This is a genomic window from Halorubrum aethiopicum (genome assembly GCF_001542905.1).
GTDB classification, from domain to species: domain Archaea; phylum Halobacteriota; class Halobacteria; order Halobacteriales; family Haloferacaceae; genus Halorubrum; species Halorubrum aethiopicum.
This window is the reverse complement of the sequence record NZ_LOAJ01000001.1, coordinates 1,339,192-2,247,598: the sequence shown is the minus strand read 5'-3', so window position 1 is coordinate 2,247,598 and position 908,407 is coordinate 1,339,192. Positions and strand designations below refer to the sequence as shown.

The 908,407-nt window shown below is 67.2% G+C and carries 864 protein-coding genes, 10 tRNA genes and 26 pseudogenes (2 of these 900 running past the window's edge); 434 read left to right on the top strand and 466 right to left on the bottom strand.

Annotation, left to right across the window (positions count from 1 at the left end):
- Both AXA68_RS10680 and AXA68_RS10675 read left to right on the top strand, forming a co-directional pair.
- Positions 1-200, top strand: partial view of a phosphomannomutase gene (locus tag AXA68_RS10680; protein WP_066416397.1) — the 3' end only. It extends 1,309 nt beyond the left edge of the window; the window shows 200 of its 1,509 coding nt (coding positions 1,310-1,509); its start codon lies beyond the left edge, outside the window; the stop codon is at positions 198-200.
- 97 nt (positions 201-297) lie between these two features.
- Positions 298-1,404: a BMP family lipoprotein gene (locus tag AXA68_RS10675; RefSeq protein WP_066416395.1), complete on the top strand. Its 1,107-nt coding sequence runs from the start codon at positions 298-300 to the stop codon at positions 1,402-1,404.
- Positions 1,405-1,458: 54 nt separating this feature from the next.
- On the opposite strand, the gene AXA68_RS10670 is transcribed toward AXA68_RS10675, so the two are convergent.
- Positions 1,459-2,625, bottom strand: coding sequence for an MFS transporter (locus AXA68_RS10670; RefSeq protein ID WP_066416390.1), 1,167 nt, complete (start codon positions 2,623-2,625; stop codon positions 1,459-1,461).
- Positions 2,626-2,776: 151 nt separating this feature from the next.
- Between AXA68_RS10670 and AXA68_RS10665 the strand changes: the two genes are divergently transcribed.
- The 4 genes from AXA68_RS10665 (at position 2,777) to AXA68_RS10650 (ending at position 8,311) form a co-directional block, all read left to right on the top strand.
- The gene (locus tag AXA68_RS10665; protein WP_066416388.1) at positions 2,777-4,450 is read left to right on the top strand and encodes an ABC transporter ATP-binding protein; all 1,674 of its coding nucleotides are present in this window, start codon (positions 2,777-2,779) and stop codon (positions 4,448-4,450) included.
- Positions 4,447-5,793, top strand: a complete 1,347-nt coding sequence (locus AXA68_RS10660) for an ABC transporter permease (RefSeq protein WP_066416387.1) — start codon at positions 4,447-4,449, stop codon at positions 5,791-5,793. Before AXA68_RS10665 ends, AXA68_RS10660 begins: the two co-directional genes overlap by 4 nt.
- Positions 5,786-6,838, top strand: a complete 1,053-nt coding sequence (locus AXA68_RS10655) for an ABC transporter permease (RefSeq protein WP_066416385.1) — start codon at positions 5,786-5,788, stop codon at positions 6,836-6,838. Before AXA68_RS10660 ends, AXA68_RS10655 begins: the two co-directional genes overlap by 8 nt.
- Positions 6,839-6,940: 102 nt before the next feature.
- Positions 6,941-8,311 (top strand): geranylgeranyl reductase family protein, encoded by a 1,371-nt coding sequence (locus tag AXA68_RS10650; RefSeq protein WP_066416383.1) that lies wholly within the window; start codon positions 6,941-6,943, stop codon positions 8,309-8,311.
- A gap of 3 nt (positions 8,312-8,314) precedes the next feature.
- Here AXA68_RS10650 and AXA68_RS10645 read toward each other — a convergent pair whose 3' ends face one another.
- From AXA68_RS10645 to AXA68_RS10635, 3 genes are all read right to left on the bottom strand, one after another.
- Positions 8,315-8,593: a winged helix-turn-helix domain-containing protein gene (locus AXA68_RS10645; RefSeq protein ID WP_066416380.1), complete on the bottom strand. Its 279-nt coding sequence runs from the start codon at positions 8,591-8,593 to the stop codon at positions 8,315-8,317.
- Between the two features lie 81 nt (positions 8,594-8,674).
- Positions 8,675-9,955: an amidohydrolase gene (locus AXA68_RS10640; RefSeq protein WP_066416379.1), complete on the bottom strand. Its 1,281-nt coding sequence runs from the start codon at positions 9,953-9,955 to the stop codon at positions 8,675-8,677.
- 111 nt (positions 9,956-10,066) lie between these two features.
- A complete protein-coding gene (locus AXA68_RS10635; protein ID WP_066416378.1) occupies positions 10,067-10,399 on the bottom strand; it encodes an uS10/mL48 family ribosomal protein in 333 nt (110 codons plus the stop codon).
- A 183-nt stretch (positions 10,400-10,582) separates the two neighbouring features.
- On the opposite strand from AXA68_RS10635, the gene AXA68_RS10630 reads away from it, so the two are divergent.
- On the top strand, positions 10,583-11,029 hold the full coding sequence (locus AXA68_RS10630; RefSeq protein ID WP_066416377.1) for a bis(5'-nucleosyl)-tetraphosphatase: 447 nt from the start codon (positions 10,583-10,585) through the stop codon (positions 11,027-11,029).
- A gap of 66 nt (positions 11,030-11,095) precedes the next feature.
- The gene (locus AXA68_RS10625; protein ID WP_066416376.1) at positions 11,096-12,148 is read left to right on the top strand and encodes a DUF5787 family protein; all 1,053 of its coding nucleotides are present in this window, start codon (positions 11,096-11,098) and stop codon (positions 12,146-12,148) included.
- A gap of 69 nt (positions 12,149-12,217) precedes the next feature.
- Here the strand turns inward: AXA68_RS10625 and AXA68_RS10620 are convergent, their stop codons facing one another.
- From AXA68_RS10620 to AXA68_RS10610, 3 genes are all read right to left on the bottom strand, one after another.
- A complete protein-coding gene (locus AXA68_RS10620) occupies positions 12,218-12,613 on the bottom strand; it encodes a PIN domain-containing protein (RefSeq protein ID WP_066416373.1) in 396 nt (131 codons plus the stop codon).
- Positions 12,610-12,807 (bottom strand): DUF7557 family protein, encoded by a 198-nt coding sequence (locus AXA68_RS10615; RefSeq protein WP_066416370.1) that lies wholly within the window; start codon positions 12,805-12,807, stop codon positions 12,610-12,612. Before AXA68_RS10615 ends, AXA68_RS10620 begins: the two co-directional genes overlap by 4 nt.
- A gap of 65 nt (positions 12,808-12,872) precedes the next feature.
- Positions 12,873-15,932 (bottom strand): FAD-binding and (Fe-S)-binding domain-containing protein, encoded by a 3,060-nt coding sequence (locus AXA68_RS10610; RefSeq protein ID WP_066416369.1) that lies wholly within the window; start codon positions 15,930-15,932, stop codon positions 12,873-12,875.
- A gap of 174 nt (positions 15,933-16,106) precedes the next feature.
- Here AXA68_RS10610 and AXA68_RS10605 point away from each other — a divergent pair, with 174 nt between their 5' ends.
- Together AXA68_RS10605 and AXA68_RS10600 are read left to right on the top strand one after the other, a co-directional pair.
- Positions 16,107-17,192 carry a sodium:calcium antiporter gene (locus AXA68_RS10605; protein ID WP_066418534.1) on the top strand — a complete coding sequence of 362 codons (1,086 nt, stop codon included), beginning with the start codon at positions 16,107-16,109 and terminating at the stop codon, positions 17,190-17,192.
- 152 nt (positions 17,193-17,344) lie between these two features.
- Complete coding sequence (locus tag AXA68_RS10600; RefSeq protein ID WP_066416367.1) at positions 17,345-17,650, top strand: PRC-barrel domain-containing protein; 306 nt, start codon at positions 17,345-17,347, stop codon at positions 17,648-17,650.
- A 27-nt stretch (positions 17,651-17,677) separates the two neighbouring features.
- Here AXA68_RS10600 and AXA68_RS10595 read toward each other — a convergent pair whose 3' ends face one another.
- From AXA68_RS10595 to AXA68_RS10585, 3 genes are read right to left on the bottom strand one after another with little or no spacing between them, the layout of a single operon-like run.
- Complete coding sequence (locus AXA68_RS10595) at positions 17,678-18,004, bottom strand: hypothetical protein (RefSeq protein WP_066416366.1); 327 nt, start codon at positions 18,002-18,004, stop codon at positions 17,678-17,680.
- Between the two features lie 50 nt (positions 18,005-18,054).
- Complete coding sequence (locus tag AXA68_RS10590) at positions 18,055-18,471, bottom strand: hypothetical protein (RefSeq protein WP_066416364.1); 417 nt, start codon at positions 18,469-18,471, stop codon at positions 18,055-18,057.
- Positions 18,472-18,478: 7 nt separating this feature from the next.
- Complete coding sequence (locus AXA68_RS10585; RefSeq protein ID WP_066418531.1) at positions 18,479-19,168, bottom strand: hypothetical protein; 690 nt, start codon at positions 19,166-19,168, stop codon at positions 18,479-18,481.
- Between the two features lie 94 nt (positions 19,169-19,262).
- Between AXA68_RS10585 and AXA68_RS10580 the strand changes: the two genes are divergently transcribed.
- On the top strand, positions 19,263-19,766 hold the full coding sequence (locus AXA68_RS10580) for a DUF3592 domain-containing protein (RefSeq protein WP_066416358.1): 504 nt from the start codon (positions 19,263-19,265) through the stop codon (positions 19,764-19,766).
- A 39-nt stretch (positions 19,767-19,805) separates the two neighbouring features.
- On the opposite strand, the gene AXA68_RS10575 is transcribed toward AXA68_RS10580, so the two are convergent.
- Together AXA68_RS10575 and AXA68_RS10565 are read right to left on the bottom strand one after the other, a co-directional pair.
- Entirely contained in the window at positions 19,806-20,366 is a 561-nt protein-coding gene (locus AXA68_RS10575) for a thioredoxin family protein (RefSeq protein WP_066416356.1), read from the bottom strand.
- Between the two features lie 671 nt (positions 20,367-21,037).
- A complete protein-coding gene (locus tag AXA68_RS10565; protein WP_080505230.1) occupies positions 21,038-21,472 on the bottom strand; it encodes a PD-(D/E)XK nuclease family protein in 435 nt (144 codons plus the stop codon).
- A gap of 318 nt (positions 21,473-21,790) precedes the next feature.
- On the opposite strand from AXA68_RS10565, the gene AXA68_RS10560 reads away from it, so the two are divergent.
- Both AXA68_RS10560 and AXA68_RS10555 read left to right on the top strand, forming a co-directional pair.
- Positions 21,791-23,713: a PAS domain-containing protein gene (locus AXA68_RS10560; protein WP_066416351.1), complete on the top strand. Its 1,923-nt coding sequence runs from the start codon at positions 21,791-21,793 to the stop codon at positions 23,711-23,713.
- A 62-nt stretch (positions 23,714-23,775) separates the two neighbouring features.
- Positions 23,776-26,286 (top strand): PAS domain S-box protein, encoded by a 2,511-nt coding sequence (locus tag AXA68_RS10555; RefSeq protein ID WP_066416349.1) that lies wholly within the window; start codon positions 23,776-23,778, stop codon positions 26,284-26,286.
- 126 nt (positions 26,287-26,412) lie between these two features.
- On the opposite strand, the gene AXA68_RS10550 is transcribed toward AXA68_RS10555, so the two are convergent.
- Positions 26,413-27,648 (bottom strand): M20 family metallopeptidase, encoded by a 1,236-nt coding sequence (locus tag AXA68_RS10550; RefSeq protein ID WP_066416348.1) that lies wholly within the window; start codon positions 27,646-27,648, stop codon positions 26,413-26,415.
- Positions 27,649-28,061: 413 nt separating this feature from the next.
- Positions 28,062-28,508 (bottom strand): type IV pilin, encoded by a 447-nt coding sequence (locus AXA68_RS10545; protein ID WP_232745102.1) that lies wholly within the window; start codon positions 28,506-28,508, stop codon positions 28,062-28,064.
- Positions 28,509-28,784: 276 nt separating this feature from the next.
- Between AXA68_RS10545 and AXA68_RS10540 the strand changes: the two genes are divergently transcribed.
- Positions 28,785-29,216, top strand: a complete 432-nt coding sequence (locus tag AXA68_RS10540; protein WP_066416345.1) for a universal stress protein — start codon at positions 28,785-28,787, stop codon at positions 29,214-29,216.
- Positions 29,217-29,232: 16 nt separating this feature from the next.
- Here the strand turns inward: AXA68_RS10540 and AXA68_RS10535 are convergent, their stop codons facing one another.
- The 4 genes from AXA68_RS10535 to AXA68_RS10520 all read right to left on the bottom strand — a co-directional run bounded on the left by AXA68_RS10535 (position 29,233) and on the right by AXA68_RS10520 (position 31,879).
- Entirely contained in the window at positions 29,233-29,877 is a 645-nt protein-coding gene (locus tag AXA68_RS10535) for a DJ-1/PfpI family protein (protein ID WP_066416342.1), read from the bottom strand.
- Positions 29,878-30,023: 146 nt separating this feature from the next.
- Entirely contained in the window at positions 30,024-30,503 is a 480-nt protein-coding gene (locus AXA68_RS10530; protein ID WP_066416340.1) for a pyridoxamine 5'-phosphate oxidase family protein, read from the bottom strand.
- A gap of 93 nt (positions 30,504-30,596) precedes the next feature.
- Positions 30,597-31,286, bottom strand: a complete 690-nt coding sequence (locus AXA68_RS10525) for an SCO family protein (RefSeq protein WP_066416338.1) — start codon at positions 31,284-31,286, stop codon at positions 30,597-30,599.
- 89 nt (positions 31,287-31,375) lie between these two features.
- Entirely contained in the window at positions 31,376-31,879 is a 504-nt protein-coding gene (locus AXA68_RS10520) for a winged helix-turn-helix transcriptional regulator (protein WP_066416336.1), read from the bottom strand.
- A gap of 156 nt (positions 31,880-32,035) precedes the next feature.
- Between AXA68_RS10520 and AXA68_RS10515 the strand changes: the two genes are divergently transcribed.
- The 3 genes from AXA68_RS10515 (at position 32,036) to AXA68_RS10505 (ending at position 33,844) form a co-directional block, all read left to right on the top strand.
- Complete coding sequence (locus AXA68_RS10515) at positions 32,036-32,467, top strand: pyridoxamine 5'-phosphate oxidase family protein (protein ID WP_066416335.1); 432 nt, start codon at positions 32,036-32,038, stop codon at positions 32,465-32,467.
- 96 nt (positions 32,468-32,563) lie between these two features.
- Positions 32,564-33,364 carry an MBL fold metallo-hydrolase gene (locus AXA68_RS10510; protein ID WP_066416334.1) on the top strand — a complete coding sequence of 267 codons (801 nt, stop codon included), beginning with the start codon at positions 32,564-32,566 and terminating at the stop codon, positions 33,362-33,364.
- A gap of 138 nt (positions 33,365-33,502) precedes the next feature.
- Positions 33,503-33,844: a DUF7471 family protein gene (locus AXA68_RS10505; RefSeq protein ID WP_066416333.1), complete on the top strand. Its 342-nt coding sequence runs from the start codon at positions 33,503-33,505 to the stop codon at positions 33,842-33,844.
- An 86-nt stretch (positions 33,845-33,930) separates the two neighbouring features.
- Here the strand turns inward: AXA68_RS10505 and AXA68_RS10500 are convergent, their stop codons facing one another.
- Genes AXA68_RS10500 through AXA68_RS10490 form a run of 3 tightly spaced genes read right to left on the bottom strand, consistent with a single transcriptional unit; the run spans position 33,931 to position 37,747 of the window.
- The gene (locus AXA68_RS10500; RefSeq protein ID WP_080505229.1) at positions 33,931-34,830 is read right to left on the bottom strand and encodes a copper ABC transporter permease; all 900 of its coding nucleotides are present in this window, start codon (positions 34,828-34,830) and stop codon (positions 33,931-33,933) included.
- Positions 34,827-35,615 (bottom strand): ABC transporter ATP-binding protein, encoded by a 789-nt coding sequence (locus AXA68_RS10495; RefSeq protein ID WP_066416330.1) that lies wholly within the window; start codon positions 35,613-35,615, stop codon positions 34,827-34,829. Before AXA68_RS10495 ends, AXA68_RS10500 begins: the two co-directional genes overlap by 4 nt.
- Positions 35,612-37,747, bottom strand: a complete 2,136-nt coding sequence (locus AXA68_RS10490; RefSeq protein WP_066416328.1) for a NosD domain-containing protein — start codon at positions 37,745-37,747, stop codon at positions 35,612-35,614. Before AXA68_RS10490 ends, AXA68_RS10495 begins: the two co-directional genes overlap by 4 nt.
- Before the next feature lie 106 nt (positions 37,748-37,853).
- Here AXA68_RS10490 and AXA68_RS10485 point away from each other — a divergent pair, with 106 nt between their 5' ends.
- Positions 37,854-38,450 carry a nitrous oxide reductase accessory protein NosL gene (locus tag AXA68_RS10485; protein ID WP_066416319.1) on the top strand — a complete coding sequence of 199 codons (597 nt, stop codon included), beginning with the start codon at positions 37,854-37,856 and terminating at the stop codon, positions 38,448-38,450.
- Between the two features lie 31 nt (positions 38,451-38,481).
- Here AXA68_RS10485 and AXA68_RS10480 read toward each other — a convergent pair whose 3' ends face one another.
- The 3 genes from AXA68_RS10480 to AXA68_RS10470 form a co-directional block, all read right to left on the bottom strand.
- Entirely contained in the window at positions 38,482-39,684 is a 1,203-nt protein-coding gene (locus AXA68_RS10480) for a trans-sulfuration enzyme family protein (protein ID WP_066416317.1), read from the bottom strand.
- Positions 39,685-40,225: 541 nt separating this feature from the next.
- Entirely contained in the window at positions 40,226-41,698 is a 1,473-nt protein-coding gene (locus tag AXA68_RS10475; RefSeq protein ID WP_066416316.1) for a cryptochrome/photolyase family protein, read from the bottom strand.
- 86 nt (positions 41,699-41,784) lie between these two features.
- Complete coding sequence (locus AXA68_RS10470; RefSeq protein ID WP_157884827.1) at positions 41,785-42,531, bottom strand: DUF7344 domain-containing protein; 747 nt, start codon at positions 42,529-42,531, stop codon at positions 41,785-41,787.
- 435 nt (positions 42,532-42,966) lie between these two features.
- Between AXA68_RS10470 and AXA68_RS10465 the strand changes: the two genes are divergently transcribed.
- Together AXA68_RS10465 and AXA68_RS10460 are read left to right on the top strand one after the other, a co-directional pair.
- Complete coding sequence (locus AXA68_RS10465) at positions 42,967-43,575, top strand: DUF7344 domain-containing protein (protein WP_066416314.1); 609 nt, start codon at positions 42,967-42,969, stop codon at positions 43,573-43,575.
- 10 nt (positions 43,576-43,585) lie between these two features.
- Complete coding sequence (locus AXA68_RS10460) at positions 43,586-44,158, top strand: DUF7344 domain-containing protein (RefSeq protein WP_066416310.1); 573 nt, start codon at positions 43,586-43,588, stop codon at positions 44,156-44,158.
- Between the two features lie 49 nt (positions 44,159-44,207).
- On the opposite strand, the gene AXA68_RS16790 is transcribed toward AXA68_RS10460, so the two are convergent.
- The 4 genes from AXA68_RS16790 to AXA68_RS10445 form a co-directional block, all read right to left on the bottom strand.
- A complete protein-coding gene (locus AXA68_RS16790) occupies positions 44,208-44,378 on the bottom strand; it encodes a hypothetical protein (RefSeq protein ID WP_157884826.1) in 171 nt (56 codons plus the stop codon).
- An 86-nt stretch (positions 44,379-44,464) separates the two neighbouring features.
- Entirely contained in the window at positions 44,465-46,075 is a 1,611-nt protein-coding gene (locus AXA68_RS17340; protein ID WP_066416309.1) for a SipW-dependent-type signal peptide-containing protein, read from the bottom strand.
- A 119-nt stretch (positions 46,076-46,194) separates the two neighbouring features.
- Positions 46,195-47,709, bottom strand: coding sequence for a vWA domain-containing protein (locus AXA68_RS10450; protein WP_066416308.1), 1,515 nt, complete (start codon positions 47,707-47,709; stop codon positions 46,195-46,197).
- Positions 47,710-47,832: 123 nt separating this feature from the next.
- Entirely contained in the window at positions 47,833-49,179 is a 1,347-nt protein-coding gene (locus AXA68_RS10445; protein WP_066416302.1) for a SipW-dependent-type signal peptide-containing protein, read from the bottom strand.
- Positions 49,180-49,683: 504 nt separating this feature from the next.
- Between AXA68_RS10445 and AXA68_RS10440 the strand changes: the two genes are divergently transcribed.
- Both AXA68_RS10440 and AXA68_RS10435 read left to right on the top strand, forming a co-directional pair.
- Positions 49,684-50,217 carry a DUF7344 domain-containing protein gene (locus tag AXA68_RS10440; protein WP_066416300.1) on the top strand — a complete coding sequence of 178 codons (534 nt, stop codon included), beginning with the start codon at positions 49,684-49,686 and terminating at the stop codon, positions 50,215-50,217.
- 297 nt (positions 50,218-50,514) lie between these two features.
- Positions 50,515-51,402: a hypothetical protein gene (locus tag AXA68_RS10435; protein WP_066416292.1), complete on the top strand. Its 888-nt coding sequence runs from the start codon at positions 50,515-50,517 to the stop codon at positions 51,400-51,402.
- 66 nt (positions 51,403-51,468) lie between these two features.
- On the opposite strand, the gene AXA68_RS10430 is transcribed toward AXA68_RS10435, so the two are convergent.
- The 5 genes from AXA68_RS10430 to dacZ all read right to left on the bottom strand — a co-directional run bounded on the left by AXA68_RS10430 (position 51,469) and on the right by dacZ (position 57,363).
- Positions 51,469-52,260: an SDR family oxidoreductase gene (locus AXA68_RS10430; protein ID WP_066416283.1), complete on the bottom strand. Its 792-nt coding sequence runs from the start codon at positions 52,258-52,260 to the stop codon at positions 51,469-51,471.
- 149 nt (positions 52,261-52,409) lie between these two features.
- Positions 52,410-54,875: a DEAD/DEAH box helicase gene (locus tag AXA68_RS10425; RefSeq protein WP_066416280.1), complete on the bottom strand. Its 2,466-nt coding sequence runs from the start codon at positions 54,873-54,875 to the stop codon at positions 52,410-52,412.
- 86 nt (positions 54,876-54,961) lie between these two features.
- The gene (locus AXA68_RS10420) at positions 54,962-55,627 is read right to left on the bottom strand and encodes a GNAT family N-acetyltransferase (protein WP_066416277.1); all 666 of its coding nucleotides are present in this window, start codon (positions 55,625-55,627) and stop codon (positions 54,962-54,964) included.
- Positions 55,628-55,717: 90 nt separating this feature from the next.
- Positions 55,718-56,530: a mechanosensitive ion channel domain-containing protein gene (locus AXA68_RS10415; RefSeq protein WP_066416275.1), complete on the bottom strand. Its 813-nt coding sequence runs from the start codon at positions 56,528-56,530 to the stop codon at positions 55,718-55,720.
- A complete protein-coding gene (dacZ, locus tag AXA68_RS10410) occupies positions 56,530-57,363 on the bottom strand; it encodes a diadenylate cyclase DacZ (protein WP_066416273.1) in 834 nt (277 codons plus the stop codon). Before dacZ ends, AXA68_RS10415 begins: the two co-directional genes overlap by 1 nt.
- A 221-nt stretch (positions 57,364-57,584) precedes the next feature.
- On the opposite strand from dacZ, the gene AXA68_RS10405 reads away from it, so the two are divergent.
- Positions 57,585-58,691, top strand: a complete 1,107-nt coding sequence (locus tag AXA68_RS10405; protein ID WP_066416271.1) for an aldo/keto reductase — start codon at positions 57,585-57,587, stop codon at positions 58,689-58,691.
- A 50-nt stretch (positions 58,692-58,741) separates the two neighbouring features.
- Here AXA68_RS10405 and AXA68_RS17125 read toward each other — a convergent pair whose 3' ends face one another.
- Positions 58,742-58,912 carry an HVO_0758 family zinc finger protein gene (locus AXA68_RS17125; protein WP_198530048.1) on the bottom strand — a complete coding sequence of 57 codons (171 nt, stop codon included), beginning with the start codon at positions 58,910-58,912 and terminating at the stop codon, positions 58,742-58,744.
- A 179-nt stretch (positions 58,913-59,091) separates the two neighbouring features.
- Here AXA68_RS17125 and AXA68_RS10400 point away from each other — a divergent pair, with 179 nt between their 5' ends.
- From AXA68_RS10400 to AXA68_RS10390, 3 genes are all read left to right on the top strand, one after another.
- The gene (locus AXA68_RS10400) at positions 59,092-60,264 is read left to right on the top strand and encodes an MFS transporter (RefSeq protein ID WP_066416270.1); all 1,173 of its coding nucleotides are present in this window, start codon (positions 59,092-59,094) and stop codon (positions 60,262-60,264) included.
- Positions 60,265-60,371: 107 nt separating this feature from the next.
- The gene (locus AXA68_RS10395) at positions 60,372-61,589 is read left to right on the top strand and encodes a glycosyl transferase family 2 (RefSeq protein ID WP_232745101.1); all 1,218 of its coding nucleotides are present in this window, start codon (positions 60,372-60,374) and stop codon (positions 61,587-61,589) included.
- Entirely contained in the window at positions 61,586-62,110 is a 525-nt protein-coding gene (locus AXA68_RS10390; protein WP_066416269.1) for a DUF7109 family protein, read from the top strand. Before AXA68_RS10395 ends, AXA68_RS10390 begins: the two co-directional genes overlap by 4 nt.
- A gap of 548 nt (positions 62,111-62,658) precedes the next feature.
- On the opposite strand, the gene AXA68_RS10385 is transcribed toward AXA68_RS10390, so the two are convergent.
- Entirely contained in the window at positions 62,659-63,558 is a 900-nt protein-coding gene (locus AXA68_RS10385) for a universal stress protein (protein ID WP_066416266.1), read from the bottom strand.
- Positions 63,559-63,663: 105 nt separating this feature from the next.
- Between AXA68_RS10385 and AXA68_RS10380 the strand changes: the two genes are divergently transcribed.
- The 3 genes from AXA68_RS10380 (at position 63,664) to AXA68_RS10370 (ending at position 65,030) form a co-directional block, all read left to right on the top strand.
- The gene (locus AXA68_RS10380; RefSeq protein WP_066416263.1) at positions 63,664-64,245 is read left to right on the top strand and encodes a DUF7524 family protein; all 582 of its coding nucleotides are present in this window, start codon (positions 63,664-63,666) and stop codon (positions 64,243-64,245) included.
- A gap of 144 nt (positions 64,246-64,389) precedes the next feature.
- Complete coding sequence (locus tag AXA68_RS10375; protein ID WP_066416261.1) at positions 64,390-64,578, top strand: hypothetical protein; 189 nt, start codon at positions 64,390-64,392, stop codon at positions 64,576-64,578.
- 14 nt (positions 64,579-64,592) lie between these two features.
- Entirely contained in the window at positions 64,593-65,030 is a 438-nt protein-coding gene (locus tag AXA68_RS10370) for an RNA-binding protein (protein WP_066416258.1), read from the top strand.
- Between the two features lie 25 nt (positions 65,031-65,055).
- Here AXA68_RS10370 and AXA68_RS10365 read toward each other — a convergent pair.
- Positions 65,056-65,346, bottom strand: a pseudogene (locus AXA68_RS10365) (DUF5779 family protein); the annotation flags it as partial.
- A gap of 85 nt (positions 65,347-65,431) precedes the next feature.
- Positions 65,432-66,505, bottom strand: a complete 1,074-nt coding sequence (locus AXA68_RS10360) for a hypothetical protein (protein WP_066416239.1) — start codon at positions 66,503-66,505, stop codon at positions 65,432-65,434.
- 54 nt (positions 66,506-66,559) lie between these two features.
- Here AXA68_RS10360 and AXA68_RS10355 point away from each other — a divergent pair, with 54 nt between their 5' ends.
- The 5 genes from AXA68_RS10355 to AXA68_RS10335 all read left to right on the top strand — a co-directional run bounded on the left by AXA68_RS10355 (position 66,560) and on the right by AXA68_RS10335 (position 71,939).
- Positions 66,560-67,234, top strand: coding sequence for a DsbA family protein (locus AXA68_RS10355; protein WP_066416238.1), 675 nt, complete (start codon positions 66,560-66,562; stop codon positions 67,232-67,234).
- A 96-nt stretch (positions 67,235-67,330) separates the two neighbouring features.
- The gene (locus tag AXA68_RS10350) at positions 67,331-68,608 is read left to right on the top strand and encodes an MFS transporter (RefSeq protein WP_066416236.1); all 1,278 of its coding nucleotides are present in this window, start codon (positions 67,331-67,333) and stop codon (positions 68,606-68,608) included.
- Between the two features lie 79 nt (positions 68,609-68,687).
- Positions 68,688-69,461 (top strand): prephenate dehydrogenase/arogenate dehydrogenase family protein, encoded by a 774-nt coding sequence (locus AXA68_RS10345; protein ID WP_066416235.1) that lies wholly within the window; start codon positions 68,688-68,690, stop codon positions 69,459-69,461.
- A gap of 4 nt (positions 69,462-69,465) precedes the next feature.
- Entirely contained in the window at positions 69,466-70,938 is a 1,473-nt protein-coding gene (locus tag AXA68_RS10340) for a small ribosomal subunit Rsm22 family protein (RefSeq protein WP_066418523.1), read from the top strand.
- 146 nt (positions 70,939-71,084) lie between these two features.
- Entirely contained in the window at positions 71,085-71,939 is an 855-nt protein-coding gene (locus AXA68_RS10335) for a VOC family protein (RefSeq protein WP_066416233.1), read from the top strand.
- Positions 71,940-71,995: 56 nt separating this feature from the next.
- On the opposite strand, the gene AXA68_RS10330 is transcribed toward AXA68_RS10335, so the two are convergent.
- The 12 genes from AXA68_RS10330 to AXA68_RS10275 all read right to left on the bottom strand — a co-directional run bounded on the left by AXA68_RS10330 (position 71,996) and on the right by AXA68_RS10275 (position 85,516).
- Positions 71,996-72,931, bottom strand: coding sequence for a DUF4349 domain-containing protein (locus AXA68_RS10330; protein ID WP_066416226.1), 936 nt, complete (start codon positions 72,929-72,931; stop codon positions 71,996-71,998).
- A gap of 161 nt (positions 72,932-73,092) precedes the next feature.
- Positions 73,093-73,824, bottom strand: a complete 732-nt coding sequence (locus AXA68_RS10325; protein WP_066416224.1) for an SOS response-associated peptidase — start codon at positions 73,822-73,824, stop codon at positions 73,093-73,095.
- A 69-nt stretch (positions 73,825-73,893) separates the two neighbouring features.
- Positions 73,894-75,258 (bottom strand): MFS transporter, encoded by a 1,365-nt coding sequence (locus AXA68_RS10320; RefSeq protein ID WP_066416221.1) that lies wholly within the window; start codon positions 75,256-75,258, stop codon positions 73,894-73,896.
- Between the two features lie 225 nt (positions 75,259-75,483).
- Positions 75,484-76,518 carry a tyrosine-type recombinase/integrase gene (locus tag AXA68_RS10315; protein ID WP_066416219.1) on the bottom strand — a complete coding sequence of 345 codons (1,035 nt, stop codon included), beginning with the start codon at positions 76,516-76,518 and terminating at the stop codon, positions 75,484-75,486.
- Complete coding sequence (locus tag AXA68_RS10310) at positions 76,511-76,891, bottom strand: DUF5805 domain-containing protein (protein WP_066416217.1); 381 nt, start codon at positions 76,889-76,891, stop codon at positions 76,511-76,513. Before AXA68_RS10310 ends, AXA68_RS10315 begins: the two co-directional genes overlap by 8 nt.
- Positions 76,892-77,608: 717 nt before the next feature.
- Positions 77,609-78,514, bottom strand: a complete 906-nt coding sequence (locus tag AXA68_RS10305) for a hypothetical protein (protein WP_066416215.1) — start codon at positions 78,512-78,514, stop codon at positions 77,609-77,611.
- A gap of 48 nt (positions 78,515-78,562) precedes the next feature.
- Complete coding sequence (locus AXA68_RS10300; protein WP_066416213.1) at positions 78,563-80,200, bottom strand: hypothetical protein; 1,638 nt, start codon at positions 80,198-80,200, stop codon at positions 78,563-78,565.
- Positions 80,201-80,290: 90 nt separating this feature from the next.
- On the bottom strand, positions 80,291-81,124 hold the full coding sequence (locus tag AXA68_RS10295) for an MBL fold metallo-hydrolase (protein WP_066416210.1): 834 nt from the start codon (positions 81,122-81,124) through the stop codon (positions 80,291-80,293).
- 153 nt (positions 81,125-81,277) lie between these two features.
- Positions 81,278-82,732, bottom strand: a complete 1,455-nt coding sequence (locus AXA68_RS10290) for an amidohydrolase family protein (RefSeq protein WP_066416207.1) — start codon at positions 82,730-82,732, stop codon at positions 81,278-81,280.
- Positions 82,733-82,853: 121 nt separating this feature from the next.
- Positions 82,854-83,543, bottom strand: coding sequence for a class I SAM-dependent methyltransferase (locus AXA68_RS10285; RefSeq protein ID WP_066416204.1), 690 nt, complete (start codon positions 83,541-83,543; stop codon positions 82,854-82,856).
- 42 nt (positions 83,544-83,585) lie between these two features.
- A complete protein-coding gene (locus AXA68_RS10280; RefSeq protein WP_066416201.1) occupies positions 83,586-83,879 on the bottom strand; it encodes a DUF7562 family protein in 294 nt (97 codons plus the stop codon).
- Entirely contained in the window at positions 83,876-85,516 is a 1,641-nt protein-coding gene (locus AXA68_RS10275) for an NADH-quinone oxidoreductase subunit D (RefSeq protein ID WP_066416199.1), read from the bottom strand. The genes AXA68_RS10280 and AXA68_RS10275 overlap by 4 nt, the downstream gene beginning before the upstream one ends.
- 112 nt (positions 85,517-85,628) lie before the next feature.
- Between AXA68_RS10275 and AXA68_RS10270 the strand changes: the two genes are divergently transcribed.
- Positions 85,629-86,285: a helix-turn-helix domain-containing protein gene (locus AXA68_RS10270; protein ID WP_066416197.1), complete on the top strand. Its 657-nt coding sequence runs from the start codon at positions 85,629-85,631 to the stop codon at positions 86,283-86,285.
- 223 nt (positions 86,286-86,508) lie between these two features.
- A complete protein-coding gene (locus AXA68_RS10265) occupies positions 86,509-87,402 on the top strand; it encodes an alpha/beta fold hydrolase (protein ID WP_066416195.1) in 894 nt (297 codons plus the stop codon).
- A gap of 222 nt (positions 87,403-87,624) precedes the next feature.
- On the opposite strand, the gene rdfA is transcribed toward AXA68_RS10265, so the two are convergent.
- On the bottom strand, positions 87,625-88,236 hold the full coding sequence (gene rdfA, locus AXA68_RS10260) for a rod-determining factor RdfA (protein ID WP_066416193.1): 612 nt from the start codon (positions 88,234-88,236) through the stop codon (positions 87,625-87,627).
- 101 nt (positions 88,237-88,337) lie between these two features.
- Positions 88,338-90,278 (bottom strand): archaea-specific SMC-related protein, encoded by a 1,941-nt coding sequence (locus AXA68_RS10255; protein WP_066416191.1) that lies wholly within the window; start codon positions 90,276-90,278, stop codon positions 88,338-88,340.
- A gap of 469 nt (positions 90,279-90,747) precedes the next feature.
- Between AXA68_RS10255 and AXA68_RS10250 the strand changes: the two genes are divergently transcribed.
- Entirely contained in the window at positions 90,748-91,617 is an 870-nt protein-coding gene (locus tag AXA68_RS10250) for a fumarylacetoacetate hydrolase family protein (protein WP_066416190.1), read from the top strand.
- Positions 91,614-92,708 carry a D-xylose 1-dehydrogenase Gfo6 gene (gene gfo6, locus AXA68_RS10245; RefSeq protein WP_066416189.1) on the top strand — a complete coding sequence of 365 codons (1,095 nt, stop codon included), beginning with the start codon at positions 91,614-91,616 and terminating at the stop codon, positions 92,706-92,708. Before AXA68_RS10250 ends, gfo6 begins: the two co-directional genes overlap by 4 nt.
- A 45-nt stretch (positions 92,709-92,753) precedes the next feature.
- Here the strand turns inward: gfo6 and AXA68_RS10240 are convergent, their stop codons facing one another.
- The 3 genes from AXA68_RS10240 to AXA68_RS10230 form a co-directional block, all read right to left on the bottom strand.
- The gene (locus AXA68_RS10240) at positions 92,754-93,899 is read right to left on the bottom strand and encodes a Gfo/Idh/MocA family protein (protein ID WP_066416188.1); all 1,146 of its coding nucleotides are present in this window, start codon (positions 93,897-93,899) and stop codon (positions 92,754-92,756) included.
- Positions 93,900-93,903: 4 nt separating this feature from the next.
- The gene (locus AXA68_RS10235; protein WP_066416187.1) at positions 93,904-94,872 is read right to left on the bottom strand and encodes a sugar phosphate isomerase/epimerase family protein; all 969 of its coding nucleotides are present in this window, start codon (positions 94,870-94,872) and stop codon (positions 93,904-93,906) included.
- A 106-nt stretch (positions 94,873-94,978) separates the two neighbouring features.
- Positions 94,979-96,217, bottom strand: coding sequence for a mandelate racemase/muconate lactonizing enzyme family protein (locus tag AXA68_RS10230; RefSeq protein WP_066416185.1), 1,239 nt, complete (start codon positions 96,215-96,217; stop codon positions 94,979-94,981).
- A 172-nt stretch (positions 96,218-96,389) separates the two neighbouring features.
- Here AXA68_RS10230 and xacF point away from each other — a divergent pair, with 172 nt between their 5' ends.
- Positions 96,390-97,838, top strand: coding sequence for a 2,5-dioxovalerate dehydrogenase (gene xacF, locus AXA68_RS10225; protein ID WP_066416184.1), 1,449 nt, complete (start codon positions 96,390-96,392; stop codon positions 97,836-97,838).
- A 237-nt stretch (positions 97,839-98,075) separates the two neighbouring features.
- Here the strand turns inward: xacF and xacR are convergent, their stop codons facing one another.
- The 3 genes from xacR to AXA68_RS10210 all read right to left on the bottom strand — a co-directional run bounded on the left by xacR (position 98,076) and on the right by AXA68_RS10210 (position 100,863).
- Complete coding sequence (gene xacR, locus AXA68_RS10220) at positions 98,076-98,831, bottom strand: HTH-type transcriptional regulator XacR (RefSeq protein WP_066416183.1); 756 nt, start codon at positions 98,829-98,831, stop codon at positions 98,076-98,078.
- 349 nt (positions 98,832-99,180) lie between these two features.
- The gene (locus AXA68_RS10215) at positions 99,181-99,942 is read right to left on the bottom strand and encodes an IclR family transcriptional regulator (RefSeq protein ID WP_066416182.1); all 762 of its coding nucleotides are present in this window, start codon (positions 99,940-99,942) and stop codon (positions 99,181-99,183) included.
- 87 nt (positions 99,943-100,029) lie between these two features.
- Positions 100,030-100,863, bottom strand: a complete 834-nt coding sequence (locus AXA68_RS10210; RefSeq protein WP_394326471.1) for a GAF domain-containing protein — start codon at positions 100,861-100,863, stop codon at positions 100,030-100,032.
- A 312-nt stretch (positions 100,864-101,175) separates the two neighbouring features.
- Here AXA68_RS10210 and AXA68_RS10205 point away from each other — a divergent pair, with 312 nt between their 5' ends.
- From AXA68_RS10205 to AXA68_RS10175, 7 genes are all read left to right on the top strand, one after another.
- Complete coding sequence (locus AXA68_RS10205) at positions 101,176-102,375, top strand: Tm-1-like ATP-binding domain-containing protein (protein WP_066416179.1); 1,200 nt, start codon at positions 101,176-101,178, stop codon at positions 102,373-102,375.
- Positions 102,376-102,479: 104 nt separating this feature from the next.
- The gene (locus AXA68_RS10200; RefSeq protein WP_066416177.1) at positions 102,480-103,838 is read left to right on the top strand and encodes a substrate-binding protein; all 1,359 of its coding nucleotides are present in this window, start codon (positions 102,480-102,482) and stop codon (positions 103,836-103,838) included.
- 232 nt (positions 103,839-104,070) lie between these two features.
- Positions 104,071-105,012 carry a branched-chain amino acid ABC transporter permease gene (locus tag AXA68_RS10195; protein WP_066416176.1) on the top strand — a complete coding sequence of 314 codons (942 nt, stop codon included), beginning with the start codon at positions 104,071-104,073 and terminating at the stop codon, positions 105,010-105,012.
- Positions 105,009-106,166 carry a branched-chain amino acid ABC transporter permease gene (locus AXA68_RS10190; RefSeq protein ID WP_066416175.1) on the top strand — a complete coding sequence of 386 codons (1,158 nt, stop codon included), beginning with the start codon at positions 105,009-105,011 and terminating at the stop codon, positions 106,164-106,166. The genes AXA68_RS10195 and AXA68_RS10190 overlap by 4 nt, the downstream gene beginning before the upstream one ends.
- Positions 106,163-106,921 carry an ABC transporter ATP-binding protein gene (locus AXA68_RS10185; protein WP_066416173.1) on the top strand — a complete coding sequence of 253 codons (759 nt, stop codon included), beginning with the start codon at positions 106,163-106,165 and terminating at the stop codon, positions 106,919-106,921. The genes AXA68_RS10190 and AXA68_RS10185 overlap by 4 nt, the downstream gene beginning before the upstream one ends.
- Positions 106,918-107,661, top strand: a complete 744-nt coding sequence (locus AXA68_RS10180) for an ABC transporter ATP-binding protein (RefSeq protein WP_066416172.1) — start codon at positions 106,918-106,920, stop codon at positions 107,659-107,661. Before AXA68_RS10185 ends, AXA68_RS10180 begins: the two co-directional genes overlap by 4 nt.
- A 59-nt stretch (positions 107,662-107,720) precedes the next feature.
- Positions 107,721-108,980, top strand: a complete 1,260-nt coding sequence (locus AXA68_RS10175; RefSeq protein ID WP_066416159.1) for an outer membrane protein assembly factor BamB family protein — start codon at positions 107,721-107,723, stop codon at positions 108,978-108,980.
- 21 nt (positions 108,981-109,001) lie between these two features.
- On the opposite strand, the gene AXA68_RS10170 is transcribed toward AXA68_RS10175, so the two are convergent.
- The 4 genes from AXA68_RS10170 to AXA68_RS10155 all read right to left on the bottom strand — a co-directional run bounded on the left by AXA68_RS10170 (position 109,002) and on the right by AXA68_RS10155 (position 113,462).
- Positions 109,002-109,835 carry a phosphoenolpyruvate hydrolase family protein gene (locus tag AXA68_RS10170; RefSeq protein WP_066416157.1) on the bottom strand — a complete coding sequence of 278 codons (834 nt, stop codon included), beginning with the start codon at positions 109,833-109,835 and terminating at the stop codon, positions 109,002-109,004.
- Between the two features lie 162 nt (positions 109,836-109,997).
- Positions 109,998-110,408 (bottom strand): cupin domain-containing protein, encoded by a 411-nt coding sequence (locus tag AXA68_RS10165; RefSeq protein WP_066416155.1) that lies wholly within the window; start codon positions 110,406-110,408, stop codon positions 109,998-110,000.
- A gap of 951 nt (positions 110,409-111,359) precedes the next feature.
- Positions 111,360-111,983 carry a hypothetical protein gene (locus AXA68_RS10160; protein ID WP_066416153.1) on the bottom strand — a complete coding sequence of 208 codons (624 nt, stop codon included), beginning with the start codon at positions 111,981-111,983 and terminating at the stop codon, positions 111,360-111,362.
- 120 nt (positions 111,984-112,103) lie between these two features.
- Positions 112,104-113,462: a hypothetical protein gene (locus AXA68_RS10155; protein WP_066416149.1), complete on the bottom strand. Its 1,359-nt coding sequence runs from the start codon at positions 113,460-113,462 to the stop codon at positions 112,104-112,106.
- Positions 113,463-113,633: 171 nt separating this feature from the next.
- Here AXA68_RS10155 and AXA68_RS10150 point away from each other — a divergent pair, with 171 nt between their 5' ends.
- Both AXA68_RS10150 and moaC read left to right on the top strand, forming a co-directional pair.
- Entirely contained in the window at positions 113,634-115,145 is a 1,512-nt protein-coding gene (locus AXA68_RS10150; RefSeq protein ID WP_066416147.1) for a bifunctional ADP-dependent NAD(P)H-hydrate dehydratase/NAD(P)H-hydrate epimerase, read from the top strand.
- The gene (gene moaC / locus AXA68_RS10145; protein WP_066416145.1) at positions 115,138-115,620 is read left to right on the top strand and encodes a cyclic pyranopterin monophosphate synthase MoaC; all 483 of its coding nucleotides are present in this window, start codon (positions 115,138-115,140) and stop codon (positions 115,618-115,620) included. Before AXA68_RS10150 ends, moaC begins: the two co-directional genes overlap by 8 nt.
- A gap of 25 nt (positions 115,621-115,645) precedes the next feature.
- Here the strand turns inward: moaC and AXA68_RS10140 are convergent, their stop codons facing one another.
- Both AXA68_RS10140 and fdhF read right to left on the bottom strand, forming a co-directional pair.
- Positions 115,646-117,358, bottom strand: a complete 1,713-nt coding sequence (locus tag AXA68_RS10140; protein ID WP_066416142.1) for a formate--tetrahydrofolate ligase — start codon at positions 117,356-117,358, stop codon at positions 115,646-115,648.
- Between the two features lie 85 nt (positions 117,359-117,443).
- The gene (fdhF, locus tag AXA68_RS10135) at positions 117,444-119,594 is read right to left on the bottom strand and encodes a formate dehydrogenase subunit alpha (RefSeq protein WP_066416140.1); all 2,151 of its coding nucleotides are present in this window, start codon (positions 119,592-119,594) and stop codon (positions 117,444-117,446) included.
- Positions 119,595-119,731: 137 nt separating this feature from the next.
- Between fdhF and AXA68_RS10130 the strand changes: the two genes are divergently transcribed.
- On the top strand, positions 119,732-120,310 hold the full coding sequence (locus AXA68_RS10130) for a hypothetical protein (protein ID WP_066416135.1): 579 nt from the start codon (positions 119,732-119,734) through the stop codon (positions 120,308-120,310).
- Positions 120,311-120,317: 7 nt separating this feature from the next.
- Here AXA68_RS10130 and AXA68_RS17120 read toward each other — a convergent pair whose 3' ends face one another.
- Positions 120,318-120,485 carry a DUF1059 domain-containing protein gene (locus AXA68_RS17120; RefSeq protein ID WP_232745100.1) on the bottom strand — a complete coding sequence of 56 codons (168 nt, stop codon included), beginning with the start codon at positions 120,483-120,485 and terminating at the stop codon, positions 120,318-120,320.
- A gap of 195 nt (positions 120,486-120,680) precedes the next feature.
- On the opposite strand from AXA68_RS17120, the gene AXA68_RS10125 reads away from it, so the two are divergent.
- The 3 genes from AXA68_RS10125 to AXA68_RS10120 all read left to right on the top strand — a co-directional run bounded on the left by AXA68_RS10125 (position 120,681) and on the right by AXA68_RS10120 (position 123,244).
- Complete coding sequence (locus AXA68_RS10125) at positions 120,681-121,850, top strand: glutathione-independent formaldehyde dehydrogenase (protein ID WP_066416130.1); 1,170 nt, start codon at positions 120,681-120,683, stop codon at positions 121,848-121,850.
- 90 nt (positions 121,851-121,940) lie between these two features.
- Positions 121,941-122,093, top strand: coding sequence for a hypothetical protein (locus AXA68_RS17115; protein ID WP_185955725.1), 153 nt, complete (start codon positions 121,941-121,943; stop codon positions 122,091-122,093).
- Between the two features lie 140 nt (positions 122,094-122,233).
- The gene (locus AXA68_RS10120; RefSeq protein WP_080505226.1) at positions 122,234-123,244 is read left to right on the top strand and encodes a glycerophosphodiester phosphodiesterase; all 1,011 of its coding nucleotides are present in this window, start codon (positions 122,234-122,236) and stop codon (positions 123,242-123,244) included.
- 22 nt (positions 123,245-123,266) lie between these two features.
- Here the strand turns inward: AXA68_RS10120 and AXA68_RS10115 are convergent, their stop codons facing one another.
- Positions 123,267-124,436, bottom strand: a complete 1,170-nt coding sequence (locus AXA68_RS10115) for a CobW family GTP-binding protein (RefSeq protein ID WP_066416125.1) — start codon at positions 124,434-124,436, stop codon at positions 123,267-123,269.
- A 166-nt stretch (positions 124,437-124,602) separates the two neighbouring features.
- Here AXA68_RS10115 and fer point away from each other — a divergent pair, with 166 nt between their 5' ends.
- Positions 124,603-125,265 carry a ferredoxin Fer gene (gene fer / locus AXA68_RS10110; protein ID WP_066416121.1) on the top strand — a complete coding sequence of 221 codons (663 nt, stop codon included), beginning with the start codon at positions 124,603-124,605 and terminating at the stop codon, positions 125,263-125,265.
- A gap of 41 nt (positions 125,266-125,306) precedes the next feature.
- Here the strand turns inward: fer and AXA68_RS10105 are convergent, their stop codons facing one another.
- Positions 125,307-127,526, bottom strand: a complete 2,220-nt coding sequence (locus tag AXA68_RS10105; RefSeq protein ID WP_066416119.1) for a DHH family phosphoesterase — start codon at positions 127,524-127,526, stop codon at positions 125,307-125,309.
- 95 nt (positions 127,527-127,621) lie between these two features.
- On the bottom strand, positions 127,622-128,236 hold the full coding sequence (locus tag AXA68_RS10100; RefSeq protein ID WP_066416117.1) for a YIP1 family protein: 615 nt from the start codon (positions 128,234-128,236) through the stop codon (positions 127,622-127,624).
- A 121-nt stretch (positions 128,237-128,357) separates the two neighbouring features.
- Between AXA68_RS10100 and AXA68_RS10095 the strand changes: the two genes are divergently transcribed.
- Positions 128,358-128,822: a type IV pilin gene (locus AXA68_RS10095; RefSeq protein WP_066416114.1), complete on the top strand. Its 465-nt coding sequence runs from the start codon at positions 128,358-128,360 to the stop codon at positions 128,820-128,822.
- Positions 128,823-128,861: 39 nt separating this feature from the next.
- Here the strand turns inward: AXA68_RS10095 and AXA68_RS10090 are convergent, their stop codons facing one another.
- Positions 128,862-129,995: a Gfo/Idh/MocA family protein gene (locus tag AXA68_RS10090; RefSeq protein ID WP_066418521.1), complete on the bottom strand. Its 1,134-nt coding sequence runs from the start codon at positions 129,993-129,995 to the stop codon at positions 128,862-128,864.
- A gap of 11 nt (positions 129,996-130,006) precedes the next feature.
- Positions 130,007-130,978: a sugar phosphate isomerase/epimerase family protein gene (locus tag AXA68_RS10085; RefSeq protein ID WP_066416111.1), complete on the bottom strand. Its 972-nt coding sequence runs from the start codon at positions 130,976-130,978 to the stop codon at positions 130,007-130,009.
- A gap of 137 nt (positions 130,979-131,115) precedes the next feature.
- On the opposite strand from AXA68_RS10085, the gene AXA68_RS10080 reads away from it, so the two are divergent.
- Positions 131,116-132,003 carry a PspA/IM30 family protein gene (locus AXA68_RS10080; RefSeq protein WP_066416108.1) on the top strand — a complete coding sequence of 296 codons (888 nt, stop codon included), beginning with the start codon at positions 131,116-131,118 and terminating at the stop codon, positions 132,001-132,003.
- A 31-nt stretch (positions 132,004-132,034) separates the two neighbouring features.
- On the opposite strand, the gene thiL is transcribed toward AXA68_RS10080, so the two are convergent.
- Complete coding sequence (thiL, locus tag AXA68_RS10075) at positions 132,035-132,952, bottom strand: thiamine-phosphate kinase (RefSeq protein ID WP_066416105.1); 918 nt, start codon at positions 132,950-132,952, stop codon at positions 132,035-132,037.
- A 140-nt stretch (positions 132,953-133,092) separates the two neighbouring features.
- On the opposite strand from thiL, the gene AXA68_RS10070 reads away from it, so the two are divergent.
- Positions 133,093-134,349, top strand: coding sequence for a DHH family phosphoesterase (locus AXA68_RS10070; protein ID WP_066416102.1), 1,257 nt, complete (start codon positions 133,093-133,095; stop codon positions 134,347-134,349).
- A 110-nt stretch (positions 134,350-134,459) separates the two neighbouring features.
- On the opposite strand, the gene AXA68_RS10065 is transcribed toward AXA68_RS10070, so the two are convergent.
- From AXA68_RS10065 to msrA, 5 genes are all read right to left on the bottom strand, one after another.
- The gene (locus AXA68_RS10065; RefSeq protein WP_066416099.1) at positions 134,460-135,374 is read right to left on the bottom strand and encodes a DUF106 domain-containing protein; all 915 of its coding nucleotides are present in this window, start codon (positions 135,372-135,374) and stop codon (positions 134,460-134,462) included.
- 98 nt (positions 135,375-135,472) lie between these two features.
- Complete coding sequence (locus tag AXA68_RS10060) at positions 135,473-136,096, bottom strand: adenylate kinase (protein ID WP_066416097.1); 624 nt, start codon at positions 136,094-136,096, stop codon at positions 135,473-135,475.
- Positions 136,097-136,207: 111 nt separating this feature from the next.
- Entirely contained in the window at positions 136,208-137,137 is a 930-nt protein-coding gene (locus tag AXA68_RS10055; protein WP_066416094.1) for an endonuclease V, read from the bottom strand.
- Complete coding sequence (locus AXA68_RS10050) at positions 137,138-138,094, bottom strand: rhomboid family intramembrane serine protease (RefSeq protein WP_066416091.1); 957 nt, start codon at positions 138,092-138,094, stop codon at positions 137,138-137,140.
- 76 nt (positions 138,095-138,170) lie between these two features.
- On the bottom strand, positions 138,171-138,707 hold the full coding sequence (msrA, locus tag AXA68_RS10045; protein ID WP_066416088.1) for a peptide-methionine (S)-S-oxide reductase MsrA: 537 nt from the start codon (positions 138,705-138,707) through the stop codon (positions 138,171-138,173).
- 113 nt (positions 138,708-138,820) lie between these two features.
- Between msrA and ribH the strand changes: the two genes are divergently transcribed.
- The 6 genes from ribH to AXA68_RS10015 all read left to right on the top strand — a co-directional run bounded on the left by ribH (position 138,821) and on the right by AXA68_RS10015 (position 143,242).
- Positions 138,821-139,225: a 6,7-dimethyl-8-ribityllumazine synthase gene (gene ribH / locus AXA68_RS10040; RefSeq protein WP_066416086.1), complete on the top strand. Its 405-nt coding sequence runs from the start codon at positions 138,821-138,823 to the stop codon at positions 139,223-139,225.
- 17 nt (positions 139,226-139,242) lie between these two features.
- Positions 139,243-140,403 (top strand): pyridoxal phosphate-dependent aminotransferase, encoded by a 1,161-nt coding sequence (locus AXA68_RS10035; RefSeq protein ID WP_066416084.1) that lies wholly within the window; start codon positions 139,243-139,245, stop codon positions 140,401-140,403.
- 122 nt (positions 140,404-140,525) lie between these two features.
- The gene (locus tag AXA68_RS10030; protein ID WP_066416082.1) at positions 140,526-141,014 is read left to right on the top strand and encodes a universal stress protein; all 489 of its coding nucleotides are present in this window, start codon (positions 140,526-140,528) and stop codon (positions 141,012-141,014) included.
- 54 nt (positions 141,015-141,068) lie between these two features.
- A complete protein-coding gene (gene gatC, locus AXA68_RS10025) occupies positions 141,069-141,434 on the top strand; it encodes an Asp-tRNA(Asn)/Glu-tRNA(Gln) amidotransferase subunit GatC (RefSeq protein WP_066416080.1) in 366 nt (121 codons plus the stop codon).
- On the top strand, positions 141,435-142,739 hold the full coding sequence (gene gatA, locus AXA68_RS10020) for an Asp-tRNA(Asn)/Glu-tRNA(Gln) amidotransferase subunit GatA (protein ID WP_066416071.1): 1,305 nt from the start codon (positions 141,435-141,437) through the stop codon (positions 142,737-142,739). It begins immediately after the preceding gene.
- The gene (locus AXA68_RS10015) at positions 142,736-143,242 is read left to right on the top strand and encodes a DUF5797 family protein (protein WP_066416069.1); all 507 of its coding nucleotides are present in this window, start codon (positions 142,736-142,738) and stop codon (positions 143,240-143,242) included. The genes gatA and AXA68_RS10015 overlap by 4 nt, the downstream gene beginning before the upstream one ends.
- Before the next feature lie 39 nt (positions 143,243-143,281).
- Here AXA68_RS10015 and AXA68_RS10010 read toward each other — a convergent pair whose 3' ends face one another.
- From AXA68_RS10010 to AXA68_RS10000, 3 genes are read right to left on the bottom strand one after another with little or no spacing between them, the layout of a single operon-like run.
- The gene (locus AXA68_RS10010) at positions 143,282-144,289 is read right to left on the bottom strand and encodes a metal ABC transporter permease (RefSeq protein WP_066416067.1); all 1,008 of its coding nucleotides are present in this window, start codon (positions 144,287-144,289) and stop codon (positions 143,282-143,284) included.
- Entirely contained in the window at positions 144,286-145,155 is an 870-nt protein-coding gene (locus AXA68_RS10005) for a metal ABC transporter ATP-binding protein (RefSeq protein ID WP_080505225.1), read from the bottom strand. The genes AXA68_RS10010 and AXA68_RS10005 overlap by 4 nt, the downstream gene beginning before the upstream one ends.
- Positions 145,156-145,159: 4 nt before the next feature.
- Positions 145,160-146,242: a metal ABC transporter substrate-binding protein gene (locus AXA68_RS10000; RefSeq protein WP_066416065.1), complete on the bottom strand. Its 1,083-nt coding sequence runs from the start codon at positions 146,240-146,242 to the stop codon at positions 145,160-145,162.
- A 162-nt stretch (positions 146,243-146,404) separates the two neighbouring features.
- On the opposite strand from AXA68_RS10000, the gene AXA68_RS09995 reads away from it, so the two are divergent.
- The 7 genes and pseudogenes from AXA68_RS09995 to AXA68_RS09965 all read left to right on the top strand — a co-directional run.
- On the top strand, positions 146,405-146,650 hold the full coding sequence (locus AXA68_RS09995; RefSeq protein ID WP_066416062.1) for a YhbY family RNA-binding protein: 246 nt from the start codon (positions 146,405-146,407) through the stop codon (positions 146,648-146,650).
- Positions 146,650-147,528, top strand: coding sequence for a mechanosensitive ion channel family protein (locus AXA68_RS09990; protein ID WP_066416059.1), 879 nt, complete (start codon positions 146,650-146,652; stop codon positions 147,526-147,528). The genes AXA68_RS09995 and AXA68_RS09990 overlap by 1 nt, the downstream gene beginning before the upstream one ends.
- A 73-nt stretch (positions 147,529-147,601) precedes the next feature.
- Complete coding sequence (trkA, locus tag AXA68_RS09985; RefSeq protein WP_066416056.1) at positions 147,602-148,939, top strand: Trk system potassium transporter TrkA; 1,338 nt, start codon at positions 147,602-147,604, stop codon at positions 148,937-148,939.
- Between the two features lies 1 nt (position 148,940).
- Entirely contained in the window at positions 148,941-150,449 is a 1,509-nt protein-coding gene (locus AXA68_RS09980; RefSeq protein ID WP_066416053.1) for a TrkH family potassium uptake protein, read from the top strand.
- 150 nt (positions 150,450-150,599) lie between these two features.
- Positions 150,600-152,135 carry a TrkH family potassium uptake protein gene (locus AXA68_RS09975; RefSeq protein ID WP_066416050.1) on the top strand — a complete coding sequence of 512 codons (1,536 nt, stop codon included), beginning with the start codon at positions 150,600-150,602 and terminating at the stop codon, positions 152,133-152,135.
- Between the two features lie 67 nt (positions 152,136-152,202).
- Positions 152,203-152,640: a universal stress protein gene (locus AXA68_RS09970; RefSeq protein ID WP_066416048.1), complete on the top strand. Its 438-nt coding sequence runs from the start codon at positions 152,203-152,205 to the stop codon at positions 152,638-152,640.
- A gap of 65 nt (positions 152,641-152,705) precedes the next feature.
- Positions 152,706-153,545: pseudogene (locus AXA68_RS09965) on the top strand (universal stress protein); the annotation flags it as partial.
- 89 nt (positions 153,546-153,634) lie between these two features.
- Here AXA68_RS09965 and AXA68_RS09960 read toward each other — a convergent pair.
- Both AXA68_RS09960 and AXA68_RS09955 read right to left on the bottom strand, forming a co-directional pair.
- Positions 153,635-155,269, bottom strand: a complete 1,635-nt coding sequence (locus AXA68_RS09960) for a potassium channel family protein (protein WP_066416045.1) — start codon at positions 155,267-155,269, stop codon at positions 153,635-153,637.
- A 46-nt stretch (positions 155,270-155,315) separates the two neighbouring features.
- Positions 155,316-155,549, bottom strand: coding sequence for a hypothetical protein (locus AXA68_RS09955; RefSeq protein WP_066416042.1), 234 nt, complete (start codon positions 155,547-155,549; stop codon positions 155,316-155,318).
- A 139-nt stretch (positions 155,550-155,688) separates the two neighbouring features.
- On the opposite strand from AXA68_RS09955, the gene AXA68_RS09950 reads away from it, so the two are divergent.
- Positions 155,689-156,450: a 4-phosphopantoate--beta-alanine ligase gene (locus AXA68_RS09950; RefSeq protein ID WP_066416039.1), complete on the top strand. Its 762-nt coding sequence runs from the start codon at positions 155,689-155,691 to the stop codon at positions 156,448-156,450.
- A 102-nt stretch (positions 156,451-156,552) separates the two neighbouring features.
- Here the strand turns inward: AXA68_RS09950 and AXA68_RS09945 are convergent, their stop codons facing one another.
- Positions 156,553-157,605 carry a hypothetical protein gene (locus tag AXA68_RS09945; RefSeq protein ID WP_066416037.1) on the bottom strand — a complete coding sequence of 351 codons (1,053 nt, stop codon included), beginning with the start codon at positions 157,603-157,605 and terminating at the stop codon, positions 156,553-156,555.
- A 139-nt stretch (positions 157,606-157,744) separates the two neighbouring features.
- Here AXA68_RS09945 and AXA68_RS09940 point away from each other — a divergent pair, with 139 nt between their 5' ends.
- Together AXA68_RS09940 and AXA68_RS09935 are read left to right on the top strand one after the other, a co-directional pair.
- Positions 157,745-158,194, top strand: a complete 450-nt coding sequence (locus tag AXA68_RS09940) for an Lrp/AsnC family transcriptional regulator (RefSeq protein WP_066416035.1) — start codon at positions 157,745-157,747, stop codon at positions 158,192-158,194.
- Between the two features lie 91 nt (positions 158,195-158,285).
- Positions 158,286-159,443 carry a DUF63 family protein gene (locus AXA68_RS09935; RefSeq protein ID WP_066416034.1) on the top strand — a complete coding sequence of 386 codons (1,158 nt, stop codon included), beginning with the start codon at positions 158,286-158,288 and terminating at the stop codon, positions 159,441-159,443.
- Between the two features lie 69 nt (positions 159,444-159,512).
- Here AXA68_RS09935 and AXA68_RS09930 read toward each other — a convergent pair whose 3' ends face one another.
- Entirely contained in the window at positions 159,513-160,382 is an 870-nt protein-coding gene (locus AXA68_RS09930; protein ID WP_066416032.1) for an aldo/keto reductase, read from the bottom strand.
- A 99-nt stretch (positions 160,383-160,481) separates the two neighbouring features.
- On the opposite strand from AXA68_RS09930, the gene AXA68_RS17110 reads away from it, so the two are divergent.
- The 3 genes from AXA68_RS17110 (at position 160,482) to AXA68_RS09915 (ending at position 162,147) form a co-directional block, all read left to right on the top strand.
- Complete coding sequence (locus AXA68_RS17110) at positions 160,482-160,904, top strand: hypothetical protein (RefSeq protein ID WP_066416030.1); 423 nt, start codon at positions 160,482-160,484, stop codon at positions 160,902-160,904.
- A complete protein-coding gene (locus AXA68_RS09920; protein WP_066416028.1) occupies positions 160,904-161,662 on the top strand; it encodes a C45 family autoproteolytic acyltransferase/hydolase in 759 nt (252 codons plus the stop codon). The genes AXA68_RS17110 and AXA68_RS09920 overlap by 1 nt, the downstream gene beginning before the upstream one ends.
- 104 nt (positions 161,663-161,766) lie before the next feature.
- Positions 161,767-162,147, top strand: coding sequence for a RidA family protein (locus AXA68_RS09915; RefSeq protein WP_066416021.1), 381 nt, complete (start codon positions 161,767-161,769; stop codon positions 162,145-162,147).
- A 36-nt stretch (positions 162,148-162,183) separates the two neighbouring features.
- Here the strand turns inward: AXA68_RS09915 and AXA68_RS09910 are convergent, their stop codons facing one another.
- Both AXA68_RS09910 and AXA68_RS09905 read right to left on the bottom strand, forming a co-directional pair.
- Positions 162,184-162,381, bottom strand: a complete 198-nt coding sequence (locus tag AXA68_RS09910; RefSeq protein WP_066416020.1) for a hypothetical protein — start codon at positions 162,379-162,381, stop codon at positions 162,184-162,186.
- A 136-nt stretch (positions 162,382-162,517) separates the two neighbouring features.
- Positions 162,518-162,591: transfer RNA gene (locus AXA68_RS09905), tRNA-Lys, on the bottom strand.
- Between the two features lie 206 nt (positions 162,592-162,797).
- Between AXA68_RS09905 and AXA68_RS09900 the strand changes: the two genes are divergently transcribed.
- Entirely contained in the window at positions 162,798-164,258 is a 1,461-nt protein-coding gene (locus AXA68_RS09900) for a DHH family phosphoesterase (RefSeq protein WP_066416019.1), read from the top strand.
- Positions 164,259-164,342: 84 nt separating this feature from the next.
- Positions 164,343-165,770 carry an FAD-dependent oxidoreductase gene (locus AXA68_RS09895; RefSeq protein ID WP_066416018.1) on the top strand — a complete coding sequence of 476 codons (1,428 nt, stop codon included), beginning with the start codon at positions 164,343-164,345 and terminating at the stop codon, positions 165,768-165,770.
- 7 nt (positions 165,771-165,777) lie between these two features.
- On the opposite strand, the gene AXA68_RS09890 is transcribed toward AXA68_RS09895, so the two are convergent.
- The 6 genes from AXA68_RS09890 to nth all read right to left on the bottom strand — a co-directional run bounded on the left by AXA68_RS09890 (position 165,778) and on the right by nth (position 170,324).
- On the bottom strand, positions 165,778-166,284 hold the full coding sequence (locus AXA68_RS09890; RefSeq protein ID WP_066416016.1) for a hypothetical protein: 507 nt from the start codon (positions 166,282-166,284) through the stop codon (positions 165,778-165,780).
- Positions 166,281-166,775 (bottom strand): phosphopantetheine adenylyltransferase, encoded by a 495-nt coding sequence (locus tag AXA68_RS09885; RefSeq protein ID WP_066416014.1) that lies wholly within the window; start codon positions 166,773-166,775, stop codon positions 166,281-166,283. Before AXA68_RS09885 ends, AXA68_RS09890 begins: the two co-directional genes overlap by 4 nt.
- Positions 166,776-166,859: 84 nt before the next feature.
- The gene (locus tag AXA68_RS09880; protein WP_066416012.1) at positions 166,860-167,465 is read right to left on the bottom strand and encodes a winged helix-turn-helix domain-containing protein; all 606 of its coding nucleotides are present in this window, start codon (positions 167,463-167,465) and stop codon (positions 166,860-166,862) included.
- 99 nt (positions 167,466-167,564) lie between these two features.
- Positions 167,565-168,695: a glutamate--cysteine ligase gene (locus AXA68_RS09875; RefSeq protein WP_066416009.1), complete on the bottom strand. Its 1,131-nt coding sequence runs from the start codon at positions 168,693-168,695 to the stop codon at positions 167,565-167,567.
- Between the two features lie 230 nt (positions 168,696-168,925).
- Positions 168,926-169,480 (bottom strand): DoxX family membrane protein, encoded by a 555-nt coding sequence (locus tag AXA68_RS09870; RefSeq protein WP_066416006.1) that lies wholly within the window; start codon positions 169,478-169,480, stop codon positions 168,926-168,928.
- A gap of 160 nt (positions 169,481-169,640) precedes the next feature.
- Complete coding sequence (gene nth / locus AXA68_RS09865; protein WP_066416003.1) at positions 169,641-170,324, bottom strand: endonuclease III; 684 nt, start codon at positions 170,322-170,324, stop codon at positions 169,641-169,643.
- 119 nt (positions 170,325-170,443) lie between these two features.
- Here nth and AXA68_RS09860 point away from each other — a divergent pair, with 119 nt between their 5' ends.
- On the top strand, positions 170,444-170,812 hold the full coding sequence (locus AXA68_RS09860) for a hypothetical protein (RefSeq protein WP_066418517.1): 369 nt from the start codon (positions 170,444-170,446) through the stop codon (positions 170,810-170,812).
- 501 nt (positions 170,813-171,313) lie between these two features.
- Here AXA68_RS09860 and AXA68_RS09855 read toward each other — a convergent pair.
- Entirely contained in the window at positions 171,314-172,360 is a 1,047-nt protein-coding gene (locus tag AXA68_RS09855; protein WP_066416000.1) for a threonine aldolase family protein, read from the bottom strand.
- Positions 172,361-172,496: 136 nt separating this feature from the next.
- On the opposite strand from AXA68_RS09855, the gene AXA68_RS09850 reads away from it, so the two are divergent.
- Positions 172,497-174,023 carry a carboxypeptidase M32 gene (locus tag AXA68_RS09850; protein ID WP_066415995.1) on the top strand — a complete coding sequence of 509 codons (1,527 nt, stop codon included), beginning with the start codon at positions 172,497-172,499 and terminating at the stop codon, positions 174,021-174,023.
- Between the two features lie 35 nt (positions 174,024-174,058).
- Here the strand turns inward: AXA68_RS09850 and AXA68_RS09845 are convergent, their stop codons facing one another.
- The 7 genes from AXA68_RS09845 to trpC all read right to left on the bottom strand — a co-directional run bounded on the left by AXA68_RS09845 (position 174,059) and on the right by trpC (position 181,551).
- Entirely contained in the window at positions 174,059-175,138 is a 1,080-nt protein-coding gene (locus AXA68_RS09845; RefSeq protein ID WP_066415992.1) for an NAD(P)/FAD-dependent oxidoreductase, read from the bottom strand.
- A gap of 45 nt (positions 175,139-175,183) precedes the next feature.
- Positions 175,184-176,203: a two-component system sensor histidine kinase NtrB gene (locus AXA68_RS09840; RefSeq protein ID WP_080505223.1), complete on the bottom strand. Its 1,020-nt coding sequence runs from the start codon at positions 176,201-176,203 to the stop codon at positions 175,184-175,186.
- Between the two features lie 53 nt (positions 176,204-176,256).
- The gene (locus AXA68_RS09835; RefSeq protein WP_066415990.1) at positions 176,257-177,429 is read right to left on the bottom strand and encodes a 3-dehydroquinate synthase II; all 1,173 of its coding nucleotides are present in this window, start codon (positions 177,427-177,429) and stop codon (positions 176,257-176,259) included.
- A gap of 92 nt (positions 177,430-177,521) precedes the next feature.
- Complete coding sequence (locus AXA68_RS09830) at positions 177,522-178,313, bottom strand: 2-amino-3,7-dideoxy-D-threo-hept-6-ulosonate synthase (RefSeq protein WP_066415987.1); 792 nt, start codon at positions 178,311-178,313, stop codon at positions 177,522-177,524.
- Between the two features lie 124 nt (positions 178,314-178,437).
- The gene (gene trpA, locus AXA68_RS09825) at positions 178,438-179,364 is read right to left on the bottom strand and encodes a tryptophan synthase subunit alpha (RefSeq protein WP_066415984.1); all 927 of its coding nucleotides are present in this window, start codon (positions 179,362-179,364) and stop codon (positions 178,438-178,440) included.
- A gap of 1 nt (position 179,365) precedes the next feature.
- On the bottom strand, positions 179,366-180,670 hold the full coding sequence (gene trpB / locus AXA68_RS09820) for a tryptophan synthase subunit beta (protein WP_066415976.1): 1,305 nt from the start codon (positions 180,668-180,670) through the stop codon (positions 179,366-179,368).
- The gene (gene trpC / locus AXA68_RS09815; RefSeq protein WP_066415975.1) at positions 180,667-181,551 is read right to left on the bottom strand and encodes an indole-3-glycerol phosphate synthase; all 885 of its coding nucleotides are present in this window, start codon (positions 181,549-181,551) and stop codon (positions 180,667-180,669) included. Before trpC ends, trpB begins: the two co-directional genes overlap by 4 nt.
- Before the next feature lie 132 nt (positions 181,552-181,683).
- On the opposite strand from trpC, the gene AXA68_RS09810 reads away from it, so the two are divergent.
- The gene (locus tag AXA68_RS09810) at positions 181,684-182,148 is read left to right on the top strand and encodes an MGMT family protein (protein ID WP_066415973.1); all 465 of its coding nucleotides are present in this window, start codon (positions 181,684-181,686) and stop codon (positions 182,146-182,148) included.
- Between the two features lie 15 nt (positions 182,149-182,163).
- Here AXA68_RS09810 and AXA68_RS09805 read toward each other — a convergent pair whose 3' ends face one another.
- Positions 182,164-182,451, bottom strand: a complete 288-nt coding sequence (locus AXA68_RS09805) for a hypothetical protein (RefSeq protein WP_232745099.1) — start codon at positions 182,449-182,451, stop codon at positions 182,164-182,166.
- Between the two features lie 130 nt (positions 182,452-182,581).
- Between AXA68_RS09805 and acs (AXA68_RS09800) the strand changes: the two genes are divergently transcribed.
- From acs (AXA68_RS09800) to AXA68_RS09760, 9 genes are all read left to right on the top strand, one after another.
- Entirely contained in the window at positions 182,582-184,540 is a 1,959-nt protein-coding gene (gene acs, locus AXA68_RS09800; RefSeq protein WP_066415971.1) for an acetate--CoA ligase, read from the top strand.
- Between the two features lie 63 nt (positions 184,541-184,603).
- Entirely contained in the window at positions 184,604-184,834 is a 231-nt protein-coding gene (locus AXA68_RS09795; protein WP_066415968.1) for an antitoxin VapB family protein, read from the top strand.
- Positions 184,831-185,238, top strand: a complete 408-nt coding sequence (locus AXA68_RS09790) for a PIN domain-containing protein (RefSeq protein WP_066415965.1) — start codon at positions 184,831-184,833, stop codon at positions 185,236-185,238. The genes AXA68_RS09795 and AXA68_RS09790 overlap by 4 nt, the downstream gene beginning before the upstream one ends.
- A 165-nt stretch (positions 185,239-185,403) precedes the next feature.
- Positions 185,404-187,161, top strand: coding sequence for a bacterio-opsin activator domain-containing protein (locus AXA68_RS09785; RefSeq protein ID WP_066415962.1), 1,758 nt, complete (start codon positions 185,404-185,406; stop codon positions 187,159-187,161).
- A 101-nt stretch (positions 187,162-187,262) separates the two neighbouring features.
- A complete protein-coding gene (gene acs, locus AXA68_RS09780) occupies positions 187,263-189,257 on the top strand; it encodes an acetate--CoA ligase (RefSeq protein ID WP_066415960.1) in 1,995 nt (664 codons plus the stop codon).
- Between the two features lie 131 nt (positions 189,258-189,388).
- Positions 189,389-189,829, top strand: a complete 441-nt coding sequence (locus AXA68_RS09775) for a DUF4212 domain-containing protein (protein ID WP_066415957.1) — start codon at positions 189,389-189,391, stop codon at positions 189,827-189,829.
- Positions 189,826-191,550 (top strand): VC_2705 family sodium/solute symporter, encoded by a 1,725-nt coding sequence (locus tag AXA68_RS09770; RefSeq protein ID WP_066415955.1) that lies wholly within the window; start codon positions 189,826-189,828, stop codon positions 191,548-191,550. The genes AXA68_RS09775 and AXA68_RS09770 overlap by 4 nt, the downstream gene beginning before the upstream one ends.
- Before the next feature lie 2 nt (positions 191,551-191,552).
- The gene (locus AXA68_RS09765) at positions 191,553-192,014 is read left to right on the top strand and encodes a universal stress protein (RefSeq protein ID WP_066415953.1); all 462 of its coding nucleotides are present in this window, start codon (positions 191,553-191,555) and stop codon (positions 192,012-192,014) included.
- A gap of 97 nt (positions 192,015-192,111) precedes the next feature.
- Positions 192,112-192,375 (top strand): hypothetical protein, encoded by a 264-nt coding sequence (locus AXA68_RS09760; protein WP_066415951.1) that lies wholly within the window; start codon positions 192,112-192,114, stop codon positions 192,373-192,375.
- A gap of 19 nt (positions 192,376-192,394) precedes the next feature.
- Here AXA68_RS09760 and AXA68_RS09755 read toward each other — a convergent pair whose 3' ends face one another.
- The gene (locus AXA68_RS09755; protein ID WP_066418514.1) at positions 192,395-193,894 is read right to left on the bottom strand and encodes an MATE family efflux transporter; all 1,500 of its coding nucleotides are present in this window, start codon (positions 193,892-193,894) and stop codon (positions 192,395-192,397) included.
- 272 nt (positions 193,895-194,166) lie between these two features.
- On the opposite strand from AXA68_RS09755, the gene AXA68_RS09750 reads away from it, so the two are divergent.
- Together AXA68_RS09750 and AXA68_RS09745 are read left to right on the top strand one after the other, a co-directional pair.
- A complete protein-coding gene (locus tag AXA68_RS09750; protein WP_066415950.1) occupies positions 194,167-195,621 on the top strand; it encodes a M20/M25/M40 family metallo-hydrolase in 1,455 nt (484 codons plus the stop codon).
- Positions 195,622-195,772: 151 nt separating this feature from the next.
- Positions 195,773-195,967 (top strand): cold-shock protein, encoded by a 195-nt coding sequence (locus tag AXA68_RS09745; protein ID WP_066415948.1) that lies wholly within the window; start codon positions 195,773-195,775, stop codon positions 195,965-195,967.
- 105 nt (positions 195,968-196,072) lie between these two features.
- Here the strand turns inward: AXA68_RS09745 and AXA68_RS09740 are convergent, their stop codons facing one another.
- Together AXA68_RS09740 and AXA68_RS09735 are read right to left on the bottom strand one after the other, a co-directional pair.
- Complete coding sequence (locus AXA68_RS09740) at positions 196,073-197,056, bottom strand: oxidoreductase (protein WP_066415945.1); 984 nt, start codon at positions 197,054-197,056, stop codon at positions 196,073-196,075.
- Between the two features lie 50 nt (positions 197,057-197,106).
- A complete protein-coding gene (locus AXA68_RS09735) occupies positions 197,107-198,180 on the bottom strand; it encodes a hypothetical protein (protein WP_066415942.1) in 1,074 nt (357 codons plus the stop codon).
- A gap of 285 nt (positions 198,181-198,465) precedes the next feature.
- Between AXA68_RS09735 and AXA68_RS09730 the strand changes: the two genes are divergently transcribed.
- From AXA68_RS09730 to AXA68_RS09720, 3 genes are all read left to right on the top strand, one after another.
- The gene (locus tag AXA68_RS09730; protein ID WP_066415940.1) at positions 198,466-199,059 is read left to right on the top strand and encodes a DJ-1/PfpI family protein; all 594 of its coding nucleotides are present in this window, start codon (positions 198,466-198,468) and stop codon (positions 199,057-199,059) included.
- A 36-nt stretch (positions 199,060-199,095) separates the two neighbouring features.
- Complete coding sequence (locus tag AXA68_RS09725; protein WP_066415938.1) at positions 199,096-199,800, top strand: type 1 glutamine amidotransferase; 705 nt, start codon at positions 199,096-199,098, stop codon at positions 199,798-199,800.
- A 121-nt stretch (positions 199,801-199,921) separates the two neighbouring features.
- Positions 199,922-200,824 carry a sensor histidine kinase gene (locus tag AXA68_RS09720; RefSeq protein ID WP_080505222.1) on the top strand — a complete coding sequence of 301 codons (903 nt, stop codon included), beginning with the start codon at positions 199,922-199,924 and terminating at the stop codon, positions 200,822-200,824.
- Positions 200,825-200,885: 61 nt separating this feature from the next.
- Here AXA68_RS09720 and AXA68_RS09715 read toward each other — a convergent pair whose 3' ends face one another.
- The 4 genes from AXA68_RS09715 to AXA68_RS09700 form a co-directional block, all read right to left on the bottom strand.
- The gene (locus tag AXA68_RS09715) at positions 200,886-201,371 is read right to left on the bottom strand and encodes a thiol-disulfide oxidoreductase DCC family protein (protein ID WP_066415933.1); all 486 of its coding nucleotides are present in this window, start codon (positions 201,369-201,371) and stop codon (positions 200,886-200,888) included.
- A 1-nt stretch (position 201,372) separates the two neighbouring features.
- Entirely contained in the window at positions 201,373-202,074 is a 702-nt protein-coding gene (locus AXA68_RS09710; protein WP_066415930.1) for a YqjF family protein, read from the bottom strand.
- Between the two features lie 90 nt (positions 202,075-202,164).
- Entirely contained in the window at positions 202,165-203,109 is a 945-nt protein-coding gene (locus AXA68_RS09705) for an agmatinase family protein (RefSeq protein ID WP_066418513.1), read from the bottom strand.
- Positions 203,110-203,344: 235 nt separating this feature from the next.
- Positions 203,345-203,812, bottom strand: coding sequence for a desampylase (locus AXA68_RS09700; protein WP_066418512.1), 468 nt, complete (start codon positions 203,810-203,812; stop codon positions 203,345-203,347).
- Between the two features lie 138 nt (positions 203,813-203,950).
- On the opposite strand from AXA68_RS09700, the gene AXA68_RS09695 reads away from it, so the two are divergent.
- The 13 genes from AXA68_RS09695 to AXA68_RS09635 all read left to right on the top strand — a co-directional run bounded on the left by AXA68_RS09695 (position 203,951) and on the right by AXA68_RS09635 (position 218,987).
- The gene (locus tag AXA68_RS09695; RefSeq protein ID WP_066415928.1) at positions 203,951-206,467 is read left to right on the top strand and encodes a DNA topoisomerase VI subunit B; all 2,517 of its coding nucleotides are present in this window, start codon (positions 203,951-203,953) and stop codon (positions 206,465-206,467) included.
- Positions 206,464-207,549: a DNA topoisomerase IV subunit A gene (locus AXA68_RS09690; protein ID WP_066415921.1), complete on the top strand. Its 1,086-nt coding sequence runs from the start codon at positions 206,464-206,466 to the stop codon at positions 207,547-207,549. Before AXA68_RS09695 ends, AXA68_RS09690 begins: the two co-directional genes overlap by 4 nt.
- 46 nt (positions 207,550-207,595) lie before the next feature.
- Complete coding sequence (gene coaBC / locus AXA68_RS09685; RefSeq protein WP_066415919.1) at positions 207,596-208,765, top strand: bifunctional phosphopantothenoylcysteine decarboxylase/phosphopantothenate--cysteine ligase CoaBC; 1,170 nt, start codon at positions 207,596-207,598, stop codon at positions 208,763-208,765.
- A 200-nt stretch (positions 208,766-208,965) separates the two neighbouring features.
- Entirely contained in the window at positions 208,966-210,210 is a 1,245-nt protein-coding gene (locus AXA68_RS09680) for a monovalent cation/H+ antiporter subunit E (protein WP_232745097.1), read from the top strand.
- Positions 210,207-210,512: a cation:proton antiporter gene (locus AXA68_RS09675; protein WP_066415912.1), complete on the top strand. Its 306-nt coding sequence runs from the start codon at positions 210,207-210,209 to the stop codon at positions 210,510-210,512. Before AXA68_RS09680 ends, AXA68_RS09675 begins: the two co-directional genes overlap by 4 nt.
- Entirely contained in the window at positions 210,512-210,838 is a 327-nt protein-coding gene (gene mnhG, locus AXA68_RS09670) for a monovalent cation/H(+) antiporter subunit G (protein WP_066418511.1), read from the top strand. Before AXA68_RS09675 ends, mnhG begins: the two co-directional genes overlap by 1 nt.
- Positions 210,835-211,422: a DUF4040 domain-containing protein gene (locus AXA68_RS09665; RefSeq protein WP_066415909.1), complete on the top strand. Its 588-nt coding sequence runs from the start codon at positions 210,835-210,837 to the stop codon at positions 211,420-211,422. Before mnhG ends, AXA68_RS09665 begins: the two co-directional genes overlap by 4 nt.
- A complete protein-coding gene (locus AXA68_RS09660) occupies positions 211,419-212,150 on the top strand; it encodes an MnhB domain-containing protein (protein WP_066415906.1) in 732 nt (243 codons plus the stop codon). Before AXA68_RS09665 ends, AXA68_RS09660 begins: the two co-directional genes overlap by 4 nt.
- Positions 212,147-212,617, top strand: a complete 471-nt coding sequence (locus tag AXA68_RS09655; RefSeq protein WP_066415903.1) for a cation:proton antiporter subunit C — start codon at positions 212,147-212,149, stop codon at positions 212,615-212,617. Before AXA68_RS09660 ends, AXA68_RS09655 begins: the two co-directional genes overlap by 4 nt.
- Positions 212,610-214,190: a proton-conducting transporter transmembrane domain-containing protein gene (locus AXA68_RS09650; RefSeq protein ID WP_066415901.1), complete on the top strand. Its 1,581-nt coding sequence runs from the start codon at positions 212,610-212,612 to the stop codon at positions 214,188-214,190. Before AXA68_RS09655 ends, AXA68_RS09650 begins: the two co-directional genes overlap by 8 nt.
- A complete protein-coding gene (locus tag AXA68_RS09645; RefSeq protein WP_066415898.1) occupies positions 214,187-216,346 on the top strand; it encodes a cation:proton antiporter in 2,160 nt (719 codons plus the stop codon). The genes AXA68_RS09650 and AXA68_RS09645 overlap by 4 nt, the downstream gene beginning before the upstream one ends.
- Positions 216,343-218,121, top strand: a complete 1,779-nt coding sequence (locus AXA68_RS09640) for a Na(+)/H(+) antiporter subunit D (protein WP_066415896.1) — start codon at positions 216,343-216,345, stop codon at positions 218,119-218,121. The genes AXA68_RS09645 and AXA68_RS09640 overlap by 4 nt, the downstream gene beginning before the upstream one ends.
- An 8-nt stretch (positions 218,122-218,129) precedes the next feature.
- Positions 218,130-218,987, top strand: a complete 858-nt coding sequence (locus AXA68_RS09635; RefSeq protein WP_066415889.1) for a phosphorylase family protein — start codon at positions 218,130-218,132, stop codon at positions 218,985-218,987.
- A 42-nt stretch (positions 218,988-219,029) separates the two neighbouring features.
- On the opposite strand, the gene AXA68_RS09630 is transcribed toward AXA68_RS09635, so the two are convergent.
- Together AXA68_RS09630 and AXA68_RS09625 are read right to left on the bottom strand one after the other, a co-directional pair.
- A complete protein-coding gene (locus AXA68_RS09630; protein WP_066415886.1) occupies positions 219,030-219,383 on the bottom strand; it encodes a helix-turn-helix transcriptional regulator in 354 nt (117 codons plus the stop codon).
- Positions 219,384-219,408: 25 nt separating this feature from the next.
- A complete protein-coding gene (locus AXA68_RS09625; protein ID WP_066415883.1) occupies positions 219,409-220,182 on the bottom strand; it encodes an NRDE family protein in 774 nt (257 codons plus the stop codon).
- 128 nt (positions 220,183-220,310) lie between these two features.
- On the opposite strand from AXA68_RS09625, the gene AXA68_RS09620 reads away from it, so the two are divergent.
- The 6 genes from AXA68_RS09620 (at position 220,311) to AXA68_RS09595 (ending at position 224,564) form a co-directional block, all read left to right on the top strand.
- Positions 220,311-221,381, top strand: coding sequence for a glucose 1-dehydrogenase (locus AXA68_RS09620; protein ID WP_066415881.1), 1,071 nt, complete (start codon positions 220,311-220,313; stop codon positions 221,379-221,381).
- Entirely contained in the window at positions 221,368-222,000 is a 633-nt protein-coding gene (gene gfcR / locus AXA68_RS09615; protein ID WP_066415873.1) for a transcriptional regulator GfcR, read from the top strand. The genes AXA68_RS09620 and gfcR overlap by 14 nt, the downstream gene beginning before the upstream one ends.
- Before the next feature lie 93 nt (positions 222,001-222,093).
- Positions 222,094-222,438 carry a glutaredoxin family protein gene (locus AXA68_RS09610; RefSeq protein WP_066415871.1) on the top strand — a complete coding sequence of 115 codons (345 nt, stop codon included), beginning with the start codon at positions 222,094-222,096 and terminating at the stop codon, positions 222,436-222,438.
- 148 nt (positions 222,439-222,586) lie between these two features.
- The gene (locus AXA68_RS09605; RefSeq protein ID WP_066415869.1) at positions 222,587-223,156 is read left to right on the top strand and encodes a DUF7110 family protein; all 570 of its coding nucleotides are present in this window, start codon (positions 222,587-222,589) and stop codon (positions 223,154-223,156) included.
- A gap of 131 nt (positions 223,157-223,287) precedes the next feature.
- On the top strand, positions 223,288-224,001 hold the full coding sequence (locus tag AXA68_RS09600) for a diphthine--ammonia ligase (protein ID WP_066415868.1): 714 nt from the start codon (positions 223,288-223,290) through the stop codon (positions 223,999-224,001).
- Positions 224,002-224,099: 98 nt separating this feature from the next.
- Entirely contained in the window at positions 224,100-224,564 is a 465-nt protein-coding gene (locus tag AXA68_RS09595; protein ID WP_066415866.1) for a hypothetical protein, read from the top strand.
- 32 nt (positions 224,565-224,596) lie between these two features.
- Here AXA68_RS09595 and AXA68_RS09590 read toward each other — a convergent pair whose 3' ends face one another.
- Positions 224,597-225,850 (bottom strand): Glu/Leu/Phe/Val family dehydrogenase, encoded by a 1,254-nt coding sequence (locus AXA68_RS09590; protein ID WP_066415863.1) that lies wholly within the window; start codon positions 225,848-225,850, stop codon positions 224,597-224,599.
- Between the two features lie 66 nt (positions 225,851-225,916).
- Positions 225,917-226,801, bottom strand: a complete 885-nt coding sequence (locus tag AXA68_RS09585) for an HpcH/HpaI aldolase/citrate lyase family protein (RefSeq protein ID WP_066415861.1) — start codon at positions 226,799-226,801, stop codon at positions 225,917-225,919.
- Between the two features lie 78 nt (positions 226,802-226,879).
- Between AXA68_RS09585 and AXA68_RS09580 the strand changes: the two genes are divergently transcribed.
- Entirely contained in the window at positions 226,880-227,452 is a 573-nt protein-coding gene (locus AXA68_RS09580; RefSeq protein ID WP_066418506.1) for a MaoC family dehydratase, read from the top strand.
- On the opposite strand, the gene cyaB is transcribed toward AXA68_RS09580, so the two are convergent.
- Complete coding sequence (cyaB, locus tag AXA68_RS09575; protein ID WP_066415859.1) at positions 227,449-228,024, bottom strand: class IV adenylate cyclase; 576 nt, start codon at positions 228,022-228,024, stop codon at positions 227,449-227,451. The two genes, AXA68_RS09580 and cyaB, sit on opposite strands and share 4 nt — an antisense overlap.
- 90 nt (positions 228,025-228,114) lie before the next feature.
- On the opposite strand from cyaB, the gene AXA68_RS09570 reads away from it, so the two are divergent.
- Positions 228,115-229,062 (top strand): FKBP-type peptidyl-prolyl cis-trans isomerase, encoded by a 948-nt coding sequence (locus AXA68_RS09570; RefSeq protein WP_066415857.1) that lies wholly within the window; start codon positions 228,115-228,117, stop codon positions 229,060-229,062.
- A gap of 105 nt (positions 229,063-229,167) precedes the next feature.
- Positions 229,168-229,434: a hypothetical protein gene (locus tag AXA68_RS09565; protein ID WP_066415855.1), complete on the top strand. Its 267-nt coding sequence runs from the start codon at positions 229,168-229,170 to the stop codon at positions 229,432-229,434.
- Between the two features lie 123 nt (positions 229,435-229,557).
- Here the strand turns inward: AXA68_RS09565 and AXA68_RS09560 are convergent, their stop codons facing one another.
- The 3 genes from AXA68_RS09560 to AXA68_RS09550 all read right to left on the bottom strand — a co-directional run bounded on the left by AXA68_RS09560 (position 229,558) and on the right by AXA68_RS09550 (position 231,423).
- The gene (locus AXA68_RS09560; protein ID WP_066415853.1) at positions 229,558-230,184 is read right to left on the bottom strand and encodes an RAD55 family ATPase; all 627 of its coding nucleotides are present in this window, start codon (positions 230,182-230,184) and stop codon (positions 229,558-229,560) included.
- A gap of 83 nt (positions 230,185-230,267) precedes the next feature.
- Positions 230,268-230,978, bottom strand: a complete 711-nt coding sequence (locus AXA68_RS09555; RefSeq protein ID WP_066415851.1) for a MinD/ParA family ATP-binding protein — start codon at positions 230,976-230,978, stop codon at positions 230,268-230,270.
- Between the two features lie 70 nt (positions 230,979-231,048).
- Positions 231,049-231,423 (bottom strand): YlbF family regulator, encoded by a 375-nt coding sequence (locus tag AXA68_RS09550; RefSeq protein ID WP_066415849.1) that lies wholly within the window; start codon positions 231,421-231,423, stop codon positions 231,049-231,051.
- Positions 231,424-231,551: 128 nt separating this feature from the next.
- Here AXA68_RS09550 and AXA68_RS09545 point away from each other — a divergent pair, with 128 nt between their 5' ends.
- Positions 231,552-232,367: an endonuclease III domain-containing protein gene (locus tag AXA68_RS09545; RefSeq protein WP_066415848.1), complete on the top strand. Its 816-nt coding sequence runs from the start codon at positions 231,552-231,554 to the stop codon at positions 232,365-232,367.
- Between the two features lie 100 nt (positions 232,368-232,467).
- Positions 232,468-233,049 (top strand): transporter, encoded by a 582-nt coding sequence (locus tag AXA68_RS09540; RefSeq protein ID WP_066415847.1) that lies wholly within the window; start codon positions 232,468-232,470, stop codon positions 233,047-233,049.
- 43 nt (positions 233,050-233,092) lie between these two features.
- Here the strand turns inward: AXA68_RS09540 and AXA68_RS09535 are convergent, their stop codons facing one another.
- Positions 233,093-233,545, bottom strand: coding sequence for an RNA-binding domain-containing protein (locus AXA68_RS09535; protein WP_066415846.1), 453 nt, complete (start codon positions 233,543-233,545; stop codon positions 233,093-233,095).
- Complete coding sequence (locus AXA68_RS09530; protein ID WP_066415844.1) at positions 233,542-234,150, bottom strand: AAA family ATPase; 609 nt, start codon at positions 234,148-234,150, stop codon at positions 233,542-233,544. Before AXA68_RS09530 ends, AXA68_RS09535 begins: the two co-directional genes overlap by 4 nt.
- Positions 234,151-234,260: 110 nt before the next feature.
- Here AXA68_RS09530 and AXA68_RS09525 point away from each other — a divergent pair.
- Both AXA68_RS09525 and AXA68_RS09520 read left to right on the top strand, forming a co-directional pair.
- Positions 234,261-234,335: transfer RNA gene (locus AXA68_RS09525), tRNA-Arg, on the top strand.
- 103 nt (positions 234,336-234,438) lie between these two features.
- Positions 234,439-234,831, top strand: a complete 393-nt coding sequence (locus AXA68_RS09520; RefSeq protein WP_066415841.1) for a DUF1648 domain-containing protein — start codon at positions 234,439-234,441, stop codon at positions 234,829-234,831.
- A 96-nt stretch (positions 234,832-234,927) separates the two neighbouring features.
- Here the strand turns inward: AXA68_RS09520 and AXA68_RS09515 are convergent, their stop codons facing one another.
- Entirely contained in the window at positions 234,928-235,983 is a 1,056-nt protein-coding gene (locus AXA68_RS09515; protein WP_066415839.1) for a hypothetical protein, read from the bottom strand.
- 150 nt (positions 235,984-236,133) lie between these two features.
- On the opposite strand from AXA68_RS09515, the gene AXA68_RS09510 reads away from it, so the two are divergent.
- Positions 236,134-236,838 (top strand): SDR family oxidoreductase, encoded by a 705-nt coding sequence (locus AXA68_RS09510; RefSeq protein WP_066415836.1) that lies wholly within the window; start codon positions 236,134-236,136, stop codon positions 236,836-236,838.
- A gap of 359 nt (positions 236,839-237,197) precedes the next feature.
- Here the strand turns inward: AXA68_RS09510 and moaA are convergent, their stop codons facing one another.
- The 8 genes from moaA to AXA68_RS09470 all read right to left on the bottom strand — a co-directional run bounded on the left by moaA (position 237,198) and on the right by AXA68_RS09470 (position 244,454).
- Entirely contained in the window at positions 237,198-238,202 is a 1,005-nt protein-coding gene (moaA, locus tag AXA68_RS09505) for a GTP 3',8-cyclase MoaA (protein WP_066415829.1), read from the bottom strand.
- Between the two features lie 67 nt (positions 238,203-238,269).
- Positions 238,270-238,971: a thiaminase II gene (tenA, locus tag AXA68_RS09500; protein WP_066415825.1), complete on the bottom strand. Its 702-nt coding sequence runs from the start codon at positions 238,969-238,971 to the stop codon at positions 238,270-238,272.
- 94 nt (positions 238,972-239,065) lie between these two features.
- Positions 239,066-239,848 carry an MBL fold metallo-hydrolase gene (locus tag AXA68_RS09495; protein ID WP_066415822.1) on the bottom strand — a complete coding sequence of 261 codons (783 nt, stop codon included), beginning with the start codon at positions 239,846-239,848 and terminating at the stop codon, positions 239,066-239,068.
- 48 nt (positions 239,849-239,896) lie between these two features.
- A complete protein-coding gene (locus AXA68_RS09490; RefSeq protein ID WP_066415820.1) occupies positions 239,897-240,322 on the bottom strand; it encodes a universal stress protein in 426 nt (141 codons plus the stop codon).
- A gap of 99 nt (positions 240,323-240,421) precedes the next feature.
- A complete protein-coding gene (locus AXA68_RS09485) occupies positions 240,422-240,979 on the bottom strand; it encodes a diadenylate cyclase (RefSeq protein WP_066415818.1) in 558 nt (185 codons plus the stop codon).
- A gap of 126 nt (positions 240,980-241,105) precedes the next feature.
- Positions 241,106-242,002 (bottom strand): bisanhydrobacterioruberin hydratase, encoded by an 897-nt coding sequence (gene cruF, locus AXA68_RS09480; RefSeq protein WP_066415816.1) that lies wholly within the window; start codon positions 242,000-242,002, stop codon positions 241,106-241,108.
- Positions 241,999-242,949 carry a prenyltransferase gene (locus AXA68_RS09475; RefSeq protein ID WP_066415813.1) on the bottom strand — a complete coding sequence of 317 codons (951 nt, stop codon included), beginning with the start codon at positions 242,947-242,949 and terminating at the stop codon, positions 241,999-242,001. The genes cruF and AXA68_RS09475 overlap by 4 nt, the downstream gene beginning before the upstream one ends.
- A complete protein-coding gene (locus tag AXA68_RS09470) occupies positions 242,946-244,454 on the bottom strand; it encodes a phytoene desaturase family protein (protein WP_066415811.1) in 1,509 nt (502 codons plus the stop codon). Before AXA68_RS09470 ends, AXA68_RS09475 begins: the two co-directional genes overlap by 4 nt.
- Before the next feature lie 88 nt (positions 244,455-244,542).
- Here AXA68_RS09470 and AXA68_RS09465 point away from each other — a divergent pair, with 88 nt between their 5' ends.
- A complete protein-coding gene (locus AXA68_RS09465; protein WP_066415808.1) occupies positions 244,543-245,325 on the top strand; it encodes an SDR family oxidoreductase in 783 nt (260 codons plus the stop codon).
- A gap of 62 nt (positions 245,326-245,387) precedes the next feature.
- On the opposite strand, the gene thiM is transcribed toward AXA68_RS09465, so the two are convergent.
- From thiM to AXA68_RS09405, 12 genes are all read right to left on the bottom strand, one after another.
- Positions 245,388-246,251 carry a hydroxyethylthiazole kinase gene (thiM, locus tag AXA68_RS09460; protein ID WP_066415806.1) on the bottom strand — a complete coding sequence of 288 codons (864 nt, stop codon included), beginning with the start codon at positions 246,249-246,251 and terminating at the stop codon, positions 245,388-245,390.
- Complete coding sequence (gene thiE, locus AXA68_RS09455; protein ID WP_066415804.1) at positions 246,241-246,891, bottom strand: thiamine phosphate synthase; 651 nt, start codon at positions 246,889-246,891, stop codon at positions 246,241-246,243. The genes thiM and thiE overlap by 11 nt, the downstream gene beginning before the upstream one ends.
- 294 nt (positions 246,892-247,185) lie before the next feature.
- Positions 247,186-248,046 (bottom strand): mechanosensitive ion channel family protein, encoded by an 861-nt coding sequence (locus AXA68_RS09450; protein WP_066415801.1) that lies wholly within the window; start codon positions 248,044-248,046, stop codon positions 247,186-247,188.
- A gap of 104 nt (positions 248,047-248,150) precedes the next feature.
- Positions 248,151-249,323 (bottom strand): 7,8-didemethyl-8-hydroxy-5-deazariboflavin synthase subunit CofG, encoded by a 1,173-nt coding sequence (gene cofG, locus AXA68_RS09445; RefSeq protein WP_066418503.1) that lies wholly within the window; start codon positions 249,321-249,323, stop codon positions 248,151-248,153.
- A 143-nt stretch (positions 249,324-249,466) separates the two neighbouring features.
- On the bottom strand, positions 249,467-250,204 hold the full coding sequence (locus tag AXA68_RS09440; protein ID WP_066415798.1) for a DUF6498-containing protein: 738 nt from the start codon (positions 250,202-250,204) through the stop codon (positions 249,467-249,469).
- Positions 250,205-250,275: 71 nt separating this feature from the next.
- Positions 250,276-250,932: a 2-phospho-L-lactate guanylyltransferase gene (gene cofC / locus AXA68_RS09435; protein WP_066415796.1), complete on the bottom strand. Its 657-nt coding sequence runs from the start codon at positions 250,930-250,932 to the stop codon at positions 250,276-250,278.
- Between the two features lie 10 nt (positions 250,933-250,942).
- On the bottom strand, positions 250,943-252,121 hold the full coding sequence (locus AXA68_RS09430; RefSeq protein WP_198530047.1) for a tubulin/FtsZ family protein: 1,179 nt from the start codon (positions 252,119-252,121) through the stop codon (positions 250,943-250,945).
- 178 nt (positions 252,122-252,299) lie between these two features.
- Positions 252,300-253,196 (bottom strand): complex I NDUFA9 subunit family protein, encoded by an 897-nt coding sequence (locus AXA68_RS09425; RefSeq protein ID WP_066415790.1) that lies wholly within the window; start codon positions 253,194-253,196, stop codon positions 252,300-252,302.
- Between the two features lie 185 nt (positions 253,197-253,381).
- Entirely contained in the window at positions 253,382-254,359 is a 978-nt protein-coding gene (gene fen / locus AXA68_RS09420; protein WP_066415787.1) for a flap endonuclease-1, read from the bottom strand.
- Positions 254,360-254,443: 84 nt separating this feature from the next.
- On the bottom strand, positions 254,444-255,208 hold the full coding sequence (locus AXA68_RS09415) for a response regulator (RefSeq protein WP_066415784.1): 765 nt from the start codon (positions 255,206-255,208) through the stop codon (positions 254,444-254,446).
- Between the two features lie 93 nt (positions 255,209-255,301).
- Positions 255,302-256,588, bottom strand: coding sequence for a GTPase HflX (gene hflX / locus AXA68_RS09410; RefSeq protein ID WP_066418500.1), 1,287 nt, complete (start codon positions 256,586-256,588; stop codon positions 255,302-255,304).
- Between the two features lie 80 nt (positions 256,589-256,668).
- Complete coding sequence (locus AXA68_RS09405; RefSeq protein WP_080505296.1) at positions 256,669-257,019, bottom strand: DUF2209 family protein; 351 nt, start codon at positions 257,017-257,019, stop codon at positions 256,669-256,671.
- A gap of 220 nt (positions 257,020-257,239) precedes the next feature.
- Between AXA68_RS09405 and AXA68_RS09400 the strand changes: the two genes are divergently transcribed.
- A complete protein-coding gene (locus AXA68_RS09400) occupies positions 257,240-258,634 on the top strand; it encodes an MFS transporter (RefSeq protein WP_232745096.1) in 1,395 nt (464 codons plus the stop codon).
- A 39-nt stretch (positions 258,635-258,673) separates the two neighbouring features.
- Here the strand turns inward: AXA68_RS09400 and AXA68_RS09395 are convergent, their stop codons facing one another.
- The 3 genes from AXA68_RS09395 to AXA68_RS09385 all read right to left on the bottom strand — a co-directional run bounded on the left by AXA68_RS09395 (position 258,674) and on the right by AXA68_RS09385 (position 260,826).
- Positions 258,674-259,768, bottom strand: a complete 1,095-nt coding sequence (locus tag AXA68_RS09395) for an archaeosine biosynthesis radical SAM protein RaSEA (protein WP_066415778.1) — start codon at positions 259,766-259,768, stop codon at positions 258,674-258,676.
- A 77-nt stretch (positions 259,769-259,845) separates the two neighbouring features.
- Positions 259,846-260,304: a hypothetical protein gene (locus AXA68_RS09390; protein ID WP_066415776.1), complete on the bottom strand. Its 459-nt coding sequence runs from the start codon at positions 260,302-260,304 to the stop codon at positions 259,846-259,848.
- Positions 260,305-260,364: 60 nt separating this feature from the next.
- Positions 260,365-260,826, bottom strand: coding sequence for a VanZ family protein (locus AXA68_RS09385; RefSeq protein ID WP_066415768.1), 462 nt, complete (start codon positions 260,824-260,826; stop codon positions 260,365-260,367).
- A gap of 203 nt (positions 260,827-261,029) precedes the next feature.
- Between AXA68_RS09385 and AXA68_RS09380 the strand changes: the two genes are divergently transcribed.
- From AXA68_RS09380 to AXA68_RS09370, 3 genes are all read left to right on the top strand, one after another.
- Positions 261,030-262,955, top strand: coding sequence for an aldehyde ferredoxin oxidoreductase family protein (locus AXA68_RS09380; protein ID WP_066415765.1), 1,926 nt, complete (start codon positions 261,030-261,032; stop codon positions 262,953-262,955).
- An 81-nt stretch (positions 262,956-263,036) separates the two neighbouring features.
- Positions 263,037-263,345 (top strand): hypothetical protein, encoded by a 309-nt coding sequence (locus AXA68_RS09375; RefSeq protein WP_066415758.1) that lies wholly within the window; start codon positions 263,037-263,039, stop codon positions 263,343-263,345.
- A gap of 48 nt (positions 263,346-263,393) precedes the next feature.
- Positions 263,394-263,765 (top strand): hypothetical protein, encoded by a 372-nt coding sequence (locus AXA68_RS09370; protein WP_066415755.1) that lies wholly within the window; start codon positions 263,394-263,396, stop codon positions 263,763-263,765.
- 22 nt (positions 263,766-263,787) lie between these two features.
- Here the strand turns inward: AXA68_RS09370 and AXA68_RS09365 are convergent, their stop codons facing one another.
- The 5 genes from AXA68_RS09365 to AXA68_RS09345 form a co-directional block, all read right to left on the bottom strand.
- Positions 263,788-264,144, bottom strand: a complete 357-nt coding sequence (locus AXA68_RS09365) for an AzlD domain-containing protein (protein ID WP_066415753.1) — start codon at positions 264,142-264,144, stop codon at positions 263,788-263,790.
- Complete coding sequence (locus AXA68_RS09360; RefSeq protein WP_066415750.1) at positions 264,141-264,839, bottom strand: AzlC family ABC transporter permease; 699 nt, start codon at positions 264,837-264,839, stop codon at positions 264,141-264,143. The genes AXA68_RS09365 and AXA68_RS09360 overlap by 4 nt, the downstream gene beginning before the upstream one ends.
- Positions 264,836-265,681, bottom strand: coding sequence for an RNA methyltransferase (locus AXA68_RS09355; protein WP_066415748.1), 846 nt, complete (start codon positions 265,679-265,681; stop codon positions 264,836-264,838). Before AXA68_RS09355 ends, AXA68_RS09360 begins: the two co-directional genes overlap by 4 nt.
- Entirely contained in the window at positions 265,678-266,286 is a 609-nt protein-coding gene (locus AXA68_RS09350) for a hypothetical protein (protein WP_066415746.1), read from the bottom strand. The genes AXA68_RS09355 and AXA68_RS09350 overlap by 4 nt, the downstream gene beginning before the upstream one ends.
- Positions 266,287-266,424: 138 nt before the next feature.
- Positions 266,425-266,877, bottom strand: a complete 453-nt coding sequence (locus tag AXA68_RS09345) for an SHOCT domain-containing protein (RefSeq protein ID WP_066415745.1) — start codon at positions 266,875-266,877, stop codon at positions 266,425-266,427.
- A 456-nt stretch (positions 266,878-267,333) separates the two neighbouring features.
- On the opposite strand from AXA68_RS09345, the gene AXA68_RS09340 reads away from it, so the two are divergent.
- On the top strand, positions 267,334-268,500 hold the full coding sequence (locus AXA68_RS09340) for a dihydropteroate synthase (protein WP_066415743.1): 1,167 nt from the start codon (positions 267,334-267,336) through the stop codon (positions 268,498-268,500).
- Between the two features lie 177 nt (positions 268,501-268,677).
- Entirely contained in the window at positions 268,678-269,382 is a 705-nt protein-coding gene (locus AXA68_RS09335) for a 6-hydroxymethylpterin diphosphokinase MptE-like protein (protein WP_066415736.1), read from the top strand.
- Between the two features lie 21 nt (positions 269,383-269,403).
- Here the strand turns inward: AXA68_RS09335 and AXA68_RS09330 are convergent, their stop codons facing one another.
- The 9 genes from AXA68_RS09330 to AXA68_RS09290 all read right to left on the bottom strand — a co-directional run bounded on the left by AXA68_RS09330 (position 269,404) and on the right by AXA68_RS09290 (position 280,714).
- On the bottom strand, positions 269,404-269,595 hold the full coding sequence (locus tag AXA68_RS09330) for a hypothetical protein (RefSeq protein WP_066415734.1): 192 nt from the start codon (positions 269,593-269,595) through the stop codon (positions 269,404-269,406).
- Positions 269,579-270,598, bottom strand: a complete 1,020-nt coding sequence (locus AXA68_RS09325; protein ID WP_066415733.1) for a hypothetical protein — start codon at positions 270,596-270,598, stop codon at positions 269,579-269,581. Before AXA68_RS09325 ends, AXA68_RS09330 begins: the two co-directional genes overlap by 17 nt.
- Entirely contained in the window at positions 270,595-271,788 is a 1,194-nt protein-coding gene (locus AXA68_RS09320; protein ID WP_080505219.1) for a signal peptidase I, read from the bottom strand. The genes AXA68_RS09325 and AXA68_RS09320 overlap by 4 nt, the downstream gene beginning before the upstream one ends.
- Positions 271,788-273,281: a DUF7467 domain-containing protein gene (locus tag AXA68_RS09315; protein ID WP_066415729.1), complete on the bottom strand. Its 1,494-nt coding sequence runs from the start codon at positions 273,279-273,281 to the stop codon at positions 271,788-271,790. The genes AXA68_RS09320 and AXA68_RS09315 overlap by 1 nt, the downstream gene beginning before the upstream one ends.
- A complete protein-coding gene (locus tag AXA68_RS09310; protein WP_066415727.1) occupies positions 273,278-274,111 on the bottom strand; it encodes a hypothetical protein in 834 nt (277 codons plus the stop codon). The genes AXA68_RS09315 and AXA68_RS09310 overlap by 4 nt, the downstream gene beginning before the upstream one ends.
- A 360-nt stretch (positions 274,112-274,471) precedes the next feature.
- Positions 274,472-276,178: a vWA domain-containing protein gene (locus tag AXA68_RS09305; RefSeq protein ID WP_066415725.1), complete on the bottom strand. Its 1,707-nt coding sequence runs from the start codon at positions 276,176-276,178 to the stop codon at positions 274,472-274,474.
- A gap of 130 nt (positions 276,179-276,308) precedes the next feature.
- Positions 276,309-277,628: a SipW-dependent-type signal peptide-containing protein gene (locus AXA68_RS09300; RefSeq protein WP_066415724.1), complete on the bottom strand. Its 1,320-nt coding sequence runs from the start codon at positions 277,626-277,628 to the stop codon at positions 276,309-276,311.
- Positions 277,629-277,770: 142 nt separating this feature from the next.
- Positions 277,771-279,234, bottom strand: coding sequence for a vWA domain-containing protein (locus AXA68_RS09295; RefSeq protein WP_232745095.1), 1,464 nt, complete (start codon positions 279,232-279,234; stop codon positions 277,771-277,773).
- A gap of 142 nt (positions 279,235-279,376) precedes the next feature.
- Positions 279,377-280,714, bottom strand: coding sequence for a choice-of-anchor W domain-containing protein (locus AXA68_RS09290; RefSeq protein ID WP_066415722.1), 1,338 nt, complete (start codon positions 280,712-280,714; stop codon positions 279,377-279,379).
- A gap of 386 nt (positions 280,715-281,100) precedes the next feature.
- On the opposite strand from AXA68_RS09290, the gene AXA68_RS09285 reads away from it, so the two are divergent.
- Positions 281,101-281,640, top strand: coding sequence for a DUF7344 domain-containing protein (locus AXA68_RS09285; protein ID WP_232745094.1), 540 nt, complete (start codon positions 281,101-281,103; stop codon positions 281,638-281,640).
- A gap of 594 nt (positions 281,641-282,234) precedes the next feature.
- Here the strand turns inward: AXA68_RS09285 and AXA68_RS09280 are convergent.
- Positions 282,235-283,008, bottom strand: coding sequence for a creatininase family protein (locus AXA68_RS09280; RefSeq protein ID WP_066415721.1), 774 nt, complete (start codon positions 283,006-283,008; stop codon positions 282,235-282,237).
- Between the two features lie 126 nt (positions 283,009-283,134).
- Between AXA68_RS09280 and AXA68_RS09275 the strand changes: the two genes are divergently transcribed.
- The 3 genes from AXA68_RS09275 to AXA68_RS09265 all read left to right on the top strand — a co-directional run bounded on the left by AXA68_RS09275 (position 283,135) and on the right by AXA68_RS09265 (position 285,278).
- Positions 283,135-283,527, top strand: a complete 393-nt coding sequence (locus AXA68_RS09275; RefSeq protein WP_066415719.1) for a nascent polypeptide-associated complex protein — start codon at positions 283,135-283,137, stop codon at positions 283,525-283,527.
- Positions 283,524-284,306: a methyltransferase domain-containing protein gene (locus AXA68_RS09270; protein WP_066415711.1), complete on the top strand. Its 783-nt coding sequence runs from the start codon at positions 283,524-283,526 to the stop codon at positions 284,304-284,306. The genes AXA68_RS09275 and AXA68_RS09270 overlap by 4 nt, the downstream gene beginning before the upstream one ends.
- A 102-nt stretch (positions 284,307-284,408) precedes the next feature.
- Entirely contained in the window at positions 284,409-285,278 is an 870-nt protein-coding gene (locus tag AXA68_RS09265) for a transcriptional regulator TbsP domain-containing protein (RefSeq protein WP_106388649.1), read from the top strand.
- Positions 285,279-285,316: 38 nt separating this feature from the next.
- Here AXA68_RS09265 and AXA68_RS09260 read toward each other — a convergent pair whose 3' ends face one another.
- A complete protein-coding gene (locus AXA68_RS09260) occupies positions 285,317-286,762 on the bottom strand; it encodes an amidohydrolase family protein (protein WP_066415708.1) in 1,446 nt (481 codons plus the stop codon).
- Between the two features lie 158 nt (positions 286,763-286,920).
- On the opposite strand from AXA68_RS09260, the gene AXA68_RS09255 reads away from it, so the two are divergent.
- Together AXA68_RS09255 and AXA68_RS09250 are read left to right on the top strand one after the other, a co-directional pair.
- Entirely contained in the window at positions 286,921-288,042 is a 1,122-nt protein-coding gene (locus tag AXA68_RS09255) for a pyridoxal phosphate-dependent aminotransferase (protein ID WP_066415705.1), read from the top strand.
- Between the two features lie 102 nt (positions 288,043-288,144).
- On the top strand, positions 288,145-289,347 hold the full coding sequence (locus tag AXA68_RS09250; RefSeq protein WP_066415702.1) for a methionine adenosyltransferase: 1,203 nt from the start codon (positions 288,145-288,147) through the stop codon (positions 289,345-289,347).
- A 94-nt stretch (positions 289,348-289,441) separates the two neighbouring features.
- Here the strand turns inward: AXA68_RS09250 and AXA68_RS09245 are convergent, their stop codons facing one another.
- Positions 289,442-290,500: a sensor histidine kinase gene (locus AXA68_RS09245; RefSeq protein ID WP_066415696.1), complete on the bottom strand. Its 1,059-nt coding sequence runs from the start codon at positions 290,498-290,500 to the stop codon at positions 289,442-289,444.
- An 81-nt stretch (positions 290,501-290,581) separates the two neighbouring features.
- Here AXA68_RS09245 and AXA68_RS09240 point away from each other — a divergent pair, with 81 nt between their 5' ends.
- Together AXA68_RS09240 and AXA68_RS09235 are read left to right on the top strand one after the other, a co-directional pair.
- The gene (locus AXA68_RS09240) at positions 290,582-291,034 is read left to right on the top strand and encodes a DUF5804 family protein (RefSeq protein ID WP_066415693.1); all 453 of its coding nucleotides are present in this window, start codon (positions 290,582-290,584) and stop codon (positions 291,032-291,034) included.
- Positions 291,031-291,231 (top strand): hypothetical protein, encoded by a 201-nt coding sequence (locus tag AXA68_RS09235; protein ID WP_066415691.1) that lies wholly within the window; start codon positions 291,031-291,033, stop codon positions 291,229-291,231. Before AXA68_RS09240 ends, AXA68_RS09235 begins: the two co-directional genes overlap by 4 nt.
- A gap of 16 nt (positions 291,232-291,247) precedes the next feature.
- Here the strand turns inward: AXA68_RS09235 and AXA68_RS09230 are convergent, their stop codons facing one another.
- The 5 genes from AXA68_RS09230 to AXA68_RS09215 form a co-directional block, all read right to left on the bottom strand.
- Positions 291,248-292,468 (bottom strand): LEA type 2 family protein, encoded by a 1,221-nt coding sequence (locus AXA68_RS09230; protein WP_066415689.1) that lies wholly within the window; start codon positions 292,466-292,468, stop codon positions 291,248-291,250.
- A gap of 120 nt (positions 292,469-292,588) precedes the next feature.
- On the bottom strand, positions 292,589-293,344 hold the full coding sequence (locus tag AXA68_RS09225) for a pirin family protein (RefSeq protein WP_066415683.1): 756 nt from the start codon (positions 293,342-293,344) through the stop codon (positions 292,589-292,591).
- A gap of 133 nt (positions 293,345-293,477) precedes the next feature.
- A complete protein-coding gene (locus AXA68_RS17470; protein WP_269799192.1) occupies positions 293,478-293,609 on the bottom strand; it encodes a hypothetical protein in 132 nt (43 codons plus the stop codon).
- 73 nt (positions 293,610-293,682) lie between these two features.
- The gene (locus AXA68_RS09220; protein WP_066415681.1) at positions 293,683-294,651 is read right to left on the bottom strand and encodes a hypothetical protein; all 969 of its coding nucleotides are present in this window, start codon (positions 294,649-294,651) and stop codon (positions 293,683-293,685) included.
- The gene (locus AXA68_RS09215; protein WP_066415676.1) at positions 294,648-294,854 is read right to left on the bottom strand and encodes a DUF4177 domain-containing protein; all 207 of its coding nucleotides are present in this window, start codon (positions 294,852-294,854) and stop codon (positions 294,648-294,650) included. The genes AXA68_RS09220 and AXA68_RS09215 overlap by 4 nt, the downstream gene beginning before the upstream one ends.
- Positions 294,855-294,969: 115 nt before the next feature.
- Here AXA68_RS09215 and AXA68_RS09210 point away from each other — a divergent pair, with 115 nt between their 5' ends.
- The 11 genes from AXA68_RS09210 to AXA68_RS09165 all read left to right on the top strand — a co-directional run bounded on the left by AXA68_RS09210 (position 294,970) and on the right by AXA68_RS09165 (position 300,755).
- Positions 294,970-295,254 (top strand): DUF357 domain-containing protein, encoded by a 285-nt coding sequence (locus AXA68_RS09210; protein ID WP_066415675.1) that lies wholly within the window; start codon positions 294,970-294,972, stop codon positions 295,252-295,254.
- Positions 295,255-295,336: 82 nt separating this feature from the next.
- On the top strand, positions 295,337-295,543 hold the full coding sequence (locus AXA68_RS16090) for a hypothetical protein (RefSeq protein ID WP_080505218.1): 207 nt from the start codon (positions 295,337-295,339) through the stop codon (positions 295,541-295,543).
- A 97-nt stretch (positions 295,544-295,640) separates the two neighbouring features.
- Positions 295,641-296,771, top strand: a complete 1,131-nt coding sequence (locus AXA68_RS09205) for a M20 family metallopeptidase (protein ID WP_066415673.1) — start codon at positions 295,641-295,643, stop codon at positions 296,769-296,771.
- Between the two features lie 129 nt (positions 296,772-296,900).
- A complete protein-coding gene (locus AXA68_RS09200; RefSeq protein ID WP_023498294.1) occupies positions 296,901-297,053 on the top strand; it encodes a 50S ribosomal protein L39e in 153 nt (50 codons plus the stop codon).
- A 5-nt stretch (positions 297,054-297,058) separates the two neighbouring features.
- On the top strand, positions 297,059-297,337 hold the full coding sequence (locus AXA68_RS09195; RefSeq protein WP_066415670.1) for a 50S ribosomal protein L31e: 279 nt from the start codon (positions 297,059-297,061) through the stop codon (positions 297,335-297,337).
- Between the two features lies 1 nt (position 297,338).
- A complete protein-coding gene (locus AXA68_RS09190) occupies positions 297,339-298,004 on the top strand; it encodes a translation initiation factor IF-6 (RefSeq protein ID WP_066415668.1) in 666 nt (221 codons plus the stop codon).
- A gap of 105 nt (positions 298,005-298,109) precedes the next feature.
- Complete coding sequence (rpl18a, locus tag AXA68_RS09185) at positions 298,110-298,286, top strand: 50S ribosomal protein L18Ae (RefSeq protein WP_066415665.1); 177 nt, start codon at positions 298,110-298,112, stop codon at positions 298,284-298,286.
- Positions 298,286-298,738, top strand: a complete 453-nt coding sequence (gene pfdA, locus AXA68_RS09180; protein WP_066415663.1) for a prefoldin subunit alpha — start codon at positions 298,286-298,288, stop codon at positions 298,736-298,738. Before rpl18a ends, pfdA begins: the two co-directional genes overlap by 1 nt.
- Before the next feature lie 11 nt (positions 298,739-298,749).
- Entirely contained in the window at positions 298,750-299,862 is a 1,113-nt protein-coding gene (gene ftsY / locus AXA68_RS09175) for a signal recognition particle-docking protein FtsY (RefSeq protein ID WP_066415660.1), read from the top strand.
- 113 nt (positions 299,863-299,975) lie between these two features.
- A tRNA-Met gene (locus AXA68_RS09170) sits at positions 299,976-300,050 on the top strand.
- Between the two features lie 93 nt (positions 300,051-300,143).
- Entirely contained in the window at positions 300,144-300,755 is a 612-nt protein-coding gene (locus AXA68_RS09165) for a translation initiation factor IF-2 subunit beta (protein ID WP_066415658.1), read from the top strand.
- 228 nt (positions 300,756-300,983) lie between these two features.
- Here the strand turns inward: AXA68_RS09165 and AXA68_RS16780 are convergent, their stop codons facing one another.
- The 4 genes from AXA68_RS16780 to AXA68_RS09150 all read right to left on the bottom strand — a co-directional run bounded on the left by AXA68_RS16780 (position 300,984) and on the right by AXA68_RS09150 (position 305,528).
- Positions 300,984-301,136: a hypothetical protein gene (locus tag AXA68_RS16780; protein WP_157884823.1), complete on the bottom strand. Its 153-nt coding sequence runs from the start codon at positions 301,134-301,136 to the stop codon at positions 300,984-300,986.
- A gap of 64 nt (positions 301,137-301,200) precedes the next feature.
- A complete protein-coding gene (locus AXA68_RS09160) occupies positions 301,201-303,564 on the bottom strand; it encodes an ATP-dependent DNA helicase (RefSeq protein ID WP_066415657.1) in 2,364 nt (787 codons plus the stop codon).
- Between the two features lie 62 nt (positions 303,565-303,626).
- Positions 303,627-304,799 carry an MFS transporter gene (locus tag AXA68_RS09155; RefSeq protein ID WP_066415655.1) on the bottom strand — a complete coding sequence of 391 codons (1,173 nt, stop codon included), beginning with the start codon at positions 304,797-304,799 and terminating at the stop codon, positions 303,627-303,629.
- 69 nt (positions 304,800-304,868) lie between these two features.
- Positions 304,869-305,528, bottom strand: coding sequence for an HAD family hydrolase (locus AXA68_RS09150; protein WP_066415651.1), 660 nt, complete (start codon positions 305,526-305,528; stop codon positions 304,869-304,871).
- Between the two features lie 281 nt (positions 305,529-305,809).
- Here AXA68_RS09150 and AXA68_RS09140 point away from each other — a divergent pair, with 281 nt between their 5' ends.
- From AXA68_RS09140 to AXA68_RS09125, 5 genes are all read left to right on the top strand, one after another.
- Complete coding sequence (locus AXA68_RS09140; RefSeq protein ID WP_080505217.1) at positions 305,810-307,171, top strand: Zn-dependent hydrolase; 1,362 nt, start codon at positions 305,810-305,812, stop codon at positions 307,169-307,171.
- A gap of 57 nt (positions 307,172-307,228) precedes the next feature.
- The gene (locus AXA68_RS09135) at positions 307,229-307,645 is read left to right on the top strand and encodes a DUF3830 family protein (RefSeq protein ID WP_066415648.1); all 417 of its coding nucleotides are present in this window, start codon (positions 307,229-307,231) and stop codon (positions 307,643-307,645) included.
- Between the two features lie 57 nt (positions 307,646-307,702).
- Entirely contained in the window at positions 307,703-308,173 is a 471-nt protein-coding gene (locus AXA68_RS09130; protein WP_066415646.1) for a TIGR00725 family protein, read from the top strand.
- 58 nt (positions 308,174-308,231) lie between these two features.
- Positions 308,232-308,390 (top strand): hypothetical protein, encoded by a 159-nt coding sequence (locus AXA68_RS17105; protein ID WP_198530046.1) that lies wholly within the window; start codon positions 308,232-308,234, stop codon positions 308,388-308,390.
- Positions 308,391-308,642: 252 nt separating this feature from the next.
- Complete coding sequence (locus tag AXA68_RS09125; RefSeq protein WP_066415644.1) at positions 308,643-309,536, top strand: cation diffusion facilitator family transporter; 894 nt, start codon at positions 308,643-308,645, stop codon at positions 309,534-309,536.
- A gap of 45 nt (positions 309,537-309,581) precedes the next feature.
- Here the strand turns inward: AXA68_RS09125 and AXA68_RS09120 are convergent, their stop codons facing one another.
- Positions 309,582-310,490: a hypothetical protein gene (locus tag AXA68_RS09120; RefSeq protein ID WP_066415641.1), complete on the bottom strand. Its 909-nt coding sequence runs from the start codon at positions 310,488-310,490 to the stop codon at positions 309,582-309,584.
- A gap of 101 nt (positions 310,491-310,591) precedes the next feature.
- Between AXA68_RS09120 and AXA68_RS09115 the strand changes: the two genes are divergently transcribed.
- Positions 310,592-310,981 (top strand): CopG family ribbon-helix-helix protein, encoded by a 390-nt coding sequence (locus AXA68_RS09115; RefSeq protein ID WP_066415638.1) that lies wholly within the window; start codon positions 310,592-310,594, stop codon positions 310,979-310,981.
- A 132-nt stretch (positions 310,982-311,113) separates the two neighbouring features.
- On the opposite strand, the gene dph2 is transcribed toward AXA68_RS09115, so the two are convergent.
- From dph2 to AXA68_RS09105, 3 genes are all read right to left on the bottom strand, one after another.
- Complete coding sequence (dph2, locus tag AXA68_RS09110; protein WP_066415635.1) at positions 311,114-312,154, bottom strand: diphthamide biosynthesis enzyme Dph2; 1,041 nt, start codon at positions 312,152-312,154, stop codon at positions 311,114-311,116.
- Positions 312,155-312,267: 113 nt separating this feature from the next.
- Positions 312,268-312,417, bottom strand: a complete 150-nt coding sequence (locus AXA68_RS17100) for a DUF7557 family protein (RefSeq protein WP_198530045.1) — start codon at positions 312,415-312,417, stop codon at positions 312,268-312,270.
- Positions 312,418-312,506: 89 nt separating this feature from the next.
- A complete protein-coding gene (locus AXA68_RS09105) occupies positions 312,507-314,684 on the bottom strand; it encodes a hypothetical protein (protein WP_066415633.1) in 2,178 nt (725 codons plus the stop codon).
- A 125-nt stretch (positions 314,685-314,809) separates the two neighbouring features.
- Between AXA68_RS09105 and AXA68_RS09100 the strand changes: the two genes are divergently transcribed.
- Positions 314,810-315,913: a phosphotransferase family protein gene (locus AXA68_RS09100; RefSeq protein ID WP_066415629.1), complete on the top strand. Its 1,104-nt coding sequence runs from the start codon at positions 314,810-314,812 to the stop codon at positions 315,911-315,913.
- A gap of 34 nt (positions 315,914-315,947) precedes the next feature.
- Here AXA68_RS09100 and AXA68_RS09095 read toward each other — a convergent pair whose 3' ends face one another.
- Positions 315,948-316,748, bottom strand: coding sequence for an aldo/keto reductase (locus tag AXA68_RS09095; RefSeq protein ID WP_066415627.1), 801 nt, complete (start codon positions 316,746-316,748; stop codon positions 315,948-315,950).
- A 146-nt stretch (positions 316,749-316,894) separates the two neighbouring features.
- Here AXA68_RS09095 and AXA68_RS09090 point away from each other — a divergent pair, with 146 nt between their 5' ends.
- The 7 genes from AXA68_RS09090 to AXA68_RS09060 all read left to right on the top strand — a co-directional run bounded on the left by AXA68_RS09090 (position 316,895) and on the right by AXA68_RS09060 (position 324,396).
- The gene (locus AXA68_RS09090; RefSeq protein ID WP_066415621.1) at positions 316,895-317,710 is read left to right on the top strand and encodes a helix-turn-helix domain-containing protein; all 816 of its coding nucleotides are present in this window, start codon (positions 316,895-316,897) and stop codon (positions 317,708-317,710) included.
- Positions 317,711-317,801: 91 nt separating this feature from the next.
- Positions 317,802-318,218 (top strand): BlaI/MecI/CopY family transcriptional regulator, encoded by a 417-nt coding sequence (locus AXA68_RS09085; RefSeq protein ID WP_066415618.1) that lies wholly within the window; start codon positions 317,802-317,804, stop codon positions 318,216-318,218.
- Positions 318,193-320,292, top strand: a complete 2,100-nt coding sequence (nosZ, locus tag AXA68_RS09080) for a TAT-dependent nitrous-oxide reductase (protein ID WP_066415616.1) — start codon at positions 318,193-318,195, stop codon at positions 320,290-320,292. The genes AXA68_RS09085 and nosZ overlap by 26 nt, the downstream gene beginning before the upstream one ends.
- A gap of 80 nt (positions 320,293-320,372) precedes the next feature.
- Positions 320,373-321,095, top strand: a complete 723-nt coding sequence (locus AXA68_RS09075; RefSeq protein WP_066415614.1) for a hypothetical protein — start codon at positions 320,373-320,375, stop codon at positions 321,093-321,095.
- A gap of 4 nt (positions 321,096-321,099) precedes the next feature.
- Positions 321,100-322,686, top strand: coding sequence for a nitrous oxide reductase family maturation protein NosD (gene nosD, locus AXA68_RS09070; protein ID WP_066415612.1), 1,587 nt, complete (start codon positions 321,100-321,102; stop codon positions 322,684-322,686).
- 2 nt (positions 322,687-322,688) lie between these two features.
- Entirely contained in the window at positions 322,689-323,426 is a 738-nt protein-coding gene (locus tag AXA68_RS09065) for an ABC transporter ATP-binding protein (RefSeq protein WP_066415604.1), read from the top strand.
- Entirely contained in the window at positions 323,419-324,396 is a 978-nt protein-coding gene (locus tag AXA68_RS09060; RefSeq protein WP_066415601.1) for an ABC transporter permease, read from the top strand. The genes AXA68_RS09065 and AXA68_RS09060 overlap by 8 nt, the downstream gene beginning before the upstream one ends.
- A gap of 12 nt (positions 324,397-324,408) precedes the next feature.
- Here the strand turns inward: AXA68_RS09060 and AXA68_RS09055 are convergent, their stop codons facing one another.
- Both AXA68_RS09055 and AXA68_RS09050 read right to left on the bottom strand, forming a co-directional pair.
- Positions 324,409-325,551 (bottom strand): pyridoxal phosphate-dependent aminotransferase, encoded by a 1,143-nt coding sequence (locus AXA68_RS09055; RefSeq protein WP_066415598.1) that lies wholly within the window; start codon positions 325,549-325,551, stop codon positions 324,409-324,411.
- Positions 325,548-326,036, bottom strand: a complete 489-nt coding sequence (locus AXA68_RS09050; protein WP_066415589.1) for an Lrp/AsnC family transcriptional regulator — start codon at positions 326,034-326,036, stop codon at positions 325,548-325,550. The genes AXA68_RS09055 and AXA68_RS09050 overlap by 4 nt, the downstream gene beginning before the upstream one ends.
- A 167-nt stretch (positions 326,037-326,203) precedes the next feature.
- On the opposite strand from AXA68_RS09050, the gene AXA68_RS09045 reads away from it, so the two are divergent.
- From AXA68_RS09045 to AXA68_RS09035, 3 genes are all read left to right on the top strand, one after another.
- Positions 326,204-326,968 carry an SDR family oxidoreductase gene (locus tag AXA68_RS09045; protein ID WP_066415586.1) on the top strand — a complete coding sequence of 255 codons (765 nt, stop codon included), beginning with the start codon at positions 326,204-326,206 and terminating at the stop codon, positions 326,966-326,968.
- 260 nt (positions 326,969-327,228) lie between these two features.
- A complete protein-coding gene (locus tag AXA68_RS09040; RefSeq protein ID WP_066415584.1) occupies positions 327,229-328,512 on the top strand; it encodes an MFS transporter in 1,284 nt (427 codons plus the stop codon).
- A gap of 109 nt (positions 328,513-328,621) precedes the next feature.
- Positions 328,622-329,830 carry an MFS transporter gene (locus AXA68_RS09035; RefSeq protein WP_066415582.1) on the top strand — a complete coding sequence of 403 codons (1,209 nt, stop codon included), beginning with the start codon at positions 328,622-328,624 and terminating at the stop codon, positions 329,828-329,830.
- A gap of 26 nt (positions 329,831-329,856) precedes the next feature.
- Here AXA68_RS09035 and AXA68_RS09030 read toward each other — a convergent pair whose 3' ends face one another.
- Positions 329,857-330,648 (bottom strand): class I SAM-dependent methyltransferase, encoded by a 792-nt coding sequence (locus tag AXA68_RS09030; protein WP_157884822.1) that lies wholly within the window; start codon positions 330,646-330,648, stop codon positions 329,857-329,859.
- Positions 330,649-330,904: 256 nt separating this feature from the next.
- Between AXA68_RS09030 and AXA68_RS09025 the strand changes: the two genes are divergently transcribed.
- Both AXA68_RS09025 and AXA68_RS09015 read left to right on the top strand, forming a co-directional pair.
- Positions 330,905-331,318, top strand: a complete 414-nt coding sequence (locus tag AXA68_RS09025; protein ID WP_066415580.1) for a metal-dependent transcriptional regulator — start codon at positions 330,905-330,907, stop codon at positions 331,316-331,318.
- A gap of 454 nt (positions 331,319-331,772) precedes the next feature.
- The gene (locus tag AXA68_RS09015) at positions 331,773-332,027 is read left to right on the top strand and encodes an amphi-Trp domain-containing protein (RefSeq protein ID WP_066418490.1); all 255 of its coding nucleotides are present in this window, start codon (positions 331,773-331,775) and stop codon (positions 332,025-332,027) included.
- Between the two features lie 30 nt (positions 332,028-332,057).
- Here AXA68_RS09015 and dpsA read toward each other — a convergent pair whose 3' ends face one another.
- A complete protein-coding gene (gene dpsA / locus AXA68_RS09010) occupies positions 332,058-332,603 on the bottom strand; it encodes a DNA starvation/stationary phase protection protein DpsA (RefSeq protein ID WP_066415573.1) in 546 nt (181 codons plus the stop codon).
- A gap of 672 nt (positions 332,604-333,275) precedes the next feature.
- Here dpsA and AXA68_RS16775 point away from each other — a divergent pair.
- The 9 genes from AXA68_RS16775 to AXA68_RS17095 all read left to right on the top strand — a co-directional run bounded on the left by AXA68_RS16775 (position 333,276) and on the right by AXA68_RS17095 (position 342,478).
- Positions 333,276-333,416: a hypothetical protein gene (locus tag AXA68_RS16775; protein WP_157884821.1), complete on the top strand. Its 141-nt coding sequence runs from the start codon at positions 333,276-333,278 to the stop codon at positions 333,414-333,416.
- Positions 333,413-334,468 (top strand): FAD-dependent oxidoreductase, encoded by a 1,056-nt coding sequence (locus AXA68_RS09005; protein ID WP_157884820.1) that lies wholly within the window; start codon positions 333,413-333,415, stop codon positions 334,466-334,468. The genes AXA68_RS16775 and AXA68_RS09005 overlap by 4 nt, the downstream gene beginning before the upstream one ends.
- Positions 334,468-335,682, top strand: a complete 1,215-nt coding sequence (locus tag AXA68_RS09000; protein WP_066415572.1) for a FecCD family ABC transporter permease — start codon at positions 334,468-334,470, stop codon at positions 335,680-335,682. Before AXA68_RS09005 ends, AXA68_RS09000 begins: the two co-directional genes overlap by 1 nt.
- Positions 335,683-336,582 carry an ABC transporter ATP-binding protein gene (locus AXA68_RS08995; RefSeq protein ID WP_066415565.1) on the top strand — a complete coding sequence of 300 codons (900 nt, stop codon included), beginning with the start codon at positions 335,683-335,685 and terminating at the stop codon, positions 336,580-336,582.
- 89 nt (positions 336,583-336,671) lie between these two features.
- A complete protein-coding gene (locus AXA68_RS08990; protein WP_066415563.1) occupies positions 336,672-337,880 on the top strand; it encodes an ABC transporter substrate-binding protein in 1,209 nt (402 codons plus the stop codon).
- Between the two features lie 3 nt (positions 337,881-337,883).
- Positions 337,884-339,152, top strand: coding sequence for an ABC transporter substrate-binding protein (locus AXA68_RS08985; protein WP_066415561.1), 1,269 nt, complete (start codon positions 337,884-337,886; stop codon positions 339,150-339,152).
- Position 339,153: 1 nt separating this feature from the next.
- Entirely contained in the window at positions 339,154-340,452 is a 1,299-nt protein-coding gene (locus tag AXA68_RS08980; RefSeq protein WP_080505215.1) for an ABC transporter substrate-binding protein, read from the top strand.
- Complete coding sequence (locus AXA68_RS08975; RefSeq protein WP_066415559.1) at positions 340,453-341,214, top strand: FAD-binding protein; 762 nt, start codon at positions 340,453-340,455, stop codon at positions 341,212-341,214.
- 40 nt (positions 341,215-341,254) lie between these two features.
- Complete coding sequence (locus AXA68_RS17095; protein WP_066415557.1) at positions 341,255-342,478, top strand: DUF7551 domain-containing protein; 1,224 nt, start codon at positions 341,255-341,257, stop codon at positions 342,476-342,478.
- Between the two features lie 35 nt (positions 342,479-342,513).
- Here AXA68_RS17095 and AXA68_RS08965 read toward each other — a convergent pair whose 3' ends face one another.
- The gene (locus AXA68_RS08965) at positions 342,514-343,686 is read right to left on the bottom strand and encodes a pyridoxal-phosphate-dependent aminotransferase family protein (RefSeq protein ID WP_066415555.1); all 1,173 of its coding nucleotides are present in this window, start codon (positions 343,684-343,686) and stop codon (positions 342,514-342,516) included.
- A 139-nt stretch (positions 343,687-343,825) separates the two neighbouring features.
- On the opposite strand from AXA68_RS08965, the gene AXA68_RS08960 reads away from it, so the two are divergent.
- Positions 343,826-345,361, top strand: a complete 1,536-nt coding sequence (locus tag AXA68_RS08960) for a sensor histidine kinase (RefSeq protein WP_066415550.1) — start codon at positions 343,826-343,828, stop codon at positions 345,359-345,361.
- Between the two features lie 52 nt (positions 345,362-345,413).
- Here the strand turns inward: AXA68_RS08960 and thrS are convergent, their stop codons facing one another.
- Positions 345,414-347,393 carry a threonine--tRNA ligase gene (gene thrS / locus AXA68_RS08955; protein WP_198530044.1) on the bottom strand — a complete coding sequence of 660 codons (1,980 nt, stop codon included), beginning with the start codon at positions 347,391-347,393 and terminating at the stop codon, positions 345,414-345,416.
- 149 nt (positions 347,394-347,542) lie between these two features.
- Between thrS and AXA68_RS08950 the strand changes: the two genes are divergently transcribed.
- A complete protein-coding gene (locus tag AXA68_RS08950) occupies positions 347,543-348,523 on the top strand; it encodes a PLP-dependent cysteine synthase family protein (RefSeq protein ID WP_066415541.1) in 981 nt (326 codons plus the stop codon).
- A 298-nt stretch (positions 348,524-348,821) separates the two neighbouring features.
- Here the strand turns inward: AXA68_RS08950 and AXA68_RS08945 are convergent, their stop codons facing one another.
- Together AXA68_RS08945 and AXA68_RS17090 are read right to left on the bottom strand one after the other, a co-directional pair.
- The gene (locus AXA68_RS08945) at positions 348,822-349,814 is read right to left on the bottom strand and encodes an NAD-dependent epimerase/dehydratase family protein (protein WP_066415540.1); all 993 of its coding nucleotides are present in this window, start codon (positions 349,812-349,814) and stop codon (positions 348,822-348,824) included.
- A 113-nt stretch (positions 349,815-349,927) separates the two neighbouring features.
- Positions 349,928-350,083, bottom strand: a complete 156-nt coding sequence (locus AXA68_RS17090; RefSeq protein ID WP_198530043.1) for a hypothetical protein — start codon at positions 350,081-350,083, stop codon at positions 349,928-349,930.
- 80 nt (positions 350,084-350,163) lie between these two features.
- Between AXA68_RS17090 and AXA68_RS08940 the strand changes: the two genes are divergently transcribed.
- Complete coding sequence (locus AXA68_RS08940; protein ID WP_066415538.1) at positions 350,164-350,739, top strand: zinc ribbon domain-containing protein; 576 nt, start codon at positions 350,164-350,166, stop codon at positions 350,737-350,739.
- A gap of 114 nt (positions 350,740-350,853) precedes the next feature.
- Here the strand turns inward: AXA68_RS08940 and AXA68_RS08935 are convergent, their stop codons facing one another.
- Both AXA68_RS08935 and AXA68_RS08930 read right to left on the bottom strand, forming a co-directional pair.
- Positions 350,854-351,507 (bottom strand): alpha/beta hydrolase, encoded by a 654-nt coding sequence (locus tag AXA68_RS08935; protein ID WP_066415537.1) that lies wholly within the window; start codon positions 351,505-351,507, stop codon positions 350,854-350,856.
- A gap of 64 nt (positions 351,508-351,571) precedes the next feature.
- On the bottom strand, positions 351,572-352,057 hold the full coding sequence (locus AXA68_RS08930; protein ID WP_066415535.1) for a DUF5799 family protein: 486 nt from the start codon (positions 352,055-352,057) through the stop codon (positions 351,572-351,574).
- 91 nt (positions 352,058-352,148) lie between these two features.
- On the opposite strand from AXA68_RS08930, the gene AXA68_RS08925 reads away from it, so the two are divergent.
- Positions 352,149-352,559, top strand: a complete 411-nt coding sequence (locus AXA68_RS08925) for a halocyanin domain-containing protein (protein WP_066415533.1) — start codon at positions 352,149-352,151, stop codon at positions 352,557-352,559.
- 230 nt (positions 352,560-352,789) lie between these two features.
- Here AXA68_RS08925 and AXA68_RS08920 read toward each other — a convergent pair whose 3' ends face one another.
- Positions 352,790-353,980, bottom strand: a complete 1,191-nt coding sequence (locus tag AXA68_RS08920; protein ID WP_066415531.1) for an amidohydrolase family protein — start codon at positions 353,978-353,980, stop codon at positions 352,790-352,792.
- A 151-nt stretch (positions 353,981-354,131) separates the two neighbouring features.
- Between AXA68_RS08920 and AXA68_RS08915 the strand changes: the two genes are divergently transcribed.
- Entirely contained in the window at positions 354,132-355,334 is a 1,203-nt protein-coding gene (locus tag AXA68_RS08915; protein WP_066415528.1) for a redox-regulated ATPase YchF, read from the top strand.
- 24 nt (positions 355,335-355,358) lie between these two features.
- On the opposite strand, the gene AXA68_RS08910 is transcribed toward AXA68_RS08915, so the two are convergent.
- Positions 355,359-357,356: an aldehyde ferredoxin oxidoreductase family protein gene (locus AXA68_RS08910; protein WP_066415527.1), complete on the bottom strand. Its 1,998-nt coding sequence runs from the start codon at positions 357,354-357,356 to the stop codon at positions 355,359-355,361.
- A 132-nt stretch (positions 357,357-357,488) separates the two neighbouring features.
- Here AXA68_RS08910 and yqeC point away from each other — a divergent pair, with 132 nt between their 5' ends.
- Positions 357,489-358,244 carry a selenium cofactor biosynthesis protein YqeC gene (gene yqeC / locus AXA68_RS08905; RefSeq protein WP_066418486.1) on the top strand — a complete coding sequence of 252 codons (756 nt, stop codon included), beginning with the start codon at positions 357,489-357,491 and terminating at the stop codon, positions 358,242-358,244.
- Positions 358,245-358,311: 67 nt separating this feature from the next.
- Here yqeC and AXA68_RS16770 read toward each other — a convergent pair whose 3' ends face one another.
- Together AXA68_RS16770 and solA are read right to left on the bottom strand one after the other, a co-directional pair.
- The gene (locus AXA68_RS16770; RefSeq protein WP_066415526.1) at positions 358,312-360,000 is read right to left on the bottom strand and encodes a hypothetical protein; all 1,689 of its coding nucleotides are present in this window, start codon (positions 359,998-360,000) and stop codon (positions 358,312-358,314) included.
- A 70-nt stretch (positions 360,001-360,070) separates the two neighbouring features.
- Positions 360,071-361,216 carry an N-methyl-L-tryptophan oxidase gene (solA, locus tag AXA68_RS08895; protein ID WP_066415524.1) on the bottom strand — a complete coding sequence of 382 codons (1,146 nt, stop codon included), beginning with the start codon at positions 361,214-361,216 and terminating at the stop codon, positions 360,071-360,073.
- A gap of 135 nt (positions 361,217-361,351) precedes the next feature.
- On the opposite strand from solA, the gene AXA68_RS08890 reads away from it, so the two are divergent.
- On the top strand, positions 361,352-361,666 hold the full coding sequence (locus AXA68_RS08890) for an HPr family phosphocarrier protein (protein ID WP_066415522.1): 315 nt from the start codon (positions 361,352-361,354) through the stop codon (positions 361,664-361,666).
- On the top strand, positions 361,663-363,393 hold the full coding sequence (gene ptsP, locus AXA68_RS08885) for a phosphoenolpyruvate--protein phosphotransferase (protein WP_080505214.1): 1,731 nt from the start codon (positions 361,663-361,665) through the stop codon (positions 363,391-363,393). The genes AXA68_RS08890 and ptsP overlap by 4 nt, the downstream gene beginning before the upstream one ends.
- A gap of 9 nt (positions 363,394-363,402) precedes the next feature.
- Here the strand turns inward: ptsP and AXA68_RS08880 are convergent, their stop codons facing one another.
- The 3 genes from AXA68_RS08880 to dhaK are packed head-to-tail and all read right to left on the bottom strand — an operon-like array spanning position 363,403 to position 365,557.
- Positions 363,403-363,795, bottom strand: coding sequence for a PTS-dependent dihydroxyacetone kinase phosphotransferase subunit DhaM (locus AXA68_RS08880; protein ID WP_066415519.1), 393 nt, complete (start codon positions 363,793-363,795; stop codon positions 363,403-363,405).
- The gene (gene dhaL / locus AXA68_RS08875) at positions 363,792-364,562 is read right to left on the bottom strand and encodes a dihydroxyacetone kinase subunit DhaL (protein WP_066415516.1); all 771 of its coding nucleotides are present in this window, start codon (positions 364,560-364,562) and stop codon (positions 363,792-363,794) included. Before dhaL ends, AXA68_RS08880 begins: the two co-directional genes overlap by 4 nt.
- A complete protein-coding gene (gene dhaK / locus AXA68_RS08870) occupies positions 364,559-365,557 on the bottom strand; it encodes a dihydroxyacetone kinase subunit DhaK (protein WP_066415515.1) in 999 nt (332 codons plus the stop codon). Before dhaK ends, dhaL begins: the two co-directional genes overlap by 4 nt.
- A 114-nt stretch (positions 365,558-365,671) precedes the next feature.
- Here dhaK and AXA68_RS08865 point away from each other — a divergent pair, with 114 nt between their 5' ends.
- Together AXA68_RS08865 and AXA68_RS08860 are read left to right on the top strand one after the other, a co-directional pair.
- On the top strand, positions 365,672-367,258 hold the full coding sequence (locus AXA68_RS08865; protein WP_066415510.1) for a sensor histidine kinase: 1,587 nt from the start codon (positions 365,672-365,674) through the stop codon (positions 367,256-367,258).
- 132 nt (positions 367,259-367,390) lie between these two features.
- Complete coding sequence (locus AXA68_RS08860) at positions 367,391-367,948, top strand: universal stress protein (RefSeq protein ID WP_066415508.1); 558 nt, start codon at positions 367,391-367,393, stop codon at positions 367,946-367,948.
- On the opposite strand, the gene AXA68_RS08855 is transcribed toward AXA68_RS08860, so the two are convergent.
- Positions 367,949-368,920, bottom strand: coding sequence for a biotin--[acetyl-CoA-carboxylase] ligase (locus AXA68_RS08855; protein ID WP_066415507.1), 972 nt, complete (start codon positions 368,918-368,920; stop codon positions 367,949-367,951).
- A 137-nt stretch (positions 368,921-369,057) separates the two neighbouring features.
- On the opposite strand from AXA68_RS08855, the gene AXA68_RS08850 reads away from it, so the two are divergent.
- The 3 genes from AXA68_RS08850 (at position 369,058) to AXA68_RS08840 (ending at position 371,705) form a co-directional block, all read left to right on the top strand.
- Positions 369,058-370,533, top strand: coding sequence for a cobyrinate a,c-diamide synthase (locus AXA68_RS08850; protein ID WP_066415505.1), 1,476 nt, complete (start codon positions 369,058-369,060; stop codon positions 370,531-370,533).
- A gap of 5 nt (positions 370,534-370,538) precedes the next feature.
- On the top strand, positions 370,539-370,940 hold the full coding sequence (locus AXA68_RS08845) for a 2Fe-2S iron-sulfur cluster-binding protein (protein ID WP_066415503.1): 402 nt from the start codon (positions 370,539-370,541) through the stop codon (positions 370,938-370,940).
- A 177-nt stretch (positions 370,941-371,117) separates the two neighbouring features.
- On the top strand, positions 371,118-371,705 hold the full coding sequence (locus tag AXA68_RS08840; protein WP_066415501.1) for a hypothetical protein: 588 nt from the start codon (positions 371,118-371,120) through the stop codon (positions 371,703-371,705).
- Positions 371,706-371,735: 30 nt separating this feature from the next.
- Here the strand turns inward: AXA68_RS08840 and AXA68_RS08835 are convergent, their stop codons facing one another.
- Complete coding sequence (locus AXA68_RS08835; RefSeq protein ID WP_066415499.1) at positions 371,736-372,707, bottom strand: DMT family transporter; 972 nt, start codon at positions 372,705-372,707, stop codon at positions 371,736-371,738.
- 183 nt (positions 372,708-372,890) lie between these two features.
- Here AXA68_RS08835 and AXA68_RS08830 point away from each other — a divergent pair, with 183 nt between their 5' ends.
- Positions 372,891-373,373 (top strand): Lrp/AsnC family transcriptional regulator, encoded by a 483-nt coding sequence (locus AXA68_RS08830; RefSeq protein WP_066415497.1) that lies wholly within the window; start codon positions 372,891-372,893, stop codon positions 373,371-373,373.
- A gap of 314 nt (positions 373,374-373,687) precedes the next feature.
- Here the strand turns inward: AXA68_RS08830 and AXA68_RS08825 are convergent.
- Positions 373,688-373,762 (bottom strand) — tRNA-Arg (locus AXA68_RS08825).
- Between the two features lie 265 nt (positions 373,763-374,027).
- On the opposite strand from AXA68_RS08825, the gene AXA68_RS08820 reads away from it, so the two are divergent.
- Positions 374,028-374,627, top strand: coding sequence for an RAD55 family ATPase (locus tag AXA68_RS08820; protein WP_066415489.1), 600 nt, complete (start codon positions 374,028-374,030; stop codon positions 374,625-374,627).
- A gap of 41 nt (positions 374,628-374,668) precedes the next feature.
- Complete coding sequence (locus tag AXA68_RS08815) at positions 374,669-375,091, top strand: CoA-binding protein (RefSeq protein ID WP_066415487.1); 423 nt, start codon at positions 374,669-374,671, stop codon at positions 375,089-375,091.
- Between the two features lie 319 nt (positions 375,092-375,410).
- On the opposite strand, the gene AXA68_RS08810 is transcribed toward AXA68_RS08815, so the two are convergent.
- Entirely contained in the window at positions 375,411-376,160 is a 750-nt protein-coding gene (locus AXA68_RS08810; RefSeq protein ID WP_066415485.1) for a GNAT family N-acetyltransferase, read from the bottom strand.
- A 96-nt stretch (positions 376,161-376,256) separates the two neighbouring features.
- Positions 376,257-376,532: a cytochrome C oxidase subunit IV family protein gene (locus AXA68_RS08805; protein WP_066415483.1), complete on the bottom strand. Its 276-nt coding sequence runs from the start codon at positions 376,530-376,532 to the stop codon at positions 376,257-376,259.
- A gap of 149 nt (positions 376,533-376,681) precedes the next feature.
- Between AXA68_RS08805 and AXA68_RS08800 the strand changes: the two genes are divergently transcribed.
- The gene (locus tag AXA68_RS08800) at positions 376,682-377,200 is read left to right on the top strand and encodes a hypothetical protein (RefSeq protein WP_066418482.1); all 519 of its coding nucleotides are present in this window, start codon (positions 376,682-376,684) and stop codon (positions 377,198-377,200) included.
- Between the two features lie 19 nt (positions 377,201-377,219).
- On the opposite strand, the gene AXA68_RS08795 is transcribed toward AXA68_RS08800, so the two are convergent.
- Together AXA68_RS08795 and AXA68_RS08790 are read right to left on the bottom strand one after the other, a co-directional pair.
- On the bottom strand, positions 377,220-378,173 hold the full coding sequence (locus AXA68_RS08795) for a VOC family protein (RefSeq protein ID WP_066415474.1): 954 nt from the start codon (positions 378,171-378,173) through the stop codon (positions 377,220-377,222).
- Between the two features lie 91 nt (positions 378,174-378,264).
- On the bottom strand, positions 378,265-378,789 hold the full coding sequence (locus AXA68_RS08790) for a halocyanin domain-containing protein (RefSeq protein WP_066415472.1): 525 nt from the start codon (positions 378,787-378,789) through the stop codon (positions 378,265-378,267).
- Positions 378,790-378,980: 191 nt separating this feature from the next.
- On the opposite strand from AXA68_RS08790, the gene AXA68_RS08785 reads away from it, so the two are divergent.
- The gene (locus AXA68_RS08785; RefSeq protein ID WP_066415470.1) at positions 378,981-379,592 is read left to right on the top strand and encodes a hypothetical protein; all 612 of its coding nucleotides are present in this window, start codon (positions 378,981-378,983) and stop codon (positions 379,590-379,592) included.
- 27 nt (positions 379,593-379,619) lie between these two features.
- On the opposite strand, the gene AXA68_RS08780 is transcribed toward AXA68_RS08785, so the two are convergent.
- Positions 379,620-380,762 (bottom strand): acyl-CoA dehydrogenase family protein, encoded by a 1,143-nt coding sequence (locus AXA68_RS08780; RefSeq protein WP_066415469.1) that lies wholly within the window; start codon positions 380,760-380,762, stop codon positions 379,620-379,622.
- A gap of 191 nt (positions 380,763-380,953) precedes the next feature.
- On the opposite strand from AXA68_RS08780, the pseudogene AXA68_RS08775 reads away from it, so the two are divergent.
- Positions 380,954-381,745: pseudogene (locus AXA68_RS08775) on the top strand (RIO1 family regulatory kinase/ATPase domain-containing protein); the annotation flags it as partial.
- 150 nt (positions 381,746-381,895) lie between these two features.
- Here the strand turns inward: AXA68_RS08775 and AXA68_RS08770 are convergent.
- The gene (locus AXA68_RS08770; protein ID WP_066415467.1) at positions 381,896-382,786 is read right to left on the bottom strand and encodes a transcriptional regulator TbsP domain-containing protein; all 891 of its coding nucleotides are present in this window, start codon (positions 382,784-382,786) and stop codon (positions 381,896-381,898) included.
- Positions 382,787-382,934: 148 nt separating this feature from the next.
- Positions 382,935-383,516: a halocyanin domain-containing protein gene (locus AXA68_RS08765; RefSeq protein ID WP_066415464.1), complete on the bottom strand. Its 582-nt coding sequence runs from the start codon at positions 383,514-383,516 to the stop codon at positions 382,935-382,937.
- Positions 383,517-383,704: 188 nt separating this feature from the next.
- Between AXA68_RS08765 and AXA68_RS08760 the strand changes: the two genes are divergently transcribed.
- Positions 383,705-384,859: an acyl-CoA dehydrogenase family protein gene (locus AXA68_RS08760; RefSeq protein WP_066415461.1), complete on the top strand. Its 1,155-nt coding sequence runs from the start codon at positions 383,705-383,707 to the stop codon at positions 384,857-384,859.
- A gap of 97 nt (positions 384,860-384,956) precedes the next feature.
- A complete protein-coding gene (locus AXA68_RS08755; RefSeq protein ID WP_066415458.1) occupies positions 384,957-385,682 on the top strand; it encodes a sensor histidine kinase in 726 nt (241 codons plus the stop codon).
- 43 nt (positions 385,683-385,725) lie between these two features.
- Here AXA68_RS08755 and msrB read toward each other — a convergent pair whose 3' ends face one another.
- Positions 385,726-386,151 (bottom strand): peptide-methionine (R)-S-oxide reductase MsrB, encoded by a 426-nt coding sequence (gene msrB, locus AXA68_RS08750; RefSeq protein WP_066415455.1) that lies wholly within the window; start codon positions 386,149-386,151, stop codon positions 385,726-385,728.
- Positions 386,152-386,303: 152 nt separating this feature from the next.
- Here msrB and pyrB point away from each other — a divergent pair, with 152 nt between their 5' ends.
- The 3 genes from pyrB to AXA68_RS08735 all read left to right on the top strand — a co-directional run bounded on the left by pyrB (position 386,304) and on the right by AXA68_RS08735 (position 388,857).
- Positions 386,304-387,245 (top strand): aspartate carbamoyltransferase, encoded by a 942-nt coding sequence (gene pyrB, locus AXA68_RS08745; RefSeq protein WP_066415449.1) that lies wholly within the window; start codon positions 386,304-386,306, stop codon positions 387,243-387,245.
- Entirely contained in the window at positions 387,242-387,700 is a 459-nt protein-coding gene (gene pyrI / locus AXA68_RS08740) for an aspartate carbamoyltransferase regulatory subunit (RefSeq protein WP_066415447.1), read from the top strand. Before pyrB ends, pyrI begins: the two co-directional genes overlap by 4 nt.
- Positions 387,701-387,996: 296 nt before the next feature.
- Entirely contained in the window at positions 387,997-388,857 is an 861-nt protein-coding gene (locus AXA68_RS08735) for a hypothetical protein (RefSeq protein ID WP_066415445.1), read from the top strand.
- A 7-nt stretch (positions 388,858-388,864) separates the two neighbouring features.
- On the opposite strand, the gene AXA68_RS08730 is transcribed toward AXA68_RS08735, so the two are convergent.
- Together AXA68_RS08730 and AXA68_RS08725 are read right to left on the bottom strand one after the other, a co-directional pair.
- Positions 388,865-390,079, bottom strand: coding sequence for a threonine synthase (locus AXA68_RS08730; protein WP_198530042.1), 1,215 nt, complete (start codon positions 390,077-390,079; stop codon positions 388,865-388,867).
- 295 nt (positions 390,080-390,374) lie between these two features.
- Positions 390,375-392,030, bottom strand: a complete 1,656-nt coding sequence (locus AXA68_RS08725; protein ID WP_066415443.1) for an NADH-quinone oxidoreductase subunit D — start codon at positions 392,028-392,030, stop codon at positions 390,375-390,377.
- Between the two features lie 84 nt (positions 392,031-392,114).
- Between AXA68_RS08725 and AXA68_RS08720 the strand changes: the two genes are divergently transcribed.
- A complete protein-coding gene (locus tag AXA68_RS08720; protein ID WP_066415441.1) occupies positions 392,115-392,783 on the top strand; it encodes a helix-turn-helix domain-containing protein in 669 nt (222 codons plus the stop codon).
- Between the two features lie 55 nt (positions 392,784-392,838).
- On the opposite strand, the gene AXA68_RS08715 is transcribed toward AXA68_RS08720, so the two are convergent.
- Positions 392,839-393,582 carry a ThuA domain-containing protein gene (locus AXA68_RS08715; protein WP_066415438.1) on the bottom strand — a complete coding sequence of 248 codons (744 nt, stop codon included), beginning with the start codon at positions 393,580-393,582 and terminating at the stop codon, positions 392,839-392,841.
- Between the two features lie 231 nt (positions 393,583-393,813).
- On the opposite strand from AXA68_RS08715, the gene AXA68_RS08710 reads away from it, so the two are divergent.
- Both AXA68_RS08710 and AXA68_RS16765 read left to right on the top strand, forming a co-directional pair.
- A complete protein-coding gene (locus AXA68_RS08710; RefSeq protein WP_198530041.1) occupies positions 393,814-394,149 on the top strand; it encodes a hypothetical protein in 336 nt (111 codons plus the stop codon).
- A 157-nt stretch (positions 394,150-394,306) separates the two neighbouring features.
- A complete protein-coding gene (locus tag AXA68_RS16765) occupies positions 394,307-394,816 on the top strand; it encodes a hypothetical protein (RefSeq protein ID WP_157884819.1) in 510 nt (169 codons plus the stop codon).
- A gap of 65 nt (positions 394,817-394,881) precedes the next feature.
- Here AXA68_RS16765 and AXA68_RS08705 read toward each other — a convergent pair whose 3' ends face one another.
- Together AXA68_RS08705 and AXA68_RS08700 are read right to left on the bottom strand one after the other, a co-directional pair.
- Positions 394,882-395,430 (bottom strand): DNA adenine methylase, encoded by a 549-nt coding sequence (locus AXA68_RS08705; RefSeq protein ID WP_066415436.1) that lies wholly within the window; start codon positions 395,428-395,430, stop codon positions 394,882-394,884.
- Complete coding sequence (locus tag AXA68_RS08700) at positions 395,430-395,750, bottom strand: hypothetical protein (RefSeq protein ID WP_066415434.1); 321 nt, start codon at positions 395,748-395,750, stop codon at positions 395,430-395,432. Before AXA68_RS08700 ends, AXA68_RS08705 begins: the two co-directional genes overlap by 1 nt.
- 180 nt (positions 395,751-395,930) lie before the next feature.
- Here AXA68_RS08700 and AXA68_RS08695 point away from each other — a divergent pair, with 180 nt between their 5' ends.
- The 3 genes from AXA68_RS08695 (at position 395,931) to AXA68_RS16760 (ending at position 398,017) form a co-directional block, all read left to right on the top strand.
- Positions 395,931-396,545: a class I SAM-dependent methyltransferase gene (locus AXA68_RS08695; protein ID WP_066415432.1), complete on the top strand. Its 615-nt coding sequence runs from the start codon at positions 395,931-395,933 to the stop codon at positions 396,543-396,545.
- 212 nt (positions 396,546-396,757) lie between these two features.
- Complete coding sequence (locus AXA68_RS16085) at positions 396,758-397,270, top strand: cupin domain-containing protein (protein ID WP_080505212.1); 513 nt, start codon at positions 396,758-396,760, stop codon at positions 397,268-397,270.
- 315 nt (positions 397,271-397,585) lie between these two features.
- Positions 397,586-398,017 (top strand): hypothetical protein, encoded by a 432-nt coding sequence (locus tag AXA68_RS16760; protein WP_157884818.1) that lies wholly within the window; start codon positions 397,586-397,588, stop codon positions 398,015-398,017.
- A 180-nt stretch (positions 398,018-398,197) separates the two neighbouring features.
- On the opposite strand, the gene AXA68_RS08690 is transcribed toward AXA68_RS16760, so the two are convergent.
- Complete coding sequence (locus tag AXA68_RS08690) at positions 398,198-399,235, bottom strand: Cdc6/Cdc18 family protein (protein WP_080505211.1); 1,038 nt, start codon at positions 399,233-399,235, stop codon at positions 398,198-398,200.
- A 114-nt stretch (positions 399,236-399,349) separates the two neighbouring features.
- On the opposite strand from AXA68_RS08690, the gene AXA68_RS08685 reads away from it, so the two are divergent.
- The 5 genes from AXA68_RS08685 (at position 399,350) to AXA68_RS16080 (ending at position 402,752) form a co-directional block, all read left to right on the top strand.
- Positions 399,350-399,631: a ribbon-helix-helix domain-containing protein gene (locus AXA68_RS08685; protein ID WP_066415430.1), complete on the top strand. Its 282-nt coding sequence runs from the start codon at positions 399,350-399,352 to the stop codon at positions 399,629-399,631.
- A complete protein-coding gene (locus AXA68_RS08680) occupies positions 399,628-399,891 on the top strand; it encodes a type II toxin-antitoxin system RelE family toxin (RefSeq protein WP_066415428.1) in 264 nt (87 codons plus the stop codon). Before AXA68_RS08685 ends, AXA68_RS08680 begins: the two co-directional genes overlap by 4 nt.
- Positions 399,892-399,958: 67 nt before the next feature.
- Complete coding sequence (locus tag AXA68_RS08675; RefSeq protein WP_066415426.1) at positions 399,959-401,122, top strand: restriction endonuclease; 1,164 nt, start codon at positions 399,959-399,961, stop codon at positions 401,120-401,122.
- A gap of 5 nt (positions 401,123-401,127) precedes the next feature.
- On the top strand, positions 401,128-401,748 hold the full coding sequence (locus AXA68_RS08670) for a transcriptional regulator (protein ID WP_066415423.1): 621 nt from the start codon (positions 401,128-401,130) through the stop codon (positions 401,746-401,748).
- A gap of 71 nt (positions 401,749-401,819) precedes the next feature.
- The gene (locus tag AXA68_RS16080) at positions 401,820-402,752 is read left to right on the top strand and encodes an endonuclease NucS domain-containing protein (protein WP_157884817.1); all 933 of its coding nucleotides are present in this window, start codon (positions 401,820-401,822) and stop codon (positions 402,750-402,752) included.
- Positions 402,753-402,795: 43 nt separating this feature from the next.
- Here the strand turns inward: AXA68_RS16080 and AXA68_RS16075 are convergent, their stop codons facing one another.
- Complete coding sequence (locus AXA68_RS16075; RefSeq protein WP_080505209.1) at positions 402,796-404,274, bottom strand: pentapeptide repeat-containing protein; 1,479 nt, start codon at positions 404,272-404,274, stop codon at positions 402,796-402,798.
- Positions 404,275-404,450: 176 nt separating this feature from the next.
- On the opposite strand from AXA68_RS16075, the gene AXA68_RS08655 reads away from it, so the two are divergent.
- The gene (locus AXA68_RS08655) at positions 404,451-405,056 is read left to right on the top strand and encodes a site-specific integrase (RefSeq protein WP_066415414.1); all 606 of its coding nucleotides are present in this window, start codon (positions 404,451-404,453) and stop codon (positions 405,054-405,056) included.
- 164 nt (positions 405,057-405,220) lie between these two features.
- On the opposite strand, the gene AXA68_RS08650 is transcribed toward AXA68_RS08655, so the two are convergent.
- Genes AXA68_RS08650 through AXA68_RS08640 form a run of 3 tightly spaced genes read right to left on the bottom strand, consistent with a single transcriptional unit; the run spans position 405,221 to position 407,651 of the window.
- Positions 405,221-405,964, bottom strand: a complete 744-nt coding sequence (locus AXA68_RS08650; protein WP_157884816.1) for a hypothetical protein — start codon at positions 405,962-405,964, stop codon at positions 405,221-405,223.
- Positions 405,961-406,710 (bottom strand): hypothetical protein, encoded by a 750-nt coding sequence (locus tag AXA68_RS08645; protein ID WP_066415407.1) that lies wholly within the window; start codon positions 406,708-406,710, stop codon positions 405,961-405,963. Before AXA68_RS08645 ends, AXA68_RS08650 begins: the two co-directional genes overlap by 4 nt.
- Positions 406,707-407,651 (bottom strand): ABC transporter ATP-binding protein, encoded by a 945-nt coding sequence (locus AXA68_RS08640; protein WP_232745093.1) that lies wholly within the window; start codon positions 407,649-407,651, stop codon positions 406,707-406,709. Before AXA68_RS08640 ends, AXA68_RS08645 begins: the two co-directional genes overlap by 4 nt.
- Here AXA68_RS08640 and AXA68_RS08635 point away from each other — a divergent pair.
- The gene (locus AXA68_RS08635; RefSeq protein ID WP_066415404.1) at positions 407,650-408,237 is read left to right on the top strand and encodes a winged helix-turn-helix transcriptional regulator; all 588 of its coding nucleotides are present in this window, start codon (positions 407,650-407,652) and stop codon (positions 408,235-408,237) included. The genes AXA68_RS08640 and AXA68_RS08635 overlap by 2 nt on opposite strands.
- Positions 408,238-408,459: 222 nt before the next feature.
- Here AXA68_RS08635 and AXA68_RS08630 read toward each other — a convergent pair whose 3' ends face one another.
- Positions 408,460-409,287: an MBL fold metallo-hydrolase gene (locus AXA68_RS08630; RefSeq protein ID WP_066415402.1), complete on the bottom strand. Its 828-nt coding sequence runs from the start codon at positions 409,285-409,287 to the stop codon at positions 408,460-408,462.
- A 589-nt stretch (positions 409,288-409,876) separates the two neighbouring features.
- Between AXA68_RS08630 and AXA68_RS08625 the strand changes: the two genes are divergently transcribed.
- The 3 genes from AXA68_RS08625 (at position 409,877) to AXA68_RS08620 (ending at position 411,350) form a co-directional block, all read left to right on the top strand.
- Positions 409,877-410,107: a DUF2798 domain-containing protein gene (locus AXA68_RS08625; protein ID WP_066415400.1), complete on the top strand. Its 231-nt coding sequence runs from the start codon at positions 409,877-409,879 to the stop codon at positions 410,105-410,107.
- A gap of 21 nt (positions 410,108-410,128) precedes the next feature.
- Positions 410,129-410,707 (top strand): DUF4188 domain-containing protein, encoded by a 579-nt coding sequence (locus AXA68_RS16070; protein WP_080505206.1) that lies wholly within the window; start codon positions 410,129-410,131, stop codon positions 410,705-410,707.
- 172 nt (positions 410,708-410,879) lie between these two features.
- The gene (locus AXA68_RS08620) at positions 410,880-411,350 is read left to right on the top strand and encodes a hypothetical protein (RefSeq protein WP_157884815.1); all 471 of its coding nucleotides are present in this window, start codon (positions 410,880-410,882) and stop codon (positions 411,348-411,350) included.
- Between the two features lie 136 nt (positions 411,351-411,486).
- On the opposite strand, the gene AXA68_RS08615 is transcribed toward AXA68_RS08620, so the two are convergent.
- Positions 411,487-411,672, bottom strand: coding sequence for an AbrB/MazE/SpoVT family DNA-binding domain-containing protein (locus tag AXA68_RS08615; RefSeq protein ID WP_066415396.1), 186 nt, complete (start codon positions 411,670-411,672; stop codon positions 411,487-411,489).
- A 266-nt stretch (positions 411,673-411,938) separates the two neighbouring features.
- On the opposite strand from AXA68_RS08615, the gene AXA68_RS16755 reads away from it, so the two are divergent.
- From AXA68_RS16755 to AXA68_RS08540, 16 genes are all read left to right on the top strand, one after another.
- The gene (locus AXA68_RS16755; protein ID WP_157884814.1) at positions 411,939-412,103 is read left to right on the top strand and encodes a hypothetical protein; all 165 of its coding nucleotides are present in this window, start codon (positions 411,939-411,941) and stop codon (positions 412,101-412,103) included.
- Positions 412,100-413,554 (top strand): hypothetical protein, encoded by a 1,455-nt coding sequence (locus AXA68_RS08610; RefSeq protein ID WP_066415389.1) that lies wholly within the window; start codon positions 412,100-412,102, stop codon positions 413,552-413,554. The genes AXA68_RS16755 and AXA68_RS08610 overlap by 4 nt, the downstream gene beginning before the upstream one ends.
- Complete coding sequence (locus AXA68_RS08605; protein ID WP_066415383.1) at positions 413,554-414,045, top strand: hypothetical protein; 492 nt, start codon at positions 413,554-413,556, stop codon at positions 414,043-414,045. Before AXA68_RS08610 ends, AXA68_RS08605 begins: the two co-directional genes overlap by 1 nt.
- A gap of 45 nt (positions 414,046-414,090) precedes the next feature.
- Positions 414,091-414,552, top strand: a complete 462-nt coding sequence (locus AXA68_RS08600; protein ID WP_066415380.1) for a hypothetical protein — start codon at positions 414,091-414,093, stop codon at positions 414,550-414,552.
- Positions 414,552-415,049, top strand: coding sequence for a hypothetical protein (locus tag AXA68_RS08595; protein WP_232745092.1), 498 nt, complete (start codon positions 414,552-414,554; stop codon positions 415,047-415,049). Before AXA68_RS08600 ends, AXA68_RS08595 begins: the two co-directional genes overlap by 1 nt.
- Positions 415,046-415,324 carry a hypothetical protein gene (locus AXA68_RS08590; RefSeq protein WP_066415378.1) on the top strand — a complete coding sequence of 93 codons (279 nt, stop codon included), beginning with the start codon at positions 415,046-415,048 and terminating at the stop codon, positions 415,322-415,324. The genes AXA68_RS08595 and AXA68_RS08590 overlap by 4 nt, the downstream gene beginning before the upstream one ends.
- 61 nt (positions 415,325-415,385) lie before the next feature.
- Positions 415,386-415,763 (top strand): hypothetical protein, encoded by a 378-nt coding sequence (locus tag AXA68_RS08585; protein WP_066415376.1) that lies wholly within the window; start codon positions 415,386-415,388, stop codon positions 415,761-415,763.
- Entirely contained in the window at positions 415,763-416,017 is a 255-nt protein-coding gene (locus AXA68_RS08580; protein ID WP_066415374.1) for a hypothetical protein, read from the top strand. Before AXA68_RS08585 ends, AXA68_RS08580 begins: the two co-directional genes overlap by 1 nt.
- Positions 416,017-416,250 (top strand): hypothetical protein, encoded by a 234-nt coding sequence (locus AXA68_RS08575; protein ID WP_066415372.1) that lies wholly within the window; start codon positions 416,017-416,019, stop codon positions 416,248-416,250. Before AXA68_RS08580 ends, AXA68_RS08575 begins: the two co-directional genes overlap by 1 nt.
- The gene (locus AXA68_RS16750; RefSeq protein ID WP_157884813.1) at positions 416,247-416,444 is read left to right on the top strand and encodes a hypothetical protein; all 198 of its coding nucleotides are present in this window, start codon (positions 416,247-416,249) and stop codon (positions 416,442-416,444) included. Before AXA68_RS08575 ends, AXA68_RS16750 begins: the two co-directional genes overlap by 4 nt.
- Complete coding sequence (locus tag AXA68_RS08570) at positions 416,441-416,623, top strand: hypothetical protein (protein WP_066415370.1); 183 nt, start codon at positions 416,441-416,443, stop codon at positions 416,621-416,623. Before AXA68_RS16750 ends, AXA68_RS08570 begins: the two co-directional genes overlap by 4 nt.
- The gene (locus AXA68_RS08565; protein WP_066415368.1) at positions 416,620-418,473 is read left to right on the top strand and encodes a hypothetical protein; all 1,854 of its coding nucleotides are present in this window, start codon (positions 416,620-416,622) and stop codon (positions 418,471-418,473) included. The genes AXA68_RS08570 and AXA68_RS08565 overlap by 4 nt, the downstream gene beginning before the upstream one ends.
- On the top strand, positions 418,463-419,230 hold the full coding sequence (locus AXA68_RS08560; RefSeq protein ID WP_066418474.1) for a hypothetical protein: 768 nt from the start codon (positions 418,463-418,465) through the stop codon (positions 419,228-419,230). Before AXA68_RS08565 ends, AXA68_RS08560 begins: the two co-directional genes overlap by 11 nt.
- A 2-nt stretch (positions 419,231-419,232) precedes the next feature.
- Complete coding sequence (locus AXA68_RS08555) at positions 419,233-420,471, top strand: hypothetical protein (RefSeq protein ID WP_232745091.1); 1,239 nt, start codon at positions 419,233-419,235, stop codon at positions 420,469-420,471.
- The gene (locus AXA68_RS17335; protein WP_232745090.1) at positions 420,464-424,759 is read left to right on the top strand and encodes a beta strand repeat-containing protein; all 4,296 of its coding nucleotides are present in this window, start codon (positions 420,464-420,466) and stop codon (positions 424,757-424,759) included. Before AXA68_RS08555 ends, AXA68_RS17335 begins: the two co-directional genes overlap by 8 nt.
- Positions 424,752-425,075, top strand: coding sequence for a hypothetical protein (locus AXA68_RS08540; protein ID WP_066415362.1), 324 nt, complete (start codon positions 424,752-424,754; stop codon positions 425,073-425,075). Before AXA68_RS17335 ends, AXA68_RS08540 begins: the two co-directional genes overlap by 8 nt.
- 111 nt (positions 425,076-425,186) lie before the next feature.
- Here AXA68_RS08540 and AXA68_RS08535 read toward each other — a convergent pair whose 3' ends face one another.
- The 6 genes from AXA68_RS08535 to AXA68_RS16060 all read right to left on the bottom strand — a co-directional run bounded on the left by AXA68_RS08535 (position 425,187) and on the right by AXA68_RS16060 (position 430,817).
- Entirely contained in the window at positions 425,187-425,702 is a 516-nt protein-coding gene (locus AXA68_RS08535) for a 2'-5' RNA ligase family protein (RefSeq protein WP_066415359.1), read from the bottom strand.
- Positions 425,703-425,734: 32 nt separating this feature from the next.
- Positions 425,735-426,460, bottom strand: coding sequence for a hypothetical protein (locus AXA68_RS16745; RefSeq protein ID WP_157884812.1), 726 nt, complete (start codon positions 426,458-426,460; stop codon positions 425,735-425,737).
- 592 nt (positions 426,461-427,052) lie between these two features.
- Positions 427,053-428,702, bottom strand: coding sequence for a DUF7845 domain-containing protein (locus AXA68_RS08525; RefSeq protein ID WP_066418467.1), 1,650 nt, complete (start codon positions 428,700-428,702; stop codon positions 427,053-427,055).
- A gap of 8 nt (positions 428,703-428,710) precedes the next feature.
- A complete protein-coding gene (locus AXA68_RS17465) occupies positions 428,711-428,842 on the bottom strand; it encodes a hypothetical protein (RefSeq protein ID WP_269799191.1) in 132 nt (43 codons plus the stop codon).
- A 258-nt stretch (positions 428,843-429,100) separates the two neighbouring features.
- Positions 429,101-429,241 (bottom strand): hypothetical protein, encoded by a 141-nt coding sequence (locus AXA68_RS16740; protein WP_157884811.1) that lies wholly within the window; start codon positions 429,239-429,241, stop codon positions 429,101-429,103.
- A gap of 424 nt (positions 429,242-429,665) precedes the next feature.
- Complete coding sequence (locus AXA68_RS16060) at positions 429,666-430,817, bottom strand: tyrosine-type recombinase/integrase (protein ID WP_157884810.1); 1,152 nt, start codon at positions 430,815-430,817, stop codon at positions 429,666-429,668.
- Positions 430,818-431,129: 312 nt separating this feature from the next.
- On the opposite strand from AXA68_RS16060, the gene AXA68_RS16735 reads away from it, so the two are divergent.
- Positions 431,130-432,191 (top strand): hypothetical protein, encoded by a 1,062-nt coding sequence (locus AXA68_RS16735; protein ID WP_157884809.1) that lies wholly within the window; start codon positions 431,130-431,132, stop codon positions 432,189-432,191.
- A 72-nt stretch (positions 432,192-432,263) separates the two neighbouring features.
- Here the strand turns inward: AXA68_RS16735 and AXA68_RS16730 are convergent, their stop codons facing one another.
- The 3 genes from AXA68_RS16730 to AXA68_RS08505 all read right to left on the bottom strand — a co-directional run bounded on the left by AXA68_RS16730 (position 432,264) and on the right by AXA68_RS08505 (position 434,895).
- Positions 432,264-432,725, bottom strand: a complete 462-nt coding sequence (locus tag AXA68_RS16730) for a hypothetical protein (RefSeq protein WP_157884808.1) — start codon at positions 432,723-432,725, stop codon at positions 432,264-432,266.
- Positions 432,726-433,172: 447 nt separating this feature from the next.
- Complete coding sequence (locus tag AXA68_RS08510) at positions 433,173-434,543, bottom strand: hypothetical protein (protein ID WP_066415346.1); 1,371 nt, start codon at positions 434,541-434,543, stop codon at positions 433,173-433,175.
- A 142-nt stretch (positions 434,544-434,685) separates the two neighbouring features.
- A complete protein-coding gene (locus tag AXA68_RS08505) occupies positions 434,686-434,895 on the bottom strand; it encodes a hypothetical protein (RefSeq protein ID WP_066415340.1) in 210 nt (69 codons plus the stop codon).
- Between the two features lie 36 nt (positions 434,896-434,931).
- Here AXA68_RS08505 and AXA68_RS17330 point away from each other — a divergent pair.
- Together AXA68_RS17330 and AXA68_RS16725 are read left to right on the top strand one after the other, a co-directional pair.
- A pseudogene (locus tag AXA68_RS17330) lies at positions 434,932-435,227 on the top strand (IS6 family transposase); the annotation flags it as partial.
- Positions 435,228-435,466: 239 nt separating this feature from the next.
- On the top strand, positions 435,467-437,377 hold the full coding sequence (locus AXA68_RS16725) for a hypothetical protein (RefSeq protein WP_157884807.1): 1,911 nt from the start codon (positions 435,467-435,469) through the stop codon (positions 437,375-437,377).
- A gap of 439 nt (positions 437,378-437,816) precedes the next feature.
- Here the strand turns inward: AXA68_RS16725 and AXA68_RS16055 are convergent, their stop codons facing one another.
- Positions 437,817-438,101 (bottom strand): DUF3006 domain-containing protein, encoded by a 285-nt coding sequence (locus AXA68_RS16055; RefSeq protein WP_080505203.1) that lies wholly within the window; start codon positions 438,099-438,101, stop codon positions 437,817-437,819.
- Between the two features lie 2 nt (positions 438,102-438,103).
- A complete protein-coding gene (locus tag AXA68_RS08490) occupies positions 438,104-439,561 on the bottom strand; it encodes a lamin tail domain-containing protein (RefSeq protein WP_080505202.1) in 1,458 nt (485 codons plus the stop codon).
- A 142-nt stretch (positions 439,562-439,703) separates the two neighbouring features.
- Between AXA68_RS08490 and AXA68_RS16050 the strand changes: the two genes are divergently transcribed.
- Complete coding sequence (locus AXA68_RS16050; RefSeq protein WP_080505201.1) at positions 439,704-441,122, top strand: ATP-binding protein; 1,419 nt, start codon at positions 439,704-439,706, stop codon at positions 441,120-441,122.
- Between the two features lie 95 nt (positions 441,123-441,217).
- Here AXA68_RS16050 and AXA68_RS08480 read toward each other — a convergent pair whose 3' ends face one another.
- Entirely contained in the window at positions 441,218-441,610 is a 393-nt protein-coding gene (locus AXA68_RS08480) for a hypothetical protein (protein ID WP_066415330.1), read from the bottom strand.
- Positions 441,611-441,831: 221 nt separating this feature from the next.
- Between AXA68_RS08480 and AXA68_RS16720 the strand changes: the two genes are divergently transcribed.
- Entirely contained in the window at positions 441,832-442,572 is a 741-nt protein-coding gene (locus AXA68_RS16720) for a transcriptional regulator TbsP domain-containing protein (protein WP_157884806.1), read from the top strand.
- Positions 442,573-443,026: 454 nt separating this feature from the next.
- On the opposite strand, the gene AXA68_RS16045 is transcribed toward AXA68_RS16720, so the two are convergent.
- Together AXA68_RS16045 and AXA68_RS16040 are read right to left on the bottom strand one after the other, a co-directional pair.
- Positions 443,027-443,593 (bottom strand): hypothetical protein, encoded by a 567-nt coding sequence (locus tag AXA68_RS16045; RefSeq protein WP_080505200.1) that lies wholly within the window; start codon positions 443,591-443,593, stop codon positions 443,027-443,029.
- A 23-nt stretch (positions 443,594-443,616) separates the two neighbouring features.
- A complete protein-coding gene (locus AXA68_RS16040) occupies positions 443,617-444,267 on the bottom strand; it encodes a type I restriction enzyme HsdR N-terminal domain-containing protein (RefSeq protein ID WP_080505199.1) in 651 nt (216 codons plus the stop codon).
- A 702-nt stretch (positions 444,268-444,969) separates the two neighbouring features.
- Here AXA68_RS16040 and AXA68_RS17325 point away from each other — a divergent pair.
- Complete coding sequence (locus tag AXA68_RS17325) at positions 444,970-445,128, top strand: hypothetical protein (RefSeq protein ID WP_232745088.1); 159 nt, start codon at positions 444,970-444,972, stop codon at positions 445,126-445,128.
- Positions 445,129-445,173: 45 nt separating this feature from the next.
- Here AXA68_RS17325 and AXA68_RS08465 read toward each other — a convergent pair whose 3' ends face one another.
- The 7 genes and pseudogenes from AXA68_RS08465 to AXA68_RS17460 all read right to left on the bottom strand — a co-directional run.
- On the bottom strand, positions 445,174-446,841 hold the full coding sequence (locus AXA68_RS08465) for an ATP-binding protein (protein ID WP_066415325.1): 1,668 nt from the start codon (positions 446,839-446,841) through the stop codon (positions 445,174-445,176).
- Positions 446,838-447,449 carry a hypothetical protein gene (locus AXA68_RS08460; RefSeq protein WP_232745087.1) on the bottom strand — a complete coding sequence of 204 codons (612 nt, stop codon included), beginning with the start codon at positions 447,447-447,449 and terminating at the stop codon, positions 446,838-446,840. The genes AXA68_RS08465 and AXA68_RS08460 overlap by 4 nt, the downstream gene beginning before the upstream one ends.
- 106 nt (positions 447,450-447,555) lie before the next feature.
- Positions 447,556-448,785 carry a DNA double-strand break repair nuclease NurA gene (locus AXA68_RS08455; protein ID WP_066415321.1) on the bottom strand — a complete coding sequence of 410 codons (1,230 nt, stop codon included), beginning with the start codon at positions 448,783-448,785 and terminating at the stop codon, positions 447,556-447,558.
- On the bottom strand, positions 448,785-451,508 hold the full coding sequence (locus AXA68_RS08450) for an AAA family ATPase (RefSeq protein ID WP_066415320.1): 2,724 nt from the start codon (positions 451,506-451,508) through the stop codon (positions 448,785-448,787). Before AXA68_RS08450 ends, AXA68_RS08455 begins: the two co-directional genes overlap by 1 nt.
- Positions 451,505-452,905 (bottom strand): metallophosphoesterase family protein, encoded by a 1,401-nt coding sequence (locus AXA68_RS08445; RefSeq protein WP_066415318.1) that lies wholly within the window; start codon positions 452,903-452,905, stop codon positions 451,505-451,507. Before AXA68_RS08445 ends, AXA68_RS08450 begins: the two co-directional genes overlap by 4 nt.
- A gap of 313 nt (positions 452,906-453,218) precedes the next feature.
- A complete protein-coding gene (locus AXA68_RS08440) occupies positions 453,219-454,847 on the bottom strand; it encodes a sensor histidine kinase (protein ID WP_066415315.1) in 1,629 nt (542 codons plus the stop codon).
- Between the two features lie 324 nt (positions 454,848-455,171).
- A pseudogene (locus tag AXA68_RS17460) lies at positions 455,172-455,459 on the bottom strand (alpha-hydroxy-acid oxidizing protein); the annotation flags it as partial.
- Between the two features lie 199 nt (positions 455,460-455,658).
- Between AXA68_RS17460 and AXA68_RS08430 the strand changes: the two are divergent.
- Positions 455,659-456,921, top strand: coding sequence for a HEAT repeat domain-containing protein (locus tag AXA68_RS08430; protein ID WP_066415309.1), 1,263 nt, complete (start codon positions 455,659-455,661; stop codon positions 456,919-456,921).
- A gap of 21 nt (positions 456,922-456,942) precedes the next feature.
- On the opposite strand, the gene AXA68_RS08425 is transcribed toward AXA68_RS08430, so the two are convergent.
- Entirely contained in the window at positions 456,943-458,307 is a 1,365-nt protein-coding gene (locus AXA68_RS08425) for a restriction endonuclease (protein ID WP_066415306.1), read from the bottom strand.
- Positions 458,308-458,372: 65 nt separating this feature from the next.
- Positions 458,373-459,761, bottom strand: a pseudogene (locus AXA68_RS17590) (ATP-binding protein).
- 556 nt (positions 459,762-460,317) lie between these two features.
- Between AXA68_RS17590 and AXA68_RS16715 the strand changes: the two are divergent.
- The 3 genes from AXA68_RS16715 to AXA68_RS08415 are packed head-to-tail and all read left to right on the top strand — an operon-like array spanning position 460,318 to position 461,931.
- Positions 460,318-460,899, top strand: coding sequence for a hypothetical protein (locus AXA68_RS16715; protein WP_157884805.1), 582 nt, complete (start codon positions 460,318-460,320; stop codon positions 460,897-460,899).
- The gene (locus AXA68_RS17585) at positions 460,896-461,210 is read left to right on the top strand and encodes an HNH endonuclease (RefSeq protein WP_080505198.1); all 315 of its coding nucleotides are present in this window, start codon (positions 460,896-460,898) and stop codon (positions 461,208-461,210) included. The genes AXA68_RS16715 and AXA68_RS17585 overlap by 4 nt, the downstream gene beginning before the upstream one ends.
- A gap of 55 nt (positions 461,211-461,265) precedes the next feature.
- Positions 461,266-461,931 carry a metallophosphoesterase family protein gene (locus AXA68_RS08415; protein WP_066415304.1) on the top strand — a complete coding sequence of 222 codons (666 nt, stop codon included), beginning with the start codon at positions 461,266-461,268 and terminating at the stop codon, positions 461,929-461,931.
- A gap of 182 nt (positions 461,932-462,113) precedes the next feature.
- On the opposite strand, the gene AXA68_RS08410 is transcribed toward AXA68_RS08415, so the two are convergent.
- From AXA68_RS08410 to AXA68_RS16705, 6 genes are all read right to left on the bottom strand, one after another.
- Entirely contained in the window at positions 462,114-468,548 is a 6,435-nt protein-coding gene (locus AXA68_RS08410; protein WP_066415301.1) for a sacsin N-terminal ATP-binding-like domain-containing protein, read from the bottom strand.
- Positions 468,549-468,633: 85 nt separating this feature from the next.
- Positions 468,634-469,077, bottom strand: a complete 444-nt coding sequence (locus tag AXA68_RS16710) for a hypothetical protein (protein WP_157884804.1) — start codon at positions 469,075-469,077, stop codon at positions 468,634-468,636.
- A gap of 179 nt (positions 469,078-469,256) precedes the next feature.
- Positions 469,257-469,913: a hypothetical protein gene (locus AXA68_RS08405; RefSeq protein WP_157884803.1), complete on the bottom strand. Its 657-nt coding sequence runs from the start codon at positions 469,911-469,913 to the stop codon at positions 469,257-469,259.
- A gap of 71 nt (positions 469,914-469,984) precedes the next feature.
- Positions 469,985-471,013, bottom strand: a complete 1,029-nt coding sequence (locus AXA68_RS08400) for a hypothetical protein (RefSeq protein ID WP_157884802.1) — start codon at positions 471,011-471,013, stop codon at positions 469,985-469,987.
- A 74-nt stretch (positions 471,014-471,087) separates the two neighbouring features.
- Positions 471,088-471,540: a hypothetical protein gene (locus tag AXA68_RS08395; protein WP_066415292.1), complete on the bottom strand. Its 453-nt coding sequence runs from the start codon at positions 471,538-471,540 to the stop codon at positions 471,088-471,090.
- A gap of 37 nt (positions 471,541-471,577) precedes the next feature.
- Positions 471,578-472,228, bottom strand: a complete 651-nt coding sequence (locus AXA68_RS16705) for a hypothetical protein (RefSeq protein ID WP_232745083.1) — start codon at positions 472,226-472,228, stop codon at positions 471,578-471,580.
- 90 nt (positions 472,229-472,318) lie between these two features.
- Here AXA68_RS16705 and AXA68_RS16700 point away from each other — a divergent pair, with 90 nt between their 5' ends.
- From AXA68_RS16700 to AXA68_RS08360, 7 genes are all read left to right on the top strand, one after another.
- Positions 472,319-473,116, top strand: coding sequence for a DUF2971 domain-containing protein (locus tag AXA68_RS16700; protein WP_157884800.1), 798 nt, complete (start codon positions 472,319-472,321; stop codon positions 473,114-473,116).
- Positions 473,117-473,683: 567 nt separating this feature from the next.
- The gene (locus tag AXA68_RS08390; protein ID WP_066415288.1) at positions 473,684-474,667 is read left to right on the top strand and encodes a hypothetical protein; all 984 of its coding nucleotides are present in this window, start codon (positions 473,684-473,686) and stop codon (positions 474,665-474,667) included.
- The gene (locus AXA68_RS08385; RefSeq protein ID WP_066415285.1) at positions 474,660-475,373 is read left to right on the top strand and encodes a hypothetical protein; all 714 of its coding nucleotides are present in this window, start codon (positions 474,660-474,662) and stop codon (positions 475,371-475,373) included. The genes AXA68_RS08390 and AXA68_RS08385 overlap by 8 nt, the downstream gene beginning before the upstream one ends.
- Before the next feature lie 6 nt (positions 475,374-475,379).
- The gene (locus AXA68_RS08380) at positions 475,380-476,225 is read left to right on the top strand and encodes a hypothetical protein (protein ID WP_066415281.1); all 846 of its coding nucleotides are present in this window, start codon (positions 475,380-475,382) and stop codon (positions 476,223-476,225) included.
- Complete coding sequence (locus tag AXA68_RS08375) at positions 476,226-477,308, top strand: CBASS oligonucleotide cyclase (protein ID WP_157884799.1); 1,083 nt, start codon at positions 476,226-476,228, stop codon at positions 477,306-477,308.
- 22 nt (positions 477,309-477,330) lie between these two features.
- Positions 477,331-477,897 (top strand): hypothetical protein, encoded by a 567-nt coding sequence (locus tag AXA68_RS16695; protein ID WP_157884798.1) that lies wholly within the window; start codon positions 477,331-477,333, stop codon positions 477,895-477,897.
- 146 nt (positions 477,898-478,043) lie between these two features.
- Positions 478,044-479,402, top strand: a complete 1,359-nt coding sequence (locus tag AXA68_RS08360) for an AlbA family DNA-binding domain-containing protein (protein ID WP_080505197.1) — start codon at positions 478,044-478,046, stop codon at positions 479,400-479,402.
- A 465-nt stretch (positions 479,403-479,867) separates the two neighbouring features.
- Here the strand turns inward: AXA68_RS08360 and queC are convergent, their stop codons facing one another.
- From queC to AXA68_RS08345, 3 genes are all read right to left on the bottom strand, one after another.
- Entirely contained in the window at positions 479,868-480,557 is a 690-nt protein-coding gene (queC, locus tag AXA68_RS08355) for a 7-cyano-7-deazaguanine synthase QueC (protein ID WP_066415272.1), read from the bottom strand.
- Positions 480,558-480,669: 112 nt separating this feature from the next.
- Positions 480,670-481,446 (bottom strand): 7-carboxy-7-deazaguanine synthase QueE, encoded by a 777-nt coding sequence (locus tag AXA68_RS08350; RefSeq protein WP_066415271.1) that lies wholly within the window; start codon positions 481,444-481,446, stop codon positions 480,670-480,672.
- A complete protein-coding gene (locus tag AXA68_RS08345; RefSeq protein WP_066415267.1) occupies positions 481,446-481,907 on the bottom strand; it encodes a 6-pyruvoyl trahydropterin synthase family protein in 462 nt (153 codons plus the stop codon). Before AXA68_RS08345 ends, AXA68_RS08350 begins: the two co-directional genes overlap by 1 nt.
- A 180-nt stretch (positions 481,908-482,087) precedes the next feature.
- On the opposite strand from AXA68_RS08345, the gene AXA68_RS08340 reads away from it, so the two are divergent.
- Positions 482,088-482,747, top strand: coding sequence for a queuosine precursor transporter (locus AXA68_RS08340; RefSeq protein WP_066415265.1), 660 nt, complete (start codon positions 482,088-482,090; stop codon positions 482,745-482,747).
- 84 nt (positions 482,748-482,831) lie between these two features.
- On the opposite strand, the gene AXA68_RS17310 is transcribed toward AXA68_RS08340, so the two are convergent.
- The 3 genes from AXA68_RS17310 to AXA68_RS08335 all read right to left on the bottom strand — a co-directional run bounded on the left by AXA68_RS17310 (position 482,832) and on the right by AXA68_RS08335 (position 487,687).
- Positions 482,832-483,044 (bottom strand): hypothetical protein, encoded by a 213-nt coding sequence (locus AXA68_RS17310; protein WP_080505196.1) that lies wholly within the window; start codon positions 483,042-483,044, stop codon positions 482,832-482,834.
- 136 nt (positions 483,045-483,180) lie between these two features.
- Complete coding sequence (locus AXA68_RS16025) at positions 483,181-483,639, bottom strand: phospholipase D-like domain-containing protein (protein ID WP_232745082.1); 459 nt, start codon at positions 483,637-483,639, stop codon at positions 483,181-483,183.
- On the bottom strand, positions 483,611-487,687 hold the full coding sequence (locus AXA68_RS08335) for a DEAD/DEAH box helicase (protein ID WP_232745081.1): 4,077 nt from the start codon (positions 487,685-487,687) through the stop codon (positions 483,611-483,613). Before AXA68_RS08335 ends, AXA68_RS16025 begins: the two co-directional genes overlap by 29 nt.
- 411 nt (positions 487,688-488,098) lie before the next feature.
- Between AXA68_RS08335 and AXA68_RS08330 the strand changes: the two genes are divergently transcribed.
- The 5 genes from AXA68_RS08330 to AXA68_RS16690 all read left to right on the top strand — a co-directional run bounded on the left by AXA68_RS08330 (position 488,099) and on the right by AXA68_RS16690 (position 498,140).
- Positions 488,099-492,763 (top strand): DEAD/DEAH box helicase, encoded by a 4,665-nt coding sequence (locus tag AXA68_RS08330; RefSeq protein WP_066415259.1) that lies wholly within the window; start codon positions 488,099-488,101, stop codon positions 492,761-492,763.
- A gap of 302 nt (positions 492,764-493,065) precedes the next feature.
- Positions 493,066-493,689: a hypothetical protein gene (locus AXA68_RS16020; RefSeq protein ID WP_232745080.1), complete on the top strand. Its 624-nt coding sequence runs from the start codon at positions 493,066-493,068 to the stop codon at positions 493,687-493,689.
- On the top strand, positions 493,686-494,519 hold the full coding sequence (locus tag AXA68_RS08325; protein WP_066415256.1) for a hypothetical protein: 834 nt from the start codon (positions 493,686-493,688) through the stop codon (positions 494,517-494,519). Before AXA68_RS16020 ends, AXA68_RS08325 begins: the two co-directional genes overlap by 4 nt.
- Before the next feature lie 146 nt (positions 494,520-494,665).
- Positions 494,666-497,449 (top strand): TFIIB-type zinc finger domain-containing protein, encoded by a 2,784-nt coding sequence (locus tag AXA68_RS08320; protein ID WP_232745079.1) that lies wholly within the window; start codon positions 494,666-494,668, stop codon positions 497,447-497,449.
- On the top strand, positions 497,439-498,140 hold the full coding sequence (locus AXA68_RS16690; RefSeq protein ID WP_157884797.1) for a hypothetical protein: 702 nt from the start codon (positions 497,439-497,441) through the stop codon (positions 498,138-498,140). Before AXA68_RS08320 ends, AXA68_RS16690 begins: the two co-directional genes overlap by 11 nt.
- A 19-nt stretch (positions 498,141-498,159) precedes the next feature.
- Here the strand turns inward: AXA68_RS16690 and AXA68_RS17530 are convergent.
- From AXA68_RS17530 to AXA68_RS17295, 3 pseudogenes are all read right to left on the bottom strand, one after another.
- A pseudogene (locus tag AXA68_RS17530) lies at positions 498,160-498,312 on the bottom strand (helix-hairpin-helix domain-containing protein); the annotation flags it as partial.
- A 603-nt stretch (positions 498,313-498,915) separates the two neighbouring features.
- A pseudogene (locus AXA68_RS17300) lies at positions 498,916-499,197 on the bottom strand (helix-turn-helix transcriptional regulator); the annotation flags it as partial.
- A 162-nt stretch (positions 499,198-499,359) separates the two neighbouring features.
- Positions 499,360-500,583 (bottom strand): annotated as a pseudogene (locus AXA68_RS17295) (homing endonuclease associated repeat-containing protein); the annotation flags it as partial.
- A gap of 291 nt (positions 500,584-500,874) precedes the next feature.
- Between AXA68_RS17295 and AXA68_RS16685 the strand changes: the two are divergent.
- The 4 genes from AXA68_RS16685 (at position 500,875) to AXA68_RS16000 (ending at position 506,217) form a co-directional block, all read left to right on the top strand.
- Entirely contained in the window at positions 500,875-501,333 is a 459-nt protein-coding gene (locus AXA68_RS16685; protein WP_157884796.1) for a DUF6884 domain-containing protein, read from the top strand.
- Positions 501,333-502,571 (top strand): tRNA-guanine transglycosylase, encoded by a 1,239-nt coding sequence (locus tag AXA68_RS16005; protein ID WP_232745078.1) that lies wholly within the window; start codon positions 501,333-501,335, stop codon positions 502,569-502,571. Before AXA68_RS16685 ends, AXA68_RS16005 begins: the two co-directional genes overlap by 1 nt.
- Positions 502,572-504,122 (top strand): ATP-binding protein, encoded by a 1,551-nt coding sequence (locus tag AXA68_RS08300; RefSeq protein WP_232745077.1) that lies wholly within the window; start codon positions 502,572-502,574, stop codon positions 504,120-504,122.
- Between the two features lie 73 nt (positions 504,123-504,195).
- Positions 504,196-506,217: a tRNA-guanine transglycosylase gene (locus AXA68_RS16000; RefSeq protein WP_232745076.1), complete on the top strand. Its 2,022-nt coding sequence runs from the start codon at positions 504,196-504,198 to the stop codon at positions 506,215-506,217.
- A gap of 40 nt (positions 506,218-506,257) precedes the next feature.
- Here the strand turns inward: AXA68_RS16000 and AXA68_RS15995 are convergent, their stop codons facing one another.
- Both AXA68_RS15995 and AXA68_RS15990 read right to left on the bottom strand, forming a co-directional pair.
- Positions 506,258-507,502 carry a hypothetical protein gene (locus tag AXA68_RS15995; RefSeq protein WP_080505189.1) on the bottom strand — a complete coding sequence of 415 codons (1,245 nt, stop codon included), beginning with the start codon at positions 507,500-507,502 and terminating at the stop codon, positions 506,258-506,260.
- Positions 507,503-507,642: 140 nt separating this feature from the next.
- Positions 507,643-507,897 carry a MarR family transcriptional regulator gene (locus AXA68_RS15990; protein WP_232745075.1) on the bottom strand — a complete coding sequence of 85 codons (255 nt, stop codon included), beginning with the start codon at positions 507,895-507,897 and terminating at the stop codon, positions 507,643-507,645.
- Positions 507,898-508,053: 156 nt separating this feature from the next.
- Here AXA68_RS15990 and AXA68_RS08290 point away from each other — a divergent pair, with 156 nt between their 5' ends.
- The 8 genes from AXA68_RS08290 to AXA68_RS08255 all read left to right on the top strand — a co-directional run bounded on the left by AXA68_RS08290 (position 508,054) and on the right by AXA68_RS08255 (position 515,456).
- Entirely contained in the window at positions 508,054-508,548 is a 495-nt protein-coding gene (locus tag AXA68_RS08290; RefSeq protein ID WP_232745074.1) for a hypothetical protein, read from the top strand.
- Entirely contained in the window at positions 508,548-509,465 is a 918-nt protein-coding gene (locus tag AXA68_RS08285; protein WP_066415232.1) for a hypothetical protein, read from the top strand. Before AXA68_RS08290 ends, AXA68_RS08285 begins: the two co-directional genes overlap by 1 nt.
- A complete protein-coding gene (locus AXA68_RS08280) occupies positions 509,465-510,286 on the top strand; it encodes a hypothetical protein (RefSeq protein ID WP_066418456.1) in 822 nt (273 codons plus the stop codon). Before AXA68_RS08285 ends, AXA68_RS08280 begins: the two co-directional genes overlap by 1 nt.
- Before the next feature lie 466 nt (positions 510,287-510,752).
- On the top strand, positions 510,753-511,697 hold the full coding sequence (locus AXA68_RS08275; protein WP_066415231.1) for a hypothetical protein: 945 nt from the start codon (positions 510,753-510,755) through the stop codon (positions 511,695-511,697).
- Complete coding sequence (locus AXA68_RS08270) at positions 511,697-512,356, top strand: hypothetical protein (RefSeq protein WP_198530038.1); 660 nt, start codon at positions 511,697-511,699, stop codon at positions 512,354-512,356. The genes AXA68_RS08275 and AXA68_RS08270 overlap by 1 nt, the downstream gene beginning before the upstream one ends.
- 196 nt (positions 512,357-512,552) lie before the next feature.
- Positions 512,553-513,590, top strand: coding sequence for an HNH endonuclease (locus tag AXA68_RS08265; RefSeq protein ID WP_066415229.1), 1,038 nt, complete (start codon positions 512,553-512,555; stop codon positions 513,588-513,590).
- Between the two features lie 82 nt (positions 513,591-513,672).
- Positions 513,673-514,623, top strand: a complete 951-nt coding sequence (locus AXA68_RS15985; protein WP_080505187.1) for a MarR family transcriptional regulator — start codon at positions 513,673-513,675, stop codon at positions 514,621-514,623.
- Positions 514,620-515,456 carry a DUF6036 family nucleotidyltransferase gene (locus AXA68_RS08255; protein WP_066415224.1) on the top strand — a complete coding sequence of 279 codons (837 nt, stop codon included), beginning with the start codon at positions 514,620-514,622 and terminating at the stop codon, positions 515,454-515,456. The genes AXA68_RS15985 and AXA68_RS08255 overlap by 4 nt, the downstream gene beginning before the upstream one ends.
- Before the next feature lie 422 nt (positions 515,457-515,878).
- Here the strand turns inward: AXA68_RS08255 and AXA68_RS08250 are convergent, their stop codons facing one another.
- Positions 515,879-516,841, bottom strand: a complete 963-nt coding sequence (locus AXA68_RS08250; protein WP_066415218.1) for a hypothetical protein — start codon at positions 516,839-516,841, stop codon at positions 515,879-515,881.
- Between the two features lie 427 nt (positions 516,842-517,268).
- Between AXA68_RS08250 and AXA68_RS17085 the strand changes: the two genes are divergently transcribed.
- From AXA68_RS17085 to AXA68_RS08230, 6 genes are all read left to right on the top strand, one after another.
- The gene (locus tag AXA68_RS17085) at positions 517,269-517,433 is read left to right on the top strand and encodes a DUF7837 family putative zinc-binding protein (protein ID WP_198530037.1); all 165 of its coding nucleotides are present in this window, start codon (positions 517,269-517,271) and stop codon (positions 517,431-517,433) included.
- A gap of 37 nt (positions 517,434-517,470) precedes the next feature.
- Positions 517,471-517,884 carry a TRAM domain-containing protein gene (locus AXA68_RS15980; RefSeq protein WP_198530036.1) on the top strand — a complete coding sequence of 138 codons (414 nt, stop codon included), beginning with the start codon at positions 517,471-517,473 and terminating at the stop codon, positions 517,882-517,884.
- 268 nt (positions 517,885-518,152) lie between these two features.
- Positions 518,153-518,509: a hypothetical protein gene (locus AXA68_RS08245; protein WP_066415216.1), complete on the top strand. Its 357-nt coding sequence runs from the start codon at positions 518,153-518,155 to the stop codon at positions 518,507-518,509.
- A gap of 54 nt (positions 518,510-518,563) precedes the next feature.
- On the top strand, positions 518,564-518,833 hold the full coding sequence (locus tag AXA68_RS08240) for a hypothetical protein (RefSeq protein WP_066415214.1): 270 nt from the start codon (positions 518,564-518,566) through the stop codon (positions 518,831-518,833).
- A gap of 43 nt (positions 518,834-518,876) precedes the next feature.
- Positions 518,877-519,785 carry an ADP-ribosylglycohydrolase family protein gene (locus AXA68_RS08235; RefSeq protein ID WP_066415212.1) on the top strand — a complete coding sequence of 303 codons (909 nt, stop codon included), beginning with the start codon at positions 518,877-518,879 and terminating at the stop codon, positions 519,783-519,785.
- Positions 519,785-520,234 carry a hypothetical protein gene (locus AXA68_RS08230; protein ID WP_232745073.1) on the top strand — a complete coding sequence of 150 codons (450 nt, stop codon included), beginning with the start codon at positions 519,785-519,787 and terminating at the stop codon, positions 520,232-520,234. Before AXA68_RS08235 ends, AXA68_RS08230 begins: the two co-directional genes overlap by 1 nt.
- 46 nt (positions 520,235-520,280) lie before the next feature.
- On the opposite strand, the gene AXA68_RS08225 is transcribed toward AXA68_RS08230, so the two are convergent.
- Complete coding sequence (locus AXA68_RS08225) at positions 520,281-522,416, bottom strand: DUF5797 family protein (protein ID WP_080505186.1); 2,136 nt, start codon at positions 522,414-522,416, stop codon at positions 520,281-520,283.
- Between the two features lie 175 nt (positions 522,417-522,591).
- Between AXA68_RS08225 and AXA68_RS08220 the strand changes: the two genes are divergently transcribed.
- Positions 522,592-523,848 (top strand): RNA-guided endonuclease InsQ/TnpB family protein, encoded by a 1,257-nt coding sequence (locus AXA68_RS08220; protein WP_066415202.1) that lies wholly within the window; start codon positions 522,592-522,594, stop codon positions 523,846-523,848.
- A gap of 1,245 nt (positions 523,849-525,093) precedes the next feature.
- Here the strand turns inward: AXA68_RS08220 and AXA68_RS08215 are convergent.
- From AXA68_RS08215 to AXA68_RS15970, 4 genes are all read right to left on the bottom strand, one after another.
- Positions 525,094-525,711, bottom strand: coding sequence for a tyrosine-type recombinase/integrase (locus AXA68_RS08215; protein WP_066415201.1), 618 nt, complete (start codon positions 525,709-525,711; stop codon positions 525,094-525,096).
- A 671-nt stretch (positions 525,712-526,382) separates the two neighbouring features.
- Positions 526,383-526,922 carry a hypothetical protein gene (locus AXA68_RS16680; protein WP_157884795.1) on the bottom strand — a complete coding sequence of 180 codons (540 nt, stop codon included), beginning with the start codon at positions 526,920-526,922 and terminating at the stop codon, positions 526,383-526,385.
- A 364-nt stretch (positions 526,923-527,286) separates the two neighbouring features.
- Positions 527,287-527,724, bottom strand: a complete 438-nt coding sequence (locus AXA68_RS15975) for a hypothetical protein (RefSeq protein WP_080505185.1) — start codon at positions 527,722-527,724, stop codon at positions 527,287-527,289.
- Entirely contained in the window at positions 527,717-528,292 is a 576-nt protein-coding gene (locus tag AXA68_RS15970; protein WP_080505184.1) for a DUF7342 family protein, read from the bottom strand. Before AXA68_RS15970 ends, AXA68_RS15975 begins: the two co-directional genes overlap by 8 nt.
- A 1,768-nt stretch (positions 528,293-530,060) precedes the next feature.
- Here AXA68_RS15970 and AXA68_RS15965 point away from each other — a divergent pair.
- The 3 genes and pseudogenes from AXA68_RS15965 to AXA68_RS17075 all read left to right on the top strand — a co-directional run.
- A pseudogene (locus AXA68_RS15965) lies at positions 530,061-530,444 on the top strand (zinc ribbon domain-containing protein); the annotation flags it as partial.
- A complete protein-coding gene (locus AXA68_RS17080) occupies positions 530,371-530,610 on the top strand; it encodes a hypothetical protein (RefSeq protein ID WP_066415194.1) in 240 nt (79 codons plus the stop codon). The pseudogene AXA68_RS15965 and the gene AXA68_RS17080, both read left to right, overlap by 74 nt.
- Positions 530,546-531,007, top strand: a complete 462-nt coding sequence (locus tag AXA68_RS17075) for an outer membrane protein assembly factor BamB family protein (RefSeq protein ID WP_198530035.1) — start codon at positions 530,546-530,548, stop codon at positions 531,005-531,007. The genes AXA68_RS17080 and AXA68_RS17075 overlap by 65 nt, the downstream gene beginning before the upstream one ends.
- A 78-nt stretch (positions 531,008-531,085) precedes the next feature.
- On the opposite strand, the gene AXA68_RS16675 is transcribed toward AXA68_RS17075, so the two are convergent.
- The 4 genes from AXA68_RS16675 to AXA68_RS08180 all read right to left on the bottom strand — a co-directional run bounded on the left by AXA68_RS16675 (position 531,086) and on the right by AXA68_RS08180 (position 534,399).
- Positions 531,086-532,357, bottom strand: a complete 1,272-nt coding sequence (locus tag AXA68_RS16675) for a hypothetical protein (RefSeq protein ID WP_157884794.1) — start codon at positions 532,355-532,357, stop codon at positions 531,086-531,088.
- Between the two features lie 458 nt (positions 532,358-532,815).
- A tRNA-Trp gene (locus AXA68_RS08190) sits at positions 532,816-532,989 on the bottom strand.
- A gap of 81 nt (positions 532,990-533,070) precedes the next feature.
- Positions 533,071-533,295, bottom strand: coding sequence for a DUF5795 family protein (locus tag AXA68_RS08185; protein ID WP_066415188.1), 225 nt, complete (start codon positions 533,293-533,295; stop codon positions 533,071-533,073).
- A 90-nt stretch (positions 533,296-533,385) separates the two neighbouring features.
- Positions 533,386-534,399, bottom strand: coding sequence for a DUF5794 domain-containing protein (locus AXA68_RS08180; RefSeq protein WP_066415185.1), 1,014 nt, complete (start codon positions 534,397-534,399; stop codon positions 533,386-533,388).
- Between the two features lie 592 nt (positions 534,400-534,991).
- On the opposite strand from AXA68_RS08180, the gene guaB reads away from it, so the two are divergent.
- From guaB to AXA68_RS08160, 4 genes are all read left to right on the top strand, one after another.
- The gene (gene guaB / locus AXA68_RS08175) at positions 534,992-536,479 is read left to right on the top strand and encodes an IMP dehydrogenase (protein ID WP_066415182.1); all 1,488 of its coding nucleotides are present in this window, start codon (positions 534,992-534,994) and stop codon (positions 536,477-536,479) included.
- Positions 536,480-536,566: 87 nt separating this feature from the next.
- On the top strand, positions 536,567-537,667 hold the full coding sequence (locus tag AXA68_RS08170; protein WP_066415179.1) for a TrmB family transcriptional regulator: 1,101 nt from the start codon (positions 536,567-536,569) through the stop codon (positions 537,665-537,667).
- Positions 537,668-537,817: 150 nt separating this feature from the next.
- Entirely contained in the window at positions 537,818-538,402 is a 585-nt protein-coding gene (locus tag AXA68_RS08165; protein ID WP_066415178.1) for a HalX domain-containing protein, read from the top strand.
- A 73-nt stretch (positions 538,403-538,475) separates the two neighbouring features.
- Complete coding sequence (locus AXA68_RS08160) at positions 538,476-540,440, top strand: DEAD/DEAH box helicase (RefSeq protein ID WP_066415177.1); 1,965 nt, start codon at positions 538,476-538,478, stop codon at positions 540,438-540,440.
- A 49-nt stretch (positions 540,441-540,489) separates the two neighbouring features.
- Here AXA68_RS08160 and AXA68_RS08155 read toward each other — a convergent pair whose 3' ends face one another.
- From AXA68_RS08155 to AXA68_RS08145, 3 genes are all read right to left on the bottom strand, one after another.
- A complete protein-coding gene (locus AXA68_RS08155; protein ID WP_066415176.1) occupies positions 540,490-541,557 on the bottom strand; it encodes a phytoene/squalene synthase family protein in 1,068 nt (355 codons plus the stop codon).
- An 87-nt stretch (positions 541,558-541,644) separates the two neighbouring features.
- Positions 541,645-543,555: a PH domain-containing protein gene (locus AXA68_RS08150; protein ID WP_066415175.1), complete on the bottom strand. Its 1,911-nt coding sequence runs from the start codon at positions 543,553-543,555 to the stop codon at positions 541,645-541,647.
- Positions 543,552-544,016 carry a PH domain-containing protein gene (locus AXA68_RS08145; protein ID WP_066415173.1) on the bottom strand — a complete coding sequence of 155 codons (465 nt, stop codon included), beginning with the start codon at positions 544,014-544,016 and terminating at the stop codon, positions 543,552-543,554. Before AXA68_RS08145 ends, AXA68_RS08150 begins: the two co-directional genes overlap by 4 nt.
- A 212-nt stretch (positions 544,017-544,228) precedes the next feature.
- Here AXA68_RS08145 and AXA68_RS08140 point away from each other — a divergent pair, with 212 nt between their 5' ends.
- On the top strand, positions 544,229-545,521 hold the full coding sequence (locus AXA68_RS08140; protein ID WP_066418454.1) for a Glu/Leu/Phe/Val family dehydrogenase: 1,293 nt from the start codon (positions 544,229-544,231) through the stop codon (positions 545,519-545,521).
- Positions 545,522-545,602: 81 nt separating this feature from the next.
- Here the strand turns inward: AXA68_RS08140 and AXA68_RS08135 are convergent, their stop codons facing one another.
- On the bottom strand, positions 545,603-546,544 hold the full coding sequence (locus tag AXA68_RS08135) for a cation diffusion facilitator family transporter (protein WP_066415170.1): 942 nt from the start codon (positions 546,542-546,544) through the stop codon (positions 545,603-545,605).
- A 195-nt stretch (positions 546,545-546,739) separates the two neighbouring features.
- Here AXA68_RS08135 and AXA68_RS08130 point away from each other — a divergent pair, with 195 nt between their 5' ends.
- Positions 546,740-548,146 carry a DUF7289 family protein gene (locus AXA68_RS08130; RefSeq protein WP_066415168.1) on the top strand — a complete coding sequence of 469 codons (1,407 nt, stop codon included), beginning with the start codon at positions 546,740-546,742 and terminating at the stop codon, positions 548,144-548,146.
- A 42-nt stretch (positions 548,147-548,188) separates the two neighbouring features.
- Here the strand turns inward: AXA68_RS08130 and AXA68_RS08125 are convergent, their stop codons facing one another.
- Genes AXA68_RS08125 through AXA68_RS08095 form a run of 7 tightly spaced genes read right to left on the bottom strand, consistent with a single transcriptional unit; the run spans position 548,189 to position 557,466 of the window.
- Complete coding sequence (locus AXA68_RS08125) at positions 548,189-549,016, bottom strand: DUF7289 family protein (protein ID WP_232745072.1); 828 nt, start codon at positions 549,014-549,016, stop codon at positions 548,189-548,191.
- On the bottom strand, positions 549,013-549,525 hold the full coding sequence (locus AXA68_RS17290) for a DUF7266 family protein (protein WP_066418447.1): 513 nt from the start codon (positions 549,523-549,525) through the stop codon (positions 549,013-549,015). The genes AXA68_RS08125 and AXA68_RS17290 overlap by 4 nt, the downstream gene beginning before the upstream one ends.
- Positions 549,526-549,565: 40 nt before the next feature.
- Entirely contained in the window at positions 549,566-550,558 is a 993-nt protein-coding gene (locus AXA68_RS08115) for a DUF7261 family protein (protein WP_066415157.1), read from the bottom strand.
- Positions 550,546-551,208, bottom strand: a complete 663-nt coding sequence (locus AXA68_RS08110; protein WP_066415150.1) for a DUF7288 family protein — start codon at positions 551,206-551,208, stop codon at positions 550,546-550,548. The genes AXA68_RS08115 and AXA68_RS08110 overlap by 13 nt, the downstream gene beginning before the upstream one ends.
- A 2-nt stretch (positions 551,209-551,210) precedes the next feature.
- Positions 551,211-551,819, bottom strand: coding sequence for a DUF7287 family protein (locus AXA68_RS08105; protein ID WP_232745070.1), 609 nt, complete (start codon positions 551,817-551,819; stop codon positions 551,211-551,213).
- A complete protein-coding gene (locus AXA68_RS08100; RefSeq protein WP_066415147.1) occupies positions 551,809-553,848 on the bottom strand; it encodes a type II secretion system F family protein in 2,040 nt (679 codons plus the stop codon). Before AXA68_RS08100 ends, AXA68_RS08105 begins: the two co-directional genes overlap by 11 nt.
- Positions 553,849-553,875: 27 nt before the next feature.
- Entirely contained in the window at positions 553,876-557,466 is a 3,591-nt protein-coding gene (locus AXA68_RS08095; protein ID WP_066415144.1) for a type II/IV secretion system ATPase subunit, read from the bottom strand.
- Positions 557,467-557,640: 174 nt separating this feature from the next.
- Here AXA68_RS08095 and AXA68_RS08090 point away from each other — a divergent pair, with 174 nt between their 5' ends.
- The gene (locus AXA68_RS08090) at positions 557,641-558,273 is read left to right on the top strand and encodes a DUF1405 domain-containing protein (protein WP_066415142.1); all 633 of its coding nucleotides are present in this window, start codon (positions 557,641-557,643) and stop codon (positions 558,271-558,273) included.
- Between the two features lie 429 nt (positions 558,274-558,702).
- Here AXA68_RS08090 and AXA68_RS08085 read toward each other — a convergent pair.
- Together AXA68_RS08085 and AXA68_RS08080 are read right to left on the bottom strand one after the other, a co-directional pair.
- Positions 558,703-558,775, bottom strand: a tRNA-Arg gene (locus AXA68_RS08085).
- A gap of 65 nt (positions 558,776-558,840) precedes the next feature.
- The gene (locus AXA68_RS08080) at positions 558,841-559,155 is read right to left on the bottom strand and encodes a Sec-independent protein translocase subunit TatA/TatB (RefSeq protein ID WP_066415139.1); all 315 of its coding nucleotides are present in this window, start codon (positions 559,153-559,155) and stop codon (positions 558,841-558,843) included.
- Between the two features lie 118 nt (positions 559,156-559,273).
- Here AXA68_RS08080 and AXA68_RS08075 point away from each other — a divergent pair, with 118 nt between their 5' ends.
- Positions 559,274-559,756 carry a redoxin domain-containing protein gene (locus AXA68_RS08075; protein WP_066415128.1) on the top strand — a complete coding sequence of 161 codons (483 nt, stop codon included), beginning with the start codon at positions 559,274-559,276 and terminating at the stop codon, positions 559,754-559,756.
- Between the two features lie 39 nt (positions 559,757-559,795).
- On the opposite strand, the gene AXA68_RS08070 is transcribed toward AXA68_RS08075, so the two are convergent.
- The 4 genes from AXA68_RS08070 to gyrB form a co-directional block, all read right to left on the bottom strand.
- On the bottom strand, positions 559,796-561,808 hold the full coding sequence (locus AXA68_RS08070) for an AMP-binding protein (RefSeq protein WP_066415126.1): 2,013 nt from the start codon (positions 561,806-561,808) through the stop codon (positions 559,796-559,798).
- A gap of 116 nt (positions 561,809-561,924) precedes the next feature.
- The gene (locus AXA68_RS08065; RefSeq protein ID WP_066415115.1) at positions 561,925-562,299 is read right to left on the bottom strand and encodes a hypothetical protein; all 375 of its coding nucleotides are present in this window, start codon (positions 562,297-562,299) and stop codon (positions 561,925-561,927) included.
- A gap of 31 nt (positions 562,300-562,330) precedes the next feature.
- Positions 562,331-564,832, bottom strand: a complete 2,502-nt coding sequence (gyrA, locus tag AXA68_RS08060; RefSeq protein ID WP_066415112.1) for a DNA gyrase subunit A — start codon at positions 564,830-564,832, stop codon at positions 562,331-562,333.
- Positions 564,829-566,745 carry a DNA topoisomerase (ATP-hydrolyzing) subunit B gene (gene gyrB, locus AXA68_RS08055; RefSeq protein ID WP_066415109.1) on the bottom strand — a complete coding sequence of 639 codons (1,917 nt, stop codon included), beginning with the start codon at positions 566,743-566,745 and terminating at the stop codon, positions 564,829-564,831. Before gyrB ends, gyrA begins: the two co-directional genes overlap by 4 nt.
- Before the next feature lie 135 nt (positions 566,746-566,880).
- Between gyrB and AXA68_RS08050 the strand changes: the two genes are divergently transcribed.
- A complete protein-coding gene (locus AXA68_RS08050; protein ID WP_066415107.1) occupies positions 566,881-567,759 on the top strand; it encodes a ZIP family metal transporter in 879 nt (292 codons plus the stop codon).
- A gap of 192 nt (positions 567,760-567,951) precedes the next feature.
- Here the strand turns inward: AXA68_RS08050 and aroC are convergent, their stop codons facing one another.
- Entirely contained in the window at positions 567,952-569,139 is a 1,188-nt protein-coding gene (aroC, locus tag AXA68_RS08045; protein ID WP_066415104.1) for a chorismate synthase, read from the bottom strand.
- Between the two features lie 111 nt (positions 569,140-569,250).
- On the opposite strand from aroC, the gene AXA68_RS08040 reads away from it, so the two are divergent.
- Both AXA68_RS08040 and hpt read left to right on the top strand, forming a co-directional pair.
- On the top strand, positions 569,251-569,472 hold the full coding sequence (locus AXA68_RS08040; RefSeq protein ID WP_066415101.1) for a hypothetical protein: 222 nt from the start codon (positions 569,251-569,253) through the stop codon (positions 569,470-569,472).
- 81 nt (positions 569,473-569,553) lie between these two features.
- Positions 569,554-570,123, top strand: coding sequence for a hypoxanthine/guanine phosphoribosyltransferase (hpt, locus tag AXA68_RS08035; protein ID WP_066415098.1), 570 nt, complete (start codon positions 569,554-569,556; stop codon positions 570,121-570,123).
- Positions 570,124-570,188: 65 nt separating this feature from the next.
- Here the strand turns inward: hpt and AXA68_RS08030 are convergent, their stop codons facing one another.
- Entirely contained in the window at positions 570,189-571,493 is a 1,305-nt protein-coding gene (locus AXA68_RS08030; RefSeq protein WP_066415096.1) for a hypothetical protein, read from the bottom strand.
- Positions 571,490-572,212: a hypothetical protein gene (locus tag AXA68_RS08025; protein WP_066415094.1), complete on the bottom strand. Its 723-nt coding sequence runs from the start codon at positions 572,210-572,212 to the stop codon at positions 571,490-571,492. Before AXA68_RS08025 ends, AXA68_RS08030 begins: the two co-directional genes overlap by 4 nt.
- Before the next feature lie 135 nt (positions 572,213-572,347).
- On the opposite strand from AXA68_RS08025, the gene AXA68_RS08020 reads away from it, so the two are divergent.
- Entirely contained in the window at positions 572,348-573,025 is a 678-nt protein-coding gene (locus AXA68_RS08020) for a type 1 glutamine amidotransferase domain-containing protein (RefSeq protein ID WP_066415090.1), read from the top strand.
- 31 nt (positions 573,026-573,056) lie between these two features.
- Here AXA68_RS08020 and AXA68_RS08015 read toward each other — a convergent pair whose 3' ends face one another.
- The gene (locus AXA68_RS08015) at positions 573,057-573,341 is read right to left on the bottom strand and encodes a transcriptional regulator (protein ID WP_066415086.1); all 285 of its coding nucleotides are present in this window, start codon (positions 573,339-573,341) and stop codon (positions 573,057-573,059) included.
- Positions 573,342-573,437: 96 nt separating this feature from the next.
- Between AXA68_RS08015 and AXA68_RS08010 the strand changes: the two genes are divergently transcribed.
- Positions 573,438-574,412, top strand: a complete 975-nt coding sequence (locus tag AXA68_RS08010; protein WP_066415083.1) for a sugar phosphate nucleotidyltransferase — start codon at positions 573,438-573,440, stop codon at positions 574,410-574,412.
- 31 nt (positions 574,413-574,443) lie between these two features.
- On the opposite strand, the gene AXA68_RS08005 is transcribed toward AXA68_RS08010, so the two are convergent.
- The 5 genes and pseudogenes from AXA68_RS08005 to AXA68_RS07985 form a co-directional block, all read right to left on the bottom strand.
- Complete coding sequence (locus AXA68_RS08005; protein ID WP_066415077.1) at positions 574,444-574,962, bottom strand: macro domain-containing protein; 519 nt, start codon at positions 574,960-574,962, stop codon at positions 574,444-574,446.
- 149 nt (positions 574,963-575,111) lie between these two features.
- Positions 575,112-575,315: pseudogene (locus AXA68_RS08000) on the bottom strand (hypothetical protein); the annotation flags it as partial.
- A 103-nt stretch (positions 575,316-575,418) separates the two neighbouring features.
- Positions 575,419-577,422 (bottom strand): o-succinylbenzoate--CoA ligase, encoded by a 2,004-nt coding sequence (gene menE, locus AXA68_RS07995; protein ID WP_066415075.1) that lies wholly within the window; start codon positions 577,420-577,422, stop codon positions 575,419-575,421.
- 64 nt (positions 577,423-577,486) lie between these two features.
- Positions 577,487-577,921 carry a universal stress protein gene (locus AXA68_RS07990; protein WP_066415074.1) on the bottom strand — a complete coding sequence of 145 codons (435 nt, stop codon included), beginning with the start codon at positions 577,919-577,921 and terminating at the stop codon, positions 577,487-577,489.
- Positions 577,922-577,996: 75 nt separating this feature from the next.
- A complete protein-coding gene (locus AXA68_RS07985) occupies positions 577,997-578,950 on the bottom strand; it encodes a transcription initiation factor IIB (protein WP_066415063.1) in 954 nt (317 codons plus the stop codon).
- Positions 578,951-579,229: 279 nt separating this feature from the next.
- On the opposite strand from AXA68_RS07985, the gene AXA68_RS07980 reads away from it, so the two are divergent.
- Together AXA68_RS07980 and AXA68_RS07975 are read left to right on the top strand one after the other, a co-directional pair.
- Positions 579,230-579,649, top strand: coding sequence for a hypothetical protein (locus AXA68_RS07980; RefSeq protein ID WP_066415060.1), 420 nt, complete (start codon positions 579,230-579,232; stop codon positions 579,647-579,649).
- Between the two features lie 4 nt (positions 579,650-579,653).
- Complete coding sequence (locus tag AXA68_RS07975) at positions 579,654-580,277, top strand: METTL5 family protein (protein WP_066415059.1); 624 nt, start codon at positions 579,654-579,656, stop codon at positions 580,275-580,277.
- A gap of 47 nt (positions 580,278-580,324) precedes the next feature.
- Here AXA68_RS07975 and AXA68_RS07970 read toward each other — a convergent pair whose 3' ends face one another.
- The 3 genes from AXA68_RS07970 to AXA68_RS07960 form a co-directional block, all read right to left on the bottom strand.
- Positions 580,325-582,040: a rhomboid family intramembrane serine protease gene (locus tag AXA68_RS07970; protein ID WP_066415057.1), complete on the bottom strand. Its 1,716-nt coding sequence runs from the start codon at positions 582,038-582,040 to the stop codon at positions 580,325-580,327.
- A 138-nt stretch (positions 582,041-582,178) separates the two neighbouring features.
- Positions 582,179-582,457: a UPF0058 family protein gene (locus AXA68_RS07965; protein WP_066415056.1), complete on the bottom strand. Its 279-nt coding sequence runs from the start codon at positions 582,455-582,457 to the stop codon at positions 582,179-582,181.
- Positions 582,458-582,550: 93 nt separating this feature from the next.
- Positions 582,551-582,766 (bottom strand): ribbon-helix-helix domain-containing protein, encoded by a 216-nt coding sequence (locus AXA68_RS07960; protein WP_066415053.1) that lies wholly within the window; start codon positions 582,764-582,766, stop codon positions 582,551-582,553.
- Between the two features lie 185 nt (positions 582,767-582,951).
- Here AXA68_RS07960 and AXA68_RS07955 point away from each other — a divergent pair, with 185 nt between their 5' ends.
- Positions 582,952-583,587 (top strand): molybdopterin-dependent oxidoreductase, encoded by a 636-nt coding sequence (locus tag AXA68_RS07955; protein WP_066415051.1) that lies wholly within the window; start codon positions 582,952-582,954, stop codon positions 583,585-583,587.
- Between the two features lie 82 nt (positions 583,588-583,669).
- Positions 583,670-585,088 (top strand): isochorismate synthase, encoded by a 1,419-nt coding sequence (locus AXA68_RS07950; protein WP_066415049.1) that lies wholly within the window; start codon positions 583,670-583,672, stop codon positions 585,086-585,088.
- A 6-nt stretch (positions 585,089-585,094) separates the two neighbouring features.
- On the opposite strand, the gene AXA68_RS07945 is transcribed toward AXA68_RS07950, so the two are convergent.
- On the bottom strand, positions 585,095-585,835 hold the full coding sequence (locus tag AXA68_RS07945; protein WP_066415046.1) for a proteasome assembly chaperone family protein: 741 nt from the start codon (positions 585,833-585,835) through the stop codon (positions 585,095-585,097).
- A gap of 459 nt (positions 585,836-586,294) precedes the next feature.
- Between AXA68_RS07945 and AXA68_RS07940 the strand changes: the two genes are divergently transcribed.
- Both AXA68_RS07940 and AXA68_RS07935 read left to right on the top strand, forming a co-directional pair.
- Complete coding sequence (locus AXA68_RS07940) at positions 586,295-587,218, top strand: RsmB/NOP family class I SAM-dependent RNA methyltransferase (RefSeq protein ID WP_066415043.1); 924 nt, start codon at positions 586,295-586,297, stop codon at positions 587,216-587,218.
- On the top strand, positions 587,215-587,793 hold the full coding sequence (locus AXA68_RS07935; protein ID WP_066415040.1) for a DUF7122 family protein: 579 nt from the start codon (positions 587,215-587,217) through the stop codon (positions 587,791-587,793). Before AXA68_RS07940 ends, AXA68_RS07935 begins: the two co-directional genes overlap by 4 nt.
- 45 nt (positions 587,794-587,838) lie before the next feature.
- Here the strand turns inward: AXA68_RS07935 and AXA68_RS07930 are convergent, their stop codons facing one another.
- The 3 genes from AXA68_RS07930 to AXA68_RS07920 form a co-directional block, all read right to left on the bottom strand.
- Positions 587,839-588,096 carry a hypothetical protein gene (locus AXA68_RS07930; protein WP_066415037.1) on the bottom strand — a complete coding sequence of 86 codons (258 nt, stop codon included), beginning with the start codon at positions 588,094-588,096 and terminating at the stop codon, positions 587,839-587,841.
- Positions 588,097-588,108: 12 nt separating this feature from the next.
- Positions 588,109-588,642: a DoxX family protein gene (locus AXA68_RS07925; RefSeq protein ID WP_066415035.1), complete on the bottom strand. Its 534-nt coding sequence runs from the start codon at positions 588,640-588,642 to the stop codon at positions 588,109-588,111.
- 171 nt (positions 588,643-588,813) lie between these two features.
- Complete coding sequence (locus AXA68_RS07920) at positions 588,814-590,334, bottom strand: DUF790 family protein (protein ID WP_066415032.1); 1,521 nt, start codon at positions 590,332-590,334, stop codon at positions 588,814-588,816.
- Between the two features lie 167 nt (positions 590,335-590,501).
- Between AXA68_RS07920 and AXA68_RS07915 the strand changes: the two genes are divergently transcribed.
- Positions 590,502-591,719 carry a multicopper oxidase domain-containing protein gene (locus AXA68_RS07915; protein WP_066415031.1) on the top strand — a complete coding sequence of 406 codons (1,218 nt, stop codon included), beginning with the start codon at positions 590,502-590,504 and terminating at the stop codon, positions 591,717-591,719.
- A 51-nt stretch (positions 591,720-591,770) separates the two neighbouring features.
- Here AXA68_RS07915 and AXA68_RS07910 read toward each other — a convergent pair whose 3' ends face one another.
- The 3 genes from AXA68_RS07910 to AXA68_RS07900 all read right to left on the bottom strand — a co-directional run bounded on the left by AXA68_RS07910 (position 591,771) and on the right by AXA68_RS07900 (position 594,959).
- Positions 591,771-592,448, bottom strand: a complete 678-nt coding sequence (locus tag AXA68_RS07910) for a helix-turn-helix domain-containing protein (RefSeq protein WP_066415027.1) — start codon at positions 592,446-592,448, stop codon at positions 591,771-591,773.
- 83 nt (positions 592,449-592,531) lie between these two features.
- Positions 592,532-593,008 carry a MoaD/ThiS family protein gene (locus AXA68_RS07905; protein ID WP_066415025.1) on the bottom strand — a complete coding sequence of 159 codons (477 nt, stop codon included), beginning with the start codon at positions 593,006-593,008 and terminating at the stop codon, positions 592,532-592,534.
- 565 nt (positions 593,009-593,573) lie between these two features.
- Positions 593,574-594,959, bottom strand: a complete 1,386-nt coding sequence (locus AXA68_RS07900; protein ID WP_066415023.1) for a DEAD/DEAH box helicase family protein — start codon at positions 594,957-594,959, stop codon at positions 593,574-593,576.
- 50 nt (positions 594,960-595,009) lie between these two features.
- Between AXA68_RS07900 and AXA68_RS07895 the strand changes: the two genes are divergently transcribed.
- The 6 genes from AXA68_RS07895 (at position 595,010) to AXA68_RS07870 (ending at position 603,091) form a co-directional block, all read left to right on the top strand.
- Positions 595,010-595,993: an alpha/beta hydrolase gene (locus AXA68_RS07895; RefSeq protein ID WP_066415021.1), complete on the top strand. Its 984-nt coding sequence runs from the start codon at positions 595,010-595,012 to the stop codon at positions 595,991-595,993.
- 255 nt (positions 595,994-596,248) lie between these two features.
- Positions 596,249-596,893 carry a helix-turn-helix domain-containing protein gene (locus tag AXA68_RS07890; RefSeq protein ID WP_232745069.1) on the top strand — a complete coding sequence of 215 codons (645 nt, stop codon included), beginning with the start codon at positions 596,249-596,251 and terminating at the stop codon, positions 596,891-596,893.
- Positions 596,894-597,090: 197 nt separating this feature from the next.
- On the top strand, positions 597,091-599,070 hold the full coding sequence (locus AXA68_RS07885; protein WP_080505182.1) for an ABC transporter substrate-binding protein: 1,980 nt from the start codon (positions 597,091-597,093) through the stop codon (positions 599,068-599,070).
- A gap of 15 nt (positions 599,071-599,085) precedes the next feature.
- A complete protein-coding gene (locus tag AXA68_RS07880; protein WP_066415018.1) occupies positions 599,086-600,069 on the top strand; it encodes an ABC transporter permease in 984 nt (327 codons plus the stop codon).
- Positions 600,069-600,989 carry an ABC transporter permease gene (locus AXA68_RS07875; RefSeq protein ID WP_066415016.1) on the top strand — a complete coding sequence of 307 codons (921 nt, stop codon included), beginning with the start codon at positions 600,069-600,071 and terminating at the stop codon, positions 600,987-600,989. The genes AXA68_RS07880 and AXA68_RS07875 overlap by 1 nt, the downstream gene beginning before the upstream one ends.
- Positions 600,986-603,091 (top strand): dipeptide ABC transporter ATP-binding protein, encoded by a 2,106-nt coding sequence (locus tag AXA68_RS07870; RefSeq protein WP_066415009.1) that lies wholly within the window; start codon positions 600,986-600,988, stop codon positions 603,089-603,091. The genes AXA68_RS07875 and AXA68_RS07870 overlap by 4 nt, the downstream gene beginning before the upstream one ends.
- A 60-nt stretch (positions 603,092-603,151) precedes the next feature.
- Here the strand turns inward: AXA68_RS07870 and AXA68_RS07865 are convergent, their stop codons facing one another.
- Entirely contained in the window at positions 603,152-605,341 is a 2,190-nt protein-coding gene (locus AXA68_RS07865; protein ID WP_066415006.1) for an acetate--CoA ligase family protein, read from the bottom strand.
- A 101-nt stretch (positions 605,342-605,442) separates the two neighbouring features.
- On the opposite strand from AXA68_RS07865, the gene AXA68_RS07860 reads away from it, so the two are divergent.
- Positions 605,443-606,579 carry a mandelate racemase/muconate lactonizing enzyme family protein gene (locus AXA68_RS07860; protein ID WP_066415004.1) on the top strand — a complete coding sequence of 379 codons (1,137 nt, stop codon included), beginning with the start codon at positions 605,443-605,445 and terminating at the stop codon, positions 606,577-606,579.
- Positions 606,580-606,633: 54 nt separating this feature from the next.
- Here the strand turns inward: AXA68_RS07860 and AXA68_RS07855 are convergent, their stop codons facing one another.
- Positions 606,634-607,692, bottom strand: coding sequence for an isocitrate/isopropylmalate dehydrogenase family protein (locus AXA68_RS07855; protein ID WP_066415000.1), 1,059 nt, complete (start codon positions 607,690-607,692; stop codon positions 606,634-606,636).
- A 116-nt stretch (positions 607,693-607,808) separates the two neighbouring features.
- Complete coding sequence (locus AXA68_RS07850) at positions 607,809-609,020, bottom strand: MFS transporter (RefSeq protein ID WP_066414997.1); 1,212 nt, start codon at positions 609,018-609,020, stop codon at positions 607,809-607,811.
- 465 nt (positions 609,021-609,485) lie between these two features.
- On the opposite strand from AXA68_RS07850, the gene AXA68_RS07845 reads away from it, so the two are divergent.
- Positions 609,486-611,645, top strand: a complete 2,160-nt coding sequence (locus AXA68_RS07845) for a dipeptide ABC transporter ATP-binding protein (protein ID WP_066414994.1) — start codon at positions 609,486-609,488, stop codon at positions 611,643-611,645.
- Between the two features lie 70 nt (positions 611,646-611,715).
- On the opposite strand, the gene AXA68_RS07840 is transcribed toward AXA68_RS07845, so the two are convergent.
- Entirely contained in the window at positions 611,716-612,477 is a 762-nt protein-coding gene (locus AXA68_RS07840; RefSeq protein WP_066414993.1) for a class I SAM-dependent methyltransferase, read from the bottom strand.
- 102 nt (positions 612,478-612,579) lie between these two features.
- Here AXA68_RS07840 and AXA68_RS07835 point away from each other — a divergent pair, with 102 nt between their 5' ends.
- The gene (locus tag AXA68_RS07835; protein ID WP_066414991.1) at positions 612,580-613,434 is read left to right on the top strand and encodes an HpcH/HpaI aldolase/citrate lyase family protein; all 855 of its coding nucleotides are present in this window, start codon (positions 612,580-612,582) and stop codon (positions 613,432-613,434) included.
- On the opposite strand, the gene AXA68_RS07830 is transcribed toward AXA68_RS07835, so the two are convergent.
- The 3 genes from AXA68_RS07830 to mvaD form a co-directional block, all read right to left on the bottom strand.
- The gene (locus tag AXA68_RS07830; RefSeq protein WP_066414989.1) at positions 613,435-614,175 is read right to left on the bottom strand and encodes an MBL fold metallo-hydrolase; all 741 of its coding nucleotides are present in this window, start codon (positions 614,173-614,175) and stop codon (positions 613,435-613,437) included. It abuts the gene before it with no gap.
- Positions 614,176-614,240: 65 nt separating this feature from the next.
- Positions 614,241-615,047: an MBL fold metallo-hydrolase gene (locus tag AXA68_RS07825; protein ID WP_066414982.1), complete on the bottom strand. Its 807-nt coding sequence runs from the start codon at positions 615,045-615,047 to the stop codon at positions 614,241-614,243.
- 250 nt (positions 615,048-615,297) lie between these two features.
- A complete protein-coding gene (gene mvaD / locus AXA68_RS07820) occupies positions 615,298-616,296 on the bottom strand; it encodes a phosphomevalonate decarboxylase MvaD (protein ID WP_066414980.1) in 999 nt (332 codons plus the stop codon).
- Between the two features lie 148 nt (positions 616,297-616,444).
- Here mvaD and AXA68_RS07815 point away from each other — a divergent pair, with 148 nt between their 5' ends.
- Positions 616,445-616,777, top strand: a complete 333-nt coding sequence (locus tag AXA68_RS07815; protein WP_066414968.1) for a 2Fe-2S iron-sulfur cluster-binding protein — start codon at positions 616,445-616,447, stop codon at positions 616,775-616,777.
- Positions 616,778-616,849: 72 nt separating this feature from the next.
- On the opposite strand, the gene AXA68_RS16665 is transcribed toward AXA68_RS07815, so the two are convergent.
- Positions 616,850-616,981, bottom strand: coding sequence for a rubrerythrin-like domain-containing protein (locus tag AXA68_RS16665; RefSeq protein WP_157884793.1), 132 nt, complete (start codon positions 616,979-616,981; stop codon positions 616,850-616,852).
- A gap of 343 nt (positions 616,982-617,324) precedes the next feature.
- Between AXA68_RS16665 and AXA68_RS07810 the strand changes: the two genes are divergently transcribed.
- The 8 genes from AXA68_RS07810 to AXA68_RS07775 all read left to right on the top strand — a co-directional run bounded on the left by AXA68_RS07810 (position 617,325) and on the right by AXA68_RS07775 (position 622,923).
- The gene (locus AXA68_RS07810) at positions 617,325-617,522 is read left to right on the top strand and encodes a DUF5800 family protein (RefSeq protein ID WP_066414966.1); all 198 of its coding nucleotides are present in this window, start codon (positions 617,325-617,327) and stop codon (positions 617,520-617,522) included.
- A gap of 132 nt (positions 617,523-617,654) precedes the next feature.
- Positions 617,655-618,551, top strand: a complete 897-nt coding sequence (locus AXA68_RS07805) for a DUF6498-containing protein (protein WP_066414963.1) — start codon at positions 617,655-617,657, stop codon at positions 618,549-618,551.
- 85 nt (positions 618,552-618,636) lie between these two features.
- Positions 618,637-619,365 carry an RNase P subunit p30 family protein gene (locus tag AXA68_RS07800; protein WP_066414961.1) on the top strand — a complete coding sequence of 243 codons (729 nt, stop codon included), beginning with the start codon at positions 618,637-618,639 and terminating at the stop codon, positions 619,363-619,365.
- The gene (locus AXA68_RS07795) at positions 619,349-619,993 is read left to right on the top strand and encodes a class I SAM-dependent methyltransferase (protein ID WP_066414959.1); all 645 of its coding nucleotides are present in this window, start codon (positions 619,349-619,351) and stop codon (positions 619,991-619,993) included. The genes AXA68_RS07800 and AXA68_RS07795 overlap by 17 nt, the downstream gene beginning before the upstream one ends.
- Positions 619,994-620,128: 135 nt before the next feature.
- On the top strand, positions 620,129-620,608 hold the full coding sequence (locus AXA68_RS07790) for an Rpp14/Pop5 family protein (RefSeq protein ID WP_066414957.1): 480 nt from the start codon (positions 620,129-620,131) through the stop codon (positions 620,606-620,608).
- Positions 620,609-620,612: 4 nt separating this feature from the next.
- Positions 620,613-621,422, top strand: coding sequence for an archaeal proteasome endopeptidase complex subunit alpha (gene psmA / locus AXA68_RS07785; protein ID WP_066414955.1), 810 nt, complete (start codon positions 620,613-620,615; stop codon positions 621,420-621,422).
- Between the two features lie 57 nt (positions 621,423-621,479).
- Entirely contained in the window at positions 621,480-621,974 is a 495-nt protein-coding gene (locus AXA68_RS07780) for a GNAT family N-acetyltransferase (RefSeq protein WP_080505181.1), read from the top strand.
- A 91-nt stretch (positions 621,975-622,065) separates the two neighbouring features.
- On the top strand, positions 622,066-622,923 hold the full coding sequence (locus AXA68_RS07775; RefSeq protein WP_066414951.1) for an SDR family oxidoreductase: 858 nt from the start codon (positions 622,066-622,068) through the stop codon (positions 622,921-622,923).
- A 60-nt stretch (positions 622,924-622,983) separates the two neighbouring features.
- Here AXA68_RS07775 and AXA68_RS07770 read toward each other — a convergent pair whose 3' ends face one another.
- The gene (locus AXA68_RS07770; protein ID WP_066414950.1) at positions 622,984-623,499 is read right to left on the bottom strand and encodes a hypothetical protein; all 516 of its coding nucleotides are present in this window, start codon (positions 623,497-623,499) and stop codon (positions 622,984-622,986) included.
- 218 nt (positions 623,500-623,717) lie between these two features.
- Between AXA68_RS07770 and AXA68_RS07765 the strand changes: the two genes are divergently transcribed.
- The 4 genes from AXA68_RS07765 to AXA68_RS07750 all read left to right on the top strand — a co-directional run bounded on the left by AXA68_RS07765 (position 623,718) and on the right by AXA68_RS07750 (position 627,279).
- Positions 623,718-625,643 carry a beta-CASP ribonuclease aCPSF1 gene (locus AXA68_RS07765; protein WP_066414947.1) on the top strand — a complete coding sequence of 642 codons (1,926 nt, stop codon included), beginning with the start codon at positions 623,718-623,720 and terminating at the stop codon, positions 625,641-625,643.
- A gap of 102 nt (positions 625,644-625,745) precedes the next feature.
- Positions 625,746-626,180 carry a methylglyoxal synthase gene (locus AXA68_RS07760; protein WP_080505180.1) on the top strand — a complete coding sequence of 145 codons (435 nt, stop codon included), beginning with the start codon at positions 625,746-625,748 and terminating at the stop codon, positions 626,178-626,180.
- A gap of 47 nt (positions 626,181-626,227) precedes the next feature.
- On the top strand, positions 626,228-626,794 hold the full coding sequence (locus tag AXA68_RS07755) for a DUF7332 family protein (protein WP_232745068.1): 567 nt from the start codon (positions 626,228-626,230) through the stop codon (positions 626,792-626,794).
- A gap of 185 nt (positions 626,795-626,979) precedes the next feature.
- On the top strand, positions 626,980-627,279 hold the full coding sequence (locus AXA68_RS07750; protein ID WP_066414945.1) for a DUF4242 domain-containing protein: 300 nt from the start codon (positions 626,980-626,982) through the stop codon (positions 627,277-627,279).
- A gap of 5 nt (positions 627,280-627,284) precedes the next feature.
- Here AXA68_RS07750 and AXA68_RS07745 read toward each other — a convergent pair.
- Positions 627,285-627,796 (bottom strand): annotated as a pseudogene (locus tag AXA68_RS07745) (hypothetical protein).
- A gap of 97 nt (positions 627,797-627,893) precedes the next feature.
- Between AXA68_RS07745 and AXA68_RS07740 the strand changes: the two are divergent.
- The 3 genes from AXA68_RS07740 to AXA68_RS07730 all read left to right on the top strand — a co-directional run bounded on the left by AXA68_RS07740 (position 627,894) and on the right by AXA68_RS07730 (position 629,953).
- Positions 627,894-628,715, top strand: a complete 822-nt coding sequence (locus AXA68_RS07740; protein WP_066414942.1) for an alanyl-tRNA editing protein — start codon at positions 627,894-627,896, stop codon at positions 628,713-628,715.
- Between the two features lie 98 nt (positions 628,716-628,813).
- On the top strand, positions 628,814-629,137 hold the full coding sequence (locus AXA68_RS07735) for a transcription factor S (protein ID WP_066414939.1): 324 nt from the start codon (positions 628,814-628,816) through the stop codon (positions 629,135-629,137).
- Positions 629,138-629,251: 114 nt separating this feature from the next.
- On the top strand, positions 629,252-629,953 hold the full coding sequence (locus AXA68_RS07730) for an HD domain-containing protein (protein ID WP_066414936.1): 702 nt from the start codon (positions 629,252-629,254) through the stop codon (positions 629,951-629,953).
- A 35-nt stretch (positions 629,954-629,988) separates the two neighbouring features.
- Here the strand turns inward: AXA68_RS07730 and AXA68_RS07725 are convergent, their stop codons facing one another.
- Complete coding sequence (locus AXA68_RS07725; RefSeq protein WP_066414933.1) at positions 629,989-630,645, bottom strand: TetR family transcriptional regulator; 657 nt, start codon at positions 630,643-630,645, stop codon at positions 629,989-629,991.
- A 256-nt stretch (positions 630,646-630,901) separates the two neighbouring features.
- On the opposite strand from AXA68_RS07725, the gene AXA68_RS07720 reads away from it, so the two are divergent.
- Together AXA68_RS07720 and AXA68_RS07715 are read left to right on the top strand one after the other, a co-directional pair.
- The gene (locus AXA68_RS07720; protein WP_066414931.1) at positions 630,902-632,938 is read left to right on the top strand and encodes a COG1361 S-layer family protein; all 2,037 of its coding nucleotides are present in this window, start codon (positions 630,902-630,904) and stop codon (positions 632,936-632,938) included.
- A gap of 111 nt (positions 632,939-633,049) precedes the next feature.
- Positions 633,050-635,554: an efflux RND transporter permease subunit gene (locus AXA68_RS07715; protein ID WP_066414929.1), complete on the top strand. Its 2,505-nt coding sequence runs from the start codon at positions 633,050-633,052 to the stop codon at positions 635,552-635,554.
- Between the two features lie 372 nt (positions 635,555-635,926).
- Here the strand turns inward: AXA68_RS07715 and AXA68_RS07710 are convergent, their stop codons facing one another.
- A complete protein-coding gene (locus AXA68_RS07710; protein WP_066414927.1) occupies positions 635,927-636,952 on the bottom strand; it encodes a glutathione S-transferase family protein in 1,026 nt (341 codons plus the stop codon).
- A 348-nt stretch (positions 636,953-637,300) separates the two neighbouring features.
- On the opposite strand from AXA68_RS07710, the pseudogene AXA68_RS07705 reads away from it, so the two are divergent.
- Positions 637,301-638,082: pseudogene (locus tag AXA68_RS07705) on the top strand (DUF7388 family protein).
- Positions 638,083-638,133: 51 nt separating this feature from the next.
- Positions 638,134-639,336: an NAD(P)/FAD-dependent oxidoreductase gene (locus AXA68_RS07700; RefSeq protein WP_066414925.1), complete on the top strand. Its 1,203-nt coding sequence runs from the start codon at positions 638,134-638,136 to the stop codon at positions 639,334-639,336.
- Position 639,337: 1 nt separating this feature from the next.
- Here AXA68_RS07700 and AXA68_RS07695 read toward each other — a convergent pair whose 3' ends face one another.
- The 3 genes from AXA68_RS07695 to AXA68_RS07690 all read right to left on the bottom strand — a co-directional run bounded on the left by AXA68_RS07695 (position 639,338) and on the right by AXA68_RS07690 (position 640,430).
- On the bottom strand, positions 639,338-639,805 hold the full coding sequence (locus tag AXA68_RS07695; RefSeq protein ID WP_066414922.1) for an Hsp20/alpha crystallin family protein: 468 nt from the start codon (positions 639,803-639,805) through the stop codon (positions 639,338-639,340).
- Positions 639,806-639,809: 4 nt separating this feature from the next.
- Positions 639,810-639,965 carry a DUF7559 family protein gene (locus AXA68_RS17070; RefSeq protein ID WP_198530033.1) on the bottom strand — a complete coding sequence of 52 codons (156 nt, stop codon included), beginning with the start codon at positions 639,963-639,965 and terminating at the stop codon, positions 639,810-639,812.
- An 81-nt stretch (positions 639,966-640,046) separates the two neighbouring features.
- Entirely contained in the window at positions 640,047-640,430 is a 384-nt protein-coding gene (locus tag AXA68_RS07690; RefSeq protein ID WP_066414919.1) for a hypothetical protein, read from the bottom strand.
- A 115-nt stretch (positions 640,431-640,545) separates the two neighbouring features.
- Here AXA68_RS07690 and AXA68_RS07685 point away from each other — a divergent pair, with 115 nt between their 5' ends.
- From AXA68_RS07685 to AXA68_RS16660, 5 genes are all read left to right on the top strand, one after another.
- On the top strand, positions 640,546-640,914 hold the full coding sequence (locus tag AXA68_RS07685; protein ID WP_066414913.1) for a helix-turn-helix domain-containing protein: 369 nt from the start codon (positions 640,546-640,548) through the stop codon (positions 640,912-640,914).
- Entirely contained in the window at positions 640,854-641,264 is a 411-nt protein-coding gene (locus AXA68_RS17580; protein ID WP_394326468.1) for a type II toxin-antitoxin system PemK/MazF family toxin, read from the top strand. Before AXA68_RS07685 ends, AXA68_RS17580 begins: the two co-directional genes overlap by 61 nt.
- Before the next feature lie 83 nt (positions 641,265-641,347).
- Complete coding sequence (locus AXA68_RS07675) at positions 641,348-643,180, top strand: radical SAM protein (RefSeq protein ID WP_066414907.1); 1,833 nt, start codon at positions 641,348-641,350, stop codon at positions 643,178-643,180.
- Between the two features lie 16 nt (positions 643,181-643,196).
- Positions 643,197-644,096: an MBL fold metallo-hydrolase gene (locus tag AXA68_RS07670; RefSeq protein ID WP_066414904.1), complete on the top strand. Its 900-nt coding sequence runs from the start codon at positions 643,197-643,199 to the stop codon at positions 644,094-644,096.
- A gap of 51 nt (positions 644,097-644,147) precedes the next feature.
- Positions 644,148-645,782, top strand: coding sequence for an ATP-binding protein (locus AXA68_RS16660; RefSeq protein WP_066414902.1), 1,635 nt, complete (start codon positions 644,148-644,150; stop codon positions 645,780-645,782).
- Between the two features lie 14 nt (positions 645,783-645,796).
- On the opposite strand, the gene AXA68_RS07660 is transcribed toward AXA68_RS16660, so the two are convergent.
- The 7 genes from AXA68_RS07660 to AXA68_RS07630 form a co-directional block, all read right to left on the bottom strand.
- Positions 645,797-646,723: an adenosylcobinamide amidohydrolase gene (locus AXA68_RS07660; protein ID WP_066414899.1), complete on the bottom strand. Its 927-nt coding sequence runs from the start codon at positions 646,721-646,723 to the stop codon at positions 645,797-645,799.
- Positions 646,720-647,727 carry a threonine-phosphate decarboxylase gene (locus AXA68_RS07655; protein WP_066414897.1) on the bottom strand — a complete coding sequence of 336 codons (1,008 nt, stop codon included), beginning with the start codon at positions 647,725-647,727 and terminating at the stop codon, positions 646,720-646,722. The genes AXA68_RS07660 and AXA68_RS07655 overlap by 4 nt, the downstream gene beginning before the upstream one ends.
- A gap of 41 nt (positions 647,728-647,768) precedes the next feature.
- Entirely contained in the window at positions 647,769-648,443 is a 675-nt protein-coding gene (locus AXA68_RS07650) for an NTP transferase domain-containing protein (protein ID WP_066418440.1), read from the bottom strand.
- The gene (gene cobS, locus AXA68_RS07645; protein ID WP_066418439.1) at positions 648,440-649,195 is read right to left on the bottom strand and encodes an adenosylcobinamide-GDP ribazoletransferase; all 756 of its coding nucleotides are present in this window, start codon (positions 649,193-649,195) and stop codon (positions 648,440-648,442) included. Before cobS ends, AXA68_RS07650 begins: the two co-directional genes overlap by 4 nt.
- 125 nt (positions 649,196-649,320) lie before the next feature.
- Positions 649,321-650,277, bottom strand: a complete 957-nt coding sequence (locus AXA68_RS07640) for a CobD/CbiB family cobalamin biosynthesis protein (protein WP_066414894.1) — start codon at positions 650,275-650,277, stop codon at positions 649,321-649,323.
- Positions 650,274-650,894: an HAD family hydrolase gene (locus tag AXA68_RS07635; protein WP_066414890.1), complete on the bottom strand. Its 621-nt coding sequence runs from the start codon at positions 650,892-650,894 to the stop codon at positions 650,274-650,276. Before AXA68_RS07635 ends, AXA68_RS07640 begins: the two co-directional genes overlap by 4 nt.
- A 115-nt stretch (positions 650,895-651,009) precedes the next feature.
- On the bottom strand, positions 651,010-651,492 hold the full coding sequence (locus AXA68_RS07630; RefSeq protein WP_066414887.1) for a DUF7321 family protein: 483 nt from the start codon (positions 651,490-651,492) through the stop codon (positions 651,010-651,012).
- A 193-nt stretch (positions 651,493-651,685) separates the two neighbouring features.
- On the opposite strand from AXA68_RS07630, the gene AXA68_RS07625 reads away from it, so the two are divergent.
- The 8 genes from AXA68_RS07625 (at position 651,686) to AXA68_RS07590 (ending at position 656,559) form a co-directional block, all read left to right on the top strand.
- Positions 651,686-652,570, top strand: coding sequence for a DUF7319 domain-containing protein (locus AXA68_RS07625; RefSeq protein WP_066414875.1), 885 nt, complete (start codon positions 651,686-651,688; stop codon positions 652,568-652,570).
- Between the two features lie 97 nt (positions 652,571-652,667).
- A complete protein-coding gene (locus tag AXA68_RS07620; protein ID WP_066414873.1) occupies positions 652,668-653,315 on the top strand; it encodes a halocyanin domain-containing protein in 648 nt (215 codons plus the stop codon).
- Positions 653,312-653,701 carry a DUF7318 family protein gene (locus AXA68_RS07615; RefSeq protein WP_066414870.1) on the top strand — a complete coding sequence of 130 codons (390 nt, stop codon included), beginning with the start codon at positions 653,312-653,314 and terminating at the stop codon, positions 653,699-653,701. The genes AXA68_RS07620 and AXA68_RS07615 overlap by 4 nt, the downstream gene beginning before the upstream one ends.
- A 7-nt stretch (positions 653,702-653,708) precedes the next feature.
- Complete coding sequence (locus tag AXA68_RS07610) at positions 653,709-654,518, top strand: cytochrome b (RefSeq protein ID WP_066414867.1); 810 nt, start codon at positions 653,709-653,711, stop codon at positions 654,516-654,518.
- A 4-nt stretch (positions 654,519-654,522) separates the two neighbouring features.
- A complete protein-coding gene (locus tag AXA68_RS07605; RefSeq protein ID WP_066414864.1) occupies positions 654,523-655,311 on the top strand; it encodes a cytochrome B in 789 nt (262 codons plus the stop codon).
- A gap of 34 nt (positions 655,312-655,345) precedes the next feature.
- Positions 655,346-655,822, top strand: a complete 477-nt coding sequence (locus AXA68_RS07600; RefSeq protein WP_066414861.1) for a DUF7315 family membrane protein — start codon at positions 655,346-655,348, stop codon at positions 655,820-655,822.
- Positions 655,823-655,826: 4 nt separating this feature from the next.
- Complete coding sequence (locus AXA68_RS07595) at positions 655,827-656,099, top strand: DUF7314 family protein (RefSeq protein ID WP_066414858.1); 273 nt, start codon at positions 655,827-655,829, stop codon at positions 656,097-656,099.
- Positions 656,100-656,313: 214 nt separating this feature from the next.
- Positions 656,314-656,559: a DUF7521 family protein gene (locus tag AXA68_RS07590; RefSeq protein WP_394326470.1), complete on the top strand. Its 246-nt coding sequence runs from the start codon at positions 656,314-656,316 to the stop codon at positions 656,557-656,559.
- Positions 656,560-656,708: 149 nt separating this feature from the next.
- On the opposite strand, the gene AXA68_RS07585 is transcribed toward AXA68_RS07590, so the two are convergent.
- Both AXA68_RS07585 and AXA68_RS07580 read right to left on the bottom strand, forming a co-directional pair.
- On the bottom strand, positions 656,709-657,152 hold the full coding sequence (locus AXA68_RS07585; RefSeq protein ID WP_066414855.1) for a DUF7313 family protein: 444 nt from the start codon (positions 657,150-657,152) through the stop codon (positions 656,709-656,711).
- A gap of 39 nt (positions 657,153-657,191) precedes the next feature.
- The gene (locus AXA68_RS07580) at positions 657,192-657,980 is read right to left on the bottom strand and encodes an NAD(+)/NADH kinase (RefSeq protein ID WP_066414852.1); all 789 of its coding nucleotides are present in this window, start codon (positions 657,978-657,980) and stop codon (positions 657,192-657,194) included.
- Between the two features lie 136 nt (positions 657,981-658,116).
- On the opposite strand from AXA68_RS07580, the gene AXA68_RS07575 reads away from it, so the two are divergent.
- Complete coding sequence (locus AXA68_RS07575) at positions 658,117-659,421, top strand: M28 family peptidase (RefSeq protein ID WP_066414849.1); 1,305 nt, start codon at positions 658,117-658,119, stop codon at positions 659,419-659,421.
- Between the two features lie 36 nt (positions 659,422-659,457).
- Here AXA68_RS07575 and AXA68_RS07570 read toward each other — a convergent pair whose 3' ends face one another.
- Positions 659,458-660,105 carry a DUF420 domain-containing protein gene (locus AXA68_RS07570; RefSeq protein ID WP_066414846.1) on the bottom strand — a complete coding sequence of 216 codons (648 nt, stop codon included), beginning with the start codon at positions 660,103-660,105 and terminating at the stop codon, positions 659,458-659,460.
- Positions 660,106-660,220: 115 nt separating this feature from the next.
- Complete coding sequence (locus tag AXA68_RS17455) at positions 660,221-660,355, bottom strand: hypothetical protein (RefSeq protein WP_269799189.1); 135 nt, start codon at positions 660,353-660,355, stop codon at positions 660,221-660,223.
- Positions 660,356-660,853: 498 nt separating this feature from the next.
- Here AXA68_RS17455 and AXA68_RS07565 point away from each other — a divergent pair, with 498 nt between their 5' ends.
- The gene (locus tag AXA68_RS07565; RefSeq protein WP_066414843.1) at positions 660,854-661,684 is read left to right on the top strand and encodes an IS5 family transposase; all 831 of its coding nucleotides are present in this window, start codon (positions 660,854-660,856) and stop codon (positions 661,682-661,684) included.
- A 393-nt stretch (positions 661,685-662,077) separates the two neighbouring features.
- Here AXA68_RS07565 and AXA68_RS07560 read toward each other — a convergent pair whose 3' ends face one another.
- The 7 genes from AXA68_RS07560 to AXA68_RS07530 form a co-directional block, all read right to left on the bottom strand.
- Entirely contained in the window at positions 662,078-663,124 is a 1,047-nt protein-coding gene (locus AXA68_RS07560) for an NAD(P)-dependent glycerol-1-phosphate dehydrogenase (RefSeq protein WP_066414839.1), read from the bottom strand.
- A gap of 115 nt (positions 663,125-663,239) precedes the next feature.
- Positions 663,240-663,932, bottom strand: a complete 693-nt coding sequence (locus AXA68_RS07555) for a LysE family translocator (RefSeq protein WP_066414825.1) — start codon at positions 663,930-663,932, stop codon at positions 663,240-663,242.
- A gap of 89 nt (positions 663,933-664,021) precedes the next feature.
- Positions 664,022-664,708 carry a metal-dependent transcriptional regulator gene (locus AXA68_RS07550; protein WP_066414823.1) on the bottom strand — a complete coding sequence of 229 codons (687 nt, stop codon included), beginning with the start codon at positions 664,706-664,708 and terminating at the stop codon, positions 664,022-664,024.
- A 52-nt stretch (positions 664,709-664,760) separates the two neighbouring features.
- Positions 664,761-666,518, bottom strand: a complete 1,758-nt coding sequence (locus AXA68_RS07545) for a cobyric acid synthase (RefSeq protein WP_066414821.1) — start codon at positions 666,516-666,518, stop codon at positions 664,761-664,763.
- A gap of 8 nt (positions 666,519-666,526) precedes the next feature.
- Positions 666,527-666,913, bottom strand: a complete 387-nt coding sequence (locus AXA68_RS07540; RefSeq protein ID WP_066414818.1) for a hypothetical protein — start codon at positions 666,911-666,913, stop codon at positions 666,527-666,529.
- On the bottom strand, positions 666,913-667,650 hold the full coding sequence (locus tag AXA68_RS07535; RefSeq protein ID WP_066414815.1) for a cob(I)yrinic acid a,c-diamide adenosyltransferase: 738 nt from the start codon (positions 667,648-667,650) through the stop codon (positions 666,913-666,915). The genes AXA68_RS07540 and AXA68_RS07535 overlap by 1 nt, the downstream gene beginning before the upstream one ends.
- 111 nt (positions 667,651-667,761) lie before the next feature.
- Entirely contained in the window at positions 667,762-668,034 is a 273-nt protein-coding gene (locus AXA68_RS07530) for a DUF7385 family protein (protein WP_066414813.1), read from the bottom strand.
- Between the two features lie 162 nt (positions 668,035-668,196).
- On the opposite strand from AXA68_RS07530, the gene AXA68_RS07525 reads away from it, so the two are divergent.
- On the top strand, positions 668,197-670,569 hold the full coding sequence (locus AXA68_RS07525) for a xanthine dehydrogenase family protein molybdopterin-binding subunit (RefSeq protein WP_066414811.1): 2,373 nt from the start codon (positions 668,197-668,199) through the stop codon (positions 670,567-670,569).
- A gap of 49 nt (positions 670,570-670,618) precedes the next feature.
- Here the strand turns inward: AXA68_RS07525 and AXA68_RS07520 are convergent, their stop codons facing one another.
- From AXA68_RS07520 to AXA68_RS07490, 7 genes are all read right to left on the bottom strand, one after another.
- Complete coding sequence (locus AXA68_RS07520; RefSeq protein ID WP_066414808.1) at positions 670,619-671,755, bottom strand: XdhC family protein; 1,137 nt, start codon at positions 671,753-671,755, stop codon at positions 670,619-670,621.
- A 128-nt stretch (positions 671,756-671,883) separates the two neighbouring features.
- The gene (locus AXA68_RS07515) at positions 671,884-673,233 is read right to left on the bottom strand and encodes a VWA domain-containing protein (protein WP_066414798.1); all 1,350 of its coding nucleotides are present in this window, start codon (positions 673,231-673,233) and stop codon (positions 671,884-671,886) included.
- Positions 673,230-674,150, bottom strand: a complete 921-nt coding sequence (locus AXA68_RS07510; RefSeq protein WP_066414796.1) for an AAA family ATPase — start codon at positions 674,148-674,150, stop codon at positions 673,230-673,232. The genes AXA68_RS07515 and AXA68_RS07510 overlap by 4 nt, the downstream gene beginning before the upstream one ends.
- Positions 674,151-674,184: 34 nt before the next feature.
- Positions 674,185-675,072, bottom strand: a complete 888-nt coding sequence (locus AXA68_RS07505; protein ID WP_066414794.1) for an FAD binding domain-containing protein — start codon at positions 675,070-675,072, stop codon at positions 674,185-674,187.
- Positions 675,072-677,567, bottom strand: a complete 2,496-nt coding sequence (locus AXA68_RS07500; protein ID WP_066414792.1) for a xanthine dehydrogenase family protein molybdopterin-binding subunit — start codon at positions 677,565-677,567, stop codon at positions 675,072-675,074. The genes AXA68_RS07505 and AXA68_RS07500 overlap by 1 nt, the downstream gene beginning before the upstream one ends.
- Positions 677,564-678,094, bottom strand: a complete 531-nt coding sequence (locus AXA68_RS07495; RefSeq protein ID WP_066414790.1) for a (2Fe-2S)-binding protein — start codon at positions 678,092-678,094, stop codon at positions 677,564-677,566. The genes AXA68_RS07500 and AXA68_RS07495 overlap by 4 nt, the downstream gene beginning before the upstream one ends.
- A complete protein-coding gene (locus AXA68_RS07490) occupies positions 678,091-678,738 on the bottom strand; it encodes a CoxG family protein (protein ID WP_066414787.1) in 648 nt (215 codons plus the stop codon). Before AXA68_RS07490 ends, AXA68_RS07495 begins: the two co-directional genes overlap by 4 nt.
- Before the next feature lie 189 nt (positions 678,739-678,927).
- On the opposite strand from AXA68_RS07490, the gene AXA68_RS07485 reads away from it, so the two are divergent.
- Together AXA68_RS07485 and AXA68_RS07480 are read left to right on the top strand one after the other, a co-directional pair.
- Entirely contained in the window at positions 678,928-680,118 is a 1,191-nt protein-coding gene (locus AXA68_RS07485) for a molybdopterin molybdotransferase MoeA (protein ID WP_066414786.1), read from the top strand.
- Complete coding sequence (locus AXA68_RS07480) at positions 680,115-680,837, top strand: nucleotidyltransferase family protein (RefSeq protein WP_232745067.1); 723 nt, start codon at positions 680,115-680,117, stop codon at positions 680,835-680,837. The genes AXA68_RS07485 and AXA68_RS07480 overlap by 4 nt, the downstream gene beginning before the upstream one ends.
- A 36-nt stretch (positions 680,838-680,873) precedes the next feature.
- On the opposite strand, the gene AXA68_RS07475 is transcribed toward AXA68_RS07480, so the two are convergent.
- The 3 genes from AXA68_RS07475 to AXA68_RS07465 are packed head-to-tail and all read right to left on the bottom strand — an operon-like array spanning position 680,874 to position 682,875.
- Positions 680,874-681,890, bottom strand: a complete 1,017-nt coding sequence (locus AXA68_RS07475) for an aldo/keto reductase (protein ID WP_066414785.1) — start codon at positions 681,888-681,890, stop codon at positions 680,874-680,876.
- Between the two features lie 56 nt (positions 681,891-681,946).
- Positions 681,947-682,510: a GNAT family N-acetyltransferase gene (locus tag AXA68_RS07470; RefSeq protein WP_066414784.1), complete on the bottom strand. Its 564-nt coding sequence runs from the start codon at positions 682,508-682,510 to the stop codon at positions 681,947-681,949.
- Positions 682,507-682,875 carry a universal stress protein gene (locus tag AXA68_RS07465; RefSeq protein WP_066414783.1) on the bottom strand — a complete coding sequence of 123 codons (369 nt, stop codon included), beginning with the start codon at positions 682,873-682,875 and terminating at the stop codon, positions 682,507-682,509. The genes AXA68_RS07470 and AXA68_RS07465 overlap by 4 nt, the downstream gene beginning before the upstream one ends.
- A gap of 119 nt (positions 682,876-682,994) precedes the next feature.
- Between AXA68_RS07465 and AXA68_RS07460 the strand changes: the two are divergent.
- Positions 682,995-683,728: pseudogene (locus AXA68_RS07460) on the top strand (DUF5806 family protein).
- Between the two features lie 6 nt (positions 683,729-683,734).
- Complete coding sequence (locus tag AXA68_RS07455; protein ID WP_066414780.1) at positions 683,735-685,279, top strand: ATP-binding protein; 1,545 nt, start codon at positions 683,735-683,737, stop codon at positions 685,277-685,279.
- Positions 685,280-685,283: 4 nt separating this feature from the next.
- Here the strand turns inward: AXA68_RS07455 and AXA68_RS07450 are convergent, their stop codons facing one another.
- From AXA68_RS07450 to AXA68_RS07355, 20 genes and pseudogenes are all read right to left on the bottom strand, one after another.
- Positions 685,284-687,002: an aldehyde ferredoxin oxidoreductase family protein gene (locus AXA68_RS07450; protein WP_066414768.1), complete on the bottom strand. Its 1,719-nt coding sequence runs from the start codon at positions 687,000-687,002 to the stop codon at positions 685,284-685,286.
- A gap of 78 nt (positions 687,003-687,080) precedes the next feature.
- The gene (locus tag AXA68_RS07445; protein ID WP_080505179.1) at positions 687,081-688,517 is read right to left on the bottom strand and encodes a P-loop NTPase; all 1,437 of its coding nucleotides are present in this window, start codon (positions 688,515-688,517) and stop codon (positions 687,081-687,083) included.
- A 51-nt stretch (positions 688,518-688,568) separates the two neighbouring features.
- Positions 688,569-689,405 (bottom strand): HEAT repeat domain-containing protein, encoded by an 837-nt coding sequence (locus AXA68_RS07440; protein ID WP_066414762.1) that lies wholly within the window; start codon positions 689,403-689,405, stop codon positions 688,569-688,571.
- On the bottom strand, positions 689,402-690,382 hold the full coding sequence (locus AXA68_RS07435; RefSeq protein WP_157884792.1) for a phosphate ABC transporter permease: 981 nt from the start codon (positions 690,380-690,382) through the stop codon (positions 689,402-689,404). The genes AXA68_RS07440 and AXA68_RS07435 overlap by 4 nt, the downstream gene beginning before the upstream one ends.
- Positions 690,379-691,221: a molecular chaperone TorD family protein gene (locus AXA68_RS07430; protein WP_066414760.1), complete on the bottom strand. Its 843-nt coding sequence runs from the start codon at positions 691,219-691,221 to the stop codon at positions 690,379-690,381. Before AXA68_RS07430 ends, AXA68_RS07435 begins: the two co-directional genes overlap by 4 nt.
- On the bottom strand, positions 691,218-692,111 hold the full coding sequence (locus AXA68_RS07425; protein WP_080505178.1) for an ethylbenzene dehydrogenase-related protein: 894 nt from the start codon (positions 692,109-692,111) through the stop codon (positions 691,218-691,220). The genes AXA68_RS07430 and AXA68_RS07425 overlap by 4 nt, the downstream gene beginning before the upstream one ends.
- Positions 692,101-693,204, bottom strand: a complete 1,104-nt coding sequence (narH, locus tag AXA68_RS07420) for a nitrate reductase subunit beta (RefSeq protein WP_232745065.1) — start codon at positions 693,202-693,204, stop codon at positions 692,101-692,103. The genes AXA68_RS07425 and narH overlap by 11 nt, the downstream gene beginning before the upstream one ends.
- Positions 693,201-696,188, bottom strand: coding sequence for a nitrate reductase subunit alpha (locus AXA68_RS07415; protein WP_066414758.1), 2,988 nt, complete (start codon positions 696,186-696,188; stop codon positions 693,201-693,203). The genes narH and AXA68_RS07415 overlap by 4 nt, the downstream gene beginning before the upstream one ends.
- The gene (locus tag AXA68_RS07410; RefSeq protein WP_066414753.1) at positions 696,181-696,381 is read right to left on the bottom strand and encodes a hypothetical protein; all 201 of its coding nucleotides are present in this window, start codon (positions 696,379-696,381) and stop codon (positions 696,181-696,183) included. Before AXA68_RS07410 ends, AXA68_RS07415 begins: the two co-directional genes overlap by 8 nt.
- Positions 696,378-697,917 (bottom strand): annotated as a pseudogene (locus tag AXA68_RS17285) (cytochrome b). Before AXA68_RS17285 ends, AXA68_RS07410 begins: the two are co-directional and overlap by 4 nt.
- Positions 697,917-698,603, bottom strand: a complete 687-nt coding sequence (locus AXA68_RS07400) for a QcrA and Rieske domain-containing protein (RefSeq protein ID WP_066414750.1) — start codon at positions 698,601-698,603, stop codon at positions 697,917-697,919. The pseudogene AXA68_RS17285 and the gene AXA68_RS07400 overlap by 1 nt, the downstream one beginning before the upstream one ends.
- Positions 698,600-699,250, bottom strand: a complete 651-nt coding sequence (locus AXA68_RS07395; protein WP_066414748.1) for a hypothetical protein — start codon at positions 699,248-699,250, stop codon at positions 698,600-698,602. Before AXA68_RS07395 ends, AXA68_RS07400 begins: the two co-directional genes overlap by 4 nt.
- A 273-nt stretch (positions 699,251-699,523) precedes the next feature.
- A complete protein-coding gene (locus AXA68_RS07390; RefSeq protein ID WP_066414747.1) occupies positions 699,524-700,231 on the bottom strand; it encodes a helix-turn-helix domain-containing protein in 708 nt (235 codons plus the stop codon).
- Between the two features lie 103 nt (positions 700,232-700,334).
- On the bottom strand, positions 700,335-700,994 hold the full coding sequence (locus tag AXA68_RS07385; protein WP_066414745.1) for a hypothetical protein: 660 nt from the start codon (positions 700,992-700,994) through the stop codon (positions 700,335-700,337).
- Between the two features lie 142 nt (positions 700,995-701,136).
- Entirely contained in the window at positions 701,137-702,417 is a 1,281-nt protein-coding gene (locus tag AXA68_RS07380) for an amidohydrolase (protein ID WP_066414742.1), read from the bottom strand.
- Positions 702,418-702,523: 106 nt separating this feature from the next.
- Positions 702,524-703,905: pseudogene (locus AXA68_RS07375) on the bottom strand (aspartate aminotransferase family protein).
- 105 nt (positions 703,906-704,010) lie between these two features.
- On the bottom strand, positions 704,011-705,312 hold the full coding sequence (locus tag AXA68_RS07370) for a DUF6498-containing protein (RefSeq protein WP_066414740.1): 1,302 nt from the start codon (positions 705,310-705,312) through the stop codon (positions 704,011-704,013).
- A gap of 30 nt (positions 705,313-705,342) precedes the next feature.
- Entirely contained in the window at positions 705,343-706,305 is a 963-nt protein-coding gene (locus AXA68_RS07365; protein WP_066414739.1) for a hydroxyacid dehydrogenase, read from the bottom strand.
- Positions 706,306-706,407: 102 nt separating this feature from the next.
- A complete protein-coding gene (locus tag AXA68_RS07360; protein WP_066414736.1) occupies positions 706,408-707,910 on the bottom strand; it encodes a sodium:solute symporter family protein in 1,503 nt (500 codons plus the stop codon).
- Positions 707,907-708,170 carry a DUF3311 domain-containing protein gene (locus tag AXA68_RS07355; RefSeq protein ID WP_066414733.1) on the bottom strand — a complete coding sequence of 88 codons (264 nt, stop codon included), beginning with the start codon at positions 708,168-708,170 and terminating at the stop codon, positions 707,907-707,909. Before AXA68_RS07355 ends, AXA68_RS07360 begins: the two co-directional genes overlap by 4 nt.
- A gap of 187 nt (positions 708,171-708,357) precedes the next feature.
- Here AXA68_RS07355 and dnaG point away from each other — a divergent pair, with 187 nt between their 5' ends.
- Positions 708,358-709,929: a DNA primase DnaG gene (dnaG, locus tag AXA68_RS07350; protein ID WP_066414723.1), complete on the top strand. Its 1,572-nt coding sequence runs from the start codon at positions 708,358-708,360 to the stop codon at positions 709,927-709,929.
- Positions 709,930-709,974: 45 nt separating this feature from the next.
- On the opposite strand, the gene AXA68_RS07345 is transcribed toward dnaG, so the two are convergent.
- From AXA68_RS07345 to AXA68_RS07325, 5 genes are all read right to left on the bottom strand, one after another.
- Positions 709,975-710,949, bottom strand: coding sequence for an A24 family peptidase (locus AXA68_RS07345; RefSeq protein ID WP_066414720.1), 975 nt, complete (start codon positions 710,947-710,949; stop codon positions 709,975-709,977).
- 81 nt (positions 710,950-711,030) lie between these two features.
- Positions 711,031-711,282, bottom strand: coding sequence for a hypothetical protein (locus AXA68_RS07340; RefSeq protein ID WP_066414719.1), 252 nt, complete (start codon positions 711,280-711,282; stop codon positions 711,031-711,033).
- Positions 711,283-711,359: 77 nt separating this feature from the next.
- Positions 711,360-712,391: a GNAT family N-acetyltransferase gene (locus tag AXA68_RS07335; protein WP_066414716.1), complete on the bottom strand. Its 1,032-nt coding sequence runs from the start codon at positions 712,389-712,391 to the stop codon at positions 711,360-711,362.
- 10 nt (positions 712,392-712,401) lie between these two features.
- The gene (gene gatD, locus AXA68_RS07330) at positions 712,402-713,709 is read right to left on the bottom strand and encodes a Glu-tRNA(Gln) amidotransferase subunit GatD (RefSeq protein ID WP_066414714.1); all 1,308 of its coding nucleotides are present in this window, start codon (positions 713,707-713,709) and stop codon (positions 712,402-712,404) included.
- 79 nt (positions 713,710-713,788) lie between these two features.
- On the bottom strand, positions 713,789-714,388 hold the full coding sequence (locus tag AXA68_RS07325) for an NUDIX hydrolase (RefSeq protein WP_066414712.1): 600 nt from the start codon (positions 714,386-714,388) through the stop codon (positions 713,789-713,791).
- Positions 714,389-714,531: 143 nt separating this feature from the next.
- On the opposite strand from AXA68_RS07325, the gene proS reads away from it, so the two are divergent.
- From proS to AXA68_RS07310, 3 genes are all read left to right on the top strand, one after another.
- Positions 714,532-716,058 (top strand): proline--tRNA ligase, encoded by a 1,527-nt coding sequence (gene proS, locus AXA68_RS07320; RefSeq protein WP_066414709.1) that lies wholly within the window; start codon positions 714,532-714,534, stop codon positions 716,056-716,058.
- Positions 716,059-716,224: 166 nt separating this feature from the next.
- Positions 716,225-717,529 (top strand): DUF7096 domain-containing protein, encoded by a 1,305-nt coding sequence (locus tag AXA68_RS07315; RefSeq protein WP_066414705.1) that lies wholly within the window; start codon positions 716,225-716,227, stop codon positions 717,527-717,529.
- Positions 717,530-717,610: 81 nt separating this feature from the next.
- Entirely contained in the window at positions 717,611-718,861 is a 1,251-nt protein-coding gene (locus AXA68_RS07310) for a helix-turn-helix transcriptional regulator (protein WP_232745064.1), read from the top strand.
- Here the strand turns inward: AXA68_RS07310 and AXA68_RS07305 are convergent.
- On the bottom strand, positions 718,858-720,180 hold the full coding sequence (locus AXA68_RS07305) for an NAD(P)/FAD-dependent oxidoreductase (RefSeq protein WP_066414702.1): 1,323 nt from the start codon (positions 720,178-720,180) through the stop codon (positions 718,858-718,860). The genes AXA68_RS07310 and AXA68_RS07305 overlap by 4 nt on opposite strands.
- A 137-nt stretch (positions 720,181-720,317) precedes the next feature.
- Here AXA68_RS07305 and AXA68_RS07300 point away from each other — a divergent pair, with 137 nt between their 5' ends.
- Positions 720,318-721,544, top strand: coding sequence for a threonine synthase (locus AXA68_RS07300; protein WP_066414699.1), 1,227 nt, complete (start codon positions 720,318-720,320; stop codon positions 721,542-721,544).
- An 18-nt stretch (positions 721,545-721,562) separates the two neighbouring features.
- On the opposite strand, the gene AXA68_RS07295 is transcribed toward AXA68_RS07300, so the two are convergent.
- Complete coding sequence (locus AXA68_RS07295; RefSeq protein ID WP_066414696.1) at positions 721,563-722,750, bottom strand: PGF-CTERM-anchored ABC transporter substrate-binding protein; 1,188 nt, start codon at positions 722,748-722,750, stop codon at positions 721,563-721,565.
- 62 nt (positions 722,751-722,812) lie between these two features.
- On the opposite strand from AXA68_RS07295, the gene btuC reads away from it, so the two are divergent.
- From btuC to AXA68_RS07280, 3 genes are read left to right on the top strand one after another with little or no spacing between them, the layout of a single operon-like run.
- Positions 722,813-723,955, top strand: a complete 1,143-nt coding sequence (btuC, locus tag AXA68_RS07290; protein WP_066414694.1) for a vitamin B12 ABC transporter permease BtuC — start codon at positions 722,813-722,815, stop codon at positions 723,953-723,955.
- On the top strand, positions 723,952-725,277 hold the full coding sequence (locus AXA68_RS07285) for an ATP-binding cassette domain-containing protein (RefSeq protein WP_066414692.1): 1,326 nt from the start codon (positions 723,952-723,954) through the stop codon (positions 725,275-725,277). Before btuC ends, AXA68_RS07285 begins: the two co-directional genes overlap by 4 nt.
- Before the next feature lie 56 nt (positions 725,278-725,333).
- Positions 725,334-726,323, top strand: a complete 990-nt coding sequence (locus tag AXA68_RS07280) for a class I SAM-dependent methyltransferase (RefSeq protein WP_066414690.1) — start codon at positions 725,334-725,336, stop codon at positions 726,321-726,323.
- Positions 726,324-726,344: 21 nt separating this feature from the next.
- Here AXA68_RS07280 and AXA68_RS07275 read toward each other — a convergent pair whose 3' ends face one another.
- Positions 726,345-726,758 (bottom strand): EamA family transporter, encoded by a 414-nt coding sequence (locus AXA68_RS07275; protein WP_066414688.1) that lies wholly within the window; start codon positions 726,756-726,758, stop codon positions 726,345-726,347.
- A gap of 724 nt (positions 726,759-727,482) precedes the next feature.
- On the opposite strand from AXA68_RS07275, the gene AXA68_RS07270 reads away from it, so the two are divergent.
- Positions 727,483-727,555, top strand: a tRNA-Thr gene (locus tag AXA68_RS07270).
- 595 nt (positions 727,556-728,150) lie between these two features.
- Here AXA68_RS07270 and AXA68_RS07265 read toward each other — a convergent pair.
- Positions 728,151-728,324, bottom strand: a complete 174-nt coding sequence (locus AXA68_RS07265) for a DUF5786 family protein (protein WP_066414686.1) — start codon at positions 728,322-728,324, stop codon at positions 728,151-728,153.
- 220 nt (positions 728,325-728,544) lie between these two features.
- Here AXA68_RS07265 and AXA68_RS07260 point away from each other — a divergent pair, with 220 nt between their 5' ends.
- Complete coding sequence (locus AXA68_RS07260; protein ID WP_066414684.1) at positions 728,545-729,792, top strand: polymer-forming cytoskeletal protein; 1,248 nt, start codon at positions 728,545-728,547, stop codon at positions 729,790-729,792.
- A gap of 61 nt (positions 729,793-729,853) precedes the next feature.
- On the opposite strand, the gene AXA68_RS07255 is transcribed toward AXA68_RS07260, so the two are convergent.
- From AXA68_RS07255 to AXA68_RS07225, 9 genes are all read right to left on the bottom strand, one after another.
- A complete protein-coding gene (locus AXA68_RS07255; protein ID WP_066414682.1) occupies positions 729,854-730,351 on the bottom strand; it encodes a universal stress protein in 498 nt (165 codons plus the stop codon).
- 65 nt (positions 730,352-730,416) lie between these two features.
- Positions 730,417-731,178 (bottom strand): ribonuclease H-like domain-containing protein, encoded by a 762-nt coding sequence (locus AXA68_RS07250; protein WP_066414680.1) that lies wholly within the window; start codon positions 731,176-731,178, stop codon positions 730,417-730,419.
- Between the two features lie 177 nt (positions 731,179-731,355).
- On the bottom strand, positions 731,356-732,333 hold the full coding sequence (locus AXA68_RS15935; protein ID WP_157884791.1) for a LamG-like jellyroll fold domain-containing protein: 978 nt from the start codon (positions 732,331-732,333) through the stop codon (positions 731,356-731,358).
- 326 nt (positions 732,334-732,659) lie between these two features.
- Positions 732,660-733,046 (bottom strand): DUF4260 domain-containing protein, encoded by a 387-nt coding sequence (locus AXA68_RS15930; RefSeq protein WP_080505175.1) that lies wholly within the window; start codon positions 733,044-733,046, stop codon positions 732,660-732,662.
- Positions 733,047-733,224: 178 nt separating this feature from the next.
- Complete coding sequence (locus AXA68_RS07245) at positions 733,225-734,427, bottom strand: thiamine pyrophosphate-dependent enzyme (RefSeq protein ID WP_066414678.1); 1,203 nt, start codon at positions 734,425-734,427, stop codon at positions 733,225-733,227.
- A 22-nt stretch (positions 734,428-734,449) separates the two neighbouring features.
- Positions 734,450-734,929, bottom strand: a complete 480-nt coding sequence (locus AXA68_RS07240) for a hypothetical protein (protein ID WP_066414676.1) — start codon at positions 734,927-734,929, stop codon at positions 734,450-734,452.
- 64 nt (positions 734,930-734,993) lie between these two features.
- Positions 734,994-736,034 (bottom strand): NAD(P)-dependent alcohol dehydrogenase, encoded by a 1,041-nt coding sequence (locus AXA68_RS07235; RefSeq protein WP_066414673.1) that lies wholly within the window; start codon positions 736,032-736,034, stop codon positions 734,994-734,996.
- Positions 736,035-736,130: 96 nt separating this feature from the next.
- Positions 736,131-736,832, bottom strand: a complete 702-nt coding sequence (locus tag AXA68_RS07230; RefSeq protein WP_066414671.1) for a J domain-containing protein — start codon at positions 736,830-736,832, stop codon at positions 736,131-736,133.
- A 489-nt stretch (positions 736,833-737,321) separates the two neighbouring features.
- On the bottom strand, positions 737,322-737,579 hold the full coding sequence (locus tag AXA68_RS07225) for an MTH865 family protein (RefSeq protein ID WP_066414670.1): 258 nt from the start codon (positions 737,577-737,579) through the stop codon (positions 737,322-737,324).
- A 132-nt stretch (positions 737,580-737,711) separates the two neighbouring features.
- Here AXA68_RS07225 and AXA68_RS07220 point away from each other — a divergent pair, with 132 nt between their 5' ends.
- From AXA68_RS07220 to AXA68_RS07185, 8 genes are all read left to right on the top strand, one after another.
- Positions 737,712-738,776 (top strand): M42 family metallopeptidase, encoded by a 1,065-nt coding sequence (locus AXA68_RS07220; protein WP_066414663.1) that lies wholly within the window; start codon positions 737,712-737,714, stop codon positions 738,774-738,776.
- 100 nt (positions 738,777-738,876) lie between these two features.
- Entirely contained in the window at positions 738,877-739,158 is a 282-nt protein-coding gene (locus AXA68_RS07215) for a 50S ribosomal protein L44e (protein ID WP_066414660.1), read from the top strand.
- A 2-nt stretch (positions 739,159-739,160) separates the two neighbouring features.
- Entirely contained in the window at positions 739,161-739,334 is a 174-nt protein-coding gene (locus tag AXA68_RS07210; protein WP_066414656.1) for a 30S ribosomal protein S27e, read from the top strand.
- A gap of 17 nt (positions 739,335-739,351) precedes the next feature.
- Positions 739,352-740,152: a translation initiation factor IF-2 subunit alpha gene (locus tag AXA68_RS07205; RefSeq protein WP_066414654.1), complete on the top strand. Its 801-nt coding sequence runs from the start codon at positions 739,352-739,354 to the stop codon at positions 740,150-740,152.
- 36 nt (positions 740,153-740,188) lie between these two features.
- Positions 740,189-740,371, top strand: a complete 183-nt coding sequence (locus AXA68_RS07200) for an RNA-protein complex protein Nop10 (RefSeq protein ID WP_066414649.1) — start codon at positions 740,189-740,191, stop codon at positions 740,369-740,371.
- Positions 740,372-740,467: 96 nt separating this feature from the next.
- Positions 740,468-741,223 carry a proteasome assembly chaperone family protein gene (locus AXA68_RS07195; RefSeq protein ID WP_066414647.1) on the top strand — a complete coding sequence of 252 codons (756 nt, stop codon included), beginning with the start codon at positions 740,468-740,470 and terminating at the stop codon, positions 741,221-741,223.
- A 74-nt stretch (positions 741,224-741,297) separates the two neighbouring features.
- Complete coding sequence (locus AXA68_RS07190; RefSeq protein WP_066414646.1) at positions 741,298-742,464, top strand: thiolase domain-containing protein; 1,167 nt, start codon at positions 741,298-741,300, stop codon at positions 742,462-742,464.
- Entirely contained in the window at positions 742,461-742,868 is a 408-nt protein-coding gene (locus AXA68_RS07185; protein WP_066414644.1) for a Zn-ribbon domain-containing OB-fold protein, read from the top strand. Before AXA68_RS07190 ends, AXA68_RS07185 begins: the two co-directional genes overlap by 4 nt.
- A gap of 160 nt (positions 742,869-743,028) precedes the next feature.
- Here the strand turns inward: AXA68_RS07185 and AXA68_RS07180 are convergent, their stop codons facing one another.
- The 3 genes from AXA68_RS07180 to AXA68_RS07170 form a co-directional block, all read right to left on the bottom strand.
- A complete protein-coding gene (locus tag AXA68_RS07180) occupies positions 743,029-743,703 on the bottom strand; it encodes a CPBP family intramembrane glutamic endopeptidase (RefSeq protein WP_066414642.1) in 675 nt (224 codons plus the stop codon).
- The gene (locus AXA68_RS07175; protein ID WP_066414639.1) at positions 743,696-744,370 is read right to left on the bottom strand and encodes a CPBP family intramembrane glutamic endopeptidase; all 675 of its coding nucleotides are present in this window, start codon (positions 744,368-744,370) and stop codon (positions 743,696-743,698) included. The genes AXA68_RS07180 and AXA68_RS07175 overlap by 8 nt, the downstream gene beginning before the upstream one ends.
- A 159-nt stretch (positions 744,371-744,529) precedes the next feature.
- Complete coding sequence (locus AXA68_RS07170) at positions 744,530-745,387, bottom strand: hypothetical protein (protein ID WP_066414636.1); 858 nt, start codon at positions 745,385-745,387, stop codon at positions 744,530-744,532.
- A gap of 141 nt (positions 745,388-745,528) precedes the next feature.
- Between AXA68_RS07170 and AXA68_RS07165 the strand changes: the two genes are divergently transcribed.
- On the top strand, positions 745,529-745,987 hold the full coding sequence (locus AXA68_RS07165) for an ArsR/SmtB family transcription factor (protein WP_066414635.1): 459 nt from the start codon (positions 745,529-745,531) through the stop codon (positions 745,985-745,987).
- 188 nt (positions 745,988-746,175) lie between these two features.
- Here the strand turns inward: AXA68_RS07165 and AXA68_RS07160 are convergent, their stop codons facing one another.
- Positions 746,176-746,943, bottom strand: a complete 768-nt coding sequence (locus tag AXA68_RS07160) for a VOC family protein (RefSeq protein ID WP_066414633.1) — start codon at positions 746,941-746,943, stop codon at positions 746,176-746,178.
- A 120-nt stretch (positions 746,944-747,063) separates the two neighbouring features.
- Between AXA68_RS07160 and AXA68_RS07155 the strand changes: the two genes are divergently transcribed.
- The 4 genes from AXA68_RS07155 (at position 747,064) to AXA68_RS07140 (ending at position 749,779) form a co-directional block, all read left to right on the top strand.
- A complete protein-coding gene (locus AXA68_RS07155) occupies positions 747,064-747,321 on the top strand; it encodes an AbrB/MazE/SpoVT family DNA-binding domain-containing protein (RefSeq protein WP_066414626.1) in 258 nt (85 codons plus the stop codon).
- Positions 747,318-747,719, top strand: coding sequence for a PIN domain-containing protein (locus AXA68_RS07150; protein ID WP_066414619.1), 402 nt, complete (start codon positions 747,318-747,320; stop codon positions 747,717-747,719). Before AXA68_RS07155 ends, AXA68_RS07150 begins: the two co-directional genes overlap by 4 nt.
- A 95-nt stretch (positions 747,720-747,814) precedes the next feature.
- Positions 747,815-748,246, top strand: a complete 432-nt coding sequence (locus AXA68_RS07145; RefSeq protein ID WP_066414617.1) for an EamA family transporter — start codon at positions 747,815-747,817, stop codon at positions 748,244-748,246.
- A gap of 87 nt (positions 748,247-748,333) precedes the next feature.
- Positions 748,334-749,779, top strand: a complete 1,446-nt coding sequence (locus AXA68_RS07140) for an MATE family efflux transporter (protein ID WP_080505174.1) — start codon at positions 748,334-748,336, stop codon at positions 749,777-749,779.
- Positions 749,780-749,800: 21 nt separating this feature from the next.
- Here the strand turns inward: AXA68_RS07140 and AXA68_RS07135 are convergent, their stop codons facing one another.
- Positions 749,801-751,000, bottom strand: coding sequence for an iron-containing alcohol dehydrogenase family protein (locus AXA68_RS07135; RefSeq protein ID WP_066414613.1), 1,200 nt, complete (start codon positions 750,998-751,000; stop codon positions 749,801-749,803).
- Between the two features lie 164 nt (positions 751,001-751,164).
- Here AXA68_RS07135 and AXA68_RS07130 point away from each other — a divergent pair, with 164 nt between their 5' ends.
- The 3 genes from AXA68_RS07130 to AXA68_RS07120 are packed head-to-tail and all read left to right on the top strand — an operon-like array spanning position 751,165 to position 757,522.
- Entirely contained in the window at positions 751,165-754,335 is a 3,171-nt protein-coding gene (locus tag AXA68_RS07130; protein ID WP_080505173.1) for a tubulin-like doman-containing protein, read from the top strand.
- A 7-nt stretch (positions 754,336-754,342) separates the two neighbouring features.
- Positions 754,343-755,785: a hypothetical protein gene (locus AXA68_RS07125; RefSeq protein WP_066414608.1), complete on the top strand. Its 1,443-nt coding sequence runs from the start codon at positions 754,343-754,345 to the stop codon at positions 755,783-755,785.
- A gap of 6 nt (positions 755,786-755,791) precedes the next feature.
- Positions 755,792-757,522, top strand: coding sequence for an MSCRAMM family protein (locus AXA68_RS07120; RefSeq protein WP_066414606.1), 1,731 nt, complete (start codon positions 755,792-755,794; stop codon positions 757,520-757,522).
- Between the two features lie 349 nt (positions 757,523-757,871).
- On the opposite strand, the gene AXA68_RS07110 is transcribed toward AXA68_RS07120, so the two are convergent.
- Positions 757,872-758,540, bottom strand: coding sequence for a DUF6517 family protein (locus AXA68_RS07110; protein WP_066414603.1), 669 nt, complete (start codon positions 758,538-758,540; stop codon positions 757,872-757,874).
- A gap of 103 nt (positions 758,541-758,643) precedes the next feature.
- A complete protein-coding gene (locus tag AXA68_RS07105) occupies positions 758,644-761,337 on the bottom strand; it encodes an outer membrane protein assembly factor BamB family protein (RefSeq protein WP_066414602.1) in 2,694 nt (897 codons plus the stop codon).
- 123 nt (positions 761,338-761,460) lie between these two features.
- Between AXA68_RS07105 and AXA68_RS17280 the strand changes: the two genes are divergently transcribed.
- From AXA68_RS17280 to AXA68_RS17270, 3 genes are read left to right on the top strand one after another with little or no spacing between them, the layout of a single operon-like run.
- Positions 761,461-761,721: a hypothetical protein gene (locus AXA68_RS17280; protein ID WP_232745063.1), complete on the top strand. Its 261-nt coding sequence runs from the start codon at positions 761,461-761,463 to the stop codon at positions 761,719-761,721.
- Positions 761,722-761,737: 16 nt separating this feature from the next.
- The gene (locus tag AXA68_RS17275; protein ID WP_232745062.1) at positions 761,738-762,013 is read left to right on the top strand and encodes a hypothetical protein; all 276 of its coding nucleotides are present in this window, start codon (positions 761,738-761,740) and stop codon (positions 762,011-762,013) included.
- Positions 762,010-762,297, top strand: a complete 288-nt coding sequence (locus tag AXA68_RS17270) for a hypothetical protein (protein WP_232745061.1) — start codon at positions 762,010-762,012, stop codon at positions 762,295-762,297. Before AXA68_RS17275 ends, AXA68_RS17270 begins: the two co-directional genes overlap by 4 nt.
- 584 nt (positions 762,298-762,881) lie before the next feature.
- On the opposite strand, the gene AXA68_RS15925 is transcribed toward AXA68_RS17270, so the two are convergent.
- The gene (locus AXA68_RS15925) at positions 762,882-764,330 is read right to left on the bottom strand and encodes a flippase (RefSeq protein ID WP_080505172.1); all 1,449 of its coding nucleotides are present in this window, start codon (positions 764,328-764,330) and stop codon (positions 762,882-762,884) included.
- Between the two features lie 143 nt (positions 764,331-764,473).
- Here AXA68_RS15925 and AXA68_RS16475 point away from each other — a divergent pair.
- The 4 genes and pseudogenes from AXA68_RS16475 to AXA68_RS15915 form a co-directional block, all read left to right on the top strand.
- Positions 764,474-764,764, top strand: a pseudogene (locus AXA68_RS16475) (IS6 family transposase); the annotation flags it as partial.
- Between the two features lie 77 nt (positions 764,765-764,841).
- Positions 764,842-765,356 (top strand): annotated as a pseudogene (locus tag AXA68_RS17630) (IS6 family transposase); the annotation flags it as partial.
- A gap of 735 nt (positions 765,357-766,091) precedes the next feature.
- Positions 766,092-767,123, top strand: coding sequence for a glycosyltransferase family 61 protein (locus AXA68_RS07095; protein WP_232745060.1), 1,032 nt, complete (start codon positions 766,092-766,094; stop codon positions 767,121-767,123).
- Positions 767,124-767,175: 52 nt separating this feature from the next.
- Positions 767,176-767,785, top strand: a pseudogene (locus AXA68_RS15915) (IS6 family transposase).
- A gap of 40 nt (positions 767,786-767,825) precedes the next feature.
- Here AXA68_RS15915 and AXA68_RS07090 read toward each other — a convergent pair.
- The 5 genes from AXA68_RS07090 to AXA68_RS07070 form a co-directional block, all read right to left on the bottom strand.
- Positions 767,826-768,104, bottom strand: coding sequence for a DNA-directed RNA polymerase subunit L (locus AXA68_RS07090; RefSeq protein ID WP_066414597.1), 279 nt, complete (start codon positions 768,102-768,104; stop codon positions 767,826-767,828).
- A gap of 105 nt (positions 768,105-768,209) precedes the next feature.
- Entirely contained in the window at positions 768,210-768,851 is a 642-nt protein-coding gene (locus AXA68_RS07085) for a 30S ribosomal protein S3ae (RefSeq protein ID WP_066414596.1), read from the bottom strand.
- The gene (locus AXA68_RS07080; protein WP_066414594.1) at positions 768,848-769,270 is read right to left on the bottom strand and encodes a KEOPS complex subunit Pcc1; all 423 of its coding nucleotides are present in this window, start codon (positions 769,268-769,270) and stop codon (positions 768,848-768,850) included. The genes AXA68_RS07085 and AXA68_RS07080 overlap by 4 nt, the downstream gene beginning before the upstream one ends.
- Entirely contained in the window at positions 769,267-770,427 is a 1,161-nt protein-coding gene (locus AXA68_RS07075; protein ID WP_066414592.1) for an exonuclease RecJ, read from the bottom strand. Before AXA68_RS07075 ends, AXA68_RS07080 begins: the two co-directional genes overlap by 4 nt.
- 69 nt (positions 770,428-770,496) lie before the next feature.
- On the bottom strand, positions 770,497-770,964 hold the full coding sequence (locus AXA68_RS07070) for a 30S ribosomal protein S15 (RefSeq protein WP_066414589.1): 468 nt from the start codon (positions 770,962-770,964) through the stop codon (positions 770,497-770,499).
- 326 nt (positions 770,965-771,290) lie between these two features.
- Here AXA68_RS07070 and AXA68_RS07065 point away from each other — a divergent pair, with 326 nt between their 5' ends.
- On the top strand, positions 771,291-771,974 hold the full coding sequence (locus AXA68_RS07065; protein WP_066414586.1) for a PHP domain-containing protein: 684 nt from the start codon (positions 771,291-771,293) through the stop codon (positions 771,972-771,974).
- A 37-nt stretch (positions 771,975-772,011) separates the two neighbouring features.
- Positions 772,012-773,208, top strand: a complete 1,197-nt coding sequence (locus AXA68_RS07060; protein WP_066418423.1) for an asparagine synthase C-terminal domain-containing protein — start codon at positions 772,012-772,014, stop codon at positions 773,206-773,208.
- A 356-nt stretch (positions 773,209-773,564) separates the two neighbouring features.
- Here AXA68_RS07060 and AXA68_RS07055 read toward each other — a convergent pair whose 3' ends face one another.
- On the bottom strand, positions 773,565-774,233 hold the full coding sequence (locus AXA68_RS07055) for a uracil-DNA glycosylase family protein (RefSeq protein WP_066414584.1): 669 nt from the start codon (positions 774,231-774,233) through the stop codon (positions 773,565-773,567).
- 390 nt (positions 774,234-774,623) lie between these two features.
- On the opposite strand from AXA68_RS07055, the gene AXA68_RS17065 reads away from it, so the two are divergent.
- Together AXA68_RS17065 and psmB are read left to right on the top strand one after the other, a co-directional pair.
- Positions 774,624-774,797 (top strand): hypothetical protein, encoded by a 174-nt coding sequence (locus AXA68_RS17065; protein WP_198530031.1) that lies wholly within the window; start codon positions 774,624-774,626, stop codon positions 774,795-774,797.
- A gap of 215 nt (positions 774,798-775,012) precedes the next feature.
- Positions 775,013-775,744, top strand: coding sequence for an archaeal proteasome endopeptidase complex subunit beta (gene psmB / locus AXA68_RS07050; RefSeq protein ID WP_066414579.1), 732 nt, complete (start codon positions 775,013-775,015; stop codon positions 775,742-775,744).
- A gap of 64 nt (positions 775,745-775,808) precedes the next feature.
- On the opposite strand, the gene AXA68_RS07045 is transcribed toward psmB, so the two are convergent.
- The gene (locus AXA68_RS07045; RefSeq protein ID WP_066414577.1) at positions 775,809-776,552 is read right to left on the bottom strand and encodes a protein sorting system archaetidylserine synthase; all 744 of its coding nucleotides are present in this window, start codon (positions 776,550-776,552) and stop codon (positions 775,809-775,811) included.
- A gap of 137 nt (positions 776,553-776,689) precedes the next feature.
- On the opposite strand from AXA68_RS07045, the gene AXA68_RS07040 reads away from it, so the two are divergent.
- Positions 776,690-777,826, top strand: coding sequence for an SPFH domain-containing protein (locus AXA68_RS07040; protein ID WP_066414575.1), 1,137 nt, complete (start codon positions 776,690-776,692; stop codon positions 777,824-777,826).
- Between the two features lie 65 nt (positions 777,827-777,891).
- Complete coding sequence (locus AXA68_RS07035; protein WP_066414573.1) at positions 777,892-778,494, top strand: winged helix-turn-helix transcriptional regulator; 603 nt, start codon at positions 777,892-777,894, stop codon at positions 778,492-778,494.
- A 6-nt stretch (positions 778,495-778,500) separates the two neighbouring features.
- Here the strand turns inward: AXA68_RS07035 and AXA68_RS07030 are convergent, their stop codons facing one another.
- From AXA68_RS07030 to AXA68_RS07020, 3 genes are all read right to left on the bottom strand, one after another.
- Positions 778,501-778,755, bottom strand: coding sequence for a DUF7123 family protein (locus tag AXA68_RS07030; RefSeq protein WP_066414572.1), 255 nt, complete (start codon positions 778,753-778,755; stop codon positions 778,501-778,503).
- Between the two features lie 183 nt (positions 778,756-778,938).
- The gene (locus AXA68_RS07025) at positions 778,939-779,547 is read right to left on the bottom strand and encodes a DUF84 family protein (RefSeq protein ID WP_066414570.1); all 609 of its coding nucleotides are present in this window, start codon (positions 779,545-779,547) and stop codon (positions 778,939-778,941) included.
- A complete protein-coding gene (locus AXA68_RS07020; protein ID WP_066414568.1) occupies positions 779,544-780,335 on the bottom strand; it encodes a helical backbone metal receptor in 792 nt (263 codons plus the stop codon). Before AXA68_RS07020 ends, AXA68_RS07025 begins: the two co-directional genes overlap by 4 nt.
- A 253-nt stretch (positions 780,336-780,588) precedes the next feature.
- Between AXA68_RS07020 and AXA68_RS07015 the strand changes: the two genes are divergently transcribed.
- Genes AXA68_RS07015 through AXA68_RS07005 form a run of 3 tightly spaced genes read left to right on the top strand, consistent with a single transcriptional unit; the run spans position 780,589 to position 782,742 of the window.
- Complete coding sequence (locus AXA68_RS07015; RefSeq protein ID WP_066414566.1) at positions 780,589-781,560, top strand: transcription initiation factor IIB; 972 nt, start codon at positions 780,589-780,591, stop codon at positions 781,558-781,560.
- Positions 781,561-781,601: 41 nt separating this feature from the next.
- Positions 781,602-782,000 (top strand): hypothetical protein, encoded by a 399-nt coding sequence (locus AXA68_RS07010; protein ID WP_066414564.1) that lies wholly within the window; start codon positions 781,602-781,604, stop codon positions 781,998-782,000.
- Between the two features lie 25 nt (positions 782,001-782,025).
- Positions 782,026-782,742 (top strand): type I 3-dehydroquinate dehydratase, encoded by a 717-nt coding sequence (locus AXA68_RS07005; protein ID WP_066414562.1) that lies wholly within the window; start codon positions 782,026-782,028, stop codon positions 782,740-782,742.
- Between the two features lie 41 nt (positions 782,743-782,783).
- Here AXA68_RS07005 and purN read toward each other — a convergent pair whose 3' ends face one another.
- On the bottom strand, positions 782,784-784,388 hold the full coding sequence (gene purN, locus AXA68_RS07000) for a phosphoribosylglycinamide formyltransferase (RefSeq protein WP_066414560.1): 1,605 nt from the start codon (positions 784,386-784,388) through the stop codon (positions 782,784-782,786).
- A gap of 168 nt (positions 784,389-784,556) precedes the next feature.
- On the opposite strand from purN, the gene purB reads away from it, so the two are divergent.
- Both purB and AXA68_RS06990 read left to right on the top strand, forming a co-directional pair.
- Positions 784,557-786,080 (top strand): adenylosuccinate lyase, encoded by a 1,524-nt coding sequence (purB, locus tag AXA68_RS06995; RefSeq protein ID WP_080505171.1) that lies wholly within the window; start codon positions 784,557-784,559, stop codon positions 786,078-786,080.
- Positions 786,081-786,137: 57 nt separating this feature from the next.
- Positions 786,138-786,785 (top strand): sensor domain-containing protein, encoded by a 648-nt coding sequence (locus AXA68_RS06990; protein ID WP_066414557.1) that lies wholly within the window; start codon positions 786,138-786,140, stop codon positions 786,783-786,785.
- 19 nt (positions 786,786-786,804) lie between these two features.
- Here AXA68_RS06990 and mce read toward each other — a convergent pair whose 3' ends face one another.
- Positions 786,805-787,197: a methylmalonyl-CoA epimerase gene (gene mce / locus AXA68_RS06985; RefSeq protein WP_066414555.1), complete on the bottom strand. Its 393-nt coding sequence runs from the start codon at positions 787,195-787,197 to the stop codon at positions 786,805-786,807.
- Positions 787,198-787,332: 135 nt separating this feature from the next.
- Here mce and AXA68_RS06980 point away from each other — a divergent pair, with 135 nt between their 5' ends.
- Entirely contained in the window at positions 787,333-788,136 is an 804-nt protein-coding gene (locus tag AXA68_RS06980; protein WP_066414553.1) for a formate/nitrite transporter family protein, read from the top strand.
- Positions 788,137-788,220: 84 nt separating this feature from the next.
- On the opposite strand, the pseudogene AXA68_RS06975 reads toward AXA68_RS06980, so the two are convergent.
- Positions 788,221-789,896, bottom strand: a pseudogene (locus tag AXA68_RS06975) (acyl-CoA mutase large subunit family protein).
- Between the two features lie 102 nt (positions 789,897-789,998).
- Here AXA68_RS06975 and AXA68_RS15910 point away from each other — a divergent pair.
- Positions 789,999-790,634 carry an IS6 family transposase gene (locus tag AXA68_RS15910; protein ID WP_080505290.1) on the top strand — a complete coding sequence of 212 codons (636 nt, stop codon included), beginning with the start codon at positions 789,999-790,001 and terminating at the stop codon, positions 790,632-790,634.
- Between the two features lie 65 nt (positions 790,635-790,699).
- Here AXA68_RS15910 and AXA68_RS06970 read toward each other — a convergent pair whose 3' ends face one another.
- Positions 790,700-791,644 (bottom strand): DUF368 domain-containing protein, encoded by a 945-nt coding sequence (locus AXA68_RS06970; RefSeq protein ID WP_066414551.1) that lies wholly within the window; start codon positions 791,642-791,644, stop codon positions 790,700-790,702.
- Between the two features lie 5 nt (positions 791,645-791,649).
- Complete coding sequence (locus AXA68_RS06965; protein ID WP_066414548.1) at positions 791,650-794,727, bottom strand: oligosaccharyl transferase, archaeosortase A system-associated; 3,078 nt, start codon at positions 794,725-794,727, stop codon at positions 791,650-791,652.
- Positions 794,728-794,829: 102 nt separating this feature from the next.
- Here AXA68_RS06965 and aglG point away from each other — a divergent pair, with 102 nt between their 5' ends.
- Entirely contained in the window at positions 794,830-795,768 is a 939-nt protein-coding gene (aglG, locus tag AXA68_RS06960) for a glucosyl-dolichyl phosphate glucuronosyltransferase (protein ID WP_066414545.1), read from the top strand.
- A gap of 3 nt (positions 795,769-795,771) precedes the next feature.
- Here aglG and AXA68_RS06955 read toward each other — a convergent pair whose 3' ends face one another.
- From AXA68_RS06955 to AXA68_RS17060, 3 genes are all read right to left on the bottom strand, one after another.
- Positions 795,772-796,935, bottom strand: coding sequence for a glycosyltransferase (locus AXA68_RS06955; protein ID WP_066414542.1), 1,164 nt, complete (start codon positions 796,933-796,935; stop codon positions 795,772-795,774).
- Between the two features lie 73 nt (positions 796,936-797,008).
- Positions 797,009-798,133, bottom strand: a complete 1,125-nt coding sequence (locus tag AXA68_RS06950; RefSeq protein WP_066414539.1) for a glycosyltransferase family 4 protein — start codon at positions 798,131-798,133, stop codon at positions 797,009-797,011.
- Between the two features lie 2 nt (positions 798,134-798,135).
- On the bottom strand, positions 798,136-798,495 hold the full coding sequence (locus tag AXA68_RS17060; protein ID WP_198530030.1) for an FkbM family methyltransferase: 360 nt from the start codon (positions 798,493-798,495) through the stop codon (positions 798,136-798,138).
- A gap of 672 nt (positions 798,496-799,167) precedes the next feature.
- Here AXA68_RS17060 and AXA68_RS15900 point away from each other — a divergent pair.
- The 4 genes from AXA68_RS15900 to AXA68_RS06940 all read left to right on the top strand — a co-directional run bounded on the left by AXA68_RS15900 (position 799,168) and on the right by AXA68_RS06940 (position 801,550).
- Positions 799,168-799,803, top strand: a complete 636-nt coding sequence (locus tag AXA68_RS15900) for an IS6 family transposase (protein ID WP_080505289.1) — start codon at positions 799,168-799,170, stop codon at positions 799,801-799,803.
- Between the two features lie 56 nt (positions 799,804-799,859).
- Positions 799,860-800,159, top strand: coding sequence for a type II toxin-antitoxin system HicB family antitoxin (locus AXA68_RS06945; protein WP_066414537.1), 300 nt, complete (start codon positions 799,860-799,862; stop codon positions 800,157-800,159).
- 82 nt (positions 800,160-800,241) lie between these two features.
- Positions 800,242-800,400: a type II toxin-antitoxin system HicA family toxin gene (locus AXA68_RS15895; RefSeq protein ID WP_321164565.1), complete on the top strand. Its 159-nt coding sequence runs from the start codon at positions 800,242-800,244 to the stop codon at positions 800,398-800,400.
- A 121-nt stretch (positions 800,401-800,521) separates the two neighbouring features.
- Entirely contained in the window at positions 800,522-801,550 is a 1,029-nt protein-coding gene (locus AXA68_RS06940) for a glycosyltransferase family 4 protein (protein ID WP_066414534.1), read from the top strand.
- A gap of 32 nt (positions 801,551-801,582) precedes the next feature.
- Here the strand turns inward: AXA68_RS06940 and AXA68_RS06935 are convergent, their stop codons facing one another.
- Entirely contained in the window at positions 801,583-801,927 is a 345-nt protein-coding gene (locus AXA68_RS06935) for a DUF7510 family protein (RefSeq protein WP_066414531.1), read from the bottom strand.
- Between the two features lie 86 nt (positions 801,928-802,013).
- Here AXA68_RS06935 and AXA68_RS06930 point away from each other — a divergent pair, with 86 nt between their 5' ends.
- The 3 genes from AXA68_RS06930 to AXA68_RS06920 are packed head-to-tail and all read left to right on the top strand — an operon-like array spanning position 802,014 to position 805,722.
- Entirely contained in the window at positions 802,014-803,288 is a 1,275-nt protein-coding gene (locus AXA68_RS06930; RefSeq protein WP_066414526.1) for a Single-stranded DNA binding protein, read from the top strand.
- Positions 803,285-804,925: a hypothetical protein gene (locus AXA68_RS06925; protein WP_066414523.1), complete on the top strand. Its 1,641-nt coding sequence runs from the start codon at positions 803,285-803,287 to the stop codon at positions 804,923-804,925. Before AXA68_RS06930 ends, AXA68_RS06925 begins: the two co-directional genes overlap by 4 nt.
- Positions 804,925-805,722, top strand: a complete 798-nt coding sequence (locus AXA68_RS06920; RefSeq protein WP_066414521.1) for a metallophosphoesterase — start codon at positions 804,925-804,927, stop codon at positions 805,720-805,722. The genes AXA68_RS06925 and AXA68_RS06920 overlap by 1 nt, the downstream gene beginning before the upstream one ends.
- Positions 805,723-805,758: 36 nt before the next feature.
- On the opposite strand, the gene AXA68_RS06915 is transcribed toward AXA68_RS06920, so the two are convergent.
- From AXA68_RS06915 to AXA68_RS06905, 3 genes and pseudogenes are all read right to left on the bottom strand, one after another.
- On the bottom strand, positions 805,759-806,853 hold the full coding sequence (locus AXA68_RS06915) for a glycosyltransferase (protein ID WP_066414519.1): 1,095 nt from the start codon (positions 806,851-806,853) through the stop codon (positions 805,759-805,761).
- Positions 806,854-807,839 (bottom strand): annotated as a pseudogene (locus AXA68_RS06910) (glycosyltransferase family 4 protein).
- 10 nt (positions 807,840-807,849) lie between these two features.
- Positions 807,850-808,722 carry a hypothetical protein gene (locus AXA68_RS06905; protein WP_066414517.1) on the bottom strand — a complete coding sequence of 291 codons (873 nt, stop codon included), beginning with the start codon at positions 808,720-808,722 and terminating at the stop codon, positions 807,850-807,852.
- Between the two features lie 104 nt (positions 808,723-808,826).
- Between AXA68_RS06905 and AXA68_RS06900 the strand changes: the two genes are divergently transcribed.
- The gene (locus tag AXA68_RS06900; protein ID WP_066414515.1) at positions 808,827-809,846 is read left to right on the top strand and encodes a lysylphosphatidylglycerol synthase transmembrane domain-containing protein; all 1,020 of its coding nucleotides are present in this window, start codon (positions 808,827-808,829) and stop codon (positions 809,844-809,846) included.
- 42 nt (positions 809,847-809,888) lie between these two features.
- On the opposite strand, the gene AXA68_RS06895 is transcribed toward AXA68_RS06900, so the two are convergent.
- The 5 genes and pseudogenes from AXA68_RS06895 to AXA68_RS06875 all read right to left on the bottom strand — a co-directional run bounded on the left by AXA68_RS06895 (position 809,889) and on the right by AXA68_RS06875 (position 814,927).
- The gene (locus AXA68_RS06895; protein ID WP_066414513.1) at positions 809,889-810,371 is read right to left on the bottom strand and encodes a Zn-ribbon domain-containing OB-fold protein; all 483 of its coding nucleotides are present in this window, start codon (positions 810,369-810,371) and stop codon (positions 809,889-809,891) included.
- Positions 810,368-811,527, bottom strand: a pseudogene (locus tag AXA68_RS06890) (thiolase family protein). Before AXA68_RS06890 ends, AXA68_RS06895 begins: the two are co-directional and overlap by 4 nt.
- Positions 811,528-811,640: 113 nt before the next feature.
- Entirely contained in the window at positions 811,641-814,085 is a 2,445-nt protein-coding gene (gene mutL / locus AXA68_RS06885) for a DNA mismatch repair endonuclease MutL (protein WP_066414511.1), read from the bottom strand.
- A 413-nt stretch (positions 814,086-814,498) separates the two neighbouring features.
- Complete coding sequence (locus AXA68_RS06880; RefSeq protein ID WP_066414509.1) at positions 814,499-814,735, bottom strand: CDGSH iron-sulfur domain-containing protein; 237 nt, start codon at positions 814,733-814,735, stop codon at positions 814,499-814,501.
- Between the two features lie 107 nt (positions 814,736-814,842).
- A tRNA-Leu gene (locus AXA68_RS06875) sits at positions 814,843-814,927 on the bottom strand.
- 111 nt (positions 814,928-815,038) lie between these two features.
- On the opposite strand from AXA68_RS06875, the gene AXA68_RS06870 reads away from it, so the two are divergent.
- From AXA68_RS06870 to AXA68_RS06860, 3 genes are all read left to right on the top strand, one after another.
- Positions 815,039-815,347, top strand: coding sequence for a cyclin (locus AXA68_RS06870; protein WP_066414507.1), 309 nt, complete (start codon positions 815,039-815,041; stop codon positions 815,345-815,347).
- Positions 815,348-815,454: 107 nt separating this feature from the next.
- Positions 815,455-815,871: a DUF2178 domain-containing protein gene (locus tag AXA68_RS06865; RefSeq protein WP_066414505.1), complete on the top strand. Its 417-nt coding sequence runs from the start codon at positions 815,455-815,457 to the stop codon at positions 815,869-815,871.
- Positions 815,868-816,062, top strand: a complete 195-nt coding sequence (locus AXA68_RS06860) for a helix-turn-helix transcriptional regulator (RefSeq protein ID WP_066414502.1) — start codon at positions 815,868-815,870, stop codon at positions 816,060-816,062. The genes AXA68_RS06865 and AXA68_RS06860 overlap by 4 nt, the downstream gene beginning before the upstream one ends.
- Positions 816,063-816,091: 29 nt before the next feature.
- On the opposite strand, the gene AXA68_RS06855 is transcribed toward AXA68_RS06860, so the two are convergent.
- The 6 genes from AXA68_RS06855 to lonB all read right to left on the bottom strand — a co-directional run bounded on the left by AXA68_RS06855 (position 816,092) and on the right by lonB (position 822,575).
- Positions 816,092-816,727, bottom strand: a complete 636-nt coding sequence (locus AXA68_RS06855) for a fibrillarin-like rRNA/tRNA 2'-O-methyltransferase (protein WP_066414500.1) — start codon at positions 816,725-816,727, stop codon at positions 816,092-816,094.
- Complete coding sequence (locus tag AXA68_RS06850; RefSeq protein WP_066414498.1) at positions 816,720-817,604, bottom strand: NOP5/NOP56 family protein; 885 nt, start codon at positions 817,602-817,604, stop codon at positions 816,720-816,722. Before AXA68_RS06850 ends, AXA68_RS06855 begins: the two co-directional genes overlap by 8 nt.
- A gap of 95 nt (positions 817,605-817,699) precedes the next feature.
- The gene (locus tag AXA68_RS06845) at positions 817,700-817,960 is read right to left on the bottom strand and encodes a hypothetical protein (RefSeq protein WP_066414497.1); all 261 of its coding nucleotides are present in this window, start codon (positions 817,958-817,960) and stop codon (positions 817,700-817,702) included.
- Positions 817,961-818,086: 126 nt separating this feature from the next.
- The gene (locus tag AXA68_RS06840; RefSeq protein ID WP_066414496.1) at positions 818,087-819,280 is read right to left on the bottom strand and encodes an arginine deiminase family protein; all 1,194 of its coding nucleotides are present in this window, start codon (positions 819,278-819,280) and stop codon (positions 818,087-818,089) included.
- Between the two features lie 43 nt (positions 819,281-819,323).
- Positions 819,324-820,106, bottom strand: a complete 783-nt coding sequence (locus tag AXA68_RS06835) for a CBS domain-containing protein (RefSeq protein ID WP_066414494.1) — start codon at positions 820,104-820,106, stop codon at positions 819,324-819,326.
- A 63-nt stretch (positions 820,107-820,169) separates the two neighbouring features.
- Entirely contained in the window at positions 820,170-822,575 is a 2,406-nt protein-coding gene (gene lonB, locus AXA68_RS06830; protein WP_066414491.1) for an ATP-dependent protease LonB, read from the bottom strand.
- A 168-nt stretch (positions 822,576-822,743) separates the two neighbouring features.
- Between lonB and AXA68_RS06825 the strand changes: the two genes are divergently transcribed.
- Together AXA68_RS06825 and AXA68_RS06820 are read left to right on the top strand one after the other, a co-directional pair.
- A complete protein-coding gene (locus AXA68_RS06825) occupies positions 822,744-823,274 on the top strand; it encodes a nicotinamide-nucleotide adenylyltransferase (RefSeq protein ID WP_066414488.1) in 531 nt (176 codons plus the stop codon).
- Positions 823,275-823,786: 512 nt separating this feature from the next.
- Positions 823,787-824,608 (top strand): SAM hydrolase/SAM-dependent halogenase family protein, encoded by an 822-nt coding sequence (locus AXA68_RS06820; RefSeq protein WP_066414486.1) that lies wholly within the window; start codon positions 823,787-823,789, stop codon positions 824,606-824,608.
- Between the two features lie 24 nt (positions 824,609-824,632).
- Here AXA68_RS06820 and AXA68_RS06815 read toward each other — a convergent pair whose 3' ends face one another.
- The gene (locus AXA68_RS06815) at positions 824,633-825,097 is read right to left on the bottom strand and encodes a DUF5793 family protein (protein WP_066414484.1); all 465 of its coding nucleotides are present in this window, start codon (positions 825,095-825,097) and stop codon (positions 824,633-824,635) included.
- Between the two features lie 154 nt (positions 825,098-825,251).
- Here AXA68_RS06815 and AXA68_RS06810 point away from each other — a divergent pair, with 154 nt between their 5' ends.
- From AXA68_RS06810 to AXA68_RS06800, 3 genes are all read left to right on the top strand, one after another.
- Positions 825,252-826,934 (top strand): type II/IV secretion system ATPase subunit, encoded by a 1,683-nt coding sequence (locus tag AXA68_RS06810; RefSeq protein WP_066414481.1) that lies wholly within the window; start codon positions 825,252-825,254, stop codon positions 826,932-826,934.
- Positions 826,931-829,102, top strand: coding sequence for a type II secretion system F family protein (locus AXA68_RS06805; RefSeq protein WP_066414475.1), 2,172 nt, complete (start codon positions 826,931-826,933; stop codon positions 829,100-829,102). Before AXA68_RS06810 ends, AXA68_RS06805 begins: the two co-directional genes overlap by 4 nt.
- A gap of 77 nt (positions 829,103-829,179) precedes the next feature.
- Complete coding sequence (locus AXA68_RS06800; protein WP_066414473.1) at positions 829,180-829,824, top strand: class I SAM-dependent methyltransferase; 645 nt, start codon at positions 829,180-829,182, stop codon at positions 829,822-829,824.
- A gap of 67 nt (positions 829,825-829,891) precedes the next feature.
- Here AXA68_RS06800 and AXA68_RS06795 read toward each other — a convergent pair whose 3' ends face one another.
- Entirely contained in the window at positions 829,892-830,182 is a 291-nt protein-coding gene (locus AXA68_RS06795) for a hypothetical protein (protein ID WP_066414469.1), read from the bottom strand.
- A 14-nt stretch (positions 830,183-830,196) separates the two neighbouring features.
- Complete coding sequence (locus AXA68_RS06790; protein ID WP_066414467.1) at positions 830,197-830,721, bottom strand: DoxX family protein; 525 nt, start codon at positions 830,719-830,721, stop codon at positions 830,197-830,199.
- A gap of 478 nt (positions 830,722-831,199) precedes the next feature.
- Here AXA68_RS06790 and AXA68_RS06785 point away from each other — a divergent pair.
- Positions 831,200-831,270: transfer RNA gene (locus AXA68_RS06785), tRNA-Gly, on the top strand.
- A 133-nt stretch (positions 831,271-831,403) separates the two neighbouring features.
- On the opposite strand, the gene AXA68_RS06780 is transcribed toward AXA68_RS06785, so the two are convergent.
- Complete coding sequence (locus AXA68_RS06780; protein ID WP_066414465.1) at positions 831,404-832,174, bottom strand: SDR family NAD(P)-dependent oxidoreductase; 771 nt, start codon at positions 832,172-832,174, stop codon at positions 831,404-831,406.
- A gap of 119 nt (positions 832,175-832,293) precedes the next feature.
- The gene (locus AXA68_RS06775) at positions 832,294-833,397 is read right to left on the bottom strand and encodes an NAD(P)/FAD-dependent oxidoreductase (protein WP_066414462.1); all 1,104 of its coding nucleotides are present in this window, start codon (positions 833,395-833,397) and stop codon (positions 832,294-832,296) included.
- A 140-nt stretch (positions 833,398-833,537) separates the two neighbouring features.
- Here AXA68_RS06775 and AXA68_RS06770 point away from each other — a divergent pair, with 140 nt between their 5' ends.
- A complete protein-coding gene (locus AXA68_RS06770; RefSeq protein ID WP_066414460.1) occupies positions 833,538-833,855 on the top strand; it encodes a hypothetical protein in 318 nt (105 codons plus the stop codon).
- A 26-nt stretch (positions 833,856-833,881) separates the two neighbouring features.
- Here AXA68_RS06770 and AXA68_RS06765 read toward each other — a convergent pair whose 3' ends face one another.
- Entirely contained in the window at positions 833,882-834,580 is a 699-nt protein-coding gene (locus AXA68_RS06765) for a metallophosphoesterase family protein (RefSeq protein WP_066414458.1), read from the bottom strand.
- A 110-nt stretch (positions 834,581-834,690) separates the two neighbouring features.
- Between AXA68_RS06765 and AXA68_RS06760 the strand changes: the two genes are divergently transcribed.
- Positions 834,691-835,389 (top strand): hypothetical protein, encoded by a 699-nt coding sequence (locus AXA68_RS06760; RefSeq protein ID WP_066414455.1) that lies wholly within the window; start codon positions 834,691-834,693, stop codon positions 835,387-835,389.
- Positions 835,390-836,073 carry a metal-dependent hydrolase gene (locus tag AXA68_RS06755; RefSeq protein ID WP_066414453.1) on the top strand — a complete coding sequence of 228 codons (684 nt, stop codon included), beginning with the start codon at positions 835,390-835,392 and terminating at the stop codon, positions 836,071-836,073.
- Positions 836,074-836,584: 511 nt separating this feature from the next.
- On the opposite strand, the gene AXA68_RS06750 is transcribed toward AXA68_RS06755, so the two are convergent.
- Together AXA68_RS06750 and coxB are read right to left on the bottom strand one after the other, a co-directional pair.
- Positions 836,585-839,083, bottom strand: coding sequence for a cbb3-type cytochrome c oxidase subunit I (locus AXA68_RS06750; RefSeq protein ID WP_066414451.1), 2,499 nt, complete (start codon positions 839,081-839,083; stop codon positions 836,585-836,587).
- Positions 839,080-839,877 (bottom strand): cytochrome c oxidase subunit II, encoded by a 798-nt coding sequence (coxB, locus tag AXA68_RS06745; protein ID WP_066414448.1) that lies wholly within the window; start codon positions 839,875-839,877, stop codon positions 839,080-839,082. Before coxB ends, AXA68_RS06750 begins: the two co-directional genes overlap by 4 nt.
- A gap of 136 nt (positions 839,878-840,013) precedes the next feature.
- On the opposite strand from coxB, the gene AXA68_RS06740 reads away from it, so the two are divergent.
- On the top strand, positions 840,014-840,466 hold the full coding sequence (locus AXA68_RS06740) for a hypothetical protein (protein WP_080505170.1): 453 nt from the start codon (positions 840,014-840,016) through the stop codon (positions 840,464-840,466).
- 42 nt (positions 840,467-840,508) lie between these two features.
- Here the strand turns inward: AXA68_RS06740 and AXA68_RS06735 are convergent, their stop codons facing one another.
- Positions 840,509-840,709: a VNG_1110C family protein gene (locus AXA68_RS06735; protein ID WP_066414443.1), complete on the bottom strand. Its 201-nt coding sequence runs from the start codon at positions 840,707-840,709 to the stop codon at positions 840,509-840,511.
- 288 nt (positions 840,710-840,997) lie between these two features.
- On the opposite strand from AXA68_RS06735, the gene AXA68_RS06730 reads away from it, so the two are divergent.
- Both AXA68_RS06730 and AXA68_RS06725 read left to right on the top strand, forming a co-directional pair.
- The gene (locus AXA68_RS06730; protein ID WP_066414439.1) at positions 840,998-842,107 is read left to right on the top strand and encodes an OBG GTPase family GTP-binding protein; all 1,110 of its coding nucleotides are present in this window, start codon (positions 840,998-841,000) and stop codon (positions 842,105-842,107) included.
- A gap of 429 nt (positions 842,108-842,536) precedes the next feature.
- Positions 842,537-843,724 (top strand): redox-regulated ATPase YchF, encoded by a 1,188-nt coding sequence (locus AXA68_RS06725; protein WP_066414437.1) that lies wholly within the window; start codon positions 842,537-842,539, stop codon positions 843,722-843,724.
- Between the two features lie 34 nt (positions 843,725-843,758).
- Here AXA68_RS06725 and thsA read toward each other — a convergent pair whose 3' ends face one another.
- Positions 843,759-845,318 carry a thermosome subunit alpha gene (thsA, locus tag AXA68_RS06720; RefSeq protein ID WP_066414435.1) on the bottom strand — a complete coding sequence of 520 codons (1,560 nt, stop codon included), beginning with the start codon at positions 845,316-845,318 and terminating at the stop codon, positions 843,759-843,761.
- A 147-nt stretch (positions 845,319-845,465) separates the two neighbouring features.
- Between thsA and AXA68_RS06715 the strand changes: the two genes are divergently transcribed.
- Both AXA68_RS06715 and AXA68_RS06710 read left to right on the top strand, forming a co-directional pair.
- A complete protein-coding gene (locus tag AXA68_RS06715) occupies positions 845,466-846,296 on the top strand; it encodes an amidohydrolase family protein (RefSeq protein ID WP_066414434.1) in 831 nt (276 codons plus the stop codon).
- A gap of 89 nt (positions 846,297-846,385) precedes the next feature.
- On the top strand, positions 846,386-846,868 hold the full coding sequence (locus AXA68_RS06710; protein ID WP_066414431.1) for a DUF371 domain-containing protein: 483 nt from the start codon (positions 846,386-846,388) through the stop codon (positions 846,866-846,868).
- Between the two features lie 38 nt (positions 846,869-846,906).
- On the opposite strand, the gene AXA68_RS06705 is transcribed toward AXA68_RS06710, so the two are convergent.
- Together AXA68_RS06705 and AXA68_RS06700 are read right to left on the bottom strand one after the other, a co-directional pair.
- A tRNA-Ala gene (locus tag AXA68_RS06705) sits at positions 846,907-846,978 on the bottom strand.
- A gap of 89 nt (positions 846,979-847,067) precedes the next feature.
- Positions 847,068-847,634 (bottom strand): SRPBCC family protein, encoded by a 567-nt coding sequence (locus AXA68_RS06700; RefSeq protein ID WP_066414428.1) that lies wholly within the window; start codon positions 847,632-847,634, stop codon positions 847,068-847,070.
- Positions 847,635-848,386: 752 nt separating this feature from the next.
- Here AXA68_RS06700 and AXA68_RS17575 point away from each other — a divergent pair.
- The gene (locus tag AXA68_RS17575; protein WP_232745059.1) at positions 848,387-849,022 is read left to right on the top strand and encodes an HU family DNA-binding protein; all 636 of its coding nucleotides are present in this window, start codon (positions 848,387-848,389) and stop codon (positions 849,020-849,022) included.
- Positions 849,023-849,075: 53 nt separating this feature from the next.
- On the opposite strand, the gene gltB is transcribed toward AXA68_RS17575, so the two are convergent.
- From gltB to AXA68_RS17450, 3 genes are all read right to left on the bottom strand, one after another.
- Positions 849,076-853,743 carry a glutamate synthase large subunit gene (gene gltB, locus AXA68_RS06685; RefSeq protein WP_066414425.1) on the bottom strand — a complete coding sequence of 1,556 codons (4,668 nt, stop codon included), beginning with the start codon at positions 853,741-853,743 and terminating at the stop codon, positions 849,076-849,078.
- Positions 853,744-853,968: 225 nt separating this feature from the next.
- Positions 853,969-854,136 carry an HEWD family protein gene (locus AXA68_RS17055; RefSeq protein ID WP_198530029.1) on the bottom strand — a complete coding sequence of 56 codons (168 nt, stop codon included), beginning with the start codon at positions 854,134-854,136 and terminating at the stop codon, positions 853,969-853,971.
- 128 nt (positions 854,137-854,264) lie between these two features.
- On the bottom strand, positions 854,265-855,857 hold the full coding sequence (locus AXA68_RS17450; protein ID WP_157884790.1) for a PGF-CTERM sorting domain-containing protein: 1,593 nt from the start codon (positions 855,855-855,857) through the stop codon (positions 854,265-854,267).
- Positions 855,858-855,882: 25 nt separating this feature from the next.
- Here AXA68_RS17450 and AXA68_RS16655 point away from each other — a divergent pair, with 25 nt between their 5' ends.
- A complete protein-coding gene (locus tag AXA68_RS16655) occupies positions 855,883-856,290 on the top strand; it encodes a hypothetical protein (RefSeq protein ID WP_157884789.1) in 408 nt (135 codons plus the stop codon).
- Between the two features lie 1,906 nt (positions 856,291-858,196).
- On the opposite strand, the gene AXA68_RS06675 is transcribed toward AXA68_RS16655, so the two are convergent.
- From AXA68_RS06675 to AXA68_RS06665, 3 genes are all read right to left on the bottom strand, one after another.
- Positions 858,197-859,024 (bottom strand): undecaprenyl-diphosphate phosphatase, encoded by an 828-nt coding sequence (locus AXA68_RS06675; protein ID WP_066414419.1) that lies wholly within the window; start codon positions 859,022-859,024, stop codon positions 858,197-858,199.
- Between the two features lie 127 nt (positions 859,025-859,151).
- Complete coding sequence (locus AXA68_RS06670) at positions 859,152-859,946, bottom strand: hypothetical protein (protein ID WP_066414416.1); 795 nt, start codon at positions 859,944-859,946, stop codon at positions 859,152-859,154.
- Positions 859,947-860,048: 102 nt separating this feature from the next.
- On the bottom strand, positions 860,049-861,149 hold the full coding sequence (locus AXA68_RS06665; RefSeq protein ID WP_066414413.1) for a DUF4330 family protein: 1,101 nt from the start codon (positions 861,147-861,149) through the stop codon (positions 860,049-860,051).
- Positions 861,150-861,311: 162 nt separating this feature from the next.
- Here AXA68_RS06665 and AXA68_RS06660 point away from each other — a divergent pair, with 162 nt between their 5' ends.
- Both AXA68_RS06660 and AXA68_RS06655 read left to right on the top strand, forming a co-directional pair.
- Entirely contained in the window at positions 861,312-862,298 is a 987-nt protein-coding gene (locus AXA68_RS06660) for an NAD-dependent epimerase/dehydratase family protein (RefSeq protein ID WP_066414411.1), read from the top strand.
- A 109-nt stretch (positions 862,299-862,407) separates the two neighbouring features.
- Positions 862,408-863,112 (top strand): sugar phosphate nucleotidyltransferase, encoded by a 705-nt coding sequence (locus AXA68_RS06655; protein WP_066414402.1) that lies wholly within the window; start codon positions 862,408-862,410, stop codon positions 863,110-863,112.
- Positions 863,113-863,396: 284 nt separating this feature from the next.
- On the opposite strand, the gene AXA68_RS06650 is transcribed toward AXA68_RS06655, so the two are convergent.
- From AXA68_RS06650 to AXA68_RS15860, 10 genes are all read right to left on the bottom strand, one after another.
- A complete protein-coding gene (locus AXA68_RS06650; protein ID WP_066414399.1) occupies positions 863,397-864,905 on the bottom strand; it encodes an oligosaccharide flippase family protein in 1,509 nt (502 codons plus the stop codon).
- Positions 864,906-865,011: 106 nt separating this feature from the next.
- Positions 865,012-865,713, bottom strand: a complete 702-nt coding sequence (locus tag AXA68_RS15885; RefSeq protein WP_198530028.1) for an FkbM family methyltransferase — start codon at positions 865,711-865,713, stop codon at positions 865,012-865,014.
- A gap of 327 nt (positions 865,714-866,040) precedes the next feature.
- On the bottom strand, positions 866,041-866,970 hold the full coding sequence (locus AXA68_RS15880) for a glycosyltransferase family 2 protein (RefSeq protein WP_080505168.1): 930 nt from the start codon (positions 866,968-866,970) through the stop codon (positions 866,041-866,043).
- A 45-nt stretch (positions 866,971-867,015) separates the two neighbouring features.
- Positions 867,016-868,239, bottom strand: coding sequence for a glycosyltransferase family 4 protein (locus tag AXA68_RS15875; RefSeq protein WP_080505167.1), 1,224 nt, complete (start codon positions 868,237-868,239; stop codon positions 867,016-867,018).
- 108 nt (positions 868,240-868,347) lie between these two features.
- A complete protein-coding gene (locus tag AXA68_RS06645) occupies positions 868,348-868,806 on the bottom strand; it encodes an NUDIX domain-containing protein (RefSeq protein ID WP_066414397.1) in 459 nt (152 codons plus the stop codon).
- Positions 868,799-869,764, bottom strand: coding sequence for a GDP-L-fucose synthase family protein (locus tag AXA68_RS06640; protein ID WP_066414395.1), 966 nt, complete (start codon positions 869,762-869,764; stop codon positions 868,799-868,801). Before AXA68_RS06640 ends, AXA68_RS06645 begins: the two co-directional genes overlap by 8 nt.
- Positions 869,761-870,822 carry a GDP-mannose 4,6-dehydratase gene (locus tag AXA68_RS06635; protein WP_066414393.1) on the bottom strand — a complete coding sequence of 354 codons (1,062 nt, stop codon included), beginning with the start codon at positions 870,820-870,822 and terminating at the stop codon, positions 869,761-869,763. The genes AXA68_RS06640 and AXA68_RS06635 overlap by 4 nt, the downstream gene beginning before the upstream one ends.
- A gap of 169 nt (positions 870,823-870,991) precedes the next feature.
- Positions 870,992-871,918, bottom strand: a complete 927-nt coding sequence (locus AXA68_RS15870; protein WP_080505166.1) for a glycosyltransferase family 2 protein — start codon at positions 871,916-871,918, stop codon at positions 870,992-870,994.
- A complete protein-coding gene (locus AXA68_RS15865) occupies positions 871,905-873,116 on the bottom strand; it encodes an O-antigen ligase family protein (RefSeq protein WP_080505165.1) in 1,212 nt (403 codons plus the stop codon). The genes AXA68_RS15870 and AXA68_RS15865 overlap by 14 nt, the downstream gene beginning before the upstream one ends.
- 1 nt (position 873,117) lies before the next feature.
- Positions 873,118-874,296, bottom strand: coding sequence for a glycosyltransferase (locus tag AXA68_RS15860; RefSeq protein WP_080505164.1), 1,179 nt, complete (start codon positions 874,294-874,296; stop codon positions 873,118-873,120).
- A gap of 87 nt (positions 874,297-874,383) precedes the next feature.
- On the opposite strand from AXA68_RS15860, the gene AXA68_RS06630 reads away from it, so the two are divergent.
- Positions 874,384-875,634, top strand: a complete 1,251-nt coding sequence (locus AXA68_RS06630) for a TolB family protein (RefSeq protein ID WP_198530027.1) — start codon at positions 874,384-874,386, stop codon at positions 875,632-875,634.
- Here AXA68_RS06630 and AXA68_RS06625 read toward each other — a convergent pair.
- Both AXA68_RS06625 and AXA68_RS17570 read right to left on the bottom strand, forming a co-directional pair.
- Positions 875,631-876,455, bottom strand: coding sequence for a glycosyltransferase (locus tag AXA68_RS06625; RefSeq protein WP_066414390.1), 825 nt, complete (start codon positions 876,453-876,455; stop codon positions 875,631-875,633). The two genes, AXA68_RS06630 and AXA68_RS06625, sit on opposite strands and share 4 nt — an antisense overlap.
- Positions 876,456-876,525: 70 nt before the next feature.
- Positions 876,526-876,660 (bottom strand): annotated as a pseudogene (locus AXA68_RS17570) (glycosyltransferase family 1 protein); the annotation flags it as partial.
- A gap of 80 nt (positions 876,661-876,740) precedes the next feature.
- On the opposite strand from AXA68_RS17570, the pseudogene AXA68_RS17250 reads away from it, so the two are divergent.
- Positions 876,741-876,857: pseudogene (locus AXA68_RS17250) on the top strand (NAD-dependent epimerase/dehydratase family protein); the annotation flags it as partial.
- Between the two features lie 72 nt (positions 876,858-876,929).
- On the opposite strand, the pseudogene AXA68_RS17245 reads toward AXA68_RS17250, so the two are convergent.
- Both AXA68_RS17245 and AXA68_RS06615 read right to left on the bottom strand, forming a co-directional pair.
- Positions 876,930-877,424, bottom strand: a pseudogene (locus tag AXA68_RS17245) (UDP binding domain-containing protein); the annotation flags it as partial.
- A 3-nt stretch (positions 877,425-877,427) separates the two neighbouring features.
- Positions 877,428-879,635: pseudogene (locus AXA68_RS06615) on the bottom strand (nucleotide sugar dehydrogenase); the annotation flags it as partial.
- A 193-nt stretch (positions 879,636-879,828) separates the two neighbouring features.
- On the opposite strand from AXA68_RS06615, the gene aglF reads away from it, so the two are divergent.
- Positions 879,829-880,593, top strand: a complete 765-nt coding sequence (gene aglF / locus AXA68_RS06610) for a UTP--glucose-1-phosphate uridylyltransferase AglF (RefSeq protein ID WP_066414383.1) — start codon at positions 879,829-879,831, stop codon at positions 880,591-880,593.
- Positions 880,594-880,605: 12 nt separating this feature from the next.
- Here the strand turns inward: aglF and AXA68_RS06605 are convergent, their stop codons facing one another.
- Both AXA68_RS06605 and AXA68_RS06600 read right to left on the bottom strand, forming a co-directional pair.
- Positions 880,606-880,944 (bottom strand): HepT-like ribonuclease domain-containing protein, encoded by a 339-nt coding sequence (locus AXA68_RS06605; protein ID WP_066414380.1) that lies wholly within the window; start codon positions 880,942-880,944, stop codon positions 880,606-880,608.
- Positions 880,941-881,234, bottom strand: a complete 294-nt coding sequence (locus AXA68_RS06600; RefSeq protein WP_066414377.1) for a nucleotidyltransferase family protein — start codon at positions 881,232-881,234, stop codon at positions 880,941-880,943. The genes AXA68_RS06605 and AXA68_RS06600 overlap by 4 nt, the downstream gene beginning before the upstream one ends.
- Before the next feature lie 180 nt (positions 881,235-881,414).
- Here AXA68_RS06600 and AXA68_RS06595 point away from each other — a divergent pair, with 180 nt between their 5' ends.
- Positions 881,415-882,560, top strand: coding sequence for an NAD(P)/FAD-dependent oxidoreductase (locus tag AXA68_RS06595; protein WP_066414375.1), 1,146 nt, complete (start codon positions 881,415-881,417; stop codon positions 882,558-882,560).
- A gap of 96 nt (positions 882,561-882,656) precedes the next feature.
- The gene (locus tag AXA68_RS06590; RefSeq protein ID WP_066414373.1) at positions 882,657-883,589 is read left to right on the top strand and encodes an NAD-dependent epimerase/dehydratase family protein; all 933 of its coding nucleotides are present in this window, start codon (positions 882,657-882,659) and stop codon (positions 883,587-883,589) included.
- Between the two features lie 36 nt (positions 883,590-883,625).
- Here the strand turns inward: AXA68_RS06590 and AXA68_RS06585 are convergent, their stop codons facing one another.
- The 6 genes from AXA68_RS06585 to AXA68_RS06555 all read right to left on the bottom strand — a co-directional run bounded on the left by AXA68_RS06585 (position 883,626) and on the right by AXA68_RS06555 (position 892,708).
- Complete coding sequence (locus AXA68_RS06585) at positions 883,626-884,057, bottom strand: type II toxin-antitoxin system VapC family toxin (protein WP_066414367.1); 432 nt, start codon at positions 884,055-884,057, stop codon at positions 883,626-883,628.
- Positions 884,058-884,330: an AbrB/MazE/SpoVT family DNA-binding domain-containing protein gene (locus AXA68_RS06580; RefSeq protein WP_066414365.1), complete on the bottom strand. Its 273-nt coding sequence runs from the start codon at positions 884,328-884,330 to the stop codon at positions 884,058-884,060. It abuts the gene before it with no gap.
- A gap of 486 nt (positions 884,331-884,816) precedes the next feature.
- A complete protein-coding gene (locus AXA68_RS06570; protein WP_080505163.1) occupies positions 884,817-886,475 on the bottom strand; it encodes a hydantoinase B/oxoprolinase family protein in 1,659 nt (552 codons plus the stop codon).
- Positions 886,472-888,532 (bottom strand): hydantoinase/oxoprolinase family protein, encoded by a 2,061-nt coding sequence (locus AXA68_RS06565; RefSeq protein ID WP_066414361.1) that lies wholly within the window; start codon positions 888,530-888,532, stop codon positions 886,472-886,474. The genes AXA68_RS06570 and AXA68_RS06565 overlap by 4 nt, the downstream gene beginning before the upstream one ends.
- Positions 888,533-888,709: 177 nt before the next feature.
- On the bottom strand, positions 888,710-890,125 hold the full coding sequence (locus AXA68_RS06560; RefSeq protein WP_066414359.1) for a sugar transferase: 1,416 nt from the start codon (positions 890,123-890,125) through the stop codon (positions 888,710-888,712).
- Positions 890,126-890,251: 126 nt separating this feature from the next.
- The gene (locus AXA68_RS06555; RefSeq protein WP_066414357.1) at positions 890,252-892,708 is read right to left on the bottom strand and encodes a hypothetical protein; all 2,457 of its coding nucleotides are present in this window, start codon (positions 892,706-892,708) and stop codon (positions 890,252-890,254) included.
- Between the two features lie 114 nt (positions 892,709-892,822).
- Between AXA68_RS06555 and AXA68_RS06550 the strand changes: the two genes are divergently transcribed.
- Complete coding sequence (locus AXA68_RS06550; protein ID WP_066414355.1) at positions 892,823-893,269, top strand: VanZ family protein; 447 nt, start codon at positions 892,823-892,825, stop codon at positions 893,267-893,269.
- A gap of 461 nt (positions 893,270-893,730) precedes the next feature.
- Here AXA68_RS06550 and AXA68_RS06540 read toward each other — a convergent pair whose 3' ends face one another.
- The 4 genes from AXA68_RS06540 to AXA68_RS06525 form a co-directional block, all read right to left on the bottom strand.
- The gene (locus AXA68_RS06540) at positions 893,731-896,739 is read right to left on the bottom strand and encodes a BGTF surface domain-containing protein (RefSeq protein WP_066414353.1); all 3,009 of its coding nucleotides are present in this window, start codon (positions 896,737-896,739) and stop codon (positions 893,731-893,733) included.
- 357 nt (positions 896,740-897,096) lie between these two features.
- Positions 897,097-899,667, bottom strand: coding sequence for a heavy metal translocating P-type ATPase (locus tag AXA68_RS06535; RefSeq protein ID WP_066414351.1), 2,571 nt, complete (start codon positions 899,665-899,667; stop codon positions 897,097-897,099).
- A gap of 3 nt (positions 899,668-899,670) precedes the next feature.
- Positions 899,671-900,597, bottom strand: coding sequence for a sulfite exporter TauE/SafE family protein (locus AXA68_RS06530; protein WP_066418411.1), 927 nt, complete (start codon positions 900,595-900,597; stop codon positions 899,671-899,673).
- A 126-nt stretch (positions 900,598-900,723) separates the two neighbouring features.
- Entirely contained in the window at positions 900,724-901,137 is a 414-nt protein-coding gene (locus AXA68_RS06525; protein WP_066414350.1) for a plastocyanin/azurin family copper-binding protein, read from the bottom strand.
- 214 nt (positions 901,138-901,351) lie between these two features.
- Here AXA68_RS06525 and AXA68_RS06520 point away from each other — a divergent pair, with 214 nt between their 5' ends.
- Positions 901,352-902,149 (top strand): bacteriorhodopsin, encoded by a 798-nt coding sequence (locus tag AXA68_RS06520; RefSeq protein ID WP_066418410.1) that lies wholly within the window; start codon positions 901,352-901,354, stop codon positions 902,147-902,149.
- Positions 902,150-902,167: 18 nt separating this feature from the next.
- On the opposite strand, the gene infB is transcribed toward AXA68_RS06520, so the two are convergent.
- Positions 902,168-903,961, bottom strand: a complete 1,794-nt coding sequence (infB, locus tag AXA68_RS06515; RefSeq protein WP_066414348.1) for a translation initiation factor IF-2 — start codon at positions 903,959-903,961, stop codon at positions 902,168-902,170.
- Between the two features lie 206 nt (positions 903,962-904,167).
- Here infB and AXA68_RS06510 point away from each other — a divergent pair, with 206 nt between their 5' ends.
- Both AXA68_RS06510 and AXA68_RS06505 read left to right on the top strand, forming a co-directional pair.
- A complete protein-coding gene (locus tag AXA68_RS06510) occupies positions 904,168-904,413 on the top strand; it encodes a PRC-barrel domain-containing protein (protein WP_066414346.1) in 246 nt (81 codons plus the stop codon).
- On the top strand, positions 904,413-904,871 hold the full coding sequence (locus tag AXA68_RS06505; RefSeq protein WP_066414344.1) for an NOB1 family endonuclease: 459 nt from the start codon (positions 904,413-904,415) through the stop codon (positions 904,869-904,871). Before AXA68_RS06510 ends, AXA68_RS06505 begins: the two co-directional genes overlap by 1 nt.
- 48 nt (positions 904,872-904,919) lie before the next feature.
- Here the strand turns inward: AXA68_RS06505 and uppS are convergent, their stop codons facing one another.
- The gene (gene uppS / locus AXA68_RS06500) at positions 904,920-905,939 is read right to left on the bottom strand and encodes a polyprenyl diphosphate synthase (protein WP_066414343.1); all 1,020 of its coding nucleotides are present in this window, start codon (positions 905,937-905,939) and stop codon (positions 904,920-904,922) included.
- A 119-nt stretch (positions 905,940-906,058) separates the two neighbouring features.
- On the opposite strand from uppS, the gene lwrS reads away from it, so the two are divergent.
- The 4 genes from lwrS (at position 906,059) to AXA68_RS06480 (ending at position 908,328) form a co-directional block, all read left to right on the top strand.
- Entirely contained in the window at positions 906,059-906,424 is a 366-nt protein-coding gene (lwrS, locus tag AXA68_RS06495; RefSeq protein ID WP_066414342.1) for an LWR-salt protein, read from the top strand.
- A 92-nt stretch (positions 906,425-906,516) separates the two neighbouring features.
- Complete coding sequence (locus AXA68_RS06490) at positions 906,517-907,167, top strand: HAD family hydrolase (RefSeq protein ID WP_066414339.1); 651 nt, start codon at positions 906,517-906,519, stop codon at positions 907,165-907,167.
- A gap of 243 nt (positions 907,168-907,410) precedes the next feature.
- Complete coding sequence (locus AXA68_RS06485) at positions 907,411-907,815, top strand: PadR family transcriptional regulator (RefSeq protein WP_066418409.1); 405 nt, start codon at positions 907,411-907,413, stop codon at positions 907,813-907,815.
- A gap of 27 nt (positions 907,816-907,842) precedes the next feature.
- The gene (locus AXA68_RS06480; protein ID WP_066414331.1) at positions 907,843-908,328 is read left to right on the top strand and encodes a CopG family ribbon-helix-helix protein; all 486 of its coding nucleotides are present in this window, start codon (positions 907,843-907,845) and stop codon (positions 908,326-908,328) included.
- A gap of 27 nt (positions 908,329-908,355) precedes the next feature.
- On the opposite strand, the gene AXA68_RS06475 is transcribed toward AXA68_RS06480, so the two are convergent.
- Positions 908,356-908,407: the 3' end of an AAA family ATPase gene (locus tag AXA68_RS06475; RefSeq protein WP_066414329.1), read on the bottom strand. It continues 2,225 nt past the right edge of the window; only the last 52 of its 2,277 coding nucleotides appear in the window; the start codon falls outside the window, past its right edge — the gene reads right to left on this strand; the stop codon is at positions 908,356-908,358.

Here is a 908,407-nt window from a genome sequence, read left to right as displayed (position 1 = left end):
TCCCGTCGGCCTTCGAGAACGCGACCGTCGACACCGACCACGGGGTCCGCCTGGAGTTCCCCGACGCGTCGTGGACGCTCGTCCGTCCCTCCGGAACCGAGCCGTACGTCAGGGTGTACGCCGAGAGCGACGACGTCGACGACCTGGTCGAGGCGGTTCGGGAGGTCGTCGAGGCGGCCGTCGCCGACGTCGAGAACTGAGGACCGCGGCGACGGAGCGCCCTCGATCCCGCGGAGAGTCGGCTCTGCCGCCGAGAGCGACGCGTTTATGCCGCGTTCGCACGGGTTCCTACACGATATGGCATCCGACATCGAACGGCGGCGGTTCCTGAAAGCGGCGAGCGCGGCGGGCCTCGTCGGCCTCGCGGGCTGTAGCGGCGGACCGGGCGGGGACGGATCGGGAGGCGACGGCTCCGGTGACGGCGGCTCCGACGACGTCCCGGCGACCGTGGGCATCGTCTACTCCGACGGTGGGCTCGGAGACAACTCGTTCAACGACGCGGCCCAGCAGGGGCTTCTCCAGGCCGAAGAGGAGTTCGGCATCGCGTACGACGAGTCCCAGCCCGAGGGGACCGGCGAGTTCGGCGACTTCCAGCAGCGCTACGCCAGCTCGACGGACCCCGACTACGACCTGGTGTCGTGTATCGGCTTCAACCAGACCGACGCGCTCGCGGAGAACGCGCCGGAGTTCCCCGACCAGGACTTCATGCTCGTCGACTCCGTGGTCGAGGAGGACAACGTCGCGAGCTACGTCTTCCGCGAGCACGAGGGCTCGTTCCTGATGGGCGTGCTCGCCGCGCGCCTGACCGAGACCGACTTCTCGGCCGGCGCCGGCTCGACCGACCCCGACTCGACGAACCTCGGCTTCGTCGGCGGGGTCGACAGCCCGGTCATCCGCCGGTTCCAGGCCGGCTTCGAGGCGGGCGTCGACTACGCGGCCGACGACGTCGACGTCACCACGAGCTACGTCGGCAGCTACGCCGACCCCTCGGGCGGCCAGGAGGCGGCGCTCTCGATGTACCAGAGCGGCGCGGACATCGTCTACCACGCCTCGGGCGCGACCGGCGTCGGGGTGTTCCAGGCGGCCCAGGAGGAGGGTCGGTTCGCCTTCGGGGTCGACCTCGACCAGTCGATCACCGAGCCGGAGTTCTCCGACGTGATCGTCGCGTCGATGGTGAAACGCGTCGACACCGCCGTCTACGAGTCCGTCTCGAACGTCATCGACGGCGAGCACCGAGGCGGCGAGTCGATCGCACTCGGGCTCGAATCCAACGGCGTCGAGTGCGTCTACGGCGACGAGATCGGCGGCCAGGTTCCCGACGAGATCGTGACCGCGGTCTCCGACGCCCGCGATGCGATCATCGCCGGCGACATCGACGTACCGACGGAGACCGGCGACACCTGATCCGGCCGCGACGACTTCGTCCCGGCGACGACCCCGTCCCGGCGGCGGAACCGCTCACACGGCGTCGGCGACGACGAGTGACGCGAGCCCGGCCCCCGCGAGCGAGAGGACGCCCAGAAGGGACCACGCGGCCGCGTACCCGCTGACGTCGACGAGGTAGCCGAAGGCGGGCGGCGCGAACAGCCCGCTGGCGGTGACCGCGAGCTGTCCGGCGGCCGAGGCGGCCCCCAGCTTCTCCTCCTCGACGAGCGTTGAGAGACACGAGTAGTAGAGGCCGGTCGAACCCATGACGAGCGCCCCGATCCCGGCGAAGATGACGCTGGCGGCGAGGACGGACCCCGTCGCCGGGAGGAGGAAGTAGAGGACCCCGCCGCCGGCCGCCTGGACGACGAGGATCCCGCCCGTTCGCGTCCGGGCCGGCCCGGGAAGGGCGTCCGCGAGCGACCCCACCGCCACCTTCCCGGCGCTGCTCGCGACCTGCGTGGACGCGAGGACCGCGCCGGCGACCGCGACCGACGCGCCGACGGACTCGCCGACGAAGAGGGTGACGTAGCCGGTCGTCGTGTAGAACGCGGACCCCAGACACACCCCCGAGAGCAGCAGGACGAGGTACGCCGGGTTCGACGACAGCGCGCGGAAGTCGGGCGACGTGGCCTCGCTCGGACTCGCACGGCGGTACGTCGTCCAGAAGCCCCCGGCGACGACGAACCCGACCGCGGCGGCGAGCAGGAAGCCGAACCGCGGGAAGACGAGGCCGGCGGTCCCGGTCACGAGGAGCGCGCCGACCGCGCTCCCGACGGTCGGGCCGACCTGTTTGATCCCGATCGCGCGGTGCTGGCTGCCCGGCTCGATCCGGTCGAAGATCGCCTTGTTCGTCCCCGGCGTCGCGCTCCCGTACATCGACCCGAGGAGGAACGCGGCGAGGAGGAAGAGTGGGTACGTCGGCGCGACCGCGACGCCGAGCGCGCCGGCGGAGAGGCCGACCAGCCCGACGGTCAGCGTGCGCCGCTCGCCGAAGCGGTCGGTCGCGACCCCGAACGGCAAAAGCGAGACGGCGTAGCCGAGCGTGAGCGCGGCGATGACGATGCCGACCTCCAGGCCCGTCAGGTCGAACGCGTCCCGAGCGATCGGCGTCCCGGCGTACACCGCGTAGTAGCAGACGCTGGCGGCGACGTGCCAGACCGTCACGGCCGTCACGATCCGCCAGAACCGTGAGACCATACGGTCACCAGAGATGCCGGGGAGATAACGGTACGCCTGGCGGCGACCCGGATCGTACGTATCGACGACCGGACCGCACGCGTCAACGACGCGCGACCGCTTCGACGACGAACCCGCGGTCTTTTTGCCTCGCACACGGAGTTACGGGTGAATGAACCCGGCGGTCCACCTTGACGGTATCACGAAGCGGTTCCCCGGGGTCGTCGCCAACGACGACGTGGACCTCGCGATAGAGCGGGGCAGCGTCCACGCCCTCCTCGGCGAGAACGGGGCCGGCAAGACGACGCTGATGAACGTGCTGTACGGGCTCTACCGGCCGACCGAGGGACGGGTCGTCGTCGACGGCGAGCCCCGCTCGTTCGCGTCCCCGCGCGACGCGATCGACGCCGGGATCGGCATGATCCACCAGCACTTCATGCTCGTCGACCCGATGACGGTGTGGGAGAACGTCGTCTTAGGAAACGAGCCGCGGACGTGGGGCGGGCTCCGCGTCGACGAGGCGGCGGCCCGCGAGGCGGTGGTCGAACTGAGCGAGCGCTACGGCTTCGACGTCGACCCCGACGCCCGGATCGAGGACGTGTCGGTCGGGGTACAACAGCGCGTCGAGATCCTGAAGGCGCTGTACCGCGGCGCGGAGGTCCTGATCATGGACGAGCCGACCGCGGTGTTGACTCCCCAGGAGGTCGAGGAGCTGTACGACGTCTTCGAGGAGCTGACGGAGCAGGGGAAGACGATAATCTTCATCTCGCACAAGCTCGGCGAGGCGCTGTCGGCCGCCGACGAGATCACGGTCCTCCGCGACGGCGTCAACGTCGGCACCGTCGCCGCCGGGGACGTGACCCGCGAGGAGCTCGCGGAGATGATGGTCGGCCGCGAGGTGCTGATGGAGCCGGCGACGACGCCGCGGGAGCCCGGCGACCGCGTGCTCGAGGTGACGGACCTCCACGTCGAGGACGACCGGGGGGTCGAGGCCGTCTCGGGGATCTCCTTCGAGCTTCGCGAGGGCGAGGTGCTCGGGATCGCGGGCGTCGACGGCAACGGCCAGCTCCAGCTGGTCGAGGCGATCACCGGGATGCGCGAGCCGTCCTCGGGCTCCGTCGAGTACCTCGGCGAGTCGATGGCTGGCGCGACCCGCCGGGAACACATCGACCGCGGGATGGCGTTCGTCCCCGAGGACCGCCACGAGCGGGGGCTGGTGATGTCCTACGACCTCGTACAGAACGGCATCCTGGGGAGCCAACACGACCCGCCGTTCGCGTCGGGAGGGCGGATCGACTGGGAGGCGTCGGCCGAACACGCCGAGTCGGTGATCGAGGCGTACGACGTTCGGCCGCCGAATCCCGACGCGGACGCGGAGTCCTTCTCGGGGGGGAACCAACAGAAGTTCATCGTCGGCCGGGAGTTCGAGCGCGACCCGGACCTGGTCGTCGCGACCCACCCGACCCGCGGCGTCGACATCGGCTCCACGGAGTTCCTCCACGACCGGCTGCTCGAGCTGCGCGCCGAGGGGAAGGCGATACTGCTCGTCTCCTCGAAGCTCGACGAGGTCCAGGGGCTCTCCGACCGGCTCGCCGTGATCCACGAGGGGGAGTTCACCGGCGTCGTCGACCCCGCCACGGTGACCGAAGAGGAGATCGGCCTGCTGATGGCCGGCGAGACGCTCGACGACGGGAGCGTCTCGGGCGCGGCGATCCACGACACGGTCGACGACGGGCTCGCCGGGAGCGGCGACGACCTCGGCGGGACTGGCGACGGATCCGGGGAAGACGGCGACGACGGGGCTCTCGACCGTGACCCCGCCGCGGACGAGGGGGTGGACGCGTGAGCCGACGCGACGGCGGGCGGCTCCCGGGGCCCGTCCGCCGCGTGCTCGAGCCCTTCGTCGACCGCACCGTCGCCGAGCGGGTCCTCATCAGCCTCGCGGCGATCCTGTTGTCGATCGCCGTCGGCTTCGTCATCGTGCTCGTCTCCGGACGGATCGCGGAGTGTAGCGCCGCCGCCTGGACGATGCCGGTCACCGGGCTCGGGTTCTGTTATGACCCGTTCCAGGTGTACGCCGTGCTGTTCAACGGGGCGCTCGGCTACCCGCTCGCGATCGGCGAGCCGGGCGTCTTCAACCCGGGGTGGACCCCGTTCAACCTCTCGTTCGGGCTCACGCTCTCGGAGACGACGCTTTTGATATTCACCGGGCTCTCGGTCGCGGTCGCGTTCCGCGCGGGCCTGTTCAACATCGGGACGCAGGGGCAGCTCGTCGTCGGCGCGCTCGCGACCGCGCTGACGGTGCTCGCGCTCGCGCCGCTGCTCCCCGCCGGCCCGGTCTCCGGGGTCGTCCTCGTCGCCGTCGGCACCTTCGCGGGCGCGGTCGGCGGCGGCCTCTGGGGCGCGATACCCGGCGCGTTGAAGGCGTACGCCGACGCCAACGAGGTGATCACGACGATCATGCTCAACTTCGTCGCCGCGAACGTCGCGTACGTGCTGGTGTTGGAGGTGTTCCGCGCCGAGGGCTCCTCCGTCGTCGCGACGCGGTACGTCCCCGAGCACGCGCAGTTCTCGTCCTGGCTGTTCCCGGGGTCCAGCGACTTCGCCCTGCTCGCGCTGGCCGTCGGGGTCGGATTCATCGGCGCGCTCTACTACCTCGTCGAACACACGTCGTTCGGCTACGACCTGCGGACGAGCGGGGTCCAGGCGGCCGCCGCGGAGTACGGCGGCGTGAACGCGAAGCTGACGACCGTGCGGGCGATGACGCTCTCGGGCGCGCTGGGCGGCGTCGGCGGCGCGGTGTGGGTGCTGATGTCGGAGGGACGGTGGATCGCGTCCGTCCCCGATCTCGGGTTCGACGGGATCACCGTCTCGATCCTGGCCGGGAACAACCCGCTCGGCGTGTTGCCCGCCGCGTTCCTGTTCGGCATCCTGAAGGGCGGGGCGCTCGAGATCGGGTTCCGGACCGACGTTCCGACGGAGCTCGTCGGGGTGTTACGCGGGCTCATCATCCTCTTCGTGGCCATGCCGGAGTTCTTCCGGATGGCCGGACGATACGCCGGGCTGCGTTCGGGCGGACCGGGAGGATCGGGCGGGTCGGAGGCGAACGCGGACGACGCCGACGGGGGCGACGACGGGGCGACCGGCGCAGCCGTCGCGGCGACCGAGGGAGGTGAGGCGGATGCGTAACCCGCTCGCGGACGTCCCCGTGCCGATACTCGACGCCCTGATCGACGACGACTACGTGCGGTCCCTCGTCGTGGGCGTCGTCGGAACGCTGGGAGCGCTGGGCCTGCTCGGCGTCGCGTTCCCCGACTCGATCGCCGGCGACCTGGCGGGCATCGTCTTCTCGACGGGGACCGCCGCGTCGACGGCGCGGCTCGCGGCACCCATCGTCCTCGCCGGGCTCGGCGGCATCTTCGCCGAGAAGAGCGGGGTCATCAACATCGGCCTCGAGGGGCTGTTGATCATCTCGGCGTTCGCCTCGGTCTACATCGCGTCGGTGATCGGCTCCGGGAACGCGCTCCTCGGCGTCCCCGCGATCTGGGTCGGATTCCTCGCCGGGATCGTCGCCTCGACGCTGCTCGCCGGGGTCTTCGCCGTGGTCTGTATCGAGTTCAAGGCGGACCAGATCATCGCCGGGCTGGCGGTGTGGCTGATCGCCTTGGGGCTCGCGCCGTTCATGTCGACCGTCTTCTTCGGCGGCGTCAACACGCCGAACCTCGGCGCGAGCGTCGGGTGGCGCTACTCCGCGGCGATGGTCGTCGTCGCGACGGCCGCCTCCTGGTGGACGCTGAACCGCACCGCGTTCGGCAAACACCTCCGGGCCTCCGGCGAAAACCCGAAGGCGCTCGACACGGTGGGCGTCTCGGTCTCGCGGGTGCGGTACGCGGGGGTGTTGCTGTCGGGCGTCCTCTCCGGCGTCGGCGGGTCGGCGCTCGCGCTCTCGATCGGCCAGTTCGTCGGCTCGGGCGAGACGATGGTCCAGGGGAAGGGGTTCATCGCCATCGTGGCGTACCTGTTCGGCAACTACAACCCGCTCGGGACGCTCGGGGCCGGCGTGCTGTTCGCGGGGCTCGACGCGACCCAGATCCGGCTCCAACAGCTCGGGTACGCGATCCCGGACACGCTGGTCCAGACGATCCCGTACGTCGTCGTGATCGTCGTGCTCGCGCTGGTCGGGCGCACCCGGATCCCGGCGGCGGCGGGCGACCACTACGAGACCGAGGAGTAGCCGGTCTAAGTCCGTTCGGCCGGCTCCGTGCCGATTCCGTCGTCGGCTTCGGGACCGAAACGGGAACAAAGAGTTTTGCCGGCGGCGGGTGACGACCCGGTAATGAGCATCGACGAGTACGACGTCGTCGTGGCGGGCGCGGGCACCGCCGGCTGTTACGCCGCCACGACGATCGCGAACGAGGGGCTCGACGTCGTCATCCTCGAGCGAAAGGACGAGGAGGAGGCGGGCCACATCGCCTGCGGCGACGCCCTGAAGGGAGCGGACGCCTTCCCGGAGGCGATCCCCAAGGAGCGACTGGAGCCGGCCTTCACGAACACCGGCGTCGACCACGGGCGGTTCGAGATCCCGAAGGAGGACACGGTCCTCGAGATCCCCGTCCCCGGCGAGCTCGCCGTCATCGACCGCTGGGAGTACGGTCGGCGGATCATCGAGGCGGCCGCCGACGCCGGCGTCGACTTCCACTACGACACCGTCGTCAACGACGTGGTACAGACCGACGAGGGACGCGTCACGGGGCTCGAGGCGTCCCGCCGGGGGGACCGCGCCACCTACGAGGCCGACCTCGTCATCGACGGGGCGGGATCGCTCTCGCTGCTCCAGGACAAGGCCGACTTCGAGGGGACGACCTTCGACACGAACGTCCGCTACTCGCAGTTCTGTTCGGCCTACCGCGAGATAGTCGAGGTGCCGGAGCCCGTCGAGTGGGACGACGCCCTGGTGTTCAAGCCGACCGACCGCGCCGCGGGGTACCTCTGGTACTTCCCGCGGACGGCGACGGAGATCAACGCGGGGCTCGGCTTCCAGATGAACGAGGAGCCGATGAAGCTCGTCGAGGCGCTGAAACGCGACCTCCGGGACCGCCCGGAGTTCGAGGGCGCGGAGGTGCGCGACAAGCTCGGCGCGGCGCTGCCGACGCGGCGGCCGTACGACTCCGCGGTCGCGCCCGGCTACATGGCCGTCGGCGACGCGGCCGGCCACGTGAATCCGACGACCGGCGGCGGGATCGCGGGCGCGGCCTACGCCGGGAAGTACGCCGGAGAGCAGGCGGTCAAGGCCGTCTCCGACGGCGACGTGAGCGAGGAGAACCTCTGGCGGTACAACACGCGCGTGATGGACCACTTCGGCGGGCGGTACGCCGGCCTCGACGTGTACAACGTCCTCTCGACCGCCGTCGACGTCGACGACCTGATGGGGCTGCTCGCGTCGCTGCCGGGCGAGAAGCTCGCGGAGGCGCTGTACGAGGGCTCCACCTCGATGTCGTTCGGCCTGAAGCTGAAGGCCGCGGTCAAGAGCTTCGGCTACTGGGGGACGATCCGGAACTTCTACCAGACCAAGTCGCTGGCGGACGAGCTGCTCGCCCACTACGAGTCGTATCCGACGAGCCCCGCCGCGATGGCCAACTGGACGCGCGAGCGCGACGCGATCATGGACCGCATCTACGAGACGACGGGCGCGGACGCGAAGTACTGACTCTCACACCGGCGAGGCGTCCGCGATCTCCTCGACGACCTCCCAGTGGTTCCTGGTCCCCTCGGTCGGGTAGTACACCGTGCCGTAGCCGTCGCCGGTGCGCTCGACCACGTCGTGGTCGCGCAACACGTCGAGGTGGTGACGGACCGTGGTGTAGTCGAGATCGAGCCGTTCGGCGAGCTGATTGGCGTTTCGCGGACGGTCGTCTATCGCCCGCAGGATCCGGACTCGGTTCGGGCCGCCTCGAGTGCCGGTGAGGACGTACCAGAGGACGGCCTCCATGCCCCGTATTACGGGCTGCGACCGCCTAAACCTACCGTCGGGCGAGGGTCCTGCCGGCGTGATCGGGAGTTTTTGACGGTCTCAAGGACGGGTCTCGGCGACGTGCCGGATCGCCCGCGAGAGCACGTCGATCCCGAGGCCGATGTCGCGCTCGACGACGTCGAACGTCGAGGTGTGGTGGCCGCCGGGGTGGTCGGTGCCGACGCCGACGTAGCAGGCGAGACCGCCGCGCTCCTGGACGCGTTCCATCATGAACGTCGCGTCCTCGCTGCCGCCGAGGTCGGCGCTCTCGACCACGCTCGTCACGCCCTCGACGTCGCGGGCGACCTCGCCGATCGCGTCCGAGAGGGCGGCGTCGCTCGTCGCGCTCGGCGCGGCCCCCATCGTGGTGATGTCGACGGAGCAGTCGTGCATCTCCGCCGCCGAGTGGAGGACCCGCTCCGCGTGGTCGTACATGTAGTCGGCGAGCTCGGTGCTCTCGCCGCGGACCTCGCCCTCGATGTGGGACTCCTCGGGGATGATGTTCGTCGCCGTGCCGCCGCCGACGAGCCCGGCGTTCACGCGGGTCGCGCCGTCGGCGTGTCGCGGGATCGCGTAGAGGTTCTGGATCGCCGCCGCCATCGCCTGGACCGTGTTCCGCCCCTGTTCGGGCCGCGCGCCGGCGTGGGAGGGCTCGCCCTCGAACTCCGCGAGGAAGTGGTTCACCGCGAGGAAGCCGTCGATGCCGCTCACGATCTCGCCGGAGGGGTGATCGAGCCCGATGTGGACCGCGTAGAAGTAGTCGACGTCGTCGAGGAGCCCGGACTCGGCCATCGGCTTCCCGCCGACGATCTTCTCCTCGCCGGGCTGGAAGAACACCTTGAGGGTGCCGGCGAAGTCGGACTCGAGGACCGCGTCGAGCACGCCGAGCCCGATGGTCGCGTGCGAGTCGTGGCCGCAGGCGTGCATGTACCCCTCGTTCTCCGAGCGGAACCCCTCGGCGACCGGCGCGTGGTCGCCCTCGTCGGACTCGAGGATCGGCAGCCCGTCGATGTCGACGCGGAGACCGACGACCGGCCCCTCGCCGCGCTCGACCACCGCGACGCAGCCGGTGTAGCCGCCCTCGAGCCGGTCGAGGATCTCGGGGTCCGCACCGGCCTCGCGGGCGCGGTCGGTCCACTTCGCAAGCTCCTCGTCGTCGGGGACGTTCCGTCGCGCCTCCTCGGCGAGCGCGTCGGGGCCGACGTGGAGCGTGTCGAGGTCGCGCTCGCGGAGCGCCTCGACGATCCGGGCGGTGGTGTAGAACTCACACCACGCGGGCTCGGGGTGTCGGTGGAGGTCGCGTCGGAACTCGCTGTACTCGTCGTCGGTTTGGACGCTCATACGCTCCGATGGCCGCCGGATGGCTTAAAAGGTCGAGTGGCGGTCGGCGTCGCCCCCTTCGGCGGAACGAGTGACCGTCGAACTCGGTTCCCGGCCGCGACGACCGGCGACTCAGTCTCGCCGGTGGCCAAGCGGTTTCTTCCGATCGACCTCGACCTCGACGTGGATCGAGTCCGGGAAGTCGCGGGCGACGACGTCGCGGGCGATGTCGTCCGCGCCGTGGATCTCCATCGACCGCTTGTACACGTCGTAGCGCCACGGCGAGAACTCGTCGCCGGCGCGGAGGCGTTTGTACTGGGGGACGCTGACGGTCTCGGGCGGGGAGGCGTGCGGGCCCTTACACTCCGCGCCCTTCCGCTCGAGGGTGTCTTTCAGCTCCTGGACGGTCTCGGCGAGCACGTCGCGGTCGCCGGAGGCGAAGGAGAGTTTCGTGACGAAGGTCATGGCTGGGGGTCGTGGGTGAATGGTTCCCCGAGGCGTAAAAACACATCTACTGGCGGGTACGGCCGGGGGACGCCGAGCGGCCGCCTCTCGCGGAACCGCACAGATCGACCGAGAGCGGTGGAAAGGCTCGCGGAACCGGCAATTCCGACACCCTCTTTACGGGCGGTTGCTTACCTGAGGCTAATGACGGTCGAAGCGACCAGTTCCGGAGCCATCCTCTTCCGCGATACCCGCGGCGAACGGGAGTACTTGCTCCTGAAGAGCCGACCGGGGGACTGGGAGTTCCCCAAAGGCGGGATCGAAGGCGACGAGGAGCTCCAGCAGACGGCGATACGGGAGGTGTCCGAGGAGGCCGGGATCGACGATTTCCGCCTCATCGACGGCTTCCGTCGGGAGTACGACTACGTGTTCGAGGCCGGCGGTGAGACGATCCACAAGACGGTCCACCTGTTCATCGCGCGCTCCTTCGAGGCGAGCGCGGAGCTCTCCAAGGAGCACCGCGACCTCCAGTGGCGCGATTACGACCAGGCGATAAACACGATCACCCAGGACGGCCCTCGGGAGATACTCGAGGAGGCTCACGAGTACCTCGACGAGCTCCAGGAGGAGGCCGACGGCGACTACGTCTGAGGCGGCCGTGACGGTGGCACCGACTCGCCCCGGAGGAACGCGTCGTCGACGGCGACGCCGACGCCCGTGATCCCCGACGCCGAGTTCGGCTACGAGCTGCTCGTCTGCCGGTACGCCGAGCTGACGTGGTACCCCGGCGACGACCCGCGTCCGGCGATCGTCTCCAGACAGCTCGGCACGCAGCGGCGGCGCTGGGACACCGTCGTGATCGAGGTCGACCCGGAGGGGTTCGCCGCGCGGCGAGCCCTCGGCGACCGGAGCCTCGACTCCGACCTCCTCCACGTCGTCCGGGACGCCCCCGCCGACTGGGCGTGGTACCGCGACGCGCTTCCCGACCCGGGCTACCCGTGGCGGTACGTCCGGCGGGCGGTCCACCGCGCCGCGGGCCGGGACCTGATCGAGAAGCGACGGCAGGGAAACCGGATCGAGATCCGTCGCGTGGGGCCCTACCCGAACTGGGTCGAGCGGATCGTCGCGATCGAGAACAAGCCCGACCTCGACCGGTCGGCGGCGGACGCGCTCGCCGACCAGCTCGCTCACGACGTCGAGACCGCTCTCGCGGACGAGGTCTGGCTCGCGACGGAGGCGACGGGCGACCGCGTCGAGCCCGCGCTCCTCCGCGAGATGCCCGTGGAGGCGGGGATCTTGACCACGCGGTTCGCGGACGGCGACCCCGCAAGCGGCGGGGCCGCCGTCGATCCGGCCGCCGCGACCGTCGACTGGCTCCCGAGCGACCTCGCGCCGGGCGGTCCGGACGCCCGCGACCCGGAGACGGTCACCCGTCGGTTGGAGATAGCCGAACGGGCCTACGGGAAGGGCTGGCGCTCCTATCACGACACGATGCGGCCCGACTGCCGGCACTTCGAGCTCCGACGCGCCGGACGGGCGCTCGTTCCACACTGCGGGGCCAAGGGTCGGTGCCCCACCGATCGGGAGTGCTCGGGCTCGTGTCCGGAGTTCTCGCCGGAGCCGCCCGCGTGGCGAACGAAGGGGTGGCCGATCGAGGGCGGGCCGGGGAAGGGCGTTCAGCGCCTCCTGTCGCGGCGGCGCGAGCGCGTCCGCGACCGGATCGGTCCGAACGACGAGGGAGACGTCTCCGGAAGCGACGCGGAGCACTGACGAGCGGCCGATCGCGGACACGTTTCCTGGACACGTCACGACCGACGCGGGGGAGACCCGCCGAACGTGTCACCCTTGATCGTGGAGGTTCGTGACGGTCATCACGTCCTCGAGGGGTGCCGTCTCGAAGTCGGCGTCCGCGACGACGTACTCGTCCCCGGTCGATCGCGCGGTCGCGGCGATCATGGCGTCCCGATGGGAGAGTTCGCTTCCGTCCCGAACCGACGCGTGCTGTAGCCGTGACGCCTCGAGCGCGAGATCGCCGTTGAGCGCGAGCGCCTCGACGCCGCCGAACCGCCGACGTTCCTCGACCGGATCGAACCCCGGTTCTCCGGCCGGACCGTTCAGTACCTCGAAGACGCAGATCGTCGACGTCCGCCACGGTCGCCGTTCGTCGAGGTACTCGATGACGACCGGATCCCCGCGGAGATACTCGATGATGGTCGAACTGTCCAGAAACGTCATCGCCAGTTCTCTCGTGACTCCCGGATCGACTCCTTGGCCCGATCCGCCCGCTCGTCCGACCAGGCACCGGCTTGGATCCCTTCTTCGGGCGTGGTGACCCGTTCGAGGAACTCGTCCCACGTCTCGTCGTCACGCTTCAACCGATCCAACCGCTCTTTCGTGGACGAGTCGACGGGGATGGAGGTCCGGCTCATATGAATTCATTCCGAATTTATTCTTGTAGGTGTTTCGGTGGTCCCGGACCCGAGGGAGTGGACCCCTACGCCAGCGCCGCCGCCAGCTTCTCCACCGGGTGCGGCGGCTCCGGGGCCGCGTCGTCGCGCTCCTTCAGCTGCGTGCTACAGGACGCGCCGGACGCGACCACCTCGTCCGCGTCGCTCCCGTCCACCTGCGCGAAGAGGTCCTCGCCGATCGCCTTGCTCATCGAGTAGTGCTCGGCCTCGTAGCCGAACGAGCCGGCCATTCCACAGCAGGTGGTGTCGAGCGGCTCGACGCCGTAGCCGGCCCGGCGGAGCACGCCCACGGCGTGGTGATCCTTCTTCGTCGCCTTCTGGTGGCAGTGGCCGTGGTAGGCGAGCCGCTCGCCGGGCGCGTCGAAGTCGAGCCCCTCGTCGAGCCGGAGGGCGTCGACGTACTCCATCACGCCGAAGGTGGCCTCCGAGAGCGCCGCGACGTCCTCGTCGGGAACGTCGCTGGCGTCGCCGCCGAGCAGGTCGGCGTAGTCCGACTGGAGCATGACGGCGTCGGTGGGCTCGACGACGACCACGTCCCGGCCCGCCTCGACGTCGGGCGCGAGCGTCTCGACGGTGTCGCGGGCGGTCGCGCGCGACTCGGCTATCAGGCCCTTCGAGTGGGGCGGCCGACCGCTCCCCTTCACGTCCGGGATCTCCACGTGGCAGTTCGCGGCCTCGAGCACGCGAACCGCGGCCTTCCCCGCGCTCGGGCTCGTGTAGGCCGTGTACACGTCGGGGAACAACAGCACCTCGCGGTCGGCCGCTTCGGGGGAAACGCCCGCGCCGCCGCGGGCCTCGAACCAGTCGATCAGGCTCTCCGAGCGGAACGTCGGGAGGTCGCGCTCGCTCGCGATGCCGAGCGTCTTCTCGAGGACGAGCCCCGCGCCGGGGACTTTTCCGGGGAGGTTCGAGAGCGGGGCGAACCGGGAGCCCAGCGGCGCGAGGTCCTCGAACTTCCCGAGCAGCCGGGTTCTGAGGCTCGCCCCGTGCTCCTCGTGGTGGGCGTGTTCGACCTCGGCTTTCAGCTTCGCCATGTCGACGCCGCTCGGACAGTCCACCTTACAGCCCTTACAGCCCACACAGAGGTCCATCACCTCGGTCACGAACTCGTCCTCGGTCGGGTCGTCGGGCAGCTCCCCGTTCATCGCGCCGCGGAGCATGTTCGCCCGTCCCCGAGTCGACTGGATCTCCTCCTCGGCGGCCCGGAAGGTCGGACACATCACGCCGCCGGTCGTCTCCTGTGGCCCCCGGCAGCCGCCGCAGCCGTGACAGAGCTCGACCATCCCCTGCATCCCGTTCTCGTTGTCCCACTGCATCGCGGCGTCGAAGCCGGCGTCGAACTCGTAGTCGGGGTCGAACCGGAGGTTCTCGCTCATGTCGAAGTCCCCGCAGACGTTCCCGGGGTTGAGGAGCCAGTCGGGGTCGAAGGCGGTCTTCAACTCGCGGAACGCCTCCCAGAGGTCGTCGCCGTACAGCTTCCGGTTCCACTGGGTCCGCGCGTGGCCGTCGCCGTGTTCGCCGGAGACGGACCCGCCGAGCCGGACGACGGCGTCGGTCACGCGGTCGGCGATCTCGACCATCGTCTCCACCTCGTCGACCTGCTTCGTGTCGATCAGCGGCCGGACGTGGAGCACGCCCGGGCCGGCGTGCGCGTAGAACGTCGCGAACGTGCCCGTGTCCTCGAGGATCTCCTGGAACTCCCGCGTGTACTCGGGGAGGTGTTCCGGCGGGATCGCGCAGTCCTCGATGAAGGAGATGTGTTTGGCGTCGGAGGTCCGCGACAGCAGGATCGGAAGCCCCGACTTGCGCATCTTCCAGAAGCGAGCACGCTCGTCGGCGTCGTGCGCCTCCATGGCCGCCAGCGCTCGGCGGGGCTGGGCGGTCGTCTCCGCGGCACCGGGGCTCGGCTCGGCGACGGTCTCCGCGCCGTCGACGCGGTCGGCGACCAGATCCGCGACCTTCCGCCGGCCCGCCTCGTCGTCCTCGGCGTAGAACTCGACGAGGAGGACGGAGTCGGTTCCCTCGGGAAGCATGCCGACGACCTCCGCGAACTCCGGGGTGTCCGCCGCGAGTTCGAGCAACACGTCGTCCATCACCTCGACGGCCGCGGGGTCGTGCTCGAGGATCGGCGCGACGTCCTCCATCGCGTCCAGCAGGTCGCCGTAGGTGAGGAGCGCCACCGCCTTCGTCTCCGGGATCTCGACGAGCGAGACGGTCGCCTCCGTCACCGTCGCGAGCGTCCCTTCGCTGCCCGCCATGAGCCGGCCGAGGTTGACGACGCCCTCCTCGCCGTACTCGCCGCGGTGCTCCGCGAGCAGGCGGTCGAGGTTGTAGCCGGAGACGTTGCGTTTCATCTCCGGGAACCGCTCGTCGACGGCGTCGGCCTCCTCGTCGATGATCCGGACGATCTCCGCGTGGATCCGGGGGAGGAGGTCGTCGCTCTCGGGGTCGGCGGACTCCCGGAGGTCGTCGACGCGCTCCGCGCCGAAGGTCTCGACGGTCCCGTCCGCGAGCACGACCTCGAGCTCCTCGACGTAGTGGTCGGTCTTGCCGTACTTCAGCGAGTGCGAGCCGGTGGAGTTGTTCCCGATCGCGCCGCCGACCGCGGACTTGTCGCGCCAGGCGGGGTCGGGCGCGAACTTCAGGCCGTGCGGCTCGACGGCCGCGTTGAGGTCGCCGACGTACGCGCCGGCCTCCACGCGGGCGGTCTCCGCCTCGGGGTCGGCGTCGATCACCGAGTCCATCGCCTTCGAGAAGTCGAGGACCACCGCCTCGTTCACCGTCTGGCCGGCGAGCGAGGTGCCGCCGCCGCGCGGCAACACCGGAATCCCCTCCTCGAAACAGTACTCCTGGACCGCGGCCACGTCCGCGGTCGACTCCGGGAAGACGACGCCGATCGGCGTCACCTCGTACGCCGAGGCGTCGGTCGCGTACAGCCGGCGCGAGTAGTCGTCGAACCGAACGTCCCCGTCGACGCGGCGGTCGAGCGCGTCGACGAGGTCGGGGCGCTCGACCTCCCCGCCCGTGTACTCGAAGTCGCCCCCCTCCCGCGGGTCGGTCCCCGACCCGCTCGAGTGTGTTGCCATGCGACCCCCTCTCGCTCGGATCGACAAAAGTCCCTCGGGGTCGTCGGGTTCGTCCCCGGGTCGTCGCCGGCGGGTTCGGCCGATCTCGCTCCGGCGCCGGGTCCCGTCGCCCGGTCGAGCGAACCGCCGACACCGGTGGTTTCATTCGCGCGCTCGCCGATGCTCCGGGAGACGATGGTCCTCGGAGGGGTCCTTCCCGACACCGCGGCCGTGAACGTCCTCGTGGTCGTGGCCGCGAGCGGAGCGATCTGGGTCGGAAGCGGGTGGCTCGAGCAGGCCGCGGAGGGGCTCTCGACGCACTACGGGCTCCCGCCGGTCGTCCAGGGAACGGTCGTCGTCGCGATCGGGTCGAGCTTCCCGGAGCTCGCGAGCGTCGTCGTCACCGCGCTCGCCGGCGTCTTCGACATGGGGGTCGGCGCGATCGTCGGCTCCGCGATCTTCAACGTCCTCGTCGTCCCCGCGCTCTCGGGGCTCGCGACCGACGACGACCTCGACTCGAGCCGGACGATCGTGTACAAGGAGGCGCAGTTCTACATGCTCGCGGTCTCCGTCCTCGTCATCACGTTCGCGCTCGCGGTCATCTACGAGCCGATCGCGCTCGCGACGGGGGACGCCGGCGGAACGGCCGACACGGTCGCCGCGGCCGGAACCGCGGGAGCCAGTCTGACGGGATCGATCACGCGCCCGCTCGCGGTGGTTCCGCTCTTCGTCTACGGGCTCTACATCTTCATCCAGTGGCAGGACACCGGCGACTACGAGGCCGAGACGGGAGCCGACGTCGCCGTTCTCCGCGAGTGGGGGAGGCTCGCGGCCGGCCTGCTCGTCATCCTCGCCAGCGTCGAGGCGTTGGTGTCCGCCATCGAGTCGCTCGGGCACGCGTTCGGGATCCCCGAGTTCCTCGCCGGCATGACGATCGTCGCGGCCGCGACGAGCCTCCCGGACACGCTCGTCAGCGTGCGGTCCGCCCGCGACGACAACAGCGCGACGAGCCTCGGCAACGTCCTCGGGTCGAACACCTTCGACCTGCTCGTGGTCATCCCCGTCGGCGTGCTCATCGTGGGGGCGGTCCCCGTGAACTTCTCGACCGCCGTGCCGATGTTCGCGGTCCTCACGCTGGCGACGGTCCTGCTCTTCGGGATCCTCCGGACGGATCTGGCCCTGACGACCCTCGAGTCCTACGCGCTGCTCGTCGCGTACCTGCTCTTCATCGCGTGGGTCGTCGCCGAGACGGCGGGCGTGACGCGGATCCTCCCGGCGTGAGGCGGATACTCTCCTCTTCTCTCCTCTCCCGGCGTGAGCCGGGTCTCGCCGATCTCGTTCGGGGTCCCCCGACGGGTCGGAGCGGCTCCCGCGTCAGACGGACGTCGTTCGACAACGAACGCTTAATAGGCGCGCTCGTGACCGTATCCGACATGAACGCTGCTCCCGAGGAGATCACGTCGCTGGTCGGCAGAGAGGTGTACTCGAACAACGGTGTCTTCGTCGGCGAGGTGGAGGACGTCCGCCTCGATCTCGACACGCAGTCCGTGACCGGGCTGGCGCTGGCCGAACTCAACGGCGAACTGTTCGCCGGGCGCGTCGACGGCAACACCGGCGTCATCGTCCCCTACCGCTGGGTCCGCGCGGTCGGCGACGTGGTGCTCATCAACGACGTCATCGAGCGGCTCGAGACCGGCACCGACGAGCCGGACGTCGAACCGGAACAACAGGCGACCTAGGCCGACCCGGAGTCCCCGGACCGCGGCTCAGAACGGAAGCGCGTTTCGGAGCCCGTCGAGGAACCCGCCACCGCCGCGCCGCGCCTCGTCGAAGACCGGGTACAGCGCGTCGAGCAGCTCCGTTTCGTTCTCGAACTCCGACTGGGGGGTCCTCTCCAGGGCCGTCGCCAGCTCGATCGTTCGCCCCTTCGAATCGTAGGGGATATCCGGGTGATCGAGCGCGCGGACGATCTCGTCGCTCGTCGCGGGAAACGAGATCCCCGACTCCTCCAGCCGGGCGTCGAGCGCGGCGATGCCGAACTCGATCGCCTCCGGTTCAGCGGACCCGTCGCCGCCTGGTGGACGTGCTGCCATCGACTCCTCGTAGCCGCTCGGTCGCCTTTAAACTCGGGTTCGCGGGACGCTCACTCCGGCACCGACTCCGCGGGCGGGGTCGCGTCGAGGACGACCAGCTCGATCCCGTCGCCGGCGCGGTCGAAGGCGGCGACGCGGTCGTCGTCGTACGGCGGGACCGCGACGAGGACGACCGCCGCGAGGTCGTCGGTCTTCGAGAGCTCGAGCCGGCCGGTCGGATGCGAGAGGAACCGCGCGCCGCCCCGGCCCGCGGGCGTCCCGAGTTCGACCCCGAACACCGCGTTCACCGACCCGCCGACGCCCTCGAGCGTGAAGTGCGTCAACACGGGCGTCTCCGGATCCACCCCGAGGTCCGCGTCGAACTCCCCCGCCCGAGTGGCCGACAGCCGGAGGCTCACCGCGGCCGGGTCGCGCTCCGCGGCGTGGTCGAGAAGCACCGTCAGCAGGTCGCGGGTGACGTGGATCACGGGCCGATCAGATCCCGAGCGCGGACCGGAGCGTCCTCGCGTAGAGGCCGGGTGCCTTGCGCCGGGACCCGTCGAGGGCGTTCTCGACCGCCGCGCCGGCGTCCTCGAGGACGCCCACGCCGTGGCCGACGAGGACGCGCTCGGGGTCGAGCCCGGAAAGGGCCGCCCGCGGCGGCGTCAGCCGGAGCATCGGGTGGACGCCGAGCCGCTCGCGGTCCCCCCGGAAGTACGACGACGACCCGAGCGACTCGGGAACGACGAGGGTCTCGCCGTCGAAGAGGCCGACCTCCTGCCACGGCGGTAGCTTGGAGTCGCGGATCCGGATCGACTCGAAGCCGGAGTCGGCCAGCCGGCGGTCGAACCGGCGCACCGGAGCGTCGATCCCGCCGGCGACGTCCGTCATCCACTCGGGCACGTAGACGGGCGCGTCGTGGCGGGTCGCGAGCGCCGCGGCGTCGCGTTCGTGTCGGTCGAGGCCGACGACGACCCCCGCGACCGAGCCGAACTCCGCGATCAGGTCGTCGACTCCCGGCGCGTCGACCGGGTCGATCACCCACACGTCGTCGTCGCCGTCCTCGTTCGGAACCGCGAGCGCGTGGCTCGCGCGCTCCATCGTCTCGCCGGGATACGCGATCCATCCCACGCCGCGGTCGAAGCGATCGATCTCGTAGAGATCCGGCTCGCCCTCCTCCTTCATCGTCATGGCGGATCCTTCGGGCGGGAGCCATTTCAACCCGTCTCCGCGGCGAAGTTCCGACAGCCCTTTGGATCGAGACGGAGGAGCGCCATCCGTGTCCTCCAACACCGACATCACCGTCGCCGGGCGGGAGATCGACCCCGTCCGCGGCGGCCTGTTGTTCCTCGTCGTCGGGCTGGCGCTCGCCGGCTACGGCGGATACGACTACCTCCAGCAGCAGCAGGCGATCGAGACCGCGGAACCCGTCGAGGCGGTGGTCCTCGAGACCGATCTCGACTCCACGAGCTCGGCTTCGAGCCCGGACGTGGACTACTACCCGTTCGTCCGCTACGAGTACGCGTACCGCGGAGAGAGATACACCGCGACCGGCGTGTATCCGGCGTCGGTTCAGCGGTCCTACGACACCCGGTCGGCCGCGAGGGAGGCGATCGAGGAGTACGAGACCGGCGAGACGGTCACGGCGTACGTGACGCCCGACTCGCCGGGCGACGCGTTCCTCAGGAAGCAGCGATCGAACGCCCCGTTCCTCGCGATCGGGATCGGCGCGGTCATCGCGCTGATGGGCGGGCGGTCCGCGTTGCGGGGGCGTCGGGCCTGAGCGGCCGCTCCGGACCTCGCCCGTTCTCCCCGTCCCGCCTCACTCCTCGGGCCACTTGATCGAACAGCCCCGCGACGGCCGGTCCGGGTGCGGGACCTCCTCGCCGTCGAGGACCGCGTCGACCGCGTCGCGGACGTAGAACTCGGTCGGCTCGTCGTCGGGGTTCAACGCGTCGTCCAGCCGGCCGTGGTACGCGAGCCGCCACTCGCCGCCCTCGCGACCGAAGAGGAACGGGTCGGGCGTACACACCGCGCCGTAGGCCGCGGCGACCTCGCCCGTCTCGTCCCGGAGGTACGCGTCGTAGGCGACCGTCCCGTCCGCGACCCGCTCGCGCATGGCCTCGAAGGAGTCGTCGGGGTACTCCGCCGCGTCGTTCGGGTTGATCCCGACCACGGCCAGGTCGTCGTACTCGGCGGCGAGGTCGTTGAGCAGCCCGAACTTCGCCTTCGCGTACGGGCAGTGGTTACAGGTGAACACCACGAGCAGCGCGTCGACGTCGAAGGAGTCGAGGGCGTGCGTCTCGCCGTCGGTTCCTGGCAGCTCGAAGTCCGGTGCGGCGTCGCCGCGCTCGAGTTCGGAGTCGGATTCCATCGCGACCATGCGCGAGGATAGCGTCGCCGGATCCAAAGCCGTTCCGGGAGTTCCGGGCGCTCGGGCTACGGCGGCGCGCTCGCGGCGATCCGAGCCGCAGTCGACAGGACGAGCCACCCGACCGCGCACGCGACGAGGAGGGCGAGGAGGAGCGACGCCGCGTAGGTCCCGTCGGCGACCGCCGAGAGGACGCCGGCGTCGACGTCGACGCCGATCGGAGCGCCCTCCAGCCGGGCGGCGAGCCGTGGAACGCGCCGCCGCCCGATCGATCCGAGACCGATCCCGGCGACCGCGACCGCCCCGACCGGGGCGATGGCCGAGAGGGTCCGCGCCCAGCGCCTCGGGTCTCCCGTCGGGCAGCTCCCCCCTCGCTCCGGGCCGGCGTCGGGACGGCGATCCGCACCCGCGGCGATCGTTTCGGATCGAGGGCCGCCGCGGGCTCCGTCCGTTCGTCCCCCCGGTTCCAGTCGTCTCCCTCGTCTAGCCCGTCCCCACCGCCTATCCCGTCCCCATCGCTTCTCCCGTCTCTCTCGTCTACCCCGTCTCCACCGTCTTCTCCGCCTCGCGGAGTCCGTCCCGGACGACATGGGGCCGGTGGCCGCGACATCGGATATAAGCGTGCGGTGACGAACCGACGCGGGGCCCGACGCTCGTCGCGATCCCTGCCCCGCCCGGGCCACTCATTCGCAATGGGTGCGCACCAGGTCTCGAAGCTCGTCCTCGTCCAGGGACTCGATCTCGCGCCGCTCGCCGTCGCGGGTGTAGAAGATCGACGCGGAGACCTCTCTGTCCGGATGTACCCCCTCGACGACGCGGTAGTAGACGCTGAGCTGCTTCTCGTACTCGGCCTCCGCGTGTCGCGTGAGATCCGTCTTGTAGTCGACGATCTCGGCGCGGTCGGGCGTGAGGTGGAGCAGGTCGATGACCCCGCCGATCGTCACCCGCTCGCCGTCGACCGAGAGCGGGAGGAAGGCGTCGATCTCCGCCCGCTTCTCGCCGTTCAGCGAGTCGATCAGCGCCTTCACGTTCTCCTCGTCGTCGCCGTCGGGCTCGACCGCCTCGACGTCGACGGGGAGCGACTCGAGGAACGCGTTCGGGTCGACTCCGGCGGCCAGGACGACGCGGCTCTCGGCGCGGCGGGATGGCGAACGGGCCCAGGTGCGGGCGGTCGAGGTGGCGGTTCAGGGCGCTCGCGAGCGGCCCGTCGGGGGTGACCACTAGGTCGTACGAGCGGACCTCGTCGTAGAGTCGACGCGGCGATTTGGCGCGGGGAAACGGCACGCTCCACAGGGACTCGACGACGTGGGTTAAACCTTTGCGGGCGACGACCGGCCGCGACGAACCGTCGGCCGCGACCAACGCGAAGGAGTCACGTCGTGGAAACCAAGGGGTAGATATTTGTGTACATTTATCCTCACGTACATGTATACCGCATGTATTCCGGGGAGGGGTCCGACGCGAGCGAACCGTGGGAGCGGCTGTACGACGTCATGGACGGCGAGGGGTCGTTCGAGGAACGAGCGCGCCGGGCTCTCGCCCTGGGTGCTCAGGTCCTGAACGCCGATCGCGGCCTTCTCGTTCGCACCGATCCCGATTCGGATCACTGGAAGGCCGTCGTCAGCACCGAACCGGCGGACGCGAAGCTCCACGAGGGCGTCGAGCTGGCGCTGGAGACGACGTACTGTCGTCGGGTCGTCGAAACCGAGTCGCAGGTCACGCTCCACGACGCGCCGAACCAGGAGTGGGACGACGATCCCGCCTTCGACGCCCACGGGTACCACTGCTATCTGGGCACGCCGGTGTATCTCGACGACGAACCGTACGGCACGGTCTGTTTCATCGCGGACGAGCCGCGCGCGGAGTTCTCGACGAACGAGACGCTCTTCGCCGAACTCGTCGCTCGACTGATCGAACGGGAACTCGAACTGAAACAGCACACCGCCGAGATCACCGACAAGACGAACCTGGCCGCCGCGCTCGCTCGGGTCCTCCGACACAACATCCGCAACAGTCTGACCGTGATCCGAGGCTACACCCAGGAGATGGGCACGGACGCGGGCGACACCGACTACCACGAGATCGTTCTTCGGGAGGTCGACACGCTCTTGGAACTGAGCGAACGGGCGCGGGACCTCGAACAGATCCTCACGGAGGACGCCCAGCCGACGCTGACCGACGTCGTCCCGGTGATCGACGAGATCACGGACGCCGTCACGGCCGAGCACCCGGCTGCTACCGCCACGGTCCACGCTCCCGACGAGGTCGTGTTACCGATCCGCCCGAGCTTCGAGCGGGCGATCGAGGAGTTGGTCGAGAACGCCGTTCGGCACGGCGGCGAGGACCCGACGATCTCGATCACCGTCGAACCGGTCGAGGACGCCGTCGAGATCCGGATACGGGACGACGGACCGGGGCTCCCGGAGATGGAACAGACCGCCATCGAGACCGGAGAGACGACGCCGCTCACTCACGGCATCGGACTGGGGCTGTGGATGGTCCGGTGGATCGTCTCTCGACACGACGGCACGGTCGAGTCGACCGTCACCGACGGGGGAACGGCGATCACGATCACGCTGCCCGAGACGCCGGAGTCGGCGGAACAGACCGGTATCACGGAGATCACCAGGGCCCGCGACCAGTACAAGGCGGCGTTCGACGAGGCGAGCGAGGCGATGATCATCTTCAACGACGACGCGCGGATCGTCGACCTGAATCCGAGGGCCGCCACGATCTACGGGAACGACCGTCACGAGCTGCTCGGGCGAGAAGTCGCGGACTTCCTCCCCGACGATTACGACTTCGAGGCCGCGTGGGCCACCTTTCAGGAAGCGAAGGACGGGGACGACGAGAACGTGGAGAACGTGGTCGAGTTCGTCGGCGACGACGGCGAGAAGCGCGTCGTGGAGTACACGACCGTCCCCGAGATCGTGCCGGGTCAACACCTCATGATAGTCGAGCCGATCACGGGAACGGAGGCCGACTCCGGGGTGTACGAGCAGATATTCAACCAGACGTATCAGTTCACGGGGCTGATGCGGCCCGACGGGACGCTCATCGAGGCGAACGAGACCGCGTTGGAGTTCGGCGGTCTCGACCGCGACGACGTAGTCGGCGAGAAGATGTGGGAGACGGGGTGGTTTCAACAGTCACAACGGACGCGGGAGCAGGCGCGCGAGGCCGTCGAGCGGGCGGCGGAGGGGGAGTTCATCAGGCGGGACCTGGTGGTGAGCGGTGCCGACCGGGAGGCGACCATCGACTTCTCGATCCGGCCCGTGACCGACGACCGGGGGAACGTTCGGCTGCTGATACCCGAGGGACGCGACGTGACCGAGCGGCGACGGGGGACCGTCCAGTAGCCTTTTGTATGTGAAACGGTGCCTTACGTCAGGAGTTAGACGGACCGATCTCTCGCCCGTTCATGTCAACCGATCCAACCATCCGCGTTCTCCACGTCGACGACGCCTCCGGGTTCACGGACGTCGTCTCCGAGTTCCTCGTCCGGGAGGACTCCCGGATCCGCGTTCGGACGGCCGAAAGCGCCGAGGAGGGGTTGACACGGCTCGAGGAGACCGACTTCGACTGCGTCGTCTCCGACTACGAGATGCCCGGAAAGAACGGGCTCCAGTTCCTCCACGACGTCCGCGAAACGCACTCGGACATGCCGTTCATCCTGTTCACGGCCAAGGGGAGCGAGGAGATCGCCAGCGACGCGATCTCCGCCGGCGTCACGGACTACCTCCGGAAGGAGGGAGGATCCGGCCAGTACACGCTGCTCGCACACCGGATCGCGAACGCGGTCTCGCAGTACCGCTCCAAGCGGGAGATCGAGACCAGTCAGAAACGCCTCTCGCTGTTCTTCGAACGCTCCCCCCTCGGGGCCATCGAGTGGAACGACGACTTCGAGGTCATCCGGATCAACGAGACCGGCGAGGAGATCCTCGGCTACGACGAAGCCGAACTCGTCGGCAGTTCGTGGCGACGACTCGTCCCCGAGTCCGAGCAGGACGCCGTCGCGAAGGTCCTCTCGGAGCTGGATTCCACCGCCGCCGTCAACGACAGCGAGTACGAGACGGTCACGAAGGGCGGCGAGCGCCTCGTCTGTGAGTGGCACCACCGCGTCGTCAGGAACGACCACGGCGACGCGGTGACGACGTTCTCGAAGTTCCAGGACGTCACCGACCGGGTGGAACGCCGACGGCAGCTCGCACGGGAGCGCGCGTTCACGGAACAGGCGCTCGACACCCTCGACGACCTGTTCTACGTGCTCGACGCCGACGGAGACCTCCAGCGATGGAACGAGCGACTCGCGCGGGAAACCGGGTTCGCGGACGAGGAGCTGCTCGATCGGGACGTGCTCGAGTTCTTCGCCGAGGACCACCGCCAGCGGGTAACCGAGGCGATCGAGACGACGATCGACACGGGGACCGCGACGGTCGAGGCCGACGTGCTCACCGCGGACCGGGGGCGAGTCTCCTACGAGCTCACCGGCCAACGGCTGGTCGATCCGGACGGCGACTTCCTCGGACTCGCCGGGATCGGCCGCGACCTGTCCGATCGGAAGGCGCGTGAGCGAGAGCTCGAGTTCGCTCGCGACCTGTTGGACAAGACGGAGCAGATCGCGGACGTCGGCGGCTGGCAGATCGACACGACGACGAACGAGGTGTACTGGTCCGACCACCTGTTCGAGATGATCGGGATCGAGGGAGAGGAGGAACCTCCGCTCGAGGACGCGCTCGACGTCTACGTCGACGCGGACCGCCCGATAGTCGAGCAGGCGATCGAGGACGCGATCGCCGCCGGCGACTCCTTCGACGTGGAGGCACGGTTCCAACGAAGCGACGACGAGATCCGGTGGTTCCGCATACTCGGCGAGCCGGTCTTCGACGACGGCGACGTGGTACAGCTACGCGGCGCGGTCCAGGACGTCACCGATCGGAAGCGACACGAGCACGACCTGGAACGGGCGAGAGAGGAGTACGAGCAGCTGTTCAACGGCATGAACGACACGGGGTGGGTCGTCGACCTCGACGGGCGGTTCCTCGCCGTGAACGACACGGCCGTCGAGCGAACCGGCTACTCGAGAGAGGAGCTCCTCTCGATGGGCTCTTCGGACATCGACGCGCACCTCGACGACGACGACATCGCGACGCTCATCGACGAGCTCTCGGAGGACGAAACGCAGGTCCTCGAGACGGTCCACCGAACCAAACGGGGCGAGGAGATCCCCGTCGAGCTCAGTTCCACGATGATCACGTACGACGGCGAGCCGGCGATCCTGACCATCGGCCGGGACATCACCGAGCGAAAGGAGCGCGAACGCCGGTTGGAACAGTTCGCGTCCACGGTCAGTCACGACCTCCGAAACCCGCTCAGCGTCGCGGAAGGCCACGTCGAACTCGCCCGGGACGACTGCGAAAGCGATCACCTCGACGGGATCGCGGAGGCACACGAACGGATGGAGACGCTCATCGAGGAACTCCTCACCCTGGCGCGGGAGGGGAACACGATCGGGTCGACGGAGACGGTGGATCTCGGGACCTTCGTGACCGACTGCTGGGAGGACCTCGACACCGCCGAGGGGTCCCTCGAGAACGAGACCTCACGGCGGATCGCGGCCGACGGCTCCCGTCTCAAACAGCTGGTAGAGAACCTGGTTCGGAACGCGATCGAGCACGCCGGGACGACGGTGACGGTCACCGTCGGCGACCTCGAGGACGGCTTCTTCATCGAGGACGACGGTGACGGGATCCCCGAGGACCGGCGCGACGACGTGTTTCGACCGGGGTACTCCACGGCCGAGGGTGGGACCGGGTTCGGACTCAGCATCGTCAAGGAGATCGCGGACGCACACGGGTGGGAGGTTCGGGTGACCGAGGGCTCTGCCGGCGGCGCACGGTTCGAGTTCACCGGCGTCGAACCGGCCGACTGATCGAGTTCCTCGCGCCGCCGCTCGCTGCCGCGAAAACGCGCGCCGCCTCGCCTCACAGCGCCGCTCGACCCGTCTCCGAACGCCGCCTCGATCACCCGCGACGCTGACGGACGCGGCCGCGACCGGTCACGCCTCCTCGCGGCCGACGTCGCGGACGCTCGCGGCGACCACGACCGCCGCGTCCCGGAGCTGGTCGAGCGCGAGGTTCTCGTCCGGGCCGTGGACGTTCGAGTCCCGGCCGCCGGGGCCGAACTTGACGGCCTTCGTCCCGCCGGCGTGGAAGTGGCCGGCGTCGGATCCGCCGCGGGTGCCGCGCACGGGCACGTCGCCGATCACCCGCTCCGCGTTCGCCGCGACCGCGCGGACGTGAGGGTCCTCGGGGTCCGACCGGAACGCTTTCGTCCGGCTCAGCGCCGTCACCGTCGCCGACGTTCCCGCCGGGAGGTCCGCGTCGGCGACGACCTCGCGGACCTCGCGCTCGGCGGCCGCGGCGTCGTGGTCCGGCGGCACCCGGCGGTCGACCGTGAACGAGCAGGTCGGCGGGACGACGTTGGTCGCGTCGCCGCCCTCGATCGTCGCGGGCGTACAGGTGGCGCTCCCGACGCCGGGGATCGAACTCTCGCGGGCCGCGAGGTCGTCGCCGTGGGCGTCGAGCGCGTCGACGAGGCGCGCGGCCGCGACCACCGCGTTCGCACCCTCCTCGGGTTCCAGACCCGCGTGCGCTGACGCGCCCTCGACGTCGACGCGGAGCGTGAGCACGCCAGAGGAGGCGTACTCGACCGCGTAGGTGCTCCCCTCGACGATCGCGTAGTCGGCCTCGAGCGCACCGCTCTCGACGACGTGGCCCGCGCCGGCCTCCCCACCCGTCTCCTCGTCGGCCGTCAGCGCCAGCACGAGCGTGGCGTCCTCGGGGAGCAGCCCGCTCGCCTCGAGCGCCCGAGCCGCCAGCGTGTAGGCGGCGATGCGGCCCTTCGAGTCGCGCGCGCCCCGGCCGTACAGCCGGCCGTCCTCGACCGCGCCGCCGAAGGGGTCGTGGGTCCAGTTCGACGCCTCGACCGGGACCGTGTCGATGTGGGCGTTGAGCGCGAGCGTCGGGCCGGTCCCGCGGGTCACGTACGCGAGGACGTTCGGCCGCGGGTGCGGCAGGTCGAGTTCCTCCACGAGCGCCTCGGGCGCGTGCTCGACCTCGACGTCCCAGCCGTACTCCTCGTACCGCGCCGCCAGCAGGTCGACGATCGCGGCGTAATCCCCCGGCGGGTTCACGCTCGGCGTGCGAACCATCTCTCGGAGGAACTCGACCGCCTCGTCTTCCAAGTCCGCGACCGCCTCGCCTATCGCCTCGAGTTCCGCGTCGGAAGCCATGTCACCGCCTCCCGGCCGCCGCAGGTAAACCTACGGCTCGCGTCCGAGGCTGCCGGATCCGGATGGACTGAACCACCGAGAGAAGAGCTGGTAGTTCGCGCTGTGGCGCGCCGGTGAGCGCCCGGAGGGCGCGAACCGCCCGCGAGGGACGCGGCGAGCGGTGAAACCGCGAGCCGCGAGGCTGGGGAGGCGTGAGGTGCGGTTGCGGTGCTGTGCGGGATGGGACTCAAAGGGGCAGCCGCGAGGACGAAGACGCGCGACGCAAGCACCGCAGGGAGCGAACGAAGTGAGCGACCGAAGAGCGCAGCGAGCGTATCGAGTCGTCGCGGCTGGGGCTTTGGACGTGTTCACCGCGATAGCAAAGGAACACCCTCGATCACAGACAGAAATAGTCCGCCGCCGAAAGAGAATAATTAGTTGAACGTGATGTCGTCGTTTTCGACCCCGTCGATACCATCCACTTCGATCGTCCGGTCGACGAGGATCGATTCACTTGGTTGGTGAATGATGCGAATTCGGAGGTTTTCACCATTACCGGTGTCATCTACATCAAAGTCCCCGGTTTCTACGTCCCCAACACTAAACCGCTCCGAGAATTCGCCCGATGTCGATACTTCGTTATCGTCCTCATCGGTCACAATGATATCAAGGGTTCCCGAATCGATCGGATCACCGCCACCGTGCTCGATGACCAGATCACGGTCACCGTCTCCGTCTTCACCTTCAATACTCACGTCTAACTGCGTCGTCGGCTGATTGTCTCCCAGCGTATCGCCGAGACCGAGCACGAACGTGCCGATCACCGCGGCGAGAATGACCGTGATAGCGACCATCAGGATGACCCCGATGACGGGGCTCACCGCGCGGTCGTCCGAGTCGAAGGGATTTGGTACGTACATGATTGGGTCCGCCGTCGATCGGCGGGAGTCGCCCGATCGCGTGGTAATCGATACCGCGCTTGCGACGCGTTCTCCCGGCCGATCGTCGGTTTCCCGAATGTTCGTCCCTGGCGTACAAGAACTTATTGACATCGTCTTCGTTTTCGGAACTTGAAACGACCGCGAACGCGCGTGAAAGCCCCCCGAACGCCCCGCGTATCGACAGCGTATTTACGTGACGAACGCGTTCGTGGCGACATGACTCTGGTCGTGGTGCCCGTTCGGTATCCCCTGACGGACCACTCGGAGGCGACGCTCCGGGAGGGGGTTCGCGTCGCCGAGGAGCGCGACGCCGCACTCACCGTCCTCCACGTCGACCTGTATCAGAACAGCGGCGGCGTCTCGCGAAGCGACCTCAAACGCGCCGTCGAGCGACGGGTCGGTCGGGTCGACCGCGCCCGGTTCGTGATCCGGCGCGGCTTCCTCGTCGAGGAGACGATCCTCGAGGAGATCGTCGCCGAGGACGCCGACGTCGTCGTCATCGGGTCGAAGCAGGCGGGTCGCTGGCGGCGCATGGTCCAGAAGCTCCTCTCCGATCCCGACATCGACTCCTACCTCCGCGACCAGCTCGACTGTACGGTGATCACGGTCGACGGCTCCGGCGAAACCGTGTCACACGTCGACGGCTGATCTCCGCTCCGTTACCTCACTCCCGACCCGCCACCTCGTAGCGCCGCTCGTACTCGATCACGGTCGCGACCCGGTCGGCCATCTCCTCGCCGAACTCCAGTTCGACGACGTACAGCGCCAGGTCGAGCCCCGAGGTGACTCCGCCCGCGGTCAGGAGGTCGCCGTCGTCGACGACGCGCGCGTCGACCACGTTCGCGCCCGACTCGCGGAGCTCGTCCACCGCGCCGGCGTGCGTGACCGCCCGGCGGCCGTCCGTGACCCCCGACTCCGCGAGCAGCATCGACCCGGTACAGACGCTCGCGATCCGGGTGCCCGCCTCGTGGTGGTCGGCGAGCGCGGCCGGGATCGCCCCGCGGTTCGCCTCCGCCCACGCGCTCGCGGTCTCGTCGCGCGCGTTCCATCCGCCGCCCGGAACGACGAGCAGATCGGGCGCGTCGGCGTCGCCGGGCGCGGGGAGGACGCCGTCGACCCCGACGCGGGTCCCGTGGCTCGCGGTCACCGTCTCGCGCTCCTCGAGGGTGACGTAGCGGACGCGACCGGTTTCGTCGACCCCGCCGCCGTCCTCCTCCGCGGCGTAGTCGATCGCGTAGTCGAACACCTCGTACGGGCCGATCCCGTCGAGCTCGTCGAACCCGTCGTACAGCAGCACGTCGACGTTCATACGGGCGAGAGGGGACCGCCGACCATGTGCGTTCCCCCTCCGGCAGGCCCGTTCCTCCCTCTCGACGGATCCTCCTCACCCGGCGGAGAGCCGGAGGAGACGGGGGACGGCCGACGCGGGCGAGGACGCCGGACGCGACGCGGCGGTCACTCCGAGGGTCCGCCCTGCCGGATCCCGGTCCACTCGTCGATCCGGAACCGGTAGCCGTGGACGCCCCGCATCGGCTCGGCGGAACTGAAGAGGTCCGGGTGCCAGGCGTTCTCCATCGCCTCCCGGAGGTCCGCCCATCCGCCTTCCTCGTCCTCGTCGTCGTCCTCGTCGATCGCCTCGATCCGCCCGCGGAGGCTCACGCTCCGCCACTCGTGGGGCGATCGCGCCTCGTACACCAGGAACGCCGCCGAGCCGGCCCGCTCGCTCAGCGCCTCCTTCCGGCTCTCGGAACCGAAAAGCAGGAACGCGAAGTAGAGCGCGGACTCCCCGTCGTACCCGAACGACATCGGCACGAGGTAGGGGACGTCCTCGTCCGGGAGCGCGAGCGTTCCGACGCCCTGCTCGGTCAGAAACGCCCGGATCCGGTCGTCGGCCATCCTCGTCGCGCTCGACTCCAGAAGCTCGTCCGTGGACATGTTCCATAATTGCGTCTCGGCGACATTAAACCACGAGACGACCCCGAGATCGTGGGAACGCGATCGCGGCGAGCCGACGGACCGCCTCCCCGCTCAGTCGGTCGAGAACGCGTCGACCACCGCGGCGACGTCGTCGGCGACGCGGTCCCGGTCGACGCGTTCGCCGCGGTAGGCCCGCTCGACGATCCCGTCCGGGTTGACGAGCAGCGTCACCACGGCGTGCGTGAAGTCGTACCCCTCGAGCCGGTCGCTCTCCGTCGTCCGCTCGAAGCCGATCCCCAGTCGGTCCTCGACCACCGTCTTCGCCTCCGCGGGCGAGGCCGGCCGCAGGTAGTGCCAGTTGCCGGCCGCCAGGTCGACCCCGAGCGACTCGGCGTTCTCGCGGAGCGCCCGCTCGTCGTCGCGCTCGGGGTCGAACGTGATCGGCAGGAAGACGACCTCGTCGGTCAGCCCCGCCTCGGCGACCCGCCGTTGAACCCCGACGAGACGGTGAATCAGGACCCCGCACTCCGCGGGACACGAGGTGAAGACCGCCGTGACGACCGCGGTCCGATCGAGGTCTCCGGCGTCGATCGTCTCGTCGGCGAGCGGCGCGCGAAGCGCGAAGTCTGGCAGCGGCTGGCCGTAGGCCGGGTACGACAGGTCCTCGGCGTCGGCGATCTGGTCCTCCTGCGGATCGAGGACGACCCCCTCGGATCCGCCGCTCGACAGCCGCGTCGTACAGCCCGCGACGGTCGTCGTCGCGGCCGCGCCGATCCCTCCGAGCAGCGCTCGGCGTCTCATGGCCGATCCGACGGACGACGAGGCCATAACCGGTCTGGTGCGGGCGTCGAACGACCCGGCGGTCGCCGGCGTCGACGCCGGGACCCGCCTCACTCGAGGAGGCTGTCGACGGTGCGGACGAACCGGTCGACGATCCGGTCGGGCAGCGACGGGGAGACGGCGTCGAGCAGCTCGGCGGTCCGCTCGGGTCGCGCCAGCGAGACCGTCATCGGCCGGTCCGCGGACTTCTCGATTATCCCGGCGTCGACGAGGTTCGAGACGTGCCAGGAGACGGTGCTCCGCGCGAGGTCGAGGTCGTCCGCGAGCGCCGACGGGCGGGTCGACCCCTCGGCGTGGAGTCGGAGGAGGATCGCCCGTGCGGTCTCCCGGCGGAGGAACGCGATCGTCCGGCGCTCCCACGGGTCGAACGTCGGATCGAAGTAGTGGGCGCGGCCGGCGACGCGCTCGACGGCGAGCTCGTCGTCGCGGACGAGCCGCCGGAGGTGGTACTGCGCCTGCCCGGTCGCGACGTCGAGCTCCCGGCTCACGCGGTTGAAGTGGACGCCCGGCGTCTCCCGGACGTGGCTCCGGATCCGGGATCTGGTGTCCGACATGGTCGTCGCCGGAGCTTTCGGATCCCCGCGTAAAAACCGCCCGTCCGTTCCCCCTCGTTGGGAGAGGTTCGACGACGCGAACGCGTCCGTTTGGAGCGAGTCGGCACGGGGACGTGTCGGCGAGCCTATTTGAGGGGCCGTCGCGTTCCGTTACACATGGACCGCGTCGAATACGTGTACACCGGCGGGATGACCGAGTCCGACGTCGACGACCGCCTGCGGGCGGGCGAACACGGCGTTCTGGGACTGGCGGACGGGAACGACGCGTACGCGATCCCGCTGAGTTACCACTACGACGGCGACCGGTTTCTCCTCCGAGTGAGCGACCACGACGACGAGAGCGAGAAGCGACGGTTTCTGGAGACGACCGACCGAGCCACGTTCGTGTGTCACGAGGCCTCGACGAGCGAGTCGTGGAGCATCCACGTTCGCGGTCCGATCCGGGAATGGGAGGGCGACGCCGACGAGGCGACGCTCAACGAGTGGTTCCCGCCGTTCCGCCTCTTCGACGAAACGGTCCAGAACGTCGAGTTCTCCCTGTACGAGCTACGGATGGAGACGGTCGTCGGCCGGGAGACGATCGAGTAGCGCCGTCGTCTCCGGCCGGGGTTTCCGGGGGCGCGTGAGACGTCGGGCCGAAAGCCGTCGCCATCTTGATGAAGCGTCCCGCTCGATACGAGCACCGTGAGTCTCGTCGAAGTCCTCGGCACCGCCCAGGACGCCGGAGTTCCCCATCTCGGCTGCCGGTGTGGGAACTGCGCGGCCGCGCGCGCCGATCCCCGACGGGCGCGGTACGCGAGCGCCGTCCGCCTGAATGTGGAGGACGCCGGCCGGTATCTGTTCGATGCGACGCCGGACGTTCGGTTCCAGACGGTCGACGTCCCCGACGGCGTGTTCCTGACGCACGCCCACCTCGGGCATCTCACCGGACTGTCGTACTTCGGACGCGAGTCGGTCGACGCGGACGAACTGCCGGTGTACGCCACGCCCGGACTCGGGGACGTGATCCGGAACAACGAGCCGCTGCGGTCGCTCGTGACGGACCGGAACGTGGAGGTACGGTCGGTCACGGACGGCGATCCCGTCGCCCTCGAGGGGACCTCGGTCACGCCGATCCGCGTCGAGCACCGCGAGTCGCTCCCGACCGGGACGCTCGCGTATCGGATCGACGGGCCGAACCGGTCGCTCCTGTACGTGAGCGACGTCGACGCGCTGACGGCTCATTCCGAGTCCCTGATCCGGGACGTCGACGTGGCCCTCGTCGACGGGACCTTCTGGAGTCGAGACGAGATCGACCGCGTGGACGACGTCCCCCATCCGACGGTCCGGTCCTCGATGGAGGTCCTCGACGGCGTCGACACCGAGGTCCTGTTCACTCATCTGAACCACACGAACCCGCTTCTCGATCCGACCTCGGACGCACGCGAGCGGCTGGAGTCGGCCGGGTTCCGCGTCGCCGAGCGCGGCGATGTCGTCGAGCTGTAAGCGAGACACCCGTCCCGCTCCGCCGAGAAGACGTCTTCCGGCGGGCATCGTAACGGATCAGTTCGTGACGTCCTCCCGCGCCTAACGCCGCGGGTATTCGCCTCGCTCTTTATAACCGATCGCGCCCAACCCGACCACATGCGTCCGCCGACAGCAGCCCTCTCGGTCGCCGGTCGGGGCGTCGAGGGGTCGCTCCCGATACTGGCCGTCGTCGTCGTGGCGGGGATCGGGACCGGCCTTCTCTTCCTCGTGAGCCTCGTCGCGTACGGCCGCCGCCGGAGCCGCCGGCACCTGCTCATCAGCGTCGCCGTGGGGGCGCTGTTGGCGCGCTCCGTCGTCGGCGCGGGGACCGTCCTCGGCTACGTGCCGATGCCGGTCCACCACTTCCTCGCGCACAGCCTCGACTTCCTGACCGCCGCGACCGTGCTCTACGCGGTGTACGCGTACGCGCCGGGATCGGTCCCGAACGCGTCGGGGTGACCGGTCGCCGCCGGGGACCCGGCCCGGCCCGTCCGACGATCCGGCGCGGCTCACTCGACGGGTCCGCGTCACTCGACGGGTCCGCGTCACTCGACGAACCGCGCCCGAACGCCCTCGAGGGGGACGTCCAGCCGGTCGCCGTACGCGAGCGCCGCGGTCGAGAGGAGGAGGCCGCCGACGGTCCAGAGGAGGAGGGATCCGACCGCCCGCCCGACCGCGACGAACCCGCCCGCCGGGGCGAACGCGACGCCGATCACCGTCTCGAAGACGAGCCCGCGGAACGCCCCGTTCGGGGTGGACGCGAGCAGTCCGGGGATCGCCGACGGGGAGGCCCCGCTCGCCAGCGACCGCAGGATCGCGAGGTCGCCGCCGAGGACGCCGGCGACGAGCGCGACGACCGCGATCGCGACCGCGCCGCGCCGGCTCGAGGCCACCGCCGAGACGGCGACGGCGGCGGAGAGGTACGCCGCGCCGAACGGGACGATCAGCCCGAGGAAACGGAGGTACAGGAGCGGGGAGTCGACGCCGGAGTGGGTCGCGAAGATCCCCGTGTCGGGGGCGGCGGTCGCCCAGACGACCGCGCCGATCAGCGCGTACGGGACGACGACGACCGCCAGGAACGCGAGCGCTCGCGCGAGAGCGACCCCGACGACGTAGCCGGCGACGCTCACGGGATACGTCCGGATCACCGCGAACTCGCCGCTCTCCGCGTCGGCGAGCAGCGCGCGGTATCCGACCACGAACGCGACGAGCGGCACCGCGACCTCCGTCACGAGGAGCAGGTCGACGACCGCGGGCACGAACCCGGTGTCTCCCCCGCCGCCGACGGCCAGGGTGCCTCCGAGGAGGACGAGGAGGCCGACCGCGAGGACGCCGTATCCGGGCGTCCGGAGGACGGTCGCCAGCTCGCGGCGGAACACCGTGGCGACCGCCCCGATGCGGCGTCGCGTCCCCGCGGGGTCGCCCGTCCCTCCGATCCCTCTCATCGCTCCGACACCCCCGTCACGTGGACCGCGCTCGGCTCGTCGCGGTCGGCGTCCTCCGATCCGGCGTCGGCGTCGTCGGCATCGTCGGATCCGGCCGCGTCGCCGGCGACGACCGCCCGGTAGAGCCCGGCGACGTCGTCGACGCCGTGGTCCGAGCAGAGCCGGTCTCGGGGGCCCGCCGCGGCGACCCGCCCGCGATCGAGGACCACGATCCGGTCCGCGTGTCCGTCCACGAGGTCGAGGTCGTGCGAGCTCACCACGACGGCGGTGTCGGCTCCGGACGCGTCGACCGCGGTTCGGAACGCCCGCTCGCGCATCCCCGGATCGAGCCCGCTCGTCGGCTCGTCGAGCACGACGAGCGGCGGGTCGCCCACGGTGGCCTGAGCGATCCCGAGCAGCCGGCGCATGCCGCCGGAGAGCGCGCCGACCCGCCGGTCGGCCGCGTCGGAGAGGCCGACCCGTTCGAGCGCCTCGTCGGGATCGTCGCCCGCGAGACGGGCGTAGAACGCGAGCGTCTCGCGCGCCGTGAACTCCTCGCGGAACGGAACCCGCTGCGGGAGGTACCCGATCGGCCCGTCGGCGTCCGGCCCGACGTACCGCGCGCGCCCGTCGGTCGGCTCGATCGCTCCGACCAGGACGCCGAGCAGCGTCGACTTCCCCGACCCGTTCGGCCCGATCACCGCGGTCACGCCGGGTTCGACGGCGAGCGAGATGTCCTCGAGGACCGCGACGCCGCCGTAGGTCCGGGTGACGGCCGACAGCTCCGCGAGCGGTTCGTCGCTCACCGACGACCCCCCTCGTCGGCGGGGCGTCGCAGCCCCGCGGTGGCCACTCGACTCACGGTCCCGTTCGTCGCGTTCCGATCGTGTGTGTTCATCGCGTCGGTGGCTGCGGTCGTCGCGTTGGCCCCGGTTTCCTCGGTTCGTGACCCCCCGCCGAGTTCGCGCCGCCAGTCCGGGTGGATCGGTCCCGAGTCGGGATCCGCCGCGGCCGCGACCCGGTCGGGCGCGTACGGCTCCGGGGCCGGGGAGGGGTCGACGATGCTCCCGGACCGCGCGCCGGGGACGGTCCCGTAGAGGCGGTCGAGGAGGGCGGCCGCGGGCGACTCCCGAACCGCCGCCGCGGCGGTTTCCCGGTGGAGCGCGGCGTCGACCGGGGCTGTCGGCCGGTACGCCCGCTCGCCGGGCTCGTGGAGCCCGACGTTCGCGCCCTCCCAGTAGTTCCCGCAGTCGCCGTCGGCCCAGACACGCAACGCGCCGGGACCGGCCTCCGCGTGGCGGTCGTTGCCGACGAAGTCGTTCGCGACGACCCGGCTCGAGGGGACCACCGTGGTCGCGTGCGCGCCGACCTCGTTTCCGACGGCGACGTTGCGCTCGTACAGCGACCCGCGCGAACTGGTCGAGAAGCCGAGCCCGTTGTCCGCGAGCGTGTTGTAGCCGACGTACGACCGGGTGCCGGACGCCTGGATCCCCGCGCCGGAGTCGCGGACGTCGTTGCCGACGATCGCGTTCCCGGACGGCCGGGTCATCACCGTGATCCCCCCGAACTTGGCGTTCCGGAAGGCGTTGTCGGCGATCAGGGCGTCGCCGGTGTACATGAGGTGGGTGCCGTACCGATTGCCGACGAACGTCGAGTTCCGGATCACGGAGCCGTCGGCGCGGTGGAGGTAGACCCCGTCGCGGCCGCCCTCGAATCGGCTGTCGGTCACGGTGACCCGCGATTCCATCCCGGTGACGCCCATGAACCCGTCGCGCCAGTCGTCGCTGCCGTCGACGCGGAGGTTCCGGATCACCGCGTTGGAGCCGTCCCGGAGGAGCACGCCGCTCGCGTTCGTCTCGACCGCCACGTCGTCGACGAGGAGGCCGGGCGCGTCGACGGCGAGGACCCCCGCGTCGCCGTGGCCGTACCCGAGCTGGATGTTGGTGTCCCAGGTCCCGTCCTCCTCGGCGGCCTCGCGCGCGGCCTCGGGGTCGCGCGTCCGGTTCCCCACGCCGTCGATCGAGAGCCCGGAGAGGGTCACGTCCGGCGCGCGGACCGCGATCACCGAGCCGTTTCCGTCGCCGCGGACGCGCGCGTTCTCGCCCGCGATCGTCACCGACTCGTTCACCGTGACCGTCTCCTCGTAGGTGCCCGGCGGGACGACGACGGTCCCGTTCGGCGGCGCGGCCGCCACCGCCGCGTCGATCGTCGGCGCGTCCTCGCCGACGACGATCTCGCGGGCGTCCTCGCCGGCGCCGTCGGTGCCGCCGGCGCGGTCGTCTCCCGACGCCGTCGCGTCCGCGATCCGCTCGTCGGCCTCGGCCCAGCGCGCCGGGGCCATCGACCGGACGGTCGCCGCCGAGTCGACGTCGAACGACCGGTCCCGGACGGCTCTCCACTCGAGGACGCGTCCGCCGTGATCGGCCGCGAACCGCTCGGCGTTCGGCCGCTCCGCGAAGGGAACGACCGTCTCGCCCGCCGGGCTGTGGGCCGCGCTCTCCACGACGTAGGCGGCCTCGTCGGCGGGGACCCACTCCGTCGCTCGCTCGGCCTCGAAGAGCCCCCCGTCGGTCACGCCGGGGTTCCCGCCGTCGAACGTCTCGACGTGGACGGCGAGCGGGTAGCCGAACTGGCGTTCGGTCCGCCCGTCGTCGAGCGTCGCCACGAACGACTCGACCCCGTTGTAGCCGACCACGTACTGGAGCTGCGAGTAGAAGACCTGGACGCGGGGGATCCGTGCCGACCCGGCCATCAGCTCGTCGGTCTCCGAGGAGAGTCCGAGCTCGACGACGTCGTCGTAGGCGACGGGGTCGGGCGTCGCCGTCGAGGGGTCCGCCGCGTACGCGCCGGCGGTCGCGACCCCGACGACGACCGCGAGGACCGCGACCGCGAGGAGGGCCCGTCCGAACCGCTCGCCGTAGGGGTCGAGGTTCGCCACGTCGACGGTTCGATCCGCCGGGGTATAGCCGATCTGGTTCGTTCCTCGAACGAACTCGCGGATCCGTTCCGAGGGGCTAAGGCGGCCGAATTCGAAGGATCGGGCGATGAACACGCACGACGGATCGGCGGCGTCGGATCCCCGGTCACGGCGGCGGGTGGTGGGCGCGGTCGCGAGCGGGGTTCCGCTGGCGCTCGCCGGCTGTCTCGGCGGCGGTTCGGACGGGGACGGCGAGGCGTCGATCTCGCCGGTCTCGCTCGACGGCGAACGGGCCTGTGACCAGTGTGGAATGATCGTCCGAGACCACCCCGGCCCGGTCGGGCAGGTCCACTTCGCGGACGACGAGCCCGAGGGCGGCAGGCCGGCGCAGTTCTGTAGCAGCGTCTGTACCTACACCTACCGCTTCGACGCCGAGGACGGCGGCCGCGACCCGCTCGCGACCTTCCTCACCGACTACTCGACCGTCGATCAGGAGGTCTTCGAGGAGGGCGAAGACGTCATGTTCTCCTCGCACGTCGAGTCGTCGGCGTTCGCGCGGACGACCGAACTCACGGTGGTCGCCGGCAGCGACGTGATCGGGTCGATGGGGCCGGAGCTGATCCCCTTCAGCGAGGGGTCGGACGTCGAGTCGTTCGTCGCCGAGTACGGCGGTGAGCCGATGGACGCGGAGGCGGTCGACCGGGGCACGCTCGAGGCGTTGTAGGCGGCGGACGCGTCTCGCGGCCCGCGGCGGTTCACGTCGCGAGTCCGTCGAGCGACGCCTCCACGTCCCGCAGCAGGTCGTCTCGGGCCTCGGTGCCGACGCTGAGCCGGACGAGCCCCGGCGGGATCCCCGCCCGCTCCAACTCCTCCCGCGAGAAGTCCTGGTGGGTCATCGTCGCCGGGTGCTCGGCGAGGCTCTCGACCCCGCCGAGGCTCTCCGCGAGGACGAACACGTCGAGGTCGGCGGCGAAGGCGGCGGCCGCCTCCCGGCCGCCCGCCAGGTCGACGCTCACCATGCCGCCGAAGTCGGCCATCTGCTCGCGGGCGACCGCGTGGTTCGGATGCGACTCGAGCCCCGGATAGTACACCCGCTCGACGGCGTCGTGGCCGTCACAGAGCGCCGCGACCGCGGTCGCGTTCCGGCAGTGTCGCTCCATCCGTGCCGAGAGCGTCTTGATCCCGCGGAGCGCCAGAAAGCACGCGAAGGGGCCGGGCGTGCCGCCGCGGAGGTACTGGTAGTAGCCGATCTCCTCGGCGAGGTCGGGATCGCGGGTGGCGACCGCGCCGGCGACGAGGTCGGAGTGGCCGCCGACGTACTTCGTGAGCGACTCGACGACGAGGTTGGCCCCGAACTCGAGCGGCCGCTGGAGGTACGGCGACGCGAACGTGTTGTCGACGACGAGCAGGGGATCTCCGGGGTGGTCGTCGACGACGGCGGCGGTCGCCTCGAGGTCGACGACCCGGAGCGTCGGGTTCGTCGGCGTCTCGGCGTACACCATCGCGGTCTCCTCGCGCATTGCGTCGGCGATCGCGTCGGGGTCCCTCGAGTCGACGACCGTCGTCTCGATCCCGTAGCGAGCGTACACCCGAGTCAACAGCTCGTGGGTCTCGGCGTAGACGCTCTCGCCCACGACGACGTGGTCGCCGCCGGTCAGAAGCGAACACACCGCGTCGATGGCGGCCATGCCGCTGGCGAACGCGCTCGCGTGGCTCGCGTTCTCGAGGTCGGCGAACGCCGCCTCGAGTTCCCCCCGCGTCGGCCCCGAGATCCGCGAGTAGCGGTGGCCGCCGCGCGGGCCGTCCATCGTGTCGTACTCGTACGTCGAGTTGGCGTAGATCGGCGTGGCGAGCGCGCCGTACTGGTCGGTCCGCGCGCTCGCGTGGACCTCCCGCGTCTCGAAGCTCCGGTCGCGATCCGAGTCGGGGTTTTCCTCGCCCGCTCGCTCGTCGGTCATGGCTACGACTGTCGCTCGGATGTGATAAACTCCCGCGACGGGAGGCCCCCACTCGCCCGGCTCTCCGGTCGGCGTTTCCGTCCGGATCGGTTGGTCACTCGATAGTGCTTATAGATCGGGTGTTTCGTGAGTGATCGGGCTGATGAAAATGTGGACGTTGCTTGTGGATGACCACGATCACGGAGAACACCTCCAAAGCCCCAGTCGCGAGAACTCGCGCGGCTTGCTGCGGTCCTCAGTCGTTCGCTCCGCTCACTCCTTGCGGTCCTTACTGCGCCGTGCTTCGTCCTCGCGACTGCCCCTTTGAATCCCGCCCCCACCGCAACCGTCCCGTACCTCACGCCTCCCCAGCCTCGCGACTCCCTCCGCTCCGCTTCGGTCGTCGCGTCCCTCGCGTGCTGCTCGCGCCCTGCCGGGCGCTCGCAGGCGCGCCACCGCAATCACTCGTTGCTTCGTCTGTACCGATCACGGGGGTGACAAACATATCGCCCTCGAAAGCTCTCGACGGCGTCTCCGATCCTATTCTCGGTATTCGGCCGGCTTACTCGTCCGGATCCTCGCCGCGGGCGCGCTTGTACATCGCGAGCGCCTCCTCGCGGCGCGCCGAGTGGTCGACGATCGGATCCGGGTACTCCGGTGCCGCGTTCGCCCGCTGAGTCGGGGAGCACTCGTGCCAGCCGTGGACGATCTCGCTTGCGACGCCGCGGAGTTCGGGGACGTATCTCGCGATGTACTCGGCGTCCGGGTCGTAGCGTTCCCCCTGCGTCATCGGGTTGAAGATCCGGAAGTACGGCTGCGCGTCCGTCCCGGTCGAGGCCGCCCACTGCCACCCGCCGTTGTCGTTCGCGGTGTCGTGGTCGGCGAGGCGCTCGCGGAAGTGGTCGTAGCCGTGTCGCCAGTCGGCCAGCAGGTCCTTCGTCAGGAAGGAGGCCACGATCATCCGGACGCGGTTGTGCATGTACGCCTCCTCGCGGAGCTGGCGCATCCCCGCGTCGACGATCGGGTACCCCGTCTCGCCGCGCTTCCAGGCCGCGATCTCCTCGGGGTCGTCCCGCCAGTCGATCCCCTCCTCGTACGCCTTGTAGTTCTCCGTGACGACCGAGGGGTTGTGAAACAACACCTGGGTGTAGAACTCGCCCCACGCGAGCTGCGCCCGGAACTCCTCGACGCTTCCCTCGGCGTCGTCCTCGGGCCGGTCCGCCGCGGCCGCCATCGCCTCCTCGGTGGCGGCGTACACCTCCCGGATCCCGATCTCGCCGTACTTCAGGAACGCCGAGAGCCGGGAGGTCCCCTCGCGGGCCGGGTGGTCCCGGTCGTCCTCGTAGGCGAACACGTCCTCGACGAGGAACCCTTCGAGCCGCTCGCGGGCCGCCTCGGTTCCGGCCGGGCCGACCGCGGCGTCGGGCTCCGCGAACCCGAGGTCGGCGAGGGAGGGAAAGTCGCCAACGGCGACGCTCGCGTCGTTCGCTTCGAGGACGCCCGTCGCTCCCGCCGCGAGTTCGCCCTCGCCGACGAGGTCCGTCTCCTCGGGCGTCGATGCCGGCGCGTCCTTCCCGCGGTCCCGCCACTTCTTCCGGTAGTAGGAGTAGACGGAGTACGGGTCGCCCGCGTTCGTCCGGATCGAGTCGGGATCGTGTAACACCCTGTCGTGATGGGCCTCGCGAGCGATCCCGGCGTCCGCGAGCGCGCGCCGGACCGCCGCGTCGCGCTCGCGCGCCAGCCCCGAGTAATCCCGGTTCCACACCACCCGATCGGCGTCGAGGCCGTCGGCGACCGCCGGCAGGACCGCGGCGGGGTCGCCGCGGGCGACGAGGAGGTCGCTCCCGCGGTCGCGATAGGCGTCCCGAAGCGCCTCCAGCCCGTCGAGCAGGCGTCGGACCCGGACGTCGCTCGCGTGTGCGAGCACGTCGGGATCGAGGACGAAGACGGGCGCGACCGCGTCCCGGTCGGTCGCGGCCGCGAGCCCGACGTTGTCGTCGACGCGGAGGTCCCGTCGGTGCCAGAACAGTTCCATGGGGATCCCACGGCGGCCGGGACCGTGAAACCACCGTCGCGCCGTGGCCGGTCACACCGTCCCCCCGCGTCGCTCAGCCGCGTCGCTCAGAGCTGCCGGCCGCGCGTGTACCGGACGTGCGCGACCGCGGCGACGAGAAGCAGGAGAGTCATCGCGGTCATCACGACCGCCGGACCGAACGCGGCGAAGGGGGGCGTTCCGGTGGCGTACGCGAGGGTGAGCGCGGCGAAGAGCCCCGTCAATCCGAGATAGAACTCGGACCAGGTGAACTCGTTCTCGCCGACGACCTCCAGGTACGCGTCGAAGTCTTCCGCCGCCGCCGCGAGCGTCACCAGTCCCGAGTTCCGGTCGTACTCGATCACGCCGCTGCGTTCCATCCGCGGCAGGTGCGACTGGTACAGCGACGTGTAGAGCCGCTTCCGCTGGGTGTACGTCACCTCGACCGGCTCGACGCCGTTCTCCTCGGCGGCGATGGCGGTCGCCAGTTCCCGGAGCTTGATCTCGCCGTCGTTCCGCCGGAGGAACCGAAGCACGTGTCTGCGCCGACCGTTGCTCAACAGCGCGAACACCTCGTCGGTCGGGATGTGATCCGGATCGCCGCCGTCGCCGGCCGCCTCTCCGTCGACCGTGCCCTCGTCGGCCGGGTCCTCGTCGACTCCATCCACGTCGTGGGCCACTCTCCCTCCGTCCATGACCTCGTCCTTGCCCACACCTTCGCCCTCGCCCACGCCTTCCTCCTCACCCACGGCCCCGTCTTCGGCCGCCACGGGACCCATCGACTCGTGGGGATCGCCGTCCGATACGTCGTCTCGTTCCGATGATATCTGATCCATTTGGGTACTCGTCTCCGGTTCGCCCGTCGGTTCCGATCGGCCCGGTTCGGCCGCAGTTCGGAGATCGAACGACCGAACGGTCGCGAGCGGCGGCCGACTTCCGCGCGAGGAGGCGGTTTACCGGATGTCTCCGCCTCCGTGGGGTACCGGCCGAGTGCGGGCAACCGCGGATCCGCCGCGGTGTCGTCACGCTGTCAGACACCTCGTCACATATTAACAGTTCCTATATCTCTTCATTCTTACATTAATGAGTTTGAATCGGGTCTTTCGCCGCCGATCCGTTCTACTCTATCGGCATTTGAGACATGTATACGGCCGAAAAAGACGGCTCTCGCGTCGCGCTCGCTCCGACCGGCGTCCGGTCGTCCGATTTATCGATGATATAATGTGAAATTAATTAGATTTTAGTGACCCCTTTCTGTACGTCCCAGGGTGATGGGGGGACGCACCGATCTCACGACGCCCGAGGAGACGGCGGACCCCTCAGACGCCGGCTCGGCGGGGACGACCGGATCGGAGCGTCTGACGCGCGACGAGATCTTCGACGTCCTCTGTAACGAGCGGCGGCGCTACGTGCTCAAGTATCTCCGGGAGTCGCCGGAGGATCGGCTCCACCTCGGGGACATGGTCGAGACGATCGCCGCCTGGGAGAACGACAAGCGGGTCGTCGACGTCGAGTACGCGGACCGGAAGCGGGTGTACACGGCGCTCCGACAGACGCACCTCCCGAAGCTCGACGAGACCGGCGTGATCGAGTACGACAGTCGACGCGGGGAGCTCCGGCCGACCGACGGCATGGCCGACGTCGAGCTCTATCTCGATTACGTCCCCGAAAACGAGATCTCCTGGGCGCAGTACTACCTCGGGCTCTCGCTCCTCGCGGTCCTGCTCCTTCTCGGTGCGGTACTCGTCGGAACGGTCTTCGGAGTCGTCTCCTTCTCCACCGCGGCGATCGTCGTCGCGGCGTTTCTCGTCTCCTCGAGCGTTCACGTGTATCGCACCCGCCGAAACGTCCTTCAGCGACGACCCTTCGGGAGAACCTGAGTGATCGACATTGCGCTCACCGCTCCGCCGGACGCTTCGATCCGCGGCCGCGAAGGAGTCGGTCCCCCGCGAGACGGTCTTCGAGATCCTCCGCAACGAGCGGCGACGACACGTGCTCAGGTACCTGAAGGCGAACGCGGATCGTCCGGTCGCGTTCGACGACCTCGTCGAGTACGTGGCCGCCCGCGAGAACGACGTTTCACCCGCGGAACTCACCGCGGCGCAGCGCAAACGCGTCTACTCCGGACTGATACAGACGCACCTCCCCATGCTGGAGGAGTGCGGCGTGATCCGATACGACCACGGGACGGGACGCGTCGCCCTCACGAACAAGGCCCGCCGGGTGGAGTTCTACCTCGAGCCCGTCCCCGAGAGCCGGATCCCCTGGAGCTACTACTTCCTCGGACTCTCGCTCGTCGGCGTCGCTCTCCTCGGGGTGAAGGCGCTCGGCGTCCCCCCGTTCGGCTCTGCCCCCGTGGCCGTCCTCCTGGGGCTCATCGTCCTCGCGTTCCTGCTCTCGTCCGCGGCCTACGTCCGGGCGGCGAACCGGAACCGCCTGGGAGCCGACCTCGAGGAGGAGTGACGCCGATCCGCACTGGAGTCACGCCGACCCGAACGTCCGGATCCGGACCTCAGAGGTTCCAGAGGTAATCGACGAGGGGGATCAGGATCAAAAGGAGGATCAGAAGCCGCAGCACGTTCCGTTTCGTCACGAGCCGGTAGCCGCCGATCCGGCCGCCGTCGACGCGAAGGCGACCGATCCCGGCGCGGCGCGGACCGTCCGATGGGTCGTTCGGTTTCATCGCTTGTCTTCACCTGTCCTCGAAGCCGTCCTGCTCCCTCTCTACGCCGGGAAGTCGAATACCGGGCGGGCCGAGGTCACGGCCGGTCAGGCTGATCCGGGATCCTCGTTGTGGCGGCACTGCTCGGTGTAGAATCCGAGGTCGAACTCGACGGAGTCGCCCTGGATCGCGTTGCCGACGGTCGTCGGGACCTCCCACTCGAAGCCGATACAGAAGCCCTCCTGTGCGGGGAAACACTCGACGCCGTTTTGGTCGTCGGGATCGGCATCCAGCAGGAGCCGGCCGGTGAAGTCGTCGGCCTCCTCGTCGGCACCCGCCACGACGCCGAGGTCCTCCATCAGCCCGGCGAGCGTCCCCTGGAATATCTCCGTCTCGCCCTCGTCGTACGTGTTGCTACAGTCCTCGTCGTACCAGAGCGTCACCTCGACGTGATCGGCGAGGTCTCCCATGTCGTCGCTCTCCTCGACGGAACTCGGATTCGACTCGTTCATCGCCACTCCTTCCGGTTCGGTCAGCGTCCCGCCGCCCTGCGAGAAGTTGCCGGCCTCGAACCAGATGTAGCCAGGGTTGTCACAGAGGTGTAGCGAGAAGGTGATCTCGCCCGTGTCGCCCGGTTTGACGTCGTCGAGTTCGACGAGATGTTCCTGATCGGGGTAGTTCTGGCTGCGGAAGACGGTCGGCGTGTCGAGTTCCGCGCCGCTGTCGATGCCGCAGGAGCTGTGGATGAGGAGCGGATCCAGGTCTCCCTCGCTTCCGACGCTGGCCTCGAGAACCACTTCGGTGGAAACGTCCCCATCAAGGACGACCAACCGTTCGATGTCGGTCTGGTTTTCGAAGACGGAGTCCCCGTCGTACGTTGCCGCATCGTTCAGTGCCGGGGTAACCCGAAGAGCGAACTCTTCACCCAACGTGCCGAGGACGCCGCCGTCGGTCTTCCGATTCTGCCAAGCCCAGTCGGCCGTTGCGATGCTGTTTCCGTCCGCATCCTGATACGCGTCGATGTCGGTTCCAGGTTCGTCCTGTCCGATCCAATCCGCGTTTAGCCATTGGCTTCCCTCGGCACCTTCGACCGAAATCGAGGCGACGAAGCCGTCCTCGGAGCTTCTATCGTTGTCGAGTTCATTGTTTATGACGAACAAGTGAAGGTCACCCTCATCGTCTTCATACAAGAAGAGAACGGTCGTGTTCCTTCGCTGAATGTCGTCGTTAAGCGACGACCACTCTCCCGCGTCGTAATCGTAGAACTCTTCTACGCTTTCGTTTCCGGAGATTGCGCTGATACAGTACGACTCGCCGCCGTACGTGACGTAGTACTCGTCGTCGTCGCAGTCACAGCAGGCGGGGATCTCGGCCGCGTCGAACACCGGCTCCGCGTCGCCCGCGCCGGAGTATCTGACGTCGCCGAGGTCCTGGAGCCCGTCGCCGTACGTCCCGTTCCCGACCGCGGTGTCGGGGTAGGCGTTCACGGGGTGTTCGCCGACTCCGCCGTCGCTACCCGGGATCGGTCCGTTGTAGGTCTGCTGCCAGTCGACCTTCAGGTCCAGCTCTCCCGCGCTCAGTGCGTTGCCCTCGAACGATTCCTCGTCGCTGAAGTAGGCACTCGTTCCCAGCCCGGCTCCCGCACTCGCGACGCCGACCGCACCGAGAGTCGCGAGCGCCTTCCGACGCGAGAGTTCGAATTTGTCGTGGTTGCTCATTTATCCTCATCCCCCTCGGGGGAAACCCACCGGCGGAGTCGAACCGCCGTACACCGTGTGGGTCGAGGCCGCGCTTCGGGGTCCGGCGGAACCGGAGACCCGAAACTCGCGTGGACGTTTCAGTCGGACGCGGTCCCGTTGGACGGAAGCCCGTTGTCGTCCTGGTAGGTCCCGTTGAACGGCTCCGCCGGCGGGTCGTCGTTGTGCCGGCTCTGGAGCGCGTAGAACCCGAGGTCGAAGGCGACCGAGTCGCTCTGGATCTCGTTACCGACGTCCGCCGGAACCTCCCACTCGAAGCCGAGACAGTGGGTCATCGCGCCCGCGAAGGGTTCGCGCTCCTCCGTGGAACGGTTCCCGTCGAGGGCGATCCCGTCCTCCAAGGCGTCCATGGCGTCGGCGAGAGTGCCTTCCAAGATGACCTCCTCGCCGCCGGTGATCGTCTGTCCCACTTGGGCGAACAGCTGCTGGATCGCTTCGTCGTCAGCACCGAGGAAGACATGATCTTCGTCCGGATCGCTAGCGAGATCGTTGAGATCGCTTTCGCTCGCCCCGCCGACGCCGATGGCGAAAATCTCAGTTCCGGCATCCTTTGCTGCCTGTCCATCGGTGTTGATGTCCCCGTCGCCGAAGACAACCATGATCCGGCGCACGTCCTCAGGACAGTCCTCGAGATCACCCTGTGCGGCGTCCACGCCTCCTTGCGCGTTGGTGCCGCCGCCAGCGGTCAGGTTCTCGATCGCGGGACCGACTCCGTTTCCTGCCGTCGGATCGCCGGGCTGGTCGTCGTACACGTCAGTAAGTGACTGTACGACACTTCCACTGTTGTCGAACTGTGAGACGCCCACCTGGTTGTCGGAGTTGGCGTCAAGAATAGTCTGGGCCAGTTGTTGTGCTCCGTCCTTTGCGTTCTCGATCCGAGTACCACCCATCGATCCGGACGTGTCGATCACGAGTTGAACACACACTTCTTCCGACTGTGTGTCGTCATCGCCTCCGTCGAGCACGTTGTTACAGTTCTCGTCGTACCAGAGCGTGGTCTGGATCGCGTCCGCGAGCTCTCCGTCACCGTCGCCGGGATCGCCGCCGCTCTCGTCGACATCGGCTTCGGGCTCCGTCTGCCCGTTCTCGTCGTTCGCCGTCAGTGCCCCGTTCATGTACATCCACGCGGGGTTGTCACAGACGTGGAGGCTGACGGTGACCTCGCCGGAGTCGCCGGGTTTGACGTCTTCGAGCGTGAAAACCGGGATCTCGTCGCCGTTGACGAGTCCCAGATCCGGCGCACAGAGGTTCGTGTTCTGGACTTCGTTTTCCCACATGTCATCCGTCTGGTTCGGCACCTCTCCGATCAGGTAGGTCCCGTCCTCGATCTCCTCGACGTCGAACGGCTCGCCAGGACCGTCGTCGCTGTACCAGCCGTCGATCTCGTCGAGCCGTCCCGGCCCGCCGGCGTAGGTGGCCTTGTAATCGAGTTTGAGGTCGAGCTCGCCCGCGGTGAGCGAGTTGCCCTCGAACGATTCCTCGTCGCTGAAGTAGGCGCTCGTTCCCAGCCCGGCTCCCGCGCTCGCGACGCCGATGCCGCCGAGCCCGGCGAGCGCCTTCCGCCGCGATATCTTGAATCCGTTGTTGTCGCTCATTTGCGTTCACCCCCCGAGGGGGAAACCCACCGGCGGAGTCGAACCGCCGCGCCGCGGCGAGGCCGCGTCACGAGCCTCCGGGATCGCCGGAGACCCGTGGTCCGAGTGGGTTATCGTTCGACTCTACGATTCACTGACGTCGACGTACTCGGTACTCTCCGTGAAGTTCGGAGTATTGTCCGAATCCGTCGATATCTCGACGACCGGGCCTTCTCCTCCGGTGCTTCCCCAGGTGGATAGCTTGAACGAACCGCCGAGTTCGCTCCTCGGGATTCCCCACGTTATGCTGTCGCCGCTTTTGACGGCGCTCCAGTCGGCCGGGAGTTCCACGAAAGCGCCGGGTGAGCCGTCGTTGTTGTCGTGTTCTCGCTTCGCGAACGGCGCGCTAGCGAGCGGATCGACGTTGTTTGGCGAATTCGTGTTCCAGACGAGTTGGAAGTCCGTGTATCCGTTCTCGTCGGCATCGATCATCACGGGGAGATTCGTGCTCGGGTAGTCCGACGTGTCGGCGAAGTCGACGCCGTCGTCGTCGTCCTGGAACTCGAATCTGAGAGCAACCAGATCGTCGCTCCAGCTAACGTTCGCGACGAGGGTTCCGTCGGTCGGGTTACCGTGTCCGCTGGGGTTGTGGTAATCCGCAGCGGCGGTCGCATCGACGTACGGGTTGTCCGGATCGTCGTTGTGCCGGGACTGTTGGGCCGTGAACCCGATGTCGAACTCGACCGAATCGGACTGGATCACGTTGCCGACGGCGGTCGGCACGTTCCAGTCGATACAGAGACACGGTCCCGTCTGCGTCTCCGAGTCGGGACTGGCCGGATACGCGCCGTCGTCCGTCGGTACCCACTCGTCGTCGTCCTCCACCAACCCGTCCAACAGATACCCCGTCTGAAGCTCCAGGAGGAGGTCCGCGAGCGTGTAGTCCTCCGGGTTGTTGAGTTCGCGGAACGACTCGAAGTCACCCGGATCCTCGGGCTCGCCGTCGAGGTCGTCGGACGGCTCACAGTACGCGACGGTCACTTGGATGTTGTCCGCGAGTTCGCCGTTGCCCGCGCCGGGGTCGCCGCCCGTGTCGTCGACGTCCTCCTCGGGCTCGGTCAGGCCGTTCTCGTACTGGGTGAAACCGGTGCTCCCCGCCCACAGCCACGCGGGGTTGTCGACGATCTTCGGACAGAACACCAGCTTGCCCGAGTCGCCGGGCTTGACGTCGTTGAGGACGTACTGCGCCGACACGCCGCCGTCGTTCTGGGCGCTTCCGGTCGTTCCCCCGTCGATCGCTTCCGTGTTCGCGGACGTCCAGTAGTCGACGAACAGGTCCAGCTCGCCGGCTTCCAGCGTGTTGTCCTCGAAGCTCTCCTCGTCGCTGAAGTACGCGCTCGTTCCCAGCCCGGCTCCCGCGGAGGCGGCCCCCACGGTTCCGAGCCCGATCAGTGCGTTCCGCCGTGACAGTTCGAATCTTTCGTCTGACATCGTGGATCGACTCCCGACTGGTTCGCCGGGCGTGGTAGACGGCCACGATACCCACCCCCTTAGCCAATCACACCATTTCTCGTGAAACGTCGCCGTTGAACGCTCTAACGTCGGATTCTCTTCGACAACGTGTCGTTTTTTAGAGTGAAACGGCCGTTTGACTCTCCGGTTCGACTGACCCGATCCGTCGGACCGGTACCTCGAGTCGCCCGGAAGAGATCCACCGATGGCGACGGGGTTGCGGCGAAGCTCTGCTCCGAGTACGCACACGCTACTCGCGACGCTCGGCCCTAACGGTCGATTACGCCCCGGCGGGAGGTAGCCGACCGAGACCGAAAACCGCGCCCGCAGCCGGTGTATTCCGGGTGAACCCGATACGCGTTGCCTGTCGTTTTTCGTGGTGACCCTGTAACGAGCCGGCTCGTTGGTAGGTCACTCGTACTTACATGAGGGGGACGTGTGGGTATCGGTGACCCGTTCCAAACACGGGCCGGATCACGACACATGGCGATAACCGATCGATACGGGGGGCTTCCCGAAACGGAGATCCACGACCTGCTGCGCAACGAGCGCAGGTGTCAAACGATCAAACACCTCCAGGACACCGTCGGAACGACCACCCTGCGAGAGCTCGCGGAGACCATCGCCGAACACGAGACCGGCGAATCACCCCCACCGAAGAACGTCCGCAACAGCGTCTACAACTCGCTTCACCAGACGCACCTCCCGAAGCTCGACAGGCGCGGGATCGTCGAGTACGAGTCGGACCGGAAGACGATCCGGCTCGCCGAGGACGCCCGCTCCGTCGACGTGTACATGGAGGTCGTGACGCCCTACGGGATCACCTGGAGCGAGTACTACAGCCTGCTCGGCACGCTCTCGCTTTTCGTCGTCCTCGCCGCGCTGATCGGCGTCCCGGCGATCTCGGCGCTCGATCCGGTCCTTTGGGTCAGCGTCTTCCTGGCCGCGTTCGCGGCCTCGCTCGGCTACCAGCTGTGGGCCGATCGGTGGGTGTACCTCAACGCGCTCTTCGGGTGAGTCGTTTCCGCGACCGCGGTCTTTCCGCGTTCGCATCCGACCCGATCCCGGATCAGTTGACGACGAATCCGCGACGAATCTCCGACGATCTTCCGATTAATCGGCGATTAATCGCCGATCAATCACCGATTAGTCGCGGATCGGCCGCCGAAGGTCGCCGACGGCGGCGGCTCCCCCGAGCCCCGTTGGGAACGACCCGGGAAGCCCCGTTGGGAACGACCCGGGAGATCGTTCAAGCGGTCGGATCCGCGTCGGTAGGGGTGTCATACCTATGTCCCGTCGTCGCCTTTGTGGGGCATGGACGCGTTATCTCGGCTTCCCGTCTGGCTTCGGAACCCGCGGTACACCGGGTCGAACCGCTGTCTCCCGTGTACGATCGTCAACCTCGTCATCGCCGCCGTCCTCGCGGTCGCGGTCGCGACCGTCTCGGTCGCCTGGGCGGTCGCCGTCCTCGCCGTCGCGGTCGCGACGATCGGGGTCCGCGGCTACCTCGTTCCCGGCACGCCCGCGCTGACGAAGCGCTACCTCCCCGACCGGGTGCTCGCGCTGTTCGACAAGGGCCCGGAGCGGGCCGGCGTCGCGAGCGGGGCGACCGCCGACGCGGCCGACGGTTCGACGGAATCGGAACCGTTCGATCCCGCGACCGCCCTCGTCGAGGCCGGCGTCCTGCTCGAGGACCCGGCGATCGACGACTTCGTCCTCGAGGAGCGGTTCCACGACGCGTGGCGGCGGGAGGCTCGGAGCCTCGCCGACGCCGACGGGGACGAGGACGCGCTCGCGGCGTTCCTGGGACTCGACGCGGAGGCGGACCTCGACGCGGCGTCGGTCGCCCTGACGGACCACGGGCACGCCTACGTCGCGTCCATCGACGACGAACCCGCGGGTCGCTGGGAGTCCCGACAGGCGTTCCTCGCCGATCTGGCCGCCGCAGCGGTGCTCGGCGAGCGGTGGGACGGCTGGGCCGACCTCTCGACGGCCCGGCGCAGCGAACTGCTCGGGAACCTCCGACTGTTCCTCGAGACGTGTCCGACGTGCGACGGGACCGTGACGCTCGACACGACCGTCGTGGAGTCCTGCTGTCGACAGTACGACGTGCTCGCGGCGACCTGTGAGGCCTGCGGCGCGCGGCTCTTCGAGGCCGACGTCGACCCCGCTGCGCTGGAACGCGCCGCCGCCGAGGCGTGATCGACCCGCGCTCATATCGCACTCTAATCGCACTCCCATCGCGCTCCTATCGCGCTCCCGTCGGTCCTACAGCGTCGAGGAGCCCGCGCCGCCGTCGATCGTCACGGCCTGCCCGTTAACGAAGCCCGACCGGGGCGAGGAGAGGTACGCCACGAGGTCGCCGAGTTCCCTCGGGTCGCCCAGACGGCCGAGCGGAACGCCCTCCGTCCGCGCCTCGACGCCGGCCTCGTAGCTCTCGATCTCGCCGCGCTCGACGGCGTACTCGATCAGCTCCTCGATCCGCGGCGTCTCGTGTGAACCGGGGAGGACCGCGTTCGCCCGCACCTCCGGTGCCAGCTCCGTCGAGAGGGTCTTCTCGAGGCCGACGACGGCCATGCGGACGGAACTCGAGAGGACGTTGCTCGGCGCGGCCTCCTTCACCGTCCTGGAGGTGATGTTCACGATCGTGCCGCCGCCGTCGGCGCGGAGGTGCGGGGCCGCCGCCCGGACGGCCCGGACGACGCTCATCACCAGCAGGTCGTACGTGCGGTACCACTCCCCGTCGTCCGTCTCCAGGGGTCGAAACGGCGGCGGCCCGCCGGCGCTCGTGACGAGGTGGTCGAGGCGGCCGAACTCGTCGACGGCCCGCGCGACGAGTCCCTCGAGTTCCTCCCGCTCGGTGATGTCGGCCGTTTCGCCGACGACGTCTCCCGTCGCGACCGACTCGATCTCCTCGACCGCCCGCGCCAGACGCTCGGGGTCGCGGCCGTTGACGAGCACGTCCGCGCCCTCGCGGGCGAGCGCCTTCGCCGAGGCCCGTCCCAGGCCGCTGCTCGATGCCGTCACCAGCGCCGCGTCGCCGTCGATCTCCAGGTCCATGGCGTGTTCACCTCCATCCCGGGGCACAAAAGCCTGCGTCGCGACGCCGCCGCGGAGTGGTTGGATGAGGGTGGCCGGATGAGAGTGGTCGGACAGGAGTGGCTAGATGAGAGCGGCCGGATGGGAGCGGTCGACGAACGCTCCGCGGCTCACTCCGCCGGTTCGATCCCACCCACGTCTCCCTCGTCGGCCTCCCTCGCGCCCGTCAGCGACTCCAGCAGACGAACCGCCGGGGCCTTCGCGAGCGGCTCGTTGGCGTTGCCGCAGTGGGGCGACTGGACGCAGGACGGACAGCCGTCCGCGCAGTCGCAGCCGTCGATCAGCCGGGCGGTCCGCTCCATCAGCTCCTCGATCCGGGCGTGTCCGCGGCGGGTGAGCCCGACGCCGCCGGGGTAGCCGTCGTAGACGAACACCGCCGGGGCCTCGGTGTGGGGGTGGTACGGGGTCGATATCCCGCCGACGTCGCCGCGGTCACACAGCAGGTGGAACGGGAAAAGCGAGATGAGCCCGTGTTCGGCCGCGTGGATCCCGCCGTTGAACGCGTGCTCGCCGCCGGGGGGCGCGTCGTCGACGGTGGCGGCTGCGGCGTCGTCGCCGTCCGGCGTCGCGTCGCCCCCCTCGTCGTCGCCTCCGGCGGCCGCCCCGATCGTCCGCATCGCCGACTCAAGGTCCTCGGGCACCGGGAAGTACAGCGCCCGCGTCCGGAGCGTCGTCTCGGGCAGGTCGAGCGCGGACTCGCCGAGCGACTCGCCGGTCGCGGCGTCCTTCCGGACGAACCCGGTGACCCGCTCGGTGACGGTCACGTCGGCGAAGCGGACCGGCACGTCCGGGCGCGCGGACAGCGCCCGCTCCTCGAGGTCCTCCTCGACGGCGATCGACTTCTCGGTGAGCGGCTGCGTGTAGTAGTCCGCCCACGACGACCGGAGCTCCGCGACGTTCCGGTCGAGGTCGAGGTCGGCGACCTCGTAGGTACGTCCCTGCTGGTGGTAGATCGCCCCCGGATGGGCGTCCCGGAGCGCGTCGGCGAAGCCGAGCGTGGCGATCGACTCACCGTCGGCGGCGTCGATCAGTTCGACCTCGTGCTCCTCGGCGGTCCGGAGGCTCATCGCGTGCTGGGGGCTCTCCGAGCCCGCGTACGTCCAGCGCATCCCGTCCGCTGTCTCGCGGCGGGCCAGCGTTCCCTCCGCCGTGAGGTCGGCGACGACGCCCGGAAACGACCCGCCGAAGTGCGCCTCGTCGGCGGGCGAGAGCCAGGACTCGTCGGCGGCACACGCCACGTGTCGCGGCAGGAGACGGTCGTTCTCGGGGTCGCAGATCGCGTCCTCCGGCGGGGCCTCGAAGAAGTCCGCCGGGTGGGTCATCAGGTACTGGTCCAGCTGGTCCTCGCCGCCGACCATCACGACGAGGGCGGGGTCGGACCCTCGCCCGGCGCGTCCGGCCCGCTGGTGGGCGGCCATCCGCGTGCCGGGGTAGCCGTCGAGGACCACGGCGTCCAGTCCGCCCACGTCCACGCCGAGCTCGAGCGCGTTCGTCGACCAGACCCCCCGGAGGTCGCCCGCGTGGAGGTCGGCCTCGATCTCGCGGCGGCGGTCGTCCTTCAGCGCCGCCTGGTACGCGCCGACCTTCCCGGCGAGGTCGCGCTCGCCGCGCTCCCGGAGGTCGCTCGCGCTGTCGGTGGCGTACTGCTCCGCGGTCTGGCGTGCCCGCGTGAACGCCAGCGTCTGGCGGCCGCTCGCGACCAGGTCGACGAACAGCCGCTTGCTCTCGGTGTGACTCGACTTGCGGCGGCCGCTGCCGCGCTCCGCCCAGTCGTCGTCGTACTCCGGCGGGTTCCACAACACCCAGTCGCGCGGGCCACGCCCCGAGGCGTCCTCGTCGACGAGCGCGATCCCCGACGGGTCGCGGCCCGTGACCGTCGCCGCGTGCTCGACGGGGTTGCCGATCGTCGCCGAACAGCAGACGAACGTCGGGTCCGCCCCGAACCGCTCACAGGCCCGCGCGAGCCGGCGCATCGCGAGCGCGACTCCCGTTCCGAAGACGCCGCGGTAGGTGTGGACCTCGTCGATCACGACGTACTCGAGCGAGGAGAAGAACCACTCCCAGAGCCGCCCGGCGTACGGGAGCAGCGCGTAGTGGAGCATGTCCGGGTTCGACAGGAGGACGGTGGGTCGGCGGTCGCGAACCTCCCGCTTTTCGCCCTGCGAGAGCCGCCCGGTGTACGACGCGACCGACACCCGGCTGCCGAAGCCGAGCCCGCGAGCGAGGTCCGACAGCGACTCCTCCTGGTCGGCGATCAGCGCGTTCTGCGGGCCGACGTACAGGGTCCGCCCGCCGCGGTCCATCGCGGCCTCGAAGGCGGGAACGGTGTACGCGAGCGACTTCCCGCTCGCGGTCTCGGTCGCGAGGACGACGTCGTCGCCGTCGCGGACCGCCTCGATCGCCTCGGCCTGGTGGCGGTAGAGCCGGTCGACGCCCCGGTCGGCGAGCGCGTCCGCGAGCCGCGGCTCGAGGTCGACATCGCGGTACTCGGGCTCGCGGGCTGGCAGTCGGCGGTGCTCGGCGATCTGTCCCTCGTAGTAGGGCCGGCTCCGAAGCCACTCGATGGCGTCGCCCACGGTTACGATATCGTGGGGTCGCCGAGGCCTAACGGTTGCGGTGCCGGCGGGGCGACGCCGACCGCGGCCGGGGAGCCCGTCCGTCGTCAGTCGTCCGCCGGCGACCGCCCCGGGCCGGCGTCGCCCGGCGAGAGGACGACCGGCGGTTCGGCGGGTCCCTCACGGGCGAGCGGCGGCCAGCGGACCGCGGTCGCGACCGGGTCGTCGAGGTCGAGACGCATCCGGAGGTCGCCGCGGCGCTCCGCGATCTCGAACCCGACCGTCCGGTAGACGCTGCGGGCGACGCGGTTGCCGGTCTCGACGTGGAGTTCGATCCCCTCGCGGCCGGCCGCGGCGGCGTCGGCGATCACGTGCCGACACAGCTCCGTCCCCACCCCGCGGTCCTGCGCGTCGGGGTGAACGAAGACGGCGAGTTCGGGGACCGCGGCGTCGGTCGGCGTGTACATCGCGTGACCGAGCACCTCGCCGTCGCGCTCGGCGACGACGTTGCTCCCCTCCGCCAGCATCGACTCGACCCACTCGACGCGGCGTGCGCGGCTCACGGGCGGGAGCCCCTGCGCCCGGTCGGCGCGGTCGAACCGCTCGTACATCTCCACGAGGAACGGGGCGTCCTCGTCGATCGCGGGCCGGACCGTCCAGCGCTCGCCCTCCTTGTCGACGAACCGCGGACAGCGCGGGGGACAGTGGACCGTCCCCTCGCACTCGCTCCCGTCCCATCTGCCGCAGGCGACGCTCGCGGTATCCCGGGTCATGTCTCGACATCGGGGTCCGTCGCTGATATAGGGTGACAGCTGGTCCCACGGCGTGGGAACGGGTGACCCCGAGACCGACCCCGGCGCGGCTCACTCGCGGATCAACACGATCCCGTCGCGGAAGACCGCGTGGTTCGGGAGGACGTGCTCGCCGTCGTCGGTCTCGACGTGGGTCACGAACAGGTCGACCTCCTGGACGATCCCGCGTTGGCCGGCGACGCGCACCTCGTCGCCGATACCGTACGGCTGCCGGAGGAGCAGGAAGACCCCGGCCGCGCCCGCCGCGAGGAGGTCCTTCGTCGCCAGCGCGGTCAACAGGACGACGGCGAACGAGTACGCCGCGAGCAACACCACGAGCGCGAGCGTCTGGACGCCGACCTGCCCGAGCGCGATGAGCGCGGCGACGTAGACGACGCTGTACTTCACGAGCGTCGGGAGCACGCCCACCTCCGGGAGCTTGATCCCCCGGAGCCGCTCGGCGACGAGCAGCTCGGCCTTATCGCCGAGCACGACGCCGACGATCAACACGAGGACGGCGACGAACAGCCGAGGGACGAACGCGGCCACGTCCGACCAGAACAGGTCGACGTAGCGCACCTCCGCGACCGTGAACGCGACGAGGACGGTGACGGCGACGATGAAGTACGTCGACAGCTTCGCGACGATCCGGACGGTCGAGGTGTCGAACTCGCGGGCGGTGCGCTCGAAGGTCGTCCCCTCTATCGCCTCGGGGACGCCCGCCCGGATCAGCAGCCGCCGGTTGATCACGCCGACGAGGAACGCCAGCACGAGCCCGATCGCGAGCACGACCAGCGCGAGCCAGACGCGGTCGGGGACGACGGCGAGCAGTTCCCCCGCGGTCCGAGCGGGACTCGCGGAGAGCGTGGGTTCCGCCGCCGTCATCAGTACTCCTCCGGGTCGATCTCCAGAACCAGTTGCCCGCCCTTGAACGCTCGGACGAGGCCGTCGGACTCCGAGAGGACGATCGCGGTCGCGTTGGTGTCCTGGGTGATCGCGCCGCCGGCCATGTGGCGGGCCCCGAGCCCCTTCGGGATGTCGACGCCCTCGGCGGCGGGCTCGAGGTAGCGGTACGCGGAGACGATCTTCCCCGAGTCGGAGATCACGAACGCGCCGTCGAGCCGGGAGAACTCCTTGAGCATGACGTTCACGATGGGGTCGCCGACGTGGACGTGCGACTTCTCGAAGGGGTTGTACGACAGCGACCGGGACTTGTTCATCACCTTCCCGGCGTCGCCGACGACGAACAGCGCGCCGACGGGCTTCCCCTTCTGGCCCTTCTTGCCGAGCTCGATGGCGACCTCGAGGACGTCGCGGATGACGCCCGGATCGGCTCGCGACTCGACGAAGAGGTCGTAGATGCCGGTGTGGACGGTCTCGTCGACGGTGACGCGGATCACCGCGTCGGACTCGCCCTCGAAGACGGAGACGACGCAGACGACCTCGTCGCCCTCGGCCACGAGGTCGGCCTCCATCGCCCCCTCGATCCCGAACCGGATCCGGTCGTGCACGTCCCGGAAGGGGATCGGCAGCTCTACGAACGGGTCCGCGTCGACGTCGTTGTCGGGCGCGACGACGACGATCTCGGCCCGGTCGCCGCTCCGATCGCCCCCCTCGTCGGCGACGAACCGGTCGTGAAACGAGGCGGTCGGAGAAAAGAGGAGCACCGCGTCGGCGTCCTCGACGAGATCGGCCAGGTGATCGGTGAGTGACGCCATCGCCCTGTCACGACTCCGGGAGGACGTAAAACCGTTGTGACGGCGTCGTACGGGCGTCGGACGCTGGAAGCGGGGGCCGCGATACCGCGTCCGTCGTCGGCGGCCGTCGGCGGTGGCCGTCGTCAGTGGTCGTCGTTCGGAGTCGCTGCCGGTGGCCGGCGACGGTGGTCCGCGACGATACGGACACGTTTTATGCGTCACGTCCGTCGATCCGGACGACCATGGCCACCCGAGACGCCCTCTGGGGCTACCGCGACGCGTTCGGCGACGCCTTCGGGCGGACCTACTTCAGGCGGTTCGGACCGGGCGTGGCCTCCAGCGTCGGGCTGGGGACGTACCTCGGCGAGCCGACCGCCGCCGTCGACGACGCCCTCCGGGAGACGCTCCGGCTCGGGATCGAGTCGGGCGTGAACCACGTCGACACCGCCGTCAACTACCGCTGCGGGCGGTCAGAGCGGGTCGTCGGCGAGGCGGTTCGGGACGCCGCGATCGACCGCGAGGCGGTCGTGGTGGCGACGAAGGGCGGGTTCCTCCCGTTCGACGGCGAGCGCCCCGACGACCCCGCCGCGTACCTCAGGGATCGATACCTCGAGCCGGGTATCGTCGACCCGGCCGACCTCGTCGGCGCACACTCGCTCGCGCCGGGCTACCTGGAGTGGTCGCTCGACCGCTCGCTCGACCGGCTCGGCCTCGATCGGGTCGACTGCTACTACGTCCACAACCCGGAGACGCAGCTCGAATCGCGGTCGCGGGAGGCCGTGTACGACGCGCTGGAGGCCGCCTTCGAGACGCTCGAGCGCCGGCGGGCCGCGGGCGACGTCGGGGCGTACGGGGTCGCGACGTGGGACGCGTTCCGCGTCCCCGAGGGCGCGGATCGGTACCTCTCGTTGCGCGAGGTCCTCTCCCGCGCGGCGGCCGCCGGCGAGGCGGTCGGCCCCGACGACGACCACGGCCTCGCGGCGGTACAGCTCCCCTTCACCGTCCACATGGCCGACGCGTTCACGCGGGCGAACCAGCGCCCACCCGACGATCCGGACGGCGAGCCGATCTCGACGCTCGAGTTCGCCCACGAGGCCGGGCTCTCGGTGGTCACGAGCGCGAGCGTCGGGCAGGGCGAGTTGACCGCGGAGGGGTCGATCCCCGCGGGCGTCGACGCGCGGCTCTCGGGGGACACGCCGGCCCAGCGCGCGCTCAACTTCGCGCGCAGCGCGCCGGGCGTGACCTGCTCGCTCGTCGGGACGACGGATCCCGACCACCTGCGGGAGAACGTCGCCGCGGGAACGTTCGACCCGCTCGGCGCGTCGGCGTTCGACGCGGTCTTCGCGTAGGTGACGAGAAGGAGAGACGGAGAGGGCGAGGCAGTCGCGGCGTGCGGCGACTACCGGAGCTCCTTGAACTCGGCGCCGCACTCCGGACAGATGCGGACCGCGAACACCTCGTCGGGGTCGTTCTGCTTTTTGAGCACCTTCTCGCACGTCGCGCAGTTGAGCCGTTCGTAGGTGTCCTTGAACAGGTCACCGTCCCGTAGCGCCTTGCGCGTGGATTTCATGTGTCAACGTTCGTCGCCGGTGGGTATAAAAACCCCGCACGTCGGACGACGGGCGTCAGACGACCGAGGGGTTCCGCCGCGGCGGCGACGTGGCCGGATCGCGAACGCGGGCCGCGACCGGATCGGGCGCGAGCGGCCGGTTCCGCAACGTTTGTACCCGGTGGCCGGAAACGCCCATCGTGTCTCGGAACCGGCTGTTCGGCTCGCTGTGTGCGATGGTCTTCCTCGCGAACTTCGCGCGGGTGGTGTTCGCGCCGCTCGTCGGCGAGTTCATCGACGAGTTCACGATCCGCGAGGGGACGGCCGGCCTCGTCGTCACGCTGGCGTGGCTCGGCTCCGCCTCCCCCCGGATCCCGACCGGCTGGGCGCTCACCCGCACCTCGCGGGTCAGCGTCGTGGTCGTCTCGGGCGCGATGCTCACGGTCGGCGCGCTCGGCGTCGCGCTCGCGCCCGGCGTCCCCGCGCTGATGCTCGCCGCGTTCGTCGTCGGGAGCGCCTCCGGCGTCTACTTCGTCGCCGCCAACCCGTTCGTCGCGGAGCTGTTCCCCCAGCGCGTCGGCCGCGTCATGGGGATCCACGGGATGGCGAGCCAGCTGTCGGCGGTCATCGCCGCGCCGGTCGTCACGGTCACGCTGTGGTACGACTGGCGGTACGCGTTCTACGGGCTCGCGGTCGCGGCCGCGCTCACGACCGTCCTCGTCGTCGCCTTGGCCCGCCGGACCGACCTCCCGGAGGCGGGCCGCAGCGACACGGACTTCTTCGGCGGCGCGCGCTCGGAGTGGCGGATCATCGTGGCCGGCGTCGTGCTCGTCGGGGTGACGGCGTTCGTCTGGCAGGGGCTGTTCAACTTCTACGAGCTGTACATGATCGACAAGGGGCTCCCGCCGGCGACCGCCCGCAACCTCCTCACCGTGATCTTCGCGGCCGGCGTCCCCGCCTTCATCGTCTCCGGCGAGATCGCCGACCGGCTCCCGAACGTCCCGTACATCCTCGGGATCGTGGCGGCCTTCCTCGTCAGCGTCGTGCTCGCGGTCCTCGCGTCGGGGTTCGTCGCGGTCGTCCTCGCCAGCGTGCTCGTCGGCTTCTCCGTCCACATGCTGTTTCCCGCCGGCGACACGTACCTGCTCGGCTCGCTGCCCGACGAGTCGCGGGCGTCGGCGTACGCCGTCTACTCCGCCGGCATGATGACGACGCAGGCCGCCGGCTCGTGGGTCGTCGGCGAGGCCGTCGAGGCCGGCGCGAGCTACGACGCCGTCTTCCTCACCTCCGCCGCCGGACTCGCCGTCCTCGTGGCCGTCTACGCCGTCTTGAACGCGTTCGGGCGGATCCCCGGCGGGGCCGCACACGCCTGAGTCGGCCTCCCACCGGAGAACGCGACGCCTCGCCAAGTCGAACGCGTCGCGCTCGCGGATCCGGGGTATCGTGCGTATTTAGGGGCTCGTTCCCCTGTGATCGGGTAATGGAGTACGTACAAGAGCGCGTGACCACGCTCCACGCGCTGACGGACCACCGCCCGGACGCGCCGACCGGGCGCGCGGCCGTCGTGGTGCCGATGACGGAACGCGAGTACGGGACGCTCGCGGCCGAACGAGTGCTCGCCTCCCTCGAGCGCGTCGACCCCGCGCGGGTGATCGTCCCGCTGCGGGCCACGGCGGACCGGGCGGGGCCGTTCGCGGCCTGGCTCGACGGCTTCGACCTCGACGTGGAGGCGCTGTGGTGTGACGGGCCGCGGCTCGCCGACCTGCTCGCCGAACACGACCTCGACGGCGACCGCGGCAAGGGCCGGGACGTGTGGCTCGGGCTCGGCCGGGCGCTGCGCGAGGAGTTCGTCGTCGTCCACGACGCCGACACGACGACGTACTCGCCGTCGTTCGTGAACCGGCTCCTCTTCCCGATCGCCCACGGCCACGACTTCGCGAAGGGCTACTACGCCCGCGTCGAGGACGGCGCGCTGTACGGGCGGCTGTTCCGCCTCTTCTTCCGGCCGCTCGTCCGCGCGCTCGCCGAGGCGCACGACGCGGACGTCGTGGAGTACCTCGAGTCGTTCCGCTACGCGCTCGCCGGCGAGTTCGCGGCGACGGCCGACCTCGTCTCGGACCTCCGGATCCAGCGCGGCTGGGGGCTCGAGATCGGCACGCTCGGGGAGGCGTTCTCGCACGCCGGCTTCGCGGGGAGCGCGCAGGTCGACCTCGGGCGGTACGAACACGACCACCGCTCCGTCGAGGGCCCGACCGGCCTCGCCGACATGAGCCGGGCGGTCGGCGCGGCGACGCTCCGCGCCGTCGACGACGCGGGCGTCGACGTCGCGTACGACACGCTCCCGGGGCGATACCGCGAGGCCGCGGAGGAACTGGTCCGCCGGTACGCGACCGACGCCGCGTTCAACGGGCTCGCGTACGACCGCGACGACGAGCGCGCACAGGTGGCGACGTACGCCGACGCCGTCGCCGAACCAGGTCCGGACACCCGGCTCCCCGCGTGGTCGGACGCCCCGGTCTCGCCCGCGGCGGTCGCCGAGGCGGCCGCGGCCGACCTGGAGGCGGTCGCGGGATCGGCGTCGGCGTCGGCGTCGGAAGCGGAGTCGGCGTCGGGATCGGCCTCGCACGCGACTCCCGATCCGGACCCCGAGGCGTCCCTCCATCGCGACCGGTCCCCGACCGGGGGTGGCGACCGGTGAGCGGGGAGGCCGGCCCGAGCGTCGCCGCCCGCGACGACCTCGCCGGCGTGGTCGACCTCTTCGAGTGGCTCACCCGCGAGGAGCTCTCGCGGGCGGTCTCGGAGCTCGCGTTCAAGCGGCGGGCCGAGGCGGACGCGGCGGCGATCGACGCCGCCATCGACGTCGCGGTCGCGGAGTACGCGCTGGTCCCCGCGCCGCGGGAGGCGCTCTCGACCGAGGGGGACGGGATCGGGGAGGAGGCCGAGCCGCTCGCGGTCGGTCCGGCCGCGTTCCCATCGCTGCCGGCGAACGCCGAGGACCTCCCCCACATCCTCGACGTGCCGGAGCGGGCGGTCGACAGGGAGACCCTCTCCGCGGCGGTCATCGACCGCCTCTCGAGCGACGCGGTGGCCGCGATAACCGAGGAGAACGCGGAGCGGCTGGAGGTCCTCGCGGACGTGACCTACGACGTCGAGGCCTGGGCCCCGGTCGACGCGGGCCCGATCCGCGAGCGGATCGTGGCCGAACTCGACGGGGAATGAACGCGAGGGGACGCGTCGGACCGGTAAGCACTCCGCGAGCGAGCCGGGACACACGTGAGAATGCGCGTTTCTCGTATCGGTTTGATGGGTTATTCGGTAGAACTCGAGGGCTTGTAGGACGGGTCTTTCAGTAGAGATCGGGGTGATGAGAACGGGATCGTTGCTGGGACGATGAACATCTCCAAAGCCCCAGTCGCGACGGCTCGGGGGCCTTGCTGTGCTCCTCGTCACTCACTTCGTTCGCTCCTGCGGTGTCGCCGGCGGCTCCGCCGCCGGCTGCCCGTGGCGCGTAGCGCCACGCTGCTTACTGCGGCCGCCGTCGCCCTCGCGACTGCCCCTTTGAGTCCCACCCAACCGTACCGCCCCGCACCTCACGCCTCCCCAGCCTCGCCACTCGCGCTTTTCAAGCGCTCGTGGCGTCCCTCGCGGGCGGTTCGTGCCGCTCCGCGGCACTCACCGGCGCGCCACCGCTCCGGCGATCGCTCGTTGCTTCGGCTATACTACCGATCCACTCGAGAAACCCTGCTCGACGAGGCGGTGCTGCCCGCTCACGCACCGTCTCGAACCGTGATCACCGGGACGGGGGCGGTGCGGACCGTCCGCTCCGCGACGCTCCCGAGCAGGACCCGCTCGTCGCCGTGGTCCCCCGTCGCACCCATCACGACCGCGTGAGCGTCGAGTTCCGAGACGGCGTCGACGATCGTCTCGACGGGGTCCCCGCGCTCGACGTGCCGACCGAACTCCGCGACCCCGTGACGCTCGGCCGCGTCGGCCAGGTCGTCGAGGGCGTCGCTCGCGGCGGCCTTCCCGTCCACGGCGCTGACGGGGGCGTCCTCGTCGTCCCCGCCGTCGTCGAGGAGTCCCGAGAGCGGGTCGAACCCCTCGTCGTCGACGACCGCCAGCCCGTGGACGGTCGCGTCGAGCGCGGCCGCGAGCGCGAGGCCGTGTTCGGCCCCGACCGCTGCGCCGGCGCTCCCGTCCGTCGGGATCAAGATCCGCTCGTACGGGAACGCGCGCCGCTCGTCCGGGCGCATCCGGGTCGTGAGCACCGGGACCGTCGAGTGCCGGACCACCTTCTCCGCCACGCTCCCGAGGAGGTGTCGCGAGAGCCCCTCGCGACCGCGCGTCGGCATCACGATCAGGTCGTGTCCCTCCCGTTCGGCGTGGTCGACGATGGTCGGCGCGGGATTGCCCTGGCGGACCGCGGCGTCGTGGTCGACGCCCGCGGCCTCGAGCGCCTCGGTCGCCTCCGAGACGACGCGCTTTCCCTCTCGCTCGAGCACATCGACGGTCCGGCCCTCGATCACCGTGACGCTGTCGCGAGTGGTGTCGGCGACGAACAGGACGTGAACCGTCGCGTCGGTCACGCTCGCGATGTCGGCGGCGTGTCCGAGGACGTTGGCGGCTCCGTCGCTCCCGTCGAACGGCAGCAGGAGGTCGTCGTACATGTGTCTCCTCGAGGTAGGACCCCCCGCGGCTAATGCGTTCGCATCGGCCCGATCCGACCCGGATCATACTGAATCTTTTTTTGACCGCGGCGTGAGGTACCACGCGTGTCGACCCTCGCCGTCGAACTGAACGGGGACGAAGTCCACTCGATCAGCGCCCCCGACCGGTTCGCCACGACCGCCCCGTTCTCGATCGAGCTCGCGAACCGCGGCCGATCGACGCACGTCCACCTCCACCTCGACGACGATCTCGATCGGGTGGCCTCGATCGCCGACGTGAACCACTACGTCGAGGACGACGCCGTCAACCGCGTCCACGTCTCGATCGCCGAGGTCGACGAACCCGTCCGCGGGAAGCTGAAGGTCGTGACGGGGTACGGCTCGAACACCGCGTACGTCGACGTGCGGATCGAGCCGCCGCCGGAGGTGGCCCCCGACGAGGTGGTCGTCGACGAGCGGCTCTCGAAGCCGCCGGAGCACAGCCCGCCACCGCCGTGGCCGACCCGGCTCGTCGCCGGCCTCGAGCGGGCCGTGGAGCGGGGCGGCGTGCCTGCGCTCCTCGTCTCGTTTCTCGCGGTCGCGCTCGGGGTCGCCGCCGCGTTCGCGATCGACAGCGTGCTCGTCTTCCTCGCCGTCGGCGCCGTCCTCGCGGTGACGCTCGCGGCCACGCTGTACCTGCTTCGGTGAGGACTCGTTCCGCTGCTCCGCCGCTCCGCCGCGGTGGCCGTCCACCGGCCCGCCAGTCCGCCGAACTGCCGAACCGCCGGTCCGCCGAACTGCCGCTCGAGCCGGATCCGCGCGCTTTTAAGCGTCCCGGCGGAACCGGGAGACATGAGCTTCGAGAAGGAAGACGAGGTCGTCCTCCACGACAAACACAGCGAGTACGACGGCGAGACCGGGCGGATCACGCAGGTGATGGAGACGATGTTCGGCGACGCGACCTACACCGTGAGCTTCGAGGACGGCCAAGAGACGGGCGTCCCCGAGGACTCGCTCGACGCCGTCGAAAGCGAGGAGTAACTCCTTTTCCGCCCGTGCCCGCAGTCCCGTTCCACTACGTCGACCTCCGGGCGTTCTCGTACGCGACCGAGGACGAGAAGCGCGTCGAGGAGGCGCTCCGCTCGCTGTTGCCCGAGGGCGCCGAACTCGACCGCGTCGAGAACGTGGGCCACCACGGTGACCGGATCGTCGTCCTCTCCGCGCGGATCGAGCGCGCCGACGGGATGCGCCACGTCCTCGACCGGATCGCCGAACTCGACGACCTCGACCGCGTGCTCGCGGAGCTCGACCAGCGGGTCGACGACAACTGCGCGCTGTTCATGCGGCTTGACAAACAGGCCGCCTTCCGCGGCGAGATAGAACTCGGCCCCGGCATCACCGTCCGGGCGAAGGTCGAGGCGTATCCGGCGAAGAAGGAGGCCGCCGTCGAGAACGCCCGCGAGACGCTCTCCCGGCTCGCGGACGCGTCGTAGCGCGACCCCGAGGCGAGCGCTATCGGTTCAGCCGGTCGGTGTCGATCCCCGTTCCGGGGGGCGAGACGATCAGGAACCCGCGGAAGTGCATCAGCTCGCCGCCCATGTCCTTGATCTCGCGGGCGAAGCCGGCCGCCAGCTCGTTGAGGTCTCCCTCCACGGACAACACGAGGGTGTTGCCGTAGTCGACGGTGCGGATCCACGTCTCCGGGTCGGTCGTCCCGTCGAGAACGCCGAGGACGACGTCGCCGGCGTCGGCGAATGCCTCGTCCATCTGCTCTTCGGCGTCGCGGAGGTCGAGGTCCCAGTCGCTCATACCTCAGCGTCGACTCACGCCGGCAAAAGCGTTCGGGGCGGGGTCTCACCGAGACGACCCCGTCGATCTCCCGTTTCGAGTCCCGTTATCGGTCGTTCGATTCGACGCGCGCGAGCACGTCGAGATTGTGCGCGCCGAAGGTCAGCCGGCCGTCCGCGACCGCGCGGTGTCTCGCGTCGGCCCACGCCGAGACCCGTTCGGGTGAGAGCCGCCTGCCGGCCCGGTCGGCGTCGCCGTCGACGCGTTCGTCGCCGACTCGTTCGTCGTCGACGCGTTCGTCGCCGACGCGTTCACGGTCATGCTTCGCGAGCGCCTCCCGGACCGCCCCCTCGACCCCGTCGACGAGGTGGTGGAGGAAGTACGCCTCGTCGGCCGGGTACGGCGGCGTCACGAGCCAGTCCGAGCCGCCGGCGGCGACGACCTCCCCGCCGGCGGCCGGCAGCGCCGCGAACAGCTCCCGCCCGGTCCGGCTCCCGCCCGGACGGTCCGGCGCGTCCATGGTCGCGTGGTAGACGTCGAGGACGGCGCGTTCGGTCGCCTCGTCGACCTCCTCCCCCTCCCTTTCCCTCTCCCTCTCCCCGTCCCCGAGTGCGGGGGCGAGGAAGGTCTCCCCGTCGAAGGTGATCGGGAAGTACGCGAGCCCGCCGGGGACGAACCCGAGGAGGGGGTCGAGCGCTCGGTCGAGGTCGACGAGGTCGAGGAACGCGCAGCCGACGAGCAGGTCGTACTCGGCGTCGGTCCGGCGGGCGACCTCGACCGCGTCCGCCGCGGCGAACGTCGCGGTCACGGACGACCCGCCGGGACCGTCGAGGCGGACCCCTCGCGTCGTCTCCGGATCGTCGCCGGTCTCGTCGTCGAGATCGACGGCGTACCCCGCGTCGTCGGCCCACCTCCCGAGTTCGTCGACGGCGCGGTCGAGCGTCCCCTCCCGGAGGTCGTACCCGCGGTAGACGACCTCGTCGGGGAGAACCCCCCACTCGAGGAGCCGCCGGAGCATCGTCCCGGTGCCGCAGCCGACCTCGACGACGCGGAGGGGAGTGGACCGGTCCGCGAGCGCCGCCCGCAGCCGGTCGAGCGTCGGGCGGTGGAGCGCGCGGTCGTCGACGCTGCGTTTGGCCTCCAGGTAGCGGGCGTGTGCGTACGTCGACGGTCGGGTCACGGCCGGATGGAGGCTCTCGGTGTGGTTAAGTGCGTCCCACCCCGAGCCGACGACATGGAACACACGCGGCGGGCGCTGCTCTCCGGCGTCGCGGCCGGCGGCGCGCTCGGACTGGCCGGCTGTGCGGGCGGGAACGGCGGAGGCGGCGAGGACGGCGGAAACACGCTCGACACCGGCGAGTACGACTGTGACCTCACGGAGCCGAGCGACCCGGACCTCGGGTACCGGCCGACCCTCGGCGACCCCGAGGCCGACGTGGTCGTCCAGGCCTTCGAGGACTTCACCTGTCCCCACTGTGCGACCTACAAGCTCGAGCACTTCCCGGCCGTCCGCGAGGAGTTCGTCGCCTCCGGCGAGATCCGGTACGAGCACTGGGACTTCCCGATCCCGGTGAACGAGACGTGGGCGGTCCCCGTCGCCAGCGCGGCCCGCGGCGTCGGCGACCGCGCCGGCGACGAGGCGTTCTTCGCGTTCTCCACGGCGGCCTACGAGTCGCAGGGCGAGTATAGCGGGGAGGCGCTCGGAGCCGCCGCGGAGACGGCGGGGGCGGACCCCTGTGCCGCCATCGCCGACGCCCAGTTCTCGACGTACGAGGAGGCGTCGATGAGCGACCGCGAGGAGGGCGAGTCGATGGGGCTCACCGGCACGCCGACGATATTCGTGAACGGCGAGGCCGTCGACGGCTACGAGTCGTCGACGATCATCGACGCGATCGAGTCGGCGCTCTGAAGCGTCGAACGTCGGTCCGTCGGCATCCGCGATCGCCGACCCGACGACGACACCCGAACGTCGGCCTTTTGGGCGTCCGACCCGTTTTATAAGGGGATGACGGACGACGACCGCGGGGACCGGCGACGGCTCGTCGCCGTCGTGCTCGCGGTGCTGATCTCGCAGGTCCTCCTCTATCCCGGCGTCCCCGACCTCGTGGTCGAACTCGGCGCGCCGGCGGGAATCGACGCGGGGATGTGGTTCCTCGTCGCCGAGTTCGCGGCGTTCGTGACGTTCGCCGTGGTCTGGGGGGCCGCGAGCGACGCGCTCGGCCGGCGCGTGCCGCTCGTCGTGGCCGGCGCGCTCGGCGGGGCCGCCGCCTACGCCGCGCTCGCCGCGGTCCCGCGGCTCGGCCTCGGCTTCCCGGCGGCCCTCCTCGTCCGCGTCGTCGGCGGGTCGCTCACGATCGGCGCGTTCTCGCTCGCGATCACGATGCTGATGGACCTGGGCGGCGGCAACGGCCGCAACATGGGGGCAGCCGGCCTCGCGATCGGGCTCGGAGCCGCGGTCGGCTCCGTCGTCGGCGGGGCGCTCGCCGACCTCGGCGCGTTCTACCCCGTGTACGCGGGCGCGGTCGTCCTCGCCGGCGCGGGGCTGCTGGCGGCGACCGTCGACGACCGGACGGCGGGGGAGCGGGTCACGAACACGGGAGCCGCCGGCGACGACGAGGCGGCCGACGCCGACACTGACCCCGACGCCACGGACGGCGACCCGGGATTCCGGGAGGTGCTCGCCCGCGCCCGCGAGACCCCCGGTCTCCTCGTCCCCTTCGCGTTCGGCTTCGTCGACCGCCTGACGGCCGGCTTCTTCGCGCTCGTCGGGGTGTACTACTTCCAGGACCCGGCCACCTTCGGGCTCTCGGCGACCGGCGCCGGCGCGACGCTCGCGCTCTTCTTCGTCCCGTTCGCGCTGCTACAGTCCCCGTTCGGAACGCTGTCGGACCGCGTCGGCCGGTTCGTCCCGGTCGTGGTCGGGTCGATCGCGTACGGCGTCGTCACGGTCGGCGTCGGCGTCGCGCCCGTCTACCCGGTCGCGGCCGGGCTGATGGTGCTCGTCGGCGTCTGCGGCGCGCTCATGGCCCCGGCGACGATGGCGCTCGTCACCGACCTCGTCGACCCGGCCGCCCGCGGGGCGGCGATGGGGGCGTTCAACGTCTTCGGCTCGCTCGGGTTCCTGACGGGCTTTCTCGTCGGCGGGGGCGCGACCGGCGCGTTCGGCTACCGGACCGCCTTCCTCGTCGTGGGCGGCCTCGAACTGGCTATCGCGCTGGCGCTCTTCCCGGCGGTGCGCGCGGTCGCCCCCCGGGTGGATCCCGCCGCTCCGACCGGCGACTGAGTCGCGTGGTCGGCGCGGTCCGGCGGGGCGGACGAGTCGAGCCTTTTTACCGCTGGCGCGCCCTCGGGTCGAACGACGAATGGACGTGCTCGTCGTCGGCGCGGGGGAGATCGGCCGCTGGGTGGCGGACACCCTCACAGCCGAGGCTTCGCCGGTCGACGCGAGCGTGACCTTCACCGACCGCGACCCCGCGGTCGCCGCCGACGCCGCCGCCGCGCGCGACGCCGAGGCCGTCCCGGTCGGCGCGGAGACGACCCACGACGCGGTCTGTCTCTCCGTCCCGATGTCGGCGGTGCCCGACGCGGTCGCGGCGTACGCGCCGCGGGCCGACCGGGCGATCCTCGACGTCTCCGGCGAGATGACCGATTCGATCGCGGCGATGCGCGATCACGCCCCCGACCTCGAGCGCGCGAGCTACCACCCGCTGTTCGCGCCGCCGCGGGTCCCCGGCAACGTCGCCGCCGTCGTCGACGAACTCGGACCCGTGATCGAGGGGGTCTCCGCGGCGATCGAGGCCGGCGGCAACGAGGTCTTCGAGACGACCGCGGCCGAACACGACCGCGCGATGGAGACGGTCCAGGCGGGCGCACACGCCGCGGTGCTCGCGTGGCGGCTCGCCGGCGAGGAGGTTCGCGAGGAGTTCCACACCCCCGTCTCCGCGGCGCTCGACGACGTGGCCGACACCGTCACCGAGGGCGCGCCCGCGGTGTACGCCGAGATCCAGCGGGCCTTCGACGGGGCCGACGACGTCGCCGAAGCGGCCCGCGAGATAGCCGACGCCGACCCGGAGCGGTTCGCCGAACTCTACGAGCGCGCCCGTGGCGAGCGCGACCCCCGCGAACGACACGAGTGAACCCATGATCGACAGAGCGGCGGTCCGCGACACCGCCAACTACCTGCGCCAGGTCCGCCCCATCGACCCCGAGGAGATATCGGAGTACATCGAGGGGACGCCACACCCCGCCGTCGTCCGCGAGACGCTCCGCGAGGAGGCGTTCGACCTCCGGCTCCGCGAGCGCGAGGACGGCAGCTTCGTCCCCGTCGACGACGATCCGGTCCGCCCGCCGGGGTGGGCTCCGGAGGCGTTGCCCGAGGCGTACGCGTTCGCCTTAGAGGACCTCCTCGTCGCGGAGTTCGGCGCGAACTGGCACGTCGGCGACTCCGGCGACGAGCTCAGAGAGACGATCCGCCGACTCAAGGCCGACTACCTCTACGGCAACGACGTCGAGTACGACCGGATCGCCGCGCTCGGCTACGCGATCTATCACCTCCCCGGCTACTACGCGGCGATCGGTTACGTCCTCGACGACCTCGCCGAGAACGGCCTGCTCGACCGGACGCTCCGCGTCCTCGACGTCGGCGCGGGCGTCGGCGGTCCGGCGCTCGGCCTCCACGACTACCTCCCCGAGGACGCGGTCGTGGAGTACCACGCCGTCGAGCCCAGCGCCGCCGCCGACGTCCTCGACCGGCTGCTCGAGGAGACCGATCGGAACTTCCGGTCGACGGTCCACCGGACGACCGCCGAGGCGCTGTTCGGCCTCGACGACTCGTCCAGCCAGTCCGACCGTTCCGATCCGTCCGATCCGTCGGATCCGCTCGCGGAGCCCTTCGATCTGGTGGTCTTCGGAAACGTCCTCTCCGAACTCGAGGATCCGGTCGCCGTCCTCGAGGCCGCCACCGACGCGCTCGCGGCCGACGGGAGCCTCGTCGCGCTCGCGCCGGCGGACCGCGAGACGGCGATCGGGCTCCGCGAGGCCGAGCGCGCGGTGGCGACTCCCGAGAGCGGGGTCGAGGTGTACGCGCCCGAACTCCGGCTCTGGCCCGACGCGTCCCCGAGCGACCGCGGGTGGTCCTTCGACGTCCGGGCCGACCTCGCGGTGCCGCCGTTCCAGCGCCGGCTCGACGAGGCGGCCGCCCGCGAGGCGACCGACGAGCCCGGCGAGTTCCACAACGTCGACGTCCAGTTCGCCTACTCGATCCTGCGGACCGACGGTGAACGGCGGGTCGACGCCCGCGCGAGCGCCGACCGCTGCGCGCGGATGGCCGACTCGGAGGAGCACGTTACCGACCGCGTGAACCTCCTCGCGGTGAAGCTCAGCCACGACCTGAGCGACGGCGAGAACGCGGTGTACCGCGTCGGCGACGGCTCCCAGCGTATCGACCACTACCTCGTCTGCACGCGCGAGACGGTCCTCAACGACGGGCTCCGGGGGGCCGACTACGGCGCGGTCGTCTTCGTCGAGAACGGGCTCGTGCTCTGGAACGACGACGAGGGCGCGTACAACGTCGTCGTGGACGACGAGACCGTCGTCGACGTCGTCGCGCCCTGACCGAGCGATCGGCGGCTCGAACCTCGTTCCCGATACCGGTTCCGTGACCGATACCGGTCTCGTTCTCGACGCCGGTCCCGTGACCGATACCGACCGAGTTCCGATCCCATCGACATTCTGATTCCCGTGCCGCCCGTTCTACCCGCATGGACACATCACCGGGCGTCGACGACCGGCCGCTCCCCGCGGAGACGCGTATCGGTCGGGTCGCGCTCCGCGTCGGCGACCTCGACGCGACGACCGCCTTCTACCGGGACGTGATCGGGCTCGCCGTGCTCGCTCGGGACGGGACGACCGCGACGCTCGGCGCGGGCGGGACGCCGCTTCTCGAACTGACCGCCGATCCCGACGCGCCCGAACGCGGGCGAGCGAACGCTGGCCTGTTCCACACCGCGTTCCGGGTGCCCTCTCGCGCCGCGCTCGGCGACGCGTTGAAACGGATCCGGGAGCGGTGGGAACTGGACGGCGCGTCCGACCACGACGTGAGCGAGGCGCTGTACCTCGCCGACCCGGAGGGCAACGGGGTGGAGGTGTACCGCGACCGGCCCCGCGAGTCGTGGACCGGGACCCCGGACGGCGGCGTCCACATGACCACCGAACCGCTCGACGCCGAGGGCGTCGCCGCGGCCGCGACCGGCGAGGACCGGGCACCGCCCGACACCGACATCGGACACGTCCACCTCGAGGTCGCCTCGCTCGAGGCGTTCGAGCGATTCTATATAGCGACATTCGGTTTCGACCGCCGGGCGAGCTACCCCGACGCGCGGTTCGTCGCCGCCGGCGGCTACCACCACCACGTCGGCGCGAACACGTGGAACGGACGCACGGAGCCGGCCGCCGGCCGCGGACTCGACTGGTTCGAGGTCGTCGTCCCCGGCGACGAGGCCCGCCGCGAACTCCGGGGGCGGCTCGGGGAGGAAGTCGTGGGATCGACCGCGGAAAGCGCGTTCGCGGTCACCGATCCGGACGGGATCGAGATCCGCGTGGTCGACGGGTCGTAGCCGAGTCGCCGTCGATCGTCGGCGGCGGCGGAGCCGCCGCCCGAATCACGCGGACGTCACTCCTCATCGTTCGATCGCGACAGCCGGCGACGAACCGCGAAGCCGACGCCGACGAGCGGGAGGCCGGCCGCGAGGACGTACGGCGCGGCGTAGGCGGCACCGACGACCATCGCCCGGAGGACCGTTCCGAGGCCGCGGACGGACTCGAGGAAGGCGGTGACGACGCCGGTGTCGTACCACGCCGTCGAGACGGCGGAGGGGGCGGGCGGCTCCTCGCGGAGTTCGACCCGGATCGTCGACAGCGCGACGCGCTCCTCGAGGGAGGCCAGTCGCGTCTCCATCCGCTCGATCTCCGCTTGAACGTCCGCGAGCTCCGACTGGACCGCCAGCACGTCCTCGGTCGTGTTCGCCTCCTCGTAGAGTTCTCTGAGGCGGTCGCGCTCGGCCCGCCGGTTCTCCAAGCGCGCCTCGAGATCCGCGATCCGGTCCGTGACGTCCCGGCTCTCCGTCGTCGACCGCTCGACCGTTCCGAGCGCCTCGAGGTCGGCCATGGCGGCGTCGAAGTCCTCGCTCGGGACGCGGACCGTGAGCGAGCCGACGGTGTAGTTCTCGTCGCCCCGCTCGTGCGTCTCGCGCGTCGAGTCGCTCACGAACCCGCCGTACTCCTCGACTATCGAGCGGGCCTCGGCGTCCGCCTCCTCGAACGAGTCGACCGTCACCCGGAGGTCGCCGGTCCGGATCAGTTGCCGCTCCGCCACCGCCGCGACCGTCTCGCCGTTTTCGGTGACGGTGTAGGCGTCCTCGGCCGCACCGCCTCCGCCGTCCTCGCCCCCGTTCGACCCCCCGGCTCCGTCGCCCTCGAGGGGCCGCGATTCGGGTACGTCGCCGCCGGCGTCCGCACCCCCTCCGGCTCCGCCGCCGGCACCGGAACAGCCGGCGAGCGCCACGAGCCCCGCGACGGTCACGACGAGCAGCAGTCGTCTCGCGTCCATGTGCGTGAGACGTGTCGCGACCGCGGTAAAAGCTCGCAAGACACAAACGATCGCTTGTCCCTCGAATCCGACGCGTCCGGCCTCGCCGGCGACCGTCCCGTCGGGAGCCGTTTCGTCGGTTTCGTCGGTTTCGTCGGTTTCGTCGGTCGAACCGCCCGAACTCAGTCGGTGCCGACCGGTTCGATCAGCTCCGGGCCGTCGGTTCCGGCCGCGTTCACCCGCGTCGAGACCGGATACGCCTCCATCTCAGCGGCCGGGAAGGGATCCATGAGCGCCGCCGCGTCCTCGGGGTCGCCGCGGAGCCAGCGCTCCTCCTCGTCCGGCGCGAGGATCACCGCCATTCGGTGGTGGAGGTCGGCGACCAGGTCGTTCGGCTCGGTCGTCACGATCGTGAACGTCTCGCGGACGCGGTCGTCCTCGTCACGCCCCTCGCCGTCCGCGTCCGCCCCGCCGCCGAACGCGCCGAGCCCGGTCTGTGTCGTCTCCGGCTTCGGCGGCGTCCACCGCTCGTACAGCCCGGCCATCGCGAACGGTCGGTCGTCCTCGAAGGCGACGCGGTACGGCCGCGTTCCGGCCTCGCCGCCCTCGTCGACCCACTCGTAGAACCCGTCCGCGGGAACGAGACACCGGCGGGACTCGTAGGCGTCCGCGAAGCTCCGTTTCTCCCGAACCGTCTCCGCTCGGGCGTTGATCAGGTCGAACGACTCGTCGGCCCACGACGGCGTCAGTCCCCACGTCATGCGGGTGGCCCCGTCCGGATCCTCGGCCGTCACGACCGGGAGGTCCTCGCCGGGCGCGCAGTTGTAGCTGGGCTCGAAGCCGTCCCCGAACGCCACGCCGAAGCGGGACTCGAGCTCCGACGCGGGCGTGAACAGGGTGTAGCGGCCACACATCGGTTCCCGTTCGACTCGCGCGGACTTAAACGGTCGGCGGGTGCGGCGAGACGGGTGTGGCGAGTTCGATCAGCGGTACGCCTCGAACTCCTCGCCGAAGACGAGGAAGTAGCCGGTGCCGACGACGCCGATCGCCGCCGCGATCGCGAACGCGACCTCGGGGCTGGCGAACTCCCAGAGGTAGCCGCCGAGCGCGGCGCTCGGGATCACGACCGTGTTCCGCAACAGGTAGTACGTCCCGGTGACGCGACCGCCCGTTCCCCGCTCCGCGGGTCCGACGATCAACGCCTTGTGGGAGGGGAGGCCCGCGAAGCGGAGCCCGGAGAACGCGAAGACGAGGACCATCGCCCAGGAGAGCGGCATCGCCGACGCGAGCACCTCCGGGCCGGCGATGAGCACGACCGGGAAGAGGGCGTACACCGCGAACCCCAGCCCGACGACCGGCTTGAGCCCGACCCGTTCCGCGGCCTTGGCGGCGGGTGCCATCGAGAGGAGCGCGACCAGCATCTCGACGCCGAGCAGGTAGCCGAAGAACGCCGCCGGGGAGAGGTCGACGCCGTAGGAGCTCCCGGCCAGGGAGACGGTGGTCTCGAGGCCGACCTCGTAGAACTGTGTGATCACCAACACGAAGAAGACGTACACCATCCCGTTCGCGAACCGCACGAGCGTGTCGCCGACCAGCAGCGGTCGGAGCGGCTCGGGCATGTCGCGTACGTCCCGTCTGATCCGATCGATCCCCTCGAAGGAGTCGCCGATGGAGTCCTCGCCGGCGTCGTAGAGGACGTGTTGGGCCACGGTTCCCACGACCCCGAAGACGACCGCGACGGCGAGGACGTACCGGAAGCTCACCGTGAACGCCGGGTGAAAGCCGATCAGCACGGCCGCGAGAACCGGCCCGACGAGGAACGCGGTCCGGCGGAACGTCTCGGTGCTGGCGAAGCCCGCCGCCAGTCGCGACGGGTCGGTCGCCTGTTTCACGACCGCGAACGTGGCACCGAGCCCGAACGACTTCCAGGCCTGCGCGAACAGCAGGCCGACGAAGATCCAGATCCACGGCTGGATCGCGACGCCGCCGACGGTGACCGTACCCAGAGACGGCGCGACCAACCAGACGACGAACCCGAGCGTCGATACCAGTCCGAACAGCGTGAGCGCGTACCGCGACCCGATCCGGTCCGAGATCGCGCCGCCGGGGTACGGGAACACCGCCGAGACGACGTTCCCGACGGTCCCGAAGAGCCCCACGACGAACCCGGACGCCCCCAGCGCGACCATGTACTCCGGGAGGAACCGATTGGTCATCTGGAAGCCGAGGCTGAACGCGAACATCGCGAGCGACAACACCAACACGTCCCGTTCGAGCGCGAAGAACCGTCGAAACGCGTCCAGCGGTCCCGAGTCGTCCGTGCCGGTCGCGGCTCGTTCCCGGGCCATAGTCGTCTTCGTATCGAGCGCACGGGATGTTATCGGTTCCGTTGGGACGACCACAAAGGCCGCCGGAACGGCGTTTGGTGAGACCGCCTCGAACCGTTCCGACCGCCGACCGTGCGGGGGCGAAACTCTATATTGCGACATAGAGTTTATGCGATCGCGGCGCGACAGAATTTCGTCGTCTCGAGTACGACCCAAATGGGGATCGCCGCGCGAGATCCGGCTCTCTCAGCCGAACAGCCGGTACACGTTCGTCTCGTAGATCTCTCGAACCCGATCGCCCCAGTTGTGCGTGTAGGTGTCTATCACGTCGTCGGCGACGTCGCCACGGAGGTACTTCACGACGCCCCGATCGCCGGTTCGATCCCGGAGATGCGTCGTGAAGAAGTGTCTGAAGTAGTGCGGCGTGACGTTCTCGCCGGCCCCGCCGCCGGTCCGGTACCAGCCCGCCTCGCGCGCGTACCGCTCGACGACGTGTCGTACGGCCTGCGGATCGAGCCGCTCGCCCCAGCCCTCCGACGTGCCGACGAAGAGGGGTTCGGCCGGGGAGGGGGCGTCGGGTCGTATCGCGAGCCAGCGTTTCAGAACCGCTCGGAGCTCGTCGTCGACGGGTATCACCGTCTCGCGTTTGCGCTTGTTGGAGGCGGTCCGGACCTCCCCGTTCAGCTCCTCGCCGACCGTCGCGTGGGGGGTCACGTACAGCGAGTTCGGCCGATCCGCGAGCGCCGGACGCGTGCCCATCGAGTACGCCGCCTCGAGTTCGGGATCCGATATCGCCAGGTCCCGGAGGTCGAGGTTACACAGCTCTCCCACCCGCATGCCCGTCTTCAACAGCGTACAGACGAGCGCGCGGTGGAGCGGATGGGTGATCCCGGCCACGAACGACCGCATCCGCGGGATCGAGACGTCCCGGCGAGCGGGGTCCTTGTCTATCGTCTCGTCCATCTCCTCCATCACGAGCGTCATCGGGTTCCCGTCGAAGACGCCGACCTCGGTCATGTACCCGTAAAAGCGGTGGAGGTACGCCGCGTACGTCGCGACCGTGCTCTCCGTGACGTCGCCTCGAAGCGAGTGGACGAACGCCATACAGTCGCGATGCGTCGCCGTCGAGGGAACGGTCCCGTCGTCGAGAAACGTCTCGAATCGCCTCAGAACGCGCTCGTAGGACTCTCTCGTTCTCCCCGTCTTCCCGTGGTACCGCAGGTCCTCGATGAAGTATCCCACCGGATCCTCGACGTCCTCGGCCGTCTCCGTGCTACTCATCGACGAGCGTGTACCCTCCGTCGCGCCCGCTGTATCGGACGCGGTCGCGTTCCTGTAACGAGTCCAACTCCTCTTCGAGTCGATCCTCGAAGTCGGCGAACACCGCGTCCACGAGGTCGTCCCACGAGGAGTGACCGTCGGCGATAGCCGATTCGATCCGCCTCTCGAGGTCGTGACCCCCGGGGTCGGACCCTTCAGATCGACTCTCCTCGGGGCTACTCTCCTCCGGAAGCGTGAACCCCCGTCTGCCGGCCTGTACCATCGTTCTGACGAACTCGCTCTGTGACATTCCGAGCTCCTCGGCGTGTCGTTGCCAGCGCGTCTTCTGATCGGCCGGCACGTACGTCTTCACCGATCGGCGGTCGTCGCTCATTCGTGCCGTCCGTCTCACCGCGCCTCCTTGAATCTATCCCAGAGTTACGGATAAGTGACCTTATACTGGATTCCGGAACCGCATTTGGCCGCAATTAGGGTCCTACAATTCTAGATAAGCATTATATCGCCCTACGAATCCGGATAAGTTTACGATCGCCGATGGGCACAGACATTGAGATATCTCGCTTTGGTCGTTGGCCGATCGGCGGGATACACGAACTCCGCGCCGCTTCGATCCGCCCGGACTCCGAGACGTCGATCGGCGGCGGCCGCCTCGAACCGGTTCGATCGTCTCCCTACCCCAGACACCGAGGACGGACGTGCCACGCTCCCCGCGTTCGAAGGAAACGATGAGGCCCCGAAATAACGACGGCGTCGTAAGCGCGCGTAGCGCGGCGTCCTGGTACCGCTGCGCGGTCGATGCGCGGAAAACATCCCGTCGATCGAAACGACGGTTCGCGCTGCGGGATACCGTTCGATCCGGGTTGGTCCGGGTCTCGTCCGGCGGCGACGGTCCGAACGCGGCGCGCCACGGCGTCCGTCGGATGGGCGGAACCTCCCGTTTTCGACGTTCGGAACTGTAGACCGAACGTGGCGGTGTGTGACCACGGTTCGTCGGCGTCCGAGCCCGAACGGATAAATCATATTCCGCGATACGAAGACGTCGTCTCGGGTCGTGGAGGGCCGGTTCGGGATCGCCCGCTCGAGGGTTCGGTCAGACCGCGAGTTCGGATTCGGCGTTCAGTCCGTCGAACAGCGCGAGCGCGTGCTTCAGATCGGGGTGATCCTCGGCGGTGTTGCGCATCACGACGGTCTCGCTCGGGAACAGGTGTTCGCCGAGCACGAGACCGTGATCCCGCGCCGTCGATCCGGTGACGGTGAGATACACGCCCAACCCCGCGTCCGCGATGGCCGCCTCCTCGGATCGCTCGGGACCCGGATAGACGAACTCGACGTTCTCGAGCGTGTCGGTCCCCAACACGGCGGTGACGAGCCGCTCGTACCGCGGTGAGATACACAACGGGCCCTCGTAGCTCGCGAGGAACGCCCGGTCCAGTTCCTCGCCGGGCGCGAGCGACTCGGGGCGGCCCATCAGCGTGTGGTAGACGGTGTCCCCGAGTCCGCTCACGACGCGGACGTCCGTGTCGACCGGGTCGATCCGGTCGTTGACGTCCTGGAGCCCGGCGAGCCCGGTCGGCCGGATCCCGACCACCTCCTCCAACACGAGGTCCGCCGAATCGAACCCGAGCGCGAACTCGTGGGTCCGAAGCGCCCGGAACGGCTCCTCGCGCCCGACGAGTTTGAGTTCGACGCCGTCGACGGTCACGGTCGCGGCGTCGAAGACGATCCGGCGCGGCTTCCCCTCGCGGTCGTCACGCAGCAGCGTGAACTCCGGGTTGGTCGGTTCCTCGGGGTCGGAGTACTCCGCGAGCCGGCGGTAGGGGCCGTCGTCGGCCTCCACCGACCCCTTCGTCACCGCCTTCTCGTAGCGGAGCGTGTTGCTCACGCGGTCGGCGAGCGCGGCGAGTTCGTCGGTGCGCCCGGCGTCGGCGATCCGCTCGAGGACGGCCTCCAGCGGACGGCCCTTGCGGGGAACGGCCACCGAGAGCGGGTGCGTCATTGTCCGTGATGGGACGCGGCGGCTAAAACGGGTTGCGCTTTCGACCGGCTACGGGCCGAACGCCTCGTTGAGTCGCTTCCGGAAGGCCTCGAGCTCCTCGAGGTGGTCCTGTATCGCCTCCAACTCGGCCTCGACGTCCTCGAAGTCGTCACCGAGCCGTCCCTCGATGTCGGTCAGCCGGGAGTCGACCTCCGCGAGGTCGTCCCACAGGTCGTCGAACTCCTCGTCGAAGCGACCGATCCGCTCTTCCACGTCGTCGACCCGCCCGTCCGTCCGCTCGATCCCGGCCGCGGCGTCGTCGACCTCCTCGTAGAGCGTCTCCACGTCGTCGTCGACGTCGTCGAGCGCGTCGTCGAGGCCGGCGAGGTCGGCCTCGAGCGCGGTCACGTCGCCCGCGACGCCTTCCACGGTCTCCTCGAGCCCGTGTGTCGTCGCCTGAACGGCCGAAACGGCGTCGTCGAGATCCCCGACGGTCGTCTCGACCTCGTCGACGTCCTCGCGGACGGCCGCCACGTCGCTTTCGACGGTCTCGACGGTCTCGGAGAGTTCGTCGGTCGTCGATTCGACGGTCTCGACGGACGTTTCCACCTCGTCGACCGTCGTCTCGACCGCCCGGACGTCGTCCGCCAGCTCCCCGTGTGCCCGCTCGCCGGCCGCGAGCCGGGCGTCGACGTCGTCCACCGTGGACTCGAGCTCGTCCACCCGGGCGTCGAGGCCGTCGAGGATCTCCCTCGCGGTCCCCTCCTCGTCGATGAACTCGGCGAGCGCGTCGGCGTACGCCTCGATATCGGCGACGCTCGATTGGAGCCTGTTGATCCGGACGTCGACGCTTCGCGGGACGCCAACGTCGAGCTCCGACCGCAGGACCTCCATGTCGTCCTCGTCGACCGCTCCGGCCCGGATCTCCGCCGCGAGCGCGGCCGCGATCCCGCCCTCGGCGGACGCCGAGACCGCGTCGACGTCGGGTTCCGCACCCGGACCTTCGGGTTCCGCGTCCGAATCGTCGGGTTCGGCCTCGCTCTCCGACTCGCCCTCGTCGGCAGCGTCTTCTTCGTCCGCGTCCCGATCTTCGGTCGGTTCCGCCGTCGACGCGTCCTCGCGCCGGGTGACCGCCGCCGTCGTCTCGGCGTCGACGGTTCGCGGCTCCGGACCGGTCTCCGCGTCGTCCGCCGCCCCCTCTTCGGGGGATTCGTCCTCCTCCGCGCCCGTCGCGGAGTCCTCGGCGGGCGAGTCCTCCATTCCCGGCAGCGTCGCTCGGTCCCCGGAGAGCACCTCCCGAACCGCGTCGGTCTCGCCGGTTCCGAGGACGTCGCCGATCTCCTCGCCGACGGGGACGTGTTCGATGACGGGAGTCCCGAGGAACCCCTCCAGGTCGGGGTCGTCGTCGCGGATCCCGAACACCGTCTCGACGGACTCGCCGGGCTCGAGGACGCGTTCGAACTCCACCCGGTGGTCCTTGTAGGCCGTCCAGTTCTCGCTCTCGTAGTCGGGGTGGAATCCCACCCGATCCATCGGGAACTCCTCGGGAATCCGGTCGACGATCCGCACCCGGACCGCGTCCTCGCGGCGGGAGGAGAGATCGAATGTCACTGCGGGTACCGGAAACGCGTCGTCGGTGAAGGACTTCTCGACGCGAACGCCGTCCTCCTCGACGGTCGTCGTCGCTTCGGCCGTCCGTTCGTTCATACGCTACCCTCCGCAAGCCAGGGCTTAAATTCCACGGGCGACCTCTCAGGCGTGATAACTGATCGCGACGCGGCGGCGACGAGGTCCCGCCTACAGCTCGATCCGGTCGCCGATCTCGACTATCTCCAGCCGCTTCGGGTACTCGAAGCTTCGAGCGTGGTCGTGAAGCGCCGTCGGGTCCGCAGTGAGTCCCTTCCACATGTCCCAGTGAGTCGGGACGAGCCGATCGAGTTCGAGGTCGTGTGCGGCCTCTATCGCCTCGTTCTCGTCGCTGTACCACTTGGTCCGGACCGGCTCGCCGGTCTCCTTGTCGGGGATCGTGCCGACCGACCCGAACGCGAGAATCCCGAGATCGATGTCGTACTCGTCGGCCAGGGACGGGAACGTCGGCGAGGGCTTGCTATCGCCGGCGTGGAACACCGTCCCGGTCGGGTGATCGATGACGTAGCCGACCGGGTGTGTCGCGTCCGCGTCGTGCGTCTCGACGACGTGGACGGTGAACTCGCCGATCCGGAGCTCGTCGCCCTCGCGGACCTCGGTGAACTGGTCGTCGTCGACGTCCCACTCGTCGGTCCAGGCCTCCTCCTCGCGGGCGACCGACAGCGAGTCGTCCGGCGCGAGGAACTCACACCCCGTGTTCGCGAGGATCGGGGCCTGTGAGGGGCCGTGGACGTGGTCCGTGTGTTCGTGGGTGGCGAGCACCGCGTCGGCGACGTCGACGTCCTCGGGATCGAACGGCACCGGGATCATCCGGACCGTCCGCGGCGGGTCTCCCGTGCCCACGTACGGGTCGATCCAGAGGGCCGTCCCGTCGCGACCCTTGATCGCGAAGCCGTTACAGCCGAGGTACCACAGCGACACCGTCTCGGGGTCGGCCTCCGCGACGGCGTGCGGCAGCCAGTCGCCCCAGTCGGAACGCGTCATGTGTGGGTCTCTTTCGGCGGCCCCCTAATCGTTCCGGAGTCGGCGGCGACCGTCGGGGGACGAACCCGTGTTCGATCCCGATCTAGTAAACCATATATCGCGATACAAAATCTCCCCATCTCGTCGCCGAGCGGTCCCTCCCGTGAGGGCCGGCTACCGCATCCAGCTCGCGACGGCTCCACGCCCGTACTGCCTCGCCGCTCGCAGCAGGGCGCGCGTCGACACCCGTCGGAGTATCGATTCGTCCGGTGGCGTGCTGCCGGCCAGGGAGGTCTCCCAGCCGGTACGGCTCTCGAGGCGTTCCCGTTCCCGCGTCGCGGCCGCTCGGACGCTTTCGACGTCCATCGATTCGACCGACCGGTCGGCCATGAGGACCCGGCCGTCGACGACCACCGTCTCGACGTCCCCGGCGGTGACCGTGTTCACGAGCACCGAGGGGAGGTTGCTGAACGGTCGGTGTCGCGGCGTGTCGACGTCGACGACGATCAGGTCGGCGCGTTTGCCGGGTTCGAGGCTCCCGATCCGGTCGTCGAGCCCGAGCGCGCGTGCGGCGTCGACGGTGAGCGCTTCGAGCAGGTCGTAGGAGGACCACTGCTGGGATCCGTACTCGTAGTTCGACAGGAGCCGGGCGTGTTTGGCCTCCTGGATCAGATCCCACGAGTCGAACCAGAAGGGGTCGTCCAGGCCGATGACGACGTTCGCGCCGAACTCCGAGAGCGACGGGAGAGGGAACCAGCTTCGCCTGCCGGACCGGAAGTAGCTGTACACGGTCGGACAGTGAAGCACGTGCGCGCCGCTCTCGGCGATCCGTCTGGCGTCGTCCCGGTCCGCGTGTAGCAGGTGGGTCAGCAGCGTCCGTTCGTCGAGGAGGCCGTACCGATCGAGCAGGTCAAGCGGGTCGGAAGCGCCGCTTCCGGCCGCCATCGTGTCGGCCGCGGCGGAGTCGTACAGGTGTGTATGGAGCCGCAGGTCGGGATACGCCGCCCGGAGGTCGGCCACGCCCTCCCAAAGCTCGCACGAACAGCCGGCCTCCCCGCCCGGCGCGATGCTCGCGGTGACGCGCCCTCCGTGACTGCCGTGATACGTCTCGATGAACCGCCGGGCATCGGCGATCTGTTCGTCCGCCGGCGCCGGGTCGAGGAGGTCCGCGAGTTCCGGTCCGATCACGCCGCGTAGCCCGGCATCGCCGATCGCCTTCGCCCCGATAGCCGGCGTGAAGTCCATCGCGTTGACGGTGGTCACGCCGTGTGTCAGCTGACGCAGACAGGCGAGCCGCCACCCCGCCTCGAAGAACGACTCCCTGAGGACCGACTCGGCGGTGTGGTACAACGAGAGCGCCTCCTTGAGCAGCTCGTCGCCGGCGAGTTCGCTGAACAGCCCCTGGACGAGCGTGAAGTCGGTGTGGCGGTGGGCGTCAACGAGGCCGGGCATCACGACCTTCCCGTCGGCGTCGATCACGCGGGACGCCGTCGCGTCCCGGTCCGCGGCGTCGGTCGGTTCGACCGACGAAACCGTTCCGTCGCTCACCCGAACCGAGCCGTTCTCCAGGACCCGGTTCTCCCGATCCATCGTCACGACGATCGCGTCGTGAATCAGGAGGTCCGTCATGAGTCAACGTACTATCACTATCCACGAAAGCGATCCGGAACCGGGAGCCCGGATCGGAACCCCCGCGATCGGCCGGGGGTACCGGCGACGAGCGGTTCCGACGCGCCGGCGGGCGGCCCCGTCACGGTTCGGCGTTCCGAGTCGGGGTCACCTCGAGGGTGGTGATCATCCCGAACGGTCCGGTCGACACGTCCTCGACCGGCAGGCCCGCGCTCTCGACGAGCTCTCGCGGTTCCTGGGTCCAGCGACAGCCGCTCTTCGCGTAGTGCGCGTCGGCCCGCCACTCCTGGAACCGGGCGATCGGTCCCACGTCACTCAGGCCGTGTTCGACGAGACGGATCGTCCCGTCCGGCCTACAGACCCGGTCCATCTCCCGAAGCGCGGCGACGGGATCGGGAAACGTACACGTCGACAGCGCCGAGATCACCGCGTCGAAGCTGTCGGCCGGGAACTCGAGGTCCCCGGCGTCCATTCGACGGAGCGTCCCGTCCCTGTCGAGGTCGGCGAGCGTCTCCTCGGCGTTCGCCAACATCTCGGGAGTGACGTCTATCCCGACGAGGTCGACCGCGTCCGGCAGGTACCGAAAGTTGGTCCCGGTGCCACAGGCGACGTCCAACACTCGCCCGTCGACGTCTCCGAACCGGGCCCGTCGATAGCGCCCGAGGAGGACGCGGTCGACCGGTTCGAACCGGGACATACGGTCGGCGTACTCGTCGTACGACTCCCTGATGGCCGAAACCGACATCGGTCGGTTCGACGCCGGGTCGGCCTCCGTCTCGTCGTGGTCGTGGCGGGTGCTCGTCCGTGTCATCGGTCAGTCGTGGTCAGTGTCCGTCGATCGTGGGTACTTCGGTCAGTCGTGGTCGTCATCGATCGTCAGCTCGCAGTACCGCTCGAGGAACGTCTCGCGGTCCGTGCGGCCGGCGCCGGCCGCCACGAGCGTCTCCTCGAGCCCGTCGCGGTTCTGGTGACAGCGGTCGCGGTCGCACGGTTTACAGAGGTACTCGAACGTCTTGCCCTCGCGACTCCAGCGGTCGCCGTGTTTGTCGTACTCGCGGGCGTCCCCCCGGTCGACCGTCTCGCCACAGGCGATACAGGTCACCCGCTGGTCGGAGTCGGTCCTCCACGGGATCGAGGTCCCCGTCATCGGTCCACCTCGCCCATGATGGTGTCGAGGCTCCCGAGGGTCGCGACGAGGTCGGCGACGAACTCGCCCTCCGCCATCGCCGGGAGCGCGGAGAGGTTCGAGAACGACGGCCCGCGGATCTTGAACCGTGCGGGGGTCTCGGTGCCGTCGGCGCGGACGTAGATCCCGAGTTCGCCCTTGGCGCCCTCGACGGCCCTGTAGCACTCGCCGGACGGCTTCAGCGTCCGCGGAACGTTGGCCTGGCAGACGCGCTCCGAGTCCGGCCAGTCCGCGAGGAGGTCGACGCACTGCTCGACGATGGCCGCCGACTCCTCGATCTCCCGCAGTCGGACGAGTACCCGAGAGAAGTTGTCGCGGCCGTCTTCGGTGACGACGTTCCAGTCCAGTTCGTCGTAGTAGCCGTAGGGGTCGTCCCGTCGCAGGTCGTAATCGATGCCGGACCCGCGGGCGACCGGCCCGGTGACGCCGTACGCCTTCGCGACGTCGGGCGGCAGGTCGCCGGTATCGACACACCGGAGCTGGAAGGTCTCGTTGCTCGTCAGCAGGTCGTGGTACTCGTCGAGCTTCCGCGGCAACTCGTCGGTGAGGGACCGCACGCTCCGGAGGAACTCCTCGCGGGGCTCGGGGAGGTCCCACGCCACGCCGCCGACCCGGAAGTAGTTGAACATCATCCGCTGGCCGGTCAACGCCTCCAGGACGTCCTGGACGGCCTCCCGATCTCGAAAGCCGTACATGAAGGTGGCCGTGAACTCGCCGCTCACGTCCAGCGCGTACATCGCGACGAACAGCAGGTGCGAGAGAACGCGCGACAGCTCGGCGCTCATCGTCCGGATCACCTGCGCGTACTCGGGGACCTCGACGTCCGCGAGGTCCTCGATGACGCGGGCGTACGCCCACTCGTTGAGCAGGCCGGCGCCGCCCCAGTCCCACCGGTCGGGATACGGCATGATCTGGTGGCGATAGGTGCTCTCCTGACACATCTGCTCCTCACAGCGGTGGATGTAGCCGACGTCCGGCTCCACGTCGACCACCTCCTCGCCGTCGAGGACGACCTCGAGATGGAGGACGCCGTGCGTCGAGGGATGGTGGGGGCCGACGTTGAGGAACATGGTGTCGCCCTCCCGACGGTCGTCGCCGATCGGGTTGGCGTGCTCGCGAAGCGCCACGATCTGCGGCCGGTCCCGGTCGTACTCCTCCCGGAGCGGGTGGCCCTTCCACGTCTCCGGAAGCAGGATCCGGCGGAGGTCCGGGTGGTCGTCGTACTCGATCCCGACGAGGTCGTAGGCCTCCCGTTCGTGCCACTCGGCCGTTCGATGGACCGCCGCGGCCGACTCGCTGACGGGGTCGTCGATCGCCGTCGGGACGACGACGGACAGCTCCCGGGTCCGGTCGTCGTAGTCGGTGAGGTGATATATGGTCTCGAAGCGGTCCTCGCGCTCCTGTGCGGTCACGCACGAGCAGTGATCGAGTCCCGCCTCCGAGCGAAGCGTCGAGAGGACCTCACGGACGCGATCGGCCCGGATGGCGACCGCGGGCGCGTTCTCGTGCGATCCGCGGTCGACGACCGCGTCGTCCGGAAGCGTCGCGACCGCCGCTTCCACGGGTCGGCCGGCGGGCGGGCGTTCGTGGCGTTGCATCGTTCACGGGAGTCGATTATCGCCGGAGGGCGGTAGGCACGCTGCCTCACCACTGGTGGAATATAAGAGGGCCGTCCATGAGAGTTTAGTCCGACACGCGCTACGTCGTCGTATGCGGTATCTCACGATGTCGATCGAGCCGAGCGGGGGCGGCGCGTTCCATCCGCTCGGGGGGAAGCTGACGGACGATCCCGAAATCGAACGGCGGGCCATTCACTACGTCGAGCTTCTCTCCGACGATACCGTGCTGTTGTTCGCGGAGGCGAGCGGCAGTCAGGAGCGGTACAGGCGGATCATGGAGGAGTCGCCCCACGTCATCAGTTACCTCACCGCCGGCGCGGACCGCTGGATGGCGGTGAGCCAGTTCGAGCCGACCGAGCCGGTTCGCCGGGCGCTCGAGCTCCAACGGGACTCGTTTCTCGTGGTCGACACGCCGATCCGGTTCACCTCCGAGGACCGGCTGAAGGTGACGTATCTGGGGACCGACGAGACGTTCAAGAACCTGTACGCGCGCGTCGAGGAGGCGGAGTACGTCTCGGTCGAGATCCTCGAGACCGGAGCGTACGAGGCCGACGGCTCGTCGTTCACCAGACTGATCACGTCCCGCCAGGAGGAGGTGCTCGAGACGGCGGTCGATCTCGGCTACTACAGCGAACCCCGGCGGGCGTCGCTGGAGGACGTCAGCGAGGTCGTCGGGATCGCTCCGGGGACGGTCGGAGAGCACCTCCGCAAGGTCGAAGAGCGCGTGTTCGGCGAGATCGTTCGGTGAGTCGGCCGCCGTCCGCGACGTGGGGCGCCGCCGTCCGTGACGTGGGGTGCCGCCGTCCGAGACGTGGGCCGCCGTCGTACGGCCGGTTCGCGGACGTAAAAGTCACCCCACGGATGTGGCAGTCGTCGTATGCGGCTTCGTCGTCTACGATCACTCGTCCGAGAGGCCGGTTCACGTTCGTGACACGAACGTCGAACGCGGTCGTCACCGGAGGCACCCACCGATGTCACCCACCGAGACGCGCATCGACACCGACACATCGCTGCTGACCGACCCGGACGTCGAATCCGACTACCGGGACGTGAACGGCGTCAGGCTACACGTCGTGACCGCCGGCGACCCCGACGCCCCGCTGGTCGTCCTGTTACACGGTCATCCGGACTTCTGGTACGGGTGGCGCGATCAGATCGGCCCGCTCGTCGAGGCGGGGTTTCGCGTGCTCGTCCCGGACCAGCGGGGGTGTAATCTGAGCGAGGCACCCGACGGGATCGACGCCTATCGGCTCTCCGAGCTCACGGCCGACGTCCGTGAACTGATCCGTAGCGAGGGCCGAGAGTCGGCTCACGTCGTCGGGCACGACTTCGGCGGGTTCGTCGCCTGGAACGTGGCGCTCCGTCGGCCCGCCGTCGTCGATCGGCTCGGGATACTCAACGTCCCCCACCCGACGGTGTATCGAGAGACCTTGCGGTCCAGCCTCCGACAGGTCCTCCGGAGCTGGTACGTGTGGTTCTATCAGCTGCCGGCGCTCCCCGAGTGGGCGTTGGGGCGGAACGACATGGCCAACATGGTCGAATCGCTCGAGGTGACGTCGAAACCCGGAACGTTCGACGAGGAGACGATCGAACGCTACCGGGCCGCCTGGCGGCACACGGGCGTCGAGCCCAGGGTCAACTGGTACCGGGGGTTCCGCCGGTCCGAACCCCCGTCGGCGGACGTCGTCTCCCCGTCGACGCTGATCTGTTGGGGAGAAGACGACGTCGCGCTCCTCCCCTCGATGGCCGAGGACAGCGTCGGGTACTGCGATGACGCCCGTCTCCGAACGTTCCCCGACGCCTCACACTGGGTCCACCACGAGCGCGAAGCGGTGACGGACGCGCTCGTCCGTCATCTCTCGTAGCCGCGCCCCGGATCGGCAGCGAATCAGGTCGGTCTCCATCACGCTCAGTCTCCCCGGCGGTATCGGTCTCTACGACGATCTCTCACGGAGCGTCTGTATCGAGACTGCCATGGTTCTTGAGACCGTTCGACTAGGCCGTCGATTAGCGAGCATATGACGGTTTAATTATCTATTATCTGTCTGTTTGGTTTTACGCATTTGTGTGGGGTCGCATACGTATATTTAATCAGACAAGACTTCACATTGACAGCCACCCTGACGGAATAGCTCACCGACGGAGTGGTTCGATCCGCACTTCGAGCAGATGGCCTGGACGTCCACCAGGATGTCGTACTCCGGGTGGTCGAGCTCCTCGGCCGAAGCGAGCGACTCGATCGTCGTCTCCGTGACGACGGCGACCCGCCCTTGGAGTTTCTCGAGCGTCTCGATCTTTCGTTCGACTACGTCCTCGTCCTCGTCCGGGAGACGTGCCTCGCGGTCCTTTCTCAGGTACGTGTGTATCGCCTGGTGTGTCACGAAATCGCTCGAGAGCGCCTCCACGTCTATCCCTTCGCGTTCGAGACGTCGCCGGGCGCGAGTTCTCTCGGAACTCGATCCCTCCCGTAGTGCCTCGTACGTTCCGGTGACCTCGAAATCACGAGGAGAGACGTTCGCCTCGCGAAGGCTCACTTCGAGCAGTCGTTCGTTGAACTCGTCGGCGAGGTCTCGGAGGCTCGTCCGCTCGCCGGACGTGCCCGTCCACGCCGCCTCGAGTCGTGCCCCCGTTCCGGACAGGTCGTACTCGTCGATGAGCCGTGCAACCTTCGTTCCGCGACTCCGCGTACCGTCGCTCATACGTCCGCTAGCGGAGCGACCGTTACAAACTTACTGGTGTCATGCCCTCCTCGGGAGATCCGAAACGACGACCCGTCCAACGGTCCATCGTCCCGCTGAGCCTAGTCGATGCTCGTCACGTACGTGTACTCGCTCGAGAGGGCCTCGGCGTCTTCGGGCAGTAACGCAGCGACGAGATACTCCGCGTGTGTGCGGAAGTAGTCGACGAGGCGTCCGATCCGGTCCGAATCGATCGCTTCCAGCGAATCGAGGACGACGAACGGAACGACCTCGTGGACGTCGTGAACGAGGTAACCGGCGAGCGCGAAGACGAGCCCGGTCACCTCGCGTTCGCTCTCCGAGAGGTGGTCGATCGTGTCCTCGTACGCGGACCCGTCCGCGGCGGAGCGGACGATGTGTAACTCGAACCGCGTCCTCGTCACCTTTCGGCGCCCCTCACGTGCCTCCTCCCGGCGGCGTTCGATCCAGATCCGATCGAGATTGTCGTACTCCAAGATGTCGAGCACCGTCTCCATGTGGTCGTTGAACGCCGTCACGGCGTCCTTCTCGATGCGCTCGACGCGGGTCCGGAGGTCCGTGAGCCGCTCGGTGAGCTCTTCGCGTTCGGCCTCGAGGTCGTCACGGTCCTCGAGCGTCTCCTCACGGTTCGCGATCTCCTCGTCTATCGCGTCGAGGTCGTCCTCGAGCCGTTCGACGCGGAGTTCGAGTTCGTTGGACTCCCGGTGGAGTTCGAGCACGTCGTCGTGGTCTCCGACCTCGATCGCTTCGGCTTCGGCCTCGAGGTCCGCGATCTCGGTTCGTTTCTCCTCGATGCGGTCCTCGAGATCCGCGATACGCTCGTTCGTGGTCTCGATCTCCGCTTCGACCTCGGCGAGTCCGTCCTCGGCTCGCTCGATCTCCCGACGCTTGCTGCGGAGTTCCGATCGTTTCTCCGTGAGTTCGGTGATCTCGGACTCGATGTCGTTCCGCTCCTCGAGCTTCTCCGAGCGCAGCTCGCGGAGCCGGTCGAGCGTTCCTTCGATCTGTTCGGTCGCGACGGTCGACCCACAGGTCCAACAGGTCGTCTCGTCGTTCGCCGTCAGCGCGTCGGTCAGCTCCGTCGACTCGTCGGCGTCGGTCCCTTCGAGACCGAGCGTCTCCCCTTCGAGCATGTCCTCGTTGAAGCTGACGACGCTCGTGAGGTTGCTGATCGTGTCGTCGAGCGCTCGCTTGCGGTTCCGAAGCTCTTCAACGCGTCCCGCGAGCCGGTCCGGCTCCGTCTCGAACGGCTCCGCCTCGGCGAGCGTTTCCTCGAGCTCGTCGCGCTCGGATTCGAGTTCGGAGAGAGTCGTCCGCTCGGTTTCGAGGTCGAACTCGAGGTCGTCCAGTTCCGAGCGGGCGTCCCGGACGCGCTGAAACGCCTCCTCGAGTTCTCGCTTTCGCGAGCGGCTCTGTTCGACGTCCGTTTCAAGCTCCTCGAGTTCGGATTGAACGGTCGCCAACTCGTCTCGCGCCTCCTCGAGTTCCGCCCGTTTCTCGCGCCGTTCCTCCTGAAGTTCGGGGAGTTCGCGCTCGATCCGTTCGAGTCGTTCGATCTCCTCGTCGATCTCTTCGCGCTCGCGTTTACACGACTCGATCTCGGCATCGATGCGGTCCGTATCGATCGGCCGCATGATGAGCTCTCGGAGGTCGTCACCGCGGGCGACGGTGCGGCGCGCCTCGTTGTTCTCGAGCAGGAAGGCGAACAGGTCGGCGAGTTCGGGATCGTCGAGATAGGGATCGCCGCCGAACGCGACCGTCTCTCCCTGCCGCGTCAGCGTTCGGGTATAGGTTTGTCCGTCGATCTCGAGGGTGACCGAACCCTCCTCGGCGTCGCCCTTGAGCGAGGCCTTTTCGCTGCCGAGCGCCGCCATGAGCGCCTTCAGAAAGGACGTCCGGTTCGTCGCGTTTCGTCCGGTCAGCACCGAGACACCGGGTGGAACGGTGACCTCGGCGTCGTCGATCCCTCCGATGTTTCGAACGTCGATTCGCGCCCGTGGTTCGTTGAATTGTTCTGCCGACACACCCTGATAATGATGATCCCACTCATTAAATGTGCTCATGGCGGTCGGCAGTTGACGGGGGACCGCTCAATACCGGTTCCAGCCGATCGTAACGTATTGGATTTCTTATTTATAGGACACAGATGGGCATAAAACACGGAATATATTCGTAATATATATAAGAATTAGTATGTATTACTACTAATTTTTCTTATATTTCTTGATCTCGCTCAAGTCTCGATCGAATATCGTCCGAATGTCGTCCGAATGTCGTCCGAATGTCGTCCGAATGCCTATCGAGATCGAGGGGAGAGACGGCATCGGCGTGTCCGGATGAGGTCGAAATCGAGTGACGTCTCCTCGACCGAGGTAGTCCGTGAGACGCAGCGCTACCGGTTTCTCCCCGATTTCAGAGCGGCACAGGGACCGGAAACGAGTGATCCGTCTCCCGGCCGTACTTTTATACTAGGCCCCAACGACATGCGGACGAATGCGATATAGTCAGCTCAACCTATCGGGAAACAGACGTGTCGCGGTGACTCGACGGTCCGAAACGTACGATCTCACGAGTGCCGACGCGGACCTCCGTTCGTTCGGAGACGTGGCGAGGGCGGCGAGTGCCGACGGGGAATCGATCGACCACGTCGCCACGAGGTTGCTCGACGAGGCCGAGACCCTCGATCCCTCGGTAGTGGAGGAGAACGCGATGGTTCCGGTAGACGCGTCGGAGGTCTGGGCGGCCGGCGTGACTTACGAGATCAGCGAACAGGCCAGGGAGGACGAGAGCTCGATGCCGGACATCTACCTCGACGTCTACGACGCGGAGCGGCCGGAGCTGTTCTTCAAGGCCACGCCGTCGCGGACGGTCGGCAACCGAGAGCCCGTCGGGGTCAGGGAGGACTCGACGTGGAACGTCCCCGAGCCGGAGCTGGGGATCGTCCTCCATCGCGGCGAGATAGTCGGCTTCACGATCGGCAACGACGTGAGCAGCCGGTCCATCGAGGGCGCGAACCCGCTGTACCTCCCCCAGGCGAAGGTGTACGACCGGAGCTGTTCGCTCGGTCCGTGCGTGGTCTCGCGGGATCGCGTCGACGACCCGCACGACCTCGACATGGAGATGACCATCGAGCGGGACGGGGACGTCGTCTACGAGGACGCCACGAACACGAGCGGGATGGTCCGCTCCTGTGAGGAGCTCGTCTCGTACTTCACCCGCCATAACGCCGTGCCGGAGCTGTCGGTGCTTCTGACCGGAACCTCGCTCGTCCCCGAGGGATCCTTCGACCTACAGGAAGGTGATCGGGTCGACATCACCATCGAGGAGATCGGAACGCTCTCGAACGGCGTGGTCTCGGTATGACCGACGACCCCCTCCCCTCGCTCGACGGGTTCACCCGCCGCGACTGGCAGTCGGGGGAGACGACGGGAACGATCAGGGTCGCGATGGTCGGGCTGGGCTGGTGGACGCGCGAGCAGGCCATCCCCGCGGTCGCGGCGTCCGACTTCTGTGAGACGACTGCGGTCGTCAGCGGCTCCGCGGAGAAGGTCAGGTCGGCGACCGACCTCGCGGACTCGATCGCGCACGGGCTCACCTACGAGGAGTTCCACGACGGGGTCGCGGCCGACGCCTACGACGCCGTGTACGTCGTCACGCCGAACGGTGCCCATCTGCCGTACGTCGAGACGGCCGCCGACCTCGGGAAGGCGGTCCTCTGTGAGAAGCCGCTGGAGGCGTCCGTCGAGCGCGCCGAGCGGCTCGTCGAGGCCTGCGGGGACGCCGACGTTCCCCTGATGGTCGCCTACCGGATGCAGACCGAACCGGCGGTGCGACGGGCCAGAGAGGTCGTCGAGAGCGGCGCGATCGGCGAGCCCGTCGTCGTCCACGGGCACATGTCCCAGCGACTCCTCGACGAGGTCGTTCCCGATCCGGACCAGTGGCGGCTCGATCCGGGGCTGTCGGGCGGCGCGACGGTCATGGACATCGGCCTGTACCCGCTGAACACCGCCCGGTTCGTCCTCGACGCCGACCCGGTCCGCGTCCGGGCTCGAGCGGTCGTCGAGTCCGAGCCGTTCGACGCGGTCGGCGACGAACACGTCAGTTTCGGCGTCGACTTCGACGACGGGACGCTCGCGGCGTGTACCGCCAGCCAGTCGGCCGTCCAGTCGAGCTTCCTCCGCGTGACGGGAACGGAGGGCGAGGTCACCCTCGACCCGGCGTTCTACAACCGACAGAATCGGGGGTTCCGGCTGTCGGTCGGCTCCCAGTCCGTCGACTACGACTTCGACCGAGTCGACCAGATGACCGAGGAGTTCGACTACTTCGCACACTGCCTGTTGACGGGGACCGATCCCCATCCCGACGGCGATCACGCGCTCGTCGACATGCGCGCGATGGACGCGATCTACGCCGCGGCCGAGCGCGGAAGCGACGTCGAAGTCGAGAGCGCCTGACCCGGTCCGGCCGGGTCGGGGGAGACCCCGGCGCCCGCGCTCGGGTCAGGTCCGTACGTCGACCCACTCGCCGCGCTCGTCGCTCCGCTCGATCGCGTCGAGGACCTCCTGGACCGCGAGTCCCGTCTCGAAGTCCGGCTCGTAGCTCCCGCCGTTCGCGACCGCCGAGAGGAACTCGTAGTTCTCGTGGACGAGCGCGTGCTCCCAGCCGACGTTGTGACCCGCCGGCCACCACCGGTCCCCGTACGGGTCCGACTCGTCGGTGACGTGGATCGTCTCGAAGCCCCGACCGTCTCCCCGGAGGACCTCGAGTTCGTTGAGCCGCTCCAGGTCGAACCGGATCGACCCCTCCGACCCGTTGAGCTCGATCGTGTTCCCGTTCTTGTGTCCCGTGGCGAACCGCGAGGCCTCGAAGAGGCCCATGGTCCCGTCCGCGAACGCGGCCTGCGCGGTGTACGCGTCGTCGACCGTGACGGCCCTCGTCTCCCGGCTGTCGGACCCGGACGCAGAGAGGGCGTCGCCGTCGCCCCCGCCGGGCACGGGTCGCTCGTCGACGAACGTCCGCAGGTGCCCCGAGACGCGGTCGATCCGCGATCCGAGGAGGAACTGCGCGAGGTCGATCGAGTGCGCGCCCAGATCGCCGAGCGCGCCCGATCCCGCCACCTCCGCCGAGTTCCGCCAGCTCCAGGGCGCCTGGGGATCGACCAGCCAGTCCTGGAGGTACCGCGCGCGGACGTGCCGTACCTCGCCGATCGCGCCGCTCTCGACGAGGTCTCTCGCGTACTGGATCGCAGGGATGAATCGGTAGTTGAACGCGGTGGCGGTGACCGCGTCGCTCTCGCGCGCCGCGTCCGCCATCCGCTCGGCCGCCTCGAGGTCGTGGGCGAGCGGCTTCTCACAGAACGCGTGGGCACCCGCCTCGAGCGCCGCGATCGACGGCTCCGGGTGGAGGCTGTTCGGCCCGAGGTTGTAGAACACGTCGACGTCGTCGACGGCGTCCCGCCAATCGGTCACGTACCGATCGAATCCGAGCCGGTCGACCGCGTCCGCGAGCGCCTCCTCGTCGCGCCCGACGAGGACGTCGCGCTCGACGGCGGGCGCGTCGGGGAAGAACATCGGGAGCCGCGCCAGCGCGTTCGCGTGCGCCTTGCCCATGAACCGGTAGCCGAGGAATCCGACTGTCAGGCTCATGGTATCAGGCCCAGTAGGCGTCGCCCGGCTGCGTTTCGAAGACGGCTCGCTGGAGCACGTCGACGGCCTTCTCTAGCCCCTCGCGGCCCGACGTGAGCGAGTCCTCGTGTTCGATCGAGAGCGCGCCCTCGTAGCCGACCATCCGGAGCGTCGAGACCACGTCCTTCCAGTGGGCCTCGCCGTGCCCGTAGCCGATCGAGCGGAACAGCCACGAGCGGTCCGGCTCGGCCGTGTACGGCTCGGTGTCGAGGACGCCCTTGATCCGAGCGTTCGACTCGTAGACCTTCGTGTCCTTCGCGTGGACGTGGTGGATCGCGTCGCGTTCGCCCAGGAAGCGGATCGCCTCGGTGACGTCGATCCCCTGCCAGTAGAGGTGGGAGGGATCGAAGTTCGCGCCCACGCGCTCGTTCGTCGCCTCTCGGAGGCGCATCATGCCCGTCGGCTCGTACACCAGCATGTTCGGGTGCATCTCGATGCCGATGTCGACGCCGTGGTCGTCCGCGTGCTCCGCGAGCGCGGTCCACGTCGGGATCGCGACCTCCTCCCACTGGTACTCCAGCGCGTCGGCGTGTTCGGGCGGCCACGGGGCCGTGATCCAGTTGGGGACCTCGCCGTTCGGTCCCCCCGCCGGCAGCCCGGAGAAGGTGTTGACGGCGTCCACGCCAAGCTGGTCGGCGAGCCGGACCGCCTCTCGGATCTCCGTCGCCGCGCGCTCGGCGCGCTCGTCGTCGGGGTGGAGCGGGTTGTTGTGCGTCGAGAGCGCGCTGATCTCGAGGTCGTGCTCCTCGACCAGCTCCAGCAGCTCGCGCTGTGCCGCCTCGTCGTCGAGGTACGCCTCCCGATCGAGGTGGTCGTCGCCGACGAACCCGCCGCAGCCGAGTTCGACCGTGCCGACGCCGAGTCCGGAGAGGTAATCGAGCGCTTCCTCGAGCGGTTCGTCACCGAGTACAACTGTCAGGACTCCTACGTCCATGCGCCTTCGGTCGTTCCGTCAGAAAATAAAACTATGGGCGGACCGCGGCGATCGGGGATCTCCGCGCTCGGTTTCGCTCCGCTCGTCTATCGAGCTCGACTTCGGCTTACGCCTCGTCGAACAGCTCCTCGCCCTCGACCATGTGTTCCTCGACGGCGTCGAGGTCGAGCGTGAGGCCGAGTCCCGGCTCCTCGGGGATCTCCATTCGACCCTCCTGGATGAGGTCGTCCTCCTCGACGAGGTCCTCCCACCAGCCGAGCTCGTAGGAGTGGTACTCGACGGCGAGCGAGTTCGGGATGGCTGCGGCCACCTGCGCGGACGCCATCGTCCCGATCGGCGAGGAGACGTTGTGCATCGCCACGGGGATGTAGAACAGGTCGGCCAGATCGGCGATCTTGCGGGTCTCGCGCATGCCGCCGACCCGCGGGAGGTCCGGCGCGACGATGTCGACCGCCCCCGGCTCGAGCAGGGTTCGCTGGCCGAACGTCCGGTAGACGTTCTCGCCGACCGCGATGGGGGTCGTCGTCGACTCCGTGACGCGCCGCTGGACGTCGTGGTTCTCCGGCGGGACGGGGTCCTCGAGCCACCACACGTCGTACTCCTCGACCGCCGCCGCGAGCCGCTTCGCGCTGCCGGCCGCGTACGACCAGTGGCAGTCGAAGGCGACGTCGGCGCGGTCGCCGACCGCCTCCGTCACGGCCTCGACGATCTCGACCTTGTGGTCGATCTCGGGGTCGCGGAGGTGGCGGTTCGCGCGGTCCTTCTCGTGGCCCGAGGGCACGTCGAGGTCGAACTTGATCGCGTCGTAGCCGAGCTCCTCGACGACGCGGACTCCCTCCTCGGCGCAGGCCTCCGGGTCCGCCTCGTTCTCCGTGTGGAGGTCGCAGTAGATCCGGACGTCGTCGCGGTACTTGCCGCCAACGAGCTGGTAGGCCGGCACGTCGAGGAGCTTCCCGGCGGCGTCGTGGAGCGCGATCTCGATCCCGGAGATGGCCGAGACGACCTTCCCCGAGATCGACCCCTCGCCGGACATCTTCTGGATCAGGTGCTCGTACAGGCGGTCGATGTCGAGCGGGTTCTCCCCCACGAGGAAGGGCTTCATCCGCTCGATTATCGCGGTGTCGCCGCCGCCCCAGTAGGCCTCGCCGGTGCCGACGACGCCCGCGTCGGTGTAGACGCGCACGAGGATCCACGGGTAGTTCCCGTCGACCATCGTGGTCTGGACGTCCGTGATCTCCGCGTCGCGGACGCCGCCCCGCGGCTTCGTGAGATCCATCGTCTCCCTCGACAGGTCTCGCATCGTGTACTCCGCGTTCGGGTCGCGAAGCTTCGCGTGATCGACCATGACGACCGTGTCTCCGACGACACGCTACAAAAGCCTATGGGAACTCGACGAGTCACGCCGCCGTCGAACCGCCGCCGTCGAGCCGCCACTGACGAGCCGCGGCCGATCGCGGACCGACGACGAGACGCGGCGACCAAAAGACATGAGTGTGCGACCGTTGACGTACGACCCGATGTCGGAGCCCACAACGAACTACGTGGACGGCGAATGGCGAGACTCGGAGACGGGAGAGACGATCGAGGTCCGGAACCCGGCGAACCCGGACGAGGTCGTCGCGACCTACCCGCGGTCGGACGAGCGGGACGCCGCCGCCGCGGTCGACGCCGCGGTCGCGGCCGAGGCGGACTGGCGGGACACGCCCGGGCCGGAGCGCGGTCGGATCCTGCGGGAGGCGGGGACGATCCTCGCCGGACGGAAAGCGGAGATCACGGAGACCCTCGTGGCCGAGGAGGGGAAGGCCCGTCCGGAGGCCGCCGGCGAGGTCCAGCGGGCGATCGACATCTTCCACTACTTCGCGGGGAAGGCGTCTGACCTCGCGGGCACTCGGAAGGCGTCGAGCGGCCGCGACACGAACCTCTACATCCGCCGGGAGCCCGTCGGCGTCGCGGCGCTCGTCACGCCGTGGAACTACCCGATCGCGATCCCGGCCTGGAAGCTCGCTCCGGCCCTCGTCGCGGGGAACACGGTGGTCCTCAAGCCGGCCTCCCTCGCGCCGGGCGTCGCGATCGAGCTCGCGCGGGCGCTCGACGAGGCGGGACTCCCTGACGGCGTCTTCAATCTGGTCACCGGGCCGGGGAGCACCGTCGGCGACGAGTTCATCACGAGCGAGGGGACGGACCTCGTCTCCTTCACCGGCAGCAGCGAGGTCGGCGAGATGGTGTACGAACAGGCCACCGACGAGGGCAAGCGCGTCCAGACCGAGATGGGCGGGAAGAACCCGACGCTCGTGGCCGAGTCGGCGGACCCCGCCGAGGCCGCCGACATCGTCGCGTCCGGCGGGTTCGGCACGACCGGGCAGTCGTGTACCGCGTGCTCGCGGGCCGTGGTCCACGAGGCCGTCCACGACGAGTTCGTCGCGGAGCTGGTCGACCGCGCGGAGTCGATCGACGTCGGTCCCGGACTCGAGCACGAGATGGGCCCGCAGGTCAGCGAGGCGGAGCTGTCGTCCACCCTCGAGTACATCGACGTCGCCTCGAACGAGGGCGCGACGCTCGCGGCGGGCGGCGGCGTTCCCGACGGCGACGCGGTCGAAACCGGTCACTTCGTCCAGCCGACGGTGTTCACCGACGTGGAGCCCGACATGCGGATCGCCCAGGAGGAGGTGTTCGGCCCCGTCGTCGGCGTCATCGAGGTCGCCGACTTCGAGGAGGGGCTCGCCGTCGCCAACGACGTGGAGTACGGCCTCTCGGCGAGCGTGGTCACGGACGACCACGCGGAGGCGAACCGATTCGTCGACGCGATCGAGGCCGGCGTGGCGAAGGTCAACGAGAAGACGACCGGGCTCGAACTCCACGTCCCCTTCGGCGGCTTCAAGCGCTCCTCCTCGGAGACGTGGCGCGAGCAAGGCGACGCGGGCCTCCGGTTTTACACCATCGAGAAGACGGTCTACGACGGCTACTGAAACGACGACGCTCGCGACGGCTTCGGCGGTCGAGTGGATCCTCCGCCCGATTCGCGCGGCGGTCCTCCGTTCTCCATTTCGGAACACGCTACCGAGCGCGGATATTGTACAGTGGGACGTTGGACGTTACATGAATACGGGCGTAACGGACGACGGGATCACGGACGATCCGGCCGCAGGAGCCGCGTCGACGCGGCTTCGCCGCCGTCGTATCGACGTTCCGAGACACGGAACACGTCAGTAGTTGATGTTCAACTCGATCACGTTCGCCGCGCTGAGAACGCGCTCCGGGAGAGTGCCGTGGAGGGCTTCGTCGCTGACCCGGTTGGCGGGCGCGGAGACGCTGACCGCGCCGAGGACCTCGCCGCTCGAGGACGTGATCGCCGAGGCGACACATCGGAGTCCCTCGAGGCGTTCACCGTCGTCGATCGCGTAGCCCCGCTCGCGGATCTCCGCCAGCGCGTCGAACAGCTCCTCGTGGGTGCCGACGGTCCGTGGCGTCTTCCGGTCGAGCCCGTGTCTCTCGACTATCGTCTCGACCCGTTCCTCGGAGAGGTTCGCGAGGATCGCCTTCCCGAGCGCCGTCGTGTGGAGGTTCGTTCGCAGCCCCGCGTGCGTGTCCAGGTCGACGGCTTCGTCACCCTTGGCCCGCATCAGATAGACGCCCATTCCCTGCTCTTCGACGAGGAGGTTCGCCAGCTCCCCCGTCTCGGCCGCGAGCGACTTCACCTCGGGTTCCGCGACCTGATAGATCTCCATCGACTTCCGGCTGTGTCCCCCGACTTCGAGGAACTTCAACCCGAGGCGGTAGTCGTCCCCCTCCTTCAGGACGTACCCCTGCGTTCGCAGCGTGCTCAGGTGGTTGTGAACCGCGCTCTTGCCCATCTCGAGACCGCTCGCCAGTTCGCTCACGCCACAGGGCTCTTTCGCCATCAGCTCCTCGATCAGCGCGAGGGTTTTCTCGGTGGTGCGCACCGGGTTTTTCGGTTCCATACCGATCGATCGTGTATCTCTCGAATAAGCGTTCCGGTGTAGGGAACGACGTCTCGAGAGTTCGGAACGGAAGTCCCGGCCCGCGGTCGAGGCGGTCGCTCCGACCGACCGGCATCCGTGTCGGTCGATCGTCGAACGCTCGCTTCTTCGGTCACGTGAATTCACATATCGTAAATACGCTGGTTCGTCCGCGTTTCTCGCCAGTATCCATTACAGTTGTACTGGTGTAATGTCTTCTCCGACGAGCGCGTGAAACATACCTTGTGAAGTGGTGACATTCGACAGTTTTTCATTATGTGAATCGGTGGAGCCGACGGGGATCGATCGCGGATCGGACGCGAGTCGGGGATCAAAGCAGCGATTCGATCTCCTCGGTGGCGTCCAGCAGGTCGGCGACGCACTCGCGTTCCAGCTGGGTCACCCCGACCTGGTACTTCGGGCCTCCGACGCTCACGCCGCCGACGACGCCCCCGTCCGCGTCGTGAACCGGGGCTCCGATCGAGACCAGGTTCGGGGCGAACTCCTCGTCGACGACGGCGTACCCCTGCGACCCGATCTCGTCGAGCGCCTCGAACAGCCTGTCGCGGTCCGTGATCGTCGCCTCCGACTCCCGCGGGAGTCCCCAGTGATCCAGTATCGCCTCGACCTCGTCCCGGTCGAGTTCGGCGAGGATCGCCTTTCCCGCGGCGGTGTTGTGGAGGTGGTACTCCGACCGGTACTGAACGTTCGACCCGTCCGTCGCTTCGTCCGTCGACGTGCCGTAACACGCGAGGAGGCGGCCGTGCTCGAAGACGGTGAAGTTGGCTTCCCGCCCCGTCTCGTTCGCCAATCGGTCGATCACCGCGCGGACGTCCTCCCCCGTCGGATACCTGTATCTCGCCCGCTCACCCAGCAGCACCACCCGGAAACTGACGTGATAGGTCCCGCCTTCCTTGACGAGATACCGGCCGTCCAAGAGCGTGTTGAGGTGGCTACAGATGGAGCTCTTCGAACTGTCGACTAACCCGTCCAACTCGTCGAGCGTCAGGCCGTCGCGTTCGAGGACGAGCCGCAGTATCTCCAGCGAGGTCTCCGTCGTCTTGAGCCGTCGCCCGGTCACGTTTCCGATCATACGCGCATGATCGTTATAATCCGTGATAGTTGTTTTCATAATGCGAATCGATGCCGCGGACGACCGTCGTTCGACCGCGTTCGGCGCTCAGATCGCCCGTGACCGCTTCACCCAGCCGATCCGGGTGATCGCTTCAGCGCCGAGTTCGCCGAGCAGGCTCGCCGCCTCGAGGTCGTGCTCCGCGAAGGCGTCGACGACGACGTCGCCGGCGCTTAAGACGCCGTGGCTTCCGATCGGAACGTACAGGCCCGACTGGAGGGCACCCCGACTGTGATCGTCGTCCGTGAACTCGTGGTTCGCGTGTATCACCGGCTCCCCGGTCCGATACGTCTTCGCAGCCGGGGTGTCCTCGGTGACCGCGTAGTTCGGGCGGTCGCCGGCGCGCTCCAGACACTCCTCGGTCGCCTCGATCGTTTCGAGCACGTTCCGGTTCTCGTCGACGAGGCGGACGGTGGTGTTCACCAGGCCGAGGACGTTCTTCGCCGCGTCGGCAAGTATCCCCGCGACCTCGTCCTTCGAGCTGGCCTTCCGGAGCTCCTGGCTCGTCTGCCGGAGGATCTCGATGCGTTGCTCCTGCCGCTTCAGGTCGGTCACGTCCCTGAGGACCCCGTAAAGCGCGACGGTCCCGTCGTCCACGACCGGATCGCAGCCGAGCCGGATCGTCCGTTCAGTGGTTCGCTCGCTGGCGTAGTTCACGTCGACCGAGAACGGCTCCCCGTACTCGACCGCAGCGGAGAGCGAGTCGAGCACTTCGCGTCGGTCGGTCTCCACGTACCGGTCGATAACGTCGGAGACCGTCGGGTCGTCGTCGACGTCGATGTCATGGATCCGCTTCGTCTCGTCACTCAACCACACCTCGTCCCGCGGGACGTCGTACGACCAGACCCCGATCCCCGTGAGGCGCTGGAGGCTCGCGATCATCTCCGGCGTCCGGCGGTCTAACGCGACCGGGAACGAACGCGACGCGGTCGTTTGGCTCCAGTCTGGCGCGTTGGACATGAATTACCAGCCAGTAGCGAGGAAGCCACCATAAATCCTCATGCCGCCGATCCCCCGTTCCGCCTCACGTCCCGGACGCGCCTGTTCTATCATAGAGAACACCGTTCTCGGGATACGGACGCGATCGAGCCAAAACCAACCCGAATATTCATTACGGTTTGTGGTGTTGTCACGTTCGTAACCCATGAAACAAGTAGGGACGCGGTACCACTCAGGGCCGGCGACGGGGCAACGATGAGCGTCTACATCGTCGGGACGCTGGATACGAAAGGCGAGGAGATCGGTTTCGCCCGGGACGTGATCGAGGCCGAGGGGATCGACGTTCACCTCGTCGACGTCGGCGTGATGGGCGATCCGGAGATCGAACCGGACACGGACGCCGCCACGGTCGCGGCGGCGGGCGGGACGGACCTCGAGTCGCTCCGCGAGGCCGGCGACCGCGGCGCGGCCGTCGAGGCCATGGGCGAGGGGGCCGCGGCGATCGTGTCCCGAGCCCACGAGGAGGGCCGGCTGGACGGGATCCTCGGTCTGGGCGGCTCGGGGAACACCTCCATGGCGACCGCGGCGATGCGGGCGCTCCCGGTCGGCGTTCCGAAGTTCATGGTCTCGACGGTCGCGTCGGGCGACACGGAGCCGTACGTGGAGTACTCGGACATCGCGATGATGTACTCCGTCGCCGACATCGAGGGACTGAACCAGCTCTCGCGGACGGTGATAGCCAACGCGGCGCTCGCGATCGTCGGCATGGTCGACTCGGAGCCCGACGTGGAGACCGCGGAGAAACCGACGATCGGCATGACGATGTTCGGCGTCACCACGCCCTGCGTACAGGCGGCCCGCGACTGGCTGGAGGAGCGCGGCTACGAGACGATCGTCTTCCACGCGACGGGGACCGGCGGCCGCGCGATGGAGTCGCTGATCGAGGAGGGCGTCATCGACGCCGTGCTCGACGTCACGACGACGGAGTGGGCCGACGAACTCGTGGGCGGCGTGCTCTCCGCCGGGCCGGACCGACTCGAGGCGGCCGGGAAGGCGGGGATCCCGCAGGTGGTGTCGGTCGGCGCGCTCGACATGGTTAACTTCGGGCCGAGGTCGTCCGTCCCGGAGGAGTTCGAGGGTCGCAAGTTCCACGTTCACAACCCGCAGGTGACCCTCATGCGAACCACTCCCGAGGAGAACGCCGAGCTCGGTCGGATCATCGCCGAGAAGCTCAACGCGGCCACCGGGCCGACCACGCTGATGTTGCCGCTCGGCGGCGTCTCCATGCTCGACGCGCCGGGCGAGGAGTTCCACGACCCGGAAGCCGACGAGGCGCTGTTCGACGCCCTGCGTGCGCACCTCGACGACGACGTGGAACTGATCGAGACGGACGCGCACGTCAACGACGAGGAGTTCGCGCTGGCGCTCGCCGAGCGGATCGACCGGTACATGTGAGATCCGACCGGTCCGGGTGGACGCCGGCTCGTCGTCCGAACCGATCGCACCAAAAGATTTAATTACTGGATGACACCATGTCTCTACGAACGTTCCGAAAATCCATGACAGACAAGCAATCTCCAACCGACAGCTCCAGGCGACGCTATCTGAAAGCGATCGGCGCGACCGGCCTCGCGGGCGGATTCGCCGGTTGTACCGGCGGCGACGGCGGCGGTGGCGGCGGCGGCGACGAGTACGATCCCATCGGGAACTTCCCGCCCGAGGGCGAGACCGTGGCGATCGGATTCAACGGGCCCACCTCGGGCGCGCTGGGTCCAGACGGCCAGGACCAGGAGGCGGGGTTCGACCTCGCGGTCCAGCACCTCAACGAGGGCGGCGGGCTCGTCGACTACTGGGACCGACTGAGCGGCGACGGCATCATGGGCTACGAGGTCGAGCCGACGAAGGCGGACACGGCCGGTAGCGCGGACACGGCCCAGGACAACATCGACCGGATGATCCAGCGGGACAACATCCAGTTCTGGACCGGCGGCATGTCCAGCACCGTGACGATGGCGATGCAGGACGTCGCCCAGCGGGAGAAGGTCCCGTTCATGGGCGGGAACTCCACGTCGGCCAGCATCTCGGGGGAGAACTGCTCGCGCTACTACTTCCACCCGACGTTCCACGCGGAGATCATCGGGATGGCGATGGGCGACGCCGCGCCCTCGGTCCTCGGCGAGGACCGGTCGCTGTTCCACATCTACATGGACTACTCGTACGGACAGTCGAACCGGGACGCGGCCCGAAAGTACCTCACGGAGAACGGCCCGTGGGAGGACGCCGGCGAGGCCGCCATCGCCGAGGGGGAGAACGACCACAGCTCCCAGATCCAGGCGCTCGAGGAGTCCGGCGCGGACACGCTGTACTTCTCCAGCTTCGGCGGCTTCGCAGCCAGCGGCCTCTCGCAGATGCGCGACGCCGGGTTGACCGACGAGATCGACGTCATCATCCCGCACGTCAGCGCGTTCACGCTCGACCCGCTCGGGGCCGACGCCGAGGGCGTCCTCGGCATGGAGCCGTGGAACCCCGCCGCGGACAACGAGGCGAGCAGCGTGTTCGTCGAGGCGTACCAGGACGAGTACGACGAGACGCCGAACCAGAGCTCGCTCCACACCTACGAGTCGATGATGGTCTACGCCGCCGCCGTCGAGGAGGCGGGGACGTTCCACCCGCCGACGGTGGTTCGGACGCTCGAGGAGTTCGAGTGGAGCCTCGCGTGGGGCGACTCGGTCTTCCGCGAGGCAGACCACCAGGTCGAGCGCCCCTGGTACCTCGTCCAAGGCGTCGGCGACGACAGGGCCGAGGAGCTCGGCATCCGCACCGAGGTCGTCGAGACGACCGACCCGCTCATCTACGGCGCCGACGAGTTCCCGGCGTCCGAATGCGCGATGGGCGAGAACGAATACGGCGACGAGTAGTCCCGTCGCCGGCCGACTCACGGTACCACGTGCGGCTCGTGGCACCGCGTTCCCTTCTGGATACGCCTCCCTCGCGGGACGACGGCGGCGTCGCCCGCTCGCCGTTCCGACCGTCCCGTGAACGGCTGGCTCGGTACGAGTCAGCGGATCACAAGATTAACGTACCGAAGCGATCATCAACGATCGTGTTACCCATGAGATCGCCACTTACGGCTCCAATGGGGTGGTTCGGATGACGCTCGGCTCGGTCGTCGGGTTCGTCTTCATCGCCCTGAGCGTCGCGTCGCTGTATCTGCTGGTCGCGATCGGTCTGTCCATCGTGTTCGGATCGCTCAAGTACGTGAACATGGCTCATGGTGTTCTCTACCTCGGGGGGGCGTACGTCGGGCTCCTCATCGCGTCCGAAGAGCAGTTCGGCGGACTGCTCTCCGACGCCGGCGCGGTCGGCCTCGGGTGGGGATTCGTTCCGGCCCTGATCCTGACGCCGGTCGTTATCTTCGTCCTCGGGGTGGCCATGGAACGGCTCCTGGCGAAGCCGTTCTACGACAGGGACCTGCTCGACCAGCTGCTTGTCACGTTCGGCGTCCTGATCGCCGCACAGGAGGTCGTCGCCATCGTCTTCGGGAGAACCGGGACCATCTACCCCCGGCCCGAGTGGCTCTCGGGGGCGATCTCGTTGCCCGTGATCGGGACGCCGCCGGGGATGGCCGCGGCGTCGTCGATACGCGTCCTCGTGGTGACGCTCACGCTGTTGCTCGTGGGCGTCATCTTCGCCTTCTTCAAGTACACCGACTACGGGCTGGCGGTGCGCGCGGGGACCGAGGACGCCGAGATGGCACGGATGCTCGGCATCCGGGTCGACCGGCCGTTCCTGTTGATATTCGCGCTCGGAGCCGCGTACGCGGGGCTCGCCGGCGTGCTCGGCGGGTCGTTGTTCAACGTCACCTCGGGGATCGGCATGGAGATCATCATCCCCTCTCTGGTGATCGTGATCATGGGCGGCGTCGGAAGCCTCCGCGGAACCGTCGTCGGCTCGCTGCTCGCCGGGATCGTGTTCGCGGTCGCCACCGTCGTCAACCCGAGCATGACGCAAGCGAGCATCTACCTGCTCGCCATCGTCGTGTTGACGATCAGACCGAGCGGCATCTACCCCTCCGCGGAGATAGGACAATGAGCACCGACAACGTTCAATCCGACGTCGACGAGGGATCGTCTCGATTCAGTCTGGCAACGTGGGACCGGATCAAACACACCGAGCGGTTCATCGTCCTCGCATCGGCGTGTTTCGTGCTCCTGTTCTCGTACCTGTTCGGCCGCGCGCCCGTGGTCTCGGACGTGCTACGCGGGTATCACGGGCTCACGATGACCGTCCTCATCTGGGCCATCTTCGCGCTCGGATTCAACCTCCTCCTGGGACGGACGGGGCTGCTCTCGTTCGGCCACGCGATGTTCTTCGGCACCGCGAGCTACGCGACCGCGCTGTTCGCGATCCACGTGTTCAATGACCCGCTCGTGATCGTGCTCTTCGGGACGCTGACCGCGACCGCCCTCGGCGCGGTCGCGGCGGTGATCCTCCTGCGGCTCCACACCGTGTACTTCGCGATCGTCACCCTGGCGATCGGCCAGTTCCTGTACTTCCTCGCCAACAACCCCCTCGAACCCATCACGAGGGGGATAAACGGGCTCAGCGTGTCCCGGGAGCCGGTCCTCGGGATCGTCGAACTCGACCACCAGTACGGCGGCCTCCTCGGCGAGCTCGTGGTGAACAACCTCTACCTCTTCATCGGGGCCTTCTTCGTCGGCGTCGTCGCGCTCGTCGTCCGGATCCGCAAGTCCCCGTACGGGCTCATCTTCAAGGCGATCCGCGAGAACGAGACGCGGTCGACGTTCGTGGGGCTCGACGTCTGGCGCTACAAGTTCGCCGCGTTCGTCATCTCGGGAGCGATCACCGGACTCGCCGGCGGACTGATGGTCGTTCACACGCAGTTCGCGGGCGTCGAGCGCCTCTACTGGGCCGTCAGCGGCGACGTCGTCGTGATGGCGGTCCTCGGCGGTCTCGGGACGATCGCCGGGCCGGTCATCGGCGCGTTCGTGTGGTTCTACTTCGAGGGGATCGTCAACGGGATGCCGACGATCGGGAACTACTGGCTGCTGCTGTTGGCGCTCTCGTTCACCACCGTGGTGTGGGTCTACCCGGACGGGATCTGGGGACTGATCACGGCGGCCACACGGGAGCTCCGCGATCCGGAGGGGCTCGTCGCGAAGGTCACGGGCCAGGGTGTCGACGGCTCGAACGCCGAGGAGTCCGAGGGAGGTGATCGGTCGTGACGCTGCTCGAAACGCAAGGGCTGACGAAGGAGTTCGGCGGCCTCACGGCGCTGGAGGACGTCGACATCGACGTCGAGGAGGGGGAGTTGGTGTCGCTCATCGGCCCGAACGGGGCCGGGAAGTCGACGCTCATCAACACGATCACCGGGCGGCTGACGCCGACTCGCGGCGACATCACGTACTCGGGGACCGATCTGGTGGGGATGGATCCCTTCGAGATCGCCCAGCTCGGGGTGGGACGGACGTTCCAGACCGCCTCGATCCTGCCCGAGCTCACCGTCCGCGAGAACGTCCAGGTCGCGGCGTTCGCGGCCGAACACGGCTCGTTCAGGGTGAACTTCCTCAGCCGCCGGGACTCGTTCGACGACGTCCAGCGGCGGACCGACGAGACCCTCGAAACGATCGGACTCGACGACGCGGCGGAGACGGAGGCCGCGTCGCTGCCGTACGGCGACAAACGGCGACTGGAGGTCGCGATCGGACTCGCGACCGACCCGGACCTCCTCTTCATGGACGAACCGACGGCGGGGATGTCGCCGGCGGAGACCGAGATGACGGTGAACCTCATCGACGACCTCCTGTCGGAGTGGGGGATGACGATCTTCCTCGTCGAACACGACATGGACATCGTCTTCGACGTCTCGGACCGGATCTTCACGCTCCACAGGGGCGAACTCATCGCGAAGGGCACGCCGAGCGAGATCAGGGACCACCCGGCGGTCCGCGAGGCCTACCTCGGGGGTGAGGGCGAATGAGCCTGCTCGAACTGGAGGACGTTCACTCCTACTACGGACCCAGCCACATCCTCCGCGGCCTCTCCTTTTCGATCGACGAGGGGGAGGTCGTCACCCTGCTCGGCCGGAACGGGGCCGGGAAGACGACGACCGTCCGCAGCATCGCCGGCACCGAACCGCCCGAGATCCGGTCGGGGACGGTCCGGTTCGAGGGGACGGACATCACCGACTGGCCCGCCGACGACATCGCCATGGGCGGGATCGGCGTCGTGCCCGAGGGCCGGCGGCTGTTCACGGAGCTGACCGTCGAGGAGAACCTCGAACTGTCGACGATCACCCGCAGCTGGTGGAACACGGTCCGCCGCCGCACCGCCACCGACGGCGAGAGCACGATGGGGATCGACGAGCTCTACGACCTGTTCCCCCGACTGGAGGAGCGACGGTCGCAGGCGGCTGGCACCCTCTCGGGCGGCGAACAGCAGATGCTCTCGATCGCGCGGACGCTTCGGCTTCCCGACCTCGACCTGCTGCTCTTGGACGAGCCCACGGAGGGGCTCGCTCCGCAGATCGTCACCGCCGTCGGCGACTCCGTCGAGGAGATCGCCGACCGCGGGCTGACGGTGCTGCTCATCGAGCAGAACGTCCGGGAGGCGCTGCGGATCGCGGACCGGGGCTACGTCCTCGACCAGGGGGACATCGTGTTCGAGGGGACGGCGGCGCAGCTGCGCGAGGAGGACCTAGACGAGTACCTCGTCGTCTAGGCGGCCGCCGACGCACACGGTCGATACTATTATTTTCGCGACGGCCCAGAGATCGGTAGATGGCGAACCACACTCGGCGGCAGTTCCTCGCTGGAGTCACGGCGTCCGGGCTCGCGCTCGCCGCGGGCTGCGGGTCCCGGGCGGCGTCCGGGAGCCATCCCGTCTCGGACCCGGTCTCCTCATGGCCGACGTTCCGCGGCGGGCGACACAACACCGGCTACGCAGGCGACGCCTCCGGCCCCGGGGAGGGGTTCTCGACCGCGTGGACCTACGACGCCGAGGGAGCGTTCTGGGGGAGCCCGGCCGTCGCCGACGGGAAGGTGTTCATCGGCAGCGCGGACAACGCGCTGTACGCGCTCGACGCGGGGAGCGGCGACGAGGCGTGGCGGTTCTCGGCGGACCACCGCATCGAGGCGACGCCGGCCTACGGCGACGGCACCGTGTACGTCGGGTCGTACGACGGGAGCCTCTACGCCGTCGACGCCGAGTCGGGCGAGGAGCGGTGGTCGCGGTCGTTCGGCGCGCTGATCCGGGGGAGCGCGACCCCGTGGAACGGGTCGGTGATCGTCGGCGTCGGCTGTCTCAACCTCGCGTGCGCGTGGTACGCCGGAGAGACCGACGTGCCGGAGAACGGCTGGATCTACTCGTTCGACGCCGAGACCGGAGAGACCGACTGGCGGGTCGAGATCGGGGACGAGGTCGTGAGCACTCCGGCGGTCGCCGGCGGAACCGCGTACGTCGGAGCCTCCGACGGGAACCTCTACGCGCTGGACCCCGACTCCGGCGAGGTCCTGTGGACCTACGAGACGCGGGACATGATCTGGTCGAGCCCGGCGGTCGCGTTCGGCACGGTGTTCTTCGCCGACTGGAACGGGAACGTCCACGCCGTTGACGCCGAGTCGGGCGAGGAGCGGTGGCTCGCCGACACCGCCGGCCGATACATCTCCGGATCGGTCGCCGTCGGCGAGGAGGGGGTGTACGTCGGCCACACGCCGTACAACACCCTCGACGATCCGACGACCAACTACGCGAAGGTGTTCCGGTTCGACCGCGAGACCGGCGAGGAGGCGTGGGCCGTCGAGACCTCGGCGCTGGAGATCGGGAGCAGCCCCGCCCTGACCGCGGACCGGCTGTACGTCGGCAGCCACCGCCAGACCGAGGGCGGAAGCAGCGAGGTCGGATTACACGCGCTCACGACCGACGGCGAGGAGGAGTGGTTCATGGAGATCGGGGGCCGCGGCGTCGGCTCCAGTCCGGCGCTCGTCGACGGCACCCTCTACTTCGGCGGCACGGACGGGACGGTGTACGCGCTCGAGTAGGAAGACGGCCGGACTCCGGGATCAGAACTCGATCGACTTGAACTTGCGCGTCTGGTTCTCGATCGCCTCCTCTGTCGCGAGCCGTTCGATGCTCGACGCGCCGAAGAAGCCGACGATCCCCTCCGTCTCGTTCAACACGTACTCGGCGTCGTCCGGCCAGGCGATCGGGCCGCCGTGACAGATGACGTGGACGTCGTCGCGGACCGACTTGGCGGCGTCGTGATGCGCCTGAACGCGCTCGGCGGCGTCGTCGAGGTCGAGCGCCGTCTCCGCGCCGATGTCGCCGGAGGTCGTGAGCCCCATGTGCGAGACGATCACGTCGGCTCCCGCCTCGGTCATCGCCACCGCCTGCTCCTCGGTGAACACGTACGGGCAGGTCAACATCCCCTGGTCGCTGGCCTCGCGGATCATCTCGACCTCCTTGTCGTACCCCATGTTCGTCTCCTCGAGGTTCCGTCGGAACGTGCTGTCGTCGTCGATGAGCCCGACCGTGGGGAAGTTCTGGACCCCGGAGAACCCGCGGCGACGCAGGTCCTCGAGGAACACCTCCATCTCCCGGAACGGGTCGGTCCCGTTGACGCCGGCGAGCACCGGCGTGTCCTCGACGACCGGGATGACCTCGTGGCCCATCTCGACGACGATCTCGTTCGCGTCGCCGTACGGGAGGAGCCCCGCGAGGGAGCCGCGACCGTTCATTCGGTATCGCCCGGAGTTGTAGATGATGAGCAGATCGACGCCGCCCCGCTCGGCGAACTTCGCGGAGATGCCGGTGCCGGCACCGGCACCGATCACCGGATCGCCGGCGTCGATAGTCGATTCTAACCGCTCGAGGGATTCCGCACGGCTGTATTTCATTCCAGATCACGCGACACCACACAGCAACATAATTATTTGGGATAGAATCCCACGATCCTCGCGCCGTCCGGCACACTCCGGGGGCTCTTCGGCTCCGACGACCGGGGCGTTCCGACCCCGACCGATCGCTCGAGCCCGATCGGCAAGGGAGTCCTACGGGAGTCAGACGTCCGGGAACGCTCCCGGCGGGAACACCGTGGCCTCGTCGTCGTCGCGGATCACGGCCTCCGGTCCGGGCGGGCAGTACGCCGCGAGGAACCGAAGCGGCTCCCACGACGTGTTTATCGTGCTGTGTTCGACGCCGCTCGGGATGTACACCATCTCGCCCGCCCCGACCGTCCGCTCCTCGTCCGCGATGGTCTGTTTCCCCTCCCCGCTCAGGAAGTACAGGATCTCCTCGCTGTCGGGGTGTGTGTGCGTCTCGTGGCCCTTACCGGGCTCGAGGACCACGACCCCCGCGCTGAATCCCGACGACCCGGTGACCGACGGGGTGTTCATCCACTTTATCCGCCCCCAATCCAGTTGGATCGTCTCGACGTCCTCGGGATCGACGAACCGCTCGTTGGTTGTCATGTTAGCAGGTGACGTTCTCACGTGGTTACCATATAGGTTTGTGTTTCTGTCGGGAGCCGCGTGTAGACACGCCGATCCCGTGCGGAGGCAAGGGCTCGCGAGCGATCGTCAGCGGTACTCGTCTCGACGTGTTCCGATATATTTGAAATATGAGTAGTTTATCGACTTACTTGATGAGAAATAAGTAGTATCGGTCCGGTTCTCGCGATACGCACGTCGGAACCGGAGCACGTGACCGTTTCAGAACGCCGGTAACCACGGCGGATCATCGACGAGAGAGGGACTTCATCGTCGGCGAGGGGTTCTCCCAGAAACCAAGGTAAAATTCTCTAATATTTCATTTTTTTTTTGATTTTAATACGGCAAGATAAATTTTTCGTTACGATATAATCCGAATCATACGGCTAGAATCGCTCTCGAGTGAGTCGGATCACCGTTTCCTCAACCGAGGTGTGAACGAGATCTGCTCCACCGAGCGTGGAGATCCGCCTCCTGCATCCAGTCGTGAACTGCGGATCGATACCGTTAACGATAGAAATATCAATAAACAAGGTTATATTTGAAGCCGATAAGTCTGGCAGGGTACTGAATTCCGAGCGTCATCAACGGCTTCGGCGTTTTCGCGCTCCACGAGCGCCATCGGTCTCGTCCGTAGGACACCGAGGCGGTCGTTTCCGGCTATCGATCACTCGAAAACACAGTGGCCCAGCTTTCGATCCGTATCCGAACGCCGCCGTGAAATCCCGGGATATTTCGCAACCGTACGCGAGAGGAAGCCGTCGTGGGGGATCAGTGCCGGTCTCGATTCGGAACGGATGAATCGAACGGAAGACACGAATCGATTCTCTTCTCGGCGGTCGCTGACCGCGCGGATCCGGGACGGCAGGATCACCGGAGCCGGGCTCTCTCGCGACACACCGCCGGTGTCGGATCGGTGGCGTCGACGTCCTCTCAGAACGGCGCGTCCGTCGATCCGCGAGGCCGCTCCTCGTTCCCCGTCGAGCGCTCCGTGAGGTTCGAGCCGCTCTCGGTACCGCCCTCCGGGTCGGCGGTCACGTCTCCCGTCTCCAGGTAGCTCTTCTCGAGTTCCGCGAGCCGCTCGTTGATCGCCTCGCTCCGTTGGTGCATCGGTGCCGCACGGACGCGGATCAGGTCGTACTCGTGTCGATCCGTGAGGCCGTTCCACGCCCGGAACGATCCGATCGTCAGCGTGTGAGTCTGCGGACAGAACGGGGTCGTCGGCGTGAACTCCGCGCGGAGCACGCGGTCGACGTCTCCCGCCTCGACGGCGTCGTCGGCGTCGTCACGTTCGACGGCGTAGCGGTAACCGGCGTTCTCGTGGCGAGTGTCGAGGTTCAGGCGGGCGAGGTTGTAGTCGAACGTCATGTCGTACACCTTCCGATCCTCGAAGCAGTCGCGAGTGAGGCGGTGAAACGCGACGTGGTCGGCTCCGGTGAGCGGGTCGTGAGGCTCGAGGAACTCCCCCGGCCTCGGGAGGTGATCCGCGACGAACTCGTCGTACCCGTCGAAGAGGTCGCCGTCGTCGGAGCCGAACGGAGACGGAAAGCTGGGCATACGCGCGTGTTCGAGGCCGGGAGTGGTACCCCTGACCCCGTACATGTTCGATCGGCTCGTCGCTCCGGACGCGTCCGCTCGGTCGGCGCTCCGTTCGGCGAGCCCGCGAGTCCGATTCGCTCACTCCTCGACCGTCTCGTCGGGGGCGCGCGACCGACGTGGCGAGAACGCTCCCAGGACGATCCGATCGAGCGAGTGGGGGCTGTGACGGACCAACACGAGGCCCATGTTGACCACGAACGCCGCGACACCGACGGTCACCAGCACCCCGCCGAGAAGCGCCGGGAGGCCGGTGAGCCCGAGCAGGTTCGAGCCGACGATCAGTCCGCTTCCGCCCGCGAGGAACACCCCGTCGACCGCGGCGACCCGGTCGTCGTAGAGGTCGTCGATCATCGGCACGTCCTCCAGTCCCAACAGATCGCTGTACCGGTTGACCCAGATCACGAAGGGGATGACGTGATAGAGCGTGCCCACGACGACGAACCCGATCGCTCCCAACAACAGCAGGTGGCCGGCGTTCGCCGCGCCGAGCAGGTGGTTCCGAGTCAACGGATCAGATAACCACGCGGGCGCCGAGACGACGATCCACAGCGCCAGCGCGCCCGCCGCCACGACGTACCGCGTGTGCATCGGCGTGCGTTCGACCCGCATCTCGTACAGTTTCCGCGTCAAAACGAGACAGAACGCCGACGCGGCGACCAGGATCGACAGGCCGCCGACTCGCGCGAGAGGGGCGTTGGCCGCGAGTCGACCGAGAGCGAGCGCGACCACCCCGACGGGATGTGCCACCTCCTCGAGAGACCGAAGGCGGTGGTCGATCCCGTGGAGCTTCGTCTGCGTGAACATCGTTCCGAGCTGGTAGAGTGCCCCGTACACCGTCGTGAGAACGGCACCGAAGACCCCGAGGGTCGCGTGGGCTCCCACCGCTCCGGACCGGCTGACGCCGACCCGCGGGAACGTCGGCACCGTGAGATCGATCGCGAGGAGGAGACCGAGGACGGTCAACGCGAGGAGGAAGCCGAGCGCGCCGAGGAAGTGCCGTTCGGTGACGTCGTACCCCTCGACCGTGCCGAGCGTCCGGGCGACGTTGTACGCGAAGACCCAGAAACCGACGAGCATGAGCGCCGCGAACGGGATCAGCCACGCCGTCTCGACCGAGAGAAACGCGGCGACGAACCCGGAGAGGCCGGCGACGACCAGCCCCAACTGGACGTTCGCGAGCCGTCGCGAGTGGAGAGTAACCCCCGACCACACGGGCACGAACTGCGTCATCGCTCCCATGATCGTGACGCAGACCCATCCGGCCAACAGGAGGTGGACGTGAGCGAGCCGCGCCAGTCCGGGAACGGCGTTCAGGCGGACGCCGATCCCGAGCCCGACCCCGGCGACGAGAAAGGCGAGTCCGACGACGAAGTGTCGTAACGGGACCGTCATCGGGGGCTGTCGGTCCGTCTCGATGTTCCCCGGGATGGCACCCATGGAGCCGGATACGTGCTCCGCACACCTGAGGATACCACCGAAGATGTTCCCCTTCCGTCGATCGTCTCCGTGTTCGGGTAGGCGTGAAAGCGCCACGCAGCGAATCGACGCCGGGGAAGGCGAGTCTCGTCATGCCATCACCGTTATGGCCGTCACCCACGGATCGCCGGTATGATCTCGAGCGATCGGATGGCGGCCGTCGACGCGAACGCGGCCGCCCTCGGCGTCCCGCGGAAACAGCTGATGGAGTCGTCCGGCAACGCGGTCGCCCGGGAGGTCCGGGCGGCGAGCGACCCCGGAGACGCGGTCGCGCTCGTCTGCGGCCGCGGGAACAACGGCGGGGACGCGTTCGTCGCGGCGCGCTTCCTCGCCGACCGCGACGTGACGGTTCATCTGCTCGGGCGACCGGAGTCGATCGGGACCGACATCGCCCGCGAGAACTGGGAGGCGCTCCGCGCGGCCGAGGTCCCGACCGAGACCGTCGCCGACTCCGCCGACCTCGATCTCGGGTCGCCGGACGTCGTCGTCGACGCGATGCTCGGCACCGGGGTCTCCGGCGCGCTCCGTGAGCCGGAACGGACCGCGGCCGAGGCGGTGAACTCGCTCGACGCGACCGTGATCGCCGTCGACGTGCCCTCGGGCGTCGACGCCGACACGGCGGATCCGACCGGGGGGGAGGGAGCGGTCGCCGTCGAGGCGGACCGCGTCGTGACGTTCCACGACGGAAAGCCGGGACTCGACCGGCTCGACGCGGGCGTGACCGTGGCCGACATCGGTATCCCGGCGGCCGCGGAGCGGTACACCGGGCCGGGCGACCTGCTCGGGTTCGGCCGGGACCCGGACTCGCACAAGGGCGAGAACGGGGAGGTCCTCGTCGTCGGCGGCGGGCCCTACACCGGCGCGCCGGCGCTGTCAGCGCGGGCCGCGCTCCGAGCCGGTGCCGACCTCGTCAGGGTGGCCTGCCCGGCGAACGTCGCCGACGAGGTTCAGGGGTACTCGGCGGACCTCATCGTCCGAGGACTTCCCGGAGAGCGGCTCTCGCCCGATCACCTCGAGCGGGTCGCCGACCTCGCCGCCGACCGGGACGTCGTCGTGATCGGTCCCGGGATGGGGGACGCGGAGGTGTCGGTCGAGTTCGTTCGGCGGTTCCTCGCCGACTTCTCCGGCCGGGCGGTCGTCGACGCCGACGCGCTCCGGGTCGTCCCCGAGGTCGAGACGGAGGCCGAGCTGATCTGTACGCCACACCAGGGCGAGCTCCGGGGAATGGGCGGCGAGACCGCCGAGGACCCGACCGAGCGGGCGGATCTCGTCAGGGCGTTCGCCGCCGAGGTGGGTCACACGATCCTCGTGAAGGGGCGGTACGACGTGATCGCGAGCGACGACGGGGAGCGGGTCCGACAGAACCGCACCGGCAATCCGGGCATGACCGTCGGCGGTACCGGGGACGTGCTCGCGGGGACGGTCGGCGCGCTCGCGGCTCAAACGGATCCGCGAACGGCTCAAACGGATCCGCGAACGACACAAAAAGCCCCGAAGACGGGCCGAACGGACCCGTTCCAGGCGGCGGCCGCGGGCGCGTACGTGAACGGGCTCGCGGGCGACGCGGCCGCCGAGGCGAACGGACACGGGCTCGTGGCGACGGACTTAATCGACCGGCTCCCGCACGCGCTGTACGATGAGTGACCAGGACGAACTGACCCACACGACCGCCGACGGCGACGTCCAGATGGTCGACGTGGGCGCGAAACCCGACACGGCCCGGCGGGCGGTCGCCCGCGGGGAGATCCGGCTCACGCCCTCCACGATCGAGGCGATCCGCGCCGACGGGATCGGGAAGGGCGACGTGCTCGCGACCGCCCGGATCGGGGCGATACAGGCCGTCAAGCACACCTGGGAGACGATCCCGATGTGTCACCAGATCCCGATCACGAACGTCGACACGGAGTTCGCGGTCGGCGACGACCGGGTCGAGTTGCGCGTCGCGGTGGAGACGACCGGCAAGACCGGCTGCGAGATGGAGGCGCTCGAGGGCGTCACGACCGGGCTCAACGTCGTCTGGGACATGGTGAAGGCCGCGGAGAAGGACGCCGACGGGGAGTACCCGGACACGCGGATCGCGGACGTGGAGGTCGTCTCGAAGGAGAAACGCGAGGTCTGACGGGAGCGGTCCGGCGGGCGACGGCCTAGAACAGCCCGGAGATGTCGCCGTCGGCGTCGACGTCGATCCCCTCGGCGGCCGGCTCGGCGGGCAGCCCCGGCATCGTCATCACGTCCGCGGTCTTGGCCACGAGGAACCCGGCCCCCGCCGAGGGCGTCACCTCTCTAACGGTGAGCGTCCACCCCTCCGGGACGCCCGTCAGCGAGGGGTCGTCGGCGAAGGAGTACGGCGTCTTCGAGAGACAGACCGGGAGGTCGCCGTACCCCCACTCCTCGAGGCGGTCCACGTCGTCGTCCGCCCCGTCGACGTACTCCACGCCGTCCGCGCCGTACACCTCGCGGGCGACCGTCTCGATCTTCTCGCGTACCGGCTCGTTCACGTCGTACAGCGGCGCGAACTCCCCGGTTCCGGCCAGCTCCCGGACCCGCTCGGCGAGGTCGATCGCCCCCTCGCCGCCGTCGCGGTACGCCGTCGAGCGGGCGACCGCGATCCCGTCCTCGGCGAGCTCCGCCTCGAGCGCCGCGAGCTCCGCCTCCGTGTCGTCGGGGAAGACGTTGATCGCGACGACCGCGGGGATCCCGAACGACTCGACGATCTCGACGTGGCGGCGGAGGTTGTCGACCCCCGCACGCACCGCCTCCGGATCCGGCTCGGCGAGCGCGCCGAAGTCGGTCGGCCACATCTCCAGGCCGTGGCGTTTGGCCCCGCGAATCGTCGCGACGACGACCGCGACGTCCGGGACGATCCCCTCGCGGGCGACGATGTGGGCGAACTTCTCCGCGCCGAGGTCCGCGCCGAAACCCGCCTCCGTGACGAGGTACTCCGAGAGCGACGCGGCGACGCGGTCGGCCACGAGGGTGTTGGTGCCGTGCGCGATGTTCGCGAACGGGCCGCCGTGGACGAGCGCCGGGACGCCCTCGACGGTCTGGACGAGGTTCGGGCGGAACGCGTCGCGGAGCAGCGCCGCGACCGCGCCCGTGACGCCCAGATCCGACGGGGTCACCGGGTCGCCGTCGGCGTCCTGCGCGAGGACGATCCGGCCGATCCGCGCCTTGAGGTCCTCGAGGTCGGTCGCGAGCCCGAGCACGGCCGTCAGCTCGGATGCCGCGGTGATGACGAACTCGTCCTCGCGCGGGACGCCGCGCGTGGGGCCGCCGAGTCCGACCACCGTCTCGCGGAGCGCGCGGTCGTTGACGTCGAGCGCGCGCGGCCAGTCAATCCGGCGCGCGTCGATCTCGAGCTCGTTCCCCTGGTGGAGGTGGTTGTCGAGCGCCGCGGCGATCAGGTCGTGTGCGGCCGTCAGCGCGTGGATGTCGCCGGTGAAGTGGAGGTTTATCTCCTCCATCGGCAGCACCTGCGAGTAGCCGCCGCCGGCCGCGCCGCCCTTGATCCCGAACACCGGCCCGAGCGAGGGCTCGCGGATCGCGACCGCCGCGGACTCCCCGAGCGCCGCCAGCCCCTGGCCGAGCCCGACGGTGGTCACCGTCTTCCCCTCCCCTTTCGGCGTCGGCGTCATCCCCGTCACGAGGACGGTCGTCCCGTCGGCGTCGCCCGCGGTCGCCGACCGAACCGCCTCGCCCGTGAGCTTCGCGACGCCCGCCCCGCGCGGTTCGATGTCGTCGGGCGTCAAGCCGAGGTCGGCGGCGACCTCCTCGATCGGCCGCGTGTCGGTCGCGCGCGCGACGGCGAGGTCGGATTCGGGCGCTCCGTCTTCGATATCGGCGTCGGTCGTGGCCATATCGGCCCTTCTCGGGCACGGGTCAAGAGCGTTGGAGGTCGTTCCGGTCGCGTGAAAGCGGGGCCTCGAAGAGTTCGGGGAGAAATCAGTCGTCGGCGGGCTCGGGGTCGTCGCCGGCCGGCTCGCCGCCGTCGGAGACGGTCACCGCGATGTCGGCGGCCGCGGCCTTGTACTCGGGGATCTTCGCGCGGTCGTCCAACACGTCGTTCGTGAGCCGGTTCGCGGAGGCGGCCGCGAAGTGCGGCGTCGTCCAGACGACGCCCTCCTTGATGTCCTCCGTCACCTGCGCTTTCACCTCTATCTCGCCGCGTCGCGACCGGAGCGTGACGACGTCGCCGTCCTCGATGCCGTAGTGATCGGCGTCGTTCGGGTGGACGTCGACGAAGTTCTCCGGGTGCTGTCGCGAGAGCGTGGGCGAGCGCCGGCTCATCGTCCCCGTGTTGTAGTGCTCCTCGAGGCGGGCAGTGGTGAGGATGAGCGGGTACTCCTCGTCCGGGACCTCCGCCGGCGGCTGGTGGCGAACCCCCTCGATCCGTCCGAGGCCGTTCTCGGTGTCGAAGGAGTCCTCGTAGAGGAACTGGTCGCCCTCGTCGCCCTCCTCGTAGCAGGGCCAGTGGAGCCCCTCCTCGCCGAGGCCGTCGTAGGTCATGCCGTGGTAGATCGGACAGACCTCACGCAGTTCCTCGAAGACGGCCTCCACGTCGTCGAAGCGGAACTCCTCCTCGCTGAAGAGGCGGCTGCCGACCTCCATCAGGATGTCGAGGTCGTGTTTCGTGTTCTCGTGGACCTTCTCGACGCCGCGCATCCGCTGGACGCGCCGGTCGGTGTTGGTGACCGTGCCGCCGCGTTCGGCCCACGTCGTCGCCGGGAGGACGACGTCCGCGAACTCGGCGGTCTCGGTCATGAAGATGTCCTGTGCCACCATGAACTCGAGCGACTTCAGCCGCTCCTCGACCACGTTGCCGTCGGGCTCGCTCATCACGGGGTTCTCGCCCATCACGTAGAGCCCGTGGACGGACTTGCCCGCCTCGTGGGAGATCTCGACGTTGGTGAGGCCGGGCTCGTCGGGCACCTCGAAGCCCCACACCTCCTCGACCGACTCGCGGGCCTCGTCGTCGTCGACGAGCTGGTAGCCGGGCAACACGTTCGGCATCGCGCCCACGTCGCTCGTCCCCTGGACGTTGTTCTGGCCGCGGAGCGGGTTGACGCCGGTCCCGGGCTTGCCGAGGTTGCCCGTGATCAGCGCGAGGTTGATCTCGTTCTGGACGTTGTCGACGCCGCAGGTGTGCTGGCTCATCCCCATCCCGGTGAAGATGGCCGCGTTGTTCGCCATCGCGTACTTCTCCGCGGCGAGCTCGATGTCCTCGAGCGGGACGCCCGCCTCCTCCGCGGCCTCCTCCTTGTCGAAGTCCGCGAGGGTCTCCTTCAGGTGCTCGAACCCCTCGGTCCGCTCCTCGATGAAGTCCTCGTCGATCCACCCCGCGTCGGGCTCCGCCTCGTGTCTCTCGAGGATCGTCTTGAGCACGACGTTCAGGAGGGGGATGTCGGCACCGGGGTTCAACTGGAGGTGCATGTGGCGGTCGGTCTCCCCGATGTCGAACGACCGCGTGGTCTTGTTGGCGTGGGGGTCGACCTGGATGACGGTCGCGCCCTCCAGGACGGCCTGCCGGAAGTACTGGCTGTTGGCGATCGGGTGCTGCTCGCCCGGGTTCGCGCCCTGGATCCAGAACACGTCCGCGGCCTCCTCCAAGTCCTCCATGCTGTTCGTCATCGCGCCCGCGCCGAGGCTGGTCCGGAGCGCCCAGACAGTGGAGGCGTGACACATCCGGGTACAGTTGTCGACGTTGTTGGTGCCGTACCGGCGCGCGAGCTTCTGGAGGAGGTAGTTCTCCTCGTTCATCGTCTTCGAGGAGCCGTAAAAGCCCATGCCGTCGGGGCCGTGCTCCTCGCGGATCCGCTCCATCTCAGAGACGATCCGGTCGTACGCCTCCTCCCACGTCGCCTCGCGGAACTCGCCGTCCTCCTTTATCAAGGGTTCCGTGAGCCGGTCCTCGTGGTCGACGACCTGCGTCGCCGCGCCCCCCTTGATACAGATCCGTCCCTCGTTGACCGGGGCGTCGCCCCACGGCCTGAAGTTCACGTCGCCGCGGTCCTCCCCCTGCTGGATCTGGATCCCGCAGCCCACGCCGCAGTACGGGCAGATCGTCTTCACCGCGTCGTCACCCTCACTGGACATATCGATCACCCGCTCGAAGCGTGTTCATGTGTCACGATCTATGCCGCTAGTTCCATGAGTGTGTCGGTGGTTCTCTCGGGGACCGCTTCAGGCGGCCGCACGGAAGCGTTAGGTGTGCGGCGACCGACCGCGACGACATGGACCCCTCGCGAGCCGACGTGGAGGCGGCGCTTGAGGCGTACCGGTCGACGGAGCCGCTGTACACGGTCGAGTCCGAGGCCGTCGAGACCCTGCCGGACGCGTTCCAAAGCGGCGAGTACGGCCGTCGCGACGCCCAGTGGGTGGTGCGGTGGTACGGCCGCCGGTACCTCGGCGACGAGCCGCCGGGGGAGGACCGGAGCCGGCGCGAGGACGCCTTCGAGGGGGCCGACTTCGAGGCGGTCCGCGACGCGATCGCGGCCGCGATCGAGGCGGACCGGGAGGCGTACGGGGACGCGATCGACGCGCTGACCGCGCTGCCGGGCGTCGACCTCCCGGTCGCCTCGGCGTTCCTCGCGTTCCTCCACCCGGACCGGTTCGTCGTCGTCGGCCCGCACACGTGGGGGACCGTGCGCGACCTGACGGCGCTCGAGGGGCCGTACCCTGACCCGCCGTCGATCGACGAGTACGACGACTACCTCGCGGCGTGCGACGAGCTCGCGGACCGCTACGGGATCGACCCGTGGGAGGTGTACATGCTGGTCTGGCGTCGTCGGACGGAACGCGCCGAGCCGTGACTCGGTCTCACGCCCTGAGCCACGCCTTCGGGTGGTCCTCCCGGAGGTGTCGCTGGTAGGCGGCGATCAGTTCCGGATAGGAGTCGGCGACGGCGTGCCACCCGCAGTGGTCACAGCCTCGCTCCACGGCGTCGTCGCCGCTCTGAACGTAACCGCCCCGTCGGTAGGTCACCATGAAATCCCCGGCTCCCGTCTGTGTGCCATACGTCCACACGGACGTGCTCGACGGGTTTGAACCTCTCGGCGGGAGCGTCTCGCGCTTGATCCGTCTCGAGAAACTATTGCTATCGATCGTTATGGAATTGTTAAGGGTAACTGACCTGTAAATAGACTTACGTCATATGCTGCCTACCCTTCTCATGGATCACTCGTGAAAGCAGTAGTGTATCAGGGACCGTACGAGGTCGCTGTCGAGGACGTGGAGGAACCGGAGATCGAGCACCCGAACGACGTGGTCGTGGACATCACGACGTCGTGTATCTGCGGGTCGGACCTCCACATGTACGAGGGCCGAACCGCGGCCGAGGAGGGGATCGTCTTCGGCCACGAGAACATGGGGATCGTAAGCGAGGTCGGCGAGGCCGTCTCGACGCTGGAGGAGGGCGACCGCGTGGTGATGCCCTTCAACGTCTCCTGTGGCTTCTGTCAGAACTGCGAGGAGGGGTACACCGGCTTCTGTACCAACGTCAACCCCGGCTTCGCGGGCGGCGCGTACGGCTACGTCGCCATGGGGCCGTACCCCGGCGGACAGGCGGAGAAGCTCCGCGTCCCGTACGCGGACCACAACGCGCTGAAGCTGCCCGAGGGCCGCGAGCACGAGGACGCGTTCTCGCTCCTCGCCGACATCTTCCCGACAGGATGGCACGGCACCGAGCTGGCGGACCTCCAGCCCGGCGAGTCGGTCGCGATCTTCGGGGCCGGTCCGGTCGGGCTGATGGCCGCCTACAGCGCCAAGATCAAGGGCGCGGCGGAGATCTACGTGGTCGACCAGGTGCCGAGCCGGCTCGAGCTGGCCGAGGAGCACTGTGACGCCCACGCGATCGACTTCTCCGAGGGCGACCCGGTCGACCAGATCCTCGAGGAGCACGGCGGGATGGTCGACAAGGGCGTCGACGCGGTCGGGTACCAGGCGACGGACCCCGACGACGTCGACACCGAGACGGAGGACTACTCCTATCAGCCCGCCAAGGAGAACCCGGCGGTCGTGATCAACAACCTGATCCGGGTCGTCCGGCCGACGGGCCAGCTCGGGATCCCCGGCCTGTACGTGCCCGAGGACCCCGGCGCGCCCGACGACATGGCCGCGCAGGGGCGGCTCGGCATCGACTTCGGGAAGTTCTTCGAGAAGGGGCTGAAGTGCGGGACCGGCCAGTGTAACGTGAAGGCGTACAACCGGTACCTGCGCGACATGATCATCGAGGGACGCGCCGACCCGTCCTGGGTCGTCTCTCACCGCGTCGACCTCGAGGACGCCCCCGAGATGTACGAGGCGTTCGACGCTCGCGAGGAGGGCGTCACGAAGGTCCTGCTCGAGCCCTGAATCGGCCGCCACGCCGACGCGACGCCGCACCGTTCTCCCGTTTTTTCGACCTCGCCAACGCTTATGGCCGACCGGCGCGTTCGCCGATACATGTGCCAATACTGTAACTGGGCGTTCCACGACGGGTGGGGCGAACTGCTCCAGTACGACGAGGTGTACCAGTCCGCCGTCGGTGCCGAGACGGAGTCCACCCACGGCTTCCACGAGGACTGGGACGACCTCCAGGCGGAACTCGGGATCTGATCGGGACGCTCGCGGCCGCGACGGAGCACCGAGCGGCCGACGCGACGGCGATGACACGGCCCGAGTCGGTACGTCCCGGTACGAATCCCTCCGGAGCCCTCATAGCAGACCCTATGCCCGCGACGCGGCAGCCACGACGCATGACCCGATCCGACGACGACTCGCCTGCCGACGCATCGTCCGCGACCGCGAGGCGACCTCGCGCGCGGCGGCGAACCCTCCTCGCGGGGACCGCCGGCCTCGCCGCGACGGGCGCGCTCGGCCTCGCGTACACCGACGGCGGGATCCCGACGGACGCCTTCGAGCCGCCCGAACCGGACCTCGACGCCGACCCCACGCTCATCGCGCACCGCGGGTTCGCCGGCGAGAACCCCGAGAACACGGTGGCGGCCGCCTCGGCCGCCGCTGGCCGCGACGTTCCCGACTCCCGGCGAGCGGACCTCGTCGAGGTCGACGCCGTCCCGACCGCCGACGGCGACGTCGTCGCCTTTCACGACGACCGGCTGGCGGGGCGCGCCGGCGGCGCGCTCGGGCTCACCGACGCCGAGGGGGTCGTGTGGGAGACGGACACGGAGACCGTCACGGACGCCGAGGTGCTCGGAAGCGGCGAGACGGTCCCGCTCTTAGCGGACGTGCTCGCGGCGGTGCCCGCCGACGTGGGGGTGAACGTCGAGTTGAAGAACCCCGGGCGCACGGACCTGCGATCCGGAGAGAAGCTCTCGGGAGCGGAGTTGGCGGAGCGAACCGCGGTCTGGCGGCCGTTCGTCGAGCGCGTCGTGGGGATCCTCGACGACCACGACAACGCGGTCCTCCTCTCGTCGTTCTGCGAGGGCGCGCTGGCGGCGAGCCGCGAGGTCTCGTCGTACCCGGTCGCGCCGATCCTGTCCGGGTCGGTCGAGGACGGTCTGGAGATCGCTCGCGAGCACGACGCCGAGGCGGTCCACCCGCCGATCGATCTGGTCCGCGGAACGCCCTTCGCCGCCGACGAGGTGACGGGAGGCGTCGACCTCGTTGAGACCGCCCACGCCGAGGGTCGTGAGGTGAACGTCTGGACGGTCGAGACGTGGTACGAGGCCCGGTTGCTCGCGGCGGTCGGGGTCGACGGGATCATCGCCGATTACGCCGGGCTGCTCGACCGATGGCCGTGGTGATCGGGAGGGACGCCGATCGCTCTCAGATTGGGAAGACCTCCTCGGCGGTCCGGTCGTCGTCCTCGTCAGACCCGGCCGCGGCCGTGAGGTCGTCGAGTTCCGCCCGCAGCCGGGGTTCGTCCATGTCCTCGCCGATGAGGACGAGCCGCGTGCGGCGGTCGTCGTCGGGGTCCCACTCGCCGATCGGGCCGGCCTGGACCGACGGGCCGGCCTGGCTCACGCCGATCACCTCGTCCGAGCCCGCGACCGCGACGAACCCCTTCGCGCGGATCACGGCGCCGTCCCAGTCGTCGAGCCAGTCCGCGAACGCCCCCGGCGCGAACGGGTCGTCGTTCCGGTAGACGAACGAGTCGACACCGTGGGCCGCGGCCGCGCCCTCGGCGTGGTCGTGCGCGTGACCGCGGTCCGCGTGGCCGTGGTCGGCGTCGCCGTGTTCCTCTTCGGTCCCGTCCGCGTCCTCGCTCTCGGCGATCGCGCGCTTCCAGCCGGCCGAGCGCTTCGCCGCCTCGAAGTCGAACCGGCCCGTGTCGAGCACGCGCTCGGGGTCGACCGCGGAGTAGGTCGTCCGGACCCGCTCGGCGCGCGGGCCGAGCCGTTCGGCCACCGACTCGATCCGGTCCAGCACGTCGTCGGGGACCATGTCGGTCTTGTTCAACAGCAGGACGTCACAGAACTCGATCCCCTCGACGAGCACGTCGGCGAGCGGTCGGTCCGCGCCAGCGCCGGCGTTCGCGCCGCCGGGCAGGTCCGCGCCCGCGTCGAACTCCTTCCAGAAGCCGTACGTGTCGAGGACGGTCACCATCGTGTCCAGCCGGAACCGGTCGGTCGGGTCGATCGACGACCCCTCCGTCCCCTCGAGGAACGCCCGCGCGACCGGCACCGGTTCGGAGATCCCCGACGACTCGACGAGGAGGTAGTCGAACTCGCGGGAGTCCGCGAGCGCGGTCGCCTCGGTCAACAGGTCGTCCTGGAGCCGACAGCAGATACAGCCGTTCGAGAGGTCGATCACGCCCTCCTCGTCGTTCTCGCGCGCGATGAGTTCCGCGTCGACGTTCACCTCGCCCATGTCGTTCAAGATCACCGCGATCCTCCGGTCGCCCGGGTTCTCCAACAGGTGGTTCACGAGCGTCGTCTTCCCGGCACCGAGGTACCCGCTGAGGACGGTGACGGGGATCCGATCGTCGCGTGGCATGCGTACTCGTACCCAGCCGTGCCGCGGGCATGAAACGATCGATCGATCGGATCCTCGAGGCGGGCGCGACGCTCGCGGCGCTCCCGAGGCATATCCCTCGGGATACCGGCGGCGAACGGCGCTTGTGAGACGTTTATGTGTCTCGATCGGTTAGGACTGACACCGAATGGTCTCCCCGTTCGACGTGTTGGACCTCGAGGAGGACGCGGACGACGCCGACGTCGAACGGGCCTACCGCGAGCGCGTGAAGGAGGCGCATCCCGACACGGGCGGGTCGGTGGAGGAGTTCCAACTGGTCAGGCGGGCGTACCGGGAACTCTCCGAGCGCGACCTGAACGGCGCGGGAACGAACGGGACCGACAGCGACGATCCCGCCGACATCGACCTCACGGAAGAGGAGGGAACCGGCTCGATCCGGGTGGAGTTCCTCGATTACGAGGTCATCGCCGACCGCGGGTGGGACCTCACCGACGACGACCTCTTCGCGAGGGCGGCCGACGCCGACCTCGCGCCGGCCGACCACGGCCGCCTCCTCGTCGAACCCGACGAGAGCCTGCTCGAGGCCGCCGAGAACCGCGGGTTCTCCTGGCCCTTCTCGTGTCGCGGCGGCGCGTGCGCGAACTGCGCCGTCTACCTCGCCGAGGGCGAGCTCTCCCAGCCCGCGAACCACATCCTCTCGGAGGAGCACGCCGAGCGCGGCTTCCGGCTCTCGTGTAACGGCTACCCGCTCTCCGACGAGCTGAAGGTCGTCTTCAACGTCAAACACCTCCCCGAACTGGACGAGCTGCGGCTGCCGCCCGGTCCGTTCCGGCGGGCGACCTCGGAGTGAAAACGGCGGCGTGACGGGGACCGGCGACGGGCGGCGACGGCCTAGAACTGCTCGGCGATTGCGGCGACGACGGCGTCCTCGACGGCGTCGCGCTCGCCCGAGAGGAAGCCGATCTTCCCCTCGCGGAGCCCGGCGGTCGAGACGTCCGCGGCGGGGGCGATCTCGTCCGCGCGGGCGGCGACCTCCCGCACCGACAGGTCCGCGGTCGACCGGACGTACAGCTCGTCGGTGCCGATGCCGACCGTGGCGAACGCGTCGCCGTTCGCGCGCCGCCGGTGGAGGTCGTCCAGGAGCAGCGGCGTCGGCGGGAAGTCGAACCGGTGGGTGTACTCGTCGGTGTCGAGCAGCGCGAACTCGACGCCGTCGACGGACTCCGTGACGACGTTGGCGCTCGCGGTCTCGATCTCGGTCTCGAGCTTCTCGCGGAACTGCTCGGAGACGTGCGCGGCGAGGTCGCCGCCGTCCTCGAACAGCAGGTCGGCGATGAGCTCGCGTTTGTCCTGGTACGACTGGTAGTACGCCTCGAGCGCCACCGCCTCGCGGAGCTCCGCGATGCGCTCGCGGTCGTACCCCGCGTCGCGCGCGAGGTCGACGTACCGGTCCGGCGCGTCCGCCCAGTAGCTCACGGCGGGCAGGTGGACGAGGTCGGAGCGGATCTCGTCGTTGATCGCCGAGGCGAGCGAGGCGGCGAGCGCGCCCGTCGAGAGGTCGTCGTCGACGTCGGCGAGCTCCGGCGACACGAGCGTGTCGACCTGCTCGCGCGTCTCGGGGTCCGCGACCGCGGCGTCGACGACCACCGCCTCCACGTCGTAGACGGAGAGCAGGTCGAGCCCGTCGGCGGACTCGACGGTCGAGCCGGTGCCGACGAGCAAGAAGAGCGGGAGCTTCTCGTCGTGCCGGTCGCGGTCCTGGAGCATGCGGGTGACGTCGTTCGTCGCCGCGTCCATGTCGTACACCGGCTCCTCCGTCGGTCGGCGGGTGAAGTAGTGGTACTCCGCGTCGCTTTTCGCGTGCTCGTCGCGAATCAGCGGGAGCACGGCGCGCTCGACGGCCGCGCCGGCGACGTAGCCGTCTGCGGTGGCCGGGTGACGCACCACGACGGGTCGCGACTCGAGGACCGCCCGCCGGACCGCCTCGGCGGCGTCGAGCAGTCCCTCGCCGAGTTCGGCGACGGCCTCGTCGCCCGCGAGCGGCTGGAGCCCCTCAGGGCGGGCCTTCGCGGTGAGCGCCTCGGCGAGCCGGCGGCGGACCGCCTCGGCCTCCTCGCCCTCGAGCACCGCGAGCGCCTCCGTCTCCACCTGGATGTCGCCGCGGCGGCGCTCGACCTCGCCGTCGATCCGGATCGCGTCGCCGACCTCGACCTCGGGGTACGCTCGGACGCCGGGCTCGACGAAGGCGGCCGCGTCGACGACGCCGGTCGCGTCGCGGAGCTCGAAGATGGTCGGGCCGCCCGTCTGGCGCGTGCTCACGACCTCGCCCTCCAACCGGACCGTCTCGTCGACGAGATCGGGAAGGGTCTCGATATCGACGCGCTCGTACTCCGCGTCGGCGTCGTCGGCCTCGTCGCTCCCCTCGACGGTCGTCTCGTCGGCGGCCGTTTCGTCCGCTTCCGTCTCCTCGGTAGTCGTTTCGTTCGCGTCCGTTTCCTCGGCGGTCGTTTCGTTCGCGTCCGTTTCCTCGGCGGTCGTTTCGTCCGCGGCCGTCTCGTCCGCGTTCACCTCGGTGTCGTCCGAGTCGTCCGAGTTGCCCGAGGATCCCGACACGGCGGCTGCGACGGCCGCGTCGGTCTCCTCGGAGCGCTCATTTCCCGCGGCGTCGGGGGTCGCCTCCGGCTCCTCGTCGGCGTCGTCCGCGGTTTCGTCCTCGTCGGCGTCCTCGCCGGGCACGTACTCGGTCTCGCCGTCCTGGACGAGCGCCCCGCGGAACTCGCGGTCGGCCTGCCGGATCGACCACGAGAGGTCGATGTTCCCGTTGTCACGGACGCCTTTCACCTGGACGAACACGTCGTCGCCCGGCTCCCACTCGAGGCTGTCGAGCCGCCTGTCGAGCTCCGAGCGGTGGAGCAGTCCCGTGACTCCCGGCGCGAGGTCGATGAACACGCCGAACTCGGCGTAGCCGTCGACGACGCCGCGGTAGAAGCGGTTCGCGACGAGCTGGTCCGGGCTGTCGCCGCGGAAGTCGAAGACCACGTCCTCTTGGTGTGAGCGGCAGATACGGCCGCCGCCGTCCACGTCGACGCCACAGATGATACAGGATCCCATTTGCGTGTCTCGAGTGCCTCACGCCTAAAACGGTTGTCGAAAGGCGTTCGGATGCGGATGAGTAACATCCGTCACGCCGCGAGTCGGTCGGCGGGTCAGCCCAGAAGCGTCCGCGCCGCGGCCACGACCCGGTAGCCGATCCCGTACCCGAACGTCGCCGCCGGAAGTCCGGCGAGCAGCGTCCGGAGCGGGGAGGTCCCGTGGACCGCGTGGACGCCCAACAGCAACAACAGCGTCGCGTATCCGCCGCAGACGACCCGGAGGGCCGGGATCGGCGGGCCGGCGAGCGCCATCGGCGCGCTCGCGTACGCGACCACCTGTACCGTCTCGCTCACGCCGCCGCGCTCGCGAAACGAGAGCCCGTCGTCGATCTGTAGGCTGGCGATCACGAGCGATACCGTCGCGAGCGCGGCGGTCAGGTGGAGTCCGACGGGGGCCGCGAGCGCCGTGACGAGCAACACGACGACGGCCGCGGAGAGCGCCGCGCTCTCGGCGATCCCCGGCACCACGGTCGGCTCGGTCGCGACCCATCCGGTGACGAAGACGGCGGCGACGGCCGCCGCGAACGTCAGCCCGGGAGCCTGGTCGCCCGGAGCGACCCCGTTGGCGAAGAAGCGTCGCGGTCGAACGAGCACCTCGACCCACGCGCGTCCCAGCGCCCGGAGACCGCGGTCCCGCCCGCCCTCCGGGTTCTCGATCCACGAGTTCACGGGGTCGGATAGGGCTCCCTCGGATAACGGGGTTCCGGTTCGAACCGCCGCTCTCTCCCGTTATCCCGACTGATAGCCGGCGGGCAAACCCTTATACCGCCCGTGGCGGAGGGAGGGACGAATGAGCGGGTACCGAGAGGACGAACGGGGGTTCGCGCCGATGGCGGGGACCGGGATCCTCGTCGGGATCGTGGTGTTGGTGCTGGCGGTCGTCGGCGCGGCGGTGTTCGGACTCATCGACGGCGTCGCCCCGCCGGACGCGGAGTTCGAGGTCGACCGGGAAAACGAGAGCCTCGTCGTCACCGCGGTCGGTCCGGATCCGATCCCGGCCGAGGAGCTGTACGTCCGCGGGGAGGATCCCGACGACTCCGTGACCTTCGGCGGCTGGCCCGGCGAGGGCGTCGTCCGCCCGGGAGACCGGGTGACGGTGCCGAACGCCACCGGCGACGAGACCGTGGAGGTCGTCTGGGAGCCGGTCGCGTTCGACCGGAGCGAGACGCTCGGCAGCTACGAGCCCGAGGAAGACTCCGCGATCGACGAGTGGGCGGAGGAGAACGGCGCGGAAGCCGCGCCGGTCGCGGCGTGAAGGGCCCTCGTCCCGCCCGCGATGAGGTGGGCAGGCGGGCTACTCCACCGAGACCCACTCGCGGCGCTCGTCGGACCGTTCGATCGCGTCGAGGGTGCGCTGGACTCGATATCCCTCCTCGAACGACGGCGAGAACTCGCCGCCCTCGGCGACCGCGGAGAGGAACTCGTAGTTCTCGTGGACGAACGTGTGCTCCCAGCCGAGCACGTGGCCCGGCGGCCACCAGCGGTCGACGTACGGATCCGACTCGTCGGTGACGAGCACCGTCTCGTAGCCGCGGTCCCCCTCGCGGAGCACCTCCAGTTCGTTCAGCCGCTCGAGCGAGAACCGCAGGCTGCCCGCCGATCCGTGGACCTCGATCGTGTGGTCGTTCTTGTGTCCCGTCGCGAACCGCGACGCCTCGAAGGTGCCCATCGCGCCGGACTCGTAGGCGACCTGCGCCGAGAACGCGTCGTCGACGGTCACGTCGCGGTACTCCTCGACGGCCCCGTCGTCGTCGAGGACGGGGCGCTCCGCGACGAACGTCTCGAGGTGACCGGAGACGCGGTCGATCCCGTCGACGGCGTCCCCGACGAGGAACTGCGCGAGGTCGATCGAGTGCGCGCCGAGATCGCCGAGCGCGCCCGAGCCGGCGAGGTCGGCGTCCAGCCGCCACGCCCAGGGCGCGTCGGGGTCGGCGAGCCAGTCCTGGAGGTACCGCCCGCGGACGTGTCGGACCTCGCCGATCTCGCCGTCCGCGATCAGGTCCCGCGCGTGCCGGATCGCCGGGACGAACCGGTAGTTGAACGCGCAGCCGGCGGGAACGTCGGCGTCCGCGGCCGCCTCGCACATCCGTTCGGCCCCCTCGAGGGTGGGCGCGAGCGGCTTCTCACAGAGGACGGGGACGCCCGCCTCCAGCGCGGCGACCGACGGCTCGACGTGGACGTGGTTCGGCCCGAGGTTGTAGAAGACGTCGACCGCCTCGATGGCGTCGGCCCAGTCGGTCTCGGTGTGGGCGAAGCCGAACCGGTCGGCCGCCGCCGCGAGCGCCTCCTCGTCGCGCCCGACGAGCGTGTGCCGCTCGATGGCGGGCGCGTCGGGGAAGAACATCGGAAGCCGCGCCAGCGCGTTCGCGTGCGCTTTGCCCATGAATCGATACCCCAGAACGCCGATCTTCAGTGGGTCGTCGGTCATCGTTCGGGTTCTCACTCCGCCCAGTAGGCGTCGCCCGGTTGGGTCTCGAAGACGGCCCGCGAGAGCACGTCGACGGCCTTCTCCAACCCCTCGCGCGGGGAGGTAAGCGAGTCCTCGTGTTCGATCGAGAGCGCACCCTCGTAGCCGACCATCCGGAGCGTCGAGACCACGTCCTTCCAGTGGGCCTCCCCATGCCCGTACCCGATCGAGCGGAACAGCCACGAGCGGTCCGGCTCCTCGGTGTAGTCGGCCGTGTCGAGAACGCCCTTTACGCGGGCGTTCGACTCGTAGACCTTCGTGTCCTTCGCGTGAACGTGGTGGATCGCGTCCCGCTCGCCCAGGAAGCGGATCGCCTCGGTGACGTCGATCCCCTGCCAGTAGAGGTGGGAAGGATCGAAGTTCGCGCCCACTCGGTCGTTCGTCGCCTCCCGGAGCGCGAGCATGCCGGTCGGCTCGTACACCAGCATGTTCGGGTGCATCTCGATGGCGACGTCGACGCCGTGGTGTTCGGCGTGTTCGGCGAGATCGCTCCAGTACGGGATCGCGACCTCCTCCCACTGGTACTCGTGGGCCTCCGCGTGCTCCGTCGGCCACGGAGCCGTGATCCAGTTGGGCGTCGAGTCGCCGGGTGCGCCCGCGGGCAGTCCGGAGAAGCAGGTGACGGTGTCGACGCCGAGCAGGTCGGCCAACTCGATCGCCTCGCGCAGTTCCCGGTCCGCCTCCGCGGCGCGCTCGTCGTCGGGATGGAGCGGGTTGTTGTGGGTCGCCAGCGCGGAGACGCGCAGGTCGTGTGCGTCGAGCAGGTCGGCGAGCGCCGCCCGCTTCGACTCGTCGGCGAGGTACGCCTCGCGGTCGACGTGGTCCTCGCCGGGGAAGCCGCCGACGCCGAGTTCGACCGCGTCGACGTCGAGTCCCGAGAGGTACGCGAACGCGTCCTCGATCGATTCTCCACCGAACGGAACGGTCAGTACGCCGATGTCCATGGTATCGAATCTAACTACATCTCGAATAAATCTTTAGGATACGGTCGCCCCGTCGACGCCGGCGCTCCGGGAGAGGACCACCTGAGTCCGGAGGAGAACCACATGAGGTTTTAACGGATGGAGCGTGTATGACGCCCATGGGAATCCTCTCGCGCGCCTCCTACGTCATCCGCTCAAAGGTGAACGCCCTCCTCAATCGGGCCGAGGACCCGACCGAGTCGCTCGACTACTCCTACGAGCAGATGCGCGACGAGCTTCAGGACGTCAAACAGGGGATCGCGGACCTCACGACCCAGAAGAAGCGCCTGGAGATCCAGAAACGCAAGCTCGAGGAGAACGTCGAGAAGCACAACCGACAGGCTCGGGAGGCGGTCCAGCAGGACCGCGACGACCTCGCGCGGAAGGCCTTAGAGAAGAAGAAGTCGAAGATGACCCAGATCGAGGAGCTGGAGGGACAGATCGCGAAGCTGAACGACACCCAGGAGCAGCTCGTCGAGAAGAAGAACAAGCTCCAGAACCGCATCGAGGAGTTCCGGACGAAGAAGGAGACGATGAAGGCCCGCTACGAGGCGGCGGAGGCCTCCTCGCGCGTCTCGGAGGCGATGACGGGCGTCGGCGACGAGATGGAGGACGTGAGCCGATCGATCGAGCGGGCCGAGGAGCGCACCGAGGAGATGGAGGCGCGCGCGGAGGCGATGGACGAGCTCGAGGAGACCGGCGCGTTCGAGGACGCGCTCTCGGACAAGGACAACATCGACCGCGAGCTGGAGGAGCTCTCGACGGACAGCGAGGTCGACGCCGAACTGGAGACGCTCAAGGGCGAGCTCGGCAAGGCCGACGCCTCGAGCGGCGACGCCGACGCCGAGGCCGAGAGCACGGACGAGGAGATCGACGCCGAACTCGACGATATCCAGGCCGACATCGACGGCGCGGACCTCGAGGAGGATCTCGCCGAGGAGGACGTCGAAGTCGACCTCGAGGAGCTCGAGGAGTCCGAGACCAACGCGGACGAACAGCGCAGCTGAGGGCCCTTCTACGCGTCCCGTCGACGTCGACTCACCCGTGGGTGTACCCGCGGTCCGGCAGCGGCTCGCCGTCGACGGTGACGCCGGCGTCCGCCTCGCGGACCGATCCGACGCGGACGAGCCCGGCCGGACACGCCTCCCGGACCCGCTCAAGGGCCGGCTCCGGAACCGTACACGCGAGCTCGAAGTCCTCGCCGAAGTGTGCGGCGAGCTCGAACCGCTCCCCCTCGTCGTCGGCCACGTCGTCGACGGCGGGGTGAACGGGGAGCGCGTCGCGGTCGAGCGCGAACCCGACCCCGCTCGCCTCCGCGAGCTGGTGGAGCGACCGCGCGAGCCCGTCCGAGGAGTCCATCATGGCCGTCGCGCTCCCCCCGAGCGCGCGGCCGTCAGCGACCCGCGGCGTGAACCGGAAGAGGTCGTTCGCCCGGTCGACGGCGGTCTCGGTCCCTCGCTCGAAGAGCCGGAGCGCCGCCGCCGACCGCCCCCACTCGCCGGTGACACAGAGCGCCTCGCCGGGCGACGCGCCGGACCGGGTGACCGCACCGGTGCCGGTGCCGGTGTCGGAGTCGGAGTCGACGACGCTCCCGATCGCGGTCGTCGCGGTCGTGAACTCCGCGTGGGCGTCGAGGTCGCCGCCGACGTACTCGGCGTCGACCGCCGCACAGACGTCGACCGCGCCGGCGACGAACTCGTCGAGCTCGTCGGGATCGAACGACTCGTCGGCGTACACCGCCACGGCGGCGGTCGCCTCCGCGCCCATCGCCGCCACGTCCGACAGCGACGCGCCGACCGCGCGCCACCCAGCCGTGTACCGGGTCGTCCCCGGCGGGAAGTCGGTCCGCTCGTGGAGCATGTCCGTGGTGATGACGGTGCCGTCCACGACCGCCGCGTCGTTGCCGGCGTGAGACAGGCCGGCCGCGAGTCTCCGGAGGGCGTCGCGCTCGTTCACGCTCCCCGAACGGGTCGGCGGGGGGTTAGATGGTTCGGTCCTCGGCCGCGGGATCGGGCCGGGACAGGTCGACGCCCCCGGGCCGGTGCCGCTCCGCCGTGGAGCGGCGGAGTTTTCCCGCTGCCGCCCGGCCTGCGGGTATGGACGACGATCTCATCGACGAGGCGGGGAGTCCCCTGTCTCGGTACACCAAACTCCCCGGAACGGGGTTCTTCTATCCGGACTCGCTCGACGACGAACGCGCGGAGCGGCGCGCCCGCGAGACGGTCGAGGGCAGCGAGGCCGTCGTGATCGCCGACGGCGACGCCGACGGCCTCGCCTGCGCGGCGATGATCCGCGAGACGTACGACGCCGCCCTCGATGTGGCCGACTTCGAGGCCGCCATCGCGGAGCGAACCGCCGAGGACGGCGAGGACCGGGGGGTCGGCGTCGTCGACGGCGACGACGCTGACGGCGAATCCGACGACCCCACGGCGGACGCCCACACGCAGTCGCCGGTGGGACTGATCTCGGCCGGGCCGTACTCGCTCGACACCGCCCTCAAGCGCGTCGTCGCGTACGCGGACGACGGGATCGACCTCTACGTCTGTGACCTCTGTCCCGACGAGTTCGAGCCGATCGAGGAGGCCCTGGACGCGCTCTCGGCGTCGTGTGCGTCGATCCGGTGGTTCGACCACCACCAGTGGGATGACGCGGTCGCGGCGGCCGTCCGCGAGCGCGGCGTCGACCTCGTCGTCGGCGACTCCGAAGAGGAGTGTACCGCCGACGTGACCCTCCGAACGCTGGATCACTCCTTCGACGAGCGCTGGAGCGAACTCGCCGCCGTGACCCGTGACCACGACCTCTGGATCAAGGAGGACCCGCGGTCGGACGACTTGGCCGACTACTCCTACTGGTCCGGCGGCGAGGAGTACGCGACCGTGATCGGCGCGTACGGCGCGGACCTCCCCGAGGTCGTCCGCGAGTACGTCGAGTCGCGCCGGGTCGAGAAGGCCGCGCGGATCGACGCCGCCGTCGAGCGCGCCGCCACCCACGAGGTCGGCGACTGGCACGTCGCGGTGACGTACGGCCGGTGTTCACAGAACGAGGTGGCCGAGGAACTTCGCGAGCGTGGAGCCGACGCCGCCGTCATCGTCAAGCCGGCGGGGTCGGCGTCGATCCGCGGCTCCGATGGATTCAGACACGCCCACGAGGTCGCCGGGAGGGTGAACGGCGGCGGCCATCCGCAGGCGGCGGGGTGTAAACCCGACATCTACGACGACATGCTGGATTACGCCCACCACTGGACGACGGAGGGACAGGCGTGTAAACGCGTGATCCTCGCGGCCTTCGAGGCGGTCGCGGAGGAGGTCGAGGCCGACGAGGCCGACGAGGCGGTCGCCGACGACGACCAGTAGACGAGGGGGAAGACGACGTCCGCGAGGGATCGCTCCGCGGACGACTCACGATCCGAGGGGTCCACGCCGCGGACGGTCACACCGTGGACGGGCGGACCCCGACGCGCCGTCTACGACGAGGACGGCGACATCGAGATGTTGAGGCTCTTCTGGACCAGCTGGGTGAACGCCATCGAGCAGAGGAAGTACCAGACGATCCACATCTGGATGGGGCCGACGAGGCCGGCGTCCCAGGTGACCGTACCGGCGAGGGGGACGACGAGCTCCTGGGCGGCGATGGCGGGGTACGCCGGGTCGGAGCCGCGGTAGCCGATGACCCAGAACATCCAGAGGAACGCCGGGATGGTCAGGAACATGATCCACACCATCGGGCGGAACTGCTCTTTGAACATCCCGAGCTGGTCGCCCATCGCGTCCATCTGCTCCTGTTGGATCGCGTCGAGCGCCTCCTGGTCGTCGCGCTCTTTGGCCTCCTTGCGCCGCTCCTGGATGTCCTTCATGCGGTCCTGGTACTGGCTCATCTTCTCCATGTCCATCAGTCCCGCGCGCAACAGCGTGGAGTAGAGCCCGGTCCCCAACGCGATCACCATGATGATGACGTAGAAGGGGACGAGTTCGACGAGCGGTCCCAACACCAGATCGATCCCGCCGGCGATGACGTTCCGGACCGGACCGACCGCGTAGCCGACGAACGCGCCGACCGTCGCCAGCGCCGCCAGCTTGTCCCACTTCGTCCACGAGGTGGTCTCCGGGGTCTCGACGTCGCCGCCGCCCCCGCCGGTCGCGTCGTCGTCGGTCAGTCCCGCCTCGATGCCGTCGCGATCGGCGAGCGCGAACCCGCGTTCGCCGTCGACGAGGATCTCCTTCTCGATGAGCCGTCCCCACTGTCCGCTCGTGATCTCGTCGCGGACGTCGACCCACTGGACCTCGCCGTCGGTGGCGCGGTCGAGGACGGTTTCGAGCGCGTCCCGCATCTCGCCGTCCTCCGTGACGAGCGAGCGGACCCGCCGTTCGACCTTACTCATTATCGACCGGTTAGCGGTCGACGGTTAAGAACCTTGTAGGATCGTCGTCGCGATCGCTTCGGGACGACGGCCGCGATCGCGCCGTGACGACCCGCCGATCACTCCTCGACGACGCCGCGGATCCGGTCGAAGACCTCGTCGGGAGTCGCCTCGCCGTCGACCTCCTCGAGGACGCCCTCCTCGCGGAAGTGGTCGATCACGGGCTCGGTGTTCTCGGCGAACACCTCGAGCCGCTCGCGCGCGGTCTCCTCGGTGTCGTCGTCGCGCTGGATCAGCTCGCCGCCGCACTCGTCACAGACTCCCGCCTCCTCGGGGGGCTGGAAGTCGACGTGGTAGTTCGCGCCGCACTCGGTACACACTCTGCGGCCGGTGAGCCGGTCGACGAGCACCTCGTCGTCGACGTCGAGGAGGACGACTGCGTCGAGGTCCGTGATCCCGGAGAGGTACTCGGCCTGCTCGAGGTTCCGCGGGTAGCCGTCGAGCACGAACCCGTCGGCGTTCTCCAGGGCCGTCTTCACGATCTCGTTGACGACCGGGTCCGGGACGAGCTCGCCCGCCTCCATGAACGATCGGGGCGTCCCGTACTCCGTCTCCATGTCCTTGTTCGCCCGGAGCGCGTCGCCGGTGGTGACGTGGTCGATCCCGTACTCCTCGGCGAGTTTCGCGCTCTGTGTCCCCTTGCCCGCGCCCGGCGCGCCCAAAAGCAGGATCCGGTGGCTCATATCGGGGCGGTCACTCCGCGCGCTTAAAGCCTTGAAGATCCGAGTCCGGAGGACCGGGATCCGAGCCGCGAGGGTCCGGAAGAGCCGGAGGGGTTGGAGGGGTCGCGCCGATCACTCGTCGGCGTCGAGCCGACGCTTGACCCGATCCGCGTGCGCGTCCGCGAGCCGGGTCGGCTCCGGCAGCTTGTAGCCGGCACACAGCGCCGCGACGAGATCGACGGCCGTCTCCGCGGACATGCGGTGACCGGGACTCACGTACAGCGGGTTCACCCGTCGGCTGTTCGGGTACTGCCGCGACTGGTACGCGTGCCCGATGACGGGCGGGTCGGCGTCGGGATCGCCCTTCGGCGAGCCGGCCCCCTCGACCCGCTCGACCGAGTCGTCGGCGCGGATCGGGGTCGACCAGTCCTCGGGGCGCTCCCCGACCGGCTCGTCGGGTTCGCCACAGAGGAGGCTCTTCGCGACGCCGACGCTCGGCAGGTCGCGGATCACGCCGACGTGGGTCGCGATCCCGGCCTGTCGGAAGTGGATCCGGCCGGAGCCGTCACAGACGACGAGGTCGGGCGTGACGGAGAGGTCCTCGAGCGCGGCGAGGATCGGTCCGCCCTCGCGGAACGCCAACAGTCCCGGAATATACGGGATCGAGAGCGGCGTGACCGCGTCCGCGTACTCGATCACGCGCCCGCCGCGGATCGCGACCGCGGCCGATATCGCCTCGTCGCGCTCGGGACGGAACGCCTGGTCGATCCCGACGACGACGGGGGCGTCGGAGTCGGCGTCCCCGTCAGGAGTTGCGATGTCCCCGAGCGGTTCGGGTCTCGCGGGCGGCAGCCCAGTCGAGAGGTTCGCGGGCTCGTCGATCGCGACGGCGTCGGGCGCGAATCCGAGGTCGTCCGCGAACGTCGCCGCCGCCGCCAGCTCGCGCTGGAGCGACTCCATCTCCTCGCGCGACCGGTCCGGGTCGGGCAGGAACTCCGGGCGTGCGAGGGCGTCGGCGTCGACGGAGGGCGTCCGCGAGGGCGACCGCCCCGGGGGCGACATTCAGAACCTCCCGCCGGGACCGCCCGGTCCGCCGGGACCGCCCGGACCGCGGACGCGACCGCCGCCCATCGAGACCCCGCCGGCACCGCCCGCGCGGCTCGCGAGGTCGCGGTTGCGCGTGCCGAACGCCAGGCCGATCGCGAACCCGATCAGGTGGGCGACGTGGGCGATGCCGCCGACGCCGCCCGCGCCCGTCGAGACCACGAGGAACGCGGAGATCAGCGCCACGCCCCAGGTGAGGTACTTGAGCTTCATCGGGATCACGAAGAACAACAGGATCTCGAGGTTCGGCCGCCACACCGTCAGGACGCCGAGGATCGCGAACGTCGCGCCGCTGGCTCCGAGCACGCCGACGAGCCCGCCGGTCGCGAGCACGAACAGCACGTGGCCGAGCCCGGCGAGGATCCCCGAGACGAGGAAGAAGCCGAGGAACTTCCGCGATCCGACCGCACGCTCGACGAGCGGGCCGAAGAAGAACAGCACGATGCTGTTTCCGAGGATGTGGTACAGCCCGCCCCGCGAGTGCGAGAAGACGGAGGTGACCCACGTCCAGACGTTTCCGATCGCGTCCGACCGCAACACGAAGATCTGGCTGTGGGCCGCCTCGCCCAGCGTGAGCGTCACCGCCCACTGCGCGACGAAGGTGAGCCACATCAGCGCGAGCAACACGTACGTCGCGTTCCCGCGGAAGTACCCGAGCAGGCCGCCGGTCCCCGTCTCGCGCTCGATCCGCCGTTTCACCCGACTCGCGACGCCGTCGTCGGCGTCGGCGCGGTTCCCGCCCTCGACGCCGTCGTCGAAGCCGCTGTCGAAGACGCCGCCGGGGTCGTTCCACTCGGCGAGCCCCGGACAGTCGTGGTTCTCCGGCAGGCGGTGGTCCGCACAGAACGTCCGCCCACACCGTCGACACTGGTACGGGAGGTTCTCGTACTCCCCGCACTCCTCGCACGTCGCCATTACCGCCCCTTACGGCGGGGCTCCTAAAGCGGTTTGGCTCTCCGTCGCCGCCGGCGCGCCGTCGCAGTCGCTACGGCTACTTCGCGAGCTTCGCCTCGAACGTCTCTCGCACCTTCTCGACCTTCGGCTGCGCGTGGAAGGTACAGTAGGCGTCGTCGGGGTTCTTCGCGAAGTAGTCCTGGTGTTTCTCCTCGGCGCGGTAGAACGTCTCCAGTGGCTCGAGTTCGGTCACGACCTCGTCGTCGTACTCCTCGTCGAGCGCCTCGATGTACGCCGCGGCCCGCTCGCGCTGGTCCTCGTCGTGCGTTAAGACGATCGACCGGTACTGGCTCCCCACGTCGGGGCCCTGCCGGTTGAGCTGCGTCGGGTCGTGGATCGTGAAGAAGACCTCCAGCAGGTCGTCGTAGCCGACTACGCCGGGGTCGTACTCCACCTGGACGACCTCCGCGTGGCCCGTCTCGCCGGAACAGACCTCCCGGTACGTCGGGTTCTCCGTGTGGCCCCCGGCGTAGCCGGAGGTCACCGACTCGACGCCCGAGAGCTCCTCGAGCGCCGCCTCGATACACCAGAAGCAGCCGCCGCCGAACGTCGCCGTTTCGAGGTGGTCCGTCATGTCCTCCGGTACGGGCGCGAACCTCTTAAACACCCTCCGAGCGACCTCGGTCGAGCGCGCCGGGCGTCGTCGCCGAACGGTAGACCTTTGCCGCCCCCCCTCCGAGCCGTGGTATGGTCTCGCTGGGACTGGTGGTGGCGCGGTTCAACGACTCCGTCACGGAGCCGATGGCCGAGGCCGCTAGGGAGGCGGCCGCCGAGCGCGACGCGGTCGTCGTCGACGAAGTGAGCGTGCCGGGCGCGTACGACAGCCCGCTCGCGGCTGACCGCCTGGCGCGGCGCGAGGACGTCGACGCGGTCGCCGTCGTCGGCGCCATCGTCACCGGCGACACCGATCACGACCGCGTCATCGCGAACGCGACCGCGGAGAAGCTCACCGACGTGAGCCTCGACCGCGACACCCCCGTCACCTTCGGCGTGAGCGGGCCGGGGATGTCGGGCGCGGAGGCCCGCGAGCGGATCGACAAGGGCGCGGAGGCCGCGAACGCCGCCGTCGACCTCGCGGAGGAACTCGACTGACCGACCAACGGAACACAATGACCGACGCACACGACTACGACTACTCCGACCGGATCGGACGCGTAGAGCCCAGCGCGACGCTGGCGATATCGAACCTGGCCGCGGAGAAGGAGGCCGAGGGAGCGGACGTCGTCGACCTCTCGGTCGGCGAACCCGACTTCGACACGCCCGAGAACGTCGTCGAGGCGGGGAAGGACGCCCTCGACGCCGGCCACACCGGCTACACCTCCTCGAACGGGATCCCGCCGCTCCGGGAGGCGATCGCCGCCAAGCTCCGCGGCGACGGGATCGACGCGAGCGCCGACGAGGTGATCGTCACCCCCGGCGGCAAGCAGGCGCTGTACGAGACGTTCCAGACGCTGATCGACGACGGGGACGAGGTGGTGCTTTTGGATCCCGCCTGGGTCTCCTACGAGGCGATGGTGAAGCTCGCTGGCGGCGACCTCACCCGCGTCGACCTCGCCCCGCACGGCTTCCAGCTCGAACCCGCCCTCGACGACCTCGCCGAGGCGGTCTCGGACGACACCGAACTGCTCGTCGTCAACTCGCCGTCGAACCCGACGGGCGCGGTGTTCTCGGAGGCGGCGCTCTCGGGCGTCCGCGACCTCGCGGTCGAGCACGACGTGGCCGTCATCTCCGACGAGATCTACGAGCGGATCGTCTACGACGCCGACCACGTCTCGCTCGCGAGCCTCGAGGGAATGGCCGACCGTACGGTCACGATCAACGGCTTCTCGAAGGCGTACTCGATGACCGGCTGGCGGCTGGGCTATCTCCACGCGAAGGGCGACTTCGTCGGGGAGGCGGGCAAGCTCCACTCGCACTCGGTCTCGTGTGCGACCAACTTCGTCCAGCGCGCGGGCGTCGAGGCGCTCGAGAACACCGACGCGTCCGTCGAGGAGATGCGCGAGGCGTTCGCCGACCGCCGCGACCTGCTCGTCGACCTGTTCGACGAGCACGGCGTCGACGTCGACGTCGGCGACGGGGCGTTCTACATGATGATCCCGGTCGGCGAGGACGACGCGGCCTGGTGTGAGCGCGCCATCGAGGAGGCGTCCGTGGCGTGTGTCCCCGGGAGCGCGTTCAACGCGCCCGGATTCGCGCGGATCTCCTACGCCGCGAGCGAGGAACGACTGCGCGAGGCCGTCGACCGGCTGGTCGCGAACGACCTGCTGTAGTCGCGGCCAGGCGGCCCCGCCGCGATCGGGTTCGGTGGTCGCTCGCAACCGCGCCCCTGGCATTCCTCGCTCTCGCCGGTGGGATTTTATATACCCGTGCGGATGGTTGGCTTGGTGACGACATGTACAAGCACATACTGTATCCCACGGACGGGAGTGCCGGATCCGAGGCCGCGATAGCACACGTACGGGAGATCGCCGAGGCGTTCGACGCGACGGTTCACGTGTTACACGTCGTCGACACGCGTCAGTTCACGCTCGGCATGAGCGGCAACTACATCTCGGGACCGAAAGGCTACTCGAGCGATCGGCCCTCCGAGGAGGAGCGGAAACGGGAGCTCGAGGAGCGAGCCACGCCGTTCGTCGAGGAGCTCGCGGCCGACTTCGAGGGGATCGAGACGGTGGCCGCGGTTCGGGGAGGCAACCCCCACGAGGCCATCCTCGAGTACATCGACGAGAACGACATCGACCTCGTCGTGATGGGAACCGAGGGCCGCACCGGCGTCAAGCGCTACCTGCTCGGGAGCGTCTCCGAGAAGGTCGTTCGGCTGGCCGACCCGCCGGTGGTGACGGTTCGCGCTGACGCCGACGCCGAGGCCGCAGACGAGTAACGGAGCGGTCTGCCGTTCCGAAACCCTTACTCCCGGTCCGTCGTATCTCCGCGTATGACAGACACCGCGGATCCGGACGCCGATCCGGTCGAGTCCGGCGGGGAGGAGGACGCCGCCGGGGCGGGTGCCGACGACGACGGTGACGCGGAGCCCGTCGTCGACGCCGACGAAGTGGAACACGTCGCCGACCTGGCCCGCGTCCGCCTGGCGGAGGGCGAACGCGATGCGTTCGCCGAGCAGTTCGCGGAGATCCTCGAGTACTTCGAGGCGCTCGACGAGGTCCCCGACCTCGAGCGCGAGGAGGACCTCGTCAACGTGATGCGCCCCGACGAGACCGAGGACGGACTGAGCCAGGAGGAGGCGCTCGCGAACGCCGCCGAGACGGAGGACGGCTTCTTCAAGGGGCCGAAGGTGTCGTAGATGGCGGCCGATCTCAACCTGTTCATCACCGAGGAGACGATCGAGGGCGACGCCGAGGGGCCGCTCGCGGGCACGACCGTCGCGATCAAGGACAACATCTCGACGGCCGGCGTCCGGACCACCTGCGGCTCGGAGATGCTCGCCGACTACGTCCCGCCGTACTCCGCGACCGCGGTCGAGCGGCTGACCGACGCCGGCGCGACGGTCGTCGGCAAGGCCAACATGGACGAGTTCGGGATGGGGACCACCACGGAGACCTCCGCGTTCGGCCCGACGCGGAACCCCGTGGACCCCGAGCGCGTGCCCGGCGGCTCCTCCGGTGGGTCGGCGGCGGCGGTCGCGGCGGGCGAGGCCGACGTGGCGCTGGGCTCGGACACGGGCGGCTCGGTGCGCTGTCCGGCCGCCTTCTGTGGCGTCGTCGGGATCAAACCCACCTACGGGCTCGTCTCGCGGTACGGGCTCGTCGCGTACGCCAACTCGCTCGAGCAGATCGGCCCGATCGCGGGCACCGTCGAGGAGGCCGCCGAGGCGCTGTCGGTCATCGCGGGCCCGGACCCCCACGACGGGACGACCCGCGATCCGGCCGAGGCGGCGGGCGCGGACGCGGGCGTCCCCGAGGGCGGCTACGCCGCGGCCGCGGACGGCGACGTGGACGGGTTGACCGTCGGCGTTCCCACCGAACTCTTCGAGGGCGCGGACGAGCGCGTGGTCGAGACGGTCGAGGCCGCGATCGCCGACCTCGAGGCACAGGGCGCGGAGACGACGGAGATCTCCCTGCCCTCGGTCGAGCACGCGGTCCAGGCGTACTACGTGATCGCGACGAGCGAGGCCTCCTCGAACCTCGCCCGCTTCGACGGGGTGCGCTACGGCCACCGCGCCGAGGGCGACGGCAACTGGAACGAGTCGTTCGCGGAGACCCGCGAGGCGTTCGGCGCGGAGGTCAAACGCCGGATCCTGCTCGGGACGTACGCGCTCTCGGCGGGCTACCACGACAAGTACTACGAGAAGGCCCAGGACGCCCGCGAGTGGGTTCGCCGTGACTTCGAGGACGCCTTCGACGACGTGGACGTGATCGCCTCGCCGACGATGCCCGTGCTCCCCTTCGAGCTGGGCGAGAGCCTCGAGGACCCGTTGCGGATGTACCTCGCGGACGCGAACACGACGCCCGTCAACCTCGCGAACCTGCCCGCGATCTCGGTGCCGGCGGGCGAGGCCGACGGGCTCCCGGTCGGGCTCCAGCTCGTCGGGCCGAAGTTCGACGAGGCGACCGTGATCCGCGCGGCGAGCGCGGTCGAGGACCGATGAGCCTGACCGACGAGGAACTCGACCGCCTCGCCGACGTCGTCCGCCTCCAGCCGACGAAGAACTCCGAGCTGGAGGAGGCGTGGGGCGTCGACGGCGGCAGCGAGGTCCACCGCTACCTCGAGGACCACCTCAAGGAGTACTACTACCGCGACGACGACAGCCTGATCCGGGCGACCGCGGAGGCGAACGACCTCGTCGACGTCGAGCCCGGCATCGAGGCGGACGCGGTCGCGAAGGGGGGCGCGCCCGACGCGATCCGCGTCCCGGAGCTCGAAGCGCGGGTGTTCGCGGTCGTCGCCGGCCCGGACGAGCGCTCGCAGTCGGTCGTGAGCGTCCTCGAGGCCCTCCGGGAGGCGTACGACATCGACCCCGAGGTGGGGGAGGTCCGCCGCGCGCTCCGGAGTCTGGAGCGGAAGAACGTCGTCGAGGTCGTCTACCGGACGGTGCCGACCTTCCGGCTCGCGGTCGATCGTGACGCCGTCGAGGTCGAGATAACCGAATAGCGGGCCGTAGACGCGGGGGACGGAGACCGACGCGGACGGTCAGTCGTCCGCCGACTCGCCCGTTCCCGCGTCGATCTCCCTCGCGACCGACCCCGTCCCCGCCTCCTCGGAGACGCCCCGCCGCGACTGGAGCTTCCCGGCCAGCACCGCGACCACGTAGACCCCGACCGCGACGAGGACGATGGTGCCGCCGGCGGTCGCCTCGTACCGGTACGAGAGGGTGATCCCGACGAGCACCGCGAGCTGTGCGAGCACGACAGAGGCGAGGAGCGACTCGCGGAAGCCGCGGGCGAGCTGTGCGGCCGCGGCGACGGGGACGACGAGCATCGCGGCGACGAGGATCACGCCCATGATCTGCATCGCGCCGACGACCACCATCGCCGTCAGCGTCGTCATCAGGCGGTTGTACCAGGTCACGTCGATCCCGGCGACGCGGGCCGCGGTCTCGTCGAAGGTGACGTACAGCAGCTGTTTGTAGGTGACCGTCACGACGAGCGAGACGAGGAGGAAGAGGACGACGAGCAGGACCGCGTTCTCCCTGGAGACGGTCGCGAGGTTTCCGAAGAGGTACTGGTTGATCCCGACCGCGAGCCCGCCGGTGTTCAGGCTGATCAGGACCGCGCCGAGCGCGAACCCCGTCGAGAGCACGATGGCCATCGAGACGTCGTTGTACGCATCCGTGACCTCGGAGATCAGCTCGATGGCGAGCGCGGCGATCATCGCGACCACGACCGCCGTGAGGTACGGCGAGATCCCGGTTCCGAGGACCGAGTTGACGAACAGCCCGACGGCGACGCCCGCGAACGCCGTGTGCGCCAGCGCGTCGCCGATGAGCGCCATCTGCCGGTGGACGAGGAACGTCCCGACGAGCGGGGCCATCACCGCGATCAGCGTCCCGACGAGGAAGGCGTGGTGCATGAAGACGTACTCGAGCATGCCGATCCCGAGGACGTCGCCGACGGCGGCGAGCGCGTCGCTCCAGAGCCCGACCAGCCACGCGAGGAGGTCGTAGGGCGCGCGGACCGCTTCCGTGAGGAGGGCCGTCACGACCCGTCACCCCCCGAGTCCGCTCCCGCGTTCGCCCCCAGACCGAGGGCCGTTCCGTACGCCCGCTCGAGGGCGTCGCTCTCGGCGAACGCCGCCGGCGACCCGTCGAAGTACACCTCGCGATTGAGACAGATCACCCGCGAGGCGCGCTCGAGGACGGTCCCGATGTCGTGTTCCACGAGCAGTATCGTCATCCCCTCGTCGTTGAGGTCGGCGAGGAGATCGAAGAAGGCGTCCACGGACTCGGCGTCGACGCCGACGGTCGGCTCGTCCAACACGAGGAGCTCGGCCTCGCCGGCGAGCGCCCGCGCGATGTACGCGCGCTGGCGCTGCCCGCCCGACAGCGCCGTGATCTTCCGGTCCGCGAGGGCCTCGATCCCGACCGTCCGGAGCGCCTCGCGGGCGTGCTCGCGGTCCGTCTCGGTCACGCGGCCGAACCCGGCGTGCGGGAACCGCCCCATCAACACGACCTCCGCGACCGTGATCGGCATCCGCGTCGTGTTCTCGGTCACGTCCTGGGCGACGTAGCCGACGCGCTCGCGCTCGGCGAACGCGAGCGAGGGGTGCCCGAGCAGCCGGGCGATCCCGGCGTCGGGCTCGTGAAGCCCCAACACGAGCCGCAACAGCGTGCTCTTCCCGGAGCCGTTCGGGCCGACGACCCCGACGTACTCGCCGCGGTCGACGCCGAACGACACCTCCTCGACCACGGGCGTCGCGGCGTACCCGAACGTCAGATCGACCGCGTCGACGACACGGTCGGCGTCCTCGCTCTCCCCTCCGTCGCTCCGTTCACCGCCGGCTTCCGCGCGCTCGCGGGCCGTTTCGATCCCGCCGACGCCGACCGATGAAACCCCTTCGAACGACATGGTATCAGGGCTCGAAGTTGCGGCCGTAGTCGACGAAGTCGGCGTCCGCGGGGTCGTCGACGCCGAGGAGGATCCGGAACGTCGGGAGGTTGACCTCCCGCGCGATGTCGAAGTACCCCCAGCCGCGCTCGGCCCACGACTCCGCGGTCCCGGCGTACGGCGTGACCGGGAAGTACGCCTCCACGTCGGTCTGTTCGAGCAGCTGTCTCGCCGGGCGGATCGGCTCGAAGACGGCCGCGCCGATGTGCCGGATGTCGTTCGCGGCGATCGTCTCCTGGGCACGCCGCATGTCCGCGGGGCGCACGTCACCGTCGGCGGCGAGGTTCACCACCAGCGGCTCGATGGTCGTCCCGTACCGGTCCGCGAGGTAGCCGAACGCGTTGTGGGCGGCGAGGAAGACCACGTCGCGCTCGGCCGCCTCGAACGTCTCCGCCCACGTCGAGTCGAGGTCCGCGAGGTCGTCCTCGAGCCCCGCCGCGTTCTCGCGGATCGTCTCCTCGGCGTCCGGGGTGACGTCGATCAGACCGTCGGCGACGTTCTCGACCGCCAGCGCCGCTCGATCGGGGTCGAGCCAGAAGTGCGGGTCCTTCGCGTCCTCGACGGCCTCCTCCTCGCCGAGGCCCTCGCCGAGGTCGATCAGGTCGACCCCCTCGCGGGCGTTCACGACCGCCGTCTCCGTGGTCTCGTCGGCGAGCGTGTCGATCGCGCGGTCCGCCCACGGCTGGAAGTCGGGCCCCACGTAGACGAACGCGTCCGCGTCGGTGATCCGCCGCTGGATCGACGGGTCCGGCTCCCAGCCGTGGCCGTGGAGCCCGGTCGGGACCAGGTTCTCGACCGTTATGTCCGTGCCCGCCGCGAGCCGGCGCGCGTAGTCGTAGAACGTGAAAAACGAGGCGACCACGACGGGGCCGTCCCCGCCGGCGTCGCCGTTGCCCCCGTCGGCGTCCCCGTTGTTCCCGCCGCTACCGCCGCCGGGATTCGCCGATCCGCCGAGACAGCCCGCGAGCCCGCCGACGAGTCCGCCGGCACCGACCGCGAGGAACCGCCGCCGCGAGGGTCCCGTCGGTCCGGTTCGTTCGGAGTTCATTACCGACCCGTCGGCGGGGGACGACCATATTTCTTGCGGCTCTAATCGAATTCTTAGACTAATCTAATTCTTGGCCCGGACCGGGCGCTCGTCGTCGTCGCGGGGCGTCGCGGGCGAGCCGCGAACCTCAAGGTTCAATGCGGGCGAGCGAGTGTACCGGATATGACCGATCAGGAGCTCCGAAAGGAGGCACACGACCTCGACGTCACCGTCTGGGTCGGCAAGGGGGGAATCGAGGCGGTCGTCGACGAGCTGTCCGACCAGCTCGACGACCGGAAACTGGTGAAAGCGAAGTTCCTGCGGGCCGCCCGCGGGGGCACGTCGACGGACGAGCTCGCCGAGGAGCTCGCCGAGGCGACCGGGGCCGACCTGGTCGAGACGCGCGGGAACACGGCGGTCTTCCACTGATGGCGGGGACGATACCGGTCGTCTCCGGGGCCGTGGAGCCGTACCTCGGTCCGGCGACCGACGCGGCGCTCGCCGCCGCGACCTTCCTCGCGGTCGTCGCCGCGGCCTACGTCGTGAACAAGGTCGTCGTCGGGCCGCTCCTCTCTCGCGTGTTCGACCGGCAGGGGCTCGACGACCACGCCCGCCGGCCGCTCAGGAAGATCGTCACCTTCGTCGTGCTCTTCGTCGGCGTCACGGTCGGGTTCGGCGCGGCCGGCTACGGCGACTTCCTCCGGTCGGTGGCGACGATCGCCGCCGCGGCCACGCTCGCGATCGGTCTCGCTATGCAGGACGTGCTCAAGAACTTCGTCGCCGGCGTCTTCATCTACACCGACAAGCCGTTCCGCATCGGCGACTGGATCGAGTGGGACGGGAACTCGGGGATCGTCGAGGACATCTCCTTCCGCGTCACCCGCGTCCGCACGTTCGACAACGAGCTGCTCACGGTGCCGAACCACGTGCTCACCGGCGGCGTGATCAAGAACCCCGTCGCGAAGGGACGGCTCCGCCTGAAGTTCGTCTTCGGGATCGACTACGACGACGACATCGACTCGGCGATCGACATCATCGTCGAGGAGGCCGAGGCACACGAGGGGATCCTCGACGACCCCGCGCCGTCGGTGCGGCTGAACGAGCTCGCCGACTCGTACGTCGGACTCCAGTCGCGGATCTGGATCGACGACCCCTCGCGCGCGGACTTCGTGCGGACCCGCGCCGAGTACGTGAAGGCGGTCAAAGAGCGGTTCGACGAGGAGGACATCACGATCCCGTTCCCGCAGCGGACCGTCTCGGGCCGCGACGCGTGGTCCGAACCGGCGTCGTTCGGCGGCGAACCGTAGGTGCCGCCGGCGGGGGAGCCGTCCCGCGTCGCCGATAGTAATCCACTTGTAAGTCCGCCGAATGGATGTCCCCATGCACGTGGTCATCGTCGGTGCCGGCGAGGTCGGTACGAGCATCGCCGCGAGCCTCGCCCCCGACCACGAGGTCGTCGTCGTCGACGTCGACCCCGACCGCGCCGAACAGCTCAAGTACGAACTCGACGTGCTCACGATCGCCGGCGACGGGACGGCCTCCGGGATCCAGACGGCGGCGAACGTCGGGGACGCGGACATGGTGATCGCCTGTACCGACGACGACCGGACCAACCTCGTGACCTGCGGGACGGCGAAGACGCTCGGGGACGGGTTCACCATCGCGCGGGTGAAAAGCACCGAGTACCTCCGGACGTGGGAGGGCAACGAGGGAGCCTTCGGCGTCGACTTCATGGTGTGTACCGATCTCCTGACCGCCCAGAACATCGTCCGCGTCATCGGGCTCCCCGCGGCGGTCGACGTCGACCCATTCGCGAGCGGGCTCGTCCAGATGGCGGAGTTCGAGATCGGAGCCGAGAGCCCGGTCGCCGGCCAGACGGTCTCGGAGGCCGACCGGTTCGAGTCGCTGACGTTCGTGGGGATCTTCCGCGACGGCGAGATGATCATCCCGCGCGGCGACACCGGCATCGAGGCGGGCGACCGCGCCGTGGTGATCGGCAGCCCCGAGAGCGTCCAGTCGTTCGCGAACGACGTCGCGCCCGCGGCCACCCCGGACGGGGCCGACGAGATCGTGATCGTCGGCGGCAGCGAGATCGGCTACCAGACCGCCCGGCTGCTGGAGGAACGGGAGTTCTCCCCGCGGCTGATAGAGCGGGACGCAGACCGCGCCCGGACGCTCGCCGAGGAGCTGCCGAACACGGTCGTGATGGAACACGACGCGACCGACACGGAGTTCCTCTCGAGGGAACACGTGGACGAGGCCGACATCGTCGTCGCCGCGCTCGGCTCCGACGAGCAGAACCTGCTCGTCTCCGTGCTCGCGAAGCGGCTGGGCGTCGACCGCGTGATCGCGGTCGTCGACAGCCCCGACTACGTCACCGTCTTCGAGGAGATCGGCATCGACATCGCGATCAACCCCCGAACCGTCACCGCCGAGGAGATCACCCGGTTCACCTACGAGAGCATCGCCGAGAACATCGCGGTGTTGGAGAACGACCAGGCCGAGGTGCTTGAGCTCGAGCTCACCGAGGGGTGCCGGTTCGCCGGCCGGTCCATCGCGGAGCTGGTCGACGAGATCGACGTGCGGTTCGTCATCGGCGCGATCACCCGGAACCACGCGCTCGTCACCCCGCGCGGCGACACCGTGCTCCGACCGGGCGACCACGTCATCCTGCTCGTGGACGCCGACGCCGTGAGCGAGATCGCGTCGATGGCCTGAGATGTCCGCCGGGACCCGGATACGCGTCGGCTGGCGGGCGAGCGTCGGACTGACCGGCGACGTCCTCACGTATCTCGTCGTCCCGCTGTCGTTTCCCCTCCTCGTCGCCCTCTACTACGGCGAGTCGCCGCTGCCGTTTCTGGCCGCGATCGGCGTCACGCTCGCGCTCGGGACCCTGTTCCGACGGCTCGGCGACCCCGACGTGAACCTCGGTCCGCGGGAGGCGTTCCTCGCGGTGGCGCTGATCTGGCTGCTCGTCGCCGCCGTGGGCGCGGTCCCGTTCGTCGTCGCCGGCGTCGGGACGATAGCCCACCCGGTGAACGCGATGTTCGAGGCGATGAGCGGGCTGACGACGACGGGCGCGACCGTGCTCCGCGACTTCTCCGTTCACTCCCGGTCGGTGTTGATGTGGCGGCAGGTGATCCAGTGGCTCGGCGGGCTCGGGATCCTGATCCTCGCCACCGCGGTGCTCTCGGAGATCGGGGTCGGCGGAGCCCAGCTGATGGAGACGGAGTCTCAGACCCAGGACGTGAACAAGCTCACGCCGAAGATCTCCGAGACGGCCCGGCTGATCTGGAGCCTCTACCTCGGGCTCACCGCGCTCGCGATCGCGGTCTACTTCGCGCTCGGGCTCGCGTTCGACCCCCGGATGGACCTGTACAACGCGGTCGCCCACGCGTTCACCTCCGTCGCGACCGCCGGCTTCTCGCCCGAGCCGCTCTCCGTCGGCGCGTTCCACCCCGTCATCCAGTGGGCGGTCGTCCCGTTCATGGTGGTCGGGTCGACGAGCTTCGTCCTGCTGTACTTCTTCATCAACGGCGAGCCGATGCGGCTGCTCCGCAACGAGGAGTTCCACTTCTATCTGGGCGCGCTCGCGTTCTTCTCGGCGGTCGTCGCGGGCTCGCTGTTTCTCGATCCCGCGACGACGTTCGGGGCCGAGGCGACGCTGCGACACGCCGTCTTCAACGTCGCGTCCATCGTGACCACGACGGGGTACGCCAGCACCGACTACGTTCAGTGGGCTCCGGCGGCGAAACACATGCTCTTCGCCTGTATGTTCGTCGGCGGGATGGTTGGATCGACGACGTGTTCGATCAAGTCGCTACGGTGGCTCGTCGCGCTGAAGGCGTTCCGGCGGGACCTCTACACCGCGATCCACCCGGACGCGGTGCGGCCGATCCGCGTCACGGGCAAACCGGTCGACGAGACCGTGGTCCGCGACATCTACGGGTACCTCCTGTTGAGCATCGTGATCTTCTTCCTGCTCACCGTCGTGATCGTCGTCGACGCCGAGCGCGCCGGACTGCGCGTCACCGAGTTCGAGGCGATGGGCGCGGCCGCGACGACCTTCCTCAACATCGGTCCCGCGTTCGGCGATGCCGGGCCCTACGGGACGTTCGCCTCGTTCTCGATGACGACCCGCGGCGTGATGATCGTCCTGATGTGGATCGGTCGGATCGAGATCGTCCCGGTGCTCGTGTTGTTCACGCGGGCGTTCTGGACATCGTGACGGGGGTCGCGTCGTGACGGCGATCGATTCGACCGACGGGGACGGTCGTCGCCCGGCGCGAGTGGGCCGCCGGCGTCCCGTGTCGGCATCGACGCCTACTTATCGCCCCCACGAACACTCCCGATCCGTCCACGGCCGAGGACGCCAGCCATGACGCGAACCATCGACAAGCGGGCGACGTTCAGCTACATCGGGAGCATCCTCAAGTACCTCTCGGCGGCGATGCTCGTCCCGCTCCTCGTCGGCGTGATATACGGGGAGGACGCGTGGGTGTTCGCCGCGTCGATGGCGTTCGGCGTCGCCGCCGGTTTCGCGCTCGAACGGCTCGATCCCGATCCCGATCTGGGCCCCCGCGAGGGGCTCGCGGTGGTCGCGCTCGCGTGGCTCGCGGCGGCGGCCCTCGGCGCGATCCCGTACGTCCTCGCGGGGTACGGCACCGCCTCGTCGCTCGCACATCCGGTGAACGCGCTCTTCGAGTCGACGAGCGGGTTCACGACGACGGGAGCGACCGCGCTCGCGGAGATCAGCTTCGATCGCCACTCGCACGCCGTGTTGATGTGGCGGCAGCTCACCCAGTGGCTCGGCGGGATGGGGATCATCGTGTTGATGATCGCGATCCTGCCCGAACTGGCGGTCAACGGCGCACAACTCATGCGCTCGGAGGCGCCGGGGCCGGAGCTCCAGAAGCTCACGCCGCGGATCGCCGAGACGGCGCGCGCGCTCTGGGTCATCTACGTCGGGTTCACCGCCGCGCTCGTCGTCGTCCTGTACGCGCTCCACCTCGTCGGGCTCGCGCCGAACATGGACCTGTACAACGCGATCGCCCACGGCTTCTCGACGCTCCCGACCGGCGGGTTCTCGCCCGAGGCCGACAGCATCGCGGCGTTCTCGCCGGTCGTCCAGTGGACGTTCGTCCCGTTCATGGTCGTCGCCGGGGTGAACTTCGCGCTGTTCTGGTACGTCCTTCGCGACGAGGCGATGGAACTGCTCGAGAACACGGAGTTCCGCGTCTACGTCGGAGCCGTCGCCCTGTTGAGCGCCGTCCTCTCCGTCGCGCTGTTCCGCGGCGGGGCTCCACCGACGGAGATCGGCGGCGTCACCGCGGGCGTCACGGAGAACGCGCTCCGACAGGGGGTCTTCCAGATCGCGTCGCTTCTGAATTCCACGGGGTTCGCGACCGCGGACTTCGCCCAGTGGGAGACGCACACGCAGTTCCTCCTGCTGTTCGCTATGTTCGTCGGCGGCTCCGCGGGATCGACCGGCGGCGGGATCAAGGTGATCCGGTGGCTCATCCTGTTCAAGACGCTCCGGCGCGAGCTGTACACCACTGCGAACCCCGACGTGGTCCGGCCCGTCCGGCTCGGCGGCGAGGTGGTCGACGAGGAGGTCATCCGCGGAATTCTGGTGTTCACGCTGCTGTACTTCCTGGTGTTCGCGTTCTCCGCCGTCTTCATCGAACTGGACACGACCCGAGTGGGAGAGCCGCTCACCGGCATCGAGGCGCTCGCCGCGTCGCTCGCGACCATCGGCAACATCGGGCCGGGGCTCGGACCGCTCGGCCCGTTCGGGACCTACGAGATGCTTCCGGACACGACGAAGCTGCTCATGGTCGTCCTCATGTGGCTCGGCCGGTTGGAGATCGTTCCGGTGCTCGCGGTGTTCATCTCGGCGGTCGACGATCGGTGAGCCGCGGCCCTCGGGCGATGGAACCGTGGGGGCATCTTCTTAAACGCCGCCGGGACTATTGTCGTGTATGATCGGAACCGACTCCGCCGGACGGAACCTGCTCGGCCACGTGCTCGTCCCCGTCGCCAACGAGGAGGACGCGCTCGCGACGGCGCGGGCGCTCGAGCCGTACAACCCGGATCGAGTGACCGCGCTCCACGTCGTCGAGAAGGGCGAGGGCGTCCCGGACAAGACGCCAGTCGAGCAGTCCGAGGAGCTCGCCGCGGAGTCGTACGCCGCGGTTCGGTCGGTGTTTCCCGACGCCGACGAGCACACCGCGTACGACCGGGAGGTCGTCGACGCCATACTCGCCGCCGCCGACGAGGTGGGTGCGACCGCCATCGCCTACCGAACTCGGGGCGGGAACCGGCTCGTACAGTTCCTCTCCGGGGACCTCACGGTGAAGCTCGTGACGAACGCGGACGTCCCCGTGATCGCCCTCCCTCACGGGCCGTCGGAGGAATGATCGCCGCCGACTCGGCGGCGGACCGCTCGCGTCCGAGGTAAGGCTCGGTTCGACACATGAACGCCGAGGACGGACCGACGGTCCTGGTCGCGCTCTCGAACCCGCGGACCGAGAGCGCGCTCGTCACGCTCGCCGGCGCGCTCGCCGAACGCGAGGGCGGTCGGGTGCTCGCGACGCACGTCGTCACCGTGCCGGACCAGACGGCGTTGGAGAAGGCGGCCGAGAACAGGGCCGCCCTCGACGACTCCTCCGAGGAACTGCTGGCCGCCGCGGCGGCCGACGCCGAAGCGTTCGACGCGACGGTCGAGACGAGGACGATCCTCTCACACCGCGGGATCGAGGAGGTGTTCGACGCGGCCCGGACGAACGACGCCGACGCGGTCGTGATGGGATACGGTGGTGCCCGGTTCGCCGGCGGGCGCGTCGAGGGCTCGCTGGACGAGCTCGCTCGCGACCTCCCGTGTGACTTCCTCGTCCTCGACGGCGGGCGGCTGGATCCCCGAGCGCTCTCGGACGTGCTCGTCCCGACCGCGGGCGGTCCGTCATCCGACCTCTCCGCCGAGGTCGCGAGAGCGCTCCGGGAGGTGCTCGACGTCGACGTCTCCCTGCTGTACGTCGCCGACCCGGGAGACGAGGAGGCCGGCCGCGAGTTCCTCCTCGAGTGGGCCGAGAGCCACGGGCTGGACGACGCGACGCTGCGCGTCGAGATCGGCGACGTCGAGGAGACGATCGGTCGTCTCGGGGAGGCGTACGACCTCGTGATCGTCGGGGCGACGGAGCGCGGGCTGCTCTCGCGGATCGTCCGCGGATCGCTCGCGTACGACGCGATCGAGGCGCTCGACGCGCCGGTGTTGCTCTCGGAGCGACCGTCGTCGCGGACGCTGTGGGAGCGGCTGCTCGGATGAGACCGACCGCGCGACGGGGTCCGTCGGTCGGCGGCACTCGAACGCCGGAGCTCACGTGAACGCCCGGTTATCGCGTGAATCCTCCTGCCTCACGTGAACGCCCGCTCGAAGGTCCGGATCCCGTCGTCCGTTCCGACGACGACGAGCTCGTCGTCGCGCTCGATGCCGGTGTCGGGCCCCATCTCCGTGATCACGTCGTCGTCGCGCTCTATCGCCAGCACCGTACACCCAGTTCTTCCCCGGATGTCGGCCTCCCCGAGCGTTCGGCCGACGAGCCGGGGTGCCTCGAGTCTGACGACCTCCACCTGTCCCTCGACGGCGAGCACGTCGCGACCCTCCAGCAGGCGTGCGGCCGACATCCGCCCGGTCACCGTGGCGAGCGAGAGGACGTAGTCGGCACCTGCCCGGTACGTCTTCGAGACGTTGGCGTGTTCGTCGACGCGGGCGACGATCTCCGCGTCGGGCGCGGCGTCCCGGACCACGAGCGTGGCGAACTCGGTCGTGGTGTCGTCGGGGAGCGCGATCACGACGGTGTCGACCTCCGTTATCCCGGCCTCCGAGAGCGTCTCCGACTCGGTCGCGTCGCCGACGACATCGACGCCCTCGGCGTCCGTCCGGTCGACGACCGTGTACGGGATCCCGGCCTCGTCGAGCTCCGCGGCCACCGTCCGGCCCACCTGGCCGTAGCCGGCGATCACGGTTCGTCCGGGTGAGAAGCGTCGCACCGACGAGTGAGTCATCCCGACCAGCCGCTCCAGCTGGTCCGACCGACCGGAGACCAAGAGTACGGTCCCACGCTCCAGCGTCGCGTCGGGCGACGGCGAGGCGTCGAACTCCCCCTGGAACCACGCGCCGACCACGTTGACGCCGGCTCGCTCGCGGATCCCGCTCTCCCCCAGCGTCTCACCCGCGAGGTCGCTCCCGTGCCGGACCGAGACCTCCGCGAGCCGGAGGTCGTCGCCGATGGTGATCGTCTCGTCGATCTCCGTCCGGAGGGCCGTCGTCACCTTCGCGGCGAGGCCGCGGCCGAGCAGCGGCCGCGGCGAGAGGACGTGGTCGGCACCGGCGAGCCGGTGGTACCGCTCGAGGTCGGGGTCGTCGACGACGCTGACGACGGGGACGTCCTCGGCGAGCTCCTTCGCGGCGAGAACGATGCTCGCGTCCACCTGGTCGGAGAGGTCCGCCACCAGCGCCCGCGACTCGGCCAGCCGTGCCGCGGTCAGCCCCTCGGCGGATTCCGGATCCGCCCGGATGACGCGGTGGCCGTCCCCGTACAGCTCGTCCGCCCGCTCGCGGTCCGACTCGACGACGACGTACGGAACGTCGTGCGCCTCCAGCTCCTCGATGAGCACCTCCGCGCGCGTCGTGTACGAACAGAGGATCACGTGTCCCTCGACGCCGTTCTCGAGCGCCGTCGGGGCGGTCTCGGTGAACGCCGCCTCCAGGAGCGGCGTCGCGACGACCGGCAGCGCGCCGACGAGGAGCGCCATCCCGAGCAGGTCGGTCACGACGATGAACGCCTGCATCTGCGGGCTGTGCCAGGGGGCGTCCCCGCCGAACCCGGTCGTGGTGAACATCTCGACGGTGAACTGAAGCGAGTCGAGGAACGTCTGCGGGCGTCCCTCGTAGGTCGCCATCCCCCAGCGGTAGGCGAGCGCCGTCCCGACGAGCGCCAGACAGAGGAGCAGGAAGTAGCCGACGACCCGCCGCTGCCATCCGTTCATGGGCACGGAAGGGACGGTGTCGTGAAAAACGTGTGTCGTCGGGCCCTCACGTCTCGACCGGCTGTGCCGCCTCCGCACACCAGGCGTTTCCCCGACGGCCGGCCCGCCGGAGGTCGAGGTGGACGACGGAACCCGTCTCGAGGTCCGCGAGCTCCTCTCTGAGTTCCGGGTCGTCGTACTCGACGACGTAGAGGGTCTCGTTCCGCGGGTGCTCCCGGAGCGTGATGGTTCCGTGGTCGTTACACGCCTTGACGACGGTGTACTTGCCGGTCCGGTCCATCACGGTCGGCGATACGCGTTCGAACCACTTAGTAGTCGACCGGCTATCGCGGCATCGACCCGTTTCCCCGTCGCGCAACGGACCGCCCCGCTCGCCGCGCTAACGCGTCACTTTACTCGCCGCGGCGTCAACCCCGGCCATGACCGGGACGGAGATCCCCGAGGATCACCCCAGACACGCGTCGCTTCTCACCAGACACCGGATCGAGGCGGGCGTCGAGAAGGGGATCACCTCGAAGCAGGGGCTCATCGCACAGGGGCGCGGCGAGGCGTTCGACTACCTGTTGGGCGAGCGAACCCTCCCGAGCGCGGACGACGCCGCGCGGGCGGCGGCCGCGACGCTGCTCGCCGCGGACCGTCCCGTCTTCTCCGTGAACGGGAACGTCGCCGCGTTGGTCCCCGACGAGATCGTCGAACTCGCCGACGCGGTCGACGCCGACCTCGAGGTGAACCTCTTCAACCGCACCGAGGAACGGATGGAGGCGATCGCCGACCACCTCCGCGAACACGGTGCCGGGGAGGTGAAGGGGTTGACCGGCGACGGCGAGATCCCGGGGCTCGACCACGCCCGCGGGACCGTCGACGCCGACGGGATCGGCGCGGCGGACGTGGTGGTGGTGCCGCTGGAGGACGGCGACCGCGCGGAGGCGCTCGCCGCGGCGGGCAAGACGGAGATCGTGATCGACCTCAACCCCGGAAGCCGGTCCCCGCGAACCGCCGCGATCCCGATCGTCGACAACGTGCTCCGGGCCGTCCCGAACGTGACCGCCCACGCCCGCGATCTGGCGGACGCCACGCCGGCGGAACGCCGCGCGATCGTCGACGACTTCGACCCCGACGCGGCGCTCGAGGCGGCGGAGCGGGCGATCCGCGAGGGATCCTTTTCCGACGGCGAGGAGTGAGACGGGCGGAGCGGACGGGAACGAGACGAGCGGAGCGAACAGGGACGGAGACGAGACGGACGGAGAGCGGACGGACCGAACGGGGGCGGGGCGGACGAGGGCCTATCGCCCGAATCCGGGTCCGGCCCCGTCGTCGGGGTCGTCGTCGGCCGTGGAGCCGCCGCCGGACAGCAGGTCGTCGTGAACGGCGAACAGGTCCTCGCGGGTGGGCGTCGCGTCGACGACGACGGTCCGCCCGCGGAACCCGACCGTCGCGTCCTCGAGGGCCCCCTCGGCGTCGACGCCGCCGGAGAGCCGGCGGACGCGGTCGCGGGTGAGCCGCGTCGGATCGAGCGTCGCCGCGTACCGGAGACCGGTCCCGTCGCCGCCGCCGACGTCGAGCGCGACGCCCACCGATCCGGCGGCCTCGACGCTCGCGCGGAGCGCGTCGGGCGCGCCGGAGAGGGCGGACTCGAGTCGGCTCCGTCCCGACTCGCCGAGGTCCGCGGACACCGCCACGTCGCCCGACAGAAGCCCGGGTATCGAGGCGTCGACCGCCGCCGCGCCGTCGGTCGGTTTCCCGTCCGACGTTCCGGCACCGCGCGAACGACCGAGCGCGGCGTCGACGCGGGACCCCGCGCGGTCGACCGTGGGCGCGTAGCCGACGACGAGTTCCTCGTCGCTCGCGGCGACCGCGTACGGCTCCTCGCGACCGTGGAACCGGTGGACCGTTCGGCCGCTCCGGCGCGTTCGCGCCGTCGACCAGCGCCCGCGGTCCTCGACGGCGGCGGCGAGGGCGTCCGGATCGAAGGAGCCGCGGACGACGACGGTTCCTTCGCGTTCGGTCCCGGAGAGCCCGGCGCTCCCGGCGATCGAGTCGGCGTCGTCGAGGGCGACGTTCGCGCGGGCCATCGCGGCGGAGAGCCGCGTCGACCAGGGTTCGGGGAGCCCGACCGTCGCGACGGCCGCGGGGTCGACGACCGCGCTGACGACGGTGTCGCCGTCGACGGGGGCGACCGCGTCGGCGGCGGTTCGGCTCCGAGCGACGCGTTCCCCGTCGGTCGGATCGGTCGCGGCGGCGGCGTCGACCGCGTCGGCCGACGCGACGCCGACGAGCGACGTTCCGAGGAGTCCGAAGGTACCGAGGCGTCCGAGCAGCGTGCGTCTGGAGGGCATCGTTTTCCGGTCGCGCGGAGGGTACTTAATTCACCGACTTCGAGGACCGATCCGGCACTCGGCTCCGTCCGCGGAGCCGCCCGAGATCCGGATCGCCGGCGGGGGCAAGTTCAAAGTCCTCCGGCGACTACCGCCCCGCATGGAACTGGACGACACGGACAGGGCGATCCTCCGGATACTCCAGGAGGACGCCAGGACCCCGTTCTCGGAGATCGCGCGCCGGATCGACATGTCGAGCGCGACGGTCCACGACCGTGTCGGCCGGATGGAGGACGCCGGCGTCATCGAGGGGTACCACGCCTCGGTGGACCCCAAGGCGGTCGGCTACGGCGTCAGCGCGCTCGTCGGGCTCCGGGTCGAGCAGGGCCGCGAGGAGGACGCGCTCGAGCGCCTGCGGGAGATCGAGGGGGTTCGGGAGATCCACCTGACCACCGGCGAGTGGGACGTGATCCTCCGCGTGGTCGCCGAGGACACGGACCGGCTCCGGGACCTGATGTTCGACCGGGTCGCGAACATGGACGGCTTCTCGCGGTCACAGACCATGATCATCCTCGGAACCGACTACGAGACCGAGGGGCCGCCGATCTGAGCGTGCCGGCGATGTTTCCGTTCGAAACGGGCGACGCCGCCGGTCGTCCCGTACCGGAACCCTCAACTCGCGAACCCTCCGAACCCCTGGTATGAGCGCACGGTTCGAGGACCGGCTGGGACTCTCGGCGGAGCGGGCGTGGGCGACGGCGGTCGCCGCGGTCTCCGCCGTCCTCGTCGTCGGATCCGTCCTCCTCCCGCGGGTCGTGTACGACCGGTTCCTCTGGCGGTACTTCTGGGGGCCGGTCGCCGCCGACGGACAGGTCGCACAGTGCGCGGTCCGCCCCGCCGACGGCGGGACGGAGCTGCTGACGAGCGCGGCCGCGTGTGCCGACGCGGTCGCGGCGGGCGAGGTCGTCGCGTACCCCGGCTACACCACCGTCTCGACGGTGAGCTACATCGTGGTCCTGCTCGCGATGCTGATCGGGGTCGTCTTCCTGCTCCGGCGGCTCGACATCGCCACCGAGTTCCGGTTCTTCTACGCGCTGTTCCCGTTCATGCTGTTCGGCGGCGCGCTCCGCACCGTCGAGGACGCCGGCATCGCGGCGATCCGGGCCGGCGTCGATCCCCTGATCCCCTTCCCCTGGAGTGCCCTCATCATCAGCCCGTTCATCTACTTCACGGTCTTCGGGGTGACGCTGCTCTGCGTGATGGCCGCCTACGCGCTCGAGGACCGCGGGATCGTCGACGACTACGCCCCGCCGCTGTTCGGAGCCGGTTCGCTGGCACTCGCGCTGTCGGTCGGCTACCTGGCGTACCTCGCGGCCGCTACCGACTACGTGACCTTCTACCCGCAGGTGATCGGGTCGATACTCCTGATCGCCAGCGCGGCGGCGGCGGTCACGTGGAAGCTGATCGAGCGGTTCGAGCCCTCGATCAACCGCGGGACGGGGCTCGTCGGCCTCGTGATCATCTGGGGGCACGCGATCGACGGGGTCGCGAACGTGATCGGGCTCGACTGGATGCCGGCGCTGACGGGGACGCCGAACCTCGTCCCGAAACACGTCGTCAACGAGCTGGTCGTGAACGTGACCGGCCGGGTGCTGCCCGAGTCGGTGCTCGCGGTCACCGGCGACGCCTGGCCGTTCCTACTGGTCAAGCTCGCCGCCGCGACCTTCGTCGTCTGGGTGTTCAACGGCGAGCTCTACGAGGAGTCGCCGCGGTACACGCTCTTGTTGCTCATCACCGTCCTCGCCGTCGGGCTCGGGCCCGGCACGCGCGACATGCTGCGGGCGACGTTCGGGGTCTGATCCGGCGCGGTCCGACCGCCGATCGCCGCGCGAACCGGACGCGCCGTCGACTCACGCCCGCACTCCACCTCACTCCCGCGGGTCGATCCCGTCCAGTCTCGCCACGTCGTCGTCGGTCAGCTCCAGCCGCGAGGCCGCGACGTTCGACTCGAGGTGGCCCACGCTCGACGTGCCGGGGATCGGGAGGGTCACGTCCGAGTGCTCGAGCAGCCACGCGAGCGCGACCTGCCGGGGCGTCGCGCCGTCGTGGTCGGCGGCGACCGCCTCGAGCACCTCGGCGACCTCGTCCTCCTCGACCGCGTACATCGGTCCCCACGGGATGAAGCCGACGCCGTGGCTCTCACACGCCCGGAGGACGTCCTCCTCGTCGCGGTTCCCCACGTCGTAGCGGTTCTGGACCGTCGCGATCTCGACGATCTCCCGTGCGGTCTCGAGCTGCTCCACCGAGACGTTCGAGAGCCCGACGCGGTCGATCTGGCCGGCGTCCTTCATCTCGGCGAACGCGTGGACGGACGCTTCGAAGTCGGCGTCGGGGTCCGGGCGGTGGTACTGGTAGAGGTCGATGGAGTCGGTTCCGAGCCGGTCGAGGCTACACAGGACCTGGTTCCTGAGGAAATCCGGGTCGCCGTGGGGGATCCAGTCGCCCTCGCGGTTCCGGAGCAGCCCGGCCTTCGAGGCGACGACGACGTCGTCGTCCGCGCCGAGCTCCTCGCCGATCAGCCGCTCGCTGACGCCGGGGCCGTAGGAGTCGGCCGTGTCGACGAAGTCGACACCGAGGTCGACCGCTCGCCGGATCACCGACTTCGCCGCCCGTTCGTCGGCCGGTCGTCCGACGATGTCCTCGCCGGTGACGCGCATGCCGCCGAAGCCGAGTCGGTTGACCGTCAGGTCGCCGCCGAGGTCGAAGGTGTCGTCCGGATCGACGTGTTCCGTGACCATACGGACGCCTCGTCCGCCAGCGGCAAAGCCGTGGGGGTCGGCGTCCAGCGAGGGATCTTCCACTCGAAGCTTTATCACGCGTCCGACCGCACTCGGCGCATGGCCGAATTCGAGCGGTTGGTATTGACAGGCACGCCACGCGAACGGGGGATCGAACACGGCGAGCGGTTCGCCGAGGAAGTCGCGGCCAACGTCGAGACGTACCGCGAGCGGTTCGCCCACGAGGGCGTCGACATCGACGCCCTTCGGGAACAGGCCGCCGAGTACGTCGAGTACGTCGAACGCGAGAGCCCCGACTACGCCGCGGAGATGCGCGGGATCGCCGAGGGCAGCGGCGTAGACCTCGTCGATGTGACGATGCTCAACGTCCGGTGGGAGGTGATCTATCCGGCGTGGAAGGCGCAGACGGAGAAAGCGAACGAGCCCCCGCGGAGGGCTCGTCCGCCGCCGGGGAGCCGAGCGAGTCCGGCCGGGCGAGCGAGCCCGACCCGCCGGTCGACGGCTGTACCAGCTTCGGGGTGATGCCGTCGGCGACCGCGGACGGGACGACCTACATGGGCCAGAACTGGGACTGGCTCGCCCCGGTCGCGGACACGCTCTTCCTGATGGAGCTGCGCCGCGAGGACGCGCCCGACGCCCTGGCGATGACGGAGGCGGGCATCGTCGGCGGGAAGGTCGGCGTGAACGAACACGGCATCGGGATCGCGGTCAACGGCCTGATCTCCGGCGACGACGGGGAAGACGGGTTCCGGAAGCCCTACCACGTCCGGTTCCGCGAGGTGCTCGACGCCGAGCGGTACGACGACGCGCTCCGGCCGATCCTGGAGACGGACCGGGTCTGCTCGGCGAACGTCCTCGTCGGCCACGCCGACGGCGAGCTGATCGACCTCGAGGCCGCCCCCGAACTGGTCAACACGATCTACCCCGAGGGAGGCGTGCTCACGCACTCGAACCACTTCGAGACCGACGCGGTCGAGAGCGTCAACGAGCGGCGCGGCCCGAGCACGCTCTACCGCGCCGAGCGCCTCCGGCGGCTGCTCGCCGAGGAGGTCGACGCCGGCGACGCGGGACGGGAGGGGATCGGCTCCGGAGCGATCCGCGACGCGCTGCGGGACCACTTCGGCCGCCCGTCGAGCATCTGTAGCCACGTCGACGAGTCGCTCCCCGAGGTCGAACACGGGCAGACGAACGCCAGCCTCGTCATCGACCTCCGGGAACGGCGGATACTCGGCCAGCGCGGCCCGCCCTGCGAGGGCGAGTACCACGAGTACGCGCTCTGAGCCGGGAGCCGTCGCGAACCGGCCTGAACCGGGCCGATTCCGCTCGCCGAGTGCCGGTCCCCCCGGACCCCAACACGTATCTCTCGCCCGTGAGTGGATGTCGCATGGTACGGCACATCTCGACGGACGCCGGCTACGACAGCGACTTCCCGTTCTCACAGGGCGTGATCCACGGCGACACCGTCTACACCGCCGGACAGATCCCGAAGGACCCCAAAACGCGCGAGATCGTGGGCGAGACGATCGGCGAACAGACGCACGCGACGTTCGACAACCTCGAGGCCGTCCTCGAGGCTGCGGGGACCTCCCTCGAGAACGTCGTCAAGGCCACGGCGTTCCTGACGGACATGGACGACATCGAGGATTTCAACCGGGCGTACCGCGACCGGATGCCCGCGCCGTATCCCGGACGGAGCACCGTCGAGGTCGCCGCGCTGGCCATCGACATCACGGTGGAGATCGAGATGGTCGCGGCCATCGAGTAGGCCTGCAGGGAGCCCCGACGACCCCGGCATCCCCGCTCAGCCGGCGATCCGCCGGTATCCCGATCGGGCCAGCCTCCCGGACCCGATCAGGGTCAGGACGGCCGCCCCGAACACGACGCCGGAGTGAACGAGATCGAACGACTGGAGCGGGGTGTACCGCCCGGCGATGAGGAGGACGACCAACGACAGCCACACCAGATAGCCGCCGACCGCGATCCGATGGAGGGCGCTCATGGGGCCGGATCGTTGACCTCGTCACTTATCGCTACCGTGTTCGGCGGACCGATACCCGCTTGACGAGTCGGGTTCCCTCCCGATCCTGATCGGCCGAAAACTGCCAGCAGAAGCTCCAAAACGTATATATAGGAAACGGGCCGGGCGCGATTTGAACACGCGACCGACGGATTAAGAGTCCGTCGCTCTCCCTAACTGAGCTACCGGCCCTCGAACTCTCGTACCCGAGTCACGGTAAAAGGCCTTTTCATTCGCCGGGCGACGCGCCGGCGACGACGACAACCTCACCCGACCGACCGAAGACGCCGATATCGGGCGAGAACACGTGGAAACCGGACGATCGCGACGGCTCGTTTCGCCGAGGTCCCGTGACGAGAGCGCACTCGTTAAGTGTCGTCCCGCGGAAACTCGCTCCAATGAGTGGCGCATCCGGCTCGGCACGCACGCGGTACGCGATCCTCGGCTGCGGGAGCGTCGGCCACGCGGTCGCGGAGTCGCTCTCCGATCGCGGCAAGGACGTGCTCATCCTCGACCGCGACGAGAGCCGCGTCGAGGCGCTGCGGGACCAGGACCTCAACGCCCGCGTCCAGGACATCGCGGAGCCCGACGTCGTCGACGCGCTCGACGACCGGGACATCGTGTTGATCCTCGCCTCCGACGTCGAAGCCAACAAGGCGGCCGTCTCCGCGATCCGCGAGGTCGACGGCGACCAGTACGTGGTCGTGCGGGCGTCCGACCCGGTGAGCGAGGACGAGCTGCGCGAGCGCGGCGCGGACGTGGTGATCAACCCCTCGACGGTGATCGCCGACAGCGCCCTCCAGTCGCTCGAGACGGGCGAGCTGGAGTACATGGCCCGCCAGCTCGCGGAGATCATCGAGGGCGGCGGCGACCGGATGGCGATCCTCACCCACGACAACCCCGAGCCGGACTCGATCGCGTCGGCGACCGCGCTTCAGGCGATCGCGGGCGCGTTCGGGGTCGAGGCGGACATCCTCTACTCCGGCGACGTGGGGCACCAAGAGAACCGCGCGTTCGTGAACTTACTCGGGATCGACCTGCGCTCGCGGGCCGATGCGCCGCCGCTCTCGGAGTACGACACGGTCGCCGCGGTCGACCTCGCGAAGTCCGCCGAGGACGACGTGGACCCCGAGACGGGGATCGACGTCTACATCGACCACCTCGAGTCGGACGCACCCCCGGACGCGCGGTTCGTCGACGTCCGGACCAACGTCTCCTCGACATCGACGATCCTCACGAAGTACCTCCAGGAGTTCGACCAGTCGCCGACGGAGGCGGTCGCGACCGCCCTGTTGTACGGGATCCGCGCTGAGACGCTGGACTTCAAACGCGACACCACGCCCGCGGACCTCACCGCGGCCGCGTACCTCCACCCGTTCGCCAACCACGACACGCTCGAGCAGGTGGAGTCACCGTCGATGAGCCCCGAGACGCTCGACGTGCTGGCCGAGGCGATCCAGAACCGGCAGGTCCAGGGGAGCCACCTCTTCTCGACGGCCGGGTTCATCCGCGACCGCGAGGCGCTCGCGCAGGCGGCCCAACACCTCCTCAACCTCGAGGGGATCACGACGACCGCCGTGCTCGGGATCGCGGACGACCACATCTACCTCGCGGCCCGCTCGAAGGACATCCGGCTCAACATCGGCAACGTCCTCCAGGAGGCGTTCGCGGAGATGGGCGACGCCGCCGGCCACTCGACGCAGGGCTCCGTCGAGATCCCGCTCGGCATCTTCACGGGCATCGAGGCGAGCGGCGGGAACCGCGACACCCTCCTCCACCTGACCGAGGAGGCGGTCCGCCGGAAGCTGTTCGACGCGCTCGGCGTCGAGGGCGCGACAGAGGGCGGAAACGGGTCGTAGGCGGCGTCCGCGCCCTCGCGAGCCGATGCGTCCGTCGCACACGCCGGGGACGGCTTTTTATCCGCGGTCGGCGACTCCCCTCGCATGACCGACCCGTTCGTCGTCGTCGGTGCCGACGCGGCCGGACTGAGCGCCGCCAGCAAGTTCCGCCGCGAGGCCCCCGACCGCGACGTCGTCGTCTTCGAGAAGGGCCGCTGGATCTCCTTCGCGTACTGCGGGATGCCGTACTTCATCGAGGGCCGGATCGAGCGCATCTCGAACCTGCTCTCGCTGTCGCCGAGCGAGGTGGACGAGCGGGGAATCGACCTCCGACGCGGCCACGAGGTCGTCGGCGTCGATCCCGACGACGGAAGGGTCGCGGTCGAGACCGCCGACGGCGACCGGCTCGAGCAGGCGTATTCCGACCTGCTCGTCGCGACCGGCGGCCGCGCCGTCACCGGCCCCTTCGACGTGCGGGGGAAAGACGGCGCGTTCACCCTCCACGACATGGACGCCGCGGCGGCGATCGACGCGTACGTCGCCGATCCCGACGAGTACGACCCCGGCCGCGCCGACGCCCCGGCGGTCGACCGCGAGCGCGTCGACCGCAACGCGGCCCTGCCAGCCCCCGAGACCGCCGCCATCGTCGGCGGCGGGTACGTGGGCGTCGAGATGGCGGAGGCGCTCGCCGGCCGCGGGCTCGAGGTACACCTCTTTCAGCGCTCCGAACACCTCCTCCCGCCGTTCGGCGAGGCGGTCGGCGAGCGCGTCGAGGCGGAACTCGAAGAGCGCGGCGTGACCGTCCACACGGGAAGTCCCGTCGAGGAACTCGTCGGCGACGGCCGGATCGAGGCGGTCGCGGTCGACGGCGAGTCGATCGCCGTCGACCTCGCGGTCGTCGGCGTCGGGATCGAGCCGAACGCGGAGCTGCTCTCCGGAACCGGCGTCGAACTCGGCGAGGGCGGCGCGATCCGAACCGACGAGTACGGGCGGACGAGCCTCCCGGACGTGTACGCCGCCGGCGACTGCGCGACGGCGACCCACGCGGTCACCGGCGAGGAGGCGTGGATGCCGCTCGGACTCACGGCGAACCGGTCCGGCCGCGCGGTCGGCGCGACGGTCGCCGGCGATCCGACGCCGGTCGGCGACATCGTGGGAACGGCCGTCGTCAAGGCGTTCGACCAGGAGTGCGGCCGCGTCGGGCTCGTCGAGGAGAAGGAGGCGGTCGAGGCCGGCTTCGACCCCGTGAGCGAGACGGTCACCGCGGGGTCGCGCTCGGGGTACTATCCCGGCGCCGCCGAGACGGACGTGACGCTCGTCGCCGACCGCGACACGAAGCGACTGATCGGCGGGAGCATCGTCGGCCCCGATCGGGCGGCCGTCCGGATAAACACCCTCGCGACCGCGCTGGAGGCGGACCTCACCGTTCCCGAACTCGAACGGCTCGATCTCGCGTACGCGCCGCCGTTCAGCCCGGTGTGGGACCCGGTACTGGTCGCGGCGAAGGTGTTGAACGGGTCGCTCGAGGGGTAAGGGGGACTCAGTCGTCCGCGTCGGCGCTCGAGGAGCCGGAGTCGGGTCCCGCGTCCGGACCCGTTCCGCCGATCGCCGCCAGCCCGCGACCGGCGAGGAATCCGACGGTCCCGAGCGCGACCGCGCCGGCGACCGCGAGCGCGAGGGGTTCCGCGACCGCGAGCCCGGTCGAGAGCGGGCCGCCGGCCGCACCGCCCGCCCCACCCCCCGCGTCGACCGCGATCCCGCCGCCGGCGACGAGGCGGATCCGGGGGCCGACAAGTTCGAGGAGCGCCGCCGCGACCGGTCCGTACGCGAGAAGCACGCCCGGGAGGAGGCCGCCGCCGACCCGCGTGAAGCCCGCCACGCCGATCGCGGCCACGGCCGTACAGGCGGCCGCGACCGCGACCGGGTCCGCTCCCGCCGACGGCGCGGCCCGGAGGCCGACGAGCGAGAGCGCGAACCCGGTCGCGCTCCAGACCGCGGCCCGCTCGAACCCCGCCTCCCCGAGGAGGACCCGCGCGAGTCGCGTCATTCCGGTCGCGTCGCGCCCCGCCCCTCCCGGTCGGGGGTGAGGTTCCCGTGTTCGTCTATCTCGCCGGCGACGATGCGCGTCGAGGAGATCCGCTCGCCGTCGGCGGCGGGAACGTGGTCGACGACGACGATCTCGAGGGGATCGTGGCCGCGGGACTCGCGGATCTCGTTGATCCGTTTTCCTCCCTCCTTCGTCTCCGGCGAGACGATCAGCGCGTCGAACCGCGGCTCGACGGCGATCCCCGTCGGTTCCTCCAGTTTCCTGACCGTGAACTCCCGGTCGTGCGCCGCGGCGAGGGGTTCGAGTTCGGCCTCCAGGTCGCGTTTCCGCCCCTCGTAGGGGCGGACGTACCGCTCGACGTGTCGGGTCTTCGGGGCGAGCTCGTCGGATGTCAAGCCGACGGTCACGTCACCCAGCTCGAACGCCCGTTCGAACAGCTTCCGGTGGCCGTCGTGAACGGGGTCGAACGTGCCGCCGAGCGCGACGTTCATGTCCGTGCGTTGCGCGGCCGGGACTTAAATCATCCCGAACCGGCCGCGGCGTCGGCCGGTCTCGGTAGGTCTCGGTCGGTTCGACTATTCGTCGTCGGAACCGTGACCGGTCACGTCGTCCTCCCCGTCCGCACCCCCACTGTCCGCGTCCGCCTCGTCCGCGTCCTCGTCCGTCCCGGCGACGGAGATCTGAACGGGTTCGTCGTCGCCCTCGGCGGACTCGCCGCCCAGCCGCCGGTCGAGGTTGAAGACGGCGTTGAGCTCGGCCTGGACGTCGCCGACGACGCCGCGAACCAGCTCGCTCGGCGCGATCGCCTCGTACTCGTAGGGGTTGTTGCCCGCCCCGTCGGCCTCGCGTTTCCCCCGCGAGACGGTCCCCTCCTCGTGGAGCTCCGCGAGCGCCTCCCGGACGGTGCTCGGATAGAGGCCGGTCCCGTCGGCGACCTCGTCGCTGGTGCTGTCGGGGTTCTCGCGGAGGTAGACGTAGATCCGCGCCCGCGTCTCGGTGTCGAGCAGCCACGCCAACAGGTCCACGACGTTGTCGTCGAACCCCTTGACGGCCTTGTCGGCCCCCTCGCCGAGCCGCTCGCGGGTCTTTCGGAGCTCCTCTTTGGTTCGCTCCGCCGGCGATTCGTCGTCGCCGTCGCCGACGATGTCGTCTCCGCGTTCGGCGTCGTCGTCCGTGGTCATGTCCGAAACCTCGCTCCGCGCGCTGAAAAGGGTTTCTCGTCGCTTTCGTTCCGACGGAACGCGGATCGGGCGGCGTCCGGATCCGACTCCCGTCCGGGCTCAGCTCCCGTCCAACACGAGATCCGCACACAGCGCGTCGAGCCCGCCCTCCTCGCGGATCCGGCGCTGGCGCGCGGTCCCGCTCTCGGCGTCGTACAGGTCCCGGATCCCGTCGACGCCGAGCCGGTCGCACTCCCGCTCGACGAGTTCGCCGAGCGAGACCGTCCCCTCGCCGTCGCGCGTGACGAACGACGCGTCGCGGCCGTGCCGGATCGCGCGCCACTTGTTCTCGTCCAACAGCTCGCGGCGGAGGTCCGGATCGGGCTCGGAGCCGGAATCAGGTTGGGAGCCGGAGTCGGGTCCGGAGCCGGCCGCCCCGTCGTCGTACCGCTCCGCGAGGTCGACGACGAGCGCGTGGACGTACTCGACGAACGCGAGGGTCCGCTCCGGGTCGCGCTGGGCGTCCGGCGCGCGCACCTCGACGGTGCCGTGGCCGGTGTGGGGGCGCACGTCGAACCAGAGCTCCCCCCGGTCCTCGATCGACCCCTGCTCGACCATGCGGCGCTCGAACCGGTCGAACGACTCGAAGTCCGCGAACGCCGAGGGGATCCCCGTGTTCGGGAGGTTCTCGAATATCTTCGCGCGCGCCGACGCCAGCCCGGTGTCGTGGCCGTTCCAGAACGGGGAGTTCGCCGACAGCGCGAGCAACACCGGACAGTACCACCGGAGGCGGTTGGCGATCCACACCGCCTTGTCCGCGTCGTCGACGCCGACGTGGACGTGGAGCCCCGCCGTCGTGTTCCGGTGTTGGGGGTACTGGATCCGGTCGAGCTGCGAGCGATAGCGCGGCTTCTCGGCGTGGTCCAGCTCTCGCCACCGCGCGGCCGGGTGGAGTCCCGCGGCCGCGATCCGGTAGCCGTCGGCGGCGGCGTGGTCGACGAGCGCCTCCCGGACCGACCGGAGCGCGTCGCCCGCCTCGGCCGGGTCCTCGATGAGCGGCGTCTGCGCCTCGATCGTACACTTGAACAGCTCGTGGTCGAACCCATCGGGGACCGCCGCCGGCGGGTCGCGGCCGTACACGAGGTCGTCGGTCCCGGAGGTCGGGCGACCGTCGGCGTCCACGATGAAGAACTCCTCCTCGATGCCGAGCGTCCCCGTCCGGGTGAACGCGTCCCGCGAACCGAGTTCCATTACGGGCCGATTAGCCCGTGCGTTATTATAAGGATTGGATGGGGGAAATCGCTTCGTGGCGGTCCCGTGTCCGGGTCGTCTCGAGAAACCGTCGAGACGCCTCGAGAAACCGTGCCGGATCGCGTGTACTCGCCCGCGAGAAACCGAACCGAAAGCCGGATCGTGAACGGAGGGAACGAACCGCCGGAAAACGAGTCGGACCGGGGGTTCGGGGCGTCCGCGTCCCCGGCTCAGCCGAGGAGGTAGCGGGCGGCCGGGAACCGCTCGATCAGGGGGGTTCCGCCGACCTCGATCCGCTCGATGTAGGCGTCGAGGCCGAGGATCCGGCCCGCGCCGAAGGCGGCGACCGTGAGGAACACGGCCGCGTAGATGAGCGTCGAGTCGAACAGCGCGAGGAACTCGCCCGCCCAGCCGCCGAGGTAGAACATCGTCATCTGGACGGCCCCGCCGAGGGCAGCCAGCCGGACGAACGCCCCGGCGATCAGCGCCGCGCCGATGAGCACCTGCGTCACCGGGACGACGACGTTGACGACCTCCATGAGCGCCGGCATCGACGCCATCGCGGCGTAGAGGCCGCTGACCGGGCTCGCGGGGTCGACGTTCGCGAGGTAGCCGCTCGCGTCGAACGGCCACTCGCTCACCTTCCCGATGCCCGCGAACAGGATCATCCCGCCGATGAGTGCCCGGAGCACGACGATGAACAGCGCCGACAGCGAGTGCGCCTTCCCCAGCAGCGTGATTCCGCCGAACTCCCCGCCGAACTCGTTCGTGGTTTTGGTGGACATAGTGTCTCTCTCCACTTACGGATACGCCGGGTGACCACATAAGCGGAGAAGGGCGTTCCACGCCGCAGGGAAGGGAATCACCGACTCCCCCGGTCGGCGGGGTCTTTATACCTGATCGGGCCATGCTCGGGCCGCGGCGGGGGCTCCGGCTCCGACCGGTCTACCACTCCTCGCCGCTCGCCAGGTCCACGGCGGCGTCCGGTTTCGCGGAGGGGCAGACGTCGCCGAGCACGCACTCCGCACACTCCGGGTTCCGGGCGGTACAGACGGCGCGGCCGTGGTCGATCATGAGATGTGTGAACTGCTGCCAGTCCTCCTCCGGAACGATCTCGAGGAGGTCCTCCTCGATCGCCTCGGGCCGCTCCTCCTCGGTTATCCCGAGCCGCCTCGTGAGCCGCTGGACGTGCGTGTCGACGACGATCCCCTCGACGACGTCGTGGCCGTGCTGGAGGACGACGTTCGCCGTCTTGCGCCCCACGCCCGCGAGGTCCGTGAGCTCGGACATGGTGTCGGGGACCTCGCCGTCGTGTTTCTCCGCGATGTCCGCGCACGCGGAGCGGATGTACTTCGCCTTGTTGTTGTAGTAGGTGATCAAGTCGATCGCCTCGGCCAGCTCCTCCTGTGGCGCGTTCGCGTACTCCTCGGGGGTCTCGTAGGTCTCGAACAGGTCCGCACAGACCGCGTTGACGCGCTCGTCGGTACACTGCGCCGAGAGGATCACGGCAATGAGCAGCTCCAGGCGGTTCGAGTAGTTGAGCGAGATCGTCGAGTCGGGGTACTCCTCGTAGAGCCTCTCGAGAACCTCCTCGACCTGCGCCTCGCGCGTTTCGAGCGGCGTTCCCATACGCGTCGCAGTCGCCGGTCGGCATAAAGCGATCCGGAACCGCCCGGTTCCTCCGCGTGGATCGGTCCGCCCCGGCGGCGGAGCGACAGCTTCAGGGGCCCTCCGGGCGACGGACCGACGTGTCACGCTCCCGCGACCGGACCCGACGCCATCCGGCGTACCTCCGGCGGCCCGAGGAGTTCTACAGCCTCTGGATCGCCGCCACGTCGACGTACGGGGTCGGCGACATCGTCTCGACGATCGCCTTCCTCACGTACGTCCCCGCCATCGAGGAGGCCAACCCGGTGGTCGCCTTCGCGCTGGACTCCTTCGGGCTCGCCGGGCTCGTCGCGCTCAAGATCGCGGTGTACCTCGTCATGCTGTGGATCAGCGTCCTCGGAGCCCGGGAGGGCGACGGCCTCCTCTATTATTTCCCGCCCGTCCTCCTGACCGCCGTCGGGCTCTACCTCACCGGCTCGAACGTCTGGCTGATGTGGATCGCGACGTGAGCAGGGCTCCGCCCGGATCCTCGGCGAGTGAGACGTTCAGAACGGCTTTCGGTCGATACAGGCGAAGGAGTGAACGATCGCCGGAGCGGTGGCGCGCCGGTGAGTGGTCGCCGTAGGCGACCGCGAACCGCCCGCGAGGGACGCGATGAGTGCTCGGAGAGCGCGAATCGCGAGGTTGGGGAGGCGTGAGGTGCGGTTGCGGGGCGGTTGGGTGGGACTCAAAGGGGCAGTCGCGAGGGCGAAGACGCGCGACGCAAGCACCGCAGGGAGCGAGTGAAACGAGCGACCGAGGAGCACAGCGAGCGCATCGAGTCCTCGCGACTGGGGCTTTGGAGATGTTCATCGCGCCAACAACGATCCCATTCTACTCACCTCGATCACTCACGAAATAGCCGTTCTATAAGCACTCCTCAGCCACCAGTCGTTTCGGACGGGAATATATTCGAAGAAGCGAATTCGACCGCGCCGACGGACGGATCCGGGGGAAGCGAAGAGACAGGTCTACGCCGACAGCTCCTCGACGACCTCGCTCACCCGTTCGATCGCGTCGTCGACGTCCTCGCCGTCGATCCCGAGGTTCGTCGTGAACCGCGTCGTGTACGTGTCGAACTCGCCGCAGCCGACGCCGGCGTCGGTACAGGCCTCGACGAAGTCGCTCGCCTCGATCCCGGCCGCCTCGGTGTCGGCGACGACGATGTTCGTGTCCGGTTCGGGAACCGAGACCCCCGGAAGCGCGTCGAGGCCGGCGGCGAGTGCGGCGGCGTTCGCGTGGTCCTCCGCCAGGCGATCGACGTTCTCGAGCGCGAGCAGGCCGGGCGCGGCGATCATGCCGGCCTGTCGCATCCCGCCGCCGAACAGCTTGCGAACCCGCCGAGCCTCGTCGATGAAGTCCTCGTCGCCGGCGAGGATCGAGCCGACCGGCGCGCCGAGGCCCTTCGAGAGACAGAAGGTGACGCTGTCTACCTCCTCGAGCAGCGAGGGCGCGGGCTCCTCGAGCGCGACGCTCGCGTTGAACACGCGCGCGCCGTCGAGGTGGACCGGAACGCCGGCGTCGTGTGCGGCCGTCGCGGCCGCGTCGAGCCGCGCCTTCGGCACGGCGACCCCGCCGCGGTAGTTGTGGGTGTTCTCGAGGCTCAGGAGGCCGGTCCCCGGCCGGTGGAGGTCCTCCTCGACGATCTCCCGCTCGACCGCCTCCGCGGTCGGGACGCACCGCTCGCCGGCGTCGATCGTCCGCGTCTGGAGCCCCGAGAGCGCCGACGCGCCCGCGAGCTCCCAGCGGTAGACGTGCGACTCCCGCTCGAGGAGGACCTCCTGGCCGGGCTCGGTGTGGACGTTGATCGCGATCTGGTTCGCCATCGTCCCGCTCGGCGTGTAGAGGGCCGCCTCCATGCCGACGGCCTCGGCCGCGCGGCGCTCCAGCTCGTTGACCGTCGGGTCGTCGCGGTACACGTCGTCGCCGACCTCGGCGTCGCGGGCGGCGTCCCGCATCGCCTCGGAGGGTTTCGTGACGGTATCCGACCGCATATCGATGAACTCGTCCGTGGACATTCCTGTACCGGCGTTTCGCGGCCGGCGTCATATAGTCCGCGCTCGCGGAACGGTCGCGTTCGGGGCTCGGAACGATCCCACGTCCCGAGGATCCGCGAGCGCGTCCTTCTTAACGCACCCGGCCGTTTCACGGGGTATGGCAACGGAAGCCGCATCCGACGACGGGTCCGACGCGCCGGACGCGTACGACGCCCTCCTCGAGCGCGCGAAACGCTGGAACGCGGTCGGCAGCGCCGCCGGCGTGCTCGGCTGGGATCAGCAGGTGATGATGCCCGAGGGCGGCACGCCCGCCCGCTCGAAACAGCTCTCCGCGCTCTCGTCGGTCCGCCACGACATGCTGACCGACGACGAGACCGCCGCCCTCCTCGACGAGCTCGCCGACGCCGACCTCACCGACGAGCAGGCGGCGGTCGTCCGCGAGATCCGTCGGGAGCACGAGCGGGCCGACGCGGTCCCCGTCGAGCTCGTCGAGCAGATCTCCGAGGCGAGCTCGGAGGCGCTCGCGGCCTGGGAGGAGGCGAAAGCCGAGGACGACTTCGAGGCGTTCGCCCCGCACCTGGAGCGACACGTCGAGCTCAAACGCGAGTACGCCGAGCACGTCGACCCCGACCGCGACCCCTACGAGGTGCTCTTCGAGGAGTACGAGCCGTGCCTCTCCATCGACCGCGCGGAGGCGATCCTCGAGGAACTCCGGGAGGCGCTCGTCCCCATGATCGACGCGATCCGCGAGTCCGACCGCGACCTCGCCGTCGACACCTTCGAGGGGACCTTCCCGACGGACGACCAGGAGGCGCTCGCGCGCGACGCCCTGGAGACGGTGGGGTACGACTTCGACCGCGGCCGGCTCGACGTCTCCTCGCACCCGTTCACCTCCGGCAACCAGTTCGACTGCCGGGTGACGACGCGGTTCGACGAGTCGGACCCGCTCGCCGCGGTGGGCTCGACGATCCACGAGTTCGGCCACGCCCAGTACAACCTCGGGCTGCCGCAAGAGGAGTGGGGCACGCCGCTCGGCGAGTCGCGCGACCTCTCGGTCCACGAGTCGCAGTCGCGGCTCTGGGAGAACCACGTCGGCCGGAGCCGGGCGTTCTGGGAGCACTTCCTGCCGACCTTCCAGGAACGCTTCCCCGACACCGCGGACGCGACCGTCGAGGATGCCTACGAGGCCGTAAACCAGGTGTACGAGGACAACCTCATCCGGGTCGAGGCCGACGAGCTCACCTACCACCTCCACATCGTCGTCCGCTTCGAGATCGAGCGCGACCTGGTCCGCGGCGACCTCGCCGTGGAGGACGTGCCCGAAACGTGGAACGACAAGTACGAGGAGTACCTCGGGATCCGCCCCGAGAACGACGCGGAGGGCTGTCTCCAGGACATCCACTGGAGCCACGGCAACTTCGGCTACTTCCCGACGTACTCGCTCGGCTCCGTCATGGCCGCCCAGCTGTACGCGGCCGCCGAGAGCGAGATCGACGACCTCGAGGGCTCGGTCGCCGACGGCGACTTCGACCCGCTCCACGAGTGGCTCGGGGAGAACGTCCACCGGCACGGCTCCCGCTACGAGACGAACGAGCTGGTGAGGCGGGCGACCGGGGAGGACTTCTCCGCCGACGCGTTCCTCGCGTACGTCGAGGGGAAGTACGGCGAGCTGTACGACCTCTAAGGGGCGCGCGACTCGCCAGTAACTCGCCGCCCGGCTCAGACCTCGCGAGCGATCCGCTCGCCGACGTCGAGCCCGTTCGCGAGCGCGGCGTGGAGCCGCCCCTCGCCGGCGACCCAGTCGCCGCAGACGTACAGCCCCTCCTCCGCCGCGGCGTCGACCGGATCCTCGCCGTCCGCCGGATCGCGGTCGAGTTCTCCTTCCGGGATCGCGTAGCGCCACCCCTGGTGGTCCGTCCAGTCGGGGTCCAGCAGGCGGTCGTCTCCGACGATCTCGGCGGCGTGGCCGGCCAGTTCCGCGACGTTGTCGGCGGGGTCGGCGTCGTAGCGCTCGGCCGACCACTCGCCGCCGGCCTGGACGACGAGCAGCGACTCGCCGTCGGGGACGTGGCCCGCCTTACACTCCTCGCGGGAGATCCAGCCGACCGCGTGTTCCTTGTCCGTGTTCACGAGCCCGTAGTACGGCCGGTCGAGCGCGAAGGAGTAGTGGAGGACCGCGGTCCAGACGGTGCGGTACGGCACGTCGGCGGCGGCCGCCCGGAGCGACTCGCGGGCCGGCGACTCCCATTCGGCGTCGGCGAGGAGTTCGGCGGTCTGCGGGGCCGGCGGGTTCACGAGCAGGACGTCGAAGGGACCCCAGGAGTCGCCGTCGGTGTCGACGAGGGTCCAGGCGGGGTCGTCGCCCGCGCCGTCCTCAGTCCGCCGGACCGTCTCGACTCGGGTGCGGCGGTGGACCGTCGCGTCCGTCCCGCCGAAGAGCCGCTTCGCGATCTGGGTGAGCCCCATGCGGTAGCTCCACTTGTGGTCGTCGGCGTCGCGGCCGGACGACACCTCGCCGGACTCCTCGAAGGTGTGGATCGGCTCCGTCACGTCGACCATCCCCTCCTCGTCGAGCGTCTCCGTCACGAGGTCGACGACGCGCTCGTCGTCCGATTTGAGGTAGTTCGCGCCGTAGTCGTACACGAGGTCCCGCTCGTCGTTCCGTCGGGTCGCGGCCCGACCGCAGAGCCCGCCCGACTTCTCGAGGACGGTCACCTCCGCGTCCGGGACGGCCGAGTCGAGGACGTGCGTCGCCGCCGCCGCCGCGGCGCCCGCCCCGATGATGCCGATGGTGGTCATCGATGTGTATCAGGTACGGCCGCGGAGGCATAACGGTTGCCGGGGTCAGAAGGCGATCTCGAAGCGCGCCCCGCCGTCGTCGCCCTCGGTCGCCGAGACCTCCCACCCGTGTCCCTCCGCGATCTGCGCCACGATCGAGAGCCCGTAGCCGGTCCCCTCCTCGCTCGTCGAGTAGCCGTACTCGAACACCTCCCTGCGCACGTCTTCGGGGATCCCGGGACCGTCGTCCGCGACGTACAGCGCTCCGCCGTCGGGCGTTCTGCCCACGCTGACGGTCGCGTCGTCGCCGCCGTGATCGACCGCGTTTCGAAAGAGGTTCTCCAACAGCTCCCTGAACCGGCTCTCGTCGGCGTCGATCCCGCCCAGGTCGCCGTCGACGCGAAGCGTGGCCTCGCCCGTCTCCACGTTCCGCCACGACTCGCGGACGACCGCCTCGACGTCGACGGGTTCGGTCTCGCCGATCGACCGGCCGTCCTTCGAGAGCGCGAGCACGTCGTCGACGAGGTCGTCGATCCGCGAGAGCGACTCCGCGATGCTCTCCAGTTCGGGGGCGTCGTGCTCCTCTCGCGCGATGTCGGTGTAGCCGATCGCGACCGAGAGCGGGTTGCGGATGTCGTGTGCGAGGATGTCCGCGAACTCGTCGAGCCGCTCCTTCTGATCGCGGAGCTGTTCCTCCCGACGCTTCCGCTCGCTGATGTCGCGGATGATCCCCGTGAAGTACTGCTCGCCGTCGTACTCGTGTTCCCGGAGGCTGATGAGCGTCGGCACCTCGTGGCCCTCCTTGTGGCGGGCGGGGAGCTCGATCCCGTCCCAGTCGATGTTCCGCTCGCCCGTGTCGACGTACGACGCGAGCGCGGCCGCGTGGACGGGCTGGAGCCGATCGGGAATGATCTTCATCTTCGAGCTGCCGATCAGCTCCTCGGGCGCGTACCCGAGGATGTCCTCGACCGCCGGGTTGGCGTAGACGATCTCGCTTTCCGCGTCGATCGTCAACATCCCCTCCGAGGCGTTCTCGACGAGCGTCCGGTAGAAGTCGTCGGAGTCGGTGGGAGGGGGTGAGCTCATCGCGTACGAAAACCGGTAGTAGACGCCGGTAATTAACGTTTGGTTCCGCCGGCTTACTTCTCGATGATGCTCTCCTCGACAGCTTCGCCGAAGTGGCGCGCGACGTCCTCGTAGTAGACGAGCGCCTCGTCGCCGGCCTCGAGGTCCGTGACCGCCTTCCGCCCCTCGCTCGTGGCGACCTTCACGGTCTCGGCGTTCTGGATGAGCGTCTCGATCCGGTCGACGCCGTCGTCGGTCTCGAGTTCGGCCTGGACCCGGAACATCGGCCGCTTCTCGATCTTCACGCGCCCGACGATCGCCTCGCGGGTGTGCCCGTCCGTGTCGACGACCTGGACCTCGTCGCCGCTCGACAGCTCCGCGAGGTAGTTCGTGCCGCCCTCGGGGTTGCGCACGTAGGCGTGGACCGCGCCCGCGTTCACGCGGAAGGGTCGCGACTCGACGTACGGCGACTCCGCGGTCTCCGCGTGGACGAAGAAGAGCCCGCGGGACATCGACCCGACCAGCATTCCCTCGTCGCCGTCCATCAGCGACCCGGTGTCGATACAGACGCGGTCGGCCATGCCGGTGGCCTCGACCGCGGTCACCTCGGCGTGCCGCAACTCGAGCGTCTCGCGGTCGGCCGCGTCGCGGGCCTCGACCGCGCCGCGGATCTCGTCGGGCGAGTCGGCGTCGATGAGCACGCCGTCCGCGCCGATCTCGAGCGTCTCGAAGGCGGTCCGCGCCTCGGCGGCGGTCGTCGCGCCCGCGATCAGGTGCGTCTCCTCGCCGACGCGCGCGATGAGGTTCTCGAGGGGAATGATCGACCAGTCCTCGCCGACGACCACGGTGAAGTCGGCCGCGTCCGCCGCCTCCTCGGCGAACGCCTCGTACTCGGTGCCGAGCACGCGGACGTACGCGCCCTGCGCGCGGTCGTCGCGCCGGCGGAGCGTGGTGAGGTCGGCCGACCCGGAGAAGTCGTCGGGGAGGTCGATGGTGCCGTCGCCCTCGCCGCCCTTGCCGACGAAGTAGGCGTCCGCCTCCGCCTCGTCGTCGTCGCCGTCGACGACGTCGGCGTCCGCGAGGAACGCCGCCACGTTCACGTCGCCCAGTTCCCTGACGCTCGCGACGTCCGCCTCGTCGACGAGCACCCAGTCCGCGCCCGCCTCGATGGCGGTCGTGATCCGTCGCTTCCGCGCCTCCCAGTCGCCGACCGCGCCGTCGGCTTTGACCCAGACCGTGCGTGTCATTACCGGAACCTCACGGGGACGGTGCTTGAAAACTGCGGAAGGGACATGCGGGCGACGAGGTCGCCGCCCCGTTCGAACCCGCTCTCCCGGACTCAGGCCTCGAGGAACCCGCCGGCTTCGAGCGCCGCCTCCACGTCGGCGTCGTCGTGGACGACCGCCGACACCGCGCTCGCGATCCCCTCGGGGTCGTCGTGCTGGAAGATCGACCGGCCCATCGAGACGCCGGCCGCGCCGCCGTCCATCGCGCCGCGGACCATCTCGACGGTCTCGCGGTCCGTGCCCTTCGAGCCGCCGGCGATGACGACCGGGAGCCGGGTGGACTCCGTGACGCGCCCGAAGGTGTCGCCGTCGCCGGAGTAGCCGGTCTTCACCACGTCCGCGCCGAGCTCCTCTGCGAGCCGGACCGCGTGCCCGAGCGACTCCGGGTCCGTGCTGTCGACGCCCGGGCCGCGCGCGTACGCCATCGCGAGCACGGGGAGCCCGAGCCGCGAGGCCTCGTCCGTGAGCTCCGCCAGCTCCTCGATCTGTTCGGGCTCGTGGTCGGAGCCGACGTTGATGTGGAACGAGACCGCGTCCGCGCCGGCGCGGACCGCCGCCTCCGCGCTCGCGGTGACGCGTTTGTCCTGCTCGTCGGGTCCGATCGTCGTCGAGGCGTTGACGTGGACGATGTAGCCCGCGCCGTTCTTGTTGTCGTGGACGCGCGGGGCGATCCCCCGCTGGGTGAGCACCGCGTCCGCGCCGCCGCTCGTGACGCCGTCGATGGTCGACTCGATGTCGACGAGGCCCTTCACCGCGCCCATCGTGATCCCGTGGTCCATCGGGACGATGAGGTAGCGATCGTTCGTCGAGATCCGGTCGAGTCGTGCCGAGAGTCCTGCTGTCATTGTGGATCGGTCTTATGTGACCCTGTGTCAAAGGGAGGTAAGTCGGTTTCGTTCCGGGAGGAATTGGCTCCGATCCCGGCGGCGGGCCGGACGCCGAACGATGCGGACCGCCGCGCCCTCCCGCTCAGCGCGACTCGGCCGCCCCGGTCCGCGCCGCGTAGCCGCGCTCCGCACCCGCCTTCAGCTCCCGCGAGAGCGACTCGAGCCGGTCGGCGACCGCCTCGGTCGGGAGGTCCTCCTCGACGCCGTCGGCGACGATGTCCACGAGCGCGGAGCCGACGATGATCCCGTCCGCCCCGCCCGCGACGATCCGCTCCGCGTGCTCGCCCGTCGAGATGCCGAAGCCGACCGCCTTCGGCACGTCGTACTCGCGGAGGCGGTCGAGGCTCTCGGTCGTGCTGTCGGCCACGTCGCTCTTCGCGCCGGTCGTCCCGAGCCGCGCCTGGACGTAGACGTACCCCGAGACCCGGCTCATGATGCGCTCGAGCCGATCGCCCGTCGTGGTCGGGGCGACGATGAAGACGAGGTCGAGCCCGAACTCGTCGCAGGCCTCCCGCAGCGGGTCGGCCTCCTCGGCCGGAAGGTCGGGGACGACGAACCCCTCCAGACCGACCTCGGCCGCCTTCTCGACGAAGGCGCGGGGACCGCCGCTCGCGGCGTCGCCGCCCGTCTCCGAGGCGCTCCGCGCCTCGCCGTCCCCGTACTGATATATCAGGTTGTAGTAGGTCATACAGACGAGCGGCGCGTCCACGTCGAGCTCCTCGACGAACTCGAAGAAGCGGTCCGGCGTCATTCCGCCCTCGAGCGAGCGCACGACCGCGCCCTGGATCGTCGGCCCCTCGGCGATCGGCTCGGAGAAGGGGAGCCCGAGCTCGATCACGTCCGCGCCGCCGCGGTCGAGCGCCTCGACGTACGCGAGCGACGACTCGTAGTCGGGGTCGCCGACGGCGAGGTACGGGACGTAGGCGGGGCCGTCCGCGAACGCGGCCGCGAGCGCCTCGCTGTTGCCGGTCGTCGCGGTCCCGTCTCCTCCCGCGGTGCGTTTCGCCATCTCAGATCCCCTCCGAGAACATCGACATGTCGGGCGCGCCGGCGATCTCGCGCTTGTCGGTCTCCTCGATCACCGACTCGAGGTCCTTGTCGCCGCGACCGGAGACGGTCACGACCACCCGCTCGCCGAGGTCGTCGGCGTGCTCCTCGAGGTAGCCGAACGCGTGGGCGGTCTCCAGGGCGGGGATGATCCCCTCGGTGCTCGAGAGCCGGTGGAACCCCTCCAGGGCGGCGTCGTCGTCGACCGCGACCGGCGTCACTCTCCCCTCGTCGACGAGGTAGGCGAGCTCGGGGCCGACGCCGGCGTAGTCGAGCCCGGAGGAGACGGAGTGGCTCTCCATGATCTGGCCGTGGGAGTCCTGGAGCAGCTTCGTGCGCGCGCCGTGGAGCACGCCCTCCTCGCCGGCGAAAAGCGACGCGGAGTTGGGCGCGACGCCCGCCTCCTCGTCGACCTCGAGCGTGGAGCCGCCCGCCTCGATCGCGTGGAGCGCGACCTCGTCGTCGTCGACGAACCCCGCGAACGACCCCATCGTGTTGGAGCCGCCGCCCGCGCAGGCGACCACGTCGGTCGGGAGCCCGCCCGTCTTCTCGATCGACTGCGCGCGCGCCTCCTCCGAGATGACCGCCTGGAAGTCCCGGACCATCACTGGGAACGGGTGCGGTCCCACCACGCTGCCGATCACGTAGTGGGTGTTCTCGACGGTGGTCGCCCAGTCGCGCATCGTCTCCGAGATGGCCTCCTTCAGCGTGCCGCGGCCGGCGGCCACGGGGTTCACCTCCGCGCCGTTGAGCTTCATCCGGAAGACGTTGGGGCGCTGGCGGTTGATGTCGCGCTCGCCCATGTAGATCTCACAGGGCATATCGAGGTGGGCGGCCGCCATCGCGGTCGCGGTGCCGTGCTGGCCCGCGCCGGTCTCCGCGACGATCCGCTCTTTCCCCATGTACTTCGCGAGGAGGACCTGTCCGAGGGCGTTGTTCAGCTTGTGTGCGCCGCCGTGAAGCAGGTCCTCGCGTTTGAGGTAGATCTCCCGGTCGTAGCGCTCGGAGAGCCGCTCGGCGCGCTGGAGCGGGGTCGGTCGGCCGCCGAAGTCCGCGAGCCGCTCGCGGAACTCGTCCATGAACCCGTCCTCGTTGCCGAGGACGTAGCGCTCGTAGGCGTCGGTCAGCTCCTCGATCGCGGGCATCAGCGCCTCGGGGACGTACTGGCCGCCGTAGCGGCCGAACTTCCCGTCGTCGCGGCCGCGCTCGCGGCCCGGTCGCCGCGAGGGCTCCGGCGCGTCGGTCGTCGTGGGCTCGGTTTCGCTCATATGGATGTCTCCGCGGGCTCGTCGGTGGAGTGGGTGTCGGTTTCCGCGCGAACCAGCGCACGCGTGTTCGCCTCGACGTCGCCGTCCATGATCGCGCTGCCGACGAGCAGCGCGTCCGCGCCGGCCGCCCGCATCCGGCGGGCGTCGGCGGGCGAGGCGATCCCGCTCTCGGCGACCAGCGTCGCGTCGTCCGGGGCCGCGGGCGCGACCGACTCGAAGGTAGAGAGATCGACCGTCAGCTCGGCGAGGTCGCGGTTGTTCACGCCGATGGTCGTCGCGCCCGCGTCGACGGCGGCGGCGAGCTCCTCGCGGTCGTGGACCTCCACGAGGACCTGGAAGCCGCGGTCGCGAGCGGCCGCGAGCAGCTCGGCGAGGTCGTCGCCGACGAACCGGGCGATGAGGAGGACCACGTCGCTCTCGACGGCGTCGAGCTGCGACTCAGCCACGACGAAGTCCTTGCGGAGGACCGGCACGTCCACCGCCTCGCGCACGCGTTCGAGCGTCTCCGTGCTCCCGCCGAAGTGCTCCGGCTCCGTGAGCACGCTCAGCGCGGCCGCCCCGCCCGCGACCATCGACTCGGCCAGCTCCACCGGGTCGTCCTCGCGGGTCCCCTCCGTGGTCGGACTCGTCGGCTTGACCTCCGCGATCACGGGGACGCGGCCGTCCGCCTCCGCGCGCTCGAAGGCGGCGCGCAGATCGCGGGGCTCGACGGCGACGCGGTCCGAACCGGCCGGATCGCCGTCCTCGTTTCGTTCCCCGCCTCTCCCTGCGCCGTTTCTCCCTCCGCCGTCTCCCCCGTCTCGCCCGCCCGCCTCCGCCCGCTCGCGGGCCGCGGCGAGGATCGACCGTACCGCCGGATCCAACTCCGCTGTATCGTCCATTACTGTACACTAATGAACGTATCTGTACATAAGACTTGCGGGGACAGAGGCATCGACGGCGGAGAGTCTCGATCCGATCGGATCGAGGGCTGCCTCGGTCGGTTTATCCGTCGCGGGGACACACCGGGGCGTATGGCCACGAGCGGTACTTCCGGCGTCTTCGCGCGCGAGTACGACGCGATCGAGCGGGCGGTCGAGGTCGGCTTCGCCGGCGGGCGAGTGATCGCGGTGTCGTTCCCGGAGGAGGTCCCGGCCGACGCGGACGGCGACCACGACCTCCTCGATCGGGTGGGAGAGTACCTCCGGGGCGACCGCGAGACGTTCGGCGACGTCGAGGTGGGGCTCACCGTCCCCACCGATCGGCGGCGCGTCCTCGAGGCCCTCCGCGAGGTGCCGTACGGGGAGTCGACGTCGGTGAGCCGGCTCGCGCGGCTGGCCGGACTCGACGACAACGACGCCGAGGACGTCGGTCTGGTGAAGGAGGCACTGCGCGAGAACCCGATCCCCGTTCTCCTCCCGGACCACCGCGTGGAGGGCGGCCCGTACGCGACGCCCGGGGACGTGCGCGAGTCGCTCCGGCGCGTCGAGGGCCTGTAGTTCCGCCGCGTCCCCTCAACGGCCGACGACCGGGTCCGCCTCCTCGCCCTCCGAGACCGGGGCTCCGCCGTCGCCGCCGACCGGATCCGCCTCCTCCACGCACCAGGCGTTCCCCCGGCGGCCGAGCCGGCGCAGCTCGAGCCGGACGGCGTCACCGGGCTCCACCGCGTCGAGGAGCGTCTCCAGCTCCTCGCCGTCGCACTCGACCACGTGATACGTGCCGTTCCGGTCGGCGTCCCGGACGGTCATCGCGTCGTGGTCGTTCCGTGCCCTGACGACGACGTACCTATCGCTCCGTGCCATCACATGTTAACATGCTCAACTTCCGGCAATAAGTGTTGGGGACGAAAGCGGTCAGGAGACACGAGCGGATCGAGGGGCGCTCGGCGGACGGTCGGACAAAGTATACGGTCCTCCGGTCTGGAGTACACACATGGACGACGCCGGGGCCGACGGCCGGCACGCGGGGGGCGCGTCCGGCGACGAGGAGGCCATCGATCCGCCGGAGGCGTTCCGCGAGTCGGCCGCCGTCGCCGATCCGGACGTGTACGACTCGTTCGCGGCCGACTGGCCCGACGCGTGGCGGGCGGCCGCCGACCTGCTCGAGTGGGACCGCTACCCCGAGACGGTGCTCGACGACGACGACCCGCCCTTCTACGAGTGGTTCCCCGACGGCCGGCTCAACGCCGCGGCCAACTGCCTCGACCGGCACCTCGCGGACCGGCGCAACCAGCTCGCGATCCGGTGGTTCGGCAAGCGCGGCGAGCGCCGGTCGTACACCTACGCGGACCTCCACCGCGAGGTGAACGCCGCCGCGGCGGGCCTGCGGGAGCTGGGCGTCGGCGAGGACGACGTGGTCACGATCTACCTCCCGATGATCCCGGAGCTGCCGGTCGCGATGCTGGCGTGCGCCCGCATCGGCGCGCCACACAACGTCGTCTTCGCGGGACTCTCCGCGGAGGCGCTCGCGACCCGGATCGACGCCGCCGACTCGGCGTACCTGATCACCTGCGACGGCTACTACCGTCGGGAGGACGCGTTCAACCAGAAGTCGCGCGCCGACAACGCCCGGATCCGGGCCGACGCCGACCTCGAGGCGACGGTGGTCGTCGACCGCCTCGGCGACGCCCTCGAGACGCCGCTCGGCGCGGACGAACACGACTACGGCTCGCTGGTCGACGCCCACGACGGCGAGACGGTCGAGCCGGTCGCCCGGGACGCGACCGACCTCCTCTTCGTGATGTACACCTCGGGGACCACCGGCCGGCCGAAGGGGGTCGAGCACGCCACCGGCGGCTACCTCGCGCACGTCGCGTGGACGACGCGGAACGTCCTCGACGTGCGCCCCGACGACACTTACTGGTGTGCCGCCGACATCGGCTGGATCACGGGGCACTCCTACGGGGTGTACGGGCCGCTCTCGGTCGGGACGACGACGGTGCTGTACGAGGGGTCGCCCGACTACCCCGACCGCGACCGCGTGTGGGACCTGATCGAGCGCAACGCGGTCAGCGTCTTCTACACCTCCCCCACCGCGATCCGCTCGTTCATGAAGTGGGGCGCGGAGTACCCGGACCGCCACGACCTCTCGTCGATCCGCCTCCTGGGGACCGTCGGCGAGTCGATCACGCCGAAGGCGTGGCGCTGGTACCGCGAGCACGTCGGCGGGGGCGACGCGCCCGTCGTCGACACCTGGTGGCAGACGGAGACGGGCGCGATCACGCTGGCGACCCTGCCGGGCGTCACCCCGATGAAGCCCGGCAAGGTCGGCCCGCCGCTGCCGGGGATCGACGCCCGCGTCGTCGACCGCGACGGCGACCCCGTCGATCCGGGCGAGACGGGCTACCTGGCGATCGCGTCGCCGTGGCCCGGCATGCTCCGCGGGCTGCGCGAGGGCGACGAGCGGTACCGCCGGGAGTACTGGATCGAGGGCGAGGACGGCTGGCGCTACCGCACCGGCGACGGCGCGACCGTCGACGAGGACGGCTACGTGACGATCCTGGGCCGCGTCGACGACGTGATCAACGTCCGGGCCCACCGCTTCAACACCGCCGAACTGGAGTCGGCGATCGTCGCCGTCGACGGCGTCACCGAGGCGGCGGTCGTCGGCGACGACGACGGCGGCGTCGTGGCGTACGTGACGACCCGCAGCGACGTCGAACCCGACGCCGCCCTCCGCGAGGCGATCACGGAGGCGGTCGCCGGCGTCGTCGCCGAGGTCGCCCGCCCCGACCGGATCGTCTTCACTCCAGAGCTCCCAAAGACCCGCTCGGGGAAGATCATGCGCCGGCTGCTGGAGGACATCGCCCGGGGCGAGGAGTTCGGCGACGTGAGCGCGCTCCGGAACCCCGAGGTCGTCGGCGAGATCGAGTCCACCGTCCGCGAGGAGTGAGGTTCCTCCGAGGCGATCCACCCAAATATTGATTCCGTCGAAGCGTCAACGCCGTCAACAAGGATGTCACACCAGATCCGCCTCGACGACGACGTGTACGAACGGATCAAGGCCAACAAACGCGACGACGAATCATTCAGCGACGCCGTGAAACGGCTGATCGGCGGACGGTCGCTCCGAGACCTTCGCGGCGTCTTCGACGAAGACCAAGTGAGCGAAATGCGGGACGCCATCGAGGCGGCCGACCGGACCGACCGCGACGAAGTTCGCGACGTTGCGGAGCGGTTCGAATGATCGTCGACACGAGTTTCGTTTTGGACGTCATCGACGACGTCGACGCGGCCGTCATGAAGGAGCGCGAGCTCGAAGCGGAAGGCGTTCCGCTCGTCGTGCCGTCGATGACCGTGCTGGAGCTGTACATCGGCGTCGGAAAGGTCGCCGGCACACGCGAAGAGCGTCGAAGGGTGGAGGCCGTGCTCGACTCCTACCCGCTCGTGGATCTGACCCCGAGTATTTCCCGACGTGCCGGACGGCTGCTCGGCGAGCGGATGGCCGATACCGACGGCGACGAGGGGTCGGGGATCGGAAAAGCCGACGCAGTGATCGCCGCGACCGCGCTGGAGCGTGACGAGCCCGTTCTCGCCGGTGATCGGCATTTCGGAGACGTCCCGGGCGTCACACACGAAACGTATCGATAGCGTTTCGCTTTCACGAAAATATCCGAAACAGAACTCGAGATCGAACGAGTACGTCGAGAAAGACCGAAACAGGGTCGTCGAGACGTCTCCGTACTGGCGCGAAACTCGCCGTTTCAACCCCCACCACAAGAATTACCTTTCGCGTTTTCGAACGAATACGAAACTATGAGCGAGGCGCTCCCCGCCGACTCGTACGACGCGCTCGTGACGGCGGCGGGGACGTACCGCGCCGCGGTCGTCGTCCGACTGGCGGGAGAGGCCGGCCTGCGGACCGCCGAGATCACCCGCGTCCGCCCGTGCGACCTCGGAGAGTCGCCGGCGGCCGAGGGGACGTTCCTCCTCGCGGTACCGGCGGAGGGGTCCGCGGAACCGGAACGCGCGGAGACGGACGTCGACGCGGCGGACGACGCCGTCCCGATCGACCGCGAGACGGTCGTTCCGGCGTCGCTCGCGGCCGACCTCCGACGATACGCGGAGAGCGAGGGACTCGCCGCAGGCGACCCTCTCGTCGGCGTCTCCCCGCGCCGCGTCCAGATGCTGGTGCGCGAGACCGCGGAGCGGGCGCGGGAGCGCCGCGACGACCCGGCGCTGTCGTCGGTCACGCCGCGAACGCTCCGGCGGACCTTCGCCCGACGCCTCCTCGTCGACCGCGGCGTCGACCCGCACGTCGTCCGCGAGGCCGGCGGCTGGGAGACGCTGGACGCGCTGGACGCTCACCTCGACCCGCTCGACGGGGAGGCCATCGCCGCGGCCGTCGCGGGCGGGTCCGGCGACGACGGCGGCAAGGACGACGACGGTGACCGCGACGACGACGGCGACCGCGTCGGTTCCGGTGACCCGACCGAGGACCGCGAGGGTCCCACCGACCGCGGAACTCGCGAGGATCCGACGCTCACGCTCGTAGGCGCGTTCGAGGCGGTGGCCCGGGTTCCGGACCGGGAGGCCCTGTTCGAGACCGTCGTCGATCGGGTGTCCGAGACGGACCGGTGGCGGGAGGCTCAAGTCCGTCGCGGACCGTCGACGGAAGAGACGGGGCCGACCGACGAGCGATCGGAGTCGGTCCTCGAGGACGACCGCTGGCTCTCCGTCCCGATCGGTCACCGGGAGACGACCTACGGGACGCTCCGGCTCCTCCCGGACGGCGCGCCGGCGCGCCCCGCGGAGCGTCGGGAGGCCGAGGCGCTCGGTCGGTGTCTCGGCTGGGCGGTCACGGCGGGGCGCTGGCGGGACCTGCTCCACTCCGACGCGGTCACCGAGGTCGAGTTCCACACCGCGGCGGCGGACGCGTTCCTCGCGTCGACGAGCGCCGCGCTCGACTGTCGGATCGAACTCGAGTCCACGGTCGCCGTGTCGGGATCGGCCTCGCGGTGGTACCTCTCCGTGATGGGGACGGGCCCGCAGGCGGTCGCGGACGCGGTCGACGACGCAGAGGGCGTCGCCGAACTGCGCGTGATCGAGACGCGCGAGGACGGCTGTGCGGTGTCGGCCCGAGCGACCGGCGGGTCGATCGTCCGCGCGCTGACGGGCCACGGCGCGGCGGTCCGGGAGGCGGTGGCCGAGGAGGGCCGGGTCCGGGTCGTCGCCGACCTGCCGGACGGGACCGACGTGCGACCGATCGCCGACGACCTCCGGGAGGCCTTTTCCGACGCCCGGCTCGTGAGCAAGGAGTCGATCGCGCGATCGCCGCGGACCGAGTCGGCGTTGCGCGAGGGGGTGATCGACCGGCTCACCGACCGCCAGTGGGCGACGCTGTCCGCGGCGTACCACAGCGGCTACTTCGACTGGCCGCGCGGCAGCACGGCCGAGGAGGTCGCGGACGCGATGGACGTCTCCTCGCCCACCTTCCACAACCACCTCCGGAAGGCGGAGCGGGCGCTCCTCGAGACCCTCTTCGAGGAGCGCGACGCGCGGGATCGCCCGTGAACTCCCGCGATACCGACTCGGATCTCGACCGTATCCTTCACGATTTTTCCTATTTAGGGTGGTTGTTTATGTAGGGGTGTTCGGTGTATACGATCGTACCCATGACCGAGGACGACGGACAACTGGAAGCACGGCTACAGGAACAGGAGGTGTTCGAGCCGTCCGACTCCTTCGTATCGGGGGCGAACGTGAGCGATCCCGGGATCTACGAGGAGTTCGAGGAGAACTGGCCGGAGTGCTGGGAGGGGGCGGCCGATCTCCTCGACTGGGAGACGGAGTACGACCGCGTGCTCGACGACGACGACCCGCCGTTCTACGAGTGGTTCACGGGCGGCGAGCTGAACGCCTCCGCGAACTGCCTCGACCGACACCTCGACGAGCGCGGCGACGAGGCCGCCATCGAGTGGGTCGGCGAGCCGGTCGACGAGGAGGACCGGACGTACACCTACGAGGAGCTCCACCGCGAGGTCAACGAGTTCGCGGCCGCGCTCCGGGAGATGGGCGTCGAGGAGGACGACGTCGTCACGATGTACATGCCGATGATCCCGGAGCTGCCGGTCGCGATGCTGGCGTGCGCTCGCATCGGCGCGCCACACAGCGTCGTCTTCGCGGGGTTCTCCGCGGAGGCGCTCGCGACCCGGATGAACTCGGCGGACTCCGAGTACCTCGTCACGTGTGACGGCTACTACCGCCGCGGCGACCCGCTCGATCACCTCTCGAAGGCCAACGAGGGCCTCGAGGACGTCGAGCACGGCACCGAGACGATCGTCGTCGACCGGCTCGGTCCCAACGACGACGACTTCGGCCACGACCTAGGCGACGACCAGCACGACTACGACGCGCTCGTCGAGGCGCACGCCGGCGCGGAGGTCGAGCCCGTGACGCGGGACGCCGAGGACATGCTCTTCCTGATGTACACCTCGGGGACGACCGGGAAACCCAAGGGCGTGAAACACACGACGGGCGGCTACCTCTCGTGGGTCTCGTGGACCTCGCAGGCGGTGCTCGACATCAAGCCCGAGGACACCTACTTCTGTTCGGCCGACATCGGCTGGATCACGGGACACTCCTACATCGTGTACGGGCCGCTCGCGCTCGGCACGACGACGATGATGTACGAGGGGACGCCGGATCACCCCGACCGCGACCGCCTCTGGGAGATCATCGAGGAGTACGAGGCGACCCAGCTGTACACCGCGCCGACCGCGATCCGCGCGTTCATGAAGTGGGGCTCGGAGTACCCCGCCGCCCACGACCTCTCCAGCCTCCGGCTGCTCGGAACCGTCGGCGAGCCGATCAACCCGCGCGCCTGGAAGTGGTACTACAAGCACATCGGCGACGAGGAGTGTCCGGTCGTCGACACCTGGTGGCAGACGGAGACCGGCGGGATGATGATCACGACGCTGCCGGGCGTCAAGGACATGAAACCCGGCTCCGCCGGGCCGCCGCTCCCCGGACTCGACGTACAGATCCTCGACACGGCGGGCGAGGAGATCGAGCCGGGACAGGCCGGCTACCTCACGGTCCAGAAGCCGTGGCCGGGGATGTTGCGGACCCTCTATAAGAACGACGAGCGGTTCATCGAGGAGTACTGGGCGGAGTACTCCGACACCGACAGCGACGACCCCGACGACTGGGTGTACTTCCCCGAGGACGGCGCGAAGATCGACGAGGACGGCTACATCACCGTGCTCGGCCGCGTCGACGACGTGATCAACGTCTCCGGCCACCGGCTCGGGACGATGGAGATCGAGTCGGCGATCGTCGGCGTCGAGGGGGTCGCCGAGGCCGCCGTCGTCGGCGGCAACCACGACATCAAGGGCGAGGCCGTCTACGCGTACGTGATCACGGAGGACGGCTACGAGGGGGACGACGACCTCCGCGAGCGGATCGTCGCGGGCGTCGAGGACGCTATCGGCCCGATCGCCCGCCCCGAGCGGATCGTGTTCAGCCCCGACCTCCCGAAGACCCGCTCCGGGAAGATCATGCGACGCCTGCTCGAGAACATCGCCGACGGCGAGGAGATCGGCAACACCAGCACGCTTCGTAACCCCGAGATCGTCGAGGAGATCCAAGCCAAGGCGGCCGACGACTGAGCGCCCTCCCCGCTCCGGCCGGACCTTCCGGACCGGTTCGCGATCGAGGATCACCGACTACCGATTACCGACTACGGACGACCGATCACCGATTCACGACGACCATCCGCGGAGACCGAACGGACCACGTCATGACAGATAACGACACCCACGACCGAGCGAACGCCCCCGAGACGGACGGCGGCGTCGCGACCGGAGCCGCACAGGCACACAAGGAGACCGACTACCTCGGCTCGGAGGTGAACATCCTCAACCCGAGCACGCCGTACATGCGCGATCACCTCCGTATCGTCTGGACGGGGTTCGCCGTGTGGGTCCTCGCGATCTGGGGGCCCGTGACGCTGACGCGGATCGCGCCCGGCCCGATGACGAGCCAGATGCCGATCTTAGGCTTCCCGCTCCACTACTTCCTCGTCGCGTTCGGCGCGCCGACCAGCGCGCTGATCTTGGCGTTCTGGTACTCGCGCAAGCGGGACGCGCTCGACGAGAAGTACGGGATCGACCACGGCACCGAAGCGGACGCCCCGAGCGGGGCTGACGTCGCGGCGACCGACGGGGGATCCGACGAATGACGGGGAGCTCCCTCCTCCTCCAGAGCGACCTCCTTCCGGAGGCGCTCGACATCTCGTTCAAGATCGGCCCGGCGATCCTCGTGATCGGGATGTTGGGACTGTTCCTCACGATCGGCTTCATCTTCCGCGTCGCCGACACCGACGACATGTGGGTCGCCGGCCGGTCCATCGGGAACGTCGAGAACGGGATGGCGATCGGCGCGAACTGGATGTCCGCCGCCTCGTACCTCGGGATGGCGGCGTCCATCGCGCTCGCGGGGTTCTACGGGCTCGTGTTCGTCGTCGGCTGGACGACGGGGTACTTCATCCTGCTCATCTTCCTCGCCGCGCAGCTGCGCCGGTTCGGGAAGTACACGGCTCCGGACTTCGTCGGCGACCGGTTCAACTCCGACACCGCGCGCGCCATCGCGGCGGTGACGACGTTCCTCATCGGCTTCGTCTACGCCATCGGGCAGGCGAAGGGGATGGCGCTCGTCGGGCTGTACATCTTCGGCGACTACGGCGGGCTCATCCCCGGCCTGGACGGGTACCAGGTGATGGTGGTCGCCATGATGGTCGTCACCGTCGGCTACCTGACGCTGTCCGGCATGCTCGGCGCGACGAAGAACCAGGCGGTCCAGTACGTCATCCTCATCCTCGCGTTCGTCGTCGGACTGTTCGTCGTCGGCTGGACGAACGGCTACTCGACGGTGCTGCCCCAGCTCGAGTACGGGATGTTGATAAGCGAGCTCGGCAGCGAGTTCTCCGAGCCGTTCGCCTCCTCGAGCTACTACCTCTGGGTCGCCACGACGTTCTCGCTGATCGTCGGCACCTGCGGGCTGCCGCACGTGCTCGTCCGGTTCTACACGGTCGAGAGCGAGCGGACGGCCCGCTGGTCGACCGTGTGGGGCCTCTTCTTCATCTGTATCCTCTACTGGAGCGCCCCGGCGTTCGCGGCGTTCGGGACGGACCTGTACAGCCAGAACGTCGGCGCGACGTACGGCGACCCCGGAATGTCGAGCGCGGCCAGCGAGGTCATCGTCGTGCTGGCGGCGCAGCTGTCGGGGCTCCCGGACTGGTTCGTCGGCATCGTCGCGGCGGGCGGCATCGCGGCGGCCATCGCGACGGTCGCCGGGCTGTTCATCGCCGGCTCGTCGGCCATCAGCCACGACATCTACACCAACATCATCAATGAGGACGCGACGCAGCGCCAGCAGATCCTCGTCGGCCGCCTGTCGATCGTCGCGCTGGGCGCGTTGACCACGCTGGCCGCGCTCAACCCCGCGTCGTCGATCGCCGCGCTCGTGGGGTACGCGTTCTCGCTCGCCGGCTCCGTCCTGTTCCCGATGTTCTTCCTGGGGATGTGGTGGGAGAACGCCAACCGGCAGGGCGCGCTCGCGGGCATGACGACCGGGCTGACGCTCTGGTCGATCCCGATGATCAACCAGATCGTCCCGACGTACATCGGCTCGCTCGACGCGCCGCTGTCGGCGGGGCTGGCCCAGTGGATGCCCGCCATCGGCTCGGCGCTGATCACGCTCCCCGTCGTGTTCGCCGTCACCATCGTCGTCTCGATGGCGACCGACGAGCCGTCGCTGGAGACGAAGCGGATCGTCCGGCAGTGTCACAGCCCCGAACCGATGGGGCAACAGGAGACCGCCGAGGACGTCGTCGCCGACGGCGGCGAGGAGATGGCGACGGACGGGGGCCACACAGTTGACGACGCGGCCACGGAGGAGTGATCATGTACGAACGCATTCTCGTTCCCACGGACGGTAGCGACGTCGCGGAGGCCGCCGTCGATCACGCGCTCGACCTCGCGGAGAAGTACGACGCCGAGGTCCACGCGCTGTACGTGGTCGACATCGACTCCGTGAACTTCAGCCTCGGAACCGAACAGGTCGACCGGCTCAAACAGGGACGGTTCGACGAGATGGAGGAGCTGAAAGAGCAGGCGGACGAGGCGACCGGCGTGGTCGCCGACCGCGGCGCGGAGCGCGACGTCGACGTGGTCGAACACGTCTCCGGCGGCCGCCCGCACAAGGTGATCGCGAGCTACGCCGAGGACAACGGGGTGGACCTCATCGTCATGGGGAGCCACGGTCGCGCCGGCGTACGGCGTGCGCTCCTCGGGAGCGTCACGGAGCGCACCCTGCGCTCGACGCACGTCCCCGTCCTCGTCGTCGACTACCTCGAGGAGGACTGAAACCCCGACCGCGCCGGACCGGCCGGCGCGCCGTCGTCACGACCCCGCACCGCTCCGTTTCCGGAACGCCGACGTATCCCGACCGACACGCTCACCCATGACCGAGACCGACCCGACCGATCCGATCGATGACTCGGAGGAGAACGCCCTCGTCGACCGCCTCAGATCGCACGTCAGCGAGAACCGGACCGGCATGTTCCAGGACCTCGTGTTCGCGGTCGCGTGGGTGACGGTCGTCTCGCTGCTCTTCGATCACGTCTTCGTCGGAGCGCCGAAGTGGGCGTTCTACCTGGCGATGATCGGCGGTATTCCGGCGTACTTCGGCTTCTTCATCTCGCTGGAGGCGGCGAGAGAGCGGTAGCGCGTCCAGTTTTCGATCGTCAATCGTCGAGCGTCTCGGCGGACGTCTCGGGACCCTCCTCGCCGTCTCCGGCGGCGTCCGCGTCCGGGGGAACCGTCGCCCTCTCGGACCCGTCGACGACGCCCTCCGTCCACGTTCCCCGCCGGAACCACGCCGCGCCGAGGACGAACGAGACGACCGCGGCCGTCGCGTACGCCCACCAGAGCCCCTCGACGCCCCAGCCGAGCCCCGTGTAGCCGACCTCGACCGCGGGGACGGCGAGGGGACCGACGGCGAACCCGCCGAGGGTGAGGCTCACGGTCCCGAACGCCAACAACGCGGCGACGGGGATCCGGAATATCCACCGCGAGAGCAGCGACAGCGCCATCGCGGCCTTGGTGTGACCCGCGCCGCGGAACCCGCCCTGGATCACCATCAGCCCGCCGAAGAAGGCCCACGAGAGCGCGACGATCCGCAGGAAGCCGATCCCCTCCGCGATCGTCGCCGGGTCGTCGACGAAGACGCCCATCGCGACGCCGGGGAAGACCCAGACGAGCCCGCCGGCGACCGCGAGCAGCCCCATCGTGCCCGCGGTGGCCGCGCGCGTGACGGCGGCCGCGCGCTCGGGGGTCCGCGCGCCGAGGTTCTGGCCCACGCCGGTCGCGGTCGCCTGCCCGACCGCGCCGGCGACGCCCCACGAGATCGACATCAGCCGGACGCCGATGCCGTACGCCGCGGTGGCGGCCGGGCCGAACCGCGCGACGAGCGCCGCCATCGCGACGGCCGCGAAGGACCGGGCCCAGCCGTCGAGCGTCCCCGGGTACCCCACGTCGATGAGCTTCCGGAGGATCTCCGGGTTCGGGATGAGGTCGCGGACGTACAGCTTCACGCCCCAGTCGCCGCGGAGCAGGATCCAGATCCCGACCGCGGTCGCGAACAGGCGGGCGATGAACGTCGCGATCGCGGCCCCGCGGGTGCCCATGGCGGGGACCGGTCCCCACCCGAGGATGAAGACGGGGTCGATGACGATGTTGAGCGCGGCGGAGATGGCGACGAGCCACATCGCGGTCCGGGTGTCGCCCGCGCCCTGGAGCGACGCGCGGAACGCGAAGAAGAGGAACGTGAGCGGCAGCGTGAGGAAGATCACCTCGATGTACGCGAGCGACTCCGTGAACACCGCGTCGCGCGCGCCGATCCAGTAGAGCAGTCGGTGGCGCGCGAGGAAGCCGACGATCGCCAGGACGACGGAGACGACGACCGCGAGCAACACGGTCTGGCCGACGATCTCGTCCGCGCGTCGGTCGTCGCCCGCGCCGACGTGTTGGGAGACCAGGGCGATCGTCGCGGCGGTGAGCCCCATCGCGGTGGAGACGAACAGCCACGACAGGGGGAACATGAGCGAGACGGCGGCGACGGCGTCGGTGCTCACGCGCCCCACCCAGAACATGTCCGCGAGGTTGTACAGCGTCTGGAGGAGGTTGCCGAGCACCAGCGGCCACGCGAGGTCGAACAGCTTCGGGGAGATGGCTCCCGTCGTCATGTCGACCCTGGCGTCGTCGTTTCCCACGGGGATCCCGTCCGAAGCCTGGGCCCCTCCGGACCTAACCTTTCGGGAGGCGGCGGGCGAGGCAAGCGAGGTAAGCGAGGCCGAGGGAGCGAAGCGACCGAGGCCTCGTGGCGGAGCGGAGAGCGGAGCGACCCGCGAAGCATGGCGGTTCGGAGAGGGAGCGAAGCGACCGAGGCCTCGCTCACCTCCCGGAGACGGGTGCCGCGACCGCAAGGACGACCACCCGGGCCGCCGTCGGGGTCGGCATGGTCGAGAAGCGCGCGGACGGCGGGGAATCGGACGCGAACGACGCGCTCGCTGCGACGATAGACGACCGGGTGGAGACGTATCGGGACCGGCTCTTCGACCTGCTCGCCCAGTCGAGCGTCTCGACGACCGGCGAGGGGATGGAGGCGGCCGTCGACCTCGTGATCGACGTCCTCGAGGGATCCGGACTAGACGCGGAGCGGATCGAGACGGAGCGGTATCCCGTCGTCTACGCGGAACGCGGGCCCGAGGGCGGGGAGAGCGCCGGCGACGACGGGGACGCTGTCGGAAACGACGCGCCGACCGTCCTGTTTTACGGCCACTACGACGTCCAGCCGCCGGGCGACGTCGACGCGTGGGAGTCGCCGGCGTTCGAGCCGACGGTCCGGGACGGCTCCATCTACGCCCGCGGCGCGGGCGACAACAAGGGACAGTTCGCGGCCCACGCCTTCGCGGTCGACGCGCTCGTCGCCGCCGACGCGTTCCCGGACGCCACGGTGAAGCTGCTCGTCGAGGGCGGCGAGGAGAGCGGGAGCGCCGGGCTCCGCGAGTACCTCGAGAGCCAGCCGGCCGAACTCGCCGACGTCGACCTCGTGTACGTCGCCGACGGACCCCGTCACGCGGTCGCCGGCGACGACGGGGTCCGGACGGGCGTGCCGACGCTGATGTACGGCAACCGCGGCGTGCTCTCCATCCAGGTCGACCTGCGGACGGCGAACACGGACCTCCACTCCGGCAACTTCGGCGGACCGGTGCCGGGCGCGACGAACCGGCTCGTCGAACTCCTCGCGTCGATGCGCGCGGACGACGGCGACGGGATCGCCGTCGACGGCTTCCACGACGGGACCGCGATCACCGACGCGGACCGCGAGCTGGTGGCCCGGATTCCGGACGACAGCGAGGCGATCCGCGAGGAGCTGGACGTCGACCGGTTCGTCACCGACGACCCCTACTACGAGCGGCTTTTGACCCGGCCGAGCATGACGGTGAACGGCCTCTCCGGCGGCTACCAGGGCGAGGGGATGAAGACCGTCCTGCCGGCGCGGGCGTCGGCGAAGCTCGACTTCCGGCTCGTTCCGAACCAGGACCCCGACGCGGTCTTCGAGGCGGTTCGGGACCACCTCCGCGAGCGCGAGCCGCGGGTCGAGGTGGCGAAACACGGGACGTTCCCGCCGATGAAGACGCCGGTCGACACGCCGATGGCGGACCCGGTTCGGGAGTCGCTCGCGGCGGTGTGGGGCGAGGACGCCGTCGAGCTGCCCGTGTTGGGCGGAAGCCTTCCGGCCGCCTACTTCCGGGAGGTGGAGGCGCTCGCGGACGTGCCCGTGCTCGTCGTCCCGTACGCCAACCACGACCAGGGGAACCACTCGCCGAACGAGCACCTCGACGTCGACTGCTTCGAGAACGGGATCCGGACGAGCGCGCGCGTCATCCGGGCGATCGCCGAGAGGTGACGCTCGCCGAAGGGCGACGCTCGGTCGAGGGCGAGTAGCCCGAGTCGCCGATCGCGGATCGGTGGGATCGGCGGTCGAATCGGGCACGAGCCGCCGATGCCGGTTTCGACACCAAACACTTATTGCCCGGTTCCGCCTCTATACGGTCGCGATGGCGACAGGCAAGGTCGACTTCTTCAACGACACCGGCGGTTACGGATTCATCGAGACTGACGACGCTGACGAGGACGTGTTCTTCCACATGGAGGACGTCGGCGGCCCGGACCTCGAGGAAGGCCAGGAGGTAGAGTTCGACATCGAGGAGGCGGAGAAGGGTCCGCGCGCGAAGAACCTCACTCGACTGTAAGCGGCGGTACGACGACCGCTCGGACAGCCCGCGAAACGCGTCCTGCGTATATCATCCTCGCCAGCGGCGGTGCCGGCCGACCAAGGCGACGGGAACGTTGAGCCGTCAGGCGTCGTCGACGGCCTCGACGGTCTCGTCGTCCCCCTCCCGGAACGGGAACGTCACGCCCGTCGCCTCGACCGAGTACTCCCAGAGCCGGCGGGCGTCCGCGCGGTCGTAGGAGGCGTCGTTCGACCGTCCGACCGTCGGGTGGCCGCGCATGTTCATGAACCCGCCCGGCTCGACGTACGCGCCCCCGTCGGCGTCGGCGGTCGCAGCGTACAGCATCGGCTCCGCTCCGACCGCGGCGTCCTGACCGAGCACCGCGTTCGCGAGCCGCATCCCGACCTTCAACAGGGGATTCCCGCTTTCGCGGGCGGTGCGCAGCTGGAGGTTCGTGTCGGTGTATCCCGGGTGGCAGGCGACGCTCCGAACGCCGAGGTCCCCGGCCGCGTCGATCCGGCGCTGGAGCTCGTAGGCGAAGAGCAGGTTCGCGAGCTTGCTCCGGCCGTACGCCTTCCACTTCCCGTACGACTTCTCCCAGTTGAGGTCGTCGAAGTCCATCTCGCCCTGCTCGTGGGCTCCCGACGACTGCGTCACGACGCGGGCGGTTCCGTCGACCCCGTCGGCCGCGAGGAGGAGGTCGAACAGCCGGCCGGTCAGCGCGAAGTGGCCGAGGTGGTTGACGCCGAACTGCGTCTCGAAGCCGTCCTCGGTCTCGCTCCGCGGGATCGCCATCACGCCGGCGTTGTTACAGAGCACGTCGACCGCGTCGTAGTCGGCGGCGAGCCCCTCGGCGAACGACCGGACCGAGTCGAGCGACGCCAGGTCGCACTCGCGGACGTCGAGATCGGAGTCGGCCGACGACGACTCCCGAACTTCGGCGGCCGCCCGTTCCCCGCGGTCGACGCTCCGGCACGCCATCACGACGGTCGCGCCCTTCCGGGCGAACGCGCGCGTCCCCTCGAGGCCGAGGCCGCTGTTGGCTCCGGTCACGACCACCGTCGTTCCCTCGAGGTCGGGCATGTCCGCGGGAGTCCAGTCGGTCATGGGCGATCGACGGGAGCCACGGAAAGAAAGCTGTCGGCGGGAGGAGAGAGTCAGACTTCCTCGAAGTCCTGAATGGTCACGACGACGGCGTCCTTCGCGGGGACGTCGCGGACGCTGTAGCCGGTCGGATGGTGGGTCGGCTCGTCGTACGGGTACTCCTCCGGCTGTGGTACGTCGTAGTTCTCTGTTCCCGAGTGGTCGCGCAGGAACTTGCGCGTGATCATCGGCTCGACGAACGCCAGTCGCGACGTTTCGGCGTCGGCGACGAACCCCTGGATGAGAGTGTTATCGAAGGCCTCCGGATCCCCCGGTTCCCCCGGTGCGTCCGGGAGCTCGGGCGCGTCCGCAGGGGCCGTGTGCTCGCCCATATCCGTGATGTATCGCTGATCGGCGACCGGCTCGGGCGACCGCGCGTATCCCTCGGGAAGCTGATCGGAATCGAAGTTCGTTTCCGTAACCTCTCCGTCGGGGTCCGGTTCCGGGCTTTCGGGCTCGTAATCCTCGCCAGTGTCGTACGGCGGGAGTCCCGGCCCCTCGATGGAATCGACCGTCGCCGGGTCGAGCATATGGAAGTGGACGTCGAAGTGCGGCTTGAGCCACGCACCCGCCCCGCCGTAGTGGCCACCCGGATTCCAGTTGAGTCCGAGGAACGTGAACGGCGTTTCCTCGGCGTCCGGGAACGGGACGAAGAACTGTAGGGACTGCTTGAAATGGACCTTTGTCGCCTGCCCACCGGCGCGGTACTTGTCGGTCTCGTCCCGGTTGTCGGCCGTTTCGAGATCGTCGGCGCTCGGCAACCCCTCGAGCGCCGACCGATCGAACTCGACGCCGTGGTACTTCGGGTTCCCCGACGGCGTCTCCGTCGTGAAGGTGCGCACCTCGCCGTCGCCGAGATCGACGCTGTCTCCGTACTCGGTGATCCCGTCCGGCGGAAATCCCTTTCCGCCGCCGTTGCCGTTTCCGCCGCCCTTCCCTCCGGAAGCATTCCCCGAATTTCCCGGTTGTCCCGCGACGACGCCCGACCCGCCGACGAGGGCGGTTCCGGCGACCGTGGCGCGAACGAAGCTCCGCCGTCCGGTGGTTCGCTGACGATCCGACTCGTCGCTCGTGTGGTCCTCGTTCATGGATCCCCCCGTTGTCGGCCCGGTTACGACAGTGTAACCAGTTACCGTACAACACACGTCGACTTTCCGAAACTATATGAACGTATTGGATGAAAACACTGTTATCCGGAGTGAAACGACCGAACTCAACGGAGTTCGGTGAGTTTCGGCGGATCTCGTCGATCTCGACCGTCGGATGTCCCGTCCCGCCGTTCACACTCAGTCCGTCGATGCCGGCGGCACGGCCGGTGTGCGGGATCGTTCGTTAAAGACTTATGATGGTTCCCGACGTATCATCGGTCGACAATGACGAAGGAGATCCTGATGATCGTCGGCGACTTCGGCGAGGACTACGAGATAATGGTCCCGTTCCAGACGCTCCAAGCGGTGGGCCACCGGGTCGACGCGGTCTGTCCGGACAAGGAGGCCGGCGACCGGGTCAAGACGGCGATCCACGACTTCCGCGGGGACCAGACGTACCTCGAGGAGCGCGGCCACGACTTCGAGTTGACCGCGACGATGGACGAGGTCGATCCCGCCGACTACGACGCGCTCGTCGTTCCGGGCGGGCGCGCGCCGGAGTACCTCCGGACCCACGAGGAGGTGCTCGACGCGGTGAGACACTTCTTCGAGGCGGACAAGCCGGTGGCGGCGCTGTGTCACGGCCCGCAGATCCTCGCGGCCGCGGGCGTCCTCGACGGCTACGAGATGACCGCCTACCCCGCGGTGCGTCCCGAGGTCGAGGCCGCGGGCTGCTCGTGGGTCGACGGCGTCGTCCGCGACGGCAACCTCGTCACCGGGCAGGCGTGGCCGGACCACCCCGAGTGGCTCGCCGAGTTCATGGACCTCCTCGGCGACGAGATCTCCCACGGCGACCCCGCGGTGGCCGCGGACGACTGACGATTTAAGCCCCCGCGGTACCGATACCCAATAACCATGAGTTCCACCCGCGCCGACGGCAAGACCCTGTTCGTCGTCCGAAACGAGCCGAACCCCGACCGGGAGTACCACTGCGACGCGCTGGCGTCGTGGTTCCCGGAGGCGACCGAGATCGACTTCGTCGCTGGCGAGCGCGTCCCGGTCGAGGAGGCCGCCGGCGTCGTCTTCACCGGGAGCACCGCGGGCGTCTACGAGGCCGAGGACCGCCCGTGGATCGCCGAGGAGGAGGAGCTCGTCCGCGAACTCGTCGACCGCGGGATCCCGACGCTCGGCGTCTGTTTCGGCCACCAGGTCGTGAACTCGGCGCTCGGCGGGACCGTCGAGCAGGTCGGGACGACCCACGCGCTCGTCGAGGCGGAACTCGACGACGACCCGCTCTTCGACGGAGTGGCCCCGGTCGTCGTCGCCCTCCACGGCGACGCGGTCACCGAACTCGGCGACGGATTAGAGGCCATCGCCTCGGCCGATCACGCCCGGATATTCGGCACCCGCCACCGGAGTGCGCCGCTGTGGACCGTCCAGTTCCATCCGGAGATAGAGGCCGACCACCGCGAGGCGATCCGGGAGGGGGGCGACTGGGACGAACGCGAGTTCTCCTTCGCGAACGTCACGCCGGGGCGCGTCTTCGAGAACTTCGAGCGGCTGGTGGCCGGCGCGGACGAACGCGACGAGATCGCCGGCGCGATCGAGACGCCGGAGTGAGGACACCGCGAACGCGCCCGTGAGCCCGCCACGGCGGTTCGATCGGCGTTCTGCTTCCCTGTCACTCGTTGACAAAATACTTTATGACACTTCTCCAGAAACGCGTACCGGAGGTTCCGTCATGGATGACCGGAGCCGGATTCCACGGCTGTCAGCCCGTCGGATCGTGGCCATCTACCTCGCCTTCGGCATGCTGTGGATACTGCTGTCGGACCAGCTCGTCGCCGTCGTCGCCGACCCCGACCCGGTCTCCACGGTCATCCAATCGGTCAAAGGTGCCGCGTTCGTTCTCGTCTCCGGAACGCTGGTCTACGTGCTCTTGCGGTACCGTGAACGACAGTTAGTCGAAACCCGAAACGAGATGGAAGCCAGGTCACAGGAGAGCCAGGTGTTACAGCGGGTTCTGAGACACAACATCCGCAACGACTTGAACATCATCTCCGGGAACCTCGAGCTGGCGAGCGAGTCGATCACGGATACGGAGGCCAAGAAATGCTTGCGTACGGCCGAAGAAACCGCGAACGACCTGCTCGTGATGAGTGAGAAGGTGCGGGCGCTCGACGGGCTCCAGCTGGACGAGACGGTTCCCGAACCGGTGGACGTGATCCCCCTCGTCGAGGGCGCGATCGAGCAGGTCGCGAGTCCCGTTTCGATCGAGACGGACGTTCCCGATCGGTGCGTTGCCATGGCCGGTCCCTCCCTGAGATACGCCTGTAGCGAGGTGTTGGAGAACTCGGTTGAACACTACGATGATCCCCTGGAGACGCTGGAGATAACCGTCTCGATCGACGAAACGGCGGATCGCGTCCGCATCGAGATACGAGACAACGGCTCCGGTATTCCCGAGACCGAACTCGAGGCCCTGGAGCGCGGGCGGGAAACGCCGCTGGCACACGGGAGCGGGATCGGCCTCTGGCTGGTCAAGTGGGTCTGTGACCAGTATCGCGGGGAGACGTCGTTCGACACCGAGCCGGGCGTCGGTTCGACCGTCACGCTCACGCTTCGACGACCCGACTCGACGTAGCCCACGGATCGACCCATCCACAGGCGACCGTCCCGCCCGCGGCGGGGTCGGCACGAGACGGCTACGACAGGAACCGGTCGCTGACGTCCTCGTCGGGGATCATACACTGGTCCTTCCGTCCGAACCAGTCGTACCGGTTGTCCGCCACGAACTCGTACAGCCGGTCGCGGATCGGCCGCGGGATCGCTCGCCCGACCCCCGCGATCCGGTAGGGCCAGCCGAGGATCTCCGCGATCCGGATCGCGGCCCCCGACTTGGTGTAGGTCCTCTCGCCCTCCACGAGGACGAACGAGTCGAACTCCTCGGTGGGGAAGTCGTGGCGCTCCAACAGCGCCTGGCCGGCGTCCGACTGGAGCGCGGCGTACTTGAGGCGGCCCTCGGGATCGCGCGGGATCAGGAACTGGATGACTCCGTTACAGAGGTTACAGACCCCGTCGAACAGGACGACGGGCGTCTCGGGTGGGTCGGCGGGTTCAGCGGGGACATCGGACTCGGCGGACTCCTCGGGGTTGGCGGGGTCGTCGGATTCGTCGGGTTCCGCGGCCATCTCAGTTCACCTCCCCCGACCGCTCGCTCCGCGAGGCGGTCACGTCCAGACCGGGACTGTAGTAGCGCACGGGCTCCGCCTCCGGCCGCCGGAACCCGTTGGCCCGGAGCAGCGTGTCCGTCTCGACGCTCGCCTCCGCGGGGTACAGCGTCCATGGGTCGTGGCGCACGTCGGTGTGCCGGACCGACCCGTCGGGGGCCTCGGTGTAGAAGCGGTAGCGCTCGACGAGGAACTCGGCGAGCGGGTCGTCGCCGGCCGCGAACGGCTCGCCGGTCGGCCAGTAGGTCGCCTCGTAGCGGGCGGGGCGGTCGCCGGGGTGTCGCCGGCGGCCGTCGAAGGCCACCCTGCCGTCCGCCCACTCCAGCGAGATCCGGGCGTAGTAGTACGGGAGGTGGTGGAACAGCCGCGCGCCGGCGACGCTCGCGAGCCCCTGCGCGTCGAGGCTGAAGAAGTAGACGCTCGGCACGCCGTCGCGGGTCACGTACGTCCGGACGTTCACCTCCGGGAGCCGCACGCCGAGCGAGCGCGGGACCCCCTTCGGGCGCACGTCGACGTTGGTGAAGGGGATCACGGAGAGCCACGCCGAGCCGTCGTGTTCGTCGGGCTCGAACCCCTCGGGGAGGTGCTCCGCCAGCCGGTCCGCGTCGACCGGCCAGCTCTCGAACAGCAGGTGTCGCCACCCCATCTCCAACGGGAGAACCATGGTCAAACTCGGCGGCGCGGAGGAAAATACCTTCTGGCCGCGGCGGACGGCGATCGTCCCCGCCTCCGCGACCACGACCTCGACCCCGCCTCACCGGGCGAACTTCCGCTCGAGGAACGTGACGAGGAGGTACGCCGCGAGCCGCTCGGTCCCCTCGGTGGCGTCGTATCGCGGCGCGACCTCCATCAGGTCGACGGCCCCGACCGCGTCGTGCGCGCCGAGCACCTCCATCGTCTCCAAGGCCTGCCCCGAGGTCAGCCCGCCCGGACACGGCGTTCCGGTTCCGGGCGCGACGCTCGGGTCGACGGCGTCGACATCGAACGTGACGTACACCGCGTCGGTGCCTTCCGCGGCGGCCTCGACCGCGTCGGCGACGACGGGACCGATCCCGCGCTCGTCGACGTCGTTCATCGTGAACAGGTTCAGCCCGGTCTCGTCGGCGAACTCGAAGAAGTCGGGCGACTCGTAGCCGCGGATCCCGACCTGGCTGACCGAGTCGTACTCGACGCCGGGCAACTCGGCGATCCGTGCGGTGCTCGACCCGTGGAAGTCGGTGCCGAAGACGGGGCTCTCCGAGACCGTGTCGGTGTGGGCGTCGATCTGGACGAAGCCCACGCTGTCGTGGCCGGATCCCTCGAGGAAGCCGCGGAACGCGGGGAACGTACAGTAGTGGTCGCCGCCGAGCATGACCGGGAACGCCCGCGCGGCGAGCGTCGCGGCGTGCGCGGTGACGCTCTCGGCGGTGGTCTCGTGGTCCATCGGGAAGACGGGAGCGTCGCCCACGTCCGCGACGGAGAACTCGTCGAAGTCGACCTGGTCGCCGGTCCGCATGTTCGTCAGCGCGCCCTTGTACTCGGAGAGGTACGCCCACCACGCGCTGGCCTCGCGGATCGCGCCCGGTCCGTACCGCGCGCCCGGCCGGTTGGAGACCGCGCCGTCGTACGGGACGCCGAAGACCGCGACGTCGACGTCGTCGAGGTCGTCGACCGCCCGCGGCTCCCCCTTGAGGAACGTGTCGAGCCCGGCGTACGCCATCTCGACGTCCGCACCCGGCGTCGACTCCCGGAAGTCGGCGGCCCGGTTCGTCGGGTCGGTCACGCTCGTCGGACCTCCCCGGCGTCGTCGCTCGTCTCCTTGCCGTCGTCGGTTCTCGCGTCGCTGCGGGCGGGCTCGGTCGTGCGATATGCGTGGTGTGTCATGTGTCGGACCGCGAAGCGTGCGGCTCCCGTAGGCAGTCGCATCGTCCCCAATTAAACGTTCGCGCCGGCGCTCACTCGCTTCGAATCGCGACCGTCTCCCGGTCGAATCCCGACTCCTCGCCCCGCCAGCGCCACGACCCGACGAACGGGTGGCCGTCCAGCGCGCAGATGGCGTAGGAGTACCCGACCCACGTCGCCCGCGCGACGTCCATCCCGCTCGGCCGCGCCGGTCCCGCGGGATGCGAGTGGTAGAATCCCACGACCTCGTACCCGTCGCTCTCGAGCGACTCGACGACCGCGACCGCCTCCTCGGGGTCGATCCGGTAGCGGGTCTCCGGCGTCTCCGCGGCGTTCTCGGTCGGGCGGATCTCGGTGACGAGGCTCCGGTCGCGGGCGTCGTTCGCGAAGTCGCCGTCGCCCCCGCCGCCGGCGTCCTCGTCGAGGCGCTCGCCGGCCAGCACGCCGCAGACCTCCGCGTCGCCGCCGCGGACCGCGTGGTCGACGACGGCGTCGTAGGCCGCCCGGGTGAACTCGATCACGGTCGGGATCACGACGGACCGGGGGATAAACCTCTCCCCGCCGCGTTCGGCCCGAGCGGCCCGGGATCGACCGGATCTCCACTTTCACCTCGCTGCCGGTTCGTTTTTATCCCCATCGGCGAAAGGTACGGGCACCGAATGACGTCCTTCCAGTCGAGCCTCGGCGAGGACGAGGGGATCGCGGAGGAGCTGGCCGAGAGCCAGCGCGAGATCTCCATCGCCGAGTTCTTCGAGAAGAACAAACACATGCTCGGGTTCGACTCGGGCGCTCGCGGGCTCGTCACCGCCGTCAAGGAGGCGGTCGACAACGCCCTCGACGCGACCGAGGAGGCCGGGATCCTCCCCGACATCTACGTCGAGATCACGGAGGTCGGCGACTACTACCGACTCGTGATCGAGGACAACGGACCGGGGATCACGAAAGAGCAACTCCCGAAAGTGTTCGGGAAGCTACTGTACGGTTCGAGGTTCCACAAGCGAGAGCAGAACCGCGGTCAACAGGGGATCGGCATCTCCGCGGCCGTGCTGTACTCCCAGCTCACGTCCGGCCAGCCCGCGAGGATCACGTCGCGGCCGAAGGGGCAGTCGGAGGCGCAGTACTTCGAGCTGATCATCGACACCGACACCAACGAACCGGAGATCAGCGTCGACGAGACGACCTCCTGGGACCGCCCGCACGGCACGCGGATCGAGCTGGAGATGGAGGCGAACATGCGGGCGCGCTCGCAGCTCCACGACTACGTGAAACACACCGCGGTCGTCAACCCACACGCCCGGATCGAGCTGCGGGAGCCGGGGCTCGACGAGCCCTGGAAGTTCGAGCGCGCGACCGACGAGCTGCCGGCCGAGACGAAGGAGATCCGGCCGCACCCGCACGGCGTCGAGCTCGGCGCGCTCATCAAGATGCTGGAGGCGACGGAGTCGTACTCGATCTCCGGGTTCCTCCAGGAGGAGTTCACGCGCGTCGGCAAGAAGACCGCCGACTCGGTCGTCGACGCGTTCCGCGACCGCCACTACGGCCGGGAGCTGGCCTGGTCGCCGCCCTCGTCCCGGTCGACGGTGACGGGCGCGACGAACGACGACGTCGCGGACGCGATCGAGGCGGCGGTCGCGAACAAGGGCGCGGCCGCGACGAGCGCGTTCGCGGAGGGGGTCGCGGAGACGGTGGCCGAAAACGACCGCCTCTCCCGCTCGGAACTCGAGGCGATCGTCGGCAACGTCGCGGACGCGGTCGAGGACGACACCGGCCGGACGTTCGGCTCGACGGTGCGCGAGAACGCGACGACGGCGGCGTGGCGGGTGATCGCCGGCGTCGGCGACGCCGACGACGCGGACCCGGCGGACGCCGACTCGGCCGGCTCGGCGGAGGCGACCGACGACCCCGACTCGGCGGACGCGAGCGCCGACGGCGACTCCCCGATCGCCGCCGACCTGTACGCGCTCGTCGACGAGGCCACCTCGACGCGGAAGGACGACGCGGCGATCCGGGCGATGGCGGAGGCGCTCGCCTTCCGGGTCGCGGACCTCGAGGGGGACGCGTTCCGGATCGCCCGCGACGACCTCGAGCGGCTCGTCGCGGACGCGGCGAACTTCGTCGCCGAACAGCACGACGCGACGTTCGGCGAGACCGCCCGCGAGAACGTCGTCGAGGCGGTCTGGTCGCGGGCGCGGACCGTCCCGGACGACCCGCCGAAGGTGCGGGAGGTGGCGGGGGACCGCGACGCCGCGGCCGACCTCCTCGAGGCGATGCGGGGCACCGACATCCTCGCGCCGCCGACGGACTGTCTCGCGCCGATCACGGCCGAACTGGTGGAGGCCGGGCTCCGCAAGGAGTACGACGCCGACTTCTACGCGGCGGCCACCCGCGACGCGGAGGTCCACGGCGGCGACCCCTTCATCGTCGAGGCCGGGATCGCCTACGGCGGGGAGATCCCCGCGGACGGCTCCGTCGAGCTCCTGCGGTTCGCGAACCGCGTCCCGCTCGTCTACCAGCGCGGGGCGTGCGCGACCACCGACGTGATCCGCACCATCGGCTGGCGCAACTACGGGCTCGACCAGCCCGGCGGCTCGGGGATGCCCAACGGCCCGGCGGTGATATCGATCCACGTCGCGTCGACGAACGTCCCGTTCACGAGCGAGTCGAAGGACGCGATCGCGAACGTCCCCGCGATCGAAGACGAGATCGAGCTCGCGGTCCGGGAGGCGGCCCGCGAGCTGAAGTCGTACCTCAACAGGCGGCGCTCGATGCAACAGCGCCGGGAGAAACAGGACGTGCTCGGCCGCATCCTCCCGGAGATGGCCGACAAGGTGTCGGAGGTGACCGGCCGCCCGCGACCCGACATCGACGGCGCGCTGGCGCGGATCATGAACAACGTCAGCGTCGAGCGCGAACGCGAGGACGGCACGGTCCGGCTCGTCGTCGAGAACCACTCGGACGTGAACGAGCAGTTGGAGATCACGGACATCGTCTCGGCCGAGCCGACCGACGTCTCGGAGGGAACGGTCGTGGACATGGACGGCGAGTGGTTCGTCCAGTGGAACCCCGAGGTGGCCTCGGGCGACGAGCGGGAACTGACATACAGCGTCGACGGCGACGCCGACTTCGAGATCAGCGTCGGCGGCGTCGAGACGGAGAAACTCACGGTGAACGAATGACGACGAACACGGACGCACGAGACCAGCTCATCGACCTGGCCGCCGACTTCTACGACCAGTTCGCCGCCGGGGAGATCCCGGAGATGGAGCTGCCGACCCGGACGAAGAGCAACATCGAGTACGACGAGGAGAGCGGGGTGTGGACCTACGGCGACCGCACGTCGGTCCGGAGCGCGAACTCCGTCAACGGCGCGCGGAAGCTGTTGAAGGCCGCCTACACCATCGAGTTCCTCGCCGAACAGCTCGACGAGGACCGCTCATCCACGCTGCGTGAGCTGTACTACCTCTCGGAGTCGTGGAACAACGACGAGGCGCAGTTCTCGAGCCAGGACGAGTCGAACGACCTCGTCGAGGACCTCGAGATCGTCACGGGGGCGACCCGCGAGGACTTCCACATGCGCCCGGAGGAGTCGGGCGCGAAGGTGATGGGCCCGCTGCGGCTCCGCGAGCAGACCAACCGCGGCGACCGCGACATCCACTGCCAGCTCGACGTGGGACAGGGCGGCTACCAGATCCCGAACAACCCCGACACCATCGAGTTCCTCGAGAACGACGCCGAGTTCGTCCTCTGCGTCGAGACCGGCGGGATGCGCGACCGGCTCGTCGAGAACGGCTTCGACGAGGCGTACGACGCGCTGATCGTCCACCTCGGCGGCCAGCCCGCCCGCGCGACCCGGCGGCTGACGAAGCGGTTCCACGACGAGCTCGACCTACCGGTGGTGGTGTTCACCGACGGCGACCCCTGGTCGTACCGGATCTACGGCTCCGTCGCGTACGGGTCGATCAAGTCCGCGCACCTCTCGAAGTACCTCGCGACGCCGGAGGCGCGGTTCATCGGGATCCAGCCGGCGGACATCGTCGAGTACGACCTCCCGTCTGATCCGCTCTCGGACTCCGACGTCAACGCCCTCGAGTCCGAGCTCGAGGACCCGCGGTTCCAGACGGACTACTGGGAAGAGCAGATCGAGCTCCAGCTCGAGGTCGGCAAGAAGTCCGAACAGCAGTCGCTCGCGAGCCGCGGGCTCGACTTCGTCACCGAGACGTACCTCCCCGAGCGGCTCGAGGAGATGGGCGTGGCGTAGGGGTCGAACGTAACCTTATAAGCCGCCGGGGCGGGAACGCCCGGTAATGTTAGCGGGGGTCAACGTCGCGCTCGGCGTCTCGGGCAGCATCGCGGCGGTGAAGGTGGTCGAACTCGCCCACGAGCTGCGGCGTCACGGCGCGAGCGTTCGCGCGGTGATGACGCCGGCGGCGACGGACATCGTCCACCCGTGGGCGGTCGACTTCGCCACCGACGAGCCCGTCGTCACCGAGATCACCGGCGACGTCGAGCACGTCGAGCTCTGCGGGCGCGACGGCTGGGCGGACGTGCTCCTCCTGGCCCCGGCGACCGCCAACACCGCCGGGAAGGTCGCGGCCGCCGTCGACGACACCCCCGTCACCACCTGTGCGACGACGGCGCTCGGCGCGGGCGTGCCCGTCGTGATGGCCCCGGCGATGCACGAGCCGATGTACGACCATCCGGGCGTGCTGGCGGCGCTCGACCGGCTCGAGGCGTGGGGCGTGACGTTCGCCGATCCCCGGATCGAGGAGGGGAAAGCCAAGATCGCCGCGGAGTCGACGGTCCTCACGGAGGTCGCCCGCGCGACGACGCCGGACGTCCTCTCGGGGAGACACGTCGTCGTCACGGCGGGCGCGACCAAGGAGCGGATCGACCCGATCCGGATCCTCACGAACCGGGCGTCCGGCAAGACGGGCCGGGCGGTCGCCCGCGCGTGTTACGTCCGCGGGGCGGACGTGACGCTCGTCCACGACGGCGGCGAGGTCCCCTACGCCGACGCCGTCCCGGTCGAGACCGCCGACGAGATGATCGCGGCCTGCCGGGAGGCGGCGACGACCGCGGACGCGCTGGTGTCGGCGGCGGCCATCTCCGATTTCACCGCCGACGCCGTCGACGAGAAGATCCGGTCCGGCTCCCCCCTCTCCGTCGACCTGCGGCCGACGCCGAAGCTGCTCGATTCCGTCCGGGAGGCGCACCCGGACCTTCCGCTCGTCGGCTTCAAGGCCGAGACCTCGGGCGACGACGACACGATGGTCGGAGAGGCGGAGCGCATCCGCGACCGCGTCGGGCTCGCGTTCGTCGTCGCCAACGACGCGAGCGTGATGGGCGAGGACCGTACCCGCGTCCTGCTCGTCGGCGCGGCGGGAACCGACCCCGAGCCGGTGTCGGGATCGAAGGACGCCGTTGCCGGCCGGATCGCGGACCGGCTGGCGGCGATCCTCGATGGCGACGAGTGAGTTCGGATCGGCGCGGCGGACGACGACCACACTCGGCCGCGACCGACGGCGGCGCGAGGGACCGCCGCCGGATCGCGGGACGGAACCCGGAGCGATCCGACCGGGATACAAACTGTTTTGGGGCGGTAGGGCCACGCCTCGGGTAGACATATCCATGTGTAGCCAGACGGCCATCCCCGACGCCACGGGAGGTGAATCCGGTGGCTGACGGCGGAGGTCCCGGTCCGACGGGCGGTTCCGTCGTCGTCCCCATCGAGTCGACGCCGACGCTGCGCGCGACGGTCACGCACCTCGTCGAGTCCGCGGCCGACGGCGAGTTCTCCGCGATCCACTTCGTCGTCTTCGCCACGTGGCGCGACGGCGACCCGGAGGCGGCGGACCGCGAGGCGAGCGTCGACCGGCTCCTCGAACGCGTCTCGACCTGGGCGGAGGCCGACCTCGCGGACGTCGACGAGGTCGACGTCGGGGACGTGGAGGTCGTCACCACCGTCGTCGGCGGCGACGAGTACCTCTTCGGCGCGGACGACTACGTCCGCGAGCTCGTCGCGTACGCCGACGACCACGGGATCGAACACGTCGTGTTGGACCCGGAGTACACGCCCGTGGGCAACACGACGCTGCTCCAGTCGCTCGAGTTCGCGCTCTCGCGGACCGACCTCGTCGTCCGCGAGGCACCGGTCGCTCGGCCGACCCGCCGCGAGCGGCTCCGCAAGGAGGCGACCGGGATCCGCTTCGCGGCGATATTCGGGCTGTCGCTCGCCTTCTACCTCGCGCTCGGCGACCCGTTCTACCCGTTCGACGTCGTGACCGGGGTCGCGAGCGCGACGGTCGTCGCGGTCACGCTCTCGCGGGTCAGCCTCGACGCCGACCCGTCGCTCACGCGGACGCCGGTGCGGCTGCTCCGCGGCGCGGTGTACGTCCCCGTCCTGCTCTTCGAGATACTCAAGTCCAACATCGTCGTCGCGCGGGTGATCCTCGACCCGCGGATGCCCATCGAGCCCTCGCTCAACCGGGTTCGCGTGATCGTCGGCAGCGGGCTCCCGGTGACGACGCTCGCGAACTCGATCACGCTGACGCCGGGGACGCTGACCGTCCGGGCGCGCGACGGGAACCTCTACGTCCACTCGCTCATCCCGTGGGCCCGCGACGGCCTCTTCGACGGCTCGCTCGAGCGCTGGACCCGCTTCGTCTTCTACGGCCGTGAGGCCGCCCGGCTGCCGACGCCCCGCGAGCGCGACGACGTCGGGATCTTCCAGGGGCCGGACGCGACCGAGGAGTACCCCGGCGCGCGGGCCGACGGCGGCTCGGAGCGGGAGGGCGCTCCCGTCGCGGACGGTTCGGTCGCCGACGCGGACGGTTCGGCCGCCGACACAAACTCGACCGGCGACGACTCCGACGGCGCGGACGCGACCGCCGACGGCGACGGGGAGGTGACGACGGAATGAGCGTCGTCGACGCGTCCCTCGCGGCCGGCTACACGGTCGAGGACTTCCTGCTCGTCGTGGCCGCCGGGTTCGTCGTCCTCGCGATCGGGATGCTCTACCGGGCGGTGAAGGGCCCGACGATGCAGGACCGCGTGCTCGCGGTCAACGTGCTCGGCACGAACACCGTGGTGATCCTCGCGATCCTCGGGGCCGCGCTCGGGGAGCCGACGTTCCTCGACATCGCGTTGGTGTACGCGCTGTTGAACTTCCTGATGGCGATCGCCATCTCGAAGTTCACCGTCGAGCGGGGTGGTGTCCTGTGATCGACGCCCTCGGACCCGTCAGGCTCGCGCTGATCGTCGTCTTCGGCCTCTGCGGGCTCTTCTTCACCTTCGTGTCGATGACGGGCGTGCTCCGGCTTCCCGACGTCTACTCGCGGGCGCACACCGCCTCGCAGGCGGACACGCTCGGCGCGGGCTTCACGCTCGCGGCGGTCGCGCTCGCGGCGGGCTGGGACGGCGCGGGCTTCAAGACCGTCCTCCTGCTGTTCTTCATCTTCGTGACGAACCCGACGGCGGCACACGCCATCGCGCGCGCCGCCTTCGAGGAGGGGATCGTGCCGTGGACCGAGGGGGACGAGCGCCGATGACGGGCGCGACCCCCCTCGTCGACGGGACCGCTCCCGTCGTCGCCGAGATCTCCGCGATCGAGGCGAGCCTCTTCGCCTTCGTCGTCCTCACGGCGCTGGCGACCGCGTTCGCGCGGGACGTGCTCGCCGCGGTCATCGTCTTCGGGGCGTACAGCCTCGGGATGGCCGCGCTGTACACCTTCTACCGCGCGCCGGATGTGGCGCTGACGGAGGCGGCGGTCTCGGCGGGCGTGACGACGGTGCTGCTGTTGTTGACGCTCGCGAAGACCACCCGGATCGACCACGAGGCCGCCTTCGAGTCCGTGAACTACCCGGCGGCCGGCGCGGTCGGCCTGCTGTTCGCCGGGCTCGCGGTCACGATGGTCGACGTTCCCGCCGTCGGGTCGCCGGACGCGCCGGTGTGGAGCAACCCCGACGTGAGCCAGTGGTACCTCGCCGAGACGTACGCGCGGACCGGCGTCGAGAACACCGTGATGGCGGTGTTGGCCGCGTTCCGCGGGTTCGACACCTTCGGCGAGGCGGTCGTCGTCTTCGCGGCCGGGATCGCGGCGCTCATCGTCCTCCGACGGGAGGTGTTCGCATGAGCGGCACGACCGACGGCGACGCGAGCGACCGCGACGACGACGCCGGGGGCGGCGACGCGGGGACGGCCGACGGCGACGACGGGTCCGCCCGCGCGAGCGCGGGCCGGCTCGACTCGGAGTCGCGGCAGGGGCCGCCGTACACGGAGAGTCAGGTGATCATGTCCACGGTGAAGGTGGTCGCCCCGTTCGCGTTCACCTACGGGCTGTTCGTCACCTTCCACGGCGGCGGCTCGCCCGGCGGCGGCTTCCAGGGCGGCGCGATCGCGGCGGCGGTCGTGTTCATGATCGCCTTCGCGTTCGGCATCGAGTCCACCCGGCAGTGGCTCGCCAACACGGTCGTCGTCGCGCTCGCGGTCGGCGGGACGCTCGTGTTCGCCGGGCTCGGGCTGGTGCCCGTCGCCCGCGGCGGCGCGTTCCTCCAGTACGATCTCCTCCCGCTGCCGTACCTCGATCCCGTGAAGTACGGGATGGAGGCCGTGGAGATCGTCGGCATCGCGCCCATCGTGAGCGGCGTGCTCGTCGGGCTGTTCTTCGTGCTCGCACGGGGGTTCAACGGCGAGGGCTCCGGACCGCCGATCGGCGAGCGCGGCTACCTCGGATCGACTGGCGACGCCGCGGCGGCGACTCCCGATGAGACCGAAGGATCCGACGAGACGGACGAGAGCGACGAGAGCGACCCCGACGCCGGATCGGCCGGCCGGCCGGCGACTGACGGGGGTGCGCGATGACGGCGGCGTCGACCGTGATCGCCGCACAGTCGGCGCTCGACGTACTCGGGACGCGGCACGCGTACGTGGTGTTCGCGTTGCTGTTGTGTATCGGACTCTACATGATGATCGCCAACCCCAACCTCGTGAAGAAAGTGATCGGACTCAACCTGTTCCAGACGGCCATCTTCCTGCTTTTCATCGCCTCGGCGTACGTCGACGGCGGGGCGATCCCCATCGTCCCGTCGGGCGGCGGGGGCGGACCGTACGTCAGCCCGCTCCCGCACGTGCTCGTGCTCACGGCCATCGTCGTCGGCGTGAGCCTCACGGCGGTGGCGCTCGCGCTGTGTATTCGGATCTACGACGAGTACGGGACGCTCCGGGTCGACACGCTCCGCGAACTCCTGCGCGAGGAGGGGTCGCTGCCCGCGAGACCGGACCTCCCCGGTTCGGAGCCGGGGAGCGACGGGGGTGACGGCGATGACTGACGTGTTGTTGCCGCTCTCGATCGCGGTCCCCATCGTGGCGGCGACGCTGCCGCTCGCGCTCGGGCTGTGGTACGACGAGGTCGGCTGGCCGGTCGCGGCGGTCACGACGCTCGGGCTGGTCGGGTCGGCGGCGGCGGTCGCGGTCGAGGTGTACACCGGCGGCCCGTTCGACCACGAGCTGGGCGGCTTCGCGCCGCCGATCGGGATCGAGCTCGTCGCCGACGAACTGTCGGCGGCGGTGTTCCTCCTCGTCGCGCTCGTTTCCGCGGCCACGCTCGTCCTCTCGCGGGTCATCGGACCGCGCGGGAACGCCTTCTACAGCGCGTATCTCCTGCTTTCCGGCGGGCTGGTCGGCGTCTCGCTCACGGGCGACCTGTTCAACCTGTTCGTCTTCCTCGAGATCGTCGGGCTGACCACGTACGCGCTCATCGCGGCCGACCGGTCGGGCGCGAGCGCGTACGCCTCGCTGAAGTACCTCGTCGTGGGGACCGTCGGCGCGTCGCTGTACCTCGTCGGCGTCGGCTACGTCTTCCTCGCGACGGGGACGCTGAACATGGCCGACGTGAGCGTCCAGATCGTCGAGCGGGCGAGCTACACCGACCCGCTCGTACAGGCGGGATTCGCCTTCATCGCGGCCGGCTTCGCGTTGAAGATCGCGCTGTTCCCGGTCCACACCTGGCAGCCGGACGCCTACCAGCGCGCGCCGGACGCCGTGACGACGCTCGTCGCCGCCCTGGTGTCGACCGCGAGCGCCTACGCGCTGATCCGCGTGACCTACTCCGTGTTCACCGTCGACTTCCTCGCGGCCAACGACGCCATCGTGACGGCGCTCCTCCTCGTCGCCGGCGTCTCGATCCTCGCGGGGTCGGCGCTCGCGGTCATGCAGTCGGACCTCAAGCGCATGTTCGCGTACTCGTCGGTCGCGCAGTTCGGGATGGTCGTCGCCGCCGTCGGGATCGCCGACGAGACGGCGCTTCTGGGTGGGATCGTCCACCTGGTCGGCCACGGCCTGTTGAAGTTCGGGCTCTTCTGCGGGCTCGCGCTGCTGGCCGCCGGCTACGGCGCGCGCCGCGTCGAGGACCTCGCGAGCCTCGCTCGCGACGCGCCGTTCGCGTCGGGCGCGCTCGCCGTGCTCGGCCTCGCGCTCGTCGGCGTTCCCCCGTCGATCGGGTTCCTCGGCAAGTGGTACATCGCGCTCGGCGCGGTCCGCTCCGCCGGCGCGACGGGCGGCGTCGTCGGGGTCGGGATCGCGGCCGTGATCCTCGCCAGCACGCTGTTCACGCTGGCGTACGTCGCTCGCGTGATAGAACGGCTCTACTTCGCTGGCGTCGACCGCGAGGACGCGGAACGCGGGAGTGCCGCCGGTCACGCCGGCACGACGAGCGGCGGACCGGACGGTGACGCCGGAACCGCGGTCGCCGACGGCGGCAGCGGCGACGCCGTCCCCGGGACGATCCCGACCGCGCCGCTCGCCGTCCTCGTCGCCGCCGCGCTCGTCGCGGTCGGACTCGGCTTCGCGGGGGCCGGGTTCGAGACGCTCCTCGACCCGTACCTCTCGGAGGTGTTCGCATGACAGAAGCCATCGTACAGGACCCACGTCCGCTGCTCGCCGTTCTCGTCTCGCTCGTCGCGGCCGCGCTCGTCGTCGCGTCGTACCGCTCGCCGAACGTCCGCGAGGGGTGGACGATCCTCGCGGCGGTGACGAAGTTCGGGATCGTCGCCTCGATGCTGCCGCGCGTGCTCGAGGGGACCGTCTTCGAGTGGACGATAGTCGAGATCCTCCCGGACATCGCGCTCGTGTTGCGCGCGGACGCGCTCGGGATGCTGTTCGCCTTCCTCGCGTCCGGCCTCTGGATCATCACCTCGTTTTACAGCATCGGCTACATGCGCGGGCTCGACGAGGCCAACCAGACCCGCTACTTCGCCGCGTTCGCCGTGTCGCTGTCGGCGACGATGGGGATCGCGTTCGCGGGCAACCTCGTGACGATCTTCGTCTTCTACGAGCTGTTGTCGATCGCGACGTACCCGCTCGTCGCCCACGACGAGACGCCGGAGGCACGCTCGGCCGGCCGGAAGTACCTCGCGTACACGATGTTCGGCGGCGGCGTGCTCGTCCTCGCCGGGACGGTCATGGTGTACTGGCTGACCGGGACCGTCGCGTTCACCGCCGGCGGCATCGAGGAGCTGGCGAGCGCCGACCCCGGGTTGGCGATGCTCGCATTCTTCCTCCTCGCGATCGGCTTCGGCGTGAAGGCCGGGATCATGCCGCTCCACCAGTGGCTCCCCGAGGCGATGGTCGCACCGACGCCCGTCTCCGGGCTGTTACACGCGGTTGCGGTCGTCAAGTCCGGCGCGTTCGGCGTCTCGCGGGTCGTCCTCGACGTGTTCGGGCCGGAGCTGGTCTTCGACCTCTCCTTACCCTTCGGCTTCACCGCCGGGCTCGTCCTCTCGACGATCGGCGCGATCACGCTGACCGCGGCCTCGCTCATCGCCCTCCGGAAGGACCACCTGAAACAGCGGCTCGCCTACTCGACGGTGAGCCAGCTGAGCTACATCGTGCTCGGGCTCGGCCTCTTCGGCTGGTACGGACTCGTGGGCGCGCTCCTCCACATCCCGGCGCACGCGTTCATGAAGCTCACCCTGTTCTTCTGTGCGGGGAACCTCCACGTCTCGACGCACACCGACTACATCTCGGAGATGGCGGGGATCGGAAAGCGGATGCCGCTGACGATGGGGGCGTTCACGATCGCCTCGCTCGGAATGGCCGGGATCCCGCTTCTGGCCGGGTTCGTGAGCAAGTACTACATGCTGATCGGCGGGATCCGGATGGGGGCCCAACTGACCCCGGTCGCCTACTACCTCGTCGGCGCGCTACTGCTCTCCGGCGTGCTCAACATCGCGTACTTCTGGCCGGTGATCTACACCGCCTTCTTCGAGGCCGAGGACGCTCACGACGCGAAGCCGCTCGTCGACTTCCCGATGGGCGGCGAGTCGCGGTCGACGCTGGCGGCGACGGACGGCGGCCGCGCAGGCGACGACGCGGCCACCGACGGGGGCCGCGCGGGTGACGACGAGAAGGAGGAGGCAACCGACGACGAGACAGCCGACGACGACGAGGACGTCGTCGACGAGATCGTCGAGAGCGCCGAGGGCGACGGAGAGGAGTCGGCGACCGTCGACGACGACCCCGGCGTTCCGGACGACGCCGAGGTCCCCGACGCCGAACTCGACGACCTGCCGACCGACGAGGAGGGCGTCGTCCGGCCGGAGTTCGACACGAGCGAGCGGGACTTCTCGGAGCCGGCCGAGCGGGTCGACACCGGCGACTACGCGGTCGACCAGCGACCCTCCGACGTCGACGTACCGTTCGGGGTCGGGCGCGGAGGGTCGGTCCCGGCGGAGGAAACGACGGCCGACGACGACGACGACGGCGACGCGGCCGACGGTGACGACCACGCGGTCGACGACGGCGATCACGCTGCCGTCGACCATGAGGCCGACCACGACCACCACGACCACCACGGCGGCCCGCCGCCGGGCGGCTGGGAGCACCTGCGCGGGCTCGACGCGCTCCGGGGGAGCGAGTCCACGTGGTTCACGCTCGCGCCGATCCTGACCGCGATGACCCTCGCCGTGCTGCTCGGCGTGATCCCCTACGAGATGGGCTTCCTGGAGCTGATCGAGCTCATCGTCGACACGCGGCTCCCCGAGGAGGTGGCTCGCCCATGACGGGCGCGACCGCGGCGCTGACCGCGATCCCGCCGTACCTCGTCGTCGCCGTCGCGTCGCTGCTCGTGCTCGCGCTGCCGCGCGCGCTCGGGCACGGCCTCGGCGCGCTGGCGACGGCGTTCGTCTTCGCGCAGGCGGTGTTGCTCGGCGACGGCGGGACGGGCGCGCACCTGGCGACGCGGTTTCTGGGCTTCGACGTGGTCTTCTTCAACGTCGACCCGTTCTCGCTTCTGATGGGCGTCGTCGTCGGCTTCCTCGCGACGGCGGCGGTGCTGTACGCGTACGGCAGCGACGCGCCGCGGTGGGTCACGTCGTTCGCGCTGCTCTACGTCGCCACCACCCTGGGGACCATCTACGCCGGCGACTGGCTCACCCTGATCTTCTTCTGGGAGCTGACGGCCGTCACCTCGACGCTTCTCGTCTGGCAACACGGCGGCGCGGCGGTGCGGGCCGGCTACCGCTACGCGCTCTTCCACGGCACGGGCGGGACGATCCTGCTCGCGGCCGTGGTCGTCCACTTCGCGAACGCTGGGACGTTCCTGTTCTCGGAAACGGCCGGGATCCACCCGGCGGCGACCGTGCTGGCCGCGATCGGGATCGGGATCAACTGCGGGTTCATCTTCCTCCACTCCTGGCTGCCGGACACCTACCCGCGGCCGCACGTCGCGGCGTCGGTGTTCCTCTCGGTGTTCACGACGAAGACCGCGGCGTACGTGATGTACCGCGCCTTCCCGGAGGGCGGAATGTGGCTCGCGTACCTCGGCGGCTTCATGGCGGTGTACGGGGCCTTCTTCGCGCTGCTCCAGTACGACCCGCGCCGCCTGCTGTCGTACCACATCCAGGCGCAGCTCGGCTACATGCTCGCCGGCTTCGGGCTCGCGACCGCGGTCGGCGAGTTCGCGGTGGTCGGCGGCTTCGCGCACCTCTTCAACAACGTCCTCTACAAGAGCCTGCTGTTCATGGCGGTCGGCGTCGTGATCTACCGGACCGGCGTGGAGGACATCCGCGAGATGGGCGGGCTCTGGCGGGTGATGCCGGTCACCTTCCTCGTCTACGTCGTCGGCGCGGCCTCCATTACGGCCGTCCCCGGCTTCAACGGCTTCATCTCGAAGGGGATGGTGCTCGACTCCGCCCACGAGGTCCACGAGTACGTGCTGCTGTTGGATAGCGGACTGCTCTGGTGGCTGCTCGTCCTCGGCGGCGTCGGGACGTTCATGTCGTTCATCAAGCTCGGCTACTACGTCTTCTTCCACGGGTCGGCGACGCTGTCGCCCGACGACGCCACCGCGTTCCAGACCGCGGGGATGGTGCTGGCCGCGGGCGCGTGCGTCTTCTTCGGCGTCTTCTACACCCAGCTGATCGAGCTGATGCCATTTACGGAGCTCATCCTCAGCGACGAGGTGTACTTCAAGCCGTACAGCACGAGCCACCTGACCGAGAGCGCCGCGCTCCTCGTCGCCGGCTTCGTCGGCTTCTTCGCGCTCAAGCGGCCGCTCGGCTGGCTCGCCCACCACATGCGCGACGTCGACGCGGTCCTGTTCCCGGCCGCCTTCTACGCCGGGCGCTGGTCGGTGTGGGGCGTCACGGAGTCGTGGGCGGCCGTCGACCGCGCGACGATGCGGGTCGTCGGGGGCGCGAAGTGGGTCGCGATGAACCCGCGGCGGCTGCTGGCGAACGCCGGCGTCGACGCCGAGATCCGGGCGGGGATCGGCCGGAGCGTGCTGCTGTTGACGCTCACGGCGGCCGTCGCGCTGTTCGCGCTACTCTTGGGGTGAACGGGTCGATGCCCGTCGCGCTCGACGCGCTCGTGTTGCCGGCGTTCGAGGAGCTCGATCCCCTGCCCGCCGCGGGCGAGACGGAGCCGTGGCACGACGCCTACGACCTGGCGGAGCGGGTCGACGTTCCGGGCGTCCCCGTCCCGCTGCGCCACGACGGGGCCGGCCTCGGGGTCGTCCCCACGGGGATCGGTAAGGCCGCGGCGGCGACGACGACCGCCGCGCTCTGTGCCGACGACGCCGTGGACCTCTCCGACGCCCTCGTCCTCTCGGTCGGGATCGCCGGCGCGCCGCCCGACCGCCCGATCGGGTCGGTCGTGATCGCCGACGAGATCGTCGACTGGGACGACAAGTGTCGGTTCGATCCGGGTGACGGCGACGGCGGAGCCGACGGGAACCCGGGAGACGTGCCGGTCGCGCCCGACCCCTACACGGAGGGCCAGGGCGTCGTCGACCTCGATCCCGACCGCGTCTCCGCCGCGGCCGACCTGGCGGCCGGCGTCGACCTCGAGAACGCCGGGGGAGGAGCGGACCCGACCGTGACCGTGGGAACCAACGTCTGTGCCGACGAGCTGTGGCACGGCCGGACCGTCGCCGAGCACGTCTCGCGGTTCCTCGACGCGCTCGACCGGGGGCCCTACCGCGCGACCGAGATGGAGGACGCCGGGACGGCCGCGGCGCTCCGGCGCTTCGGGCTCGCGGACCGCTACCTCAGCGTCCGGGGGATCTCGAACCACGACCGCCCGGACCCGGGCGAGTCCTCGCGCGAGTCGTTCGAGGGATCGCTCACCGAGGAGGGACTCGAGATCGGGCTCGAGAACGCGGTTCGGGTCGCCAGAGCGGTCGTCGACGACCGGCGGGCGTGAGGACGACGGGAGACGGAGGACGAGAGAAAGCGGCCGACCGACTCAGTACTCCTCGTACGCGAGGTTCATCAGCCACTGCGAGAACGCGTCGGACTGCGGGTCGATCTCCTCCTCGCCGATGAACGGCGAGAGCATGTCGCCGGCCATCAGCAGCGAGAAGTCCAGGTCGCGCGGAGCCGGCTCCAGGTAGTAGGTGTTGTGGCCGTCGTACACCGTGTTCTCGCGCTGGATCAGCCCGGACTCCTGTAACGCCTCCGCGATGCGGCTCCCCTTCCGCGAGGAGACGTCGAGCCGCTTCCAGAAGTCGCTCTGGTGGATCCCGCCGGTCTCGCGGATGAGCTCGAGGCCGGCGCGCTCGTCCGCCGACAGCTCGGACTCGAGTTCGGACACGCTCATACCCACACAGCCGCCGGCGAGTCGCTTAAAACTGGCTTTCCGTCCGGAAGTCCGCCGGAACCGCGACCGGTTCGGTCGGCGTCTCACAGGGCGGGCCGTCGGCGAACGCCACCGCCGGGTCGGAGCCGGTCCGGATCCGGGTGTGCGAGCGCGTCCCGTAGCCGTCGCCGTGGAGACACGCGCCGTAGGCGTGGTCGGCGAGGACGTCGCCCGCGCGGTCGAGCCAGGCGTCGCCCGTCTCGCCCGGTTCGGGGACCAGAACGCCCGCGATCCGGCGGACGCTCGACGCGCGCTCCTCGCCGAACTCCGCGCGCCGGTCGGGTATCGCGAACCGCGCCTCGCCGTTGACCACGCCGCCGACGTTGCCGACGACGTGGACACCGGGGTCGAGACGGGTGAGGTTCAGCCCGCCGTCGTACGAGAGCAGGAAGGCCGCGGCGTCGTCGGCGACGACGAGGTTGAACCCGTCGTACTCGCGGTCGGCGAGTTCCCGTTCGACCGCGCGCACGGCCGCCTCCGCGGACGGCTCGCGAAGGCAGTCCTCAACGAGCAGACCGCGAGAGCGGTCGCCCTCGCGGTCGCTCTCGAGCCACCGGTTCGTGACGGCGACGACCACGCCGGCGTCGTTCACGCCGATCCAGGTGCCGCCGGCCTCGGCGTCGCGCGGCGCGAGGAACCGTCGCTCGCCGCCGCGGACGGTCGGCGGCTCCGAGGCGCGCGCGAGCGACTCGTCGCGGTTGGCGGCCAGCGCGACCGGGGCCTCCGGGAAGACGCGCCAGGCGAGCGTGAGCGTACACACGGCTCCGAGTGAGGGCGGACGGACCAAAAAGTCGCCGCCGGGAGGACGGCCGGGCGGGTCGGCCGACGCCGATCAGGTTTACTCGGGACAAAAGAAATCTTTTGGTGACGCGGGTTCTCGGATCCGGTATGAAGGCGATCGCCGCGCACGAGGACGGAACCGAGCCGGTCGTGATCGAGAAACCGCGTCCGGAGCCGGCGGCGGGCGAGGCGCTCGTCCGCACGCTCCGCGTCGGCGTCGACGGGACCGACCACGAGGTCATCGCCGGCGGCCACGGCGAACGGCCGGACGGCGAGGACCACATCGTCCTCGGACACGAGGCGGTCGGCGTCGTCGAGGACCCGAACGACACGCCCTTCGAGGTCGGCGACGTAGTCGTCCCGACGGTCCGCCGGCCCCCGAACGGCGCGAACGAGTACTTCGCGCGCGGCGAGCCGGACATGGCCCCGGACGGCGAGTACCACGAGCGGGGGATCGTGGGCGCACACGGCTTCATGGCCGAGTACTTCACGAGCCCCGCGGAGTTCCTCGTCGAGATCCCGCCCGAACTCGCCGAGTGGGGCTTCCTCGTCGAGCCCGCCTCGATCACGGAGAAGGCGGTCGAACACGCGTTCGCGAGCCGGTCGGCGTTCCACTGGGAGCCCGACTCGGCGCTCGTGTTGGGCAACGGGTCGCTCGGGCTGCTCACCGTCGCGATGCTGGACTCGACGTTCGACCGGATCTACTGTCTCGGCCGCCGGGAGCGCCCCGACCCGACGATCGACGTCATCGAGTCGCTCGGGGCGACGTACGTGAACTCGAACGACACGCCCGTCTCGGCGGTTCCGGAGGCACACGAGCCGATGGACTTCGTCTACGAGGCGACCGGCCACGCGCCCCACGCCTTCGAGGCGGTCGAGGCGCTCGCGCCCAACGGGGCCGCGGCGCTGCTCGGCGTCCCGGGCGACTGGACGTTCGAGGTCGACGGCGGGCGGATCCACCGCGAGCTCGTCTTACACAACAAGGCGCTCGTGGGCAGCGTCAACTCCGGGTACGAGCACTTCGAGGCGGCCGTCGAGTCGCTGTCGGGGCTCTCCGAGGCGTTCTTGGCCGACCTCGTCACCGGCGTCCACCCCCTCGAGTCGTTCGAGGCCGCCTTCGTGGATGACGACACGACTATTAAAACGGCGGTCGAATTCGCCGCGTATGAAGAACGTTGACGACCTGATCGACAGCGCGGCCGAGCTCGCCGAACACGGGCTTTCGAAGGGCGAGATCGCCGACGAGCTGAACGTCTCGCGCGAGACGGCGAGCTGGCTCGTCGAGCGCGCCGGCGGCAACGACTCGAGCGCGGCGGAGACCGACGCCGACACGACCGCCGACATCCACGTGGACTGGTCGGCGCTCGGCCGCGACTCGACGCGGCTCACCTACGCCGCGAAGGCGATGGCGGACCTGCTGGCGAAGGAGGGCGAGTCGGTCGATCTCACCGTCGGCATCGAGAAGGCCGGCGCGCCGCTCGCGACCGCGGTCGCCCGCGAGCTCGACACCGACCTCGGGACGTACGCCCCGGCGAAACACCAGTGGGAGGAGGGGGACATCGCCGACCACGGCGGGGGCTTCTCCCGGAACTTCGCCGCGATCCGGGACCGCGACTGCTACGTCGTCGACGACATCGTCACCTCGGGGACCACGATGCGCGAGTCGATCGACGCGATCCGCGAACACGGCGGCGAGCCCGTCGCGTGCGTCGTGCTCGTCGACAAGGTCGGCTACGACGACATCGACGGCGTCCCGGTCTACTCGCTCGTCGACGTCGTCAGCGTCGACCGCGAGTGAGGGCGTCGACTGCGAGCCCGATCACGCGTCGCGGGAACGACCGCGACCGGGCCGGCCGGAACCCCTTTGCCTCGTCGCCGCCTATCGGGGCCCATGACGTTCCAGCCCGAAAGCGACGTGGACCCGGACGCGGTGCGCGAGCGAGTCGACGAGGCGATAGCCGAGAACGACGTGGTGCTGTTCATGAAGGGGAACCGCCTGATGCCGCAGTGCGGCTACTCACAGCGGGCGATCGAGCTGATCTCCGGCCACGTCGAGGAGTTCGAGACGGTCGACGTGTTGCCCGCGCTCCCGGCCTACCGCGAGGCGCTCGCCGACCACAGCGGGTGGGAGACGATCCCGCAGACGTTCGTCGACGGCGAGTTCGTCGGCGGCAGCGACGTGCTCGCGGAGCTCGAGGAGCGGGGCGAGCTGGCCGCCGAACTCGGCGTCGAGTAGCCGCGCCGTCGGGCGAACTCGGCGCTCGTCTTCCGCCGCCTCTCGAAGAGTAGCCCATATAAGCCTACGTCACCTAGGTGGGGTAGGTGCAGTCGTTTACCGCCCGCGTCGCGACGACCGGTCCGACCCACACCCACCCCAGTAAACAATGACAGGCCGCGTGTTCCGACTCCATTCGACGCTCGAACTGCCACTCGAAGACGTAGAGGCGTACTTCGACGAAGACCCCGACCTCCCCGCGGAGATCGACGACATCGACATCACGCGTCGAAACAACACACTCATCATCAAGGCCCTGTCCGACGACGAGTCGATCAGCAAGTACACGCCGACCGCCCAGCTGAAGGCGTCGGTGACGGAGACCCGCGTGTACGAGGAGGAACCCCCGCGAGCGGGCGGCCCGCAGTGGATGGACGAGGAGGAGGAGGAGATCCCCTCCGAGCTCGTCGAGTTCGCGTGTTTCAAAGGCGACCGCGAGACCGTGCTCCAGAACACCGCGCTCCAGTACCCGATGTTCCTGGTGCTCCGGGAGCTCGCCACGCGCGCCGAGAAGGGGACGCTCACGGCCATCACGGAGGCCGACGGCGACCTCGAGGCGACCCGGATCGTCGAGGGCGAGTCCCGCCCCGCGAGCATCGAGGTCGTCGAGAGCCCGCAGGGTGCGGGCGACGGCGACGGCGGCGTGAACTGGCGCGACAACGAGTTCATCTCGGACTGAGTCGGGCGGTGTCGTGGCGGTTTTTGGGGCGCAGACCGACCCGCAGTGGCGACGCCGGCATCGAGTCGCTCCCCGCGCTCCGGCCGGCCGCGAACCGCCGGCGCTTTATCGGCGCGAACCCGATCCCGGGTATGACCGACTGGGTGAGCCTCTTTTCGGGCGGCAAGGACTCCTCGTGGGCGCTCTACCGCGCGCTCGAGGAGGGGTTGGACGTCTCGCGACTCCTCACCGTCCACCCCGCCGGCGACTCCTACATGTATCACACGCCGGCGACGCACCTGGCGGAACTCGCCGCCGAGAGCGTCGGGATCGACCTGATCGAGGTCGAGCCGGACGACTTCGGGGCCGACGACGTCGACGACGCGGGCGCCCAGGGCGACGCCGAACTGGAGCCGATGGAGGGCGCGCTCCGCGAACTGGCCGCGGCGGACGGGGTCGACCTCGCGGGCGTCACCGCCGGGGCGGTCGAGAGCGAGTTCCAGACGAGCCGGATCCGCGGAATGTGCGACCGCCTCGGGATCGACCTCTTCGCGCCGCTCTGGGGCGAGGACCCGGTCGAGCTCGCGGAGGCGATGTTCGAGGCCGGCTTCGAGATCCGGATCGTCCAGGTGGCCGCCTACGGCCTCGACGAGTCGTGGCTCGGCCGACGCTACGACGCCGAGGCGCTCGCGGAGCTGCTCGAACTCCGGGAGGAGTACGGCGTCCACCCGCTCGGCGAGGGCGGGGAGTTCGAGACGTACGTGGTCGACGGTCCCCACATGGACCGCCGGATCGACCTCGAGTACGACGCCGTCTGGGAGGGGGACCGCGGCCGCCTCGAGGTGACGGACGCGACGCTCGAGTAGATCCGTCCCCGGGGACCGGTCGGGAACCGAAGAGGAGACCGACGATCCGCCGCCCGCAGGTGTGTCATTTTTTATCACGTGGCTCCTTCGTCGGTGACATGGACTTCGACCGGTACCGGGAGGCGGTCGCTGCGAACCGACGGAAACACGGCTTCGAGGTCGTCGATGAGGGGTTCGACGGCTTCGAGCGGGTCTGGCACGCGAACGAGGAGGATCCCACGGTGGGACACGTCTCCGTCTTCGCCACGGTCGTGGACACGACCGACGACGACGGAGACCTCGTCGCCGCCGCGGACCGGTTCCGGGAGCTGATCGCCGAACTGAGCGACGGAACGGACTCCGCGACGCCGATAGGATACGTCGCGTTCGCGGTCGGGTCGCCCGGCGACGACCTCGTCTCGGCGGCCACCTCCTACACCGTCGCCGAGCGCCGAACGAACGTGTTCCCGCTGGTGTACGACCTCGGGAACGAACGCCTTCACACGCACCCGGTCCCGCGGCTCAAGGGACGCGGGATCTATCGGAGACAGCGCGAGGACGCCGAACGGCTCTTCGACGTGTGAGGTCGGTCGGGACGAAGGCGTCGAAGCCGCGGTCAGGGCCAGTTTCCGCCCTGGTCGTAGGCGTTCACGACCCGTCGGATCGCGACGACGTACGCGGCGGTCCGGAGGTTCGGGAGGTCCTCGCCCTCGTACGCCTCGACGATCCCGTCGAACGCCTCCGTGATGGTGCGTTCGAGCTCCTCGTTGACGCGTTCCTCGGTCCAGTGGAACCGCTGGCGGTTCTGGACCCACTCGAAGTACGAGACGGTGACGCCGCCCGCGTTCGCGAACACGTCGGGGACGACCCACGTCCCGCGCTCGGTGAGCACGTCGTCCGCGCCCGGGGTCAGCGGCCCGTTGGCCGCCTCGACGACCACGTCGGCCTCGAGGTCCGCGGCGAGGTCGGCGTCGACCGCGTTCTCGAGGGCCGCCGGCACGAGGAGATCCACGTCGAGCGTCAACAGCTCCTCGTTGGTGATCGCCTCCGCGTCGCCGTAGCCCGAGACCGATCCCGTCTCCCGCTTGTGCGCTTTGACGCCGCGGGCGTCGAGCCCGTCCGGATCGTGTATCCCGCCGCTCGAGTCCGAGACGGCGACGACGTCCGCGCCGAGGTCCTCGAGGAGCGCGGCCGCGACCGATCCGGCGTTGCCGTACCCCTGGACGGCGACGGTCGCGTTCCGGACGTCGCGGTCGAGCCACTCGAACGTCTCGCGGGCCGCGAGCATCGTCGAGCGACCGGTGGCCTCGACGCGCCCCTCGCTGCCGCCGGAGTCGAGCGCCTTGCCCGTGATCACGCCGGGGGCGGTCGTGTTCTCCAGCGTCTCGTAGGTGTCCTTGATCCAGTTCATCTCCCGCTGGCCGGTGTTCACGTCGGGCGCGGGCACGTCCCGGTCCTCGCCGATGAGCGGGCGGAGCTCCGTCGCGAAGCTCCGGGTCAGCCGCTCAAGCTCGTCGGCCGAGTAGTCGGCCGGGTCGATCGCGACGCCGCCCTTCCCCCCGCCGTAGGGGACGTCGACGACGGCGCACTTGTACGCCATCCAGCCGGAGAGCGCCTTCACCTCGTCGCGGGTGACGCCGGGGTGATACCGGATCCCGCCCTTGTAGGGGCCGCGGTCGCCGTTGAACTGCGAGCGATAGGCGCGCACGGTCTCGAGCGAGCCGTCGTCGCGCTCGAACGTCAGGTTCGTCTCCAGCACTCGCTCGGGGTTCTTCAGGCGCGTGAGGACCCCGTCGTCGGCGTCGATGTACGCTGCCGCGTCGTCGATCTGCTCTTTCAGGCTCTCGTAGGGGTTCGCCTCGTCGCTCATACCCGAACGTCCCTACCGCGTGAGTTAACGGTGGCGGCTGCGCCCGCGGTCGCGACCGCGCCCCGGTCAGCGGTCCCCGTCGTCCCGAAGTCCGGCCGCCTCGGCGCGCTCGAGCACGCGTTCCGCCTGCGCGACGAGCGGCGCGTCGATCATCTCGCCGTCGACCTCGAAGACGCCGCGGTCCTCCCGGGCCGCCGCGTCGCGGGCGTCGAGCACTCGCTCGGCCCACGCGATCTCGTCGCTCCCCGGCGTGAACGCCTCGTTGATCGGCGCGACCTGGTCCGGGTGGATCGCCAGCTTCCCGTCGTACCCGAGCGTGGCCGCGAACTCGGTCGTCTCGCGGAGGCCCGTCTCGTCGGCGAAGTCGGTGTGGACGGTGTCGAGCGAGTCGACGCCCGCCGCGCTGGCCGCGAGGACGACGTGCTCGCGGGCGTAGAGCACCTCGGTCCCCTCGGCGGTCCGCGTCGCGCCGAGGTCGGCGGCGAGGTCCTCCGCGCCGAAGACGAGCGCCGTCGTCGCCCCCGCACCCGCGATCTCTCGAGCCGCGAGAACGCCCTCGGCGGTCTCGACGAGCGCAAAGACGACCGGGTCGAGCCCGCGGGCCACACAGAGGTCGGCGACGCGCTCGACCTCGGCGGAGCCCTCGACCTTCGGGAGCATGACCGCGTCGAGCCGGAGCTCGCCTCCCCCGTTCGACCCGCCGCCGTCACCGACGAGCGCGTCGAGATCGGCCTCGGGGTCGTCCGCGGTCAGGCGCACGCACACCTCCGCGTCGGGGTCGAAGGCGGGGTCAGAGAGGACCGATCGCACCGCCGCGCGAGCCTCCCCTTTCCGGGCCGGCGCGACCGCGTCCTCCAGGTCGAAACAGAGGACGTCCGCGTCCGTCTCGGCCGCCTTCCGCAGCAGTTCCGGTCGGTCGCCCGGCGAGAACAGGAGGCTCCGTCGAGGCATGTCGACCGCTCCTCGCCGGGACGCATTAAATCGGTCGCGGGCGACAGCGATATGTGGACGCCCGTGGAGGGGTTCGGCATGACGGGACGCTACTACGAGGAGTTCGAGGTCGGCGAGACGATCGAACACCGGCGGCGGCGGACGGTGAGCGAGGCCGACAACCAGCGCTTCTGTGACATGACGATGAACCAGCAGCCGCTCCACCTCGATTCGTCGTTCGCCGCCGACACGCAGTTCGGCGAACGGCTCGTCAACGGCCTCTACACGATGTCGCTGGCGGTCGGGATCTCGATCCCCGAGACGACCGACGGAACGATCGTCGCCAACCTCTCGTACGACGACGTGGAACACCCGAATCCCGTCTTTCACGGCGACACGATCCGGGCGCGGTCGACGGTGGTCGACAAACGCGAGACGAGCGACGGCGAACGCGGGATCGTCACCATGCGCGTCGAGGCGTTCAAGGTGGGAGGAGAGGGGGAGGACGATGACGGGGGAGACAGCGGCGGAAACGATGGTGACGACGATGGTGGCGACGATGACGGTGACGACGACGGCCACGACGACGTCCTCGTCTGTTCGTTCGAGCGGACCGCGCTCTCGTTGAAACGACCGGAGGGGGACGACGGCGCGGAGAGCGTCGACGCCTAACCGTCCGAGAGAAGCAGCCCGAGATACGACGTACGGACCTGGTCGTCCGCGTCGAGTCCCAGCCTCGCGAGCGTCTCGGTCGCGGCCTCCCGAGTCGGACCGATCGCCTCCTCGGCGTCGACCTCGCGTTCGATCTCCACGAACTCGCCGACCCGGTCGACGGCGTCGAGCGCGACGGTGAACCCCTCGAAGTGCCAGTACTCGCGCCGCTTCTCGACGGTCGCGGCGGGGTCGAACCCGAGACCGTCGAGGATCCCCGATATCGCCTCGCCGTCCGCCACGCCGGTCTCGTGTTCCGCGCGGGTCTTCGACCCGTCGTCCAGCAGGGGCCCCTTGTAGGTGAGCCGGATCGACTCCCCGCCGTCCGCCGTTTCGTCGTTCGAAGCCGGTCCCTCGACCACCGTCTCCCTTCGGACCCGCAGCGCCTCGTCGGTCTCGGCGAACTCCCGGTGGGGCGCGTCGTAGTAGACGTCGCGCTGTCGGCGGGTTTCGCCGGGATCGGCGTCGAGCTCGCGGAGCCGACCTCGGACGGTCTCGAGGTCCGCCGGGACCTTGATCTCGACCTCGTACATACGTCCGCGTCGCCGGCGGCCGTCAAAAGGGCGACGGGACGTTCCGACCCGAACCGTGCGCCTTAAGAGTGTAACGGGTGATGTTCCGCTATGAGCGATCAGGAGCAGGCGGACGCGGCCGAGAGCGCCGAAGAGGCCGACGCCGAACCGGAGACCGAGGACGCCGGACTCGCCGACGGCGACTTCGTTCGGCTCGCGTACACCATTCGGACGGCCGACGACGGCGACGTCATCGACACGACCGACGAGGCGGTCGCCGAGGAGGCCGAGATCGACACTGAGGAGTACGAGTTCGAGCCCCGGATCGTCGCGCTCGGCGCCGGCCACGTCTTCCCCTCCGTCGAGGAGGAACTGATCGGGAAGTCCGTGGGCGATAAAGGGACGGTCGACGTGCCCGCAGACGACGCCTTCGGCGAGTACGACCCCGACGAGGTCGAGACGGTCAAGGCCGACAAGATCCCCGAGGACAGCCGCTACCCCGGCGCGCAGGTCCAGATCGACAACCGCCAGGGCCACCTCGAGACGATCATCGGCGGCCGCGCCCGCGTCGACTTCAACCACCCGCTGGCCGGCGAGGACCTCGAGTACGAGTACGAGGTGCTCGAGGTCATCGAGGACCGCGAACAGAAGGCCGCCGGCATGCTCGGGATGTACCTCCAGGACGCGCCCGAGGTCCGGATCGAGACCGTCGTCGAGGAGGAGGAGAGCGTCACGGAGGACGACGACGGCGAGGAGGTCGTCGAGACCGAGGAGGTCGAGAAGGACGTGCTCTACGTCACGGCGACGCAGGCGATGCAGATGAACCAGCAGTGGATGTTCCAGAAACAGCAGATCGCCCAGGACCTCATGGGCCGTCTCGACCTCGACCGCGTCGTCGTCGAGGAGGTCATCGAGGGCGGCGGCATGGGCGGTCTCGGCGGCATGATGGGCGGCATGGGCGGCGGCGGTGCCGGCGACATCGAGGAGGCGCTCGAGGACATCGACGTCGACGCCGACGAGATCGCGGACGAACTCGACGACGAACTCGACGAGGAGTAACCGCCCGTCGACGACGCGTCGAATCGATCCCCTCGGCTCTCGAGAGACCGGCCGACCCGCGGAACGAACCGATCCTTTTGCGTACTCCCGCGTCCAGGCTCGAGTATGGAGATCGAACGGGCACGCGAGGACGTTCTCGTCGCGGCCAGCGCGGGCCTTTCCACCGTCGCCGTCGCCCTCCTCTCGAGGGTCGTCTCGGGGATCGCCGTTGGGACGCTGCCCGCGCTCGCGCCGCTCGCCGTCTACCTCGCGTACCTCTTCACTCGGAAGGGCGGACCGTACGGATCGATCGACACGCCGCGGAACTGGGCGGTCCTCGCGGTCGCCGTCGGGATCGTCGTGCTCGCGATCGGGGCGACCGGGGCGATCTGAGCGGGTCGGCCGTCCCGACCGCGGGCGACGGCTCTCCTCGCGCGACCCCGTCACCGGCGACGCTCGTCACGCGACCCCGCCGTCGGCGACTCCTCGGGGTGGATCCGTCGATACCGACACCCGTCACGCGATGTCGCGGCTCGTGTCGACGGAGACGGTGTCGGTGAGCTTGAGCTTGACCGGCTCCTCGAGGGCCGCCCCGCCGCGGAACTTCGGCACCGCGAGGCGGTTCTCGATGGCGGTCCCCGTGACCACGGTCCGGAGGTCGAAGACGACGTCCGCGACCTGCTCCGTGACGACGCGGTTTCGGGACCGCTCGCCGCCGGTCTCGAGCGCGTGGAGCACGGCCGTCGCGTCCGTCTCCTCGATTCGGTCGCCGAGGTCCGAAAGCAGCGATCGGTACCTGAGAGGGGAGGCGTCCTCGAGCGGCTCCGCGGAGTCGACGATCAGCGTTCCGTCGTCGGGAACGGCGGGGAGAAACCCGCGCGCGTCCTCGATCGGGTCCTCGCCGTCGACGGCCTCGACGACGGGATCGCCGGTCTCGACGGACGACTCGGAGAGGCCGCTCTCGACCGCTTCGGCCGACCGGACGGTCGTGAGATACAGCGTCTCCCGGACGCCCGCGAAGGTGTTCAAGAACAGCTCGGACTGGCTGGCCGGGTCGGCCGTCAACGCCACCACGCTCCCGGCGGGGAGCCCGCCGTCGAGCTCCCTGTCCAACACCGGGATCCCGGTCGGCAGCCGCTCCATGCGCGCAACTGACTCGCGTGGACGTTTGGCTCTGTCGATGGCGGAGACGCGACGGCCGCCCGACGCCCCGCGTCGGCGTCGGTTCACGCGATCCGCCACCGGTCGCCGCGGTCGTACGTCTCGACGAGCGCCGCCGCGGCCGCGTCGTACGCCGCCTCGACCGACGCGGCCGCGAGCGGCACGGGGAACGTCGGCGGGACGCGTCCGAGCACCGGACAGCCGAACAGGTCGGAGACCGCGTCCGGGACCGACCGTGCGCGGGTGACGACGATCCCGAGCGGCGGGCAGTCGAGCCGCCGAGCGATCGCCGCGGTCTTCACCGCGTCCCGGAGCGCCGGGCGGTGGAGCGACGTCACCAACACGCACCGGTCGGCCGCGCGAAGCGGGGCCGCCACGTCCGGCGACGCGCCCGCCGGGCAGTCGAGGAGGAGCGGGGTGTCCTCGGGAACCACGTCGTCGAGGTCGTCGAGGACGGTCGCCGCGTCGTGTTCTCGTGGCTCCTCCGGCGCGTCGAGCACGACCGGTACGCGGCGATCGACCGGGACCGGGCGTTCCCCGCGCGCGACCCGCGTGACGGTCGGGCGGTCACCCGATCCGGGCGCTCCTCGATCCGGGCTCGTCTCGGGGGTCGCGGCCGGCTCCCCGGTCTCCTCCGCCAGTTCCGCCAGGTTCGGGAGGTCCCAGTCCGCGTCCGCGGCGACGACAGGCGCGCCGCGCCGCGAGAGCGCCCGCGCGAGCCCCACGGTCGTCGTCGTCTTTCCGCTTCCGCCCTTTCCGCCGGCGACGGCTATCACGCGACTGGATGTGCCGCTATCCGGGATAAAGGGACGGTCGAGGTCGGAATCGACGGGCGGATCGGCGCGATCAGTCCTGACAGCAGCCGCCCGCCTCGCCGCCGAAGTCGACGGCGAGCGGCTCCGAGATGGCCTCGTTGACCGACTCGAGGCGGTCGGAGAGTGCGTCCTGCGCGTCGAGGAACTCGCTCATGGCGGGCATGGAGTGAAGCTCCTCCTGGGCGTTCTGGACGCGGTGGAGATCTGACTGCGTCGCGTCGCCGGTCTGGCGCGCCTGCATGAACTCGGCGCGGATCCGCTCGAACTCGTCGATCCGTTCCTGGACGTCCTCGTCCCGTTGAACCGCCTCGCGTGCCTCCTCGAAGCGCTCGTATTCGGGGGTGGCGGCGATCCGCTTGCCGAGTTCGCGTCCGAGCTCCTCGATGGGGGCCTGTTCGACGCTCATGGCTCCCGTTACGGGGCGATCGGTTTCAACCTGCCGGAGCGGGCGGATCGCGCGCCCGCCGGCCCTCTCCGGGACGAGCCGTCCGCGCGGACACGAGGCTTTTGACCGATCGCGTCCAACGGACGACCATGTCCGACGAGCCGGCGGAGAACATCAGCGGCGGTCCGGACGGCGGCGGCGAGCCCGACGAGTTCGTGCCGGGCGACGGCGACTCCCGCGCCGAGGCGGTCGTGGACGCGCTCGGCGAGCTGTACTGGCGGAAGGCGTACGGCGGCCGCGACGGCTTCGAGTGTCTCGTCCGGACGATCCTCTCACAGAACACCTCCGACAAGGCGAGCCAGCCGGCACACGACTCGCTGATGGATCGGTACGGGCCGGCCGACCGGCTGGCCGAGGCGCTCGCGGACGCCGACCGAGACGAGCTCGCCGAGACGATCGCCTCCGCGGGACTGTACAACCGGAAGTCGGAGGTCATCGGCGAGGCGGCCGCGTGGGCGCTCCGGGAGTTCGGCTCAACCGAGGCGTTCGACCGGTTCGTCGCCGACGGCGACCCGAGCGAGGTCCGCGAGACGCTGTTGTCCGTCGACGGGGTCGGCCCGAAGACGGCGGACTGCGTCCTCCTCTTCGCCGGCGGCCGGGGCGGCGTCTTTCCCGTCGACACCCACGTCCACCGGATCGCCCGACGGATGGGGTTGGCCCCGGCCGACGCAGACCACGAGGCGGTCCGCGAGGCGATCGAGGCCGAGGTTCCTCCCGAGAAGTGCGGTTTCGGACATACGGCGATGATACAGTTCGGTCGGGAGTATTGTACTGCCCGCAAGCCTGCTTGTCTCGATGACCCCGAGGCGTGCCCGCTGTACGACCTGTGTGACCGGGTCGGGATCGACGAGTTCGACGGCACCGTCGTCGACCCGGCCGAGACGGCCGTGGCCGGCGACGACTGACGTCCCGGCCGGGACGTGAGGCCGATCGATCGGCGAAACGGCGGAGCGAGGACGCTTCCGACCCACCAAGCACTTACCGCGTCCCCGACGACCGACGGGCATGTCGACCACTGACCGTTCGAACGCGACGCGCGACCTCGCCGTCGGCGCGGCCGGCGGCGTCGCGGCGTACGTCCTCGGCTACCTGATCGTGTTCGTGACACAGCGCGGGCGGGTCGGCGAGTCGCTTCGCGGGATCAACTTCGTCGCCGAGCTGATCGGCGGGGACCCGATCCCGGCGTGGAAGGCGGTTGGGTGGGTGTTCTACAACGCACACGTCGTCGCCACGCAGGTGCCGACCCCGCTCGGCGGGACGCAAGTGGTGAACTTCATCGCCGAGTCGGACGCCGGCTCGCTCGCGGCGATGTACCTCGTTCCGCCCGTCCTCCTGCTCGTCGCCGGCCTCCTCGCCGGGCGGCTCGCGGGCGTCACCGAACCGATCGAGGGAGGCCGGGCCGGGGGATTCGTCGTGGCCGGCTACCTCCCGCTCGCGCTCGCGGGCGTGCTCGTCTTCGGCTACTCGATCGGCGATGGCTCCATCGCACCGATCCTCCCGACGGCCGGTCTGCTCGCGGGGATCGTCTATCCCGCGGTCTTCGGTGCCATAGGCGGCGCGGCCGCGACGCTGCTCGCGGACGGGTAGAGGTCGAAGAGAGAGCCGGAGAGCCGGACCGCTCGCTCGGGCGTCAGTACGCCCCGTCCTCGGGGTCGAACCGGTCGCCGTACTCCCGAACGGGGTCGACGGGCCGCCCCTCGTCGGTCTCCGGCGCGACGTAGTCGATGAACGACTCGACGTCCGGCTCCCGGACCCGAACCTCGACGTCGATGTCGCCGAGCTCGTCGGGGTCGCCGACGGCGAAGTTGACTATTCCCTCGAAGGCCGCCTGTTTCTTCAACGCGAAGTCGAAGCCGTCCTCCGTCGAGTTGCGCAGGAACACCCGGCGGGCGGTGTCGAGGATCTCCTGTTCGTGGAGCACGTCGGAGAAGGCGTCGAGCGTGTGCGTCTCCGCGACGAGGCGGCCGTCCTCGTGGGTCGGCTCGGCGTCGGGGAACACGTTCCGCACCGCGTCGGCGACGCGGTCGGTCACCTCGGTGTCGTTCACCGGCGCGACGATCCGGACGTCGACGCTGTAGATCACCGGCGACCACCGCCCGCGGGCTCGGCGTTCGACCCGGTCGCTCCCGACCCCGTTCCGGCGTCCACGTCGAGCACCTCGCGGACCCGCTCGCGGAACGCCTCGAGGGTCCCGGTGTTGTCGATCTCGACGTCGGCGCGCTCCAGCGTCTCGCCGAGTCCGAGGGCGATCTCGCGCTCGTCGCGCTCGCGGAGCGCCTCGAGGTCGGAGTCGGAGTCGTCGCGGCCGCGCTCGCCCAGCCGCTCGGCGCGGAGTTCGAAGGGCGCGTGGACCGCCACGAGCGTGAAGCCGTCGCCGAACGCCTCGCGGAAGCGCTCGAGTTCGACCGTGGAGCGGAGGCCGTCGACGAGCACCGTGTCGGCGTCGCTCTCGGCGGCCGCGGCACGGATCCGGGGGATCGTCCGGGCGGCGATGGCGTCGTCGCCCTCCTCCTCGCGGAGGAGTCTGGCGATCCGTCCGTGGTGTTCGGCCGGGTCGAGCCCCCGTTCGCGACACTCCTCGCGGATCACGTCGCCCATGACGACGACCGGGACGCCGGCCGCCTCGGCGACGTTCGCCGCCTCGCCCTTGCCGCTGCCGGGGAGGCCGACGGTTCCGATGACGTTCATTACCGGGAGTACCGGCGTCGCGGACTTAGGCTTGCTGTTGCGGGGTCGACGCCGGCGCGGCGGCGTGAACCACGACGGTTTTTACCCGCCCGCCCGGATAGTCGGGGCGAGGGCACGTAGCTCAGCCAGGATAGAGCGTCGGACTTCTAATCCGACGGTCGTGGGTTCGAATCCCACTGTGCCCGTTCAGTTCCTTCACGACGATCCCGCCGTGTTCGTTATGCCTGGGTAGTGTCGTCGAACCGACTCGAACAACGTATTTATCGGTCGGTCGCGTCATCGCCCGTCATGAACCCTCCAGCACGACTCCTCGCCCGACAGCGGACGGTCGCCGTCCTCGTGACCGGCGCGCTGCTGGCGCTCGGAATCGCCCTCTACCCAGCCCTTCCGGACCGGATGGCGATCCACTGGAACGCCGCCGGCGAGCCGGACAACGTCGTCTCGAAGCCGGTCGCGATCCTGGCGATGCCGGCGGTCGTCGTGTTCATGAGCGTGCTGTTCGAGGTCTCGAGCACCGACGTCGGCGAGCGGATCGTCGGATCGCTGGCGATGCTCCTGCTTCTCGTCGTTCAGGTGATGGTGTTCGGGGCAAACCTGGGGTACCCCGTGCCGATCGTCCCGATCACGCTGGCGCTGGCCGGCGGAATGGTGGCCGTGGCGGTCTGGGTCGAGACGAGGTAGCCGTCTGCCGATCAACGACTCCCGGATCCACGCCGCGACCCGCCAGACCGACGGATCCGCCGTAGTCGTTCCTCCCAACGTCCGTGGTGTTCCGCTCTACGCCCCGGACGAAGCGGTGAACCGAAGTCGATACTCGTAGTACTCGTCGGCGTACAGTATCGTCCCCGAGCCGCGTTCGGCGTCGCTGAAGGCGTCCTTCTCGACGTTACCGTCGAGGTAGGCGCGCTCGTGAAGCGTTTTCAACACGCTCCGGAACGCCTCGGAGTACGGATGCGTCTCGTCGTACCCCTCTCCACGCGCCGACCGAAGGACCTCCGTTTCCTCCGTGGAGAGCGCGTCGCGGGCGATCCGCGCGTCGACGAACTTGGCCCGGAGGATCGCCTCCATTCGTTCCGGACTCGTCGCGACGGGTTCCACGGTCGCGCGGTACACCGGCTCGTGGAACCGCTCTTCGGCGACTTCGATCTCGTACTCCGTCTCGCGGTAGACGACGCGGTCGGGACCGTCATCGGACAGGATCCGGCTCGTTTCGACGGCCTCCTCGGGGCGGTACACGTAGCCGCCGCGCCGTACCAGCCCCCACGGGACGCCGCCCTCGTTGCCGCGGGCTCGGGCGGCCATATGTGCGATCTCGACGGCTCGTTGGTCGCTTCGGGGAAGTTCCTCGGCCGCGACCGCGTCGGTCTCGGTATCGGCGGTCTCAGTACCGGCGGTGTCGGTCCCGGCGTCGCCGTCGTCGATGCGGGTTCCGTCCCGGAGTCTGAGGACGGGACGGGTCTCGACGGCCTCGTCGACCACGACCGACCCGAGCAGACGGTAGGTCCCCTCCTCCCTGACGTACGTGGGGTCGTCGGGCGTCGAGAAGAACGGCCTTCGGTACTGCGTCGTGTACGTCGACCCCTCGAGCGTCGTCCGGAATGCCTCCTCGGCGTCCGGCGGGCGGGCGTCGGCGAGGTCGATCACGTATCGCTCCCGGAGCGAATCCTCCAGGGGAGACAGGGAGAGACGGAGCGAGCGATCGCCGGATCCGTCGGTTTCGCCCGCCCCGTCCCCGACCGAACCGAACGGGCCGAGACAGCCCGCGGCCGCGACGGCCGCGGTCGCGCACCCGGCACCCAACAATCGTCGTCTGGTCGTCGACTGCCGTGCCATACGTGAGGGGCGTCCGGACCGAGTAAAGACGTTGGTATGGCTCAAACGGCGACTTGTCTCTGCGTCCGCGGGCGTGGGTTCCGGATTCGTCGAGCGGACCGGCCCCGTGCGCGCCGGTGGTCTTATGCCCGTACCCGCGACATCGCTCGTATGGACGACACCCCGGTCGCGATCGTGACGGCGGCGGGAAGCGGCATCGGCGAGGCCTGCGCGCGGCGGCTGAACGACGACGGCTACCTCCCGGTGTTGCTCTCTCCCTCCGGCAGCGCCGTCGACGTCGCGGACGACCTCGGCGGCGACGGCTACGAGGGGTCGGTGACCGAGCCCGACGACCTGGCGGCGCTCGTCGAGACGACCCACGAGCGCTACGGCCGGATCGACGCCGTGGTGAACAACACGGGCCACCCGCCCTCCGGCGATCTGCTGGAGATCTCCGACGAGGAGTGGTACGAGGGGATGGACCTGGTGTTGATGAACACGGTCCGGATGGCCCGGCTGGTCACGCCGATCATGGAGGAGCAGGGTGAGGGAGCGATCGTGAACGTCTCGACCTTTTCGGCGTTCGAGCCATCGCTCGACTTCCCCGTCTCCTCCGTCCTGCGGGCCGGCCTCGGGAGCTACACGAAACTGTACGCCGACCGGTACGCGTCGGCGGGGATCCGGATGAACAGCGTCCTTCCCGGCTTCGCCGACAGCTACGACGTCGACGAGGAGACGAAGGCGGAGATCCCGATGGGGCGGGCCGCCCGAACCGAGGAGATCGCGGACGCGGTCGCGTACCTGCTCTCGGAGGAGTCGAGTTATATCACCGGCCAGAACCTCCGCGTCGACGGCGGGATCACGTCGTCGGTGTAGGCGATCGATCGGGGATCGCGGAGCGTTGACGCGGTACTACGCTGATCGAAACTCGTCGTTTCCGGCGCAGTGAACGCCGCCAAAGCCCCAGTCGCGATTCCCGCGAGCGTGAGCGAGCGGGAATCGCGACTGCCCCTTTGAGTCCCACCCAGCACAGCGCCGCACCTCACGCCTCCCCAGCCTCGTCAGTCGCCGCCGGCGACTGACTCCCTCGTGCGGTCTGCTCGCGCCCTTGCGGGCGCTCGCAGGCGCACGCCACCGCACTGATTGATCAATCACTGATCGCACCTGATCTCTGATCACTGATCACTGATCGCACTGGTCTCGTTGCGGAAGCGATCCGTGTCGGCAGGAAAGCCTCAGTCCGCGACGCTCGGGGTTCCGAGGTACTCCTCGTTGATCTCGTACTCGCCGTCGTCGTTCTCGATCAGGTACTCGCCGTAGTAGGGGACGCGGTTGGCGACGACCGCCTCGAACGTCTCCGCGATCTCCTCGCGGCTCATCTCGCCCATCGACCGGAGGTCGTCGTTGCGGTTGAGACACCCCTTCAGGTACCCCTCGTGGGTGACGCGGACGCGCCCGCAGTTGGCACAGAACTCCTCGTTCTCGACGGGGTCGACGATCTCGACCATCCCGCCGCCCTCGCCGGGCGCGTCCTCGCCGACGAAGTACCGCTTCCGGTCGTGCATCTCGCGGCGCTCGACCCGGTCGGCCGTCTCGGCGAGCCAGTCGTGGACGCGCCCGATGTCGACGTTCCACTCGGGCTTGCCCGTCAATTCGGGCATGTACTCGATGAGCTGGAGCTGGAGCCCCTCGTTTTCGGCGACGTGCTCGACCATCTCCTCCACGTATCCCGCGGTATGGGTGAACACCACCATGTTGAGTTTCACGGGGTCGAGTCCGGCGTCGACGGCGGCCTTGACGCCCTCGAGCACCCGTTCGTACGCGCCCGACTTCGTCACCTCCGCGAAGTCGTCGGGGTCGAGCGCGTCCTGCGAGACGTTGACGCGGTCGAGCCCCGCCGCCTTCAGGTCCTCGACGCGTCCGGGCAGGAACGTCCCGTTCGTCGTCATCGAGACCTCCATCGAGTCGGGGGTGCGCTCGATGATCTCCTCTAGGTCCTGGCGCAACATGGGCTCGCCGCCGGTGAACTTCACCGAGTCGACGCCGTACCCCTCGACGACCTCCAGGAAGCGGACCACGTCGTCGGCGCTCATCTCGTCCTCGCTGGGCTCCATCGGGCCGCGCGTGTCGCCGAGACCCTCGTTGTGACAGTAGATACAGTCGAAGTTACACCGGTCGGTGAGCGAGACTCGCACGCCCGTCACCTCCCGTCCGAAGTCGTCCGCGAGCGGCTCGGCCATACCACCAGATACCCGCACGAACGTTTAAACATCCGGGTCGATCCGGCCGCTGCGTAACTTCACGACGTTACGCTCCGCCGCGATCGTGGTCGTGGCCGCCGTCGCGATCGCCGGCCGGCCACGTCTCGCCGGCGTACGCCATCTCCCAGAACGCCGCCTCGAGGCGGGCGCTCGTGAGGAACGCCTCGCGCATCGCGTCGCGGTGGCCGGGGTACGACTCGGCGTACCCGTCGAGGAGGTCGCGCATCGAGGCGGTCTCGGCGCGGAACTCGTCGCTCGTGTACGTCTCGATGAACGGCGTGTACCGGTGGTCGCCCTCGGCGAGTTCGGCCATGTGGTCGGCCACGTCGAGGTAGCCCTTCATACACGGGAACAGCGCGGCGACGGCGACGGGGACGGGCCGGTCGTGGGCCGTCCGGACGAGAAAGCTCGTGTACGCCTCGCAGGTCGGGGCCTTCGCCGTCTCCCGGAGGTCCTCCTCCGTGACGCCGTACTCGGCCGCGAAGGACCGGTGGAGGTCGAGCTCCTCGTTCAACACGGCGTCGGCCCCGCCGAGCAGCGTCGCCATCGCGGCCTCCTCGCGTGCCTTCGCGCCGGCGACCGCGTACGCCCTGGCGTAATCGAGGAGGTAGCGGTAGTCCTGTTCGAGCCACCGTCGAAACGCGGCCTCCGCGAGGTCGCCGGCCGCGAGTTCACGCACGAAGGGATGCTCGAACTGTACCGCCCAGATCTCCGATCCCGCGTCGAGGAGCGTATCGCTGAAGACCATGGGATCGCGTTCGGGCGAGCTGTGATAAGTCTGTGGTAAAACTTGGTTATACGATCGATACCGCGCCGACGCGTGGACGCCGCGGCGGAGGCCGTCACGGGATCCGAACGGTGAGCCCGTCGACGGCGACCCGCACCTCGCCGTCGAAGCCCGCCTCCCGGACGCTCGCTTCCATCTCGGCCTCGCGCCCGCCGGTGTGCGGGTAGAGGTGCGAGAGCAGCAGCGTCCCGACGTCGACGTCCGCGAGCGACTCCCCGAGCGACGCCGGCGTCGGGTGGTTCGAGACCTCGGTTCCGTCCGGGAACGAGCAGTCGTGGACGAGCACGTCGCTGCCGTCCGCGAAGCGCGCGAGCCCCGCGAACGCCTCGGAGTCGCCCGAGAGCGTGAGCGGGCCGTCCGCGGGGTCGGCCTCGCGACTCGGCGGCGAGAACCGGTACGCGAGACATCGCATGGAGTGGCGCGTCTCGCGGCCGACGACGTCGAACCCGCCCGCGGTAAAGGACCGGCCGGCCGGCACCTCCCGGAGCGAGAGGTCGATCCGCCCGTCGAGGTAGTCGTGGACGTCGAACAGACCGTCGACGAGCGCCTTGGTCCCGGTCGGACCGACGACCTCGAGGTGCTCCTCGCCCGCCAGCCACCGCGCCTTCACGAGCGGGAGGAGCGCGGCGACGTGGTCGAGGTGGTGGTGCGTCAGGAGGACGGTCGAGACCCCCTCGTAGCCGGGGTCGGTGTCGGCGAGCCGCTGGAGCACGCCGCTGCCGCAGTCGACGAGCAGCGACCGGTCGGCGTCGCCGTCCGAGTCCTCGAGGAGGTATCCCGACTGGACCCGGTCGGGAACCGGCATCGCGCTCCCGCTGCCGAGGACGGTGAGTTCCATGCGTGGCCCTTCATCGCCGCGGGCAAATACGTTGAGGACCGGAACCGCCTACTTGATCAGGAACACGGGTACCGTCGAGTCGTCGGTGACGCGGTCGGAGACGCTCCCGAGCGACTGGATCCGCTCGCGGGGCGACTTCCCCTCCGGACTCATCACGATCACGTCGATCCCGGCCTCCTCCGCGTAGGCGACGATCTCTGTGTCCGGGGTCCCGTGTTCCACGTGCGTCTCGACGGCGAGTCCGGCCTCCCGCGCGCGCTCCGCGACCGCCTCGACGGCGGCCTCGCCCTGCGATTCGAGGTCCGCGACCACCTCCTCGTGGAGGTCGCTCGAACTCGCGTTCGCCACCCGACGGTCCACGACGTACAGCGCGTGAACGGTCGCGCCGTGATCGCTCGCCAGCGGGATCGCGTGATCGAGCGCGCGGTCGACCGCCTCGCTGCCGTCGGTCGGAACCAGGATGTCGTCGTACATACGCGACCGTTCGCGGGGGAGGGGAATAAGAATGGGGTCGGGTCCTCACCGCGTGGGGTTTCCCGTCGTCGATCGGTCGGTTCCCGACCGGTCGGACCCCTACTCCGCCCGCCAGGGACCGCCGATCTCCTCGCGCGTCGACGACTCCGCCTCCCCGCCCCTGAAGACGCTCACGCGACCGGTCTCCTCGCTCAGGGTGACGGTGGCGATCACCTCGGGCCGGACCGACGTCTCGATCGCGCTCATGTGTCGCGACCCCATCCACGGCTCGTAGGCGATGTCGTCGGCGAGGTCGGCCTCCCCGCTTCGGGTTCCGAGATCCCGGAACCGGACCATCTGCGATTCGACCTCGCCGTCGACGGCGACGACGATCCCGCCGTCACACTCGAGGCTCACCGACTCCGCCGCCTCGACGAACGCGTCCTCCTCGAAGACGGAGCGACAGCGGTCCCGCGGCCACCGATTGTCGCCCATGGCGTCCGCGTACGAGCCGTACTCGCGGTCGGCCACGACGGCGAAGTACAGCCCCGGCCCCTTCACGTGGGGCTCTCCCCACCCGTCGAAGTCGACGCTCACGTGTTCCGCACAGAACGTCAACCGGTCTATCACCTCCCGAACGCGCTCGTGAGTGCCGTACTCGATGGCGAGACTACTCATCGGTCCTCCGTTCGAAACCCGTCTCGTCGCCGACGACCGTCTCCATGTCTCAAGGATGGACGGCCCGCATATAAGGGGTTTCGAGTCGGAGCCGCGGGCGACGCCGCCGACCCGACCGGTCCGGGCTCACGGCCGCAACAGGCCGGCGTCGAACCGGTCCGTCGCGAGGAGTCCGAGGCCGAACGCGACCGCGACGAGCGCGGGGAGGACGTTGCCGAATCGGACGTTGATCCCGCCCCAGAGGATCACGAAGCTCACCATGTCGTCGAGCATGAACTCGCAGTCCGCCAGCCGCTCGCGGACGGCGTCCGTCTCGAACGCGCGATCCAGCGTGAACACGGCGACGACCGCCGACAACACCCAGCCGGCGTAGTTGGAGAGCGGCACGCCGTAGAACGCGCCGCCGCCGAACGTCCAGAAGCCGACGGCGACCGCGCCGGGGTCCAACACCACGTCCATCGCGACCACGGTCGCGCTCACGGCGACGAGCCGGACCGCGGTGCTCGAGGCTCGCCCGCCGAGGAGCAGCAGACAGAGCAGGTAGGCGTTGACCACGAGCGGGATGAAGAAGACCGGCAGCGCGAGGGGAACACCACCGAGCATCGGGCCGAGGTCGATCGCGTACTCGAAGCTACCGTAGGGCCACCCCGTCGCGACCCCGACGCTCTCGATGGCGTAGGTGTACGCGACGAGGACGCCGAGCCAGCCGGCCGCCCGCCGGTCGAGGAGCGGGAGGACGCCGACGGCGAGCGGCGACCGCATCACGCAGACGCCGAACAGCACGAACCAAGGGTGGAAGGCGAACGGCTCGGGGATCCACCCCTCCGCGCTCCCGACGAGCGTGACCGCGCCGACCGCCGGGAACAACACGGCGATGGTGAACCGGTTGTCGCGGACGATCCCGTCGAGAAGGCGCTCGGCCCCCTCGCGGGTGTTCGGTAGCCGGTCGCGGACGGTGCCCGACTCGGAACCCGCGGACGTCTCCGGGCTCGCGTCCGTCGTCGAGGGAGCGTCGTCGCTCATCCGAGGACCTCCCAGACGGGATACACCCGCCAGAGCCCGCCCATCGCGAGCAGCGTCCCGACCGCGGTGTTGAGCGCGGGGAACCACCAGTAGGCGCGGTCGACGGGGACGGCGGAGACCGACACCCACGCCACGAAGACGGGATAGACCCCGAGAAGCGCGCCGATCCGGGCGTCGACCGCGGTGAACGAGAGCGCGGCGGCGGCCCAGCAGACGAGACAGTAGGCGTAGGTTCGCGACTCGCCGAGCAGGGTCGCGGTCGTCCGGATCCCGGCCTCGCGGTCGGGCTCGATGTCGGGGATCGCGGAGAACGTGTGCATCCCCATCGTCCACAGCCACGCGCCCGCGAGCGCGGCGGTCGGCGGGACCGCCCCGGCGACCGTCGCGTACGCGGCCGCCCCGGGGAGGATATAGAGCCCGTTCGAGACGGAGTCGGCGAACGGGGTCGTCTTGAACCGCAGCGGCGGCGCGCTGTACCCCGCGGCGAGGACGAGGAAGCCGGCGAGGAAGGGCCACGCGACCCGTGGCGTGATCGCGAACGTCCCGGCCCCGAGGACCGCCGAGACGACCACGGCGGCGAGCGCGAGCCGGTTCCCCCGCCAGCGGGCCTCCCGGTCGTCCTTCTTCGGGTTGTGTTCGTCCACGTCGGCGTCGAAGAGGTCGTTGACGCCGTAGAGGAACACGTTGGCCGGGACGAGGAAGTAGCCGGCGAGCGCGACCGTCGTCGGCGTGAACAACCCCCCTACCCCGTCGATGCCGTACGTGACCCCGACCGCGACGGGGCCGGCGAGGTAGAGCCAGAAGCGCGGCCGCGAGAGCACGAGCAGGTACCGGAGGTGGTCGGCGAGGTCGGCCGCCCCGTCGCCGGCGCGGTCGAGGGTGGTCCCGTCGCCGGCGCTGTCGGCGTCGTCTCCGACCTCGTCGCCCGCGGCGTCGGAACCGGTCACGGATCCGGGATCGTGTCCGCGATCCGTTCCGCGGTCAGTCCGCCGCTTATCAGACACATCGGGACGCCGATGCCGGGCGTCGTGGTCGCGCCGGTGAAGTAGAGCCCGTCGACCGCGTTCGATCGGTGCGGCGGTCGGAACAGCGACGTCTGCCGCAGGGTGTGTGCGAGCCCGAGCGCGCTCCCGTCGTAGCTGTTGTAGCGGTCCGCGAAGTCCTCGACGCAGAACGTCTCCTCGAAGACGATCCGGTCGCGCAGCTCCGTCCCGGTGTTCTCCGCGATGTCGTCGAGCACGACCTCGCGGTACTCCTCGCGCAGTTCCGGGGTGTCCTCCAGACCGGGCGCGATGGGGACGAGCGCGAAGAGGTTGCTGTGCCCGTCGGGGGCGACCGTCTCGTCGGTCTTCGAGGGGACACAGAGGTAGTAGGCGGGGTCCTCGGGCCAGGCGGGGTCGTCGAATATCTGCGCGAAGTGCTCCTCCCACCGCGTGGGCAACACCAGGGTGTGGTGGGCGAGCTCCGGCACGTCGCCCTCGACGCCGAGGTACAGGAGGAACGCCGAGGGCGCGAACGTCCGCGACTCCCAGTACTCCTCCGTGTACTGGCGTTTCCGCTCCGGCAACAGCGCCTGCTCGGTGTGCGCGTAGTCCGCGTTCGAGACGACGACGTCGGATAGATAGCGGTCGCCGCCCGCGGTGTCGACCGCGAACGCGCCGTAGCGTCCCTCGATCCCCGTGACCTCCGCGTCGACGGCGAACTCGACGCCGAGCTCCTCCGCCAGCTCGACGATGCCGTCGACGACCGCGCCGATCCCGCCGTCGGGGTAGTAGACGCCCATGTTGAAATCGACGTGGCTCATCAGGTTGTACAGCGCGGGCGTGTTGGTCGGCGATCCGCCGAGAAAGACCAGCGTGTACTGCATCAGCTGCTGGAGCTTCGGGTGATCGAAGTACCCCTCGACGTGTCCCTGCATCTTGCCGAGCAGCGAGAGCCCCCAGGAGTAGCGCAACACGTCGCGGTCGACGTAGTCGCGCAGGCGGGGCCGGTCCTCGTAGACGAAGTGTTCCATCCCGATCTCGTAGGTGCGTTCGGCCTCCTCGAGGTAGGCGTCGAGCGCGTCGCCCGCGCCGGGCTCGTACGCCTCGAACAGCTCCCGGTTGTGCTCCATGTCGGGGAGCACGTCGACCCGGTCGCCGTCCTTCCAGAACACGCGGTAGTGGGGGTCGAGGTGGGTGAGCGTGTAGTACTCCTCGGGCGAGCGATCGAAGTGGCCGAAGAAGCGCTCGAAGACGTCGGGCATGAGGTACCACGAGGGCCCCATGTCGAAGCGGAACCCCTCGGCCTCGAGGCGGCTCGCGCGCCCGCCGAGCTGTTCGTTCTTCTCGAGGAGGGTGACGTCCGCGCCGGCGTCGGCGAGGTAACAGGCCGTCGAGAGGCCGCCGAAGCCGCCGCCGATCACGACGACGGACTCGCCGGCCACGGCGTCGGTGTCGGGGGCCGCGTCCATATCCGATCCTCGGACGGGATCGGTATAAATACCACCACGACGACCGCGGTGGGTACCACTAAGTCGCACCCCTCCCTATAGATCCCCGATGGAACGGACGGTCGCGATCACCGGGGCAACGAGCGGGATCGGGCGGGCGGTCGCGGAGGCGTTCGTCGACGCGGGCGCGTTCGTCGCCGTCTCCGGCCGCGACGGCGCGGCCGTCGACCGGACGGTCGCCGAGTTGAACGGGGAGACGAGCCGGGACGGAGCGACCGCCTCCGACGACGCCGTCGGGGTCGGCGACGAGGCGGCGGCCGACGCCGGTCCCTCCGACCCCGACCCCGCCGGCACCGCGTGGGGCGCTCGCGTCGACGTCCGCGACGAGTTCGACCTCGAGCGCTTCTTCGAGCGCGTCGCCCGCGAGGCCGGCCCCGTCGACGTCGTCCTCGCCAACGCGGCCGTCTTCCACGGCGCGCCGGGCGAGTCGCCGACCGACGAGGTCGGCTACCGCGAGTTCGACGACGCGGTTCGGACGAACGCCCGCGGCGTGTTCGCCACGGTACGCGAGGCGATCCCGCACCTCGCCGACGACGCGCGCGTCCTCGTCCCCTCCGGGTCGGTCGCCCACGAGTCCAAGGCCGGAATGGGCGCGTACGCCGTCTCGAAGGCCGCCGCCGAGGCGGTCGCTCGCGGCTTCGCCGCCGACCTCGACGCGACGGTCGGCGTCGTCGACCCGGGGCTCGTCGCCACCGACCTCACGGGCATGGAGCGCGCCCGCGACCCCGACAGCGTCGCGCCGCTCTTCGTCTGGGCCGCGACCGACGCGCCGGCCGAGGACGTCGACGGCGAGCGCGTCGGGCTCCGCGAGTGGAAGAAGGCGACGCGGTAGGTCCGCTGCCCGCGTCTGATGGGGAGTTCCGATCGGGTAGAGAGCCCCGCTCGCGTCGAGAATCAGACTCGCGACATGCGATCGTCGACGCCGACCGCCGGCGGGTCCGCGGCCGTCGCCGCCACCGCGTCCATGAACGCGGTTCGGTAGCTCGACGGTCCGGGCGGGTTCGTCTCGGCCGCGCGCTCGCCGGCCAGTCCGTACGCCGTCGTCGCGACCAGCGCCGCCTCCGTCGTCGTCCCGACGGGCGCGTCGCTCCCGCGGGACGTCGCCGCGACCGTCCCGAGCGTGCTCGCGAGCATACATCCCGAGCCGACGAACGAGCCCATTCGCTCGTGGCCGACCGCGAGTTCGTACGCGCTCCCGTCCGCGTCGGCGACGACGTCCGTCGGTCCGGACGCCACGACGACGGCGCCGGTTTCGGCCGCGAGCGCGGTCGCGGCGTCCGCGACGCCCGACGCCTCGCCCACGGACTCGACGCCCCTGACCGTCGCTTCCTCCCCAGCGAGCCCGCGGACTTCCCCGGCGTTCCCCTTGATGACGTCGAACGCGACCGCGTCGAGCAGTCGACCGACGGACTCGACGCGGTGTGGGGTCGCGCCGTACCCGACCGGGTCGAGAACCACCGGAACGTCCGCCTCGTTCGCCCGCCGACCGGCGTCGATCATCGCGTCGACGTCGGCCCGATCGGCCGTGCCGGTGTTCACCACGACCGCGTCCGCGCCGGCGGCCATGTCGCCCGCTTCGGCCGGCGCGTCGGCCATCACCGGGAGTCCGCCCCAGTGAAGGGTGACGTTCGCCGTCTCGCTCGTCGTCACGTCGTTCGTGAGGTGATGGACGAGCGGCGCCGTCTCGCCGACCGCGGACAGCGTCCGGCGGAGGGAGTCGGCGTCGAGGGCGGTAGCCGGGTCCTGCTCATCGGGCATCGGAGACCACCTCCCGGAGCGACTCGGTCGCGGCCTGCGGGTCCTCGGCGGCCGTGATCGCCGAGACGACCGCCACGCCGGCCGCGCCGGCCTCGACGACGCTCGCCGCGTTCCCCGCGTCGATCCCGCCGATCCCGACCGCGGGCACGTCGACCGCGTCGGCGACCGCGGCGATCCGCTCGGTCCCGATCCCGTCGCGGTCGCCGGAGACGTCCTTCGAGTCCGTTCCGTAGACGGCCCCGACGCCGAGGTAGTCCGCGCCCGCGTCGACCGCCGCCGTCGCCTCCGCGACGGTCGACGCCGAGACGCCGACGATCGCGTCGGAACCCAACCGCTCGCGGGCGACCTCGACCGGTAGATCGGACTGTCCCAGGTGGACGCCGTCGGCGTCGACCGCCGCCGCGAGGTCGACGCGGTCGTTGACTATCAGGGGAACGTCCGCGTTCGCGGTCAGCTCGCGGAGGCGGCGGCCGAGGTGGTAGCGACTCCGCGCGTCGGTCCCCTTCTCGCGGAGCTGGACGACGTCGATCCCGCCGGCCAGCGCGTCGGCGACGATCGTCGGCGTCTCCCTGCCCGCCGAGTGCTCCGCCCCCGTCACGAGATACGTTCGCCACGACGACGGATCCGAGCGTGTATTCATCGGTTGTACGTTTCGGTGGTCGCCCAAAACGATTGCGGGAAGCCGACGGGAGGAAGGTGCCGCCGGGAACGGAACGGGATGGGGGTGAGGGGAACGGAACGGAACGGAACAGAACGGGGACCGAGGGCGAAACCGACCGGAGAACGCGGGACCGAGACGGAGGGAGCGGGGACCGAGACGGAGGGAGCGGGGACCGAGACGGAGGGAGCGGGGACCGAGACGGAGGGAGCGGGGACCGAGACGGAGGGGGCGGGGACCGAGACGGAGGGGGCGGGGACCGAGGTTCGGACGACGCTACTCGCCGTCCGCGACGTCCTCGATGACCTCGACGCTGCCGGTGAGCTGCCGGTGGACGTACGGCATGTCGATGCCGGCCTCGTCGAACGCCTCCTTCACCGCGGTGACGTACTCCGAGCGCACTCGGACGAAGTCGCCGCGGTCGGGCTCGTCGATCCACCAGCGCGACTGGAGCCCCACGGCGGAGTCGCCGAGCTCGACCACGCGAACCGACGGGGCGGGGTCGTCGAGTATCTCCGCGTGCGCCTCGGCCTTCTCGACGATGATGTCCGTCGCCTGGGCGATGTCGTCGTCGTAGCCGATGCCGAAGACGAACTTCTGGCGGAGCGTCTCGTAGGCCACGGGGTTCGTGACGGCGTTGTTCGCCAGGTCCCCGTTCGGGACCGTGACCCGCTCGTTGTCGAAGGTGCGGACCCGCGAGACGCGCAGGTCGATGTCCTCGACGCGGCCCGCGTTGCCGTCCCACTCGATCCAGTCCCCGACCTCGAACGGCTTGTCCTTCAGGATGAAGACGCCGGCGACGAAGTTCCCCAGCAGGTCCTGTGCGGCGAACCCGACCGCGAGCGCGATCGCGCCGCCGAAGACGGCGAACGCCGAGAGGAACGCCCCGTACCCCGCGAGCGTGAACCCGATCGCGACCGCCGCCACCCAGACGACCGCGTTCGCGACGCTCGAGCCCAGGCTCTTCACCGCCTCGTCCAGCCCTCGGGACTCGATCGTTCGCTCCACGCCCGGCACGAAGAGGACCTTCCCGAGCAACAACACCGCGACGAAGCCGGCGACGAACAGGAACGCGGTGAACAGGAACCCCGCGATCGCCGCCGCGATCCCCGACAATCCGAACTGAAGTGGTACCATCGTCCACCCATTCGGATGGGTATTTAAAGAAGCTACTGGCAGCGCAGTTGTTTATCGCCGCCGGATCGGGATCCGCCATCGCGGTCGCTCGCGGCGACTCCTCCTCAGTCGCCGCGCGCCGGTCGCGGGTCGAGCGGCCCGTCGTCGCGGGCGACCGCCCGGAACCGCCGGCCGTGGACGTCGTCGGCGCGGATCCGGTCCGCGACCGCGGGCGGGATCCACGCGTCGCGGTTCTCCGGGGCGGGTGCCGGTTCGACGCCGGGAGGCCGAACGCCCTCGGGAAGGTACCTGGCGTACGTCGGGAGTCGCTCGCGGAGCGGAATCTCTCCCGCGTCGGCGACCGCCCGGAGTCCGTCGAGATCGGGCCACGCGTACTGCGGGTTGACGTAGTCGTCGGTGACGGGGGAGACGCCGCCGAGGTCGTCGATCCCGCAGTCGACGAGGTCGGCCGCGGGCGAGAGGTTCGGCGGCACTTGGACGGACACCTCGGGGGGTAACGCGGCCCGCGCCATCGCGACGACCCGCCGCATCGTCTCCAGATCCGGCTTCGCGAAGTCCGACCGCTCGTTGGGGACGACGTTCTGGACGATGACCTCCTGGACGTGGCCGTGCCGCTCGTGGAGCGCCCGGATCGCGAGCAGGCTCTCCGCGCGGTCCCGCCACCCCTCGCCGATCCCCACGAGGATCCCGGTCGTGAACGGGACGCCCTGCCGACCCGCCGCCCGGATCGTGTTCAGCCGCTGACCCGGCGTCTTCCGTCGACCCCCGCTGTGAGCGTCGACGTCGGCGGTCGTCTCCAGCATCACGCCCATCGACGCGTTCACCTCCCGCAGGTCACGGAACGTCTCCTCGGTGAGGTCGCCGGGGTTCGAGTGCGGGAGGAGCCCCTCCTCCAAGGCGATCTCGCAGGCCCGGTGGAGGTAGTCGTGGATCGAGTCGAACCCCCACTCGTCGAGCGTCTCGTGGATCGCCGTGTAGCGGTCGTCCGGCTCGTCGCCGAAGGTGAAAAGCGCCTCCGTACAGCCCGCGTCCGCGCCGACCCGGCACCGCTCGCGCACCTCCTCGGGCGAGAGCAGCGACGCCTCGCCCGGCACGTCGTAGTAGGTACAGTACGTACAGGTGTACCGGCAGGCGGTCGTCAGCGGCACGAAGACGTTCCGGGCGAAGGTGAGCCGGTCCGCGGCGTCGACGTCGGCGGGGCCGATCGAGAGCAGCCGCTCGACCGCCCGATCGTCGACGTCGACGTCGATCCCGTACCCGTCCGCTCCGGCGAACACGACCGTCACTCGCGGTCGGCGTTCAAAAAGGATCGCGGTTGCGGATCCCTCGAAGATACCGGATTCGGTTACGGGTGGTCGGCGTAGTCCGACGCTTACGCTTCGCCGGCACCGTCGAGATTCGCCGGCGGCGATCGTGTGGTTCAGCTCTTATACTGGAGCCCGACCTCGAACCGGTCGTTCCGCAGCCACACGCTTGCGGCTCCGACGGGGACGACGTACGCCAGCAGTACGATGGTGTCCCCGTACGGGAGGGCCGCCGTCGACTCGACGTCGAGCAGGAGGATCAAGGTGACCCCGAGCGCGGCGGTGACCGGCGCGACGACGTACAGCGCGATAACGATCAGTCGGCCTATCGGACGTAGCGCGAGTCCGATCGCGTCCGCCGGCGACCGGTCTCGGTACGACTCGCCCGCGATACACTGTCGCCAGACGCGCGCCAGCTGGGAGCCGCAGACGGCGAGTACCGTGACGCCGATCGACGTCGAACGCAGCGACGAGAGCGTCCAATCGAAGAGCGACAGCGCTATCGCGGCGAAGAAACAGAGGAAGAACCCGCCCCTGAACAGTTCGCTCGCGACCAGTCGGACGTTCCTCCCGTACAGCGGCGGGAGGAACGGAGCTATCTCGATCGGGGTCGGCTCCTCCCGCCACTTCTCGGCTTCGCCGTCCTCGATCGGCCGTGCCGCGAAGAGTGCCGCGGTCCCGAACAGGACGAGGGTGACCGCAACGTCGACCAGGTAGACGAGCACGATCTCGCCGAGGTTCCAGCGAAAGAACACGATCCCGACGACGAGAAACAGGTGCGTGACGAGGACGGAGAGGTCGTCCCGTGCGACCCCGAACGCGTCCGACGACGTCCCTTCGACACTCTCCGGCATGTCTTCCGGCGTGTGGAAGGGCCGTCGCTCACTTGTCGGTATCGGCCGAGCGGCGGCGAGCGCGTGGACACTCACTCCCGAACGACCGTCACGCGACCGCCGGACGCGTCGAGCGCGAAGCCGGCCTCTCGGAGCCACGTCGCCGCGCGACCCTCGCCGTGGATCAGCACCTCCGCGAGGTCGCCGGGCTCGTCGACGTCGGTACCGAGCCGGTGGGAGTCGACCGCGGCGAGCTCCGCGCCGATATCGGCCGCGATCCGCCGGTGGTCGAGGTACGACGCGCCGTGGTAGTCCACCCGGAACTCCGGGTGGGAAGCGACGAGGGCGTTCGTGCCGCCGCCGCGGCCCGGGGCGATCGCGACGTCGGCCTCGCGGCCGGCCGCGAACAGCCGGTCGAGCGTCTCGGGGGTCGCGAGCGCGAGATCGGCCATCACGACCGCGAGCGGGCCGACTTCCTCGCCCGGTCGACGCTCCTCGAGGACGGCGTTGACCGCCTCGGTGAGCGGTCGGTCGTCGACGACGACCGGCGGATCGAGAGGGACCGTCGGCTCGTCGGTCGGGTCGAACGCGTCCGTGGCGAGGAGTCGCGGGTCGCCGCCGGCGTCGACTACCGCCGTCAGCACGTCGGCGAGCATCGCCCGCGCGAACGCGGCCCGCTCGGAGGGAGAGAGGGCGTCCGCGAGCCGCGATTTCGGTCGGTCGGCGGAGAAGGGGACGAGGACCTCCATCCGGCCGCGCCTAGAACAGCGACTCGAGCTCGTCGCCGTCGTCGCTGACGAGGTTGTCGAGGTTCTCGTCGCTCTCCTCGCGGATCTCGTCGAGGTTGTCCTGCGCCTCGATGGCGACCTCCTGGAGCTCCTTGATCCGCGGGACGTTCGTGACGCCCGCGAGCAAGATTACGGTCGCGACGAAGCCTGCGCCGCGGTACGGGTAGTCGCCGCCGCGGACCTCCATCGAGCCGGTCTGCTCTTCGAGCCACTTGCGGCCGCGCTCGATGCCCTTCCGGTTGAGGTACTCCGGCGGGCCCGCGAGCACGAGCAGCGCCCGCTCCGCGCCCTCGATCTCACAGGGGAGCGTGAGCCGGCCGAGCGCCGCCTTGCGGACGAGGCTCGTGATCCGGTTGGTGGTGTGTGCGCTGTCGAGCTCGTCGCCGCCGTCGTCCTTTCGGAGCCGCGAGAGCAGGCCGCCGGAGCTGCGCTCCTCGACCTCCTCCTCGGCGTAGCCGACCGTGGAGACGCCGCCGCCCGAGAGCGTGTTGATGATCTCCGAGGAGTCGACGACGCTTTCCGCGACCTCCTGGCCCTGCTGGATCTCGCCCGCCCCGAAGAGGATCCCGAAGCGCCGGACGATCTCCTCGTTGATCTCCTCGTAGCCGCCCTGGACGGACTCGCCCGTCTTCCGCCAGGCGTCGTTGTCGAACACCATCAGGTTGTCCACCTCGCGGACGAACGTCTGGAACGACCGTGCCGCGTTCAGGGTGTAGATGCCACCCTCGTCGCTCCCCGGCAACACGCCGAGCCCGTAGACGGGCTCCGTGTAGATCCGCTTGAGGTGTTTCGCGAGCACCGGCGCGCCCCCCGAGCCGGTGCCGCCGCCGAGCCCCGCCACGACGAGGAACGCGTCCACCTCGTGGACCGGGATCGAGTCGATCGCGCCCTGTACCTCGTCGATGTCCTCCTCGGCGATCTCCGCGCCGAGCTCGTTGTCCGCGCCGACGCCGTGCCCCTTCACCCGGGACTGCCCGATGAGCACGCGCTGGCTCTCGGGGACGTGTTCGAGCCCCATGAGGTCGGCCTTGGCCGTGTTCACCGCCGCGGCGGCGCGCACGATCTCCGAACCCGTCCGTTTGTCGTACTCCAGGAACTTGTCGACGACTTTCCCACCCGCCTGTCCGAATCCGATCATTGCCAGTTTCATGTTGAACTCCCTCCGTCTTTGAAACGACCAGAGTGGGATCTGGACCATAAGGCTTCTGATGGCGTTACCAGTCCTGAGATCCACACGGGTCGTCGGTTCCCGAACGTCCCCGCCGGGTCGGGCGATCCCCGTGAGATCGCCGCGGCGGCGGTCTCGACGCTCGGGGAGGGGATCGCGGTCATTCGACCCCCAGATACGCCGCGAGCGTGGTCATCTCCGAGGCGTCGACGCCGAACGCGCCCACGTCGTTGTCGGCGGTCGTGTTGTCGAACTTCAACGACCGGTACTGGTCGCTCCCCATCGGGAACCCCGGAACCGCACCCAACACCGCAAGCCCGAGTCGCGCCACCGGCATCGGCAGCGGGACGATCGTGACTCCCTTGCGCTCGGCCTCGTAGACGAGGTCCGTCACCTCCCGGAGCGTCAGCGTCTCGGGGCCGCCCACCTCGTACACCTCCCCGACGTGCTCGTCGGACTCCAGGGCGGCCGCGAGCATCGGGACGAGGTCCTCGACGTGGATCGGCTGGAACCGCGTCTTGCCGCCGCCGGGAAGCGGGTACAGCGGGACGCCCGGCGCGAACATCCCCTTGAGCCGCTTCGTGAACGAGACGAACTCGCCGCCCTCGCCGAAGACGACCGAGGGCCGGAACACCGTCCACTCGAGGTCGCTCTCCCGGACGATCTCCTCCGCCTCTCCCTTCGCCCGGATGTAGGCGGTGTCGCCGTCGGGGTCGGCCCCGAGCGCGCTCATCTGAAGGAACCGGTCGGCACCCGCCTCCTCGGCCGCCCGGACGAGGTTCTCCGTCCCGGCACGGTGGACCCGGTCGTGCATCACGTTGCCGCCCTTCGGCTCGAAGAGCGGCGAGAGCGCGACCAGGTTCACCACCGCGTCGTGACCCTCGACCGCGGGCGCGATGGAGTCGTACGCCGTGACGTCGCCGACGGCGGAGTCGACCCCCTCAGGGATCTCCGCTGGCGACCGCGACATCGCGGTCACCTCGTGGCCGTCCTCGGCGAGCGCGCGACAGAGGTACGACCCGATGAAACCGGTTCCGCCGGCTACCAGGACCTTCATATCCTCCCGATTGGCGAGGAACGAACGTAAACCTACCGCGGCGTCAGACGCCCGGACGACACGTGTCAACGAGGAGCATGATACGCGGTGCGACGGAAACGTGGTCGCGAGGGTGACGCGGGGAGGCGAGTCCGATCACGCCACGCCCGATCGAGCCCGGTCTCACCCCGTCATCGAGCCCGATCTCACGTCCAGCGGTCGAGCCCGGTCTGGACCTGCGACTCCCGGATGCGCTCGAACCCGCGGGCGACCTCGTCGGCGTCGACCCCCCACTCGTCGACGACGTACGCCCGCGCGGCCTCGACGTCCGGTTCGATCGCCGGATCGAAGTCGGCGTCCGAGACGGGCGGGTCGAGGAGGAACTCGCGGACCGCCTCGGCGTTCGGGATCGAGGCGTCGCGCGCCTCGAGGACGGCCCACAGGTCGCCATGTTCGCGCACCGCCGACACCGCCGTCTTCGGCCCGATCCCGCGGACGCCCTCGTTGAAGTCGGTGCCACACAGCATGGCGACGTCGACGAGCCCCTCGCGGTCGAGTTCCAGGTCCGCGAGCGTCGCCTCCAGGTCCATCAGCTCCGGGTCGCCCTTGCTCGTCAGCTGCCGGAGCGTCGTCGGCGCGCCGAACAGCAGGGTGTCGTAGTCCTCGCTGCCGGCGTGGTCGACGCTCCCCGTCGCGGCCATGTGGGCGCACTGCGCCTCCCCCTCGGCGGGGGCCTCGACGACCGGCACGTCGAGCAGCGCGAACAGCTCCCGGGTCGTCTCCTGGATCGTGTCGGTGAGCCGCTGGGTCCGCGCGGAGAGGCGGGCGGCCTCGACGGCGTCGCCGCGCTCGGCCGCGGCCGCCTGCCGCTTTTCGGCGCGCTCACGTTTCTCCCGGCGGTCGGCCACCTCGTCGGCCTTCATCTCGGTCACCTCGCCGTCGAACACCATCACCGGCGTCAGGTCGTGTTCGAAGAACTTCGGGAGCCCCTGGACGACCCCGATCAGGTTGGCGACCTCGGTCCCGTCGGGGGTCGTGTAGGCGGCGTCGTTCGTCCACTTCACCGTCGTCGTGAGGTAGCGGTACAGCCAGTTGTGCGCGTCGACGGCGACGACGCTCCCCTCCAGTTCCTCGAAGGCGACCTCCCGTATCGACGCGAGGTCGCGTAGGTCCGCGTTTCCCATTGTCCCTCCGAACGCCGCCCGGCGTATTAAACGGTCGAGACCGGCGTCGAGGACGGGGCCCGCCGCCCGCCGACCGATCTCCGTTCACGGCTTCCGACCGGTCACGTGGGTGTAGATGGCGAACCCGCCGGAACCGTCGTCGTACACCGCGTTCTGGAGGAGGAACTCTCGGTCACCCTCCGCCGTGCGGCGCACGACCTCCACCGATTCGAGGCCGCCGCCGGCCTGGACGCGCCGGTTGATCCGCGAGGCCCCCTCCTCTCCGCCCGGCGGAACGATGTAGGCGTCGAGGGAGTCGTCGACGATCTCGGACGCCTCGTAGCCGAACACCTCCTCGAAGGCGGGGTTGACGCGTCTGACGATCGGCTCGTCGTCCTCGTACTCGACCTCGACGGTCGGCTGGGTGAGCCGCTCGAACAGGAGCTGAAACCGCCGGCGCTCCTCCCGCAGTCGGCGCTCGGCGCGGGCCTGGTCGACCGCGTTACTCACGCGGTTGGCCAGGACGGCGTACTGGTGGGTGCCGGACTGCTTTCGGAGGTAGTCGGTCACGCCGGCCGAGATGGCTTCGCTCGCGACCTCCTCGCTGCCCTTGCCCGTGTAGAGGACGAACGGCAGGTCCGGATGCTCCTCCCGGACCGCCCGGAGGAACTCGATCCCGTTCATCCCCGGCATCTCGTAGTCCGAGACGACGCAGTCGGGCGGGTCGTCCTCGATCAGGTCCAGTCCCCGTTCGGGACTCGTCACCGTCTCGACGGCGAACCGGTCGTTCCTGCGCTCGAGATACGTCGCCGTCAGATCCGCGAACTCCGGGTCGTCGTCGACACACAGGACCCGGATCGGGTTCGGCATGGGATAGCATGGAATAACGAGCAATTATGTGTTGTGGTGATTCCCCCGCCGAATCGAACGGCGATCGAACCGCGGCGTCGGCGACCGAACCGGCTACGTCGAACTCGCCGGGGCCAGCTCCGCCGCCTTCGCACGCGCGCGTGAGACGATGGACGGTTTGGCCTCGAAGGCGAGCGTGACGTGTTCGTCCGCGTACGTCTCCTCGTCGACGTGCGCGTGGTCGTGGACCCACGAGACGAGGCTCATCGCGTCGTCGGAGACGGGCAACATCAGGCGCTCGCGCTCCCACTCCGGGAGCTCCGCCTCCACCCGGTCGCGAAGCTCCGCGACGCCCGCACCCGTCCGCGCCGAGACGGCGACCGGGTCCGGCGCGAGCCCGGAGAGCGCGGCGCGCTTGTCCGCCAGCTCGCCGGGCTCGAGCCGGTCGATCTTGTTGAAGACGGTGACGATGGGGGCCTCGTTGCGCTCGTAGAGCGTGTCGTGGCTCGTCACGAGCTTCTCGCGCATCTCCGGGACCGGCTCGCTCGCGTCCACGACGAGCAACACCAGGTCCGCGCGGTACACCGAGTCCAGCGTCGACTCGAACGACTCGACGAGCCAGTGAGGGAGGTCCGCGATGAACCCGACCGTGTCCGTCAAGAGGACGTCCCGCTTCTCCATCTCCGCCCGCCGGGTGGTCGTGCCGAGCGTGGTGAACAGCATGTCCTCGGACTCGGCGGTCCGCGCCAAGTCCGGGTGGCGGTCCTCGTTCTCGTCGACGTCGAGCTCGGCGGCCAGCTGGCGCATCAGCGTCGACTTGCCCGCGTTGGTGTAGCCCGCGAGCGCGACGAGGTCGAACCCGGAATCGCGGCGCTGCTCGCGGCGGGCCTGCTCCTTCTCCGCGATCGACTCCAGCTCGTCGCGGATCTCGGAGATCTGGCGTTTGATGTCGCGCTCGACGCTCTCGTCGTACTCGCCGAGCCCCATGAATCCGGGGCGCTCGTCGCGTTTCGCCAGGCTGGCTTTGGCCTCGGCGCGCGGAAGCTCGTACCGCAGCTCCGCCAGCTCGACCTGGAGCTGCGCCTTCCGCGTGTTGGCGCGCTGGCCGAAGATCTCGAGGATGAGCGTGAAGCGGTCGATCACCTCGACGCCCTCGGGCAGTTTCCCGCCGATGTTGAACGTCTGGTAGGGTCCCACGTCGTTGTCGATCACGACGCAGTCGGCGTCGCGCTCGCGGACGAGGTCGCGGAGCTCCGCGACCTTCCCCTCCCCGAACATGAACGCGGCGTCCTCGGTGCGGGTCTGTGTGAGTCCGCCGACGACCTCGTAGCCCGCGGCCTCCGCGAGCCGGGATATCTCGGTCAGGTCGGCGTCGCCGGCGTCGACGCGCTTCGCGACGATCGCCCGGCGGTCGCCCGGCTCCCCGCCTCCGGCTCCTCGATCCGCTCGGTCCGTCGGGCTCGGCCGATCGGGGTCCCCCGTCACAGGAGCAGCCCCCGAGCGGCGTACGCAGCGTGGTGTGCGGCCTGCACTGTTTCGCGTTCGCCTATGCTCTCGACGTATTTAAACTCGGGCTGGAAGCTCAACCCGATCCGCTCCGCGGGTTCCTCGTAGAACTCGCCGTGCTCGGAGACGATCGGGCACGCCGGCGGCTCGGGGAGGTTCCCCACCGCCCGGGCGACGAGTTCGACGGTCGCCTCCAGGGTCGGTCCCTCGCGCGCGCTGGCGAACCCGATCCCCTCGATCGAGCGGATCCGGCTGGAGTCGATCGCGGCGTGGACCGCGGCCGCGACCATCAGGTACTCGCCGTCCTCCTCGTGGCGGCCGCTGATGTCGACGCCGACGACCTCAGGGACGGGTGCCGTCCACCTCGGTTGCGTGCGTTCCGGCCGCGAGCGCTCGAACCATACCGCGGCGTAGGTCCCCCCTCGGCTTGAAGTTCCCGACCGGATCGTTCCTTCAGCTCGAACCGCGCCGCCACCTGAACCGTGCCGTCCGCCCGAACCGCGCCGCCCGCCCGAGTTATGTGTCCCCGGACGCGTGGTGACACGTATGTCGAAGTCGTGGCTGTACGCGTGGGGGCTGGCGTCGGTCGCCTTCGGGGGCGCGTCGCTCGTCGTTCCGCTGTACGTCGTCGAACTCGGCGGGTCGGCGGCCACGCTCGGCACCCTCGCCGCGGTCGCGGCGGCGGTCGGGGTTCCGGGCGCGCTCGTCTTCGGTCGGCTCGCCGACCGAACGGGACGGCGACGGGGGTTCGTGCTCGCCGCGCTCGCGCTCCTCGCGGCGACGCTCGGGCTCCTCCCCGCCCTCGAGTCGATTCCGGCCGTGATCGCCGCCAACGGCGTCGTCTGGTTCGCCTCCGCGTCCGCGACGCCCGTCGTCACCCTGCTCGCGGTCGCCGGCGCGCCCGAACCCGAGTGGAGCGCGCGGATCGGCGAGCTGAACGAGTACCAGGGGATCGGCTGGGCGCTCGGGCTGCTCCTCGGTGCGGTGTGGACCGGGGTCGCGGCCCGCCTCGGCGGCGGGAGCGGCGTGGACGGGCTCATCCTCGCGCTGGCCGCCGTCGCGGGCGTCGGCCTCCTCGCCTCGGTCCGGTGGCTCCCGCCCGACGCCGAGTCGGCGGACGTGTCGCCCCGGCGGCTCCGACGCGCGCTCCGGCAGGCGAATCGCTTCAGCGTCCGGGCGGCGACGTTCCCGTTCGCCGTCGGTCGCGCGGACTTCCGGCGGCTCCACCCGGAACGGATCGCCGACCGCTTCACCCCGACGCTCGCGCTCTACTTCGGCGCGCTTTCGCTGTGTTTCACCGGCTTCGCCGCCTTCTTCGCGCCGCTGCCGGCGTACCTCACGGACGTCGGCGTCGGGTCGGACGGGGTGTTCGGTCTCTACCTGGTCAGCAGCGTCGCCTCGGCGGCGTTCTTCGAGCGGGTCGGGGAGCTCTCCGGACGGCGCGACCCGATGTCGATACAGGTCGTGGGGCTCACGGCGCGGGGGATCGCGTTCCCGCTCGTCGCCGTCGTCGGGGTTGCGCTCGGGGTCTCGACGCTCGGCTATCTCGGGATGGGGGCCGTGTTCGGACTCGTCGGACTCACCTGGGCCGTGATCGCGGTCACCGCCGGAACGCTCGTGACCCGGCTCGCGCCGCTCTCCGTTCGCGGCGAGGCGCTCGGCGTGTACGCCGCGTTGAGCGCGCTCGCCGGAGCCGCAGGCAGCGTGATCGGCGGCCGACTCGCCGCCGCGAGCTACGAACTGGGCTTCGCGGCCTCCGGCGCGCTGGTGCTCGTCGGCGCGGTCCTCGTCCACCTGCTCGGGCGACGGGTGCGCCGGAACGCCGACTCCGCGACGACCGAATCGACCGCGGCGGCCGCGACCGACCCGGCCGAGGAGTCGCCGACCGAGAGTCCGCCGACGGAATCCGGGGCGACCGAGACGCCGACGGGCGACGAGTGAGTTCGGGCGATCTCCGCCCGGACGGGCCCCTGAGCCCCGCTACCGCGCCAGCGGCATGTTGTAGCTCGTCTCCTCCGCCATGACGACCTCCCAGGTGTCCTCACAGGCACACGAGACCTGATCGAAGACGCTCGGGTCCTGGCGTTTGTCGAAGTCCTTGATCGCGGTCTGGACCCGGTCGTCGCACTCGCCGCAGTTGTGCGCGCCGCGGTCGGAGCCGTGGCCGACCGGGTCGGAGACGACGATGGCGTCGACATCGGCGGTCTCCTCGAGCACGTGCGCGACCGTCCAGAGCCACGGCGGGCGGTAGCCGCCCTCGAAGAACAGCTCGTCGACCATGGTGTACCGCTGGACGTTGGTCGGGTTCATCGAGACGGTGTGACAGCCCTCGACGGCGGCACACCGGCGGATCGAGTCGACCATGTCCGCGGCGGCCTCGGGCTCCGCGAGGAACGGCGGCTTCAGGAGGAGATACGCCTTGACGCCCACGTCGGCGTCGAAGGCGTCGTCCGCGGCGGCCGCCTCGGCGCAGGCGTCCTCGAAGTCCGCGAAGTCGAAATACTTGTTGACGCAGTCGCGCCGGACGCGGTCGGTCGCGGTCTCGAGCCCGACCGCCACGTCGGTCGCGATCCCGTGGTCGGCGAAGTCGCCGATCTTCTCCCGACTCACGAAGTCCGGCAGCGACTCGACGACGATCCGGTCGCGGTCGGCGAACGTCTCCGCGATCGCCCGCCTCGTCTCCGCCGGGACCTCGCGCTCGTCGAGGAAGGAGCCGGAAGTGTAGATCTTGATCAGCTCGGCGGGCTCCGCGGCGTTCTCGCGCTCGTGTTCCAAGCAGGCCTCGATCTGGGTGATCAGGTCCTCGTGGCTCACGCTGCCGCCCTCGACGGACTCGGCGACGTAGCCGCACATCGTACAGCCGCCGGCGCGGGCCCAGCGGCAGCCGCCGGTGTTTAAGATGATCGTGAGCGAGTTCACCACCCCGTCGGGGGTGTTGTCCTCGTCGATCCAGACCCTGGTCGGCTCCGTCGGGTCGTACGTCTCCGAGCGCTCGGCGCGGATGTCGCGCATGACCGCGTTGTGCGCGTCCATGCCGCGCCCCTGCTCGTAGGCCTCGGGGCTCGGTTGGCTCATTGGCGGGGGAAGCGGCCGAGCGCGTAAAGCCGTGTCGTCACGTCGGAAGGGTGACGCTCACGCCGGCGGGTCGGCGATCACGTCGGGAGGTTCACGAGCATGATCCCGAGCGCGAACGCGAGGAAGGTGACCGACGCGACGACCGCGTACCAGCCCACGCCGACCGCGAGCGCGACGCGGCCACCGACGCCGGCGGACGAGTCGGGCGTCCAGACCCCACGGTCGGGGAGAAACCGCAGGCAGGCGACCGCCGCCGCGCCGGGAACGAGGACGTTCGCGGCGATCACGCCCGCGACGATCCCGGCCGCCTCGCCGCCCGTGACGGAGCCGGTGCCGGCGACGAGGAGGGCCACGACGAAGTACGAGAGGACCTGAACCACGACCACGACCGCCCCGACGACGAGGTAGTTCGCGAGGAGGGTGCGCGTCGGCCAGACGAACAGCGCGCGGAGCCGTTCGACGGCCAGGAGCGGCGACCAGGCGAACAACACGACGGCGGCGAACGCGGAGAGGACGGTCAGCTGGGTGGGGACCATGGCCGGGACTTCTCTCTGCCCGTCACAAATATTCTCTCCATCGGCGTCCCTGGATCCGCCTCATCGACGCTCGGCGGCCCCGACCGCGCCGCGCGCGGACCGCACCGCGACGGCGACGACGCCCGCCGCCGCCCCGACCGCGTTGACGAGCGAGTCCCGCCACGCGAACGTCCGCCACGGGACCGCGGTCTGGAGGAGTTCGACGCCGAAACCGACCGCGACGGCGAGCGTGGCCGCGAGGAGCAGCCCGCGGCCGTCGCGACCCGTCGCGCGCGCCGACAGCGCCGCGAGGACCGCGTAGCCGACGAGGTGGAACGGGTCGGTGAGGCCGACGACGCCCGCGACGCCGCCGCTCCCGCCGGCTCCGAGACCACCGCCGCCCCCGCCTCCGGGAACCGGGACGACCGACGCGACGACCACGAGCGCGGCGAACGAGACCGCCGGCCGCCACCGGTCCCACGCGGTGCGTTCCGGCGGATCGTCGGAGACCGGGTCGCTCGTGGGGGAACGAGGAGCGTTCACGGAGGCGTGGTTCCCCGCCCGGGCGGTTACGTGCTTCGGTGGACCCGTCCGTCGCTCGGCGGTCGGTCGGTCAGCGATCGTTCGCGGGTGGGATCGCGCGCCGCTCCGCGCCGGCGACTCGCGTGCGGGCGTAACCGGTTTCGGTTTCCGTCTCACGTGAAGGCCTAACACGCTCTGGACCGTATATAACGAAAGAGCATTACATGACCGAAATGGGCGGCTACAGAGACCGAGTTGCACAGGTCGATCTCACCGACGGAGCGGTCGAGTACCGCGGGATCGACGACGAGGACGCCGAGAAGTACATCGGCGCGCGCGGGCTGGGCGTCAAGTACGTCTTCGACGCCGGCCCCGACGTCGACCCGATGGGCCCGGAGAACCGGCTGGCGTTCATGACCGGGCCGCTGACGGGCACCCAGACCGTGATGAGCGGCCGGATCGCCTTGGTGACGAAGTCCCCGCTGACGGGGACCGTCACCGACTCGCATCACGGCGGCTGGTCGGGCGCGCGGCTCAAGTGGGCCGGGCTCGACGGCATCCTGCTCGACGGCGCGAGCGACGACCCCGTCTACCTCGTCGTCGAGGACGGCGACGTGGAGATCCGCGACGCCTCCCACGTCTGGGGGAAAGGCGTCCACGACACCATCGACGAGCTCGGCGAGGAGGTCGAGGGGTCGGTCGGCAAGAACCTCTCGGTGATGGCGATCGGGCAGGCCGGCGAGAACGGCGTCCGGTACGCCTGCGTGATGAACGAGGACGACCGCGCCTCGGGCCGCGGCGGCACCGGCGCGGTGATGGGCTCGAAGGGAGTGAAGGCGGTCGTCGTGAAGAGCGGCACGGACATGCCGAAGCCGGCCGATCCCGAGACGTTCAAGGAGGGGTACCAGCAGGCGATGGAGGTCATCCGGGAGTCGGACGTCACCGCGCCCAACGAGGGCGGGCTCTCGATGTACGGCACCAACGTCCTGATGAACGCGACCGAGGAGATGGACGGACTCCCCACCAAGAACGCGAAGTACACCTCCACGGAGTCGTACAACGGCACCGAGGGGATCGACGTCGACGCCGAGCGCGTCTCCGGCGAGAACGTCCGCGAGAACATCCTCGTCGACGAGCCGACGTGTCACTCCTGTCCCGTGGCGTGTAAGAAGGAGGTCGAGGTCCAGCTCCACCACAAGGGCCAGGACATGAACGTCCGCACGGAGTCGTACGAGTACGAGTCCGCGTGGGCGCTCGGCCCGAACTCGGGACACACCGACCGCGACGAGATCGCCCTGATGCTCGAGCGGTGTAACGACGTGGGCGTCGACACCATCGAGGTCGGCAACACGATGGCGATGGCGATGGAGATGACCGAGGAGGGCAAACTCGACGTCGGCATCGACTGGGGCGACTCCGAGCGGATGATCGACCTCATCGACGAGATCGGCAACCGCTCGACCGAACTCGGCGACCTCCTCGCGGAGGGCCCCGATCGGATCGGCGAGCGCAAGGACGCCCACGACAACAAGCTCTCGGTCAAGGGCCAGAGCATCGCGGCGTACGACCCGCGCTGTATGAAGGGGATGGCGATCGCGTTCGCCACCTCGAACCGCGGTGCGTGTCACCTCCGCGGGTACACGCCCGCGGCGGAGATCCTCGGGATCCCGGAGAAGGTCGATCCCTACGAGTGGGAGGGCAAAGGCGAGCTCACCGCCACCTTCCAGGACCTCCACGCGATCTCCGACTCCTTCGACATCTGCAAGTTCAACGCGTTCGCGGAGGGGATAGAGGAGTACGTCCTCCAGTACAGCGGCATGACCGGCCGCGACGTGACGGAGGACGACCTGTTCGAGGCGGGCGAGCGGATCTACAACCTCGAACGGTACTTCAACAACCTCGCGGGCTTCGACGGCGAGGACGACAGCCTCCCCGGCCGGTTCGTGGAGGGCCACCCCGACGCGATCCCCGGCCAGGGCGCGAGCGAGGGCGAACTCGCCGAACTGGACCTGATGAAGGAGGAGTACTACGAGCACCGCGGCTGGGTCGACGGCGTCGTCCCCGACGAGAAGCTCGACGAGCTCGGGATCGACATCGGCCCCGGAACGGGCGTCTCCGCCGGCGACTCGGCGGCACCCGCCGACGACTGATCCGACGAGCGATCCGGCGACCGCCGCGCGACGGATCACCCGCCTTCAGTTTTTAAGTAGCCGGCCGCGGTAGCCGCCGGCATGGTCCACGATCCGCTCTCTCCCTCCGAGGCGTTGCGCACTCGAGTCGGGGCGACCCTCGCCGCCCTGGGTCTCCTCGTGCTCGTGTACGGCGTCCTGATCGTCGCGGAACTGCTCCTCGCCGTCCTGGTCGCCGGATCCCTGACGGCGGGCGCGTACCTCTCGTACCGGACGTTCGCCGTCCTCGATGCCGTCGCCGACGCCGCCCAGCGGGTCGCCGACGCGAAGGAGCGCGAGTCGGATCGATCCGCCGACCGCGACGCGTCGAGCGGGACGGAGCCGAACCGTCTCACGGAGCGCGAGCGGTAGCCGCCCTCGGCGGGACGGTTTATATTCGATCGCGGCGAACTCGGCGGTATGACCGGACGCGCCGTCGCGACAGTGGGAACCGCGCTGACGACGTTTCTCGTCGTCGCCGCGCTCCTCACCGAACTGCTCTCCGCCAGGATCGCCTTCTCGGCGCTCGTCGGACTTCCCGTCGGCGTCGTCGCCGGCGCGGTCGCGGGCGTGGTGACGTGGGTCCGCCTCTGGGATCGTCACGGCCTGCGTCCCGTTCTCCTCGGCTGCTCCGCGGTCGGCTACGCGCTGCTCGCCGCGGCCGCGGTGTCGTATTCCATGCCGCCGGCTCGTCCGTTCGTGAGCGCGGAGAGCGCGGTCGGGGTCGCGGTCGTCTGCGGCGTCGCCGTCCTCCTCCTCGCACGGCGGTATCCCGAGCGGTTCTCGGCGTGAGCGGATCCGGGATCGGGGCAGTTCACGCGAGGACGACGAACCGGAGCAGCCACAGCGCGCCCATGCCGGCCGCGATGGTCGCGAACACGTTCTCCGTCCGCCACGCGACCGCGCCGGCGACGACCCCGGCGAGCAGGCGCTCGTCGAGAAGCGTCGCGGCGACCGAGGGTCCCACCGTCACCAGATCGGGGAGGACGAGCGCCGCCAGCACCGCGGGCGGGACGTACCGCAACGGTCGCCTGACGCGCGCCGGGACCTCGTCGATCCGGCCGAACAGGTGAATAAACGAGAGCCGGATCCCGTAGGTGAGCGTCCCGATCACGAGGATGGCCGCCCAGACGCGCGGGTCGCTGACGACCGCGCCGAGCCCGCCCGTCACGACGCCGTCACCTCCGTCACCATCCCGGCGGCGATCCCGAATAGGGCGCCGACCAGCAGGCCGAGGTTGAGCGGGAGCCCGGCGGCGACGACCGCGACCGAGCCGCCGACGGCCCCCGCGACCGTCGTCGGTCGGTCCTTCATCGCGGGGACCAGGAGCGCGAGGAACACGAGCGGCACGGCGAAGGTGAGCCCCCACGCGTCGGGGACGCCCGCGCCGACGACGACGCCGACGACCGTCCCGATCTGCCAGACGACCCACAGCGACGCCGCCGCCCCGAGGTAGTAGCGCCAGCGGCTGCGGTCGTCGTTCCGCTCGTACTCGGCGATCGAGAGCGCGTACGCCTGGTCGGTGAGCAGGTACGCGAGCCCGGCCCGCGTCCGACGGGCGTAGTCGGCGAAGTACGGCGCGATCGACGCGGAGTACATCATCATCCGGAGGTTGATCACGACCGCCGTGCCGATCACGACCGCGAGCGGCGCGTTCGACCCGAGGAGGTCGATCGCGGCGAGCTGGGACGCGCCCGCGAACACGATCACCGAGAGGCCGACCGCCTCCGCGAGCGTGAGCCCGGCGTCGACGGCGGCGATCCCGGCGACGAGCGCGAACGGGACGATCCCAAGCATGAGCGGCGTCACGTCGCGCACGCCGGCGGCCAGGTCCTCGTGGATCACGTCCCCGTCCGTCCGGGTCATTCGCGGGGGTAGGCCGGCTCGTCGTGTTTGGCGGCGAGGTAGTCGGCGTGTTCCAGCTTCGTCGTCGCCTTCCGAACGGTCCCTAGGAGCGAGTGGACCTCCCGCTCGGTCGGGTGCGCGCGGCCGAGCAGCCGACGCAACAACAGTTCGTTCTTCTCACGGCGGTGCTCGCGCTGGCCCGTCGCCGCGAGGAAGTCGCCGAAGAGGTCGTGGAGCCGCTCCACGTCCTCCTCCGGCGCGCGGGTGACCGCGGTGTCGGGAAGCTGCGTCTCCTCGACGGTGAGGTCGCGGAGCTCGTAGAGGAGCACCGTCGCCGCCTGCCCGAGGTTGAGCACGGGGTAGTCGTCGGCGGCGGGGATCGAACACACCTCGTCGAGCCGCGAGAGCTCCTCGTTGTTGAGCCCGCGGCCCTCGCGGCCGAAGACGATCGCGGTCGGCGCGTCGACGGTCGCGAGCGACTCCCGCAACTCCTCGGGCGTCTTGAACGGCCAGCGCTCGTGGCGTCGGTCGTCCTCGCCCGTGATCGCGGTGGTGCCGACGGTGTGGTAGTTCTCGACGACCTCCTCGAAGGTCACCTCGTCGGCGTTCGGCAGCACGTCCTCGCGGGCGTGGCCGGCGAAGCCGTACGCCTCGCCGTCCTCGTCGAGTTCGGGGGGATCGACCAGCTTGAGGTCGGAGAGCCCGAAGTTCTTCATCGCCCGCGCGATGGTGCCGACGTTGCCCGGCGTCTCGGGTTCGACGACGACCACGACCGGCTTCCGGCGGGTCGAGCTCTCGTCGGGAGCTCCCTCCCCTCCCGCGTCGTTCGCGTCTTTCGCGTCGTTCGCGTCTCCCTCGCTCATCGGTTCGATGGGTACTCCGTCGAGAGGTCGACGTCGGAGTCGGCCAAGTCCTCCTCGCTGAGGCGGTCGTCCTCGGCGTCCGCGTCCTCGTCGTCGGACGTCTCGCCGGCGAGCGCTCGGATGTCGATCCGCTCGCCCTCGAAGTTCTGCTCGAGGCGCTTCTGGACCTCGTGTTGGTCCGGGAGGTCGGGGAGCCCCTCGGGGTCCTCCTCGACGTGTTCGACCGACGCGTAGCCGTCGGGAGCCTCGTTGCCGGCGGCGACCCACTCGTGGAACTGGTCGCCGAACTCCTGGCTGCCCTTGTGGTCGCTGCCGCCGGCCTCGCGGAACCAGTAGATGAAGTCGGGCTCGTGGTCGGGACAGAGCAGCACCTCCCCGCCCGGCTCGCCGTAGACGATCTCCGCCTCCTTGCTGCGGTGGACCTCCTCCTCGCCGTACTCGAGATAACAGACGTCACACGGCTCCTCGACGAGCCCGACGAGCCGCACGAGCCGCTCTCTCGGCTCCTCGGGGATCTCCTCGAGGGGCTTCAACTCCCCGTCCTCGGAGATGATCACCTCCTCGTCGAACCGCCAACCGCGGAGGCCGATGCTCACTTTCGCCATGTCCGCGGCTTGTCGCGGCGCGGATAAAAGCGCGTCCTTCCGGGCCCGCGGTTCCGGTACTCGGCGGACCCGCGGTCGCTGGGGAGGCGCTGGCGGAGAGGTGTCCGAAACGGAACGCGGCGGACGGTTCCCGAGCCGTCAGGACCGGTCCCGGTCGAGCGCGCGCTCCCGGTCTCGTTCCTGCTCACGTTTCCGCCACTCCGCCGCGTCCTCCGGCGTCTCCGTCTCGAGCAGCTTGTCCAGCTTGCGCTCGAACTGCTCGTCGGTCAGGTCGCCCTCCGCGTACCGGGTTCGGAGGCGGTCGATCGCGTCGGCGTTGCCCCCGGTGACGCCGTCCTCGTCGATCCCTCGGGCTCTCGTGTCCTCGCGTGCGGTTTCCGTGGCGGTCTCCGTCGCGTCGTCCGTTTCCTCTTCCTCCTCGTCGAAGAGCATCGAGACCACCGGGACGACCACGACGTAGCCGAACAGCATGAGCGGGAGCCACCACCCGAAGTCGAGGAAGAGCGCGACCAGCCAGACGCCCGTGACCACGGTCGAGGCGATCTCGGTCGCGTTCTCTCTCGCGCGCTCGAGCGGGGACGAGTCGGTCATACTATCGCGTTTCACCGGAATCGTACAAAACGGTGCCGTCGGATCCATAGGTGGGTGTCGTTGCTGACGCGGTGAACACGTCCAAAGCCCCAGTCGCTCGGCTGTACGCTGCTGAAAACGTGACTGCGATGCACACCTCCAAAACCCCAGTCGCAAGGACTCGGGGGCCTCGCTGCGCGCTTCAGTCGTTCGCTCCTCTCACTCCTTCCAGTGCTTACTTCGGCCACCTTCGCCCTCGCGACTGCCCCTTCGAGTCCCACCCAACCGCGACCGCACCTCACGCCTCCCCAGCCTCGCGACTCACGGTTTCACCGTTCGTCGCGTCCCTCGCGGGCGGTTCGCGGGCCTCCGACCCGCTCACCGGCGCGCCACCGCAATCGGTCGTTGCGGCGGATCGTCGGTCCCCTCGCCCGCCGGTTCCGGGCGGGCTTTAAGAGTCGCGACCCTCGATCCGGTATGCGAAACGTGGACGCCGCGGGCCTCGGGATCGGCGACGACCACCCGCCCCGGATCATGGGCGTGTTGAACGTCTCGGCGGAGTCGCCGTACGACCCGAGCGTGTACGACGACCCCGGCGAGGCCGCCGAGTACGTCGACGAGGAGCTGATCGGCGAGGGGGCCGACATCGTCGACGTGGGGCTCGAGTCCGCGAACAAGGACCTCGACGTGCTCTCCGCGGAGGAGGAGCTGGAACGGCTCGACGTCGCGGTCGAGACGCTCGAATCCACCTCGGGCGACGCGGTCTGGTCGATCGAGACGCGGTACCACGAGGTCGCCGACGAGGCGCTCTCGCGCGGGTTCGACATGGTCAACGACGTCTGCGGGTTCGCCGACCCGGAGATGCCCCGCGTCTGCCGCGAACACGACGCCGCCGTCTCGAAGATGGCCTCGCCGCCGGACCTCGAACGCCCGGGCGCAATCGAGGACGTCGACGACATCTACGACGCGCTCTCGATGAACGGCTTCACCGACAAGACGATCCTCGATCCCGCCTTCGGCGGCTGGTCGGAGGCCAAGACCCACGCCGACGACCGCGAGACGTTCCGCCGGCTCCGGGAGTTCCGCGGCTACGGCCGGCCGCTCCTCGTCTCGATCAACCGCAAGAGCTTCCTCAAGACCATCGCCGGCCGCACCACCGAGGAGGCGCTCCCCGTCTCGCTGGCGGCCACCTCGATGGCGGTCGAGCGCGGCGCGCACGTGATCCGCACCCACGACGTGGCCGAGACGCGGGACGCGGCGCTGATCGGCGAGGCGTTCGCCAGGAGACGCCCGCGCCGCGACGGCCCAGTGGCGGTCGAGGAACTGGACGTGACCACGGTCCGAGAGGCCGAGCGCCACCTCGACCGACTCGGCGTCTCCCGCGAGGTCGCCGACGAGACCGTCGTCCACACCTACGAGCTGTCGGGGCTGTCGCCGGAGGCCGTCGGCGCGCTCCGGGCGGCCACGAACGAGGGCGACGCCGCCTTCGCGGTCGGTCGGGGAGACGACGGAGACGGCGAGAGGGGAGAGACGAGCCGAGGCGTCCTCGTCGGTACGGCCGACGGTCTCTCGTCGGCCGTGGCGGCCGTTCACGGCGTTTCGGAGGCGCTCGACGCCGCTCTCTCGACGATCGGCGACACCTAGAAGTAAGAGAAAGTTTATGCCGTCGTGTGGACAACGCTTCAACCGGACGCCGAAGGGGCACGCGGGTAGGGGTACTCTGTGCCACTTCGGCCCATACCATATTCACCACCGCGAGCGGCAGCGCCGTCCCGACGGGTCGGTCCCCCGACCGTCCGACGCGACGCCGGAGGTGATCCCGTGAACTTCGAGACGTTCGAACCCGTCTACGAGGCGATCCTGGCCGACTTCGGGTTCGACCGCCACGCCGACGAGGAGGCCCGCGACGTCGCCGCGTCGCTGTCGACGCCGTTCGACCTCTCGCGGTTCGACGGCTGGGAGGGCCGGACCGTCGCCGTCGCGGGGGGCGCGCCGCGTCTCCGCGAGGACGAGGAGATCCGCCTCGCCCGCGAGGCCGACGTCGTCGTCGCCGCGTCGACGGCGGCCGACGTCCTCCTCGAGGCGGGCGTCGCCGTCGACTGCCTGGTCACCGACCTCGACAAGAACCCCGAGACCGCGGTCGAACTGACCGCGCGCGGCGTGCCGGTCGTGGCGCACGCCCACGGCGACAACGTCCCCGCGGTCCGCGAGTGGCTCCCGCGCTTCGACGCCGACCACACCCTGACGACGACGCAGGCGGCCCCCGTCGGCCCGGTCCGCAACGTCGGTGGCTTCACCGACGGCGACCGCGCCGCGTTCCTCGCGGACCACGCCGGTGCCGGACGGCTGACCTTCCCGGGCTGGAACTTCGACGACCCGGACGTGGGCCCGATGAAGGAACGGAAGCTCGCGTGGGCCGCCCGGCTGCTGGGCTGGCTGGAGCGGCTTCGAGGCGAGCAGTTCGCCGTCCTCGACGACCGGCGCGATCGGGTCCGTCGCGAACTCGACGCGCTGCTCGCGGAGTGAATCGAGCGGAAGGAACCCGCCTCAGAACTCGAAAAGGAGTCCGTAGCCGAAGAGCGCCAGGAGCCCGGCGAAGAGCGCCAGGAGCACGCGGCGCTTCGTGATCCACGGTCGCGTCCGGAGCGCCGACAGTCGTTCGGGTCGGTGACCGTTCCGCCGGGGTAAGGCGGTTCGGCGACCCTCCGGAACGCAGCGTTCCTCACGCCGATCGCCCATCGTCACCTCCGGTGTCGGTGCCGGCGTCGCCGCCGGTGTCGTCGCCGGTTCCGTCGTCATTCGCGTCGTCGCCGGTCTCGTCCGCGTCGCCGTCGTCACCGTCGACGTTCCCGTCTTCGGACGTCTCCGTTTCGCCGGCGCCGCTCTCGTCGCCGTTACTCCCGTCACCGTCGCCGCTGGTGGTTTCGATCTCCTCGGTCTCACCGCCTTCGGTGTCCGTCGTCCCGTCATCACCGTTCTCGTCGGCCCCGCCGTCGGCCCCGTCGGAGCCGTCCTCGGTGTCAGGGTTCTGCGCGTCGTCGGTGCCGTCCGTCTCGTCGTCACCGTTCTCTCCGTCCGTCTCGTCGTTTTCGCCGCTTTCGTCGGCGTCGCCAGCGTCGTCGGCGTCGTCGCCGTCGGCCTCATCGGATCCGTCTTCGGCGCCGTCACCGGCGGCATCCTCGTCGCTTCCGGCCGTCTTCTCGCCGTTCCCGACGTCGCCGTTCTCGCCGCTCTCCGTGTCGTTCTCCGGCTTCGTCGGTTGGTCCGACTTCGGCTCGGAGTCCGTCTCCTTCGCCGGTTCGTCGTCGCCGGCGGCTCCGTCGTCGGTGTCGCCGTCGGCGTCGGCGGCGTCACTATCGGCGTCGCCGTCGACGCTCTTACCGTCGTCTCCGTCGGATCCGCCGTCGATCTCGGGCGTCTCACCGTCCCCGTCGACGGAGGTTCGGGTGAGCCCGACGCCGTCGCCCTGGCCCACGCCCTTCTTTTCACCCTTGTCGGCACCGTTTCCGTTGCCCCCACCGGGAGCGGTCTCGTCGTTCTCAAGCGTCTCGGTCTCGCCCGACGAGTCGTCCGTCTGTGATCCGTTCTCCGCGGATTCGAGCTGCTCGAACTCGTCGACGCTCGCGAAGTTCCCCTGGACCGTGACCTCGTCGGAGAACACCGCGAGCGTCCCGGCTCCGCCGCCGAACCCCGCGAGCAACACGAGGACGGCGACCATCACGACCGACGCGGGGTGGGTCATCGTCCCACCTCGTCGGCCTTGGCGGACTCGGGGATCTCGTCGGCCTCGACGATTTCGTCAGTCTCGTCGGCCTCGACGACCGCCTCCGATCCGCCATCCGTGGCGGACGCGATCACGGGCCGCTCGAAGATCCCCATGGGATTCCCGTCGTCGATTCCACTCGGTCCTTCGACGCGGTCGTCCTCGTGGCCGTCGAGGTCCTCGTCGCCGGCGTCCGTTCCGGCGTCGTCGCCCTCGGCGGGCGCGTCGCGGTCGGCGTCGAGACCTCCGTCGTCGCCGCGGTCGCCGTCACCGTCGTCTCCGTCACCGTCCGTCGAGCGGGACGCTTCGTCGGACGATCCCTCGCCGTCTCCGGCCGTGACGAGGAGGACGGCCGCCATCAGGAGCGTCATGCCGGTTCCGACCGCGACCGCGATGGTCAGGGCGGTCTGGAGCGTGTACGCCGTGTACGCCGCGTACGGGACGAACGCCAGGAGGACGCCCACGGCTCCCTCCACCGTCCGGTTCGTCACGACGAATCCCGGCTCGTCAGCCGCGTCGGACTCGGTTTCGGTGGATCCGGTCGCGGCCGCGGCAGTCGCGGCCGTCTTCTCCGTGTCAATCGCTTCCGAGTCCATCGCTTCCGCGTTCGCGTCGGCGTCGACCGCGTCCGGGTCGGCCGCCGTCGAGCCCTCGCCGCTCCCGGTTCGGGAGCGGTAGAGGCTCCAGACCTCCGAGAGCGCGAGCAGGGCGAACGGCAGGACGACGAGCAGGGTGAAGCCCGTCGCGGAGTCGGTGAACTGGACCACGTACCCGATGTACGGGATCGAGAACGCTACCGCGCCGAGGACGTTCGATCCGGGCACCAGCGCGGAGTCCGGGTCCTCATTGGCGTCGCCCTTCGTCTCGAAGGCGACCTCGCCGCCCGATTCCGTCACCCCGATCACGCGGTGGGTCACCGGCACCTCGCTGTCGCCGCGGACGAACGTGATCACGTCGCCCTCGCCGATCGCCGCCGGATCGCGTTCGTCGACGATCACCACGTCGCCGGGGGCGATCGCGGGCGTCATGCTCGCCGTCAGGACGACGAAGCTGTACTCCGCCCCGACGACCGCCGGCACCGCGTACACCACGAAGGGCGCGACGACCGCGATCAACAGGGCGATCCCGAGCAGGTTGGCAAATCGTTTGAGTGTGATAGGTGAGTTCATTATAGGTCCTCCGAGTCGCAGAGCGGATTCTCGTCGGTGAACGTTCCGCCGACGAGTTCGTAGAGCGTTCCTCCGGATCCGTCGGAGCCGAACGTGTCTCCGATCGCGAGCACCTCCGAGCAGCTGGTGTGGATCTCCACGCTCTCCGAGGCACCGTCGTCGCCGCCGTCGACGATCGAGATCGTCGTGTTCTGTCCGAGGCTCGTTCCGACGTTCCCCCACGTTTGGGGGACGTCGCTGCCGTCGGCGGTGAACGTTCCACCGGACGCGATCGTCGCGTCCTCGAACACGACCTCGTTTCCGCCGCCCGTCCGCTGCGTGGTGGCCCGGATCGTGGCGTCGGATCCGCCGTCGTATCGGAACGTCAGGTCGCGGTAGCGGACGTTTCCGCCGCACTCGCAGTCGCCCGGATCGTCGTGGTCGTCTCCGCCGTCGTCGTCCACACAGACGTCGATCTGGATGTTGCTGATTCCGGCGGGGTTCCCGCCGTTGTTCTCGGGCGAGTACAGTATCTCGCCCGTGTCGTTGCTCGGCGGCTCGATCGGGTACGGCTTCGTGTCGTTTCCGCCCTTGATCCGGACCTCACAGAGCCGTCCGGCCGGGTCGCCGTTCTCGTCCACGAGTTCGAAGCCGACGCCGACGGCCTCGTTGCCGTCCTTGTACTCGACGTCGGTGACGAAGAGGTACGCGTCGCCGGCGAGCGGACCCTCGTCGATGGTCAACCACGTCGAGATATCGTTCGAGTCGCTGATGTCGACGTTTCCGTCGATCCCGTCCGCCTTTCCGCCGTCGTCGCAGTCCACACACTTCGGTTCGGGTTCGTCACACGGTCCGAACACCGCGTAGGGGTTCGATCCCGCGGCGTCGTCCTCGGAGACGTGCCGGCACTGCTCGGTGTAGAGCTGGAACTCGAACGCGGTCGTCTGCCCGGCCGCGGCGGCCGGAGCGTCCTCGGGAAGCTCCCAGGCGAGTTCGATCTCGAGCGCGTCTCCCTCCGGATCGAGACACGCACCGCCGTCGAGGTCGTCGATCCGAAGTCCGCCGGCGAACTCGCGGCGGAGTTCCGAGAGCGACCCGGAGAACTCCTCGTCGCCTTCTATGTAGAGCGAAACCTCCAGCGCGTTGCCGAGCGGGTCCCGCGTCGGCGGGCAGGTCGTCGCGAACCAGAGCCTCGCCGGGTTCGTCCGGACCGAGACGTCGAACGTCACGTACCCGGAGTCGCCGCGGTCGATCGGATTCTCGGGCGTGTAGCTCACGGTACCGTTCGAGACGGTACAGTTGCCTCCGTTCGAATCCGAACACGACACGTCGAGTTCAACCTCGCCGGCACCGATCTCGTTGCGCGGCAGCGTCTCCTCGTCGGAGAAGTACGCGAACGTTCCCGCGCCGCTCGCGGCACCGATCGCGCCTAATCCGCCGAGCCCCGCGAGGAGCCGGCGACGGCTGAGGTCGGCGAGGCCGGAGCCCCCTCGTCCGCTCCCGTCGGCGGTCATTCCGCCACCTCCGAGTCCGTCGAGTCCGTCGAGTCAGCCGATCCCTCCGAGTCCTCGCGGTCCGGCACCGCATCCGCGAACGGGTTGCCGGTCCATCCGCAGTCGACGGCGTAAAACGACACGTCGAAGTCGACGGATCCGCCCTTCCCGGCGTTGCCGCCCTCGCCGATCGGGAACCTCCAGTTAAACGCGAGACAGCGGCTCTCGTCAGGTTGTAGGCAGCCGTTGTCGAGGATGCTGGGATCGACCTCGATCCCCTCGGTCAGATCGTGGCCGTCGAGCTCCGCGAGGGTCCCCGAGAAGATCCCGTTACCGAAGGTCGGGAAACTCGGGAAGCTCTCGAGGTTCTCCGCGCCGGCACAGCCGCCGACGCCGAGGAACCCGGTGTCGTAGCGAACGGAGACCTCGATCCGCTCCGCGAGCGCCTGGCTCGCCGGATCGGTGCCGATCTCCGGATCGATCTTCATCCACACCCGGACGCCGTCCGGGACGTTCTGGCCCTGATCGTCGATCCGCAGACCGACGCTCGTCGAGCCCGTGTCCATCGGGAGGACGTTGTCCTGGTCGATGAGACGGACCGGCGCGCCGATCTCGTCGACGTCCGCGACCTCGTCGGTCGGGCTCTCCCGGACGAGCTGGTCGTTGTATCTGCTCCGCCAGCCGACCAGCAGGCTGGTCGGAACGTTCGACTGCGCGTAGGTATAGCTCGTGTACTGGTTCCAACTGCCCGTCGACCGGGTTCCGACGGCCATCCCGGCGGCCGCGAAGCCCACGGCTCCGATGCCCGCGAGTGCTTGCCGCCGAGTCAGGTGTGTGTCTCGTTTCGTCATTCGTGTCCCGTGGTCGGCTCCGGACGGCCGGTTCGTCGATAGTCTCCACGCGTTCTCGGTACGTATGTATGCGCCTCCTACCCAAACGGTTCGGACACCGAACCGCGTTGATTGAGTCATTGAACGACCGGCAGGGTGTGCCTAACCGGCCACTCGGCGACCCGGTTCGACGCCGAACCGTGGTCGTGCTCGTCGGCGTACGCCGCCGCCCCGTCGACGTTCGACGTACGCCGACGCCCTCGTCCGTGGGCGCTCGAACCGCCGTCACCGAGCGGAGAATCCGCCCGTTGATGCGCGGTGGCGTACCGTGTGGCTCCCGACCCCACGTTCCGACGTTCGGAACGCCGGGGTTTCAGCGGCTCAGGCCGGCGTCGGCCCGGAGCCGTCGTTGTGTCGCTCCTGTTCGGTGTAGAACCCGAGATCGAAGCCGAGCGTGTCGCCTTGGACCTCGTTTCCGACCTCGAACGGCAGCTCCCACGAAAGCGCGACACAGTGCATCACGCCGTCGCCGCGGAACGCGTCTCGGTTCGAATCGTCGGCCGGGTCGGCGAGCTCGTCGTACGGCGTCGCGCGGTTGCCGTCGAGCGGGATGCCGTTCCCGTCGGCGAGCGCGTCCAAGACGTTCCCGAGCGAGTCCTCCATGATGATCTTCTCCTGGCCGGTCTGGGCCGCGAGGTTGCCGAACACCGTGGGGATGTTCAGCGGGTCGTCGACGTCGTTGAAGTACGCCGAGTCGCCGCCCGATCCGCCGGCCGGCCCGGCCATCGCCTGGAGCGTGCTGGCGCTGCCGTCGACGTTGATCGTGTAGACGTCCGTGGCGGGGGCCGGTGAGGCCGCCCGCGCGTCGTCCGCGGCCGCGGTCGGCGAGGAGAACTGCGTGCTTCCCGTGCCGTTGAACGACTCGCCGTCCGAGAGAACGATGTTACGCTTCTCGGCGTTCGGGCGACCGTTCGCGGCGAGTTCGTCCTGAGCGTCGTCGACGCCTTCGCCGATGTAGGTACCCGTCGCGATGCCGCTCGCGTTCGAGAACGGGTTCGGGTTCCCGTCACCGTCGAACGGCGTCGAGCCGGGGCCACCGGTCACGAGGTTCGCGAGCTTCTGCCGGAGCCCCGAGAGCGCGCCGTCGACGACCGAAAGGTCGGTGGTCAGCGGCTGGAGGACGCCGGTCCGCGGCTCGGTGTCGTTGCTTCCTTCGCCGTCGAAGTAGGCCACGCCGACCTGAACGTCCGACCCCTGCGACTGGAGGTAGTCGACGAACTGTCGGGTTCCGAGTTCGACGAGATCGATCTTCGTCGTCTCCCCGTAGGTCGTCCCGTTGATCTGGATCGGGTCGCTACTGACCACGCCGCCGTACTGGTCGTACAGCATGGAGCCGGAGAAGTCCAGCGTCAGCATGATGTCGACAGGCTCCGCGCCGTCGTACACGTTGTCGCAGTCCTCGTCGTACCAGAGCGTCGCCTGGATGGCGTCGCCGAGGTCGCCGAGGTTGTCGGGATCCACCAGTAGTTCGGGTTCGGTTCCGACCCCGCCCTCGTCGGCGACGTTGGACGCCTGCATCCAGATGTAGCCGGGGTTGTCACACAGGTGGAGCGAGAAGGTGATCTCGCCGGAGTCGCCGGGCTTCACGTCGGTGAGCTGCACCAGCGTGTCCATCTCCTCGCCGGTGACGGGGTCGGTACCGAAGTCCGCCTCCGAGAGCGGCGGGATGGCCGCACAGTCGAGGTCCGGGATGTTCGCGCCGTTGCTGTCCTCGTCCTCCTCGTCCGGGAAGTCGCTGTATCTGAGGACTTCCCCGTCGATCTCGACGGACTGTTCGCCGTCGCCGTCGTGGTCGGGGTGGGCGCTGACGAACTGGTGGCCCTCGCCGAAGTCGTAGGTCTGTTGCCAGTCGACGAGCAGGTCGAGGTTCCCGGCGGTGAGCGTGTTGCCCTCGAACCCCTCCTCGTCGCTGAAGTACGCCGTGGTACCCAGTCCCGCACCCGCGGAGGCGATGCCCACCGCACCGAGGCCCGCCAGCATCTTGCGCCGCGAGAGTCCGATCGTGTCGATTGAATCGTTGTCTGTCATGATTGTGAATCCCCGAAGGGAGTCCCACCGACGGAGTCGAACCGTCGTCGTCGGCCGCCCTCGCGGGCCCGACGTGGGTGGCGGTCAGCGCGTCGGACGAGTGGACCCGAGGCGGGTCACCCGGCCGGCGTCACTCGCTGAACACGACCGCGTCGCTGCTGTCGTAGAAGTCCGGTCCGACCGCGGGGTCGGCGTTGACCTTCGCGATCGGTCCCTCGCCGCCGGTGCTGCCGTAGGCGAGCAGGCGGAACGTCGAGGCGATCTCGCTGCGCGGGACGCCGAACAGGATCGTGTTCCCGACCTTCTGCGCGGAGAAGCCGGCCGGAAGCGACTGAGCCGCGCCGTAGCTGCCGCCGGTGTTCTCCACGTAGCCGAAGGGGGCGTCCGGGAGGCCCGCGTTCGGCTGCCAGATGAGCTGCCAGTCGTGCGTGCCGTCGTCGTCCGCGTCGACCGCGACCGGGAGGTTCGTGCTGGAGTAGTCCGCGGTGTCGAGGAAGTCCATGCCGTCGCCGTCGTCGACGAAGGTGAAACCGAGGACGACCTGGTTCTGGCCGTAGGCGACGCTGGTGTAGACGTTCCCGTCGGTGGGGTTCGCCAGCGTCTGGCCCTTCCAGTCGTTGTCGTACGCCGTGACGACGACCTCGTCGACGCACGGGTTGTTCGTGCCGTCGTTGTGCCGCGACTGTTCCGCGTAGAACTCGAAGTCGAAGGTGACGGAGTCGCTCTGGATCTCGTTGCCGACGTCCGTCGGGACCTCCCACTCGACGCAGACGCACTGCTCCGCGACGTTCGGTTCGTCGTCGAGGAACGCCTCGGTGACGCCCTCGAACGGGTCGCGTCCGTCGAGGGGCACGCTCGCGTCGCCGTCGCCGGAGAGCGGGACGCCGGCCTGAAGCGCCAGCATCACGTCAGCCAGCGAGCCGGAGACGATCTCGTTTCCGACCTCCCCGTCGGCGGTACAGTACGAGACGGTCACCTGCATCGCGTCGGCGAGCTCGCCCATGCCCTCGCCGGGGTCGCCGCCGGTCGTGTCGGCGTCCGTCTCGGGCTCGGTCTGGCCGTTCTCGTCGTTCGCCGTCAACTCGCCGCACATCCACATGTAGGCGGGGTTGTCGACGATCGAGAAGCAGAACTCCCCCTCGCCGGAGTCGCCGGGCTTCAGGTCGGAGACCTGAATGCTGAGGGGTTCGCCGTCGCCGCCGCCGACGACGTTGCCGTGGATGAAGGTTCCGGACGGCGTGGAGTACTGCGCGTAGCTCCCCTGGTCCTCCGAGTAGTCCACGTGGACGAAGAGGTCGAGAGTCCCGGCCTCGAGCTGGTTGCCGGTGAAGCCCTCCTCGTCGCTGAAGTACGCCGTCGTTCCGAGACCCGCGCCCGCGGAGGCCACGCCGACCGCGCCGAGTCCGAACAGCATCTTGCGCCGCGACAGTCCGATGGTATCGTCGTTCATTGTATATCGTCCCCAGTGGGGAACTCCCGTCGGCGGTCGCGAACCGCCGCGTCGGCCGCCCCGAAGGGTGCCGGATCGGGAACCGAACGAGCGTGTCGTTCGGAGAGAGCGGACGTCCCGCTCGATGTGTCGTGTCAAATGTTTAATTGGACACGTTTCCGGTGCTGTTGCTGGTCACGTTCGTCCCGTTGAACGAGACGTCCGGGTTGTCGTTGTGGCGGAACTGCTCCGCGTAGAGGCCGATGTCGAAGGAGACAGAGTCGCTCTGGATCTCGTTTCCGACCTCCGCGGGGAGCGTCCACTCGAAGCCGATACACTGGGTCGTCGCGCCGGGGTACGGCTGCCTACCCGCCTCCTGGCGGTTGCCGTCGAGGGCGACGCCCTCGGAGAGCGCCTCGAAGACCTCGGTCATCGTGCCGGAGATGATCTTCTGTTCGCCCGCGAGGACGATCTGCGCGATCTCGGCGTAGACGGTGTCGAGGTCGGCCGGGTCCGGCGCGACGAAGGCGTCGTCCGGGCTGGAGGCGAGGCTCTCGAGCAGCGAGGTGTTCGCGCTGCCGAGCGCGATCGTGAAGACGCGGATGCCCGCGTTCTTCGCGGCGTTCGCCGCGTTGGTCGCGGCGCTCGCGCTGGAGTTCCCGTCACTCAGCAGGATCATCACCTTGGACGCGCCGGGCGTGGCGTTGGTGCCGTTGAGGAGCTCGTCCGCGCCCTCGTTGATGCCGGCCGCGATCGAGGTGCTGCCGCCCGCGGTGTAGTTGTTGATCGCGTTCTGGACGCTCTGGTAGTTCGTCGTCAGTTCCTGATCCGTCGACGCGCCGCCGCTGAACGAGATCGCGGCGGCCTCGTCCGGCGAGGAGAGGTTGTCCACGAAACTCGTCGCGGCCGTCTTCAGCGCCGAGAGCGGGGCGCCGCTCATCGATCCGGAGACGTCGCTGACGAGGGCGACCTCCAGTTCGTTCTGCTGGCCCGTGCCGGTGGGCTCGTACACGTTGTCACAGTCCTCGTCGTACCAGACGCAGACCTCGATGGCGTCGGCGAGCTCGCCGATCCCGTCGGTGTCCTCGCCCTCGTCCTCCATCTCGGGCTCGGTCTGTCCGTTCTCCGCGTTCTCGGTGAGTTCGCCCGAGAAGTAGAGGTACGCGGGGTTGTCACAGATGTGGATGCTGATCGTGACCTCGCCGGAGTCGCCGGGCTTCACGTCGTCGAGGGTGAAGACCGGGATCCCGTCACCGTTGACGAGGTACTGGTCCGCCTCGGGCGAACAGAAGTCGAACATCTCGTCGTCCTGCACGTAATTCTCCCATTCTTGCATGTCACCGGGGCTGGGAGCCTGGTCGAGCAGGTACCGCCCGTCGCCGAGATCCTGGGCATCCGGGTAGCCCATCGACTGAACGTCAGCCAGACGGCCAGGGCCGCCGAGGTACGTCGATTTGTAGTCGAGCTTGAGGTCGAGGGTCCCGGCCTCGAGCTGGTTGCCGGTGAAGCCCTCCTCGTCGCTGAAGTACGCCGTCGTTCCGAGTCCCGCGCCCGCGGAGGCGACGCCCATCGCCCCGAGGCCGACGAGCATCTTGCGCCGCGAGAGTCCGATCTTTTTGTCGTCCATTGTGTATCATTCCCGGTAGGGAAACTCCCACCGACGGAGTCGAACCGTCGTACGCCAAGTGGGTGGACAGCCGACGTCGGCTGTCGTGATCGCGGCCGAACGCCCGGATCTCCGGACGAACGCCGCGCGGCCGATCCGGGGATTATTCGACGCTGACGTCGAACGCGACCCCCTCGTCGGAGCCGGAGTAGTCGCCCTGTACGTCGACGGTCACGTCGCCGCTGACGGTGAACGCGTTCGCGACGTCCGCGGCATCGGTGTCGAACACGAGGTAGGTGACCTCGCGGCCGGAGCCGTCGTTGGTCGCGGAGACGGCGTCGGGGCCGCTGAGGGCCACGGTGGTGCCGTCCAGGTCGAGCGTGAGGTTCGCGACGGAGACGGTGGCCTCGTCGGCCTTCGTCGTGATCGCCAGCTTCCCGCTGGGGGCGGGGATCGCGCTGGAGACGGTCGCGCCGTTGAGCGTGAACGAGGCGTTGCCGCTCCCATCGTAGGTGTAGCTGAACGGAACCGTGTTTCCGGGCGTCCACGCGTAGTTCGCGGTGTCGGCGCTCCCGACGTCGGGGCCGACCGCGACCTCCCAGGCACCGGCGGTGCCGTTGTTGTCACCGTAGCGGCCGCGGGCGAAGGAGGTCTCCTGCTGGGTGGCGAACTCCTGTTGCTTGGCGAAGCCCTCGCCGGTCCGGGTCGTGACGGTGGGAACGCACGGGTTGTACATCCCGTCGTTGTGGCGCGACTGGATCGCGTGGAACTCGAAGTCCATCGTCAGCGTGTCGGACTGGATCTCGTTGCCCACCTCGATCGGCACGTTCCAGAACAGGCACACGCACGGGCCGGTGATGTACGCCTCGCCCTCCTCGGGCTCGACGACGTCGGCGTACTCCGCCTGGTCGCCGGGCGCCATGCCGGGCATGCCCTCGCCGTCGAGGGGTACGCCGCCGGTGATGGCCGCGATGACGTCAACCAGCGAGCCGGAGACGATCTCTTCGCCCTCGATGAGTTCGCCGTCGTCGCGCTCGCAGTAGACGAGCCGTGCGTCGATGGCGTCGCCGAGCTCGCCCAGGTCGGGCGTGTCGTCGACGATCATCTCGGGTTCGTTCATGCCGTTCTCGGTCTGCGAGAGGTCGGCACACGCCCACATGTAGGAAGGGTTGTCCACGATCCGGAAGCAGAACTCCACGTGGCCGGAGTCGCCCGGCTTCACGTCGTCGAGATCATAGAACATGCCCGCGGGCTCGCCGTCCTGCGTGCCCATCGCCACGTCGGCCATGTTCTCGACCGCGCCGTCGCTGTCGTAGGAGGCCTCGTAGTCCACCAAGAGATCGAGGGTCCCGGCCTCGAGCTGGTTGCCGGTGAAGCCCTCCTCGTCGCTGAAGTATGCCGTCGTTCCGAGACCCGCGCCCGCGGAGGCCACGCCGATCATGCCGAGGCCGCCGAGCATCTGCCGCCGCGAGAGTCCGAAGTTGTTTTTGTTATCGTCCATTTGATCATCCCTGGCGTCTCGGCCAGTACCCCTCCCTTAGCGGCAGGGGGGATAGTTACGACTCGACACGTCGGATCCTAACGCCGCCATCGGCGCGACGAACCGCGCCATCGACCGAACTAACCGCTCGTTCGACCGAATTCGGCGGTTTCGGACGGTTTCGAAGAACGCCCGGAAGGGGCGGATGGCGGGCCATACCGTCCGCGTGGTGGTGCCTACCGCCCCGCACGTGGCCCCCTACCGCCCCGTCTGTGACTCCCTACCGGATCTCGTGGGATCGCCTACCGTGGTTTCGCCCCGAGATCCGGTTTCGATTGCTAACAAGTGACACGGAAGTACGGGGCGCATACATATACCCTCATCCGTCCTTCACGTTCTCAGACGAGGTGTTCTCCATTCCACTCCAGATCCGATCCGACTCGCTCCCGGAGAACGTCATTCACGACGTGCTCTCGAACAGCCGCCGAAAGAACGCGCTGCGGGAGCTTCGGACGCGGGGCGGGGCCGTCTCGGTGAGGGAGCTCTCGGAGGCGATCGCCGCCGACGAGACGGGCGAGTCGCCCGCGCCGCGCTGCGTGCGCGAGAGCGTGTACGCCTCCCTCCACCAGACGCACCTGCCGCGGCTCCACGAGCTCGGCGTCGTCGAGTACGACCGCACGCGCAAGGAGGTCCGCGCGTGCCGGGGCGCACGCGACGTGGAACGGTACATGACCGTCGTGACCGGCTACGGGTTCACCTGGACGGAGCTGTACCAGCTGCTCGGTATCGTGACGCTGTGTGTCGTGCTCGCCGCCCAGCTCGGCGCGCCGGTCGTCGGCGCGGTCGATCCCTTACTCTGGACGAGCGGCGCGCTCGCGGCGTTCGCGGTCGTGACCGTCGCCCAGCTGTGGGCGGCCTATCGGCTCTCGATGCCGCTTTCGCGGTGATATCCGGGTTTTACTTCTCTTTGTTCGTTACGCCACGATTTTTGGGCGTGTAGTCGGCTGAAACCGCCGTTATATTTCGAGTGCTAGTGGTGCGGGTGTTACATGTAATCTTACTCTGATAGAAACGCGATCGTTGCTGGCGCGGTGACGATCTCCAAAGCCCCAGTCGCGAGGACTCGATGCGCTCGCTGTGCTCCTCGGTCGCTCGTTTCACTCGCTCCCTGCGGTGCTTGCGTCGCGCGTCTTCGCCCTCGCGACTGCCCCTTTGAGTCCCGCCCAACCGTCCCGCAACCGCACCTCACACCTCCCCAGCCTCGCGGCTCGTGGTTTCACCACTCGCCGCGTCCCTCGCGGGCTCCTCGCGAGCCGATGGCTCGCTCGGAGGCGCGCCACCGCAATCGGTCGCTCACTCCTTCGGCTGGAGTGAGCATCCGCGAGCGAAGCGAGCGGTTCACCGACGGAGCCGTCGAAGACGGCGGAGTCGGCTTTTTCCCTCCAGGTTTTTCGAGGAGCGGTTCCCGAAGCGAACGCAGTGAGCGAGGGCACCCGACGATGAAAAAGGTGGCTGTACTGACCAAACGCGTCCTCGAGCGCTCACTTCACTCGCGGCTCGGGCATCAGCGTCTCGAGTTCGCGGGCGTCGAGCCACTCCAGGAGTTGGACCAACTGGTCGGCGGCGGCCTCGAACAGCCGCTCGGCCTTCTCGGGCGTGACGTCGGTCGGGTCGCCGAACGCGCCGTTCGCGGAGTTGTCGACCGCGTCGTAGAAGGTTCGCGCGCCGTGGACCATCGTCTCCGAGTCCTCGATGTCCGTGAGACCGCCGTCGCGGGCGGCCTCGAACTCCTCGGGATGGACGAGGTCGGGCGCGAGGTGGGTGATCATCGCGGTCTCCTTGGGGCCGGCGTGGGGACCGTTCTGTTCGAACAGGTCGTCGACGAGCTCCGGGATCGACTCGTCCCACATCCACTCGATGGCGTACATCGTCCCGTCCTGGTGGAGCCGGCGGCCGACCTCGCGGAGGTGGTCGACGTTGCCGCCGTGGGCGTTGACGTAGACGACGCGGTCGATCCCGTGGTACGCGAGGTTGCGCGTGAGGCTCTCGACGTAGTCGCGGAACTCCGGCGGATCCACCCAGAGCGTCCCGGGGAACTGGCGGTGGTGCGGGCTGACGCCGATGTCGACGGTGGGCGTGCGGGGGATTCCGGTCTCCTCGGCGGCCGCGGTCGCGAGTCCTTCGGCGATGAGGTGGTCGGTCGCGAGCGGGAGGTGCGGCCCGTGCTGTTCTGTCGATCCGAGCGGCACGATCGCGGTGGAGGCGTCCTCGAGTCGATCGCCCAGTTCCGGCCAGGTGTGGTCCGCGAGGTACATACGACTCCCAGAACCCGGAGGTGTATCAAACTCCGTGAGGAGGCAGGCGAACGGGGGGAGCGAGGGCGGCGACGGTCCCGCGACCCTTCGTCACCCTTTTTGTGCCGCCCGGGCGAATTCCGGGACATGTTCGGAGGAGGCGGCATGAATCCGCGAAAGATGAAACAGATGATGAAACAGATGGGGATCGACGTCGAGGAGCTCGACGCCGAGCGGGTCGTCGTCGAGACGGCCGACGGCGACCTCGTCTTCGAGGACCCGCAGGTCACGCGCATGGACGCGCAGGGCCAGAAGACCTACCAGATCGTGGGCGACCCCGACGAGGTCGCCGACGCGGGCGCGGGCGGCGCGAGCGCAGTCGAGGCCGCCGACGCCGACGAGGAGACGGAAGCCGGCGGGATCCCCGACGACGACGTGGCGCTCGTCGCGGAGCGCGCGGGCGTCCCCGAGTCGCTCGCCCGCGAGACGCTCGAGGCCCACGACGGCGACCTCGCGGCCGCGATCGCCGAACTCGAGTGACCGACGCCGCGTACCTCCTGGTCCACGAGGACCGCGAGTACCTCCTCGAGCCCGGCGAGGAGTTCGGCACCGACCTCGGCGTGCTCGAGGTCCCCGAGGACGTCGCCGCCGGCGACACGGTCGAGAGCCACCTCGGCACCCCCTTCGAGGTCCGCGAGCTTCGCGGCCCCGACCTGTTCGACCACCTCGAGCGCACCGGCGCTCCGATGATGCCCCGGGACGTGGGGCTCGTGATGGGGCTGACCGGCGTCGCCGCGGGCGACCGCGTCCTCGACGCCGGCACGGGGACCGGCATCCTCGCGGCGCACCTCGGCCGGGTCGGCGCGGACGTGACCACCTACGAGGTCGATCCGGAGTTCGCAGACGTGGCGCGCGAGAACATGCGCGTCGCGGGCGTCGAGGAGCGCGTCGAGGTCCGGACCGGCGACCTCGCCGATGAGGTCGACGCGCTCGTCGGCGGAGGCGACGAGGACGGGGGCGGCGACGAGGCGGCCGACCCCTCGGCACCCTTCGACGTGCTCACGCTCGACACCGGCGACGCGCCGGCGATCGTCTCCCGCGCTCCCGACCTGCTCGTCTCCAGCGGGTTCCTCGCCGTCTACTCGCCGTTCGTCGAGGGGACCCGCGAGGCCGTGACGGCCGCGCGCGAGGCCGGGCTCGCGGGGATCGAGACGCTGGAGACGATCCAGCGCGAGATGGACTTCTCCGACCGCGGCTCCAGACCCTCCACCCGCGGCGTCGGCCACACCGGCTATCTCGTGATCGCCAGAGCGCCCTGAGCACGGGCACGCGAACCGATCGAGCACCCGCGACCCGCGGTTCGGCCGCGTCGACCCCGATATCGGGGGAAGCTTCATTCCACCGCGACCGCCAGAACCGGTATGTCCATCGCCGACGACGTCGAGGCCGCGCTCGCCGGGCGCGACGACGTGGTCGCCGTCGGCGTCGACGCCGATCTCCTCGCCGCGGTTCTCTCGGCGCGTCACGGCGACGGCGGCGGCCGCTGGCGGGCGGCGTGTCCGCCGGAGGTGGTCGACGACCTCGGTCGCGCGCTCGCGCTCGGGAGCGCCGCGGCCGAGGCCTGTGAGAGGGGAACGGTCGCACTGCGTACCGGGACCGGCACGCGGCCGGACCGGCCGCTGTTCGCGAGCGCCGGTCGCGTCGACGCGGTCGTGGGACCGGTCGACGACCGGACGCTCCTGACGGACGCGGATCCGGACCGGGTGACCGCCGCCGCGGAAGCCGTCGAGACGCGGTTCGAGACGGCCGACCCGGCGTCGATCGGGATGCCGTCGCGGACCCGGTTGGTGGCGGCGGCCCGCGAGGCGCTCGACGACCGGTTCGCCGACGACTTGGCGACCGTCCTCTCGACGCTGGGAACGGAGCCGACGGCCCTCGACCGCGCCGACGCGCTCGACGACCGGACGCTGCTCGTCGCGTTGGCGGCCCGCCACGACCACCTCTTCGCGGACGTGCGCGAGTGGGCCGACGACGTGGGGATCGCTCCGAAACAGACGTTTTCGGCAGCCCGCCGCGCGCTCGAGGAGCGCGGGCTGGTCGAGTCGATCAAGGTTCCGATGGGGATCGGCAGGCCGAACTACCGGCTCCGCGCCGTCGACGAGACGCTCTACCGCGTCGACGCCGAGCGGTTCCCGTCGGCGCTCCGCGAACTCTTCGAGGCGGCGGACGCCGGCGGCGGGGTCGGTCGAGTGCGAGCCGACGACCGGCCGGTGTGGGACAGGCGTCGGTAGCCGGCGACGGGAGCGGCGGCGGAAGGACCGATCCGCCCTCAGAGCCGCCCCTCGTCGACGGCGTCGACGAGCGCCGACCCCGCGGCGCGCCAGTCCGCCTCGGCGTCGGCGAAGACCCGCTCGGCGCGCTCGGTCGCGTCCGCGACGACCGCGTCGACGTCGACGCCGACGATCCCGCCCGCGGAGACGAGCTGGACGCCGTCGACGAACACGTCCCGCACGGCGTCGCTGCCGCCGCCGTACACGAGGTTCGGGATCGCGGTGTGGAACGGCTCCGTGACGGTCGGCGCGACCCCGGGGCGCTCCAGGTCGCAGACGACCACGTCCGCGCGCTTCCCGGGCGAGAGCGACCCGACGCGGTCGGCGATGCCGAGCGCGCGAGCGCCGCCGACCGTCATGAGCTCGAGGACGCCGCTCGCGTCGAGCGCGGTGGGGTCGGTCCGGTCGGCCTTCGCGAGCATCGCCGTCGTGCGCGCCTCGCGGAGCGCGTCGTGTCCGCCGGGGCCGGGCGCCTGATCGGTGCCGATCCCGACGGTCCCGCCGTGGTCGAGGTACTCGGCGACCGGCGGGACGATCCCGTCGATGGCGGTGATGGAGGAGGGACACCCCACCATCCGGACGTCGGCGTCGGCGAGCCGGGCGCGTTCCGCCGGGGTCGCGCCGTGGAGGTGCGCCGCGAGCAGGTGGTCGCCGAGCAGCCCCTCGCGGTCGAGGACGCCGACGGTGGTCTCGCCCTCGCCGTACCGGGCGGCGATCTGTCTGCGCTCCCGGTCGCCCTGCGCGACGTGCATGTGGACGGTGCGGCCCTCCTCGCGGGCCCGCTCGGTGATCGTCTCGAGGAGGTCGAGCGAGATCATGTCCAGCGCCTGCGGGCCGTACGCCGGCTCGACGAGCGGGTCGTCGTCGAACTCGGCGACGAGGTCGTCGGCGCGCTCGAGGCCGGCCTCGCCGCCGTCGCGGTCGAAGGGGTAGGGCTCGTCCGGGCCGACGTCGGAGCGATCCTCGGGGACCTCGTTTATCGTTTCGGTGGCGACGACCCGAAGCCCCAGCGGGCGGTACACCTCGCGCACGAGCTCGTCGACGCCGTTGGCGTACTCGCCGACCGTCGTCGTGCCGGAGGCGAGCGCCTCGATCGCGGTGAGCTCCGCGCCGACGATCGCGTCCTCGGGCGTCGCGTGCGCGGATATCGGCCCCAGCGACCGGGTCATCCACTCGATCTCCGGCACGTCCTGGGCGGCCCCCCGCAACACGGTGTGGTGGCCGTGGACGTGGGCGTTCACGAGCCCCGGAAGCGTGAGACAGCCGCCGCCGTCGACCGTTCGGTCCGCGTCCTCGGTGTCGACGTCGTCGGCGGGGCCGACGTAGGTCAGTTCGCCGTCGGCCCAGCCGACCGCGCCGTCGTCGACGATCCCGAGATCGCCCGTCGCGCCGGGGACGTCCGGGTCCATGGTGACGAGCAGCGTGTCGGTGACGAGCGTGTCCATGGGGCGTGATCACGACCGGACGGCAAGGAACTGTCGGTGGTCGGTGACGGACGGTGACGGACGGTCGGCGGCGGATGGAGGCGGCTCCGAGGGGGGCTCGACCGACCGCCGCGGGCGACGTGACAAGAACTAACTCCGGGCGGATACCTCGGTACGCCATGCCGACATTCTCCGACAGGGTCGAGCGGATCGCGGTGAGCGGGATCCGCGAGGTGTTCGAGGCGGCCGGCGAGGACGCGATCAACCTCGGGATCGGCCAGCCGGACTTCCCGACGCCGACGCACGCCCGGCAGGCGGCGGTCGACGCCATCGAGGCGGGAAAGGCCGACGCCTACACCGGGAACAAGGGGATCGCCCCGCTCCGGGAGGCGATAGCCGAGAAACACCGCGCCGACCAGGGCGTCGACCTCGACCCGGCGAACGTGATCGCCACCGCGGGCGGCAGCGAGGCGCTCCACGTCGCCCTCGAGGCGCACGTGAGCGCCGGCGACGAGGTGATCGTCCCCGACCCCGGATTCGTCTCCTACGACGCGTTGACGAAGCTGGCGGGCGGCGACCCGGTTCCGGTCCCGCTCCGCGACGACCTCACGATCGACCCCGCCGCGATCGAGGCCGCGATCACGGACGACACCGCGGCGTTCGTCGTCAACTCGCCCGGCAACCCGACGGGAGCGGTCTCCTCCGAGGCGGACGTCCGGGAGTTCGCGCGGATCGCCGACGAACACGACGTGCTCTGTCTCTCCGACGAGGTGTACGAGTACACCGTCTTCGACGGCGAACACTACTCGCCGATGGAGTTCGCAGAGACCGACAGCGTCGTCGTCGTGAACTCCGCCTCGAAGCTGTTCTCGATGACCGGCTGGCGGCTCGGGTGGGTGTACGGCTCCGAGGAACGGGTGGACCGCATGCTCCGCGTCCACCAGTACGCGCAGGCGTGCGCGTCGGCCCCCGCCCAGTACGCCGCGGAGGCGGCGCTGCGCGGCGACCGCGACGTGGTCGCGGAGATGACCGACTCCTTCGAGCGCCGCCGGGACGTCCTCCTCGACGGGTTCGCCGACGCCGGCATCGAGTGTCCGACCCCGCAGGGGGCGTTCTACGCGATGCCGGAGGTGCCCGAGGGGTTCGTCGAGGAGTGCCTCGAGCGCGACGTGATCGTCGTCCCCGGCGAGGCGTTCGGGGAGGGCGGACGGGGCCACGCGCGCATCTCCTATGCGACCGACGAGGAGGACCTCCGCGAGGCGATCTCGGTCATGGCGGACGCCTACGAGGCGGTCCGATAACGGATCGCCGAAACCCGGTGCGGCATCGATTACCACCGAGCATTATTCGATCTGGAGTGGTTTCCGCAAGTTATACTGCCGCCGGGAGACGACGGTACCAGCATGAGCCGGAACATCCAAGTCAGCCGCCTCGACCGACGGGCGGTCGAGGACCAGGAGGTCGAGATCGTCGAGCGAAAGGGTATCGGACACCCCGACTCGATCTGTGACGGTCTCGCGGAGTCGGTCTCTCGCGCGCTCTCGCAGCTCTACCTCGACCGCGTCGGCAAGGTCCTCCACTACAACACCGACGAGACCCAGCTCGTCGCGGGTCGCGCCGCCCCGGCGTTCGGCGGCGGCGAGGTGATCGAGCCGATCTACGTCCTCATCGTCGGCCGCGCAACGAAGGAGTACGAGGGCCGGCAGCTCCCGGTCGACTCCACCGCGCTCGCGGCCGCCCGCGAGTACCTCGAGGAGGCCCTCCCGGAGCTCGAGTACGGGACGGACGTGATCGTCGACGTCAGGCTCGGCGAGGGCTCCGGCGACCTCCAGGACGTCTTCGGCGAGGAGACCCAGGAGGTCCCGATGGCCAACGACACCTCCTTCGGCGTCGGCCACGCGCCGCTGACCGAGACGGAGACGATCGTCCGCGAGACCGAACGCGAGCTCAACACGACCTACTACGCCGACCACCCCGAGCTCGGCCCCGACGTGAAGGTGATGGGCAAACGCGAGGGCGACCGCATCGACATCACGGTCGCGGCCGCGATGGTCGACGCCCACGTCGCGGACCTCGAGGAGTACGACGACGCCGTGAACGGCGTCCGCGAGTTCGTGGCCGACCTCGCCGAGGACCACACGGACCGGGAGGTCCACGTCGACGTCAACACCGCCGACGACTACGAGGAGGGCTCCATCTATCTCACCGTCACGGGCACGTCGGCGGAGCAGGGCGACGACGGCTCCGTCGGTCGCGGGAACCGCGCGAACGGCCTCATCACGCCCAACCGCCCGATGTCGATGGAGGCCACCTCCGGGAAGAACCCGGTCAACCACATCGGGAAGATCTACAACCTGCTGTCGACGCACGTCGCGGAGACGGTCACCGACGAGGTCGACGGGATCCGCGACCTCCAGGTCCGGCTGCTCTCGCAGATCGGCCGGCCGATCGACGAGCCGCACGTCGCCGACGCGCAGATCGTCACGGAGGAGGGCGTCGAGCTGTCGGCGATCGAGGATGAGGTCGTCGCCATCGTCGACGACGAGCTGGCGGACGTGACCGGCGTCACCCGCCGAGTCATCGACGGCGACGTCTCCACGTTCTGAGGTCGCGACACCCCACGCACTCGCGACTCGCCTGCGCGCTACTGGACTCTCGCGACTCGCCTGCGCCCTTCCGGGTCCTCGCGACTCGTCCGCGCTACCGGACCCTCGGGAACGTCATCCGGACGACCGTTCCGGTGGGCCGGTTTTCGACCAGTTCGAGCGTCCCGTCCGACGTCTTCAGCGTCCAGTAGAGTATCCAGAGGCCGAGCCCCTGGGTGTGGACGAGCGGCGTCTCGACCGAACTCTCGATCGCGTCGAGGTCGTATCTCGGGATGCCCGCGCCCGTGTCGGCGATCTCCAGGACCGCCTCCCCGTTCGAGTTCGTCCGGACGGTGACGGTGACCGACGCGTCGGCGGGCGTGTGCTCGATCGCGTTCTTCAGCGCCTCGTCTACCGCCGTCGGAAGGGAGGGGTGCGACCGGACGCGGAGGTCGGCCTCGAAGGACGTGGATATCTCGACGTCCGGGTACGCGTCCCGCAGCCGTGCGATCCGCTCTTCGACCATCGGCGCGAGGCGGTGTTCGACGGTCCGGTCGGCGTTCCATATCGTCACGATCTCCCGCGTTCGGTCGGTCGTCTCGAGGAGTCGCTCGAGGTGTTCCCGGATGATCCGGGCGTCCTCGCTCGTGTCCGCCGCGCCTTCCGCGGTCTCGATGTTGTCCAAGTGTCCGAGCGCGACCGAGAGCTCGTTGCGGAGGTTGTGCCGCAGGACGCGCTGGTTGATCGTCAACAGCTTGCTCAGGTCCTCGGCCTCCTCGAGCCGCTCGTCGGACTCGACGGCGTACAGGCCGCCCCGGATCCCCACCATCGCGCCGAGGGCGGCCGCGAAGGAGAGCAGAAACGAGAACTCGGTCGGGTCCCCCTCGATGGCCCAGATGGTCCAGACCGCGAACGCCAACAGCGTGAACGCCGCGGTCACGCCGACGCCCAATCGAACCGCCCGCCACCGCCCGGATTCGGAGATCGACCGGTCCGGAAACCGGTAGGCGGTGAGCAGAACGAACGCGGAGATCGACCCGATCACGAAGGTCTCGAGGACCGTCCCGAACTCCTCCCCTTCGGTGAGCAGGTGAACTATCCCGAGTCCGAAACAAAACGTCCCCAGCGCGTAGACGGCGTGTCGCGGCCGGACCCGGTTGGAGAGGGAGACCACGGGTTAGCGTCCGCGGAGAGACCTAAATCGTTTGCCCTGCCGACCGCAATCGATTTCCGAGAGCCTTCCGAGTTCACGGACGTGACGCGGGTGTGTCTCCTCGGCGAATCCGACGTGAACCTGAGCTACGAGCTGTTGTCCCGCGAGACCGCACGGGAGGCGCTCGCGACCTACGACATCGACGAGCCGTTCGCGAACAGCGTCGCCGTCGACACCGTGAGCCTTGGAACGGCGGTGTCGCTTCTGAACGACCTGGAATGGTATCTCGTCCGGTTCGTCGCCGAGGCCATCGTCCTGGAGCCATCGATCTCCCGCACCGAGTGGCTCTCGCGCGACCTCGCACGCGAGGTCCGCGACGGCGAGGTTCCGCCCGAGGAGACGGACCAGCGGCTGAAGGTGTTCGGCCTCGTCGACGGCGAGCCGGTCGAGCCGCTCTTCGTCCGGCGGACGCAGGGCGAGACGCCCGAGTACGACCTCCGCGACGTCGAGGAGACGCTCGTGGTCCGGGTGAGCGAGGCGGAGTTCTCGGGATGACGCCCTCGATCGATCCCGACCGCTCGAACCCGACGAGGTACCTCCTCGCGACCGTCGCCGTCTGGATCGCCGTGGCGGGCGTCGTCGAGTTCACGGTCGCCGGCGGACGGCCGACTGACGCGGTCGTCACGGGGACGTTCGGCGGCCTCGCCTTCGGCGTCGCGACCCTTCTGTTACGACGGAGCGGCGGGGAGTGAGGAACGGATCCGCTCCTCACAACGGGAGAACGCCGTCGTCGGATCCCGTCTCGTTTCCGTCGTCGGTTGATCCGTCGGTCGTGCTGCCGTCGGTCGTGCCGTCGGTCGTGTCGTCCGTGGTGTCGTCGGTCGCGCCACCGGTGGTATCGTCGGTGGAGCCGTCGTCAGTCCGGCTGTCTCCGTCCGAAGACCCGTCGGTAGAGCCGGAGTCGTCGCCGTCGGGCTCGGCCTCCCCGTCGGTTCCGTTCGCGGAGTCGCGGACGTCCTCGCCCTCGCCGAAGATATCGGTCTCTATCGTCTCCTCGTAGGTGAGTTGGTCCAGCGGGACGGTGACCTCTCCGCCGGAGGGGAACTCGACCACGGCGTAGAACTCGATCCGGAGGTCGCTCACTTGGTGACCGTTGACCGCCGGATCGAGGTGGGTGACCCACCACTCGTCGAGCCGCTCGTTGTCGAGGGCCGTCGTGAGTTCGACGGTCTCGGAGGTCCGCGAGGGGATCACGTAGCCCTCGTCGGTCCGTCCCGATCCCATCTCGACGCCGTTCATCGTGACGTCGTAGCCGATCTCGGTGACCGCGTACGGTTCGAGGTTCGGGTTGTAGACCACGAACGCCATGTCGATCGGCGTCTCCGACTCGGAGACCGACCCCCACTGGCCGCGCGTCTCGTTGACGTACAACACCGGATCGTCGACGAGGGCGCTGTCGGCGTTCACCGGCCGCGTCTCCTCGGAGTCGAACGCGGAGAGGAGGTCCGTCTCTATCTCGCGGCTCCGACTGAACGCCACCCCCCGCCCGAGCCGGTCGGAGGTGACGGTCGCGTCGATGTCGACGGTCGTTCGTTCGCCGTTGCGGACGTGGCTGGCCCACCACGGGGGGATCGCGTCGTTTCGCATCCGCGTCTCGAGCGCCACCGTCGAGTTCCCGGTCCCGATCCGGATCCCCTCGCGACCGCCCCGCGCCATCTCGATCGAGTTCATCGAGACGGTGTAGTTCACGGCCACGCCGTCGAGCCCGATCCCGACCGGGTTCGGGTTGGAGACGACGACGTCCGTCTCGACGGTCGTCGTCTCGTTCGTCACCTCGCCGAAGGAGTTGTCGACGGCCGCGACGCTCGGCGTTCCGAGTATCCCGAGCGCGAACGCTCCGCCGACGGCCCCGACGACGACCAGTACCCCGAGGAGCGCGATCCTGAGCTTCGACCCCGCGAGGACGGAACGGATGGCGCCCGTATCCATGGTCGGTCGAACCGGCGGATCGGTAAAACCGTACCGCTCCTCGGGCTATCGATCGGCCACCCGGCGGCTCACCGACCGATCGCCTCGCGCCGAGTTACCGACCGATCGCCTCGCGCCGAGTTACCGACCGATCGTCCCCTGCCGGGTGACCGGCGCGTCGGGGTCGACGCGGAACGCGACCAAGGTCGCGTCGGCGTCGGCGGTCAGCGTCAGGTCGGCACCGTCGCCGACGAGCAGGCCGCTCTCGGTCGACTCGAGGGTCTCGCCGCCGCCGGAGACGGTTCCGTCGAAGACGTAGAAGTACGTGTCCCAGCCGTCGCCGGCCGGAACGTCGACCTGCTGACCCGCCTCGAGGCGGACGTCGTGGAGGTGGACCTCGTTGCGGACCGAGAGCGGCGCGTCGGACCCCTCGGGACCGAACAGGTGCCGCCACTCGCCCGCGACCGGGTCCGGGAGGGGTTCGTGTTGGATCCCCGCCGGCAGGTCCAGCTCGTGCGGGCGAACGAAGATCTGGAGCATCCGCAGGGGCGGGTCGTCGGCGAGGGTGCGCTCCTCGTGCCAGAACCCCTCGCCGGCGTTCATGACCATGAGGTGGTCGGCGTCGGTCACGAGCTCGTTGCCATCGCGGTCGTCGTGACGCATCACGCCCGCGGGCACCCACGAGACGATCTCCTCGTTCCGGTGCTGGTGCATCGGGATCAGCGTGCCGGGGTCCATGAACGACTCGACGACGGTCGAGAGGGGACCGTACCCGTGGTCGTCGTGGCCGGGACGGAGCCGACCGGGGAAGTTGAACCGCGTTCGGAACGACCCCTGATCCTGTTCGACCGTCGACCGCGGGGCGGTGTGAAGCGTCGCCGCCGATCCGGTGCTCATGGGAACGGTACGGGCGCGACGCACAAATAGACCGCGTCCCGCCGCTCGGCGAGATCCCGCGACCCGGCCGCCGACGGTCACGGTCGCCGGATCCACGGTCGCCGCGTCCGGCGTCGACGCCGCGTCGCCGGGGTCACACCCGGAACGCCGTAAAGAGGAGAAGCAGAACCGAGACGATACAGACGAACGCGATCCAGCCGACCATGATGATCCCCGCGCGCCGCATCGTGAGTTCTTCTCCGCTGAGGATCTTCCCTATGCTCATGCGAGAGGCATCGATCAGCCGGAACATAAAACGTCGGCTTTCACGCCGGGGTGGAACGAACGGCGGTCGTCGGTCACTCCTCCCGCAACACCAGCGGCTCGATGGCGAGCGTCCGCTTCGCGACCGTCAGGATCCGGAGGACGTAGGAGACGAACAGCATGAACGGCAGGACCGTCACCGCGAACGCCGCGCCGACGACGAGCGCGAGGTGGGCGATCCCGAGCGTCGATCCGGACACCGCGGCGGCGTCGACGACCGCGAGCGTGACGCCCGCGACGACCAGCGCGGGCACCGCCGCGTAGAGGATCAGCTGGGAGAGCTCGATGAGCGCCCACTGGAAGTACAGCGTCTTGACGTGCTCGCGGGCAGGTCCGAAGAGCGACAGCGACCCTTTCAGCTCCTCGAGGAGTTCCCGGTCGCGGTCGGAGAGCGTCCCGTCGTGGTCGGCGGCGATCCGCTCGGCCCGCCCGAGCAGTCGGCCGTACTCGAACCCGAGGGCGGCGGAGACGACGGAAAAGGAGCCGAACCGCGCCCCGTCGAGCCGGTCGCTCACGGCGTCGGCGTTGCGGCCGACGTCCTCGGCGAGCCCCTCGACGGCCGACTCGAGCGACGCGTCCTCGCCCCCCGAAGCGGACTCGCGCAGCGTCTCCGCCCGGTCCGCGGCGGTCCGGACGAGGTCGTCGAGGAAGGCGGCCGGGTCGGTGGCGGCCGGCGAGCCGGTCAGCTCCGCGGTGAACTCCCGGACGTCCATCGAGTTGCTCATCCGGTCGCGCTGGTCGCCGAGCGGCCCGTTCTCCTGGGTGAGCACGAGCTGGCCGATCGTGACGACGAGGGTCGTGCCGGTCACGACGACCGTGATCATCGTCCCGAACATCGTCTCGATCGGGTCGCCCGACTCGACCCGCGCGACGAACGACGGCGAGACTCCGGAGGCGACCGCCACGAACGCGACGAACACGGCGAACGTCGAGACGCCGGCGACGAGCAGCCGGTTCGCGTCCACCAGGAACCAGCGCGCCGGGCGGGACGGCCCGCCGGTCATGCCCGTTCGTTCGACCGGGCCGGCCGTTTGAACACGAGGAACTTGCTGCCGCCGCCCTCGTAGTCGATCGTCGTCACGAGCTCCCACCCCTCGGCTCCCAGCTCGTTCAGCTCCGCCTCCGGGTCCGTCGCCTCCTTTCGCGTCTCGTCGCGGGGCGGCCGGAGGGTCTCGTACTCCCAGCGGACGCCGTCGGGTTCCGACATGCGGACGGCTACACGCCGGAGCCCCCTATAGCCTCGCGTCGCCGGGGATCGGTGCCGCGCCGAACGGCGGTGACGAGTGTCGATGACTTTTGGTCGTCCCCGCGGACGGGAGGGTATGCCCGCCGACCTCGCGGAGAAGACGGACCGCTACGAGCGAATGCTCGCCGACGCGCTCGACGCCGCGGAGCCGCGGCCGCCGGCGGACACCCCGCTCGGCGACGCCGCCGACGACGTCGCCGAGATGGCGGAGTCGTACCTGGAGGACGGGCGTCACTTCCGCGCGGACGACGACCCGGTCAACGCGCTCGCGTCCTACTCGTACGGCTACGGCTGGCTCGACGCCGGCGTTCGGCTGGGACTGTTCGCGGTCCCCGACGACACCGAACTGTTCACGACGTGACGGGATCGTACCGGCGTGAGCCGTCTCGGACGACCACGTCCTAACCGATACGAATTTGAAGATTCGCTGAACGATCCCGTCTATGAAGCTACGAACGTTGGTTCACGATCACCTTCCGAACGCCGTAGTTGCTGCGGCCATATTCACGCTCTATAACGCCTATACTGGCGGTCTTGCTGACCCAATCACGATCGGTACCGAGTTCATCGCCTACGTTGTCGCGATCTTCATCGGATTCGTAGTTATTACACCGGTTCTGGACAAGGCAGTCAGTAGCGTTACGACATGAGTGGCCCTGACCGCACCGGAACGGAACTCATCGATCCGTGAACGGTTCGCCGAAGCCTCCCGACCGCATTTAAGTACTCGACTCTCGACTCGCGTGTATGAGCGAACTCGCGGACCTGACCGAACGGCTGGTCTCGATCCCCTCCCACGAGGACGAGACCGCCGCCGGCGACGCCATCGAGGAGTGGCTCCGGGCGGAGACCGACGCCGACGTCGAGCGCGACGCCGTCGGCAACGTGATCGCGTACAGGCGGGCCGACGGAAGCGACGAGAGCGGGCCCGGAACCGACCCCGACGCCGAGACGGTCGCGCTCGTCGGCCACCACGACGTGGTCCCGCCGGCGGAGCGACAGACGACGGGCGAGGGCGAGTACGTGGTCGAACGTCGCGACGGCCGGATCTTCGGGCGCGGGACGGCCGACATGAAGGGCGCGGTCGCGGCCTGCCTGCTCGCGTTCCGGGACGCGACGCCGCCGGCGGGCCGCGAACTCGCGGTCGCCTCCTTCGTCGGCGAGGAGACCGGCGGCGAGGGCGCACGGCACGCGATAGAGGAGGGGTTCCGCCCCGACCACGCGCTCGTCGCGGAGGGGTCGACGAACTACTCGAAGCCGGGCGTGACCGACGTCGTCGTCGCGCACAAGGGCCGGCGGGCGTCGACGCTCGTCGCCGAGGGGTCCTCGGCACACGCCTCCGAGCCCGAGGCGGGCGAGAACGCGATCTACCGCGCCTGCGACGCGGTCGACGTCGTCCGCGACCTCGACGCGCCGGCGACGACGGTGTTCGGCGAGGACGTGACGGGCTCCGTCGTCGTCACGGAGTTCCACGGCGGCGACACCTGGAACGTGATCCCCGACCGGTGTGAGGTCACGATCGACGAGCGCACCGTCCCCGGCGAGCGGGCGGACCTCGCGCGCACGGAGGAGGTTCCGGGCGTCGAGTGGGTCGTCGACCAAGACCTCCCGCCGATGGGCTGTGGCGACGACGCGTTCGCGGACGCGGCGCTCGCGGCCGCACGCGAGGTCCACGAGGCCCGCGGGCTCGACCGCCCCGAACACGTCACCAAGCCGCACGCCACGGACGCGGGGTGGCTCTCGGAGGCCGGCACGGAGTGTCTCGTCTGCGGCCCCTCCGAACCCGGCGAGGCGCACACGGAGACGGAGAGCGTCTCGATCGACGTGCTGGAGCGGTGTCGGGAGGTCTACGCGGCGCTCGCGGAACGCGGGTGGTGATCGGGCGGCGAGCGCGACGAGCGACCGAACCGCCGCCGTGACGGTCCGACCGAACCGCCGCCGTGACGGCCCGCTCGTCGGGGTCGTATGGAAGGGGTTTTATGCGGTCCGGCGGAAGTGAGGCCCACTATGGGAGACAAATCGAAGGCCAAGAAGAAGCGGCTGGCGAAGGCGGAGCGCCAGAACACCCGCGTCCCCGCGTGGGTCATGATGAAGACCGACATGAACGTCACGCGAAACCCCAAGCGGCGCAACTGGCGCCGGAACGACCTCGACGAGTAGAGTAGATGAGCACGAGTGATTTCGAGGAGCGTGTCGTCACCGTCCCGCTCCGCGACGCAAAGGAGAAGCCCGTCCAGCAGCGCGCCGACTACGCCGTGAAGATCGTCCGCGAGCACCTCGCGAAGCACTTCTCGGTCGACGGCGAGGACGTGATCCTCGACGCCTCCGTCAACGAGGCCGTCTGGGCGAACGGTCGGCAGAACCCGCCGAGCAAGCTCCGCGTCCGCGCGGCCCGGTTCGTCGAGGACGGCGAGCCGGTCGTCGAAGCCGAGCACGCCGAGTAACGTGTTACGGGCGACCTTCACCGGCTCGTCGTACGTGGGGGTCTTCGCCCGCGTCGTCGACGACCTCCTTCTGGTCAGGCCGGACGTCGACGACGACCTCGCCGACGACCTCGCCGACGAGCTCGGCGCGGACGTGCTCGCGACGACCGTCGGCGGCTCCAACACCGTCGGGTCGCTCGCGACCGGCAACGAGAACGGCGTGCTCGTCTCCGAGCGCGCGACCGACCGGGAGAGAGAGCGGATCGCCGAGGCCGCGGACCGCGAGATCGCGGAGCTTCCCGGCCGGATCAACGCCGCCGGCAACGTCGTCCTGGCCAACGACTACGGCGCGTACGTCCACCCCGACCTCCCGCGCGAGGCGATCACGACGATCAAGGAGACGCTCTCGGTCCCGGTCGAGCGCGGCGACCTCGCGGACGTGCGGACCGTCGGCACCGCCGCGGTCGCGAACGACACGGGCGTGCTCTGTCACCCGAAGTCGCGGGAGTCGGAGTTACAGGCCGTCGAGGAGGCGCTCGACGTTCGGGCGGACCTCGGGACGGTCAACTACGGCGCGCCGCTCGTCGGCTCCGGGCTCGTCGCGAGCGACGACGGCTACGTCGTCGGCGAGGACACGACCGGCCCCGAGCTCGGGCGCATCGAGGAGACGCTCGGATTCATCGACTGATCGTCGTCTACGTCGCTCTCGCTCCCGATCTCGGCGGTCCGTTCCGTTCCGTCCCGTCGTCCGTTTTTAGGAAGATACTTCCCTGTCCCTGCCGGAAGTCGGAACATGAGTACTTACACCGTGAGCGGGCGGTTCCAGAGTAGAGACGGCTTCCAGCCGTTCACCAAGGACGTCGAGGCGGAGAACGAGGACCTCGCGCGCGAGCGCATCTACACGCAGGTCGGTAGCCAGCACAACCGGAAGCGCACCCAGATCGAGATCGAGGAGGTGTCCGCGGCATGATGGGCGGCGGACAACAGCAGCTCCAGCAGCTCTCCCAGGAGCTTCAGGCGCTTGACGAGGAGATCGAGGTACTCGAGACGGAAGTCGAGGAGTACCGCCAGGAGAAGGCCGACATCGACGACGCCGTCGAGGCGATCGAGACCCTCGAGACCGGCGCGACGGTTCAGGTGCCGCTCGGCGGCGGCGCGTACGTCCGCGCGGAGGTCCAGGACATCGACGAGATCGTCGTCTCGCTCGGCGGCAACTACTCGGCCGAGCAGGAGCAGGACGACGCCATCGACGTGCTCCGCCGCAAACAGGAGGCGCTCGACGACCGCATCGAGGAGACGGAAGCGGAGATCGCCGAGCTGGAAGACGAGAGCCAGGAGCTCGAACAGCAGGCCCAGCAGATGCAACAACAGATGCAACAACAGCAGATGCAACAGATGCAGGGGCAGGCCGACGACGAGTGAGGTAACGGACCGTGTTCGACGGACTGAAGGACAAGCTGAGCAGCTTCCGTGAGGACGTAGAGGAGTCCACGGACGCCGAGGAGGTCCCCGAGGGCGAGGACGCGCCAGACGCGGCCGCGGAGCCCGAGACCGCAGCCGAGACGGTCGAGACCGCCGACGCGGACGGGGCGAGCGGAACGGCCGAGTCCGCCGCGACCGACGCCCCGACTGACGAGGAGAGGGACGGCTCGGCGGAGCCGAGCACCTTCCAGCGCGCGAAGGCGTTCGCGACCGGCCGGATCATCATCGAGGAGGAGGACTTAGAGGAGCCGCTCTGGGAGCTCGAGATGGCGCTCTTAGAGAGCGACGTGGAGATGAGCGTCGCCGAACGGATCCTCGAGACGGTCCGCGAGACGATGCTCGGCGAGTCGCGAAAGCAGGTCGAGACGACCGGCGAGCTGGTCGAGCGGGCGCTCCACGACGCGCTCCTCGACGTGATCGCGGTCGGGCAGTTCGACTTCGAGGAGCGCGTCGCGGAGGCGGAGAAGCCGCTGACGATCGTCTTCACCGGCGTCAACGGCGTCGGCAAGACGACGACCATCGCCAAGCTCTCCGAGTGGCTCGACGACCGCGGCTACTCGTCGGTGTTGGCGAACGGCGACACCTACCGCGCGGGCGCGAACGAGCAGATCGCCGAGCACGCCGAGCGGCTCGACCGCGAGCTGATCTCCCACGACCAGGGCGGCGACCCGGCGGCCGTGATCTACGACGGCGTCGAGTACGCCGCGGCCAACGACGTCGACGTCGTCCTCGGCGACACCGCCGGCCGGCTCCACACGAGCGACGACCTGATGGCGCAATTGGAGAAGATCGACCGCGTCGTCGACCCGGACATGACGCTGTTCGTCGACGAGGCGGTCGCCGGCCAGGACGCGGTCAACCGCGCGAAGGAGTTCAACGAGGCCGCCGAGATCGACGGCGCGGTGTTGACGAAGGCGGACGCCGACTCCTCCGGCGGCGCGGCGATCTCCGTCGCGTACGTCACCGGCAAGCCGATCCTCTTTCTGGGGACCGGCCAGGGGTACGACGACCTGGCGCGGTTCGATCCGGAGGCGCTCGTCGACAGCCTGCTCGGCGAGGAGTAGGGTCGTCGTCCGGGCCGCAACTCCCCCGATTCGTTTATAACGTCTACGGGAGCGAACCGCACACCGGCGACGGGATCAGAACCCTTAACAGTTCACCGCGGTTTGATCACGGTAGCGGGATGGGATAGCCAGGAGATTCCGCCGGGCTCATAACCCGGAGATCGGTAGTTCAAATCTACCTCCCGCTACTTCTCTTCGACGTTCTCTCCGGTGGAAGTCGGACGACTCGCCGCTCGATCCAACCCGGAAGCGATTTCCGTCGCCCAGTCCACCGTTCGCGTATGGAGTACGAATCGAGCCTCGACCGCGCGATGGACGCGGTCCCGGACTTCGACGGGTCCGACGAGCGGCTGTCGGTCCCCGACCCCGAGACGCAGAAGGACGGCGCGTTCACCCGACTGACGAACCTCTCGGCCATCGCGGACGCGTTGAGCCGCGAGCCCGAACACGTCCACTCGAAGATCCAACAGGAGCTCGGGACGGCCGGCCAGTACGAGGACGGCCGCGCGCGATACAGCGGGAACTTCCGCGAGCGCGACTTCCAGGCGGCGATCGACTCGTACATCGAGTCGTTCGTCACCTGCTCGGAGTGTGGCCTGCCCGACACGCGACTGGAGACGGAGAACCGGACGCCCATGCTCCGCTGTGAGGCCTGCGGGGCGTTCCGACCGGTCGCGAAACAGACGACGTCGAACACCCAGCGCCAGGAGGAGGCCATCGAGGAGGGCAACACCTACGAGCTGGAGATCGTCGGCACGGGCCGCAAGGGCGACGGCGTCGCCGAGCGCGGCGAGTACACCGTCTTCGTCCCCGGCGCACAGGAGGGCGACACCGTCCGGGCGTACATCAAGAACGTCTCGGGCAACCTCGCGTTCGCCCGCCGGGAGAACTGACCGCGGTCGCGGCGCTCGCCGCGATCACACCGCTCGCGACCGATATCGCTCGTCGCTTCCGCTCTCGCCCTCGTCCGTCGCTTCCGCACTCGCCCTCGCCCGTCGCTTCCGCACTCGCCCTCGCCCGTCGCTTCCGCACTCGCCCTCGCCCGTCGCTTCCGCACTCGCCCTCGCCCGTCGCTTCCGCACTCGCCCTCGCCCGTCGCTTCCGCACTCGCCCGTCGGTTCTCAGTCGACGCGTTCGGCGAGCGCCGTGTGTGCGGTCTCCTCGACGTGGCGGGTCACGAACGTCTCGGCCGCGTCGGCGGAGTCGAAGACGCGCTCGAGCGAGCAGTCGCGGCAGACGGCGTGGTACAGCTTGGTACGCTTCTGTGGGGTCATAGGACCACTGCGCGTCCGGAGCGGTTAGTTAAGCGCTCGTTGTCGACCCGGTAGTCATTGCCTATCAGTCCACATCGAACCGGTCGAGCGCGACCGAGAGCATGTCCGTGCTGACCGGCTGGAACTCCTCGCGTTCGTGTTCGGGGAGGTACTCGCGGACGCCGTTCCACGACTCGCGGGCGTACCGCGCGTCGAGGAGGACACGGACCCCGCGCTCGTCGGGGCCGCGGATGACCCGGCCGACGGCCTGTCGCGCCTTCCGGACGGCGGGGACGGTGAGCGCGGTCTCGAACCCCGACTCGAAGCGCCGGTCGTACGCCGCGATCACCGCCCGCGTTCGGGGCCGGGCGGTGTTGATGAGGGGGACGCCGCAGACGACCGCCGCGGCGAGCCGGTCGCCGCGGTAGTCGACCCCTTCGGTGAGCGTTCCCCGGAGGCTCGTGACGAGCACCTTCCCCTCGCCGGCGAAGAAGGCGTCCTTGAGCGACTCGGTCTCGCGGTCGCCCGAGGACTCATCGAGGAGGACGGGTTTCTCGAGGCGCGCGTCGAGCTCGTCGGCGAACCACGCCGCCTCGGCGTAGTTCGGCGCGCCGACCAGCACGTTGCCGTCGCGGCTCGCGACCGTCGCGACCGCGTCGAGGTGGGCGAGCCGGGCGTCGGTTCGCTCGCCCGGCGCGCCGCGGTTGGCGTGGGTGAACTTCGGCGCGTCGACCGCGAAGCTCGCGCGGTTCTCCGGCGGGAACGAGAGCCCGTACGTCCGCTCGACGACCGGTCGGCCCCGCTCCGCGAGGTGGTCGAGCCCCGTCACCTCCCGGAACACGTCCATCGGCTCGAGCGTCGCGCTCATCACGACGCCGCCGCCGAACTCGCCGAGCCGCTCGCCGATCGGCCCGCTCGGGAGGCAGTTGTACAGCGCGAGGCTCGCGTTGTACGCGCGCCGCCACGAGTCCGGCGGCTCCGTCTCGTCGTACGTGCGCTCGAGGTCGACGGCGCGGAAGAACTCGGTATGTCCCTCGCGGTACCACGCGTTGAGGGTGCGCCCGACGCCGGGAGCGGCGCGCCGCTTGTCCTCGTCTTCGAGCGTGTCCAGGACGCGCTTGACGGTCGCGCCGACGGCGGGCGCGCGCGACCAGACGCGGTCGCGGTACCCGGCTTCCTTCGCCCACGCCGTGATCGCGTCCTCGCCCGGCTCCTCGGGGTCGCGAAGCGGGATCTCGTCGTCCTCGAGCTCGCGCATCGACGCGCGCCAGTCGGGGCGCTCCCGGTCGAGGCGGTCGGTGACCCGACGGTCGAGCTCCCCGCGGAGGTCCGCGTAGAACTCCCGTACCGCCTCCAGCTCCTCGACCGTCACGTCGCTCTCCTCGAGCTCCCCGCGAACGAGGTCGGCGTCCGCGGACTCCGCGCCCTCGCGTTCGAACGAGAGCGGCTGGACGACGCGGGTGATCTCCGAGACCGCGTCCCGGAGGCTCGCGTCGGCGACCGCGTCGCTGACGAGGTCCCGCACGCGGGGCTCGAGCATGTGCGCCTCGTCACAGACGAGGAACGTCGCGTCGTCGATCAGCGCGCCCGTGAACGTCGCGGTGGTGGTCGGGTCGAACGCGTGGTAGTAGTTGCCGATGACGACCTCGACCTCGGGGACGAGCGCGCCCATCACCGAGTGGGGACACGAGCCGTGGCCAGCCGAGAGCCGGACGAGTTCCTCGGCGTCGACGTGGCCGAGTTCGGTGATATCGAACGGGACGGCCTCCGCCGGGTCGCCGCCGTCGTCGGGGACATCGTCGAGGAAGCCCGCGTAGAACGGACAGAACTCCGTCTCGCCGAACGTCTCGGTGTCGGGCGGGTACGGCGTCGGCTCGCCGTCGACGGTCAGGTAGTCGGCGGCGGCTCCGCCGCCGGTCGATCCGCCGTCGGAGCCGCTCGCGGTTCCCGAGTCCAGCAGGCCGACCTGCTGGCTCCGCGCCTCGCTCGCGAGGGCTCCGGCGCTCGTCTCGCCGCCGTCGCCGACGAGGTTCCGGGTGCGCTCGCGGAGCCCCTCACAGCGCTCGTAGACGTTCTCGCGGTCGATACCGGCGCGGTTCTCGCGGGCGTACGGACAGACGTCCGCCTTGCCGACGAGCGTCAGCCCGGAGACGGGGTCGTAGTCGTCGGGGAGGTTCGCGTTGACCGTCTCGAGATCGGTCTCGAACTGGCGGAGCTGCTGTTTGACGCTCGTGAGCACGAACACGCGCTCGAAGTCGGAGTCGGGGTCGCGGACGCGGTCGATACCGGCGGTCAACGCCAGCATCGTCTTGCCGGTGCCGCACGCGCCCTCGAGCGCGAGGAAGCCGCCGTCCTCGGCGGCGTCGATCGCGGCGTCGATGCCGTCCGCCTGCTCGGGGTACGGCTCCTCGTGGCCGAACACGTCGGCCCACGGCGGGTCGTTCGTCACTACGCCCGGGTTACGCCCCACCCCGGTTAAACCTTCAGAGCGAGGGCCGGCGGATCGATCCCCTACTCGACGGCCGCGGGACCGTCGGGAAGCCCGCGCCCGACGTGCGCCGCGGCGAGGACGGCCGCGAGCGCGAGGACGCCGGCCGCGCCGGCGGCGAACGCGGCGTCGAAGCCGACCCGTTCGGCCGCGAGGCCGAACACCCCGCTGCCGGTGGACTCGACGAGCAGGGCGGTGCCGCTGAAGACCGCGTACGCGCTGGCGCGGACGTCCGCCGGCAGCGAGTCGAGCAGGAACGTGTCGGCCGCGGGGAACGTCGTGTGGATCACGAAGCCGAGCAGGGCGGTGGCGACGACGAGCGCGACGGCCGACTGGGCGGCCACGAGGACGCCGAGCGCCGTCGCGAAGGCGACGAGGATCCCGAGGAGGTACGGGATCTGCGGGAGCCGGTCGGCGAGCCGACCGCCGTACCAGAACCCCGGCAGGCCGGCGGCGAACACGACCGTGAGAAGCGCGTTCGCGAACCCGCCGGAGATCCCTTTCGTGCCGGTCAGGTACGTGACGTAGAAGTTGAACACGCCCTGCCAGACGAAGCCCGGCGTGGCGACGACGACGATCACGAGGAGGATGATCCGCCAGTGACCCAGCACGGAGCGGAAGTCGCGGTCCGCGCCCGCGCTCTCCGGGAGGGGGTGCCGGCGGAGGACGACGAGGAGGACCGCGGTCACCGCGAGCGCGGCGACGGCGAGCAGCCGGAAGACGTCCTCCCAGCCGGCGACGACGAGAACGCCGACCACGACGCCGGGGGCGACGACGGCCGCCAGCTGGCTCGCCGCCCCGTGGATCCCGATGGCGCGCCCGCGCCCGCTCGGGAACAGCTCGGCGACGAGCGGTATCGCGGCGACGAAGTACGCGCCGGAGGCGAGTCCGATGGAGAGCGCGCCGACCCGGAGCGCCGGGATCGACCCGGCGCTGCCGGTGAACATCGCGGCACCAGCGAGCCAGAGGCCCGACCCGAGGACGACGTAGTGTCGCGGGACCCGCGTGAGGAGATAGCCGACGGGGATCCGCGGGAGCGCGGAGCCGAGCCACACCAGCGTCGTGACCGAGCCGACGACCGCGGGGCTCGCGCCGAACTCCGAGCCGATCGTCGGGACGAGCGGCGCGAACGCGACGCGTCCGAGGTTGATGAGGAAGACGAGCCCGCAGAGCGTACCGAAGGCTCGTCGGGTCATGCGAGCGAGAATCGGGAGATTCCGTGACCGGTCGGGCCGGTCAGCCCCGGCGAAGCGACCTCCCGACCGTCACACGCCACAGACGTCGAAGAGGTCGTCCAGCGTCTCGATCTCCCAGGTGGGCCAGACGTTGAGCTCCCAGTCGCGGCGGTGGGGGCGGCGGATGAACGCGGAGTCGACGCCCGCGTTCTCCGCGGCCTTCACGTCGGACTCGTTGTCGCCGACGAAAAGCGCCGAGTCGGCGTCCAGATCGCCGAGCGCCCGCTCGAGGTAGTGCGGGTTCGGCTTCCGGAGCTGGAGGCTGTGGATCGTGGGCTCGCGGCCGTAGGCCGCGCCGAACTCCTCGAAGCCGTCGAAGTGGTCGACGAGGAAGTCGACGGTCGCCTGCTGGTTCGAGGAGACGATCCCCATCTTCACGTCGAGGTCCTCGAGGGTGTCGAGGTCGTCGTAGGGGGTCTTCCGGCCCGCGCGCGCCTCCTGCTGTTGGGCCCTCGAGACCACGTCGTCGCGCGTCCGCCAGAACGAGCCCGGATCGAGGTCGTACGTCTGGCAGACGGTCCCCACGCTGCCGGGGGTCGCGCCGATCGTCATCCGCTCTACGTCGTCGGGGTCGGGGTCGTCGACGCCACACTCCTCGAACGCGTCCCGGGTCGCCTCCCGGAGCACGTCGAAGCGCGTGCGGCCGACGAGAACACCGTCGTTGTCGAAGACGACGGTATCGTATCTCATACGGTCCTTCCTCGGCCGACGGGTAAAAACGTTTCACCTCGGCAACGGATGCCGTTCGAACCCGCGGCGGCCCCGATCGCGACCGGCGAAGCGGGCGAGACGCCGGCGGTCGGGGCCGCCGACGGGGTCGTTCGGAGGCGAACGGCCGGTATCCTTTTCAACCGTTCCGAAATAGCTGGCTTCGGTGATGGAGTGACTCTCTCGATCCCGCGGTCGCGTTCCGGTTTCGGTGACCCGTCGACGGAGCGGCCGTCCTCGGTCGCACTCCGTCGGGTGATCGCGTGACGGCCCGCGTTCGGGTCGACGGCGAGCGCCTTCGAGCGCACCTCGAACGGACCGCCGCGTTCGGGGCCGTGGACGCGGACGACGGCCGGGGACGGACCACCCTCCCGGCCGACGCCGCGAACGCGCGGGCCCGGGACTACCTCGTCGATCGGCTCGAGGAGGCCGGGCTCGACGTCCGCATCGACGCCGTGGGCAACGTCGCCGGGCGCTGGACGCCGCCGACCGCGGACCCCGCGGCGGCCCCGGTCGCGGCCGGCAGCCACCTGGATTCGGTGCCCCGCGGCGGCATCTTCGACGGACCGCTCGGCGTCTACGCCGCGCTGGAGGCGGTCCGCGCGGTCCGCGAGGCGGAGGTCTCTCCCGTCCGCCCGGTGGACGTCGTCTGTTTCACCGGCGAGGAGGGGACCCGCTTCGCCGACGGCGTCCTCGGGTCCTCCGTGGCCGCCGGCGAGCGCCGGATCGACGAGGCGCTGGCGCTGTCGGACGGCGACGTGACGCTCGAGGAGGCGCTCTCGCGGATCGGCTACCGCGGCACCGGCCGGCTCGACGCGAGCGAGTGGGACGCCTGGCTGGAGCTCCACATCGAACAGACCGACCGACTCGCGGAGGCCGGCGTCCCGCTCGGCGTCGTGACCGACATCACCGGCACCGTCCGGTGTCACGTGACGATCGAGGGCGAGGCCGACCACGCCGGAACGACGAGCATGGCGGACCGGACGGACGCGCTCGCGGCGGCGAGTGAGGTCGTTCTCGCGACGGAGGAGGCCGCCGCCGAGGCGGCCGCGACGGGGAGCGGGACCGCGGTTGGGACGGTCGGCGAGCTCGACGTCGACCCGAACGCCGTGAACGTCGTTCCGGGGTCGGCGTCGCTTCGCCTCGACCTCCGCTCCGTGGATCGCTCGGAGATCCGCCGCCAGCTGGACGCGGTGCGGCGCGTCCTGGAGTCGGTCGAGGCCGACCGCGGCGTCTCCACGTCGCTGGAGCGTCCGTACGACGTGCCGCCGACGCCCCTCTCCGACCGGTGTCGTGCGGTCGTCGAGGCGGCCGCGCGCCGCGCCGGCGTCGACACGCTGGCCGTCCACTCGGGTGCCGGCCACGACACGATGCGGGTCGCCGACGTGACCGACGCGGCCTTGCTCTTCGTCGCGTCCGAGAACGGGCACTCCCACTCGCCGAAGGAGCGGGCCGACTGGGCGGACTGCGCAGCCGCGGCGACCGTGCTCGCGGAGTCGCTCGCGCGGCTCGCGACGACCGGCACCGGCGGCGGTGACGAGCCCGGGACCGACGGCGATTCCAACGCCGACGAGGACAGCGTAGCCGACGGCAACGGTACCGCCACCGACCTTAACGATCCGTGACCGACGCCGACGACACCGTTAAGATCGGCGACGCCGACGGCACACACGACACTAGCCATGATTGCGATCGACATCGACGGAACGACGTTCACGGCCGAACTCCACGAGGACCGAGCGCCCGAGTCGGTCGCGGCGGTTCGCGAGTTCCTGCCCCTGGAGTCGGAGCTCATGCACGTTCGCTGGAGCGGGATCGCCACCTGGATCAACATCGACGAGATCGACCTCCCGGAGATCCCCCGGGAGAACCACACGGTCTACCCGTCGCGCGGCGACCTCCTGTTGTACCCGGGATATCGGAACGAACAGGAGATCCTCCTCCCCTGCGGGCCGACCTGCTTCAAGAGTCCCGCGGGCGAGCTCGCCGGCAACCACTTCGCGACGGTCGACGCGACAGCGGAGGAGCTTCGCGAGGTCGAACGGGCGACGCTCCGCGACGGCGTCCACGACGTCGAGATCAGGGAAGTCGATTCGTAGCCGCGTTGCGGTCCAGTGAAACCCCCGGTTTTTGTGCCTCCGCGGGGGAGTTCCGGCATGCGCGTGAGCGTCATCGGCGGGAGTTCCGTCCCGCCCCACACGGCGGCGGTCGCGGAGGAACTCGGAGCCGAACTCGCCGCTCGCGGCCACGCCGTCGTCTGCGGCGGCCTCGGCGGCGTGATGGAGGCGGTCTGTCGGGGCGCTCGCGAGGCGGGGAGCGGGCACGAAGACGGCGGCGAGACGATCGGGATCCTCCCGACCGACCGACGCGAGGACGCGAACCCGTACGTCACGACCCCCATCGCGACCGGACTGGGTCACGCCCGCAACGCGCTCGTGGTGATGAACGGCGACGCCGCGATCGCGGTCGACGGCTCGTACGGCACGCTCTCGGAGATCGGACTCGCGCTCGCGCACGGACGGCCCGTGGCCGGGCTCGACACCCACGAGGTCGAGGGCGTCGAGGCGGTTGCCTCCCCGACCGCCGCGGTGGAGTACGTCGAGGCGGCCGCGGGGACGGAGTCGTGACCGATACCGGGCGTCGATCGACACAAGAGATACGTCGGTAGACCGAGAACTCTCGCCGATGTCGCTCGCGATCGTGCTCCTCTACGGCGTCGTCGGGTTCGGCGTGGCCGCGTTCGCCGCGTTCGTCGGGTCGATCCGGGCGCTCCAGGTGTACTTCGACCCCGACGCGGACAGCTACTTCCTCGACGACGACCACGACCCGCCGAACCTGAAGTAGAACGCACCGGCGGTTTCTCGGCGGCTCATCGACCTCCCATGGAGAGTCACCGACTAGCGTGGAAGAATTCGCGGCCGCACGACAGTTAGCTGAGACCGCCGTTCGCGACGTGCGCGTAGACACGGTCGTCCGAGGAGCCCCTGGGTGTCCAATGTTTCGCGGTGATCCAGAGATATTTAGACTGAATCAAAAAACCGATTATATGCGCCTAATGAGGCCTCTTATGCGGGAGTAGCAGTATACCAGCATACCATGACGGACGCACGTGCGACCTTTCTCAAAGTCTCCTGGGCCAACGTCCTATTGAATGCCCTCAAGATCGGTGTCGAGGGAGCGCTCGGACTCCTCACCGGAAGCCTCGCGCTCATCGCTGACGCGGCTCACTCCGTCGCTGACCTTCTCGCGAGCGGCGTCGTCCTGATCTGGGGCCGGTCCGTCTTCGACGATGCCGACGACTCACATCCGCACGGACACAACCGGTTCGAACCCCTCTCGGCGCTCTTCGTCGGTGGGATCCTCGTTCTTCTCGGACTCAAACTGTTGTACGACGCAGCGCACTCGGTTCTGACCGGAGTCGCCGCCGAGTACAGCGGTTGGCTCGTCCTCGGACTCCTGTTCGCGCTCGGTGACATGTACCTCTGTTACTGGTATACCCAATACAAGAATCAGGAGCTCCAGCTGCCCAGCCTTCGAGCGCTTGCCGCCGACAGCCTCAATGATCTCTATACCACGGGTGCGGCCCTCGTGGGCGTCTCGGGTATGGCCGTCGGCTATCCGATCTTCGACCCGATCGCGGGCGGCATCGTGAGTCTGCTCGTCATTCATCAGAGTGTAGACATCACTCGGGAGAACGTTCGGTACATCGCCGACAGTGCGCCCCCCGAATCAGAACAGGAAGCGATCAAACGGCGGATCCGGGAGCACCCGGCCGTTCACGGGATTCACGATTTCGTCGCGTACTACTCCGGGCACGTGGTCGAAGTCGAGTTCCACGCCGAAGTAGACCGGGACCTGACTGTGGTCGAGGCACACGACCTCGAATCGGATCTCCGCAAACGCGTCCGCGAGGCCGGATCGGTTTCGGACGTCCACGTCCATCTCGACCCGGCTGGACTCGGCGAGTGGAAGGACGCAACCGAGTCGTGACCGGTCACCGCGTACGCGACCGACGATCCGGACGCCGGACTCCCGTCAATAGAGCCCGGAAATGAAGCCGAGACCCATGAGGATCAGAACGGTAGCGGAGAAGACCGGGAGATACGGCGTGTACCGTTTCACCCTCTCCTCGTAGTTGGCGTACCCGGCCACCAGCAGCATGGTCAGTCCGACGATCCCGAGAACGACCGTGACCGCGTACGCACTCATCAGTTCCAGACAGTACCGAGAGCCCGCACACATCGCGATGATCTCGAACTCCTCTTCGTGAGCGAAGCCGAGAACGAACGCGAACCACGCGATGCCGAAGAGTCCACGCTCCGCCGTCCGGTCGAGTTCACCGTGGCCGTGTGAGTGTCCGCCGCCCGTGATGAGACCCTTCAGCCGAGCGAACGGCCCCGAACTCGACGCGGAGGCAGTTTCGTGGTCGTGGTCGTGACCGTGTTGGTCGTGAGCGTGGTCGTGGTCGTGACCGTGTTGGTCGTGAGCATGCTCGTGGTCGTGAGTATGCCCGTGATCGTGACCGTGTTCACCGTGGCTGTGTGTGGTTTCCTCGTGTGAGCCTTCGTCACCGTGCGAGTGGCCGAAGTACTCCCGTATGCCCAGGAGAACGAGGAGGGTTCCAGCGACGAGACTGACGGGGCCGCCAACGGACAGCGTCTCGATGCCGGCGACGTCGAAACGTCGTATCACCGTGATCGGTTCGTTGACCTGAGTGAGACTGAAGTACGATTTCGCGTAGAAGAACACCGCCACCATCGCCAGGCTACTGATGAGGTGACCGACACCGATGATCAAACTGGACGCGAAGCCGTAGAGCCACTTGTTGGTCTGGTCGAGTGCGTACGCCGCAGCTACTGGCCAACCGTGTCCGGGTTCGATCCCGTGAACGGCACCGAGGGCGACCGCACCGACCAAGAGAGACGCCGCTTCGTTATGGAGCACCGTAGCGAACGGAAGGCGACCGGGTAACGTATGCGTTGTTAAGAACGATTCGCGGGAACCGTAATAACGACCACTAAGAGGTTCCTCGTCCGATACCGGATATGCGGACCAGTCTCAACATCCCACGGGAGTTACTCGACGAATTCGACGAGACGTGGGAGGCCGAGGGCATGGAATCCCGATCCCGGGCGGTTCGGGAGGCGATGCAGGAATACGTCGAACGCCACCAGGCACTCGAAACGATCGAGGGCGAGGTCGTCGCCATGATCGTCTTCGACTACGAACACACCCTCGTCATCGGCGAACTCCACGACGTCCAACACGAGTTTCAGGACGTCATCGAGACGACGAGCCACTCCCATCAGGGTGAGTGGTGTCTCGAGGGACTGTTCTGTCGCGGGCCGGCCGCTCGCATCCGCGACCTTGCCTACCGCCTCAGGGACTTCGACGCCGTCGGTCGTGCCAACGTCACCTTCCTCGAAGCCAAGTGAACTCGCCGGGACGGCTCCGTCGAGATCCCCAGTACTTCACAGGGACGGTCCGGTGAACACCGCCGGTTCGTCCGGGGGCGCGCGTCACGGACCCACTCCCCCGGCGCCGCCTCATTTCCCGGCCGCAGTCGGTTACCAGGTGTCGTGGAACGTGTCGAACTCGATCTGATCGAGGGGGCGCTCGCCGATCGCGGCCTCGTACTCGCCCGGGGTCAACATGGGCTTGTGGAAGCGCGGGCCGTCGTCGGTGGTGATCCGGGGACAGCCGGTGTTGACGAACGCGTCCATGTCGAAGTTGCGGAGGCGGTCCGGCGTCACCTCGTCCATCGTGATGAGGTAGGCGTCGTCGTTGTTCTCGACGATCTCCTGTGCCGTCTCCCAGCGCCCCTGGCCGATCTTCGTACAGAAGATGACGCCCCACTTCTCGGCGTCCATCGCCTTGTGGACCGAGGCGTAGCGCTGTTTGAGGAACTGGTCGTGTTCGGCGATCGACACCGCGTTGTTGACGGGGTCGGCGATGACGACGGTCTTCTCGGGATGTTCCATCGCGAGCCCGACCGGGTGGAACTTCCCGCCGCCGACGTACAACACCTGGTCGGCGGGGATGTCCGCGGAGGCGTAGTTACAGCCCAGGACCTGCCCCTCCTTCGTGAGCCGGTCGTCGCCCCGGCGGGTGTGGACCTCGTAGCCGCGCTCCTCGAGCCAGTCGGTCATCTCCTCGAAGCGGTTCATGTGCTGGGCGGTCGTCACGAGCCCCACGTCGGGGTCCTCCTCGGGGTCCGGAAGCTCCGCGAGCGACTCCTCCATGATCGGGAACGGGTCGACGTTCGAAAAGAGGGGGACGTAGACGATGCTGTCGGACTCCTTCATCGGCGTGTGGCCGAAGTGGACGAACACGTCCGTCCGGCGCATCAGGTAGGTGTCGAGGTCACAGGCCCCGTAACACGGCTGGCCCGACAGCATGAACGTCACGTCGTCGGGGGCGACCTCCCGGAGGTCGTCGGCGACCTGCGGGCCGCGGCGCTTGAGTCCCTCCGGGAACTGGAGGCCGACCTTGCTCGCGTCCCGCTCCTCGATGGCCTCGACGATCCGGTCGAGCTCGTAATCCCACTCTCGGTCGTGTTTCAGCGACATCCCCGTCTTGGTGAGGTCGCCCTCCGTGGACCCGCTCATGTCGATCGGATCGTGGGTCTGGACGGTTAAACCGCGCGTTCGACGGTCGAGGCGTCGAGGACGGTCGAGGCGCGAGGACGACCGACGTGTCGACGACGGTCGACGACGGCCCGCTACTCCACGTCGCCGCCGTGGAACAGCGTCAGCTCCTCGGCCTCGTAGATGTTGATGAGCTCGGTCACGATCTCGTCGTACTCCTCGTCGTCCCGCCGGAGCGCGTCGAGCCGTTCGACGGTCGAGTCGTCGAGGTGTATCTGCGGCATGGTCGGCGCTTCGTCGCCGGGACTCAAAAACGCACGGTCGGATTCGCGGGCGCCGGGGGCACGACCGTCGAACGTCTCCCCCTCCGCGTTCACCGAAGCTCCTCGCCGAACCGGACGGAGATCCCCTCTCCGGACGACCCCTCCGCGAGCGCCCGACGGGCCGACCGCCGCACGTCGTCCGCGGTGATACCGTCGCGCTCGAAGACGATCGCGCCGTTGAGGTCGACGACGCTGTCGGGCTCGGGGACGAGATCGAGCACCTCCGCGGTCGATATCGGGCGGGATCCCTCGCGTTCCGCCCCGACGAGCTCCGGGAGCGTGTCGGCCCACTCGAAGAACGGGTGGTACTCCGACCCGGGTCGCGCCTCGACCGACGGCAGCGACCGCCACGCGACGGCATGGGCCGTCTCCGAGAGCGAGCGCACCCGAACCAGCCCCGGCGTTCCCCCCTGCTCCGGCGTGACCGCGACGGTCGAGGGATCGCCGGCGAGGCGGACGTCCGCGACCTCGCGAACCCGCGCGAGCGCGACGCTCGACGCGAGCGGCGTCGCGGTCGCGAGCAGGCCGACGAGGGTCCGGACCCGCTCGGGACCGAGCACGCCGTCGACGGCGATCGCTCCGTGCGATCCGGCCGCCACGGCCGACGCCGCGGGCGCGACGCGCCGGGCGCGCTCGAACGCCGTCGTCGTCGGGACGCGATCGAGGTCGGCGAGATCCAGGACGCCGTCGGAGCAGGCGATCCGGCTCCCGTCGGTCGGGAGCGAACACAGACACAGCCCGACGTCGGGGTCGGCGAGCAGATCGCGGGCCGCCTCGCGGGTCGGACGGTCGAGGACCTCCCACGCGTCGATCCCGTCGGGCGGCTCCGGCTCCGTCATGGCGCGCTCGAACGCCCGAACCCGGTCGTCCGAGTCCGCGAGGAACGCGGCGCGGAGGTCGCCCTTCGTCGGCCGGGACCGGGCGAGCGCGTTCTCGTAGGCGGCGACGCTCAGGGCGGCCGCGCCCGAGGGGAACGGCGCGTTGTCCGGGCTCGGCGTCCCGCTCGAGAGCGGGAGGTCGGACGCGATCGCAGCCGCGATCGGCGCGCCCGACCCGGGCGACTCGCCCCCCTCGCGAGAGCGAGCGCGGTCGTGGGAGTCCACGCGGTCCTGGAAGTCCACGCGGGCGCAACCGTCCGCCGTCGACGACCCGCGAACCCGGATCGGCGCGAGCAGGTGCGCGAGGTGGCCGAGGAGCTCCATCCCCGCGGGACCGGGCCGGAGAACCGCGGTCGTCGCCCGGTCGGGGAGGTACGGCTCGACGGTCTCGCGGTCGACCTCGAGGTACTCCATCAGCCGGTCGCTCATCGAGCGGTCGGCCAGGTTCGGCGGGTAGAAGGGGAGCTCCCCGCCGATACGGTCGTACTCGTATCGGTCGGAGGGGACGTACCCCTCGGTCCGGGCCAACGAGTCCAGAAACAGCGTCGTCCCGAGGAGGTCCGCCGTTCGGCGCTCGAGCGCGGCCCCCTCGTTCGGCAGCGGCTCGACGAATCCCCTCTCCAGCCGGAGCTCCGGATCCGCGCCGGCGACGACGGTCGCGCCGAGGTAGTACGCCAGCGGCGCGACCCGATAGACGTCCGCGTACGTCGCCGGAACCGCGATCTCGACCCCGCTGTCCGGCGTCGCGAGGGACGCGGGTATCTCGAGTTCGTCTCCGCGCGCGATCCGCGGCGGGTACCCGCGGAGCGTCGGCCAGGAGCGTTCCGGCGACGCCTCGGCGATCGACGAGCCGAGCGTCGACACCGCGCGCATGAGCGCCTCCGGGTCGTCGGGCACCGTCATCGTCGCCTCCGGGCGGGTGTGGAGCGACCGTCCGCCGACGGTCACGGTCGTCGGCCGGTCGAACGCGACCTCGACGGCCCCGCCGTCGGCCATCCCGGTCGCGGAGACCTCGACGTCGACCGCGCGGACGAACGCCTTCGTCACCCCGACGACGTCGAGACAGTAGGAGCCGCGCGGGAGCGTGAGGTCGTCCGTGAGCTCGGCGACGAACTCCCCGCCCGACTCGCGGACGCTCACCGTCGCGTACTTCGGGATCGACACCGACTCGGCCTCGAAGCTCACCGCCCGGTCGACGGGGAGCGCGAACAGGTCGACGAGCGCGGGTCGCGGATCCGGCTCCCGGTCGAACCGGAGTGCGAGCCGTTCGCCCTCGAGCGCGTCGCGGACGTACAGCGTCTCGCCCGCCGTCTCGAAGGTCACGCGACGACCGTCGTCCGATCCAGTCATCGAACGCGAGACACCCGCAACGCGTATGACGTTGTCGGTCGATCCGGGGAGGCGGGAACGCGCCGGTCGGCTTCGCGTCGGGACCCGGGCGGAACGCTTTTTCCCGCCCGACGGCCAGCGGGGGCATGGACCCGTCCCTCGAGACGGCGCTCGCCGACGCCTTCCCGGGCCGCCCGGTCGAGGGGCTCGTCGACGTCGGTCCCTCCTGGAACGGCGGCAACGAGACCGTCGGCGTCGACTTCGCCGACGGCGGCCGCGCGTACCTCAAGGTCGCGCTCGACTGCGACGGGAGCCGGATCGCCCGTGAGCGGGCGGTCCTGGAGTACGTCTCCGCGCGACGTGAGATCCCGGTTCCGGCGGTCGCCGCCGCCGACCCCGACGCGAGCCCTCCCTACCTCGCGACCGCGCCCGCGCCGGGACGCGACCTCCCCGCAGTCCTCGAGGGGGCGGACGACGATCGGCGGGAGGCGCTGTTGCGGCGCGTCGGCGGGGCGCTCGCGACGCTCCACGCGGTCCGTTTCGAGCGTCACGGGGAGATCGTCGGCCGCGGCGGTGTCCTGGGGATCGGGGAGGAGAGACGCGGGGTCGCGGACGGCCGCGACGGTGACTCGCCCGCGAGCGACCGCGCCGGCGACCCCGACGCTCCCGGCCTCGAGGTCGCGGCCGCCTCGTGGACCGACACGCTGCGCTCGACGATCGAGCGCACCCGCGAGATCGGCACGACCGACCGGCTCGCCCGCCACTTCGACGCCGTCATCGACTGCGTCGAGTCGAACCGGGAACGCCTCGATCGCGCGCCCGCGGCGCTGCTCCACGGCGACGTCGCGCCGCCGAACGCGTTCCTCGCGGCGGAGGGAAACGGGGGAGCGGACGGGGACGGGAACGGGAAAGAGAAGGGGGGAGACGCCCCCGGCGTGGGACTGCTCGACTGGGAGCTCTCCCACGTCGGCGACCCCGCCCGCGACCTGGTCCGCGCCCGCGACCAACTGTGTAACGGCTTCGACTACGAGGGGCCGGAGCGGTTCGGCGGGGCGGTGTACGAGGGGTACCGCGACCGCGCCGGCGGCCTTCCCGAGGGGTTCGCGGAGCGACGAGCGATCTATCGGGTGGTTCGGGTCCTCGGGCGGTCGGGCTTTCTCGACCAGTGGGTGACGTACCTCGACGAGCCGATGAACGACCTCGTCGAGCGGATCGACGCGGAGATGGACGCGCGGCTCGCGGCGGTCTGACTCCTCGCGAACCCTTCACGATCGGCCTCCGGCGCTACGCCCGGTTCCAGGCCGCGTCGTCGGGGTCGATCCGCCGCTCGCCGCCGGTCAGTCCGTCGATCTCCGCGAGGTCGTCCGCGGAGAGGTCGACCTCCAGCGCCGCGAGGTTCTCCGTTACGTGGTCGCCCGTCGATTTGGGGATGGGGACCACGTCGCGGGCGAGCGCCCACGCGAGCGCGACGACCGCCGTCGAGGTCCCGCGTCGCTCCGCGATCGCCGCGAGCGTCGGGTCGTCGAGCAGGTCGCCCCTCGCGAGCGGCGAGTAGCCCACCAGGTGGTGGTCGAACTCGGCGGCCAGTTTCCGGAGTTCGGGCTGCTGGAAGCGCGGGTGACACTCGACCTGGTGGGCCGCGATCGGCGACTCGAGGATCTCGCGAGCCTCCCGGAGCAGGTCGGGCGTGAAGTTGGAGACGGCGACGTGGTCGGTGACCCCCTCCTCCCGGAGTTCGTCGAAGACCGGAAGCGTCGTCTCGGGGTCGTACGCCTTCGTGGGCCAGTGGACGTACAGCAGGTCGACGCGGTCGAGCCCCAGCCGGTCGAGGCTCTCGTAGGCCGTCTCGCGGGCATCCTCGGGCGCGAGGTTCGTCGGGTGGACCTTGGTGGCGACGACGACCTCCTCGCGGTCGACGTCGGCGGCCGCGATCCCCTCGCCGACCGCGGCCTCGTTGTCGTACATCTGTGCGGTGTCGACGTGGCGGTAGCCGGCCTCGAGGGCGGTCACCACGCTCTCCGTACACTCCGCGGGGTCGTCGAGTCCGGACGTGCCGAGCCCGAGTCCGAGGTCGATCGGCGGCATACCCACACGTTTCCCCGCCGGGTGAAAAGCCCACGGCAGCCGGAAACGAGCGTGTCACATCCGCGAGACGGCGGTTCGGCCGTGTTTTCACGCGGTAGGAACCCCCTCGGCGTTATTTGAGTCGGGATACCGTACCCTCGACCACCATGACCGACGGGATCCACGTTCAACTCGCGGTGTCGGCCTGCGACGCCTGTCCCGTGGCGACGCTCTCGGCGGCGACGGAGGTGGAGGACGTGCGCGTCGACCCCGTCGACGACACGGTCGAGTTCGTCGCGTCCGATCCCCCCGCCGACCCGCCGTCCGACTTGGAGCTCGTCGAGTTCGGCGGTCGCGCGCACGGCCGATACGAGATCGCTCACTCCGACGGCGGCGTCGAACACGCGCGTCCCGCGACCGACGGGGGGATCGCGGTCGGCGGGTCCGCCGGCGGGGCGACCGCGTCCGCCGACGGGACGACCGCGCCCGGCGACGGCGAGATCGGTCCGGACGCGGACGACGAGGTCGACGCGGACGGCGTCGCCGACGGGGTCTGCGGCGACTGCTCGTGTGGCGGGCTCACGGCGGCGTTCGCGGACTTCCCCGTGTCGCCGCGCGAGACGCGGATGGACGACGGCGAGCTGCTCGTCTCGTTCGTGTTGAGCGGCCACGAGGAGCTCGAGACCGTCGTCGACGGCTTCGAGGACGCCGGGCTCGGCGTCGAGCTGCGTCGCCTCCTCGTCGACCGGAGTCCCGACGACGAGCGCCGCGACGTCGTCCCCATCGACCTCACCGGCGTGACCGACCGACAGGCGGAGGTGGCGGCCGCCGCCGCCGAGCGCGGGTACTTCGAGCCCGGCGGCGCGTCCGCGGCCGACCTCGCCGACGAGCTCGGGATCGCGAAGTCGACCGTCTCCGAACACCTCCGGCTCGTGACGGCGTCGCTCTTCTCGCAGGTCTTTACCGAGGGCCGGGATACTTAAACCGCCGAACTGTTCGGCGGCAGGCATGCGGCGGGTTCGACCGTAGTGATCGGTAGCGGGGTCGAACGAACTCGTTCGGCTCCGGGAACCCATGACCCAGTGGACACAGCTCGGACCGCGGGAACGCGAGATCCTCGCCGTCCTGCGGCGCGCCGACGCCCCCCTCACGGCACGCGACCTGCTCGACGCGGTGCGGAGCCGCGGCGACGAGGTCGCGTACACGACCGTCAAGCGGACGGTCGACCGGCTGGTCGAGAAGGGGCTCGTCGAGCGCGACGCCGAGACGCACCGCGGGACGACGCGCCACCGGTACCGCTTCGACGTCGAGGCGGCCCGAGACCGGCTCGTCCCGGCGTTCGCCGAGGAACTGCGAGCCGTCCTCGGCGAACCGGCGGCGGAGCGACTCGCCCGCGCGGTCCGAACGGAACGCGACGGCGACGACGGCGGAGACGCCGCTCTCGCCGACGTCCGACCACGACACGATGACTACCCATCCGAACTCAACTGACGACCGGGGGGAACGGAGCGACGAACAGCGCGCCGACGCGGCGGGGACCGCCTCCGCGACCGACGACGGGACGGTGAACGGCGGGACGACCGGAGACGAGACGACCGACGACGGTCCCGAGATCGTCGACGGCCGGACCATCGAACACCTGCTGACCGACCACGAGCGCGACATCGCCGCGACCGCGGAGGGGACCGACGCCACGGCCGCTCGGCGGCCGAACCTCGGGCTCCCGCGGCTGGAGATCGGCCGGCGCGACTTCATGAAGGCCGGGGCCGCGGTGGGCGCGATGACCGGCCTGGCGGGCTGTACGAGCGTCCTCTCTGACGAGGGGAACGGCGACGGCGGATCCGCCGCTTCGAGCGGCGAGCACTCGGTCGCCCCGGGCGAACACGACGAGTACTACGGCTTCCTCAGCGGGGGCCACACCGGCGAGATCCGGGTCGTCGGGCTCCCGTCGATGCGCGAGCTCATGCGGATCCCGGTGTTCAACACCGAGAGCGCGCGGGGGTTCGGCCACGACGCGAGATCGAGCGAGATCCTGGAGGAGGGCGGCGGCTACACGTGGGGCGACACCCACCACCCGCGGGTCTCTCAGACCGACAACGACTACGACGGCCGCTGGCTGTTCGTCAACGACAAGGCGAACGGCCGGATGGCCCGCGTCGACCTCGAGTACTTCGAGACGGACGCGATCACGAACGTCCCGAACTGTCAGGGCGTCCACGGCGCGTGTATGCAGCTTCCCGACACCCAGCTCGTCTTCGGCGTCGGGGAGTTCCGCGTGCCGATGCCCAACGACGGTCGCGACGTGGACAGCCCCGACGAGTACGGCTCCGTGCTCACGGCCTTCGACCCCGAGACGATGGACATCGAGTGGCAGGTCGAGGTCGACGGCAACATGGACAACGGCGACGGCGGCAAGGAGGGCCGCTGGTTCTTCGCGACCGGCTACAACAGCGAGGAGGGCGTCACCCAGGGCGAGATGACCCGGTCGGACCGCGACTACGTGAAGGCGTTCGACATCCCCGCGATCTGGGACGCCGTCGAGGCCGGCGAGTACGAGGAGATAAGCGGCGTACCGGTCGTCGACGGCACGATGGAGAGCCCGCTCAACGGGGGCGACCGGCCGGTCGTCCGATACGTCCCGACGCCGAAGAGTCCGCACGGGGTCAGCGTGACGCCGGACGGGAACTACGCGATCGCCTCCGGCAAGCTCGACCCGACCTGTACGGTCATCGGGATCGAGGAGATCGCCGAGGTCGACGACCCCGCCGACGCGATCGTCGGCCAGCCGCGGGTCGGGATGGGGCCGCTCCACACCGCCTACGACGACCGCGGCCACGCGTACACGACGCTTTTCATCGACTCGCAGGTCGTCAAGTGGGACTACGAGGCTGCGGTGGAGGCCGAGGCCGGCTCCGAGGAGCCGATAGTCGAGAAACACGACGTCCACTACAACCCCGGCCACCTCATCGCGAGCGAGTCGTACACGGCGTCGCCGCAGGGCGACTACCTGATCTCGTTGAACAAGCTCTCGAAGGACCGGTTCCTCCCGGTGGGTCCGATCCACCCCGAGAACGACCAGCTGTTCTACATCGGCGACGACCAGGCCGGAATGGAGCTGGTGAAGGACAAGCCGTCGTACCCCGAGCCGCACGACGCGAGCGTCGTCCACAAGGACAAGATCGAGCCGGCGAAGACGTGGGACCCCGACGACTACGACCTCGAGTTCGTCCCCGAGGGCGAGGAGTCCTTCGAGCGGGTCGACGAGAGCACCGTCGAGATCGAGATGTGGGCGCGCCGCAACGAGTACGCGTTCCCCGAGGTGACGATCCGGGAGGGCGACGAGGTCCATCTGAAGATCTCCAACATCGAGACCACGAGCGACGTGATCCACTCGATCGCGATCCCGGAGTACGACATCAACCTCGCGCTCGCGCCCCAGGACACCCGGGAAGTGACGTTCACCGCCGACGACCCCGGCGTGTTCTGGGCGTACTGCGCGTACTTCTGTAGCGCGCTCCACCTCGAGATGCGCTCGCGCATCCTCGTGGAGCCGCGGGACGGCTGAGGCATCGAACGACGAACCGCCGGGGCGCCGGACGCGGCCGTCGCCCGCTCCAACCGCTACCCCGACACCACCCACACGCCATGACCGCCCCACTCGACCGACTGAGAGAGCTCAGACGGGCCCTGCCCGTGACGGCGGCGGCGATGTTCGTCGTCGCGCTCACGGTGCCCGTCTGGCGGATCGCCTTCGAAGCGCCCCAGTACCCCGACGGGTTGCTCGTCACGCTGTACGCGTACCCCCGGCTCGGCGGCGACTACGCCGAGGTACAGGCGCTCAACCACTACGTCGGGTTCTACTATCCCGACCCGGTGTTCGTCGACCCGAACTACGCGGTCCACCCGGACGCGATCGCCGCCCCGGAGTGGATCCTGGGGCCGGTGGTGTTCCTCGCGGTGGCGGCCGCGGGGGTGTTCGTCGCGCTCGCGCCGACGGATCGGAAGCTCCGGCTCGGACTCCTCGGCCAGCTGATCGGGGCCACGGTCGCGTTCGTCGGCACGTTCGCGATCGTCCAGTACCGGCTCCACCAGGCCGGCCACGCGCTCGGCGAGGACGCGCCGATCGTCGGCGTCGCGGAGTTCACCCCGCCGCTTCTGGGCGGCTACCAGATCGCCAACATCAGCGGCGTGGCGTGGTTCGGCCCCGGCGGCTACCTCACCGGGCTGGGCTTCCTGCTGCTCGTGGTCGCGTACCTGTTGCGCGACTCGACGGTCACGATCGGCGAGGCGGCCGCCGCGCTCCGCCGACGCGTCTCGAGGAACTCTCCGGAGGACGACGACCGCGGCGACGCGGGGACGGGGGTGTGACCCGATGAGCCGCCTCCGGTCGCTCGGCGGGGTCGTTTCGACGCGCGCGGTGGCGCTCGCGACCCTCCTCGTCCTCGCGGTCGTGCTCGGCGGCACCGCCGCCGCCGTCGGGACGGGCGCGGGAGCGAGCGCCGGGCTCGGGGGCGGGGGCGAGGCCGTCGGAGGCGAGGCGATCGAAGGCGAGGCGATCGGGAACGACGCGGCCGACGCGGCGAACGTCACGGACGCGCTCGTCGACGCCGACGCGGACGAGCCGGACCGGCCGACCGAACCGGGCGTCGCCAGGGTGGTTCCCGGTTCCACCGACGCGTCGACGGATTCCGCCGCGGGCGAGAGCGAGACGTACGACGACCTCGCCGCCGCCGTCGACGCCGCGGGGCCGGGCGACACCGTCGAGGTGTCCGGCGTCTTCGAGCCGGCCGAGACCGTCGTCCTCGACGAGCCGAACGCGACGATCCGCGGCACGGGGGCCGAGGCCGCGCTGATCGACGGCGGCGGCGAGGACACCGTCCTCGCGGTCCGCGCGGCGAACGTCACGGTCGAGGGGATCCGGATCCACGACTCCGGCGAGGACCTCGAGTCCGAGGACGCGGGCGTCTTCCTCGCCGAGAGGGCGGACGGGGCGGTCCTCGCGGACCTGTACCTCTCCGACGTCGCCTTCGGCGTCTGGGTGAACGGCGCGGACCGGATCGTCGTCCGCGACTCCCGGATCGAGGGCACCGAGGACCCGCGGTTCGTCGACCGCGGCAACGGGATCAACCTCTGGGAGACGACGGGCTCCGAGATCCGGAACAACGAGATCACCGGGGTCCGCGACGGGATCTACTTCTCGTGGGCCTCGGACGTCGAGACGACGGGGAACGCGCTGTGGGACCTGCGGTACGGCGTCCACTACATGTACTCGGACGACAACCGCCTCGCGGACAACGTCGCCGTCGGCAACGACGTGGGCTACGCGCTGATGGTGAGCGAGGGGGTCGAGGCCACCAACAACACCGCGGTCGCGAACCGCGGGCGGAGCGGCCACGGGATCCTGCTCAAGGAGATCGAGGACAGCGTCGTCCGCGGCAACGACCTCGTCGCCAACGACCAGGGGCTCTTCCTCTACAACGCCCAGCGCAACGAGGTCCGGGGGAACCTCGTCTACGCGAACGGGGTCGGCGTCCATCACAGCGCCGACACCCAGGGAACCGTCGTCGTCGGCAACGACTTCGTCGGAAATGGGGAGCAGGTGTTGACGACGACCCGCGAGCTGCTTGCGTGGAACGGGAGCGATCGCGGAAACTACTGGTCGGACGCCCGCGTGGCCGACAGCGACGGCGACGGGGTCGGCGAGGCCAGACACCGGCCGGCGGGTGCGGCCGAGCGGCTCGTCCAGGAGCACCCGAGCGCCGCGGTCTTCGCGAACGGCCCCGCCTTCGACGCGATCCGGCTCGTCGAGAGCCGGTTCCCGGTGGTCGAGACCGCGGGCGTGGTCGACCACCGCCCGCTCGCGAGCCCCTCTCACGACCTGGAGCCGTATCGCCCGTACGCCGCGGCAGTCGACCCGGCCGTGGAGTACGACGACGACCCCGGAGACCAACACCACTGACAATGCGAATCGACATCACCGACGTCCACAGACGGTACGGCGACCTCGAGGCCCTCGCCGGGGTCGACTTCACGGTCGAGCCCGGCGACGCGTACGGCCTCGTCGGCACCAACGGCGCGGGCAAGTCCACCCTGTTCCGGCTCGTCGCCGGCCACGAGCGGCCCGACGCGGGCCGCGTCGAGGTGGGCGGCCGCGACGCCGCGGCGGCGGGCTGGCGGGTCCGCGAGGAGATCGGCTTCCTCCCGGAGGACCCCGGCTTCCCGCCCGGCGAGACGGGCCGGGAGACGCTCGCCTTCCACGCGGACGTCCGCGGGATCGGCTCCGGCCCCGCCGACGTCGTCGAGCGGATCGAGGGCGCGGCCGCGACGGTCGGGCTCGCGGACGCGATCGACCGCCCGACCGGCGGCTACTCGAAGGGGATGCGCCGGCGGCTCGGGCTCGCGGCCGCGCTGTTGGCGAACCCCTCGGTGCTGCTCCTCGACGAGCCGACCGCGGGGCTCGACCCGAACGGCGTGGCCGCCCTGCGGGAGGTCCTGACCCGCGTCCGCGACGAGACGAACGCGACGGTCCTGCTCGCGTCGCATGCGCTCCGGGAGGTCGAGCGCGTCTGCGACCGCGTCGGCGTCGTCGACGGCGGTCGGCTCGTGGCGGAGGGGACGCCCGCCGACCTCGCCGACGGCCACGAGGACGGGCTCGAGGGGGCGTTCGTCTCGCTCACCGGGGGTGGTCGCGATGCCTGAGCGCCGCGAGGGAAACGCCGACGGCGACGAGGGGAACGAGGGAATCCCCGACGGCGGCGTCGCCGTCGACGACGCGTCGACGGCCGAGGCGTCGCGCGCGGTCGAGCAGACGGCGGGCGCGGAGGGTCGGAGCGCGTCGTCCCTCGGCCGCCTCGTCGCCGGGCTCCCGCGTCCGGGGATCGTCGCCCGCCTCGCCCGGCGGGAGGCCCGCCTGACGGTCCGCCGGGGCTGGGCGCTCGGGCTGACGCTCCTGTTCGCGGTGTTCGCGCTCCTCCTGGCGACGTTCAGCGGGTCGAGCGTCGCGCCGAGCGGGTACGACCCCGTGGTCGCGAGCTACGTCGAGCTGGCGACGTACCTCGTGCCGCTCGCCGCGCTGGCGTTCGGCCACGGCGCGGTCGTGGGTGCGGCCGAGCGTGGGCGGCTCGGCGTGCTCCTGACGCTGCCGGTCTCGCGGGCGGAGACGGCCCTCGGGATCCTCGCCGGGCGGGCGGCCGTCCTCGCGAGCGCCGTCGTCCTCGGTTTCGGCGGCCCCGGGCTGCTCCTGTTGCGCGAGTTCGGGCTGGGGGGGTGGCCGACGTTCGCGGGGTTCCTGCTTGCGACCGTCGCGGTCGCGGTCGCGCTCCTCGGGGTCGGCGTGGCGATCTCCGCGCTCGCGCCGACGTCGACGTTCGCGCTGGCGGGGGCGCTGCTCGTCTGGGTGTGGACCGCGCTCGTCCACGACCTGCTCGCGCTCGGCGTGCTCTCGGCGTTCGAGGGGGCGGGCGAGTTCGTCGCCGCCATGATCGTCTCGAACCCGGTCGCGACGTACCGCCTGCTCGCGCTCGCGCCCACCGACGCCGCGAGCGCCGGCCTCGCGGCCGCGCTCGACGGCAGCGGCCTCTCGACCGGGCTCCTCCTCGCGTCGCTGCTCGCGTGGGTCGCGGCCGCCGGCGTCGTCGCCGCGGTCGCGCTCCGACGGAAGCGGGTTTGACGAAACCGCCCGTCAGTCCCGCTCCGCGAGGAACCGCGCGATCCGGTCCGTCGCCTCCTTCAGTTCGCGCATCGAGGTCGCGTACGAGACGCGGAGGTGGCCCTCGCCGCCCGCGCCGAAGACGGAGCCGGGCACGACCGCGACGCCCTCCGCCTCCAGAAGCGCCTCGGCGAACGCCTCGTCGTCGCCGCCGCACTCGGGGAACGCGTAGAACGCCCCGCCGGGCTCGAACGTGTCGAGCCCCATCGCGTTGAACCGGGAGACGACGAGCCGCCGTCGGCGGTTGTACTCCTCGACCATCTCGGTCACCTCGTCGTCGCAGCTCCGGAGCGCCTCCAGGGCGGCGATCTGGGCGGTCGTCGGCGCGGAGAGCATGGTGTACTGGTGGATCCGGTTCATCGCGTCGATCGCGTCGGCCGGGCCGAGCGCGTAGCCGAGCCGGAGCCCGGTCATCGCGTACGCCTTCGAGAAGCCGTTGACGACGATCGTGCGCTCGCGCATCCCCGGCTGGGTGGCGATCGAGGCGTGGTCGGCCCCGTAGGTGAGCGCCGAGTAGATCTCGTCGGCGACGACGCGGAGGTCGTTCTCGCGACAGAACGCCGCCACCTCGGCCAACTGCTCGTCGGTCATCGTCGCGCCGGTGGGGTTGTTCGGGTAACAGAGGACGAGCAGGTCGGCCTCCGCCGCCCCGGCCGCCTCGAGCCGCTCGGGGGTGAGCGCGAAGTCGTCCGCGGCGCGCGTCGGGACCGACAGCGGCTCGCCGCCGGCGAGCTCGACGCCCGGCGCGTACGAGATGTAGGAGGGCTCGTGGATCGCGACGACGTCGCCGGGGTCGACGAGCGTCCGGAACGCCAGGTCGACCGCCTCGCTCGCGCCCGTGGTGACGAGGACCTCCTCGCCCGGATCGTACGACTGGTCGTATCGCTCGTGGTGGGCGGCGATCGCCTCGCGGAGCTCCGCGGTGCCGCGGTTGGCGGTGTAGGAGGTCCGGCCCCGCTCGAGCCCGCCGATCGCGGCGTTGCGCGCGGCCCACGGCGCGGAGAAGTCGGGCTCGCCGACGCCGAGCGAGATGACGTCGTCGCGCGCCTCCGCCAGCTCGAAGAACTTCCGGATCCCCGACTCGGGGAGCTCGCGGGCGCGGTCGGCCGTCCTCATGGCGAGACGGAGAGCCGGTCGTCGTCGTCGCCGTCGGCGAAGCGGACCCCGCCGTCCTTGTACGTCTCCATGATGTAGTGGGTGACCGTCTGGGTGACCTCCGGCATCGGCGCGACCTGCTCGGAGATGAATCGCGAGACGTCGTTCATCGAGCCGCCGAGCACCTCGACCGCGAAGTCGTAGTCGCCGGAGACGAGGTGGAGCGCGTCGACCGCGGGGAACTTCGCGATCCGGTCGGCGACCTGCTCGTAGCCGGTCTCGCGGTCGAGTTCCACGTTGATCTCGACTATCGCGCGGATCTTCCCCTCCTCCGTGCGGTCCCAGTCGACGACGGCCTGGTAGCCGTGGACCACGCCGTCCGCCTCCAGCGACGCGATGGCCTCTTCGACCCGTTCCGCGTCGAGGCCCGTCTGGGCCGCGATGTCCTCGATGTCCTCGCGAGCGTTCCGCGCCAACACGTCGAGTACCTCGCGCTCGGCTTCCATACGGACACGTCGGCGGGTGACGGTTTGAATATGGCGGCGCACGCAAGCGTCCCCGCGAAGGCGGGGCACGGCGACCGTCGCCGCGGTCGCCCCACCACACCCGCGAGTACGACCCGCCCCGCCGCACCCGACGGTTATGGCCCCGCCGTTCGAACCGGGACCCGTTCATGACCGAACACGACGCGGGACTCGAGGAGGCCACGCTGGAGAACGCCACGGCCCTGATCACGGGCGCGAGCTCCGGGATCGGCGAGGCGACCGCCGGCGCGCTCGCCGCCCGCGGCGCGGACGTCGCGCTTCTGGCGCGGCGACGGGAGCGGCTCGAGGCGATCGCCGAGACCGTCGAATCCGAGTACGACGTGGAGGCGGTCGTCGTCGACGGCGACGTTCGCGAGCCGGAGACGTCGACGGCGGCGGTCGAGACGGCCGTCGACCGGCTCGGCGGGCTCGACGTGGTCGTCGCCAACGCGGGACTGGGCCGCGGCGGCGACGTGGAGACGATGACCGACGAGGAGTACTTCGCGATGCAGGAGACCAACGTCGACGGGACTTTCTTTCTCACCCGCGAGGCGCTCCCGCACCTCCGGGAGTCCGCGGGGACGCTCGTCGTCGTCGGGAGCTTCGCCGGGAAGTTCCCGCGCCCGTTCAACCCGGTGTACGCCGCGAGCAAGTGGTGGGTTCGGGGGTTCGCCCGAAGCGTCGCCGCGCAGGTCGGCGACGACGACGTGGCGGTCTCCGTGATCAATCCCTCGGAGGTCCGCACCGAGTTCGGCAGCGAGGAAGGGGAGCCGTTCGAGGAGCGGTTCGAGCCCGGCAGCGTCACCGAACCCGAGGAGGTCGCCGAGGCGATCGCGTTCGCGGCGACGCGGCCGGGATCGACGGCCCAGGAGATCGACCTGTTCCGGCGCGACAAGTTCGCCGACACGTTCTGAGTCGACGGGGACGGATCGAGAGGTGGGTCGTTCAGCCGGCGTCAGTGTCGATGTCGTTCAGCCGGCGTCGGCGTCGATCGGCGCGCCACAGTCGGGACAGGCGTCGTCGGCGCGCGAGACCGCGAGGTCGCACTCCGGACAGAACCGACGGTCACAGGCTGGATCACCCATGTCCGGTCCGAGACCGGCGAGCGACAAAAATCCCGGCGCGTCCGGCCGCGAACCGTAACCCCTTTTGAAGCCGTCATCTCCGTGTCGGTGTGAGCAACGCCGACAGCCGGTCACAGTTCTGGGCGCTCTATCTCACGCGGTTCGCGGAAGGGTTCGGCTTCATCACGCTCTTGACGCTTCTCCCGACGTACATCAACACGCTGGACCCGCAGGCGACGACCGTGCTCGGCGTGACCGTCTCGGCGGGATTCATCATCGGGATGTACACCACCGGGTTCACGCTGGCGCAGACGGTCGCGGTGGTGCCGCTCGCGTGGGCGGGCGACCGGTTCGACAAGCGGCGCGTTCTCCTCGCCGTCCTCGCGGTCGGGGCGGCCGTCTACGCGCTGTTCCCGGTCGTGGACTCCTCCGCGTCGTTCGTCCTGATCCGCGGACTCCAGGGGGTCGCGGTGACCGGCGCGTCGCTGATGACGCTCTCGCTCGTCGGCCAGATCGCCGAGACGGGCACCCGTGCCGACAAGATCGGGAAGGCGAACGCGGCCTCCTTTGCGGCCTCGATCGTCGGGGCGCTGTCGGCGGGCGTGATCTACGACGCCGTCGGCTTCGGCCCCATCTTCACGGTGATCGTCGCGCTCATGGTCCTCGCGTGGGCGGTGATCTGGGGCGTTCTCGATCCCGATCCCACCCGCACCGAGGGGTTCCCGTTCACCGATCTCGCGGTCAACCGCAAGATCGTCTCGATCACGGCGTTCCGCGCGCAGTACGCCTTCGCCGTGACGATGGTCCGGACGTGGGTGCCGATCTACGCGGGAACGGAGCTGGCCGCGGGCGGGCTCGCCGTCGGCGCGACCGCGGTCGCGGTCACCGTCACGATAGAGAAGGCGACCAACATGGTCGGCCAGCTGTTCACCGGCCGGCTCTCCGACGGCTACGGCCGGTCGCTGTTCGTCTTCGCGGGCGGCGGTGCCTACGGACTCGTCGCGGTCTGTATCCCCTTCGCGCCCGCGATCGGGACCGCCCTCGGAGCCGACGTGACGCTCCCGTTCCTCGGCGCGCTCCCGCCGGCGTACCTCCCGCTCGTCGCGTTCTCCGGGCTGCTCGGCGTCGCCGACTCCTTCCGCGAGCCCGCGAGCATGGCGCTGTTCGCGGACGAGGGGACCGACGAGGGGGGCGTCGCCTCCAGCTTCGGCATCCGCGAGCTCGTCTGGCGGCCCGGATCGGTCGCGGGGCCGCTCGTCGCCGGGTGGCTGATGGTCGAGGTGAGCATGGCCTCGGTGTTCCTCGTCGGCGGCGCGTTCGCGATCACGGGCGTGCTCGCGTTCCTCGCGCTCCTGGCCCGCGACCACGGCCGGGCCGCGCTGACGACGTGGTGAGGCCGGGTCCCGCTGCGTCGCGGAGCCGGCGATGGACGGTCGGCCACGATCCCCGGCGATCCTTTCAGGGAGTGGAAGATTGAAACCCCGAACGGCGGAGTATCAGGTAGTGGTCTCCCTCACACGTTACGTTTCCGTTCCGAGACGGGTGATCTCCGACCTCCAGGGTGACGGCCGCGGAAGGGCGCTCTCGGCCGTCGCGTTCGGCTGGTTCCTCTCGATCAGCACCCGGATGATCTACCCGGCGCTGCTTCCCTCGATCCGGTCGAGCTACGGGCTCACGCTCACGACCGCGGGTCTGCTGTTGACCGTGCTGTGGGTCGCCTACGGGATGGGTCAGCTTCCCGGCGGGATGCTCGCCGACTGGGCGGGCGAGCGGACGCTGCTCGTCGCCAGTTCGCTGCTGGCGGCCGCGATGCTCGCGCTGGTCGTGCTCGCCGACTCGCCGGCGGTGCTGTTCGCCGGGACCGCGCTCTTCGGGCTCGGGACGGCGACGTACGGCGTCTCGCGTTTCACCGTCCTCAAGGACATCTACCCGGACCGTCTCGGCACGGCGACCGGGGTGACGATGGCCGCGGGCGACGTGGGCAACGCGGTGATGCCGCCGGTGGCGGGCGTGCTCGCGGGCGCGGTCGCCTGGCAGTACGGCTTCGGGGTCGTGATCCCGTTTTTCGTCGTCGCGGCGGTCGCGCTGTGGGTCACGGTCCCGTCCGACGCCTCCGGGACCGTCCCGATCCGCGAGGCGTTCTCGGTCGACGACCTCGCGCCGCTGTTCCGGCGGCCGGTCGTCCGTCACTCGATGGTCCTGCTCGTCCTGTGGGCGACGGTCGTCCAGGCGTTCATCGGCTTCTACCCGACGTACCTGATCGACGTGAAGGGGTTCTCCTCGACGACCGCGACCGTCCTGTTCGGCTTCTTCTTCGCGCTCGGGAGCCTGATCAAGCCGGTCGCGGGGCGGGCGTACGACCGCGTCGGCGTCCGAACGCCGCTGGCGGTCATGATGGGGATAACCGCCCTGACGCTCGCCGCGCTCCCGTTCGCGAGCGGGCTCCCGTCGTTCGTCGCGCTCACGGTGCTCGCAAGCGCCATCCTCGGCTACGAGACCGTCGTCATCTCCAACCTGACCGACCGGCTCCCGGACGGCTCGCGAGGGAGCAAGCTCGGCGCGCTGCGGACGGTGTACATCATGGTCGGGGCGTTGAGCCCCGTCGCCTTCGGGGCGGTCGCCGACCGCGGCTACTTCGACGAGGGCTTTCTCGGGATCGCGGCGGTGAGCGCCGTCGTCGTGGCGTTCGCGCTCGTGTACGTCGACTACTGAGACGCCGGAAAGGACCGGAGAGACGGCTACCGCTTCGAGAGCGCCGCCCGGTAGTGGTACCCGTCCTCGCCGCGGGCGACGTCGACGACCTCCCAGCCGGTTCCGACGGCGGCCTCCCGGAGCCGGTCGGGGCTGAACAGGCGGAGCTGGAGGATCGGGTCCCGCTCGCCCTCGTACTCGAAGAACATCACGCGGTGGGCGAGCCCGGGCGTCGGGTCCTCGCGGTACCCGATCACGTCGCTCGTGGCGGGGTGGTCCGGGTCGTAACAGTCCACGACGGCGGTTCCGTCCGGTCGGACCACGAACGCGAGGTCGTCGAGGAACGCGGAGAGTCCCCGCATCGAGCCGACGAGTCCGAGGTGGGTCCCGTTCAACAGCGCGGAGCCGAACCGGTCGCGATCGAAGTCCTCGGCGAGGTCGAACATGCTTCCCCGGCGGGCGTCGGCGACGCCGCGTTCGCGCATCGTCTCCACGAGCGCGGGACTCGGCTCGACGGCGACGGTCTCGAACCGGTCTTGAAAGTACAGGGCGTGTCGGCCGGTCCCGGCGCCCACGTCGAGAAGCGGCCCCTGGAGGTGGGACCCGAGCCAGCCGTTCGTTCCCACCTCGGGGTCGAACGGCGTGAAGTAGAACGACTCGACGGGGTGTTCGACGGTCTCCGCGCCGTCCGAGTGGAGGAGGGGTTCGGTCCGCTCGCCGCGGTGGTGGTCCCGGATCGCCCGGCCGAAGGCGTCGGGACCGGCGGGGGAGTCGACGCGCGACGAGTCGGCGATCGGGGGGTCGGCGTCGGGATCCGAACCTGAGTCGGCGTCACCCATGGTAAGTGACACGACGCGACCCGGCAAAAATCCCCGTTGAGGCTCGGTACCGCGGTGCGAACGACGACACCGATCCCGACACCGACTCCGACACCGATCCCGACTCGCGCCCCGCGATCGACCGGTTTCGGTCAGCCTAAAAAACCGGAACCGTTTTGTGTGTTTAGGTTGGCCTAAATCGTGTGCCGAGGGACTCGATGCCGCTCGAGGTCGACGCGGATCGCCCGATTCGGCGCTCGCGAGGGGGCGAGCGGCCGTGACGCGGACCGCGCGGTACCTCCTCGCGTTGTACATCGCGGAACACCGCTCGTCGCCGCCGGTGTCCTCCGGGCGCGTCGCGGAGCTGGTCGACCGGTCCCCGGCCGCGGCGACGGAGATGCTCCAGCGGCTCGAGGCGGACGGCCTCGTCGACCGCGAGCCGTACCGCGGCGCGACGCTGACCGAGGCCGGCCGCGAACGCGCGAGCGACCTCCACGAGACGTACGTCGCGCTCTCGTGGTTCTTCCGGGACATCCTCGATCTCGAGGCACACGAGCGCGAGGCGATGGAGATGGCCGGGTTGTTGAGCCCCAAGGTCGCCGACCGCCTCGCCACGCTCCTCGTCGACGACGACGGCCGCGACGCGAACGTCCCCTCCGAGGTGCCGTCTCCCTCGCCGTCGCCGGAGTGAGCGGAGCGTCGCCGCGTTCGAGACGCGGGGAACGTCGCCGACGACCGCACCTTTTTTGTTTTAGGTATGCCTAAAGAGAGTCGATGCCAACAGGAGCGCAGTCCCGAAGCGAGCCCCGCCACGGATCGGATCGCGAACCCGAGTCGGCCCGGAGGCCGGAGGTGACGGTCTGTGAAGGCGGTCCCGGTCGATCGGTGTTCATCGAATCCGACAACACGGACGGGTGGATCGCGGTGGACGACCCCGTCGATATCCGTCGATGACCGATCCCGACGACGCCGTCGCGGAGGACGAAGCGCCCGCCGACGATTCGCCCGACGCCGACGATTCGCCCGACATCGACGACTCGCCCGCGAGCGATAGCCCGTCCGCGGGCGACCCCGCCGATCCGTCCGGCTCGGACCCGGACGACGGAGGCGATCCGTCCTCGGAGACGGGGTCGGACCCGACGCTCATCCGTTCCGGCCGGAACTTCGAGCGCGAGTACCGGCTCGACGCGAGCGAGGCGGGGGCGTTCCTGGTCGAGTTCGGCGAGAAGCTCCGAGACGGCGACGAACTCCGCCTCGCGACCGACGAGTGGGAGTTACCCTTCGCGTTCGGCGAGCCCGTCGAACTCGAGATCGACTTCGAGGGAACCGGCGAGCCGAGCCTGGAGATAGAAGTGGAGCTGCCCGGCCGAACCGACGACACCGCGCCGGACGTCAGGTGAGCGGTTCCGGCTCCGGAGTCGACGGTCGGTTTAGTGCGTCGCGGAGTCGGTGACGAGGGTGTCGTCCTCGAGGTAGTGTTCGATGTGGTGGGCGTGTTCCTCGATCGTCTCCAGCTGTTCGCGGAGCATCTCGCTCGTGGCGTAGTCGCCGAGCCCGTCCGCGAGTTCGATGTGCTGGCGGTAGCTCTCGATGATGTCGCCCATCATCTCGAGGTCGTTCGCGAGGGAGGTGCGGACGTCGTAGACGTCCTCGTCCTCCGCCTCGACGGTCGCGTTCTCCGCGAGCGTCGTCATGCTGGCGTGCGGGACGCCGCCGAGCGCCTGGAGCCGCTCGGCCAGTTCGTCGGCGGCCGCCTCGACGTCCTCGTACACCTCCTGTAAGAACACGTGGATGTCGAGGAACTCCGCGCCCTCGACGTTCCAGTGGTGCTTGTGGAGCTGGTGATAGAGGACGTACGCGTCCGCGAGATCCGAGTTCAGCGCCTCGATGATCTGTTCGGCCTTCTCCGTCTCGAGTCTGAGGGCGTTCTCCTCGACTGTGCCCGCGCGCTGTCGCGTCTCTTTCTGCGTGCTCATGACGGTTCAACGTACGACCCGTACCTACTTATATCTTATCAACATCCAAACACTTTTCGTACGGCCTAAAACTCGATTTTCGTCGAGTTCGCCCCGGTGAAACCGGTCAATCGTCTGAAAGGGAGACGACCGCGATGGAACCGATCACCGAGGATCGTTTCACCGACGAATACCCGAATTTTCCGATAGAATTCCATGGCTAGTGGTGCGGGTGTTTCGATGGAGATCGAGTTGATGAGAACGAGATCGTTGCTGGGACAATGAACATCTCCAAAGCCCCAGTCGCGACGGCTCGGGGGCCTTGCTGTGCTCCTCGTCGCTCACTTCGTTCGCTCCTGCGGTGCTTACTGCGGCCGCCGTCGCCCTCGCGACTGCCCCTTTGAGTCCCGCCCGCCCCGCGACCGCACCTCACGCCTCCCCAGCCTCGCCACTCGCGCTTTTCAAGCGCTCGTGGCGTCCCTCGCGGGCGGTTCGTGCCGCTCCGCGGCACTCACCGGCGCGCCACCGCTCAAGCGATCGCTCGTTGCTTCGGCTGTATTGACCGATCCGTTGGCGACTAGTTCGATGCGCGCTGGTTGGTACGTCGAACGGCCACGGGACGTCCCGCCGCGATCGGTTTAGGGTGACCTAAGATCCGAAAGCGATTTAATCCTTTAGGGAAGCCTAAAACACATGATGAGACGGACGGACGAGGAGGAGACGACCCGGCACGACGGCGGGGTCGTCGAAGTCGGAATCCCCAGAGGCCGCGCCGGCGAGGAGCCGTTCGACCGCGAGGGACTCGCGAGGACCGTGAACGGGGGCGAGGAGTGACCGCCCCGTTCGACCGCGACGTCGTCGTGGTGGGCGGCGGGCCGGCCGGCTCGTCCGCCGGCGTCTTCCTCGCTCGCGGGGGACTCGACGTGACGGTGTTCGACCGCGGCCGGTCCTCGCTCGCCCGGTGTGCCCACCTGGAGAACTACCTCGGCTTCCCGGCGGGGATCGACGTCGGGACGTTCGCCGACCTCGCACGCGACCACCTCCGTGAGGCGGGCTGTTCCGTGATCGCGGACCTCGTCGAGTCGGTCGAACGGCGAGCGGAGGGAAGCGACTCGGTCGCCGACCGGGGCACGGAGGGCGACGACGACACCTCCGGCGGCTTCCGCGTCACGCCCCAGGAGGGCGACCCGATCACGACCCGGCGCGTCGTCGCGGCCACGCGGTACGGCGGCGAGTACCTGCGGCCGCTCGGCGACGACGCGATGTTCGAGATCCACGAACACGGCGGGGAGACGACCGAGCGCTTCGACCGCGGGTACGCCGACCGCGACGGAACGACGCCGATAGACGGGCTCTACGTCGCCACCCCGTCCGAGGCCGACCGACAGGCGATCACGGCCGCCGCGCGCGGAGCCCGCGTCGGTAAACGGGTCGTCGCCGACGCCCGGATCGCCGACGGGTGGTGGCCCGCGGCCGCTGAAGGGGTCGACTGGCTCCGCCGCGAGACCGAACTCGACGACGAGTGGACGGATCGCGACCGCTGGGTCGAGTGGTTCGACGCGCACCACGCCGACGCGCCGGTCGATCCGGACTCCGAGCGGTACGCGCGGGTCCGGGAGGCGGCGATCGACGACGCCCTGTCGGCGTACGTCGACGCCGGCGAGATCGAGTCGCGGGCGGCGGCCGGCGAGCGCGCCGTGGCCGAGCGCCTGGACCCGGCCGCCGTCGTCGACGCGCACGGGACCGAGGCGCTGCTCGAGGCGATGGACGACGACGCGATCGCCGCGTACGCGACCGGGAAGATCGGCGGCGAGGTCGACGAAGACGGCGAGGTCGACGAGGAGAGCCGGGAGACCGCTCCCGAACCCGCCGAGGGGGAGACCTGATGAGCGGCGAGGGGTCGACGGTCGGGGGCGGATCCTCGGTCGACGGCGGATCGCGGGTCGACGGCGAGACCTCGGGGAGGCGGACGACCGACCGGAGCCCGATCGGGTGGCTCCTCGACGCGAGGCTCGTCGCCGTCGCGCTCTCCAGTCTCGCGGTGATCGTCGTTGCCGGGCTCGTCCAGGTGAGCTTCGGGGCCTACTCGATGACGGTCGGCCAGGCGTGGCGCGCCGTCCTCGACCCCGCCGTCCTGCTCGATTCGCGGTGGCTGCTCAACTTCCTCGTCGGCGAGGAGCTGATGCGGATGCTGACCGGGTTCCGGGGAGAGCTCCCCGAGCTGGCCCGCGAGACGCTCATCGTCTGGAACATCCGGCTGCCGCGGGTGCTCGTCGGCGTCCTCGTCGGCGCGAACCTCGCGGTCTCCGGGGCGATCTTCCAGGCGGTGACGCGGAACGAGCTCGCGAGCCCGTTCATCCTCGGGGTCTCCTCGGGCGCGGGACTGACCATCCTGCTCACGCTCGTCGTGTTCGGGAGCCTCTCGGCGTTCCTGCCGCTGATCGCGGCGCTCGGTGGGTCTATCGCCTTCCTGATCGTATACGCGATCGCGTGGAAGAACGGGACCAGTCCCGTGCGGCTCGTGCTCGCGGGGGTGATCGTCGGGACCGTCTTCAACAGCCTCCAGACGGGGCTGTTCTTCTTCGCCGACGACATCGGCGTCGTCCAGTCGGCGATCGCCTGGACCACGGGCTCGCTCACCGGAACCGACTGGGAGCAGGTCCGGCTGGCGCTCCCGTGGACGCTCGTCGCGGTGACGCTCTCCGTCGCGGGATCGCGACAGCTGAACCTCCTGCTGCTCGGCGAGGGGACCGCGAAGGCGCTCGGGATGTCCATCGAGAAGGTACGGTTCGCGCTGTCGGGCGTCGCGGTGCTCGCGGCGGCCGCCAGCATCGCGGTGGCGGGGATCGTCGGCTTCGTGGGCCTCATCGTCCCCCACATGGTCCGCAACCTCGTCGGCAGCGACTACAAGCGGCTGATCGTCGGCTGTCTCTTCGTCGGCCCGGCGCTGATGGTCGGTGCCGACGTGGGCGCGCGCCTCGGCATGAGCGTGATCACCGGGGCGGACGCGCAGGTCCCGGTCGGGATCGTGACGGGACTGGTCGGCGGCCCGTACTTCCTGTACCTGATGCGGAAACAACAGCACATGGGTGAGATCTGAATGTCGATGGACGGAGTCGAACCGACGCGAACGGACGGATCGATCGACGAGAGCGACGAGTCGGCTGCCGCCGGACGCGTCGACGACGGCGACGGTGGGACCGGCGACGCGAGCGACCTCGGCGGCGAGGGACTCGTGTTGGGGTACCCGAACGGGGAGGAGCCGGTGGTCGACGGCGAGTCGATCGCCGCGGAGCCCGGCGCGGTCACCGCCTTGGTCGGGCCGAACGGGTCGGGCAAGAGCACCCTGTTGAAGGGGCTCGCGAACCAGCTCGCGCCCGAGGCCGGCTCGGTGGTGCTCGACGGGCGGGACGTCCACTCGATGGACACGAAAGCGCTCGCCCGGAAGCTGGGGCTGCTCTCACAGGAGAGCACCTCGCCGAACGGCATCACGGTCGAGGACCTGGTGTATCACGGACGGTATCCCCACCGTGGCTTTTTCGAGCGGACGACCGAGGAGGACGTGAGCGCCGTCGAGCGCGCCGTCGAACTGGCCGGCTGTGACCACCTGCGCGACCGCGAGGTCGGCAGCCTCAGCGGGGGGCAGAAACAGCTGGCGTGGATCGCGATGGTGCTCGCACAGGATACCGACGTGCTCCTCCTCGACGAGCCCACGACGTTCCTCGACCTCCACCACCAGATGGAGGTGATGGAGATCATCGAGACCCTGCGCGACGAGAGCGACGTCACGGTGGTCGTCGTCCTCCACGACATCGAGCAGGCGGCGCGGCTCGCGGACCGCATGGTGGCGCTCAAGGACGGCGAGATCCGCGCCCGTGGCCCGCCCGAGGAGGTCGTCACCGAGGAGTTGCTCGCGGACGTGTTCAGGATCGACGCCGAGGTCGTGGCCACCGATCGCGGACCGCGAGTGACGCCGATCCGCGCGCGTCACGAGGAGTAGGTCCCGCTCCGGGCGGCGATCGGGTGACGCACTATTTAGGTAGGCCTAAAAATCGGAACGGTTTTACTTCTTTAGGCTAGCCTAAAAGCATGCCCAACGGCGACGACACACCCGGCGGACCGACTCGCAGAGCGTTCGCGAAGTACGGCGGTACGGTGGGCCTCGGCGGCCTGCTCGCCGGCTGTACCGGCGGCGACGCCGAATCGGCTCCGTCGGGGTCCGACGGGAACGGAACCGACTCGACGGATGAGACTCCGGAAGGCGAGGAACCGACGGAGGACGAGTCGTACTCGGTCACGATGGCTCCGATGGGCGAGGTCACGTTCGACTCGCCGCCGGGGACCTGGCTCGCGTTCCTGAGCACGTACGGGGACATGGGGATCGCCCTCGGGCAAGCGGACGGGCTCCGGGGGATCTGGGACCCCGCTACCGTCCCGACAGAGTTCTACGATCAGCTCCCGGGTGTCGACGTCTCGTTCGACGACGTGGCCGCGATCGAGGGGCTCGACAAGGAGACGCTCTATCAGGTGGACTGCGACCTCCACCTGTTGGACCCGAACTGGCTCGGGGTGATCGCCGACGAGTGGACGGAGTCCGACACGGAGGAGATAGCGGACCGAGTCGGTCCGTTCCTCGGGAACTACATCCGACGACGGGGCGACGACTGGCACGACTACCGGTATTACTCGCTATACGAGGCGTTCGGGATCGTCGCGGACGCGTTCGGCGAGCCCGAGCGGTACGAGGCGTTCGCGGCGATCCACGACGACCTGCTGTCGACGGTCCGGGCGTCGCTGCCCGAGAGCGAGGATCGCCCGTCGATCGGGCTCGTCTCGGTGAACTCCGACTTCGAGGACGGTTCGTTCTACGTGTATCCGGTACAGGACGGGAACAACCACAAGCAGTACCGCGACCTCGAGATGAACGGCGCGTTCGACGACCACATCGACGGCGGCTACGCGCAGTGGGACTACGAGCGGCTCCTGGACGTCGACCCCGACGCCCTCCTGTTCCAGTACGGCTTCTCACACGTCTCGGCGGCGGAGTTCGAGAACCGGATGGACGCGCTCCGGGAGGATCCCGTCGGAGGCCAACTGACGGCCGTCCGGAACGGCCGCCTCTACCGCGGCGGCTCGTCGTATCAGGGACCGATCGTCAACCTGTTCCAGACTGAGGCGGCCGCCAAGCAGTTCTACCCGGACGCGTTCGGCGAGTGGCACGGGATCGGAGACACGCCGGCGGACGAGCGACTGTTCGACCGCCAGCACGTCGCGGATATCATCAACGGAGAGTTCTGAACCATGACGAGCAACACCGACGCCATCGAACCGGACGAATCGGCGACGAAACGGACGCGGCGCGACTACCTGACGTACGGCGGCGCGGTCGCTCTCGGCGGCCTGCTCGCCGGCTGTACCGGCGGAAACGCCGAGTCCACTCCGTCGGGCTCCGACGGGAACGAAACCGACTCGACGGACGGCGGGTCGGGGGACTCGGACGGCTCCGCGACGGAAGGAAACGACGCCGGCGACGGGAGCTACACCGCGTCGATCGCGCCGATGGGCGAGGTGACGTTCGAGTCGCCGCCGGAGACGGTGTTCACGCGGCTCACGCACCACGCCGACATGGCGTTCGCGCTGGGTCGCGGCGACGGGATCACCGCGATGCACGCGCCCGACTACTACGACGGGCTCTGGAACCAGTTCGTCGAGCGGCTGCCGGGCGTCTCGCTCGACTGGTCGGGGCTCTACTCCTCGTGGCAGCCGGACAAGGAGAAGCTGTACGAACTGGACAGCGACGTCCACCTGGCGGATCCGGCGTGGATAACGCAACTCGACAGCTGGGGCCGCGAGGACGTCGACGAGATCGCCGAGCGCGTCTCGCCGTGGTTCGGCAACTCCCTCAGCGACCGCCATCAGGAGCCGACGCCGGAGTGGGCCGACGACTACGAGTACTACGGGCTCTGGGAGCAGTTCGAGCGCGTCGCCGAGGCGTTCGACGAGCGCGAGCGATACGCCGAGCTCGCGAGCGTCCGCGAGGAGCTCCTGTCGACGATCGAGTCGGGGTTGCCGCCGGAAGGAGAGCGTCCGACCGCGGTCATGATCGCCGCCGCCGACATCGAGGAGATCTACGCGTACACCCTGAGCAACCCCGGCTTCCTCACGTCGCACACGCGCCCGCTCGGCCCGCGAGACGCGTTCGAGGGGAGCGTCGAGTCCGGCACGGTCGTCGACTTCGAGACGATACTCGAGGCCGATCCCGACGTGATCCTCTACCTCGGCGGCTTCGAACCGGGAACGGACATGGCCGGGCGGCGGGCCGCCTTCGAGGACGACCCCGTCGGCTCGGAGGTCACGGCGGTTCGAAACGACCGCATCCACCCGCAGGGTGCTCGATACCAGGGCCCGATCCTCAACCTCTTCCAGCTGGAGATGACCGCGAAACAGCTCTACCCGGAGGCGTTCGGCGAGTGGCCTCGCTACGAGGAGGGGCCGTACCCGGAGATCCCCGAGAACGAACGGCTGTTCGACCGTCAGCGCGTCGCGGACGCGATCAACGGGGAGTTCTGACATGGGCGGCACACGCGGGACACCCGAGGCACACGAAGCGGATCCGACCGATCCGGACGCGATCGACGGGCCGACGCGACGAGACGCGATCAGGTACGGCGGCTCGGTCGCCGTCGGCGGGCTGCTCGCCGGCTGTACCGGCGGCGAGTCGACGGTCGATCCGACCGGAGACGGCTCGTCCACGACGGGTGGCGCGAACGGGACCGACGACGGCGGGGACGGCTCCTCGGGAACGGGCGGGAGCGAGACGGGACACTCGGCGACGCTCTCACCGGTGGGCACCGTCGAGTTCGACTCGGTCCCCGAGCGCGTCTTCACGGTCTTCCCACAGTACGCCGACATGGCGGTGGCGTTGGGCCACGGCGACGCGGTCGCCTCCGTCTACGTCCCCGAGATGTCGGGGACGACGATGAACCGCTACTACGGCGACCTGGAGGGCGTCTCCTTCGAGTGGGAGGGCCTCTTCGACCCGCTGAGCGAGGGGATCGCGAAGGAGCGGCTCTACGAGCTCGACGCCGACGTTCACCTCGCGGACCCGGCGTGGGCGTCGACGCAGGAGAACTGGGACCGGAGCGACGTCGAGGAGATCGGATCGCGGGTCGCCCCCTGGTTCGGGAACTTCTACAGCGGGACGCGGGCCGAGCCGCCGTCGGGATACGACGGTTACGAGTACTACGACCTGTGGGAGCTGTTCGGCGGCGTCGCCGACGTCTTCGACGAGCGCGAGCGCTACGAGGCGCTCGCCGCGGTCCACGACGACCTCCTCGAGACGGTTCGAGGCGACCTGCCGCCGGCGGGCGAGCGCCCCACCGCGGTGCGCGTCTCGATGGCGGCCGACGGCGAGTCGTTTTACACCTACCACCTGAACGAGCCGGGGTACTGGCTCGCGGACACCCGGCCGCTCGGAGCCGTCGACGCCTTCGCCGACGCGGACTGGGACGGTCTGTGGGGGCAGGTCGACTTCGAGGCGATGGCGGAGGCCGACCCGGACGCCATCCTCCACCTCTGGGGGTTCACCCCCTCGCGCAGCATGGCCGAGTTCCGGTCGACGCTCCGGGACCACCCCGTCGGCGCGGACCTGGCCGCGGTCGAGAACGACCGGCTCCACGCGCAGGGGATGCGCTATCAGGGGCCGATCATGAACCTGTTCCAGATCGAGATGACCGCGAAACAGCTGTACCCCGAGACGTTCGGCGAGTGGCCCCGTCACGAGGACGGCGACGGCTACCCCGATCTCCCCGAGGACGAACGCCTGTTCGACCGCGAGCGAGTCGCGGGTATCATCAACGAGGGCGCGTAGATGGGCGACATGGAGTACGACATCGTCGTCGTCGGTGGCGGAGTCGCGGGGCTGTCGGCGGCCGTCTTCACGGCCCGTCACGGCCTCGACACGCTCGTCTGTGACGCGGGCGGATCGATCCTTCGCCGGAACGCCCACCTGGATAACTTCCCCGGCTTCCCCGTCGGCGTCAACGCGCGCCGCCTGCTCGACCTCCTCGAAGAACAGGCCGAGAACGCCGGCACCGACCGCCTCGACGCCCGAGTGACGGCGGTCGAACCCGCGGCCGAAGACGGTCCCGGGGGCGACGATCCGGCCCGGTTCCGGATCGAGACGGCGGACGGCGACCGGATCGCCGCCGACTACGTCGTCGCGGCGACGAAAAACGAGGTCGGCTACCTCGAGGGCGTCGACGGCGTCGGCCTCCTCGACCGCGGAAAGACGTTCGTCGACACGGACGAGCGCGGTCGGACCGGCGTCGACGGGCTGTACGCCGCGGGCCGGCTCGCGGAGAAGCCCCATCAGGCGGCGGTGTGTGCCGGCCACGGCGCGGAGGTCGCGGTCACGCTGTTGGAGGACGACGACGGCCCCTTCTACCACGACTGGGTCGCCCCGGAGGGGTACTTCTCCGACCGCGGTCGACCGATCCCGCCCGGCTGTGAGGAGATCGGCGGGGCGGAGCGGCGACGACGCGAGGGCCGGTCGCTCGAGACGATGCGCGAGCGGTTCGCCGAACCGCACCCGGACGACCAGGAGACGCACCCGAGCCTCCGGGAGGAGTGATCGGGTGAGCGGAACGTCAGCACGTTCGAACGGTGAGTGAATGATCGGAACCACGCTCGAGGACATCCGCGACCACGTCGAACGCCTCGCGACCGACGACGGCGACTACTACCTCGTCTGTGCGCGCTACGGCGACCGTCCGGTTCCCGCGGCGGGACTCCGGTTCGCGGACCGACCCACGGCGCGGGCGGCCGCTCGGGCGACCGAGCAGTACCGGGCCGCGCTCCGCCGGTACGACCCGGGCGTCCCGCGCTACGACGTCATCGTCTCGCAGCTGTGCGAGCCCCCCGAACGCCCCGACCGCCTCGATCTCCCCGACCGCCCCGAACGCTCCGACCGCCCCGATCACCCCGACCGCCGTTCCGATCGGGGCTCCGGACGGAGCGAGTCCCGAACCGGCGGGTGCGGCGGACACGGCGGGGGCGGCAGACACGGCGGGATCGACGAGCACGACGCCGCGAGCGGACGCGGCGGATCCGACGAGGACGACGAGGACCGATGGGCGCTCTCGGAGCCCGTGATCAACGGCCGATCCCGGCGGAACGAACGCCGGCGGCGGCTGGTGGAGTTCTGTCACCGGATCGCGGCCGCCGTCTTCGAGGCGCTCTCGGAGGCCGGCTGCCGGGAGGTGGAGACTGCGGTGATGGACCGGTACTTCGATCTCGCCGAGCGCGTGCCGGACCCCGACGCCCTCTGTCTCTGCCTGCTCGAGGGAATGGCGGCGGAACTCGCCGACCGGCTCGCGGCCGAGGACCTGACCGACATCCTCTCGCGGGCCGCGGACCGCCTCGAGCGGTCGTCCGTCGACGGATTCGACGACGCGGACCGTGGAACAGCGGGGATCGACGTCGTCCGTCCCGCCGACGGTGCGGGCGGTCCCGCCGACACTCCCGACGACGAGGACGCGGCCGATCCGTTATCCGCGACGCTCGGGGACCTCCGCGATCACGGGCTCCTCGCGGGTTTCGATCGCGTGCCGGCGGCCACGGAGCCTCTCGACCTCGACGACGGCACCGGGTCGTTCGCGGAGACCGCCCGGATTACCGGCTACGCGCTCTCGCCGCGGAACGGGTCGCTCCCGGTGTTGCCGATCGTCGTCGAGTTCATCCGGCGGTCCCCGGAACGCCGGCCGACCGGAACGCGGGTCGAGCCGACCGACGACGGCTGGACGATGCGCGTGGAGTTCGAGGGCGACGCTAACGATGACAGCGACGACGTCCCGAAAGGGTTGGTCACCGCACCGATCCGCTCGCCGGAGCCGTGACCGAGTCGGGGGCGTGATCGGGGAGGAGCGGTCGATCAGCCCTCGAATCCCTGCTCGGCGAGCGCGTCCTCGAGCGCCGCGAGCAGGAACTCGACGTTCTGCGGGCGCGCGGAGTAGCCCATACAGCCGATACGCCAGATGTCGCCCGCGAGGTCGCCGAGCCCGGAGGCGATCTCGATGTCGTACTCCTCGAGGAGGTGGTCGATGACCGCGCCGTCGTCGACCCCGTCGGGCACGCGGACCGCGTTGAGGCTGGGCAGCCAGTACTCGTCGGGTGCGTTCATCTCGAGTCCGAGGTCCTGGAGCCCGGCCTTCAGGTCGCCGGCGACCGCGCGGTGCCGCTCCCACCGGCTCTCGATGCCCTCCTCGGCGACGAGCCGGAGGGCCTCGCGGATCGCGTACACGTTGGTGATCGGCGCGGTGTGATGGTAGGCGCGCTCGTCGCCCCAGTATCCCTCCAGCAGCGCGAGGTCGAGGTACCACGACCGGGGCTGCTCGTCGCGGTCGAGCACCTTGTCCATCGCCCGGTCGTTGAGCGTGAGCGGGCTCGCGCCCGGCGGACAGGAGAGACACTTCTGTGGGCCCGAGTACGCCACGTCGACGTCCCACTCGTCGACGCGCATCTCGACGCCGCCGAGCGACGTGACGCAGTCGGCGATCACGTACGCGTCGTGGGCGTGCGCGATGTCCGTCAGCTCCGGGACGTGCGGCTGGAGGACGCCCGTGGAGGTCTCCGCGTGGACGAACCCGAACACGTCCGGCTGGTGGGCGTCGAACGCCGCCTCGACGTCCGCGGGGTCGAGCGGCTCGCCCCACGGCGCGTCGACCTCGACGACCTCGCCGCCGGCGCGCTCGGCCATCGAGGCCATCCGCCCGCCGAAGTAGCCGTTCGTCGGGACGAGCATCGTGTCGCCCGGCTCGACGAGATTGCCGATCGCGGCCTCCATCGACGCCGACCCCGTCCCCGAGACGGGGATCGTCCACTGATTGTCGGTCCGGAACGTGTACCGCAACAGCTCCTGAACTTCGTCCATGATCTCGACGAACGAGGGGTCGAGGTGGCCGACGAGCGGCGTGCTCATTCCGCGCAGTACCCGCGGGTGAACCTCGCTCGGTCCCGGCCCCATCAGGGTCCGATCCGGCGGCGAGAGTTCCCCGACTTCGGGCGCTTCGTCGTCCGCGACAGTCTCCAACGATCGATCGGACATACAGGGCGTTCTCACGGCGAATATAAAAAACGCGACGGAACCGGAGCGGCGGCGCGACGCGGGTCGTCTCCCGTCGGGGGAGCCGCGGAGACGGGCGGGATCCCCAATGACTGAAGTGCTCGCGGGTGTGGATCCAGCCATGAGCGAACCGCCATCGGTTTCGGATCCCGACGCCGACCTCCGGAACGTCCTCGATCGGATGGCGGACGGGTTCTTCGCCGTCGACGCCGATTGGCGGATCACGTACGCGAACGATCGGGCCACCGAGATACTCCGCGGGGCGATGGCCGACGACGACGCCGCGGTCGAGGGAGCACACCTGTGGGAGGCGATCCCCGAGGCCACCGACACCGAGTTCTACGACCGGTACCACCAGGCGATGCGCACGCAGGAGCCGGCGTCGTTCGACGCCTACTACCGGCCGCTCGACACCTGGTTCGACGTGCGAGCGTTCCCCTCGGAGTCCGGACTCTCGATACACCTCCGCGACATCACCGAACGGCGGGAGCTCGAGCGCCAGCGGCAACGGAACCTCCACGCGATCCAGCGGCTGTACGCGGTCTCCTCCGACGGGGACCGGTCCTTCGAGGCGAAACTCGAGGAGATATTCGAGCTGGGCTGTGAGTATCTCGACCTGCCGAACGGCTTCCTCACCCGTATCGAGAACGGGACACAACACATCGAGGCGTCACGGGCGACGCATTCGGCGCTCGAACAGGGGGAGGCCTGCCCGCTCGAGGAGGCGTACTGTAAACGGACGGTCGAACTCGACCGGCTGTTGACGGTGGTCGACGCGGCGAACGAGGGATGGGAGGGGGAACCGGCCTACGAGCGGTTCGGGCTCGGAACGTACATCGGCGGCCGCGTCGAGATCGACGCGGAGCTGTACGGGACCCTCTGTTTCGCCGACACGGACGCGCGGGGGGAGTCGTTCTCCGACCTCCAGAAGACGTTCGTCGAGCTGTTGACCCGCTGGGTGAGCTACGAGCTGGAGCGCGAGCGAGCGCGAGCGCAGCTCCAACACGAGCGCGACCGGTTCGAGGAGTTCGCGAGCGTCGTGAGCCACGACCTCCGGAACCCGCTGAACACCGCGGTCGGCCACCTCGAACTGCTCGCGGAGGAGAGCGACAGCGAGCGTATCGATCCGGTCCAGCGGTCGCTCGCGCGGATGGAGACCCTCATCGAGGACCTGTTGACGCTGGCGCGCGACGGCGTCCGCGTCGAGGAGCTCGAGACCGTCGACCTCGCGGAGACGGCTCGCGACGGGTGGTCGACCGCCGAGACGGCGGCCGCCGAGCTGACCGTCGAACTCGATCGGACCCGGATCCGGGCGGACGAGTCCCGGCTCCGACAGCTCCTCGAGAACCTCTTCCGCAACGCGGTCGATCACGGCGGGAGCGACGTGGCGGTGCGGGTCGGACGGCTCGACGCCGCGAGCGGGTTCTTCGTCGAGGACGACGGCCCGGGCATCCCCGAGGACGAACGCGATCAGGTGTTCGAGACCGGCTACACGACGAGCGACGAGGGGACCGGGTTCGGGCTGAGCATCGTCGAGGAGATAGCCGCCGCACACGACTGGACGGTCACGGTCGGCGAGAGCGGGAGCGGCGGGGCGCGGTTCGAGGTCGACGGGGTCGAGTTCGTGGCCGACGGCGACGAGTTCGGCGGGGAGTGAGAGGGGAGGGCGGGACCGAGCATCGGAACGCACGCGGGTCCGGACCGAGCGTCTACTCCGCGCCCGTCACGAAGTCCGGCTCGACGCGTTTCTCCTCGTACTCCTCGACGAGGTGGTCGACGAAGACGTCGAGGTCGACGTCGCCGCGCTGGTTCTCGAAGCGGTCGCGCACGGAGACGGTACCGGCCTCGGCCTCGTCGTCGCCGACGACGACCATGTACGGGAGCCGGTCGTCGTGGCCCTGGCGGATCTTGCGGCCGACCGTCCAGTCGCGGTCCTCGACCTCGACGCGGATCCCGGCGTCGGCGAGCGCGTTCTTCACGCGGTGGGCGTAGCCGAGCGTCTCGTCGGAGACGGGGAGGATCCGCACCTGTTCGGGCGCGAGCCACAGCGGGAAGTCGCCGTCGAAGTGCTCGATGAGCACCATGAAGAAGCGCTCGTAGCTCCCGTACAGCGCGCGGTGGATCATCACCGGGCGGTGCTCCTCGTTGTCCTCGCCGGTGTAGGTCAGCCCGAAGCGCTCGGGCATGTTGAAATCGAGCTGGACCGTCGGCCCGTCCCAGACGCGGCCCAGCGCGTCCTCGAAGCCGAAGTCGATCTTCGGGCCGTAGAAGGCCCCGTCGCCGGGCTCGACGTCGTAGTCGTAGCCGCCGGACTCGAGCACGTCGCGGAGCTGTTCCTCCGCCGACTCCCAGATCTCGTCGCCGCCGACGGATTTGTCGGGTCGGGTCGCCAACGCGACCTCGACCTCGAGATCGAGCGTCTCGACGACCTCGAAGATCATCTCGATGACGGACTCGATCTCCCCCCGGATCTGGTCCGGGCGGACGAACAGGTGGCCGTCGTCGATGGTGAACGACCACACCCGGGAGAGCCCCGAGAGCTCGCCGCGCTGCTCCTTGCGGTACACCTTCCCGTTCTCGAAGTAGCGCTTCGGGAGGTCGCGGTACGACCAGTTCTGCTGGTCGAAGATCGTCGCGTGGCCCGGGCAGTTCATCGGCTTGAGCCCGTACTCCTCGTCGTTGACGTCGAGGAGGAACATGTCCTCCTTGTAGTTCTCGTAGTGGCCCGACTTCTTCCACAGCTCCGTCCGGAACACGTGCGGCGTCTCGACCTCCTCGTAGCCGTTCTCGCGGTTGAGCCCGTTCGCGAACGCGGAGAGCTCGTTCAGGACGGTCTTGCCCGGCGGGTGATACAGCGGGAGGCCCGGCCCCGTCACCGTCGGGATCGAGAAGAGGTTCATCTCCTGGCCGATCTTGCGGTGGTCGCGCTCCTTGGCCTGCTCGCGCAGCTCGAGGTGCTCCTCGAGGTCGGACTCGGAGGCGAACGCCGTCCCGTATACCCGGGTGAGCGTGTCGTTGTCCTCGTCGCCGCGCCAGTACGCCGCCGACACCTCGAGCAGCGCCGCCGCCCCGACCTCGCCGGTCGACTCGACGTGCGGGCCCCGACAGAGGTCCTGCCAGCCGTCCTGGACGTAGAAGGTCACCTCGTCGTCGTCGGCCTCCTCCTCGAGTATCTGGCGTTTGTACTCGTTGTCGGCGTAGATCTCCATCGCGTCCTCACGCGATCGGACGACGCGCTCGACGTCGTAGTCGGCCGCGATGATCTCGTCCATCTCCGCTTCGATGGCGTCGAGGTCGTCCTCGTCGAGGTCGACGTCGGTCACGTCGTAGTAGAACCCCTCGTCGGTCGGCGGGCCGATCGTGAGCGTCGCCTCGGGGTGGAGCCGCTGGAGCGCCTGCGCGAACACGTGCGCGGCCGTGTGGCGCAGGACCGTCAGGTACTCGTCCGACTGGTCCGTGACGATCTCGATCCGGTCGCCGTCGCCGACCTCGGCGTGCTTCTCGACGAGCTCGCCGTCGATCTTGCCGGCGACCGTGTCGCTCCCGAGTCCGGGACCGATCTCGTAGGCGACGTCCTCGACCGTCGATCCGGCCGGCACGGAGAGCTCTGACCCGTCCGGGAGGACGACCGTCACGTCGGCGCACGCGTCCGTCTCGCTCATACCCTCGGAAAGCCGGACGAGCGGCATAAGTGTTGTTCGATCCGCCCGAACGGGGCGAGCCGGGCCGAGCGGGACGAGCCGGGTCGAGAGCGAACCGGGCGTCGTCGACCGGGCGCCGTCGACCGGCCGCCCCGGGGATGGAAACACACAAACCGGGCGGCAACCCTTGCCTCTACATGACCACGCATCGCGAGCCCCTCGACTCCGTGTTGGAGACGATCGGCGAGACGCCGCTCGTCCGGGTTCACGACTCGCCGGACGCGGTGCCGGTGTACGCGAAGCTGGAGTCGTTCAACCCCGGCGCGAGCGTCAAGGACCGCATCGGGAAATACATGCTCGAGGCGATGCTCGAGCGCGGCGATCTGGAGCCCGGTGGGACGGTCATCGAGCCGACCGCGGGCAACACGGGAATCGGGATCGCGGTCGCCGCCGAGCAGCTCGACGTGAACGCCGTCTTCGTCGTCCCCGAACGGTTCTCCGTGGAGAAACAGCAGCTGATGCGGGCGCTCGGCGCGGACGTGATCAACACGCCGACGGACGACGGGATGGGGTTCGCGATCGAGCGCGCCCACGAGATCGCGGAGGAGCTGGACGGCGCGGTGGTCCCCCAGCAGTTCTCGAACCCGCTCAACGCCGAGGCCCACTACGAGACGACCGGCCCGGAGATCGCCGAGGCGCTCGACGGCGAGGTGGGCGCGGTCGTCGCCGGCTGCGGCACCGCCGGCACGCTGATGGGCATGGCCCGCTACTTCCGCGAGCGCGACTCCGACACCCGCGTCGTCGCCGTCGAGCCCGCCGGCTCCGCGTACCGCGAGTTCTTCGGCGAGGACGTCGACCACGAGGAGTACAAGACTGAGGGGATCGGCACCCACGACATCGAGACCAACGAGCTGTTCGACCCCGATCTCGTCGACGAGATCCACGCGATCCCCGACCGCGAGGTCCACGAGGAGATGGGCCGGCTCGCCGCCGAGGAGGGTCACCTCGTCGCCTCCTCGTCGGCCGCGAACGCGCTCGCCGCCAAGCGGGTCGCCCGCGAGATCCGCGACGGCGAGGTCGACGCCCCCCACGAGAGCGTCGTGACCGTCTTCCCCGACTCCTCGGAGCGCTACCTCTCGAAGGGCGTCTACCGCGACTTCGAGGAGTGGGAGGGGTAGCGGAGAACCTCCTTCGATTCGAGACGCTCCGGCTCAGATCGGACGCGATCCGATCCCGAACTTCCCCTGCTCCACCGTTCGATCGTTCAGACATCACTCAGAACGAAACGGCCGGTCGTTGAAGGGCGCGTGTAGAACGCTTATTTCGATGACGATCGGGATGGCCAATGCGAGATGGTCGTTGGTGTGGTGAACACATCCAAAGTTCCAGTCGCGAGGACTCGCGGGCTGTCAGAGCGACCTCCGATCTCTCCCTCCTCGCGCCCTTCCGGGCGCTCGCAGGCGCGCCACGGCAGGGCTATAACGTCTCTTTCACGCCGAGTACCCGCTCTTCGGCGTCGCGACCGGGGTCCCACTCGTTCCCGTCGCGATCCGAGTCGCGGTGGTCGGCGACGCTCCGCGCCATCGCCTCCTCGACGGGCGTCGACTCCCAGCCGAGGTCGGCGAGCGCGCAGGTGTCGAGCAGGTGCGGGTACTCCCGGTAGAGCGTGAAGTCGGTCGGCTCGAGCCCGCCGGCCGCGAGGGCGTCCGCGTCCGCGGGCACGACCGTACACGTCGTGTCGGCGACGGCGGCGATCGTCTCGAGCGTCTCCTCGAGCGTGAGCGCCCGGCGGTCGCCGACGTTGTAGGCGGCCCCCGGCTCGCCGCGCTCCGCGACGATCCGGAGCGCGCTCGCCACGTCCTCGACGTACGCCCGGTGCCAGAGGTTGTCCCCGTCGCCGGGGACGACCACGCGGTCGTAGGTGAGGACGCGATCGATCCAGTAGTCGAGCCGCTCGGTGTAGTCGTGCGGGCCGTACACGATACACGGCCTGACGGACGTCGCGTTGACGCCCTCGGCGGCCGCGGCGAAGACCTCCCGGTCGCCCGCGGCCTTCCGGTTGCCGTAGGTGGCGTCGCTATCGTCGGTCGCCTGTTCCGGCGTACACGCCTCGAGCGGCGTCTCGCCCTCGCGTTTCGGCACGTGCTCGGCCGCGTAGGCCGCGCCGGAGGAGACGTACACGTAGCCGTCGACGTCGGCGAAGATCTCGGTCGCGGCCGCGACGTCGGCGGGGCGGTACGCCACGCAGTCGATCACGATATCGGGATCCGCGGACAGCCTCGCGGCTTCCAGGTCGCGGTCGTTCGTGCGATCCCCCTCGATGTGGTCGACCCGGTCGTCGTCCGCGAACGGGTCCTCGCGGTTCCCGCGGGTCAGCGTCGTGACCCGGTAGCCGTTCTCGGTGAGGTCCGCGACCGCGTGCCGGCCGATGAACCGCGTGCCGCCGACCACGAGCGCCGTGTCGGTCATACCCGTCCTCCGGCGGGCGGCGGCAAAAGCGTGGTCGAAGCGGAAGCCGGGGGTGGTGGGAAGCGGAATCCGGGGGTCGCGGGGGTCGTTCCCCGGCCCGCGCCGCGTCGAGGCTAGTTCTCCGCCTCGCCGTCGGAGTCTCGCGGGCCGTCGCCGCGCCATCGCCTGTACAGGAGGTACGCAACCACGAACCCGGCCCCCCAGTAGGCGACCGCGAGGAGGGCGATCCGGAGCCCCGTGAGGAGCTCCGCCGTCGGGATCCCGAACATACGCCGACTCGGCGTCTCGGAGGGATAAACGCTCCGAGGGAGGGACAACTACACGGCTCCGGAGTCCGTACCGCCGGGACATGAGCGAGATCCGTCGACGGCGACCGTGGCTCGCCGTGCTGTTAGCGCTGTTGATATCCGGGCTCGGCCACGCGTACCTCCGACGGTGGGCCCGCGCGTTCGGCTGGTACGCCGTGATCACGGCGACGCTCGTGTTCCTCGTGCCGGACGCGGCCGTCGACCAGCTGCTGGCCCGCGAGACGCCGCCGGTCGCCGACGTCGCACCCGGCCTGCTCGCGGTGCTCGCCAGCGTCGTCGACGCCTACGTCCTCGCGGTCCGGAACAACCGGCGCTACGACCGACAACGGGGAGCCGGCGGCGCGACCACGGGCGCGACGGGTACCGGGGAGACGGGAACCGGCACGGTCGAGCGGACCGGGGGTGACGGCAACGCGGCCGACGGGTCCGCCGGGGCCGCGGGTCGCGAAAACGAGGGGAGGGCGAGGCGAACCGGTTCCGACGCCGGGGCGAAGCCGCCGGGGGCGGTCCCGTCGACGATCGAGTGTCCCCACTGCGGCCGCGACACCGACGCGGACCTCGATTTCTGTCACTGGTGTACCGAGCCGCTCGACGCCGCGGGCGGACCTGCCGAGTGACTCGATCCGTCGTCGCGAGCGACCCGGATCCGCGCGATGAGCGACCCGGATCCACGGTCCGTCACGCTCTCGCCGGACATCCGTCCCCCCACTCGACGTCGTCGCGTCCTCGCCTCACGCGAGCCGCGCCTCGACGAACGCCACCACGTCGGCGAGCTCCTCCCGGCCGATCCCGTGACCGGTGGCGTACGTCTCGTAGGTCACGTCCGCGCCGAGCTCCGCGAGCCGATCGGCGGCCGCCTCGCTCCGCGAGTCCGGGATCACCCGGTCGCCCGTGCCGGCACCGACGAAGACGGGTTTCCCCTCGATCCCGTCGGGGGCCAGATCCGCGTGTGAGTCGGGGAGGTAGCCGTGGAGCCCGACGACCCAGTCGTAGGTGTCGGGGTTCTCGAGGAGGAGCGAGAGGCTCGTGATCGCGCCCTGGCTGAACCCGAGCAGCCCGATCCGGTCGGCGTCGAGGTCGTAGACCTCGGTCGCGGCCGCGACGCTCTCGTCGATCAGATCGAGGCTCCGCCGGAAGTCCGCGGCGTGCGGCTGGCTCTCGTGGAGCCCGCCGCCGGAGAGGTCGAGCTCGTACCACGTGTAGCCGCCCTGTAGCGGGTCGGGCGCGCGGAGGCTGATCACGTGGAGGTCGTCGGGAAGCGACTCCGCGACGGGCAGGAGGTCCTCCTCGTCGGCACCGCGGCCGTGGAGCACGAAGACCGCCGGAGCGGAACCGGCGTCGTGGTCGGGAGCGACGTGAACGTGTTCGAGCGGGATCTCCGTCATGTGGAGGGGTTCGCCGGCTCGGCGGTTGTATCCGTCGACCGCGGCAGCGGGCCGCGGAAAACGGTCACTCCTGGTAGGCGACCCGCACCTGCTCCCACTTGCCGACGCTCTCGAGGTGCGCTTGAAGCTCCTCGGCGTACTCCTCGAGGAGCCGTTCCGCCGCCTCCAGCTCCTCGTCGCTCGTGCCGCCGCCGCCGCCGCTTCCGCCGAGGCCGAGCGCGCCCTTGATCGAGTCGAGGATCCCGCCGCCTCCGCCGCCGCTTCCGGATCCGCCGGCCCCGCCTCCCGCGTCGCCGGGACCGCCCCTGCCGCCCATCGCGGCGACCTGCGACCGGACGTTCTCCAGTTCGGGCATGATCGCGGGCAGGTTCGAGGTGTCGGCGACGATCCGCGCCGCCTCGGGGTCCTCGGAGTCCTCGATCTCGAACTCCGCCGCGGTCATGATCAGTCCCCACTCCTGACTGGAGAACCGCGAGGCCATCACGCGGTCGTTGAACTCGTTGTCGACGGTCATCCGCTCGCCGACGATCGCGTCGGTCCATTCGCTCATGTCCGCTCTTTCGGCGCTGTCGGTGAAAAACCCGTTCCCATCGCCGGGGAGCGGTCGAGACGTTTTACCCGATCGCCGCCCTTCCCGACGCATGGTCGAACGCAGTCGTCGTGCGCTCGTCGGGTCCTGTAGTGCCGCCTCGATCGCCCTCCTCGCCGGCTGTGCCGGGCTGACCGGCGGATCGGGCGGGGGCGGAAGCGACGCGGAGCCGGTCGACCGGACCGGTCAGGGGACGGTCGAGGTCGCCGTCGGGGCCGGAAACGGGCTCTCCTTCGATCCGTCGAACGTCCGGATCGACCCCGGCACGACCGTGGTCTGGGAGTGGACCGGCGAGGGCGGCGGGCACAACGTCGTCCACGTCGACGGCGTGTTCGAGTCCGAGTTGACCAACGAGGCCGGCCACACCTTCGAGCACACGTTCGAGGAGCCGGGAATCCACGAGTACGTCTGTACGCCACACCAGACGCAGGGGATGCGCGGGGTCGTCAGGGTCGTGGAGTGAAGCTGACGGGGCGGTGAACCGGCGGTGATCGACGTACGCGACCGCAACGCACCTCACACCTCCCCAGCCTCGTCGCTGGCGCGGTTCCGCGCCAGCGACTCCCTCGCGGACTCCTCGCGCCCAAGGGGCGCTCGGAGGCGCGCCACCGCACTGATCGGATAGGGACTGATCGCTACTGACTGGTTCACTAATGGCACCACACGGTCTGTGAACGGTTCGACGACGCTCTCCTACCAGTCGTACTCCTCGCGGGGGTCGACCGAGTCGCGCTCGCGGTCGAAGACGTGCTCGCCGTCGACGAAGACGTGTCGCGTGCGGGTCCCGTTCTCGTGGAAGACGCCGTCCCAGACCGCCACGTCGGCGTCGGTGCCGACCTCCAGGGTGCCGACGCGGTCGTCGATCCCGAGGATCTCGGCGGGGTAGCGCGTGACCGCCTCCAGCGCCTCCTCCTCGGGGAACCCCTCGCGGACCGCGAGCCCGACGCAGACGTCGAGGTGCTGTTGGGGCAACACGGGCGCGTCGGTCTGGATCGCGACCTTCACGCCGGCCTCGTGGAGGATACCCGGCGTCTCGAAGGTGATGTTGCGCAGTTCGTACTTCGCGCCGGAGTACAGCGACGGGCCGACGACCGCGGGCACGTCCCGCTTCGCGAACTCCTCCGCGATCAGGTGCCCCTCGGTCGCGTGCTCGATGGAGAGATTCTCGATCCCGAACTCCTCCGCGATCCGGAACACCGTCATGATGTCGTCTGCGCGGTGGGCGTGGACCCGGAGCGGAAGCCCCTCGGTGAGCACGCGCGAGAGGTTCTCCATGCCGAGGTCGCGCTCGAACGGCTCGCCCTCGTTGCGGGCGTGCTCGCGCCGGTCGACGTAGTCCTCCGCCTCCATCAGCGCCGAGCGGAGGGTGGCCGCCACGCCGGGACGCGTCGACGGCTGACGGCCCTGCTCCTCGCCGTGGAAGCGCTTGGGGTTCTCGCCCATCGCGGCCTTCATCCCGTCCTCGCGGATCAGCATGTCGTCGGCGGTCAGCCCGTGCGTCTTCATCGAGCAGATGATCCCGCCGATCACGTTGCCGGAGCCCATCCGCGCCGAGACGGAGGTCACGCCGTTCTGGAACGCGTGTTTCAGCTCCTCGTCGCGGGGGTGAAAGCCGTCGAGCGCGGTGACGTGCGGGGTGACCGCGTCGGTCCCCTCGTTGTAGTCGCGGTCCTCGGGCTCGCCCCACTCGGCCACCCCGGCGTGGCTGTGGGCGTCGACGAGCCCCGGCGTGACGTGGAGCCCCTCGACGTCGAGGACGGTCGCCTCCTCGGGCGGTTCGACGTCACCGACGGCGACGATCTCCCCGTGGTCGATGACGACGGTTCCCTCGATCGTTCCCCGCTCCGTTGCCGTGTGGACGGTGCCGCCGACGAGCGCGTACATGGGTCGGGGTTCGACGCCCCGGTACATAAGCGGTTCAGGACGCCGCTCTCGGGTTCGTGACCCGCATTTGGTTTCCCGTGTGCGATGGATGCTCTCGCATGCGCTCTCCCCTCTCGCATCGCTTTTCACCTCGGACGGCGGAATCGGGGTAATGAGTTACCGGATCGGCCTCGTCGGTAAGCCCTCGGTGGGCAAATCGACGTTCTTCAACGCGGCGACGATGAACGACGTGCCCGAGGGAGCCTATCCCTTCACGACGATCGATCCGAGCGTGGGCGAGGCCTACGTCCGCGTCGAGTGTGCGGCCCCGGAGTTCGACGAGACGTGTACCCCGAGCGTCGGGGTCTGTCGCGACGGCACGCGGTTCGTCCCGATCGAACTCGTCGACGTGGCCGGGCTGGTCCCCGGCGCACACGAGGGGCGCGGGCTCGGCAACCAGTTCCTCACCGACCTCAACGAGACGGACGCGCTGGTCCACGTCGTCGACTTCTCGGGAACGACGGACATCGAGGGCGAGCGGACCGAGGGCCACGACCCCCGCGAGGACATCGACTTCCTCGAGGAGGAGCTCGACGCCTGGTACCTCGACGTGCTCTCGAAGGGCCTCGAGAAGTACGCGACGCGCTATCAGGGCTCCGAGGCCGCCATCGAGGAGGAGCTTGCGGAACAGATGTCCGCGTTCGGGATCACGAAGGACGAGATGAAGCAGGTCATCCTCGCAGAGGAGCTCGAGCTCGACCCCGAGACGTGGGACGCGGAGGACCGCGAGTCCCTCGCTCGCGAGATCAGAAAGCGCACCAAGCCGATGGTCGTCGCGGCCAACAAGACCGACACGCCCGAAGCCAGGGAGAACTGGGCGGAGATAACCGACGACCCCGACTACGACCACCTCTCGTTCGTCCCCGTGAGCGCCCACGCCGAGAAGGCGCTCAAGAACGCGGACGAGGCGGGCGTCGTCGACTACACCGCCGGCGACGACGACTTCGAGGTCGTCGGCGACGTCTCCGACGAGCAGGCCGCGGGCCTCGAGGCGATCCGCGACCACGTGAGCGAGTACGGCGGCACCGGGGTCCAGGCGGCGCTGGAGGCCGCCGTCTTCGACGTGCTCGGCTGTATCGCGGTGTTTCCGGGCTCCGCGAACGGGTCGAGCGACGAGAAGGGCGTCTTCCGCGACTGCTTCCTCCTGCCCGAGGGCGCGACGACGGAGGACTTCGCGTACCACATCCACTCCGACATCGGCGAGGGGCTGCTCCACGGCACCGACTGCCGGAGCGGCCGACAGGTCGGGGCCGACCACGAGCTCTCCCACCGCGACGTGATCGAGTTGATCTCGACGAAGCAGGCCGCGCCCTAGGTCCTCGAACCGCCACGAACCGGCTCAGTGACCGTCGTCCCCGCCGGTCGTCGCTACGTCCGTCGTCTCATTCGCCGTCTTCTCGTCCGCCGTCGTCTCGTCCGCCGTCGTCCCGTCGGCGAGGTGGGCGAGCCCGAGCCGGTCGAGGAGGGTGGCGGTCGGCAGCCCGTCCTCGTCCCACTCGCGGACCGCGTAGTAGCGGTCGAGGAGGTCCTCGAACGCGCCGGGGTCGAGCGCGTCGGTGTCGAGCGTGTCGGGGGTCGCCGCGTCGGCCGGGTCGTCTCCGTCGCCTCCGCCGCTTTCACCTCCGCCCTCGTCGCTCCCCGCGTCGCCTCTCGCCCCCGCGATCGCCGGCGGCAGGGCGTCGTCCTCGCGGTCGAACCCCTCGCGGACGTTGTACAGTCGCGTGAGCGTCCACACCCGCTCGCCGAGGCCGTCCAGGTCCGCGGGCTCGTGGTCGTACCCGCGGGCGGCGAGCCACTCGGCGGCGACCGCGGGGTCGAACACGTCCTCGAGGAAGTCGTCGCCGATGAGACACCACAGCGCGGCCCGGCGGTCCTGCTCGGCCGCGACCGCGGCGGCGACCTCGTCCGGGTCGCGCGAGCGCGGTGCCATCGCGTCCACCTCCACCGGTCGGGCCCGTCGGTGACACGCGCCGCGGTCGCTCGTGGCGTACGCCAGCGCCATCGACGCCGCCCCGCGGGGGTCGTACGAGGAGAGCTCCATCCCCTTCACCGTCGGGATCAGGTCCTCGCCCCCGAGCCGCGACGCGGCGGCCGCGACGCCGTCGGCGAGCGCGTCCCCGAGCGGCGTCTCCCGGCCCGCAATCTCCTCGATCGTCGACCGGGCGGCCGCCTCGTCGCCGAAGGCGACCTCGCGGTCGATCAGCCCCTCGTCGCCGGCGCGGACCGCCCAGGCGACCGCGTTGCCCGCGGAGATGACGTCCATCCCGAGGCGGTCACAGACCCCGCCCAGCGCCGCGACCGCGTCGAAGTCGTCGATGCCGAGGCCCGCCCCGAGGACGATCGGCGTCGCGCCGCGCGGGACGCTGTCGCCGTCGGGTTCGTCGTCCGACGCGCTCCTCGCGTCGTTCGCGGGCTCGCCGTCCGCCGGTTCGTCGTCCCTCATCGCGTCGTTCGCCGGCTCGTCGTCGACCTCGGGGATCCGGAACCCGCCGGGGACCGGGTCGTTCTCGCGCTCGCGACCCGTCGCGCGCTCGGCGGCGCGCTCGACGCCGATCCCCTCCGCGCCGTCGAACCGGGACTCCTGCCAGCCGCGGGTCGGGAGCACGCCCGCCTCGTTCGCGAAGTCGACCGTCTCCAGGGTGTCACCCGCAGCCAGCCAGCGTCCCGCGTCGCTGTCGGCGAACGCCGCCTCCTCGCGCGCCTTGAGGGCCGCGAGCCGCCCGGACGGCTCCGGCGGCGGGTCACGGGCGACGACCGCCTTCAGCCGCTTCGAGCCCATCACCGCGCCCGCGCCGCCCCGGCCGGCGTGGTGGTCACCGCCGTCGGAGGCGATCGTCGCGTACCGCACCGCGTTCTCGCCCGCCGGACCGATACAGGCGACGGCCGCGTCGGGAAACCGGTCGTCCGTCTCCACGGCGTCGAGCCCCCACAGGTCGCCCGCGGGCTCGACGGTCGCCTCCCCGTCCGAAAGCGAGAGGACGACCGGCTCGTCGGCCGCGCCGGTGACGATGGCGCCGAGGTGCGGGCCGAGCGAGCCGGCGAGTCGAGCCGGGAAGGTCCCGCCGCCGTAGGAGTCGAGGAACGCGCCCGTGAGCGGCGACTTCGTGATCGCCGCGTACCGCTGCTCGCCGGGGGTGTAGCCGGTCAGCGGCCCGGTCATGAACGCGAGGGGGTTCGCGGGCGACTCCGGGTCGATCCCGCCGCCGGCCGCGTAGAGGTAGCGAGCGCCGAGCCCCTTCCCGCCGACGTACGTCGCGAGCCACTCCTCGGGGACCGGCTCGCTGTCGACCCGGCGGGTCGAGAGGTCGACGCGGAGGATCCGCTCCGATGGGGCCATCGTCCCCGTTAGCCGCCGAAACGGGATTAAACCCCACGGTGCCGGCGAGAGACGGGAATCCCCGTGGGGCCCGACCTGCCGGGATCGACGCGCTTTCGACGCGGGGACGTGAGGGAGGGGACGGAGCTCAGCATGAACGTCGTCGACGCGCTCGACGCGGCGGAGGGAACCACCTGTCTCGTCGGGGCCGGCGGGAAGAAGACGACGCTGTACGCGCTCGCCGCACGTCTCGACCGGGCGGTGCTCACCGCGACGGTCCGGATACCGATCTTCGACCGACAGGTCGCGGCGGTGCGGACGGCGGAAGACCCCGTGGCCGAACTCGACGCGCTTCGCGAGGCGTACCGCGAACGCGTCGAGGAGGCGCCGTTCCCGCTCGGACTCGTCCCGGAGCGGGAGCGCGACGACCGGTATCGCGGGTACGATCCGGGGACGGTCGACCGGCTCTCGGCGGCCCACGACGGACCCGTGCTGGTGAAAGCCGACGGTGCGCGGACGCGGCTGTTCAAGGCTCCGAACGACCGCGAGCCGCAGGTTCCCGCGGGGGCCGACACCGTCGTCCCGGTGGCGAGCGCCCACGCGGTGGGTGAGCCGCTCTCGGAGACGGTCGTCCACCGCCCCGAGCGCGTCGCCGACCTCGTCGACGGGGTCGAGATCGGCGACGAGATCACTCCGGAGCTGGTCGGCCGCGTCGTGGCCCACGAGGAGGGCGGACTGAAGGGCGTTCCCGCGGACGCGACCGCGATCCCGCTCGTCAACATGGTCGACGACGAGGCGGACGAGGCGGTCGCCCGCGGGATCGCGGCGGCGATCCGCGAGCGCGCCGACGTGCCCCGCGTCGTCCTCGCGCGAATGCGGGAGCCGGCGGTCGTCGCGGTCGTGGAGTAGCGAGTTCGCGGCCGTAGGGAGATCGGCTCGCGACCCCGCCGTCCCCGCGTTCGCGACCCCGGCGTCGTCAGTTTCCCGGCGGCCCGTGGACGTCGGTTCCCTCGGTCGTGCCGGCGTCGCCGGACGCGTCCGCGGTCCCGTTCGAGTCACCGTCGTCCGAGCCGCCGTCGGGATCGTCCGCCGACACCACGCCGACCGCGTCGGTCATCCAGCAGCCGCCGTAGCCGCCGCCGTAGCCGGTGAGCGACGCGTCTGACGCGTCGACCTTCCGCATCCGGAACTCGTAGTGCCCGGTCGCGGAACCGTTCTCGTAGGTGACGACCCGGACCGTGGCGCGGTCGCCGTCGATCCCGAGCGGGGCGTACAACGCGGCGTCGTGGTTCAGCATCGGCGCGTAGTTCGGTCCCTCGAAGAGGTCGACGAACTGCGGGAAGGTGCTCACGGCCCGGCGGTTCTGCGGCGACGCGAACCGCCTCGTCGTCCGGATCCCGTCGTTGGTCGCCGGGTCGTTGTACCGCAGCGCGTTCATCTGTATCTGGACGACGTGGAGCGGCGCGCGCTCGCAGGTCGGCTCGAGCGCCGTCGCCCGCGCGGCCGCCGTCCCGTTGCGGTCGGTTTCGTTCCCGTCACCCCCCGCGAGTTCGATCGACCCGCCGGGGTCGATAACCCCGGTGTACGCCCCTGAGTCGCCCATATCGGCCGAACCGCCCGGGCCGTTCTCGGACGACGCGCTCGCGGACGAGTCCCCCGAGGCGTCCGGTTCCTCACTCCCGTCGACGGGTCCCTCGCCGCTCGCCGTCGAGTCGTCGCCCGGATCGAGCCGATCCCCGACCCCGTCGGTGAGCGACGGGCCGGCCAGCGACGCGGCACCCCCGACCGCCGCGAGCAGGACCACGACGACGACCGCGACCGCGACCCGGTTGCGGGACGCGTCGCGGTCGTCCCCGCGAGACGCCGTGAGGCGACCGTCGGACCCCTCGGCCGCGAACCCGTCTCCGGCGGACGCATTCGTACCGTCGTTCGACCCGCCCGCCGCGTCGTCCGGGATCGTCCGACCCGCCGGGACCCCCGGTCGAGAGCCGGAGCGCGACGGCGACGATCCGGAACCGAGCGCGGGACTTCCGGTCTCCCCGGTCGGCGGCGTTTCTGTCGACTCCGTCGCGGTCGGCGGCCGCGTCGCGGTCGCCGCTCCTCCCGTTTCGGCCGCCGGCGACTCCCTCTCCGTAGACGGCTTCTCCGTTTCGGCCGCCGGCTCCTCCCTCCCCGTAGACGGCTCCGTCTCCGCCTCCGTCGGCAGGTCGCGGGGGTACGACTCCGAGCGGGCGGCGGTCCCGAGGAACCGCTCGCTCACCGAGTCGGCATCCGCCGCGGGAAGGGCGTAGAGGAGGCGGCGGCGGAGGTCCCCGGCGGTGACGGTCTCGACATCGAGCACTTCGGGGTCCGGGTCGTCGACGGCGTCCGGATCCTCCTCGCCGAGCACGACCGCGACCGCGTCGCCGTCGGCGTTGGCGTTGGCGTCGGCGGCGTTGGCGTCGACGGCGTCGAACCCGCCGCGTTCCGTCTCCGACGCCGCTCGGACGACGACGAGATCGGTCCGGGCGTCGCCGTCGCGAACCGTGACCCTCGGCGAGTCGACCGCGACCTCGTCGGCGGTCGCCGCCCACAGATCTGCGACGAACGCCACCAGGTCGTCCGAGTCGAGGGCGTCGAGCGCGGTCTCGAACTCGTCGGGCGGGATCGGCGCGGGCCCGGTCACTGGTGGACCTCCATGCGATACCGATCGTATGTCCCGTGTTCACTTCCCACTTCCGGCGGGGAGCGGGACGTTAGAGCCGGTCGATGGAGTGCGTCGAGACGTCGATGTCGGTCTCGCCCTCGGTCGCGAAGTCGGCGAGGACCTCGCCGGTGGCGCTCGCGAACTTGAAGCCGTGGCCGGTGAAGCCGGTGCCGACGGTGACGGAGTCGTAGCCCGGCACCCGCCCGAGCACGAAGTCCTCGTCGCCCGAGTACGACTGGAGACACGTGCGCAACGCGACGGTGGGACCGGCTCCCTTCGGGAAGAACCGCTCCGCGAACCGGCGGTGGAGCTCCTCCTCGGCGGCGGTCGGCTCGCGGTCCATCCGGTCCGGATCGACGACCTCCCGCTGGTCGCCGGAGTAGCCGAACTTGAACCCCGGCACGTCGTGGACCGGGAAGCCGTACCCGCCGCCCTCCTCGTCGCGGAGCACGAAGACGGGGAACCGGTCGGGCGAGAACAGCTCGGGCTCCTCCGGCTGGAGCCAGGCCATGAGCGCACGGACCGGGACCGCGTCGTCGGCGACGGAGGGGAGGAGCTCGGCGGTCCACGGCCCCGCGGTCACGACGAGCTCGTCCGCCTCGTAGCGGCCCTTATCCGTGCGGACGCGGACGCCGTCGCCCGTCTCCGTCCAGTCGATGGCGCGCTCGCGGGCGCGGACCGTCGCGCCCTCGGCGTGGGCCGCCTCGACGTGGGCGGTCACGCAGCGCTCGCAGTCGAGGTAGCCGCCCTCGGGCTGGAAGATCGCCTCGTATTCCGCCGGGAGGTCGTAGCCGGGGAACCGCTCGTTCACCTCGCTCGCCGAGAGCTCCTCGTAGTCGATGCCGTGGGCGTCACACGCCTCGCGGGCGTTCGCGACCACGTCGGTTCCCGGCGCGCCCGCGTGGACCGACCCGGTGACCGTGAGCAGGTCGCGGCCGGTCCGCTCCTCCAGCTCGCGCCAGCGCTCGTAGGCGCGCTCGACGAGGGGGACGTACTCCGGCCCCTCCTGTTGGGCCTTCCGGATGATCCGGGTGCTGCCGTGCGAGGAGCCCATCGCGTGGGGCACGTCGTACCGCTCGATCCCGAGCACGTCGAGCCCGCGCTTCGCCAGCTGGTAGGCCGTCGCGCTGCCGACGCCGCCGACGCCGACGACGATCGCGTCGTACCGGTCGTTTCCGTTCCGCGTGTCGCTCATGGGTCCGCCAGGCGGGCGGGGAGCAAAGTCCCCCGAGATCCGGCGGTTCCATCCGGAACCGGCGGGCGATCCCCCGAGCGGGAGGCGCGACCCGACCGGACCAGAGTATAAGACCGCTCCCGACCCACGAACGGTATGGAACGGATCGTCGAGGTGGTGCCGGCGGCGGGGTTACACGCGAGACCGGCCTCGAAGCTCGTGAAGACGGCGAACCGGTTCGACGCCGACGTGTCCGTCGGCCGCGCCGCCGACGGCGACGACGGACTGGTCCGCGCCGACAGCATGCTCGCCGTCACCGGACTGAACGTCGAACACGGCGAGTCCGTCCGGATCGTCGCCGAGGGGTCGGAGGCGTCGGCGGCGCTCGACGCGATCGAGGCGCTGTTGACGAGCCCGGTCGAGGACGGGGAAGCGGAGAACGGGGACCCGAACGAGGTGGACGGGGAGTGACCGGGTCGCGGACGCTGACCGGGGTCGGGAGCACTCCCCGAACCGGGGTCGGGACCGCGCGGTGGTACCGGCCGGAGTCGGGGGTGACCCTCCCGGAGCGCCCGGACCCCTCGACGGTCGATCCCGATGCCGAGCGCGAGCGGTTCGCGTCCGCGCGCGAGACGGCCCGCGAGGGGATCCGCCGGGCGCGCGACCGGGCGGCCGAGCGCGTCGGCGAGGAGGAGGCGGCCGTCTTCGACGCCCACGAGGCGTTCCTCGACGATCCGGGCCTCGTCGACGACGTCGAGGGCGACATCGACGACGGGACGCGGGCCGAACACGCCGTCGACGACCGCTTCGCCGACGCGATCGAGCGGTTCGAGGGGATGGACGGGCGGATGGCGGAGCGCGCGGACGACCTCAGAGACGTGCGGGACCGCCTGCTGCGCGCGCTGCTCGACGCCCCGGCGACGGTCGACCTCTCCGCGCTCCCGGCGGGCACCGTCCTGCTGGCCGAGCGGCTCACGCCGAGCGACACGGCGGATCTGGACCCCGCGGCGGTCGCGGGGATCGCCACCGTCGCGGGCGGGCGGACCTCCCACGCCGCCATCATCGCGCGCTCGCTGTCGATCCCGGCGGTCGTCGGCGTCGGCGACGCGCTCGCGGCGGTCCCCGAGGGCACCGAGATCCTCGTCGACGGCGAGGCCGGCGAGGTCGCCGTCGAACCCGACGGGGAGCGCCGAAGTGCGGCGCTCGCCGGCGACGAGGCGTCCGTCGTTCCCGACCCCGTCTCGACCGCGGACGGCCGGCGGATCGAGGTCGCCGCCAACGTCGGGAGCGCGGCGGAGCTGTCGCCCGCGAGCGACCGCGGCGCGGACGGGATCGGGCTGTTCCGGACGGAGTTCCTCTTCCTCGACCGCGAGTCGCGGCCGGACGAGACGGAGCAGTACGAGGCGGTCGTCGCCGCGCTCGAGGCCTTTCCCGATGACCGAGTCGTCGTCAGAACGCTCGACGTCGGCGGGGACAAGCGGGTCCCGTACCTCGACCTCCCCGACGAGCCGAACCCGTTCCTGGGACGACGGGGGATCCGGCTGTCGCTGGAGGAACACGCGGACCTCTTCGAGACGCAGCTCCGCGCGCTGTTGCGGGCGGCCGCCCGCGGGGGAGGAGGTGACGGCGACCGCGACGCCGGCGACCTCGCGGTCATGTTCCCGATGGTCTCGCGGGTCGAGGAGGTCGAGGCCACGCTCGACCGGGTCGAGTCGGTGGCCGCCGACCTCGCGAGCGAGGGCGTCGAGCACGCGGTCCCGGCGCTCGGCGCGATGGTCGAGACGCCGGCCGCGTCGTACGTGGCGGACGCGCTCGCCGCCCGGCTCGACTTCCTCAGCGTCGGGACGAACGATCTGACCCAGTACGTGATGGCCGCCGACCGCGAGAACGACGCGGTCGCCGACCACCACGACCCGCTCCACCCCGCGGTGTTGCGGGCGATAGACCGGACGACGACGGGTGCCGAGGGCACGGACGCCTGGGTCGGCATGTGCGGCGAGATGGCCGGGGATCCGGCCCTGACGGAGCTGCTGGTCGGGCTCGGGCTCGACGAACTCAGCATGAGCGCGGTGACCGTCCCGGCGGTCAAGACACGGGTCCGGGAGATCGACGCGGCGGCCGCCCGCGACCTGGCCGCGGAGGCGCTGGCGTGTGAGACGCGCGCGGAGGTGCGGGACGTCCTCGGGCTCGACGGCTGACGCGGCGTCCTACACCTTCGAGATCTCGGCCGCCGCCTCGGCCTGCTCGCGGACCGACTCGAGCGTGGCGTTCGGGTCGGTGGCGGCGACGGCGGCGTTGACCGCCCCTTCGAGCACGGGCGCGTCCGCGATGACCGCGTCGACGTCGGCGAGGTCGATCGCGACCTCGGCGTTCATCACCGCGCTCCCGAGGTCGACGAGGACGACGACGCCGTCGCCATCCTCGTCGCCGGCGGCGGCCGCGAGCGCGCCCTCGATCTCGTCGGGAACGGTCCCGATCCCGCCCCGGCCGTCGCCGCCGACCGCCTCGATCCGCGTCTCGCCCGCCATCTCGGCGGCGATCTCGACTATCCCCTCCGCGGCCCGCTCGCTGTGGGAGACCACGACGAGTCCGACCGTCACGCCGCCCCCTCCGCGTCGGCGTCGGTTCCGTCGTCCCCGTCCGCCTCCGCGTCGTCGGCCTCGGCGTCGTCCGGGATCGTCGGCGAGGTCGCGTCGACCTCGGGGATCTCGCGGTCGAGCCGGTCGGCCGCGACCCGAAGGAGCTCCTCGAGGATGAACAGCGCGCTCGTCGCGCCGGGGTCCTGGTGGCCGACCGACCGCCAGCCGAGGTACGACGCGCGCCCCTTCCGCGCCCGGATGGGGACCGTGAAGGCGACGCCGCGCTCGGCCGCGTCGACCGCCTTCGCGAGCGCTTCCAGTGGCGGGAGGTCGTCGACCTCGATCGACTTCTTGAACGTGTGGACCGCGGGCGTCAACGCGTCGACCATCGTCGCGTCCCCGATCCGGGCGTCGCCGCGGTCTTGGACCTTCTCGAGGTACGTCTCCGCGAACGCGACGGCGGTCTCGGGGGTGACCCCGTCGGCGAGCTCCGCGCCCGCGAACACGAGCGAGCCGCCGAAGAGCGGCCCCGACGCGCCGCCGACCTCGGACATGAGCGTCTTGCCGACCGTCTTCGCGACCGTCTCCGGGTCGGGGTCCTCGAGGTCGCTCGCGGCCTCGGCGGCCTCCGCCCACCCGCGGGCCATGTTGCCGCCGTGGTCGGCGTCGCCGATGGCGGAGTCGAGGTCGGTCAGGCGGTCCCGTTCCGCCTCGATCCGCTCGGCGACGGCCTCGACGGCCACGACGACCGCCTCCCCCTCCCCGCTCGCAGCGTTCTCCTCGCTCATCGGACGGTGAGCGCGGGGGTGTCGGCCGCCGCGTCGAACAGCTCCTTCAGCTCGTCGTCGACGGCGCAGACGGTGATCGAGACACCGGCCATGTCGAGCGAGGTCATGTAGTCGCCGACCCACGCGTCGTGGACCGACAGGTCGCGCTCGCCGAGCAGCACCTGGAGCCGGCGGTTGACGACGAACAGCTCCATCTCCGGGGTCCCGCCCATCCCGTTGACGATCGTGACGACCTCCGCGCCCGCGTCGAGGTCGAGGTCCGCGAGGACCGACTCCGTCAGCTCCGCCGTCACCTCGTCGGCCGGCATGGCGTCGGTCCGCTCGGTCCCCGGCTCGCCGTGGATCCCGATCCCGAGTTCGATCTCGTCGTCGCCCAGGTCGAAGGTGGGCTCGCCCTTCTCGGGGGTGACACACGAGGTGAGCGCCATTCCCATCGTGGCGACGTTGTCGACGACCTTCTCCGCGACCCGCGTGACCTCCGAGAGGTCCGCCCCCGCCGCGGCCTTCGCGCCCGCGGCCTTGTGGACGAGGATCGTCCCGCAGACGCCGCGCCGCCCGGAGGTGTAAAGCGAGTCCTCGACGGCGACGTCGTCGTCGACGACGACGCTGTCGACGGTCGCGCCCTCCATCTCGGCGAGCTCGATGGCCGTCTCGAAGTTCATCACGTCGCCCTCGTAGTTCTTGATGACACAGAGGACGCCCGCGTCGCCGTCGCAGGCCGCGATCAGCTCCTCGAACTCGTCGGCGGTCGGCGAGGAGAAGACGCCGCCCGCGGCCGCCCCGTCGAGCATGCCGTCGCCGATGTACCCCGCGTGGGTGGGCTCGTGACCGCTCCCGCCGCCGGTGACGATCGCGACCTTCCCGTCCACCGGCGCGTCGTCGCGCACGAGCACCTGCGTGTCCGGGAGCCTGCGGAGCCTGTCGGGGTGTGCCGCGGTCATCCCGTCGAGCATCTCGTCGACGACGTCGTCGGGATCGTTGATGAGTTTCTTCATGATCGATTAGAATGTTACTCCGTGATCAATTAAAGATAGTGGCGAGATCGGGACTCGCTCGGCGTATGCGGGCGTTTTATCCCCGTCTACGCCGATCGTCACACGGGTGACAGTATGAGCGAACCCTCCACGGACCCGTCGGACGAGTCCCCGATCGAGGTCGCGTACCTCCCTGGCACCGCCGACGGAGCCGAGGGGACGCGGCCGTCGCCCGGCGAACTCTCGGTCGGAGGCGTCGAGTCCTTCGGGTCGATCGCGGCCCTCGAGGAGCGCGGGATCGCGACGGTCGACTGCGTGGTGGCGTCCCTCCGGCTCGCCGACGGGACCGCCGTGGACCTCCTCGACGCGCTCGCGGGGCGCGCCGATCCGCCCCCGGTCGTGCTCCTCGTTCCGGTCGAGGACGGGTCGATCCCCGTCGAGGCGGTCGAATCGGCCTTCGACGCGGTCGTGCCGATACGACCCGGTGCGGACTCCGGCGCGGTCGCAGACCGGATCGACCGGGCGGTCCGGCGGACGCTCCCGCCGCGGTCCCCGCGGATCGATCCGACCTTCGCCCGGCGGCTCGCCGGCGACGCCGACGGCGAGTCAGACGCCGACCCTGCCGTCGATACGGAGTCCGCCGCCGCGTCCGGTTCCGTCGCCGGCCTCGGCCTCGACGACTGGAAGACGCGGGTCCTCGACCAGCTGTTCACCGAGATCCCCCTCCACATGTTCGTGAAGGACCGGACGGCGCGCAACGTGATGGTGAGCGAGGCGACCGTCGGCCGCCGGATCCACCGGTTCAGCGACGAGTACCTCGGGAGACGCGACGTCGACGGCGTCGTCCCGATCGAGGAGGGGAGGGAGCCGTACCTCGACGACCTCTCGGTGCTTCGAACGGGCGATCCGATCCTCGAGAAGGAGGAGCACTACCCCACGAGCGACCGCTGGTTCCTCACCTCGAAGGTGCCCCTCCGCGACGACGACGGACGGGTGGTCGGGGTCGTCGGGGTCGCACAGGAAATAACCGCTCAGAAGCACCGCGAGCGCCAGCTCGAGACGGTCAACCACCTCGTCCGACACACGATGCGGAACGACCTCAACGCCATCTCGGGATGGATCGAGATGCTGCGGGAGGACGACGGCGACTCCGGGGCGGACGCCCCGGCCGACGGCGAGTCGACCGGCCGGATCCTCGACCGCGTCCAGCGGATCGCCGACGAACTGTGCGGCAAGATCGACAAACAGCAGGCGGTCGTCGACGTGCTCGCCGCGCCGAGCGAGGCTGAGCCGCGCGACCTCTCGCGGCTCGTCCGCCGGGAGACGGCCGCCCTCGAGGAGACGTACGGGGCGGCGACGATCCGCGCCGACGTCGCCGACGGCGTGTCCGCGGTCGCGACCGACGACGTGGGTCGAGTCCTCGCCGAACTGGTCGAGAACGCCGTCGTCCACGCGGAACGGACCGATCCGCGCGTCGAGGTGGTCCTGGAGAACGGCGGCGACGAGGCGGTCCTGCGCGTGCTGGACCGCTGTCCGCCGATCCCGATCGACGAGCGGGAGGTACTCACGGGGACGAGACCCATCGACCAGCTGAACCACAGCTCCGGGCTCGGGCTGTGGATGGCGCGGTGGATCGTCGAGAACGCCGACGGGACCATCGACTTCCGGGTCCGCGACGGCGGCGGCAACGAGGTCGTCGTGACGCTGCCGCGCGCGACGTGACCTCCATCGACGCCCGGCGGACGCCCACCGACACGCCGTCGACTCCCGTCGACACCCTCGCCGTGCCCCGCCGACCGCGTCGTCGGAACCACGGGGAGATATATATCCCCCAAGCGCGTGTGTCGTGGTAACATGGCCTTGTACGACCGGCTCCTGGTTCCGACCGACGGCTCCCCGAAGGGGAACCGCGCCGTCGAGCACGCGCTCGCACTGGCGGCGATCCACGACGCGGAGGTCCACGCGCTGTACGTGGTCGACACGGCGAGCTACGCCGGGACCGGCATGGAGGCCACCTGGACGGGGATCGACGACCTCCTCCGCGAGGACGCCGACGAGGCGGTCGCCAAGGTCGAGGCGCTGGCGGAGGGGACCGACGTCGCCGTCGAGACGAGCGTCGTCGAGGGATCGCCGGGCCGCGAGATCGTCCGCTACGCGACCGACGCCGGCTGCGACCTGATCGTGATGGGCACCCACGGCCGCGGCGGGATCGACCGGCTGCTGCTCGGCAGCGTCGCCGAGCGCGTCGTGCGGCGCTCGGCGGTGCCGGTGTTGACGGTCCGACTGGGCGAGGAGGCGGAGGGGTCGACGGTCGAGGAGGCCGAAACGCCCGACGACGCCGGAGCCACCGACGACACCGGAGCCACCGACGACACCGGAGCCACCGACGACGCCGGGACGACGGAGACCTGACTACCGGGCGTCCGCGTCCCGCAGGTGCTCGCAGTCGCCGGCGTGGATCCGTCTCCGGCCGTCGTCGGTCTCGACGACGAGCGCGCCGGGGGAGTCGACGTCGACCGCCCTCCCGACGACCGTCCCGCCGGGCGTCTCGACGCGGACTCGCCGTCCGAGCGTACTCGCTCGCTCGCGCCACGCCGGAAGGATCGCCTCGGGATCGGCGGCCAGTTCGGCGTACCGCTCGAGCAGCCGGGCGAGGAACCGGCGGCGGTCGACGTCCTCGCCGCGCTCGGCTCGCAGCGAGGTCGCGCCCGCCGGCAGCGCCTCCGGGTCGAGGTTCGCGTTGACGCCGACCCCGACGACGAGCCAGGAGACGCGGTCCGCCTCGCCCTCCATCTCGGTGAGGATCCCGGCGAGCTTTCGACCGCCGCGGCCGTCCCGATGGTCGTCGCTCTCGCCGCCCGCTCCCGCCACGAGCACGTCGTTCGGCCACTTGATCGCCGCGTCCACGCCGGCCTCCCGGCAAGCGTCGGCCGTCGCCACCGCGGCCGCGAGCGTGAAGAGCGGCGCGCGGGCCGGGGCCACGGCGGGGCGGGTCAGGACCGAGACCCACACGCCGCCGCTCGGCGCGACCCACTCGCGCTCCAGCCGCCCGCGTCCGCCGGTCTGTGCGTCCGCGACGACGGCGACGTCGGCCTCGTCGTCGGCCGCCAGCGACCGCGCCCGGTCGTTCGTCGAGGGGAGAGTCTCGTGGTACTCGACGGCGTACGGGGCGTCGAGCCCGAACTCGATGCCCGCCGCACAGTACGTGGGGTCGGCCGGCGCGACGTAGCCGTCGTCGCCCGACTCGACCGCGAACCCCTCCTCGCGGAGCGCCTCGACCGCCTTCCAGACGGCCGCGCGGGAGACGCCGAGGTCGTCGGCGAGCGCCGGTCCCGACACCGGTCCCGACTCCAGCGCGGCGAGCAGCGCGCGACGCGTGTCCATGTCGCCGAAGTGCGGTCGGCTCCGGAAAGCCGTTCCGAGTCGCGCCCGAGCCGCCGAGTTGCGGCCGAGTCGCCGCGGAGTCACGTCCGAGCCGACCGGACGAACCGCTTTTCTCCGGGCGGTCGCTATCGGGTCGCATGTACGGACTCGTCCTCGGCGGGACCGCCTCTGGCGTCGGGAAGACGGTGGCGGCGCTCGCCGTCTCCCGCGCGCTCTCCGACGCCGGCCACGACCCGATCCCGGCGAAGGCGGGCCCGGACTACATCGACCCGAGCCACCACGCCGCCGCGCTCGGCCGCCCCTCCCGGACGCTCGACACCTGGATGCAGGGGGTCGACGGGGTCCGGCGGAACCTCCTACGGGCGGAGGGTGGCGGTCGAAACCGGTCCGGCTCCAGTCCCGATAGCGTCGCCGTCGTCGAGGGGATGATGGGGCTGTACGACGGCTCCGCGACATCGACGGCGGCGACTGCGGCGGCGCTCGACGTGCCGGTCGTCCTCGTCGTCGACGCGGGCGCGGGGATGCAGAGCGTCGGCGCGACCGCCCTCGGGTTCCGCGAGTACGCGGCCCACGCCGACCTCCCGGCCCACGTGCGGGACGCCGTCGACGACCCCCGCGTCGACGTGGTCGGCGTGGTCGCCCAGAAGGCGCACACGGGGCGTCACGCCGACGGCATCCGCGAGGCGCTTCCCGACGGGATCGCCTGGCTGGGACACGTCCCGCCGGCGGACGATCTGGCGGTCCCCGACCGGCACCTCGGACTGGAGATGGGCGACGAGACGCCGATCCCCGAGACGGCGATCGCGGAGGCGGCGGAGACGATCGACGGCGAGGCGGTGGCGCGTGCGGCCCGGCCGGTCGCGCCGCCCTCGGCGGCCGAGGGAAGCGGTCGCGGTGGCGGAGTCGCCGGGACCGACACGCCCGGCGGACGCGGCGGGGTCGGCGACGACGGGGACCGCCCGACCGTCGCGGTCGCCGCGGACGATGCGTTCCGGTTCGTCTACCCCGCCACCCGCGAGCGGCTCCGCGAGCTGGCGACCGTCGAGCCGTTCGCCCCGGCGGCGGGCGACGACCTCCCGGAGTGCGACGCCGTCTACCTCCCCGGCGGCTACCCCGAGAACCACGCCGCCGCGCTCTCGTCGTCGCCGGCGCTGTCGACCCTGGCCGACCGGGCCGCGGACGGGCTCCCGATCCTCGGCGAGTGCGGCGGGCTGATGGCGCTGTCGGCGTCGCTGACGACGGTCGACGGCGAGACGCACCGGATGGCGGGGATCCTGCCGGGCGGCGTCCGGATGCACGACCGGTACCGCGCGCTCGACCACGTCGAACTCCGCGCGACGGGCGACGGCGTCACCGCGGCCGCGGGCGAGCACCACCGCGGCCACGAGTTCCACTACTCGAGCCACGCGCTCGGCGAGGCCGGCGACGCGACCGTCTCGCCGGACGCGGACGCCCGGTTCGCCTTCGAAGTCGAGCGCGGCGAGGGGATCGACGGCGACCGTGACGGGCTCGTCGCCCACCGGACCGTCGGGACCTACGCGCACCGTCACCCCGCGAGCGGCGCGTTCGACCGGCTCGCCGCGGCGGCGGCGGAGTACGCGAGGGGGCCGTAGCGGCCATGACGGAGGGAGAGCCTGGTTCGGTCGACCCCGACGGTTCCGGCGACGACACGGTCCGGGTCGTCGTGATCGGACCCGACGACTCGGGCGACGCGAGCGAGGGCCGCGACCGGACCGTGCTCGCGGTCAAGCGGGGGCGGACGCTCCGCGACGCCCTGCTCGAGGCGGACCGCTCGCCGTACGCGGCCGCCACGGAACGGCTCAACTGCGGGGGCCGCGGGCTCTGTGCGACCTGCGGCGTGCGGATCCGGGAGGGACCCGCGCCGAGCCACTGGCACGACCGGCTCGCGGACCGGTTCGGCTACCCGCGGCTCTCCTGTCGGGTGGTCGTCGACCGGCCGATGACCGTCGAACTCGTCGACAAGCGGATCTGGGGCGGTCGCGAACGCTCCTCCCCGTGACCGCCGAGACCGGGCCGCCAGCGGGGAGAGCGGACTCCGATCCGACCCCCGACAACACCGGGTTTCCGATGAACTCGATCCCGCCGATCGCCGCTATCTCCGGGCGTGAGTCCGCCTCGACCGGAGTCAGGTCGTGTGAGCACAAGACACAAGACGCCGCGGACCGGATCCGTGGCCATGCAACCCTCCAAGGAGCGGGACGCGGAGGAGTCCGGAACCGCGCCGGACGGCGACCCGCTCGAGGACCTCGACGACCTCCTCGACGACGACCTCGCCGGCGGGGGATCCGCCGTTGACGACGGCTCGGCGGACGCGGAGGCGACCGCGGCCGGAGCGTCGACCGCCGCGTCCGGCTCCGGCGGGTCGGGTCGTGTCGGCGTCGACGGCCGCTGGTTCTCGCTCAAGACCTTCGCGGTCGCCGTCGTCGCCGTCGCGGCCGGCACCGTTCTCGCCGGGTTGGTCCCGCTCGTCGGCGGGACGATCGGTGCCGTGGCGGGCGTGCTGCTCGGGACGTTCCTCGTCGGCCTGCTTCTCTCCTCGCCCAACTACGTCGAGACGGGCCTCGCCGGCGCGCTCGCGGGCGGCGGTTCCGCCGTCTCGAGCGTGCTCGGCGTGGGGTTCCTCCCGATCGGGCTCGACTACCTCGGGCAGTGGGGGCTCCCGCTTCTCGCGGTCGGCGGGGGCGTGGGACTCCTCTGCGGGCTCGTCGGCCACTACTTCGGGCGCGACCTCCGGGCCGGCGTCACCGGCGACCTCCCGGAGTGAGTACGGGGAACGCGTTTCGGGGAGCCTCGCTCACGTCCGGAACCCGCGGTGCGTCGCAACGTAGGCGGCGATCTCGCGACGCTCCAGCGCGGCGAAGCCGGCGAGGATGGCGACGAACCCGAGGACCGCCTCGCCGCCGATCAGGTGCCCGAGCACGACCCAGCTCCCGACGGCGGCGACGACGGGCTCGACGTAGCTCACGAGGTGGAGCTGCGTCGGGCCGACGGCATCCAGAAGCGCGAAGTAAAGCAGGAACCCGACGATCCCCGAGAGGACGGTGAGGTACGCCAACGAGACGATCGAGGTCGCGTTCCACACGACCGCCGCCGGCGACTCGCCGGTGACGGCCGCCCCGCCGAAGAGCAGCCCCGCGCCGACCACCATCGCCCACCCCTGAAGCGCGGCGATCGGGAAATCGGTCCGAAGCGGGCGCAGGAGGACGGCCCCGACCGAGAAGGAGACCGCCGCGAGGAACACGAACGCGACGCCCAGAAGCTCCGGCGAGAGGACTCCGAACGCCCCCGATCCGCCTCCGGCCTCGACTCCTACGCCGCCGGGATCGGCGATCACGGCGACGCCGACCACGCCGAGGGCGAACCCGGCGATCTCGAAGGGACCGAGCCGCTCGCTCGGCAACAGGAGCGCGGCGAACGCGGCGGTCAACACCGGCGAGAGGCTGACGATCACGGCGGCGATCGCGCCCGAGACGTGAAGCTCGCCGACGTACAGCAGGCCGTGGTACGCCGCGATCACGAAGCCGCCGGCGACCCCGACGCCGAGCCACTCGTCGCGACCGCGGGGGACCCAGCGGTCAGAGACGACGGTCGCGTACGCCAACACGGCGACCCCGGCGAGCGCGTAGCGAACGCCCGCGAACAGCAGCGGCGGGAAGTACGCCAGGCCGGCCTCGATCGCGACGAACGAGCTTCCCCACAGCGCCGCGAGGAGCAGGAACGCGCCGACCGCGGCGATGGGAGACGAACGGAGAGATCCCGAGTACATTGGATACCGTATCGACTTTCTCGGATATATTTAAATTAATCTCTCGTAATACGCGCTATTTTGGATGATGGATCACGCATATGATGCTGGTTCAACATCGATCCGAATAGACCGGTGGATGTTGGAGTCGAATCCGAGTATGTAGGGCGAAATATATACGGATCCCTACCGCGAACGCGGGACATGGACGAGCGCGACGTGCGCCTGTTGAAGGCGATCGCGGACCTCGGCACCGGCAGCCCGGAGGCGCTTCACGAGGCGACCGACATCCCGGTGTCGACCATCCACTACCGGCTGAACAACCTCCGGGAGGCCGGCGTGATCGAGAACGATCTCTACGACTTCGATCACGAGGCGCTCGGGCTCGGCGTCACCGTCATCGTGGAGGTGCTCGCCGACTACGACGACTCCCACGAGGCGTTCGCGCAGCGACTCCTCGACATCGAGGGCGTCACGGAGGCGTTCTTCACGATGGGCGAGACCGACTTCGTCGTCATCGCGCGGCTCTCCTCGTCGGACACGGTCGAACGGCTGATCAGCGAGTTCGAGGCGATAGACGGGGTCGAGCGCACCAACTCGACGTTCACCATCTCGACCCTGCGCGACGAGTCGCGCGCCCCGGCGACCTACGATCTCGACACGCTGATCGAGGAGTTGACCGAGTGAACGGCCCCGGGCCGTCGAGTCCTACGACGGTCGACACGGATCGCGGAGTTCCGCGTTCGCTTCGGCCGTCGCAGTCGACCACCGAGAACGCCGCGTTCATCGGTGATCCCGGTCCTCCGCGTCTTCGCTGGCGACCGAATCCCGCCGGGAAACCCCGTTTGCGGAGCGAATCGCTAGACTGCGAGGGGTCGTTCTCGGAACTGATTGGTCGCAGGAGTTTTCGGGAGTTCGAGAAACGCGGAAGTGCCGAATCGACCGCCGTGGGCGGCCCTAGCGGCTGGTTTTGTTTGGCTGCGCTTCAAGCAATTTTCAGATGGGCGCTGCAGGATTTGAACCCGCGACAACTTGGTCCGAAGCCAAGCACTCTATCCAGACTGAGCTAAGCGCCCGTACTCCTCGCTACCTCGCTGACGGTTTTAAGTCCCGCGATCCGAACCGATCGGCTCCGAGGCCGTCGTCGTGGAACGTCGCGTTCGCCCCTCCTCGACGGGTCCGTCGTCTCGACCGATCTGACTCGGGCCCCCGACGGAGCGGCCACCGATCAAAAAGAATATTATCGGGACTGGAGATGTTTTCCGTAGTCGATGTATCCCGGTCGGAGACGGTCGTCGAACGAGCGGCCCGTGTCGATCCCCCCGCGATCGAGGTACACTCATGTATGATCTGACTCCCCACCTCGACGCGGAGGTGGAGCCGGGGACGAACCTGCTTCTCACCGGGCCTCCGCTCACCGGGAAGCGGTCGCTCGCGATGGACGTTCTCGCCGACGGGACCGAGCGGGGCGACGGTGCGATCGTCGTCACGACGAAGGACGGGGCGGATCGAGTGTTGAAAGACTACGCGAAGCGGACGCCCTACGAAGGAAAGCCCGTCGCCGTCGTCGACTGCGTCACCCGCCAGCAGGGAGCCGACGTCCGCGAGTCCGACCGGATCAAGTACGCGTCCTCGCCGGTCGACATGACGGGGATCGGGATCAAGCTCTCAGAGTTCCTCCAGGCGTTCGGCGACCGCGGGTTCGACCGGAACCGGATCATGGTCCACTCGCTGTCGACGCTTCTGATGTACTCGGACCTCCAGACGGTCTTCCGGTTTCTCCACGTGTTCACCGGCCGCGTCCAGAGCGTCGACGGTCTCGGGCTGTTCAGTATCGACTCGACGGCCCACGACGACCAGAGCCTGAACACCCTCAAACAGCTGTTCGACGGGATCGTGACGGTCTCCGAGGACGAGGAGATCGAGATCCGGCTGGCCTGACGCCGCCAGGGTTTACTATCCTCGTCGACCGACCTTCGCGTATGCCCATCACCGACGACGCGGGACTCGAGCGCGCGCTCTCGGCCGACACGATCGCCGTGATCGGCTGTTCGACGACCGAGGGGAAGGCGGCCCACGACGTGCCGGCGTACCTCCAGCGACACGGCTACCGGGTGATCCCGGTGAACCCGTTCGCGGACGAGGTGCTCGGCGAGCCGGCCTACGACGACCTCGCGGACGTCGAGGAGGCGGTCGACGTGGTGAACGTGTTCCGGCCGAGCGAGGAGGTGCCGGGGATCCTCGAGGCGGTCCGCGAGCGACACGCCGAGCGGGGCGACGCGGGGACCGCGTGGCTCCAACTCGGGATCAGCCACGACGAGGCGGCCGCCGCCGCGGAGGCCGACGGGGTCGACGTGATCCAGGACCGGTGTATGAAGGTGGAACACGGGCGGCTGATCGGGTGAGGCGAAGCAGCGAGCGCTCCTCCGAGCCGTGGCGCGCCGGTGAGCGGTCGCCGAAGGTGACCGCGAACCCGACCGCGAGGGACGCGGCGAGCGCTCGAAGAGCGTGAGCCGCGAGGCTGGGGAGGCGTGAGGTGCGGGCCGGGCGGGGCGGTTGCGGTCGGGTGGGACTCAACGGGGCAGTCGCCGGCGGCGTTGCCGCCGGCTGCCAGAGGCGCGTAACGCCTCGCTGCCGCGCGAACGACGGGGGGCACGTGGCTGGGGCTTTGGCGATGTTCACCGCGCCGACAACCACGGAAGAAACCGGGACGGCGTCGGGTCGTCAGTACGCCGCGTCCCACCGCGCCGCCTTCCGGCGGTTCTCGCAGTCGAGACACTCCACGGCGTCCATGGTGTCGATCGCGACGTTCGTCCCCTCGCAGTTCCCGCAGAAGTAGCCGTACCGCGTCTCGTGGTCTGCGTCGGCGTACGCGACGTAGAAGGGCGCTTTCGAGCCGCGGTCGCCCTCGTCGAAGGCGACGTACACCGTCTCGCCGTCGGCCGTCTCGTAGATCCCCTCCCGAAGGCCCCCCTCGCGGCCGATCCGCTTGCGGTAGAGCCGCTCCTCGAAGCGCTCGCCGCCGATATCGACGACGCGCTCGCCCGAGAGCTCGTACCCCTCGCGCTCGTAGAAGGCGGTGCCGGCCTCGTTGTCGACGAGGACCTTCCCCTCGATGCTGTCGACGTCGCGCTCGCGCAGTTCGGTCTCGACGCGCTCGAGCAGCGCCGAGCCGATCCCCGACTCGCGGTGGTCCGGGTGGACGTGGAGCCAGTCGATCTCGCCGACGCGCTCGCGGCGGTCGACGACGTAGCTCTCCGCGAACGCGACGACCGCGCCGTCGACGACGGCGACCGGGAAGACGGTGTCCGGATCGGTGACCGCGTCGTCCACGTCGTCGGCCCCGTACCAGTTCTCGACGGCCTCCGACAGCAGCGCCTCGTCGACGGCGTGGCCGTAGGAGGCGGTGAGCGACGCTAGCGCTACATCGCGGATCGACTCGACGTCCTCGGCGGTTGCGGCTCGCAGGTCCATACCGAAGCGTGTCTCCGCGACTACAAAAAGCTCCGCGCCGGAACGAGGCCCGGCGTCCGACTCACGGGCGTCGCCCTCGCCGTTCCCGCGCCGTCCTCACGAGATCGAGTAGGCGGCTGCGGCCATGAGCAGCATGGTCAACGCGAGCGCGAGCCCCATCAGGTACGTCAGCGAGGGGTTCTCCCAGCGCAGGTGCTGGAAGTACGCGACGATGAGGACCGTCTTGATGACCGAGAGGAGCATGGTTCCGGCGAACGCCTCCCAGTACGTGAAGCCGAAGAGCTCGACCTCGAAGAGAACGAAGTTCAGGATCGCCGCGACCAGGAGCGCGACGTATATCGCCGAGTACAGTTTGACGGAGTCGGACGACATTTCTTGAGAGGACCTTCGTCCGCGTGCTTAAAGAACTAACCATCTGGGGGGGCACGGTCGGCGTCGTCGGCGACGACCGGCCGGGCCGACGGCCCGAAACGCATTTCCCCGCGACGCGCGGATCCTCCGTCGATCCGCCGAGGAACACCGTGGACCCGCTCGACCCCGACGACGACCTGCTCGAATCGCTCTACGTGGTGAACAAGGTCGCGAAGCGGCTCGCCGACGAGGCGACCGCCGCCTACGACCGCGGCGACGTCACCGAGAGCAACGTCGCTTCCGCCCGCAAGGACGCGCTGTACCGGACGAAAACGGAGGTGCTGAACCGGATCGTCGCCGGCGACCCGGAGGCCGTGACCGGCGAGTACCACGCGGTCCACGGCGACGTCTGGCTGCTCGTCACGGTGAACGGGTGGGAGTTCCACCAGCCCCCCTACGCGTTCGGGAGCGACCTCACGGACCGGATCGAGACCGCGAACTCGGCGGCGGAGCCGCGGGACGTGCCGTACGTCCGCGACGCCAGCGTCGAGCGGTCGGACCGCTCGCTCGAGGAGGCCCTCCGAGAGCTCGCGGACCGCGGCGTCGACGCCAACGACCACCTCGCGCGGCCGACGATAAGCGGGGAGCGCGACCAGCTCGTCGACGTGCGGTGGGCGTTCCTGCGGTAGGTGTCCGAAAGAACGACGTCTACTCCGGCGTCGGCACGCCCGTCTCGAGCTCCGGAAGCCCCGCCTCGATCTCCTCGCGGCGGTCCTCCAGCCAGTCGGGCAAGACGAGCCGCTCGCCGAGCGACGAGCGCGGCTCGTCGACGTCGTAGCCGGGCTCGGCCGTCGCGAACTCGAAGAGCACGCCGCCGCGGGTGCGGGCGTACACCGACCGGAACCACTTGCGGTCGATCACCTGGCTCGGGCGGAGCCCGTGTTCCCGGAGGAGCGTCCGCCACGCCTCCTGTTCCGCGTCCGTGACGCGGTACGCGACGTGGTGGACGGTCCCCGCGCCCGGAGTCCCCTGCGGGGTCGCCGGGTCCGTCACCACGTCGACGACGAAGCCGCGGTTGCCGTCGGCCTCGAACCGGCGTCGGTGGCCCGCTTCGTCGCCGTCGGTCTCCTCGTACCCCATCGCCTCCAGGAGGTCCACGGTGGCGTCGGCGTCGGAGAGCGAGAGTTCGACCGAGAAGAACCCGCGGATCGCGTGTTCGGCGGGAACGGGACCCGCCGGCGGATCCCCGGCCGGAGCGTCCTCGCGGCCGACGATCTCGAACGGGAGCCCGTCGGGGTCGGCGAAGGCGACGACCGCGTCGCCGAACCGCTCTCGCCTCTCGACGTCCACGCCGCGCTCCGCGAGCCGCTCGGCCCAGTAGTCGACGGAGTCCGCCGGCACCGTGAACGACACCGTCGAGGCCTGGCCGGTCCCGACGCGGCCGGGCCGGGCCCCGACGTACGGAAAGAAGGTCATGCTCGTCCCCGGCGAACCGGCGTCGTCGGCGTAGAACAGGTGATACACGCCCACGTCGTCCTGGTTGACGCTCCGCTTGACGAGTCGGAGTCCGAGCGTCTCGGTGTAGAAGGCGTGGTTGGCGTTCGGGTCGCCGGCGATCGCGGTCACGTGGTGGATCCCGGGCGTCTCGAGGTGTTGACTCATGCCCGAGGGTACGCGCCCGAGGTACTTGTACACGCGCGGACGGGCGGGGAACCGGCTGACGCCGGTGTTACTCGACGACCTGACGCCGGTGTTACTCGACGACCTCGACCGCGCCGTGCATCCCGTTGGCCTGGTGTGGAGTACAGTAGTACAGCTGGATCCCCGCCTCCTCGAACGTCTGCTCGAAGGTCGTGCCCTCCTCGGCGACCGCGTCGCCGCTGTCGAAGGAGGCGTCGGAGCTCTCCGCGGAGGCGACGTTGTGTGCGCCGCCCTCCCCGGTCCACTCCCAGACGACCGTCGTTCCGGCGTCGATCCGGATCGCGGCGGGGTCGAACGCGAACCCCACGTCGCCGGCACCCACGTCGACGACGACCTCGTCCTCGCCGGTGTAGTCGGCGATCGTCCCCTCGTACAGGCGCGCCTCGTTCTCGGTGAGGTAGTCGTCGATCGCGCTCGGCACGTCGTCGGCCGGTTCGCCGGCGGAGCCGTCTCCGCCGCCGCTGCCGCCGTCCCCTCCGCTCCCGCCGCCACCGCCCGAACAGCCCGCGAGCGCGCCGGTGGTCAGGGCCGCACCGGTTCCGACGACGTACCGCCGTCTGGACAGTCTTCGTGTCATCGGCCGATCGTAGGGCCCGAGGACATACAAACCCCTTGATACCCCCCACTTCGTGAGAACGCACTCCTCGACATCTATCACATGATTGTAATATGTATCGCGAACGGAGGGATCGACCGACTCCGCCCGCGAACGCGGTCGTCCGCGAACCGAAGCGGACGCTTAAGCGTCGCCGCCCCCTGAGCCGATCCATGCGGGAGAACGACCTGGCGGCGCGGATCGTCGACCACTACGAGGCCGCCCACGACGACCCGGAGATCCGGCTCGAGGAGCCGTACGACGCGGAGGGGCGTCGCGGGGTCGTCGACGTCCACGTCCGGCTGCGAACGCCCGAACCGGTCGACCACGCCATCGAGCTCAAATCCGACGCCGCCGTCCGCCGCGCCACCGGGGCGAACGAGGTCCTCAGGCAGTACCGTCGGATGGAGCGGTACTTCCACGCGGACGAGGCCCACCGGCTCCGCCCGAAGCTCGGCCGGTCCGGTCCGGGCGCGTGCTACCTCCTGTTTTTCGCGCCGACGCCGACCTGCGTCCACCACGTCGCGACCCACCGCACCCTGTACGCCTCCGTCGAACCGACCGGGAGCGTCGGCGACGTGCCGACCGCCCGAACCGTCGGCTTTCTCACCGGCCTCGACGGCGACCCGGCCGACCTGGGATACCTCTCCGTCAACGGCGAGGCGTCGTTCGGCTCCCCGGCGTTCCTCGCGTCGGTCCCGGAGGGATCGCGGCTCGCCGAGAGCCTGCGTGCCGTCGACGACGACGTCGTCGCCTTCGGGGACGGGTCGGATACCGACGACTGACGCCGTCGGCGGAGCGTCGGTCCGGGCCTAGAGGCCGAGCTCCCGACCGAGCACGACGTGTTGGATCTCGCTCGTTCCCTCGCCGATCTCCATCAGCTTCGCGTCCCGGTAGAACCGCTGGGGCGCGAAGTCGGTGGTGTAGCCGTAGCCGCCGAGCGTCTGGACCGCCTCCTCCGCGACCTCGCGGGCGGCCTCGCTGGCGTCGAGCTTCGCGAGCGCGGACGCCTTCGTGACGGGGTCGCCCGCGTCGTACCGCGTCGCCGCCTTGTGGGTCAACAGCCGCGCGCGCTCGATCTGGCGGTACATGTGGACGATCTTGTCGCGGATCGCGTCGAACTCCGCGATCGGCTTCCCGAACTGCTCGCGCTCGCCCGCGTACTCCTTGGCGGCCTCGTAGGCCCCCTGCGCGAGCCCGACCGACAGCGCAGCGATGGAGATCCGCCCGCCGTCGAGGGTCTTCATCGTCTGTGCCCACCCCTCGCCCTCCTCGCCGAGCAGGCGGTCGGCCGGGAGGCGGAGGTCGTCGAACCGGATCTCGCAGGTGGGCGAGCAGTTCAGCCCCATCTTCTCCCAGACGGTCGTCACCTCGAAGCCGTCGTCGGGGTCGACGATGAACGTGGAGATGCCGTCGTAGCCGGCGTCGGGGTCGGTGACCGCCTTCACTAACACCGAGTTCGCGACGCTCGCGTTCGTGATGAACTGTTTCGTCCCGTTCAGGACGTACTCGTCCGCGTCGGGGTCGTACTCGGCGGTCGTCCGCATGTTCGAGGCGTCAGAACCGCTCTCCGGCTCCGTCAGCGCCCACGCGCCGATCCCGTCGCCCTCCGCCAGCGGGCGCAGCCACTCCTCCTTCTGGGCCTCGGTCCCGAACGCCTCGATCGGCTTCGCGCCGAGGGAGGTGTGCGCCGCGTAGGAGAGCCCGATCCCGCCGGAGACGCGGCCCAGCTCCTCGGTCACCAGCGCGTACGTGAGCTGGTCGCCGCCGAGCCCGCCGTACGCCTCGCTCACGGGAACCCCCATCACGTCGAGGTCGGCGAGCGACGCGAACACCTCCTCGGGGAACCGGTGCTCGTCCTCGATCTCCTGGGCGATCGGACGGATCTCGGACTCGCAGAACTCCCTGACGGTGTCCCTGATCATCCGATGTTCCGGGGACGGCTCGAACTCCATGACGGGGGAGTTCTCCCGCCGCGAGCATAAACGACACGACGGTCACGATCGATCGACTCGTTTCGGGCCGGTTCGGTTTCGGGCCGGTTCGGTTTCGGACCGGTTCGGGATCCCTCGCGATCCCGTGCTCGCGATCCGTGATGCTCGTGCTCGCGATCCTTTATCAGCCGCGGGCGCGTGGACCGAAGCGTATGGAGTTCCGCCGACTCGTCCGTGGGACCGCGAGCTGGCCCGAGCTGGAGCGGGTCGTCCGCGAGTTGGCGGACCGCTACGACCGCGAGAGCGTGCGCGTCGAGTTCCTCGACGCCGACAACTGGCTGTCGATCCCGTTCGTGCTCGACGACGACCTCTTCGTGAAGGTGATCACGAGACAGAACACGCTCGTCCACACGCTCTTCACCACCGGACGCAACCTCGGGGCCTTCTCCGCCGGCACCGAGGGCTTCTTCGAGCGCCACGAGACGCCCTACGAGATGGCCCGTCACGAGCTCGAGGCCACCCGGAGGGTCCGGGAGATCGGCGTGAACGCGCCCGAGCCGATCGAGGCGTTCGAGGTGGACGAGTTCGGCGTCCTCGTGTTGGAGTACCTCCCCGAGTTCCGCACGCTGGACGAGGTCGACCACGAGCGGGAGCGCGAGCTCGCGCCGGAGCTCTTCGCCACCCTGCGGCGGATCCACGACGCCGGGCTCGCACACGGCGACGTGCGCGCGGAGAACGTCCTGGTGCTCGACGGGGAGATATACGTGATCGACGCGACGAACGTGAGCGAGGACGGCCGGGAGGACGCCCGCTCGTACGACCTCGCGAGTACGCTCGCCGCGCTGGAACCCCTCATCGGCGCGCCGGCGGCGATCGACGCCGCGCTCGCGAGCTACGACCCCGTGGAACTGCTCGCGGCCCGCCGCTTTCTGGACTTCGTCGCGATCCGGCCGGACCACGACTTCGACGCCGCCGAGCTCAAAGGCGAGATCGAAAAGCGCGCTACCGCGCACCGCGAGACCGGGCGGACGCGGAGCGGCACGGCGGACTCCGAGGGGGAGATCCCCTCCGGGGCCGACGGGTCGACGTAGTCGGAGGGCGCGCCGACCGGGTCGTCGACGCGGCGGTCGCCCGGCACCCGACGTCGACGACGGTCACCCCTCGAGCGACTCCCGCACCGCGTCCGCGACGCGCTCGAGCGGCGGACCGCTCAGCGGGGAGGCGGCGACGACCCGCTCGCGCGGGCGACCGATCGGCCGGGCGACCCGCTCGGTCTCGACGAGACCGGCGTCGATCAGCCGGCGCTTGATCCGGGTGAACGTCGAGGGGCTCCCCAGGCCGGCGTCCTCGCAGGCGCGCCTGAGGATGCGGTCCTGCGCGCCGTGGCGCGCGCCGACGGCGTACGCGCGGATCCGCGGGCCGACCGGATCGCTCGCGGCGAGAGCGGGGCCCGGATCGAGCAGGCGGACGACGTCGGCGGCGACCGCCTCCCCGAACCGCTCCTCGAAGGCGGCGTACACGCGACGCCGGCTCGGCGTGCGGATCCGATAGGGATCGGCGCTCGCGACGATCCCCTCGTACCGCTCCCGGAGCGTCGGGTCGTCGCCGACGCGACGCCACCGCGCGTCCCCCTCGCCGGCGACGCCCACGAGGACGCAGCCGGCCCCGTCGCCGGCGAGGAGCGCGTTCGGCTGGGGCTCCGCGAGCGTCAGGAGATCGAACACGTCCGCGTCGCAGAGCGCCGCGAGACGGCTCGCGGGGCGGAACCCGCTCGCGACCGACTCGAACGCGGCGGAGGTGGCGAGCACGGAGATCGGGGGGAGATCGGTCGCCGCCGCGGCCGCTTCCGGGTCGCGATCGCTCGATCCGTCGGCGACGGAGCGGAGCGCGGGGAGGTCCGGGTCGACGAGGGCCGGAGCCGCCTCGCGATACGCCTCGACGACCGCGGAGAGCAGCGGCGGTTCGGGATCGACGAGCAGGGGGTCCGCGAACGACCCGATCGACAGCGACCCGTCCGCGATCGGGATCGCCGGGTCGGAGGGCATGGCCCACGGTTCGCGGCGGCCGGATTAAACGCGGCGGTGCGGGGATCCGGCGATGTGGGGGATCGTGGTGGTGTGGGGAATCGCGACCGTTCGGGGAGTCGCGGCGGTTCGGAGGGTCACAGCGGTTCGGGGAGTCGCGCCGACGCCGCTACCCCTGGACGTAGACGGCGCCCTTCATCCCCACCGCCTCGTGGGGCGTACAGACGTACGTGTGGACGCCGGACTCCTCGAAGGTGTACTCGAAGGTGTGGCCGGACTCGCTGACTGTCTCGCTCTCGAAGGCACCGTCGGCGTGTGAGACGTTGTGCCCGCCGCCCTCGCCGGTCCACTCCCAGACCACGGTCGTGCCGGGCGCGACCGCCACCGCGGCCGGACCGAACGAGAGGCCGTCCGCCGCCCCGACCTCGACGGTCACCTCGTCGGCGCCGGTCCGGTCCACGGTGCCCTCGTAGTTGCTCACCCCGTCGAACCAGCCGTCGTAGTTCGGCTCCTCCGAGAGGTACTCGGCGTCCCCGCCGCCGGAGTCGCCCCCGCCGTCACCGCCGGAGCCGCCGCTTCCCTCCGAGCCGCTCCCGCCGTCACCGCCAGCCCCGTCGCCCCCGTCACCTCCGCCGTCTCCGCCGGAATCGCTGGTGGCTCCGCCGCCGGAACAGCCCGCGAGAAGCGTCGAGACGCCGATCGCCGCGGTGGTTCCGATGAACGTCCGCCGGTCGAGTCTGTCTCGGGTCATGCGGTCCCGGGTAGGAGTTGCGGGGAGATACCCCCCGTGAACGTTCCCGCGAGCTGGGGCGGCGGACCGAACTGTTCGGGTCGCCGGCATAAGGGACCGGGAGGGGCGGAACGCGGTGAACGACAAACGGCGTTCGAATTCCCGAGAGTTTGCGAACGTCTATCACGGATCCGACGGAACCGCCGGACATGGAGTTTCGGCTGACGGACGAGCAACGGCAGCTTCGGGAGGAGGTTCGTCGGTTCGCGGACGAGGAGATCCGGCCGGTCGCGACGGAGCACGACGTCGAGGAGTCGTACCCTCACGAGGTGATGGAGAAGGCCGCGGAGATGGGGCTTCTCGCGCCGCACGTCCCCGTCGAGTACGGCGGCGTCGGCTACTCCGCGCTGGAGAACGCGATCCTCACCGAGGAGCTGTTCGCCGCCGACCCCGGTATCGGCCTCTGCGTCTCCAGCGCCGGGTTCGGCGCGGAGGCGCTGATGGAGTTCGGCACGGACGAACAGAAGGAGCGCGTCCTCCCCGAGGTGACCGCCGGCGACGCGGTGATGGGGTCGGCCATCTCGGAGCCGCAGGCGGGTTCGGACGTCACGGCGGTCGCGACCCGCGCTCGAAAGGACGGCGACGAGTGGGTGATAAACGGTTCGAAGATGTGGATCACGAACGGCACCGTCGCGGACTACTTCGTCGTCGTCTGCGAGACCGATCCGGAGGTCGACGACCGGTACGCGGGGTACTCGCAGATCCTCGTCGAGGCCGACCGCGACGGGCTCACTCGCGAGAAGATCACCGGGAAACTCGGCATCCGCGCGAGCGACACCGCCGAGCTCCGCTTCGACGACGTGCGTGTCCCGGAGGAGAACCTGGTCGGCCAGCGCGGGATGGGATTCCTCCAGCTCATGCAGTTCTTCGACGAGACTCGCACCGCGGTCGCCGCGCAGGGCGTCGGGATCGCCCGCGGCGCGGCCGAGCGCGCCCTGGCGTACGCCGAGGAGCGCGAGCAGTTCGGCCGCCCCATCTCCGACTTCCAGGCGATCAAACACAAGCTCGCGGAGATACACACGAACGCCGAGGCCGCCCGCTGGCTCACCTACCGCTCGGCGTGGGCGGTCGACAACGAGGCCGGCGAGTTGACCGCGCTCGCGTCGATGGCCAAGGAGTTCGCCTCGCGCGTGGCCGTCGACGCCGCCGACGAGGCGGTCCAGATCCACGGCGGGGCCGGCTTCGTCAACGACCACGACGTCGAGCGGCTCTACCGCGACGCGAAGATCACCCAGATATACGAGGGAACCACGGAGATCCAGAAGAACATCGTCGCCCGCGAACTGCTCGACGAGGGGTTCTGAGGCGTCCCTCCGACCGACGGTGCCGAATCCCTTCCCCACCTCCGACGGCGGTCCCGGATCGGTACCTAAAAACTTCGGGGCGACGTGGGCAGTCACGATGGACGACGACGCCGGCGACGACGCCGAAGAGCGGCTCAAACGACAGCGGAACGATCTCCGGCTACTGAATCAGGTGATGCGTCACGACATCCGCAACGACCTCCAGCTGATCGGCGCGTACGCGGAGCTCCTCGAGGAGCACGTCGACGAGGAGGGGGAGGCGTATCTCGACATCATCAGAGAGAACACGCAGAGCGCGGTCGACCTGACCGCGACGGTGCGGGACCTCGCGGAGGTCATGCTCAGGGACGAGGTGGAGACCGGTCGCGTCCCCCTCGACCGGATCCTCTCTCAACAGGTCGAGGAGGTCCGTTCGGCGTACTCGACGGCGGTGTTCACCGTCGAGGGGTCGTTCCCGAGCGTGGAGGTCGTCGCCGACGAGATGTTGAGTTCCGTCTTCCGGAACCTCCTGCGGAACGCGGTCCAACACAACGACGAGACGCCGCCGAAGGTCGAGGTCTCCGCGGCCGTCGTCGGCGACGGCGACGGCGGCAACGGTGACGAGCACGTGGAGGTGCGCGTCGCCGACAACGGGCCGGGGATCCCCGAGGGCCAGCGCGAGGAGATATTCGGGAAAGGCGAGAAGGGTCTCGACAGTCCGGGCGCGGGGATCGGCCTCTACCTCGTCCGGTCGCTCGTCGAGAGCTACGGCGGGGACGTCTGGGTCGAGGACAACGAGCCGAAGGGGGCAGTCTTCGTCGTCGAACTCCGCCTTGCGGCGTGATCGGCGCGGGTCCGTCGATCGCCGGTCGCGTCGGTCGCGTCGGTCACTCCTCCCCGTACTCCATCGCGACGGAGTTGATACAGAACCGCTTGCCGGTCGGCTCCGGCCCGTCGTCGAAGACGTGCCCGAGGTGGGAGTCGCACGAGGCACAGCGGACCTCGGTGCGGCGCATCCCGTGGCTGGTGTCGAGCGTCGTCGTCACGGAGTCCTCCTCGGCGGCGTAGAAGGCCGGCCAGCCGCAGCCGGACTCGTACTTCGTCTCGGCGTCGAAGAGGACCTCGCCGCAGGCCGCACAGCGGTACTCGCCGTCCTCGGGGAGGTGGTCGACGTACTCGCCCGAGAAGCGCGCCTCGGTGCCGCTCTCGCGAAGCACGCGGTACTCCTCCTCGGAGAGTCGTTCGCGCCACTCCTCGTCGGTCAGATCGGCGGGATCGTCCGCGTCGGTCGACGCCGCGTCGGTGTCGCTCATGAGCGGGGGTAGGGTCCCCGTCGGTAAGGCGGTTGTGGCGGAGGCGTTGCGGATCTCGAAACGTTCCGTCCGTCGGCGATCCACGGGGATGGACACCCTCTCGCCTCCGTGACCCGAGGGATTCAAGATACTGCCGAACGCCTACTCCGACGATGCGTCAGGACCACCTCATCACCGCGACCCAGCTCTCGCGGGATGACATCGAGGCGGTGCTCGATCGGGCCCGCGAGGTCGCCGCCGACCCCGAAGCGTACGCGGGCCGACACGCGGGGACGATGCTCGCGCTCTGTTTCTTCGAGCCGAGCACGCGCACGCGGATGAGCTTCGACTCCGCCGCCCAGCGGCTCGGGATCGACACGATAGACATGGGCGACGTCGACTCCTCGTCGGTCTCGAAGGGCGAGTCGCTCGCGGACACCGTCCGCGTCATCGAGGGGTACGCCGACTCGATCGTGTTGCGACACCCGAGCGAGGGCGCGGCGACGCTCGCCGCGGAGTTCGTCGACGTCCCCGTGATCAACGCCGGCGACGGCGCGGGCCAACACCCCTCCCAGACCCTGCTCGACCTCCACACGATCCGGGAGAACCACGGGCTCGACGACCTCACCGTCGGGATCATGGGCGACCTGAAGTACGGGCGGACGGTCCACTCGCTCGCGACCGCGCTGACCAACTTCGACGCCCGCCAGCACTTCATCAGCCCGGAGTCGCTGCGGCTGCCCCGATCCGTCCGGTTCGACCTCCACGAGACGGGCGCGCAGGTGCGCGAACACGACGACCTGGAGGCGGTCCTCCCCGAGCTCGACGTGCTGTACGTCACCCGCATCCAGAAGGAGCGGTTCCCCGACGAGAACGAGTACCACCGCGTCGCCGGCGAGTACCGGATCGACGCCGACACGCTCGACGCCGCCCCCGACGACCTCACCGTCATGCATCCGCTCCCCCGCGTCGACGAGATCGCCCCCGACGTCGACGACACCGAGCACGCCCGCTACTTCGAACAGGCGCACAACGGGATCCCGGTCCGGATGGCGCTTCTCGATACCTTACTGGAGAACGCCGAGGCGGACGAGGGGATGGAGGTGGACCGATGAGCGACCACGAGCTTCGCGTCTCGAAGATCCGCGACGGCACCGTGATCGACCACGTCGAGGGCGGGCAGGCGCTCAACGTCCTCGCGATCCTCGGCATCGACGGCTCCGAGGGGCTCGGCGTCTCCGTCGGGATGAACGTCCCCTCCGACCGGCTCGGCCGGAAGGACCTCGTCAAGGTCGAGGGACGGGAGCTCTCCCAGTCGGAGGTCGACGTCCTGTCGCTCATCGCGCCCGAGGCGACGATCAACATCATCCGCGAGTTCGAGGTCGTAGAGAAGAACCGCGTGACTCGGCCCGACCGCGTCGTCGGCGTCCTCTCGTGTCCCAACCGGAACTGTATCACCAACGCCGACGAGCCGGTCGACACCCGGTTCGAGGTCGTCGCCGACGGCGTCCGCTGTGACTACTGCTCGACGGTGCTGCGGTCCGACATCGCCGACCACATCGACGTCTAGCTCACGGGCCGTCCCGGTCGTCGGCTCTCCTTGCCCCCGTACGGTCGTCGGGTTCCCCCATCCGAGCGCCCGAACGTCGATAGTTTTTAGCGACCGCCGGTCGATGGTACGCGCATGGGAACGAAAGCGAAACTCGTCGTCGTACTGTCGCTCGTGGTCCTCGCGTACGTCCTCCTCTCCGGCGATAAACAGCCGGTCGAGGTGGAGTAGGGGACCACAGGAAAGAACAGCCGCGGACGCGCGACCGCTCGGGCGCAAGCCCGCCGTTTTTACCCGTCACCCGCGTAGCGACTCGCATGTACGGGGTCGTCACGCGGAACGCCGACGAGGTCGAGATGGAGCCGTTCGACCTCGGGTTCTACGAGGTCAAGGACGTCACCGGGCGGGCGGCCGCGCCCCTCCCGAACGCCGTGAACATGGTGTCGTGTTTCGGGGACAACGCGGCCGCGAGCGAGAATCCGGAGCTCGTCCCGGTCGACGACCGCGGCGAGCCCGCGACCCGCGACCGCGAGTACTTCGACTGGGCGTACGTCTGCCCGACCCACCCGGAGTACCGCGAGGGCCTCCTCGAGATAATCGAGGACTGCGCCGCCGAGAGCGACGACGTGCGCCTCGACGACGTGGGGTTCCCGCGGGAAGGGTTCTGTCGCTGTGACCGCTGTGAGCGGCTGTTCGCCGAGAGCGACCGCGAGGAGTGGGCCGACTGGCGCGCCGACGTCATCACGGGGTTCGTCGCCGAGGCGGCGGACCGGATCCCCGGCCGGACGCTGCTCACCCTCTACCCCGACCCGTATCCCGGCCACCTCCGCGCCCGCTCCGGGCTCGACCTCGACGCCCTGACGGCACACGTCGACGAGTTCGTCGTCCCGCTGTACGACACCGAGTACGCGACCACCTACTGGCTGGAGTCGATCCTCCGCGGGTTCCGCTCGCGGCTCGGCGGCGACTACGACCTCCACGGCGCGCCGCCGGAGACGCCCGTCTCGGCCGAGCTCTACGCCGTGAACGTCGGCGTCGACGAGCTGATCCACGCCGCCGAGGTGGCGGAGACGTACGCGAAGGACGTGTTCTTCGGCTACGACGCAAACAACGCGGCCGCCGCGCTCCGCCGGAAGGACGCCGACGGCCGCGATGGGAAGGTCCACCGCCCGGAGTAGATCGCGATCAGTCCTCCCGCCGCGGGAGCAACGACTCGAGCCGGTCCGCGAGGTCCGTCCTGTGGACCGTCTCGGTCGCGACGTCCGTGCCGCCGGTTCCAAGCTCCTTGAAGCCCGTTCCGGTCGGGACGAGCACGACCGACTCCTCGGCGGAGATCTCGCCCCGCTCCGCGAGGCGCGAGACGCCCGCCAGCGTCGTCGCGGACGCCGGTTCGACGTAGAAGCCGCCCTCGACGGCGAACCGGCGCTGCGCGGCGCGTATCTCGTCGTCGGTGACCGACACGACCGCGCCGTCCGTGTCGCGGACCGCGGCGAGCGCGCGAGCCCCGCTCGGCGGGTCCGGATTGCCGATCGAGCGGGCGATCGTCTCGCCGGTCTCCTCCGGCGACAGGGGCGTCGGGTCCGTCGACCCGTCCTCGAAGGCCCGCGTTATCGGGTCGGAAGCGGCGGTCTGAACGAGACACAGGCGCGGCGGCTCGTCGATCAGCCCCGCGCGCTCGAGTTCGCGGATCCCCAGCCAGACGCCCGAGGCGAAGCCGCCCGAACTCGCCGGCAGCGCGATCACGTCGGGCGTCTCGGGGGCGAACGACTCGCAGATCTCGAACAGCGCCGTCTTGTACCCGCTGACCCGGGTCGGAGCGTCGCTCACGAGGACGGTGATCGGGAGCCGGTCCGACAGGTCGAGCGCGTCCTCGTACAGCGCGCCGTACTCCCCGCCGACCCGCACGATGATCGGCTCGTACTGGGCGATGAGCTCCAGCCGCACCGGCGGGATGTCCTCGGGAACGAAGACGACACACTCCCGGTCGAGGCTCGCCGCGTGGGCGGCGGTGCTTATCGCCATGTTCCCGTACGAGACCGTGCCGACGACGTCGTCGCCGGTGGCGATCGCGTGGGGAACCGCCACGGCGCTCCCGCGGTCCTTGTACGCGCCCGTGGGGGTTTCTCCCTCGTCCTTGACGTAGACCCGACCGCCGGCGACGTCGTCGAGTCCGGGGGTTCTGACGAGCGGCGTGCCCCCCGCGGCCCGTGCGATACCGTTCGGGCGGTCGATCGGCAACAGCGACTCGTACCGCCACATCCCGGGTCGGTCACGGCGGTCGTCCCACGCGAACGCCGCCGTCTCCGGCTCGATCCAGAGCGGCTCCCCGCAGTCACACCGGACGCGGAACTCGTCGTCGTACCGGCTTCCACAGCGGTAACAGCTCGAGTGGACGGCCATGGAGTCCGTGGGATCGCCGACGAGGTATGCGTTTCCGTTATCCCGTGACGGGAGCCAGGGGGGCCCCGTCGCGCCGTTCGGACACGCGGCGAGGGCTCGGCGGCGTGAGCGAGGGTTTATCCGTGGCGGCGGACGAGACCCGCGTGACCGGCCGCCGGTGTGTGACACCGCTGGTCGTCTCGCGTTCGCGTGAGGCGGTCACCTTTCAACGTCCGCACCGTAGCGGCGGTCGCCCTACAGCCGTTAGCCGACGGCTCGTCGAGGGTGGCCCGTCACTCGTCCGGTCGCGGTCGCCTCACCGATCGACCTCCCCCATGATCGTGTCCAGGCTCCCGAGCGAGGCGATCAGGTCCGGGATCGCCTCGCCGTCGGCCATCTCGGGGAGCGCCTGGAGGTTCGAGAAGGAGGGACCGCGGATCTTGAAGCGGGCGGGCTCGTCGGTGCCGTCCGCGCGGATGTAGATGCCGAGTTCGCCCTTGGCGGCCTCGACCGCGCGGTAGATCTCGGTGTCGTCGTCGGGCCGGAGCGTCCGCGGGACGTTGGCCTGGATGTTGCGCTCCTCCTCGGGCCAGTCCTCGAGGAGGTCGACGCACTGCTCGATGATCTTCGCGGATTCCTCGACCTCGCGCATCCGGACCAACAGCCGCGAGTAGTTGTCACAGCCGTCCTCGGTCACCACGTCCCAGTCGAGCTCGTCGTAGTATCCGTATGGATCGTCGCGACGCAGGTCGTAGTCGACCCCCGAACCCCGGAGCACCGGTCCCGTACAGCCGTAGTCCTTCGCGACCTCCGGCGGGAGGACTCCGGTGTCGATCGTCCGCAGCTGGAGGATCTCGTTGCGGGTGAGCAGGTCGTGGTACTCCTCCAGTCGCCGCGGGAGGCCGTCGAGGAACTCGCGGATCTCCGAGAGGAACTCGCCGCGGGGTTGGGGGAGGTCCCAGACGACGCCGCCGAGCCGGAAGTAGTTGAACATCAGCCGCTGGCCCGTCAGGTCCTCGAGTATCTCCTGGACGCGCTCGCGCTCCTGGATGGCGTACATGAACGTCGCGGTGAAGTCGCCGATCACGTCGAGCGCGTACGCCCCCATCGCCAGCATGTGTGAGAGGATCCGGCTGAACTCCGCGCTCATCGTCCGGATCACCTGCGCGTACTCGGGGACGTCGACGTCCGCGAGGTCCTCTGCCGCCCGCGCGTACGCCCACTCGTTGAGCAGGCCGCCGCCGCCCCAGTCCCAGCGGTCGGGGTACGGCATGATCTGGTGGCGGTAGGTCCCCGACTGGGCCATCTGCTCTTCACAGCGGTGGATGTAGCCGATGTCCGGCTCCACGCCGACCACGTCCTCCCCGTCGAGCGTGACCTGGAGGTGGAGGACGCCGTGGGTCGCCGGGTGGTGCGGCCCGACGTTGAGGAGCATCGTGTCGCTCCCGGTCGCCGTCGACGATCCGGGTTCGACGGGCTCGTTCTCCGAGAGCGTGACGATCTGCGGGCGGTCCTCGTCGTAGTCCATCGACAGCGGGTGGCCCTGCCACGTCTCGGGCAACAGGATCCGCCGGAGGTCGGGATGGTCGTCGTACTCGATCCCGATCAGGTCGTACGCCTCCCGCTCGTGCCAGTCCGCCGTGCGGAAGACCGCCTCGCCCGACTCCGAGACCGGCCGATCCTTGTCCGCGGGGACGACGACGCTCGCCTCCCGCGTCGGGTCGTCGAAGGAACGCAGGTGGTAGATCGTCTCGTAGCGGTTCGCGTACTCCTGGGCAGTCACGCAGGCGAGGTGGTCGTAGCCGGCCTCCGCTTTCAGCGTCGCGAGCGCCTCCTGGACGGCGTCCGGCCGGATCCGGGCGGCGGGGGCGTTCAAGTGCGTCTCGCGTGCCGTGATCAGCTCCCGGATCGGCGAGAAGGGGTCCGTCTCCGCGTCGGCTCGCCCGCGTTCGATCGGCGCGTCGGTCGACATGTTCGAAGGAACGCGACCGGAGGCCCCGACGCTTCTGCCGGATTGGGACGGGTTTTTATAAGTGAGCCGTCGTCACTGGCCGACGTGAAGTACCTCCGGGTCGAACTCCGGTACCCGCCGGACCTCATCCATCCGATACATCGGCTCATCGACGAGTCGGACGCGGTCGATCGGGACGTGCTCCTCCACGGGACGGTCCTCGACGAACCCGACGACACCTTCCTGTTCTACGTGGAGGGCGACATCGACGTGTACACCGACGCGCTCCGATCCGTCGACCGGATCCGGGAGTTCGAGGTCACGCGGATCGACGAGAGCGGCCACTACGTCTTTCTCACGCAGCGACGCGACGCGGTCGACGAGGCGACCTTCGACCCGTTCCAGCGGACCGGCGTCGTCGTCGTCCCGCCGATAGACTTCCGGCCGAACGGGGTCGCGCGCCTGACCGTCATCGGGAACGGCGGACCGTTGCGCGACGCGCTCGCGGGGCTCCCGGAGCGGATCGAGACCACCGTGCTCCGGATCGGCGAGTACGACTGGCGACAGGACCTCTTCGATCCGGGGCTGACCGACCGGCAGTTCGACGCGCTGGCGGCCGCAGTCGAGAGCGGGTACTACGAGTCCCCGCGGGAGGCGACCGTGGAGGAGGTGGCAGAGCGGATCGACGCCTCCGCCAGCACCGCCTCGGAACACCTCCGGAAGGCGGAGTCCGCCGTGATGGCCGCGTTCATGGATCTGCGCGAGGTGCCGTGAGGGTTCGACCGACGGGACCCGTCGGTGCGGCGCGTCAGTGGACGGGACGACGCGGTCAGTGGACCGTGCGGTCGTCGCTCGTGTCGATCTCCTCGATCGGGTCGGCGTTCCCGAACTCGGGCGTCGGTCCGTCGCCCGGGGCCGCCCACTCGACCGCGTTCCGGAGCACCTGCCGAACGTCGTCGTCGTGGTAGATCGGGTACGTCTCGTGGCCCGGCCGGAAGTAGAACACCCGACCGTTCCCGCGCCGGTAACAGCAGCCGGAGCGGAACACCTCGCCGCCGGCGAACCAGGACGTGAACACGAGCGAATCGGGCTGCGGGATGTCGAACCGCTCGCCGTACATCTCCGTCTCCTCGAGTTCGACGTACTCGCCGATCCCGTCGGCGATCGGGTGACCGGGCTCGACCGTCCACAGCCGCTCCGTCTCGGCCGCCTCGCGCCACTTGAGCGAGCAGCTCGTGCCCATCAGTCGCTTGAAGATCTTCGAGTGGTGCGCCGAATGGAGCACGAGGAGTCCCATCCCGTCGAGGACGCGCTCGTGAACGCGGTCGACGACCTCGTCGCGGACCTCGTCGTGGGCGGCGTGGCCCCACCACGTGAGCACGTCGGTGTCGTCGAGGACCGTCTCCGTGAGCCCGTGGTCCGGGCCCTCGTCCAGGGTGGCGGTCCGGACCTCGTGGCCGGCCGCCTCGAACACTTCGGCGAGAACCGCGTGGATCCCGTCGGGGTAGACCTCCGCGACGTCGTCGCTCTCGCGCTCGTGACGGAACTCGTTCCAGACCGTGACGCGTGCCATGGAGGAGTTCCCGTCGCGACCGACTTGTAGGCTCGTATCTCGAGACGGTCGTTCGTTCGACGGACCCGTCGATCCGACGGGTCGCGACGTCCGCCTCGACGAGTCGATGGTCCGTCGGCGTGCGTCGCGGTTACCCCGACGAGCGGTCCCGCCCGACCCGCGAAGCCTCGAACGGCGGACGCGAACTTCATACAACGATACATTTTATCATTCGAAGTTCCAAATATTACCATGCGAAGCGAGTATCGAGAAAAGCTTTATCAGATATTCTTAGCCTCTGACTGCGACGTCGACAGCTGGGCGGACGCACTCACGATGGCCGTCGCGGAGATCCTTCGCGACACCGACGACCACGGGCGGATCACCGAGATCGAAGGTTGGACGCGGAGCTACTTCGTGGAGAAAGGACGGCAGTCAGACCTGGTTGCGCCTCGACGGATTCCAGATACCGATCTGTACCTTGAAACCAACTTCTCCGCGAACGACTGCGTTCGGAAGATCGAGCAGGTAATGGAGAAGTACGGATATGACAGGTCTGAACTGGAAATCTTCACCGAAGAAGTTTGAGCAGCGATCTCTGACTTCGATCTTGTCTCATATTAGTTTATCCACAAATTCGACTTGTTCGTCGACATTGCCGAATTCTGTTATGTCGTATTATGTTTCCAGTAAGAATATATTTCTAGATAATTTCTCTATCGTTGTGCCAACACTACGCCGGTATGTGCCAAATTCAGACAAGAATGGATACTATATACAGGCAAACGTGGGAGCAGGTGCGCCAATTACGCTTCAAGTTTCTGACTTAGCTGCTCGCATCTTCAAGGATAATGGATATGGTGATGCTGATACGGTACCGACAAAACTTGTTTGGGCAATGTATGATGTCAATTTAGTTTCGACAAGCAATTCTACAGAAACAAAAGGTATGAGCGCCAATGTTTACAAGGCATTTAATCACAACGGCGTACCGGCCCGTCTAAGTGAACAGACTCGTAGGGAGTTGGTTCAGTACCTGACTGATTACCGGGGACCTCAACGGAGGCGCGTCCGTCGGCTGCGGACTGAACTTGAAACGACGAAATCCAGTGGGAACGGAAAGAAAATCACCGATGAGGGAACAACTACTGACGAAAGGAAAACCTATGATGTAGACACTTCTGACCTAGGATATGGATTTATTGACAGTTTGCGCGCCATTTGGAGACACGCACTCGCTCGAATCAGGGATTAGGCCGTTTCATCGACGATCATAGAATTGAAGGTGGCGTTACTACCCTGTGAGTTCGTTCATTTTCATTAGACTTTCTCCGGATCGAAGTTCATCACGAGCCGCTCTTTCGCGTCCTTCGCCGACCCGCGCTTTCCGCTGTTGATGAACCGCTTCTCGTCGCGGTCGAGCACGTACACGTCCTCGAAGCACTCTGGCAGGTCCTCGTACGAGCAGATCCAGTCGCCCTCCAACCCCGCGAACCCGTCGTACTTCCCGCCCCACTGCGTATACCGGAGGTAGAAGAACTGGCCGGCACGCTCGATCGGGTCGCTCGGCCGGTAGCCGTGGAAGAACTTGTGCGCCCACTCGTCGTGGAGCTCGCGCGAGTACGGCGTCCGGTCGAGCCACTCGATCAGCTCCTCGGAGCGATCGCGGAGGACCTCGAAGAACTGGACCAGATCGCCGTCGCGGTCGTTGTACACCTCGACGTCGCTCGTGTCCGGGTCCTTGTTCGCGAGGACGCCGGCCGCGCCCCCGAACACTTCCACGAAGCAGACATGTTCGGGAACCTGCTCGAGGATCCACGACGCGAAGCGGCTCTTCCCGCCCGGGTAGGGAAAGACGGCGTCGGGCATCATCGACCCCCGGCGAGCCGTCTCCCGACCACGCCGACGACGCGTTCGACCCAGCTCGGGACCATGTCGTCGGGAACGCTGTCACCCTCACAGAAGACGTCGCCGACCTCCAGCGAGCCGTCGACGAATCGCGCGTCGAGCTGCCAGTCGTACTGGTTCGCCGCCTCGATCTCGATGCGGAGCGTGAAGTTCGCGTCGACGCTGACCTCCGCGAGCACGTAATTAGGCCCTCGGTGGCGGCCGCTCCCCTCCGCGGCGAGGTCGATATCGAACTCCTTCGTCCGAGCGCTGCTGCCGTGTGTCGGTTGCTTCGAAGCCATACCGAGCGCTGGTCGTCGGTGCCGGTTTAGCCTGACCCGCGGGGTTCCGATCGGTTCCGAACGGGTGAGAAGTACGAGCCGTCACCGAGTTATCCGAGTTCCGGACGGTGTTCCGGATGGTGTTTCGATCGATAGCACGAAAACACTAAACCAGGTAGTTTGAGAACACCTCTGTCAGTGATGGTGCTGGAGCCCAGCGAATTCTTCGGGAACCACGCGGAGGAATTTGACGAGGCAAATAGACTCGACGAACTCCCCGACGCTTTCCGAAGCCTGCTGGAGGCCTTCGAAGCAGAACTCAACGGCGGAGCGATCCTCGACGCCGGCTGCGGCCCCGGACGAGATACCGAATACTTCCACACGAACGGCTACGATCCGATCGGCATCGACATCTCAAGGCCGATGATCGAGCGTGCCCGTCGAACTCGCCCGGGTATCTACCAACAGATGGACATTCGCCACCTTGCGTTCGATACAGACCGTTTCGACGGCGTCTGGTGCCCGGCCTCGATCTACTTTCTTCCCCCTGTCGAGATGGAGGCCGCCCTTCGTGAGTTTCGGCGTGTACTCACGCAGGGAGGTGTTCTCCACGTCGGTTTCAAACTCGGTGACGGAGAAGACACCCAAGACCGATGGGACGACTCGGTCACCGAGTATCATCTCGACGAAGATACGGCAGAGACCTATGTCGAATCGAATAGCTTCACGATCATAGAGACACGAACTCATTCCCTCCCTGACCGAACGTTTAAAAGCGTCCTCTGCCGTTCCGAATGTACCACCGCAGCCGAGTGATACTATCGGCGTATCCTACGTTGCGGAATATCTCTTCTGTATTCAGCAGACCGTTCGTTCACTAGAGCCGCCTCATCGGCTCTGTTGAAATCCTCAATAGATGAGACATTCTGTCCCGGCTGTGGTCAATACAGGGTAAGCATATCGTTATCAACACATCCGGACCGTTATTGTTGGTCCCTAACATTTCATCTGTGGGTGTACTCAGTCGGATGTCCGATCGAACTCAACACGGGAAGTATTCGGTCTCTGTCGGTCTTGATCGTAATCTCGGGGCTGAACTCAAAGTCGCTCCGGGAGACGGTGATAACGATGTGGCTGTCGTCGAACACACGTTACCACCGGAGAAACTCGCTGCTCCGTTACACCGGCACAACAACGAAGATGAGATCTCATACATCCTTCAAGGGCGAATGGGTGTCCAAGAAGAAGACGAAGTGTCGATAGTCGAAGCTGGTGAGGCAGCTGTGAAAGAGCGCGGTGTTTGGCACACGTTTTGGAATCCGGGCCCTGAACAGCTCCGATTTCTGGAGATCATTACCCCAGGAGAGTTCGCTTGGTACTTCGCAGAAACAGATACAATTCTTCCCGAAAGCGGCGAACCAGACGGAGAAGCCGTTGAACAACTGGCAGAACTACACGCTCGATATGACTTCGAGTTAGATCCTGAAAGCGTTCCGCAACTTTTGGAACGGCACGGATTGGATACCGGCCGCAGCGAGTAATTCTAGATCGCTCTCGACACCCATCCTTGCGAAGGCAATCAATACGCACGCTTCGTCTATCGGATGTTTCAGACGAGAATATATGAGAGATAGGCTCTGTTGAAATCTTTAGCAGGTAATACGTTTTGAACGGGCTCCGGTCAGTACACTCCCGCCATCGATCAGGAATCGGGGTTCGACGGTCGTCTGATTCAGCTCTTCTCACCTCCAGAAATGGGTGTTTCACCAGAGCCGTCAGTCCCATTGGATGAACTATGATCTGCGAGATATGAACGAGTAGTATGGTTTTACAGTACACAAACGGAGATCTCAACCATGAGCCTTCCAGCACGCCGTGTCTTCCTCGGCGGCCTCGTGGCTGTGTTGGCTGGCGGAAGCGGCTGTATTTTGAATGCCTCGGAGTCAGTGCCGTTCACTCCCGACCAATTACGGTTGCGAAATGCCAGTGAAACACGACGGAGATTCGATATTCGAATCACTCGTTCAGAACGAGAGTTGTTTTCGGAGACGTACAACGTTGCTCCGCCGGAATCCGATGCCGTGCCGCCGTGGAACAGTCACACGATCTCCGCACCCGTCGGTACACAGCGAGCTACCGCTGTCTCAGTGACGGTCGACGACGGCGAAACACACCACATCAGATACACCGAGTCTGACCCGCCGGAGTCACAGTGCCTACAACTGACCGTCCGAATCGAGGAGGGTGGTCAGTACCTCCGGTTCGAGACCCCGTGTGCTGAGACGTAAGTCCTGCCCACGGTTCGCCGTTTTCAGTGGAGATACGGGACACACGCTTTACATCTCGCACGGCCGGCGAAACATCTTCTCGGATTGGTGGAACCCTCGGTGAGTAGCATGTAGTCTTCGGCGAACTGCTGTTTCCGACGAGAATATGTCCGACGAATAGGATTTCAACAGAGCCGAGATTTAGAGCTGTTCGGGGCGCGATTCCGGTTCGTCAACGCCGACGAGAGAGTACCGCTTCGTCCCCCTGTCCCACTCGACCTCGATCAGATTGTAGTGCTCCAGTTTCGGCAGGTGATTCTCCCGGAGATACCGCAACGTCACGGGGTCGTCGTGGCGCTCCTCGTACCGAGCGTAGAGGTCCTTCTGAATGAGCCCGCCCTCCGCCTCGACGAGAACCTCGTGGAGCGCACGCTGGTGTGTGTTCAGCTTCGAGATCGTCTTCTGTCGCACTTCGTGCTCGGCGTTACGGACCGCGTCCTCGACGAGGCGTTCAGGGATCGCGGCGAGCCCTTCTTGGCTCGCCATCCGCACGGCGACTCGGAGCGCCGTGATCGCCTGGCGCGCGTCTCCTTCGGAGAGGCGCGCGATCCGCGCGAGCACGTCATCGCTGACGGCCCCCGGACCGAGCCCATCCCGAGCTCGTCGAGAGAGGATCTCCGTGATCGTGTCCGTGCCGTAGGTGTCGAACCGGACGCGGTAGGCGACGCTGATCCGCGAGGTGATCCGGTCGTCGAGGTCGGCGAAGAGGTCGATCTCCCGGTTCGCGATGCCGATCCACGAGAGCCCGTGTATCTCGTGGAGATCGTAGAGCACCTCGGTGCCGCGGAGCTGGTCGGCCTCGTCGAGGATGACGACGCCCGGCCCGTGGAGGTTGCTCTCGATCAGGTCGATAAGCCGGCTGGTCGACGAGGATCGGGGGAGCGTTGCGCCGACCAGTCCGCGTGCGATCTGGTCGAGGATCCTGTTTCTGGTGTGATCTCGCCAGCAATTCACGTAGGCGTAGGGAACCTCGAGGACTTCACGCCGAAGTTCGCGGACGGCCGCCTTCGCGACGGTCGTTTTCCCGACGCCGGAGGGCCCGAACAGGAAGACGTTCTCGGCGCGAAAACCCTCCTCAATCGGTGCGAGGGCGTCCGTCACCTCGTTCATGTGTCGATTCCGGCCGACGATCGGGTCGGGCAGGTGATCGTCTCTGAACACCTCCCCATCACGGAGCATGTCTGACCCCGAGACGGCGATGGGACATAAGCGGAACCCCCAGTGTTCCGATCGGTTCCGGATGGGTTCCAACTTCCCCGAATCCTTTTGTGTATCACCGCTGTATCACAGACTATGAGTATCGACACGGACTCCGGTGACGATCGGATGGAGAAGATCAACGTTCGAGTTCCCGAGAAGCTCCTCACCCAGATCGAAGAGGAGTGGGAGCACCGCGGGTATTCGAGCAAATCCGAGGCCATCCGTGACGCGCTGCGAAACTGGGTGAACCCTCCGGCAACGCTTTCGGAGGAAACGCTCGAGGACTTGGAGAAGAGCCGCGAACAGGCCGAGCGCGGTGAGACTTACGATGCGGACGAAGTGCGGGAACGTCTCGGACTCGACGGCGACGAATGACGGAGGTCGAGTACACCGAGCAGGCGGTCGAGCATCTCGAAGGACTCGATCCACAGGTCGCCGACCGCGTGATGAACAAGGTCGACGAAGCGACCGAGTGGACGGATCACCGACTCGAGCCGCTCACGAACTATCCGTACTACAAGCTTCGCGCCGGCGATTACCGTGCGATCATCACGTGGGACCGATCGAAGGACCTCCTCCGTGTCGAAGCGGTGGGTCACCGTCGGAACGTCTACGATCGTCATCTTCCACCCTGATAGAGAGTCGACTTGTCACACCACTCGGTTTCACAAGGTCGGCTGAAAGAGACACGATAGCGAAAACATGCCGGGTTATGGAGGGCAGTACGTCGTCGGCGAAACGTATCGTAGCTCCTCGGATCCAGAAAAAGACGAATTTCAGTCGTGGCTGAATGGACCGATCGACAACGGAATCCGGAACAGTGGCGGCATCCGCGCGATCGTGAATTCGACGACCGGAGAGCGTGAATTCCTCGTCTTCGTCTCCAGTCAAGAGCGAGGGGGCCCGCAGAACCCGTGGGAGGACGTGATCAATCGCGAGGAAGGAATCGTCCGCTACTGGGGAGATGCGAAAGCCCGGCACAACCCCAACCCGGAGAACGCAAACGGGAACAGGTGGGTGAAGACCGACTACTGCGAGACCTACGCACAGGACGATCGTGAAGACGCTCCGCCGATTCTCCTCTTCGAGAAACCACGCTCGGGGGAAATCACTTTCCAGGGCGTCTGTATTCTGACGGAGATCAGCATCGAGCGCTACAAGGACGGCGACGACACCGTCGTGAACTACCTCTTCGATCTCGCGATCCTCGATGCCGACACCGTCGACCTCGAATGGATCCATCGTAAGTCACGGACCGGTATCGACGTCGGTGGTCCCGGTGCGTGGGACGAATGGGTGGACAGTGGACGCGTTCAGAGATACTCGATCTACAAAGATCGGATCCGTTCAAAGGACGCACAGCTCCCCGATTCCGACTATCAGCCCCTCCTCGACGACATCCGAAGCCGACTCGACGACCCGAAGAAGGGCGAAAAGATGGAATATCTCGTTCAGTACCTCCTCGAGACCCTTCCGAACTTCAGCCAGGTAAAACAGACACCGACGAGTGGCGATCGTGGCGTGGATCTCGAGGGGCAGATCGACCTCCTCCCAGATGCGCCGCTCGGTTCGACCGACACCGGGATCGAGTTCAAAGCGCAGGTTAAGAACAAGGGATCGAGCGTCTCGGGCAAGGAACTGAGCCGACTCGCCTCGCGTGTCGAAGACGGGGAGACCGGACTATTCTTCACGACGTCACACTACACGAAACAGGCCCAAGAGGAGAACCTCTCCGCGTACCCGAACCGGCTGTTCTCCGGTGGAGATCTCGTGAAACTCCTCGCTCAGACCGAACTCGTAGACGATCGTCGACTCACTGATCGCGTCGTCACAGATATTGAGAAGGCCGTCGGACTAGAGAGATAACAAGGATGACGCAGACAACTGAGTTACTCCGAGAGATTACGAACGACTTCGCGAGTGTAATTCCCGAGATCGACAAGAAGGCGACGCACGACCGTTGGGATCCAGGTATCGGACCCTTCGAGGAGGAGAGACAGCTCGAAATGATATTGGATACACTCGCTACCAGAGGCAACGTTCCTGACAACATTGAGCGCGAAGTGAGCTATCCGGAAAGCGGGCGTAGATGCGACCTCGTGGTCCACGATGGAGATCTTGAGGTCCCGACCGAAGCGAAGCTCCTCCGGTTCCGGCTTGATAATGGGAACATCGATCCCAACATGTACAAGAGCGTCTTTAGTCCGTTCCCGGAGCGAAGTTCCTCGTCACTACTCACGGATGCTCAAAAGCTCATAGAATCCGAATTCTCGTCCCCATACGGGTTGCTCGGTATCTACTACGAGGAAGAAAACGAGGAGTATGAGCAACTACGAGCGGATCGGATTGCTGAGAAGTTCAAAATAGACGTCGAGTACTGGTTCGACGTCGACATCGAAACAGTCGCCGTAGAACAGTTCGATGGTCTCCGCCACCCACATCACCAGAAGGGCGCCGTAATCAGCTGGATCGTCCAGGATGCTCACACGTAAGCTCACGAGGTCAATAAACTCAGCACGTGTATGTAGGAAAATATATAATCATCATACCACAGATAAAGAACGTGACTGTTGAAATTCAGACAGAAGAGGATACAACTTGGTGGTGCCTGAAAGCGGGACGAGGTGGTGTTTTGGAAGATGACTGGTTGGATCGCAATATAGTCACCACCGGATGGGGAGATAGTGCGGGAGACTTTCGAAGTGTAGATCCTGAGACATTCCGAGATAGTGATCCGTCACATAACAACCAACTTTCAAAATTTATTGGTCATCACAGTGATGGGATGGAAGAAAATGATATCGTGATAGCATACGCTCCCGGAAAAGGCCATCTCACTGGGGTTGGGAAAGTAGGAGATATTCGCTACGATGAAGATCAGACGTTCCGGTACCTTAGTGAGCAAGAAGCGGAGGAAGCGAAAGTAGCTGATCACTACTACTGGAGACCAGTATCTTGGTTCGACTGGGGGACGCCTGTGTCTGTTACTGACCTTTCGAAGCGGTACCAGGTCAATGGTTCCGATCAGATCCCTACCCCGATGACACTGAATCAGTATGGGAGTTTGGCAACTGATCGAGATCGAATAGAGACACTTGTCAAGGAGATCTCTGAAACAGAGACTGTTGATATCTCCGGAGATGCTTTCGGGCCAGAACGAGAATCACAAATACAAGAGTGGGTGGCAAACAACATTCGAACCCTCGGATTGTACAATCCGGAGCGAGAGGTTCGAACCGAGGCAGGTCGTGTTGATATTCTAGCTGAGTCTGAGAACGGTGAAACAGTAATCGAGATCAAATACGGCCGAGCGGGCGACCGAGCACTCGGTCAGCTTCTAGGATACGTTGGTGTAAAATCAGCTGATCAGTCACAATCAGTTGATGGAATTCTTATTGCCGAGAGCTTCACTTCCAGAATTAAACATGCTGTATCTGCGTTGGATCATATATCACTCTATGAATTAGACGTTTCTACCACGCTTCACCAAGTGTAGTTAGTTAGACGAGTCTTCACTTGGTATACAATATAGAGGACAGCTACACGCGCTCGCGAGTACCGAGTACGTAACCCAACAAAACAATCAGGGCCGTCCCGAGATACGTTTCAAGTAACACGGCTGCCCGTGTGATAGAACCCGCATCTCTTGGCGGATGGGGCGGTGCCGTCACAAACGTAACAACTGAGTAGTATAGTGGTCCGCCTTCCCAACCTTCAGCCGGAACCGGGCCGAGTGCGAATAGGGCAGTTGTAACAAACAGGATTACCGCCGACCACAGGAGGACGTAGAGTGGTCGGGTGCCATATCCCGTGAGGTACCGAGAGAGTGTGCCGCCGACCGATGTGAAGAATTGTGTACGGAGTTCGGGGTCGGGCCAAGGTGGTAATAACCACACACGCAAGTCGTTGAGGGTCCGCAGATTTCGAACACTCAAAATCGATTGCTGCTTAAACCGCTCCCACGCTTCAGCGGTACGTGCCTGCTGTTCAAGCGCCCACGCCCGTCGTGCCCGCTGGCTGAGTCCCTCTCTACTAAGTGCTTGCTTGAATTCGTGATAACCCTGGGCCAACTCATCATACTCGTCTGGGCTCGACAAATTAAGACACATTCTACCGACTGTCGTCCCCTGATTCACACTCGTGTCGGCTAAGCTGACACCGCGTAAATCTGTTCGTGACAGGTTGGCGTTCTGAAGATCGGCACCGTCGAGAGCAGTACGGTGAAGGGTGGCATGTCTGAGGTCAGCCTCTATGAGGTTAGAGATCATAACATCGGCACTTTCGAGGTTCGCATAGGTGAGATTGGCTCCCTCAAGATTCGCGTCAGTGAGATCAGCATCTTGGAGGTTTGCGTTGGCAAGATCGGCATTTTCGAGGTTCGCGTTGGCAAGATCGGCTCCGGTAAGGTTGGCATCGGTGAGCTTGGCACCCTCGAGACTCACGTCGGTGAGGTCGGCTCCTGAGAGGTTTGCAGAGGTGAAAACCGTATCCTCAAGGCTCGCACCAGTGAGATCGACGTATCTGAGGTTAGCATCAAAGAATTCGACATGTCGAAAGTTCCTGCCGCTAAGATCTGTTCTGGATAGGTTCACTCTAGGAAATTTGGCAGCTTGTAAGTTCGTGTCGGTGAGGTTAGCTCCAGAAAGGATCGCACCTGAGAGGTCGGCCTCTCCGAGGTTCGCGTCGGTGAGGTTTGTATCTCCGAGGTTCGCGTCGGTGAAATTGACACTTCCGAGGTTCGCGTCGGTGAGACCGGCCCCAGAGAGAACTGCGTCGGTGAGATCGGCCCCAGAGAGAACTGCGTCAGACAGATCTGCCCCTTCGAGGTTCGCGTCGGTGAGGTCCGCCCGTTTGAGGTCCGCGTGAGAGAGATTGGCCTCTTCGAGGTTCGCGGCAATGAGGTTAGATCTGGAGAGAGTCGCATCGGTGAGGTTAGCATTGTTGAAGTCCACCTCAGGTTCAATTTCTTCTGGGCCTATATCCGGCTCGTTGGGAATTTCATATTCAGAACTGGGCATACCGATATTTTTGTCGGCTTTTTACTAATTCTACCGCCGGTGATGCGCCTGTACGAAAAATCAGGGTGGACGACTTCTTATACAAGTCGTCACCAGACCCCCTGAATCCGCCCCGATCACGCCGGGGCCCTCGTCGGTTCTGCCGTACTAAGTGCTACCTTCTTTGAGAAGGTGGTATGCGATTAGAGTCCACCGGGAAGCCGGACCAGTACAAATGCTGGCTCACCGACGACGAACTCGAGGAACTCCGCCGCGCTTCGGGGAGCATCCGCGACGACCTGGTGATCCAACTCGGCGGGTTCGTCGGGCTCCGCGCTTTCGAGATCCCACAGGTCGCACCGAAACACGTCAAACGCACCCCGGACGGCGACCACTTCCGGCTCCGCGTTCCAGAGGGGAAGGACACGACCGGGAACGGCGGGAAGCCTCGCGACGCCTATCTGCCTCGCGACGTCGAGGGCGACATCCACCGGTACGTCACTTCCGAAGACGTCGGTCGCCACGAGCCGATCGTGGACCTCTCCGAGAGTGGCGTCCGGGCGGTGGTGAAACGCACGGCCGAGCGCGCGGCCGAGAACACGGGCGACGAGGACTTCCTCCACGTGTCGAGCCACGATCTCCGTCGCCGGTTCGCTCAGCGCCTCCTCGTCGATAAACAGGTGAACCCGCGCGTCGTCATGACCGTCGGCGGGTGGGACTCCTTTCAGGCGATCGAGCCGTACCTCAACGCCCCGACACCTGAAGTCGTGAATGAGGCCTTCGAGGAAGCAGGATTCGCATAGACTCAAAAATTTGGTTCTGGTGAAATCCTCAATCAGCAACATATCCCGGTGGTCATGCTGAATACAGAGCGTGTATCCCCCTTGGCGATTGTCCTATCTGATCGGCTCTAGTCTTGTTAGCGGAGATAATTGAAGTCTGAACGAGCTTTCGTCGTTCCCTTCATTTATGACTTGATCCGAGACATGTGATAGAATACAACGGCACTCACCACAGTGAGGACGGCCGCGTATCCAACAATACCGAGAATCATATTGATCTCAACACCGGCAGTGAATGCAGCATCAAAGAGTGCCGTTGTCGCGTAGTGGCCAGGAAGATACTCGGCCCACCAGAGGAGGTCGGATGTTAGCGTCTCCTGGAACAGTAGGAAGTGAACGTCCCAGAACGGAACGAGAAGCATCACATACACGCCACCCAGTTTGTCGAACAGAAGTCCGACGAGAACGCCCACGACACCGTACGTAAGACCGAGGAGGCCCACAATCGCCGTGAAGGTCCAGAAGTTAGCTGGCTGGAACACTTGAACGGCGATGCTAACGGTGACCGCAGTCACCACAACGACGCTTGTTCCCAACGTCCCGATTCGAGAAACGATGAGTTCAAGCTCGCTATAGCCTGCGAGTCGGAGGCGGTCGTCAGCCGCTTTTGAACTCAATACCAGGAATAATCCTATGATTCCGGACAGGATAGCAACTGAGACAGCCGTCTCGAACACAGTGGCGAAGGCTGGCATAGAGACAGTAGCTGTCGTTTCTCCGAGGCTCACCGGGATATTTGTCTTCGGGACGAGAAGGACGAACGCACCGACGAGATACGCGGGCAGGATGAGGAGGACGGCGACGAGGACTGGAGTTCGATAGAACTCTCGCACTCCCATCGTGACTGCGGTCGAGGTTCGTCGGTTCACACTGTATCACCGCCTGCTGACAGGGCCTGTACATACGCGAAAACGGCGAAGAGAATGACGACGAGGAGGTAGCCGAGTACAGGGAGTACGTGGGTAGTCGCAGTTGACCCTTCAACCACGGCTTGTAGGACGATATCGTGTATATGAGATAGGGGGAAGAGATGGGTGAGACTGTCGCTGATGGGGAAGAGCCCGCTTGCGACGATTGCACTGACATCTGCGAGCGCGACGAGCACAAGTGAGCCTTCAAGCGACCGTGGTAGAACGCTCCCGATGAGGACGCCAAGCGCTCCGTAGAGCACACCAGCTACGAACAGCCCAGCCAACGTTATCGCTGCCGAGGCGAGATGGCCACCGATCGACCATTTGAGTGAGATAGTGGTCACCACTGCTACAATCAGAGCTGCGAAGACGATTGTTACAAATCGTGCGGCCGCGAGTTCGAGCCGGTGGTATCCTGAAACCACCAGCCGACTGTCGGCCCTCTGAACACTGAGACTTTGGAATAGTCCGAGGATGCCGGCGAGAGTGCTGGTTACAAAGATAGCCCCGGTAATCTTTCCAATAAGCCGTAAGGGAACCTCCGTATCAAAGAGACCGAAATCAGCAATTCCCCCAACGCTCAATCCATACAGCTGAATCGAAACGATCGGCATGAGCAGGAATAACACGAGAAGGAACGGTTTTGCCGTGAACGACCGCACTTTCGCACGGACGCTGATCGTCACTCGCTGGGCGCTGTTCATACTCGATCGTCCCCCCACTGGTCAGAGGTATTCGCGCCTAATTCATCAGCGTTCGACGTCCCAGTGCGATCTGCGCCCGACTCAGCAGCCGAATCAGACCGAGAACCGGCGGGTTGGTTGTCGTACTCAGTCGCCGTCCTAGTCAGGTTTCCGTCCCGTAGTTTGTAGACCACGTCGAACCTGTCGTGTTCGCTGATGATATGGGAAATAATGGCGATTCCAACACCACGAGCACGGAGATCGTCTGCTAACTCCCAGAAGGCCAAGAACGTCTCCCAGTCGAATCCCGTGTAGGGTTCGTCCAGCAAGAGCAGGTCCGGATCGTGCATCAGTGCGACTGCGAGATTCAACTTCTGTCGGGTCCCGCCGCTGAGATGACGGACCTGGCGGTTATGGAATCGTTCGAAATCCAATTCGTCCAAGAGCCACGCACGCGAGTCCGCTATCGCGGCGTCGTTCATCCCGTAGGCACGGCCGAACAACTGGAACGTCTCATCGACAGTCAAACGATCGTAGAGCCGTGGTTCCTGTGGGCACCAGCCGATCTGGCCGGTTCGTTCGACCTCACCCGCGTCGTAGTCGAGAACGCCGGCGAGGATGTTCATCAGCGTAGATTTTCCACTGCCATTCTCGCCCATGATCCCGACGATCTGTCCTCGCTCGACACGAAGGGAGGCGTCGTCCAGGACCTCGACGGTGCGTCTAAACGGGATCAGAGATCCGTATCGTTTTGTGAGACCAGTGGCCTTGATGACTGTCTCCCTCGCACTAGTCGCTCCGAGCTGTGCGTCTGAAATCGGTGCCGAGTCCATCTGCATCACGTGTATACAATAGGGTCTATGATTCAATGCGATTTTCACTAGAAAAGATAGGAGACATGAGTGAGAATCTATATATTCTAACCAGAGATTATTTCTCCCCTCGATTTTTATATCAGGCATGGCATCCCTAGACGAGACTGACATCGAAATTCTGCGGCTCCTCAGTCACAATGCCCGTCGAACGATTACCGACATCGCCGAGGAAGTGGACATGTCCGGCCCTGCCGTAGCCGACCGTATCGACCGGTTACAGGAGGCGGGGGTTATCAACCGATTCACTGTCGATATCGACCGAACACAACTCAAAGCCGGCGCACAGGTTTTCGTCCAGCTCAATCCGGGAGACTCATTCGACCAACTCCGGGCCCGTCTTGACGAATCCGACGCGGTGGAACACGTGATGGTCACTGCCGGTGGGGAACTCTGGTTTAACGCTCGAGTAGAGGTACACAACGTTAATCCGTGGATTCGCGGCCTTCTCAAACCAGCTGAGAACACCGAATACACCGTGACTCTCATCGACGAGATTGAATGGCAACCCTCGATCGACGGGACGGATTTTGCACTCACTTGCGTGGAATGTGGAAACACCGTCGATAGCGAGGGAGAGTCCGAATGGATAGACGACCGTATGTATCACTTCTGTTGTTCCACCTGCCAGCACCAATTCAAAGACCAGTTGAACCAACTCAAAGAAGGTGTCTGAGTGGTTCGAGATCCAAGTTACGGGACGTCAGCATTCTAGATATAGTATCGTGACAGCATATAATCCGACAATCTCTTCAAGGATCTGTCTTTCAACTACCTGTGAGATCAACGATCCGCAGTCCACGGTAGTTCCTGATGATACTTACACTGGCTCAATTCAGCCAACCGACCAGCAAGCCACCGGAACGACCAGACTGCGGAGCTGAACATATGAGCGGCGTCAGATCTTCGGCGGCAATTCAATCGAACTCCCGACACCGACAGAGCGGAATGGACCAGGGAGCCGTTCCGAGAAGATCTTCTCGGCTTGGAAACCGGTACAGTGCGTCCCGGCGAACACGTCGAGTTTGCCGTCTAGCCAATCCGCTAGTTCGTGGATTTCGTCGGCGTCACGGGCGACGAGATGTGTTCCGCCGATGACGTAACGGACTTCCTGGCCAGTGACCGTTTCAGCATGTTCGATGGTATTTTGAAGGCCTGCGTGACAGCATCCGAGCACGAGCGCCGTCCCATCGGTCGTTTTGACTGCGACCGATTGATCGTCGGGCACTGAATCCTTGACCAGCTCACCGTCTTCCTCGCGCAGGTGGACGGGATTATCAGCGTGGAGTCGGGGAACTTCACCGAGTGCGAACACTCCGTCGCTCACCTCCACAGGGTCGCGGTGTTCGACTATTTCAGCGCCTGTTTCCACTTCCGCACGAGAATAGGGAACTCCAATGTGAATCGGTTCGTTCAAAGTCCTCCCGTCCGCCGGTTCTCGAATGAATCGAGCGTTCCAGATATCAGGATGGCAGTAAACGGTCGGCCTCTCATGCGGGTCAAGGAACGGCTCGAGCCCTTTAGTGTGATCGTAGTGCGCGTGGCTCAATACGATGTCGTCGAAGTCGGTGCTGATGTCGAGCAGCCGTGCGTTGTTGAGGGCGGCGGTGGACTGGCCGGTGTCGAACAGCACGTCGTCGATTCCGGCTGCGAATCCCCACTCGCCACGGAGGCCTTTCGGAATCCCCGTTGCGACCGTGTTATCGGCCAGAATTGTGACCTTCATATCAGACCATCCAGCAAGAGTTGGAGTGTTCGGTGTTGGCGATCACGCTTCCACTGTCTGTCACGGACGAGAGATGATCTTAGTCTTGTGATCATTAAATCTCTCACAGCAAAGACTACGTTGTGATGGTTCACTTCATTTTTCACTGTAAAATCGAGGTTAGCCACTACATGAATTAGATATTCAAATCAAAAAAGTCGTGATCTTTTAGTGGGGAGTCAGGCACGGAATCTGCCCCCACTTCTGTGAGACGATCTCTGGGTAGCACTAACTGCCTGTTCTGGCGAATTGCGGGGAAACAACCCTGAAAAGCAATTTTCGGTCTCACCGTTCAGGGATAGAGCGGTCCACGAAATGGGTTTGATTTTCGAGTATATTGGATTGAGAACCTTACTTTTCTAGTGAAAACCCCATTAGAGGAGTATTCCCTATACAATAACGCAATGTCTGAAGCCCAGGTACAGAAGGATTCGAGCAGTAACTGGATCGATAACGGACTACAAGAGCTCTCTCACAGGGGAGACAACCTCGTGGGTAAAGTATGGTAGCGCGTCGAAAGATCGTTCGGAACGTGGCAACGGCTGGTTTGATGGCGTTCTTCATGAGTCTCACCATCGCACTGGCGCTAAGAGTACTGCTTGATGGAATCGGGCCGGGATTCGTTGGTGCCTGGCTACAGACGGCCACGATCGCGTTTATCGTTGCGTGGCCGGCAGCTGTCGTGTTTTTCCCTGTCGTGAACACGATTGTAGATCGGCTGTTTCTATTGGCTACCGGCGAGTCCCAGCAGGCGATCGGTAGTAAGTCGAAGACTGAGTAAGACGGTTCACGGATCGCACGAATGTCTAACAACGATAATCCAGGCTCGATCCCGATAGAACAGAAAGTCGCGGCAGACCGGTCCGAGGAGTTCGTCGTGTTCCATATCGGCGTTCGTATCAACACATTTTGGAAATTTCACCGATGGCTGCCGATCGTTTTGATCGCACCTCGGATGGTCCGAGAGCTCGCTTCGGATCCAGAGTCAGGTCTCCTCGGAAGCCGGACCGTCGTTGGACCAGGGATCCGAAACCTCGGGTTCATCCAGTACTGGGATTCCTTTGATGCTCTTCGCGATTACGCGCGCGACAGCGATTATCTACATCTATCCGCCTGGCAAGAGTACTACGAGGACGGGACAAAAGAGGACGCCGCAGTCGGGATCTGGCACGAGACCTACGTGATCGACCCTGATGAGTACGAAACAGTGTATAACAACATGCCGCCGCACGGTTTGGGAGCTTGCGACGACACTGAGATCGTTCCAGCGTCGGACCAGCGGAATACGGCAGCCGGCCGAATCGGACATACTGATGGGACCGACTCGCCACTCCAACAGTCAGCAGAAGATGGTACGGCGGCCACACCGAGAGTGGATTAACAGTGCCAGTACTCCGAAAGCCCACTCAATATTACAAACGAGTTACACAGTTTGGACACTGGAGTCCCCCGTGGCCCGAGGTCGCGGCCCCGCTCACGACCTGCGGAACGGACCGGACCCTTGGCAGTCCAACCACGGTAGCGGGACAACCCATTACAGAGGGTAATCGATAATGGCTGTCGAGGTACTGGGCTTGCGGATCGGTGCGAAACTACGGAAGAGAGCTGCGGCACTCTCGTATGGTATGACAGCTGTGGTAAGCCTAATTCTAGGAGGTGTTTATCTGTTCAAACAGTCGTTTATGCCGTATCACGCGGACGTAATCGGGAAGAGTTGGAACGTGGTCGAAGCCGCGAATCAGGTTCTGATTTCGGCGCTGATGACCGTCGCCGGCGGTGGATGGTTCACAGTCGGTGTGGTCCTTGTGCTGTTGTTAGTATTTCCGTTCCGGAACGACCGTAAGTGGGTTCTTTATGCTATCCCTATGACCATTCTGCTATTCTATCTTCCCAACCTGTGGGCAACACTCACCGTGCTTCAGACCACGCCTGCGAACCCTCCGTGGCAAGGGAACGTCTTCGCATGTCTGTCTGCGATAATAGGGTTTGGTCTCTATCACAAGCCGCTCGAGGAACGATCCTAACAGAGCCTGAGGAACAACTACCATAACTCCGTGCTCTTGGCTCTCTTTGGCAACTGTGTCTGGCCGATTCGCGCGCTGTATTCAGCAAACACTTCCTATCAGTTTCAAATAATTTCGACAGATCCAAAAATCTCCATTAATTGGACGATGTACCAGGTCGACGGATCTCCGCCGTATCCGAGCCCTCTTCGGCGAAGAACGGGATCTGATCTCCCTGTTCGATCTCCCACTCCTCCGCGATCGGTCGCGGGATCGTCACCGTGACGCTGCCGTCTCCTTCCTGAGCGGTCCGACAGTCGGCGAACCGGTCCTGGATTCCCATGGCCTCTCTCCTGATTCTCGCGTAATAAATCGATAGAACCGACGGAATCTCGGAGATCCTCTCTGAAACCTCCCAAATTTCTGTGATTTAGGCGAGGCGGCGGCGACGTTCGGATGTCGGACCGAGTGTCGGACCGGCTGTCAAAGGCATGACCGAAGACGACGAGGGCTCCAGAAAAGAGCCCGACGGCGAGCCGAAACGGTGGACCGACTGGCGGAACCACGGGGGCAACGCGTGATCCCCACCCGCATCTGGGGGACCGGCGAGTGAGCCGTCTCCCTGACGGGATCGTGGTCGGCGAGGCGTTCGCCGACTACCTCGAGAAGTTCCGCGCGAACCACCCGATCGACGAGGAACTGGCGGTCGAACACGGCTGTTTTCAGAAACTCATGACACGAATGGAAAGCGGTAGCTACGGAGGAGTCGTATGAACATCAAGAAAACCGGACTCGCGGCGCTGATCGCGCTCGCCGTGCTCTCGTCGATGGTCGCGACGCCCATCATGGCCGCAGGCGGGATCGGCTGGGGAGAGGACACCAAAACGCCGAACCCGGAGATCGCGACCGAGGTCACGATCGACGAGTGGTCGAACGCTGACTTCGACACGGCCGTCGAGTACTACGACGATGCCGGCCACCCGGCCACTCTGCCGGCCTCGGTGAACGAGTCGAACGACAACCCGATTACGCTGACCGCGACGAACATCGACTTCGCGGACCGCAACGAGTCCCCGCGGAAGAACGACGAGGGCTCGGACAACTCGGCGTCCGCGCTCGACTCGAGCGAGTGGACCACCTCGGGAGCGACCGTGAGCGAGTCGTCGACCGCGCCGGGCGTCGACGCGCTCAACTACGCCGGCTCGGCGAGCTCCGACTCGGCGACCTACTCGAACTTCTCGGTGAACGACGGCGAGAAGTCGTACCTCACGATCGCCGCCGACATCAATTCGGCGTCGGGCACCCCGACGCTCCAGCTGACCGACGGTGACGGCGACTACGTCGAGATCACGCTCTACGACTCCGCGGCGTCCGCGAGCGACGACAGCGTTCTCGCGAATTCCACGGGCGAGGGGAAGGTCCTCCAGCAGCAGGTCGGCGACCTCACCGTCGCAGGCACTGGAGACGGCTCCTTCGGCTCAACCGAGGAGATCACGATCTCCGGCGACGCCGACGTGGACGTTTCCGTCCTCGACGCGGAGCGGACGCGCGCTCTCACTTTCGGTGAGCGCCTCGAGGACACGGACGATGACGACGAGCTCGAGACCGTGACGATCACTGAGCCGCGCGGTTCCTACTCCGTAACCGGCATGGACACGTTCGACGAGGTCATGTCGGACGCGACGATCTACGGCGTCACCGTCGACGCGGTCTTCCAGGCGTCCGACATCACCGACGACGAGGACGTGTCCGCAGAGTTCGGCCCGACCAGCGACTACCCGCAGTGGGACCAGCTCGGCGAGATCGCGTTCCGGCTCGAACTGCCGACCGCGTTCGATCTGAGCTACTCGGGTCCGGAGTTCGTCGACGAGCCGAACCTTCCCTCGGAGCGCTACAAGGCGGTCGAGATCGCCGAGGGAAGCGACGACACGGAGTTCTCGGAGATCGACTACACGTCGGTCGCGAGCAGCTACGACGGGTCGACCGAGATCACGCTCGACTCGACCGTCTCGCCAGGGACTGCGTACGTCGTGAGCTACGACGTCGTGCTCACGAACGACGAGGTCTCGGCGATCCAGAGCGCGGCCTCGGGCGGCGGGGCGGCGGTCATGTCGTCGGGTGATGGCGGGATCATCAGCTGGCTCCTGTCGGTCCCCGGCCTGATCGTCAGTTCGATCACCGGCTTCGTCGGGTTCCGCCTGTTCAGCGGCGGTGGAGGGTCGTAATGTCGTCCGCAGCCGACGAGCTGCCGTCCGGAGACGATCCGAGCCCGAACACGGTGCTGACGGGCACCATCGGGTATCTCAACGCCGACGGAACGCTCGGAACGCTGCTCCAGGGCGCTATCTTCGGCACGCTCGTGTCGGTCGCGACCGGCGGGATCAACCTGATCCAGAGCATCATCGGGCTGGTCGTCGCACCGCTCGACGCGATCACGGCCGCTATCGGTCAGTTCATCGACGCGACCATCCTCGAGCCGCTCGGTATCATCTCGGCAACCGCCGAGACATCGGCGACATCGATCAGCGCACAGTTCGGACCGTTCGCGCTGATCGCAGGTACCGGCGTGGTGCTGGGCTCGTTCTGGCTGATCTCGACGTACCTCCAGCAGGAGGACACGAGTGACACGCTCGCGATCCCTGGGTTCCCCGACATCCCCGCGATCGGACCGATCGACGTCGGGGTCACCGAAGACGGAGAGGAGGACGAGAACTGATGCTCGAGCCATCGCGACCCAACCCGCATGCGGGGGTGGTGAGCGGTGGCTGACGGCGACGACGTGCTGACGGATGACCAAGAGGAGTCGTTCCTCACTGGGACCGAGTCGATCGACGGCGTCAGCTTCGGGCTGGCGTCCGGGATCGACGCCGGGCGCGTCGGGAGAGCGATCGCCGGCTCGATCGTGTTCGTGGTCGCGCTGGGTGCGAACACGATCATCAGCGGGCTGACCGAGGCCTACACGGGAATCGTCGACGGGGTCCGCGGCTTCCTCGCCGGCGGTACGGAGTTCGTCAACAACCCGAACGCGGTCGGCGGCTTCGAGCAGGAGTTCGACGGCCTGATCGACGTCATCTTCGGGAGTGGTATCGCGGCGATCCGCGGTGCGTGGTCGTTCTCGCTGACGCAGTTCGGCCCGCTCGCGTATCCTATCGGGATCGGCGTCGTCGTCGGCTCGTTCTGGGTGATGGGACGCGGGATCGACCGCATCCGGGAGGTGTCGTGATGTCCGCGCAAGGAGGTGACGGCGGGTCACCGCTTCCGACCTGGATATTCGATCTGAAGCCGCTGGCCGACTTCGTCGGCCTGATCGTCGACTTCGCCAGCGATCCTCGGCGATTCATCCTCGGTGCGGTACTGACGACGCTGCTCGAGGGCGCGTTCGGCGTCGTTTCCCAGTTCATCGACACCGTGCTGCTGATCTTCGGTGGATCGCAGCCGGCACGGTTCGACGCACCGGGCGAGACGCTCGGGATCGCGGACATTCCGGTGGCGATCGCCGGCGACATCGGCGGAGTCGGGGCGTCGCTCGGAGACGCGCTGATCTCGACGGTACGGACGATCAACGGCGGCATTTTCGAGGCGGCGGGAGCGGCCGGTCCGTTCTCGCCGATCGTCGTGACCGTGGTCGTCACCACCGAGATCGTCGTCGCGCTGGTCGTCTTCCGACGGATCGTGTACGTGGTCGCCGACCTCCTCCAGCTCGGAGGGCTCACAGAATGACACTGAAAGAACTCGCAGAGGATCCGCTCGCCCAGCTCACCGCGGGACTGAGCGGGATCGCCGCGCTGCTGAACCCCGAGGTCGTGTGGGCGCTGACGGACGCGCTCATCGCGTCGGGGCCGCAGCTGTTCTCGGTGATCTCACTGTCCGCGTTGACGCTTCCACAGGTCCTCCCGCCGTCGAACGCGGGCGAATGGGCCGTGGTCGCCGCCGGCGTGGTGTTCCTGGCGTACCTGGGACAGCAGATCTACAGCAACATCGATCGAGAACTATGACACACAACGACAGCGGACGAACCGAGTGGAATCGCACGCAGAGAGATGGAGGTGAGCACCGATGCTGACGCTCGCGCTCGGCCTCGCGGCGGTCGGCGCGCTGGTGTACTTCGTCGGCCTCGAGGAGAGCCGTGAAGCCGCTTCGCGGGCCGGTTCGACCGCGGGCTCGGCGGCGTCGACGGCCGGCTCGGCAGCCTCCCGCGGCCTCCGGTCGACGGCTGCCGCGGGCGTGTTCGGTGCAGGCGTCGGCATCCAGTACGGGAACGAGCTGGTGAACGCGATCCTCGCGGATCCGGGGTGGGCGGTCGCGGCTGTCGCCGGGATCGCCGGCGCGCTCGGCACGGGCGGGTTCCTCGGGTCGCTGACGGGCGTCCAGTTCCTGCTGATCGGGGTCGTCGTGTTCATGATCGGCTACGCCGTCTTCGGAGGTGACGACTGATGCCCGGCTTCGACGATGCCGAGATCGATCTGGTTCTGGAGCGGTACCACGCACGCAACCGCGCCGACGACAGCGTTGAAGAGCGCTGGCGAGTCGACGCCGAGGGACTCGATCGACCGTGCGCAGGTGATACTCCGTCAGAGGCGCTTCGAGTTCTCGCGGATTCACTCGAACACAGCGAAGAGGAGTTCGCTGACATCGATGAGCTGCTCGACGCCGAGCCAGAGAACGAGGCTGTGTGGGGTGACGCCTGATGGCGGTCTCGGGACTGTGGGACGACGAGCCGACACCGAGCCGTATCGCGGTGAGTCTCGGACTCGCACTCATAGGGTTCTACCTCGCGGTCCAGACGTTCGCCGCCGGCCCGTCGACGCTCCTCGAAAACTGGGTGATCGCCGGTGGCCTACTCGCGTTCGGGCTCGGCGCTGCTGACGCGTATCTCGAGTCGGCCGCACTCGACGAACTCGAAAAGGAGGGCGCTCGATGACGTTCACGAACAACGAACTCGCGGCGCTCGGTCTCGGCCTTTCGATGGGAGCTGGAGCAACACTGGTGAGACCTAGCGCGGGTCTCGCAATCGGGCTGTTCGGGATCGTGGCGATTCTGGTCGCGATCAAGCGGGACCGAGCTGGCGAGTCGGACAACGGTGCCGAGGTCGTCGACGTAGGGGGTAACCGATGATCTCGGCGTTCGTAGCGCTGTTGATAGCGCCGATCGAGATGATCGTGAGTGCGATCAAAGCAACCTCCGAAGCCCTCTTTCCGCACCTTGGGCCGTACGCGCTTCTCGTCGGTATCGGATTGACACTCGTGGCAGCTGTACTCGCCGAACAGTACATCGCTACGGAGGGCGCTCGATGACTCGGGGTGCCGCGGTCGCCGCGGCAAGCCTCGCAGTCCTGTGTGTGCTGTCGGCGCTCGGGGCGGCGATGCCCGCGATGGCGGCCGCGGCACCAGCACCACAGGTCGAGAACAGCAGTGTCGACTTCGAGCCGCCCGGCCCGTTCGAGATCTCGGAACTGCGGACGGGCGGGAACCAGCCGGCAGCGGCTCCGCCTGCCGTCCGCTACGTGGGCGGCTCGCCGCCGAGCGGAGCGATGGCGATCCGGTACACGCCGGCCGGGCCGCTCGAGAACGAGCCGGTCCACCTCGAACGCGGAACGACGCTGAACACCGACCAGATCGAGCTCTACTCGACCGTGTTCGGCTCGCAGTCGACTGGCGAGTACGAGGCGGTGATCGTCTACTGGCAGCCGGCGAGTCAGACCGTGAACGGGACGACCGTCGAGTACGCGGCCGACCAGGAAGTTCAGCGCGTGACGGTCGACGTCGAGTCGGGCTACGCGACCGCGCCGATCGCGTTGAACTCCCACTACAACGAGAGCGTCGAGGCGACGATGTGGCTCGAACGCGACGGCGAGCTCGTCGACGGCGCGCGCTGGCGGTTCGGCCATGCCTCAGCCCCGGCGTCCCAGCAGGTCGCGATCGACACGCAGGCGGACGCCTGGTGGTACGTCTTCAGAACCGCGATCCTACCGGGGATCGGAGCGATCGTGATCGGTCTCTCGGGCGCGAGAGCGACGCTCAAGCGAACCGGCCGCGGTCCGGGGTACTCGCTCGGGACGTGGGGCTTCGTCTCCGGTGTCGGCATCCTGCTCGCTCTCGCGGGACTGTACTACGAGCTGGCGGTCGTGGTCGAGCACCTCGACATCCTGATGGGGATGTCGCTGCTCCCGATCGCCTACGGCGGCGGCCTTCGGATGTCGCCCCCGCTCGAACGGATCGCCTTCGAGCGGAAAGAACTCACCGAGGCGGTGAGCCTCCGGCGCGGCGAGTCCGAAGAGAAGGCCGACCCGGATGCGGTGCCGGACGGAGGGAGTGGGCCAGCCTCGAGCGTGACCGACAGGGTCGGGCTCGACGACGACGGTTACTTCGATGAGCTGTATGAGGACCTGAAGCTGCTTCCGACGGTCCGCGCACCGACGGGTGGACGGCTCCTCCCGAAGAAGGGGATCCGGCCGTTCTTCGCGAGGCTGTTCTCGAGCGCCGCGAAGCTCGACCTCTCCGATCTTCGGACGCGGGTCCGAGTATCGGGGTCGGCCTCGCAGAAGGTGTACGTCGACCCGGAGGGTGAGACTGCGGTCGACCACCGGCCGGCACACCTCCGGCGGCGGATGCCGGTCTGGCATCGGCTTCCCAAGCCAGCCGACGGCGAGAAACTCTCGCCGATCACGCGAGGGCTCTACGCGCTGCTGACGATCGGCGTGCTGGCGCTGCCGCTCATCGGCTGGCACGTCGGCGGGACGGTGGCGAACGTCCCGTTCGTCGGCGCGTTCATCGGCGTCGTGCTCCTCGCGATCGAGAGCTACGAGGCGGTCGACGGCTCGATCAGCTTCGAACCGGCACCGCGACACGACATCACGGCCGACGCGTCGCTGACGGTGCTCCAGAGCGAGCACGCCGACGCGAAGACGATCGACGAGCTCGAGGAAGTCGCGTGGAACGAGCGATCCCGGACGGCCCTGGAGGCCCGTGAGATCGAGAGCCGTCGGAACAAGACGCTCGTACAGCAGCTCTCGGAGGGAGAGGTCGGCATGGATCTCGACGTGCTCGGGATGGACGCCAACGCCGGCTCTGGCTTGGATACGGACGGGGCACTGGCGGATAGCGACGAAGACACGCGGAAAGCGGAAGGTGACGATGACGACTGACGAGTCTACACCTGATCGACGAACGACGCGGCGGGCGCTCGACGTGCTCGACCGTGATCAGGATCGGCTACTGTACGATGGCGACAACCACCGAAACCCGCCAATACGTCCACTGAGCGACGGGTTCGGAACGTATCGAGAGGCGCTCGTGTGGTACCAAGCGGCAGGTATCCGGACGCTCGGGCACGTGGGGGCGGTCCTCGAACCGCAGCACATGCTCCCACTGGCTGGGGTGTTGGAACATCTGGTCGATGCTTCAGATCCCGAATCACAGTACGTCCGACGTCGTCTCGTCGAGCGCCTTGACGAGACGTGTGACTTGGCGTACCGCCAGTTCAGGGAACGGGCAACGGAAACCATCGATTCTGATTCCGATCGTGAGGGTACGGCCGACGGCTACGAAAAGAACCCGCTGAACCGTCCCGCGTTCAAGATCCTCGACGAGACCCAAGCGAGCGCGCTCGACAGCTTGTGGGTTGGTTTCAAGGACCGAGAGGCGCTCGGGCGCTGGGTCCGGAGCCTGTCGGCTCCGACGAACGGAGAAAAACCGGAGCGGCTGATGGAACGGATCGTCTCGTCGCCCGTGATGCTCGAGGCACTTCTCGATACGGAGTCGAGAGAGGCGCTGTCGGTCCGCTATCGGTTCGCGATCGGTATCATCATGCCGTCGTTCTTCAGCGCGGCACGGTCGCTCAACGGGAGTGAGCGGTCGGACGTAGAGACCGACGAAGACCCCGGAGAGTTCCAGAAAGGATAACGATGAGCTTAGAACATCAAGACGGCGGCCGTCAGAGTCGACCGCCAGACGGAGTCGCATGGGGCGAGAACACCAAGCAGACGCATCCGGACTTCCCGGACCCAGAGCCGAAGCCTACGGGCTGGCACAACAAGAACACCGACGCGGACAACATCCGCCGTCGGTTCGGCATCGAACCGTTCGCGAACGACTACCACTGGGATCCGTACCCGAACTGTCTCGTTCACGAGACGCGGACCGAAGACCGCGGAACGAGCCACGTCGGCGGGACGAACTGGCTCGCAGTCGGCGAGAAAGGCTCCGGAAAGTCGACGTGGGGGCTCTACTGGGCGACTCGCCTCATGGAGGTCAACAACGAGGCCGTCGTCTGGCGCGGAGCGCCGACGCGCTCGGAGTGGCTTCCACTGAAGCCGTGGACACGGTTGTTCCTCCCAGCGAACGCGGAGGTCGATGCGACGTGGAAACCGAAGGTCATTACGGAGGATCTCGACGGAGAGAGCGCGGACTTGGAAGAGATCGTCCGTGAGGTGATCTACTACGAGGACCCACGAGACGTCAACGAGCAGCTGAAGCCGGGGACGTTCAACGTCGTCTATCCGGACCCGTCGTTCAGCGGCTGCGGCGAGATCATGGCCGAGTCCGACTACATGGCACAGCCCGTCGAGTGGACGCCGAAGTGGAACGCCACGGAGGGAGACGACGCGACGCCACTCGTTCACTGGTGGTTCGCGTACTGTATTGCGAAGCTCGAGTACGGGCCGTACGGCTGGGTCTCGCTGATCTTCGACGAGACGGCGGACTTCGCTCCCGACAACGTTCGAGCGGACCGTCACGAGACGTACGAGAAGGTCAACGCACTCCGCCGGGTGATGGCGGACTCACGGAAGTTCCACTTCTCGCTGTTCTTCCTCGCCCATCACGAGGAGAATCTCCACTCGAAGATCCGACGAACCATCCAGTGGCGTGTGAACATGCCCGACGGCACGGCGAACCCGTGTAAAGAGAACAACGATCGGCCGCCGCTCGGGTTCAACCAGATCCCGATGAAGCACGATCTCCTCTCGAGGCGAGACGTGGGTCACTGTATCTTCTGGACGGAAGGCGGCTTCAACCCGATATCGTGGGACGATATCCACGAATTTCCGGAAGATGACAGTCGCTGGCTGAAGATTTCGCTCTCACAGCCTTACGCCCGCGCGCGAGGGGAAGTGACATCACAGGGGGGGCCTGCCGATGACTAATGACACGGATACGGACGCCGACGACGAAGAGGAACGATATCGCGAGCTGATCGCGTGGCTGAAAGCGACGCTAGTCTCGTACCTGGCGCGGGTTCGAGGCGCGATTTCACAGTCGGTCGACGAGATCGCGCCGCAGCTCCGCGGGACGGTCTCGAGCATCCACGTACCGGCGGGTGCGGTGAAGCCGCTGCTGCTCGCCGGCGTGCTGCTCGTGGCCGCGATCGCGGTGCCGGCCGCGCCGTTCGGAAGCGGCGACACCGGTCCCAGCGTGGAACCCGAGACCGGGAACACGACGGTCGATGACGAGACACCGTCGGCGACGCCCGAAACATTGGAACCGAGCGGCACAGCTGACGAGTCCGATACCGGTGACGAGCAGCCGACGTATCGGCAGGTGGTGACGAGCCGGGTCGAGGCACCCGGTACGGCACCGGCCGCGCCGAAGCAAATTCAGACCTCGGCCGGTAGTCAGACGATGGCTGTGACAACGGGCGTCGTCGACGGCGAGCCGGCGATCATTCTCGAGGACGACCGCACGCACGATGGTCGCTGGGTGGCGATCGACACGTCGTGGTTCGAACAGCATCTCGGACAGGTGCCGGCTCGTGCCTACATCGACCACGAGACGAACGGGAGCTACTCGGCTCCGATCCGCGTTCAGGGCGGCTCGGCAGCGTTCTACGTCGAAGGCTTCTCGAGCAACACGGTGACCTTCGACGGCGAGCTCCAGGTGAGCGCCGAGTCGGCGACCGACGGCGACACGATCACCTACGAAGCACCGAACGGCGGCGAGAACCTCTCGGTCGAACTGACCGGCGTCGAGAACACAAAACAGATGTCGACCTCGTCGACCGTTTCGGGAAGCGAGTCACTTACCGCGACCGTCGGCGGGACGACTGCGCCGCGGAACGAAGAGGTGACGCTGACGGGTGTTGAGACGACTGCGTCGGGCTCAGCCTCGCTCGGCACACTCTCGAATGGCGGGAGCACGACCGTCGATGTCGGTGGGAACCAGCCGGCGACCGACGAGAGCGTGACGCTGACCGGCGTCGAGACGACCGCGTCGGGCTCGGCCTCGCTTGGAACGCTCTCGGACGGCTCAAGCACGGGCGTCTCGGTCGGCGGCAACGTCGACGCGGAGGGCGAGTCGGTCACGCTCACGGGGGTCGAGACGACGTCGAGCGGGTCGACGAGCGGGTCGCTCGCGGACGGTGCGAGCGACTCATTCGACATCGGTGGGAACCAGGCTCCTACCTCGGAGTCGGTCACGCTCACGGGAGACACCACAACACAGTCGCGGAGTGAATCCGGGACGATCACGGGTTCGGGCTCGGCGACGATCTCGGGAGTCGGCGGGAGTGTGAGTCACTCCGACGCGACGGTCGACCTATCGAACCCACAGGCGCAAAGCATCAGCAGATTTGACCAAGTCTACGTTGCTACAGACGACTCCACCGACTTAGAATTTACCGCAGAGGCATCTGGACAGCTTGATTCAATTATTGTTGACCTGAATAATAATGACATTTATGGTAGTGAACCGGCACAATACTTTGAAATTCTCCAGGACGGCCAATCACTCGGAACCACCGAAACAATCGAGACAAGCTCGGGGTCGGGCATTACGACCGAAACGTTCGACTCGGGCGACTTACCAGTTTCATTAGATTCTGGACCGTTCACCGTTCGGATGTACGCGGTGGGTGATAGCGCAAGCCGCATCGGTGACGGAAGCTCCGGCGGAGATATTGTCTTATCGTTCGCAGCACCGAGTGAGGCGACTGTCGACGGCACCACGATCTCCCCGACTGGCTCGACGACAGTCCCGATCTCGGACGGTTCAAACACGATCCCGATTAGCGTGGATGGGTCAGTAAATTATGATGTATCATGGACGGAGACGGACGCTCCGACCGATCTCTCCGTCGATGTGGGGTCGTCAACGATAACGCACTCGGGACCGCTCGACGGATCGATCACTCGGGACGTGGACCTCTCGAGAGGGTCCGAATCGATCTCCGCGAGTTACTCCGGGGCATCGAGCGGGCTCAGTTATGACGCCTCATGGACGGAGGTGACGGCGACGGAGGACCCGTCGGTCTCTCTCGGCTCCGGGACCGCGTCCTACAACGGAATCCTCACACAGGGAGAGACGACGACGGTCTCTGGTGGTGACCTCTCTCCCGGTTCGAACTCCGTGAGCGTCTCGACGAACGGCGGCTCGGAAGTCACCGCCGACGCGTCGTGGACAGCCGTCACCGCGACCGAGGACCCGTCAGTCACGCTCGGCGGGTCGACGGTCTCCCACTCGAGTATCCTCTCACAAGGAGAGACAGTCACTCTCTCCGGGGGCGATCTCTCCCCCGGCTCGAACTCGGTGAGTGTCTCGACGAACGGTGGCTCGGAAGTCACGGCTGACGCCTCGTGGACGGCCGTCACCGCGACCGAGGACCCGACAGTGACGGTCGACGGACAGACCGTCTCATACGCCGGCGTCCTCGGCGACGGCGAGACGTACTCCGAGTCGGTCGACCTCTCGACCGGCTCACAGTCGCTCGACATCTCCACCGGCGGCGATGTCGACACCGCTGTCTCGTGGACCGAAGTGACCGAGACGATCGACCCGACCGTCTCGCTCAACGGCAACGCGATGTCGCACGACGGCGTCGTCGCCGAAGGCGAAACGGTGACACTGAGCGGAGAGGATGCGTGGATCCAGGAAGGAACGAACACAGTCGACATCGCGCTAAACGACAGCTCGCTGATCGCAGGATCACCGATCCCGAAAGTCGGCGTGAGCCTCTCACACGACATCCGCGAGAGCCGCACCGTCTCGTACTCCGCTGAGGCCTTCTCCGAGCGGTACTCGGTCTCGAAGTCGTGGACGGAGAACACGTCGAACGCGACGCTCACCATCCCGTGGGCCTCCGACAGCGTGATCGCCGTGCGGGATGTCTCCGTCGAGTACACCGACGAGAGCGGGACGACGCCGAGCCCGCGGCCGACGCCCGACTACGAGCTGACGAACGGCTCGGTCGTCGTCGACCTCGGCGATGTCGAAGGTGGGTGGACCACGACCGTCACGGCGAACGGCTCGAAGGTTCAGGTCGAGGGCGCGGAGATGACCGTCCTCGAGCCGACCGACCAAGGCGAGGACCTGAATTCCAGAATCCGGCTCTCGAACCCGTCAGACGACGTCTACCTCCGTGTCGGGGAGACGGCACAGGGCGGCCAGCTCCACTATCTCGCGAATACGTCGTGGGACAGCTCCGAAGCGACCCAATTCACGGGACGCGGCGTGAACGAGATGCGGATCCCGAACGCGCCGGATAACGGCGAGACGGCGATCCGGACGCTCCCGCTCGCGTTCGATGTCAACACCGGCGCGATCGACGTAGACATCCCGGACGGCCGGCTCTCCGAGACGGAGCCTGTCTACCGCGTCAGTCCGGGTCAGCGGACCGGAGACGACTACGACGTGACGCATCTGAACGCCACGGACGGACAACCGTACGTCCTGTGGGACGAAACCGACGAGATCGTCCTCGATCAGGGGATCGCATCGAGTCCGCTCACGCTGTCGACCGAGGACACGGAAGGCACGCGGATCATCCAGTTCCGCGAGGACGACGGTACCGCTGGCGGCTCTGGAGGCGGCGGGAGTTCCGGGTTCGTCGGCGGTGGTGGCGGTGGTCCGATGGTGACGAGTTCGTCACCGTTCAACGGCTTTAGCGGGCTCCGAGGCCTGCTGCCGGGAACTGACGTGTTCGTGTTCGGACTCGCCGGACTCTTCGGTCTCGCCGTGATCTCGCGGCGGACGGGGCTGTTCGACGAGGGGACCCGCAGCGATGCGGCCGCGGACGCGGCGATCGGCGTGGCGTCACGAGCGGGCGGGCTCCTCGAGCGCGTCTTCGACAACGAGATCGTGCTCGCCGCGCTGACGCTCGGCGGTGGGGTGTGGTTGCTCACGTCGGGGGCGTTCACCGCCACCGAGCGGCTGATCATCTCGGCGGGGAGCGTCCCAGTCGGGATGTTCCTCGTGCTCCAGCAGTTCGACTCGTTCGACTTCCGGATCTGGGCCGGCTCGACCGCGGTAGTCGCAGTGCTGGGCATCTGGCAGCTCGCGCCGGAGACGTTCACGACGATCGCCGAGGAGGCGGGCGTGATCATCGTGGTTGGCGCGGTGCTGCTCGGCTGGCGAGCACTGTCGGCGTGGCGCGCGGAGGCGTCGACGCCGGACAACGTGACGCGCCTCGAGATCGACGCTCGAGAGGACGACGATGGCTGACCCACTCATCATCGGCTTCCTCGGCGATCACGTCGGGGAGTCGCTGTTTATCGCCATCATCGGTGTGGTGGTCCTGCTCCGGTATCGTCGGTACAAGGCGATCGGCGGCGCGGCAGTCGGCGCGGCGTCGTCGACGGCGACGGTCGCGGTGGCGGTCGTCGTGACGCTGTTAGCGCTCGTCGCGCTCGGGTACTGGGAACCGCCGGTCGGCGAGATCGTCGGCGACGCGCTGGGTGCGGGCCGCACGGTCTACGACACGGTCGGGCGCTGGGTTCTGGAGCTCCTCCTCGGCTGGCTTGAGGGAGTGGCTGCGTAACGCCGGTCACGAGCTGACGACCCCTTCGTTGAGACTGGTGATCCCGAGAAGTCTCGTGTGGAACAGGAGGTCGCCAAGACGAATGCCCTCAACTCGCTTCTAGATCCGAGATCAGAGCTCGTACTCCGCGATCGTCTCCCACTCTTTGGCGTCTCCCGTGGTCTCCACAACGACGAGCGTGTCGAGAAGAGCCGTACCAGGCATCGACTCCGACTTGATATCTTCAACCAGCTCCAATCGCTCTTGGAGGCTCATATCGCTGTAAATGAGGCTCAGGTGAGGGACGTACATCTCACTGCCAGCTTCGAACGCTCCTACGGCGTCCTCATAGAGGGACAGAAGCTCCAGAACCGGTTCTACCAACAGAAAGACGCACTGGTACCTCGTCGTTGAGCAGTGAACGCGGGGAAAGGAGACTTCGAACGGTTCATGCTCTTGAGCGAGAGTTCGCGTGGTCTCAGTGATCGTATCCTGATCATCGGACAGCCCACCGAGAAGAGTAGTGTGGGGCGCGAAGATCGGCGCGTCGTCGTATCGTTGTGAGTAGTGGTCGATCAATTCACTCAAGCGATGGTATTCATTGGAGTCCTGATCCGGCTGGAGCCAAATCGAATAGATATCAGACATAGTGGTGGTTCATCGAGAGTGAGTATAATATTTCAGCCTTCACTATCGCCTGAACAGTTCTCTGAGTGTAATATGGCCATATCTCCCTCTAATTCGCCCTTATATGCGCCTTTGACGTTGGCGCTCAGAACTTTTCGATGATCTACGTATGCGTCCCAAGAGGCCCAGACTGGGTAGAAGAGAAGGCTCTGTGATAACAGGATTAGAGCGGCAAGAGGGATCGCCTCCGGAAATGATTCCATCCCCATCTCTGGTAGGCCCTGAGTCGAGAGAATATAGAAGCCGGCAATAGAAGCGCCAAAATAAGCGACAACCGCAAGTATGTTCATCGTTCCTCGGACGTGTGACTGTACCGTCTCTTGGAGTTCCTCTTGGCTGCGATCCACTCCATCAACCTCATCAAATCGGGTGCTCGTGTCGATGTCAAGTCCACCGTGGTAATATTCGTATTCCGCGCCGGGAACATCGATCTGTGTCTCGATCAGTGCGAGGAGAGCGGCCAGTTGGATCACGTAATTCACCGAAGAGATATGTGCCAGGTACAGGAAGGCGAGTACGTAAGGGACGAGAACGAAGACACGCGCATCCCCGTTGCTGGCGAATATATAGCCCACGATGAGTCCGATGACGGTGAACGAGCCGAGGTTTCGGCGGGTCTTTCGCTTCCCATGAGCACGAACCTCCTGCCGCAGCTGATCATACATCGAGAGGAGAGCGGTTTGATCAGGATCTTCCGGCTCCACGATCTCCCCGGACATACGCTATCCCTGTGAATAGTGGAACATAGTTGTTGCCGCTCTCAGGGAAGATAGAGGCGAGTTCCACGATTTGTGGCTTCGGCCTAGAAGAATCAGTCGGGGCCGGCGACATGGCCGTGTAAGGCTTCTTGACAACCTTCCTTCTCGGGGTACCGTCAGCCACGAGGCCGTGTTGATTCGGCTGAAGGGGCGTTCTACGACCGTTCTGTAGGTTCCACGTGCGGAGCGGTATGTGGCGGTAGGCCGGAGCCGTTCTGGCTCCGGCCGTTATTGTCTCCCCCCTTAGGGGCTACACCCGTAGGGACACCCGCTAACCTACCCACGCACCGCAAACGCTCTACCCGCCGGTCTCGCGACGCTCGACGCCTCGAAAAGCGCGATCCGCGAATGACTATTAGGAATCGTTATGTTTTAAAATACACTTCGGTATCGAGTGTAATCCTCTCGGAGGCACGATCGGCGCGGGATTGACATCGACGACACGCCGAGTAAACCAACATCGAGGGTCAAGAGGAGCGGATCGTTGGTTAGACGCAAAAAAGAGACGGAGCCGCGGCTGTCGACCGCGGCGAACGCGTGACGCGGAGCGCCGCTACTCGACCCAGGTCCGACGATCCGTCCGCACGCGGACCTCGTCACCGTCCAGGTACTCGCGCTCGAGCGCGGTCGCGAGCTGGTGCGGCTTCAACGAGAGGTCCTCGAAGTACGCCCACTCGGAACGACCACGATCTCCGTCGCCGGCCTCGTCGGCCTGGTCGTCACTTTCCTCCTGGTCGTCGACGGTGCCCGGATCGTCGCGTTCCTCGCGACGGTCGCGCCGCTTCTCGGCGCGCTCCTTCATGTCGTCTACCTGGTCGTCCGGGTAGATCGTCCGGAGGATGTCTTCGGCCTCCTCGAGAACCGCGAGCGACGGGAACACGACGAGCACCGGATTCGAGACCTTCTCGGCGACGCCGACGTCGACGAGCCGGGTCACGTGGTACCGGATCGTCGACCGGGCGAGCCCCGTCCGTTCCTCGAGCGTATCGTAGGACGCACCGGACTCGGTCGCGACGACGCGGAGGATGTCGTAAACCGCGCGCGTGTTAGCCTTCAACGCCTCGCGGTGGATCTCCGTGGAGACGCTTTCGAAGCGCTCACGGAGTTGCTCGCGACGACCGGCCGGGTGGCGGTACCGGTACTCCGGGCTCGCGGGACCGGGCTGATAGTCGTCGGCGACGAGCTCGTCGCGACCGACGCCGGACCAGTCGAGGTGAGCCGAGACGATCGACCGGAGCACCGACATGACCTCCTCCCAGTCGTCGACGTGCGGGAGCGCTCCGTCGCCGTCGACGCCGGCGAACGACGCCTCGAGCTTCGGATGGTGCGCCGGGTCTTCCCGCGGAATGTCGGCCCAGCCGGCGGCCTGGTAGCATTTCAGTTCGATGTCGTAGGTCGTCCGCTCGAATCCGAGGAGGTGCCAGCGATCGGCGTCGAGGAGCGCCTCGAGGTATCCCTCGCGCTGACGGAGCTGGTGCGCCTCGATCTCGGACATGCCGCCGTACGCGATCAGCTCGCGAGTCTGGTCGATCGTCTCGACGACCTGGCGCTTCCACCCGATATCGAACCGATGGTGCGCCTCGGCTTTCGCGATGCGCCGAGAGTCGGCGTCGCGATCGGTGAGGAGCCGGCCGCGGTCGACGTCGAGGACGCGCTCGAGGACATCGAGCATCTGTCCCTCGACCTCGTCGGCGGTATCGGCCCACGTCGTCGAACAGCGCACGAGCGTTCCCTCGCCGTACTGTAGCGTGAGGCTGTTCCCGTCCTTGTAGTTGAGATCGGAGAACTGTGGTACGACGCGGAGCGAACACGCCTTCCCGGTCTTGTACAGGTCTCCGTTCTCGTCGCGCTCGCGGAGCGTGAGGTCGTACTTGTAGTACGCCGAGTAGTCATCTCCCGTCCCGGTGCCGGCCTTCCATCGACTCGAGGAGAGGACGACGACCCACTCGCGGTCGGGCGTCGGAGCCTCGAGCCACGGGAGATCGTCGTGGTCGACCTCGAGGACGACGCCGGGCTCTTGGTCGCGATCGCCGACGACGTCGTACCACAGCTGGTGGACCGCCGAGTACACGGGGAGGTCTCGAGCCGCGTCGTTGAAGACGGCCTGAACGGCCGCCCCATGTGCGGCGGGCCGGGGAGCGACGCGCTCCTCGAGGCGCGGATCGGGAAGTGTCCCGATCGTCGCATCGGGCGTCGAGGGCATGTCGACGCTCACGCGGACTCACCCCGACACCGGTAACAGACGACGTCGCGACCCGACGTCCCGCGTCCGCACTCGGGACACTCGTACTCATCCAGGTCGTCGAACTCGACGCCGTCGAACGTCTCCTCAACGGCGCACATCTCACAACGGCCGCTGGGGCGCTGCGTAGGGTGCGGGCACCCCGTCATTGGACACCCCCCGCAGATTTCTCTTCCTGGAGGACACGGAGGACGTTCCACCACGTGACGCACTGACAGGAGTGACAGACGTGCTGGAACGATCCGCGTGACCGCTCGCCGACGATCTCGGCGGTACGCTTCTCCGAGAGCTTCCCGCATCCGGTACACCGCGCCGAGAGAAGCGGTCCGGCGTGACCGACGCCGGGAGCCGAGCGTGACTCACTCGACATCGTCTCCCTCCTCGTCACCGGCGTCGAGATCGTGTTTCTCCTCGAGGTCCTCCGGGAGGTTGTCGTTCTCCTCGGCGAGCCGAAGCTGGTCGGCGACCGAACTCGCGTGACCGAGATCGTCGTCGCTCACGCGGACGCACCCCCGTCAGCACCGTCATCGGTATCCTCGCCACGGTAGTACCGGCCACCGTCGGAGGTACTCTTCGCGAACTCGTCAGGGCGGTTCGGGCAGCCGATGAGGTGACCGTACTCGAGGTCGCCGTTCGGGCTCCGTGTACACCGAGCCTTACAGGTCCCGCAACGGAACTCGGAGTCCTTCGTGACGGTGAAGGATCCGGAGTGGCCGAGGCTCACGCGCCGACACCTCCGGCTGCGGACCTGTTTTTCGTTAAATATCTATTACTAAGATGTGATAAGTTAACCTGAAAACTGCCATGGGGCCGGAGGGACTCCAACCAGTCGTTTTTGCACAATCTGATCCCCATTTATGCCCGTTTTCGAGGGGGAATGACATAGAGCACCACACCTATTTTTAACCAGACTTGTTTGACGAGTCATAGTGTAGTTGAGGGATCGGAACTGGCGTCTGAGTCGTCGTCACCTTGCTCAGACTGAGTCTGCTCTGTGGACTCATCGGCTTCGTCTATCGAGTCTTCGAGGACCCCAGTGTATTTCCGGCGACGATTCTCCATTTTCTCGCGGTCGTCGGGAACGTCGTAGTGTCGTCGAATCGTATCCACGCTCGCGTCGACTCGATCTGATACGTCTTCGGGGGCGATTCCTTGGTCTAGCTGCCACTGGATCGACCCAGTTCGAATTCGGTGGGGCGACCGCGAGCTGGGGCACTTGCTGGCGTGATCCCGCTTGCGGTACTCGCACTTCTTTGCGTTCTCACCGTGTGGACACGCGATTCGGATGCAGGGCTGGGTAGCGAGATAGATCGCTCCCCGAATCTTCCCTATGCTTGCTCGCCCCTGCCGAGTGGTCAACAGCGGCTCACGTCCATTTTCGTCTCGCTTATCATTCCGTTCCCGAGCGATGTAGTGGTCAAGGACGTCGGCGACGTCGTCGGAGATTTCGACTGGGTCTTCACTATCAAGTTTGTTCTTGAGGCCCGTTCCCTCATCTGCCCGATGCTTGAAGTCGAGGTATGGGCCGTCAGCGGGATCTTCCTCGTCTGGGTCCCGGGTATAATCGCTGAGATCTAGACCGGCGATGGCCTGGACTCGCCGGCCCGTGAACCACGCAATTTCTGTCACTGCGTGTTCGAACGTTCCATACCACTTCGGAGAATTCCGCATAAATCGAATCTGCGGAAGGGCGTCCGTCTTGTCCCACTTCTCTGTATTCACCTCTTGACTACGATCCAGATCGGGGACAGTGACGGCTGGATGAAGGTACCCGTCGAATGCTCCCTTCTCACCGAGGAATCGAAGGAATTGCTTCAACGTCTGGAGCTTGTTCTTAATCGTGATTGCGCTCCAGTCGTCACGTGCGTGTGCATAGTCTTCGTACTGTTCGATTTTCCACTCCGTCAGATCGCCAACTCGGTTGATGTCGTGCTCGTTACACCACATCAGGAATGGGTCAAGATCCTTCTGATTTGAGCGAATCGTGTTATCAGTGTGGTCAATTTTTCGCTTGTTGATCCAGTACTCTCCCGCGGCGGTGGGGTTGAAATCTCCCGGCTCTTCTGGGAGCTTCAACGTGACCACCCCGAAACTGTCTTTGTGTTAGGAGTTTGCTGTTGCATTGTTCTGGTTTGTGCTGGATGTAGCCATGGCCAGAACCTGTGGGGGACCTCTCGTTGGCAGACGGGTGTCCTCCACTGACGCGTTCTGATGACCTGTGACTTCATCCCCTCACTGGCTCATAACATCTGGTTTGTTATAAAGTTTACTCAAAATTAACCCTATAGGGGTTATCTATATCGGTCTGAGAGTGATTATAACCGATCCCATATAGAAAAGTAACCCTCTAAGGGGAACACCTATGAGCGAGCCACGAGACATAGGCTTATGGATGGTTTCGCGCCGAACGATGTGGATACATCTCTCGATGAGATCATTCCAACGTCGAAACCGAATGTTGACTTCGACGCTGCGAAAGCTGAATGTACCGCTGCCGTTGAAGAACTCAGCGCAGATGTAAGCGGGATCGGTCCAAAAGCAGCGGAACGTTATCTACTACGATACGAATTCGGATTCAGTACCAAAGAACTCGCAGAACAATACGGCGTCACGTCGCCCGCGATTACGAAACACACTCGTTCAGTACGGGAAATGGTTCTCAAGTATCCGAGATTAGCTCGAATTATCGGTCAATTTCGCGCTGAAAGAGCCGATCTCATTGACCCGACCATTGACGATCATCTCCTCTGGGAAGGACAATTCGAAACGGATTCGACAGAAGCGAATGCTCAAGTCGCGTTCCACGTAGGAGACTTCCATGTACCATATTCATGGATGTATTCTCTGACAGCCGAAGCACAGGATGGGGACACGGTTCGTCATCTACTTGTCTATTATATCGTTGATGCCGACTGTGGCGTGTTCTTGAAACGATCGCTTCGAGGAGTCTCTCATACCTCTTGGAGACGAACACCACATTATCAGCGCCAATGGAACTACACGGTTTACCCTCTCCCACATCCAGAAATTCCAAACGAGGACGGGACGCTCATTGAAGCCGTTGAACACCACGTCCCTTACGACGTAAAGAAGGCGTACGACGAGGTTGACTGGCAGGTCTTGGAGATGTACGCGAAATCGAATATTGACGTGGAACGACCGTCTGCGAGCTTCAGTCTCCCAGACGTACTTCTTGATCACATCCGTCAGGAGAATTCGATTAATTCGGTCTTCGATTATTCAGAAGAGGTTCATAAGCGGCATAACATTGAGCACCTTCTCCGTCTGTACCCACTTACCCAACTTTCGCAGATCCCATTAGAGACGGTAACACTACTGTGGAATGGACCTCTCACGCCCCCAGAATCAATGGAATCGACAACAAAAGTGCTTAAGACGGCATTGGAAGCATCCAAGATCTCTATTAATCCGGGTCACAGAAATATCTGAGAGGGTCATCCGTCCCACCGGGTACGAAACAATCTGGGACTGATTGACGTGATTTTGAACTAATGCGGTCGCTCAGTAACGGCACTGGGCGGCGACGAGCCAGTGATCGTCCGATTCCACCAGGTCCGTCATTCGGTGTCCGCACACTACGGCGCCACCGTGCTGATCATAGATACGGTATTTTCGTGTCCGAGGGTGTGACCCGGGCGGATTGGTGGTTTCGTCGCTCTCGTGGAGGTCTTGCAACTCGTTGATCATATCGTCCCAGATCGCTTCGAGTAGGTCAACTCCTTCGGGCGAGGCGGTCTTCCAAATGCCAGTCTCGTCGGTCGGTGCGTCCGTGATCAATATACATCGTTGATAAACTGCGAGTCTGTCATTACTGCGCGGTTCTCGATTGCCTTGACAGAGCTTGCCAAAGGCGTTGCGGGCTTGTTCGATCGCTTCTTCCTCTGTATCGCCTGGAACGATAGCGTAGCGGATTAACTTCATAGTTTTGATGTTTTTGTGTTCTGTGATACGTTCGGATTTCATTTGCCGATACGGCGGCCGATCGTAGACTGTTATCGTTAACGTACCAGTACCACATAATAGCGCCCGTACTGACTTAAACAATTGTAAATCTGTTACGCCGATTCGTCTAAATTGGGTTTTATTGCTCTTCGCGTGCTTTGGCGGAATATTATACTCAAATGTTTTTATCTCTGAATACCTTGGAAAAAGTAATATAGAAGAAATATAAGAAAATTGTTACTAATAGTGGTCCTTGTTTCAGAGTCACACAGGATCACCGAACAAGACTTTAACCATCCAAACAAGTCAGAATGAAGAAATATTCAACAGAGCACACCACGGTGAATCGCCTCGGGGTCAAGCCCCGGGGTATTCTCCTTGACCGCCGATAAACTGGAGATCGAACCTTAGAGTAGTAGTCTACAGCGATTGATCGCGCCCCAGAAAATTGGATTTCAGAGAGAGTAGCTATTCCGAGTCTGCAGATTCCAGCATCTCGATGTCGTCCATCTCTGCTTGATCGGTGTATCCGTACAGAAGACCAAAACTCCCGCCTGCAAGGCGTGTCGTCGTCGTGTTCGCCCGGCCGTTCTGCGTATGCAGCTGTGCCGCCTTTTCAGCACCCTGCATAATTGCTTCCGGATCGGCTTGGGTGACCCATTTGGCGTACTCCTCGGGTGCCATCGATTTCGCCATCTCGCTGGACATACCGAGAATCGCTCCAACCGCCTTACCCTTTCCTTCGTCCTCGTGAATCTCACCTCCACGCGTCGCCATCGCGCTTGCAGTAGCCGCAAGCTGTTGGGGGTCAACTTCATCAAATATGGAAGGCCGATCGCTACTCTTGCGGGCGCCGGCCGCACTCGCAGCGAGTAACGTCCCCAACAGGGCGAGCTTCGGGTCGCTAGCGTACCTGATGACGGGCCCAGCTGCACGCGCCGTCTGAACGGCGAACTCACCCACCTCCTCTGAGTCTGTCTCTTTGAGAGTGGTCTGTACCTCCTCGAAACCTCTCTCCGCCTGTGTTCGAACTTTATCGCTCTTCGATGCAACTTGCGTTCGGAGATCGTCAGTACTCTGTGCGCCCGCGCCTACGTCATTGATCGAGCGATTCTCATCCTCGTACTCATTGATTAGCGATCTCAGGTCCCTGACCAGATCAGCGGCATCGTCGGCTTCACTGATGATCTCGTCAGCCTCGTCACGAGCCGCAGGTGGCACCTTGTCAAGCAGGTTCGCGATCGTCTCTTCGCTCGGTTCGTAGTTCTCGATCCCGTCGATCGTGTATCCCGCTTCGTCGGAATCAACCGGAATTTCTCCGATAGTGACGTCCGCTTCAGCTCCTAGATACTCGCTCAGAGCGTGAAAATCCGCCTCATCAATGTCGTCGACGATGGGAATTTGCACGAATCCAAGCTCAGTCTCGAGGGCAACCTCCCACTTCGAAACTCGGGAGGCAATATCGGGCTTGATCCCATCAACCTCCCTGTAGTTCGCCTCTTCGATGGTTTCGAGTGGGATCGATAGCGTCTGATCGCCCTCCGAGTTGCCGACGACGCAGAGCCAACGCTCGTCAGTGACGACGTGGAACACCTTGTGGCGTCGTGATCGAGACAATTCACTCGGAGAGATCGACCCGTACACCTCGGGCGTCTTCTTCTGTCCGCGGAAGATGAAGTGTGGCTGCTCGTAGCTTCGAAGATGGACAAGAAGCGCCCCATCATTCAGCCGTGCATCCATTACCCCTCCCGTCTCCTTTCCAAGAAGATCGGAAGTTACGGAGTCGTGTCTCGCATCGCGTATCTTTTTGCGGAACTCCTCCCCCTCGGCGTTGGACATACCTCACAGATGTTAGAGTACGCACATAAATGTCATCGTACATCACCTACCGTGGCGACGTATCGACGACAATTGGCGGGTTGTGGGCTAGCTGGGGAAATGGAACCGATAAACGCAAGCACTCTTGCCGCCCTTGCGTCTCTCAAAGATTGGTTGACTTCCGAACAATCACGTCGTCGTCTACCGCGACGACGTCCTTCTCTACGAGATGTTCGATAGCCTCCTCTATGTCCTCGGGAGAAAGATCGACTGCGGCTTCCAACTCCGACCGCGAGATCGACTCGTCGAAGGCCTGCAACACTTCGAGTTCCCGGTACACGCGTTCGGTGATCGCGGAGACCCGCTCGGCCAACGGCGTCGAGATGTTGTTCTGCTCTTCAAGTTCCAGGTGCGACTATTTCCGACTAGGACCCAAGCGCTGACCGAGATGTTCCTCGCAGAACTCCGCGAGAAACATCTCGTTGACGACGTGATCTTCCTGGTCAATGGTGTACCCTGGCTACAGGCGGCCTGCCATCGCTACTCACTCCGATTCCAACACGTCACCTACGAGAATCGGAGTGCCGTCGAACGAGTGTTAAAAAACTGAAACGTCGAACCGAAGCCTTCGCCAACCACTTCAGACACGCCGATCCGAACACAGTAGAAACGTGGTTGCAAGCATTTGCCGCCTGCTTCAATTAGTAATCTGAACAATGCCAGAGCGTTCGGCGATTACTCTGCCGTCTGAATCTCGGTACGAATGTCGGCCAATTCCGACTTCACCTTACCTTCAAACTCATCATACAGGTCACGACACGCAAACAGGTGGATCGGGAGTCGCTGCGCGAACTTCGAAAACGGACAGGATACTCTTGGTCAGGTCACCACTTTACCGGTGTACTCAGGTATTTCTCCTCGGCCAATTTCCGGGCAAGTAAGCAATGCCAGTCCTCCACGAGTATTCTGATTCGTATCATAAATCGGGCTACTACGTCAACGTCAATTGGAGCGCCCCACACCCATATCCACTCCAAACGCCAGCGCTAACCGAACAGATCTACCGGTCACTCGGCTTCCAGCCAGGTGATCGCGTTCCGAATGAGCTCACATCACGCCTTTTCAACGCTGGACTTCACTGGACTGAGGGTAATGGCACTGGTGACCCTGCAAAACAAACCGGGCTCCACCCAATCGATGACACAGATATCCCGGACCTCAACTCAGAAAGTTTAGACCGTGTCTATTCAATCCTGAACGAAGCCGCTGACCACGCGGAGATCGACGACTTCAATCCAAGCGCTGTCGACGACCTGAGATCCGAGCTCGAATCCCTCCATCCCAATACGAACCACGAGCCGGATCCCCTCCCTAAACGAACGGTTACAGCGCTCGGAGAACTCCTTGATGAACAATCAGTCGACCGCGAGCGAGCAGAACAACTTCGCGCCGACTGTAGCCACCCAGCTACGTTCGATTCCGCTGTCTACGAATTCGTTCGCAACCATCCGATCACACCACGATCCTTCGAAGTCAACGACCACGGCTCTCCCTCCTTCCAATTCAGTACAGCCGGTGTTACCTGGAAGCTCGCAGACTGCCGTCCGGAGTCACTGGATTTCGACTGGCCAGTAACCATCGCCCCAGGAACAGACCACGAATTCGGCCTTCGAATCACGACTGATGAACTCCTACGCGTCGTTCAAAACAACGAGCGGCTCTCGACACAGCAAGCGACAAACCTGCTCACTGTTCTTCCCTGCCTGCTCTGGACACTCCACCTCGTCGATGGTTACTCACTCTCGAATCGCTGGACAATTACCAACATCAAAACAGAACTTCCGGAACCGCAACGAGAGTGGCTAGCTGGCCAAACGCAGGCCGTCCTAACGGCTCTCGGCCAAGAACCAACCACGACTGAAGGAATTATCGTTGATCGGCCAGACCAATATCTCGGTCGAATCAGAACTCCCGATAAGAGCACCGTCTGTATAGCGGTTCACGCGCTCCCCGATGGTGCAGAGGTTGGCGACACCGTCTCATTCGACGTGACCCACCGCTACGACACCTATTACGCCACCAACATCGTGCTCTCTGAGAAATCCCCGAACACCGGACGAGAAATCGAAATTTCCACAGCCGACGACACACACTCATTCCACCTGCCGTCATCAACCGCCCCAGAGCCAAAACGAAAACTCGCCACCACACTTGCAACAGTACTTGATACCGTTGGACCCACAGCGGCACTCAAACCCGACGTCTTTCAGAAATTCATCACAGAAATCGAGATCAACGACCCAGACATTCGCCACCAACTCATCCAGTATCTCCTCGCAGAAACCCCATTTCACCCAGAGACGTTCCCCGAACTGGTCGCAAACCTCAACGATCACCATCGACTGCCAGATATGCCGCTCTCGTTCCATACCCTTCCTCTTGCCGCCTGCACAGCCGTCTTCTACGATGCCGTCGACACACAAGCCGTCCTCAACGAGTGCGACAACCAAGGCGACACGACCATTCTCTACCACCGCGACGGAAACACGCTCCTTGTCGGAAACGAACTCCTCTGGCACGGCGTCGAGAACGCCCTCCAAACCATCCCAGACCCTCTCAAAACAGCCATTGGAGCCGAATCCCTCCATCACGCACGATTCGTCCCTCGAACAATCGCCGCACTCAGCGAACAACAATTCTACCGAACTATCTCTCAACCATTCGTCCGGGATGTCCTGCAAGCCGGTCTCCAAGAAGCCGGGCTAAACGCACTCTACCTCCCCGACACTAAACCCGCGGAAACAAGCGATATTCTAGACACCACCGACCAGAGTCTCCTTCAAGAGCACAACTGAACGATGTCACTCAATGATCCATCAAGCGGCCGTTCAGACCCGAGTAATTTCGGAATCCAACGTTCCGGTCACATATAACTCAGGGTAACGTCGCTATATCATCTTGCTTGACGTATTCTCCACTAGCCACACCGAGTTCCCAGTGATCGTTTGCTTGGCGAGAGAACCCGACCTGCTGGAGATGACTCACTCAATCAGCTAATCTAAACAATGCTCTGAAATAGACGAACATTCATCTGATAAGCAGGTATCGGCCTCGATATGGCGTCCGCATATCGGGAAAGCGACGACGGAGAAGACGAAGCCACTGCCTTCCCGGCAAACAGCGGCGAAGATATGAATGCCGAAGAATTCCACACGCTCCTTCTTGACTTCCTCCCATCCCTGAACAGTAGGGTGGGCTTCCGCTCGCTACGTGTCAATTTTGGAAGCAAGTTCCCTACGAAGATTCCTCGTCATTGGGTGGCCGTTCAGCAAGCCGATCAAACCGAGACTGTGCTCGCTCCTTTCGATTTTCAGTCTCGGCCGTATCATACACGAGGTCAGTCACCTCTCCATCAGTGAGGGTGATATCCAGTACTGCGTCGGGATGTACAGCTTCCTCCGGGAGTTCCTTATGGTCAAGAACGATCTCATCAACGATCTCGCCATCTGCTTCTAGCAGGATTACTGCGAGGTCGTCCTCTAAACGATCGATCACGCCGGTGTATTCGTGGGTAGGCATCGTCAGTAGGTTTCCTCGATCACGGTTGTCCCTTTGTCGTTGAGAAGGATGACAGTGTCACCGTCATTATTCCAGACAGGGCTGGATTGTCCCCAGTACACTTCACTCTCGGTATCAGTTCCGCTGCCTGTGTAGATAGTGATTGTATCGCCGGGAGCAAGAACGGTCCCGTCGGGGAAGCTGTACGTGTGATCGGCTGCATCAGCAAGCTCCCAGTTGGAAAGATCTATCGACGATGTTCCCGTATTCTCGAAAACGACGTACTCGTCGTTCAGGTTCTCTCGGTCGTTCCCCTCCGCGTCAGCGTGGATAGCGACGATATCGAGAGCAGTGGTCTCAAGCGTCGCCGTCGGAGTTTCCTCTGGCGTGTTAGCTGTCGTTTCAGTTGGATCCGTAATGGGCGTTGTTCCCGATCCATCCGCATCGATCACGAACCGGTCCGTCACAGGGCTATCCGTCTCAGGTTCGATCGCGTCGCTCGACCGGAGATCTGTTGCAGTCGTCGGTGCGTCCTGTTGTGTTGCGACCGTCACGGCCGATCCATTGCTCGTGAACGTGGTTGTCCCGTGCGTCGCGGTCCAGTACGTCGGGATTGAGTCCGATTCCAACCGCACCAAGACCTCTTCGTGCGGGTGTCCGTACTGCGAATCATACGCGCTCGAGATCACAGCTGCTTGCGGAGAGGCGGCCTCAAGAAACGCCTCGCTCGTACTCGATTGACTCCCGTGATGGCCGACGGCGAGCACCGTGGAATTGAGACTGTCACCATAGGTTTCAACGAGATATTCTTCACTCGCGGTTTCTCCATCACCTGGGAGTAAGAAGCTTGACGCACCGAACTGGAGGTGTATGACGATACTGTTTTCATTCCGATCCTCGTTGGCAAGATATCCTTCCGGCGGCGCGAGGATCTTCGCCTCCACTCCGGACATTTGGATCGAGTCCCCTGCCTGTGTCCGGTAGAGGGTTACATTGTGTGTCTCAACCGCATCGAGGTACTCGTCGTACGTTGCCGAACTCGACGCAATACCGGGATCGTACACCGCCCCAACGCCATCGTGTTCGGTCTCGAAGTGTTCAATCACCGCAGCGTGGCCACCGATATGGTCCGCATCAGGGTGGGTAGTCACGAGGTGATCAATTCGCGTCACGTCCTGGGATTCGAGATACGCAATAACGCCCTCACCATCATCCCTCCAGTCCCCACTGTCAATGAGGAGCGTTTCACCATCTGGCCCAATAACAAGTGTGCTCGATCCTTGCCCGACATTCAACTGATGAACAGCTAACTCGCCCTCTGGTGCTGTCTCGCCTGTTGTCTCGATCTCTGTTGTCGGTTGTTCGTCTGTCTCTGTCGGCGAAACCGGTTCTCCATCAGTATCGGTGATCGCCCCAGCGCATCCTGCGAGGAGAACCAGCCCAAGAACCGCAAATATTCCCAGAAGACGACGGGTCGACATACGAGTATTTCGTTCAGCCAGCGGTTAGTAGTTCCGGCTGGATTTGCCAAGGAAGCTTTTGGAGACCCGGCTCTGTCAATAGCGACTAGTAGACAATCACAAAGAGGGCAAGAATTACGGTAGGGGTATCCATAGATGATCTATGGGGGTTGCTACCAATCCATCTGAATTGGTCGTACTGGTCGAACAAAGTGGCAACCTCAGCCGACGACTCAAAACGGCGTTAGTCACTGATGGATACGAAGTCACGACTGTGGATACAGCCAGCGAATGTATCCGACTGGCCGAACAGCGGTCAGTAGCCGGCGTTGTGAGCGAATACGCGCTCCCTGATTTCGACGGCGTCAACCTGCTTCGCTCGATTCGGATCTCTAACCCGACGCTGCCCTTCATTTTGGTACCGACGGAAGGCTCCGAATCGATCGCAGGAGAGGCGATCGCTGCCGGAGTAAGCGGCTACGTGCCGCAAGCCGATGACACGAAAACCGTTCTCTCGCGGATCCGGGCCGATATTGACAACAGGAACTCCTCACTAGATGAGGAGAGTCATCATCGGTATCAACGACTCGTTCAGATGGCACCAGCTCCGATCAACATTTTTGATGAGGCGGGGACCACGATTTGGGGAAACGATGCCGTAGTGGAGTTACTCGGCCTTGAGAGTCGATATGAACTCGTCGGACGGTCGATTTTTGAGTTCATCCACCCGGATGATCGACCCGTTGCTCGCCAGGAACTCGAAACCGTTATCGACGAGAAGGACTCCGTCGGCCCAACCGCAATGAAACTCCTTCGACCCGACGATCAAGTACGACACATTCAGGTCGCTACTGCGATCGGCAGTTATCTTGGAGGCGATATCGGACAGGCAATCATCCTCGACGTGACCGAGCGTGAGGAGTTCGCCCGTCAGTTAGCGGTTCTCAGTACGTGGCTCCGGCACAACATCCGAAACGAAATGAATATCGTGCACGGAATTGCGGGAGAACTGCGTGAGGAGAACGTACCACGCGTTGGAGAGAGTGCGACTGCCATTCAAGCACACGTTGAACATCTGGTTGATCAAGCAGACCGGGGACAGGAGATGGTTGAACTGCTCGTAGGGAAACCGCCGCTCGTTTCTCTCAGTGTCACAAGCGCGATCGACGACCAGATCCAAACGAAGCAAACGGAATATCCACACGCAGAAATCGATGGTGTGCAGGAAGCTACTGTCGAGATTGAGGCGACGCCACAGTTTCCGAAGGCGATCGGGGAGCTGATCGAGAACGCAATCGAACACAACGATACTGAGACGCCGCACGTGCAGGTCGAATTGGAACGCCCTGATCAGACTACGATCGGGATTCGTGTCCGTGATGACGGCCCTGGAATTCCTGCAGTTGAGAAAGAACTGTTGCGATTGGAACAGCCGATCGATCAACTGAACCACGGATCCGGACTCGGGTTACTGTTCGTTCATAGTGTCGTTACTCAATCGGATGGCTCCCTACGGTTTGGAGAAAATAAACCACGTGGGAGTGTCGTCACAGTAACCGTCCCGACCGAACTCGACAACTGATAGAAAAGAGATTTATCGGCGGTTAAGGCGAATACCCCGAGGCGATTCACGGATCAGTCAGTGCAGGCGAACTGCGCAGCGATCAACTGTAGTACTTATCGTGCACGAAGGTAGATGGCGACACGAAGGGGGATAAGTGTGAGAAATGTCGCTAGCATCGTGAGCACCGTCCACGAGGGGGCGACGGCAAGTCCGAGCTGACCGCCCATAATGAGTACGAAGAGACTGATGAACCGGATGCGGAAAGCTGCCCAGAGTCGTTGGAACCGCTCGCTCACGAACGAGCCGTACGTCACAGCAATGCCGAGAACCCCACCGAGAAGTGTTGCGCCGGCAAGTCGTTGTGGTGTGACCGATACGGTGATTGAGAACGGTTCCCAGTACGCGAGCGCAACGAGTACGACCATCGCCAGTCCTATCCAGAGGAGTTCGTAGTAGACGCCTGGGCGAGAACCTGGCTCACCCCACTCCGTTGGAATTACTGACATCTACCGGGACAACGCACCCTCATAAGATAAGCGTTCAACTACGTTCTCAGTACCACTGGTACTCGGAACCATTAAGATTCGACAGCCTCGAAGAAGTCTTCTAGCCGACTGTCTCGGGATATTTCTTGCCCTCATTTCTCAGCACGTCTCAAGAGTGTAATGCAAGATATTCCAAAAATTGATCCAACGCGATTTTATACTCATAACCAAACGCGTAATTAATGGGTGTCCAAACCTTTGAAACTACTCTCAGGAACACACGAATGCCACTCCTTGTCGATCCTTCTCCCCGGGTGATTGCCCGACTGATCGACTATCTTGGCGAGACTGATCGCAATCATTCGATCAACATTCTCGCATCCACTGACTCACTCAAAGCGGTCTTTAATGACTTCTATACTGCGACACGAGCAGCTGACTGCGTCGCGGACAAGAGTCTCACAATCCATATTCTCCAGGACCCGACTGAGAACACGGTTCTCGTTGGAACTGATACTGTTTCACCGCTCATTTGTGTGGAAGATGTTGAAGCGATTATGACTGATAATGACGATCTCGTAGAACAGGCACAGGCCTACCGCGACCAATTCGAGCACGCCCACACGTACAATATACGAGAACCACCTCTCTCGATGGTTGAGAAAACTCTTGCCGAGGAGTTTAACGAAAGTATTGCGACTGATTTCCGAACCACAATTGAACGGATTGAGGGCGTCAACGAGGATACTAATGCTGTTACTGTCGCGCTGCTGATTGCTGCAAAACACGGTGAACAACAATATCGAATTTCCAAATGGGGAGAGGATGTCGGAATCAGTTCGAAAGCGACGTTCTCACGGAGAAAAAGCATCCTTGAGGATGAAGGTGTGATCACGACAGAGAAAGTTCCAATGGACATTGGCCGCCCACGGCATCGACTTCAGTTGACTGAGGAAAACGCGGTTCAGTCATATCTCGGTTGAGACACTAGTGATCAGTGGCTCTGTTCAAATCCTATTCATCAGATAGAAATTGGCTGAAACAGCCATTAGTTAAGGAGTTCGAAATCATCTGCCCTGTTGAAATCCTCTGCAGTTGATATTTTTGAATCCGAAATCTCTCAGTACAGAGGGCTCACGGATCGGTCAGTACAGAGGAACCACTTTTCGGTAGGTACTTTGTTCAATTCTGTTGATTTACGATTATGGTCTCCCGTGAGAACCAGAAACTAGCCGCCTCTGCTGTGGTTGTCCTCGTTGCTATTGTCGCCCTACGGGCTTTGACGGATTTTGGGCTGTTGTCGAGGTTTACGATTGTCGTCTTCGTTACAATCGTTACACAGTCTGTTTTTGAACGGGTGTATCAGTAAGCACTATTCACCTACTGGCTGTTTCATACTATATTATGTCTGAAGAAGAGGACTTCGACAGATCCGAATTAATCATAACGAATAGTCTTGTCAGTGACCTTCTGGGGAATATACACCCGATGCTCTTTCCAAAGATCTTCGCGTTGAGTTGAGAAATCTTGTTCACGTGAATTAGGGGAGACAAGTTCAATTGAACTGTTAAGAGTTTTTCCCCAGGGGATTTTTTCTCCGTGCTCAGTCCAAAGAACAAGGGGATCTCCCTCCTCAACCGGCTGACTACCACTCACCTCAAGTTGAATATCCACCGTAACCGGTAGCTTGACTGGGTCACGAGCGACCCACCAAGCTAGTCCTTTGTATCCACCCTTTCGATAATACGAATCAGCGACGAGTGGGCATTGTTTTTCATCCACCAATACTAACCAAGACAGCTGATCCTGTATCTCTAACCCTGTCCTAAAGATACTATGCCCACGCTGTGAGTTAATCGGCGGAATACGATCCTGCGTACCCAATGCAAGAGCCACCCAAAAGAATAGCGTTGTGTCTCGGGGAATCACCAGTTGGTGATGTTTCCCATCAAGTGGAAGTTTTACCTCAACAGCTGGGTGGGAAAGATTAGCAGTTTGAGTCACGAAGCGAGCCTCCTATCCGTTAATTATTCTAGTTCAATCTCCTTTTCGTTTTGGAATTCCTGCTTCAAATATCGGGCAAGGTGATCAGCAAATAGTTCAATTCCCTCCTCGGAAAATTTGAGATGAACCTCCTCTGGAATTAGAGTAACTACCTCGCTTGCAGCCTTTTCGGCAACTGGTCTGATGTTCTGCTCTTTAATACTCCAATATCCTAAGAAAAGAATAATCCCACTGGCCTCAGTATCAGTTGCAGATTCAAGGGAAAAATCGCGTATTTTCTTAGGGGTGGAAGGCTTGTCTTCAAAAAGTTGGTATCTCAGGCCGTTCGTCAATACCCCAAATTTAGCACCAGTATCATTCATATACTTCTTTAGCTGCGATATATGGCGATTTAAAGACCGTTGGGGAGATTTGAATTCATATACGACCGTATTCGTATCTCGGTAGGTGCCTCCATATCCGGAGGTAATATAATCAACATAACCGCTTGGAACCTCGCATTCACTTCGGAGAGTCGTTCCCACTTCGTACCCTAATTGCTGGAAATAGCCTTCATTCAGGAATACCATCTGTACTTCATCTTCTGAGAAATCGTCCGAGACAACTTTCCCGATCTCGTTCAAGGTTTTTGTGAACTCGGCAGTTTCAAGCAAGAACTCAGGTCCAGATCCCATACATCGTATAGTAGTTCAGCTATAGAAATTCCTTGTGCGAAAAAGTGCCAGATAACGATTCGCAAGAAATTCGTTTTGACGGCCTTATTGAAATCCTCAATCGATGATCGATTTTAGTGTTCTTCAACTGGCTTCTTTGATGAAACCGCTGTTCATCATAAGAGATCCAGGGTGGATGACCAGCCCGTCAACGGCGATGAAAGCGAAAGCAACACCGTACAGGATGACGATAGCCCGGACGAATGAGCGCCCCTTCGCTGCCGACTGGCGACGAGGTCTCCAAGCACGTCTCGGCCGGTCGCCGCGACTGCCTCTTCACGGTCGTGTTTGACGGACACCGCCAGTAGAGTCCGCCTTTTCATTCAGCTCCACTACCACGTCTCAACCGACCCAATGGAGTGGGCCTGGATCGCCCGGATGGACCACAACGACGTCCATACTGGGGCACAACGTGTACAACAAGGGACACCACGTTGACGTCGCCCGACAGTCGAAGCGAACCGTCCACCCCAAGCTCACACACTCCCCGCTCCCGCCGAGTCGGGGGCAGTGATCCGCGGCTGCGTCGACTACTTCAAACGTGAAGCCGCGTACTTCAGCGATGTCTACGAGGAACACCGGTCACTAGGACGGCCGCCGTCGTGGTCGAATGGGGTTGAACCAGCACCCACGTATATCCCTTCGCACTGGGTAGAAGAAGGTATGAGCCGGGAAGCTCCCACTGATACCGACGCCATCTCGGACGAGGAGCTCACTGAGCTGCTCGCCGATGCTGAGGAAACCACGCCAGAGGCGATCGAGCGCGGCGCCGACGAACTCAAGATTGCTTCGCCTGAGGAAGCAACCGTTGTCGACGAGTGACGTCCTAATCTTAGCAGAACTGTTAATTAAGTTCCGTAGTGCGCGTTATAGCGGTGTTTCGTCCACGTCGTCGGAACGGTCATACGCGTCAGTCACACCCGTTGGTTCGTTCTCGCCCCGGTCGTAGGCTGTTTTCCATTCTTTCGTCGCTTCAGGGCTATCGGCACCATGTTCGGTGTGACGTGCCCGGACGTTCAACAGGACAGGCGTGTTCATCGCGTCCCCGGCCACCACGGCTTGCCCCGGCGTGAGTCCCGGTAGTTCATCAAGTACGTCCTCTCCGGCGCTTTCAACTGACGTGCGGATCGCCTGCTGGTCGTTCGGATTCTGGATCTGCATAATGATTTGTGTGCCGCACTGTGAGAGTACATCGGGATCGATTTTCGACGGGCGTTGACTGATGATACCAACCCCGAACCCGAACTTCCGGCCTTCCGAAAGGATCCGGCGAAGAATCCCAAGGCTCCGAGCGTCTCCGTCAGGCGCGAACCGATGTCCCTCTTCGAACAGTGAAAAGACAGGATGGTCGATCGCGTCGTCTTCGCCTCGCGTCGCCGCTTCCCGTGCCTCGTACAACTTCCGGAGCAACGCGGCGGCGAGCATCTGCTGATCGGACTGCGACAGCCGATTGAGCTTGAGAACCGTTACTTGCCCGGGGGCAACAAGATCGGTAAGATCGTCGCGCGCTGCCGGAACGAACAAGTCGCGGTTGAGCGACTTGTTCAACCGCCACGCGAGCGCATCGACCGTCCCGCTGCGTTCTCCCTCAACCGCTTCGCACTTGTTGATGATATCTTGCGGGGTGATGTGGTTGCTCTCGTCGGTGAGGTCCCGCCAGGCTTCGTTAAGCACGTACCGCATCCGGTCGCTTGGGCCGTCAAGCAACGCGAGCAAGTCACTGTATGTGAGATCCGGAATCGGGATCGTGATCTCATCAGGTGTGATGATTTCGATCTCTGGCCGGTACCCGTCGTCGCCTTCGAACACATGGCTGTGTTTGTCGCGCCGCATCTTTCGGAGCGTATCGTATTCCCCGTGCGGGTCGAAGATTAGCATCGCGGCACGCGACGCCGGCCGCATCATCTCCTCAATAAGCACACTCGCTGTGTAGGATTTCCCGCTGCCGGTTGATGCGAGGATCGCTAGGTGTGTCGCTGCGAACGTATCGATCGGGATGTGTATGTTCGCGGCTCCGTGCGGCCGATTCAGTAGCCATCCGAGGTGTCCCGTCCCGCTTTCTGAATCCCAGTCCGCACTCGGCAGGACGGCCTCCAAGTACGTGTCGGCAGCAAGCAGTAGTCGCGTTCCTGGCTGCGGTTGAATACGCGGGTTCGTGAATGTGGATATTTGCTCGTCGAAATATCCGATCGTTCGGGCCGTGAATCGACTGAGTTCCGTATCCTCTGTCGGCACGCCGAGGGCACCAGCGACCTCAGCCGGATCCACATCCGGGTTCGCCAAGAACTCTCCCGGTAACCCGCGTTCCTGCGCTGTATTCGTCACCCGAGCAAGGATCGCTTCTTGCTCACCACCAACAGTTGCGTTGTACGCGACGAATTCCCCGGTTCGAAGCCCTTGATCGCCGGGTGCGATGAACTCAAACTCCGACGGGTCGTCACCGGGGCATGCAACCGTTCCGATCGGTGTCTCGGTGAGCGCTGGAAGATCGCGTGTCGCCGGTGGACTCGGGAGATCATCATCGTCGCTCGTCATCGAATCACCCCGCGGCTCTCGCTGGACTGCCAGCGGACTTTCTTTTCGACGACATCTAACACGGCGTCAGCGTCCGTGAGTCGCCGCAACCGGTCTACGATAGCTAATGCGACTTCCGGGCCGAACTGGCCGGCCGTGGCGATCAATCGTTCGTAGTACTCCAAATTGAGCGTCCCGTCATACGTGTGGAACTGTCGGAATCCGTCATCCGAGAGTGCGTACACGAAATCATCGATGTCAAGCGTCCATTGCGGCATCGACTGCGATACTGCGGTGAACGATTGCGGGTCGTCTCCATCGTCACTGCTCGATTGCCGGTGCGGATCAGCGTTGAGTTCGGCTGTCCCGAGGAGAGCTATCCCGAGCATCGTTTGCTTCTCGTTCACATAGCCGGGGACGAACATTTCCTGATCCGGGGCGGAAAGCCGTGGCCCGTCACGTCCCTGGTCAGGGTCAACGAGCTGCGTGTCGTACACGACACCGATCACAGCGTACGGAGTGCCGCGAACGGTTTCCGTGGCGTACACGGGCTGGCCGAACTCGTACTCGTCGCGTGTCGGCGGATCCTCACGTTCACCGTCACGGAACGTCTGCGCGACGTAATCCATCTGCGTGTGTGAGTGCACGATACTTCCTAACGTTGTGTCGTTCGGGGAGATCACTGCCGTCGAATCAGCCGCGTTCGGTTGGTGTGTCATAAATTGTGTGTTCGTATTATCGGCGGCGACGTTCCTTCGAGAGGGCCTTCGCATCCCACTCGATCGGTAGGTCGTGTTCGTCTGCGAACTCCTGTACTAGCGCGAGGAACCGGTTTTTCGCTCCAGTGTCTAGCACCGCGTTGGCATCGGCTTGCTGCAGGACCTCTGGGTACCCACGTCCAACGCCGGCCTCCGCGCGTACGACATTGAACACGTACTCTGCCCAGTTGTCTCGAAGCACCCAGCCTGGAAGCTCAACGCGATCGAGAGCGTCCCCACCCGGAATGTTGAGGTACGCAAACAACACGTCGTCCCAGAACTCGTACGCTTCGCCGCGGTACTGTGTCGTCAGCGCGTCAACCGCGCCGTCCTGCCGGTTGCTGAATAACTGCGATCGGTCACCCCAGTGGTTGATGAACGGGTCAAGGATCCGGGAGTCCGCGACGAACGGCCGGTCACCTAACGCGTCCGGGTACTGCCGGCGCAGCAGTTTCGCCAGGTTCGTGCTGCCGCTCCCGGCCGTGTACCCGACGACCGGGACGCCGTGATGTTCCGACGCCGCCAGCACCATCGACATCGGCTCACGGTAATACTCATCTCGGATGTCCGGCGTGAACGTGTTAGCGAACGACGGCACGAGCGGCCCATCATACAACACGACCGGCGGTGGCGTCACGTCCGCGAATCGCTCAATACAATCGATGATCGTCCGCGCTTCCTCACGGTACCGTTCGTGCGCCGGTGCCTGCCCGTCCACGTACCGACGCCCGTCATCACGGTCTTCCGTTAGATCAGCGGGCACAAGCAGCCGAGTTGTGACGTCCTCCTCGTAATCACGCGACGGTGAATGCCCATTCCGGCACCACGCCGTCTGCACCAGTCCGAGCGGCACTGTGAATTCGCGTGTCGGCCCGATCTCCGACCCGTCCGCCGCTACCGTTGACACACCAGCTAACACGTCTGCTGCGAACTCGTTCACCGCTTCGTGATTATCCCACGGCACCGACACGTCGAACGGCACAACCGGGCCCGACCTCTCGTCCCATTCCCCTGTCGGGACCGCACCCGGGTACGAATCCCGATCATCACCAACCACGTCACGAATCACGGCTTGCGACTCTGTCACCGCCTCGCGGAGACGGTCACGGTACACCTCGACGACACGCGTATCGTTATGCGTGAAGCGATGAATTTCCGTTTTGTTCGCTTCCAGTTGTTCGGCGACACGGTCAGGGTACAACGGCATTACTGAGACACCACTCGCGTAACCTCATCAGTCTCATCTTTTTCAAGCACGACTGCGCGTTCTGTCATCGCCTCGAACGTCCGGTCGTGACTCACTACGGTCAACTGTCCGAGCCCCTCAAGCGACTCCAACTGATTCACGAGGTTCTGCTTCTTTTCCGTATCCAGATTCGCCGTCGGCTCATCTAAGAACGCCATCCCGACGCTCGCAAGTCGCTCAAGAATCGCCAAGCGGACAGCGAGCGCTGCCGCCATTTTCTCCCCGCCGGACAGCGAATCGAACGGCTTGTCCTGCCCTTTCACGCGGACACGGAGGTTGTACGTCTTATCCCACACCAGCGTCTCCGTCGGATTCCCGCGGAGCTGCTGAAACACCTCGTTCGCGCGATGCCCAATATCCGTCGTCATCAGGTCACGCAGATCCGCCGCCCCTTGCTGTAACGTGTTCCGCGACCACCCGGCGAACCGCTTGTCACGTTCTAGCTCAGTAATCTCCGCTTCGAGTGCTTCCTTTTCGGACTGTTTTTCGTACAGGTCGTCCAGTTCGCTCCGGGCGTCACTCAGATTCCCTTCAACGGTCTCTCGCTTGCCTGTGAGCTGATTTTTCTCCGCCTCAAACGATTCAATATCGGTATCCAAGGCCTCGAACCGTTCCTCGTCGAACTTCGATTCCAACTCGCTGATTTCTTCTCTGACTCCCTCCGCTTCAGATCGGAGGTCTGCTAATTCGGACCGCGCTTCCTCTACCGCCTCTTCTCGCTCGTCACGTTTACTCGCCTCTTCCTCGTGAGCGATGTACGTTTCATACCCTTCCTTCGTCTCCTCTAGCGTCTCTTTTACCGCGTCAAGCTCCGAATCAAGGTCACCGTACGACGCGATCTCCTCATCGAGCTCCGCGACTTCAGCCTCTAACTCCCCGATACGCTCCTGAATCGACTCTACCTCTGATTCAGCGGACTTGTTATCTTCGTACCGTGTCTCCGCTGCCGTGTAGTCCTCTTCAACACCATCGAGTGCTTCGAGGCGACGCTGCTTCTCAGGAAGGTCTTCGGTGCGGGCTTCGAGCTCGGACTGCTCGCTCTGTAACTCCTCGATTGTCAATTCGAGGTCACCGATTTCCTCACTCAAATCGTCAATCTCGGATTCGTGTTCAGGGATTTCCGCCACCGCATCGGCTGCGGCTTCGGCGTCATCGATCTCGTCGGCGAGTTCGCTGAGCCGCGAGTTGATCCGCGGGAGTTCCGACGACTCGATTTCCTCGATCCGCTCTGTGTTCTGCTCGATCACCGAATCGCGGTGGTCCGCCGTGATCGGTCGATCGCACGTCGGACACGGCACGTCCGACGCTTCATCCACGTCGATTTCCCTTAACTCCTGGTTTTGCGCTTCTAACTCTTTCACCCCCTTTTGTAGCGACTCTCGTTCGACAGACAACTCACGGCGCTCTTCGCGCAGAGTTTCGAGTTTCTCGGCCTCGTCACGTTGCGCCTCAGCAGCCTCGATCTGGTCTTCGAGTTCCTCAATTGCGTCTTCGAGTGCCGAGATCTCGGCTTCGTGCTCGCCGATCTCCGAATCAATCTCAGCGATCCTCTCTGCGTCGTCCTCAAGGTCCGCGACCTCCGTCTCTAACTCTCGGTACTCCTCGACGTCTGATTCGAGTTCTTCGAGCCGCTGTTTCGCTTTCTCCGCCGTCTCAACTGCCTCCTCTTTCTGCTCAGCTTTGGTCTGCTTCTGTTCAATTTCGCTTTTGATCTCGTCGCGCTCACCGACTAACTCATCGCGCTCGGCGATTTCCTCTTCCAACTGTTCACGCTCGCTCTCTGCCTCGCGGTGCGCCTCGTACTCATCTTCGACATTGGACAGCGTCTCGACCGCGGCCTCGGCGTCCGCCAGCGCTTCTTCGGCCTGTTCGAGTTGCCGGTCTGCTGCGGGAATCTCCGTGTCCTCAAGCGATTCCAACTCTCCCCGCTTCTCATCAAGCGCAGCCTCGACTTCCTCAAGCGCCGCGTATTCCGCCTGTAGCACCGTCACACGGTGTTCTATCGCCGCAATTTGGGCCTCGTACCCTCGTAACTCGTCCTCCAATTCTTCGACTTCTGATTCGACGTCCGGCAAGTCATTCAACTCGCCGCGGAGTTCGCTGACCTCCTCGTTTTTCGCGCTGATTTCCTCGTCGAAATTGCTTTCCAGGCCGCTCAACGACTTGTACGCCTCACGGTACCGCTCGATATCGAACAACGGGTCGAACGTGTCCACCCGGTCCGTCTCACTTTGCGTGAAATCAGCGAGGAAACTCGTCTGCGGCACCCCGACGCTCCGCTCCCACACTTCCGATAAATCGTCCGCATCGTCCACGCCGAGTTTCTCCGCCACCCACTCTTTGATCGCCGACCCGGTGTCCAGTCCGAGCGCATCCCCGTCCGCATCAAGCACATCGAACTTATACCGGCCGGCCCAGCGCCGCACCGTGTACACCTCACCCGTCTCAACGACCCGAAACGTCACTTCGACGTGCCCGGACGCTTCACCGTCCCGCACGAGCCGGTCCTGGTTGTCGAACGGGTGCGTGTCGAATAACGCGAACCCGACCGCTTCCTGCACCGTGCTTTTCCCCGACCCGTTCTCCCCGACGATCGCCGTGACACCGTCGCCGAGCTCGATCGTCGTCCGGTCCGCGTAACTCTTGAAATCCACTAACGTCACCGACTCAATAACGACCGTCACTCCGCCTCACCCCCATTAACGGCGGCCGCCTCATCCGTCCCCTCTGGCTCGCCGACGCCATCCGGGAACAACTCCCGGCGCCGCTCTCGCAAGTACGACGCCGCTTCACCGACATCAGCGTTATCCTCAGTGACAAGCCCTTCAAGCTCGTCCAGCGTCGCTGCGACGTCATCTGCGGCAGCACTGTACCGCGACTCCTCAGCAAGCGTTGTGAACACGCCTTCCTGTAACGCGTCCGTGTTCACCGTCCCATCTGCCGCGAACGCCTCGTCACGCTCAATATCGCCGAGCAGTTCCTGAATCGCTTTCCGCTCCGTGTTATCCGTCGGCTGGACATACAACGCCTCCAGCGTCTCTCCCGCGATATCACGTAACGCATCGACGTCGAACGCGACGTGATCGAGCAACAGCGTCCCAGTCAACCGCAGGTTCACGATCGGATCACGACGCGACCCGTCACCCGCCTGGAACTCGGCGTTACTACACACGCGTTCGACCATCCCTTGCTCGTCACGCACCGCGTCCTCGAACGCGGTGCGGAGGTCATCGAACGTCCGGTACCCCGACACGTCGAACTCGACCGTCACGTACGGCCGTCGCTTCGAAGCACGGTGGTCTGCAGACCAATCAGCCGCATCCACCACGTAGTACCCGTGTGCGTCGTCCCACCGCCCCTCTTGGATCGAGAATGCTTCCAAACTCCCCGGGTTATACACGTTCTCCACCTCGTACCGCTTGTGAATGTGCCCGAGCGCCACGTAGTCCACCGCGTCCATCAACGGCGTTAACGACGCGACGGACACCGTCGCACCCAGGTCAGGCACCGCGTCATCGACACCGAAGTGCGCTAACACGACCGTCGCCGCCGGCTCACCCTCGGACGCGTTCACGGCTTCGATCCCGTCCACGACCGCCGAGATCTGTCGTTCCATATACGCGCCGCGGTACTGCACGCCGAACACACGAACCGTTCCCTCATCCGTCTCCAGATCGACGTACCCGCCACCACCGTTCCGTGGAGACTCCACGTCAGTCGGAGCAAACGACGCACGGTCATCGGCGAAATCAGCCGACAGCAACGTGATAAGCCCCTTGTTGTTTAGGTACTGTAGCCACGTCAGGTTCCGTCGGCGACTCATATTCTGATCGTGATTCCCCGGACTCACGATCACCGGGACCTCAACATCCGCGAGAACGTCTTCAACCGATGCGAGAGTCTCCGGCCGCACGTCCCGACTGTCGAACAAGTCGCCCGGGAGCAACACCGCATCGGCATCCTCGGCCGAAACTTGCGACAGCGCGTGCTGGAACGAGAGTTTCGCGTCAGTCGCCCGTTGCGACACGCCGTACTGCTGCCGACCGAGATGAATATCCGCCAAATGGAGGAATCGAGTCACACATACATCACTTCTCGGAGGGGTTATAAACCTACACTCAGCGTGGTGAAAGTAAAATATGTACCTCAGTCAAGTTACGCGGTGACTGAGGGAGTTAGATCATAGACTACGCCCAGTAATAGCCTGTATTGACCATAGCCGGTATGAAAATGCTACCAATTTAGCAGTTAATCAAACCCATCTGGCTCTGTTGAAATCCTCTGCAGTTGATATTTTTGCATCCGAAATCTCTCAGTACGGGTGACTCACATATCGAGGTGAGGTCCCGACCTACCAAACTCGTGTGAGAAACCGCGTGGAAAATACAGAGGATTTACTCAACAGGTTCCACGCCAGAAATCTCAAACCGTGCACCGCCGTCAGTGCCATCGGTGACGCGGATCTCCCACCCATGGGCTTCCACGATCTCCTTCACGATTGCCAGACCAAACCCGGTTCCATCTTCTGCCGTGGAATATCCCGGTTCTAATACTTTTTCGTGGTCCGCTTCCGGAATTCCTGGGCCAGTGTCTTCCACATAGAATCCCCTCTTCTCCGGTAACGTGCCGACTTTGATCGCAACGTCGGAACCCCCGTGCTCGATGGCATTTCGAAAGAGGTTCTCAAATAATTCCCTGAGACGATCACGATCGGCCTCTATGCTCATAACCAAATCTTCCTGAACCGTTAACGTAGCCTCCGCTGAAGCGATCATCTGCCAACAATCGTGGACCACATTGGCAAGTTCCACCGTCTCGGTTTCCCCGATATTCATCCCGGATTTCGCTAACTCCAGCAAGTCTTCGATGAGTTCAAACATCCGATCATGAGCCCTCGCCACTTTGTCTAAGGACTCAGACTCACCAGTCTCCCGGGCTAATTCCAGATAGCCTTCAGCAACGTTCAGCGGGTTGCGGAGATCATGCGAGACGATGCTGGCAAACTGTTCGAGGCGCTCATTTTGTCGCTCCAACCGACGGCGGTACTGCTCCTGTTCGCTCACGTCAGTTAACGTAAGCACCCGACCCGTGACGACTTCACCGGTCGAAATCGATGTCGTGGAGACGTGATAATATCGGGGCGAACCTTCGTGATTGATGCGTATCGGATTCGGATCCCCATCAGTGGCCGCCTCCGCGGCCATCGGGAGGACGGCGTCTAAGGACTGCCCGATTCCCTCGTCAAGTTCTGGAAACATGGTTGTTGCCGCCAGGTTGGTGTCTCGAATCGTCCAATCTCGATCGAGGAAGATCGTCGGGGTGTCAGTACCACCGGCGAATTGAATGGCTTCAAACCGCTCGAAATACACAAACAGCGTCCCAACGGAGAACATCGCCACCCCGAAGGGCTCATACCAGATTGGGAGCAGGGACGATCCCAGTACACCATAAATATTGAAGGCTATCGGAAGGGCGGTGATGCCAACGAGTGCAACCAACGGGCGTGCGCTTGTTCCGGCGTGGTAGAATCGTTCCAACAATATGAAGAAGGAGATACCGATGACGACGTAGGAAATGGCAAGGATGATCCAGTGAAGGATCCCTTGGTGAAGAGCAAGATGGGGGAAGGGCTCAGTGACCCACGTAGTCGTGAAATACAGCTGATGTATGGGGTTCGTGACTTTCACTAAAACGATACCCAGGAAGCCACCGATGATGAGGTGGGGATACGGCGCTTGGCGAGGTGATCGCCCGGTATAGGCCGCACTGAAGTACAACCATGCACCGACACACGCGAGGGCGGCGATCAACCCGAAGATGTAGGACGCGACCTTAACCTCGGGAGTCGGTAGCAGAAAGTACCCCAAATATCCGATGGCCCAGAGGCTGCAGGTGAGCAATATCGCAACGAATCCTTCGCGCGTCTCGTCGTGCTTTATCGACCGCGCTCGGGGAATACTACCGAGACAGAGCAGGGCCGCGACTGTGAACACCGACAGATGTGCGAGATAGAGATAACTCACAAATCGGTCCCGCTATGAGAGTGACAATAGCATATTATATAAACCAACCGACGAATATTATCTCCAATTACGTATCTGATTCGCTGTATGCGCTTTGTATCTTGCAGCACATAAGGAACCTTCCGTTGTAATGGTAGAAAAGTCCGTGACCAACCCGCAGAATTCAGTGACCGGCTGTTTCATACGAGAGGCTCTGTTGAAACCTTCAGAAAGTGATATATTCCGGGCCGATCACGGTTAATACAGGTGGACACGTATTGGAGTCGGATCTCTCTTTTCCCCCGTGTTGTTATAGGTATCCTGCTGAAACTAGGGAATACGGTACTACTCGCCACTGGTTCGTTGGTCCACGTACTCGCGTGTTTCTCCTTGCAACACGTATGCCACCTGCTGGAGATCGTCGATCGAGCCTGCACCGGTGACGAACATTGCTGTCTGTAGCTCGGCGATCAGGTCCTCAATTCGTTCGACGACAGCGTCCGACCCGTCTGTGGCTGGTTTCAGAAACAGCTTCGCCAACCCACCGGCGTGGGCACCCAGGGGAATCGCTTCTGCCACGTCCAATCCCGTTCGTACACCACCACTCGCAATTACGCAGTCGTTTGATGTGCTAACGAGAGCGACGTTCTCGTTAACGCTACTTGCTCCCGCTGGTCGCTGCGTTGCTTCTTGAGGAAGAGGACTCCGCCTTGACAAGGTTGAAACTAAAATATGACTCGAAGCCCACTGGATTAACTATCCGGTTGATGAAAATACATAGTGGAGTCCATATTGGGCCGCGGGTCAGCGTCACGGCAGTACTCCAACAGGGATGACCGATAACACAGATCCACCGAATGACGGAATCGACGACAGTGCAAGTGACGGTTTCGAAAGTGGCCACGAAGAGCGAGAAGCCCACTATCCCGACGTCGGATACAATCTCGTCGAGATCGATCTGATGCGACCGCTGGGGGAAGCACTCACGCTCCACAGCCACCAGTTGAAACTCTCCCACATCACAATCCCACCAGCAACCGAATTCGAAGATTATGTCGTGTACGACCAGTACGGTCACAGCTACGACAACGACGACCTTCAGAATTCTCCGGAAGACGTAGACACGCCCGACACCGACGAGTTGATTGATACCATCCAAACAGACGAGGAGAAACCGAAGCGATTGGCCCTGTACAGGCTCGCACAACTCACAAAAACGGATTCCACTGCTGGTCTCACAGCTGTGCCCACACTAACGGGTGAATTACAGGCATCAGATTCGGCTGTACAGGCTGAAGCACTCACGATACTCTCGTATATCGCTCAAGAGCACCCCGAAGAGGTAGTCCCTGCTAGTAACGAAGTTATTACATTTCTCACTCCGAACGTTGACCCCGAAGTTCTTGATGACGCAATGTCGATCATTGCGGCGATTGCTGAGTCGAATTCGGGTGCTGTCGTTGACGCGGTACCAAAACTTGCGGCGCACCTCCAAGATGGCACGCCCGCTGACGCAACAGCGATCACGGCGATTCAACGCATCGCAGAAGCATATCCAGACGCTGTCGTTCCGATCACCCCACAGCTCACCGCGTACCTCGGCGAGAGTGATGAATCACACCGGATCGGTGCGCTCGCCATCCTCGGAACACTCTCGAAGGACTACCCCAACGTCGCTGAAGACACGATCCCAACGGCAATCGAATTACTTGACGCGGATCACTACAAACTTCGCGCGAATGCAGCCGGTCTGTTAGCAGACTTGGCTGACGCATACCCTGATCAGGTCAAGCCGGTGGTCCCACGGGCAATCGAGCTGTTGGACGACGCTGATGAGAAGGCACGGTACAACGCGACATCGATCCTTGCACGAATCGCTAAAGCAGATCCGGATGCCGTCAAACCCGCAATCGAACCGTTGATCGACGCATTAGACGAGGACTTCGCGTACGCCCGATCTAATGCCTGCTGGGCACTCGGCTACCTCGCAGCCGAAGACGCACTGGACCGGTTACGAGACATCGAAGAAACTGATCCAAACGAGGAGGTACGACACGCTGCGTCGGTCGCAATCGACGAACTTGAGGACCGGTAGCGAACCGGTCACGAGGACCTGTTAGAGGCCACCGATGCTGACGAGTATTCCGAGCAAGACGAGTACGACGATAACGACTGTGCCGACGGTGAGCGGCGTGTTTTCCATCGCTTTCTCGTAGAATGGCATGGCTTCGTACTGTTCGCGGAACGTGTCTCGGTTCGCCTCGTCGTAGAAGTACTTCGTTTTGAACGCGAAGCGCTTGGTCACCGCGCACCCGGTACAGACCGGTGTGTCCTCTAATCGCTCGGTTTTGATGTGCGAGTCACAGTTGATACTTCCGCAGTTCGCACAGTACGTGTAGGTGCTGTCGGTGCCTGTTGTGTCGCAGTGGACGCACTGGTGGATTCCGTCTTCGCTCGTTACGCGTGATGGTCCTGCCGCGAAATACTCGTACGGATACGAGTACTCCTGTAGGTCCGTCGTGTGCCGAACCTGCGGGAGGTACACCGGTTCGATTGACTGCACCGAAATGTCGGATCGATTCGGTTCACACGTTTTCGTGTACGTGACGTTGTTGTCACCGGTATAGGAGACGGTCGTCGTGTGATGGTCTTTGAGACGGTCAACGGCCCAGTCTTTGTATTCGGTCTGGGTTTGCCCGAACCGCCGATCTTCAACTGTATCGAACGAACTCTCGAACTGGTCTGCGTCGAGATCAACAGTCGCGTGGAGGTTCTCCAACACGAGGGTCGAAACATCATCTGACGCAGCTTGGGGGCGTCCGCGTTCGGCGTGGACGACGAACCGGGACCGTTCGTTGATCCGGTGGATCACGCCAACCGACGTTTCAAAGATCGCGTTCGTATCCGCTGTCACGGCGACAACTGGTCGGAACGTGACGGTGGAATACGGCGCGGGAAGCTTCGATGCCTGGATGTTTTCGATGTCTTGGAATGCTTCTTTGACGGGTGCGGTCACTGACGTCGCTGGGTCATACGGCCGGAGCGTTTCGTCGCACAGGATCTCGATCCGACCGTTGTAGAGATCAAGCCCAATTTCGTCAGCGATCTCACGGAGATCTGCACCGTCAACGAGCTCGATTGGGTACGGGTCATCGTTCCGTTGGAGCCGCTGAGCATACTCGATAGCCGGATTAGTGAATCGACCAGTCGTGACCACCATCCCACGTTTCGGCCCATCGAACTCGAAGGTCGCAATCGCCGAGTGAAGCTTCTGCACCACCGGTCGCCCGACAGTCCCCGTATGCTTACACTCGACAACGATGGCCCGGCGAGTTCCGTCGACGACTTCTTCCATGAGGATGTCGCGCCCCTCGTCAGCCGTCCGTTCAGCCTGCCGAACGTTCTCGTAGCCATGATTCCGGAAGACGTCCTCGATAACGTCCTCGAACTCGAACCCAGAGAGATTATCCAAGACTGGCATCGAGTATACTCAACCTGTTTTTCCCGTCGTATATACGTTCCCTCAACGCTGACGAGCACCACCCTTCAGGACGGTGTGAGAAGATCATCCATCTCTGCGGGGTTCCATAACGACCAGTGTTCGTCGAGTTGATCTTCGAGTCCGTCGACGAACCCGCCTTTTGAGAACAGTGTGAAGCACTCTTCCGGCTCATTTGGCCCCCATCTGATGTTCTCTGCTGTTGCCTGCAGGTCATTGACGAGCGCCGTCCCGACTGGAGCCGATGTCCACTGGCACTCGGCGAACAGGATCCGGTCGTCGCTTGGTGCGAGACCGACAATATCGATCTCGTCTTCCCCGTACCACCAGCGGCCGACCTCCGAGTACGGCTCAAACTCACCGCGTCGAATCCCTTCCCACACGGCTTCCTGACACACGTCCTCGAACGCGGTGACAACGTACATCGGGAGATCAGGGGCGATCGTTCCGTCGTAGACGATGTCCGGAGCTTCTTCGATACTGGAGCGGTTCGGCTCAACGTACCGGAACCAGAACCGTAGGAACTCGTCAGTGACACGGTACCGCGACCGCTTGGACTTCTTCCCCGACGTTACAGGGACTTCCCGATCGATCAGTCGAAGCTGCCGCAACGTCTGCAAATACTTCGATAGCGGACCGGCATCGATTCCCGTCGCTCCTGAGATCCCGTTCGGCGTCGTGTGCCCCAGCGCAACCGCTTCGAGAATACTCATATACCGGGCGGGATTCCGGAGCTCCGTTCAAAGCAAGAACTCCGGCTCGTTGTGCAGTACTGCTGACGGCGATAGCACCTGTGACCGGACATTCGCTGCGAGCGATCGCCCGTAATCGAACAGCGTGAGATACATCGGCGTCCCACCAGTAACCGCGTACGATCGAACCGCGTCTACCATCTCGTAGTCGATGACCTCACGGGCCTGCTGAAATGAGAACGGCTGCACGTCGAGTTGCCCCGTTCGACGCCCGTACAACGGGCTTTCGTGGCCGAGTGCCTCCGATTCTATCGTACTCACGCTTGACCCACAGAGAACCAGCATCGAATCGGTTTCCTGGAGTTGTTCGTCGACGAAGCCCTGTACGTAGGATGAAACCGAGTCGTTCTCCGCGACGAGGTACGGGAACTCGTCGATGACGACCACAACCGTTTCGGACTGGAGTTTCTCCCCGGGGTAGTCGAAGGCCTCGTCCCACCCGTCGATCCGTGGAGTGCGCTCGTCGAAGAACGCTGTAACCTGGTTGATGAACTTCTCGCGCTGCCGGTGCTCGGCTTCCTGCGCCACGAGAAAATAAATATGTGGCCGATCGGTACAGAACTCCTTCAGCAACTCCGTCTTGCCGACACGCCGACGCCCGTAGACGACGAACACGTCTGAACCGGGCGACTCAAACGCAGACGAAAGCGCATCAAGCTCCTCCACCCGGTTATAGAATGTAATACTTTGAATAATAATTACTACGATAATGACTTATGCATTTTGGCGCGGTTCTTCAATTATGTTCCCGCGACGGCTGGCTCCGAACCGTCCCCATCACCGACGGTCGCCTCAACACGATCGGGCTCGTGATGTGCGACGGCTGCGATGACTTGGTAGACCTGATCACAGACACGCGCTGCCCAACCTGCGGAGAACCACAACCCGCCGTCCAGACCTGTGGACAAGTCACCGTCATCCGCGGAAGTGGTCACCGATGAGTAGCCCACTTCATCAACGACTTCCACTCAACCCTCTCCGAATTACTCAACCGCCCCGACATCCTTCCAAACCGTAATTTATGCGGCCTTACACAAGAACCCCGAATTCGACCCGGGTTGTACTTGCTCTCCGCTGTCGACTCTCCTCCAGCAGCTTGTTGAAGCGCTGCTATGCAGCTACTCTCCCTAGTGAAACAGTCGTTAGATAGGAATGCGAATTTAGCAGCATATTTTAACACGAAATGTGGAAGTTTGGTACCACCGGTACCAATAAGTGAGAGGCGAATCCATATCGTGATATGGCCGAGGAAGTCAGACCACGCATCTCCCCCGGATACAAGCAGGAAGTGGAGAACATCCACTACCTCGTCAACAATGAACAGCCAGACTCCTTCGACGAAGCGCTCGCTACGACCTGCTCGTTCGCTTACGAGGCGATAGAAGCCGGACTCGGAGAGGGCAACCAGCAGATTATCCCTGACGACTGGAAGTCTAGTCGGCTAACTGATGCCCACATCCAGATTATTGATGAAGAGCTGCCTGGCAGTTGGAAAGATTCGAAGCTTGTTGCTGAACGGATCCAATCCGTTGTCTGGCATTACCTCAAGGCCTCACTTAACAACACCGGCCCGACGCATCTTGCAGACTATCAGATTGCGGGCGATAAAAACAGTACTCGCGTGCTCGTGAAAAACGCAATGGAAGCTACCCGCCTTAGAGTCAATGCGGACCTCTCTCTATCCGCAATCCGCTCTGTTTGCCACCAGCGGGTGTACGGCGATATCGAAGGTAGATATGCAGATGCGTTTCGAGACGACCTTGAAAATATCGAACGTAGAGTCCAAGAGCAAGGCCTCGGAGTCCCGACAGGAAATGAATGACTGCATTTGACCTCAAAGAGGCCTTAGAAGCCTCTGACTCGCATTCCGTTCCGCACGGTTCCAGCAGTCAAGCTGCAGCTCCCGGTTCATCCTCGACTGACCGGCGCGCTGTCTCCACCACACAGCGCGAACAGATACTACAACGAGACAACCACGAATGTCAGAACTGTAAGCGCTCCTCCGGAAGCAATGATATCGATCTCGAAGTTCATCACATCGTACCAAAGGCGATGAATGGCACAGATCACAGCTCGAACCTAGTCACTCTGTGTCATCAATGTCACAAAGCTGCTCACGGATGGTCTGGGTAAATCGAATAAGCTCCGGGGTGGATACTAACACACGGTTTCTCCGGGATACCACTGTATGAAGGTCGGGCTCATCTCCGATGTTCATGCGAATTACCCCGCGCTTAAGGCAGTCTTAGCCGATATGCCCTCTGTTGATCGAATCGTGTGTGCCGGTGATGTAGTCGGGTACAATCCGATGCCCAGCGAGTGCGTCACGCGAATCCAGGGTATCGTGTCAACTACTGTACAGGGCAACCACGACAGAACCGTCGAGACGCCCGACGAGTACCGGCTCAACAACACGGCGTATGCCGGCCTCAAATACGCCCAGCAAGCACTCTCAGATACACAACGCCAGTGGCTCCAAAACCTTCCCGAGACAACGACGATTGCTGACGGCGAGTACCTGCTCGTCCACTCCCATCCCGAGAACCGAGACGAGTACGTCTTCCCACGCGGATTCCCGGAGCTACGTCCGTATCTCGACGACTACTCCGGTATTGTGCTTGGCCACACGCACATCCAGCATTCCGCAACCATCGACGACCGACTCATCGTCAACCCCGGAAGTGTCGGTCAGCCACGCGACGGCGACCCGCGCGCCGCCTACGCCATCCTCGACACAGACACGAATCAAGCCGTGCTCCGCCGTGTCTCCTACAACATCGACGAAGTGTATCACGAAATCGTCGTCGAAGACCTCCCCACGGAGACCGGCGAGCGACTGTTTGATGGCGAGTAGTTACGCCTTGTGTATCCCGTGGAACTCCCGGACGTCCTTGCAATCAAACTCGTCAAGTCGCGTGATGTAGCCACCGAACTTGTACCGCCGCCAGCACTCCTTGTCGATCTCTTATCGGACCGAGCACTCAATGCTACCCATTTGTTTGAGACGGATTTCTAAAGGGACTATTTCAGAAGTGGTTATTCAAATATGCGCTCAATGTACATTTCACCGCCCGCGACTGCATCGGCAGGGATCGTTGCAGAACCATTTGTTCGGCCCTCCGAGCCAAGACCACCTAATGCAGCACCTGGAGGGTTCTCTTCGTTCAGGATTATCTCATCCACGATTCGCGTCTCACGCAGCCAGTCATCGGATCCAATTCCGGGGGTCGCAAATAACCGAATTACGTACTGGTACCCGGCAGAGACAAACGCCTGTGCTTGTCGGAGTTGGTTCGTCGAAAAGCGGAAACTAACAGAATCAGACTCCGATGACAGGCCTGCAGCCTTCACTTCAACTGGGACGATATCAGTTGTCGGAGCAGCGTCTTGATCTTGTGTTGCAGTGGGGCCAAACGGGTCGATGAAATCGAATCCGAGCCCATACTCTTGAGTCGCGTTGAGGATCTGTACGAACGGATCCTCCCACAGGTTACTGTCTCCACCCGTGAACCGATCCAGGGACTGGTACTCCTCCGCTGCAAACTTATGCTTGAAATACCGCTTCAGAGACCCATTCCAGCGATTCTTGGTGTGCCACTTGTACCCCGCGCTGTCTTGATCAGCTTCAAGCCCCGCAAGCTCGGTCAGCAACCAATCGAAGTCGTTTCTCTCTTCATCCAACCATCGACCGAGGCGCTGCAGAATATGGATGACTGCAGCTGCTTCAGCACGTTCTCCGCGTTCGCCGTAGATCCGAGGTGAGTCCCCGTCACCATTCTCGTTACCGGATCCACCACCGAACGTCGCTACTGTCGTGCGGCCTCGACCAGGGACCATCCCGTTGCTGAGGTCAAGATCATCATCAAGTTGTGATTGCACCTCTCGAAACGCGTTTTGCTGGCGTGTTCGAGAGTCTACCTGTGAGGCCGGAACCTCCCCGTTGAGAATGAATTCCCTAAGAGCAACTGCGACATATTCTTTCCGACCCCCTGGAGCGTGCTCGCTCACAGTCTCAATGAGCGGTGTGAGTACTCGGCCCACGAAGGTTTCCTGCGGTGCGACGTCGAACCACCGATCAGAAGGCGAAAAATCAGTACCCGATAGATTCGCCGTCGCTGTTGGTGTATCTTCCCAGGCGATCGGATCATCCGTCTCGATGGACGGAAGTACGTCTTCAAGCGCTGCAATCGATGCCAAGTCGGCGTCTTCCCGTTCGTCACGAAGGATGCAGAACTGCTCAACTCTGGCACACCAGCGAGCGTGGTGGGACGGAACCCACTGCTCCGTGATGAGTCGTGAATTCGCAGCAACCCACTGGATGAACGAAGACACGTCACCATCGTGTGCTGCCAGTGTATGCGACCACTCGACCCACTGCTCGTGAGCGGTGTTTTGCTCTGCGATAACGGTCTCGAACAGTGGAGTAGCATTGTCGCTTCCAAGTTCCGATGGTAATCGGGTTCCGGCCTCAGACAAGAGGTCAATCGTCTCTGCCACCTGCGGAGACGGCGGTTCAGGCGTCTCCTCAGCGTCAGTCCCACGCAGGAACTGACTGCGAACCCATTGGATCGTGCCGGAATCTGTATCGGCTAAATTCGACCGGATCCGGTCCACGTTGTTTGGGGCGTCCCCGCCGAGCGCCTCGATTAACTCATACAGCGCTTCGACGTCACGGAGAAGTTCCCGATGGTCTTGTACGCCGAGCGCAGTCCGAACCAGGTCGAGGTCGTGACCGCGTTGCTCCCACTCCCGTTCTAATTTCTCGGGACTCGGCAACGATGCCCTCAGTGCAGGCTGGATCTCCTCGTATCGACCCGGCATCTCAAAGAGGAACGCGATCCCCGCGGCAGTCGCTTCAACGATCTTCTGCGGGTCACTGTCCTGTATCTCGTCGTCGTTCAAGACGATCCCCAGCGGTGCGTCATCGTCATCCGAGACTCGATACAGCCGAGACCGGGTGTCGAAGAAGTCGTCCGTTTGTTCCTCGTGCAGCCGCGCACGAGCGAGATGGTCGATCGCAGTCTGGAACGTGTCTCTCGATTCACGGATCGTATCGGGATTTGATCGATTCAGCGTTGCCAGAATCCATTCCGTCCGCCGCTCTAATTCCTGTTTCGCTGGCTGCAACCCGTCCTCGGCCAATTTGTCCAACTCATCTGCCTGTAGAATCGGCTGCTCAACGTCCAGCGATGAGATGCCTAACGCGTCTGCTAACGGCGTGAGACCACCGCGGGTCGGCGGTTTTAACAGATACAGATCCGAGTTCCTGGCTTCCTGTTTCTCCCATTGTCGTAGTGACCGCTGCGTATGGTATTTGAACTTCAGTTCAGCCTCTCCTTCATCCTGTATCTGGTCAATCGGAACAGCATACCACTCTTTGTTCCGGAACCGGAGCGGAAGATGCGTCAGTAATTCAGACTCCAAGACACTCGGCACGTGTTCCACAGGATCAGCTAACGACTGCAGAATCGGATTCAGCAACTCAGTGTACACGTACATCCACGCCGATTCCACACCGTCAGTCCGCATTCGAACAGGGTGCACATCGTCGAGCGAGTCCTCTGTAGCCAGCACTGCTTGGAGCTTCTGGAGCCTGTCTGCCGCTTGAATCGCAGTTAGCTCATCGATCGGTTCGACACCGAGACACGAGAGCAGGTCGTCGGATATCTGCTGATCTGATTCCGAGTCACTCGGAACTGTCGGGAGAAGCTGTGTGACTTCACCGCGACCACCGTCTTGGACAGCCCACCGTAACCGCACCGCGTCTTCTCCCCACGCCTCGTCTACCCACCCTGAGAACTGATCATCAAATACCGGGTCCCAACACGCTGTGTTTCGAAGCTGCCAGTTGAAGACCGTCGGCACTGTTTCGGACCACGGCCGCTGAATGTGGTTGTTCCCACCGTCACAATACCACCCGGTTTCCAGCACAGTTTCCCGTAACGTGTCCTCGTGTTGCTCTAACCACTGAATGAGCCCAGCGGGATCAGCAGTCATCCGCTGCAGATCCGTGCTCCACACCCACGAACTAATACGCGCCCCGTACCCTCGATCGGCAGTATACGGCCGGCCGTGACACTGGCTACTCGTGTGTTTCCCGGTCTGGACCGAGTGATTCCCGAACCCAGTGACGAACGAAAGGTACGCTGGAGAATTGATGTCCTGGCCGTCCTCACTAAGCTCTCGCTGTAACGCTACCACATCCGACCGGTACGAGTCTGCTTGAGGGAGTTCCCATTCGCGGGGATCCCACGACGTTTTCGTCACACCATCGTTCGGCCGTTGCAATCCAGGCCCGTGATGACACAGAGCGCTCACGTTCGGTGTGACGCCAACACCGAAGAGGGACAGTGTCCTCGCAAGCTCCCAGGCTGCAGTCACCGGGTCCGTAGTCTCCATCTGAGCGTACACTGGTTCCCAAACCGGATCGAACGGTCCAGGGAGTGTCGTCTCCCCAACTTCAAGCGGGGCACCTGACGGCTCTGAAACGATCGTTGACCCAGGACCATCTTCGCTCCGGGTAAGCACTGAATCAAGACTCAAGGACGGATTCTGTAGCACATCGGTCTCAGGGCCGTCCAGTTCCTGTTTCAGTAACGGCCACCACTGCGGACCGAACTCACAGGTTCCTAACGGCACGTCAGATCGCTCCGTCTCTGACGGCGATACCCAAGTGAGTGACGTATGTCGAAGCCGGAACCGCGTCCGCAACCGATCATATTCCCCGTTTTTCAAGACGGTCTCTAACAAATCGTGCGCGACGTATCCAGCGGGAAGCGTGTTCAGGTCTGCAGCGGTGAACTCATCGACACGCTCTGCGAGAAACCGAAGCGCAGTCGGAGATACTCGATTATTCTGTTCACGCTCGAAACTTGCGACGAGCGATCGGAAATACTCCTGCCGGTCGGTCTGGTACTTTCGGATCCCCCAGGACTCCCCTGCCTCATCGAGTAATGCATTAATACGGTCATCGGTCTCAGCGAGTTCAGCGAGGAAGAACACAGTGAACTGCCCGTCCTCCGGCGGAGCTATGACGTCTGTCGCGTCATTCGGGACGTTCCATAGAATCGTTCGAGAGAGCGGCTGCCGCCGATCCCCTTCCGACCGAACCTGTTGATTCTCGATCTGCAGCAATACCCTCTTCTGAGACTTCGCCTTGACGCCCTCCAGCTCGTCCCCAGGTTCTGACTGCTTCAGTTGACACGGTAAGAGATACACACCGTCCAACGCACGCCGATCAGCCCCAAGTAAATCACTGATCTCTGAACTCGACACCGGCTCGAAATACCGAGCTGTCGCCCGAAGTATCGCGTCAGCCGGATCAGCCGCACACTGTACCCCTGACTCACCGTCACTGCCACGGTCACTCCGCGCGAGCGCCACAGAAACCAACTCGACCCACCGATCTCGTAACCCCGCCGTCACAGCCGCCTCGTTCTCGTCAGTCACACGAAGCAAACTCTCAATGCGACTCACCAGTCGATCGTCCGACGCGCCCCGAAGTTGTGACAGCCCCCAGATTCGATCCGCGGCTGGCACTGCAACTGACACGCGGCCGTCTCCAGGACTCCCGAACGCCCGATTGCCCGGTTTCAATGCCGGCGCTCCCGCTACCGGCAACTGATCACTCAACAGGTACACCGCACGCACCCCATCCCACCCATCGCTCGACCAGTCTAACAACAACGAATCCGAATCCGTAGCCCCAGCCTCGCCCGTGTCAGATTGAATCTGCGCCGGAGCCGCAGAATCCCCACCCGCAATCGGAATACACTCCGCCTCCCACAACCTATCCAACAGTTGCTGTCGAAGATACCCGAGCAACTCATCAGCCTCGGTCGGTCGCGCGTCCGGTTCCCACTCGTCTTCCTGTGTCTGGTCCGGCAGCAACACCCACGGATACAGACTCAACCAATCATACTCCGACTCGGAGACCTCCGCCGTCTGCTCGGCAACGCGCCCGACAAGCTCCGTTGCCTCCTCGAACACACGGCGATTATAATCCACGTAGCGCTGGGACACGTCCTTGATATTCTGCCGATTCGGCGTCACTGAAACCTCGCCGTGCAACGAAAACGACAACCCAGGATCCCGCTGACTAATTGGGTAATACAGGTACAACGGGTAATCCTTCAACGAATGCGGCTCTCCGTCCCCAAACCGGTCCCTCTCCATAACGGGCCAATCGTCACTCGGACGCGGAACCAGAATCCGCGTCCCGTGATCCCGCTCGCCAGCCGGTAACCGGAACCCGTCGAACATATGGGCAGTCTCCTCTTCCTCTATCCCATCCCGATCAACCTGAGTGACTCGCCATTTGGTATGCTGCACAGAATCGCTGCTCAGCATACCGGGTTCCGGCTCTATATCCCACGAAATGTGCTCGTCAATCTCGTTGTCCGAGACGCGGACTGCGTTCACCTCGTCGATCGTGTCGAAATGAACCAGCGTCTCCGGATCAAGTGACCCGGACCGCGTCCCGTCCACATACCACCAGACACGTTCCGGAGACGTAGTGGCAATCCCGGACTCCTCAACAGCATCATCCGGTAACTCACTCACCGCGTCTACGCCGTAGAGTTCCGTCACGATTTCCCGCCAATTCTCGTCCGCAAACTCGACGAACACCGCAGTCGAAAACTCCCCACCGTACTCCGCTACGGTGTCATTCGGAGCCGCACCCCGGTCATTCCCGTGGACTAAATAGTCGGCAAGACCGGCGAGTTCACTTCGCCGTGCCGACAGCGACAACGGGATCGGATACGCGAACAAAAACAGCTGCATTAATGCACGCCGGTTATCCGCACTCAAATCGGACGGGGACTTCCCATCTTGGTTCCGACTCAAATCAAAATCAACCGGGAACGCATCAGTGTTGAATTCCTCACCCAGCCCGTCCACGCCGTGATCGTACCCGATCGTATTCAAAATCGCAGCCAGCAGATACGCCTTCGAAAACCGGACGCGAAGCGCCTGCTGCTCACCCGACGCGTCAGGCGTCTCCGTCCACACTTCGAACGACTCCCCTTTCCCGAGGATCGACTTGAGACCAATCCCCATCTTCCCAATCTCATCAGGCGTGTCCTTTGATGTCTTCCCGATACCGGTCGCCGCCTCTTCGACCGACCGGTTATGGAAATTAAAGCTCCGCCCATTGTTCGCAATGAGCAGCCCCTCATCGGTCACGGCGATAAACACCTGCCCGTCATCCGCGTACTGTGCTTCGTCCCGAGCATTCTGCAGCAATTCCAGAATCTCCCGATTCGGATGATCCTCCGCAATCGTCCGCTCCGATTGTCCTAACGACGTATCCTTCCGAAATGCACTCCGCAGATTCGGCTGCCCATCAAGCAGTTCAAGCGAATCATCACGAAGATCTGCTACCAAATCCTCCCAATACCCCGCCCAATGACTCCGCAGACCCTCGTTTGTCCTCGGATTTTTCCCCAACGAATCGAACGTCTTGCTCATTCTTTATGACGTAACAGTCATACCTCATTAGAGTGCTGCTACCGCCTCACTAAGTATCTTCTTCCGTGAGGCCTTGGTGCAGGATCTACCTCGTTACCAAGTCTATTGACTGAATTGGTTTCCCACCTTCTCCGTCCCGTATCTTGAGAGGATACTCGTATGTCTGCCCCTCTACGTACTCGTCAGAGTACACTAACAGAACAATCGAAAAACGGTACACAGACACGTTATCTGCCCAGAGGATGTTCTTCTCTGGGTCGTACTCCTGTTCCGCACAGGGGATGTCTCGCAGTTCGACACGGATATCGTCTGGTACATCGAATTGAAGAGTGAAGTCATCCAATCGTTCAGAAATCGTAACACCGCCTTGAAGCTCGCATTCACCAGAACTGAGTATCGCTTCTCCCCGGCTTTCAGCGACCTTATCCGGTTCTTTTCCCCCCTCGACAGTGGCAATCGGGGTTAAATCGATTTGAATCCCGAACGGGCGATACGCTAAGTAGTATCCAACAGCAGGGACTACGTACATTCCGGCTGCGGAGACCGCGACTGGTGTGGAACTAAGGACTGACGATGCAATCCAGAGAACGGTGCCGAATATCCCGCTCCCCCACGCGAGTATCGACGATTTGTACTCAGACAGAAACGGGCGGAATTCAGCGCGTAGATGAGCGATACTGAGAAAAGCACCAGCCATAGTCGGTAGAGTTACTCTCCAGACTCCGCAATCACGTCGCGCTCAAAGAGTTGAATAAGATACTCAGTAGCCTCTGAGACATCGCTATGGACGGATAGCGTCCCATCAGTGTACCGGGTGAGGATTTGCTCTCCTTCGTAGGAGAAGACGACAGTAGCCGATTCTATTGGGTACTGTTCAATTTCAAGTTCGGTATCATAGGGTTCGGGCCTCAGCTCTTCGAACGAGATCTCGGTGCCTTGGTCACTAATCAGAGTAAGTTCGATGATTTTGTCGGCATTATTCAGGAAATTCCATAGGCGATCCCGGTGCACAGTCAATGACCGGTAAATCTTCACATCGTCCGCTGAGAGGGCGTTGAGCTTCTTTATCACTGATTCAACTGATGGCAGGTCAACCTCCGTATCCAAGATGAACAGGTTCGACTGGTCACGGAACTCAAACTCAAGCTTGACGTCTCGACCCCCGCCCCACATAGCATCCTCAGAGTATTTTATCACCCCGCTGTACGCCGATTGTCCGTCAAAAGGGTACTCGTCGCAGAGACCACTAACCGTCCGCTCGTCCACGTCTGACAGACTGAACCCGTTGGTCGAGAGATCGGACAGCTCACGAAATCTCTGCCCGTTGCCTGGGATTCGCGTCCGACGGAGACTACTTGATCCCATACATTACCTCGTCTATGTAACCGTACGACGGGCACGATTACGAGTCCTTCTACCCCGGCACTTTCGTAGCGTCATTGGAACTCAGCAATTCCGGATTGTCGCTTTTTGTACTCCTCTCGGTTCCCCTTTTCGCGGTACCGTCGGATCACCTCATCGACTGGGAACGTGATTTCAGCGCCTTGCCGTTCGCATTCTTCGTACAGGTTTTGGAAGAACTCCACCGGCGGGTACTTATCTTCCGACGGGAGAGACTGCCAGTGGTCGTACACGGCGAGTAGTTCTTTCAGGAAGCACACGGACAAGGCCATACGTTCCAGATGATTCGACCCTTCGATGTCTTGTTCAGCCTTGATGTGGATCCGGCCACCAGTTTCGATTCGGGCGGCAACGAACTTCCCGTGCAGCCCGAAGATTCCTTCAAGGAACGCCATTTCCTTCCCGCGGAGAATCCCCATCAGGATCGTCGTGGCTTTGGCAATATCTGTTGAGTCGTCCACCCGGTTACTCCGACCAAACCGGTCTTCTTCCCCTTCGATACGGGCGTTGCTGAGGAGTTTCGCGGAGAGTTCCTCACCGAGCTGTTCGCCGTTCTTGTACTGGGAGAGGATCCACAACAGGAAATCTGAAGCGAATCCGATTTCCCGCGTTCTAATATAATCACCAAGTTTTGATTCGATGAGACTCCCTGCCTGCCGTGCTTCGGTCTTATTGCCTTTGATGACCAAGTAGTTCGGAGAATCCCAATAGACGTCCACGCTATCCGTCGTTCGCACGTTTCGGTACTCGGTTCCGTCGCCATTCTCCGATTCCACCTCGCGTTCGTTCCATTGTTCGTACCGGTACCGGATTCCGTAGACATCCTCTAACTCTGATTTAATTTGCCGACTAATATCCGGTGATTCAGAGACGCGTTCAGCGAAATCCAGCATATGATAACCACTCCCTGGTTCCTCGTTAGTGCCGCGAGTGAAATCCTTAAGACCATCTTCAACGGTCGTCTCTAGGTCAAAATTCGGGTCAAGAATCTCAGTGGAATACAACCCATTGAAAACTAACCGGCCGTCGTAAGAATACGAGCCATTAGATCGCGGATTACTCATTACCTGCCTTTTGTACTGGGGATCAGTAAATAACTACTCCGCAGAATGTAAGTGATCTCAGGATACCGGAAAATCTACCTAGTATTGGGCACGTGTGGCAATCGTTCTTGGATAGCGACGAGAACCCCATCACGTTTGTCAGTCGGATTCACCGCTACCACTTCGTAAATGTCCTCGTCGTACTCCAGTAGCCGAAGGAGATAATGTGCGCGTGGGTAGCATTTCCGCTCTTTCCCCACAGAATCGCAGAACAGGACGTGAAACGTTTTCCCAGTACCGTCGGGGTTTGGGTCCACGTCGTAGTCAAAGTCAACTGCTACGACTGAATAATCCCCCTCGAAGAGGTCCCTGTTTCCCCGAAAGAATTCGTGAGTCCAGGCGTCGATCTCGCCGGAGATTACGAGAAACCAGTCCAGCGGTACTTGATGGTAAAATAGGTCGATCCCGAAGCGCGTATGTTCTATTCGGGTGAGTTCAGTGTAGTGATGCTCTGTCGTTAGGGGGGCAATTGTATCTGGGAGACCCATAGGTCCAGTGATAGATGTAGGTGAAATCCAACGTGACTTACGACATTAGAGATCCTAAGCCATGGTCGTCCAAATAGGATTTAACCACATCTTCAGTATAAGATGGTGCGTTCGGTGATACTTCGACTCTCTGAATCAACTCGTTTGACACTACACCGATCTCAGGTCGGGTTCCTTCGAAGGATTCTAAGCTCGAATAACTAAACATCCCATCGGACTCATCAAGTATGCCATCGGGCACAACAAATACTCTCACAGACCGTTGATTATCGAACTTGGATGACTTCACTCCGAAGATTCCACCTAGTGCATCAACTGGGTAATTCCCATAACCATCAGTGGGAGGGCGATTTGAGAAATCCTCTAGGTCGGCGTAACAGACTTCTTCGACACGAGCCATCTGATCTGGTAACTGGGATAAGAGATCGGTTTTTGAGCTTCTGAGGGCAAGTGTCGCATCAGCGAATCGGTCCCATGTGGATCGGGAAATTTCAGGCTCCGCGTACCACTCTGTATACTCAGCTACTTGATTAAGTTCTTCCCAGACCAGAGAGGCTACGCCTTCGATGCATTCCGGTTCAGGAATGTCACAGCCCACCCTGAGATCTGAAACCGGCTTCGTGGGCAATTGGTTCTTCTCGAAAAGATACAGTAATTCTGTAGTGGTCGTGTAGCGATACAATGGCATTTCTTCCTCGGTACCAGAGCTCATCTTTGTGATTTACTCTGTTTGGATGCACTATTTATTACTCCCGCTGAATAACGCGGGTGAAAACAGATGCCATATATTGAACGCCTCTCTGATCCACGTCATCCAGAAGTGGAGGAATACGAGAACGCATTTGATCTTCCAGAGTTAGAAGACGACGAGTTTCTTTGGCGGTATCTTTCGGTAGAACAATACCTTTCCCTCTTACTCGAATCAAGCCTATACTTTTCACGTGCGGACCGACTTGAAGACAAATTTGAAGGAACGCTACCAGAAGCAACCCACTTGGATCCGGACATCAGACAAATTTATCGGGAATACAGAACTCTTGTCCATCTCAATTGCTGGCATGTCAACCAAGTTGAGTCGGTACTGATGTGGGATTCATATGCCCCTAGAGGAGTCGTGATTAAAACTACTCTTGATGAACTTTTAGATTCATTGGATGTCGAAGATGACTTCAGTATTCACATTGGTGAAGCAGAGTATGTCGATTTTTCCCAGTCGTCTCTAAATTTAATCGATAGAAGCGAAGAATCCCGTAGTGGAAGTGTCTTAGACTTGTTCAAATACAAGCGAGAATACTATTCTGGTGAGCGCGAAGTTCGACTGATCACAAATGTGCTGGCTGCGTACTCTCAAAGAGATGATTTGGAGGGAAGGTCAGAATCTGTTGAGGCATTAGGGCAGCATGAGGAAGACAAGATCAGAATCGATGTAGATCTCAATCACCTTCTAAAAGAGGTGATCGTCCATCCAGGGGCTGACCGAAATACACTCAAAGCTTTTAGAGCCGTAACAGATCGAATGTGCGATCTGGGAGATCGACTAAGACGGTCAGACATCGAAGGAGAACCTTCGCTATAAAGTTGAGAGCCCTGCGAAACGAGGCTAATAATACTCAGAATGAGATTGAGGGAGGACCCGAAGAAATCCTTCGTCGGGGCCCGGGAAAACGAGGACAAAAGCGGGATAGGGAAGCCAACTTCGAGTGAAACAGCAGTAATCACAGCGAGGGCAACAGTACCCGTCGCAGTCGCAAACAGTAGACATCCATATCGATAGGAAGACATCCTCACTGTCTGCGAGACGAATGAACGAATGGAGATGAGCAATCGACGAATCCTATTCAAAACCATATGATGATCACAGGTCAGTAAAGACCGCCTCTGCGTTCATATTTAAAATCAGTTGGGTGGTCGGGATCTCGGACATACTCGTTGTTGGTCGTGTTACTGACCCTAATGTTTTATTAATTTGGGAATAATACAACAGTTTGAATAGGAGGGGTACTGTACGAAATATATGGTTGATTCCGATAAGCAGCATCGATTCGAAGAAGCATTTGCACGCGGACAACAGGGCAATATCAGCAACTATGAAGCCTGGCTCCAGGACCAGCATATTCGTCCCGATCGTGTGACGCGTGCGTTCGTGGAGCAGTACTTCCGGGAACAGCCGGAATATGCGCCCAACCACGACGCTCAGCTCGAGGAAATCGCCGAGTTCCTCGGGTTCTTCTCTCGGCGAGAGGGGCCACACCACATCCCCATTGTCGGGGTGACCGGTCTCGGGAAAACCCAGCTTCTTGCGACCATCCAACATATGCTGGACCGGTTAGATACCGGGTTACCGTACCGAGAGTATTCGGCAGCCCGGTTCAAGGAGGATACTGAAGAGGGCGAACCATACTGGGACGATGTTCTCGCTGAACTCGCTGATATGGACAAAGCGGTCATCCTGCTGGATGACTGTGATGGAGATAAACGAATTGAGCACTCGCTGGAGACTATCAGAAACCGCGTTGACGATGTGTTTGTCGTGACGACGTGGACGCCTGAGCGGTGGCAGATGGTGAAAGACGAAATCAACGCCACGCTCACGGTCTCACAGGAGGTGGAGCTTACACCGCTGGATGAATCGGACTCGGTCACAGCCTTGGATGCGACGATGGAGGCATTCAGTACCGGCCCCGTCGAGGTATCCACAGAGCTGTACCAGCGGATCTACGAGTACAGTTCCGGTATCCCCGGCCTGTTCCACCGAATCCTCCGAGAAACACTCAAAGAGACCTTTCTCAACGACCTCAATCTCGGTGACATTGCAGCAGTTGATGCAGCAGCACAGACACTCCACTTAGACGACGCCGCAGAACGTATCTATGATCTATCGGAGAAACAGGTGCTGATCCTCAAACATATCTTATTGGCCCGGCATTCACAGGGTCGTCGACCGTCCGAACTGGTCGAGCTCTTGGATCGGGACAAATCCACGATCTCGTACCATCTTCAGAATCTATTCGATGATTCACTGCTAGATAAGGAAAAGGCGGGCAGGTCCACATTCTATCGGGTGGCTGCCCCGGTGAAACCCTTGATCCAGCGCCGCATTGCGCAGGAGGGGGAATTCCATGCCTAGTTACAAACTGATACCCACACCCCACGACGACCTCGATACAGACAACGTCGAAGAACGAGTTGCACAGCTCTCAGCACGAGAATCAAACGAGGACTTGCGCCGCGGAACACTCCCTGAGACGTTCGAAAGCATAGCTAACGACGCCTTCTGGTTCGAGTACGCAATAGAGCGGGAGTTCGAGTATGAAACGCTCGGTGGTGAGCACGAGACGAAGATCCTCGAGAAACACCCAGTGGTGTTCCTAGGCGGTGACTTCGTTGCCATCGGGAACTGCAACAATGACGTTGAGAACGAGCTTCAGGAGTTCCTCGAAACCAATTTCGTCCCCGGCTACGCCCTCGAAACACTGGGCTTCGAGGAAACTACCCTACAAAAGATCATTGGGCAGGCACCAGACATCGTCAAAGCGGATCTCAACCCCACACAGAGCTCGGAGCCAGAACAAATATCCGGCCGTGACCGACGCAGCCTAAAGGCCACCGACTTTTGGGACCGGTACGAGGGCGAACCCGTTTCCAAAGTCAAAGTCAAGCTGCCAAACGGAGGCACCGAAATCACGGTCGGGTTCGATAAACGCGGAATCGTTGTCCTCTACGAACAATCGTTACGTATGCGGGAACAGGTCGAAGCGTTACAATACGTCGCGGACAACGTCCTCTCCCGATTCATCAACCCGCAGTACCAGACAACGCTCCTTGAGGAGTAACCTACCATGACTCAACACCAAATCCCCACCGAAAACCACCAGGGATTCAACATCGCATCGACCGACGAAGCACCCAAAGGACCAGTCCTCCTCATTGAGCGGCAGGAAGCCCACGACCGCTTCCACGAAGACCACTCCCGACAGTTGACAGTGCTGCTCAGGATAACGGCCGTCAAAACACTGGTCAACAAGGGGGAAACAGCCAAATCCTACTTCGGAGATCATATCACCGTTATCACGACCACGACGATCAACGACCGTCTGCTCTCCAACTTGGGCTGGGACGACGAACTCGATATGATTCAGCAGTTCCAGCCCGATTTCCACATTCCGTGTGACTACCCCGTCTACAAGGACGACGACGCCCTGCTGCGGCGAAAACACGTACTCAAATGCCTCGAAGGAACAATCTGGATAGCCAGCAATCTCTACGGCACGAAAACCCGTGTTATTCCCCTGCTCAAAGGCGAGACACCGTATGAGCGCAGGCTCTGCTACCAAGTCTTCCAATACCTCGGAGCACGGTACTGCGTCTTCTACGGCACGCAGTACTTTACAGCGAACATCGGATTCTACCAACTTCAAGAGGACCTGCGAACCGTCATCTCTGAAGCACCCTATCTCCGGGTAATGCTCATCGGCCTGCAAGCCACGCATCGGCTGAAGCAGCTTCCGCCCCAGATCGTGGCTGCGGCAGGGCAACGCTGGATCGACGAAGTCCAACTCCGCGACATCCCATACAACCAATCACAGGAACGCTACATACAGATGGAAGACAACATCAACGATGCGCTTGGGCACGGACAGATGCCAATTATGGCCTGGTCGAACAGTGAGGGGGTGACGGCATAGATGGGGGGTGGTTACAACTCCACCGGCCAGACGTACTCGCACAGTGGCCGCGAACCCGGAGACACCGGCGGAGCAGGCCAAACGCTTCACGACGCCATCTCTGACGATCCCGAACCGGAGCACAAAGAGGAGCCCGAAAATGATGAAGTCGAGGAGTGCTACCAGGATCACGTCGAGGAAACCGAAATCACGGACCGGCAAACGGAGACCATATCTGACCGTCGCAACGTGCTCGTCGACATCCTCAGCGAAGATATGAAAATCGAGGACAGTCAGCTGATCGGGTCCTACACACGGGGCACTATGACGGCCCCCTTGAACGAAGATTCGGACGCCGACGTAATGGTCGTCCTCGATGCTGATGAGCACCGGCAATGGATCGAGCAGAAAAATGGGCCACGAAACTGTTTGAACGCTATCAAACGGCGGATCGAGAACGACCCTCGGTTCTCACAGACTGAAGTGAAGGTCGATCAAAACGTTGTCCAGGTCAAGTACCACGATTCGACCATCGAAATCGCACCAGCCTTCCGCTACAGCGAGGTACCGCATGCGGACCATCCACGGGGCATATTCGGCCTCTTCACTGACGCGAGCGACGGCTATGCCATTCCGGATACGCATGGCCAACAGTCGTGGCAGGGCACCAATCCCCGCAAGTACAAGCAGATGTTCGACGCTCGGGACCAAGCACACAACGGAAAGGTCGCCGGGCTAACCCGAACGATGAAGAAGTGGACCGAGACCAACAACGTCCCCGTGCGCTCATTCCATATGGAAACAATGGTCTACAACTACTTCGAGGAGAAGGCCCAGCGTGGCGAACCGGTTCCGGACACCTACCAGGAGATGACCCGCGAATTCGTCCAATCTCTACCTAGCCGGGTGAACAGCCGGACCAAGGAACCCGTCTACGACGAGCACGTGGATCAAGGTATGAGCCGCGGCGAACGAAGGGACGCCGCGAAAAAGGCGAAGCAGGCCAAGCAGAAATTGGAGGAAGCAAAGCAGCTTCAAGAGCAAGGAAAGACTGAGGAGGCGAAGGAAACGCTGCAAGACGTCCATGGAGACGACTTCAACTAGGAGATAGGGAAGGTGATGAGGGATGAAAGATGATGACGTTGACCTCGACTTCCGTGACCGTATCTACAACCGCGCGTTAGAGGAACAGAACAGCAATCTCTGGAACTTCAAACGATACTACACCGCAGCCAGCTTCTGGAGTTGGGTCGATGTCGGATCAGCCGTCCTCACTGCTTTTCTGGGTGCGATCCTCACTTATGGATTAGCCTGGCGAACTCTCCCACAATGGAGCATGGTTTCCCTCTCCCTCCTCGTCGGAACTATCTCCCTCGCAAAAGCCAACCGGAAACCCGGCCAACGCTCAGAAAAACTCCACGACGTTGGTCGGAGTTACCAAGAACTCCACGACGATCTCCAGAATTTCATCGAACTCGATTTGAAGGATGGCACCCGCGAAAAAGAATGGCTCAGAGACCGATTCGAAAAACTCGCCGACAAACGACATAACCTGAAAGCAGAAGCCAAGCTTAGCGGCTTCTGGTACCGCTGGCTCAAATGGCGACGCGAAGACGAAATCTATGAAGAAGCCATCACCACCGACGATGAGCGACAACATCTCGATCCAGATGGATTCGGTAATAAGAACTGATTGGTTACGTTCCTTAATCAAAGATAGCCCTATTCCTCACAAAATCATTTCGGTGTGCCCGAATTTATGCTATGTTATGTCTGCTGTGGAGGGTTATTCGACGTCAACCTTGATTTAATCTGGCTAAGAACAGGGGAACCAGTTATATGGATATTAGTGAGCCTATTGATCGCGGAGATCCGGAGGATGGTCGTCTTGAGTACAAGAGCAAAGAGGTTGCCAATCGGAAGATAGCTCTTGAGCTCGGCGCTATGGCAAACAGTCAAGGCGGAAGCCTCGTCCTCGGTGTCCGTGACAACGACGATGGCGAACCCGATCTCATTCAGGATGTGTCCGTTCCTCATCAACGGGTAGAGTCGGTTACCAACGTAATCTATGACCGGGTAGAGCCCACTCTTGATTTCAACACCAACACACCCCAAGTCGATAATGGGAAGACTGTCGTAGAGTTCGCTGTTGATCAATCCAATACGCTTCATAGTTTCCGCCATTGGAAGATGGACGAGCCGGTGTTCCCGGTCCGCCGAAATACGCGCGTGGGATATATGCACGGCCACGATGTGGCTGATCACTACGAAGACCAGATTGAAGATGATGATTCCGACGAAGGGTATTTGAGGCTTCCAGACGGTGAGTCATCGAATTATTTTATTAAGGCCCCGGATGGTCATATCTCGGATATCTGCCTGTTCTCGAATATCTACTATCCGGGGAACCCAGTCCGAATCCATATCCGAGCAGGACACTTACACGAGGTCGAAGTCGAACACATCTTTGCCATCTTAGAAGACTTGTTCGCTCTTTCAAACAGCGAGTCATCGTTCACAATCAACCAGTCTAAAGCCGCTTGGATTGGTCGAGGCTTCCAGAATTTCGTGTACAATCTCAGGGGTCAAGCAGAGCGATACAAGGAAGCAGAACAGGACCACGAATACGAACTGGACCTCTATGGAAATGAGCAGGCAGTATTCATATCTAACCTTGACGCGGTGTATCCGGAATCGACCATTATCATATATGCTGGCCCCTTCGTGGAGCACGACGGATACCGGAACATCGCCATCAACTTCTTGATCGACGGCCATCCAGCTGATATTCGCCCTCTAATCGAACTTTCAGAACGGACGGATCTGTACTTGTCGCAGGCCCACGAAGTGGATATACCGACAGACGAGGTCAAGGAGCCGGGACGGATTCCTGTGGGGGCGATTGAACAGGTGAAGCGGGATGATGTGCCGGCAGGCGAAAATCATCGAACTGTTGATGGCGTTCTCTGTGTGAATCCGTTCTTCGATAAACTGGATCTAGTGGAACAGGAGGTGGATCTTGAAGGCTTGAGCCCTCTTACGAAATATGATCGTCTTTTCGCATACCTTCTGGACTGGGATTATTTCGATGAGGACCACGACTATGAGACGAAGCGGTTCTTGGTGACTGATTGGAATGAGTTTACAAAAGGTGTGTACGCGAATGTGAAGGAGATTCGGTTCGACGTGAACTGGTGAGTTCTACTACCGTCGATTTCGACGCTCGAAAACTTCCCGACGAAACCGCATATGAACTCCTTCATCGAAATGATCGTGGCACGTTCTTCCTGGCGCTAATCGAAATCACACACCTCTGCCGACTCCTGCAAGAAGAAAACGTCCCAACCGTCGTCACAGAACACTTGCTTCCAAACAGATATACGACCGGTATTCTCGAATCGCCGCCGAATTCACACAGACATTCGAAGAATTAGCAGAAGAGAACGCCTCCACAAAAGCGATACTGTGACTTAACAACGTATTCTACTAGTGTGCGAGAACTATGCGATGTATCGCGCATTATGATTAGAATATTTCTTTGAACTGGTAGAATTCACAGTGGTTAATACACAGTCTTCACCAACCAACTGTTCTGGAAAGAGTGTGTCTGAAGAATAGGAATTCAACAGTGCCGATAAAATAAGACGGGTGCTGACTGCTGAGTTACGAGAACCCCGGCCGCTCTGCATACGCGATCGGATCGCGTGATCCGGCGTTCCGGAACGCCTCAAGCCGGAACGCACACGCATCGCACGTCCCGCACGCTGGCTCGTCATCCCGGTAACACGACCACGTCATCTCGTACGGCACGCCGAGCTCCAACCCGCGCTCCGCAATCTCCGTTTTCGACCACTCAACGAACGGCGCTTTCAATTCAATCTCCGTCTCCGGTTTCGTCCCGACGTCGATCACGTTCTGAAAGGCGTCGAAGAACGCCGGGCGACAGTCAGGATACCCGGAAAAATCCTCCGAGTGCGCGCCGATAAACAGCGCCTCTGAATCAGTCGCCTCCGCGTACGACGTCGCCATCGACAACAGATTGGCGTTGCGGAAGGGGACGTACGACGTCGGAATCTCATCACTCTCCATATCGGCGTCGGCCACGTCCATCTCTTCGTCCGTCAGGCTCGATGCGCCGATCTGTGAGAGATGCCCTGTTTCGATATGGAGAAAGTCAGCCGCAGCAACCTCGTCAGCAAGCGCTTTCGCGCACTCGAACTCCTTGTTCTCGGTGCGCTGCCCGTACGACGTGTGCAGGAAGTACGGCTCGTACCCCTGCTCAATCGCTTCGTACACAGCCGTCGCACTATCCATCCCGCCGGACACCAGAATCACCGCACTTGTGTTGCTCATATCTGCTCAGTTGCGTCGAATCGATCGGTACTCTGTTCACCCCACCGCGTACGACGCCCACGCCGCACTCGCGGCACCACACGATCTCGACCGGGCTGGCCCTGGGCGACGCTCATGTGCCCGGCGCGTCGTTCCACAGGTCAACGTGGAGTCGCGGCGTGTACCGGTACCCGTACACCATCGCTAACTCGGCGACCTCGCTGCGCGTCCCATCAAGTTGCTCCCGCGTCATACCCTCCGGCATCAACAACACGTCATCGTCCGCCACGGTCGTCGCCGTCGCCGCCCGCACCCGGTCAACCAGATCCGTGATCTCCGGCAGATCCGACTCATCCGTCACGACGAACTTCAACTGCGTCTCGTACGCATCCACCATCCGGGACAGCGCGTCCATATCGATCCGGTTCTCCGCGTGTTGCTCTTCGAATTCGCCGTCACCTTTCGGGTCCCGTTCCGGCGTCGGCGTACTACTCGCCAGTTTCGGACTGATACTCGCCAGATCGATCGGGGCATCCCGGTATATCGTCCCGTTCGTCTCCACCGTCGTATGATACCCTTCGGCGGCCAGTCGCTCTACGAGCCCGACCGACTCCTCGTGGATGAGTGGCTCCCCGCCCGTGAGCACGACGTGGGTGGCCTGCTCGTGGGACTGGACTTCCTCGATGATCGAGTCGACGTCACGCCACGCCCCGGTCGGCTCCCACGACGTATGGTACGAATCACAGAACCAACACCGCAGATTACACCCAGCAGTCCGCACAAACACCGAAGGGACGCCAGCACGCGTTCCCTCACCCTGCAACGAGTAGAACACCTCGTTGATCGGGAGCCCCTCACCAGCCGCGTCACCGTCCGTTACAGGTTCCTCTGCATCACTTGCCACCGGCATCAGTAGGTTGCACAGAGCTCGCCGGTTTCGCTCACCGACACCGACACGTCCGAGACGGTGTCTGGGAACGCGTCGAGCATCCGTTGTTCAAGCAAGACGCTCATCACCTCTGCCGTCGGCGGGTGGTCCAACACGACGAGCGCGTCGCCGTCGCCGGACGCCTCAAACGCCTCGACAAGCGGGTCACCCGCTTCAACGAGGAACCGGTGATCCCACGCGTCAATGACGTCCGTGACATCCCCTTTATCGACGACCCAGCCCTCTTCGGTGAGTTCACCAGTCACTTCGACAGCGATCTCGTAGTTGTGACCGTGTGGCCGCGAACACCTCCCGTCGTGATGCAGAATTCGATGGCCCGAGCTAATTCGGATGGGGTTGTTCGCTCCGATTTGGAGTGTTCGTTGGCCTGTTTCCTGAAGCACATCTACTTCGGATTCTCCTCTTGATATACCTCGGGCCATACTCGAAGAATACCCAGGGAATATATAAATATTGAGTTTCGATACTCCATCGATGGAACAGCAGCACCACTCACGATCGTCTCTCCGCCAACTCTCTCGTTGCCCACCGGTATCTCCCCCGGCCGAACCGCAACAGAGCACCGCACGCAGTTGTACGATCATAGCCGGTGGTGACCGCTAATGGAGACCGAGGATACTCGCGCAATCTTTACTGCTGTGTTCGCCGGCTCAATTGTCCTCGCAAACGTCCTCGCAGCGAAACTCACGTGGATCGAACTCCCCGGACTTGGCGGCGTCGCCGTCCCCGCCGGATTCGTTGCGTTCGGCGTCGCGTACCTCGCTTCAGACCTACTCGTTGAGTACCACGGGAAAGAGTACGCTGCGACCGTGGTCAACGGAACCGTCGTCACGCTCGTCATCGCGTATGCCCTCGTGTTCCTCGCCATTTGGATGCCGTCTGCCCCGTTCTACGGTGGGCAGGAAGCGTTCGTGTCGACGCTTGGCGGCTCCGCATCGATCATCCTTGCTTCCGTCGTCGCACTCGCAGCCGCCCAACACCTCGACGTCCGACTCTTCGCCAATCTCAAAAGCCGCACTGCTGGCCGTCACCGATGGCTCCGAAACTGCGGATCCACTGCAATTAGTCAAGGCGTAGACACCGTCGTGTTCATCACGCTCGGCTTCGCCATCTTCCCCGCACTCGGCCTTGGTGGGAACCCAACGTGGGGCTGGGCGCTCGTATCGATCATTGCCGGACAGTACATCGTGAAACTCCTTGTCGCGCTGATCGACACGCTCCCGTTCTACGCCGTCACAGAACTCGTGGAACGACCGGCTTAACTGGAATATATTTTAAATGTACGGCTCTGTTGAAATACTCTGGAAGTGATATATTCTGACCTGGTCGTGGTCAGTACAGTAGATTTATGCATCAATATGGTGGACTGCTTCCGGAGAAAGAAGACGTCCAGTGGGTAGTGCGACCCAACTGTTTGGCAAGATTCGGATACGGCCTTGATGGAGAATTTGTCCTTGGTCAAAATCACCGTACACAGTAGCATTTTCATACTCAATTATCTGGTTCTCTGCCAATTCATCTGCAACTTCGTCCCATACTGATGCTGTTGAGATTACCATACTCTATACAGTGGGTTGACAACTGTAGTTTCTTTTGATAACACAGGCGGTACTCAATGCGCAGCCCTCATCGACCGGCTGTTTCAGATGAGAATCTGTCTGAATCATAGGATTTCAACAGAGCCTAAATAATCGATCAATTCTCCCAGATGGGGTTAATTTCTAACTCCTCTGTGAGATACGCCTCTACGCTTCCGTAGTCGTTTTCAAGAACCTCGCAGAGCTCTAGATTGGTCAGTAGCCCCCCTCGGGTAATATTCGCAGACCCGACGTAGACGTACTTCTCGGTAACTATTGCTTTCGCATGTAGGTCGCTTATCTGGTGAACGTTGACATTCTCAATATCGGTGAGTCGAGAGAGTGCGTAGTTGTTACTCGATTCGTCCGGGCGGACGTAGACATCGATTTGGGTGTTCAGCGCTCTAATCGCAGCAGTCAGCTTCATTCTGCGTTCGTTGACATCCTCCGTGAGTGGGAGATGTACGTCGACATCGCTTAACCACGGTGAACAGATCACGACATACTCACCGTATGTGAGTGCGTGGCCGAGCAGATATCGGAGGCCGCTAGAGGGTAAGGAAAATGCTCGTCCCATCGTACTCACCTCCCGGTAGGACTTCACGGTCAAATAGCTCATCACTAAGATTCTTATGCTCAATCCGCTCAATCAGCTCTTCACGGAGTTCCTCTAAAAGGACGTAACTAAGTGTGTCCGACTGGTCGTGGCCCGAGATACATTCCGACAGTTGGAGATTCTCAACGCAGCCGTCAATATTTGGCGAAAAGAAGAGTGCCTTCACCCGCTCGTGATTGTCGAAGTCTGTAAGGTGCTTGCTCACCTCTCCCTCGGGATACGTGTCATCGCCATCTATCCGAGCTGATGCGACCACGTGTTTCACAATACACGCACGTCGTACGGATATGTTTTCCTCACGAACGAGCTGACGTGCTCGATCGATGGACGACTGTACTTCTTCTACGACTTGCTCGACGACGTGTTCAAACACTGGCACCTCGTCCGATGCACGGACGATTTCCTCGATTTTCGCCCGGCCGATATCGGAAGTAGAGATCTTGTCGATGAAATCTTTGTCTGCCCAGAGTCGTTCGCAGATCACTTGCGGATCGTACGTGATCCGAGTCGCTGATTCAAGTGTAGTTCCCGGGTCCTCTTGGAAGTCCTCGAAGACCATATCCACGAGTCCCTGTCCGCCCTGCGACCGCTCGAAGACGTAGACAACCTCCTCCTCGGAGTCTACGCCATAAAACAACGACCCCGGAGTTACCCCAGCCACGTCGGCAACTAATTGGGTGAAAAAGTGGGCGGCCGTGTGTACACCAATCTCTCGTAGTCCGACCTCAGAGTTATTCTTGTATCTATCGACTCGTGAGATGACATCCGGGTCGTCAATACGTTCGAGGTAACCCGACACGTCGAACGTAATACCTCGCGTGTCTAGTTCGAATCCGAGTGTCTGTTCGGGAGTCTCGATGGAGCGTTCTATTCGATCACCGCCCGTGAAGATGTATTCGTCCGCCGAGCGAGCATACATCGCCGGCGTAATCTCTAAGGACGCACCGCTGAGTCTGATCTCGCCTGAAACGTCTGAGAGAGTCGAAATCTCCCGCGATTCAGCATCACCGCCGAGGACAACGTCCGTTTCGACATCGGGGCTGGCATGGATCTTACCGTAGGCCGAGTCGTTATGGCGCAAGCAGCTATCCTGGTCGAGAATCTGAAGACACTGCGGACAGTATCTGACGATGTTCAGTGCCTTCGATCCGCTCAGATCAGTGACTTCGTCGAGTCTGATCGAGTCGGGAATGATGAGGCCGTCCCGTCGTTCACCAGGTACGTCTTCGAAAACGAACCGGACTGTATCGTCTTCAACTACTGTTTCGGGGACGAAGGCTTGCAGACGGCCGGCTTCTTGTTTATATTCACTTCTGAAGGGGGTATACGAATGTACTAACGTATCAATTGACTGGTCGCTCCCCTCGGTATCGTTCTTTCCATGGAATACGGTGAAATACTGCCCCGCGTCATCGAAGTAGTTTTCGGGAACGTACCATACCTCCCCGCCGAGAGAATCATTGTTAACCTGTAGAAAACGATCGTAGTAGTACGCACCGCGGAGGAGATGCTTGACATAGTAGAGACTGAGGAAATTGGATTGGATCGACTGGTAGTCGTAGAGCTCCTCTAGTGATTGTTTGAGGTAGTAAATCCGTTTTCTCTCACGGACAAGCGCGCCCGCTCTTCCGTCGTCGACCGCGTCCGCAACACGTTCGACTGCGTCCTCAAGGTCGCCAACATCGTAATTGAGTCGTGGAAGGTCGATCTCGTCACGATCGTAGGCGTTCTTTATTCTGAGGACACTTGCCTTAGAGTCGTAGAGTAGAGGAAGTACATCACGGAAGCGATCTAGCTCTGCCATCGGGTCCGGATTCGTGTCCGCGATGGTGTCTCTAGACTGCACGAGGACTTCTTCCAACCTGTCGAGGACTGACTCCTCAACAAGTGGGCCATCATATTCTCGACACTGTTCCACGAGGACCACTCGCTCTTGGACGTATGACAGTATGTCCTCACGGACGCCTTCAACCATCTCTCTCGCCGTATTTCCGGTAGAGGAGTCACCGTCAAGTCCGAGATCGCCCAGTTTTCGCTGTATTTCTGCCTCTCTGGTCTCGATTTTAGCCAATACGTGTGTAATTGGCTCCTGCCCAGTCAGGGGTGAGAACGAATCGGTCATCCCAAGCTCACGGGACAGCACCATCTGAGGATCGGAAATCAGGTTATGATATGATTCCCAACCGAGTTCACCGACCAGATACTCCTTGTGGAACTCCGTCTTTTCTTGGCTCGTGGAGTAGTGGTGGCGGTCACGGACGCGTGATGAGACCTCGTAGAACTCACGGTATCGCTGGTGAATCCAATCAATCACCTCATTGTCAGACTTCAGTGGTGTCCTAATCTCGGAGCCGAGGAACCGATCAGCTCGGTAAAACATATTCGCGTCGCTCGTGAGATCCGATAGGAAGACGAAGATGAACGAGTCCGTTCCCGACTCACGGGCAGCACGCCCGACGCGCTGAACGAAGGATGAGAGATTCCACGGCGTCCGGTACTGCGTAACGATCGAAATATCCCCGACATCGATACCGACCTCAAGGAAGTTCGTCGACAGGAGTACGTCGCTTTGTACGACTGAGACATCGAACCCAACGTCGGAAAAGACGGACGAGAAATTCAGAGGTCCATCGATAAATTCTCGGTCCATCCCGTTAGCAACTTCGCGCCAGTCTCCTGGTTCATCGATGTCGGTGTGGTATCGCCATAAGTCGCGTTGTTGGTCCGCGTCTTCTAGCTGCGAGCGCTTCTGATTGACCTGACTGATACTATCGATGAACGAGAGGACCTTTCCGCGTGGTTCACCCTTCTGTTGGAGCATTGCGTGACCAAGAAGCAGGATCTGTTGGATGAACATAGACGAGACACCGGGCCCGTCTTCCGTTGCCTTCAGGAAGAAGTAATGCTCCTTATCGTCGTGGTCGGTAGCAAAGTCTTCATCGGGTGGAGAAACAGCCCTAATCCGACCGTCCGGAATCGGGAAAATCTTGGCTGCGAACTGCTCGGCATCGTCGACCGTCGCACTCGCTCCAAGCCAGAGCGTTGAGTGATCCGTAATCTCCTCGATGTTCTCGATGATGTTCGCCGCGTGTGCGCCACGAATCCCGGTATAAAGGTGTACTTCGTCGAAGACAATGGCATCGATTTCATCAATGAGGCTGTAGTTCGGTTTCAATCCGAACAGCTCTAGCGATTCGAGTGTCGTAAGGACGATATCTGGTCCATCGCTTCGTCTGATATCCTCTCTGTTCAGGACAACTTCTCGATCGCTAAATCGGTGCGCTTCGTCGTGTTCGCAGACGAGGTCGTAGTGGCTGCCGCCCCCTTCATACTGAAATGCGTGCGGAGCTTGGTGATCACCGCACCAACAGTTGGCAAGTCTGAATCGCTTTCGCTGACCGGCTCCTTCGAACAGTGCATCTTCCGTGGAAACGTCCTCGGGCTTGTACGCTGTATCTCCCGACCAAACGCCGACCGACAGCTGCTCATCGGTAGTAGTTTTGATCGTGTGAAGGTGTTCGAGGACACGGCCTAATTGGTCCTGTAATAACGCTTTACTGGGGTATACCAGAGCTACCCGATCGAGATCGTCATTCTGTAATAACTGATACAGCGGACCGAGGAACGCTTCCGTTTTTCCGAATCCGGTTGGTGCGGAGAATATTGCGCCTTGAGAATCCCCTCCCCGTCGTCGTTCGTTGAGGTCGCGGACGATGTCCCAGCTCGTCTGTTGGAAGTTCAGAGGCTCAAATCCAAAAATATCGATAATGTTCTCGATAAACTCGTCGTCGCCGTCGTATTCTCCCGGTCTTCGGCGCTTCTGCGGCTCCTGAACGTATTTGAGCGCGGAGGTGACCCGTGGAGGGTCCTCTGTATCTGGACCGAAGATTTGCGTATTTTCGAGAATCCCGTGAACGAGGGGTTCTACATCATCGTCGACGCGCGATCGATCCGAATTCGAATCAAAATATTTCATCGAGTGAGATACCACGTGTGGTTCGGATATCAAGTTCAATCTTCCGGCGTAGGTTGGAATAACTGCGAACTAAACTTCTTGTTAATAATAAGCGTGGAATACAGAAAAGGGTAAGGAAGCGGTTTCTGTAGATTTCCACGACCATTACGGCCTTACGGTGTGGTTTTCAGCAAACTCTTACCGGCGCGCCAGTATCTACCGTGATTCTTTGACCCGTGACTTTACATCAGAGTCGCGTAAATCGTGAGATAACGTTGACAAACCGACCGTCAAATCTAGCGATCCGGGTCCGGCATCGGAACGCCATAAAATCTTGCCTTCTTACTGTTGTCGAGTACGTGAACCCGAAGGTAAGATCAGATATCATATAAAATGAATTCACCACAAGACAGACTCAACGCTGCCACCGATAGAGCGGCCGAGATCACTTGGTGGAACCGTGCTATGACCAAGCTCAACGATGTCGATGGAGTGGAGGGGGCTCAGTCGTTTGTTTCTGATCAGACAATCGAGCGTAAGGGTCCTTTTGTCGAATTCGTCGACGCACCCGCGTTCCACAGTCAGACCGCTGCCGAGTTTCTCGACGGTCTTGATTACCACGACGACATTGTAGATGCTATTCGGCGAGAAGTGTTCGGCGGCGATCCTGACGGTCAGCTCTACCAACACCAAGCGGAGACGATCAAAGCGATAGAAACTGAGCCCGGTGACAATGTTCTCGCGGTCCCGACCGCATCCGGAAAGACCGAATCGTTCTTCCTTCCGATCCTCAATACCTGTCTTTCCGTCGACAATCCCGGACTGAAGGCGGCAATTCTCTATCCCATGAAGACCTTGGGATCCGATCAGTTCAACCGTTTTATCACATACCTCGATCACATCAATCGGGATCGCGCCCCGGAAGATCGAATCACAATCGGCATCTGGGACTCCGATACGCCGGCTCGTGTCGGGGCTCGGGACTTCGAGATGGAGGAGGGGACGTACGTACGCGGATTAATAGACCCACGAAATCCGGACGAGAAACTGCGGATACTGAGCGATTCCGCGGTTGGAACGGCAGATAACTCCTACTCGTGGATTAAGGTAACTCGTGATTCGATCCGACAGGGGGTGGATATCCTCCTCACGAACCCGGAAGCATTGGATTACATGTTCGTCAACGATAAGGCGGAGACAAGAAACATTCTCGGAGACCAGCCAGGTCAACAGCCGCTAGAGCATATCGTTTTTGACGAAGCCCACGTGTGGAGCGGAATTCAAGGGGCAGCGATTTCAATGCTCTCGCGGCGTCTAAAAGAGTTCTATGCGGAAAACGATCCGCAAGTTACGATGGTGTCCGCGACAGTAGACAACCCCACGGAACTCGCCGCCTCGCTCACCGGTAGCGATGAGGATTCAATCAACAGCGTTGAGTTCACCGGCCGAAAGTTTCGCCCTCAAACTACTCCCGATTTCGGCCGACTCCCGGGGAGCAGTCTCGACGAGATCGTGGCTGCGCTCGCAGTCGCCCGAATCGGTGTAGCCGACCCAGATAGATTTATCGCCGAGCATGGTCTACAGAGCGCGGTTGAATCCCTCAGAGAGGTCGGGTTACTGGCCCAGGACTCTATCGAACCTTCATCCTCAGCCCCAGGGTGGGCGTTCCAACCACTTTACGACACAGCAGCCGAATATACTGAAACCAACGATATAGCAGATGTTGGCGAAACCGTGCGAACGGAGGAAGGTAGAGACGCTCTCGTTGAGGCCGCCATCGAGTCCGGTGGATTTGCGAGTGGATGGCTTGAGTTTGTGCTTGAAGAACTCCCCGAAGTGGCAGCTTTCACCGAGTGGTTCGACCGGGATACAACGGGTGAGGTAGGATTCCGATCCTACGAGGGCCTTGTCGCAGAGGTGGAGCGCGAAGGGGTTTCAGACCCGGAAGGCGTTCTCGATACGATTATGGCCTTCGGTCGACTCGCAGGAATTGTAACTGAGAAATACCACGTATTCCTCAAGCCACCACACCGGGTCCACTGGTGCCGTGAGTGCGGGGCGCTCTCAAGGGACAACCGGTGTCGTAAATGCGGTGCCGCACCAATCCCCGAGGTACAGTTCTGTCGTAAAGGTACATGTCACGAACCGTACGTCGCGGTCGACAATAAGGAAGAAGAGAAAACGTTCGCACCGATACGTGGTGATGGTACTGGTGGTTGCCCAGGATGCGGAGGATCGCCCCGGTTAACTGACATCGGCGTTCCCACATCTTCGCTTCTCTCATATATGTTATCGGAGGTATGCCGTGTTGCACCGTCGAATAAGACGCTCGTCTTCTCGGACTCGCACAGCGCTGCTGAGAGCGTGGGCGAAGAAATCATTGGAACCGAGTATGGACTGATGGCACAGACGATTTACCTCCAAGAGTTACTAGAGGCTGGTGGTGAAGCCGACCAGTACGAGCTTTTCAAATCGGTTGCTGATACCCTCCGCGAGGAGTACTGGGAGCCGCTAGTTCAGGAGAATCTCGACGAGGACGCGGAAGCTTACAACTTCCTCGTCCCGTTGAGGGAGGATATCGAAGCTCACGCATATCTCTCCAACTGCGAGGCGCTACTCGATAGCGCGCTTGTGACCGCTGACGCCGTCATGGGTTTCGATGATCCAACGGACCTCACAATCGCATATGCACTCTACAAGCGGTTCGTGCTCGGCGACGCCTCGTTCCAATACGCCGGCGTAAAGATCGACGGGTTGTCTCGGGAGAAGATTCTCGACCGACTCGACAGCGATCTCGAAACCAGCCGTGCCCGGATCGATAACGTCCTCAACGACGTCCTAAGTCGGTTTCTTGAGAGTGGAATCGTCTCCATCGCCAGTCACGAATCCCTCAAGCGCGGAGTCGATCGAGCCAATATTACTGATGACGAGAAGCGTGCCAAAGTGGGGAACTACTTCGATGAGGCAAGGGATTCCCTCGAACAAAGCGGGTTGGTCGAACCGCCGGTAGAGAGCGGAGTGTTCACTCGGAACGTTCGAGAGGACGAGTCGAATCTTGTTTTAATTCCCGATGCAGCGTTCTGTACGGAGTGTTACGCGTCGTTCCCCACTACGGAATCGGGTGACGCCCTCGATACCTGTTTGGAGTGTGGAAACCCGATAGAGACGTATTCTCGGTTCTCCCGAACAAATGAGGCAAAATTCGTTGTGAACCCCGGATACGCCGATGTCGAGTCCGGATGGGACTACGCTATTGACCATTGGGCCCACGACGTGACCGAACCGATTCAGGGGGGAGAGGAACCAGAGTTCGTCACGGTCGGCATACATAAAGGGAACATCTCGCCAGCAATCCGTGGTGCTATCGAAGAAGGATTCCGCAAGGATCCACCGGAGGTGAACGTAGTCAGTTCAACGCCGACGATGGAGCTCGGGGTCGATATTGGGAGCCTCGATACGGTCGCGCAAGTCGGCGTTCCACCGACGCTCACGAACTACGTCCAACGATCCGGACGAACTGGTCGGACCCGAGGTAGTTCGTCACTCGTGATGACGGTGATCCGTGGACAACACCCAGTCGACGGCCACTACTACGCCAATTTGGATAGTTATCTCGGAGAATTTGAACCCGTCCGGATTCCTGATCCGGAGGATTTCGACGAGGTACTCGCGGGACACGTCGTTACAGAGGTATTCGCATACCTTGCTCGAAATCCGCACGAAGACCAAGTGTTTGAGTTGACCTATCGGCTCTCGGAGCCGGAGCTTGAGAATTTAGAGAAATTTGTCACCTCCGTTGAAGACAAACTACAGATCCTCCAAGAGTTCATTCAAGAGGAGATGGACGATGTCCTACGAGAATATCTCTCCGGTATTTTTGGCCAACGTGGAGTCGAGGTGTACGAAGAGGTTTTCTTCGGTGACGGCCCGCTCTCCCTATCACGGCGTGTTGACCAGACGTTTTCGCGGCTCCGCGGGATGTCCACAGGCGCGGCGACGAACCGAGAACTCACACGCAACACGTCACGTCTCGATCAGTGGCTGAGTAAGCTCGGGTATCTCGCCAACTACCGAAGTTTCGGTCAGAACTTCCCCGTTCAATTCAGCGGTCAACGGGAAGAAATCTCCTTCGAAGGGAGCGGTCGACTGTACGATATGTATCCCGGAGAAGAGAACGATCTCGGGGGAATGGTGTCGCTACACGGAACAGAATACATCGTCGATGACGTCCGGGGAACACAGAAACCGCTCACTGACGTCGCCGTCTGTGACAACGACGAGTGTGATCGACGGTTCCGGAGCTTCGATCCCGATGAGACTATCTGTCCACATTGCGACTCCGACCTCACAACCACACAAATCCACGGCATCTCGTCAGTCGAGTGCTCGGTAGCCAAGGGAGGACAGCGTTCCTATCGGACGTTCGCACAGATGTCGACGTACGTTCGTTCAACAGACGCAGAGCGCGACCGTCAGGAGACGAAACTATTTGGTTTAGATTGCGATATCGAATACGGACAATTCGAGCTGACGGACTTCGTTTATGCTTTCGAGCGCGGTCATTCGATGAGCCCTTCGACCGAGATACTGCGATCCCAGGCGTTGATCGAGAAAGAGGACGGTGGCGGCTCCACTGATGGACTCTCGTGGCGCGAGCGGCTCGAAAAGTCACAGGAAGAGACGTACCGTCCGGTGGGGCAACAACATCACACGCAGGGACTGCGCCTCGAGTTTGAGCGCGATGCGATCGCCGAGCGGTTCGAACGGGTGACCCATCCCACGGCCTCATGGCCACAGCTGTTGATCAGCCTCGAACAAGCACTTGATCGGGCTATTCCGGTTGTCGTCAAGTGTGACCGGTCCGACTATCGAGTCAAGGCGTCGATTACCGAAGACGCAGTTGAAATATACATCGTGGACGGTCGCCAGGGTGGCAACGGTATCGGCTGGCACGTTTATGAGAGCCTTGAGGAAGTCGCAGACAACGTCATCGATGTCGGTGATTGTGACCGATGCGTCGACTACTGTGACGAGTGTCTGTTGCTCTCGCGGACGCCGAGCCACTATCTCGAAAATGATCTGCTTGATCACCGGACACTCACTGCCGTCGTCGATGGAGGTGAGCAGTGAGTCTACAAGCAGTCCAAAATCGGATGAACGACGCTGATGTCGCGTTCATTCACGACCCAGATGGAAACGTCCATTATTGGAAATTGCGATCGCTGCCCGCGATTAATTATCTCGGTACGGAACACGCCACGTACCCGACTTCGTGGCGTCAGCTCAAGCACACGTGGCAACACGAACGTGGGGGTAGACAATACGACTTTCCCGGGTATGATTATCACGTTAGCGGGGGAATACAGCTTCCTCCGTCAGAGGACCTTTGTGTCGTCACGACGAGCTACTATGAAAAGAACACGCAGTACACGATGAATGACCTCGTCAACCGATACGCGAGTTCCGAGGGATCATTGATCGTCGTCGCTGACGAGCGCCGATTCCAACCATCTGGTGGCCTTCGCCCCCTATACCACGAGCCGTTCTGTCGACATATCGGGCGGTATGACCGCGTTTATGAGGCATTTGTCGAGCATTACGAGAGCGAAGGCTGGGGGATGCCGCTTCGAGACACAAAGAATCTCTTTGTACAAGACAACGCGAACCTCTACGAGCTGGTCGAAGGAGATCCGATCGAGACGACATCCGAATTGTTCGACGAACTCACGGAAGCGCCGTACCTTCCACTCTACGATACCTTCTCAAACATTTTCGCACGCAGGGACGAACTTGGGGTCTCACCCTTGGAGAGTGACGACGTGATCGAAGCCTTCGGAGGCTGGCTCCGACGACGAATCGAGTGGGACAAATCGACTGCATCGGAGATCGCACACGATCTGAATCGATCAGTCTCGATGGAAGGAACAACTTTTGACCCCTCCTACGCGAAACGCAGTCCAAAGATCCGTTTGGCTCGAGAGGCGGCGAAGGATCTCAACCCCGAGACAAGCCCGATCGACGCACGGTATCACGACTGGCTAATGCATCCACTATGAGCGAAACAGCACCTTACATTCTGAACACGGTACAGACGCCTGCCCCGTTGCGGACCGTCTACTGGTCGATAAAGCGCGGAAACACCACCAAAGGTGAACTCAAAAACGACACCGTACTTAGTGACGATCTTCTGAACCAAGGAATAAACGGGTTGCGTGCAATTGGACTCGTCGGCCGTCAAGAGCCTGATTACTACGCCGTTGACCTCCCGTGGAAGACCGGCGATGAAGAGCTCGACTTCCGGCTTGGTGTGCTATATAATCTTACTTCGGAAGCCGAGGAAACAGACTGGGGAAGACAGTCTGTTGTCCTACTCAACTATCAATACCTCCTTCAGGAGGAAATTCAAGCGTTCGATTCCGACGATTCCTCCCTGTACAAGAAGATCAACCGGCGGCACCGCGAGCGTGGATACGGTCCTCAGTCTCAACAGGGAGAGATTGATTTAAACGAACACAAGTTCGTCAACTGGTCCCGGCTCGTTGACTTTCTTAACCTCGTTCACAAGGCCAACGGCAGAAGACATACCGTCTACCCAGGCCCGGATATGATTCAAGAGTCGATTCAGCTTGCAGTGGACGAAGTTGGGACGAACGGACGCGTGACAATTACAGAGTATGTCGATTGGTTGCGGGAAAATCTCTTCCTTATTGAGCTTACAGCCGACGGAAACGTACCAGCCTCCCTCTCGCGGGTTCTTTTCAACCTAGTGCGGGAGGAGGAGATTAGAATTGTTGAATCGGGCGACGCTGCTGCCGTCGATCTGAATGGTGTCCCTCGGCGGAGGGGAATCGACAGAGAGGCGAACTCGATTGAGGTGATTCAATGAATCAAATTGTGAAACCAGACGAATCCGACTCGGCACGTTGTCCACACTTCGACGAAGTCGATGAAGAGACGCTTCGTCGATTGTTCAGTAAGGTCGCTGCAGTCCGTTCTGAGGATTACGACCTCTTCCAATTCACGCACCGGTCCATGGAGGTCTTCCGCGGTACAGCTGCGGGAGGTGAAACGTGGGACGAGGATCGCATCTATCAAGAATTCTCTGATAATCGGGTCGGGAATTTCGCCGTCGTCATCGAAGGAGAAGTCGGTACCGGTAAATCGGAACTCTGCGCGTACCTCTCTCACCGGCTCCGACTCGACGGTCGTCCGATGCTTCACATCGACAAAGACGACGATCTAATGTCGATCCTTTCCGAGCGGATTCCGGAGTTCTACCAAGAGCACTTCGGTGAAGAGCTCTCGGGAGCGTCTGAGTTCAAGCGCCTACGTGACGACATCGTCGACATCCCGCAGACCGTAGCAGACAATGCCACTTCGGGAGCGACGCTCACACTGCGCAGGCAGGGGTACGACGTTGCTCCCGACGGTGAGCAGACCGACAAGATACGTGATTATATCGCCGAGAAACTGAATCGTCTCGTCGAGCGGGGCGAGTATGCTCAGAAGATTCAGTTCATCGGAGAAAACGAATACAGACAGCGTGATGAACTGAAAATTTTCAATGAGGAAATTGGCGTTTCAGAAGCCGTCGAAGCGTTCAACAACGCTCTCTGGCAGGTAATCAGGGAGAACTACGATACCTCTTCGCTTGGTGACGTGCTTGACCAAGTCGGACAACAGTTCGAGGACACTCGGCCAGTCATCGTCTTCGAGGACTTCTCTATCGCCGCGATGGAAGCAGAGCGACTCCGAAAGTATATGGAGCGCGATAAGTCCGCGGACAATTGGGACTTCATTGTCGCGGGAACCCGTGACTCTACAGAGGTTTTACACACCCGGACGGCGGAGGATCGCTTCGAGTTCTTCCAGACCAATGAACAGGATTCGAATACGGTGCTATTCCTGAACGAAGACTCTGCAGTTGACTTTGTACGTCCATATCTCGGATATATCAAATCACACGACGGTAGCGTTCAATACGATCGGAACACTGACGATGGAACGTTCGATCTCAAAGAAGCCTCAGAGGGGTCAATCTGCGCCGATTGTGGCTTCTGTGAGGAATCGTTCCGTGACTTATTCCCGTTCAACCAGACGTTCGTTCGGCGGATCTATGCCGGATTCGACGAGAGTCAGCAGTCCCCGCGTGAATTTATTATGACGATATTCGAGGTGTTACAGGATTACCATGAAGGATATATTGAAGCTCCGTCGTCCGCAGACGTTCTCAGGCCACTCGGGAATACGGTTTCTGTCGCAGACGAGGTTTACGAAGATGCCGAGGAGTATGCCGATCTCGCTAAATGGTACGGACGTGAGCAGGGGGACCACGTCGTTATCAATAGAGAATTTGTCGACGCGTTTGGTTTCGAAACGACCGGGCTACCCAACGAAATAGAAGTTGGTGCTCATCAGGTAGAGGTAGCATCTACCGGGGATGGACCAAACCCCGATCCCTGTCCCGAGTGTGGTGCTGTAGCGTGGAGAACTGATACCGATGGTAGCCAGATTTGTTCTAAGTGCGGACACAGAATTGGTGGTGGTGGTGGTGGTGGTCGATCTAGAGTTGAACAGGAAATCAAGGAACAAAAAGAACAGATTGACTCGTGGATCGAAGACCCAACGAAGTACATTGAAACGGACGAGTACATCAAACGTGCTCTCCGGGATCTCTTGGAAGAGATCACTGATGATCTCCGTCTAATCGAGGGAACCTCACTGCGCTATATGCTCAGTAGCCAGAAATCTCCATTCGTCTATCCCGATTCGAACGAGCCACCGGATCCCGACCAGATCATTCTTGACAGAGGTGATTTTCGCCGTTCCGACCTTCGTCGGCTCGTCGAATTTGGAGTACGTCGAGACATAGAACCGAGATCCGCAGACTATTCGGCACAGTTGGAAGCCGCCGGTACTCAACTCACCGGATACGCTGAAGAGTGGCGTAACAAGATCATCGAAACACAACTGAACAGCGACAGCGTGTTCTACAAGCGGCACGCTCGATACGATTTCACTGACTTCCTTCTCGCAACGTATTCGACGCTAACACTTCTCGATGATCCGTGGCACGAAGTGACTGCCGAGCGACTGAACGAGCGGTACCAATCTGACGATGAACTCACGGTTGACCGGCAACTGCTCTCGGGACTTGACGAAGTGCTTGGACATGAAGAGATTAAGGCAGTCAAGGAAGCGATGGAGGACGCAAAGTACGTTGAAGATGTGCTTGGCTCGTTGCTAGGCGTTTCTGCCAGCACTCTCGACGTACCGGAGGTCCGCAACCGTTTGGAGCAAAACCCGCCTTTCGAAGTCCTTGGGATGCTCGGTCGCCAATACATCGGAAATATTGCATCACGTGTCCGATTCGTATCGGGTCATAACGTACGTGACCTTGCCGACACGATGTACGATATCAGGAAGGCGCTCAACGACACAACGGACCACAGCTATCAGCGCGAAGCCGTTGAATACGTCTCAGAGATGCTGTCGGATACGGACATACAATCCGTTAATGATCGGTACAAAAAACTGAAGACGTACGATGCGGTTGATCCCGATCTCACGGAACAGCTCGGGCAGGTGTGTAATCACACTCAATCAGAGTTGGATGATGCCGTGAGTGCAGCTGAGCTTGCCAATCGGCTGTATGGTGGAAATCCATTCGCTAGAACTACAGCAACTCTGGCTAGTCTGAAACTTGATAACGATGTAGTGGTGGCGAATTTTAGAGAAGTCCCGCTAACAGGAACTAGTGGTACCGATAAGCTCGGAGAGGAGTTCACGGAGGTGAGTACTCACTATGTCGACTGAACAATCTGAAAATTTGCCCGACAAAAACTTCGAAGAAAGCATCGAAGAGATCTACCAACAGTATCGTCACCGACAGCTTGCTTCCCGATTAGAGGATATCGCCGAAACGATGGAGGAAACGATACTCCAACGGATCCTGGCTGAAGAGTTCCTTCAGACTGATCTTAAGATCGACGATGATGCCAAACAAGCCGTTGCCAAGGCACGAGAGTTGTTGGAAGAAGGCGATTTCGAGGTACTTGGTGACCGCATCGATGCGCTCAGATCGAAGGTTGAAGACCAGAAACGTCGGGTGAGCAACGAGATCCACGAGATTCGAATCGGAATGCAGAGTCGTGTGAACGGAATGAGGCGACTCAATGAGCGTGTTGAACGTGTGAGCGAAGTCAGGCTCCAAGCGGTCCACGAACTCCTCTCCGATTGGGATTGGAAAGGACAGGTCTACCGAGACGATGAGTGGAGCTTTGAAAGACTCAAGCAGCGGGCTGCAGACTACGGAAAGGATATGCGGGAGTACTTCGAAGAGTGCCGCGAAGAGATATTCGGCCCGTACGTTGGGACGCCGTTAGAACCGATCGTTGAGGGATTGCTATCCGATAAACAACTCTTTCTCGACGAGCTTACCGACAAGCAAATCGACTTGCTGCGCGATTCCGACCTCGAAGATTACGTGGAACTCTCGTTGTCGTAGGCATCGAGCGGCTATTCCGCTACCCGAGTTCTGCTTTGATACGCAAAGCCGTTCCGTCGTCAAGTCCCGAAACCGATCGGAGGTCATCGAGCGAGGCATTTTCTAGATCCGCAGTCGTCATATACCCGGATTCTATGAGAGCCTCCGCGTCGGCTTTCGTCGCACCTCCTACTCCAATAAGCTGATCAATGTCGTGCGCTTTCTCTGACTCACCACTTACACACTCGTCTTCTTCATCTTCCTCAAACGGCCGCTGAACACCAGACTCCTCAATGGGAACGATTGTGAGGTCTTTCGTACTACTCAATTGATGAGCGTATCCGTGATCGGTTTCCCATCGCTTGAGTCTGACCTCATTTAACCGGAGCTTATCCCCAGTCTGAAAATCAATCTCAATGTCGTGCTTGTTCCAGATTGTGAAGTCGATTCGCTTCCCGTTCGATAGCTTGATTTCGACGATCGAATCGCGTTTCCCAGGCGAAATATCTCGGATTTTTATGACTTCTACAACTACGTTAGAGAGACGTCCTTCTGGTACTTCATCAAGATTGTCCGAGACTAAATCTGACTCTTCGACACCCCATTCGAAGTCATCTTCTTCGGTTGGCTCACTGTTGGAATTTTGTTTGCTATCCTCCGTCGCCGAATTATGTGGAATGTTTTCTGTGTGAGTATTATCTCGTTGCTCTTTCTTACTGGGGGTGTCGTCCTTAGCGGTCTCTGATGTCGTCCTGTCTTTGGGGTCAGGTGTCTGTGTTTGGTTTTCGTTAGTGGCGACTCGATCCCGCTGCCAGTGATATCGGGCTTCAATGTGATTGGCACCGAGGTCCGTCAACTCGTATCGATTGCTCCGTTCATCCTGTGCCGACTTCTCGAGGAAGCCTACTTCCACGAGCGTGTCTAGGTTGGGATAAAGACGACCATGGTGAATCGTTCCGTCATAGTACTCCTCTAGTTCCCGTTTTATTTCGAGTCCCTTCGGTGCTTCCAACCCATTGATCACGACCAACAAATCACGTCGAAAACCGTTGAGTTCGGCAAAGGCCTCAGAGGACACCTCCGAATCCTGCTGATCGGCTGTTAAGTCACTGTCTTCCGTCTGTTCCGACGCCGTATCCTTCGAAGGAGAATTTGTAGCTGAACCGTCAGCGGATTTCTCAGATTGACCTCGATAGTGATCTGACTCTACCGCACCGTGTTCCTCCTTTGCAGCATCAACGGCAGCATCCCAACTTTTGAAATACTGGTAGACGGGAGAGGCGGACATCTCACCCAAATCGTTCATATCCGATGTACTAGGCCGACCCTCCACCTTCTCGATTAGGTCAACGAGGGCGTCGATAACTTCCTGTCTCGAGTACGTTTGCTGATTTGGTTGGGCTGACGACCTCTCGTTCGTCCGATCAAACTGCGCTTGATCCACGGCAGTTGACCACGATCCGAACGCCGTCTCATAATCTTCCGGACTGTACTTTCCGTCAGTGCGCATTCTCCCTCGAGTCACCTTCTGGGAGAAGCGCTCATTTAGCGCAACGAGTTCGTCCAATAGCTCCGTACGCTCCGGTGATCCATTGCCTGTATCTGAAGTCTCAGTAGAATCGGCACCGTCAGAGCGAGACTTCTCTTCCGAGTGACTGTCAGTACTATCAACACTTTTGAGGGTGATATCGATAACAGCACCATCAGCCAACGTTACCCCTTCCCGTATTGTTTGATACTCAGGGTGATTGACCTCCATCTTGACCGATGCGGAGGCTTCGGAAACAGAGATACTACACCGCCCAGTTTGCGAAGTTCGTCCGTTCACTGAGAGTGTCGTTCCAGTGATTTTGATCCTTGCGTCAGGGACTGGTTCTCCATCGATATTCGAAACGAGTATCTCAACGGTCACAGACATATCTGAGTTTGAATTCGACGGATCTCCCTCGGAATCCGTATTACGTCCGGCCTGTTTTAGTACATTAGCAGAATGTTCGGGTCTGCCGGGAGGCTCGTTTGGATCGGTTTCTGTACATTCTTTGTTTTTTCGCTCTATTTGCTCATCGACAGATGATTCATTCGACTTTTCTGAGAACCCAGAGATGTGTTTGGAAGCTTCGTCTAAACCACCACCTTTCTGTGTGTACATATCGTACGTTTCAGCGTCTGTTTGGACAATAATTCGGTCTTTCAAAACGCCGTGAGATATCTCGACATCTCGAATATCCTCGAACCGGACGGAGAACGTATTATCACCGTTTTCTTGACCGACGACATAGAGGAGACGCTCGTCAGTTACGAGTAGGACTGTCCGATAGCTCGAATGAGGGCTTATTGTATCATCGGAGTCCCCATTACGGAGTGTAATTCCTTTAGTGAGATTCTGGAGAGCATAGTCCACACGCTCACCGTCGTGAAGTCGATCAATAAGCGATTTATCGTTGAAATACCCCGCAGATAACATTCCGCCGCTACCCGTTCCTTCTAGTAATGACTGGTCGACGTTACCTTTCGACTGTTTTGAGATTCTTTCTGCGTCCATTTGGTTACTGATATTACCGCGGCATACCCTTCGGCTTCCGTATTGTAGTAGAGTAGTTCACGAGTTCTTGAAAGTATAATGGTGGCGATTGTGATACGTTGTTGCCGGTAGTATATGATAACTGTCTGGAATATAGATATTTTCGACGGGAATAGTTGATTTGGTTATTCCTAGGGGACACACTTTTGACTGGTCGGGATCGATACCGATGCAATGCCCACGCTCCTCGTTCAGTCCTGTTCAGCCACTAAAAATCAGGTGACCAAACCAACCCGAGCTATAGAAGTGTACGATGGCTATTTTTTCAAAATTATCAAAAAAGCAATGAGAGAGGGCGCATTTAGATCAGATATTGAACTTCGAATTCTCTCGGCGGAGCACGGAATACTCTGCGCCGACGATGATATCACCAACTATGATCGACGTATGACGCCTTCGCGGGCTAGCGAATTACGCGAATACGTTACAGAAGACCTACGTCACTGTATCTCAACTGGTGATTATGAGACTGCTATTATGAATATGGGGTCTGTCTACACTCAAGCTGTTGGTGATATTTCTAACCATAATAATGTCGACATAGCCTATATCAAGGGGGATGGGATCGGAACAAAAGGTCGGAAGTTGAAACAAGTAGTACGCAATGATATGTGTAGCGAGGTGACTGCGTGATGGAGTCCCGGTCAGAGCAGTTCAAAAACGACATCTTTGAGATTTCCGCTGAGGCGGGTGACGCTCGAAGTGGAGTTTTGCGGATCGGCGACACGGAACTATCGACTCCGAACCTTCTTCCAGTTGTTAATTTCTATGCCGGAGGAACAGACGCAAGTCTGTATGGTGGCGGTATCCACCGAACTATCAAGGAGTTTATGAACGGAGACGAAGTCGTAAACGGTGGTGATTACAGCCGATATTTTGACGGAGTAATGACATCTGTTGCGTCGCTAACGGACTATGGGATCTCGAGAGAACGGTACGAAGACTACATTTCTGAACCGATCAGAGAACGCGATGTGTTTGATTTTGATGGCACCCTCTTTCTTGACTCAGGTGGATTCAAATTCCTTGGAGATAGCAGACTTGATGGTAGCGACTTTGAGGTCGAAGTTGATCAGGAAGCAATCGTGGAGATACAACGAAAGCTCGGAGGAGACGTCCTCGTAAATCTTGATCGGCCTATTGCACCCGATGATGATTATCCGACTCGCGTTGAGAAAGCAAGACTGACTGCCCAAAACGTCGACGAGTTCCTGAACTTAACCAGCCGAGACGACACACGGTATCTGACACTCCATGGGTACAACTACTCTATGCTCGATACGTTTCTTTCAGAGGTAGAGAAGGTCATCGGCCGGGACCGTGTCCATCGAGAGTTCGATGGAGTTGCCCTCGGGAGTCTCGTTCCACTCAAAGATAACAAGGAAAAGCTGATCACCGCTGTGAGTGATTGTCGTGAAGTCCTGGCTGACTGGGGATTCGAAGAGTTGCCTCTCCACGTCCTAGGGATCTCATCTAGTGCGATTCCCCTCCTAGCTGCAGTTGGTGCAGACACGTTTGATTCATCATCATACATTCATTCAGCGATTAACGGAAAATACGATACCTCGTTGTACAATTCTGAGCCTGTGGATGATGTTGATTTTTCGAAATGTGACTGTCAAGTCTGTAGTGATGATGTATTGGTGAAGCGTATGGAGGGAGATGCAGAGTATCAGAAAGACAAGCTTGGAGCGGTTGCGATGCACAACCTAATTATTCAAAAAGAAGAAATACAGAGAATGCAATCCGCGATTCAGAGTCCGGGAGACGGGGAGTTGATTTCATACATCGAGCAGTCACTGGGACGGGAGAAATCGATGCAACAGCACGCACACCGCGTTGTAAACGAATCACTTGGAGGATACTTCTGAATGTCAACAACGAAAACACCGCAAGTCAACGAAGTAAACGAATTTCTAGAGATCGCCAGCGACTTCGAGGATCCGCTTGAAGTGATCCGCGAGTCGCTGTCGAACAGTTATGATGCTGGTGCGACGGAAGTCGAAATTACCATTCGAGACCGACCGATTGGATCAGAAATCGTTATCGAAGACGACGGGGAGGGGATGGATCACGCTGATCTTGAGTCGTTCTTCGATCTCGGAAACTCCACGAAACGCGGCCGTCAAAACGGCTCGATCGGGTACAAAGGTCACGGAACGAAGATTTTCTACAAAAGCGAGGAGGTACTCGTCAATACCACGAAGAACGGGACCAACTTACGCGCACAGATGGATCAGCCGTGGGAAAAGCTCAATAACCGGACAATGCCCGAGTATGTGCTGAACGAGGAGGCAGTCAAAGAAGGGAACTCCGGGACGCACATCCGTATTACCGGATTCAAATCCGGGCACGGTTTCTCGCCAGCATCGCTCACCTACAACAAGATTGAGCACTACCTGAAATGGAAGACGCTCGCCGGATCAACAGGTCACTTCTTCACAGATGATTTCCCAGAAATGGAAATAACGGTCACCCTCGGTGACGAGATCGACGACACACGAGACCAACTGGTAATGAACAACAAGCTTGAGTTCCCGACCGAGCAGCGGAACCCCGGAGAGGGCCAGTTCTCGGAATCGCGGATGTGTAAACACTACCCGCCACGGGAACTCACTGTCGAAACCGAAAACGGAACGAAAACAACTGTAGAGGTGGTTGGAATGGTGGGAGGCAAAGACGCTCGTAACGAGCTCCCTACTTACGGAAAGCACTCGGCACAGTTCGGTGTCTGGCTGGCAAAAGACCACATCAAAGTTGAGCGGGTCAACGACACCATCTCACACGACAACGAGTTCCTTCATTTTTTCTTCATCGCAAACTGCCAAGACCTCGAATTATCGGCAAACCGTGAAAAGATACGGAACAAGTCTAGCCCGGTATATCAGGCAATTGTAGAGGAACTCAGCCACTATCTTTCGAAGATTGCATCAGATCCGTGGTTCAAAGATTACTTGTCTCACCGCCGCAAGGCGAAACTCACCCGCCGCGCAGAGTCCCAACAATCATCCATCGAAAAACGCGAGCAACGGATCCAAGACCGAAACCGATTCACGCCATCCAACGACGCCGAAGTCGTTCTCGGATTGGAGCGCTCGAACCGCTTTGGGGCTGAACCGGAGATTACAGTTGAAGATTACGACCCAAGTGCGGAGGTCAACGCGCTGGTTCGTCAGGATACCAACCTCTACGCGAGTTCGATTCATCGTCGGCTCACGGATCACTTTAAGGCGGATAAACCGCTTGAGAGCGTCGATAAGATCGTTTGTTGGTCGTACGGCGACCGCGACGAGCTAAGCGAGCTTGAGCGCTCAGGGTATCATAGTGGAGAGGTCACGATTGACCTTGAGAACGACCGACTAATCTATAATAATGGTCGTCGGCATAACATCCATATCGTCACGGTTCAGGACAGACTGTAGCAGATCCAATTGAGATTGTCTCCTCGCGGAACGACCGAACTTATCACATCCCATCCTCAATGACGTGTAGAGAATGGCATCGTTTGAGACCGACACGACTGACGATGCTGGCAACGCACGCCGCGGTACGATCCATACACCACATGGCGATGTCCAGACACCAGCGTTCTTCCCCGTAGTCAATTTTATTGGTGGACCCAACGAGAAGTCCGGCGGAATTTGGAGTCGATTGCGGAATCATCTCTTCGGAGAACCCGAGTTTCAAGGCGCGATGTTCCAAGCGATGAGTTTCTTGGATTTCAATATTACTCCCGAATCGCTTGAGAACTGGCGCTCGAAACCGATCCACGACCACTTCACAGATCATGAGCCGGTCAAGCCGTATCACTCACAGCCGGAGAGTTTCACTAAGCCGTTATTTGTAGACTCAGGCGGATTCAAGCTTCTAAACTCCGATACCTTCGGCGACCCGCCAACGGAGGGAGGCGATGATAATGACTGGGCTATCTACACGAATCCAGAGAGTATTCTAGACTTGCAGCTCGATTATGGCGCTGATATCATCGCTACCCTAGACTATCCGATCCCACCGAATCTGAACGATGAGGAGACGACTCAACGAATGGAAGACAGTATTGACAGCGCCATACGCTGTCTTGAACTCTTGGAGGATCAGCCAGATCCGCCCGCGGTGTATGTCGCTATTCACGGTCACGACTACGAAACGATCAATTGGTACGTCGGGACGTTCCTTGACCGTGCGACGCACATCGACAAGTCATTTGAGGGATTTGCAATCGGGTCACTCGTCCCACTCCGAACGAACGTCGAAATGCTGGTTGACATCGTGCAAGGTGCGAAGGATGCGATTCCTGCGGACCGGGAAAATGATCTCGGGCTTCATTTATTCGGGATTAGTGGTAAGTTCACGGCGCTCCTGACGCTTCTTGGCGCGGATTCATTTGACTCGTCAAGCTATGTGCAAGCAGCACAGTTCAAGAAATTCATCAATCGAGAGATCGGAGCTTCAGATGAGGAACTTGTCCGAAATCCGAACGCTTCGACACACGATTTGGGTGATTTTGGGGTTGACGTCAACCGGACAGCCGACGCACGATGGGCAGCGGACTGGTCGAAATTCACTGCGGATCAGATTCCCGACGACTGGGGTTGTCAATGTCCCGCATGTGAGCAGCTACGACGGATAGGTTTCGAGCAGCTGCAGGGCACAATGTATGACAGCGAGTCGTATGATCGAGACGGAGAATATATGAAGAGCGATTTTTACGCACTGATGAGCTATCATAACTTCTGTGTTTACCAAGACGAAATGAATCACGTGCGGGAGTTGATCAACGACGGTGGCGGCGAGTTACTTGAATACGTTGCCAAAATGGCTCGCAACGATGTCGGGAACATCAAACGAGCATTAAAAAGAGCAACAGTCCGAGACCGTGAATTGGCACAACAGCTCCGTGAGCGCGGCTACAATCGACTCACCACCGATCAAAGCGATGCAGATCAGGAACGGCTTGACTTGGATATCCCAGTCGATAACCAAGAAATCTCACTTGAGCATACACCGGAAGATTTCAACATTCTTCAACGGAAGGACTACCGGATCGGTGATGAGCGCGTACTGCTCATTATCCCGTGTAGCCAAACCAAACCGTATTCGAATTCCCGAACGCACCGTGTCGTAGCAGACGCAACCGCTGAGTGGAATGATCAGATCCACAAAGTGACTGTCTCTGGTATGTACGGCCCTGTACCCGAACAATACGAAAATTTCTCGCAGATCAAATCATATGAGTACGTGCTGACGAACGCTGAGAAACAACGCCAACAACTCGTCGTGAACCGTTTGACTTCCTACCTTGAAGAATACGGTTCACAGTTCGATGCCATCGTTGGCTATGCGACCAGCAAAACCTACCGCACCGTAATAGAGCAAGCGCTCTCCGAGTACGGAGATGGCGTTGTCCTCCCGAAAAACCCGAAAATGCGCGCACTCACTGAACACTTCAGAGCAACTCATCTTGAAGAGCTATCTGAGCACCTAAATGACGTGCTCTCATCGACACCACCCCAGTAGTCTCTGGACCCGCTATTGATAGCTTTGAGGCTCTCGGACCTCAGATCGGTTGTTCCAATCGCCAGTCACTCTCCTGTGGTTCAAGATTACTCGAATCAGATCCGGACTCTACAAGGATGCCAGAATGGTACAGCATCTGTTTAAATTGATACGCGACCACTGAACGGTACACGTGTGGTTCCAACAGTGAGGGAGTAATCAAGTCGCCATCGGCCGTCAGTACTGCAGACCGTGCCTCTTCTGTATCCCGAATGAAGAATTCGACCGCAAACGTAGCCGAGGTATCAAACAGATGCTCCACTACGGTAGGTAGAATCGGCGGCTGATCTTTGTTCTGAAGCTCTTGAATATGTTTTACGAGCATCTGTGTTGCGGGAAAAGAGAACACAACACGTCGGGCAATCAACGCCCAGTCAGGTGCTAGTTGAGTTAGTCTCGTCTGCTCTCCTTTCCATAATTTGAATTCTTCTAACACAGATTTCAATGATTGCTCGTGTTTTTGTAACCCGAATCGAAGCACTTCCTCACCCAAAGGAGATAGAACATCAGAGCCGTCTGGTTGCTTCTCTATCAGCCCGAGGAATGCAGCACCGTCTCTGGCACTTTTGAAATCTCCCACCACGTATTCTTCGAGAACATCCCTAGTCGGTTCGGGATGGTAGACACAGAACGGATACCCAAGATAGTTTTTTGGGCGGTTAAGATGAAACGACTGGTCAGCAACGCGCTGTGGACCGGCTTGGAAACGTATCGTCGATGCTTCTTGACCGACCTGTGTGCCAACTGCTCGCGGTTTCTCAAGTACCTCTACCGATTGGTTTTCCGTTACTCCGAGAACACCGATATTTAATTCTCGACCAAGAGCTCGGGTTTCTGGCGAGATAGAGCTGCGAGGAGCAGCTAAAAACCCCAGATTCGCCCCCTGTAGCCGGTTATGAGCTTGAACAATTCCCATCTCTGTGTCAACCTGCCCAGTCGATCCGTATCCCTTCGCTTCAACGACGGTTAGAGGTGGAGAGTCTAGGTCTCCGCAGTGACCTCGAAAGGAGTCACCTGCTATCGAACCAGCGCCAACAAGATCAGGATACCCTGAACCCACACGTACGTGATTGAATGGCGCTAGGGTCTCGGTTACTTCCTGCGGGATTGGAACATTATTCAACCACTGATCGGTTGAGAATTGAGTGTCGACAACGGTGTATCCTGAGCCAGTCTCATATCCGGTAAATAACTGCTCTTTTGTTGTTGCTAGCACTTCAGGCTCAGTCATTGACAGTGTTCCCATATACAAGGATAGCTATTCCAGCATCAAATAGATCCGTAGTGGTGTTCAGCTTAGGATGAACAGTTAGGCAGATCGATTAACGAGTGTTCAGGCTCGAGATTACTCTCTTTCACGGAAAAAGAGTGAGTTTGAGAGAAGGTTCAACGCGATCTAGGATCTTCAGTGAGTTGCCAGAGTGCTGTTGGCTCATGGACATATTCGATAAACTCCGCAGCATGAAGCCTATCTAGCCTCTTTGTTACAGTCGGTCGAGATAGACCTGTAAAATCCACAAGTGCACCCGTTGTGAGATTGCCTTTAGATACAAATTCATCAATCACTTTCTCAGTATTCTCGTCTATTCTCAGGGGCATATTTACGTTATGTCTTTTCTGGTTCCTCTTATCTCTCACCATACATATCTGTAAATATGATCTGTATTTACTATCCGTTAAGTATAAGTGAATAGGAGTGTTAGGAGAGATTGAACACTCGGTCCCACGGGGCAATCGATTAGAATGCCCGCGTGTTGGCGCACGCGGACCGGGTTCCCACACAGAAAGTAAGAACCCATGACAAAGAAGGACTTCAGCGGTCAAGAGAACGTCGATCAGTTAATTGAAGAGATAAATCAAGTGGAATTTTATGCGCTCGGGGAAGGGCCGGCGGTGTGTCAGGTGTGCGGGTGTGAGATCCGGGAAGGCGATGGGGTGACGGCGTATGCCTTCCGGGCGGCTGGCAACCCCATTTTTGAGATCGGATACGTGATGTGTGGGGCGGATAAGCATACGCACCCGACGGAGTTCATACGCGGCGTCGACGAGCTCGTGGTGACTGGTCGGGTTGGGCTGTGTTCTGATGTGGCGGTGCAGTCGTCGTGGTTGGTTCTGGTTGCGCGGTCGGTGGTGGTGGTGAGTGTGGCGTCGTCGGGGTCGGCTCGTGTGGTGGGTGATGCGGCGCGCGGTGCTGAGGCCCGGAGCACTACCGTCACTGAGCGTCGGGATGGTCCGATGCCGTTGCTGACGGCTGTCTGTGAGGATACTCGGGCTGATGGGGGTGGTTGGTGATGGTGCCGGAGTTTGAGACGTCGCATTTGGATCGTGAGGTGACGTTGCCGGACGACGTCGAACATCTCACACTTCCAGATCTGTACGTGGGACTCGAAATTCCGCTGCTCGCACCGGGCGATGGGATCGTGACCGATCGACACCATGCCTCGGCGGATCGGTATGAGGCGGACGACCCGCAGAACCAAATTGGGGGGATGGTGTCGCCGTTCCCACTCTCAGGGTGGCTCCGCCACGGCTGTGAACGTGTGGTGCAGGTGGCGGGCGGGTCGGCGTGTCATCCGGGTGAGGCGAATGCGGACTATATGCTCGAAGATGTGTATGAGCGTGACCTTGACGCCGGGTACCACGAGAAGGGCTCGTGCGTGGATGGCGACGCCGGCTGTGTCGTCTATGACTTGTTCGGAGGGTTTAATGATCGGGCGGGGCGGTTGGTCCGTCGGCCGCTCCGGTTTTCTCCGATTCGCCGGCAAGTCGACGTCCTGCAGGGCGAAGCGGAAGCGCATTATCGGCAACTGAATACGCAGGTGCGTTCACGGAACAGTGAGGATGACGGGCAGCCGTTGCGGATGGCGTCCCGAGACGTTGTCGGCAATCTCGTGGGGACGTGGAAACTCTCGCTCCGAGAACTGAAACCGGAGTACGTCGGGCTGCTGGTTGAGGCGGTTGATTACCTGGATGCGCATAGTGATGAGTTCGAACTGCAGTTGGGTGGGGCGCGGAATTTCGGGGCGGGGATGGTGGATGCGCGCGTCATCAACCCGCTGTACACGGACGCTGAGATCAAGCGGGTGTACAATCGCGCGCAGGACGCCACCTCGGGAATGACGTGGAAGGATGACCTGTGGCGGGAGTCAGTGCGTCAGCAGTTCGTGACGCCGCTGCAAGAGCGTGTGAACAGTATGGGGGAGCTGTGATGGCGCAAGCGAGTGACATAGTTAGCGTGGACCTGCGGGTGGCGTATCGGCACGATGTCCACAAACTGCGTGGTCGTCAGCACGGGTCGGGGTGTGACGAGCTGTTCGATGTGCCGGTTAATGACTCGGTTCCGCTGGGAGCGGATCGGGATGCGGCGTTGTTGAGCCGGCCGGACGGCGAACCCGAGCAGACGGTGGCGAATCACGCGTCGCCAGCGCGGCTGTCGCTGCTCACGGGCTCGGTACTCGAAACGGGGGTGGTCCCCGTACAGGATACTTCGATCACGCCGCTGGTTGATGGGTCGCCGGAAGAGTTGCACGCGGCGTGGTTGACGAGTGAGACTGCGTCGCTGGTGAATGAGTCGGTGTTTCTGCCGTATTCGTCGTTGAAGTATCACGTGTTGTTGGTGTCGGCGTTGCTTGATGCGTACCGGGCGGGCCACGTGTTTGATGACCTGTTCTTGGTTGTTGAACCAGCAGCGGACGCACCGCCAGGAGATGCGGATCGAGTGGTGAGACAGCAGGCGGCGCTCGACGTGGACGTGGTGGTGCCGCATCGAACGATCCTGTGGTTGGATGGGGTGACGATGCGGTTGACGGCGTCACCGGACGGGTCGGCGGCGTGGCTTGGTCCGGCGCCGGCTGAGTCGTTTGCGGATGTGTGGAGTCGCGTGTCTGGGTCGCCGGTGGACCGTGACACGGTATGGTGGCGACACGTCGACGCACAGCTCCGTCGCATCCGGTCGTGGTCGACGGCGCTACAGTACATTGAGGATGCTGTCGCGGGTGAGATGCGCGGCACGGTGGGGGTGGATGCGTGACCCGTCGTCACGGTCGTGACGGCCGGGCTGCTGACTCCGGTTATGCGATATGGTCGTGCGGTGAGTCGGCGGGTCGGACTGCGTGTCCGGTCGCGTTCCCGGCTCTCCAGGGTCGATGCGTCCCGGACCGCCCACTCCCGGGCGCGGGATCGTCGATCGCGTCGAGCTGCACAGGCGGGGTGTGGTGGTGTGCGGGTCGGGCAGTATGGTCGTGCGGTGAGTCGGCAGGCCGGACTGCGTGTCCGGTTGTGTTCCCGGCTCTCCAGGGTCGAGGGTCGTTGGACCGCCCGGTAGTACACGCCTCACCAGCGGTTCGCCGTGCGTTGCGGGTGCTTGGTGGGGCTGTGTCTCCTGCTGGTGGTGAGTGGTGGTTGAGTCGAGTGGGGGCTCGCTGTGGTGATGCAGTTACCCGGGATGGGTCGGTGTGTTATGATCTCGATGTGAACCGAAGGGGGTGTGGTGTGGTATGACGCGGATCCAGCAGGTCGTGTTCGAGTTGACAGCGCCGTACGCGGGGCGGCCGTATCACGTGTCGGGTCACGCGTTGTTTCAAGCGATCGCGGCGGACGTCGACGACCGGGCGCGACGCGAGTTACAGGTGAGCCACGGGGTGTTCACGCCGTCTGAGTACGGGTCGTACCCGGATGAGCATTCACAGGATGGGTATGCGGGGAAGCTCGGCGGGTCGCTCCCGCCGGTCGAGTCGTACGCTGATCTGTTCGTGTTTCGGGATGCGGCGCAGCGATGGTTGCAGGCGTCCCGGCCGCGTGAGGCGCAGAATACGATGGATGTCCAGTCGCACGGCGGGCGGCTCGCGGTCGCGCCGGAGTCGTTCTTCGGGGTGCCGGCACACCAGCGGAATTCGAAGCGCCGCGTGACATGGTACGTTCACGCGTATCTTCACAGTGAGCGCGAGGGCGTGCTCCCGCTTGATGAGAGCGTGCTTGATGGGATCCGGGTGGGCGGCGCGCGGAACTACGGGTTCGGGGAGATATCGCTTGTCGACTCACAGGTCGTCGATCTCGACGCGCTGTCGTTCGATGGGCTGCGGGGGCACGACCAGTACTCCATCGAGCTGGTGACGCCGTACGTCTTGCAGAGTGAGGCCCCGGACGCGGACACCCAGTCGGTGCCGTGGTGGTGGGATACGTCGGTTACGGGCATGGGAAGTGATGCGCCGACGCGAGACCGGCGGTTGCGTCGCCGCGAGGAGCGACTCGCTGGGGAGTCGGTGTACGACTTGGCGACGATCGATCACGGGCAACTTGTCGGCTACGCCGGAAACGACCCGATACAGACGGCGAAAAACGGCGTGTTGCGAATCGGAACACACGCACGATTCGGGTTCGGCGAGCTGCGGGTGCGGCCGGCGGGTCGTGATCGCGTGCCGGAGCGTGAGGGGGTGGTGTGATGCTTGAGCAGGTGGCGTTCGATATTGAGACGACTGGATTTGACATCAGTGATGAGGTGACGGTCGTCGGGTTTGCGATGCCGATGGGTGTCCGGGTGTTCGTCCAGACCGCTGGGCGGGCCGCCGGCGATGTCGAGGCCAGCGTGTCGGCGCGGCTGTCGGACACACTTGTGAATGTGTCGACACACCCTGATGAGTCCGCGCTGTTGGCGGCTGTCGCGGCGTTCATCGGTGACCGGATACAGGACGCGGAGTCGTTGCTCGTTGCGTTTAACGGTGAGGTGTGGAGTGGCGGGTTCGATCTGCCGTTCCTGCGGAGTCGGTACGCGGCGCATAGGATGGCGTGGCCGTTCGATGTGGCGTATGCGGACGTGTTGCCGGTGATTTCGGATCGGTTCAACACGATGGTTGACGGTGAGGAACAGCGCGGGTTGGCGGCTGTGTACAGGCTGCTCGGCGACGGGTCGCATAGTGACCTTGATCCATTCGAGGACAGTGCCGCGGCGGTGACCGCCTTCGAAGACGGGCGGTTCGTGGAGCTCGTGCTGCATAACGTGGCGGATGTGTTGCGGACGCGGGCGCTCGGCCGGATTGCTGAACGGTACTGTAGCAAGGCAGAGTTCAACGTGAAATCGTTGACGCCAACGAGGTCGAGTTGAGATGCAGGTGCCGGGAGTCGTAGCCGCGTGGCGGGCTGGGCAAGTGCGTGACTGGGTGGTGCCGCCGGACTGACGCGCGGTGTCGACAGGCGGTTCCATCGGTGCTGTCGGTGCGGAGTGAAGCAATACACCAAGACTCACGGCAGCGCAGTGCAGTATCGGTCGCAACTGAACACGACGTGAACTGAGAGACAATATGGCAGAAGCTGATACACGACCCCGAGCGGATGAATCAAGCAGTCCAACTACAGACGGCAAGGACGCCGGGACGACGAGCCCTCGTGAGTGTCACGAGACGGTTGACCCGGCGACGCGCGACGAGGTCCTGACGGAGTACCAGCATCGGTGCCAGGCGTGCGGGCGACGCGGGCCTGAACAAGGCGGGCTGGCGACGCTGCACGTCCATCACATCGAGCGGGACCCCGACGGGATAGACGAGCACGACCTGGAGAATTTAACGTTGCTGTGTCGGTCGTGCCATAGTTGGTTCCACCAGCAGAGTACGCCGGATGAGTTGCCAGTGGATATCACTGAGGAAGATGAGAGTGTGCTGCTCCCGCAGGACATCGAGATCCTGCGGTACTTGGCCGATGAGGGGCCGGCGCGGACCGGTGAGATCTCGAACGGGTTGACGGCTGAGTTGTCCGTCACCACGGTTCGGGAGCGGCTGGCGTTGCTGATGGGGCTTGACAATATGGTCGACTCTCGGGACCAGCAGATCGTCGATCAGGACGCTGACACCGGTGAATGGGGCTTGACCGAGCAGGTTGAGCAGTCAGCGCGTGGGCATATCCCGTCTGATCCACAAGCGTTGATTCAGCGTGTTGAAGACGAGCAAGTCAGGCAGGCATTAGAACGCGGGTGTGACCGGCAGGAGATTATGGACGTGCTCGATGTCTCTCGTCGGACCACGTTCCACAAGGAAAAACGCGCGATGGCGTACGATTTCCCCCTCGATGCGTTCCGACGCAGCGGGGACGGTGGGCAGCACCCGGCGGGTCCTGCGGCGGGCGAGAGTGAGTCTGATCCGAGTGGTGCTGGTGCCGATGGCCAACAGCAACTGGATGCTGTTGGTGACGAGACTGCGGATGATTGTCAGACTGGCCCCGTAGTTTCCGGGGAGTCTGCACAGCAGAGCCCTGTTGAGGACAGTGAGGTGACGGTGGATGAGGGTGATCCGGAGCTGCGAGAGCAGTTGGAGACGGCGATTACGGCGTTGCAGCGGATTACGTAGGTTGGCTTCGGCGGCAACACCGAAAATCATTGTCTCAAATCACGCAACATATTTATAAATGTATTGCGTGAATTGAGATAGAGTGCTCTCTGAATCGGAACTCACCGTTCTCTCGTATCTCAGCACGGCGGTAGACGAAACCCTGACCCAGCGAGAGTTAGCGGACGAACTGGATTGGGATCCGGGTCATACTTCTCGTGTCGTGTCGGGACTGGCAGAGAATGGGCTGCTCATTAGAGAGCAGCGGGACGGGCGGTACGAAATATCACTCTCGAACGCGGAACCGACCGAACGATTCGGTGATCTCGTACGCGAATTCCCGCACGTTGATTTCCCTGATCTACTCGCTGGATCGACGATCCAGCTGCTCTATTGTTTGACTGGTGAGCGAACCGCAGCGGAACTCACCGAATGGACCGGCGTGAGTCGAGCGACAGTCTATCGTCGACTCAAACAGTTACGAAACGTCGGAATTATCACGAAACACGACACTCGATTCGCCCTCACAAGTCAATTCGAAGGAGTGGCCGCGTTTGCACGGTCGCTTGTTCAGCATATGCACCGACAGGAAGCACGCAACTACGCTGTTGGCGTCCGGCTTATCTGGACAGATGTCGGCGAGTATCTGTTCAGTTGCCGAACGGACGTGACTGGCCCACGCTTTCATCAGACTGGACCGGACGCGCTTGATCAGTATGGAATTTCGCTGTTAACACGTGAGCAGCAGTACTATTTCCGCTCCGAGGAGCGACCCGAACTCACACCTGGCGATCTCGTGTGCCATCTGCTGTTGATCGACGATGGTGCCCGGTACCGCTCGTACTGCCTGTTACTGATCGCGGTCTGTGAGATTGACAGAGACGGGCTGATCCAGACGGCGGAACGGTACGATCGGGAAGCCGAGATTGACCTCAGTACGATCGTTCAAGACCTCTGTACGTACCTCGAATCCAACGGTGGCGTATCTGGGGAGCAGCTTCCTGAATGGGACACGTTCAAATCGACAGCCGCTGAGTACGATATATCCGTATGACGCCCCGGCCACAGTTCGACGCTGCGTATATCGAAGCAGAGCTGCAAGACCTCGGTACAACGCTACGTACCGAGGTCACGGCCTTTCTCATCGGCGGCGGGGCAATGGCGTTTCGAGGGCTGAAGGATACGACCAAGGATATTGACTTGGTGGTCACAACCGAGACGGAATTCGACCGGCTGCTTGCTGCGTTAGATGCCTCTGGATACGAGGAAGTGTCCGAACTCGGCGAGACGTACCGGCAATTGGGTGCCAGACTTTGCGTTGAAAACCAGGATGGGTGCCGAATAGACGTATTCAACCGCCAGGTTGCCAACAAACTCATCTTCAGCGACGGGATGCAGCAGCGAAGCGAGGAATACCTCACAGCTACCCAACTGTCCGTCCAGTTAACCGCGCTGGAAGATATTTTCCTGTTCAAATCAGTCGCTAAGCGTCCTGACGACATTGATGATATGAATACGCTGGTACAGACAAGCCTGGACTTCGAGGCGATCGAGAGCGAAATCGCAGCCCAAGTTGAGTTACTGAACGGAAAGCAGTTCACGACGCATATCCGCGAGTCGCTTGACGACTTATACGATCAATACGAGGTACAAACACCGCTCGAAGACGGTGTCGATGAGTACTACGCGCAGTATATGGACGAGTTGGAAGTCAGGCTCGTCTTGAGCGAGGACGAGCCGATGTCGGTCGAAGCGATTGCAGAGGAACGCGGGCTCGACCGGAGTCACGTTGAGGAGCAACTGCGGCGACTCGAAGCGTACGGGTACGTAGAGGAGGGGGACTCAGGGTTCGTCGATACAGGCAAACGAGATGAATTCAATGACTGAGGGCAGGAATCACGCTCCGATGCTCGCTGTTGGTGCAGTTCTCGTGAATCGGTGATGGCTGCGACACCGACGCGAAACACTCACGTCGAAAAGCCGCGTGGGAGGGGGAATCGTCGGGGGGACGACGAACCAAATTCGGTTGTCAGAGGCACACGATTTGGGTTTCCCGCGCGGCAACTGATCGTTGTACAGTCAAGTTATTAACTGTTCTGCGAGCGATGTCCAGTTACCATACCTCAAATATGGACATACGGGCTTTACTGAGCGATTGCACTATATCGAGCTGTCAACTGCTGATGATTTCAACAGAGCCGTTGTGTAGTAACCTCAACGACTCAAACGCCATACACATTCAAAAGAGCGGATCAACAAGTTCAGCAGTATGTTTTGCCGTTCCGACGGTACTCAGAACATCTTTAGACTCAGTCGATGGAATTCTCCACGAATAGTGGATGGAAGGTCTCGGAAAGCGTGATGAGTTCATCGACGATCGCGTCGACATACGAATCGTATTCCGGGTCCTGGACGGCATCTTCGTGCCAGACCTTCGTATTGATGATGTTCTTCTTGCGATGGGGATGCCACTCATAGTTTGATAGAGAGTCCACGTGTTGAGAGGCGATTGCTGTGAGTGCCTCTCGCTCTGAGTCGGTCAATCCCTCTATGCTAGCAATCTGTAGTCGAACGGTCGATCGTCCACTCTCACCTGTCTCACCGATATACACGTCGTACTGGACCGCATCTGGATGTTGCGGGTGCGTCGATCGGAACCCCGCACGCTTTTTCAAATCAACCGTCTGGACGAGATCCGAAATTTCGGTCTTCGTCTGGAATTGGTTAGCGATGGATCGCAGCACACCGGATGCATCGGTTGTCGGAGATCTACCTCTCCGCATCCCCGACTCGAATACCGTCGAGAAGAACGCCGCACTATCGTGGGTAGCATCTTCGAGATAGTCGAGTACGTCCTCGTACCGGATGATCGAGTCGAATTCTGCTTCGTCTTCGTCCGATACGTAGCTCTCCGGCGCTACCAGACAGACAGTAAATGAATCCCACGACCCACGATCAACCCGGTATTGCCCTCGATTAAAATACCGCTCAACTTGATCCGGTTGCTTACTCGCGTCGATCTTGTCTTCAATCAAGACCAAGTGCCGGTCACCCGACACCGACCGAAATCCGAATTCAACATCTGACTCCCCTTCACCAGCGTACGTCGCGTGCATAACGCTCCCGAGGTAGCGACTGATTTCGAGGTCGGGGACGGCTTGGCGAACAAACCACTGCCTGAAATCCACCGAGGTCTCAAGCAACTGGACGAGTATGAAATCAACTTCCTGTTCACCAGCACTTGCGATTGATTCACCGTTCTCAATGTCCATTTACCAGCCAAACAGGAGCTCACAAATATTCGTTCTTCCGCTCAGTGAGTGGTTTTGAGCGGCTAAACTGATTGGCGATATTGACTGGTGTATCTCGAACACGGCAGTCTACTCTGAAATCTGGAAGCGCTCTATCTCATCTGACCCACATTTGGGACACTCGTCTGCGCCTGACGCAAGAGTCTCACCGCACTGGCGGCATTCCACGACTACCTCTGTCTCGTCACCGGGCAGTAGTCGAGTCAGTACTGCGCGGACACTCATAGGATCCGGAGTTTTGGTGGCTGTGAGTTAATGCTACTGGTAATCAGTATCCTCCCGGAAATCCGGTGCGTTCAACCCGTAAAGCTGCCAAAGGCTTACGTTCAAGGCCGGATGACATTCATTTGGAAGGACCGCTGTCACACGCTCCTTCCACCCCCTTTCCATGAATGCTGATGAATCGTTCCTCGGTCGCTGTCCGGAATGTGGTGAGGACATCTCGGAAGCGTGGGTTCTTGTTGAGTACGAGAAGGACGACGGCACCGAGGGCGTGTGGACCGAGTGTCCAGCGTGTGAGAACGTTGTAGCCCCGGAGCAGACAGCAGAGTAAAGTGTTCTTTGTCGCGTAGCCGGAGTAAGGTCTACAAATGGAGATTTCAGAGGAACTTCGGTGTCTGTTCTCGGGCACGGTCGAAGAGCGTAATGGGTCATATGTGGTTGAGGTACCGGAACAAGAACTCCGTCTTGGCGACCTACAAGCAAACGAAATGTACCGTGTGGCTGTTCTGCCAGGACCCGCAACCAACGAGGCCGACAACACTGACACCGTTCCACAGTCCGAGCAACCACCACAGAAACCCCCCGTCAAGGTAGGCGAACAACGGACCGTCGAAATCGAAAACATTGGTGACCAAGGCGACGGGATTACCCGTGTTGATCGCGGGTTCGTCGTTATCGTTCCCGACACTGAACAGAGCGAACGTGTCACTATCGATATTACTGATGTACGTGAGAATGTCGCCTTCGCGGAAGTTGTTGAGCGCGTAAGTTACTACGAGTAGTTGAATCGTTTCATCCTCTTCGTCTGTGGGCGGGACCGCGTGATCGATACGCAGTATTCAGATGCTGTCTAGCGCGGACTAGTCTATTTCCGGGATTGCTTCGAATAGTGACCGTACTTGGCCCATCCTCTGTATTTTGTACACCTCTTGTAACAAGTTTCTCTCAATCCGGAACTCAAACTGGGGAACAAGACGTACGGGAGCAGCAGATTGATCGACCCATCCACCACAAAGTTAATGCTTATTGGACATATATTTCTATCTAATTATGTCCAAAGGACATTTCGGGTCGGCGGGGGCGAGTATCGAGTACGGTGCTGCTGGCTGTCTCTTTCCCGTCGATGACCTGGATGCGACGGTGCGCCAGTACCGTGATGCCCAGCTCGCGCTCAACGACGTTGATGGCGAGGATGTCATCGTCGTCGCCCCAACGAACCTCGCAACCAGTTACTTCCTCACCCAGCACGCGCTCACCGCGATCCCCGTCGACAGTCTCCCCACCGCGGTGCACACCGAGGTCGGCGATGTATTAGAAGCCCCACTCGATACGTTTGACCTCATTCAAATCGGCAAGTGGAACAGTACCAGCACGAACCACTCACTCGCCGAATTCACGGACGCGTAACCATAGACTCGTGGGAGCACTACCCCAGCAACTCAGACGAACAAATGACGACTAATGACTGAGACACCCGCTGATGAGTACCCAGAAGCCACCCCATATATCCAGCAAGCCGTTGATGAGCACGGCGAAGACTGGGTGTTGGAGCACTACTACGAGCAGCTCTACCCGCTTGGGCAGGTGATGGCGATGCCTGAGAAGGATGAGCTCCCGTTTTACGACGAGGATGAGCACGAGACGATGACCGAAGAGGAACGAGTGGAAATGTACCAGATATGGGCGCAGTACCGGGAAAATCGCCGCACGGGAACGAAGCCTGGCGAATGACCTCCCCCTGACGTTTTTCTCTGGCGTAGTCGTTGAGTGACGTATGGATTCAGATCGAGCCAGTGGGATGTTGCTTGGGTTAGCGTGTGGGGATGCGCTTGGCCGGCCGGTTGAGTTCAACTCCGCGTCGGAGATCAGTGCTGAGCACGGCCGACTCGACGAGATGATTGGGCACGGCACGTGGAACCAGCCCGCGGGCACGATCACAGACGACACCGAGCAGGCGCTGTGCATCACACGGAGCCTCGCCGAACAGCAGGGTTTCGACCCAGCAGACATCGCTGACCGGTTCGTCGCGTGGTACGATAGCGGCCCGTTCGACATCGGGCGGATGACGATGAAGTCGCTCAGCCGGCTCAAACACGGCGACGCGTGGGACGAGGCGGGTAAGCACGTTTGGGAGCAAAGCCGAGAAGGGCAGAACGCGGGGAACGGGAGTGTGATGCGGTGCCCGCCGCTCGCTATCCCGTACGCGAGTGACTGGGACCGACTCGCCGAGGTGAGTCGCCAATCCTCGCAGATCACGCACGCGGATCCACGGTGTACAGAGGGCTGTGCGGTTCTGAACCTCACGGTGGCTGGTCTCCTCGAAGATGTGGACACACCGTTGCAGGACGCCCTCGACTACGTCAGTGTAGACGCGCCTGATGAACTCGTGACGGCGCTCGAACCACTCGCACGTGGTGACTCACCCGGCACGCTGGAAACGTCAGGGTACGTTGTGCATTCGCTGCAGACGGCCCTCCACGATGGCCTCGTTTCGGACAGTGCCGAGGAAGCGGTAGTGACGGCCGTGAATCGCGGCGGTGACACGGACACGATTGGCGCGATTGCGGGTGCGGTCGCTGGGGCACGGTTCGGGGCGTCACAGCTTCCGGATCGATGGCTGAATGCTATCGACGAGACCGACGAACTCGAAACGTTGGCCAAGCGACTCGTCGACGTAGCATGATGTACATCCTGGCGTTCGATCGGGACTGGACGGTGGACGTGAATCCGCATCCGCGGCGAGAAGCGGTGCCGCTTGAGTGGGTGCGGTACTGGGCACACGAAGCCGGTCATGAAGTCTGGGCGATCGGGAATCAGGACCTCGTCGAGGAAGCAGATATCCCGGGCACAGTGGAGTCAATTCGGCGGCGTGACGAGTACATCGATGCGCTTGGTGAGCAGGACGAGTACGGGTACTATGAGTGGTGGCCTGAACGTGAAGAACGCCTCCGCATTCTCGCGGAATTGTTCCCGGATGCCGAGGGATATATCGCCGTCGACGATCTCGATCTGGGGCACGTCGATGGCTGGGAGCACTACCACGCGTGGGACTTCGTCAAGCACATCCGACAAGGAGAGATCGGGCTGACTGTCCCGCCCACAACCGACCTAGTATCAGATAGAGGTATTTGAATCAGAAGTCACGGTGTGAGACGCCATTCGACACTGCGAAGGGAAGCTATAGTTGGGTTTGCGTTAGCTCCATAGCTTTCTCTGTCGGTCGGAGCATATGGTTTTTGTCGCGTCGATAATATCCTTCAAGTTCGGATTCGAGGTAGGCGTGGACTTCAGTCCCGGTCTTTACTCCCCAAGCCTCTGCGAGTTCGCCGTTCGATGTTGGTTCCAACTCGACGAGGTCGCCGAGACGGTCTAGCGCTTGATCGGACAAGTCGTGGTCGGGACGTGGGCGTTGATACTCGATGAGCGTGTCGAGTAAGGAAACTTCCTGCTGTAGTGCGTCATCGATGTCGTCTGCTGTCTCGTCGATGTAGGTCTGAATCGTCCGGAACTTCTCTTGATATTGCTCTGGGACGCGGAGCTGGTCGGAGTCTCGTTCCCACTGTCCGTGTTGCTGGCCGTTCATCGGAGTCCAGTCGTCGTTGCCACGTACGGCGGTGAGCCAGTCTTGAAGCGTGCTGGCATACCGGGCGAGACACACCGCTTTTTTGATTCCACTTGTTTCGAAGTGCTCTGGTGACTCAGCAGCGGGTGAGATGTGAACTCGATCCGATTCGATGGTGCCGTCGATCTCTTCCCAACTTGCAACAAGATCCATCGACTCCGAGGGAGAGTCATCGAGACGTAACAGTATGACTCCACCTCGAGTTTCGCCGTCGGTCGTTGGCGATGGGAACAATGTTGAGACGGACATGATTTTGCCGGTCGATCGGTCCGAGTTGGGACTCCCGTAGATGGCGTCGATCTCGCCATCTCCGTCCAGCTCCAGTTGGAGATCGAACACTAGTGGTGTGACCATATACTCGAATTCGTCGTCGAGTCGTTGCTTGAATTCCGTAGCGGAGTGGACGAAGTAGTGGTTTGCTCCCCGGATTTTCGAGAGTGAGTCCGCCAGATCAGGGTTTTCGTCGAGTCCCATCCCAATAAACGTCGTGTGGATGCCTCGTGTCGCTGCGTCCGCAACCGTGTCGGTGATCGTGTTGCTCCCGGTTGCACCAGTATTCGGCATCATATCCGTCAGGAATACGATCCGGTTCTCGATTTGCGTCGCATCTGCATCCTCGTGGTCTGCGAGGAGATCGATCGCGGTCTCAAGGCCGGCACTCATATTTGTTCCACCACCAGCTGTCACATCACGAATGTGGCCACGGATCGCGTCCATATCTGTCTCGCCGACGAGCGAGAGTGGTTTGGCGATGTGGGCTTGTGAGTTATAGAGGACGACTCCGAGCCGATCGTCCGCTTCCAAGTGCGTGGTGAGGGCTGCGAGGGAGTCTGTCGCAGCAGCCATTTTCGTTGTACTCGATGCCGAGTCCACTGATCGGCGTTGCCCGGATTCATCGTAGTAGTACTGATCGAACTGGCTGCCCATCGATCCGGAGACATCGAGAACGGCGACCAGGTTGATTTGCCGGCGTTCGAACTCTTCGACGCTGATTGTGGAATTGAGGCCGACGGTCAGGTAGTGTTCGGTCCGATCTGTGAGGGGATGGTTGGTGACTGCCGTGCTGTACGATGGATAGAAGAGACTGTTCTTGTCGTCGCGGTCATCGCCTGTGTCGAAGTAGTAGTCGTAAAACAGTCCTTCAGTTGTGAGTGCATCGTCGCCAGGCAGATACCCCTCTGAGATATTGTCCCGAAAGTTATCGATGTCCTTGGCACCACCAGTAGCCATCCCGAGCGATTCTGATGTATCGGCCATTGACGACTCCAGCATGGCCGCTTCATCTGCATAGTTTTCGACTGGTCGTCCGCCATGTGCGAGATACCGATCTAATTCACCTTCGGGAATTGATAGCGAGCAATCAGTACACCGATAGTGGTGCTGAGGGGTGCGAGGACTCTTTGATTCTCGGAACGGTCGCCAATCATCCGTGTCCGTGAGCTGATGGAGTGCTGATTCTTCGGTGATTACGAGGTGTAGGCCTTTGTGTCCTTGTTGGGTGAGTGCGCTACTGACTGCGTTTGGAAGTGATTCGACTCCGGGCTCGAAGGTTAGATCTGAGCCACATTCGGGGCAGTCGTGAGACGCGGCTTGCTCGAACTGATCTGGGAACGCGTCCTGGGCGTTGAAATCGGGGTTAATGCCGAGTCCATGTTCTATGCGATACGTCTCCCCGATTGCCAGCGAGTTCATTTGATCAGCAACACTGCCGACGATGAATTGATTTCCAGCAGTATCTTCGACTTCAACTGAAGCGGTAGCGCGGAGTCCCCTTCCTCAAGGAGCGACCGAAGGGAGCGAGTAGGGAGCGCGTTCGTATCTGTAACAAACACCCGGTTATAAATAGCCGCTCATACACATTGAAACTGTGGCAGACGACCACGTGCGTCGGACGGCAATCACTCGTCTCTCGGTAGACGATGAGCAACGCGAGTTGCTTGAGGAAACCATCTCCGAGTGGAAGCGTGGGTGCCAACTCGCCACGGACATGGCGTGGGGGAAGTGTAACGCCAAGAGCGACGTACAACCCCTCGCCTACGACGACGTGCGCGAGGAAACCGACCTCGGGAGTCAGCACGCGATCCTCGCCACCCACCACGCCGCACAAGCCATCACCGGCTGTCTCGAACGCCGCTCGAACGGCAAGCAGGTCAGTAAACCCACGTTCACCGCACCCACGGTAACGTACGACACTCGAACGATGACGCTGTTCGATGACGATACAGTGTCACTCTCCACGACGGAGAGTCGCGTCCGATGTGAACTTGCTCTCCCTGAAGCCGAGGATGGCTACCAACGGCAGTACCTCGACTCCGACCACTGGAGCGTCACGGAAAGCACGCTCACCGCTCGTGACGGCGACTACTTTTTACACATCGGCTTCCGCCGACCCAAGACCGACACTGAGCAAGACACCGCCGAGGACGGAACGGTTCTCGGGGTCGACCTCGGTAGCGAAAACCTCGCCGTCACCAGCACAGCACGATTCATCAATGGGCGCGAACTCTCACACAACCTCCGCGAGTTCGAGAAAGTCCGTGCGAAACTCCAACAGACAGGCACGCGAAGCGCCCACAGAACGCTCGAACAATCAAGTGGACGCGAACGACGATACGTTCGTGATGTGGTTCACCAAGCGTCGAACGCGATTGTGGATGAAGCACTTCGATACGAGTGCGACGTGATCGCGTTCGAGGACTTGACCGACATCCGCGACCGAACGGGTGCGTCGTGGGGGCACAAGTGGGCGTTCCGAACCCTGTACGAGCAAGTGGCGTACAAAGCCGAAGCAGTCGGCATCTCAGTGAAGCAAGTGGGGTCGGCGTACACGTCGCAACGGTGCGCCGAGTGTGGATTCACGGCAGACGAGAATCGCCGAACTCGCACGGACTTCCGGTGCGTGAAGTGCGAATCGGAAGCGAACGCGGACTACAATGCGGCGAAGAACATCGGGATGCGGTATGTCCGTCGAGGCCAACAGTCGTCTCGGCGGACGGGCGACAGTCAACTCGCCCTAAAGTCTGGAACGGTGACGCCAAGTGGCGGATTCTCCGCCCACCCGGACGGGTTTGAGGCTGAGCTCACGGACAAGCCCCTCCCTCAACGAGCGAACCCGTCAGGGTGAGCGAAGTAGGGAGGGTTAGTTGACATAGTGTAACCTCGGAGGGCGAATCAGCGCGGTCCAGAATGGAAACTTCGATTTCCGCGAGATAGCGACCGTGGGTAATATTTGATTTAGTACTCTCCATCCCGTAACGTGCTTTCTACAATTGTTTATAGGTACTAGTGTTCCCGTGGCCACGAACACGGGATCACTAGCTACAGACGTGAGACCAAACGCAAGGAGTCAGTGTGAGGGCGGGTGGGGGCGTCACCATTTTACGAGCATTTATGTCAGTCAATCCACCTCGCCTACACAGCCGTGGTTCACACGGTGGTTGAAAGTTATGACGCGGGCACGAATCGACGCTAAATCGGCGGAGATGGATAGCAAACAGCTCAGAAAGTTAGACAATAGACCACACGTCACTAATGACGGAACACAACCACATCAACACAGAAGACAACCACACGCAGAACGACCGTTCGGCTAATCAGCCCCGATTGATAGCAGACCCGGCTGAAGGTGAGTTCCTGTCGCCTGAGTCGGTACGCGAACGTAGGGCCAGCGGTGAGAGTCCAGCACCGCTCGTCCTGCTCGGTAGCGTAGGGAACTGTAGGTGCAACCTCGCCGTGCGGCGAAAGCATACCACGCAGCAGGAACAGCACAGCAGTCCCGTCTCTAACGGTATCGAGCGGGCAATCATTGGACAGCCCGAAACCAACTGAAGCAGCCAACCCACACAACCTATGAAAATAACACTATACGCGATTGTATCCGGCGAAACACGAGAAGAGGCAATCGAAAATGCGCACGGAGCATTTCTTGAGTTATGTCACACGAAGAGCGAGGCTCCTGGTGGAACGAATCCGATCTTTGACTGGTACCGCTTGTATCCTGTTCTCGCAGAAGAGGACAGCAGATATTCGATACCGGATGGTGACGGAATTTACCATACATCAGAGGACGAGACAAAGGATCTGATGGATGCCGTTCGGGATAGCATGGTAGACAAATTCCAATCTTATGAGGATGATGAGAGTGGCTACGCTCCGGCGTGCACTGTGATGAGATCTCGAGAAACCCTCATTTATGACGAACAGGCCCGGCCAGTGTTGTCACCACGCCACTACAACAATCTGATCCAGCGGGATGACCACTGGGCTGTTGCTGCGTTGTGTCGTTGGTAACAACCACACTGAGTGCGGACCTGTTACCAACGACTGATTTGTGAGACGGTCAGATGGAGAGATTCATTTCGCAGGTGAATCAGACTTTCAGCAGGTGGTCGTAGATTCGCTCAGTCGTTTGGATGCTTCCGTGGCGCAGTCGGTTCCGAACATCATAGAGCGTGTTCTCCTTTTCGTCGTTCATCATTCGATATGCCACGCTGTGTCGCAGAGCGTGTGGGGTTACGTCACTAGCATCGCCCCGACTACCATCGACATTGTAGGGTTGGACACCGGCCTCGTCAGCAACCTTGTGTAGCATATTCCGCACGCCTTGTTCGGAGATCCGGTCTGCAGAACGAGATGGGAAGAGTGCCGGTGAATCCTTCCACCGAGTATTGAGGTACGCTGAGAGGAGTCTCGTGGTATCGTTTGAGAGGGTGAGTGTTGCTGGTGGGGGCGAGTTCTCGTTCGGGTAGTCTTTCTGAATCTCCGCAGGAACATAGAGCTCTGTATTTCCGTTCCGTAGCAGATGTACGTCAACTTGAACGAGTTCTCCGACCCGCAGCCCAGTATCGTACATAAACGCGATGATGGCCTCGTTCCGTTGCTGTAGGTATTCTGCCCCAGTCCGATAGGATGCCGAGCGGAGTTTCTCGATTTGGTCTGGTGTCATCCAGACTTTCGCCCGAACTTTGGAGTTTACAGATTCGCTCATTCTAGCACTCTCTCTTTATATATGGCTATACGTCTCGACCGCCTTAACTTTGGAGTCTACAAGAAGACTCCAAAGTTCGTTCAAGCAAAGAGGGTACTGGTCAAGTGCCTGGATAGATAATCGAGGGATCACAGGTGGGATCGGCATCTGCTGGGAGCGTGGGGTAGGTGCCGGTGGTGTCGTGTGCTGTTGGTGCGAGGATGGCGGCATCGAGGACATCGTCGACACGGCCTGACTGGATGCGGTGGTGCCAGCAACTGTTTGTGCGTCGGTCGTCGACGAGGTCTATCACTGGTCGGAATGATTTGCCGCCGTGCTCGGGGAGGCAGTCTTTCCGGGCTTCGAAGACAGTATCGGTGTTTCGTGATGGAACTCCTCTCGGATGTGGTATTCACCTTACGGGGCCCGATCTTCTCCGGTTAGGTATCGATCCAGTCGAAAACGATGTTGTCGATGTCGTTATTCAGGACGGGGAACTCCGACTGGTTCCTGGGGAAGGGGAGCCTATGATTGTCGAACGCGCCGCGTTTGCCAAGCAGAAAGAACAGTGGCGGGAAGCAGAATCGAAGAATGAGTCATAAGTCTAACTTTTCCTGATACCGGATTCCAACCGCAGACAGGGGTGGTAGATTGCAAACCGTAATATCCCAACGCTCGGGAATCCTCGCGTTTCAGCGTGGGGAGGACGGGGGTGTTTGGGGTACTTCTTCTGGCCAGATCGTCTCGCCGAAAACAACGTCGGTGACGGTTCCGACCGATGCTGGATAGTATGCATTTATATAACTCCCATTTGACATCGGTTCTGGGATCAGTAACTCGAAGCGATCATCGGAGCAGTATTGGAGTGCTGGAGTCGGTGGATCACGCAGCTGGCCTTGCGCATGCAAGCGGTACGGTGGTCGATCAGTAATATCGGACGTCACGTCAACAGGATCACCATCATCAATTTCCCAGATCGTCGCGTAGTTCAGTGACAAATACGTTCCACCGGGCGACGACTCGGAGTCGTCTGCTGTAGCAGACTGCGGGTGTGGCTCCTGTGGGTCCGGCTCCTCGAACAGTTTGCTTGCAACTGTGCCGACGAGTACCGTTGCTGTCGTCTTATGAACCGCACGAACCGCGATTCGATCTCCTTCTTGAATCGCTGCAAGATCGCTGAGCTCAACTGTATTCGCCTGGTCAGTCGACGCTGTGTTTGGTGAATCTGTCATAATCAACTTCGCGTGGTTGGGTGACTGACTTATACGCTTGCAAAGTTGCTACGCCGAATTACGACTATCGGGGGACAAACCGATTGATTGCGCCATCATTCTAAGGTGGCTGTGGTGTGTCAAATGACTGGCCGCGGAGGTGAGATCAGACACAGGTGGGAGGACTGCTCAAGCGTAATGATCACTGCGTCGTTGATGCGTGGTTCAGTTAGTGATCCCCCATCAGGATCCTGGTAGTACTGGGCCAGTATGGTATAGGCGTGCTGTGAGTCTGGTTGCCCGACTGTGAATCTGCCATCGGCCCTTTCCAGCTCTCGTACTCGATCCGTTCTAACACCCCTGAAAGCCCCGCTTCGCTGGGTCGTTACTCATCCCAGAAGGCTTTGATCCGGTTGTCGAGCCGAGTGAGAACAGCTGCGAGTACGTCCCGCCAGTCGTCAGGATAGTTGGCATCCTCTCCGGGAGTCGGCGCATCTGGAGGTGGGTGGAAGTGCTTGCGGGTGTTATGGTCATTCGGGTGCCGGTCCCATCGGCACTCCCACTCGTTGCCGGTCTGGTATTGCTCCGAATAGTGGATGCTGAAGTCGTCGGTCTCGAACCAGCGGATCCGTAGATATGCACGGGTGACGCCGCCTGGAAAGTATCCGAGATCGTAGTCAGCGACGACTGCGTTTGGTGCGTATTCCAGTCGTGTCTGGATGTCACCGAATCGATCACTACGGGCGAGGTGTGCAGCAATCCGGTTGAGGATTTCCGTATCGATGGGACCGCGACTGGGTGGGTCCGACGTGTCCTCAGGCATCGACTGGACCGGGCTTGCTACCGGTGACTGGATTGTTTCGGCGTGCTGCGTCAAGGAGTGCTGCTCGCTGTTTGAGTGTCTCCCACTCGGAGAGCGCTTCCCAGGCCGCTTCTGTGGACAGATCCTGATCCCGTGTGGTTTCGACGAGCGAGACTTCGTCCGGATGTTCGGCATCGAACCGTGTCCTGTAGTCTTCGATCTGTTCGAGCACGTCGCCGAGTGCGTCGACGATCTCCTGTTCGGAGTATTCCTCGCGGAGCCGGTCGATACGTCGCCACTGGAAGTACGCATCGTTGCGCTCGTAGCGAACTGGACGGCCGTCGTGGCGGTGAACCATCCCCATCTCGTCGAACCACTCTAGATAATCTCGTGCTGTTTCGGTGTCGCAATCGGCACGCTTGGCGATTGTCGAGACCTTCGTCGGCGTACGAAGCGCGACGACAACATCGAGGAGTCGTTTTCGGATCGGTCCGCCTTTGAGCAGCGACTCAGCCGATTCTAACTCGTCGAGATCAGGTGCTGACTCTTGAGTACCATATGCGTCATCGGGAATGTCTGTGATCTCCATACGCGGGGTCTCCGTACTGTAACCTACTGCTTCTTGCGATATATATCTATGGTTCGCTGATTTATTTCTGCTTTAGCTATTCTGGATGGGCAAATCAGATAGTGAACGGCGTGTCCGGTGTTGTTCGGAGACCGATGCGGCAATAATGCGGTGAGCCGTTGTAAGTGTCGCTGTGTCAGTTCCGTGGGAAATCACTGGCCGATCGGTATGCTATGTCCAGAGTGATGCGGTGCGTCAGCCAGTTCCCGCGATTCAGGGACGGGACGAACCTTAGGTTCCTCAGGTTCACGAGGAACACCACGAACACAAACTCCCTGATGTACACGTACCGGGTTAGTGAAATAAGGTATCTCAATCCCGCAAGGTACGTCACGTACCTCTACCGCTATAGTGCCCTGTGATCCGCCAGCCGCACCTGCCATTATTTCAACGCAACTTAACCGCACTTCACGACCCGGCGCTCCAAAGGCAACGGGAGATGCCGCCAGACATCTCCCTAAGCGCCGGCTACCTCGCCGCGCTACATACTCACCGTGCACCCCACCACAGGAACACTGTCTCTCCTCGCTCAGCCCCCCGCGACGCGCAGCACCGCGAGCATCGCGGGGGCTGGGGGACAGCGGTCCCTGTGACCACACGTTGTCTCCACACTGCTGAGGGCAGCGTGGACTGTATTCCACAGGCAACCAACAGCGCGGTCACATCTACCGCGCGTCTGTGCTTGCACAGAAGCCAGCAACCGCTGCACACACTACACAGGGAACCTGAGATAGACCACTATAGTCCCGAGAAATACTTCGACTCATGGGGGGTGTCGAACATATTTCGAAATCGTGATACAAAATACAAAAGCCGAGAACCAATATGGCGCTTGAATAGTTCACGCCAACCGGCGGCAAAATCATATATCACCTAGATTGAATATCTCACACCCATCTATTACTACACACACCTACGGAAAATCACGGGGGTAATAGAACTGTTCGAGAGGACAATAACAGATTTTAATAACTCCTTGTTGTTTCTAAAGTTCTTAGAAACACTAAGCTCTCTCTCGGCACTTTTAACATTAATCTGATAGAATTGGTGAATTCACAATAAATTCAATAAGGGAATCAGAAAATCGCCGGATGGAAGCAGGGTGAAATCCTGAGAGATCGGGAGATGTTCGGCAGTTGTGGAGACATAATTTGATCTATGCTATAGGCTCGTTATAAATTCAGTATTAATTCATAGAAACCACGTGCAAGCAAGCACCCACTATTTTCACAGAAAAATAGTATGTATTACCCAAGATTCGTAGACGTATCTACGATCTGCTCAAATATCTCAATTCGCACCGCTCAACCCGCAGTAATAGTCAGCAAAACGACCTAACAACATACAGATGGAAACTGAAAATTGCCTCGTTGTAAATAGCATATCGAACACTGAAATACACAAGATGGCAAAAATCCGCCCTCATTATAAATAGGATATGGAGAGTGAAAAATCACGATACAGTCTGGTTCATTGTAAATCGAATAAGAATTGTGTGTGACTGGTTATCCTAACAGTAAGATAAGATCAGTATAGAATCTTAGATAAAATGAAGTACAATCTAAATCGTAGTCATAACGCCAAACCCAACCTGTGAAAGAAATATGATAACTCCCGGCATTCCGAAGTTTCTCAGCAGTCCCTTCTTCCCCAATTTGCCCCCTCTACAGGTCGTCTCAAACACTCCACTCACTCGCATTCTATCAAGAAATCAGCTACAATAACACACGTAGACAAAGCACTCCGGTATGAGTGCGATGTGATCGCGTTCGAGGATCTATCCCACATCCGCGACCGCACGGGAGCGTCGTGGGGGCATACGTGGGCGTTCCGAACGCTGTACGAACAAGTGGAATACAAAGCCGAAACTGCCGGTATCGCGGTGAAGCAAGTCAGGTCGGCGTACACGTCGAAGCGGTGCGCCGAGTGTGGGTTCACAGCAGACGAGAATCGCGCGACTCGCACCGACTTCCGGTGCGTGCAATGTGAGGCGGAAGCGAACGCGGACTACAACGCGGTGAAGAATATTGGGGTGCGGTATGTCCGTCGGGACCAACAGTCGTCTCGGCGGGCGGGCGACAGTCGACTATCGTTGTGTCGTGGCGTACGATGAAGAAATAGTTGCGCTTGATTCCCAAACCGGCGAGCGGATCTGGTCGGCGAGAAACGGGTTCGAACAGCTCGTCGCGGACGAGGCCACTGGGATGGTACTGGTTGCTTCCGACGGGGGTATCGAGGCGTTTCGGGCAGCGGACGGGGAAGAGGCGCTGGGAAACTGATACGGTACGTCAACTCGTCCATGCGCCTGCAGTATACGACGGGCGCGTGTTCGCCGTCAGGGACGTGGATGGATCGCCGTCACTCGCCGCCTTCTCGGTAGCGGATGGCTCGGATCGCTGGCAGAGCGAACTCACGGCCATACCGGAGTCCGCCGCGCCAGTTGCGACTCAGAATGGAGTGGTCGTCTCCGACGACCGAACGCTCGTCGTTCACGACAGAGAAACCGGTGACCAGCGCCGTGAACTCGGCTCGTTCGGTGAGGACGACGCTGTCGTTCCTCACACGGTCGCCGTTGACGGTGGGATTGTATTCGTTACCACTCGTACGGCGCTGTCGCAGTCAACAGTGAAACCGGAGCGGTACGATGGCACCGCGAGACTCCGGTATACAAACTAGGGATTTGTGTCGGAACCGAAGAGGACCACAACTCCAATATCAATGCCCGACGGACCTTCCAGTGAGTTTCTTCAGTCGTTATGATTTTCTACGTAGGCCACCGTCTGTAACCGGCTCTGCTTCCGTAATTATCCGGTTCATCTCCTCTTTCACGATCTCTTCTGATTGAACCTCATTGGAGTCAGACCAATCGGAAACGCGATTTCGCACAGTCTTTCGATCATCCTCAGTTACTGCTTCCATTGCCCGGTCGCTCGGCCCTATCACCTCATCGTATTCGTCAGTGAACTTTGCTCGGGCAATCCGATTGTTGAGGATTGGCTGATCCACTTCTCTCGGGTTCATCCCAGTCTCATCACAGAACTCCTGTACACGTTTTGCAGCATCACTGACCCACTCGTCATCCGGTTTTCCTTCTAACGGGTCGGTCTTACCAGTGTAGCGCAGCATCAACTTCCCGTTGTGTTCACCATATTCAAAGCCAGCATTCTCGCCAGCCAATTCCATCAGTTCATAGCAATAATCGTTGCTGGGATGTTGATCGAATACCTCGTCGCGGACCTGATTATAATCAACACCGGCACCCATCGCTGAGCTCTTGGAACGAGCCTTTACAGCTTGCTTGAGGTACTCCACACGCTCTTCCTTGTCCGTCAAAGACCAGTTGAAATCAGAGCCGACCGTATGCTGTTGAACCATCTTCTCTGCCTCTTCCGGTGTAGCATACACTCCATCACTTGTTTCTACAGACACGAGCCCCAGACGCTCAATCACCCGGTCTGCGAAGTCGTTTCGGACGTCATCGGAATGTACAGCTAAAGCGTCACCAACAGCACATCTGATCGTCTCGATGTTGTAATGATTGCGTTCACCAGCCTCGGAGTGTAACTGCTCAATAACTGTACTGACGCGATCTTCGGACACCATATCTACGCTCTCCCGCAGTTGCTCGTAGTAACGGCGGACGCGTGCAACTTGACCCCCGTCCCGGTATTCGTCTAGCGCTGTCGCCACGTATTCTCCAATCACTTCCCGAACTTTCCCCTCTTGATCGTAGACGTATCGTTCAAGTGAGTTCTGAACGTCTTCGGCGATGCGGTAAGTGAGTTTGTCTGTTTCGACACCGGGCCTTGAAGTAGTGTTCTCCTTCAACGAAGAATGGTCACTCAGGAGTCCCGCCTCATCCAGGTCAGCACGCAAGTCCGCTTCAAGCGCGTCCAGGTCGTCGCGGAAGCGCTCAGGTCGATACGTCGGTGGGAGATACTCGATGATGGCCTGTTCCGCGTGTCGGCCTTTGTCACCGCCGTTCACGTGCCCCTCACGTTCGCACCAGTCATCGAATTTCGCCACGGACTCCGCCGGGACCTGTCGGCTCAACTGTGGCCGACGACTCATTCGTTCCACCCCCTCGTTCGACCGGCGGGAACACGATGTGAACCAGGCTGGTTCTTTTCTGCTTCTTCTCGAACGCAGATCGTAGTAAGTAATCGATCTGGTTCTTTGCAGAAAGAAGAAGAAGAGTGTTCTCTAGGCACTCGCGTCTGGCCACTAAGGGTGAGGAAAGTGCTATCTGGCGAGTAGCAGCCCTGAGACGTGTGAACCGTTATTGGGGGAGAGTCTGTTACAGGCTTGTCGGAGCTTTCTTCGTCGAAATCGGACCAGAGTGTGCCGGGTGTGGTTCTTAACCGAGCATTGTTTTCTTTGGTTGTTTGGTCCGTATCCTGTTTACCACGTAGAGTTGCCCAGAAATCGTGTATTCCGTCTAACAGGTATCTGTAAGCAAAGCTAAGAAAGTTTAATATATGTAATGGGGCCGGAGGGATTTGAACCCCCGATCGACTGATATCTCCGGTACGCCTCGGAACTCCAGAGGGTCGTCAACACGGACGATGATCAGTCGCCCGCTCGGTATATCAGTCTGGAGCGTCGTCCCGGGCGTGGCCTCTGGAGTCAGTCGCCATGCCTGGCTTGGCCACAGCCCCGCTGTCTGCGATCGAACGTTGCCGAAACGCGGATAAAGGGGTTTCGATCCCGCGCGATCCGCGGACGCGACGGCCGCCGGACTACTCCCGGTCGTCGTCGGACCAGTCGCACTCCTGGCACTTGTACCCCGTCACGAACTCGGTGACGCTCGGCATGTACCCGACGGTGATGACATCGCCGCCGCAGTCTGGACACTCGCGGTCGGCGTCGGCGATGTCCTCGGCCTCGAGGACCGACTCGCCCTCCACCAGTTCCGCGAGCGTTTCCGGCGTCACCATCCGCCCCTGCACGACGCGATTTGACATACCCGACGTACGCGACGGAGCTACCTAAAACCCGTCAAGCCGGTCGGCGGGGCTCGGGAGAGACGCCCAGCCGAACGCGAACGGCCCGCGCTACAGCCACGGCGCGCGGGAGTCGTCCTCGGTGAACGGGTTCGCGGGCTCCTCGCCGTCCCCGTCGTCGCCCGCCACCGCAACGTCGTCGTCGACGAGACCGCCGGGATCGCCCGGCGTCTCCGCCGGTCGGTCGCTCGAGTCCGGCACCGTCGAGTCGACGTCCTCGTCCGAGTCGTCCGGATCGTCCGCGTCGTCGTCGCGGTCCGAGCCACCTTCCGCGGCCTCGTCGTCCGAGGACTCGTCGTCGGAGTCGCCGACGGCCGCCCCGACGCCCTCGGCGTTCGGGTCGTAGGCGAACAGCGCGGTGACGCCGAGGACCGCAAGCGCGATGGGGACCTCCGTCTGCATCAGGCCGAACGGCCGCAACAGGATGGGGAGCGCGAGCACGCCGAGCGCGACCGCCGATCCGAACCGGAACCGGTCGATGTCGACGCGGCCGCGCAGATGGGGGGACATCAGCGCGACCGCGAGCGCGAAGCCGACGCCGATGGCGGCGGCCGCCGTGCCGTTCACGACGTACTCCGTCGACGTCTCGACGGCGAACCCGCTCGGATCGAAGCTCGCGACGAGACCCAGCCCGATGATGACGGCGGGGCTCGGGAGGTACTCGCCGAACTCGGCGCTCGCGGTCTTCGCGGCGATGGACAGGATCACGAGGCCGGCGAACCGCTCGAAGATGGCGAGCTCCAGGAATCCGCGGAGAGTCGGCGCGAACGCGGCCTCGATCGCGGCGACCGGGACGATGACCGCGCCGATGAGCAGTACCGAGGTGGCCATCTCCCTGCGGCTGCCGTCCATCTCCGCGAGGATCACGGCGATCGTCGCGGAGCCGCCGAAGATGAGGATGCCCGTCTCGACGACGCCCGCTGCCGATCCCATCACGCCGGCGACCACGAGCGCCGGGAAGATCCCGTCGACGAGCGGAAGCGCCATCACGGTCGCGAGCAGCTTCGTCGCGCCGCCTACCTGTCGCTCCAGGCGGAGCGCGACGGGGTGACGTGAGACGCTCATTCAGGGACGATGCCCGTGACCGTGGGGCACGCGGCGGGAAGCGGACGACCTCCGATGACCGAGACGGTCATCGGAGTCGGATCCGACGTGGGTCCGACGAGTCCGTGTAAAGACGGAGCGCGTATTGCCGGCTGTAAAGGGGGCGCCGAGTTCGATCGTCGGCTGGCCGGCGATACGCACGTTCACGGGACTGTCGGAGTCCATACCCGTATTACGTGTTGCGTTTGGGTTAAACGTTGTGTGAGGAGTGGTCGCACGACACTGTCGTTTCCAAATATTTACTTATGTATCGGGGTAACGGATTTCAAAAAGAAGTCCCAACTGCTCGAACGATCCTCGGTAAACGAATACCATGAGATACGATCCGGATCCCGTCTATCGCCGGGACGATCGCGACGACGCTCCTCGGAGGGACGAGAAACGGATCGACCGGAACTGGTGAGCGGACCGACCGGAACCGATGGGCGGATCACCCGGGGCCGGCGGGCGGATCAATCCACGATCCTGATCAACCGAGCGCGCTCGAATGAGAGTTCCCACCACATCCGTGCTGACTCGCAACGTTTTTGATTCCGCTCTCACGACGGTTTACATGGCGACAGATTCCGACCGATTCTCGGCGAAACTCGACGTGCCGGAAGCGCTGACGTTCGACGACGTGCTTCTCCGTCCGATGGAGAGCCGCGTCGAACCCGACGACGCCGACCTCTCCTCTCGCGTCTCGCGGAACGTCGAGCTCAACGTTCCCGTCCTCTCGGCGGCGATGGACACGGTCACCGAGAGCGACCTCGCGATCGCGATGGCCCGCGAGGGCGGGCTCGGCGTCCTCCACCGCAACATGACCGTCGAGGAGACGGCCGCGGAGGTCGAACGCGTCAAACGCGCCCACGAGCTCGTCATCCGTCGCGAGAACGTCGTCACGGTCTCGCCGGACGACACGGTGCGGGAGGCGGACACGCTGATGGAGCGCGAGGGCGTCTCCGGTGCCCCGGTCGTCGACGACGACGACGTCGTCCTCGGCATCATCTCCGGGACGGACATCCGCCCGTACCTCGAGGTCGGCGAGGAGGACGCGGTCCGGGAGGCGATGACCGACGAGGTCATCACCGCCCCGGAGTCGGTCGACGCCCGCGAGGCGCTCGAGCTGATGTACGACCACAAGATCGAGCGCGTCCCCGTCGTCGACGACGGAAACCACCTGGTCGGGCTCGTCACGATGCAGGGCGTCCTCCAGCGACGCGAGCACGAGCAGGCCGCCCGCGACGAGGACGGCCGGCTGCTCGTCGGCGTGGCCGTGGGGCCGTTCGAGGAGGAGCGCGCCGTCGCCGCCGACGAGGCCGACGCCGACGTGCTCTTCATCGACTGCGCGCACGCGCACAACCTCAACGTGCTCGAGTCCGCGGAGGCGATAAAAGGGACCGTCGAGGCCGACGTCGTCGTCGGCAACGTCGGCACGCGGGAGGCCGCCGAGGCGGCCGTCGACTTCGCCGACGGGCTCAAGGTCGGGATCGGGCCGGGCTCGATCTGTACCACGCGCGTCGTCAGCGGCGCGGGGATGCCGCAGATCACCGCCGTCTCGGAGGTCGCTGACGTCGCCGCCGAGCGCGACGTGCCGGTCATCGCCGACGGCGGGATCCGCTACTCCGGCGACGCGATCAAGGCGATCGCCGCCGGCGCGGACGCGGTCATGCTCGGCTCGTACTTCGCCGGCACCGAGGAGGCTCCCGGACGCGTCATCACGATGCAGGGGAAGAAGTACAAACAGTACCGCGGGATGGGTTCGGTCGGCGCGATGAAGTCCGGCGGCGGCGACCGCTACCTCAAGGACGACGACGGCGACGAGGAGTTCGTCCCCGAGGGCGTCGAGGCCGCGACCCCGTACAAGGGCACGCTCGCCTCGGAGCTCCACCAGCTCACCGGCGGCATGCGCTCGGGGATGGGATACGTCGGGGCCGAGACGATCCCGGAGGTCCACGAGACGGCCCGGTTCGTCCGCGTCTCCAGCGCGGGCCAGACGGAGGGTCACCCTCACGACGTGATGATCACGGACGAGGCACCGAACTACAGCCCGCAGGAGTGACCGCGATCCGGCCGGGCGCTCCGTCGCCCTCCGTGAGACGGTCCCCCACGCGTTGGACTTAATGCCCGCGTGACTGTGTACCGTGACATGGACACATCCGAGCTGTGCCGGGTGTTGCGCGACGCCGGCCTCTCGAAATACCAGTCGCAGGCGTACACCGCGCTCCTCCGGCTCGGGACGGCGAGCGCGACCGAACTCGCGGACGAAAGCGGCGTCCCCGCCGCGCGGATCTACGACGTCCTCCGGGACCTCGAGGAGAAGGGCTACGTCGAGACGTACGACGGCGACACGCTGAGAGCGCGCGCGTCGGAGCCGGACACCGCCCTCTCGGACCTGCGACGACGCTCCGAGGAGCTCTCCGAGGCAGCGGACGAGATCGAGACGCGCTGGGAGGCCCCCTCCCTCGAGCATCACCGCGTCGACATCGTCACTCGGTTCGACACGGTGTTCGAACACGCGCGCGAGGCGATAGCCGAGGCCCAAACGGAGGTACAGGTGGCGGTGACGCCGGAGGGGTTCGACGGGCTTCGGGAGTCGCTCGCGACCGCCCACGACAACGGCGCGATCGTGAAGGCGTCGATCCACACCGCGGACGGGAACGGGGATATCCCGACGGAGTACGAGGGCGTCGCCACGGAGGTCCGTCACCGAACGCTCCCGACGCCGTTCGTGGCCATCGTGGACCGGACGACCACGTGTTTCGCCCCGCACCGACGCTCCGTCAACGAGTACGGCGTGCTCGTCCGCGACTTCTCGCTGACGTACGTCTTCCGCTGGTACTTCGACACCAGCCTCTGGGAGGTGTGGGACGTCGTCTACGACGGGCGACCGGAGGACCCCCCGCTCGCGTACGCCAACCTCCGCCGGTTCGTCCGCGACATCGAGCCGCTCTTCGCGGAGGGGGCCGACGTCCACGTCACCGTCGAGGGGTCGGAGATCGGGTCGGGCGACCCCGTCACCGTCTCGGGAACGGTCACCGACGTGGTGTACGCCGGCGAGCCGCGGAGCGACGGCGAGATCCCGATCGGCCAGCTCGCCGGACAGGTGACCGTCGAGGTCTCGGCGGCGGACCGACGCTGGACCGTCGGCGGCTGGGGCGCGGTCGTCGAGGACGTCGAGGCGAGACGCATCACCGTGACGGGGTACGACGGGCCGGAGGAGGCGATCCCGGGAGGCGTCGACGTGTGACCGGGAGGACGACCCCGGAGGCTCCCGCCCGGGCCGCGGCTCCCGGCGCTCGCGGCGCTCTCGTCTCTCGGTCGGCATCGAAGAGGTATTTTAATATAGTCCGCGGCGAGACGAAACGTGTGAGCGAACTCGTCGTCGCTCGGGTGACCCATGAGTGAACAACCGCCGCTCGTCCTCGTCGTGGAGGACGAACCCGACCTGGCAGACTTGTACGCCGCCTGGCTCGGCGACGAGTACCGGGTCCGGACGGCGTACGGCGGCCACGAGGCACTCGAAACCATCGACGACCTCGACGACGACGTCGACGCGATCCTCCTCGACCGGCGGATGCCCGGGCTCTCCGGCGACGAGGTCCTCGCCGCCGTCAGAGAGCGGGGGATCGACTGTCGGGTCGCGATGGTGACCGCCGTCGAGCCGGACTTCGACATTCTCGAGATGGGGTTCGACGACTACCTCGTCAAGCCGGTCGCGAGCGACACCCTCAGAGAGACCGTCGAGGGGCTCCTCCGGCGCGGGGAGTACGACGCCGGCGTCCAGGACCTGTTCGCGTTGACCTCGAAGAAGGCGATGCTCGAGGCCGAAAAAAGCGCCAGCGAGCTCGCCGACAACGAGGAGTACCAGGAGCTGACGGCGCGGATCGAGACGCTCCGCGAGGAGGTCGACCGCTCGCTCGAGGCGGTCACGGAGAAGGACGACTTCGAGGGCCTGTTCAGGGAGTTCGACGCCGAGGAGTGAGCCGCGTCGGACGGGGTCGATTCGGCGGACGGCGGACACCTTTTAAATACGGTCGCGGCGAACTCACGCCCGGATGCGCGTCCGTTCCCTGCCGCTTCCCGAGCGGCTCGTCGACCACTTCGCGGATCGGGGGATCCGCGAGCTGTACCCGCCGCAGATCGCCGCCGTCGAGGCCGGCGTCTGTGACGGGGCGAACGTCGTCGCGGCGGTCCCGACCGCGTCCGGGAAGACCTTCGTCGCGCAGGCGGCGCTTCTGACCGCCGACGGGCCGGGGCTGTACGTCTGTCCGCTCCGCGCGCTCGCCCGGGAGAAGTACGAGGCGTTCGCGGCGCTGCCCGGCGTCGACGTGGCCATCTCGACGGGCGACTTCGAATCGAGCGGCGAGGAGCTGGCGGGCCACGACGTGGTGGTCGCCACGAGCGAGAAGGTCGACTCCGCGATCCGCAACGGCGCGGAGTGGGTCGACGACCTCGCGTGCGTCGCCGTCGACGAGGTCCACCTGCTCGGCGCGGAGCGGCGCGGCCCGACGCTCGAGGTGACGCTGGCGACGCTTCGCCGGCGGAGCCCGTCGATCCAGATCGTCGCGCTCTCCGCGACCGTCGACAACCCCGAGGAGATCGCCGACTGGCTCGACGCGACGCTCGTGGAGTCGGAGTGGCGACCCGTCGACCTCCGCACGGGCGTCTGCGTCGGCGGCGAGGTGGCGTTCGACGACGGCACGACGCGCCGCGTCCCGGTCGGCGACCCGGACGACGAACCCGACACCGATCCCGCCACCGACGACCCCGACGCGACGGATCAGACGGCCGCGCTCGTCGTCGACGCGGTCGAATCCGGCGGCCAGTGTCTGGCGTTCGTCCGCTCGCGGGCGGAGGCCGCGGCGCTCGCCGAGCGGCTCGCCGAGGAAGGGCTCGCCGAGCGGCTGGGGATCGGGTCGGCCGCGGCCGCGGTCGGCGACGAGGTGGCAGACATCGACGGGACGGTGACGGGCCGGGAGCTGGCGGACCGCCTCCGGAGGGGCGTCGCGTTCCACCACGCGGGGCTTCGCGCCGACCACCGCGCCGCGGTCGAGACGGCCTTCCGCGACCGGGAACTCGCGTGTATCTGTGCCACCCCGACGCTCGCGGCCGGCGTGAACGTCCCCGCGCGGCGCGTCGTGGTCCGCGACCAGAAGCGATACACGGGCTCCTCGATGGAGTGGCTGCCGACGCTCGAGGTCCACCAGATGTGCGGGCGGGCCGGCCGGCCGGGGCTCGACCCGCACGGCGAGGCGGTGCTCGTCGGCGAGGAGTCGACCCGCGAGGAGCTGGTGGAGCGGTACGTCGAGGGGGAGCCGGAGGCGGTCGAGTCCAAGCTCGCCGAGCCGGCCTCGCTCCGGACGCACGTGCTCTCGGCGGTCGCGACTGGCTTCGCGGAGACGGAGGCGGAGATCCTCGACGTCCTCGACGGCACGTTCTACGCCCGCGAGGCGGGCGCGGGCGGCCTCGCCGACGCGGTCGCCGTCGCGGTCGACGACCTCGTCGAGGCGGGGATGGTCCGGCGACGGGGAGACGCGGAACGCTACCGGATCGCCGCGACGCCGGTCGGCGAGACCACCTCGAGACAGTACGTCCGGCCGGAGACCGGCGCGCGGATCGTGGACGGGCTCCGGACCGCGGCCGGGATGGCGGGGGCGACGACGCTCACCGTCTTCGAGGTGGTGTGTGACACGCCGGACATGCAGGACACGTACCTCGGGAACCGCGAGCGCGCCGAGATGTACCGGTTCGCCCGGCGGAACGCGGCGAAGCTGACGACCGGAATGGGCGAGCCCGACGACTTCGAGGGATGGTTGGAGTCCGTGAAGACCGCGCGGATCTTGGACGAGTGGATCGGCGGCGCGACCGTCGAGGAGCTGGTCGAGGCGTACCGGCTCGGTCCGGGAGATCTCGACTCGCGCGTCGAGCGCGCGGAGTGGCTGTTGAGCGCGGCGGAGGCGCTCGCGGACACGATCGGCGTCTCGGTGCCGGCGGTGACGCGGGCGCGAAGCCGGATCTGATCGGGAACGCGGAGATCAGATGGAAGCGGAGACGAAAGCCGAAAATGGCTCAGTCGGCCGGCTCGACCGCTCTGTGGTACGGTGTGTCCGCGATGGTCTCTCTGAGTTCCGCGAGCGAGTCGCGGCCGGCGTCGCCGGCGACGGCCATCACCGCGAACACCTCCTCCCTGGATATCTTCACGCCGCGTTCGGTCAGCGCGTCCTCGGGCCGGGAACGGAGCTCCCTGAGCGTGCCGACCGCGAGCAGGTACGGCACCGTCCACGCCTCCATCGTGTTCCCGTGCGAGAGCGGCATCGTCTCGAGGTACGCCTGCGCGTCGTCGAGGAACGACCGGGCGTAGTCGGCGGTGCGGTCGACGACGCGGGCGGACGACTCGCGGTTCTCGGGGTCTATCACCGCCTCCTGGTCGACGCCCTCGTCCTCCAGCCACTGCGCGGGCAGGTAGACGTTGTTCTCCTCCGTGAAGTCGTCGTAGACGTCCTTCGAGACGTTGACTAACTGTAAGAGGAGGCCGAACTCCTCTGCGGTCTCGCGGAGCCGCCGCGCGCGCGCCTCGCCGACCTCGCCGCGCGTGAGGAGGTTCGTGATGAGGTTGCCGACGGTGCCGGCGGCGTAGTAACAGTACTGTTCGAGCTCGTCGCGGTCGTCGATCCGGAGCCCGCCCTCCTCGGCGTGGCGGTCGACGAACATCGCCATCCCGTCGACCATCTCGAGGACGGGCGGGACGATCGCCTCGCGCGCCTCGGGCTCTAAGTCCTCGAACGTCGCGACGATCGTCGGCGACTCGGCGACGACCGCCCAGTCCTCGTCGCGCTCCTCGGGGGCGGGGAGCCACTCGTCGACCGCCGCGCGGAAGTCGCCGATCTCGGCGTCGCCGTCGGGGTCGATCGCCTCCCGGTAGGTCTCGAGGACCGCAGTCTGTTCCGCCGGCGGGATGTGGCCGGCGTCCTCGACGGTGTCGGCGACGCGACAGAGGAGGTAGCCGAGACAGATCTGTGAGGCCATCGGCTCCTCCAACACGTCCACGGTCAACGCGAAGGTACGGGACACGCCTTGAACCGCCTCGTGACACCACTCGAGGTCGGGATCGGCCGTGCCGTGTTCTCGTCCGCTCATTCAGTTACCCGTTCTTACGGCACGACCCATAAAAAAGCCTCGCGGGACGGAGCGGACGGTCACGCTCGCCGATCCGGAGTCCGCGTCTCAGCGCTCCGAGTCGCCGTCGGCCCCGGACGGTTCGTCCGGGTCCCGGTCCGCGTCGTCATCACCGCTGTCGTCTCCCTTACCGTCACCGCCACCGTCGTCAACACCGTCACCGTCGTCGGCACCGTCACCGCTCCCGGCGTCCTCGACCGCGTCCGTCGCACCCTCCTCGCCGTCGGGTCGGTACGCGACGTCGGCGTCCGAGGGGAAACGGTCGACCGCGTACTCCCCGGTGTCGACGCGCTCGGCGGGCTCCGAGTAGTCGCGGGTCGACGCCGAGAAGTCGGGTCGGACGACCCCCTCGTCGGGGGCTTCCGGACTCGTATCGGCCGCTTCCGCGTCCGCCTCGCTCTCGCCCGTCGTGTCCGCCTCGTCCGCCGTGTCCGCGACGCCAGCCCCACCCGCCGTGTCCGCCTCGTCCGCGTCGCCAGCCTCGCCGTCCCCTTCGATCCACTCGAAGGACCCCTCCCCGCTTCGACGGTCGCGAAGGGCCTCCTGGAGCCGGTCGCCGAGCGCCGACTGGAGGTCCATCGCCTCCTCGACGTCGAAGTCGACCGCCGCGGCGTCGCTCCCGGTGAGGGAACTCGTGCCGGCGGTGTCGGCGACGACCGTCGCCACGTTCCACCGGCGCTGGAAGACGGACCGGCTGTCGATCACGTTCTGGATCCGGTAGTACGGAACGACCCGCACGCTGCGGCTCCAGAACCCGTTCCGGGTCACGAGGTGGTCCTCGCCGAGCCAGTAGCCCCGGTGTTTCCACTTCAGGTGTGCGGCCGGCGGCACCGCGAGAAGCAGCGCCGCGGGCGCGTACCACGGGACGTCGGCGGCGACGTACCAGTCGACGGCGAACGCGACGCCGACGAGGACGGCGAGAAGCAGGGCGTACCGGAACGCGTACCGCCAGCGGATCCGTCTCGGCGGACGGCGGAACGACGGCTCGCCGAACGGTTCGATCTCGCGGGCCAGCTCGTAGACGCGGTCGGCGGTCGCGATGGGGACCGCCGCCTCGCTCCCGTACTCGCCGCCCTGCCCCGGCGCGTACCCCGCGGTCTCGATCGAGAGCGTCGCGTACCCGAGCGCGCGCTTCGCGGGGTTGTCGGAGACCGTCAGCGTCTGGACCTTCTCGGTCGGGATGGAGCCGCTGTACCGGCGGAACAGCCCGCGCTCGTACCGGAGCTCGTCGCCGGCGCGCGAGAGCCGGAACCCGTAGTAGTTCGAGAAGGACACCGCCGCGCCGATCGCCCACGAGACGAGGAACAGCGCGGCGGCGGCGGCGACCGCGACCGCGCCGAGCGCCAGCGTCGACACGTCGGGCAGGTAGCCCGACACCACCGGGACCGACCCTGACCCCGCGAACGCGAGGAGCCCGATGAGCCGGCCGTCGAACGAGAGCGCGCCGACGAGCGCGAGCTCGCGCGGCGAGATGGCGAACAGCTCCTCCTCGACGGGGCCCGGCGAGTCGGCGTCGCCGCCGTCCGCCGCGTCGTCGGCGGACTTCCGTCGCTGGACCTCCCGCTGGAGCCGCGTGGCCTCCTCGGGGGTCACGAAGCGGATCGACCCCTCGGTGCTCGACCCGCCCGCGGTCTCGAGGTCGACGGCGGCGACCCCGATCGCGCGCTGGATCACGCTCCGGCTCACGTCGACGTTCTGGATCCGTCGGTAGGGGATCTCCCGTTCGCGTCTCGAGATCACGCCGGATCGGATGTCGAGGGTGTCCTCGGTGAGCTCGTACTCGAACCGCCGGTAGTAGGCGACCTCGTACGCGCCGGCGACGAGCAGCACGGCGAGTCCGGCCCCGGCGGCAGCCGGGAACCCCCACCCGGTGTCGTTCACGACGAAGAAGAGGACGACGACGACCCCCGCGACCTTCTGGAGCGCGCGGTACGGGATCGACTGGGGTGCGAGTTTCACACCGCGTCCTCCCCGTCCGCGCGGATCGCCAACCGTTTCAGCTCCTCGCGGAGGTCGCTCGCTCCCTCGGGCGTCAGGCCGGGGATGCGGACGTCCGCCCCGCGGGAGCCGGCGGTGTACACCACACAGGAGGCCAGCCCGACGCCCCGTTCGACCGGGCCGCGCCGCGAGTCGACGTGCTGGATGCGCACGAGCGGGACCGTCGTTCTGACCTGCGTGATCACGCCGCGGTCGAGGTAGAGGGCGTCCTCGCGGATCTCGTAGCTCCACCGTCGGTACCGGAGGAGCGCGTGGACGACGCCGAGCGCGAGGAGGGCCGCGCCGGCGACGACCGGTGCCCACCGGGGCACGTACCCGAGGTAGTGCGCGCCGGCGACGGGGACGGCGAGTATCGCGGCCGCGAGAACGGCGCGGAGGACCCAGACGACCCGGACGCGGGGATGGAGTCGCTGGGTCGTCATCGGCCGTCCTCCGTCGCGTGTCGAGGGCTCATGGGCCACCGTTGTCGACGGGCGCTTATAAGATCCGGCGGAACGAGAGCGGTCGCCGCAGGGCCGAGTGACCGACCGCGAGGCCGCCGTCCGTCCCGGCGATCCCCTTCCATGCGTGTTATTTACACGCTTCCGCAATATTTGCGAAAGGAATATAATCGATCATGGAGGACCCTCGGACGATGGCCGACGACCCGTTCGAGAACATGCTCGCACAGATGGACCGCGCCGAGGCGTACGCGGACGTCGATCACGGCGTCTTCGAGCGGCTCAAACACCCCGAGCGGACGCTGAAGGTCACGCTTCCCGTCGAGTTGGAGTCGGGCGAGGTGGAGGTCTTCGAGGGGTTCCGGTGCCAGTTCGACGGCGCGCGCGGACCGTTCAAGGGCGGCGTCCGCTACCACCCGACGGTCTCCCAGCGCGAGGTCGAGGCGCTCGCGGGGTGGATGACCTGGAAGGCGGCGCTCGTCGACCTCCCGTACGGCGGCGCGAAGGGCGGCGTCATCTGTGAACCGAAAGACCTCACCGAGCGCGACCTCGAACGGCTCACCCGGCGCTACACCGAGGGCATCCGCCGCATGATCGGCCCCGACGTCGACGTGCCAGCGCCCGACATGAACACGAACCCCCAGACGATGGCGTGGATGATGGACACCTACTCCATGTACGAGGGGTACACGGTCCCCAAGGTCGTCACCGGCAAACCCCTCGAGATCGGCGGCACGCCGGGGCGCGTCGAGGCGACGGGCCGGGGCGTCTCGCTCATCACCCAGAAGCTCTTCGAGTACTTGGAGCGGGACCTCACCGACGCGAGCATCGCGATCCAGGGCTTCGGGAACGTGGGGTCGAACGCGGCCCGCCTGCTCGACGACGCGGGCGCGCGGATCGTCGCGACCTCCGACGTGACCGGAGCCGCCTACGACCCCGACGGCCTCGACGTGGCCGCGCTGGGGGCACACGTCGAGGCGGGCGGCATGATCGCGGAGTACACCGAGGGGGAGGTCCGCGGAACGGGGGCCGGCGGCTCCTCGGAGGACGACGCCGACCTCGTCTCGAACGAGGAGCTGCTGGCGCTCGACGTCGACGTCCTCATCCCCGCGGCCGTCGAGGGCGTGATCACCGCCGACAACGTCGACGACCTCCGCGCGAGCGCGGTCGTCGAGGCGGCGAACGGCCCGACCACGGTGGCCGCCGACGAGGTGCTCACCGAGCGCGACGTCCCCGTGGTCCCGGACATCCTCGCGAACGCCGGCGGGATCATCGTCTCGTACCTCGAGTGGGTCCAGAACTCCCAGGAGTTCTCCTGGCCGCTCGAGACGGTCAACGTCGAGCTAGAGCGCCGCATCGGCTCCGCCTTCGACGAGACGATCGAGCGCTACGACGAGGGCGCGGTCCCGGACCTCCGGACCGCCGCCTACACCCTCGCGCTCGAGCGCACCGCGAGCGCCCACGAGTACCGCGGGCTGTTCCCGTAGGCGGCCACCGGTATCCGTTCCCGTACTCGCCGTCCCTGCCCTTCCCATACTCGCCCGTCGCCGTTTCCGCTCCCGCCGTCCTCACTCGCTCCCGCCGTCGCCCGCCCCGTCCGCTCCCGCGTCGTCCGCGTCCTTCCACTCGCCGACGCCGGAGGGATCGAGGTGGACGTGGACGTCGCCGACGTCCTCCAGCCCGCGGAGCCGCGTGACGAGCTCGGTCTCGATGTCGTGGGCTCGCCGGAGCGTCATCTCGCCGTCGACCTCGACGTGGACCTCGACCTCGAGGTCGGTCCCGTCGTAGAACACGCGCAGGTCGTGGACGCCGACGACCTCGGGGTGTTCGCGGAGCGACTCGGTGATCCGGTCGCGATCGCCCGGCGGCGGCGCGGCCCCGACGAGGTACGTGACGTTCTCGCGACCGATCTCGACGCCCTGGTACACGACGAGCAGGCTCACGACCCCGCCCGCGATCGGGTCGAGGATCGGGAGGTCGAAGAAGACGCCGAAGACGCCGATCACCGCCGCGACCGTGGTGTAGATGTCGTTGAGGCAGTCGACCGCGAGCGCCGAGAGCGCGGTCGACCCCAGCTCCGCGTTCACTCGCATCGTGTACCAGTAGAGGACGTACATGTCGACGAGTGCGAACGCCAGCGCGACGAGCAACAGCCGGCTGAAGCGCACGTCGGTGCCGAACCGGATCCCCTCGATCGAGCTCCACAGCAGATTGAGTCCGAGGAGGGCGACCACCGCGCCGACGAAGAGCGCGGTCAGGGGCTCGATCCGCTGGTGGCCGTGCGGGTGCTCCGCGTCGGCGTCGTCGTAGCGGGCCCCGCCCCAGACGAACACCACGCCGCTGGCGACGAGGTCGGCGACGGAGTGGGCCGCGTCGGCCAGAAGCGCCACGCTCCCGAACGCGAGCCCCGCGGCCCCCTCGGCGACGATCTTCGCGGCGTTGCCGAGAACGTTCACCCCGGCCGCCCGCCTGAACCGTCGCTTCTCCTCCCGTCGCGGGCGAGCCGTCATGCCCGAACGTCGCTCGCCGTCGGTGTTAAGTGGTGCGTCCCGGCGCGACCCCGTCCGGCCCGCCCGAACCCGACCGAATCCGACCGATCTCGACTGACCCCCGACCGATCTCGATCCCGAACCCGGGAGCGGGCCGCTATCAGACGCGATAGCCGGCGGGCGGCGTTTAACCGTTCCGGGCACCGAGGGAGGGACATGTACCCCGGCGAGCGCGCCCAGAGCGAGGTGATCGGGACCGTGCTGCTCTTGGGGATCACGATCGCCGCCGTGACGGCCACGGTGGCGACGGGGAGCGTGGCGCTCGCGGCCGTCACCGACGAGGCGCAGACGGCGGGCGTCGAGAACGGGATGTCCCAGTTCACCTCGCGGGCGAGCCTCGTCGCGCTCGGCGGGACGGACGCCAAGCGGTTCGACCTGGGCTCGGTCGACGGCGGCGACCTCCGCCTCGAGGAGGACGCCGGCCGCGTCGAGGTCCGGATCGAACGGCCCGACGGGAGCGTCACCGCGGAGTCCTACTCGCTCGGAACGCTGGTGTACGCCGGCGACGGTCGGGAGGTGGCGGTCCAGGGCGGCGGCGTCTGGTCGAGCGACGGCACCCGCGGGCGAATGGTGTCGCCGCCGGAGTACCACTACCGCGGGGAGACGCTCACGTTCCCGATCGTTCAGTTGACCGGAGACGAAACGACACCGGACCGCGGAAGCGGGGTCGTTCGGGCGAACGCCAGCGAGGAGGTGTTCCCGAACGTCTCGAACCCGCTCGAGAACGGGACGGTCGTCGTGGAGGTCCGGAGCGACTACTACGAGGGGTGGTACGACTTCTTCAGCCAGCGCGCGGAGGGCGACGTGACCAAGGACGACGCGAACCGCACGGCCACCGCGCGGCTCGTCGTTCCCGGCGAGGTCGAGTTGGACAAGCCGCTCTCGCTCGGCAGCGAGGACACCCACACGGACATTCCGCTCGACGAGGACGACTACGAGCTCGGGGCCTCCCACCCGTCGCCGTCCGCCGTCATCGACGAGCGGATCGGGAACGCCTCGACGAACAATCCGTCGTCGATCGGTGACTGTTTCGGCGGCGGGACGTGTACCGCTGGGGTCTACCACGCCGGCGGCGACGTGGCGTTGAGCAACGACGTCGAGTTCGACACCACCGGCGGCAACGTGACGATCGCGATCGACGGGGACTTCGACATCGGCGGCAACGACCTTCAGATCACCGACGGGAGCGACAATACGGTCAAGTACTACGTCAACGGCAGCGTCGATCTCAACAACCCGACGATAGGGACCACGGCGTCGTCGATCGACGCGAAGCGGACCCAGTTCTACGTGAACGGCGGGATCGCGGAGAACACCAACGGGATCGGGAACGCCGAGATAGACGCGATCATCTACGCGCCGAACGCGGACGTGGAGGCGAACGGGAACCCGACGCTCAGAGGTGCGTTCGTGTTCGAGCGGCTCGACCTCGGCGGCGCGTCCTCGATGGCGTACGACGCCGACCTGAGCGACTTCGAGTTGACGATCACCGGCGGCCCCGGACAGAACCCGATCACGTACCTCCACGTGAGCCGGAACGAGGTCGCGCTCCGGTTCGACTGACGGCGCGACTCGGTTCGGCGTCCCGAGGCGCGTTTCGTCGCCTCACCGCCGGTAGGAGACCTCCACCACGATCACGCGCACGTACACCGCCGCGTCGCGGTCGACGTCCGCGACGACCACGTCGCCGGACGTCTCCGTCGGGTCGACCGTGAACCCGTCCGTCTCCGCGAGGTACCGCTCCCACGCGTCGGCTCGCGGCGACTCGATCCGGATCCGGATCGCGTGCGGATCGGTACCCGGCTGCGGGAGCGCGACACGATTCATCCCCCCGATCTCGGCGGCTATCTGTACCGTCCCCTCGCCGTCGACCGCGGACGGCCCGTTCCCCGAGTGCGTGGTTCGGACGATCGGAACGACCGTGCGGTTCGGGTCGCCCGCCGCCGAGACGAACCGGGGGGTCGAGCGGAACAGCGTCGTCTCCCCGTCCGTGCGAAACCGCGCACCCGCGTCGTAGCCGATCGTCGTCTCCCCGCGGGTGTACGTCACCGCGTCGACCGTCGTCGAGACGCTGGCGTTGCCGACCCGCGCGCCGCTCGCGTCGACCTGTTCGATCGTCACGTTGGTGGTCGAGGACAGCGACAGCTCGCCGCCGCTGAGCCGAACCTCGGTCGCACGACCGGGATCGCCGTACCGCTGGATGTCGCGCAGGTTGTCGTCGAACACGTCGAACGCGCGCTCGACGTTCTCCACGCGCTCGGCGTTCCGTCTGTCCTCCAGTCCGGTCATGCCGACGGCGAACACCGAGGCGATCGTCGCCGTGACGAGCGCGAACACCAACACGTAGCCGACCACGTCGCTCACCGCCCGGTCGTCGAGGGGAGACGGACGCTCGCGGCTCCTCCCCCGTCCGACACGACGGTCGGGACTCATCGCTCCGTCACCTCCAGCGTGCCGGCGCTCGGGTCGGTCGGGTCGGCGACGTACGTGATCCGGACCGGCCCACCCCGGAACGTCGTCTCCTCGACCGTCGTGTTCGACCGGTACGGAACCCTGACGCTGGCGTCCGGTCGAGTCGTTCGGAGGATCACCGCGGAGTCGGCGTCGGGAGCCGGACCGTCAACGATCTCGACGGAGTAGGGGAGCCCCCCCACCCGCGTCGGGAGGTCGACGTCGACGGCCGCGACCGCGGTCCCGTCGCCGGGGTCGAGGTCCGGGTCGGTCCGGCCAGCCTCCGCGAGTCGGGCGATCCGGTCCGCGGCCTCGAGGTTCGCGGCGAGCGACTGTCCCGTGACCTCGAGGTCGCCGTGGACCGCCCGCTCGGTCTGTGCGTCGAGGACGCCGCCGACGCCGACGACGACCCCGGAGAGCAGCACCGCCCCGATCGCGAGCGTCAACACGTAGCCGACGGTCGTGCTCACACCCCGGTCGTCGCGGGACATCGAGTCCCCCGAGCCGAGCGGCCCGCCACGGGAGATCCGGTCACGCACGCGGCTCACCCGGAGCGACCCGAACGGTGGTTTCGAACCGGAGGTCGGCCGTCCGGTAGCGGAGGTCGACCGTGGCGTCGTAGACGGCGGGCGAGACCCCGCCGTGGTCGGCTCCGGGATCCGACCCCGCCGGCCGCGGTCGGACGGTCGCGGTCGCGGTCCCGTCGGCCGCGTCGGCGTTCCCGAACCGGATCGCGTACCCGTCGGTCGGAACGACCAGCTCCGCGGGCCAGAGTCCCGGACAGGCGGCGTCGCCGAGCCGCTCGTCGGTGAGATCGAGTGCCACGTCCTCGCCCGACGCGGCCGCGGTCGAGCACCGAACGTCCGGGTCGCCGCCGGCGGTCCCGTTCGCGACGACGACGTCGCCGGAGCCGTTCCGGTAGACGTACACTTCCCGACTCTCCGAGAGCGCGGGCCCGTCGAAGGCGACGTGGAACGCCTCGCCGGTCGCGTTGCTCGGGGTCGTCGTCGCGAGGTCGTCGACGGAGAGCGACAGCGAGAACCCCCGCGTCCGGTCGATCCCGTCGACGAACGCGTACGCCGTCGCGCCCGTGGCGTTCGCGAGCGACGTGGCGTTGCCCGCGGTAGAGAGGTGCCATCCCTCGGTCATCCGGGATTCGTCGGTCTCGAGGTGGACCACGCCGCCCCGCTCCGCGTAGCTCCGCGCCATCCGTTCGTCCAGATCGGCGACGCCCTCGCGGACGGTGTCGTTCGCGGCATCGTGTGAATCCGGGTCCGCGCGGTTCGTCGCGTCGATCAGCTCCCCGACGCTCCCGACCGCGGTCGCTCTGACGTCGGCGGTCTCGCCGTCCGCGGTCTCGATCCCCCGAGTCGCGAGGTTCTCGGTGAATATCGTCGCGTTCAACAGGACGACGAGCGCGACGAGCGAGACCGCCATCACGAGTCCGGCGACCACCAGCAGCTGGCCGCGGTCGGCTTCGCGAAGCCGCTTCCCGTCGGGAGGACCAAGACTCACATCCGCCATACGACGATGTACACCTCCAGGACGTTGTACGTCGGGCCGTCGTCGACCGGGGGCGCGTAGAACTCCGCGTCCGGGTCGGCGGCAACCGCCTCGAGGGTCCGGCCCTCGAACCCGTCGGCGGTCAGCGTGGTGTCGTTCGACACCGCGATCGACTGGCTCGCCGTCACCGCGTTGTCGCTCGGCGTGCCCATGTCCACCATGACCTGTCGTTTCACCGGCGTCCCGTCTGCCGTCACCGGATCGACGTGGTACTGGACGTACACGTTGAACGCGATCCGCCGGTCGAGGAAGGTTCGATCGAGCGCGTCGCCGAAGGCGTTCGGCGGACCGCCCCGAGTGTAGTACGCGCGCTCCTCGGTGCTCGGATCGAACCCCGGCGAGACGGTCGCGTTGCCGGGGTGCCAGTCGAGGACGGCCTCGCGGAGGTCGCCGTTCGCGGCGCTCGTCTCGAGGAGGCCGGTCGCGGCCGCGCGCTGCTGGTTCTCGATGTGTTGGTTCGACGTGCTCGCCGACAGCGGCGTCACCGCCGTGGCCTGGAGCGCGAACGTGAGTCCGGCCACGAGCAGGATCGCCGCCACGAACGCCTCCAGCGTGTGCGCCTGGCCGCGGTCGTCGGAACCGGTCGGACGGAGGGGGCGGGAACGCGACATCGTCACCACACCCACACCGTCAGGCGGTACTGGTCCCCCCGGAGCGAGACGATGCGGCCGGAGACGGTGACGCCGTCGGCCGTCACGGTCGAGTCCGTCGTCGATCGGTTCAGCGTCGTCCCGACCGTCCCGTGCCGGGTGTCGAACTCGACGTCGGTCGCGTTCTCGGCGCTCCCGTCGAGTTCGTGGATCGCCACCCGGACGTCGTCGTCGACGCCGAACAGCGCGGCGGGATCGGTGTCGGGGTCGAACGGACACCCGGCGTCGTCCGCGAGCGTCGCGTTCGGCTCGAAGAACGCGACCGTACACGCCGGCGAAAGGACGCCCGGCTGGGTCGGCGCGTGGACCGCGGCGGAACCGCCGGAGGCGTTCGCGGAGACCCCGAGCAGGTCGACGGTTCCGGCGGCGATCCGGTCGGCCACGAGCGGCGAGGCAGTCTCCCCGGCCGCGAACGGCTCGAAGAGCGTCGGAACGAACGCGACCACGAACGCGAGCGTGATCAGGAACACGCCAGCGCCGACGGCGAAGTCGATCTGGGTCTGGCCGCGGCCCGCCCCGCGGATCCCGCCCGCGAGGGACCGCGACCGCGACCGAGCGCGCTCACCCGACATAGATCCACACCCCCAGCGCGAGCGTCATCAGGGCGACGGCGAACTTCAGCCCGGAGAGGAGCCGGGCGTCCCGGATGTAGCCGGCGATGAACCCCGAGAGCACGGCCTGGATCGTCACCGCGTGAAAGAACAGAAGCGAGAGGACCTCGGGATCGACGCCGCCACCGCCGCCGAACCCCGCGCCGGCCGCGCCGCCCGAGGCTCCCGACGCGCCCTCCGCGAGCCCGCCCATCACGTCGATGAACTGCGTCTGGAGGATCGCCATCACGCCGAGCAGCGTCACGTACGTCATGACGATGATAGCCACCTGCATCCGGGTCCGCGACCGGCGCTCGCGCTCGATGTCGTCCTGGTTCTCGGAGGCCTGCGCCGCGGTGGTCAACACGTCCGTGATCTGTGAGGACGCCTCCTGTGCCTCCGAGATCAGTTTCACGGTGCGCGCGAGCCGCGGGACCGCGTACGTGTTGTTGAACTCGACGAGGGCGTCTCGCAGGCTCATCCCGTAGTTCACCTTCGCGTGGATCACCTCGAACTCCTCGGCGAGCGTCCCCGAGGAGGTATCCGCGACCGTCCGGATCGACTCCAACAGCGTCTGGCCCGTGTCGTTGGCGGAGGAGAGCTTCCGGAGGTTCTCCGAGAGCTTCCCCGTGACCGACCGTTTGGCGCGCTGGTCCCACTCGTAGAACGCCGTGAGCGGCACGAGCGTCAGATACGCCGGAACGTACACCCAGATGAACGCCGACCAGACGGGGCGGTCGATCCAGCCGTCGACGGTCGTCGGCGCGGACCCCGACGCGACCGCGACGGCGACGAGCGCCAGCGCGGCCGGGACCGTCATCGCGAGCGTGTACAGCGGGTTGTCCCGCAGGAAGTGGTGCGGAGCCGCGAGGATCCGCTTCGTCTTGTGGGTCCCCTCGCGGTCGCGGATCCGGTCGAAGACGCTCGCGCGCCCGACGAACGCCTCTATCAGTCCGAAGTGGAGGAGTCCCTCGCGACTCGTCTGGCGGAGCCGGTCGCTGCCGCCGTCGGGCCGGAGGTAGCCGTCGCCCGGCTCGTCCTGTTTGACGGTCGAGACCAACACGAGGAAGCCGAGCCCCGTGAGCGGGATGAGGACGTACACCGTGGCGTACAGCAGGCGGTCGTCGGCCTCGCCCATCATCCCCATGATCACGAGGATGATGATGAGCAGAAGCGGGAAAAGCGAGAGCGTCATGTACATCTCCCCGAACAGCTCCAGCGTCTCGAGGGTCATCTCGCGCTCCTGTTTGGACGTGCGGAGGTGCTTCTCCTTTTTGTCCTTCAGGAACGGCTCCATCTCCCCGCCGGAGTTGACGATGGAGAGCATGTCCGCGAGGAACTGCGAGAGCTCCTCGGAGGGCGTCTCCATCGACTGCGTCCGGATCGCGTTCCGGTAGTCGGTGCCGAAGTACTCCGTCTCGTTGATGATGTTTTGAAACTCCCGCGAGACCTCCCCGTAGGTGTCCTCGGCGGTCGCCATCGCCCGGAGGATCTCCAGTTGGTTGAGCCCGCCGACCGAGAGCGCGTACATGAAGGAGACGGAGTCGGCTAAAAGCAGGTTGATCTCCCGCTCCCGGCTCGCCGACCGCGAGTACGGGACCGCGAGGAGCCCGCCGAACCCCGTCGCGAAGCCGATCGACCCGAAGACGATCCCGCTCGTGAGGACCGCGACCGGCACCACGAGCGACCGCAGCAGCCGTCGAGTCCCCGGGTTCGGAACGGGGATCCCGAGCGACAGCGACTCGGGCGAGATCAGCCCGAGCGCGAAGACGCCGTACCCCAGAAGCGTCCCGACGACGGCGAACGCGATCCCGATCAGGACGCCGATCCCGAGCGCTCGCGAGACGTACATCTCGACCGGATCGGGCATCCGCGCCTCCGCGAGCTTGCGCTCGACATCGCCGACGAGGTCGCCGTCGGGGTCGAAGAGCAGCCCGAAGACGGGGTAGAACAGCTGCCCGAGGAGGTCGCCGTCGACCGACTCTCCCCCGACATCCGCGTCGAGGCTCATCGGCGCCTCCGATTGGAACTCACGGCGTCACCCCTCCTCCTCGGCCGGCTCGACGGCCTCGAACCCCCACCCGTCGTCGACGGGGTCGGCGTCGTCGCCGTCCTCGTCGCCTTCGATCTCGTTCTCGTCGTCGCGGTCGATCCCACCCTCGTCGTCCCTCTCCTCGTCGCCTTCCGCCTCACTCGCATCCGGATCCGCGTCGTCGACCGTGTCTTCCACCCCGTCGAGGGCCCTCTCGTCGAGGCGCCCCCCGTCGACGGATTCGCCGTCAACCTCGCCGTTCTCCTCGGCGGGTTCGTCGTCCCACTCGCGATCGATCGAGTCCGCCGGCGTCCCCTCGATCGACTCGCCGCCTCCGACGAGGTCGTCCACTCCGGCGTCGGCCTCGGGAACCGGTCCGACCACGTCTATCCCGTCGCCGAACGGGCGGCCGAAGTCGATGTCGCCGTCGGCGTCCGCGGAGCCGTCGTCGGGAGCGGGGTCGCTGCCGGCGGTCGTCCCGCTCCTTTCGGACGGGGTGCTCGCTCTCGCCTCGGACGCCCCGTTCGCCTCCGCCTCAGACGGGCCGCTCGCCTCCGCCTCGAACTCGGCGGCGCCGGCCGCGACCGCGGCGAGCGCCTCCCGATCGTCGTCGGGGCGGGCCTCGACGCTCCGGGCGGGATCGACCGCGAGCAGCGCGTCGGCGACCGAGTCGGGGATCGACCCGCGGTAGGTCTCGAACACGTCCTCGGCGTCCGCGAGGATCGCCGCCGCCTCCTCGCGCCCGTCCTCGTCGGGGTCGGGCCGCGGCACCATCTCCTCCTTGTCCCGGTCGACGTCGATCAGGACCGACTCCATCTCCCGGAGGTCCTCCAGGGAACGCTCCAGCTCGTCGTTGGCCATCAGCGCGAGGACCGTCTCGGGGTCGTTGATGAACGCCTGGAACGTCGCGGCCACCTGCGCGTAGCTGTTGAGCCCGCGGTCGATGAGGTAGGCCAAGACGATCCGACGCTTGCGGAGCTCCTCGTCGAGGGTGGCCCGGCTCCACCCCCGGTCGAACATGATCTCCTCGAGGACGTTCGAGTCGCCCATCCGGAGGAACTCGTCCGTCTCGGCCTGCCACTGGAAGACGTCCTGGACGTTGATCTCGTCGTTCTCGGCGTCGTAGTGGTTGATCTCGGTGAGCGACTTGTTCCGGCGCACCTTCCGCCCCTGGACCCGCGTCGACGTCTGGATCGACACCAGATCGAGGGCGGTGAACATCGTCTTCGAGACGTTGATCGGGTCGGTGGTGAACCGCTTGAGCACCTCACCGACGGAGTCGGCGTGGAACGTCGTGTAGGTGGTGTGGCCAGTCGACATCACCTGGAAGGCGGTCCGGCCCTCCTCGCCGCGGATCTCGCCCATCACGATGTAGTCGGGACGCTGCCGGAGCGCGGCCTCGAGCAAGTCGAACTCGTCGACGTCGCCCTTGTCGTCGTCCGAGAAGGAGGGGCGCGTGACGGAGGCGATCCAGTTGCGCTGCGGGAGCTCGACCTCGCGGGTGTCCTCGATCGAGACGATCTTCGCGTTCGAGGGGATGAAAAGCGAGACGGCGTTCAGGCTCGTCGTCTTCCCGGAGGCGGTCCCGCCCGCGAAGATCAGGTTCTTGTTGTTCTCGATACACAGCCAGAGGAACGCCATCTGGTCGAGCGAGAACGTCCGCCAGTTGATCAGGTCGATCGGCGTGAAGGGGACGTCGTTGAACTGCCGGATCGTGTAGTTGGTCCCGTGGTCGGAGACCTCCCTGCCGAGCGTGAGCTGCGCCCGCGAGCCGTCGGGGAGGGTCGCGTCCACCTGCGGTCGGCGCTTCGAGATCCCCTTACCGGACCGCTGGGCGAGCTTCACGACGAAGTCGTCGAGCTCGTCGGTGCCGTGGTAGACGTTGGTGATGACCTGCTCGTAGTCGGCGTGGTAGACGAAGACCGGCGAGTCGTACCCGTCACAGGAGATGTCCTCGACGTTGATGTCGTGTTTGATGGGGTCGATCCGCTCGTATCCGATGAAGTCGCGTTTGAGGTAGTACAGCAGTTTCTCGACCTGGTACGCCGAGAGGGTCCGCGCGTCCTCCTCGAGCACCGCCGGCTCCGGGCGGGCGCTGATCCGGACGGGGGCGTCCTCGGCGTCACCGTCGCTTCCCCCGTCGGTCGGCTGATACCCGAGCGCCTCGGCGAGCCGGCCCGGAACCCCCGCGGTCGGATCGATGCCGAACCGTCCGAGGTCGATCCGATCGAGCCGGCCGAGGAGGTCGCTCACGAACTCGTTCGTCCCGGACGACTCCTCGTAGAGGCCGTATCGGTCGAGTAGCGTTCGCGTCTCCTCGGCGATGACGCCCTCCCGAAACGCCTCGTCGCCGCCCGCGATCGACTCGTCGGCGTACTTGATCGACGTCCGGAGCTTCCCCGTGAGGAACTCGATCAGGTCCGTCTCGATCCGCGTCAGGTACGGCTGGACCGCGTAGTACTTCCGCTCGTTCTCCTTCGTCGAGCGGAAGACGATCACGAACGCGTACGGCTCGTTCACCCAGTAGCGCTCCTCCTCGCGGAAGTGCGTCTTCTTCGGCATCGGCACCGCCTTCTCGAGGTCGTACCGGTTCACGAAGGTCGTCGCCCCGTCGGCCGTCGAGAAGAACGCGTCCTCGTCGAGGTCGGGATCCACGTCGACGGTCCGCTCGTCGACGAGGTCGGCGAGCTCCGCGGCCGCCTCTCCGCCGGCCGAGAGCGCCTCGCCGATCCGGTCCGGGTCGAATCCCAGCGCGTCGACCTTGTCCGCGTGGGTGAACGCGAGCGGCTCCCCCTCCTCGTCGGTCGGCGGGTTCCCCTCCTCGTCGTAGAAGTACTCGTCGGCGTAGTCGTCCCACGTGTAGTACCCCTTGAGGACCGGCACCTCGTAGAGGTTGTACCGGGCGTGACACCGGTCCCAGAGCACCTCGCCGACCGCGGCGGCCGACCGGATCCGGTCCGCGCCCGCCGTCGGGTGAAATCCGAGGAGCTCGGCGGGATCGAACGCGACGCGGTCCCAGTCGAGATCCGTTGGCGGGCCGGCCGGGGCCGGCTCGACGTCCGTGCCGGAGACGACGACCGACTCCGACGCGCCGTCCGGTTCGGCAGGCTCGTCGTCGAGGTCGGTGTCCTCGTCGAGGTCAGTGTCCTCGTCGAGGGCGGTACGGTCCTCGAAGACGGCGCGACCGTCGACGACGACGTCCCGGTCGCCGACGACGAGCGTCCCCTCCTCGGGCGTTCCGTGACCGTCGACGGCCGTCTTGCCGTCCGCCAGGAAGGGCTCCACGACGCCGACCGCCCGGAGGGTCCCGCCCGTGCGGTCCGCGGTAGCGAACCGGCCTTTGACCGCCCCCGCCGGCACCGTGGGGACGTTCGGGACCCACTCGTACAGCGTTGCGGCGACGTCGTCGTCGCCGCGTTCCTGGAGGAACTCCCGCCAGGTGTACCGGCCGACCCTGACGGGGTCACCGGAGGTGGGCGGATCCGGCCTGTTCGTCGCGTTCGCACCGTCGTCGGACGCGGGCGTCGCTTCCGCCCCCTCCCCCTCGTCACCGTTCCCGTCGGTGACGGGGTCGTGCCCCGCGTCCCCTCCGTCCATAGGGTGATCCACTCCTCTCCCGTTGAAAAAGGTGTCTCGCAAATATCCGGGATTGATAACCCCGGTGTCGGGAGCGTGAACTTTTAGCCGTCCCTCCGCGCAGTCGGTGACGTGACTCCTCTCCGTCGGCTGCACGGTCTCCGTCGCCTGCGTGATCGGGCGGTTCGTCGACGAGTGCGCGACGCGGTCGCGGAGGAGCTGCTCGGGGAGCCGCGCAGCCTCGTCGTCACCCTCGCGCTGACGGCGTTCATGTTCCTCATCGGCGTCGACTACTACGCCGGCACCCTCGGGGAGGTCCCGACCGTCCTGTGGCCGCTGTACGCCGACTCGGCGGTGGCGGTCGCGCTCGGCGCGCTCTCGCTCGCGACGCTGCTGCCGACCGTCGGCTCCGGCGACCCGGTGGCCGAGACGCCGACGAACCGAGCCCTCGCGTACCTCCACACGCTCTCGTTCGTCTGGCTCGTCCAGTTCGGGCTGTGGCCGCTGGTCTCGCTGAACCTGGCGTTCGAGTCGTACGTGATCGCCCCCGACGCGTGGATCTACTACTGGGGCGTGTTGGGGACCCACCTGTGTTTCGTCGGCCTCGCGCTGCTTTTCCCGGCGTTCGGGCGGACGACCCGCGGCGCGCTGGCGGTCGCCGGCGCGCTCGGCGTCGCGAACGTCGTCGTCGACTACTGGGTCGGCTACTATCCGCCGCTCCTGTACGAGCCGGGCGTCGGCCTGGCGCTCGCCACCCTCGGGATCGCCGCACTCTCGGTGTGGCTCGCGAGCCGGTCGTTTCGGCGGCTGGATGAAGATCCGGCCTGAGAGGCGGACGAGACGGTAGAAGTCGAATGCTTATAGCACGGGTGTTTCAGTAGAGATCGGGGTGGTGAGAACGGGATCGTTCCTGGGACGATGAACATCTCCAAAGCCCCAGCCGCGAGGACTCGCACGACTCGCTGTGCTCCTCGCTCGTTCGCTCCGCTCACTCGCTCCGGTGCTTACGTCGTCGGGCTTCGCCCTCGCGGCTGCCCCCTTGAGTCCCACCCCCACCGCACAGCACCGCACCTCACACCTCCCCAGCCTCGCGGTCGGGTTCGCGCCACCGCTCGGGCGATCGCTCCTTCGCCTGTACTGACCGGTTCGAATATGAATCACCGCGATCGGACGAAGCGAACGAACGGGCGCGACGGGATCCACGCGAGCGAAGCGAGCGTGGGTCAGTCGCGCCCGTGACCGAACGTAGTGAGGGAACGGGCGCGACGGGATTCGAACCCGCGATCGAGGGGTTAGGAACCCCTCGCCCTATCCGCTAGGCCACGCGCCCGAGATGGAAAAGGGGACGATCGAACGGGGACCGCGGGAGGAGGCGTCGGCTACGCGTGCTGTCGGTTACGCGCTCGATTCCTTCTCGGTCTCGGTTTCGGTCTCGAGGTCGTCGTCGGCCGTCGTATCCGTCGTCGCCTCGGTGGGCGGCTCGGCCGTCGTCTCGGTCGTCGTGTCCGTGTCGAGGTCGCCCTCTTGCATCTTCTGTAGCTCCTCTTCGACCTCCTCGCGGCCCTTCTTGAACTCGCCCATCGCCTGCCCGGTCGAGCGTGCGAGCTTCGGGATCTTGTTCGCGCCGAACAACAGGACCAACACGAGCAGGATTATGAGGAGCTCCGGCCCCGCCGGAATGCCGCCGATCAGTGGAATCGCGCTTGTCATCTCTACCCGGTGGTAACCCTGTGTCGATTATAGTCTTTTTGCCTTCGGGGGGTCCCGACGACCGGTCCGGGACGCCGTCGACCGTCCGGTATATACGCGCTCGCGACCATCGGTCCGTATGGTCGACGTAGGCGACGACGCGCCCGACTTCGCCGCTTCGCTCGTGACCGACGACATCGAACCGTTCCGGCTCTCGGACCGGATCGGCGACGGCCCGGTCGTGCTCGCCTTCTTCCCGGCCGCGTTCTCGAGCACCTGTACCGACGAGATGCGGACGATCCGCGACGAGTTCGACCGGTTCCCGGAGGCGTGTACCGTCCTCGGCGTCAGCACGGACCTCCCGCACGCGCTCTCCGCCTACCGCGAGGAGTACGACCTCCCCTTCGGGCTCGTCGCGGACCCCGATCACCGCGCGATCGAGGCATACGACGCGGTCGCGGACTTCGAGGGCTACGGCGTCGACGCCGTCGCCCGCCGGTCGGTGTTCGTGATCGACGCCGAGGGAACCGTCACGTACCGCTGGCTGGCCGACGGGCACGGCCAGGAGCCCGACTACGCCGCGGTCGCCGACGCCGCGACCGGGGCGATCACGCCGAACTGATCGAACTCGAACGCGAACGCGTCCGGGCCGGTCCGGCGCTCACTCGGCGTCTCGAAGCCCTTCGAGCGCCTCGGGGTTCTCCATCGACGAGAGGTCGCCGGGGTCGTCGCCGCGGTGGACGGCGGCGATGGCGCGCCGGATGACCTTCCCCGACTGCGTCTTCGGGAAGGCGTCGACGAAGAGCACCTCGCGCGGCCGGAACGGCTTGCCGTGTTCCGCGCCGACCAGGTCCCGCAGCTCCTCGCGGAGCGCCGCCGTCGGCTCGACGCCGGGCTCCAAGACGACGTAGGCGACGACGGCGGTCCCCGTCGTCTCGTCCGGGACGCCGACCGCGGCCGCCTGGTTGACCGCGTCGTGGTCGATCAACACCCCCTCTATCTCGGCCGGACCGACCTTCCGTCCGGCGACGTTGAGCGCGTCGTCGGCGCGGCCGTGGAGGAACCAGAAGCCGTCCGCGTCCTTCTGGGCGAAGTCGCCGTGGTCCCACAGGTCGGGCCACGTCGACCAGTACTCCTCGAGGTAGCGCTCGTCGCCCGACCAGAGGCTCTTGGTCATCGAGGGACACGAGTCGCGCGCGACGAGGTAGCCCCGCTCGTTGTCCTCCAGCACCGACTCGCCCGTCTCGTCGACGACGTCGATGGCCATCCCCAGTCCGGGACCGCCGAGGGTACACGGTTTGAGCGGTCGGTTCGGCATCGGCATCAGGAAACAGCCGCAGATCTCCGTGCCGCCCGAGATGTTGATGATCGGACAGTCGCCGCCGCCGACTTCCTCGTAGAACCACGTCCACGACTCGGGGTCCCACGGCTCGCCGGTGGAGCCCAGGATCCGGAGACTCGAGAGGTCGTGGCCCTCGACCCACTCGTCCCCGTGTTTCCGCAGCGCCCGGATCGCCGTCGGCGAGACGCCGAACTGGGTGATCCCGTGGCGGTCGATCAGCTCCCAGTACCGGTCGGGCTCGGGGTGGTCGGGCGCGCCCTCGTACATGAACACCGTCCCGCCGAAGGCGTGGTTGCCGATCAGCGTCCACGGTCCCATCATCCAGCCGATGTCGGCGACCCAGAAGAACCGGTCCGCCGGCTTCCGATCGAAGCCGAAGTGGATCTCCTTGGCGCACTGAACGAGGACGCCGGCGTGGGTGTGGACGATCCCCTTCGGCGTCCCGGTCGTCCCGGACGAGTAGAGGAGCATCGACTCCGCGTTCGAGGGGAGCCGATTCGTCTCGTACTCGGGCGACTGCGGCTCGATCGCGTCGCTCCACGCGACGTCGCGCTCCGCGTTCCACGGAACCGGTTCGTCCGCGTCCCCGTCGGGGGTCGCGCCGAGGCGGTCGTAGACGACCGCGTCCTCGACGTGGCCCGCGTCGGCGATCGCCGCGTCCGCGGTCGCCTTCAGCCGGACCTCGCTCCCGCGGCGGTGGAAGCCGTCGCCGGTGAAGAGCACCGCCGGCTCGGCGTCGTCGATCCGGGTCGCGGTCGCCTCCCGACCGAACCCCGAGAAGATCGGGACGGCGATCGCGCCGACCTTCAGACAGCCGTAGAGGATCGAGACGACCTCCGGGACCATCGGCATGTACAGCCCGACCGTGTCGCCGGTCTCCACCCCGACCGACTCGAGGTAGTTGGCGACGCGGTTGCTCTCTCGATGGAGCTCGTGGAAGGTGACCTCGCGCACGTCGCCCGGCTCGCCCTCCCAGATCAGCGCGACGCGGTTCCGGTTCGGCGAGTCGACGGCGGCGTGGCGGTCGACGACGTTGTGGGCGACGTTGATCTCGCCGCCCGGGTACCACTCCGTGAACTGCGGGCCGTTCTCGTCGTTCCGGACCGCGTCGTAGTCGGTGTAGAAATCGACGTCGAGGTAGTCGACGACCTCGTCCCAGAACCAGTCGACGCCCGACTCGGGCTCCCCGTCGACGGACGAGGTGGTACGCGCGATCAGTTCCTCGTAGTCCTCCATCCCGTACTCCCGCATGAACGCGGCGACGTTCGTCGACTCCGCGAACGCGGGATCGGGCTCGTGGACCACCTCGGATATCGCCTCGTACTCGTCCATCTCGACCGACCGTTCCCGCGGGGACAGTAAGTAACTTTCCTGAAGGTTCGTCGTCGGAGGCGGGGCGGTCCGCTCCGGCTCGTGGCGGTCCTTCCGGCGGAGCGGGGACGACGCGGCTACCGGAGGTCGAGACACTCGCCCGCGACCTCGACGGTCCCGGCGTCGACGACGACCGTCCCGTCGAAGGTGGCACAGACCCCGGCGTCCCACGCGAGCCGCCCCTCCCAGTCGTCGCCCGTCGCGGCGACCTCGTGGCGGCCCGTCGCCGCGACCGTCGCCTCGAACGCGCGGGCGACGCCGGGGTCGATCCGGTCGGACTCCTCCGCGTAGGTCGTCCCGTCGTCGCCGCGTACGGCGATCTCCACGTCGACCGCCTCCTCGCCGTCGTTCCGGACCGTGAGATCGAGGCGACCCGGCTCGTTCCCGCCCGAGCCGAGACAGCCGGCGAAGGCGCTCGCGCCGGCCGCGGCGAGGAACCGGCGGCGGTCCATGGACAGCGTGGATCGGCTCGTCGGCACGGGGCTACTCGCCCGGCGCGTCGCCGCTCGCGGTCCCGTCCGCCCCCTCGTCGGCGTACGCCGTCTCGGGGACGATGTCCACGGAGGCGACCTCGTCGTCGGGATCCAGATCCATCACGATGACGCCCATGGTGTTCCGGCTCACCGTCGAGATCTCCTCGACGCGGGTCCGCATGATCTGGCCGTCGGCGCTCATCGCGATCAGGTGATCGCCGTACGTCACCGCCTCGATGGCGACCACGCTTCCGTTTCGATCCCCCGTCTTGATGTCGACGAGCCCCATCCCGTTCCGCGACTGCGGCCGGTACTCGTCGAGGTCCGAGCGCTTCCCGTAGCCGTTCTCGGTCACGGTGAGCACCCAGTTGTGGTAGTCGGCGTCGACCGCGGCCACGCCGGCGACGCGGTCGCCCTCCCGGAGGTCGATCCCGATCACGCCGCGGGCGGTCCGACCCATGGGCCGGACGTCGTCCTCGTCGAACCGGATCGCCATCCCGTCGCGGCTGCCGATGACGATGTGGGTCCCGCCGTCGGTCACCTCGACGTCGACGAGCTCGTCGCCGTCCTCCAGCCGGATCGCCCGGATCCCGGTCGACCGGATGTTTCCGAACTCGTCGACGGCGGTCCGCTTGATGTACCCGTCGCGGGTGACCATCGTGAGGAACTCGTCGTCGTCGAGGTCGTCGGTGTTCACGACCGCCTCGATCTCCTCGCCGTCGTCGAGGTCGAGGAGGTTCACGGCCGATTTCCCGCGGGCCGTCCGGGACATCTCCGGGATCTCGTAGGTCTTCAGCCGGTAGATCTGCCCGTGGTTGGTGAACACGAGCAGGTAGTCGTGGGAGTTGGCGGCGAACACCGAGGAGACGCGGTCGCCCTCCTTGAGGTCCGCCCCGATGATCCCCTTGCCGCCCCGGTTCTGCGCCCGGAACGTCTCGAGGGGCATCCGCTTGATGTAGTCGTCCTCGCTCATGACGACGATACACTCCTCCTCGGGGATCAGGTCCTCGTGGGTGACCGATCCCGTGTCCTCGATGAAGCTCGTGCGACGCTCGTCGTCGTACTCCGCTTTCATCTCCTCGAGCTCCTCGATTATCACCGAATCGAGCTCGTCGGGGTCCTCGAGGATCGTCTCCAGCCGCTCGATCCGCGCGGTCACGTCCTCGTACTCCGCCTCGATCTCCTGGGTCTCCATCGAGGTCAGCGACCCGAGCTGCATCCGGACGATGTGTTCCGCCTGCGCCTCCGAGAAGTCGTAGTCCGCCTCGAGCGCCGCCCTCGCGGCGTCGCGGTCTTCGGAGTCCTGTATCGTCTCGACCACGCTGTCGACGTTCTCGAGCGCCTTCAACCGACCCTCGAGGATGTGCGCGCGGTCCTCCCGCTCGTCGAGCTCGTGTTCGGAGCGACGACGGACCACGTCGCGGCGGTGCTCGACGTAGTGTTCGAGCGTCTCCTTCAGGTCTAAGACCTGCGGCGAACCGTCGACCAACGCGAGGTTGATCACGCCGAACGTCCGCTCGAGGTGGCTCTCCAGCAGCTGGTTTTTCACCACGTCGGCCATCGCGTCGCGCTTGAGCTCGACGACGACGCGGATCCCGTCGCGGTCGGATTCGTCGCGGAGATCGCGGATCCCCTCGATGGCTCCCTCGTTGACGTCCTCGGCGATCCGCTCGACCAGCCGCGATTTGTTCTGCTGGAAGGGGAGCTCCGTGATCACGATCCGGCCCGCCTCCTCGTCGACCTCGAACTCGGCGCGGACCCGGATCCGGCCGCGACCCGTCTTGTACGCCTTGTGGACCGCGTTGCGGCCGACGATGTTCGCGCCCGTCGGGAAGTCCGGCCCCTCCACGTGTTTCATCAGGTCCTCGACGGTGGCGTCGGGGTCCTCGATGAGCTCGACGGTCGCGTCTATCACCTCGCCGAGGTTGTGCGGCGGGACGTTCGTCGACATCCCGACGGCGATGCCCGACGAGCCGTTGACGAGCAGGTGCGGCACCGCCGAGGGCAACACCTCCGGCTCCTCGAGACGGTCGTCGTAGTTGGAGGTGAAATCGACCGTGTCGCGCTCGATGTCGGCGAGCAGCTCCTCGGCGATGGCGGACATTCGCGCCTCCGTGTACCGCATCGCCGCCGGCGGGTCGCCGTCGACGGAGCCGAAGTTCCCCTGCCCGTCCACGAGCGGGTAGCGCATCGAGAAGTCCTGAGCCATCCGCGCCAGCGTGTCGTAGATGGCGCTGTCGCCGTGCGGGTGGTAGTCGCCCATCGTCTCGCCGACGATGGAGGAAGACTTGCGATGAGCGGAGTTGCTCGTCACGCCCGCCTCGTGCATCGCGTAGAGGATGCGTCGGTGAACGGGTTTGAGCCCGTCGCGGACGTCCGGGAGCGCACGACCCGCGATGACCGACATCGCGTAGTCGATGTACGACTGCTCCATCTCGTCCTCGATACGGGCGTTCGTCACCTGCGCGGCGCGGACGTCGCTCGGGTCGACGTCGGGTACGTCCGAGCTCATATGTCCACCCACTCCGCCTCGGTCGCGTGCTCCTTGATGAACTGCTTTCGCGGCTCGACCGCGTCACCCATCAGGACGTTGAACATCCGGTCGGCCGCGGCCGCGTCGTCGACGTTGATGCGCTTGAGCCGTCGGTTCTCCGGGTTCATCGTCGTCTCCCACAGCTGGTCGGGGTTCATCTCGCCGAGCCCCTTGAACCGCTGGACCTGCGTGGGGTTCCCGTCGCACTCCTCCTCGATTATCCGGTCGCGTTCGGCCTCCGTCATCGCGTCGTACGTCTCGCCGCGGTAGCGGATCCGGTACAGCGGCGGCTGGGCCGCGTACACGTAGCCCGCTTCGAGCAGGGGCTTCATGTGCCGGTACAGCAGGGTGAGAAGCAGGGTTCTGATGTGAGCCCCGTCGACGTCGGCGTCCGTCATGAGGATGATCTTGTTGTACCGCACGTCGTCGAGGTCGAACTCCTCGCCGATCCCCGCGCCGATCGCGGTGATCAGCGCGCGGATCTCGTCGTTCTCGAGGATGCGGTCGAGGCGGTGTTTCTCGACGTTGAGGATCTTCCCCTTCAGCGGGAGGATCGCCTGGTTCTCGCGGTTGCGGCCCTGTTTCGCCGAGCCGCCGGCCGAGTCGCCCTCCACGACGAACAGCTCCGCCTCCGCGGGATCGCGGGTCTGGCAGTCGGCGAGCTTGCCGGGCAGCGCGGTCGACTCCAGCGCGGACTTCCGGCGGGTCAGCTCCTCGGCCTTCTTCGCGGCCTTGCGCGCCCTCGCGGCCTCCGCGGCCTTGTGGACGATCTTGCGGGCGGTGTCGGGGTTCTCCTCGAGGAAGGTGCCGAGCTTCGCGTGGGTCGCCGACTCGACGACGCCGCGGACCTCGCTGTTGCCGAGCTTCGTCTTCGTCTGCCCCTCGAACTGCGGGTCGGGGTGTTTGATCGAGATGACGGCGGTCAGTCCCTCGCGGACGTCCTCGCCCTTGAGGTTGGCGTCGAGGTCGTCGACGAGCCCGTGTTCGTTCGCGTAGTCGTTGACGACGCGGGTGAGCGCCGTCTTGAACCCCGTGAGGTGGGTTCCGCCCTCGCGGGTGTTGATGTTGTTCGCGAACGCGTGGACGGAGCCCTGAAGCTCCTCGGTCGCCTGCATCGCGACCTCGACGTGGACGCCCTCGTCCTCGTCGGAGAAGTAGATCACGTCGTCGTGGATCGGCGTGCGCGTCTCGTTGAGGTAGCCGACGAACTCGCGGATCCCGCCGTCGTACCGGAAGGTCTCGCGGTTCCCGTCGCGCTCGTCCGCCAGCGTGATCGCCACGCCGGAGTTGAGGAAGGCGAGCTCGCGGAGCCGGTTGGAGAGCGTCGAGAACTCGAAGTCCGTCGTCTCGAAGACGTCGGTATCGGGCCAGAATCGGATGTAGGTTCCCGTCCCCTCGGAGGGGTCCAGGTCGCGGACGCGCTCGAACCCGTCGGGGGCGGGCTCGCCCCGTTCGAACTCGTGTCTGTAGACGCCGCCGTCGCGTTTCACCTCGACCTCCAGGCGCTCGGAGAGGGCGTTGACGACGCTGACGCCGACGCCGTGGAGGCCGCCCGAGACCTGATAGGACTTCGAGTCGAACTTCCCGCCGGCGTGGAGGACGGTCATGATGACCTCGAGCGCCGGCCGGTCGTACTTCTCGTGCGTGTCGACGGGGATGCCGCGGCCGTCGTCGCGGACGCTCACGGAGCCGTCCTCGTGGACCGTGACGTCGATCTCCTCGCAGTACCCCGCGAGCGCCTCGTCGATGGCGTTGTCGACGACCTCGTAGACGAGATGGTGGAGTCCGCGCCCGTCCGTGGACCCGATGTACATCGCCGGACGCTTTCGGACGGCCTGGAGGCCCTCGAGGACCTGAATCTGGCCGGCTCCGTATTCGGTCTCCTCTGGCATAGAACTTGCCGGGAGTAGTTCGTGCCGGGTTATAAACCCGACGCACGCGCGCGGGCGTAGTGTGTATTGTTGGCCGCTCGAAACGGGCGGCAGCGGGTGACGCGGATTTATACCTTGTCGCCTGAATCACCCGACATGACCGACCTCCCGACCGTGATCGGGATCGCCGCGGTGACCGGGCTCGTGACCGGACTCGGCGCGCTCCCGGTGTTCGTCCGCGCCCGCGTGAGCCACCGGACGTACGACGCCGCCCTCGGCCTCGCCGCCGGGCTGATGGTCGCGGCCAGCGTCTTCGGACTGATCCTCCCCGGCACCGAGGAGGGGAGCCTCGCGGAGGTCCTCGCCGGACTCCTCGTCGGCGGGTTCGGCCTCCTCGCCGGCAACCGACTCATCCCGCACCTCCACGCCCGCTACCGCGGCTGGCGCGCGGAGGGCGGGGCGACCCGCGCGGACGTCGCCGGAATGACGCGGAGCGGAGCTGTCGGAGAGGGCGGCTCTCGTGAGGACGGCTCCCGCGAGGACGGCTCCCGCGAGGATGACGACGCGACCGCGGCCATCGACGCCACGCTCCGCCGGGCGCTGCTCGTCGGCGGGGCCATCACGCTCCACAACGCGCCCGAGGGGCTCGCGATCGGCGTCGCGTTCGCCTCCGGGCTCGAGGAGGTCGCGCTCGTGTTGGCCGTCGTGATCGGCCTCCAGAACGTCCCGGACGGGTTCGCGTTCGCGATCCCGATGGCCGAGACGGGGATGGGGAACGCGAAGGTGTTGGCGTACACGGCGCTGTCGGGGACGGTTCCGCAGGTGATCGCCGCGACGGTCGGCTTCTCGCTCGTCTCGCTGTCGACCGGGCTCTTCCCCGTCGCGGCCGGGTTCGCGGCGGGCGCGATGCTCGCGGTCGTCTTCCGCGAGCTGATCCCCTCCTCGCACGGCCACGGCCACGCCGACGCCGCGACGGCCGCCTTCCTCGGCGGGTTCGTCCTGCTGGTCGTCGTCGACGCGGTCGTGGCGGTGTGACCGGCCGGGCGGCCGACCGCGACCGCACCTCACGCCTCCCCAGCCTCGTCGGCCGCCTCCGCGTTGCTCCGGTCGGCCGACTCCCTCGCGCGGGCTCCTCCCGCCCTTCGGGCGGTCGGAGGCGCGCGCCGAACGCGGCTTCGGACGCGACTCCTCTCCTGACGGGACTCGTTGCTTCGGACGCGACTCGGTTTAGTCGTTCCGCGGGCTGCTCGGGTGGTACTGCGTGTCGTACTGGCCGGGGTTCCCGTCGACGCGGTCGGGGTTGATCCGGCCAGCGAGCAGCATGAAATCGAGGACGGTACAGTACAGCATCGCCTCGACGACGGGGACCGCCCGGGGCGGGAGCACGGGATCGTGACGGCCGACGACCTGGATCTCCTTCTCCTCGCCCGTCTCCCAGTCCGCGGTCCGCTGCTTCTTCGGGATCGAGGTGGGCGCGTGCCACGTCGCCTCGCCGTAGATCGGCTCGCCCGTCGTGATCCCGCCCTGGAGCCCGCCGTGGTCGTTGCCGACCGGCACCGGGTCGCCCTCGTCGCTCTCGACGTGGTCGAACGACTCGCCGTCGTCGAACGTCCAGTCCTCGTTGCGGTCGCTGCCGGAGACGCCGACCGCCTCCCGCCCGAGCCCGAACTCGACGGCGGTGGTCGCGGGGATGGAGAACATCGCCCGCCCCAGTCGGCTCGGGAAGCCGTCGAACCGCGGCGCGCCCAGTCCGCGCGGGACGCCCCGGCACTCGAAGTAGATGGAGCCGCCGATGGAGTCGCCGCGCTCCTGGTACTCCTCGATCAGCTCCTGCATCTCCGCGGCCGCCTCGGGGTCCGCACACCGCACGTCGTTCTCCTCGCTGTGCTCGAGCAGCTGCTCGAAGCTCACCTCGTCGGCCTCGACCTCGCCGATCCGGTTGACGTGGGCTTTGATCTCCACGTCGTAGTCGGAGGCGTCGAGCACCTGTTCCGCGACCGCGCCCGCGGCCACCCAGTTCACGGTCTCGCGAGCGGAGGAGCGCCCGCCACCGCCCCAGTTCCGCGTCCCGAACTTCGCGGAGTAGGTGTAGTCGCCGTGTGAGGGGCGGGGCGCGGTGACGTACGGCTCGTACTTGCCCGAGCGCGCGTCCTTGTTCTGGATGGTCATCCCGATCGGGGTGCCGGTGGTGTAGCCGTCCTGGACGCCGGAGTTGACGACGACCTCGTCGGGCTCGCCGCGCGAGGTGGTGATCATCGACTGTCCCGGCTTGCGCCGGTCGAGCTGCGCCTGGATCGCCTCCTCGTCGAGCTCGACGCCCGCGGGGACGCCCGAGACGGTCACGCCCATCGCGTCGCCGTGGCTCTCGCCGTAGGTGGTCACCTGGAAGAGGCGACCGAACCGGTTCCCGTTCATACCCCCACGTGTGGCCGGGGGCATATAGGGATTGCAATCCGCGAACGCGGTCGCGGCGGCGCTCCCCGACGAACCGACGCCGGTTTATCGGGCGACGCCGTGGGTCGTGTCATGCGCGACCGACTCACCTCCGACCTCGGCGTCTACGCGCTCTCGGGGGGCTTCTCGTTTCTCGTGTTCCTCGTCGCGCTCGCCGTCCTGTCCGCGACGCTCCCCGGCGGCCTCGACGCGCGGCGAACCGCCGGGCTCGTCGTCGGCTACCTGCTCTTCCTGTCGGCGTACACCGCGGCGTGGTACATCTACACCGAGATCGACGCCCGCGAGGAGATCTGAGGTCGTCGCCGACCCCTGCCACCGCACCCCACGAGACCCCGCAATCGCCACGCTTTATTAACCGCCACGAGTACCGGCGACATGGACCAGTTGCGGCAGTCGCTCCTCGACGCGCCGATCATCGAGAAAGGCGAGTACCAGTACTTCGTCCACCCCATCAGCGACGGCGTCCCCATGCTCGAACCGGAGCTCCTCCGGGAGATCGTCATCCGGATCATCCGGAAGGCGGAGTTGGAGAACGTCGACAAGATCGTCACCCCCGCCGCGATGGGGATCCACATCTCGACCGCGCTCTCTCTCATGACCGACATCCCGCTCGTCGTCATCCGCAAGCGCCAGTACGGCCTCGACGGCGAGGTCCCGCTGTTCCAGGAGACCGGCTACTCCGAGTCGGAGATGTACATCAACGACGTCGAGCAGGGCGACCGCGTGCTCGTCTTGGACGACGTGCTCTCGACGGGCGGCACGATGAAGGCGATCCTCGACGCGCTCACCGACGAGGTCGGCGCGGAGGTCGTCGACGTCGTCGCCGTGATCAAGAAGGCCGGCGAGAACGAGCTCGACGGAACCGACTACGACGTGAAGACGCTGATCAACGTCACCGTCGAGGACGGCGAGGTCGTGATCGTCGACGCGCAGGGCGACGAGTAGCCGTCCGAACCGGACCGGATTTTCCGCGGCGTTCCGCCCGATCACCGCGACCGCGAGGCCGCCGCCTACTCCGCCGATCGCCCGAGCCGCTCGAGCCGCTCGAGCACGAACCGTGTCGCCGGCGGCACGGCGCGGGCGTGGAGGTCGATCCACGTCAGGTCGCCCTGGACGCGGACCGGATCGGCGTACCCCTCGTCGAGCCGGTCGACGACGTACGCGTGCGTCCCGAGGGCGGGCTCGGCGAACCGGGCCGCGAGCCGCGGGTCGTCGCTCTCCGCGACGCCGGCGAGCGCCTCCCGGGCCCGATCGGCCGCCCGCTCGACCGACTCGGCGGTCACCGGCTCCCGATAGCCGTCCCCGCGGATCCCCTCGACCGCCGTCTCGAGGGCCGCGACGGCGGCGAGCGCCCGGCCGGCGGCGCTGGCGGCCGTCGCCACGTCGCCGTCGTCGACGCGTTCCCGGGTCTCCTCGACCAGCGACTCCGCCCGCCCGCTCGCCGTGTCGTACAGCCGGCGGGCCGGGGTCCCGGCGAGGTCGTCGTCGACCGGCGGCGTGTCGTCCCCGAGGTACTCCCCGACCCGCGACCGCGAGCGATAGACCGCGGCGCGCAGGCGGTCGGCCGACGCGATCAGGGCGCTCCACTGCGAGGGCGTCTCGGCGCGTTCTCCATCGTACGCCTCCAGCAGCCCGATCGCGTCGGCGAGCGACGCCCGCGCGTGTTCGACCCGTCCGACTGCCTCGCCGGCGCGGAAGGGGCGCGCGACGGGGTCGGACGGGTACGTCAGGACGGGCCGAACGCGCCGCCGACACGTCGCCGCGAGGTCCTCGACCGGCGCGTGCGCGAGCACCGCCTCCCGCGGGGAGCGGGCGCGGTACTCGTGGCCGGCCGCGAACGACGCCAGGTCCTCGCGCACCGTCCGTCGGCGTTCCTCGAGCGCCGCCGCGTCGTGCTCGCCGGTCGCCGCCCGGTGCGCGCCGCGGACGGTCGCCGCCTCGCTCCGGGTCCCGCGCCACCCCGCGAGCCGCTCGGTCGGCCACGGTCGGTCGACCCCGTTCTCGATCCGATCCGCGGCGCGCTCGCGCTCGTTCCGGAGCCGCCGGGTAACGGCGGCGTTGGGGACCGACGGTTCCGCCGGAACGGTTTCGAGCAGGCCGCGGGCGCGTTCCTCGTGGGCCGCCGCGAGCGACGAGGGGACCGCGACCGGAAACGGCGAGGCGGGTCGCTCGACCGGCTCGACCGCGTCCGGCGCGAGGTCGACGTCGGCTCGGTCGGTCTCGTCGTCGCGCCACGGAGCGATCCCGGCACAGCCGGCGAGGGCGGCGACGCCGGCGCTCGCGACCCCGGCGAGCAGCGACCGGCGCGAGGTCACTCGTCGTCACCCCCGCTCGCGGGGTCGAGGTCGGGATCGAACGGCTCGCTCCGGGGGACCGGGCGACAGGAGCCGGACATGCCGCGACCGCTCCCCGTGGACCGGTCGGCCGCGACCGGCAGCCGGATCGCGAATCCCACGGTGTGGATCCGTCCGGTCTCGCACGCGACGTCGGCCGGACGGGAGCTCCGGCAGAAGTCGGCACGCGGGTGGAGGTCGTCGTCCGCGAGTTCGTCCCGCTCGACCGAGACCGACCGGAGCCGGATCTCGTAACACTCGTCGATCGGCATCGAGAGGAGGTACACCGACGCCGTCTCGAACGCCGTCTCCGCGACGAACTCGCGAAGCGCCCGTGCCTCGGGCGCGTCGGCGAACGAGAGGTCCGCGAGGTCCTCCGCCGAGACGAGGACGCGCCGCCCGCCGCGGTAGCGCCGGGTTTCGGTCTCGCGGCCGTCCTCGCTTTCGTTTCCGTCGTCGCTTTCGTTTCCGTCGTCGCTTTCGTTTCCGCCGTCGTCGACGTCGCTCCGTCGGCCGTCCTTACGGACGAAGAGCGGGGTCCCGGCCTCGTTGCGGACGCGGCGAACCTCGTAGTCGCGGATCCGGTCCTCGGTCGGTGCCGGGACGGACGCCGAGTGCTCGCTGGAGCCGGCACAGCCGGAGAGCGCCGCGATCCCGGACGCCGCCGCGAGGAGGGCTCGTCTGCGGGTCGTGCGGGGCATCGGCGGCGGTTCGCCGAGGAACGGGATACGTCTTGTGGACCCCCGCGTCGCGGCCGGATCCCCTCCTTCGGTCGACCCCGATCGCTGCCGGGCACGGGGTCCTTTTACCTCGCGCGTCCGAACGGTCGGGCGGACATGACAAGCGCGCTGTTCGTCGTGAGCGAGGAGGGGTACTGGGCCGAGGAGTGTATCGAGCCGCTTTCGACCCTCGAGAGCGAGGGCGTCGACGTGACGGTCGCGACGCCCTCGGGCTCGCCGCCGGTCGTCGACGAGCGCTCGCTGGAGCCGGACGCGGCGGGCGGCGAGGAGGTCGCCGCGGAGTACCGCGAGGTCGACGAGAGCCATCCGAGGCTCAACGACCCCGAACCGCTCGCGAGCGTCGAGGCCACCGACCACGACGCGGTGGTGTTCCCCGGCGGCCACGGGACGGTGTGGGACGTGAACCAGGACCGACACGCGCGCCAGCTGCTGCTCGAGGCGGTCGGCGGCGGCGAGGGCGTCGCGCTCGTCGTCTGTCACGCGGTCGGCATCCTCGCGTTCACGCGCGAGGCCGACGGGACGGCCCTCGTCGAGGGACGCTCCGTGACGGGGTTCCCGAACGAGTGGGAGGAGGGGATCGTCGACGACGCGGACGTGCTGCCCGACGGCCGGAAGCTCCCGTACTGGGTCGAAGACGAGGTCCGGCTGGCCGGCGCGGAGTGGGACGCCGAACTCGACGCCGACGAGAGCGTGACCGAGGACGGCGACCTGATCACCGCCCGCGGGCCGGGGTCGTCGTCGGCCGCCGCGAGGGCCCTGCTCGACCGACTCTGATCCGCCGCTAGCCCGCCGGACAGCCGACGACCTACCGGATCACGAACGCGGGCTCGTCGATCCGCTCGCTCCGACACTCGGGACACCGCGAGGGCTCGTTGAGCGGGTCGTCGAAGCCGTCGAACCCGCAGTCGCGACACGTCGGCGGGGCCACGAGGAACTCCTCGTCGGCGTCGCCCTCCCCGACCGACCGGGAGACGTGTTCGAGGTGCTCGTAGACCGTCGGCGTCGGCAGCGACAGCGCCGCGCCGAGGTCGCTCGCGGTCCGCGGTTCCTCGCGGAGCGCGTCCGCGATCCGCTGGCGGGTCGTCTCCATGAGTCCCGCTCGTCGGGGTGAGATAAAACGGCGACGGAGTTTCGAGACGGTGACACAGTCACAAGAAGTATGTCGCTCGCCCGCAGGGGTACGTGTATGAAGGCAGTGGTACTTGCCGGTGGATACGCGACGAGGCTCTGGCCGATAACCAAGGACCGTCCCAAGATGTTCCTCCCCGTGGGGGAACGGACCGTCATCGACGAGATCTTCGCCGATCTCGAGGCCGACGACCGGGTCGACGAGGTGTTCGTCTCGACCAACGAGCGCTTCGCCGACACCTTCTCCGAGTACCTCGGCGAGAGCGAGTTCGAGAAGCCCACGCTCTCGATCGAGGAGACCGTCGAGGAGGACGAGAAGTTCGGCGTCGTCGGCGCGTTAGCCCAGCTCGTCGACCGCGAGGGCGTCGACGACGACCTGCTCGTCGTCGCCGGCGACAACCTGATCAGTTTCGATCTGGCCGAGTTCACCGACTTCTTCGAGGAGAAGGGGACGCCGACGCTGGCCGCCTACGACGTGGGATCGCTCGAGCGCGCCAAGTCGTACGGCCTCGTCGACCTCGAGGGCGACCGGGTCGTCGACTTCCAGGAGAAGCCCAAGGACCCGAAGAGCACGCTCGTCTCCATCGCGTGTTACGCGTTCCCCGCGGAGACGCTGCCCGACCTCTCGACGTACCTCGAGAACGACAACAACCCCGACGAGCCCGGCTGGTTCCTCCAGTGGCTCCAGTCGCGGCAGCCCGTCCACGCGTTCACCTTCGACGGCGCGTGGTACGACATCGGCACCGCCGAGAGCTACCTCGACACCGTCGAGTACGCGCTCGACGGCGGGAGCATCGTCGCCGACGGCGCAACCGTCGAGGACTCCGAGATCGGCGACGTCGTCCACGTGATGGACGGCGCGGAGGTCACGGACAGCACGCTCGAGCGCGCGGTCGTCTTCCCCGAGGCGACGATCGCCGACAGCGACGTGGAGAACACCGTCATCGACGAGCACGCCGTCCTCGAGGAGGTCGACCTCACCGGCTCGCTGATCGGCGCGTACACCTCGATCACGAGCGGCGACGGCTTCTAGCGGGCGTTCGTTCCGGCCGGTTCACGCCGGTTCATTCCGCACTTTCCTCGCGAACCGCGTCGGCGACGCGGCTCACCGTCCCGTACTCCTCGTCGGAGTAGGCGACGAAGCGCACGTCCCGCAGGCTCTCCGGCTCGTACGCGCGGATCGTCTCCGCGATGATCCGCGCGCCCTCCGCGAGGTCGAACCCGGCCACGCCGCAGCCGAGGGCGGGGATCACGAGCGACGCACAGCCCCGCTCGTCGGCCGCCGCGAGCGCGTTACGGGTCGCCTCGCGGATGCTCTCCGCCGTCGCGCGGCCGTCCCCGTAGTGGGGCATCGCCGCCGCGTGGACGACGACGTCGGCGTCGAGGTCGAACGCGTCGGTGACGGCGACCTCGCCCAGATCGACCGGCCCTCGCTCCATCACCGCCTCGTTTATCGGGCCGTTCGCCCCGCGTCTGAGCGCGCCCGCGACGCCGGAACCCATCCGCAGACTCGTCCCGGCGGCGTTCACGAGCGCGTCCGCCGACGCCTCCGCGATGTCGCCCTGAACCACGGTGAACTCCATGTCCGCCGGATCGACCGCTGCGGTCAAGAGCGTTCCGCGGGGAGGACCGCGTCGGGGTCGGCGTCAGGATCGGGGTCGGCGTCAGGATCGGCACCGGAATCGTCGGCGTCGGGATCGGGATCGGTCTCGTCGGAGCCGCCTTCCCCCGCGTCGCCCGCGCCCGCCTCCGCATGCGTGTGGTGAAAACAGTCGAGCGCGGGGTCGCCGTCCGCCGTCGCCGGATGGAAACACACCCGCCGGTAGCGCTCGTTGTCCAGCAGGTTGACCGCGAAGCCGCCCGCGTGCCGCGACACCGACTCGTAGGGATCGCCGCAGGCGGGACAGGCCGCCGGTTGGTCCTCGGGGACGTACACGCGTGTCACCGGGTTCCGGATACGGCCCGCGGCGACTAAACGGGTTCGGCGGTTCGGTCGCCGGCTCGGTCGGCGACGAGGTCGGCCGCGGGCGTCCACTCGATCACGTTTCCGGTCCGGGATTCCCGACGGGATCGTCGGCGTCGTCCGTACCGGGGTCGACCGCGTCGTCCGCGTCGGCGTCGTCCGTACCGGGGTCGGCATCATCGGGGGCGTCGTCGTCGCCATCGGCATCGAGCTCGGCCGCGTCGGGGCGATCGGTCGCGGGACCGTCGCCGGGCGGTCCGTGGTCGGCCGGCTCCGGATCGGGCGATTCGCCGTCGGGCGGCTCCGGGTCCGCCGGTTCGAACCCGGCGCTCCCGAACTCGTCGCGCGGGTCGTGGCCCATCTCGCGGAGCCGCTCCCTGACGGCGTCGCGGTCGATCGTCCCCGACACGGTCCGCGGGAGCTCGTCGGTGTACGCGACGGTCTTCGGGATCTTGAAGCCGGCGAGCCGCTCCCTGGCGAACTCGAGGAGCGAGTCGTCGAGGTGGTCCGCGGTCGACGGATCCTCGTCGTCGGCGGTCGGGGAGTCGGCGGCCGCGGAGTCGGCGTCACCGTCGGTCGCCGCTCCGGCCTCGGGGTCGCCGTCGTCCTCGGGGTCGTCTTCCGCGTCCGTCTCTCCGTTTCCTCCGGCGTCCTCGTCGATTCCGAGCGGTCCGTCTCCCTCCGTCGCGTCGGCGGCGCGGTCGTCGCCCGGAATCGCGTCCTCGCGGCCCGCGTTCGCCCGGCTCGCGGCGGATCGATCCCCGACCGCGACGAGCGCCCCGACGCGTTCGCCCCACTCGTCGTCCTCGAGGCCGACGACGGCGACGTCGTCGACCGCGGGGTGTCCCCGGAGCACGTCGGACACCTCGCCCGGCTCGACGTTCTCGCCGCCGGAGATGATCCGGTCGTCGAGCCGGTTGAACACGTAGAGGTAGCCGTCCTCGTCGAGGGACCCCACGTCGCCGGTGTGGAGGCCGTGCGGCCCGAACTCCTCGCCCGTCGCGCCGGGACCCAGATATCCCGGCGTTATCGTCGGACCGTCGACGACGATCTCCCCGGTCTCGCCGGCGTCGACCGGGTCGCCCTCCTCGTCGACGACGACCACGTCGGTGCCGAATATCGGACGACCGACCGTCTCCGGACGGTCGCGGGTCGCACTCGGCGTGGCGGTCGCGACCTGCGAGGCGGCCTCGGTCATGCCGTAGGTCGGGTACACCGGGATCGAGTAGTCGCGACAGCGCTCGATCAGCTCCTCGGGAGCCGGCGCGCCGCCGAGGAGGACGACCCGCAGCGAGTCCGAGAGCGTCCCGCGGCGGTCGAGCATCCGCTCGAGCATCGTCGGCACGAGCGAGACGCCGGTCACGTCGTACCGGTCGATGTCGTCGGCGGTCCCGCCGGGGTCGAACCCCTCCCGGAGCACGAGCGTCGACCCGTAGAGCACCGCACGGTACACCGGCGCGAGCCCGCCCATGTGGTGGAGCGCGAGCGAGACGAGCCAGCGGTCCTCGGGGTCGACGCCGAGCCGGAACGCGGAGGCGACCGCCGAGGAGTAGAGGTTGCCCGCGGTGAGCGGGACCGGCTTCGGCGCGCCGGTCGTCCCCGAGGTGAAGAGGATACAGAGCGTGTCGTCGAACGTCCACTCCGCGGGGTCGACCGGGTCCGGATCGACGTCGTGGACGGCGGTGACGGTCGCGTCCGTCGGCTCGTCGACGGAGAGGACCGGGACGTCCTCGACCGCGTCGAGCGCGTTCGACTCGGTCGACTCCGCACAGACCACCGCGTCGAGGCCGGCGCGCTCGACGCGTTCGCCGAGTTCGCGCGGGGTGAGCTCCGTTCCGAGCGGGACGAGGGTCGCGCCGAGGCGCATCGTCGCGTGGACGAGCCCGACCGTTCCGACGTACGGCGGCGTGAGCACGCCGAGCCGATCCCCCTCGCTGATCCCGTGTACGGCGAGCCGGCCCGCCGTCTCCGAGACGAGCCGGTCGAGGTCGGCGTACGTCCACGCCTCCCCGTCCTCCGCCCGGATCAGTCCGGCCTCGTCCGGCGAGGAGACGACCCGGTGTGAGAGCCAGTCGCGCATGATCAGGTGGGTCGGATCCGGGGGCGTAACTCGCTCATCGTCGTAATTCACTCATCGTCGTAACTCACTCATCGTCCGACTGTCGGACGGTCAACACCGGGACGTCGGCCGTCCGAACCACCCGCTCAGTCACGCTCCCCAGCAGGTACCGGTCGAGTCCCTTCCGCCCGTGGGTTCCCATGACGATCATGTCGATCCCGTGTTCGTCGACGTACTCCCGGATCGACCGGTAGGCGGTCCCCGACGCCACCGTCGTGGTCGCCTCGACGCCCGCGTCCGCCGCGGCGTCGGCGACGCGCGCGGTCGCCTCCTCCCCCTCCGACTGAAGCGCGTCGATGACGACCTCCGAGCCGGCCTCCAGCGTCGAGTACGCGGAGCCGTCGACGACGTAGAGCGCGTGGAGTCGGGCCCCGTACCGGTCCGCGAGGTCGATCGCGTGTTCGATCGCGGCGTCGGAGGCGGGGCTCCCGTCGGTCGGCACCAGAATGTCGTCGTACATGTCGTCGGGCGATACGCCGGGTGTCGATTAAAAACCCGATCCTCCGGCGGCGGTCGGACCGCGATCGACCGCGAGCTAGCGGAACCCCATCGCCTCGATCTGCTCTTGATACCGGTTGCGGATGGTGACCTCGGTGACCTGGGCCACGTCGGCGACCTCGCGTTGGGTCTTCTTCTCGTTACAGAGCAGCGACGCGGCGTAGATGGCGGCGGCGGCGAACCCGGTCGGCGACTTCCCCGACAACAGCCCCTGTTCCGCGGAGACGTCGATGATCTCGGTCGCCTTCGACTGGACCTCCTCGCTGAGTTCGAGCGAGGAGGCGAACCGCGGGACGAACTGCTTCGGATCGACCGGTTTGAGCTCCAGTCCGAGCTCCTGGGAGATGTAGCGGTACGTCCGACCGATCTCCTTTTGCGGGACGCGGGACACCTCCGCGACCTCGTCGAGCGATCGGGGGATCCCTTCCTGCCGGCAGGCGGCGTAGAGCGCGGCGGTGGAGACGCCCTCGATCGAGCGGCCGCGGATGAGGTCCTCGGAGAGCGCGCGGCGGTAGATCACCGAGGCCACTTCGCGAACCGAGCGGGGAACGCCGAGCGCGCTCGCCATGCGATCGATCTCCGAGAGCGCGAACTGGAGGTTCCGCTCGCCCGCGTCCTTCGTCCGGATGCGCTCCTGCCACTTCCGCAGCCGATGCATCTGCGAGCGCTTCTCCGAGGAGAGCGAGCGCCCGTACGCGTCCTTGTCCTTCCAGTCGATCGTCGTCGTCAGCCCCTTGTCGTGCATCGTCTCCGTGATCGGCGCGCCGACGCGGGACTTCGACTGCCGCTCGGAGTGGTTGAACGCCCGCCACTCCGGGCCGCGGTCGATCGTCTGTTCGTCCAAGACCAGCCCGCAGTCCTCACAGACGAGCTCCTGGTCCGCGTCGGTGACTATCTCGGCCGAGTCACACTCGGGGCACGTGATCGCCTCCTCGTCCGATTCTCGCTCGGTGTCCCGCTCCCGTTGACGCTGCCGGCTCGGACGTTCCATTATAAGGTTTCTGGTTACTGCCGTATTTAAGACTTGTTCACAAATATTGGAGAGGAAATACGATCCGGCGACTTCGTGGTCGACGCCCAGTTCGACGTACACCGCCGCTACGGCCGGAACGTGCCCGATCGGGGTGAGCGTCGACGGTGGACCGGTTCGGGAACCGTCGGTCCCATCGCCGCGGTCCGAACACGAAACGTGACCGCCGCTCCGCGACGCCCGTAGTATTACCACTGGACATTCAACAAAGCTTTTGTATAACTAGAAACTATGACGGGTATGAGCACCACGGAGCCCCGCGGGATCGACGCCGCGATAGACGGCTGTCGGCCGGCCGAGATAGACCCGATCGTCGTCGACGCGGCCGACCTCGAGAGCACCGCTCCCGAGTACCTCCGAGAGTTCAAATCAGGCCTCTCCGCGCGCGGGTACCACCCGGCGACGCTCGCGGTCGACGCCTGCTTCGCCGAGGACTGCCCGATCGCCGCCGGCGAGGAGGCCGACCGGCTGCGCGGGTTCGTCCGCGCGGCCGCGTTCCTCGGGGCCGGTCGGATCGAGGTCCGTCTCGACGAGGTCGCCGACGCCGACGCCGTCGAGCCGACGCTGTCGGCGCTCGCCGAGCGCGCCCGCCGCGAGGGGGTCGAGTTCGTCCGCGTCGGCGACGCCGCGACGGACGACGGCGACCCGACGGCCGCCTGACCGCATGGCGACGAAGCGATCGCTCGCGACGAAACTCGGCGTCATCGCCGGGTTCGAGAACCCCCGCGCGGCCCTCGAGCAGTACCCCACTCCGCCGGACCTCGCCGCCCACGTCGTCCACCTCGCGGACCTGCAGGGAGACGTCGACGGCCGGACGGTCCTCGATCTGGGTGCCGGAACGGGGATGTTCGCGCTGGCGGCCGCGCTCCGAGGGCCCGCGCGCGTCGTCGGCATCGAACTCGATCGCACCGCCCTGACCACCGCGCAGGGCAACGAGCGCCGCGTGGCCGCGAGCGCCCCGGTCCACTGGGTACAGGGGGACGCGACGCGGCCGCCGGTGACGTTCCGGGAGCCGGTCACCGTCGTGATGAACCCGCCGTTCGGGGCGCAGGACGGCAACCGCAACGCGGACCGGTCGTTCCTCGCGACCGCGAGCGACCTCGCGAGCGTCTCCTACTCCGTCCACAACGCCGGCAGTCGCGACTTCCTGGAGGCGTTCGCCGACGACAACGGCGGCGAGGTGACCCACGCGTTCGCCGCCGACTTCGCGGTCGACGCCCAGTTCGACCACCACGCCGAGGACTCCCGCGACCTCGACGTCGAGGTGTACCGGATCGAGTGGGAGTGAACGGCCCGCTCGTCGACCCCTCCCCCCGCCGTCAGCTCCGCCCGCCGTCAGCTCCGCTCGCGCCCCTCGTACCGCTCCCGCTCCGCGACCCGGACCCGCGAGTCGCCGCGCACGGCGTAGATCGCCTCCGCCTCGTGGCGGAACTCGACCTCCTGAAGCGTCACCGACTCGTTTCGCGGGGGAACCGACGCCGTCGCGTTTTCGCCCGCGTGAGCGACGCGGAGCTCGAAGCCGCCCTCGACGGCCGCGACCGTGACGTTCCGGCCGTCGAGGACGGGCTCCGCGCGGGCGGGGTCGCTCACGAAGAGCGTCGACCGGGTCTCGTCGTGGACGCCGTCGACGCGGTAGGTGGCGTTCCCGCCGATCGCGACCCAGCCGGTGCGCTGTACCCAGACCGTCTCGCGCCACCCCGTCCCGCCCACGTCGACCGCGCGGTACCCCCAGAAGTCGAGGTTCCCCTTCGAGACCGCTCTGGTCCAGATCTCCCGGTCCGGGTTCGCGACGATCACCCCCGAGGTGCGAACCGACGTGGAGCGGCCGAACGCCTCGACGTCGACCGCGCTCACCGTCCGGTCCTCGACGTCCTCGGCGTAGGTCACCTGGTACCCCTCGACCTCGATCGGGTCGCCCGGGAGACCCGCCTCGTCGACCGCGACGAGGTTGGGGACGACCGCGGGGCCGGCGACGGCCGCGAACGCGGCGAGTAGCAGGAACAGGCCGACCGCCGCGGGCGTCGCGGAGGCGACGCTCTCGCGTATCGTCCGCGGGTTCGGCACCGCGAGTGCGGGTCGGAGCGGCCGTTCCCGGCCCGCGGCGGCGACGGCGACGATCGCGGCGAGCGCGAGGACGCCGGCGAGCCCCAGCGCGCGGTACAGCTCGTACCGCTGGTTGCCCAGATACCAGTAGACCGCCCACAGCCGGCGCGACGCGCCGAACAGCAGCACGGCGGCGAAGACGACGAGCGCCGAAGAGCGCATGGAACCGGCGCGCACCGTCGAGACGGACCGCCGTCGAAGGAGCCAGACGCCGACGAGCGCCCCGGCGATCAGCCCGAGCGCGTGTCCCTGGATCGCGATGTTCGCCCACCCCGGCGGGCCGAACGAGGGGGTCGCCTCCGCGATCTCCACCGGCGTCCGTATCGTCTCGTAGACGACGCCGACGAGGGTCGCGGCCGTCAGCGACGCGATCGTGCCGACCGGGTAGTGGACGAGCGCGAACCCCCACAGCGCGAAGACGACGCCCGAGAAGCCGATCACCGGCCCGAGCGCGAAGAGGGAGGAGACGACGCCGAACGTCAGTATCGCGCCGGGGACGACACAGAGGGCCCGGACGTACGGATTCTCCCGGAGCGATCCGAACGTCTCGCGTCCGCGCTCGCGCGGGAAGTGGCCGTACGCGTACTCCGCGAGCGTCCCCGCGACGAGCGTCGACAGCAGGTTGCCGGTGACGTGCCCGCGGCTCGCGTGTGAGAAGCCCGCCCAGAGCATCCCCTCGGGATAGAAGTACGACCACGCGCGAAACGGGATCACGACGGGACGGTACGGGTTCTCGAGCCCGCTCTGGACGAAGAGGTAGACGCCGATCACGAAGCCGACGGCGACGAGCGTCCCCCAGGGAACGCCGAGCAGCAGCCGCGACCGGAGCCGGCGCCCCCACGATCCGGCGGGCCGGTCCGAGGCGTACACCGCCGCGAGCGCGACGGCCGCCGCCGCGCCCGCGACCAGCAGGTGAGCGGCGTCGACCGGCAGCGCCTCGAGGGCCATACACCCACTACAGCGACCGATCGCATATCAATTCGCGGGTCGTCCCGGCGAGCGCGACGGGCGGGCGGGGGCGAGGGACGCGGCGAACGCGATCGGCGCGGGGGGTCCGGGGCCGCGACGAGCGCTCCGAGAGTCCGATCAGATCTTGTTCTCGGCGTCGTCGGCGAGCTCCTTCATCCGCTTGCCGACCCGGCCGGCGGGCGAGAACTCGTCCTCGCTCATCGCGTTCGCCAGGGCGTTCCCGAGCACGAACACGGCGTGTTTGTGCTCGCTCTTCGATTTGTGAACGTGTGAGGGGTCGACGTCGAGCTCGTCGTACGGGTCGAAGAGCCCCTCGTCGACGGTCTCCTGTGCCCGGAAGTGTTCCATGATCGTCACCATCTGTTCGTGAAGCTCGAGCAGTTCGTCCTTGTGCATGGGGGCAAATACGGTCCGGAGCCGGTTTAAGCGTTGTTGAGGGTGAGACGCACGGATCGGGAGAGAACGGACGCGTCACGCCCCGGCAGCCGGTCAGAAGACGTACTCGTCCTCGTGGCCCATCATCCCCTCGTCCTCAAACCCGCCGGAGTCGTCGTCCTCCATGGGTCCGCTCGTCTTGTACGCCTTGATCCCGGTCGAGAGGAGCTCCTCGACGGCCTCCTCGCGGTTGAGGAACTCGCCCTGTTCTACCATCTGCGTGATCTGCATCTCCAAGTGTTCCGGGACGGTTATCTTCACCCGTGGCATTCTCTTGGCCGCGTCTAACAGGATGGTGTATATAAATGTAGCGTCGGATCTCGGGTGATCCGAAACTCGAGATATTTGCTTTCGAAACAATACTTTCGGATCACACACCGTCGGTAGGGCGTTTCCGAAACCCCCTCGCGGAGCCCGAACGGTACCCATACGTTTCGCGAGCCCGTATCCGGGGTATGAGCGAGACACGGGCGGACGAGGGTGACGGTCCCGCGACCGACGACATCGAGGACCTCACCGGCATCTACCGCGAGTACGGCGACGACCGGCTCCCGCCGGGACAGCGCGAGACCGACCGCTTCCCGGTGCTCTCGAAGAGCGGCACACCCTCGTGGGGCCCCGACGACGCCCTCGAAGTCTGGGGGGCCGTCGACGACCCGCTCTCGCTGTCGCTCGAGGCGGTCAAGGACCTTCCCGCGGTCACCCAGCGGCAGGACTTCCACTGCGTCACCGGCTGGAGCAAGCTCGACTGCGCGTTCACCGGCGTCGAGTTCGCCGAGATCGCGGACCGTGCGGGCGTCCACGACGACGCCGAACACGTGATGTTCCACGCGCTCGACGGCTACACCACCGACCTCCCGCTCGCGGAGTGTACCCGCGACGGAGTCCTCCTCGCGTACGGCTACGACGGCGAGGACCTCCCGGCGGACCACGGCGGCCCGCTCCGCGTCGTCACGCCGCACAAGTACGCGTACAAGGGAGCGAAGTGGGTCTCCGGCGTCGAGTTCCTGACCGAGCGCGAGCTGGGGTACTGGGAGAAGCGCGGCTACAGCGACACCGCGAACCCGTGGAACGAGGAGCGGTACAGTTAGTCCGCGGACGACCGGCCGCTACCCCATCGGAACGCGGGGGGAGTTGACACCCTTAAGAGCCTCCGGTCCCGAACTCGTTTCAATGGAACCGGCGCGTTCGACGTCGTCGCCGCCGCTCGTCAGCCGCACGACCGCGGTCTCGTCGCCCGCGTTCGCGGCGGCGTTCGACGCGCTCCCGACGCCGCGGACGGTCTGGAGCGCCCCCGACGACGCGCTCGTCCTGGCGGGCGGCGCGGCCGCGACGCTGACCGCCAGCGGGCCGGACCGGTTCGCCGCGATCCGCGAGGCGACCGACGACCTGTTCGACGCCGGCGACGTCCACGCCGGGACGGAGGCGGCTCGACCGCGCGTGTTCGGCGGGTTCGCCTTCCACGAGGGGGCCTGCGCCGGCGACCCGTGGAAGCCGTTTCCGGAGGCGAGGTTCGTCCTGCCCCGGATCCAGGTTACGTTCGCCGACAACGGGACCTGGCTCACGGTGACGGACGCCGGATCGGACGCGTCGCCGACGGCGGTCGAGCGCCGGCTGGACCGGGAGGTCGACCGGCTGTCGGGTCGGCCGGACGACGGCCCGCGACCCCCTCGACCGGGGATCCGCGGGAAGCGGCGGACCACGAGCCGGGAGGCCTGGCGCGAGAGCGTCACCGCCGCGCTCGACCGTATCGGGGAGGGCGAACTGCGGAAGGTGGTGCTCGCGCAGGCGCTCGAGGCGGACCTCGCGACCGAGTTCCCCTGCGCGGCGACGCTCGAGCGGCTCGCCGGGAAGTATCCCGACTGCCACCGCTACTGTTTCGAGCCCGACGACGGCGGGAGCGTCTTCTTCGGCGCGACGCCCGAGCGGCTCGTCTCGCTTCGCGGCCGGACCGTCGAGACTGACGCGCTCGCCGGGACGACCGGCAGGGGCGAGACGCCCGCGGAGGACGAGTGGCTCGCCGAGGAGCTGCTCGCGGACGCGAAGAACGTCCACGAACACGAGCTCGTCGCGGAGACGGTGCGCGACCAGTTGGAGCCGTACGCGGCGTCCATCTCGGCCGGCGAGCGTCGCGTCCGCCGGCTCGCGACGGTCCAGCACCTCCACACGCCGATCACCGCGGAGCTGGACGCGGACCGACACGTGCTCGAGCTCGTGGAGGCGCTCCACCCGACGCCGGCGGTCGGCGGGCTCCCGCCGGACCGCGCGCTCGAGACGATCCACGAGACCGAGCCGTTCGACCGCGGGTGGTACGCCGCTCCAGTCGGCTGGATCGACGCCGCCGGCAACGGCGCGTTCGCGGTCGCGATCCGCTCCGCCGTCGCGACGCCCGACCGGGCCACCCTCTTCGCCGGCGTCGGGCTCGTCGACGACTCCGACCCCGACCGCGAGTGGGACGAGATCCAGCTCAAGTACCGGCCGATCCTCGACGAGCTGGAGGGGGACGACGGGGTCGGATCCGGGGGCTCTACCGACGTCACCGGCGGGTCCGGTCACGCTACCGACGACGGCGACCTCGACCGCGACGACTGACGGCCGTCACTGGAACATCTTCAGCGGCTCCGCCTGCGTGCTCTCCTCGGACGCCTGCCGCATCTGCTCCGCGAGCTGTCGTTTCGCGTCGCGGATCTCCGTCGCCTGGTCGACGAGGCCGTCGGTCGGCGTCTCCGTGCCCGCGATCGGGTCGATCCCGTCGCGGATGAGGATCCGCGCGGCCTCGGGGTCGGGGAACTGCGGGTCGGACTCGACGATCAGCCCGACCGCGTCGCGGTCGCGCTCCAGCGCCGCCGAGAGCATCGCGCCGGTCGGCCCGGAGACGAGCCCGGCCTCCGGCGGGTCCGACACCTCGGCGCGCGCCAGGGCGTCCCCGCCGTCGCCGGTCGCGATCCCGTACAGCGACGGCGGCTCCTCCCCCTTCTCGCGGCCGAGTCCGGAGAGGAAGACGGGGAAGGTGCCGGTCTCGTCGAACCAGCCGTCGAGGCAGTTCGCGACCTCGGCGGCGGCGCTCGGGTGGACCGGCACGTCGCTGCGCAGCGCGACGAGGTCGCGCTCGGGGTCCGCGTACAGCCGCACCGGCGTCGTCGCCGCCGAGTCCGACTCCAGGTAGACGGCGACCGGCGGGAGGCCGTCGCAGTGGACGTTCGCGTAGTGGACCATCCCGTGTTCGTCGATCATGTGGTCGGTCGCGATCTTGCCGACGAGCCCGACCCCCGGGAACCCTTCGACCAGGGTCGGTTCCGAGAGCGACACCTCCTCGTCGAGAACGGATATTCGAGCCATGCGCGGCGGTACGACGCCGGGCGACCTAAAGGTGGGCGTGGCGCTCGGTTTCGCCGTCGCCGTGTGCTCCGAGAGCGACCCGACGAACCGGGAACACGGCCAACTCACGTGTACACGCGGAGGCGCGCCGGTGAGCGCCCGGAGGGCGCGAACCCGACCGCGAGGGACGCGGCGAGCGGTGAAACCGCGAGCCGCGAGGCTGGGGAGGCGTGAGGTGCGGGGCTGGGTGGTGCCGGGTGGGGCTTTGGCGGTGTTCACCGCGCCAGCAACGACGTATGACCGAGCGGGCGGGGCTTTGGCGGTGTGTTTCGCGGTCGTGTCCCCCACGTCGGAGCGCAGATCTAGCCGAGCCGTCGGGTGTTCTACGGTGCTCGCTCCCTCCGTATCTCCAGTTTCCCGCTCCCGCCCGCACCGAGGTCGACCCGAAACCGACTAACCGTCCGGCGCGGAAGGGCGGGCATGAACCCGCTCGACCGGTACGAGCCGCTCGTCGACGACGTCGACGCGTTCCGGGCGGCCTGCGACCGACTCCTCCCGTCGGTCGTCCGCACGAACCGGATCAAGGCCTCCCCGGAGCGCGTCCGCGAGGCGTTCGAGGCGGAGGGCGTCGCCCACGAGCCGGTCGGCTGGCACGACGGGATCTTCCGGCTGCCGGACGGGAACCCCGGCGGGAACTGGCCGCACGCGCACGGCTGGACCCACGGGCAGGAGGAGGTCTCCGCGCTCCCCGCGCTGGCGCTCGACCCGCGGCCGGGCGACCGCGTCTGGGACGCGTGTGCGGCCCCGGGCAGCAAGACGACGCAGATAGCCGACCTGATGGACGACTCGGGGACCGTCGTCGCCAACGACAACAACCTCGGGCGGCTCTCGGCGCTCAGACACAACGCCGAGCGCCTCGGGGTGACGAACGCGATAGTGACCAACCAGGACGCCCGCAACTTCTCGCTGAAACCGCTCGCGTTCGACGCGTTCGACCGCGCGCTGGTCGACGCGCCCTGCTCGTGTGAGGGGACCTGCCGGAAGAACCCGGACGTGCTCGAGGAGTGGACCATGGACCACGTCCACGGCGTCGCCGGGATCCAGAAGGGGATCTTGACGCGGGCGATCCAGGCGACCCGCCCCGGCGGGACCGTCGTCTACTCGACGTGTACCTTCGCGCCCGAGGAGAACGAGGCGGTACTCGATCACGCCCTCGCGGCCGAGGACTGCGAGGTCGTCGGGTTCGACCTCCCCCTCGAGACGGCACCCGGCGTGACCGAGTGGGACGGCGAGACGTACGACGAGAGCGTGACCCGCGCGCATCGGGTGTACCCCCACCACAACGACACGGGCGGCTTCTTCTGTGCGAAGCTGCGCGTCGGCGGTTCGGAGGTGGCCCGATGAGCGATCACGATCCCGACGACGGCTCCCGCGACGACGGCTCCCCCAACGACACCGCCCCCACCAACGACGGCCAGCGCTTCGACCGGCTCCCGGAGACGGCCGCGGACCGCGAGGTGGTCGGTCGGGCCAGCCGCGAGGAGGTCCTCGACTGGTGGGAGACCCGCTTCGGGATCGGCCGGGACGTGCTCGGCGGGTACGGCTTCTGGGAGAAGGGGGCCGGGAAGGTGTGGGTCTTCAACGGCGAGGCCGCCGACCCGAGCCGGGTCGAGGCGATCGGCATGACGTTCCTGCGGACGCGCCAGGAGCACTGGAAGCCGACGACCCGCGCGGTCCAGCGGTTCGGTTCCCACGCGACCCGGAACGTGGTCGAACTCGGTCCCGAGCGCGCGAGCCGGTTCGTCGCCGGCGAGGACCAGGACCTGCCGGAGTGGGACGGCGACTGGGGGTACCTGGTCGTCTCCCACCGGATCGCGGGCGAGAGCGCCCCGATCGGCGTCGGCCTCTACCTCCACGGCGAGTTGCGCTCCGTGGTCCCCAAGGGGAGCCGAGCGGACCTGCCGGTCCTCGAGGAGTGAGTGCGGTTCGAAAAGGGACGGTTCGAGTCGGCCTCCCCGCCCGCCTCAGATCGACGTGTCCGCCGGGGGCTCGCGGGCCACGCTGGAGACGGCGTACGCGCCCCACAGGAGCAGTCCCAGGAGCATGATCGACGACCGGACCGTGAGCGGAACCAGCGTCTCGTGGACGATCTGGCCCTCCCCCGACACCGGGTGCGGCGCGCCCGCGACTATCTCGAGCAGCCCGATCCCGAGAGTGCCGATCAGGAGCAGGCCGCCGCCGCCGTACAACGCGATCCGTTCCGCCGTGGTGAGTTGAGTCATGGTGTGTCCTCTTTAACCGATGAAGTGCCGCAGCCGCGGGTGCTCTTTCACGAAGTCGGTCCGCGCGAGGTAGGCGTCGACGCCCAGCACGCGCCCGGCCCCGAGCGTGGCGATCATCGCGAAGATCAACAGTCCGAGCAGGTCGCCGGTGATCACGCCGTGTGACCAGCCGCCCGTCTCGCCGTTGACGAAGTAGAAGAACACCATCAGGAACGCGCCGAAGAAGGCGGCGAGGCGGGTCAACGCGCCGACGATCAGCCCGAGCCCGATCAGCACCTGGCCGACCGGGACCATCACGTTCGTGAACGAGAGCAGTATCCCGTCCGAGAAGAGGACGAGCACCGGTCCGAGCGTCGTCTGGGCGGCCGCGCCGCCGACGAACCAGCTCGCGTCGAACGGCCACGCGAGGAACTTGTCCAGTCCCGCGTGGAGGAACCACCAGCCGACGATCAGCCGCATCACGACCAACCAGTAGGCCAGCCGCGATTCGTCGAGCGGGAACGATACGTCCTGTCCCAGCAGCCGCGTTCGTATGTTCGTCGCCATATGTAGTACAGATTACACTACGTCGACCAAGCATATATAAATATTTGAGAATTGTCAACCTTCGAAAAAGTCAGTCGTGGGCGGCCACGAGCGTCTCCTCCGTCCCGATCGACCGCGGTCGGCCGCACCTGGTCCTGGTGGACCGCGACCGTCCGCACTCGCCGCCGTCGCTCACTCGTCTTCGGGAGAAGCGGCCTTCTCTCGAACGGTTCCGCCGCCCAGCCCCTCCCACTCGACGCGGTAGCCGAGCGTCGAGAGGGTCGCGCTCGCGTCGTCGATCCCGTAGGCGTCGAGCCGCTCTTCGACCGCCGACAGCGACTCCCCGTCCTCCATCTCTCCGCGCAGCCGCTCGAGAACCGCCGGGCGGATCAGCGTCCGCCCCACGAGCTCGTGGTCGGGGAACGGGCCGTCCTCGACCGCCGACTCGCTCACGCCGTGGCGGGCCGCCAGGTCGGCGAGCCCGACGACGTCGTCGTCGGGCGCGAACGACTCCGGGAGGCCCGCGGCCGCCTCGGCGACGAGGTCGGCCTCGTACTCGCGGAGCACGTCGACGACGGCCTTCACCGGGACGGTTCCCGCGTAGGTGAGCACGCGGTGGTCGCGCGCGGCGATCGCCTCGCCGACGCCGAGGCTCTCGTCGGCCGCGACGAGCAGATCCACGTCCTCCACGTCGGCGAGCTGGTCGAGCTTCTTTTCCACGTACTCCGGCGTCCAGAAGCCCATAACTTCAAAAAACAGCCGAAAGTCGGCGTGGTCGTACTCGAAGGCGAAGTCGGGGATCATCACCCGCGTCCCGGTGGCGAGCGGCTCCGGCTCGCGGACCAGCGTCCAGTCGAGGTCGAGCCCGCGGAACCGCCCGGCGAAGTCGGCCTCGACGCCGCTGTCGAAGTCGGGCTCGGCGACCGGATCGACGCCGGGCACCGTCACGTCGGCCTCGGAGAGCGTCATCGTCCGCTCCGTTCCCCGGTCGTCGATCGTCGCCTCCAGCCGCCACTCGGCGGTGCCCGCGACGGTCCGGAGGAGCCGGGCGAACGCGGTCCCGTAGCGTCTGGTCCGCCGGAAGAGCGCGTCCGGGCCGGTGACGACGAGCTCCCGCCCGTCGTCGGTTCGGCGGAGCTCGTACATCAGCCGGAGTCGCTTGACCGCGCTCACGAGCGCCTTGGGGTCGACGGAGCGCACGCGGACCTCGGTGGCGTCGAACAGCGCCGTCTGGGCGAGAGAGAGGTTGTACTGCTCGACGAGCGCGTCCGGATCCCAGCGCACGTCGGCGTCGACGAGGACCTCGTTGCGCTCGCGGTCCGCGTACAGGTCGTTCTCGACGACCGCGGGATCGACGCCGAGGCTGTCCGCCGCCCGGTCGACCGCCCGCGACCGGTCGTCCGCGCCGGCGACGCCGACCGCCTCGGCGGCCTCGAAGGCGGCGCGCCGGACCCGCGGCGGCGGGACGGTCGAGCGCGTCTCGAAGGCGCACTCGCGCTCGACGAGCGCGGCGAGCCCGCGGACGAGCTTGAAGTCCTCCGACTCGGCCTCCAGCGCGTCGACCGCCGCCGTCACGGCCGACCGGGGCTCGCCGACGTTGGCCTCGAAGGCCCCGAGCACCCTCGCGGCGAGCGGGCGGTGCTCCCGGCCGGCGAACCGGGGACGGTACCCGCCGCCCGCGCGGGAGACGCGCAGGAGGTCCTTTCGTAACACGCTCCCCGGTAGGCGGCGGGGGCGTTAATACCCGACGGGAGCGTCCCCTCCCCGAACCGGCGTTCCCGCGAGCGGTTACGGACCGATCCGAACGTGTTCGGGCGCGTTTCCGAACCGCGAGATTCCGATCTCCGCTTAACCGGACGTGGTTCCGAGCGTCACCCGTGATGAACGACGACGCAGCAGGTCGACGCACGGCGTCCAGACGGAGTTTCCTCTCGGCGGCCGCGGCCCTCGGAACCGTCGGGATCGCGGGCTGTGGGGCACCCCGGGCGGACGCCAGCGCGGCGAGCACGGCGAACACCGGCGGCGCGGGCGGATCGGAGCCGGCCGAGCAGGCCGAAGCGACCGAGCAGGTCGAGGAGTGGTCCGGGAGCGACTCGACCGCGGTGGAGACGGACCACCCCTACACGGCGCCGCGGACGACGATCGACCTCGACGAGACGGACGGGGCGGTCACGATGTCCACGCGGGCGTGTCGACACCGGCTGCTCGGCGACGGGACGCGGGGCGGCCCCTGGGAGCTGCCGGAGGTGTGGGCGTGGGAGACGCCGGGGACGGACCCCAGCGTTCCCGGCCCCCTGCTCCGGGTCACGGAGGGGACGGACCTGGAGATCACCTACGACAACACCGAGCACAACCGACCGCACACGTTCCACGTCCACGGGCTCTCGAAGAGCTGGATGGACGACGGCGTGCCGACCACGACCGGCCGGCAGGTCGCGCCCGGCGAGGAGTACACCTACGAGATCACCGCCAACCAGCCCGGCACCCACCTCTACCACTGCCACTACCAGACGCAGAACCACCTCGACATGGGGATGTTCGGGATCCTGCGGGTCGATCCGGAGGGATACGAGGCCCCCGACAAGGAGGCGTTCATGACGATCAAGGACTGGGACACCCGCCTGTCCGCGTCGATGGCGGGCGGCGACGTCTCCTTCAGCCACCGGGACCGCAACCCCGACGCGTTCACCGTGAACGGTCGCTGCGCGCCGTACACCTTCCACCCGGAGCGGGGGTCGCCGCTGATCGTCGAGGAGGGCGACCGGGTCCGGATCCACTACGTCAACGCCGGCTACGAGTCGCACGCGATGCACACGCACAACCACGGGTTCACCGTCGTCGAGAAGGACGGCGGGGTCATCCCCGAGTCCGCCCGTCACCGCGAGGACGTGATTCCGATCGCGCCCGCCGAGCGGAAGACGATCGAGTTCACCGCCGACGCCGACCCGGGCGTCTACGCGCTCCACTGTCACAAGGTCAACCACGCGATGAACGGCGACACCTACCCCGGCGGGATGATCGGCGGGATGGTCTACGAGAGCGTCACGGACACGGAGCAGTTCGCCTCCGTGATGGAGATGGCCGGCTACGAGGCCTGACCGGTCCTCGACCAGTCAGCGTCTCGCCCGGCCGGCCGGCGTTTCCTCCCGTCAGTCGCCGTCTTCGCCCACCAACTGCCGTTTCAACTCGCCGCTCACCGTCGGGAGGTCCTCGACGAACTCGCGGACGATCGTCCGCTCGACGCGTTGGAGCGTCTCGCTACACGTCGACTTCGCGATCCCGGCCGCCTCGGCGACCTCGGTGAGCGTGCTCTCGCGGGGCACGTCGTAGTAGCCGGCCTCCACCGCGGTCAAGAGGAGGTCGAGCTGGTTCTCGGTGAGGAGCTGGCTCGGGTTCACGCGCTGTTGGACGAACTCCACCTCGTAGGAGAGCCCCATCCCGGCGAGCTGGTCGCCGAACGTCGAGAGCCGGTCGTGCGCGCCGGTCGCGTCGAGCGTGGCGACCCCGTTCGTGATCTCGACCGGCATCTCGATGGGGACGCCAGCACCCTGTGCGGCGAGCAGCAGGAGCGGCGCGGACGCCTCGATCTGGACGGTGGCCTCCTCGGGCGAGCGCGTCATCACCGACGTCTCGGCGAGGCCGGAGTGGGCCTCCATCGCCGCGAGCACGTCGTCGACGGCGTCGGTGGTGATCCGGACGAGCGCGAACCCCGCGTCGTCGCCGGGAGTCGCGGTCAACACGCGGAAGACGGCCTCGGGGAACTCGCGGGAGACGTCGGCGATCCACGGGCCGTCCGGCAGGTCGACGAGGAGGCGTATCTGTGCCATGGTGAATCCGATCCGCCCGGCGTCGCGGACGGTCGATCACCAGCCCGTGGGAGCCGTCGGCGTATAAACGTGTCCGACCGGCCTCAACAACAGAACATGAACGGGTACACCAACGCGACGCGGTCCCCCTCCTCGAGTTCGGTGTCGAACCCCCGCTCGTTCTCGTTGAACCGGCCGTTCACGAGGATCCGGGCGTACGCGATGGTCTGTTCGCCGACCGGGTTCTTCGTCCACGTGCCGGGGAGCTCCTCCGGCGTCGGGGCCCAGCCGCTGTGGGTGGCGTCCGCCTCCGTCTCCGCGATCAGCAGCTCTTGAAGCTCGGGGTAGTCCTCGAAGAGGTCGTCGAGGAACTCCCGCAGCGTGTTCCCGGTGAAGGTGTACTCGAACTCGTAGGTCCCGTCGAGTTCCGTGCGGACGTGACCCGTACACCGCACCGTCACGGTCGTCTCCGGCGGCTCCTCGGCGGCCTCGGTCTCGTCCTCGATTGCCGCCTCGTCTCCGGTCGCGGCGTCCTCCTCGCTCGTCCGGTCGTCCGGACGTTCCTCGGCGGTCGTGCTCATGTCCAACGGTAAGGTCGCTTTCCCCCTAAACGGCGACCCGAACAGGTTCGCCCGGAGACGTCGGTCGATCGGCGGAGCGCGATCTCGGGTCGGTCGGTACAGGCGAAGCAACGAGCGATCGCGGTGGCGCGCCTCCGAGTGCCCCGAAGGGGCACGAGGAGCCCGCGAGGGACGCGGTGAGCACTCGGAGAGTGCGAGCCGCGAGGTTGGGGAGGCGTGAGGTGCGGTTGTGGTGCGGGGTGGGACTCAAAGGGGCAGTCGCCGGCGGCAACGCCGCCGGCTTCCAGAGGCGCGTAGCGCCTCGCTGCCGCGAGGACGAAGCCCGGCGCAGTAAGCACCGCAGCGAGCAACGCGAGCGAGGAGCACAGCAAGCCGCGCGAGTCCTCGCGACTGGGGCTTTGAAGCAGTTCACCGCGTCAACGACGATCCCACTCTCATCAGCCCGATCACACACGAAACACCCGTTCTATAGGCGAGTGTGTTTTCGCGGCGGCTCCGACCGGTTTCGATCGATTCGAACTCGGTCCCTCAGAGATCGATCCGTTCGGAAGTACCTCGACGGACTTCACCGCCGGCGCGCCGCGACGCGCTCCTCGGCCGTCTCGGCCGAGACGATCTCGTAGAGCACCGCTCGGCCGCCGTCCGCCTTCGGCCGGAGGACCCGCCCGAGCCGCTGGGTGAACTCCCGCTCGCTGCCCGATCCCGAGAGGACGACAGCGACGTTGGCGTCGGGGACGTCTACCCCCTCGTCGAGGACGTTGGCGGCGACCACCCGGCCGTACGTCCCGTCGCGGAACCGCTCGAGGACCTCCCGGCGCTCCGCCGCGCCCGTCTCCGCCGTGATCGCGGGGATCAGGAACCGCTCGGAGATCCGGTAGACCAGCTCCGTGTGGGCGGTGAAGACGATGATCCGGTCGTCCCGGTGGCGCTCGAGGAGGTCCGCGAGCCGCTCGAGCTTCCGGTCGGCGTTCATCATGACCTCGCGCGCGGCCGACTTCGCGAGCAGCGCCTCCCGCGCCCGCGGGTCGTTGCCCGAGCGCATCACCAGTTTCCGATAGTCCTCGCCGCTCTCGAAGGTGATCCCGGCCTCGCGGACGTACTCCAGGAACGTCCCCTGCTTCTCGTCGTACCGCTCGCGCTCCTCGGGCGTCAGCTCCACCTCGATCCGGCGGATGTCGTAGGGCGCGAGGTGGTCGCCGGCGAGGTCGTCGACGTCGAGCGCGTAGACGCGCTCGCCGACCAGCTCCGCGACCGTCTCGTGGGCCCCGTCGGGGCGCTCGAACGTCGCCGTGAGCCCGAGGCGCGCGGGCGCGGCGAGCAGCCGGGCGACGTCCCGGTACCCCTCGCCGCCGAGGTGGTGGACCTCGTCGAAGACGACGAGCCCGAAGGCGTCGCCGACGTCCTCGGCTTTGAGGTACGCGGAGTCGTACGTCGACACCGTGATCGCCTCCTGCCGCTGCTCGCCGCCGCCGAACCGGCCGATCGGGACGTCGAACTCGGTCTCCAGTTCGCGTTGCCACTGCTCGAGGAGGTCGACCGTCGGGACGACGACGAGCGTCGGGACCCCCAGATCGACCATCGCGCGGATCGCGATCACGGTCTTGCCGGCCCCCGTCGGTAGCTCCAACACGCCCCGGTCGTCGGCGTCGTGCCACGCCGCGAGCGCGTCCGCCTGGTACTCGCGGAGGTCGTAGTCGGTCGAGAGCGCGAGTCCGGCGTCGCCTTCGCCCCGCTCCCACGCGGGCACCCGGTCGTCGACGGGGACGCCGGCGACCTCGAGCGCCCGGCGGATCGCCGCGTAGCGGTGGGCGGGGGCCCGACCGGTTCCGGATCGGGGATCGGTCTCGACGCCGGGCAGCGGGGGAAGATCGCCGTCCCATCCGGCGTCGCTCTCGTCCGGATCGCCCACCACCCGGATCGTCCCGCTCTCGTACGACAGCCGGACCGTCATCGGTCGACGTTACCGACCGACTGATAAAGGACCACCGCCTCGGTCCCCGCATGCGCGCGGCCGAACTCGACCCCGAACTCGCGGCGGTCGTCGACGAACTCGAAGCGCTCGGGCTCCCGGAGTGGCACGACCTCTCCGTGGAGGCCGCCAGACGCCTAGAGGACGAGGTGTTCTCGGGCGAGCCGGAGCCGACCGTCGAGAGCGTTCGTGACCTCGCGTTCGACGGCCCGCACGGCGAGGTCCCCGTGCGGGTGTACCGGCCGGCGGCCGCGACCGGATCCGGCGAGCCGGCCGACGTCGACGAGTCGGCCGACGCCGACGCGCCGCCCGCCCGGACCCTCGTCTACTTCCACGGCGGCGGCTGGACGCTCGGGACGCTCGACTCCATCGACGGCCCGTGTCGCGAGCTGGCGACGCGGACCGACTCCGTCGTCGTCTCCGTCGACTACCGGCTCGCGCCCGAACACCCGTTCCCGGTCCCCGTCGACGAGGCGGCCGCGGCGGTGGAGTGGGCCGCCGAGGTCGCTGCCTCGTTCGGCGGCGACCCCGACCGGCTCGGCGTCGCCGGCACCAGCGCTGGCGGCGCGCTCGCGGCCGTCGCGGCGCTTCACGCCCGCGAGTTCGACGGGCCCGATATCGTGGGCCAGTTCCTGTTGTACCCGATCGCGGGCCACGACTTCGGGACGGACTCCTACCGCGAGAACGCCGACGGGCCGCTCCTCACCCGCGCCGACATGGAGTGGTTCTACGAGCAGTACCTCCGGAGCCCGGTGGACGCGCACAATCCCTTCGCGGTCCCGCTGCGGGCCGACGACCTCGGCGGGCTCCCGCCGGCGACCGTCGTCACCGCCGGCTTCGACCCGCTTCGCGACGACGGCCTCGCGCTCGCGGAGCGGTTCGCCGAGGAGGGCACGCCCGTCGAGAGCCGCCACTACCCGGCGATGGCGCACGGCTTCTGTAGCCTCACGGATCGCGTCGCGGTCGCGGAGGAGGCGCTCTCTGCGGTCGCCGACGACGTTCGAGAGCGGCTGTAATTCGAGAGCGGCCGTAGGTCGAGAGCGACCTTCCGATTTTCCCGACGTCGGCTCGGCCGACTCGCCGGTTTCGCGGCGTCGTCGGATCGCCGTTCTTCGTCGGACCCCCGTGGTTGTCGGATTGTTATACAAACCATTATATATCGTACTTGGCAACCGGACGGACGGCCGCACGGGTGATCAAATATCCTTCGTATCGAGTTCCAGACCGCCCTCTCGGGGGTCGTAAGCGAGATAGCCGACCGGGTTCCGGACGTGCGATCGATCGAGTTCGAGAACGCCTTCTACGCGGACGAAGGCGACTGGATCGAGTCGCTGCTCGTCACGTCGCGGTCGCCGTTCGACCCCGAGTCGGTGCTGTCGTCGCTCTCGCGGGTCGAGCTGTTCCACCACGAACGGGTGGTGGACGGATCGGCTCCCACCTATCGGCTGACCATCGTCGCTCACGAGCCGTACCCGTTTCTCCTCGGCGTCATCCTGCGTGAGAACGCGATTCCCAATCGGTTAGAACTCCGGAACGGCCACCTTCAGGGAGTCGTTACCGTCGGAGAGTGGGAGACGTTCCGGACGCTCGCGGACAGGATCCAAGAGCAGTTCGGGCGGTTCGAACTGCTGAGCGTGAACCAGGTCGAGACGACCGGCGAGCCGCTCGGGAGCGGCCAGCTCGGACGGGTGTTGCGAAACGAGCTCTCCGCCGAACAGCTGACCGTTCTGCGAACCGCCCACCGGATGGGCTACTTCGACGTCCCGCGGCGAGCCTCCGCCGACGACATCGCGACCGAGCTCGACATCGCCCAGTCGACGCTCAGCGAACGCCTGCGGGTCGCCGAAAAGCGGCTGTTCGACCTCGTCTTCTCGGCTCCCGACGGGTCCGCGGCGAACGACGGTGACGAGAAGTGACCGTCGGGACCCCGTCGCGCTCCGCGCGCGACACCACACGTGAACCACGTATCCCGGTCACGTAACCACTTCCGATTACTGCGGAACGGGGAACCGACGCGACCGAGGGCGGATCGGCTATCCCTAATAAAGAATGATGACTATTGAGGGGTATCGGGGGTAGGTACAACCCCGTTACGGAGGTATGTGCGGGTGGAATGTCGCAAGACAAGCGCTTCGACATCGAAAGGGGAACCACACCACGACGACGATTCATCCAGATCGCGGGCGCGACCGGGATCGCGGGGCTGGCCGGTTGCGGCGGTCAGAGCGGTGACGGCGGCGACGGCGGCGGTGGCGGCGGCGATGGTGGCGGCGACGGCGGCGGTGGCGGCGGCGATGGTGGTGGTGGCGGCGGCGGCGACGCCGCCTCGATCGAGACGCGGTTCTGGGAGGAGTGGCCGGTCGAGACGAAGGGCGTCGACGTCAACGACGAGGCGATCCAGTTCGAGTACACCGCCGTCGAGGGCGAGAACGTCCCCGAGGTGGACACCCACTTCGCGCAGGCGGAGACGCCGTGGATGCGCGAGTTCGCGCTCCACGTCCAACAGTCGCTGAACGACATCGGCGTCCCGGTGAACCTCATCAACGTCCAGCCGAGCACCCGGTACGGCGAGTTCTGGCGGGCCGACATCGGCCACCCGGTGCCGATCACGATGAACCTCCACGGACCGGACCCGCAGCGCGGGCTCGACCCGAACCCGTTCCTGATGCGCGCGCATCCGGAGACGGGCGGAAACTACTACAACTACAAGAACGACGAGGTCACGGAGCTGCTCGACGAGCAGGCACAGACGATCGGCGATCAGGAGGCGCGTGCCGAGATCTGTCACGAGGTCGCCCAACTGCTCAACGAGGACGCCTACCTCATCGCGGCGAACTTCCCGGAGGTCATCACGGTGGCCAACACCGCCGACTGGGAGGGGTACGTCCCCACGCCCGGCAACGGGACGACCCGCGACTCGTTCATCTGGTCGCAGGTGAACCTCCAGCCGCAGGGCGACTCGACGACCTGGGTGAAAGGCGTCACCTCGGGGATGCAGGGGACGAACCTCCCGTTCTCCAGCGGCGGACAGGAGGAGAAGCGACTCCTGAACGTCTACGACGGGCTCTTCGACGCCTCGCCCCAGCTCGAGATCGTGCCCGCGCTGGCGACGAACGCCGACGTCGTCGACGACACGACCGTCGAGATGGACCTCCGCGAGGGCGTCGAGTGGCACGACGGCGAGTCGTTCGGCCCGAGCGACGTCAAGTTCAGCGTCGAGTTCTACCAGGAGAACAACGCGCCCCAGCAGGCGGCGTTCATCCGGACGATCGACACCGTGGAGGTGCTCTCGGAGAGCGGCGGCGGCCGGGTTCGCTTCAACCTCACGGAGCCTGACGCCGCGTTCCTCACCCAGCGGGTCGTCCGCAGCGCCATCATCCCGGAGCACCGCTGGTCGGACGTCGACAGCCCGAGCGAGTACAACCCCGAGAACCCGGTCGGGACCGGTCCGTTCTCGTTCGTCAACTGGGAGCAGGGGTCCGAGCTCCGCCTGGAGAAACACGAGAACAACTGGATGTGGGACGACGACGTTCGCGAGGAGCTGCTCGGGGAGTACTTCGTCCCCGGCGACGGGATAGACGAGATGGTCCACGCCAACGTCGGGAACGTCTCCACGCTCATCGGGGCGATGCAGTCCGGCGACATCGACGCCATCGGGACGACGGTCTCGAACCAGCAGGCCGACCGCGCGGCGGGCGCGAGCGGCGTCGAGAAACAGACGGCGCGCAACTACGTCCCCACGGACGTCCACCTCAGCCACCTCGTCCCGCTGTTCCGGGACAAGACGTTCCGCGTGGCGCTCTCGCACGCCTTCGACAAGGAGGGGTTCGTCGAGAACACCCTCGGCGGCCGCGGCGAGGCGATCGAGGGGCAGAACCTGCTCACGCCGCTTCTGACGCCCTACCACGGCGAGACCGAGCCGTACGAGTACGACGTCGAGGGCGCGCGAACGATGCTCCAGCAGGCGGGGTACACCTTCGACGGAAACGACAACCTCGTCTGGCCCGAGGGTGACGCCTGGGAGGCCTTCGCCGAGCGCGTCGAGAACGGTCACGCGTCCCGCACCGATCTCGAACAGGCCGACTTCTCCTAGAGGACTCCCATTCACATGAGCTTTCGACGATTTCTGATAAAGCGGACCGCCATCGCGGCGTTGTTGACGCTCATCGCGGTCAGCGTCATCTTCGCCACGCTGCGGCTGCTCCCCGCCGACCCGTTCAGCGCGCTCGTGGCGTCGGGGTCGTTGACGCCGTCGGAGGTCGAACAGATACGGGCGATGTACGGGCTCGACGACCCGATATACGTCCAGTACTTCAGGTACATCCAGAACCTGTTCACCTTCGAGTTCGGCATCTCGCTCACCCAACAGCGGCCGGTCGGCGAGATCATCATTCCGGCGTTGGTCAACACGCTCGTGCTCCTGTTGCCGGCGCTCGTCGTGACGGCGATCGTCAGCTCGCTGGCCGGGATGTACGCCGGCTGGAACCGCGGCTCGTGGTTCGAGCAGTCGAGCATCGTCGCGACCACCGTCTTCCGCGCGACGCCCATCTTCGTCACCGGCATCTTCCTTCTCATCATCTTCTCGTACGGGTTGGGCTGGCTCCCGGCGTTCGGGATGCGCAGTCCGCTCGCGAACCCGCAGGGGTACGTCGAGACGTTCGCCTCCGTGGACTTCCTGAAACACTACATCCTCCCGTTCACCGCGACGGTGCTGTTCTACAGCGGCGACTTCCTGATGCTCGCGCGCAACTCGGTCGTCGAGCGGAAGGGGTCGGAGTTCCTCATGCTCCACCGCGCGAAGGGGCTCTCGGAGATGGAACAGCTCGGCCGCGCCGGGCGCAACTCGCTGCTGCCGCTCGTCACCTACTTCGCGCTCCGGACGGGGATGCTGTTCCAGGGAGTGATCACCTTGGAGGTCGTCTTCGCGTGGCCGGGGATCGGCCGCGCGCTCGTCCAGGCGATCCTCAATCAGGACTATCCGACCGTCCAGGCGGCGGTGTTCATCATGGCGCTCGCGGTCATCGTGATGAACCTCACCGCCGACCTGGCGTACGCGAAACTGGACCCGACGGTCGAGGCAGGTGACGTCTAATGTCAGGATACAGCTTCGACACCGAGACGGCGAAAGAACGGCTCCGCTCCGAGCTCGGACGGGCGGGACGCACGCTGCGGTTCGTGCTACAGGACAACGCGGCGAAGGCCGGCTTCGCGGTCATCGTCGCGTTCGGGTTCCTCGGGGTCTTCGGGCCGTACCTGGCCCCGTACCACCCGATCGAGGACACGCTCCAGCAGGGCGGATCGATGATGCGACTCCAGTCGCCCGGCGGCAAGGCGCTGCTCGGGACGACCTCGTTCGGCAAGGACGTGTTGAGCCAGTTCCTCGCCGGCGCACGGCCGACGCTGATCGTCGGCCTCTTCGGCGGCGTCGGGACCGGGATCCTCGGCTTCCTCGTCGGGCTCACGAGCGGCTACTTCGGCGGCCGCGTCGACGAGTTCCTGATGCGGCTGACCGACCTCACGTTCGCGCTCCCGTTCCTGCCGATGGCGCTCGTGATCCTCTCGTTCGTGACGCCGAGCGTCTGGCTCATCACCGCCGTCCTCGTCGTCTTCCTCTGGAAGATGCCGGCACGCGTCATCCGCTCGGAGGTGATGACCGTCAAGGAGCGGACCTTCGTCAAGTCCGCCCGCGCCAGGGGGGCCGGCCACACCCGGACGATGTTCCTCCACGTCGCGCCGAACGTCCTCGGGATCGGCTTCCTCTACACCGCCTACGCCGTCGGCTGGTCGATCGTCGCCGGGGCGTCGCTCGCGTTCCTCGGCTTCGGCGACCCGACGACGACGTCGTGGGGGCGGATGCTCCAGCAGGTGTTCCGATCCGGCGCGATCCGCACCGCGTGGTGGTGGGTGCTCCCGCCGGCGGTCGGCATCGGTGCCGTCACGACGGGCGTCTTCCTGGTCGGACGCGCGTTCGAGGAGATAGTCAACCCCGACCTACAGACGGAGCAAGAATGAGTCTACTCGAAGTCAACGACGTGAAGATCGCGTATCGGATGCCGGGCAACGACGTCCACGCCGTGAACAACGTCTCCTTCTCGATCGACGAGGGGGACAACTACGGGCTCGTCGGCGAGTCGGGCTGCGGGAAGTCGACCCTGGCGAAGTCCGTCCTCGGACTGCTCGACGACAACGGCGAGGTCCGCGAGGGGAGCATCGAGTTCGACGGCCGGGAGCTGCTCGAGCTGTCAGAGCGGGACTGGCAGTCGGTCCGCTGGGAGGACATCGCCTACATTCCACAGAGCGCGATGGACTCGCTGGACCCGGTGATGACGGTCGGCGCGCAGATCCGCCAGGCGATCCGCAAACACCGGGACGTCTCGAAGGCGGCGGCGAACGAGCGCGTCGCCGAGGTGTTCGAGATGGTCGGGCTCGACCCCGACCGGACGGGGGATTACCCCCACCAGTTCTCCGGCGGGATGCGCCAGCGCGTCACCATCGCGATGGCGCTCGCGCTCGACCCCGACCTCCTCATCGCGGACGAGCCCACCACCGGGCTCGACGTGATCGTCCAGGACAAGATCATGGACAAGCTGATGGAGATCCAAGAGGAGATCGGCAGCTCGCTTCTCATGATCACCCACGACGTCGGCGTCGTCGCCGAGACCTGCGACGAGATGTCGGTTCTGTACGGCGGGAAGGTGATGGAACAGGGCGACACCGACCGGATCTTCCGGTCGCCGACGAACCCCTACACGATCGGGCTGAAGAACGCCTTCCCGGAGGTCGACGAGTTCGACGAGCAGGCCATCTCGATCCCGGGGTCGCTGCCGGACCTGACCGAGGAGCCGACCAGCTGCGTGTTCCGCAACCGGTGTCCGTTCGCCACCCCGGAGTGCGAGGACGGCCACCCGCCGCTCGCCGAGGCCGGCGGACAGCTGTCGGCCTGCTACCACACCGACCGGGCGGACGAGATGCGCGAGGAGGCCGCGGACCCCGAGACGTGGGGGATCGACGTCCGCGACGAGCGCGACCGGGGGAGCGGCGTCGGCGACACGATCCTCGAGACCAGGGGCCTCGAGAAGTGGTTCAAACAGCCGCAGGGGATCCTCGAGGACCTCCGCGGCGACGAGCCCGACTACGTCAAGGCCGTCAACAGCGTCGACCTCTCCGTCCACGAGGGCGAGATCGTCGGCGTCGCCGGCGAGTCGGGTTGCGGGAAGTCGACCCTGGCGGAGGTGATCGCCGCGCTCCAGGACCGCACCGGCGGCGAGATCCTGATCGAGGGGACGCCGGTCGACGACCTCCTCGACGAGAGCACGAAGAAGTTCCGCTCGCAGGTCCAGTTCATCTTCCAGGACCCGTTCGACTCGTTGAACCCCCGCCAGCGAGTGCGTGCTGCGGTCGGGGAGCCCCTGAAGATACAGGGACACGACCCCGAGACGATCGAGCGACGGGTCCGAGAGACGATCGAGGACGTCGGGTTGAAGCCGGCGGAGAAGTATCTCGACCAGCTCCCGACCCAGCTGTCCGGCGGGGAGCGCCAGCGCGTCGCGATCGCGCAGGCGCTCGTGCTCGAGCCGACGCTGTTGATCTGCGACGAGCCGGCGTCGATGCTCGACGTCTCGCTCAAGGCCAACATCCTCAACATCCTCCGGGAGAAGGCCGACGAGCGCGACATCGGGATCGTCTACATCTCCCACGACCTCGCGAGCCTCACGCAGATCGCCGACCGGCTGGCCGTGATGTATCTCGGGCGGATCGCCGAGATCGGAGCGACGGAGGACGTCGTCACGGAGCCGAAACACCCCTACACGGCGTCGCTTCTGTCGGCCTCCCCGAAGACCGACCCCGACGTCGACAGACAGCGGGTGCTGTTGCCGGGCGAGCCGCCGAACCCGGTCAACCTCCCCGCCGGGTGTAACTTCGCACCGCGGTGTCCGAAGGCCGACGAGACGTGCCGCGGCGAGGAGCCGGCGCGGTCGACGGCCGCGGAGGACGGCCACGAGGCCGCCTGTTACTACCCGGTGGAGGACGTCGAAAGCGAGCTGTTGGAGCGGTACGCGGCGGCGCGCGAGGAGGAGGTCGGGGAGATCGTCGCCGAGGAACTGACGCTGTAGTCCGTCGGTCCGCCCGCCGACGGCCCTGCCGTTTCCGCCGTGTTTCGCACCTAACCGCCTTCAGCGGCGCGTCCGCACCAGCGCGTCGACGGGGACGGGGCCGTCCGCGGTGACGACGACCGGGTTGAGGTCGAGTTCGGCGACCGCGTCGACGGCGGCCGCCAGGTCCCCGACGTTCACGAGCAGGTCGACGACGGCGTCGACGGAGAGCGGCTCGCCCGCGCGTCGGTCGGTCAGCAGGTCCGCGAGCGCCGTCCCCTCGACGGCGCGGCGCGCGTCGGCCCGCGAGAACGGCGGGACGAGCGTCGCGGTCTCGTCGAGCGCCTCCACCAGCACCCCGCCGGGACCGACCGTGACCAGCGAGCCGAAGACGTCGCCGGGCGCGACGCCGAGGATGGCCTCGACGCCGTCGTCGACGGTCGGCTGGACGAGCACGCCCGCGATCTCGTCGGCGTCGACCCGATCCAGCGCGGCGTCGGTCACGTCGGCGTACGCCTCGCGGACCGCCGCGGGCGAGTCGAGACCGAGTCGGACCGCGCCGGCGTCGGTCCGGTGGGGAAGCGCCGGCGAGTCGACCTTACAGACGACCGGGAACCCGACCTCGCGGGCGGCGGCGACCGCCTCGTCGGCGTCGGTCGCGACCCGCGTCTCGACGACTGGGACGTCGTACGCGTCGAGCAGCGGTTCGGCCTCCGTCCACGTCAGGACGCGGCCCCGGGGGAGGTCGAGGGCGGCCGCGTCGACCCGGTCGGCGTCGCCGTCCGCCGCGTCGAGCGCGCTCGCGAGGTCGGCCCGCGAGGGCTCGCCGACGGCGCGGTCACGGTCGGCGGCGTACGCGACGGTCGAGGCGACCGCGTCCAGACAGCGCCCCGGGTCCTCGTACACCGGGACCGACTCCCGGAGGCGGGCGTACGGCGGCGTCTCGGTCGGGTCGTCCGGCTCCTTTCGCCCCGTCCAGAGGACGTACACCGGGTCGTCGGCGTCGGCGGCGATCGCCTCGAGGTCCGCCGCGATCGTCGCCGCGCGTTCGTCGACTCCCGGCAGCCCGATCGCGAACACGTAGGCGTCGAAGGCGTCGTCGGCGAGGACCGCGTCGGCGATCTCGGGGAACACCTCGGCGCCGTACCCCCGGATGTCGGCGGGGTTGTTGAACCCGCCGTAGGTGAGCAGTTCGTCGATCCCGAGCAGCGTCTCTTCGGTCTCCCCGTCGATGTCGGGCAGCGACAGGTCGCGCTCGGCGGCCATGTCCGCGAGCAGGCTCGCGAGGCCGCCGCTGGTCGAGGCGATACAGACCCGGTCGCCGTCGGGCGTGCCGTACGCGGTGTGGGCGGTCGCCCGCGAGAGCAGGTCCGGGATGTCCGGCACCCGCTGGACGCCGGTCTGGTCGAACGCCGCCTCCCAGGCCGCGTCGCTGCCGGTGAGCGACCCCGTGTGCGAGAGCGTGGCCTCCTCCGCGAGGTCGGACTGGCCGATCTTCACCGTCAACACCGGCGTCCCGTTCCGCGTCGCCCGCTCCGCGACGCGCATGAACCGCTCCGGCTCCTCGATCCCCTCGACGTAGGTACACACCACGTCGACGGTCTCCCGTTCCGCGAGGTACGCGACGTAGTCCGTCAGCGTCAGGTCCGCCTCGTTGCCCGTCGAGACGACGTGGCTGAAGTGGAGGTCCCGGTCTGCGGCCCGCTCGAAGAACGTCGTGAACGCCAGCGCGCCGGACTGGCTGACGAGCCCGATCCGGCCCGGTTCCGGGTTCCGCGAGCACGTCGAGGTGAGCGTCGCGCCGCGGGCGGCCATCACGCCGATACAGTTCGGCCCGACGACGCGGATCCCGGCGTCGGAAGCGGTCTCGGCCAGCCGCGCCTCCAGTTCCGCGCCCGCCTCGTCGGCCTCGGAGAACCCGGCGGTGAGCACGAGCGCGACCGGCACCCCCCGATCGCCGGCCGCGGCGACGACGTCGACGACGTACTCCCGCGGGACGCTCACGACGACGAGGTCGACGGTCTCGGGGACCTCCGAGACGTCGTCGTGACACCGGCGGCCCCACACCTCCTCGCGGTTCGGGTTGACGGGGTAGAGCGTCCCGTCGAAGCCGTAGTCGAGGAGGTTGTTCACGAGGTTCCCCGAGTAGAAGGAGTCGGGGCTGGCCCCCACGACCGCGACCGACGCCGGGTCGAAGAGCGGGTCCAGTTCCGGGACGGCGGGAGTCGGCTCGGCGCTCGGATCGACGACCGACGCGTCGTCTCCTGACATGGGCGTCGGTTCCGGGGGAACCCGCCTCAACGTACCCCCGAACGGGCACAATACACATCATTCTTTATTACGATCCCCGCTCACGTCGGAGAGGAACGGCCATGGAGATACGAAGCGTCGAGGCGGTGCCGCTCCGGCGGGAACTCGACGAGCGGTTCGCGAACGCGCAGAAGTGGATCTCGTCGCGCGAGTACTGTCTGGTCCGGATCGAGACGGCCGACGGGACGGTCGGCTGGGGGGAGTGTTGGGGGCCGATCGCCGGCACCCGCGAGACGGTCGACGACCGGGTCGCGCCGCTGCTCCGCGGGCGCGACGCGCGGGCCGTCGAGTCGATCCACGAGGACCTCGTCTTCGACCTCCGGTCGGCGTACCACTCGACGGTCCCGGCCGGGGTCGTGAGCGGCGTGGACCTCGCGCTGTGGGACCTCCGCGGCAAGGCGGCCGGCGCGTCCGTCGCGACGCTGCTCGGCGGCGCGCGCCGCGAGGCGGTCCCCGCCTACGCGACCGGCCACTTCTGGCCCCCGGTCGAGGAGTTCGCCGAGCTCGAGACGGCGGTCGTCTCGGAGGCCGAGTCGCACGTCGACGCCGGGTTCGACGCGCTCAAACTGAAGATCGGAACGGAGCGCCACTTCGGCTGGGGACCGGAGGCCGACCTGGCGCTGGTCCGGGCGGTCCGGGAGGCGGTCGGGGACGACGCCGCGCTGATGGCCGACGCGAACCACGCGTACGACCTCCCCGCCGCCCGCCGGGTGGCCGACGGGCTCGCCGAGCTCGACGTGCGCTTCTTCGAGGAGCCGCTCCCGCCGGAGCGGGTCGAGGCGTACGCGCGGCTGAACCGGGAGAGCGAGGTCCCGATCGCGGGCGGCGAGTGTTGGGCGTTCGCGCCCGAGTTCCGGCGCGTCGCGAACGCCGGCGCGGTCGACGTGCTCCAGCCGGACGTGACCAGCGCGGGCGGGCTCACGTCGGCGCGCCGGGCCGCGGAGACCGCCGACGCCGCGGGGCTGGCGACCTACCCGCACGTGTTCGGGAGCGCGGTCGCGCTCGCGGCGAGCCTCCAGCTGCTCGCGACGCTTCCGGGGTCGCCCAGACTGGAGTTCGACCGCACGCCGAACCCGATCCGCGAGGAGCTGGCCGTCGACCCGATCCGGAACGAGGGAACCGAGGTGCCAGTCCCCGACGGGCCGGGTCTCGGGGTCGAGATCGATCCCGAGACGCTCGACCGGTTCCGGGTCGAGTGAGCCTCCCGGGATAGTCGGTGAAGGAGTCCTCGACGGCCCGCGAACCGCGGCACCTCACAGCCGCGACCGGAGGTCCGCGACGACGGCCTCGGTGCCCGCCGTCCCCCCGATGTCGGGCGTTCTGGGGGCGTCGGCGTCGGCGAGCTGGTCCGCGACCGCGCTCCAGAGCGCGTCCGCGGCTCCGATCTCTCCGAGCTCCTCGAACAGCATGGACCACGAGAGCACCGTCGCGAGCGGGTTCGCGACGCCCTCGCCGACGATGTCGGGCGCGCTCCCGTGGACCGGCTCGAACATCGACGGGTACGACTCGCCGGGGTGGACGTTTCCGGAGGGGGCGAGCCCCATGCTCCCGGTTATCTGCGCGCCGACGTCGGTGAGGATGTCGCCGAAGAGGTTCGAGGCGACGAGCACGTCGAACTCGTGCGGCCGGCGGATCAGGTCCATCGCCGCCGCGTCGACGAGGAGCCGCTCGACCTCCACCGACGGGAACTCCGTCGCCACCTCCTCGACCACGTCGTCCCAGAACACCATGCTGTGGGCCTGCGCGTTCGACTTCGTGATGCTGGTGAGACGCCCCTCCCGTTCCGTCGCGGCCTCGAAGGCGGCGCGGACGATCCGCTCCGTGCCGCGGCGGGTGAAGAGCGCCGACTGGACCGCGGTCTCGTGGTCGAACCCGCGGTGTTCCCGGCCGCCGACGCTGGCGTACTCTCCTTCCGTGTTCTCGCGGTACACCACGAAGTCGATGTCGCCGGCCCCGTACCCGCGGAGCGGGCTCTCGATCCCCTCGAACAGGACGTTCGGGCGCTTACAGACGTACTGGTCGAACCCCTTGCGGATCGGCAACAGGAGCCCGTGGAGCGTCACGTGGTCGGGGACGTCGGGGTGGCCGACGGCCCCGAGGAAGATCGAGTCGAACCCCGAGAGCCGGTCGAGGCCGTCGTCGGGCATCATCTCCCCCCGCTCGAGGTGGCGTTCGGTCCCCCAGTCGAACCGCGTCGTCTCGAAGGAGAACTCGGCCTCCTCGGCCGCGTCCGCGACGAGCGGGAGCGCCGCGTCGACGACTTCCGGCCCGATACCGTCACCTGGGATCACGGCGATCTCGTAGGCGTCCATGGCCCACGCATCCGACCGGGCGGTGTTGAACCCTTTGAAAAAAGGTCACCGAAGTGATAACACCGAGTCGGTCCGCCGAACCGGATCGCCGCCGCGAGGGGACGGCCGCTCGGACGTCACTCGAACAGCCAGAGGACGGCCGAGACGACCGTTCCGAGCCCCAGCGCCGCGGTGAGGAGCCAGAACGCCGGCTTGAACCCGGCCGTCTCCGAGAGGAACCCGACGAGGGCGGGGGAGGAGGCCCCGGCGATCATCAGAAGCGTCCGCACCGCCCCGAGGCTGCCGCCGGCGACGGACGCGGGGATGACGGACATCAGGTACGCGCTGCGGACCGGGCGGTAGCCGTGGGAGCCGAGGCCGAGACAGACGATCGCCGCCCCCAGCGGGACCGCGCCCCCGACGCCGGTCAGCAGGACGACGGAGCCGAGCCCGACCGTCGCGAGCCCGAGCGTGACCGCGATCACGGGGAGCTCTCCCGTCCGGTCGCTCAGCTCGCCGGTGAACAGTTGGACGAGGCTCACCGCGAACAGCGCGCTGAAGAGCAGGCTCGCAGTGGCCGACCCGAGCCCGGCCTCCCGCGTGAGGTACAGCGGGAGGAAGGCGATCGCGGCGTTGTACGCGAACGAGAACAGGACCGTCACCGCGACGAACGCCGAGAACCGCGGGTTCCGGAAGAGCGCGGCGTACTCGCGGACCGGTACGCCCTCCCCGGTGCCCGTCCCGCCGACGTCGACCTCGGAGACCCGCGCGGGGACCCGGGCGACGAACGCGGCGGTCACGGCGAGCCCCACGAGTCCGGCCGCGAGGAACGTCGTTCGCCAGCCGGCACCGAGGAGGCCGGGGAGCCCCGAGAAGACGACCACCGCGGCGGGGGCCGCGACGCCGCCGAAGGTGCCGAACGTGTCGAACACGCCGAGCGTCCGCCCGGTCCGGTGCGGGTACGCCCGCGAGAGCAGCCGCACCCCCACCGTCTTGAGCGTACCCGTCCCCGCACCGATCGTCAGCATGGCCCCGACGAGCAGGACGAACGGCCCGTCGACGGCCAGCGCGAGTGCCCCGAGGGCCGCGAGCGCCGCCCCGGAGCCGATGACGGCCACGGAGCTGAACCGGTCCGCGAGCAGCCCGGACGGGAACTGGAGCACGGCGTACACGAGGAGGAGCCCGCTGAACGCGGTCCCGAGCACCGCCGTCGACACCTCGTACACGCCGGCGATCCGCTCGAAGAGCGGCGGGAACGCGAAGCGGACGAACTTCCCCAGAAACCAGAGCGTCGACGTGAGCACGATCGCGTCGAACCGCCCCAGACGACCCAGCGACGACCGTCCCACGCCTCGTCAGCACCCCCGCTCTCGACCGCCCGAGTCGGCGTCGGTCTCGGTGCTCGGGCGGGCCGTGGGGACGCCCGTCCGGCGTCGCTCGCTCGGCCGGACGGAGACCGGTCGCTCGGCGGTCATCGTGGCGAGCGGTAGGATCCGGGGGTTCATAACGGTGATGAACCGCCCGCCGCGCCATCCCTCGTGGCGGCATTTCACGTGATCCGAGGGTTCATAACGGAGATGATCCATACGATCGATCGGGATGGTTAGCCACGAGCGCGAGGGGGCGGATCCCGCGGGGGACGACGCCGATCGACCGAGCGCGACGGCCTCCCGTCGGCCGAGCACGACCGCCTCCCGTCAGCCGAGCACGACCGCCTCCCGTCAGCCGAGCACGACCGCCTCCCGTCGACCGAGCACGACCGCCGCGGGTCGGTCGAGCGGGAGCGCCGTGGAACCGCCCGGACGGGTGCGCGAATGACGCTCCTCGACGTGGACGACCTGTCGGTTCGATACGACGCTCGCGACGGGGAGCTCCACAGCGTGAACGGGGTGTCGTTCACCATCGAGGACGGGGTCAACTACGCGCTGTCCGGGGAGTCGGCGTCCGGGAAGTCGACGACCGCGAAGGCGATCCTCGGCCTCCTCCCCGACCACGCGGAGATCGAGTCGGGCGAGATCGAGTTCGAGGGACGGGACCTGCGGGCGCTGACGCCCTCGGAGCGGCAGGACCTCCTCTGGGAGGAGATAGCCTTCATTCCGCAGACCGCGATCGACGCGCTCGACCCGGTGTTGTCCGTGGGCGCACAGATCCGACAGGCGATCCAGACGCACCGGGAGGTCTCCGAGCGGAAGGCACGTCGCCGCGCCCGCGAGCTGTTCGAGACGGTCGGGCTCGACCCCGACCGCGTCGGCGACTACCCGCACCAGTTCTCGGACGGGATGCGCCAGCGAGTCGTCATCGCGATGGCGCTCGCGTTAGATCCGAAGCTCGTCATCGCGGACGAGCCCACCACCGGGCTCGACGTGATCGTCCAGGACAAGATCATCGACAACATCCTCCAGATCCAAGAGGAGACGGACAGCTCCCTGCTTCTCATCACCCACGACCTGAGCGTCATCGCGGAGACCTGCGACGAGATGTCGGTTTTGTACGGCGGGACGGTGATGGAACGGGGGTGCGTGGACAACCTGCTTCTCAATCCGTCGAACCCCTACACGATGGGGTTGAAGAACGCGTTTCCGGCGTTGGACGACGACGCGGACGGGCTGGTGTCGGTCCCGGGGAAGCCGCCGCAACTGGACGAGAAGCCGACGGGCTGCGTCTTCGAACCCCGCTGCCCGTTCGCGAGCGAGGAGTGCGCGACGACGACGCCCGAGCTCGAGGAGCTTCCCTACCGGAACCAGGACGTCGCGTGTCACAACGCGGACCGAGCGACCCGGATGCGACGGGAGGCCGAGGCCGCCGAGACGTGGGGCGGCGGCGCGGAGGGGTCACGCTCCGTCTCGGACGACGTCGTCCTCGAGGTCGAGGAGCTGTGTACGTGGTACGAGCGATCGGAGTCGCTCCTCGGCCGTCTCCGCATCGACGGCGTCTCGCCGACGGTGACGGGGTTCACGAACAGTCTCAGCCGCTGGTACGAGCGGCGCGGCGAGATCCTCCGGGAGGTGCTCGACGGCGGCGACTCGCACGTGCGGGCCGTCGACGGCGTCTCCCTCTCGGTCGCGCGCGGCGAGATACTGGGCGTCGTCGGCGAGTCCGGCTGCGGGAAGTCCACGCTCGGGCAGACGCTCGCGCTGCTCGAGGAGCCCACCTCCGGCGGCTTTGCCTTCGACGGCCGGTCGCACGAACACTATCTGGACGGGAACCTCCGGTCGCTCAGAAAGGACCTCCAGATCGTCTTTCAGAACCCCTACGAGTCGCTGAATCCGCGGCTCACGGTCGAGACGCTGGTGAAGGAGCCGCTCACGATCCACGGCTACCGGCTCGACGAGCGCGACGCCGCCGTCCGGGAGACGCTCGAACGGGTCGGGTTGGCCCCCGCCGAGCGCTACCTCGACAAGTACCCGAACGAGCTCTCCGGCGGCCAGCGCCAGCGGGTCGCGATCGCGCGGGCGCTCGTCATCGACCCCGAGTTCCTCATCTGCGACGAGCCGGCGTCGATGCTCGACGTGTCGCTCCAGGCGGAGGTGCTCAACCTCCTCCGGTCGCTGGCCAACACCGAGGGGATCGGCGTGTTGTACATCTCCCACGACCTGGCGAGCCTCACGCAGATCGCCGACCGGATCTCGATCATGTACCTCGGGCGGTTCGTGGAGACGGGGTCGACGGAGCGGATCGTGACCGACCCGAAACACCCGTACACGGAGGCGTTGCTCGCGGCCGTCCCGGAGACGGACCCGCGGGGCGACCGGGAGCGGGTCGCCCTCTCGGGGGAGCCGGCCGACCCGGAGGGGCCGGCGGGAGGGTGTCGGTTCGCGCCGCGGTGCCCGAAGGCGACGGAGCGCTGCCGCGAGGAGGAGCCGGAGCTCGACGCCTGGACCGAGCCCGGCCACGCGGCGGCGTGTTTCCACCCGACCGAGGAGTCGACGATCGGCGAGCCGGCGCGGATCGGCGAGACGGCGGACGACGACTGAGCGACGCGGGGGTGGGTCGGTCCGCGTCGGCCCGCATCGACTCACGTCGGCTCGGTCCGCCCCCGTCCGGTCACTTGGTCGCCCGCACCAGCAGCTTGTGGTTGACGAACGACTCGATCGTCCCGTCCCCGCGGGTCAGATCGAACGTCTCCGCGGCCCCGGACGGTGCCGCCTCGAAGGCGGCTGCGACCCGATCGCGGCGCTCGGCCGGCGCGTCGACGTTCGCGATCCACTCGTCGTACTCGAGCCGCTTCGTCACGACGCGGGTGGCCTCGACGTCGAAGCCGGCGGCCTCGAGCCACTCGGTCCAGTCGGCGACGCGGTGTGACCGGACGTGCGTCGGGTCGCGGAGCCGCTCGATCCGGTTGAGGAACTCGTCGAGCGCGTCGTCCGCGGGCGCGACGTTGTCCTCGAAGGCGAACGTCCCGCCCGGCTCGAGGACGCGCGCGACCTCGCCGACGAACGCGGCGGGGTCCGGGAAGTGGTGGGCAGCGATGCGACAGGTCGCCGCGTCGAAGCTCGCGTCCGCGAACGGGAGCCGCTCGGCGTCACAGACCGCACCCTCGAGACCGGGAAACGCCGTCGTCGCCGTGGCGACCATGGCGGGCGCGGCGTCGGTCGCGACGACCCGGTCGACGCCGGCGTCGAGGAGCGCGCCCGCGGCGTGGCCCGCGCCGGTGGCGACGTCGATCCCGCGCTCCGCCGACGCGCACCAGCCGGCGAGCCGGTCCAGATCCCCGCCGGCGCGGTGGACGTCGCTGTCGAGGTATGCGGCGGCGTGCTCGCCGAAGTGCGACGCCGCGGAGCGCTTCCGGTCGTTCGCGTCGGGCATGTCCACTCCGTCCGAGCGCCCGAGGAAAGCCGTTCCGGTCGATCCGAGCCGGGACCCCGCCTCGGCCCCTGGTTTTTCCACGAGCGGGACCGTGTGGCCCGCATGGTCCGTCGATCGCTTCTGTACTGTCCGGGCGACGACCGGGAGATGATGGAGAAGGCCGTCGAGACCGACGCGGACGCGGTGATATTCGATCTTGAGGACGCCGTCGCCCCCGACGAGAAGGCCGGGGCCCGCGAGACCGTCCGGGAGACGCTCGACGCGCTCGACGACCCGACCCCGGGCGTCGCCATCCGGGTCAACCCCTACGACCGGACCGGCCCGGAGGACGTCGAGAGCGTCGTCGGCGAGGTCGACTCCCCGCCCGAGAGCGTCCTCCTCCCGAAGGTCGAGTCGCCCGGGACCGTCGACGCGTTAGTCGAGGATCTCGGCGCACTCGCGCGCGAGCCGGTCGGCGTCGTCCCGCTGATCGAGACGGCGAAGGGCGTCGTCGCCGCCGAGGAGATCGCGGCGGCCGGCGGCGTCGACGCGGTGGCGTTCGGCGACCAGGACTTCACCGCCGACGTCGGCGCGACGGTGACAGACGACAAGACCGAGTCGCTGTACGCGCGCGAGCGGATCGTCGTCGCGGCGGCCGCGGCCGGCGTCGACGCGTTCGACACCGTCTACACCGACATCCGGGACCTCGACGGGCTCCGCGAGCAGGCCGAGTTCGTCGTCGAACTCGGCTTCGACGGGAAGCTCGCCATCCACCCCGACCAGATCCCGGTGATACACGGGGCGTTCACTCCGGACGAGGAGGAGCTTGAGTGGGCGGAGAAGGTGCTCGCCGGGCAGGAGCGCGCGAGCGAGGAGGGCGCGGGCGCGTTCACCGTCGACGGGCAGATGATCGACCCGCCGCTGGTCGAGCGCGCCCGGACGCTGGTCGAGCGCGCCGAGGCGGCCGGGATCCGGTGATCACGCGACGGCGTACTCGTCCGCGATCCGGCACATCGCGTCGCCGAGTCTGTCGCGGTAGACGTCCAGGTCCGCGGCCTCGATCGGGTTGCCGTGGATCGGCGCGACGGCGCGCACGTCGAACTCGGCGAAGATGTCGTCGAGCGTGCGCTCGACCTTCTCGGGCGCGACGTAGCGCAGCCACACCAAGTTGTCGCGGTGGTACTCGTAGACGGCCTCGGCGGGCGTGGCGTCCGCGAAGTCCCCCGAGAGGTACTCACACTGGCCGGGGTCGTGGTAGTTCCCGAAGCCGTCGGCCGTGAACAACACCCCGTCGCCGTGGTCGTAGATCCACGTCGTGTGTGATCGATCCGCTAACGGCGGGTCGATGAAGCTGAACTCCCGGCCCTGGATCGTGAGCGAGCCGCCGATGTCGCACTTCCGGGCGTCCGGGAGCCCCTGCTGGGCCGGCGACGCCGACGAGGCGACGAGCTCGACGTCCTCGGTGTCCCCGCCCAGCGGCGAGACGTTCGCCGCGTGGGGGTAATCGGAGTGCGAGAGCACGATCGCGTCGGGACCGTCGCCGCCGGTCGCCTCCTCGACCGCGGCGGTGATCTCCTCGCGGTGGTAGAAGGAGCCGGAGTCGACGAGCACCGTTCCCTCCGGCGCGCGGAGCAGGTACAGCGAGACGTGTTCGTGTCGCCCCTCGTGGTCGTAACACTGGTTGATCCACTCGACGGTCGGCGTGACGGGGACGGTCATGGATCCACCCCGAGCGCGCGCGTTCCGGTCATCGGCCCACCCGCAGTGTGTGTTCCCCTCATGGGTCACCCGAGCGTCCCGATCCGCTCCTGTCCGTCGATGGTGCGGGTCACGTCCTTCATTGTCTCCATGTAGTCGGTGGCGTCCTCGCGTATCACGAGCCCGTGTGCGGGCGCGACGATCTCGGGGTCGAACTTCTCGACGAGCCTGTCGATCTCGGCGTTGGTCTTCTCGACGTCAATGTACTGGTACCAGAACAACACCCGACCGTGGAACTCGACGAGGCGGCTGGGGTCGAACTCGCCGTCCAGCTCGTCGACGAAGGCCAGCTTCTCCTCGTCGAGGTGGATGAAGCCCATCCAGTCGACCGGGAACAGCGTCTCCGTCTCCCGTTCGGTCATCCACACGGAGACGGGCGCGTCGAGGAACGTCGCCTCGTGGAACTCGACGACCCGGTCGCCCAGGTCGATCTCGTCGCCCTCGGTGACGTGGATCCCGTCGTCGAGGTGGTACAGCTCGTGGTCGTTGCCGTAGCCGGGCGCGACGAGCGTCGTCTCCGGGTGCTCCTCGAGGATCGCGAGCGTGTTCCCCGCGTGGGGCACGTCCGGGTGCGAGACGGCGAGGTAGTCGAGCCCGCGCTCGCCCACCAGCTCGTCGATCGCGGTCAGTATCTCCTCGGTGCTCGCCGGCGACAGCGTGTCGAAGAGCAGCGTCTCCTCGCCGCCGTCGACGAGGTACGCACACTGCGGGACGTACGCCTCCCGTCCGGGCTCGTACCAATCGGGGTTCCGGTCGGCGAGGTCCCACGACTCCGTGCGGTCCGGCCCGGCCTCGTAGATCCAGTGGATGCCGGGGACGATCTCGCGAGGCATACATCACTAACGATCGGGGAGGATACAAAAGCCCGGGGGTCCCGGTGGTTAACTCGCCCGGATCCGGTCTCTCCCGTCCGCTCGTTCCGGATTCGCCGATATCGGAACGCGGTCGAGCACCGACCGCGGGCGGCTACGTTCAGTCGCCGGCGTCGACTCCCCTCCCGGAAGCGAGAGGCGTCCCCCGAGCACGCGGCGGACGCGTCGTGGACGGAGACGCAATCACCCGGAATCACGCCCAGAACTGCCCCTAGAACAGCGCCTCGCCCGCGTCGAGGACGCGTGCCGGGCCGCCGACCTCCCAGACGTCGGTGTCGACCCCGATCTCGGCGATCCGCGACTCCACCTCGTCGACGTGTTCCGCGCGGGTGTTGACGTACACCGACGCGCCCGTGTCGGTGGAAAAGTAGACGTCGACGCCCGACTCGCGGAGCTCGCGCACCGCGTTGAACACCGCGATCGTCTCGGGCTGCCAGTACACCCAGCCGGCGGGGCCGGTCATCGTCGTCGCCGTCAGCGACAGCGAGTCGTGTTCGGCGGTGCCGTAGATCCGGTCGAAGTCGCCCTCTCGGAGGGCGTCGGTCATCTCCACGAGCTGGTCTTGAACGTGGGCGACCCGCGCGTCCATCATGTGGCTCGCGGCCGCCTCGCGGTGGGCCTCCTCGGTCTCCTTGTAGGCGGGGACGTGCGCGGCGACGATCCGGAGGTCCTCCTCGGGGTCGAAGCCGTCGTCGCCGACGCCGACATCGAGCCGGCGCGAGCGGCAGTCCGCGTCGTTGAGCCCGGTCTCGAGGAGCGAGTACGCGCCCGTCACGGCGCGGGCCGCGGAGGAGGAGCCGAGCCGGGCGATAGTCGAGACCTCCGGCAGGTCGAACTCGAGCCCCGCGGCCTCGACTAAGGCGAGGGCGGCGGCCGCGAACCCCGACGACGAGGAGCCGAAGCCGATGTTCGACGGGAAGGAGTTCTCGCTCTCCAGCCGCACGGCAGCGTCGGTGTCCGCGCGCTCGCGGACCTCGTCGACGACGGCCGCGATCCGCTCCGCGCCGCGCCCCTCGACCGCCTCGCCGCCGATGACGTAGGTGTCCTCCGGGGCGTCCGGCTCCCACTCAACCGTGGTCGTGGTCGCGGTCGGGGCGGTACAGAGGCTGATGCTGTCGTGGTACGGGTAGCGACGCTGTTCGTCGCGCATCCCGTGGTACTTGACGAGCCCCTGGATCGGGTGGGCGCGCGCGGTGGCCTTGCCGGTCATACCTCGGGAAGCGGCCGGCGGGGGATTAGTCGTTGCGATGGGCGGGAGCCGAGTCGAACGTCGAGCGTCTCTCGTCGCTATTCGGTCCCCACGATGGCGACGCGATCGAGGGGAACCCTTTTTGATGGGTCGCCGGGTACTCCGCGCCATGACCGAGTACACCGTCGAGTTCGTCGGCACCGGCGAGACGATCGAGGTGTCCGACACGGAGACGATCCTCCAGCCCTGTCTCGAGGAGGGGATCGCCCAGGAGTACTCCTGCCGCGTCGGCATGTGTCTCGCCTGCTCCGCGGAGATCGTGGAGGGCGAGGTGACCCAGCCGGCGGCCCGCGGGCTCACCGACGAGGAGGCCGAGGAGTTCGCGCTCACCTGTATGGCGCGCCCGCAGTCCGACCTGAAACTCGACCGCGGGAAGTACCCGCCGAGCATCGAGGAGGACGCGAACTCCGGCGGACCGGCCGCGGCGGCCGACGACGACTGATTCCGCGACGGCCGACGACGACCGAGGACGACCGATCCCGGCTTCCGTTGGGGTCACCCCGCCCTCGGCCGCTCACAGGTCTCGCGAGCGGCCCAGATGGAGCAGCTCCCCGCCGCAGTCACAGCGCCCCGCGGTCTCCGAGCGCGCACCGCATTCGAAACATTCGTACAGTTCTTCTCCCCCTTCCGTCGTGTTCGGTCTCATGGTACTCCATAGCATGCCGAAACGGATAGGTTTGTACCTTATATCCATTGTATTGTTTGATCGAATACGAGGAGACCCGGTTGACGAACGGTCGGATCCGCGCCGGCTGCTTGAGGAATCCTTTGTCCCTCTCTGCTCGCGGTTTCACCGCTCGCAATCGGGGTGCTCGTTCCGCTCGCACCGCGCTCACCGCGTCCCTCGGGGTCCGGGAGCGGGCCGTCGGCCCGCTCCCGGGCGCGCCACCGCATCGAAGATCGATCGCCCCTTCGCGCCCGTACCAAGCGAACCTTCAGGCGGTATCGTCGGTCGCGTCCCTTTTATCAGTCGACGGGCTACTCCGGCCATGAGCACGGATCTGACGTTCAACGAGGACGGCGTCGACGTCGTCTACGAGGGGATCGAGTTCGAACTCGAGAAGGACCTGATCGAGGAGGCCACGGGCAAGGAGTACCGCGACGTGACCGACCACGAGATCGTCCAGATCGTCGCCGAGGAGCCGGATCTCGACGGCGAGCCGGTTCGAGTCGGCGACGTACTGTAGTCGTCGTCGGTCGGGTCGTCCGAGCCTCGTCGGTCGAGTCGATCGCGTCGTCGTCGCGGCCGCGCTCGTCCGCCCGCCCCGTCGGCCCGGAGCGGTCGGATTTTATGCGCCCGCCGGTTCTCACGACGCGTGATGTCCGCCCTCCGTCCTCCCTCCCCGAGCGACCGCGGCGGTCGCGGCGGCCTCGCCGTCGTGCTCGCCGCCAACCTCCTCCCGGTGGCCGGGGTCGTCCTCCTCGGCTGGCGCGCCGCCGAGATCCTCGTCGTCTACTGGATCGAACTCGTCGTCATGGTCGCCGCCTACGGCGTCGCCGCGCTGTTCGCGGAGCGGTCGATCGACCTCGCGGACCGCGAGTTCTACATCGTCGGCTTCTCCGAGAACTCCGAACTCGACGAGGAGCGCTGGGACGGCGACCCCGAGCCGGTCGGGATCCTCGAGCGCGTCCTGCCGGCGTCGCTCGCCGGCCGCGTGCCGCCGATCTATCGGCGGAACGTCCCGGTCGTCGCCCGATCGCTCGGGATCGTCGGATTCCTCGCGTTCGGGGCGGTCGTCCTCGCCGACACGGTCGTGGCCGATCCGGTCGCTGCGGCGGCGTCGCCGACGGTCCTGGCCGCGTCCCTCGCGGTCTGCGTCTCGCAGGCGGCCGAGATCCGGCGGGAGTTCTTCGTGACCCCCCGCTACGAGGAGTGGTCGGCGTACATGGTTCAGGAGGCCGCCCAGCGGGTCGTCACCTTCTACCTCTGTATCGGCATGCTGGCGGTTCCGGCGTCGTTCCTCGGGCTCCTCCTCGTCGCGGGCGCGGTCGATTCACTCGCCGTCGGTCCGGCCGCGCTCGGCCCGCTCGCGCCGGCCGCCGACCTCGACCCGTTCGCGCTGGCGTACGTGGTCCCCTTCGCGCTCGCGAAGGCCGTCGCCGACCGGTCGCGGCGGATCGCGTTCGACGAGGTCGACCCCGGCGGGCTCGCCGGCTGGTTCGCGCCCGAGGACCCGCGGCCCGCGTGGCTGCGGGAGCAGGAGCGGGAGTGGTGAGGGTGCGGGCCGACCCGAACCGACGCGACCGCCTCGACCGATCGGAAGCGCAACGCCGATACCGCGGGCCCCCGAACCGCCGGGCATGTACGAGGCGGTCCACGCGTATCCCGACGGCGACGCCACCGTCGCGAGACAGGCCACGACGGCGGCGCGGTACGGCTACGACGGGATCGTCGTCCGGACGCGGGACGCGCTGGCGCGGTCGGGCGGCGACGCCGCGACCCCCGCGACCGACCCCGAGGCGATCGCCGACGAGTACGGGATCGACGTCGTCGACGCGGTCGAGATCGACGTCGACGGACCGACCGCGGCGTCGGGGGCGGTCGGGAACCGTCGGTCCGAACGCACGGTCGTCTGCGTCGTCGGGGGCGACGACCGGCTGAACCGCTACGCGGTCGAGGAGCCCCGCGTCGACGTGCTCGCGCGCCCGAACGCGGGGTCGGGCGGGTTCAACCACGTCCTCGCGAGGGCCGCCCGCGACAACGGCGTCCACGTGGAGTTCGACCTCGGTCCGGTCCTCCGGAGGACGGGCGGGGAACGGGTCCGGGCCCTCGCCGACCTCCGGAAGCTGCGGGAGATCGTGACCTACTACGACGCCCCGCACGTCGTCAGCGCGAACGCCGCCTCCCACCTCGAACTCCGCGCGCCCCGCGAGGTCGTCGCCGTCGCGGCGGAGGTCGGGTTCGATCCCGAGTGGGTCCGCGAGGGGCTCCGCGCGTGGGGCCGCATCGCGGAGCGGAACCGCGAGCGGCTCTCCGGGGATTTCATAGAGCCGGGGGTCCGACGTGGACGGTATGAAACGGAGCGTTGAGGAGCACGCCGCCCGCTTCACCGAGAAGGCGGCCGAGTACGACGACGCGAAGAGCGACGAGTACCACGCCTGTGCGGGCCTCGTCGTCGACTACGCCGACCCCGGACCCGACGACGTGGTTGCGGACCTCGGCGCGGGGACCGGCGCGATCGCGCTGGCGCTCGCGCCCGACGCGAAGCTCGTGCTCGCCAGAGACGTCAGCGAGGGGATGATGGAGGAGGGCCGCCGGAAGGCCTCCGAGGAGCGGATCACCAACGTCGAGTTCGCCTACGGCGAGTTCCGTGAGCCGAACCTCGACGGGCCGGACGGCCAGTCGGTGGACGTCATCACCTCGAACTTCGCGCTCCACCACCTCGCGGACGACGAGAAGCGCGAGGCGATCCGGGTCATGGCCGACACGGGCGCGCGCCGGATCGTCCTCGGCGACGTGATGTTCTTCGAGGAGCCGGACCCCGAGGAGCCCTACTATAGCCCGGAGGTCGACGACCCCGCGACCGTCGGGACGCTCGTGGAGGCGTTCACGTCGGTCGGGTTTGCGGTCGTCGCAGTCGAGCGCGTCCACGACCAGGTCGGCGTGATCGTCGCCGAGCGGATCGGCTCGGGCGACGAGGTGCCCGGTGCGGAGTGACCGAATGCGGAGCGACCGGAGACGGTGTGGTCGGATGCGGTGTGGGCGGATGCGGAGCGACCGGAGACGGTGTGGTCGGATGCGGTGTGGGCGGATGCGGAGCGACCGGGCGGGAAGCCACCGGGTGACCGGTTCGTGAAACACCTCCCGAAACACCTCCGTCCGCGCTGGCGGTACCTGGCCGTCGGGATCGAGGCGTGGCCGGACGCGGCGATCGACCGCCGCGCGTTCCAGCGCGCGCTCTGGTACGCCGCCGGCAACCTCCTCGGCGACGCGGGCAGCGCCGACGCCGGCTTGAAACTGCTCTCCTTCTCGTTTTCGGGGGGCGCGGGCGAGGCGGTCGTCCGGGTCCGTCGCGGCCACGTCGAGGAGGCGCGGGCCGCGATCGGCTGCGTGAGCGCGGTCGACGGCGACGCCGTGGGGATCCGCGTTCGGGGAATCTCCGGGACGGTCCGTGCCTGTGAAGAAAGATATATGGGTCGCGCGGCCGCCAGTTCGACACAGCGAGACGTCGCGTTCGGGGACGCCGAGCGGCCCGCGGTCGTGCGCGGTGACGCGTGCGAGGTGCGGACCGGGTCGGAGTACGTCGGCGCGGCGGCGTTCGACATCGAGTGATATCATGCAGGGCCAATCCCAACAGCAGGCGTACGACCGAGGAATCACCATCTTCTCTCCCGACGGCAGGCTCTACCAGGTCGAGTACGCGCGGGAGGCGGTCAAACGCGGCACGGCGAGCGTCGGCATCCGCGCCGAGGACGGCGTCGTCCTCGCGGCCGACAAGCGCGCCCGCTCCCCGCTCATGGAGCCCGCGAGCATCGAGAAGCTCCACAAGGCCGACGACCACGTCGGCGTCGCCAGCGCGGGTCACGTCGCGGACGCCCGCCAGCTCATCGACTTCGCGCGCCGGCAGGCGCAGGTGAACCGCCTGCGCTACGGCGAGGCGATGGGGATCGAGACGCTGACGAAGACGATCACCGACCACATCCAGCAGTACACCCAGATCGGCGGCGCGCGCCCCTTCGGCGTCGCGCTCATCGTCGGCGGGATCGAGAACGGCGAGCCCCGCCTCTTCGAGACCGATCCCTCCGGGACGCCCTACGAGTGGCAGGCGCTCTCCATCGGGTCGGACCGGAGCGACCTCCGCGACTACCTCGAGTCGGAGTACGAGGAGGGCATCTCCACGGACGAGGCGGTCGGGCTCGCGCTCGACACCCTCGCACAGACCAACGACGAGGGGCTCACCCCCGAGGGCGTCGGCGTCGCCACGATCACCGTCGACGACGAGCAGTACGCCGAGGTGCCCGCCGACGAACTCGAGTCGATCCTCGCCGATCGCGACCTGCTCGCGACCGACGAGGAGGAAGACGCCGACGACGAGGCGGACGCCGACGACGAGAACGACGGGTCCGCCGACGCCGACGAGGAGTAACGCGCTCTCCCCGCGCCACCCCGAAACCGATTTCTTCCGGAGCGCGAACCGATCTCCATGAGCGACGGCGACGCCGGCGGGACCGGGATTCCGGACCGGCAGCGGGCGACGGAATCGACGCTTCCGGCCGGCTACGAACTCCGGGCGACGACGCCCTCGGTCGAGGCGTTCGTCCGGCTCCGCCGGGAGGCCGGCATGAGCGACCGGTCGCGCGAGGCGGTCGAGCGGGGGCTCCCGAACACGACGTACGGCGTCCACGTGGTCGAGGTCGGGACCGGATCGGGGGCGGGAAGGACGGTCGGGATGGCCCGGATCGTCGGCGACGGCGGCTCGATCTTCCACCTCTCGGACATGGCCGTCGCGGAGGCTCACCAGGGACGAGGGATCGGGACGGCGATGATGGACGCGCTCGTCGCCTGGCTCCGTGAGAACGCGCCCGACGGTGCGTACGTCGACCTCCTCGCCGACGTCGAGGGCTTCTACGAGCGGTGGGGGTTCGAGCGGACCGCGCCCGCCTCGAGGGCGATGGGGATCCGCACCGAGGAGCTGTAGCGTCGCCCGCGGTCCGGAACACGCCCGGTGTGGACGCCCCGATCCGGGTCGACTTCGGTGCGCGTCGTCCCCGATCCGGGTCGGGAGAGTTATGCCGGCGGGGGCCGACCGACGACGCGTGCAGAAGACGGTACTCATCACCGGGTGTTCCTCGGGCATCGGCCGCGCGACCGCGCACGCGTTCAACGACGAGGGGTGGACCGTGTACGCCACCGCGCGGAACCCCGCGGACATCGAGACGCTCGGCGAGGCGGGCTGTACGCTGGCGACGCTCGACGTCACCGATCAGGGGGACATCGACCGCGTCGTCGACCGGATCCTCGACGAGGAGGGGGCGATCGACGCGCTCGTCAACAACGCCGGCTACGGCCAGTACGGCCCCATCGAGGACGTTCCGGCCGAGTCGGTCCACGACCAGTTCGACGTCAACGTCTACGGCCCGCACCGACTGACTCGGGCCGTGTTGCCGGCGATGCGCCGCGAGCGCGACGGGACGATCGTGAACGTCTCCTCGGTGGCGGGGCGGGTGTCGTTCCCCGGCGGCGGCGTCTACGCCGGCTCGAAGTTCGCGCTCGAGGCGATGTCGGACGCGCTGCGCAACGAGGTCCGCGAGTTCGGCGTCGACGTCGTCGTCGTCGAGCCGGGATCGGTCAAGACGGCGTTCTGGGACCGCGCGTCGCGGGAGGTCGAACTCGAGGGCGTCGAGCGGTCCGGTGCCTACGAGGACGTCTACGCGCTCTTCGAGGACCTGAAGCTGGTCGGCGGCGACGGGCCGGGCGCGGTCGAGCCGTCGGTCGTCGCCGCGGAGATCCTCAACGCGGCGAGCGCGACGAAACCGCCCGCCCGCGTCCAGCCGGGGGCGGCCGGCCGCGTCGGCGTGCTCGCGCGATTCCTCCCCGACGCGTTGCGCGACAAGGCGTTCGATCTGATCCGGAACGTCACGTCGTAGCCGGGATCCCGCCGGGAGCGCGACGCTCCCGCCCCGTCAGTCGTCGGCACGACGCGACCCTCAGTCGCCGGCGTCGACCGCGAACGGGCTCTCCCCCTCACGCCACGCCCACCCGGGGAGCCGCGTCTGAAAGCCGGCGGCGAGCGCGGCGTCGAGGTCGTCCGCGCCGGCGGTGCCCGCGCCGGCCGCGTCCTCCTCGGCCGTGGCGTCGCGGTCGACGTGGACGTCCGCGAAGTGGAACGTCGCCTGCGCGAGCAGCGAGAGGGGCTGGCCGCCGGCGATCGCCGCCGCCAGCTCCCGGCCGAGGACCTCGTCGACGACGAACCCGGGGTAGTCGCCAGCGACGTCGAGGTCGCGGAGGAGCGCGGCGTAGCCGGTCACGTTGACCCCGACCTCGCCGTCCGCGAAGACGGCGTCGACCTCGCGCCGGTAGGTCTCCTCCGCGACGCGATCGACCTCGGCGTCGAACAGGTCCCCGAGCCGGTCGCGGGTGTCGTTGAGGATCGGGACGACGACGGGGGCGCGGTCGCGGACGCGGGCGTGCTCCTCGCGGACGGTCTCGGGGGTGACGCGCATGGGCCGACCACGCCGGCGAGCGGTATCCGTTTTGCGAAGTCTTTTATAACGATGGGGGTCTACTTCGAGGCAAGCGGGTTTTCGCTGGCTGTTCCCGCAACGGTACATACGGACAGTACTTCCACTATGCCTACCCCGTCACGGTCGAGCGCGAAGGCGACGCGTATCGATACCGCTCCGACCCGACGGCGGCGGCGATCTACGGCCCGCGGTGAGCTATGAGCCAAGTCGATAAGCAACTCGAGAACCTGAAGTCGACGATAGAACAGGAGGTCCCGAACGACGTGAGCGTCACGGACGTCAAATACGAGGGGCCGGAACTGGTCGTGTACACCCGGGATCCGAAGCGGTTCGCGGGCGACGGCGACCTGATCCGGCGACTCGCCTCGAAGCTCCGCAAGCGGATCACGGTCCGCCCGGACCCGTCGGTGCTCTCGCCGCCGAAGCAGGCGGAAGGCGAGGTCAGAGACGTGATTCCCGAGGACGCGGGCGTGACCGACCTCGACTTCCACGAGGACACCGGCGAGGTGGTGATCGAGGCCGAAAAGCCCGGCATGGTGATCGGCCGACGGGGCTCCACGCTCCGGGAGATCACCCAGGAGATCGGCTGGACCCCGGAGGTCGTCCGGACCCCGCCGATCGAGTCCTCGACCGTCTCGAACGTCCGCAACTTCCTGAAGAACGAGCGCGAGGAGCGCCGCGACATCCTCGAACGCGTCGGCAGGCAGATCCACCGCGAGGAGATGTCCGACGACGAGTGGGTCCGGATCACGACGCTCGGCTGCTGTCGCGAGGTCGGCCGCGCCGCGTTCGTGCTCTCGACGCCGGAGACCCGCGTCCTCATCGACTGCGGGGACAAACCCGGCGCGGAGGGCGAGGTCCCGTACCTCCAGGTGCCCGAGGCGCTCGGGGCGGGCGCGGCGACGCTCGACGCCGTCGTGTTGACCCACGCCCACCTCGACCACTCCGCGCTCCTCCCGCTGCTGTTCAAGTACGGTTACGACGGCCCGGTGTACACCACCGAGCCGACCCGCGACCTGATGGGACTGCTCCAGCTCGACTACCTCGACGTGGCGGCCAAGGAGGGCCGCACGCCGCCGTACGAGTCCGCGCAGGTCCGCGAGACGATCAAACACACGATCCCGCTGGAGTTCGGCGACGTGACGGACATCGCGCCGGACATCAAGCTCACCTTCCACAACGCGGGGCACATCCTCGGCAGCGCAGTGACCCACTTCCACATCGGCGACGGCCTCTACAACGTCGCCTTCTCCGGGGACATCCACTACGAGGACACCCGCCTGTTCAACGGCGCGGTCAACGACTTCCCGCGCGTCGAGACACTGGTGCTCGAGTCGACCTACGGCGGCCGCAACGACTACCAGACCGACCAGGAGGACTCCGAGGAGGCGCTCAAACGCGTCATCAACGAGACGTACGAGCAGGGCGGGAAGGTCGTCATCCCGGCGTTCGCGGTCGGGCGCTCCCAGGAGATCATGCTCGTGTTGGAGGAGGCGATGCGGGAGGGGGAGATCCCGGAGATGCCGGTCCACCTCGACGGGATGATATGGGAGGCGACCGCGATCCACACCACCTATCCCGAGTACCTCCGTGACGAGCTCCGAAACCGGATCTTCCACGAGGACGAGAACCCGTTCCTCGCCGAGGAGTTCAACCACATCGACGGCGGCGAGGACGAGCGCCAGGACGTCGCCGACGGCGAGGAGTGTATCGTCCTCTCCACGTCGGGGATGGTCGAGGGCGGCCCGATCATGTCGTGGCTCCGCCACATCGGCCCGGACCCGGACTCGACGCTCATGTTCGTCGGCTACCAGGCGCAGGGGACGCTCGGCCGTCGGATCCAGAACGGCTGGGACGAGATCCCCGTCTCCGACTGGGGCAACGGCGGCCGCGGCGACACCCTCTCGCTCGAGATGGGCGTCGAGACCGTCGACGGCTTCTCCGGCCACGCCGACCGCCAGGGCCTAGAGAACTTCGTGAAGACGATGAACCCGCGCCCCGAGAAGGTGCTGTGCGTCCACGGCGACGAGCGGTCCGTCCAGGACCTCTCGTCGGCGCTGTATCACGACTACAACATGCGGACGTTCGCGCCGAAGAACCTCGAGACGTTCCGGTTCAAGTGAGCCGGCGACCGGCGTGACGGCGTCCGTCGCACCGTCGCTGCCGCGTCGTCTCGGCCGCGCTTGCGGCTGATCCTTTAATACTCGCCGAGCCGATGGCAATCCATGCGCATCGCGCTCATCGCCCACGACGAACTCAAAGACGAGATGGTCGCGTTCGTGGAGACGCACGCGGACGTGCTGGCCGAACACGAACTGGTCACGACGGGCACCACCGGCAAGCGGATCGCCGACGAGACCGGGCTGGCCGTGAACCGGCAGGCCTCCGGGCCGCTCGGCGGCGACCTCCAGATCGGGGCGATGGTGGCGAACGGCGCGATAGACGGGCTGGTCTTCCTGCGGGACCCGCTCACCGCCCAGCCGCACGAGCCGGACATCTCCGCGCTGTTGCGCGTCTGCGACGTGAAGGACGTGCCGGTGGCGACGAACGTCGCGTCGGCGGAGCTGCTCGTTCGGGGCCTTCTCCTCGGGGAACACCCGATCGCCGAGGAGCTCTTGGACGAGGAGTCCCCGCTCCGCGACGGCGGGTCTCACGAGTGATAACCGGACGGGCGAGGTTTATGTCCGGGGCGTCCTAGCCGCGGTCGATGGGGACCGATCCCGGCCGAGACTCGACGGACGAACCCGCCAGCGGGTCGGCGACCCCTCCCGCGACGCGGGCGTCAGTGGCCGTCCTCCTCGCGTGTCTCGTCGCGGTCGCGGCCGTCTCCGGCGGGGTCGTCGGAGTCGTCGGGGCGGCCGACGGGCCGGTCGCGGGAGGGACCACGGACGCGCCCGAGGGAGCCGCCGAGCGCGAGGTCGGACCGCTGACCGAGTGTTTCGCCGGCGAGGGGTACCCGCTCGCGATAGGCGACCCGCCGGCGACGATCGACGCGCTCGTCCACGTCTCCGTGCTCACCGACCCGCGTGCGGGCGACGAGTTCGGCGTCGAACTCGCCGGGACGCTCGACGGCGACCCGGTCGTGACGCTCGCGGCCGGCGTCCGGCTGAACGCGCCCGGACTGATCGCGACCGGGATCGACCCGTTCGCGGCGTTCGACCTGCTGTACGCCTACGAGCTCCGGCTGCCGATGTTCGACGGCGGGATTGACGAGACGACCTACCGCGAGGACCGCCCGCCGGTCGGCTCGGCCGCCGGCGCGGTCCCGTGTTGAGACCGGACGTCGGCTTCGACGCGTCGTCGTCGAGCGACGGCCGCCCCGCCGTCGGTCCGCGGTCGCCGGTCCGCCGTCGATCCGCGATTACCGGCCCGCAGTCGGCTGGTCTGCCGTCACCGGCTCGCCGTTTCCGGTCCGGCGGTGGGTTTATTTTCGTCGGTTCGAGAACGTTCCGACGCGCCATGTCCGACGAGCCGCTGGAGGACTTCCTGATCCTGCGCGAACTGGGAGAGCCGATCACCGAGGAGGAGCTGGCCGCCGCCGGCGACGCGTCCGGCGACGCCCTTGAGCAGCTCCGCGAGGAGGGCGTCGGCATCGAGTGGGTCGACTCCGAGGTCATGACCAACGAGGACGGCGAGGTGACCGGGACGTTCTGTCACTACCGCGCCGAGGACGAGGCGGCGGTCCGCGAGCATGCCGAGCGCGCCGGGCTGCCGGCGACGCGTATCGACCGCCGCGGGGAGCCCCTCGAGGGCGAGTGAGGCCGTCAGTCGGGACGCACCGCACGCACGAGCCCCAAGAGATCCCGTCTCGCGTCGTTCGCGTCCGCGTCGAGCCGGTACGCGCCGCCCGCGAGCAGGTACGGCCCGGCCTCCCACACCGCGAGCAGCGCCTCGACCGGGACCGTCCCCCGTCGAGCGCGCAGCGGCCGCGGAAGGTGACGAGCGTCGCCTCGGCGGCGTCGGGGTCGTCGACCGCCAGCGACCGCTCCCCGCGGGGCTCGACCGCCTCGATGTCGCGCTCGGCGAGCCGGTCGCGAAAGCCCGCCCTGGCCCGGTTCTCGACGAGTCGAGTGAGCGCGGCGTTCGGGGACGTCTCGGGACGGATCCGGAGGCGACTCGCGAAGAAGAAGGGGCGCGGCTCCGGGCGGTCGTCGCGCTCGTACCGGACCGTGCTCGCGGTCACCGACACGGGACCGGCGGCGAACGGGCGGTCGGTCGTCTCGTCGACGCGCCGCCAGCCGTCGAGGCGGTCGGCGGGGACGACCGGCGGGTCCATACCGACCCCGTTCGGCCGGAACGCACGTAAACGAACGGGGCCGTGAGCCGGGAGGCCGGGGGATCGGTTTATGGTCGCTCGACCGCTCTCGGCGCACGTGACCGAGCAACGCTACCTCGCCGACGACACGGTCCGGCGGTTCGAGGCGACCGTCGAGCGAACCCTCGAGGACCGAGTCGTCCTCGACGGAACCCACTTCTACCCGACCGGCGGCGGCCAGCCGCACGACACCGGGACGCTCCGCGTCGCCGACGACCCCGACCGCCGCTTCCGGGTCGTCGACGTCGAGAAGTCCGACGCGATCTACCACACGCTCGAACCCGTCGACGGGAACGCCGACGGCGACGGTCCCGCGACGCCGAGCGACCTCCCCGAACCCGGAACCGCCGTGATCGGCGAGATAGACTGGGACCGCCGCCGGGCGCACGCGCGGTACCACACCGCACAGCACCTGCTGTCGGCGCTCCTCTTAGAGGAGTACGGCGCGCGCACGACCGGGAACCAGCTGTACGCCGACCGCGCCCATCTCGACGCGGCGTACGACCGGTTCGAGGCCGACGACCTCGACCGGATCGAGGCGCGGCTCAACGAACTCGTCGACGACGACCGCCCCGTCACGAGCTACACGATGGCCCGCGAGGACGCGGAGGCGACGCTCGACACCGATCGGACGCGGATCGACCTGCTTCCGGACTCGATAACCGAGTTGCGGATCGTCGAGATCGGCGGGGCCGACGCGGCGGCCGGAGACGTCGCCGACGCGGCCAGCGACGACGCCGACCCGTACGACCGGACGGCCTGTGCGGGGACGCACGTCGGGTCCACCGGCGAGATCGGCGAGGTCGTCGTCACCGGCCGCGAGACGAAGGGGAGCGGGGAAGAGCGGATCCGGTTCGCCCTCGCCGACCACGTCGCGTGAGATCCGTCGCCGACTCCGACCGCGAGGTACTCGAAGTTCCCGCGGGCGCGACCGCGGGATCCCGCCGCTTATGTGTGTGACCTCTCGTTGGTTCGTACATGAAGTTCTGCGACGAGTGCGGCTCGATGATGAAGTCGGGCGAGGGCGAGGATCACTGGGTCTGTGACGCCTGCGGCTACGAGGTCGGCCGCGACGAGGACGACGAGGACGCCTGGACGACGCAGTCACAGGAGGAGTCGGAGATCGTCGACGTCAGCGACGCCGAGGACAAGGGGCTCCCGGAGACGACGGCACACTGCCCCGAGTGCGGCAACGACCGCGCGTACTGGTACATGCAGCAGATCCGCTCCGCCGACGAGTCCGAGACCCGATTCTTCGTCTGTACCGAGTGTGAACACAAGTGGCGCGAGGACGACCACTGAACCGTCCCGCGTCACCGGGCGCGGAGTCGACCCGCGCTCTCAGCCCCTCGTCGTAACGACTAAGAACGGAACGCCCCTCCGTTAGGTCAATGAATCACGAGTTTTTCGCCCGAGGTGGTCTCCGTGGGCGTCGAGATTAAGGAAACGGAGGTGGACGACGAGGACTTCGAGGAGATGAAACGGTTCGTGCGGGACTACCTCGCGGCCAGCGTCGAGAGCGAGGAGGACGGCGGCCGGATGCGGTGGTACCCCTGGCACTCGGCGGAGTACCGCTTCAACCACATCCTCAACGTGGTCGACCTCGCGGAGGAGATCGCCGACGCCGAGGGCGCGGACGTCGACGTGGTCCGCGTGGCGGCGGCGTTCCACGACGTGGCCAAACTCGAGGTCGACCAGGACGTCCACGCCGAGGCCGGCGCGCGCGTCGCCCGCGAGTACCTCCAGAGCCGCGGCAACTACCCGGAGTCGTTCATCGAGGAGGTGTGCGGAGCGATCGTCGACCACTCCTACACCGGCGACCTGGCCGACGTGCCGCTGGAGAGCCGATGTCTGATCGAGGCCGACGTGCTCGACAAGGTCGGCGCGAACGGGGCCGTGTTGATGCTGTTGCGGATGGGCTACGAGTCCCGCACCCACATGGACGCGGCGAAGATGGTCGACCGGGTGCTCGAGCGCGGCCGCGACCACACCGACCGCGTCGTCTCCGACACCGCGGAGAGCATCGCCCACCAGCGGATCAAACGCGTCCAGTGGATCCGCGAGTGGCTCGAGGAGGAGGTCAGCAGAATGGACGCGAACGGCGTCACCGAGCGGTAGCGAGTCGGTTCCACGCCGCCCGCGTCGCGATCGGACTACGCCTCCGGGTCCACCGCCGGGAGCGTCCGCGACAGGTACCGGCTCGTCTCCTCCCGGACCGCGTCGGTCCACTCGCGGTCGGTCGTCGTCGACCAGCGGAACATCGCGCCGGTCGCGAGCGTCTGGAGCGTCTCCGCGACCGCCGCCGGCTCGACGTCGGCCGCGGGACCGCCCGGCGCGGAGTTCCGTCCCGCGGTCGACTCGGCGGCCGCCTCCCGGACCGAGCGCTCGAGGAACCGGCGGAACACGCGGTCGCTCCGGTCGAAGTGCTCGCGGTACGCCTCGTCGGTCGCCGCCTGCGCGCGGAGTTCGACCATCGCGGCGAGGAAGGGCCCGTCGGGGGCGTGCTCGTCGTCGACGTCGTCGGGGTCGGTCATCGCGGCCACGTAGGCGTCGAGGCGCGCCCGCGGCGGGAGGTCGAAGGCGTCCCCCGAGACGGCCGTCTCGAAGCCGTCGAGCAGGTACTCGAGGAGGTCGACCAGCAGGTCGTCCTTCCCGTCGTAGTGGTGGTACACGAGCGAGGGGCTCTTCTCGAACGCCTCGCCGATCCGCTTTATCGTGAGGTCCGCGTACCCGTGTTCACAGAGCGCGCGGAAGGCCGCGCCGAGGATGGCCTCGCGCGTGTCCGCCGGCTCCGTGAACGGGTCGTCCATGCGGAGTGTACCGGAGTGAGGTATATATCCCTCCTGATTGAACGTTCATTCAACACGCTTATGCCACGGGCGTGAGAGACGAACCCATGACTCGATCACCGGCGATCGGAGGGCCGTCCCTCCGAGGCCGCGGCGTCGCGCTCGCGGCCGCCGCCTCCGCCGCCGTTCTCACGTCCCGTCCCCGCGTCCCGTCCGACATTCCGGTTCCCGCCCTCCGAGCACCCGCTTCCCGACGCTCCGAGGACGGAGGTGAGCGGTGACGCCGCCGAGCGGGCGCACGGCGGTCGCGGTCGTCGTCGCGGGCGCGCTCCTCGTCGCCGCGGTCGGGAGCTTCGGCGGCGTCGCCGCGCAGCCGACGCCGGCCCCCGCAGCGACGACTCCCGCAGCGACGGCCCCCGCGGAGGCGATCTCCGTGGCCGACGGCGACGCGGTCGACCAGCTCGGACAGGTCCGCGGCGAGCCCGACCTCGAGGCGTACCTCCCCCAGCCGACGGTGCCCACCGGCGGCGAGACGACGATCGAGGTCGACCTCCTCAACACCGGCGAGATGTCCATCGGGAGCGACGTCGACCCGCGCGTGACGACCGCGCGGAGCCTCACGCTCGAGGCGGAGGCCGAGGACGACGACGACCCGATCGCGGTGACGAGCGAGGAGATCGCCGTCGGCGACGTGCCGCCGGGCACGCCCACCTCGGTCCCGATCGAGATCGCCGTCCCCGACGACGCGGCGGACGGCGAGTACCAGCTCGACGTGACGGTCGACTACCACTACACGCGGACCATCGTTCCGAACAGCAGCACCAACTACGACTCCTCCCGGAGCGAGGAGCTGGACGTCACCGTCGTGGTCGACGACGGGGCGCGGTTCGCCATCGTCGACGCCGAGACCGACGCGCAGGTGGGCGGGACCGGCGAGGTGAACGCCACGCTGCGGAACGTCGGCGACGAGACCGCCCGCGACGCGATCGTCACGGGGAGCGTCTCGGGCAGCGGCGTCACCGTGGGCGCGAACGGTCCGCCGGACGTGTTCGTCGGCGACTGGGCTCCCGGCGAGAACCGAACCGTGACGTTCGACTCCTCGGTCGCGCCCGACTTCGCCGGCGGGACCTACGTGTTGCGCTCGAGCGTCGAGTACCGCGACGGCGACGGGGCGGAGGTCACCTCGCCGTCCTCGCGGGTCGGGGTGACGCCGACGCCCGAACAGCGGTTCGCCGTCGACGGGGTCGACGGCAGCTTGGAGGTGGGCCACTCGGGCAACGTCACCGGGACGGTCGAAAACGACGGCCCGCTGGCCGTCGACGACGCCGTGCTCGTCGCCGAGTCCACGAGCCCCGGCGTGACGTTCCCCGAGAGCCGGTACGCGCTCCCCGACCTCGAGCCCGGCGAGTCGACGGCGTTCTCGCTCGACGCCGACGTGACTCCGGAGGCCGACGCCGGCCCGCGACAGTTCCGGTTCACCGTCGAACACGGGAGCGGCGACCGCGTCGCGACCGACGAGTCGACCGCGCGGATCGAGGTGGGGCCCGGCCAGTCGTTCGCGGTCGACGGCGTCGACTCGACCCTGGAGGTGGGGTACTCGGGATCGATAGACGGGATGCTCACGAACGACGGACCGCGGACCGTCGACGAGGCGGTGCTGGTGGCCGAGCCGCAGAGCACGCGGGTGACGCTCGGCGAGAGCCGGTACGCGCTCCCCGACCTCGAGCCCGGCGACTCGACGGCGTTCTCGTTCGACGCCGACGTGAGCGGACAGGCCGATCCGGGCCCTCGACAGGTTCGGTTCACCGTGGAGTACATGGGCGACGACGCGACGCTGACCGACGAGTCGACCGCGCGGATCGAGGTCGCCCCGCGGCAGCCGGAGTTCGCGATCGAGGCCGACGACCCGGTCGTGCCGGCCGGCGAGACGCGGCGGATCACCTTCGAGATCACCAACCAACGCCCCGAGACGCTCTCGTCGATCAACGCCGGGCTGTACGCCGACGATCCGATCTCACCCGTGACGGACGAGGCGTTCGTCGACGAGCTCGAGCCCGGCGAGTCGAGGGAGATCTGGTTCGAGGTCTCCGCGTCGGGGAGCGCGGGCGCCAGGACGTACCCGATCGAGTTGGACTTCCGGTACGACGACGAGCAGGGGAACGACCGGATCTCGGACGTGACTCAGTACCCGCTCGAGGTGACCGAGCCCGTCGACGACGGCGGGGGCGGTCCCTCGATCGGCACGATCGTTCTCGGGATCCTCGTCCTCGCCGGGCTCGTCGGCGGGGCGGTCTGGTACCGCGGGCGACAGTGACCCGATGACGGGACCCGACCCGCGTCGATCCCGGCGGAGGCGGTCGCCGCGACCGCGCCGGCCGCCGCGGCCGCGAGCGAGGCGCGTCGCACGGCGCTCGCGGGGGCGGCGGTGACCGCCGCCGATCGGGTCGTCGAGCGCATCGACGAGCTCGCCACCGGTCGGCCGGTCGCCGTCGTCGTCGCGTTCCTGCTCGTGAGCGTCGTCGCGTTCGGCGGCGTCACGGCCATCTCGACGTCGGCGGGGGCCGACCAGTTCACCCAGGACATCCCGGCCCAGCAGGCGCTCGACGAGATCGACGAGGAGTTCGAGTCCTCGATCGGCGGCTCGGCCACCGCCGCGCAGGTCATCGTCACCGGGGACAACGTCCTCTCGCGGGACGCGCTCGTGCGGATCCTCGAGACGCAGGAGCGACTCGAGTCGCGTTCGACGCTCCGGGTCGCGTCGACGACGAGCCACGCGAACGCGATCGCCCGCCGGCTCGACTCGTCGGCCGAGACGCCCGGCGAACAGCGCGACGCGGTCGCGGCGGCGACGCCGACCGAGCTCGCCGCCGCGATCGCGGCGGCCGACGAGTCCGGCGCGGTGGCCGCGCAGGTGTCGACGGACTACAATCCGACCGCACAGCAGGCCGACAGCGCGATCGTCGGCGTCACCTACGACGTGCCCGACGCGGCGACGACCGCGCGGGTCGAGACGCTCCAGGTCCGGAGCGTCGAGGTCGTCGACTCGGTGCCGGGCATGGAGGCCGGCGAGAACGCGATCCTGTTCGGCGACGGGATCCTTCAGAGCGAGATCAACGCGCTCTTGACTGACACCGCGGTCATCGTCTTCCCCGCGGCGGTCCTGTTCATCCTCTTTTTCCTGCTCTTCGCCTACCGCGACCCGATCGACATGCTGCTCGGGCTCTCCGCGCTCGGGATGTCGGTGCTGTGGACATTCGGGTTCATGGGGTACGCCGGCATTCCCTTCTCGGACTCGCTCGTCACCGTCTTCCCGCTCCTCGTCGCGGTCGGGATCGACTTCGGGATCCACATCATCAACCGGTACCGCGAGGAGCGGCTGGCGGGCGGCGGGATCGGCGACTCGATGCGGACGACGACCGACCAGCTGTTCATCGCGTTCCTGCTCGTGACGATCACGACCGTGGTCAGCCTGATCGCCAACGTCGTGAGCCCGTTCGACCCGAACCGGGACTTCGGGATCGTCGCCGCCGTGGGGATGGTGTTCACCCTGGTGGTCTTCGGCGTCTACCTCCCCGCGGCGAAGGTGCTCGTCGACCGGTGGCGCGAGCGGCTGCCGGTCCCCGAGTTCGGGTCGACGCCGCTCGGGACTGGCGGGTCGCGGCTCGGGCGCGTCCTCCACGTCGGCGTCGACCTCTCGCGGGTCGCGCCGATCGCCGTCGTGGTCGTCGTGCTCCTCGGCGGGGCGCTCGGCGGTGCGTACGGGACGGGCGTCGACACCGAGTTCTCCGAGGAGGCGTTCTTCCCGGACGAGGATCGGCTGGAGACGTACAGCCAGCTTCCGGAGCCGCTCGCGCCGACCGAGTACACGTTCCTCGACGTGCTCACCCTCTTCGAGGAGGAGTTCGACCAGGACTTCGTCGGGTCGGTGACGCTGTATATCGACCAGTCGGTCCGCGACGACGACTCGCTCGAGCTCATCGACCGGACCACGCGGAACCCGCCGGAGACGTTCGCGACGACCGACCGGCGTCGCGCACAGAGCACCAGCATCGTCACCGTGATCGAGGACCGTGCCGAGAGCGACCCCGAGTTCCGCCGGCTCGTCCAGCGGAACGACCGCCTCGGCACGGGCGTCCCCGACCGCAACGTCGACGAGGTGTACGACGCGCTGCTCGACTCCTCCGCGGAGGAGCGAGCGCGCGGCTACATCGCCGCCGACCGCGGCAGCGCCCGCATCGACTACACGATCCGGCCGGGCGTCGAGAGCGCCCAGGCGGTCGCGGACGCGCGGGCGCTCGCCGAGCGGACGCCGCTGAACGCGGTCGCGACCGGGACCCTCGTCGTCAACGAGGCCGTGATCGATCTGCTCCTCGAGTCGGCCGTCCGGAGCCTGATCGCGGCGTTCGTCTTCACGGCGGCGTTCCTCATGTTATCCTACCGGTACTTGGAGGGGAAGGCGGTGTACGGCGTTCTCAACCTCGTCCCCGTGCTCGCGACCGTCGGACTCCTGGCGGGATCGATGTGGCTGCTCGACATCCCGCTGACGCCGATCAACGCGCCCATCCTCTCCGTGTCCATCGGGCTCGGGGTGGATTACACCGTCCACTTCGTCCACCGGTTCGTCGACGAGTACAAGGCCGGCGAGCCGCTTCAGGAGGCGCTCGACGTCACCATCGGCGGCACCGGCGGCGCGCTCACCGGGAGCATGCTCACGACCGTCACCGGCCTCGGCGTGCTCTGGCTCGCCGTGATCCCGCTGATCCAGGAGTTCGGCGCGCTGCTCGCGCTCGGCGTGCTCTACGCGTACCTCTGTTCGATCGTGTTGGTTCCTTCCTTGGTGGTCGTCTGGGACCGCTACGGCTCCCGCGTCGGGCTCGGGCTGGAGGCGACGCTTCGGGAGGAGAGCGAGGCGGAGCGCGGGGGACGGTAGGGTCGGAGGTCCGTCGAGATCCTGTCTTCGGACACCGTCGGCGTGAAACGCCCGATGCGACTCGAGTACTTATAGTACGGCTGTTTCGTGTGTAATCGAGGTGATGAGAACGGTGTCGTTGCTGGCGCGGTGAACTCTTTCAAAGCCCCAGCCGCCCCGCACAGCCCCGCACCTCACGCCTCCCCAGCCTCGTCGGCCGCCCTTCGCTTCGCTCCGGTCGGCCGACTCCCTCGCGGGCTCCTCGTGCCCCTCCGGGACACTCGGAGGCGCGCCACCGCTCCGGCGATCGCTCGTTGCTTCGACTGTACTGACCGCGATGGAACAGCACGTTTCAGCGGTAGAGAGCTTCAGCGGAACCGATCCGGACCTCGCTCAGTCGTCGGCGCGGGGCGTCGGCGGCGACCCGGAGAGCCGGTCGCGGTCGTGGGAGGCCTCGAAGTCGAGGTCGGGGCCGCGCGCGATGATGCCCGAGGGAGTCACGTCCGGGTGGGTCGTGTAGTAGTGCTCCTTGATGTGGTCCATGTTCACCGTGTCGGCGACGCCCGGGGTGGTGTACAGGTCGCGCAGGTACGGCCAGAGGTGCTCGTACTGGTGGATATACTGGCGATTACACATGAAGTGGGTGTGGTACACCTGATCGAAGCGGATCAGGGTGGTGAACAGACAGACGTCCGCCTCCGTCAGGGTGTCGCCGACGAGGTACCGGCGGTCCGAGAGGTGGTCGTCCCAGCGGTCGAGCGCGCCGAAGAGGTCGTCGACGGCGTCGTCGTACGCCTCCTGTGAGGTCGCGAAGCCGGCGCGGTAGACGCCGTTGTTGACGGGCTCGTAGATCTCGGTGATGACCTCGTCCACCCGGTCGCGCTCGGCGGGGTCGTCGGGGAGGAGCGAGACGTCGTTGCCGAGGTCGTCGAAGGCGGTCGTCAGCATGCGGAGGACCTCGCGGGACTCGTTGTTGACGATCGTCTCCTCCTCGGTGTCCCAGAGAACCGGAACCGTCACCCGGCAGGTCGCGTCGGGGTCGGCCTCGACGTACAGCTCCCGGAGGTAGTCGCTGCCGTGGAGGTGGTCGGGCGTACACCCCTCCTTGTCGGGCGTGAACTGCCAGCCGTCCTCGCCGCGCCACGGGTCGACGACGCTGACGCCGATGGCGTCCTCCAGGCCGAGCAGCGACCGCGCCAGCAGCGTGCGGTGGGCCCACGGGCAGGCGTACGAGACGTACAGGTGGTACCGCCCCGCCTCGGGCTGGAAGCGCTCGTCCGGCTCGGCGTCGACGCCCTCGGGCACGTCGCTGCCGGCGATCCAGCTCCGGAAGGTGGTCTCGCCGCGCTGGAAGGCCCCGTCCTCGTCGGTCGATTCGTACGCGTCGGTTCGCCACTCGCCGTCGACGAGCTGGTTCATACCCGAACGACGGGCTCGAGACCCATAACGAGGGCGGGGACGTGCGCGTCGCCGGGCGACCGTGTCGGTCCGCCGTGTCCGCGATCGTTGCCGCATGCCGACGGGTTTAACCCGGCCGACGCGGTATACACCTCCATCATGGCCGCACAGGCGATGGATCGCGTTCCGCGATCGTAACGAGGAGTTCTACGTGAGCACGGACAGTTCAGCGCGGGCGACGGCCGCTCGCCGATCGACGTGGGGTGTACAGAGATGTTGACCGGCAGCGAGAGCGAGGCGGCCGAGGAGGACCGGGATGCCTCGGATCCGGAGGCTTCGGACCGCGAGGTCCCGGCCGACGCGAACTCGATGGTTCGCGCCGGGATCGACGCGGCCGCGTTGAAGCCGGCCGAGTGCGACGTCTCCCGGGCGGTCGACCTCCCGGTCGACAGCGTGGCGATCGACTACGAGGGTCGCGAGCACTTCCCGGACGCCGCGACGCTCGAGGCGATCGCCGCCGAGAAGTCGCTGTACGTCACCACGCCCGTCCGCGCGGACGGGTTCGACCCGCTCGGCGACGACTCGCTGCTCGACCGGATCCCCGACCGGGCGCGCCGACTGCTCGTCGCTGGACACGGCGCGTACCTCGACGAGTCGGAGGCGTCCCGAGCGATCGCCCCGCGGTTCGGGGCCGCCCGGAAGGCCGCGCCGGACGCGTGGATCGGGACCGAGGGCGTCGAGCGGCTCGCGCTCGCGGCCGGCGGGACGCAGTACGAGCTGCTCTCGCGGTCGACCGACCGGGACGCACGGGCGCTCCGCGCCGCCGGCTTCGACGGCGAGATAGCGGTCTACGCCCCGACCGTGCTGACCGACGACGAGGACGCGGTCCTCGAGGCGGTCGGCGCGTACGTCTCCCGGCGTCGCCCGGTCGCCCGCGCGCTCCCCGGCGGGGACGGTCCCGGCGAGGAGACCCCCCGACGGACGCGACCGCCACCGGGCGAGCACGCGAGGTGCTCTCGGCGGCCGCGCGCGACTTCGCGCTCGTCGGCTCGCCGGAGACGGTCCGCGAGCGCGTCGAGGAGCTCCGGGAGGCCGGCGTCGACCGCGTCGTCGGCTACCCCGCCCGCGGGATAGACGAGTTCCTCTCGTAGGGACCTCCCGCCGCCGGACCGTTTTTATCGCCGCTTCGAGAAGGGTCGTCGATGACAGACTCGAACCCTTCGGACGCTGTGGAGCCCTCGGACGCCGTCGGACCCGCGGACCCGTCCGTGGCGGTCGTCGGCGGCGGCGCGGTCGGCGTCACCGCCGCCCACGACCTCGCCGCGCGCGGCGCGACCGTGACGCTCCTCGAGCGGGACGACCTCGCGAGCGGCGCGTCCGGGCGGGCGGCGGGCGTGCTCTACGACGCCTACGCCGAGGACGTCGACGCCGCGGTCGGGGCCCGCGCGATGGAGCGCTTCCGGGCGTTCGACCGGACGCTGTCCGGCTTCGCGTTCACGCCCTGTCCGTACGTCATCGCCGTCCGCGAGGGCGACGAGGACGCCGAGGCGGTGCCGGAGATGGTCGACCGCATGCGCGGGCACGGCCGGGAGGTCGCCGTCGTCGACCCCGAGGAACTCGGCGAGCGGTTCCCGCTCCGGACGGACGACCTCGCGATCGCGGCCGTCGGCGAGGGAGCGGGCTGGGCCGACCCCGGCAGCTACGTCGTCGCGCTCGGCGAGCGCGCGGCGCGGGAGGGCGTGACCGTCGAGACGAACGCCGAGGTCGAACTCGTCGCGGACGCGGGCGCGACGCTCCGCGTCGACGGGGCCGAACGGGAGTTCGACGCGGTCGTCGTCGCGGTCGGCGCGCACACCGAGCGGTTCCTCGAGGATGGCGGGATCGCGGTGCCGGTGAAGCCGTACCGCGTCCAGGCGCTGACGAGCCGGGTCGCCTACGACGGCCCGATGACGTACGACGCGACCGCCGGCGTCTACTTCCGGCCGCACCCGACCGGGCTGTTGGCGGGCGACGGCACCGAGCCGTTCGAGGCCGATCCCGACGCGTACGACCGCGAGGGCGACGACTGGTTCGTCGAGAACGTCTCGGGGACGCTCCGCGAGCGCGCCGACCACGACCCCGAGGTGGAGCGCGCGTGGGCCGGACTGTGTACGGCCACGCCGGACGGCGACCCGATCCTGGGCCCGGTCGGAGAGGGCGTCTTCGTCGCCGCCGGCTGGCAGGGCCACGGGTTCATGCGCGCGCCGGCGACCGGCGAGATCCTCGCGGAGGGCGTGCTCGCGTCGCTGTCGGGCGCGTCGGTCGACGATCCCGGTTCGCCGTGGATCGAGGCGTTCGACCCGAACCGGTTCGAGGGCGACGAGACGTTCGAGATCGAGGAAGGGATGTCGGTGAGCAACCGGTGAGCTACGAGCCGTCGTCGGCCTCGCCGTCCGGATCGTCGGTCGCCTCGGTCCCCTCCTCGCCCTCCTCGATCACGTCGACCGCCTCGGCCGCGCCGTCCTTCGGGATCTCGACGCGGAGCGTGCCGTTGCGGGTGAGCGTCGCGTTCGCGCCGTGGGGAGTCACGTCGGCGTCGGCGGGGAGTTCGGCGCTGCCGGAGAGGGTGAGCCCGCGGCCGGGGAACACCACGTCGAACCCGTCGTAGAAGTCGCGGAAGCGATCGAGCCGCACCTCGACGGTCCGGTCGAGGAACGTCACGTCCACGTCCTCGCCCCTCACGCCGGCCGCGTCGAAGACGACGAGGTAGGCGTCGTCGCTCTCGAGGAGGTCCGAGGAGAGGGGCCGCCGCTCCTGCATCCGGCTCCAGCCGCGACCGACGCGCTCGAGCGCCTGCCGGAGGACCGAGCGGCCGGTGTCGACGATGCGGGTCACGGGGTCACACCTCGATCTCGGACAGATCGCTCCCGCCGCAGTACGGGCACGTCAGGTCGGAAACGGCGTGGTCGTCGGGCACGTCGTAGGTGTAGTGGTTCTCGAACATGTCGAGTTCGCAGTCGTCGCTCTCGCATTTGACCTCCATCGTCGATGGCATTGCCCGATCGTTGGACCGGCGACGGCTTAAACGACGTGGCGGCGGCGACGAGAGCAGCGGACCGAGTTCGGTCGGGCCGGCTCAGACGCCGAACCCGCGCAGTCGCTCGGGAACGACGGTCCGCTCGGCGAGGACGACGAGGACCGTCCCGACCGCGACGCCGACGAGGAGGACGTCGAGCCACCGGAGCAGCGGGAGCCCGAACGCGAGCGAGCCGCCCAGCCACACCGGGAACGCGAGCAGCGCGAGAGCGATCCCGACGATCCGGAGCGTCTCCCGTCGGTCCTCGGGGAGCCGGTCGCGGGCGAGCCACGCGACCGGGCCGACGAGGAGCGCGCTCGCGACCGCGACGGCGAGGAGGACGGCCCACGGAACTCCGCCGGCCTCGAGGAGCCGAGCGGCGCTCAGGGCGGCCAGGAGCCCGACGGAGCCGTACGTGAGGAGGGTCGCGCGGCGGGGAGACATACGTGATCGTTTCGCCTCGATCAGTCATAAACGATCGGAGGAGAGAATCCAGAGAATACAAGAATACATACATATACACATACATTTATATCGAAAACCGAGTGATCCAGCAGATATGCCCATCGGTATCGACGAGTTCGACTCGCGCGACCCGGACCAGCGGGAGACGAACGGGGAACGGGTCGTCACGTTCCTGGTCCGCAACCGCGACAAGGCGTACAAGGCGGCCGAGATCGCCGAAGCGACCGGGATCAACGAGAACTCGATCCATCCGGTGTTGAAGCGGCTCGCGGATCGCGGTCTGGTTCGTCACCGGAAACCGTACTGGGCCATCGGCGATCTCGAGACGGTCCGGGAGGCGACGACGTTCGCCTCGACGGCAGGCTTCCTCGACGAGGAACTCGGACCGGAGAGCCGGGAGGAGTGGCTGGCCGCGGCGCGGGAGGGGGACGCGGAGAGCGACGAGGACGGGGAAGACGAGTGAGCGGTTCGGATCCCGCCTTCGACGACCTCGAACGAGGTCACGTGGTTCTCGCACCCGACCCGTTCAAATCGGAAGACGACGCGACCCGTCCGTGGGTCGTCGTCAACACCGAACGACATCCCTTCGATAAGCGACAATACGTCGTCATGGGGTTGACGACGAGGACGTGGTACGACGAGCGGATCCCGATCGAACCGGATCAGTATCGTCACCGACGTGCGCCGCGGGACAGTTCGGTAGTTCCGCACGCAGTGGCGTCGCTCGTTCCGAAACTGATGACGGCCTACGTCTGTCGTATCGAGAGCGAACCGCTCGATCGAGCGGTCGAAACGCTTTCTGCGTATCTGTAACCGGAGAGACGAACGTATCGAGCGGCTTGTCGCCCCACCGTTCCGCACGCGTTTTCCCTCTCGGCCGAGTACGGGCCTCCAACATGACCGATCCGGCCGACCTCTCCGTCACCGTCGTCGACGGCTACGTCGACGAGCCGGCGCACTTCGGGGTGCCGCCGTACGTCTCGACGTACCCGCGGTACACGGCCGGCGCGCTCGTCGACGCGGGCGTCCCCGAGGGACAGATCACCTACCACACCATCGACGAACTCCGCGACGACCGGAACAAACGCGCGGACGTCGCCGACGCGGATCTCTTCGTCTACGTCGGCGGGATGACCGTCCCCGGCAGCTACGTCGGCGGCACGCCCGCCGAGCCGGACGAGGTGCGCGAGCTGGGGTGGACCGCCGACGGCGTCACGCTGCTCGGCGGCCCGGTCCGCTTCGGCGTCGGCGAGGAGAACGCCGGCGCACAGGAGACCGAGCGCGACGACCTCGACTACGACTTCGTCGCGAAGGGGGACGTGGAGGCCGCCGCCCACGACCTCGTCGCGAACGGGCTCGAGGGATTCAACGATCGGATGCGCGACAACGACGAGGTCGACCGGTGGGCGGCGAAGGGGGCGTTCGTCGTCGAACACCACCCCAACCACCCCGACTACCTCATCTGCGAGATGGAGACCTCCCGCGGCTGTGCCTACCGCTGTTCGTTCTGTACGGAGCCGCTCTACGGCAACCCGTCGTTCCGGGAGGCGCGCTCCGTCGTCGACGAGGTGGACGCGCTCTCGGAGAGGGGCGTCAAGCACTTCCGGCTGGGTCGGCAGGCCGACATCCTCGCGTTCGGCGGCGACGGCGAGGCCCCGAACCCCGACGCGCTCCGGGAGCTGTACGGCGGGATCCGCGAGGTCGCGCCCGACCTCGAGACGCTCCACCTCGACAACATGAACCCGGTGACGATCACCGACTACCCCGAGGCCTCCCGCGAGGCGATCCGGGTCATCGCCGAACACAACACGCCGGGCGACACGGCGGCGTTCGGGCTCGAGTCCGCCGACCCGGTCGTCCAGGAGGAGAACAACCTGCTCGTCACCGCGGAGGAGTGTCTGGAGGCGGTCCGCGTCGTCAACGAGGAGGGCGGCTGGCGGCCGGGCGACCCGACGGCCGGCGAACCCGGCGGCGTCGAGGGGCCGGACCCCGACCGCCGCTACGGCCCCTCCACCGGGCCCGACGCCTCGCCGCGGCTGCCGAAGCTCCTCCCAGGGATCAACCTCGTCCACGGGCTCGCGGGCGAGCGCCCGGAGACGTACGAACACAACAAGCGGTTCCTCCAGTCGGTCTACGACGAGGGACTCATGCTCCGCCGGATCAACGTCCGACAGGTGATGGCGTTCGCGGGCACGGAGATGGCGGAGACCGGCGCGGAGATCGCGAAGGAGCACAGGGACCGCTTCCAGGCGTACAAACGCGAGGTTCGCGAGACGATCGACAACCCGATGCTCGACCGGGTGGTCCCGCCCGGCACGGTCCTCCCCGACGTCCACCTGGAGTACCACCAGGACGGCAAGACGTTCGGCCGTCAGCTCGGCACCTACGCGCTGCTCGTCGCCGTCCCCGGCGAGCGCGAGCTGGGAACCGCCATCGACGTGGCGGTCACGGACCACGGCTACCGCTCCGTGACGGGGGTCCCGTACCCGCTCGACGTCAACGCGGCCTCGATGGACGAGCTGACCGCGATCCCCGGGATCAACCGGAACACGGCGGGAGACGTCGTCGTCGGCCGCCCTTACGAGACCGTCGACGCGGTCGACGCCGGCGTCGCCGACCTCTCGCGGTTCGCGGTCGCCGGCGACACGCGCGTCCCGATCCCCGGCCGCGAGCGCGCCGGCTCCGGCCCCGGTCCCGACGCCAGGTCGCCGCTCGGTCGGGGGGACTGACGGATCGGAGGAACTGATGGATCGGTCGGACGCGGACGAGTCCGGATCGCCCCCCGCGGTCACCCGCGTCGAGGTCCCGGTCGACACCCGTGCCGCGACGGGAACGACGAACGCGTACCTCGTGAACGGGCTCCTCGTCGACCCCGCGGCCCGGACGGCGGCGTTGGACGCGGCCGTGGCGGAACACGGGGCGGCGGCGGACGACGACGCTGAAACCGGGATCGAGGCGATCGCCGTCACCCACACGCACCCGGACCACGTCGGCGCGGTCGCCGACTACGCGGCCCGGACGGACGCGACCGTCCATGCACACGCGGACCACGTCGATCGGTTCCGCGAGGCGACCGGGATCGACCCGGACGCGACGTTCCGCGACGGCGACGCGATCGGGACGACCGGCGTCCGCGCGCTCGAGACGCCCGGACACGCCCCCGACCACGTCGCGTTCGCGGTCGCGGATGGGGGCGGAGACGGCGGAAGCGGAGGAGACGGCGGGAGCGAGGGAGGTGATGACGACGCTACCGGGGCCGACCCGCCGGCGGAGGCGCTCGTCGGCGACCTCGCGGTCGCGACGGGAAGCGTCGTCGTGGGCGCGCCCGAGGGCGACCTCCGCGAGTACCTCGCGAGCCTGGAGCGGGTCCGGGATCGCGACTTCTCCCGGCTCCACCCTGGCCACGGGCCCGCGAGCGACGACCCGGCGGCGGCCTGCGACCGACTGATCGACCACCGGACCGAGCGCGAAGAGCGGGTGCTCGCGGCGGTGGAGGCGGGCGCGACCGACGTCGAGTCGGTTCTCGAGGCGGCCTACGAGAAGGACCTGACCGGCGTCGAGGACCTCGCGCGGGCGACGGTCCGCGCGCACTTGACGAAACTCGTCGCCGATGGGCGGATCGACGCGTCGTGGATCGACGGCTAGCGGACCACCCCCGACGCCGCACTTATGTCGCCCGGACGGAACGGATCGGACATGACTCGGGGAGCCGCCGACCGCGACGGGACGCCGCCGTTTTCCGGCCGGTACGGCGGGCTCCTCGTCGCGGGGGTCGGGTTCGCGGTCACCCGCCTCTTCGTCGCCGAGGCGGTCATGCTCTCCGGCGGCCCGCTGGCCGTCGCCGCCACCGCCGGATCGCTCGTCGTCGGCCTCGCCGTGAGCGTCGCGGGCGTCGCCCTCGCGGTCGGCGCGTTCGACGCGGCGTACGTCGCCGACGTCGCCCGCGGCTGTCTGCTCGGCGTGGGCGTGATGATCGCCGCGCTCGCGGTCACGGTCGCGGCGACCGGATTCGGGATGATCGGCGCGGCGATCGGGACGCAACTGCTCGCCGCGAACGTCCTGCTCGCCGGCGCGGTCGGCGGGATGGTCAACGGCCACCGGAAGGCCACCCTCCGGCGTCGGCGGGAGGCGATCGGGCGGGGCGCGAACCGGGCCCGGTTCATCAACCGGCTCCTGCGCCACGAGGTGTTGAACGCGGCGTCGATCGTCGACGGCCACGCCGAACTGCTCCGAGAGCGGGACGAGAACGGGGACGGGAGCCGCTCGGTCGACGCGATCCGGCGGAGCGCCGCCCGGATCGAGTCGACGATACACGGGGTCGGAACCATCGCCGAGGAGCGGGAGGCGGTGCCGGTTCGGCTCTCGCCGGCGGTCGCGTCCGCGGTCGAGTCGGCGGCGACGCGCGACGCCCACGGGGAGGCCGTCGACGCTGGCACCGTCGTCGACGTCGACCTCGGCCCCGCCGAACGCGTCGAAGTCGACGCCGACGACCGGCTCTCCGTCGTGTTCGAGCGGCTGGTCGAGCACGCGGTCGACGTCCGCGGGGCCGACCGCGTCCGCGTCGAGGGGGCTGTCGAGCGACACGACGCGGCGGTGACGATCGTCGACGACGGGGAGCCGCTCTCCGAGCGGCGGCGGGACGTGCTCGAGCGTGGCGCGTTCCCGGAGTACGACGACCCGACGAGCGGGTTCGCCCTCCAGGCGGTCTCCCTGCTCGTCGGCGAGTACGGCGGGCGGATCCGCGTGACGAACGGGGAGGACACCCGCGTCTCGGTGCGGCTCCCGCGGGCGAGCGCCGACGCCGCGGTGGCGACGGTCGGCGTTCCCTATCCCGACCTCCGGCGGGCCGTCGTGGCCGGGATCGGCGCGGGAGCCGTGATGGGCGGCGTGTTCTGGCTCTCGAGCGGCGGCGTGCTCCCGGTGATCGGCGCGCTCTACGGCGCCGAAAGCGCCGCCATCGGCTGGGTGACCCACCTGTTCCACAGCGTCGTGTTCGCGTTGCTCTTCGTCGCCGGTGCGTCGATCTCGACGCTCCGCGACCGGATCGGCTCGCCGGCCCGGACGGCGGCCGCCGGCCTCTCGTGGGGAATCGTCCTCTGGTTGGCCGCCGCGGGCCTGGTCATGCCGCTGTGGCTCCGTGCGGTCGGGATCCCGGCACCGCTGCCGAACCTCCCCTGGACCGGCCTCGTCTCGCACGCCGTCTGGGGAGTGACCCTCGGCGTCGGGTATCTCCTCCTCGGCGGCCGGTTCGACGGGAACGCGTCGTCGACCGTGACCGACGACGCCTCGCGGTCGACCGACGCCGACCCCGAGCGATCGATCGGTTCCTGACGGTCGTCGACCCCCTACCGATCGGCCGCAGGCGTCTCTCCGGACGCCGGATCGGTGGCGTCCGGGGTCGAGACGCGTGCCGGCCGATCGGTCACGACGCCGTACTCGGCGTCCGCGACCGACGCCGGTGCCTCCTCGAGCTCCGGTCCGTACCGCGAGACGAGCGAGGCGCGCACCGCGTCCCGGACGCACGCGCGGACCGCCGACCCGACCGGGGTGGCGGCACCGGAGAAGGCGGCCGGCTCGCGGTCGTCGGCCTCCGGACCTCCCGGACCCGTGTCGGTCGGACAGCCGACGACGACCGCGTCGCTCGTCGTGCCGGGGAACCCGACCGTCGCGAGCAGCGTCGCCGCCTTCGCCTCGGCGGCGACCGCAACGAGGTTCGCGAGCGCGCCCGATTCGAGCGCCCGCTCCGTGCCGACGAGGAGGTTGACGGTGCCGGCTGGAGGCGCGTCGTCGCCCTCGCCGCCGGCGTCGTCCCCGTCGACGTCGCCTCGCCCGGTGGTGTCGCCGTCGGTACCGGCGTCGACGCGGGCGGGCCCGTCGTCGACGGCGTCGCCATCCACGCTCGTGACGGACAGCGCGGCCGGGTTCGAGACGCCCGCGGTGGCGACCACGGTCGCCCCGTCGAGTCGCGCGAGCCGGGCGTGCCGCTGGTCGACCCCGGTCAGCAGCGCGGGAGCGGCGGATCGATCGCCGCTCGCCCCATCGCCCCCCGCCTCGAAGCCGGCGTCCCGGACGCGGCGGTCGACGTACTCGCGGAGGTCCCGGCGTCCCGCGTCGTCCCACCCCTCCGGAACCGTCACGTTGTGGGCTGCGTCGGCGACCCGAACGCCGCCGTCGAAGCCGGTCGAGAGGAACCGCGTCGGGCCGTCCGTTCTCCAAAAACGACAGACTCCGTCGGCGACGTCGGCGCGGAAAACGGGCGAGCGGGGACTCATACGCCGAGCGCGTCGAGGAGCCGGTCGTTCTCACGCGGCCGACGGATCGCGGTCCGGAGGTGGCCGTCGAGCCGCGGGAACGTCCGGGCGTCCCGGAGCACGACCCCCCGCTCCCTGGCGGCCGCGAGCACGGCGTCGGGGTCGTCCGTCCCGGTGTCGAAGAGGAGGAACGGCGCGTCGGAGGGGTACACCTCCCACTCGGTCGCGAGGCGCTCGCGGACGCGTTCGCGCTCGGCGGCAACACGCTCGCGGGTTCGTTCGACGAACTCCGTCCGCCGGAGGCAGTGGGTGCCGACCGCGGCCGCCGGCGTCGACACCCCCCAAGGGAGCCGCCCGCGGTCAAGCCGGTCGCGGAGCCGCCCGGTCGCGACGAGGAAGCCGGCGCGCAGTCCGGGCAGGCCGAACATCTTGGTGAGCGAGCGCCCGACGACGACGCCGGGCTCGCCCGCGAGCGACCGCTGGGAGGTAAAATCGAGGAACGCCTCGTCGACGAACAGCGTCGTCTCCGCCTCCCGACAGCGCGCGGCGAACCGGAGGAGGTCGTCGCGGTCGGCGAGCTCCCCAGTCGGGTTGTTCGGCGTACAGACGACGACGAGCGCGTGGTCGGCCGGGTCGACGTCGAGGACCGCGTCGTGAGCGACCGGCACCGATCGGCCGCCCTGGAGGCGGACCTCGCGGGCGTACTCCCCGAAGGACGGCTCGGGGACGACGGCGGAGTCGTCGTCGTCGAGCGCGAGCGCGAACAGCAGCCGCATCCCGGCCATCGCGCCCGCGGTCGGGATCACCTCGGCGGGGACGCAGTCGACGTAGTCGGCGGCGGCGGCGCGGAAGGGCACGTAGTCGTCGGCCGGGTATCTCGACGACGCCGACAGCGCCGAGTCGTAGACGGCGGTCACCCCCGAGGGCGTCTCCGGGTTCGTGTTCGCGCTGAAGTCTATCACGCCGGGGTCCGTGGCTCCGCCGTGAGGCACCCGATCGATGTCGTCCAGCGCCTCCGCGTCCATGCCGTCGATCCGGGCGTGAGCCCCAAAAAACCCATCTACGATCACGAGTCGGCGAGCCGGCGCGCCAACTCGAGGTCCCCCGGTCGGTTGACGTTGACCGCGATCGAGTCCCGCTCGCGGACGACGACGCGGTCCGGGCCGTCGCCGACGACGTTCAGCCCGGTCGGCGCGACGGGGGTTCCGGCGTGCTCGAACGACGCGTCGACGCTCGCGCCGAGGTCGCGCTTGTACGCGACGGGCACGCAGACCGTCACCGAGCGGACGGGACCGTCCGTGGCGGAGCCCACCTCCGAGGGGGGCGCGTCCCCGGAGACCGCCGCCCCGATCGCGGCGTCGACGTCGCGCCCGCGGAGCAGCGGGAGGTCGGCCGCGACGGTGACGGCCGGGCCGTCGACCGCCGAGAGGCCGACCTCGAGGTCGGCGACGTACCCCTCTCCGCTCCCGTCGAGGACGGTACACGGCACCGCAGCCTCCGCGGCGAGTCCGTCCCGGAGCGCGCGCCGGGTGTCGGGGGCGTGCGGCGACGCGACCGCGACGACGCGGGTTACGGCGGCGTCCGCCAGCGCGTCGAGGACGCGCGCGACCATGGGGCGGCCGCCGACCTCGACCAGCGGCTTCTCGGCGTCGCCGCCGAGCCGCGTCCCGCGCCCGCCACAGAGGAGGACGGCCGGGAGTTCGGGAGCCGAGCCGGCCTCTCCGCCGTCCGTTTCCCTCACGCGACCGCCCACGCTACCACCCCCGCGTGGAGCGCGACCGCGCGCCCGAGCTCGTTCGCCGCGCCGAGCACGTCGCCGCTCGCCCCCCCGAGCCAGGGACGGACGCGGGCGAGGAGGAGGAGCGCGACGACCGGGCCCGCGAGCAGCGCCGCCGCGACCGCCGGAAGCGCGCCGGGCGGGGTCGCGAACAGGACGGGGGCGGCGACGAGCGCGACGGGGAGGAGCGACCGCGGGCCGACCGCGCCGACGACCGCCGACCCCAACCCCTCGTGGGCCGGCGTTCCGAGGCAGGCGATGGTGGCCATCCCCGCCTTCGCGCCGACCTCGGCCGCGAGGGCCACCCGGAACGCCGCGCTCGCGACGAGCGCCTCCCCGCCCGCGAGGCCCGTCGCGAGCGCGAGCGCGCCGAGCGTCGTCGCAAGCAGCGTGACCGCGAGCGCGAGCGCGCCGCCCACGCCGAGGTCGGCGTCCTTCAGGACCGCGAGCCGGCGGTCCGGGTCGTGCGCGGCGATCGCGTCGCCGAGGTCGGCGAGCCCGTCGGCGTGGGTGACGCCGGTCAGGAGGTAGATCGCGAGGAGGTAGGCGGCCGTGGCGGTCCACGGCGACGGCGCGAGGAAGGCGAGCCCCGCGACCGCGCCGACGACCGCGCCGACCGCCGGGAACGTCCAGGGCGACCGCCGGAACGCGTGCCAGTCCGCGGGGGCGGCTCCCGGAACCGGCAGTCGCGTCAGGAAGGTGAACGCACCCCGCAACGCGGGGGCCGGGCGGGTCGGCTGCGTGGTGGCACCGGCGGCGGGTTCGGCGGCGTCGGCGTCCGCGCCGAGGTCGGCGTCACCGTCATCGTCCCCGCCGCCGTCGTCGCCGGCGTCGCTCCCCGTCACAGCGCCAGCGACACCCCCGCGACGCCGATCCCGAGCCAGCCGGCCCGCGAGACGACCCGCACGCCGGTCCGCGCCTCCGACGCGGTGGGAAGCGCCTCCGCCGGGAGGAGCGTGTACGTCTCCGGCTTCGCCAGCCGCACGCCGAGGACCGCCGCGAGCGACCCCATGGGCCAGCCGGAGTTCGGGGAGTCGGGGGCGCGAGCCGCCGATCGAGTCCGCCGGAGGCCCGAGGCAGGTCCGGTCGCGGTCCGCCTCCCGCCAGCCGCGAGGATCAGGAGCGCGGTCGCCCGCGCCGGGAGCCACATGACGGCGTCGTCGAGCCGCGCGGGAGCCCGGCCGGCCCGCCGGTCGCGGTACCCGAGCATCGAGTCGAGCGTGTTGACGCCCTTGACCCAGGCGGCCGCGCCGGCGGCGACGGCGAGCCCGCCCGCCGGCTGGAGCCCGGCGACCGCGCCGACCGCGGCTCCGGCGACGAAGCCGAGAAGGGGCGCGATCAGGCCGTCGGCGAGGTTCTCCGCCGCGCTCTCGACGGCCGCGGACCGGACGTGTTCGGCCGACAGGTCGGTCGCGTCCCGACCCGCGAGCGAGCGGAGCTCGCGGCGCGCCGCCTCGAGGTCGCGGTCGGCGAGGTCGATCACGTCGCGCGCGACCGCCAGCAGCATCCGGTGACTGGAGCAGGCGAAGAGGACGAGCCCCGCGGCCGCGGCGGCGGACACGGGAGAAGGGGAGAGCGCGCCGGCCGCGGCGACGGGCGCGGCCAGGAGGGCGGCGAAGGCGACGGGGAGGACGGCCGCGAACCCGACGCCGACGGCGGGGGCGTCGGGGAGGCGGTCGTCGAGCGCGCCGACGACGCGGCCGAGCCACGCGACCGGGTGGAGGGGGGCCGGCGGCTCCGAGAAGGTTCGGTCGAGGGCGGCGGCGAGCGCGATCGCGCCGGCCGCCGCGAGCGTCACGGCTCGGCCTCCAGCTCGCCGCCGACCGCGTCGAGGGGGATCTCCGTCACGTCGAGGAAGCGCCCGCCAACATCGACGATCCCGCCGTCCGTGGCCGGGTCGTCCCCGACGTGGACCAGCGCGGACGGCGCGACGCCGAGCGCCTCGGCCGCGGCCTCGAACGACTTCGCGTGCGGCTTCCGCCAGCCGCAGCCGACGCTCGTCGTCACCGCGTCGAACTCCCCGCGGAGCCCCGCGCGTATCAGCGTTCGCGGGACGAGCTCCGGGACCGCACAGTTCGAACAGATCCCGACCGGGCCGCGCTCGGCCGCCGCCCGGACCGCCTCGAGCGCGTTCTCGCGACGCGTGACGTCGGGGTCGAAGGCGGCGACGACGGCGTGTCGGACGACGTTGTCGGGCGCGTTCACGCCGCGGGAGTCGAGAGCCGCGGCCACGTGCGCCGGGAGGGGAACCTCCGCACCCTGCGGGGCGTCGACGTGTCGCTCGCCGTACGCGACGTGCCAGTCGTCCGGGACGGCGACGTCCCGCGACTCGAGCTCGCGCGCGACGACCTCGGCCGGGTCCGTCGGGTACTCGACGTCGACCAGCGTGCCGAAGAGATCGAAGGTAACTGCCACGATACCCCCTGTAGGGCCAAACCGGGATTGAACCTGTCGGTCGGGCCACGGTTCGCGGGAGTCGAGGGAGGCGTCCTGGCGGTCGCCCGGTTGCCCGTTCCTCCGAGGATCGGCCCTACAGCAGCTGCGCGAGGTGGAGGTTGTAAAAGCGGTAGAGCCCGGAGAGCCACGCGCAGAGCCAGAGGATCATGAATCCGGCGACGCCGACGCGGAGCCGGCTCCGCCAGTGGCCCATGTCCTCGTGGATCTCGTCGATGTCGACGTCGGGGTCCTCGTAGGCGTCGGCGTCCCGCTTGGCCTGGAAGATCCGGACGATCCCGGTGAGCGCGAACGTCAACAACGCGTACGCCTGGAGCCCGAAGAAGGCGTGGATCACCGCCCCGCCCGACAGCTGGCCGAGGATCCGCGGGACCATCCAGGTCGCGACCGGCACGGTCGTCAACAGGAGGCCGACGAGGATGTATCTCAGGTGACGGGTCAACACGTTCCACGTCACCACCTCGGCGTCGATCATGATCCACGCGCCGTACAGGAGGAAGGGGAGACTCGCCGTCACGGACAGCCCCGCCGCCGCCGCGATCACCGACTCGTCGACCATGATCCCGGCTTGGGTCTCGGGCGCGTAAAACTCCCCGATCCGTGGCCGGCACCGCCGATTCGATCCGCGGGCGCACCGGCGGTTCACGATCGAGTCGCCCGCGTTCCGGCGAGTCCTCGTCCCCGGCGAGCCGTTCTCACGAGTCGCCATCGGACGAAAAAGAGTTACCCTCCCGAGCGCGTACGTCCGGGCGATGGAGGACACCTCGACGCAGTCGGAGCCGGACGGTCCCGACGGGGAGGCCGTCGAGGGCGGGCCGGACCGGGAGGACGGAGGCGAGGGCGTCGACGACCCGGCGGTCGACGGCCCCGCCCACCGGGCCGACGACGGGTCGGATCCCGACGGCGAGTCCGACCCCGACGACGACCTCGCCGAGCTCCGCAAGCGGGTCGAGACCGAGTACGACTTCGACGACTTCGGACCCGCGGACATGGCCCGGATGAGCGCCGAGGAGTGGGACGCCGCCTTCGACCCGGAGACGTGGATCACCGGACCGCGCCTGCTCGACCGCGTCGAGGACGAACTCAAGTCGCGGATCGCCCGCCGCGAGGTGTTCGGGCTCTTGGAGCGCGTCCGCGAGGACGGCGAGGAGCGGGTGCTCGTCTACTCCGACGAGGGGTACGCCATCGTCCGTCCGAGCGGCGAGGTGAGCGGCCGGGGGACGGTCCTCCGGGACGTGGAGCCGCTCGTCGCGCTCGCGGCGATGGAGGAGTACGACGTGGCGGACCCCCCGGAGGACTGGTCGCTTCCACACCCCGATACGGTTCCCGAGGGGTCCGGCGAGTTCGGCAACCTGATCATCCAGGTCGTCGCGGCGGTCCAGGTGATCGCGGGCGTCGCCCTCCTCGCCGCGTCGTTCCTGATGGATCTGGGGAGCATCGTCGGGCCCGCGATGGGGCTCGTGTTCCTGCTCGTCGGGCTCTTCCTGTTCGCGATGGTCGCCAACGCGAGACTCTCCGATCGGTTCCGTTCCGAGGAGTATCGCGAGCGGCTGCGCGCGCTCCGACAGGCGGAGGAGCGACCGGAGTTCGTCCCGGTCGACGGGGAGGCCCTGAGCGAGGAGAGCGACGATCGGTGAAACGGCCGAATTCGGGGGTTTCAACACCCCTTACTATCCGCCCACCGATCGAGGATAGTCGGTGGGTTTAAGCGCACCCCGTCCTGAGTGAACCTGTATGAAAAGGCGGGAATTCGTGCGAACGGCCGGCGGCACGACCGCCGCGGTCGCGGCCTCGGCCGGGGTGTCCGGAACGGCCGCCGCACAGGAGGTGCAACCGGAGTGGCCGAGCGGGGTCACGAACGGGAACCTCGGGAGTTACAGGGACGCTCGTGGAGAGAGCGAGGTGACGGTCTCGGTCGGCGCGGGCGACAGCGGTCTCGCGTTCGACCCGACCCAGCTCTGGGTCGACCCGGGGACGACGATCACCTGGGAGTGGACCGGCAACGGCGGGGCCCACAACGTCCAGACCGTCGAGGGCGGCGGCCCGGCCAGCCTCGACAGCGGCGACGCCGTCGACGAGGAGGGGTACACCTACGAGTACGAGACCAGCGAGGAGGACGCCGGAATCACCCACTACCACTGCGTTCCCCACACCGCGGTCGGCATGCACGGCGGGATCGCCGTCGGCGGTGACGTCCCGACGGTCGAGACGGGCGGGGCGAACACCGGCTGGCCCGAGGACATCGCCGACGTCGGCATGCCGATCCACGCCCACTGGGTCGGCGTCTCCGCCGGCCTCGGGATCGTGCTCACGCTGGTGTTCACCTTCTACACGCTGAAGTACGGCGTGTCCGCACACACCGGCCACGGAGGGAGCCGATGAGCTCGAGCGGATCCTCGTACGGCGACATCCACCGGTACGAGCCCGCCAGAGAGAGCACCGCCGCCGCCATCGCGATCGTCCTCCTCACCGTCATCGAGGTCGTGTTCGTCTTCCTCTTCGTCTACGGTCTGATGTTCTCGTGGGCGTCGACGGAGGCCGGAAACATGTTCATGGGCGCGCTGCTCGCACTGATCTTTTTGGATCTGGCGTTCATACTGTTGTTGTACCGGAAGGAGTTCCTCCCCGACGTGATGATCGTCAAGAAGCGCCGTCGGAAGTGGGAGGACCTCTACGTCCGGGAGGACGAAAAGGACGGCGTGGAACTGGAGACCGGAGACGCCTGGGAGACGGTCAAGCGGGCGGTGTACCCGTACTACAAGAAGTGATCAATCAATGAGCCTCAAAAAGACGGACGAGATGGACCACAACGCGTGGCTCAAGAAACAGGATCTGACGGCCATCGAGACCGCGTTCCTCACCACGCTCATCTGGGTCGACAAGCGGCTCCGCATCGTCGACTACCTCGAGCTTCTGGAGACGATGTACTACCGCGCGAACCTCCAGATGCCGAAGAGCCACACCGAGCAGTACGACCTCGACAACAAGTTCTGGTACTGGTACCCGCTGTACTCGCTCGGATCGCTTTCGATCATCGCCTATCTCGTCGCGGCGGTCTCCGGCGCGATGCTGGGCTTCTACTACTCGCCGTCGACCGCGGGAGCGGCCGCACAGGGCGATCCGACGGCCGCGTACGACTCGGTCGTCCTGATCCTTCAGGACGTCCAGTTCGGATTCATGCTCCGGTCGATCCACAGCTGGGCGGCCCAGTTCATGGTCGCCGCGGTGTTCCTCCACATGCTCCGCGTCTACTTCACCGGGGCGTACAAGGAGCCCCGCGAGGTCAACTGGATCCTCGGGGTCGTGTTGATCGGGTTGACCCTCTTCTTCGGCTTCTCCGGGTACGTCCTCCCGTGGAAGCAGCTGTCCTTCTGGGCGGCACAGATCGGCGTCGAGATGGCGCTCGCGACCCCGATAGTGGGAGAGTGGGCGGCACAGCTCCTGTTCGGCGGATTCACGCTCGGACAGGCGACGCTCGTGAGAATGTACATCCTGCACGTGTTCGTGTTGCCGTTCGTGGTGACCTCGCTCATCGCGCTCCACGTCGGCATCGTCTGGGTGCAGGGGATCGCGGAGCCGCACTAAGCCAATGACCGACGACAACGAACCCATGACGGACGGCGGAACCGACGAGGAAGCGCGCGCCGACGGCGGGCCGCCGGCGACGGTGCCGCCGGACGACGAGACCCCCACCTGGAGCGAGCGCAAGGAGCGCTCCCAGGGGCTCGCCCAGCTCACCTACCAGTACTTCGAGCGGTCGCGCCGCGAGGACGAGGACCTACGCGCGGAGTCGACGTACGTCGAACGCGACGTGCTGGGCTTTCCCGCGTGGCCCCACGAGACGATCCGGAACCTCGCGATCACGAGCTTCTTCGTCGGGATGTTGATCTTCATCGCGGCGTTGATGCCGCCGCACTTCGGCCACCCGGCCAACCCCGGCTCGACGCCGGCGATCATCCTGCCGGACTGGTACCTCTACTGGTCGTTCGGGCTGTTGAAGCTCAACCCCCTGAACCCCCAGCTCGCGGTGCTCGACGGGAACATCCTGCTCGGCAACGAGTTCCTCGGGATCATCGCACACGGCATCGTCTTCGGCGCGATCGGGCTCGTTCCGTTCCTCAACAAGGGGAGCGCCCGGCGGCCGGTCGAGGAGCCGTTCTGGGCGGCCGTCGGCGTGACCGGCGTCGTGTTGTCGCTCACGCTCGCCGCACTCGCGATCCAGAACTTCTTCCCGTTCGGGCTCGACCTGCTCATCACGCTGACGTTCCTGCTGCCGGTGCTCTGCGGGATCATCACCTACGCCGTCCTGAAGACGATGCGGGAGGGATACATGTACGACCTCAACCGTCGGTACTACATGCTGCGCCCGCCGAAGTAACGGCCGACGACCCACCGTTCCCGTTCTCGTTTCCATGTCCGACACCGACTACCCCGTCGACCGCGACGAGCCAGACGAGTCCGACGACGCCGGCGACCGCGAGGAGTACCAGGCGGTCGACGACACCGGCGACCCCATCGCCGTCGACGACGAGGCGGACCCGCGCAACGAGCCGGTCGGGCCGCGGACGGGGCCGAACGGTCGCGAGGTGGTCGTCCCGCTCCGACTGTACAAGACCGTCACCGCGCTGTCGACGCTTGCGGCCGTGGTGACGTACCTGATCGGATTCGTTCTCGTCGACGCCGCCACCATTCAGGTGAGCGTCGTTCGCCGGCTCATCGTCTTCGCGCTCGGTAGCGTCGGGATCGGGCTCGCGGCCGACACGCTGACGGCGCTCCTCGCCATCGGCGGCGTCGGCTCCATCCTGCTCGGAACGGCGGTGTACGTCCTCGGGACGCGGTTCCGCGCTCAGGGAATGGGAAAGCCTCAAGAGGACTCCAACGAAGAGTGAGACAATGGCAGACGAGTTCATGAAAGGGCTGGCCCTGTTCGCTCTCGGGGCCCTCGGCTGGATCACCTTCGGCGCGTGGTACCGGACCCCATCGTACTACGAGGTCGTTCAGCTGGTGAACCCGGCGGAGGGCGTCAACACGGTGTACGGCGAGATCGGGGTCCTCGTCGGCGACGTGCTCTACTGGCTGATGATCCTCGGCCCGCTCACCTTCTGGATCCTCATCCCGATCAGCCGGGAACTGCGGGGCAGCATCGGCGACGACGCCGCGAACTGACGACTCCCTTCTCACTCGTTCCGTCACCTCGGAGAGCAGTACTCGCCGAATCTCCGGCGGGTGACCGTCGAGTTGGTCGACGGCGAGCTACGACTCCACATCGACCGGCGAGAGCGCATGGCCGACCGGTTCACTCGCCTCGTCGAGGGGATCTGAGATGACCGGTGCCGTACAGCTCGCCGGGACGATCCGTCCGCTCCTCCAGGCGTACGAGATGGTCGGCGCGGCGATCGGGCTGTTCATCGCCTTCCTCGCCTACAGGGGGTACCGGCGGAACGACAGCCGCCCGATGCTGTATTTGGCCGTCGGTTTCGGCGTCATCCTCGGTCTACCGATCCCGGTGGTGGCGCTGTCCGTCCTGTTCCCGACGATCTCGGGCCCGCTGGCGCAGGTGGCCATCCAGACGTTGGAGATCGGCGGGCTGTTGTGTATCGTGTACGCGCTTCGAATGGAGCCGTGACTCCCCACGCCTGGGCCGAAGGTGACCGCGAGGAGAACCGATCCGCGTCGCCGTCTCCCGAGTCACGGGTCGGTGGGAGCAGGCGAGCGTGGCGGATGTCGAAGACGGCGGGTTCGGCGGACGACGGGTCCGGAGGGAGGCGTCTCGCCTCAGGCGACGATCGCCTGGTTCCAGAACCCCTCGATGAGGAAGAACAGCGAGTAGTACGACGCGTACAGGAGCACGAGCCCCGAGGTGACGATGGCGCTTTTCGGGGCCTCGACGGTCATGTCGTTGCGCGCCTCGACGTTGCGGGCCTCGAACTCGAACAGGTCCGCGATGATCATCGTCACGACGAGGAAGGTGAGGATGGTTCCTCTGGTCGGCGCGTGGACCGCGAACAGGAAGCTCAACAGCGCGAGTCCGAAGTTCGTGAACACGTGCGGACCGTACTGTTCGACCGCGTCTCCCTCCTCCGCCTGTTCCACGTGCCGTCTGTGCGCGAGGTGCCGAGTCGCCAGGTTCGCGAGCGCCATCACGAGGATCGCGTACGGCAACGCCGGACCGACGGCCGACAGCCAGCCGAACGGAACGAGGAACTGCAGTGGATCCATACCGATCCCTCCGTTCACGAGTTATTAGAACCTTTCCGATCAGCGCTCGGCTTCGACCGGGATCGAAGGGGGAAGCCGGAGCGTCTCGACCCGCTCTGCGACCTCGATCCGGACCGGTCGTCGGGGACTCACGACCCCCCGACGTTCGCCGTCGACGACGATCGAGACGGTCTCCGCGTCGCGACGGACCGAGACGGTCACCCCGTCGGGGACGACCCACGTGTCGCTCCGGGTCGTGAACGGGGCGATCGGGACGACCGCGAGCCCGCCCCCGGCCTCGAGCAGCGGGCCGCCGGCGGCGTTCGCGTAGCCGTCGCTCCCGAGCGGGGTCGCGACGACGACGCCGTCCGCGCGGAACGTTGCCTCCCGATCCTCGGCCAGCCCGACCGCGTACTCCGAGATCCGCGCCGGCTCGTCGGTGACGAACCCGACGTCGAAGACGGACCGGTGGACCGACTCCCCGTCGATCTCGACCGAGAGGACGGCCCGTTCGGCGCGCCGGGCCTCCCCGTCGAGGAGTCCGCGGATCGCGTCCCGGAGGGTCTCCGGGTCGACCGCGAGCCCCTCCTCGCGGACGGGGAGGACGGGCGCGTCGACGCGCTCCGGCGGCGGGGAGTCGGCGCGGGTCGAGGGCGAGGGGACGCGGCGGTCGGAGGGTGCGGAAGCGAGGAGGGCGTCCCGGATCGCTCCGTCGCCCACGGCGACGACCGCGTCGGCGGCGGCGGGTTCGACGGTCCGGCCGCCGGCCGCGCGGACGACACGCTCCACGCGGTCGGCGGCGGACCCGTCCGCGCCGACGACGGCGACGCGGGACACCGGATCTCCCATACGCGAGGGCTCCGCCGGCACGATAGAAAAACCCCCGGTTCCGATCGAGACCGTCGGACCGCCGCGGGACGGCGGTCGATCGGGCGGGTTCTCCGCTTCCCGAACCCTCAAGCGCCGGCGCTCACATCCCTGTGCCATGACGACGTGGATCGGAGAGACGTTCACGAGCGACGCGGGATGGGACCACCTCGAGACGCTCGTCGACATCGGGGACCGGATGGCCGGCAGCGACGGCGAGCGTCGCGCCGCGGAGGCGACGCGCGACGCGCTCGAGTCGGTGGGCGCGCGCGACGCTCGACTGGAGTCGTTCGACATCCAGGGGTGGACGCGCGGCTCGTCGGCGGTCCGCGCCAGCGACACGACCCAGGACAGCATCGCGCTCCCGCGGAGCCCGTCCGGCGAGGTCACGGGCGAGCTGGTCGACCTCGGCTACGGTCTCCCCGAGGACTTCGAACGGGAGGACATCGAGGGGAAGGTCGTGATGGCCGCCTCGAACGTCCCCGACTACTACGACCGGTTCATCCACCGGCGCGAGAAGTACTACTACGCGGTCGAGGGCGGCGCGGCCGCGTTCGTCTTCCGGAACCACGTCGAGGGATGTCTGCCGCCCACCGGGAGCGTCGGGACCGCGGAGGCCCCGATCGGCGACGTTCCCGCCGTGGGCGTCTCCAAGGAGGTCGGCTCGCGGCTCTCGCGACGCTTCGACGGCGAGGACGTGACCGTCGAGGTCGACGCGGACGCACACGACGCGACGAGCTACAACGTCCACGCGGACCTCGGCCCGGACACGGAGGAGGCGGTGCTCGTGACGAGCCACGTCGACGCCCACGACATCGCCGAGGGCGCGGGCGACAACGGCGCGGGGACCGCGATCGTGTTGGAGGTCGCGAAGGCGGTCGCCGCGCGCGAGGACGAACTCGACACGCGGGTCCACTGTCTGGTGTACGGGGCCGAGGAGGTCGGCCTCGTGGGGTCGAGCCACGACGCGGCCGAGCGCGACCACGACTCGGTCAAGGCGATCGTGAACAACGACGGCGTCGGTCGCGGCCGGACGCTGAAGTTCTACACCCACGGCTTCGACGACCTCGACGACGCCGCCGAGGTGGTCGCCGACCGCTTCGACCACCCCGCGGGCACCGTCCCGCGACTGGGCCCCCACAGCGACCACTGGCCGTACGTCCAGTGGGGCGTCCCCGGCTACCACGTCATGAGCGAGACCGGCGACGAGGGGCGCGGCTGGGGCCACACCTTCGCCGACACGCTCGACAAGCTCGAGGTCCGCAACCTCCGCGAGCAGGCGGTCCTCCTCACCGAACTCGTCGTCGACCTGGCGGACGACGACACCGAGATCGATCGGCGCGAGCCGGAGGAGATCGCGGAGCAACTCGAGGACGAGGACCTCGCGGCGGGGATGAAGATTATCGGCGACTGGCCGTACTGAGGGGGCGACCGCCCCGCCTCGGAGGGCCCGAATCAGTTAGACGACCGGAACGAGCGGGAGGAGCACCGACGCGGTCTCGGCGGCCGTCTCCGCCGCCTCGAACGTCGAGTCGTACACGTGGTTCAACAGGAGGTACGTGACGACGCCGAGGATCAGCGAGAGGAGCCACGCGCTCGCGGCGATCCGGCCGACCCGCGCGTGCGGGACCTCGTTCCTGAGTTCGCGCTCGGTGTGGGTGAGCCCGAGCAGCAGCGCGTAGAGGACGACGGGCACGGAGACCACCGACAACACGATGTGGATCGCGAGCATGACGAGGTACGCGTAGTAGGCCGGGTCCGGGCCGACGAAGTACTTCGTCCCGCCGCCGGCGACCTTCGGCAGGTACATCCCGAGGAAGACGAGGATGAGGACGAACGAGGTCGTCATCGCGGCCGCGTGTTTTCTCACCTCGCCGTTGCGGATCCAGTACCACCCGAGCGAGAGCGTGGCGATCGTGACGGTGTTGACCGCGGCGATCGCGTGGGCGAGCAGGTCGACCGTCTCGCGGGTCAGGTCCGGAAACAGCGCCTGGAACCCCGGAACGAGGAAGACGCCGCCGACGGCGGCGTACCCGACGACCGTGAGGAGGACGGTGAGCGCGCCGGCCGGCTCCGAGAGGCGGGCGCGCACGCTGGCGGCTGACATGGGATCGGGTCGGGCCGGGACGCTAATCCGTCTTCGGGTTCCGGTTCAGGATCGGACGGTGCTTACCGAGTGAGTTCCGAGGTAGCGGGGACTTCGGAGGAGTCGGCGGGAGACTTTATTCGTCGCTGTCTTCTCCGCCACTACTGCTCTTTTTCAGTTCCGCCATCCGTGCTCGGGGCTTGCCGTCCTTGCCCTCTCTCACGGCCTCGCTGTCGGCGAGGTCACCTTCGGGCTTCTCTGATTTACTCATCGTTTACCTCTCGGCGATCCAGCGTTAAATATTCTTCCCGGAGAACATACCGGGCCAGATACGCCGAAACGATCAGCACAAGGGCGAAAACACCGATCTCGACGGGTAATGGTGCCGGCAAAACGAACAGAATCCCGGCTCCGAAGAGAAACAACAGACCGACCAGAAATGCGGCTAAACACCGTTGAAACCGACGCGCGTTCGTCACCACTACCAGTCGGTTCCGATCGATCGCGTCACTATACCCACGGAGTAGAACGTCCTTGTATTGTTGCCCATCTATTCGGTAGTTCGACATATACTCGCCAATCGCTGGCGATGGACCGTACTCGAATTCACTGCTCAGATACGTTATAACGGCATAGATGAGCGATATGAACAGCGTGGCGACGGACAGCCCGAGGAGTACGAAAACAACGCTCGTCTGCTCTGTTGAATCCGCAGAAGGCAACGGGATAGCGTCGCTCTGAAGGCGGAAGCGAAGCGGAAGAGCCGAATGTGTCCAAACTCCTCTTCCGCTTCGTTAAGCAAGCCGCGTCGCTGGCTCAAAAGCGCTGTGCCGCCAGTCCAACGGCGGTGAGTGATCCGACTGGCCACGGATTTCCCGGGTGGAAGCATGTGACGCTCCACTTTTTGCGGGTTCACATGGACGCGACGTACCGCGAGATTGTGGATTGGGCGAGTGAGATGGATCGCGTTCGTGGTCTGTTACAGCTGGCGCGGACGGCATTTCCCGCACCCTCAACGCTGTATCGGTCGTTTGAGAGGGTGCCCATGTCGATATGGCGTGGGTTCCTTCGTGAGTCCGCGACCATCTGCGATCCGGGCTCGCACGGTGCCATCGATGCCACGTTCTTCGACCGCGAAACGGCATCGAGACACTACCAACACCGCTCGGATCGCCACATACGCACGCTCAAAACGACGGCGCTCGTCGATACAGACTCGTGTGCCATCCTCGATCTTCACTGCTCGGCACACTGGCCTCACGACACACAAACCGGCCGTCGAGTCGCTCTTCGCAACATCGGGAAAATAGAGAGTCTCGCCGGTGACAAAGGCTATGACGACCAATCTCTCCGGAACGCCCTCCGTTCAGAGGGCGTCCGGCCTTTGCTGCGTCACCGGCTGTTTGCTGCGTACGATCACGCACACAACGCACGGTTGGACAGCGAGTTATACGGCCAACGCTGGATGGCCGAGACCGCCTTTTCGGCCATCAAGCGTCGGTTCGGCCCCGCTGTCCACCCTCGCGCATGGTACCGCGAGTTCCGCGAACTCGTGTTGACCGCCGCTGTCTACAACCTCGAACAGGCGCTCAAACAGTGACCCCGACGCCGTCATCGGATTCAACAAAGCACGCTCGTCCGAATCGAAACGGACACGCCTTGAGTGCTGACGGCAAACGTGGTAGCACTCAATATAAGACTAGCGAGTATGCCGACCAAACGTGCGACGTACGCCGCTTTGTCATCGATTCCGTTGAGCGTCGATATCTGTGTCTGAACCATCGTCTCATATCGGCGGAGAAGGTCCCGTTCCGGATCGAAGTCGGAAATAGAGGCTTGGTCCGGGGCATCATCATTCGAAGGCATACGATTCTCGTGTGATCACTCACCCGGTAATCGATGTTAAACTGATCGAGACTCGATCTGTACTCCGCACGGACGCTCCGGTGATGGATCGAATGACGAAGCGGAGATCCGCCCCCATCGATCCCCCTCAGATCACGCCCGTCGCGGTCGCGACCTCGATGGCGGCCTCCTCGTTGATCCCGCCCTGGAGGATCGTGTAGCGGTCGCGGATCTCGTGGGCGCTCGTCAGGGCGGCGATCAGCTCCTCGTCGTCGACGCCCAGTTCCGCGGCGGTCGTCGGCGCGTCGAGTTCGCCGAGCGCCTCGCGGATCGCGGCCCACTCGCCGCTCTCGCCGCTGTGGAGGTACTCGGTCAGGATCGAGGCGACGCCGACCTGGTGGCCGTGGAGCGCCTTGCCCGGCGCGATCCGGTCGAGTTGATGCGAGATGAGGTGTTCCGCGCCGGAGGCGGGCCGCGAGGAGCCGGCGATCGACATCGCGACGCCCGAGGAGACGAGCGCCTTCACGACGACCCACGACGACTCCTCGAGACCGGGCCGGATCATGTCCGCGTTCTCGACAAGCAGCTCCGCGGTCATCTCGGAGAGCGCGCCGGCGTACTCGCTGTACTCGACGTTCCGCAGCCGGCGGGCGAGCCGCCAGTCCTTCACGGCGGTGTAGTTCGAGATGATGTCCGCACAGCCCGCAGTGGTGAGCCGCCAAGGGGCCTCGGCGAGCAGTTCGGTGTCGGCGACGACCGCGAGCGGCGGGTCGGCGGCCACCGAGTGGCGCGTGTCGCCCTCGGGGATGGAGGAGCGCCCCGAGACGATCCCGTCGTGGGAGGCGACCGTCGGCACGGAGACGAACCCTACGTCGAGGTGGTCGGCCGCCATCTTCGCGATGTCGATCGGTTTGCCGCCCCCTAAGGCGATCAGATAGCCCGGATCCACCGCCTCCGCGGTCGCTTTCAGTTCCTCGACCGCGTCGAAGGAGGCCTCGTCGACGACGGCGGTCGCGGGGTCCTCGAACTGCGCGCGCACCCGGTCGCCGGCGATCTCGTTCGGCGTCGGGCTGGTGACGACCAGCGGCCGGCCGGTGAGATACAGTTCGCCGACGGCCGCTCCGAGGTCGTCGACGACGCCGTGGCCCACGAGCACGTTCCGCGGGAGCTTGATCCACGTGGACTTCTCGAACATACGGGCCGCTCACGCCCGCGGGTGAAAGCCGTTGTCCATGCCGACGAGTCTCGCCGCGGGCGGGGAGCGGTCGACCGATCGCCCGCGGGTCGACCGATCGCTCGCGGCTCTCCGATCACCACGCGAGCACCGTCGTCGCGGCGTCGAAGAGGAAGTAGACGCCGAACCCGCCGAGCACGATCGCCGACGCGACCGCGACGACCGGGCCGATCGTCTGGACCCGCTTCTCGGCCGCGGCAAGGCTCACGGGGAACAGCGTGACCCAGCTCAACACCCCGAGGAAGAACCCGCCGAGCAGCGCGGGCGACCCGGTCGCGACCACCAGGCTCCCGGCGAGGCCCTCGCCGACGACGGGCAGCGGCGCGAGGACGTCGAGCTCGCCCGGGCGCAACATCCCGACCCCGACCGTGAGCCAGAACAGCACCTGAAACGGGTTCGTCAGCGCCAGCGCGAGCGCCTTCCGGAACCCCTTCCCGTCCTCCACCATGGGGTCCTCGCCCGTGGTGGGCCGGAAGGAGGCGCGTGCGTCGCGGGCGGTGCCGACCGCGAAGTAACACATCAGACAGCCGCCGACGCCGATCATGGCGGTCTGGAGCTGCGGGATCGACTGGACGAACGAGACGACCCCGAGGTACGCGAGGACGAAGAACAGGAAGTCGGCGGTCGCCGCGCCGAGCCCCGCGCGGGTGCCGGCCGGCCACCCGCGAAGCACCGCCTCCTCGGCGATGACCGCGTTCATCGGGCCCGGCGGGGCCGCGAGCGCGAGCCCGAAGACCGCGCCCACGGCGAGGGTGGCGACCGCGTTCACGTCAGCGTAGAGGACGGTTCGCGTGAAAAACCTCGCGGCCGAGGGCTCTCTCGCCGACTGCTTCCGGATCCGCGGGCGTGACGGGTCCGCTACGACCGCTCCGCGGACTCCGCGGGTTCCGCGGCCGCCTCCACGCGGATCGAGCGGGCCACCGCCGCCGGGAGGCTCTGTTCGCCCGCCGGCGTCCGAACGGTCACCATCCCGAACGGCGCGACGTCGACGACCTCGATCGTCGTTCCGGGGGTGATCCCGGCGTCGGCGAGGTACTCGAGTTCGTCGTCGTCGCGGTCGGAGACCCGCGTCACGATCAGCCGGTCGCCCTCGGGGTGATCGGAGAGCCGCGGGCCGGTCCCCTCGTCGATGGGCTCGAGGTCGGCGCCGGGGATCGGATCGCCGTGGGGGTCGACGTCGGGGTCGCCGAGCGCGTCGGCGACCCGCCGCTCGAACTCCTCCGAGATGTGGTGTTCCAGCGCGTCCGCCTCCGCGTGGACGTCGCTCCAGTCGTAATCCAGCTGGTCGGCGAGGAACGCCTCGAGGAGCCGGTGGTGTCTGACGATCTCGAGGGCGACCGCCTCACCCTCCGCCGTGAGCTCGACCCCCTGGTACGGCTCGCGGTCGACGAGCCCGCGGTCGGCCAGCTTGCCGAGCATGTCGGTCACGGTCGGCGGGGTCTTCTCGAGGTACTCGGCGATGGCGGACGTCGAGACGGGAGCACCCTCCTCGGCCTGGAGGACGTAGATCGCCTTGAGGTAGTCCTCCATCACGTCGCTGAGCATTCACGCGAGTTTGCGCGAGGCGAGGCAAATACCTACCGGGAACCCCGCCCCGTCACGTCGCGTCCGTCGGCAGCCCCAACGCGGCGAGATCAAGGTGCTCGCGGAGCAGGTCGGCCGCCCGGTCGGCCGGGTTCCCCGTCCCCGTGCCGTCGGTCGTCGCGCCCCCGGCCGCCCCCGCCACCCCGGCGTGCTCGCGAACGCAGGCGAGGAACCCCCGCCGAACCGCCCCGTTCTCGAAGAGCCCGTGGAGGTAGGTCCCGAGGACGCCGCCCGCGGCCGCGCCGAGTTCGACGCCCGATCGGTCGCCGCCGGGGTCCGAGAAGGGCGTCGCGAGCGACGCCGGCGAGACGGCCGGCGCGTCCTTCCCCTCCCTTTCCTCCTCGTCCTCCTCCCCTTTCCCGCCTTCCTCCGCCGGGTCGATCCGCCGCGTCTCGCCCATGTGGATCTCGTAGCCGGCGACGTCGAGGACGGCCCCCCCGTCCGCCGTCGACCCGCCGACCGACCCTCCGGTCGACTTCACGAGGTCGGTCGCGGTCGGGTCCAGCTCGAGGTCGGCCGCGACGACCCGCTTCTCCTCCGAGAACGCGGTCTCGACCGGGAGGAGCCCGAACCCGTCGACGACGTCCGGCACGTCCGGGTCCGCGCTCTCGACGGCCGCGTTCGCGATCCGCTCGCCGACGAGCTGGTAGCCGCCACAGAGGCCGACGACGGGCCCGTCGAACGCGCGGAGGGCGTCGTCGAACCCCGCCTCGCGGCAGGCGCGGAGGTCGTCGACGGTGTTCTTCGTGCCGGGGACCACGACCGCGTCGGCGTCGTCGAGGGGGGAATCGAGCGGCACGAACGCGACGCGGACGCCCCGTTCGGCCGCGAGCGGCTCCACGTCGGTCGCGTTCGAGATCCGCGGGAGTCGGGGGACGGCGACGGTGACCGACTCGGCGGCCGGGACGCCGTCGTCCGCGCCGAGGACCGCGCGTTCGCCCGGGTCGGGGAGCGCGACGCTGTCCTCCTCGGGGAGTCCGGGGTCGTCGTACGGGATCACGCCGAGGACGGGGACGCCGGTCCGCTCCTCGAAGGCCTCGATGCCCGGATCGAGGAGACTCCGGTCGCCGCGGAACTTGGTGATGACCGCGCCGACGACCCGGTCGCGCAGGTCCGCGGGGAGCAGTTCGAGCGTGCCGACCAGCGCGGCGAAGACGCCCCCGCGCTCGATGTCGGCGACGAGGAGGATCTCCGCGCCGCCGGCGGGGCCGGATCCACCCGCCGACCCCGTCTCCTCACGAGGGTCGCCGCCGAACAGCCGCGCCGTCTCCACGTTCGCGAGGTCGCGGTCGTGGAGGTTGATCTCGGCCACCGACCCCGCCCCCTCCGCGACGATCACGTCGTGGTCGGCGGCGAGCCGCCGGTGGGCGGCCGCCGCGGCCTCGCGGGCCTCCGCCCACCGGCCGCCGTAGTAGTCCGCCGCCGTGGCGTGCGCGACCGCCTGCCCGTTCACGACGAGCTGGCTCTCGCCCTCGCCGCGGGGCTTGAGGAGGACGGGGTTGTGGTCCGTCTCGGGGCCGACGCGGGCCGCGCGCGCCTGGACGTACTGGGAGATCCCCACCTCGCCGAACGCGGCGTCGACGCCCGCGCCCGGCGAGACGGGGGCCGCCCGCGCGTTGTTCGACATGTTCTGGGCCTTGTACGGCGCGACGGCGACGTCGGCGTCCGCGAGGTGGCGACAGAGGCCGGCGGCGACCGTGGACTTGCCGACGTGGGAGGCGGTGCCCGCGACGAGGAGCGTCCGGGCGGCGGTGTGGGGGTCGTCGGTCATTTTCCGACTCACCCGCCGACGCCGGAGACGTGATCCGTGTCGGATCCCGACCGCTCCGCGATCCGCGCGGCGAGTTCGCGGGCGGCCGCGACGTGGTCGTCCGCCTCCCCGTCGCCGGTCCCGTCGATCTCCGCGAGCAGTTCCCGGATCTCGGCGGCGCGCTCGCCGGCGACCGACTCCTCGAGATCGTCGGCCGCGAGGTCGGCCGCGAGCGCCTGTGCCTCCCCGAGGTACCAGCCGGCCTCCCGCTCGACCGGAAGCGTCTCGGTGGCGACGAGGCGGTCGTGAAGCGCCGTCGCGGGATCGGCTTCCGCGTCTTCGGAGTCGGGATCGGATCCGTCGCCGTCGGCGGGACCGGCGGCCCGACTTCCCCTCTCGTCCGACCCGTCGACCATCAGTACTCCGTCCCCTTGCGGGCGCGCTGGCCCGCGTCGATCGGGTGTTTCTCCTTGCCGACGCGGGTTATCAGGTCCGCGGCGTCCGCGAGGTACGCGGGCCGCTCGTGGCTGCCCGTGAGCACGAGTTCGAGCCCGTCGGGCTTGTCGTCGATCAGACCGAGCACCTCCTCGGGGGCGATCAGATCGCGGTCGGCGGCGTAGAGTATCTCGTCGAGGATCAGCATGTGGACGCCGGCGTCGGGCTCGGCGTCGAGCGGGATCGGCGAGGAGAGGTCGGCGCCGCCCGCGGCGTCGATCAGTTCGCGGGCGCGCTCGAGTCCGGCCCGCGCGTCCCGCTCGTGGTCGTCGTCCGCGGAGCCGTCGGCCATCCCGTGCCAGCCGTAGTGGCCGGTGTTCTCGAAGGAGTAGCCGGGGAGCGCCCGGATCGCGTTGTACTCGCCGCGGACGGCCTCCACGGAGTCCGCGCCGCCCTTCATGAACTGGAGCATGTGAACGCGGTAGCCGTGGCCGGCCGCGCGGGCACCCATCCCGAACGCGGCCGTCGTCTTCCCCTTCCCGTCGCCCCACCAGGCCTGGACGAGCCCGAACTCCTCCGGCGCACTCGCCTCGATCGGGTCCGCGTCGGGCGCGATCCCGCGGCCGGGGGTGTTCCGTCGGACCGCGTCACGGTCGTCCGTCGTCGACTCGTCCGCGCTCCCTCCGCCCGCTCGCCGCTCGGTCGTCTCGTCGGTCATACCGACCCCTCGGCGTCGACGCCCTTGAATCGGGGCGGTCCGCGTCGCGTCGCTCGACGGTCCTGGGCAGTCCGCGTCGGTCCTCGTCGGCCCGCGTCGCTCGACGGTCGATCAGTCGTCGTGGATGAACACCAGCCGCCGGTCCTCGGTGTTACAGATACAGAGCTCGATCCCGTCGCGCGTCGCGCCGATCCGCTGCCAGCCGTGGTCGCTGACGAACAGCGTCTGGAACACGCCCAGGTCACACTTCGGGTTCGGGCAGCCGACGCCGGCCGCGTTCTTGTACACCGTCGTGCCGCCGCCGGAGCTCTGCCGGACCAGCCCGTCGGTCAGCGAACGGAACTCCTCGGCCGACATCGCTCCCGCCGTGTCATCCTCGCTCATGGTCCGGGATTCGGGGCAACAGTATAAAAACGGCCCGCCCGTTCAGGACTGGCGGCCGGGTCGCGACCCGCGAGGCGACCGGGTCGCCGGAGGATCCCCAACTCACCCTCACGGCGACGGCGGTTTTTTGATGCCTCGGACGCCTCTCCAAAGGAGAGAGGGATGACATTCGAGACCATCGAGGGCGGCGACGCGAGGCCGAGCGACCTGGTCGGCTCCGCGGTCCAGCGGCGGGAGGACCCGCACCTCATCACGGGCGACGCGGAGTACACCGACGACATCCAGTACCCGGAGGAGGCCCACCTCGGGCTCCTCGGGAGTCGGTACGGACACGCCCGGATCGAGGGGGTCGAGACGGCCGCGGCCGCGGCGATGGACGGGGTCTTCGGGGTGTACACCTGGGCGGACCTCGAGGCGTCCGACGCGCCGGGGCTCCTCCGGACGGACGATCCCGAGGAGGGGTCGGCCGAGTCGGACACGGAGACGGGCGCGGTCGCCCCGGACCACCCGATGCTGGCGGACGACCACGTCACCTACCAGGGCCAACCCGTCGCGGCGGTCGTCGCCGAGGACCGCTACGTCGTCCACGACGCGCTCGACGCCGTCGACGTCGAGTACGAGCGGCTGGACGCGGTCGTCGACCCGGACGAGGCGTTGAGCGGGGACGCGCCGACGATCCACGAGACGAGCCCGGACAACGTCGCCTTCGAGTGGGACACGGGCGACGCCGAGGCGGCGGAGGCCGCCCTCGAGGCCGCCGACAACGTGGTCCCGTTGGAACTGGAGATAAACCGAGTGATCCCGACGGCGATGGAGCCGAGAGCCGCCGTGGCGCGCTCGCTGCCCGGCGACGAGCTCCACGTCGAGATGTCGACGCAGAACCCCCACCAGGTGCGTTCGGACCTCGCGGAGACGCTCGGCATGGCGGAAGACCGGATCCGCGTCCGCCCCCCCGACGTCGGCGGCGGGTTCGGCGCGAAGCTGTTCCCCTACACCGGCCACCTGCTGGCGGGGTGGTGTGCGCGCGAGCTGGACCGGCCGGTGAAGTGGGTCGCGCCGCGGACGGAGGACTTCCTGTCGATGATCCACGCGCGCCACCACCTCGTCCGGGCGGAGGCGGGCGTCGACGACGACGGGACGCTCCGGGGGTTCCGCGCGGACACGACGGTACCCGTCGGCGGCCACCTCGCGCCCGGCGGGTCGGGCGTCCCGACGAACCTCGGCGTGATGGCGAACGGCCAGTACCGCGTCGAGGGGGCGTACGTCCACACACGGGGCGCGTTCACGAACACGGCCCCGCTGTCGGCGTACCGCGGGGCGGGCCGCCCGGAGGCGACGTACTTCATCGAGCGGCTCGTCGACGTCGCGGCCCGCGCGGTCGACCTCGACCCCGCCGAGTTCCGGCGTCGGAACTTCATCCCGCCGGAGGCGTTCCCCTACGAGACGGGGCTCGGCCGCACCTACGACTCCGGCGAGTACGACGGGACGCTGAGTCGGGCCCTCGAGACGGTCGGCTACGACGCGTTCCGCGAGCGCCAGCGAGAGGCCCGCGAGGAGGGACGCTACCTCGGGGTCGGCCTCTCCTGTTACGTCGAGGCCTGCGGTGCCGCGCCGGGGATGCCGGAGTCCGGGATAGTCAGCGTCGACGAGTCGGGGACGGTGCTCGTCAAGGCCGGCACGGCCGAGATCGGGACCGGCCACCGGACGGGCTACACGCAGATCGTCGCGAACGCGCTCGGCGTCCCGTTCGAGGACGTCGAGGTGATCGAGGGCGACACCGCCGAGATCGAGGAGGGGAACGGCACCGCGGGCAGCCGGGGGATGCCGGTCGGCGGCGGCGCGCTCGAGGAGAGCGCGCGGAAGGTTCGCGAGCAGGCGCGGTCGGTCGCCGCGAACCGGCTCGAGGCGGATGAGCGCGACGTGGAGTTCGCGGACGGCGAGTTCTTCCTCAGCGGCGTCCCGAGCCGGAGCGTGACGATCCGGGAGGTCGCGGCGCTCGCACACGACGAGGCGTACCTCCCCGAGGACGCGGAGCCCGGACTCGACGCCGAGACGTCGTTCGATCCCGCGAACTACACGTTCCCGTTCGGGAGCCACGTCGCGGTCGTGGAGGTCGACCCCGAGGTCGGCGAGATCGAGATAGAGCGGTACGTCGCCGTCGACGACGTGGGCACCCAGATCAACCCGAAGATCGTGGAGGGACAGATCCACGGCGGGATCGCCCAAGGGATCGGCCAGGCGATCTACGAGGAGGCCGTCTACGACGACAACGGCACCCTGATCACGGGCTCGCTACAGGACTACGCCGTCCCGAAGGCCGAACACCTGCCGGACGTCGAGTGGGACTCGACGGTGACGCCGAGCCCCCACAACCCGCTGGGGGCGAAGGGGGTCGGCGAGGCGGGCGCGATCGCCGCGCCCCCCGCCGTCGTCAACGCGGTCGTCGACGCGCTCGCGCCCTTCGGCGTCGAGTCGATCGACATGCCGCTCACGCCCGAGACGGTCTGGAAGGCCGTGCGGGAGGCGGAGCGGTAGCGGGGGACCGGGCGAAACCGCGACCCGTCACGGGACCGCCGCCCGCGACTCACCCGGACGGGGGGGTCTCCGCCCGGTCGTGGATCGGCTCGTCGCGGTCGCGGAGGTGGCCCGGCGAGCGGTCGTGCGCGACCGCGAGGACCTCGGTGACGATGCTACAGGCGATCCGGTAGGGCGTGTCGCCGCCGAGGTTCAACCCGATCGGCGTGTACACCCGGTCGAGCTCCGCGTCGTCGAACTCCCGGCCCTCCTCTCTGAACCGCTCGCGCATCTCCGCGAACCGCTTTCGCGGCCCCATCACGCCGACGTACGGGACGGGCGTCGAGAGCAGCGCGTCCAGCGCGAGCCGGTCGTCCACGAAGTTGTGGGTCATGACGACGGCGTACGTCTCCGCGTCCCACTCGCGCAGGTCGGCCACCTCGCCCGGCGACGCCGAGACGACCTCGTCGGCCGCCGCGAACCGCTCCTCGTCCGCGTGGAGGCCCCGGAAGGAGACGACCGTCACGCGGAAGTCGGCGAGCGTCGCCAGCTCCGCGACCGGCCCCACGTCGTGGCCGGAGCCGAAGACGACGAGCTCCGGCGGGGGCTCGATCCCGTCGACGAACAGTTCGACGCGCCCGCCGTCGCGCTCGACCGCGACCGCGTCGCTCTCGCCGGCGGCGACGAGCCGGTCGACCTCGTCGGCGACGGCCTCCGCGAGCGAGTCCGGGAGGTCGCCCGCGAAGCCGCCTCCGGGCCGTCGGACGCTCCGCGTGCCGACCGGCGGGCCGTCCCCGCCGAGGACGGTGACGACGCCGACCGACTCCCCTCGGTCGTAGGCCTCGGTCACCGGACGGTACGACTCGCCGAGCGGTTCGAGGAGCACCGTGATGACGCCGTTACAGCCGACGCCCATTCCCCAGACGTCGTCCTCGTCGTTCATCAGGTCCCAGGTCTCGACGCGCGGCTCGCCCCGGTCGAGGACGTCCGCGGCGAGCTCCCGCACCTCGTCCTCGAGGCAGCCGGCGGTGATGCTCCCGGCCCCGCCGCCGTCGGGGGTGATGAGCATCTTCGCGCCGGGACGGCGGTAGGCGCTCCCCTCGACGTCGACCACGGTGGCCAACACGGCGTCGTCGCCACCCTCCACGGCGGCCGCGATCCGGTCGAAGACGTTCGTTTCCGGCGTGCTCCAGTCGTTCGTGCTCATGGTCGTGTGTAGGATCGTGTGGTGTCTCGTGGCGTTTCGTGGTCGTTAGCCGTGTCGTGCGTTTCGGGATTGTCGTGGCGTGTCGGGGGTGTCGTGATGTGTCGGGTCCTGTCGTGGCGTGTCGGGCGTCAGGCGGATGCGCGGTCGCGCCGCGGGTCGTACTCGTAGCCGATCCGACCGCCGAGGCCGTTCCGCGCGAGCTGTCGGCCGACCTCCGCGAGGTCGGCCGGGGCGGCGAACGCGAAGAGCCCGTCGAGGAACGGGAGCGCGCTCGCCATCCCCGCGGCCGTCGGCTCGTACGCCGGCGCGGCCGCGAGCGGGTTGAGCCAGACGACGCCGCGCGCCCGCGCCGAGAGCCACGCGAGCTCCGCTTCGAGCTCCCCGACGTCGCCCATCTCGAGGCCGTCGCTGACGACGAAGACGACGGTTCGGCGGTCGACCGCGTCGGGCGTGGTCCGGTGAAACGACGCCAGCGACCCGCCGATCCGGGTCCCTCCGCCCCACTCCGTCTCCGCGCGCTCCAGCGCCGCGAGCGCGGCCGACGGCGTCGGCTCGCCGAAGGCGTCCGTGACCTCCCTGGCGTCCTCGTCGAAGAGGACGATCCGGCAGTCGCGCCACGCGGAGCGGGCGTACTGGAGCGTCGCGAGCAGCAGCGTCCGGTCGACCGTCTCGAGGACAGAGCGGCTGACGTCGACGAACCAGAGCGCGCGGACGTCCGCGAGGCGGCGCTCCGTCCGCGGGACCGAGAGGACGGTCCCCCCGGTCCCGAAGCTCGCCCGCAGCGCCCGCCGGACGTCCGCGCGCTCGTCGCCGTCGCCGCGCCACCGCCGCCCGCGGAGGCTGTGAAGCGCCGGCGTCAGCGTCGAGAACGCCTCCTCGAGCGATCCGACGAGGCCGCCTCGTCCGCCCTCGATCCCGGTCACCTCCGAGGCCTGACCGACCGGGCTGTACCACGCCGCCGCGAGGTCGTCGTCCTCTCCGCCCTCCTCCCCGTCGTCGCCGTCGAGACCCGACCCGACGAGCGCGCGCTCGGTCGCGGTCCGGGAGTCCGCCGCCCCGTCGCTGCCGTCGTCCGCCGAGCCGTCGCCGCCGTCGTCCGGCGTCGTCCCGGGCGGCTCCGCCGAGGGATCGGCTCCGAGCGGGGCGAGCGCGCCCTCGGGTCCGTCGGAGTCCCGCGGGGCCGGGCCGGAGAGCGAGAGCCCGGCTGTCAGTCGCCGCCAGAACTCCGGAAACTGCCGGTCGAACGTCGCCGCGTCGTCTGGGTCGGCGACGAGACACGCCCGCAGGGCGGCGCGGGCGCGCGTCTCGTCGTCGAACCCGACCTCGACGAGCGCCCGCGCGGCCGTCACCCCCGCGTTCGCCGGGACGGCGACGCCGGCATGTCTGAGCGACCGCACGAACCGCACGACCTCCTCGCGGACGAAGTCGCGGACCTCGGCGAACGGCGGCGGATCGGAGCCCGCGACCGGGTCGGTCACGAGGTCACCTCCGCCCGGGCTGACTCGGCCGCCTCGACGAGCGCCTCGAGGAGGTCGTCGTCGACGCGGCGGACGTCCTCGACCTCCTTCAACAGGCAGCCGATCGTCTCGCGCACCTCCGCGGGCGAGAGCGACGCCGGCTCCCCCTCGCGGCGGAGCGTCGCGACCGCGCGCGCCCAGTCGATGGTCTCGGCCGCGCCCGGCGGCTTCCGCAGCGGCTCCTCGCGCACGCGCTCCGCCATCGCGCAGAGCTCGGCCGCGATCGCGCCGTCGAGTTCGGGCACCTTCCGGGCGAGTATCTCCCGCTCCTTCTCGAAGGAGGGCGGCGAGACGTGGAGGTAGAGACAGCGACGCTTCAACGCGTCGCTCAGCGCGCGCGTCCGGTTCGACGTGAGGACGACGACGGGCGGGGTCTCGGCGGCGACGGTGCCGTACTCGGGGATCGAAACCTGGTGGTCGCTCAGGACCTCAAGAAGCAGCGCCTCGAACGCCTCGTCGGCGCGGTCGACCTCGTCGACGAGCAGCACCGGCGGCCGCTCGCCCCCGCCGCGGAGCGCCCGGAGCAGCGGTCGTTCGAGGAGGTACTCCTCCGTGAACACCGACCCGTCGTCCGTTCCCGACTGGACGGCGAGCAGCTGTTTCGTGTAGTTCCACTCGTACAGCGCGTTCTCGGCGGTGAGCCCCTCGTAACACTGGAGGCGGACGAGCTCGGTCCCGAAGCCGTCGGCGAGGACCTTCGCGAGCTCCGTCTTCCCCGCGCCCGGCTCCCCCTCGACGAGGAGCGGCTTCCCAAGCCGCAACGCCAGGAGGACGGTCGTCACCACGTCGTCGTCGGCGACGTACTCCTCCCGGTCGAGGGCGTCGCGGAGCTCGGCCTCCGTCAGGTCGGCGAACGCGGTCGGTCGTCCCTCGGTCATCGTCTCACGAGGGCGGGTAGTCGTTCGCGACACATCAGTCCGCCGCGACCGTCGCGTCGGCCTCCCGGAGGTCCCGGAGCGCCCGCTTCGTGTACACGCGGAGCGTCTGCTCGCGGAACTCGGCCGACGCCTGGAGGTCGTCCATCACCATCGCGCTGTCGAGCGTCTCCGGTGCCGCCTCGCCCGCGGCCTCGATCGCCGCCTCGTCGAGGGATTCATCGACGAGCGCCTCCTCCGCGGCGTCGAGCCGGACCCCGTGGTCCATCACGCCGTTCGCCCCGATCCGCGCCGAGGCCACGGTCTCGCCGTCGGTCTCGAGGAGGACCGCGACGCCGACGACCGCGTAGCCGGAGGAGGTCGACGCGCGCTTCGCGTACGTCCCGACCGCGTCGGTCGCCGACGGGATCTCGACGCGCGTCAGGATCTCGTCGGGCCCGAGCGCCGTCGCGTACATCCCGAAGAAGAACTCCTCGGCCGGGACCGACCGCTCGCCGTCCGGCCCCTCGACGACGACCGTCGCGTCGGAGGCGAGCGCCGCGCCGGGCAGGTCCGACGCGGGGTCCGCGTGCGCGAGGTTGCCGCCGACGGTGCCACGGTTGCGCACCTGCTCGTCGCCGACCGCCCCCACGGCCGCGGCGAACGCGGGCGCGTGCTCGTGGGCCGCCTCGGCGTCGAGGAAGTCGCTGTACCGGGTCATCGCGCCGACGACGAGCGCGTCGTCCTCGACGGAGACGCCGTGGAGCCGGTCGATGCCGCCCACGTCGATCAGCACGTCCGGGCTCGAGAGCCCCGTCTTCATCGCCGGCAGCAGGCTGTGGCCCCCGGCGAGCAGCTCCACCTCCTCGCCCGCGTGGTCGCCGAGCAGCTCCAGCGCCTCGTCGACGCTTCCCGCCTCGTGGTAGTCGAACTCGTCGGGGTACATCAGCGATCACCCCCGCGGCCGTCGCCGGTTCCGTCGGTCGGGACGTGATCGCCGTCGGTCGCGGCCGTCCCGCCGTCGTCTCCGGCCGTTCCGCCGTCCGTCGCGGCGCTCCCCTCGACCGCCCGCCAGACGCGCTCCGGCGTGACCGGCATCGCCACGCCGTCGACGCCGAAGGGCGCGAGCGCGTCCGAGACGGCGTTGACGATCGCCTGCGGCGCGGCGATCGTCCCCGCCTCGCCGACGCCCTTCACGCCCAGCGGGTTGTGCGGCGACGGCGTCACCGTCGACGCGGTCTCCATCTCGGGGACGTGTTCGGCCTTCGGGACCGTGTAGTCCTGCATCGAGCCCGTGACGAGGGTGCCGTTGTCGTCGTACTCGGCCGCCTCGTAGATCGCCTGCCCGACGCCCTGGGCGACGCCGCCGTGGATCTGCCCCTCGACGATCTTCGGGTTGATCTGGTTCCCGACGTCGTCGACCGCGACGTACCGCTCGATCTCGAGCTCGCCCGACTCCGGATCCACCTCCACGACTGCGGCGTGGGTCCCGAACGGGAACACGAAGTTGTCGGGGTCGTAGAAGGAGGTCGCCTCGAGGCCCGGCTCCATCCCGTCGGGGATGTCGTGGGCCAGGTACGCCTGCTGGGCGACCTCGGCGATCCCGATCGAGCGGTCCGGCGCGCCCGCGACGTGGAACTCGCCGTCCGCGAACTCGACGTCGTCCGGGTCGGCCTCCAGCCGGTGGGCCGCGACCCGCGTGGCCTTCTCGACCACCTTCCGCGCGCTCTTGACGAGCGAGCTCCCGCCGACCGCGGCCGAGCGGGAGCCGTACGTCCCCATCCCGTGGGGGATCTCGTCGGTGTCGCCCTCGACGATCTCGACGTCGTCGTAGGGGATCCCGAGCTCGTTGGCGACGATCTGCGCGTACGTCGTCGCGTGGCCCTGCCCGTGCCCGGAGGTGCCACAGAACGCCGTGACCGTCCCCGAGGGGTGGAATCGGACGAGACTCGACTCCCAGAGCCCGGCCTGCGCGCCGAGCTGGCCGGCGAGTTCCGAGGGGGCGAGCCCGCACGCCTCGATGTAACAGGAGAAGCCGATCCCGAGGTACCGCCCCTCCTCGCGGGCCGCGCGCTGGCGCTCGCGGAACGCGTCGTAGTCGAGGAGATCGAGCGCCTCGTCCATCGGCTTCCCGTACTCGCCACTGTCGTACACCACCGCGACCTCCGTCTCGTAGGGGAACGCGTCGTCGGGAACGAAGTTCCGCCGCCGGAACTCGACGGGGTCCATCCCCATCTCGCGCGCGCCGAGGTGGACCAGCCGCTCGACGAGGAACGACGCCTCCGGCCGCCCCGCCCCGCGGTAGGCGTCGACCGGCGGCACGTTCGTGAACGCGCCGGTCACGTGCGCGTGGATCGCGGGGACGTCGTACTGGCCGGAGAGGAGCGTCCCGTAGAGGTAGGTGGGCACCGCCGGCGCGAACGTCGACAGGTACGACCCGAGGTTCGCGCGGGTGTCGACCCGCAGTCCCACGATGGTGCCGTCGTCGTCCATCGCGATCTCGGCGTCGGTGTCGTGGCCGCGACCGGGCGCGTCCGTCAGATACGTCTCCGAACGCGTCGCGGTCCACTTGACCGGGCGTTCGAGGTGTTTCGCCAGCCAGGCGACGAGCGCCTCGTCCGCGTAGTGGTGGATCTTGCTCCCGAACCCGCCGCCGACGTCCGGAGCCTTGACGCGGAGCTTGTGTTCTGGGTGGTCGATGACGCCGGACATGAGCAGCCGGTGGAGGTGCGGGTTCTGGCTCGTCATGAACACCTCCAGCTCGTCGCTGCCGGGGTGGTAGTCGGCCACCGCGGCGCGCGGCTCCATCGCGTTCGGGATGAGCAGCTGGTTCTCGAGCTCGATGCTCGCGGTGTGGCTGGCCGACTCGAACGCCTCCGCGGTCTTCGCCTCGTCGCCGATCTCCCAGTCGAACGCGACGTTTCCCGCGGCGTCGTCGTGGAGCCGCGGCGCGTCGTCGGCGAGCGCCTCGTCGGGGTCGGTCACCGCGTCGAGCCGCTCGTAGTCGACGTCGACCGCGCCGGCGGCGTCGTGCGCCTGGTACCGCTCCTCCGCGACGACGACCGCGACGGCGTCGCCCTGGTAGCGGACCCGGTCGCTCGCGAGGATCGGGTGGTCGACCTGGTTCAGGCTGTCGAGCAGCCACCCCACCGGGAGCAGGAACGGCGCCTCGCCGGGCGTGTCCTCGCTCGCGAGGTCCTCGTGGGTGACGACCGTCACGACGCCGTCCATCGCCTCGGCCTCGCTCGTGTCGATCCCCTCGATCCGCGCGTGGCCGTACCGGCTCCGTACCATGGCGGCGTGTGCGGTGTCGGGGAGCCGGACGTCGTCGGTGTACTCCGCGTCGCCGGTGACGAGTGCGGGGTCCTCGCGGCGCTCGATGGCCGACCCGAGGATGTCGGCCGCGCTCACGTCGTCGGGATCCACCGAGTCGACGGTCATTCCCCCTCACCCCCCTCGTCGGGCCACCGCACCTCGCCGCCGTCGGCAACCGCGCCCGTGTTCATCTTCTCGGCCGCGCTCTCGACGGCGTTGACGATGTTCTGGTAGCCGGTACACCGACAGAGGTTCCCCTCCAACCCCTCGCGGATCTCCTCGCGCGAGGGGTCGGGGTTCTCCGAGAGGAAGTCGACCGCGGTCATCATCATCCCCGGCGTACAGTAGCCGCACTGGAGGCCGTGTTCCTCCTGGAACGCCTCCTGGATCGGGTGGAACTCGCCGCCCGTATCGAGCCCCTCGACCGTGTCGACCTCGGCACCGTCGGCCTGGACCGCGAGGACGGTACAGGACTTCACCGCGTCGCCGTCGAGGTGGACGGTACACGCGCCACAGAGGCTGCTCTCACAGCCGATGTTCGTCCCCGTGTAGCCGAGCTCGTCGCGGAGCGCGTGCGCGAGCAGCGTCCGCGACTCCACCGTGAGTTCGTGTTCCGTGCCGTTGACCGTCAGCGTGATGTCGTGTTCCGTCATGAGGAGTTCCCTCCCGAGCGTCCGAGCAGTCGATCGACGATGCCGTCGTCCTCCTCGCCCTCGCTCGCGTCCGCCCCCTCGAGGTCGTCCACGTCGTCGAGCTGTCGCTCGCGGAGCTCGGACTGGACGTCCGAGAAGAACCGCTTGACGAGCCGGTTCGCGACCGGGTTGATGACGCGTTGGCCCATCCCCGCGACCTTCCCGAACACGTCGGCCTCGACCTCCCACTCGACGCCGACGCCGTCGTCGACCTCGGTGAGCGTCATCGCCGAGGACATCTCGAAGGAGCTGTCGCCGGACTGGCCCTCGCCGCTCGCCGCCATGTGCGGCTGTGCGCGCTCGTCGATGGCGACGACCGTCTCGAACGCCGGGTTCACCGGCCCGACGTTCACCTGGACGAGCGCCGCGTAGCGCTCGCCCTCCCGGAAGGCGCGTTCGGCGATGACCGCCGGGTCGGCTGTCGGTTCGCGGTCGAGCGACGCCGCCCGATCGGCCAGCTCGTCGAAGTCGACGTCGTCCTCTTCGACGTGGAGGAGGAACTCACAGCCGGGGAGCGCGTCGGCGATAAGCGCCGGGTCGGAGAGCGCGAGCCACACCTCGTCTATCGTGGTGTCCTCGAGTTCGAAGGTGCCGCCGAACTCCATTCAGGCCACCCCGCGCGTGGATATTCCGTGCATCGTGATAACGAGGCGCTCGAATTATTAAAAGCGTTTTCACTGTTTAAACATGAAGGATCGAACGCAACCGGAGACGGTTTCGGCTCGCCGGCGCCGACTCGACCGCGGGATCCGGCCGACGCCAAGCGTTATCCGATCGTCCGTCCACGCCCACGTATGACACGGGCCGTCACGCGGTCGGCCGCCGTCGAACTGCTCCGCGACCGGACGGCGGCGGTCGTCCCGGAGGGGACCGCAGAGCGCGTCCCGCTCGACTCGATCGCCGGGCGCGTCGCGGCGGAGCCGGTCGCGGCCCCCGCCGACGTCCCGGCCACCGACTTCGCGACGATGGACGGGTTCGCGTTCGCGGCGGGCGACGGCTACCCGCTCGAGGTCGTCGACCGCGCGGGGCCGGCCGACGAGGCGCCGACGGTCGGGCCGGGGGAGGCCGTCCGCGTCGCGACCGGGGCACCGCTCCCGGCGCGCGCCGACGCCGTCCTTCCCCGAGAGGACGCGACGCTCCGCGACGACCGGCTGGCCGGCCCGCCGATCGAGCCGGGGACGAACCGGTACCCAGCCGGGGCGACCGCGAGGGCCGGCGAGCGACTGTTCGCCCCCGGCGACCGCCTCGCCCCGCGACACGCCGCGTTCCTCCGCGACGTGGGGATCGAGCGCGTGCCGGTTCGGCCCCGCCCGAGCGTCGGGATCCTCGCGACGGGCACGGAGATATGCGAGGGCGTCCAGCCGGACCGCGACTCCGAGGCCCTCGCCAACCTCGTCCGGGGATGGGGCGGCGACCCCGCGATCCTGGAGCCGGTCCCCGACGACGGGACGCGGGTGCGCGAGGCGATCCGGTCGGCCGCCGCCGCCCACGACCTCGTGCTCACGTCGGGGGGAACGAGCGTCGGCCGCGGGGACCACGTCGACCGCGCGCTGGCCGACCACGACCGGGCGTTTTCGGCGGTCGACCTCAGGCCCGGCCGGCCGACGACGGCCGCGGTCGTCGACGGGACGCTCGTCTGTGCGCTCCCCGGAAAGCCGCTCGCCGCCCACACCGCCGCGGTCCTCCTCGTCGCGCCGGCGTTCGCGGCGCGCGAGTCGGAGCCGACCGTCCGGGCGACCGCCGCGGTCGACCTCGACCTGCCGGCCGCCGACCTCGAGTACGCGATCCCCGTCGACCTGACGGACGGCCGGGCGGACCCGGCGGGGCAGGGATCCTCGGCAGGAGACCTCTACCGCGGGACGTTCGCCCCGGGACGCGTGGCCTCGAGCACGCGCGTCGCGCGCGCCGACGGGCTGGCGCTGACGACGGAGCCGCTGGTCGCCGGCGAGCCGGTGGCGGTTCGGCCCTACGAGGTGCTCGAATGACGGGAGACCGGACGGCGGCGGATCGGATGACGGAGGATCGGATGACGGAGGATCGGACGGCGACGGATCGAACGACCGACGCGACCGGCCTCCCGACCGTCGACGCCGACGCGATCGACCGCACGAGCGCCGACCGTCCAGCCGTCGCCGGCGTCCTCCTGGCCGCCGGCACGAGCAGTCGGTACGGCGACGCGAACAAACTGCTCGCGGACCTCGACGGGAAGCCGGTGGTCCGCCACGCCGCCGAGACGCTGCTCGCGGCCGGCCTCGACATCGTCGTCGTCCTCGGACACGAGGCGGACCGGGTGCGGTCGGCGCTCGCGGACCTCGACGTGCGGTTCGTCGAGAACCCGACCTACGAGCGGGGACAGTCGACCTCGGTACGGGCCGGCGTCGAGGCGGTCGCGAGGACCGACGCGGACGCGGCCGTCTTCCTGCCGGGCGACATGCCGTCCGTCTCTCCGGAGACGGTCGAGGCCCTGCTCGCGGCTCACGGCGCGGGAGTCGGCGACGCGCTCGCCGCCGCACACGACGGGCGACGGGGGAACCCCGTCCTGTTCGCCCGCCGGCACTTCGACGACCTCCGCGGGGTAGAGGGGGACGTCGGCGGGCGGGCGGTTCTCCTCGGAAGCGACCGGTCGGCGCTCGTCGCCGTCGACGACCCCGGCGTCACCGCGGACGTGGACACGCCGGCGGATCTCGCCGAACTGGACGGCTGAATTCGCCGGATCGCCCTACTTCGACCCGATGTCGGCTCAGTGGCCCCAGCGCCGGCCGTCCTCGTCGTATCTGGCGTCCGTGATCCGGTCGTGTTGGTCCGCCGCCATCGACACCTCGGCGGCCCCGAGGTTCTCCTCCAACTGGTCGACCGTGCGCGCGCCGACGATGGGGACGCAGGTGAACTCTTGTTGGTCCATGAGCCAGCGCAGCGCCACCTGCGCGGGGGTGGCGTCGACCTCGTCGGCGACCGCGCGGACCGCGTCGAGCACCTTCCAGCCGCGCTCGGAGAGGTAGAACCGCTCGAACCGCTCGTCGAAGCTCCCGCGGGAGCCGTCGGGGGCCCGAACCGACTTCGGGTCGTCGGGGTCCGCGCGGGTGTACTTGCCCGTGAGGAAGCCGCCGGCCAGCGGCGAGTACGGACACACCGCGAGGTCTTGGTCGGCCGCGACCGAGAGGTACTCCTCGACGTCCTCGTAGTAGCCCGCGTGAAACAGCGGCTGGGTCACCTCGAAGCGCTCGTAGTCGTTCACGTCGGACTTCCAGAGCGCCTTCGCCAGCTGCCAGGCCGCCATCGTCGACGCGCCGAGGTAGTTCACCCTCCCCGACTCGACGAGCCCGTCGAGCGCCGACAGCGTCTCCTCGATCGGCGTCTCCTCGTCCCACCGGTGGATGTAGTACAGGTCGAGGTAGTCGGTGTCGAGCCGGTCGAGCGTCCCCTCGATCTGGTTGCGGACGTGGGTCCGTGAGAGGCCCGAGCCGTTCGGATGGGAGTCGTCGAAGTCGAAGTACACCTTCGAGGCGAGCACGTACTTCTCGCGGTCACGCTCCGCGAGCCAGTTCCCGACGTACTCCTCGCTCGTCCCGTTCGGGTCGCCGTAGACGTTCGCGGTGTCGATGAAGTTGCCGCCGCGGTCGGCGAAGGCGTCGAGGAGGGCGTGTGCCCGCTCCTCGTCCGTCTCGAGGACGCCACCCGTCCGTCGGCCGAACCGCCACGTGCCGAAACAGAGTTCGGAGACCTTCGTTCCCGTCGACCCCAACCGTCGATAGTCCATGCGAACGGATCGGCGGGCCGGACCAAAAGCGTGGCCTCCCGCGGCGGCGTCCCTTTCTACTCCCCGGCGCCTGACTCCTCGTCCGCCGACTCGTTCAGCCGGAGCGCCATCTCCAGCTCGAAGCTCTCGGCGTTGGAGGTCTCGAAGCCGATCTTCTCGTAGAGCGACACCGCGGCGCGGTTCCACCGCTCGACGGTGAGCCACACCTTCTCGACGCCCTCGGCCTGGCCGTGGCCGAGCAGGCCGCTGATGAGCCGCGTCCCGATCCCGGCCTCCTGGTACGTCTGGTGGACGAAGATCGCGAGCTCGTAGGCGTCGTCGTCGGGGACGAGCGTCGCGTGGCCCGCCACCTCGTCGCCACACCAGGCGACGACGTTGAGACAGTCGTCGGTGAGGATCGCCTCGAGCCACTCGCGGACCCGCTTTTCCCCGCCCGGCGGGATCCCCTGCGCGCGGTCCGACGGGTCGAAGGCGGTGTACATCGACACCAGCGCCTCGTCGGTCTCCTCGGAGCCGTCGTAGGCGCGTATCTCGATCTCGCGGCCCTCGCGGTCGGCGAACGCGATCGGGGGCGGCTCGAACCGGTCGGCGGCCGCATCCGGGTATCGACGGTCGTTCATCTGACCAGCGTGACCGACGTCATGCTGTTCAACAGGACGAACTCGGCGATCGGGCCGATCGTGATCTTCCCCATCGGGCTGGTCTGTCCCCCGCCGAGGACGATCTCGTCGAACCCCTCCCGCTCGGCGATGTCCACGAGCCGGCTCCCCGGATCGCCCTCGACGCGTCGGACCTCCGCGTCGATCCCGGCGTCGTCTATCGCCTCCTCCGCTCGCTTCACTACCTCCTCGACGGCGGCGTCGGAGTCCGGGTTCTCCACGACCGCGACGGTGAGTTCGTCGCCGGCGACGGCCGCGCGGTCGACCGTCCGCTCGAGCGCCCGGAGCGAGTCGTCGCTTCCGCCGATCCCACAGAGCACCTTCATGCCTCCCACCTCGCGCGCCGGTTTCAAAAGGGTTCGCCGTGCGGGACGGCACCGCGTTCGAGACGGCGTCCCGACGCCCACCCACAACCCTTTCATCCGCCGGTCGAGTGTGATGGGACATGACCGATCCTTCCGGCTCCTCCGCCGACGCCCCGACTGACGACGGGGCGACCGATCCGGGCGACCGCGGCGACGGGGACGGGACCTCCGCCGGCTCCGACGACGCCGGAACCGCCCCCGGCGGTGACGAACGAAACGCTGACACCGACGACGCCGACACCGCCGACGCTGAGGACGCCACCGACGCCGACTCCGCCGACGACGTCCCCCCGACGTACGCAAGTACGAGCGGTTCAAGAAGATGGACGGGGCGCGCTACGAGCGCGTTAACGAGTTCCTTCGGGACCGGACGTACGTCACGGCCCGCGAGTGGGCGATCGCGCGGCTCTGTGCGGACTTCCGCACGGAGACCGGCGTCGAGATGACGAAGATCGGCGAGAACCTCCCCGAACTCGTCCCCTTCATGACCGACACGTACACGCCGCAGGCGGTCAACCAGGCGCGCTACTCCTTCGAGGAGAAGGTGACGAAGGCGGGCGCGACGTTCCTCTACGGCGCGATGTCCGGCTTCTTCACCGCGGAGGACTTAGACGAGATGATGTACGAGGTGACCGAGGTCGCGAAGTTCCTCCTGGAGGTCGAAGGCGTCGACCTCGCGGTCGCGGACGAGCTCGACGCCGAGGACCGGATCTCGGAGGTGATGCGCGAGGTCCGGGCCTCCTCGGCGGACCTCCGCGGCGAGGAGGTCCGCTGTCCGGAGTGCGGTCACGTCCACGAGCCCGCGGAGGAGTAAGAGGCCATGGACCGGTTCCCCGAGGCGCTCGACGGACTCCCCGACCCGGTCATCGTCGTCGACACCGACGGCGTCGTCCGCGCCGGCAACGGCCGCGTCGAGGACGTGCTCGGGTACGACCCCGCCGAACTGGAGGGGTCCGACGTCGGATCGCTGCTGTACGACCCGTACGGCGGCGACTCCGGCGACGACCTCGAGCGGTACGTGACCGATCCCGCGCCGCGGTCGATGGCCGCGAGCCTCGAGCTCGTCGCCCGCCGGGCCGACGGGAGCGAGGTCCCCGTGACCGTCAGCCTCGGGCCGTTCGAGCGGGACGGGGAGACGTACCTCGTCGTCACGATGGTCGACGTCAGGGAGAAACGCGAGAAGCAGGCCGAGCTCCACCGCCGGACGCGGACGCTGGAGGCGCTCCACGAGGCGACCCAGGAGCTGCTGAAGACGACCGACCGGGTCGTCGCCGCGGAGGCGGCCGTCGAGTACGTCGAGGACGTGCTCGACCACCCGATCGCGGCGCTCTGGCTGTACGACGAGGAGACGGACGCCCTCGAACCGGTCGCCTGGACCGACGCGGCCGAGGAGGTCGTCGGCGACCACCCGCGGTTCACCGGCGACGACCCGAGCATCTCCTGGGAGGTGTTCGAGTCCGGCGACCCGGAGTACGTCGTCGACACCCACGCGGAGCCGGACCGCTACAACCCCGACTCCCCGATCCGGAGCGAGCTCGTCCTGCCGCTCGGGCGCTACGGCGTCATCGACATCGGCTCCACGCGGCGCGACGCCTTCGACGAGTCGGACCTCGCCGTCGCGCGCCTCTGGGCGGCGACCGTGACCATGGTGTTCGTCCGGATCGAACGCGAACGCCAGCTCCGGGTCCGCGAGGACGAGGTCGCCCGCGAACGCGACCGGCTCGAGGAGTTCGCCGGGCTCGTCTCACACGACCTGCGGAACCCGCTCAACGTCGCGCGCGGGAACCTCGAGTTGATCCGCGACCGGCTCGAAGGAGAGGGCGAGGAGCCCCCGGAGATCGACACCGTCGCCCGGTCGCTCGACCGGATGGACGCGCTCGTGGAGGACATGCTGGCGCTCGCCAGACAGGGCGAGGGGATAGACGAGACGGAGCCGGTGACGCTCTCGGCGCTCGCCGAGGAGTGTTGGGCGAACGTCGACACCGCGGACGCCTCGCTCGTCGTGGGCGAGGACCTGCGCTTTCGGGCGGACCGGAGCCGGCTGCGGCAGGCGATCGAGAACCTGATCGCCAACGCCGTCACCCACGGCGGCGAGGGAGTGACGATCGAGATCGGCGCCCTCGAGGACGGGTCGGGGTTCTACGTCGCCGACGACGGACCGGGGATCCCCGAGGAGTTCCGCGAGGACGCGTTCGCCGCGGGCGTCTCGACCGACCCCGACGGGACCGGCTTCGGGCTGAAGATCGTCGCCGAGGTGGCCGATGCGCACGGGTGGTCCGTCTCGCTCGCCGACGACGCCGAGGGCGCGCGCTTCGAGTTCCGCGGCGTCGACTCGGCGACCGCCGTCGCGGGGCGCGCGGAGTGACCGGTCAGTCGTCGGCCGTGCCCGCGGCCGGGCCGACCACGTCGTCGTACCCCGGAACGGTCCCGTCGTCGTTCCAGCCGCGGATCGCGTAGTACTCGGAGAGCCCCTCGTCGAACCCCTCGATCTGGTCGGCGTACGGGAGCGTGTCGTCGCCGCGGTCGAAGCCGCGGGCGTTGTTGAACGCGCGCTCCATCTCGACGACCCGGCCGCCGGTCGCGATCAGGTCCTCGTAGTCGGCGTCGAGAAGCGCCGCGAGCCGGTCGTCGGTGACGACGCCCCGCGAGAACTTACAGATGACCGCGGAGTCGAGGATGGCGTTCCGGTTCTCCTTCTCGACGATCTTCGGCGGCTTCCCGTCGAGTCCGCTCGGCTCGAAGGCGTCCTCCTTGCTCACGAGCGGGTACTCGTACGGGTAGAACTCGGCGTACATGTGGTCGGCCCCGCGGTTCGCGGTCGCGAACGCGAGCCCCTGGCCGTTGAGCGACCGGCCGTCGTGCGCCGAGAAGGTCATCCCCTTCACCGTCCAGTCATCCGCGCCGAACTCCTCGTGGGCCCGGTGGATCCCCTCCGCGAGCTTGTCGCCGACGCCCTCGCGGTAGGCGATCTGCTCGACCACCGAGCGGACGAGCTCGGCGTTGCCGAACTCGTCCTCGCTCTCGAGGAACATCGAGACCACGTTCCCACAGGAGATGGTGTCCATGCCGAGCTCGTCACACAGCTGGTTCGCCGCCATCACGTCCACCATCTTGTCGACGCCGGCGTTGCTGCCGAACGCCATCACCGTCTCGAACTCGGGGCCCTCCGTCTCGATGCCGCGCTCCTCGTCGCGGGTCGGCAGCTTACACGCGAACGCGCAGTTCGAGCAGGTCCCCTTCTTGTACTTCTTCTCCTCGACGCGGTCGCCGGAGATGCCCTCGACGCCCTCGAAGGACTGCTCGGAGAAGTAGTAGGTGGGAAGCGCCTCCATCTCGTTCGACAGCTCCGTCACGCTCGTCGTCCCCTGCCGTTTCATGATCGAGTCCGAGGTCGCCGCCTCGCGGTGGATCTCCCCGGCGTCAGCGGGCCAGTCGAGCTCGATCTCGGCGTCGGCGTCGCCGTCGAAGCTGAGCGCCTTCACGCCCTTCGCGCCGAGGACGGCCCCGAGCCCGCCGCGTCCGAACGCGCGCGTCTCGGAGGTCATGATCGACGCGAACCGGACCCCGTTCTCGCCGGCCGGGCCGATACACGCCAGGTGTTCCGGCTCCAGGTCGCGTTCCGCCTCGACGTGGTCCGACACCGCCGGCACCTCCGCCTGCTCGAGCTCCGGGACCTCCTCGAACTCGACGGTCGGCGCGCCGTCCTCGTCGGCCTCGCGCACGTGGATCGCGAGCAGGTCGTCGCTCGCGCCGACGATCTCGACGGCGGCGTACCCCGCGCCGGTGAAGTTCCGCGAGAGGAACCCCCCCGCGTTCGAGGAGAACATCCCGTTCGTGAGCGGCGAGACGCTCGTCGCGGCCATGCGTCCCGTGTACGAGGTCGTGGAGTACTGCATCGGCCCCGTCGAGAAGTAGATCCGGTTCTCCGGGCCGAGCGGGTCGGCGTCGAACGGGATCCGCTCGTAGGCGAGGCGGGTGTTGAGCCCTCGTCCTCCGATGAACTCCGAGAGCACGTCGTCGATCGGCTCCGTCGTGACCGTCCTGTCCGTCAGGTCGATCGAGAGGAGTTCCCCCTGTGCGTGTTTCATACGACCCACTACGGCGGCCGGGCGATAAAAGTTCAGGCTCTCGTCTCGCACGGGCTCCCGGGGAGGTTCGGTCCCGGATCAGGGACGCGTCGCCCGGGCGAGCCACGTCTCGGGGTTCTGCCGCTTGACGCGGAAGCTCGGGAGCGCGTCGGCCGCGACCGACTCGAGGAGGAACCCCCGGACCGGCGCGGGGTCGCGGTCGCTGACGATCGTACACTCCTCGCCGGCGTCGAGCGACTCGAACCGCTCGCGGACGCGCTCCTTCCTGATTTCGGGATCGAGGCCGCGCAGGTCGACGGCGTCGGCGGGCGGGTCGACGTCCCAGATCTCCCCGTAGCGCTCCTCGACCGCCGCGGCGAGATCGGCTGCGGCCTCGGGGAGCGCGTCGACCGAGGGCTCCGGCGTCGCCTGTAGCGCCGAGTCGAACGGGATATCGGCCAGTATCGGGAGGTCCAGCGCCTCGATCGGGTCGTCCCCGTCGAAGAGCTCGTGGGCGGTCCCGCACTCGTCGCAGACGAACTCCCCCATGTTCGAGACGACGCCGAGCACGGGCACGTCGTTCTCCTCGAACAGCTCCAGCGCGCGGGCGGTGTCGGAGACGGCGGCGTGGAACGGCGTCGTGACGAGGACGACCCCATCGACCGGCACCTCCTGGAGCGTGGTCAGGGCCACGTCGCCGGTGCCGGGCGGCATGTCGACGACGACCGTGTCGGGGTCGCTCCAGGCCGTGGTTTCGAAGAGGTCCGAGAGCGCGTCGTGCGCCATCGCCCCGCGCCACGCGAGCGGGCCGTCGTCGGAGAGCAGCCCGACGCTCATCACCTCCAAGCCGGCTCCGTCCCCGCCGACGTCGACGGGGACCGGGTTCCCGTCGTCGTCGCTGTACACCGGGCCGCTCGCGTTGACCACCGAGGGGACGTTCGGCCCGTAGATGTCGGCGTCGAAGAGGCCGACCGAGGGGCCGTTCGTGTCGCTCGCGCCGTCGCCGTCCCCGGACCGGTCGGCATCGCCGACCCCGGACCGGTCGGCGTCGCCGCCGGGACCGTCCCCCGAGCTCCCGGCCGCGAGCGCGCACGCCAGCGTCGTCGCGACGGTCGTCTTGCCGACCCCGCCCTTCGTGCTCGCGACCGCGATCACCCGGTCCGCGGTCGACATCCCCGACGCCCGTCCGTCGAGGTCCGGGCTCGGGTCCGCCTGCTCGACGCGGGCGTTCTCGACGCCCGACACGTCGGAGGCGGCGCGCACCATGGCGGCCGACACGCGCTCGGCCGCGTCGGGCGGGAACTCGCGCAGGTCCGCCTCGATCGCGACCGCGCCGTCGTCGACCGAGAGGTCCTCGACGATTCCGGCCTCGAAGACGCTCACGTCCGCGTCGGGGTCGCGGACCCCCCGGAGCGCGGCCTCCACGTCGTCGGTCGCGGGGGCCTCGTCGTCGGTCTCCGGTCCCTCCCGGGCCTCCTGTCGGTTCTCGGGGGTCGATTCGTCCGCCGCCGGGTCGTCGATGGTCGAGTCAGTCATTGGGATCGCCTCGGGTGCTGGAGTCGGTGTGGGGGTCGGTGTGCGGGTGATTCACAGGTCGGGCCGTCGGTTGAGCGTGCTCTCGCCCGGGAGCGCGGCGCTGTCGTCCTCGGTGCCGCCGCTGAACTGTCGCCGGAACTTCCCGGGATCGGCGTCGAGCGCCCGCGCCGCGGTGCTGCGGACGACGCGCGGCTCCGACTCGTCGCCGGCGACCGCTTCGAGCCGCTCCGTCGCGCGCTCGTCGTCGACGCCCGCGAGCAGGTGGACGGCCCACTCCCGGAGCCGCTCGCTGTCGTCGCGGGACGCCTCGAGCAGGACGGGGAGCAGGGCCTCGCCGCGGAGCTTGAACAGCGACACCATCGCGTTCCGGACGACGGCGTGGTGGCCGTCGTCGAGGGCGGCCTCGATGGCCTCGGCGTGGGCGGTCCGGTCGATGCGGTCGAGCGCGACGACGGCCTCGGCGCGGACCCAGGGGTTCTCGTCCGCGAGCGCCTCGGTCGCGGCCGCGCCCGCCCGCTCCCCGCCGAGCTGGCCGAGCGCCTCGACCGCGAACTGGCGCACGTCGGCGTCCTCGTCGGAGAGACCGCGTTCGACGAGCGCGGCGACGACGGCGTCGCTCCGGCGCTCCTCGCCGAGCGCCAGCGCCGCCCGGCGGCGCTCGACCGGATCGCCCTCCGCGAGGGTCGCGACCTTCTCTCCGGCCTCGGTCCCGCGGAGCGGCGCGGTGTCCGTCGCCTGGAGCTCCCGCTGTGACGCCTCGCCGATGGTGACGTCGCGGTCCACCTCGATGTCCTCGAGCCCGTCCGGCTCCTCGCCAAACCCCGGGCTCTCCTCGGGGTGGACGCGGGGATCGGTCGGCCCGTCCGTCGCCTCGTCGGGGTCCCTCATCGACTCACCTCCGGGGCGGCGAGGAGTTCGTCCGGATCGAGAGCGGCGAGCGCGGCCCCGAGACACGCGGCGAGCGCGGCCGACGGCGTCGCCGGGACGCCGGCGGCGAGCAGCGTTCCCGCCCCGAGCGCGAGCGTCCCGTCGCCGTCGTGGACGCCGGCGACGAGCGCCGCGAGGCCGCCCGCCGCGGCGGTCGCGACGAGCAGGTGCGGGCTCCCGACGACGCCGAAGCCGGCGAGCAGCGCGCTCCCAGTCACGTACGGCGCGGCGGCGCTCGCGGCGACGACGCAGAGGAGGCCGGCCGCCCCCGCGGCCAGCGCGACTCGGTCGCCGTCGGCCCGACCGACGAGCAGCGTCACCGAGAGGAGGAAGGCGGCCGATCCGGTCGCCCGAGCGCCGGTCCCGAGCCCCCACGTCGTCGCCGCGAGCGAGACCCCGGCCGCGACCGGGAACGCGAGGGCGAGGGCGCGGCGGCGGAGCTCCGGGTACGTGGTCGGTCGGCCGAGCGCGCCGGCGAAGGCGACGGCGACGCCGCCGGGGACCGCGACCGCGGCCGTGACCGCGGCGGCGTCGGAGACCGTCGCGAGAACGCCGAACACGCCCGAAAAGAGGAGCCCGATCCGAACGACCGGACGGGCGGACGCGAGCGCGAGCGCCGCGAGCGCCGCGCCGGTCACCAACCCGGCGACCGCGTCGGCCGCCGGGACCGTCCGGGCCGGGAGCGCGACGGGGTCGAACGGGACGTTGTACGCGACCCGGAGGGCGGTCGCGACCGCGACGGCGACCGCCGCGATCGCGGGCGCGGCGCGAACCCGGCCGTCGAGCGACGCAGCGGGGGTGCGGCGGCCGGTCGCCGCGTGCCCGATCGACGCGTCCCCGGTCGGTGCGTCCCCGGTCGGTGCGTGTCCGGCCGCCGCCGAGTCCGAACCCTCTGCGGTCTCCGGATCGTCGCGGTCCGCCTCGACGGTCGCGGTCACGCGTCACCACCTCCGTCGGAGCCGGCGGCGGGAGCGTCCTCGTCGCTCCCGTCCCCGCCGTCGCTCCCCGCCCCGCCGCTCCCCGCTCCGACGTCGAGCCGATCCGCGAGATCCGCGACGTCGGCCGCGACGAACGACTCGAGGAACGTCGCGAGCCGACCGTACACGCCGGTTCCGGGCTCGGATTCGAGCGCGTCGCGGAGGCCGTCGGCGAGGACGGAGAGGTGGCGGTCGTGGAAGTCGATGCGCGCGCGGGCGTAGGCGGCGCTCCGATCGGCGGGACCGTCGCCGTCGGCGGTGTCCGCCTCCCCGTCCTCGGCCGCCGCGGCGAGCCGACAGAGGTAGCCCGCGAACTCCAGTTCCAGTCTGAGGTTGTCGTGGTGACGGCGCTCGTCGCCGCCGATCTCACAGCCGAAGTGCTCGTAGGCGCGGGCCAGATCGAGGTTCACGTCGTTCCACGAGGCGTCCGACCGGTAGCTCGACTCGTACAGCGACGCCGGCGGCCCCTGGTTCTCGATCGTCCCGTCCGTCCCGTCGATCACCTCGGAGTAGCCGACGACGAAGAGGTCGTTGTACCGGGCCGCGAGCGTCTCGCGGTCGTCGTCGACGGTCAGGTCCGGGACATCGACGTCGAGGCCCGACCGCTCGACGAGCGTCGAGACTGCCCGATCGATGGAGCCGTCGGCGAAGTCGTCGTGCCGCGCCGGGGCGGGCTCCTCGAACGCGCTCGCGAGGATCCCGTAGATCGCCCCGCGGGCGGCGGCGTCGTCGTCCGCCGCGTCGAGCAGGTCACGCGCGGGCTGGCCGTCTCGATCGGTGGTGGATCCGGACACGGTCACTCACCCCTCGTTCGGCGGACGCCCTCGACGGTCACGAGCGTGGTGAACACGACGGCGACCCCGGCGACCGTCCAGAGGACGATCTCGTAGGGGCTTCCGGTCTCCTCGGTGAACGAGAGGTAGAACCACTCGCTCGCCGCCTTCCGGCCCGACCGCTCGCCGTTCGATCCCTCCCAGACCGCGAACGCGACGTTCGTGTCCGCCTCGGTGGTGAGGTCCGTCACGTTCGAGCGGTCGGCCGGGAGCGGCCGCGAGAACACCACGGTCCACCGGCCGTCCGCGTGCGTCGCCGCCGTCCGCATCGACGACCCGCTCGTCTCGGTCGTGGTCCCCGGACCGCCGGCGAGCAGCGACTCGGACGCGCCGGCACCGTTCCAGTACCAGACGTTCACCGGGTTCTCCGCCGACCCCATCGCGAGCGGCGGGCGCTCCGTCGACGACGCCGGGAGCTGGACCGCCGCGGCGTCGGCGAACTCCCGGATCGCGTCCGTCGAGGTGTTCGCGGTGGGGTCCGCCCACGACAGCCGGAGGTAGAGCCGGGTGTCGGTGCGGACCGCCTCGACGCGGGCGGAGCCGACCGCCGTCTCCGACCCCTGCGGGACCGCCGCGCCAGCGCTGCTCATCGGCACCTCGACCGTCTCCGCCGACTCCCACGCGGAGCCGGTCGGCTCGGCCAGATCGCCCGCCCCGGCCTGCCGGTCGACCGGGATCTCGTAGGCCCCCTGCGCGCCGGCGAGCGCCGGGACCGCGGCGGCCGCGGCAACGAGCGCGAGCGCGAACGCGGCCGCGAGCGCCAGATCGCGGGAGGTGACGCCCGGGTCGGCGGTCTCGTCCGCGTCGCCCCGGGACGTCGGGGTCCCGCCCGCACGTCCGTCGCCGTCACTCCCCATCGTCGAACACCTCCAGCCGGTACTGATCGTCGTTGTTCACGGTCGAGAGGATCTCCATCAGCTCGCTCTCCTGGCCCCGCTCGGCCCGCTCGCGCTCGCGGGTGATCGTGTTGAGCGCCGCCTCCACCTCCGGCCCGAACAGCTCCTCCAGGTAGTTCAGCGGGATGCGGTCCGCGTCCACCGTCTCGCCGTCCTCGCCGGTCTGTGGCGGCGCGTACGGCGGGATGTAGTAGACGTTCGGCTCGGTCCGGTACTCGGGGTGGAGGCGGAGCGCGACCTCGTACTCGTTCACGAGCTTGTGGATCGGGCCGTCCTCGTCGTCGAGGAAGCCGACGTGGCGGAGCTGCGGCGGGCAGTCCTCGGCACAGGAGGGTGGCCGGACCTCGCCTTCGGGCCCCTCGCCCTCGATCCGCGGGTAACAGAAGATACACTTCTCGCTCGTCTTCGTCTGCGCGTTGTAGAACACCTTCTTGTAGGGGCATCCCTCGACGCAGTAGCGGTAGCCGCGACAGCGGTCCTGGTCGACCAGGACGATCCCGTCCTCCTCGCGCTTGTAGATCGCGGAGCGCGGACAGGCCTCGACACAGGAGGGGTGCGTACAGTGGTTACAGATCCTGGGGAGGTAGAAGTAGTAGGAGTTCGGGTACTCGCCGGCCCCCTCGTCCTCGTCCCAGTTCGGCCCCCAGTCGGCGTTCTCCATGGGGCGGAGCGGCTCGTCGCTTCCCTCGTACATGATCGCCTCGTGATTGAACTCCCACGGGCGGCCGTACGCCTCCTCGTCCGGGAGCTCGCCCGGCGTCCGCTGTTGGCCCTCCTCGTCCCAGCCGCCGCCGAGCTCCTCCCAGTCGCGGGGGTAGCCCGCGCCGGGCTTCGTCTCCACGTTGTTCCAGTACATGTACTCGCGCCCGCCCGACTCGGTCCAGTTGGTCTTACAGGCGATCGTACACGTCTGACAGCCGATACACTTGTTCAGGTCCATCACCATCGCGACCTGGTGGTCGACGCCCTCGGCGATCGGGACGTTCCCGTCCTCCGTCTGGGCCGTCCCCTCGCCGTCGCCGACGCGGGGCGTCCCGTCGTCGGTCCTGCTCATCGGTCGTCACCTCCGAGCAGGTCGCTCACGCGTCCGAGCGGCCCGCGGTCGCTCCCGTCGGCGTCGCCCTCGGCGGTCCCGCCGGAACCGACCCCGCCGCTCGCGACCGATTCGGTCCCCTCCTCGACGGGCTCGACCTCGACGCGCACGTCGCTGTTCACGCCGGTCGGGCCCCAGTAGTTCGGGAAGAAGTGGAGGTGCTCGCCCGAGTCCTCCGGGTACTGGACGAGCTGGGTCGGCTTCATGTACATCGGCACGAGCGAGTTGAAGTTGTTGCGGTCGGGGTACTGGAACCGCTCCCAGCTGAAGAAGTGTCTCGCAGTCCCCGGCTCGCCGCTCGGGTAGATCTTCGCCTGTACCTCCACGGAGTCGAGGTCGTTGTACACCCGCACGGTGTCGCCGTCCTCGATGCCTCGCTCCGCGGCGTCGTCGGGGTTGAGGTAGACCGTCGGCTCGCCGCGCTGGAGCCGGAGCATCTTCGTGTCGTCGCGCCACGTCGAGTGGATCGACCACCGGCTGTGCGGCGTGTTGTAGCTGAGCGGGTACTCCGCCTTCTCCTGGAGCACCGGCCCCTCCTTGTGGGTCGGCAGCTCCTCGCCGAGCTCGAGGAACCAGTCGTGATCGATGTAGTACTGCTGGCGGCCGGTGAACGTCGGCCACGGCTCCTTGTCCTGAACGTAGTCCTTCCACGGCGCGTACGCCTCGCCCTCCTCGATGTCCGAGGTCCAGTGGTCGCCCGTCGCGAGGAGCCGCCGGGGCTGCTCGTCGATGTCGCCGAACTCGATCCGCTCGTCGGAGTCGGAGGGGTTCGTCTCCTCGGAGTTCTCCAGAATGAACTCGGCGGCCGCGCGGTCCTCCGCGAGCGCTCCCGCCTCGCCCGTCTCCCAGTCGCGGACGTAGTCGTCGTGGACCGACTGGAGGTCGATCTCCCGGTCGAACTGCCGGTCGTCGACCGGGCCGGCGTCGCGCTCCTCGGCGACCTCCTGGATCTTCTCCGCGAGCGCGCGGAAGATCTCCCAGTCCGTCCTCGACTCGCCGAGCGGCTCGACGGCGGGCGTGAACGGGTGGACGTACGTGTGCATGTCCGTCTCCGAGAGGTCGTGTTTCTCGTAGTGGCTCGCCGTCGGGAGGACGATGTCGCTGTTGAGCGCAGTCGAGTCCATCCGGAAGTTGACGTCGACGACCAGATCGAGCTTGGGCCACAGCTCCTCCTCGACCGCGACGTTCCCCTTGGCCTGGTTGAAGTAGTTGCCGCGCCAGACGAACATGATCCGTGGGTCCGGCCGGGAGCCGTCGTCGCGCTCGCTCGGGTACAGCGGCATCCACCCCTTCTCGATCGACTCGCGGATCCGGGCGGCGGTGTCCGGGTCCGTGTTCTCCATGATGCCGGCGTGGTAGTACGTCCACAGCGTCGTCGGCACGCCGCGCACGCTCCCGGTCGGGAACGACAGGCGCTGCCAGCCGTTGTACGTCCAGATCTTCTCCTGGCCCACGTAGTGGTCGAGCCCGGTCCCCTGTCGACCGAGGTTCCCGGTGAGCGTGACCAACAGTTGGATCGCGCGGTTGCCGAGGTCGTTGTGGTACCAGTCGTTGACCCCCTTTCCGTGGATGATCTTCGCGCGGTCGGCGTCGGCGAACTCGCGAGCGATCCGCCGGTGCGTGGACTCCCCGACGCCGGTGAGGTCGTGTACGCGCTCCGGCGTGTACGCCGACAGCTCCTCGCGGAGGTTCAACCAGACGGAGCGCGTCTCGACCGTCCCGTCGTCGGTGTCGACCGTCCGCTCGACCGCGAGTTCGGGGTCGAAGTCGAGCTCGATGCTCGCGGAGGCGTCGTGTTGGCCGTCGCGCTCGCCGAGCGAGCCGGGGGCCGTCCGGAGCCCGCCGTCGGCGTCCGCCATCACGAACACCTTCTCGGGGCGGTCGGCGTCGACGTCGAGGCCGGGGACCTCGCTCGCGCGCAGGAACTTCCCGGTGTCCTCGCGGACGAGGAGCGGCATGTCCGTCTGCTCTTTGAGGTGTTCCTCGTCGTAGAGCCCCTCGTCGACGATGGTGCGGGCCATCCCGAGCGCGAGCGCGGTGTCGCTGCCGGGCTCCGGGCCGATCCACTCGTCGCAGTGGATCGCCGTCTGGCTGTAGTCGGTGAAGATCCCGACGCGTTTCGCCCCGTCGTAGCCGGCCTCGAGGAAGTACTTCGCGTCAGGGATCCGCGTGACGTTGACGTTCGACCCCCACGCGATGATGTAGTCGGCGTTGTACCAGTCGGCGCTCTCGGCGTTCTCGGTCTGGGTCCCCCACGTGATCGGCTGGCCCGGCGGGAGGTCGGAGTACCAGTCGTAAAACGAGTGGCTGACGCCGCCGAGCAGGTTGACCAGTCGGCTCCCGGAGGCGAACGAGACGGGGCTCATCGCGGGGATCGGGGTGAAGCCGCTTATCGCGTCGTACTCCTCGTCTTCGACCGCGTCGACCACCTCCTCCGCGATCTCCGTGAGCGCCTCGTCCCACGAGACACGCTCCCACTTCCCCTCGCCGCGCTCGCCGGTCCGGCGGAGCGGGTGGGTGACGCGGTGTTCGGCGTTCACGTAGTCCGTGAAACACGCGCCCTTCTGACAGCCGCGCGGGTTCGGGTCCGGCAGCGACTCGTCGAACCGGGGATAGTCGCCGGCCTGCTCCTCGCGCCACACCTGCCCGTTGCGGGTGTACACCTGCCACGAGCAGCTCCCCGTACAGTTCACGCTGTGGGTGGAGCGGGCCTTCCCGTCCCAGTCCCACTCCTCGCGGTAGAGGTCCTCCCAGTCCCGGTAGGGGTAGTCGCCGATCGGGTCGTCGACGACCTCCAGGGCGTTCATCTCCGTGAGGTCCTGTGCGCTCCCGAGGCCGGTCGCCCCCACGGCGGCGGCCGCCCCGACCCCCTTCAGGAAGTCGCGGCGGGCGGCGGCGACGTCGTTTCGAGTCCGTTCGTCCGTGGTGTCCGTCGTGTCAGTCATGTTTGTCGATGAGTACGGTCGCGAGGCCGAGCGCGACGCCGACGACCGCGAGCGCGATCCCCGTCGGCGTGCCGCCCCCCGCGTCGAGGCCGGCGGCGATCAGCCCGACGCCGGTCAGTTTCGTCAGCCGATCCGCCCACCGGTACCGCCGCGGCGACAGCGAGAGTCCGACGGCGGGATCCGAGTCGGTCATCGGTTCTCCGCCTCCGTCGGTCCGGTCTCGTCGTCGGGATCCGTCTCCGCTTTCGTCTCCTCGGCCTCCGTCCCGCCGGAGCCGCCGAACCCGCCGAGGACCCCGTACGTGATCGTCCCGGCGGCGGCGGGGACGAGGATCAGCGCCGCGGTCAGGTACGGGCGCAGGACGGCGGTCGACGTCCCGAGGATCTCCGCGAGGATCACGTCCATCCCGGCGATGGAGGCGACCATCACGAGGGTGACGCCGACGATGCCGACCGCCGTCGGGAACGGCCGATCGAGGGGGTTCCGCGTGAAGTGTTCCGGCTCCTCGGCGCGGTCGACGAACGGCCAGACCGCGACGGCGAGAAACACGAGTCCCGGGAGCAACACCCCGCCCACGAACTCGGAGCTGACGTGGATCCCGAGCACGTCGACGCTCATCCAGGAGGGGGTGAGCTTCAGGAAGCCGTACCCCCACATCAGGAACCAGTCCGGCATGATGAGCGAGGGCGTCGACGCCGGGTCGTTCGGCCCGTAGGCGGCGATGTTGTGGACGGGGAGCAGTCCGGCGAGAAGCGAGAGCACGGCCATGGTGAGGAAGAACACCGCCGCGCTCACCGCGGTCTGGTTCGGGAAGGCGGGGAGCCCGATCACGACGTCGTCGTCGTCGCGGTCGATCACGGTCCGCCCCCCGTCCGCCGCGCCGGACGGGTCGCCCGCGGGGTCGTCGCTCCGCCCCATCTCGTCGCCCCTCACCGCCTCGTCTCTCCCTACCGCCTCATCTCCCCCACCCCCCGTCGCCGCCCGCCGACGCCGGCGGGACGTCGCCGTCGCGGGGACTCTCGGTGTGTTTCTGTCGGAGGAGGATCGCCATGTGGACGGCGATGAGCCCGGCGATCGCGGCCGGGATGAGGAAGACGTGGAGGAAGAACAGCCGGGGGATCGTCGCGCTCGTCGGGAACTGGCCGCCGAAGACGATGCTCGCGACCGGGTCGCCGACGATCGGGATCGAGGCAGCGACGTTGTAGCCGATCCCGACGGCCGTGCTCGCGAACTCGTCGTACGGCAGCGAGTACCCGGTGTAGGCGGCGAACATCGCCAGCCCGGCGAGCCCCGTCCCGACGAGCCAGTTCGGCTCGCGCGGGTTGCGGTACGCGCCCGTGAAGAACACGCGGAGCATGTGGAGCGCGATGGCGGCGACGAAGAGGTGCGCCGCCCAGTGGTGCATGCGCCGGAGGAACATCCCGAAGGGAACGTCGTAGGTGATGTTGAGGACGCTCTTGTACGCCGCCGGGAGGTCCCGGCCCTGATACCGGACGACGCTGCCCGCGTACTCGACGGAGGCCGTGCTCGGCTCGTAGAAGAACGCGAGGAAGGTGCCCGTCGACACGAGGACGACGAAACAGAACAGCGCCACCTCGCCGAGCAGGAAGGAGTCCTCCGCCGGGAACGCCTTCCCGAGGAAGTCGCTCGCGTCCTCCAGGTCAAGCCGCGAGTCGACCCACTCGTAGGCGTCCCGCGCGCGCTCCGCCGCGGCGTCGGTCCGGGACATCACTCGCCCCCCGCGCCGACCGGTCCCTGGAAGTCGCCGGTCGCGACGAGATACCCCTCGCTCGACACCGTGATCGGGAGCTGCGGGAGCGACCGCGGCGGCGGCCCGCCGACGACTCGCGCCCCGCTCGTCGGGTCGAAACGGCCGGAGTGACACGGGCAGACCAACACGTCGCCGTCGCGGTCGGCGACCATACAGCCGGCGTGGGTACACACCTTCGAGAAGGCGGCGTAGCCGCCGACGACGTACTCGTCGCGCACCTCGCTCGCGTACGCCGACTCCTCGAACCGGACCAGGAGCGTCGGCGCGTCCTCGATCCCCGGGCGCGGCTCCGGGAAGACGGTGAGCTGTTCGCCCGGGGCGAGCCGGTCCTCGGCGATCCGCTCTCCCGCCCCGTCGACGAGCGGCACCCCGTCGGTGTACACCGGCCCCTCGTACTTGCGGTCGAAGACGCGCGTCAGTCCCGCGACGGGTGCCGCGAGGCTGCCGACCGCGGTGAGCCCGCCGACCGTGGCGAGCACCTTCGCGTAGTCGCGCCGCTCCAGTTCGGCGCGCGCGTTCCGCCAAAACGCCCCGTAGATGCTCGCGTCGACGGTCGGGCCGTCGCCGTCGGGACAGGCGTCACACCGGTCCCGGCTCCCGGCGTCCCCGCCGTCGGCGTCGGGCGCGGGCGCGTCCCCGCTCATCGGTGGTCCCTCCGTTCGGCGACCTCGACGTGTGGCATGAACCAGGCGTAGTAGGAGACCGTCGAGCCGAGGAGCGACATGAACAGCCCGAACGTGTAGAGCCCGAAGTACTGGGTGCGCGCGAGCGTCAGGTACTCGGCGGTGAAGAGCGCCGCGAAGACGATGGCAAGGACGGTGAGCCCCCCCATCGCCACGAGCCCCTCGATGGCGTCGCTGGCCTCCTTGTACTCGACTATCCACCGGTCGTCGGTCTCCAGCCACGGGAAGGTCGGGCCGGCCGACCGTCCGGGAGGAGTCCGAAGCTCCCCTCCGTCGGTGGCCGTCGAGTCGGCCCTCCCGGAGCCCGGTTCGTCGGACCCTGGTTCGGCGGAATCCGGCTCGTCGGGACGCGCCGCCCGGTTCATGAAGCGGTGGAAGAAGGCCACCGCGCCGAGAAGCGCCAGAAGCGCGATCCAGACGATGACGCCGACCTGGCTCGGCGACAGCTTGGTCGGCGCGTCGACGACTCCCTCCAGCGGTTGCATCTCGCTGACGCTCTGGTCGATCCTGATCTCCTCGGAGGACGGCTCCCCGTGTGAGCCGACGTACCAGGTCGGGAGCAACACGGCGAGCACGACGAGGAGCACGACGGTCGTTCGTCGGTCCATTGTGTGGTGTGTGAGTGGGTTCTCGTCTCGGCGGGTCGGGCGGGGTCCCGGCGACCCCGACTCGCGTTCTCTCGCGACGGTGCCTTCGCGGTCGCCGCGCCCGGGACGCCCGCGCGCCTCGAACCGTCCGCGGCGGGTCCACGGCGGTCGAGTTGGCGGGCGCTCCCGGCGGTACGCGGGTTCCACGTCGCGGTCAGCGTGAGCGAACGAGTAGCACGTTCGGTACGGTTGACCGGAAACGAACAATTAGCTACTCCCGAACTATTCGGTGTTTTAAGTGCGGTCGTCGAAGATCTGCGAGAGAACGGTCGCGGTCACCAGCCGTAGGTGCTCGGAGACGGTCGATTTCGCCAGTCCGAGCTCCTCCGCGATCTCCTCGGTGGAGGCACCGTCGGGGTCGAAGTACCCTCGGCTCACCGCGACGGCGGCCACCGACGCCTGTCGCTCCGTCACCTCGCCGAGGTCGACCGGAACCACGTCCGGTCCCCCGTCGATCCGGTCGCCGTCGACGAGGACGTGTCTGACGTCGGCACCGCCGAACGCATCGAGGACCGTCCGCAGCTCGGCGTAGCCGGCCAGCACGAACGAGGCCACCAGCTCGCCGTCCTCGACCCGGGTTTCGCGGGGGGACACCGGCAGCTCCGTGAACGCCGGCGGGAACCCGTCGCACCCGCATCCGGATCGGTCCGGCGACCCGTCCGCCGCGTCGCTCCCGGACGCCTCTCGGGGAGGGTCGGCGGTCTCCGGCGAGCAGTCGGCCGTCCCGTCGTCGAGGTCGTATCGGCCGTGCGCCCGATCTGCGAACTCCACGAACTCCAGCTCCGAGGGCGGGTCCGCGGGCGTCTCCTCCGCGACGAAGTCGATCCGGTCGCGGGCGCGGTCGACGCGGACCTCACGCACCGGCGTCCGCTCCGAGAGCGACCCCACCGGACAGCGCGCACACGTCGGAACGGCGACGCACACCTGGATCGTGGCGGTCACGACGGCGGCACGTACGGCGAGCGCGGCAAAAAGGTTGACACCGGTCGACGGCCGCGTCGCACGCGACGATCCCCGATCCGACGCCGCGACGGGGACCCGCGTTTCAGCGACCGTCCCGCGTCGTCAGCTCCTCGACGGCCCTGTCGCGGCGCTCCTCGCTCTCGCGGATCTCCGCGACGAACTCGTCGACGTTCGCCTTGAGCCCGTCGCGAACGTCGTCGGGGGCGAACTCCTCGGACATTGACAGCAGACGGACGAACGCCCGCAGCTCCTCGTCCGTTATGCGCTCGAACTCGTCGGCCTCGATCTTCGCTATCACCTCGTCGACGTCGATCTGGCCGACGGGGTCGACGTTGAACTCGACGCGGACCATCCGGTAGTCCGACCCCGCGAGCCGCTGTTCGGACTTCGCGACGCCCTGCGAGAGCATGTCCTTGAACGGGGTGACGTACCCCATGGTCCCCAGGTGGAGGAACGCGAGCATGTCGGTTATCCCCCGCGTGTACGCCTCGCGGTCCTCGTCGTCGGGGTCGAAGACGGTCTTCCGGTCGCGGTCCTCCAGACACTCGTAGAGGATGCTGAAATCGAGGACCGCGTTGCGAACCCGCCGGCGGATCCGGTTGCGCTTCTGTTTCCGGGAGTGTTCGGTGTAGTCGGTCTTTCGACCGAGGAGGAAATCGCGGTCCGAGGGCGTCAAGATCCCGCGAGGTCGGTCGGCGTCCGCCGCCGTTTCGAGCGACGGGGGCAGCTCGTCTTCGGACATACCCGGAAACCGGGGGCTCAGCGGATTAATGGTTGTGGTCGGAGAAGCGTTCGACGCGCCGACGTCGGCGTTCCGCCGCGTCCGAGGCCCATATCGGCCGCGTTCGGTCGGCGCGGTTCTCGCCGCCGGAGCCGGCGGACCGCTACGACCGGTCCGCACCCAACGCCTCGACGACCTCGGTCAGGAGTTCGACCCCGACGTCGAGCGCCCGCTCGTCGAGGTCGAACGTCGGCGTGTGGTGGCTGGTCGGGTGGTCCGCGCCGACGACCAGGTACAGCGACCGCCCGCCGTTCCGGTGGACGCGGTCCATCAGGAACGTCGCGTCCTCGCTCGCCTCCAGCGGGGCCTCGGGGACCACCTCGCCGATCGACGGGACCGTCCGGGCCACGCCCGCGACGAGGTCCGCGAGCGTCGGATCGCCGTCGACCCGGATCGACTCGCTGATCCGGCGGATCACCACGTCGCACTCGTGGAGCTCCGCGGCCGCGTAGAGGACCCGCTCGAGCTCCGTCCGCATGTACTCCATCAGCGCCGTGGTCTCGCCGCGGACCTCGCCGTCGAGGGTGATCTCCTCGGCGATCACGTTGCTCGCGCTCCCGCCCTCGACGCGCCCGAAGTTCACGCGGGTGAGCCCGTCGCCGTGGCGGGCGATCCCGTAGGCGTTCTGGACCGCCGTCGTCATCGCCTGCATCGCGTTCGTCCCGCCGCTCGGCTCCTTGCCGGCGTGCGCGCTCGCCCCCTCGAAGGTCGCGTTGATGTGCGCCATCGCGAGCGGCCGGGTCGCGTTCGCGACGACCGTCCCCGTCGGCCGACCGAGCCCGAGGTGGAACGCGAGCAGCTCGTCGACGTCGTCGACGTATCCCCCCTCGGCGAGCGGCTTGCCGCCCCCGGCGACCTCCTCGGCGGGCTGGAAGAACGCCCTGAAGGTCCCCTCGAAGTCGCTCGCCTTCACCGCCTCGAGCACGCCGAGCGCGATCGTCGCGTGCGCGTCGTGGCCGCAGGCGTGCATGTACCCGTCGGTCTCCGAGCGGAACCCCTCGTCCGCGGGGCGGTGGCCCGCGGCGTCGGACTCCGGGATCGAGACGCCGTCCATGTCGACCCGCAGGCCGACCGTCGGTCCCTCGCCGTTCCGGACGGTCGCGACGGCTCCGGTGTGGCCGTCGGCGGTCGCCTCGAGCACGCCGGGGTCGACGCCCGCCTCGGCCGCCCGGTCGCGCCACTCCTCGAGCGTCTCCGGCGGCGGGACGGCCATCCGGTGGTCCGAGGAGAGCGCCTCCCGACCGATCGCCAGATCGTCGACGCCGATCCGGCGCAGCTCCTCGACGATCCGGGCGGTCGTGCGGAACTCACACCAGCCGGGCTCCGGGTGTCTGTGGAACGCTCGTCGGATCGACGGGAGTCGGTTCCGCACGTCGTGGGACATTGGTTCTGCGGTGGTATACTGCGAGCGTATATAAGTCGTTTAGTCGCGGGGCGTTCGCCCGCGGCGGTTTCCCCGCCGCGGGGCCGGCGCGTTCGAGGCCGGCGCGCTACCGCGACGCGGCCGTCTCGGCGGTGACGTGGTCGATCGCGTCGACGATCACGTCGACGGCGGTGTCGGCCAGATCCCGGGTCAACACGAGCGGCGGCAGCAGGCGGAGGACGTTGCCGTGGCGGCCCGCGGTCCAGACCAAGACGCCGTGTTCGAAGCAGTACTGCTGGATCGCCTCGACCGCGTCGCCGTCGGGGTCGCCGTCCTCGTCGACGAACTCCGCGCCGATGAACAGCCCGCGGCCGCGGACCTCGCCGAGGCGGTCGTTCCCCTCGCCCGCGGTCCGGAGCCGGTCCCGGACGTGCTCGCCGAGGTCGCGGGCGTGCGCGAGGAGGTCGTGCTCCTGGATGTACTCGATCGCGCGGGTGCCGGCGCGCATCGCGACGGTGTGTCCGCGGTAGGTGCCGGCGTGGCCGCCGGCGTCCCACGTGTCGAGGTCCTCGTGGTAGATCGTCGCCGACAGCGGGAAGCCGACGCCGCCGAGCGCCTTCGCGGTCGTCATGATGTCGGGCGTGACGCCGTGCCACTCGCTGGCCCACCACTCCCCGAGCGGCCGAGCCCGCTCTGGATCTCGTCGAACATCAGCGGGATGTCGTTCTCGGTGGCGATCTCCCGGAGCCCCTTCAGGAAGCCCTCGGGCGGGACGATGACGCCGCCTTCCCCCTGGATCGGCTCGACGAAGATGCCGGCCGGGTTCGCGAGCCCGCCGTAGGGGTCCTCGATGATCTCCTCGACCTCCTTCAGCGCGCGGGCACACGAGTCGCCGGACTCGTCGCGGTCGATGAACGGCGAGGGGTACTTCGCGTGGACCACGTCCGGGATCAGGGGCGTGTAGTCGTCCTTGAATCCCTTGTTCGCGGTGAGCGCCATCGCGCCGGAGGTCGCGCCGTGGTAGCTCCCGCGGAAGGCGATCAGGCCGTCGCCACCGGTGTTGTACTTCGCGAGCTTGATCGCGGCCTCGACCGCGTCGCTGCCCGTGGGGCCGCCGAAGACGACCCGGTTCTCGCCTCGAAGCCCCGCCGGCGCGATCTCGTCGAGCTTCTCGATCAGGTCGAGCCGCGCCTCGGTCGGGAAGTCGACGGTGTGGACGAGCTTGTCGGTCTGTTCCCTGACCGCCTCCAGCACGTACGGGTTCGAGTGGCCGACGTTCAACACGCCGATGCCGGCGAACATGTCGATGTAGGTGTTGCCGTCGACGTCGCGGACCGTCGCGCCCTTCCCCGAATCGAACGCGATCGGGATGTCGCCGGGGTACTTGACCGCGCTGCTGTCGATGCGCTCCTGTTTCTCGAGCAGCTCTCGACCCTTCGGGCCGGGAACCGAGTCGACGTCCGGCGCGTCATCGAAGTGGATCTCCTCGATCGGTGGTCCTGCCGTCATACGTCCATCCACGGCGGTGGTCGTTATATAGGTTATCCACGAATACGGGAAACGCCGTACACGAAAATCGATATCGGGATCATCGTTCGATCCCGATCCCCGCGCTCACCCGTCGGATCGATCGGAACGCTCCGGTCGCCGGTCGAAGACGTCGATCACGGCGTCCGCGTCCGCGGCGGCGAGCCGCGGGATCCGAACCTCGCGGTCCCGCAGCTCGACCGCGATCGTCTCGGTGCCGACCCGCCCGTCGAGGCGGTCGCGTTCGACCCGCAGCGCCTCCTCGTCCCACGGTTCGATCCGCCACAGCGCGGCCCCACAGAGCCGGTCGTACCCGACGATCGCGGGACCGCCCGCGGCCCCCTCGCCGTCGGCGACGCGGTACTCGACGGGCCCGTACCGGATCAGCGAGTCGACCGCGACGGCGACCGGCGGGACCGCGACCGCGAGGGCGACGAACCCGGCAACGATCCCCCACGCCTGCCCGAGCGCGAAGAGGAGCGCCACGAGGAGGGCGAGGACCGAGAGGTACCACGGCCCGGGATGCGCCGCGGGCGAGACCGGCTCGCCGAACAGCCGGCCGGCGAGCGAGGGCCGGATCCGGCGGTCGGCGTCCGTGAGGTCGTCCTCGACCGGATCCCGCGCGGGCGGCTCGTGCGACCAGCCGAGGAGCCCGCCCGAGGACTCGTCGAGCGCGGCGAGCCGGTCACGGTACAGCCCCGCGAGGTCGAACGCGAACTTGACGCACACCGCCCCGACGAGGACCGGCACCCCGAACGCGACCGGGTCGGCCGCTTCAGTCGGGGTCGCGTCGCCGTCGACGCCGACCGCCTCCGCGACGACGGTCACCGTCATGATCCCGCCGACGAGCACCGTCGCGAGCCGGAAGAAGACGCCCGAGACCGCCGTCCCCGCGCTCTCCTCGCGGTAGCCGCCGCGGTAGAAGTAGTCGACGGCGGTCGTCCCGGCCTCCGAGAGGAGGACGACGGCCACGGCGATCGTGACCGTCTCGAGGGCGGGATCGGAGAGCGAGTCGGCCCCGACGAACCCCAACACGACGCCGCCGAGGACGATCCACGTCCCGGCGAGGATCGGCGCGACGATCGCGAGGGAGAGGACGGAGGAGAGGTGGATCCGAACGCCGGTCCGGGGGACCGAGAGCGCCAGGGGCTTCGAGGCCAGTGCGCCGAACACCAGCGCGTCGGCGTCGAGGTCGCTCGGGCGACCGGCGAACAGGCCGCGGACGACGGCGAAGAACGCGGCGATGCCGAGTTCGAACCAGTAGAGGGTCACGAGCGCCGCGGCGTTCCAGCCGAGCGCGACGACGCCGACGAGCGGCAGGAGGTTCGCGACCGCGACGGCGATCGCCTCGGATCGGTTCGAGCCCGCGGGTCGGTGGAGGGCGACCACGGCCCGGCTATGTGCGTCTTCGGATAAAACCTATTCGAGAGCGTCGGGGTTCAGCGTCGTCTCGGGGACGCCGCCCTCGTGGACGGTCCGGACGATGCCGGCGGCCGCCCGGCTCATGTTCTCGAGCGCGTCGACGGAGACGCCCGCGTTGTGCTGGGTGAACACGGCCGACTCGCACTCGAGGAGGGGGTCGTCGGGCTCCGGGGGCTCCGTCTCGTACACGTCGACGCCCGCGCCGGCGATCGTCCCCTCCCGGAGGGCGGCGACGAGCGCGTCCTCGTCGACGACGCCGCCGCGGGCCGTGTTCACGAGGACGGCGTCCGCGGGGAGCGCGCCGACCTCCTCGGCGCCGACGGCGTGGTACGTCTCGTCCGTCAGCGGCGCGTGGACGCTCACGTCGTCGGCGCGCTCGAAGAGGTCGATCGGGTCGTCGACGAGCGAGACGTTCTCGGGGAGGTCGGCGGGGTCGACGTACGGGTCGAACGCCACGCAGGAGACGCCGAAGCCGGACAGCAGCGTCGCGACCCGCCGGCCCGCGTTGCCCGCGCCGAACAGCCCGAGGGTCCGGCCGGAGAGGTCGCGGCCGCGGAAGTCCTCGCGTCGCCAGTCGCCCTCCCGGGTCGCGCGGTCCGCGCGGACGACGTTCCGCTTCGCGGCCAAAAGCAGCGTCACGGCGTGTTCGGCCACGGAGTTCGTGTTCTCTCCCGGCGTGTTCGCGACGACCACGCCGCGGTCGGTCGCGGCGTCGATGTCCACGTTGTCGACGCCGGTCCCGTGCTTGGCGATCACCTTCAGCCGGTCGGCGGCCGCGATCAGCTCCGCGGTCACCGGCTGCGTCCGCGTGACGATCGCGTCGTATCGGTCGACGTCGGCCAGCAGTTCGTCCTCGTCGGCGTAGTCCGCGCGGCTCGTACAGTCGGCGACGTCGGCGAGCGACTCCGGCCCGACCGGATCGATGGTCGGGGGCAGAAGCACGTTCCATCGTCTTGTCATCGCGCTCCCGGTCGCCGGGCACGCCTAAAGGCGCACGGCTTCCGGAGAAACCTGAAGGGTCGCTGCCCCCTCGCGGAGCCGGTCGCCTCTGCCGGCGGCTCCTCAGTCGCCCGCGACCGCGAACCGGGAGGCGTCGCTCTCGGCGGTCGGCGCGGTGAGAAGCGAGACGCCGACGGTGAGCACGGCGGAGAGGACCATCAACCCGAGCGCGACGTCCCACCCGCCGGATCCGGCGACGGAGATCGTCCGCGGGAGCGTCGGGACGACCGGGAGCACCGACGACAGCACCACGAGCAGGTAGATCGCCTGCGGGACGGCGATCCCGACGGCCATCCCGTCGCGGGTGGTGCGGTCCCAGTAGAGCGCACAGAGGGTGGGAAGCGACAGCAGCGCGAACCCGGAGAAGGCGGTGTCGCCGACCTGGATCAGCGTGCCGGGCCGGAGCAGGCTCGCGAGGAACGCGAGCGTGGCGAAGGCGACGACGCCGGTCCGGGCGACCCACGCCTCGCGGCGCTCGGAGGCGTCGGGGGCCACGAACGGCCGGTAGAGGTCGCGCGTGAAGTACGACGAGCCCGAGAGCAGCATCGAGTCCGACGAGGACATCATCGCGGCCATCGCGCCCGCGATCACGAGCGCGGCGAACCAGGTCGGCGTGTACGCGTTCAACACGACCGGGAGCACGTTCGCCCCCTCGGGCACGTCGACCGGCATCCCGACGGCCCACGCGCCGAGCAGGAACGCGGGAACGAAGAGGAGCAACACGAGGACGGGCCACAGCGCGAACGAGCGCTTGAACACCATCCCCGACTCCGCGACGAAGAAGCGCTGGTTGATCTGCGGGAACATCGTCACGCCGAACGCGATGGTGATCGCCGTGGAGACGATGAACCCGGGGGTGTACACGCCGCCGCCGAAGCTCGCGAACTCGGGGCGAGCGGCGACCATCGACCCGGTCGCCGCGCCGACGCCGCCGACGGCCGAGACGACCCAGGCGGCGGCGACCCAGACGACGGAGAGCATGAACAGCCCCTGTATCGTGTCGGTCCAGGCGACGCCGCGCAGCCCCGCGAGGGTCACGTACGCGATCATGAACGCGGTGATCAGCGCCGCGCCGCCCCAGTAGGGCACCGCGCCGCCGGTCAGCCCGACGAGCGCCTCGCCGGCGCCCATCTGCTGGAGCATGACGTACGGGAACAGCCACAGGAGGCTGACCCCGGCGACGAGCGCGCGGAGCCCCGGGGAGCCGAAGCGGTCGCCGAGCATCTCCCCGAGCGTGACGTAGCCGTGCCGGTCGCCGATCAGCCACTGTTTGTAGCCGACGACGTACCACAACACCGCGAACAGCACGCCGTCGAGCGTCCCCATCACGATCAGCCACTCCGGGCCGGCCGCGTACGCGAGGTTCGGCCCGCCGAAGAAGGTGAACGCCGAGAGCAGCGTGGCGAACGTCGTGAAGAGCAGCACGACCGTGCCGATCGACCGGTTCGCGAGGTAGTAGTCCTCGGCGGTCGTCTCCGTGAGCCGGTAGGCGACGAGCCCGATCGTCAGCGCGACGAGCAGGTAGCCGACGACGACGCCGAGGCCGAGCCCGATCGGGGCGGTCACCGCCGATCACCCCTCCCGGCCGACGCGTCGGTTCCGCCCGCCCCACCGGGGGAGTCGAGCCCCATCCCGCGCTCCCACGCGCCGCTCCGGACGAACAGCCGGAACGCGGCGGAACACAGCACGAGCCAGCCGACGTGCCACCAGATCCACGCCGGCAACCCGGCGACGACGCGGTCGACGCCCCACAGCGGCCACGGGACGGCGAAGGCGACGAGGGCCGCGAAGACCGGGATCCAGACGAGGTCTCTCCGAACTCGCATCGGTGGGGACACGTAGGGGACCGATCCCGTTAATACCTCCAGTCGACCCCGCGGCGGTCGCATCGGTCCGTCGACTCGTCTCCCGCTCGCGGCGAGGGTCCGCGGGTCGACAGGTATTTTTCCGGACCGATCCTACTCGAAACGGGACGGCGACTCGCCGTCCGTTCACATCACCATCACTCATCACATGAACGACACAGCCAAATACCTGATCCGGGCCACCATCGCGGCCGACGGCGTCGTCGAGCGGAGCGACGTCGTCGGCGCGGTGTTCGGGCAGACCGAGGGGCTCCTCGGCGACGAGCTCGACTTGCGGGACCTCCAGGAGTCCTCGAAGGTGGGCCGGATCGACGTGGAGATACGGTCGGAGAACGGCCAGTCATTCGGCGAGGTGACCGTCGCATCGAGCCTCGACAAGGTCGAGACCGCGATCCTCGCGGCCTCGCTCGAGACCATCGACCGGATCGGCCCCTGCGGGGCCGCCGTCGAGGTGACGAGCATCGAGGACGTGCGCGCGGCCAAGCGCCGCGAGGTCGTCGAGCGCGCCAAGGAGCTCGTCGCGAGCGGCTTCGAGGAGACGAGCCTCGCGAGCGACGACGTGTTGGAGGAGGTCCGCGACGCCGCCCGCGTCGAGGGGATCGTCGACTACGAGGGGCTCCCCGCCGGCCCGCGCGTCGGCGACTCCGACGCCGTGATCGTCGTCGAGGGGCGCGCGGACGTCTCGACGCTGCTCGAGTGCGGGATCAAGAACGCGGTCGCCGTCGAGGGGACGAACGTCCCCGACGCGGTCGCGGACCTCACGCGGTCGCGCACGGTCACCGCCTTCCTCGACGGCGACCGCGGCGGAGAGCTCATCCTCCGCGAGCTCGCGCAGGTCGGCGAGGTCGACTACGTCGCGTTCGCGCCGCCGGGCGAGTCCGTCGAGGACCTCGACCGCGGGGCCGTCTTCGAGGCGCTCCGCGGGAAGGTCCCCTACGAGACGCTCGCGGACGCGCCGAACCTGCGGGAGGCCGCCGGCAGCGCCCCGACGGCCGACCCGACCGACGAGAACGGGGCGATCGAGGCCGGAGGGACCGATCCCGACGCGGACCGCGACCCCTCCGCCGAGGACGCCGCCGGCGACGATCCGGGGAGCGACACGGAGTCCGACGCCGACGGGGCCGACGCTGCCGACTCCGCTGACGCCACCAACTCCGCTGACGGAGCCGAGGCCGCCAACTCCGCTGCCGCCGTCGAGGCGGTCGAGGACGACGGCGACGTCGATGGCGACGCCGCCGACGGGGCCGAGGTCGATACCGCGGATCCCGCCGACGGCGCCGATGACGCTGCCGCCGGGAGCGACCCCGCCGAGAGCGATGCCGCCACCGACGACACCGAGAGCGACGACGACGTGGACGACGCGGACGACGGTTTCGACGCGACCGACGCGAGCGACTCGGAACTCATCGACGACGAGCCCCGGTCGCTCGAGGAGCACGTCCAGGAGATCGTCGACCGCGAGAGCGGGCTCGCGAGGCTGCTCGACGACGACCTCGGGGTCATCGAGGAGGTCGAGGCCGACGGCGCGTTCGACGCGATAGAGGAGGCGTCCGAGCCGCCCCACGCGGTCGTCGTCGACGGCCGGATCGACCAGCGGCTGCTCGACGTCGCCGCCCAGCGCGGCGTGAGCCGGCTGTTCGGCGTCGAGCTCGGCGAGTTCGTCAAACGGCCGATCGGCACGCGGGTCTCGACCGTCGGCGACCTGCCGATCGAGGCCTGACCGGGTCGTCGCTCGGGAGGGTTCGCGGTCCGCGTCGTTCTCGACTCACACCGCTCCGAACGCGCCGAGCAGCGCGAACAGCGCGTCGCCGTAGGTGACCGAGACGACCAGCCCTGCCGCCATCGGCACGACGAACGGCATCCCCGGCGAGACGCGGACCGTCTCGCGGGCCGCGACGACCTCCAGTCCCCCGCGGAGCGTCTCGGCGTCGGTCCCGTACGCGCCGCGGTCGATCTCGGCGAGGAACCGCTCCGCGGCCCACGGGTCGTCGAGATCGGGAGCCGGCTCGACGGCGGTGCCGCCGTCGGTGGCGAGGCCGACGTGGGTTCCGCCGTCGGTCGGGTCGAACGTCTCGCCGACGCTCTCGGGGTCGCGGAGGCGGTCGGGGTCGCTCCGGAGCTCCGCGAGCGTCAGTCCCCGCCACCGGAGGTACATCCGGAGGGCGTCGAGGTCGAGCCCGCTCCGGGTCGTTCCCTCCGGGTCCTCGAACAGCCGGCCGTGTCGCTCGGGCAGCGAGTCGGTCGCCACCGGGCGGGCGAGGAACATCGTCGGCGAGACGCGGCCGCGAGCGAGGTTGGCGAGGCCCAGTCCGACCGGGTAGGCCAACCCGAGGAGCACCGTGTTCGTGAGGATCGTGAGCGAGAAGACGCCGAGGGCGGTCTCGACGAGCGGGAGCGAGAGGCCGGCGACCTCGTAGCTCGGGAACGTCGGGAAGACGATCGCGAGCGCGATGAGCGCCTTCGCGTCGGCCCCGCCGAACGCGCCGAGGTACCAGAACGCGTAGCCGAGCGGCGCGACGAAGAGCAGGCTGACGGCGGCCCGCACGAGGAACAGCCGCCCCTCGAGGCCCGCGAACGGGAACAGCAGGGCGGCGTCCCAGAGCAGCAGCAGCGCGCCGAACGCGTACAGCGGCGGCCAGACCCGGTTCGGGAGCCGCCGGGTCCGGACGTCCCGGACCGCCGCCCAGCAGAAGACGGGGACGACGATCAGTCGGAGCGCGTCCGGCAGGATCGCGAACATGTCGAGACGGCCGGGACGGGGGAAATTAGGCGTTCGGGTTCGAGTATCGCGATCGATACCTGACGGGCGAGACCGGTCGCGTCACTCCGACCCGCCGGGGCCGTTCGGTCCGTCCGGCCCCACCGGCCCCACGTCGCGGTGGAGGTACATGTACGCCACCACCGGGAGGATGGTGAACACGAGCGTCGCGAGGAACCACGCCAGCGCCCGGTCGCTGCCGCGCGCCTTCGCGTCCCGGTAGATCCAGACCGCGACGGCGAGGACGATCCCGTACACCGCGCCGTAGTAGAGGACCGACCGGAGCGTCGCGAACTGGAGCAGAGCCGGGTCCATACGCGCTCTGGGGGAGCGGGAGAAAAGAGCGTAGCGGTCCGGGTCGGTCGCGGTCGGTCGTGATCGGCCGAGGCGGCTCAGTCGCGGCCGACCGTCGGGTCCGTGAGGTCCGCGCTCGTCACGAAGTCCGGCTCCGCCGCGACGCGCACGCGGTTGGCGGCCGCGTCGCTGACGTGTTCGACGGTCTCCGGGACGAGCACGCGGGTGGCCGTGGCGTCGCGCCCGGCCGCGTCGCGGGCGATCGCCCCGAACAGCCCGCCGGCGGCGGCCGCGTCCCGCCACGCCGCGACGCCGTAGACCGCCGTCCGGTCGGTCTCGCCGTCGGCGTGGTCCTCCGTGATCGACTCGTACTCCGTGATCCGGGCGTGGACCGCGATCCCCGCGATCCCGCCGTCCGCGACCGCGATCAGTCGCCCCTCCGCGGCCGCCGCGGCCAGCCGCTCCCGGGTGAGCTCCGAACACGCCCACGACTCGGTCGGGTCGAGCGCGAGCCCGTCGAGGTGGGCGCGGGCGTCGCTGCCCCGCCAGAAGGCCCACGCCGCGTCGGGGTCCGGGTCGTCGACGGCCGCGACCCGACCGTCGTCCCGGTCGGACACGGGGTCCGGATCGGGGTGGGCGAACCGGAACGACGTCGTCGGCTCGAACCCCGCCGCCCGCGACTGCCCGAGGCCGGCGACGTTCCAGGAGAACACCATGTTGCGGCAGACCGTCGCGCCCGCGTCTCGCGCCCACCGGAGGACGGCCCGCGTGAGGCGGGTGCCCGCGCCGAGCCCGCGGACGGCGGGGCGGACGCGGATCCCCTGGGCCCACGCCTCCCACTCGGAGAGGCGGACGCCCTGGATACAGCCGACGACCGCCTCCGGCTCGCCGGGGGCGGCCGCGCCGGTCCCGTCGCCGGTCACGAACGGGGCGTCGTCTGCGGGGAGCGCCGGATCGTCCGCGGCGACGGTCGCGACGAGCGTCCGCCGCGCGTCGTCGTCGGCCGCGACCCAGTCGGCGAACACCCGCGGGACGTAGTCGTCGGAGCGGTCGACCCACGTGTCGCCGGTGAAGGCGACGACCGCGTCAACGTCGGCGGGGCGGGCCTCCCGCACCGCGATCCGGTTCATGGCTCGCCGCTCACCGCCAGGGCCGCGACTCCTCGGTGAGCTCGCCCGCGAGGTCGCGGCGCATCGCCGCCGCGGAGTCGTCGAGGTTCGCGAGCGCCCACATCAGCTTCACCTTCGCGGTGCCGGGGAGGGTGTCGCCCGCCTCGATCACGCCGGCATCGAGGAGGTCGCGGCCGGTGTCGTAGACGCGGTCGCACACCCGCCCCTCGAGACACTGGCTCGTCATGACGACGACCGTGCCGCCCTCGACGAGCGACTCGACCCGCGGGATGAGGTCGGTGTGGACGTGGCCGAGCCCCGTCCCCTCGATCACGACGCCGGCTTTCCCCTCCAGGTAGTCCCACGCCGCGGGGTCCATCCCCGGCGTGAACTTCGCGAGCTCGACCTCGGGTTCGAGATCGGCCGCGATGGCGGGATCGGCTCCCTCGTCCTCCTCGCCGTCCTCGCCGCCCCGCGGCGCGGGATCGCGGTTCCACGTGATGGCCTCCTCCGCGACGTCGCCGTCGGCTCCCGCCTCGGTGGCGGCCTCGTAGTCGACGAGGCCGAGCGGCTCCGCGCCGACCGTCTCGAAGGCGTCGCGCCGCGAGGTGTGGTTCTTCCGGACCCTGGTTCCGCGATGGAGCGCGCAGACGTCGTCCGAGGGGCTCGCGTGCATACACACCAGCGTCTCGGCGTGGTCGGCCTTCGCGGCCTCCACGGCACACACCGCGTTCATCACGTTGTCCGAGGAGGGCCGATCCGCGGAGCGCTGGCTCCCCGTGAACACGATCGGGACGGAAACGTCCAGGACGAACGCGAGCGCGGACGCGGAGAACTGCATCGTGTCCGTCCCGTGCATCACGACCACGCCGTCGGCCCCGGCCTCGACCTCCTCGCGGACCGCCTCGGCGAGGTCCCGCCAGATGTCGGGCTCCATGTTCTCCGAGAGGATGTTGGCGACGACGCGCCCGCGGTAGTTCGCGCGGCCGGCGAGGTCGGGGACCGCCCGCAACACGTCCTCGGCGTCGAACCGGGCCGTGACCGCGCCCGTTCGGTAGTCGACGGTCGAGGCGATGGTGCCGCCGGTGGAGATGAGCGCCACCGTCGGGAGGTCGTCGTCGAAGGTGATCTCGCTGGCCTCGCCCGCGGCGTCGCCGGCGTCGTCGACGTCGCGCGCGCCCGACTCCAGCACCTCGACGTCGGCCGCGTCGCGGTCGATGCCGACGTTGTACCCGCCGTCGAGCTTGACGACGAGGTGGTCGCGCGTCGTCGAGGGCAACAGGACGCCCTCGTTCGTGACGTCCCCGCGGTCGACGCGGACGCGATCTCCGGGTTGCATGCCCTCCGGTTCCGGGTCGGCGGACTTGAATCCAGCCGTTCGCGGTCGGGGGCGACCGGAGTCGCCCGTCGTCTCCCGCTCAGATCGGGAAGTCGGCCTCGGGGCCGACGACGCGGTCGGGCTCGGGCGGCGCGCGCCAGTCGGTGGTGCGCTCGAGGATCTGGACGACCATCCGCCCCGTCACGCCCCAGACGGTGTAGCCGTCGACGTGGAAGTAGTGGACGCGGTGGTCGCCGTACTCCGGGTGGCCGAGCCGCCGTTCGGACTCGTAGTTCGCGGGGTCCGTGAGGGCCGCGACCGGGAGGACGGCGACCTCGGCGACCTCCGACTCGTCGGGGACGTACTCGCGGTCGGGGGCGACCCCGACGAAGGGCCGGACCGCGTAGGCGCTGCTGGTCCGCGTGTCGTCGATGCGGCCGACGACGTCGACCTCGTCGGGGCGCATGCCGACCTCCTCGTTCGCCTCCCGGAGCGCGGTGTCGGTGAGGGTCCGGTCGACCGGCTCGCGGCCGCCGCCGGGGAAGCTCATCTGCCCGGGGTGTTCCCCGAGGTGTTCGGCCCGCTTCGTGAAAAGCAGGTGGGCGTCGCCGTCGCGTTCGATCACCGGGGCCAACACGGCCGCCTCGCGGCGGCCCGCGAGCGACCGCGACGCGTGACGGCGGAGCCCCGACAGGTCCATGCCGGAGCGTAGGACCTGCGGGGGAGTTAACCTTTCTCCGATCCGCCGCTCCCGCACGCGTCCACCCCTGCGTGCGTGTTCCTCCCCCGCTCCCGCACGCGCCTTCGGACCTTTTAAGCCCGCGACCCGCCGTGTGAGGAACAATGAGCGACGACGACCAGGAGCTCGGCATCACCGAGTCCAAGTCACACAACACCGGCGAGTGGTACGCCGAGGTCGTGCGGAAGGCGGGACTCGCGGACTACGGCCCCGAGGGCATGAGCGGCTTCATCGTCACGCGGCCGCGAGCGTACGCGGTCTGGGAGCGGCTCCAGGGCTTTCTCGACGCGAAGTTCAAGGACACCGGCGTTCGGAACGCCTACTTCCCGATGTTCATCCCCGAGTCGTATCTCGAACGCGAGAAGGACATCGTCGAGGGGTTCGATCCCGAGGTCGCGTGGGTGACCGAGGCGGGCACGAAGGAGCTCGAGGAGCGGCTCGCGGTGCGGCCCACCTCCGAGTCGATCATCACGCCGTACATCTCCCAGTGGGTGCGGAGCCACCGCGACCTCCCGCTGCGGGTGAACCAGTGGTGTTCGGTCGTGCGCTGGGAGGCGACGGAGACGAAGCCGTTCTTCCGGACGAAGGAGTTCCTCTGGCAGGAGGGCCACACCGCCCACGCGACGAGCGAGGACGCCTGGGAGGAGACGATGACCCGGCTCGACCAGTACGAGTCCGTCTACGAGGACTTCCTCGCGATCCCGGTCCTCAAGGGCCAGAAGCCCGACCACGACACGTTCCCCGGTGCCGACACGACGACGACCGTCGAGGCGCTGATGCCCGACGGGAAGTCCGTCCAGGGCGCGACCTCCCACCACCTCGGAAAGTCGTTCGCGGAGGCGTTCGACATCACCTTCTCCGATGCCGATGAGAACGATCGGACCGCCCACACGACCTCGTGGGGGCTCTCCTGGCGCGCGCTCGGCGCGCTGATCATGACCCACTCCGACGAGCAGGGGCTCGTGCTCCCGCCGACGGTCGCGCCGACGCAGGTCGTCGTCGTTCCCATCTGGCAGGAGGACACCAAGGCCGACGTGCTCGACTACGCGGAGGGGGTCGCGGACGACCTCGAGGACGCGGGGATCCGCGTCGAACTCGACGACCGCGACGAGCGCAACCCCGGGTTCAAGTTCAACGAACACGAGCTGAACGGGATCCCGCTGCGGATCGAGATCGGCCCCTACGAGGTCGAGGACGACGAGCTGACGCTGAACCACCGCCCCGACGGCGAGGAGCACGTCGAGGACCGGGAGGACGTCGCAGACACCGTCCGCGACCACCTCGATACGGTGTACGCGAAGCTGTACGCGGCCGCCGAGGACACCCTCGACGGGGAGGTCCGGGAGGCGGACGACCGCGCCGGGATCCTCGGCACCCTCGGCCAGCACGGCGGGTACGTGAAGACGCCGTGGTGCGGCGACGAGGCCTGCGAGGAGCCGATCAAGGAGCCGATGGCCGCCGAGATCGTCATGGTCCCCTTCGAGGACGACGACCCGCTCGTCGGGGAGGGAGACGACGACACCGACGACACCGACGCCGCCGACCGCGACGGCGACGCGAACCACGAGGAGACGTGCGCGATCTGCGGCGACCCCGCGGAGCGGACCGCGTACTTCGCGAAGTCGTACTGAACGACCTCCGCTCAACCTCGCTCGACCTCACTCGAACCGCGGTCGTGTCGCTCGCGACGGTACTCGACCGACTCGACGCGGTCATCCGATTTAATCGGGCTTGATCGGGCTTGATCCGGAACGAAGGGTGTGGGAGTATTTAGGCGTCGGTCGCCGATCGGGAGGTATGACTCGACGGATCACGTTGCTCGTCGCGGCCCTGACGGTCGCGGGGCTGATCGCGATGGTCCCGCTCGGAGCCGCGGTGACCGGCGATCCCGGGGGGTCGCCCGCGATCGGCGACGGCGCGGGCGCCGGTGGCGACGCGAGCGTCTCCGGGGACACCGACGAGCGGCCACAGGTCGGATCGGAGACCGCCGCGAACGACACGAGCGACCTCAGCCCCGGCGAACGGCTCTCCGGCGTCATCGGCGTCCAGGGGGCCGAAGTCGACGGCGAGGTGTCCTCGCGCACCTTCGAGATCCGGCTCGCGGAGGCGGAGACCGACGAGGAGCGCGCGGCGGTGATCGCGGCCCAGCTCGAGCGGAACGAGGAGCGGCTCGCGGAGCTGCGGGAGCGGCAGCGGGAGCTCCGTGAACGCCGCGAGGCCGGGAACGTGAGTCCCGGCGCGTACGCCGCTCGGCAGGCGGCGATCGGGACGCGGGTGGCGACGGTGAACCGGACGACGAACCGGAGCGTCGAGGTCGCGGCGGGCCTGCCGGACGAGACGCTCGCCGAACGGGGGGTCGACGCCGACCGGATCCGGGCTCTTCGCGAGCGCGCGAGCGAGCTGAGCGGTCCGGAGGTCGCGGCGATCGCCCGGGAGATCGGCGGGAACCGGACCGGCGCGCCGATGGGGCCGGACCGCCGCGGCCCTCCCGGATCCGGGGTCGGCGCACCGGGCGGTCCCGGCGCACCGGGCGGTGACGCTCCGGGCGGTCCGGGTGCTCCGGGCAGTGATTCCCCAGGTGGTCCCGGCACTCCGGGCAGTGATTCCCCAGGTGGTCCCGGCACTCCGGGCGGTGATGCCCCGGGCGGTCCCGACGCGCCGGGCGGTGGCGGTCCGATCGACGACCTCCCCGGAGGCGGCCCTCCGGGAAGTAACGTCTCCGAACCGGGAGCCGACGACACCGGCCCGCGAAACGGGTCCGTAGCCGACGGCTCGGCGCGCGATGGACCGAATCGCGACGGGGCGGGCACCCGGGGGAACGTCACCGACGGGAACGGCGGCGAGAGGTCGGGCGGCGAGGGGTCCGAGAGCGACGGAGCGCGCGGAAGCGACGGCGACCGTGGCGGCGGGAACAACCCCGGAAGCGACGGCGGGGACGCTGGCGACGCTGGCGACGCCGGTGACGGCGGGAACGACGCCGGCGACGACGACGCTGGAGACACCGGCGACGACGCCGGAAGCGGTTCCGACTCGGGGTCCGAGGGCGATCCGGGCTCGGGTGCGGGAGACGGAGCGAGCGGCGGCGGACGCGGTGGCCCGTAGCGTGCTCGCTCCGACGGCGGCCGCCCGAGGCCCACGGCGGACATGAGAAGCGATTTAGCGCGTCCGCGTGTCGTGTCGTCCGTGCAGCGAACGACGGCGCTCTCGACGCTCGACTGGCGTCTCGTCAGTCCGATCCTCGTCGTCGGCCTTCTCGTGGCGGGCCTCCTCGTCGGCGCGTCCGCCGGCGTCGCGGGCGTCGCCGGGGACCCCTTCGCCCAACAGGAGGAGATCGACCCCGACGACGTGTTGATCACCGTCGACGTCGACGCCGACGGCGACGCGGTCTGGACGATCGAGTACCGGGTGCGGCTCTCGACGAGCGACGAGGAGCGGGCCTTCGAGGAGTTCCGGACGGACCTCGAGGCGAACCCCGAGGCGTACACCGACCGGTTCCGCGGGCGGATGGAGACGACGGTCGGAGAGGCGGCGAACGCGACGGGCCGCGAGATGAACGTCTCGAACGTGTCGGTGACCGCCGAGCGCCGGGAGATCCCCCAGGAGTACGGCGTCGTCACCTACCGGTTCCGCTGGGGCGGGTTCGCGACCGTCGAGGACGGCCGGATCGCGGCCGGCGACGCGATAGACGGGATGTTCCTCGACGAGGAGAGCTCGCTCATCGTCTCGTGGCCGGACTCCCACGAGCTGGATGCGGCCTCCCCCGAACCCGCGGAGACGCGAGACGGGTCGGTCGTCTGGGTCGGTCCGGTCGACTTCGCCGGAGGCGAACCGCGGGTCTCGATGGTCCCCGACTCCGTGGTGGACTCGATCCCGAGCGGGCTGCCGATCCTCGCCGCCGTCGGCCTCCTCGTCGTCCTCGGCGGAGCCCTGGCGTACTCCCGGCGCGATCGGGAGTCGCCCTCGGCGGAGGCGGAACCGACGCCGGCCGAGACGGGAGCCGCGGCGACCGGCGCTGCCGCGGGCGGCGGATCGTCGACGGAGCCGGGTGCGACCGACGCGCCCGAGGAGCGCGACGACGCGGACGACGAGTCGACCGAGGACGGCTCGATGGACGACGACACGACGGACGACGGTTCGACGGACGACGACGCGGACGCCCCGCCCGTCGACGCGGATCTCTTGAGCAACGAGGAGCAGGTGCTGCGGCTCGTTGAGCACGAAGGGGGCCGGATGAAACAGAAACGGGTCGCCGAGGAGCTCGACTGGACGGCCGCCAAAACGAGCCAGGTGGTGACCGGGCTCCGCGACGAGGGCGACCTGGAAGGGTTCCGGCTGGGCCGCGAGAACGTACTCACGCTGCCGGACGAGGACTCGAGCGACAGGGGCGACGGGGGCGACACGACCGACCCCGGGCGCGACGATCCGGGCGACTAGCGGTACTCGCTCGCCGCCTCCGCCGCGGCCCGCCCGCTCTCCAGCGCGCCCTGGATCGACGACCACTCGGTGTACTCGCCCGCGAGCACCACCGGCCCCTCGGGGTCGTCCGGGTCGGGAAGCGTCGCGTGGACGCCCGACGGCTGGGCGAACTGCGCGAAGGGGATCCGGTCGACGGCGACGGTCTCGAGGCTCTCGAACCCCCGTTCCGGATACCACGCCGAGAGCGCCTCGCGGGTCTCCTCGCGGAGGTCGGCCGCCTCGAGCTCCAGCGCCGTCTCGCCGAGGAACGTCGCCGCGAGCAGCGGGCGGTTCCGGGGCGCGTACTCGGGGGCGACCTCCGAGATCGGCACGACCGCGTTCGGCGACTCGCCGGCCGCGTTGAGCAGGATCCGTTTTCCGGTCGAAAACGACGACCGTTCGGGGAGCGCGAACCACGCGGTGACGTTCGGAACTCCCGACTCGGGGATCGACTCGACGCCCGTCAGTCGCCGCGCCTCCGGGGGCGTGGTCGCGACGACGACACAGTCCGCGTCGAGCGTCTCCCCGTCCGCGAGTTCGACGCGCGCGCCGTCGGCGGGGCCGCCGGAGCCGAGTCGGAACCGGCCGCCGGATCCGACGTCGACCGCCTCGACGTCCTCGCCGGTGCGGACCTCGACGCCGGCGTCCGCGGCGCGCTCGGCCAACTGGTCGGGGATCGCCGCCATCCCGTCGGCGGGGATCGCGATCGACCCGCGGCTCATCGCGCGGAAGGTGTACTCGAAGACCTGCTTCGAAGTCGACAGCGACCGGTCGAGGGTGATCCCGCCGTAGAAGGGCTCGACGAAGTTCGCGACGTAGTCGCTCGAGAAACCCCAGTCCGCGAGGTACTCGCGGATCGAGGCGTCGGCGGCGGAGCCGGCGTCCGCGAAGAACTCGTTCTCTCCGCGCTTCGAGAGGTCGTATCGGAGCGCGAGCGTGCGGAGCTTGTCGGAGAAGGGCACCTCGCGGTTGAGCGCGGACTCGACCGCGGCGGTCGGCTCGCGGAGGGGGTCCAAGAGGACGGCCCGCGATCCCGGCCGACAGATCGTCGCGCCCGGCGAGAACCGCCGGAGGTCCAGCGCGTCCGCGTCGATCTCGCGCGCCACGGCCGGGTAGCTCGTGAACAGCACCTGGAACCCGCGGTCGAGCGTGAATCCGTCGACCTCGCGGGAACGGACCCGGCCGCCGACGCGCGGCCGCCGTTCGAGGAGCGTCACGTCCGCGCCCGCCTCCGCGAGCCGGGCCGCCGAGACGAGCCCGGCCAGCCCGCCGCCGACGACGATGGCGTCTGCGTCCATGAGCGTCGTATCGGGCCGGCGGGTAATAAGCGGCCGCGGGACGGGTCGACCGGGACGCGGCGTGCCGGTCGGTAGGTTTGTCGATTCGGCGCGGGCGGGAAGCGAAGCGATTAGTCGGGCCCGCCGCAAGGTCGCGTATGGAGACGACGGAGACGTTCCGCGGGCTGGAGAGTCGCGCGTCCGGTCGGGTGTACGAGACGGCCGACCCGGCGGAGCTCCCGGAGGAGACGGGGCGCGTCGAGCCGACCTACGACTACGACGCGGTCGACCCCGACGCGCTGTTCGGCGCGGGAGCCGCTTCGGCCGGCGAGGGGGACGCCGAGCGCGCACGCGCGCTGGGCCACTGGCGGTACGACGCGCTCCTGCCGTTCCCCGCGGCCGCCGCGCTCTCGGGGAGCGAGGGGTCGACCCCGCTCGTGCCGACCGACCGCCTGGCCGGAGAGCTCGGCGTCGAGCGCGTCTACGTCAAAGACGAGGGGCGGAACCCGACGGGGACCGTCCTCGACCGCGGGCTCTCGGTCGCGATGACCGCGGTCGCGGGGGTCGCCGACGACCGCGACGTGGAGCCGCTCGCGTGCGCGAGCCCCGGCAACGCCGGCCAGTCGATGGCCGCGTACGCCGGACGGGCGGGGCTGCGCTCGTACGCGTTCGTCCCCTCGCGCTGCGCGTTCTCGAACAAGGCGATGACGAACGTCCACGGCGGCGACATGCGGGTCGTCGGCGGGCGCTACCCCGACGCGGCCGCCGCCGTCGACGAACAGCTGGAGACGGAGTACATGGACCTCAACGAGTTTACGACTCCCTACCGTCACGAGGGGGTGAAGACGGTCGCGTTCGAGCTCGTCGCGGACCTCGGCGGCGCACCCGACGTCGTCGTCGTCCCGACCGGCACCGGCGAGGTGCTCGCCGGGATCCACAAGGGCTTCGCCGAGCTGGCGCGGATCGGCGCGATCGACGCGGTGCCCCGGCTCGTCGCGGCCCAGGCGAGCGGCTGTGCCCCGATCGCGGCCGCGCTCGAGCGCGGGCTCGACGAGCCGGAGCCGTGGTCGACGCCCGACACCATCTGCGGCGAGTTGGAGATCCCCGACCCCGCCGGCGGCCGCGAGGCCCTGGAGGCCATCGAGGAGAGCGGCGGGACCGCGGTGACCGCGGACGACGAGGACGTCCTCGCGAGCGCGGTCGCCGTCGCCCAGAACGAGGTGATCGAGACGGGCGCCGCGGGCGGGGCCGCGCCGGCGGGCGCGTGGGAACTCGCCGAGGAGGGGTACTTCGAGGGCGACGAGACCGTCGTCCTGCTCAACACCGACGCCGGGCTCAAGACCCCCGACGTGTTGCGCAGCCACCTGATGGGTCAGGGGATCTGAGGCGGGCGCGACGGTTCCCTACGGCCGGCGAGTCACGCCGACGGCGAGCGTCGCGAGCACGGCCAGCACCGCGGCGACGACCCCGAACCCGGGAGCCTCGTCGCCGGTCCCGGCCGATCCGGCGTCGTCGGACTCGCTCCCGCCGGCGTCGCCGTCGCTGTCGTCGGCGTCACTCCCGCCAGCGTCACTCTCCGTCCCGCTTTCGCCGTCGTCGGCGCTCTCGCTCCCGTCGTCGCTCCCCTGTGCCGCGTTGTACTCCTCGACCGCGTCCGCGATGGTCGACGTCGCCACGATCACGCTGCGCGGCGCCGGCTGGTTCAGCCACTGGACCTCGACGACGACCGCGTTCCCCTCCCGGCCGGCGGTCGTGCTCGCGTACGGCTCCTCGTCCATGATCGGCGCGTCGGGACCGTTGACGAGGATGAGCTCGGGATCCAGCTCGAGAACGACCTCGGCCGAGAGCTGCGGGTACCCCTCGTGTTCGGCGGCGGCGACGTTCTCGACCCCGCCGATCGTCATGAGCTCGTCGATGAAGGTGTCACCGGCGGCGACGAAGCCGCTCCCCAGCGGGTAGAGCGCGTCCGGGCGGTCGAGGTCGGCGGTCCGGTTTCGCGTCTCCGCGACCGCGGTCATCATCTCCTCGTTCGTCTCGGCGGCGGCGTCACACGCGCCGACCAGCCGGCCGACGGTCGTCGTCTTCTCGGCGATGTCGTCGACGTCGGTCGCCTCCGAGAAGTGGTAGACGGTGAGGTCGGCGTTCCGGAGCGGCTCCACGTCGTCGGCGGAGGCGTTCGGGGCCAACACCAGGTCCGGGTCCGTCCCGACGACCTTCTCGACGTCGACGCCGAGGCCCGCGGCGGAGACATTCGTTCGCTCTCCCGCCCCGTCGAGGTACGCGGCGTACTGGGTCACGCCGACGACGCGGTCGCGCGCGCCGATCTCCCACAGCGTCTGTGCGGCCGACGGGTTCGTCGTCGTGATCCGCTCCGGCGGCTCCTCGAGAGTGATCTCCATTCCCGTCGCGTCGGTGACGGTGAGCGGGAACGAACACTCCGCATCGTCCGCCTGGTGGGGCCCCGTCCCGCGGATCTCCGGAGCGTCGCCCGTCTCGGTCGTCGGCTGTGCGCCCGCCGCCCCGACCGCGACGCCGCCCACGAGGGCGGTCGTCACGAGCAGGGCGACCGCGACCGCGAAGCTGTCTCGCATCGATGTATCGACACGGCCGGTCCAATAAGTATTTACCTACTACAAGTTTTGTTGCCTATCGAATGCGAGTCCGGCGTCGGGCCGTCGCGTGGTCGACCGCGCTAGCGGCCGCGCTGGCGGCCGTCGTCGTCGTCAGCGCCGGGATCGGTCCCGTCTCCATCCCGCCCGCGGAGGTGGCGAAGATCGTGTTGAACGCGGCGGTCGTGCCCGCGGGCGTGGAGTTCGGGACGGCGGGCGCGGGTCCGCTCGCGCTCCCCGGCGTGGAGTTCGCCTACCGGTCGCCGTTCGCCTTCCCCGTCGACGACGTCCACCGCCGGATCGTGTTGCTCGTCAGGCTCCCGCGGATCCTCCTCGCGGCGCTCGTCGGATTCTCGCTCGCGGCCGCGGGCACCGTGATGCAGGGGTTCTTCCGGAACCCGATGGCCGACCCCTCGATCATCGGCGTCTCCTCGGGCGCGGCCGTCGGCGCGGTCGCGTTCATCGTCTTCCCGACCGCGCTGTCGACGACGCTGACGCTCCCGCTTCTCGGCGCGGTCGACGTGGGCGTCTCCTACGGGACCGGCGTGAGCCTGTTCGCGTTCGTCGGCGCGCTGATCGCGGCGTTCGGCGTCTACGCCATCGCGACGCGACACGGCCGGACGCCGGTCGCGACGCTGCTCCTGGCGGGGGTCGCCGTCCAGACGTTCCTCGGCGCGGTCATCTCGTACCTCCAGTTACAGGCCGGCGAGTCGCTCCGCCGGATCGTCGCGTGGCTGATGGGCCACCTCTCGGGGGCCGCCTGGAGCGAGGTCGGCGTCACCATGCTCGTCGTCCCGCCGCTTTTCACGGTGCTTCTCGTGTACGCCCGGGACCTCAACGTCCTCCTGCTCGGCGAGGAGGAGGCGCACGGGCTCGGGATCGACGTCGAGCGAACGAAGCGGATCCTGCTCGCGGCGAGCGCGCTGATCACGGCCGCGGGCGTCGCGTTCGCGGGGATAATCGGATTCGTCGGCCTGATCGTCCCGCACATGCTCCGGCTCGTCGTCGGCCCCGACCACCGAATACTGCTCCCGACCGCCGCGCTCTCCGGCGGGACCTTCCTCGTCGCCGCCGACACGGCCGCCCGCTCCGGCTCCGCGGAGCTCCCGGTCGGCGTCGTCACCGCCGCCGTCGGCGCGCCCTTCTTCGTCTACCTGCTCATGAACCGCGAGGTGCACGAGCTGTGAGCGGGGACGCCGCTCCCGCGGTCGACGCCGACGACGCCGCCCCCGGTCGCTCCCCCGCCGACGTCGACCCCTCCTCCACCGCCGACCCGCTCGTCGCCGTCCGCGATCTGACCGTCTCCTTCGGCGACCTCGAGGCGGTCTCCGGGGTCGACCTCGTCGTCGAGCCGGGGACGCTCGTCGGTCTCGTCGGCCCGAACGGCGCGGGGAAGACGACGGTGCTCCGGGCGATGACCGGCGCGATCGAGCCCGACGGGGGCACCGTCCGTCTCGACGGCGACCCGACGGCCGACCTGTCCGCCCGCGAGGTCGCCCGGCGCGTGGCGAGCGTTCCACAGGAGACGGGGCTCTCCTTCGACTTCCGGGTTCGTCACGTCGTCGAGATGGGCCGAACCCCGTACCTCGGGCGGTTCGACGGCCACGACGCCGAGGACGCGGCCGCGGTCGACGAGGCGATGGCCGCCGCCGGCGTCGAGCGGTTCGCCGATCGGTCGATAACCGAGGTGTCGGGCGGCGAGCGTCAGCGGGTCCTCCTCGCGCGGGCGCTGGCCCAGGAGACGCCGGCGCTGCTGCTCGACGAGCCGACCGCGAGCCTCGACGTGAACCACGCCGTGGCGACGATGGAGCGCGTCCGCGACATCGCCGACGACGGCCGCGCCGCGATCGCGGCGATCCACGACCTCGACATGGCGGCCCGCTACTGCGACCGGATCGTCGTCATCGCCGGCGGCCGGGTCCGCGCCGACGGCCCGCCGGCGGACGTGCTCGACGCCGCGACGGTCCACGAGGCGTTCGACGCGGAGGCGTTCGTCGGCCGGAACCCGGCGACCGGGACGCCCGCGGTCACGGCCTTCCCGCGGTCGGACGCCGACCCCCGTCGGGTCCACGTCGTCGGCACCGGTCCGGACGCGGCGCGGGTCGTGGCCCGGCTCGCGGCCGCCGGCCACGCGACCACCCTCGGCGTCGTCCCCGAGGGCGACGCCGCCGCCGTGGCCGCCGCAGACGCGGGCGCGAGGGCGGTGACCGTCCCGCCCTTCGCGCCCGTCGACGCCGAGTCGCTGGCGGCGGCGCGCGAACTGGCCGCCGCCGCCGACGTCGCGGTCGTCGTCGGCGGTGACGGGACGGGTCCCGACCGGACGGACGGGGACGACCGCACCGACGGAACCGAGGGGCCGGACGCACGCGGTCGGATCGCGAACGCGGCGGATCGGGTCGTCGAGGTTCCGAGCGACGTCGACGGCGGGGAGCTGCTGGCCGCGGTGGCGACCGAGCCGGCCGCGGGGACCGAGCCGTCCGCGGGGACCGAGCCGCCCGGATCGACGTAGTCGGCTCGCCCCCGCGAAGCGTCACGCTTTATCCGACCGCCCCCCTCCGTCCGGCAATGAGCGTCCCCTGCGTCGCCGTCGAGCGCGAGCGCGGCGAGGCCGTCCGCGCGCGGCTCGCCGACGCCGACCTCCTCGACGGCGACCACGAGATCGCCGTCGACGACGGGACCATCTACGTCCCGGTCACCGATCCGTCGGCGGTCCCCGCCGACCTCGCCGACCGGATCGTCGAGCGCGACGCGGCCGAGCGCGACCGGCCGCGGACGCCCGCGGACCTGCTCGGCTACGAGCCGTCGCTGGAGCGGCTCGGCGACATCGTCATCCTCGACGAGGACGACGACGAGCGCGCCCGCGAGATCGCCGACGCCGTGATGGCCTCCGACCTCCCGTGTGCGACCGTGCTCAACCGCGCGTCGCCGATCGCTGGGGAGCTGCGCGTCCGCGAGTGGGACGTGCTCGCCGGAAACGGCACGGAGACGGTCCACCGCGAGTACGGCCACGAGTTCGCCCTCGACGTCGCCGCGGTGTACTTCTCCCCGCGGCTCGCGACCGAGCGCCACCGCGTGGTCGAGCAGGTCGACCCGGACGAGCGGGTCGTCGACATGTTCGCGGGCGTCGGCCCGTACGCGGTCCCGATGGCCGCCCGCGGCGCCGAGGTCGTCGCCTGCGACCTCAACGAGACGGCGATCGCGTACCTCGAGGAGAACGCCGCGCGCAACGGGGTGGAAGACCGGGTGACCGCGATCGCGGGCGACGTGCGCGAGACGACCGGGTCGTACGCGGGGGCGGCCGACCGGCTCGTGATGAACCTGCCGCACTCCGCTGACGAGTTCCTCGAGACCGCGGTGGCGCTCGCGGGCGACGACTGCGTGGTCCACTACTACGACATCCAACACGAGGACGACCCGTTCGGCCCCGGCGAGCGGGCGATCCGCGCGGCCGCGGGCGACGCCTACGACGTCGCCGTGGAGACCGAGCGCGTCGTCCGGTCGTACGCCCCCCACGAGTACAACGTCTGTCTCGACGTCCGACTGACCCGCGTGTGAACGCGGTCCGTGTGACCGCCGTCAGTAGGCGATCAGCGCGACCGCGACGACGGCCGCCGCGATCCCCGCCAGGTCGCTGATCGCGGGGGTGTTGCCGAAGAGGAGGAAGCCGAGCGCCGCGGCGACGACGAAGTACATCGCCGTGATCGTCGTCGCGATTCCCGCGGAGCCGACCTGGAGCGCCGCGTAGTAGGCGACCGCCCCGACGCCGGAGGCGACGCCGGCGAGCCCCGCGAACCAGAGCGCGGTCGGGTCGTTTCCGAGGAACGCCGTCCCGCGATACCAGGCATAGACGACGGCGACGCCGATGGCCACCGAGTAGGAGACGATCATCGCGACCTCCGGCGGCATCGATCGGGTCGCCACGTCGGCGAACAGGGCCCAGAACCCCCACGCGATCGCGCCAATCAGGGCGAGGAGGACGACCTGGTTCATCGACGCGGGTTACCCCTCGAACCGTCGTGATCGGGTCCCGTTCGTGGGCGGTACGCGGTCGTCGCCGGCGCGGTCGGCGGTGTGCGTGACATACGTCGACTGAAACCGGCGGCGTGAAAAACGGCCGCGATCCGGTCCGGGAACGGAGTGTGCGCGATCGCCGAACCGGGTCGGATCCGCGTGGAGAACGCCGTCCGTCCCGAGCGACGGTCGGGGCGGACGGCCATGGCCCGTCACATGACAAGAGTCCGCGGTCGTGGACCGTCGGGGCCAGAGGCGACCTCGCGCTTGGCACGTCGAAGACGTGGATCACACGTCGACCGCGGTCGTTGCTGACAGCCGATGACCGGTCGCCGGCGACTCCTGGGGACGTAGCCGGTGGCGCGCAGCGCCACGCTGCCGGCGCGGTCGTCGCCGCCCGATACGGGCTCCGATCGGGCAGACACCGTCGAGGGACCGAACCTCGCCGCCTTCGGGGCGGCCGATGTCTTTCGGCGTCAGTTCGGAACACGACCACGTATTTATGCTTTTTCCTTATACAGATACCAAGATATGAGATACTACGAAACGATCCGGTAGTGATATACTCGATACCTGTACGAATCAAAAACAAAGGATCGGCGTCTTCCGAGGCCAGTCGGAGTCGATTCGAGCGATCGGCGGGCGCGCCGGCGGACCCGTTTCGGAACCCTTATTTTCGTCATCGGCGCATGGACGAATGCGCGCCGGAGTAGCTCAGCTGGCAGAGCGATTCCTTCGTAAGGAATAGGTCGAGGGTTCAAATCCCTCCTCCGGCTTTCCTGCCGAACGTAGTGAGGCTGAAAGCCGAGAGAGGGATCTGAATCAGCGGGGAGCTTCGCTCCGATCGTGGTCCGCGATCTCCTCGTCCGGCTCCTCTACTTCACTTCTCCCGGAAGGGAGCACGAACGACCGGTAGCGGTGCTCAGACGTTATTTTGACCCTGCCGAAATGCGCTCAAGTTGAGTGATTCCGACTCGGTTCGGTCAGTATAGGCGATACAACGAGCGATTGCGGTGGCGCGCCGGTGAGCGCCCGAGAGGGCGCGAACCGTCCGCGAGGGACGCTGCGAGCGCGTGGAACGCGCGAGCAGCGAGGCTGGGGAGGCGTGAGGTGCGGGGTGGGGTGGGACTCAAAGGGGCAGTCGGCTCCGGGAAGACGGCCGACGTAAGGACCGCAGGAGCGAACACTGTGAGCGACGAGGACCGCAGCGAGGCCCTCGACCGGAGCCGGCTGGGGCTTTGGAGATGGTCTTCGTGATCGTGATCACCGCGCCAGCAACGACACCGTTCTCATCACCGCAATCTCTACTGAAACACCCGTACTACAAGCAGACCTACGGAACGGGTACGCCGTCCGTTCCGAGCCGAACCGCTACTCCTCGTCTTTCATCGCGCCGAGTCGGTCGAGGAGCTCGTCCGTGTCGGCGTCGCCCTCGACGGAGACGTCGCCGTCGTGGTCGTGCTCGTGGACGTTCACGGCCCCGTCCTCGTCGGTCTCGACCTCCTGTCCCCCCTGCTCGCTCTCGTCGTACGATCCGAATCCCATACCCGAGGGTCCGGGCCCGGAGTGAAAAGCCCGGTGACCGCGGGTCGCCTCGCGAGCGATCCGCACGCGCGGAAGCGTCGGTCGGCATCATCGTTGCCGTCGCCGTCATCGTTGCCGTCGCCGTCATCGTTGCCGTCGCCGTCACCGTTCGCCGGATCGCCGTCCGACGCCCGTCGGACGGCCCCTATCGTTTATGTCTCCCGAGGGAGTTCCCACGGGTGTGTCACTGAGGGGGAGCGGTCCGATAGACGAGCTCTCGGTCCCGTCGGGGACCACCGTCGAGGAGCACGACGTGGTGGTCGACGGCGACGTGCTCGTGGGCGGGCAGTCGACCGTCGAGTTCGGGATCCGCGGCCGCAACGTCGCGATCGGCGAGCGCGTCGACGTCGGCGACGACATCGAGGCGGACGGCGACTGCCGGCTCGACACCTGGTGTTCCGTCGACGGGAACGTCCTCGTCGGCGAGGACGCCTACCTCGGCGAGCGGGTGACGGTCACCGGCCGGCTCATGGTCTCCGGCGACCTCGACATCGGCGACGACGTGGAGATCGAGGAGGGGTTCGAGGCCAACGGCTGGATCGTCATCCGGAACCCGGTCCCCACGCTCGTCTTCTACTTCATCGTGCTCTCCCAGCTGTTGCGGGTCGGCGAGACCGACGCGGCAGACGAGCTGGCCGAGGCGCTCGCCGACGGCGACGACGTGCGCGACCCGCTCCTCGTCCCCCGCGGAGCCGAGGTCTCGGACGACGCCTGGCGCGTGTCCACGCCCGCGACCGTCGGCGACGACTGCCGGCTCCACGGCAACCTCCGGGCGGAGTCGATCGCGGTCGGCGAGCGCAACGAGGTGTTCGGTTCGCTGCGCGCCCGCGAGGACGTCGCCGTCGGGGCCGCCTCGACGATCCACGGCGACGTGACCACCCGCGGCGGGACGGTCACGATCGAGGCGGACGCCCACGTCCGCGGCGACGTCTCCGCCGGCGACCTCGTGATCCACGACGGCGCGGAGATCGACGGCTCGCTGCGCGCCCGCGGCGAGATGAAACTCGTTCAGTCGGTCGAGGAGGAGAAGGAGGACGACGGCGACGAGCCGGATACCGAGTCGGAACCGGGCGTCGAGCAGGAACCCGATACCGGGACGGGCGAGGATACGGGTCCGGAGACTGACGAGGAGGGAATCGATCCGGAGGAGTCGGCAGAGTCTGAAGAATCAGAGGAATCCGAGGAGTCGAAGAAATCGAGAGAGTCGGAGAAACCGATGGAGACGGACGAACCGGAGGAGGCGGAGCCGACCGTCGCGACGGCCGACGGATCCGGGGCCGACGGAGCCGGGACCAACGAGGATCGCGAGGACGCGACCTCGGGATCGCTACACACGACGCTTGAGGAGACGGAGTCGGTCGAGGAAGGGGAGTCTCTCGAGCCGCGTACTCCAGCCGACGAAGACGACGAGGGGACGGACCGAGAGTAGCGGCTCCGGAACGGGCGTCCCCGGAGCGACGAGCCGAGCGAGGGCGGGACGAGCGGGGGAGTCACCCGCTCTCGTTGCCGCGGATCGTCAACACCGGTCGATCCGCCATCCGAACGACCTTCTCCGTGACGCTCCCGAGGAGATATCGTTCGATGCCGGTGCGGCCGTGTGTTCCCATCACGATGGCGTCGACGTCGTGCTCGTCGGCGTACCGCAGGATCTCCGAATACGGACTTCCCGCTTCGACCTCGGTCACCGTCTCGACGTCGCCGAGCGCCGCGGCCCACTCCTCGACGACCGCCTCCGCTTCCTCCATGAGTGCGTCGTCGACGTCGGACATCTCCATCCCCTCGTAGCCGGTCTCGGCGCTCCGTCCGCTCATCGACGAGAACTCGTCGGAGACGAACCCGCCGCTCCTCCCGAGTCCGCCGTGAGGCGTGTCGACCACGTGGAGAACGTGGACGGTCGCGCCGAACGACGACGCCAGGTCCTGGACGTGTTCCGCCGCTGCTTCCGACCCGGTGCTCCCGTCCGTCGGGTACAGGATGTCCCGGTACATGGACCCGTTCGCCCTTCTCGGTGACAACTGAAAAACACGTCGGCGGTGATGGCCCGCTCCGCCGCTCACTCCCCGATCGCCGGCTCGAACACGTCGCGGTGGAGCGAGTCACAGACCGCGTCGGCGAGGACCCGGAGGTTCTCCGTGTCCTCGCGGTTGTACGAGACGAGCGTCTCGAGGGCGTCGTCGTCACCGCGCTCGTACTCGCGCCAGAGCCGGACCGCGTCCCGCCCCGACAGGTCCGGGCGGTCGCGCTCGATGCCGATCTGCTTCTCGATGGGCTTCAATCCGCCGGAGAGCCCGATCCGCTTCGCCGGATACATGAGGTCGAGGTGCGGGGTGTCGACGTCGATCCCGAAGGAGGTCTCGAGGAACGGCACATCGAACCGCGCCCCGTTGAACGTCGCCAGGAGGTCGGCCTCGCGAAACCGCTCGCGGATCCGGTCGGCGGTGAGGTCCCGGCCCGCAACCAGGGTCGTCGTCTCCCCGCCCTGATGGAAGCTGACGGTCGTGACCCGGTCGCGGTGCTCGTCGAGGCCGGTGGTCTCGATGTCGAAGAAGCAGGTCCGCTCACGGAAGTCCTCGTAGAGCCGCCAGCGCTCGCCGCTCGGGAACCGTCGGTCGAAGTAGGCGGCGTCGCCGTCGTCGAGGTGCGCGCGCGCCTCCGCGATGAACGACTCGATCCGGTCGGCCGTGGTGGAGCCGACGCCGGCGACGTCGACGGCGGGGTCGAACTCGTCCCAGGTCCGGACGCCCCGCTCCCAGAGCCGGCGCTCCGTCGTCTCGCCGACTCCCTCCACAGGGATGAAGCTGTTCTCGATGCGCATGTCCGCTACCGGGAGACGGGCGGGCAAAAACCCCGCGGGAGGCTCCGTCGAGATCCACGCCGGTCGATGGTTCGTCACATCGGTGATCGCTCAGTGTAGTGGACGCAGTGATTGACGGCCTCGACAGTCTATCAGGAACTCATCAAAATTGCCGTACAAGATCGGGAAAGGGGCCGATCAGTTCGTGTTGGTGTATATCTGAGAGATCTCTTCAGCTGTGAGGCCGGTACCATACATACGTAGGTCGGAGATAGCGCCGTTCATCAAATTGGCCCACTCTTCGGGATTTCCACCATACCAGCTCCCGATTGTGATATCTGGCCAGAAGTCCGAGGCAGCATTATTGTAGCCCTGCATTGAATCGTCGGCAAAGACTCGCTCGTCATCGACGTAAATTCGAACATATTTGGTAGAATTGAACACGACCGAAATTTGGTGCCACTCCTGTACGGATAGTGGGATCTGTACATCGTCAGGCATGCTATACCCCCGAGATGGTGTATCACTATACGGCCTGACGCCGAAACGTAAATTGACGCTTGAATCTCCTGATTCTCCCTTCGCTGTGATATTGTAGCCCGTATCGTTTCTCAAGATACTGTGACGCGGTGTTCCCGTGCCCTCGAACGGTTGAGAACCGGTTGGCTCCGCAAAATATACTTGCATCGTGATGCTGGCTGGTCCATCATTTCGGTCAAGAAGAGACAGTTCAGGCTCATTACCGCCGCGGGCGACTCGCAGTCCATCGTCGCCGTCGAATCTGACCGCAGTCCGATCAGCCACAGTTTCGATTTGAGGGTTTCCAATCGGAGCCGACGCGTCATTGTCCCCCGCTGTATCATTGACATTCTGACTAAACGGCCACCAACTGATCAAATCTTCTCCGGCTACCGGCGTTTCTGCCTGCGTTTCTGTCTCCGTTTCTGTCTCCGTTTCTGCCTGCGTTTCTGTCTCCGTTTCTGTCGATCCCTCCCCTTTCACCTGTTCTTCCCGCTGTATCTCTGGGTCACGCGGTGCATAGTCTTCACTGTCAATTACACCGTCTCCGTCCGTATCCTGAATATCATTACCTAAGATACCATTACAGCCTGCGAGTCCGCTTACGAGTGCTGCCCCACCTAACTGGAGTACACGCCTCCGTTTGGTGTCATCCATACGTCCACAAGATAATAACTGTCCTAAAAATCCGGGTTTTATCTGACGTACTAGAGGGTGCCATAGAGCGGTTAGCACACCGAAATAGAGGTGGTATCGAATTCTCGAGGGGGTCCTCATAGTGAGAAGCAATATCATGATGTCCTCCCCACGGCTAGGCCCTTCGATCTGAAGCGTATCGTCTGGTATACGCTCTTTTACACCAACGACCCCATACTCAGAACCGTGATTACGGATTTCAGGGGACTCACATATCGATCTACTCACGAGATCTACCACTAATTGCTAAGAATACTGGGCGAGATACAGAGCGTTCAACCAGCAGATCATTCGTCAGACGTTGTGAGGGCTTCAATTGGGGCTGGTTGGGTAGTGAGGTGCGTATTCTTGAATCCGGATTCGAACTTGAGGCCATAACCAAATAGCCGATCCGCTCCAATATGTCCGATCCAAATCAGAGCGACGAGTAACGCCAGTTGAACGTCAACCCAGAATCCAAAGCCTCCGAGTGTAAGCGGTAGTGTGTACGTATGGACGATGTTATAGCTTAGACTTCCAAGCTTCGGGCCTACAAGATAGCCGAGCATGGATAGATCAGGGGCCAGCGCCAGCACAACCAGCAGCCAGATCGGACCATCAAGCGTGAAATAGCCTCCCAACGCGAGCCCCACCGCAGCCAACCCCTCGATGCGTAAGAACGTTCGTGGTTCCATACTCTAGCGCCTCGCATGGCGACGTGAAAAATATCGTCGCCACGTGCTGCCTACGCGCTCTGTATCTCGCAGCGCTATCAGAACGTCTCTTTGAATTTTCAGAACGTATCACTGACAATATGTAAATGAAGTCTTCTGATCGTTTCGATATTTACTCCGCCTAATAAACCATCCACGCTCACTCGCCCGCGTCGAACGCCTCCTCGCCGTGTTCCTCGATCGCCGCGAGCAGCTCGTCGCGCTGCCGGCGGAGCTCGAGCGGGAGGTCGGCGTAGGCGTGATCGAACATCGCGGCCGGGTCGGGCTCGACCGCCTCGGCGGCGTCGATCGCCTCCGCGACGAGGTCGTCGGCGCGGTCGCGGGCCGCCGCGACGCCCTCGTCGTCGATCCGCCCCGTCTCCCGGAGGAACGTCTCCATGCGGTCGATCGGGTCGATCGCCCGCCAGGGGTCGACCGCGTCGTCGTCGCGGTAGGCGGTGGGGTCGTCGGCGGTGGTGTGCGCGCCGTAGCGGTACTCGACGAACTCGATCAGGACCGGACGGGCCGGAGATCCGGACCCCGCCGCGTCGGATCCCGAGTCGTCCGCGTCGGATCCCGAACCGGCTTCACGGGCGCGCTCGGCGGCCTCGCGCGTGACGGCGTAGCTCGCGAGCGGGTCCATCCCGTCGACGCGGACGCCTTCGAAGCCGTAGGCGGTCGCCTTCGCCGCGAGCGTCGCGGTCGCGGTCTGGCGCTCCCGTGGAACCGAGATCGCCCAGCCGTTGTTGTGACAACAGAACAGGGTCGGCGTGTCGAAGACGCCCGCGAAGTTGAGCGCCTCGTGGAAGTCGCCCTCGCTCGTCGCGCCGTCGCCGAAGTGACACGCCACCACCCGGTCCTCGTCGCGGAGGTCGAACGCCCACGCCGCCCCCACCGCGTGCGGGAGGTGCGCCGCGATCCCGATGTTGAGCGGGAAGACGTTCCCCTCGGCGATCGCCGCCGTCCCGGACTCGTGGCCCATCCAGTACGGGAGGTACTCGGCGAGCAGGTCGCGGACGACGACCGCGCCGTGCTCGCGGTACTGGTAGCTGATCAGGTCGCGGTCCTCGAGCGCGTGGGTCGACCCCACGGCGGACCCCTCCTGGCCGGCACACGGCGCGTACGTCCCCATCCGACCCTGTCGCTGGAGGCTGACGGCGCGCTCGTCGAACCGGCGGGTGACCACCATGTCGCGGTAGATCGCCCGGAACCGATCGTCGGAGAGGTCCGGCACGGTCGCGTCCGGGAGCGGTCGCCCGTCCGGGTCGAGCACGCGGTGGACGTCCTCGTCGGCGAGCGGATCCGCGGGGGCGGCGGCGGCATCGACGGAGGCGTCGTCGCTGGCGTCGTCGCTCTCGTCCATGCCCGACAGGTGTGTTCCGTGATCACAAGGAGTTAGCGGTCGCGGCGGATCCCGGCCGGCTCGCGCTCCGCCGGCGGACGTACGCGATCGGGAGGCCGACGAGGGTCCCCGCGAGCGCCGCCGTCCCGAGCACGAGTCCGACCAGCAGCGGTACGGGCCCGGCCGTGAGCATCTCGAGGCTCCAGACGGAGACGAACCGAACCGTCCACGCCGCTCCGGTTGCGAGGGCGGTGAGCAGCCCGAACGCGGCCCCGGCCGGATACGTGTAGGCACCGCGTCGTTCGACGAGCGCCCACCAGATCCCCGCGCCGGCGACGAACGCCGGGCTCGCGAGGATCGCCATCGACACCCTCGGCGGCAGTCCGATCACCTCGGCGAAGACCCCGAGCATGCCGGAGAGGAGGGCCGCCGTCAGCGTGGCACAGCCGAACGCGTAGACGCCGGCGAGAAGCGACCATCGCTGCGACGACGAGAGTCGAGAGGCGGACGGGACGACGTCCATACGCGAACGTCCCGGACGCGTCGGATAGCTCTTTTCGTGGGTGAAACCCCGGCTTGAGCCTTCCTCAGGGCGTGATCACGGCGCGGCCGTCGATCTCGCCGTGTTCGAGCTTCTCCGCGACGGTGTTGACCTCGCCGAGGTCGTACCGGCTCGTGTGGAGGTCGACGTCGCCCTGCTCGACGAGCGCGACCAGCTCCTGGAGCTCCGCGTACCGACCAACGATGTTGCCGACGAAGGAGAACTCGCCGTTCACCAGCGCCTGTGCCGGCTCGTGGACGTGCCCGCCGTAGCCGATGACGTGGTGGTCGCCGCCGGCGGCGGTGACGTCGGGCGCGTACGCCGTGGTGACGTCCTCGCCGACGAAGTCGAGCACCTGCGCCGCGCCCGTCCCGTCGGTGATCCCGTCGACCTCCGCGCGCACGTCCTCCTCGGCCGGGTTGACCAGGTGATCCGCGCCGTACCGGTCCGCCAACTCGAGCGCGGACGCCTTCACGTCGACCGCGGTGATCCGGGCGGCGCTCATCGCGTCGAGACACTGGAGGCCGATGTGGCCCAGTCCGCCGATGCCGATCACGACCGCGTGGTCGCCGGGGTTCAACTCGGCGACCGCCTTCTTCGCGGCGTGGTACGCCGTGATCCCGGCGTCGGCGTGCGGCGCGATGTCGACCGGACTGACACCGTCGGGCAGCGGGATGACCGAGCGCTCGCTCGTGTGGAGGTAGTCGGCGAAGCCGCCGTCCGTGGTCAGCCCGTTGAACGCGTCGTTCTCGCAGTACATCGTCTCGCCGAGCCGGCAGGGCCGGCAGGTGCCGCACGTCTGGACCGGGTGGCAGATCACGGGGTCGCCCGGCTCGACGAGCTCGACGTCCTCGCCCGTCTCGACGACGGTGCCGGCGTTCTCGTGGCCGAGGGTGAGGGGAAGTTCCTGCGGGACGTACTCCGTCCACATCCCCTCGATGATGTGGTTGTCGGTCTGACACCATCCCGCCCCCTCGACCTCGACTATCACGTCGCTCGCGCCGGTCGCCGCCGGGCGGTCGACCTCGTCGATCGAGAGCCCCTCCGTCATGTCGTCGGTGTACTCGTGGAGTCTGGCTGCGCGCATGCGTGGTACGAGTTGGCGTGTCTACTGACATAAACGTTCGTTCGTGAGGGATCGTCGAACGCGGCAGAGCGGCCAACAGGCGGTCGTGCGAGCGTCTCAGCGCCCGAACCCGTACCCGCCCCGACGACCCTCCCGGCCGGATCGACCGGACCGGTCGGCCGGACCGGACCGCTCGGGTGCGGACGCGCCCCCGTCGGCGTGGTCGCTGGCGGTCGCGTACGCCTCCTGGACCCGGCGGAACGCCTCCTCGTCGCCGCCGCGGTCCGGGTGCGTCTCCTTGACGCGCTCGCGGTAGGCGCGTTTCACCGCGTCGGCGTCGGCGTCGGTCGGGAGACCGAGCTCGGCGTACGCGTCCGCGACGCGGCCGTCCCGCCGGGACCGATCGGGGTCGGAGCCCCAGTCGGGCTCGGTCACGTCGAACGGGAGCCGGCGGCCGAGCCCGCGGCCGGGCATCTCGTGTTCGCACAACACGGCGTGGACGTTCTCGCCCTCGAGCCGGAAGTAGTCGTGCGCGTCGAAGGTCACGGCGACCCCGCGGGCCGGGAGGTAGAAGGGGACGACGACGCCGGCGACCGCGTGGTCCTCGAGGAAGCGCTCACCGATCGCCGCCAGGTACGCGCGGATCTCGCCGCGACGGCGCGCGTCGCCGTTCGGCGTCCCCTCGACGGACGACGCCTTCTCCGGGAACAGCCGGTGCCCGAGGTAGAAGACGATCGCGACGACGACGCTCGCTGCGACGCCGAGGGCGACCCCCCAGAACACCCACGGCGGGACGACGCCGGTAGCGGCCACGGTCACGGCCGAGTTAACGGCCGCGTGCCTATCAACCTCTCGCCGGCGGAGAGCGTGGATCCGCCCCCGATCGGCTTCGGGGTCCCGGCGGCGATGCCGGAGAGGACCGTCGATCGGCGGAGCGGTCGGCGCGCCTGCGAGCGCCCGGGAGGGCGCGAGCAGCCCGCGAGGCTGGGGAGGCGTGAGGTGCGGGGCTGTGCGGGGTGGGACTCAAAGGGGCAGCCGCGAGGCGGGCACAGGCGACGTAAGCACCGGAGTGAGGGAGCGACAGCGACCGAGCGAGGAGCGCAGCCAGCGTGTGCCCGCCTCGCGGCTGGGGCTTTGGAGATGTTCTCTGCGGTCGTGTTCACCGCGCCGGCAACGATCTCCCCCCGAACGGCGATCGTTCGCTCGGGACGATCGGACGTTTTCCCGACTTCCCGGGCGAAAAGCGGATCTCAACGGACGTGAGGGATCGACCCGCCCGGCGCGTTCCGACCCGATCCGGCGCCCGCCTCAGATCAGGTCCTTCGACTCGAGCGCCTCGAGGACGTCGTCGACGAGCTCCTCGGGCGTGTCGTACGGGAAGTCCTGGGCGCTGCCGAGCTTGGCGGCGAGTTCCATCGCCGTGAAGCTCACGTCGCCCGCCTCGAACTTCGTCGCCGGGCCGTTCGGCAGCGCGGGGACGAGGTCCATCTGGTTCTGTACGGGGAAGTCGGCACCGCCGAACGCGTCCATGAACTGTTCGCGGAGTTCCGCTTTGACGTCGGTCATGCCCCCACCTCTCCGGAGGGGCCGCAAAAGCGTTGTGGAACCACGATACACGAATTTATCGTTTATACAGGCGCGGGGCGTACCGACGCCGAATCCTACAGTACTTTGAGCGTGCGGCCGACAGCTCATCCCATGTCAACCGCGTTCGACGACGAGGAGGGCCTGCTGTACGAACTGACCGAGGCCCGAGGGGTTCCGGGGTACGAGGACCGCGTCCGCGAGATCGTTCGCCGCGAGCTCGCCGACTCGGTCGACCGCGTCCGCACGGACGCGATGGGGAACGTCGTCGGGACGATCGAGGGCGACGCGGACCCCGACTACTCGGTCGCGGTGGCGGCCCACATGGACGAGATCGGGTTCATGGTCCGGCACGTCGACGACGACGGGTTCGTCCGGGTCGACGCGCTCGGCGGGTTCGACCCGCGCGTGCTTCGGGCCCAGCGCGTGACCGTCCACGGCGAGGAGGACCTCACGGGCGTCATCGGATCGGTCCCGCCCCACACGCTCACCGACGAGCAGCGGGAGGCGGACGACGAGGTGTCGGACGTCTTCATCGACCTCGGCCGCGACGCCGACGCGGTCGCGGACCTGGTGAGCGTCGGCGACCTCGTCACGCTCGACCAGACGACGACGCGGATGGGCGACTGCGTCACCGGGAAGGCGCTCGACGACCGCGTCTGCCTGTTCGCGGCCCTCGAGGCCGTGAGGCGGATCGCGGAGCCGGACGTCACGATCCACGTCGCCGCGACGGTCCAGGAGGAGGTCGGACTCCGCGGCGCGCACGCCCTCGGCGTCGACGTCGACCCCGATCTGGCGATCGCCCTCGACGTCACCGTCGCCAACGACGTCCCGCAGATCGGCGAGGCGGCCGACGCGGTGACGAGCCTCGGCGAGGGCGCGGCGATCAAGCTCAAGGACTCCTCCGTGATCACGAGCCCGAAGGTCCACCGGCGGCTGACCGAGGTCGCGGAGTCGAACGACATCGACCACCAACACGAGGTGTTGCCGGCGGGCGGCACCGACACCGCCGGCTTCCAGACGCCGGGCGGCGCGAAGCCGGTCGGCGCGATCTCGATCCCCACCCGGTACCTCCACACGGTGACGGAGACCGCGAACCTCGGCGACGTCGCGGCGGCGACCGATCTGTTGACGGCCTTCCTCGAGTCGGAGACGGGCGACCACGACTACACGCTGTAGGGCGCACCGCGAGGCGGGACGAGGCCTCGCGCCCGCGGTCAACGACAGACCAAACCCGTTTTAAGCGTCGGCGTCGAACCGGCTTCCAAGGTAGATATCCATGGAAATGCCACGCCGCTTCAATACGTACTGCCCTCACTGTGACTCCCATCAGGAGCACGAGGTCGAGAAGGTCCGATCGGGCCGTGCGACCGGCATGAAACGCGACGCGCGACAGCGACGCCGCGCGCTCGCGACGATCGGCAACGCCGGCGGGTACTCGAAGGTGCCCGGTGGGGACAAACCCACCAAGAAGACCCACCTGAAGTACCGCTGTAGCGACTGCGGGAAGGCCCACATGCGCGAGGGATGGCGCGCGGGCCGACTCACCTTCCAGGAGTGAGCATGGCGGGAAGCTTCCACCGCGTGCGCTGTGGGGACTGTGAGAACGAACAAGTCGTCTTCGGCAAGGCGTCCTCGGTCGTCTCGTGTGCCGTCTGCGGCACCACGCTCGCGACCCCGACCGGCGGGGAGGCCGAGCTTGCCGGCGACGTCGTGGAAACCGTTGAGGCGCGGTAACCGCCTCGCCCCCTATCATGAAGTACAGCGGCTGGCCCGAACCCGGTGAGCTCGTCGTCGGCGAGATCGACGAGATCGCCGACTTCGGCGTCTTCGTCGACCTCGACCAGTACGAGGACAAACGCGGCCTGTGTCACATCAGCGAGGTCGCCTCCGGCTGGATCAAGAACGTCCGCGACCACGTCCGCGAGGGACAGACGGTCGTCGCGAAGGTGCTGGAGGTCGATCAGTCCTCCAACCAGATCGACCTGTCGATCAAGGACGTCAACGAACACCAGCGCAAGGAGACGATACAGGACTGGAAGAACGAGCGCAAGGCCGACAACTGGATGCTGATCGCGCTCGGCGAGGACGTCGACGACGACCGGTACACCTCGGTCGCCAACGCCCTCCTCCGCGAGTACGACTCGCTGTACGACGCCTTCGAGGCGTCGGCCATCCGCGGGCTCGAGGCGCTCGAGGACGCCGATCTCGACGACGACGCGGCGGAATCGATCGTCGACGCGGCCCGCGAGAACGTCTCGGTCCCGTACGTCGACGTCACGGGCTACGTCGACCTCGAGTCGGCCGCCGCCGACGGCGTCGACGACGTCAAGGCCGCCCTGGAGGCGGCCGAGGGGAACGGCGAGATCCCCGACGGCGTCGAGCTCGACGTGGGCTACGTCGGCTCGCCCGAGTACCGGATCAAGGTCCGCGCGCCCGACTACAAGACGGCCGAGGACGAGCTCGAGGCCGCCGCGGAGCGCGCCCGCGAGGCGATCGAGTCCGCCGGCGGCGTCGGGTCGTTCCACCGCGAGCGGCGCGAGGACGACGAGTAACCCGCGCCGCAGTCTCCTGTACCCTCTCTCAGACCCGTGCGCTCCGACATCCGCGTCTGTTCCGACCCGGAAGCCATCCACGACCGGCCGGTGTACACGCTCGGCGACCGCTGCCCGGAGTGCGGCGCTCCCGCCGAGAACGGCGCGCCCGCCCCGTTCGACCCGACGGACCGGTACGGCGAGTACCGCCGGCGGGCGCGCTCGGACCGGCCGGAGTGAACCGGGACTCGTGAGCGCCCGACCGCCCCGACGTGTTCTTGGGCCGTGACGCCCGAATAGCCATCCTCTTGTGACCGCCGCCCGCACGGACACCGTATGGACGACATCGAGATCGACGAGGTGGCGACGCCGGAGCTCGACGACCCGGTGCTGATCGAGGGGCTGCCGGGCGTCGGCCACGTCGGAAAGCTCGCGGCCGAACACCTCCTCGAGGAGTTCGACGGGGAGCTGGTCCGCCGCGTGTACGCCACGGAATTCCCGCCGCAGGTGAGCGTCGACGGCGAGGACGGGGTCGCCGAACTCACCTGCGCGGAGTTTCACGCCGTCGAGACCGACGGCGCCGACCTGCTCGTGTTGACCGGCGACCACCAGGCGGGATCGAACGCGGGCCACTACCGGCTCACCTCGACGTTCCTCGACGTCGCCGAGTCGTTCGGCACGGAGCGCGCGTTCGCGCTCGGCGGCGTCCCGACGGGCGAGCTCGTCGAGGAGTACACGGTTCTCGGCGCGGTCTCCGAGTCGGCGCTCGCGGACGACCTCCGCGAGGCGGACGTCGAGTTCCGGCCGGACGAGCCGGCGGGCGGGATCGTCGGCGTCTCCGGGCTCGTGCTCGGACTCGGCGGCCGCCGCGGGCTCGAGGCGGCCTGCCTGATGGGCGAGACGAGCGGCTACCTCGTCGACCCGAAGAGCGCGCGGGCGGTGCTCGAGGTCCTCGAGAGCCTGCTCGAGTTCGAGCTCGGCTACGACTCCCTCGAGGACCGCGCCGAGGAGATGGAGGAGGTCGTCGGCAAGATCCGCGAGATGCAGGACGGCCCGGCGGTCCCCGACGACGACCTGCGGTACATCGGGTAGCTCGCCTCGGCGTTTTCTCCCCCTAGTCCCCGCTTCCGGCAGAGCTAAACGCGGCCACCGGTCATCGATCGTGTATGACCGAGGTACGCGTCGCCGGCGTCGGACTCACGCGGTTCGGGAGCCACCCCGAGCGGACGGGTCGGGACCTGTTCGCGGAGGCGGCCGACCGCGCGTTCGCGGACGCCGGCGTCGACCGGACTGACGTCGAGGAGCTGAACTACGGGAACTTCATGGGCGCGCTCGCGGAACACCAGGGCCACCAGGCCCCGCTGATGGCGGAGGCCGCCGGCGTGCGCTGTCCGGCCACCCGCTACGAGTCGGCGTGCGCGTCGGCGGGCGTCGCGGTCCGCGAGGCGGTCCGGACGGTGGCGGCGGGCGACGCGGACGTCGTCCTCGCCGGCGGGATGGAGCGGATGACGAACCTCGACACCGAGGGGGCCACGGAGGGGCTCGCGATCGCGGCGGACGACCTCTTCGAGGTGCGGGCGGGGGTCACGTTCCCCGGCGCGTACGCGCTGATGGCCCGCGCCTACTTCGAGGCGCACGGCGGGAGCCGCGAGGACCTCGCGCATATCGCCGCGAAGAACCACGAGAACGCCCTCCCGAACGAGTACGCGCAGTTCCGCAGCGAGGTCTCCGTCGAGGAGGCGCTCGAGTCCCCGCCCGTGGCGGAGCCGCTCCACCTCTACGACGCCTGTCCGATCACCGACGGCGCGAGCGCGCTCGTGTTCGTCTCCGCGGAGTACGCCGCCGACAACGACCTCGACGCGCCGGTCGCCGTGACCGGCACCGGCCAGGGGACGGACCGGATGGCGCTCGCGGACCGGACGGAGATCGCCGCGACGCCCGCGGCCGCCGACGCGGCGACCGCCGCCTACGACGATGCCGGGATCGGGCCGGGCGACGTCGACCTCGCGGAGGTCCACGACTGTTTCACCATCGCCGAGGTGCTCGCGATCGAGTCGCTCGGGCTCGCCGATCCGGGCGAGGGGATCGCCGCCGCCCGCGAGGGACGCACGACCGCCGACGGCGACCTGCCGGTAAACCTCTCGGGCGGGCTGAAGGCGAAGGGCCACCCGGTCGGCGCGACGGGCGGGTCGCAGATCGCCGAGGTGACGCGGCTGCTTCGCGGCGATCACCCGAACAGCGAGCACGTCCCGGACGCCGAGGTGGGCGTCGCCCACAACGCGGGCGGGACGGTCGCGAGCGCCGTCGTCCACGTGCTGGAGGTGGCGGAATGAGCGACCGGAACACCGGCTACGACGAGTGGATCGACGCGCTCGCGGCGGGCGAGGGGTACGCGCTCGTCTGTCCGGAGGGCCACGGCTCGCTGCCGCCGCGACGCGTGTGTCCGGAGTGCGGGTCGTCCCCGCTCTCGGAGGAGCCGCTTCCGGCGGAGGGGACCGTCGAGACGTACACCGTCGTCCACGTCCCCTCGCCGCGGTTCTCGGACGACGCCCCCTACGTCACCGCCGTCGCCCGGTTCGGACCGGTCCGGCTGACGGGGATCGTTCGGGGAGTCGGCCCCGATGCCGACGACGGCGACGGCGACGCGATCGAGGTCGGCACCGCGGTCGAGGCCGGCGTCGGCGAACGCGAGACCGACGGCGGGCGGATCGTCGTCCTCCGACCGGTCGAGACCTGACGCGGGCGGGACTCCGGCGGATCGGGTCCTCGATCCGTCCGCCGGATCGTGCCCCCGATCCGTCCGCCGGGTCGGACCGGGTCGACGTTCGATCTTCCGTTCGGGTCGCGGTCCACGCGTCTCGGCCGGCACGTGTCGGCCGAGCGATCCTCCGATACGCTCAGAGGTACTGACTGAGGTACCGCGGAACGACGATGAACGCGTAGACGTCGGTGATCGCGTGGGAGAGAACGCACGCGACGAGGTTTCTCCGCCAGACGTAGAGCAGCGTCAACAGGACCGCGTTGACGCCGATCTGTAGCGTCCCGCCCACTCCCCAGTACGGGACGTGGAAGACGACGAAACAGAGGACGGTAACCCCCGCGGCGACGGCGGTGCTTCCGGTCCGTTCCGCGATCCGTTCGATGGGGTATCCCCGATACAGGAGCTCCTCGGTGAGCGCCGCCGTGAGAGCGAGCGCGAGCACGAACGCCGGGGGATACGTGGCCAGCCGTTCGATCCCGCCGACCGTCGTTTCGAAGCCGAACGAGCGCAAGAGCGGGGTCGTGAACGGGTAGCTCACGGCACCGAGTACGAACACGAGGACTGCGGCGCCGATATCGCCCCATCCCGGTCGGGCGACGCCGACGGACGAGAGGGAGCGCCGTTCGACCCGCACGACGACGGCCACGATCGCGACGGCGAACGCCCACTTGACGAGGAGGTCCCTGACCGCGAGCGCGAGCAGGCCGTCGCCTCCGAGCCGGAGTTCGGCGGCGAGTTCGACCAGCGGGATCCCGGCGAGGGCGACGAGGATCGCGACGGTCGAGGCCGTGGTGCGTCGGAGTTCAACCATACGCGTGCCCCAACACGGCGAGACACCAGACGAGGACGTGCGAGCCGATCACCGTGAACAGACTCCGGCGGCGGAGGTATACGAGCGTGAACGCCGCCGACACGGCCGCGACCTGAAGGAGGTTCCCGATCGGCCAGACGACCGCGTGGGCGAGCGTGAACGCGCCCCAGGAGATCCCCCCGGCGATCGCGGGACGCGGCGTATACTCGGCCAGCCGTTCGATCGCGTAGCCGCGATACAGCACCTCCTCGACGACTCCGGTGGTCACCGCGCGGACGAGCGCGAGGCCGATCCCGACGCCGGTGCTCATCGCACCCGCTCCGGCCGAGGTCGGGAGTCCGAGCGCCGTGACGAGCGGATCCGTCCCGGCAAACACGAGAAACGCCGCGAGCGCGGTTCCGAGCGCGTAGGCGAGGTCGGTCGCCGTCGGTCGACGAACCCCGAGATCGGCGAGTGAACACCCCTCGATCGCGACGGCGACGCCGACGACGGCCGCGACGCACCCCCATTGGAACGCGATCTCGCCGACGGGGGAGGGGTGGAAGCGAACCGTCCGCTCCAGCAGCGCGAACAGGGGGAGAACGCAGAGCGCGATCGCGAGGTTCGCGACCGTCGGTCGGGGTATCTCCGCCGTCCAACCGCCAAACGATGTTTTCTCTTGAGACATGCGCTACTCTCGAGGGGTGGAGAGACCGGATACGCGATCGGGGACCGATTCGGAGGGCATCTCGGTCCGACGATCGAACTCGAGACGGTATTACTCTGTAGAACGCTCAAAACGAGGTTTGAACGCCACGCAGCCACCAGTCGGTCGTCCTCAGGCCTGTCAGGAACCCTCGCCGACGGCGGACCGGACGTAGATCTGCGTGCCGACGCAGTACCACACGACGGCGGTTATCCACTGGAATTGAACCCTGAGGACGGAGAACGCGGGAACCGAGGAGATCCCGCCTCGACCGACGAGCGCGAGCAGCTCCGCCGCTACGTACGGCGTCGAGATCGTCGCCGTGAAACTCACGATGAGCAGACAGACCCGTCGCCAACGCGTAGTCGTGATCCGCCAGCTGGCCTTGAGCGCCGTTAGCGGCCCTTCCTTCCCGACGACGCACACCTCGGGGGCTATCCAGAACTTGTAGAACACCGGCGCGAGGATCGATCCGAACAGGAGCGTCGGCGTGATCCCGTCGAATATCGCGGGGCGAAAGAGACCGACATCGAACACGAGGACGGAGACGACGGCGATCGAGACGCCGAGCGTGACCCCCAGGATCGAGAACAGCCCACCGACCGTGAGAGCGAGCGGAACGAGTCGCCGGGTCGTGTACGCGAGGATCCGCCGGACGTCGGGGTTCTCGTCGGTGAGTTCGGTCGCGACGATCGCGCCGAAGAATCCACGGAGGACGACGACGAGCAGAAGGACGGACGCCGCGTACCGTACGACCGCGGTGGTCCGAACGCCCAGCCACGTCGCCGGCGTTACCGGCGCTATAAGGGACGGAAGACCGAGGTGAAGGAGCGCCAGTCCGGCAACGACGGCGAGCAGCCGCGGCCGACGGCGGAACAACCGGAGGCTCCACAGGAGGTCGCCGGCAGTCGATCGGCGGAGGAGCGTCGGATCGACGTCTCGGCACCGAACACAGCCACAGCCCTCGACCGCGTCCCTCCGCTCGATCGCCGCGACCATCGCGTTCGTACGACGGACGGCCGCCTGTTGAGTCTACCTGAAACGGCAGACCGAGGGTGAGTGGTCGCGACCGTTCAAAACGGGCTTTCAGTTACCCGAACCACTATCCGCGGCCCGTACACACACGGCGGTATCGAAGCGATGTCGAGTTTGTTCCCCACGGATCCGGACGCCTCGGTCGATCGCTCCGAGGAGGCCGAGCTACTGTGTATCGACGACGGACGGACGGCCGAGATCCTCGCCAGCCTCTCCTCGGAGCGGAGCCGGGCCGTGTTTCGCCACGTGAACGAGGAGCCACGGACGGCGACGGACCTCGCCCGGGAGCTCGACACCTCCGTTCAGGGCGTCACGTACCACCTCGACAACCTCCGCGACGCGGGGCTGATCGACATCCTGGACACGTGTTACTCCGAGAAGGGCAGGGAGATGGACGTGTACGGTCCGTCGGAGCAGCCGTACCTCGTGTTCCTGGGGACGTCGTCCGACGAGCCGGGGCTCCGCGCCGCATTCAAGCGGTTCGCACACGCTGTCGGTCCCGTCGGGATACTCTTCGCTATCGGCGGCGCGCTCTCGAAGGTGCTCGCCGGCGACGACGGATGACGGCGACGGCGGATCACGACGACGGAACACGGCGACGACGGAACACGGCGACGACGAATCACGACGACGGAACACGGCGACGACGAATCACGACGACGAATCACGGCGACGATGACGGACGACGGTGAACGCTCCCGGAGGAGGGCCCTGCGGGTGGATCCGGACCGCGGCGGAGCCGGACGGCCGGCTCAGTCCTCGGTGACCAGTTCGACCTCGTGGCCGTCCTGGTCCTTGGTGAACGCGTAGCGGTTGTCACACGACTCGGGGTCGCGGTAGTCGGCGGACTCGCGGACCATCAACTGCTCCCAGGCGTCGTCGAGGTCGTCGACCTCGAGCGCGAGGTGGCCCCACGCGTCGCCCATGGTGTAGCTGCGGCCGTCGTAGTTGTAGGTGAGTTCGAGCGTCATCGCCTCCTTCGGGGCGTCCTCCGGCGCGACGAAGTAGTTCGCGAACGTGTCGGCCTCCCAGCGGTCGCGGGCCTCGCCGAACTCGAACTTGCGCGTCCAGTAGCCGAGCGCCTCGTCGGCGTCCTCGACGCGGATCATCGTGTGATCGAGGCTCCACTTCGCGCCGTAGTCGCGCTTGACGATCTCGACCTCGTGCCCGTCGGGGTCCTTCACGAACGCGTAGCGGTTCCCGCAGGACTCGGGGTCGCGGTAGTCCTCGACGCCCTCCTCCATCAACTGGTCGTACGACTCCTGTAACGCGTCCTCGGGGACGCGGACCGCGATGTGGCCCCACGCGTCGCCCATCTCGTAGGAGCGGCCGTCGTGGTTGTACGTGAGTTCGAGCAGCGCGCCCGCGTCGTGGACGTCCTCGGGACCGAGAAACACGTTCGTGAACGTGTCGGCCTCCCAGCGTCCCTTCTCCTCGTAGTTCAGGTGAGTCCGGTACCAGTCGAGGCTCTCCTCTAAGTCCTCGACGCGCATCATCACGTGGTCGAACGTGGACTCCATGTCCGTCCGTTCGGCCGCTCGACGCAAAAGCGTACTGAAGCCTCCCCGATCGTCCGTTTCGGAACGGAGAGTTCACGGGATTGGGAAAATATATGTATATTCCCACTCCTCGATCGGGACATGGTGACCGAGACCGACGATCGAGGGAGGATCTATCTCCCGAAGGAGTTGCGGGATCGTCATGGTGAGCGGTTCCGGGTGGTCGATCTCCCGAGTCGGATCGTGCTCGTTCCCGTCGACGACGATCCGCTTCGAGCGGTCCGCGAGAGCGCGGGGGCCGCCTTCGAGGGGAAATCCATCGACGAACTTCGCGATGACGCCCGTACGGCGATCGCGGAGGAGTCCAGTCAGGAGGCCAATAAAAAGAGCGACGCATGACGGCGACGTACGTCGAGACGGACTTCCTCTTCGCCGTCGCGAAACCCGACGATTGGCTAAGCGAGGAAGTCGAGGCGGTTCTCGGGGAAAGGACGGTCGAAACCTCACTCCTCGCGTACGCGGAGTTTCTCGTGGCCGCCTACACGGAGGGCGAGGGCTTCGATTTCGAGGTCGCGCCGCTCGTCGCCGACATGCTCGAGATGGTTCCGTTACCGTCGGCGAAAGACGAGGAGGTCCTGCTGGCGGCGGCGACGTATCTCGACGATCACGACCTCACCCCGTTTGATGCGCTTCACGCCGCACATGCGGCGATACGACACGAGGGCGTACTCGTCGGGTCCGATCTCTCGTACGACGCGCTCCCCGACATCGAGCGCCATCAACTCGAATCCGAGTAGCCCACCTGGACTCCCTGTCATACTCGCGGGATAACGGGGGCGTTCCCTCCGCCGTGGGTCGGCAGACACTTGTCGCCGCCGCCGGACCTCTCGACATGGACACCACCTACCTCCCGTACGCGCTGCTCGCGATGGGCGCGTACACCTTCGTCTCGCCGCTCATGCGGATCGCGACCACCGGCCCCGACGCGATCCCGAGCGACGTCGCCGTCATCGTCTCGAACACCCTCCTCGTCTCGATGGCGGTCGGCATCGTCTGGTACACCGGACAGGGGTTCACCTCGCATCTCTCCTCCCCGAAGCTCCTCCACGTGCTCGCGGCCGGCGTCTTCCTCGGCGTCGGGATCCTCGCGCTGTACCGCGCGCTCTCTTTAGGCCCCGTCAGCGTCGTGACGCCGATCTTCGCGACCTTCCTCGTCTTCTCCTCGCTGATCGGGGTGGTCCTCCTCGGCGAGTCGTTCTCGGCGCGGAAGGCGCTCGGGATCGTTTTTGCCGTCGCCTCCGTCTACCTCGTCTCCGGGACCTGAGGGCCGCGATCGGTCGACGCCGATCCGGAAACGTCCGCCGCGTGAGGAAACGCCTTTATTGCTGCCGGGGAAAGGCCCGTACTTCCAGTGTCCTCCGTTCCGAATCCCGTCCGACTCGTCGTCCTCTACGTCGGCTTCGGGCTCGCGCGCCTGGGGCTGATCGACCGCCACCGAGTGGTCCGGACGACGGACCTGGCGTGGCCGCGGATCGTCACGGGGATCGCCCGGATGTCGAAGAACGCCGTCGACGTGGCGATGGTCGGCGTCGCCATCGGGACCAGCGCGGTCGCCGGCGTCGGCTTCGCCGGGCCCTTCTGGGGCGTCGCGTTCGCCATCGGCGGCGGGGTCGCCGGCGGGACCATCGCGCTGGTCTCACAGCGCTACGGGGCCGAGTCGTTCCGCGAGCTCGGCGACGCGGTCCGCGCCAGCACCCTGCTCGTGGTCGTCATAAGCGCCCCCGTTACGGTCGTCTTCTGGACGTACCCGACCGAACTCATCTCGCTCATCAGCAGCAACGAGGCGGCGATCCGGCTCGGGGCCGACTACCTGCGGATCGTCGGGCTCGGGGTCCCCTTCGCCGGGCTCAATCTCGTCGGGAGCCGGGTGCTCGTGGGGTGTGACGACGCCTACACCGCGATGCAGCTGCGCGCCGGCGGCGCGATCGCGAACGTCGTCTTGAACGCCGGGTTCATCTTCGGGCTCGGCTGGGGCGTCGAGGGGGCCGCGCTCGGGACCGTCCTCTCGAACGTCGTCGTCACCGCGGCGTTCGCGGCCGGGCTCGCGTGGGGTCGGCTCCCGTTGCTCGGCGCGTTCCCGGTCGCGATCGACCCGTTCGGGTCGTACCTCAACCCGAAGATGCTACACGACCTCGTCGAGATCGGGCTCCCCGTCGGGGCCCGCAACCTCGTGTGGACCGCCGCGGAGTTCCCCATGCTCGCCGTTCTCGACATCTTCGGCGAGAACACGGTGGCGGCGTTCGTCATCGCCCGCCGGATCTGGGGGATCATGAACACGCCGGGATGGGGCTTCGGCCTCGCCTCCTCGAGCCTCGTCGGCCAGGAGCTCGGCGGCGACGACCCAGGAGAGGCGGAGGCGTACGCCCGCGACATCATCCGGTTCTCGGTCGGGACGTACCTCGTGAGCGCGGCGCTCATCGCGATCTTCGCGAGCGACATCGTGGTGCTGTTCGCCGACAGCGCGGCGAGCCCCGAGGTCCCGATCGCCGTGAACCTGGTATATGCCGCCTGCGTCGCGGTGATCTTCCAGGGCATCTCCGGCGGGGCCGCGGGGCCGCTCGACGCCGCCGGCGACACGAAGATACCCTTCGCCAGCCAGTTCGTCGGGATGTTCCTCGTGTCGATCCCGCTGGCGTACCTCGGCGCGACCACCGCGCTCGGACTGTGGGGGCTCTACCTGGCGTTCCTCGCCGAGACGACGATCCCGGCCGCGATCAACTACTGGCGGTTCCGCTCGGGCAAGTGGAAGGCGATAAGCCAGGCGTACCGCCCCGACGCGGCGGTCGCCGACGATTAGCGGGACCCCCACAGTCCGCGTTCACCACGCCCCGCGGAGCACGCCCTCGATCCGCTCCGGGGAGGCGTCGATCCCGGCCGGTGCCCGCTCCATCGGCGGGTCCTCGGCGATGAACGCCGCGACGGCGGGGAGGTCGTCCTCGCGGACGGCGTCGAGGTCGCGGAGGCGGTTCGGCACGGGGAGCGCGTCGCGGAGGTCCGCGACCGCGTCGACGACCGCCTCCGCGATCGCGTCGTCGTCGCGCCCCTCGCCGTCGACGCCGAACCCGGCGGCGAGCGCCCGGCGGCCCGCGTCGGCCTCCTCGAAGAGGTACGCGAGGACGTGCGGGGCGACGACCGCGTGGATCGCCCCCTGTTGGACGTCGTACCGGCGGGCGAAGCCGTGGCCGAACGCGTGGATGACGCTGATCTTCCGGTCGATCTGGACGAGGAGCGCGCCCGCGACCGCCCGGTCCATCGCGGCCGCCTCGTCGCCGGCGCGGTCGCCCGCGACGACCGGGAGCGACCCGGAGAGGAGCCGGATCCCGTGGAGCGCGGTCGCGTCGCTGACCGGCGAGGCGTCGCGGGCGTACGTCGTCTCGATCCCCTTGTCGAAGCCGTTCATCGCGGAACCGGCGAGGGCGGACCGGGGCGTCGTCTCGAAGAGATCGGGGTCGAGCAGGTCGACGGCCGGCATGGCGGAGCCGCTCACGGTGAGCGGCTGGCCCGTCGGCGACTCGGCGGCCGGGAGCACCTCGAGCGATCCGCCGGCGGAGAGGTCCGCCCCCGCGAACGTGGTCGGGACGACGACCACGGGGAACGCCGGCTCCGCGGTCGGCGGCTCGATCGACCCCTCGCGCGCCTCCGCCTCGAGGGCCGCGAGGTCGCGACCGTCGGCGGCGAGGACGGACGCCTGTCTGGCGACGTCGAGGCTGCTTCCCCCGCCGACGGCGACGAGGGCGTCCGCGTCCGCCGCCGAGGCCGCCTCGAGCAGGTCGAAGGCGGTCTCCGCCCGCTTGTCTGGGGTCGTCCCGTCGAAGGTCCCGGCGTGTCGGTCGCCGAGACCGGTCCGGATCGGCTCCATGAGGTCGTCGTTTGCCCCGACGTTCGAGCCGCAGACGACGAGCGCGTCGCCGATCCCCCGGTCGGCGAGCGACGCCTCGAGGTCGGCGACCCGCCCGCGTCCGTACAGCACGTCACAGCCGTCGTACGTCGACTCGAATCGGTCCGCGATCGGCAACATGCCCACCCGTACCACGGCGACCGGTTTGTACCTGTGGGGAGCGGCGGGATCCGATATATAGCCCGGACCGCCGATTCCGTCCGCGTTCGTTTACGGAACCTGTCAAAAACATATCCAGCCATCGAATAATTTATAGATAGTTGTAAGGATCGTTGAGTGTCAGCATGAATCTCCCAAGCAGGATATTTGCGATCGGGGGTGCTGGGAAGGCCATTACGTACGAGTTGCTGAAAGCCGACTGGGTCCAGGAGGCGGTCCTGCGACCCCGCCCGAACCCCGAGTCGTTGACCGTGACCGTGATAGACACGGCGGAGGAGGAGGAGAACCGTGACCTCGAGCGGATCAAGGAGATCGAACAGCAGATCAAAGAGACCAAAGACCGGCTCCGCTCGGAGCACTCCGGCCGACCGGGGGAGATCTCGATCGAGTACATCCCGCTTACCCGGAACATCCAGCTCCACGACCAGAACGACCTCATCGGCGAGGAGGCGGTGCCGCGGATCGCCTCGGGCGTCGGCATGGAGGAGGAGAACTGGTGGCTCAAACCGGAGTTCATCAACGAGAACCTCGACTTCGCCACCGGCGTCGTCCGGAAGCGCGGGCTGGGGAAGGGGCTCTACTACAAGGCGTACGCCGAGGACGACGACGTGCGCACGGCCATCGACCTCCCGGGTCGCGGGAAGGTCGCGGTCATCGCCGGCTTGGGGGGTGGCTCCGGCTCCGGGATCTTCATCGATCTGGTCAAACACCTCAAACGCACCCAGCGGACGGCGGAGATCACGCTGTTCGGCGTGTTGCCGAACGACGACGAGGGCGACGCCGAGAACGCGAACGCACACGCCGCGCTCTCCGAGCTGGAGTACCTCAGCCTCCAGGACGAGGACCTGTTCAAGGACCGCATCCTCATCCCCATCGACCCCACCGGGTTCGGCGGGAAGAAGGCCAACATCCTCCAGAGCTCGGACGCCCTGCTCGAGTTCGACCGGGCGGCGATCTACCTGATCGCGACCTACTACAACATGATGGACATGGAGGACCCGTTCGCGGACACGCCCTCCTACGCCCCCTTCATCATCGGGATACCGCAGGTCCTCCGGTACAACGTCGACGCGATACAGGACGCGAAGACGGTCACGAAGGACATCCTGAACGCCAAACAGGACGCCCTCGAGGCGGAGGCGGACATCTACGCCGGCGTCGACCGGTTCCTCTCTCGCGAGTGGAGCCCCGACGGCATGAACGGCGAGCTCCACGACTCCGACCGGACGGACCTCGAGACGCGGCTCAACAACGTGAAGTCGCTGCTCGACCTCGATCTCTTCACCGAGCTCGACTACGAGTCGGTCTCGATCTACCGCGAGATCGTCTCGGAGGCGGAGATGGAGGCCGACGACATCGTCGAGCTCATCGAGGTGATCGGCGGCTCGATCCGCGCCGGCACCGCCGAGGTGAGCAGCGACGGCGAGCAGTTCGTCGACAGCATCGACAAGCAGCTCGGCGACGTGATCCGCGACGAGCTGAACCGGCTCGCCCACCGGAAGGACCTCCTCGTGCGGCTCCGCGCGGTCGACGACAACCGCGTCGAGAGCACGATCAGCTACCTTCTCGCGCTGGAGGACGAGGGGATCAACGCGGGCGTCCGGCTCAACCAGCTCGAGGCCAAACTCGACGAGGCCACCGAGCGCCGGGACCGGCTCCAGTCCGACCTGGAGGACGCGGACGAGGAGCTCGAAGAGCGGCGACGGTCCCAACAGGACGAGGTCGACCGCCGCGTCGACGAGTGGGAGCGGTCGGTCCAGCCGATCTACGAGGAGTACGAGGAGTGCCGCTCGATCGACGCCGGGGGGATGGGCGACGAGCTCGAGATGGCCCTCGAGACGTACGTCCGCGAGGTGAAGAACGCGGAGACCGAAGACCAGCTCGAGGCGGTCAGCGACGGGGACGTTCGGAGCGTCCTCAACGAGCTCTCCGACGAATTCGACCGGATCGGGATCAACATCTCCGACACCGAGCGCCGGATAAACGGCTCGCTCGCCGACCTGGCGGACGCGAAGGAGGCGTTCCTCAAGATGAACCAAGAGGAGGGCACCATCGAGTCCATCCTCCCGTGGGACACCTCCGGCGAGGAGGAGCGCAAGCAGGCACAGAAGAACTACCGGATGAAGCGGAACCAGCTCGACGACAACGAGGTGTTCGCGATCTCCCGGGCGGGCGACTCGCTGTCGATCGAGCTGGAGTTCTCCACCGGCACCCTCGAGCGGACGATAGACGAGGAGCTCGAGGACCGTCGCCGCGACATCCTCGCGGAGACGCGCGCCGAACTCGAGGCGGACAACCCGCGGGCGCTCGACGAGATCGAACGCCTGCTCGACTCGGGCGCGGGCTTCTCCGAGATCGCCCGCGAGTTCGAGGAGCTGATCAAAGACGAGGTCGTCGAGACCGACGACATCGAGCGCCGTCGCGACGAGCTACGGTCGGAGCTCGAGGACGCGGAGCACAAAGCCGAGCTGTACGAGGGGACCGTCAGCCTCTTCGAGGAGCTCAACGGCCCGCGCGACGCGTTCATCAACTCGCAAAACGAGTACCGGAACCTGCGGGAGAACTACAACGAGAGCCGGGAGACGTCCGTCTCGACGGAGGACGAACAGTACCACTACGTCAAGACGGTCAAACCGCACGACATCCTCCAGCTCAGGGACGACTCGGACATCGCGGAGAGCAAGCTGTTCGACGACGAGACGGAGCGCCAGCGGCTCCGCGGCTCCTTAGAGGAGCTCGCGAAGAACGCGCACAACCCCAAGTACACCGGGATCCGGAAACGCCGGATCAGCGGCGACCGGTCCCGCTACAACGACATGAACATCGTCGTCGGGGTGATGAGCCGAGCGATAAACCAGATCGGCGACGTGGCCGACCTCAAGCCCGTCTTCCAGGGCGCGTACAACCTGGGTGCCGGCAGCGAGAACTTCGCGTCGTTCCCGGTCGAGGCCGGCGGAAGCTGGGACATCGGGCTCGGGATCTTCATCGACGGGATCTTCCTGGACAACCTCCGCGCGGAAGTCGAAGCCGACGGCTACCAGACCGGCTACCGGGCCAAGGAGGCGTCCGACGACACCGACATCCTGGTCCATCACACCTACGGGCTCGACGAGGGACACTACGTCCGCCGCAACGACGTGTTGAACCTCGAGAACCCCAACGACACCCAGTTCTTCCTCCGCGACGAGGGGGAGATCAAAGACGATCTCCTGAACGAGCACATCGAGCGCGTTCCCTTCACCGACGAGGAAACGGAGGCCGACGTGCCCTCCGAAACGCCGGACGGAGGGGAGTGATCGGTAGATGACGGCGATCGGTGAGTTCCTCGAGGAGAACGGCGAGAAGGTCTTTCTCGTCGTGTACTTCGCCGTGATGGTGATCGTCGCCGGCCCGCTCTTCCTCTCGCTCGGGGAGGCGTGGCAGGCGTCGGACATCGTCAGGCCGGCGATCCTCGCGTTGAACCCGCTCTTGGGCGTCACCCTCGAGCAGTTCTCCGCGCTGATGTTCGGGCTCTACGTCGGGCTGTTGGTCCTCGTGACCCTCGACCCGAAGAAGCGGGTCCAGGGGATCCTGTTGTGGCTGGGGACCGTCTCCGCGCTCGTCGCGCTGTTGTCGATCGGGCTGTTCATCCCGAACATCGACTTCGGGGCCAACATCGTGTGGGTCCTCGGCGGCTTCGTCGGCGGCGGGCTCGTCGGCGGCGGCCCCAAACTGCTCGAGGTCCGGACGGCGAGCGCCCTCGAGTTCCGCCGCTCCGCGACGATCCTGTTCTACCTGATCAGCGCCATCGTCGTCGGCGGGCTGATCGAGTACCACGTCAACTTCCCGCAGTTCCTCCAGGTCTCCGCCGAGACCGTACGGATCGTGCCGCCGAGCCCGAACGTGAGCGTCGAGTGGGCCAGCATCGGCGTGAACACGCTCATGGCGGCGGTGTTCGTGGTCACCCTGCGCCGGTTCGTGACCTACGACGCCGAGGAGAACTTCTTCGTGTTGGGTCCGCAGGGGTCGGGGAAGTCGCTGTTCCTCGTCGGGAAGTACCTGGCCGCGCTCGACGACGCGGTCGGCCGCGAGGCCGACACGCCACTGAACCCGAGCAGCGACCTCATGGAGCTGGTCGGGTCGCTCGACGCGGCGTCGAAGGACACCGGCTGGAAGCTCGACGCGACCGGGCAGACCGACGTCGAGGACCTGAACTTCAACTTCGTCGACGGCCGGGTGTTCCCGAAGAACATCCAGCTGTCGAGCCTCGACTACGCGGGCGAGTACCTCGAACGCCTGCCGAACGCGCTCATGAGCCCGGACGACGAGATCGACAACTCGACGCTCCGGCTGCTCGCCCAGCGGGTTCGAGACGCCAACACGCTGATCCTGATCATCGACGTCGAGCGGTACCACAACAACGAGCCGCTGGAGATAGAGCCGTACTTCGACATTCTGGACGTCGCCTCGAACAAGGACGTGCTGTTGGTCGCCACGAAGTGTGACATCCTCGCCGAGGAGTTCCGCGACAAGCAGGCGCTCGAGGCACACCAGTACTTCGACGAGTTCCAGGAGTTCGTCAGCGAGACGCTGATCGAGAACAACCAGACGGTTCGGACGCTCGTACAGGACACCTCCGGGTCGGACATCCACCCGGTGTACTACCAGACGACGACCGACGAGAACGGCGAACGCGTCCCGATGCGCGACCGCAACGGGAACGTGATGACGGTCGGATTCGACGAACTCCTCGAGAAGATGGGGTGACCACGGATGCCATCACTACGCGTATACGACACGAAAGGAAACGAACACTCGCCGACGGGCGGCGGCGGCCGGTCGAACGAACGGGTGAAGGACCTGTTTTACGACGGGGTCAGACTCGCGATCGAGGCGGGACGCGAGCGCAAGTTCACGATGTTCTTCCGGGCGCGAGAGACCCGGAACGCCCGCACAGAGCAGTTCTACGCCGTCTACACCACGCGCGACGGCTCGATGCGGGAGTTCATCGACGCGTTGCGCGACCGGATCGAGACCGAGTGGGGATACACGATAGACGACTCCGCGGACGACATGAGCGTCTTCCGGGCGCTCGACGCCGGCAACACCTCGCTGCCGGGCTCCGACCAGGACAGAGCGATACTCGAGGAGCTGGTCGGGTCGCGACAGGGCGGGACCGTCGGCGTGCGCGACGCCGAGAGCGCGCTCGGGCTCGTCAACGAACTCATGGGCACGTACAACCGCGCCGCCGTCGCCGACTCGCCGGAGTCGAACGCGCTGTCCGACTTCGACCTGGTCGTCGCCCCCGACGGGTCGAGCGGCATCGCCCCGATCGGCGACACCGAGGAGCGGTGGGAGTCGACGAAGGAGTCGATCCGCAGCCGGCTCATCGACGAGGAGATCGCCTCGATCAACGAGTCGGTCCAGACGCTCTCGCGGGAGCACGGGCTCTCGAGTTCGGAGATACGGCGGCGCGTGAGCCAGCGCGTCCCGGCGTTGAGCGCGTCGAGTTCGGGCGGCTCCACGGCCGACCGGCTCTCGACGTCCGGCTCCTCGAGCCGGTTCGACATGGCGGAGATCGGCAAGTACGTCGCCATTGCCGCGGTCGTGTTGATCGTGTTGATCGGCGGGTTCTTCGGCGCGAGCGCGCTCGGGCTGCTCCCTGGGAGTGGACCCGGCGACGCCCAAGTCGACGGGACTGTCTACGGCACCGACGACGAGCCGCTGACGACGGGCACCGAGGTCACTCTCGAACCGACTGCCGCCCCCACCGGGAACGAGACCGCGCCGGAACCGGAGACGGTCACGACCGAGGGCGGGGAGTTCGCCTTCCAGAACGTGTCGGCCGGCAACTACACCCTGTCGATCGCGTCGACGGAGCGGTTCGCGTACGACAACCAAACGGTCGAGGTCCCCGGGAACACGAGCAGTCTCAATATCTCGCCGGCGGGCGGGATCGTGAGCGGCCAAGTCGTGGACGCGGAGACGGGCGACCCGATCTCGACCGATAACGGCAGCGAGATCGACGCGTCAGTCGAACTCGTCGATGGGGCTGGCGAGACCGTCGCCTCCGCGACCGGCGGGAACTACGAGTTCACTGTTGACCTCGACGGAAGCTACACGCTGCGCGCCAGCGCCGACGGGTACGAGTCGGCCGAGCGGTCCGTAGGATCGTTTGGCGAGCAGGAACCGATCGAACTCGAATCGACGGGCGGGGCCCAGGAAGAGGAGGAATCGACGGGCGTAGCCCTAGAAGGAGAGATCACTTCGAACGGAACCGCGATCGAAGGTGCGACCGTCGAAGTGACGGTCGCGCCGGGGGAGACGTACAATGCGACGACCAGCCAGTTCGGAATGTACGAGATTACCGGGATCCCATCGGGTGGTGAGTACCGAGTAGAAGTGCGCGCCGACGGATACGAGACGGACTCACGACAGGTCGGCTTCAGCGGAGAGAACCAAGTCGTCGAGGAGAACTTCGAACTCGAACCGACCCAGTCGTAACCATGCGTCCCGATCGAACCCTCTCCGGGAGCGACCTAACGATCACCGCCGGAGAGCGAATCGGGACGAGCACACACTGGGAGACGTTCGACGGACGAACCGCCGACGGCAGCGATCCCGTCGCGATAAGAGTGCCTCGTGGCCGAATTCCGGAGGCCGAGTACGACCGGTTCGACTCGCTCGCGGCACAGTAGCGGAACGTCTCCGGTCCCGAGACCGTCAGAACGCTCGTCGACTGGGAGATCGGTCGCAAGCCGTGGGTCGCCGTCGAATGCGTTCCCGGCGAATTCGAGCAGTCGAGTTCAGAGGCCACCACTTGAAGCGGCATTCCTTTGATCGCTGAACAGCTCTATTCGTCTCCCTCCAACGATTCGAACAGCCGCTCGATCCGCTCGCGTTCGCCCTCGACGCCCGCAGGGTACGCGCCGGCGACGAGGACCACGTCCTCGCCGCGCTCGACGATGGTGAGGTGAATGTACCCTCGCTCCTCGGTGCCGTCGGGGAGGACGACGGTCGCCTCGTAGACGCTCACCTCGGTGGTCTTGCCGAACACCTCCTGTTCGATCGTCTCGTCGAGTTCGGGGTCGCGGATCTCGCCCTCGTACTCGGCGCTGATCTCGCCGCGCGCCTCGTCGATCAGCTCCTCCTCGTCCATGTTCGCGAGCGGGCTGAGCTGTTGGCCGGCCGCGGAGACGCCGGGCGTGCTCACGACCGCGAACACCGACTGCTCCTGGCCGGTCAGCTCCGACTCGATCTCACGGAGGTACGCGCGGACCTCGGTGCGCGCGGTGAACTCCCGCCGCTGGCCGAACTCCTCGAACTCCTCCTCGACGACGACCGTCTCGTTTCGAACCTCCTCGAAGCCGGTCTCCTCGACGCTCGATTCCGCCGGCTCGGCCGGCTCCGCGGACCGCTCGATCTCCTCCTGTGTCGCGATCTCGACCGCGTCGGTACAGCCGCTCAGGGCGATCGTCCCCGCCGTGGCCCCCGCAACCAGGAATCGACGACGTGATGACATACGGTGACACGTTCTCCGGCGGCAGATATATCACTTGTCCATCTATTCTCATCGTCGATATCGAACGGAACCGGTTCGGGACCGTTCCGTCGACGTGGGGGGCTCAGTCGAAGGCCGCCAGCCTGAGCACCCGCGCGAACTCGCCGATCGAGTCGTACCGCTCGTCCGGGTCCGGGTCGATGGCGCGGGTTATCGGTCGGTCGAGCGCCGACGGCACGCCGGCGTGCTCGCTCGGCTTCGCGGGCCGGTGGTCCGCTGGCGGGCTCCCGGTCGCGGCGTGGTACGCGAGCGCGCCGAGCGCGTACGTGTCGGGCTTGCCCCGCCAGAGCGGCTCCTCCGAGTCGGGTAGCTGCTCGGGCGCGGTGTACGGGGAGGGCGCACGCGTGCCGTGTTCGGGCGTGTCCCGCACCGCCGAGAGGCCCCAATCGTCGACGAGTCCGGTCGGATCTCCCGCCGACCCGACGACGCGGACCGTCTCGGGCGAGAGGTAGTAGTGTCTGACCGTGTAGCGGCTGGCCTGCGACATCGCCTCGGCCGCGTCGACGACCGGCGACAGCCGGGCCGCGGGCTCTCCGGGCGGATCATCGAGGTGCTCGCCGAGCGTGGAGGCGTCCCGGATCCGGTCGGTGAGCACCCACGGATAGGGCTCGGTTCCCGACCCGTACACCGTGACGATCCCGTCGTAGTGGCTGACGCTGCCCCAGTCGGTGGCGACGGAGCGGAACCGCTCCGCGAGGTCTTCCCCTCCCGCGGCGTCGGGAAGCGCCAGGACCCGTCCGTCGCCGCCGTCGATCCGCTCGTCGGTGACGGCGTACGCGGCGAGGGGGCCGACGGACCCGAGCGGTTCGATCGACGAGAGCTCGTCGACCGCCGAGAGCAACGCGTCCCCGTCCGATCCGCCGGCCCCGACGGCCGTTCCGGCTTCGTCTCCGGCGCCCCCAGTTCCTCCCGAGCCCTCGTTCGGCTCGGAAGGAGGAGAGGAGGCGGAAGAGAGGTTCGACGACGCGGCCGGGGAATCGCTCGACGACGCGGCGGACGACCCGGCGTCGTCGTCGGCCCCGACGGCCCCGGTGGTCTCGGCGGGCTCCGCGGGCTCTGCGGTCCCCGAGGAATCGATCCCGGCGCTCCCCGTTTCCGTGTTGCTCCGCGTCCCCGTGTCGCTCCCCATCTCCGGCGCGGCGGCTCCCGAGACGCTCGACGGCTCCGATGTCTCCGTCTCCGCGGACGCGTCCTCGGAGCTCCCTCCCAGGAACCGATACGCCGCGAGCGCGCCGACCGTGAGTCCGCCGGCCGCGCCGAGGATCCCGATCGCCGGAGCCCGGCTCGTCCAGCCGGAGGAGCCCGAACCGCCCACGGAGGGGGAGCTCCCGCCGGAACCCCCGTCGACGCCCCCGTCCGCCGCTCCCGACTCCCCGCCATCGGTCCCGTCGGCGGACCCGCCGGCGTCCGACGAGTCGCTCGATTCCGTCGATCCGGACGTGTCGGTTGACCCGGACGTGTCGGTCGACCCGCTCGAGGAGCCGCCTCCTCCCCGGAACTCGACGCCCGCCGCCGCGTGGTGGTGTCCGAGCGTCCCGAGCGACGCTCGCGACCCGACGCCGTGGCCGTCGCCCGCGAGGTCGACGACGGTCGGCGAGGAGAAGATCGGGTCCTCGGGGTCGTCGAACAGCCACCGCCGTTCGCCGCTTTCGGCGTCGAAGCCGTACACCTCTCCGGCGGCGTTCCCGACGAAGACCGTCCCCTGTAGGACCGTCGGCGAGGAGTTGACCTGATCGCCGGTGCTCTCCGACCACTCCGGATCGCCGCCCTCGGCGTCGAGCGCGTACAGCGACCCGTCGACGGAGCCGACGTAGACCGTTCCGTCGACGACCGTCGGCGAGGAGACGACGCCCGCGATCCCGTCGCTCGTCCACCGCCGTTCGCCAGTCTCGGCGTCGAGCGCGTGGAGCCCGACGCCGACCCCGACGCTGCCGACGTAGACGGTCCCGTCGACGACCGTCGGTGAGGAGAAGACGACGTCCTCGAGGTCGGTGCTCCAGGTCGTCTCGCCGGCCTCGAGGTCGACCGCGTACAGCCGGTTGTCGAACGAGCCGACGTAGAGCGTCCCGTCCACGACGGCCGGTGAGGAGGAGAGGCCGTCCTCGGGATCCGAGATCCGCCACCGCTCCGTCCCGTCCGCCGTCGCGAGCGCGAGAATCTCTCCAGTCTCCGTGCCGACGTAGAGCGTCTCCCCGTCGACGGCCGGCGAGGAGACCACGGCGCTCACGGAGTCGTCGACGCGCCACTCCTCCGTTCCCTCGCTCCGATCGAGCGCGACGACCGCGCCGGCGCTGGCGCCGACGAACACTCGATCGTTGATCACGGTCGGCGAGGAGACGATCCCGCCGTCCTCGCCGTCGCCGGCCTGGAAGGACCACACGGACGACCCGTCCGTCGCGTCGACCGCGTACAGCGACCCGTCCGCGGAGCCCACGTAGGCCGCGCCGTCGACGGCCGTCGGCGACGAGGAGACCGCGTCGCTCGGCTCCTCGAAGCGCCAGACGGAGTCGCCGGTCGCGGCGTCGATCCCGTACAGCGACCCGTCGTCGGAGCCGACACAGACGATCCGGTCGGGGACGTGGTTCGTCGCCGACGCCGTCGACGGCCCCTCGGCGAGCCCCCACGTCGAGGCTCCGACCGCCGACAACACGCCGGCCGTCCCGCGGAGCACGGACCGCCTGGCGGGGCGATCCCGGACCGCCGACTCGCCGGCACCGTCCCGAGCGCGACTCGTCCCCGACCCGTCGGGTCCCGTCATGTCGAACACTAGTCAGACTGATGCCATGAGTGTTTCCTCATCGGCCGGGGTCGCCGTGACGCCACAAGAACCATCCGGGTCCGCCGCGGAGACGGTACCGACGATCGATCGCGTCCACACGACATGAAACGCTACCCACCGATCCCGGCCGTAGCCGACGCGTCCGATGATCTCCTCACCGGCCACCTCTGGCTCCTCGAACTGATCGACGGCTGGCACCTCCGGTTCCGGATGGCCGACTCCGGGCTCATCCGGTTCGGCGACCGCGGGGCCGTCTACGACGATCCCGACGAACTCCCGGACGCGTACGGCCACGCGGTCCAACACGTCCGGGAGCGATTCGACCCGGGAGGCGCTCCGGAGCGCGGTCGACGACGTAACTGACGTCGTCTTCTTCGGCGTGGCCACCCATCGGCGAGCGATCGAGTACGACTGGGAGCGGCTTCCCTCGTTTCTCGGCCACGACGTGTGGTCCGAAACCGCGGGATCGTTCCGGCCGCCGGACGCCGCGGAGGCGATCTTCGAGCGACTCGGTCTCGATCCGGTGAACGCCGTCGAACGCGAGCGCCGCGCCCGCGACTTCGATCCCGAGTCGTACCGGTTCCGTCGTCGGCGTGGTACGACGGGCCCGCAGCGGGCGTCGTCGTTCGGAACAAGACGGACGGCCGGGGCGTGATCCGGCACGAGTTCGATCCACGACGAGACGGTGACGCCGTCGTCGAACGGGACGGTGGCGCCGGCACCGACGACGTCTCCCCCACGGCCGCGGCCGAGAGCTACGGGAGTCGCGAGCGCCTCCGACGGATCGCGACCCGGATCGAGAACCGCGGCGGCCCGCTCACGGTCGACGCGCTCACGGAGCGGGCGTTCGAGGCGTTCCTCCGGGAGCGGCACCAGTTGGTCGTCCGAAAGAGCAGGGATCGAACGCTAGAGGCGATCCGTTCGGAACTCCTCAACTGAACCCAGACGTTCATGGACGAAGCTGAGGCCGGCTGAGTCGACTTCGAAGGCTACTGCTTCTGGGAACTTGCTCGCTCCGAGAAGTGTCCGATTTTCATATAAAACAGTCTTCCCTCTATCAAATACAGAGATCGCCGGTGAGACGATCACGAGAGCGAGCGACTAAACGATCGGTGAGGCGACGGAAAACGGCCGTATCTCATCTATTCAAGAGTATGTTCACTCCGATGTATGTGACAACAATCAATGGAGTGGTCGATCGCGACGCGGGTGTACTGCCGACTCCACCGATGTCGTTAAATATATATTCGTATCGATTAATGGTCGTCTGGTCCTGTAGTTGACGGCGATTAGTTTCGTGGTGACGGAGTCGGTCAAGCCGACGAATATCTCCCCGCCGTCCAGCTTGTCGTCGATAAACAATCGGAAGCGTAGTGTCCTTACTCGCGGCGAATACAGTTACATGTCAGTATTTTGTTCCTCAGCGAATATATTCGCTAGAAACAAAATAGGGGCTTCGAATTGAGAGTCGCTTTGTTTAATTATTCTACTGGCTGAATTCTGTTAGTGGTAGTATTGGTAAATCACCGAGAAACAGACATGTCAATAGGAACATTACGTTTCACTGTTTCACGGAATTCTGCCGATATACCAAATAAACAGATGAGATACACACTAGCACCAATACCAACTAATAATAGAACAGTAGCGACGTTATGATGTAGAATACGATACGTACTTTCGATCCAGAGTCCCCCGTAGACTACTCCTGACATGAGAATTGCAGCGAACCACTGTTTTGAGATCTCATCTACGGGGAGATTAAATTCGATGACCGAATTAACGTGCCAATAAGCGAGAGCCAAACTGATCGCAACTGAAACTGTTGTCGCAATAGCAGCACCGATCCACCCATATAAATATACGAGCACAACGTTGAGCGAGAGGTTGGAACCAACAAAGACAATATTGACCCGAAAAGCGAGTTCCGGATGGTTGACAGCGTTCAGTGTGTTCAGAAGTTGGTCCTGATAGCCCATAAAGAGATTTGCTAATATCAGGAGAGTCAGAATTGTCACACCTTTTGGAAATTCGGGACCGTAGATCCGCAGCACACGTTCTCCGATAATGGCCCCGCCGAGAAACCCAGGAATAAGAAAGAGCCCTCCGAACGAAAGTGATTGTTCAACGATACGCCCTACCGCCTGCGAATCATTCTGCGTAGATATTGAACTCATTTCGGGGAACAACGTCGTGCTAAGCGCACCGCTAAAGAGAATAAAAAAGTGCGCCACGTTCCAGGCTACGGCATAAACACCGACAAGTCCAGATGAAACAAAAAATCCGAGGACGATAATGTCGGTATAACTGAACATTCGGGATTGGAGGCTCCCAAGCCAAGAGAATTTTGCAAAGTCAAACAAATCCCCAAAATGATCCTGATCTGGTCGAGAGAGATCTGGAATGTTTCGCATGACATAGTAGGAACCAATTCCGATTGCCGCGAGGTAACCAACAATATGTCCAATAAACAAGCTGGCAGTACTAACCCCAGCAATAATAAGCGAAACTTGAGCAAGTGCGCGTCCTCCCGTCCGCAGAGGTGACAAGACACCACTTATATGAACGAGATGAAGTCCAGTAAGTAAAGAGTCCACAAGCCCATTTAACAGTACAACAAACAATATGAAAATAATGTATCCAGTAGCAGGATACCCAACGTATCCAACGATTTGATCGCGAAAGAAAACGAGTACAGCCGTTGCGAATAAAAACATGAACAAGATCACGATCGTACCCGCCACGACGTATTCTCCTTTATCAGAGCCCTCAGACACGCGCTTTGCGATTGCTTTCGAAACGCCGACGCGTCCCAGAATGGCGAACCAAGACACGAGACCAATTACTAAATTATAGACGCCGAGGGGTTCTGATCCGAGGATTCTAGCAATATATACCGTAGCTAGGGCGCCAAGAAATGAAGCGAATATTTTCGATGAGAAATAGAGTAGCGAGGTTTGTCCGAGACGCATATTGTGTCTATCTACCTAGGTAAACTCATTTGAGCTACTCTTGTTTGTCTCTTTGCAATGGATTCGTAAAACCATTCGCATCATCCAATAGCCGGTGTTGAGATAAGGTCGAAGGATGAGGCGGTCAAAAGATCGAGTAGTTCATGCTCTCGTTCGATCGCCTCAGCGGCGATAGCGGTTGTATCGAGTTAGATTTTCTGGAGCAAGAGGCGATACCCGAGCCGGCGATGAAGCTCGGTATCCGACTCCATTTAGCTGAACTATTACTTTCAGATATAGTCTCAATTCTTGAAAAGGTAGGTGTCGATCGCCATCGAACCACCGTTCATCGGTGGGTACAGAAGGCCGATCTACAGCCGACAGATGGTGTCAACCCGAATCACGTTGTGGTTGATGAGACCGTGATTCAGCTCAACTCTGAGCGATATTGGCTGTAGGCTGCTGTCGATCCTGAGACGAACGCGCGATAGGCGATTGAAATAGGGATCTAATATCATTTATCGGTATGTAACTACGTGAGGTAAGTAAGCATCTCGAGATATTTGAGATCGATCGGAGTCATGTCGCTATCCATAACTAGGTTCATAAAGCCGATCTACAGCTGATCTCGACCATTTCAGAGGATCAACTCGTGGTTGACGAAAAGATGATCCGCCTCCACGGCCAGAAGTTCTGGCTGTACGGCGTGGTTGATCCACAGACGAACGAGATCATTCACCTGAGCCTCTATCCAACCACAAATAAACAGACGACACGATGGTTACTAACCGAACTACACCGGCGCCATCAGCTGAATAACATCGGATTTCTCGTCGACGACGCAGACTATCTTGGATCAATTCTCGTTGAAGACAGCTATCGATTTCAAGTTATTCAACATGGAAATCGAAATGCTACTGAATGTGTGTTTTAAGAAATAGAACGACGACCATCATCATTTGCGAATAATTTTAGCAATGTCGCGGTATAGACAGCTCAAGACTGCTCAAAGCCATCCCTGTCTACCACAATTCACGTCAAAATTAACGTGACCATCTAAAAACGACAGTTGGAGACTGTTCTACACTCCCAGAATCACAGTATTATTGTTTCGGCCTGACCCCCCATACTATGCGCCACCATCCCCGCAAAGCGAGACAGATATACGTCAGCGGAGGCTCAATCAAGACGATAAAGAGCGCGCTCCGATATGTCCCCAGTGAAGTGAATAACGTCCTGTTCAGACTGCGCCACGGGAACGGTACGCGAGTAATGGATGAAGACTGCGGTAACCTTCTCGTCCTTGACGCTTGCCGCTACGACATGTTCTGGGAACGAGTTGGTCTCGACAGTACCACCGAATCGCGACTCGGTCGGCTCCAGCAGCGTGGAGTTTCTGGAGCAGAACTTCGGATGCGAAGAGTCCCACGGCACTGTTTATATCAACGCCAACGCGTACATTCTTCGATCGAACCTCGATATGGTACTAGCAGAAGTCGACGAACCTATCTAGTTCGTTATCGACAGAACGGAGCATAGAGAGTTGTAAATAGGCCCATCCGTGGATCGAGAGAGTACCTCTGAAGAGATAGTAGATCCCCAGATGGTGAAAGGTATATCGATGAGCAAGAACCGAAGACAGACACAGTGATGAGATCGAGCGAGTTTGCGTACAGAAAACTGAAGCGCAAAATCCAATCAGACGGACTCAGAGATACGCTCGTTGCGGCCAGCGACTTACTAACTCGGAAACGACTCGGTCGTCCCGTCTTTGACCCTCTGGTGGAACGAAACATCGTTCGAACGATTTCACGGAATGAACTCCGAGCCAGCGCGCGTAGAACAGTTCCGATAGTGATAAATGAAGATACGAAATCGTTCGTCGCGCTTGTTGGAGCAGGTCGAATCCTCTCCGAAACAGGATTGGCGCTGACCGACCGCTTCGAAATTGTTGAGGAGACTGCGGCGGCACCAGACCATGTACAGCAGGCGATGATGGAGATGCTTTCACGAGAGTTGTTCTACGGTGACGTGCCAATTCGGCGACTGTTACGATGGTACGAAACTAACGACCCGTCAGTGACTCTTAATATCGTTGCGCCGCTCGTGCCACGCTATCCGAACTACTACCATTGGATGGTAGAGACGGTCCCGAAAATCCGGTATTTAAGAGAATTCGAGGATGTGACCGGCAAAGACGTGACGGTTCTTATCCCAGTCGACGCGCCACCCTTCGTAGCGGAGACGCTCCGTCTGCTTGAGTGGCCACAGTCGAAAATTGTGTGTGCGACGGAACCGGAGTACATTGTCCACAATCTGATCGTGCCGTCCTATCCCGAGCGACATGCCTCGGATTTCAAATGGATTCGACGGGAGATTCTTGAGACCGCACTAACCGAATCTGAACCGGATGAGAGAGACAACGTCTACGTCTCCCGAGCGAACGCCGTCGAGCGTAGAGTCCTCAACGAAGGCGAGGTAATGGATGTACTGTCTGACTACGGTTTCGAACGATACTGTCTCGAGAACCGGTCGCTTTCCGAGAATGCTCGGCTCTTTAATAGAGCAGATATCGTCGTCGGTCCGCACGGAGCCGGACTCACTGACATCATCTTCGCCAAAAACTGTACGCTTCTAGAATTGTTCGGGGAGAAGATCAAAGATCCGTACGAATTGCTGGCCGACACGCTTGGCGTAGGGTACGAGCCAATGTACTGTCAGGCCGATTCGGCCGATATCATTGTCGACACCGAGCAGCTTGAGAGGCGAATCTCTCAACTTGTCGACGACGGCTGGAAGAGACGAAGATTGTAGGCGATGTTGAGATAAGATCGAAGGATGAGGCGGTCAAAAGATCGAGTGGTTCATACTCTCGTTCGACCACCTCTGCGGCGATAACGATAATATCGAGTTAGATTTTCTGAAGCGAGAGCGACACCCGAGCCGGCGATGAAATTCGATATCCGACTCCATTTGGCTGAACTATAACTTTCTGACATAGTCTCAATTCTTGAAATTTTGAGTGTCGATCGTCATCGAACCACCGTCCGTCGATGGGTACAGAAGGCCAATCTACAGCCGACAGACGGTTCTGACTCGAATCACGTCGCGGTCGGTGAAACCGTGATCTAGGTCAACTCTGAGTGATATTGGCTGTACGCTGCCGTCGATTCCGACACGAACCGTCTACTCTACGCTCGACAGTATCCGACAAGAACGCAATATCCTCGATGTTTCTCTCAGAACTCCGTGAAAGCCATCGGGTTGATCATGCGACCTTTCTGGTCAATGGTGCTCCGTGGTCACAGGCGACCCTTCATCGTCACGGGCTCCGATTTCAACACGTCACACATGGGACTCGGAATGCCGTCGAACGTGTCTTTCGTGAAGTAAAACGACGAACAAACAGTTTACAAAATACGTTCAGCCATGTTGAGCCGACTAAAAGTTGGTTACGAGCGTTTGCCTTCGCATAGAATCAGCTTATCTAAACACAACCCGCGCCGGATATCGAATTCAGGCGGCCGAAACGGCGTCGCGAAGCGCGGCCGTGCGGTCCGTGATCGACGCCGCCGCGGCCTCAACGGCGTCGAGGGGATCGCCCGACTCGGATTTCACCGTGAGCACGGGGTCGGTCTGGCCGCCGGACTGCTCGGGGTTCATGTCGTAGGTCGCGGCGGCGACGTCCTCGGTCTCCAACAGCGCGCCCTTCAGCACGTTCATGAACGTGTGGTCCTCGCCGGCGATCTCGATGCGGAGTTCCGTGTCGGTCTTCTCGATGACCCGCAGTTCCATACCCGCGATTCGCCCGAGTGGCGTTTCAACGTTTCGTCTCCCGGATATCGTCGCTCCTCGTGGCGGTCGCGCGGCGATCGAAAAGGGAACGGCGTCCTCCGGAAGCTACTCGTCGACCGCGACGTCGTCGGCGTCGACGTCGACGGCGGCCTCCTCCTCGGCGGCGATCTCCTCGGGGCGCGCCTCGAGGGTCAGCTTCTGGACCTCGACGCGGCGCAGCGGGTAGATCGTCTTCGCGTCGGCGTAGATCGCCGACGAGAGGTTGCCGTCGACGATCGCGTCGACGAACGACTCGAAGGTGCGCTCCTCGGCGGCGGCGTGGACCTTGTCGATCATGACGCGGCGGATCGCCTTCTCCTGGGAGCGGTCGGCCTTCTTCGTCGTCAGCGCGACCGGCTGGACGCGGATCCGGTGGTCGTCGGTCGTCACGACCGTGATCGACGCCTCGACCTTCGAGGCACCACGGCGGACGAGAGAGCGCAGGTAATCGCGCGTCAGCTCGTACTTGATGAACTCGGTGTAGGCCGTGTCGCTACCCACGTCCGTGATCTTGAACGTGAGCTTCGTGTTGTTCGCGCTGGAGTCGCCGGTGAGCTCGCCCAGCGTGGTCGTGATCGTGCGGCCGACCACCTGGTCGGGCTCGTCGGCGAGCGTCTCGCCGAGCTCCGCGCGGTCGAACTGTTCGGGAGCCAGCACGTCGTACCAGCGTTTCTGTTCTCTGCTCTTGGATACTGATCGTTCGCTCATGTGTTGGTGTCGGTGTGTGTGTCCGTGTCGCTGTCTCGTGTCTCCGCCGCGTCGGCGGTCGTCTCGTCGCCGGCCGTCTCACCGTCAGCGACCGTTTCGCCGTCGGTCGTCTCGCCGGCGGTTCGGTGTTCGCGCGCCCGTTCGATGACCCGCTCCGCGACCCGCAGGTTCACCACGTAGTCGTCGACGGTCGACCGCAGCCCGCCCGTCGTCGGCCGCTCGATCCGGCAGTCGATCGCGCCGCCGTCGACGCGGACCGCCATCGAGTCGGTGTCGTCGGGCGCGAGCGCGGCGGCGACGAGGTCGGCGTCGGCATGGGTCGTCCGGACCGCCGCGGTCCGGCTCCCGTCCGCCTCGGCGGCCGGGGCCTCCTCGTCGGTCGCGACCGCCGATCCGTCCGCGACCGGGTCGTCGCTCATAGCGCCCCCCGGAGCGCGGCCAGCGCGTCCGTCGGGTCCCCGTCGACGGCGAGTCCGCCGCGGGTTCCGTCCCCCCAGCCCTCGCCGCCCGCCTCGCGGGCGGCCGACCGGCAGGCGTCGCCGATCTCCCGGTCTTCGGTCGCCGCGACCGCGATCCGCCCCGACGACTCGTCGAGGACGACCGCGACCGGCTCCGGCGACCGGAAGTCCCGGACGACCCGGGCGACCGTGGGGAGCACGCTCGCCGGCGCGTCGACGCGGGCGACGAGACAGCCGTCGTACCGGCCGGTCGTCGCGGCGTCGATCGCGCGGTGGGCGGCGGTGCCGTGGGAGCGCCAGGCGTCGACGGCGGCCGTCCGGAGGTCGTCCCCGGGATCGGTGGCGAGCGCGAGCGCGACGCCGGTCCCCGGCTCCTCGCGCGCGAGGGCCTCGAGGACGTCGGCGTAGCCGCCGACCGTCTCGAACGGGGCCGCGTCCGCGTCGAGCGCGTACGGTCGGAGCGCGCGCTCGACCGCCGACGCGCTCCGCGCGCTCGCGCCCTCGGCGGCGGCGACGTCGACGGCGACGAGCGAGGCCAACCGGCGGTGGTCGTCCTCGTCGAGCCCCGCGGGAAGGTCGAGCGCCGCGATCGCGGCCCGCGTCGCCTCGACGTCGCCGGAGTACGGCGTCCGGAGCAGCGTCGAGGCCGCGATACCGTCCGCGAGATCCGCGGTCGGCACCGCCACGCCGGGTCGTCGCGAGACGAGTCCGGCGCGTTCGGCGGCCTCGAGCGCGTCGCCCGAGCCGTCGGTGCCGGGCACGGAGCCCGCGGCGACGACGCCGGCCAGCGCGACCACCGGATCGGGCTCGACGCCCAGCTTGCGGGCGGCCGCGAAGGCGGTCGTGCTCGCGGGGCGTCGCGCGCCGGGCACCGCGCGTGGTCCCCGGTCGGCCCCGAGGACCACCGCGACGTCGTCGCCGTCGGCGTCCGGGACCGGGTCGCGGGCGACCCGGACCTGGAACGGTACGCCGCGCTCGCGAAGGGCGCGAGCCAGCGTGCCGGCGGCCGCGAGCGCGTCGCCGTCGTCGGTCGCGACGAGCCGGACGAACGGCGCGTCGGCGAGGACGCTGGCGAGCGCGTCGGGGGCGTGCGCGGAGTCGGCGGTCGTTTCGGTCACGGTGTGGTCGGTTCGGTGGGTCGGCGTGGTGGGTTACGGGTCGGTTCGGTGTCGGTGTCGGTGCGGCGGCTACTCCTCGAGGAGTTCGGCGGCGTTCTCGTAGGTGTAGACGAAGTCCTCGTCGATCTCGTCGCCGCGGTAGTAGTTCACCAGCCGGCGGATCTTCGACTCCGTGTTCTGGAGCGCGCGCTTGTTCTGGTAGTCCTGTCCGTTCTCGGCCATGTGCTCGCGCAGGCGGACCGCGCGGGCGAGCAGGTTCCGCAGGTCCTCGGGCAGGTCGGGCTCGGCGTCGTGCTCCTCGAGGATCTCGGTGACCTTCTTGCCGGTGGCGAGTTTGACGTCGGGCACCGGGACGCCCTTGACGCCCTCGTCGCGCAGCTTGATGCCGATGACGCTCGGGTCGTCGCCCTGCTCCGCCAGTTCGACGACGCGGGACTCGATGTCCTCGGCGTCGACGTCGCTCCACTCCGGGTTCTCGTCCGTCGCCGGCTTGTCCGAACCGGACGAACCGCGACGGCGCGTGTGCATTCGTGCCATTGGTTGAGTTGGAACGGCACAACCGCGAGTACGTGACCGCCGCCCGCGTGACGCGACTCTCGGAGCGCTCGCGGACGCGAGCGGGTCCGACGGGCCCGAGACGGGCCGCTACCGCGCCGCCGGGCGGCGGTGCACCGCTACGTTCCCAAGCCGTGGGCGAAGAGGCCCCGGCGCGTCGGATCCGCAGCTGTGCTGTTCCCGTTCGACCGGTCGACGCCCGAACGCTTAAGCGTGTTCTTGTCGAGCCGCCGGGAGCGCGGCGGCGCGGGAGCGTCCGGACACCCCGTACCGGGGAGTTTTTTTAATCGACTCCCGAAGGTTCGGCCGTGTTATCGGTCGAGCTGCACTCCCACTCGGCGCTGTCCCACGACGGGCGCGACCCGGTCGACCTCCTCTTGGAGCAGGCCGCCGCGGTCGGGCTCGACGCGCTCGCCGTCACGGACCACGACGAGATCGACGCGAGCATCGAGGCGGCCGAGAAGGCCGCCGACTACGGGCTCGTCGGGATCGTCGGCATGGAGGTGACCTCCGCCGCGGGCCACGTGCTCGCGTTCGGGATCGACGAGCTCGTCCCGAGCGGGCTCCCCTTCGACGAGACGCTCGACCGGATCCGCGAGGCCGGCGGGATCGCGGTCGTCCCCCACCCGTTCCAGAAGACCCGCCACGGCGTCGCCGCGCACGTCTCGGACGAGCAGCTCGCGAGCGCCGACGCGATCGAGGTGTACAACTCCCGGCTCTTCACCGGCCGCGCGAACCGCCAGGCGGAGACGTTCGCCGTCCGACGGAACCTCCCGATGACCGCCGGCAGCGACGCGCACATCTCCGAGATGGTCGGGCAGGCGGTCACCGAGGTCGGCGCGGACGAGCGCTCGGCCGACGCGATCCTCGAGGCCGTCGCCGACGGTCGGACCAGCGTCGTCGGGAAACGCACGCCGTGGCGCGTCTCGCTCCGGCAGTTCGCCGGCGGGGCGAAACGCCGGGCCCTCCGAACGATCGACGGGCTCCGGTGACCGTGCGAACGACTCGCGCCGCGCCGGGGTGGCTCCGATGACCGACGACCGATCCGACGCGAGTCGTCTCCGGGGCGCGTCCCCGAGCCTCGTCGCCGACGCGATCCGCGACCGCGACCCGCTCCCCGGGACCCGTGGATTCGCCGGGTTGCTGGCGGATCCCCCCGCGGCGGTCGACGAGACGGACCGGACCGTCGCCGGCGGACCCGTCCTCGTCCGCGACGTCCTCGGCCGCCAGCCGCTGTTCGTCGAGGCCGACGCGACCGACCCCACCGAGCCGAGGTCGTGGAGCTTCGACCGGCGCGACCTCCGGAGCCCGGAGCCGGTCCCGGCCGGGTCGGTCGTCTCGGCGTCGGGAACCGACCGCCGCTGGCCGCTCCCGACGCCGGCTCCCTCGGGGCCGGAAACCGCCCAGGCCGCCGTCGACGACGCGATCGAGGGGGCCCTCGACGCGTTCGCCGCCGAGACGGCCGACCCCTCGACGGGCCGGGTCGCCGTCGCGTTCTCCGGCGGCGTCGACTCGGCGCTCGTCGCGAGCGCGGTCCCGGACGCGCCGTGTTACGTCGCGGGGTTCGAGGGGTGTCACGACGTCGCGGCCGCGCGCGAGACCGCGGCCGAGATGGGTCTAGACCTGCGGGTGGTGTCGCTCTCGCACGACGACCTCCGGCGGGCGATCCCCGAGATCGCGTCCGCGACCGGCCGCCGGAACCCCATGGACCTCAACATCGCCGTTCCGTTATACCTGACCGCGGAGGCGGCCGCGGCCGACGGGGTCGACCGGCTGGCGGTCGGCCAGGGGGCGGACGAGCTGTTCGGCGGCTACAGCAAGATCGTCGACCCCGCGGACGACGACCGGGTCGACGCCGACACGGTCCGAGGGGCGCGGACCGAGACGGTCCGGACGCTGCCCGACCAGCTCGAGCGCGACGTGCCGGCGCTGCGGGCCGCGGGAGTCGAGCCCGTCGCGCCGCTGCTCGACGACCGCGTCGTCGACGCCGCGCTCCGGCTGCCGGGCGAGCTGCTCGCGACCCCCGACGAGCGGAAGGTGGCGCTCCGACGCGCCGCGGCCGGGCGCGTCCCCGAGTCGGCGCGAACGGCCGACAAGAAGGCGGTCCAGTACGGCACGTACGTCTCGCGGGAGATCGATCGACTCGCGCGGCAAAACGGGTTCAAGCGGCGGATGGAGGACCACGTCGGGCGGTACGTCGACGCGCTGATCGAGGGCGACGCCTGAGTCCGGTTCGCGCCGAAACACGGCCTTACGTCGAAATACCGGCTTGCGTCGAAAACCGGCCCGTGCGGGCCGGTCCTGACCAAGCCGCACGTTGGAGTACCAGTCCTGCGGCCGACGCCCGATCGATCCGGGCGTCACGAAAACGAAAGCCGGGTATCGTATAAAATTCGAGCAGTGGCGACAAATATGACCGCCCCGAGCGAGTGAATCTCACCGATCCTCGGGGTGAACGCGTCTATTTCGGGACGAACGTCAGATCTCGTCCCCGTACTCGGGTCGGAATTCGACGCTTCCGCGACGGCGCGCCCGTGGCGCGAGGATGCCGCCCCAGCCTCCACCCGTCGCCCCGTCTCCGATCACCTGACGAGGTACGGGTCGCTGCCGGCGATGAACCGGCCGAGGTCGGTCTCGCGCCGGAAGTCGGTCGAGCGGAGCCGCCGGAGCCCCTCGACCAGCTCGTCGGCGTCCCCGTCGTCCCACTCCGCGGGGTCTTTGATCGGGAGGACGAGCCATCCGGACCCGAGCAGCTCCTCGCCGTGGAGCGCGTCCATGTCGACCTCGGTCTTCCACGCGCGGGCGGTGTACTGCCGGAGGACGTGGTCCGTGGCCTTCGCGCCGACCGGGAGGAGGACGTGTGCGGCGATGGCCCGGAGCTCCGCGTCGAAGTACCGGTCCATGTCGTCGTAGGAGGCCGCGGTCGGCTCCCCGTCGGCCAGACACATGTGGAGGTACGAGAGGTACGTCCGGTCCGTCGACACCCGGCCGGGATCGTCGTCTCCCGTTCCGGCCGGGCCGTCGCCCTCGTCGATCCCCGCGAGGAGGCCGGCGTCGGTCAGCGCGCCGAGGAACGCCGGCGACCACGGCTCGCCGGTGAAGGGGATCCGCTCCTCGAGACCGCCGTGGACGCCGGGGTGGTCGCCGATCACGTGGAAGTCGGCGTTGGCGTCGCCGTACCCCGGCACGAACGCGGCACAGTCCGGCCGCATCCCGAACGGGTTGCGCGTGCGGTCGGTGACGTTCTTCACGGAATCCGGTAGGAACGCGACCCGTAATAGCCCGTTCGATACCGGACCGTGCCGACGGACGGCCGTGCTGCGGCGTCGACGCCGATCGTGAGTGTCCGCCGACGCCGACCGTGGGCGTCCGCCGACGGCCACGGCGAGCGCCCGTCGACGCCCACGACGACCCCCCGCCGAGAGCCGGTGCAGGTAGGCGCATGCGCACCGAGGGATTCTCATAACTTATGGAAACGAGTCGGGTTCGACGGGCTTGGGATACGCCTCGATCGCGATCCGACGGCGGACGTTCAACGGATCCGAAACGTTCGAGAGAATCGCTAGACTGCGCCGGGGTAGGTGTGGCGCGTCGGTCACAAAGTATATATACGACCCTCGACTGCGGACCATCGAAGACCCATGTTCGACCGCATCCGCACGGCGGCCCTCTTCGGGCTCCACCAGGCGACCGTCGCCATCGGGATCTCCGCGTTCCCCGTGGCCGTCTTCGCCCGCAAGCGACTCGGCATCAACATCCCGGTCCACCGGCTCGTCGAGACCACCACCGAGGCGATCGAGGCCGCCGAGGAGTAATCCGAGCGAACGCTTCTTCGAGGTCCGTCCGACCCGACACCCGCGAGCCGCCGCTGCGGTCGTCCGCTCCCTCGACTCTCCGATCGTCCGCCGGGTTTCGGCCCGTTCCGGCCGCTCTCCTCCCGACCGGTTTCCACCCCGGAAATGGTCGTCGGAACCGGCGGCCGGTCCCCGAAGGGTTGCCTTTATCAGCGCGAGGGGCCAACGAGGCGGTAATGCGAACACCGACCGACGATCTCTCCGACGGGGCGTCCCTCGAACTCGGCCGCGACCAGCCGGTCTTCGGCCCGGAGCTCGGCGAGTTCGAACACAGCGAGCGCCGCGCCGCACAGGCCGACGGCGAGGGCGAGATGAAGACCGGCACGACGACGGTCGGCATCCGCACCGCCGACGGCGTGGTGATGGCGACGGACATGCGCGCCTCCCTCGGCGGGATGGTCTCCTCGAAGGACGTCCAGAAGGTCGAGGAGGTCCACCCCCGCGGCGCGCTCACCATCGCCGGCTCCGTCTCCGCCGCCCAGAACCTCATCTCCACGCTCAAGGCGGAGACCAACCTCTACGAGGCCCGCCGCGGCAAGGACATGTCGATGGAGGCGCTCTCGACGCTCACCGGCAACCTCCTCCGGACGGGCGCGTTCTTCATCGTCCAGCCGATCCTGGGCGGCGTCGACGACGAGGGAGCCCACATCTACTCCATCGACGCCCTCGGCGGCACCACCGAGGAGGAGTACACCGTCACCGGCTCCGGCTCGCAGTACGCCCTGGGTGTCCTCGAACAGGAGTACCACGACGACGTCACCGTCGACGAGGCGAAGGGCATCGCCGCGAAGGCGATCCAGTCCGCCGTCGAGCGCGACCTCGCCTCGGGCAACGGGATCAACGTCGCCGTCGTCACCGAGGAGGGCGTCGACATCACCCGCCACAAGGACTTCGACGAGCTGCTGTAGACGGCTCCGCCGGGATCCTTTTTTCGCTATCTCGCTTCCGCCGCGAGTGGCTCTCACGTCGGTTTTAAGCCCGCTCGACGTCCTCCTCGGGCGGTCGGATGCCGTCGCCCCAGTAGAAGTGCGGACCCAGGAGGAGGTAGCCGCCGGAGAGGAACAACAGCGCGAACGCGAACCCCTCGCCGATCCACGGGGGAAGCGCGGCCGTGAGCGCGTGCGCGACCGGCGTCACCACCACCGCCGCCTGGACGAACCCCATCACGAGAGCGTCCTGGGCGTGGAGGTCGGGGTACGTCACCGTCGACCCCATGAGCACCGCGAAGGCCGCGGTCGCGACGACGAGCGGGACCGCCGCGGTGTAGCCCGCCAGCACCGCGGCGGCGAGGACCGTCGCCGCGAGCGTCGTCGGGACGCCGACGGTCTCGCGGCTCCCGCTGTCGTAGGCCGTGTACAGCCCGAGCCGGGCGACCGCCATCGCGACGAAGAGCGCCGCGGCCCCGAGGCCGCCGGCGACGAGGAGCGGACCCGCGGCGGCCGGGTCGTCGCCGAGGACGATGGCGGCCACGAGGGCGGCGGGCGCGACGCCGAAGGAGGCGACGTCCGCCAGCGAGTCGAGGTACGGCCCCGCCGGCGTCGACCCCCGGTGTCTGGCGACCACGCCGTCGAGGCCGTCGGCGATGGCGGCCAGCAGGATCAGCCGGGCCGCCAGGGCGGCGTCGACGGTGGCGGCGACGACCGCGAGGAAGCCGACCGCGGCGTTGGCCACGGTGACCGCGTCGGCGAGGCCCAGCCGACCGACCCGCAGAGACATACCGGATCGGTCGACGACCCCGCTTTTAGGGTTTGTTATCCGCTCGGCGGCGCGGACTCGGTCCGACGGCTCCGATCCGGACGCCCGAGGCCGGTCCGCGGGCGAACTATTAAGCGTCCGATGGCCTAACCCACGGTATGGACCCACTTCCCCTCCAAACCGGTTTCGGACTGGTGAGCGTCGGCCTCCTGTTTCTCATGCTGGTGGTCGTCACGCTCTGGCAGTCCGTCGAGATCGTCGACGCCTACGACAAGGAGGCGTTGACGGTGTTCGGCGAGTTCCGGAAGCTGCTCGAGCCGGGCATCAACTTCATCCCGCCGTTCGTCTCGCGGACGTACGCGTTCGACATGCGGACGCAGACGCTGGACGTGCCCCGCCAGGAGGCGATCACGCGGGACAACTCGCCGGTGACGGCGGACGCGGTCGTCTACATCAAGGTGATGGACGCGAAGAAGGCGTTCCTCGAGGTCGACGACTACAAGAACGCCGTCTCGAACCTGGCTCAGACGACGCTCCGGGCCGTCCTCGGCGACATGGAGCTCGACGACACCCTGAACAAACGCCAGGAGATCAACGCCAAGATCCGCCGCGAGCTGGACGAGCCGACCGACGAGTGGGGGATCCGCGTCGAGAGCGTCGAGGTCCGCGAGGTCAACCCCTCGAAGGACGTCCAGCAGGCGATGGAGCAACAGACCTCCGCGGAGCGCCGCCGCCGCGCGATGATCCTCGAGGCGCAGGGGGAACGGCGCTCGGCGGTCGAGCAGGCGGAGGGTGACAAGCAGTCGAACATCATCCGCGCGCAAGGGGAGAAACAGAGCCAGATCCTCGAGGCGCAGGGCGACTCGATCTCGACGGTGCTTCGCGCGCGCTCGGCGGAGTCGATGGGCGAGCGCGCGATCATCGAGCGCGGCATGGAGACGCTCGAGGAGATCGGGAAGGGCGAGTCGACGACGTTCGTGCTCCCGCAGGAGCTCACGAGCCTCGTCGGCCGCTACGGCAAGGCGCTCTCCGGATCCGACGTCCAGGAGATGGAGGGTCTCGAGGGGCTCGAGTTCGACGGGGACACCCGCAAGATGCTCGGGCTCGACGACATCGACGAGATCCTCGGGCAGATCGACGAGGCGGCCCAGATGGACGTCGAGGAGCTCGAGAAGGAGGCCGAGGCGGTCAAGACCGGCGACGCCGGCGCGAACATCAAGTCGGCCGACGAGGTCATCCAGGAGATGGACGAGGAGGTCCCCGACGGCGAGGTCGAGCCGGCAGAGGAGAGCTGAGGCGGGATTCGGCCGTTTCCGACCCGAACGAAGCGCTTTTGCCGGGCGATCGCGTACCACGGAGCGTGACCGAAGAGGTCGACGAGCGGAAACGTCGGACGCTGCGGCGGTTCGCCGCCGTCGGAGCGGCCGCCCCGTTCGTCGGAACCGCGAGGGCCGCGGACGACACCAACGAGACGCGGGAGGCGATCCGGGGGTACGTCCCCGCCACCCCGGGCGCGCACTTCTCGAAGCTCCGCGACGACCTCCGGCTCGGTACGGGCGAGGCCCAGCACCACCTCCGGAAGCTCGAGGCGGACGGCGAGATCGAGTCGGCGAAGGACGCCGACTACCGCCGGTACTTCCCGGCCGGCCGGTTCGACGACCTCGACAAGCGGGCGCTCGGCTACCTCCGCCGGGAGACGCCGCGCGGGATGATCCTCGCGCTGTTATCCGATCCCGACTCGACCGGCGCGGAGCTCGCCGACGTGCTCGGCGTCTCCCGGCCGACGATAAGCGCCGCGGCGGGCGATCTGGCCACCGCCGGCCTCCTCGACCGCAGCGAGGGCTACGAGCTGACCGAGCCGGAGCGACTCCTGACGCTCGTCGTGCGGTACGCGGACTCCTTCGACGCCGACGCGGTCGCGCTCGCCGACGAGGCGGCCTCGCTCGTCAGCTACGACCCGTGATCGCCGCTAGGCCGTCACCATCCACGTCGTGCCCGAGGAGTAGCCCCACTTCTCGACATCGACGTCGCCGGCCGCGTCGGCGACCGCGCCCATGTTCGCGCCGACCTCCTTCGCGGAGAGGCCGAGCTCGTCGGCGATCAGCCGCGACTTGAAGTAGGTCTTGTCGTCCGCGTTGGCTCGGAGGTACTCGAGGATCCGCGTCTGTTTCTCGGAGAGGCCGGTCGGTTCGACCGCGACGGGCTCCGCGCGTGCCGTGCTCATGTCACCACACAGGAAGGCTACCCTCAAAAGGCGGTTGGTAGACCGGGTTAACACCGCCACGTCGTGCGGTTTCGACGCGATATCGGCTCGTCCGCCCTCCGCCGACGGGCCGTTCCGGTACGAACTCCGAATCTCGAACCCCGAACCGACCCCTCCGGGAGACGGGCCCGGATCGGTCCCGTGTCAGTACAGGTCGGAGACGAAGGGGCCGAGCGCCCCGGCGACCGCGGCGGCGAGCGCCTCGTCGCGGTCGAGGCTTCCGTTCGTCAGGGCGCCGGCGGCCCCGCCGCGTCGCGCGACGCCCGTGGTGTCGAGCACGTCGTCCATCACCGGTCCCAGTTCGGCTCCACCCTCGATCCGGGCGGCGACGCCGTCGGGGAGCCGGAGGCTCGGCCCCGCGCCGCGGCCGGCGCGGTCGCCGTCGTCGACGGCCGCCCACATCACGAGGAAGAGGCCGTCGATGCCATCGAACCGGGCGACGCCGCCCTCGAGGCCGACGCCGAGGTCGTACGCGCCTTGCTCGAGGACCGCCGCCGCCCGGTTCTCCGCGCCCGCGACCGTCTCGGCGTGGCCGGTCGGCTGCTCGCTCACGCCGGAGTCGACCGGGACCGCCTCGATCGACTCGACCGCGCCGGGCGATCCGGCGGCTCCGTCCGCCTCGGTGGAGCCGTCCGCCCCGACCGCCTCGGTGGAGCCGTCCGCCCCGACCGCCTCGAGCGCCCGCTCGACCGCCCGCCGCTTGGCGGGGTTGCCGCTGCCGACGCCGAGCCGCAGGCCCCGGTCCGTCGTCACGGCTCCCCCTCGTCGGCGAACAGCCCCGCGAGCCGCTCGATCCCGTCGATCAGCGCGGGGCTCGGCTGGTTCAAGAGCGAGTCGTCGATCACGTGGACCGGCGCGTCGATCCACTCCCGGTCGGCGACGGTCGCGGGGTCGACCCGGTCGCCGCGGCCGCAGACGTGGACGACGACCTGATCCGGATCGGCGGCCGCGACGGCCTCCGGGTCGACCTCGCGGGAGCGCTCGCCGGCGTCGACGAACGGGTAGCGGCCGCCGGCCGCCCGGACCGCGTCGGGGACCCAGTTGCCCGCGGCCATCGGCGGGTCCGACCACTCCTCGCAGTAGACGACGGGGCGGTCCGCGGCCGTGTCGGTCGCGTCGCCGCCCGTGCCGGCAGCCGCGTCGCCGATCGCCTCGATCCGCTCGCGGGCCTCGGCGGCCAGTTCCGCGCCCGCGCCCGGGCGGCCGACCGCGTCCGCGATCCCGCGGAACCCCTCGAGCACGTCCGCGAGCGTGGCCGGCTCGCGGTGGTCGACGGCGAGCCCTCGCTCGCGACACTCCTCCGCGATCCCGGCCTGGAGGCCGTCGCTCGTGAACACCACGTCCGGGTCGAGTTCGGCGACGCGGTCGAGAGACGGGGTCGTCCACCCGCCGACGGCGACGGGATCGGTGTCGTGTGCCGACCCGGCGGTCGGCGGCGGCTCGCAGTGGTGAGTGACGCCCACCAGGCACTCGGCCGCGTCGAGCGCCGAGAGGGTCGCGGTCGCGCTCGGCGCGAGCGAGACGACACGGGGGTTGCTCATCGGTGGCGGGTTCTCCCCCGTCGCTCGAAAACGTTCGGATCGCACGGCGGATCCGGCGGGCGGGTTCGTCGGCCGCCGGACCGACGAACGCTCGTCGACGCTCGTCGACGCTCCCGTGAGGATACATCGTCATCGATCGTGTTCATTCGTCGCCGGCGCGGCGACACGTTCCGGGTCTTTTAAGTTACGTTCGCCCGTCTACCGGACAAGACTGCTCCCGAGCGTTCTCGATTACACCGGGGGACAGAGAGCTATGACCGAACGACTACATACCCGAGGGAGTCGCACCCGCGGGGAGACGGAGGAGGAATCGGAAAGCACCGACGAGACGCTGCGCTGTCCGGAGTGTGACGGCCAGGTCATCAACGACGAGGAGCACGGCGAGACGGTGTGTGCGGACTGCGGACTCGTCGTCGAGGCGGACTCGGTCGACCGCGGGCCGGAGTGGCGCGCGTTCGACTCCCGCGAGAAGGACGAGAAGTCCCGCGTCGGAGCCCCGACGACGAACACGATGCACGACAAGGGCCTGTCGACCAACATCGACTGGCGCGACAAGGACGCGTACGGCCGGTCGCTCGGCGCGCGCCAGCGCCAGAAGATGCAGCGGCTCCGCAAGTGGAACGAGCGGTTCCGGACGCGCGACTCGAAGGAACGGAACCTGAAACAGGCGCTCGGCGAGATCGACCGGATGGCCTCGGCGTTAGGGCTGCCGGACAACGTCCGCGAGACCGCCTCGGTCATCTACCGCCGAGCGCTCGACGAGGACCTGCTCCCCGGCCGATCCATCGAGGGTGTCTCCACCTCCTGTGTGTACGCCGCCGCCCGGATGGCGGGCGTCCCGCGCAGCCTCGACGAGATCGCCGACGTCTCCCGCGTGGAGAAGGCGGAGATCGCCCGGACGTACCGCTACGTCGTCCGCGAGCTCAAACTCGAGGTCAAGCCCGCCGACCCCGAGCAGTACGTGCCGCGGTTCGCCTCCGATCTCGAGCTCTCCGAGGAGTCGGAGATGCGCGCGAAGGGCCTGTTGAAGAACGCGAAGGAGAAGGGCGTCCACTCCGGGAAGTCGCCGGTCGGCCTCGCGGCCGCCGCCGTCTACGCCGCCGCCCTCCTCACCAACGAGAAGACGACGCAGGCCGCGGTCTCGGAGGTCGCCGACATCTCCGAGGTCACCATCCGCAACCGCTACCACGAGCTGCTCGAGGCCGAGGACGGCCTCGTCGCGTAGCGCGGACGACTCGCTCGTTTTCACCACTCCGACCACACGACATGTCCCGCTCCCGCGACCTGCTCTCCGGCGGCTCGCTCGTCCTCGTCGCCGGCTGGTTCCTCGTCACCACGGGCGCGGGCGGCGGCCGCGCGGCGCTCGTCGTCGCCGGCGTCGGCTGCGGGCTCGCCGGCGTCGCGTACCTGCTCGCCGGAGCGGACGTCGAGGCCGTCGCCGGCCGCGACCTCACGCCCGACCGCTTCCGCGCGCTGGCGATCGTCGCGCTCGGGGGGTCGATCGTCGCGCTCGGGCTCGACGGCGTCGCCGACGGCCTCGACGCGCTCTCCGTCGTCCTGCTCTGCGGCGGCCTCCTCGCGGTCGCCGCCGGCTGGCTCCGGGCCGTCCGCGCCGGACGCGTCGAGGGCGTCCCACCGGAGTCGGGGCCGGACGGGGAGAGTTAACTTCCCCACCGCCGAAGCTCCGGGCATGTTCGAGGAGTTCGTTCTCGCGGCGAGCACCGCCGACCTGTCCGCGGAGCCACGTGCCCGCGGGGCGGCCGACGCCGTGGAGTTCCGCATGGATCTGGCCGACAATCCGCTCGAGCAGCTCGCGGCCTACGACGGCGAACTCCCGCTCGTCGTCACGAACCGCGCGGACTGGGAGGGAGGCGAGGCCGACGACCTCGGGCGGTACGACGCGCTCGCGGAGGCGCTCGCCCACGACGCGGTCGTCGCCGTCGACGTCGAGCTCGCCGCGCTCCGGGGGAACGCGCCCGCCGGCGAGCGCTCGCACGCGACCGCGCTCCGCTCGAGCGCCCGCGAGGCGGGCGTCGAGGTGATCGCCTCCGTCCACGACTTCGAGTCCACCCCCGAGGTCGGCACGCTCGTCGACCTTCTCGCGGACGCGGCGAACGAGGGCGACGTGGGGAAGCTGGCGACCACCGCCAACGGTCGCGAGGACGCGCTCGCGATGCTGCGCGCGACCCACGAGGCGACCGCCGCGGGCCACCGGGTCGCGACGATGTGTATGGGCGAACCCGGTCGACACACCCGCGCCGTGGCCCCGCTGTACGGCTCGCGGATCGGGTACGCGCCGGTCGACGCGGCGGACGCGACCGCACCCGGCCAGTACCCGCTCGCGACGCTCCGCGACCTGGTCGACGGGTTGCGGGAGGAGGGAGACGAATCGGGAACGGGACGGTAGACGGGGTCGAAGCGGTAGAGCGAGACGGGACGGTAGCCGGCTCAGTCGTGGCGGAAACAGCGCGATCCGGTGAAGGCCATCGCCATGTCGTGTTCGTCGGCGGCGGCGATCACGTCCTCGTCGTTGACGGAGCCGCCGGGTTGGATCACGGCCTCGATGCCGGCGTCGGCCGCCTCCTCGATCGCGTCCGGGAACGGGAAGAACGCGTCGGAGGCCATCACCGCGCCCTCGGCCGACTTCCCCTCCGCGTCCTTCTCCGCCTTCATCGCCGCGAGCGTGACGGCGTCGACGCGGGAGACCTGCCCCATGCCGACGCCGACCGTCTCGGTGCCCGTCGCGAACAGGATGCCGTTGGACTTGACGTGTTTGAGCGTCCGCCAGGCGAACAGCATCGTCTCGATCTCCTCCGCGGAGGGCTCGCGCTCGGTGACGACCTCGAGGTCGTCGGCGGTCGGCGACTGGCGGTCGCGCTCCTGGACGAGCCGCCCCCCGACGATCGGCTTCTCGACGAACCGCTCGGAGAAGCGGTCCTCCCCCTCGCCGAGCGGCCCCACGTCGAGCACGCGGAGGTTCTTCTTCTCCGTGAGCACGTCGAGCGCGCTGTCGGTGTAGCCGGGCGCGACGACGACCTCCTTGAACGACTCCGCGATCGCCTCGGCGGTGTCGGCGTCACACCGGCGGTTCAGGGCGACGATCCCCCCGAACGCCGACTTGGCGTCGGTCCGGAGCGCGCGGTCGTACGCGTCGGCGAGCGTGTCGCTCGTCGCGCAGCCGGCGGGGTTGGTGTGTTTGATCACGGCGGCGGCCGGCTCGTCGAACTCCTTTATCAGCCCGAGCGCGGCGTCGGCGTCGTTGTAGTTGTTGTACCCCATCCCCTTCGATCCGGGGTTCAGCGCCTCGGCCCCGACGACGCTCGCCTCCTCGCAGGCGGGATCGGCGTACAGCGCGGCGTCCTGGTGGGGGTTCTCGCCGTAGCGCAGCGAGTCGGCGCGGTCCTCCGAGACGAACCGCCGGGCCGGGAAGGAACCGCCGGTGTCGCCGTCGACGCGGACCGATCGCGGGATCCCGTCGTCGTCGGTCTCTATCTCGACGTTCCCCTCCGCGAACCACCGGACCGCCCGCGGGTACGCGGTGAACTCCGCCTCCTGGAGCACCCGCCGTTTCAGCGACGCGGCGTCGTCGTCGGCGTAGACCGGGACCGGCTCCTGGGTGAGGATCGGGCCGTCGTCGACCGCCTCGGTGACGAGGTGGACGGTACAGCCGGTCGTCCTGACGCCCGCCTCGAGAACCTGTTCGTGGGCGTCGGTGCCGGGGAACGCCGGCAGCAACGAGGGGTGGACGTTCAGCGTCGTCGGGGCGGCCGTGAGGAACTCCTCCGTGAGCACGCGCATGTAGCCGTCCAGACAGACGACGTCGAAGTCGTACCCCGAGAGCCGGTCGAGGATCCGTCGCTCGTGGCTCTCGCGCGACTCGCCCTCCTCGCGGACGACGACCTCGGTCGGGATCCGCCGCTCGGCGGCCGCCTCGATGATCGGCGCGCCCTCGCGGTTCGTCAGGGCGACCGACAGCTCCGCGCCGCCCGGCGCGACGTCGGCGATGTGTCGCAGGTTCCGTCCCCGGTTGCTGGCGAGTCCGGCGATCTTCATGTCCGATCCCTCCGACCGCCCGCGTTTATCCGTTACGGTCGTCGCCGGGCGAATATACACGATCGAGGATAAGACGATGGAACGATCGCCGATACCGGGGCGAGAGTATACACTTCCGTGGGTAGCGTCATCGACACGCTTTTGCGCGCGCCGTGGGCACTCGCGGACATGATCGACGACCCGATCCCCGGACTCTCCCGTTCGGACCCCCTCGCGGCCGTCTCCCCGCTCGACGGGCGGTACGCCGGCCGAACCGCGCCGCTCTCGCCGTACGCGAGCGAGGCGGCGCTCATGCGGGCGCGGACCCGCGTGGAGGTGGAGTACCTGATCGAGCTGGCCGAACTCGAGGCGACGCCCGTCGCGCTCGACGGGGCGGAGGCCGCGGCCCTGCGCGACCTCCACGAGTCCTTCTCCGCGGAGGACGCCCGGCTGATCAAGGACCTGGAGGTCGAGGGCGCGGCCGGATACGCCGCCACCAACCACGACGTGAAGGCGATCGAGTACTTCCTGCGGGTGCGCCTGGCGGAGCTGGGCGAGTCCGGCTCGATCGCGGAGCCCGAGGCGCTGTTCCCGTGGATCCACTTCGGCCTCACGAGCGAGGACGTCAACAACCTCGCACACCGGCTGCTCGTCGGGCCGGCGGTCAGCGAGGTGCTCGTGCCCGCGGTCCGGGAGGTGCGCGACGCGCTCGTCGAGCTGGCTCACGAGCACCGCGACACGCCGATGCTCGCGCGGACGCACGGCCAGCCGGCGACGCCGACGACCTTCGGCAAGGAGATGGCCGTCTACGCCGCGCGGCTCGGTCGCGCGCTCGGCCGCGTCGACGCCGCGGTGGACGGACTCTCGGGCAAGCTCGCCGGCGCGTCCGGCACCTACGCCGCCCACGTCGCCGCCTACCCCGACGTGGACTGGCGGGGCGTCTCCCGCTCCGTGGTGTGGGGGCTCGGGCTCGACCACGCGTCGCTCGCGACGCAGGTGAACCCGTGTGACGACCTCGCGGCGCTGTTCGACGCGCTCCGGGGCGTGAACAACGTCCTCCTGGATCTGGACCTGGACGCGTGGCTGTACGTCTCCGACCGCTACCTCGGGCAGCGCGCCGTCGAGGGCGAGACCGGATCGTCGACGATGCCGCACAAGGTGAACCCGATCGACTTCGAGAACGCCGAGGGGAACCTCTCGAAGGCGAACGCCGATCTGGTCTTCCTCGCCGACTACGTCACCACCTCCCGGCTCCAGCGCGACCTCTCGGACTCGACCGTGAAACGCAACGTGGGGGCCGCGTTCGCGCACTGCCTGATCGGCTACTCGAAGACCGCCGACGGGCTCGCGAAGGTGGTGCCGAACGAGGTCGTCATGCGCGAGGAGCTGGAGGCGACCCCCGAGGTGATCGGCGAGGCGGTCCAGACGATCCTCCGGCGCGAGGGGGACACCGACGCCTACGAGCGCGTCAAGGAGCTCACCCGCGGCTCGCGGGTGACCCTCGAGGACTTCCGGGCGCTGTTCGACGACCTCGACGTCGACCCGGCCGTCCGCGAGGAGCTGCGGGCGCTCACGCCGGCCGGTTACACCGGGATCGCGGCCGACCTCGCGGACGGCGTGGCCACGGAGGGCGCCGAGGCGGCCGAGACCGTCGACGGGGCGGGAGACGGTTCCGACGCGGACGCCGACACACGCGACGAGCGTCGAGAGTAGCCCGTTCTCCGAACCGAGAGCGTAACCGTTTTTTCGCGAGCCGCCGGCCGGACACCCATGGTCTCCCTCCGTGAGCCCTCCTCCGTTCCGATCGTCGGCGTCGTCGCCGACCGTCGGACGTACGCGAACCTGGCGTACCTGCTCGTCGGCGCGCCGCTCGGTATCGCCTACTCGATGCTTCTCACCTCCGGGGTCGTGTTCGGGACCCTCCTCTCGCTCGTCGGCGTCGGGGTCGCGGTCCTGTTCGCGACCCTGATCGGGTCCCGGCTCCTCGCCGGGATCGAACGCCGGCTGGCGAACGCCGCGTGGTCGCTCGACCTCCGGCCTCCGGACGACGTCCCCGACGACGCCGACGGGTTGCTCCCGCTCGCGAAAGGGTACGTCGACGCGTCGTCGACGTGGGGGGGACTGGGATTCCTCTCGTTGAAGGTCTGGATCGCCGTCCCCGCGGTGTTCCTCCTGTTCGGGATCGCGACGGCGCTCTCGCTCGTCGCCGCCCCGGTCCGGTACCCGTACACGGTCGAGTTCGGGACCGTCAACGGCGAGCCGGTCACGTGGGCGATCGATACCCTCCCGGAGGCGGCCCTGGCGGTGCCGGTCGCGCTCTGTGGGCTCGTCGTCGTCCTCCACGCGTCAAACGCGGTCGCGTACGTCGCCCGGCGGATGGCGGTCGGCCTCCTCGGCCGCGGCCGGAGCGGCGGGTGAGTCCGCGGCTCCGCCGGACTCACTCGCTCGACCCGACGAACTCCACGAGCACGCCGCCGGTCGACCGCGGGTGGAGGAACGCCACCTCGTGACCCCACGCGCCGGGACGCGGCTCCTCGTCGACGAGGTCGACGCCGAACTCGCGCGCGCGGTCGAGCGCCGCGGGGAGGTCGTCGGTCGCGAGCGCGACGTGGTGGATCCCCGGCCCCTCGCGGTCGAGGTAGTCGCGTATCGTCCCCTCCGCGGCCGGCTCCAGCAGTTCGAAGTATCCGCCGTCGGCGAACTCGAGGAAGACGACGCGCATCCCGTCGAACGTCTCCTCGTGGGCGACGGGGGCGTCGAGGAGGTCGGCGAACAGGTCGGCGAGGTCGGCGGCGTCTCGCGTGGCGACGCCGACGTGATCGAAGCGCATGCCGGACGGTCGGGCGTCGCCGACTTATAATCGAGCGGCGCGAGTCGGATCGGCGGGGTGTAGGGCGGACCCCATCGGCAGGGCCCGCCCCGAGGGAAAGGTTTGGGTGCCGCGCAACGAGAGATCGAACGAGTCGTGTCCGACCAGAACCCCGACGCGCAGACGGAGCAGAAGACCTCCCGGACCATCCTCGATACGATCCTCGAGGGCGCGCTCCACGAGATGAACCGCGAGCGGTCGGGACTGCTGCTCTCGGGGCTGTCCGCGGGCCTCGACATCGGCTTCGGTCCGCTGATGATGGCGGTGGTGTTGACGCTCTCGCCCGGCGGGTTCGGCGACCTCACCACCGAGCTGCTGTTGGCGAGCGTCTACTCCATCGGGTTCATGTTCGTGATCCTGGGCCGGTCGGAGCTGTTCACCGAACACACCACGCTGGCCGTGATCCCCGTCCTCGACGGCCAGGCGTCGATCCGCGATCTGGGCCGGCTGTGGGGGCTGGTGTACGTCGGCAACCTCGTCGGCGGGCTCTGTTTCACCCTGCTCGTGATCCTGTTGATGCCGGAGCTCGGCGTCGTGACGCCGGCGGCGTTCGAGACGATCGCGTTGAAACTCGTCACCCACGACCTCCCGTGGCTGTTCGTTGGCGGCGTCTTCGCCGGGTGGCTGATGGGCCTCCTGGCGTGGCTGATCGCGGCGGCCCAGGAGACGACGAGCCGGCTGATCCTCGTGTTGGTCGTCACCGGGACCATCGGTCTCCTCCACCTTCCGCACTCGATCGCGGGCAACGTGGAGGTGTTGTTCGGGCTGTTCATGTCGCCCGCGATCACCCCGGCCGACTACGTCGGATTCCTTGTTCTGGCGACGGTCGGAAACGCCTTCGGCGGCGCGGTGTTCGTCGCGCTGTTGAAGTACGGCCACGTCGTCCGCGGCGCGAACTGAGGGGGCTCGGCGTCCCTCCGATCGCGGGATTCGACGCCCCGTCCGATCGCGGGGTTCGCCGCCCCGTCCGACCGCGAGTCGACCTCACCGAGTCGGGCTGTACTCGCCGAATTCCTCGCGGAACACGTCCGATATCTCTTGGACGGTCGCGTACGCCTTCACCGCGTCGACGATCGGGGGCATGACGTTCTCCTCGCTCCGTGCGGCCTCCCGGACCGCGGCGAGCGCGGCGTTGACTGCCTCGTCGTCGCGGTCGGCCTTCACCGCCGCGAGCCGCTCGCGCTGTTCGGCCTCCTGTTCGGGGTCGACCTCCTCTAAGTCCATCTCCGGCTCCTCGTCCACCTGGAACTCGTTGACGCCGACGATCACGCGTTCGCCCTCCTCGATCTCGCGCTGGCGCTCGAAGGCCACGTCCTGGATCTGCCGTTGGACCCACTGGCTCTCGACCGCCTCCAGGGCCCCGCCGCGGCGGTCGATCTCCTCGATGATCTCGAACGCCTCCTCCTCGATCCCGTCGGTGAGGCTCTCGACGTAGTAGCTCCCGGCGAGGGGGTCGATCGTGTCGGCCGCGCCCGACTCGTGTGCGAGGATCTGCTGGGTGCGCAGGGCGGTCCGAACCGACTTCTCCGTGGGGAGCGCGAGCGCCTCGTCCTTCCCGTTCGTGTGGAGGCTCTGGGTCCCCCCAACACCGCAGCGAGCGCCTGGTACGCCACTCGAACGACGTTGTTCTCGATCTGTTGGGCGGTCAGCGTGGAGCCGCCGGTCTGGGTGTGGAACTTGAGCTGTTTCGACTTGGGGTTCTCGGCGTCGAACCGCTCGTCCATGATCTGCGCCCACATCCGGCGTGCCGCCCGGAACTTCGCCGCCTCCTCGAAGACGTTGTTGTGGGCGTTGAAGAAGAAACTGAGTTGCGGAGCGAACTCGTCGACGTCGAGGCCGGCGTCGAGGGCGGCCTCCACGTACTCGATCCCGTTCGCGAGCGTGAACGCCACCTCCTGGGCGGCCGTCGAGCCCGCCTCGCGGATGTGGTACCCCGAGATGGAGATGGTGTTGAACCCCGGCACCTCCTCGGCACAGAACGCGAAGATGTCGGTGATGAGCCGCATCGACGGCTCCGGCGGGTAGATGTAGAGGTTCCGCGCGACGTACTCCTTCATGATGTCGTTCTGGATCGTCCCGCGGAGCTCCTCGCGCGGGACTCCCTGCTGGTCGCCCATCGCGACGTACATCGCGAGCAACACGGCGGCGGGCGCGTTGATCGTCATCGACGTGGAGACCTCGTCGAGGGGGATGCCGGAGAAGACGGTCTCGAAGTCGTCGAGCGTGTCGATGGCGACTCCCGAGCGACCGACCTCGCCCTCGGCCATCGCGGCGTCGGAGTCGTATCCCATCTGCGTCGGGAGATCGAACGCCATCGAGAGCCCCGAGGAGCCCTCGTCGATGAGGTAGCGGAACCGTTCGTTGGTCTCGGCGGCCGTTCCCATTCCGGCGTACTGCCGCATCGTCCAGAGCCGGCCGCGGTGCATCGTCGAGTAGACGCCGCGCGTGTACGGTTCTTCGCCGGGGAAGCCGGCGTCCTCGCGGTAGTCGTGATCGGCGACGTCGGCGGGGGTGTACAGCGGATCGACCGACTGGCCGCCGGTGTCGGTCGTGAACTCCGCTTCGCGCTCCCCGAATCGGTCGACGGTGTCGCCGTAGGTTCCCTCCTCCCAGGACTCCTTCGCCTCCCGGATCTCGGCAAGCTCCTCGGGGTCGTACATTACCTACACGGTCGACCGACCGCGACTTAACGGTTGACCCGACGCACGGGGCGGTGTTCAGATAAGGGTGAAGAGTGAGGCGGTGTGTTTTCTGAGTGGTTGATGCCCGAAAACACACGCCTCACCGGTAGTATCGACCAGATCGAATTAGGTTTTGTGGAACGAGAAGCGACACCGAGATTGCTGATGAAGCTCGGTATTCAGCTCCATCTCGCTGTGTTATCACTTTCGAATACCGTTTCTATTCTTGAGATATTCGGTGTCAAACGTGCTCGATCAACCGTTCATAATTGGGTTCACAAGGCCGATTTACAGCCCGAAACTGGGCGGTGCCCGGATCACGTTGCGGTTGACGAGACTGTGATCCGGCTCAACGATGAGCAATATTGGCTGTATGCCGCCGTCGATCCCGAGACAAACGAATTACTCCATACGAAGCTTGAGCCGACGACAACAAAGGTGTTCGCACATTCGTTTCTGACGGAACTCTCCGAGAAACACGACGTCTCCGACGCCGTGTTTCTCGTCGATGGATCGCACTCGTTACAAGACGCGTGTCATCGTCACGGCTTCGATTTCAGATACGAAAAACATGGAAATCGGAACAGCGTTGAACGTGTCTTTAGAGAAATAAAACGTCGAACTGTCTGTTTCTCAAACTGTTTCAGCAACGCCAAAGCAGAAACCGCCGACGATTGGATCAGATCGTTCAGCTTCGCATGGAATCAGCTTATCTGAACACTACGACGCACGGCGAACGCGCTCGAAGTCCGCGGAGCGAGCGTTCCCGAGCCCGCCCGAACTCAGTACTCCAGCACGCCCGCGTGCCGGTCGACGGCGATCACGGCGACCGCGCCGGCGACCGCGGCGGCCGCGAACCGCGGGAACGCGCTCGTCCAGGTCTCCCCGGAGTCGGCGAGCCGCATCGAGACCTCGATCACCGGCGCGCGGAGCGCGCCGACGATCAGGCTCACGAGGAACGCGAGCGTCGCGGCGCGGGCGGCCTCGAGCGCACGGCGCACCGCGTGGGCGATCGTGAACAGCCCGACGACCCCGCCGGCGAGGAACGCGACGATCGGCGGGAGCGCCCCGGCGATCCCGGCGGTCCCGTCGCCCGCGGCCGCCGCGGCGATCCCGTCGAGGAACGCGGCGAGCGTCCCCGACATGAACTCGTACTGGCCGAGAACGACCAGGAGAAGCGATCCGGAGAGACCCGGGAGGACCATCGCGCTGACCGCGATCGCCCCCGAGACGAAGACGACGGGGAGCGCGTGGCCGAGCGCGGTCGCGGCGTACCCCGACGCGAGAAACGCCGCGAGGAATCCGCAGACCGCCGCCGCCTTCCTGCTCGTCGTCTCCAGGTCGACCGCCCCGTAGAGCACGAAGGCGGAGGCGGCGATCAGCCCAAAGAAGAACCCGTAGGTCGCCACGGGAACCGCCGAGAGGAGCGCGTCGACGAGACTCAACACGAGCACGACCGCGGTCCCGATCCCCGCGCCGAGGACGGCGAGAAACCCGCCGTCGACCTCGCGGAACGCGGCCCGCGCGTCCGCACGCCCGCTCGCCCGGACCCCGGCGAGCACCCGCGCGATCCGGTCGGGATCGATCGCGGTCACCGCCGCTATCAGCCGCTCGTAGATCCCGACGATCAGCGCGATGGTGCCGCCGGAGACGCCCGGAACCGCGTCGGCCGACCCCATCGCCAACCCCTTCAGGTACACCGCGAGCCAGTCCCGGGCGTCCGCCATCCCGATCAGGCCGCCACGGCGACGCGGTCGGGCGCGGCGAGCGAGCCGCTCGACTCGTTCGTCCTGCCGTCGGTCGTACCGTCATCGCCTCCGCTGTTTCCTCCCGACAGAACCGGTTGGAGTTCAACGGTCGCAGCGGCATCGTTCTCGCCGATCACTTGGCCCTCGGTAACGTTCACCTGTCCGGCCTGCGGGGTCACGTCGCCGCCTCCCGACGCCACACCCGTCGTGATCTCGTAGGGGCCGGTCGCCCGTACGCTCGTGTTGGTGTACCCCTCTTCGGGCCCGAACTCGTCGTATCCGGTTGTCGAGTACGGCACTGTGAACTCGAAGTTCCCGTCATCGTCTGCCTCCGTATACTGCTGGTAGACGAACGTCTCGCCGGATGGCTTCTCCATTTCGACGGCTGCGCGAACTTCTTCACCCGGCTCTGCGCCACTTCCCTCGATCGTCGCGCCGGGGACGCGCTCGAACGTCTTCACCCAGTCGTCTTGGAACGCGGCGAGCACAGACTCGCCGAGAACTTCTTCGAAATTCAAGCCGAGCTGCTGGAGAACGCTCACCTGTCGTGCCGAGGCAGACTGTCCCTGCGACTCGGTGGCGTGGACGAGCCGATGGTGTTCCAGCGCATCAACGCGTTCAGCGGGAAGCCCACCGACGCCGCCGACCTGCGCGCTGCCATCCTCCTCGACGAACGCACGCGCTGCGGAGACGTTCTCGAACTGCCGGATCATCGTACGCGGGTTCTCCGGGACCACGGCGAGTTCGACCTGTTCACCGTCCGCGGTTTGGGCTGTTCGTGTGTCCCAGTTGACAACGACGGGGCGAGGCTCGACCGCACTGCCGTAGTGCTCGTACAGCCGGATCATCTGGCTCTCATGATAGCGCTGGGTGTTCACGTACATCAGGCTCTGGAATCCACCCTGATCTGTCGGCCGATAGAGGGGTCGGTTGAAGTCCTCCCGCGTCACGTTCCCCTCGTCGTAGAACGTGACCGGCGCGCCGAACTTGGAGTTCGGCGAGGCCATCTGGCGGTCGACCATCACGTACCGGGTGTGTTCGCCCTCCGTGCTCTGGCTCGCGAGCACCTCCCGCGCGGCCTCCTCGCTCGGCGCGAGCAGGTAGTTCGCCGCTTCGTCGGCGTTCTGCTGGAACGGGTTGGCGTTCGGGATCCGCTCCGCGCGGGTCGTGATCCAGTGCCCGTAGTCCCACCACGACTGGACACCGTACGCGCCCTCCGGGTACTCGAAGTCGCCGTCGGCGGGACGCTCGTAGGTGCCGTAGTACTCCATCGGGTTGTCGGCACCCTCGAGTTCGCCCGGGTGCGGCGTCTCCTCGTTCATCCACTGGAGGCTCTCGTCCCACTCGACGACGCTGCCCGGCCCGGTCGAGTTGCCCGCGGTCCACACCGGCGTGGCGACGCCCACGAGCGGCACGAGGAGGACGGCGAGCACCGCGAGCGCGGTCAACACCTGCCACCCCTCGATCTCGCGGAGGGCGTCGAGCGAGTCCAGGTCGATCGCGTCGAAGGTGACCTGGAGGAAGTACGCCGCGCCCACCGCGACGACCACCGCGAGGTAGTAGTTGAAGCGGCTCTGGGTGAACGCGGCGCTCCCGATGAACGCCGCCCACACGACGAAGTACAGCTCCTCGGCGTCGTACTCGACGAGGAACGTCGCGCCGACGAGGAACCCCGCCGCGACCACGAGCCCGACTACCTGCCAGCTCACGCCGACGACGCCGCCGATCGCGTCGTACAGTTGGGGCACCGCGTAGACGGAGCCGACGACGGCGAGCGCCGCGGGGATGTACAGCGTGTGGTTCGGATCGTCGGAGCGGTAGAGCGGACGCGCGACGACGTAGAGGACCGCCGCGAGCGCGAGGAAGAAGGCGAGGCCGTACTGGCCGAGAACGAAGTCGGCGAAGGAGGCGTTCTGAAGCGGCGGCTGGCCCTCGCCGATCGTCTGGAACGTGGCGCGGGCGCTGAACCCGACGAAGTTCAGGAGGTTGCTCGAGAGCATCGACCACAGCGACGGGAGCGCCAGCCAGAGGAAGCCGGCGGAGGCGACGATCAGGCCGCCGACGGCCGCCGGATAGGTGTCGGGAGTCAGGTCGTCGCGCGCCTCCCACTGGCGGGCGAGCCACGCGAGGAAGACCGCTCCCGCGGCGACGCCGAGCGGGAGTACGACCTGGAGCAGCGAGTAGCCCGTCACGTCGAACGAGAACGTGTCGATGGGTATCAGCTGCATCAGGCCGGCGACGCCCATCGCGATCCCGCCCGCGAAGGCGATCGGTTCGGGAGTCTTCTCGTGATACACGTCGCTCGTGATCTTGACCGCGAGGTAGACGCCGGTGAACCCGACCATCAGGATCCCCGGCTGCCACGTCCAGATGTAGAGGCCGAGCGCGACGCCCGCGGCCGCGGCGTACGCGGCGGGTCGGCGGAGGGCGTCCCAGTCGCGGTCGACGACGAGCTCCCAGACGGGTGCCTCGCGCTCCGCGACCGCGAAGGCGACGAGGAACCCGAGGACGGCGACCGACTGGAAGAACACCTCGGCGGCGCTGTGGTCGGGGAACCCGACCAGCGAGTAGCTGAAGAACGTGCCCGGGAGGAGCGCGAGCACGCCGGACGACACGAGGGCGGCCGGACGGTCGACGAACCGGCGCGCGATGAAGAACGTGGGAACCGCGACGAGGGATCCCGCGATGGGTGCCATGATCAGCATGACCTCCTCGGGGCCGCCCATGATCGGACCGGCGATCCAGATGCTCACGGCCATGATGTGGTCCCAGAGGGTGCCGAACTGTCCGGCCGACCGTCCGAACGGGAATCCGGTCCACACGTCGTACGGGAGCGTGTTCGGCCAGTTCTCGAGGAGATAACTTGTCTCGCGGAGGTGGTACCATGGGTCGTTCCCGCGGAAGTACACCTCGCCGTCGATGATGAAGTTCCCGTACGAGCGGAGCCGTGTCCACAGCATGAAGACCAGTATCCCGAGGAGGGCCGGGACGTGATACCACTGTTGGAGCAGATCGCGCGGGGAGCGCCCGTCCTCCTCGGCGGTATCCGTTCGTTCGCTCATTACACGGGAACACTCCGAAAACGTCCATAAGCCTTGTTATAACTGGTCGACGACGACGGGAGGTCAGAATGTTTATTCGTCCACCTCCGAAACCATCGACCGATGAAGGTCTCCGTCGTCGTCTGTACGTACACGATGGACCGCTACGACGTGTTCACGGAGGCCGTCGAGAGCGCGCTTTCTCAGACGTACGACCCGATCGAGGTCGTGTTGGTGATCGACGGGAATCCCGAGGTGTACGAGCGGGCGGTCGCGGACTTCGGCGACCGCGAGAACGTCGTGATCCACGACAACGAGGAGAACCGCGGGATCTCCTACAGCCGGACGAAGGGCGCGGAGTTGGCATCCGGAGAGATCGTCGCGTTCATCGACGACGACGGCGTGGCGGAGAGCGACTGGATCGAGTCGCTCGTCGAGGTGTACGAGACGACCGACGCGATCGCGGTCGGCGGTGACGTGCGACCGAACTGGCAGGGTGACCGTCCGAACTTCTTTCCCGAGGAGTTCTACTGGCTCGTCGGCTGCGTCGAGCCCGACTTCGCCGAGGACGGCGAGGAGGTCCGGAACACGTACGGGTCGAACATCTCGTACCGCCGCGGGAAGTTCCTGGAGGTCGGCGGCTACGATCCGAACACCGGACGGAAGGGTGACAAACACCTCCAAGCGCACGAAGCGCCGGTGGGGATTCGTCTGTTAGAGGAGTTCGGGAGGGGGATGGTGTTCACCGAGGGCGCGGTCGTCCACCACACCCTGTTCGAGTATCGAGGGGAATTCCGTTGGCTATTGTTCCGGTCGTTCTGGCAGGGGTATTCGAAGCGCGTGATGGATCTGTTGTACCCCGATGCGCCCGACGACAAGGGAGATTATCTGAAATGGTTGCTGACGGACAGGGTACCACGCCGGGTGGAGGGATTGATCCGGTCTCCTTCCATGGCCGCAGTGACGCAGCTGGCGGCGATCGGCGCGTTCACCGGAGCGGTCGGGTTGGGATACTTGTACGCGGTGGTGACGCCGAACCTCGTTGAGAAGGCGAATCGGTAATTATCAGTACTGTTCGTACCAGTCCGGAACTATTCGAGAACGCTCGACTGCCTCGGTGACCGCGTTTGTCATCCCCTCGTGAAACGCCGAGACTGAAAACCGGTCCGCGAACGACGCGATCTCGTCTGGAGACCACTCGATCCCGTCCGTCTCGAACCGTACGACCGCTTCATCGATCGACGGACTGCCGTCGCGTGAGTGGCGATAACCGTTCTTTCCGGGAACGACTTGGTAACGCGTCATACCCTCGTCGATTCCCAGCAGCGGTGTTCCGGCGGCGAGTGCCTCGACAGGAGCAATACCGAAATCCTCGTCGCGTCCGTTGAACACGAACGCCTTCGCGCCTGCGAGCAATTCTCGCTTCCGTTCCTCGGGGACAAATCCAGCGAATTCGACGTTCTTTCCGGCCATTTCCTCCAGCGAATCTCGTTCTGGTCCATCGCCGGCGACGATCAACTGCTGATCCAGCCCGTTGAACGCCTTCACGATTCCGTCGACGTCCTTGTGCCAGTCGAGACGCGAGAGCGTGAGGTAGTAGTCCTCCGTCTTGGCGTCGTCAGGGGAGTACGCGGACGTGTTGACGGGTGGATAGACAACTCGGATCCGGTCCTCGTCGACACCCCAGTAGCGGACGACACGGCGTTTCACGACCTCGGAGTTCACGACGAACAGGTCCGGTTTGTGTGTGTTGTGATCGTAGGCGACTCGCATCGCGTAGTAGAGCAGAAGCTTCGGCGACGCGAATCGAGCGGACGTGACCTCGTCGATCTGGTCCGATTGCCGACGATTTGTGTGGTGGATATAGGCGATCCAGGTCTGGTCGTCGGGTGGAACGTAGAACAGCGGTTCGTTCCCGCTAGTGACGAGCACATCATACACACGGAGAGGCTCGGCGATCTGCCACCCGAGCAGGTGAGCGAACTGTTTGGCGAGGCCGTCACGCTCCAGTGCCCAAGCCAAGAAGCGTCCTTCGATGAGTTGTTCGGATTCGATGTCATCGGGTTCAACATCCTCATCGCGCCAGCCAACGAAGAATGGAGCGTTCTCGAAGACACGAGAGAGTTCCCAGGCGAGTCGGTCGCCGCCGCCGTTAGCGTGTTCGCCCCAGTGGGCAACGGCAAGACTTCCGTTCGTCGCGTCCCTTGCTCGCCTGCCGTCGTCAGTCATCACTTGTTTTCGACACCCCATAGGCATATTGTTCACGCCTCGTGGACTGCCGATTGTCTCGAACGACCTGTGTTCATTCGCCAAGAACGCGCTCGTAGGCGGCTTCGAACTGGGGTACAACGGTGTCAGAGCTGTAGCGCTCCCGGACCAGGTGTGCGTTTTCGACACCGATTCGGTCACGATGTTTGCTGGCATGCTCGATACACACTGCCAGTCCGGAGGAGTCGGCGGGCTCACAGCGTAGCGCAGGTTGCGGCACCGTCTCCGCAGGCCCTCCCACGTCCGTCGCGACGACGGGTAGTCCCGCCTGCATCGCCTCTAGTATCGTCCGGCCAAACGGCTCCGGCCAGACGCCAGGGTGGACGAACACGTCCGCGCTCGTGTAAGCCTTCGTGACCCGTTCGTAGGGGATTTCACCCGTGAGATCGATTCGCTCGTTAGCCTCGCTCGCGGCAGCTCGTCGCTCTAGGGATTCCTTCTCCGGTCCGTCACCAACGATTTTTAGTTCGTATGCGGAGCACAGGTGGTCCATCGCGTCGATGAGATGACGAACACCCTTCGAATCACGGAGATAGCCGACGTACAGCAGTTGGGTGCGCTCCGAATCGCCTGAGGTCCGTTCGGGAACCTCAAAGGAGGGATCCAGCATGTTCGGCACTACCTCGTAGTCGGCGTCGGCGAAGCCGTGTTTCCGATAGACCTGCTCCACCGCACTACTGAGCGGGAGAAACAGATCGATGTTTCGCATCTGTCGCTTCAGTCGTGGCCGTTCAAAACGAAGAACGGTCCGCTCATACACCTTCCGCTGGAGTGACGGCGTGATGCTAATGTCGCCCCAGTCGATGAGCGGGTAGGCGTTCAGCGTCGCGACGGCCGGGACACCGAGATGCGCTGAGAGCCGACCGACTGTAGGATGGAGGTGCATGTTGTACGCGTGAAGCACGTCGCAGTCGAGATCTTCTTCACGGAGTTTTCGATAGGCGATCTCGTTCGGGAGCGTGTAAGGGTATTGGGGCACGTCGGCGAGACGACGAACCGGAACGCCACCGACCGTCTCCTCTTTTTCCCCGTCGAAGGCGTACACTGTCACGTCGGCCACGTTGTGCTCTTGTAACTGTTCGGCGAGTAGGCGAGCGCTTATTTCGCCGCCACCGGCGTGAGTCGGCGGATAGCGGGGCGTGACGAGGGCGGTTTTCATGTTCAATCAGTTAGTGAGGGAGGGATGGCCTCGATGAGGTAGTTCTCCTGCCAATAGCCGAGATACTGGATTTCAAATCCTAGGCTTCGGAGAAGTCTTTTGACTTCCCCGACAGAGTCACCGATATCTGCTATTTTCTCGGTGTGTATTCCACAAAAGAAACAGCGGTACGTCGAGTCAGCGAAGGTGCCTCGAAATTCATCAAGTGTGATATATTCTGCCCCCTCCATGTCGATTTTACAAACATCTGGCGGTTGGTAGTTGTTGTCTCCGATTAGATCGTCAGCACGTCGCGTATCGATTTCGAGCATGCCATCGTAGTCATCGGAGAACTGGTGCCCTGTTTGTCCGTTTACCAACATCCCTGTACTGTTATTAGTATTCAGCAGTTCGACATTGAATAATTCGCCATTAATATTGTTCCGTTAGATGTTGTGCTTCAAGTATTCAAAATGTCAGTATTCGGTACAAAATCGACAACTAAATCTGATTTTATTTATTATTTATATGACAGGAATGCCCCCCGACGTTGGCACTAATATCGTAAAACACATCATCCTGGTTAACCGTCGACAGAACACGTTCAATAAGGGGACGTCCGGAACGAAAATTGTCCACAAAGTCGTATTGGTTCAATGTGCGACGAGACATGTCAAACTCTGCACTCGCATCCCCAACCGAGTACGACTTGTATTCGAGTTTGATCCGCTGGTATATTGTATCGAAGTAACTAATGAATTTATTTCCAGCGTCAGTCACGACAGTCTTCGGTCCCTCCGAATGGAACTGTCGATACGCCCAATAAGGAAGACTCATGAATTACGTGTGAATACTCACTCTATTATAAGCATTTGACGCTCTCTATTACAAGTACTTGACGCTCCCGAATCACATCTTGTATCCAAGGGTAGTGTTTAGATAAGCTGATTCCATGCGAAGGCGAACGCTTGTAACCCGTTTTCGGCGGTACTCGGTTCGACAGGTCGTGTTTAATTAAGGGTGAAGAGTGAGGCGGAGTGATTTCTTGCTGGTCTATGGCAGGAATCGCCCGCCTCAGCGGATGTATCGAGTGGATTGATTTGGATTTTGTGGAGCGCCAACGGGCACCCGAGCGTGCGATGAAGCTTGGTATTCAATTCCAGTTAACGGGGCTTTCACTGTCGAATACCGCGTCTCTGCTCAAAGAGTTGGGTGTCGAGCGCTCGTGTAAGGCAATCCACGATTGGATACAGAAAGCCGGTCTACAGCCCACGGAAGGCCGACGCCCGAATCAAGTTGCGATTGACGAGACCGTGATTCGAATCAATGATCAGCAGTTCTGGCTGTACGCTGCTGTCGATCCTGAGACGAACGCGCTGCTACACCTCCGATTATTTTCGACGACAACGACCGCAGTAACCGGGATGTTTCTCCGAGAACTCCGAGAAAGACACGAGCTTGAAACTGCAGTGTTTCTCGTCGATGGCGCTCACCACCTCCAAACTGCGCTTACCAGAGCTGGACTCCGATTTCAGACAGAACGCCACGGAAATCGGAATGCCATCGAACGTATCTTTCGAGAACTCAAACGCCGCACATCTTCGTTCTCAAACTGTTTCAGCCATGTTGAGCCTCAAACCGCAGAAACACGGCTCCAAGCATTTGCTGTTTGGCTCAATGCCCCAAACTAAACACGACCCCGGGAACCGTCCGAACTCTTTTGATGTGGTCCGGCGTATTCGGCGGTATGAGCACGGATACGGGCGGAAACGACGAGGATCCGTCGCCCGCGACACATATCACGCTCGAACTGTCGGAGGACGGCGAGACGTGGATCGTCACCGACGAAGAGACGGGGGTGACGACGCAGGGAGAGACCCGCGAGCACGCATTGGAGATGATCGACGAGGCGGTCACGCTTCACAAGGGTGAGACGGGGACGCCCGTCACCGACGGCGATCTCCGCGAGTGGGGGATCGATCCCGAGACCGTCGAGAACGAGGTCGGCGTCCCGGACGTGCCGTGGTTCAACGCGGACGAGGAATGACTCGCCGGTAGTTCTCCGGTGAGGAGGTCGCTTCCGTGCTGATCGAGAACGGCTACCGACCGGTCGATCGGACGGGAACCATCTGAAGCTCAGATACGAACATCCGGAGACGGATGAGATCAGAGTCGTTAGCGTCCCGCTCCACGACGAGATCCGAACGGGAACGCTCCGGAACGTCGCCGACCAGTGTGGTGCGCTCGACTTCGACGAGTTCTGTAAGTGGATCGACCGAAACGTCTGACCGGTGAGAAAACGCATCGGATCCGATCCGATGATACGATCGATGTCGTTTCCGTCGACCGGGAGGGACCATAGCTAAGTGGCGACTCCCCGTTCGTGGGCGTATGCCGCCGAGTGTACTCATGTTAGGTTGGGGGTATCCGCCGAACGTCACCGGCGGGTTGGACGTCCACGTCGGGGAGCTGTTCTCCGGGCTGCGCGACGAGTTCGACGTTGACGCGAAGCTGGTGTTGCCCGCCGAGTTGGCACCCGACGACGAGCCGGGGCTGGAGGGCGTCGAGACCGGCGAGGGCGACGTGGCGACCCGCGTGGGTCGCCTCAGCGACCGCTTCGTCGAACTCGCGCCCGACTACGACGTGATCCACACCCACGACTGGTTCGGGTACGGACCGGGCCGGGAGGCGTCGCGGGCCTCGGACGCGACGTGGGTCTCCTCGTTCCACTCGCTGGCCAGCGACCGCAACATCGACCCGCCGACGCGCGAGGTCGAGACGGAGCGCCGGCTCGCGAACGCCGCGGACGTCAACATCGCCGTGAGCGAGATCGTCCGCGAGGACATCCGGGAGCTGTACGGGGCCGACTCGCGCGTCGTCTACAACGGCTTCTCGACGCCGAAGTTCTCGGGGAAGGACGTGCGGGAGGACCTCGGGATCGACGGCGAGATGCTGTTCTTCGTCGGGCGACACACCGACCAGAAGGGGATCTCCCATCTGCTGTACGCGATGAAGAAGCTCCGCGGCCGCGACGTCACGCTCGTCGTGGGCGGCTCCGGCCACCAGACCGAACAGCTGAAGCGGTTCGTGGAGCTCGTGGGAATAGAGGAGAAGGTGGAGTTCGTGGGCTACGTCCCCGAGGCGGAGCTGGGCGACTACTACGCCGCGAGCGACGCGTTCGTCTCCCCCTCCTTCTCCGAGCCGTTCGGGATCACGATCACGGAGGCGCTGGAGGCGGGCACGCAGGTCGTCTCGACGCGGTGTGGCGCGGCCGAGATCCTGCCGGAGGGCTGTCTGATCGAGGTCACGCCGGACTCGGAGTCGATCGTCGACGGGCTCGCCGCCGCGCTCGACCGAGAGTCGCCGCCGGCGTACGAGCGCCGCGACTGGTCGGCGGTCGCCGAGGACACGCTCGCGGTGTACGAGGACGTCGCGTAGGCGGTATCCCGACCGCCGACCGCTGACGCCGTCTACTCCGCCCGATACACGTCGAACTCGGTCACCGGCTCCGGGTGCCGGATCCGGAAGCCGTCCGCCGTCTCGATCACGCCTCGGGTGCTCTCGACGGCCCCGCGGTAGGGGGTCCCGTCGTCGTCCTCGCGGGCCCTCGCGTCCTGATACGGCGAGGTGTACGGGGAGCCGTACGACGACTCCGAGACGGGGTCGTCGAAGCCTTCGGGCGGGAGGTAGATCCGCTCACCGCTCGCCGATCGAACCACGACGGCCGCGTCCCGCGTCCCGGTCACGTCGATGACGGTTCGTTCCGCCGTGACGCGCGTGTCGATCCCGACCTCGCTCGCCTCGATGTCGGCCATGTTCCCCCCTGCGGACGGGAGCGGTTTAGCTGTGCCGGACGGGAGGGGGTGAACCCTTTTGTGCGGTCGCGTCGAACTCGCGGGCGATGGACGTCAACAGCCATGCCGAGGAGCTCGCCTCCGACCTCGGCGTAGACAAGGCGGAGGTCAAAGCGGACCTGGAGAACCTACTCGAGTACAGCGTCCCGATCGACGAGGCCAAACAGAGCGTCCGGCGGAAACACGGCGGCGGTGGCGGCGGGTCGAGCCCGACCCCCGAGTCCGTCGACCTCGCCGAGATCACGACCGACCACGGGAACGTCACGGTCACCGTCCGGGTGCTCACGCGGGGCACCCGAACGATCCGGTATCAGGGCGACGACTTCACGATCCGGGAGGGTGAACTCGCCGACGGGACGGGAACGATCTCCTACACCGCCTGGCAGGACTTCGGCTTCGAGCCGGGCGACTCGCTGACGATCGGCAACGCCGGCGTGCGCGAGTGGGACGGCGAGCCCGAGCTCAACCTCAACGAGTCGACGACGGTCGCGATCGCCGACGAGCCCGTCGACGTCGACCGCGAGGTGGGCGGCGACCGCGACCTCGTGGAGATCGCGGCCGGCGACCGCGGCCGCAACGTGGAGGTCCGAGTGCTGGAGGTCGAAGAGAAGACGATATCGGGCCGGGACGGGGAGACGGAGATCCGCGAGGGCGTCGTCGGCGACGCGACCGCGAGGCTCCCCTTCACCGACTGGGACCCGCGTCCGGAGGTGGAAGCGGGCGCGAGCCTCCGGATCGAGGACGTGTACGCCCGCGAGTTCCGCGGCGTCCCCTCGATCAACCTCACCGAGTTCACGACGGTGACCCCCCTCCCCGACCCCGTCGAGGTCGCCGAGAGCGCGCCGCGGCTGTCGGTCGCGGAGGCGGTCGGCTCGGGCGGCATGTTCGACGTCGAGCTCGTCGGGAACGTTCTCGAGGTTCGGGACGGCTCGGGGCTCATCGAGCGCTGTCCGGAGTGCGGCCGCGTGATCCAGAACGGCCAGTGTCGGAGCCACGGCGAGGTCGACGGCGAGGACGACCTCCGCGTGAAGGCGATCCTCGACGACGGCACCGACACCGTCACCGTCGTCCTCGACTCCGACCTCACCGCCGAGGTGTACGGCGGCGGGCTCGAGGAGGCGCTCGCGGCCGCGACCGACGCGATGGACAAGGACGTGGTCGCGGAGTCGATAGCCGACGCGCTCGAGGGCGGGGCCTACCGGGTCCGCGGGAGCCTCTCCGTCGACGAGTACGGCGCGACGCTCGACGCGACCGCGTTCGAGACGGCCGACGACGACCCCGCCGACGCGGCCCGCGAGACGCTCGCGGAGGTGCGCGCATGAGCGACGACGGCCCGGGAACCCGCGAGGTCGCCCACCGGCTGTTCGCGGCGGAGTTCGACGACGCCTCGCTGTCGTACTCCGAGAGCGACGAGGAGCGCGCCCCGAACTACGTCGTGACGCCGACGGGCGCGCGGGTCAACCGGCTGTTCGTCGCCGGCGTGCTCACCGAGGTCGAGCGCGTCAACGACCAGACGAGCCGCGGCCGGGTCGTCGACCCCTCCGGCGCGTTCGTGACGTACGCCGGGCAGTACCAGCCGGACGAGCAGGCGTTCCTCGAGCGGGCCGACCCGCCCGCGTTCGTCGCGCTGACCGGCAAGGCCCGGACGTTCGAGCCGGAGGATTCCAACCGAGTGTTCACCTCCGTCCGCCCGGAGAGCCTCAACGAGGTCGACGCCGAGGTCCGCGACCGCTGGGTCGTCTCCGCGGCCGAGCGGACGCTCGACCGTCTCGCGGTCCTCGAGCGGGCGCTCGCGTCCGATCTCCGCGGCGAGGAGTTGCGGGGCGCGCTCGAGGCCGGCGGGGCCTCCGCGTCGCTCGCGGCGGGGATCCCCAAGGCGCTCGCCCACTACGACACCTCGCCCGCGTACGTCGAGGCGGTCCGCCGGATGGCCGTCGACGCGCTGGAGCTGATCGCGGGCGAGCGCGACGAGGTCCGCGCCCCCGACGTCGCGCCCGACGCCGGCGGCGACGCGACCATCGGCCCGCTTCCCGACACCGACGTGCGGGTCGAGACGGCAACGGCCGGAGCGGACGCGGCGACGACGGCCGAACCGACCGGGTCGGAGGGGTCGACGGGATCGGCTGAATCGACGGCACCGACGGACGAAGCGGCGGAAACGACCGACGAGGCGGCGGATCCGACCGACGAACCGACGGAAACGACTGACGAGTCGACCCTCGACGCTGCGGACGAGTCCGCCTCGGAGGAGTCTCGATCGGGCGAGTCCGCCCCGGCCGCGACGCTCGACGACGGACCGGAGGACGCCGACGCCGCGGACGGTCCCGACGGTCTCGGCGATTTCGACGGCTCCGGGGGCCTCGACGACGCCGACGCCGTCGATGACGCCGGCGACACCGACGCCCCCGCCGATCCCGTCGGCTCCGCGGACGACGGGGACGACGACGAACCCGGTCTCGGCGACTTCGACGACGGCGGGACCGACGAGATGTACGAGCTCGACGACGAGGAGCGCGAGGAGATCGAAGCCGAGTTCGGCACCGACTTCTCGACCGGATCCGAGGTCGACGAGCCGGGAGAGGCCGACATCGACGTGCCCGAGCCCGACGAACCGGGCGAGGCCGACGGTGCGAGCGGGGTCGAGTCCGCGGACGACGCGGAGACGGCGGACACCGGAAGCGCCGCCGGGGACGACGCCGCGGACGCCACGGACGGTCCCGACGGCGAGGTCGACACCGACGACGGCGGATCCGACGACGTCGACGTTGACCTCGAGGCCGCGGCGGTCGCGAAGATGGAGGCGCTCGACGACGGCGACGGGGCGGACCGCGAGGCGGTCGTCGAGGCGGTCGCGTCCGAGTACGGCGTCGACCCCGACGACGTCGAGGACGCCGTCCAGGACGCGCTGATGGGCGGGAAGTGTTACGAGCCGGGAGACGGGCTCCTCAAAGCGATCTGATGGCCGCGGTCGAGCCGGTCGTCGGCGAGCCGGCGGCCGTCGCGGATCTGGACGGGGAGCGGGCGCTGCTCGTCGCGGACGTCCACGCCGGCATCGAGGTTGGCCTCCGCTACGAGCGCGGGGTGGAACTCGAGAGCCGCGCCGACGAGCGTCGTGACCGGCTGTGTTCGCTGATCGACGAGACCGGCGTCGACCGGCTCGTCGTCCTCGGCGACCTCGCCCACCGCGTCGGCGCGCCCGAGGGCGACGAGCGGGCGGAACTCGAGGCGCTCGTGGCGGCGGTCACGGAGCGCGTCCCGCTGACGCTGGTCGAGGGGAACCACGACGCCGGCGTCGCGGAGGCGTTCGCCGACGACCTCGACGTGATCGGCCCCGGAGGCGGGGCTCTGAGCGGGAACGGCGAGGGCCCCGACGCGTCCGGCGTCGCCGCCCTCCACGGCCACACCCGGCCGGACCCGTCGCTCCGGTCCGCCGCGGTGATCTGTATGGGCCACGAACACCCGCAGGTCAGACTCGAGGACGCCGTCGGCGGGTCGCGGACCGAGCGCGCGTGGCTTCGCGGCCCGCTGAGACCGTCCGTCTTCGACGGCGAGGGGGACACGGAGGGCGGCGACCGCGACCCGAGCGATTCAGGCCCCGAACTCGTCGTGTTCCCGGCGTTCAACGAGCGCTCCGGCGGCACGTGGATCAACGTCGAGGGCGGATCGTTCCTCGCGCCGTTCCTCCCGGACGGGCTCGCCGCCGGCGACGCGTACCTCCTCGACGGGACGCGGCTCGGCGATTTCCGACGGATATAGGCCCCGACCTCACCGATCTCACCGACTTCACCGACCTCACTCGACGGGGTCGTCCGAGAGCGGCCAGTCGTCCTCGACCGTCGCGATGTGGTCCGTCGGCGTTCGCGCGTTGCGGTAGAGGTGTTCGAGGTTCTCCAGCGTGCGGTCGACGTCGAACCGCTCGACCGCGCCGCGCGTGTCGCGATCGACCGAGAGACACGCCTCGATGGCGTCCGCCATCCCGTCGAGGTCGCCGCGTTCGAACCGCTCGCCGTTTTCGGAGCCGATCGTCTGATCGAACGGCGGGACGTCGGCCGCGGCGACGGGGGTCCCGCAGGCGTTCGCCTCGAGCGTGGACAGCCCCAGCGTGTCGCCGGTGGAGGCGGTGACGAACGCGTCGACGGAGGAGTAGAACGTCGGCAACTCCTCGCGCGGCAGGAAGTCCCGGATCGTCGCGTTCTCCGGGGCGGCGCGCTCCAGCGCCTCCCGGCGCGGTCCCTCGCCGACGACGACGAAGCGGTACTCCGGGAGCCGCTCCGCGACCGCCAACACGTCCTCGACGTTCTTCTCCATGCTCAGCCGGCCGCTGTACCCGATCACGGTATCGTCGGGGTACCAGTCCTCCGCGGTCGGCTCGAAGAAGTCCATGTCGATGCCGACCGGCAGCGGGACGTGCTCGACGTCGCGGTCGATCCGCTTCGTCGAGGCAGTCACGACGTCGAACGTCCGGAGGAACGCGTTCTCGAGGGGGACGTACAGCCGCGAGAGCGCCGACGCGACCGCCTCGGACCCGACGCTCTGGTGGAAGTACTCCTCGAGCGGCGTGTGGTGGGTGTACACCGACGGGAGGTCGTGTTTCCGGGCGTAGTACCGGCCGAGCATCCCGACCGGCGCGGGGCCGTGACAGTGGACCACGTCGAGTTCCGGCAGCGTCGAGAGGCGGCGGTACGTCGGGATCCGGTATCCCTCGTAGAACGGGTTCGGGAGCGATCTGACCGGGATCTCCCGGTCGCCGGGCTCGTAGTCGCCGTCCGGGTATATCACGTACACCTCGTGGCCCTTGGCCTCCAGCTCCTCGCGCCAGAGGTCGATGGTGTAGGTGACGCCGTCGATCCCGGGGAAGTAGCTGTCGGTGAAGAAGCCGATCCGCACTCAGACCACCTCCTCGTACAGCGACCGGTAGCGCTCCGCGACCGTCTCGAGCGCGAACTCCTCGCTCCGGTCGGCCGCGTTCGCGCCGAGTCGTCCCCGCAGGTCGGGGTCGGCGAGCCGCTCTATCGCCTCGACGAAGGCGTCGACGCCCGCGTCCGCCGCGGTCTTGAGACACTCCCGGCCGTCCTCGAGCCACGCGAACGTCTCGATGTCGCGGACGACGACCGGCTTCCCGGCCGCCATCGCCTCGAGGAGGGCGATCCCCTCGTTCTCCTCGTGGGTCGGGAAGCAGAACACGTCGCCGGCGGCGTAGGCTCCCCGAATATCGTCGACGTAGCCGGTGAACGTACAGTTATCGGGTGCCTCCTCGATAAGCGCCGTCGTCTCGCGCCCCTTCAGGGAGAGATCGAGCGGGCCGAACCACGCGAAGTCGACGTCGGGCAGCCGGCGGGCCGCCTCGACGAACGTCTCGAGGCCCTTGCGTTTGATCACGTGGCCGACGAGGAAGACGACCGGCTCCTCCAGGTCGTACCGCTCGCGGTAGGTCGCCTCAAGCCCCTCGAAGCCGGCGAGCTTCTCGCGGTCGACCCCGTTCGAGATGACCGTCGTCGGGACGTCGGCGTATGACTCGATCACGCCGCGGTTGTACTCGGAGGGGCAGACGAGCGCGTCCGCGAGCCCGTAGGCCCACTCGAGGTACGGCCGGAGCGGCCGCGCGAGCGCGTTCGTGAACCGGAAGCTGTCGCCGAAGTCCTCGGCGGTGACGTGGGTGTTCGCGACGACCGGCACGCCCCGGCGGGCCGCGCGTCGCGCGTACCACGCCGACCGGGGGCCGAGGAGGTTACAGTGGAACACGTCGGCCTCGAGCGTCGGCTCCGTCGTGTACTCGATCCCGAGCCGGTCGAGCATCTTCCGCTGGTGGGCGACGGACTCGCGGATCCCCCCGTGACCCGCGACTCGAACTCGAAGTAGTGGCTCACCTTCATCGTCCGGCGGTCACGTCACTTCGAGCCACGGCACCTCCATCAGCGGCGGAATGTGGGTCTCGATGTGGTGTTCCCAGACGCCCTCCTCGCCGAACGCCTCCCCGTGGTCGGCGGTGACGACGACCGTCCCGTCGAGCTCCTCGACCAGGTCGGCGACGGACTCCAAGGCGATCCGCAGGTTCTCCTCGTAGAGCCGGAGCGCGGTCACGCGCGTGCCGTCCGTCACGAGGTCGGCCGGATCGAGCTCCAGCCACAGCCCGGCCTTCTGGGCGAACTCGCTGTCGTCCAGCCGGCTCTCGATCTTCGGTCGGATCGAGTCGCTCAGCGAGGAGAGGAGTCCGTCGCTCCCGTCGTCGCCGTCCCCGTCGTCGTTTGCTTCCTCCTCCTGGCGTTTGATCCCCTTCTGGATCTGTTTGAGCTTCTGGCCCGTGCCGCGCGAGAGGTACGGCGCGTGCGGCTGCATGTAGTGGAGCACGGTGCGGTCGGCGGCCTCGACGGCCCCCTGGTTGTCGTGAAACGCCTCCGCGATCCCCTCCGGCGGGACGGTGCCGAGGTCGTCGTCCCAGCCGGTCTTCCAGACGTCGTGGATGTCGCTGATGTGGTCGGAGGCGGTCCACTCGTAGTCACAGCTCGCGCCCCACTTGAGCTCGTTCAGCGGGATCCCCAGGTCGTTGATGAAGGGGTTCCCGGAGAAGTACGCGATGTCGTGGTCGCCGGTGAACGTTCGGTAGGCCCACTCGGGCGTCGAGGAGCCGACGCTCCAGCGCTTCTCCAGGTCGCCCTCGAGGTAGTCGTCGTAGACGTCCCGGAACACGTCGTATCGGCAGGCGTCGAGCACCAGACAGTAGTCCCACTCCGATTCGAGGAAACGCTGGTCTTCCATCGGTTGCGGGTACGTTTCGGATCGAACGTTGTATTCTTATTGATCCGGACCCGTCGCCGGGACCAATCAGACGTTTCAAGTTCGCTACCGCGATAGGTCCGGGCATGGCCGACGGAAACCGCCGCGCGCTGCTTCTCGGGTCGCTCGCGGCGGTCGGCGTCCTCGCGGTGCTGTTCTTCCTCGTCGGCGCGGGAGAGGTCCTCGACACCCTTCTCGCCGCCGAGCCGCGGTTCGTGGCGGCGACCGTGGCGTTCACGCTCTGCTGGCTGGCCGCCTGGGGGCTGATGCTCCGGACCGTGCTCGGCTCGCTCGACGTCTCCGTGCCCGTCCACACGTCGGTGCTCGTCTACGTGGGGGCCGTCTTCGCCAACAACGTGACCCCGTTCGGACAGGCCGGCGGCGAGCCCGTCGCCGCGCTGCTCATCTCGAAGGTCTCCGACTGCCGGTACGAGACCGGCCTCGCGGGCATCGCGAGCGTCGACGTCCTCAACGTCGTCCCCTCGCTCTCGCTCGTCTTCGTCGGCGTCGGCTACTACGCCACCACCGCCGCCGTCGGCGACCGCCTCGGGACCGCGGTCGCCTCGGCCGTCGCGCTGGTCGGCGGCGTCGTGGTCGCGATCGCGATCGTCTGGCGGTACCGCGAGACGCTCACCGCCCGGCTCCCGGCGCTCGTCAGCCCGTGGGTCGGTCGGCTCGGCCGGGGACGGTACGACGCCGCGGCGCTGGAGACCGACCTCACCGGGCGGTTGACCCGCTTCTTCGACGACATCGAACGCGTCGGAACCGACCGGTGGCGGCTGTCCGTCGTCGTCGCGCTGTCGCTTCTCGGCTGGCTCGCGCAGGCGGTCGCGCTGACGGCGGCGTTCGCCGCGGTCGGCCACGCGATCCCGCCGTACGTGGTGCTCTTCGCCATCCCGCTCGCGAACCTCGCCGGCGCGACGCCGATGCCGGGCGGCCTCGGCGGGATCGAGGCCGCCTACGTGGCGCTGCTCGTGCCGATCACCGGGATCGACGCCTCCGCGATCACGGCCGCAGTGCTCGTGTTCCGGGGCGGGACCTACTGGATGCCGGTCGTGCTCGGCGGGATCGTGACCTCGACGCTCGGCGTCCACACGCTCCGGTGACCGGCCGGACCTCTCGCCGCAGCCGCACCGACGACTCGGCCGCTACTCGATCGGCCGGAACCGGAACCCGTCCCACGACTGGCTCTCCGGCTCGCGGATCCCCGCGCCGGGCTCGCGGAGCTCGTCCGCGTACACGGGCTCGACGCGGTCGCCGATCGCGACGTCGAACGTCCCGCCGTCGGGGTCGTCGGGGTCGGCCGCGACCTGTCCGAGCGCGCGAACCGGCGGGCCGTCGTGTTCGTCCAGTTCGAACTCGACGATGGCGAGCGTGTTCGGCTCGCGGACGCCGGGCGGGGTCGCCGTGGAGGTGGTCCACGTCACGACGCGCGCCTCGCGGTCGCGGAGGTCCACGCTCCCGACCCGCTCCGCGCCGTTCGGTCCGACCGGGTGCGGCGGGTAGGTGACCGTCCCGTCGGCGTACTCCGCCGCCTCGAAGGCCGGCTCCGCGTCGTTTCCGTCGTTCCCGTCGCCTCCGTCGTCCGATTCCGCCGTGTTCGCTTCCGTCGTCGTGTCGTTCTCGCTCATTGGCTTCCCTCCAGGATCGCGGTGGTCACGCAGTTCCCGAACCCGCCGACGTTACACGCGAGGCCGGTGTCGGCGTCGACCTGCCGCGGGCCCGCGTCGCCGGTGACCTGTTTGACTATCTCGTACACCTGTGCGACGCCGCTCGCGCCGAGCGGGTGGCCCTTCGATTTGAGCCCGCCGGAGGTGTTGATCGGGAGGTCGCCGTCGCGGTCGGTGACTCCCTCCTCGACCGCCTTCCACCCCTCGCCCTTCTCGAAGAAGCCGAGGTCCTCCGACTGGAGGAACTCGAGGATGGTGAACATGTCGTGTAGCTCCGCGACGTCGACGTCGTCGGGACCGATCCCGGCCATCTCGTAGGCGATCGCCGAGGAGTCGACGACGCCGCCCATCGTGGTCGGGTCCGCGCGCTCGTGGACGACGTGGGTGTCGGTCGCGCCGCCGATCCCGCTGATCACGGCGTACTCGTCTTCGGGGACGTACTCCGCGGCGACCGATTCGGGACAGAAGACGAGCGCCGCGGAGCCGTCGGTGATCGGACAGAAGTCGTACAGCCGGAGGGGTCGGCAACGACCGGAGAGTCGAGGACCGTCTCGAGGTCGACCTCCTTGCGGAACTGCGCGTGGGGGTTGTCGACCCCGTTTCGGTGGTTCTTCACGGCGACCTTCCCGAGGCTCTCGCGCGGGGCGTCGTAGGTGTCGAGGTAGAGCCGCGCGGTGAGTCCCGCGAACGAGGGGAGCGTGACGCCGTGTTTGTACTCGACGGGGTGCGTGAGCGAGGCGATCACGTCGGTCGCCTCCGCGGTGCTTCGGTGGGTCATCTTCTCGCCGCCGACGAGCATGGTGAGGTCCGACGCCCCGGAGGCGACCGACTGCCAGGCGGCGTAGACGCCCGCGCCGCCCGAGGAGGAGGTCTGGTCGATCCGGGCGGTGTAGGCGGGTTGTGCCGCGAGATCGTGTGCGAGCGCGTTCGGGACGCCGGTCTGTCCCTCGAACTCGCCGCTGGCCATGTTCGAGACGTACAGGTGATCGAGGTCGTCGCCGTCGACGCCGGCGTCCGCGAGCGCCGCCTCCCCGGCCTCGGCGAGCAACTCCCGTACCCACGCGTCGCGCTGCCCGAACCGGGTCATCGACGCGCCGATTATCGCTACGCGTTCCATACGTCGGGGTGCGACCGGTACACCAAAAGCGTGCCTCTCCGCGAGCTATGCCCCGCCGGCCGCGGCGCGCCCGCCGCCGTCGACGGCGATCGGAACCGATTCGCCGGCCGCGCTCACTCCGCGCGGCGACCGGCGTGGCCCGGGTAGTCGCGCTCGAAACGGGACGACAGCTCCTCGCGGTCGAGCCGGATCACCACCGGCCGGCCGTGCGGACAGGCGTAGGGGTTCTCACACGCGTCGAGCCGGTCGAGGAGGTCGACGACCCTCCCCTCCGTGAGCGACGTGTTCCCCGTCACGGAGGGGTAACACGCGAGGTCGGCGAGCAGCTCGTCGACCGCGTCGGTCACGGAGTTCGACCCCGTCGCGCCGGCGGCGTCGGGTGCGGCGGCATCGGCGTCCGCTTCGCTTCCGTCGGCGGATTCCGCGGTCCGAGCCGCGTCCGCGACGAACTCCGTGAGCACGTCCCGGAGGCGTTCGGGGTCAAGCGCGGCGTCGAAGACCGCGGGAACCGCCTCGACGACGACTTCGCGTTCGCCCGCGCGCTCGGCGCGGAAGCCGATCCCCGACAGCTCCTCGAGGAAGTCGCCGAACAGCGCCGCCTCCCGCGCCGTCAACTCGATCGTCACCGGCTCCGCGAGCGCCTGAGCGGGCGGGCCCTCGGCGAACTCCCGTTTGAGTCGCTCGTAGTTCACCCGCTCGTCGGCCGCGTGCTGGTCGATCAACACCAGTCCGTCGGGTGCCTCGGCGACGACGTAGGTGTCGTGGAGCTGGCCGAGCACGCGGAGCGACGGCAGCGAGTCGTACGCGCGCTCGGCGCTCGTCTCTTCGCCGGCGAGGGTCCGCTGGTTCGTCGCGGCGCGTCGGGGCGTCGGATCGGCACCGGCGTCGGCGGCGTCGGCGGCGTCGGCGGCGGGTTCCGCGTCGACGTCGGACGCGAGGCCGGGAGCGTCGGAGACGGCTTCGGAGTCCGGGTCAGCGGCGGACCCGAAGTCCGTGTCGACGGCGGAGTCGGAGTCGGTCTCCGCGTCGCGGTCGGCGGGGCCGGAGACGTCCGCGAGCGATCCGTCGACCGCGTCGGTGGGCTCGTCTCCGGCGGTCCCGGCTCCCGCCTCGGCGTCGTCGGCCTGCCAGCTCCGCGGGGAGGGGCGGTCGGACGCCGGACGGTCCGCGTCCCTGTCCCCGCCCGAGGATCGATCCGAGTCGGCGTCGGCGTCGCGGTCCGCAGTCGCGTCGCCTTCCGACTCCCCCGCGAGATCCTCCACCGACCAGGCGTCCTCGTCGTCCGGATCGAGTTCCGTCGCCGATGCGGGGTTCGAGTCGGTCGCCGACGCGGGTTCGGGATCGGCGCTTCCGTCCCCGCTCGGATCGGCTTCGTTCACCTCGCGTTCGTTCACTTCTGGTTCGTCCGATTTGCGTCCGCTTCGCCCGCCCCCGACGCCCGTGCCGCCGACGACCTCGCCGTCCGCGCTCTCGGGGACGACGTCGACCTCGTCGGGAGCGGACCGTCCGCGTGGCGCGGTCGACCGGATCAGGCCGTGATCGAGCAGGGCTGACTCGACGGCCGACTCGACCGCGGCCCTCACGCCGGCCTCGCGGTCGAATCGAACCTCGAGCTTCCGCGGATGGACGTTCACGTCCACCTCGTCGGGCGGGACCTCGACGAAGAGCACCGCGAAGGGGTAGCGGTCGGGCGCGAGCTGGCCGCCGTACGCCTCCAGCACCGCCTCGCGGAGCGCGCCGGCCGTGACGAAGCGGTCGTTGACGTACGTCGCGAGGTAGTCGCGGGCCGACCGGGTCGTCTCCGGGTGCGAGACGAGACCGGTGACGCGTTTCACGGGGTGTTCTCCGCCCGCCGTCGACGGGTCGGGTTCCCAGTCGACCGCGAGCATCGACTCCGCGACCTCGCGGCCGTACACCGCCAGCACCGCCGACCGGAGGTCGCCGTTCCCCTCGGTCGCGAACGTCTCGCGGCCGTCGTGTTCGAGCGAGACGGCCACCTCGGGGTTCGCGAGCGCGTACCCCGTGACGACCGTGTTGACGTGGTCGAACTCCGTTGTCACCCGCTTGAGGAACTTCTTGCGGGCGGGCGTGTTGTAGAAGAGGTCCTCGACCTCGACGGTCGTCCCCGTCGGACACCCCGCGGGACGCACCTCGCCGACGTCGCCGCCCTCGACCGTTATCTCCGCGCCCGCCTCGGCGTCGGGCGGGCGCGACCGGACCGTGAGCCGCGAGACGGCTCCGACGGTGTATAACGCCTCGCCGCGGAACCCGAGCGTCCCGACGCCGGCCTCCAGGTCGTCGATGTCGGCGATCTTCGAGGTGGCGTGTTCGGCGACCGCGGCCTCGAGCTGGTCTTCCGGGATCCCGACGCCGTCGTCGCGGACGCGGATCCCCTCGGTGCCGCCCGCTTCGACCGAGACGGCGACCCGGCTCGCGCCCGCGTCGAGGCTGTTCTCGACCAGTTCCTTCACGACGCTGGCCGGCCGCTCGACGACCTCGCCCGCCGCGATCCGCTGGATCGTCCGCTCGTCCAACCGCTCGATGTCGGGCGGCTCCATCACTGCTCGTGGGTGGGGGCAGCGAGTACTTGAAACCGTCCCCGGCACGTGGACGACCCAAACCAAGCGGTGGCGCGCCTCCGAGTGCCCCGGAGGGGCGCGAGGAGCCCGCGAGGGACGCGGCGACTGAAAGGAGCCGCGAGGCTGGGGAGGCGTGAGGTGCGGGACGGTTGCGGTCGGGGGACTCAAAGGGGCAGCCGGCTCCGGGAAGACGGCCGACGCAAGCACCACAGGAGCGAACGTAGTGAGCGACGAGGAGCACAGCGAGGCCCTCGACCGGAGCCGGCTGGGGCTTTGGAGGTGCTCTTCGCAGTCGTCTGTCTCACTTCGTACAGCCGAGCAGTTGGGGCTTTGGAGACGGTCACCGCGTTAGCAACGACGTACGACCGAGCCGCTGGGGCTTCGGAAGCCCGTCACTCATCCGCGTAGACGATCTCGGCCACCTCCCGTCGCGGTCCGTCCGGATCGTCGTTCTCGTACTTGTAGAGGACGCCCTCCTCCTCGTCGGCGGCGGCCTTGTGCGAGCCGTCACAGAGCGGTTTCGACCTCGAGAGCCCGCATCGACAGACGTAGATCAGGCCGTCGTCCCCCATGTCCGTCTCGTCGAGCCGCACCGGTTCGTCCGCCTCGTGTGTGACTTCACGGGCCATACGCTCACCCAGGATTCGCGCCGGAATACGGTTTGTGGCCCGAAACGAGAGGGAACGGATTCGAATCCTGCGCGCATACATGCCTCTCACGTTCGCTCGAGGCAGTATGCGCGGGACCGGATTCGAACCGGCGGACCCCTACGGGATAGCGTCCTAAGCGCTACGCCTTTGGCCTGGCTCGGCAACCCGCGCGCGACAGCACGTAGGCGAAACCGATTCAAGAACCTGACGACCGCCGGCCCGACCCTCGCCGACCGCGGAGCCCGCGACCCCTTTTTGTATCCCGGCCGCCAACCACGAGGCATGTACCGGGCGAGTGACCGCGTCGACAACGCCGAGTGGATCGACCGCATCGAGGACGCCTGCGCCGACCTCGGTCTCGACGACGACGCCTGCTCGACCGCGACCGACCTCTTCCTCTCGGAGATCCCCGACGAGGAGCGCTCGAAACCCGCCGCCGCCGCCGCCAGCCTCTACGCCGCCGCGCTGATCCGCGGCCAGGAACGACCCCAGTCCGCCGTTGCCGACGCCATGGACGTCTCGCGGCTCTCCGTCCAGAAGCGCTGGAAACCCCTCCTCGAGAACGCCGGCTTCTCGCCGCCGACGTGGTGAGCCGACCGATGCCCGATCGACGGGTCCATCCGAGCGACGGATTTAAATCCGTGTGTAAAGTCTCCTTTACTGTAAAGCGAGCTTTACACAAATTCGGATCCCCGCTCATGACACGGAACACCCACACCACGACCGACCCGCTCTCCACGCGACGGCGCTACAGACGGCTGATGTACGGCTCCCTGATCGCGGGCATGCTCGGCCTCTTCGCCGGCATCGCCGTCGACCGGTTCGTGCTCGGCGTCCTCGTCTACTGGGCCGGCTTCTTCGGCGTCTTCGCCGTCTGGCGCGCGAGCCCGGTCGACCTGTACGACGAACGCGACGCGGCGATAGAGCGGAAGGCCAGCGAGTACACCCTCAACGTCTTCGCGTTCGTCCTCGTCCTCGGCGGGCCGGGCGGGCTCGTCTTGGAGGAGGGCGGCGTCGTCGACCTGCCGGGCGCGTTCTCCGGCGCGATGTGGGCGCTCGTCGCGCTGTACGCGGTCTTCGGCGTGATCTACACCGTCCTCCGCGGGCGGACATGAGAAACGACCTGGCCGAACGGCGCGAGGACACCGGCGAGAGCCAGGCTGACCTGGCGGCCGCCGTCGGCGTCAGCCGCCAGACGATAAACTCGATCGAGCGCGAGCGGTACGATCCCTCCCTCGAGTTGGCGTTCGCGCTGGCCGATCACTTCGACTGCGCGATCGAGGACCTGTTCGACCCGGAGGCGTGAGGCCCGCCCTCGGAACGGTCGCCGCCTCCTCACCGCGGCGTCGCCACGACGCCGAGGTGGTCCTCGTGGAAGCGGTCGAGCCGGCGGGTCTCGAGCACCTCGTAGGTTCCCTCGAGTTCCGCGAGCACCTCGGCGAACACGTCGTCCGGCTCGGCGGTCACGTCCTCGCTGCGCGCTTTCACCGCCAGCAGCAGGCGTCCGTCGTCGGCGAGAAAGCGCGCGTTCCGCGTCGCCACCGCCGCCTGTCCGCGCGTCGCGACGTCCTGGACGACCGCGTCGACGCCGCTCTCGACGACGTGGGCGTACGTCTCCGGCTTCCGGGCGTCCTTCAGGAGGGGGAACAGCCGGTCGCGGGGTTCGGCGACCTCGAGGAGGTCCCGCGTCGGCCGCGGCGCGAACTCCACGGCGTACGTCGGGCCGGCGAAGTCGGCGACGTGGCTCGCGGTCGTCCCCGAGGCCGCGCCGAGGTACAGCACCGTCTCGCCGCCCGAAAGGCCCGTGTCGAAGCCGAGTTCGAACATCCCGCCGAGCTTCGACCGCTCGGGGTCCCACGCGCGCCACTCGCCGTCGGTCGGCTCGCCGTAGACCGGCGGGCCGCGGGTCGCGAGCCGCGTCTCGCCGTCGATCTCGCGGCGCTCGACGCCGGCGGGAAGCGAGTCACTCATCGTCGACCTCCGTGCCGCCGTCCGTGTCCTCGTCCGCGTCCGCCCGCGCCCGGATCGTCGCCATCCGCTCGCGGAGGTCCTCGTGGAGCACCTCGCGGTACTCCCCCGAGTAGTGGTCCGCGCGCGCCGCGAGCGCCAGCTTCCCCGCGAGCGCCCGCGCTGCCGACCCGCGGTCCTCGGGCCGGGTCCCGCGGACGAACTCGTGGGTGTAGATGATCCCGTGTTTCGGCGAGGGCGCGCGGCCGGAGAGGTGCGCGAACAGCGCGTCCTCCGCGCCGAGCACCTGGACGGTCCCCGAGGGCTTCTTCGCCAGCGACTCCAGCCCGCCCGCGAGCGCGATCAGCCGCGCCGCGAGCTCCGGGCCGGCCATGTCGGCGAGGTTCGGCGCGACCACGGGTGCGACCCGGTCGATCGTCGCCGCGAGTTCGTCCCGCTCGTCCGCGAGCGCGGCCGCACGCGAGGCCAGCGAGATCACCCGCCGGTCGATCCCGTCGTCGGGCTTCCGGTCGGCGATCGCGCGGGCCCCCGCGATCCCGGCGTCGACGTCGTCGAATCGACTCCCCGCCCACTCGACGGCCCGCTCCGCGAGCTCGTTCGCGACGCGCTCGCAGTCGTCCATCGCGCGGACGGCGTGGATCAGTTGTCGGTCGTCCGCGCGCTCGCGCTCCGCGACGGCCTCGCGGGTCGCGTGGAGCGTGGCCTCTCGGAGCCGGTCGTAGTAGTCGTCGGCGTCGTCCGCGAAGCCGGACTCAACCGCGAGGCGCGGCCAGTCCGCGGGCGACTCGACGCTCCCGCCCTCGATCGCGTCGCGGGCGGCGCCGAGGTCGTCCGGCGGAACGGACTCGAACCAGCCCGCGTCGCTCCCGTCGGTGGTCATACTCGGAGAACTGCGCGCGAACTCGTATATGCGTCCCGGTGTGTCGATCGAGGAGCACCGGCGATCGGCGGAAAGGGCCGTTCCGTTCGCCCGCCTCAGGCGGCCGATCCGGTCGCTTCGGCGTCGCCGTCCGTCGAGTCACCGTCCGTCGCGTCGCCGCCGCCTCCGGGCCGGAAGCCGTCGAAGAGGTCACACTCGCCGACCCGGATCTCCCCGACCGTCGCGCCGGCGAGGCCGCCGAGCGCGCCGCCGGTGCTCGCCGCGTTGCGGTTCATCAACCCGCCGACCGCGGCCCCGAGGGCCGCGCCGACGGCGGCGTACTTCGCCCGTGAGATCGCGGTTCTGATTCGTCCCATGCCCGGAACTACTCGGTTCGTTTACAAAAAGGTGCCGTCGGAGGGTCGCGGCGCGGAACGGAGTGATCCGACCCCTCGGTGCGAAGTGGTCCGATCCTCGGTGCGAAGCGATCCGATATCCCGGTGCTACTCGCGAGCGATCGGCGTCGTCATACAGTGGAGCCCGCCGGCCCCGTTCGTGAGCGCGGCCCGCGGGATCCCGACTCCATCGGGGAGGATCGTCACGCCGCGGTCCCGGAGCGCCTCGATGGTCGGATTGTTCTCGGGTCGATACTCCCCGTCCTCGTCCGGCTCGTACAGCGGGATCACGGTGCCGTCGTCGATCGCGAGGAAGTTGGTCGGCCACCGCTCCCCGGCGGCGACGTCGATCACGTCGAACCCCCTCTCGTCGCGCACGTACTCCAGCGTCGAGGTGGTGTGGCTGTGCTCGTAGATATCGCCCCGTTTACGATAGACGTCGACGTCGGCCGCCTCGGCCAGATCGGCGTCGAGCACGGCCAGCCCCTCCGCGGCGATGTTGAACCAGCCGAGCAGATGCATCACCCGGGAGCCGAGCCCGCGGTCGACCCGGTGCGTTCGGTCGGCCTCCAGCGGGGCGCGCACCAGCCCGAACTCGTCGTAGCCGACCGCGCCCTCGCGCATCAGTCGCTCGCCCGCCTCGTAGCTGGTCCTGATGACGTGCTCCTCGCCGTCGACCTCGGCGGAGACGCCGAGCAGCGCGAACTCGCCCGCAGGCATGAACTCGCCGCCCTCGAGCGGCTCGCCCGTCATCTCGTAGCGGAGGTCCGCCCCGATCGACTCCCAGGCGCGTTTGACGATCGGCTCCTCGCGCCGCCGGATCGGCTTCGACATGTGACAGAGGATCGGTCCCCGGTCCCCGACGATCGTCGTGTCGCGCTGGAAGTAGACGTTCGAGATCGGCGAATCGAGCGTCACCGACGCCCCGTCGGTCCCGCCGTCGGCGGTCGTCTCGGGCGTGAGGCTCGGCCGCGAGAGAACGACCTGGAGCTTCTCGCGCGGCGAGAAGGCGGCGAGCACGTCGTCGACGCGATCGACGTCACCCGTCTCGAGGGCGTCCCGCGTCAACTCGTCGAGCGCGTCGCCGGCGAGGTCCTCGGCCAGGCGGTGGACCTCGACGTGCGTCGATTCGAGCGTCTCGACGAGCCGTTCGTGCTCGCGTCGCGCCTGCTCGGGCGGGACGTGGTCCTCGAACAGGTTCGCCTCGGGCGCGAGGCTCCCCGACCACAGTTCGAGGCCCGGCGTGTGGACCCTGACGGCGGAGAGCCGTTCCCACTCCGCACGGACCGAATACTCGGACATACCTCCGAGTCGCGGGCGGCGGCGAAAAAGCTCCCGCCCCCGGTCACTGGAGCCGCTTCGTCGTCTCCACGAGCGGGTGGCGCGCGTAGTCGACCACCTCGATGTCGGCGATCGACTCCAGTCCCTCCTTCTCCGCGGTCTTGGCCATCCCGAGGTCGACCGGGCTCCGCGTGACGATGACGTACGCGTCCATCGTCTCGATCCCCATCTCGTGGGCGGCCATCACGCGGTGGTGGCCGTCCGCGAGGTGGAGGACGCCGTCGTTGTCGATGACGACGAGCGGCTCGGCGAGCCCCCGGTCCAGCTCGTACTGTCTGCCCTCCAGCTCGTCGGCGTACACCCGCGCCTGCGTGGGCGTGAGGTCGTCGAGGCGGACCTCGCGGCGCTCCTCGTCGAGTGCGACGCCGTGGATCTGCTCGAGCGTGCGCATCAGCTTCCCGACCTTCCCGGGGGTCGCCCGCTCGATCTGCGAGCGAACGACGTCCGTGTTCGAGATGATCCCGACGAGGTTGTCGGCGTCGTCGACGACCGGGAGCTTCTGGATCCCCGACCGGAGGATGACGCGGGCGGCGTCGGTGACCTTCATGTCGGGATGGGCGACGATCAGGTCCTCGGACATCACCGTGAACACGGGGGCGTCGTCGTCGGCCAAGAGCAGGTCGCCCGCCGAGACGAACCCCTCGACGGTCCGCCCCTGAGTGACGGGAAACCCCTTGTGACCGGCCGTCTCGACCATCCGCTTCGCGACCGACGCCACGGTGTCGTCGGGGCTGACGGTCTCGACGTCCCGGGTCATGTACTCGCCGACCGTCGGCTTTCCGGACATGGAGGTGGGTACGTCCTCGACCGTACAAAAAGGGGCGGGACCGACCGACGCCGCGCGAGGGCGCTACTGCGGGCTCGGGCTGGAGGGACTCGAGACTCCCTGGTCTTTGAGCGCCGAGCCGGTGATCGACTTGAGCCGGGAGACGAGCGAGTCCTTCTCGGCTTCGCCCTCCAGAGCGATGTCGAGCACCTCGCTGATGTGCGAGACGGGGATGACCTCGATCATCTCCTCGTACTCCTCCTCGATCATCACGTCCTGCTCGTTGGCCTGCGGGATGATCACCCGGGTACAGCCGGCCTTCGCGGCCGCCTCGATCTTGTGGGTGACGCCGCCGACGGGGAGCACGTCGCCCCGCACCGACAGCGAGCCGGTCATCGCGAGGCTCTGGTCGACGCCGACGTCCTCCAACGCGCTTATCACGGCAGTCGCGACCGTGATCGACGCGCTGTCCCCGTCGACGCCCTGCTGGCCCGCCTGGACGAACTGGATGTGGATGTCCATCTCGGAGATGTTCTCGTCGGAGAACTTCTTGATGATCGCCGAGACGTTCGAGACCGACTCCTGGGCCATCTCCTTCAGCTGACCCGTGGCGATGACCTCGCCCGGCCCCTGCGAGGGCGCGACCTCGGCCATCACCGGGAGCATGATCCCGGAGTCCTCGCCCATCACGGCGAGGCCGTTGACGCGGCCGACGACGTAGCCGTCCGAGACCTGCAGCTCGTAGTCCTTCCGGCGCTCGATGAAGTCGTCGGCGAGCTGCTGTTCGATGGAGCGGGAGCGTCCTTTCGCCTGTAACACGTGGTCGCGGGTGGTGAAGTCGGCGTCCTCGCCGCGGGCGATGTCGCCGGCGACCCGCACGAGCCCGCCGAGGTTCCGGAAGTGAAGCGTCAGGTGGCCCTTCCGGCCGGAGCGGCGCTTGGCCTCGAGGATGACCTCCTCTATCGCCTCCGCCGTGAACTCCGGCAGCCGGCCGTCCTTCGCGACCTCCTGGGCGATGAAGCGCACGTACTGGCGGCGCATCTTCGGGGTGTCCTCGATGGTGTCCTCCATGTACACCTCGTAGCCGTACCCCTTGATCCGGGAGCGCAGCGCCGGGTGCATGTTCTCCATCGCGTCGAGGTTCCCGGCCGCGATCATGACGAAGTCCGTCGGGACGGGCTCGGTCTGGACCATCGCGCCCGAGGAGCGCTCGGACTGGCCCGTGATCGAGAACTCGCCCTCCTGGATCGCCGTCATGAGGTGCTGCTGTGAGCGGATGTCGAGCGTGTTGATCTCGTCGATGAACAGCACGCCCTTGTTCGCCTTGTGGATCGCGCCGGCCTCGACGCGGTCGTGGCTCGGCGTCTCCATCCCGCCGGACTGGAACGGGTCGTGCCGGACGTCGCCGAGCAGCGCGCCGGCGTGTGCGCCCGTCGCGTCGCGGAACGGCGCGGACTTCGTGTCCGCGTTGTTCACGAGCAGGTTCGGGATCATCGCGTCCGAGCCGCGGTTCAGGTAGCGGAAGACGAGGTAGACGACCCCGGCCGCGATGATGCCGACGAGGATCTGGCCGACGATGATGAGCGCGTAGCCCAACACGACGGCGATGATGATCCACATGAGGAGCGACCGCATCTGGTTGCGCTTGCGGGCCTCCTCCTTGTGGGCGTCGACGATCTGTTCGCCCTTGCCGGCCGGGACGGTCCGGACCTTCGGCTTGTTGCCGTCGTCGGGGTTGTGATACACTAAGACGTCCTGGAGCTCCTCTTTGGGGAGGAGCTCGGACATCGCCTTCGCGAGCATCGACTTCCCCGTCCCGGGCGAGCCGATCATCATCACGTGGCGGCGCTGTTTCGCCGCCTTGATGATCACGTCGCGGGCGTGCTCCTGGCCGATCACCTGGTCGACGAGCCGGTCGGGGATCGAGATCTCGGAGGTGGTGTCGATCTTGAGCCCGCCGAGGAGGTCGTCCTCGTCGGGGTCCTCCTCGATCTCCGCGCCCTCGACCTCGACGGTGCTCCCGAGGTCGTCGATCCCGCCGTCGTCGCCGGAGTCGACGACCTCGTCCGGCGCGTCGGGCGCGTCCGGATGAGCCGGCGACTCCTCGCCGTCGTTCGGGGGGATCCCGTCGTCAGGGGAGCCGTCGTCGGACGCGTCCTCCTCGACCGGGGCGACCTTCGGCTCGCGGAACCCGTCGTCGGGGTCACGGAACCCATCGTCGGGCTCACGGAACCCGTCGTCGGAGTCGCGGAACCCGTCGTTGACCGGGTCCGGCCCCGCGTGATCCGCCTCGTCCCCGGCGCGGTCCCGACGCCGCTCGTCGGGTCCGTCCTCGCTGGGGACACCCTCTTCGGGGGCGTCCTCGCCGGGAGCGTCCTCGCCGTTCCCGTCCGGGTTTCGAACGTCCTCCTCGGCCTCCTCCGGCGCGGCGTCGTCCGGGGGCGAGGCGTCCTCCTCCGGCGGGTCGTTCGTGTCCTTCTCGTTGCTCATAGAATCGGTATCCGTTATCGGAACGGAAGGGTCGGCTACTGATATACTTTCTCCCCGCGGCCCTCGGTCCCCGGCGCTTCAGACCCCCGATATCGGCGTATAACGCCCGTTTCCGTCGGCGATCGGCTCCCACGGGGTTTATAAATCCCGGCGTCGCATCCTGTATCCATGCGGGGCTTTTACATCGGGCGGTACCAGCCGTTTCACGACGGCCACCGACACATGGTCGAGGAGATCGCCGAGGAGGTCGACGAGCTGGTGTTGGGGATCGGTTCCGCCGGCGACTCGCACACGACCCGCAACCCGTTCACCGCGGGAGAGCGCGTGATGATGGTGACGAAGGCCGTCGAGGACCTCCCGGTGACCACCTACGTCGTCCCCATCGAGGACCTCGACCGCAACTCCGTCTGGGTGAGCCACGTCCGGAGCATGACCCCGCGGTTCGACGTGGCGTACTCGAACAACCCGCTCGTCGTGCGGCTCTTCGAGGAGGCCGGCGTCGAGGTGCGCCAGTCGCCGATGTTCCGCCGCGACGTGCTGGAGGGGACCGAACTCCGCGAGCGCATGATCCGCGGCCGCGACTGGGAGGCGCTCGTCCCCGACGCCGTCGCCGACGTGATCGAGGAGGTCGGCGGCGTCGAGCGCATCCGCCGGATCGCCGAGACCGACTCGAACGGGGACGAGCCCTCGGATCAGTAGCTCGATCGGGACGATTCAGGGGATGCCCCCGACAGATCGTCGCGAGCCGGTGTCCCGTTATATATCGTTGCCTGCGCGGTGAACACCACCAAAGCCCCAGCCGCGAGGACTCGCGCGCCTTGTTGCGCGCTTCAGTCGCTCACTTCGTTCGCTCCTTCCAGTGCTTACTGCGGCGGGCTTCGCCCTCGCGGCAGCGAGGCGCTCCGCGCCTCTGGCAGCCGGCGGCTCCGCCGCCGGCGACTACCCCTTTGAGTCCCGCCCCGTACAACACCTCACGCCTCCCCAGCCTCGCGGCTCGTTGCTCGCGGTTTCACCGCTCGCAATCGAGGTGCTCGTTTCACTCGCACCTCGCTCGCCGCGTCCCTCGCGGGCGGTTCGCGGGTGCTGTCGCACCCGCTCACCGGCGCGCCACCGCCGGATCGGTTCATAAGACGTTGCCGTCGCGGATCGATCGGATCGCTCGGCGGACGCCGTCCGGCCCTTTTAAGAGTCCGCCGGATCGCGAATCCGGTGTGATCACGCTCACCTCCGATTTCGGCTCGCCGTACCCCGCCGCGATGAAGGGCGTCATCCGCCGGCACACGGACGCCGAACTGATCGACGTCGCCCACGACCTGCCCCGCGGCGACCCGCGGGCGGCCGCGTTCTGGCTCCGGTTCGTCCTCCCGGAGTTCCCGCCGGCCGTCCACTGCGCGGTCGTCGATCCGGGCGTGGGGACGGGGCGGGACGCGCTGGTCGTCCGCGCCGGCTCCCACGCCATCGTCGCGCCCGACAACGGGCTCGCGATGCCGCCGGCGCGGGCGCTGGCGGGCGACGAATCGGAGATCGAGGCGTGGAGCATCGCGGTCGAGGACCCGGCGAGCGAGACGTTCCACGGCCGCGACGTGTTCGCGCCGACCGCCGCGCGCGTCCGGGAGGCCATCGACGAGGGATCGACCGACTCCGAAACCGTCGCCGACGCGCTCGCGGCGATGGACGACCTCTCGCCCGCGAGCGATCCCGTCGACCTCGTCTTCCCGGAGCCGAGCGTCGAGCGCGACGAGGCGGGCGAGGCCGCGGCCGTCGACGGCGAGGTGCTCGCGATCGACCGCTTCGGGAACGTGATCACCAACGTCCCCGGCGAGCTGGTCCGGGGACGCGACTGGATCCGCGTCGACGGCGACCTCACGCCGGTGGCGGAGACGTTCGGCGCGGTCAAGCCCGGCGAGCGGCTCGTCACCGTGGGCAGCCACGGCTACGCGGAGTGCGACGTCAACGACGGCCGCGGCGACGGCGCGTTCGACCTGCGGCCGGGCGACGCGGTGCGGTTCGTCGCAGACAACGTCAGTCTGTGATCGGGGAGGCGGGGCCGGCCGGGATCAGAGTTCGACGCCCGAGGGGATCAGGCTCTCGCTCCGGAGGAGGTTCCCCTCGTGGTCGTACACGAGGAACGTCTCCTTGTCGTAGCTGACGAGCCGCTCGCCGTCGAGGTCGATCTCGACGCGGTAGCGCGCGTCGTCGCCGGCGGCGTCGACCGAGTCGCGGGCGGCGCGGATGAAGGGGAGCACGTCGTCCGCGCTCTCGTTGAGTTCGAGGACGAAATCGCCCGTGAATCGGTTCGTCACGCCGACGACGCCCTCGGCGTCGCCGCTCTCGAGCGGCTCGCGGAGACGGAACGCCACGTCGATCTCGGACGCGGAGAGCAGCTCGCCGTCCGCGTCCGAGAGCCGGTCGCGCAACAGCCCCTCCGGTCCGTGAAAGTCGATGCGGACCAGCGGAGTCGTCGGCTCGCCGCCGTCCTCGGCGACGCCCTCGACGGTCAACTCGAAGTAGTCACGCCGCATTGCCTGGCCGATGCTTAGCGGTCCGACCGTATGAACGTAACGGGCATCGGCGGCGCGGGGACTCGCGTCGCTCGCCCGCGGACCGCGGGATCGCAGATCCGATAATCGACGGGGTCCTTTTAACTCGGAGCCGCGTGTACACCGATAACGACAGATGGCGGGGGACGCATCGGCCGAGGACGCGAGCGCGGAGGGAGTCGGGGACGCCGTCGGGGCGCTCCGCCGACGCCTCGAGCGCACGTGGGAGATGCTCCGGGGCTCGGAGCTCTCGGTCCGCCCGTTCAGGCCGGGCGAGGACGGCCCGCTCGCTTCCTTTTCCGCGCCGCCGGACGAGCGCGAGGTCGACCGCTACTGGGTGAACGCGCCGTACGCGTACGTCGTGATCACCTACGACGAGGTCGAGAGCGAACACCGCTACTACGCGGTCGAGCCCGACCTCGACGACTTCGAGCGGGAGCTGCTCGACCGCGTCGCCGACGACATCCGCGACCCCCTCCTCTACCGCGAGGGGACCGGCCGAACCGACGAGGAGACGCTCCGGGCGGAGCTCGAGTCGCTGCTCGAGGGGTACGGCGTCGAGGCCGGGATGGACACCTTCCACTCGCTCGCGTACTACCTCTACCGCGACTTCCGCGGATACGGGAAGGTCGACCCGCTGTTGAACGACGGCCACATCGAGGACGTCTCCTGTGACGGGTACGACCTCCCGATATTCGTCTACCACGACGAGTACACCGACGTCGAGACGAACGTCTCGTTCCCGAAGGCGGAGCTCGACAACTACGTCATCCGGCTCGCCCAGCAGTCCGGCCGGCACGTCTCCGTCGGCGACCCGATGGTGGAGACGACGCTGCCGGACGGGTCGCGCGCCGAGCTCGCGCTCGGCGAGGAGGTCACGCCGCGCGGGTCGGCGTTCACCATCCGACAGTACGCCGACGAGCCGTTCACGCCGATCGATCTGGTCGAGTACGGGACCTTCTCGATCGAGCAGATGGCGTACTTCTGGCTCTGTATCGAGCACAACAAGAGCCTCATCTTCGCGGGCGGGACCGCCTCCGGGAAGACCACCTCGATGAACGCGGTCTCGATGTTCGTCCCGCCGCGCGCGAAGGTGCTCTCGATCGAGGACACCCGCGAGCTCTCCTTGTACCACGACAACTGGCTCTCCTCGGTCACCCGCGAGCGCCGCCACGAGGGCAACGACATCGACATGTACGACCTCCTGCGGTCGGCGCTGCGACACCGCCCCGAGTACATCATCGTCGGCGAGGTCCGCGGCGAGGAGGCTATCACCCTGTTCCAGGCGATGAACACGGGCCACACCACGTTCTCGACGATGCACGCCGACTCGATCGAGACCGTGATCAACAGGCTCGAGAACGACCCGATCAACGTCCCGCGCGCGATGGTCCAGTCGCTCGACATGCTCTCCGTCCAGACGCTGACGCGCTCGGACGACCAGCGGGTCCGCCGGGCGAAGACGATCGGGGAGATCGGCGGCATCGACCAGCGGACCGGCGAGCTCGACTACTCCTCCGCGTTCGAGTGGCGGGCGGAGACCGACGAGTTCCGGCGTAACGACTCCGTGCTCCTCGAGGAGATACAGTCGGAGCGGGGGTGGTCCCGCTCGGAACTCCTTCGGGAGGTCGATCGGCGCGAGCGGTTCCTCGAGCTGCTCTCCGACCTCGGCGTGAACGGGTACAGGCGGTTCACGGCGCTCGTCAACGAGTACTACGCCGACGCCGATCGGGTGATGGAGCGGCTCGCGGAGCGGGCCGAGGCTGAGACCGATCGATCCGAAGCCGACGGCGACGGGATCGGGACCGACGGCGAATGATCGCGTACCTCCCGCTCGTCCTCGCGGTCACCTGCTGTCTCGCGCTCGCGGCGTCGCGGGCGGTCCCGCGGGCGGACCTCGTGGTCACCAGGCTGGCGCTGTCGCTCTTCGGCGACTACGTCGCGAGCCGCGGTCGCAGGCAACGCGAGCGCGACCTGATGCGCGCCGCTCACGTCGGGGGGACCCACAGGGAGTACGCCTCGCGGACCCTGCTGTATTCCGGGGTCCTCGGCGTCGCCGGGAGCGTGATCGGCGTCTACCTCGCCGCCGCGGTCCTGACCGCGCTCGAGGTCGGTGGCGACCGCCTGACCGAGGTCCTCCCGGCCCCGCTCTCGTTTCTGGCCGGACTGACGCGGCTGACGGAGGCCGGGCTCCTCGAGCTGTTCGTCCTCCTCGTCGCCGCGTCGGCCACGGTGGGCGCGGCGCTCGCGGCCGGCGCGTACTACGCCCGGTGGGCGCTTTTGAGCCAGCGGGCGACCGCACGCGCCGTCGAGATCGACGCCACGCTCCCGCGAACGGTGGCGTTCGTGTACGCGCTCTCGCGGTCGGGGATGCCGTTTCCCCGGGTGATGGACACGCTCGCCGAGAACGAGGCGGTGTACGGCGAGGCCGCCACGGAGCTGTCCGTCGCGGTCCGCGAGATGAACGCGTTCGGGACCGACGTGTTGACCGCGCTCCGGCACACCGCGCGACGGACTCCGAGCGACGACCTCTCGGAGTTCGCCGAGAACCTCGCGTCCGTCCTCGGCACCGGGCGGTCGCTGTCGGCGTTCCTCAACGACCAGTACGAGCGCTATCAGGAGGAGGCGGAGACGAAACAGGAGCAGTACCTCGAGCTGCTCTCGACATTCGCGGAGGCGTACGTCACGACGCTCGTCGCCGGGCCGCTGTTCTTCATCACCATCCTCGTCGTGATCGGGCTCGTCCTGGAGGACACGCTCCCGCTCTTGCGCGTCGTCGTCTACGTCGCGGTCCCGCTCGCGACGTTCGGGTTCGCGGTGTACGTCGACAGCATCACGCAGGGGATCGGCGGCAGCGAGCGGGTCGGACCGTCGGAGGAGTCCCACGGTCGGGCCGCCGGACGCGCCGCGTCCGACCGCGACGGGAACGGAGCCGACGGCGATCGAGAGCCGACGGGAGCCGCCCCCGCTCCCGGGTCCGCCCGCTCCGACGGCGGGGACGTGACCGACCGGTGGCGGGCGAGCCGCGAGCGACTGCGAGAGTACGATCGGCTCCGAACGGCCCGGGCGTGGGCGAGCTCGCCGGTCGAACACGTCCTGCGGTCGCCGGAGGCCGTCCTCGCCGTCGTCGTGCCGGTGGCGGTCCTCGGAGTCGTCGCCGTCGTCCACCCGCTGTCGACCGGCGGGGCGACGGAGATCGCCGCGCAGATCGACGCCCCGATCGTGGCCGCGTCCGCGTTCGTCCTCGCGACGTACGCGGTCGTCTACGAGGTCAGGAAACGCCGGATCCGACGCATCGAGGCGGCGATACCCGACTTCCTCGACCGGCTCGCAAGCGTCAACGAGGCGGGGACCTCGGTCGTCGCGAGCATCCGCCGCGTGGCCGGAACCGACCTCGAGGCGCTGACGGCCGACCTGGAACGCACCCGACGCGACGTGGACTGGGGCGCGGACGTGACCTCGGCGCTCCGTCGACTGGAGAAGCGGGTCGCCTCGCCGATGACGTCGCGCGCGGTCGTGCTCGTGACGAACGCGATACACGCGAGCGACGACGTCGCGCCCGTCCTCCGGATCGCGGCCGACGAGGCGCGGGCGACGTGGACGCTGCGCCGGGAGCGCAGACAGGTGATGTTGACGTACCTCATCGTCATCTACATCTCGTTTCTGGTGTTCCTCGGCGTTATCGCCGCGCTCTCGGTGTCGTTCATCCCCGCGATCGAGGAGGCGTCGGTCGCGGGCGCGGCGGCGGAGACCGGGACCGGAACCGGCGTCGGAACGGGAGCGGGCGGCGGGATCGTCGGCGGGCTCGGCGACATCGACGCGAGCGCGTACGAGCGGCTGTTCTTCCACGCAGCTGCCGTTCAGGCGCTGTGTTCGGGGATCGTCGCCGGACAGCTCGGCGAGGGATCCGCCAAGGACGGCGCGAAACACGCCGCCGTCCTGCTCGTCTTGACGCTCCTCGCCTTCGCGGCGATGGGCGGGCTGTGAGCGCGGGGCGGACCGGAGAACGGGGGAGACGGCGGGGGGTCCACCGGACCTATATCCGTCGCCGTCGACCGGCGGGTATGGACCCGCAGTCGACGTACGACCGGATCGCCGGCCACTTCTCGAAGACGCGGGAGTACGCCTGGCCCGAGGTCGAGTCGTTCCTCGAGGGGCGACGCGTCGGGCGCGCGCTCGACGTCGGCTGCGGGAACGGAAGACACACCGAGCTGCTGGCCGATCGGGCGGAGAGAGCCGTCGGCGTCGACCTCAGTCGCGGACTGCTCCGGGAAGCGGTGCGGCGGGCGCGCGACCGCGGGTTCGCCGCCCGGACCGCGTTCGTCCACGGCGACGCGGCGGCGCTCCCGGTCGCGGGGGACGCGGTCGATCTCGCAGTGTACGTCGCCACGCTCCATCACCTCTCGCCGCGAGCCGCGCGGGTCCGGAGCCTGGACGAGCTCGCGCGCGTGCTCCGACCGGACGGGGTCGCGCTGGTGAGCGCGTGGAGCACGGCGCACGACCGGTTCGACCGCGAGGAGGGGTTCGACACGACCGTCGACTGGACGCTCCCCGGCGGCGAGACGGTGCCCCGGTACTACCACGTCTACGATCCCGAGGAGTTCGAGTCGGACCTCGCGGCGAGCGACCTCGTCGTCGACGACGTCGCCGTCTCCAGCGGGAACTGCTACGGCGTCGTCCGCGCGCCGGGGGCGCGGCCCGACGGCTGACCGTCGGAAACGGAGCGAACGGAGAAACCGGGAGAACAGTGGTCGAAACGCGGGTCGTCGGTCGCCGTCAGTCGGCCGTCACGCCGGTCCGATCCGTCGTCTCCTCCGTCGTCGGCGTCACGATCCGGTAGGCCGCGTACAGGCCGAGGACGCCGATCCCCGCGAGGACGAACGCCGTCCGGAGCGTCGGGTCGAAGAGCGGGGTCGCGACCACCTCGCCCGCGTCGTTGGTTATCGGGACCGGACTGTAGGGTTGCCCGGCGAGGATCTCGATCAGGCCGAGCACGACGATCCCCGTGAGCATCAGTCCGGCGCTCAGCGCCATCGCCGCCCTGTCGATGATGTCGGGTTGGTTCATTGGATGTCACCTCCTCAGCCGAGCAGGTACCGCAGCTTCGGATGTCGTTCGACGAACTCGGTGCGCTCGATGACCGCGTCGAGGCCGTAGTACCGGCCGGCGGCCAACACGATCACGGTCAGGAACAACAGCAGGCCCATGAAGTCGCCGTTGACCAGACCGTTGCCGAAGCCGGCGTTGCCGATCCAGAACAGGACCATGAAGATGACCCCGCCGAACGCGGCGAACCGGGTGAGCGCGCCGGCCATGAGCGCCAGTCCGATGAGCGTCTCGAACAGCGGGACGCCGGGCTCGATGAGCCACGCGAGGTTGTTCCCCATCCAGACCGGGATGGGACCGAGCGCCGTGCCGGTCATCTCCGACATGTACGCCGGGCCGTAGGTGTACGCCAGCCCGTCCTCGATGAGTTTCGTCACGCCGGCGTGGAAGAACCACCAGCCGGTCACGACGCGCAGGAACGCGACCCAGTAGGCGGTCCACGGGCCGTCCAGCGCGAACTCGACGTCGGTCGTCAGGGGATTCCCCGTTTGGTATGCCATGAGCGTCACCTCACGTGTGGACGTTACGTCGGAACCGAGTTATACTCCGACGACGACTCCCGCTGGACGGGAAGCGTTCCGAGGGGCTGAGAACGCGCGGTCGTCGAACTCGACGGGTGATCACCCCGGTCGAATCCCGATCCCGATCGTCGATCGTTCGTCGTGATCTCGAGCGGACCGAGCCGAATACGGCGTTCGTCCGCGACACATCGATCGTGGCGCGTGCCTCCGAGCGACCGGGAGGGCGCGAGGAGCCCGCGCGAGGGAGGTCGAGGTGACCCGCCAGCGGTTCCGGCGGGTCGCCGAGACCGAGGCTGGGGAGGCGTGAGGTGCGGGACTGTGCGGCCGAGGCTTCGGCGACCCGCTTCGAGGACCGATTCTCGCCCCACACGGGCGAGCGATCGAGACCACGAGGTGGGTCGTCGTCATCGGCTCAAAGGGTAAACTCCTTATTCCGGCACCGTTTTTCCAGAAACGCGCGCCGGTGGTCTAGTGGTAGGACCTGAGCCTTCCAAGCTCATGGCCCGGGTTCAAATCCCGGCCGGCGCACTCCCTTCGGTCGTGCGCCGCCCGTACTCCCGCTCGCTCACGTTGTTCGCTCGCGAGAGTCCCGGCCGGCGCATTTCTCAGTCGATCTCGTCAGTCGACAGTTGTGTCTCCTCGTTTTTCACTCGATCATAGCCTACAAGCTCGCTCCCCCGTCAACCCACACGGTCTCGCCGGTCACGTAGTCCGCACCCTCGGAGGCGAGAAAGAGGTACGCGTCGCGCAGGTCCGCGGGAGTGCCGGCTCGGGACGGGAGCCCGTCGGACGCTCCGATCTCGCTCGCCTCCGCGGACCAGCCCTCCCGGATCTCGGTCGCGATCGGTCCCGGCGCGACCGCGTTCACCCGGATCCCGTGTCGGTCGAGTTCGAGCGCCGCGCTCCGGGTGAGCATCTGAACCCCGCCCTTCGTCGCCGCGTAGTGGGAGTGGTTCGGCTCCGCGCGCTCGGCCGTCGTCGACGACGTGTTCACGATCGCCCCCTCGACGCCGCGCTCGATCATGTCCCGTGCGGCCAGCTGCGTGCCGAAGAACGTACCTCTGAGGTTGACGCCGTGGACGGCGTCGAAGTCCTCGGGGGCGACCTCGAGGAACGCGAGATCGCGGTGAATTCCCGCGTTGTTCACCATCACGTCGACGCCGCCGAACTCGCGAGCCGCCTCGATCACGGAGGCGATCTCCGTCGGCTCGGAGACGTCGGTCTCGACGAAGGCGGCGGTGCCGCCCCGCTCCTCGATGGCCTCGTGGGTGGGCGCGTCCACATCGGGGTCCTTCGGCTCGGCCCGAACGTCGGCGTTGATCACGGTCGCGCCCGCGTCGCCGAATCCCGTCGCGACCGCGCGACCGATGCCGCTCGATCCCCCCGTGACCACGACCGTCTCGCCGGCGAAGTCCGCGTCGATGGTCCCCATACGGGCGGTCGGTCACGGCGGATCAAAAAGGGTCGGTGTCGCCGTCTCTCGAACGGTTCGCCGACGCGTTCGGACAGCATCGACTCCGCGGGGACCGCGAGGATCGGGCGACCGAAGCGTCAGTCGTCGTCGGTCGGCGGGGCCTCGGGTTCGGACTCGGGTTCCGACTCCGCCGACGGCGGCTCCCGCGGCCCGCCGGCGTGGCCCTCGTGGGCGACCGCGGTCGCCAGGAGGTCGGGCGAGATGGCGGGCACCTCCTCGTCGCTCACGGGTCCGTCACGCGCGATGGCCTCCTTAGAGCGCGGGAACTCGCGGATCTCCTTGTGGATCGCGAGGCCGGCCTTCGCGCCCTGGCCCATCGCCACCGGGATCTGGTTGTGACCGGGGGTCACGTCGCCGACCGCGAAGACGCCGTCGACGCTCGTGCGCCCGTGGTCGTCGACGTCGATCTCGCCGCTCTCGGTCAACTCGCAACCGAGCGACTCCGCGAGCGCGGTGTTGTAGTCGGAGCCGTACATCGGGAAGCCGCCGCGGTACTCCCGGCGGGTGCCGTCCGCGAACTCCAGCGCCTCCAGCCACCCCGAGTCCGGGTCGTTCTCGACGCCGGCGATCTCCTCGTGGATCACCTCGATCGGGTGCGCCTCGAGCTGGGTCGCGGTCTCGTCGCTCCAGGTCGGCTCCGCGCCGCGCGTCAGGAGGTCCACGTCGTCGGTGACGTTGAGCATGATCATCGCGACGTGGGCCGCCGCCTCGCCGTGGCCCATCACGTACACCGGCTCGTCGACGAACATGTACGCGTCACAGTGGAGACAGTAGTGGAGCCCCTTCCCCGTTCGGGGCAGCGGGGGGTCCGGACGCTTATCGGAGAACCCGGTCGCGAGGACCACCCGCTTCGCCGAGAACTCGTCGTCGCCGGCGACGAGTCGGAACCGGCCGTATTTCCCCTCGTCGGTGCGCTCGATCGACTCGACGAAGCCGCGCTCGAAGTCGCCGCCGTAGGAGGCCACCTGCTCGCGGGCGGTCGCGAGGAACTCGTTGCCGGAGGTCTCCTCGGTGACGCCGATCACGTTGTGGGTGTCCGCCATCATCGCCGCGCGGCCGCCGCCCCGGTCGATCAGCACCGTCTCGTGGCCGAGTCGCGCGCCGTACAGCGCCGTCGTCAGTCCGGCCGGACCGCCGCCCACGACCGCGACGTCGTACGCGTTCTCGTCGGAAGCACTCATTACCGGTGCTACGGGTCGGACCGGGTTAAATGTCCATGGGGTGTGCGCGACGGTCGGCCAGCCGGGTGTGGCGACGGGCGACCCTCGCGGGACGGCGAGCGGTCACGAGGTTTATACTCGGCGGGCGCGTGCGTCCGCTCGTGTCGGGACGCCTCGCCGCGGCGGTCGCCCTCCTGCTCGTCGGCACCGTCGCCGACGTGTGGTCGACGTACCTCGCGATCTCGACGGGCGAGTTCGTCGAGGGGTCGCCCGTCGGCCGGACGTTCATCACGTGGCTCGGCCCGCTCCGCGGAATGCTCGTCACGAAGGCGCTCGGGATGGTCGTGATCGGGATCCCCGTCGCGGTCGCGGGCGGGAGCCGCCGGCTCGTCGCGACGGTGATGTGCGCCGGCGTGGGCGCGATCTCGCTTCTCGCGGCCGGGCGGAACCTGCTTCTCGTCGCGGGCTATCTGGGATGAGTCGATCCCCCGTCCCATGAGCCGGGTCACTCCCCGCGATACAGCCGCGTCGCGGTTCGCTCCGGCAACCCCTCCCGCTCGACCGCCTCGGCGACGCGGTCCACGTCGTACGCGACCCGCCTGAGGTCGACCTCGCCGGCGTCGGCGTCGAGCACCGCGTAGGCGGCGTCCGGGTCGCCGTCGCGGGGCTGTCCCACGCTTCCGGGGTTGACCACGAGCCGACCGTCGACCGATCGAGCCCCCTGGACGTGGGTGTGGCCGAGGACGAGCCCGTCGAGGTCGACCGCGTCCTCCTCGCCGGCGAGCTCCTCGAGGTGCCGGTCGAGCGCCGGGAACTCCTCGGGGTAGACGTACGCGTCCTCGCGCTCGGGCGCGGGGTGCGAGTGGACGAGATGGTAGCGGCCGTCCCCGAACCACGTCGCCCGCGGCAGGTCGCGGAGCCACTCGAGCCCCTCCGCCGAGAGCTCCCGCTTCGCGTGTTCGAGCCCGGCTTCGGCCATCCGGTTGGCGCGGTACCGCTCGGGCGTCTCGACGGTGCGGTCGTGGTTCCCGCGGACCGTCGCCGCGGCGACCTCGCGAACGCGGGCGAGACACTCGCCGGGCCACGGGTTGTAGCCGACGACGTCGCCGGCACAGACGACCGTGTCGACCGCGGGCATGTCCTCGAGGACCGCCTCCAGCGCCGGCAGGTTCGCGTGGACGTCCGAGAGGAGTCCGACCTTCATCGCGCGGGGGTTCGGGATCGAGGCCCGAATACCTTCGGACGGCGTCGCTCGGAGCCGACGCGACCTGGGCCGCCCGAGGGCTTATGACCGCTGGACCGAAGGGACCGCCAATGGCACCGATCCTTCTCACCGCCGCGCTCGGCGCGCTGCTCGCGGCGGCGCTTCTCGGGCCGGCCTTCGACGGCCGGTCGGTGGCGGTCGTCGTCGCGGCCGCCCTCCTTCCGACCCTCGACGCGGCCGCGAACCTCGCGATACCGGGTGCGACGAACGCCCTCCTCCACAACCTGTGGCTCGCGCTCGCGCTCGCGGGGCTCCTCCACTGGGACACGGCGCTCCGCGATCGCTCCGGACTCCGCGGGCGATACGGCTGGCGGGGCGTCCGGGTCGCCTGGGTCGCGCTCGCCGGGTTCGCGGTCGCCGGCGTCGCCCCGGATCTCTTCGGCGATCCGGGCGTCAGCCTGTTGTACCCCGTCGAAACCGTCTACTACGTCGTCGACGGCCTCCTGCTGTTCTCGACGCAGGACGGCGTCGTCCAGACGTTCGTCTCGGCGACCGGAGAGGGTCCCGGCCTCCTCCCGTTCGAGAGCACGGGGACGACGGAGACGCACGCGATCGGGACGTGGGTGAACCCGGACGGGCGGCCCGGTCTCGCGCTCGGGGCCGAACGCGAGTTCGTCGTCGTCGACGCCGGCTGGCAGGCGGTCGTCGTCGCGAGCGCGGTCGCGTCGCTCGCGGTCCGGTTCCGGCCGTGGGAACGTGCGCGCTCCTCGACCGCCGCGTCCGGCGACACGGGGGAGGCGAGCCGATAGATGGTCTCCTCGCTCGTTCACGCCGGGTTCGCGCTGGTGCTCGCGGCGGGGCTGTTGCGGGGGTCGTACGACCGCCGGGCGCTCGCCGTCGTCCTCGCGATCGTCGTCCTCCCCGAGGCCGACTCCCTTCTGGGACCGGTCATGCCCGGCGCACACCGAACCGTCGGGCACAACTTCGTGTTCCCGGCGGCGGTCGCGCTGCTTCTCTACTACGACACTCGGATCCGCGAGGAGTCCCTCCTCCGCGAGCGCGTCGCCGACCGCGGCGTCCGGGTCGCCTGGGTCGCGCTGTTCGTCCACGTCTTCGCGCACCTCTCGCTCGACTGGGCGCACCTCCAGGGCGTGAACGTCCTATGGCCGCTCCACGACTCCTTCTTCCGGCTGGAGGGCGAACTACTGTGGTCCTCGGCCGACGGCCTCGTTCAGACGTTCGTCGACGTCGAGGTCGACCCGGAGACCGGCGACCGCCGGGTCGACGCCGGCAGCACGGGGACCACGCAGTCGGTTCACGTGAACAACCCGATCGAGCCGGATGACCCGGAAGTCCTCGCCGAGGCGGAGACCATAGACCGGCGGTTCCCGGTCGCGGGACGCGGGTGGCGGCTCTACCTCCTCGGACTCGGGATCTTCACCGTTCTCGCCCGCCGACTCCAGAGCGACCCGCCGGCGGAGTCGGCGGAATGAGGCGTCGACTCGCGGCCGTGGGGCAGATGATCGGCTCGGGACCGGTTGCGGTCAGTACAGGTGGGTGAGCTACCGATCCGCGGTGGCGCGCCTGCGAGCGCCCGAGAGGGCGCGAGCAGCCCGCGAGGGACGCGGCGACTGAAAGCGAGCCGCGAGGCTGGGGAGGCGTGAGGTGCGGTTGTGGTGCGGGGCGGGATTCAAAGGGGCAGTCGCGAGGAGGCCGTAGGCGACGCAAGCACCGCAACGAGGAAGCGAGTGAAACGAGCGACCGAGTGAGGAGCGCAGTGAGCGTACGGCCTCCTCGCGACTGCGGCTTTGGAAGTGTTCTCCGTGATCATCCTCACCGCGCCAGCAACGACCTATCCACGATCACACGATCCGTACCATTAGCACGCAACACATAACGACCGGTTCGGACGAACCCGTCCTCGGAAACGCGATCACGACGAGTCACAGCCAACCCCCGAAAGAATATCCGCCGCGGTTCGACGCCGAAGGAAGACCCGCTACCTCAGAAGAGGTAGAACAGCGGGAAGAGGAACACCCAGACGATGTCGACGAAGTGCCAGTAGAGCCCGAAGTACTCGACCGGCCGCTCGTCGTCCAGGTACGCCCCGTGGTACGCCCGGTAGAACAGGAACCCGGCGATCAGCAGGCCGCCGACCACGTGGACGCCGTGGAGCCCCGTCGTGACGTAGTAGATCGACGCCTGGACCGGGTCACCGTAGTAGTTCTCGGAGATGGTGACGCCCACGTCGTAGATCTCGTGGTGCCACTCCCACATCTTGATCGCGAGGAACGTCAACCCGAGAGCGATCGTCGTCCCGAGCGACGCGAGCAGTCCCTTGCGGCTGTTCCGGTGGGCCGCCACCAGCGCGAGGATCACCGTGAACGAGGAGGTCAACAGCACGAACGTGTTGACGAGCCCCGGCAGCGACTCGGTCAGCGGCTCCCACGTGCGCCAGCCGGCGTTGAAGCGGATGAACACCGCCGCCGAGATGAACGCCCCGAAGACGATCACGTCCGAGGCGAGGAAGAACCACATCCCCAGTTTCACCTTCTCGACGCCGTTGAACGGCCAGCGCTCGGCGAACTCGGAGGGGGGCGCGTAGAAGTCCTCGAGCCCCCACTTCACGCCGGTGTAGACGAGCCCGAGCAGCCCGACGACCGCCAACAGCGGATACACCGGGTTGCTGATCGTCACCGGCGTCGTCGCCAGCGAGTCGGCCGCGCCGATCGACACCGAATCGTTGAACCCGGAGAGCCCGAGGAACATGACGAGCGTCGCGAACGAGAGCGCGATCGGCCAGATGCTCGCGTGGCTCGGGTGCTTGTCCCAGTACGGGTACTCGCGGATGTGCTCGGAGTGGCTGTCCCCGCCGTCGGTGGCGGCGTTGCCCTCCTCGTCGGCCTTCATCGCCGGCCCGCCGTCCGGGACGTAATCCTTCACGAACTCCAGTTTCCCGGAGGCGTACGACGGCCGGTTCGGCCAGTTCTCCAGCGGCGGCGGCGACGACACCGCCCACTCCGCCGTCCGCGAGTAGTCCCACGGGTTATCGCCCGCCGGGGGACCCGAGACGAACGACTTCAGGAAGTTGTAGAACATGATGAAGAAGGACAAACCAAGCACGAACGCGCCGATCGTCCCGATCTGGTGGAAGATCTGGAACTCGGGGTTGTACTCGAACACCCGGCGTGGGGTCTCCCAGCCGAGGAACATCGAGAAGTAGACGGCGTTGAACCCGATGAAGAAGACGACGAAGTGGACCTTACCGAGGAACTCGTCGTACATCTTCCCCGTCATCTTCGGGAACCAGTAGTAGGCCCCGCCGAACAGCGCGGTCGCGCCGCCGAACATCACGTAGTGGAAGTGCGCGACCACCCAGTAGGTGCCGCGGAACTCGTAGTCGAGGACGATGGCGCCGAGGAAGACGCCGGTGATGCCCCCGAGGATGAACAGAAGCAACGCGCCGAACGCGAACAGGAAGGGCGTGGTGAACTGGATGCGACCCTTCATCAGCGTGTAGATGAGCGAGAAGACGATCAGGTCGAAGGGTAAGGAGATCCCGATGGTGGTCGCCATCATCAGCGTCTTGATCTCGAGGTTGATCGTCGTCAGGAACATGTGGTGCATCCACACGAGGAACGACTGGACCGAGATCAGACAGATGGCGATGATGACCCACTTCCGGCCGACGAGCCGGCGGCCGGAGAACGTCTGGAACAGCTCCAGCATGACGCCGAGCGCCGGGAAGAAGACGATGTACACCTCGGGGTGACCGAAGAACCAGAAGAGGTGGCCCCACAGCAGGGAGCCGCCCTCGGTCGCCGAGAAGTAGACGCTTCCGAGAACGCGGTCAGACGCGAGGATGAGCCCGACCGCGAGCACCGCGGCGAAGGCGAACAGCATCATCCAGACGGTCGCGAGCATCGACCACGTGAACATCGGCATGTCCATGATCCCCATCCCCTCCGCGCGGGAGTGGTGGATGGAGGTGAGGAAGTTCACCGTGGAGGCGGTGACGCCGATGACGAACATCGCGAGCGCCAACACCGCCCCGGTCGAGCCGATGCTCGGCGTGTACATGGGGACGTTGAGCGGGGCGTACATCGTCCAGCCCGCGCTGAGCGTCCCGCCCTGGAAGAAGCTGACCGCCAGCAGGAGCCCCGAGAACAGATACATCCAGTACGAGAGCGCGTTCAACCGTGGGAACGCGAGGTCGTCGGCCCCGATCTGGAGCGGGACGAAGTAGTTCGCGAAGCCGAACGCGAACGGCGAGAGGAACCAGAACACCATGATCAACCCGTGTGCGGTGACCGCCTCGTTGTACGCCAGCCCGGAGAGCACCTGGTTCGCCGGGTCCCACAGCTGGACGCGGATCAGGAGCGCCAGAACCCCGCCGAAAAGCAGGAAGAACAGCGCCGTGATCATGTAGAGGATCCCGATGTCCTTGTGGTTCGTCGTGACGAGCCAGCGGCGGACGGAGGTCGTCGGCGGGAGCTCGCTCATGCGGAGACACCTCCGGCGACCGGAGCCGTAACGCTCGGGGCGGCGAGGTCGCCCTCGACGCTCGAGCTGTTGTCCGTCTCGGAGGCGTTACCCGTGCCCGCGTACCACTCCTCCCACTCCTCTTGCGGGATGACCGTGATCTGCCCTTTCATCGCCGAGTGGCCGGCCCCGCAGAGCTCGAAACACTCCACGAGGTACGTCGCCTCGCCGCCCTGGGCCTCGACCTCCTCGGAACTCACGGTGAACCAGGTCTCGCTGGTCTCACCGGGGATGGCGTCCGACTTTATCCGTAAGTCCGAGGAGCCGAAGTTGTGCCACACGTCCCTCGAGGTTATCTTCAGGTCGATCCGCTGGTCGGCGGGGACGATGAGCTCGTTCATCTCCGAGTGGCCGTTGGGGTAGAAGTACTCCCACCCGAACTGGTATCCCTCGACGGTGATCTCGATGTCGCCCTCGTCGCCCGTCTCGGGGCCGTCCTCGACATACAACAGCAGCCCGTACGCGTACACGACGAGGCTGATGACGACGATCGCGCTCAGCCCGAACGAGAGGAAGAGCTTCTTCGCCTTCGGACCGCCCTGTCCGGTGGGCAGCTCGCCGACGACCGGCGCGTCGAAGTCCTCGTCCGGTTCGCCGCCGTCGTCGCGGTACTTGTAGACGTTCCACAACGTGTACGAGACCACGATGATACCGACGAGGGTACCCAGCGTGAGGAAGACGAAGAAGATCTCCTCGAACACCTCCGCTTGTGCCCGCCAGTCGGTCCCTTGTTGTAGGGGAAGTGGGTCTATCATGTTCGTCTCTCAGCTCTTATCGTTCCCTTGGCGATGGCGCACTTAGCTCTTGTGTACGCCGGCGTCCGGAGGTGCCGCGGGGCCGTATACGAAGGCTATTTGTACACGCGTCCGGACCGGGTAGTAACGAGGAACCATGGTTTCGCTTACCCTCTTGAGTACGGCGTTGATGGGGCTGCTCGTGCTGGCCACGTTCGTCGCCGCCGCGCGGATCGGCGGGCAGCGCGCGCCGGGAGCAGACGAGTCCGAGGACACCTACACCGCGATCACTCGACGGCTGAGCGAGGTCGCGCGGACCCCGGCCGTGTGGTCGATCGCGTTCGTCGTCATCGCGCTCGGCGTCGGCGCGCTCGTCGTCCTCTCGGTCGGGAACTTCGCGTTCGTCGAGGGGATCACCGGCTCGCTCCTCGGGGTCCTGTTCGCCGTCGTCGGCCTGCTCGTCACCGGCTTCGTCTTCCTCGGGGCGTACTTCGGCGTGCGCGGTCGGGGGCTCGGAAACGCCCACGGCGTCGCCGCCGGGTCGTTCGCGGCCGGGCTGGTCTTTCTGGTGTTGATCGCGGTCCAGCTGCTCGTCGGCGTCATCGGCTAGCGGGGACGTACGGGTCCGAGAACGACGGCGTTTTTTCAGGTATCACGCGATCGACACGCCGTTGCGGGAGAGATACGCGCTCGCGTCCTTGATCTCGGCCGGGCTCCCGATGATCCGACACCGACCGTCGGCCTCGACGATCGTCAGGGTGAACCGCTCTTCGAGCCCGTCGCGGAGCCCGTCGATCGCCCGGGCGGGAATCAGTATCTGCGTGCTATCGCGGAACGTCGAGGCGTCGGACATTCGACGTGTGCCGCGACGGGCGACCACCGGATAACCGTATCGAAATGTCTCCCTGACAACCGGTCTATCGTTACCGCGCGAGATTACGTCGACATCTCCGACCGGGTCGACGTGGGCGATCGTGGTTTCGGCGTCGTCGGAACGGATCGCCGCGACGGCCCGCTCGCCACGACGGCCTCGTTGTCGTCGTCACGTGCCCGGGAGCGTCCGGGGGATGGCCCGGTGAGCGACGATCCGACGGCCGTCGAAGGAACACTTTTAACGAGTCGAGCGGCCGAGGTGGTACCGATGGGACTGGAAGCAGAGATAGAGGAACTCCGCGAGGAGATCGCCGAGACGCCCTACAACAAGTCCACGGAGGCACACATCGGGCGGCTGAAGGCGAAGCTCGCGGAGAAAAAGGAGAAACTGGAGAACCAGTCCTCCGCCGGCGGCGGCCACGGCTACGCCGTCGAGAAGCACGGCGACGCGACCGTCGCGCTCGTCGGGTTCCCGAGCGTGGGCAAGTCCACGCTGATCAACGCCCTCACCAACGCCGACAGCGAGGTCGGCTCCTACGAGTTCACGACGCTCGACGTCAACCCCGGCATGCTACAGTACCGCGGCGCGAACGTCCAGATCCTCGACGTGCCGGGGCTGATCGAGGGTGCCGCGGGCGGCCGCGGGGGCGGCAAGGAGGTACTGTCCGTCGTCCGGACGGCGGATCTCGTCGTGTTCATGCTCTCCGTCTTCGAGATCGAACAGTACGACCGGCTGAGCGAGGAGCTGTACGCCACCAATATCCGGATCGACACCGAGCCGCCGAACATCAACATCCGGAAGACGCACAAGGACGGCATCGGCGTGACGATGAGCGACGAGGTGAGCCTCGAGGAGGACACCGTCAAGCAGGTGCTCCGCGAGTACGGCTACGTCAACGCCAAGGTGACGATCCCCCACGACCTCACGATCGACGAGCTCGTCGACGCCGTGATGGACAACCGCGTCTATCTCCCCTCGATGGTCGCGGTCAACAAGGCGGACCTCATCGACAGGGAGTACCTGCCGACGGTCGAGTCCGAACTGCGCGACCGCGGGCTCGACCCCGACGACGTGGTGTTCATCTCCGCCGAGGAGGAGCGCGGCCTGGAGGGGCTCAAAGAGCGGCTCTGGGAGGAGTTGGGGCTCATCCGGATCTACATGGACAAGCCCGGCCGCGGCGTCGACTACGAGGAGCCGCTCATCCTCTTTTCGGGCGACACCGTCGGCGACGCCTGCGAGAAGATCGGCGGCGAGTTCAACGAGCGGTTCAAGTTCGCGCGCGTGTCGGGCCCGAGCGCGAAACACGACGACCAGCAGGTCGGGAAGGGCCACGAGTTGGCTGATGAAGACGTGCTCCGGATCGTCGCTCGGAAGTGAAATTGTGAGTTACTGCGGGGGTCAGATCGGTGACGAACACTGGCAAAGCCCCAGCCGCGAGGACTCGCGCGGCTCGTTGCGCTCCTCGCTCAGTCGCTCGTTTCACTCGCTCCTTCGCTGCGGTGCTTACGTCGCCGGGCTTCGTCCTTCCGAGAGACTTCGTCTCTCGACTTCCCGCTCGCTTACGCTCGCGGGAATCGCGACTCCCCCTTTGAGTCCCACCCGACCGCAACCGTCCCGCACCTCACACCTCCCCAGCCTCGCCACTCGCTTCGCTCGTGGCGTCCCTCGCGGACTGACTCGCGGTCGTCAAGGACGACCGCTCGCAGGCGCGCCACCGCAATTGAGATCATGGGTTGCCGATGAGGACCGCCCGACCTCACAGCGTCCGACCGAAAGGCGCTTTTCGCGGGGCCGCGACCCACGACCATGATCACGGTCGCTCTGGCGGGGAAGCCGAACGCCGGCAAGTCCACCTTCTACACCGCCGCGACGATGGCCGACGTCGACGTCGCCAACTACCCGTTCACGACGATCGACGCCAACCGCGGGGTCACCGCGGTCCGCACGGAGTGCCCCTGTCTCGACCGCGAGGAGCGCTGCGGGAACGAGCGCTGTCACGATGGGACCAGATACGTCCCGGTCGAACTCCTCGACGTGGCCGGGCTCGTCCCCGGCGCACACGAGGGAAAGGGACTCGGGAACCAGTTCCTCGACGAGCTGACGAACGCGGACGTGGTGTTGAACGTCGTCGACGCCTCGGGGGCGACGAACGCCGAGGGCGAGCCCGTCGAGGCCGGCAGCCACGACCCGGTCGACGAGGTGGACTTCATCGAGACCGAGATGGACCTCTGGCTCGCCGGCGTGATCGGCGACAACTGGGAGGGCGTCGAGCGGAAGTCGCGCGCGCCGGACTTCGACCTCGACGAGACGCTCACCGAGATGCTCACGGGAGTCGGCGCGACCGAGGCCGACGTGGCGGCGGTGCTCCGCGGGCTGGAGTACCCCGCCGACCCGAAGCGCTGGGAGGACGCGGACCGCGAGGCGCTGGCCCGCGCGATCCGCCGCCGGACGAAGCCCATGGTCGTCGTCGCGAACAAGGCCGACGTCGCGCCCGCGGAGACCCTCGAGCGGCTCCGCGAGGCGACCGACAAGCCGGTCGTTCCGGCGACCGCGGACGGCGAACTCGCGCTCCGGCGGGCCGCCGAGGCGAGCGTCGTCTCGTACGACCCCGGCGACCCCGACTTCGAGGTCCTCGGCGACGTCTCCGACGAGCAGCGCGCCGGCCTCGACGCGATCCGCGACGTGATGGAGCGGCTCGGCGGGACCGGCGTCCAGGCCGCGCTGAACGCGGCCGTCTACGACCTGCTCGACCGGATCACGGTCTACCCCGTCCAGGACGCGAGCAAGTGGACCGACGGAACGGGGAACGTCCTCCCCGACGCGTTCCTGCTTCCCGAGGGGGCCACCCCGCCCGACCTCGCGTACGCGGTCCACACCGACATCGGCGAGGGGTACCTCCACGCGGTCGACGCGCGGTCGAGCCGGCGGATCGGCGAGGACCACACCCTCTCGGAGGGCGACGTGGTGAAGATCGTCTCGACTGCGGGGCCGTAGGGCTGAAAGGAACGCGACCGCTCAGTCTACCGGTCTACTCCGCGGAGATCACGTCGTCGATCCGGAGGAGCATCGTCGCCGCCTCGGTCGCGGAGTCGACGGCCTCGCGTTTCACCGCGGCGGGATCGACGATCCCCGCCTCCAGGGGGTCGCCGACGCGGGCGATCCGGCGGTCGGCGATGACGCCCGCTCGGCCCTCGCGGTCGTGGGTCGCCCGCAGGTCGACGAGGGTGTCGATCGGGTCCGAACCGGCGTTCTCCGCCAGCGTGCGGGGGAGCGCGTCGACGGCGTCCGCGAACGCCTCGATCGCGAGCTGTTTGCGCCCCTCCACGGAGGCCGACGCCCTGCGGAGGTGCGCCGCGATCGCGACCTCGGTCGCGCCCGCTCCGGGGACGATCCCCTCCTCGCGGGCGGCGACGACCGCGTCGACCGCGTCGTTCACCGCGCGTTCGAGCTCGTCGACGACGTGGTCGGTCGAGCCGCGCACGAGGAGGGTCACCGCCCGGCTCGCGTCGCCGCCGCGGACGAAGACGAGGTCGTCGTCGCCCTCGCTCTCGACGGCGATCGACTCCGCGCGGCCGAGATCGGCCTCCTCGATGTCGTCGAGGGTCCCGAGCCGCTTCGCGCCCGTCACGCGGGCGACGTCGGTGGCGTCGGAGGACTTCACGCTCTCGAAGGCGAGGATCCCGGCGTCGGCGAGGTGGCCGGCCACGCGATCGTCGATCGCCTTCCGGCAGACCAGGACGTCGACGCCGGCCTCGGAGAGGGCCGCGGCGTAGCCGCGGAGCTCGTCGTCCTCCGCCTTCAGCGCCGCCTCGAGTCCGTCGACCGAGGTGATCGAGTACTCCGCGTCGACGCCGCCCTGCCGGACCTCCAGTTTCGTGTCGAGGACCGCCACCGAGGCGTCCTCGACCGTCCGGGGCATCCCGTCGTGGACGGGCTCCTCCTCGAGGACGACCCCGTCGACGAGCTCCGTCGCGGACGACGCCGCGCCGACTCGCGGGTGGACGTGGACCGCGTCGCGGTCGATCCCGTCCTCGGCGACCCGCTCGATCGCCTCGACGACGAGGTCGGCCAGCTCGCGGGCGGCGGTGTCGCCGGTGCCCTTCCCCGTCATCGACGACTCCGCGACCTCCGCGAGGAGGTCGTCCGCGTCGGCGACGTCGATCAGCTGCTCGTCCACCGCCTCGTTCGCCAGCCGGGCCGCCTCGGCGTACCCCTCGACGATCACGGTCGGGTGGAGGTCGTCCTCGAGCAGGTCCTCCGCCCGCGAGAGGAGTTCGCCGAGGAGCACGGCCGCGGTCGTGGTCCCGTCGCCCACGGACTCCTCCTGGGACTCCGCGACCTCGACGATCATCTGGGCCGCGGGGTGGTCGATGTCCATTTGATCGAGGATCGTCGCCCCGTCGTTCGTGATCACGACCGTCCCCGTCGAGTCGACGAGCATCTTGTCCATCCCGCGAGGCCCGAGCGTCGTGCGAACGGCCTCGGCGACGGCCTTCCCCGCCGCGATGTTGGACTCCTGGGCGGCGCGGCCGCGCGTTCGTTCGCTGTCCTCCGAGAGCACGTAGATCGGTTGAGTACGGGATGCCATACGTTGCGGATACTCGGTCAGCGGTTCTATATATACGTATCGCTCCTGATCGGCTGAGATCGCCCGAAGGGAGCGGGTCGGTCGGCGAGGCGACCTCGTATCGTCGGACCGACAGGCACATGCGCCACGCGTGGGATACCCACGCGAATGCTGGGGTTGGAACACGACTTCCGGATCGTCGACACCCACGCGTCCCTCGACCCGGACGAGGCCTCCGTCGCCGCACACGGCCGGGACATCACGCCCGAGCGGCTCGAACGCGAGATGCACCAGGCGGGGATCGTCCGCGCGGTCGCGAGCCCCGGCCGCCGCGCCGCCGGACGGAGCTACCTCCGCGCCAACAACGCGGTCGCGCGGCTCGCCGTCGACCGTCCGTTCGTCGCGTTCGCCCGGCTCAACGGCCCCAGGGATCCCGGAAACGGGCCCGTCTCCGCCGTCCGCAACCTCAGGGCCGAGCGCGACGACCACCACGCCCGCCCCGACGACGTCGAGCAGTACTCCTACGACGACCGGTTCCACGGGTTCAAACTCGTCCCCCCGCACGACGGGCTGCCGAACGCGGACGTCCTCGAACGGCTGGAGGCGGCCGACCTCCCCGTCATCGTCCACGGCGGACGGGAGTTCCCGCCCGACGCGGTCGAGCGCGAGCTGCTCGGCTACGACTTCCCCGTGGTGCTCGCGAGCTTCGGCGGCTACCCGCTCGACACCGGGCTGATGAACCGGACGCTCGACCTCCTGGAGGAGCACGACCGCCTCTACGTCGACACGAGCGCCGTGCGCTACCGCGAGATCCTCGAACGCGGGGTGTTGGAACACCCCGACCGCGTCGTGTTCGGCTCCGGCGCGCCCCACGTCCACCCGAACGTCGGCGTGATGGAGGTGTTGACCCTCGACGTCTCCGAGGACCTGATGCGCCGCGTCTTCGCGAAGAACCCGGTCCGGCTCGTCCCCGCGCTCGCCGAGGGGGCGGACGTGTGAGCGGGAAGATGTGACGCGGCGCAGCACGACGTGACGCGCCGCCGGCCGAAGCGACGGCCACTTGTCGCGTCGCCGCCGACCCGACGAGCATGAGCGACGACCCCGTCGACGACCACCCAGCCGGCGACCCGCACGTCGAACGCGTCGAGGTCGTCCGCGCGCGCGGCCACGAGAACGTCACCGCCGAGCATGCGAGCACCTTCGAGTTCACGACCGACGACTGGCTCACGCCCGCGGGCGACTGTATCCTCGGCGTCGCGGCCGACCGAACCCCGCGGGACTTCTCCGCGGCCTTCCGGGAGGCGTGTCGGGACCCCGAGGCGACGATCACGGCGACGATCACGGTCGAGGCCGAGGACGGCGAGACACACACGGAGACGGTCGTCGGCCGGGGCGACCCCGGTCTCGCGCTCGTCGACGACCGGTCGATGGTCGGCCGGACGAGCGAGTACACCGACGACGAGCGGACGATCCTGGTCGACGCCGACGCGGCGGCCGCCGACCTCGACCGCGACCTCGTGGCCGCACTCGCCGACGGCGCGGACGTGGAGTTACGACTCGAGGTTCGGTGAAAGTCACGGATTGGGACGTTGCTCGCGGCGCGGAAACATGGACTCGCGGGGATTTGAACCCCGGGCCTTCCCCGTGCCAGGGGGATGATCTACCACTGATCTACGAGCCCTCGTACGCATCCACCAGTTCCCCGTTGCGTATATTAAGGCCTTCGACTCGGGGATCGGTCGGTGCGGATCGAACCGCGCCGGCGACGATTCAGATCCGATCGGAGTCGACGTACACGTCGAGTTCGACGTCCCGCGTCGAGCCCTCCAGGTCCCGCACCGCCCGCTCGACCACCCGTTCGGCCTCCGACCGGATGAGCGGGATCGCCTTCTTCAACACCCAGTCGAACGAGACGAGCCGCGGGAGGTCGAGCGCGTTCGGGCTCGCCGATCCCGGATCGAACTCGACCTCGAGGGCGACCTCACATCTCGGCTCGTCGCTCTCGCCGGTCTCCTCTGCGTCCCCCGTCGTCTCGCTCGCCTCGTCGTCCCCGAGCGGCGTCACCCGCCAACAGCCGCCCGCGTCGATGTCCTTCGTGATCTCCCAGTCGATCCGCTCGGGTGGTTCGACGCCGGTCACCTTCGAGCGCGCGGTGTAGGTGAGCTTCCACCACGCGAACGTGAGCGCGTAGCGGGTTCCGGGTCCGCCGTCGCCCGCGAGCATCCGGACCTCCCGGAGGTACTCGGAGTAGTGGGCGTAGCCTTGAAAGTCCAGCAGGAACTCGTACACCGTCTCCGGGTCGGCGTACACCTCGGTGCGCACGACGAGTTCGTCCACGCCGAAGGGTTCGCCCGGCGCGTATTAAGCAGTCCGCCCGGCGACTTCGAGGGCGGACGGGAGAAGGACGGAAGAGAGCACGACGAAGGAGGGTGAGTGGACGAGGGCTTCATTGATGTCCTTCGATAAAGGTGACCTGAACTGAAACGGCCGTCATGTTTCGAGTGCTAGTGGTACAGGTATTTCATCGGTGATCGAGGTAATAAAAAAGAGATCGTTGTTGGCGCGGTGAACTCTTTCAAAGCCCCAGCCGGCTCCGGTCGAGAGCCTCGCTGCGCTCCTCGCTCACTGCGTTCGCTCCTGCGGTCCTTGCGTCGGCCGTCTTCCCGGAGCCGGCTGCCCCTTTGAGTCCCGCCCAACCGCCCCGCAACTGCGCCTCACACCTCCCCAGCCTCGCGGCTCCTTTCAGTCGCCGCGTCCCTCGCGGGCTCCTCGCGAGCCGATGGCTCGCTCGGAGGCGCGCCACCGCTCGGGCGATCGCTCACTCCTTCACCTGAACGCAGTGCCGGTGTAGAGTATACGTTCGCGAAGTGTCACCGTTCCACGGAGAATACCTCGATTCGTGTTCGATTTTATATAATAGAGGAGACGAAATAATAACAAAGAGGTGAAATTTTAAATATGTTTATATACTTATGAAGCGTTGGAAGACTGTGAGTAAAGGTATCATGTTCCAAAACGATCTCTCGCGGCGAACCGTACTGCGGAGGGGTGCTATCCTCTCGACGACTCTCGGACTGGGCGTGATAACGATGACTGGTCAGACCGCGGCGATGAACAAAGCGGAACTGATCGAGGCGATGGCGAGCGAATCCGGACTGAGCAAGGCGGACGCGAAGCGGGCGCTCGACGCGTTTACCCACGCGACGACGAGAGCCTTGGAGAAGGGCGAAAGCGCCGTACTAGTCGGGTTCGGGTCGTTCAGTATCTCGAAGCGCTCCGCCCGGACCGGTCGAAATCCGAAGTCTCGAAACGGGTCCGTAAACGACTCGCCGGTGGCGTTCGACGCCTGCCCGGAGTTTGCGGCCGCGCTCGATCTCAACCCCGGCAAGGGTGACGAGGCCAGCGCCAAGTGCCGAGACGCCGACGTGGTGATCGACGCGGAGTACATCGCGAGTGAAGCGGGACGCAACTCGAGGTTATCGGAGGACGACGCGAAACGGGCGCTCGAGGCGTTCATCAACGCGACGACGAAGGCCCTGAAGAAAGGCGATCGGCTGTCGTTGGGTGGGAAGGAGGACGAGAACGAGGGGTTCGGGTCGTTCAGCATCTCGAAGCGCTCCGCCCGGACCGGACGAAACCCCCAGACCGGAAAAGAGATCCAGATCGCGGCGAAGAACGTGGTCAAGTTCAAGGCGGGCGCCGAACTCTCGAAGGCGGTCAACTGAGGGTTCCGACGGAGCCTGCCGGAGAGAAAACGACGGAGAGGACGGTCGCCGACTCAGTCGTCGCTCGAGACCTGTCCGGTCGCGTCGGCGGCGGCGTCGGGCGCGGCGTCGGCGGGCGCGGGCGGCTCCTCGCGCACGTCGGTGCCCGTCCCCTCGGCGATCACGTCGGCGTACGCGTCGGGGAAGACGCGAACGAAGTCCGAGAGCGTGGCCTCCCAGTCGTCGAGCAGCTCGGCGGCGCGGTCGCTGTCGGTGTACGCGCGGTGGTTCTCGACGAGCCGGCGGAGCATCCGTTCGTCGCTGGCGTCGAGGTCGGACGAGAGCGACACCATCCCGCGGTTGAGCCGCTCGTCGAGGCGGTCGTCGGGATCGTAGACGTAGGCGACGCCGCCGGACATGCCGGCCGCGAAGTTGCGGCCGGTGTCGCCGAGCACGGCGACGACGCCGCCGGTCATGTACTCACAGCCGTGGTCGCCGACGCCCTCGACGACCGCCTTGACGCCCGAGTTGCGGACGCCGAAGCGCTCGCCGACGACCCCGTTGACGTACGTCTCGCCCGCGGTCGCGCCGTACAGACCGACGTTGCCGGCGACGACGTTCTCGGCGGGGTCGTAGCCCGCGTCCTCCGGCGTCGAGATCACGATCCGCCCGCCGGAGAGCCCCTTGCCGACGTAGTCGTTGGCCGCGCCGGCCAGCTCCATCGTGATCCCCTGCGCGAGGAACGCGCCGAAGCTCTGGCCGGCGTGCCCGTCGAACCGACAGGTGACGGTGTCGTCCGGGAGCCCCTCGCCGCCGTGTGCGGAGACGACGCGGTTCGAGAGCGTCGCGCCGACCGCGCGGTCGACGTTGTCGATGTCGCGGGTGAGCGCGACCGGCGTCCCGTCCTCGATGGCGGGCGACGCCTCCTCGATCAGGTCCCAGTCGAGCAGCGACTCGATGCCGGCGTGGGTCTGTGCCCGCGTCTTGGTGCGGGAGTCGCCGGCGGGGTCGGCGATCACCGCCGAGAGGTCGAGGTGGCTCGCCTTCTCGTGGTCGGTCTCGCGCTGGGTCAACAGGTCCGGCCGGCCGACGAACTCCTCGAGCTCCGTGAAGCCGAGCTCGGCCATGAGTTCGCGCAGCTCCTGGGCGATGAACGTCATGTAGTTGATCACGTGATCGGGCTGGCCGGGGAAGCGCTGGCGGAGGTCCTCCCGTTGGGTGGCGACGCCGACCGGACACGTGTTCTCGTGACACTGGCGGGCCATCACGCAGCCGGAGGTGACGAGCGAGGCCGTGCCGAAGACGTACTCCTCCGCGCCGAGGGCGGCGGCGACGGCCACGTCGCGGCCGGTCTTGAGCCCGCCGTCGGCCGTCACGCGGATCCGGTCGCGCAGCCCGGTCGCGCGAAGCATCTGGTTCGCCTCCGCGAGCCCAAGTTCCCAGGGGAGTCCCGCGTTCTTGATCGACGTCTTCGGCGACGCGCCCGTCCCGCCGGAGTGGCCGGAGACGTGGACCACGTCGGCGTTCGCCTTCGCGACGCCCGCCGCGATGGTGCCGATCCCGGCCTCCGAGACGAGCTTCACGTTGACGTCGGCCGAGGGGTTCGCGGCCTTCAGATCGAAGATGAGCTGTTTGAGGTCCTCGATCGAGTAGATGTCGTGTTGCGGGGGCGGGGAGATGAGGCCGACGCCGGGCGTGGAACACCGGACGTGCGCGATCATCTCGTTGACCTTCTCGCCGGGGAGGTGGCCGCCCTCGCCGGGCTTCGACCCCTGAGCCATCTTGATCTGGAGCTCGTCGGCGCTCGCGAGGTACTCGGCGGTGACGCCGAAGCGGCCGGAGGCGACCTGTTTCACGTTACACTCCTTCTCGGTGTCGAACCGCTCGGGCGGCTCGCCGCCCTCGCCGGTGTTGGACTTCGCGCCCAGCCGGTTCATCGCGATCGCGTTGTTCTCGTGGGCCTCCGGCGAGAGGCTGCCGAGGCTCATCGCGGCCGTCGAGAAGCGCTCGACGATCGACTCGACGGGCTCGACCTCCTCGACCGGCACCGGGTCGCGGTCGGAGTCGAACTCCAAGAGTCCGCGCAGCGTCTGGAGCGTCTCCGACTGGTCGTTGACCAGCTCGGCGAACTCGCCGTACTGCTCGTAGTCGCCGCTGCGCACCGCCTGCTGGAGCGTCCCGACCGTCTGCGGGTTCCAGCCGTGGTGGACGCCCGACGAGCGGTTCTCGTACTCGCCGACCGTCTCGAGCTCCGGGTCGACCCCGAACGCCATCGCGTGGCGGGTCCGGAGGTCGTCCTCGATCTCCTCGAGCCCGATCCCCTCGGTGCGGATCTCGGTCCCCTCGAAGAACTCGCCGACGAGATCGGAGTCGAGCCCGACCGCCTCGAAGATCTGTGCGCCCTGGTAGGACTCGACCGTCGAGATCCCCATCTTCGCCATCGTCTTGAGGAGGCCGTCCTCCAACGCGCCGCGGTAGGCGGCGAGCGCGTCCGCCTCGTCCGCCCCGTCCGGGCCGGCGACCACGTCGGCGATGGATGCGTACGCGAGGTACGGGTCGACCGCGTCCGCCCCGTAGCCGACCAGCGTGGCGAGGTGGTGGACCTCGTGGGGCTCGCCGGACTCGACGACGAGCCCCGCGCGGTTCCGGAGCCCGTTGCGCACGAGCTGGTGGTGGACCGCGCCCGTGACGAGCAGGCTGGGCACGGCGAGCCGGTCCGGACCGATCGCCCGGTCCGAGAGCACGACCACGTCCGCGCCCGCCTCGATCGCGTCGGACGCCTCCCGGCGGATCCGGGTGACGGCGTCGGTGAGCGACGTGTCGCGGGCGTAGGTGGTGTCGACGGTCGCCGACGAGAACCCGGAGTCGCCGTCGAGCCCCTTCAGCGCGGCCGCCTCGGCGTTCGACAGGACGGGGGAGTCGGCGACGATCTGCCGGGCGTGTTCGGGCGTCTCCGCGAGCAGGTTGCGCTGGTTGCCGATCCGCGACTCGAGCGAGGTGACGAGCTCCTCGCGGATGTAGTCGATCGGCGGGTTCGACACCTGCGCGAACAGCTGTTTGAAGTAGGTGAAGAGCGGCCGGTCGACGTCGGCGAGCACCGACAGCGGGGTGTCATCGCCCATCGACCCGACGGGGTCCTTCCCCGCCTCGGCCATCGGCTCCACGAGGTGGTTCAGCGAGTCCGTGGTGTAGCCGAAGGCGGCCTGGTGGGCACGGACGGTGTGGTTCGTTTCGTCCGTCTCCTCCTCGTCGTCCGAGCTTCCGTCGAACCCGCCAGGCTCCGGGTCGGCCTCCGTCGTCGCCTCGGCGTCCTCGCCGACGAGGTCGTCGAGTCCCACCTGCCCGTCGTCGACCCACTCGCCGTACTTCTCGTCGGTGAGCTCGTCGAACACCTCGTCGTCGGGGACGATCCGCCCTTCCTCGGGGTCGGCGACGAAGATCTCGCCGGGCTGGAGCCGGCCGCGGCGCGTCACGTTCGCGGCGTCGGTGGGCAGCGCGCCGACCTCGCTGCCGACGACCAGCCGGTTGTCGGTCGTGACCTCGTAGCGGCAGGGCCGGAGCCCGTTGCGGTCGAGCACGCCCGCGACGCGGTCGCCGTCGAAGCCGATGACGAGGGCGGGGCCGTCCCACGGCTCGACGAGCGAGGCGTGGTAGTCGTAGAAGTCCGCACGCTCGTCGGCCATGAGGTCGTCGCCGCGGAACGCCTCGGGGACGAGCATCCGCAGGACGTGCGGCAGGTCGCGCCCGGTCTGGAGGAGCAGTTCGACCGCGTTGTCGAGGCTGGCGGTGTCGGACTGGTTCGGGTCGTCGATCACCGGCCGGATCGTCTCGAGCTCCGCGCCGAAGGCCGGGTGGTCCAGGTCGTTCTCGCGGGCGCGCATCCAGTTGACGTTCCCGCGGATCGTGTTGAACTCGCCGTTGTGGACCACGTTGCGGTACGGGTGCGCGAGGTGCCACGCGCCGAGCGTGTTCGTCGAGAAGCGGGCGTGGACCAACGCGACGTGGCTCGCGAACCGCTCGTCCTCGAGGTCGGGGTAGTAGTCGGCGAGCTGGGAGCCCTTGAGCAGCCCCTTGTACACGACGCGCTGGCGGTCGAACGAGCAGACGTAGAATCGCCCCGCGCCGTCGACGTCGCCCACGACGTTCTCGATCTCGCGGCGGGCGGCGTACAGCGCGCGGTCGAACCCGAGCAGTTCGGGGTCGGCGTCGGGATCGGCCGCGGGATCCGTGAACCGCTCGGCGAGGCCGGCCCCCTCGACCGGGGCGACGAACAGCTGGGCGACGTGCGGCTCCGAGTCGAGCGCGGTCTCGCCGAGGTCGCCGTTGTCGGTCGGGACGTCCCGCCAGGCGAGCACCTCGAGCCCGTAGACGGAGAGCACCTCGGCGATGACGTCGTGGATCTCGGCTTGAACGCCGGGCTCCGGCGGCATGAAGACGGAGCCGACGGCGTACTCCTCGGGGAGGTCGGCGTCGACGACCGCCTCGAAGAACTCGTCGGGGCGCGCGACCATGATCCCGGCCCCGTCGCCCGTGTTCTCCTCCGCGCCCGTGGTCCCCCGATGCTCGAGGTTCTCCAGGAGTCGAACGGCGTCGCGTACGGTGTCGTGAGCGGGCGCGCCGTCGAGGTCGATGACGCCGCCGATCCCGCAGTTCGAGCGGTCGTCCGTCGGGGAGGCGAGCCCCGCGTCGCGGTCGTCCCGAGTCGTCCCCGGCTCGGGGATGGTACTACGTGACTTGGTCATACACCTCCTCGCGGATCATAGGTTAAAGGAATAACCCTGATATGGGTACGATCCATCGTACACACATTAGGGAATATAAGGTAATTATCTATAAGGGATTGGTACGGTTTACCACGATCGTCGTCCGGTCAGAAACGACGCCGATAACCACGGTAGAGTAGACGGTTGACCAGACGTATACCGGAGAACCCAGATCTATCGACGAGATGTTCGATCGTTCGTCAACTACTCCTCGAACGGCGCGTACGTTCCGTTGATGTCCCAGTCGTGGATACAGTAGACGTCGCCGGGTTCCTCGTCGATCCGCCATCCCTCCACGTCGGCGTTCCAGCGCTCGACGCGGCCGCACAGTTCGCAGGTCCGTTCGGTCGGGGGAGAGATGGTGACGCTCATGTCGGGAGAGAGGCGTCGCGTCAGCAAAAGGATACCGCCGAGCCGGCGGCATCGGCCCGGCCGTCCCATCCCGCCGTCGGCCCATTGCCCGATCGGCCGGCCCCGGATCGGTCCCTCTTCTGGTCCCTCTATCGCTCTCGACGACGACGGGCGAGCAGGATCGCGGCCACGAGCGCGAACAGCGCGGCGTCGACGCCGAAGCCCGGAACGTCGTAGGCGGTCGAGCGCAGCGGAGCCTCCTCGAAGGTGGGCGGCCGCGCGGGTCGGTCGCCGTCCGGCGCGGAGGAACCGGCGGCGTCGCCCCCCTCGATCGCCGGCGCGTCGGTGGGCGCGCCGTCGTGACCGCTCGCCTCCGCGGACGGACCGAGGGACGACGCCCGCTCGATCGCGGGGAAGCGGGAGACGTACTCCGCCTCCTCGGGAGCGTTCGGGTCGGCCACCGGTCGGGGACCGAGCTCCCGCCGATCGCGGAGCGCGCGCTCCTCGGCGGCGCGGATCGCGGTCGCTCGGGAGGGATCGAGCCGCCGAGTTCCCACACCATCGTCCGCGGGATTCGGCCGAGATTCCGGACCGTCGACGGCGTCCTCGACGCCGGACGCACGCCCACCGGGATCGGAAGGACCCGACTCGCCTCCGCCGGCGCTCTCTTTCGCCGGTTCTCCACCGGAATCGGACCGGTCCCCGTCGTCGCTGCCAGCGTTTCCGCCGCCACCGTTGCTGCTTCCACTCCCGCCACCGCCGCCAGTGCCACCTCCACCGCCGCCAGTGCCACCTCCACCACCGCCACTTCCGTCGCTACCTCCACCACCGCTGCTACTTCCGTCATCGCCGGTTCCGCCACCTCCTCCGCCATCGTCGGCGTCCGTACCACCCGTCCCCCCGGAGTCGACCGATTCGGAGCCATCGGGGTCGAGCGCGTCGCCGTCGGCGTCGGAATCCGTGTCCGCAATGCTCTCCTCATTCGTGACCGTCCCGTCGTCCACCGTCTCCCCGTCGGTCGGGTCGGTCCCCGCAGTCGGGGTGTCACCCGTGTCGTCCGTCTCCTCGCCGGGGTCGGTGGTTCCGGTCGTCTCGCCGGTATCACCAGTTCCGCCGTCGGCGCTCACGTCGTCGCCGCTGCCGTCCGTGCCGTCGAGCGACTCGGTCCCCTCGGTCGTCGATTCGGAGCCGGATCCGTCGGGATCTGTAGAACCGTCGGAGTCGGTGGACCCCTCGGAGCCGTCAGTTCCCCTGCCGTCGTCGGTTTTCCCGGAGCTACCGGTCCCGCCGTCGTCGACCTCGCCGTCGGTCGTGTCGCCGGGTTCGGCCGCGTTCCGGGCGTACGTGAACGCGACGGAATGGGCGTGGGACGCGTTCGGTCCGGCGGCCGCGCGGAGGCGGTCGTCGACCACGTCGAACGTCGCCGCGAGGTCCGTCTCGCCGGTCGCCGCGACGGTCCCACCGAGCGTCTCGCTGGCGTTGGCCACGAGGAACAGCCCCGTCTCGTGGGGAAGGACCGTCGTGCCGTTCGCGAGCGTCGCGTTCGATCCTGGATCCGTCGCGTTCGAGACAGCGAACTCGAGCCCGGCGAGTCGATCGAGGTCGGACCCCGTCGCGAGGGTCGGCGCGCGAACCGAGGTGTAGCCGGCGAGTCCGGTGGCGTCGACCGCGTAGACGACCGTATCACCGTCGGTGACCGTCTCCGCGGGCGCGAGCGTCTCGTTCGAGATCGCATCCGTCACAGCCTCGGCCGTGGGAAGATCGTCGGTGGCGCTCTCCGCGGCCGAATACATCGAGAGACCGTTCGTCGATCGATTTCGCAGCGTCGTGGTCGCGGTGTCGCTCGGCCCGTTCGGAGCCGCAGTCGCCGTGATCTCGTACTCGCCCGGCGGGATCGCTCCGTCGACCGCGGTTGTCGTGGCCGACTCGATCGTTCCCGGTCCGTCGATCGTGAAGAGGTCGGCGGCGAGGTCGGGATCGCCCGCCGCGTACGTGTTGAACCGGAGCGAGGTCGATTCCTCACGGGGCGTCGTAACGCTCGCGGTGGCTACCGGTGTGTCCGAGTTCGATTTCGTGATTGAGAGGTTGGTTGTGTCGGCATCTGCTACTAACTTGAATTCAACTTTGTTTCCGAGAGTAGTTAAGTTAGGAACATTAGACAGACTAGAATATTGATCATGACTACTAATTACCCTGAAATACGAATTCTCATCAAATCCACCGCCGCTGAGAGAGTAATTACCAGTTTGAAATTGAGAAGTGTTGAAATATACAAGGTTAGAACTATCATTCGTTGATTCTATTCCTTGAAGGATTGATGTCGAATTATCCGATTCACGATATAATTCAATTCGACTCGGTTCACCACTAGGTTCTTCAAAAGCAACGAGGCCGCCAGCGTAGATTGTTTCATTTAAATATTCCGTATGAGTGAACGATTGTTCAGCAGTAGAGGTTTCTTCTTCGGATTTGTTGATAGATATTAAACCACTGTCCGAGATCCCATTCCGTACGAATTGTCGGTTAAAATCCGAATTCTGTAATATGGGATAAGATCCAAGGGAGACGGGATCCCCAACTTCTGACCCATCATCAATAAGACGCATAGTGGCAGCATATTTGTTACTTTGTGATAGCTGGATCTGCTCACCGTTTTTATTTTGCAAATCAATTACAATATCCTCTTGAAATCCTGTGAGTATTTGTGATGAACCAATATATTCGTCAGCTACAATAGATCCATTATTTAATATTGGATGAAGTGTAATAATATATGGAGTAGTACCACCGTTTTCATCGTCTAATAAGCTGTCTGAGATTGTGATGTTATTTGTTAATGCTGTATCAACCGAAATGTCTCTAAAATTTACTGAGCCGTACAACGACTTACTTACGTGCTCATCTATAGAATATTTTGAAGTTGCTTCCGGCAGTTCATCCCCAGCGTCGTAGTCATCACTGCTCAATCGACTTTCTGGTACGAGATAGATGGTATGTGGTCCTGGAAATCCGTTTGATTCAAGATATTTAATTGATATCCTATTATTTCCATTAAGCGCGTCCCGTGAAACGGATTTGATCCCTGCGATACGAGTGAATTTCCCGTCAAATGTAACCACAAGTGTACTGTTCACATTTGCTTCCACATCCTCAACCGTAGCAGAAAGGGTAGTAAATCCACTTTCGTCAGGAGATCCAGTCGCTTGATCTCTGAATCGGAACGATCCTCCCGCGATAGTGAATTCCCTAGAAACTATAGAATTGCTTGTATGTGTGAATGAATTATCTAATGAGTGAGTACTGTCACTACTAACTTCAAAACGATATTGAACATCGGAACGTGGATCAGCAGAATCTGTAACAAGACCACCGATCAATATACGGTCGATATAAACGGGATCCCCCTTACCGGAATATTCGATGGTCAGACGAAGACTATTATTACCGTCTTCAGAGACGTACTGCTCTTGACTAAGAAAAGTTCCATTCTGTATAGTTGTGTTTTCGATATATGCCGAGGAAGTGTTTACATCATATGTTGATATGTTGGAGAGATCGATATCTAAGTTAATTTTCTCATTTTCAGAAGGAGTATTATTTAGATCAATCTGTAAATCATGAATAGTATGCGTAGTATCTCCGGGAACAAGATCCGTCGGGGATCCTGTCTGGTTTATATATACATCACCAGTCGTTTCAGCATCCACCACAGAGGCACCTAGCCCGATCCCAGCCAGAGTGGCGACGATAGTTAGGGCGGCAGCGATCGCGACGAACCGAGGCGAGTTCTCACGTGTCATGTATGTCCCCACGAGCGCCGGGGCTGTCGCTAGCGCGGATGTTCACGCGTCGATATCGCCGACGCTCAACGCCCGCGCGACCGACAGCGGGTCACGCGCTGCGGGATACTCGTACTCAACCCGCTCCACCATTTATCGGTTACGACACTGAACGTTTCCGATCCGATAAATTTCCGGGAGGGAGACGCCACGGCCGTCGTCCACGGGATCGAATGACAGCGTTCGCGCAGTACCCGTTCGATCCGCCGACGGACCGGCCACGGGCGGATCTCGGCGTCCATTCACACGACGAGGGAGACGACGCCCCCGCCGACGATGGCGAGGGCACCGAGTCCGAAGCAGACGGCCCAGAACGGGACCCGCTCGACGACCCGCATCAGCGCGTCGATGGTGGCGTAGCCGACGACCGCGCTGACCCCGAGCGCGACGGCGGCCGGGGTCGGGTCGATTCCAGGGAGGCCCCCGGCGTCGAGGAGCGTCAGGACCGCCGCGCCGAGGCTCGCGGGGATCGAGAGCAGGAACGACAGCCGAAACGCCGACGGCGGGTCGTAGCTCCGAAACAACAGCGTGCTCGCCGTCATCCCCGATCGGGAGATGCCCGGCAGGATCGCGAGACCCTGGGCGGCCCCGACGAGCAGCGAGTCGACGAGCGTCGGGTCGCGCCGTCCGCCCATCGACACCGACTCGGAGACGTACGTCAGGACGCCGGTCACCAGGAGCAGGACGCCGATAGCGGCGATGAACACGCCGCCGGTGAGCCGACTCGCCAGGTCCACGGCGAAGACGTACAGCGGGATCCCGACGAGCCCGGTCATCGCGCTGGCGAGGACGAGATACGAGACGAGCGCGCTGTCGCCCTCGTACGCGGTGGCGGGCCGCCAGCCGGGTGCCGCGCGCAGCGCGGTCAGGATCTCCCCGCGGTAGTACGTCGCCGCCGAGAGCGTCGTTCCCACCTGTAAGAAGAGCGCGAGCTGGAGGGCGGCCTCCGGTTCGGTGCCGACGAACGTGAGGAACAGCGCGAGATTCCCCTGACTCGAGACCGGCAGCCACTCGACGACGCCCTGGACGATCCCGGCGAGGACCGCGACGAGGAGGTCCGTGTCCGTCACGACTCATACTCGCACGATACGGATACTTAAGAGACGCCGATCGGGTCGGAGGCGCGGTTGCCACCAATACGGGGAGTGTGGCAGGTCCGGCGACTACGAGAACGGCAGTCGAATCGGATCGAGATGATCAGGATCGGTCCTCGTCCGATGTCGATTCCGACCTCGTCTCGTCCGAGGAGGTTTCCGAGTCGTCGGAGAACAGCGTCGGCTCCGCATCACTTGATTGGTCGGCAGACTCGTCGGGGAACAGCTCCGATGCCACGTCGTTCTCCGGGGTGTCGCGTTCCCGTGAAGTACCGAGGTCGTCAGCATCGGCGAATTCGGCGGAATCGACGGAGTCATCCGACTCGATCGACTCGTCGGTCTCGTCCGGAGGGGCTGGCGGCTCGAGCGCGCGGATGAGGAATTCGACGACGCGCGTGTCGCGGAGTTCCTCCCAGCTCCGTCGGTCACGCAGCCCCACGACACCGACCACGGAGACGACGAGCGCGCCCACCAGAAGCGTCGTCGAGACGGCGTCGCCGGCGACCGCAACGAGGAAGACGGCTAGACCCATGAGCAGGGTGAGGCCGCCGGCAACGCGCAGCGGCGTGTCACGAGTCCGGTTCATCGCGGCGCCGGCCGCGCCGACGAAGATCGACCCCTCCATGGCGTCGATGAGGAAGCCGATGATCCAGTCGAGGATCCGGAGGAACGGGCCGACCGTCCACGTCTCGCGGAGGTCGATCACGATCACCTCCGGGTCAGGCTCGGCCGTGAGCCACCGATACAGCCACGAGGCGCGGACCGCATTCGCGACGCGTTTGCCTGCCGCTCGGGTTTGGCCAAGGACGACCGACCCGGATCCCACCCGCGAGAGCAGTCCGTCGCCGGAGTCAGCGGTGGTTCGGGCGACGTCCCGATCGGCGTCACGAGTCGTCATCGAGTAAACCGATCGAGCGAAGCGTCAAACCGGTTGTGATCGGTGAGTGATCAAAACAGGCCAAGATCGATAGAATGGAACCGAACAGGTGCGAGAAGTCGGCTAGCCGCTGACGTTGACGACGGTCGCGCGGACGGTGACAGTGCCCAGATCGAGCGTCACGGTCCGTCCCTGCCGGAGGGGGTCGCCCTTGAATCGCGGGCCGGAGACGGTCTCGCGTACCTGGAGTTCGGTCGTGAGCGTCACCTCGCGGTCGATCGGGTGATCGACCACGTTCACCGTCCCGTTGTCGCCGGTGGCGATGATGAGCGAGGGACGGGTGTCGACCTCAATCACGCGTGCGACGGTGTCGCCGCCCGCCTCCTCGGCCATCCCCGGATCGATCGCGTCGGCCATGTCGTCACGGACGTCGTCCATCCGGAGAGTGACCATCCGGGTGGAGGCCGAGCCGAGCTGGAGCTGTCCGCCGACGCGCTCGATCTGCCCGTTGATCGTGTAATCCGCGGTCGACAGCCGGATGGTCTGCCCGCGGCGCACGGGACTGCCGCCGAAGCGCCGGTCCCCGCCCTGCCGGTGCGTCCGAAGGGTCGCGGCGACGAACACCCGGCGCTGGTCGGGGTCGTTGGTCGCGAACTGCGTCACGTTCTCGATCGTCGCGACGGTTCGGCCCGCGAGCCGGACCTCGTCGCCGGGAGCGATCTCCTCGGCGGTGGCGGTCGCGAGCGTGTCCCGGACGACGACCGTGGCGTCCTCGCGGGTGAGCGCGTCGCCGTCGCCCACCGCGCGGATCCGTCCGTTCAACTCGTACCGTGAGGTCGCGAGCGTGAGGCTTCGACCGAGCCGGAGCGGGGCACCCCCGTAGGCGATCGAATCGTCGCTTTGGAGTTCGCCTTCGAGTTCAACGCGAAGGGTGACGCCGATGTCGCTCCCGCGCGGCGTGAGGTGGACGTCCGTGACGGTCATCGTGGAGACGTCGTTCGGGCTGTAGGTGTCGCCCTCGTTTATCGCGTCGACGATGTACGCGGGTTGTGACCCCATATCGACGGTCGCGTACGTGGAGTCGAGGTCGGGTTCGGGTGCGGGGTCGTCGGAGAACACGAGCGCGACGCCGGCGACGCCGACCGCGAGGACCAACAGCACGACGAGCGCGTCGACGACGTTGACGACCCCGAACAGGTCGCCGTCCTCGTCGATCAGTTCCATGAGGGACCACCCGTGAATCGCATTATCCCGTGGGTGTCGGGCGGGAAGTAAAACGGTTCCCCTTTGGAAGGCTCGACGGACGGTGGCTCACTCGAGTTCAGGAGACCGGGAGCCTCCCCGCGGAACCGCGCGAGTTTTGTGTCGGCCGTCGGAACGGCGCGTATGCGAATCCTCGTGACGGGAGGGGCCGGATTCATCGGCGGCCACCTCGCCGAGTCGTTCCTCGAAGACGGCCACGACGTGACGGTCCTCGACAACTTCGAACCCTTCTACGCGGAGGGGATCAAACGCCATACCCTCGATGTCCACCGAGAGGTGGCTGATAGAGGGAATTCGGCATATCGGTTCGTCGAGGGCGACGTACGGGATCCGGAGACGGTCCGGGCGGTCGTCGCCGACGCGGACGTGGTGGTCCACCAGGCCGCGCAGGCGGGCGTGCGAGAGAGCGTGGCGAACCCGCGGAAGGTGACCGACATCAACGTGAGCGGGACGGTGAACCTGCTGGAGGCGTCGAAGGAGATGGACGTGAAGAGAGTGATCCTCGCGAGCTCCTCGTCGGTGTACGGCAAGCCGCGTTCGCTCCCCTACGAGGAGGACCATCCGACCGAGCCCGTGAGTCCCTACGGCGTGACGAAGCTCACCCAGGAACACATGGCGCGGGTGTACACCGAGCTCCACGACCTGTCTACCGTCTGTCTCCGATATTTCACGGTGTACGGGCCGCGGATGCGACCGAACATGGCGATCTCGAACTTCGTCTCGCGGTGTCTGAACGGGGAGCCGCCGGTGATCTACGGGGACGGACAGCAGACGCGTGACTTCACCTACGTGGCGGACGTGGTGGACGCGAATCGGACGCTCCTGGAGTCGGATGCGGCCGACGGCGACGTCTTGAACGTCGGGAGTTCGGACAACATCTCGATACAGGAGTTGGCCGAGACGGTGCGGGATCAGTTGGCGCCCGAGCTGGAGATCGTCTACGAGTCCGCGCGCGAGGCCGACGCCGAGCACACCCACGCCTCCGTAGAGAAGGCCGGAGAGCTGATCGGGTACGAGCCCTCGCGAACGATCGCGGAGGGCGTCGGCGAGTTCATCGAGTGGTATCAGGCGAACCGAGAGTGGTACGAGCCGTTGGTGCGGGAGTCGTAGCCAGGGACGCTTTTCGGAGGTCGATTCGATCGAGAGACGGAGGGATGAACGGATCAGAAGAGCGTCCGCCGGCCGACGGATTCACGTGGGTCGTGGCCGGTGTCGAGATATGGACGCCGTGATACCCGCCGCGGGTCGGGGGAGCCGACTCGGCGAGCTCACCGACGACCGGCCGAAGGGGCTCGTCGAGGTAGCGGGGCGGCCCCTGCTCGCGCACGTCCTCGAGACGTCGGTCGAGGCGGGAGCCGACGAGCTGGTCGTGATCGTGGGATACGAGGCGGGACGGATCGTCGACCGGTTCGGCGACGCCTTCGAGGGCGTTCCGATCACGTACGTCCACCAGCGCGAGCGGAAGGGGTTGGGTCACGCCGTGTTACAGGCCGAGCCGCACGTCGACGGGACGTTCCTACTCGTGAACGGCGACAACGTCTTCGCGGAAAGCGTGGAGCCGGCGGTCGCGGCTGTGGAAGGGGCCGACGCCGTCCTCGCGGTCGAGGAGACGTCGCCCGCGGTCGCGAGGACGACCGGCGTGATCGAGACGGACGAGGCGGGCCGGGTGAAAGGGATCGTCGAGAAGCCGGACGACCCGTCGTCGACGCTGGTCACGACCGGGTGTTACGTCCTGCCCGAGGACGTCTTTCACGCCTGCGCGCTGTGCCGGCCGTCGGCCGAGGGCGAGTACCAGCTGAGCGAAGCTGTGGGGCTGTTGGTGCGGGCGGGGTATGACGTGGCGACGGTGCGTTTGGGTGAGCGCGTGAACGTGAACGCGCCCGCGGACGTGGAGCGGGCGGCCGATCTGGTCGAGCGACAATAGGGTCATGGACGTACGCTCCCTCTCATCGAGGCTGCGGTCGCGATGGTGAGGGGCGCGGTCCGGGCAAACTCGGTCGACGAGCGTCCGGATGCGGGTCGCGAGCGCGGGACGAGACCGACAGAGCAGGACCGAACAAGGACCCTACCAGTCCTTTTGGTGTATGGCAGGCCGTGCTCGCTGGTCTACGAAGAGGACGGTCTGACGGAACCCGTGATATCAAAGGCGAAAAGAAGTTGACGTGGGATTCTTGATTTGGTCGTACAATAGGAATAAAACACGATGAATCAAGCAACAAACCGTATCATAGATTCTGTATACTCTCTAATCGGGTCTGGTAATCTCTGCGTGATTAGTTCAGTTTCTTTCGGAGAGATTACAGAGAGTCTCAGAGTCAAGGTGGCATATACAACAAATCCGATCGGCGGGACCACGATGAGGGAAGCAATAGACGAGTCGATCGCTGATGAGAGTCCGAAGATGACACCAGCAGCGAGGAGGGCAACGATTGCGATCCTCGTAAGACGGAGATCATCGATCGGATCAAACCCGACTCGCCGGGCGGCGAGCACGTGAAGTATCAACATCGATCCGTAACCGATGCTTGTGGCGACAGCTGCTCCGCGAGTTCCGTACGTTGGTATCAGTAGCGCGTTCAGACAGAGATTAATAAGCGAAGCTGTACCGGTTGCGAGAATTAGTACACGAAGTTGACCCTTCCCCTGTCCAATGGCGAAGATCGGGCGAGCGAGCGCGAAGCCGAGAACGCCCGGGAGTAACAAGAGAAGGGGCAACACGGCCGCGTCAAAGCCGGACCCGAAATATAGTGGTACGAAATCCTGTACAAGCGCTGCTAAACCGATCGCGAACAAAAGAACAAGTGAGAGATTGTAGCGCGTGGTCCGGGACGCCAACGTCGTGATTCGATCCGTGCGATCGTTCGCCCAGAGTTCCGAAGACGAATGGAGAAGTACCATCTGAAGCGCGTTCGGCACGAACCAGAGGAACTCAGCAACCACGAGAGCGGCCTTGTAGTATCCAGTCGCTTGATCGCCAGTCAACACTCTGAGGAACAGGATATCGACGTGATACAGCGAAGCCGTCAAGAGGATCAGGACAATGCTGAGACTATTAAAAGAAAGTAGTTCTTTTTTCGGGAATTCGTCCGGAATACGGGAGATAACGGATCGAAAATCGAGGTGTTGAAACAAGATAACGTACGCAAGAACCGAAACAACTAGGGTAGAAATAATTTCTCCAATGAGAACACCAACAAGTCCGTAACCAATGTATACGAGTGAAAGCCCGATAACGCCAAAAAGAACTTTTTTTAGGATACTCAGTGGTTCACTACGATCCTCAAATCCAAGTCCCATTAATCCCCCACGAGCGACAGAATTCGCCTGACGACTAACTACCAGAATACCAAGAAGATAAAAATAAATATCGAAATTATCTCCGAAGAAACGATCAGATAGACCCAACCATGAAAACGCAAAATAAGCCAACGCTGCGGAGACAGCTAATACAAAAGCGATTCGAAGGTAAAATCCGAAGACGTGTTCGATCCAATTTGACTCTACTCGATCCTCAGCCATATACTTCCGAATTCCGTCAAAGATTCCAGCATTAGCAAGAGTCATTGTAATACCTAAAACCGAGAAAAGAAATGCATAATTTCCGTATTGTGAGCTACCAAGTAATCGAACGAGAACTGGTGCAATTAGGAACCCAAGAAACAAGTTAACCACTTTCGATCCGAAAATCGAAATGAATCCTCGAGTAATATTACTCATGAGTCTATCAATAACACTGTGACGAGGGAGCTATACTGTCACATGGATTAAGTTCATGTGTGACTATCAGTTTCATAATTATGTGTAGATTAGTATCATTAGCAACTCACTTCGATGCTCGTAAAAATATCTCGCTTCCACGCTGGGAGATCTCTGTCACTTCGAAGCCAGCGTCCGTGAGGAGGGTTTCAACTTCAGATCTCTCCGCGCCGAAATCCCTGATCTTCTCCGTGTGTACTTCGACGTACATCAGACGACAGCTCTCGTAAAGAGTTTCCCGAAGTCCTCGAAGCACGGAGAGTTCAGCACCCTCAACGTCAATCTTCGCCACAGTCGGTTTCGGCAGTCCGCGTTCTTCGATTATTGAGTCGCCTCTAGCAGTTTCAACTTCGAGAGTCTGTTTGTCGTCGCCAGTCGCAATAGCGTGTTCACCTGTACCAGCCTCGTCACCGGTGAGAGCGAGGTCGACGATGCCGTCGGTGTCAGACAGCGCGATCTGAATGATTTCAGCGTCGAGATTATTCAGTTCGAGGTTTTCCCGTAGACGATCCGCGTTTTCCGGTTCGGGCTCAAACGCGACCACTTTGCCAGGGCCGAGCTTGGCGGCAGCGAAGCAAGTGTAGGTTCCGACGTTCGCACCGACGTCATAAAAAATGTCGTTCGAATCAAGCGAAGTCAGTAGATCTTCGACAATAGAACGTTCGCCAACGAGGTCACGGAAACGAGTAAACTCAGTAAATGTTTTAGTGTGGAAATCTACTGAATGAGTAGTGATCTCGTGTGTTTGGGTGTCCTCAAGAGTGTACACGAGTCGCCAGTATGGCTTAGAGAGGAGTTTATTGAGACCCGTTTTCCGGACGATCTGACGGACTTTCCCAGAGTAGAAACGAGACCGAATATCGCGCAGTTGTTTTCCAAAATTTGGAGTCATGGACATGCCGTTATTTGTGAAAACAAATGAAACTTGAAGAAATCGTCGGTTACGGTTGAGATCATTGTTCAGATAATTCGTATCAATACGAACCCCTCAGTGGTAGCAGTTAATTTCGCGGAAATGTAACTATTTCTATAATATGTGTCGATCAGGTTGGTTAAATGATACAAAATCAAAATACTTCCGTGGATTGTGGCATGATCAGTTTCGTAGTTGTATATATCTGTCCCATAACCCTACCACTTGCAACAGATCAACGCCGTATTGCTTTAATCGACCCCGATTTCCGGTATTAATGAACTGATTATATTTAGAGTTAATCTCACCATCAACAAATGGCTCTTGTGGGAAATCCAATTCATTAACCGGAGTAGTATCCAGATCTACATCATATTTATCAGATTCTCCTGTATGGGTACCTGTCCCGTCGTGTCCAATATTTCGGACTTTTGAATCGACCGGGTTGAGACACAGACCGTCATTAGCAGCAATAGCGAATGACCACCAGACGGCCCACGAGTCGATACTGCCCTCGAGCTGGTCACGCATCATCGGATAGAGGTCTTTCCCCGCTTTGTCAGTTATTTGTTTGAGTTCGGTCTCCTTTCGTTCTAATTCCTCAACTGTCAGTGGATCGCGCTCGAAATGCTCCCATGCGGAGCGCCATGTCCCCCAACCCCACGAAGAACTCCGATACGTGAAGTAGACATCGTAGGGATAATCATCAGGTACCTCGATCGGTGGACTGTAACCGTTCACGTTCATTACTCGTTCGTTGTCCGCATACCGCTCCAGAGAAGTATTCATAAACGATACGAAATTCGGAGCAGGAACACAGTCATCCTCAAGCACGATGATCCGTTCGTGGTCCTCAAAGACGCGTTCGATCCCGCTTGTGAGTGATTCTGCCAAACCGATGTTATGGTCATGAGCGGTAACTGTCGTTCGGCACCATTCTATCTGATCAATTATCTCCCTAACGTCCGATATCTGTTGCTGGTCTTGTCCATTTATTGCTCCATCTGCGAATATATACAAATGATCGACATCGTTTCGTTGAAGACCCGAAAGAACACGTCTGAGATGGTCCGGACGATTATAAGCGAAAACTGCGATTCCAATTGAGGCCATTACGTAATCAGTAGTGCTTGGCCATGACTAAATACTCTATCATGATCACGGGAGAATATCCAGATACAATTCTCGATGTTGATCTGTTACTCTCTCGATCGCAAATCGTTGCTCTGCGGTTTCACGTGCTTGACGGCCCAATTGTTTATTCCGGCTTTGATCCGTAATAACCCATTTGATACCCTTAGCTAAATCCTTCGGATCATATGGTGTAGCCAGATATCCGGTTTCTTTATGATCTATAATATCCTGTGGACCGGTCGCATCAAAGGCAACAACGGGAGTTCCGGATGCCATAGATTCAGAAGCAGTCTGCCCAAATGCCTCCTGAGTAGACGGTGTAACGGTCACGTCAGCAGTACTATATATTAAACGAAGCTCCTCTTCAGAAAGCCAACCCATATGACGCACAGACACCGGAAATGTCAGATCGTGACTACCGGTATTTCCAAAAGTAAGCGCCACAATATCGGATCTGTGACTTAGTTGTTCTAATGCTTCGAGGAGGAGGTCACCACCCTTCCTAGATGTCTCATACGCAGCTCCAAACAAAATATAGTGTTTGTCATCTTCAAGATCAAAATGCTGAACGCCTTCAGTTCGATCCTGTGGACAGAACAAATTTATATTCAAGCAGTTGGGAATAACTTCGATCCGCATTTCACCTAACAAGCTGCTTTCCTGAGCCTGCTCCGCAAGCCATTGACTCGGGGAAACAACAGAAAGATCAGAACCGCCCCAAGCATCTCGTTTTCGCTCCCATACAGAATTTGCGAGATCGTTTGGTCGATCACCACCGAGATGTGGACACGAACCACATTCAATTTGATACTTTGTACACGATTTGGCATAATGGCATCCACCAGTAAATGGCCACATATCGTGAAGAGTCCACACTACTGGGACATCTATCTGAGCGATCGTTTTAGGTCGGATAAATCCGCCAGAGACCCAATGAAGATGGACTATATCTGGATCGTACTTGGAGATCTGTTTTGATCGGCATTCCGGTGTCCACGCGGGCGAAAAGATCTCAGGATCTCGATCTGGATACCGTTTCAGTGGTAATTTATCAATTCGTGGCCGGATCTTGGACTTGACATTTCCAATTATTCCGTCTGGTCCGTATACGTGATCGTCGTCACTATCCTTATTTTGAACTAGCATCCGTGAATCAACGCCGTTGGAACGGAGGCCACGGTGAAGTCGATAGGCAGCTCGGGCTGCACCGCCATTAGTATCAGAAGTGCTTAGATGGAGTACTCTCATTACGATCAGCAAACGGGCAATACCTCATCTCTCTTTCCATCTGGGCGGAAGTATCTATGTATACGAAAGTCATTGAGATGGTCTCACTCAACGTCGCTACCGTACTAATTACAACCAATCGACAATCGTCTCCGATGCCTCAGCATACGATCGAATGTACGGATGAAGAGTATCAGGGGCCGACCCGAACACTCGTACCTCTCCGTGCTGATCGTCAGGCCGGATCTGGCCCGAATTCAACTCCACCACGTATCCGTTCGCGAGATAGTGTTTCGTTTCCACTCCCTCAACGTCGGAAGTCTCGTAGCGGTGTTCGAACGCTCCAAGCGACTCGATCACGTCAACTAAGACGCCGAGTTCCTCTTCGGCGATCCGATGGACAGCCTCAACTCGGCTTTCGCCTTTCTGGACCCGTCCACCCGGAACGAACCACTCACCCTTCGCCGGTTCGTTTGTTCTCTTTCCGAGCACGATCCCATCCGAACGTTTCACCACGAGATCAACCGAGACGATCGGCACGTTTCGAACGATCGTTTCCCACTCTTCCTCTGAGATCCACTCACTCATGAAGATCTTTCCGATTGTCCTCGTACCAGTCGATTGTCTCTCGGAGTCCTTCCCGGAAGTCCGTCGACGCCTCCCAGTCGAATCGCTGCTTCGCTCGGGACGTATCCAGTTTTCGTCGTGGCTGCCCGTCCGGCTTCGAGGTGTCCCATTCCACGGTCCCTTCGAATCCAGTCTCTTCAACGATGACATTCACCAGTTCCCGGATCGAGATCTCCTCGCCGCTCCCGATATTGACGGGATCGGAAGAGTCGTACCGCTCAGTCGCATCGAGGATCCCTTCAGCCGCGTCCTTCACATAGAGGAACTCTCGAGTAGGTTCGCCCGTTCCCCACGCAGTAATGGACTCGTCACCTCGTTCCCTAGCCTCGATACACTTCCGAACGATGGCTGGGATAACGTGTGACGTCTCCAGATCGAAGTCGTCACGCGGGCCATAGAGATTCACTGGAAGGAGATAGATGCTGTTGAAATCCCACTGTTTCCGATACGCCTTAGACTGTGTGAGCAGCGCCTTCTTCGCGATACCGTAAGGGGCGTTCGTCTCTTCTGGATAGCCGTCGAAGAGGTTCTCCTCTTCGAACGGAACCGGCGTATGCTTGGGATACGCACAGATCGTCCCGAGAACCGTGAACTTCTCGACATCGAACTGTCTCGCCTGTTCGATCAGTTCGATACCCATCACGGCGTTGTCGTAGAAGTACCGACCGGGGTTCTCTCGATTCGCCCCGATCCCGCCGACCGTCGCCGCGAGATGGATAACGATGTCCGCTTGCGAGTCCTCGAAGGCTCGTTCGATGTCGGGTTTTTTCCGGAGGTCGTAGTCATCACTACGTGGAACGAAGACGTCGACCGAATCCGAGCGGGATTCGAGATCTTCGACCAAATGGCTCCCAAGGAAACCGGCCCCACCGGTCACCATGACCGTCTTGTCGCCCCAGTATCCCTGACTGCTACTCATCGCCAGTCCACCCGGCCGTACCAGCCGTCGGGATTGTCCGCATACCACTTGATGGTTCGTCGGATACCCTCACGCCAGGAGACCTGTGGTTCCCACCCGGTCTCCTCGTTGAGCTTCTCGTACCCGACGAGCAACTCTTCGACATCGCTGTCACCGGGGCGGAAGCGATCATCGTCCTGAACGATCTCCGGATTTTCCCAATAATCGTGTTCAGAACCGACCTCGAGGATCATCTCGGTCCACTCCCGCATCGAGAGGTTCTCACCGTATCCGTAGACGTACTGTTCACCCGGGTTCCCTTCGAGTGCGACATGTAGGTGACCACGGACACCATCGGAGACGTAACACAGGTCTCGTTTCGGGGTCAGGTTCCCGAGCTCGACGATGTCGCGTTCGAGTGCCTGCGTGATGATCGTCCCCGTGATGTAGCGCGGATTCTGACGCGGCCCGTAGTTATTGAACATCCGCGTCGTGACTGTGGGGAGTCCGTACGCGTCGTGGTAGTTCATGGTGAGAAAATCCGCAGCCAATTTCGATGTCGCGTAGACGCTCGTCGGGTTTACCGGCGATCGTTCACTGAGGAGAACTCGGTCGTCACCGTCGAATTCGTGTTTCTCGACCATCTCCTCTTTGATGTTACCGTACTCCTCGCTGGTTCCTGCCGTGTCAAACTTTGCGATGTCGAGATCGAGATCGACGACGGACTGGAGAAGATTTAGCGTCCCGGTAATGTTCGTTTCTACCGTTTCATAGGGACGTTCCCATGATTCTCCGACATGTGCCTGTGCGCCGAGATGGAAGATTAGTGAATCACTGTGGGGCTCAAGTGCTTTTAGTGCGGTTTCTACGGAGTGTTTGTCCCGGAGATCGCCGCGATGGAGAGTAATCTTATCTGCGTGATGGCGGATATTTTTGAGTTCACCACTCGAGGTGGCTCGAACAAAGGCGTGGATGTTCGCTCCTTCTTGAACTAATTTATCAACGAGGTGTGAGCCAACAAATCCATCTGCTCCAGTAACGAAAACGGGGCGATCTACGAGTTGTGAATCAATTTCCATAGGAAGTATTGGCAGCCAAGATTGGTTTAGTCTTTTCATTGAACTCTTGAAAAAATATCAAAAATTAGATAACTCAGTGAGAAAGCGACCAGAATTATAATGAAAGATTGGGAATTCGTATCGGTTAATTTGTATCAACATCCAGAAAGCACGAATAAATTATAGATATTCAGTTAGAGAGATAGGATCTTATTTTAATCCAGGTATGGTATGGTATGAGTCTAGAGATAGCAGCAATGGAGGGGTATTGAAGTAAACTCAGAAGTATATACTTGTATTTTGTCCTTGACCCTATTTTTGAGTTTTTATCTGCAATTATCGTTAAATAGTTAGCTTTCGATTTTCTCCTTTCAATTGGTGACAATTTTTGATATTCGTCCGAATACTTCTCCCACATGTGATTTTTAGCTTCTAGATACAACTGTGGATTGTTTGCTAATTGTTGGGATTTTTTGCTATGGACAGTATATTCTACTAGAACTTCATCGCAAAAACAGACGAGTGTGTTCTTCGTTGCTCTTATCCATAGATCGTAATCTTCTCTAGCGGGAAGTTTCGGATCAAATCCTCCTGCTCTTTCAAAAACACTTTTTTTAATTGCTATTCCTGCCATAGATGTCCCTCCAATATAATTATCAATTAGAAGTTTTCTATGTATATTTCCCTTTATTTCTTTGTTTGGTGTGACTTCAAAGAGTTTATTTCCTTTTTGATCAACCGCCTTTCGTCCGGTGTAGATTAAACCAATTTCAGAATCCTGATTGAATTTTTGTAGTTGTGACTCAATTTTATTTTCATACCATATATCGTCATCATCTAAAAACATTAAGATATTCCCTGATGCCTTAGATGCTGCTCGATTCCTTGCTATTGATGGGCCAACAGATTTGTCTAGTTTCTCATAAACAATATTTAGCTCTACAGCATCCAGTTTTGGAAGAACCGTATCGTATGATATTTTAGAACCATCATTCACAATAATTATTTCTCCTGGAAGAATACTTTGATTTAATACACTTTCAACCGATCTCAGTAGCATCTGAGGCCTATCTTTTGTGGGGATAATTACTGATATCTCCGGACTAGACGTACTCATTACTCTCTCTTAGAGCCCATACAATACCGATGAATAAAAGCATTAAAAACATAATTCTAGGAATTCGGGGAAAATTACCGCCAATCGCCTGTACGATTAGACCACAATACCATGCGGAGCCAAGCACAGCGATCTTACCCGACTTAGATATTTGGCTTACGAATCCCCGTAGAATCGTCATATAAAATATCGCAAAAAGAACAATACCGACTATTCCCAATTCAACTAGAAGAGTTGTATAGTGAACGTCTAAGTATCCAACTCTGCTGGGCGATGCAAACCAACCGTATCCAAAGAGAGGTGCTTCTTTAAATAGTTCTATTGCCTTATCTAATAATCTAAGTCTTGTTCTAAAAGCGTAGGAAGCCTGTGTATCTGACAATTGTAGTCTTCCATCAGAGATAGTTATCCAACCAGTTATTCGGTTGATTGCTTCCTGACTTATGAATAACAATGATATAGCAAAGATTACAACACTGCCAGCTAGGTATCTTATTTTATTTTCCAGATTTAGATCAAGAAGAATATACAGGAAAAGTATCATACACCCAGTTACTAGCGCAAGGACACCTGAACGTGACTGGGTAGATAGTATAGCAATAATTGAAAGACAACTAATAATCCCATGGGCTGCGGAATATATGTATTTATTAGAATCATACATCTTCATTATCGTGAGTAGAGTAAATAACACTAGTACAGAAGCAAGCACATTCGGATTACCAAACGTTCCTACTGTTCTACCAGAAACAGTCAAATATTCATATAAAACAAAAATTGTCAATAGAACACCTGAATAAAAAAATGTTTTTAATGATATTTTCGCCCTCTTTGCTGTGATTTGATTCTGAACAAAGATAAAGAATAGAAGTATTTCGATCCACTTGAAAGTCCATAGAACACTTACTGTCACAGGCTCAGGTGAGCGAAAATTTGCTATTAATAGTGTGAGAACGATCCAGAATCCTATGATACCCATTAATAATGAGATATTCGGGAATAATATTTTCATATTGAATTCGTTATTTGTTAAAATATCATATAAAAATAATAACCCTAGTCCGAGAATTATTAAATCTTCAGCATTGATTGAAGCGGAGGTAGATCCTTCAACAGCAAGAGGGATTTGAATTGAGAAAACAATTACAACGGGAAATACCGCATAAAGCGCTGTAATCCACTGATCTGACTCTCTCATTTTATGTATCAGCCAACATTGTTTGGACTTTATTACCTTGTCGTTCTAGTGTACAGTCAAACATAACCCAATTCTTAGCCCGCTGAATCTGCTGATCATAGGGATTGTCTGATCGAGAGTATTTTTGAACCATTTCAGATAGCCGATCTACAATGTATTCCTCGTCTTCAAGGATTACCAGATCATTCATTTCTTTTTCAAGATCCGACATATTTGTCGAAAGAATGACCCCCTCGCAGGCCATATAATCTAGGAGTTTTGAGGGAAAAGTATAGTAACTTATTTTCTCATCTTGTTTTTGGAAATTTACAAAAATATCCGCGGTTACCAGCTTTTTCCTATACTCATCTTCAGGTAGTGTCCCAAAGAAAGAAACTCTATCATCATTCAAACGATCAATATATTCTTTGATCTCATCTGTTCTTGGTCCATATCCAGAGATCCAAAATTGAATGTTATCTTCATCAATACATTTTATTGAACTGAGAAATAGATCAATACCGCGTAATTCGTCCAAACGGCCTGCAAACATTACCGTTATTGTATCAGTACAACCATTATAGTTGTCCATGATATCAGTGTTAATTGAGGGAAATCCTCGTACAACCACAGTGTTATCTGTATAGATCAGTTCTTCCAAATTGGTATTAACACAGATTGCGCCATCTAGGGATCGATTTAACAATTTTCGGAGTAGCATAGATGAGATCCGTAATAAATATCCAGATTCTGTGTCATAATAAACTGCATCTTCAAATTGAACGACTAGATTGGTATTCATGAATTTGGAGAGAATGAAGCTTGGTAAGGCAGTTATCAATTGAAAGTTATAGAAAATTACCGAATCAAAATTTATCCTCATGTGTAAATGGATAATATAGATAGTTGATATGATTGTGGTGGAAATATAATTAAACACAGGATGTAGATCAACTATTGGAGGAATGTGTATATGTGCGCCAATATCCTCATCGAAATACGATTGTGAGGCACAATACAAATTACTTTCAGTAGTTTTGAACACCGGTGAAACAACGTGAACTTCTGTATCCTTCTGAGCTATGGATCGAATAATTGATTTCTTTTTATTATTTCCTGCTAATGAATAATCAGATATCCCGTATATCTCACTTATTTCGTCGGTGAATAATAGAGATACGTAAAGTATAGTCTGGATCATTACTTCCTACTATGTACACACGTTAATTATACTTTCCACTTTGAGAAGATACACATAAACACCTTCAGATGATACACCACGTAACAAATGAGTCAGTATAGTGGACTCGAACAGCGAGTCGCCTCCCTTCTTCAACGGTATCCTAGATTGAAGCGCCAAATCAAGATAGCGTATCAATATATGAATTACCATATATATTCTGATCGGGGGTTTAGGTACGAAACGACTGACGAGACAGATATTTATTCTGCTCCAGCACGATACGACATCGAAACGACCGATCGTGACCGTTTCTTCGGCTACTTCGACATCCAACCGTGGACCGCCTCGATGGATGGATTCCTGCTTCACGAGATCGTCGATAACGGGGTTGATATCTGCCTGTACCGCGACGGCAATCGCACGATCATCGCAACCTCCACGGCGTGGAACCACCAACAAGGGTCGCGAACGCAGTGGCATCCTAGGGACGAGTCGATACTGTTCAACCGTACCGAGTCTGGCCAGCTCGTCGCCCAAGAGGTCGCCACAGATGGTGACTCGATCGCCACCTACAACCGTCCAATCCAAGCTGTTCATCCCGATGGTACTGAGTTTCTCTCGCTGAACTACGACCGGCTGAACCGGAACCGTCCCGACTACGGATACGGCCGTGATCCCAGCTCGCTTCCGGATCCGAATGTCGACGGGCTGTGGCGCGTGAAAATGGATACCAGAGCCGATGAACTTCTCGTTCCTCTTCAGTCCCTCATCAACCGCTCAGACACGACCGCGCCCCCGGACGACCACTATCTAAACCACGCTCTCTACGATCCCACAGGGGATCGATTTGTCTTCCTCCACCGCTGGAACGGAGAGGAGGGCCGCGTTTCTCGGCTATATGTCGCCGATCGTGACGGGAACTGTCGGATTGTAATGGATGAAACCGTCATCTCACACTACTGCTGGCTCTCGAACTCGGAGTTATTCGTATGGGGCCGCACCGCCGCCTTCGGCGACGGGTATCACATACTCAACGTGGATACTGGAGAGCTCGAATATGTCGACGCACTTGATGAGTGGGGAGATGGACACCCCTCGATCTCGCCTGACGGACGGTACATCGTGACCGACACCTACCCGGATCGAAAACGCCAGCGACATCTCCTACTCTACGACCGCGAGACCGACGACGTAACCGAACTCGGACGCTTTTTCGAACCGCTCAAATACACCGGTGAAACGAGATGCGACTTACATCCCCGGTGGAGCCCCGATGGTACACAGATCTCCTTCGATTCGACTCACACCGGCCGTCGAGACTCGTATGTACTTGATGTGAGTCAGATTATCAATTAATCACGTAAGAAAACCCGATAGACAAAACCACGAAGCCTGTTCGGTATGAGCCTGAGTGGAATTCGCACACAAATGTTTAAAAGAAAGACAGGAACAGAGTTCATACCCAATCGGAAGAACTCGTACTGTAGCTTCATTTCGATCCTCGCGTACGACAAGCCTCCACGACGGGCAAAGAGCTCCTTACCCGCATCACACTTCACGAGTATTGTGGGGGTATTCAACAGACGGTAATCCTTAGCGAGCATCCGCATCCACAAGTCGTAATCCTGCATCGATCGAAGCGGGCGGTAGTTTCCTACCTCAAGCACGGCTGATCGACGAAACATCACGGTCGGATGGTTCAGTGGACAACGAAACCGAGCCATGGACCGAATCCGATCCGGAGTCGTTGGGACTTCACGAACCGTCTCGATATCGTCAGGATCGTCAGAGAACTCCCCGATGTATCCGCCGAGAACGTCCGTCTCCGGATTCTCGTCCAAATACTCGAACTGTTGCTCGAACCGGTCTTCCACCGCGATGTCGTCGGAATCCATCCGGGCGATCCACTCGTGAGAACACGTCTCGACGCCGTGGTTCAGCGCAGCCCCCAATCCCTGGTTTGTTGAAAGAGCCGTCCGAGTGAGCAGATCCGGATGTGCCGACTCGAAGTCGTCGAGAGCCGCTTCGAGTTCGGCAGTCAGTGGTCCGTCAGCGACCACGACGATCTCGTCGGGTCGTACCGTCTGGTCGATCACGCTCTGGAGGGCTCGCGACAGGTCGTCTGGATCGTCGCCCTCGTACGTGGCGATCAGCACCGAGAACTGTCGATCAGACATGGTTAGAAGTACGACACGAGGGTTCGTTCGGCTCGACTAGTCTTCCTTCGTCGAAACTGGAAAGCGTCACTTCGTCCGCCCGCGTCGTAAGCACGGTCACGTCGTGACCCATCGCGGCCTGGTCTCTCGACATCGCGTGGACGTGGTAGTCCCCGCCGCCCTTCGTGTCGGGATATATCCACGGCGCGACCCGGAGGATTCGCATTACGCCTCCCTACCGAACGCCCGCAAACAAACGTACCGATCCGCACTGCGTGCGTTCCGGCTTCGGGACAGAAGGAGACTGGCCTCCGCTTCTTCTCGGTGTACCAGAGGTTCGGCGGCAACGAGGGTCACAAGGGCGAGTACGCGGACACGGTCGCGCGGTTCGCCGACGCCATCGCCCGCGGCGAGGCCACCGACTGGGAGCCCGATCCGATCCGAAAAGCCACGATCACCGTATCCCGGTTCACAACGCACCCACCGAGGACCGACCTACCACGTCAGCCCTTCGTAGGTGATCCCCTCGCGCCGCTCGATGATCCGCCGGCCGTCGACGACCACGGGCTCGGCCATCGCGTCGAACTCCTCGTCCAGGGCCGCGAACTCGTCCCAGTCGGTCGCGACGACCGCGCCCGACGCGCCCGAGAGCGCGTCCGCGGCCGAGTCCGCGTACTCGACATCCGGAAAGACCTCCCGCATGGTCTCGGTCGCGACGGGGTCGTAGCCGACGACCGCGGCCCCGCGCTCCAGCAGCCCCTCGATCAGGGGGATCGCCCGCGAGTTGCGCACGTCGTCGGTGCCGGGCTTGAACGCCAACCCGAGGACGGCCACGCGCTCGCCCGCGACGTCGACGTGCTCGTCGAGCAGCGCGAGCAGGCGCTCGGGCTGCTTGTCGTTCACCTCGACGGCAGCCTCGAGCAAGGGTGGCTCGTAGCCCTGTTCTCGGGCCGCGGCGCGAAGCGCGTCGACGTCTTTGGGGAAGCAGTTGTGGACTGCGAGCCCGTCAGTTGTGACGAACGTGTGAGTGTCCGCGACTTCTAGTGAATACACGGGAATCGGCTCCTCCGAGTCGATCGTCTCGATGTCTCGGACACGAACCGTCGTGTGTGTACCCCCGTCGGTGTGGCCGGTAGGTGCGATCGATTTCGCATAGTTGTCGAGCCGTCGATCGATCTTCGCCACGTCAGCGTCGAGAAACAGATCTTTGAGTTCGTCGATCTGTTCTTTGGAACTCACTCGAAGGAAGTGTGCTGGCGTCGTCGATTTGGCTGACTGCGACATCTTATAACTCGGGACGATCCCGATACTGTGTAACAGCAGCTGCATGCCGGCGATCAACTCCTCACTGACGGATCCGTAATCGTAGACGACGGCGTTCGAATGATTCGGATATGCGATGTGGCCGTCACCGCGGAACAGACCGGACAGAACGGCCTTTCGGTGTGGTACTGGTTCCTGATAGACTACGTCCGGAAGCGCGGCTGAATAAGAACCCGTCCCGCAACCGAGATCTTCGATGAACCGAGCGAATATTCGGCTCGATATCTCGATCTGTCTCGTCGTGTCTCGCCGGCTCGTAGTGTATCGAATTCCTAACGATTCGTAATACGACTCAACGTCCGAAACGTATTCGGGTTCGTCCGTAGGATGGAAACTCAGTATGACGCGTCGACGCGTCGTTGATCCGTGTCCGGAATCATCGTCGTTGATGTGTCCTTCGCTGAGATAGTAGCCCACGAACCGCCAGAACGCCTCATTAGCGGGGATGATCGCCGGGACGTAGGTCTGTCCGCCGCCAACGGTGGTGTATAGCGAGACGTCCCCCCGATCAAAGTCGAGTTGGTTTTCGAACTCAAGGAACACGTCGAGCGGAAGGTAATTCTTGCGGCAGAACTCGCGGACGCGATCGTAGCTCTGTCGTCGATTGTACTCCTCGAGGACGTTCCGTAGATGGGATTTTCTATCAGCGAGGTCGAACGTCGGTTTTAGATACACCTTCTCGGCCGGGAAATCCGGATCGCCAACGACGAGATCGATCAGATCGAAGTGACCAATCGGATCGACAGTGATGTCCGTGTACACCGGAATTCGGTCCGTTTCCGTCAGTGATTCAGCCGTTCGAACGAGGACATCATCGCCATCAACGACGAGCATCGGATGGTCGTCCGTAACCGTCACTTCCTTGTTCATCTTGGTTCTGATTCGACACAATTCGCCATCATATTCACGGCGAGTTGCCTCAAGAACTGATTTGAACGTGCCGTTTCCGCTCTCGTCGTAACTGAGCACGGAGACATCATCCACACTTTCGGTCTCCTCGTTCACGTATCGCCCAAAGAACTCCTCGAACGTCAGGAATCGAGTTCCGTCGTCGTCTTTCGCCAATACTCGTTGATCACCGGTGAGACAACTCCCACCCCAGCCGACCCCCGACCGCAGGAACCGCTCGCCGATCCGGTCGTCGAGCCCGACCGCCTCCATCACCTCGTAGGCGTCGAGCCCGAACTCCTTGCTGACGTTCCCGAGGTCGTTCGCGAGCGAGATCTTCGTCGCGAGGAAGGCGTTGTTGGCGTACTTGATCAGCATCGCCGTCTCCGGGTCCGTCCGGACGACCGGGCTGTCCGTCGACTCGATCAGCGGTGCGTACAGCTCCTCCAACGTCGCGAGCGGCGACGCCGACTCCGTCCCGAAGACGATCTTGTCCGGGTTCCGGAAGTCCGAAACGGCGGTCCCCTCACGGAGGAACTCCGGGTTCGTCGCGAGCTCCACCTCGCCGGCCCCGTCACCGAGCCCGGTCGCGAGCGCCTCTCGAACTTGTCCGAGACCCGGCGGCGTGATCGTCGACTTCACGACGACGAGGTGCTCACGGTCGCCGTCGAGATCGGAGAGCGCCTCGCCGACCATCTCCGCCGCCGCCGACAGCGGGCCCAGATCGATGCTCCCGTCGGGGTTCGACGGAGTGCCGATCGCCAGGAAGGTGAGGTCCGCGTCCGCGAGGTCGGCGTACGAGGTCGTCGCTCGCAGCCGGCTGCCGACGTGCGCTGCGAGCAGGTCGTCGAGGCCGGGCTCGTGAAGCGGTGCGTGACCCTCGTTTATCGTCTCGACGACGGACTCGTCGATGTCGATGGCCGTGACCTCGTGGCCCATCTCCGCCAGACAGGCGGCGAGCGTCGTTCCCACGTAGCCGCTGCCGACGACGTTGACGTTCATGGACGAGACGACGGGAAGCGAGGACAAAAACCGCGGGGTCGCGGTTCGCTCGTCCGGGTCGGAATGCGAGCGTGCCACTCACGCCGGACCGTCCGCGTGATCGAGAACCGTTCGTGCCCGTGCTGCCGTCCGATCCCCGAAGACAGAATCCTTATACACCTATGACAGAAAGGGCCGTCCAATGAAAGCCGTCGTACTCGCGGCCGGCAAGGGCACGCGCCTCCGGCCACTGACCGATGACAAGCCCAAGGGAATGGTCGAAGTGAACGGGAAACCCCTCATCACCCACTGTTTCGATCAGCTCATCGATCTCGGCGCGGACGAACTCATCGTCGTCGTCGGCTACATGAAGGAGGTCATCATCGACCACTACGGCGACGCCTACGAGGGCGTCCCGATCACCTACACCCACCAGCGCGAGCAGAAGGGGCTCGCCCACGCGCTTCTCACCACCGAGGAGCACATCGACGACGACTTCATGCTCATCCTCGGCGACAACATATTCCAAGCGAACCTCAAGGACGTGGTCCGCCGCCAGCGCGAGGACCGCGCGGACGCCGCCTTCCTCGTCGAGGAGGTCCCGTGGGAGGAGGCCTCCAGATACGGCGTGTGTGACACCAACCAGTACGGGGAGATCACGGACGTCGTGGAGAAACCCGAGGACCCGCCGAGCAACCTCGTGATGACCGGCTTCTACACCTTCTCGCCCGCGATCTTCCACGCGTGTCACCTCGTCCAGCCCTCGAACCGCGGCGAGTACGAGATCAGCGACGCGGTCGATCTGCTCATCCAATCCGGCCGTACCATCGACGCCATCGGCCTCGACGGCTGGCGCATCGACGTGGGCTACCCCGAGGACCGCGAGGAGGCTGAGCGCCGCCTCAGCGACGAGGCCGAGGCCGACCCCGACGAGTCCGCGGAGGAGACGGTCGAGTCCGACGCGTAGCGAACGATTCCGTCACTCGAACTCGGCTCGAACCGACTCGACCTGTGTTTCCAGAGCCGGGAGTTCCTCTTCGATCGTCGTCCAGACGATCCGCAGTTCGACGGTTGCGTACCCGTGGATCAGCTTGTCACGCATACCGGCCATCTCGGACCAGGGTACGGTACTGTACTCGTGACGGATATCGTCCGGAACGTTCTTCGCTGCTTCGCCGATCACCTCGAAGTTTCGAAGGACGGCGTCGACCGTCTTTTCGTCTTCGACGAACGCCTCGTAGTCCATCCCGTTCGTGAATCGGCGGATCTTTTCGACGGCGTCGAGGATGTCATCGAGGTAGTCCACCACCTCCCTCATACGTAGACCAAGTCGTCAGTGACGCGAGCTTCGATCCGCGGCTTCAACGAGTCTTTCGTCACGAGGTCGACCTCGACGCCGAGTTCGTCCGTCAGTTCGTTCTCCAACCGAACGAGATCGAACAGCGTCACCGGCTGATCGAACGCGACGAGCACGTCGAGGTCGCTATCGGACCGTTGTTCACCGCGCGCATACGATCCGAAGATCCCCAGCTCGCTGATCGGATACTCTCGCTCGAGCTGCGGCTTGAGTTGCGCGAGCCGCGTGGGGATATCCTCGGTCGAGGGCATGGCTCACGCTACGGTTGCGCTGGCTAATTATATTACGGACGTTCGAGGGGGATCCTCGCTCTTCACACTCGTCGCCGAATGAACGTCGTCGAGGGCCAACGGGAGCGATATCGGAAAGACCCGGGTAGTCGGCTTCCGCGACCCGAACTGCCTTGTGAGCCGCGGTCGATTCCCCGCAGCATGTACGACACGGTCGTGGTCGGCGGCGGAATCGTCGGCTCCTCGGTCGGCTATCATCTGGCGCGTGCGGGGGTCGAAACGCTGGTCGTGGACCGGCGCGACGCAGGGCGAGCGACGACCGCCGGCGCGGGCATCGTCTCGCCGGGCACGAGCAGCCGCACCGCGGACGACGACTGGTTCGCGTTCGGGACCGACGCCGGCGACTACTACCCCGACCTCGTCGACCGACTCGAATCCGACGGCGTGAGCGACACGAGCTACGGGCGGGTGGGCCTGATCGCCGCCGCGGTCGACGACGACGAGCTCGCCCCCTACGAGGAGGCGACCGCCCGGATCGAGGCCCGTCGCGACGAACTCCCCGACATCAAGGAGATCGATCCATCTACGGCGACCGACCGCGTCCCCGCGCTCGCGGAGCCACAGCGGGTCTTCCACGTCCCCGACGCCGCGCGTGTGAACGGGCAGACCTTCGCGCGGGCGCTGCGGGAGGCGGGACGGACCCACGGCCTCGAGACGACCGAGCGCGACGTGACCCGGATCCGAACTCGAGAGCACCCCGGCAGTCGAGACGCCCAGGTGACTGGCGTCGAGACCGCCGACGGCTCGCGGATCGACGCGAACCGGGTCGTGATCGCCGGCGGCGCGTGGTCGTCCGCGTTCGGCGATGATCTAGAAACCGAGATCCCCGTCGAACCCAAGCGCGGCCAGATCGTCCACCTCGACCTGCCGGACGCCGACACGGGCTCGTGGCCGGTGCTGAAGGGGTTCCGCCACCACTACATCGTCCCCTGGCCGGACGGCCGCCTCGTCGCGGGCGCGACCCGCGAGACCGGGAGCGGCTTCGACCCGCGGGTCACGGCCGGCGGACTGCAGGAGGTGCTCGAGGAGGCGCTCCGGGTCGCGCCCGGCCTCGACGACGCGACCGTGATCGAGCACCGCGTCGGACTCCGTCCCGTCTGTGCCGACGGCGTCCCCGTCCTCGGCCCCGTCCCCGGCGTCGAGGGCGCGCACCTCGCGACCGGCCACGGGGCGACCGGGCTCACGCTCGGGCCCTACAGCGGAAAGGTCGTCGCAGACCGGATCCTCGACGGAGAGTCGATCCCGGACGCCGTCTCGGTTGCGCGGTTCGCGGACGGCTCGCGGTAGTGTCTCGTAGACGGGTGACTCTCACCGGTTCGAGAGGCGTTCGCGAACCGCGGACGAACCGAAGCGCTAAACCGCCCGCTCCGAGGATCCGTCTCCATGAACGGTCAACGCGTCCTCGTGACGGGCGGCGCGGGCTTCATCGGCTCGAACCTCGCGAACCGCCTCGCCGCGGATAACGACGTGATCGCCGTCGACGACACCTACCTCGGCACGCCCGAGAACCTCGCCGACGACGTGGAGTTCGTCGAGGCCTCGGTGCTCGAGGACGACTACCCCGTCGACGTCGACGTCGTCTTCCATCTCGCCGCGCTCTCCTCGCGGAACATGCACGAGAGCGACCCCCAGCGCGGCTGCCGCGTCAACGTCGAGGGGTTCGTCAACACGGTCGAGCGCGCCCGAAAACAGGGCTGTGAGACGGTCGTCTACGCCTCCACCTCCTCGATCTACGGCAGCCGAACCGAACCCTCCCCCGTCGACATGGACGTGGAGGCCCACACCGCCTACGAGGCCTCCAAACTCGCCCGCGAACGCTACGCCGAGTACTACGCCAACCACCACGAGATGAACGTGGCGGGGCTCCGCTTCTTCTCGGTGTACCAGGGCTTCGCCGGCAACGAGGAACACAAAGGCGAGTACGCCAACACGGTCGCGCAGTTCGCGGACGCGATCGCCCGCGGCGAGGCCCCCGAGCTGTTCGGCGACGGCAGCCAGACGCGCGATTTTACCCACGTCGCGGACGTCGCGCGCGCCTGCGAGCTCGCCGCGGATCACGAACTCACCGGCGTCTACAACGTCGGCACCCAGGAGGCCTACTCCTTCAACGAGATGGTCGCAATGATCAACGACGCGCTCGGCACCGACGTCGACCCCGTCTACGTCGAGTGCCCCTTCGACGGCTACGTCCACGACACCATGGCCGACTACTCCACCTTCCACGAGGCCACCGGTTGGGAGCCCCGGATCAGCTTCGAAGAAGGCGTCGAACGCGTCTGTCGACCCTATCTCGAGGACACGACGGAGACGGCGTGAATCGGCTCGAGATCGAGACCCGAGTCCTCTCGCGGTTCAGCTGAACGGGTCGGCGGCGGTCTCCAACCTGCTGATGGCGTCGATGGTGTCGAAGTCATCGTCGAACGAGTACAGGTACTCGATGTTCTCTCGCTCCATGTAGGCGACGATGGTCGCGTCTCCGAACGCGAGTCCCTCGTAGGTCTCGAAGAGCTCCACCGCGCGATGGAAGTCCTTCTGAGCGGAGTGGATCAGTTCGAATCCTGCCGAGTCGGAGAGCCGATCACGGAGATCGACTGCGATGTCGTGCCGCCGTCGCTCGTGGATCCAGTTCAGAGACTCCAACAGCACGTAGTTCGTGACCCGGGCCGTGGGAAGGTCACCCCGATCGATCGCGTGGACGATGGCTGCTGCTTGGTCGTGACGGCTATCAGAACTCGTATCCTTGTAGTCGATGAGGACGTTCGAATCGACGACTGCGACCGCCATTCAGGCGTTCTCCGTGAATGCGGGGTCGTCTTCGTATCCGGCGAGGTCGTGTGTTTCGACGCCGTCACCGCCCATCGGAGCCTGGAGGTCGTCGTCTTCGAACGCGCCGTAGCGCTGTCTGACGACCTCGACGGCGAGATCCCCGCCCTCCGTGACGTTCCAACGGAGCTTGTCGCCGGGCTCGATATCGAGCCGGCGTCGGAGTGCCGCCGGGATCGTAACCATGCCACGGTCACTGACCGTGGTCTCTTCGGGGAAATCTTCGGCTGCCATACGCACCGGTACACGCTTTGCCACATTACATGTTACGCCACATGTTCTTCGTGAGAAAGGATGCCGAGACCGATCCGGACCGCTGCCCATGACACCAGCGAGCCGGGATCCGCAGTGAAATCGGATGGGACGAACAGAGCATACTCGATGGATCGGGTTGACATCCTCCCCGCCTTGAACAGTAGTTGCCGAATCAATTCTTCTGTGATCGATTCTTGTCGCTTAAATTGAAAATGAGTGTTGAGGTCTACCTCCATGTGAATTCGTATATAAGTGACTCCACCAGTCTCCGGGATATCTACCGGGGTCCACACGATCCGTTGGTAGTCAGCGACACTCAACTCGTGGTTCGGCGTACTGTGAAGAGCGGGGTTTTAGCCTTACAGCATCCATAATCGTCGCTCAACGCCGATCAGGTCGAGGTCTCACGGGATATCCGACGACATCCGTTCCGAAGAAGGACGGATCAGTCCACTCGCGTCGCCGTCACCGATCGGTTACCTTCCCGTCGCGCCGGTCGCGCTCCCTCGCTTCCGGGTCGCGCTCGGCGGGGTCACCGTGGCCGCCGCCGCCGGGCGTCAGGATCGAGACGGTCGCTCCGGCCGTGACATCGACGGAGGCCTTCGCGGGCACCGGCTCGCCGTCGACGAGGTTCTTTCCCGTAGCGCCGTCCGCGCCGCCCGCGAGCCCCGCGGGGGCCGTCCGCCGGCGCTCGGTCAGAAGCGAGACGGTGGCGTCGGTCTCGACGGCCACGGTCCGTTCGAGCCCCAGTCCGCCGCGGTACCGGCCGTCGCCGCCGCTCCCGGGCCGTAACGCGTAGCGCTCGACGCGGAGCGGGTACGCGGCCTCCAGCGCCTCGACGGGCGTGTTGAGCGTGTTCGTCATGCCGACCTGGACGCCGTCCATCCCGTCCTTGCCGGGGCGGGCCCCGAAGCCGCCGCCGATCGTCTCGTAGTAGGTGAACTCGCCACCTCTGTCGCCGATGATCAGGTTGTTCATCGTCCCCTGCCCGCCGGCGGGGACGACGTCGGGGACCGCCGAGGCGAGCGCCGCGAGCGTGACGTCGGTGACCCGCTGGCTCGTCTCCACGTTGCCGCCGACGACCGCCGCGGGCGGGCGCGGATCGAGAAGCGACCCCTCGGGTGCCGACACCGACACCGGCTCGTAACAGCCGTGGTTCGGCGGGATCTCCGGATCCGTGATCGCCCGGACGACGAAGTAGACCGCGCTCTTCGCGACCGACAGCGGCGCGTTCAGGTTGCCCGCCACCTGCTCTGCGGTCCCGGAGAAATCGACGGCGATCGACGCGCCGTCGATCATGACGGACGCCTCGATCGGCACGTCCTCGTCTGTGACGCCGTCGCCCTCCAGCACGTCCCGTGCCCGGTAGGTGCCGTCCGGGAGGGCGGCGAGTTCGGCCTCGACGCGCTCGCGCGAGTAGTCGATGACGGCGTCGAAGGCGTCGAGCAGCGTCGGCCCGTGCTCGTCGAGCAGCTCGCCGACCCGCTCCTCCGCGCGCGCGTTCGCGGCGCGCTGCGCGCGGAGGTCGGCCTCGCGCTCGTCCGGCGTCCGGACGTTCGCGCGGATCAGCTCGCGGACCGCCTCGTTCGGCTCGCCGCCGTCGACGAGGCGGACCGCGGGCAGGCGGAGTCCCTCTTCGAAGATCTCTCGGGCCCCCGCGGGCATGCTCCCCGGAGCGCTGCCGCCCACGTCGGCGTGGTGCGCGCGCGACACCGCGAAGCCGATCACCTCTCCCTCGGGCGCGATCGTCGACACCAGCGTGACGTCGGGGAGATGCGTCCCGCCCGCGAACGGGTCGTTGAGGACGAACACGTCGCCCGGCTTCGGGTTCTCCTCGAGGACCGTCTCCACCGCGTCCGGCATCGCCCCGAGGTGGACCGGGATGTGTTCGGCCTGCGCGACCATCCGCCCCGACGCGTCGAAGAGCGCGGTCGAGCAGTCCTGTCGTTCCTTGATGTTCGGCGAGTACGCCCCGCGGATGAGCACGTGGCCCATCTCCGTGGCGACGCTCTCGAGTTGGTTCCGGAGGATCTCCAGCGTCACCGGATCAAGGTCGTGGTCGACCGTCGCCCCGTGGTCGTGGGTCGGGTCCTGCGCTTCGCCCGACGTCTCGTCGTCGTTCATGACTCACTCACCTCCGCCACCAGCGCGCCGTCCGCACGCACCCGCACGTCCCAGCCCGGCGGAACCACGGCCGTGCTCTCGTCGCCCTCGACGACGGCCGGTCCCGCGAACGTCTCGCCCGGCGGCAGCCGCCCCCGGTCGTAGACCGCCGTGTCGCGGACGCCGTCGGCGGCCGTCCCGCCGTCGTCGTCGGCAGTCGTCCCGCCCACCTCGCCGAACGCCGCCTCGCGGGTCCCCTTCCGCGGGTCGCCGGCGGCGTCGTACTCGAGCGGCGGCGCGCTCCGGGAGCGCGTGGCCGTCGCCCGGCAGTTCACGAGTTCGACCGGCTCGTCCGCCCGGTAGCCGTACGCGGCGTCGTGGGCCGCCGCGAACGCCTCGCCGGCCGCCGCGGGGTCGAAGGGGCGCTCCACGTCGACGGTGAGCTCGAAGCTCTGGCCGGCGTACCGGAGGTCGGCGGCGTACTCCACGGTCGCCGCGTCGGGATCGCTCACCTCGGCAAGCAGCTCCTCGGAGAGCTCTCGGTACACCTCGTCGATCGCGTCGGGGTCGACCGCCGAGAGCGGGTGCTGGCGCGTCCGGACCGCGTCGCGCTTCTCGTCGGCCGCGAGCAGACCGTACGCCGAGAGGACGCCCGAGGCCCGCGGGACGACCACCCTCCCGACGTCGAGGCTCTCGGCGATCGCGATCGCGTGCATCGGCCCCGCGCCGCCGAACGCGACGAGGCCGAACCGCCGCGGGTCGTGGCCCCGCTCGACGGTCACCGAACGGATCGCCCGGGTCATGTTCGCGTTCGCGACGCGGTGGACGCCGCGGGCGGCCGCGAGCGGGCCGTCCATCCCCGCCTCCTCGGCGAGCCCCGCGAGGGCGTCGCGGGCGGCCTCCGCGTCGAGCGACAGCTCGCCCCCGAGACTGGTGCTCGCGCCGACGTACCCCAACACGAGGTTCGCGTCCGTCACGGTCGGCTCCGTCCCGCCCTTTCCGTAGCAGGCGGGCCCGGGGTCGGCGCCCGCGGAGCGCGGCCCGATCCGGAGCGCGCCGCCGGCGTCGACCCAGGCGATCGACCCGCCGCCCGCGCCGACCGTCTCGATGTCGACCATCGGCGTCCGGATCGGCCGGCCGTTGATCTCGCTCTCGGTCGTCCGCGCGGCCGCGCCGTCGCGAACGAGGCTCACGTCGCTCGAGGTGCCGCCCATGTCGAAGGTGACGAGGCCGGCTTCGTCAGTTCGGTTCGGTTCGCCGCCCGCGGTCGCCATCGCGCTCGCGCCCACGACGCCCGCGGCGGGCCCCGAGAGGACGGTCGTCACGGCGTTTTCCCTGACGGTGTCGGCGTCCGTGATCCCGCCGTTGGCCTGCATGATCCGCGGCTGCGGGACGCCGCGGTCTCGCGCGCGCTCCGTGAGCCGGCCCACGTAGCGGTCGATCGCCGGGCCGACGTAGGCGTCGACGACGGTCGTCGAGGTTCGCTCGTACTCGCGAAACTCCGCGAGCACCTCGTGGGAGGCCGACACCGGCACGTCGAGTTCCGCGCGGAGCGTTTCCGCCACGCGCGCCTCGTTCTCGGGGTGCGCGTAGGCGTGGAGCAACGAGACCGCGACGCTCTCGGCGTCGGCCTCGCGGATCGCCGCGGCGACCGCGCGAACGTCCTCCCCGTCGACGGGTCGTTCGATCCCGTCGACGGTCGCCCGTTCAGCCACCTCGAAGCGGCGGCGTCCCGGGACGAGCGGCGTGGGCTTCTCGGCGTCGAGGTCGTACAGCGACGGCCGGTCCTGCCGGCCGATCTCCAGGACGTCCCGGAACCCCTCGGTCGTGACGAGCGCGGTCCGCGCGCCGTTTTCCTCGAGCAGCGCATTGACCGAGACGGTCATCGCGTGGGAGAACTCCGCGAGGCTCTCGGGGTCGATCCCCGCCTCGGCGCAGGCCTTCTCGATCCCGGCCATCACGCCCTCGCTCTGGTCGTCCGTGGTCGGGACCTTCGCGGTCACGAGCGCGCCGTTGAGCGCCAGCGCCACGTCCGTGAACGTGCCGCCGACATCGACGCCGATCCGCCGTTCACCCATCTACGCCACCCCGGCGGCGCGGCCGACCGTCTCCGGGCTCTCATCACTGTGTCGTGTGCGTTCCATGTCGATCGCGTCGAGGTTACGGAACTGTTTCACCACCGGGTGCAAAACGTTGTCGAGGGGTGCGTACGCTGGCCGATCGGACGTGATACCGTCGACGTTCGATTCCGCCGATCACGCGCGAATCGTCTCGACCACGTCCGCACCGACCTTCCATATCTGACGAGTGACGAGTTTCATGTCGTACGAGAACGACTGGCGTTTCACGTACTGGAGGTCGTACCGCAGCTTCTCCTCCGGTTCGGTGCTCTTCGCACCGTTCACTTGGGCCAGTCCGGTCAAGCCAGGCTTGACGAACCACCGTTTACGCCAGGATCGCTCCTGTGCCTCCAGAAGGGACTCCTCGTCGGTCCACACCGCCCGCGGGCCGACCACGCTCATGTCGCCGACGAGGATCGACCACAGCTGCGGGATCTCATCGAGATGCGTCTGTCGAAGGAACCGACCTACGCGAGTGATCCGGTCGTTCGACTCGTCGTCGACCGGTTCGACCGACTCGCTCTCGGGAACCATCGATCGGAACTTGTACACGTCGAACGTCTCGCCGAACACCGCCGTCCGCTCCTGGCTGTAGAGGATCGGCCCGCCGTCGTCCAGCTTGATCGCGCCGGCGATCGCCGCGATAACGGGGCTCAAGGCGATCAAACCGAACAGCGAGAACGCCACGTCGAATCCGCGTTTCAGGACGTGGTCCTGGACGTCCCACGGCTCGACGTCGACGTCGACGAGCGTCCCCACGTCGTCGTCGGCGGTCAACACCCGGTCCGCGTGCTCGCGGTGGACCTTCGCCGCGACGCCGTGTTCGTAACACGCGTCGAGCGCGCCGAAGAACTCCGCGCGGTCGGTGTGTTCGAAGGCGAGCACTGCGGTGTCCACGTCGTACTCGACGAGCACGTCCTCGATGCGCGAGAGTCCGCCGAGCCGATCCAATCCCCGGATCTGCGCCCCACCGTCGGCGACCGCGGTCGCGACCGCACGCGACTCCTCCGACTCCGCGACCGAGTCGAGCGAACTCGTCGGACAGAGGTACCCGATCAGAGGAACGTCCACGTCGCCGGCGAGACGCCCGATCTCCGCGGGATCGTCGCCGACGACGATCACCCGATCCGTCTCGGCAGTCGGCCGCCGCCGGATCCACACGAACCACGCGGGGAGAACGACGAGCAACGCCGGCGTGATCGCGATGAGCGTCGTTCGGGGGAGTCGGTAGGTGTAATCGAAGTAGCCCACGGCCGCGAGCGCGAACATCGCGACCATGACCCGCTTCTGTGCGAGCGCGACGGTGTCGAGGATGCGCCGCGGCCGCGGCTTGTACAGCGGAACGAAGGCGGCGGTGACGACGACGACCGTCGTCGCGACCTCGAACAACAGCTCCGCACCCATCGGCGCGTCCGCCGCCAGCCGGCCGACGACCGGAAGCCGGCCCAACAGCGCGTGAACGGCCGCGCTGTTCGCGACCGCGACGGCGACCGCGGTCAACAGCGCGACGCCCGCGACGCTTTCGAGCCGATACCGCCATCCGGAGAGCATCGGAGACACGTATCGGGCGAAATGATAAAAATACTGTGAAGTTGCGGGTGCTCGTATGACGCCGGGAGCGGGACGGCAGTCCGCGACTCCGAACTCGTGCGGGACTCCCCGGTCGTCGTTCTCGCCTCAGTCGGCGACCGCGACGCGCTCGCCGTCGGAGACGGCAGATTCGGGGACGGTTACCGTTCGGTTGCCCTCCGTGGTCTCGGTAGCTTCTTCGCTGGAATCTCTCTCCAGCTCAACCGTATACTCGCCGGGATGAGCGACGACGACCGCGTAGCTCCCGTTCGTGTCCGCGGTCGTCCGCCGCTCGTAGGCGAACGACGCGCCGGGAACGGTGACGTTCGTCTCGACCGTCAGGGTCGCGTTCGGCGCGGTCTGTCCGGCGATCATCGCGCCGTTCATGGGACGGAACACTTTGATCCCGTCGTCGTTGGTGACGTACGCCAGCTGGAATCGACCGGATCCGTTCGCTGCTGGTGTCGTGCTTCCGTTTGCCTCAAACAGCTGGGCGTACCCGGAATTCGGAGGCGCGTCGGCGTCCTCGATCTCGTGTATCGCCACGTATCCCACGCGGTCTTGGAATTCATCGGCGTACGAATCGGGGTTCGGATCATTAACAAACGGTTCGTAGGTAGCTTGTGCGTAGGCATAGCTGCTTGACTGGCCGTTCACTCCGTAGTTGAACATCCTACTACGTCCCCATTCAGTCAAAACGTAATCGGGACCCTCACGGTCAGCCGCATCAGCGTCGATCCACTCGATCGCCTCCACCTCCTCATCGGTCGCGGCTAGATTATCCATAGCTGCGGGGACCATGAACAGGCTCAAACTAGCAACCAGCAGTATGCTTGCCGTGACATAGGCAACCTCCTGCCACGAGAAACCATCGGGATAGAGATTGAGTCGAACCCGCTTTGATCTGTCTCCAAACGGACTCGGTCGTTTGGCGAGATCGATTATCGAGAGAAGATAAACCAGACTGAGGCCAGAACAGATCGCGACGAGCGCAGTAGCTTCGCCCGCAAATCGGTTCTGGATGATAGCAAACCCGACGAGGACGGTCGTATACCCGACAATGACGAGCCATCGAGGCTCGTGAGAACGGACGCAATGCCACGTCAGCCACACGAGTGCGGGCACCGTCAAGAACAGGAACCAGCCGAAGTGGGGAATCGGCCCCAAGATAACCCCGAGTTCAGTAGTAAACAGACTCTGTGTCTCGATGATTCCCTCACGCCCGAGAAGCGATCCGGATATTCGCTGGGCTAATCTGGAACCAATCTCCGGGAAGAATCGGTTCACTCCGATCCAAAACGGAATAATACTCAACGCCGAGATTCCCAAGTGGACGCCCGGATGTACGCCGAGTCGCTGGAGGACGACAGCGACAACCGCGACGAGGACCACGCCGAACGCGACGAGTCCTGGTGCGTAGACTGCGACTGGTTCTTGCCACCCCGCTTGGCTGTGGAGTACGTACGCGAGGGAGAATCCGAATCCAAGCGCACCTACGATCGGAGTGGCAGCAATCATCGGATTCCACCCGGCTCGTATGTCCGAGGCCGCCCGTAACGTCGCGTACACGGCAAGCCCGACGAGGAGGATCGGCGAGCCGTTCCAGGAATGTGCCATCGCGGCGAAGACGATGCCGAGTCCGGCTACCACCAGCCACGTGATCGGTGAGGTGAGGTGACCGAGCCGTGCCTCCGAATGTCGCGTCTCGTGGTCCCGTGCGAGCCACGTCACGCCGACGATGGAGAGCGTGAGCCAGACGTAGTCGATCGCGTGGTGATCGAAGAAGCCGATCCCAGAGTAGAGCGCGTGCCCGGGAAGCAACGCAAAGACGAGGACGGATGCTACCGCGATACGTTCGTCGTTCATCGTCCAGAGTGCGACCAGATAGACCCCGATCCCGACAATAAGGGCAGCGACAACGGGAATCCACGCGACGACTGCCACCGCATCCTCGATCCCGACACCGACGAGCTTGGTCGCCCACCAGCCAAGAGTGTGTACGAATGGTTCTCCCGTGGCACGTCCACCGAGAGCCTCAGCTATCGTCTCGAATGCGAATGGAGCCGGATCCGCTGCTGCCAACTGCTCAACCCAGTAGAGGTAGTAGTACGGGTCGTTTCCCGGTAGCACTACTCGACCGTCGCGGAACACGCTCCCGATCGTGACGATCCGGAACGCAAACAGACAGAGTAAGGCCCCAGATAGTCCGATGACAATATCTCGATGAAACGTCACTCGCCAGTCGCGAACGATGCCAGTGACGGCCCCAACAAGAGCTTCCACTACGTCGTCATGTACACTTCCACCCTGATCAGCTTCGGCCGATCCGTACGTCTCCCCCTCCAGCGCGGCCCGAACGGCCTCCCGATCGGCCACGCGATACTCGTCGCCCTCGCGCTCGACGATCCCCCGCGAGACCAGCTCGCCGAAGGTGCCGGAATCGACGTCGACGTCGTCGAACTCCCAGGGGCCGGACTCGTCCGCTTCGAGGATCGATTCAAGCGCCGACTCGACCGCCGGTCGCTCCTTGAGGAGCTCCCGCGTCGCCGCGTGCGGGTCCGCCATTACCCGACCCTGTGCGGGCGACCGGGTAAAACCCTCCGTTGTCGCCGGGTCGTACGCACTCCATCCTGCCGAAGACCGGGCGTTTTAGGTCCGCCCCTCCGCCACCGAGCGTACATGGCTCGGATCCGGCTGCCGCTGATCCCGCGGGGCGTCCGCTGGGGTGCCGTCGTGCTCGTCGCGCTCGTCATCCTTCTCTATTCCGTCGTGCCCGCGCCGGGCAGCGGCACCTTCCGCACCGGGCCCTTCGGCGTGCTCGGCTACTCGACGTGGCTCCACCTGCTGGCGTACGGCGGGCTCGCCGCGGCGCTCGCGTACACCCTCCACGATACGCCGCGACCCGACTGGCAGGTCCTCGCGCTCGTCTTCCTCGCGGTCGCCGCCTACGGGATCGGGATCGAGCTGCTCCAGTCGACGCTGTCGGTCCGTACCGCGGCCTACGACGACGTGCTCACCAACGCAAGCGGCGCTGGGCTCGCGGTCGTCGGCTGGCGGATCGCGACCCGCTACGTGCGCTTCTATCGCGCCCGCCGCGTCGAGGACCTCCGGGTTCCCGTGGAGTAGAGGGAAACCCGTTTCCGAAAGGGGTCTAGAATCCGTTTCGACTGCGGTGGGACGGTCGATCTAGCTCTCGAACGGATTCTCAGATGTCGTGAGACGAGTGAGATCGGGAACGGCGTCGAAGGCCGTCATCGAAACTAGACGTGTTCGATCCTTTTGCGATGTATCGTCGCAGCGATCACGGTATCCGTCAACGAGAGTTGCTCGTGACGACGGAACAACGAGCGGCCGGCGTCGAAGTCCGACTTCGACATCCGGACGAGTGAGAACCTGCTACTCTCGATGAGCGCATCGAGCGTTTCGATAGCGACATTGTGCCCGGCTCGTGCCTGAAGATAGTGAGGACTTCCTCGAGAACGTCGGTCAACACGTTCGCCGTCGCTGGTCGGTGTAGCGCTCGAATAAAGAAAGCCCGCGTGGATGACCGGCGCGGGGCCGGTGGTTACTCGAACGAGGTGGCTGCCTTAGTCGCGACGCCGCGTCGCGAGCAGGGCAGCAGCGATGAGGGCGACGAGGGCGACGAGCGCGCCGAAGCCGGGCGTGCTGTCGTCCGTCGAGCCGTCATCACCGGAGCCGTCGTCGGAGGCACCGTCGTCGGTCTCTCCGTCGTCGGAGGCACCGTCGTCGGTCTCTCCGTCGTCGGAGGCACCGTCGTCAGTCTCTCCGTCGTCGGAGGCACCGTCGTCAGTCTCTCCGTCGTCGGAGGCACCGTCGTCACCACCGGTGTCGGCAGCCTCGACGGTCAGCGTGGCCGTCTGGCTGTCGTCGTCGGTGAAGACGCCGTGCTCGTAGTCACCGGCATCGAGACTGGACGTGTCGATGTCGGTGAACTCGACGGTCATGCTCTCGCCGCCGTCGAGCGTGACGTCCTGCTCGGCGATGGTGTTACCGCCGACCTGGAACGTCACGGTCTGGGTCGCCTCGTTCTCGCCCGTGTTCTCAACCGTTGCGGAGACATCGATGACGTCACCGGACGTGACGGTCACGTCCTGCGGGTTGAGATCGGAGACGGCGAAGTTGGCGGGTTCGCCGACCGTCTCGACGATCCGCATGTCGGAGTCAGCAACGGAGCTGCCGTCGACACGGAAGCTGACCGTACCCGTGTCGTTGACGGACTGGGCGCTCACGTCGAACTCGGCGCTGAAGGTTCCGTCGCTGTTGATCTGGACATCAGACGTCTCAACGAACGAGGGCGAAACGCCCTCAGCCGACTGGATGCGCACGCTGGCATCTGAACCGGGCGCAACGTTCGTCATTCCGCTGACCGTCGCAGATTCGCTGAGAGCGACCTGGACTTCCTCACCGTCCATGTTGTCGAAGGTCGCGTCGCGCTCGGCGATCGTGAAGTCGCCCGTTGAGGTCTGAGTCACGTCGTCACCGGCCTGGAAGTACGGGAACGCAGCCTCGGTGGAATCGCCGCCCGCACCGCCGAGGACGCTGGTTCCGTTGAATTCGAAGCGGTTGTCCGCGTCACCTTCGTACTCGATCTCGGCCGTGAACTCGGCGTCCGGATCGAGCGTACCGTCGAAGGCATCGCTGGAACTCGTGTCAACGACAATGAACATCTGGCCGCTGTCGTTGTCAACGAGCACGATGATATCACTCTCAGATGCACCAGCGAGATCGAGTGACGTCGCGTCCTGGTTGCCAGTCGCGTCGTCAGCCTCGATTTCGATGTTCACACCCTCACCCTCGCGGTTGTCGAGCGTATCCAGCGTGGACGCGCTGAAGCCGTTGTTAAGCGCGTCGAAGCCGTCGTCGTCAATGGCAACCATGTGACCGTAGATACCGGTTGCCTCGGCCTGGATGACGAGACGGTCGTCTTCTGCGATCTCGCTCGTCTGATTCACGGTATCGAGGACATCCTGAAGGTCAGTGTCCGCATCCGCGTTGTCGGACGGAGCGGTCCATGTCTGGATGTTGCCGACACCAGGTTCAGTCAGTTCGAGCGTCGCGAGGTCGATCTCGTTGTCGAGCTCGGACTCATCGTCCTCGTTCACGACGAAGAGATCGTTCCCGTTCGCGGCAACTTCGTAGCTGGTGGGCTGAAGCGGCCGGACGAGCTGGTCTTCCGGACTCTCTCCAGAGTCGATCAGATCCAGCTGTTCGAGATAACCGTTGAACCCGATGCCGTTTCCATCCTCATCCTCGAACCGAGGCACGTCGTCTGCGTCGCTAATGCCACCGTGGGTTAGGCTCTCGACGATGTCATCCTCAGTGTTGTACACGTCATCATCAGGTCCGTACGTTCCCAGCAGACGAGTGTTAACCTGGAAGGTGACCTCGCCGTCGTCGTCGTCGTCCTCAACGTAGAGGACATCGACGAAGCCGGATTCCTCGTCACCAACCTGGATGTATGCGTCGTCGGTGTCCTCGAGCTCGAGCGTCATGTTCACGACGTCACCCGCAGTCTGGGTGTAGACACCCTGACTGAAGTCACCGGTCGTGTCCTGCTCGTTCACCGTGATCGACGCGTTATCCGAGGCTTCTGTGTCACCGACGTCGAAGTTGAACTCGTAGTCGCCCGTGTCAACTCCGGCAAAGCTGACGTCAGCCGCGGTGTCGGGCTGCTGGTACAGGCCGACCTTTTCGTCAGCATCCTCTTCGTTTGTGTTGTAAACGACAGCACCGAATGGGTTAGCGTCCGTAGCGATGGCCTCATCCAGCGTGATGTTGGAATCACCTATCTCAGTGCTACTACTTTCGAGTGTCGGGTTCCCAGCATCATCAACGCTGACGTTACCACGCACGTTGACCAGGATGTTACGGAGATCCTGTACAGTAACCGCATCACTGGGGGTGATTGTGGAGCCGTTAATGTATCCGTTGCTGTCGACATCCACGTTCTCACCAGTTACCAGGACATTAATCAGTTCCGTCTCACTGAGATCGCCGTTAGCACTCACGTTCGTGGAGTACGTTCCACGGTCGGAACTGACATCGAGTTCGGTCACCGAGTTCGCACCTTCATCGGTGACTTCCTCATCGTCAAACTCAGCAGAGAGGTCCTGCACCGTGACCTCGAATGTCTCAGACTGCTGAGGATTGACTGCCAAGTCACCGACGCCACGGACGAAGTAGTCACCGGCCTCGAGATCGTCTGTGTCGATCTCGACGACCTGGCCTCCCGAGCCCACAGCACTCGGGAAGTCACTATCTAACGCCTCGACAGTAAGCTGTTCGACCTGCTCGCTGTTCGTGACAGCGTTGGAGTCGTTGTACTCGGTGACTCGGCGAAGGTTAACGGTTGCGCCGTTGCTGCCATTAACCGAGTCGCCAACCAGGTAAAGGTCCTGACCCTGGAAGACAACGCCTCCCTGTTTCTCGTCGCCGTTCACGTCCAGATAGTCGTCGTTGGTACCGAGTGCTGTCGCGGACCCGGCAAAGCCAACGCCGACCATGGACAGTACCACGATCAAGCTGAAGAAGACCGCATTAGCCTTCTTCCGCGTTGAGTTATTGTCGTTTGTCATTGTTTATTTCGTTCGCATCGCATCAGCGGCTTTCTCCTGACCTTCGAGACGCGCCCGGTCGTCGTCGCCTACCCTGTCTCGTTGTACAGCCGGACTCGGTCGGGGATTACTCGTCCACTGACGCATTTCGGATAGGGGTTGCGACCGTGTGTTGTAGGGTTCAGTATAAATGCTTTGTGTGAATTGGCCAGGGTGTGTGAACGCGGCACAAGGTGGTCTGACCCCCGTCAGACGCTCGTTTTCGGTTCTGAAAACGCGCGTTAGAACCGTTCACATCAGTTCCGCAGGTGGACGCGTCAGAGACGACATGGATCCGAAGCGTCGAGCAAAACGAGCCCGACGCTCGACTCCCCCTCCTCACTCCTTCAACAGCGGCCGCGAGGAGTTCGTCACCACGAGCAGGCTGGAGAGTCCCATCGCGACCGCGGCGAAGAGCGGGTTCAGGAGCCCGGCCACCGCGAGCGGGACCGCGACCGCGTTGTACAGGAACGCCCAGCCGATGTTCCCCTTCACGCGCCGGCCTGCCGCTCGCGACAGCTCGAAGACCGTCTCGATGGACGCGAGGTCGTCGTCGACGACCGCCACGTCGGCGGCGTCGGCCGCCATCGCGGTGCCGCCGCCGAGCGCGATCCCGAGGTCCGCGGCCGCGAGCGCGGGCGCGTCGTTCGTGCCGTCGCCGACCATCACGGTCCGCCCGCGGCCCTTCAGCCGCTCGACCGTCTCGGCTTTCCCCTCCGGCGGCACCCCCGCGAACACCTCCGAGACCGCGTCGTGCTCGCGGAAGACGGTCGCCGCGCGGACGTCGTCGCCCGTCAGCACGACAATCTCGATCCCGGAGTCGGCGAGCGCGGTCACCGTCTCCTCCCACCCCTCGCGAAGCTCGTCGCCGACGACGACGAGCCCCTCGGCAGCGCCGTCGCGACCGATCGCGACCGGCACGCGCCCCACGTCTCGGGCGGCCGCGACCGCCTCGCGGACCGCCTCCGGAACGGTCCAGCCCCGCTCGTCGAACAGGGCCGGGTGGCCGACGACGACCTCGCTTCCCTCGACGATGCCGGAGACGCCCCGCGGGTGGCTCTCGAAGGAATCGACGGTCGGGTCGGCGGGGACGTCGTCCGGAGCCTCGACCGTCCCCTCGGCCACCGTCCCGCCGTCGGTGGCGGGGCCGCCGCCGCGGGCCTTCCCCCCTCCGTCCGCCCGTGCCGCCGCGATCGCCCGGCCGACCGGGTGCGCCGAGCGGGACTCCAGTGCCGACGCGAGCGCGAGCAGGTCGTCCTCGATGTCGCGCTCGAGCAGGCGCATCTCGCCGGTCGTGAGCGTCCCAGTCTTGTCGAAGACGACGGTGTCTGCCCCGCGGATCCGCTCGAAGACGGTGTCGTCGAAGACGACGATGGAGCGCTCGAGCGCGTCACGGATCCCGGCGGCGACCGCGAGCGGGGTCGCGAGCCCGAGCGCGCACGGACACGAGACGATGAGCACCGTGAGTCCGACGAGCATCGCGGTCGCGACTCCGTTCCCGAGCGCGAGATTGGCGGCGGCGGCGACGACCGCGATCGCGAGCACCACGGGGACGAAGACGGTCGCGAGCCGGTCGGCGAGCTTCTGGACGCCGTGGTTGCCGCTCTGGAGGTCCCAGACGAGCTCCGCGACGCGGTCGAGACTCGAGCTCGCGTCCTCGCCCACGGCCACCGCCAGCGAGCCGTCGGCGACGACGGAGCCGCCGACGACCGCGTCGCCCGGCTCCTTGCGGACCGGCATCGACTCCCCCGTCACGACCGACTCGTCGACGGCGGCGTCCCCCTTGAGGACCTCGCCGTCGACTGGGATTCGTTCGCCCGCGCGAACGAGCACGCGGTCGCCCGGCTCCAGCGCGTCGAGCGCGACCTCGGTCGGCTCGCCGTCGGCCCCGTTCTCGTCGTGTTCCCCCGCTCCCGCCCGCCCGACCCGCCGCGCCGTGTCGACCTGGACCGCGGTGAGGTCGGAGAGGAGCTCCGTGGCCCGCCGCTTGACCGAAGACTCGTAGTGGTTGCCGACGGTGACGATCACGATGATAGCGACCGTCACGTCGTAGTAGATGGAGGGGTCGGGGAGCAGCGCGACTGCCAGCGTGCTGTAGAGGTACGCGCTGACGGCGGCGATCGCCACGAGCAGGTCCATGTTCGGCGAGCGCGTCCGCGCGCTCACGTACGCCCCCCTGAGGGTCGGCTTGCCGGTGACGAGGAGGACGATCGTCGTCAACACGCCGATCACGATGAAGAAGTACGTCCCCGACGTCGACGACATCGCCTGGTTGAGGTACTCCAGGGTCCGCTCGTTGTAGAACGGGAACGCGAAGTACGTCGGGTAGATCAACACGACGTACTGGAGCATGACCGCCATCCCGACGAGCACGCCGATCGCGAGCCGCGCGGTCGCCATGTTGTCCGACTGCCGCCGCGAGAAGGCGTCGTCGCGGGAGTACGCGCTGTAGCCGAGGCCGCTCACCGCGTCGGCCAGGTCGTCGGCGGAGACGCTCTCGGGGTCGTGGTCGATCCGCACGGTGTCGGTGACGTAGCTGGCGCTCGCGGCGCTGACGCCCTCGGTGTCGGTCGCGACCGTCTCGATGAACGCCTCGCAGGTCGCACAGTGCATCCCGTCCACCTCGAGGAACGTCGCCTCGTGGTCCGCGGGGACCGATCCGGAGTCGGGGTCGGGCTCCTCCTCGTCGACGGCGGCCGCGGCGTTCCGGTCCCGCCGCGCCGCGACGTCCTCGGCGTCGGCGTCGACGTCGCCGAGCGCGTCGTACACGTCCCGGCAGCCGGTACAGCAGAACCGGTTGCCGTCGTCGTCGACGACGTCGACGCCCTCGGTCGGGAGGTCACAGAGCGTACAGTCGGGGAACGGGCGGTCACCGTTCGCGTCGACTGGCGTCCCGTCCTCCGCGGCCATCGATCAGGCACCTCCGAGACCGATTATTCCGGCCATCGAATCCGTTCCGCTCATCCCGCTCATCCCGCCCATTCCCGCGTCGAGCGGGTTCCAGAACGGGAGCCGCGGGTGCGGGACGTGGACCCCGACCGACATCAGCCCGTGGGCGAACAGGACGTAGCCGAGCGCGAGGAACGCGACCCCGAGCAGGCGGTGGACCCGCCGGCGGTGGACCGCGTCGACGCTCCCGATCAGGGTGCCGTACAGGAACACCGCGGGCATCGTCCCGACGCCGAGCGCGGCCAGCGCGAGTCCCCCCGACAGCGCCGACCCGCTGGCGAAGGCGTAGAGGTACGCCGGGTAGAGGATCGGACAGGGGAGGAGCCCGTGGACCGCGCCGAGCGCGACGATCCCCGGCCCGTTGGCGAGCCGGTCGACGTGGCCGGTCAGCCAGCCGGTGACCCGTTCGAGTCCCGGCAGGTGGACGCCGCCGGTCGCGCCGCCGAGGACGTACCGAGCGCCGACCGCCATCACGAGCGCGCCGACGCCGAGGCCGACGACGCCGCGGACCGTCCCCGCCGCGCCCGTCAGCGTCGCGGTCGTCACGAGGACGATCCCGCCGAGCCCGCCGAGCGCCGTCCCGATGAGCGCGTAGCTCGCCGTCCGGCCGAGGTTGAACAGCGCGTGCTGGCGCACCTCGTAGGTGGTGAGGTGGCCGCCGCGGGCGTCGCGGTCGGTCCGGGTCGTCGCCGCGCCGCCCGCGCCGCCGTCGGCTCCGCGCGAGCCGCGGGTCCCGTGTCCGCCGCCGTCGGTCCGGCCCGCGTCGGGGTCCATCCGGGCCGCGTACGTCGTGACGAGCGGCCCGCACATCCCGATACAGTGGGCCCCGCCGAGCAGGCCGATGGCGAGGAACAACAGGACGTCGACGCCGAGCAGGGTGGATGGGTCCATCGCGTGGTTCACCGCGGGTTGGGGACGCGTGCGGTAATGGGTTTCGTCGGTTCCGGTCGGCGTGGAACCGGCGAACCGTGTGGGGCCGGCGAACCGTGTGGAGAAGGGCGGGCGGCGACCGGCATCTCACTCCTCGACGATCACGGCCCCGACCATCCCGCCCGTCTCGTGGGGGATACAGACGTAGTCGTAGCGGCCGGGGACGGAGAACGTGTGCGAGAAGCGGTCGCCGTTCTCGAGGCGGCCGCCGAAGTCGGACCACGCCTCGCGGGCGGCGGCCTCGCTCTCGAACCCGCCGGAGGCGAAGTACTCCGCCCCATCGGGGATCGCGTCCTCGTAGGCGGTGACGGTGTGGCCGCGGACGCTCGTGTTCTCCCAGACGACGCGGTCCCCGACCTCGACGGTGATCTCCTCCGGACGGAACTGGGTCGCGGTCATCCCGACGTCGTACTGGTCCGCGAGACAGCCGGCGAGCGAGAGCGAGGTTCCGACCGCGACGCCGGCCCCCCCGGCCCGCTTCAGGAACCGTCTCCGGTACATACTCGCCCTCGGGGTTTCGGCCGTTTGAATACCGCGGTTGGCCCCGTCGAACGGGAATCGCCCCCGACGACCGCCTCGCAGTCCTCGACTTCCGATCGAACACCACACTGGTTGGGTATCTCGCTTATTGTGTCTCCCCCTAACCGAAGGCTACCGCATGATAGAGACGGCCGCGGCTGACCTGGCGGTGGCGTCACAGTCCCTCCCGCTGGAGCTGACACAGACCGAGGTGTATCGAGAGATACGGGCCGACCGGCTGTTGAACCTCTCCTTCTGGGCGAACATCGCGCTCGCGGGGCTGTCGATCCTGCTCTTCGTCTACATGGGTCGAAACGTCGAGGACCCCCGTTCACGACTCATCTTCGTCGCGACGCTCATGGTCCCGCTCGTCTCCATCTCGAGCTATCTGGGGTTGGCCTCCGGGCTCACGGTGAGTTTCCTCGAGATGCCGGCCGGCCACCCGCTGGCCGGCGAGGAGGTGCTCACGATGTGGGGGCGGTACCTCACGTGGGCGCTGTCGACGCCGATGATCCTGCTCGCGCTCGGGCTGCTCGCCGGCTCGAACGTCACCAAGCTGTTCACGGCGATCGTGATGGACATCGGGATGTGCGTCACGGGGCTCGCCGCCGCGTTGACCACGTCGTCGTACGCGCTCCGCTGGTTCTGGTACGCGATCAGCTGCGCGTTCTTCGCCGTGGTGCTGTACGTGCTCCTCGTCGAGTGGTCCGCCGACGCCGAGGCGGCCGGCACCGCCGAGATCTTCGACACGCTGAAAGTACTGACCGTGGTGTTGTGGATCGGCTACCCGGTCTTCTGGGCGCTCGGCGCGGAGGGATTCGCGCTGCTCGACGTCGCGATCACCTCATGGGCCTACAGCGGCATGGACATCGTCGCGAAGTACGTCTTCGCGTTCCTGCTGCTCCGGTGGGTCGCCGACAACGAGCGCGTCGTCGCGGGGATGGCGTCCGGGCTCGGCGCGGCGACGCCGGGCGCTGCGCCCGCGGACGACTGAGTCGACCGGTCCCGCGGGTCACTTCCCCCAGAAGGGGTCCCGCTTCCGACGCGTCTCGAGGTAGCCGGCGAGCGCCTCGCGCTCGTCTGCGGTGATCTCCTCTTTTAACTCCTGCTCGAGGATCTTCGCGTGTTTCTCGGGCAGTTCCGTCCAGAGGGTGTCACCCTCCTCGATGTCGCGGCCGACGGTGGGACCGTCGATGGCGATGCTCACGCGCTCGCCGGCGCGGGCCTCGTCGACGTCGTCGCCCTGTTTCTGGATCCCCGAGAGCCCGCCGACCCGCTCGAACTCGTTGCCCTCGAAGTAGCCGACGTTGCGGTTGTTCTGGAGCGTCCCGGAGATGACCTCGACGCCGACGACCGCGGGGTCGTTCTGTCTGAAGGTGTGATCGGGGAGGAGTCGGAACCGCGCGGGGCGGACCACCTTGTCCAGCACCGTCTCCTGTTGGGCGCGCTGGCGCTCCTCGACGTACGTCTCGTAGTCCTCGATCAGCTGGTAGATCACGTCGTTCGTGAACAGCTTCACGTCGGCGCTCTCGAGCTCCCGCTCGGCGTTCGCGAGCAGGTCGACGTTGAAGCCCAGGATCGCCTTGTGCTCGTCCTGGTTCGCGGTCTCCGCGACCGCGATGTCGCGGGGCGCGATGTCGCCGACCTCGGCGCGCAGGATCGGCACCTCCGCCTCGCGGAGCGCGTTCGCCATCGCCTCCAGCGAGCCGAGCGTGTCCGCCTTGATCACGACGCCGTCCTCCGCGGTGTCGACCTCGATCTCCGCGAGTTCGGCTTTCACCTCCTCGATGACCTCCTCGACCGGGCGGTCGCGGACGACCCGGACGGGCGCGCCGGCCATCGCGTCGTCGAGGTCTGGCGCGGCGATCTTCACCCCGGCGGCCGCGCCGACCTCCGCGACCTTCTCGAACTTCTTCTCCGTGCGGATCTCCTCGAGCGGCCGGGGCTGGAGGAGCGCGCGCACCTCGGTGACGATCGGGTCGTTCTGTCCGCCGACGACGACCCGATCGCCGTTTCGCACCACGCCGTCGTACACCACGGTGTCGATCGTGGCCCCGAAGCCGCGCTCGTCTTTCACCTCGAGGACGGTCCCCTCGCCGGGACCGAAGACGTCGATCGCCATCTCCTCTTTCATGAACCGCTGGGAGAGGCCCATGAGCACGGCGAGGAGGTCCGGGATCCCCTCGGCGGTGAGCGCGGAGACGGGGACGACCCCGATGTTCTTCTGGAAGTCCTGAACCCGCCAGTAGAGGTCGGCGGAGAAGCCGGCGTCGGAGAGCTGACCGATGATCTCGTAGAGCTTCTCGTTGAGCATCGACTCCGCGCGCTCGGACTGCGCCTCCAGGCTCCGCTGGATCGGCTCGCCCTCCTGCGGGTTCCAGCCGGGCGTCGTGTCCACCTTGTTGGCGGCGACGACGAAGGGCGTCCCCGTGCGCCGGAGGATGTCTATCGCCTCCTCCGTCTGCGGCTGGAAGCCGTCGTTGACGTCGACGACGAGCACCGCGATGTCGGCGAGCGCGCCCCCGCGGGCGCGAAGCGTCGAGAAGGAGTGGTGGCCGGGCGTGTCGATGAACAGCAGTCCGGGCAGGTCGAAGTCGTCCGGGTTCACGAGCTCGCCCGCCATCGTCGAGATGGTCGAGAGCGGGATGTCGGTCGCGCCGATGTGTTGGGTGATCGCGCCCGCCTCGCCCTCGCTCACCGCGGAGCCGCGGATCTCGTCAAGGAGGCTCGTCTTCCCGTGGTCGACGTGGCCGAGCACGGCGACGATCGGCGTCCGAAGGGTGTCCGTGTGTGTGTCGTCAGTCATGAGAATCGCCCCAAGAAGGTCGTTGTCTCCCGTTCGGCTCGGCCGTCAGTTAAGTGTTTCATCACGCGCCCGCGACGCCGGACCCGAGACGACCGCCGGGGGACGGCGGCCGCGGAACGCGTTCCGGGGACGACGACCCCGCGATCCGTCGGTCGTCCGTCCGACGGCCCGTGGCGTTTAATACCGTCGGCCGAAAGCGTGCGCACATGGCGAACATCCTGGCGGAGAACCTCTCGGGGAAGGCGGTGATGGGCTCGGACGGGACCGAACTCGGCGATCTGTACAACATCACGATGGACCTGAAGTCGGGGCAGCTCCACCACCTGCTCGTGAGCCCGCACGAGCAGCTCAACCCCGAGCGCGTCACGTTCGACGTCGACGAGACGGGGCGGCTCCGGGTCCCGGTCGCGAACGTGCAGGCGGTGAAAGACTACATCGTCGTCGGCCGCTGATGAGAGTTCTCGACACGTCCGCGTTCATCCACGAGTACACCACCGACGACCCCGTGGTCTCCGTCCCGGAGGTCCACGACGAGCTCAGCGGCGAGACCGCGCTCCGGTTCGACGCGATGGAGGGGTCGGGGATGACGATCCACGTGCCGGCCCCGGAGGCGGTGACGAACGTCCAGCGCGCGGCCCGCGGCTCCGGCGACGCCGCCGAGCTCTCGGAGACGGACGTGCGGCTGATCGCGACCGCCCTCGAGCTCGACGCCACCCTCGTCACCGACGACTACGCGATGCAGAACGTCGCCGAGCGGCTGGATCTGGGCGTGGAACCCATCGCCCGCGACGGGATCACGGAGGAGCGCGAGTGGCGATTCCAGTGTGTCGGCTGTAGCCGGACCTTCGAGGAGAACCGCGAGCGCTGCCCCGTCTGCGGCAGCGACCTCACGCGCAAGAACCCGGCGTAGCGTCCCCCTTCACCCGTCGATCTCGTCCCCGATCACCCGCAGGGCCGATCAGTCCGCCGGCTCCGAGTCGCCGTCGGCGTCGACGGCGGCGGCGGTCGCGGTCGAGCGGGCCGCCTCGCTCGGAGTCGACGAGAGGCGCTCGGCCGCGGGGGCCTCCTCGTCTTCCGGAAGCCCCTCGGCGACGACGTCGATCTCGCTCCGCGGCAGCCGCCCGCGGAGCCGCCGCGCCACGCGCCGCGCCTCCGCGATCTCCACCTCGGCGACCGCCCGGACCAGCGCCGCGGCGCGCTCGGCGCGGGCGCGCCGCCAGGACGCCTCCCGGGCCTGGTAGGTCCGGATCGCGCGCATGAAGTCCACCTCGGAGAACTCGGGCCAGTAGGGTGTACAGAAGTAGACGGCCGCCTCGTTGCCGTTGGCGTGCCACGGCAGGAAGTTCGAGGTGCGCTCGTCGCCGCCGGTCCGGACGATGAGGTCCACGTCGCGGATCGGGCGGTCGTACAGCCGGCGCTCCACCGTCTCGACGTCCACGTCCGCGGGGTCGAGATCGCCCTCGGCGACCTCGCGGGCGACGCCGCGGGCCGCGTCGAGCAGCTCCGTGCGCCCGCCGTATGCGAGGGCGACGTTGAGCGTGAAGCGGTCGTTGTCGGCGGTCCGGCGCTCGGCGTAGTCGACCGCCTCGCGCACCCGCGGCGGGAGCCGCTCGACGTCGCCGATGGCGCGGACCTGGACCCCCTGGTCGTGGACGCGATCGGCGTCGGCGAACTCGAGGAGCTTGGCCTCGAGAAGGTCGAAGAGTGGCTCGAGCTCCTCGTCGGGCCGCTCGAAGTTCTCCGTCGAGAAGGCGTACAGCGTCAGCTCCGAGACGCCCAGATCCGCACACCAGTCGAGGACGCGCTCGGTCGTGTCCGCGCCGGCGCGGTGGCCGTCCGGCGCGTCGTCGCCGCGCTCGCGGGCGTACCGTCGGTTCCCGTCCTGGATGACGGCGACGTGGGTCGGGACCGTCTCCACCCGCCGGCGGAGGTACCGCAGGTAGGCGCGTTCGACGGCCGAACGGAGCCGGTCCAGCATGGCCGGGACAACGCCGCGCGGTCGTATGTAGCTTGTCGTTCGCCCTCGCCGACGGGAGGAACGGACGCGCCCCGACGCCCGGCGAAACCGTTATGCCCCGATCGGTAGACGAAACGGGCGTGAACGCCGCGTACGTCTTCCGCGTCGCCTTCCGGATCGATCCCGACGAGGCGCACGCCGACCCGGACCGGTTCGAGACGACGGTGGAGGTCCCCGCGGCGGAGCCCGGCGCGGAGGGGTGGCTGTTCTTCCGCGACCGGCTCTGGCGCGGGGAGGTCGGCGACGAGCCGTCGGCCCGCCGGTTCCTCGGCGATCGGCTGGGCGTCGAGGTGGTGGCAGCGTCGTTCCGCGAGCTCCGGACCGACCGGGCGTTCCTCGACGCGCTCGAGGCCGCGATCGACGCGGATCTGGACCGGTTCAACGCGGACTCGGTCGACGAGGTCCTCCACAAGTACCTCGGGTCGTCGATCCACGTCCGGGAGTGAGACCCCGGCCGCGTCGGGCGCCTCGGGCGCCTCGGGCGCTTCGATCAGACTCCCACAACGCACTTATCGGGTCGGCGCCTACGGATGCCCCCATGGTCCTCGCCGAGTACGATTTCCACCTGTTCGACCTCGACGGGACGCTCGTCGACGCCGAGTGGGCGTACACCCGCGGGGTGTTCGACCGCGTCGGCGACCGGCTCGGCCGGCGCTTCTCCGACCGCGAGGCGTATGTCCTCTGGCACGGGCTCGGCGGGTCGCGCGGCGAGACCCTCCGCGGGATGGGCGTCGATCCCGACCGCTTCTGGCCGGCCTTCCACGACGTGGAGGACCCGATCGCCCGCGCGGAGGCGACGTACCTCCACGACGACGCCGCTCGCTTCCTCGACCGGCTCGACGCCGCGAACCGGCCGGTCGGACTCGTCACCCACTGCCAGCGGTTCCTCGCCGAGCCCGTCCTCGACCGGCTTGACCTCGGCTCCCGATTCGACGCGGTCGTCTGCTGTACCGACGAGACCGGCTGGAAGCCGGACCCGGGCCCCCTGGAGGTCGCGATGGACGCGATGGGCGTCGACGCCCGCGACCGGGGGTACTACGCCGGCGACGGCGAGAGCGACGTGGGCGCGGCCTGGAACGCCGGGCTCGACGCGGTCCACGTCGAGCGCGTCGGCCACGCGGACCGGGGCCGGTGCGTCCTCGGCGACCGCCGCGTGGAGGCGTTCGACGAACTGCTGGAAGCGACCTGACGGGGATACCCGATCGACCCTCCGTCGCGGTGGCGCGTGCGAAACGAGCGGCGACGCCGCGAGTCGCGCGCGAGGGAGCCCGCGGCCGCCGGTGGCGGCCGCGGCGAGGCTGGGGAGGCGTGAGGTGCGGTGCGGGACGGAGCGGGAATTCGCGCCCGTGACTTCCGCGAGGACTCGATCGTGTCCCTCCGGTTCACGCCCCTCGACCGAAACCGTCGTGAGGCCGCGACCGGAACCCGGCGTATGACGAAGTGGTTCCACAGCGGGCGGCGGCGCGACTGCTGTGCGCTGATCTACGAGGCCGGCGAGCTGCGGGCGCAGTCGCTCAAGAGCCGGCTCGAGACCCACTACGACGAGCGAATCGACCCGCAGAGCTTCTACGCGACGCTCACGGCACTGGTCGAGGCGGGGTACCTCACCCGCCGTGCCCAGGGGCTCGCGGACGTCTACGGGCTCACCGACGCCGGCGAGACCGCCCTCCTCGACCACCACGAGTGGCTCTCCGACCGGGTCGAGGCCGGGAACGCCCGATCCGACGACGCCGACCGATCCGATGAGGACACCCACCGACCCGACGACGACGCCGACCGATCCGACGACGATCACCCCGATGACGCCGGCAGCGACGAGGCCGACCTCAAAGGTTAACAACATCGAGGGAGTAAATTATTATACATGACCGTCGTCAGCGTGTCGATGCCCGAGGAGTTGCTCAACCGGATCGACGAGTTCGCCGACGAACACGGCTACACCGGGCGCAGCGAGGTGGTTCGGGAGGCCTCCCGGAACCTCCTCGGCGAGTTCGAGGACGCGCGGCTGGAGGACCGCCGGCTGATGGCGGTCGTGACGGTGCTCTTCGACTACGAGACGACGAGCGTCGAGGAGCGCATGATGCGGCTCCGACACGAACACGAGGGGCTCGTCGCCTCCAACTTCCACAACCACGTCGGCTCCCGGTACTGTATGGAACTCTTCGTCCTCGAGGGGAGCCTCGCCGAGATATCCACCTTCGTCGGGAAGGTCCGCGCCACGAAGGACACGCTCACCGTCGACTACAGCGTCACTCCCGTCGACGAGTTCGGCGCGGACGGACTGGAGGCCCTCGACGGGGCGGAGGGTCACGAACACGGACACGGACACGCCGACGACGAGGACGACTGAACCGGAACCGCGCCCACGGACTACGGCCTACAACTTCGAGGCCGTCACGGTCGCGATCGCGGTCGCGAAGTCGGCGTCC

Coding starts and splice junctions, on each gene's coding strand:
- AXA68_RS10675 (WP_066416395.1), top strand. CDS start 298: ATGGCATCCGACATCGAACGGCGGCGGTTCCTGAAAGCGGCGAGCGCG.
- AXA68_RS10670 (WP_066416390.1), bottom strand. CDS start 2,625: ATGGTCTCACGGTTCTGGCGGATCGTGACGGCCGTGACGGTCTGGCAC.
- AXA68_RS10665 (WP_066416388.1), top strand. CDS start 2,777: ATGAACCCGGCGGTCCACCTTGACGGTATCACGAAGCGGTTCCCCGGG.
- AXA68_RS10655 (WP_066416385.1), top strand. CDS start 5,786: ATGCGTAACCCGCTCGCGGACGTCCCCGTGCCGATACTCGACGCCCTG.
- AXA68_RS10650 (WP_066416383.1), top strand. CDS start 6,941: ATGAGCATCGACGAGTACGACGTCGTCGTGGCGGGCGCGGGCACCGCC.
- AXA68_RS10645 (WP_066416380.1), bottom strand. CDS start 8,593: ATGGAGGCCGTCCTCTGGTACGTCCTCACCGGCACTCGAGGCGGCCCG.
- AXA68_RS10640 (WP_066416379.1), bottom strand. CDS start 9,955: ATGAGCGTCCAAACCGACGACGAGTACAGCGAGTTCCGACGCGACCTC.
- AXA68_RS10635 (WP_066416378.1), bottom strand. CDS start 10,399: ATGACCTTCGTCACGAAACTCTCCTTCGCCTCCGGCGACCGCGACGTG.
- AXA68_RS10630 (WP_066416377.1), top strand. CDS start 10,583: ATGACGGTCGAAGCGACCAGTTCCGGAGCCATCCTCTTCCGCGATACC.
- AXA68_RS10620 (WP_066416373.1), bottom strand. CDS start 12,613: ATGACGTTTCTGGACAGTTCGACCATCATCGAGTATCTCCGCGGGGAT.
- AXA68_RS10615 (WP_066416370.1), bottom strand. CDS start 12,807: ATGAGCCGGACCTCCATCCCCGTCGACTCGTCCACGAAAGAGCGGTTG.
- AXA68_RS10610 (WP_066416369.1), bottom strand. CDS start 15,932: ATGGCAACACACTCGAGCGGGTCGGGGACCGACCCGCGGGAGGGGGGC.
- AXA68_RS10605 (WP_066418534.1), top strand. CDS start 16,107: ATGGTCCTCGGAGGGGTCCTTCCCGACACCGCGGCCGTGAACGTCCTC.
- AXA68_RS10600 (WP_066416367.1), top strand. CDS start 17,345: ATGAACGCTGCTCCCGAGGAGATCACGTCGCTGGTCGGCAGAGAGGTG.
- AXA68_RS10595 (WP_066416366.1), bottom strand. CDS start 18,004: ATGGCAGCACGTCCACCAGGCGGCGACGGGTCCGCTGAACCGGAGGCG.
- AXA68_RS10585 (WP_066418531.1), bottom strand. CDS start 19,168: ATGAAGGAGGAGGGCGAGCCGGATCTCTACGAGATCGATCGCTTCGAC.
- AXA68_RS10575 (WP_066416356.1), bottom strand. CDS start 20,366: ATGGTCGCGATGGAATCCGACTCCGAACTCGAGCGCGGCGACGCCGCA.
- AXA68_RS10560 (WP_066416351.1), top strand. CDS start 21,791: ATGTATTCCGGGGAGGGGTCCGACGCGAGCGAACCGTGGGAGCGGCTG.
- AXA68_RS10555 (WP_066416349.1), top strand. CDS start 23,776: ATGTCAACCGATCCAACCATCCGCGTTCTCCACGTCGACGACGCCTCC.
- AXA68_RS10550 (WP_066416348.1), bottom strand. CDS start 27,648: ATGGCTTCCGACGCGGAACTCGAGGCGATAGGCGAGGCGGTCGCGGAC.
- AXA68_RS10540 (WP_066416345.1), top strand. CDS start 28,785: ATGACTCTGGTCGTGGTGCCCGTTCGGTATCCCCTGACGGACCACTCG.
- AXA68_RS10535 (WP_066416342.1), bottom strand. CDS start 29,877: ATGAACGTCGACGTGCTGCTGTACGACGGGTTCGACGAGCTCGACGGG.
- AXA68_RS10530 (WP_066416340.1), bottom strand. CDS start 30,503: ATGTCCACGGACGAGCTTCTGGAGTCGAGCGCGACGAGGATGGCCGAC.
- AXA68_RS10525 (WP_066416338.1), bottom strand. CDS start 31,286: ATGAGACGCCGAGCGCTGCTCGGAGGGATCGGCGCGGCCGCGACGACG.
- AXA68_RS10520 (WP_066416336.1), bottom strand. CDS start 31,879: ATGTCGGACACCAGATCCCGGATCCGGAGCCACGTCCGGGAGACGCCG.
- AXA68_RS10515 (WP_066416335.1), top strand. CDS start 32,036: ATGGACCGCGTCGAATACGTGTACACCGGCGGGATGACCGAGTCCGAC.
- AXA68_RS10505 (WP_066416333.1), top strand. CDS start 33,503: ATGCGTCCGCCGACAGCAGCCCTCTCGGTCGCCGGTCGGGGCGTCGAG.
- AXA68_RS10500 (WP_080505229.1), bottom strand. CDS start 34,830: ATGAGAGGGATCGGAGGGACGGGCGACCCCGCGGGGACGCGACGCCGC.
- AXA68_RS10485 (WP_066416319.1), top strand. CDS start 37,854: ATGAACACGCACGACGGATCGGCGGCGTCGGATCCCCGGTCACGGCGG.
- AXA68_RS10480 (WP_066416317.1), bottom strand. CDS start 39,684: ATGACCGACGAGCGAGCGGGCGAGGAAAACCCCGACTCGGATCGCGAC.
- AXA68_RS10475 (WP_066416316.1), bottom strand. CDS start 41,698: ATGGAACTGTTCTGGCACCGACGGGACCTCCGCGTCGACGACAACGTC.
- AXA68_RS10470 (WP_157884827.1), bottom strand. CDS start 42,531: ATGGATCAGATATCATCGGAACGAGACGACGTATCGGACGGCGATCCC.
- AXA68_RS10465 (WP_066416314.1), top strand. CDS start 42,967: ATGGGGGGACGCACCGATCTCACGACGCCCGAGGAGACGGCGGACCCC.
- AXA68_RS16790 (WP_157884826.1), bottom strand. CDS start 44,378: ATGAAACCGAACGACCCATCGGACGGTCCGCGCCGCGCCGGGATCGGT.
- AXA68_RS17340 (WP_066416309.1), bottom strand. CDS start 46,075: ATGAGCAACCACGACAAATTCGAACTCTCGCGTCGGAAGGCGCTCGCG.
- AXA68_RS10450 (WP_066416308.1), bottom strand. CDS start 47,709: ATGAGCGACAACAACGGATTCAAGATATCGCGGCGGAAGGCGCTCGCC.
- AXA68_RS10445 (WP_066416302.1), bottom strand. CDS start 49,179: ATGTCAGACGAAAGATTCGAACTGTCACGGCGGAACGCACTGATCGGG.
- AXA68_RS10440 (WP_066416300.1), top strand. CDS start 49,684: ATGGCGATAACCGATCGATACGGGGGGCTTCCCGAAACGGAGATCCAC.
- AXA68_RS10435 (WP_066416292.1), top strand. CDS start 50,515: ATGGACGCGTTATCTCGGCTTCCCGTCTGGCTTCGGAACCCGCGGTAC.
- AXA68_RS10430 (WP_066416283.1), bottom strand. CDS start 52,260: ATGGACCTGGAGATCGACGGCGACGCGGCGCTGGTGACGGCATCGAGC.
- AXA68_RS10420 (WP_066416277.1), bottom strand. CDS start 55,627: ATGACCCGGGATACCGCGAGCGTCGCCTGCGGCAGATGGGACGGGAGC.
- AXA68_RS10415 (WP_066416275.1), bottom strand. CDS start 56,530: ATGACGGCGGCGGAACCCACGCTCTCCGCGAGTCCCGCTCGGACCGCG.
- dacZ (WP_066416273.1), bottom strand. CDS start 57,363: ATGGCGTCACTCACCGATCACCTGGCCGATCTCGTCGAGGACGCCGAC.
- AXA68_RS10405 (WP_066416271.1), top strand. CDS start 57,585: ATGGCCACCCGAGACGCCCTCTGGGGCTACCGCGACGCGTTCGGCGAC.
- AXA68_RS17125 (WP_198530048.1), bottom strand. CDS start 58,912: ATGAAATCCACGCGCAAGGCGCTACGGGACGGTGACCTGTTCAAGGAC.
- AXA68_RS10395 (WP_232745101.1), top strand. CDS start 60,372: ATGGAGTACGTACAAGAGCGCGTGACCACGCTCCACGCGCTGACGGAC.
- AXA68_RS10385 (WP_066416266.1), bottom strand. CDS start 63,558: ATGTACGACGACCTCCTGCTGCCGTTCGACGGGAGCGACGGAGCCGCC.
- AXA68_RS10375 (WP_066416261.1), top strand. CDS start 64,390: ATGAGCTTCGAGAAGGAAGACGAGGTCGTCCTCCACGACAAACACAGC.
- AXA68_RS10355 (WP_066416238.1), top strand. CDS start 66,560: ATGGAACACACGCGGCGGGCGCTGCTCTCCGGCGTCGCGGCCGGCGGC.
- AXA68_RS10350 (WP_066416236.1), top strand. CDS start 67,331: ATGACGGACGACGACCGCGGGGACCGGCGACGGCTCGTCGCCGTCGTG.
- AXA68_RS10345 (WP_066416235.1), top strand. CDS start 68,688: ATGGACGTGCTCGTCGTCGGCGCGGGGGAGATCGGCCGCTGGGTGGCG.
- AXA68_RS10340 (WP_066418523.1), top strand. CDS start 69,466: ATGATCGACAGAGCGGCGGTCCGCGACACCGCCAACTACCTGCGCCAG.
- AXA68_RS10335 (WP_066416233.1), top strand. CDS start 71,085: ATGGACACATCACCGGGCGTCGACGACCGGCCGCTCCCCGCGGAGACG.
- AXA68_RS10330 (WP_066416226.1), bottom strand. CDS start 72,931: ATGGACGCGAGACGACTGCTGCTCGTCGTGACCGTCGCGGGGCTCGTG.
- AXA68_RS10325 (WP_066416224.1), bottom strand. CDS start 73,824: ATGTGTGGCCGCTACACCCTGTTCACGCCCGCGTCGGAGCTCGAGTCC.
- AXA68_RS10320 (WP_066416221.1), bottom strand. CDS start 75,258: ATGGCCCGGGAACGAGCCGCGACCGGCACGGACGACTCGGGACCGCTG.
- AXA68_RS10315 (WP_066416219.1), bottom strand. CDS start 76,518: ATGAGTAGCACGGAGACGGCCGAGGACGTCGAGGATCCGGTGGGATAC.
- AXA68_RS10310 (WP_066416217.1), bottom strand. CDS start 76,891: ATGAGCGACGACCGCCGATCGGTGAAGACGTACGTGCCGGCCGATCAG.
- AXA68_RS10305 (WP_066416215.1), bottom strand. CDS start 78,514: ATGACGCACCCGCTCTCGGTGGCCGTTCCCCGCAAGGGCCGTCCGCTG.
- AXA68_RS10300 (WP_066416213.1), bottom strand. CDS start 80,200: ATGAACGAACGGACGGCCGAAGCGACGACGACCGTCGAGGAGGACGGC.
- AXA68_RS10295 (WP_066416210.1), bottom strand. CDS start 81,124: ATGACGCGTTCCGACTGGGGCGACTGGCTGCCGCACGCCGTCGCGGAG.
- AXA68_RS10290 (WP_066416207.1), bottom strand. CDS start 82,732: ATGACGGACCTCCTGATTCACGACGCGATCGTCGTGACGATGGATCGG.
- AXA68_RS10285 (WP_066416204.1), bottom strand. CDS start 83,543: ATGACACGGACGAGCACCCGCCACGACCACGACGAGACGGAGGCCGAC.
- AXA68_RS10280 (WP_066416201.1), bottom strand. CDS start 83,879: ATGACGGGGACCTCGATCCCGTGGAGGACCGACTCCGACCAGCGGGTG.
- AXA68_RS10275 (WP_066416199.1), bottom strand. CDS start 85,516: ATGCAACGCCACGAACGCCCGCCCGCCGGCCGACCCGTGGAAGCGGCG.
- AXA68_RS10270 (WP_066416197.1), top strand. CDS start 85,629: ATGCGGTATCTCACGATGTCGATCGAGCCGAGCGGGGGCGGCGCGTTC.
- AXA68_RS10265 (WP_066416195.1), top strand. CDS start 86,509: ATGTCACCCACCGAGACGCGCATCGACACCGACACATCGCTGCTGACC.
- rdfA (WP_066416193.1), bottom strand. CDS start 88,236: ATGAGCGACGGTACGCGGAGTCGCGGAACGAAGGTTGCACGGCTCATC.
- AXA68_RS10250 (WP_066416190.1), top strand. CDS start 90,748: ATGCGATATAGTCAGCTCAACCTATCGGGAAACAGACGTGTCGCGGTG.
- gfo6 (WP_066416189.1), top strand. CDS start 91,614: ATGACCGACGACCCCCTCCCCTCGCTCGACGGGTTCACCCGCCGCGAC.
- AXA68_RS10240 (WP_066416188.1), bottom strand. CDS start 93,899: ATGAGCCTGACAGTCGGATTCCTCGGCTACCGGTTCATGGGCAAGGCG.
- AXA68_RS10235 (WP_066416187.1), bottom strand. CDS start 94,872: ATGGACGTAGGAGTCCTGACAGTTGTACTCGGTGACGAACCGCTCGAG.
- AXA68_RS10230 (WP_066416185.1), bottom strand. CDS start 96,217: ATGGTCGATCACGCGAAGCTTCGCGACCCGAACGCGGAGTACACGATG.
- xacF (WP_066416184.1), top strand. CDS start 96,390: ATGTCGGAGCCCACAACGAACTACGTGGACGGCGAATGGCGAGACTCG.
- xacR (WP_066416183.1), bottom strand. CDS start 98,831: ATGGAACCGAAAAACCCGGTGCGCACCACCGAGAAAACCCTCGCGCTG.
- AXA68_RS10215 (WP_066416182.1), bottom strand. CDS start 99,942: ATGATCGGAAACGTGACCGGGCGACGGCTCAAGACGACGGAGACCTCG.
- AXA68_RS10210 (WP_394326471.1), bottom strand. CDS start 100,863: ATGATCGCGAGCCTCCAGCGCCTCACGGGGATCGGGGTCTGGTCGTAC.
- AXA68_RS10205 (WP_066416179.1), top strand. CDS start 101,176: ATGAGCGTCTACATCGTCGGGACGCTGGATACGAAAGGCGAGGAGATC.
- AXA68_RS10200 (WP_066416177.1), top strand. CDS start 102,480: ATGACAGACAAGCAATCTCCAACCGACAGCTCCAGGCGACGCTATCTG.
- AXA68_RS10195 (WP_066416176.1), top strand. CDS start 104,071: ATGACGCTCGGCTCGGTCGTCGGGTTCGTCTTCATCGCCCTGAGCGTC.
- AXA68_RS10190 (WP_066416175.1), top strand. CDS start 105,009: ATGAGCACCGACAACGTTCAATCCGACGTCGACGAGGGATCGTCTCGA.
- AXA68_RS10180 (WP_066416172.1), top strand. CDS start 106,918: ATGAGCCTGCTCGAACTGGAGGACGTTCACTCCTACTACGGACCCAGC.
- AXA68_RS10175 (WP_066416159.1), top strand. CDS start 107,721: ATGGCGAACCACACTCGGCGGCAGTTCCTCGCTGGAGTCACGGCGTCC.
- AXA68_RS10170 (WP_066416157.1), bottom strand. CDS start 109,835: ATGAAATACAGCCGTGCGGAATCCCTCGAGCGGTTAGAATCGACTATC.
- AXA68_RS10165 (WP_066416155.1), bottom strand. CDS start 110,408: ATGACAACCAACGAGCGGTTCGTCGATCCCGAGGACGTCGAGACGATC.
- AXA68_RS10160 (WP_066416153.1), bottom strand. CDS start 111,983: ATGCCCAGCTTTCCGTCTCCGTTCGGCTCCGACGACGGCGACCTCTTC.
- AXA68_RS10155 (WP_066416149.1), bottom strand. CDS start 113,462: ATGGGTGCCATCCCGGGGAACATCGAGACGGACCGACAGCCCCCGATG.
- AXA68_RS10150 (WP_066416147.1), top strand. CDS start 113,634: ATGATCTCGAGCGATCGGATGGCGGCCGTCGACGCGAACGCGGCCGCC.
- moaC (WP_066416145.1), top strand. CDS start 115,138: ATGAGTGACCAGGACGAACTGACCCACACGACCGCCGACGGCGACGTC.
- AXA68_RS10140 (WP_066416142.1), bottom strand. CDS start 117,358: ATGGCCACGACCGACGCCGATATCGAAGACGGAGCGCCCGAATCCGAC.
- fdhF (WP_066416140.1), bottom strand. CDS start 119,594: ATGTCCAGTGAGGGTGACGACGCGGTGAAGACGATCTGCCCGTACTGC.
- AXA68_RS10130 (WP_066416135.1), top strand. CDS start 119,732: ATGGACCCCTCGCGAGCCGACGTGGAGGCGGCGCTTGAGGCGTACCGG.
- AXA68_RS17120 (WP_232745100.1), bottom strand. CDS start 120,485: ATGGTGACCTACCGACGGGGCGGTTACGTTCAGAGCGGCGACGACGCC.
- AXA68_RS17115 (WP_185955725.1), top strand. CDS start 121,941: ATGTGCCAATACTGTAACTGGGCGTTCCACGACGGGTGGGGCGAACTG.
- AXA68_RS10120 (WP_080505226.1), top strand. CDS start 122,234: ATGACCCGATCCGACGACGACTCGCCTGCCGACGCATCGTCCGCGACC.
- AXA68_RS10115 (WP_066416125.1), bottom strand. CDS start 124,436: ATGCCACGCGACGATCGGATCCCCGTCACCGTCCTCAGCGGGTACCTC.
- fer (WP_066416121.1), top strand. CDS start 124,603: ATGGTCTCCCCGTTCGACGTGTTGGACCTCGAGGAGGACGCGGACGAC.
- AXA68_RS10105 (WP_066416119.1), bottom strand. CDS start 127,526: ATGGGATCCTGTATCATCTGTGGCGTCGACGTGGACGGCGGCGGCCGT.
- AXA68_RS10095 (WP_066416114.1), top strand. CDS start 128,358: ATGAGCGGGTACCGAGAGGACGAACGGGGGTTCGCGCCGATGGCGGGG.
- AXA68_RS10090 (WP_066418521.1), bottom strand. CDS start 129,995: ATGACCGACGACCCACTGAAGATCGGCGTTCTGGGGTATCGATTCATG.
- AXA68_RS10085 (WP_066416111.1), bottom strand. CDS start 130,978: ATGGACATCGGCGTACTGACCGTTCCGTTCGGTGGAGAATCGATCGAG.
- AXA68_RS10080 (WP_066416108.1), top strand. CDS start 131,116: ATGGGAATCCTCTCGCGCGCCTCCTACGTCATCCGCTCAAAGGTGAAC.
- AXA68_RS10070 (WP_066416102.1), top strand. CDS start 133,093: ATGGACGACGATCTCATCGACGAGGCGGGGAGTCCCCTGTCTCGGTAC.
- AXA68_RS10065 (WP_066416099.1), bottom strand. CDS start 135,374: ATGAGTAAGGTCGAACGGCGGGTCCGCTCGCTCGTCACGGAGGACGGC.
- AXA68_RS10060 (WP_066416097.1), bottom strand. CDS start 136,096: ATGAGCCACCGGATCCTGCTTTTGGGCGCGCCGGGCGCGGGCAAGGGG.
- AXA68_RS10055 (WP_066416094.1), bottom strand. CDS start 137,137: ATGTCGCCCCCGGGGCGGTCGCCCTCGCGGACGCCCTCCGTCGACGCC.
- AXA68_RS10050 (WP_066416091.1), bottom strand. CDS start 138,094: ATGGCGACGTGCGAGGAGTGCGGGGAGTACGAGAACCTCCCGTACCAG.
- msrA (WP_066416088.1), bottom strand. CDS start 138,707: ATGACGGACCACCTCGAAACGGCGACGTTCGGCGGCGGCTGCTTCTGG.
- ribH (WP_066416086.1), top strand. CDS start 138,821: ATGGTCTCGCTGGGACTGGTGGTGGCGCGGTTCAACGACTCCGTCACG.
- AXA68_RS10035 (WP_066416084.1), top strand. CDS start 139,243: ATGACCGACGCACACGACTACGACTACTCCGACCGGATCGGACGCGTA.
- AXA68_RS10030 (WP_066416082.1), top strand. CDS start 140,526: ATGTACAAGCACATACTGTATCCCACGGACGGGAGTGCCGGATCCGAG.
- gatC (WP_066416080.1), top strand. CDS start 141,069: ATGACAGACACCGCGGATCCGGACGCCGATCCGGTCGAGTCCGGCGGG.
- gatA (WP_066416071.1), top strand. CDS start 141,435: ATGGCGGCCGATCTCAACCTGTTCATCACCGAGGAGACGATCGAGGGC.
- AXA68_RS10015 (WP_066416069.1), top strand. CDS start 142,736: ATGAGCCTGACCGACGAGGAACTCGACCGCCTCGCCGACGTCGTCCGC.
- AXA68_RS10005 (WP_080505225.1), bottom strand. CDS start 145,155: ATGTCGTTCGAAGGGGTTTCATCGGTCGGCGTCGGCGGGATCGAAACG.
- AXA68_RS10000 (WP_066416065.1), bottom strand. CDS start 146,242: ATGAACTCCGAACGAACCGGACCGACGGGACCCTCGCGGCGGCGGTTC.
- AXA68_RS09995 (WP_066416062.1), top strand. CDS start 146,405: ATGACCGATCAGGAGCTCCGAAAGGAGGCACACGACCTCGACGTCACC.
- AXA68_RS09990 (WP_066416059.1), top strand. CDS start 146,650: ATGGCGGGGACGATACCGGTCGTCTCCGGGGCCGTGGAGCCGTACCTC.
- trkA (WP_066416056.1), top strand. CDS start 147,602: ATGCACGTGGTCATCGTCGGTGCCGGCGAGGTCGGTACGAGCATCGCC.
- AXA68_RS09980 (WP_066416053.1), top strand. CDS start 148,941: ATGTCCGCCGGGACCCGGATACGCGTCGGCTGGCGGGCGAGCGTCGGA.
- AXA68_RS09975 (WP_066416050.1), top strand. CDS start 150,600: ATGACGCGAACCATCGACAAGCGGGCGACGTTCAGCTACATCGGGAGC.
- AXA68_RS09970 (WP_066416048.1), top strand. CDS start 152,203: ATGATCGGAACCGACTCCGCCGGACGGAACCTGCTCGGCCACGTGCTC.
- AXA68_RS09960 (WP_066416045.1), bottom strand. CDS start 155,269: ATGAACGGATGGCAGCGGCGGGTCGTCGGCTACTTCCTGCTCCTCTGT.
- AXA68_RS09955 (WP_066416042.1), bottom strand. CDS start 155,549: ATGGACCGGACCGGCAAGTACACCGTCGTCAAGGCGTGTAACGACCAC.
- AXA68_RS09950 (WP_066416039.1), top strand. CDS start 155,689: ATGACCGGGACGGAGATCCCCGAGGATCACCCCAGACACGCGTCGCTT.
- AXA68_RS09945 (WP_066416037.1), bottom strand. CDS start 157,605: ATGCCCTCCAGACGCACGCTGCTCGGACGCCTCGGTACCTTCGGACTC.
- AXA68_RS09940 (WP_066416035.1), top strand. CDS start 157,745: ATGGAACTGGACGACACGGACAGGGCGATCCTCCGGATACTCCAGGAG.
- AXA68_RS09935 (WP_066416034.1), top strand. CDS start 158,286: ATGAGCGCACGGTTCGAGGACCGGCTGGGACTCTCGGCGGAGCGGGCG.
- AXA68_RS09930 (WP_066416032.1), bottom strand. CDS start 160,382: ATGGTCACGGAACACGTCGATCCGGACGACACCTTCGACCTCGGCGGC.
- AXA68_RS17110 (WP_066416030.1), top strand. CDS start 160,482: ATGGCCGAATTCGAGCGGTTGGTATTGACAGGCACGCCACGCGAACGG.
- AXA68_RS09920 (WP_066416028.1), top strand. CDS start 160,904: ATGCCGTCGGCGACCGCGGACGGGACGACCTACATGGGCCAGAACTGG.
- AXA68_RS09915 (WP_066416021.1), top strand. CDS start 161,767: ATGGTACGGCACATCTCGACGGACGCCGGCTACGACAGCGACTTCCCG.
- AXA68_RS09910 (WP_066416020.1), bottom strand. CDS start 162,381: ATGAGCGCCCTCCATCGGATCGCGGTCGGCGGCTATCTGGTGTGGCTG.
- AXA68_RS09900 (WP_066416019.1), top strand. CDS start 162,798: ATGAGTGGCGCATCCGGCTCGGCACGCACGCGGTACGCGATCCTCGGC.
- AXA68_RS09895 (WP_066416018.1), top strand. CDS start 164,343: ATGACCGACCCGTTCGTCGTCGTCGGTGCCGACGCGGCCGGACTGAGC.
- AXA68_RS09890 (WP_066416016.1), bottom strand. CDS start 166,284: ATGACGCGACTCGCGCGGGTCCTCCTCGGGGAGGCGGGGTTCGAGCGG.
- AXA68_RS09885 (WP_066416014.1), bottom strand. CDS start 166,775: ATGAACGTCGCGCTCGGCGGCACGTTCGACCCCGTTCACGACGGCCAC.
- AXA68_RS09880 (WP_066416012.1), bottom strand. CDS start 167,465: ATGACCACGGACGACGACGCCGAACGCGGAGACGACATCGTCGGCGAC.
- AXA68_RS09875 (WP_066416009.1), bottom strand. CDS start 168,695: ATGGAACTCGGTTCGCGGGACGCGTTCACCCGGACGGGGACGCTCGGC.
- AXA68_RS09870 (WP_066416006.1), bottom strand. CDS start 169,480: ATGTCCACCAAAACCACGAACGAGTTCGGCGGGGAGTTCGGCGGAATC.
- nth (WP_066416003.1), bottom strand. CDS start 170,324: ATGGGAACGCCGCTCGAAACGCGCGAGGCGCAGGTCGAGGAGGTTCTC.
- AXA68_RS09855 (WP_066416000.1), bottom strand. CDS start 172,360: ATGTCCACGGACGAGTTCATCGATATGCGGTCGGATACCGTCACGAAA.
- AXA68_RS09850 (WP_066415995.1), top strand. CDS start 172,497: ATGGCAACGGAAGCCGCATCCGACGACGGGTCCGACGCGCCGGACGCG.
- AXA68_RS09845 (WP_066415992.1), bottom strand. CDS start 175,138: ATGACCACCATCGGCATCATCGGGGCGGGCGCCGCGGCGGCGGCGGCG.
- AXA68_RS09840 (WP_080505223.1), bottom strand. CDS start 176,203: ATGAGCTCACCCCCTCCCACCGACTCCGACGACTTCTACCGGACGCTC.
- AXA68_RS09835 (WP_066415990.1), bottom strand. CDS start 177,429: ATGACACGCACGGTCTGGGTCAAAGCCGACGGCGCGGTCGGCGACTGG.
- AXA68_RS09830 (WP_066415987.1), bottom strand. CDS start 178,313: ATGACAGCAGGACTCTCGGCACGACTCGACCGGATCTCGACGAACGAT.
- trpA (WP_066415984.1), bottom strand. CDS start 179,364: ATGGCGAAACGCACCGCGGGAGGAGACGGGACCGCGACGACCGGCAAC.
- trpB (WP_066415976.1), bottom strand. CDS start 180,670: ATGAGCGAAACCGAGCCCACGACGACCGACGCGCCGGAGCCCTCGCGG.
- trpC (WP_066415975.1), bottom strand. CDS start 181,551: ATGGACGATACAGCGGAGTTGGATCCGGCGGTACGGTCGATCCTCGCC.
- AXA68_RS09810 (WP_066415973.1), top strand. CDS start 181,684: ATGGCCACGAGCGGTACTTCCGGCGTCTTCGCGCGCGAGTACGACGCG.
- AXA68_RS09805 (WP_232745099.1), bottom strand. CDS start 182,451: ATGGCACGGAGCGATAGGTACGTCGTCGTCAGGGCACGGAACGACCAC.
- acs (WP_066415971.1), top strand. CDS start 182,582: ATGGACGACGCCGGGGCCGACGGCCGGCACGCGGGGGGCGCGTCCGGC.
- AXA68_RS09795 (WP_066415968.1), top strand. CDS start 184,604: ATGTCACACCAGATCCGCCTCGACGACGACGTGTACGAACGGATCAAG.
- AXA68_RS09790 (WP_066415965.1), top strand. CDS start 184,831: ATGATCGTCGACACGAGTTTCGTTTTGGACGTCATCGACGACGTCGAC.
- AXA68_RS09785 (WP_066415962.1), top strand. CDS start 185,404: ATGAGCGAGGCGCTCCCCGCCGACTCGTACGACGCGCTCGTGACGGCG.
- acs (WP_066415960.1), top strand. CDS start 187,263: ATGACCGAGGACGACGGACAACTGGAAGCACGGCTACAGGAACAGGAG.
- AXA68_RS09775 (WP_066415957.1), top strand. CDS start 189,389: ATGACAGATAACGACACCCACGACCGAGCGAACGCCCCCGAGACGGAC.
- AXA68_RS09770 (WP_066415955.1), top strand. CDS start 189,826: ATGACGGGGAGCTCCCTCCTCCTCCAGAGCGACCTCCTTCCGGAGGCG.
- AXA68_RS09765 (WP_066415953.1), top strand. CDS start 191,553: ATGTACGAACGCATTCTCGTTCCCACGGACGGTAGCGACGTCGCGGAG.
- AXA68_RS09760 (WP_066415951.1), top strand. CDS start 192,112: ATGACCGAGACCGACCCGACCGATCCGATCGATGACTCGGAGGAGAAC.
- AXA68_RS09755 (WP_066418514.1), bottom strand. CDS start 193,894: ATGACGACGGGAGCCATCTCCCCGAAGCTGTTCGACCTCGCGTGGCCG.
- AXA68_RS09750 (WP_066415950.1), top strand. CDS start 194,167: ATGGTCGAGAAGCGCGCGGACGGCGGGGAATCGGACGCGAACGACGCG.
- AXA68_RS09745 (WP_066415948.1), top strand. CDS start 195,773: ATGGCGACAGGCAAGGTCGACTTCTTCAACGACACCGGCGGTTACGGA.
- AXA68_RS09740 (WP_066415945.1), bottom strand. CDS start 197,056: ATGACCGACTGGACTCCCGCGGACATGCCCGACCTCGAGGGAACGACG.
- AXA68_RS09735 (WP_066415942.1), bottom strand. CDS start 198,180: ATGAACGAGGACCACACGAGCGACGAGTCGGATCGTCAGCGAACCACC.
- AXA68_RS09730 (WP_066415940.1), top strand. CDS start 198,466: ATGACGAAGGAGATCCTGATGATCGTCGGCGACTTCGGCGAGGACTAC.
- AXA68_RS09725 (WP_066415938.1), top strand. CDS start 199,096: ATGAGTTCCACCCGCGCCGACGGCAAGACCCTGTTCGTCGTCCGAAAC.
- AXA68_RS09720 (WP_080505222.1), top strand. CDS start 199,922: ATGGATGACCGGAGCCGGATTCCACGGCTGTCAGCCCGTCGGATCGTG.
- AXA68_RS09715 (WP_066415933.1), bottom strand. CDS start 201,371: ATGGCCGCGGAACCCGACGAATCCGACGACCCCGCCAACCCCGAGGAG.
- AXA68_RS09710 (WP_066415930.1), bottom strand. CDS start 202,074: ATGGTTCTCCCGTTGGAGATGGGGTGGCGACACCTGCTGTTCGAGAGC.
- AXA68_RS09705 (WP_066418513.1), bottom strand. CDS start 203,109: ATGGCGTACGCCGGGCTCGACACGTTCCTCAAGGGGGAGCCGCGGGCG.
- AXA68_RS09695 (WP_066415928.1), top strand. CDS start 203,951: ATGACGTCCTTCCAGTCGAGCCTCGGCGAGGACGAGGGGATCGCGGAG.
- AXA68_RS09690 (WP_066415921.1), top strand. CDS start 206,464: ATGACGACGAACACGGACGCACGAGACCAGCTCATCGACCTGGCCGCC.
- coaBC (WP_066415919.1), top strand. CDS start 207,596: ATGTTAGCGGGGGTCAACGTCGCGCTCGGCGTCTCGGGCAGCATCGCG.
- AXA68_RS09675 (WP_066415912.1), top strand. CDS start 210,207: ATGAGCGTCGTCGACGCGTCCCTCGCGGCCGGCTACACGGTCGAGGAC.
- AXA68_RS09665 (WP_066415909.1), top strand. CDS start 210,835: ATGACGGGCGCGACCCCCCTCGTCGACGGGACCGCTCCCGTCGTCGCC.
- AXA68_RS09660 (WP_066415906.1), top strand. CDS start 211,419: ATGAGCGGCACGACCGACGGCGACGCGAGCGACCGCGACGACGACGCC.
- AXA68_RS09655 (WP_066415903.1), top strand. CDS start 212,147: ATGACGGCGGCGTCGACCGTGATCGCCGCACAGTCGGCGCTCGACGTA.
- AXA68_RS09650 (WP_066415901.1), top strand. CDS start 212,610: ATGACTGACGTGTTGTTGCCGCTCTCGATCGCGGTCCCCATCGTGGCG.
- AXA68_RS09645 (WP_066415898.1), top strand. CDS start 214,187: ATGACAGAAGCCATCGTACAGGACCCACGTCCGCTGCTCGCCGTTCTC.
- AXA68_RS09640 (WP_066415896.1), top strand. CDS start 216,343: ATGACGGGCGCGACCGCGGCGCTGACCGCGATCCCGCCGTACCTCGTC.
- AXA68_RS09635 (WP_066415889.1), top strand. CDS start 218,130: ATGCCCGTCGCGCTCGACGCGCTCGTGTTGCCGGCGTTCGAGGAGCTC.
- AXA68_RS09630 (WP_066415886.1), bottom strand. CDS start 219,383: ATGAGCGTGTCCGAACTCGAGTCCGAGCTGTCGGCGGACGAGCGCGCC.
- AXA68_RS09620 (WP_066415881.1), top strand. CDS start 220,311: ATGAAGGCGATCGCCGCGCACGAGGACGGAACCGAGCCGGTCGTGATC.
- gfcR (WP_066415873.1), top strand. CDS start 221,368: ATGAAGAACGTTGACGACCTGATCGACAGCGCGGCCGAGCTCGCCGAA.
- AXA68_RS09610 (WP_066415871.1), top strand. CDS start 222,094: ATGACGTTCCAGCCCGAAAGCGACGTGGACCCGGACGCGGTGCGCGAG.
- AXA68_RS09605 (WP_066415869.1), top strand. CDS start 222,587: ATGACAGGCCGCGTGTTCCGACTCCATTCGACGCTCGAACTGCCACTC.
- AXA68_RS09600 (WP_066415868.1), top strand. CDS start 223,288: ATGACCGACTGGGTGAGCCTCTTTTCGGGCGGCAAGGACTCCTCGTGG.
- AXA68_RS09595 (WP_066415866.1), top strand. CDS start 224,100: ATGGACTTCGACCGGTACCGGGAGGCGGTCGCTGCGAACCGACGGAAA.
- AXA68_RS09590 (WP_066415863.1), bottom strand. CDS start 225,850: ATGAGCGACGAGGCGAACCCCTACGAGAGCCTGAAAGAGCAGATCGAC.
- AXA68_RS09585 (WP_066415861.1), bottom strand. CDS start 226,801: ATGCCTCGACGGAGCCTCCTGTTCTCGCCGGGCGACCGACCGGAACTG.
- AXA68_RS09580 (WP_066418506.1), top strand. CDS start 226,880: ATGACGGGACGCTACTACGAGGAGTTCGAGGTCGGCGAGACGATCGAA.
- cyaB (WP_066415859.1), bottom strand. CDS start 228,024: ATGTACGAGGTCGAGATCAAGGTCCCGGCGGACCTCGAGACCGTCCGA.
- AXA68_RS09570 (WP_066415857.1), top strand. CDS start 228,115: ATGAGCGATCAGGAGCAGGCGGACGCGGCCGAGAGCGCCGAAGAGGCC.
- AXA68_RS09565 (WP_066415855.1), top strand. CDS start 229,168: ATGGAGATCGAACGGGCACGCGAGGACGTTCTCGTCGCGGCCAGCGCG.
- AXA68_RS09560 (WP_066415853.1), bottom strand. CDS start 230,184: ATGGAGCGGCTGCCGACCGGGATCCCGGTGTTGGACAGGGAGCTCGAC.
- AXA68_RS09550 (WP_066415849.1), bottom strand. CDS start 231,423: ATGAGCGTCGAACAGGCCCCCATCGAGGAGCTCGGACGCGAACTCGGC.
- AXA68_RS09545 (WP_066415848.1), top strand. CDS start 231,552: ATGTCCGACGAGCCGGCGGAGAACATCAGCGGCGGTCCGGACGGCGGC.
- AXA68_RS09540 (WP_066415847.1), top strand. CDS start 232,468: ATGTCGACCACTGACCGTTCGAACGCGACGCGCGACCTCGCCGTCGGC.
- AXA68_RS09530 (WP_066415844.1), bottom strand. CDS start 234,150: ATGAACGTCATCGGAACCGTCGGCCTCCCCGGCAGCGGCAAGGGCGAG.
- AXA68_RS09520 (WP_066415841.1), top strand. CDS start 234,439: ATGAACCCTCCAGCACGACTCCTCGCCCGACAGCGGACGGTCGCCGTC.
- AXA68_RS09515 (WP_066415839.1), bottom strand. CDS start 235,983: ATGGCACGGCAGTCGACGACCAGACGACGATTGTTGGGTGCCGGGTGC.
- AXA68_RS09510 (WP_066415836.1), top strand. CDS start 236,134: ATGGACGACACCCCGGTCGCGATCGTGACGGCGGCGGGAAGCGGCATC.
- moaA (WP_066415829.1), bottom strand. CDS start 238,202: ATGGCCGAGCCGCTCGCGGACGACTTCGGACGGGAGGTGACGGGCGTG.
- tenA (WP_066415825.1), bottom strand. CDS start 238,971: ATGGTCTTCAGCGATACGCTCCTCGACGCGGGATCGGAGATCTGGGCG.
- AXA68_RS09495 (WP_066415822.1), bottom strand. CDS start 239,848: ATGGAACTCACCGTCCTCGGCAGCGGGAGCGCGATGCCGGTTCCCGAC.
- AXA68_RS09490 (WP_066415820.1), bottom strand. CDS start 240,322: ATGTACGACGACATCCTGGTTCCGACCGACGGCAGCGAGGCGGTCGAC.
- AXA68_RS09485 (WP_066415818.1), bottom strand. CDS start 240,979: ATGAGTAGTCTCGCCATCGAGTACGGCACTCACGAGCGCGTTCGGGAG.
- cruF (WP_066415816.1), bottom strand. CDS start 242,002: ATGAGCGACGACGCTCCCTCGACGACGGACGCGAGCCCGGAGACGTCC.
- AXA68_RS09470 (WP_066415811.1), bottom strand. CDS start 244,454: ATGGACGCGGCCCCCGACACCGACGCCGTGGCCGGCGAGTCCGTCGTC.
- AXA68_RS09465 (WP_066415808.1), top strand. CDS start 244,543: ATGGAACGGACGGTCGCGATCACCGGGGCAACGAGCGGGATCGGGCGG.
- thiM (WP_066415806.1), bottom strand. CDS start 246,251: ATGCCCGATGAGCAGGACCCGGCTACCGCCCTCGACGCCGACTCCCTC.
- thiE (WP_066415804.1), bottom strand. CDS start 246,891: ATGAATACACGCTCGGATCCGTCGTCGTGGCGAACGTATCTCGTGACG.
- AXA68_RS09450 (WP_066415801.1), bottom strand. CDS start 248,046: ATGGTACCACTTCAGTTCGGATTGTCGGGGATCGCGGCGGCGATCGCG.
- AXA68_RS09440 (WP_066415798.1), bottom strand. CDS start 250,204: ATGCCGGAGAGTGTCGAAGGGACGTCGTCGGACGCGTTCGGGGTCGCA.
- cofC (WP_066415796.1), bottom strand. CDS start 250,932: ATGGAGGTCCTCGTCCCCTTCTCCGCCGACCGACCGAAATCGCGGCTC.
- AXA68_RS09430 (WP_198530047.1), bottom strand. CDS start 252,121: ATGAAACTGGCAATGATCGGATTCGGACAGGCGGGTGGGAAAGTCGTC.
- AXA68_RS09425 (WP_066415790.1), bottom strand. CDS start 253,196: ATGAAGGTCCTGGTAGCCGGCGGAACCGGTTTCATCGGGTCGTACCTC.
- fen (WP_066415787.1), bottom strand. CDS start 254,359: ATGGGAAACGCGGACCTACGCGACCTCGCGTCGATACGGGAGGTCGCC.
- AXA68_RS09415 (WP_066415784.1), bottom strand. CDS start 255,208: ATGCCGAACCCGATCCGGGTCCTGTGTGTCGACGACGACCCGGAGTTC.
- AXA68_RS09400 (WP_232745096.1), top strand. CDS start 257,240: ATGTCGAAGTCGTGGCTGTACGCGTGGGGGCTGGCGTCGGTCGCCTTC.
- AXA68_RS09395 (WP_066415778.1), bottom strand. CDS start 259,768: ATGAGCCAACCGAGCCCCGAGGCCTACGAGCAGGGGCGCGGCATGGAC.
- AXA68_RS09390 (WP_066415776.1), bottom strand. CDS start 260,304: ATGGTCCCCACCCAGCTGACCGTCCTCTCCGCGTTCGCCGCCGTCGTG.
- AXA68_RS09380 (WP_066415765.1), top strand. CDS start 261,030: ATGACCGAAATGGGCGGCTACAGAGACCGAGTTGCACAGGTCGATCTC.
- AXA68_RS09375 (WP_066415758.1), top strand. CDS start 263,037: ATGGTCCACGATCCGCTCTCTCCCTCCGAGGCGTTGCGCACTCGAGTC.
- AXA68_RS09370 (WP_066415755.1), top strand. CDS start 263,394: ATGACCGGACGCGCCGTCGCGACAGTGGGAACCGCGCTGACGACGTTT.
- AXA68_RS09360 (WP_066415750.1), bottom strand. CDS start 264,839: ATGACCCGGACGGACGGGGACGTGATCCACGAGGACCTGGCCGCCGGC.
- AXA68_RS09355 (WP_066415748.1), bottom strand. CDS start 265,681: ATGAGCGAGGGAGACGCGAACGACGCGAAAGACGCGAACGACGCGGGA.
- AXA68_RS09350 (WP_066415746.1), bottom strand. CDS start 266,286: ATGGCGAAAGTGAGCATCGGCCTCCGCGGTTGGCGGTTCGACGAGGAG.
- AXA68_RS09345 (WP_066415745.1), bottom strand. CDS start 266,877: ATGACCGACTCGTCCCCGCTCGAGCGCGCGAGAGAGAACGCGACCGAG.
- AXA68_RS09340 (WP_066415743.1), top strand. CDS start 267,334: ATGCGAAACGTGGACGCCGCGGGCCTCGGGATCGGCGACGACCACCCG.
- AXA68_RS09330 (WP_066415734.1), bottom strand. CDS start 269,595: ATGGGCGATCGGCGTGAGGAACGCTGCGTTCCGGAGGGTCGCCGAACC.
- AXA68_RS09325 (WP_066415733.1), bottom strand. CDS start 270,598: ATGACCCACCCCGCGTCGGTCGTGATGGTCGCCGTCCTCGTGTTGCTC.
- AXA68_RS09320 (WP_080505219.1), bottom strand. CDS start 271,788: ATGAACTCACCTATCACACTCAAACGATTTGCCAACCTGCTCGGGATC.
- AXA68_RS09315 (WP_066415729.1), bottom strand. CDS start 273,281: ATGACCGCCGACGGGAGCGGACGAGGGGGCTCCGGCCTCGCCGACCTC.
- AXA68_RS09310 (WP_066415727.1), bottom strand. CDS start 274,111: ATGACGAAACGAGACACACACCTGACTCGGCGGCAAGCACTCGCGGGC.
- AXA68_RS09305 (WP_066415725.1), bottom strand. CDS start 276,178: ATGACAGACAACGATTCAATCGACACGATCGGACTCTCGCGGCGCAAG.
- AXA68_RS09300 (WP_066415724.1), bottom strand. CDS start 277,628: ATGAACGACGATACCATCGGACTGTCGCGGCGCAAGATGCTGTTCGGA.
- AXA68_RS09295 (WP_232745095.1), bottom strand. CDS start 279,234: ATGGACGACAAAAAGATCGGACTCTCGCGGCGCAAGATGCTCGTCGGC.
- AXA68_RS09290 (WP_066415722.1), bottom strand. CDS start 280,714: ATGGACGATAACAAAAACAACTTCGGACTCTCGCGGCGGCAGATGCTC.
- AXA68_RS09280 (WP_066415721.1), bottom strand. CDS start 283,008: ATGTACCTCGCGGACCACACCTGGCCGGAACTGGGCGATCGACTCGAG.
- AXA68_RS09275 (WP_066415719.1), top strand. CDS start 283,135: ATGTTCGGAGGAGGCGGCATGAATCCGCGAAAGATGAAACAGATGATG.
- AXA68_RS09265 (WP_106388649.1), top strand. CDS start 284,409: ATGTCCATCGCCGACGACGTCGAGGCCGCGCTCGCCGGGCGCGACGAC.
- AXA68_RS09260 (WP_066415708.1), bottom strand. CDS start 286,762: ATGGACACGCTCGTCACCGACACGCTGCTCGTCACCATGGACCCGGAC.
- AXA68_RS09255 (WP_066415705.1), top strand. CDS start 286,921: ATGCCGACATTCTCCGACAGGGTCGAGCGGATCGCGGTGAGCGGGATC.
- AXA68_RS09250 (WP_066415702.1), top strand. CDS start 288,145: ATGAGCCGGAACATCCAAGTCAGCCGCCTCGACCGACGGGCGGTCGAG.
- AXA68_RS09235 (WP_066415691.1), top strand. CDS start 291,031: ATGACGCCCTCGATCGATCCCGACCGCTCGAACCCGACGAGGTACCTC.
- AXA68_RS09230 (WP_066415689.1), bottom strand. CDS start 292,468: ATGGATACGGGCGCCATCCGTTCCGTCCTCGCGGGGTCGAAGCTCAGG.
- AXA68_RS09225 (WP_066415683.1), bottom strand. CDS start 293,344: ATGAGCACCGGATCGGCGGCGACGCTTCACACCGCCCCGCGGTCGACG.
- AXA68_RS17470 (WP_269799192.1), bottom strand. CDS start 293,609: ATGAGCATAGGGAAGATCCTCAGCGGAGAAGAACTCACGATGCGGCGC.
- AXA68_RS09220 (WP_066415681.1), bottom strand. CDS start 294,651: ATGACCGGCGGGCCGTCCCGCCCGGCGCGCTGGTTCCTGGTGGACGCG.
- AXA68_RS09215 (WP_066415676.1), bottom strand. CDS start 294,854: ATGTCGGAACCCGACGGCGTCCGCTGGGAGTACGAGACCCTCCGGCCG.
- AXA68_RS09210 (WP_066415675.1), top strand. CDS start 294,970: ATGCCCGCCGACCTCGCGGAGAAGACGGACCGCTACGAGCGAATGCTC.
- AXA68_RS16090 (WP_080505218.1), top strand. CDS start 295,337: ATGAAGCTACGAACGTTGGTTCACGATCACCTTCCGAACGCCGTAGTT.
- AXA68_RS09205 (WP_066415673.1), top strand. CDS start 295,641: ATGAGCGAACTCGCGGACCTGACCGAACGGCTGGTCTCGATCCCCTCC.
- AXA68_RS09200 (WP_023498294.1), top strand. CDS start 296,901: ATGGGAGACAAATCGAAGGCCAAGAAGAAGCGGCTGGCGAAGGCGGAG.
- AXA68_RS09195 (WP_066415670.1), top strand. CDS start 297,059: ATGAGCACGAGTGATTTCGAGGAGCGTGTCGTCACCGTCCCGCTCCGC.
- rpl18a (WP_066415665.1), top strand. CDS start 298,110: ATGAGTACTTACACCGTGAGCGGGCGGTTCCAGAGTAGAGACGGCTTC.
- pfdA (WP_066415663.1), top strand. CDS start 298,286: ATGGGCGGCGGACAACAGCAGCTCCAGCAGCTCTCCCAGGAGCTTCAG.
- AXA68_RS09165 (WP_066415658.1), top strand. CDS start 300,144: ATGGAGTACGAATCGAGCCTCGACCGCGCGATGGACGCGGTCCCGGAC.
- AXA68_RS16780 (WP_157884823.1), bottom strand. CDS start 301,136: ATGACCCCACAGAAGCGTACCAAGCTGTACCACGCCGTCTGCCGCGAC.
- AXA68_RS09155 (WP_066415655.1), bottom strand. CDS start 304,799: ATGACCCGACGAGCCTTCGGTACGCTCTGCGGGCTCGTCTTCCTCATC.
- AXA68_RS09150 (WP_066415651.1), bottom strand. CDS start 305,528: ATGAGATACGATACCGTCGTCTTCGACAACGACGGTGTTCTCGTCGGC.
- AXA68_RS09135 (WP_066415648.1), top strand. CDS start 307,229: ATGATTGCGATCGACATCGACGGAACGACGTTCACGGCCGAACTCCAC.
- AXA68_RS09130 (WP_066415646.1), top strand. CDS start 307,703: ATGCGCGTGAGCGTCATCGGCGGGAGTTCCGTCCCGCCCCACACGGCG.
- AXA68_RS17105 (WP_198530046.1), top strand. CDS start 308,232: ATGTCGCTCGCGATCGTGCTCCTCTACGGCGTCGTCGGGTTCGGCGTG.
- AXA68_RS09125 (WP_066415644.1), top strand. CDS start 308,643: ATGACGGACGCACGTGCGACCTTTCTCAAAGTCTCCTGGGCCAACGTC.
- AXA68_RS09115 (WP_066415638.1), top strand. CDS start 310,592: ATGCGGACCAGTCTCAACATCCCACGGGAGTTACTCGACGAATTCGAC.
- dph2 (WP_066415635.1), bottom strand. CDS start 312,154: ATGAGCGGGTCCACGGAGGGCGACCTCACCAAGACGGGGATGTCGCTG.
- AXA68_RS17100 (WP_198530045.1), bottom strand. CDS start 312,417: ATGCCGCAGATACACCTCGACGACTCGACCGTCGAACGGCTCGACGCG.
- AXA68_RS09105 (WP_066415633.1), bottom strand. CDS start 314,684: ATGACTGGATCGGACGACGGTCGTCGCGTGACCTTCGAGACGGCGGGC.
- AXA68_RS09100 (WP_066415629.1), top strand. CDS start 314,810: ATGGACCCGTCCCTCGAGACGGCGCTCGCCGACGCCTTCCCGGGCCGC.
- AXA68_RS09095 (WP_066415627.1), bottom strand. CDS start 316,748: ATGCCGCCGATCGACCTCGGACTCGGGCTCGGCACGTCCGGACTCGAC.
- AXA68_RS09090 (WP_066415621.1), top strand. CDS start 316,895: ATGACCGACGGGATCCACGTTCAACTCGCGGTGTCGGCCTGCGACGCC.
- AXA68_RS09085 (WP_066415618.1), top strand. CDS start 317,802: ATGACCCAGTGGACACAGCTCGGACCGCGGGAACGCGAGATCCTCGCC.
- nosZ (WP_066415616.1), top strand. CDS start 318,193: ATGACTACCCATCCGAACTCAACTGACGACCGGGGGGAACGGAGCGAC.
- AXA68_RS09075 (WP_066415614.1), top strand. CDS start 320,373: ATGACCGCCCCACTCGACCGACTGAGAGAGCTCAGACGGGCCCTGCCC.
- nosD (WP_066415612.1), top strand. CDS start 321,100: ATGAGCCGCCTCCGGTCGCTCGGCGGGGTCGTTTCGACGCGCGCGGTG.
- AXA68_RS09065 (WP_066415604.1), top strand. CDS start 322,689: ATGCGAATCGACATCACCGACGTCCACAGACGGTACGGCGACCTCGAG.
- AXA68_RS09060 (WP_066415601.1), top strand. CDS start 323,419: ATGCCTGAGCGCCGCGAGGGAAACGCCGACGGCGACGAGGGGAACGAG.
- AXA68_RS09055 (WP_066415598.1), bottom strand. CDS start 325,551: ATGAGGACGGCCGACCGCGCCCGCGAGCTCCCCGAGTCGGGGATCCGG.
- AXA68_RS09050 (WP_066415589.1), bottom strand. CDS start 326,036: ATGGAAGCCGAGCGCGAGGTACTCGACGTGTTGGCGCGGAACGCTCGC.
- AXA68_RS09045 (WP_066415586.1), top strand. CDS start 326,204: ATGACCGAACACGACGCGGGACTCGAGGAGGCCACGCTGGAGAACGCC.
- AXA68_RS09030 (WP_157884822.1), bottom strand. CDS start 330,648: ATGGGTGACGCCGACTCAGGTTCGGATCCCGACGCCGACCCCCCGATC.
- dpsA (WP_066415573.1), bottom strand. CDS start 332,603: ATGAGCACGCAGAAAGAGACGCGACAGCGCGCGGGCACAGTCGAGGAG.
- AXA68_RS16775 (WP_157884821.1), top strand. CDS start 333,276: ATGATGAGACGGACGGACGAGGAGGAGACGACCCGGCACGACGGCGGG.
- AXA68_RS09000 (WP_066415572.1), top strand. CDS start 334,468: ATGAGCGGCGAGGGGTCGACGGTCGGGGGCGGATCCTCGGTCGACGGC.
- AXA68_RS08995 (WP_066415565.1), top strand. CDS start 335,683: ATGTCGATGGACGGAGTCGAACCGACGCGAACGGACGGATCGATCGAC.
- AXA68_RS08990 (WP_066415563.1), top strand. CDS start 336,672: ATGCCCAACGGCGACGACACACCCGGCGGACCGACTCGCAGAGCGTTC.
- AXA68_RS08985 (WP_066415561.1), top strand. CDS start 337,884: ATGACGAGCAACACCGACGCCATCGAACCGGACGAATCGGCGACGAAA.
- AXA68_RS08980 (WP_080505215.1), top strand. CDS start 339,154: ATGGGCGGCACACGCGGGACACCCGAGGCACACGAAGCGGATCCGACC.
- AXA68_RS08975 (WP_066415559.1), top strand. CDS start 340,453: ATGGGCGACATGGAGTACGACATCGTCGTCGTCGGTGGCGGAGTCGCG.
- AXA68_RS17095 (WP_066415557.1), top strand. CDS start 341,255: ATGATCGGAACCACGCTCGAGGACATCCGCGACCACGTCGAACGCCTC.
- AXA68_RS08965 (WP_066415555.1), bottom strand. CDS start 343,686: ATGTCCGATCGATCGTTGGAGACTGTCGCGGACGACGAAGCGCCCGAA.
- AXA68_RS08960 (WP_066415550.1), top strand. CDS start 343,826: ATGAGCGAACCGCCATCGGTTTCGGATCCCGACGCCGACCTCCGGAAC.
- thrS (WP_198530044.1), bottom strand. CDS start 347,393: ATGCCGCTCGTCCGGCTTTCCGAGGGTATGAGCGAGACGGACGCGTGC.
- AXA68_RS08950 (WP_066415541.1), top strand. CDS start 347,543: ATGACCACGCATCGCGAGCCCCTCGACTCCGTGTTGGAGACGATCGGC.
- AXA68_RS08945 (WP_066415540.1), bottom strand. CDS start 349,814: ATGACCGACACGGCGCTCGTGGTCGGCGGCACGCGGTTCATCGGCCGG.
- AXA68_RS17090 (WP_198530043.1), bottom strand. CDS start 350,083: ATGTTCGGGATCCCGACGGCGGAGCTCCTCACGGGGCTCCGGATCGCC.
- AXA68_RS08940 (WP_066415538.1), top strand. CDS start 350,164: ATGAGCGAGATCCGTCGACGGCGACCGTGGCTCGCCGTGCTGTTAGCG.
- AXA68_RS08935 (WP_066415537.1), bottom strand. CDS start 351,507: ATGACGGAGATCCCGCTCGAACACGTTCACGTCGCTCCCGACCACGAC.
- AXA68_RS08930 (WP_066415535.1), bottom strand. CDS start 352,057: ATGAGCGAATGGACCGACGCGATCGTCGGCGAGCGGATGACCGTCGAC.
- AXA68_RS08925 (WP_066415533.1), top strand. CDS start 352,149: ATGGTCGAACGCAGTCGTCGTGCGCTCGTCGGGTCCTGTAGTGCCGCC.
- AXA68_RS08920 (WP_066415531.1), bottom strand. CDS start 353,980: ATGTACGCGCTCGTCGGCGGCACCGTCCACACGGCAACGGAGCGGGGA.
- AXA68_RS08915 (WP_066415528.1), top strand. CDS start 354,132: ATGAGTTACCGGATCGGCCTCGTCGGTAAGCCCTCGGTGGGCAAATCG.
- AXA68_RS08910 (WP_066415527.1), bottom strand. CDS start 357,356: ATGGCCCCATCGGAGCGGATCCTCCGCGTCGACCTCTCGACCCGCCGG.
- yqeC (WP_066418486.1), top strand. CDS start 357,489: ATGAACGTCGTCGACGCGCTCGACGCGGCGGAGGGAACCACCTGTCTC.
- solA (WP_066415524.1), bottom strand. CDS start 361,216: ATGAGCGACACGCGGAACGGAAACGACCGGTACGACGCGATCGTCGTC.
- AXA68_RS08890 (WP_066415522.1), top strand. CDS start 361,352: ATGGAACGGATCGTCGAGGTGGTGCCGGCGGCGGGGTTACACGCGAGA.
- dhaL (WP_066415516.1), bottom strand. CDS start 364,562: ATGAGCGAGGAGAACGCTGCGAGCGGGGAGGGGGAGGCGGTCGTCGTG.
- dhaK (WP_066415515.1), bottom strand. CDS start 365,557: ATGAAGAAACTCATCAACGATCCCGACGACGTCGTCGACGAGATGCTC.
- AXA68_RS08865 (WP_066415510.1), top strand. CDS start 365,672: ATGAGCGAACCCTCCACGGACCCGTCGGACGAGTCCCCGATCGAGGTC.
- AXA68_RS08860 (WP_066415508.1), top strand. CDS start 367,391: ATGGCCTTGTACGACCGGCTCCTGGTTCCGACCGACGGCTCCCCGAAG.
- AXA68_RS08855 (WP_066415507.1), bottom strand. CDS start 368,920: ATGGACACGCGTCGCGCGCTGCTCGCCGCGCTGGAGTCGGGACCGGTG.
- AXA68_RS08850 (WP_066415505.1), top strand. CDS start 369,058: ATGTACGGACTCGTCCTCGGCGGGACCGCCTCTGGCGTCGGGAAGACG.
- AXA68_RS08845 (WP_066415503.1), top strand. CDS start 370,539: ATGACGGAGGGAGAGCCTGGTTCGGTCGACCCCGACGGTTCCGGCGAC.
- AXA68_RS08840 (WP_066415501.1), top strand. CDS start 371,118: ATGCAACCCTCCAAGGAGCGGGACGCGGAGGAGTCCGGAACCGCGCCG.
- AXA68_RS08835 (WP_066415499.1), bottom strand. CDS start 372,707: ATGTACTCGGGATCTCTCCGTTCGTCTCCCATCGCCGCGGTCGGCGCG.
- AXA68_RS08830 (WP_066415497.1), top strand. CDS start 372,891: ATGGACGAGCGCGACGTGCGCCTGTTGAAGGCGATCGCGGACCTCGGC.
- AXA68_RS08820 (WP_066415489.1), top strand. CDS start 374,028: ATGTATGATCTGACTCCCCACCTCGACGCGGAGGTGGAGCCGGGGACG.
- AXA68_RS08815 (WP_066415487.1), top strand. CDS start 374,669: ATGCCCATCACCGACGACGCGGGACTCGAGCGCGCGCTCTCGGCCGAC.
- AXA68_RS08810 (WP_066415485.1), bottom strand. CDS start 376,160: ATGGACCTGCGAGCCGCAACCGCCGAGGACGTCGAGTCGATCCGCGAT.
- AXA68_RS08805 (WP_066415483.1), bottom strand. CDS start 376,532: ATGTCGTCCGACTCCGTCAAACTGTACTCGGCGATATACGTCGCGCTC.
- AXA68_RS08795 (WP_066415474.1), bottom strand. CDS start 378,173: ATGAGTCAACACCTCGAGACGCCCGGGATCCACCACGTGACCGCGATC.
- AXA68_RS08790 (WP_066415472.1), bottom strand. CDS start 378,789: ATGACACGAAGACTGTCCAGACGGCGGTACGTCGTCGGAACCGGTGCG.
- AXA68_RS08785 (WP_066415470.1), top strand. CDS start 378,981: ATGCGGGAGAACGACCTGGCGGCGCGGATCGTCGACCACTACGAGGCC.
- AXA68_RS08780 (WP_066415469.1), bottom strand. CDS start 380,762: ATGGAGTTCGAGCCGTCCCCGGAACATCGGATGATCAGGGACACCGTC.
- AXA68_RS08770 (WP_066415467.1), bottom strand. CDS start 382,786: ATGCCCTCCGACCCGGCGATCCCGATCGCGGACGGGTCGCTGTCGATC.
- AXA68_RS08765 (WP_066415464.1), bottom strand. CDS start 383,516: ATGACCCGAGACAGACTCGACCGGCGGACGTTCATCGGAACCACCGCG.
- AXA68_RS08760 (WP_066415461.1), top strand. CDS start 383,705: ATGGAGTTTCGGCTGACGGACGAGCAACGGCAGCTTCGGGAGGAGGTT.
- AXA68_RS08755 (WP_066415458.1), top strand. CDS start 384,957: ATGGACGACGACGCCGGCGACGACGCCGAAGAGCGGCTCAAACGACAG.
- msrB (WP_066415455.1), bottom strand. CDS start 386,151: ATGAGCGACACCGACGCGGCGTCGACCGACGCGGACGATCCCGCCGAT.
- pyrB (WP_066415449.1), top strand. CDS start 386,304: ATGCGTCAGGACCACCTCATCACCGCGACCCAGCTCTCGCGGGATGAC.
- pyrI (WP_066415447.1), top strand. CDS start 387,242: ATGAGCGACCACGAGCTTCGCGTCTCGAAGATCCGCGACGGCACCGTG.
- AXA68_RS08735 (WP_066415445.1), top strand. CDS start 387,997: ATGTACGGGGTCGTCACGCGGAACGCCGACGAGGTCGAGATGGAGCCG.
- AXA68_RS08730 (WP_198530042.1), bottom strand. CDS start 390,079: ATGGCCGTCCACTCGAGCTGTTACCGCTGTGGAAGCCGGTACGACGAC.
- AXA68_RS08725 (WP_066415443.1), bottom strand. CDS start 392,030: ATGTCGACCGACGCGCCGATCGAACGCGGGCGAGCCGACGCGGAGACG.
- AXA68_RS08715 (WP_066415438.1), bottom strand. CDS start 393,582: ATGGCACGCGTCACGGTCTGGAACGAGTTCCGTCACGAGCGCGAGAGC.
- AXA68_RS08710 (WP_198530041.1), top strand. CDS start 393,814: ATGCGAAGCGAGTATCGAGAAAAGCTTTATCAGATATTCTTAGCCTCT.
- AXA68_RS08705 (WP_066415436.1), bottom strand. CDS start 395,430: ATGCCCGACGCCGTCTTTCCCTACCCGGGCGGGAAGAGCCGCTTCGCG.
- AXA68_RS08700 (WP_066415434.1), bottom strand. CDS start 395,750: ATGGCTTCGAAGCAACCGACACACGGCAGCAGCGCTCGGACGAAGGAG.
- AXA68_RS08695 (WP_066415432.1), top strand. CDS start 395,931: ATGGTGCTGGAGCCCAGCGAATTCTTCGGGAACCACGCGGAGGAATTT.
- AXA68_RS16085 (WP_080505212.1), top strand. CDS start 396,758: ATGTCCGATCGAACTCAACACGGGAAGTATTCGGTCTCTGTCGGTCTT.
- AXA68_RS16760 (WP_157884818.1), top strand. CDS start 397,586: ATGAGCCTTCCAGCACGCCGTGTCTTCCTCGGCGGCCTCGTGGCTGTG.
- AXA68_RS08690 (WP_080505211.1), bottom strand. CDS start 399,235: ATGCTCCGTGATGGGGAGGTGTTCAGAGACGATCACCTGCCCGACCCG.
- AXA68_RS08685 (WP_066415430.1), top strand. CDS start 399,350: ATGAGTATCGACACGGACTCCGGTGACGATCGGATGGAGAAGATCAAC.
- AXA68_RS08680 (WP_066415428.1), top strand. CDS start 399,628: ATGACGGAGGTCGAGTACACCGAGCAGGCGGTCGAGCATCTCGAAGGA.
- AXA68_RS08675 (WP_066415426.1), top strand. CDS start 399,959: ATGCCGGGTTATGGAGGGCAGTACGTCGTCGGCGAAACGTATCGTAGC.
- AXA68_RS08670 (WP_066415423.1), top strand. CDS start 401,128: ATGACGCAGACAACTGAGTTACTCCGAGAGATTACGAACGACTTCGCG.
- AXA68_RS16075 (WP_080505209.1), bottom strand. CDS start 404,274: ATGCCCAGTTCTGAATATGAAATTCCCAACGAGCCGGATATAGGCCCA.
- AXA68_RS08655 (WP_066415414.1), top strand. CDS start 404,451: ATGCGATTAGAGTCCACCGGGAAGCCGGACCAGTACAAATGCTGGCTC.
- AXA68_RS08645 (WP_066415407.1), bottom strand. CDS start 406,710: ATGAACAGCGCCCAGCGAGTGACGATCAGCGTCCGTGCGAAAGTGCGG.
- AXA68_RS08635 (WP_066415404.1), top strand. CDS start 407,650: ATGGCATCCCTAGACGAGACTGACATCGAAATTCTGCGGCTCCTCAGT.
- AXA68_RS08640 (WP_232745093.1), bottom strand. CDS start 407,651: ATGCCTGATATAAAAATCGAGGGGAGAAATAATCTCTGGTTAGAATAT.
- AXA68_RS08630 (WP_066415402.1), bottom strand. CDS start 409,287: ATGAAGGTCACAATTCTGGCCGATAACACGGTCGCAACGGGGATTCCG.
- AXA68_RS08625 (WP_066415400.1), top strand. CDS start 409,877: ATGGCGTTCTTCATGAGTCTCACCATCGCACTGGCGCTAAGAGTACTG.
- AXA68_RS16070 (WP_080505206.1), top strand. CDS start 410,129: ATGTCTAACAACGATAATCCAGGCTCGATCCCGATAGAACAGAAAGTC.
- AXA68_RS08620 (WP_157884815.1), top strand. CDS start 410,880: ATGGCTGTCGAGGTACTGGGCTTGCGGATCGGTGCGAAACTACGGAAG.
- AXA68_RS08615 (WP_066415396.1), bottom strand. CDS start 411,672: ATGGGAATCCAGGACCGGTTCGCCGACTGTCGGACCGCTCAGGAAGGA.
- AXA68_RS08610 (WP_066415389.1), top strand. CDS start 412,100: ATGAACATCAAGAAAACCGGACTCGCGGCGCTGATCGCGCTCGCCGTG.
- AXA68_RS08605 (WP_066415383.1), top strand. CDS start 413,554: ATGTCGTCCGCAGCCGACGAGCTGCCGTCCGGAGACGATCCGAGCCCG.
- AXA68_RS08595 (WP_232745092.1), top strand. CDS start 414,552: ATGTCCGCGCAAGGAGGTGACGGCGGGTCACCGCTTCCGACCTGGATA.
- AXA68_RS08590 (WP_066415378.1), top strand. CDS start 415,046: ATGACACTGAAAGAACTCGCAGAGGATCCGCTCGCCCAGCTCACCGCG.
- AXA68_RS08585 (WP_066415376.1), top strand. CDS start 415,386: ATGCTGACGCTCGCGCTCGGCCTCGCGGCGGTCGGCGCGCTGGTGTAC.
- AXA68_RS08580 (WP_066415374.1), top strand. CDS start 415,763: ATGCCCGGCTTCGACGATGCCGAGATCGATCTGGTTCTGGAGCGGTAC.
- AXA68_RS08575 (WP_066415372.1), top strand. CDS start 416,017: ATGGCGGTCTCGGGACTGTGGGACGACGAGCCGACACCGAGCCGTATC.
- AXA68_RS16750 (WP_157884813.1), top strand. CDS start 416,247: ATGACGTTCACGAACAACGAACTCGCGGCGCTCGGTCTCGGCCTTTCG.
- AXA68_RS08570 (WP_066415370.1), top strand. CDS start 416,441: ATGATCTCGGCGTTCGTAGCGCTGTTGATAGCGCCGATCGAGATGATC.
- AXA68_RS08565 (WP_066415368.1), top strand. CDS start 416,620: ATGACTCGGGGTGCCGCGGTCGCCGCGGCAAGCCTCGCAGTCCTGTGT.
- AXA68_RS08560 (WP_066418474.1), top strand. CDS start 418,463: ATGACGACTGACGAGTCTACACCTGATCGACGAACGACGCGGCGGGCG.
- AXA68_RS08555 (WP_232745091.1), top strand. CDS start 419,233: ATGAGCTTAGAACATCAAGACGGCGGCCGTCAGAGTCGACCGCCAGAC.
- AXA68_RS17335 (WP_232745090.1), top strand. CDS start 420,464: ATGACTAATGACACGGATACGGACGCCGACGACGAAGAGGAACGATAT.
- AXA68_RS08540 (WP_066415362.1), top strand. CDS start 424,752: ATGGCTGACCCACTCATCATCGGCTTCCTCGGCGATCACGTCGGGGAG.
- AXA68_RS08535 (WP_066415359.1), bottom strand. CDS start 425,702: ATGTCTGATATCTATTCGATTTGGCTCCAGCCGGATCAGGACTCCAAT.
- AXA68_RS16745 (WP_157884812.1), bottom strand. CDS start 426,460: ATGTCCGGGGAGATCGTGGAGCCGGAAGATCCTGATCAAACCGCTCTC.
- AXA68_RS08525 (WP_066418467.1), bottom strand. CDS start 428,702: ATGCCCTCGACGCCCGATGCGACGATCGGGACACTTCCCGATCCGCGC.
- AXA68_RS17465 (WP_269799191.1), bottom strand. CDS start 428,842: ATGTGCGCCGTTGAGGAGACGTTCGACGGCGTCGAGTTCGACGACCTG.
- AXA68_RS16735 (WP_157884809.1), top strand. CDS start 431,130: ATGGATGGTTTCGCGCCGAACGATGTGGATACATCTCTCGATGAGATC.
- AXA68_RS16730 (WP_157884808.1), bottom strand. CDS start 432,725: ATGAAATCCGAACGTATCACAGAACACAAAAACATCAAAACTATGAAG.
- AXA68_RS08510 (WP_066415346.1), bottom strand. CDS start 434,543: ATGTCCAACGCCGAGGGGGAGGAGTTCCGCAAAAAGATACGCGATGCG.
- AXA68_RS16725 (WP_157884807.1), top strand. CDS start 435,467: ATGCCAGTCCTCCACGAGTATTCTGATTCGTATCATAAATCGGGCTAC.
- AXA68_RS16055 (WP_080505203.1), bottom strand. CDS start 438,101: ATGCCTACCCACGAATACACCGGCGTGATCGATCGTTTAGAGGACGAC.
- AXA68_RS08490 (WP_080505202.1), bottom strand. CDS start 439,561: ATGTCGACCCGTCGTCTTCTGGGAATATTTGCGGTTCTTGGGCTGGTT.
- AXA68_RS16050 (WP_080505201.1), top strand. CDS start 439,704: ATGGGGGTTGCTACCAATCCATCTGAATTGGTCGTACTGGTCGAACAA.
- AXA68_RS08480 (WP_066415330.1), bottom strand. CDS start 441,610: ATGTCAGTAATTCCAACGGAGTGGGGTGAGCCAGGTTCTCGCCCAGGC.
- AXA68_RS16720 (WP_157884806.1), top strand. CDS start 441,832: ATGGGTGTCCAAACCTTTGAAACTACTCTCAGGAACACACGAATGCCA.
- AXA68_RS16040 (WP_080505199.1), bottom strand. CDS start 444,267: ATGGGATCTGGACCTGAGTTCTTGCTTGAAACTGCCGAGTTCACAAAA.
- AXA68_RS17325 (WP_232745088.1), top strand. CDS start 444,970: ATGAGCCGGGAAGCTCCCACTGATACCGACGCCATCTCGGACGAGGAG.
- AXA68_RS08465 (WP_066415325.1), bottom strand. CDS start 446,841: ATGACGAGCGACGATGATGATCTCCCGAGTCCACCGGCGACACGCGAT.
- AXA68_RS08460 (WP_232745087.1), bottom strand. CDS start 447,449: ATGGATTACGTCGCGCAGACGTTCCGTGACGGTGAACGTGAGGATCCG.
- AXA68_RS08455 (WP_066415321.1), bottom strand. CDS start 448,785: ATGCCGTTGTACCCTGACCGTGTCGCCGAACAACTGGAAGCGAACAAA.
- AXA68_RS08430 (WP_066415309.1), top strand. CDS start 455,659: ATGACCGATAACACAGATCCACCGAATGACGGAATCGACGACAGTGCA.
- AXA68_RS08425 (WP_066415306.1), bottom strand. CDS start 458,307: ATGCCAGTCTTGGATAATCTCTCTGGGTTCGAGTTCGAGGACGTTATC.
- AXA68_RS16715 (WP_157884805.1), top strand. CDS start 460,318: ATGGCCGAGGAAGTCAGACCACGCATCTCCCCCGGATACAAGCAGGAA.
- AXA68_RS17585 (WP_080505198.1), top strand. CDS start 460,896: ATGACTGCATTTGACCTCAAAGAGGCCTTAGAAGCCTCTGACTCGCAT.
- AXA68_RS08415 (WP_066415304.1), top strand. CDS start 461,266: ATGAAGGTCGGGCTCATCTCCGATGTTCATGCGAATTACCCCGCGCTT.
- AXA68_RS08410 (WP_066415301.1), bottom strand. CDS start 468,548: ATGAGCAAGACGTTCGATTCGTTGGGGAAAAATCCGAGGACAAACGAG.
- AXA68_RS16710 (WP_157884804.1), bottom strand. CDS start 469,077: ATGTACGTAGTCCCTGCTGTTGGATACTACTTAGCGTATCGCCCGTTC.
- AXA68_RS08405 (WP_157884803.1), bottom strand. CDS start 469,913: ATGGGATCAAGTAGTCTCCGTCGGACGCGAATCCCAGGCAACGGGCAG.
- AXA68_RS08400 (WP_157884802.1), bottom strand. CDS start 471,013: ATGAGTAATCCGCGATCTAATGGCTCGTATTCTTACGACGGCCGGTTA.
- AXA68_RS08395 (WP_066415292.1), bottom strand. CDS start 471,540: ATGGGTCTCCCAGATACAATTGCCCCCCTAACGACAGAGCATCACTAC.
- AXA68_RS16705 (WP_232745083.1), bottom strand. CDS start 472,228: ATGCCATTGTATCGCTACACGACCACTACAGAATTACTGTATCTTTTC.
- AXA68_RS16700 (WP_157884800.1), top strand. CDS start 472,319: ATGCCATATATTGAACGCCTCTCTGATCCACGTCATCCAGAAGTGGAG.
- AXA68_RS08385 (WP_066415285.1), top strand. CDS start 474,660: ATGCCTAGTTACAAACTGATACCCACACCCCACGACGACCTCGATACA.
- AXA68_RS08380 (WP_066415281.1), top strand. CDS start 475,380: ATGACTCAACACCAAATCCCCACCGAAAACCACCAGGGATTCAACATC.
- AXA68_RS08375 (WP_157884799.1), top strand. CDS start 476,226: ATGGGGGGTGGTTACAACTCCACCGGCCAGACGTACTCGCACAGTGGC.
- AXA68_RS16695 (WP_157884798.1), top strand. CDS start 477,331: ATGAAAGATGATGACGTTGACCTCGACTTCCGTGACCGTATCTACAAC.
- AXA68_RS08360 (WP_080505197.1), top strand. CDS start 478,044: ATGGATATTAGTGAGCCTATTGATCGCGGAGATCCGGAGGATGGTCGT.
- queC (WP_066415272.1), bottom strand. CDS start 480,557: ATGAGCAACACAAGTGCGGTGATTCTGGTGTCCGGCGGGATGGATAGT.
- AXA68_RS08350 (WP_066415271.1), bottom strand. CDS start 481,446: ATGCCGGTGGCAAGTGATGCAGAGGAACCTGTAACGGACGGTGACGCG.
- AXA68_RS08345 (WP_066415267.1), bottom strand. CDS start 481,907: ATGGCCCGAGGTATATCAAGAGGAGAATCCGAAGTAGATGTGCTTCAG.
- AXA68_RS08340 (WP_066415265.1), top strand. CDS start 482,088: ATGGAGACCGAGGATACTCGCGCAATCTTTACTGCTGTGTTCGCCGGC.
- AXA68_RS17310 (WP_080505196.1), bottom strand. CDS start 483,044: ATGGTAATCTCAACAGCATCAGTATGGGACGAAGTTGCAGATGAATTG.
- AXA68_RS16025 (WP_232745082.1), bottom strand. CDS start 483,639: ATGGGACGAGCATTTTCCTTACCCTCTAGCGGCCTCCGATATCTGCTC.
- AXA68_RS08330 (WP_066415259.1), top strand. CDS start 488,099: ATGACCAAGCTCAACGATGTCGATGGAGTGGAGGGGGCTCAGTCGTTT.
- AXA68_RS16020 (WP_232745080.1), top strand. CDS start 493,066: ATGAATGACCTCGTCAACCGATACGCGAGTTCCGAGGGATCATTGATC.
- AXA68_RS08325 (WP_066415256.1), top strand. CDS start 493,686: ATGAGCGAAACAGCACCTTACATTCTGAACACGGTACAGACGCCTGCC.
- AXA68_RS08320 (WP_232745079.1), top strand. CDS start 494,666: ATGGAGGTCTTCCGCGGTACAGCTGCGGGAGGTGAAACGTGGGACGAG.
- AXA68_RS16690 (WP_157884797.1), top strand. CDS start 497,439: ATGTCGACTGAACAATCTGAAAATTTGCCCGACAAAAACTTCGAAGAA.
- AXA68_RS16685 (WP_157884796.1), top strand. CDS start 500,875: ATGCCCACGCTCCTCGTTCAGTCCTGTTCAGCCACTAAAAATCAGGTG.
- AXA68_RS16005 (WP_232745078.1), top strand. CDS start 501,333: ATGGAGTCCCGGTCAGAGCAGTTCAAAAACGACATCTTTGAGATTTCC.
- AXA68_RS08300 (WP_232745077.1), top strand. CDS start 502,572: ATGTCAACAACGAAAACACCGCAAGTCAACGAAGTAAACGAATTTCTA.
- AXA68_RS16000 (WP_232745076.1), top strand. CDS start 504,196: ATGGCATCGTTTGAGACCGACACGACTGACGATGCTGGCAACGCACGC.
- AXA68_RS15995 (WP_080505189.1), bottom strand. CDS start 507,502: ATGGGAACACTGTCAATGACTGAGCCTGAAGTGCTAGCAACAACAAAA.
- AXA68_RS15990 (WP_232745075.1), bottom strand. CDS start 507,897: ATGGTGAGAGATAAGAGGAACCAGAAAAGACATAACGTAAATATGCCC.
- AXA68_RS08290 (WP_232745074.1), top strand. CDS start 508,054: ATGACAAAGAAGGACTTCAGCGGTCAAGAGAACGTCGATCAGTTAATT.
- AXA68_RS08285 (WP_066415232.1), top strand. CDS start 508,548: ATGGTGCCGGAGTTTGAGACGTCGCATTTGGATCGTGAGGTGACGTTG.
- AXA68_RS08280 (WP_066418456.1), top strand. CDS start 509,465: ATGGCGCAAGCGAGTGACATAGTTAGCGTGGACCTGCGGGTGGCGTAT.
- AXA68_RS08275 (WP_066415231.1), top strand. CDS start 510,753: ATGACGCGGATCCAGCAGGTCGTGTTCGAGTTGACAGCGCCGTACGCG.
- AXA68_RS08270 (WP_198530038.1), top strand. CDS start 511,697: ATGCTTGAGCAGGTGGCGTTCGATATTGAGACGACTGGATTTGACATC.
- AXA68_RS08265 (WP_066415229.1), top strand. CDS start 512,553: ATGGCAGAAGCTGATACACGACCCCGAGCGGATGAATCAAGCAGTCCA.
- AXA68_RS08255 (WP_066415224.1), top strand. CDS start 514,620: ATGACGCCCCGGCCACAGTTCGACGCTGCGTATATCGAAGCAGAGCTG.
- AXA68_RS08250 (WP_066415218.1), bottom strand. CDS start 516,841: ATGGACATTGAGAACGGTGAATCAATCGCAAGTGCTGGTGAACAGGAA.
- AXA68_RS17085 (WP_198530037.1), top strand. CDS start 517,269: ATGAATGCTGATGAATCGTTCCTCGGTCGCTGTCCGGAATGTGGTGAG.
- AXA68_RS15980 (WP_198530036.1), top strand. CDS start 517,471: ATGGAGATTTCAGAGGAACTTCGGTGTCTGTTCTCGGGCACGGTCGAA.
- AXA68_RS08245 (WP_066415216.1), top strand. CDS start 518,153: ATGTCCAAAGGACATTTCGGGTCGGCGGGGGCGAGTATCGAGTACGGT.
- AXA68_RS08240 (WP_066415214.1), top strand. CDS start 518,564: ATGACTGAGACACCCGCTGATGAGTACCCAGAAGCCACCCCATATATC.
- AXA68_RS08235 (WP_066415212.1), top strand. CDS start 518,877: ATGGATTCAGATCGAGCCAGTGGGATGTTGCTTGGGTTAGCGTGTGGG.
- AXA68_RS08230 (WP_232745073.1), top strand. CDS start 519,785: ATGTACATCCTGGCGTTCGATCGGGACTGGACGGTGGACGTGAATCCG.
- AXA68_RS08225 (WP_080505186.1), bottom strand. CDS start 522,416: ATGAACTCGCTGGCAATCGGGGAGACGTATCGCATAGAACATGGACTC.
- AXA68_RS08215 (WP_066415201.1), bottom strand. CDS start 525,711: ATGAGCGAATCTGTAAACTCCAAAGTTCGGGCGAAAGTCTGGATGACA.
- AXA68_RS16680 (WP_157884795.1), bottom strand. CDS start 526,922: ATGACAGATTCACCAAACACAGCGTCGACTGACCAGGCGAATACAGTT.
- AXA68_RS15975 (WP_080505185.1), bottom strand. CDS start 527,724: ATGCCTGAGGACACGTCGGACCCACCCAGTCGCGGTCCCATCGATACG.
- AXA68_RS15970 (WP_080505184.1), bottom strand. CDS start 528,292: ATGGAGATCACAGACATTCCCGATGACGCATATGGTACTCAAGAGTCA.
- AXA68_RS17080 (WP_066415194.1), top strand. CDS start 530,371: ATGTCCGTCGGGACCAACAGTCGTCTCGGCGGGCGGGCGACAGTCGAC.
- AXA68_RS08185 (WP_066415188.1), bottom strand. CDS start 533,295: ATGTCAAATCGCGTCGTGCAGGGGCGGATGGTGACGCCGGAAACGCTC.
- AXA68_RS08180 (WP_066415185.1), bottom strand. CDS start 534,399: ATGAGCGTCTCACGTCACCCCGTCGCGCTCCGCCTGGAGCGACAGGTA.
- guaB (WP_066415182.1), top strand. CDS start 534,992: ATGGCGACAGATTCCGACCGATTCTCGGCGAAACTCGACGTGCCGGAA.
- AXA68_RS08170 (WP_066415179.1), top strand. CDS start 536,567: ATGGACACATCCGAGCTGTGCCGGGTGTTGCGCGACGCCGGCCTCTCG.
- AXA68_RS08165 (WP_066415178.1), top strand. CDS start 537,818: ATGAGTGAACAACCGCCGCTCGTCCTCGTCGTGGAGGACGAACCCGAC.
- AXA68_RS08160 (WP_066415177.1), top strand. CDS start 538,476: ATGCGCGTCCGTTCCCTGCCGCTTCCCGAGCGGCTCGTCGACCACTTC.
- AXA68_RS08155 (WP_066415176.1), bottom strand. CDS start 541,557: ATGAGCGGACGAGAACACGGCACGGCCGATCCCGACCTCGAGTGGTGT.
- AXA68_RS08145 (WP_066415173.1), bottom strand. CDS start 544,016: ATGACGACCCAGCGACTCCATCCCCGCGTCCGGGTCGTCTGGGTCCTC.
- AXA68_RS08140 (WP_066418454.1), top strand. CDS start 544,229: ATGGCCGACGACCCGTTCGAGAACATGCTCGCACAGATGGACCGCGCC.
- AXA68_RS08135 (WP_066415170.1), bottom strand. CDS start 546,544: ATGACGGCTCGCCCGCGACGGGAGGAGAAGCGACGGTTCAGGCGGGCG.
- AXA68_RS08130 (WP_066415168.1), top strand. CDS start 546,740: ATGTACCCCGGCGAGCGCGCCCAGAGCGAGGTGATCGGGACCGTGCTG.
- AXA68_RS08125 (WP_232745072.1), bottom strand. CDS start 549,016: ATGAGTCCCGACCGTCGTGTCGGACGGGGGAGGAGCCGCGAGCGTCCG.
- AXA68_RS17290 (WP_066418447.1), bottom strand. CDS start 549,525: ATGTCCCGCGACGACCGGGGTGTGAGCACGACCGTCGGCTACGTGTTG.
- AXA68_RS08115 (WP_066415157.1), bottom strand. CDS start 550,558: ATGGCGGATGTGAGTCTTGGTCCTCCCGACGGGAAGCGGCTTCGCGAA.
- AXA68_RS08110 (WP_066415150.1), bottom strand. CDS start 551,208: ATGTCGCGTTCCCGCCCCCTCCGTCCGACCGGTTCCGACGACCGCGGC.
- AXA68_RS08105 (WP_232745070.1), bottom strand. CDS start 551,819: ATGTCGGGTGAGCGCGCTCGGTCGCGGTCGCGGTCCCTCGCGGGCGGG.
- AXA68_RS08100 (WP_066415147.1), bottom strand. CDS start 553,848: ATGAGCCTCGACGCGGATGTCGGGGGAGAGTCGGTCGACGGCGACCTC.
- AXA68_RS08095 (WP_066415144.1), bottom strand. CDS start 557,466: ATGGACGGAGGGGACGCGGGGCACGACCCCGTCACCGACGGGAACGGT.
- AXA68_RS08080 (WP_066415139.1), bottom strand. CDS start 559,155: ATGACAAGCGCGATTCCACTGATCGGCGGCATTCCGGCGGGGCCGGAG.
- AXA68_RS08075 (WP_066415128.1), top strand. CDS start 559,274: ATGGTCGACGTAGGCGACGACGCGCCCGACTTCGCCGCTTCGCTCGTG.
- AXA68_RS08070 (WP_066415126.1), bottom strand. CDS start 561,808: ATGGACGAGTACGAGGCGATATCCGAGGTGGTCCACGAGCCCGATCCC.
- AXA68_RS08065 (WP_066415115.1), bottom strand. CDS start 562,299: ATGGACCGCCGCCGGTTCCTCGCCGCGGCCGGCGCGAGCGCCTTCGCC.
- gyrA (WP_066415112.1), bottom strand. CDS start 564,832: ATGAGCTCGGACGTACCCGACGTCGACCCGAGCGACGTCCGCGCCGCG.
- gyrB (WP_066415109.1), bottom strand. CDS start 566,745: ATGCCAGAGGAGACCGAATACGGAGCCGGCCAGATTCAGGTCCTCGAG.
- AXA68_RS08050 (WP_066415107.1), top strand. CDS start 566,881: ATGACCGACCTCCCGACCGTGATCGGGATCGCCGCGGTGACCGGGCTC.
- aroC (WP_066415104.1), bottom strand. CDS start 569,139: ATGAACGGGAACCGGTTCGGTCGCCTCTTCCAGGTGACCACCTACGGC.
- AXA68_RS08040 (WP_066415101.1), top strand. CDS start 569,251: ATGCGCGACCGACTCACCTCCGACCTCGGCGTCTACGCGCTCTCGGGG.
- hpt (WP_066415098.1), top strand. CDS start 569,554: ATGGACCAGTTGCGGCAGTCGCTCCTCGACGCGCCGATCATCGAGAAA.
- AXA68_RS08025 (WP_066415094.1), bottom strand. CDS start 572,212: ATGCCCCGCACGACCCGCAGACGAGCCCTCCTCGCGGCGGCGTCCGGG.
- AXA68_RS08020 (WP_066415090.1), top strand. CDS start 572,348: ATGACAAGCGCGCTGTTCGTCGTGAGCGAGGAGGGGTACTGGGCCGAG.
- AXA68_RS08015 (WP_066415086.1), bottom strand. CDS start 573,341: ATGGAGACGACCCGCCAGCGGATCGCGGACGCGCTCCGCGAGGAACCG.
- AXA68_RS08010 (WP_066415083.1), top strand. CDS start 573,438: ATGAAGGCAGTGGTACTTGCCGGTGGATACGCGACGAGGCTCTGGCCG.
- AXA68_RS08005 (WP_066415077.1), bottom strand. CDS start 574,962: ATGGAGTTCACCGTGGTTCAGGGCGACATCGCGGAGGCGTCGGCGGAC.
- menE (WP_066415075.1), bottom strand. CDS start 577,422: ATGCGCGACTGGCTCTCACACCGGGTCGTCTCCTCGCCGGACGAGGCC.
- AXA68_RS07990 (WP_066415074.1), bottom strand. CDS start 577,921: ATGTACGACGACATTCTGGTGCCGACCGACGGGAGCCCCGCCTCCGAC.
- AXA68_RS07985 (WP_066415063.1), bottom strand. CDS start 578,950: ATGGAACGTCCGAGCCGGCAGCGTCAACGGGAGCGGGACACCGAGCGA.
- AXA68_RS07980 (WP_066415060.1), top strand. CDS start 579,230: ATGAGCACCACGGAGCCCCGCGGGATCGACGCCGCGATAGACGGCTGT.
- AXA68_RS07975 (WP_066415059.1), top strand. CDS start 579,654: ATGGCGACGAAGCGATCGCTCGCGACGAAACTCGGCGTCATCGCCGGG.
- AXA68_RS07970 (WP_066415057.1), bottom strand. CDS start 582,040: ATGGCCCTCGAGGCGCTGCCGGTCGACGCCGCTCACCTGCTGGTCGCG.
- AXA68_RS07965 (WP_066415056.1), bottom strand. CDS start 582,457: ATGCACAAGGACGAACTGCTCGAGCTTCACGAACAGATGGTGACGATC.
- AXA68_RS07960 (WP_066415053.1), bottom strand. CDS start 582,766: ATGCCACGGGTGAAGATAACCGTCCCGGAACACTTGGAGATGCAGATC.
- AXA68_RS07955 (WP_066415051.1), top strand. CDS start 582,952: ATGAGCGAGACACGGGCGGACGAGGGTGACGGTCCCGCGACCGACGAC.
- AXA68_RS07950 (WP_066415049.1), top strand. CDS start 583,670: ATGGAACCGGCGCGTTCGACGTCGTCGCCGCCGCTCGTCAGCCGCACG.
- AXA68_RS07945 (WP_066415046.1), bottom strand. CDS start 585,835: ATGGCTCGAATATCCGTTCTCGACGAGGAGGTGTCGCTCTCGGAACCG.
- AXA68_RS07940 (WP_066415043.1), top strand. CDS start 586,295: ATGAACCCGCTCGACCGGTACGAGCCGCTCGTCGACGACGTCGACGCG.
- AXA68_RS07935 (WP_066415040.1), top strand. CDS start 587,215: ATGAGCGATCACGATCCCGACGACGGCTCCCGCGACGACGGCTCCCCC.
- AXA68_RS07930 (WP_066415037.1), bottom strand. CDS start 588,096: ATGACTCAACTCACCACGGCGGAACGGATCGCGTTGTACGGCGGCGGC.
- AXA68_RS07925 (WP_066415035.1), bottom strand. CDS start 588,642: ATGGCGACGAACATACGAACGCGGCTGCTGGGACAGGACGTATCGTTC.
- AXA68_RS07915 (WP_066415031.1), top strand. CDS start 590,502: ATGAACGACGACGCAGCAGGTCGACGCACGGCGTCCAGACGGAGTTTC.
- AXA68_RS07910 (WP_066415027.1), bottom strand. CDS start 592,448: ATGGCACAGATACGCCTCCTCGTCGACCTGCCGGACGGCCCGTGGATC.
- AXA68_RS07905 (WP_066415025.1), bottom strand. CDS start 593,008: ATGAGCACGACCGCCGAGGAACGTCCGGACGACCGGACGAGCGAGGAG.
- AXA68_RS07900 (WP_066415023.1), bottom strand. CDS start 594,959: ATGACGGTCCGGCTGTCGTACGAGAGCGGGACGATCCGGGTGGTGGGC.
- AXA68_RS07895 (WP_066415021.1), top strand. CDS start 595,010: ATGCGCGCGGCCGAACTCGACCCCGAACTCGCGGCGGTCGTCGACGAA.
- AXA68_RS07885 (WP_080505182.1), top strand. CDS start 597,091: ATGTCGCAAGACAAGCGCTTCGACATCGAAAGGGGAACCACACCACGA.
- AXA68_RS07880 (WP_066415018.1), top strand. CDS start 599,086: ATGAGCTTTCGACGATTTCTGATAAAGCGGACCGCCATCGCGGCGTTG.
- AXA68_RS07875 (WP_066415016.1), top strand. CDS start 600,069: ATGTCAGGATACAGCTTCGACACCGAGACGGCGAAAGAACGGCTCCGC.
- AXA68_RS07870 (WP_066415009.1), top strand. CDS start 600,986: ATGAGTCTACTCGAAGTCAACGACGTGAAGATCGCGTATCGGATGCCG.
- AXA68_RS07865 (WP_066415006.1), bottom strand. CDS start 605,341: ATGTCAGGAGACGACGCGTCGGTCGTCGATCCGAGCGCCGAGCCGACT.
- AXA68_RS07860 (WP_066415004.1), top strand. CDS start 605,443: ATGGAGATACGAAGCGTCGAGGCGGTGCCGCTCCGGCGGGAACTCGAC.
- AXA68_RS07855 (WP_066415000.1), bottom strand. CDS start 607,692: ATGGACGCCTACGAGATCGCCGTGATCCCAGGTGACGGTATCGGGCCG.
- AXA68_RS07845 (WP_066414994.1), top strand. CDS start 609,486: ATGACGCTCCTCGACGTGGACGACCTGTCGGTTCGATACGACGCTCGC.
- AXA68_RS07840 (WP_066414993.1), bottom strand. CDS start 612,477: ATGCCCGACGCGAACGACCGGAAGCGCTCCGCGGCGTCGCACTTCGGC.
- AXA68_RS07835 (WP_066414991.1), top strand. CDS start 612,580: ATGGTCCGTCGATCGCTTCTGTACTGTCCGGGCGACGACCGGGAGATG.
- AXA68_RS07830 (WP_066414989.1), bottom strand. CDS start 614,175: ATGACCGTCCCCGTCACGCCGACCGTCGAGTGGATCAACCAGTGTTAC.
- AXA68_RS07825 (WP_066414982.1), bottom strand. CDS start 615,047: ATGCCTCGCGAGATCGTCCCCGGCATCCACTGGATCTACGAGGCCGGG.
- mvaD (WP_066414980.1), bottom strand. CDS start 616,296: ATGACCGGCAAGGCCACCGCGCGCGCCCACCCGATCCAGGGGCTCGTC.
- AXA68_RS07815 (WP_066414968.1), top strand. CDS start 616,445: ATGACCGAGTACACCGTCGAGTTCGTCGGCACCGGCGAGACGATCGAG.
- AXA68_RS16665 (WP_157884793.1), bottom strand. CDS start 616,981: ATGAGACCGAACACGACGGAAGGGGGAGAAGAACTGTACGAATGTTTC.
- AXA68_RS07810 (WP_066414966.1), top strand. CDS start 617,325: ATGAGCACGGATCTGACGTTCAACGAGGACGGCGTCGACGTCGTCTAC.
- AXA68_RS07805 (WP_066414963.1), top strand. CDS start 617,655: ATGTCCGCCCTCCGTCCTCCCTCCCCGAGCGACCGCGGCGGTCGCGGC.
- AXA68_RS07800 (WP_066414961.1), top strand. CDS start 618,637: ATGTACGAGGCGGTCCACGCGTATCCCGACGGCGACGCCACCGTCGCG.
- AXA68_RS07795 (WP_066414959.1), top strand. CDS start 619,349: ATGAAACGGAGCGTTGAGGAGCACGCCGCCCGCTTCACCGAGAAGGCG.
- psmA (WP_066414955.1), top strand. CDS start 620,613: ATGCAGGGCCAATCCCAACAGCAGGCGTACGACCGAGGAATCACCATC.
- AXA68_RS07780 (WP_080505181.1), top strand. CDS start 621,480: ATGAGCGACGGCGACGCCGGCGGGACCGGGATTCCGGACCGGCAGCGG.
- AXA68_RS07775 (WP_066414951.1), top strand. CDS start 622,066: ATGCCGGCGGGGGCCGACCGACGACGCGTGCAGAAGACGGTACTCATC.
- AXA68_RS07770 (WP_066414950.1), bottom strand. CDS start 623,499: ATGCGCGTCACCCCCGAGACCGTCCGCGAGGAGCACGCCCGCGTCCGC.
- AXA68_RS07765 (WP_066414947.1), top strand. CDS start 623,718: ATGAGCCAAGTCGATAAGCAACTCGAGAACCTGAAGTCGACGATAGAA.
- AXA68_RS07760 (WP_080505180.1), top strand. CDS start 625,746: ATGCGCATCGCGCTCATCGCCCACGACGAACTCAAAGACGAGATGGTC.
- AXA68_RS07755 (WP_232745068.1), top strand. CDS start 626,228: ATGGGGACCGATCCCGGCCGAGACTCGACGGACGAACCCGCCAGCGGG.
- AXA68_RS07750 (WP_066414945.1), top strand. CDS start 626,980: ATGTCCGACGAGCCGCTGGAGGACTTCCTGATCCTGCGCGAACTGGGA.
- AXA68_RS07735 (WP_066414939.1), top strand. CDS start 628,814: ATGAAGTTCTGCGACGAGTGCGGCTCGATGATGAAGTCGGGCGAGGGC.
- AXA68_RS07725 (WP_066414933.1), bottom strand. CDS start 630,645: ATGGACGACCCGTTCACGGAGCCGGCGGACACGCGCGAGGCCATCCTC.
- AXA68_RS07710 (WP_066414927.1), bottom strand. CDS start 636,952: ATGAACCAGCTCGTCGACGGCGAGTGGCGAACCGACGCGTACGAATCG.
- AXA68_RS07700 (WP_066414925.1), top strand. CDS start 638,134: ATGACAGACTCGAACCCTTCGGACGCTGTGGAGCCCTCGGACGCCGTC.
- AXA68_RS17070 (WP_198530033.1), bottom strand. CDS start 639,965: ATGCCATCGACGATGGAGGTCAAATGCGAGAGCGACGACTGCGAACTC.
- AXA68_RS07690 (WP_066414919.1), bottom strand. CDS start 640,430: ATGTCTCCCCGCCGCGCGACCCTCCTCACGTACGGCTCCGTCGGGCTC.
- AXA68_RS07685 (WP_066414913.1), top strand. CDS start 640,546: ATGCCCATCGGTATCGACGAGTTCGACTCGCGCGACCCGGACCAGCGG.
- AXA68_RS07675 (WP_066414907.1), top strand. CDS start 641,348: ATGACCGATCCGGCCGACCTCTCCGTCACCGTCGTCGACGGCTACGTC.
- AXA68_RS07670 (WP_066414904.1), top strand. CDS start 643,197: ATGGATCGGTCGGACGCGGACGAGTCCGGATCGCCCCCCGCGGTCACC.
- AXA68_RS16660 (WP_066414902.1), top strand. CDS start 644,148: ATGACTCGGGGAGCCGCCGACCGCGACGGGACGCCGCCGTTTTCCGGC.
- AXA68_RS07660 (WP_066414899.1), bottom strand. CDS start 646,723: ATGAGTCCCCGCTCGCCCGTTTTCCGCGCCGACGTCGCCGACGGAGTC.
- AXA68_RS07655 (WP_066414897.1), bottom strand. CDS start 647,727: ATGGACGCGGAGGCGCTGGACGACATCGATCGGGTGCCTCACGGCGGA.
- AXA68_RS07630 (WP_066414887.1), bottom strand. CDS start 651,492: ATGGTCGACGAGTCGGTGATCGCGGCGGCGGCGGGGCTGTCCGTGACG.
- AXA68_RS07625 (WP_066414875.1), top strand. CDS start 651,686: ATGGAGGACACCTCGACGCAGTCGGAGCCGGACGGTCCCGACGGGGAG.
- AXA68_RS07620 (WP_066414873.1), top strand. CDS start 652,668: ATGAAAAGGCGGGAATTCGTGCGAACGGCCGGCGGCACGACCGCCGCG.
- AXA68_RS07615 (WP_066414870.1), top strand. CDS start 653,312: ATGAGCTCGAGCGGATCCTCGTACGGCGACATCCACCGGTACGAGCCC.
- AXA68_RS07610 (WP_066414867.1), top strand. CDS start 653,709: ATGAGCCTCAAAAAGACGGACGAGATGGACCACAACGCGTGGCTCAAG.
- AXA68_RS07605 (WP_066414864.1), top strand. CDS start 654,523: ATGACCGACGACAACGAACCCATGACGGACGGCGGAACCGACGAGGAA.
- AXA68_RS07600 (WP_066414861.1), top strand. CDS start 655,346: ATGTCCGACACCGACTACCCCGTCGACCGCGACGAGCCAGACGAGTCC.
- AXA68_RS07595 (WP_066414858.1), top strand. CDS start 655,827: ATGGCAGACGAGTTCATGAAAGGGCTGGCCCTGTTCGCTCTCGGGGCC.
- AXA68_RS07590 (WP_394326470.1), top strand. CDS start 656,314: ATGGTCGGCGCGGCGATCGGGCTGTTCATCGCCTTCCTCGCCTACAGG.
- AXA68_RS07585 (WP_066414855.1), bottom strand. CDS start 657,152: ATGGATCCACTGCAGTTCCTCGTTCCGTTCGGCTGGCTGTCGGCCGTC.
- AXA68_RS07580 (WP_066414852.1), bottom strand. CDS start 657,980: ATGGGAGATCCGGTGTCCCGCGTCGCCGTCGTCGGCGCGGACGGGTCC.
- AXA68_RS07575 (WP_066414849.1), top strand. CDS start 658,117: ATGACGACGTGGATCGGAGAGACGTTCACGAGCGACGCGGGATGGGAC.
- AXA68_RS07570 (WP_066414846.1), bottom strand. CDS start 660,105: ATGTCAGCCGCCAGCGTGCGCGCCCGCCTCTCGGAGCCGGCCGGCGCG.
- AXA68_RS17455 (WP_269799189.1), bottom strand. CDS start 660,355: ATGAGTAAATCAGAGAAGCCCGAAGGTGACCTCGCCGACAGCGAGGCC.
- AXA68_RS07560 (WP_066414839.1), bottom strand. CDS start 663,124: ATGTTCGAGAAGTCCACGTGGATCAAGCTCCCGCGGAACGTGCTCGTG.
- AXA68_RS07550 (WP_066414823.1), bottom strand. CDS start 664,708: ATGCTCAGCGACGTGATGGAGGACTACCTCAAGGCGATCTACGTCCTC.
- AXA68_RS07545 (WP_066414821.1), bottom strand. CDS start 666,518: ATGACCGACGACCCCCACACCGCCGCCCGGACGCTCCTCGTCGCGGGC.
- AXA68_RS07540 (WP_066414818.1), bottom strand. CDS start 666,913: ATGGTCGACGGGTCGGACGAGAGGGGAAGTCGGGCCGCCGGTCCCGCC.
- AXA68_RS07535 (WP_066414815.1), bottom strand. CDS start 667,650: ATGACCGACGAGACGACCGAGCGGCGAGCGGGCGGAGGGAGCGCGGAC.
- AXA68_RS07530 (WP_066414813.1), bottom strand. CDS start 668,034: ATGAGCGAGGATGACACGGCGGGAGCGATGTCGGCCGAGGAGTTCCGT.
- AXA68_RS07525 (WP_066414811.1), top strand. CDS start 668,197: ATGACATTCGAGACCATCGAGGGCGGCGACGCGAGGCCGAGCGACCTG.
- AXA68_RS07520 (WP_066414808.1), bottom strand. CDS start 671,755: ATGAGCACGAACGACTGGAGCACGCCGGAAACGAACGTCTTCGACCGG.
- AXA68_RS07510 (WP_066414796.1), bottom strand. CDS start 674,150: ATGACCGAGGGACGACCGACCGCGTTCGCCGACCTGACGGAGGCCGAG.
- AXA68_RS07505 (WP_066414794.1), bottom strand. CDS start 675,072: ATGTACCCCGACGAGTTCGACTACCACGAGGCGGGAAGCGTCGACGAG.
- AXA68_RS07500 (WP_066414792.1), bottom strand. CDS start 677,567: ATGACCGTCGACTCGGTGGATCCCGACGACGTGAGCGCGGCCGACATC.
- AXA68_RS07495 (WP_066414790.1), bottom strand. CDS start 678,094: ATGACGGAACACGACATCACGCTGACGGTCAACGGCACGGAACACGAA.
- AXA68_RS07490 (WP_066414787.1), bottom strand. CDS start 678,738: ATGGAGTTCGGCGGCACCTTCGAACTCGAGGACACCACGATAGACGAG.
- AXA68_RS07485 (WP_066414786.1), top strand. CDS start 678,928: ATGACACGGGCCGTCACGCGGTCGGCCGCCGTCGAACTGCTCCGCGAC.
- AXA68_RS07480 (WP_232745067.1), top strand. CDS start 680,115: ATGACGGGAGACCGGACGGCGGCGGATCGGATGACGGAGGATCGGATG.
- AXA68_RS07475 (WP_066414785.1), bottom strand. CDS start 681,890: ATGGACTATCGACGGTTGGGGTCGACGGGAACGAAGGTCTCCGAACTC.
- AXA68_RS07470 (WP_066414784.1), bottom strand. CDS start 682,510: ATGAACGACCGTCGATACCCGGATGCGGCCGCCGACCGGTTCGAGCCG.
- AXA68_RS07465 (WP_066414783.1), bottom strand. CDS start 682,875: ATGAAGGTGCTCTGTGGGATCGGCGGAAGCGACGACTCGCTCCGGGCG.
- AXA68_RS07455 (WP_066414780.1), top strand. CDS start 683,735: ATGGACCGGTTCCCCGAGGCGCTCGACGGACTCCCCGACCCGGTCATC.
- AXA68_RS07450 (WP_066414768.1), bottom strand. CDS start 687,002: ATGAAACACGCACAGGGGGAACTCCTCTCGATCGACCTGACGGACAGG.
- AXA68_RS07445 (WP_080505179.1), bottom strand. CDS start 688,517: ATGACTGACTCGACCATCGACGACCCGGCGGCGGACGAATCGACCCCC.
- AXA68_RS07440 (WP_066414762.1), bottom strand. CDS start 689,405: ATGAGGGACCCCGACGAGGCGACGGACGGGCCGACCGATCCCCGCGTC.
- AXA68_RS07425 (WP_080505178.1), bottom strand. CDS start 692,111: ATGGGGAGTGACGGCGACGGACGTGCGGGCGGGACCCCGACGTCCCGG.
- narH (WP_232745065.1), bottom strand. CDS start 693,204: ATGAGCAGGACCGACGACGGGACGCCCCGCGTCGGCGACGGCGAGGGG.
- AXA68_RS07415 (WP_066414758.1), bottom strand. CDS start 696,188: ATGACTGACACGACGGACACCACGGACGAACGGACTCGAAACGACGTC.
- AXA68_RS07410 (WP_066414753.1), bottom strand. CDS start 696,381: ATGACCGACTCGGATCCCGCCGTCGGACTCTCGCTGTCGCCGCGGCGG.
- AXA68_RS07400 (WP_066414750.1), bottom strand. CDS start 698,603: ATGAGCGGGGACGCGCCCGCGCCCGACGCCGACGGCGGGGACGCCGGG.
- AXA68_RS07395 (WP_066414748.1), bottom strand. CDS start 699,250: ATGGACCGACGAACGACCGTCGTGCTCCTCGTCGTGCTCGCCGTGTTG.
- AXA68_RS07385 (WP_066414745.1), bottom strand. CDS start 700,994: ATGTCCGAAGACGAGCTGCCCCCGTCGCTCGAAACGGCGGCGGACGCC.
- AXA68_RS07380 (WP_066414742.1), bottom strand. CDS start 702,417: ATGTCCCACGACGTGCGGAACCGACTCCCGTCGATCCGACGAGCGTTC.
- AXA68_RS07365 (WP_066414739.1), bottom strand. CDS start 706,305: ATGACAAGACGATGGAACGTGCTTCTGCCCCCGACCATCGATCCGGTC.
- AXA68_RS07355 (WP_066414733.1), bottom strand. CDS start 708,170: ATGCGAGTTCGGAGAGACCTCGTCTGGATCCCGGTCTTCGCGGCCCTC.
- dnaG (WP_066414723.1), top strand. CDS start 708,358: ATGAACGACACAGCCAAATACCTGATCCGGGCCACCATCGCGGCCGAC.
- AXA68_RS07345 (WP_066414720.1), bottom strand. CDS start 710,949: ATGTTCGCGATCCTGCCGGACGCGCTCCGACTGATCGTCGTCCCCGTC.
- AXA68_RS07340 (WP_066414719.1), bottom strand. CDS start 711,282: ATGGACCCGGCTCTGCTCCAGTTCGCGACGCTCCGGTCGGTCCTCTAC.
- AXA68_RS07335 (WP_066414716.1), bottom strand. CDS start 712,391: ATGAACCGGATCGCGGTGCGGGAGGCCCGCCCCGCCGACGTTGACGCG.
- gatD (WP_066414714.1), bottom strand. CDS start 713,709: ATGCAACCCGGAGATCGCGTCCGCGTCGACCGCGGGGACGTCACGAAC.
- AXA68_RS07325 (WP_066414712.1), bottom strand. CDS start 714,388: ATGGACCTGTCGGGGCTCCGCCGTCACGCGTCGCGGTCGCTCGCGGGC.
- proS (WP_066414709.1), top strand. CDS start 714,532: ATGAGCGACGACGACCAGGAGCTCGGCATCACCGAGTCCAAGTCACAC.
- AXA68_RS07315 (WP_066414705.1), top strand. CDS start 716,225: ATGACTCGACGGATCACGTTGCTCGTCGCGGCCCTGACGGTCGCGGGG.
- AXA68_RS07305 (WP_066414702.1), bottom strand. CDS start 720,180: ATGGACGCAGACGCCATCGTCGTCGGCGGCGGGCTGGCCGGGCTCGTC.
- AXA68_RS07300 (WP_066414699.1), top strand. CDS start 720,318: ATGGAGACGACGGAGACGTTCCGCGGGCTGGAGAGTCGCGCGTCCGGT.
- AXA68_RS07295 (WP_066414696.1), bottom strand. CDS start 722,750: ATGCGAGACAGCTTCGCGGTCGCGGTCGCCCTGCTCGTGACGACCGCC.
- btuC (WP_066414694.1), top strand. CDS start 722,813: ATGCGAGTCCGGCGTCGGGCCGTCGCGTGGTCGACCGCGCTAGCGGCC.
- AXA68_RS07280 (WP_066414690.1), top strand. CDS start 725,334: ATGAGCGTCCCCTGCGTCGCCGTCGAGCGCGAGCGCGGCGAGGCCGTC.
- AXA68_RS07275 (WP_066414688.1), bottom strand. CDS start 726,758: ATGAACCAGGTCGTCCTCCTCGCCCTGATTGGCGCGATCGCGTGGGGG.
- AXA68_RS07265 (WP_066414686.1), bottom strand. CDS start 728,324: ATGGGATTCGGATCGTACGACGAGAGCGAGCAGGGGGGACAGGAGGTC.
- AXA68_RS07255 (WP_066414682.1), bottom strand. CDS start 730,351: ATGTACCGGGACATCCTGTACCCGACGGACGGGAGCACCGGGTCGGAA.
- AXA68_RS07250 (WP_066414680.1), bottom strand. CDS start 731,178: ATGCGCATCGAGAACAGCTTCATCCCTGTGGAGGGAGTCGGCGAGACG.
- AXA68_RS15935 (WP_157884791.1), bottom strand. CDS start 732,333: ATGGATGACACCAAACGGAGGCGTGTACTCCAGTTAGGTGGGGCAGCA.
- AXA68_RS15930 (WP_080505175.1), bottom strand. CDS start 733,046: ATGGAACCACGAACGTTCTTACGCATCGAGGGGTTGGCTGCGGTGGGG.
- AXA68_RS07245 (WP_066414678.1), bottom strand. CDS start 734,427: ATGGACGAGAGCGACGACGCCAGCGACGACGCCTCCGTCGATGCCGCC.
- AXA68_RS07240 (WP_066414676.1), bottom strand. CDS start 734,929: ATGGACGTCGTCCCGTCCGCCTCTCGACTCTCGTCGTCGCAGCGATGG.
- AXA68_RS07235 (WP_066414673.1), bottom strand. CDS start 736,034: ATGCGCGCAGCCAGACTCCACGAGTACACCGACGACATGACGGAGGGG.
- AXA68_RS07225 (WP_066414670.1), bottom strand. CDS start 737,579: ATGACCGACGTCAAAGCGGAACTCCGCGAACAGTTCATGGACGCGTTC.
- AXA68_RS07220 (WP_066414663.1), top strand. CDS start 737,712: ATGTCAACCGCGTTCGACGACGAGGAGGGCCTGCTGTACGAACTGACC.
- AXA68_RS07215 (WP_066414660.1), top strand. CDS start 738,877: ATGGAAATGCCACGCCGCTTCAATACGTACTGCCCTCACTGTGACTCC.
- AXA68_RS07210 (WP_066414656.1), top strand. CDS start 739,161: ATGGCGGGAAGCTTCCACCGCGTGCGCTGTGGGGACTGTGAGAACGAA.
- AXA68_RS07205 (WP_066414654.1), top strand. CDS start 739,352: ATGAAGTACAGCGGCTGGCCCGAACCCGGTGAGCTCGTCGTCGGCGAG.
- AXA68_RS07195 (WP_066414647.1), top strand. CDS start 740,468: ATGGACGACATCGAGATCGACGAGGTGGCGACGCCGGAGCTCGACGAC.
- AXA68_RS07190 (WP_066414646.1), top strand. CDS start 741,298: ATGACCGAGGTACGCGTCGCCGGCGTCGGACTCACGCGGTTCGGGAGC.
- AXA68_RS07185 (WP_066414644.1), top strand. CDS start 742,461: ATGAGCGACCGGAACACCGGCTACGACGAGTGGATCGACGCGCTCGCG.
- AXA68_RS07180 (WP_066414642.1), bottom strand. CDS start 743,703: ATGGTTGAACTCCGACGCACCACGGCCTCGACCGTCGCGATCCTCGTC.
- AXA68_RS07175 (WP_066414639.1), bottom strand. CDS start 744,370: ATGTCTCAAGAGAAAACATCGTTTGGCGGTTGGACGGCGGAGATACCC.
- AXA68_RS07170 (WP_066414636.1), bottom strand. CDS start 745,387: ATGGTCGCGGCGATCGAGCGGAGGGACGCGGTCGAGGGCTGTGGCTGT.
- AXA68_RS07165 (WP_066414635.1), top strand. CDS start 745,529: ATGTCGAGTTTGTTCCCCACGGATCCGGACGCCTCGGTCGATCGCTCC.
- AXA68_RS07160 (WP_066414633.1), bottom strand. CDS start 746,943: ATGGAGTCCACGTTCGACCACGTGATGATGCGCGTCGAGGACTTAGAG.
- AXA68_RS07155 (WP_066414626.1), top strand. CDS start 747,064: ATGGTGACCGAGACCGACGATCGAGGGAGGATCTATCTCCCGAAGGAG.
- AXA68_RS07150 (WP_066414619.1), top strand. CDS start 747,318: ATGACGGCGACGTACGTCGAGACGGACTTCCTCTTCGCCGTCGCGAAA.
- AXA68_RS07145 (WP_066414617.1), top strand. CDS start 747,815: ATGGACACCACCTACCTCCCGTACGCGCTGCTCGCGATGGGCGCGTAC.
- AXA68_RS07135 (WP_066414613.1), bottom strand. CDS start 751,000: ATGTTGCCGATCGCGGACCGATTCGAGTCGACGTACGACGGCTGTGAC.
- AXA68_RS07130 (WP_080505173.1), top strand. CDS start 751,165: ATGAATCTCCCAAGCAGGATATTTGCGATCGGGGGTGCTGGGAAGGCC.
- AXA68_RS07125 (WP_066414608.1), top strand. CDS start 754,343: ATGACGGCGATCGGTGAGTTCCTCGAGGAGAACGGCGAGAAGGTCTTT.
- AXA68_RS07120 (WP_066414606.1), top strand. CDS start 755,792: ATGCCATCACTACGCGTATACGACACGAAAGGAAACGAACACTCGCCG.
- AXA68_RS07110 (WP_066414603.1), bottom strand. CDS start 758,540: ATGTCATCACGTCGTCGATTCCTGGTTGCGGGGGCCACGGCGGGGACG.
- AXA68_RS07105 (WP_066414602.1), bottom strand. CDS start 761,337: ATGACGGGACCCGACGGGTCGGGGACGAGTCGCGCTCGGGACGGTGCC.
- AXA68_RS17280 (WP_232745063.1), top strand. CDS start 761,461: ATGAAACGCTACCCACCGATCCCGGCCGTAGCCGACGCGTCCGATGAT.
- AXA68_RS15925 (WP_080505172.1), bottom strand. CDS start 764,330: ATGCGTCTCGGACAAACCTCGCTACTCTATTTCTCATCGAAAATATTC.
- AXA68_RS07090 (WP_066414597.1), bottom strand. CDS start 768,104: ATGGAACTGCGGGTCATCGAGAAGACCGACACGGAACTCCGCATCGAG.
- AXA68_RS07085 (WP_066414596.1), bottom strand. CDS start 768,851: ATGAGCGAACGATCAGTATCCAAGAGCAGAGAACAGAAACGCTGGTAC.
- AXA68_RS07080 (WP_066414594.1), bottom strand. CDS start 769,270: ATGAGCGACGACCCGGTCGCGGACGGATCGGCGGTCGCGACCGACGAG.
- AXA68_RS07070 (WP_066414589.1), bottom strand. CDS start 770,964: ATGGCACGAATGCACACGCGCCGTCGCGGTTCGTCCGGTTCGGACAAG.
- AXA68_RS07060 (WP_066418423.1), top strand. CDS start 772,012: ATGACCGACGACCGATCCGACGCGAGTCGTCTCCGGGGCGCGTCCCCG.
- AXA68_RS17065 (WP_198530031.1), top strand. CDS start 774,624: ATGTTCGACCGCATCCGCACGGCGGCCCTCTTCGGGCTCCACCAGGCG.
- psmB (WP_066414579.1), top strand. CDS start 775,013: ATGCGAACACCGACCGACGATCTCTCCGACGGGGCGTCCCTCGAACTC.
- AXA68_RS07045 (WP_066414577.1), bottom strand. CDS start 776,552: ATGTCTCTGCGGGTCGGTCGGCTGGGCCTCGCCGACGCGGTCACCGTG.
- AXA68_RS07040 (WP_066414575.1), top strand. CDS start 776,690: ATGGACCCACTTCCCCTCCAAACCGGTTTCGGACTGGTGAGCGTCGGC.
- AXA68_RS07030 (WP_066414572.1), bottom strand. CDS start 778,755: ATGAGCACGGCACGCGCGGAGCCCGTCGCGGTCGAACCGACCGGCCTC.
- AXA68_RS07020 (WP_066414568.1), bottom strand. CDS start 780,335: ATGAGCAACCCCCGTGTCGTCTCGCTCGCGCCGAGCGCGACCGCGACC.
- AXA68_RS07015 (WP_066414566.1), top strand. CDS start 780,589: ATGACCGAACGACTACATACCCGAGGGAGTCGCACCCGCGGGGAGACG.
- AXA68_RS07010 (WP_066414564.1), top strand. CDS start 781,602: ATGTCCCGCTCCCGCGACCTGCTCTCCGGCGGCTCGCTCGTCCTCGTC.
- AXA68_RS07005 (WP_066414562.1), top strand. CDS start 782,026: ATGTTCGAGGAGTTCGTTCTCGCGGCGAGCACCGCCGACCTGTCCGCG.
- purN (WP_066414560.1), bottom strand. CDS start 784,388: ATGAAGATCGCCGGACTCGCCAGCAACCGGGGACGGAACCTGCGACAC.
- purB (WP_080505171.1), top strand. CDS start 784,557: ATGATCGACGACCCGATCCCCGGACTCTCCCGTTCGGACCCCCTCGCG.
- AXA68_RS06990 (WP_066414557.1), top strand. CDS start 786,138: ATGGTCTCCCTCCGTGAGCCCTCCTCCGTTCCGATCGTCGGCGTCGTC.
- mce (WP_066414555.1), bottom strand. CDS start 787,197: ATGCGCTTCGATCACGTCGGCGTCGCCACGCGAGACGCCGCCGACCTC.
- AXA68_RS15910 (WP_080505290.1), top strand. CDS start 789,999: ATGCCCGAAAACACACGCCTCACCGGTAGTATCGACCAGATCGAATTA.
- AXA68_RS06970 (WP_066414551.1), bottom strand. CDS start 791,644: ATGGCGGACGCCCGGGACTGGCTCGCGGTGTACCTGAAGGGGTTGGCG.
- AXA68_RS06965 (WP_066414548.1), bottom strand. CDS start 794,727: ATGAGCGAACGAACGGATACCGCCGAGGAGGACGGGCGCTCCCCGCGC.
- aglG (WP_066414545.1), top strand. CDS start 794,830: ATGAAGGTCTCCGTCGTCGTCTGTACGTACACGATGGACCGCTACGAC.
- AXA68_RS06955 (WP_066414542.1), bottom strand. CDS start 796,935: ATGACTGACGACGGCAGGCGAGCAAGGGACGCGACGAACGGAAGTCTT.
- AXA68_RS06950 (WP_066414539.1), bottom strand. CDS start 798,133: ATGAAAACCGCCCTCGTCACGCCCCGCTATCCGCCGACTCACGCCGGT.
- AXA68_RS17060 (WP_198530030.1), bottom strand. CDS start 798,495: ATGTTGGTAAACGGACAAACAGGGCACCAGTTCTCCGATGACTACGAT.
- AXA68_RS15900 (WP_080505289.1), top strand. CDS start 799,168: ATGGCAGGAATCGCCCGCCTCAGCGGATGTATCGAGTGGATTGATTTG.
- AXA68_RS06945 (WP_066414537.1), top strand. CDS start 799,860: ATGAGCACGGATACGGGCGGAAACGACGAGGATCCGTCGCCCGCGACA.
- AXA68_RS06940 (WP_066414534.1), top strand. CDS start 800,522: ATGTTAGGTTGGGGGTATCCGCCGAACGTCACCGGCGGGTTGGACGTC.
- AXA68_RS06935 (WP_066414531.1), bottom strand. CDS start 801,927: ATGGCCGACATCGAGGCGAGCGAGGTCGGGATCGACACGCGCGTCACG.
- AXA68_RS06930 (WP_066414526.1), top strand. CDS start 802,014: ATGGACGTCAACAGCCATGCCGAGGAGCTCGCCTCCGACCTCGGCGTA.
- AXA68_RS06925 (WP_066414523.1), top strand. CDS start 803,285: ATGAGCGACGACGGCCCGGGAACCCGCGAGGTCGCCCACCGGCTGTTC.
- AXA68_RS06920 (WP_066414521.1), top strand. CDS start 804,925: ATGGCCGCGGTCGAGCCGGTCGTCGGCGAGCCGGCGGCCGTCGCGGAT.
- AXA68_RS06905 (WP_066414517.1), bottom strand. CDS start 808,722: ATGGAAGACCAGCGTTTCCTCGAATCGGAGTGGGACTACTGTCTGGTG.
- AXA68_RS06900 (WP_066414515.1), top strand. CDS start 808,827: ATGGCCGACGGAAACCGCCGCGCGCTGCTTCTCGGGTCGCTCGCGGCG.
- AXA68_RS06895 (WP_066414513.1), bottom strand. CDS start 810,371: ATGAGCGAGAACGACACGACGACGGAAGCGAACACGGCGGAATCGGAC.
- mutL (WP_066414511.1), bottom strand. CDS start 814,085: ATGGAGCCGCCCGACATCGAGCGGTTGGACGAGCGGACGATCCAGCGG.
- AXA68_RS06880 (WP_066414509.1), bottom strand. CDS start 814,735: ATGGCCCGTGAAGTCACACACGAGGCGGACGAACCGGTGCGGCTCGAC.
- AXA68_RS06870 (WP_066414507.1), top strand. CDS start 815,039: ATGTACCGGGCGAGTGACCGCGTCGACAACGCCGAGTGGATCGACCGC.
- AXA68_RS06865 (WP_066414505.1), top strand. CDS start 815,455: ATGACACGGAACACCCACACCACGACCGACCCGCTCTCCACGCGACGG.
- AXA68_RS06860 (WP_066414502.1), top strand. CDS start 815,868: ATGAGAAACGACCTGGCCGAACGGCGCGAGGACACCGGCGAGAGCCAG.
- AXA68_RS06855 (WP_066414500.1), bottom strand. CDS start 816,727: ATGAGTGACTCGCTTCCCGCCGGCGTCGAGCGCCGCGAGATCGACGGC.
- AXA68_RS06850 (WP_066414498.1), bottom strand. CDS start 817,604: ATGACCACCGACGGGAGCGACGCGGGCTGGTTCGAGTCCGTTCCGCCG.
- AXA68_RS06845 (WP_066414497.1), bottom strand. CDS start 817,960: ATGGGACGAATCAGAACCGCGATCTCACGGGCGAAGTACGCCGCCGTC.
- AXA68_RS06840 (WP_066414496.1), bottom strand. CDS start 819,280: ATGTCCGAGTATTCGGTCCGTGCGGAGTGGGAACGGCTCTCCGCCGTC.
- AXA68_RS06835 (WP_066414494.1), bottom strand. CDS start 820,106: ATGTCCGGAAAGCCGACGGTCGGCGAGTACATGACCCGGGACGTCGAG.
- lonB (WP_066414491.1), bottom strand. CDS start 822,575: ATGAGCAACGAGAAGGACACGAACGACCCGCCGGAGGAGGACGCCTCG.
- AXA68_RS06825 (WP_066414488.1), top strand. CDS start 822,744: ATGCGGGGCTTTTACATCGGGCGGTACCAGCCGTTTCACGACGGCCAC.
- AXA68_RS06815 (WP_066414484.1), bottom strand. CDS start 825,097: ATGCGGCGTGACTACTTCGAGTTGACCGTCGAGGGCGTCGCCGAGGAC.
- AXA68_RS06810 (WP_066414481.1), top strand. CDS start 825,252: ATGGCGGGGGACGCATCGGCCGAGGACGCGAGCGCGGAGGGAGTCGGG.
- AXA68_RS06805 (WP_066414475.1), top strand. CDS start 826,931: ATGATCGCGTACCTCCCGCTCGTCCTCGCGGTCACCTGCTGTCTCGCG.
- AXA68_RS06800 (WP_066414473.1), top strand. CDS start 829,180: ATGGACCCGCAGTCGACGTACGACCGGATCGCCGGCCACTTCTCGAAG.
- AXA68_RS06795 (WP_066414469.1), bottom strand. CDS start 830,182: ATGAACCAACCCGACATCATCGACAGGGCGGCGATGGCGCTGAGCGCC.
- AXA68_RS06790 (WP_066414467.1), bottom strand. CDS start 830,721: ATGGCATACCAAACGGGGAATCCCCTGACGACCGACGTCGAGTTCGCG.
- AXA68_RS06780 (WP_066414465.1), bottom strand. CDS start 832,174: ATGGGGACCATCGACGCGGACTTCGCCGGCGAGACGGTCGTGGTCACG.
- AXA68_RS06775 (WP_066414462.1), bottom strand. CDS start 833,397: ATGAGTGCTTCCGACGAGAACGCGTACGACGTCGCGGTCGTGGGCGGC.
- AXA68_RS06765 (WP_066414458.1), bottom strand. CDS start 834,580: ATGAAGGTCGGACTCCTCTCGGACGTCCACGCGAACCTGCCGGCGCTG.
- AXA68_RS06760 (WP_066414455.1), top strand. CDS start 834,691: ATGGCACCGATCCTTCTCACCGCCGCGCTCGGCGCGCTGCTCGCGGCG.
- AXA68_RS06755 (WP_066414453.1), top strand. CDS start 835,390: ATGGTCTCCTCGCTCGTTCACGCCGGGTTCGCGCTGGTGCTCGCGGCG.
- AXA68_RS06750 (WP_066414451.1), bottom strand. CDS start 839,083: ATGAGCGAGCTCCCGCCGACGACCTCCGTCCGCCGCTGGCTCGTCACG.
- coxB (WP_066414448.1), bottom strand. CDS start 839,877: ATGATAGACCCACTTCCCCTACAACAAGGGACCGACTGGCGGGCACAA.
- AXA68_RS06740 (WP_080505170.1), top strand. CDS start 840,014: ATGGTTTCGCTTACCCTCTTGAGTACGGCGTTGATGGGGCTGCTCGTG.
- AXA68_RS06735 (WP_066414443.1), bottom strand. CDS start 840,709: ATGTCCGACGCCTCGACGTTCCGCGATAGCACGCAGATACTGATTCCC.
- AXA68_RS06730 (WP_066414439.1), top strand. CDS start 840,998: ATGGGACTGGAAGCAGAGATAGAGGAACTCCGCGAGGAGATCGCCGAG.
- AXA68_RS06725 (WP_066414437.1), top strand. CDS start 842,537: ATGATCACGGTCGCTCTGGCGGGGAAGCCGAACGCCGGCAAGTCCACC.
- thsA (WP_066414435.1), bottom strand. CDS start 845,318: ATGGCATCCCGTACTCAACCGATCTACGTGCTCTCGGAGGACAGCGAA.
- AXA68_RS06715 (WP_066414434.1), top strand. CDS start 845,466: ATGCTGGGGTTGGAACACGACTTCCGGATCGTCGACACCCACGCGTCC.
- AXA68_RS06710 (WP_066414431.1), top strand. CDS start 846,386: ATGAGCGACGACCCCGTCGACGACCACCCAGCCGGCGACCCGCACGTC.
- AXA68_RS17575 (WP_232745059.1), top strand. CDS start 848,387: ATGACTGGTCAGACCGCGGCGATGAACAAAGCGGAACTGATCGAGGCG.
- gltB (WP_066414425.1), bottom strand. CDS start 853,743: ATGACCAAGTCACGTAGTACCATCCCCGAGCCGGGGACGACTCGGGAC.
- AXA68_RS17055 (WP_198530029.1), bottom strand. CDS start 854,136: ATGAGCGTCACCATCTCTCCCCCGACCGAACGGACCTGCGAACTGTGC.
- AXA68_RS06670 (WP_066414416.1), bottom strand. CDS start 859,946: ATGACGACTCGTGACGCCGATCGGGACGTCGCCCGAACCACCGCTGAC.
- AXA68_RS06665 (WP_066414413.1), bottom strand. CDS start 861,149: ATGGAACTGATCGACGAGGACGGCGACCTGTTCGGGGTCGTCAACGTC.
- AXA68_RS06660 (WP_066414411.1), top strand. CDS start 861,312: ATGCGAATCCTCGTGACGGGAGGGGCCGGATTCATCGGCGGCCACCTC.
- AXA68_RS06655 (WP_066414402.1), top strand. CDS start 862,408: ATGGACGCCGTGATACCCGCCGCGGGTCGGGGGAGCCGACTCGGCGAG.
- AXA68_RS06650 (WP_066414399.1), bottom strand. CDS start 864,905: ATGAGTAATATTACTCGAGGATTCATTTCGATTTTCGGATCGAAAGTG.
- AXA68_RS15880 (WP_080505168.1), bottom strand. CDS start 866,970: ATGGCCTCAATTGGAATCGCAGTTTTCGCTTATAATCGTCCGGACCAT.
- AXA68_RS15875 (WP_080505167.1), bottom strand. CDS start 868,239: ATGAGAGTACTCCATCTAAGCACTTCTGATACTAATGGCGGTGCAGCC.
- AXA68_RS06645 (WP_066414397.1), bottom strand. CDS start 868,806: ATGAGTGAGTGGATCTCAGAGGAAGAGTGGGAAACGATCGTTCGAAAC.
- AXA68_RS06640 (WP_066414395.1), bottom strand. CDS start 869,764: ATGAGTAGCAGTCAGGGATACTGGGGCGACAAGACGGTCATGGTGACC.
- AXA68_RS06635 (WP_066414393.1), bottom strand. CDS start 870,822: ATGGAAATTGATTCACAACTCGTAGATCGCCCCGTTTTCGTTACTGGA.
- AXA68_RS15870 (WP_080505166.1), bottom strand. CDS start 871,918: ATGAGTACGTCTAGTCCGGAGATATCAGTAATTATCCCCACAAAAGAT.
- AXA68_RS15865 (WP_080505165.1), bottom strand. CDS start 873,116: ATGAGAGAGTCAGATCAGTGGATTACAGCGCTTTATGCGGTATTTCCC.
- AXA68_RS15860 (WP_080505164.1), bottom strand. CDS start 874,296: ATGATCCAGACTATACTTTACGTATCTCTATTATTCACCGACGAAATA.
- AXA68_RS06630 (WP_198530027.1), top strand. CDS start 874,384: ATGAGTCAGTATAGTGGACTCGAACAGCGAGTCGCCTCCCTTCTTCAA.
- AXA68_RS06625 (WP_066414390.1), bottom strand. CDS start 876,455: ATGTCTGATCGACAGTTCTCGGTGCTGATCGCCACGTACGAGGGCGAC.
- aglF (WP_066414383.1), top strand. CDS start 879,829: ATGAAAGCCGTCGTACTCGCGGCCGGCAAGGGCACGCGCCTCCGGCCA.
- AXA68_RS06605 (WP_066414380.1), bottom strand. CDS start 880,944: ATGAGGGAGGTGGTGGACTACCTCGATGACATCCTCGACGCCGTCGAA.
- AXA68_RS06600 (WP_066414377.1), bottom strand. CDS start 881,234: ATGCCCTCGACCGAGGATATCCCCACGCGGCTCGCGCAACTCAAGCCG.
- AXA68_RS06595 (WP_066414375.1), top strand. CDS start 881,415: ATGTACGACACGGTCGTGGTCGGCGGCGGAATCGTCGGCTCCTCGGTC.
- AXA68_RS06590 (WP_066414373.1), top strand. CDS start 882,657: ATGAACGGTCAACGCGTCCTCGTGACGGGCGGCGCGGGCTTCATCGGC.
- AXA68_RS06585 (WP_066414367.1), bottom strand. CDS start 884,057: ATGGCGGTCGCAGTCGTCGATTCGAACGTCCTCATCGACTACAAGGAT.
- AXA68_RS06580 (WP_066414365.1), bottom strand. CDS start 884,330: ATGGCAGCCGAAGATTTCCCCGAAGAGACCACGGTCAGTGACCGTGGC.
- AXA68_RS06570 (WP_080505163.1), bottom strand. CDS start 886,475: ATGAACGACGACGAGACGTCGGGCGAAGCGCAGGACCCGACCCACGAC.
- AXA68_RS06565 (WP_066414361.1), bottom strand. CDS start 888,532: ATGGGTGAACGGCGGATCGGCGTCGATGTCGGCGGCACGTTCACGGAC.
- AXA68_RS06560 (WP_066414359.1), bottom strand. CDS start 890,125: ATGCTCTCCGGATGGCGGTATCGGCTCGAAAGCGTCGCGGGCGTCGCG.
- AXA68_RS06555 (WP_066414357.1), bottom strand. CDS start 892,708: ATGGCGGACCCGCACGCGGCGACGCGGGAGCTCCTCAAGGAGCGACCG.
- AXA68_RS06550 (WP_066414355.1), top strand. CDS start 892,823: ATGGCTCGGATCCGGCTGCCGCTGATCCCGCGGGGCGTCCGCTGGGGT.
- AXA68_RS06540 (WP_066414353.1), bottom strand. CDS start 896,739: ATGACAAACGACAATAACTCAACGCGGAAGAAGGCTAATGCGGTCTTC.
- AXA68_RS06535 (WP_066414351.1), bottom strand. CDS start 899,667: ATGGCCGCGGAGGACGGGACGCCAGTCGACGCGAACGGTGACCGCCCG.
- AXA68_RS06530 (WP_066418411.1), bottom strand. CDS start 900,597: ATGGACCCATCCACCCTGCTCGGCGTCGACGTCCTGTTGTTCCTCGCC.
- AXA68_RS06525 (WP_066414350.1), bottom strand. CDS start 901,137: ATGTACCGGAGACGGTTCCTGAAGCGGGCCGGGGGGGCCGGCGTCGCG.
- infB (WP_066414348.1), bottom strand. CDS start 903,961: ATGACTGACGACACACACACGGACACCCTTCGGACGCCGATCGTCGCC.
- AXA68_RS06510 (WP_066414346.1), top strand. CDS start 904,168: ATGGCGAACATCCTGGCGGAGAACCTCTCGGGGAAGGCGGTGATGGGC.
- AXA68_RS06505 (WP_066414344.1), top strand. CDS start 904,413: ATGAGAGTTCTCGACACGTCCGCGTTCATCCACGAGTACACCACCGAC.
- uppS (WP_066414343.1), bottom strand. CDS start 905,939: ATGCTGGACCGGCTCCGTTCGGCCGTCGAACGCGCCTACCTGCGGTAC.
- AXA68_RS06490 (WP_066414339.1), top strand. CDS start 906,517: ATGGTCCTCGCCGAGTACGATTTCCACCTGTTCGACCTCGACGGGACG.
- AXA68_RS06485 (WP_066418409.1), top strand. CDS start 907,411: ATGACGAAGTGGTTCCACAGCGGGCGGCGGCGCGACTGCTGTGCGCTG.
- AXA68_RS06480 (WP_066414331.1), top strand. CDS start 907,843: ATGACCGTCGTCAGCGTGTCGATGCCCGAGGAGTTGCTCAACCGGATC.